This window comes from Actinosynnema sp. NPDC091369, from assembly GCF_044757065.1.
GTDB lineage: Bacteria > Actinomycetota > Actinomycetes > Mycobacteriales > Pseudonocardiaceae > Actinosynnema.
In genome coordinates this window covers 112,932-1,013,390 of record NZ_JBIVUG010000001.1, presented here as the reverse complement: position 1 = coordinate 1,013,390, position 900,459 = coordinate 112,932, and the positions used below count along the sequence as shown (strand labels likewise).

885 protein-coding genes, 13 tRNA genes, 1 other RNA gene, 3 pseudogenes and 3 riboswitches (2 of these 905 running past the window's edge) are annotated in these 900,459 nt (G+C 72.3%); of the genes and pseudogenes, 496 read left to right on the top strand and 406 right to left on the bottom strand.

The window, feature by feature from the left end:
- Both ACIQMJ_RS05015 and ACIQMJ_RS05010 read left to right on the top strand, forming a co-directional pair.
- Positions 1-608 carry the 3' portion of an aminoglycoside phosphotransferase family protein gene (locus ACIQMJ_RS05015; RefSeq protein ID WP_499760248.1) on the top strand. Its footprint begins 283 nt before the window's first position, so the window shows 608 of its 891 coding nt (coding positions 284-891); its start codon lies beyond the left edge, outside the window; the stop codon is at positions 606-608.
- Between the two features lie 93 nt (positions 609-701).
- Positions 702-995, top strand: coding sequence for a hypothetical protein (locus ACIQMJ_RS05010; protein WP_499759675.1), 294 nt, complete (start codon positions 702-704; stop codon positions 993-995).
- A 46-nt stretch (positions 996-1,041) separates the two neighbouring features.
- On the opposite strand, the gene ACIQMJ_RS05005 is transcribed toward ACIQMJ_RS05010, so the two are convergent.
- From ACIQMJ_RS05005 to ACIQMJ_RS04985, 5 genes are all read right to left on the bottom strand, one after another.
- The gene (locus tag ACIQMJ_RS05005; RefSeq protein WP_499759674.1) at positions 1,042-1,836 is read right to left on the bottom strand and encodes an NAD(P)H-binding protein; all 795 of its coding nucleotides are present in this window, start codon (positions 1,834-1,836) and stop codon (positions 1,042-1,044) included.
- A 64-nt stretch (positions 1,837-1,900) separates the two neighbouring features.
- A complete protein-coding gene (locus ACIQMJ_RS05000) occupies positions 1,901-2,923 on the bottom strand; it encodes a CopD family protein (RefSeq protein WP_499759673.1) in 1,023 nt (340 codons plus the stop codon).
- Positions 2,920-3,471, bottom strand: a complete 552-nt coding sequence (locus tag ACIQMJ_RS04995) for a copper resistance CopC family protein (RefSeq protein WP_499759672.1) — start codon at positions 3,469-3,471, stop codon at positions 2,920-2,922. Before ACIQMJ_RS04995 ends, ACIQMJ_RS05000 begins: the two co-directional genes overlap by 4 nt.
- On the bottom strand, positions 3,468-4,220 hold the full coding sequence (locus tag ACIQMJ_RS04990) for a YcnI family copper-binding membrane protein (RefSeq protein WP_499759671.1): 753 nt from the start codon (positions 4,218-4,220) through the stop codon (positions 3,468-3,470). The genes ACIQMJ_RS04995 and ACIQMJ_RS04990 overlap by 4 nt, the downstream gene beginning before the upstream one ends.
- A 49-nt stretch (positions 4,221-4,269) precedes the next feature.
- On the bottom strand, positions 4,270-4,794 hold the full coding sequence (locus ACIQMJ_RS04985) for a hypothetical protein (RefSeq protein ID WP_499759670.1): 525 nt from the start codon (positions 4,792-4,794) through the stop codon (positions 4,270-4,272).
- A gap of 125 nt (positions 4,795-4,919) precedes the next feature.
- On the opposite strand from ACIQMJ_RS04985, the gene ACIQMJ_RS04980 reads away from it, so the two are divergent.
- Positions 4,920-6,569, top strand: coding sequence for a BCCT family transporter (locus ACIQMJ_RS04980; protein ID WP_499760247.1), 1,650 nt, complete (start codon positions 4,920-4,922; stop codon positions 6,567-6,569).
- Here ACIQMJ_RS04980 and ACIQMJ_RS04975 read toward each other — a convergent pair.
- Positions 6,550-6,981, bottom strand: coding sequence for a DUF6474 family protein (locus ACIQMJ_RS04975; RefSeq protein WP_499759669.1), 432 nt, complete (start codon positions 6,979-6,981; stop codon positions 6,550-6,552). The two genes, ACIQMJ_RS04980 and ACIQMJ_RS04975, sit on opposite strands and share 20 nt — an antisense overlap.
- Positions 6,982-7,088: 107 nt before the next feature.
- On the opposite strand from ACIQMJ_RS04975, the gene ACIQMJ_RS04970 reads away from it, so the two are divergent.
- Positions 7,089-8,723 carry a TM0106 family RecB-like putative nuclease gene (locus ACIQMJ_RS04970; RefSeq protein WP_499759668.1) on the top strand — a complete coding sequence of 545 codons (1,635 nt, stop codon included), beginning with the start codon at positions 7,089-7,091 and terminating at the stop codon, positions 8,721-8,723.
- 75 nt (positions 8,724-8,798) lie between these two features.
- On the opposite strand, the gene ACIQMJ_RS04965 is transcribed toward ACIQMJ_RS04970, so the two are convergent.
- Positions 8,799-9,551, bottom strand: a complete 753-nt coding sequence (locus ACIQMJ_RS04965) for an SDR family NAD(P)-dependent oxidoreductase (RefSeq protein ID WP_499759667.1) — start codon at positions 9,549-9,551, stop codon at positions 8,799-8,801.
- A 282-nt stretch (positions 9,552-9,833) separates the two neighbouring features.
- On the opposite strand from ACIQMJ_RS04965, the gene ACIQMJ_RS04960 reads away from it, so the two are divergent.
- Together ACIQMJ_RS04960 and ACIQMJ_RS04955 are read left to right on the top strand one after the other, a co-directional pair.
- Positions 9,834-11,132: a UDP-glucose dehydrogenase family protein gene (locus ACIQMJ_RS04960; RefSeq protein WP_499759666.1), complete on the top strand. Its 1,299-nt coding sequence runs from the start codon at positions 9,834-9,836 to the stop codon at positions 11,130-11,132.
- Between the two features lie 85 nt (positions 11,133-11,217).
- A complete protein-coding gene (locus ACIQMJ_RS04955) occupies positions 11,218-13,014 on the top strand; it encodes a gamma-glutamyltransferase family protein (RefSeq protein ID WP_499759665.1) in 1,797 nt (598 codons plus the stop codon).
- Positions 13,015-13,141: 127 nt separating this feature from the next.
- Here the strand turns inward: ACIQMJ_RS04955 and ACIQMJ_RS04950 are convergent, their stop codons facing one another.
- Both ACIQMJ_RS04950 and ACIQMJ_RS04945 read right to left on the bottom strand, forming a co-directional pair.
- Complete coding sequence (locus ACIQMJ_RS04950) at positions 13,142-13,411, bottom strand: hypothetical protein (RefSeq protein WP_499759664.1); 270 nt, start codon at positions 13,409-13,411, stop codon at positions 13,142-13,144.
- A gap of 60 nt (positions 13,412-13,471) precedes the next feature.
- A complete protein-coding gene (locus ACIQMJ_RS04945; protein ID WP_499759663.1) occupies positions 13,472-13,750 on the bottom strand; it encodes a hypothetical protein in 279 nt (92 codons plus the stop codon).
- Positions 13,751-13,888: 138 nt separating this feature from the next.
- On the opposite strand from ACIQMJ_RS04945, the gene ACIQMJ_RS04940 reads away from it, so the two are divergent.
- From ACIQMJ_RS04940 to ACIQMJ_RS04915, 6 genes are all read left to right on the top strand, one after another.
- A complete protein-coding gene (locus ACIQMJ_RS04940; protein ID WP_499759662.1) occupies positions 13,889-14,680 on the top strand; it encodes a helix-turn-helix domain-containing protein in 792 nt (263 codons plus the stop codon).
- A gap of 10 nt (positions 14,681-14,690) precedes the next feature.
- Positions 14,691-14,867 (top strand): DUF397 domain-containing protein, encoded by a 177-nt coding sequence (locus tag ACIQMJ_RS04935; protein ID WP_387484683.1) that lies wholly within the window; start codon positions 14,691-14,693, stop codon positions 14,865-14,867.
- 45 nt (positions 14,868-14,912) lie between these two features.
- Positions 14,913-15,200, top strand: coding sequence for a type II toxin-antitoxin system Phd/YefM family antitoxin (locus tag ACIQMJ_RS04930; RefSeq protein WP_499759661.1), 288 nt, complete (start codon positions 14,913-14,915; stop codon positions 15,198-15,200).
- Entirely contained in the window at positions 15,197-15,607 is a 411-nt protein-coding gene (locus ACIQMJ_RS04925; protein WP_499759660.1) for a type II toxin-antitoxin system VapC family toxin, read from the top strand. The genes ACIQMJ_RS04930 and ACIQMJ_RS04925 overlap by 4 nt, the downstream gene beginning before the upstream one ends.
- A 65-nt stretch (positions 15,608-15,672) precedes the next feature.
- Positions 15,673-16,590 (top strand): sensor histidine kinase, encoded by a 918-nt coding sequence (locus ACIQMJ_RS04920; protein WP_499759659.1) that lies wholly within the window; start codon positions 15,673-15,675, stop codon positions 16,588-16,590.
- Positions 16,487-17,146: a response regulator transcription factor gene (locus ACIQMJ_RS04915; RefSeq protein WP_499759658.1), complete on the top strand. Its 660-nt coding sequence runs from the start codon at positions 16,487-16,489 to the stop codon at positions 17,144-17,146. The genes ACIQMJ_RS04920 and ACIQMJ_RS04915 overlap by 104 nt, the downstream gene beginning before the upstream one ends.
- A 141-nt stretch (positions 17,147-17,287) precedes the next feature.
- On the opposite strand, the gene ACIQMJ_RS04910 is transcribed toward ACIQMJ_RS04915, so the two are convergent.
- On the bottom strand, positions 17,288-17,662 hold the full coding sequence (locus ACIQMJ_RS04910) for a hypothetical protein (RefSeq protein ID WP_141979792.1): 375 nt from the start codon (positions 17,660-17,662) through the stop codon (positions 17,288-17,290).
- A gap of 364 nt (positions 17,663-18,026) precedes the next feature.
- Between ACIQMJ_RS04910 and ACIQMJ_RS04905 the strand changes: the two genes are divergently transcribed.
- On the top strand, positions 18,027-19,337 hold the full coding sequence (locus ACIQMJ_RS04905) for an alginate O-acetyltransferase AlgX-related protein (RefSeq protein ID WP_499759657.1): 1,311 nt from the start codon (positions 18,027-18,029) through the stop codon (positions 19,335-19,337).
- Between the two features lie 21 nt (positions 19,338-19,358).
- Here ACIQMJ_RS04905 and ACIQMJ_RS04900 read toward each other — a convergent pair whose 3' ends face one another.
- The 6 genes from ACIQMJ_RS04900 to ACIQMJ_RS04875 form a co-directional block, all read right to left on the bottom strand.
- Positions 19,359-21,122, bottom strand: coding sequence for a glycosyltransferase family protein (locus tag ACIQMJ_RS04900; RefSeq protein WP_499759656.1), 1,764 nt, complete (start codon positions 21,120-21,122; stop codon positions 19,359-19,361).
- Complete coding sequence (locus tag ACIQMJ_RS04895; protein WP_499759655.1) at positions 21,119-21,655, bottom strand: hypothetical protein; 537 nt, start codon at positions 21,653-21,655, stop codon at positions 21,119-21,121. The genes ACIQMJ_RS04900 and ACIQMJ_RS04895 overlap by 4 nt, the downstream gene beginning before the upstream one ends.
- Positions 21,652-23,544, bottom strand: coding sequence for a glycosyltransferase family 4 protein (locus ACIQMJ_RS04890; protein WP_499759654.1), 1,893 nt, complete (start codon positions 23,542-23,544; stop codon positions 21,652-21,654). The genes ACIQMJ_RS04895 and ACIQMJ_RS04890 overlap by 4 nt, the downstream gene beginning before the upstream one ends.
- A gap of 112 nt (positions 23,545-23,656) precedes the next feature.
- Positions 23,657-25,261, bottom strand: coding sequence for a class I SAM-dependent methyltransferase (locus ACIQMJ_RS04885; RefSeq protein WP_499759653.1), 1,605 nt, complete (start codon positions 25,259-25,261; stop codon positions 23,657-23,659).
- Positions 25,262-25,266: 5 nt separating this feature from the next.
- Complete coding sequence (locus tag ACIQMJ_RS04880) at positions 25,267-26,439, bottom strand: DUF1707 domain-containing protein (RefSeq protein WP_499759652.1); 1,173 nt, start codon at positions 26,437-26,439, stop codon at positions 25,267-25,269.
- A 105-nt stretch (positions 26,440-26,544) separates the two neighbouring features.
- Positions 26,545-28,266 carry a DUF2079 domain-containing protein gene (locus tag ACIQMJ_RS04875; RefSeq protein ID WP_499759651.1) on the bottom strand — a complete coding sequence of 574 codons (1,722 nt, stop codon included), beginning with the start codon at positions 28,264-28,266 and terminating at the stop codon, positions 26,545-26,547.
- A 227-nt stretch (positions 28,267-28,493) separates the two neighbouring features.
- Here ACIQMJ_RS04875 and ACIQMJ_RS04870 point away from each other — a divergent pair, with 227 nt between their 5' ends.
- Entirely contained in the window at positions 28,494-30,245 is a 1,752-nt protein-coding gene (locus tag ACIQMJ_RS04870) for an ABC transporter ATP-binding protein (RefSeq protein ID WP_499759650.1), read from the top strand.
- 49 nt (positions 30,246-30,294) lie between these two features.
- On the opposite strand, the gene ACIQMJ_RS04865 is transcribed toward ACIQMJ_RS04870, so the two are convergent.
- Positions 30,295-31,017, bottom strand: coding sequence for a hypothetical protein (locus ACIQMJ_RS04865; RefSeq protein ID WP_499759649.1), 723 nt, complete (start codon positions 31,015-31,017; stop codon positions 30,295-30,297).
- Positions 31,018-31,074: 57 nt separating this feature from the next.
- On the opposite strand from ACIQMJ_RS04865, the gene ACIQMJ_RS04860 reads away from it, so the two are divergent.
- Positions 31,075-31,503 carry a hypothetical protein gene (locus ACIQMJ_RS04860; RefSeq protein WP_499759648.1) on the top strand — a complete coding sequence of 143 codons (429 nt, stop codon included), beginning with the start codon at positions 31,075-31,077 and terminating at the stop codon, positions 31,501-31,503.
- An 84-nt stretch (positions 31,504-31,587) separates the two neighbouring features.
- Here the strand turns inward: ACIQMJ_RS04860 and ACIQMJ_RS04855 are convergent, their stop codons facing one another.
- The 3 genes from ACIQMJ_RS04855 to ACIQMJ_RS04845 form a co-directional block, all read right to left on the bottom strand.
- A complete protein-coding gene (locus ACIQMJ_RS04855) occupies positions 31,588-32,016 on the bottom strand; it encodes an OsmC family protein (RefSeq protein ID WP_141979781.1) in 429 nt (142 codons plus the stop codon).
- 119 nt (positions 32,017-32,135) lie between these two features.
- Positions 32,136-32,208 (bottom strand) — tRNA-Gly (locus ACIQMJ_RS04850).
- A 26-nt stretch (positions 32,209-32,234) separates the two neighbouring features.
- Positions 32,235-32,591: a DUF7674 family protein gene (locus tag ACIQMJ_RS04845; protein ID WP_499759647.1), complete on the bottom strand. Its 357-nt coding sequence runs from the start codon at positions 32,589-32,591 to the stop codon at positions 32,235-32,237.
- Between the two features lie 290 nt (positions 32,592-32,881).
- On the opposite strand from ACIQMJ_RS04845, the gene ACIQMJ_RS04840 reads away from it, so the two are divergent.
- The 5 genes from ACIQMJ_RS04840 to ACIQMJ_RS04820 all read left to right on the top strand — a co-directional run bounded on the left by ACIQMJ_RS04840 (position 32,882) and on the right by ACIQMJ_RS04820 (position 37,457).
- Positions 32,882-34,237: a sigma-70 family RNA polymerase sigma factor gene (locus tag ACIQMJ_RS04840; RefSeq protein ID WP_499759646.1), complete on the top strand. Its 1,356-nt coding sequence runs from the start codon at positions 32,882-32,884 to the stop codon at positions 34,235-34,237.
- Between the two features lie 85 nt (positions 34,238-34,322).
- A complete protein-coding gene (locus ACIQMJ_RS04835) occupies positions 34,323-34,757 on the top strand; it encodes a DUF983 domain-containing protein (protein ID WP_499759645.1) in 435 nt (144 codons plus the stop codon).
- Positions 34,758-34,784: 27 nt separating this feature from the next.
- Positions 34,785-35,648 (top strand): DNA-formamidopyrimidine glycosylase family protein, encoded by an 864-nt coding sequence (locus ACIQMJ_RS04830; RefSeq protein ID WP_499759644.1) that lies wholly within the window; start codon positions 34,785-34,787, stop codon positions 35,646-35,648.
- Between the two features lie 93 nt (positions 35,649-35,741).
- Positions 35,742-36,011 carry a hypothetical protein gene (locus ACIQMJ_RS04825; RefSeq protein WP_499759643.1) on the top strand — a complete coding sequence of 90 codons (270 nt, stop codon included), beginning with the start codon at positions 35,742-35,744 and terminating at the stop codon, positions 36,009-36,011.
- A 186-nt stretch (positions 36,012-36,197) separates the two neighbouring features.
- On the top strand, positions 36,198-37,457 hold the full coding sequence (locus ACIQMJ_RS04820) for a histidine kinase (RefSeq protein ID WP_499759642.1): 1,260 nt from the start codon (positions 36,198-36,200) through the stop codon (positions 37,455-37,457).
- 17 nt (positions 37,458-37,474) lie between these two features.
- Here ACIQMJ_RS04820 and ACIQMJ_RS04815 read toward each other — a convergent pair whose 3' ends face one another.
- Positions 37,475-37,642, bottom strand: a complete 168-nt coding sequence (locus ACIQMJ_RS04815) for a hypothetical protein (RefSeq protein ID WP_170232115.1) — start codon at positions 37,640-37,642, stop codon at positions 37,475-37,477.
- A 53-nt stretch (positions 37,643-37,695) separates the two neighbouring features.
- On the opposite strand from ACIQMJ_RS04815, the gene ACIQMJ_RS04810 reads away from it, so the two are divergent.
- The 9 genes from ACIQMJ_RS04810 to ACIQMJ_RS04770 all read left to right on the top strand — a co-directional run bounded on the left by ACIQMJ_RS04810 (position 37,696) and on the right by ACIQMJ_RS04770 (position 46,390).
- Complete coding sequence (locus ACIQMJ_RS04810) at positions 37,696-38,562, top strand: S49 family peptidase (protein ID WP_499759641.1); 867 nt, start codon at positions 37,696-37,698, stop codon at positions 38,560-38,562.
- A gap of 61 nt (positions 38,563-38,623) precedes the next feature.
- Entirely contained in the window at positions 38,624-39,499 is an 876-nt protein-coding gene (locus tag ACIQMJ_RS04805; protein WP_499759640.1) for a LytR/AlgR family response regulator transcription factor, read from the top strand.
- The gene (locus ACIQMJ_RS04800) at positions 39,496-39,936 is read left to right on the top strand and encodes a hypothetical protein (RefSeq protein WP_499759639.1); all 441 of its coding nucleotides are present in this window, start codon (positions 39,496-39,498) and stop codon (positions 39,934-39,936) included. Before ACIQMJ_RS04805 ends, ACIQMJ_RS04800 begins: the two co-directional genes overlap by 4 nt.
- A 35-nt stretch (positions 39,937-39,971) precedes the next feature.
- The gene (locus ACIQMJ_RS04795; RefSeq protein WP_499760246.1) at positions 39,972-41,720 is read left to right on the top strand and encodes a sodium/solute symporter; all 1,749 of its coding nucleotides are present in this window, start codon (positions 39,972-39,974) and stop codon (positions 41,718-41,720) included.
- Between the two features lie 379 nt (positions 41,721-42,099).
- The gene (locus tag ACIQMJ_RS04790; RefSeq protein WP_499759638.1) at positions 42,100-42,450 is read left to right on the top strand and encodes a DUF485 domain-containing protein; all 351 of its coding nucleotides are present in this window, start codon (positions 42,100-42,102) and stop codon (positions 42,448-42,450) included.
- On the top strand, positions 42,447-44,033 hold the full coding sequence (locus ACIQMJ_RS04785) for a monocarboxylic acid transporter (protein WP_499759637.1): 1,587 nt from the start codon (positions 42,447-42,449) through the stop codon (positions 44,031-44,033). Before ACIQMJ_RS04790 ends, ACIQMJ_RS04785 begins: the two co-directional genes overlap by 4 nt.
- Positions 44,034-44,404: 371 nt before the next feature.
- Positions 44,405-44,824 (top strand): hypothetical protein, encoded by a 420-nt coding sequence (locus ACIQMJ_RS04780; RefSeq protein ID WP_499759636.1) that lies wholly within the window; start codon positions 44,405-44,407, stop codon positions 44,822-44,824.
- Positions 44,825-45,108: 284 nt separating this feature from the next.
- Entirely contained in the window at positions 45,109-45,483 is a 375-nt protein-coding gene (locus ACIQMJ_RS04775; RefSeq protein WP_499759635.1) for a rhodanese-like domain-containing protein, read from the top strand.
- Between the two features lies 1 nt (position 45,484).
- Positions 45,485-46,390, top strand: coding sequence for a DUF4328 domain-containing protein (locus ACIQMJ_RS04770; protein WP_499759634.1), 906 nt, complete (start codon positions 45,485-45,487; stop codon positions 46,388-46,390).
- A 259-nt stretch (positions 46,391-46,649) separates the two neighbouring features.
- On the opposite strand, the gene ACIQMJ_RS04765 is transcribed toward ACIQMJ_RS04770, so the two are convergent.
- Complete coding sequence (locus tag ACIQMJ_RS04765; RefSeq protein WP_499759633.1) at positions 46,650-47,153, bottom strand: GNAT family N-acetyltransferase; 504 nt, start codon at positions 47,151-47,153, stop codon at positions 46,650-46,652.
- The gene (locus ACIQMJ_RS04760; RefSeq protein WP_499759632.1) at positions 47,150-47,395 is read right to left on the bottom strand and encodes a hypothetical protein; all 246 of its coding nucleotides are present in this window, start codon (positions 47,393-47,395) and stop codon (positions 47,150-47,152) included. The genes ACIQMJ_RS04765 and ACIQMJ_RS04760 overlap by 4 nt, the downstream gene beginning before the upstream one ends.
- Positions 47,396-47,405: 10 nt before the next feature.
- Between ACIQMJ_RS04760 and ACIQMJ_RS04755 the strand changes: the two genes are divergently transcribed.
- Both ACIQMJ_RS04755 and ACIQMJ_RS04750 read left to right on the top strand, forming a co-directional pair.
- Positions 47,406-48,311: a helix-turn-helix domain-containing protein gene (locus ACIQMJ_RS04755; protein WP_499759631.1), complete on the top strand. Its 906-nt coding sequence runs from the start codon at positions 47,406-47,408 to the stop codon at positions 48,309-48,311.
- A 14-nt stretch (positions 48,312-48,325) separates the two neighbouring features.
- On the top strand, positions 48,326-48,538 hold the full coding sequence (locus tag ACIQMJ_RS04750) for a DUF397 domain-containing protein (RefSeq protein WP_499759630.1): 213 nt from the start codon (positions 48,326-48,328) through the stop codon (positions 48,536-48,538).
- On the opposite strand, the gene ACIQMJ_RS04745 is transcribed toward ACIQMJ_RS04750, so the two are convergent.
- Genes ACIQMJ_RS04745 through ACIQMJ_RS04735 form a run of 3 tightly spaced genes read right to left on the bottom strand, consistent with a single transcriptional unit; the run spans position 48,539 to position 51,420 of the window.
- Positions 48,539-50,671: an ATP-binding protein gene (locus ACIQMJ_RS04745; RefSeq protein ID WP_499759629.1), complete on the bottom strand. Its 2,133-nt coding sequence runs from the start codon at positions 50,669-50,671 to the stop codon at positions 48,539-48,541. It lies immediately after the preceding gene.
- A complete protein-coding gene (locus ACIQMJ_RS04740) occupies positions 50,652-51,248 on the bottom strand; it encodes a DUF6879 family protein (RefSeq protein ID WP_499759628.1) in 597 nt (198 codons plus the stop codon). The genes ACIQMJ_RS04745 and ACIQMJ_RS04740 overlap by 20 nt, the downstream gene beginning before the upstream one ends.
- Positions 51,235-51,420, bottom strand: a complete 186-nt coding sequence (locus ACIQMJ_RS04735; RefSeq protein ID WP_499760245.1) for a hypothetical protein — start codon at positions 51,418-51,420, stop codon at positions 51,235-51,237. Before ACIQMJ_RS04735 ends, ACIQMJ_RS04740 begins: the two co-directional genes overlap by 14 nt.
- A 318-nt stretch (positions 51,421-51,738) precedes the next feature.
- Here ACIQMJ_RS04735 and ACIQMJ_RS04730 point away from each other — a divergent pair, with 318 nt between their 5' ends.
- A complete protein-coding gene (locus tag ACIQMJ_RS04730) occupies positions 51,739-52,755 on the top strand; it encodes a glycerophosphodiester phosphodiesterase (RefSeq protein ID WP_499759627.1) in 1,017 nt (338 codons plus the stop codon).
- 9 nt (positions 52,756-52,764) lie between these two features.
- Here ACIQMJ_RS04730 and ACIQMJ_RS04725 read toward each other — a convergent pair whose 3' ends face one another.
- The gene (locus ACIQMJ_RS04725) at positions 52,765-53,997 is read right to left on the bottom strand and encodes a cytochrome P450 (RefSeq protein WP_499759626.1); all 1,233 of its coding nucleotides are present in this window, start codon (positions 53,995-53,997) and stop codon (positions 52,765-52,767) included.
- 92 nt (positions 53,998-54,089) lie between these two features.
- Here ACIQMJ_RS04725 and ACIQMJ_RS04720 point away from each other — a divergent pair, with 92 nt between their 5' ends.
- The 7 genes from ACIQMJ_RS04720 (at position 54,090) to ACIQMJ_RS04690 (ending at position 58,661) form a co-directional block, all read left to right on the top strand.
- Entirely contained in the window at positions 54,090-54,797 is a 708-nt protein-coding gene (locus ACIQMJ_RS04720; RefSeq protein WP_499759625.1) for a glycerophosphodiester phosphodiesterase family protein, read from the top strand.
- Positions 54,798-54,814: 17 nt separating this feature from the next.
- Positions 54,815-55,762 carry a DUF5926 family protein gene (locus ACIQMJ_RS04715; protein WP_499759624.1) on the top strand — a complete coding sequence of 316 codons (948 nt, stop codon included), beginning with the start codon at positions 54,815-54,817 and terminating at the stop codon, positions 55,760-55,762.
- Between the two features lie 61 nt (positions 55,763-55,823).
- Positions 55,824-56,147 carry a DUF952 domain-containing protein gene (locus tag ACIQMJ_RS04710; protein WP_499759623.1) on the top strand — a complete coding sequence of 108 codons (324 nt, stop codon included), beginning with the start codon at positions 55,824-55,826 and terminating at the stop codon, positions 56,145-56,147.
- Between the two features lie 85 nt (positions 56,148-56,232).
- A complete protein-coding gene (locus tag ACIQMJ_RS04705) occupies positions 56,233-56,754 on the top strand; it encodes a SigE family RNA polymerase sigma factor (RefSeq protein ID WP_499759622.1) in 522 nt (173 codons plus the stop codon).
- A complete protein-coding gene (locus ACIQMJ_RS04700; RefSeq protein WP_499759621.1) occupies positions 56,751-57,500 on the top strand; it encodes a hypothetical protein in 750 nt (249 codons plus the stop codon). The genes ACIQMJ_RS04705 and ACIQMJ_RS04700 overlap by 4 nt, the downstream gene beginning before the upstream one ends.
- Entirely contained in the window at positions 57,497-58,120 is a 624-nt protein-coding gene (locus ACIQMJ_RS04695; RefSeq protein ID WP_499759620.1) for a hypothetical protein, read from the top strand. The genes ACIQMJ_RS04700 and ACIQMJ_RS04695 overlap by 4 nt, the downstream gene beginning before the upstream one ends.
- A gap of 37 nt (positions 58,121-58,157) precedes the next feature.
- The gene (locus ACIQMJ_RS04690) at positions 58,158-58,661 is read left to right on the top strand and encodes a hypothetical protein (RefSeq protein WP_499759619.1); all 504 of its coding nucleotides are present in this window, start codon (positions 58,158-58,160) and stop codon (positions 58,659-58,661) included.
- Between the two features lie 63 nt (positions 58,662-58,724).
- Here ACIQMJ_RS04690 and ACIQMJ_RS04685 read toward each other — a convergent pair whose 3' ends face one another.
- Together ACIQMJ_RS04685 and ACIQMJ_RS04680 are read right to left on the bottom strand one after the other, a co-directional pair.
- The gene (locus ACIQMJ_RS04685) at positions 58,725-59,285 is read right to left on the bottom strand and encodes a ferritin (protein WP_499759618.1); all 561 of its coding nucleotides are present in this window, start codon (positions 59,283-59,285) and stop codon (positions 58,725-58,727) included.
- Between the two features lie 106 nt (positions 59,286-59,391).
- Positions 59,392-60,639: an arginine deiminase gene (locus tag ACIQMJ_RS04680; protein WP_499759617.1), complete on the bottom strand. Its 1,248-nt coding sequence runs from the start codon at positions 60,637-60,639 to the stop codon at positions 59,392-59,394.
- Between the two features lie 200 nt (positions 60,640-60,839).
- Here ACIQMJ_RS04680 and ACIQMJ_RS04675 point away from each other — a divergent pair, with 200 nt between their 5' ends.
- Together ACIQMJ_RS04675 and ACIQMJ_RS04670 are read left to right on the top strand one after the other, a co-directional pair.
- The gene (locus tag ACIQMJ_RS04675) at positions 60,840-61,199 is read left to right on the top strand and encodes a hypothetical protein (RefSeq protein WP_499759616.1); all 360 of its coding nucleotides are present in this window, start codon (positions 60,840-60,842) and stop codon (positions 61,197-61,199) included.
- A gap of 1 nt (position 61,200) precedes the next feature.
- Positions 61,201-63,249, top strand: a complete 2,049-nt coding sequence (locus tag ACIQMJ_RS04670; RefSeq protein WP_499759615.1) for a caspase, EACC1-associated type — start codon at positions 61,201-61,203, stop codon at positions 63,247-63,249.
- 16 nt (positions 63,250-63,265) lie between these two features.
- Here ACIQMJ_RS04670 and ACIQMJ_RS04665 read toward each other — a convergent pair whose 3' ends face one another.
- The 3 genes from ACIQMJ_RS04665 to ACIQMJ_RS04655 form a co-directional block, all read right to left on the bottom strand.
- Positions 63,266-64,489, bottom strand: coding sequence for an alpha/beta hydrolase family protein (locus tag ACIQMJ_RS04665; RefSeq protein ID WP_499759614.1), 1,224 nt, complete (start codon positions 64,487-64,489; stop codon positions 63,266-63,268).
- Positions 64,490-64,586: 97 nt separating this feature from the next.
- Positions 64,587-65,357: a CPBP family intramembrane glutamic endopeptidase gene (locus ACIQMJ_RS04660; RefSeq protein ID WP_499759613.1), complete on the bottom strand. Its 771-nt coding sequence runs from the start codon at positions 65,355-65,357 to the stop codon at positions 64,587-64,589.
- A gap of 18 nt (positions 65,358-65,375) precedes the next feature.
- Positions 65,376-66,134, bottom strand: a complete 759-nt coding sequence (locus tag ACIQMJ_RS04655) for a DUF2470 domain-containing protein (RefSeq protein WP_499759612.1) — start codon at positions 66,132-66,134, stop codon at positions 65,376-65,378.
- A gap of 165 nt (positions 66,135-66,299) precedes the next feature.
- On the opposite strand from ACIQMJ_RS04655, the gene ACIQMJ_RS04650 reads away from it, so the two are divergent.
- On the top strand, positions 66,300-66,773 hold the full coding sequence (locus tag ACIQMJ_RS04650) for a hypothetical protein (RefSeq protein ID WP_499759611.1): 474 nt from the start codon (positions 66,300-66,302) through the stop codon (positions 66,771-66,773).
- 45 nt (positions 66,774-66,818) lie between these two features.
- On the top strand, positions 66,819-67,298 hold the full coding sequence (locus ACIQMJ_RS04645) for a hypothetical protein (RefSeq protein WP_499759610.1): 480 nt from the start codon (positions 66,819-66,821) through the stop codon (positions 67,296-67,298).
- A gap of 1 nt (position 67,299) precedes the next feature.
- Here the strand turns inward: ACIQMJ_RS04645 and ACIQMJ_RS04640 are convergent, their stop codons facing one another.
- The 6 genes from ACIQMJ_RS04640 to ACIQMJ_RS04615 form a co-directional block, all read right to left on the bottom strand.
- Complete coding sequence (locus ACIQMJ_RS04640) at positions 67,300-68,472, bottom strand: VWA domain-containing protein (RefSeq protein WP_499759609.1); 1,173 nt, start codon at positions 68,470-68,472, stop codon at positions 67,300-67,302.
- Positions 68,473-69,033: 561 nt separating this feature from the next.
- The gene (locus ACIQMJ_RS04635) at positions 69,034-71,232 is read right to left on the bottom strand and encodes a DUF5682 family protein (RefSeq protein ID WP_499759608.1); all 2,199 of its coding nucleotides are present in this window, start codon (positions 71,230-71,232) and stop codon (positions 69,034-69,036) included.
- Entirely contained in the window at positions 71,232-72,320 is a 1,089-nt protein-coding gene (locus ACIQMJ_RS04630; RefSeq protein WP_499759607.1) for an ATP-binding protein, read from the bottom strand. Before ACIQMJ_RS04630 ends, ACIQMJ_RS04635 begins: the two co-directional genes overlap by 1 nt.
- Positions 72,317-73,744: a DUF5691 domain-containing protein gene (locus tag ACIQMJ_RS04625; protein ID WP_499759606.1), complete on the bottom strand. Its 1,428-nt coding sequence runs from the start codon at positions 73,742-73,744 to the stop codon at positions 72,317-72,319. The genes ACIQMJ_RS04630 and ACIQMJ_RS04625 overlap by 4 nt, the downstream gene beginning before the upstream one ends.
- Positions 73,745-73,829: 85 nt before the next feature.
- Positions 73,830-75,107: an SWIM zinc finger family protein gene (locus ACIQMJ_RS04620; protein WP_499759605.1), complete on the bottom strand. Its 1,278-nt coding sequence runs from the start codon at positions 75,105-75,107 to the stop codon at positions 73,830-73,832.
- A 39-nt stretch (positions 75,108-75,146) separates the two neighbouring features.
- Positions 75,147-76,325: a homogentisate 1,2-dioxygenase gene (locus ACIQMJ_RS04615; protein WP_499759604.1), complete on the bottom strand. Its 1,179-nt coding sequence runs from the start codon at positions 76,323-76,325 to the stop codon at positions 75,147-75,149.
- Positions 76,326-76,394: 69 nt separating this feature from the next.
- On the opposite strand from ACIQMJ_RS04615, the gene ACIQMJ_RS04610 reads away from it, so the two are divergent.
- From ACIQMJ_RS04610 to ACIQMJ_RS04595, 4 genes are read left to right on the top strand one after another with little or no spacing between them, the layout of a single operon-like run.
- The gene (locus tag ACIQMJ_RS04610; RefSeq protein WP_499759603.1) at positions 76,395-77,261 is read left to right on the top strand and encodes a hypothetical protein; all 867 of its coding nucleotides are present in this window, start codon (positions 76,395-76,397) and stop codon (positions 77,259-77,261) included.
- Positions 77,258-78,430 (top strand): fumarylacetoacetate hydrolase family protein, encoded by a 1,173-nt coding sequence (locus ACIQMJ_RS04605; protein ID WP_499759602.1) that lies wholly within the window; start codon positions 77,258-77,260, stop codon positions 78,428-78,430. Before ACIQMJ_RS04610 ends, ACIQMJ_RS04605 begins: the two co-directional genes overlap by 4 nt.
- Positions 78,431-78,433: 3 nt before the next feature.
- Positions 78,434-79,102 (top strand): IclR family transcriptional regulator, encoded by a 669-nt coding sequence (locus ACIQMJ_RS04600; RefSeq protein ID WP_499759601.1) that lies wholly within the window; start codon positions 78,434-78,436, stop codon positions 79,100-79,102.
- A gap of 49 nt (positions 79,103-79,151) precedes the next feature.
- Positions 79,152-79,736, top strand: coding sequence for a Uma2 family endonuclease (locus tag ACIQMJ_RS04595; protein ID WP_499759600.1), 585 nt, complete (start codon positions 79,152-79,154; stop codon positions 79,734-79,736).
- A gap of 33 nt (positions 79,737-79,769) precedes the next feature.
- On the opposite strand, the gene ACIQMJ_RS04590 is transcribed toward ACIQMJ_RS04595, so the two are convergent.
- Positions 79,770-80,369 (bottom strand): TMEM165/GDT1 family protein, encoded by a 600-nt coding sequence (locus ACIQMJ_RS04590; protein WP_499759599.1) that lies wholly within the window; start codon positions 80,367-80,369, stop codon positions 79,770-79,772.
- A gap of 249 nt (positions 80,370-80,618) precedes the next feature.
- The gene (locus ACIQMJ_RS04585; protein ID WP_499759598.1) at positions 80,619-82,913 is read right to left on the bottom strand and encodes an RCC1 domain-containing protein; all 2,295 of its coding nucleotides are present in this window, start codon (positions 82,911-82,913) and stop codon (positions 80,619-80,621) included.
- A gap of 152 nt (positions 82,914-83,065) precedes the next feature.
- On the opposite strand from ACIQMJ_RS04585, the gene ACIQMJ_RS04580 reads away from it, so the two are divergent.
- The 4 genes from ACIQMJ_RS04580 to ACIQMJ_RS04565 are packed head-to-tail and all read left to right on the top strand — an operon-like array spanning position 83,066 to position 89,815.
- On the top strand, positions 83,066-84,580 hold the full coding sequence (locus ACIQMJ_RS04580; RefSeq protein WP_499759597.1) for a cytochrome ubiquinol oxidase subunit I: 1,515 nt from the start codon (positions 83,066-83,068) through the stop codon (positions 84,578-84,580).
- 11 nt (positions 84,581-84,591) lie between these two features.
- A complete protein-coding gene (gene cydB, locus ACIQMJ_RS04575) occupies positions 84,592-85,608 on the top strand; it encodes a cytochrome d ubiquinol oxidase subunit II (RefSeq protein ID WP_499759596.1) in 1,017 nt (338 codons plus the stop codon).
- Positions 85,605-88,697, top strand: coding sequence for a thiol reductant ABC exporter subunit CydD (gene cydD, locus ACIQMJ_RS04570; RefSeq protein ID WP_499759595.1), 3,093 nt, complete (start codon positions 85,605-85,607; stop codon positions 88,695-88,697). The genes cydB and cydD (ACIQMJ_RS04570) overlap by 4 nt, the downstream gene beginning before the upstream one ends.
- Complete coding sequence (locus tag ACIQMJ_RS04565) at positions 88,694-89,815, top strand: GAF domain-containing sensor histidine kinase (protein ID WP_499759594.1); 1,122 nt, start codon at positions 88,694-88,696, stop codon at positions 89,813-89,815. The genes cydD (ACIQMJ_RS04570) and ACIQMJ_RS04565 overlap by 4 nt, the downstream gene beginning before the upstream one ends.
- A gap of 187 nt (positions 89,816-90,002) precedes the next feature.
- Here the strand turns inward: ACIQMJ_RS04565 and ACIQMJ_RS04560 are convergent, their stop codons facing one another.
- Both ACIQMJ_RS04560 and ACIQMJ_RS04555 read right to left on the bottom strand, forming a co-directional pair.
- Positions 90,003-90,167: a YegP family protein gene (locus ACIQMJ_RS04560; protein ID WP_499759593.1), complete on the bottom strand. Its 165-nt coding sequence runs from the start codon at positions 90,165-90,167 to the stop codon at positions 90,003-90,005.
- A gap of 370 nt (positions 90,168-90,537) precedes the next feature.
- The gene (locus ACIQMJ_RS04555) at positions 90,538-91,167 is read right to left on the bottom strand and encodes a response regulator (protein WP_499759592.1); all 630 of its coding nucleotides are present in this window, start codon (positions 91,165-91,167) and stop codon (positions 90,538-90,540) included.
- A gap of 60 nt (positions 91,168-91,227) precedes the next feature.
- On the opposite strand from ACIQMJ_RS04555, the gene ACIQMJ_RS04550 reads away from it, so the two are divergent.
- Positions 91,228-91,710 carry a GNAT family N-acetyltransferase gene (locus tag ACIQMJ_RS04550; protein WP_499759591.1) on the top strand — a complete coding sequence of 161 codons (483 nt, stop codon included), beginning with the start codon at positions 91,228-91,230 and terminating at the stop codon, positions 91,708-91,710.
- A gap of 73 nt (positions 91,711-91,783) precedes the next feature.
- Here ACIQMJ_RS04550 and ACIQMJ_RS04545 read toward each other — a convergent pair whose 3' ends face one another.
- Positions 91,784-92,398, bottom strand: a complete 615-nt coding sequence (locus ACIQMJ_RS04545) for a macro domain-containing protein (RefSeq protein WP_499759590.1) — start codon at positions 92,396-92,398, stop codon at positions 91,784-91,786.
- Between the two features lie 103 nt (positions 92,399-92,501).
- Here ACIQMJ_RS04545 and pheA point away from each other — a divergent pair, with 103 nt between their 5' ends.
- The gene (pheA, locus tag ACIQMJ_RS04540) at positions 92,502-93,395 is read left to right on the top strand and encodes a prephenate dehydratase (protein ID WP_499759589.1); all 894 of its coding nucleotides are present in this window, start codon (positions 92,502-92,504) and stop codon (positions 93,393-93,395) included.
- Entirely contained in the window at positions 93,392-94,006 is a 615-nt protein-coding gene (locus ACIQMJ_RS04535; RefSeq protein ID WP_499759588.1) for a histidine phosphatase family protein, read from the top strand. The genes pheA and ACIQMJ_RS04535 overlap by 4 nt, the downstream gene beginning before the upstream one ends.
- A gap of 9 nt (positions 94,007-94,015) precedes the next feature.
- On the opposite strand, the gene ACIQMJ_RS04530 is transcribed toward ACIQMJ_RS04535, so the two are convergent.
- Together ACIQMJ_RS04530 and ACIQMJ_RS04525 are read right to left on the bottom strand one after the other, a co-directional pair.
- Positions 94,016-94,366: a metallopeptidase family protein gene (locus ACIQMJ_RS04530; RefSeq protein WP_141979730.1), complete on the bottom strand. Its 351-nt coding sequence runs from the start codon at positions 94,364-94,366 to the stop codon at positions 94,016-94,018.
- Positions 94,367-94,370: 4 nt separating this feature from the next.
- Positions 94,371-95,438 carry a septum formation family protein gene (locus tag ACIQMJ_RS04525; protein WP_499759587.1) on the bottom strand — a complete coding sequence of 356 codons (1,068 nt, stop codon included), beginning with the start codon at positions 95,436-95,438 and terminating at the stop codon, positions 94,371-94,373.
- A gap of 120 nt (positions 95,439-95,558) precedes the next feature.
- Here ACIQMJ_RS04525 and ACIQMJ_RS04520 point away from each other — a divergent pair, with 120 nt between their 5' ends.
- From ACIQMJ_RS04520 to ACIQMJ_RS04510, 3 genes are all read left to right on the top strand, one after another.
- Positions 95,559-96,236 (top strand): hypothetical protein, encoded by a 678-nt coding sequence (locus tag ACIQMJ_RS04520; RefSeq protein ID WP_499759586.1) that lies wholly within the window; start codon positions 95,559-95,561, stop codon positions 96,234-96,236.
- The gene (locus ACIQMJ_RS04515; protein WP_499759585.1) at positions 96,237-97,400 is read left to right on the top strand and encodes a glutathionylspermidine synthase family protein; all 1,164 of its coding nucleotides are present in this window, start codon (positions 96,237-96,239) and stop codon (positions 97,398-97,400) included. It begins immediately after the preceding gene.
- Between the two features lie 103 nt (positions 97,401-97,503).
- Entirely contained in the window at positions 97,504-97,956 is a 453-nt protein-coding gene (locus tag ACIQMJ_RS04510) for a DUF350 domain-containing protein (protein ID WP_106616333.1), read from the top strand.
- Between the two features lie 52 nt (positions 97,957-98,008).
- On the opposite strand, the gene ACIQMJ_RS04505 is transcribed toward ACIQMJ_RS04510, so the two are convergent.
- Positions 98,009-98,596, bottom strand: coding sequence for a DUF6891 domain-containing protein (locus ACIQMJ_RS04505; RefSeq protein ID WP_499759584.1), 588 nt, complete (start codon positions 98,594-98,596; stop codon positions 98,009-98,011).
- 81 nt (positions 98,597-98,677) lie between these two features.
- On the opposite strand from ACIQMJ_RS04505, the gene serS reads away from it, so the two are divergent.
- A complete protein-coding gene (serS, locus tag ACIQMJ_RS04500) occupies positions 98,678-99,931 on the top strand; it encodes a serine--tRNA ligase (protein WP_499759583.1) in 1,254 nt (417 codons plus the stop codon).
- 217 nt (positions 99,932-100,148) lie between these two features.
- Here serS and lhgD read toward each other — a convergent pair whose 3' ends face one another.
- Both lhgD and ACIQMJ_RS04490 read right to left on the bottom strand, forming a co-directional pair.
- Entirely contained in the window at positions 100,149-101,336 is a 1,188-nt protein-coding gene (gene lhgD / locus ACIQMJ_RS04495; RefSeq protein WP_499759582.1) for an L-2-hydroxyglutarate dehydrogenase, read from the bottom strand.
- A gap of 11 nt (positions 101,337-101,347) precedes the next feature.
- Positions 101,348-102,223, bottom strand: a complete 876-nt coding sequence (locus ACIQMJ_RS04490) for an LLM class flavin-dependent oxidoreductase (RefSeq protein WP_499759581.1) — start codon at positions 102,221-102,223, stop codon at positions 101,348-101,350.
- Positions 102,224-102,256: 33 nt separating this feature from the next.
- Between ACIQMJ_RS04490 and ACIQMJ_RS04485 the strand changes: the two genes are divergently transcribed.
- Both ACIQMJ_RS04485 and ACIQMJ_RS04480 read left to right on the top strand, forming a co-directional pair.
- Positions 102,257-103,075 (top strand): HAD family hydrolase, encoded by an 819-nt coding sequence (locus ACIQMJ_RS04485; RefSeq protein ID WP_499759580.1) that lies wholly within the window; start codon positions 102,257-102,259, stop codon positions 103,073-103,075.
- 42 nt (positions 103,076-103,117) lie between these two features.
- Entirely contained in the window at positions 103,118-104,059 is a 942-nt protein-coding gene (locus ACIQMJ_RS04480) for an NAD-dependent epimerase/dehydratase family protein (RefSeq protein ID WP_499759579.1), read from the top strand.
- Between the two features lie 64 nt (positions 104,060-104,123).
- Here the strand turns inward: ACIQMJ_RS04480 and ACIQMJ_RS04475 are convergent, their stop codons facing one another.
- Genes ACIQMJ_RS04475 through ACIQMJ_RS04460 form a run of 4 tightly spaced genes read right to left on the bottom strand, consistent with a single transcriptional unit; the run spans position 104,124 to position 107,657 of the window.
- Positions 104,124-104,525: a DUF2304 domain-containing protein gene (locus ACIQMJ_RS04475; protein ID WP_499759578.1), complete on the bottom strand. Its 402-nt coding sequence runs from the start codon at positions 104,523-104,525 to the stop codon at positions 104,124-104,126.
- Position 104,526: 1 nt separating this feature from the next.
- Positions 104,527-105,216 (bottom strand): polyprenyl-phospho-N-acetylgalactosaminyl synthase PpgS, encoded by a 690-nt coding sequence (gene ppgS / locus ACIQMJ_RS04470; protein WP_499759577.1) that lies wholly within the window; start codon positions 105,214-105,216, stop codon positions 104,527-104,529.
- Positions 105,217-105,262: 46 nt separating this feature from the next.
- Positions 105,263-106,402 carry a glycosyltransferase family 4 protein gene (locus ACIQMJ_RS04465; protein ID WP_499759576.1) on the bottom strand — a complete coding sequence of 380 codons (1,140 nt, stop codon included), beginning with the start codon at positions 106,400-106,402 and terminating at the stop codon, positions 105,263-105,265.
- 10 nt (positions 106,403-106,412) lie between these two features.
- Positions 106,413-107,657, bottom strand: coding sequence for an MATE family efflux transporter (locus ACIQMJ_RS04460; protein ID WP_499759575.1), 1,245 nt, complete (start codon positions 107,655-107,657; stop codon positions 106,413-106,415).
- Positions 107,658-107,774: 117 nt separating this feature from the next.
- Between ACIQMJ_RS04460 and ACIQMJ_RS04455 the strand changes: the two genes are divergently transcribed.
- The 5 genes from ACIQMJ_RS04455 (at position 107,775) to ACIQMJ_RS04435 (ending at position 115,653) form a co-directional block, all read left to right on the top strand.
- Positions 107,775-108,545: a glycosyltransferase family A protein gene (locus ACIQMJ_RS04455; protein WP_499759574.1), complete on the top strand. Its 771-nt coding sequence runs from the start codon at positions 107,775-107,777 to the stop codon at positions 108,543-108,545.
- A 75-nt stretch (positions 108,546-108,620) separates the two neighbouring features.
- Positions 108,621-110,564 (top strand): DUF6541 family protein, encoded by a 1,944-nt coding sequence (locus ACIQMJ_RS04450; RefSeq protein ID WP_499759573.1) that lies wholly within the window; start codon positions 108,621-108,623, stop codon positions 110,562-110,564.
- A gap of 34 nt (positions 110,565-110,598) precedes the next feature.
- Positions 110,599-111,834 (top strand): UDP-galactopyranose mutase, encoded by a 1,236-nt coding sequence (gene glf / locus ACIQMJ_RS04445; RefSeq protein WP_499759572.1) that lies wholly within the window; start codon positions 110,599-110,601, stop codon positions 111,832-111,834.
- Positions 111,835-111,841: 7 nt separating this feature from the next.
- A complete protein-coding gene (locus ACIQMJ_RS04440) occupies positions 111,842-113,713 on the top strand; it encodes a glycosyltransferase (RefSeq protein ID WP_499759571.1) in 1,872 nt (623 codons plus the stop codon).
- Positions 113,714-113,796: 83 nt separating this feature from the next.
- A complete protein-coding gene (locus ACIQMJ_RS04435) occupies positions 113,797-115,653 on the top strand; it encodes a glycosyltransferase (protein ID WP_499759570.1) in 1,857 nt (618 codons plus the stop codon).
- A 120-nt stretch (positions 115,654-115,773) separates the two neighbouring features.
- Here ACIQMJ_RS04435 and ACIQMJ_RS04430 read toward each other — a convergent pair whose 3' ends face one another.
- The 8 genes from ACIQMJ_RS04430 to ACIQMJ_RS04395 all read right to left on the bottom strand — a co-directional run bounded on the left by ACIQMJ_RS04430 (position 115,774) and on the right by ACIQMJ_RS04395 (position 120,973).
- Complete coding sequence (locus ACIQMJ_RS04430) at positions 115,774-116,073, bottom strand: ribbon-helix-helix protein, CopG family (RefSeq protein WP_499760244.1); 300 nt, start codon at positions 116,071-116,073, stop codon at positions 115,774-115,776.
- Positions 116,074-116,132: 59 nt separating this feature from the next.
- Positions 116,133-116,342, bottom strand: coding sequence for a hypothetical protein (locus ACIQMJ_RS04425; protein WP_499759569.1), 210 nt, complete (start codon positions 116,340-116,342; stop codon positions 116,133-116,135).
- Positions 116,343-116,448: 106 nt separating this feature from the next.
- Positions 116,449-116,661: a hypothetical protein gene (locus ACIQMJ_RS04420; protein ID WP_499759568.1), complete on the bottom strand. Its 213-nt coding sequence runs from the start codon at positions 116,659-116,661 to the stop codon at positions 116,449-116,451.
- A 105-nt stretch (positions 116,662-116,766) separates the two neighbouring features.
- Positions 116,767-117,663, bottom strand: a complete 897-nt coding sequence (glfT1, locus tag ACIQMJ_RS04415; RefSeq protein WP_499760243.1) for a galactofuranosyltransferase GlfT1 — start codon at positions 117,661-117,663, stop codon at positions 116,767-116,769.
- A gap of 9 nt (positions 117,664-117,672) precedes the next feature.
- Complete coding sequence (gene wzt, locus ACIQMJ_RS04410; protein ID WP_499759567.1) at positions 117,673-118,488, bottom strand: galactan export ABC transporter ATP-binding subunit Wzt/RfbE; 816 nt, start codon at positions 118,486-118,488, stop codon at positions 117,673-117,675.
- Between the two features lie 18 nt (positions 118,489-118,506).
- Positions 118,507-119,418, bottom strand: a complete 912-nt coding sequence (gene wzm / locus ACIQMJ_RS04405) for a galactan export ABC transporter permease subunit Wzm/RfbD (RefSeq protein WP_499759566.1) — start codon at positions 119,416-119,418, stop codon at positions 118,507-118,509.
- A gap of 59 nt (positions 119,419-119,477) precedes the next feature.
- The gene (locus tag ACIQMJ_RS04400) at positions 119,478-120,329 is read right to left on the bottom strand and encodes a class I SAM-dependent methyltransferase (protein ID WP_499759565.1); all 852 of its coding nucleotides are present in this window, start codon (positions 120,327-120,329) and stop codon (positions 119,478-119,480) included.
- 92 nt (positions 120,330-120,421) lie between these two features.
- Positions 120,422-120,973, bottom strand: coding sequence for a bacterial proteasome activator family protein (locus tag ACIQMJ_RS04395; RefSeq protein WP_499759564.1), 552 nt, complete (start codon positions 120,971-120,973; stop codon positions 120,422-120,424).
- Positions 120,974-121,086: 113 nt separating this feature from the next.
- Here ACIQMJ_RS04395 and ACIQMJ_RS04390 point away from each other — a divergent pair, with 113 nt between their 5' ends.
- Together ACIQMJ_RS04390 and ACIQMJ_RS04385 are read left to right on the top strand one after the other, a co-directional pair.
- A complete protein-coding gene (locus tag ACIQMJ_RS04390; RefSeq protein ID WP_499759563.1) occupies positions 121,087-122,286 on the top strand; it encodes a cysteine desulfurase-like protein in 1,200 nt (399 codons plus the stop codon).
- Positions 122,283-122,942 carry a class I SAM-dependent methyltransferase gene (locus ACIQMJ_RS04385; protein ID WP_499759562.1) on the top strand — a complete coding sequence of 220 codons (660 nt, stop codon included), beginning with the start codon at positions 122,283-122,285 and terminating at the stop codon, positions 122,940-122,942. The genes ACIQMJ_RS04390 and ACIQMJ_RS04385 overlap by 4 nt, the downstream gene beginning before the upstream one ends.
- Before the next feature lie 119 nt (positions 122,943-123,061).
- Here the strand turns inward: ACIQMJ_RS04385 and ACIQMJ_RS04380 are convergent, their stop codons facing one another.
- Positions 123,062-124,030 carry an NAD(P)H-quinone oxidoreductase gene (locus tag ACIQMJ_RS04380; protein WP_499759561.1) on the bottom strand — a complete coding sequence of 323 codons (969 nt, stop codon included), beginning with the start codon at positions 124,028-124,030 and terminating at the stop codon, positions 123,062-123,064.
- Positions 124,031-124,086: 56 nt separating this feature from the next.
- Between ACIQMJ_RS04380 and ACIQMJ_RS04375 the strand changes: the two genes are divergently transcribed.
- From ACIQMJ_RS04375 to ACIQMJ_RS04350, 6 genes are all read left to right on the top strand, one after another.
- Positions 124,087-124,734 (top strand): GNAT family N-acetyltransferase, encoded by a 648-nt coding sequence (locus ACIQMJ_RS04375; protein ID WP_499759560.1) that lies wholly within the window; start codon positions 124,087-124,089, stop codon positions 124,732-124,734.
- Between the two features lie 62 nt (positions 124,735-124,796).
- On the top strand, positions 124,797-126,326 hold the full coding sequence (locus tag ACIQMJ_RS04370) for a M28 family metallopeptidase (protein WP_499759559.1): 1,530 nt from the start codon (positions 124,797-124,799) through the stop codon (positions 126,324-126,326).
- Between the two features lie 210 nt (positions 126,327-126,536).
- Positions 126,537-127,946 carry a hypothetical protein gene (locus tag ACIQMJ_RS04365; protein ID WP_499759558.1) on the top strand — a complete coding sequence of 470 codons (1,410 nt, stop codon included), beginning with the start codon at positions 126,537-126,539 and terminating at the stop codon, positions 127,944-127,946.
- 96 nt (positions 127,947-128,042) lie between these two features.
- A complete protein-coding gene (locus ACIQMJ_RS04360) occupies positions 128,043-128,642 on the top strand; it encodes a class I SAM-dependent methyltransferase (protein ID WP_499759557.1) in 600 nt (199 codons plus the stop codon).
- Positions 128,643-128,827: 185 nt separating this feature from the next.
- Positions 128,828-130,180, top strand: coding sequence for a hypothetical protein (locus ACIQMJ_RS04355; protein ID WP_499759556.1), 1,353 nt, complete (start codon positions 128,828-128,830; stop codon positions 130,178-130,180).
- Between the two features lie 138 nt (positions 130,181-130,318).
- A tRNA-Ser gene (locus ACIQMJ_RS04350) sits at positions 130,319-130,405 on the top strand.
- Between the two features lie 67 nt (positions 130,406-130,472).
- Here the strand turns inward: ACIQMJ_RS04350 and ACIQMJ_RS04345 are convergent.
- Entirely contained in the window at positions 130,473-130,904 is a 432-nt protein-coding gene (locus tag ACIQMJ_RS04345) for a MarR family winged helix-turn-helix transcriptional regulator (RefSeq protein ID WP_499760242.1), read from the bottom strand.
- 172 nt (positions 130,905-131,076) lie between these two features.
- On the opposite strand from ACIQMJ_RS04345, the gene ACIQMJ_RS04340 reads away from it, so the two are divergent.
- Positions 131,077-132,810 carry a bifunctional metallophosphatase/5'-nucleotidase gene (locus ACIQMJ_RS04340; RefSeq protein ID WP_499759555.1) on the top strand — a complete coding sequence of 578 codons (1,734 nt, stop codon included), beginning with the start codon at positions 131,077-131,079 and terminating at the stop codon, positions 132,808-132,810.
- Positions 132,811-133,368: 558 nt separating this feature from the next.
- A complete protein-coding gene (gene ypfJ / locus ACIQMJ_RS04335) occupies positions 133,369-134,271 on the top strand; it encodes a KPN_02809 family neutral zinc metallopeptidase (RefSeq protein WP_499759554.1) in 903 nt (300 codons plus the stop codon).
- A gap of 24 nt (positions 134,272-134,295) precedes the next feature.
- Here the strand turns inward: ypfJ and ACIQMJ_RS04330 are convergent, their stop codons facing one another.
- On the bottom strand, positions 134,296-134,730 hold the full coding sequence (locus ACIQMJ_RS04330; protein WP_499759553.1) for a MarR family winged helix-turn-helix transcriptional regulator: 435 nt from the start codon (positions 134,728-134,730) through the stop codon (positions 134,296-134,298).
- Positions 134,731-134,812: 82 nt separating this feature from the next.
- Between ACIQMJ_RS04330 and ACIQMJ_RS04325 the strand changes: the two genes are divergently transcribed.
- Both ACIQMJ_RS04325 and ACIQMJ_RS04320 read left to right on the top strand, forming a co-directional pair.
- Positions 134,813-135,772, top strand: a complete 960-nt coding sequence (locus ACIQMJ_RS04325) for a hypothetical protein (protein WP_499759552.1) — start codon at positions 134,813-134,815, stop codon at positions 135,770-135,772.
- Between the two features lie 120 nt (positions 135,773-135,892).
- Positions 135,893-136,642: a sulfite exporter TauE/SafE family protein gene (locus tag ACIQMJ_RS04320; RefSeq protein WP_499759551.1), complete on the top strand. Its 750-nt coding sequence runs from the start codon at positions 135,893-135,895 to the stop codon at positions 136,640-136,642.
- Positions 136,643-136,665: 23 nt separating this feature from the next.
- Here ACIQMJ_RS04320 and hisC read toward each other — a convergent pair whose 3' ends face one another.
- A complete protein-coding gene (hisC, locus tag ACIQMJ_RS04315; protein ID WP_499759550.1) occupies positions 136,666-137,733 on the bottom strand; it encodes a histidinol-phosphate transaminase in 1,068 nt (355 codons plus the stop codon).
- A 121-nt stretch (positions 137,734-137,854) separates the two neighbouring features.
- Between hisC and ACIQMJ_RS04310 the strand changes: the two genes are divergently transcribed.
- The 12 genes from ACIQMJ_RS04310 to ACIQMJ_RS04255 all read left to right on the top strand — a co-directional run bounded on the left by ACIQMJ_RS04310 (position 137,855) and on the right by ACIQMJ_RS04255 (position 147,045).
- Positions 137,855-138,532 carry a dienelactone hydrolase family protein gene (locus ACIQMJ_RS04310; protein ID WP_499759549.1) on the top strand — a complete coding sequence of 226 codons (678 nt, stop codon included), beginning with the start codon at positions 137,855-137,857 and terminating at the stop codon, positions 138,530-138,532.
- Positions 138,533-138,692: 160 nt separating this feature from the next.
- Positions 138,693-139,304: a hypothetical protein gene (locus ACIQMJ_RS04305; protein WP_499759548.1), complete on the top strand. Its 612-nt coding sequence runs from the start codon at positions 138,693-138,695 to the stop codon at positions 139,302-139,304.
- A complete protein-coding gene (locus tag ACIQMJ_RS04300; RefSeq protein WP_499759547.1) occupies positions 139,304-140,683 on the top strand; it encodes a PPE domain-containing protein in 1,380 nt (459 codons plus the stop codon). Before ACIQMJ_RS04305 ends, ACIQMJ_RS04300 begins: the two co-directional genes overlap by 1 nt.
- Positions 140,680-141,444: an ESX secretion-associated protein EspG gene (locus tag ACIQMJ_RS04295; protein ID WP_499759546.1), complete on the top strand. Its 765-nt coding sequence runs from the start codon at positions 140,680-140,682 to the stop codon at positions 141,442-141,444. Before ACIQMJ_RS04300 ends, ACIQMJ_RS04295 begins: the two co-directional genes overlap by 4 nt.
- 59 nt (positions 141,445-141,503) lie before the next feature.
- Complete coding sequence (locus ACIQMJ_RS04290; protein WP_499759545.1) at positions 141,504-143,501, top strand: acetoacetate--CoA ligase; 1,998 nt, start codon at positions 141,504-141,506, stop codon at positions 143,499-143,501.
- A gap of 117 nt (positions 143,502-143,618) precedes the next feature.
- Positions 143,619-143,708: transfer RNA gene (locus ACIQMJ_RS04285), tRNA-Ser, on the top strand.
- Between the two features lie 39 nt (positions 143,709-143,747).
- Positions 143,748-143,820 (top strand) — tRNA-Arg (locus tag ACIQMJ_RS04280).
- Positions 143,821-143,972: 152 nt separating this feature from the next.
- The gene (locus tag ACIQMJ_RS04275; protein WP_499759544.1) at positions 143,973-144,509 is read left to right on the top strand and encodes a SigE family RNA polymerase sigma factor; all 537 of its coding nucleotides are present in this window, start codon (positions 143,973-143,975) and stop codon (positions 144,507-144,509) included.
- Positions 144,499-145,353 carry a hypothetical protein gene (locus tag ACIQMJ_RS04270; RefSeq protein ID WP_499759543.1) on the top strand — a complete coding sequence of 285 codons (855 nt, stop codon included), beginning with the start codon at positions 144,499-144,501 and terminating at the stop codon, positions 145,351-145,353. The genes ACIQMJ_RS04275 and ACIQMJ_RS04270 overlap by 11 nt, the downstream gene beginning before the upstream one ends.
- An 88-nt stretch (positions 145,354-145,441) precedes the next feature.
- Positions 145,442-145,861: a hypothetical protein gene (locus ACIQMJ_RS04265; RefSeq protein WP_499759542.1), complete on the top strand. Its 420-nt coding sequence runs from the start codon at positions 145,442-145,444 to the stop codon at positions 145,859-145,861.
- Complete coding sequence (locus ACIQMJ_RS04260; protein WP_499630529.1) at positions 145,862-146,086, top strand: helix-turn-helix transcriptional regulator; 225 nt, start codon at positions 145,862-145,864, stop codon at positions 146,084-146,086.
- Positions 146,083-147,045 carry an NAD(P)-dependent alcohol dehydrogenase gene (locus tag ACIQMJ_RS04255; protein WP_499759541.1) on the top strand — a complete coding sequence of 321 codons (963 nt, stop codon included), beginning with the start codon at positions 146,083-146,085 and terminating at the stop codon, positions 147,043-147,045. Before ACIQMJ_RS04260 ends, ACIQMJ_RS04255 begins: the two co-directional genes overlap by 4 nt.
- On the opposite strand, the gene ACIQMJ_RS04250 is transcribed toward ACIQMJ_RS04255, so the two are convergent.
- Entirely contained in the window at positions 147,046-149,025 is a 1,980-nt protein-coding gene (locus tag ACIQMJ_RS04250) for a glycosyl hydrolase family 28-related protein (RefSeq protein WP_499759540.1), read from the bottom strand.
- 113 nt (positions 149,026-149,138) lie between these two features.
- On the bottom strand, positions 149,139-149,960 hold the full coding sequence (locus ACIQMJ_RS04245; RefSeq protein WP_499759539.1) for a serine hydrolase domain-containing protein: 822 nt from the start codon (positions 149,958-149,960) through the stop codon (positions 149,139-149,141).
- 17 nt (positions 149,961-149,977) lie between these two features.
- Between ACIQMJ_RS04245 and ACIQMJ_RS04240 the strand changes: the two genes are divergently transcribed.
- Positions 149,978-150,874: a ribonuclease Z gene (locus ACIQMJ_RS04240; protein ID WP_499759538.1), complete on the top strand. Its 897-nt coding sequence runs from the start codon at positions 149,978-149,980 to the stop codon at positions 150,872-150,874.
- Here ACIQMJ_RS04240 and ACIQMJ_RS04235 read toward each other — a convergent pair.
- Positions 150,865-151,704 (bottom strand): NAD-dependent epimerase/dehydratase family protein, encoded by an 840-nt coding sequence (locus tag ACIQMJ_RS04235; protein ID WP_499759537.1) that lies wholly within the window; start codon positions 151,702-151,704, stop codon positions 150,865-150,867. The two genes, ACIQMJ_RS04240 and ACIQMJ_RS04235, sit on opposite strands and share 10 nt — an antisense overlap.
- Positions 151,705-151,821: 117 nt before the next feature.
- On the opposite strand from ACIQMJ_RS04235, the gene ACIQMJ_RS04230 reads away from it, so the two are divergent.
- Both ACIQMJ_RS04230 and ACIQMJ_RS04225 read left to right on the top strand, forming a co-directional pair.
- Entirely contained in the window at positions 151,822-152,034 is a 213-nt protein-coding gene (locus ACIQMJ_RS04230; RefSeq protein WP_141979669.1) for a hypothetical protein, read from the top strand.
- A 285-nt stretch (positions 152,035-152,319) separates the two neighbouring features.
- Positions 152,320-153,612 (top strand): hypothetical protein, encoded by a 1,293-nt coding sequence (locus ACIQMJ_RS04225; protein WP_499759536.1) that lies wholly within the window; start codon positions 152,320-152,322, stop codon positions 153,610-153,612.
- A 3-nt stretch (positions 153,613-153,615) separates the two neighbouring features.
- On the opposite strand, the gene ACIQMJ_RS04220 is transcribed toward ACIQMJ_RS04225, so the two are convergent.
- Positions 153,616-154,434 carry a hypothetical protein gene (locus ACIQMJ_RS04220; RefSeq protein ID WP_499759535.1) on the bottom strand — a complete coding sequence of 273 codons (819 nt, stop codon included), beginning with the start codon at positions 154,432-154,434 and terminating at the stop codon, positions 153,616-153,618.
- An 83-nt stretch (positions 154,435-154,517) separates the two neighbouring features.
- On the opposite strand from ACIQMJ_RS04220, the gene ACIQMJ_RS04215 reads away from it, so the two are divergent.
- The 5 genes from ACIQMJ_RS04215 (at position 154,518) to ACIQMJ_RS04195 (ending at position 158,953) form a co-directional block, all read left to right on the top strand.
- Positions 154,518-155,729 carry a DNA cytosine methyltransferase gene (locus tag ACIQMJ_RS04215; protein WP_499759534.1) on the top strand — a complete coding sequence of 404 codons (1,212 nt, stop codon included), beginning with the start codon at positions 154,518-154,520 and terminating at the stop codon, positions 155,727-155,729.
- 392 nt (positions 155,730-156,121) lie between these two features.
- Complete coding sequence (locus ACIQMJ_RS04210; protein WP_499759533.1) at positions 156,122-157,354, top strand: thioester domain-containing protein; 1,233 nt, start codon at positions 156,122-156,124, stop codon at positions 157,352-157,354.
- A 153-nt stretch (positions 157,355-157,507) separates the two neighbouring features.
- On the top strand, positions 157,508-157,681 hold the full coding sequence (locus ACIQMJ_RS04205) for an antitoxin (RefSeq protein WP_499759532.1): 174 nt from the start codon (positions 157,508-157,510) through the stop codon (positions 157,679-157,681).
- Entirely contained in the window at positions 157,678-158,301 is a 624-nt protein-coding gene (locus ACIQMJ_RS04200) for a putative glycolipid-binding domain-containing protein (protein WP_499759531.1), read from the top strand. The genes ACIQMJ_RS04205 and ACIQMJ_RS04200 overlap by 4 nt, the downstream gene beginning before the upstream one ends.
- 94 nt (positions 158,302-158,395) lie before the next feature.
- The gene (locus ACIQMJ_RS04195; RefSeq protein WP_499759530.1) at positions 158,396-158,953 is read left to right on the top strand and encodes a hypothetical protein; all 558 of its coding nucleotides are present in this window, start codon (positions 158,396-158,398) and stop codon (positions 158,951-158,953) included.
- A 129-nt stretch (positions 158,954-159,082) separates the two neighbouring features.
- Here ACIQMJ_RS04195 and ACIQMJ_RS04190 read toward each other — a convergent pair whose 3' ends face one another.
- The 5 genes from ACIQMJ_RS04190 to ACIQMJ_RS04170 all read right to left on the bottom strand — a co-directional run bounded on the left by ACIQMJ_RS04190 (position 159,083) and on the right by ACIQMJ_RS04170 (position 166,291).
- Entirely contained in the window at positions 159,083-160,267 is a 1,185-nt protein-coding gene (locus tag ACIQMJ_RS04190) for a thiolase family protein (protein WP_499759529.1), read from the bottom strand.
- 13 nt (positions 160,268-160,280) lie between these two features.
- Complete coding sequence (locus ACIQMJ_RS04185; protein ID WP_499759528.1) at positions 160,281-162,086, bottom strand: fibronectin type III domain-containing protein; 1,806 nt, start codon at positions 162,084-162,086, stop codon at positions 160,281-160,283.
- A 77-nt stretch (positions 162,087-162,163) separates the two neighbouring features.
- Complete coding sequence (locus ACIQMJ_RS04180; RefSeq protein WP_499759527.1) at positions 162,164-163,921, bottom strand: fibronectin type III domain-containing protein; 1,758 nt, start codon at positions 163,919-163,921, stop codon at positions 162,164-162,166.
- Positions 163,922-163,930: 9 nt separating this feature from the next.
- A complete protein-coding gene (locus tag ACIQMJ_RS04175) occupies positions 163,931-164,890 on the bottom strand; it encodes a prephenate dehydrogenase (protein WP_499759526.1) in 960 nt (319 codons plus the stop codon).
- Between the two features lie 165 nt (positions 164,891-165,055).
- Positions 165,056-166,291, bottom strand: coding sequence for a M20 metallopeptidase family protein (locus tag ACIQMJ_RS04170; RefSeq protein ID WP_499759525.1), 1,236 nt, complete (start codon positions 166,289-166,291; stop codon positions 165,056-165,058).
- Positions 166,292-166,380: 89 nt separating this feature from the next.
- Between ACIQMJ_RS04170 and ACIQMJ_RS04165 the strand changes: the two genes are divergently transcribed.
- The 4 genes from ACIQMJ_RS04165 to ACIQMJ_RS04150 all read left to right on the top strand — a co-directional run bounded on the left by ACIQMJ_RS04165 (position 166,381) and on the right by ACIQMJ_RS04150 (position 170,686).
- Positions 166,381-166,869 (top strand): tRNA adenosine deaminase-associated protein, encoded by a 489-nt coding sequence (locus ACIQMJ_RS04165; RefSeq protein ID WP_499759524.1) that lies wholly within the window; start codon positions 166,381-166,383, stop codon positions 166,867-166,869.
- Positions 166,870-167,218: 349 nt separating this feature from the next.
- Positions 167,219-167,653: a nucleoside deaminase gene (locus tag ACIQMJ_RS04160; protein ID WP_499760241.1), complete on the top strand. Its 435-nt coding sequence runs from the start codon at positions 167,219-167,221 to the stop codon at positions 167,651-167,653.
- Between the two features lie 83 nt (positions 167,654-167,736).
- Positions 167,737-167,821: transfer RNA gene (locus ACIQMJ_RS04155), tRNA-Ser, on the top strand.
- A gap of 414 nt (positions 167,822-168,235) precedes the next feature.
- The gene (locus ACIQMJ_RS04150) at positions 168,236-170,686 is read left to right on the top strand and encodes a DUF8508 domain-containing protein (RefSeq protein WP_499759523.1); all 2,451 of its coding nucleotides are present in this window, start codon (positions 168,236-168,238) and stop codon (positions 170,684-170,686) included.
- Positions 170,687-170,753: 67 nt separating this feature from the next.
- Here ACIQMJ_RS04150 and ACIQMJ_RS04145 read toward each other — a convergent pair whose 3' ends face one another.
- Entirely contained in the window at positions 170,754-171,365 is a 612-nt protein-coding gene (locus ACIQMJ_RS04145) for a hypothetical protein (RefSeq protein WP_499759522.1), read from the bottom strand.
- 117 nt (positions 171,366-171,482) lie between these two features.
- Positions 171,483-171,567: transfer RNA gene (locus tag ACIQMJ_RS04140), tRNA-Ser, on the bottom strand.
- An 88-nt stretch (positions 171,568-171,655) separates the two neighbouring features.
- Here ACIQMJ_RS04140 and ACIQMJ_RS04135 point away from each other — a divergent pair.
- Entirely contained in the window at positions 171,656-172,573 is a 918-nt protein-coding gene (locus ACIQMJ_RS04135; RefSeq protein ID WP_499759521.1) for an iron-siderophore ABC transporter substrate-binding protein, read from the top strand.
- Here ACIQMJ_RS04135 and ACIQMJ_RS04130 read toward each other — a convergent pair.
- A complete protein-coding gene (locus ACIQMJ_RS04130) occupies positions 172,570-172,842 on the bottom strand; it encodes a hypothetical protein (RefSeq protein WP_499759520.1) in 273 nt (90 codons plus the stop codon). The genes ACIQMJ_RS04135 and ACIQMJ_RS04130 overlap by 4 nt on opposite strands.
- The gene (locus ACIQMJ_RS04125) at positions 172,839-173,135 is read right to left on the bottom strand and encodes a hypothetical protein (RefSeq protein WP_499759519.1); all 297 of its coding nucleotides are present in this window, start codon (positions 173,133-173,135) and stop codon (positions 172,839-172,841) included. The genes ACIQMJ_RS04130 and ACIQMJ_RS04125 overlap by 4 nt, the downstream gene beginning before the upstream one ends.
- A gap of 99 nt (positions 173,136-173,234) precedes the next feature.
- Here ACIQMJ_RS04125 and ffs point away from each other — a divergent pair.
- The 5 genes from ffs to ACIQMJ_RS04100 all read left to right on the top strand — a co-directional run bounded on the left by ffs (position 173,235) and on the right by ACIQMJ_RS04100 (position 177,164).
- Positions 173,235-173,329, top strand: an RNA gene (gene ffs, locus ACIQMJ_RS04120) — signal recognition particle sRNA small type.
- Positions 173,330-173,360: 31 nt separating this feature from the next.
- Entirely contained in the window at positions 173,361-175,688 is a 2,328-nt protein-coding gene (locus tag ACIQMJ_RS04115; RefSeq protein ID WP_499759518.1) for a DNA polymerase III subunit gamma and tau, read from the top strand.
- A 74-nt stretch (positions 175,689-175,762) separates the two neighbouring features.
- Positions 175,763-176,089, top strand: coding sequence for a YbaB/EbfC family nucleoid-associated protein (locus ACIQMJ_RS04110; protein ID WP_267937029.1), 327 nt, complete (start codon positions 175,763-175,765; stop codon positions 176,087-176,089).
- Positions 176,089-176,682 carry a recombination mediator RecR gene (gene recR / locus ACIQMJ_RS04105; RefSeq protein WP_141979645.1) on the top strand — a complete coding sequence of 198 codons (594 nt, stop codon included), beginning with the start codon at positions 176,089-176,091 and terminating at the stop codon, positions 176,680-176,682. Before ACIQMJ_RS04110 ends, recR begins: the two co-directional genes overlap by 1 nt.
- The gene (locus ACIQMJ_RS04100; RefSeq protein WP_499759517.1) at positions 176,679-177,164 is read left to right on the top strand and encodes a uridine kinase family protein; all 486 of its coding nucleotides are present in this window, start codon (positions 176,679-176,681) and stop codon (positions 177,162-177,164) included. Before recR ends, ACIQMJ_RS04100 begins: the two co-directional genes overlap by 4 nt.
- Positions 177,165-177,448: 284 nt before the next feature.
- Here the strand turns inward: ACIQMJ_RS04100 and ACIQMJ_RS04095 are convergent, their stop codons facing one another.
- Complete coding sequence (locus ACIQMJ_RS04095) at positions 177,449-180,715, bottom strand: AfsR/SARP family transcriptional regulator (RefSeq protein ID WP_499759516.1); 3,267 nt, start codon at positions 180,713-180,715, stop codon at positions 177,449-177,451.
- 231 nt (positions 180,716-180,946) lie between these two features.
- Between ACIQMJ_RS04095 and ACIQMJ_RS04090 the strand changes: the two genes are divergently transcribed.
- The 5 genes from ACIQMJ_RS04090 to ACIQMJ_RS04070 all read left to right on the top strand — a co-directional run bounded on the left by ACIQMJ_RS04090 (position 180,947) and on the right by ACIQMJ_RS04070 (position 186,770).
- Positions 180,947-182,626, top strand: coding sequence for an ABC transporter substrate-binding protein (locus ACIQMJ_RS04090; RefSeq protein ID WP_499759515.1), 1,680 nt, complete (start codon positions 180,947-180,949; stop codon positions 182,624-182,626).
- A gap of 72 nt (positions 182,627-182,698) precedes the next feature.
- Entirely contained in the window at positions 182,699-183,703 is a 1,005-nt protein-coding gene (locus ACIQMJ_RS04085; RefSeq protein ID WP_499759514.1) for an ABC transporter permease, read from the top strand.
- Entirely contained in the window at positions 183,700-184,626 is a 927-nt protein-coding gene (locus ACIQMJ_RS04080) for an ABC transporter permease (protein ID WP_499759513.1), read from the top strand. Before ACIQMJ_RS04085 ends, ACIQMJ_RS04080 begins: the two co-directional genes overlap by 4 nt.
- A 6-nt stretch (positions 184,627-184,632) precedes the next feature.
- Positions 184,633-185,631, top strand: a complete 999-nt coding sequence (locus tag ACIQMJ_RS04075; RefSeq protein WP_499759512.1) for an ABC transporter ATP-binding protein — start codon at positions 184,633-184,635, stop codon at positions 185,629-185,631.
- Positions 185,628-186,770, top strand: a complete 1,143-nt coding sequence (locus ACIQMJ_RS04070) for an ABC transporter ATP-binding protein (protein ID WP_499759511.1) — start codon at positions 185,628-185,630, stop codon at positions 186,768-186,770. Before ACIQMJ_RS04075 ends, ACIQMJ_RS04070 begins: the two co-directional genes overlap by 4 nt.
- 42 nt (positions 186,771-186,812) lie before the next feature.
- On the opposite strand, the gene ACIQMJ_RS04065 is transcribed toward ACIQMJ_RS04070, so the two are convergent.
- Positions 186,813-187,514 (bottom strand): SDR family oxidoreductase, encoded by a 702-nt coding sequence (locus ACIQMJ_RS04065; protein WP_499759510.1) that lies wholly within the window; start codon positions 187,512-187,514, stop codon positions 186,813-186,815.
- 82 nt (positions 187,515-187,596) lie between these two features.
- On the opposite strand from ACIQMJ_RS04065, the gene ACIQMJ_RS04060 reads away from it, so the two are divergent.
- Entirely contained in the window at positions 187,597-188,028 is a 432-nt protein-coding gene (locus ACIQMJ_RS04060; protein ID WP_499759509.1) for a winged helix-turn-helix transcriptional regulator, read from the top strand.
- Here ACIQMJ_RS04060 and ACIQMJ_RS04055 read toward each other — a convergent pair.
- Together ACIQMJ_RS04055 and ACIQMJ_RS04050 are read right to left on the bottom strand one after the other, a co-directional pair.
- Positions 187,959-188,315, bottom strand: coding sequence for a hypothetical protein (locus tag ACIQMJ_RS04055; RefSeq protein WP_499759508.1), 357 nt, complete (start codon positions 188,313-188,315; stop codon positions 187,959-187,961). The genes ACIQMJ_RS04060 and ACIQMJ_RS04055 overlap by 70 nt on opposite strands.
- 120 nt (positions 188,316-188,435) lie before the next feature.
- Positions 188,436-188,999, bottom strand: coding sequence for a TIGR03086 family metal-binding protein (locus tag ACIQMJ_RS04050; RefSeq protein ID WP_499759507.1), 564 nt, complete (start codon positions 188,997-188,999; stop codon positions 188,436-188,438).
- A gap of 76 nt (positions 189,000-189,075) precedes the next feature.
- On the opposite strand from ACIQMJ_RS04050, the gene ACIQMJ_RS04045 reads away from it, so the two are divergent.
- On the top strand, positions 189,076-189,684 hold the full coding sequence (locus ACIQMJ_RS04045) for a TetR/AcrR family transcriptional regulator (RefSeq protein ID WP_499759506.1): 609 nt from the start codon (positions 189,076-189,078) through the stop codon (positions 189,682-189,684).
- On the opposite strand, the gene ACIQMJ_RS04040 is transcribed toward ACIQMJ_RS04045, so the two are convergent.
- Complete coding sequence (locus ACIQMJ_RS04040) at positions 189,648-189,881, bottom strand: hypothetical protein (RefSeq protein WP_499759505.1); 234 nt, start codon at positions 189,879-189,881, stop codon at positions 189,648-189,650. The genes ACIQMJ_RS04045 and ACIQMJ_RS04040 overlap by 37 nt on opposite strands.
- Positions 189,882-189,946: 65 nt before the next feature.
- Here ACIQMJ_RS04040 and ACIQMJ_RS04035 point away from each other — a divergent pair, with 65 nt between their 5' ends.
- The gene (locus ACIQMJ_RS04035; protein WP_499759504.1) at positions 189,947-190,315 is read left to right on the top strand and encodes a hypothetical protein; all 369 of its coding nucleotides are present in this window, start codon (positions 189,947-189,949) and stop codon (positions 190,313-190,315) included.
- On the opposite strand, the gene ACIQMJ_RS04030 is transcribed toward ACIQMJ_RS04035, so the two are convergent.
- Positions 190,282-190,749: a helix-turn-helix domain-containing protein gene (locus ACIQMJ_RS04030; protein WP_499759503.1), complete on the bottom strand. Its 468-nt coding sequence runs from the start codon at positions 190,747-190,749 to the stop codon at positions 190,282-190,284. The two genes, ACIQMJ_RS04035 and ACIQMJ_RS04030, sit on opposite strands and share 34 nt — an antisense overlap.
- A 107-nt stretch (positions 190,750-190,856) precedes the next feature.
- On the opposite strand from ACIQMJ_RS04030, the gene ACIQMJ_RS04025 reads away from it, so the two are divergent.
- Both ACIQMJ_RS04025 and ACIQMJ_RS04020 read left to right on the top strand, forming a co-directional pair.
- The gene (locus ACIQMJ_RS04025; protein ID WP_499759502.1) at positions 190,857-191,708 is read left to right on the top strand and encodes a helix-turn-helix domain-containing protein; all 852 of its coding nucleotides are present in this window, start codon (positions 190,857-190,859) and stop codon (positions 191,706-191,708) included.
- 13 nt (positions 191,709-191,721) lie between these two features.
- Entirely contained in the window at positions 191,722-191,907 is a 186-nt protein-coding gene (locus tag ACIQMJ_RS04020; RefSeq protein ID WP_499759501.1) for a DUF397 domain-containing protein, read from the top strand.
- Here the strand turns inward: ACIQMJ_RS04020 and ACIQMJ_RS04015 are convergent.
- The gene (locus tag ACIQMJ_RS04015; RefSeq protein WP_499759500.1) at positions 191,858-192,853 is read right to left on the bottom strand and encodes a helix-turn-helix transcriptional regulator; all 996 of its coding nucleotides are present in this window, start codon (positions 192,851-192,853) and stop codon (positions 191,858-191,860) included. The genes ACIQMJ_RS04020 and ACIQMJ_RS04015 overlap by 50 nt on opposite strands.
- Before the next feature lie 63 nt (positions 192,854-192,916).
- Here ACIQMJ_RS04015 and ACIQMJ_RS04010 point away from each other — a divergent pair, with 63 nt between their 5' ends.
- Both ACIQMJ_RS04010 and ACIQMJ_RS04005 read left to right on the top strand, forming a co-directional pair.
- The gene (locus ACIQMJ_RS04010; RefSeq protein ID WP_499759499.1) at positions 192,917-194,053 is read left to right on the top strand and encodes an epoxide hydrolase family protein; all 1,137 of its coding nucleotides are present in this window, start codon (positions 192,917-192,919) and stop codon (positions 194,051-194,053) included.
- A gap of 170 nt (positions 194,054-194,223) precedes the next feature.
- Positions 194,224-194,658, top strand: a complete 435-nt coding sequence (locus ACIQMJ_RS04005) for a hypothetical protein (protein WP_499759498.1) — start codon at positions 194,224-194,226, stop codon at positions 194,656-194,658.
- A 53-nt stretch (positions 194,659-194,711) separates the two neighbouring features.
- Here the strand turns inward: ACIQMJ_RS04005 and leuA are convergent, their stop codons facing one another.
- Complete coding sequence (gene leuA, locus ACIQMJ_RS04000; protein WP_499759497.1) at positions 194,712-196,502, bottom strand: 2-isopropylmalate synthase; 1,791 nt, start codon at positions 196,500-196,502, stop codon at positions 194,712-194,714.
- Positions 196,503-196,731: 229 nt separating this feature from the next.
- Between leuA and ACIQMJ_RS03995 the strand changes: the two genes are divergently transcribed.
- On the top strand, positions 196,732-197,031 hold the full coding sequence (locus ACIQMJ_RS03995) for a hypothetical protein (protein WP_499759496.1): 300 nt from the start codon (positions 196,732-196,734) through the stop codon (positions 197,029-197,031).
- A gap of 19 nt (positions 197,032-197,050) precedes the next feature.
- The gene (locus tag ACIQMJ_RS03990) at positions 197,051-197,368 is read left to right on the top strand and encodes a hypothetical protein (RefSeq protein ID WP_499759495.1); all 318 of its coding nucleotides are present in this window, start codon (positions 197,051-197,053) and stop codon (positions 197,366-197,368) included.
- Here the strand turns inward: ACIQMJ_RS03990 and ACIQMJ_RS03985 are convergent.
- Together ACIQMJ_RS03985 and ACIQMJ_RS03980 are read right to left on the bottom strand one after the other, a co-directional pair.
- Positions 197,333-197,929, bottom strand: a complete 597-nt coding sequence (locus tag ACIQMJ_RS03985) for a nitroreductase family protein (protein WP_499759494.1) — start codon at positions 197,927-197,929, stop codon at positions 197,333-197,335. The genes ACIQMJ_RS03990 and ACIQMJ_RS03985 overlap by 36 nt on opposite strands.
- 16 nt (positions 197,930-197,945) lie before the next feature.
- On the bottom strand, positions 197,946-199,145 hold the full coding sequence (locus ACIQMJ_RS03980; RefSeq protein ID WP_499759493.1) for a glycosyltransferase family protein: 1,200 nt from the start codon (positions 199,143-199,145) through the stop codon (positions 197,946-197,948).
- A gap of 101 nt (positions 199,146-199,246) precedes the next feature.
- Between ACIQMJ_RS03980 and ACIQMJ_RS03975 the strand changes: the two genes are divergently transcribed.
- Genes ACIQMJ_RS03975 through ACIQMJ_RS03965 form a run of 3 tightly spaced genes read left to right on the top strand, consistent with a single transcriptional unit; the run spans position 199,247 to position 203,023 of the window.
- A complete protein-coding gene (locus ACIQMJ_RS03975; RefSeq protein ID WP_141979624.1) occupies positions 199,247-200,512 on the top strand; it encodes an aspartate kinase in 1,266 nt (421 codons plus the stop codon).
- A complete protein-coding gene (locus ACIQMJ_RS03970; RefSeq protein ID WP_499759492.1) occupies positions 200,509-201,573 on the top strand; it encodes an aspartate-semialdehyde dehydrogenase in 1,065 nt (354 codons plus the stop codon). Before ACIQMJ_RS03975 ends, ACIQMJ_RS03970 begins: the two co-directional genes overlap by 4 nt.
- A gap of 10 nt (positions 201,574-201,583) precedes the next feature.
- A complete protein-coding gene (locus ACIQMJ_RS03965; RefSeq protein ID WP_499759491.1) occupies positions 201,584-203,023 on the top strand; it encodes a gluconokinase in 1,440 nt (479 codons plus the stop codon).
- Here ACIQMJ_RS03965 and ACIQMJ_RS03960 read toward each other — a convergent pair.
- Positions 203,020-203,664: a class I SAM-dependent methyltransferase gene (locus ACIQMJ_RS03960; RefSeq protein ID WP_499759490.1), complete on the bottom strand. Its 645-nt coding sequence runs from the start codon at positions 203,662-203,664 to the stop codon at positions 203,020-203,022. The two genes, ACIQMJ_RS03965 and ACIQMJ_RS03960, sit on opposite strands and share 4 nt — an antisense overlap.
- A gap of 62 nt (positions 203,665-203,726) precedes the next feature.
- On the bottom strand, positions 203,727-204,896 hold the full coding sequence (locus tag ACIQMJ_RS03955; RefSeq protein WP_499759489.1) for an MFS transporter: 1,170 nt from the start codon (positions 204,894-204,896) through the stop codon (positions 203,727-203,729).
- 85 nt (positions 204,897-204,981) lie between these two features.
- Between ACIQMJ_RS03955 and ACIQMJ_RS03950 the strand changes: the two genes are divergently transcribed.
- Complete coding sequence (locus tag ACIQMJ_RS03950; protein ID WP_499759488.1) at positions 204,982-205,398, top strand: Fur family transcriptional regulator; 417 nt, start codon at positions 204,982-204,984, stop codon at positions 205,396-205,398.
- A 78-nt stretch (positions 205,399-205,476) separates the two neighbouring features.
- On the top strand, positions 205,477-206,925 hold the full coding sequence (locus tag ACIQMJ_RS03945; protein WP_499759487.1) for a catalase: 1,449 nt from the start codon (positions 205,477-205,479) through the stop codon (positions 206,923-206,925).
- 157 nt (positions 206,926-207,082) lie between these two features.
- Here ACIQMJ_RS03945 and ACIQMJ_RS03940 read toward each other — a convergent pair whose 3' ends face one another.
- Both ACIQMJ_RS03940 and ACIQMJ_RS03935 read right to left on the bottom strand, forming a co-directional pair.
- Entirely contained in the window at positions 207,083-208,303 is a 1,221-nt protein-coding gene (locus ACIQMJ_RS03940; RefSeq protein ID WP_499759486.1) for a methyltransferase domain-containing protein, read from the bottom strand.
- Positions 208,304-208,595: 292 nt separating this feature from the next.
- The gene (locus tag ACIQMJ_RS03935) at positions 208,596-209,663 is read right to left on the bottom strand and encodes an alpha/beta hydrolase (RefSeq protein ID WP_499759485.1); all 1,068 of its coding nucleotides are present in this window, start codon (positions 209,661-209,663) and stop codon (positions 208,596-208,598) included.
- Between the two features lie 80 nt (positions 209,664-209,743).
- Between ACIQMJ_RS03935 and ACIQMJ_RS03930 the strand changes: the two genes are divergently transcribed.
- The 3 genes from ACIQMJ_RS03930 to ACIQMJ_RS03920 all read left to right on the top strand — a co-directional run bounded on the left by ACIQMJ_RS03930 (position 209,744) and on the right by ACIQMJ_RS03920 (position 211,341).
- On the top strand, positions 209,744-210,304 hold the full coding sequence (locus ACIQMJ_RS03930; RefSeq protein WP_499759484.1) for an NADPH-dependent FMN reductase: 561 nt from the start codon (positions 209,744-209,746) through the stop codon (positions 210,302-210,304).
- Positions 210,305-210,417: 113 nt separating this feature from the next.
- Entirely contained in the window at positions 210,418-210,840 is a 423-nt protein-coding gene (locus tag ACIQMJ_RS03925) for an organic hydroperoxide resistance protein (RefSeq protein WP_499759483.1), read from the top strand.
- A gap of 15 nt (positions 210,841-210,855) precedes the next feature.
- Entirely contained in the window at positions 210,856-211,341 is a 486-nt protein-coding gene (locus ACIQMJ_RS03920) for a Dps family protein (RefSeq protein ID WP_499759482.1), read from the top strand.
- 168 nt (positions 211,342-211,509) lie between these two features.
- Here the strand turns inward: ACIQMJ_RS03920 and ACIQMJ_RS03915 are convergent, their stop codons facing one another.
- Both ACIQMJ_RS03915 and ACIQMJ_RS03910 read right to left on the bottom strand, forming a co-directional pair.
- Positions 211,510-213,318 carry a prolyl oligopeptidase family serine peptidase gene (locus tag ACIQMJ_RS03915; protein WP_499759481.1) on the bottom strand — a complete coding sequence of 603 codons (1,809 nt, stop codon included), beginning with the start codon at positions 213,316-213,318 and terminating at the stop codon, positions 211,510-211,512.
- Entirely contained in the window at positions 213,315-214,106 is a 792-nt protein-coding gene (locus ACIQMJ_RS03910) for a class I SAM-dependent methyltransferase (protein ID WP_499759480.1), read from the bottom strand. Before ACIQMJ_RS03910 ends, ACIQMJ_RS03915 begins: the two co-directional genes overlap by 4 nt.
- 36 nt (positions 214,107-214,142) lie before the next feature.
- Here ACIQMJ_RS03910 and ACIQMJ_RS03905 point away from each other — a divergent pair, with 36 nt between their 5' ends.
- The gene (locus tag ACIQMJ_RS03905; protein ID WP_499760240.1) at positions 214,143-214,643 is read left to right on the top strand and encodes a DUF3291 domain-containing protein; all 501 of its coding nucleotides are present in this window, start codon (positions 214,143-214,145) and stop codon (positions 214,641-214,643) included.
- Here the strand turns inward: ACIQMJ_RS03905 and ACIQMJ_RS03900 are convergent.
- Positions 214,640-214,852 (bottom strand): hypothetical protein, encoded by a 213-nt coding sequence (locus ACIQMJ_RS03900; protein WP_499759479.1) that lies wholly within the window; start codon positions 214,850-214,852, stop codon positions 214,640-214,642. The two genes, ACIQMJ_RS03905 and ACIQMJ_RS03900, sit on opposite strands and share 4 nt — an antisense overlap.
- A 257-nt stretch (positions 214,853-215,109) precedes the next feature.
- Here ACIQMJ_RS03900 and ACIQMJ_RS03895 point away from each other — a divergent pair, with 257 nt between their 5' ends.
- From ACIQMJ_RS03895 to ACIQMJ_RS03885, 3 genes are all read left to right on the top strand, one after another.
- Complete coding sequence (locus ACIQMJ_RS03895) at positions 215,110-215,310, top strand: hypothetical protein (RefSeq protein ID WP_073897285.1); 201 nt, start codon at positions 215,110-215,112, stop codon at positions 215,308-215,310.
- A 128-nt stretch (positions 215,311-215,438) separates the two neighbouring features.
- Positions 215,439-216,200, top strand: coding sequence for a class I SAM-dependent methyltransferase (locus ACIQMJ_RS03890; protein WP_499759478.1), 762 nt, complete (start codon positions 215,439-215,441; stop codon positions 216,198-216,200).
- A 609-nt stretch (positions 216,201-216,809) separates the two neighbouring features.
- A complete protein-coding gene (locus tag ACIQMJ_RS03885; RefSeq protein WP_499759477.1) occupies positions 216,810-217,169 on the top strand; it encodes a MerR family transcriptional regulator in 360 nt (119 codons plus the stop codon).
- A gap of 145 nt (positions 217,170-217,314) precedes the next feature.
- On the opposite strand, the gene ACIQMJ_RS03880 is transcribed toward ACIQMJ_RS03885, so the two are convergent.
- Positions 217,315-217,391, bottom strand: a tRNA-Pro gene (locus ACIQMJ_RS03880).
- A gap of 25 nt (positions 217,392-217,416) precedes the next feature.
- Positions 217,417-218,376 carry a metallophosphoesterase gene (locus ACIQMJ_RS03875; protein WP_499759476.1) on the bottom strand — a complete coding sequence of 320 codons (960 nt, stop codon included), beginning with the start codon at positions 218,374-218,376 and terminating at the stop codon, positions 217,417-217,419.
- A gap of 64 nt (positions 218,377-218,440) precedes the next feature.
- On the opposite strand from ACIQMJ_RS03875, the gene ACIQMJ_RS03870 reads away from it, so the two are divergent.
- On the top strand, positions 218,441-218,908 hold the full coding sequence (locus ACIQMJ_RS03870; protein ID WP_499759475.1) for a GatB/YqeY domain-containing protein: 468 nt from the start codon (positions 218,441-218,443) through the stop codon (positions 218,906-218,908).
- Between the two features lie 570 nt (positions 218,909-219,478).
- On the opposite strand, the gene ACIQMJ_RS03865 is transcribed toward ACIQMJ_RS03870, so the two are convergent.
- Entirely contained in the window at positions 219,479-221,947 is a 2,469-nt protein-coding gene (locus tag ACIQMJ_RS03865) for a penicillin-binding protein (RefSeq protein WP_499759474.1), read from the bottom strand.
- A gap of 258 nt (positions 221,948-222,205) precedes the next feature.
- Between ACIQMJ_RS03865 and ACIQMJ_RS03860 the strand changes: the two genes are divergently transcribed.
- Positions 222,206-222,496 carry a WhiB family transcriptional regulator gene (locus ACIQMJ_RS03860; RefSeq protein ID WP_106616446.1) on the top strand — a complete coding sequence of 97 codons (291 nt, stop codon included), beginning with the start codon at positions 222,206-222,208 and terminating at the stop codon, positions 222,494-222,496.
- A gap of 14 nt (positions 222,497-222,510) precedes the next feature.
- Here the strand turns inward: ACIQMJ_RS03860 and bagB are convergent, their stop codons facing one another.
- Genes bagB through ACIQMJ_RS03840 form a run of 4 tightly spaced genes read right to left on the bottom strand, consistent with a single transcriptional unit; the run spans position 222,511 to position 225,230 of the window.
- Positions 222,511-223,629, bottom strand: a complete 1,119-nt coding sequence (gene bagB / locus ACIQMJ_RS03855) for an ATPase BagB (RefSeq protein WP_499759473.1) — start codon at positions 223,627-223,629, stop codon at positions 222,511-222,513.
- Positions 223,626-224,618, bottom strand: a complete 993-nt coding sequence (gene bagA / locus ACIQMJ_RS03850) for an ATPase BagA (protein WP_499759472.1) — start codon at positions 224,616-224,618, stop codon at positions 223,626-223,628. The genes bagB and bagA overlap by 4 nt, the downstream gene beginning before the upstream one ends.
- A gap of 55 nt (positions 224,619-224,673) precedes the next feature.
- A complete protein-coding gene (locus tag ACIQMJ_RS03845; protein ID WP_366198446.1) occupies positions 224,674-224,925 on the bottom strand; it encodes a hypothetical protein in 252 nt (83 codons plus the stop codon).
- A gap of 32 nt (positions 224,926-224,957) precedes the next feature.
- Positions 224,958-225,230: a hypothetical protein gene (locus ACIQMJ_RS03840; RefSeq protein ID WP_141979601.1), complete on the bottom strand. Its 273-nt coding sequence runs from the start codon at positions 225,228-225,230 to the stop codon at positions 224,958-224,960.
- Between the two features lie 95 nt (positions 225,231-225,325).
- Between ACIQMJ_RS03840 and ACIQMJ_RS03835 the strand changes: the two genes are divergently transcribed.
- The 6 genes from ACIQMJ_RS03835 to ACIQMJ_RS03810 all read left to right on the top strand — a co-directional run bounded on the left by ACIQMJ_RS03835 (position 225,326) and on the right by ACIQMJ_RS03810 (position 228,992).
- Entirely contained in the window at positions 225,326-226,180 is an 855-nt protein-coding gene (locus ACIQMJ_RS03835) for a helix-turn-helix domain-containing protein (protein WP_499759471.1), read from the top strand.
- Positions 226,180-226,362, top strand: coding sequence for a DUF397 domain-containing protein (locus tag ACIQMJ_RS03830; protein WP_499759470.1), 183 nt, complete (start codon positions 226,180-226,182; stop codon positions 226,360-226,362). The genes ACIQMJ_RS03835 and ACIQMJ_RS03830 overlap by 1 nt, the downstream gene beginning before the upstream one ends.
- Before the next feature lie 69 nt (positions 226,363-226,431).
- Positions 226,432-226,587, top strand: a complete 156-nt coding sequence (sp36, locus tag ACIQMJ_RS03825) for a Sp36 family protein (protein ID WP_121223613.1) — start codon at positions 226,432-226,434, stop codon at positions 226,585-226,587.
- Complete coding sequence (locus tag ACIQMJ_RS03820) at positions 226,584-227,042, top strand: RidA family protein (RefSeq protein ID WP_499759469.1); 459 nt, start codon at positions 226,584-226,586, stop codon at positions 227,040-227,042. Before sp36 ends, ACIQMJ_RS03820 begins: the two co-directional genes overlap by 4 nt.
- Position 227,043: 1 nt before the next feature.
- The gene (locus ACIQMJ_RS03815) at positions 227,044-227,646 is read left to right on the top strand and encodes a hypothetical protein (RefSeq protein WP_499759468.1); all 603 of its coding nucleotides are present in this window, start codon (positions 227,044-227,046) and stop codon (positions 227,644-227,646) included.
- A 92-nt stretch (positions 227,647-227,738) separates the two neighbouring features.
- On the top strand, positions 227,739-228,992 hold the full coding sequence (locus ACIQMJ_RS03810) for a hypothetical protein (RefSeq protein ID WP_499759467.1): 1,254 nt from the start codon (positions 227,739-227,741) through the stop codon (positions 228,990-228,992).
- Here the strand turns inward: ACIQMJ_RS03810 and ACIQMJ_RS03805 are convergent.
- From ACIQMJ_RS03805 to ACIQMJ_RS03795, 3 genes are read right to left on the bottom strand one after another with little or no spacing between them, the layout of a single operon-like run.
- The gene (locus ACIQMJ_RS03805) at positions 228,989-230,032 is read right to left on the bottom strand and encodes a tetratricopeptide repeat protein (RefSeq protein ID WP_499759466.1); all 1,044 of its coding nucleotides are present in this window, start codon (positions 230,030-230,032) and stop codon (positions 228,989-228,991) included. The genes ACIQMJ_RS03810 and ACIQMJ_RS03805 overlap by 4 nt on opposite strands.
- Complete coding sequence (locus ACIQMJ_RS03800) at positions 230,029-230,928, bottom strand: Gfo/Idh/MocA family protein (protein ID WP_499759465.1); 900 nt, start codon at positions 230,926-230,928, stop codon at positions 230,029-230,031. Before ACIQMJ_RS03800 ends, ACIQMJ_RS03805 begins: the two co-directional genes overlap by 4 nt.
- An 8-nt stretch (positions 230,929-230,936) precedes the next feature.
- Complete coding sequence (locus tag ACIQMJ_RS03795) at positions 230,937-231,293, bottom strand: hypothetical protein (RefSeq protein WP_499759464.1); 357 nt, start codon at positions 231,291-231,293, stop codon at positions 230,937-230,939.
- 67 nt (positions 231,294-231,360) lie between these two features.
- Here ACIQMJ_RS03795 and ACIQMJ_RS03790 point away from each other — a divergent pair, with 67 nt between their 5' ends.
- Together ACIQMJ_RS03790 and ACIQMJ_RS03785 are read left to right on the top strand one after the other, a co-directional pair.
- Positions 231,361-232,125 (top strand): NUDIX hydrolase, encoded by a 765-nt coding sequence (locus ACIQMJ_RS03790; protein ID WP_499760239.1) that lies wholly within the window; start codon positions 231,361-231,363, stop codon positions 232,123-232,125.
- Positions 232,122-232,895: an MBL fold metallo-hydrolase gene (locus ACIQMJ_RS03785; RefSeq protein WP_499759463.1), complete on the top strand. Its 774-nt coding sequence runs from the start codon at positions 232,122-232,124 to the stop codon at positions 232,893-232,895. Before ACIQMJ_RS03790 ends, ACIQMJ_RS03785 begins: the two co-directional genes overlap by 4 nt.
- Here ACIQMJ_RS03785 and ACIQMJ_RS03780 read toward each other — a convergent pair.
- A complete protein-coding gene (locus ACIQMJ_RS03780; RefSeq protein ID WP_499759462.1) occupies positions 232,881-233,174 on the bottom strand; it encodes a YybH family protein in 294 nt (97 codons plus the stop codon). The genes ACIQMJ_RS03785 and ACIQMJ_RS03780 overlap by 15 nt on opposite strands.
- Positions 233,175-233,214: 40 nt before the next feature.
- Between ACIQMJ_RS03780 and ACIQMJ_RS03775 the strand changes: the two genes are divergently transcribed.
- Complete coding sequence (locus ACIQMJ_RS03775; RefSeq protein ID WP_499759461.1) at positions 233,215-233,637, top strand: winged helix-turn-helix transcriptional regulator; 423 nt, start codon at positions 233,215-233,217, stop codon at positions 233,635-233,637.
- A 250-nt stretch (positions 233,638-233,887) separates the two neighbouring features.
- On the opposite strand, the gene dnaN is transcribed toward ACIQMJ_RS03775, so the two are convergent.
- The 4 genes from dnaN to ACIQMJ_RS03755 form a co-directional block, all read right to left on the bottom strand.
- Positions 233,888-234,994 carry a DNA polymerase III subunit beta gene (gene dnaN, locus ACIQMJ_RS03770; protein ID WP_499759460.1) on the bottom strand — a complete coding sequence of 369 codons (1,107 nt, stop codon included), beginning with the start codon at positions 234,992-234,994 and terminating at the stop codon, positions 233,888-233,890.
- A gap of 31 nt (positions 234,995-235,025) precedes the next feature.
- Positions 235,026-236,261: an MFS transporter gene (locus tag ACIQMJ_RS03765; protein WP_499759459.1), complete on the bottom strand. Its 1,236-nt coding sequence runs from the start codon at positions 236,259-236,261 to the stop codon at positions 235,026-235,028.
- Between the two features lie 432 nt (positions 236,262-236,693).
- Positions 236,694-237,368, bottom strand: coding sequence for a Crp/Fnr family transcriptional regulator (locus ACIQMJ_RS03760; protein ID WP_033441932.1), 675 nt, complete (start codon positions 237,366-237,368; stop codon positions 236,694-236,696).
- 197 nt (positions 237,369-237,565) lie between these two features.
- Entirely contained in the window at positions 237,566-237,817 is a 252-nt protein-coding gene (locus tag ACIQMJ_RS03755) for a hypothetical protein (protein WP_015097743.1), read from the bottom strand.
- Between the two features lie 274 nt (positions 237,818-238,091).
- Between ACIQMJ_RS03755 and nth the strand changes: the two genes are divergently transcribed.
- From nth to ACIQMJ_RS03735, 4 genes are read left to right on the top strand one after another with little or no spacing between them, the layout of a single operon-like run.
- Positions 238,092-238,859 (top strand): endonuclease III, encoded by a 768-nt coding sequence (gene nth / locus ACIQMJ_RS03750; RefSeq protein WP_499759458.1) that lies wholly within the window; start codon positions 238,092-238,094, stop codon positions 238,857-238,859.
- Positions 238,856-239,458: a TlpA family protein disulfide reductase gene (locus tag ACIQMJ_RS03745; protein ID WP_499759457.1), complete on the top strand. Its 603-nt coding sequence runs from the start codon at positions 238,856-238,858 to the stop codon at positions 239,456-239,458. Before nth ends, ACIQMJ_RS03745 begins: the two co-directional genes overlap by 4 nt.
- Positions 239,455-240,123: an NUDIX hydrolase gene (locus ACIQMJ_RS03740; RefSeq protein ID WP_499759456.1), complete on the top strand. Its 669-nt coding sequence runs from the start codon at positions 239,455-239,457 to the stop codon at positions 240,121-240,123. The genes ACIQMJ_RS03745 and ACIQMJ_RS03740 overlap by 4 nt, the downstream gene beginning before the upstream one ends.
- A complete protein-coding gene (locus tag ACIQMJ_RS03735; RefSeq protein WP_499759455.1) occupies positions 240,124-241,311 on the top strand; it encodes a MarP family serine protease in 1,188 nt (395 codons plus the stop codon). It begins immediately after the preceding gene.
- Positions 241,312-241,316: 5 nt separating this feature from the next.
- Here ACIQMJ_RS03735 and ACIQMJ_RS03730 read toward each other — a convergent pair whose 3' ends face one another.
- The 7 genes from ACIQMJ_RS03730 to ACIQMJ_RS03700 all read right to left on the bottom strand — a co-directional run bounded on the left by ACIQMJ_RS03730 (position 241,317) and on the right by ACIQMJ_RS03700 (position 248,378).
- Complete coding sequence (locus ACIQMJ_RS03730) at positions 241,317-241,922, bottom strand: short chain dehydrogenase (protein WP_499759454.1); 606 nt, start codon at positions 241,920-241,922, stop codon at positions 241,317-241,319.
- A complete protein-coding gene (locus ACIQMJ_RS03725) occupies positions 241,919-242,770 on the bottom strand; it encodes a helix-turn-helix domain-containing protein (protein WP_499759453.1) in 852 nt (283 codons plus the stop codon). Before ACIQMJ_RS03725 ends, ACIQMJ_RS03730 begins: the two co-directional genes overlap by 4 nt.
- A gap of 73 nt (positions 242,771-242,843) precedes the next feature.
- Positions 242,844-243,770 carry an alpha/beta fold hydrolase gene (locus tag ACIQMJ_RS03720; RefSeq protein ID WP_499759452.1) on the bottom strand — a complete coding sequence of 309 codons (927 nt, stop codon included), beginning with the start codon at positions 243,768-243,770 and terminating at the stop codon, positions 242,844-242,846.
- Between the two features lie 8 nt (positions 243,771-243,778).
- The gene (locus ACIQMJ_RS03715) at positions 243,779-244,249 is read right to left on the bottom strand and encodes a phage holin family protein (protein WP_233824570.1); all 471 of its coding nucleotides are present in this window, start codon (positions 244,247-244,249) and stop codon (positions 243,779-243,781) included.
- A gap of 60 nt (positions 244,250-244,309) precedes the next feature.
- A complete protein-coding gene (nhaA, locus tag ACIQMJ_RS03710; RefSeq protein ID WP_499759451.1) occupies positions 244,310-245,506 on the bottom strand; it encodes a Na+/H+ antiporter NhaA in 1,197 nt (398 codons plus the stop codon).
- Positions 245,507-245,629: 123 nt separating this feature from the next.
- Positions 245,630-247,606 carry an acetate--CoA ligase gene (gene acs / locus ACIQMJ_RS03705; protein WP_499759450.1) on the bottom strand — a complete coding sequence of 659 codons (1,977 nt, stop codon included), beginning with the start codon at positions 247,604-247,606 and terminating at the stop codon, positions 245,630-245,632.
- 202 nt (positions 247,607-247,808) lie between these two features.
- Complete coding sequence (locus tag ACIQMJ_RS03700) at positions 247,809-248,378, bottom strand: GNAT family N-acetyltransferase (protein WP_499759449.1); 570 nt, start codon at positions 248,376-248,378, stop codon at positions 247,809-247,811.
- Between the two features lie 91 nt (positions 248,379-248,469).
- On the opposite strand from ACIQMJ_RS03700, the gene ACIQMJ_RS03695 reads away from it, so the two are divergent.
- The gene (locus ACIQMJ_RS03695) at positions 248,470-249,195 is read left to right on the top strand and encodes a Fic family protein (protein ID WP_499759448.1); all 726 of its coding nucleotides are present in this window, start codon (positions 248,470-248,472) and stop codon (positions 249,193-249,195) included.
- 190 nt (positions 249,196-249,385) lie between these two features.
- Here ACIQMJ_RS03695 and kynU read toward each other — a convergent pair whose 3' ends face one another.
- Positions 249,386-250,507, bottom strand: coding sequence for a kynureninase (gene kynU, locus ACIQMJ_RS03690; RefSeq protein ID WP_499759447.1), 1,122 nt, complete (start codon positions 250,505-250,507; stop codon positions 249,386-249,388).
- Complete coding sequence (locus ACIQMJ_RS03685; RefSeq protein WP_499759446.1) at positions 250,504-251,322, bottom strand: tryptophan 2,3-dioxygenase; 819 nt, start codon at positions 251,320-251,322, stop codon at positions 250,504-250,506. The genes kynU and ACIQMJ_RS03685 overlap by 4 nt, the downstream gene beginning before the upstream one ends.
- A 106-nt stretch (positions 251,323-251,428) precedes the next feature.
- On the opposite strand from ACIQMJ_RS03685, the gene ACIQMJ_RS03680 reads away from it, so the two are divergent.
- On the top strand, positions 251,429-251,878 hold the full coding sequence (locus ACIQMJ_RS03680) for an Lrp/AsnC family transcriptional regulator (protein ID WP_499759445.1): 450 nt from the start codon (positions 251,429-251,431) through the stop codon (positions 251,876-251,878).
- Here the strand turns inward: ACIQMJ_RS03680 and murQ are convergent.
- From murQ to ACIQMJ_RS03650, 6 genes are all read right to left on the bottom strand, one after another.
- Positions 251,847-252,782, bottom strand: a complete 936-nt coding sequence (gene murQ / locus ACIQMJ_RS03675) for an N-acetylmuramic acid 6-phosphate etherase (protein WP_499759444.1) — start codon at positions 252,780-252,782, stop codon at positions 251,847-251,849. The two genes, ACIQMJ_RS03680 and murQ, sit on opposite strands and share 32 nt — an antisense overlap.
- Positions 252,779-253,696 carry a MurR/RpiR family transcriptional regulator gene (locus ACIQMJ_RS03670; RefSeq protein ID WP_499759443.1) on the bottom strand — a complete coding sequence of 306 codons (918 nt, stop codon included), beginning with the start codon at positions 253,694-253,696 and terminating at the stop codon, positions 252,779-252,781. The genes murQ and ACIQMJ_RS03670 overlap by 4 nt, the downstream gene beginning before the upstream one ends.
- 109 nt (positions 253,697-253,805) lie before the next feature.
- Positions 253,806-255,458: a serine hydrolase domain-containing protein gene (locus ACIQMJ_RS03665; RefSeq protein ID WP_499759442.1), complete on the bottom strand. Its 1,653-nt coding sequence runs from the start codon at positions 255,456-255,458 to the stop codon at positions 253,806-253,808.
- A gap of 12 nt (positions 255,459-255,470) precedes the next feature.
- Positions 255,471-256,718 (bottom strand): exo-beta-N-acetylmuramidase NamZ family protein, encoded by a 1,248-nt coding sequence (locus ACIQMJ_RS03660; RefSeq protein WP_499759441.1) that lies wholly within the window; start codon positions 256,716-256,718, stop codon positions 255,471-255,473.
- A 5-nt stretch (positions 256,719-256,723) separates the two neighbouring features.
- Positions 256,724-258,445, bottom strand: coding sequence for a glycoside hydrolase family 3 protein (locus ACIQMJ_RS03655; protein ID WP_499759440.1), 1,722 nt, complete (start codon positions 258,443-258,445; stop codon positions 256,724-256,726).
- A gap of 590 nt (positions 258,446-259,035) precedes the next feature.
- The gene (locus tag ACIQMJ_RS03650) at positions 259,036-259,848 is read right to left on the bottom strand and encodes an HAD-IB family hydrolase (RefSeq protein WP_499759439.1); all 813 of its coding nucleotides are present in this window, start codon (positions 259,846-259,848) and stop codon (positions 259,036-259,038) included.
- Positions 259,849-260,321: 473 nt separating this feature from the next.
- Between ACIQMJ_RS03650 and ssd the strand changes: the two genes are divergently transcribed.
- From ssd to ACIQMJ_RS03610, 8 genes are all read left to right on the top strand, one after another.
- On the top strand, positions 260,322-261,374 hold the full coding sequence (gene ssd / locus ACIQMJ_RS03645) for a septum site-determining protein Ssd (RefSeq protein WP_499759438.1): 1,053 nt from the start codon (positions 260,322-260,324) through the stop codon (positions 261,372-261,374).
- 989 nt (positions 261,375-262,363) lie between these two features.
- Complete coding sequence (locus ACIQMJ_RS03640) at positions 262,364-263,494, top strand: TadA family conjugal transfer-associated ATPase (protein WP_499759437.1); 1,131 nt, start codon at positions 262,364-262,366, stop codon at positions 263,492-263,494.
- Positions 263,491-264,246, top strand: a complete 756-nt coding sequence (locus tag ACIQMJ_RS03635; protein ID WP_499759436.1) for a type II secretion system F family protein — start codon at positions 263,491-263,493, stop codon at positions 264,244-264,246. Before ACIQMJ_RS03640 ends, ACIQMJ_RS03635 begins: the two co-directional genes overlap by 4 nt.
- Complete coding sequence (locus ACIQMJ_RS03630) at positions 264,243-264,797, top strand: type II secretion system F family protein (protein ID WP_499759435.1); 555 nt, start codon at positions 264,243-264,245, stop codon at positions 264,795-264,797. Before ACIQMJ_RS03635 ends, ACIQMJ_RS03630 begins: the two co-directional genes overlap by 4 nt.
- 29 nt (positions 264,798-264,826) lie before the next feature.
- Positions 264,827-265,003 (top strand): DUF4244 domain-containing protein, encoded by a 177-nt coding sequence (locus tag ACIQMJ_RS03625; RefSeq protein WP_499759434.1) that lies wholly within the window; start codon positions 264,827-264,829, stop codon positions 265,001-265,003.
- Positions 265,000-265,344, top strand: coding sequence for a TadE family type IV pilus minor pilin (locus tag ACIQMJ_RS03620; RefSeq protein WP_499759433.1), 345 nt, complete (start codon positions 265,000-265,002; stop codon positions 265,342-265,344). The genes ACIQMJ_RS03625 and ACIQMJ_RS03620 overlap by 4 nt, the downstream gene beginning before the upstream one ends.
- A 267-nt stretch (positions 265,345-265,611) precedes the next feature.
- Positions 265,612-265,947 carry an Rv3654c family TadE-like protein gene (locus ACIQMJ_RS03615; RefSeq protein WP_499759432.1) on the top strand — a complete coding sequence of 112 codons (336 nt, stop codon included), beginning with the start codon at positions 265,612-265,614 and terminating at the stop codon, positions 265,945-265,947.
- Between the two features lie 269 nt (positions 265,948-266,216).
- The gene (locus tag ACIQMJ_RS03610) at positions 266,217-266,819 is read left to right on the top strand and encodes a bifunctional DNA primase/polymerase (protein ID WP_499759431.1); all 603 of its coding nucleotides are present in this window, start codon (positions 266,217-266,219) and stop codon (positions 266,817-266,819) included.
- Here the strand turns inward: ACIQMJ_RS03610 and ACIQMJ_RS03605 are convergent.
- The gene (locus tag ACIQMJ_RS03605; RefSeq protein ID WP_499759430.1) at positions 266,789-269,266 is read right to left on the bottom strand and encodes a DEAD/DEAH box helicase; all 2,478 of its coding nucleotides are present in this window, start codon (positions 269,264-269,266) and stop codon (positions 266,789-266,791) included. The genes ACIQMJ_RS03610 and ACIQMJ_RS03605 overlap by 31 nt on opposite strands.
- Before the next feature lie 205 nt (positions 269,267-269,471).
- Between ACIQMJ_RS03605 and ACIQMJ_RS03600 the strand changes: the two genes are divergently transcribed.
- From ACIQMJ_RS03600 to ACIQMJ_RS03565, 8 genes are all read left to right on the top strand, one after another.
- A complete protein-coding gene (locus ACIQMJ_RS03600; RefSeq protein WP_499759429.1) occupies positions 269,472-271,775 on the top strand; it encodes a sodium-translocating pyrophosphatase in 2,304 nt (767 codons plus the stop codon).
- A gap of 159 nt (positions 271,776-271,934) precedes the next feature.
- The gene (locus ACIQMJ_RS03595) at positions 271,935-272,519 is read left to right on the top strand and encodes a hypothetical protein (RefSeq protein WP_499759428.1); all 585 of its coding nucleotides are present in this window, start codon (positions 271,935-271,937) and stop codon (positions 272,517-272,519) included.
- Between the two features lie 44 nt (positions 272,520-272,563).
- Positions 272,564-273,175, top strand: coding sequence for a hypothetical protein (locus tag ACIQMJ_RS03590; RefSeq protein ID WP_499759427.1), 612 nt, complete (start codon positions 272,564-272,566; stop codon positions 273,173-273,175).
- Between the two features lie 90 nt (positions 273,176-273,265).
- Entirely contained in the window at positions 273,266-274,186 is a 921-nt protein-coding gene (locus tag ACIQMJ_RS03585; protein ID WP_499759426.1) for a hypothetical protein, read from the top strand.
- 126 nt (positions 274,187-274,312) lie between these two features.
- Positions 274,313-277,075, top strand: coding sequence for a type I DNA topoisomerase (topA, locus tag ACIQMJ_RS03580; RefSeq protein ID WP_499759425.1), 2,763 nt, complete (start codon positions 274,313-274,315; stop codon positions 277,073-277,075).
- Positions 277,076-277,088: 13 nt separating this feature from the next.
- On the top strand, positions 277,089-277,526 hold the full coding sequence (locus tag ACIQMJ_RS03575) for a hypothetical protein (protein WP_499759424.1): 438 nt from the start codon (positions 277,089-277,091) through the stop codon (positions 277,524-277,526).
- Between the two features lie 84 nt (positions 277,527-277,610).
- Positions 277,611-279,638 carry a bifunctional MFS transporter/dTMP kinase gene (locus ACIQMJ_RS03570; RefSeq protein ID WP_499759423.1) on the top strand — a complete coding sequence of 676 codons (2,028 nt, stop codon included), beginning with the start codon at positions 277,611-277,613 and terminating at the stop codon, positions 279,636-279,638.
- Positions 279,639-279,658: 20 nt separating this feature from the next.
- Positions 279,659-280,858 (top strand): DNA polymerase III subunit delta', encoded by a 1,200-nt coding sequence (locus tag ACIQMJ_RS03565; RefSeq protein WP_499759422.1) that lies wholly within the window; start codon positions 279,659-279,661, stop codon positions 280,856-280,858.
- Here the strand turns inward: ACIQMJ_RS03565 and ACIQMJ_RS03560 are convergent, their stop codons facing one another.
- Positions 280,859-282,421: a hypothetical protein gene (locus ACIQMJ_RS03560; RefSeq protein ID WP_499759421.1), complete on the bottom strand. Its 1,563-nt coding sequence runs from the start codon at positions 282,419-282,421 to the stop codon at positions 280,859-280,861. It lies immediately after the preceding gene.
- A gap of 123 nt (positions 282,422-282,544) precedes the next feature.
- Between ACIQMJ_RS03560 and ACIQMJ_RS03555 the strand changes: the two genes are divergently transcribed.
- Both ACIQMJ_RS03555 and ACIQMJ_RS03550 read left to right on the top strand, forming a co-directional pair.
- Positions 282,545-282,618 (top strand) — tRNA-Thr (locus ACIQMJ_RS03555).
- A 180-nt stretch (positions 282,619-282,798) separates the two neighbouring features.
- A complete protein-coding gene (locus ACIQMJ_RS03550) occupies positions 282,799-282,963 on the top strand; it encodes a hypothetical protein (protein WP_499759420.1) in 165 nt (54 codons plus the stop codon).
- On the opposite strand, the gene ACIQMJ_RS03545 is transcribed toward ACIQMJ_RS03550, so the two are convergent.
- From ACIQMJ_RS03545 to ACIQMJ_RS03535, 3 genes are all read right to left on the bottom strand, one after another.
- On the bottom strand, positions 282,950-283,900 hold the full coding sequence (locus tag ACIQMJ_RS03545) for a TIGR03617 family F420-dependent LLM class oxidoreductase (RefSeq protein ID WP_499759419.1): 951 nt from the start codon (positions 283,898-283,900) through the stop codon (positions 282,950-282,952). The genes ACIQMJ_RS03550 and ACIQMJ_RS03545 overlap by 14 nt on opposite strands.
- 11 nt (positions 283,901-283,911) lie before the next feature.
- The gene (locus ACIQMJ_RS03540; RefSeq protein ID WP_499759418.1) at positions 283,912-284,694 is read right to left on the bottom strand and encodes a thermonuclease family protein; all 783 of its coding nucleotides are present in this window, start codon (positions 284,692-284,694) and stop codon (positions 283,912-283,914) included.
- A gap of 72 nt (positions 284,695-284,766) precedes the next feature.
- Complete coding sequence (locus tag ACIQMJ_RS03535) at positions 284,767-285,219, bottom strand: DUF4442 domain-containing protein (protein WP_499759417.1); 453 nt, start codon at positions 285,217-285,219, stop codon at positions 284,767-284,769.
- A 127-nt stretch (positions 285,220-285,346) separates the two neighbouring features.
- Here ACIQMJ_RS03535 and ACIQMJ_RS03530 point away from each other — a divergent pair, with 127 nt between their 5' ends.
- Together ACIQMJ_RS03530 and ACIQMJ_RS03525 are read left to right on the top strand one after the other, a co-directional pair.
- A complete protein-coding gene (locus tag ACIQMJ_RS03530) occupies positions 285,347-285,862 on the top strand; it encodes a MarR family winged helix-turn-helix transcriptional regulator (RefSeq protein WP_499759416.1) in 516 nt (171 codons plus the stop codon).
- Positions 285,862-287,535 (top strand): MDR family MFS transporter, encoded by a 1,674-nt coding sequence (locus tag ACIQMJ_RS03525; RefSeq protein WP_499759415.1) that lies wholly within the window; start codon positions 285,862-285,864, stop codon positions 287,533-287,535. The genes ACIQMJ_RS03530 and ACIQMJ_RS03525 overlap by 1 nt, the downstream gene beginning before the upstream one ends.
- A gap of 61 nt (positions 287,536-287,596) precedes the next feature.
- Here the strand turns inward: ACIQMJ_RS03525 and ACIQMJ_RS03520 are convergent, their stop codons facing one another.
- Positions 287,597-288,103 (bottom strand): inorganic diphosphatase, encoded by a 507-nt coding sequence (locus ACIQMJ_RS03520; protein WP_233824465.1) that lies wholly within the window; start codon positions 288,101-288,103, stop codon positions 287,597-287,599.
- A 381-nt stretch (positions 288,104-288,484) separates the two neighbouring features.
- On the opposite strand from ACIQMJ_RS03520, the gene dacB reads away from it, so the two are divergent.
- From dacB to hpt, 4 genes are all read left to right on the top strand, one after another.
- Entirely contained in the window at positions 288,485-289,834 is a 1,350-nt protein-coding gene (dacB, locus tag ACIQMJ_RS03515; protein ID WP_499759414.1) for a D-alanyl-D-alanine carboxypeptidase/D-alanyl-D-alanine endopeptidase, read from the top strand.
- 156 nt (positions 289,835-289,990) lie between these two features.
- Positions 289,991-291,004 carry a zinc-dependent metalloprotease gene (locus ACIQMJ_RS03510; protein ID WP_499759413.1) on the top strand — a complete coding sequence of 338 codons (1,014 nt, stop codon included), beginning with the start codon at positions 289,991-289,993 and terminating at the stop codon, positions 291,002-291,004.
- A complete protein-coding gene (gene tilS, locus ACIQMJ_RS03505; protein WP_499759412.1) occupies positions 291,001-291,912 on the top strand; it encodes a tRNA lysidine(34) synthetase TilS in 912 nt (303 codons plus the stop codon). Before ACIQMJ_RS03510 ends, tilS begins: the two co-directional genes overlap by 4 nt.
- 17 nt (positions 291,913-291,929) lie before the next feature.
- Positions 291,930-292,481 carry a hypoxanthine phosphoribosyltransferase gene (gene hpt, locus ACIQMJ_RS03500; RefSeq protein ID WP_106616505.1) on the top strand — a complete coding sequence of 184 codons (552 nt, stop codon included), beginning with the start codon at positions 291,930-291,932 and terminating at the stop codon, positions 292,479-292,481.
- Between the two features lie 159 nt (positions 292,482-292,640).
- Here hpt and ACIQMJ_RS03495 read toward each other — a convergent pair whose 3' ends face one another.
- Entirely contained in the window at positions 292,641-294,341 is a 1,701-nt protein-coding gene (locus tag ACIQMJ_RS03495; protein WP_499759411.1) for a substrate-binding and VWA domain-containing protein, read from the bottom strand.
- A 419-nt stretch (positions 294,342-294,760) separates the two neighbouring features.
- On the opposite strand from ACIQMJ_RS03495, the gene ftsH reads away from it, so the two are divergent.
- From ftsH to ACIQMJ_RS03455, 8 genes are read left to right on the top strand one after another with little or no spacing between them, the layout of a single operon-like run.
- A complete protein-coding gene (ftsH, locus tag ACIQMJ_RS03490; protein WP_499759410.1) occupies positions 294,761-297,022 on the top strand; it encodes an ATP-dependent zinc metalloprotease FtsH in 2,262 nt (753 codons plus the stop codon).
- 17 nt (positions 297,023-297,039) lie between these two features.
- On the top strand, positions 297,040-297,663 hold the full coding sequence (gene folE, locus ACIQMJ_RS03485; protein WP_387488085.1) for a GTP cyclohydrolase I FolE: 624 nt from the start codon (positions 297,040-297,042) through the stop codon (positions 297,661-297,663).
- Between the two features lie 29 nt (positions 297,664-297,692).
- A complete protein-coding gene (gene folP, locus ACIQMJ_RS03480; RefSeq protein WP_499760238.1) occupies positions 297,693-298,481 on the top strand; it encodes a dihydropteroate synthase in 789 nt (262 codons plus the stop codon).
- Between the two features lie 19 nt (positions 298,482-298,500).
- Positions 298,501-298,863, top strand: coding sequence for a dihydroneopterin aldolase (folB, locus tag ACIQMJ_RS03475; protein ID WP_499760237.1), 363 nt, complete (start codon positions 298,501-298,503; stop codon positions 298,861-298,863).
- Positions 298,856-299,338 carry a 2-amino-4-hydroxy-6-hydroxymethyldihydropteridine diphosphokinase gene (folK, locus tag ACIQMJ_RS03470; protein ID WP_499759409.1) on the top strand — a complete coding sequence of 161 codons (483 nt, stop codon included), beginning with the start codon at positions 298,856-298,858 and terminating at the stop codon, positions 299,336-299,338. The genes folB and folK overlap by 8 nt, the downstream gene beginning before the upstream one ends.
- 54 nt (positions 299,339-299,392) lie before the next feature.
- On the top strand, positions 299,393-300,049 hold the full coding sequence (locus ACIQMJ_RS03465; RefSeq protein ID WP_499759408.1) for a maleylpyruvate isomerase family mycothiol-dependent enzyme: 657 nt from the start codon (positions 299,393-299,395) through the stop codon (positions 300,047-300,049).
- A 17-nt stretch (positions 300,050-300,066) separates the two neighbouring features.
- Positions 300,067-300,519: a DUF3180 domain-containing protein gene (locus tag ACIQMJ_RS03460; RefSeq protein ID WP_499759407.1), complete on the top strand. Its 453-nt coding sequence runs from the start codon at positions 300,067-300,069 to the stop codon at positions 300,517-300,519.
- Between the two features lie 50 nt (positions 300,520-300,569).
- Positions 300,570-302,342: a DUF6779 domain-containing protein gene (locus tag ACIQMJ_RS03455; RefSeq protein WP_499759406.1), complete on the top strand. Its 1,773-nt coding sequence runs from the start codon at positions 300,570-300,572 to the stop codon at positions 302,340-302,342.
- A gap of 3 nt (positions 302,343-302,345) precedes the next feature.
- On the opposite strand, the gene ACIQMJ_RS03450 is transcribed toward ACIQMJ_RS03455, so the two are convergent.
- The 3 genes from ACIQMJ_RS03450 to ACIQMJ_RS03440 form a co-directional block, all read right to left on the bottom strand.
- On the bottom strand, positions 302,346-303,419 hold the full coding sequence (locus ACIQMJ_RS03450) for an NADH-quinone oxidoreductase subunit D (RefSeq protein ID WP_499759405.1): 1,074 nt from the start codon (positions 303,417-303,419) through the stop codon (positions 302,346-302,348).
- A gap of 36 nt (positions 303,420-303,455) precedes the next feature.
- Positions 303,456-303,902: a DUF1203 domain-containing protein gene (locus ACIQMJ_RS03445; RefSeq protein ID WP_499759404.1), complete on the bottom strand. Its 447-nt coding sequence runs from the start codon at positions 303,900-303,902 to the stop codon at positions 303,456-303,458.
- Positions 303,903-303,963: 61 nt separating this feature from the next.
- The gene (locus ACIQMJ_RS03440) at positions 303,964-304,881 is read right to left on the bottom strand and encodes an SAM-dependent methyltransferase (protein ID WP_499759403.1); all 918 of its coding nucleotides are present in this window, start codon (positions 304,879-304,881) and stop codon (positions 303,964-303,966) included.
- A gap of 30 nt (positions 304,882-304,911) precedes the next feature.
- On the opposite strand from ACIQMJ_RS03440, the gene ACIQMJ_RS03435 reads away from it, so the two are divergent.
- The 5 genes from ACIQMJ_RS03435 (at position 304,912) to ACIQMJ_RS03415 (ending at position 309,301) form a co-directional block, all read left to right on the top strand.
- Positions 304,912-306,084 (top strand): PrsW family intramembrane metalloprotease, encoded by a 1,173-nt coding sequence (locus ACIQMJ_RS03435; protein WP_499759402.1) that lies wholly within the window; start codon positions 304,912-304,914, stop codon positions 306,082-306,084.
- A 90-nt stretch (positions 306,085-306,174) separates the two neighbouring features.
- Positions 306,175-307,065, top strand: a complete 891-nt coding sequence (locus tag ACIQMJ_RS03430) for a Rossmann-like and DUF2520 domain-containing protein (protein WP_499759401.1) — start codon at positions 306,175-306,177, stop codon at positions 307,063-307,065.
- Positions 307,062-307,952 carry a pantoate--beta-alanine ligase gene (panC, locus tag ACIQMJ_RS03425; RefSeq protein ID WP_499759400.1) on the top strand — a complete coding sequence of 297 codons (891 nt, stop codon included), beginning with the start codon at positions 307,062-307,064 and terminating at the stop codon, positions 307,950-307,952. The genes ACIQMJ_RS03430 and panC overlap by 4 nt, the downstream gene beginning before the upstream one ends.
- A 10-nt stretch (positions 307,953-307,962) precedes the next feature.
- Positions 307,963-308,457 carry an aspartate 1-decarboxylase gene (gene panD / locus ACIQMJ_RS03420; protein WP_499759399.1) on the top strand — a complete coding sequence of 165 codons (495 nt, stop codon included), beginning with the start codon at positions 307,963-307,965 and terminating at the stop codon, positions 308,455-308,457.
- Between the two features lie 58 nt (positions 308,458-308,515).
- Positions 308,516-309,301, top strand: a complete 786-nt coding sequence (locus tag ACIQMJ_RS03415) for a type III pantothenate kinase (RefSeq protein ID WP_499759398.1) — start codon at positions 308,516-308,518, stop codon at positions 309,299-309,301.
- A 7-nt stretch (positions 309,302-309,308) separates the two neighbouring features.
- On the opposite strand, the gene ACIQMJ_RS03410 is transcribed toward ACIQMJ_RS03415, so the two are convergent.
- Positions 309,309-310,064 carry a class I SAM-dependent methyltransferase gene (locus ACIQMJ_RS03410; RefSeq protein ID WP_499759397.1) on the bottom strand — a complete coding sequence of 252 codons (756 nt, stop codon included), beginning with the start codon at positions 310,062-310,064 and terminating at the stop codon, positions 309,309-309,311.
- Between the two features lie 62 nt (positions 310,065-310,126).
- Here ACIQMJ_RS03410 and lysS point away from each other — a divergent pair, with 62 nt between their 5' ends.
- From lysS to ACIQMJ_RS03385, 5 genes are all read left to right on the top strand, one after another.
- The gene (gene lysS, locus ACIQMJ_RS03405) at positions 310,127-311,638 is read left to right on the top strand and encodes a lysine--tRNA ligase (RefSeq protein ID WP_499759396.1); all 1,512 of its coding nucleotides are present in this window, start codon (positions 310,127-310,129) and stop codon (positions 311,636-311,638) included.
- 114 nt (positions 311,639-311,752) lie between these two features.
- Positions 311,753-312,100, top strand: coding sequence for a histone-like nucleoid-structuring protein Lsr2 (locus ACIQMJ_RS03400; protein WP_073886911.1), 348 nt, complete (start codon positions 311,753-311,755; stop codon positions 312,098-312,100).
- A 272-nt stretch (positions 312,101-312,372) separates the two neighbouring features.
- Positions 312,373-313,362 (top strand): FecCD family ABC transporter permease, encoded by a 990-nt coding sequence (locus ACIQMJ_RS03395; protein ID WP_499759395.1) that lies wholly within the window; start codon positions 312,373-312,375, stop codon positions 313,360-313,362.
- The gene (locus ACIQMJ_RS03390) at positions 313,359-314,408 is read left to right on the top strand and encodes a FecCD family ABC transporter permease (protein WP_499759394.1); all 1,050 of its coding nucleotides are present in this window, start codon (positions 313,359-313,361) and stop codon (positions 314,406-314,408) included. Before ACIQMJ_RS03395 ends, ACIQMJ_RS03390 begins: the two co-directional genes overlap by 4 nt.
- Positions 314,405-315,211: an ABC transporter ATP-binding protein gene (locus ACIQMJ_RS03385; protein WP_499759393.1), complete on the top strand. Its 807-nt coding sequence runs from the start codon at positions 314,405-314,407 to the stop codon at positions 315,209-315,211. Before ACIQMJ_RS03390 ends, ACIQMJ_RS03385 begins: the two co-directional genes overlap by 4 nt.
- Positions 315,212-315,356: 145 nt before the next feature.
- On the opposite strand, the gene ACIQMJ_RS03380 is transcribed toward ACIQMJ_RS03385, so the two are convergent.
- Positions 315,357-316,157, bottom strand: a complete 801-nt coding sequence (locus ACIQMJ_RS03380) for a (2Fe-2S)-binding protein (protein ID WP_499759392.1) — start codon at positions 316,155-316,157, stop codon at positions 315,357-315,359.
- A 364-nt stretch (positions 316,158-316,521) separates the two neighbouring features.
- On the opposite strand from ACIQMJ_RS03380, the gene ACIQMJ_RS03375 reads away from it, so the two are divergent.
- Positions 316,522-319,080 (top strand): ATP-dependent Clp protease ATP-binding subunit, encoded by a 2,559-nt coding sequence (locus ACIQMJ_RS03375; RefSeq protein ID WP_499759391.1) that lies wholly within the window; start codon positions 316,522-316,524, stop codon positions 319,078-319,080.
- 89 nt (positions 319,081-319,169) lie between these two features.
- Here ACIQMJ_RS03375 and pcp read toward each other — a convergent pair whose 3' ends face one another.
- On the bottom strand, positions 319,170-319,802 hold the full coding sequence (gene pcp, locus ACIQMJ_RS03370; RefSeq protein ID WP_499759390.1) for a pyroglutamyl-peptidase I: 633 nt from the start codon (positions 319,800-319,802) through the stop codon (positions 319,170-319,172).
- A gap of 27 nt (positions 319,803-319,829) precedes the next feature.
- On the opposite strand from pcp, the gene ACIQMJ_RS03365 reads away from it, so the two are divergent.
- A complete protein-coding gene (locus ACIQMJ_RS03365) occupies positions 319,830-320,798 on the top strand; it encodes an endonuclease/exonuclease/phosphatase family protein (protein WP_499760236.1) in 969 nt (322 codons plus the stop codon).
- On the opposite strand, the gene ACIQMJ_RS03360 is transcribed toward ACIQMJ_RS03365, so the two are convergent.
- The 4 genes from ACIQMJ_RS03360 to ACIQMJ_RS03345 are packed head-to-tail and all read right to left on the bottom strand — an operon-like array spanning position 320,770 to position 324,006.
- Positions 320,770-321,567 (bottom strand): SIR2 family NAD-dependent protein deacylase, encoded by a 798-nt coding sequence (locus tag ACIQMJ_RS03360; RefSeq protein ID WP_499759389.1) that lies wholly within the window; start codon positions 321,565-321,567, stop codon positions 320,770-320,772. The two genes, ACIQMJ_RS03365 and ACIQMJ_RS03360, sit on opposite strands and share 29 nt — an antisense overlap.
- A 10-nt stretch (positions 321,568-321,577) precedes the next feature.
- Positions 321,578-321,886 (bottom strand): antibiotic biosynthesis monooxygenase family protein, encoded by a 309-nt coding sequence (locus ACIQMJ_RS03355; RefSeq protein ID WP_396545478.1) that lies wholly within the window; start codon positions 321,884-321,886, stop codon positions 321,578-321,580.
- 9 nt (positions 321,887-321,895) lie between these two features.
- Positions 321,896-322,507 (bottom strand): CGNR zinc finger domain-containing protein, encoded by a 612-nt coding sequence (locus ACIQMJ_RS03350; RefSeq protein ID WP_499759388.1) that lies wholly within the window; start codon positions 322,505-322,507, stop codon positions 321,896-321,898.
- A 17-nt stretch (positions 322,508-322,524) separates the two neighbouring features.
- Positions 322,525-324,006: a M1 family metallopeptidase gene (locus tag ACIQMJ_RS03345; protein WP_499759387.1), complete on the bottom strand. Its 1,482-nt coding sequence runs from the start codon at positions 324,004-324,006 to the stop codon at positions 322,525-322,527.
- Between the two features lie 17 nt (positions 324,007-324,023).
- Between ACIQMJ_RS03345 and ACIQMJ_RS03340 the strand changes: the two genes are divergently transcribed.
- Positions 324,024-324,770, top strand: coding sequence for an alpha/beta fold hydrolase (locus ACIQMJ_RS03340; RefSeq protein WP_499759386.1), 747 nt, complete (start codon positions 324,024-324,026; stop codon positions 324,768-324,770).
- Here ACIQMJ_RS03340 and ACIQMJ_RS03335 read toward each other — a convergent pair.
- Genes ACIQMJ_RS03335 through ACIQMJ_RS03325 form a run of 3 tightly spaced genes read right to left on the bottom strand, consistent with a single transcriptional unit; the run spans position 324,719 to position 326,624 of the window.
- Positions 324,719-325,216: a 2'-5' RNA ligase family protein gene (locus ACIQMJ_RS03335; protein ID WP_499759385.1), complete on the bottom strand. Its 498-nt coding sequence runs from the start codon at positions 325,214-325,216 to the stop codon at positions 324,719-324,721. The genes ACIQMJ_RS03340 and ACIQMJ_RS03335 overlap by 52 nt on opposite strands.
- Positions 325,217-325,219: 3 nt before the next feature.
- A complete protein-coding gene (locus ACIQMJ_RS03330) occupies positions 325,220-326,095 on the bottom strand; it encodes an iron-sulfur binding domain-containing protein (RefSeq protein ID WP_499759384.1) in 876 nt (291 codons plus the stop codon).
- A 37-nt stretch (positions 326,096-326,132) separates the two neighbouring features.
- Positions 326,133-326,624 carry a beta-class carbonic anhydrase gene (locus tag ACIQMJ_RS03325; RefSeq protein WP_499759383.1) on the bottom strand — a complete coding sequence of 164 codons (492 nt, stop codon included), beginning with the start codon at positions 326,622-326,624 and terminating at the stop codon, positions 326,133-326,135.
- 139 nt (positions 326,625-326,763) lie between these two features.
- On the opposite strand from ACIQMJ_RS03325, the gene ACIQMJ_RS03320 reads away from it, so the two are divergent.
- Positions 326,764-327,429 (top strand): hypothetical protein, encoded by a 666-nt coding sequence (locus tag ACIQMJ_RS03320; protein WP_499759382.1) that lies wholly within the window; start codon positions 326,764-326,766, stop codon positions 327,427-327,429.
- 3 nt (positions 327,430-327,432) lie between these two features.
- Here ACIQMJ_RS03320 and ACIQMJ_RS03315 read toward each other — a convergent pair whose 3' ends face one another.
- The 3 genes from ACIQMJ_RS03315 to ACIQMJ_RS03305 all read right to left on the bottom strand — a co-directional run bounded on the left by ACIQMJ_RS03315 (position 327,433) and on the right by ACIQMJ_RS03305 (position 330,816).
- Positions 327,433-328,446, bottom strand: coding sequence for an LLM class flavin-dependent oxidoreductase (locus tag ACIQMJ_RS03315; protein WP_499759381.1), 1,014 nt, complete (start codon positions 328,444-328,446; stop codon positions 327,433-327,435).
- A 109-nt stretch (positions 328,447-328,555) separates the two neighbouring features.
- The gene (locus tag ACIQMJ_RS03310) at positions 328,556-329,659 is read right to left on the bottom strand and encodes a LacI family DNA-binding transcriptional regulator (RefSeq protein ID WP_499759380.1); all 1,104 of its coding nucleotides are present in this window, start codon (positions 329,657-329,659) and stop codon (positions 328,556-328,558) included.
- Between the two features lie 107 nt (positions 329,660-329,766).
- The gene (locus ACIQMJ_RS03305; protein WP_499759379.1) at positions 329,767-330,816 is read right to left on the bottom strand and encodes a LacI family DNA-binding transcriptional regulator; all 1,050 of its coding nucleotides are present in this window, start codon (positions 330,814-330,816) and stop codon (positions 329,767-329,769) included.
- 225 nt (positions 330,817-331,041) lie between these two features.
- Here ACIQMJ_RS03305 and ACIQMJ_RS03300 point away from each other — a divergent pair, with 225 nt between their 5' ends.
- The 3 genes from ACIQMJ_RS03300 to ACIQMJ_RS03290 all read left to right on the top strand — a co-directional run bounded on the left by ACIQMJ_RS03300 (position 331,042) and on the right by ACIQMJ_RS03290 (position 334,174).
- The gene (locus ACIQMJ_RS03300) at positions 331,042-332,298 is read left to right on the top strand and encodes an extracellular solute-binding protein (protein WP_499759378.1); all 1,257 of its coding nucleotides are present in this window, start codon (positions 331,042-331,044) and stop codon (positions 332,296-332,298) included.
- A gap of 104 nt (positions 332,299-332,402) precedes the next feature.
- Positions 332,403-333,281 carry a carbohydrate ABC transporter permease gene (locus ACIQMJ_RS03295; protein WP_499760235.1) on the top strand — a complete coding sequence of 293 codons (879 nt, stop codon included), beginning with the start codon at positions 332,403-332,405 and terminating at the stop codon, positions 333,279-333,281.
- Positions 333,281-334,174: a sugar ABC transporter permease gene (locus ACIQMJ_RS03290; protein WP_499759377.1), complete on the top strand. Its 894-nt coding sequence runs from the start codon at positions 333,281-333,283 to the stop codon at positions 334,172-334,174. Before ACIQMJ_RS03295 ends, ACIQMJ_RS03290 begins: the two co-directional genes overlap by 1 nt.
- 39 nt (positions 334,175-334,213) lie before the next feature.
- Here the strand turns inward: ACIQMJ_RS03290 and ACIQMJ_RS03285 are convergent, their stop codons facing one another.
- Together ACIQMJ_RS03285 and ACIQMJ_RS03280 are read right to left on the bottom strand one after the other, a co-directional pair.
- The gene (locus ACIQMJ_RS03285) at positions 334,214-334,615 is read right to left on the bottom strand and encodes a type II toxin-antitoxin system VapC family toxin (RefSeq protein WP_499759376.1); all 402 of its coding nucleotides are present in this window, start codon (positions 334,613-334,615) and stop codon (positions 334,214-334,216) included.
- Positions 334,608-334,880, bottom strand: coding sequence for a PhdYeFM domain-containing protein (locus ACIQMJ_RS03280; protein WP_499759375.1), 273 nt, complete (start codon positions 334,878-334,880; stop codon positions 334,608-334,610). The genes ACIQMJ_RS03285 and ACIQMJ_RS03280 overlap by 8 nt, the downstream gene beginning before the upstream one ends.
- A gap of 297 nt (positions 334,881-335,177) precedes the next feature.
- Between ACIQMJ_RS03280 and ACIQMJ_RS03275 the strand changes: the two genes are divergently transcribed.
- The 4 genes from ACIQMJ_RS03275 (at position 335,178) to ACIQMJ_RS03260 (ending at position 339,032) form a co-directional block, all read left to right on the top strand.
- Complete coding sequence (locus ACIQMJ_RS03275; RefSeq protein WP_499759374.1) at positions 335,178-336,278, top strand: ABC transporter ATP-binding protein; 1,101 nt, start codon at positions 335,178-335,180, stop codon at positions 336,276-336,278.
- 161 nt (positions 336,279-336,439) lie between these two features.
- Positions 336,440-337,387, top strand: a complete 948-nt coding sequence (locus tag ACIQMJ_RS03270) for a metal ABC transporter solute-binding protein, Zn/Mn family (RefSeq protein ID WP_499759373.1) — start codon at positions 336,440-336,442, stop codon at positions 337,385-337,387.
- A complete protein-coding gene (locus ACIQMJ_RS03265) occupies positions 337,384-338,202 on the top strand; it encodes a metal ABC transporter ATP-binding protein (protein WP_499759372.1) in 819 nt (272 codons plus the stop codon). Before ACIQMJ_RS03270 ends, ACIQMJ_RS03265 begins: the two co-directional genes overlap by 4 nt.
- Entirely contained in the window at positions 338,202-339,032 is an 831-nt protein-coding gene (locus tag ACIQMJ_RS03260) for a metal ABC transporter permease (RefSeq protein WP_499759371.1), read from the top strand. Before ACIQMJ_RS03265 ends, ACIQMJ_RS03260 begins: the two co-directional genes overlap by 1 nt.
- A gap of 272 nt (positions 339,033-339,304) precedes the next feature.
- Here the strand turns inward: ACIQMJ_RS03260 and ACIQMJ_RS03255 are convergent, their stop codons facing one another.
- The 4 genes from ACIQMJ_RS03255 to ACIQMJ_RS03240 all read right to left on the bottom strand — a co-directional run bounded on the left by ACIQMJ_RS03255 (position 339,305) and on the right by ACIQMJ_RS03240 (position 344,555).
- The gene (locus ACIQMJ_RS03255) at positions 339,305-340,720 is read right to left on the bottom strand and encodes a GGDEF domain-containing protein (RefSeq protein WP_499759370.1); all 1,416 of its coding nucleotides are present in this window, start codon (positions 340,718-340,720) and stop codon (positions 339,305-339,307) included.
- A gap of 293 nt (positions 340,721-341,013) precedes the next feature.
- Entirely contained in the window at positions 341,014-342,237 is a 1,224-nt protein-coding gene (locus ACIQMJ_RS03250) for an MFS transporter (protein ID WP_499759369.1), read from the bottom strand.
- 361 nt (positions 342,238-342,598) lie between these two features.
- Complete coding sequence (locus tag ACIQMJ_RS03245; RefSeq protein WP_499759368.1) at positions 342,599-344,020, bottom strand: MBOAT family O-acyltransferase; 1,422 nt, start codon at positions 344,018-344,020, stop codon at positions 342,599-342,601.
- Positions 344,021-344,111: 91 nt separating this feature from the next.
- Complete coding sequence (locus tag ACIQMJ_RS03240) at positions 344,112-344,555, bottom strand: MarR family winged helix-turn-helix transcriptional regulator (RefSeq protein ID WP_499759367.1); 444 nt, start codon at positions 344,553-344,555, stop codon at positions 344,112-344,114.
- A gap of 88 nt (positions 344,556-344,643) precedes the next feature.
- Here ACIQMJ_RS03240 and ACIQMJ_RS03235 point away from each other — a divergent pair, with 88 nt between their 5' ends.
- The gene (locus ACIQMJ_RS03235) at positions 344,644-345,057 is read left to right on the top strand and encodes a nuclear transport factor 2 family protein (protein ID WP_499759366.1); all 414 of its coding nucleotides are present in this window, start codon (positions 344,644-344,646) and stop codon (positions 345,055-345,057) included.
- A 300-nt stretch (positions 345,058-345,357) separates the two neighbouring features.
- Here ACIQMJ_RS03235 and rlmB read toward each other — a convergent pair whose 3' ends face one another.
- The 7 genes from rlmB to ACIQMJ_RS03200 all read right to left on the bottom strand — a co-directional run bounded on the left by rlmB (position 345,358) and on the right by ACIQMJ_RS03200 (position 350,600).
- Positions 345,358-346,326: a 23S rRNA (guanosine(2251)-2'-O)-methyltransferase RlmB gene (gene rlmB, locus ACIQMJ_RS03230; RefSeq protein WP_499759365.1), complete on the bottom strand. Its 969-nt coding sequence runs from the start codon at positions 346,324-346,326 to the stop codon at positions 345,358-345,360.
- 4 nt (positions 346,327-346,330) lie between these two features.
- Positions 346,331-347,722, bottom strand: a complete 1,392-nt coding sequence (cysS, locus tag ACIQMJ_RS03225; RefSeq protein WP_499759364.1) for a cysteine--tRNA ligase — start codon at positions 347,720-347,722, stop codon at positions 346,331-346,333.
- 45 nt (positions 347,723-347,767) lie between these two features.
- A complete protein-coding gene (locus ACIQMJ_RS03220) occupies positions 347,768-348,379 on the bottom strand; it encodes an HAD family hydrolase (protein WP_499759363.1) in 612 nt (203 codons plus the stop codon).
- A gap of 121 nt (positions 348,380-348,500) precedes the next feature.
- Complete coding sequence (locus tag ACIQMJ_RS03215) at positions 348,501-348,896, bottom strand: PPOX class F420-dependent oxidoreductase (RefSeq protein WP_499759362.1); 396 nt, start codon at positions 348,894-348,896, stop codon at positions 348,501-348,503.
- 5 nt (positions 348,897-348,901) lie between these two features.
- On the bottom strand, positions 348,902-349,375 hold the full coding sequence (ispF, locus tag ACIQMJ_RS03210; RefSeq protein ID WP_499759361.1) for a 2-C-methyl-D-erythritol 2,4-cyclodiphosphate synthase: 474 nt from the start codon (positions 349,373-349,375) through the stop codon (positions 348,902-348,904).
- Positions 349,372-350,079 carry a 2-C-methyl-D-erythritol 4-phosphate cytidylyltransferase gene (ispD, locus tag ACIQMJ_RS03205; protein ID WP_499759360.1) on the bottom strand — a complete coding sequence of 236 codons (708 nt, stop codon included), beginning with the start codon at positions 350,077-350,079 and terminating at the stop codon, positions 349,372-349,374. The genes ispF and ispD overlap by 4 nt, the downstream gene beginning before the upstream one ends.
- 32 nt (positions 350,080-350,111) lie before the next feature.
- Complete coding sequence (locus tag ACIQMJ_RS03200) at positions 350,112-350,600, bottom strand: CarD family transcriptional regulator (protein ID WP_012782996.1); 489 nt, start codon at positions 350,598-350,600, stop codon at positions 350,112-350,114.
- A gap of 302 nt (positions 350,601-350,902) precedes the next feature.
- Between ACIQMJ_RS03200 and ACIQMJ_RS03195 the strand changes: the two genes are divergently transcribed.
- Both ACIQMJ_RS03195 and radA read left to right on the top strand, forming a co-directional pair.
- Positions 350,903-351,691, top strand: coding sequence for a copper chaperone PCu(A)C domain-containing protein (locus ACIQMJ_RS03195; protein ID WP_499759359.1), 789 nt, complete (start codon positions 350,903-350,905; stop codon positions 351,689-351,691).
- 123 nt (positions 351,692-351,814) lie between these two features.
- Complete coding sequence (gene radA / locus ACIQMJ_RS03190; protein ID WP_499759358.1) at positions 351,815-353,179, top strand: DNA repair protein RadA; 1,365 nt, start codon at positions 351,815-351,817, stop codon at positions 353,177-353,179.
- A 49-nt stretch (positions 353,180-353,228) separates the two neighbouring features.
- Here radA and otsB read toward each other — a convergent pair whose 3' ends face one another.
- The 3 genes from otsB to ACIQMJ_RS03175 form a co-directional block, all read right to left on the bottom strand.
- Complete coding sequence (otsB, locus tag ACIQMJ_RS03185; protein ID WP_499759357.1) at positions 353,229-355,763, bottom strand: trehalose-phosphatase; 2,535 nt, start codon at positions 355,761-355,763, stop codon at positions 353,229-353,231.
- Between the two features lie 66 nt (positions 355,764-355,829).
- Entirely contained in the window at positions 355,830-357,254 is a 1,425-nt protein-coding gene (locus tag ACIQMJ_RS03180) for an alpha,alpha-trehalose-phosphate synthase (UDP-forming) (protein WP_387483967.1), read from the bottom strand.
- 155 nt (positions 357,255-357,409) lie between these two features.
- Positions 357,410-358,747: a threonine/serine exporter family protein gene (locus ACIQMJ_RS03175; protein WP_499759356.1), complete on the bottom strand. Its 1,338-nt coding sequence runs from the start codon at positions 358,745-358,747 to the stop codon at positions 357,410-357,412.
- Positions 358,748-359,027: 280 nt separating this feature from the next.
- On the opposite strand from ACIQMJ_RS03175, the gene ACIQMJ_RS03170 reads away from it, so the two are divergent.
- A tRNA-Thr gene (locus ACIQMJ_RS03170) sits at positions 359,028-359,103 on the top strand.
- A gap of 137 nt (positions 359,104-359,240) precedes the next feature.
- On the opposite strand, the gene ACIQMJ_RS03165 is transcribed toward ACIQMJ_RS03170, so the two are convergent.
- Positions 359,241-360,827 (bottom strand): vWA domain-containing protein, encoded by a 1,587-nt coding sequence (locus tag ACIQMJ_RS03165; protein ID WP_499759355.1) that lies wholly within the window; start codon positions 360,825-360,827, stop codon positions 359,241-359,243.
- Between the two features lie 391 nt (positions 360,828-361,218).
- Here ACIQMJ_RS03165 and ACIQMJ_RS03160 point away from each other — a divergent pair, with 391 nt between their 5' ends.
- Positions 361,219-361,659: a hypothetical protein gene (locus ACIQMJ_RS03160; RefSeq protein ID WP_499759354.1), complete on the top strand. Its 441-nt coding sequence runs from the start codon at positions 361,219-361,221 to the stop codon at positions 361,657-361,659.
- Between the two features lie 56 nt (positions 361,660-361,715).
- Complete coding sequence (mgrA, locus tag ACIQMJ_RS03155; RefSeq protein ID WP_499759353.1) at positions 361,716-362,744, top strand: L-glyceraldehyde 3-phosphate reductase; 1,029 nt, start codon at positions 361,716-361,718, stop codon at positions 362,742-362,744.
- Here the strand turns inward: mgrA and ACIQMJ_RS03150 are convergent.
- Both ACIQMJ_RS03150 and ACIQMJ_RS03145 read right to left on the bottom strand, forming a co-directional pair.
- A complete protein-coding gene (locus tag ACIQMJ_RS03150; protein ID WP_499759352.1) occupies positions 362,741-364,138 on the bottom strand; it encodes a sensor histidine kinase in 1,398 nt (465 codons plus the stop codon). The genes mgrA and ACIQMJ_RS03150 overlap by 4 nt on opposite strands.
- Positions 364,135-364,833 carry a response regulator transcription factor gene (locus ACIQMJ_RS03145; protein ID WP_499759351.1) on the bottom strand — a complete coding sequence of 233 codons (699 nt, stop codon included), beginning with the start codon at positions 364,831-364,833 and terminating at the stop codon, positions 364,135-364,137. Before ACIQMJ_RS03145 ends, ACIQMJ_RS03150 begins: the two co-directional genes overlap by 4 nt.
- A 144-nt stretch (positions 364,834-364,977) precedes the next feature.
- Here ACIQMJ_RS03145 and ACIQMJ_RS03140 point away from each other — a divergent pair, with 144 nt between their 5' ends.
- A complete protein-coding gene (locus tag ACIQMJ_RS03140; protein ID WP_499759350.1) occupies positions 364,978-365,250 on the top strand; it encodes a hypothetical protein in 273 nt (90 codons plus the stop codon).
- 208 nt (positions 365,251-365,458) lie between these two features.
- Here the strand turns inward: ACIQMJ_RS03140 and ACIQMJ_RS03135 are convergent, their stop codons facing one another.
- Positions 365,459-366,499, bottom strand: a complete 1,041-nt coding sequence (locus ACIQMJ_RS03135; protein ID WP_499759349.1) for an ADP-ribosylglycohydrolase family protein — start codon at positions 366,497-366,499, stop codon at positions 365,459-365,461.
- Positions 366,500-366,686: 187 nt separating this feature from the next.
- Between ACIQMJ_RS03135 and ACIQMJ_RS03130 the strand changes: the two genes are divergently transcribed.
- Complete coding sequence (locus ACIQMJ_RS03130; protein WP_499759348.1) at positions 366,687-369,479, top strand: AfsR/SARP family transcriptional regulator; 2,793 nt, start codon at positions 366,687-366,689, stop codon at positions 369,477-369,479.
- A gap of 439 nt (positions 369,480-369,918) precedes the next feature.
- Here the strand turns inward: ACIQMJ_RS03130 and ACIQMJ_RS03125 are convergent, their stop codons facing one another.
- The 7 genes from ACIQMJ_RS03125 to ACIQMJ_RS03095 form a co-directional block, all read right to left on the bottom strand.
- Positions 369,919-370,683 (bottom strand): SGNH/GDSL hydrolase family protein, encoded by a 765-nt coding sequence (locus ACIQMJ_RS03125; RefSeq protein ID WP_499759347.1) that lies wholly within the window; start codon positions 370,681-370,683, stop codon positions 369,919-369,921.
- 152 nt (positions 370,684-370,835) lie between these two features.
- Positions 370,836-371,831, bottom strand: a complete 996-nt coding sequence (locus ACIQMJ_RS03120) for an N-acetylglucosamine kinase (protein WP_499759346.1) — start codon at positions 371,829-371,831, stop codon at positions 370,836-370,838.
- A complete protein-coding gene (locus ACIQMJ_RS03115; RefSeq protein WP_499759345.1) occupies positions 371,828-373,099 on the bottom strand; it encodes a 6-phospho-beta-glucosidase in 1,272 nt (423 codons plus the stop codon). The genes ACIQMJ_RS03120 and ACIQMJ_RS03115 overlap by 4 nt, the downstream gene beginning before the upstream one ends.
- Complete coding sequence (locus ACIQMJ_RS03110; RefSeq protein WP_499759344.1) at positions 373,096-373,953, bottom strand: carbohydrate ABC transporter permease; 858 nt, start codon at positions 373,951-373,953, stop codon at positions 373,096-373,098. Before ACIQMJ_RS03110 ends, ACIQMJ_RS03115 begins: the two co-directional genes overlap by 4 nt.
- Positions 373,950-374,930 carry a carbohydrate ABC transporter permease gene (locus ACIQMJ_RS03105; protein WP_499759343.1) on the bottom strand — a complete coding sequence of 327 codons (981 nt, stop codon included), beginning with the start codon at positions 374,928-374,930 and terminating at the stop codon, positions 373,950-373,952. The genes ACIQMJ_RS03110 and ACIQMJ_RS03105 overlap by 4 nt, the downstream gene beginning before the upstream one ends.
- A 2-nt stretch (positions 374,931-374,932) precedes the next feature.
- Positions 374,933-376,261: an extracellular solute-binding protein gene (locus tag ACIQMJ_RS03100; protein WP_499759342.1), complete on the bottom strand. Its 1,329-nt coding sequence runs from the start codon at positions 376,259-376,261 to the stop codon at positions 374,933-374,935.
- 10 nt (positions 376,262-376,271) lie between these two features.
- Positions 376,272-377,495 (bottom strand): ROK family transcriptional regulator, encoded by a 1,224-nt coding sequence (locus tag ACIQMJ_RS03095; protein WP_499759341.1) that lies wholly within the window; start codon positions 377,493-377,495, stop codon positions 376,272-376,274.
- A 145-nt stretch (positions 377,496-377,640) separates the two neighbouring features.
- Between ACIQMJ_RS03095 and ACIQMJ_RS03090 the strand changes: the two genes are divergently transcribed.
- On the top strand, positions 377,641-378,279 hold the full coding sequence (locus ACIQMJ_RS03090; protein ID WP_499759340.1) for a DUF3159 domain-containing protein: 639 nt from the start codon (positions 377,641-377,643) through the stop codon (positions 378,277-378,279).
- 151 nt (positions 378,280-378,430) lie between these two features.
- Here ACIQMJ_RS03090 and ACIQMJ_RS03085 read toward each other — a convergent pair whose 3' ends face one another.
- Entirely contained in the window at positions 378,431-379,363 is a 933-nt protein-coding gene (locus ACIQMJ_RS03085; protein ID WP_499759339.1) for an N-acetylglucosamine kinase, read from the bottom strand.
- Positions 379,364-379,469: 106 nt separating this feature from the next.
- Entirely contained in the window at positions 379,470-382,664 is a 3,195-nt protein-coding gene (locus ACIQMJ_RS03080; protein ID WP_499759338.1) for a S8 family peptidase, read from the bottom strand.
- A gap of 111 nt (positions 382,665-382,775) precedes the next feature.
- On the opposite strand from ACIQMJ_RS03080, the gene ACIQMJ_RS03075 reads away from it, so the two are divergent.
- The 7 genes from ACIQMJ_RS03075 to ACIQMJ_RS03045 are packed head-to-tail and all read left to right on the top strand — an operon-like array spanning position 382,776 to position 390,075.
- Positions 382,776-383,630, top strand: a complete 855-nt coding sequence (locus ACIQMJ_RS03075) for a fumarylacetoacetate hydrolase family protein (protein ID WP_499759337.1) — start codon at positions 382,776-382,778, stop codon at positions 383,628-383,630.
- The gene (locus ACIQMJ_RS03070) at positions 383,630-384,940 is read left to right on the top strand and encodes an enolase C-terminal domain-like protein (protein WP_499759336.1); all 1,311 of its coding nucleotides are present in this window, start codon (positions 383,630-383,632) and stop codon (positions 384,938-384,940) included. The genes ACIQMJ_RS03075 and ACIQMJ_RS03070 overlap by 1 nt, the downstream gene beginning before the upstream one ends.
- On the top strand, positions 384,937-385,686 hold the full coding sequence (locus ACIQMJ_RS03065; RefSeq protein ID WP_499759335.1) for an SDR family NAD(P)-dependent oxidoreductase: 750 nt from the start codon (positions 384,937-384,939) through the stop codon (positions 385,684-385,686). The genes ACIQMJ_RS03070 and ACIQMJ_RS03065 overlap by 4 nt, the downstream gene beginning before the upstream one ends.
- Positions 385,687-385,701: 15 nt before the next feature.
- Positions 385,702-386,727, top strand: a complete 1,026-nt coding sequence (locus tag ACIQMJ_RS03060) for a sugar ABC transporter substrate-binding protein (RefSeq protein ID WP_499759334.1) — start codon at positions 385,702-385,704, stop codon at positions 386,725-386,727.
- Positions 386,727-388,205: a sugar ABC transporter ATP-binding protein gene (locus ACIQMJ_RS03055; protein WP_499759333.1), complete on the top strand. Its 1,479-nt coding sequence runs from the start codon at positions 386,727-386,729 to the stop codon at positions 388,203-388,205. Before ACIQMJ_RS03060 ends, ACIQMJ_RS03055 begins: the two co-directional genes overlap by 1 nt.
- Positions 388,202-389,167, top strand: a complete 966-nt coding sequence (locus ACIQMJ_RS03050) for an ABC transporter permease (protein WP_499759332.1) — start codon at positions 388,202-388,204, stop codon at positions 389,165-389,167. The genes ACIQMJ_RS03055 and ACIQMJ_RS03050 overlap by 4 nt, the downstream gene beginning before the upstream one ends.
- Positions 389,164-390,075: an aldo/keto reductase gene (locus ACIQMJ_RS03045; RefSeq protein ID WP_499759331.1), complete on the top strand. Its 912-nt coding sequence runs from the start codon at positions 389,164-389,166 to the stop codon at positions 390,073-390,075. The genes ACIQMJ_RS03050 and ACIQMJ_RS03045 overlap by 4 nt, the downstream gene beginning before the upstream one ends.
- Positions 390,076-390,179: 104 nt before the next feature.
- Here ACIQMJ_RS03045 and ACIQMJ_RS03040 read toward each other — a convergent pair whose 3' ends face one another.
- Positions 390,180-390,854 (bottom strand): FadR/GntR family transcriptional regulator, encoded by a 675-nt coding sequence (locus ACIQMJ_RS03040; protein ID WP_499759330.1) that lies wholly within the window; start codon positions 390,852-390,854, stop codon positions 390,180-390,182.
- A 194-nt stretch (positions 390,855-391,048) separates the two neighbouring features.
- Here ACIQMJ_RS03040 and nagA point away from each other — a divergent pair, with 194 nt between their 5' ends.
- On the top strand, positions 391,049-392,248 hold the full coding sequence (nagA, locus tag ACIQMJ_RS03035; protein WP_499759329.1) for an N-acetylglucosamine-6-phosphate deacetylase: 1,200 nt from the start codon (positions 391,049-391,051) through the stop codon (positions 392,246-392,248).
- A gap of 207 nt (positions 392,249-392,455) precedes the next feature.
- On the opposite strand, the gene ACIQMJ_RS03030 is transcribed toward nagA, so the two are convergent.
- Genes ACIQMJ_RS03030 through ACIQMJ_RS03010 form a run of 5 tightly spaced genes read right to left on the bottom strand, consistent with a single transcriptional unit; the run spans position 392,456 to position 398,062 of the window.
- Entirely contained in the window at positions 392,456-393,499 is a 1,044-nt protein-coding gene (locus ACIQMJ_RS03030) for an SIS domain-containing protein (protein ID WP_499759328.1), read from the bottom strand.
- A gap of 24 nt (positions 393,500-393,523) precedes the next feature.
- A complete protein-coding gene (locus tag ACIQMJ_RS03025; protein WP_499759327.1) occupies positions 393,524-394,939 on the bottom strand; it encodes a glycoside hydrolase family 3 protein in 1,416 nt (471 codons plus the stop codon).
- A 6-nt stretch (positions 394,940-394,945) separates the two neighbouring features.
- Positions 394,946-395,785 carry a carbohydrate ABC transporter permease gene (locus ACIQMJ_RS03020; RefSeq protein ID WP_499759326.1) on the bottom strand — a complete coding sequence of 280 codons (840 nt, stop codon included), beginning with the start codon at positions 395,783-395,785 and terminating at the stop codon, positions 394,946-394,948.
- Positions 395,782-396,771, bottom strand: a complete 990-nt coding sequence (locus ACIQMJ_RS03015) for a carbohydrate ABC transporter permease (RefSeq protein ID WP_499759325.1) — start codon at positions 396,769-396,771, stop codon at positions 395,782-395,784. Before ACIQMJ_RS03015 ends, ACIQMJ_RS03020 begins: the two co-directional genes overlap by 4 nt.
- Before the next feature lie 7 nt (positions 396,772-396,778).
- Positions 396,779-398,062 carry a sugar ABC transporter substrate-binding protein gene (locus ACIQMJ_RS03010; RefSeq protein ID WP_499759324.1) on the bottom strand — a complete coding sequence of 428 codons (1,284 nt, stop codon included), beginning with the start codon at positions 398,060-398,062 and terminating at the stop codon, positions 396,779-396,781.
- Positions 398,063-398,304: 242 nt separating this feature from the next.
- Between ACIQMJ_RS03010 and ACIQMJ_RS03005 the strand changes: the two genes are divergently transcribed.
- Together ACIQMJ_RS03005 and ACIQMJ_RS03000 are read left to right on the top strand one after the other, a co-directional pair.
- Positions 398,305-399,063, top strand: coding sequence for a GntR family transcriptional regulator (locus tag ACIQMJ_RS03005; RefSeq protein WP_499759323.1), 759 nt, complete (start codon positions 398,305-398,307; stop codon positions 399,061-399,063).
- Between the two features lie 455 nt (positions 399,064-399,518).
- Positions 399,519-400,967, top strand: a complete 1,449-nt coding sequence (locus ACIQMJ_RS03000; protein WP_499759322.1) for an MFS transporter — start codon at positions 399,519-399,521, stop codon at positions 400,965-400,967.
- 1 nt (position 400,968) lies between these two features.
- Here ACIQMJ_RS03000 and ACIQMJ_RS02995 read toward each other — a convergent pair whose 3' ends face one another.
- A complete protein-coding gene (locus ACIQMJ_RS02995; protein WP_499759321.1) occupies positions 400,969-401,895 on the bottom strand; it encodes a threonine ammonia-lyase in 927 nt (308 codons plus the stop codon).
- 530 nt (positions 401,896-402,425) lie between these two features.
- On the opposite strand from ACIQMJ_RS02995, the gene ACIQMJ_RS02990 reads away from it, so the two are divergent.
- Positions 402,426-403,589, top strand: a complete 1,164-nt coding sequence (locus tag ACIQMJ_RS02990; protein WP_499759320.1) for a S1 family peptidase — start codon at positions 402,426-402,428, stop codon at positions 403,587-403,589.
- Between the two features lie 93 nt (positions 403,590-403,682).
- Here ACIQMJ_RS02990 and ACIQMJ_RS02985 read toward each other — a convergent pair whose 3' ends face one another.
- Together ACIQMJ_RS02985 and thiE are read right to left on the bottom strand one after the other, a co-directional pair.
- A complete protein-coding gene (locus tag ACIQMJ_RS02985) occupies positions 403,683-404,438 on the bottom strand; it encodes a dioxygenase family protein (RefSeq protein ID WP_499760234.1) in 756 nt (251 codons plus the stop codon).
- Positions 404,438-405,097: a thiamine phosphate synthase gene (gene thiE / locus ACIQMJ_RS02980; RefSeq protein WP_499759319.1), complete on the bottom strand. Its 660-nt coding sequence runs from the start codon at positions 405,095-405,097 to the stop codon at positions 404,438-404,440. Before thiE ends, ACIQMJ_RS02985 begins: the two co-directional genes overlap by 1 nt.
- 44 nt (positions 405,098-405,141) lie before the next feature.
- A riboswitch (TPP riboswitch) is annotated at positions 405,142-405,253 on the top strand.
- On the opposite strand from thiE, the gene thiO reads away from it, so the two are divergent.
- The 4 genes from thiO (at position 405,239) to ACIQMJ_RS02960 (ending at position 407,717) form a co-directional block, all read left to right on the top strand.
- Entirely contained in the window at positions 405,239-406,273 is a 1,035-nt protein-coding gene (gene thiO / locus ACIQMJ_RS02975; protein ID WP_499759318.1) for a glycine oxidase ThiO, read from the top strand. It overlaps the preceding riboswitch by 15 nt.
- On the top strand, positions 406,270-406,470 hold the full coding sequence (thiS, locus tag ACIQMJ_RS02970) for a sulfur carrier protein ThiS (RefSeq protein ID WP_499759317.1): 201 nt from the start codon (positions 406,270-406,272) through the stop codon (positions 406,468-406,470). Before thiO ends, thiS begins: the two co-directional genes overlap by 4 nt.
- A 1-nt stretch (position 406,471) precedes the next feature.
- Positions 406,472-407,227 carry a thiazole synthase gene (locus ACIQMJ_RS02965; RefSeq protein ID WP_499759316.1) on the top strand — a complete coding sequence of 252 codons (756 nt, stop codon included), beginning with the start codon at positions 406,472-406,474 and terminating at the stop codon, positions 407,225-407,227.
- A 58-nt stretch (positions 407,228-407,285) separates the two neighbouring features.
- A complete protein-coding gene (locus ACIQMJ_RS02960; protein WP_499759315.1) occupies positions 407,286-407,717 on the top strand; it encodes a MarR family winged helix-turn-helix transcriptional regulator in 432 nt (143 codons plus the stop codon).
- Here ACIQMJ_RS02960 and ACIQMJ_RS02955 read toward each other — a convergent pair.
- From ACIQMJ_RS02955 to thiC, 4 genes are all read right to left on the bottom strand, one after another.
- Entirely contained in the window at positions 407,710-408,270 is a 561-nt protein-coding gene (locus tag ACIQMJ_RS02955) for a VanZ family protein (RefSeq protein ID WP_499759314.1), read from the bottom strand. The two genes, ACIQMJ_RS02960 and ACIQMJ_RS02955, sit on opposite strands and share 8 nt — an antisense overlap.
- 46 nt (positions 408,271-408,316) lie before the next feature.
- Positions 408,317-409,126 (bottom strand): class I SAM-dependent methyltransferase, encoded by an 810-nt coding sequence (locus ACIQMJ_RS02950; protein ID WP_499759313.1) that lies wholly within the window; start codon positions 409,124-409,126, stop codon positions 408,317-408,319.
- A 10-nt stretch (positions 409,127-409,136) separates the two neighbouring features.
- Positions 409,137-409,940 (bottom strand): bifunctional hydroxymethylpyrimidine kinase/phosphomethylpyrimidine kinase, encoded by an 804-nt coding sequence (thiD, locus tag ACIQMJ_RS02945; RefSeq protein ID WP_499759312.1) that lies wholly within the window; start codon positions 409,938-409,940, stop codon positions 409,137-409,139.
- A complete protein-coding gene (thiC, locus tag ACIQMJ_RS02940) occupies positions 409,940-411,589 on the bottom strand; it encodes a phosphomethylpyrimidine synthase ThiC (protein WP_499759311.1) in 1,650 nt (549 codons plus the stop codon). The genes thiD and thiC overlap by 1 nt, the downstream gene beginning before the upstream one ends.
- Positions 411,580-411,707: riboswitch (TPP riboswitch) on the bottom strand. (Overlaps the previous gene by 10 nt.)
- 99 nt (positions 411,708-411,806) lie before the next feature.
- On the opposite strand from thiC, the gene ACIQMJ_RS02935 reads away from it, so the two are divergent.
- Together ACIQMJ_RS02935 and ACIQMJ_RS02930 are read left to right on the top strand one after the other, a co-directional pair.
- Complete coding sequence (locus ACIQMJ_RS02935) at positions 411,807-412,562, top strand: hypothetical protein (RefSeq protein ID WP_499759310.1); 756 nt, start codon at positions 411,807-411,809, stop codon at positions 412,560-412,562.
- A gap of 504 nt (positions 412,563-413,066) precedes the next feature.
- A complete protein-coding gene (locus tag ACIQMJ_RS02930; RefSeq protein WP_499759309.1) occupies positions 413,067-415,343 on the top strand; it encodes an AAA family ATPase in 2,277 nt (758 codons plus the stop codon).
- Between the two features lie 3 nt (positions 415,344-415,346).
- Here the strand turns inward: ACIQMJ_RS02930 and ACIQMJ_RS02925 are convergent, their stop codons facing one another.
- Entirely contained in the window at positions 415,347-415,994 is a 648-nt protein-coding gene (locus tag ACIQMJ_RS02925) for a LytR C-terminal domain-containing protein (protein ID WP_499759308.1), read from the bottom strand.
- Positions 415,991-416,287: a DUF3263 domain-containing protein gene (locus ACIQMJ_RS02920; protein ID WP_073887775.1), complete on the bottom strand. Its 297-nt coding sequence runs from the start codon at positions 416,285-416,287 to the stop codon at positions 415,991-415,993. Before ACIQMJ_RS02920 ends, ACIQMJ_RS02925 begins: the two co-directional genes overlap by 4 nt.
- A gap of 111 nt (positions 416,288-416,398) precedes the next feature.
- Here ACIQMJ_RS02920 and ACIQMJ_RS02915 point away from each other — a divergent pair, with 111 nt between their 5' ends.
- The gene (locus ACIQMJ_RS02915) at positions 416,399-416,980 is read left to right on the top strand and encodes a peptide deformylase (RefSeq protein WP_499759307.1); all 582 of its coding nucleotides are present in this window, start codon (positions 416,399-416,401) and stop codon (positions 416,978-416,980) included.
- A gap of 337 nt (positions 416,981-417,317) precedes the next feature.
- On the opposite strand, the gene pssA is transcribed toward ACIQMJ_RS02915, so the two are convergent.
- From pssA to moeA, 3 genes are all read right to left on the bottom strand, one after another.
- The gene (gene pssA / locus ACIQMJ_RS02910) at positions 417,318-418,289 is read right to left on the bottom strand and encodes a CDP-diacylglycerol--serine O-phosphatidyltransferase (RefSeq protein WP_499759306.1); all 972 of its coding nucleotides are present in this window, start codon (positions 418,287-418,289) and stop codon (positions 417,318-417,320) included.
- Positions 418,290-418,293: 4 nt separating this feature from the next.
- Positions 418,294-419,010: a phosphatidylserine decarboxylase gene (locus ACIQMJ_RS02905; protein WP_499759305.1), complete on the bottom strand. Its 717-nt coding sequence runs from the start codon at positions 419,008-419,010 to the stop codon at positions 418,294-418,296.
- A 175-nt stretch (positions 419,011-419,185) separates the two neighbouring features.
- On the bottom strand, positions 419,186-420,400 hold the full coding sequence (moeA, locus tag ACIQMJ_RS02900; protein ID WP_499759304.1) for a molybdopterin molybdotransferase MoeA: 1,215 nt from the start codon (positions 420,398-420,400) through the stop codon (positions 419,186-419,188).
- A gap of 54 nt (positions 420,401-420,454) precedes the next feature.
- Between moeA and ACIQMJ_RS02895 the strand changes: the two genes are divergently transcribed.
- The 5 genes from ACIQMJ_RS02895 (at position 420,455) to ACIQMJ_RS02875 (ending at position 426,175) form a co-directional block, all read left to right on the top strand.
- Positions 420,455-421,099 (top strand): AIM24 family protein, encoded by a 645-nt coding sequence (locus tag ACIQMJ_RS02895; RefSeq protein WP_499759303.1) that lies wholly within the window; start codon positions 420,455-420,457, stop codon positions 421,097-421,099.
- 80 nt (positions 421,100-421,179) lie between these two features.
- Positions 421,180-421,386 carry a cold-shock protein gene (locus ACIQMJ_RS02890; protein ID WP_033432301.1) on the top strand — a complete coding sequence of 69 codons (207 nt, stop codon included), beginning with the start codon at positions 421,180-421,182 and terminating at the stop codon, positions 421,384-421,386.
- A gap of 102 nt (positions 421,387-421,488) precedes the next feature.
- Positions 421,489-422,727, top strand: a complete 1,239-nt coding sequence (locus ACIQMJ_RS02885) for a serine/threonine-protein kinase (RefSeq protein ID WP_499759302.1) — start codon at positions 421,489-421,491, stop codon at positions 422,725-422,727.
- A gap of 219 nt (positions 422,728-422,946) precedes the next feature.
- A complete protein-coding gene (gene groL / locus ACIQMJ_RS02880; RefSeq protein WP_499759301.1) occupies positions 422,947-424,569 on the top strand; it encodes a chaperonin GroEL in 1,623 nt (540 codons plus the stop codon).
- An 826-nt stretch (positions 424,570-425,395) separates the two neighbouring features.
- Positions 425,396-426,175: a phosphodiesterase gene (locus ACIQMJ_RS02875; RefSeq protein ID WP_499759300.1), complete on the top strand. Its 780-nt coding sequence runs from the start codon at positions 425,396-425,398 to the stop codon at positions 426,173-426,175.
- Between the two features lie 46 nt (positions 426,176-426,221).
- On the opposite strand, the gene ACIQMJ_RS02870 is transcribed toward ACIQMJ_RS02875, so the two are convergent.
- The 4 genes from ACIQMJ_RS02870 to ACIQMJ_RS02855 form a co-directional block, all read right to left on the bottom strand.
- A complete protein-coding gene (locus ACIQMJ_RS02870) occupies positions 426,222-429,035 on the bottom strand; it encodes a CHAT domain-containing protein (protein WP_499759299.1) in 2,814 nt (937 codons plus the stop codon).
- Positions 429,036-429,147: 112 nt separating this feature from the next.
- The gene (locus tag ACIQMJ_RS02865; RefSeq protein WP_387488077.1) at positions 429,148-429,570 is read right to left on the bottom strand and encodes a carboxypeptidase regulatory-like domain-containing protein; all 423 of its coding nucleotides are present in this window, start codon (positions 429,568-429,570) and stop codon (positions 429,148-429,150) included.
- A gap of 59 nt (positions 429,571-429,629) precedes the next feature.
- Complete coding sequence (locus tag ACIQMJ_RS02860) at positions 429,630-430,235, bottom strand: RNA polymerase sigma factor (protein WP_053718676.1); 606 nt, start codon at positions 430,233-430,235, stop codon at positions 429,630-429,632.
- A 189-nt stretch (positions 430,236-430,424) separates the two neighbouring features.
- Positions 430,425-430,616, bottom strand: a complete 192-nt coding sequence (locus ACIQMJ_RS02855; protein WP_499759298.1) for a hypothetical protein — start codon at positions 430,614-430,616, stop codon at positions 430,425-430,427.
- 130 nt (positions 430,617-430,746) lie between these two features.
- Here ACIQMJ_RS02855 and ACIQMJ_RS02850 point away from each other — a divergent pair, with 130 nt between their 5' ends.
- The 5 genes from ACIQMJ_RS02850 (at position 430,747) to ACIQMJ_RS02830 (ending at position 435,876) form a co-directional block, all read left to right on the top strand.
- Complete coding sequence (locus tag ACIQMJ_RS02850) at positions 430,747-431,400, top strand: copper homeostasis protein CutC (protein ID WP_499759297.1); 654 nt, start codon at positions 430,747-430,749, stop codon at positions 431,398-431,400.
- Positions 431,401-431,491: 91 nt separating this feature from the next.
- Positions 431,492-432,775 (top strand): extracellular solute-binding protein, encoded by a 1,284-nt coding sequence (locus ACIQMJ_RS02845; protein ID WP_499759296.1) that lies wholly within the window; start codon positions 431,492-431,494, stop codon positions 432,773-432,775.
- A gap of 19 nt (positions 432,776-432,794) precedes the next feature.
- Positions 432,795-433,688, top strand: a complete 894-nt coding sequence (locus ACIQMJ_RS02840) for a carbohydrate ABC transporter permease (protein ID WP_499759295.1) — start codon at positions 432,795-432,797, stop codon at positions 433,686-433,688.
- A complete protein-coding gene (locus ACIQMJ_RS02835) occupies positions 433,685-434,530 on the top strand; it encodes a carbohydrate ABC transporter permease (RefSeq protein WP_499759294.1) in 846 nt (281 codons plus the stop codon). The genes ACIQMJ_RS02840 and ACIQMJ_RS02835 overlap by 4 nt, the downstream gene beginning before the upstream one ends.
- On the top strand, positions 434,527-435,876 hold the full coding sequence (locus tag ACIQMJ_RS02830) for a beta-N-acetylhexosaminidase (RefSeq protein WP_499759293.1): 1,350 nt from the start codon (positions 434,527-434,529) through the stop codon (positions 435,874-435,876). The genes ACIQMJ_RS02835 and ACIQMJ_RS02830 overlap by 4 nt, the downstream gene beginning before the upstream one ends.
- A gap of 1 nt (position 435,877) precedes the next feature.
- On the opposite strand, the gene ACIQMJ_RS02825 is transcribed toward ACIQMJ_RS02830, so the two are convergent.
- Positions 435,878-436,099: a PspC domain-containing protein gene (locus ACIQMJ_RS02825; protein WP_499759292.1), complete on the bottom strand. Its 222-nt coding sequence runs from the start codon at positions 436,097-436,099 to the stop codon at positions 435,878-435,880.
- Positions 436,100-436,170: 71 nt separating this feature from the next.
- Entirely contained in the window at positions 436,171-436,977 is an 807-nt protein-coding gene (locus ACIQMJ_RS02820; protein WP_499759291.1) for an NADP-dependent oxidoreductase, read from the bottom strand.
- Positions 436,978-437,050: 73 nt separating this feature from the next.
- Here ACIQMJ_RS02820 and ACIQMJ_RS02815 point away from each other — a divergent pair, with 73 nt between their 5' ends.
- From ACIQMJ_RS02815 to ACIQMJ_RS02775, 9 genes are all read left to right on the top strand, one after another.
- Positions 437,051-437,962: an AraC family transcriptional regulator gene (locus ACIQMJ_RS02815; RefSeq protein ID WP_499759290.1), complete on the top strand. Its 912-nt coding sequence runs from the start codon at positions 437,051-437,053 to the stop codon at positions 437,960-437,962.
- 106 nt (positions 437,963-438,068) lie between these two features.
- Positions 438,069-438,947 (top strand): AAA family ATPase, encoded by an 879-nt coding sequence (locus tag ACIQMJ_RS02810; protein ID WP_499759289.1) that lies wholly within the window; start codon positions 438,069-438,071, stop codon positions 438,945-438,947.
- Positions 438,944-440,029 (top strand): vWA domain-containing protein, encoded by a 1,086-nt coding sequence (locus ACIQMJ_RS02805; RefSeq protein WP_499759288.1) that lies wholly within the window; start codon positions 438,944-438,946, stop codon positions 440,027-440,029. Before ACIQMJ_RS02810 ends, ACIQMJ_RS02805 begins: the two co-directional genes overlap by 4 nt.
- A complete protein-coding gene (locus ACIQMJ_RS02800) occupies positions 440,022-441,128 on the top strand; it encodes an XdhC family protein (RefSeq protein ID WP_499759287.1) in 1,107 nt (368 codons plus the stop codon). The genes ACIQMJ_RS02805 and ACIQMJ_RS02800 overlap by 8 nt, the downstream gene beginning before the upstream one ends.
- Positions 441,129-441,197: 69 nt before the next feature.
- A complete protein-coding gene (locus tag ACIQMJ_RS02795; RefSeq protein WP_499759286.1) occupies positions 441,198-441,674 on the top strand; it encodes a (2Fe-2S)-binding protein in 477 nt (158 codons plus the stop codon).
- On the top strand, positions 441,671-444,103 hold the full coding sequence (locus tag ACIQMJ_RS02790; protein WP_499759285.1) for a xanthine dehydrogenase family protein molybdopterin-binding subunit: 2,433 nt from the start codon (positions 441,671-441,673) through the stop codon (positions 444,101-444,103). Before ACIQMJ_RS02795 ends, ACIQMJ_RS02790 begins: the two co-directional genes overlap by 4 nt.
- Complete coding sequence (locus ACIQMJ_RS02785; protein ID WP_499759284.1) at positions 444,100-444,954, top strand: FAD binding domain-containing protein; 855 nt, start codon at positions 444,100-444,102, stop codon at positions 444,952-444,954. Before ACIQMJ_RS02790 ends, ACIQMJ_RS02785 begins: the two co-directional genes overlap by 4 nt.
- Entirely contained in the window at positions 444,951-445,577 is a 627-nt protein-coding gene (locus ACIQMJ_RS02780) for an SRPBCC family protein (protein WP_499759283.1), read from the top strand. The genes ACIQMJ_RS02785 and ACIQMJ_RS02780 overlap by 4 nt, the downstream gene beginning before the upstream one ends.
- A gap of 47 nt (positions 445,578-445,624) precedes the next feature.
- Positions 445,625-446,674, top strand: coding sequence for a CapA family protein (locus ACIQMJ_RS02775; RefSeq protein WP_499759282.1), 1,050 nt, complete (start codon positions 445,625-445,627; stop codon positions 446,672-446,674).
- A gap of 30 nt (positions 446,675-446,704) precedes the next feature.
- Here ACIQMJ_RS02775 and ACIQMJ_RS02770 read toward each other — a convergent pair whose 3' ends face one another.
- Positions 446,705-447,943, bottom strand: coding sequence for a hypothetical protein (locus ACIQMJ_RS02770; protein WP_499759281.1), 1,239 nt, complete (start codon positions 447,941-447,943; stop codon positions 446,705-446,707).
- A 127-nt stretch (positions 447,944-448,070) separates the two neighbouring features.
- Between ACIQMJ_RS02770 and ACIQMJ_RS02765 the strand changes: the two genes are divergently transcribed.
- The 3 genes from ACIQMJ_RS02765 to ACIQMJ_RS02755 are packed head-to-tail and all read left to right on the top strand — an operon-like array spanning position 448,071 to position 450,598.
- Positions 448,071-448,958: an alpha/beta hydrolase gene (locus ACIQMJ_RS02765; RefSeq protein ID WP_499759280.1), complete on the top strand. Its 888-nt coding sequence runs from the start codon at positions 448,071-448,073 to the stop codon at positions 448,956-448,958.
- Entirely contained in the window at positions 448,955-449,905 is a 951-nt protein-coding gene (locus tag ACIQMJ_RS02760; protein WP_499759279.1) for an RNA polymerase subunit sigma-70, read from the top strand. The genes ACIQMJ_RS02765 and ACIQMJ_RS02760 overlap by 4 nt, the downstream gene beginning before the upstream one ends.
- Before the next feature lie 36 nt (positions 449,906-449,941).
- Entirely contained in the window at positions 449,942-450,598 is a 657-nt protein-coding gene (locus ACIQMJ_RS02755) for a DUF433 domain-containing protein (RefSeq protein WP_499759278.1), read from the top strand.
- 187 nt (positions 450,599-450,785) lie between these two features.
- Here the strand turns inward: ACIQMJ_RS02755 and ACIQMJ_RS02750 are convergent, their stop codons facing one another.
- The 3 genes from ACIQMJ_RS02750 to ACIQMJ_RS02740 are packed head-to-tail and all read right to left on the bottom strand — an operon-like array spanning position 450,786 to position 453,893.
- Positions 450,786-451,721, bottom strand: coding sequence for an o-succinylbenzoate synthase (locus ACIQMJ_RS02750; protein WP_499759277.1), 936 nt, complete (start codon positions 451,719-451,721; stop codon positions 450,786-450,788).
- A gap of 9 nt (positions 451,722-451,730) precedes the next feature.
- Positions 451,731-452,228, bottom strand: a complete 498-nt coding sequence (locus ACIQMJ_RS02745) for a hypothetical protein (protein ID WP_499759276.1) — start codon at positions 452,226-452,228, stop codon at positions 451,731-451,733.
- A gap of 3 nt (positions 452,229-452,231) precedes the next feature.
- Positions 452,232-453,893 carry a DNA repair helicase XPB gene (locus ACIQMJ_RS02740; RefSeq protein WP_499759275.1) on the bottom strand — a complete coding sequence of 554 codons (1,662 nt, stop codon included), beginning with the start codon at positions 453,891-453,893 and terminating at the stop codon, positions 452,232-452,234.
- A gap of 211 nt (positions 453,894-454,104) precedes the next feature.
- Between ACIQMJ_RS02740 and ACIQMJ_RS02735 the strand changes: the two genes are divergently transcribed.
- From ACIQMJ_RS02735 to ACIQMJ_RS02720, 4 genes are all read left to right on the top strand, one after another.
- Positions 454,105-454,752 carry an LppU/SCO3897 family protein gene (locus ACIQMJ_RS02735; protein ID WP_499759274.1) on the top strand — a complete coding sequence of 216 codons (648 nt, stop codon included), beginning with the start codon at positions 454,105-454,107 and terminating at the stop codon, positions 454,750-454,752.
- A gap of 133 nt (positions 454,753-454,885) precedes the next feature.
- Positions 454,886-455,749, top strand: coding sequence for an LppU/SCO3897 family protein (locus ACIQMJ_RS02730; RefSeq protein ID WP_499759273.1), 864 nt, complete (start codon positions 454,886-454,888; stop codon positions 455,747-455,749).
- A gap of 55 nt (positions 455,750-455,804) precedes the next feature.
- Entirely contained in the window at positions 455,805-456,284 is a 480-nt protein-coding gene (locus tag ACIQMJ_RS02725; protein WP_499760233.1) for an LppU/SCO3897 family protein, read from the top strand.
- A gap of 65 nt (positions 456,285-456,349) precedes the next feature.
- Positions 456,350-457,258 carry an LppU/SCO3897 family protein gene (locus ACIQMJ_RS02720; protein ID WP_499759272.1) on the top strand — a complete coding sequence of 303 codons (909 nt, stop codon included), beginning with the start codon at positions 456,350-456,352 and terminating at the stop codon, positions 457,256-457,258.
- Between the two features lie 65 nt (positions 457,259-457,323).
- On the opposite strand, the gene ACIQMJ_RS02715 is transcribed toward ACIQMJ_RS02720, so the two are convergent.
- Complete coding sequence (locus ACIQMJ_RS02715; RefSeq protein WP_499759271.1) at positions 457,324-458,190, bottom strand: ABC transporter substrate-binding protein; 867 nt, start codon at positions 458,188-458,190, stop codon at positions 457,324-457,326.
- Between the two features lie 557 nt (positions 458,191-458,747).
- Between ACIQMJ_RS02715 and ACIQMJ_RS02710 the strand changes: the two genes are divergently transcribed.
- The 4 genes from ACIQMJ_RS02710 to ACIQMJ_RS02695 are packed head-to-tail and all read left to right on the top strand — an operon-like array spanning position 458,748 to position 463,889.
- Complete coding sequence (locus ACIQMJ_RS02710; protein WP_499759270.1) at positions 458,748-462,098, top strand: nitrate- and nitrite sensing domain-containing protein; 3,351 nt, start codon at positions 458,748-458,750, stop codon at positions 462,096-462,098.
- A complete protein-coding gene (locus ACIQMJ_RS02705; protein WP_033442969.1) occupies positions 462,095-462,514 on the top strand; it encodes a roadblock/LC7 domain-containing protein in 420 nt (139 codons plus the stop codon). The genes ACIQMJ_RS02710 and ACIQMJ_RS02705 overlap by 4 nt, the downstream gene beginning before the upstream one ends.
- Before the next feature lie 30 nt (positions 462,515-462,544).
- Positions 462,545-463,303, top strand: coding sequence for a DUF742 domain-containing protein (locus ACIQMJ_RS02700; RefSeq protein WP_499759269.1), 759 nt, complete (start codon positions 462,545-462,547; stop codon positions 463,301-463,303).
- The gene (locus ACIQMJ_RS02695) at positions 463,284-463,889 is read left to right on the top strand and encodes a GTP-binding protein (RefSeq protein WP_106617122.1); all 606 of its coding nucleotides are present in this window, start codon (positions 463,284-463,286) and stop codon (positions 463,887-463,889) included. The genes ACIQMJ_RS02700 and ACIQMJ_RS02695 overlap by 20 nt, the downstream gene beginning before the upstream one ends.
- Positions 463,890-463,971: 82 nt before the next feature.
- Here the strand turns inward: ACIQMJ_RS02695 and ACIQMJ_RS02690 are convergent, their stop codons facing one another.
- Positions 463,972-464,334, bottom strand: a complete 363-nt coding sequence (locus ACIQMJ_RS02690; RefSeq protein ID WP_499759268.1) for an XRE family transcriptional regulator — start codon at positions 464,332-464,334, stop codon at positions 463,972-463,974.
- Positions 464,335-464,337: 3 nt separating this feature from the next.
- Positions 464,338-464,682, bottom strand: coding sequence for a type II toxin-antitoxin system RelE/ParE family toxin (locus ACIQMJ_RS02685; protein WP_499759267.1), 345 nt, complete (start codon positions 464,680-464,682; stop codon positions 464,338-464,340).
- Here ACIQMJ_RS02685 and ACIQMJ_RS02680 point away from each other — a divergent pair.
- Positions 464,680-464,832: pseudogene (locus ACIQMJ_RS02680) on the top strand (ATP-binding protein); the annotation flags it as partial. The gene ACIQMJ_RS02685 and the pseudogene ACIQMJ_RS02680 overlap by 3 nt on opposite strands.
- Positions 464,833-465,027: 195 nt before the next feature.
- Here the strand turns inward: ACIQMJ_RS02680 and ACIQMJ_RS02675 are convergent.
- A complete protein-coding gene (locus ACIQMJ_RS02675) occupies positions 465,028-467,274 on the bottom strand; it encodes a helicase-associated domain-containing protein (RefSeq protein WP_499759266.1) in 2,247 nt (748 codons plus the stop codon).
- Positions 467,275-467,338: 64 nt separating this feature from the next.
- Positions 467,339-467,905 (bottom strand): 3'-5' exonuclease, encoded by a 567-nt coding sequence (locus tag ACIQMJ_RS02670; protein ID WP_499759265.1) that lies wholly within the window; start codon positions 467,903-467,905, stop codon positions 467,339-467,341.
- 122 nt (positions 467,906-468,027) lie between these two features.
- On the opposite strand from ACIQMJ_RS02670, the gene ACIQMJ_RS02665 reads away from it, so the two are divergent.
- The 5 genes from ACIQMJ_RS02665 to ACIQMJ_RS02645 all read left to right on the top strand — a co-directional run bounded on the left by ACIQMJ_RS02665 (position 468,028) and on the right by ACIQMJ_RS02645 (position 471,074).
- Positions 468,028-468,213: a hypothetical protein gene (locus tag ACIQMJ_RS02665; protein ID WP_387483796.1), complete on the top strand. Its 186-nt coding sequence runs from the start codon at positions 468,028-468,030 to the stop codon at positions 468,211-468,213.
- A gap of 93 nt (positions 468,214-468,306) precedes the next feature.
- Entirely contained in the window at positions 468,307-469,701 is a 1,395-nt protein-coding gene (locus tag ACIQMJ_RS02660) for an NAD-dependent malic enzyme (protein WP_499759264.1), read from the top strand.
- A 10-nt stretch (positions 469,702-469,711) separates the two neighbouring features.
- Positions 469,712-470,182, top strand: a complete 471-nt coding sequence (moaC, locus tag ACIQMJ_RS02655) for a cyclic pyranopterin monophosphate synthase MoaC (protein ID WP_499759263.1) — start codon at positions 469,712-469,714, stop codon at positions 470,180-470,182.
- Entirely contained in the window at positions 470,179-470,652 is a 474-nt protein-coding gene (locus tag ACIQMJ_RS02650) for a MogA/MoaB family molybdenum cofactor biosynthesis protein (protein ID WP_499759262.1), read from the top strand. Before moaC ends, ACIQMJ_RS02650 begins: the two co-directional genes overlap by 4 nt.
- A complete protein-coding gene (locus ACIQMJ_RS02645) occupies positions 470,649-471,074 on the top strand; it encodes a molybdenum cofactor biosynthesis protein MoaE (protein WP_499759261.1) in 426 nt (141 codons plus the stop codon). Before ACIQMJ_RS02650 ends, ACIQMJ_RS02645 begins: the two co-directional genes overlap by 4 nt.
- Positions 471,075-471,172: 98 nt before the next feature.
- Here the strand turns inward: ACIQMJ_RS02645 and ACIQMJ_RS02640 are convergent, their stop codons facing one another.
- From ACIQMJ_RS02640 to moaA, 3 genes are all read right to left on the bottom strand, one after another.
- Positions 471,173-471,835, bottom strand: coding sequence for a transglycosylase family protein (locus ACIQMJ_RS02640; RefSeq protein WP_499759260.1), 663 nt, complete (start codon positions 471,833-471,835; stop codon positions 471,173-471,175).
- Between the two features lie 379 nt (positions 471,836-472,214).
- Entirely contained in the window at positions 472,215-472,469 is a 255-nt protein-coding gene (locus ACIQMJ_RS02635; RefSeq protein ID WP_499759259.1) for a MoaD/ThiS family protein, read from the bottom strand.
- 1 nt (position 472,470) lies between these two features.
- Entirely contained in the window at positions 472,471-473,529 is a 1,059-nt protein-coding gene (gene moaA, locus ACIQMJ_RS02630) for a GTP 3',8-cyclase MoaA (protein WP_499759258.1), read from the bottom strand.
- A 116-nt stretch (positions 473,530-473,645) separates the two neighbouring features.
- On the opposite strand from moaA, the gene ACIQMJ_RS02625 reads away from it, so the two are divergent.
- Positions 473,646-474,110, top strand: coding sequence for a MarR family winged helix-turn-helix transcriptional regulator (locus ACIQMJ_RS02625; RefSeq protein ID WP_499759257.1), 465 nt, complete (start codon positions 473,646-473,648; stop codon positions 474,108-474,110).
- Between the two features lie 18 nt (positions 474,111-474,128).
- The gene (locus ACIQMJ_RS02620) at positions 474,129-474,923 is read left to right on the top strand and encodes an HAD-IIA family hydrolase (RefSeq protein WP_499759256.1); all 795 of its coding nucleotides are present in this window, start codon (positions 474,129-474,131) and stop codon (positions 474,921-474,923) included.
- Here ACIQMJ_RS02620 and ACIQMJ_RS02615 read toward each other — a convergent pair.
- Entirely contained in the window at positions 474,865-475,236 is a 372-nt protein-coding gene (locus ACIQMJ_RS02615; RefSeq protein ID WP_499759255.1) for a hypothetical protein, read from the bottom strand. The genes ACIQMJ_RS02620 and ACIQMJ_RS02615 overlap by 59 nt on opposite strands.
- A gap of 154 nt (positions 475,237-475,390) precedes the next feature.
- On the opposite strand from ACIQMJ_RS02615, the gene ACIQMJ_RS02610 reads away from it, so the two are divergent.
- On the top strand, positions 475,391-476,179 hold the full coding sequence (locus tag ACIQMJ_RS02610) for a metallophosphoesterase (protein ID WP_499759254.1): 789 nt from the start codon (positions 475,391-475,393) through the stop codon (positions 476,177-476,179).
- Between the two features lie 7 nt (positions 476,180-476,186).
- Here ACIQMJ_RS02610 and ACIQMJ_RS02605 read toward each other — a convergent pair whose 3' ends face one another.
- Positions 476,187-476,561: a YccF domain-containing protein gene (locus ACIQMJ_RS02605; protein WP_499759253.1), complete on the bottom strand. Its 375-nt coding sequence runs from the start codon at positions 476,559-476,561 to the stop codon at positions 476,187-476,189.
- 32 nt (positions 476,562-476,593) lie between these two features.
- On the opposite strand from ACIQMJ_RS02605, the gene ACIQMJ_RS02600 reads away from it, so the two are divergent.
- Positions 476,594-477,574, top strand: a complete 981-nt coding sequence (locus tag ACIQMJ_RS02600) for a Gfo/Idh/MocA family protein (protein WP_499759252.1) — start codon at positions 476,594-476,596, stop codon at positions 477,572-477,574.
- 2 nt (positions 477,575-477,576) lie between these two features.
- Positions 477,577-477,783: a hypothetical protein gene (locus ACIQMJ_RS02595; RefSeq protein WP_499759251.1), complete on the top strand. Its 207-nt coding sequence runs from the start codon at positions 477,577-477,579 to the stop codon at positions 477,781-477,783.
- Between the two features lie 10 nt (positions 477,784-477,793).
- On the opposite strand, the gene ACIQMJ_RS02590 is transcribed toward ACIQMJ_RS02595, so the two are convergent.
- A complete protein-coding gene (locus ACIQMJ_RS02590) occupies positions 477,794-478,342 on the bottom strand; it encodes a TetR/AcrR family transcriptional regulator (protein WP_499759250.1) in 549 nt (182 codons plus the stop codon).
- A 36-nt stretch (positions 478,343-478,378) separates the two neighbouring features.
- Between ACIQMJ_RS02590 and ACIQMJ_RS02585 the strand changes: the two genes are divergently transcribed.
- Complete coding sequence (locus ACIQMJ_RS02585; RefSeq protein WP_499759249.1) at positions 478,379-479,029, top strand: HAD family hydrolase; 651 nt, start codon at positions 478,379-478,381, stop codon at positions 479,027-479,029.
- Here ACIQMJ_RS02585 and ACIQMJ_RS02580 read toward each other — a convergent pair.
- Positions 478,989-479,195 carry a hypothetical protein gene (locus ACIQMJ_RS02580; protein ID WP_499759248.1) on the bottom strand — a complete coding sequence of 69 codons (207 nt, stop codon included), beginning with the start codon at positions 479,193-479,195 and terminating at the stop codon, positions 478,989-478,991. The two genes, ACIQMJ_RS02585 and ACIQMJ_RS02580, sit on opposite strands and share 41 nt — an antisense overlap.
- 149 nt (positions 479,196-479,344) lie before the next feature.
- On the opposite strand from ACIQMJ_RS02580, the gene ACIQMJ_RS02575 reads away from it, so the two are divergent.
- Complete coding sequence (locus ACIQMJ_RS02575) at positions 479,345-479,731, top strand: cold-shock protein (protein ID WP_141979393.1); 387 nt, start codon at positions 479,345-479,347, stop codon at positions 479,729-479,731.
- 252 nt (positions 479,732-479,983) lie between these two features.
- Here ACIQMJ_RS02575 and ACIQMJ_RS02570 read toward each other — a convergent pair whose 3' ends face one another.
- From ACIQMJ_RS02570 to ACIQMJ_RS02555, 4 genes are read right to left on the bottom strand one after another with little or no spacing between them, the layout of a single operon-like run.
- Complete coding sequence (locus tag ACIQMJ_RS02570) at positions 479,984-480,469, bottom strand: DUF2771 family protein (protein WP_499759247.1); 486 nt, start codon at positions 480,467-480,469, stop codon at positions 479,984-479,986.
- Between the two features lie 11 nt (positions 480,470-480,480).
- Positions 480,481-482,010 carry an MFS transporter gene (locus ACIQMJ_RS02565; RefSeq protein ID WP_499759246.1) on the bottom strand — a complete coding sequence of 510 codons (1,530 nt, stop codon included), beginning with the start codon at positions 482,008-482,010 and terminating at the stop codon, positions 480,481-480,483.
- 34 nt (positions 482,011-482,044) lie between these two features.
- Complete coding sequence (locus ACIQMJ_RS02560; RefSeq protein WP_499759245.1) at positions 482,045-482,950, bottom strand: threonine ammonia-lyase; 906 nt, start codon at positions 482,948-482,950, stop codon at positions 482,045-482,047.
- Positions 482,951-482,965: 15 nt separating this feature from the next.
- Positions 482,966-483,712 (bottom strand): glutaminyl-peptide cyclotransferase, encoded by a 747-nt coding sequence (locus ACIQMJ_RS02555; RefSeq protein WP_499760232.1) that lies wholly within the window; start codon positions 483,710-483,712, stop codon positions 482,966-482,968.
- Positions 483,713-483,784: 72 nt separating this feature from the next.
- Here ACIQMJ_RS02555 and ACIQMJ_RS02550 point away from each other — a divergent pair, with 72 nt between their 5' ends.
- Together ACIQMJ_RS02550 and ACIQMJ_RS02545 are read left to right on the top strand one after the other, a co-directional pair.
- Positions 483,785-484,564: a DUF3027 domain-containing protein gene (locus ACIQMJ_RS02550; protein ID WP_499759244.1), complete on the top strand. Its 780-nt coding sequence runs from the start codon at positions 483,785-483,787 to the stop codon at positions 484,562-484,564.
- A complete protein-coding gene (locus tag ACIQMJ_RS02545; RefSeq protein WP_499759243.1) occupies positions 484,561-487,389 on the top strand; it encodes a sacsin N-terminal ATP-binding-like domain-containing protein in 2,829 nt (942 codons plus the stop codon). The genes ACIQMJ_RS02550 and ACIQMJ_RS02545 overlap by 4 nt, the downstream gene beginning before the upstream one ends.
- Before the next feature lie 376 nt (positions 487,390-487,765).
- On the opposite strand, the gene ACIQMJ_RS02540 is transcribed toward ACIQMJ_RS02545, so the two are convergent.
- Positions 487,766-488,029, bottom strand: a complete 264-nt coding sequence (locus tag ACIQMJ_RS02540) for a DUF2530 domain-containing protein (protein WP_499759242.1) — start codon at positions 488,027-488,029, stop codon at positions 487,766-487,768.
- Positions 488,030-488,087: 58 nt separating this feature from the next.
- Positions 488,088-488,228 (bottom strand): hypothetical protein, encoded by a 141-nt coding sequence (locus ACIQMJ_RS02535; RefSeq protein WP_499759241.1) that lies wholly within the window; start codon positions 488,226-488,228, stop codon positions 488,088-488,090.
- Between the two features lie 16 nt (positions 488,229-488,244).
- Between ACIQMJ_RS02535 and ACIQMJ_RS02530 the strand changes: the two genes are divergently transcribed.
- From ACIQMJ_RS02530 to ACIQMJ_RS02505, 6 genes are all read left to right on the top strand, one after another.
- Complete coding sequence (locus ACIQMJ_RS02530) at positions 488,245-489,738, top strand: NCS2 family permease (protein ID WP_499759240.1); 1,494 nt, start codon at positions 488,245-488,247, stop codon at positions 489,736-489,738.
- A 17-nt stretch (positions 489,739-489,755) separates the two neighbouring features.
- Positions 489,756-490,220, top strand: coding sequence for a MarR family winged helix-turn-helix transcriptional regulator (locus tag ACIQMJ_RS02525; protein WP_141979384.1), 465 nt, complete (start codon positions 489,756-489,758; stop codon positions 490,218-490,220).
- A 79-nt stretch (positions 490,221-490,299) separates the two neighbouring features.
- Complete coding sequence (locus tag ACIQMJ_RS02520; RefSeq protein ID WP_499759239.1) at positions 490,300-491,547, top strand: MFS transporter; 1,248 nt, start codon at positions 490,300-490,302, stop codon at positions 491,545-491,547.
- 22 nt (positions 491,548-491,569) lie between these two features.
- Complete coding sequence (locus tag ACIQMJ_RS02515) at positions 491,570-492,334, top strand: ABC transporter permease (protein WP_499759238.1); 765 nt, start codon at positions 491,570-491,572, stop codon at positions 492,332-492,334.
- 139 nt (positions 492,335-492,473) lie between these two features.
- A complete protein-coding gene (locus ACIQMJ_RS02510; protein ID WP_499759237.1) occupies positions 492,474-494,084 on the top strand; it encodes an ABC-F family ATP-binding cassette domain-containing protein in 1,611 nt (536 codons plus the stop codon).
- Positions 494,085-494,088: 4 nt separating this feature from the next.
- Complete coding sequence (locus ACIQMJ_RS02505; protein ID WP_141979381.1) at positions 494,089-494,499, top strand: hypothetical protein; 411 nt, start codon at positions 494,089-494,091, stop codon at positions 494,497-494,499.
- Positions 494,500-495,258: 759 nt separating this feature from the next.
- On the opposite strand, the gene ACIQMJ_RS02500 is transcribed toward ACIQMJ_RS02505, so the two are convergent.
- Positions 495,259-496,758 carry a glutamate-cysteine ligase family protein gene (locus ACIQMJ_RS02500; protein ID WP_499759236.1) on the bottom strand — a complete coding sequence of 500 codons (1,500 nt, stop codon included), beginning with the start codon at positions 496,756-496,758 and terminating at the stop codon, positions 495,259-495,261.
- 214 nt (positions 496,759-496,972) lie between these two features.
- On the opposite strand from ACIQMJ_RS02500, the gene ACIQMJ_RS02495 reads away from it, so the two are divergent.
- Together ACIQMJ_RS02495 and ACIQMJ_RS02490 are read left to right on the top strand one after the other, a co-directional pair.
- Positions 496,973-497,740, top strand: a complete 768-nt coding sequence (locus ACIQMJ_RS02495) for a TrmH family RNA methyltransferase (RefSeq protein ID WP_499760231.1) — start codon at positions 496,973-496,975, stop codon at positions 497,738-497,740.
- Positions 497,741-497,782: 42 nt separating this feature from the next.
- Positions 497,783-498,427, top strand: coding sequence for a DUF2537 domain-containing protein (locus ACIQMJ_RS02490; RefSeq protein WP_499759235.1), 645 nt, complete (start codon positions 497,783-497,785; stop codon positions 498,425-498,427).
- A gap of 16 nt (positions 498,428-498,443) precedes the next feature.
- Here ACIQMJ_RS02490 and ACIQMJ_RS02485 read toward each other — a convergent pair whose 3' ends face one another.
- Positions 498,444-500,291, bottom strand: coding sequence for an ABC transporter ATP-binding protein (locus tag ACIQMJ_RS02485; protein WP_499759234.1), 1,848 nt, complete (start codon positions 500,289-500,291; stop codon positions 498,444-498,446).
- Positions 500,288-502,051, bottom strand: a complete 1,764-nt coding sequence (locus ACIQMJ_RS02480) for an ABC transporter ATP-binding protein (RefSeq protein WP_499759233.1) — start codon at positions 502,049-502,051, stop codon at positions 500,288-500,290. Before ACIQMJ_RS02480 ends, ACIQMJ_RS02485 begins: the two co-directional genes overlap by 4 nt.
- Positions 502,052-502,154: 103 nt before the next feature.
- Here ACIQMJ_RS02480 and ACIQMJ_RS02475 point away from each other — a divergent pair, with 103 nt between their 5' ends.
- A complete protein-coding gene (locus ACIQMJ_RS02475) occupies positions 502,155-502,382 on the top strand; it encodes a hypothetical protein (protein ID WP_499759232.1) in 228 nt (75 codons plus the stop codon).
- Here the strand turns inward: ACIQMJ_RS02475 and ACIQMJ_RS02470 are convergent, their stop codons facing one another.
- From ACIQMJ_RS02470 to ACIQMJ_RS02440, 7 genes are all read right to left on the bottom strand, one after another.
- Positions 502,383-502,829 carry a hypothetical protein gene (locus ACIQMJ_RS02470; protein WP_499759231.1) on the bottom strand — a complete coding sequence of 149 codons (447 nt, stop codon included), beginning with the start codon at positions 502,827-502,829 and terminating at the stop codon, positions 502,383-502,385.
- The gene (locus ACIQMJ_RS02465; protein WP_499759230.1) at positions 502,822-503,196 is read right to left on the bottom strand and encodes a hypothetical protein; all 375 of its coding nucleotides are present in this window, start codon (positions 503,194-503,196) and stop codon (positions 502,822-502,824) included. The genes ACIQMJ_RS02470 and ACIQMJ_RS02465 overlap by 8 nt, the downstream gene beginning before the upstream one ends.
- Positions 503,197-503,234: 38 nt before the next feature.
- Entirely contained in the window at positions 503,235-503,603 is a 369-nt protein-coding gene (locus ACIQMJ_RS02460) for a hypothetical protein (protein WP_499759229.1), read from the bottom strand.
- Between the two features lie 99 nt (positions 503,604-503,702).
- Positions 503,703-504,614 (bottom strand): septation protein SepH, encoded by a 912-nt coding sequence (sepH, locus tag ACIQMJ_RS02455; protein WP_499759228.1) that lies wholly within the window; start codon positions 504,612-504,614, stop codon positions 503,703-503,705.
- Positions 504,615-504,868: 254 nt separating this feature from the next.
- Positions 504,869-506,002 (bottom strand): phosphoserine transaminase, encoded by a 1,134-nt coding sequence (gene serC, locus ACIQMJ_RS02450; protein WP_499759227.1) that lies wholly within the window; start codon positions 506,000-506,002, stop codon positions 504,869-504,871.
- Between the two features lie 106 nt (positions 506,003-506,108).
- Positions 506,109-506,507 (bottom strand): polysaccharide biosynthesis C-terminal domain-containing protein, encoded by a 399-nt coding sequence (locus tag ACIQMJ_RS02445; RefSeq protein ID WP_499759226.1) that lies wholly within the window; start codon positions 506,505-506,507, stop codon positions 506,109-506,111.
- The gene (locus ACIQMJ_RS02440; RefSeq protein WP_141979370.1) at positions 506,504-507,616 is read right to left on the bottom strand and encodes a citrate synthase 2; all 1,113 of its coding nucleotides are present in this window, start codon (positions 507,614-507,616) and stop codon (positions 506,504-506,506) included. The genes ACIQMJ_RS02445 and ACIQMJ_RS02440 overlap by 4 nt, the downstream gene beginning before the upstream one ends.
- Before the next feature lie 177 nt (positions 507,617-507,793).
- Here ACIQMJ_RS02440 and ACIQMJ_RS02435 point away from each other — a divergent pair, with 177 nt between their 5' ends.
- Genes ACIQMJ_RS02435 through ureG form a run of 5 tightly spaced genes read left to right on the top strand, consistent with a single transcriptional unit; the run spans position 507,794 to position 511,528 of the window.
- The gene (locus tag ACIQMJ_RS02435; RefSeq protein WP_499759225.1) at positions 507,794-508,096 is read left to right on the top strand and encodes an urease subunit gamma; all 303 of its coding nucleotides are present in this window, start codon (positions 507,794-507,796) and stop codon (positions 508,094-508,096) included.
- 10 nt (positions 508,097-508,106) lie between these two features.
- Entirely contained in the window at positions 508,107-508,478 is a 372-nt protein-coding gene (locus tag ACIQMJ_RS02430; RefSeq protein WP_499759224.1) for an urease subunit beta, read from the top strand.
- Positions 508,475-510,193 (top strand): urease subunit alpha, encoded by a 1,719-nt coding sequence (locus ACIQMJ_RS02425; protein ID WP_499759223.1) that lies wholly within the window; start codon positions 508,475-508,477, stop codon positions 510,191-510,193. The genes ACIQMJ_RS02430 and ACIQMJ_RS02425 overlap by 4 nt, the downstream gene beginning before the upstream one ends.
- Entirely contained in the window at positions 510,193-510,843 is a 651-nt protein-coding gene (locus ACIQMJ_RS02420; protein WP_499759222.1) for an urease accessory protein UreF, read from the top strand. Before ACIQMJ_RS02425 ends, ACIQMJ_RS02420 begins: the two co-directional genes overlap by 1 nt.
- A 4-nt stretch (positions 510,844-510,847) precedes the next feature.
- Complete coding sequence (gene ureG / locus ACIQMJ_RS02415; protein WP_499760230.1) at positions 510,848-511,528, top strand: urease accessory protein UreG; 681 nt, start codon at positions 510,848-510,850, stop codon at positions 511,526-511,528.
- Here ureG and ACIQMJ_RS02410 read toward each other — a convergent pair.
- The gene (locus tag ACIQMJ_RS02410; protein WP_499759221.1) at positions 511,498-511,962 is read right to left on the bottom strand and encodes a DUF4232 domain-containing protein; all 465 of its coding nucleotides are present in this window, start codon (positions 511,960-511,962) and stop codon (positions 511,498-511,500) included. The genes ureG and ACIQMJ_RS02410 overlap by 31 nt on opposite strands.
- Positions 511,963-512,078: 116 nt before the next feature.
- Here ACIQMJ_RS02410 and ACIQMJ_RS02405 point away from each other — a divergent pair, with 116 nt between their 5' ends.
- The 3 genes from ACIQMJ_RS02405 (at position 512,079) to ACIQMJ_RS02395 (ending at position 515,084) form a co-directional block, all read left to right on the top strand.
- On the top strand, positions 512,079-512,870 hold the full coding sequence (locus ACIQMJ_RS02405) for an urease accessory protein UreD (protein ID WP_499759220.1): 792 nt from the start codon (positions 512,079-512,081) through the stop codon (positions 512,868-512,870).
- A gap of 170 nt (positions 512,871-513,040) precedes the next feature.
- Entirely contained in the window at positions 513,041-513,697 is a 657-nt protein-coding gene (gene pdxH / locus ACIQMJ_RS02400; RefSeq protein WP_499759219.1) for a pyridoxamine 5'-phosphate oxidase, read from the top strand.
- A gap of 112 nt (positions 513,698-513,809) precedes the next feature.
- On the top strand, positions 513,810-515,084 hold the full coding sequence (locus ACIQMJ_RS02395) for an MFS transporter (RefSeq protein WP_499759218.1): 1,275 nt from the start codon (positions 513,810-513,812) through the stop codon (positions 515,082-515,084).
- 189 nt (positions 515,085-515,273) lie between these two features.
- On the opposite strand, the gene ACIQMJ_RS02390 is transcribed toward ACIQMJ_RS02395, so the two are convergent.
- Both ACIQMJ_RS02390 and ACIQMJ_RS02385 read right to left on the bottom strand, forming a co-directional pair.
- A complete protein-coding gene (locus ACIQMJ_RS02390) occupies positions 515,274-515,483 on the bottom strand; it encodes a DUF397 domain-containing protein (RefSeq protein WP_499759217.1) in 210 nt (69 codons plus the stop codon).
- A 12-nt stretch (positions 515,484-515,495) separates the two neighbouring features.
- On the bottom strand, positions 515,496-516,335 hold the full coding sequence (locus tag ACIQMJ_RS02385) for a helix-turn-helix domain-containing protein (RefSeq protein ID WP_499759216.1): 840 nt from the start codon (positions 516,333-516,335) through the stop codon (positions 515,496-515,498).
- A 94-nt stretch (positions 516,336-516,429) separates the two neighbouring features.
- Here ACIQMJ_RS02385 and ACIQMJ_RS02380 point away from each other — a divergent pair, with 94 nt between their 5' ends.
- Positions 516,430-516,663 (top strand): hypothetical protein, encoded by a 234-nt coding sequence (locus ACIQMJ_RS02380; protein ID WP_141979357.1) that lies wholly within the window; start codon positions 516,430-516,432, stop codon positions 516,661-516,663.
- Positions 516,664-516,746: 83 nt separating this feature from the next.
- Entirely contained in the window at positions 516,747-518,129 is a 1,383-nt protein-coding gene (locus tag ACIQMJ_RS02375; protein WP_499759215.1) for an APC family permease, read from the top strand.
- Here the strand turns inward: ACIQMJ_RS02375 and ACIQMJ_RS02370 are convergent.
- The 3 genes from ACIQMJ_RS02370 to ACIQMJ_RS02360 form a co-directional block, all read right to left on the bottom strand.
- Entirely contained in the window at positions 518,098-520,254 is a 2,157-nt protein-coding gene (locus tag ACIQMJ_RS02370) for a hypothetical protein (protein WP_499759214.1), read from the bottom strand. The two genes, ACIQMJ_RS02375 and ACIQMJ_RS02370, sit on opposite strands and share 32 nt — an antisense overlap.
- A gap of 80 nt (positions 520,255-520,334) precedes the next feature.
- Positions 520,335-521,159 (bottom strand): MBL fold metallo-hydrolase, encoded by an 825-nt coding sequence (locus ACIQMJ_RS02365; protein ID WP_499759213.1) that lies wholly within the window; start codon positions 521,157-521,159, stop codon positions 520,335-520,337.
- The gene (locus ACIQMJ_RS02360; protein WP_499759212.1) at positions 521,156-521,710 is read right to left on the bottom strand and encodes a TetR/AcrR family transcriptional regulator; all 555 of its coding nucleotides are present in this window, start codon (positions 521,708-521,710) and stop codon (positions 521,156-521,158) included. The genes ACIQMJ_RS02365 and ACIQMJ_RS02360 overlap by 4 nt, the downstream gene beginning before the upstream one ends.
- A 68-nt stretch (positions 521,711-521,778) precedes the next feature.
- Between ACIQMJ_RS02360 and ACIQMJ_RS02355 the strand changes: the two genes are divergently transcribed.
- Together ACIQMJ_RS02355 and ACIQMJ_RS02350 are read left to right on the top strand one after the other, a co-directional pair.
- Entirely contained in the window at positions 521,779-522,654 is an 876-nt protein-coding gene (locus ACIQMJ_RS02355) for an aldose 1-epimerase family protein (RefSeq protein WP_499759211.1), read from the top strand.
- A gap of 19 nt (positions 522,655-522,673) precedes the next feature.
- Positions 522,674-523,867 carry an amidohydrolase gene (locus ACIQMJ_RS02350; RefSeq protein WP_499759210.1) on the top strand — a complete coding sequence of 398 codons (1,194 nt, stop codon included), beginning with the start codon at positions 522,674-522,676 and terminating at the stop codon, positions 523,865-523,867.
- Positions 523,868-524,015: 148 nt separating this feature from the next.
- Here ACIQMJ_RS02350 and ACIQMJ_RS02345 read toward each other — a convergent pair whose 3' ends face one another.
- The gene (locus ACIQMJ_RS02345; protein ID WP_499760229.1) at positions 524,016-525,155 is read right to left on the bottom strand and encodes an acyl-CoA dehydrogenase family protein; all 1,140 of its coding nucleotides are present in this window, start codon (positions 525,153-525,155) and stop codon (positions 524,016-524,018) included.
- Between the two features lie 111 nt (positions 525,156-525,266).
- On the opposite strand from ACIQMJ_RS02345, the gene ACIQMJ_RS02340 reads away from it, so the two are divergent.
- The 3 genes from ACIQMJ_RS02340 to ACIQMJ_RS02330 all read left to right on the top strand — a co-directional run bounded on the left by ACIQMJ_RS02340 (position 525,267) and on the right by ACIQMJ_RS02330 (position 528,380).
- Complete coding sequence (locus ACIQMJ_RS02340) at positions 525,267-525,863, top strand: TetR/AcrR family transcriptional regulator (protein ID WP_053718589.1); 597 nt, start codon at positions 525,267-525,269, stop codon at positions 525,861-525,863.
- Positions 525,860-526,798: a carbohydrate kinase family protein gene (locus ACIQMJ_RS02335; protein WP_499759209.1), complete on the top strand. Its 939-nt coding sequence runs from the start codon at positions 525,860-525,862 to the stop codon at positions 526,796-526,798. Before ACIQMJ_RS02340 ends, ACIQMJ_RS02335 begins: the two co-directional genes overlap by 4 nt.
- A gap of 268 nt (positions 526,799-527,066) precedes the next feature.
- Positions 527,067-528,380 carry a citrate synthase gene (locus ACIQMJ_RS02330; protein ID WP_073887957.1) on the top strand — a complete coding sequence of 438 codons (1,314 nt, stop codon included), beginning with the start codon at positions 527,067-527,069 and terminating at the stop codon, positions 528,378-528,380.
- Between the two features lie 60 nt (positions 528,381-528,440).
- Here the strand turns inward: ACIQMJ_RS02330 and ACIQMJ_RS02325 are convergent, their stop codons facing one another.
- Together ACIQMJ_RS02325 and ACIQMJ_RS02320 are read right to left on the bottom strand one after the other, a co-directional pair.
- A complete protein-coding gene (locus ACIQMJ_RS02325; protein ID WP_499759208.1) occupies positions 528,441-529,376 on the bottom strand; it encodes a hypothetical protein in 936 nt (311 codons plus the stop codon).
- 4 nt (positions 529,377-529,380) lie between these two features.
- Entirely contained in the window at positions 529,381-529,959 is a 579-nt protein-coding gene (locus tag ACIQMJ_RS02320) for a PadR family transcriptional regulator (protein WP_499759207.1), read from the bottom strand.
- Positions 529,960-530,040: 81 nt separating this feature from the next.
- Here ACIQMJ_RS02320 and ACIQMJ_RS02315 point away from each other — a divergent pair, with 81 nt between their 5' ends.
- On the top strand, positions 530,041-531,312 hold the full coding sequence (locus ACIQMJ_RS02315) for a cryptochrome/photolyase family protein (RefSeq protein WP_499759206.1): 1,272 nt from the start codon (positions 530,041-530,043) through the stop codon (positions 531,310-531,312).
- A gap of 60 nt (positions 531,313-531,372) precedes the next feature.
- Here ACIQMJ_RS02315 and ACIQMJ_RS02310 read toward each other — a convergent pair whose 3' ends face one another.
- Genes ACIQMJ_RS02310 through ACIQMJ_RS02300 form a run of 3 tightly spaced genes read right to left on the bottom strand, consistent with a single transcriptional unit; the run spans position 531,373 to position 533,751 of the window.
- Positions 531,373-532,560: an ABC transporter permease gene (locus tag ACIQMJ_RS02310; protein WP_499759205.1), complete on the bottom strand. Its 1,188-nt coding sequence runs from the start codon at positions 532,558-532,560 to the stop codon at positions 531,373-531,375.
- A complete protein-coding gene (locus ACIQMJ_RS02305; protein ID WP_499759204.1) occupies positions 532,557-533,468 on the bottom strand; it encodes an ABC transporter ATP-binding protein in 912 nt (303 codons plus the stop codon). The genes ACIQMJ_RS02310 and ACIQMJ_RS02305 overlap by 4 nt, the downstream gene beginning before the upstream one ends.
- A 25-nt stretch (positions 533,469-533,493) precedes the next feature.
- Positions 533,494-533,751 carry a helix-turn-helix transcriptional regulator gene (locus tag ACIQMJ_RS02300; protein WP_499759203.1) on the bottom strand — a complete coding sequence of 86 codons (258 nt, stop codon included), beginning with the start codon at positions 533,749-533,751 and terminating at the stop codon, positions 533,494-533,496.
- A gap of 194 nt (positions 533,752-533,945) precedes the next feature.
- Between ACIQMJ_RS02300 and ACIQMJ_RS02295 the strand changes: the two genes are divergently transcribed.
- From ACIQMJ_RS02295 to ACIQMJ_RS02285, 3 genes are read left to right on the top strand one after another with little or no spacing between them, the layout of a single operon-like run.
- The gene (locus tag ACIQMJ_RS02295) at positions 533,946-534,389 is read left to right on the top strand and encodes a YbaB/EbfC family nucleoid-associated protein (RefSeq protein WP_387483676.1); all 444 of its coding nucleotides are present in this window, start codon (positions 533,946-533,948) and stop codon (positions 534,387-534,389) included.
- Positions 534,390-534,400: 11 nt separating this feature from the next.
- Positions 534,401-534,715, top strand: coding sequence for a type VII secretion target (locus ACIQMJ_RS02290; RefSeq protein WP_141979343.1), 315 nt, complete (start codon positions 534,401-534,403; stop codon positions 534,713-534,715).
- Positions 534,712-536,394, top strand: coding sequence for a WXG100 family type VII secretion target (locus ACIQMJ_RS02285; protein ID WP_499759202.1), 1,683 nt, complete (start codon positions 534,712-534,714; stop codon positions 536,392-536,394). The genes ACIQMJ_RS02290 and ACIQMJ_RS02285 overlap by 4 nt, the downstream gene beginning before the upstream one ends.
- 174 nt (positions 536,395-536,568) lie before the next feature.
- On the opposite strand, the gene ACIQMJ_RS02280 is transcribed toward ACIQMJ_RS02285, so the two are convergent.
- Both ACIQMJ_RS02280 and ACIQMJ_RS02275 read right to left on the bottom strand, forming a co-directional pair.
- The gene (locus ACIQMJ_RS02280) at positions 536,569-538,059 is read right to left on the bottom strand and encodes a glycerol-3-phosphate dehydrogenase/oxidase (RefSeq protein WP_499759201.1); all 1,491 of its coding nucleotides are present in this window, start codon (positions 538,057-538,059) and stop codon (positions 536,569-536,571) included.
- Positions 538,056-538,622, bottom strand: a complete 567-nt coding sequence (locus tag ACIQMJ_RS02275) for a TetR/AcrR family transcriptional regulator (RefSeq protein WP_499759200.1) — start codon at positions 538,620-538,622, stop codon at positions 538,056-538,058. Before ACIQMJ_RS02275 ends, ACIQMJ_RS02280 begins: the two co-directional genes overlap by 4 nt.
- Positions 538,623-538,638: 16 nt before the next feature.
- Here ACIQMJ_RS02275 and ACIQMJ_RS02270 point away from each other — a divergent pair, with 16 nt between their 5' ends.
- From ACIQMJ_RS02270 to ACIQMJ_RS02260, 3 genes are read left to right on the top strand one after another with little or no spacing between them, the layout of a single operon-like run.
- Positions 538,639-540,276, top strand: coding sequence for an FAD-binding oxidoreductase (locus ACIQMJ_RS02270; RefSeq protein ID WP_499759199.1), 1,638 nt, complete (start codon positions 538,639-538,641; stop codon positions 540,274-540,276).
- Positions 540,266-541,462 carry an amidohydrolase gene (locus ACIQMJ_RS02265; RefSeq protein ID WP_499759198.1) on the top strand — a complete coding sequence of 399 codons (1,197 nt, stop codon included), beginning with the start codon at positions 540,266-540,268 and terminating at the stop codon, positions 541,460-541,462. The genes ACIQMJ_RS02270 and ACIQMJ_RS02265 overlap by 11 nt, the downstream gene beginning before the upstream one ends.
- A gap of 41 nt (positions 541,463-541,503) precedes the next feature.
- The gene (locus ACIQMJ_RS02260; protein ID WP_499759197.1) at positions 541,504-542,025 is read left to right on the top strand and encodes a hypothetical protein; all 522 of its coding nucleotides are present in this window, start codon (positions 541,504-541,506) and stop codon (positions 542,023-542,025) included.
- On the opposite strand, the gene erm is transcribed toward ACIQMJ_RS02260, so the two are convergent.
- The 3 genes from erm to ACIQMJ_RS02245 all read right to left on the bottom strand — a co-directional run bounded on the left by erm (position 542,006) and on the right by ACIQMJ_RS02245 (position 544,711).
- Positions 542,006-542,773, bottom strand: coding sequence for a 23S ribosomal RNA methyltransferase Erm (gene erm / locus ACIQMJ_RS02255; RefSeq protein WP_499759196.1), 768 nt, complete (start codon positions 542,771-542,773; stop codon positions 542,006-542,008). The genes ACIQMJ_RS02260 and erm overlap by 20 nt on opposite strands.
- Positions 542,774-542,954: 181 nt before the next feature.
- Entirely contained in the window at positions 542,955-543,959 is a 1,005-nt protein-coding gene (locus tag ACIQMJ_RS02250) for an NADP-dependent oxidoreductase (RefSeq protein WP_499759195.1), read from the bottom strand.
- 41 nt (positions 543,960-544,000) lie between these two features.
- Positions 544,001-544,711 (bottom strand): GNAT family N-acetyltransferase, encoded by a 711-nt coding sequence (locus ACIQMJ_RS02245; protein ID WP_499759194.1) that lies wholly within the window; start codon positions 544,709-544,711, stop codon positions 544,001-544,003.
- A gap of 35 nt (positions 544,712-544,746) precedes the next feature.
- Here ACIQMJ_RS02245 and ACIQMJ_RS02240 point away from each other — a divergent pair, with 35 nt between their 5' ends.
- Positions 544,747-545,154 carry a GNAT family N-acetyltransferase gene (locus ACIQMJ_RS02240; protein WP_499759193.1) on the top strand — a complete coding sequence of 136 codons (408 nt, stop codon included), beginning with the start codon at positions 544,747-544,749 and terminating at the stop codon, positions 545,152-545,154.
- Here the strand turns inward: ACIQMJ_RS02240 and ACIQMJ_RS02235 are convergent.
- The 5 genes from ACIQMJ_RS02235 to ACIQMJ_RS02215 all read right to left on the bottom strand — a co-directional run bounded on the left by ACIQMJ_RS02235 (position 545,151) and on the right by ACIQMJ_RS02215 (position 549,793).
- Positions 545,151-545,570 (bottom strand): hypothetical protein, encoded by a 420-nt coding sequence (locus ACIQMJ_RS02235; RefSeq protein WP_499759192.1) that lies wholly within the window; start codon positions 545,568-545,570, stop codon positions 545,151-545,153. The two genes, ACIQMJ_RS02240 and ACIQMJ_RS02235, sit on opposite strands and share 4 nt — an antisense overlap.
- On the bottom strand, positions 545,567-548,335 hold the full coding sequence (locus tag ACIQMJ_RS02230) for an FtsK/SpoIIIE domain-containing protein (protein WP_499759191.1): 2,769 nt from the start codon (positions 548,333-548,335) through the stop codon (positions 545,567-545,569). The genes ACIQMJ_RS02235 and ACIQMJ_RS02230 overlap by 4 nt, the downstream gene beginning before the upstream one ends.
- 1 nt (position 548,336) lies before the next feature.
- Complete coding sequence (locus ACIQMJ_RS02225) at positions 548,337-548,588, bottom strand: prefoldin domain-containing protein (protein ID WP_499759190.1); 252 nt, start codon at positions 548,586-548,588, stop codon at positions 548,337-548,339.
- Position 548,589: 1 nt separating this feature from the next.
- Positions 548,590-548,850 carry a hypothetical protein gene (locus ACIQMJ_RS02220; RefSeq protein WP_141979330.1) on the bottom strand — a complete coding sequence of 87 codons (261 nt, stop codon included), beginning with the start codon at positions 548,848-548,850 and terminating at the stop codon, positions 548,590-548,592.
- Positions 548,851-548,989: 139 nt separating this feature from the next.
- Positions 548,990-549,793 carry a hypothetical protein gene (locus ACIQMJ_RS02215; RefSeq protein WP_499759189.1) on the bottom strand — a complete coding sequence of 268 codons (804 nt, stop codon included), beginning with the start codon at positions 549,791-549,793 and terminating at the stop codon, positions 548,990-548,992.
- A gap of 218 nt (positions 549,794-550,011) precedes the next feature.
- On the opposite strand from ACIQMJ_RS02215, the gene ACIQMJ_RS02210 reads away from it, so the two are divergent.
- Positions 550,012-550,440: a hypothetical protein gene (locus ACIQMJ_RS02210; RefSeq protein WP_499759188.1), complete on the top strand. Its 429-nt coding sequence runs from the start codon at positions 550,012-550,014 to the stop codon at positions 550,438-550,440.
- A 58-nt stretch (positions 550,441-550,498) separates the two neighbouring features.
- Here the strand turns inward: ACIQMJ_RS02210 and ACIQMJ_RS02205 are convergent, their stop codons facing one another.
- The 4 genes from ACIQMJ_RS02205 to ACIQMJ_RS02190 all read right to left on the bottom strand — a co-directional run bounded on the left by ACIQMJ_RS02205 (position 550,499) and on the right by ACIQMJ_RS02190 (position 553,584).
- Complete coding sequence (locus ACIQMJ_RS02205) at positions 550,499-551,266, bottom strand: alpha/beta fold hydrolase (protein WP_499759187.1); 768 nt, start codon at positions 551,264-551,266, stop codon at positions 550,499-550,501.
- Positions 551,267-551,863 (bottom strand): DUF4232 domain-containing protein, encoded by a 597-nt coding sequence (locus ACIQMJ_RS02200; protein ID WP_499759186.1) that lies wholly within the window; start codon positions 551,861-551,863, stop codon positions 551,267-551,269.
- Between the two features lie 138 nt (positions 551,864-552,001).
- Positions 552,002-552,985, bottom strand: coding sequence for a gamma-glutamylcyclotransferase (locus ACIQMJ_RS02195; RefSeq protein WP_499759185.1), 984 nt, complete (start codon positions 552,983-552,985; stop codon positions 552,002-552,004).
- 224 nt (positions 552,986-553,209) lie between these two features.
- Positions 553,210-553,584, bottom strand: coding sequence for a winged helix-turn-helix transcriptional regulator (locus ACIQMJ_RS02190; RefSeq protein ID WP_499759184.1), 375 nt, complete (start codon positions 553,582-553,584; stop codon positions 553,210-553,212).
- Positions 553,585-553,679: 95 nt separating this feature from the next.
- On the opposite strand from ACIQMJ_RS02190, the gene ACIQMJ_RS02185 reads away from it, so the two are divergent.
- Positions 553,680-554,489, top strand: coding sequence for an SDR family oxidoreductase (locus ACIQMJ_RS02185; protein WP_499759183.1), 810 nt, complete (start codon positions 553,680-553,682; stop codon positions 554,487-554,489).
- Between the two features lie 10 nt (positions 554,490-554,499).
- Here ACIQMJ_RS02185 and ACIQMJ_RS02180 read toward each other — a convergent pair whose 3' ends face one another.
- Positions 554,500-555,486 (bottom strand): LysR family transcriptional regulator, encoded by a 987-nt coding sequence (locus ACIQMJ_RS02180; protein WP_499759182.1) that lies wholly within the window; start codon positions 555,484-555,486, stop codon positions 554,500-554,502.
- Positions 555,487-555,819: 333 nt separating this feature from the next.
- Between ACIQMJ_RS02180 and ACIQMJ_RS02175 the strand changes: the two genes are divergently transcribed.
- Positions 555,820-556,245 (top strand): nitroreductase family deazaflavin-dependent oxidoreductase, encoded by a 426-nt coding sequence (locus ACIQMJ_RS02175; RefSeq protein ID WP_499759181.1) that lies wholly within the window; start codon positions 555,820-555,822, stop codon positions 556,243-556,245.
- A 4-nt stretch (positions 556,246-556,249) separates the two neighbouring features.
- On the opposite strand, the gene ACIQMJ_RS02170 is transcribed toward ACIQMJ_RS02175, so the two are convergent.
- Positions 556,250-557,089 (bottom strand): PhzF family phenazine biosynthesis protein, encoded by an 840-nt coding sequence (locus tag ACIQMJ_RS02170; RefSeq protein WP_499759180.1) that lies wholly within the window; start codon positions 557,087-557,089, stop codon positions 556,250-556,252.
- A 77-nt stretch (positions 557,090-557,166) separates the two neighbouring features.
- Here ACIQMJ_RS02170 and ACIQMJ_RS02165 point away from each other — a divergent pair, with 77 nt between their 5' ends.
- The gene (locus tag ACIQMJ_RS02165; RefSeq protein ID WP_499759179.1) at positions 557,167-557,982 is read left to right on the top strand and encodes a LysR family transcriptional regulator; all 816 of its coding nucleotides are present in this window, start codon (positions 557,167-557,169) and stop codon (positions 557,980-557,982) included.
- A gap of 22 nt (positions 557,983-558,004) precedes the next feature.
- Here the strand turns inward: ACIQMJ_RS02165 and ACIQMJ_RS02160 are convergent, their stop codons facing one another.
- The 3 genes from ACIQMJ_RS02160 to ACIQMJ_RS02150 form a co-directional block, all read right to left on the bottom strand.
- Entirely contained in the window at positions 558,005-559,408 is a 1,404-nt protein-coding gene (locus ACIQMJ_RS02160; RefSeq protein ID WP_499759178.1) for a P-loop NTPase family protein, read from the bottom strand.
- Positions 559,405-561,216, bottom strand: a complete 1,812-nt coding sequence (locus tag ACIQMJ_RS02155; protein ID WP_499759177.1) for a dynamin family protein — start codon at positions 561,214-561,216, stop codon at positions 559,405-559,407. The genes ACIQMJ_RS02160 and ACIQMJ_RS02155 overlap by 4 nt, the downstream gene beginning before the upstream one ends.
- A 108-nt stretch (positions 561,217-561,324) precedes the next feature.
- Entirely contained in the window at positions 561,325-562,263 is a 939-nt protein-coding gene (locus ACIQMJ_RS02150; RefSeq protein ID WP_499759176.1) for an IniB N-terminal domain-containing protein, read from the bottom strand.
- Positions 562,264-562,508: 245 nt separating this feature from the next.
- Between ACIQMJ_RS02150 and ACIQMJ_RS02145 the strand changes: the two genes are divergently transcribed.
- Positions 562,509-563,795 carry an Hsp70 family protein gene (locus tag ACIQMJ_RS02145; RefSeq protein WP_499759175.1) on the top strand — a complete coding sequence of 429 codons (1,287 nt, stop codon included), beginning with the start codon at positions 562,509-562,511 and terminating at the stop codon, positions 563,793-563,795.
- Entirely contained in the window at positions 563,792-566,176 is a 2,385-nt protein-coding gene (locus ACIQMJ_RS02140) for a helix-turn-helix transcriptional regulator (protein ID WP_499759174.1), read from the top strand. The genes ACIQMJ_RS02145 and ACIQMJ_RS02140 overlap by 4 nt, the downstream gene beginning before the upstream one ends.
- Here ACIQMJ_RS02140 and ACIQMJ_RS02135 read toward each other — a convergent pair.
- Positions 566,173-567,018: a phosphotransferase gene (locus ACIQMJ_RS02135; RefSeq protein WP_499759173.1), complete on the bottom strand. Its 846-nt coding sequence runs from the start codon at positions 567,016-567,018 to the stop codon at positions 566,173-566,175. The two genes, ACIQMJ_RS02140 and ACIQMJ_RS02135, sit on opposite strands and share 4 nt — an antisense overlap.
- A 120-nt stretch (positions 567,019-567,138) precedes the next feature.
- Here ACIQMJ_RS02135 and ACIQMJ_RS02130 point away from each other — a divergent pair, with 120 nt between their 5' ends.
- Together ACIQMJ_RS02130 and ACIQMJ_RS02125 are read left to right on the top strand one after the other, a co-directional pair.
- Positions 567,139-567,714 (top strand): TetR/AcrR family transcriptional regulator, encoded by a 576-nt coding sequence (locus ACIQMJ_RS02130; RefSeq protein ID WP_499759172.1) that lies wholly within the window; start codon positions 567,139-567,141, stop codon positions 567,712-567,714.
- 78 nt (positions 567,715-567,792) lie between these two features.
- Complete coding sequence (locus ACIQMJ_RS02125) at positions 567,793-569,229, top strand: carboxylesterase/lipase family protein (RefSeq protein ID WP_499759171.1); 1,437 nt, start codon at positions 567,793-567,795, stop codon at positions 569,227-569,229.
- A gap of 52 nt (positions 569,230-569,281) precedes the next feature.
- On the opposite strand, the gene ACIQMJ_RS02120 is transcribed toward ACIQMJ_RS02125, so the two are convergent.
- Both ACIQMJ_RS02120 and ACIQMJ_RS02115 read right to left on the bottom strand, forming a co-directional pair.
- Entirely contained in the window at positions 569,282-569,755 is a 474-nt protein-coding gene (locus ACIQMJ_RS02120) for a DUF2165 domain-containing protein (protein WP_499759170.1), read from the bottom strand.
- Between the two features lie 208 nt (positions 569,756-569,963).
- Complete coding sequence (locus ACIQMJ_RS02115; protein WP_499759169.1) at positions 569,964-574,022, bottom strand: nSTAND1 domain-containing NTPase; 4,059 nt, start codon at positions 574,020-574,022, stop codon at positions 569,964-569,966.
- Between the two features lie 295 nt (positions 574,023-574,317).
- Between ACIQMJ_RS02115 and ACIQMJ_RS02110 the strand changes: the two genes are divergently transcribed.
- The 3 genes from ACIQMJ_RS02110 to ACIQMJ_RS02100 all read left to right on the top strand — a co-directional run bounded on the left by ACIQMJ_RS02110 (position 574,318) and on the right by ACIQMJ_RS02100 (position 576,605).
- Positions 574,318-574,503, top strand: coding sequence for a hypothetical protein (locus tag ACIQMJ_RS02110; protein ID WP_499759168.1), 186 nt, complete (start codon positions 574,318-574,320; stop codon positions 574,501-574,503).
- A 137-nt stretch (positions 574,504-574,640) separates the two neighbouring features.
- Positions 574,641-576,098 (top strand): DNA-3-methyladenine glycosylase 2 family protein, encoded by a 1,458-nt coding sequence (locus tag ACIQMJ_RS02105; RefSeq protein ID WP_499759167.1) that lies wholly within the window; start codon positions 574,641-574,643, stop codon positions 576,096-576,098.
- Positions 576,099-576,113: 15 nt separating this feature from the next.
- Positions 576,114-576,605: a methylated-DNA--[protein]-cysteine S-methyltransferase gene (locus ACIQMJ_RS02100; protein ID WP_499759166.1), complete on the top strand. Its 492-nt coding sequence runs from the start codon at positions 576,114-576,116 to the stop codon at positions 576,603-576,605.
- On the opposite strand, the gene ACIQMJ_RS02095 is transcribed toward ACIQMJ_RS02100, so the two are convergent.
- Positions 576,587-577,327 (bottom strand): DUF2306 domain-containing protein, encoded by a 741-nt coding sequence (locus ACIQMJ_RS02095; RefSeq protein ID WP_499759165.1) that lies wholly within the window; start codon positions 577,325-577,327, stop codon positions 576,587-576,589. The genes ACIQMJ_RS02100 and ACIQMJ_RS02095 overlap by 19 nt on opposite strands.
- A 273-nt stretch (positions 577,328-577,600) precedes the next feature.
- On the opposite strand from ACIQMJ_RS02095, the gene ACIQMJ_RS02090 reads away from it, so the two are divergent.
- Genes ACIQMJ_RS02090 through ACIQMJ_RS02075 form a run of 4 tightly spaced genes read left to right on the top strand, consistent with a single transcriptional unit; the run spans position 577,601 to position 580,357 of the window.
- Positions 577,601-578,185, top strand: a complete 585-nt coding sequence (locus tag ACIQMJ_RS02090) for an ArsR/SmtB family transcription factor (protein ID WP_499759164.1) — start codon at positions 577,601-577,603, stop codon at positions 578,183-578,185.
- Positions 578,186-578,187: 2 nt separating this feature from the next.
- On the top strand, positions 578,188-578,898 hold the full coding sequence (locus tag ACIQMJ_RS02085; protein WP_499759163.1) for an SRPBCC family protein: 711 nt from the start codon (positions 578,188-578,190) through the stop codon (positions 578,896-578,898).
- Positions 578,895-579,545 (top strand): DUF998 domain-containing protein, encoded by a 651-nt coding sequence (locus ACIQMJ_RS02080; RefSeq protein WP_499759162.1) that lies wholly within the window; start codon positions 578,895-578,897, stop codon positions 579,543-579,545. The genes ACIQMJ_RS02085 and ACIQMJ_RS02080 overlap by 4 nt, the downstream gene beginning before the upstream one ends.
- 14 nt (positions 579,546-579,559) lie before the next feature.
- Positions 579,560-580,357 carry an alpha/beta fold hydrolase gene (locus tag ACIQMJ_RS02075; RefSeq protein WP_499759161.1) on the top strand — a complete coding sequence of 266 codons (798 nt, stop codon included), beginning with the start codon at positions 579,560-579,562 and terminating at the stop codon, positions 580,355-580,357.
- Between the two features lie 73 nt (positions 580,358-580,430).
- Here the strand turns inward: ACIQMJ_RS02075 and ACIQMJ_RS02070 are convergent, their stop codons facing one another.
- Entirely contained in the window at positions 580,431-581,264 is an 834-nt protein-coding gene (locus tag ACIQMJ_RS02070; RefSeq protein ID WP_499759160.1) for an SAM-dependent methyltransferase, read from the bottom strand.
- Positions 581,265-581,477: 213 nt separating this feature from the next.
- Between ACIQMJ_RS02070 and ACIQMJ_RS02065 the strand changes: the two genes are divergently transcribed.
- The 3 genes from ACIQMJ_RS02065 (at position 581,478) to ACIQMJ_RS02055 (ending at position 583,018) form a co-directional block, all read left to right on the top strand.
- Positions 581,478-582,353, top strand: coding sequence for a Sco1979 family transcriptional regulator (locus ACIQMJ_RS02065; RefSeq protein WP_499759159.1), 876 nt, complete (start codon positions 581,478-581,480; stop codon positions 582,351-582,353).
- Positions 582,354-582,483: 130 nt separating this feature from the next.
- Positions 582,484-582,723, top strand: a complete 240-nt coding sequence (locus tag ACIQMJ_RS02060; RefSeq protein ID WP_387483587.1) for a DUF397 domain-containing protein — start codon at positions 582,484-582,486, stop codon at positions 582,721-582,723.
- Positions 582,707-583,018: a hypothetical protein gene (locus ACIQMJ_RS02055; RefSeq protein ID WP_141979302.1), complete on the top strand. Its 312-nt coding sequence runs from the start codon at positions 582,707-582,709 to the stop codon at positions 583,016-583,018. Before ACIQMJ_RS02060 ends, ACIQMJ_RS02055 begins: the two co-directional genes overlap by 17 nt.
- 206 nt (positions 583,019-583,224) lie before the next feature.
- Here the strand turns inward: ACIQMJ_RS02055 and ACIQMJ_RS02050 are convergent, their stop codons facing one another.
- Positions 583,225-583,833, bottom strand: coding sequence for a TetR/AcrR family transcriptional regulator C-terminal domain-containing protein (locus ACIQMJ_RS02050; RefSeq protein WP_499759158.1), 609 nt, complete (start codon positions 583,831-583,833; stop codon positions 583,225-583,227).
- 76 nt (positions 583,834-583,909) lie between these two features.
- Between ACIQMJ_RS02050 and ACIQMJ_RS02045 the strand changes: the two genes are divergently transcribed.
- The gene (locus tag ACIQMJ_RS02045) at positions 583,910-584,452 is read left to right on the top strand and encodes a peroxiredoxin-like family protein (protein ID WP_499759157.1); all 543 of its coding nucleotides are present in this window, start codon (positions 583,910-583,912) and stop codon (positions 584,450-584,452) included.
- A 128-nt stretch (positions 584,453-584,580) separates the two neighbouring features.
- On the opposite strand, the gene ACIQMJ_RS02040 is transcribed toward ACIQMJ_RS02045, so the two are convergent.
- From ACIQMJ_RS02040 to ACIQMJ_RS02005, 8 genes are all read right to left on the bottom strand, one after another.
- On the bottom strand, positions 584,581-585,519 hold the full coding sequence (locus tag ACIQMJ_RS02040; protein WP_499759156.1) for a hypothetical protein: 939 nt from the start codon (positions 585,517-585,519) through the stop codon (positions 584,581-584,583).
- Between the two features lie 169 nt (positions 585,520-585,688).
- Positions 585,689-588,469 carry a helix-turn-helix transcriptional regulator gene (locus ACIQMJ_RS02035; protein WP_499759155.1) on the bottom strand — a complete coding sequence of 927 codons (2,781 nt, stop codon included), beginning with the start codon at positions 588,467-588,469 and terminating at the stop codon, positions 585,689-585,691.
- Positions 588,466-589,095 carry an MBL fold metallo-hydrolase gene (locus ACIQMJ_RS02030; RefSeq protein WP_499759154.1) on the bottom strand — a complete coding sequence of 210 codons (630 nt, stop codon included), beginning with the start codon at positions 589,093-589,095 and terminating at the stop codon, positions 588,466-588,468. Before ACIQMJ_RS02030 ends, ACIQMJ_RS02035 begins: the two co-directional genes overlap by 4 nt.
- 25 nt (positions 589,096-589,120) lie before the next feature.
- Positions 589,121-589,894 carry an ABC transporter permease gene (locus ACIQMJ_RS02025; protein WP_499759153.1) on the bottom strand — a complete coding sequence of 258 codons (774 nt, stop codon included), beginning with the start codon at positions 589,892-589,894 and terminating at the stop codon, positions 589,121-589,123.
- On the bottom strand, positions 589,891-590,817 hold the full coding sequence (locus ACIQMJ_RS02020; RefSeq protein WP_499759152.1) for an ATP-binding cassette domain-containing protein: 927 nt from the start codon (positions 590,815-590,817) through the stop codon (positions 589,891-589,893). Before ACIQMJ_RS02020 ends, ACIQMJ_RS02025 begins: the two co-directional genes overlap by 4 nt.
- A 15-nt stretch (positions 590,818-590,832) precedes the next feature.
- Positions 590,833-592,002, bottom strand: a complete 1,170-nt coding sequence (locus ACIQMJ_RS02015; RefSeq protein ID WP_499759151.1) for a cytochrome P450 — start codon at positions 592,000-592,002, stop codon at positions 590,833-590,835.
- A gap of 29 nt (positions 592,003-592,031) precedes the next feature.
- Positions 592,032-592,871 carry a DUF4097 family beta strand repeat-containing protein gene (locus ACIQMJ_RS02010; RefSeq protein WP_499759150.1) on the bottom strand — a complete coding sequence of 280 codons (840 nt, stop codon included), beginning with the start codon at positions 592,869-592,871 and terminating at the stop codon, positions 592,032-592,034.
- A gap of 57 nt (positions 592,872-592,928) precedes the next feature.
- Positions 592,929-593,417, bottom strand: coding sequence for a toxin-antitoxin system HicB family antitoxin (locus ACIQMJ_RS02005; protein ID WP_499759149.1), 489 nt, complete (start codon positions 593,415-593,417; stop codon positions 592,929-592,931).
- Positions 593,418-593,848: 431 nt separating this feature from the next.
- Here ACIQMJ_RS02005 and ACIQMJ_RS02000 point away from each other — a divergent pair, with 431 nt between their 5' ends.
- A complete protein-coding gene (locus ACIQMJ_RS02000; protein ID WP_499759148.1) occupies positions 593,849-595,027 on the top strand; it encodes a Fic family protein in 1,179 nt (392 codons plus the stop codon).
- A 132-nt stretch (positions 595,028-595,159) separates the two neighbouring features.
- Here the strand turns inward: ACIQMJ_RS02000 and ACIQMJ_RS01995 are convergent, their stop codons facing one another.
- Together ACIQMJ_RS01995 and ACIQMJ_RS01990 are read right to left on the bottom strand one after the other, a co-directional pair.
- Positions 595,160-596,017 carry a tetratricopeptide repeat protein gene (locus tag ACIQMJ_RS01995; protein WP_499759147.1) on the bottom strand — a complete coding sequence of 286 codons (858 nt, stop codon included), beginning with the start codon at positions 596,015-596,017 and terminating at the stop codon, positions 595,160-595,162.
- A gap of 149 nt (positions 596,018-596,166) precedes the next feature.
- Positions 596,167-596,397, bottom strand: a complete 231-nt coding sequence (locus ACIQMJ_RS01990) for a transcriptional regulator (RefSeq protein ID WP_499759146.1) — start codon at positions 596,395-596,397, stop codon at positions 596,167-596,169.
- 162 nt (positions 596,398-596,559) lie between these two features.
- On the opposite strand from ACIQMJ_RS01990, the gene ACIQMJ_RS01985 reads away from it, so the two are divergent.
- Together ACIQMJ_RS01985 and ACIQMJ_RS01980 are read left to right on the top strand one after the other, a co-directional pair.
- Positions 596,560-596,892, top strand: a complete 333-nt coding sequence (locus ACIQMJ_RS01985; protein WP_499759145.1) for a helix-turn-helix domain-containing protein — start codon at positions 596,560-596,562, stop codon at positions 596,890-596,892.
- An 81-nt stretch (positions 596,893-596,973) separates the two neighbouring features.
- Positions 596,974-597,549 (top strand): hypothetical protein, encoded by a 576-nt coding sequence (locus ACIQMJ_RS01980; RefSeq protein ID WP_499759144.1) that lies wholly within the window; start codon positions 596,974-596,976, stop codon positions 597,547-597,549.
- A 738-nt stretch (positions 597,550-598,287) separates the two neighbouring features.
- Here ACIQMJ_RS01980 and ACIQMJ_RS01975 read toward each other — a convergent pair.
- Positions 598,288-598,842 carry a hypothetical protein gene (locus tag ACIQMJ_RS01975; RefSeq protein ID WP_499759143.1) on the bottom strand — a complete coding sequence of 185 codons (555 nt, stop codon included), beginning with the start codon at positions 598,840-598,842 and terminating at the stop codon, positions 598,288-598,290.
- Between the two features lie 180 nt (positions 598,843-599,022).
- Here ACIQMJ_RS01975 and ACIQMJ_RS01970 point away from each other — a divergent pair, with 180 nt between their 5' ends.
- The gene (locus ACIQMJ_RS01970) at positions 599,023-599,589 is read left to right on the top strand and encodes an HD domain-containing protein (protein WP_499759142.1); all 567 of its coding nucleotides are present in this window, start codon (positions 599,023-599,025) and stop codon (positions 599,587-599,589) included.
- Here the strand turns inward: ACIQMJ_RS01970 and ACIQMJ_RS01965 are convergent.
- Together ACIQMJ_RS01965 and ACIQMJ_RS01960 are read right to left on the bottom strand one after the other, a co-directional pair.
- Positions 599,574-600,047, bottom strand: coding sequence for an NUDIX hydrolase (locus tag ACIQMJ_RS01965; protein WP_499759141.1), 474 nt, complete (start codon positions 600,045-600,047; stop codon positions 599,574-599,576). The two genes, ACIQMJ_RS01970 and ACIQMJ_RS01965, sit on opposite strands and share 16 nt — an antisense overlap.
- Before the next feature lie 10 nt (positions 600,048-600,057).
- On the bottom strand, positions 600,058-600,801 hold the full coding sequence (locus tag ACIQMJ_RS01960; protein WP_499759140.1) for a DUF5919 domain-containing protein: 744 nt from the start codon (positions 600,799-600,801) through the stop codon (positions 600,058-600,060).
- A gap of 159 nt (positions 600,802-600,960) precedes the next feature.
- Between ACIQMJ_RS01960 and ACIQMJ_RS01955 the strand changes: the two genes are divergently transcribed.
- The 5 genes from ACIQMJ_RS01955 to ACIQMJ_RS01935 all read left to right on the top strand — a co-directional run bounded on the left by ACIQMJ_RS01955 (position 600,961) and on the right by ACIQMJ_RS01935 (position 603,000).
- Entirely contained in the window at positions 600,961-601,413 is a 453-nt protein-coding gene (locus tag ACIQMJ_RS01955) for a hypothetical protein (RefSeq protein ID WP_499759139.1), read from the top strand.
- Positions 601,414-601,428: 15 nt separating this feature from the next.
- Positions 601,429-601,626 (top strand): hypothetical protein, encoded by a 198-nt coding sequence (locus ACIQMJ_RS01950; protein WP_499760228.1) that lies wholly within the window; start codon positions 601,429-601,431, stop codon positions 601,624-601,626.
- A 44-nt stretch (positions 601,627-601,670) separates the two neighbouring features.
- The gene (locus tag ACIQMJ_RS01945) at positions 601,671-601,880 is read left to right on the top strand and encodes an AMED_5909 family protein (RefSeq protein WP_499759138.1); all 210 of its coding nucleotides are present in this window, start codon (positions 601,671-601,673) and stop codon (positions 601,878-601,880) included.
- Positions 601,881-601,920: 40 nt separating this feature from the next.
- The gene (locus tag ACIQMJ_RS01940) at positions 601,921-602,592 is read left to right on the top strand and encodes a hypothetical protein (protein ID WP_499759137.1); all 672 of its coding nucleotides are present in this window, start codon (positions 601,921-601,923) and stop codon (positions 602,590-602,592) included.
- 264 nt (positions 602,593-602,856) lie between these two features.
- Complete coding sequence (locus ACIQMJ_RS01935) at positions 602,857-603,000, top strand: hypothetical protein (RefSeq protein ID WP_499759136.1); 144 nt, start codon at positions 602,857-602,859, stop codon at positions 602,998-603,000.
- Positions 603,001-603,191: 191 nt separating this feature from the next.
- On the opposite strand, the gene ACIQMJ_RS01930 is transcribed toward ACIQMJ_RS01935, so the two are convergent.
- Positions 603,192-603,264: transfer RNA gene (locus ACIQMJ_RS01930), tRNA-Arg, on the bottom strand.
- A gap of 198 nt (positions 603,265-603,462) precedes the next feature.
- On the opposite strand from ACIQMJ_RS01930, the gene ACIQMJ_RS01925 reads away from it, so the two are divergent.
- Positions 603,463-604,317: a hypothetical protein gene (locus ACIQMJ_RS01925; protein WP_499759135.1), complete on the top strand. Its 855-nt coding sequence runs from the start codon at positions 603,463-603,465 to the stop codon at positions 604,315-604,317.
- 17 nt (positions 604,318-604,334) lie between these two features.
- Complete coding sequence (locus ACIQMJ_RS01920; protein WP_499759134.1) at positions 604,335-605,084, top strand: FkbM family methyltransferase; 750 nt, start codon at positions 604,335-604,337, stop codon at positions 605,082-605,084.
- 102 nt (positions 605,085-605,186) lie between these two features.
- Here ACIQMJ_RS01920 and ACIQMJ_RS01915 read toward each other — a convergent pair whose 3' ends face one another.
- A complete protein-coding gene (locus ACIQMJ_RS01915; RefSeq protein ID WP_499759133.1) occupies positions 605,187-608,402 on the bottom strand; it encodes a penicillin acylase family protein in 3,216 nt (1,071 codons plus the stop codon).
- Between the two features lie 170 nt (positions 608,403-608,572).
- Between ACIQMJ_RS01915 and ACIQMJ_RS01910 the strand changes: the two genes are divergently transcribed.
- Both ACIQMJ_RS01910 and ACIQMJ_RS01905 read left to right on the top strand, forming a co-directional pair.
- Complete coding sequence (locus tag ACIQMJ_RS01910) at positions 608,573-609,208, top strand: peptidoglycan recognition protein family protein (RefSeq protein WP_499759132.1); 636 nt, start codon at positions 608,573-608,575, stop codon at positions 609,206-609,208.
- A gap of 146 nt (positions 609,209-609,354) precedes the next feature.
- On the top strand, positions 609,355-610,002 hold the full coding sequence (locus tag ACIQMJ_RS01905) for a response regulator (RefSeq protein ID WP_053719266.1): 648 nt from the start codon (positions 609,355-609,357) through the stop codon (positions 610,000-610,002).
- Positions 610,003-610,181: 179 nt separating this feature from the next.
- On the opposite strand, the gene ACIQMJ_RS01900 is transcribed toward ACIQMJ_RS01905, so the two are convergent.
- Together ACIQMJ_RS01900 and bluB are read right to left on the bottom strand one after the other, a co-directional pair.
- Positions 610,182-611,684 (bottom strand): GGDEF domain-containing protein, encoded by a 1,503-nt coding sequence (locus tag ACIQMJ_RS01900; RefSeq protein ID WP_499759131.1) that lies wholly within the window; start codon positions 611,682-611,684, stop codon positions 610,182-610,184.
- Positions 611,685-611,758: 74 nt separating this feature from the next.
- Positions 611,759-612,391, bottom strand: a complete 633-nt coding sequence (gene bluB, locus ACIQMJ_RS01895) for a 5,6-dimethylbenzimidazole synthase (protein ID WP_499759130.1) — start codon at positions 612,389-612,391, stop codon at positions 611,759-611,761.
- An 84-nt stretch (positions 612,392-612,475) separates the two neighbouring features.
- Between bluB and ACIQMJ_RS01890 the strand changes: the two genes are divergently transcribed.
- A complete protein-coding gene (locus ACIQMJ_RS01890; protein ID WP_499759129.1) occupies positions 612,476-612,787 on the top strand; it encodes a hypothetical protein in 312 nt (103 codons plus the stop codon).
- A pseudogene (locus ACIQMJ_RS01885) lies at positions 612,784-613,524 on the top strand (MerR family transcriptional regulator); the annotation flags it as partial. The gene ACIQMJ_RS01890 and the pseudogene ACIQMJ_RS01885, both read left to right, overlap by 4 nt.
- 367 nt (positions 613,525-613,891) lie before the next feature.
- Here the strand turns inward: ACIQMJ_RS01885 and ACIQMJ_RS01880 are convergent.
- Complete coding sequence (locus ACIQMJ_RS01880; protein WP_499759128.1) at positions 613,892-614,545, bottom strand: histidine phosphatase family protein; 654 nt, start codon at positions 614,543-614,545, stop codon at positions 613,892-613,894.
- Positions 614,546-614,599: 54 nt separating this feature from the next.
- On the opposite strand from ACIQMJ_RS01880, the gene ACIQMJ_RS01875 reads away from it, so the two are divergent.
- From ACIQMJ_RS01875 to ACIQMJ_RS01850, 6 genes are read left to right on the top strand one after another with little or no spacing between them, the layout of a single operon-like run.
- On the top strand, positions 614,600-614,917 hold the full coding sequence (locus ACIQMJ_RS01875) for an EthD family reductase (protein ID WP_499759127.1): 318 nt from the start codon (positions 614,600-614,602) through the stop codon (positions 614,915-614,917).
- Positions 614,917-615,750, top strand: a complete 834-nt coding sequence (locus ACIQMJ_RS01870; protein ID WP_499759126.1) for a 3-hydroxyacyl-CoA dehydrogenase family protein — start codon at positions 614,917-614,919, stop codon at positions 615,748-615,750. The genes ACIQMJ_RS01875 and ACIQMJ_RS01870 overlap by 1 nt, the downstream gene beginning before the upstream one ends.
- 10 nt (positions 615,751-615,760) lie before the next feature.
- Positions 615,761-616,891, top strand: a complete 1,131-nt coding sequence (locus ACIQMJ_RS01865; RefSeq protein ID WP_499759125.1) for a GNAT family N-acetyltransferase — start codon at positions 615,761-615,763, stop codon at positions 616,889-616,891.
- 11 nt (positions 616,892-616,902) lie between these two features.
- Entirely contained in the window at positions 616,903-617,514 is a 612-nt protein-coding gene (locus tag ACIQMJ_RS01860; RefSeq protein ID WP_499759124.1) for a trimeric intracellular cation channel family protein, read from the top strand.
- 52 nt (positions 617,515-617,566) lie between these two features.
- A complete protein-coding gene (locus ACIQMJ_RS01855; protein ID WP_499759123.1) occupies positions 617,567-618,256 on the top strand; it encodes a response regulator transcription factor in 690 nt (229 codons plus the stop codon).
- The gene (locus tag ACIQMJ_RS01850; RefSeq protein ID WP_499759122.1) at positions 618,253-619,662 is read left to right on the top strand and encodes a sensor histidine kinase; all 1,410 of its coding nucleotides are present in this window, start codon (positions 618,253-618,255) and stop codon (positions 619,660-619,662) included. Before ACIQMJ_RS01855 ends, ACIQMJ_RS01850 begins: the two co-directional genes overlap by 4 nt.
- 38 nt (positions 619,663-619,700) lie before the next feature.
- Here ACIQMJ_RS01850 and ACIQMJ_RS01845 read toward each other — a convergent pair whose 3' ends face one another.
- The 4 genes from ACIQMJ_RS01845 to ACIQMJ_RS01830 all read right to left on the bottom strand — a co-directional run bounded on the left by ACIQMJ_RS01845 (position 619,701) and on the right by ACIQMJ_RS01830 (position 623,738).
- On the bottom strand, positions 619,701-620,510 hold the full coding sequence (locus ACIQMJ_RS01845) for a hypothetical protein (protein ID WP_499759121.1): 810 nt from the start codon (positions 620,508-620,510) through the stop codon (positions 619,701-619,703).
- Positions 620,511-620,603: 93 nt separating this feature from the next.
- Complete coding sequence (locus ACIQMJ_RS01840) at positions 620,604-621,467, bottom strand: carbohydrate ABC transporter permease (RefSeq protein ID WP_499759120.1); 864 nt, start codon at positions 621,465-621,467, stop codon at positions 620,604-620,606.
- On the bottom strand, positions 621,464-622,435 hold the full coding sequence (locus tag ACIQMJ_RS01835) for a carbohydrate ABC transporter permease (protein ID WP_499759119.1): 972 nt from the start codon (positions 622,433-622,435) through the stop codon (positions 621,464-621,466). Before ACIQMJ_RS01835 ends, ACIQMJ_RS01840 begins: the two co-directional genes overlap by 4 nt.
- A gap of 4 nt (positions 622,436-622,439) precedes the next feature.
- Positions 622,440-623,738 carry an ABC transporter substrate-binding protein gene (locus tag ACIQMJ_RS01830; RefSeq protein ID WP_499759118.1) on the bottom strand — a complete coding sequence of 433 codons (1,299 nt, stop codon included), beginning with the start codon at positions 623,736-623,738 and terminating at the stop codon, positions 622,440-622,442.
- Positions 623,739-623,895: 157 nt separating this feature from the next.
- On the opposite strand from ACIQMJ_RS01830, the gene ACIQMJ_RS01825 reads away from it, so the two are divergent.
- The 4 genes from ACIQMJ_RS01825 to ACIQMJ_RS01810 all read left to right on the top strand — a co-directional run bounded on the left by ACIQMJ_RS01825 (position 623,896) and on the right by ACIQMJ_RS01810 (position 629,730).
- On the top strand, positions 623,896-625,893 hold the full coding sequence (locus tag ACIQMJ_RS01825; RefSeq protein ID WP_499759117.1) for a beta-galactosidase: 1,998 nt from the start codon (positions 623,896-623,898) through the stop codon (positions 625,891-625,893).
- 1 nt (position 625,894) lies between these two features.
- Positions 625,895-626,692 carry a DeoR/GlpR family DNA-binding transcription regulator gene (locus tag ACIQMJ_RS01820; protein ID WP_499759116.1) on the top strand — a complete coding sequence of 266 codons (798 nt, stop codon included), beginning with the start codon at positions 625,895-625,897 and terminating at the stop codon, positions 626,690-626,692.
- The gene (gene galT, locus ACIQMJ_RS01815) at positions 626,689-627,768 is read left to right on the top strand and encodes a galactose-1-phosphate uridylyltransferase (RefSeq protein ID WP_499759115.1); all 1,080 of its coding nucleotides are present in this window, start codon (positions 626,689-626,691) and stop codon (positions 627,766-627,768) included. The genes ACIQMJ_RS01820 and galT overlap by 4 nt, the downstream gene beginning before the upstream one ends.
- Before the next feature lie 81 nt (positions 627,769-627,849).
- Complete coding sequence (locus tag ACIQMJ_RS01810; RefSeq protein WP_499759114.1) at positions 627,850-629,730, top strand: S1C family serine protease; 1,881 nt, start codon at positions 627,850-627,852, stop codon at positions 629,728-629,730.
- Between the two features lie 70 nt (positions 629,731-629,800).
- On the opposite strand, the gene ACIQMJ_RS01805 is transcribed toward ACIQMJ_RS01810, so the two are convergent.
- Genes ACIQMJ_RS01805 through ACIQMJ_RS01785 form a run of 5 tightly spaced genes read right to left on the bottom strand, consistent with a single transcriptional unit; the run spans position 629,801 to position 633,138 of the window.
- Complete coding sequence (locus ACIQMJ_RS01805; protein ID WP_499759113.1) at positions 629,801-630,187, bottom strand: hypothetical protein; 387 nt, start codon at positions 630,185-630,187, stop codon at positions 629,801-629,803.
- The gene (locus ACIQMJ_RS01800; RefSeq protein ID WP_499759112.1) at positions 630,184-631,230 is read right to left on the bottom strand and encodes a molybdopterin-dependent oxidoreductase; all 1,047 of its coding nucleotides are present in this window, start codon (positions 631,228-631,230) and stop codon (positions 630,184-630,186) included. Before ACIQMJ_RS01800 ends, ACIQMJ_RS01805 begins: the two co-directional genes overlap by 4 nt.
- Positions 631,227-631,829 carry a class I SAM-dependent methyltransferase gene (locus ACIQMJ_RS01795; protein ID WP_499759111.1) on the bottom strand — a complete coding sequence of 201 codons (603 nt, stop codon included), beginning with the start codon at positions 631,827-631,829 and terminating at the stop codon, positions 631,227-631,229. The genes ACIQMJ_RS01800 and ACIQMJ_RS01795 overlap by 4 nt, the downstream gene beginning before the upstream one ends.
- Complete coding sequence (locus tag ACIQMJ_RS01790) at positions 631,826-632,482, bottom strand: TIGR04282 family arsenosugar biosynthesis glycosyltransferase (protein ID WP_499759110.1); 657 nt, start codon at positions 632,480-632,482, stop codon at positions 631,826-631,828. The genes ACIQMJ_RS01795 and ACIQMJ_RS01790 overlap by 4 nt, the downstream gene beginning before the upstream one ends.
- On the bottom strand, positions 632,482-633,138 hold the full coding sequence (locus tag ACIQMJ_RS01785; RefSeq protein ID WP_499759109.1) for a glycosyltransferase family 2 protein: 657 nt from the start codon (positions 633,136-633,138) through the stop codon (positions 632,482-632,484). Before ACIQMJ_RS01785 ends, ACIQMJ_RS01790 begins: the two co-directional genes overlap by 1 nt.
- A gap of 132 nt (positions 633,139-633,270) precedes the next feature.
- Between ACIQMJ_RS01785 and ACIQMJ_RS01780 the strand changes: the two genes are divergently transcribed.
- The 3 genes from ACIQMJ_RS01780 to ACIQMJ_RS01770 are packed head-to-tail and all read left to right on the top strand — an operon-like array spanning position 633,271 to position 636,202.
- The gene (locus tag ACIQMJ_RS01780; RefSeq protein ID WP_499759108.1) at positions 633,271-634,479 is read left to right on the top strand and encodes a hypothetical protein; all 1,209 of its coding nucleotides are present in this window, start codon (positions 633,271-633,273) and stop codon (positions 634,477-634,479) included.
- Between the two features lie 8 nt (positions 634,480-634,487).
- A complete protein-coding gene (locus tag ACIQMJ_RS01775) occupies positions 634,488-635,183 on the top strand; it encodes a response regulator transcription factor (protein WP_499759107.1) in 696 nt (231 codons plus the stop codon).
- Entirely contained in the window at positions 635,183-636,202 is a 1,020-nt protein-coding gene (locus ACIQMJ_RS01770) for a sensor histidine kinase (protein ID WP_499759106.1), read from the top strand. The genes ACIQMJ_RS01775 and ACIQMJ_RS01770 overlap by 1 nt, the downstream gene beginning before the upstream one ends.
- Here the strand turns inward: ACIQMJ_RS01770 and ACIQMJ_RS01765 are convergent.
- The gene (locus tag ACIQMJ_RS01765; protein ID WP_499759105.1) at positions 636,171-637,190 is read right to left on the bottom strand and encodes an NAD-dependent epimerase/dehydratase family protein; all 1,020 of its coding nucleotides are present in this window, start codon (positions 637,188-637,190) and stop codon (positions 636,171-636,173) included. The two genes, ACIQMJ_RS01770 and ACIQMJ_RS01765, sit on opposite strands and share 32 nt — an antisense overlap.
- A 95-nt stretch (positions 637,191-637,285) precedes the next feature.
- On the opposite strand from ACIQMJ_RS01765, the gene ACIQMJ_RS01760 reads away from it, so the two are divergent.
- Positions 637,286-637,786: a MogA/MoaB family molybdenum cofactor biosynthesis protein gene (locus tag ACIQMJ_RS01760; RefSeq protein WP_123748144.1), complete on the top strand. Its 501-nt coding sequence runs from the start codon at positions 637,286-637,288 to the stop codon at positions 637,784-637,786.
- Positions 637,783-637,974, top strand: a complete 192-nt coding sequence (locus tag ACIQMJ_RS01755) for a hypothetical protein (protein ID WP_499759104.1) — start codon at positions 637,783-637,785, stop codon at positions 637,972-637,974. The genes ACIQMJ_RS01760 and ACIQMJ_RS01755 overlap by 4 nt, the downstream gene beginning before the upstream one ends.
- Positions 637,975-638,229: 255 nt before the next feature.
- On the opposite strand, the gene mscL is transcribed toward ACIQMJ_RS01755, so the two are convergent.
- The 4 genes from mscL to ACIQMJ_RS01735 form a co-directional block, all read right to left on the bottom strand.
- A complete protein-coding gene (gene mscL / locus ACIQMJ_RS01750; protein ID WP_387483492.1) occupies positions 638,230-638,628 on the bottom strand; it encodes a large-conductance mechanosensitive channel protein MscL in 399 nt (132 codons plus the stop codon).
- 578 nt (positions 638,629-639,206) lie between these two features.
- Positions 639,207-639,716: an SAF domain-containing protein gene (locus tag ACIQMJ_RS01745; RefSeq protein ID WP_499759103.1), complete on the bottom strand. Its 510-nt coding sequence runs from the start codon at positions 639,714-639,716 to the stop codon at positions 639,207-639,209.
- Between the two features lie 87 nt (positions 639,717-639,803).
- Positions 639,804-640,097, bottom strand: a complete 294-nt coding sequence (locus ACIQMJ_RS01740; protein WP_499759102.1) for an FmdB family zinc ribbon protein — start codon at positions 640,095-640,097, stop codon at positions 639,804-639,806.
- Positions 640,098-640,198: 101 nt separating this feature from the next.
- On the bottom strand, positions 640,199-640,765 hold the full coding sequence (locus ACIQMJ_RS01735) for a 5-formyltetrahydrofolate cyclo-ligase (RefSeq protein ID WP_499759101.1): 567 nt from the start codon (positions 640,763-640,765) through the stop codon (positions 640,199-640,201).
- Positions 640,766-640,803: 38 nt separating this feature from the next.
- On the opposite strand from ACIQMJ_RS01735, the gene ACIQMJ_RS01730 reads away from it, so the two are divergent.
- The 5 genes from ACIQMJ_RS01730 to ACIQMJ_RS01710 all read left to right on the top strand — a co-directional run bounded on the left by ACIQMJ_RS01730 (position 640,804) and on the right by ACIQMJ_RS01710 (position 644,632).
- Positions 640,804-641,685 (top strand): UTP--glucose-1-phosphate uridylyltransferase, encoded by an 882-nt coding sequence (locus tag ACIQMJ_RS01730; protein ID WP_499759100.1) that lies wholly within the window; start codon positions 640,804-640,806, stop codon positions 641,683-641,685.
- Between the two features lie 14 nt (positions 641,686-641,699).
- Positions 641,700-642,938 carry a molybdotransferase-like divisome protein Glp gene (glp, locus tag ACIQMJ_RS01725; RefSeq protein WP_499759099.1) on the top strand — a complete coding sequence of 413 codons (1,239 nt, stop codon included), beginning with the start codon at positions 641,700-641,702 and terminating at the stop codon, positions 642,936-642,938.
- Between the two features lie 33 nt (positions 642,939-642,971).
- On the top strand, positions 642,972-643,628 hold the full coding sequence (locus tag ACIQMJ_RS01720; protein ID WP_499759098.1) for a GNAT family N-acetyltransferase: 657 nt from the start codon (positions 642,972-642,974) through the stop codon (positions 643,626-643,628).
- Between the two features lie 161 nt (positions 643,629-643,789).
- Complete coding sequence (gene sepX / locus ACIQMJ_RS01715) at positions 643,790-644,497, top strand: divisome protein SepX/GlpR (RefSeq protein WP_499759097.1); 708 nt, start codon at positions 643,790-643,792, stop codon at positions 644,495-644,497.
- Between the two features lie 62 nt (positions 644,498-644,559).
- Positions 644,560-644,632, top strand: a tRNA-Ala gene (locus tag ACIQMJ_RS01710).
- Positions 644,633-644,706: 74 nt separating this feature from the next.
- Here ACIQMJ_RS01710 and ACIQMJ_RS01705 read toward each other — a convergent pair.
- The 5 genes from ACIQMJ_RS01705 to ACIQMJ_RS01685 form a co-directional block, all read right to left on the bottom strand.
- Positions 644,707-645,066 carry a hypothetical protein gene (locus tag ACIQMJ_RS01705; RefSeq protein ID WP_499759096.1) on the bottom strand — a complete coding sequence of 120 codons (360 nt, stop codon included), beginning with the start codon at positions 645,064-645,066 and terminating at the stop codon, positions 644,707-644,709.
- 167 nt (positions 645,067-645,233) lie between these two features.
- Positions 645,234-646,124 carry a hypothetical protein gene (locus ACIQMJ_RS01700; RefSeq protein ID WP_499759095.1) on the bottom strand — a complete coding sequence of 297 codons (891 nt, stop codon included), beginning with the start codon at positions 646,122-646,124 and terminating at the stop codon, positions 645,234-645,236.
- A gap of 361 nt (positions 646,125-646,485) precedes the next feature.
- The gene (locus tag ACIQMJ_RS01695; protein ID WP_499759094.1) at positions 646,486-646,884 is read right to left on the bottom strand and encodes a hypothetical protein; all 399 of its coding nucleotides are present in this window, start codon (positions 646,882-646,884) and stop codon (positions 646,486-646,488) included.
- Positions 646,881-653,012, bottom strand: a complete 6,132-nt coding sequence (locus ACIQMJ_RS01690; RefSeq protein WP_499759093.1) for an RHS repeat-associated core domain-containing protein — start codon at positions 653,010-653,012, stop codon at positions 646,881-646,883. The genes ACIQMJ_RS01695 and ACIQMJ_RS01690 overlap by 4 nt, the downstream gene beginning before the upstream one ends.
- An 88-nt stretch (positions 653,013-653,100) precedes the next feature.
- Positions 653,101-659,814, bottom strand: coding sequence for a laminin G domain-containing protein (locus ACIQMJ_RS01685; RefSeq protein ID WP_499759092.1), 6,714 nt, complete (start codon positions 659,812-659,814; stop codon positions 653,101-653,103).
- Positions 659,815-660,030: 216 nt separating this feature from the next.
- On the opposite strand from ACIQMJ_RS01685, the gene ACIQMJ_RS01680 reads away from it, so the two are divergent.
- From ACIQMJ_RS01680 to ACIQMJ_RS01670, 3 genes are all read left to right on the top strand, one after another.
- The gene (locus ACIQMJ_RS01680; protein ID WP_499759091.1) at positions 660,031-663,003 is read left to right on the top strand and encodes a UvrD-helicase domain-containing protein; all 2,973 of its coding nucleotides are present in this window, start codon (positions 660,031-660,033) and stop codon (positions 663,001-663,003) included.
- A gap of 147 nt (positions 663,004-663,150) precedes the next feature.
- Positions 663,151-663,708 (top strand): peptidase inhibitor family I36 protein, encoded by a 558-nt coding sequence (locus tag ACIQMJ_RS01675; protein ID WP_499759090.1) that lies wholly within the window; start codon positions 663,151-663,153, stop codon positions 663,706-663,708.
- A 218-nt stretch (positions 663,709-663,926) separates the two neighbouring features.
- On the top strand, positions 663,927-665,240 hold the full coding sequence (locus tag ACIQMJ_RS01670; protein ID WP_499759089.1) for an alpha-lytic protease prodomain-containing protein: 1,314 nt from the start codon (positions 663,927-663,929) through the stop codon (positions 665,238-665,240).
- Positions 665,241-665,307: 67 nt separating this feature from the next.
- Here the strand turns inward: ACIQMJ_RS01670 and ACIQMJ_RS01665 are convergent, their stop codons facing one another.
- Complete coding sequence (locus ACIQMJ_RS01665; protein ID WP_499759088.1) at positions 665,308-666,015, bottom strand: SDR family NAD(P)-dependent oxidoreductase; 708 nt, start codon at positions 666,013-666,015, stop codon at positions 665,308-665,310.
- Between the two features lie 57 nt (positions 666,016-666,072).
- Between ACIQMJ_RS01665 and ACIQMJ_RS01660 the strand changes: the two genes are divergently transcribed.
- Both ACIQMJ_RS01660 and ACIQMJ_RS01655 read left to right on the top strand, forming a co-directional pair.
- Positions 666,073-666,642 carry a TetR/AcrR family transcriptional regulator gene (locus ACIQMJ_RS01660; protein WP_499759087.1) on the top strand — a complete coding sequence of 190 codons (570 nt, stop codon included), beginning with the start codon at positions 666,073-666,075 and terminating at the stop codon, positions 666,640-666,642.
- A 16-nt stretch (positions 666,643-666,658) separates the two neighbouring features.
- Positions 666,659-668,644: a serine/threonine-protein kinase gene (locus ACIQMJ_RS01655; protein ID WP_499759086.1), complete on the top strand. Its 1,986-nt coding sequence runs from the start codon at positions 666,659-666,661 to the stop codon at positions 668,642-668,644.
- A 174-nt stretch (positions 668,645-668,818) separates the two neighbouring features.
- Here the strand turns inward: ACIQMJ_RS01655 and ACIQMJ_RS01650 are convergent, their stop codons facing one another.
- Positions 668,819-669,211 (bottom strand): DUF2000 domain-containing protein, encoded by a 393-nt coding sequence (locus tag ACIQMJ_RS01650; protein WP_499759085.1) that lies wholly within the window; start codon positions 669,209-669,211, stop codon positions 668,819-668,821.
- A gap of 103 nt (positions 669,212-669,314) precedes the next feature.
- Between ACIQMJ_RS01650 and ACIQMJ_RS01645 the strand changes: the two genes are divergently transcribed.
- Positions 669,315-669,773, top strand: coding sequence for an Lrp/AsnC family transcriptional regulator (locus ACIQMJ_RS01645; RefSeq protein ID WP_499759084.1), 459 nt, complete (start codon positions 669,315-669,317; stop codon positions 669,771-669,773).
- Positions 669,774-669,788: 15 nt separating this feature from the next.
- On the opposite strand, the gene ACIQMJ_RS01640 is transcribed toward ACIQMJ_RS01645, so the two are convergent.
- Positions 669,789-671,360, bottom strand: a complete 1,572-nt coding sequence (locus ACIQMJ_RS01640; protein ID WP_499759083.1) for a dolichyl-phosphate-mannose--protein mannosyltransferase — start codon at positions 671,358-671,360, stop codon at positions 669,789-669,791.
- 24 nt (positions 671,361-671,384) lie between these two features.
- Between ACIQMJ_RS01640 and rsmI the strand changes: the two genes are divergently transcribed.
- From rsmI to ACIQMJ_RS01590, 10 genes are all read left to right on the top strand, one after another.
- Entirely contained in the window at positions 671,385-672,230 is an 846-nt protein-coding gene (gene rsmI, locus ACIQMJ_RS01635) for a 16S rRNA (cytidine(1402)-2'-O)-methyltransferase (RefSeq protein ID WP_499759082.1), read from the top strand.
- Between the two features lie 109 nt (positions 672,231-672,339).
- Positions 672,340-674,130 carry a methionine--tRNA ligase gene (gene metG, locus ACIQMJ_RS01630; RefSeq protein ID WP_499759081.1) on the top strand — a complete coding sequence of 597 codons (1,791 nt, stop codon included), beginning with the start codon at positions 672,340-672,342 and terminating at the stop codon, positions 674,128-674,130.
- A complete protein-coding gene (locus ACIQMJ_RS01625) occupies positions 674,127-674,963 on the top strand; it encodes a TatD family hydrolase (RefSeq protein ID WP_499759080.1) in 837 nt (278 codons plus the stop codon). Before metG ends, ACIQMJ_RS01625 begins: the two co-directional genes overlap by 4 nt.
- A 331-nt stretch (positions 674,964-675,294) precedes the next feature.
- Positions 675,295-676,674: a resuscitation-promoting factor gene (locus ACIQMJ_RS01620; RefSeq protein ID WP_499759079.1), complete on the top strand. Its 1,380-nt coding sequence runs from the start codon at positions 675,295-675,297 to the stop codon at positions 676,672-676,674.
- 10 nt (positions 676,675-676,684) lie between these two features.
- Positions 676,685-677,563 (top strand): 16S rRNA (adenine(1518)-N(6)/adenine(1519)-N(6))-dimethyltransferase RsmA, encoded by an 879-nt coding sequence (rsmA, locus tag ACIQMJ_RS01615; protein WP_499759078.1) that lies wholly within the window; start codon positions 676,685-676,687, stop codon positions 677,561-677,563.
- 86 nt (positions 677,564-677,649) lie between these two features.
- Positions 677,650-677,742, top strand: a riboswitch (SAM riboswitch).
- A 202-nt stretch (positions 677,743-677,944) separates the two neighbouring features.
- The gene (locus tag ACIQMJ_RS01610) at positions 677,945-678,955 is read left to right on the top strand and encodes a methionine ABC transporter ATP-binding protein (protein ID WP_387483439.1); all 1,011 of its coding nucleotides are present in this window, start codon (positions 677,945-677,947) and stop codon (positions 678,953-678,955) included.
- A complete protein-coding gene (locus ACIQMJ_RS01605; RefSeq protein ID WP_499759077.1) occupies positions 678,952-679,635 on the top strand; it encodes a methionine ABC transporter permease in 684 nt (227 codons plus the stop codon). Before ACIQMJ_RS01610 ends, ACIQMJ_RS01605 begins: the two co-directional genes overlap by 4 nt.
- A 26-nt stretch (positions 679,636-679,661) precedes the next feature.
- Positions 679,662-680,468 carry a MetQ/NlpA family ABC transporter substrate-binding protein gene (locus tag ACIQMJ_RS01600; protein WP_499759076.1) on the top strand — a complete coding sequence of 269 codons (807 nt, stop codon included), beginning with the start codon at positions 679,662-679,664 and terminating at the stop codon, positions 680,466-680,468.
- A 518-nt stretch (positions 680,469-680,986) separates the two neighbouring features.
- The gene (locus tag ACIQMJ_RS01595; protein WP_499759075.1) at positions 680,987-681,952 is read left to right on the top strand and encodes a 4-(cytidine 5'-diphospho)-2-C-methyl-D-erythritol kinase; all 966 of its coding nucleotides are present in this window, start codon (positions 680,987-680,989) and stop codon (positions 681,950-681,952) included.
- An 81-nt stretch (positions 681,953-682,033) separates the two neighbouring features.
- Positions 682,034-683,803 carry an ABC-F family ATP-binding cassette domain-containing protein gene (locus ACIQMJ_RS01590; RefSeq protein WP_499759074.1) on the top strand — a complete coding sequence of 590 codons (1,770 nt, stop codon included), beginning with the start codon at positions 682,034-682,036 and terminating at the stop codon, positions 683,801-683,803.
- A 151-nt stretch (positions 683,804-683,954) separates the two neighbouring features.
- On the opposite strand, the gene ACIQMJ_RS01585 is transcribed toward ACIQMJ_RS01590, so the two are convergent.
- A complete protein-coding gene (locus tag ACIQMJ_RS01585) occupies positions 683,955-685,196 on the bottom strand; it encodes a DivIVA domain-containing protein (protein WP_499759073.1) in 1,242 nt (413 codons plus the stop codon).
- Positions 685,197-685,303: 107 nt separating this feature from the next.
- Between ACIQMJ_RS01585 and ACIQMJ_RS01580 the strand changes: the two genes are divergently transcribed.
- The gene (locus tag ACIQMJ_RS01580) at positions 685,304-686,953 is read left to right on the top strand and encodes a fatty acyl-AMP ligase (protein ID WP_499759072.1); all 1,650 of its coding nucleotides are present in this window, start codon (positions 685,304-685,306) and stop codon (positions 686,951-686,953) included.
- Positions 686,954-687,011: 58 nt separating this feature from the next.
- On the opposite strand, the gene pth is transcribed toward ACIQMJ_RS01580, so the two are convergent.
- From pth to ACIQMJ_RS01535, 9 genes are all read right to left on the bottom strand, one after another.
- A complete protein-coding gene (gene pth / locus ACIQMJ_RS01575; RefSeq protein WP_141979223.1) occupies positions 687,012-687,581 on the bottom strand; it encodes an aminoacyl-tRNA hydrolase in 570 nt (189 codons plus the stop codon).
- Positions 687,571-688,083: a DivIVA domain-containing protein gene (locus ACIQMJ_RS01570; protein WP_499759071.1), complete on the bottom strand. Its 513-nt coding sequence runs from the start codon at positions 688,081-688,083 to the stop codon at positions 687,571-687,573. Before ACIQMJ_RS01570 ends, pth begins: the two co-directional genes overlap by 11 nt.
- Positions 688,084-688,141: 58 nt before the next feature.
- Complete coding sequence (locus ACIQMJ_RS01565; RefSeq protein ID WP_499759070.1) at positions 688,142-688,747, bottom strand: 50S ribosomal protein L25/general stress protein Ctc; 606 nt, start codon at positions 688,745-688,747, stop codon at positions 688,142-688,144.
- A gap of 201 nt (positions 688,748-688,948) precedes the next feature.
- Complete coding sequence (locus ACIQMJ_RS01560; protein WP_499759069.1) at positions 688,949-693,085, bottom strand: hypothetical protein; 4,137 nt, start codon at positions 693,083-693,085, stop codon at positions 688,949-688,951.
- A 157-nt stretch (positions 693,086-693,242) separates the two neighbouring features.
- On the bottom strand, positions 693,243-694,214 hold the full coding sequence (locus ACIQMJ_RS01555) for a ribose-phosphate diphosphokinase (protein ID WP_499760227.1): 972 nt from the start codon (positions 694,212-694,214) through the stop codon (positions 693,243-693,245).
- Positions 694,215-694,227: 13 nt separating this feature from the next.
- The gene (gene glmU, locus ACIQMJ_RS01550; protein ID WP_499759068.1) at positions 694,228-695,706 is read right to left on the bottom strand and encodes a bifunctional UDP-N-acetylglucosamine diphosphorylase/glucosamine-1-phosphate N-acetyltransferase GlmU; all 1,479 of its coding nucleotides are present in this window, start codon (positions 695,704-695,706) and stop codon (positions 694,228-694,230) included.
- Positions 695,707-695,773: 67 nt separating this feature from the next.
- On the bottom strand, positions 695,774-697,420 hold the full coding sequence (locus tag ACIQMJ_RS01545) for a GGDEF domain-containing protein (protein ID WP_499759067.1): 1,647 nt from the start codon (positions 697,418-697,420) through the stop codon (positions 695,774-695,776).
- Positions 697,421-697,512: 92 nt separating this feature from the next.
- Positions 697,513-697,583 (bottom strand) — tRNA-Gln (locus ACIQMJ_RS01540).
- 311 nt (positions 697,584-697,894) lie between these two features.
- Positions 697,895-699,040, bottom strand: a complete 1,146-nt coding sequence (locus tag ACIQMJ_RS01535) for an alpha/beta hydrolase family protein (RefSeq protein ID WP_499759066.1) — start codon at positions 699,038-699,040, stop codon at positions 697,895-697,897.
- Positions 699,041-699,194: 154 nt separating this feature from the next.
- Between ACIQMJ_RS01535 and ACIQMJ_RS01530 the strand changes: the two genes are divergently transcribed.
- Both ACIQMJ_RS01530 and ACIQMJ_RS01525 read left to right on the top strand, forming a co-directional pair.
- Positions 699,195-700,154: an acyl-CoA desaturase gene (locus tag ACIQMJ_RS01530; protein WP_499759065.1), complete on the top strand. Its 960-nt coding sequence runs from the start codon at positions 699,195-699,197 to the stop codon at positions 700,152-700,154.
- A gap of 115 nt (positions 700,155-700,269) precedes the next feature.
- Entirely contained in the window at positions 700,270-700,863 is a 594-nt protein-coding gene (locus tag ACIQMJ_RS01525) for a TetR/AcrR family transcriptional regulator (protein WP_053719425.1), read from the top strand.
- Between the two features lie 9 nt (positions 700,864-700,872).
- On the opposite strand, the gene ACIQMJ_RS01520 is transcribed toward ACIQMJ_RS01525, so the two are convergent.
- Complete coding sequence (locus tag ACIQMJ_RS01520; protein ID WP_499759064.1) at positions 700,873-701,994, bottom strand: PQQ-dependent sugar dehydrogenase; 1,122 nt, start codon at positions 701,992-701,994, stop codon at positions 700,873-700,875.
- Positions 701,995-702,090: 96 nt separating this feature from the next.
- Between ACIQMJ_RS01520 and ACIQMJ_RS01515 the strand changes: the two genes are divergently transcribed.
- The gene (locus tag ACIQMJ_RS01515; RefSeq protein WP_499759063.1) at positions 702,091-702,990 is read left to right on the top strand and encodes a glycosyltransferase family 2 protein; all 900 of its coding nucleotides are present in this window, start codon (positions 702,091-702,093) and stop codon (positions 702,988-702,990) included.
- Positions 702,991-703,036: 46 nt separating this feature from the next.
- Here the strand turns inward: ACIQMJ_RS01515 and ACIQMJ_RS01510 are convergent, their stop codons facing one another.
- Positions 703,037-703,576, bottom strand: coding sequence for a DUF4291 domain-containing protein (locus tag ACIQMJ_RS01510; protein WP_499759062.1), 540 nt, complete (start codon positions 703,574-703,576; stop codon positions 703,037-703,039).
- A 154-nt stretch (positions 703,577-703,730) separates the two neighbouring features.
- Between ACIQMJ_RS01510 and mfd the strand changes: the two genes are divergently transcribed.
- The 3 genes from mfd to ACIQMJ_RS01495 are packed head-to-tail and all read left to right on the top strand — an operon-like array spanning position 703,731 to position 709,214.
- Positions 703,731-707,309: a transcription-repair coupling factor gene (mfd, locus tag ACIQMJ_RS01505; RefSeq protein WP_499759061.1), complete on the top strand. Its 3,579-nt coding sequence runs from the start codon at positions 703,731-703,733 to the stop codon at positions 707,307-707,309.
- Between the two features lie 13 nt (positions 707,310-707,322).
- Positions 707,323-708,276 carry a SurA N-terminal domain-containing protein gene (locus tag ACIQMJ_RS01500; RefSeq protein WP_499759060.1) on the top strand — a complete coding sequence of 318 codons (954 nt, stop codon included), beginning with the start codon at positions 707,323-707,325 and terminating at the stop codon, positions 708,274-708,276.
- Positions 708,273-709,214, top strand: coding sequence for a nucleoside triphosphate pyrophosphohydrolase (locus tag ACIQMJ_RS01495; protein ID WP_499759059.1), 942 nt, complete (start codon positions 708,273-708,275; stop codon positions 709,212-709,214). Before ACIQMJ_RS01500 ends, ACIQMJ_RS01495 begins: the two co-directional genes overlap by 4 nt.
- Before the next feature lie 20 nt (positions 709,215-709,234).
- On the opposite strand, the gene ACIQMJ_RS01490 is transcribed toward ACIQMJ_RS01495, so the two are convergent.
- A complete protein-coding gene (locus ACIQMJ_RS01490; RefSeq protein ID WP_499759058.1) occupies positions 709,235-709,636 on the bottom strand; it encodes a baeRF11 domain-containing protein in 402 nt (133 codons plus the stop codon).
- A gap of 460 nt (positions 709,637-710,096) precedes the next feature.
- On the opposite strand from ACIQMJ_RS01490, the gene ACIQMJ_RS01485 reads away from it, so the two are divergent.
- Positions 710,097-713,267 carry a S41 family peptidase gene (locus ACIQMJ_RS01485; protein WP_499759057.1) on the top strand — a complete coding sequence of 1,057 codons (3,171 nt, stop codon included), beginning with the start codon at positions 710,097-710,099 and terminating at the stop codon, positions 713,265-713,267.
- 93 nt (positions 713,268-713,360) lie between these two features.
- Positions 713,361-713,897: a hypothetical protein gene (locus ACIQMJ_RS01480; RefSeq protein ID WP_499759056.1), complete on the top strand. Its 537-nt coding sequence runs from the start codon at positions 713,361-713,363 to the stop codon at positions 713,895-713,897.
- Here the strand turns inward: ACIQMJ_RS01480 and efeB are convergent.
- The 3 genes from efeB to efeU are packed head-to-tail and all read right to left on the bottom strand — an operon-like array spanning position 713,829 to position 717,032.
- A complete protein-coding gene (gene efeB, locus ACIQMJ_RS01475) occupies positions 713,829-715,076 on the bottom strand; it encodes an iron uptake transporter deferrochelatase/peroxidase subunit (protein ID WP_499759055.1) in 1,248 nt (415 codons plus the stop codon). The two genes, ACIQMJ_RS01480 and efeB, sit on opposite strands and share 69 nt — an antisense overlap.
- Positions 715,073-716,200: an iron uptake system protein EfeO gene (efeO, locus tag ACIQMJ_RS01470; protein ID WP_499759054.1), complete on the bottom strand. Its 1,128-nt coding sequence runs from the start codon at positions 716,198-716,200 to the stop codon at positions 715,073-715,075. The genes efeB and efeO overlap by 4 nt, the downstream gene beginning before the upstream one ends.
- Before the next feature lie 16 nt (positions 716,201-716,216).
- Entirely contained in the window at positions 716,217-717,032 is an 816-nt protein-coding gene (gene efeU / locus ACIQMJ_RS01465) for an iron uptake transporter permease EfeU (protein ID WP_499759053.1), read from the bottom strand.
- A 165-nt stretch (positions 717,033-717,197) separates the two neighbouring features.
- Between efeU and ACIQMJ_RS01460 the strand changes: the two genes are divergently transcribed.
- Positions 717,198-718,040 (top strand): lytic transglycosylase domain-containing protein, encoded by an 843-nt coding sequence (locus tag ACIQMJ_RS01460; protein ID WP_499759052.1) that lies wholly within the window; start codon positions 717,198-717,200, stop codon positions 718,038-718,040.
- Here the strand turns inward: ACIQMJ_RS01460 and ACIQMJ_RS01455 are convergent.
- The 3 genes from ACIQMJ_RS01455 to ACIQMJ_RS01445 form a co-directional block, all read right to left on the bottom strand.
- Positions 718,037-718,375, bottom strand: a complete 339-nt coding sequence (locus tag ACIQMJ_RS01455; RefSeq protein ID WP_499759051.1) for a DUF6968 family protein — start codon at positions 718,373-718,375, stop codon at positions 718,037-718,039. The genes ACIQMJ_RS01460 and ACIQMJ_RS01455 overlap by 4 nt on opposite strands.
- Positions 718,372-718,749, bottom strand: coding sequence for a tetratricopeptide repeat protein (locus ACIQMJ_RS01450; protein WP_141979208.1), 378 nt, complete (start codon positions 718,747-718,749; stop codon positions 718,372-718,374). The genes ACIQMJ_RS01455 and ACIQMJ_RS01450 overlap by 4 nt, the downstream gene beginning before the upstream one ends.
- A gap of 68 nt (positions 718,750-718,817) precedes the next feature.
- Positions 718,818-719,531, bottom strand: coding sequence for an alpha/beta fold hydrolase (locus tag ACIQMJ_RS01445; RefSeq protein WP_499759050.1), 714 nt, complete (start codon positions 719,529-719,531; stop codon positions 718,818-718,820).
- A 109-nt stretch (positions 719,532-719,640) separates the two neighbouring features.
- On the opposite strand from ACIQMJ_RS01445, the gene eno reads away from it, so the two are divergent.
- From eno to ACIQMJ_RS01390, 11 genes are all read left to right on the top strand, one after another.
- Positions 719,641-720,927, top strand: a complete 1,287-nt coding sequence (gene eno, locus ACIQMJ_RS01440) for a phosphopyruvate hydratase (protein WP_141979206.1) — start codon at positions 719,641-719,643, stop codon at positions 720,925-720,927.
- Positions 720,927-721,469: an FtsB family cell division protein gene (locus ACIQMJ_RS01435; protein ID WP_499759049.1), complete on the top strand. Its 543-nt coding sequence runs from the start codon at positions 720,927-720,929 to the stop codon at positions 721,467-721,469. Before eno ends, ACIQMJ_RS01435 begins: the two co-directional genes overlap by 1 nt.
- A complete protein-coding gene (locus ACIQMJ_RS01430; RefSeq protein WP_499760226.1) occupies positions 721,466-721,957 on the top strand; it encodes a DUF501 domain-containing protein in 492 nt (163 codons plus the stop codon). The genes ACIQMJ_RS01435 and ACIQMJ_RS01430 overlap by 4 nt, the downstream gene beginning before the upstream one ends.
- Positions 721,958-722,068: 111 nt before the next feature.
- Positions 722,069-723,412 (top strand): lytic transglycosylase domain-containing protein, encoded by a 1,344-nt coding sequence (locus ACIQMJ_RS01425; RefSeq protein ID WP_499759048.1) that lies wholly within the window; start codon positions 722,069-722,071, stop codon positions 723,410-723,412.
- A 275-nt stretch (positions 723,413-723,687) separates the two neighbouring features.
- The gene (locus tag ACIQMJ_RS01420) at positions 723,688-725,379 is read left to right on the top strand and encodes a cellulose-binding domain-containing protein (RefSeq protein ID WP_499759047.1); all 1,692 of its coding nucleotides are present in this window, start codon (positions 723,688-723,690) and stop codon (positions 725,377-725,379) included.
- Between the two features lie 333 nt (positions 725,380-725,712).
- Positions 725,713-726,663 (top strand): Ppx/GppA phosphatase family protein, encoded by a 951-nt coding sequence (locus tag ACIQMJ_RS01415; protein ID WP_499759046.1) that lies wholly within the window; start codon positions 725,713-725,715, stop codon positions 726,661-726,663.
- 171 nt (positions 726,664-726,834) lie between these two features.
- Complete coding sequence (locus tag ACIQMJ_RS01410; protein ID WP_499759045.1) at positions 726,835-728,475, top strand: peptide ABC transporter substrate-binding protein; 1,641 nt, start codon at positions 726,835-726,837, stop codon at positions 728,473-728,475.
- Between the two features lie 71 nt (positions 728,476-728,546).
- The gene (locus tag ACIQMJ_RS01405; protein ID WP_141979201.1) at positions 728,547-729,470 is read left to right on the top strand and encodes an ABC transporter permease; all 924 of its coding nucleotides are present in this window, start codon (positions 728,547-728,549) and stop codon (positions 729,468-729,470) included.
- Entirely contained in the window at positions 729,463-730,362 is a 900-nt protein-coding gene (locus ACIQMJ_RS01400) for an ABC transporter permease (protein ID WP_499759044.1), read from the top strand. The genes ACIQMJ_RS01405 and ACIQMJ_RS01400 overlap by 8 nt, the downstream gene beginning before the upstream one ends.
- A 13-nt stretch (positions 730,363-730,375) precedes the next feature.
- On the top strand, positions 730,376-731,347 hold the full coding sequence (locus ACIQMJ_RS01395) for an ABC transporter ATP-binding protein (protein WP_141979199.1): 972 nt from the start codon (positions 730,376-730,378) through the stop codon (positions 731,345-731,347).
- Positions 731,340-732,335 (top strand): ABC transporter ATP-binding protein, encoded by a 996-nt coding sequence (locus ACIQMJ_RS01390; RefSeq protein WP_499759043.1) that lies wholly within the window; start codon positions 731,340-731,342, stop codon positions 732,333-732,335. Before ACIQMJ_RS01395 ends, ACIQMJ_RS01390 begins: the two co-directional genes overlap by 8 nt.
- 221 nt (positions 732,336-732,556) lie before the next feature.
- Here ACIQMJ_RS01390 and ACIQMJ_RS01385 read toward each other — a convergent pair whose 3' ends face one another.
- Both ACIQMJ_RS01385 and ACIQMJ_RS01380 read right to left on the bottom strand, forming a co-directional pair.
- Positions 732,557-732,760 (bottom strand): hypothetical protein, encoded by a 204-nt coding sequence (locus tag ACIQMJ_RS01385; RefSeq protein ID WP_499759042.1) that lies wholly within the window; start codon positions 732,758-732,760, stop codon positions 732,557-732,559.
- Between the two features lie 330 nt (positions 732,761-733,090).
- Complete coding sequence (locus ACIQMJ_RS01380) at positions 733,091-734,575, bottom strand: S10 family peptidase (protein ID WP_499759041.1); 1,485 nt, start codon at positions 734,573-734,575, stop codon at positions 733,091-733,093.
- Positions 734,576-734,605: 30 nt separating this feature from the next.
- Between ACIQMJ_RS01380 and ACIQMJ_RS01375 the strand changes: the two genes are divergently transcribed.
- From ACIQMJ_RS01375 to ACIQMJ_RS01320, 12 genes are all read left to right on the top strand, one after another.
- Complete coding sequence (locus tag ACIQMJ_RS01375) at positions 734,606-735,334, top strand: uracil-DNA glycosylase (protein WP_499759040.1); 729 nt, start codon at positions 734,606-734,608, stop codon at positions 735,332-735,334.
- Positions 735,310-736,083 carry a hypothetical protein gene (locus tag ACIQMJ_RS01370; RefSeq protein ID WP_499759039.1) on the top strand — a complete coding sequence of 258 codons (774 nt, stop codon included), beginning with the start codon at positions 735,310-735,312 and terminating at the stop codon, positions 736,081-736,083. The genes ACIQMJ_RS01375 and ACIQMJ_RS01370 overlap by 25 nt, the downstream gene beginning before the upstream one ends.
- Positions 736,084-736,187: 104 nt before the next feature.
- A complete protein-coding gene (locus ACIQMJ_RS01365) occupies positions 736,188-736,847 on the top strand; it encodes a DUF4129 domain-containing protein (protein WP_499759038.1) in 660 nt (219 codons plus the stop codon).
- Positions 736,844-737,311 (top strand): hypothetical protein, encoded by a 468-nt coding sequence (locus tag ACIQMJ_RS01360; RefSeq protein WP_499759037.1) that lies wholly within the window; start codon positions 736,844-736,846, stop codon positions 737,309-737,311. The genes ACIQMJ_RS01365 and ACIQMJ_RS01360 overlap by 4 nt, the downstream gene beginning before the upstream one ends.
- Before the next feature lie 11 nt (positions 737,312-737,322).
- The gene (locus ACIQMJ_RS01355; RefSeq protein ID WP_499760225.1) at positions 737,323-738,279 is read left to right on the top strand and encodes an AAA family ATPase; all 957 of its coding nucleotides are present in this window, start codon (positions 737,323-737,325) and stop codon (positions 738,277-738,279) included.
- Positions 738,276-739,670 carry a DUF58 domain-containing protein gene (locus ACIQMJ_RS01350; RefSeq protein ID WP_499759036.1) on the top strand — a complete coding sequence of 465 codons (1,395 nt, stop codon included), beginning with the start codon at positions 738,276-738,278 and terminating at the stop codon, positions 739,668-739,670. The genes ACIQMJ_RS01355 and ACIQMJ_RS01350 overlap by 4 nt, the downstream gene beginning before the upstream one ends.
- 198 nt (positions 739,671-739,868) lie before the next feature.
- Positions 739,869-740,315 (top strand): hypothetical protein, encoded by a 447-nt coding sequence (locus tag ACIQMJ_RS01345; protein WP_499759035.1) that lies wholly within the window; start codon positions 739,869-739,871, stop codon positions 740,313-740,315.
- A 170-nt stretch (positions 740,316-740,485) separates the two neighbouring features.
- Positions 740,486-741,811 (top strand): NAD(P)/FAD-dependent oxidoreductase, encoded by a 1,326-nt coding sequence (locus tag ACIQMJ_RS01340; protein WP_499759034.1) that lies wholly within the window; start codon positions 740,486-740,488, stop codon positions 741,809-741,811.
- Positions 741,812-742,006: 195 nt separating this feature from the next.
- Positions 742,007-742,129: a hypothetical protein gene (locus ACIQMJ_RS01335; protein WP_267935188.1), complete on the top strand. Its 123-nt coding sequence runs from the start codon at positions 742,007-742,009 to the stop codon at positions 742,127-742,129.
- Positions 742,130-742,132: 3 nt separating this feature from the next.
- Positions 742,133-743,251 (top strand): ATP-grasp domain-containing protein, encoded by a 1,119-nt coding sequence (locus ACIQMJ_RS01330; RefSeq protein ID WP_499759033.1) that lies wholly within the window; start codon positions 742,133-742,135, stop codon positions 743,249-743,251.
- Complete coding sequence (locus ACIQMJ_RS01325; RefSeq protein ID WP_499759032.1) at positions 743,232-744,302, top strand: SagB family peptide dehydrogenase; 1,071 nt, start codon at positions 743,232-743,234, stop codon at positions 744,300-744,302. Before ACIQMJ_RS01330 ends, ACIQMJ_RS01325 begins: the two co-directional genes overlap by 20 nt.
- 87 nt (positions 744,303-744,389) lie before the next feature.
- A tRNA-Leu gene (locus tag ACIQMJ_RS01320) sits at positions 744,390-744,463 on the top strand.
- A 118-nt stretch (positions 744,464-744,581) separates the two neighbouring features.
- Here the strand turns inward: ACIQMJ_RS01320 and ACIQMJ_RS01315 are convergent.
- The 11 genes from ACIQMJ_RS01315 to ACIQMJ_RS01265 all read right to left on the bottom strand — a co-directional run bounded on the left by ACIQMJ_RS01315 (position 744,582) and on the right by ACIQMJ_RS01265 (position 754,694).
- Entirely contained in the window at positions 744,582-746,210 is a 1,629-nt protein-coding gene (locus ACIQMJ_RS01315) for a DUF885 domain-containing protein (RefSeq protein WP_499759031.1), read from the bottom strand.
- A 54-nt stretch (positions 746,211-746,264) separates the two neighbouring features.
- Positions 746,265-746,912, bottom strand: a complete 648-nt coding sequence (locus ACIQMJ_RS01310; RefSeq protein ID WP_141979189.1) for a LuxR C-terminal-related transcriptional regulator — start codon at positions 746,910-746,912, stop codon at positions 746,265-746,267.
- Positions 746,864-748,141 carry a sensor histidine kinase gene (locus ACIQMJ_RS01305; protein WP_499759030.1) on the bottom strand — a complete coding sequence of 426 codons (1,278 nt, stop codon included), beginning with the start codon at positions 748,139-748,141 and terminating at the stop codon, positions 746,864-746,866. The genes ACIQMJ_RS01310 and ACIQMJ_RS01305 overlap by 49 nt, the downstream gene beginning before the upstream one ends.
- Positions 748,142-748,200: 59 nt before the next feature.
- Entirely contained in the window at positions 748,201-749,070 is an 870-nt protein-coding gene (gene pqqB / locus ACIQMJ_RS01300) for a pyrroloquinoline quinone biosynthesis protein PqqB (RefSeq protein WP_499759029.1), read from the bottom strand.
- Positions 749,067-750,128, bottom strand: a complete 1,062-nt coding sequence (pqqE, locus tag ACIQMJ_RS01295; protein WP_499759028.1) for a pyrroloquinoline quinone biosynthesis protein PqqE — start codon at positions 750,126-750,128, stop codon at positions 749,067-749,069. Before pqqE ends, pqqB begins: the two co-directional genes overlap by 4 nt.
- Entirely contained in the window at positions 750,121-750,390 is a 270-nt protein-coding gene (gene pqqD, locus ACIQMJ_RS01290) for a pyrroloquinoline quinone biosynthesis peptide chaperone PqqD (RefSeq protein WP_499759027.1), read from the bottom strand. The genes pqqE and pqqD overlap by 8 nt, the downstream gene beginning before the upstream one ends.
- On the bottom strand, positions 750,387-751,085 hold the full coding sequence (gene pqqC, locus ACIQMJ_RS01285) for a pyrroloquinoline-quinone synthase PqqC (protein ID WP_499760224.1): 699 nt from the start codon (positions 751,083-751,085) through the stop codon (positions 750,387-750,389). The genes pqqD and pqqC overlap by 4 nt, the downstream gene beginning before the upstream one ends.
- Before the next feature lie 72 nt (positions 751,086-751,157).
- Positions 751,158-751,253 (bottom strand): pyrroloquinoline quinone precursor peptide PqqA, encoded by a 96-nt coding sequence (pqqA, locus tag ACIQMJ_RS01280; RefSeq protein ID WP_073895738.1) that lies wholly within the window; start codon positions 751,251-751,253, stop codon positions 751,158-751,160.
- Between the two features lie 76 nt (positions 751,254-751,329).
- Entirely contained in the window at positions 751,330-752,487 is a 1,158-nt protein-coding gene (locus ACIQMJ_RS01275) for a polysaccharide deacetylase family protein (RefSeq protein WP_499759026.1), read from the bottom strand.
- A gap of 66 nt (positions 752,488-752,553) precedes the next feature.
- The gene (locus ACIQMJ_RS01270) at positions 752,554-753,252 is read right to left on the bottom strand and encodes a class F sortase (protein WP_499759025.1); all 699 of its coding nucleotides are present in this window, start codon (positions 753,250-753,252) and stop codon (positions 752,554-752,556) included.
- 11 nt (positions 753,253-753,263) lie between these two features.
- The gene (locus ACIQMJ_RS01265; RefSeq protein ID WP_499759024.1) at positions 753,264-754,694 is read right to left on the bottom strand and encodes an MSCRAMM family protein; all 1,431 of its coding nucleotides are present in this window, start codon (positions 754,692-754,694) and stop codon (positions 753,264-753,266) included.
- Positions 754,695-754,943: 249 nt separating this feature from the next.
- Between ACIQMJ_RS01265 and ACIQMJ_RS01260 the strand changes: the two genes are divergently transcribed.
- Positions 754,944-755,762 (top strand): Bax inhibitor-1/YccA family protein, encoded by an 819-nt coding sequence (locus ACIQMJ_RS01260; RefSeq protein WP_499759023.1) that lies wholly within the window; start codon positions 754,944-754,946, stop codon positions 755,760-755,762.
- Between the two features lie 173 nt (positions 755,763-755,935).
- Here the strand turns inward: ACIQMJ_RS01260 and ACIQMJ_RS01255 are convergent, their stop codons facing one another.
- The 3 genes from ACIQMJ_RS01255 to ACIQMJ_RS01245 are packed head-to-tail and all read right to left on the bottom strand — an operon-like array spanning position 755,936 to position 758,274.
- A complete protein-coding gene (locus ACIQMJ_RS01255) occupies positions 755,936-756,148 on the bottom strand; it encodes a hypothetical protein (RefSeq protein WP_499759022.1) in 213 nt (70 codons plus the stop codon).
- 54 nt (positions 756,149-756,202) lie between these two features.
- On the bottom strand, positions 756,203-757,423 hold the full coding sequence (locus ACIQMJ_RS01250) for an acetyl-CoA C-acetyltransferase (protein WP_499759021.1): 1,221 nt from the start codon (positions 757,421-757,423) through the stop codon (positions 756,203-756,205).
- Positions 757,424-757,479: 56 nt separating this feature from the next.
- Positions 757,480-758,274, bottom strand: coding sequence for an SGNH/GDSL hydrolase family protein (locus ACIQMJ_RS01245; RefSeq protein ID WP_499759020.1), 795 nt, complete (start codon positions 758,272-758,274; stop codon positions 757,480-757,482).
- Positions 758,275-758,372: 98 nt separating this feature from the next.
- Here ACIQMJ_RS01245 and ACIQMJ_RS01240 point away from each other — a divergent pair, with 98 nt between their 5' ends.
- From ACIQMJ_RS01240 to ACIQMJ_RS01230, 3 genes are all read left to right on the top strand, one after another.
- Entirely contained in the window at positions 758,373-759,743 is a 1,371-nt protein-coding gene (locus ACIQMJ_RS01240; protein ID WP_499759019.1) for a cystathionine beta-synthase, read from the top strand.
- 150 nt (positions 759,744-759,893) lie between these two features.
- The gene (locus ACIQMJ_RS01235) at positions 759,894-760,985 is read left to right on the top strand and encodes an RDD family protein (RefSeq protein ID WP_499759018.1); all 1,092 of its coding nucleotides are present in this window, start codon (positions 759,894-759,896) and stop codon (positions 760,983-760,985) included.
- A gap of 83 nt (positions 760,986-761,068) precedes the next feature.
- Entirely contained in the window at positions 761,069-762,220 is a 1,152-nt protein-coding gene (locus ACIQMJ_RS01230) for a cystathionine gamma-synthase (protein WP_499759017.1), read from the top strand.
- 266 nt (positions 762,221-762,486) lie between these two features.
- Here the strand turns inward: ACIQMJ_RS01230 and ACIQMJ_RS01225 are convergent, their stop codons facing one another.
- From ACIQMJ_RS01225 to hppD, 3 genes are all read right to left on the bottom strand, one after another.
- Complete coding sequence (locus ACIQMJ_RS01225; RefSeq protein WP_499759016.1) at positions 762,487-762,759, bottom strand: DUF2277 domain-containing protein; 273 nt, start codon at positions 762,757-762,759, stop codon at positions 762,487-762,489.
- A 53-nt stretch (positions 762,760-762,812) separates the two neighbouring features.
- Entirely contained in the window at positions 762,813-763,043 is a 231-nt protein-coding gene (locus tag ACIQMJ_RS01220; RefSeq protein ID WP_499759015.1) for a hypothetical protein, read from the bottom strand.
- 218 nt (positions 763,044-763,261) lie between these two features.
- Positions 763,262-764,443 carry a 4-hydroxyphenylpyruvate dioxygenase gene (gene hppD / locus ACIQMJ_RS01215; protein ID WP_499759014.1) on the bottom strand — a complete coding sequence of 394 codons (1,182 nt, stop codon included), beginning with the start codon at positions 764,441-764,443 and terminating at the stop codon, positions 763,262-763,264.
- 75 nt (positions 764,444-764,518) lie between these two features.
- Between hppD and ACIQMJ_RS01210 the strand changes: the two genes are divergently transcribed.
- Positions 764,519-765,013 (top strand): Lrp/AsnC family transcriptional regulator, encoded by a 495-nt coding sequence (locus tag ACIQMJ_RS01210; protein ID WP_499759013.1) that lies wholly within the window; start codon positions 764,519-764,521, stop codon positions 765,011-765,013.
- 57 nt (positions 765,014-765,070) lie between these two features.
- On the opposite strand, the gene greA is transcribed toward ACIQMJ_RS01210, so the two are convergent.
- A complete protein-coding gene (gene greA, locus ACIQMJ_RS01205) occupies positions 765,071-765,565 on the bottom strand; it encodes a transcription elongation factor GreA (protein ID WP_141979170.1) in 495 nt (164 codons plus the stop codon).
- 185 nt (positions 765,566-765,750) lie between these two features.
- Positions 765,751-766,161 carry a DUF4307 domain-containing protein gene (locus ACIQMJ_RS01200; RefSeq protein ID WP_499759012.1) on the bottom strand — a complete coding sequence of 137 codons (411 nt, stop codon included), beginning with the start codon at positions 766,159-766,161 and terminating at the stop codon, positions 765,751-765,753.
- A gap of 110 nt (positions 766,162-766,271) precedes the next feature.
- Here ACIQMJ_RS01200 and mca point away from each other — a divergent pair, with 110 nt between their 5' ends.
- From mca to ACIQMJ_RS01175, 5 genes are all read left to right on the top strand, one after another.
- Entirely contained in the window at positions 766,272-767,153 is an 882-nt protein-coding gene (gene mca / locus ACIQMJ_RS01195) for a mycothiol conjugate amidase Mca (RefSeq protein WP_499759011.1), read from the top strand.
- On the top strand, positions 767,150-767,452 hold the full coding sequence (locus ACIQMJ_RS01190; protein WP_499759010.1) for a hypothetical protein: 303 nt from the start codon (positions 767,150-767,152) through the stop codon (positions 767,450-767,452). The genes mca and ACIQMJ_RS01190 overlap by 4 nt, the downstream gene beginning before the upstream one ends.
- Before the next feature lie 54 nt (positions 767,453-767,506).
- Entirely contained in the window at positions 767,507-769,474 is a 1,968-nt protein-coding gene (locus tag ACIQMJ_RS01185) for a thioredoxin domain-containing protein (RefSeq protein WP_499759009.1), read from the top strand.
- Between the two features lie 76 nt (positions 769,475-769,550).
- Positions 769,551-770,108 carry an ATP-binding transcription factor AbmR gene (abmR, locus tag ACIQMJ_RS01180; RefSeq protein ID WP_499759008.1) on the top strand — a complete coding sequence of 186 codons (558 nt, stop codon included), beginning with the start codon at positions 769,551-769,553 and terminating at the stop codon, positions 770,106-770,108.
- Between the two features lie 36 nt (positions 770,109-770,144).
- Positions 770,145-771,179: a M1 family aminopeptidase gene (locus ACIQMJ_RS01175; RefSeq protein ID WP_499759007.1), complete on the top strand. Its 1,035-nt coding sequence runs from the start codon at positions 770,145-770,147 to the stop codon at positions 771,177-771,179.
- Here ACIQMJ_RS01175 and ACIQMJ_RS01170 read toward each other — a convergent pair.
- Together ACIQMJ_RS01170 and trhA are read right to left on the bottom strand one after the other, a co-directional pair.
- A complete protein-coding gene (locus ACIQMJ_RS01170) occupies positions 771,154-771,588 on the bottom strand; it encodes an NUDIX hydrolase (protein ID WP_499759006.1) in 435 nt (144 codons plus the stop codon). The genes ACIQMJ_RS01175 and ACIQMJ_RS01170 overlap by 26 nt on opposite strands.
- A 15-nt stretch (positions 771,589-771,603) precedes the next feature.
- The gene (gene trhA, locus ACIQMJ_RS01165) at positions 771,604-772,275 is read right to left on the bottom strand and encodes a PAQR family membrane homeostasis protein TrhA (protein ID WP_499759005.1); all 672 of its coding nucleotides are present in this window, start codon (positions 772,273-772,275) and stop codon (positions 771,604-771,606) included.
- A gap of 117 nt (positions 772,276-772,392) precedes the next feature.
- Between trhA and ACIQMJ_RS01160 the strand changes: the two genes are divergently transcribed.
- On the top strand, positions 772,393-773,139 hold the full coding sequence (locus tag ACIQMJ_RS01160) for an isoprenyl transferase (RefSeq protein ID WP_499760223.1): 747 nt from the start codon (positions 772,393-772,395) through the stop codon (positions 773,137-773,139).
- Between the two features lie 80 nt (positions 773,140-773,219).
- On the opposite strand, the gene ACIQMJ_RS01155 is transcribed toward ACIQMJ_RS01160, so the two are convergent.
- Both ACIQMJ_RS01155 and ACIQMJ_RS01150 read right to left on the bottom strand, forming a co-directional pair.
- Positions 773,220-773,555 carry a hypothetical protein gene (locus ACIQMJ_RS01155; RefSeq protein ID WP_499759004.1) on the bottom strand — a complete coding sequence of 112 codons (336 nt, stop codon included), beginning with the start codon at positions 773,553-773,555 and terminating at the stop codon, positions 773,220-773,222.
- Positions 773,556-773,890: 335 nt separating this feature from the next.
- Positions 773,891-774,250, bottom strand: coding sequence for a hypothetical protein (locus ACIQMJ_RS01150; RefSeq protein ID WP_499759003.1), 360 nt, complete (start codon positions 774,248-774,250; stop codon positions 773,891-773,893).
- Between the two features lie 234 nt (positions 774,251-774,484).
- Between ACIQMJ_RS01150 and ACIQMJ_RS01145 the strand changes: the two genes are divergently transcribed.
- Positions 774,485-775,723 (top strand): DUF885 domain-containing protein, encoded by a 1,239-nt coding sequence (locus tag ACIQMJ_RS01145; RefSeq protein WP_499759002.1) that lies wholly within the window; start codon positions 774,485-774,487, stop codon positions 775,721-775,723.
- Between the two features lie 462 nt (positions 775,724-776,185).
- A complete protein-coding gene (gene phoH2 / locus ACIQMJ_RS01140; RefSeq protein WP_387483294.1) occupies positions 776,186-777,475 on the top strand; it encodes an RNA 5'-3' helicase PhoH2 in 1,290 nt (429 codons plus the stop codon).
- 90 nt (positions 777,476-777,565) lie between these two features.
- Here the strand turns inward: phoH2 and ACIQMJ_RS01135 are convergent, their stop codons facing one another.
- The 4 genes from ACIQMJ_RS01135 to pdxR form a co-directional block, all read right to left on the bottom strand.
- Complete coding sequence (locus ACIQMJ_RS01135; RefSeq protein ID WP_499759001.1) at positions 777,566-778,255, bottom strand: Pr6Pr family membrane protein; 690 nt, start codon at positions 778,253-778,255, stop codon at positions 777,566-777,568.
- Positions 778,256-778,304: 49 nt separating this feature from the next.
- Positions 778,305-779,744 carry a GuaB1 family IMP dehydrogenase-related protein gene (locus ACIQMJ_RS01130; protein WP_499759000.1) on the bottom strand — a complete coding sequence of 480 codons (1,440 nt, stop codon included), beginning with the start codon at positions 779,742-779,744 and terminating at the stop codon, positions 778,305-778,307.
- Positions 779,745-780,051: 307 nt separating this feature from the next.
- Complete coding sequence (locus ACIQMJ_RS01125) at positions 780,052-781,581, bottom strand: ATP-dependent DNA ligase (protein ID WP_499758999.1); 1,530 nt, start codon at positions 781,579-781,581, stop codon at positions 780,052-780,054.
- A 37-nt stretch (positions 781,582-781,618) separates the two neighbouring features.
- Positions 781,619-782,992 carry a MocR-like pyridoxine biosynthesis transcription factor PdxR gene (gene pdxR, locus ACIQMJ_RS01120; protein WP_499758998.1) on the bottom strand — a complete coding sequence of 458 codons (1,374 nt, stop codon included), beginning with the start codon at positions 782,990-782,992 and terminating at the stop codon, positions 781,619-781,621.
- 47 nt (positions 782,993-783,039) lie between these two features.
- Here pdxR and ACIQMJ_RS01115 point away from each other — a divergent pair, with 47 nt between their 5' ends.
- The gene (locus ACIQMJ_RS01115) at positions 783,040-783,954 is read left to right on the top strand and encodes a DMT family transporter (protein ID WP_499758997.1); all 915 of its coding nucleotides are present in this window, start codon (positions 783,040-783,042) and stop codon (positions 783,952-783,954) included.
- Positions 783,955-784,000: 46 nt separating this feature from the next.
- Here ACIQMJ_RS01115 and ACIQMJ_RS01110 read toward each other — a convergent pair whose 3' ends face one another.
- Positions 784,001-785,395 (bottom strand): class II fumarate hydratase, encoded by a 1,395-nt coding sequence (locus tag ACIQMJ_RS01110; RefSeq protein ID WP_499758996.1) that lies wholly within the window; start codon positions 785,393-785,395, stop codon positions 784,001-784,003.
- A 79-nt stretch (positions 785,396-785,474) separates the two neighbouring features.
- On the opposite strand from ACIQMJ_RS01110, the gene ACIQMJ_RS01105 reads away from it, so the two are divergent.
- Positions 785,475-786,446 (top strand): NAD(P)/FAD-dependent oxidoreductase, encoded by a 972-nt coding sequence (locus tag ACIQMJ_RS01105; protein WP_499758995.1) that lies wholly within the window; start codon positions 785,475-785,477, stop codon positions 786,444-786,446.
- Here the strand turns inward: ACIQMJ_RS01105 and ACIQMJ_RS01100 are convergent.
- The 8 genes from ACIQMJ_RS01100 to ACIQMJ_RS01065 form a co-directional block, all read right to left on the bottom strand.
- Entirely contained in the window at positions 786,443-786,874 is a 432-nt protein-coding gene (locus tag ACIQMJ_RS01100; protein WP_499758994.1) for a L,D-transpeptidase, read from the bottom strand. The two genes, ACIQMJ_RS01105 and ACIQMJ_RS01100, sit on opposite strands and share 4 nt — an antisense overlap.
- A gap of 56 nt (positions 786,875-786,930) precedes the next feature.
- Positions 786,931-787,395 (bottom strand): L,D-transpeptidase, encoded by a 465-nt coding sequence (locus ACIQMJ_RS01095; RefSeq protein ID WP_499758993.1) that lies wholly within the window; start codon positions 787,393-787,395, stop codon positions 786,931-786,933.
- A gap of 291 nt (positions 787,396-787,686) precedes the next feature.
- A complete protein-coding gene (locus tag ACIQMJ_RS01090; RefSeq protein WP_499758992.1) occupies positions 787,687-788,454 on the bottom strand; it encodes a S1 family peptidase in 768 nt (255 codons plus the stop codon).
- A 126-nt stretch (positions 788,455-788,580) separates the two neighbouring features.
- Positions 788,581-789,636, bottom strand: coding sequence for a class II fructose-bisphosphatase (glpX, locus tag ACIQMJ_RS01085; RefSeq protein WP_499758991.1), 1,056 nt, complete (start codon positions 789,634-789,636; stop codon positions 788,581-788,583).
- Between the two features lie 55 nt (positions 789,637-789,691).
- The gene (locus ACIQMJ_RS01080) at positions 789,692-789,901 is read right to left on the bottom strand and encodes an exodeoxyribonuclease VII small subunit (protein ID WP_106617365.1); all 210 of its coding nucleotides are present in this window, start codon (positions 789,899-789,901) and stop codon (positions 789,692-789,694) included.
- Positions 789,898-790,305, bottom strand: coding sequence for a sugar ABC transporter substrate-binding protein (locus tag ACIQMJ_RS01075; RefSeq protein WP_499758990.1), 408 nt, complete (start codon positions 790,303-790,305; stop codon positions 789,898-789,900). Before ACIQMJ_RS01075 ends, ACIQMJ_RS01080 begins: the two co-directional genes overlap by 4 nt.
- The gene (gene xseA, locus ACIQMJ_RS01070) at positions 790,286-791,626 is read right to left on the bottom strand and encodes an exodeoxyribonuclease VII large subunit (RefSeq protein WP_499758989.1); all 1,341 of its coding nucleotides are present in this window, start codon (positions 791,624-791,626) and stop codon (positions 790,286-790,288) included. Before xseA ends, ACIQMJ_RS01075 begins: the two co-directional genes overlap by 20 nt.
- A complete protein-coding gene (locus tag ACIQMJ_RS01065) occupies positions 791,623-792,111 on the bottom strand; it encodes a lipid droplet-associated protein (RefSeq protein ID WP_499758988.1) in 489 nt (162 codons plus the stop codon). The genes xseA and ACIQMJ_RS01065 overlap by 4 nt, the downstream gene beginning before the upstream one ends.
- A 64-nt stretch (positions 792,112-792,175) precedes the next feature.
- Between ACIQMJ_RS01065 and ACIQMJ_RS01060 the strand changes: the two genes are divergently transcribed.
- From ACIQMJ_RS01060 to ACIQMJ_RS01040, 5 genes are all read left to right on the top strand, one after another.
- Complete coding sequence (locus ACIQMJ_RS01060) at positions 792,176-793,120, top strand: 4-hydroxy-3-methylbut-2-enyl diphosphate reductase (RefSeq protein ID WP_499758987.1); 945 nt, start codon at positions 792,176-792,178, stop codon at positions 793,118-793,120.
- A gap of 743 nt (positions 793,121-793,863) precedes the next feature.
- On the top strand, positions 793,864-795,771 hold the full coding sequence (locus tag ACIQMJ_RS01055; protein WP_499758986.1) for an ABC transporter ATP-binding protein: 1,908 nt from the start codon (positions 793,864-793,866) through the stop codon (positions 795,769-795,771).
- A gap of 34 nt (positions 795,772-795,805) precedes the next feature.
- Positions 795,806-796,336, top strand: coding sequence for a VOC family protein (locus ACIQMJ_RS01050; protein WP_499758985.1), 531 nt, complete (start codon positions 795,806-795,808; stop codon positions 796,334-796,336).
- Complete coding sequence (locus ACIQMJ_RS01045) at positions 796,329-797,132, top strand: MerR family transcriptional regulator (protein WP_499758984.1); 804 nt, start codon at positions 796,329-796,331, stop codon at positions 797,130-797,132. The genes ACIQMJ_RS01050 and ACIQMJ_RS01045 overlap by 8 nt, the downstream gene beginning before the upstream one ends.
- Before the next feature lie 283 nt (positions 797,133-797,415).
- Complete coding sequence (locus ACIQMJ_RS01040; RefSeq protein ID WP_499758983.1) at positions 797,416-800,265, top strand: AfsR/SARP family transcriptional regulator; 2,850 nt, start codon at positions 797,416-797,418, stop codon at positions 800,263-800,265.
- 121 nt (positions 800,266-800,386) lie between these two features.
- On the opposite strand, the gene ACIQMJ_RS01035 is transcribed toward ACIQMJ_RS01040, so the two are convergent.
- From ACIQMJ_RS01035 to ACIQMJ_RS01025, 3 genes are all read right to left on the bottom strand, one after another.
- On the bottom strand, positions 800,387-801,313 hold the full coding sequence (locus tag ACIQMJ_RS01035; RefSeq protein ID WP_499758982.1) for a PLL family lectin: 927 nt from the start codon (positions 801,311-801,313) through the stop codon (positions 800,387-800,389).
- A gap of 220 nt (positions 801,314-801,533) precedes the next feature.
- Positions 801,534-804,413, bottom strand: coding sequence for an AAA family ATPase (locus ACIQMJ_RS01030; RefSeq protein ID WP_499758981.1), 2,880 nt, complete (start codon positions 804,411-804,413; stop codon positions 801,534-801,536).
- The gene (locus ACIQMJ_RS01025; protein WP_499758980.1) at positions 804,410-805,552 is read right to left on the bottom strand and encodes an exonuclease SbcCD subunit D; all 1,143 of its coding nucleotides are present in this window, start codon (positions 805,550-805,552) and stop codon (positions 804,410-804,412) included. The genes ACIQMJ_RS01030 and ACIQMJ_RS01025 overlap by 4 nt, the downstream gene beginning before the upstream one ends.
- Before the next feature lie 97 nt (positions 805,553-805,649).
- Here ACIQMJ_RS01025 and ACIQMJ_RS01020 point away from each other — a divergent pair, with 97 nt between their 5' ends.
- Complete coding sequence (locus tag ACIQMJ_RS01020; RefSeq protein ID WP_499758979.1) at positions 805,650-806,588, top strand: DNA recombination protein RmuC; 939 nt, start codon at positions 805,650-805,652, stop codon at positions 806,586-806,588.
- A gap of 39 nt (positions 806,589-806,627) precedes the next feature.
- Positions 806,628-807,419, top strand: a complete 792-nt coding sequence (locus ACIQMJ_RS01015) for a DUF6542 domain-containing protein (protein ID WP_499758978.1) — start codon at positions 806,628-806,630, stop codon at positions 807,417-807,419.
- 5 nt (positions 807,420-807,424) lie between these two features.
- On the opposite strand, the gene ACIQMJ_RS01010 is transcribed toward ACIQMJ_RS01015, so the two are convergent.
- The 3 genes from ACIQMJ_RS01010 to ACIQMJ_RS01000 form a co-directional block, all read right to left on the bottom strand.
- Entirely contained in the window at positions 807,425-808,270 is an 846-nt protein-coding gene (locus ACIQMJ_RS01010) for a hypothetical protein (protein WP_499758977.1), read from the bottom strand.
- Between the two features lie 76 nt (positions 808,271-808,346).
- Positions 808,347-808,844: a methylated-DNA--[protein]-cysteine S-methyltransferase gene (locus tag ACIQMJ_RS01005; RefSeq protein ID WP_499758976.1), complete on the bottom strand. Its 498-nt coding sequence runs from the start codon at positions 808,842-808,844 to the stop codon at positions 808,347-808,349.
- Complete coding sequence (locus ACIQMJ_RS01000; protein ID WP_499758975.1) at positions 808,841-810,109, bottom strand: bifunctional transcriptional activator/DNA repair enzyme AdaA; 1,269 nt, start codon at positions 810,107-810,109, stop codon at positions 808,841-808,843. Before ACIQMJ_RS01000 ends, ACIQMJ_RS01005 begins: the two co-directional genes overlap by 4 nt.
- Before the next feature lie 80 nt (positions 810,110-810,189).
- On the opposite strand from ACIQMJ_RS01000, the gene ychF reads away from it, so the two are divergent.
- Positions 810,190-811,269 (top strand): redox-regulated ATPase YchF, encoded by a 1,080-nt coding sequence (ychF, locus tag ACIQMJ_RS00995; RefSeq protein WP_499758974.1) that lies wholly within the window; start codon positions 810,190-810,192, stop codon positions 811,267-811,269.
- Between the two features lie 95 nt (positions 811,270-811,364).
- On the opposite strand, the gene ACIQMJ_RS00990 is transcribed toward ychF, so the two are convergent.
- Positions 811,365-811,934, bottom strand: coding sequence for a Uma2 family endonuclease (locus ACIQMJ_RS00990; RefSeq protein WP_499758973.1), 570 nt, complete (start codon positions 811,932-811,934; stop codon positions 811,365-811,367).
- A 420-nt stretch (positions 811,935-812,354) separates the two neighbouring features.
- Between ACIQMJ_RS00990 and ACIQMJ_RS00985 the strand changes: the two genes are divergently transcribed.
- Positions 812,355-813,569 carry a mannosyltransferase gene (locus tag ACIQMJ_RS00985; protein ID WP_499758972.1) on the top strand — a complete coding sequence of 405 codons (1,215 nt, stop codon included), beginning with the start codon at positions 812,355-812,357 and terminating at the stop codon, positions 813,567-813,569.
- Here the strand turns inward: ACIQMJ_RS00985 and ACIQMJ_RS00980 are convergent.
- Entirely contained in the window at positions 813,525-813,818 is a 294-nt protein-coding gene (locus ACIQMJ_RS00980; RefSeq protein ID WP_499758971.1) for a 4a-hydroxytetrahydrobiopterin dehydratase, read from the bottom strand. The two genes, ACIQMJ_RS00985 and ACIQMJ_RS00980, sit on opposite strands and share 45 nt — an antisense overlap.
- A 136-nt stretch (positions 813,819-813,954) precedes the next feature.
- Between ACIQMJ_RS00980 and ACIQMJ_RS00975 the strand changes: the two genes are divergently transcribed.
- Genes ACIQMJ_RS00975 through ACIQMJ_RS00965 form a run of 3 tightly spaced genes read left to right on the top strand, consistent with a single transcriptional unit; the run spans position 813,955 to position 817,546 of the window.
- Positions 813,955-814,986 (top strand): thiamine ABC transporter substrate-binding protein, encoded by a 1,032-nt coding sequence (locus ACIQMJ_RS00975; protein ID WP_499758970.1) that lies wholly within the window; start codon positions 813,955-813,957, stop codon positions 814,984-814,986.
- Between the two features lie 41 nt (positions 814,987-815,027).
- A complete protein-coding gene (locus tag ACIQMJ_RS00970) occupies positions 815,028-816,575 on the top strand; it encodes an ABC transporter permease (RefSeq protein WP_499760222.1) in 1,548 nt (515 codons plus the stop codon).
- Positions 816,575-817,546, top strand: coding sequence for an ABC transporter ATP-binding protein (locus tag ACIQMJ_RS00965; RefSeq protein ID WP_499758969.1), 972 nt, complete (start codon positions 816,575-816,577; stop codon positions 817,544-817,546). Before ACIQMJ_RS00970 ends, ACIQMJ_RS00965 begins: the two co-directional genes overlap by 1 nt.
- Before the next feature lie 10 nt (positions 817,547-817,556).
- Here the strand turns inward: ACIQMJ_RS00965 and ACIQMJ_RS00960 are convergent, their stop codons facing one another.
- Genes ACIQMJ_RS00960 through ACIQMJ_RS00945 form a run of 4 tightly spaced genes read right to left on the bottom strand, consistent with a single transcriptional unit; the run spans position 817,557 to position 821,093 of the window.
- Positions 817,557-818,054, bottom strand: coding sequence for a GNAT family N-acetyltransferase (locus tag ACIQMJ_RS00960; RefSeq protein ID WP_499758968.1), 498 nt, complete (start codon positions 818,052-818,054; stop codon positions 817,557-817,559).
- Positions 818,055-818,068: 14 nt separating this feature from the next.
- Positions 818,069-818,902: an ABC transporter permease gene (locus ACIQMJ_RS00955; RefSeq protein ID WP_499758967.1), complete on the bottom strand. Its 834-nt coding sequence runs from the start codon at positions 818,900-818,902 to the stop codon at positions 818,069-818,071.
- The gene (locus ACIQMJ_RS00950) at positions 818,899-819,951 is read right to left on the bottom strand and encodes an ABC transporter ATP-binding protein (protein ID WP_499758966.1); all 1,053 of its coding nucleotides are present in this window, start codon (positions 819,949-819,951) and stop codon (positions 818,899-818,901) included. Before ACIQMJ_RS00950 ends, ACIQMJ_RS00955 begins: the two co-directional genes overlap by 4 nt.
- Complete coding sequence (locus ACIQMJ_RS00945; protein WP_499758965.1) at positions 819,948-821,093, bottom strand: DUF2092 domain-containing protein; 1,146 nt, start codon at positions 821,091-821,093, stop codon at positions 819,948-819,950. Before ACIQMJ_RS00945 ends, ACIQMJ_RS00950 begins: the two co-directional genes overlap by 4 nt.
- A 149-nt stretch (positions 821,094-821,242) precedes the next feature.
- On the opposite strand from ACIQMJ_RS00945, the gene ACIQMJ_RS00940 reads away from it, so the two are divergent.
- From ACIQMJ_RS00940 to ACIQMJ_RS00930, 3 genes are read left to right on the top strand one after another with little or no spacing between them, the layout of a single operon-like run.
- Positions 821,243-821,977, top strand: coding sequence for a response regulator transcription factor (locus tag ACIQMJ_RS00940; protein ID WP_499758964.1), 735 nt, complete (start codon positions 821,243-821,245; stop codon positions 821,975-821,977).
- Positions 821,974-823,257, top strand: a complete 1,284-nt coding sequence (locus ACIQMJ_RS00935) for a sensor histidine kinase (RefSeq protein ID WP_499758963.1) — start codon at positions 821,974-821,976, stop codon at positions 823,255-823,257. Before ACIQMJ_RS00940 ends, ACIQMJ_RS00935 begins: the two co-directional genes overlap by 4 nt.
- A gap of 43 nt (positions 823,258-823,300) precedes the next feature.
- On the top strand, positions 823,301-824,116 hold the full coding sequence (locus ACIQMJ_RS00930; protein ID WP_499758962.1) for a (deoxy)nucleoside triphosphate pyrophosphohydrolase: 816 nt from the start codon (positions 823,301-823,303) through the stop codon (positions 824,114-824,116).
- A 167-nt stretch (positions 824,117-824,283) separates the two neighbouring features.
- Here ACIQMJ_RS00930 and trpS read toward each other — a convergent pair whose 3' ends face one another.
- Positions 824,284-825,249 carry a tryptophan--tRNA ligase gene (gene trpS / locus ACIQMJ_RS00925; RefSeq protein WP_499758961.1) on the bottom strand — a complete coding sequence of 322 codons (966 nt, stop codon included), beginning with the start codon at positions 825,247-825,249 and terminating at the stop codon, positions 824,284-824,286.
- A 193-nt stretch (positions 825,250-825,442) separates the two neighbouring features.
- On the opposite strand from trpS, the gene ACIQMJ_RS00920 reads away from it, so the two are divergent.
- Entirely contained in the window at positions 825,443-825,742 is a 300-nt protein-coding gene (locus ACIQMJ_RS00920) for a YciI family protein (RefSeq protein WP_499758960.1), read from the top strand.
- 86 nt (positions 825,743-825,828) lie between these two features.
- On the opposite strand, the gene ACIQMJ_RS00915 is transcribed toward ACIQMJ_RS00920, so the two are convergent.
- Positions 825,829-826,002, bottom strand: coding sequence for a hypothetical protein (locus ACIQMJ_RS00915; protein ID WP_499758959.1), 174 nt, complete (start codon positions 826,000-826,002; stop codon positions 825,829-825,831).
- Positions 826,003-826,166: 164 nt separating this feature from the next.
- Between ACIQMJ_RS00915 and typA the strand changes: the two genes are divergently transcribed.
- From typA to ACIQMJ_RS00865, 10 genes are all read left to right on the top strand, one after another.
- Entirely contained in the window at positions 826,167-828,068 is a 1,902-nt protein-coding gene (typA, locus tag ACIQMJ_RS00910) for a translational GTPase TypA (RefSeq protein WP_499758958.1), read from the top strand.
- Positions 828,069-828,290: 222 nt separating this feature from the next.
- The gene (locus ACIQMJ_RS00905; RefSeq protein WP_499758957.1) at positions 828,291-829,937 is read left to right on the top strand and encodes an ABC transporter family substrate-binding protein; all 1,647 of its coding nucleotides are present in this window, start codon (positions 828,291-828,293) and stop codon (positions 829,935-829,937) included.
- Positions 829,938-830,228: 291 nt separating this feature from the next.
- Positions 830,229-832,052 (top strand): ABC transporter family substrate-binding protein, encoded by a 1,824-nt coding sequence (locus ACIQMJ_RS00900; RefSeq protein WP_499758956.1) that lies wholly within the window; start codon positions 830,229-830,231, stop codon positions 832,050-832,052.
- A 151-nt stretch (positions 832,053-832,203) separates the two neighbouring features.
- Positions 832,204-833,202 (top strand): ABC transporter permease, encoded by a 999-nt coding sequence (locus ACIQMJ_RS00895; protein ID WP_499758955.1) that lies wholly within the window; start codon positions 832,204-832,206, stop codon positions 833,200-833,202.
- A complete protein-coding gene (locus ACIQMJ_RS00890; RefSeq protein ID WP_499758954.1) occupies positions 833,195-834,154 on the top strand; it encodes an ABC transporter permease in 960 nt (319 codons plus the stop codon). Before ACIQMJ_RS00895 ends, ACIQMJ_RS00890 begins: the two co-directional genes overlap by 8 nt.
- 14 nt (positions 834,155-834,168) lie before the next feature.
- On the top strand, positions 834,169-835,338 hold the full coding sequence (locus ACIQMJ_RS00885) for an ABC transporter ATP-binding protein (RefSeq protein ID WP_499758953.1): 1,170 nt from the start codon (positions 834,169-834,171) through the stop codon (positions 835,336-835,338).
- Positions 835,335-836,405, top strand: coding sequence for an ABC transporter ATP-binding protein (locus ACIQMJ_RS00880; protein WP_499758952.1), 1,071 nt, complete (start codon positions 835,335-835,337; stop codon positions 836,403-836,405). The genes ACIQMJ_RS00885 and ACIQMJ_RS00880 overlap by 4 nt, the downstream gene beginning before the upstream one ends.
- 76 nt (positions 836,406-836,481) lie before the next feature.
- Entirely contained in the window at positions 836,482-837,321 is an 840-nt protein-coding gene (gene mshB, locus ACIQMJ_RS00875; protein ID WP_499758951.1) for an N-acetyl-1-D-myo-inositol-2-amino-2-deoxy-alpha-D-glucopyranoside deacetylase, read from the top strand.
- A complete protein-coding gene (locus tag ACIQMJ_RS00870) occupies positions 837,318-837,710 on the top strand; it encodes a hypothetical protein (RefSeq protein ID WP_499758950.1) in 393 nt (130 codons plus the stop codon). Before mshB ends, ACIQMJ_RS00870 begins: the two co-directional genes overlap by 4 nt.
- Entirely contained in the window at positions 837,691-838,419 is a 729-nt protein-coding gene (locus tag ACIQMJ_RS00865; protein WP_499758949.1) for a hypothetical protein, read from the top strand. Before ACIQMJ_RS00870 ends, ACIQMJ_RS00865 begins: the two co-directional genes overlap by 20 nt.
- Here the strand turns inward: ACIQMJ_RS00865 and ACIQMJ_RS00860 are convergent.
- On the bottom strand, positions 838,395-839,132 hold the full coding sequence (locus ACIQMJ_RS00860) for a GNAT family N-acetyltransferase (RefSeq protein ID WP_499758948.1): 738 nt from the start codon (positions 839,130-839,132) through the stop codon (positions 838,395-838,397). The two genes, ACIQMJ_RS00865 and ACIQMJ_RS00860, sit on opposite strands and share 25 nt — an antisense overlap.
- Before the next feature lie 146 nt (positions 839,133-839,278).
- Between ACIQMJ_RS00860 and fdxA the strand changes: the two genes are divergently transcribed.
- Positions 839,279-839,605, top strand: a complete 327-nt coding sequence (fdxA, locus tag ACIQMJ_RS00855) for a ferredoxin (protein WP_499758947.1) — start codon at positions 839,279-839,281, stop codon at positions 839,603-839,605.
- Entirely contained in the window at positions 839,602-840,702 is a 1,101-nt protein-coding gene (dapC, locus tag ACIQMJ_RS00850; RefSeq protein ID WP_499758946.1) for a succinyldiaminopimelate transaminase, read from the top strand. Before fdxA ends, dapC begins: the two co-directional genes overlap by 4 nt.
- 191 nt (positions 840,703-840,893) lie before the next feature.
- Here dapC and dapD read toward each other — a convergent pair whose 3' ends face one another.
- A complete protein-coding gene (gene dapD / locus ACIQMJ_RS00845; RefSeq protein WP_499758945.1) occupies positions 840,894-841,865 on the bottom strand; it encodes a 2,3,4,5-tetrahydropyridine-2,6-dicarboxylate N-succinyltransferase in 972 nt (323 codons plus the stop codon).
- Between the two features lie 25 nt (positions 841,866-841,890).
- Between dapD and dapE the strand changes: the two genes are divergently transcribed.
- Genes dapE through ACIQMJ_RS00830 form a run of 3 tightly spaced genes read left to right on the top strand, consistent with a single transcriptional unit; the run spans position 841,891 to position 844,293 of the window.
- Positions 841,891-842,982 carry a succinyl-diaminopimelate desuccinylase gene (dapE, locus tag ACIQMJ_RS00840; RefSeq protein ID WP_499758944.1) on the top strand — a complete coding sequence of 364 codons (1,092 nt, stop codon included), beginning with the start codon at positions 841,891-841,893 and terminating at the stop codon, positions 842,980-842,982.
- A gap of 10 nt (positions 842,983-842,992) precedes the next feature.
- Positions 842,993-843,757 (top strand): LOG family protein, encoded by a 765-nt coding sequence (locus ACIQMJ_RS00835; protein WP_499758943.1) that lies wholly within the window; start codon positions 842,993-842,995, stop codon positions 843,755-843,757.
- Positions 843,757-844,293: an LOG family protein gene (locus ACIQMJ_RS00830; RefSeq protein ID WP_499758942.1), complete on the top strand. Its 537-nt coding sequence runs from the start codon at positions 843,757-843,759 to the stop codon at positions 844,291-844,293. The genes ACIQMJ_RS00835 and ACIQMJ_RS00830 overlap by 1 nt, the downstream gene beginning before the upstream one ends.
- On the opposite strand, the gene ACIQMJ_RS00825 is transcribed toward ACIQMJ_RS00830, so the two are convergent.
- From ACIQMJ_RS00825 to ACIQMJ_RS00815, 3 genes are read right to left on the bottom strand one after another with little or no spacing between them, the layout of a single operon-like run.
- Positions 844,286-845,329 carry a DNA glycosylase AlkZ-like family protein gene (locus ACIQMJ_RS00825; protein ID WP_499758941.1) on the bottom strand — a complete coding sequence of 348 codons (1,044 nt, stop codon included), beginning with the start codon at positions 845,327-845,329 and terminating at the stop codon, positions 844,286-844,288. The genes ACIQMJ_RS00830 and ACIQMJ_RS00825 overlap by 8 nt on opposite strands.
- Positions 845,322-845,693: a DUF3224 domain-containing protein gene (locus ACIQMJ_RS00820; protein ID WP_499758940.1), complete on the bottom strand. Its 372-nt coding sequence runs from the start codon at positions 845,691-845,693 to the stop codon at positions 845,322-845,324. The genes ACIQMJ_RS00825 and ACIQMJ_RS00820 overlap by 8 nt, the downstream gene beginning before the upstream one ends.
- A gap of 40 nt (positions 845,694-845,733) precedes the next feature.
- The gene (locus tag ACIQMJ_RS00815) at positions 845,734-847,224 is read right to left on the bottom strand and encodes a CocE/NonD family hydrolase (RefSeq protein WP_499758939.1); all 1,491 of its coding nucleotides are present in this window, start codon (positions 847,222-847,224) and stop codon (positions 845,734-845,736) included.
- 118 nt (positions 847,225-847,342) lie between these two features.
- On the opposite strand from ACIQMJ_RS00815, the gene folP (ACIQMJ_RS00810) reads away from it, so the two are divergent.
- Complete coding sequence (gene folP / locus ACIQMJ_RS00810; protein WP_499758938.1) at positions 847,343-848,212, top strand: dihydropteroate synthase; 870 nt, start codon at positions 847,343-847,345, stop codon at positions 848,210-848,212.
- A complete protein-coding gene (locus ACIQMJ_RS00805; protein ID WP_499758937.1) occupies positions 848,212-849,114 on the top strand; it encodes a glucosyl-3-phosphoglycerate synthase in 903 nt (300 codons plus the stop codon). The genes folP (ACIQMJ_RS00810) and ACIQMJ_RS00805 overlap by 1 nt, the downstream gene beginning before the upstream one ends.
- Before the next feature lie 197 nt (positions 849,115-849,311).
- Here the strand turns inward: ACIQMJ_RS00805 and ACIQMJ_RS00800 are convergent.
- The 4 genes and pseudogenes from ACIQMJ_RS00800 to ACIQMJ_RS00785 form a co-directional block, all read right to left on the bottom strand.
- Positions 849,312-850,037, bottom strand: a pseudogene (locus tag ACIQMJ_RS00800) (ATP-binding cassette domain-containing protein); the annotation flags it as partial.
- A gap of 610 nt (positions 850,038-850,647) precedes the next feature.
- Positions 850,648-852,141, bottom strand: coding sequence for a thiol reductant ABC exporter subunit CydD (gene cydD / locus ACIQMJ_RS00795; RefSeq protein ID WP_499758936.1), 1,494 nt, complete (start codon positions 852,139-852,141; stop codon positions 850,648-850,650).
- On the bottom strand, positions 852,128-852,973 hold the full coding sequence (locus ACIQMJ_RS00790) for a cytochrome d ubiquinol oxidase subunit II (RefSeq protein WP_499758935.1): 846 nt from the start codon (positions 852,971-852,973) through the stop codon (positions 852,128-852,130). The genes cydD (ACIQMJ_RS00795) and ACIQMJ_RS00790 overlap by 14 nt, the downstream gene beginning before the upstream one ends.
- Before the next feature lie 14 nt (positions 852,974-852,987).
- Positions 852,988-854,154, bottom strand: a complete 1,167-nt coding sequence (locus tag ACIQMJ_RS00785) for a cytochrome ubiquinol oxidase subunit I (RefSeq protein ID WP_499758934.1) — start codon at positions 854,152-854,154, stop codon at positions 852,988-852,990.
- A gap of 89 nt (positions 854,155-854,243) precedes the next feature.
- Between ACIQMJ_RS00785 and ACIQMJ_RS00780 the strand changes: the two genes are divergently transcribed.
- Genes ACIQMJ_RS00780 through ACIQMJ_RS00760 form a run of 5 tightly spaced genes read left to right on the top strand, consistent with a single transcriptional unit; the run spans position 854,244 to position 856,664 of the window.
- Positions 854,244-854,582, top strand: a complete 339-nt coding sequence (locus ACIQMJ_RS00780) for a PadR family transcriptional regulator (RefSeq protein WP_201438570.1) — start codon at positions 854,244-854,246, stop codon at positions 854,580-854,582.
- A complete protein-coding gene (locus ACIQMJ_RS00775; RefSeq protein ID WP_499758933.1) occupies positions 854,564-855,241 on the top strand; it encodes a permease prefix domain 1-containing protein in 678 nt (225 codons plus the stop codon). The genes ACIQMJ_RS00780 and ACIQMJ_RS00775 overlap by 19 nt, the downstream gene beginning before the upstream one ends.
- Positions 855,242-855,269: 28 nt before the next feature.
- Entirely contained in the window at positions 855,270-855,644 is a 375-nt protein-coding gene (locus ACIQMJ_RS00770) for a DivIVA domain-containing protein (RefSeq protein WP_499758932.1), read from the top strand.
- Positions 855,631-856,047: an SRPBCC family protein gene (locus ACIQMJ_RS00765; RefSeq protein WP_499758931.1), complete on the top strand. Its 417-nt coding sequence runs from the start codon at positions 855,631-855,633 to the stop codon at positions 856,045-856,047. Before ACIQMJ_RS00770 ends, ACIQMJ_RS00765 begins: the two co-directional genes overlap by 14 nt.
- Positions 856,044-856,664 (top strand): DNA-3-methyladenine glycosylase I, encoded by a 621-nt coding sequence (locus tag ACIQMJ_RS00760; RefSeq protein ID WP_499758930.1) that lies wholly within the window; start codon positions 856,044-856,046, stop codon positions 856,662-856,664. Before ACIQMJ_RS00765 ends, ACIQMJ_RS00760 begins: the two co-directional genes overlap by 4 nt.
- Here the strand turns inward: ACIQMJ_RS00760 and ACIQMJ_RS00755 are convergent.
- Together ACIQMJ_RS00755 and ACIQMJ_RS00750 are read right to left on the bottom strand one after the other, a co-directional pair.
- On the bottom strand, positions 856,651-857,430 hold the full coding sequence (locus ACIQMJ_RS00755; protein ID WP_499758929.1) for an enoyl-CoA hydratase-related protein: 780 nt from the start codon (positions 857,428-857,430) through the stop codon (positions 856,651-856,653). The genes ACIQMJ_RS00760 and ACIQMJ_RS00755 overlap by 14 nt on opposite strands.
- Positions 857,431-857,444: 14 nt before the next feature.
- Positions 857,445-858,224: a PaaX family transcriptional regulator gene (locus ACIQMJ_RS00750; RefSeq protein WP_499758928.1), complete on the bottom strand. Its 780-nt coding sequence runs from the start codon at positions 858,222-858,224 to the stop codon at positions 857,445-857,447.
- Positions 858,225-858,487: 263 nt separating this feature from the next.
- Here ACIQMJ_RS00750 and ACIQMJ_RS00745 point away from each other — a divergent pair, with 263 nt between their 5' ends.
- Both ACIQMJ_RS00745 and ACIQMJ_RS00740 read left to right on the top strand, forming a co-directional pair.
- Entirely contained in the window at positions 858,488-858,655 is a 168-nt protein-coding gene (locus ACIQMJ_RS00745; RefSeq protein ID WP_012783412.1) for a DUF3117 domain-containing protein, read from the top strand.
- 182 nt (positions 858,656-858,837) lie between these two features.
- The gene (locus ACIQMJ_RS00740; RefSeq protein ID WP_499758927.1) at positions 858,838-860,289 is read left to right on the top strand and encodes a leucyl aminopeptidase family protein; all 1,452 of its coding nucleotides are present in this window, start codon (positions 858,838-858,840) and stop codon (positions 860,287-860,289) included.
- A 439-nt stretch (positions 860,290-860,728) separates the two neighbouring features.
- Here ACIQMJ_RS00740 and ACIQMJ_RS00735 read toward each other — a convergent pair whose 3' ends face one another.
- On the bottom strand, positions 860,729-861,595 hold the full coding sequence (locus tag ACIQMJ_RS00735; RefSeq protein WP_499758926.1) for a LysR family transcriptional regulator: 867 nt from the start codon (positions 861,593-861,595) through the stop codon (positions 860,729-860,731).
- A 56-nt stretch (positions 861,596-861,651) separates the two neighbouring features.
- Between ACIQMJ_RS00735 and ACIQMJ_RS00730 the strand changes: the two genes are divergently transcribed.
- Positions 861,652-862,836, top strand: a complete 1,185-nt coding sequence (locus ACIQMJ_RS00730) for an MFS transporter (protein WP_499758925.1) — start codon at positions 861,652-861,654, stop codon at positions 862,834-862,836.
- On the opposite strand, the gene ACIQMJ_RS00725 is transcribed toward ACIQMJ_RS00730, so the two are convergent.
- Both ACIQMJ_RS00725 and glgA read right to left on the bottom strand, forming a co-directional pair.
- On the bottom strand, positions 862,776-864,128 hold the full coding sequence (locus ACIQMJ_RS00725; protein WP_499758924.1) for a hypothetical protein: 1,353 nt from the start codon (positions 864,126-864,128) through the stop codon (positions 862,776-862,778). The two genes, ACIQMJ_RS00730 and ACIQMJ_RS00725, sit on opposite strands and share 61 nt — an antisense overlap.
- Positions 864,129-864,239: 111 nt before the next feature.
- Positions 864,240-865,403, bottom strand: coding sequence for a glycogen synthase (gene glgA / locus ACIQMJ_RS00720; RefSeq protein ID WP_499758923.1), 1,164 nt, complete (start codon positions 865,401-865,403; stop codon positions 864,240-864,242).
- A 104-nt stretch (positions 865,404-865,507) separates the two neighbouring features.
- Between glgA and glgC the strand changes: the two genes are divergently transcribed.
- Positions 865,508-866,722, top strand: a complete 1,215-nt coding sequence (glgC, locus tag ACIQMJ_RS00715; protein WP_499758922.1) for a glucose-1-phosphate adenylyltransferase — start codon at positions 865,508-865,510, stop codon at positions 866,720-866,722.
- Here the strand turns inward: glgC and ACIQMJ_RS00710 are convergent.
- The gene (locus ACIQMJ_RS00710; RefSeq protein ID WP_499758921.1) at positions 866,719-867,096 is read right to left on the bottom strand and encodes a cupin domain-containing protein; all 378 of its coding nucleotides are present in this window, start codon (positions 867,094-867,096) and stop codon (positions 866,719-866,721) included. The genes glgC and ACIQMJ_RS00710 overlap by 4 nt on opposite strands.
- Before the next feature lie 53 nt (positions 867,097-867,149).
- On the opposite strand from ACIQMJ_RS00710, the gene ACIQMJ_RS00705 reads away from it, so the two are divergent.
- Positions 867,150-868,142 carry a helix-turn-helix domain-containing protein gene (locus ACIQMJ_RS00705; protein WP_499758920.1) on the top strand — a complete coding sequence of 331 codons (993 nt, stop codon included), beginning with the start codon at positions 867,150-867,152 and terminating at the stop codon, positions 868,140-868,142.
- Between the two features lie 3 nt (positions 868,143-868,145).
- Here ACIQMJ_RS00705 and ACIQMJ_RS00700 read toward each other — a convergent pair whose 3' ends face one another.
- Complete coding sequence (locus ACIQMJ_RS00700) at positions 868,146-868,772, bottom strand: O-methyltransferase (protein ID WP_499758919.1); 627 nt, start codon at positions 868,770-868,772, stop codon at positions 868,146-868,148.
- 217 nt (positions 868,773-868,989) lie between these two features.
- On the opposite strand from ACIQMJ_RS00700, the gene sigE reads away from it, so the two are divergent.
- From sigE to ACIQMJ_RS00670, 6 genes are all read left to right on the top strand, one after another.
- The gene (gene sigE / locus ACIQMJ_RS00695) at positions 868,990-869,562 is read left to right on the top strand and encodes an RNA polymerase sigma factor SigE (protein ID WP_141979082.1); all 573 of its coding nucleotides are present in this window, start codon (positions 868,990-868,992) and stop codon (positions 869,560-869,562) included.
- Positions 869,559-870,188 carry an anti-sigma factor family protein gene (locus tag ACIQMJ_RS00690; RefSeq protein ID WP_499758918.1) on the top strand — a complete coding sequence of 210 codons (630 nt, stop codon included), beginning with the start codon at positions 869,559-869,561 and terminating at the stop codon, positions 870,186-870,188. Before sigE ends, ACIQMJ_RS00690 begins: the two co-directional genes overlap by 4 nt.
- A gap of 81 nt (positions 870,189-870,269) precedes the next feature.
- Positions 870,270-871,796: a S1C family serine protease gene (locus ACIQMJ_RS00685; protein WP_499758917.1), complete on the top strand. Its 1,527-nt coding sequence runs from the start codon at positions 870,270-870,272 to the stop codon at positions 871,794-871,796.
- Positions 871,797-871,846: 50 nt separating this feature from the next.
- On the top strand, positions 871,847-872,227 hold the full coding sequence (locus ACIQMJ_RS00680) for a sec-independent translocase (RefSeq protein WP_499758916.1): 381 nt from the start codon (positions 871,847-871,849) through the stop codon (positions 872,225-872,227).
- Positions 872,228-872,555: 328 nt separating this feature from the next.
- Positions 872,556-872,804: a hypothetical protein gene (locus tag ACIQMJ_RS00675; protein WP_499758915.1), complete on the top strand. Its 249-nt coding sequence runs from the start codon at positions 872,556-872,558 to the stop codon at positions 872,802-872,804.
- The gene (locus tag ACIQMJ_RS00670; protein ID WP_499758914.1) at positions 872,785-872,988 is read left to right on the top strand and encodes a hypothetical protein; all 204 of its coding nucleotides are present in this window, start codon (positions 872,785-872,787) and stop codon (positions 872,986-872,988) included. The genes ACIQMJ_RS00675 and ACIQMJ_RS00670 overlap by 20 nt, the downstream gene beginning before the upstream one ends.
- A 57-nt stretch (positions 872,989-873,045) precedes the next feature.
- On the opposite strand, the gene ACIQMJ_RS00665 is transcribed toward ACIQMJ_RS00670, so the two are convergent.
- Complete coding sequence (locus ACIQMJ_RS00665; protein ID WP_499758913.1) at positions 873,046-874,179, bottom strand: Mrp/NBP35 family ATP-binding protein; 1,134 nt, start codon at positions 874,177-874,179, stop codon at positions 873,046-873,048.
- A 132-nt stretch (positions 874,180-874,311) separates the two neighbouring features.
- Here ACIQMJ_RS00665 and ACIQMJ_RS00660 point away from each other — a divergent pair, with 132 nt between their 5' ends.
- The gene (locus ACIQMJ_RS00660; RefSeq protein WP_499758912.1) at positions 874,312-874,776 is read left to right on the top strand and encodes a MarR family winged helix-turn-helix transcriptional regulator; all 465 of its coding nucleotides are present in this window, start codon (positions 874,312-874,314) and stop codon (positions 874,774-874,776) included.
- A gap of 39 nt (positions 874,777-874,815) precedes the next feature.
- Here ACIQMJ_RS00660 and ACIQMJ_RS00655 read toward each other — a convergent pair whose 3' ends face one another.
- The 4 genes from ACIQMJ_RS00655 to ACIQMJ_RS00640 are packed head-to-tail and all read right to left on the bottom strand — an operon-like array spanning position 874,816 to position 877,792.
- Complete coding sequence (locus ACIQMJ_RS00655; RefSeq protein ID WP_499758911.1) at positions 874,816-875,307, bottom strand: DUF1003 domain-containing protein; 492 nt, start codon at positions 875,305-875,307, stop codon at positions 874,816-874,818.
- Positions 875,300-876,553, bottom strand: coding sequence for a magnesium transporter MgtE N-terminal domain-containing protein (locus ACIQMJ_RS00650; RefSeq protein WP_499758910.1), 1,254 nt, complete (start codon positions 876,551-876,553; stop codon positions 875,300-875,302). The genes ACIQMJ_RS00655 and ACIQMJ_RS00650 overlap by 8 nt, the downstream gene beginning before the upstream one ends.
- Before the next feature lie 49 nt (positions 876,554-876,602).
- Positions 876,603-877,460, bottom strand: coding sequence for an aminoglycoside phosphotransferase family protein (locus ACIQMJ_RS00645; protein ID WP_499758909.1), 858 nt, complete (start codon positions 877,458-877,460; stop codon positions 876,603-876,605).
- Positions 877,457-877,792 (bottom strand): hypothetical protein, encoded by a 336-nt coding sequence (locus ACIQMJ_RS00640; RefSeq protein ID WP_499758908.1) that lies wholly within the window; start codon positions 877,790-877,792, stop codon positions 877,457-877,459. Before ACIQMJ_RS00640 ends, ACIQMJ_RS00645 begins: the two co-directional genes overlap by 4 nt.
- Positions 877,793-877,906: 114 nt before the next feature.
- On the opposite strand from ACIQMJ_RS00640, the gene ACIQMJ_RS00635 reads away from it, so the two are divergent.
- From ACIQMJ_RS00635 to ACIQMJ_RS00620, 4 genes are all read left to right on the top strand, one after another.
- On the top strand, positions 877,907-878,866 hold the full coding sequence (locus ACIQMJ_RS00635; RefSeq protein WP_499758907.1) for an HpcH/HpaI aldolase/citrate lyase family protein: 960 nt from the start codon (positions 877,907-877,909) through the stop codon (positions 878,864-878,866).
- Between the two features lie 43 nt (positions 878,867-878,909).
- A complete protein-coding gene (locus ACIQMJ_RS00630) occupies positions 878,910-879,989 on the top strand; it encodes an AAA family ATPase (protein ID WP_499758906.1) in 1,080 nt (359 codons plus the stop codon).
- The gene (locus ACIQMJ_RS00625) at positions 879,986-880,648 is read left to right on the top strand and encodes a DUF4276 family protein (protein ID WP_499758905.1); all 663 of its coding nucleotides are present in this window, start codon (positions 879,986-879,988) and stop codon (positions 880,646-880,648) included. The genes ACIQMJ_RS00630 and ACIQMJ_RS00625 overlap by 4 nt, the downstream gene beginning before the upstream one ends.
- Positions 880,649-880,746: 98 nt before the next feature.
- A complete protein-coding gene (locus ACIQMJ_RS00620) occupies positions 880,747-880,908 on the top strand; it encodes a hypothetical protein (RefSeq protein ID WP_156077169.1) in 162 nt (53 codons plus the stop codon).
- Positions 880,909-880,912: 4 nt separating this feature from the next.
- Here the strand turns inward: ACIQMJ_RS00620 and ACIQMJ_RS00615 are convergent, their stop codons facing one another.
- The gene (locus ACIQMJ_RS00615; RefSeq protein ID WP_499758904.1) at positions 880,913-881,215 is read right to left on the bottom strand and encodes a DUF4190 domain-containing protein; all 303 of its coding nucleotides are present in this window, start codon (positions 881,213-881,215) and stop codon (positions 880,913-880,915) included.
- Between the two features lie 144 nt (positions 881,216-881,359).
- On the opposite strand from ACIQMJ_RS00615, the gene ACIQMJ_RS00610 reads away from it, so the two are divergent.
- The 10 genes from ACIQMJ_RS00610 to ACIQMJ_RS00565 all read left to right on the top strand — a co-directional run bounded on the left by ACIQMJ_RS00610 (position 881,360) and on the right by ACIQMJ_RS00565 (position 891,574).
- Entirely contained in the window at positions 881,360-882,556 is a 1,197-nt protein-coding gene (locus ACIQMJ_RS00610) for an acyl-CoA dehydrogenase family protein (RefSeq protein WP_499758903.1), read from the top strand.
- A gap of 240 nt (positions 882,557-882,796) precedes the next feature.
- Positions 882,797-883,333, top strand: a complete 537-nt coding sequence (locus ACIQMJ_RS00605; protein ID WP_499758902.1) for a YflT domain-containing protein — start codon at positions 882,797-882,799, stop codon at positions 883,331-883,333.
- 170 nt (positions 883,334-883,503) lie between these two features.
- The gene (locus ACIQMJ_RS00600; RefSeq protein WP_499758901.1) at positions 883,504-884,772 is read left to right on the top strand and encodes an ABC transporter substrate-binding protein; all 1,269 of its coding nucleotides are present in this window, start codon (positions 883,504-883,506) and stop codon (positions 884,770-884,772) included.
- Positions 884,769-885,722, top strand: a complete 954-nt coding sequence (locus tag ACIQMJ_RS00595; protein WP_499758900.1) for a carbohydrate ABC transporter permease — start codon at positions 884,769-884,771, stop codon at positions 885,720-885,722. Before ACIQMJ_RS00600 ends, ACIQMJ_RS00595 begins: the two co-directional genes overlap by 4 nt.
- Positions 885,722-886,567 (top strand): carbohydrate ABC transporter permease, encoded by an 846-nt coding sequence (locus tag ACIQMJ_RS00590; protein WP_499758899.1) that lies wholly within the window; start codon positions 885,722-885,724, stop codon positions 886,565-886,567. Before ACIQMJ_RS00595 ends, ACIQMJ_RS00590 begins: the two co-directional genes overlap by 1 nt.
- Before the next feature lie 4 nt (positions 886,568-886,571).
- Complete coding sequence (locus ACIQMJ_RS00585; RefSeq protein WP_499758898.1) at positions 886,572-887,753, top strand: ABC transporter ATP-binding protein; 1,182 nt, start codon at positions 886,572-886,574, stop codon at positions 887,751-887,753.
- 281 nt (positions 887,754-888,034) lie between these two features.
- Positions 888,035-888,922, top strand: a complete 888-nt coding sequence (locus ACIQMJ_RS00580) for an SDR family NAD(P)-dependent oxidoreductase (protein ID WP_499758897.1) — start codon at positions 888,035-888,037, stop codon at positions 888,920-888,922.
- Between the two features lie 56 nt (positions 888,923-888,978).
- Positions 888,979-889,566: a type IV toxin-antitoxin system AbiEi family antitoxin domain-containing protein gene (locus ACIQMJ_RS00575; protein WP_499758896.1), complete on the top strand. Its 588-nt coding sequence runs from the start codon at positions 888,979-888,981 to the stop codon at positions 889,564-889,566.
- A 93-nt stretch (positions 889,567-889,659) separates the two neighbouring features.
- Complete coding sequence (locus tag ACIQMJ_RS00570) at positions 889,660-890,427, top strand: nucleotidyl transferase AbiEii/AbiGii toxin family protein (RefSeq protein WP_499758895.1); 768 nt, start codon at positions 889,660-889,662, stop codon at positions 890,425-890,427.
- Positions 890,428-890,602: 175 nt separating this feature from the next.
- Positions 890,603-891,574: a hypothetical protein gene (locus ACIQMJ_RS00565; protein ID WP_499758894.1), complete on the top strand. Its 972-nt coding sequence runs from the start codon at positions 890,603-890,605 to the stop codon at positions 891,572-891,574.
- Positions 891,575-891,579: 5 nt separating this feature from the next.
- Here ACIQMJ_RS00565 and ACIQMJ_RS00560 read toward each other — a convergent pair whose 3' ends face one another.
- Together ACIQMJ_RS00560 and ACIQMJ_RS00555 are read right to left on the bottom strand one after the other, a co-directional pair.
- Complete coding sequence (locus ACIQMJ_RS00560) at positions 891,580-892,419, bottom strand: chromosome partitioning protein ParB (protein WP_499758893.1); 840 nt, start codon at positions 892,417-892,419, stop codon at positions 891,580-891,582.
- Positions 892,409-893,089 carry a metallophosphoesterase family protein gene (locus ACIQMJ_RS00555; RefSeq protein WP_499758892.1) on the bottom strand — a complete coding sequence of 227 codons (681 nt, stop codon included), beginning with the start codon at positions 893,087-893,089 and terminating at the stop codon, positions 892,409-892,411. The genes ACIQMJ_RS00560 and ACIQMJ_RS00555 overlap by 11 nt, the downstream gene beginning before the upstream one ends.
- A gap of 106 nt (positions 893,090-893,195) precedes the next feature.
- Between ACIQMJ_RS00555 and ACIQMJ_RS00550 the strand changes: the two genes are divergently transcribed.
- Positions 893,196-894,281, top strand: a complete 1,086-nt coding sequence (locus tag ACIQMJ_RS00550; RefSeq protein ID WP_499758891.1) for a DUF2332 domain-containing protein — start codon at positions 893,196-893,198, stop codon at positions 894,279-894,281.
- Between the two features lie 154 nt (positions 894,282-894,435).
- On the opposite strand, the gene corA is transcribed toward ACIQMJ_RS00550, so the two are convergent.
- The gene (corA, locus tag ACIQMJ_RS00545) at positions 894,436-895,515 is read right to left on the bottom strand and encodes a magnesium/cobalt transporter CorA (RefSeq protein ID WP_499758890.1); all 1,080 of its coding nucleotides are present in this window, start codon (positions 895,513-895,515) and stop codon (positions 894,436-894,438) included.
- A 297-nt stretch (positions 895,516-895,812) separates the two neighbouring features.
- Between corA and ACIQMJ_RS00540 the strand changes: the two genes are divergently transcribed.
- Positions 895,813-896,316, top strand: a complete 504-nt coding sequence (locus ACIQMJ_RS00540) for a MaoC family dehydratase (RefSeq protein ID WP_499758889.1) — start codon at positions 895,813-895,815, stop codon at positions 896,314-896,316.
- Position 896,317: 1 nt separating this feature from the next.
- Positions 896,318-897,403, top strand: coding sequence for a DUF2332 domain-containing protein (locus tag ACIQMJ_RS00535; RefSeq protein ID WP_499758888.1), 1,086 nt, complete (start codon positions 896,318-896,320; stop codon positions 897,401-897,403).
- Positions 897,404-897,417: 14 nt separating this feature from the next.
- Here ACIQMJ_RS00535 and ACIQMJ_RS00530 read toward each other — a convergent pair whose 3' ends face one another.
- Positions 897,418-897,831 carry an NUDIX hydrolase gene (locus ACIQMJ_RS00530; protein ID WP_499760221.1) on the bottom strand — a complete coding sequence of 138 codons (414 nt, stop codon included), beginning with the start codon at positions 897,829-897,831 and terminating at the stop codon, positions 897,418-897,420.
- 142 nt (positions 897,832-897,973) lie between these two features.
- Here ACIQMJ_RS00530 and ACIQMJ_RS00525 point away from each other — a divergent pair, with 142 nt between their 5' ends.
- The 4 genes in view from ACIQMJ_RS00525 to ACIQMJ_RS00510 are tightly spaced (at most 45 nt apart) and all read left to right on the top strand, a layout consistent with a single transcriptional unit that may run on beyond the window.
- Positions 897,974-898,132, top strand: coding sequence for a hypothetical protein (locus ACIQMJ_RS00525; protein ID WP_170211632.1), 159 nt, complete (start codon positions 897,974-897,976; stop codon positions 898,130-898,132).
- Positions 898,133-898,170: 38 nt separating this feature from the next.
- Positions 898,171-898,731: a PH domain-containing protein gene (locus ACIQMJ_RS00520; protein WP_073896001.1), complete on the top strand. Its 561-nt coding sequence runs from the start codon at positions 898,171-898,173 to the stop codon at positions 898,729-898,731.
- Positions 898,732-898,762: 31 nt separating this feature from the next.
- Positions 898,763-899,620: a PHP domain-containing protein gene (locus ACIQMJ_RS00515; RefSeq protein ID WP_499758887.1), complete on the top strand. Its 858-nt coding sequence runs from the start codon at positions 898,763-898,765 to the stop codon at positions 899,618-899,620.
- A 45-nt stretch (positions 899,621-899,665) separates the two neighbouring features.
- Positions 899,666-900,459 carry the 5' portion of a RecB family exonuclease gene (locus ACIQMJ_RS00510; protein ID WP_499758886.1) on the top strand. It continues 46 nt past the right edge of the window, so 794 of the gene's 840 nt are visible here — the first part of the coding sequence; its start codon is at positions 899,666-899,668; the stop codon falls past the right edge of the window.

Genomic DNA, 900,459 nt, shown 5'->3' with positions numbered 1-900,459 from the left:
CCACCCTGTGGCACGCGGTGCCGTCCGGCGGCCGGGCCGTCGACGGTCGCGACCTGGGGCGGCTGCTGCGCCAGGTGCACGCGCTGCCCGCGCCGGAGTTCGAGCTGCCGCGCTGGACGCCGCTGGACGACGTGCGCCGCCGCATCGCCGACGCCGAGGAGCTGTCCGCGCCGGACCGCCGGTTCCTGGAGGACCGGTGCGCCGAGGCCGACCTCCGGCTGGCCGAGCTGCGGACCGTGCTGCCGCAGGGCGTGGTGCACGGGGACGCGCACCTGGGCAACCTGATCCCCAGCCCGGACGGGCCGGTGATCTGTGATTTCGACTCCACCAGCGTCGGGCCGCGCGAGTGGGACCTGAGCACCCTGCCGGTGGGCGTGGCCCGCTTCGGCCATCCCGCCGAGTGGTACCGGCAGCTGGCCGACGAGTACGGCTTCGACGTCCTCGACTGGGCGGGCTTCCCGGTGTTGCGCGAGGTCAGGGAGTTGAAGCTGACCACGAGCGTGCTGCCGATCATGCGCAGCCACCCCGGGGTGCGGGACGAGCTGCACAGCCGGCTCAAGGCGTTGCGCGTGGGCGACACGACGACGCCCTGGACGCCCTACCGCTGAAACCGGGGTCGTGGGGGAACGAACCGGTAACACTCGCCGCGCGTCTGACGACTGAGGCATCGAGAGTGCGGGTCCGGGGTCGGCGAGGTGTGCGTGGTCGGGAATCTGGCGGTTGTGCGGCGTCGGCGGGCCAGGCGTGCCCTGCGCGCCGCCCGGATGTTGGACGAGGTCGTGGACACGCAGCTGCCGTTCCTGGCGCGGTTCGACCAGCAGCGCCGCGAGCGCTCGGCGGACTACCTGGCCGAACTGGTGAAGCTGGCCCAGGACTACCGCTACTTCGCGAACGGCTGGATCGACGCCAAGGAGCTCGAACGGCGTGGTCAGGACGCCATGGCGGCGCTGAACAAGCTCCGCGCGGACACTTCCGCCCGACGGGTCACCGATTAGGGCGTTCGGCGCAGCTCGCCGCACCGAACGGACCACTCACCGACGCTCAGTCGCGCCATGCGCCCCCTTCCCACGCCTGCACGGCGTAGTCGTGGAAGCTCCGGGGCTCACGTCCGGTGACCCGGGCGACCACGTCGGTCGGTTCGACGTCGCCCACCGCGGCCCACGTCCGGATCTGCTCGTCCGCGAGGTCGGCGGGCATGACGGCCCGGTAGTCGTCCGGCGTGCCGCGGAACGCGACCTGCCGGCCGGTGACCCGCGCGAGCACGTCCAGCGCCTGCGGGAACGACAGCGCCTCGGGCCCGGTGACCTCGTAGGTCTCGCCCTCGTGCCCGTCCTCGGTCAGCGCGGTCGCGGCCACCGCCGCGATGTCGCCCGCGTCGACGAACGCCTGCCGCTTGTCCCCGAAGGGCAGCACCAGCTCGCCCGCGAGCACCGACGGCCGGAAGAACCCCTCGTCGAAGTTCTGGTCGAACCAGTCCGGCCGCAGCACGGTCCACCCGACGCCCGACCCGCGCACCAGCCGTTCGGCGGCGAGCAGCCGTTCGTCCCCCATCTCCACCACGCCGCGGGTGGACAGCAGCACGAGCCGCCGCACGCCCCGCGCCACGGCCTCGTGCACGAAGTCCGGGTCGACCGGCTGCTCGTCCGGCGCCATCAGGTACACCCGTTCGACACCGTCGAGCGCACCCGCCCACGTGCCGCGGTCGGACCAGTCGAAGCGCACGTCGCCGCGGCGTGACGCCCGGCGCACGTCGTGGCCCGCCGCGGTGAGACGCGCGGCCACCCGCTTGCCCGTGGTGCCGGTGGCCCCCAGTACCAGGATCGGTGAATCAGCCATGCGCGCACTCCACCACAGGGGTCCGACAACCGGCGCGTCGCGCCTGATCACGCGAGCGAGCGGGTCAGGCGACCGGTGCGCGCGAGAGCACGACCGCCAGGCCGAACGCGATGCCCATGATGGCCAGTTCCACCGCGGCCCAGCCGACGACCGCCGTCGTCTTGTGCTGCGCGATGTGCGGCAGGAACCGCCACCGGATGTTCGCGCCCAGCAACGCCAGCAGGGCCGCGCACACGAGCTTCCCGACCAGCACCAGTCCGTACGAGGTGGTGAGAAGAGACCCCGGCAGGCCGATGACCGGGTTCAGCGCGAGTTCCAGCAACCCGTTGAACAACCCGGTGACCGACACCAGGATCAACGCGATCGTCGCCAGCTTGGAGAACTTGGGCAGCGCCTCGGCCAACAACCCGCGGCGGTGCGCGACCAGCACCACCAGGGCCGCCAGGCCACCGGTCCACGCCGCCGCGCCGAGCACGTGCAGCTCCATCGAGATCATGGAGTAGTCGTGGTACTTCCAGTTCGACGCGTGACCGGTGACCGGCAGCGGCAGCAGGCCGAACATGGCGATCAGGATGCGCAGTTCCGCCGGCACCGATTCGCCCCGGCGCACGGCCATCACGCCGATCCACAGGTACACCAGCGCGCACACCGCGCTGAACAGCAATCCCTGGCCCGCGCCGACGCGCTGCACGTAGTCCACGACCATCGGCATGGTCAGCTCCGCGTCCGGTCGCGTCTCGTACGCCCGGATCACGATCGACAGCAACGCGGTGAAGGCCCACACCGCCGCCGCGACCACGGCGGCCGGCCGGGCCACGCGCAGGACCGGTTCGGTGAGGGCGGGCCGGCTGAACCCGAGCAGCTTCGGCAGCAGCGAGAGGCCGACGACGACGGTCGCGGCCAGGTCCAGCAGCGTCCGCACCAGCGGGTGCGCGAACCGGACCACCACGCCCGGCTCGGCCACGCCCACCGCTTCCGGTGTGGTGGACAGGCCCAGGCCCAGGAAGACGCCGACGGCTCCGCCTGCCAGCAGGCCGCCGACGACCCAGTACCTGTTCGCGGTCGTGGTGGTCCGGTTCACGCTCATCGCCTGCTGCTCTCCCCGCCGCCGCCGCGCAGCGCGAGGAACGCGCCACCGGCCAGCAGCACGGCCGCGCCGACGATCCACACCCAGATGGGCACGCCGCCACCGCCGGACGACGCGGATTTCGGGTCCTCGGCGTTCGCCGCGGCGGGCGCGGGCGTGCCGCTGCCCGCCTTGGTCAGGGTGAACTTGAGCGAGCCCGTCACCGGGTGCCCGTCCGCGGAGAGCACCCGGTAGCCCACCGAGTACTCGGCGGCCGGGCCGAGCGGGCGGACCCCGAAGGCGACGCTGTTGTTCTTGACCGTCGGCTCGCCGTCCGCTTCCCAGCGCGTGCCCTCGGGTCCGGTGACCGTGATCGTGTTGAACTTCTCCCCGGCCTGCACGGGCTGGTCGAAGGTCAGCGTGATGGTCGCCGGCCCGGCCTCCAGCTGCGCCCCGTCCTTGGGGTCGCTGCTGATCAGCACGTTGTGCGCGGACGCCGGTGCGGCCGTGCCGAGCGCGACCGCGCCCGCGACCAGGCCGGTCAGCAGCAGCGAGACGACGCGCCTCATGCCGTCGGCTTGCCCGCGCGACGGGACCGCAGCACGGCTCCCGCACCCAACCCGAGCCCGAGCGCGCCCACGGCCAGCCCGGCGCCGCCCAGCCAGCGGGCGGTGTCGTCGGTCGCGGTGGCGGCCGTGTCGTGGCCGTCGTCGGCGACCGCCGTCGCGGTGGCCGTGCCGTGGTCGTCGCCGGTCTTGGCGACGAGCTTCAGCACGGGCGCGGGGCGTTCCGGCTCGTCCGCGCCCTCGGCGGGCGGGGCCGCGTTCCAGTCCACGACCTCGCCGCTGTCGTAGGTCTGCTTGGCGGGCAGGACCAGCTGGTCCGTGGTGTCCGGCAGCGGCCCGATGGACAGGTCGAACTCGTTGAACTGGCCGGGCTCGATGCGGGTGCCCGGGTCGGCGGTCCACGTGACCGTGCGCACGGCCTCGGTGACCTCGCGGCCGTGGCTCTTGACCGGCGTGGCCAGCTTCTCCTTGACCGCCTCGACCTTCCAGCCGGGCGTCGGCTTGGTGCTCACCGAGGCCAGCGGGTACTCGGCGGGCAGGTTCACCTCGACCTTGACCGTGCCCGCGTCGGGGCGCTCGTTGGGCACGCGGAACGTGACCTTGGTGTAGCCGCCCTGGACGGCGTCCTTCGGGGTGGACGCGGTGACGTGGGCGGACGCCGAGCCGGCGGTGGTCAGCGCGAGGAACGCGGCGGTGGCGAGCACGGCGCCGCCCTTGGCGAGCGTGCGCACGCCAAATCGATTTGTCGACATGTAGTGATGGCTCCTGGGCCTGAGTGCGTGGGTACGGGGACTCGGGTGATCAGGAGCGAGGAGGGCCGCGACGGCCGTGCACCCGCCGCAGCAGCACGTCGACCAGCGCGTTCCCGGACGACGACGGGGTGGGCGACCACAACGCCCCGGCCGGTGTGGCCGGGACGGGGGGCAGGGGCAGCAGCCGGGCGACGGCGTCGGCCAGCGCGTGCAGCACCGCGTCGGCACGGGCCAGCAGCAAGCCGGTGAGCAGCGCGGCGACCACGTGCGCGGCGGTCATGGCGGTCGGGCTGAACCCGAGGCCCGGTCCGTCGGCGGCGTGGTGGCCGAGGGTGAGCAGCGCGTGCTGCCCGAGCTGCGCGACACCCAGCGTGGCCAGGACCGACCACGGCCGGCGTCCGCGCTCGGCGAGCGCCGTGCCCGCGAACGCCACGAGCAGCGTCAGGGGCAGCGCGGGCGCGAACTCGGTGACCGAGCCGCCCGCCGCGCCGTGCGCGGTGGCGCTGAGCGCGGCGGACGTGACGGCCAGCAGCACGGCCCGCGCGAGGCGGGGCGGAGCGGGCCGGCTGGTCACACCCCAAAGAGTAGGAGGTCACGGGGTTCGGGCGTGAGTCCCCACCCGCACCCGCGGGTTTTCCCTAGTCCGAACGGGGGTACGGATTACCCGTGACGACCGAGAGCAAACCTGTCGACGAGCCTTTGCCCGGTGATCCGAAGGCGGATCGGCCGGGTCGCACGGACCGTGTGGTCTTCGGTGTCGCCGCCGTCGTCACGCTCGCGTTCGTGGCCTGGGGCATCTTCGGCACCGCGTCCCTCGCCACGGCGTCGAAAGCCGCCCTGACCTGGATCATCACCAACCTCGGCTGGGCGTTCGTGCTCACCGCGTCCGGCTTCGTGCTGTTCGCCCTGTGGCTCGCGGTGAGCCGCTACGGACGCATCCCGCTGGGCCGCGACGACGAGCCGCCGGAGTTCCGCACGATCTCGTGGGTCGCGATGATGTTCAGCGCGGGCATGGGCATCGGGTTGATGTTCTACGGGGTCAACGAGCCGCTGTCGCACTTCGTGCAGCCGCCGCCCGGCACCGTCGAGGGCGGCACGGACCAGGCCGTGCAGACCGCGATGGCCACCACCCTGTTCCACTGGACGCTGCACCCGTGGGCGATCTACGCCGTCGTCGGCCTCGCCATCGCCTACGGCAGCTTCCGCCGCAGGCGCAGCCAGCTGATCAGCGCCGCGTTCGCACCGCTGCTCGGCCGCCGCCGGGCGGAGGGGCCCGCGGGCCGGGCCATCGACGTGCTGGCGATCTTCGCGACCCTGTTCGGGTCGGCCACCTCGCTGGGCCTGGGCGCGTTGCAGATCGGCAGCGGCCTGCGGGTCGCGGGCTGGCTGGGCGAGGTCGGCAACGGGGTCGTGGTCGGCGTCATCGCCGTGCTGACCGTGGCGTTCGTCGCGTCGGCGGTGTCCGGCGTGGCCAAGGGCATCCAGTGGCTGTCGAACACCAACATGGTGCTGGCCCTGGTGCTGGCCGTCTTCGTGTTCGTGGTCGGGCCGACGGTGTTCGTGCTGAACCTCGTGCCCACCGCGATCGGCGACTACTTCCGCGAGCTGGCCGACATGGCGGGCCGCACCGCCGCGTCCGGCGGCGACGCGACCGAGGCGTGGCTGTCCGGCTGGACGATCTTCTACTGGGCGTGGTGGATCTCGTGGACGCCGTTCGTCGGCATGTTCATCGCCCGCATCAGCCGCGGTCGCACGATCCGCCAGTTCGTGGCGGGCGTCATCGGCGTGCCCAGCCTGGTGAGCCTGGCGTGGTTCTGCGTGTTCGGCGGCACGGCGATCTTCACCCAGCGGTCCGGCACCGACCTCGCGGGCACGGCCTCGCCGGAGGGGCAGCTGTTCGGCCTGCTCGACCGGTTCCCGCTGGCCACCGTCGCCGGGGTGGTCGTGATGGTGCTCGTGGCGATCTTCTTCGTGTCCGGCGCGGACGCCGCGTCCGTCGTGATGGGCACGCTGTCGCAGCGCGGCTCGATCCGGCCGTCGAAGGGCGTGGTCGTGTTCTGGGGCGTGCTCACCGGCCTGGTCGCGGCGGTGATGCTGCTGGTCGGCGGGTCGAGCGGGCTGACCGGCCTGCAGAACCTGACGATCATCGCCGCGCTGCCGTTCGTGGTCGTCATGGTCGGGCTGTGCGCGTCGCTGGCCCGCGACCTGCGCAGCGACACGCTGATCCGGCGGGAGGAACGGGTCGCCGAGGTGCTGGAGGAGGTCACGGCCCAGTTCGACCCGGCCGACCCCAACCCCGAGGAGACCGCCTACCGGGCGGTGGAGGAGCTCACACGCCGAGGCGTTTGAGCAGGTCGGCCTCCATCGCGTCCAGGTCGGTCGAGATCGCGCGGTGCGCCGCCTTGCGCCGCGACGCGGGCATCCGCTCCGACGCCCGCACCGCGGCCAGCAGCTGCGCCAGCCGCCTCTCGGTGTCCTGGACGTAGACCCGCTCGGAGTCGCCGAGCTGGGCGAGCGCGTCGGAGAACCCGGCGATCCGGGCGTGCAGCCGCGCGCCCTTGCCCGAGTACCTGGTCAGCTGGTCGACCGGCACGCCGAGCCGCGAGGCCCGGTAGTGGTCGTAGCGGTCGCTCAGGAGCGCGGCGGCCCGGGCCGCGACCGGAGCCATCACCGGGATCAGCGTGGGCGCCAGCACCTTGGCCACGCCCACGAGGTTCTTCGCCCGGCTCGGGGTGAACCCCTTGCCCTTCGCACGCGCCATGGCCGCACCTCCTCAACCGCAAACCCTAGAGCCGTTCCGCCAAAAGATCGACTCGACTCGACGAGGTTGCCGGTACAACCGCCCGCCCGGCGTCATACGCTGCACCGGTGACTTCCCAGGTGCAGCTCGACGCCGGTGTGGTCACTCGTTGCCGGCGGCGGGTGCACCTCGAACACGATCCGACCATGCGCGACGTGCCCACGCTGCCGCCGGACCCCACCGGCCAGCAGCGCAAGGCCGACGCGATCGAGCACCGGCACGCGGTCGCCGTCGCCCTGGGCCGGGTCGTCGGCTCCGACCTGATGGAGATACCGCAGGACGTGCCGTCGGCCGACCGCGAACGCGTCACGGCCGCCGCGATGGAGGCCGGCGTGCCCTACATCTGGGGCGCGGCGCTGCCCCGCGACCCCCTGGGCGGGCGGCGCGGCGGCATCGACCTGCTGGTGAAGGAGACCACCGGGTACGTGCCCGTGCTCGTGGTCCGGCACAAGGTCAGCGACCCCGGCCAGGGCGCGCGCACGTCACCGCTGACCCACCCGCTGCCCGGCGGCGCGCGGGTCGACCCGCTGCGCAAGGTCCGACCCCAGCCGCGCGACCAGCTCCGGCTGGCGCACGCCCAGCGCCAGCTCCAGGCGTCCGGGTTCGCCGCGCGGGGCCGGGCGACCGGCGGCGTGATCGGCATGGACGCCGACGTCGTCGTCTGGCACGACCTGGAAGCGCCGACGTGGCCGGGCGGCCGCAACGCCCTCGCCGAGTACGACGCCCGGTTCGCCGACCGGCTGGCCGTCGCGACCGCCGCCGCGACCGGCGCCGACCCGCTGGCCCGCCCGTCCCGGATCGTGGAGTGCCGCAGCTGCCCGTGGTGGCCGGTGTGCGAGGCCGACCTGAAGGCCGCGCGGGACGTGAGCCTCGTGGTCCGCGGCGAGGACGCCGTGGCGCTGCGCAAGGTCGGCGTGCAGACGGTCGACCAGCTCGCCGCCCTCGACCCGGCCGAGCAGGTCATCCCCCTGGTCGGGATGCTGCACTCGGACGCGGTGATCCTGGCCCGCGCCTGGCTGCGCGACCTCACCGTGGTGCGCCGCGTGTCCCGGATGGAGGTGCCGCGCGCCGACGTCGAGGTCGACGTCGACATGGAGAGCTTCGGCGACCTCGGCGCGTACATGTGGGGCTGCTTGCTGTCGGGCAAGGACGTCGGCGAGGAGCACGGCTACCGCGCGTTCGCCACCTGGGACCCGCTGCCGTGCGCCGACGAGGCCCGGTCGTTCGCCGAGTTCTGGGGCTGGCTGACCGGCGTGCGGCTGCGCGCCCGCGCGCGGGGGCTGTCGTTCAGGGCCTACTGCTACAACGAGCTGGCGGAGAACCGCTGGCTGCTCGGGTCGGCCGAGCGGTTCAAGGGGCAGCCCGGCATCCCGACCGTGGGGCAGGTGCGCGAGTTCATCACGTCGGACGCGTGGGTGGACCTGTTCGGCATCGTGCAGGACCAGTTCCTGTGCGCCCACGGCAAGGGCCTCAAGACCATCGCCCCGGTCGCCGGGTTCCGCTGGCGCGACCCCGAGGCGGGCGGCGAGAACTCCATGCGCTGGTACCGCGACGCCGTCGGCATGGACGGCAAACCGGCGGACCCCGCCCAACGCCGCCGGCTGCTGGAGTACAACGAGGACGACGTCCGCGCCACCCACACCCTGAGGCTGTGGATGACGTCGGACGCCATGGACGACCTCCCCTTCGCGGGAGATCTGTGACGGGGTCGCCCTACCGGACCACCACGCGGGGTCGCGTCAGGCGACCGAGCCCGCCGTCCGCGGAGCCGCGGCAGGTCAACGCGGAGCCATCCGCAGCGCGCCGTCCATGCGGATGACCTCGCCGTTCAGGTAGTCGTGCTCGACGATCGACACGGCCAGCCGCGCGTACTCCTCCGGCTGCGCCAACCGCTTCGGGAACGGCACGCCCGCCGCCAGACCGGCCCGGAACTCGTCCGACACGGTCGCGAGCATCGGCGTGTCCACGATGCCCGGCGCGATGGTCATCACCCGCACCCCGACCGACGACAGGTCGCGCGCCGCCGGCAGCGTCATCCCGACCACCGCGGCCTTCGAGGCCGCGTACGCCACCTGCCCGATCTGCCCGTCGAACGCCGCGATCGACGCCGTGTTGATCACCACGCCCCGCTGCCCGTGCTCCAGCGGCTCGGTCTTGCCCATCGCCGCCGCCGCCAGCCGCAGCACGTTGAACGTGCCGACCAGATTGACGTCGATGACCTTGCGGTACAGGTCCAGCGGGTGCGGACCGCTCTTGCCGACCGTCCGCGTCGACGGGCCGATGCCCGCGCAGTTCACCACGACCCGCAGCGGCGAGCCGGAACCGGCGGCCGTGTCGACGGCGGCCTGGACGTCCTCCTCCGAGGTCACGTCCGCCGCCAGGTACGTGACGCCCTCGACGTCGGGCGCGTTGTCGGTCGAGAGGTCGAGCGCGAACACCGACGCACCCCGTGCCGCCAGCGCACGCGCGGTCGCGAGGCCCAGACCGGACGCGCCGCCGGTGACGATCGCCGCGGTACCCGAGATCTCCATACATCCTCCTGTCCCTGGGGACAGGAGGTTAACGGTCGTTCAGCCCGCGGCGCTCGGAGAAGTGGAGCAATGCGACCAACGGCACGGCCGCCAGCACCGCGAGCCCCACGAAGAGCAGGGAGAAGAGGACGAGTTCCATACCCACGACCTTGCCCTTGTCCGGCTGGAACCGCGTCCGCCGCGAGGGGTGTTTCCCCGTACACCCAGGGGACTACCCACCTCACTCTCCGCATACGCCTCGTGTTTGACCCGCGGCCAACTTCGGGTGCCACCGTCAGCACCATGGTCGTCCGGCGGATCGCGGTCGTGGGAACGGGTTACGTGGGCCTGACGACGGGGGCGTGCCTGGCCTCCCTCGGACATCGGGTCGTGTGCGCCGACGTGGACGCGCTGAAGGTGGCGCGGCTGCGCGCCGGGCAGGTCGACATCCTCGAACCGGACCTCGCCGACCTGGTCGTGGCGGGCCGGTCCGCCGGGCGGCTCGCGTTCGTGGAGGGCGCGCGGCACGCCGTGGCCGACGCCGAGGTGGTGTTCCTGTGCCTGCCCACACCCATGGGCGCGGGCGGCGCGGCCGACCTCGGCGCGGTCGAGGCCGTGGCTCGGGAGATCCGCGACGTGCTCCCCCACGGGGCGATCGTCGTGTGCAAGTCGACCGTTCCCGTCGGCACGTCGACCAGGGTCGCCGCCCTGCTCGGCCGCGAGGACGTCGCCGTGGTCTCCAACCCCGAGTTCCTGCGCGAGGGCAGCGCGGTCCGCGACTTCCTGCACCCCGACCGGATCGTGGTCGGCTCCGACTCGCCGCAGGCCGCCGAACGCGTCGGCGCGCTGTTCACCCGCCTCGGCGCGCCCACCGTGCTCATGGACGCGGCCAGCGCCGAGATGGCCAAGTACGCGGCGAACTGCTTCCTGGCGATGAAGCTGTCCTACGTCAACGCGGTCGCCGAGCTGTGCGAGCTCGTCGGCGCGGACGTCACCTCCGTCACCGAGGGCATGGGCTACGACAAGCGCATCGGCCAGTCGTTCCTGAAGCCCGGACCCGGCTGGGGCGGATCGTGCCTGCCCAAGGACACGCACGCCATGGTCCGCATCGCCGACGCCGTCGGGGTGGACTTCTCGCTGGTCAAGGCCACCATCGACACGAACGCGCGGCAGCAGCGGCGGGTGGTGGGGAAGCTGCGCCAGGCCGTCGGACCGCTGGCCGGTGCGCGCATCGGCGTGCTCGGGCTCGCGTTCAAGGCGGGCACCAACGACCTGCGCGACTCGCCCGCGCTGGCGGTGGCGGAGCTGCTCGCGCTCGAAGGCGCGGAGCTGGTCGCGCACGACCCGGAGATCAGCCGGCCACTGGCCGGCATGACCGTGGTGGACTCGCCGTACGAGGCCGTGCGCGGCGCGGACGCGGTCGTGCTGCTGACCGAGTGGCCGCAGTTCCGCGCGCTGGACTGGGCGCTGGTGGCGTCGGTGATGGCCGGGTCGACGGTGCTGGACACGCGCAACCACCTGGACGCGGACGCGGTGGCGCGGGCCGGGCTCGTGCTGCACGGGCTGGGGCGGGAGCTGCGCGTCCCCGACCAGGCGAGGTGAGCGCGATTCGGGTTCAGAAGATCTTCAGGAAACGGTTTCGTTAGCCGGGGTAACAAAACGGTGCGCGCCGACGTACGTTGTCGAAATGTTCACCACCCGCCCTGAACTCGTCGGCACGCACGGCATGGTCGCGTCCACGCACTGGCTCGCCTCCACCGCGGGCATGGCCGTCCTGGAGGACGGAGGCAACGCCTTCGACGCCGCGGTCGCGGTCGGCTTCGTGCTGCAAGTGGTGGAACCGCACCTCAACGGGCCCGGCGGCGAGGTGCCCGTGGTGTTCGCCGCGGCCGGCGAGACGGCACCGCGCGTGCTGTGCGGCCAGGGCGTGGCACCTGCCGGCGCGACCACCGAGCACTACCGGGGCCTGGGTCTGGACCTCGTGCCCGGCAGCGGGCTGCTGGCCGCGACCGTGCCCGGCGCGTGGGACGGCTGGCTGACGCTGCTGCGCGACTACGGCACCAAGTCGCTGCGCGACGTGCTCGGCTACGCGATCGGCTACGCGCGCGACGGGTTCCCGCTGCTGGAGCGCGTGGCGTTCACGATCTCGACGGTCGCCGACCTGTTCCGGGAGCACTGGACGTCGTCCGCGGCGCTGTGGCTGCCGGGCGGCAACCCGCCGGAGGCCGGGACGCGGTTCCGCAACCCCAAGCTCGCCGACACGTGGGAGTGGCTGCTCGCCGCCGCCGAAGCCGCCGGGTCGGACCGGGAGGCGCAGATCGAGGCGGCGCGGCGGGCGTGGTCGCAGGGGTTCGTGGCGGCGCAGGTGGACGAGTTCTTCCGCATCGCGCACCGCGACGACTCGGGTGCGGACCACGCGGGCGTGCTGACCGGCGAGGACATGGCGTCGTGGGAGGCGTCGTACGAGGACGCCGTGTCGGTGGACTTCGGGCCGTGGAGCGTGGTGAAGCCCGGGGCGTGGACCCAGGGGCCCGTGCTGTTGCAGCAGTTGTTGCTGCTGGAGGGGTTCGGCGACCGGCTGGCGTACACCGACGGGGTGCCGACCGCTGAGACCGTGCACCTGGCGGTGGAGTGCGCGAAGCTGGCGTTCGCCGACCGTGAGGCGTGGTACGGGGACAGCGGCGACGTGCCCTTGGACGTGCTCCTCTCGAGGGACTACGCCCGGCAGCGCCGGCAGCTCGTCGGTGATCGAGCGTCACTCGACCTCCGCCCCGGATCACCCGGTTCGGCCGAAGCACGCCTTCCCGGGCACGTCCTGCGCGGTCCGAGCGTTGCGAGCCGGGAAGACAGCGGCGGCGCGCTCGGCGAACCCACCGTCTCCCGCGCCGGCACGGTCAAGGGCGACACGGTCCACGTGGACGTCGTCGACCGCTGGGGCAACGTCGTGTCGGCCACCCCGTCCGGCGGCTGGCTCCAGTCCTCGCCGACCATCCCGTCGCTCGGGTTCTGCCTCGGCAGCCGGGCCCAGATGTTCTGGCTGGACGAGGGCCTGCCCAACTCCCTGGCCCCCGGCAAGCGCCCCCGGATCACCCTGTCCCCGACCCTGGCCCTGCGCGACGGCCTGCCCGCGATGGCCTTCGGCACCCCCGGCGGCGACCAGCAGGACCAGTGGCAGCTCGGGTTCTGGCTCGCGCACACCGTCGGCGGGATGAACCTGCAAGCGGCCATCGACTCGCCGATGTGGCACACCAACGCGTTCCCGAGCTCGTTCTACCCGCGGTCGTGGACGCCCGGTGAGCTGGTGGTCGAGTCGCGCCTCGGCGAGGCGGCGCTGGCCGAGCTGCGCGACCGGGGCCACTCGGTGGTCGACGCCGGGCCGTGGACGCTGGGCCGGATGTCGGCCGTGGCCCGGGACTCGCGCGACGGCCTGCTGCGTGCCGCCGCCAACCCGCGCGGTGCGCAGGGCTACGCCGTGGGCCGCTGATCCCGTCCGGTGCGGTTGTTCGTCCCGATTCGCGTAGTTGGAGCGGCCCCCGACCCGAGGGGGGAGGGGGCGGGGGCCGCTCCGGTTCCGGGGAGGGACCGTGGCCTGCGGGCGGTGGCGCGGTGCGTCAGCGGCCGAGGTCGATCTTCAGGTCCAGCGGGGCGTCGCCGGTGCCGCCGCCGAGGACCAGCGGGCCGGTGACGGCCGGGCCGGTCGGGTTCGAGGTGTCGATGCGGACGACGTCGCCGATGTTCGCGACCTCGCCCAGCTCGCCGTCGATCTCCGGGCTGGTGTGCGCGCCGAGGTCGACGGCCTGCGCGGTGCCGCCCAAGCCGAGCATGACGGCCGTGCTGCCGACCGCGACCGCTGCTCCGGCGATGGTCTTCCTGAGGTTCATGGGCGGGAAAGTTTCGCAACGCGGGTGCCCGGTTCAAGCTCCCTAATCCGACGGAGTGGACTACTTCACCCGGTCGGTGGGCGAGCCCGGCCAGTGCAGCCCCACCGTGCAGACCCGCGTCGTCCCACGCCACACCGCCACCGAGTAGACGCCTCGCGAAGCGCCCGTCCGCGCCAGGAAGTCCTCCGCGCACGCCCGCGTGTACCGGTCCCGCCACGCCGCCCCGCGCTCGATGTACCAGCCGTGGTCGTCCGCCGTTTCGACGTGCTCGCGCACGAGGGAGCCGTTGTCCTGACGCCGGAAGTACTCGACCCGGTGCAGGTAGACCGTGTCCGTCATGGAGCCACGGTCGCCGTCGGAAGCCCTCGTTGGGATTCCCACCCGCTGTTTCCGTCGCCGTAACGTTGCGCGGTCGGATGATCACCGGCCGGACGGGAGAGGTGGGTGCGCATGACCCGGAACGAGCCGACCCATCGCATGCGCAGGTTGGGAGAGGTCCTGCGGGAGTTGCGCCAGCGGGCGGGCCTCTCCCAGCAGGAGGCTGCCGACCGGCTCAACTACGACCACCGCAAGATCAGTCGGATCGAGAAGGGCCAACGACCCGACTACCACGGCATGCGCGCCATGCTCGACACGTACGGCGTGCCGTTCTCCCAGTGGGAGCCGTACATGGAGATGTACGCGAGGGCGTTGGAGAAGGGCTGGTGGACCAAGTACGACCTGGAGGATCAGGGCTACATCAGCCTGGAGCACGACGCCGCCAAGGTCTCCGACTTCCAGATCGCCTACGTCCCGGGCCTCCTCCAAACTGCCGAATACCTGCGGGCGGGCTTCGCCAGGGCGAGGGTGCAGCGGTCGCGGAAGTGGATCGACAACCAGGTCGAGGTCCGCATGCTCAGGCAGAAGCGCTTGACCGCCCCTGAACCGCTCCACTTCCACGCCATCGTGCTGGAGAGCGCGCTTACCCACGCGTCCGAGGCGCAGTTGCGGCACATCGACAAGCGCGCCCGGCTCGACAACGTCACCGTCCAGGTGCTCACCCACGCCGCCGGGCCGAACGATGGTCAGATGGGGTCGTTCACCGTCCTGGACTTCCTGGCGAAGGCGGACCGGTCGGTGCTGTACATCGAGCACGCCGGTGGGTCGCTGCACGTGGAAGACCCGTCGAAGGTGAAGGTGGCTAAGCTGACCTTCACCCATCTCTCGAAGTTGGCGTTGACCCCCGCGGAGTCCGCCGAGTGGATCGGGAGGCTGGCCGCTGAACGATAGGGGTGTCACCGTGTGGCGCAAGAGCAGCCGTAGCAACACCGGCGGGAACGGCAACTGCGTCGAGGTCTCGCTGGTGGGCCGTTCGGCTCGGGTGCGTGACTCGAAGAACCCGGCCGGCCCGACCGTGGCGCTGCCCGACTGGCAGGCGTTCCTGGACGCGGCCAAGCGCGGGCGGTTCGGGGTCTGAGCGACTGCGTAGAGGTGTAGAACAAATTGTTCTACAGTTGCGAGCATGGGTGAGCCGTCGACCATCGGCGTCCGTGAGTTGAACCAACGCACCAGCGCCGTCCTCAAACGGGTGCGTGCGGGTGAGCGCATCACGGTTACCGAGCACGGTGAGCCGGTCGCCTACCTCGTTCCCGTCCAGCCGAGCACCGACGTGCTCGACCAGCTCGTCGCCGCGGGTCAGGCGGTTGCGCCTACTCGCACCGGTCCGCTCGCCCTGCCGCCCGACCGGGGGGACGCGGACGTGGACGTGGCGGTGGAGCTCGTCGCGGCGCGTGACGAGGAGCGTTGGTGATCTACCTGGACACGTCCGCCCTGGTGAAGCTCGCGCGTCGCGAACCGCGCACGATCGAGCTGGTCGACTGGCTCAACGCGGACGACCGGCTCGGTGTTCGGCGCGTGTCCTCTGTGCTGGCCGAGGTCGAGTTGTCCCGTGCGTTGCGGCGGTCCGCTCCGAAAGACCTGGCGAACGTGCCGGTCGTGCTGTCCGACCTGTACCTGGTGGAGATCACTCCCGTGGTGCGTCGGACGGCCGCCACGTACCACGACCCGCTGCTGCGATCGCTCGACGCGATCCACCTCGCCACCGCTCAAGCGCTGTCGGGCGGGCTCGACGCGTTCGTCACCTACGACAAGCGGCTGCTGGAAGCCGCCGCCGGCATCGGGTTGGCGGTGGCGGCGCCGGGCGCGTACGACCGCTGACGTACGGGCGCGAGCCGCCTGCGCGCCGACGCCGACCCCCGCTGCCCTGTCGTACCGTCGTCGGCATGGCGTGGTTGGCGTGGGTGTGGTTCGCGGCGACGTTCGTGCCGCTGATCTGGCGCAAGCGCTTCCCCGTCGCGGTCATCGGGATCACCGGCGGGTCGACGTGGCTCTACTACGTCACCGGCCACTGGGGTCCGCTGATCGCCGCGCCCGCCGTCGCCGTGCTCTCCCTGCGCCGCACCCGTGTCCTCGAGCAGCGGAGCCGCCAGGTGGAAGAAGAACGGCTGCGGATCGCGCGGGAGGTGCACGACGTGGTCGCGCACAGCCTCGCCATGATCAACGTGCAGGCCGGGGTCGCCGCGCACGTCGCCGACCGCCGTCCCGAAGAGGCCGTGAAGGCGCTCAAGGCGATCAAGGAGGCCAGCGGTCGGGCGTTGGACGACCTGCGGGCGACCCTCGGCGTGCTGCGCACCGGCGAGGGCACCACGCCCGCGCCCAGCCTCGACCGGCTGGCCGAGCTGGTGGGGCCGGTGCCGATCGCGAAGGTCGTCGGCACGCCCGGGGCGCTGCCCGCCCCCGTCGACGCCGCCGCGTACCGGGTGGTGCAGGAGGCGCTGACCAACGCGCTGCGGTACGCGCCGGACGCGTCCGAGATCGTCATCTCGTTCGAGCACACCGAGGACGCCCTGGTCCTCACCGTCACCGACGACGGCCGGGCCCGGCCCGACCAGCCGGCGCAGGGCGCGGGCTCCGGCATCCGCGGCATGCGGGAACGGGTCGAGGCGCTGGGCGGCACGCTGGACGCCGGCCCGTCGAGCGGTGCCGGACGGGACCGGGGCTTCACCGTCAGGGCGGTCCTACCGTGGGAGGTTCGTGGTGATCAGGGTGGTGCTGGCCGACGACCAGGCGTTGGTGCGCGCGGGTTTCCGCCTGCTGCTCGACACCGAGGACGGGTTCGAGGTCGTCGGCGAGGCCGGTGACGGCGCGGAGGCGGTGCGGCAGGCGCACGAGCACCGGCCGGACGTCGTGGTGATGGACATCCGGATGCCGGGCACCGACGGCCTGGCCGCCACCCGGCAGGTCTGCGCCGAGCTGCCGGACGTGAAGGTGCTCGTGCTGACGACCTTCAACGTGGACGAGTACGTGTTCGAGGCGCTGCGCGCGGGCGCGTCGGGGTTCCTGCTCAAGGACACCGACCCGGTCGAGCTGCTGCACGCCCTCAGGGTGGTGGCGGAGGGTGACGCCCTCCTCGCACCGAGTGTCACCCGGAAGTTGATCGAGGAGTTCGCGAACCGGCCGGAGCACCGCCGTCCCGACCCGCGGGCGCTGCGCGAGCTGACCGCGCGGGAGCGGGAGATCCTGGCGCTCGTCGCGGCCGGCATGTCCAACGACGAGATCGCCGAGCACCTCGTGATCAGCCCCGCCACGTCCCGGACCCACGTCAGCCGGGTGATGACCAAACTGGGCGCGCGGGACCGCGCGCAACTCGTCGTGCTCGCCTACGAATCAGGTTTGGTGTCCCCGCGCCGAGGGTGAATATTCATTGTTGGGAACGCGTGGGATGCACATGGACCACCCGCGAAAGTTCTGCGTAAATCGCACAAAAATCACGGACAGTGACCGAAACGCCAGTACCCGCCGCATTGTGTGTGCGGCGGGTGACGTTAACCGGAGATGTCAGGCGATAGCGCCGGGCGGCAGCTTCAGCTTGAACGGCAGCGTGGTCACGACCGCGAGGTCGGACGCCGTCTTCTTCATCAGCGTCGGCGCGTTGCGCGAGCCGGGCTCGGGCAGGTCGAGCAGCCGGTCCACGGCCTCGACCAGCGGACCCTCGTAGATCCAGACGGCCTGGGCGGCGCGCTGGCTGTCCCGCACCGCCGGCAACCTGCCCGCGCGGGCCTCGGTCTCCGACCAGAACAGGATGGAGTCGATGAACCCTCTGCGCTGCTTGAACGCCATGATGCGGTCGAGCTGTCCGTCCTCGTCCCGGAGGTGGAGGAACTGGAACCCGCTTTCGCGCAGCTCGATGACCTTACTCAGTGCGAGATCCATGACGCACCTACCTCTGTTCTGAGGTCCCCTAGCAGGCACAGGTCGTACGACCCGAAATGATCGTACGGCAAGTGGACAAGCCGCCATAGGGACTAGGCCGGCGGGGCGGCCTCAATACGGGGTTGCCCAGCTTCGAATTTCGATGTGGATCGCAGGACGCGGACGGTTCGCACTAAAAAGGCCACCGCCCCCGAGGTGACCAGCATCACAGTGGGCCACATGTCGCTCCTTCACCGCATCGGCTGTCCGGTCACCCGAAGAGACGTCCGCCACGGCCGCTGGGTTGCACGGGCCGCGGATCGTCAATCCGCTCCTTGAGGTGAACCCCGAACAGGTGATCCACGCGCCGGCTACGCTGTTCGGCGTGAGCATCGAGCCGCCCAAGCCTCAGAGCCTCCCGGCGGTGCCCGAGTCGCTGCTGCCCCGCGAGCACGCCCTCTACCGGCCCCGGCACGGCAAGCGCCAGCACACCGCGCTCACCCTCGCCGTCCTCTTCTTCTGCCTGCCCGCCTTCCTGCTCGTCGCCGGCGTCCGCCCGGCCGAGTTCGAGAACCGGCAGCTCGCCGCGTTCCCGTCGATCACCGACGGCTGGGGCTTCTTCACCGGGATGGAGAAGTGGGCGGCCGACCACCTCCCGCTGCGGTCGCAGGCGGTCGCCGCGGCCGACGGGATCAGCCGCGGCGTGTTCGGCGAGCCCTACCCGTTCGGCCAGAAGCGCGACACGGGCCCGGTGCCCGGCTCGGTGCCCGAGCAGCAGGCGCAGGACGAGCCGCTCACCGGCGTCGAGATCCCCCGGGCCAGCGGATTCCCGGTCGTGGTCGAGGGCCAGGACGGCTGGCTGTTCCTCGGCTACGACGTGCAGGCCGCCTGCCAGCCCAACAAGACCGTGGACGAGGTGTTCGGCGCGCTGAACCGGCTGCGCGCCGGGGTCGAGGCGTCCGGTCGCGAGTTCGTGCTGGTCGTCGCGCCGAACAAGGCGACCGTGGTGCCCGAGCGGCTGCCCGCGAGCTACCTCGGCTCGAAGTGCTACGACAAGGCCCGCGACGAGTTCTGGCGCAGGCTCGCGCCCGAGACCGGGGCGCTCGACCTGCGCGACGACCTGGGCACGGCGGCGGCGAAGCTCGGCGGCCCGGTCTACAGCAAGATCGACACGCACTGGACGCACGAGGGCGGCCTGGTGATGGTGCGGGCCATCGCCGAGGCGGTCGAGCCCGGCTCCACCGCCCGCTGGCGGGAGACCAAGGCCGCGGTGGTCGACGTGCCCGGTGACCTGCCCACGCTGTTCGGCCGCACCCAGACCCGCCCGGTGCAGACCTACGACCTCGCCCCGGACGGCCGGACCGTGCGCAGCAAGCAGGTGCGCGACAACCTGCGCGAGCCCAAGCGGTTCACGCTGCCCGCCGGCGCGGGCGGGGTGAAGCCGAAGGTCGGCCTGATCGGCGACTCGTTCGCGTTCACCGTGGCGAGCTACTTCGTCGGCGGGTTCTCCGACGTGAGCCTCGTGCACAGCGACCTGGTCGGCACCGACCCCGCCCGGGTCGGCCGGATGCTCGCCGAGCAGGACGTGGTCGTGCTCGAAGCGGTCGAGCGCAGCCTGGTCGGCGGCATCAACACCGCGCTGTCCGACTCGGCGGTCGACGCGATCGTCCGCGAGCTGGCCGAGCGCCCGCGCTAGCGGCGGGCACCCGGCCGGGGCTCACACCCGCAACGACCGCTCCCACGTGCGGTGCGGGTTCAGGTCCAGCGGTCGGATCGGCACGTCCGGCCGCTGCCGGCGCAGCAGCACCTGCTGCACGAGCGCCGACCGCACGTCACCGGCCGCGACCTGCCGCCAGAACACGTGGTCCTCCAAGCCCTCCAGCAGCGGGTCGCGCGTCCACCCGCCGAACGAGTCGACCACCGACCGGCGCACCAGGTAGCCCGAGCCGAGGTAGGGCAGCAGCCGCAACCGCGGCTCCTCCGGCGGCAGCGCGCCGACCAGGCCGTCGACCGGGTCGCCCACCGGGCAGTGCGCCACGTCGGCGTCCGCCTCCAGCAGCCGCTCCACCAGGTGCCGCGAGGCGCGCATGCCCGCGTCCAGCACCAGCAGCCAGTCGGCGTCCGACCGTTCGAGCAGACCGTTGCGGGCCGCGCCGCGCCCCAGCGGCATCTCGTGCTGGAGCACCGCGGTGGCGTGGCTGCGGGTGAGCATCGAAGCCCCGTCCACGCACACCAGCAGCCGTCCCGGCCGGACCGTCCCGCCCAGCAGGTCCAGCAGCAGGTCGTCCGGGTCCTGCTCGCCGGGCCGCTGCACGACAAGCACGTCCACGTCCGAGCCGGGGTGGGCGGGCGACACGTCGTGCCAGGCGGAACCGGAGGCGCGCTGCGCGAACGCGGTCCGCTCCACGGCCAGCGCCGCGGCGGTGACCTCGGCCTCGACCACCTGGCGGCCCAGCGACGACTCGCCCGCGAACCGGGGGTCCCACGACGGGGTGTCCACCGCGAGCGGCCGCTGCTTCGACTCGGCCTGCGGCGCGGGCAGGTCGGGCAGCGGCGCGGGGGAGGCGGGCTTCGCCAGCACGCCGGCGGCCAGCTCCACGAGCGTGCGGGCCGACCCGAGCAGGTCCAGCTGGTTGCGCACGAAGTCGTACCCGGCCAGGCGCAGCTCCCGCTCCCGCTCCGGCTGCGCCGCCAGGGCCGCGGCGACCGCGCCGAGCGAGCGGGTCCGGGCCACCACCAGGTGCTCGCCCGGCACCAGCGGCTCGACGTCCGTCGACGGCTCGGTCAGCACGACGCAGCCGTTCGTCAGCGCCTCCAGCACCCGCACCCACTCCAGCGCCTTCGACCGCTCGCGGTGCAGGTTGATCAGCATGCGGGAGTCGGCGAGGTGGCGGAACTTCTCCTCACCGGGCAGGAAGTCGACCCGCTGCCCGGTCATCGGCTCGTGCGGCGGGGTCAGCAGCCGCACCCGCAGGTCGTCCAGGTCGGCGGAGTAGGAGTTCAGCAGCACCGACCGGCGTCGCTCGGCCGTGCCGAGGTAGGTCACGTCGACGTGCCGCTCGCTGTCCGGGTCGCCGCCCCAGCGGTCCCACAGCGGCGTGTAGCCGAGCTGGAAGTGCTCGACGGCCGCGCCGCGGCGCCTGAGCTCGTCGGTCGAGTCGACGTTGATGTCCACCGCGCCCGCCAGCGACCCGATCAGGCCCGCGGTGCGCTCGAACGTCAAGGTGCCCGGGTGCTCCACGCAGAACGCCATGGTCCGGGCCCGCAGCTCGGCCGACGGCCGGTCGGCCACCGGCGTGACGTAGAAGTACTCGTGCGGCACGACGACGTACACGGTGTCCTCGGCCGGCTCCGGGAACCGGCCGACCGCGGTGCGCGCCCGTCCGCCCGCCCGCCGCACGGCGTCCGCGACGACCTCGAACAGCTCCTCCATGAACGCCGACCCGCCGGCGGCGGACACCAGGCACAGGTCGGGGGTCACCGCGGCCGTCCGCGTCGGCGCACGGCGCGCAGCGGCGCGGTGACCCGCCAGCTCACCGTCGCCTTCGTCGCGGCCAGCTCGCGCGCCAGGTGCGCGGCGCGGGCCTCGGCGGCGGCGGCCCGGTCCTGCCCGCCGGACGGCGCGATCGCCACCGTCGCGGGCGGCGTCTCCGCGCCGGACAGCGCCAGCTCCGCGTCCAGCAGCCGCAACCGCAGCTGGTCGCGCTCGGTGCGGGTGCGGGCGAGCTCGGCGCGCAGCGCTTCCCGCTCCCGCTGGGCGTTGGCCAGCTCGGCCCGCAGCGCCTCGTCCCTGGCCTCCTGCTCGGGCCGGCTCAGCGCCTGCTCGCCGAAGACCGCGACCTGCTCGGCGAGCCGGTCGCGGTCGGCCAGCAGCTCCCGCGACGCCTCGTCGGCCTCGCGCAGCTGCCGCAGCAGCCGCTCCCGCTCGGAGACGAAGACCACCCGCTCGGCGCGCAATCTGGTCAGCTCCGCGCGCACCGGACCGGGGAGGTCCGTCAGGTCCTCGTCAGTCATGCCACGTCCCCCTGTTCGGCGATGGTGCGGAGCACCTCGGAGTACTCGTCGGCGTACCCGGTCGGGTCGAGCCAGTCGCTGAGCTCGCGGAACGCGTCCGCGGCCATCTCGGCCCGCTTGGCCCCGGGCGTCTCCACGGCCCGCAGCAGCGCGACCGTCAACGCGTCCACGTCGTTGGGCTCGAACAGCCAGCCGGTGACCCCGTCCTCGATCATCTCGCGGGCGCCGAACACGTCGCTGGCGATCACCGGAACTCCGCAGCACACGGCCTCCAGGATCGACCGGGGCAGCGACTCGACGTCGGAGCTGTTGACGAACAGGTCCGCGGCGTGGAACCACGGCGTCGGGTCGCGCTGGATCGGCACCAGCCGCACGTTGTCGCCCAGCGCGTTGCGCTCGACCAGCTCCTCCAGCGCCAACCCGTACACGGTCGGGTGCTGGCCGACGACCGCGAGCTGCACGTCCGGCTTGAGCCTGCGGATCCGCTCCACCGCCGCGATCAACCCGGCCTGGCCCTTGCGCGGCTCGACCACACCCACGTTGAGCAGCAGCAACGCGTCGTCCGGCACGCCGAGCGCGGCACGGGCCTCGGCCCGCCTGCGCTCGCTGATCCGCCCGCCGAAGCGCACCATGGGCGTGCCGTAGCGGATCGTGCGGCACCGCTGCGGCTGCGAGTAGCGGGCGAACATCTCCTTGGTGGCGTCGGCCACGAACAGCAGCCGGTCCACCGCGCCGAGGCTGTGCTCCCAGCGCTGCTTGACCCGCGGTTCGAGCCCGGCCGGGCCCCAGTTCAGGAACGAGAAGTCGGCCAGCTCGAAGCTCTCGTGCACCACCCACGCGGTCGGCAGGCCGGCCCGCTTGGCGGCGTCGGCCGCGCTGAACGCCCCGAGGGTGTTGACCATCGCGACACCGGCGCCGGACGCGCCGGCCAGCAGCGCCAGCTCCGCCACGTGGCCCTCGTAGGAGGCGATGTCGCCGATCCGGTAGTGCGAGGTCAGGTGCACCGGCACGCCCAGCGCGGCGCAGTCCTCGCGCAGCGGGCCGTCGATCGGCGTCACCACGGTCGCGGCCCAGTCGTGCTTCTTCACCAGGCCGGTCAGCAGCTCCTGCAACCACAGCTGGCCGCCGCCGATGGCGAGGCTGTGCGTGAACACCAGCAGGTGGTGGGGGTCGAGCCGGGGCGTGAGGCGGGCCAGCAGGCCCGCGGTCTGCTGCTCCAGCCGGTCGCCGAGCAGGTCGTCCGACGCGTCGCCCGCCGGGTTGGACACGGTGGCGAAGCGGACCGGCGTCGACCACTCGCCCACGCCCTCCGTGGACAGCCGGACCCGCACCGACACGCGGCGCTCCTCGCCCGGCCGCACCGCGACCGGCACCCGCGCCTCGAACCCGCTGACGCCCGCCTCGGTGAAGTCGGGGAACGCCTCGGCCACGTCGGGCCGCGGCAGCCGGGTGCGGGCCCGCACCACCGGGCTGCCCTCGACGAACACCTCGACCAGGCTCGGCGCGCGGCTGTCCAGCATCGCCCAGCCGCTGACCAGCACCAGGTCGCCGCTGATCGTGGCGTCGGCGGCCGGGCTGTCGAGGTCGGCCAGCCACAGCGGGCCCTCGGCCTCCTCCGAGCCGACCACGACCACCTCGGACGTGAGCACCTCGCCGCTCGCCGACAGCACGGTGACCGGCCACACGCCGTTGGGCACGGCGGTCGCGGTGCGCGCGGCCCAGCCGATCGCGCCCCTGGGCGCACCGGGGAAGTCGATCGCGTGCACGGCGGCGGCCCGGCCCGCGATGTGCACGCCCACCTCGCCCGCCGAACCGACGCCGGTCGCCCAGCCGCGCAGCTCGAACGAGTGCCCCACCGGTCTGGCGGGTCGTTCCACGTAGGCCGTCATCGCCGCGGCCCCGCCGGCGCGCCCGCGTCCTCGGCGGCCCGGCCCCGCGCGGTCCCCCGGACACCGACCGGCCCGGTCGGCTCGACGCCGTGCAAGCTCATCGGGTTCCCCTTCACCCGGCGACCGGGTCGTTCAACCGCGTTCTCCATGCCGCCCTCAAGTAGTCCTGCTCGCGCCGCAGCCCCGCCCCCGCCGACGCGCCGCTGATCCGCACCGCCTGGAAGCGCGCCTCGCGCTCGGCGGCTTCGTCGATGAACCCCGGCGCGTGCCCGAGCAGCACGCCGAGCCAGCCCGCGAGGTCGCGCACGGTCGTGTGCTCTCCCGCGCCGCGCCACCCGGCGCGGGCCAGGTGGTCCGCGGCCAGCAGCACGCCGCGCTGCTCGACCTGCGCCACGGTGGCGTCGGCGACCTGCCAGTCCAGGTCGATCGCGCGCAGCCCCGCGTCGGTGACCAGCACGTTGTGCGGCACCAGGTCCCAGATCGCCGGGCCGAGCGCCTCCGCTTCGGCGTGCAGCAGGTCCCGCCAGCCGCACAGGGCGTCCTCCACCCGCCACGGCTCGTCCAGCACCGTCGCCAGCAGCGGCCTGCCCTCGTGCACCGGCTCGTCGTAGCCGCGCACCGACACGACGTCGTCGCCCTGCGGCAGCAGCGGCGTGCGCCGCACCTGCGCGTCGACCACCTCGGCCCGCGTGCACCAGCGCGCCGCGCGTTCGGTGTTGAAGTACACCGCCAGCCGGTCCTCCGGCCACAGCCGCTGGGGTCCGTCGCCGGCGACGGCCACCACCAGGAAGCTGTTCCACGCCTCACCGGCCAGGCCCGCGGCGACCAGCTCGCCCCACAGGGCCGCCTCGTCCACCGGGCGCGGCTCGTCGTGACCCCAGTCCGGGCTCGGGAACCGCGGCACGTCGAGCGCCAGCCCCGGGTACCGGTCGGCCAACCCGTCGGCGAACACCGCGCGGGTGATCTTGTAGTCCGGGAAGCAGCCCCACGTGCCCGCCACCCGGAAACCCGCGCCGGTCAGCAGCCGCTCCAGCGGCCTGCGGGCGAACGTGCGGGCCGGCGCGCCGTCCGGGTAGCCCTGCGGGCCGTCCCAGCGCTTGCCGCTGTGGTCCTCCGGCGCGCCCGCGAGGTACTTCACGCCGAGCTGGTTCTCGATCGCCAGCACCAGCGCGCCACCGGGCTTGAGCCTGCGCCGCACCGACCGGAGGAACTCGGCGTACGGCTCGTCGGACTTGTCGCCGCGGCCGACGTACTCCAGCACGCCGATCACGAACACCAGGTCGTAGGCCGGTTCGTCGGGCACGTCGTCGGCCAGGCCGACGAACACGCGCACGCCCGGCAGGTCGGCGGTGCGGCGGGCGGCGATGGCGGCGCGCGCCGGCACGGGCTCGACCGCGTCCACGGCCGCGACCCGCTCGCCGAGGTGGCGGGTGATCGCGCCGCACCCGGCCCCGATCTCCAGCACCACCGCGTCGGCGGGCAGGTCGAGGGCGCGCAGCACGTTCGCGCGCCCCCGGTCGAGGTGGTACTGCTCGGCCCACGTGCGGCTCGCGTAGTGCAGCTCGTCGCTGAGCGAGCCGAGGTCGCCGGCCGAGTCGACGATCGCCGCGACCATCTCCTCCCCGCCGTCGAGGTAGTCGACGGCGGGTGGTCCGCCGAGCACCGGGCAACCGCCGTGCCGCTCGGGGTGCAGCCCGCGCAGCGGAGTGGTCGGCACGGTCGTCACTGCACCGCGGGGAACTGCTTCAGCACGGCCTTGACCTGGTCCTGGTAGCTGCCGCTGAGCGCCGCCTCCTGGACCAGCGGGGTCTGGCGGATGCCCACGACCACCACGTTGTTGCCGGACAGGTACACACCCCGGTAGTCGGCGACCTCCGGCGTCACGCGCTTGTCGAACGACAGCGACTCCGGCATCCCGGGCAGCGGGTCCTTGATGTTGAGGAAGCCCTCGGAGCGCTGCGCCAGCAGCAGCTGCTCGGCCAGCGTCGTGGCCGCCGCCTCGTCCGCGGTCGGGATCACCAGCACCGAGAACTGCTCGACGCCCTTGCCCTCGAACGCCGGGTTCTTGGTCGCGCCGCGCCAGGCCACCTTCTCCACCTGGCCGTCGACGAGCACCTGCACCTCGGTCGCGGACAGGACCTCCTTGGCGGTGAGGTCCGAGGGGGTGAGCACGCCGTTGTCGGCGTCCTTCTTGGCGTTCAGCTCGGGGATCTGCTCCAGCAGGATCTCGTTCGGGTCGGTCGGCTTCGGCTTCGTGGTCGTGGTCGCCGCGGCCGTCGTCGTGTCACCGCCACCGCCCGGCTGGTCGTCGCCGGTGAGGAAGTAGAAGCCCGCGCCGACGCCCGCGAGCAGCAGCACCACCAGGCCGACGATCAGCGCGACCTTCTTGCCCTTGGACGACGAGGAGGAGTCGTCGAAGACCTCCGGGCCCTGCACCATCCACGACGGCTGGTCGATCGGCGAGTACATGTCGTTCCCGCCGCCCCACGGCGGCGTGGCGGCCGGCCCCGGCATCTGCTGCGGGTGGTTCGCCTGCCAGCCCATCTGCGGCTGGTCCATGCCCTGCGGCGGGGTCACGGGGCGCACGTACTGGGTGCGCTCGGCGTCCTTGTTCTGCTGGGGGTTCTGCTGGGGCGCGACCACCTGGGTGGCGTCGGCGGGCGCGGCCGGGCCGGTGCCGACGACCTGCGTCGCGTCCGGCGGCGGGCCGCCGCCCGGCTGCTGCGCCTCCCAGCGGAACGGCTGGCCGAACGGACCCGGCTGCTGCGGCTGGGGTTGTGCCGACTGCGTGGCGCTCGCGAGAAGTTCGTCCCTCCGCCGCCGGTAGTCGTCGGCGGAGATCCGTCCTTCGGCCAAAGCGGTGTCCAACTGCCGAAGATCGTCTTGCCAGGACATCGTGGGCCCCTCCAGTGCTGCTAAGCAAAGGTCATTGTGACGTACACGGACGCGGTGCCCGCGTGCGCCTCCGGGTCGGTGGGTTGGGCTCGGGCGGTCGGTCGATCAGCCGAGGACGGTGGTGATCCGGTAGAGCCGGCCGCCCGATGCGACGAGGACCACGCCGTCCTCGGTTCCGGGTTTCGCCACGGCCCGCCAACCGGAGCGCCCGGTCCCGGTGACGATCTGGGTGACGTCGCGCCGGGGGATGCCGACCGCGCCGCCGCCCACCACGGTCCCACCCTGGTCGGTGATCAGGACGCAGTCGGGGGTGTTCCCGGCGACCATCGCCCAGCCGCCGACCTCGACACCGCCCTTCACCTCGCCGGTCTCGACCGCGCCCGCCGTGGGCTGGTCCTGGCCCGGCGGCGGCAGCGCCGTCACCGCCGCCAGGTCGACCCGCGAGCCGAGCTCGGGGCCGCCGCAGCCCAGCGTGAAGTCGTCGGTGAACGGGTAGACGCCCATGGCGCGCAGGACCGGGGTGAACTGCGGGTAGGCGAAGTTCTTGAGGATCACGCCGTCCGCCTGGAGGTGCATCGCGACGGCCAGCACCGGCTGGACCGGGTACTTGTTGCGCGTGGTGACCGCCCACGTCGCTCCGATCGCGTAGGTGGCCACGCCGACGGTGAGCACGGCCGCCACCACCCGGGCGGTCGGCTGGGCGCGGGCGCGCAGGACCAGCAGGACCACGAGGGCGGCCAGGGCCAGCAGCGCGATGCCCGCGTACCGGGGCGCGAGCCCTTCCGCGGCGCCGTACCGGCCGCGGCTGAGCCCGATCATCACGGCGGCCAGCACCATGTGCACGGCCAGGCCGTGCCAGCCCGCGTCCTCCCGGGCGTCGACGCGGTCGACGGCTCCGGCCCCGGCTTCGAGGTCGATGCCGGTCGTGGTGTCGGTGTCGGTGTCGGCGAGGCGCTGCCGGACGGCACCGGCCAGCAGGAACGCCAGCAGGCCCACCGCCACCGCGCCGCCCGCCAGCGCGAAGTCCGCCGAGGCCGCGGCCCACACCTGGCCGAGCGTGGTCAGCGCGGCGCTCAGGTAGGTGTCCGGACCCGTGATGAAAGGACCCGGGTAGCCCGGCGTCCCGCGACCGGCCAGCAGCCACACCACCAGCACGACCGCGCCCAGCGGCAGGGGCAGCAGCACCCGCCACCGGCGGTCGCCCCGCAGCCACGCGGTCACCGCCAGCGCCGCCCACACCGGGAACCCTGCGCCGTGACCCAGGCACGCGACCGCGGCGAGCACGACCGCGGGCAGCGTGCGACCGCGGGCGGCCAGCGCGATCGCGGCCACCGCGGGAGCCAGGCCCAGCAGCCAGTGCGTGCCGCTCATGCCGATGCCGAAGTACTCGGTCGCCGCCGAGGAGAACACCAGCGCGGACAGCGCGGCCGTCACCGCGGCGCGGCGGACGCCCGTCAGGCGGCGCGGCAGCATCAGCACCAAGGAGACGAACACCACAGTCGCGAGCGCGACGCTGAAGAGGTTCAACGGCCAGTTCTGCCCGGCGAACAGCTTCGCGTCGAGCCAGAACGCGAGACCGGCCAGCACGGCGGGGTGGTCGTTGTGCAGGACCAGCAGCTCGACCGGCTTGAGGCCGCCGGTCGGCGTGGTGACGCGGCCCAGCAGCAGCCAGAAGTCGCCGTAGTTCAGGCGGGGTGACCGGAACGCCTCGGCCACGGCCAGCGCGAACGGCACGGCGGCCAGCAGGTGGAGCGACAGCGCCGCGACCCGCCCGCCGCGTCGCGGGGGCCGCTCCACCCGTTGTTCGGCCAAGACTGCTACTGCCACCGGTTCACCATCGCCATCTACGCCAACACACCGTGCCGAGTTATGAGAACGCACAAAAGTACCCCGCACCGCGAAGACAACCGGATCGTTACCGCTCGGGGTCCGTGTGATCCCGCACGTCGCGCCCCGGTCCGGCGGCGACGTGACGAAACCTACGATGTGAGAGCGCTCCCCACACGGCGCGGTGTGGGTGTCCCGTCACCCCGCCGTCCGCAGGAGCACGCAGCATGACCCACGGTCCGCTCGACCACCGCTACCGCGGCGAACACCCCGTCCGCACCCTGCTCTACCTCTTCCACGAGGACCGCGGGAAGCTCGCACTCGGGGCGGGCGCGTTCTTCGTCAAGCACAGCCCCACCTGGTTGACGCCGGTCATCACGGCGCACGTGATCGACGTCGTGGTGCGGCGCGAGCCGGTCTCCGGCATCTGGCTCGGCGCGGGGTTGCTGCTGGTCATGCTGGTGCTGAACTACCCGTTCGCGGTCCTCTACACGCGCTGGTGGTACGGCAGCGCGCGGCGGATGGGCATGAGGACGCGGTCGGCGCTCAGCCGGCGCATGCAGGAGCTGTCCATCGGCTACCACGCGCGGGTCAGCGCGGGTGTGTTGCAGACCAAGGTCATCCGCGACGTCGAGAGCATCGAGACGTCCACGCAGCAGGTCGGCGACCAGGGCCTCTCGGCGCTGGCGACGTTGAGCGGCGCGCTGGTCGTGATCGCGCTGAGCGCGCCCGCGTTCCTGCCGGTGTTCGTGCTCGTCGTGCCCGCGGCGGCGGTGCTGGTGATGTGGCTGCGCGGCAGGCTGCGCGCGTACAACGAGTCGTTCCGCCAGGAGGTCGAGCAGCTCTCGTCCCGCGTCGGCGAGATGACCACGCTCATCCCGATCACCCGCGCGCACGGCCTGGAGCGCACCGCCCTCAACCGCATGGACGGCACGCTGCGCCAGGTCTTCGCCGCCGGCATGAGGCTCGACGGCCTCAACGTCCGCTTCGGCGCGCTCGCCTGGATCCTGCTCAACGCCCTGGGTGTCGGCTGCCTCGCGGGCTCGGCCCTGGCCGCCTACCACGGCTGGCTCTCCGTCACGCCCGGTGACGTGGTCATGCTCAGCGCCTACTTCGCCTCCCTGACCGGCGCGGTGACGACGCTGATGAGCCTGACGCCGTTGATCAGCAAGGGGTTGGAGTCGGTGCGGTCGCTGGGCGAGGTGCTGGAGGCGCCGGACCTGGAGCACAACTCGGGCAAGGCGCGGGTCGACGTCGTGCACGGCGGCGTGCGGTTCGAGGGCGTCGGGTTCGCCTACCCCGGGTCGGAGCGGCCCTCGGTCGTCGACTTCGACCTCGACGTGCGGCCGGGGGAGACGATCGCGCTGGTCGGCGCGTCCGGCGCGGGCAAGTCGACGGTGGTGAACCTGGTGATCGGGTTCCTGCGGCCGACCGGGGGGCGCATCCTGCTCGACGGCGTCGACATGGAGGCGCTCGACCTGCGCAGCTACCGGCGGTTCCTGTCGGTGGTGCCGCAGGAGTCGATCCTGTTCGAGGGCACGATCCGGGACAACGTCACCTACGGGCTGGACGACGTGCCCGAGGACGTGGTGCGGCGGGCGCTGGCCGACGCCAACGCGCTGGAGTTCATCGACCGGCTGCCGACCGGGCTGGACACCGTGGTCGGCGAGCGCGGCGCGCGGCTGTCCGGTGGGCAGAAGCAGCGGCTGGCGATCGCGCGGGCGCTGATCCGCGACCCGCGCGTGCTGGTGCTGGACGAGGCGACGTCCGCGCTGGACAACCGGTCCGAGGCGTTGGTTCAGCAGGCGCTGGCCCGCCTGGTGCACGGCCGCACGGTGTTCGTGGTGGCGCACCGGCTGTCCACGATCCGCAACGCCGACCGGATCGTCGTGCTGGACGACGGGCGGATCGCGGAGGTCGGCTCGCACGACGAACTGCTCCGGTCCGGTGGCCCGTACGCGCGGGCGCAGAGCGCGTAGCGGCACCGGACGGGGCTTCGGCAGGGCGAAGGGGGAGGGTTCGGCCCGCTCAGCCCTTCTTGGTGAGCAGGGTGGGGCCGACGATGCGGCGCGCGATCCGGCGCAACCGGCTGCGCGGCGCGGGCGGGGGCGTCGGCTTCGCGGCGGGGGCGGGGGCGGGAGCCGGAGCGGCGGGCTGAGCAGCGGTCGCGGGCTCGGTCGCGGGTGGCGCGTCGGCGGCGGGCGCGGGCGCACCGGGAGCGACGGCCGGCACGGCGGCGTCCGGTGCGGCGGGTGCGGGCGGGAACGCGGACCCGTTCGTGCCCGGCGCTGCGGGGGCGGGGGCGAAGACCGAGCCGTTGGTGGTCGACGCGAAGGCGGACGCGTCGGCTGCCGGAGCGAAGACCGAGCCGTTGGTGGCCGGTGCGAAGACGGACCCGTCGGCTGCGGGGGTGAAGGCGGACCCGTTCGCCGCGGGGGCGAAGAGGGACCCGTTGGCGGCCGGCGCGGCGTCGGAGCCGTTGGCGGCGGGGGCGAAGAGGGACCCGTTGGCGGCGGGCGCGGGGGTGCCGTTGGTCGAGCCGTTCAGCCTGCCGTTGAACGCGCCGGTGACCGGCTCGAACTTCGTGGTGGCCGCGGCGGCGGGGGAGGCGGGGATGGGGGCGAGGTTGGTGGCGGTCATCGGCTCGTTGGTGGGCCAAGCCGGTTCCGGCGCGGCGGCGACGGGCTGCACGCGGACCGTGGGCGTGTCGTTGGTTCGCTGGGGCTGGGTGGGCACCTGGCTGGACGTCACGCCTCGATCTTGCCAAAACACGTTCGGTGATCCGGTGCCGGGCGAGCTCAGCAGAAGATGATCCCGCACGGTCTGCGGGTCGTCGTCGTGGTGGTTGTGGTGGTGGGACGCCGTGTGGTGGTCGTGGTCGGCCGCGCGGTCGTGGTGGTCGTCACAGTCGTCGTGGTGGTGGTGACGCCGGACGTGGTGGACGTCGTCGTGGTCGTGCTGCTGCTCGACGTCGTCGTGGTGGTGGTCGTGCCCGACGAACTGGTCCTGGACGCCGTGGTGGCGGTCGCGGTGATCGAGCGGCTCGGCTGCTCGCTGCGCTTGACGACGACGATCTCACCGCTGTCGGTCGGCTCCAGGCCCCGCGGCGCCCGGGTGATGCTCCCGTGCGCCGCCAAGAGGGCGGCCACCGCCGCACCGATCAGGGCGCCGAAGGCGAGCCGGCCGGAACCACCCAACGCCGTGAGCATCCCCAACGACTACCGGCCTCACTCGTAAGGGTCAAATCTTTCGGGACAACTGGTACCGGCCTGACACTTCGGGTATCGGGCCGGTACCAGCGACGTCAGCCGGCGACCGGGGTCACTGCTGGAGGGTGGCCGTCAGCGTGATCTCGGTGCCCGCGAGCGCCTTGCTGACCGGGCAGTTCTGCTTGGCGTTCTCGGCGGCTGCCGCGAAGCCCTCGGCGTCCAGGCCGGGCACGACCGCGGTGACGGTCAGGTGGATGCCGGTGATGCCGGTGCCGGGCTGGAACGTCACCTCGGCCGAGGTGTCGACCTGCTGCGGCGGGGTGCCCGCCTGCGCGAGGCCGTGCGAGAGGGCCATCGAGTAGCAGGACGAGTGGGCCGCCGCGATCAGCTCCTCCGGGCTGGTCTTGCCGTTCGCGGCCTCGGCGCGGGACGGCCAGCTGACGTCGAACGCGCCGACGCCGGACGACTCGAGGGCGACGTTGCCCTTGCCCTCGAGCAGGTTGCCTTCCCAGTGCGTGGTCGCCTTGCGGGTGGTGGCCATGTGCGCAACTCCGTCTTCGACGAGGAAACCTTCGACGCCAAACCTAATGGTGATCGCCGGCGCGTGCCGTCACCGGACGTGCGAAAGGCCCCCGGTGCGGTACCGGGGGCCTTTCGAAGAGCGGATGACGAGACTCGAACTCGCGACCCTCACCTTGGCAAGGTGATGCGCTACCAACTGCGCTACATCCGCCTGTTGGTGACAACTATAGACCACCCTCAAACCGCGTTTCGACCGGGGGGTCCCGACTGCGCCAGCAGCCGGTCTACCTCGGTCAACCGCTCCTTCGGCCAGCGCCACTCCCACAGCGGCCGGACCCGGTCCACGACCTCCGCCGGCAGCCACGGCGCCACCTCGTCGCGCAGCTCCCACTCGTCGAACACGTGCTCGTAGAAGCTGACCACCGAGGCGTCGGACAGGAACCGCTCGGGCTGGCGGAAGCACCAGTGCGCGAAGCCGTACACGCGGCCCAGCACCTCGCGGTCGCCGTCGCGGTGCGCCTCCAGGGCCAGCTGCCACAGCTCGGACAGGAACACGTGGCAGGACCACGACTCGCGCTCGACAACGGCGCTCAACTCGGGGAGGAGGGCGGAAGCCCTTGTGCGCCAATCGACCACGCGGCAGGAGCGTACTCGTCACCGGCGGTCCCGCAGCGCGATCGGCGACCACCCGACGCCCACCCGTGACCGGTCCGTCACCGACCGCGAGCGCTGCCACCGCCGCGCGCGGGTGCTCTGATTAGGCCGGACGGCCGACGCCGACCGTCGGGTGTTCGGTATCGGCTCGCTATCGCTTCGGGCCGGAACCAGCCGGCTGTGGCATCTTGACCACTGGACGACGGGCAGGGCGGGAGGTGCCGGGCGGGATGGCCGGAGATGCCGATTTCGACCGGGAACTGCTCGCCAGGGTCAGGGCGGGTGACGACGCCGCGTTCGGCGAGCTGTTCACCCGTCACGCCGACGCCGTCCGTCGGTTCGCCCTCCGGCACGTGCGTGAACACGCCGAGGCCGACGACCTGACCGCGGAGGCGTTCTTCCGGGTCCTCCAGGCGATCCGCCGGGGCAACGGCCCGACCGACCACGTCCGCACCTACCTGCTGACCGTCGCGCGCCGGGTGGCGTGGGAGTGGAGCGGGCGGCGGCGGGACGTGCCGGTGGAGGACGAGGAGCTGAGCCTGCGGGTCGAGCCGTTCCCGGACGTCACCGCGAACCGGCCGGAGCACGCGCTGATCTCCCGCGCGTTCACGAGCCTGCCCGAGCGGTGGCGCACGGTGCTGTGGCAGGTCGAGGTGGAGGGCGAGCGGCCCGCCGCGGTCGCGCCCAGCTTCGGCCTGAGCCCGAACGCGATGGCGGCGCTGGCCCGCCGGGCCCGCGAGGGGCTGCGCGCGGCGTACCTGCAGGCGCACCTGGCCGCGGACACCGGGCCGCGGGCGTGCAGCTCGGTGGTCGCGAAGCTCGGCTCCTACACGGCGGGCGGCGCGCAGGGCGCGGAGCAGAAGCGCATCCGCAAGCACCTCCAGACCTGCTCCTCCTGCAACGCGCTGCACGCCGAGCTGGTCGAGGTGTGCTCGACGCTGCGGGCGCACGCGGCGAGCATCGCGGTGCCGGTGGCGGCGACCGCGCTGCTGAGCCCGGCGGTGTTCGGCCCGGTGGTGCTCGGCAAGGCGGCGTGGCTGACCGGCCGGGTGAAGCTCGCGCTGGCGGCGACCGCCTCGGCCGCGGCCGTCGGCCTGTTCGGGGTGCTGGCCGGGACGTTCACCGGCGCGCCGGGACCGGCGCTGGTCCAGTCGGGCCCGGACGGCGCGCCCGGCGAGAACGTGCTGGCGCTGTGCTCGACCTCGCCGACCGTGACCGGCACGGCGACCAGCGAGACGTCGCCGCAGCCGCCGGCCGACGCGCTGCGGGTCGTGCGCACGAAGGCGGTCCAGGCGCAGCGCCCGGCGCCGACGACGACGGCGTCCGCGGCCACCCCGCCGCGGGTGGAGCCGACCGGCTCGACCGCGCCCGCCGAAGCGCGCTCGCTGGACCTGACCCCGACGTCGTCGCCGGACCCGACGTCGGACACCCGCACGGCGCTGCTGGCCACCACGACGACCCCGACCACCGCCGTCACCAGCACCGAGGCACCCAAGTCGGCGGGCACGCCCACGTCGAGCGGGCCGGTGCTCACGCCGACGACCGTGACGCTGCACCCGACGCCGGGCCGCCCCGAAGCCCGGTGAGGGCGGGTTTCACCCACGAGGTGCAAGACTTTGCCGGTAGCGTGGAGAACGCTGAGTGATCGCTCGACGTCTTGAGGAGACGGTGATGACGCGGCTGGTGCGCGGGGCTGACGGCCGGATGTGGACGGTGCGCAGCCAGATCGAGTGGCGCAACCCGTCGATCGACGCCGACTTCGAGCACGACGTGAGCGGCGGCCACGGTCCTGGCGTGCTGATGCTCGCCATCGTCATCGGGATGGGCGTCATCCTGGTGGCGTGGACGCCGCCGGAGGTCGTCGTGCCGGCGTGGCTGATCGTGGCGCTGGTCCTGGTGTTCCTGTTCTTCCCGGTGCGCTGGGCGGTGCGGCGGCCGTGGCTGGTGGCGGCGGAGTCGAAGAAGACCGAGGAGCTGCCGCCGGAGCGGTGGGTCGGCTCGGTGCGCGGCTTCCTGACCGTGCGCAACGAGGTCGCCAACGTGGCCCGCAAGATCGAGATGTACTCGCTGCCCGACCTGGACGGTCCGCTGCAACCGGTCGACTGACGGCCGTTCGCGGGTGACACTGTCGGGGTGCCGGAACTGCCCGAGGTCGAGGCGCTCGCCCACCACCTGCGCGAGCACGCCGTTGGACGGCGCGTGCACCGGGTGGACGTCGCGTCGTTGCAGGTGTTGAAGACGTTCACGCCGCCGTGGACCGAGCTCCAGGGACGCGAGGTGACCGGCGCGGGCCGGTTCGGCAAGCACCTGGACCTCGACTGCGGCGGCCTGCACCTGGTGGTGCACCTGGCGCGGGCCGGGTGGCTGCGCTGGTCGGAGCACCTGTCGGCGGCCCCGCCGAAGCCGGGCCGGGGTCCGCTGGCGCTGCGCGTGCACCTGGGTCCGCCGGGCGAGGGTCCGGGGTTCGACCTGACCGAGGCGGGCACGAAGAAGGGCTTGGCCGCGTGGGTCGTGAACGACCCCGCGGACGTGCCGGGCATCGCGCGGCTGGGGCCGGACGCGCTGTCGGTGACGCGCACCCAGCTCGAAGACCTGTTCTCGGGTCGCACCGAGCGGTTGAAGACGGCGTTGACCGATCAGGCGGTGCTGGCGGGCGTCGGCAACGCGTACTCCGACGAGATCATGCACACCGCGCGGCTGTCGCCGTACGCGACGGTAGGCAAGTTGTCGGCGGAGGCGCTGGACCGGCTGCACGAGGCGTTGATCTCGGTGCTGGACGACGCCGTGGCGCGGTCCGTCGGCCAGTCCGCGGCGACACTGAAGGGTGAGAAGCGGTCGGGGCTGCGGGTGCACGCGCGGACCGGTCTGCCGTGCCCGGTGTGCGGTGACGTGGTGCGCGAGGTCTCGTTCGCGGACAAGGCTTTCCAGTACTGCCCGACGTGCCAGACGGGTGGCAAGCCGCTGGCCGACCGGCGCATGTCGAGGCTGCTCAAGTAGGTCACACGGACGAGTGGCTTGCGCCGTTCGTCGGCTGAGCGTCACCGCGACCGGGAACTACTCCAGGAGTCCGCTCGACCACCTGGAGGAGCTATGAACCAGCGCATCGCCGCCGCGCTGATCGGTACCACCATGGGCCTGGCCACGTTCGCCGGTTCGACCATCGCCGTCTCGGTCGCCTCCCCGGAGCCCGCGCCGCCGCAGTTGCAGCAGGACCAGGTGTCGGAGGTGATCTGCGAGGTGCTCAAGAAGCTGGACCTCCTCGACCACCCGGCGCTGGAGGACCTGGTGAAGAACCTCAAGTGCGAGAAGAAGGAAAAGCCCACCACGACCACGACGACCACCACGACCAAGGCCCGTTGATCCGGGAGTGGGCCGTTCCGATCAAGGGGTGCGACCCGAGTGATCGGGTCGCGCCCACGCTCAGTGATCATAGGGCATGGTGATCACCCGTTCGGGTAAGCGTTCTGCCACGGTTGCCGCCAATTCATCGGATGTGCACGTCTCGCCCCGCCGAGCCCCTTGCCTATACCGCCCCCACAGCACAGCATGGACGCCGTGCGGGACCTCCTGACCGAGCGCGCTGTGCTCGGACTCATCGCGACCCTGGCCGTCCTCGGCCTCTTCGTGATGCTGTGCCGTGCCCGCCGCGTGAGCACGTCGGTCGAGGACGCCGTGATGGACATGCTGCACCGCATGTCCAAGGCGTCGGCCGACCTGCGCGAGGGCTTGACCGAGGACGCGGCGAACAAGGCGACCCCGCACCTGCGGGAGATGCTGCGGTGCGTCGCGGTCGGCATCACCGACCACGAGGGCACGCTGCTGTCCTGGGACGGCGGGGCCAACGACCACTACGAGTTCCTGCGCGCGTTCATCGAGCGCGCGATCGGCGAGGGCCACAAGGAGCACGTCGAGCACCGCAAGCTGGAGTGCGAGCTGCCCGGCCCGTGCTCGCTGCACAGCGCCGTGATCGTCCCGCTGGTGGTGGAGGGCGACGTCGCCGGCACGTTGATCGTGGTCAGCGGCGTGGCGAACAAGCGGCAGATCCGGATGGCGGAGGAGACCGCGCGGTTCGTCTCCACGCAGCTGGAGCTGGAGGTGCTCCAGAAGTCGCGGCAGGCTCTGGCGCAGGCCGAGGTCCGGGCGCTGCGGGCGCAGATCTCGCCGCACTTCGTCTACAACGCGCTGAACACGATCTCGTCGCTGATCCGCACCGACCCCGGGCACGCGCGGGAGCTGCTCCAGGAGTTCGCCGAGTTCACCCGGTACTCGTTCCGCACCGACGGCTTCTTCACCACGCTGGCCGACGAGCTGACCAACATCCACCGCTACCTGACCATCGAGCAGGCGCGGTACGGGTCGCGGCTCAACGTGCGGTTGAAGATCGCGCCCGAGGTGCTCCAGGTCGTGCTGCCGTTCCTGGTGCTGCAACCGCTGGTGGAGAACGCCGTGCGGCACGGCCTGGCGAAGAAGCCCGGCGGCGGCCTGCTCACGATCATCGCCGAGGACAACGGCGCGGAAGCGCTGATCTCGGTCGAGGACGACGGCGTCGGCATGGACCCGGACCGCCTCTTCGACGACCTGAAGGACGCCCACCAGACCGGCGCGCACGTCGGCCTGGGCAACATCAACCACCGGATGCGGGCGGTGTTCGGCGACGACTACGCGCTGGTCGTGGAGACCGCGCCGGACGCCGGCATGAAGATCATCCTGAAGATCCCGAAGTACCGGCCGGGCGTGCAGACCAACCTGCCGCTGGTGCCGCCGCGGCTGGAGGACACCACCGAGCAGCCCGCCGTGAACGCCTGATCAGCGGCCCGGCCGGCTCACGCGGCGGCGATCGCGAGGACCGTCACCGTCATGACCGCGCACACGCTCCACGTGATCCACATCCAGTAGACGTGCATGGCGGTGGGACCGTCCGCATTCTTGCGGCCCCGGTCGTCCCACCACTCGACGTAGCGTTCGAGCCACCGGAACGGGTTGAACGTCACCGGTCGATGTTAGCCGTGTCACTCGGGTCGCGGTGACACGTAAGGTCGGAGCCATGAGCGTGACGGACAAGATCGCGGCCCGGCTGCCCAGGATCGTCGCCGAGCGGACCGAGCGCGGACCCGTGGTGGCCGCCGTCCGACTGCACGGCGTCATCACGCCGACGCCGACCCCGATGGCCCGCAACACCATCAGCATGCAGACCGTGGAGAGCGCGCTGACCCGCGCGTTCGAGCACGACCGGCTGGTCGCCGTCGCCTTGCTGATCAACTCGCCCGGTGGCGCGCCGACGCAGTCCGCGCTGGTCGCCGAGCGCATCCGCGAGCTGGCCGCGAAGAAGAAGGTGCCGGTCCTGGCGTTCTGCGAGGACCTGGCGGCCTCCGGCGGCTACTGGCTCGCGTGCGCGGGCGACGAGGTCTACGCGCACGGCACGTCCCTGGTCGGCTCGATCGGCGTGGTCAGCGCGGGCTTCGGCCTGAACGGGCTGATCGAGCGCTACGGCGTCGAGCGGCGCGTGCACACCGCCGGGGAGAACAAGGTGCGGCTCGACCCGTTCAGCCCGGAGAAGCCCGAGGACGTCGAGTGGCTCAAGGGCCTCCAGGCGCAGCTGCACGAGCAGTTCGTGGCGTGGGTCCGGGAGCGCCGCGGCGCGAAGCTGACGGCGACCGACGACGAGCTGTTCAACGGCGAGGTGTGGACCGGCGCGAAGGCGGTCGAGCTGGGACTGGTCGACGGCCTCGGCACGCTGCGCAGCGTCGTCGCCAAGCGCTACCCGGACGCGGAGATCGCGATCGCCGAGCCGCGCCGGCCGCTGCTGGCCCGCCTCGGACTCGCCGGCGCGACCACCCGATCGGGGGACTTCCTGGCAGAGGGGTTGGCGGCGCTGGAAGAGCGGGCGCGCTGGTCGCGATTCGGGTTGTGAGGTAACGCCCCGGTGGCCGTCCGGCGACCGGCGTAGACAGCGACCCCGCCGGGTCGGCAAGATGCGCGGCACAGTGAGCACCCCAGTGATGAGTAGCGCAGTGAACAATCGCACGGACAGCACCGGTCTCCTCGTCCTGGCGGTGGACGACGAGGCGCCCGGTCTGAGCGAGATCAAGTACCTGCTCGAGAGCAGCCCGCACATTCGACGCGTGCTCACGGCCTTCGACGCGGCCGAGGCACTGCGCATCCTCCGGGGTGACTACGACGTCGAGGTGATGGACCGCACCCGGGCTGGGCTGCCGCCGGTCGACGCCGTGTTCGCCGACATCAACATGCCGGGGTTGAGCGGGACGGACCTCGCGCGCGTGCTCGGCGCGTTCCGCCAGCCGCCCGCGCTGGTGTTCGTCACGGGTGTCGAGCACTCGGAGGCCGTGGTGGCGTTCGAGGTGGGCGCGCTGGACTTCGTGACCAAGCCGATCAACTCCGACCGGGTCAACAAGGCGATCTCGCGGGTCGTCGACCGGGTCGCCGCGACACCGGCGGCCACCCCGGAGCCCGCCGCGGCGGAACCGCAGGACGACGAGGTGATCCCGGTCGAGCTGGGCGGCACCATCAAGCTCGTGCCCCGGGCCACCGTCCGCTACGTCGAGGCGCAGGGCGACTACGCCCGCCTGCACACCAACGACGGTGCGAGCCACCTGGTCCGCATCCCGCTGGCGCAGCTGGAGGAGCGCTGGGAGAACGCCGGGTTCGTCCGCATCCACCGGTCCTACCTGGTGGCACTGCCGCTGGTGACCGAGCTGCGGATGACGTCGAACGGGTACGCGGTGGTGATCGGTTCCGGCGAGGGCGCGAAGGAGCTGCCGGTCAGCCGGCGGCACACGCGTGAGCTGAAGGAGAGGATCGTGCGCCCCCCCAAGAGCAGTTGGGGATGACCAAGCACTCCGGCCCACCCGGGCAACCGGACCAGCCGCAGCCGGCCGAGCGCGACGCCTGGCTGTCGGTGTCGGCGCGCAAGAACCGCCGCAGGCGGGTGGTGCTGGCGGACCCGCGCGGCCGCGGGCGGGTGCTGCGCACGATCATCGAGCTGGAGGAGCAGACCAGCGTCGGCGAGAAGCTGATCCGCGACCTGATCCGCACCCAGCTGCGCACCGGGCTGGCCCTGGGCGGCAGCACGTTGCTGCTGCTGGCGTCGTTGCCGCTGGTGTTCTACGCGGTGCCGTGGCTGGCCGAGGTGGAGTTCGTGGGCGTGCGGCTGCCGTGGCTGCTGCTGGGCCTGGTGCCGTTCCCGCTGTGCTACGGCGTCGGCTACGCGTACCGAAGACTGGCCGAGCGGCACGAGCAGGACTTCGTGAGTTCGGTGGACCGGTGATCGACAACCCGTGGAGCCTGGTGCTCGTCGGCGTGATGGCGGTGCTGACGTTCTCGTTGGGCTACGTGGGTTCCCGCCGCGCGAACACGACCCCGGACTTCCTGGTGGCCCGCCGGGCCGTCCCGGCCACCCGCAACGCCGCCGCGATCTCCGGCGAGTACCTGTCCGCCGCGTCGTTCCTCGGCGTCGCGGGGCTCGTGCTCAAGGACGGCGTCGACGCGCTGTGGTACCCGATCGGCTTCACCGCGGGGTACCTGGCGATGATGCTGTTCGTGGCCGCGCCGCTGCGGCGGTCGGGCGCGTACACGCTGCCGGACTTCGCCGAGGCGCGGCTGGGGCCGTCGAACCTGCGGAAGTTCTGCACGTTCTTCGTGATCTGCATCGGGGTGCTGTACCTGGTGCCGCAGTTGCAGTCGGCCGGGTTGACGCTGAACACGATCACCGGCCTGCCCGCCTGGCTGGGCGGCGTGGTCGTGACCGCGATCGTGGTGGTGAACGTCCTCGGCGGCGGGATGCGCGCGATCACGCTGGTGCAGGCGTTCCAGTACTGGGGCAAGCTGTTCGCCATCGCCGCGCCGACGTTCGTGCTGTTCACGTTGTTCCTGGCCGGGCCGGGCAACGGGGCGCAGCCGGTGGACGACTCGGGCGTGCTGCGGTTCCCGGAGCGGGTCGAGGTGACCACGGTCGACCCGGTGCGGGTGCGGGTGGACGTGCCGATGGAGCTGTCCGCGACCGGGCTGGTGAACGGCTACCCGACCGACGGGCAGGTGTACTGGACGCCGGGCCGGTACGAGGTGGGCGCGGACACCGAGCTGCGGTTCGCGGCGGGCTCGCCGGTGCCGGTGGTGGAGGGGTCGCCGACGTCGAACCACGACTGGCTGCGGCCGCAGACCGAGGGCCTGTCGGGGCTGTTCGAGACGTACTCGCTGATCTTCGCCACGTTCCTGGGCACGATGGGGCTGCCGCACGTGCTGGTGCGGTTCTACACCAACCCGGACGGGCGGGCGGCGCGGCGCACGGCGCTGCACGTGCTGTACCTGCTGGGGTTGTTCTACCTGTTCCCGACGGTGCTGGGCGTGATCTCCCGCCAGTACCTGCCGCAGCTGCTGGTGACGGGGAAGACGGACGCGGCGGTGCTGCTGCTGCCGACCACGATGCAGCCGAACCTGCTCGGCCAGGTGCTCGGCGCGGTGGTGGCGGCGGGGGCGTTCGCGGCGTTCCTGTCCACGTCGTCCGGGCTGCTGGTGTCGGTGGCGGGGGTGGTGTCGACGGACATCCTGCCGGGCAAGGTGCGCGACTTCCGGTGGGCGACGGTGCTGACCGGCGCGGTGGCGATCGGGTTGGCGCTGGTGCTGCCGCGGGCGGACGCGTCGTTGACGGTGGCGATGTCGTTCGCGTTGGCGGCGTCGACGTTCTGCCCCTTGTTGTTGTTGGGCATCTGGTGGCGCGGGTTGACGTGGGTCGGCGCGATGGCCGGCCTCGTAATCGGCGGCGGGCTGGTGATCGCCTCGCAGGTGGTGACGGTGGTCAGCTCCTACACCGGGCAGTGGGCCCCGTCGGTGCTCTCGCAGCCGGCGCTGGTGACCGTGCCGGTCGCGTTCCTGACCATGGTGATGATCAGCAAGCTGACCGCGCGCCGCAAGCCCGAGGACGTGAACCAGATCCTGCTGCGGTTCCACGCGCCGGATCCGCTCGGTTTCATGCGCGACCGGGAGTCGCGCTTCGGCGGGTCCGAGGAGAACTCGCGGTCGACGCGCGGCGACGACGTGAGCCCGACTCCCTGATTGGTGAACTGCCTCACAGCGGTGTTTGAGGCAGCGGCGCTCGACGAGCCTGGGAGCAGGGCCTCCCGCACCCGCCTTACCACGTGATGACCTGCGACGTCCCCGCTCGGCTCAGTGGCCTGTGGCTGAGAGTGGGCATAGGTCTCAATCGGGTGAAGATAACCACACCGATCCGGTTATCGGTGACTTCAATCACCCGAGTGGCAGTTCGTCTCAGCATTACTACCGCTCATCGCATCACTCGACTGTTGAGCGCAAGGTCACACGAAAGGTCTTTCAGGCGTGAGCCAGGTCTCCCTACGGTGCACGGCGTATCAGGAACGCACCAGGAGGTCTTACGTGCCGTTCACACCGTCGTCTAGTACGCGAGGAGGGGACCGTGAGCACCTCTGAGCAGCACTCCCCAACCGACGCCCAGGGCAACCACGACTGGGTGGAGGTGCAGAACAGCCCCGACTTCCGCGAGCTCCGCCGGCGGCTGCGCAGCTTCGTCTTCCCCATGGCCGGCCTGTTCCTGGCCTGGTACCTGCTGTACGTCCTGCTCGCCGACTACGCCCACGGGTTCATGTCGACGAAGGTCTTCGGCAACATCAACGTCGGTCTGATCCTCGGGCTGCTCCAGTTCGTGTCGACGTTCGTCATCACGACGCTGTACGTGCGCCACGCGAACAAGAACCTCGACCCCAAGGCGGAGAAGATCCGCAACGAGCTCGAAGGGGGTCACGCGTGAACGGCAACCCGCTGCTCAACATCGGCATCTTCGCCGTCTTCGTCGCCGCAACCCTGGTCGTCGTCATCCGGGCCAGCCGCAACACCAAGACGGCCGCCGACTACCTGGCCGCGGGCCGGTCGTTCACCGGTCCCCAGAACGGTGTCGCGATCGCCGGCGACTACCTGTCGGCCGCGTCGTTCCTCGGCATCGCGGGCGCGATCGCGCTCAACGGCTACGACGGCTTCCTGTACTCCATCGGCTTCCTCGTCGCGTGGCTCGTCGCCCTGCTGCTGGTCGCCGAGCTGCTGCGCAACACCGGCAAGTACACGATGGGCGACGTGCTGAGCTTCCGCATGCGCCAGCGCCCGGTGCGCGCGGCGGCGGCCACGTCGACCATGGCCGTGTCGTTCTTCTACCTGCTGGCCCAGATGGCGGGCGCGGGCGGCCTCGTCGCGCTGCTGCTCAACATCACCGGCAAGCTCGGCCAGGCGATCGTGATCGCGGTCGTCGGCGCGCTGATGATCGCCTACGTGCTCATCGGCGGCATGAAGGGCACCACCTGGGTGCAGATCATCAAGGCCGTGCTGCTGATCATCGGCGCCGGCGTGATGACGATCTGGGTGCTCGGCAAGTTCGGCCTGAACCTGTCCGGCCTGCTCGGCTCGGCCGTGGAGAACGCGCCGAAGGCCGGCGAGAAGCTGCTCGGCCCGGGTCTGCAGTACGGCGCGACCGGCACCTCGAAGCTGGACTTCCTGTCGCTGGCCCTCGCGCTGGTGCTGGGCACGGCCGGCCTGCCGCACATCCTGATGCGCTTCTACACCGTGCCGACCGCGAAGGAAGCCCGCCGCTCGGTGGTCTGGGCGATCTGGCTGATCGGCCTGTTCTACCTGTTCACGCTGGTCCTGGGCTACGGCGCGGCGGCGCTGGTGGGCCCGGACAAGATCAAGGCGGCTCCGGGTGGGGCGAACTCGGCGGCTCCGCTGCTCGCCGAGGCGCTCGGCGGACCGCTGCTGCTCGGCCTGATCGCGGCGGTCGCGTTCGCCACGATCCTCGCGGTGGTGGCCGGTCTGACGATCACCGCGTCGGCGTCGTTCGCGCACGACATCTACGCCAACATCATCAAGAAGGGCGAGGTGGAGGACAAGGACGCCGAGGTCAAGGTGGCGCGGCGGACGGCGATCGTGATCGGCATCGTGTCGATCCTCGGCGGCATCGCGGCCAACGGCCAGAACATCGCGTTCCTGGTGGCGCTGGCGTTCGCGGTGGCGGCGTCGGCGAACCTGCCGACCATCCTGTACTCGCTGTTCTGGAAGCGGTTCAACACCTCCGGCGCGCTGTGGAGCATCTACGGCGGTCTGGCCGTGACGATCACGCTGATCGTGCTGTCGCCCGCGGTGTCCGGCAAGCCGACCTCGATGTTCAAGAACGTCGACTTCGCGCTGTTCCCGCTGTCCAACCCGGGCATCGTCTCGATCCCGGTGGCGTTCCTCCTCGGTTACCTCGGCACGGTCCTGTCGAAGGAGAACGACAAGGACAAGTACGCGGAGATGGAGGTGCGCGCCCTCACCGGCGTCGGCGCCGAGAAGGCGGTCTCGCACTAGCCGTCGCCTGCCTGTCCGGGGCCGCCATCCCTTCGGGGGTGGCGGCCCTTTCGCATCTGTCGGTATCGAGAACCGCAATATTGCGCCCGTCCTCCCCGAGGCTTCATCACATTGTCGGAATTGTGGGCCGCCGACATTCTTCTATCGTGTGGAATCATCGTCGCAAACGGGTGACCGTGTAACGGTGAGTGCGCCCCTCACGATCGATCCATCGAGATATGTGCGGTGAGTTCGGTGCTGACTGCTCCATTGCGGTGATGGATCACTCCGGACCGCTGGGTGTCTGGTGTTCAGAAGGATAATGAGGTGCGCGTTGCGGACGGACGGGTCGAATTCGTGTGGATTCCTCACGTCGGGAAGGGGTGATCGGTATGCGTGAGGTGCTGATCACTGTCGTGCTGGCCGCGGGGACCGCACTGTTGCAGTTGATCATGAAGGGGATCAGCCGTACCGATCTGCCGGGGAAGAGGCACGGGTTGAGCCGTGACGACGTGCTCTTCTGGACCGACTGGACCATCGCCGCGAGTCTGGCGCTGGGAGGGTCCACCGTGGTGGCGGCTGGTTCCAACAAGCCCATACCTGTTGCGCAGGTGCTGGTGAGCCTCGTGTCGATCCTGCTCAGCTGCAGTGCTTTCCCGTTCTTCCTCCGCGTGTTCGCCTACGAATCCGGTGCGCGCATGAAGGCTTGGGGTTGGAAAGGCGCCGGGTGGATACTCGTGGCGAATCTGGTCGGTGTTCTCGTATTGCTCGGAGCTGTCTTCGCGGGGGTGAGCGTCTATGAGTTCGGGTAAACCCGGCGAATTAGCTGCAGGTGAGCGGAAGAAGGCTACGCGGGGGGAGCGGTACACGGCGGCGGGCCTGGGTTTCGCCACCGTCGCCTCGTCGGTCGCCTCCGTGGTCGTGACCGCCGGGTTGAGCGCTATTCCGTCGATAGCCGCTGCTGTCGTGGCCGCGACCGGTGTGACCGCGGTCGGGCTCCACCAGACGAAGCGGAAAAAGCACGCGGGGTAGGGGAAGGACTGCGGCCCGGCGGAGTGGTGCGCACCAGCGCCCGCTGACGATGGGCGGACATCTCATGCCGGACCCACAAACGCCGTGGCAGCATGGTCGCGTGACCGTTCCCAGCGTTGAAGTGTCCGAGGTGCCGGCTCAGCTGCCGGAGGGCAAGGTGCTGCTCGACGTGCGCGAGGCCGACGAGTGGCAGGCGGGCCACGCGCCGGGCGCGCTGCACATCCCGATGAGCGAGCTGGCGGGCCGGCTCGACGAGCTGCCGGGTGACGCCGAGTTCTACGTCGTGTGCCGCGCCGGCGGCCGTTCCGCCCGCGTCACGCAGTACCTCAACGCCAACGGCTGGGAGGCGACCAACGTCGACGGCGGCATGCAGGTGTGGGCCGCCACGGGCCGCCCGCTGGTCGGTGAGGTCGACGGCGCGGAGCCCGAGGTCATCTGACATGGCGCTGCGACCGCTGCGGGTGGACTGGGTGGCGACCCCGCCACCCGGCGCCTACCCGCACCGTCGCCAGGGCGCGCCGCGCCGGGCGTACACCGGCCCGCCGTCGTACCCGGTGCCACCGCGCTGGGGCTTCCCGCTGCTGGCGTGGCGCTGGCCGACGTCCGTCGCCACGGACGACGACCGGCCCACCGACTCCATCGACCAGGCCCAGCGGTCGGCCCGCACGGCGTCCCACGCCCTCGGACTGGCCGCGCTGACCGCCGTGTGGGCGGCGGGCAGTGAGCTCTGGCGCTACGTGTTGTTGCTGCTCAGCCGCTACGGCGCGATGTCGGAGACCACGGTCGGCGTGTCCGACGCGATGGTCGTGTCGTCGTCGGTGGTGACGGTCGTGGCGTCCGTGCTGGCGCTGGTCTTCACGCTGCTGTGGCTGCGCCGCGCCCGCAACGCCGCCGCCGCGGAGGCGGGCTACGGCCCGTCCCGGTCGGACCGCGAGGTCCTGATCGGCCTGGTGGTCCCCGGCGTGAACCTGGTGGTCCCCGGTTCGGTGCTGGCCGAGCTGGAGCACGCGGCGCTGCGCGAACCCGCCACCGCCCGCCCCGCGCCGTCCAAGCTGCTGCGCTGGTGGTGGGGCCTGTGGGCGGCCACCGGCCTGTTCGTCGGGTTCACCCTGCTGTGGGACCTGCGCGACAGCGTGCAGGCGATGGCGGACGGCGTGCTGCTGCACGCGGTCGCGGACCTGCTGGCGGCGGCCGTGGCGATCGTGACGGCGGTCGTGGTCCGCCACATCACCGCGTTGCTGCTGCCGGTGGACGCCGCCGCGATCCGCCGGATGCGGGTGGTCGACGTCAAGGACGCGCCCACCCCGGTCCTGCGTCCCGTCCGGCCTTCGGGCTCGCCCCGCTGACCTGCGCGGTCACCGCGGCGTGACCACCCGTTCGGCGAGGAAGTCCGCCCGTTCATCCGCGCCGGCAGCAGCGTGCGACGCCGGCCGGTGCGCCCAGCGTCAGCTCCACCAGGCGTTCGGCCACGTCACGGGCGTCGACCGGCTCGAACCGCAGCCCGCCGGGGATCGGCACGACCGGCAGCTTCGCTTCGGCCGACTGTCCCCGTTCGCCCGTCCCGACCTGGTCAACGGTGCCGCCGGGGTCGACGTCCTGGCCGACTCAGCCCGCCTGTCCGGGCTCGTGGACGTACAGGGCGAACGGCTCGCCACGATGGAGGAAGTCGTGGCTGTAGGCGAAGCCGAGACGGTCCATGACCGCCCGTGAACGCAGGTTGTGCGTCTCGGTGAAGGCCACGACGTCCGATGCCGCCAGCTCGACGTAGGCGACGGTCAACGCCGCCCGACCGATCTCGGTGGCGAACCCCTCGCCCCAGAACCGCCGCCGGACCGCCCAACCCGCCTCCAGCCGGCGGACACCGTCGACCTCGGTGTACGACAGGCCGCCCCGACCGATCAGCTCACCGGTCTCGCGGTGGTGCGCCAACCACTTGTGGACGCCCTCCGTCCGCCACGCCTCGGCCATGTGCACGGCGGCGTTGAGGGCGTCCTCCTCGGTCCACGGGCCGTACCACTCGGCGATGCCCGGGTCCTGGTGGAGCAGGTGCAGCTCTCCGGCGTGCGCAGGGCCGATCGGCGTCAACCGCAGGCGCGACGTGGTGTTCATGCGGTTCGGTCCTCCTGCTCGAGTTCCTCGTACTCCCAGACGAGCGCGAGGGGGATGCGCCTGCCGTACCGGTTGAGCGCCGATTCGGCGGACGAGTGCTGGCCGATGAACGTCCGGCCGGTCTCGGGGTCACGCCGGTAGACGACGGCGTCCGACCGGTCCTCGTCCAGGATTTCCATGCCCCAGGCGAAGATCCGGTTGCGGTCGGTCGCGTCCACCAGGCTGAAGAGGTTCGCTTCCACGCCGACGACTGTGCGGCCGGGAGATCCGCCCGATGCGGTGAAGCACAACGGGATTCCCGCATCCGCGCTTCCCGCCGGATCATGCTGCCCTGTGCCCACCCCGCCACCGTTCCGCCGCCGTCGGTTGGGGCGCAAGCTCACCCGGATGCGGACGCAAGCCAAGCTGACGCTCGAAGAGGCCGCCAAGGCCCTCTATCGAAGCAAGTCCACGCTGCACCGACTGGAGAACGGCGAGACGATCCTGGACGTCCACCTCGCCAAGTCGATGATGGACCTCTACGACCAGTACGACCCCGACCTCATCGACCAGGTGCTGCGCGCCCGCGAACCCGGCTGGTGGACCACCTACGGCATCGAGAACCAGGGCTACATCGACGTCGAGACCGAAGCCGCCCACGTGCGCGACCTGTCGCCGCTGATCATCCCGGGCCTGCTCCAGACGACCGGTTACATGCGCGCGGTGTTCGAGGCGCACCGCCTCAAGCGCACGAAGCGGTGGCTGGAGAACGACATCCGCGTCCGCCAGATCCGGCAGCAGCGCTTGGCCGAACCCGACCCGCTGCGCCTGCACGCGATCATCGAGGAAGCCGCGCTCCGCAAGGTCGTCGGCGGCCGTGAGGTGATGCGCGAGCAGTTGGCGCACCTGCTCGACATGGCGAAGCGGCCCAACGTGACGATCCAACTGGTGTCGAGCGAGCAGGGCGTGGTCGACGGCATGGCGACGGCGTTCACGCTGCTGGGCTTCGCCGGGCCGGACGAGCCGGAGGTCCTCTACATCGAATACCTGACCGGAGCGCTGCACATCGAGGCGGAGCGGGAGCTGCAAGAGGCTAGACTGACGTTCGGTTTCGTGGCCTCCCGGGCGTTGAGCCCGGAGGATTCGGTGGCCTTGGTCGAACGGGTTCTGGCCGAGTGAGAGAGGCGGTGGACGTGTCCACAGTGGACCTCTCCGGCGTGACGTGGCGCAAGAGCAGCCGGAGCAACGGCGCGAGCAATGCCAACTGCGTCGAGGTGGCGTTCGCGGGGCGGGCGCTGGTGGCGGTGCGGGACTCGAAGAACCCCGACGCCGCGACGCTGGCGTTCCCCGCCGTCGGGTGGTCCTCTTTCCTGCGCGCCGTCGACTCGCCGCGGGGCACCGCCTGATCAGCTCGTCCCCAGACGCGCGCGTGCCACCTCGACCTCCGGCGCGCCGACGCGCTCCAGCACCACCAGGGCTTCGGACCACTGCCTGCGGGCGTCCGCCGCATCACCCAGCGCCGCCAGCACGTCCCCGAGGTTGAGCAGGCTCAACGCCTCCTTGTGCGGGTGGTCGAACCGGCGGAACACCGACAGCGCCTCGCGGTGGCACGCCAGCGCTTCCGCGTACTCGCCCGCTCCCAGGTGCGAGAGCCCGAGGGAGTTGAGCGCCAGTCCCACGGACAGCCGGTCGTCGGTCTCCCGGAACACCGCCGACGCCTGCCTCCCGTAGTCGATCGCCTCCCCGAACCTGGCCATGGCGCGGTGGCAGTCGCCGAGGCTGAGCAGGCACATGCCCTCGCCGCGCCGTGCGCCGGCGCGTCGCAGCGTGACCAGCGCACGTCGGTAGTGCTCGGCGGCGACCTCGAACCGCCCGGCCTTCTCCTGCACCAGACCGATCCCGCGCATCGCGAAGCCCTCGGCGCGACCGTTGCCGATCCGCCCCGCCAGGTCGGCGGCTTCCCGGTAGTGCGCCAACGCCTGGTCCGACTCGCCCAGGATGTGGTGGGCGTCCCCGAGCCCGACGAGGTTGGCCACGGTCCACGGGGCTGAGCCGATCTCCTTCGCCGAGCGCAGGCCCGTGGCGTAGACGTTGCGGTAGTCCGACCAGTAGGCGCGGACCTCGAAGAAGCCCGCCATCGCCTTCGGCATCGTGGCGGCGATGTCGTGGTGCCCGAGCGCGGACGCCTGGTCGAGGGCGTCGAGCAGGTTGAACCGCTCCGCTTCGAACCACCGCAGCGCGGCGTCGGCGTCGGCGAACACGAGCGGGGCGACCTCGTCGGCCGGGTCGGCGGCGGTGACGTCGAGGACCAGGTCGGGGAGGAACGCCCGGCGGGCGTTCGCGGCGGACAGGAGGTACCAGCGCAGGCTCCGGCGAACGGCGTGACGCCGTTCGGCCCCGGTCTCGTCCGCCACCGCGCGGTCCGCGGCGTAGGTGCGCAGGAGGTCGTGCAGCCGCCAGCGGTCGGTGGCCGTCTGCTGGAGGAGGTTCGCGGTGGTCAGCAAGCCGAGCAGGCGGCGCACCGGGGCCGGGTCGGAACCGGTGAGGGCAGCCGCGGCGGCCGTGCCGAAGTCGGCTCCGGCGTGCAGGCCGAGCAGCCGGAACAGCCGTGCCGCGTCGGGTGGCAAGCGGTGGTAGGACCAGGAGAAGACCGTTCGCACGTCGGCGAGCTCGTCGTCCGACGCCAGGGCGTCCAGCCTGCGGTACTCGTCCGCCAGCTCGTCGGCGAGGTCGGCGAGGGACAGGTACTCCTGCTCGATCAGGCGTTCGGCGACGATCCGCAGCGCGAGCGGCAGGTGGCTGCACCACCGGGCGATCCGTCCGGCCGCCTCGGGTTCGGCGTCCACCCGGCGGGCGTCGACCAGGCGGCGCAGCATCTCCAACGACTCGGCCGGCGTCAGCACGTCCAACACGACCGGTTCAGCTCCCTCCACGGCGATGAGACTGGACAGCCGGCTGCGGCTCGTGATGACGGTCATGCAGGTCGGCGAGGCGGGCAGCAGGGGCCGGGTTTGAGCGGCGCTGACCGCGTTGTCGATCAGGATCAGCACCCGCTTGCCGTCGAGCAGGGAGCGGTAGAGGGCAGCGGCGGAGTCGAGGTCCGCCGGCACGCGCTCGGCCGGCACGCCCAACGCGTGCAGGAAGAACTCGACGCCCTGGAACGCGGTCAACGGCGGACCGGCCCCGTAGCCCCGCAGGTTCAGGTAGAGGTCGCCGTCCGGGAAGCGGTGCCGGACGCGGTGCGCCCAGTGCAGCGCCAACGACGTCTTGCCGATCCCCGGCGCGCCGGCGACCGCGGTCAGCACCACCGTCCCGGCGCCCTCGGCCGGTCGACCGGCCACGAGGGCGTCGAGCGAGGCGAGCTGGGCCTCCCGGTTGACGAATTTCGCCGGGGCCATCGGCAGTTGGCGCAGGGAGGCGGCGCCGCCGTCACCGGACCGGTGGACGGTGATGCCGCCGTGAACGGTTCCGGCCTGCACCACGGCGGCCACCGGACCGGAGACCTCGTTGCTCGTGCCCTCAGGTCGCTGTTCGACCATCTTCGTCGGTCCTGACGAGGCCACCGCTTTCTCGTCGCAGATATCGGTGGAATGGCGTGCTGTGCGCCATGGCCAATTCTTTGTAACGCACGTAGTCCGCGGGATCGGTGTCCGCGAGCAGCTCACGACCGATCTGCAGGCCGTCCTGGTAGTGCATGAGGACGACCACCCGGTCGTCGAAGAGCCAGAAGTCCTGCGCGGGCAGTTCCCGCACCACGTCGTCGTCCTGGTCCAGAACCCGAATGTCCTCGCCGGCCGAGGAGTTGCCGGGGTAACCCCATTCGAACTGGCTGCGCTGGTAATCGGTCGGCGGTCGCGTCACGACCCGGACGCGTTGCACGGCCCGGCCGGAACTGCGGTAGGAGCGCAGGCGCTCGTGCCAGGCCGAGTTGAACCCGCTGGGCATCGGCAGGCCGGACCGGAAGCGCTCCAGGAGCCCGTCCTCGCCGGCGACCCGGTACTCGGGCAGCGTCTCCAGCCTGAACGCCGATGTGGTGAACTCGCGCCACACGCGCGCCCAGTCGTCGCCCGCCAGCCAGTTCCCACCCGAGCGCAGGTGGGGTTCACCCGGCCGCACGAGCGGCCTCGCGCAACAGGTCGACCGGGATCTCCACCAACGCCTCGCCCGGTGAGAGGCGGACCCGGCCGGGGTCGGTCACGATGACGCCCTGGACGGCGATGGTGCCGCGATCGGTGGCGTACACGGTGGGGCAGTCGTCGTTCTGGCAGTCGCCCGCCAATCGGATCATTTCCACTCGAACCCCCTTCGGATAACCTGGGGGTCACACCGTACCGACCCGTTCTGTTAAGGCTCCAGCGCTGAACGGGTACTTCCGCCGGCAATATCCGCAGAAGTGGGGAGATCGATATTCCATTAGCGTAGAGAATTCTCCCGAAAGAGTGTCCGGTTGACGCTGCGTGGCCGCCCGGAGAGGGTAATGCCACGTGATCTCGACTGGATTGGGTGTTTTTCACGCTTTGCGGTGAACTGCGGCGCGGTCCGGTGTTCACCGTCCGGACTCTTGTGCTTCGCGTTCCCGCGACGTCCGCGTGCCAGGGTGGACCGCATGCGGGTACTCGCGGTGGCACTGGTCCTGGCCCTGTCGACCTCCGGGGTGGCGAGCGCCGACGGCGGTCGGGAGTTCGACCTCCAGGCGCACCGCGGTGGGATCGGGCTGACGGTCGAGAGCACGTTGGCGGCGTTCGGCAAGGCGCTCGAAGTGGGCGTCACGACGTTGGAGCTGGACGTCCAGATCACCAAGGACGGCCGTGAGGTCGTCACGCACGACCGCAGGACGAACCCGGCCAAGTGCGTCGACACCGCGCCCGCGTTCCCCGGCGACCCGGCGTTCCCGTACGCGGGCAAGTACGTCAAGGACCTGACGTTCGCGCAGGTCCGCACGCTGGACTGCGGTTCGCGGCGGTGGGCGCAGTACCCGGACCAGGAGTTGTCGCCGGGCGCGCGGATGCCGACCCTGGCCGAGGTCTTCGCCCTGGCCCGCAGCTACCGCGCGTTCCACGTGAAGTTCAACATCGAGACGAAGGTTGAAGCCGCCGCCCCGCACGAAACCGCGCCGCGCGAGCAGTTCGTGGCCGTCACGGCCCGCGAGATCCGCGAGTCCGGCTTCTACCGCAACGTCACGATCCAGTCGTTCGACTGGGGGACGCTGATGCTGTGGCGGCAGGCCGAGCCGCGCATCCCGCTGGTCGCGCTGACCCAGCCGGAGTTCCTGCGCCCCGGTTCGCCGTGGACGGGCGGCCTGGACCTGGCCGACTTCGGCGGCAGCGTGGTCAAGGCCGTGCAGAGCTTCGGCGCGTCCGCCCTGTCCCCGGTGCACGGCAACCCGCAGGGCGGGAAGGCGGGTGACCCCGACTACGTCCCGTTCACCACGAAAGCCCTGGTGGACGAGGCCCACGCGCACGGCCTGAAGGTCGTCCCGTGGACCGTCAACGACCCGGCCACCATGCACAAGCTGATCGACGACGGCGTGGACGGCCTGATCACCGACTACCCGGACCGCCTGCGCACCGTGCTGGCCGACCGCGGCCTCAAGCTGCCCAAGCAGTACCGCGCGCACCGCTAGCCCGCCGGATCACCCCGCGGTGAGCGGCAGGTCGTGCAGGCCGCGGATGACGAACTCGGTGCGGCGGCGGGGTGGGGCGGCCAGGGTGGCGGTGGGGAGCTTGCGGGCCAGGGAGGACAGGGCGGCCTGGACCTCGATGCGGGCCAGTGGCGCGCCCAGGCAGTAGTGGATGCCCATGCCGAAGCCCAGGTGGGGGTTCGGGTCGCGGGTGATGTCGAACCGGTCCGGGTCGGTGAAGACCTCCGGGTCGCGGGCGGCCGCGCCGAGCAGGGCGGCGATCTTCTGACCGGGCTCGACCAGGTGCCCGGCGATGGTGACGGGCTCGGTGGCGGTGCGCTCGAACAGTTGCAGCGGCGAGTCGTAGCGGATCAGCTCCTCCACCGCGGTCGGCAGCAGGGCGTGGTCGTCCACCAGGCGGCGCCACTCGTGCGGGTGGTTCATGAGCGCTTGGACGCCGTTGCCGATGACGTTGACCGTGGCCTCGTGGCCGGCCATGAGCAGCAGCACGGCGGTCGCGACCAGTTCGTCCTCGGTCAGCTTGGCCCCGTCGGTGCCGGTGACGGCCACCAGGTCCGACACCAGGTCGTCACCGGGCGAGCGCCGCCGCAGCGCGACCAGGTCGCGCAGGTAGGCGACGAACTCGGTGGCCGCGTGCTCGGCCGCGGCCTGCTTGTCCTCGGCCAGGTCGTACTCGTACATCTTCACGATGGCGTTCGACCACGGTTGCAGCAACACCCGGTCCCCGGCGGGCACGCCCAGCAGCTCGGCGATCACCTCGACCGGCAGCGGCGCGGCCACGTGGGACAGCAGGTCGGCCTGCCCCTCCGACGAGATCTTGGCGACCAGCTCGTCCACCAGCCGGTCGGCCAGCTCGGTGATCCACGGCCGCAGCCGCTCCACGTGACCGCGGCCGAACGCGGCGGCCACCAGCCGGCGCAGCCTGCTGTGCGTGGGCGGCTCGTTCTCCAGCAGCGAGTTGCGGTGCAGCAGGTTGAACGACGTGAACCGCTCGACCGGCTTCGCGTCGGTCCAGATCCGGCCGAGGGACCGGTGCCGGAGCACGGCGGACGCGGCCGCGTGCGACACCGCGACGGCGACGCCCATCTCCTCGTGCCAGTGCACCCCGCCCTCAGCGCGCATCGCGGCGAACGCGGGGTACGGATCCGCGATGAAAGCTGGATCGTGCTGGTCGAAGGGTGCCACGGTGACGGACGGTAGGTCTTGAGGGCCACTCGCGTCCATCGGAGTGTGGTTGTTGTGGCAAACGTTCAGCGAGTTGTGACGTGGAGTAGTCAAGTTGACCCCGTACGGACACCACCAGGAGCATCCCTGTCGTGTCACCTGAAGTCGTCGCCCACCGCGGCGCGTCCACCCGCCGCCCCGAGCACACCCTCGCCGCCTACGAGCTGGCCCTCAGCCAGGGCGCGGACGGCCTGGAGTGCGACGTCCGGCTCACCAAGGACGAGCACCTCGTCTGCGTGCACGACCGCACGATCGACCGCACCAGCGGCGGCACGGGCGCCGTCGGCGCGATGACCCTGGAGGAGCTGCGCCGGCACGACTTCGGCAGCTGGCACGGTGGCGAGCCGGCCGAGGTGCTGACCCTGGACGTGCTGCTCGCGCTGGCCGCCGACCACGGCAAGCGGCTCTTCGTCGAGACCAAGCACCCCGTGCGGCACGGCGGCCGGGTGGAGCGCAGGCTCGCCGAGCAGCTGGGCCGCCACAAGCTCGACGTGGTGATGATGTCGTTCTCCGTCTTCGCCGTGCACCGGTTCAAGGAGCTCAGGCCCGAGGTGCCGACCGTCCTGCTCTACGACCGCCTGTGGCCGAAGGTGAAACCCCGCTTCGCGGACTACGCCGGCCCGGGAGTTCACCTGCTCAGGCGTCACCCGGACAGGGGCCGGGACGCGTACGTCTGGACGGTCGACGATCCGGCGGACATCGCGTTGTGCCGCGAGCGTGGCGTCCGGTTCCTCGCGACCAACAACCCGGAGGAGACGCGCGAGCACCTTGCGGATAACTTGACGCCCGACCAGCCCTGAGACCGAGGAGGCGCGCGGTGGCGAAGCGGACAGCCGTGAAGGACAAGCCGGCGGACGGCGTCAACCCGCGGCAGCCGTGCCCGTGCGGCTCCGGCAAGCGCTACAAGGCGTGCCACGGCTCGGCCGGCGGCGCGGCGGACGTCATCGTCTCGCGCCCGTTCGAGGGCCTGGCCGCCGAGGCGGAGCTGATCGCGCTGCGCGAGTTCGTGCCCTCGGCCACGGTGAAGCTGCCGCTCAAGGACGACGGCGGTCGCGAGATCGTGCTGGCCACCGTGCTGCCGATGGCGGCGGCGGGCCTGGTCCGCGCGGACGGCACCGCGTTCGTCGGCCTCCAGGTGCAGACCCGGTCCGGTGACCTGAGCCGCGACCTGGCGCGGGCCGTGCGGTGGGCGCGGGCCGCCAAGACCGGTGACGCCCTCGCGGTCGTCGGCCCGGACGACGGCTCGAACCCCGGTCGCCTCCAAGACCTGCTCGACCCCGAGGCCACGCTGAGCCCCGAGCTGCACACCGACTTCGCGTGGTGGCTGCCGCCGGACAACGAGCCGACCGGCGAGGTCGCCCTGTCCCTGGAGCGCGCCAACGCCGCGATCCTGCCCACCGAGCGCCTCGACGCGCCGGGCGTGCAGGCCGCCTACTGGGTCGACGCGGGCGACAAGGCGCACCTGCGCTGGGTGCGCCCCGAGCCGGAGGAGACGCTGCTCGCGGCGCTCGCCCGGCTGTCCGTGCGCGGCGAGCTGGACCTCGGCGAGGGCTCCCGGTACGCCGGGTCCTTCCGCGCGCACGGCCTGCTCGTCCCCGTGTGGGACCTCGACCGCGAGCTGCACTCCAGCGAGTGGGCACCGGGTGCGGAGGCGTTGGGCAAGCGTTTGCAGGACGCCCTGACCAGCCTCGACGCCGAACCGCTCACCGAGCAGGAGCGCCGGGCGCGGGACGGTCTGCGCGGCCGGCAGATCACCCTGCGCTGAACCTGTCCACAGGTATCCCCAGCTTTGTCCACAGGCTCCTGTGGACAGGTGAGGAAGATCGGTGATCCTGCGGATCAGCTCGAAGGCGGACTGGCGCCGGGCCCGCGAGGACGGCGCCATCCCGCTCGACCTCGACGGTTTCGTGCACTGCTCGGACCCGGGCACGGTGCACCTGCCGGCCAACCGCCTGTACCCGAACCGGCACGACCTCGTGCTGCTGGTGATCGACCCCGAGGGCCTGCCCGTGCTGTGGGAGCCGGGCGAGACCGAGGACGGCCCGTGGTTCCCGCACGTCTACGGGCCGATCCCGGCCGACGCGGTGGTGGCCGTGCACGAGTTCACCCCGGACGCCGACGGCGCGTTCCGGCCGTTGCCCGTTTTGTGACCTCGGTCTGAGGCAACCGGCACCCCCCTTCGAGCGTGTCCTCTCCGACGGTGGCTGAGGGGCCACCGCCGGAGGGGGTTTCGAGGTGACCGCGGTCTTGCCGGGGGAGAGAGCCACCGATCGTGGTGGGGGGACGACGGCCGACTTCGCCGACTTCGTGCGGATGTCGCTGCCGGGGCTGCTGCGCTACGGGCACGCGTTGACCGGCAACCCGCACGACGCGGGCGACCTGGTGCAGTCCGTGCTGGAGAAGGTCGGCGCGCGGTGGGCTGCCGTGCTGCGCAAGGGCGACCCGCTGGCGTACGTGCGGCGGTCCATGGCGAACGCCAACACGAGCCGGTGGCGTCGTCGTCGGCGCGAGGACCTGGTGGCGGAGTTCCCGGACGCGGCCGGTGTGGCCGGGCACGACCGGTTGGAGCACGAGCCGCTGTGGCAGGCGTTGCGCGCGTTGCCGCCGCGTCAGCGGGCCGTGGTGGTGCTGCGCTTCTACGACGGCCTGTCCGAGGCCGAGATCGCCCACGCGCTCGGCGTGTCCGCGGGCACGGTCAAGAGCCAGAACAGCAAGGCGATGGCGACCTTGCGCGCACGACTGGGGGACTCGGGGTGACCATCGAGGAGGAGCTGCGCCGGTTGTTGCAGGACGACCGGCTGGACGTGGTGGCCAGGCCCGACGCGGCCGAGGTGGTGGTGGCGGGCGCTCGTCGGGTGCGTCGCCGGCGGACCGCGCTGGTGGGCGCGGTGACGGCGGTCGCGCTGGTGGCGAGCGGGTGGGGCGTGTCCGCGCTGGGCGGCTCGTTGAGCCTGCCGACCGTGGAGCCCGCCCTGCCGTCGACCACCACGACGACGACCGCGGCGACGACGGTGACGCCGGCCGGGGGCACGACCGTGTCGCTGCCGCCGCACACCGTGGTGGAGACGGTCGTGGTGACCGTGACGAAGGATCCGGCGCGCCCGGACCTGGGGTACGGCCCGGTGAAGTTCGGCATGACGGAGCAGGAGGTGGCCGCCACCGGCCTGGTCGCGCCGGCGCCGGGCGGCGAGTGCGCCGCGTTCACCTGGACGAGTGATCCGGGCATGGTGAACGCCGTGCTGGTGGCGCGGGGCCGGGGTGTGGTGCGGATCAAGCTGCCGTCGAGCGGCACGACGTCGGCGGGCATCGGCGTCGGCGCGACGTTGGCGCAGGTCAAGGCGAAGTACCCGGTGGGGGAGCTGACGCACGCGGGGGCCTACCAGGTCCTCATGAGCGGTGACGTCGGCTGGACGTACGTCTTCGCGCTCGACGCGGAGCGGGTGGTCGAGATTCGGATGCAGCGGCTGACCGCCGACTGCGCGCAACAGGGGGAACAGCGATGAAGGTGGTGGCTCTCGTGCTGGCGGTCGCGGGTTCGGTTCTGGTGGGGTGCACGGCGCAGCAGGAGGACGCGTCGATCGGCACGGCGTCGTCGGCGGCGGTGACCACGACCACCGCCACGACCACCGCCACGACGCCGGCCGGCTCGTCGGTGGTCGCGCCGAGCACCGTCACGGTGCGGTCGACGGTGACCAGCACCGTGGAGGAGACGGTGGTGGTGGACACCGCGGCGGTGCTCGGCCACTCCGCGTTCGGTCCGGTCGAGCTCGGCATGACGCGCCAGCAGCTGGTGGCGACCGGCCTGGTCGGTGAGCCGGTGCTGCGGATGAGCGCGGAGTGCGACATGTACCCGCTGAAGTCCGGCAACGGCTCCGCGTGGATCCAGGACGGCAAGGGCTTGATGGCGATCCTGGTGAACTACGGCGCCGTCACCGCCGAGGGCCTGCCGGTCGAGATCAGCCCGGCCGACCCGCGGCTCGCGCGGACCTACCCCGGTGGCGAGCCGTGGGAGAACGGCGCGGGTGTGACGGCCGCCTTCAAGGTGTGGGTGACCGATGACGTCAACTACACGTTCCGGGGCAGCACCTCGCTCGCCCGCCGGGGCCAAGCCTGCTTCAACTGACCACGCGGCGGGCGCGGCGGAGCGGGAGGATGGACCGATGAAGCTGGTGGTGCTCGCGGCGGTCCTGCTGCTCTCCGCCTGCGAGGCCACCGCCCCGCGGGCCGGCGTGCCCACCGCGAACGTCGGCACGACGTCCGAGGTGGGCGGCACCGCCGTGCTCGACTCGCGCGGCATCGGCGCGGTGCGGCTGGGCATGACGTCGGCCGAGCTGGAGGCGACCGGTGAGATCGGCGGCGACATCACCACGCCGGAGTTCTCCTGCCTGATCCGGGAGCTGGAGGTCGCGGACGGCTGGGTCGGCCTCCAGGACGGCGTGGCGGTGGAGATCCGGGTCGACGGGCGCGCCCGCACGCCGGAGGGGTTGCGCATCGGCGACTCGCGGGCGCGCATGCACGAGGTGTACCCGGGCGTGGAGCAGTACCCGCACGGGTTCGTCCGGCCGCTGGACGCCGAGACCGGCTACAAGTTCTTCTTCGAGAACGCGGGCGACACGCTGACCGGCATCGGCCTCGTCCGGGCCGACCGGGGCTGCCTGACCTGAGCACGCCGCGACGCCCGCCACCGGTCGAGGTGACGGGCGTCGTTCGCTGTCGGCGGGAGGGGGCTAGAGGGTGCCGCCCGCGGCCCGGGGCGCGCCGCCGTCGGCCTCCTCGCCCACGGTCTCGCGGGTCAGGAAGTTCTCCACGTGGAACAGGTTGCCGTCGGCGCGGTCGATCACGGTGAGCAGCGTGCTCATCGACGCGACCTCCTCCACCTGCTCCTTGAGGAACCACTGGAGGAACTGCTCGCCGATGTAGTCGCCCTCGTCGCGGGCCGTCTTGGCCAGCGCCACGATCTGCTCGGTGACCGTCTTCTCCTGCTCCAGCGCGAGCGCGACCGGCTCGCGCGGCGCGGTGAAGTCGTTGCGCACGTCGTCCACACCGGGAATGGCCACCGGCAGTCCGTTGTCCATCAGGTACTGCACGATCATCATGGCGTGGTTGCGCTCCTCGAGCGCCTGCTTGTAGAAGTGCGACGCGAGGCGCGGCAGGTCGTTGACGTCGAACCAGACCGCGATGGCCACGTACTGCTGCGAGGCCGTGAACTCGTTGCGCACCTGCTCCCGAAGCAGGTCGTGGAACTTCGAGGAACGCGCGGAAGCAATCTTCTTCAAGTTGACAGCCATACTCGAAGAATACCCGAAAGGGGGGTTTAATGCATTTCAGGTAAGGCTTACGAGAGTAAGGAAAGGGTGACCGAAGAAAGCTTAGGCAACCCTTTCCGGGGTCGGGTCAGACGAGTGGCGCGCGGTCGATCGGGCACGACATGCAGCGCGGTCCGCCGCGGCCGGAGCCCAGCTCGGAGCCGCTGATCCGGATCACCTCGACGCCCGCGTCCTCCAGCCGCGCGTTCGTCTCCACGTTCCGCTCGTAGGCCACGACCAGTCCCGGTCCGACGGCGAGGGTGTTGTTGCCGTCGTCCCACTGCTCGCGTTCCGCGGTCACCGGGTCCAGCCCGGTGTCGATCACCCGCAGCTTCTCGATGCCCATCGCCTCGGCCGCCGCCTCCAGGAACGGCCGCCGGTCGTCCACCACGACGCCGCCCGCGCCGTCGGACCGCACGGGGTAGGCGAACAGGTTGTCCCGCACCGCCGGGTACATGACCACGGCGTCCCGGTCGACCATCGTGCACACCGTGTCCAGGTGCATGGTCGCCCGCTCCTGCGTGATCGGCACGGCCAGCACGGTGTGCGCGAGGCCGTCGGCCAGCGCGGACCGGGCGAACGACTCCGCGCCCGCCGGCGTGGTCCGCTCGCCGACGCCGATCGCCAGCACGCCCGGCGCGAGCAGCAGCACGTCACCGCCCTCGACCGGCGCGGAGTGCGCCCCGTAGGCGCGGCCGGTCCTGCGGAACCGCGGGTGGTAGGCGTAGATCAGATCGGTCAGCGCCGTCTCCCGGTCGCGCGCGGGCAGCGCCAGCGACGTGATCGCGACCCGGTCGCCCACCCACACCGACGAGTCGCGGGTGAACAGGAGGTTCGGCAGCGGGTCGACGGCGAAGTCGATCGGGTGGTGCATCTTGCGCACCAGCGACGCGCCCTCGGCCGCGGGCAGCTCCTCGAACGTCATGCCGGTCATCAGCGCGGTGGCCAGCTGGTCGGGGCCGATCGAGGTCAGGTGCGAGCGCAGCGCGTCGGCCAGGTCGATGCCGAGCCGCCGCTCGTTGACCGCGCTGTGGATGCCCGCGATCCGGGCCCGGTCGTCGTGCAGCGCGTCGACCAGCAGGTCCGCCAGCAGCAGCACCTCGACGCCGCGCCCGCGCAGCAGCTCGGCGAACGCGTCGTGCTCCTCCTGGGCCCGGTCGACCCACGGCACGCCGTCGAACAGCAGCTGGTCGTTGTTGCGGGGGGTGAGCCGCTTGAGCTCGGCGCCGGGACGGTGCAGCAGCACCGTGCGCAGGGGGCCGACTTCGCTGTCGACGCGGGGCGCCGCTGCCGGCTCGCCGTCGGGGGACGCGGTCTGGGCGATGTGCGCAGTCACGTCTCCGAGGGTAACCCGAGGTTGGTCGGATCAGCAGCTCTGAGCGGCCCGTTGCGGCGAAACTCGATCGTATGATGGCCTTGGAATGGCGATTCGTTGTGCGTTCGGTGCTTTCGGCTTAATGATCGTTGCTTTGTCGCGGGGACTGGCGGTCCGGCCGCGCGGTTGCGGGATGATCGTGTTCTACCGGGGGAGGACCAGTGGCCGAGTTCCGCTTGTTCGTCGACGCGCCGGGCCAGGCCGCCTCGGCGACGAGCCAGTTGGCGCAGGAGCTGATCAGGGGCGCGAGGGTCGACGCGCGGCCCGCGCCCGCCGAGTCGCCGGAGGGCGCGAAGAGCGGCGCCGGCGCGACCGTGGCCGAACTCGTGCTCAACGGCGCGCTGCCCGCCGCGGTGGCCGCCGCCGTCGCGTCGGTCGTCACGTCGTTCGTGCAGCGCGGCAGCGCCCGCAAGGTGACGATCAAGGACGGCGAGGACGAGATCACCGTCGAGGGCGTGGACGCCCGCTCGCAGAAGGCCCTGCTGGAGGCGTGGCTGCGCGAGCACGAGAGCGAGGGGTGACGTGGGTCGGTACGCCCTCCTGGTCGCGACCGGCCAGTACGAGGACGTCCGGCTGAGCGGGCTGCGCGCCCCCGACCAGGAGGTGGACCGGCTCGCCGCCGTGCTGGAGGACCCCGACGTCGGCGGCTTCACCTCGGTCGAGGTGCTGCGGGACCGGACCGACCACGAGATCCGCCGCGCCGTCGAGGACGTGCTCGCGCCGCGCGAGGCCGACGACCTGGTGCTGCTGTACTTCTCGTGCCACGGCCTGACCACCCCCGCCCGGCGGCTGTACTTCGCCGCGACGAACACCGTGCAGGACCGGCCCGCCGGCACCGCGATCCCCCGGTCGTTCCTCAACGAGCAGTTGGAGGACTGCCGGGCGTCCGGGCGGATCCTGCTGCTGGACTGCTGCTTCAGCGGCGCGTTCGTGGAGGGCTTCAAGGCGGCCGGGACGGCGGTGCTGGACGACGTCGGCGAGGGCTACGTGGTGATGACCGCGTCCAACGCCTACGAGTACGCGTTCGAGCAGGACTCGCTGTCGCTGGACGCGCCGGTCGCCTCGCTGTTCACCGACGTGCTGATCGAGGGCCTGACCAGTGGGGCCGCCGACCTCGACGGTGACGGCTGGATCGACGCGGACGAGCTGTTCAAGTACGCGCGGGGCGAGGTGCGGGCGCGCCGGCCGGACCAGACGCCGCAGTACTTCGCGCACGGCTCGTCGCAGCCGCTGCGGATCGCGCGGGCCGGTGGCGCGGCGGACCGCAGGCCGCGGGGCAAGGCGTCGTACACGTCCGGGCAGTGGCTGGTCGCGCGGGGCTTCCGGGCCGCCGCCGAGCCGGTGTGCGCGACGTTGGGCCCGATGGGGCGGCGGGCCGTGGTGTTCGTGGACCGGCGGCCGGTGGAGCTGTCCGACGCGGCGGCGATCGCGGCCGCGTTCCAGCCGGACGACCCGCGCGACTCGCTCGGCGCGGAGTACGTGCGCGACCTGGTGGCCCAGGTGCGGCGGGAGGCCGGTGACGGCGCGGCGTCGGCGGTGGCCGTGGCGCGCGGGGCGATCGGCGGGCTGATCGACGCGATGCGCGACGGCCACAACCCGGTGCGGCTGATGCGCGGCGTCACGGCCGCCGCCGACCGCGCGGTCGAGCTGATCGCGGACGAGGTTGCGCGGCCGTTGGCGGACGGCGACGTCGGCGTGGTGGCGACGGCGGCGTCGGGTGACGCCGAGGTCGGCTCGGTGGTCGAACGGGTGGTCGCGGTCACCGGGCCACGCGGGCCCGTGCTGGTGGAGGAGGGTCGGGGCTTCGGGCTCGACTTCGACCTCCGCCGGGGGCTGCGGTTCGACCGCGGGTACGCGTCCAGCGCGTTCGTGACCGACCCGGCGCGGGACGAGGCGGTCCTGGAGCAGCCGCGCGTGCTGCTGGTGAGCGGACCCCTGTCCACCGCGGTCGGGAAGGTGCTCGGGGAACTCCTCGGCGTCGGCTTGTTCGTGGTGTGCGAGGCATTGCCGCACGACGCCCTCGCTGTGTTGGCGCGGTCGCGCAAGCCGGTCGTGGCAGTGGTGGCCGACCAGCGACGGCTGACCGAGCTGCAGGGGACGGTCGGCGGCACGGTCCTCGACGCGGACTTCCTCGAGACCACGACCCTGCGGTCGTTGGGGCAGGCCGAGAAGGTCGTGGTCACCTCCCGCGAGACCTTCGTCCTCGGCAGCCGGTCCCGAGGTGGTGAGGCGGCCGCCGTGATCCGCGCCCCCGCCGCCACCGCGCCGATCGTCGAACGCGCCGTGCGCGCCGTCCGCGGCGCGGCCGGCGAGGGCGTGATCCGGGGCGGCGGCGTGGGCCTGGCCGAGCTGGGAGCCCTCCTGGCCCGGCACGCCACCGGCACCCCCGAGGAGATCGCCGGGTGGCGCGCCTTCGCCGCCGCCCTCGCCGAACCGGCTCAGCGGATCGCCGACAACGCCGCCGTGCCCGTCGCCGACCTCGACCCGGCCCTGCTCGACTCGGCCGGCGTCGCCCGCGCCGCCGTCACCGCCGCCGCCCGGACCGCCGCCCGCTTCCTGCTGGTCGGCTGACCGGGCCGCCCTCGGCTCACCCGATGAACCGGACGTCCGGGTGCTGCGGTGAGCCGCCCCGGAACAGCCCGGTGTCCCGGCCCTTCAGGTGCAGGTCGAAGAACCCGGCGAAGTAGTCGTGCTGCGCCGCCAGCGACCGGGCCGCGTCGATCTCGCCCACCACCTCCCGCTGCTTCTCCGGCGTCACCACACCGCCGAGCTGCGGCACGGCGAACTGGAGGTCGGTGAAGCTGTAGTGGGTGCCCCGGTCGAAGTGCAGGTCCCGCTTCCACCCGCGCTGGTTCGGCCAGAACTGCGCCCACGTCGGGTCGAACTCGGGCGTGCGGTGCGAGTGCTCGACCCGCGCGCCCGTCACGGGGTCCACGAAGTCCGCGCCGACCAGCATGAACGGCCGGTCCAGCCCGCGCGTCACGACCTCACCCGGCCCGGACCCGTGCGCCATGGCCCCGTCCACGTTGATCCCGGCGTCGAGCCGCCGGTCGCGCACCATCGTCTCGCCCGCGGTGAACCCGCCGTACGAGTGGCCGAACATCCCCACCCGCGACAGGTCCAGCGCACGGCCCAACCCGCGCGGCAACGGGTCCCGCTGCGCGTCCGGGTTCCCACCTCGGGCGATCCGCTCCAGCTGGTCGAGCACGAACCGCGTGTCACCCATCCGCGCCTCCAGCGCGGTCGTGAGCTGGGCCGGGTCGGACGGGTCGACCGCGGGCGGCACGACGCGGCCGTCCGGGAACTCCACCGCCAGCGACTCGTGCGTGTGCGACATCGACACGACCACGTACCCGCGGCTCGCCAGGTCGTCGTCGAGGCCCGCGTTCAACTCCCGCGCCGAACCGAAACCGGGCGAGAACAGCACGACCGGCCACCGGCCGAGCACGGGCGCGCCGGTCCGGGCGTGCCGCCGGGTCGCGGCCCAGTCGACCGAGCCGGCCGGCGCGCCGAGCACCTCCGGCTTCGCCGCCTCCGCCTCGACCGCCCCCGCCACGCCCGGGGTCATCCACGGCGCGCGTGCGCCGTCCGAGCGGTGCGCCGGGTAGGTGACGGTGACCATCACCTCGCGCGCGGCCTCGGGTCGCCACGGGTCCGGCCGCTGGTCGACCAGGTGCAGCTCCACCGTGCCGATCGCGTGGTGCCCGCTCGGCTCGGGCACGGAGATCACCACGCCCGTCGTCGCGGCGGCCGGTGCCGCCAAGCCGACGGTCACGACCGCCGCGACCGCCAACGCTGTGGTGCGCCTCATCAGGGTCCCCCTTCGTCGGATCACCTGATGCTGTCGCGCCGAGCGGGCCGCCCGCGTCCACCCCGCGACCGACCGCCGCGTACGCCTCACGGAGGATCTACGGCAACCAGGACACGTGACCGCGCAGCACCGTGTAGCCGACGAACGCCACCACGTCCAGCAGCGCGTGCGCCACCACCAGCACCCACAGCCGGTTCGTGCGCTGCCACACCTTGCCGAACACCAACCCCATCACCACGTTGCCGATGAACCCGCCGAACCCCTGGTACAGGTGGTACGAGCCGCGCAGCACCGCGCTGGCCAGCAACGCCGTGTTCTCCCGCCACCCGAGCTGCCGCAGCCGGGTGATGAAGTACCCGACTACCAGCACCTCCTCCGCCCACGCGTTGCCGATCGCGGACAGCACGAGCACCACGGCCCGCCACCACGACGAGTCCAACGTGGACGGCAGCACCGCCAGGTTCAGGCCCAGGTTCCACGCCACCAGGTAGAAGACCAGCCCGGGGATGCCGATCACGGCCGCCAACCCGAGGCTGCCCAGCGCGTCCGGCCCGATCCGCGTCCGGTCCAGGCCCAGCGCCCCCAGCTTGATCCCGCCCTGCCACAGCAGGTACAGGCCCAACCCGCCCCACGCGGCCAACTGCACGACGCTCAGCAGCTGCGCGATCAGGTCCAGCAGGTCGAACCGCGCCTGCGGGACGTTGATCGCGACCTTCTGCTCGTTGAGCGGCACGGGTTGGAGCAGGCTGTCCAGCAGCCGCACCAGGCTGCGCGCCCCGGACAACCCGAGCGTCACGGCGAAGACGAGCAGCAGTTCCAGCCGGTAGCCGCGGCGCGTCCGGGCGTCGAGGTCCTCCATCACCCCCATACGCTAACCGCGCCGGCGTCAGCGGCGTTGCGCCAGGAACGGGCAGCCCATCAGCCGGCGCAGCTCGGCGGCCAGCTCCTGCGCCGTGCCGACCGGGCGGGAGAACGCGATCCGCACGTCGTGGTCCTCGTCGGCCATCTCCACCCGCAACCGCAACCCGAACCGGTCCAGGCCCAGCGGACGGACGTGACCACCCCTCAGGTCCGCCGGCAGGTGCTGCGCCAGCAGACCCACCACGTCCCGGTGCGACAGCTCCAGGTGACGCAGCCAGTGGTCCTCGTGCGCGGCGAACGGGTCCGGCTCGGCCTGCGCGAACAGCTCCGGCCGCAACGACGTCGTGCCCTCCGCGTCGGCCACCACCAGCGACGCGGGCGACAACCGCAACGCCGACGCGCCGTGCCCCAGGTCCAGCAACCGCGGGTCCGGGCGCGCCTCGGCCACCAGGACACCGGCCACGCGCGCCTCCTCCGCGGAGAGCGTGCGCAACCACCCCGTGATCCACAGCAGGCCCCGCACCGGCTCCCGCAACGCCACCGGCGCCTGGTCGGCCACCTCCAGCATCGCGGTCAGCTCGCTCCGGCGGGCCGCCTCGACCAGCGGGTGCTCGTCCGGCAGCACGATCGTCGCCTCGCCGTGCGGGTGCACGTGGTGCAGCACCGGCGTGATCCGGGTCTCCGCGCCGTCGGACGGCAGCAGGGCCGCGCGCCCACCCCGGGCGGCGATCGTGCGAGCCCGCTCCGCCGGGTGCGGCGTCGGCGGTCGCCGTGTCTCGTTCACCCGCCCACCTCCCAACTTAGGGGAGCCTAACTTGATCGGACACGATGACGGTAGTCCCACGACCGGCTTACCCCCGCCGGCGGGTCCGGTTGGCCGATTCGGCGACGGGCGCACCCGTCGTAACCTTGATCCGATCTCCGGCTCGCCTCGCGGAGGTGGTGGCTCGTGGCCGTGCCGACCGCGCCGTCCGGCCACGGCGCGGCGCTCGACGACCGGTGGACCCGGTACTGCATCGAGATCGCCGGCCGGCGGGCGCTCGGCTGGGTGGTCGTCGGCGCGCTCGCGTTCGTCCTGCAACTCGCCCTGATCCTCGTGTTCGCCGTGTCGTCCGCCCTGCCGCTCGTCCTGCTGCTGTTCTCCGTGCTCGTCCTCGGCTTCGGCCTCACCCGGCGCCAACCCTCCACCGCCGTGCTGGGCGAGCACGAGTGGGTCCACGTGCGCGTCCACTGGCGCGGCGGGCTGCTCGTCGTGCACGGCGCCCGCCCCCTGGTCCTCGACGTCAACGCCGGACCCGTCGCCCGCGGCCGGATCAACCGGCACCGCCGGGCCTGGGTCGTCGCACCCGACCGCGCCGGGAACACCGTGGTCACGTTCCGCGGCGTGCCGAAGCTGTTCCCCGCCAAGGTCGTGCGCCGCTGAGTTTGCTGATCGGCTATTCGGTTACCCACGAGCAGGACTTCTGGTTTGCTGGGAGCAGTGGTGGGCGAGGCTTGGGTGGACAAGTGCCTGACCAGCGCGGATCGTCGCGCGGTCGGGTTCCTCGGGCTGGGCGTGCTCGCCTTCCTCACGCTGTGGGTCGTCTCCGAGTGGATCGGCTCGCGCTGGGTGTTCCTGCTCACGCCCCTGTGCGTCGAGTTCGCCGTGCCCGGCCTGCGGCACTTCTTCTCCCGGCGCGCGCTGCGACGCCTCCTCGACACCTACCCCCGGCACGCCGTGGCGGTGCACTTCGTGCCGGGACGCACCCGCGTCGGCCGCCAGACCTACCTCGAAACGGCGGGCTCCGACCGCACGTTCCTCCGGCTCGCCGAGATCCCCGAACGCGTGCGCGAGAACATCCGCCGTGGAGGCCGCGTCTGGCTCGCCGGACCCGACCCCCGCGGCCGGACCGTCGTGCTGACCCGCGGCGCGCCGTTCATGACCCTCGGCCGGGTCGTCATCCGCTGACCTACCGGCCCACCGGGATGCCGCTCTGCTCCGCCCACGCCGCCACGTCCTCGCGGCGCAGCGCCGTCGCCAGCAGGTCCGGGAACCGGTCCGGGGTGCAGGCGAACGCGGGCGCGCCCAGCTCCGACAGCTTCGCCGCCAGCTCGTGGTCGTAGGAGGGCGTGCCGCTGTCGGACAACGCGAGCAGCACCACCACCGTGACGCCGCTCTGCACCAGCTCCCGCACCCGCCGCTGCAACTCCCGCGCCACACCGCCCTCGTACAGGTCGCTGATCAGCACCATCACCGTGTCCGTGGGGCGGCGGACCAACGACTGCCCGTAAGCGACCGCCCGGTTGATGTCCGTGCCGCCGCCGAGCTGCGTGGAGAACAGCAGGTCGACCGGGTCCTTCAGATGTTCGGTCAGGTCGACCACCTCGGTGTCGAAGACGACCAGCTTCGTGTCGACGGCCTTCAGCGAGGCCAGCGAGGCGCCCAGGACGGCGGAGTAGACGACGGACTCGGCCATCGAACCGGACTGGTCGACCAGCAGGACGACGTCCCGCAGCGAGGCTTGGCGGCTGCGCCGGCTGTTGCCGACCAGGTCCTGCACGATCACCGTGCCCTGGTCGGGCTGGTAGTGGCGCAGGTTCTTGCGGATCGTGCGGTTCCAGTCCACATCGGACAGCCGAGGGCGGCTGGTGCGCCGGGACCGGTCGATCGCGCCGTGCACGGCGGCCAGGAGGCGGTCGGCGAGCTTGCGCTCGATGTCCTCGACCACCTTCCGCACCACGGCCCGCGCCGTTTCCCGGGTGCGTTCGGGAATGGCGCGGGAAAGGGAGACCAACGTGCCGACCAGGCTCACGTCCGGCTCGACGCTGGAAAGCAATTCGGGTTCCAACAACAACTGCCGCAAACCCAACCGTTCGACGGCGTCCTTCTGCATCACCTGGACGACGGAACTGGGGAAGTACGTGCGCACATCCCCGAGCCACCGGTGCAGCACGGGCGACGACCCACCCAACCCGGCACTCCTCTTACCGCCCGCGTCCACCGGCTCCCCACCGCCGTACAGGCCGGTCAACGCCGCATCGCGCCTCTGGTCGTCCTCCCCCAACACCCCGAGGTCCCCGGCCGCCCCGCCGAGCAACAACCTCCACCGCCGCTGCCGCTCAACCGCGCTATCCTGCGTCACGCGAACCCCGCCCTCCGGGCCACCGCAGGCCCCTTGTCACACAATCGGGTGATCATCGCCCGAAAATGTACGGAAACACTGTTACCGCCCCTCGGTTAAAACATGAGGAGCCCCGACAACCACCCCCGCCTGCCAACCCCCCGAACCCCCACCACCCCAATCCGCATCCCTCCACCTCGCCACCCACCCCACCAACCCCGCCCCCGCCGCAACCCCGGCCCTCGGGCCCTCAGGGCCCGCCGCGACCCCCTGACCCCGGACCACTCCCCGGCCCCGGATCACCCGGCCCTGGACCAGCCAGCCTCCGGCCCTGCACCGGTCGGGCCTCGACCCCGGACCAGCCAGCCCCGGCCCTGGACCGCTCTGGCACCCGGCTTGCGCCGCCTTCGCCTTCGCCTTCGCCCGTCCGGCCTGCGCCCTTCGCCCGCGCCGCCGCAAACGGCCCACGCCGCCGTGAATCGTCTGAGCCATCCCGCGCGTGCATCGCCCGCGCCGGCCCGCGTCGCGCACTCGCCCGCGCCCACCCGCGTCGCGCATCCGCCCGCGCCGCGTCCGCGCGCGTCACCCGCCCACCCCCAGCAGATCGCGCACGTGGCCCACGAGCCGGGTCGCGAGTTCTTCGTCCCAGTCGCTCGACGCCGCCGCGCCACCCGCCGTCGTGCCCTTGACCCGATCGCCCAGCATCCGGCGCTCGGCCGGGCTGAAATCGCCCACCGCGCGGCGCAGGAGTGGCAGGGCGGCGGCGAAATCGGGCGCGGACAGGCCCGTCAGCCACTCGTCCACCACGCCGAACAGGCGCGGATCGGCGGTGAGCAGGGCGGCTGAGCCGCGCAGGAAGCCCGCCACGAACGCGGTCGCGCCGGCGGCCAGGGAGACGGCGCGGTGCAGGCGTGTGGCGACCTCGTCGGAGTCCAGGGCACCCGTCTCCCACAGCAGGCGGGTCGCGCGGCCGGTGGGCAGGCCGTGCGCGTCGGGCATCGCGACCAGCGATTTCAGCGCGCGTTGCCAGGTGTCGCGGTGTTCGTCGTCGGCGGCCAGGCGGACCGCGTCGTCCGCGCCTTCGACCGCCCGGACCGCGCGTTCCGCCGTCTCCTCGTCCACCCCGCGGCACGCCAGCGGCAGGCCGACGGCGCCACGCGCGAGCAGCCCGTGCAGCGCGACGCGCAGCAGCTCCGGGTCCGTGCCGCGCACCGAGCCGTAACGCACCGTCGTGGCCAGGTCCGGCAGGGCGGACAGGAGTTCCAGCGCGTCGGTCGCGGCGGCGGCGCAGCGGTCCAGGGCTTGGCGGGCCGCGGCGACGGCCTCCGGGATCTCGCAACCCACGGCCCGGCTCAACGTTTCGGCGGCGTCGACCACCCGCGTCGCGTCCGCGGCACGGCCGATCAGCACGGTGCGGGCGGCGGCTTCGACGGTCGTGCCGTGCCGGGCCGCGACGGCCAGCGCCACCGCGAACTCCGGCCGCCAGTGCAACTGCCACGCCTCGGCGAACGTGCCCAACGTCCGGGTCGTGTCCGGCGTGCCCCACGGCACGTCCAGCACCTCCAAGCGCCGCAACAACTTCGAGCGCTCACGATCGGTGTCCTTGCGCAGGTCGAACCGCACCTGCTTGATCGCCGCACCGGCCGGCATCCGCAGCCTGCGCTGCAACCGCGCCAGGTCCGCGGCCAGCGGCGACGTCGGCACGTCGTCGCCCACCTCGCCCAACCGCTCACCGACGACCAACTGCTCGTGCACCAGGCGCAACGGCGTCGCGTCACCGCCGCACAGCACCGCCAGCGACGCCTCCATCACCTCCGACAACCCCGGCGAGGGCCGTCCCCGCATCGCCGCCAACGCATCCGCCAGCCGCACGGCCTCCACCGCGCTCGCCGTCGACGCGGGCAAGTCCTCCGCCCGCAGCACCGCGGACGCCTTCGCGAACCACCGCGGCACGGCGTCACCGCGTTCGGCGCACTCCCACAGGTGCGCGTACCACCCCGGCGAAGCGACCCCCGCGCCGTAACCCGACGACGCCGCCAGCCGACCGTGGCTCCACGGCACCCACGTGCCCGACACCTTCCCGCGCGGCAACCCCTTCAGCGCCGCCGCGTCGACGGACGCGGGCGGCAGGGTGCGCAGCGCGGGCACGTGCCACGCGCCGGCCACCACCGCGATCGGGCCCTCGACGTCCTTCAACGCCTGCCGGACGTTCTGCCGCATCGCGGCCTCCCGCCGCAACGTGCGCGCGTCCACCTGGTCGGCGAACTCCTCCCGCAACGCGCCCATCGCCTCCGCGACCGCCTCGGCCAGGTCCCGCGGGTCGGTGTGGTGCTCGACCACGTCCTCCCACCAGCGCTCCGGGTCGTCGAACCCGGCCGCCTCGGCCAACGTGCCGAGCGGGTCGACCGCCGCCTTCGGCGCGTCATCAGCGGAATCCGGCTCCGGATCACCCAACGACGCGGCGGCGGGCAAGTCGAAGAACCGCACCGGAACGCCGTTCGCGTGCGCCCACGTCATCGCCCGCCACTCCGGCGAGAACTCGGCGAACGGCCAGAACGCCGCCCGCGCCGGATCCGCCTCGTCGTGCAGCAGCAACGCCACCGGCGGCGTCAGGCGCGGCACGTGCGGCAGCAGGGCGTCACCCTCCGGCGGACCCTCGATCAGCACGACCTCCGGCCGCACCGCCGCCAACGCCGCCGCGACCATCCGCGCCGACCCCGGACCGTGGTGCCGGATCCCGAGCAGCGTCACCCGCTCGGGCAACGGCTGTTCGCGCGCCATCAGCCCACCATGTCCTGGCACGCCCGGTACAGGTCACGCCACTCGGCGCGCTCCTTCACCACCGCCTCCAGGTACTCCTGCCACGCCGCCGTGTCCGACACGCGGTCCTTCACCACCGCGCCCAGCAACCCCGACGCCAGCTCGTCCGCGGTGATCGAACCGCTGCCGAAGTGCCCGGCCAACGCCATCCCGCTGGTCACCACCGAGATCGCCTCGGCCGTGGACAGGCTGCCGCTCGGCTTCTTCAACTGCGTGCGACCGTCCGCAGTGGACCCGTTGCGCAGCTCGCGGAAGATCCGCACCACCCGGCGCACCTCCTCCAACGCCGGCGGCTCGGCGGGCAGCTGCAACGCCCGACCGAGCTGGGCGGCCCGCGCCGACACGATCGCCACCTCGTCGTCCTCGGTCGCGGGCGGCGGCAGCACGACGGTGTTGAAGCGGCGGGCGAGCGCCGACGACATCTGGTTCACGCCCCGGTCCCGGTCGTTCGCCGTGGCGATCACGGTGAACCCCGGCACCGCCTGCACCTGCACGCCCAGCTCCGGGATCGGCAGCGTCTTCTCGGACAGGATCGTGATGAACGAGTCCTGCACCTCCGCGGGCATCCGGGTCAGCTCCTCGACGCGGACCACCGCGCCCTCGCGCATCCCCGTCATCACCGGGCTCGGCACCACGGCCGCCTCGGACGGGCCCTCGGCGATCAGCCGCGCGTAGTTCCAGCCGTAGCGGACCTGGTCCTCGCCCGTGCCCGCGGTGCCCTGCACGACCAGCGTCGAGTTGCCGCTGACCGCCGCCGCGATGTGCTCCGACAGCCACGACTTCGCCGTGCCCGGCACGCCGACCAGCAACAACGCCCGGTCGGTGACCAGCGTGCCGACGGCGATCTCCACCAGCCGCCGGTCGCCGACGTACTTCGGGGTGATCACCGTGCCGTCGGCGAGCGTGCCGCCGAGCACGTAGGTGACCACCGCCTGCGGCGACATCCGCCACCGCGGCGGGCGGGGCCGGTCGTCCGCCGCCGCCAGGGCCGCGAGCTCGGCGGCGTACTGCTGTTCCGCGGCGGGCCGCAGCACGGATTCGGTGGTCACTGGCTTTCCTCCCGGTGGTTGAACGCCTCGCGCAGCTGCATGCGCAGGCGCAGGACGTCGAGTTCGACGGTGTGCTCGGGCCAGCGCTCGGTGATGCGGGCCCAGCTCGCGCCGAGCACCTCGGCGTCACCCCTGGCCAGCAGCACCGCGGGCGGCCGGCCGGCGCGCCACCTCGGGTCGCGCATCGCGGCGTAGCGGTCGAGCAGGTCCGCGGTCGCCCGCGCGCTCCACGGCGCCGGCAACTGCGAGCACGCGTGGTCGAGCAGGTCGTAGTTCCACTGCCGCGACACCTCGACGACGGTGCGCGCGGCCAGCTCGGCGGGCAGGCCGCCGAGCATCTCCAGCTGTTCCATGCCGGTCAGCGACCGGGTCGCCGCGACCGCCCACGGCCGGGCGTCGTCGGCGAGCCTCAGGTTCTGCGCCACCCCGCGCAGCAACGCGCTCGCCCACGGGCCGCGCGCGAGCTCGGCCGCCGCGCCCTCGTCGTCGGTGTCGAGGCGGCTGGTCCAGTGCTGCGGCGGCACGCTCGCCGCCGCACCGCGCAACCGTCCCGCGACGCCTGCCTCGGAACCGTCTTTCAGCAGGTCACGGGCCTCTTCCGGCTCGGGCGCGGTCTCGGCCCACAGCTCCTCGGTCTGCACGTCGAAACCGTCCGCGGTCAGCCACAGGCCCCGGTGCAGGCGTTCGGCGGCGCGCGCGGCGAGGGCCGACGTGGGCAGCGTGCGCAGCAGGCGCAACGCCTCGTCGTGCACGCCGATCGCGCGGTCGTCCAGCGCGCGTTCGAGCAGCGGCTCGTCGTCCGGGCCGAGGTTCGCCTCCAGGGCGCTGATCAGCACCTGGCGGTCGGTGGCGCGGCGTTGGACGTCGAACTGGGCGGCCAGGAACGCGCGGGTCTTCGCCGGGTCCTGGTTGCGCGCTCGGCGCAGCGCGGCGAGGCGGGACGTGCCCGGCAGGTCGAGGGCCTGGTCGAGGTCGACGTCCGCGGTGACCGCGCCGGCCGCCGCCCAGGCCCAGGCCGGGCGGATGTTCGCGAGCCACCGGCCGCGGGCGCCGAGGACGGCGGAGACGGCCGGGCGCAGGCCGGGGTGGGCGGTGCCCAGGCCCAGCAGCGCGGGCAGTTCGCGGTGGTCGGCGACGACGCGCGCGGCCTTCGCCATGCCGCACCACTCCGTGAGCAGCATCTGGTCGTCCAGGGCCAGGATCTGGACCAGCACGGACCTGGCGGCCGGGTGGGCGCGGACGTCGTCGGACGCGGGGGCGGGGGGCAGCGGCGGGGTGTCGACGGGGGGTGGGAGTTGCGCGCCGTGCGCGGCGACGCCCAGGGCCGCGACGCGGTCGAGCAGGGCGGTCGGGGAGGTGCCGGCGCGGTGTGCGCCCAGGAGGGCGGCTTGGACGGCTTCGTCCCACTCGGCTTGGAGGCTCATCGGCGGCCGTCCGCGGTGGCCGGGGTGCGTTCTCGGGCGATGATCACCCGATCGAGCGATGGGACGGTGTGCCTGACCTGCGTGATCATCCCACGACCTCCGGTGCTCCGCCTGACGTGGCCACGGCGCCCAGGCGCAGTTCGCGGCCGTTCCACAGGGCCCACGCGTCGAACGGCGCGCCGCCGGTCAGGGCCAGCGCTTGGTCGAGGGCCAGGTCGCCGCGGACCGGCAGACCGCGGCCCGTGCTGTCGACCAGGTGCCGGCAGTCCTCGGTGACCCGCACCGACGCGCAGCCCAACGGGTGGAGGCGCTGCCACGGGTCGGCCTTCAGCTGCTCCTCCAAGCCGGCCAGCGCGGCACGCCACGACTCCGGCGCGGGAACGGGCTCGGGCTGCCGCTCCACCAGCAGCTCACCCACCGCCACCCGCTGCGGCGCGGAGCCGGGATAGGGGTGCAGCACCCCCTGCACCTGCACCCCGTGCGTCAACGGCGGCGCGGGGCGGCCACCGCCGCCCGAGTGCCGGACCGCCACGACCCACCCGTGCGCGCGCCCCCAGGCCCACTGCCGCACGGTCCGCACCAAGCCGTCGTCGGACTCCAGCCTCAGCAGCGGCACCCACAGGTCGGACCAGCCCGGACCGGCGCGCACCTCCTCCTCGGCCACGGAGAACCCCAACCGCCGCCGCACCACCGCGTCGGGTGACGACGACAGCCGCGCCAGCAGGTGCAGCCCGCCCAGCCGGTCCGCCGCGTCGTGCGCCCAGCGCGGACCGCCGGCCGCGACGATCCCGCGCACCTCGTCCACCGCCGACGCCAGCCCCTTGGCCTGCGCGTCGACCATCCGCGCCTGGATCGAGTGCCACCACGCCGCGTCCCGCGCGGGCAGCCCGGCCAGCCCCGCGCCCGCCACGTCGCCCAGCCAGTCGGTCAGCCCCGCGACCCCGGCCCGCACCGCGTTCTCCCGCGCCTGGGCCGTCTTCTCCTTCGCCTTGGCGCGCCGCTGCACCGCCTCCGGCGAGTCGTCAGCGGCAGCGGGCGCGGCGGCGGCGCGGTTGCGGCGCGTCAGCCACTCCGTCACCCAGTCGGGCGTCTCCGCGACGGGGAACGGCTCCCGCACGTCCCGCAGCTGCAACGCCAACGCGTGCTTGCACGGGAACTTCCGGGACGGGCACGAGCACTTCGTCGCCCGGTCGGCCAGGTCGACGCACACCTGGTACGGGTTCTTCCCGCTGCCCTTGCACAGACCCCACAGGGCGGTGTCGCTGCGACCCGTCCCCTGCCAGCCGGAGGACCCCGCCAGCCGGGTGGCGCTGCTCGCCACCCGGCCGTCCGGGGCCTGCTCCAGAAGCGCTTGTGCGTCCATGTCGGCAGACGGTAGAGGCACCCACCGACAAAAAGTCGATCAACCCAGGTCAGGACCCCGACGTGCCCAGGACCAGGCGTACTTCGGGTCCTCCGACGCCAGCGCGGCCTCGCCCAGGTCCAGCGGCCGGAACGTGTCGACCATGACCGCGGTCTCGTCGAAGTGGTCGATTCCCAGGGACGCCTCGACCGCCCCCGGCTGCGGTCCGTGGGTGCAGCCCGACGGGTGCAGCGACAGCGAGCCGAGGCCGATGCCAGAGCCCTTGCGCGCCTCGTAGTTGCCACCGACGTAGAACAGCAGCTCGTCGGAGTCCACGTTCGCGTGGTTGTACGGCACCGGGATCGACAACGGGTGGTAGTCGACCTTGCGCGGCACGAACGAGCACACCACGAAGTTCGGCCCCTCGAACGTCTGGTGCACCGGCGGCGGCTGGTGCACGCGGCCCGTGATCGGCTCGAAGTCGCGGATGTTGAACACCCACGGGTACAGGCAGCCGTCCCAGCCGACGACGTCGAACGGGTGGTTGGCGTAGGTGAACCGGGTGAGGCCCGCGCGGTGCCGCACGAGCACCTCGACGTCCTCGCCGTCCACCAGCAGCGGCTCCGCCGGCCCGCGGACGTCCCGCTCGCAGTACGGCGAGTGCTCCAGGAACTGGCCCTTCGCCGACAGGTACCGCTTCGGCGGTCCGATGTGCCCGGTCGCCTCCAGCACCAGGATGTTCATGGGCTCCGACGGCACCACGCGGTACGTGCACGACGTCGGCAGCACCACGTAGTCGCCCTCGCCGACCGGCAACGCGCCGTAGATCGTCTCCACGACGCCCTCGCCGGACTGCACGTACAGCAGCTCGTCGCCGGCCGCGTTGCGGTACAGCGGGCTGGGCGCGGTGGCCGTCACGAACCCGATCACCACGTCGGCGTTGCCGAACAGCGTGCGCCGGCCGGTGACCGCGTCCACCTCGGAGTTCTCCCAGGTCAACGCGGGTGTCTTGAAGTGCCGCGGCTTGAGCGGGAGGTTCGGCGCCAGCGCGCCGCGCGTCTCCTCGACGGTGACCGCGTCGACGATCGCGGTCGGCAGGTGGCGGTGGTAGAGCAGCGCCGAGTCGGCCGAGAAGCCCTCGACCCCCATCAGCTCCTCCGCGTACAGCCCGCCCTCCGGTGTGCGGAACTGCGTGTGGCGCTTTCGGGGGATCGCACCCACCTGGCGGTAGTACGCCATGGTTCACTCCGGGCGTTCGATAGTCGGACATCTTTGTTCATTGACCGGTACGCCACTAGCGTGTCAGCCGTGTCAAGCGCCTTCGAACTCCGTGCGCCCGGTCCACGCGGCACTCCGCCCCTGCTCGCGAGGCTTGTCGACGACGCCGCACTGTTCCCGCCGGGCAACGCCTCCATGCCCGACGCGGTCCGCGGCCACCTCGACGCACGTGCCGGGGAATGGGCCGGTGCGGTGGGCCTCTTCCTGTGCCCCGCCTCGCGTCTGGCCGAGCTGATCACCGAGCTGATCAAGGTCAAGCCGGTGAAGCCGGTCGCCCTGTCGCTGGTCATCGACACGGGCCTGGGAGGTGTGCCCAAGGCCGTGTCGATCGTCGAGTCCCGCAGCGAGCTCCTCGCGCTGCGGATGGTCGAGATGCCCGCACCGTCCGACGTGGACGAGGTGTGGCTCGAACGCGTCTCGGAGTTCGTGCCCGAGGACGTCATCCGGGTGGTCGAGCCCCGCCGGGGCGGCGCCGAGTGGCTCGACGGCGTGCGCCGCGTCATCGAGCACGGCAGCTGGCCCAAGCTGCGCTGCGGCGGGGTGAGCAAGGAGAACTTCCCCAGCGTCGACGAGGTCGCCGACTTCCTGTCCGTGGTCAGCAGCGGCGGCGTGGCCTTCAAGGCGACCGCCGGCCTGCACCACGCGGTGCGGCACACCGACGGGGAAACCGGGTTCACCCACCACGGGTTCCTCAACCTGCTCGTGGCAACCGCGCGTTCCCTCTCCGGTGGCGACGTGCGCGAGGCGCTGTCCAGCACGGACGCGGTCGCGCTCGGCGAGGAGGCGTCCGGGCTGTCCGACCAGGCCGCGCACGCCGTCCGCGGGGTGTTCGCCTCCTACGGGTCGTGCTCGCTGGACGAGCCGATCGCCGACCTGGAGGAGCTGGGGCTGCTGTGAGCTGGATCGAGGACCCCGCGTTCACCGCCGACGAGCCGTTCGGGCCGCAGACGCTGCCCTACGGCGTCGTGCCCGGCGGTGTCGCGGTGCGCGTCGGCGACCGGGCGCTGCTGCTGCGCGGGCTGGCCCTGGGTGAGCGGCTGGAGCCGCTGATCGCCACCGGCACGCTGGACGCGCTGCTGGCGGCCGGGCGGCCCGCGTGGAGCGAGCTGCGGGCGCGGCTGGTCGAGATCGTCTCGGCCGCCTCCGCGCCGCGCGGCGCCGAGCTGGTCGGGCTGGACGGCGCCGTGCTGCCGTTCGCCGTGGCCGACTACGTGGACTTCTACTCGTCGCGCCACCACGCGGAGAACGTCGGCCGGATCTTCCGCCCCGACGGCGAGGCGCTGCTGCCCAACTGGACGCACCTGCCCATCGGCTACCACGGCCGGGCCGGGACCGTCGTCGTGTCCGGCACCCCGGTCGTCCGGCCGCACGGGCAGCGCCGCACGTCCACCGGTCCGGTGTTCGGGCCGACGGGCCGGCTCGACATCGAGGCCGAGGTGGGGTTCGTGTGCGGCGGTCCGGTCGCGTCCCGGCTGACGCCGTCGCAGGCCGTGGACCACGTGTTCGGCGTGGCGCTGGTCAACGACTGGTCCGCGCGCGACGTGCAGGCGTGGGAGTACCAGCCGCTCGGCCCGTTCCTGGGCAAGTCGTTCGCCACGTCGGTCTCGGCGTGGATCACGCCGCTGGAGGCGTTCGCGGTGGCCCGGGTGTCACCGCCGCCGCTGGGCAACGACGTGCTGCCGTACCTGGTCGAGGAACGGCCGTGGGGCCTGGACATCGACCTCGAGGTCGAGTGGAACGGCGTGGTGGTGTCGAGGCCGCCGTTCCGCGAGATGTCGTGGACGTTCGCGCAACAACTCGCGCACCTGTCGGCGAACGGCGCTACCGTTCGGCCGGGCGACCTGATCGCGTCGGGCACCGTGTCCGGTCCGAACCGCGACGAGCGCGGCTCCTTCCTGGAGCTGAGCTGGGGCGGGAAGGAGCCGGTGGTGCTCGACGGCGACGAGCGGACGTTCCTGGAGGACGGCGACACGGTGCGGATCACCGCGACGGCCCCGGGCGAAGGCGGTTCGGTCGTCGGGCTGGCCGAGGTGGTCGGCACGGTCGCGCCCGCCGACGAGAGGTAGAGCGTGGTCAGACCCGATCCCCGCGGCCGGCTGCCGGCGCCCGCGTCCAAGGAGAGCTCGCTGACCCTGGAGCGGGGCCTGGCCCTGCTCCAGGCGGTCGCCGACGCCGAGTCGGAGGCGCCGTCGATCAGCGAGCTGGCGTCGGCCATCGGCGCGTCGCGGGCGGCCGTGTACCGGCTGCTGGTGCCGTTGCAGTCGCGCGGGCTGGTGCGGCGCGAGGGGTCGAAGGTGCGGCTCGGGCTCGGGGTGCTGCGGCTGGCGTCCAACGTGCTGCCGCAGCTGCGGATGGCCGCGCAGCCGGCGCTGCGGACGTTGGCCGAGACCGTGGGCGCGACCGCGCACCTGACCGTGGCCGACGGGAGCGAGGCGCAGGCGGTGGCCGTGGTCGAGCCGTCGTGGACGGCGTACCACGTGGCGTACCGGGTCGGGTCGCGCCACCCCGTGCACCGGGGCGCGGCGGGCAAGGCGATCGGGCTGTCGCCGGAGGGGCGGCAGTGGGTCCACTCGACGGGCGAGTTGCAACCGGGCGCGTTCGGGGTGGCGGCACCGGTGCGCGGGGTGCCCGGACTGCGGGCCAGCGTGGGCGTGGTGGCCCTGGAGAAGCTCGACGGTGATGTCGTGGGGCCACAGGTCGTGAGGGCGGCTCAGGAGGTCGCTGACGCGTTGCGCTGACGCACAGTAGTCACATGCGACACTCAGGGTGAGATCGAAGGAGAACGAAGTGACCGCTCTGCCTGAGGACGTGCAGAACTCGGCCGGCGAGCCGCACTTGTTCACGGTCGCCGAATACGCCGGGCTCGGGGAATCCGAGGCCGGGTACGCCGAGCTGCAAGAAGGTCGCATTTTGATGTCGCCCAGTCCCAGCCCGCGCCACATGGTGGCCTCGGGTGAGCTTTTCGTGCAGTTCCGGGATCAACTGCCGGCCGAGCTGGTCGCGATCCAGGACGTCGACATCGACCTGGAACTGGTGCCGCACGGCGATCCCGGCTTCTCCCGTCGGCCCGACATGGTCGTCGTGCCGCGCGTGGCGGTGGCGAGCGGCCGGATGCTGAGGGCGTCCGAGGTCGTGGTCGTGATCGAGATCGTTTCGCCCGGCTCGAAGCGCATGGACCGGGTGGTCAAGCGCGGCGAGTACGCGGACGCGGGCATCCCGCACTACTGGATCGTCGACCTCGACCCGCCGATCTCGCTGGTCGCCTGCCACCTGGCGGGCGAGTTCGGCTACCAGGACGCCGGTGACGTGGTCGGCGAGTTCACCACCTCCGTCCCGTTCCCGGTGACGCTCAGGCTCGACGGGCTCGGCTGAGGCGCACCGGGCGCGGGACGGATCCGCGGTCGGTCAGCCGAAGAGCGCCTGCCACAGCGCGAACAGCGCGAACGCGGCGAACACGAAGCCGCTCACCCGCTGGATCAGGTGGGTCGGGATGCGGGTGGCGATCCTGCGGCCCACCAGGACCGCGATGGCGGCGACGGTGGTCAGGGCCAGGAACGCGCCCAGGCCCACGAACACCGGGCTCGCGTAGCGGGCCGACAGGGCGGCCGTCGCGAGCTGGGAGGCGTCGCCCCACTCGGCGGCGAACAGGACGCCGAACGACGTCAGCGCGGCGCGCAGGAACGTCACCCGGCCGCTCCCGGCGGAGGCCGCGCCCTCCTCGTCGCCGTCCTTCGAGAAGCCTTCCTTGAGCAGCAGGAACGCGCCCACGCCGAACAGCACGGCGACCACGCCCGCGACCACCCGGTCCGGCAGCAGGGTCAGCACGCCGCCGAACGTGGCGGCCACCACGCACTGGACCGCGAACGCCGCCGTGACGCCGACGAACACCGGCCACGCCCGGTACCTGGTGGTCAGCACGAGGGTCGCGACCATGGTCTTGTCCGGCAGCTCGGCCAGGAAGACGATCGCGAAAGCCGTCGCCAGGGCGATGAGTTCGGGTGCCACGGGTACCTCCGACGTCCGATGTGAACCCGGACGGAGGCAGCACGACCCCGACCGGGCGTGGTGCACTGCCCGGCCGGAGGTCTCGTTCGCCCGCTGCTCGCGCGAAGACGGGTGAGGGACCGGATCCGCGCGCGGCGGACCAGTGTGTCGATCTCCTCGCCCCGGTCGTGGTGACCCGGGGGAACTACTCCCCTCTGGCGTCCACAGAGTACCCGTTGCGGGCACAAGCGCTGGACGTGACCGCGCCCACTAGCCGGGGACGACCGCGTACTGCCCCAAGGCCCCACTCGCCGCCAGGGCCGTCGCGCCGGTCAGCGCGGTCCGCACCGGGACGCTCACCCGGCAGTCCGCGGGCCGGGGTGACGCGTAGCAGTGGCCGCTCGTGCCGTTGCCCACGTTGCCCTGCCAGTCGTTGCGGCCCCACGCCCACACCGCGCCGTCCGACCGGACCGCGAGCGTGACCCCCTGGTGGCTGTCGATCGCGACGACGTCGGTCAGCCCCGGCACCTCGACCGGGACGGTCGAGCGGCAACCGGCCCCGGCGCACTCCGACCCGGTGCCGAGCGTGCCCCACTCGTCGTCGCCCCACGCCCACAGCCGGCCGTCCGCGGTCACGGCATAAGCGACCCGGTCACCGGCGGCGATCGCGACCACGTCGGTCAGGCCGACCACCCGGGTCGGGGCGATCGTGGCCGGGGACGTCGCGCCGGTCCCGGTCTCGCCCGACCAGTCCTGTCCCCACGCCCACACCGTGCCGTCGGAGCGCAACGCGTAGCCGGTCGGGGAGTTGCCCGCCGCGATCGCGGTGATCGCGGTCGTCCCGGGCAGGGGCAGCGCCACGCGCACCGGCGTGCCGGCCGGGCAGTGGTCGACGTGGCAGACGCCGCCACCCAGGCCGCCCGACGCGGAGCTGCCCCACGCCCACACCGTGCCGTCGTCCTTCAGCGCGTAACCCACCTCCGGTGCGGCGGCCACGGCGGTCACCCCGCTCAGGCCGGACACCGGCACCGGCACGGTCTTGACGGCGTCCTCGTCCGGGCCGATCTGCTTGGCGCGGTTCGACCCCCACGCCCACACCGTCCCGTCCGACTTCCGCGCGTACGCCGTCCCGCTGTCCACGTCCACCGCCGTGACCCCGCCCAGGCCCGGCACCCGCAGCGGCACGGCCGACCCGTGGTCGAGCACACCGGTGCCCAGCTGGCCGCTCTGGTTGCCGCCCCACGCCCACACCGTGCCGTCGGACTTGACCGCGTAGGCGGCGGTGCCACCGCTCTGCGCCACGTCCGTCACGCCGGACAACCAGGGCCGGCGGACGGGTGTCGTGCCGTAGCCGTTGCCCCACGTGTAAAGGCAGTCGGCGGTGCACGGCGGCGGCGTGGCGAAGAACCCCGCGAGGTCGACCACCAGGTCGGTGGAGCCCGCGTTGTTGTAGAGCGTCAGCCGGGCGTCGCCACCGATCGCGACCACGGCGGCGTTCGCGGTGTCCCGGCCGGGGACCAGGTTCAGGGCCGAGGTGGCGGGCCGGTCCGCGCCGGTCCGGTACGCCGAGACGTAGGTGGCCTCGGTGGTGTTGGTGCCCGTCAGGTTGAGCACGGCGGCGGCGGCGGACTCCGGGATCCGGCTCGCCAGCTCGACCACCCGCGTCCCGCCGGCGTGGACCGGTCCGCCGCTCTCGCGGGTGTCGACGGTCCGGACCTGCTTGACGGGGAAGAACCGGTGGCCGTGGTCGGTGGCGTAGTAGCCGAGCAGGTCCACGAGCAGGTGCGCGGTCCCGGCGTGGTTGTAGAGGGTGATCCGGCGGTCCGCGCCGATCGCGACCGTGACCAGGTTGGGGGTGGTCCGGCCGGGCGCCAGGTTCAGGTTCGACACCCCGGGCCGGGCCGTGCCCGACGCGTGCGCGATCACGTGCGTCGCGGCGGTCGGCTCGGTGCCGGTCAGGGTGAACGTGACCGCGGTCGCCGAGGCGGGCACGTGCGCGGAGAGGTCCACCTCGCGGGTCGAACCCGGGCCGACGGGCGCACCCGCGCGGGTGTCCAGGACCCTGGTCGGCGACGTGGTCGTGTACCGCGCCGCCTCGTCCGTCGTGTAGTAGCCGACCAGGTCGGCGAGCAGGTGCACGGTTCCGGCGTTGTTGTAGAGGTGGACCTGCCGCGTGCCGCCCGGCAGGTCGAACGTCACCAGGTTGGCCCTGGTCTCGCCGGCCTGGAGGTTCAGGTTCGACGGGCCCCAGGGGACGAGGCCGAGCGACAGCTCCACGTGCGTGTCCGCCGTCGGCTCGGTGCCGGTCAGGGTGAACACGGCCGCCGTCGCCGAGGCGGGCAGGTGCCCCGCCAGCTCCACCACCGCGCCCTGGCGCGGGCCCACGGCGGCGCCGCCACGCGTGTCCAGCACCCGCGTCGGGGTCACCGGGACGAACGTGGCGCCCAGCTCGTCGGGCCACCCGGCGGACGGGAGGGACGACGCCGCCACCGGGTCGGCGTGCGCCGGGACCGGGTGGGCGCCGACCACGGCGAGCACGGTGAAGCACAGCGCGAGAAGCCGCATGAAGTCCCCCCGGATCAACGACGAGCCGCACGACCCTACGTCGAACCGGTCGCGACCCGGTACCCGGTAACCGGTACCCAGGACCTTGGTCCCGGGTACCGGGGGACCCTCGTACCTGAGGAAGGGACCCCGCGCGGACCTACGTTCGACCCGTGGACGTCCTCGACCTGGCACGGTGGCAGTTCGGCATCACCACCGTCTACCACTTCCTGATGGTGCCGCTGACCATCGGGCTCTCGCTGCTCGTGGCGGTGATGCAGACCGCGTGGGTGCGCACGGGCAACCGCAAGTACCTGGCGATGACCAAGTTCTGGGGCAAGCTGCTGCTGATCAACTTCGCCATGGGCGTGGTGACCGGCATCGTGCAGGAGTTCCAGTTCGGCATGACCTGGAGCGCCTACTCGCGGTTCGTCGGCGACGTGTTCGGCGCGCCGCTGGCGATGGAGGGCCTGGTCGCGTTCTTCGTCGAGTCCACGTTCCTCGGCCTGTGGATCTTCGGCTGGGACCGCCTGCCGAAGAAGGTCCACCTGGCCTGCGTGTGGGCGTTCTCGCTGGCCACGATCGCGTCGGCGTACTTCATCCTGGCCGCGAACTCGTGGATGCAGCACCCGGTCGGCGTGGAGCTGGTCGACGGCCGGCCGCGGCTGACCTCGATCTGGGCGGTGCTGGGCAACAACACCACGCTGGCCGCGTTCCCGCACACGGTCTTCGGCGCGTTCGCCGTCGCCGGGACGTTCCTGGTCGGCATCGCCGCGTGGCACCTGTGGCGGCGCAGCGACGACGGGCCGGTGTGGCGGGCGTCGGTCAAGTTCGGCACGTGGGTCGGCGTCGTCGCGTTCGCCGGGCTCGCCATCAGCGGCGACGTGCAGGGCAAGCTGATGTTCGAGCAGCAGCCGATGAAGATGGCCGCGGCCGAGGCGCTGTGCCACACCGAGCAGCCCGCCGCGTTCTCGGTGTTCGCGATCGGCGACGTGACGCGGCCCGACTGCGAGAACGTCAAGAGCATCACGGTGCCCGCGCTGCTGTCGTTCCTGGCGCACAACGACTTCACCACCGAGGTGAAGGGCATCGAGGACCTGGTGCCGATGTACCAGGAGAAGTACGGCACCAACTACCCGGTCGACCCGAAGCTCGGCGAGCTGTCGGGCAAGCCGATCGACTACGTGCCGAACCTGCCCGTCACCTACTGGGGCTTCCGGCTGATGATCGGCTTCGGCGGCCTCGCGGTCGGCGCGGGACTGCTGGTCCTGTGGCTGACGCGGGGCGGCCGGACGCCGCGCGGGCGGTGGTTCGCCTGGCTCGCGCTGGGCAGCATCGCGACGCCGTTCCTGGCCAACAGCTTCGGCTGGATCTTCACCGAGATGGGTCGGCAGCCGTTCGTGGTGGTGCCGAACCCGAGCGGGGTGGACGGGGTGTGGATGTTCACCGCCCGCGCCGTGTCGTCGTCGACACCGGGGGAGGTGTTGACGTCGCTGATCGCCTTGACGCTGGTCTACGGGGTGCTGGCCTGCGTCGAGGTGTTCCTGATCCGGCGGTACGTCCGCGCGGGGGTCGCGGGCGTGCTGCCGGCTCGGGAACCGGACGACGGCACCGGGAAGCGTGATGACAGCGAGAAGCGTGACGACACCGAGAAGCGTGACGACGACGTCCTGTCGTTCGCGTACTGAGGGGGACGGACGTGGAGACGTTCTGGTTCTGCGTGATCGCCCTGCTGTGGCTGGGCTACCTGTTCCTGGAGGGCTTCGACTTCGGCGTCGGCATGCTGCTGCCCGTGCTCGGCCGGTCGGAGCGCGAGCGGCGGGTGCTGATCAACACGATCGGGCCGGTGTGGGACGGCAACGAGGTGTGGCTGCTGGTCGCGGGCGGCGCCACGTTCGCCGCGTTCCCCGACTGGTACGCGTCGCTGTTCAGCTCGGTGTACCTGCCGCTGGTGCTGTTCCTGCTGGCGCTGATCGGGCGCGGCGTGGCGTTCGAGTACCGGGGCAAGGTCGACTCGGCGCGCTGGCGGCGCACGTGGGACACCGTGATCGTCGTCGGGTCGTGGGTGGCCGCGCTCGGCGTCGGGCTGCTGCTGTCGACGACCGTGTTCGGGATGCCGCTGGACGCCGCGGGCGACCGGGTCGGCTCGCCGTTCGCGTCGATCCGGCCGGAGACGCTGCTCGGCGCGGCGGCCGTGGCCGGGTACGCGCTGGTGCACGGCGCGGTGTTCCTGTCGCTGAAGACCGAGGGCGAGGTGCGGGAACGGGCCCGCGCGCTGGCGTTGAAGGTCGCCCCGTTCGCGCTGCTGCCGCTGCTCGCCCTGCTGCTGATCGTGCAGTTGAGGTTCGGGTCGGTGTGGACGTGGGCCGCGTTCATCGTGGTGGCGCTGGCCGCTTTCGGCGCGTACGCGCGGCTCGTGCTGCGGCGCGAGGGGCAGGCGTTCGCGCTGATGGGCGTCGCGGTGGCGGCGACCGTGGCGGCGCTGTTCGGCGCGCTGTACCCGAACGTGCTGCCGTCCACTCTGGACCCGGCGTGGTCGCTCACCGTGGCGGGCGCCGCGTCGAGCCCGTACACGCTGACCGTGATGACCTGGGTGGCCGCGTTCGGCACGCCCGCCGTGCTCGTCTACCAGGGGTGGACGTACTGGGTGTTCCGCAAGCGGATCGGCACCCGGCACATCCCGGACGTCCACGTGCCCACCGGGTCGAGCCGGTGAACTTCCCCGGAGCCCCTTCCGCCAAGAAGCCGGGGAGAGGCCCGCTCGGCGCGCTGCCCGCGCTCTCGCGCTCGGCGCGCCGGGCGTTGGCCTGGTGCGCGGTGCTGGCCGCGCTGACGGCCGTCGCCCTCGTGTGGCAGGCCGTGGCGCTGGCGTCGGCGCTGGTGGGCGGCGGGTCGTTGGCGGTGCTGGCGGTCGCGGTCGTGGCGCGGGCCGGGCTGGCGTGGGCGACCGAGTCCGTGGCGGCGCGCGCGGCGGCGGGCGCCAAGGAGGAGCTGCGGGCGGCGGTGCTGGACCGGGCGCTCGGGCTGGGGCCGTCGTGGATCGTGGCGCGCGGCCCGGCGTCGCTGGCGGTGGTGGCGACCAAGGGGCTGGACGCGCTCGACGCGTACTTCACCCGGTACCTGCCCGCGCTGGTGACGACGGCCGTGGTGCCGGTGGCGGTGGGCGGCTGGATCCTGGTCACCGACCCCACGTCGGCGGTGCTGATCGCCGTCACGCTGCCGCTGATCCCGGTGTTCGCGATCCTGATCGGCCGGTTCACGTCGGCGCGGGTGGAGGCGGCGGCGTCGGCGCTGGAGCGGTTGTCCGGGCGACTAGCGGAGCTGGTGCGGGCGCTGCCGGTGCTGACCGCGTTCGGGCGGGCGGCGGCCCAGGCGTCGGCCGTGCGGGAGGTCGGCGAGCGGTACCGGCGGGCCACCATGGGCACGTTGCGGGTGGCGTTCCTGTCGGCGCTGGTGCTGGAGATCGTGGCGTCGCTGTCGGTGGCGCTGATCGCGGTGGGCATCGGGCTGCGGCTGGTGTCGGGGGAGATGACGCTGCTCACGGGCCTGGTCGTGCTGATCCTCGCGCCCGAGTGCTACCTGCCGCTGCGGGCCGCCGGCGCCGCCCACCACGCCTCGGAGGACGGCGTGGAGGCCGTGCGGCGGGTCGCCGAGATCCCCGCGCCCCAGCCGCGGGACGACCGCGCCGAGCCGGTCGAGGGCGTCGAGGTCCGCGACCTGCGGGTGCGGCGGCGGGACCGGTTCGCGCCCGACGGGATCGGGTTCCGGGTGCGGCCCGGTGAGGTGCACCGGCTGGACGCGCCCAGCGGTGCGGGCAAGTCGACCCTGTTCGCGGTGCTGCTCGGGTTCGTGGAGCCCGACGCCGGGTCGGTGGCCGTCGACCGGTCGGCCATCGCCTGGGTGCCGCAGCGGCCCGCGTTCGCCGGGCGGACCGTGGCCGACGAGCTGGAGCTGACCGTCGGCCGGGTCGACCACGACGTGCTGGCGTCCGTGGCCGCGGACCACCTGGTGGCGCGGCCCGTCGCCGAGCTGTCGACCGGGGAGCGGCAGCGGGTCGCGGTCGCCCGCGCGCTGACGCGGGTCCGGGACGGCGCGAAGGTGCTGCTGCTGGACGAGCCCACCGCGCACCTCGACCCGGCGACGGCCGCGAAGGTGATGGCCGCCGTGCACCGGGCCGCCGAAGGGGGTGCGGCGGTCGTGCTGGCCACGCACCGGCTGGTGGGCGAGCAGACCGAGGACGTGGCCGCGGCACGGGCGGTGCGCGTCGTGGCGGACCGGCCGACCACGCCGCGCACGCCGCGCCCGACCCGCCGGCTGCTGGCCGGGGCCGCGCTGGGCGCGGCGGCGTCGTTGAGCGGTGTGGCGCTGACCGCGCTGGCCGCCCACCTGATCGCGAAGGCGGCGACCCAGCCGCCGATCCTGACGCTGTCCGTGCTGGTGGTGGGCGTGCGGACGTTCGCGCTGGCCAAGGGGGTGCTGCGGTACCTGGAGCGGCTGGTGTCGCACGACGCCGCGTTCCGGCACGCGGAGTCGCTGCGGGTCCGGCTGTGGCGTGGCCTGCGGCCCGGGAAGGCCGAGCTCACCCGGCTGGTCGACGACGTCGACGCGGTCCGCGACCTGGTCCCGCGCGTCCTCCAGCCGCCGTTGATCGCGGTGGGCGTGTCGGTCGCGGCGGTGGTCCTGTTCACCGCGATCGAACCGGTGGCCGGCCTCGCGCTGGCGGTGGCGCTGGCGGTCGGCGGCACGCTCGCCCCGGTCGTCGCGGTCCTCGCCGAACGCCGCGCCACGGCGGTGCTCGCCCGCGGCCGGCGGCACGTGTCGGAGCAGGTGCTGACCCTGCTCACCGCCGCGCCGGACCTGATCGCGTTCGGCGCGGACGGCGAGGTGCGGGCCGAGCTGGCCCGCCGGGACGCCGCGCTGGCCCGGCTGGCCCGCCGCCAGGCGCTCGGCGCGGGCGCGGCGATCGGCATCGTGCACCTGACCACCGGGTTGGCGTCGGCGGTGTGCATCGGCCTGGCCGGCGGCGTCGACCCGCTGCTGCTGCCGGTCCTGGGGCTGGCCCCGCTGGCGCTGGCCGAGGTGCTGAGCGCGCTGCCCGCCGCCGCCCAGCACCGCGCGGCGCTGCGCGAGGCGTACGGCCGGATCGTCGAGCCCGTGCCGGCGGTCGCGTCGGCGGCCCGGGTCGAGGTGGGCTCGGTCGGCGGCGCCGTCTCGCTCGAAGGTGTGTCGGCGCGGTGGCCGGGCAGCGCGGAACCGGTGCTCGAACGGGTGTCGGTCGACCTGCCCGCCGGGGCGAAGGTGGCGGTCGTCGGCCCGTCCGGCTCGGGCAAGTCGAGCCTGTTCGCCCTGCTCCTGGGGCTGCTCGAACCCGAGCGCGGACTGGTGTGGCGGCCCGACCGGGTGGCCTGGTGCCCGCAGGAACCCCTGCTGGTCTCGACCACGGTCCGCGAGAACCTCCGGCTGGGCGACCCCCGCGCGGACGACGACCGGCTGAGGTGGGCGCTCGACGTGGCCGGCGTCCGGCTCGACCTCGACACCGTGATCGGACCGACGCTGCTGTCCGGCGGTGAGGCGCAGCGGGTCGCGCTGGCCCGCGCCCTGCTCCACGACGCCGACCTCGTGCTGCTGGACGAGCCGACCGCCCACCTGGACGAGCCGACCGCCGCCGCGCTGCTGGACCGCCTGGACGACGTGCTGCGGGACAAGACCGTCATCCACATCACCCACCGGCCGGCCGAAGCCGACCGCGCCGACCTGGTGCTGGACGTCGCCGAGGGGCGGACGCGGGCCAGGGCCTACCGTTGACCGCCGTGGACCCCGCACGCGTGCTCGCCGCGTCGACCGAGATCACCTCGGCGGCCCTGGCCGGCGACGACCCGGACGCCGTGCTGCCGCTCGTGGTGCGCAGCGCCGTCGAGCTGGCCGGCGCGGACCTCGGGCTCGCCATGGCCACCGCGGACGACGGCACGCTCACCGTCGAGGCGTCCTCCGGCGACGACGACCCGGTGGGCGTGGTGCTGTCGAGCCGGTCGTCGGCCGCGCGGGCGGCGCGGACCGGCGTGCCCGTGGTCGCCGACGACTTCACCACCGACCCGCGCACCGCGCCGTTCGTGCCCAAGGCGCTGCGCGGCTACGGGCCGTTCGCGGTCGCGCCGTTCGGCACCAAGGAACGCCGGATCGGCGCGCTGGCGGTGTACCGGCGCAAGGGCGCGGCACCGTTCAGCCCGGACACCGTCGAGGTGCTGACCGCGTTCGCCGCCCAGGCCGGGCTCGCCGTCGTCCTGGCCGAGGGCTCGACCGCGCGCCAGCGGGTGGCGGTCTACCAGGAGCGCGAGCGCATCGCGCGCGACCTGCACGACGTGATCATCCAGCGGCTGTACGCGACGGGCGTGCAGCTGGACCTGCTGGACCGGCGGCTGAAGCTGGAAGGCCGGGAGGCGCGCCGGCTGGCCGAGTGCGTGGACCAGCTCGACCAGACCATGGCCGAGGTCCGCGCCACCGTGCGGGCGCTGCGCAGTGCCGACCCGGGCAAACCCGGCGACGTCGACCTCAAGGGGTCGGTGCTGGCCGAGGCGCGGACGGCGGGCGAGCTGCTCGGCTACGAGCCGGAGGTGCGCGTCGAGGGCGACGTGGCCGACGTGCCGACCGACCTGGCCGACCACGCCCGCGCCGCGCTGCGCGAGGCGCTGTCCAACGTCGTGCGGCACTCGGGTGCCCGGCACGTCGGCATCGACCTGCGCCGCACCCCCGACCGGCTCGACCTGCGGGTCACCGACGACGGCTGCGGCATCCCCCGCGGCGTCGCCAAGCGCGGCCTGCGGCACCTGGAGGAACGCGCCCTGGCCGCCGGCGGCGGCTGCGAGATCACCTCCTCGCCCCGCACCGGCACCACCATCACCTGGCACGTGCCGTTGCACGGCTGAACACCGAGGCCCGCGTCCGCATTTGTCGGCGGTATGAAAACACGGTTCCGGTGAGATTCCCGGGTGTCCGTGATTTGACGTTCTCTGGTTGCGCAGCAGTGAAATCCGGCTAGCCTTCTGTGACGGAGCCCCCGGCGATCCGAGGTGCTGGAATCACCTCGGAAGGCGGGGGCTCCACCTGGTCGGGTCAGCCCACGATCTGTGCGCTGCCCGCCTGGCTCTTGATCAGCTCGGCTGCGTGCTTCGCGTCGGCGTAGTTCGAGTACCGCTCGCTGTGCGCCAAGACTTTGCCATTGGAGGACACGATGCGGAAATACCACTGAGTCCCGCTGGCGTCGATGTGGATCTTCACTGGTGGTTGTACCTCTTTCAGTCGCCGGTTCTTCGTTTTGATAGGGCATCACCGCCCTGTACCAGGATGATTCCGCATGACCGGCGGTGCAACCAGCCCGACCGGATCCATGTCGAGACTTGATCGGGTGTCGCCGTTCGAGATTGATGTGTTCACTCGCGAAAGACAACGCTGTCATCACGGTGGGTTCGCTGGGTGGGCACTCTCTGTGGGAATTTCCGTGCAGGCGCAACGCGCGTGCAATTCACCCGAATGACGCATGACTATCGGGGTGGTGTGGCCACAAATAGTCCAGTTCAGGTAACCGATGACCGGCAACCGCAAGACACCACGGGAAGCAGACCCCTTGGTCGACCTCGTTGAGCCATGGTCAGCGTGAGCGGCGGGCGACCCAGGCGGCGGCTTGGGTGCGGCGTTCCATGCCCAGTTTCGACAGCACGGCGGTGACGTAGTTCTTCACCGTCTTCTCGGCCAGGAACAGCCGTTCGGCGATCTGGCGGTTCGTCAGGCCCTCGCCGATGAGGTCCAGGACCCGCCGCTCCTGCTCGGTCAGCGCGTCCAGCACGTCGACCTCGGCCGGGCGGCGCAGGCGGTCCAGGACGCGGGCGGTGGTCTGGGGGTCCAGCAGGGAGCGGCCGGCCGCGACCTCGCGCACCGCGGTCACCAGGTCCTGGCCGCGCACCTGCTTGAGCAGGTAGCCCGACGCGCCCGCCATGATCGCGCCGACCAGCGCCTCCTCGTCGTCGAACGCGGTCAGCACCAGGCACCGCGGGCCGTCCGCCGACGCGCGCAGCCGGCGGCACAGGTCGACCCCGCCGCCGTCGGGCAGCCGCACGTCCACCACGGCCACGTCCGGCCGGGTCGCCGCGGCCCTGACCAGGGCCTCGTCCACGCCACCCGCCTCGGCGACCACCGAGATGTCGTCCTCGTCCTCCAGCAACTCGCGCAGCCCCCTGCGCACCACCTCGTGGTCGTCTACGAGCAACACTCGCACCGGCACGAACCAACCATAGGTCGAATGCCGGTACCCACCGCGCCCGCCCGCCAAGACAGTGCAGGAATGCTCGTACGCGCGATCGAGGAAGCCGACCGGATCGTCGTCGGCAGGCTGGTGCTGGAGCTGTGGGGCGCGCACACCGCCGTCGCCCACGGCCAGGTGTTCTTCCCGGCGAGCCTGCCCGGGTTCCTGGTCGAACAGCAGGACACCGTGGTCGGGCTGCTCACCTACGCCGCCGCCGACGGCCACCTGGAGATCGTCACCATCGACGCGTTGCGAAGAGGCAGGGGCGTCGGCAGCTCGCTGGTCGACGCCGCCGTGCACCGGGCCCGCCAGCTCGGCTGCCACCGCGTCCGGCTCACCACGACCAACGACAACCTCGACGCCCTGCGCTTCTACCAACGACGCGGCTTCCGGCTCGCCACCCTGCGGCCCGACGCGGTGCGCGAAGCCCGCCGGCTCAAGCCGGAGATCCCCAGCGTCGGCCACTACGGCATCCCCATCACCGACGAACTGGACCTGGAGCGTTGGGTCGCGCCGCGCTAGTTGTCCACAGGCCCCAGCCGGGCTGTCCACAGGTTGTGCACAACCACGGGCCCAGTCGTCACCTGCTGTGCCTTCACCGGCTGGGCAGCGGGCTGAACACCTCGTCCCACGCCGCCGCGACCTGCCGGGCGCACGTGGCGGGCGCGACGCCGCCGACACCCGTGCCCAGACCGGGCATGGCGATCGTGCGGACGACCGAGCGCAGCGGGCGGCCGTCGTCCAGCCGGCCCACCGACCACAGCCGCAGCACCGCGCGCGCGGCCAGGTACGGGTGCACGGTGTCCCCGGGCAGCAGCTCACCGGGCTGCCGCATGGTCGGCGCGCTGATCAGCCACTCCGGCTCGGACTCGCCGGTCGGCACGACCAGCGCCTCCCCGACCGGCACCTCGCCACCGTGCAACCCGAGCACGGCACTGCGCACGTTGCCCTCGACCTGCGGGAACGCCCGCGCGTACACCGCGTCGATGCCCCCGCGCATCCAGCCGGACGAGTTCGCGGGGCTCACCACGGCCTCGGCGACGATGTCGAGCACCGAGCCCCGGTGCACCTCGACGCCGGTCCGGCCGTCGGCCACCGCGAGCCAGGCACGGGCCAGCGGTTCGTCGACGGCGCACAACACCAGACGGGGAACTGCTACCGGAGCGTTGATCTCACCCTCCGTATCGGCGGCGGACACGTCACCCAGCATTCCAGGAGAACCCGTTGGTGCGGAACGGGGGCGGGCACCCGCCGGGCGGGTGATCCTCGCCTCAACGGCGGTCACCGGCAGTGGTCCTCGTATCGTTGCGGCCGTGCTCGCCTACTTCGGACCGCAGGGAACCTTCACCGAGCAGGCCGCACGCGGCTTCGCCTCTCCGCAGCAGGAGCTGGTCCCGTTCGACACGGTGCCCGCCGCACTCGCCGCCACCCGGCGCGGGGAGACGGGGGCGGCGTGCGTGCCGGTGGAGAACTCCGTCGAAGGTGCGGTGCCCGCGACGATGGACGCGCTGACCGAGGGCGAGCCGCTGGTGGCGGTCGCCGAGGCGGTGCTGCCGGTGCGGTTCAGCGTGCTCGTGCGGCCCGGTGGCGCCCCGGTGCGCACGGTCGCGAGCCACCCGCACGCCCTGGCCCAGGTCCGGCACTGGCTCGCCGAGCACCTGCCGGGAGCCGAGGTCGTCGCCACGACCTCCACCGCCGCCGCGGCGCGCGCCGTGCTCAACGGCGAGTTCGACGCGGCCGTCAGCGCGCCGGTGGCCGTGCGCCACTACCCGCTGGAGGTGCTGGCCACCGACGTGGCCGACGTCCGCGACGCGAAGACCCGCTTCCTGCTGGTCCGCCCGCCGGGCGCGCTGCCGGGGCCGACCGGCCACGACCGCACGTCCGTGGTCTGCACGGCGGCCGACCGGATCGGCGCGCTGTCGGAGCTGCTGACCGAGCTGGCGCTGCGCGGCATCAACCTGACCCGCATCGAGTCGCGGCCCACCAAGGGCAGGCTCGGCGAGTACCGGTTCTACATCGACTTCGACGGCCACGTGGCCGAGCCCAGGGTGGGCGACGCGCTGGCCGCGCTGCACCGGCACTGCCCGCAGACCCGGTTCCTCGGCTCGTACCCGAAGGCCGAGCCGGGCGGGGTGGTCGCGGGCAACGAGGAGTTCGTGGCGGCGACGGAGTGGGTCGAGACGGTTCGGAGGGGGCGGGGCGCATGAGGTTGATCCTGGTCAGACACGGCGAGACGGCGTCGAACGTGAAGATGGCGCTGGACTCGCTGCCACCCGGTCCGCCGCTGACCGACGCGGGCGTGGCGCAGGCCGCCGCGCTGGCCGAGCAGCTGGCCGCCGAGCCGGTCGCGGCCGTGTACGCCAGCACGGCGGTGCGCGCGCAGCAGACCGCCGCGCCCGTGGCGGCGGCCCACGGCCTGGAGGTCGAGGTCGTGGAGGGCGTGCAGGAGATCTTCTGCGGCGACCTCGAAGGGCGGCACGACCGCGAGGCGTTCGAGATCTTCATCGCCACGGTGACGCAGTGGGCCGAGGGGAACCTGGACGTGCCGCTGCCGGGCGGCGAGAGCGGGCGGCAGGTGCTGGACCGCTACCTGGCCGCGGTGGACAAGATCGCCGCGAAGCACGGTGACGGCGAAGCGGTGGTCCTGGTCAGCCACGGCGCGTCGCTGCGCATGGGCGCGCTCGCGCTGGCCGGCAACGTGAGCCCGGCGCTGGCCGAGGCGGGCCTGCTGCCCAACACCGGCCGGGTGGTGCTGGAACGCACCGGCAGCGGGTGGCGCTGCACGTCGTGGACCGGCGTGGACGTGATCGAGGGCTGACCGGCGCGCCTAGCCCCAGCCCAGTTCGTGCAGCTTGGCGTCGTCGATGCCGAAGTGGTGCGCGATCTCGTGCACCACGGTCACGACCACCTCCTCCACCACGTCGTCCTCGTCGTGGCAGATGTCCAGGATCGCCTCGCGGTAGATCGAGATCCGGTCCGGCAGCACGCCGCCGTAGTCGGTGGTCCGGCTGGTCAGCGCGATGCCGTGGTACAGCCCGAGCAGGCTCGGCACGTCGGCGTTGCGGTCCTCGACCAGCACCACCACGTTGTTCATCGCCGCCGCGAACTCCGGTGGGATGAGGTCGAGGGCCTCGGCGACCAGCTCCTCGAACCGCTGACGGGTCATCTCCACCGGCATGCCGTCACCTCGTCGTCGTGGTCGTGGGCGTGGTGGTCGTCTCGTCCGACTTGGGCGGTTTGGCGTCCGACGACGACGGCGGTGCGGCGGAGCTCGAGTTGGACTGGGAGTGCAGCGGCGCGCCGGTCGGCTCGTCCTGCTGCACGGTGGTCGTCTGCGGCGGGTTCGACGTGGTCAGCGGCGGCGCGTTGGGATTGCGCACGCTGCCCTCCCACGCGACCAGGACGTTGTCCACGGGCAGCGCGCCGACCTTGCAGTTCACCAGCCGGGACCCGGCCGCCCAGCTCTCCGCGACCCTGGTGTCCCAGGCGATGACCAGGCCGCGGGCCTTGAGGTCGGCGCCACCGGTGTACTCGGCGGTGATCCGGGTGCACTCGCCGACCAGCAGCTGGTCCTGCTGCTCGGGCGACGGGAACTCGCCCGGCGGCATCGCCACCACGCCGGTCATCTCGAACGTGTGCGGCTTCGCGCACTCCACCGGGTCGCCCACGGACTTGGCCTCGGTGATGCCCAGGCACACGCCCGGGTCGTAGACGTCGGACTGGTCCTGGGTGCGGGCCGTGCCGTAGGCCGGGAGCAGCCCGCCCGCCGGACCGGCCACCTGGAGGCCGCAGCGCAGCGTCCGCTGCCCCTCGCCCCACAGCCGCTCGCCCGGGTTCAGCGGGCCGACCGTGTACTTGCCGAACGGGTCGAACTTGCCGCCGAGGTAGTCCAGCGACGTCTTCGCGCACCGCTCCTGGCTGATCTGCTGCCACTGCGCGTCGTCCGGGAACGGTGCCCCGGGCCCGTGATCAGCGGAGATGTCCGCCACGCCGGTAACCTCGAACAGGTGCTGGGCCGCGCAGTCGACCTTCTGGACGTCCGACAAGTCCTTCTTCGTCCAGTTCAGGCAGTCGCCGGCCTGGGCGGCCATCACGGGGTTCACCGTGGTCGTCGGGGTGCTGCCGAGACCGCCGGCGCCCACCGGCCAGCCGGTGAGCGTGCTCAGGGCGAGCAGGACGAGCGCGCCGGCGAACGCGCCGAGCATGACCATGTGGTCACCCCGACGAAACCAGCGCAAGGTCGCGGACATCTACTCCATGATGCCTGTGTAGGCCGAGTAACCGTTCGGGCGGGTGGAGAGTGTTGCTTTTGGGACACTCGTCACCCATTCGGCGGCCGATCTCTGTACCGTCCCCGCCGGGAGTGGCTGATGACTGAGAACGACAACACCGGTAACGCGGCGCCCGGTCAGGGCGGGGCGAGCGGACCGAGCGGACCGGGCACCCCGGGGCCGCAGAGCGGTGGCGCCTCGCCGCCGCCGTACGTGCCGCCGACGCCCCAAGGGACGCCGGACGCCCCGCCCGCGAGTGGGCGCGGCCAGATCCGCCGGCAGGAGGCGGGCCAGACCAAGCCCCGGCCGCCGACACTGGCCGAGCAGCGGGCCCGCGCCGCGGCGATCGAGCAGCAGCGCGAGCAGCAGCTCGCCGTCGAGGCCGAGGAGGCCCGCCGCAAGAAGCTGCGCAAGCGGCTGCTCATCGGCGGTGGCGTCGCCGTCGGCGTGGCCGGCGTGGTGGCCATCTGGTACGCCGTGTCCAGCCCCGACGACGTGGTGGCCCAGTGCACCAAGGACGACGTGGTGGTCGAGGACCAGTACTGCGACGAGACCTACGCGCGTTCGCACGGCGGGTACGTCAGCGGCGGGTTCATCTACATCGGCGGCAGCTCCTACCGGTACAACTACGGCGCCCCGAGCACCCCGATCGGCCAGAAGGTCAGCGGCGGCACCTACACCATGCCCAAGGGCGCGAACATCTCCACCAAGTCGGGCACGGTCGTGCAGCGCGGTGGGTTCGGCGTGTCCGGCGGCAGCAAGAGCGGGGGCAGCTGAGTGCGTCGGGAGACCTCCACGCCCCGGCCCGGCTGGCAGCGCACCGTCTCCGAGCAGGGACTGGTGTTCGGTGCGCCCGCCAGGGCCGCGGACGGCAGCCCCCGCCCGTACTGGGACGAGTCGGCGCACTACGTGTTCGACATGAGCGACGTGCTGTCGCTCGAAGCCGACGTCGAGCTGCTGCACAACATGTGCCTGGAGGCCGTCGACAACGTGGTGCTCACCGAGCGCTACCGGGACTTCGGCATCAACGAGTGGCTGTGGCCCGCGATCGCCGAGTCGTGGAAGCGGCGCGACCCGCACGTGTACGGGCGGTTCGACCTGCGCTACGACGGCAGCGGCCCGGCCAAGCTGCTCGAGTACAACGCCGACACGCCCACGTCGCTGCTCGAGGCGTCGGTCGTGCAGTGGAACTGGAAGACCGACGTCTTCCCCGAGGACGACCAGTGGAACTCCATCCACGAGAAGCTGGTGGAGCGCTGGGCCGAGATCGGCAGCCGGCTGCCGTCCAACGAGCTGCACTTCACCTGGTCGGGCGCCGACCCGTCCGGCGAGGACCACGTCACCGTGGCCTACCTCCAGGAGACCGCGGCCGAGGCGGGCATGGACACCGTCGGGCTGGCGATCGAGGAGATCGGCTGGGACTCGCTGCTGCGGCGGTTCGTCGACCTGGAAGACGCCCCGATGGGCACGGTCGTGAAGCTCTACCCGTGGGAGTGGGTGGTCGACGAGCAGTTCGGCCGCTACGCGGTGGAGAGCCTGCCCGGCACCCTGTGGGTCGAGCCGCTGTGGAAGATGCTGCTGTCCAACAAGGCGCTGCTCGCCGTGCTGTGGGAGATGTACCCCGGCCACCCCAACCTGCTGCCCGCGTTCCTGGACGACCCCGGCCTGCTCACCGAGTACGTGCGCAAGCCCCGGCTGGGCCGGGAGGGGCAGAACATCCAGATCGTCGCCCCCGGCTACGAGACCCAGACCGGCGGGGTCTACGGCAAGGAGGGGTTCGTCTACCAGCTGTTCGACCCGCTGCCCGAGTTCGACGGCTACCGGCCCGCCCTCGGCGCGTGGGTCGTCGGCGACGCCTCGGCGGGCCTGGGCATCCGGGAGACGGTCGGCCTGGTCACCGACGACGGCGCGGCCTTCGTGCCGCACAGGATCGTCGAATGAGCTCCTCACCGGTCCCCACCCGCGCACCGGACACGGCACCGGACACGTCACCGGCTCCTTCACCGGCGGCACAACCGATCAACCTGCACACCACGGAGGGTCTGTGATTCCCCCACTCGCGTTGGACCCCGGCTTCGGGTCCGCCATCGGCACCGGCGTCGGTGCGATCGCGCTGTACGCGATCGTCGGCCTGGTCCTGATGGTCGTCGGCTTCTACGCCATCGACTGGACCACGCCGGGCAAGCTGAGCGCGCTGGTCCGCGGCGGCGCCCCGAACGCCGTCATCGTCACCTCGGCGGGCCTGGTGAGCATGGCGCTGATCGTGGTCGTGGCGATCTACAGCGCGGCGGGCAAGCTGGACGAGGGCCTGCTGTCGGCGCTGATCTTCGGCTTCGTCGGCATCATCGTGCAGGTGCTCGCGGTCCGGCTGCTGGAGTGGGTGACCAGGCTCGACATCGGCTCGCTGATCGAGTCCGACCGCTTCGCGCCGGCCAGCGTCGTCGTCGCCTCCGCGCACGTCGCCCTCGGCCTGGTGGTCGCGGTCGCGATCTCGTAGTCGCTCTACGGCGAAGGGGGCGTGCCAGTCGGGTGCGCCCCCTTCGCGCTGCTCAGGCCACCGGCAGCCGCTTCTGCCAGGCGATCGGGCCGACCTTGATCCGGGTGCGCGCCGAGCCGTTCCACTCGACCGGCAGCCCGCCCGCGGTGAGCGCCGCCACCACCTCGTGGCCCACGGCCTCGTCGGCCACGTCGCCCAGCGAGCCGTACGCGAGCCACACCTGGCCGTCCGCCACGGCCCGCTCGGTGTCCTGCCGGTGGAAGAACACGTAGCCGCGCGCGCCCTCGCCCGCCTCGTCGCCGATCTCGGCGTGGCCGCACGTCTGGCAGCACGTGAAGTCGGCGCGGGCCGTGATCCCGCCGCGGTCCAGCGCGTCGAACACCTCGAACAACCGGTCCACGTCGGTGCCCGCCGGCCACCCCCGCTGCTCGGCGGACCGCTCCCGCCACAGCCGCTCCACCACCGCCCGCGCGGTCGCCGGCGCCACCGGGTGCTCCCCGTCCGCGAAGTGGTCCGCCACCGCCTCGACCGCGTCGTCCAGCGCGGTGAAGCCCGCGTGCACCACGCTCCGCGCGTACTCCTCGACCTCCGCCGCGACGTCGGCGGGCAGGTCGGGTTCGTCGTCTGCTCGTTCAACCACGGGCGCATCCTGCCCGAGGGGTCCGACAACGCGGCACGACGTCCTGCAAACCGTTTCGCGCCGGGTACTACCCTTCCCTGTGTGATTGACCTCAAGGCACTGCGCGAGAACCCGGAAGCCGTCCGCGCGTCGCAACGCGCGCGTGGCGAGGACGAGACCGTGGTCGACGCGCTGCTGTCCGCCGACGAGCGCCGCCGGGCCGCCATCGCCCGCGCCGACGCGCTGCGCGGCGAGCAGAAGACGTTCGGCAAGCAGGTCGGCCGCGCCAAGGGCGAGGAGCGCGACGCGCTGCTGGCCAAGGGCAAGGAACTGGCCGCCGAGGTCAAGGCCGCCGAGGCCGAGCAGTCCGCCGCCGAGGCCGAGCTGGCCGAACTGCACCGCGCCGTGCCCAACGTGGTCCACCCCGACGCGCCCGAGGGCGGCGAGGACGACTACGTCGTGCTCAAGCACGTCGGCGAGCAGCGGGAGTTCGACTTCGAGCCCGCCGACCACCTCGACCTGGGCCTGCGGCTCGGCGCCATCGACATGGAACGCGGCGCGAAGGTGTCCGGCTCGCGCTTCTACTTCCTCACCGGCGTGGGCGCGCAGCTGGAGCTGGCGCTGCTGAACATGGCCGTCGCCCAGGCCACCGCCGCCGGGTTCAAGCTGATGATCACGCCGACCCTGGTGCGCCCGGAGATCATGGCCGGCACCGGGTTCCTCGGTGCGCACGCGAGCGAGATCTACCGGCTCGAAGCGGACGACCTGTACCTGGTCGGCACGTCGGAGGTGCCGCTGGCGGGGTACCACGCGGACGAGATCCTGGACGGGCCGAAGCGGTACGCGGGCTGGTCGTCGTGCTACCGGCGGGAGGCCGGGTCGTACGGCAAGGACACGCGGGGCATCATCCGCGTGCACCAGTTCAACAAGGTCGAGATGTTCTCCTACGTCAAGCCGGAGGACGCCGAGGCCGAGCACGCGAAGCTGCTGGCGTGGGAAGAGGAGATGCTGGCCAAGATCGAGGTCCCGTACCGGGTCATCGACACGGCCGCGGGCGACCTCGGGACGTCGGCGGCGCGGAAGTTCGACTGCGAGGCGTGGATCCCGACGCAGCAGGCGTACCGCGAGTTGACGTCCACGTCGAACTGCACCACGTTCCAGGCGCGTCGGCTCAACGTGCGTTATCGCGACGAGAACGGGAAGCCCCAGATCGCGGCAACGCTCAACGGGACGCTCGCCACCACCCGGTGGATCGTGGCGATCCTGGAGAACCACCAGCAGGCCGACGGTTCGGTCGTGGTGCCCCAGGCCCTCCGTCCATTCCTGGGCATGGACATCCTCAAGCCGACCAACTGACTCCAAAAGGACAACAAGCCGAACAAGAGCACGACGGACCCATCACGAGCCACAAGGCTCGATTTGACATGGGTTCGGGTGCTTTGGCCTGCCTGGAGTGCCCGTAAGGGCCCCATGTCACATCGAGCCGGGCTCGACAACTGCCTCGAACCAAAAAACGGGATGACGCGAAGCCCTCCTTCTGCGAGGAAGGGCGGCAGGTGAAGTGGGCCGGTTGTCAGGTCCAGCTTTGTTCGACCCGGGCGGTGATGTGCTTGGCGATTTCCAGGGCGGAGGTGGCGGCGGGGGAGGGGGCGTTGAGGACGTGCACCTGGCGGGGGGCGGTGTCGATGAGGAAGTCGTCGACCAGGGTGCCGTCGGGGCGCAGGGCTTGGGCGCGGACGCCCGCTTCGGCGCGGACCAGGTCGGGTTCGCGGATGGCGGGGACGAGGCGGGCCAGGCTGCGGGCGAAGCGGGTGCGGGAGAGGGAGCGGAGGACTTCGTCGGCGCCGGTGCGGGCGAAGCGGCGGGCCAGGCGCCAGGTGCCGGGGAAGCGGGCGATGTCGGCCAGGTCGGTGGGGGAGAGGTCGCGGCGGCGGTAGCCCTCGCGGCGCAGGGCGAGGACGGCGTTGGGGCCCGCGTGGACGCTGCCGTCCAGCATGCGGGTCAGGTGGACGCCCAGGAACGGCAGGGCCGGGTCCGGGACGGGGTAGATCAGGCCGCGGACCAGGTGGCGCCGGTCCTGGCGCAGCTCGTAGTACTCGCCGCGGAACGGGACGATGGTGGCGGAGGGGGTGACGCCGGCCATGCGGGCGATGCGGTCGCTGTGCAGGCCGGCGCAGTTGACGAGGGCGTCGGCGCGGACGACGCCGCGGGTGGTGGCGACCTCGACGCCGCCGCCGCTGAGCGCGCGTCGGATCGCCAGCGCGGGGGTGTGGAGCCGGAGGTCGTGGCCGTTCAGCTCGCGGACCAGGGCGGCGCAGACGGCGGGGTAGTCGATGATGCCCGTGCTCTCGACCCGCAGCGCGGCGACGGCGGCGACCTCGGGTTCGTGCTCGCGGGCCTCGTCCACGCCGATCCGGCGGGCGGGGACGCCGTTGGCCTCGGCGCGGGCGGCCAGGGCGTCGAGGCGGGGGACCTCGTCCGGGGAGGTGGCGACGACGAGCTTGCCGCACACGTCGACGGGCACGCCGTGGTCGCGGGCGTAGGCCACGATCGAGGCGTTGCCCGCGACGGACATCCGGGCCTTGAGCGAACCCGGCTTGTAGTACAGGCCCGCGTGCACGACGTTGCTGTTGTGGCCGGTCTGGTGGGCCGCCCACCGCGGCTCCTTCTCCAGCACCACCACGTCGTGACCGCGCCTGGCCAGCTCCCGCGCGGTCGCGAGGCCCACGATCCCGCCACCGATCACCACGACTCGTCGCACAGCGCAGAACGCTAGCTGCCGACGAGTTCGGGCAGCACGTCGGCCGCGACGCGTTCCAGCACGGCCTCGCTGCCCGCGTACACGCCGTTCTCCCGCGGCCAGTGCACGACCAGGTCGGTGAAGCCCAGCTCCCGGGCCCGGCCCGCGACCTCGCGGAAGTGCTCGACGCTGGTCAGCGAGTACACCGGGCACGAGTCGGCGTTGAGGTGGAAGTCGATCGACTCCTTGGCCCGGCCGATGCCGGCCAGCACCTCCCGGAACCGTGCCGCCATCGCGGCCACGCCGTCCCACCAGGCGTTCTCGTCGTCGGTCTCCGGTCCGGTGGTGACCCAGCCGGTGCCGTACTTCGCGGCGACGCCCATGGCCTTCGGGCCGTTCGCCGCGACCACGAACGGCAGCCGGGGCCGATGCACGCACCCCGGCGCGCTGCGGGCGTCGCGGATCTCGTAGTGCTCGCCGCTGAACGTGGTGCGGTCCTGCGCGAGCAGCATGTCGAGCGTGGCCACGAACTCCTCGAACCGGCCCTGCCTGCTACCCGGCGGCGGGCCGCCCATCACCTGCGTGTCGTATCCCACACCGCCCGCGCCGACGCCGAGCGTGAAGCGGCCGTCGGAGACGTCGTCGAGGGCGAGCAGGTCCCGGGCGAACGGCACCGGGTGGCGGAAGTTCGGGGACGCGACCAGCGTGCCGAGCCGGATCGTCCGGGTCACCGAAGCGGCTGCTGCCAGCGTCGGGACGGCGCCGAACCACGGTCCGTCGACCAGTGAGCGCCAGCCCATGTGGTCGTAGGTCCAGGCGTGGTGGAAGCCGTACTCCTCGGCGGCCTTCCACTTGTGTTCGGCCATCCACCAGCGGTGTTCGGGCAGGATCACAATCCCAGTGCGCACCCGGCGACGGTATCCGAGAGGCACGATGGACAGGTGCAGAGACCTTCCCTTGTGGCATCCGACGTCGACGGCACCCTGCTCACGCCCCTCGGCCGGGTCAGCCCGCGCACCGCGGGCATGGTGGGCCGAGTGCTGGCGGCCGACGTCCCGTTCGTGCTGGCCACCGGCCGCCCGCCGCGCTGGGTGCCCGACGTGGCCGCCGCGGCGGGCCTGTCCGGTTACGCCGTGTGCTCCAACGGCGCGGTGCTCTACGACATCGGCGCGGACCGCGTCGTCTCGGCCGAGCTGCTCACCCCCGAGCAGCTGACGACGCTGGCGGCCGTGCTGGACGAGGCGCTGCCCGGCTGCGCGATGGCCTCGGAACGGGTCGGTGAGACGGCGCGCGGCTCGGCCGAGCCAGAGTTCATCGCCGACGAGCACTACCTGCACCCGTGGGACGAGGGCGCGCAGCCGCTGTCGGGGCACCAGCGGGCCCAGCTGCTCGGCAAGCCGGCGGTGAAGCTGCTGGTCAGGCACCCGAACATGAGCTCGGAGGAGATGGCGCGGGCGGCCGGTCCGCTGGTCGGCGACTCCGTGGCGATGACCTGGTCGACCGACGAGGGCCTGCTGGAGTTCGCCGCGCCGGGCGTGACCAAGGCATCCGGCCTGGCCGCGGTGGCCGATTTGCTCGGGGTGCCCGCGGGCGGCGTGCTGGCGTTCGGCGACATGCCCAACGACGTGCCGATGCTCACGTGGGCCGGGCACGGCGTGGCGATGGCCAACGCCCACGCCGACGCCCTGGCCGCCGCCGACGAGGTCACCGCGGCCAACTCCGAGGACGGGGTCGCGCTGGTGCTGGAGCGGTGGTTCTAGGCTGCCCGTGACGACTCCCCGACCCACCCTGGAGAAACACCCGTGCGCGCACTCGTGACCGGCGGTGCCGGCTTCATCGGTTCGACCCTGGTCGACAGGCTCCTGAGGGACGGGCACGAGGTGCACGTCGTCGACGACCTGAGCCGGGGCAAGCGGACCGCGCCCGCCGACCCGGCCCACGCCGACCGCTACTCGTTCTCCCGGGTCGACATCACCTCGCCCGAGCTGGCCGACGTGGTGTCCTCGTTCGGCCCCGAGGTGGTGTTCCACCTGGCCGCGCAGATCGACGTGCGCGTGTCCGTGGCGGACCCGCTGCTCGACGCCACCAAGAACGTGCTGGGCACGGTGAACCTGGCCGAGGCCGCCCGTCGCGCGGGCGTGCGCAAGGTGCTGTTCGCCTCCTCCGGCGGGTCGATCTACGGCACGCCCGAGGAGCTGCCGGTGGCCGAGACCACGCCGATCAACCCGAAGTCGCCCTACGCGGCGTCCAAGGTGTCCGGCGAGGTGTACCTGAACACCTACCGCCAGCTGTACGGCGTGGAGTGCACGCACCTGGCGCTGGCCAACGTGTACGGGCCGCGGCAGGACCCGCACGGCGAGGCGGGCGTGGTGGCCATCTTCGCGTCCGCGCTGCTCGCGGGCCGGCCGACGAAGGTGTTCGGCGACGGCGGCAACACCCGCGACTACGTGTTCGTGGAGGACGTCGTGTCGGCGTTCATCGCGGCCTCGGGCGAGGCGGGCGGCGGCAAGCGCTACAACATCGGCACGGCGCACCAGGTGTCCGACCGCGAGCTGCACACCCTCGTCGCGCAGGCGGCGGGCGTGGCCGACGACCCCGAGTTCGCCCCGGCCCGCCTGGGCGACCTGCGCGCGTCGGCGATCGACCCGTCGCTCGCGCGGGCCGAGCTGGGCTGGAAGCCCGAGGTGGACATCGCCACCGGCGTGCGGCTGACCGTGGACTACTTCCGCTCGCTGGAGGGCTGACCGAACGCGAACGGGCCGGTCCCTCCCCGTGCGGAAGGAACCGGCCCGTTCGCGTCGGTGCTGGTCAGGCGGTGTGCGCGGGGTCCTCGGCGCGCTGGACGGCCTCGACGTGCTCGATGACCTCGGCGTCGGTGTGCGCGGGGGCCTCGGCGTTGCGCAGCGCGATGGCGCGGGCCAGGCGCGCGTAGCGCAGCTCCAGCTCCTTGAACCGCAGGTAGGTGTTGATGGTCTGGAAGCCGAACGCCACGACCAGCGCGTAGAGCAGCAGGTCGGTGCCGCGACCGACGCCGACGAGCTCGGCGATCTTCGACACCTCGACCGGCCTGATGACGGCGACCACCGCCAGCACCAGGAACAGCAGGAAGCCGATCTTGACGCCGGCCGCGGTCTTGGTCGTGCCGTGGTTCTTGAGGAAGAACACCAGCAGCACGATGACCGCGGCGATGAGCAGGAACTGGATCAGCATGTCAGCGCCTGGACCCCGTCTTGAGAGCCGAGTCGAACAGGATGTTCACGCCGTTGATGAGCGACTGGCCCTTGGACATCGAGTACTCCGTGTAGAGGATCTCGACCTGCTCCTCGGTGACCCGCCACCCGCGCTGCGAGATCATGTCGACGATCTGCGACGCGTGGCCCATGCCGTTCAGCGTGATGCGGAGCTCGTCCGCCACCTTCTTGTTGAACACCCGCAGCCCGTTGTGGGCGTCCGACAGCTTCAGCTTGCGCAGCTTGGGGCTGACCGCCACCACGGTCTTGAGCACCACCCGCTTGATCAGCGGGATGTGGGAGGTGTCGCCCTTGAACCGGGTGCCGACGATGATGTCGACCGGCTCGGCGCGCAGCCGGTCCAGCATCCGCACCACGTCGGCGACCTGGTGCTGGCCGTCGGCGTCGAACGTCACGAAGTACTCGGCCCCCGGCTGCTCGCGGGCGTACTCGACGCCCGTCTGGATCGCCGCGCCCTGGCCGAGGTTGACCGGGTGCTGCACCAGGTGAGCGCCCGTGCCGCGGATCGCGTCCGCTGAGCCGTCCCGGCTACCGTCGTCGACGCACACGATGTTCGGGAACGTCTGCAGCGCGTTGCGCACCACGTCCGCGATCACCTGTGCTTCGTTGTAGACGGGCACGACCAGCCATACGTCAGACTGGTCCGCCACGGCGGCCTCCCTGGCGAGTGAGTCGGATGGGGTTTCGCAGAACAGGCTAGCGCGCGGTCCCGTCCGGGCCGTCGCCGACCAGCATCGAGGCGAACTCCGCGATGGTCCGGTCCCACGAGAAGCGCTCGCGGGTGATCTCGCCGAGCTTCGCCGCCCGCGCCTCCCGCTCCGGGTCGGACACGGCGGCCTCCAGGGCGGCGCCGAGCGCGCCGGGGTCGCGCGCGGGCACCAGCCAGCCGGTGACGCCGCCGTCCACGATCTCGGCCGTGCCGCCCACGTCGGTGGCCACGACCGTGCAGCCCATGGCCGCCGCCTCCAGGACGGTGGTCGGCAGGCCCTCGGTCCAGCTCGGGTTGACGAACAGCGTGGCCGCGGCCATCTCCCGCAGCGCCGTGTCGTGGTCCACCTCGCCGAGGAACACCACGTGGTCGGTCAGGTCCAGCCGCGCCACCTGGGCCCGCAGGTCGGCGGCGGCCGGGCCGTCGCCGCACAGCCGCAGCCTCAGCGGCACGCCGCGCCGGTGCAGGGCGGCGGTGGCGGTGAGCAGGTCGGCCACGCCCTTGCCGTTGATGAGCCGGCCCACGTAGCAGGCCACCGGGCCGTCGGCGTCGTCCGGCCGGGACGCCACGCCGTCGGGCAGCTCGATGCCCCGGTACAGCACCTTCGCCTCGCGCTTGGCCAGGTCGCGGACGAACCGCGCGGCCGACTGCGACACGGCGACCACGCCGTCCGCCCAGCGCAGCACGGGCTGGCTGGTGAGCAGGTCGACGGTGGCGGCGACGAACCGGACGAACAGGTTGCCGCTCTGCACCGGGCTGGACCCGTGCTCCACGTGCAGCCTGCGCAGGCGCGACCGCTTGGCGAACAGCGACGCCCACAGGTGCGGCCAGTAGAACCGGGTGTGCGTCATCAGCACGGTGTTCGGACCGCACAGCTCGCGCAGCTTCTTCGTGAACCCGGGGTACGGCACGGGGTAGTGCGAGATCACCTCGCGGCCCGCCCAGCGCACCACCGTCCACCGGTCGCTGATCCGCTCCACGCCCGCCGGCGCGCCGACCGCCGAGGTGAACACGGTGATCCGCAGGTCGGGGTCCGCCTCGAGCATGCGGCGGTGCAGTTCGTGCGCGTACGCCTCCACACCGCCCTTGTGGGGCGGGTAGTAGACCGGCATGTCGACGAGGTGCACGGCCAAGAATCTAGGCCCTTTCCCGTTGTCCGAGCAGGCCGCCCCAGGCCAGTGCGGCGGCGGTCAGCCACGCCAGGGCCATGCCCAGGGCGACGCCCATGACGCCCAGCAGGAGGCCCAGACCGGCCACCAGGGCGATCTCGGTGACGAACTGGACGGTGCGCACCCGCGGACCCAGCCAGGCCCGGCCGCTCGCCTTGGCCGCGACGAGCGCCGTCTGGGCCGTGGCCAGCAGGAACGCGTACGCCAGGAGCAGCAGCACGACCGGTCGCAGGCCCTCCCACGGCGTGCCGAGCGCGGCGGTGAGCAGGTCGGCGGGCGCGATCAGGGCCAGGCCCGCGAACACCAGGCTGACCACGGCGGCGAGCCCGGAGACGAGCATCGGCGCCCGGACGACCTCGCGCGCGGACCGGCCCGCCAGGTGTGCGAGCAGGGCGTTGCTGATGCCGATGAACAGCACGGTGAGCGCGGTCACGGGGACCAGCGCCTTGCGCAGCACGCCGAGCCCGTCCAGGCCGACCACCCACGCGGTGACGCCGAACGTGGCCCAGGTGCCCGCGGTGAGGTAGACGGCGTCGATGAGGAACCCGGGCAGCAGCGCGCGCCGGTCGCGCAGCCAGTCGCGCACCGCGCCGACCGCGAACGGCCCGCCGGTCAGCCACGCGCAGACCGCCGCCACGGGCACCGCGCTCAACGCCCACAGCAAGTAGGTGGACGACGCGTCCAGTTCGCCGACGAGCACGGTCACGCCCACCGCGCCCAGGAACACCGCCAGCCACGACCCGTCCAGCGCCAGCGCCCGCAACGGCCGCTGCCGCGCGTACGAGACGTACCGGCCGTGGTCGAGCACCGCCGTGAACGGCGAGGCCAGCGCCTGGATCAGCAGCAACGTCCTGGCCGGCCCGTCCATCAGCAGACCCACGACCAGGCACACCAGGCCGATCGCGACGCCGAGCAGCAACGACGTCGCCGCCGCGCCGCGCACACCGCGCGCGTCACCGTCCGGGACGACCTTCGACACCAGCAGCGGCTCCGCCGCGAGCGCCCGGCCCAGGTACCACTGCCCGATCTGCACGATCGCGACCAGCGAGAACACGCCGTACTCGGCGTCGGTCGAGACCGGCGCGGCGATCAGCTGCACGGCGAAGGTGATCGCGCTGAACACCAGCTGGTCGAGGGTGACGGCCGACTGGCGCACCGCCGTGCCGGCCAGTGCGCGCAGACCGTCGAGCCGTGATCTGTTCGCCGCCGTCACGGATGTCCTCTTCTTGCGGGGGGTGTCGGGCGCTCATCGGTGCCAGGTGTCCTGGGGTGCCGGAGCGGGCCTTACTGTACGGCGTCGGCCGATCCCACCCCGCAGCAGGAGAACCCCATGCCATCGCCGGTCTCCGTGGTGATCCCGTGCGCGCCCCGGGCGGACTTCCTCCCCGGGACGCTGCGCTCGGTCGCCGAGCAGACCCACCAGGACTGGGAGGTCGTGCTCGTCCTCGACGGCGAGTGCGAGCAGAACCGGGCCGCGGCGCGCACCCTGCCCGCCGACCGGGTCCAGGTGCACCTCACGCCCGAGCCGCGCAGCGGGCCCGCCGTCGGCCGCAACATCGGGCTGGACGCGGCCGAGCACGACCTGGTGGCGTTCCTCGACGCCGACGACCTGTGCATGCCGCAGCGCCTGGAGCACCAGGTCGCCGTGCTGGAGCAGCGGCCCGGCCTCGGCCTGGTCGGCGCGTGGGCCCGGCAGATCGACCCGGACGGGCAGGTCGTGGGCGAGATGCACTCGGCCATCGGGCCCGAGGTCGCGCGCACCATGCTCCTCTACAACTGCCTCATCACGTCCACGATCGTGGTCCGCAAGGAGCTGGCGGCGCAGGTCGGCGGCTTCGACCCGCGCCTGGTGCGGCTGGAGGACTACGACCTGTGGCTGCGCGTGATGGCGCGCGCGGACGGCGACGTGCTGCCCGAGGAGCTGGTCGGCTACCGCGTGCACCCCGGCCAGTACAGCCGCGGCGCGCTCATGGGACCCCACACGAAGCTGCTGCGGCGGTCCAAGCAGGCGCTGGCCAGGCGCATCGGCGTGAGCGGGCTCGGCGTCGCCGCCCGGCACGCCGCGTGGCTGGGCGTGCAAGTGGCCCACCGCCGCTGGTGAGGCCGGCGCGGGTAGTCTGCGGTCGCGGCGGGACGGGGACCCGCTCCTACGCCAAGTGATCGGGTTGCTGACGCGATGAGTGCCGTACTGCTCGTGCTGTTGCTGCTGTGGGTGCCTGGCCTGGTGTTCGGTGCGGCCGTCCGGCTGCGGGGGTGGGTGCTGGCCGCCGCGGCGCCCGCGCTCACCTACGGCCTGGTCGCGATCGGCGGACTGCTGCTGGGCGAGCTCGGCTTCTCGTGGACCCTGGTCACGTTCGGCGTGTGGACGCTGGTGGCGTCGGCCGTGCTGTTCGCCGTCACCACGCTGGTCCAGCGCCGGTGGCCCGCCCGGGTCGACGACGACGAGCCGCGCGTGTCGCGCCGGGGCCACCTGGTGGTCGGCGCGGGCGTCGCGATCGGCCTCGCGGTCGGCGCGGTCACGTTCCTGCGCGGCATCAGCAGCCTCAACCGCCTCGCCCAGGACTGGGACGCGCCCCACCACGGCAACCTCGTGCGCTGGCTGGCCGAGCACCACACGTCCCTGGTGTCGACCGCGGGCGCGATCGGCAACCAGCCCGAGAACGCGGACTACTTCTACCCGGCCACCTACCACCAGCTGCTGGCGCTGCTGCTCGACCAGTTCGGCGTCACGCTGCCGCAGCTGCTCAACTCCGGCGCGCTGAGCACCGTGCTGGTGTGGCCGGTCGGCATCGCCGCGATGGGCCTGGCCTGGAAGCTGCCCGCGCGGATGGTCGCCCCGGCCGCCGCCGTGTCCACGTGGTTCTCGCCGTTCCCCTACGACTCGCTGTGGCGGGGCCCGCTGTGGCCCTACGTCGCCGGCATCGCCCTGCTGCCCGCCGTGCTCGCCCTGGTCACGTACCTGATCCGGCCGCGCGGCATCACCGGCCCGGTCGCCGTCGCGGTGTCGGCGGCGGCGCTGGTCGGCCTGCAACCCAGCCTCGCGTTCATCCTCGCCGGCCTGCTCGGCGTCATCTTCCTGGCCTGCCTGGTCCGGCTCGTGCCGATCGAGTGGAAGCGCGCGTTGCCGGGCCTGGTCGTGCTGGGCGTGCTGGGCGTGGCGGTGGCCGTGCCGCTGATCCTGCCGTCCATGCGCTCGGCCGAGGGCGTGGCCGCGATGGTGTGGCCGTCGGAGGCCACGCCCGCCGGCGCGTTCGGGCAGATGCTGACGTTCTCCGGCGTGGTCGACTTCCCGCAGTGGTGGATCGGCCTGCCCGCGCTGTTCGGCGTGGTCGTCATGGCCAAGCGGCGGCTCATGGTGTGGATGGTCGGCGTGTGGCTCGCGTTCGGCGGGCTGTACGCGGTGACCGTGTCGCTGGAGGGCGCGATCATCCAGCGGCTGACCGGCTACTTCTACAACGACCACTGGCGGCTCGCGGTGATGCTGCCGCTGCCCGGCGCCATCGGCTTCGGCGTGGCCGTGGTGGCGTTCGGCACGTGGGTGGTCGACCGGTACCGGGACAAGGTGCCCGCCCTGGGGCGCACGCCGTGGGCGCCGGTCGCGGTCAGCGTGGTGTTCTTCCTGCTCATCGGCCTGGTCAGCGGCGCGTACATCGGGCGCAACAGCGCCCGCCTGGCCGGGAACTACCAGAACGGGCCGACGGTCAGCGACGGCGAGCTGGAGGCTTACCGGTGGCTGGCCGAGCGGGTCCGGCCCGGCGAGCGGGTGATGAACGACGTGTTCGACGGCAGCGGCTGGCTGTACGCGATGGCCGGGGTCGAGCCGGTCGAGTGGACGTTCTACGGCACCCCCGCGGGCACGCCGAGCAACTACCTGGTCAAGAACCTGAACAAGCTCAACACCGACCCCCGGGTGCGCGAGGACCTGACCGAGCTGAAGGTGCGCTACGTCATCGTCGGCCGGGGCTTCGTGCGCAAGGAGAACCGCGTCGCGCCCGGGTTCGTCGGCCTCGACCGCACGGCCGGTTTCACCGAGGTGTTCCGCAACGCCGATTCGGTGATTTACGAAATCGAAGGTCAGGAGAACGTCCTCGAAGGCGCCGCGGCGGCGGCCGGTCGTTGAGCGTATCGACCCGTCGGTGTGCAGGATTCACCCCATGGGGTGTGGGCGGTCGCATCCGGTCACTGCCGTACCCTCGACTGCTGTGAGCTTCGCTGGATTTGACCTGATCGTCGTCGGTTCCGGGTTCTTCGGCCTGACGGTCGCCGAACGGACCGCCTCCCAGCTCGACAAGCGCGTGCTCGTGCTGGAACGCCGTGCGCACATCGGCGGCAACGCCTACTCCGAGCCCGAGCCCGAGACGGGCATCGAGGTGCACCGGTACGGCGCGCACCTGTTCCACACCTCCAACAAGCGGGTGTGGGACTACGTCAACCAGTTCACCGAGTTCACCGGGTACCAGCACCGGGTGTTCGCGATGCACGCCGGTCAGGCATACCAGTTCCCGATGGGCCTCGGCCTGATCTCGCAGTTCCTCGGCCGCTACCTGAGCCCGGAGGAAGCCCGCGCCTGGGTCGCCGAGCAGGCCGCCGAGTTCGACTCCAAGGACGCGAAGAACCTGGAGGAGAAGGCGATCTCGCTCATCGGCCGCCCGCTGTACGAGGCGTTCGTGCGCGACTACACCGCCAAGCAGTGGCAGACCGACCCGAAGGAGCTGCCCGCGGCGGTCATCAGCCGCCTGCCGGTGCGCTACACCTTCGACAACCGGTACTTCAACGACACCTACGAGGGCCTGCCCGTCGACGGGTACACCGCGTGGCTGGAGAAGATGGCCGACCACCCGAACATCGAGGTGCGGCTGAACACCGACTTCTTCGACGTCCGCGACGAGATCCCGGCCGGCACCCCCGTGGTCTACACCGGGCCGCTGGACCGCTACTTCGACTACAGCGAGGGCTGGCTGGGCTGGCGCACGCTGGACTTCGAGCAGGAGGTCCTGCCGGTCGGCGACTTCCAGGGCACGCCGGTGATGAACTACAACGACGCCGAGTTCCCGTACACCCGCATCCACGAGTTCCGGCACTTCCACCCGGAGCGCGAGTACCCGTCGGACAAGACCGTCATCGTGCGGGAGTTCTCGCGGGCGGCGGAGAAGGACGACGAGCCGTACTACCCCATCAACACCGCCGAGGACCGGGCCAAGCTGGAGCGCTACCGCGAACTCGCGCGCGCGGAGGCGGCCGAGCGTAACGTCATCTTCGGTGGCCGACTGGGCACCTACAAGTACCTGGACATGCACATGGCGATCGGTTCCGCGCTGAGCGTGTTCGACAACAAGATCGCCCCGCACCTGGCCTCCGGTCGGGCGCTGGACGGTTCGCTGGAGGACTGATTCGGTTATGTCGGGCAACTCCACCCTCGTCGAGCACGAGGCTCCGGAGAAACTGCTGGCGCAGCGCGGCCTGTTCGCCGGGCCGTCGCAGATCGTCTCGGAGGACCTCTACGCCGAGATCTCCCAGGGCATCGCCGACCGCGAGCGGCACCGCCTGGTCGTGCACCCGCACGCGGCGGTGTCGATGAACACCTACTTCGGCCGGTTCCCGGCCACCTACTGGCAGCGGTGGTGCGTCAGCCCCGAGGTGGAGCTGAGCCTGACCCTGACCGGTTCGGGCACGGTCTCGATCGTCGCCTCCGACGCGGAGGGCGAGACCCGGACCATCGTCGCCGAGCAGGTGTCGGACGCGAAGGGCCGGGTCGTCACCATGACGGCCAAGATCGACAAGTTCACCGACGGCGGCGCGCTGTGGTTCGACGTCGTCACCGGCGAGGGTGAACTGGTCGTCGAGCACCCCCGGTGGACCGTCGCGCCGCCCAAGCGGGTGAGGCCGACCGCGATCGTGATCTGCACGTTCAACCGGGTCGAGGACTGCCTCAACACGATGGCGGCCCTGGCGTCCGACTCCGAGCCGCTGGGCCTGGTCGACGCGGTGTACGTGGTCGACCAGGGCAGCGACCCGGTCGAGTCGCGGCCCCGGTTCGCCGAGGTCGCCGCCGCGCTGGGCGACAAGCTGCGCTACATCCGGCAGCCCAACCTCGGCGGCGCGGGCGGCTTCACCCGCGGCCTGTACGAGGTCATGGAGGTCGACCACGCCGAGCACGCCAACGTGCTCTTCATGGACGACGACGTGCTGTGCGAGCCGGAGATCGTGGTCCGCACGACCGCGTTCGCCAACCGCACCGCGCAGCCGGTCATCGTCGGCGGCCAGATGCTGTACCTGCTGCACCCGAACCACCTGCACGTGGGCGCGGAGTACGCCAACCTCGACACGCTGGCCCCCGGCCAGGTCGTGGAGGGTGCGCTGCACGACGCCGACCTCACCGGGTACGACGAGGAGACCGGCAAGCGCAACGTGCAGGACCGCCGGGTCGACGCGGGCTACAACGGCTGGTGGTCGTGCCTGATCCCGTCGGAGATCGTCAAGGCGATCGGCTACCCGCTGCCGCTGTTCTTCCAGTGGGACGACATCGAGTACGGCTACCGCGCGCGGGCCCACGGGTTCGCCACGGTCACGCTGCCCGGCGCGGGCGTGTGGCACGCCGACTTCCACTGGAAGGACTGGGACGACTGGCACCGGTACTTCAACCTGCGCAACGCCCTGATCACCTCGGCGCTGCACAGCCAGTTCGACCCGAAGCGGATCTGCCGGTCCATGGCGGGCCAGCTCGCCACCTACCTGGTCGCCATGCAGTACGGCCTGGCGGCGACCCAGCTCAAGGCCATCGAGGACTTCCTCAAGGGCCCCGGCGTGCTGCGTGACGGCGGTGTCGAGGCGGCGGCGGAGATCCGCAAGCTGCGCGCCGAGTTCCCCGAGACGGTCAAGCACCCGGCGTCGGAGGTGCCCGGCATCGCGTCCGGCGACCTGCCGCTGATCACCGCGCCGCCCGCGCCGCGCCTGTTCGCGCCGGTGCTGGCCAAGCGCGTGGTCAACCAGCTGCTCGGCCGCAGCGTGCACGACGTCGGCGCGGTGGCCGCGGGCGACTCGGCCTGGTGGCACGTGTCGCTGTTCAACACCGCCGTGGTCACCGACGCGTCCCAGGAGGGCGTGCGGGTCCGGCGGCGCGACCGCGAGCTCGCGATCCGGCTGGGCAAGCAGGGCACCAAGCTGCTCAAGGAGCTGTACCAGCGCGCCCCGGAGATGCAGCGCGCTTATCGCGACGCGATGGGCGAGCTGACCAGCCGCGAGAACTGGCAGCGGTTGTACGACCTCTGATCGACCCCGGCGGGGCGGCCCTGAGCGGTCGCCCCGCTTCCTTGTCCCGTCTTCCCCACGCGCATCTCACCGAGGGACCTTCAGTGGACGCAGTGCACCGGATCATCCTGCCCCGGGACGACGACCCGCTCGACGTGCGGCCGATGTACCTGGACGAGCCGCAGAACGTGCACTGCCAGGTCGAGTCCCGCCGCGCGCTGACCGTGCCCGAGCACGCCAAGGTGTCGTTCGCGACGTACTTCAACGCGTTCCCGGCCAGCTACTGGAAGCGGTGGACGGTCGTCGACGAGGTCGTGCTGCGGATGAGCGTGCGCGGCTCCGGCCGGGTCGACGTGTACCGCTCCAAGCCCAGCGGCGACGTCGTGCACCTGGAGGGGTCGTTCGTCCGGGACGCGGCGGACTGGACGGCGCTGGAGTTCCCGGTGTCGCTGCGGCCGTTCGAGGACGGCGGGCTGATCTGGTTCGACGCGTTCACGCACGAGTCGCCGCTGGAGATCCGGGACGCGGAGTGGGCCGTGCGGTCGCCGCTGCCCGCGAAGAAGGTCGCGGTCAGCATCACCACCATGCGCCCGCACGACGCGGTGGAGGCGTTGCGGGCGCTGGGCAGCGACCCGGCCGTGCTCGACGTCGTCAGCAACGTCTTCGTGGCCGACCAGGGCGCGGTGAAGGTCCGCTCGGTGCCCGGCTTCGCCGAGGCCGCGGCCGGGCTGGGCGACCGGCTGGAGGTCGTCGAGCAGGACAACCTGGGCGGCTCCGGCGGGTTCACCCGGGGCATGTTCGAGGCGATCGAGCACACCGACGCCGACCAGGTCATGCTCATGGACGACGACATCCGGCTGGAGCCGGAGGCCGTGCTGCGGTCCAACGCGTTCGCGCGCGCCGCGGCGTCGCCGGTCGTGGTCGGCAGCCACATGCTGAACCTGCAGGCCAGGACCCGGATCCACAGCACCGCGGAGATCGTGGACCTGGGCACGTGCTTCTGGCGGGCCGCGCCCGGCGCGGTGACCGACCACGACTTCGCCACGTCGTCGCTGCGCGAGACGCCCGAGCTGCACCCCCGCGTGGACGCCACCTACAACGGCTGGTGGATGTGCCTGTTCCCCCGCGAGGTGGTGGAGCGCACCGGCTACCCGCTGCCGCTGTTCATCAAGTGGGACGACGCCGAGTACTCGCTGCGGGCGCTGGAGCACGGGTTCCCGACCGTGTCGCTGCCCGGTTCGGCGGTGTGGCACATGCCGTGGACGGACAAGAACGACTCGACCGACTGGCAGGCTTACTTCCACACGCGCAACCGGCTGGTGCTGGCCGCGCTGCACAGCCCGTACGACGTGCGCAACGGGATCGTGAAGCACGGGCTGAAGCTGTCCCTGCGGCACCTGCTGTCCATGGAGTACTCCACGGTGGCGTTGCAGCAGAAGGCGATCGAGGACTTCCTCGACGGCCCGGCGGGCCTGTTCGACTCGCTGCGCACGGCGCTGCCGATGGTGCGGTCGATGCGCGAGGAGTACAGCGACGCCCGGCGCCTGGAGTCGGCCCGCGAGTTCCCGCCGCCGACGTTCGACCTGGTGCGCGCCGAGGCGCTGCTGCAGCCGTCGAAGAGCAAGGCGACGATCGCGGTGCGCGCGGCGAAGTCCGTCCTGCACAACCTGCGCCCGCCCCAGCCGGCCGCGAGCGACCGCCCCCAGCTCAACGTGCCCGCCCTGAACGCCCGCTGGTTCCTGCTGGGCAACCTGGACAGCGCCACGGTGTCCACGGCCGACGGCACGGGCGTCGCGTTCTACAAGCGCGACCCGGAGCAGTTCCGCACCCTGATGGCCCGCGCTGTGCGCAACTACCGCCGCCTGGGCAAGGAGTGGCCACGCCTGCGCGCCCAGTACCGCGCCGCCCTGCCCGACCTCACGTCGGCCGAGCAGTGGCGCAAGGTCTTCGAGAACCACTGACTTACCCCTGATCGTGCTGGTCAGGGGGCATTCGCCAAGAGTGCGGCCTCGCGCTGAGCGGTCGGACCCGCTTGGTGCCCGTGACAGCGCTGCCCGGCCGTTCGGGTCCACCCACCACGGTCAGTGATGAGCGAGGTACTCCTCGAGTGCCTCGCGGATCACCGTGGAGGTCGTGGTCTGTCGATCCCTCGCCAGCTGCTCGACTCGTTCTTTCAGCTGAGCGGGTACCCGCGCCTTGACCTCGGGAGACGTGCTGCCGCCTGCGGACAGAGAGGGGCGGCCGACCCGGGCGAGGGCCTCCTGCGCCATTTCGTCGGCACGTGCTTCGGTGATCCGACGCCCCTTGCCGTCGAGTACGACTTCCTGGTCCAGGTCGACGTCCCCCACCTGGTCGGCATCGAACTTGTACTCACGAACCATGATGGTCACCTCTGGTGCGGTGCGTGGTCGGGGCTAGCGGTCTCGGTAGTGGGTGGGCATCACGTGGATGATGAGAACCACGTCATCAGCCTGTAGTCGACTCCCACGATCTCGAGCCCCACGCCCCGGTCGTCTCCCATCCACACGATTTTCGGATCTTCACCGTCCTCAACTGGAAGGGCGGTCGGAGTGCAGTTGTTGATCACGTGCGAGGCGTGCGCGCGTCCGGTGCGGTGCTTGCGGGCGGACTGGCTGAACCTGAGACGCACCTCGGCTATTGTGCGCCACAAAACTCTGGTCGTCAGTACGCCGGGTCGTCGATGATCGATCCTGGTGCCCGCGGGCGGTGGAGGGGTCGGCCAACGATCGACGCGGCTAGGCGAAGTGCGCGGCCACGACGTGGCTGAAGTTGACCACGAAGTCCTTGCCGTCGGCGGTCGCGATGGCCTGGGTGTGGCCGTTGCGCACGACCTGGATCAGCCGTGGGCCGAGGTCGTCGGCGGTGTCCTGGGAGACCCGGATGGAGATCGGGTTGGGGTTGGCGGCGAGGTGCAGGACCAGGGTCGTCTTACGCGCTTCAGAAGTCATGGCGCACAGCCCACCAGCGACGGCGTGACCAGGCAAGACGGGTTCGCCGTCAGCGATTCCGCGTCAAGCTGAACGCCGTCCCGGAGACCTTCCCGGCCGGACGGCTCACTTGCGGAAGAAGCGTTCCCGCTGACCCTGGCGCACCAGCTTCAGCCACTCCAGGAACGCCTTCGGGTCGCGCCGCACGCCGATGAAGTACAGCCCGAACCGGAACGCCTCCAGCAGCCCCAGCTTGCGCATGCCCGGCTGCGACAGCAGGTACCCGCGGTTGCGGTAGGTGTAGTAGCGCTTGACCGCGTTCTCCGGGTCCTGCGCGTGGAACCGGCCGCCGAGCATCGGCTTGAACTCGTCCGACCCGTCCGGGTGCAGGTAGGCGACCTTCAGCGACGTGCCGAACGGCAGGCCCGTGCGCACCAGCCGCCGGTGGATCTCCACCTCGTCGCCGCGGAAGAACAGCCGGTAGTCCGGCACGCCGATGACGTCCACCGTGGACGCCTTGAACAGCGCGCCGTTGAACAGCGACGCGATGCCCGGCAGGAAGTCCGTGCCCAGCTCGGACGCGTTCCGCTTCCACGTCAGGCCGCGCCGCAGCGGGAACGCGAGCTTCTCCGGCCGCTCGATGTTCGCCACCACCGGCGAGATCGCGGCCAGCTTGCGCCGCTGGGCCTCCTCCAGCAGCACGGCCAGCACGTTCTCGTCCGCTGGCCGGCCGTCGTCGTCGGCCAGCCACAGCCAGTCCGCGCCCAGCGACAGCGCGTGCAGCATGCCCAGCGCGAACCCGCCCGCGCCGCCGAGGTTGCGGTGCGAGGCGAGGTAGGTGGTGGGGATCGGGCACTGCGCGACCAGGTCGTCCACCGGCTGGTCGGGCCCGTTGTCCACGACCACCAGGTGGTCGAGCGGGCGGGTCTGCGACGCGAGGACCTTCAACGAGTCGGCCAGCAGCTCCCGCCGGTGCCGGGTCACCACGACACCGACGACGGAACCCTGCGGCAGTGCGCCCACCACGCTCACCTACTCGCCACCGTTCCCGCTCAGCACCGTCGGCTGACCGATCCGCTCCAGCGTCTCCTCGCTCAGGTGCTCGTAGGGGTCGCGGCCCTTGTAGGCCGTGACCACCTCGCGGAGAGACCCGTGCATCTTGACATGCCCCTCGTCCATCCAGATCGCCGTGTTGCACAGCTCGACCAGGAAGTCGTCGGAGTGGGAGGCGAACACCAGCATGCCGGACCGCTTGACGAGGTCGTTCAGCCGGTCCCGCGCCTTGGCCAGGAACGCCGCGTCGACCGCGCCGATGCCCTCGTCCAGCAGCAGGATCTCGGGGTTGATCGACGTCACCACGCCGAGCGCCAGGCGCACCCGCATACCCGTGGAGTACGTGCGCAGCGGCATCGACAGGTAGTCACCCAGCTCGGTGAACTCGGCGATGTCGTCGACCCGCTTCTCCATCTCCTTGCGGCTCATGCCGAGGAACAGACCGCGGATCATGATGTTCTCGTACCCGGAGATCTCCGGGTCCATGCCGACGCCGAGGTCGAACACGGGCGCGACCTTGCCGACGATGCGCGAGCTGCCCCGCGTGGGCTCGTAGATGCCCGCGAGCAGCCGCAGCAGCGTCGACTTGCCGGCGCCGTTGTGGCCGACGAGGCCGACCCGGTCACCGTGCTTGAGCGAGATGTTGATGTCGTGCAGCGCCTCGATTATCGGGACGCGGCCCTCCGCGCCGATCTTGCCGCCGACCTTGCCCAGCGCGAGCTTCTTCAGCGACCTCGACTTGGCGTCGAAGATCGGGAAGTCGACCGAGGCGTTCCAAACGTCGATGCTGACCATGATGTGTTGCGGCCTCACTCAGACCCAGTAGGAGACGCGGGCACGGTAGTTGCGCATGGCGACGAGCGCCAGCGCCCACCCGACGACGGTGAAGGCGCCGACCACCACCCAGTGGTGCCAGTCCTGGGTGTGCCCCAGCATCGGCGCCCGGACGATCTCGACGAAGTGGAAGATCGGGTTCAGCTCGGCGATCAGGATGCGCCAGCTGCCCTCGCCGTCGGTGACCTTGTTGAGCACACCGACGTGCCAGACGATCGGCGTCATGAAGAACACCAGGTTGATGAAGCTGTTGATGACCGGCGGGATGTCGCGGAAGCGGGTGCTGATGATGCCGAACAGCAGGGCCACCCACACCGCGTTGACCACCACCAGCGCGAAGCCGGGGATCGCCAGCAGCACGGTCCAGGACAGACCCGGCTGCGACACCGGGTCCCCCTCCATCCGGTACGAGTGGATGAGCGTCGGGAAGAAGATCGCCACGACGATCACGTAGATGGCCAGGTTGTGCAGCAGGAACAGCACCTGCCGCCACACCATGCGCAGCACGTGCACCGTGATGGGCGCGGGCAGGTGCTTGATCAGGCCCTCGTTGGAGATGAAGACCTCGGTGCCCTCGGTGACCACGCCGAGGATGAAGTTCCAGATGATGAACCCGGCCGTGACGTACGGCAGGAACGTGCTCAGCTGCTGGTTGAACAGCTGCGAGTACAGCAGGCCCAGCGCGAGCGCCGTGGTGCCCATGGAGATGGTGATCCACAGGGGACCGATGACGGAGCGGCGGTACCGCTGCTTGATGTCCTGCCACCCGAGGTGGCCCCACAGCTCCCGCTGCCGCCAGGCGTCGCGCACGTCGGCGAACGCGCGCGCGAACGTGCGCGAGTTGGGTGCCAGGGGAGCGGGTGGTCGCTCGACCGTACTCGTGGGTTGCACGAGTGATGAGACTACCGGCGACGGGGTGGCGGCCCTGTCGCCGGGCTGTCACGGTGCGGTCACCCCTGCTGCGGGACCTCCGGCACCCCGGTTACCTTCATGATCACCTGTTCGTGATCGTAGGTGTACCCGCAGTAGTCGAACTCGATCCCGGTGCGCTCGACGTACTCGGACCAGGCTTTGTGCTCGTGCTCCTGCCACCCCGGGTAGTTGAAGTACTCGTCGAACACGATCACGCTGCCGGGCACGAGCCGCGGGCCCACGAGGTCGAGCACGGTCCTGGTGGAGGAGTACAGGTCGCAGTCGACGTGCAGGAACGACACCGGGCCGGGGTGGGCGTCCAGGAAGCCGGGCAGGGTGTCGTCGAACCAGCCGACGACCAGCTCCGCGCCGTCCACGTCGGGCAGGCCGTCCATGCCGAACAGGCCGGCCGGGAAGCCGTTGCGCCAGTCCTCGGGCAGGCCCTCGAACGAGTCGAAGCCGTACACGCCGCGACCGTCGAAGGCGGTGGCGATGAGCTTGAGCGTGCCGCCGGTGTAGACGCCGAACTCCAGCGCCATGCCGTCGGCCTCGACCAGGCTCAGCGCGTGCTCCAGCGTCGCGTGCGGGTGGCCGAAGTGCGGCGCGGTCGGCAGGTGCTCGCGGATGAACCGGGCGCTCTGCTTGGCCGCCTCCTGCTCGCCCGCGAACACCAGGTCGCGGCGGGCCCGGACCTCGTACTGGATGGTCGCGTCGACCGCCCGGTCGGCCTGTCTGCGCAGCTCCTCCACCTGGCGTTCGAGCCGGGCGATGTGCTCGACCTGCTCGCGGTGGTAGGGGCGCACGACGTCGTCGATGACCCGGAAGATCTTGCCGCGCACGCGCTTCCGGACTTCTTCGACGAGTGGGCTGTGCCGGACTTTGTCGAGCACTTGACGGCTCCTCTCGCGGGTGTGGCGGTGAACACGGTCGGGCAGCGCGGTGCCCGTTGTCCAGCCCGCGACCTCACCGCCGCACCGGAACGTTACAAGTACTGACCAGTCCCCCGGATGTGCGGACCGCTCTCCCCGTCGGCGTGCCCGGACCCGGCCGGCAGGGCGCGCCCGCGCATCTGCTCCAACTGGACGCGCGCTGCCATCTGCTGGGCGAACAGGGCCGTCTGGATGCCGTGGAACAGGCCCTCCAACCAGCCCACGAGCTGCGCCTGGGCGATCCGCAGCTCCGCGTCGGAGGGCGTGCCCTCCTCGGTGAACGGCAGCGACAGCCGTTCCAGCTCGTCGCGCAGCTCCGGCGCGAGCCCGTCCTCCAGCTCGTCGATGGACCGCTTGTGGATCTCCTTGAGCCGGTTGCGGCTGGCCTCGTCGAGAGGTGCCGCGCGGACCTCCTCCAGCAACTGCTTGATCATCGTGCCGATGCGCATGACCTTCGCCGGCTGCTCGACCAGGTCGGTCACGTCCTGGCCGCCCCCGTCCTCGCCGGCCGGAACCCTGGCGGCACCCACCGGGGTGCCGTCCGGGCCGACCACGACCACGTGCCGCTCGTTCTCCACCTGATCACCTCGGGGTGCCTCGCTCATGCCTCCCATCCTGGCCCGATCGGGTGGCGAACGCCGAACCGGGTCACAGATCGGGTGGCAAACCCGCCGCCCCTGCTGTCGCTCGTGCCGGCGTCCTCCGTACGGTGTGCGGCATGGCGTTCGACGTCGCCCGGGTCCGTGGGCTGTTCCCCGCGCTCGGCGACGGCTGGGTTCACCTGGACGCTCCCGCGGGGATGCAAGTACCCGAACAGGTGGCCACGGCCGTCTCCACCGCGCTGCGCGCACCCGTCTCCGGGCCGGGTGGCATCTTCCCGGCTTCGCAACGCGCCGAGGCCATCGTCGACGCGGCCAGGCGGGCGGTGGCCGACCTCGTCGGCGCCGACCCGGCGGGCGTCGTGCTCGGCCCGAGCTCCGCTGTGCTGCTCCAGCGGCTGGCCGACGCGCTGTCGGAGGGCTGGTTCCTCGGCGACGAGGTCGTGGTGTCGCGGCTGGACCACCCCGGCAACATCGCGCCGTGGCAGCGGGCCGCGCAGCGCACCGGCAGCGTGGTGCGGTGGGCCGAGGTCGACATCGAGACCTGCGAGCTGCCCGCCTGGCAGTACGACGACCTGGTCACGCCCAAGTGCAAGCTGGTCGCCGTGACGGCCGCGTCCGGCTCCGTCGGCACCCGGCCGGACCTGCGCAAGATCGCCGAGGCCGCCCGCCGCACGGACGCTTTGGTCGTCGTGGACGCCTCCTCCGCCGCGCCGTTCGTGCCGCTCGACATCACCGCCATGGACGCCGACGTGGTCGCCGTCTCGGCGAACAACTGGGGTGGCCCCCCGGTGGGCGCGCTCGTGTTCCGCGACCCGTCGATGCTCGACCTGCTGCCCTCGGTCGCCGTCGAGCCCGGCGCGCGGGGTCCCGAACGCCTGGAACTGGGCCCGCACGCCTACCCGCTGCTGGCCGGCCTGGTGGCATCGGTGGAGTACCTGGCCGGTCTGGACGACGCCGCGGTGGGCCCGCGGCGGGAGCGCGTGCTCACGTCGCTGGGTTCGGTGAAGGCGTATCAGGCCGGACTTCTGGCTAATCTCATCAACGAACTGCGATCGCTCCGTCACGTCATGGTGATCGGCGACGCCATGCGCCGGGTGCCGGCGCTGGCGTTCACGGTGGCCGGCGTGAAGGCGACCGACGGCGTCGAGCACCTGTCCGACCGGGGCGTGTGCGCGTTCGCCGACTCGGGGCAGCACGGCGTGTTCTCGGTGCTGGGCGTGGGCGAGGTCGGCGGGGCGATCCGCGTCGGCCTGGCGCACTACACGAACGCGGTGGAAGTGGACGAGCTCGTGCGGGCGGTCGCCGAGCTGGGGTGAGTTCGGGGGGCTGGGTGGACGACCTGCTGTCACGGGAGCTCGCCGACCTCGCCGCACTGCACCGGCTCGCGCCCCTGATGTCGGAGTACCTGCCCAACACCGCCCACGAGCTGCGTCCCGCCGCGCTGGCGGCGGTGATCGACGAGGTGCTGCTCGGCTCGCGGACCGTGCTCGTCGAGTGCGGCTGCGGGGCTTCGTCGGTGGTGCTGGCCCGGTTGCTGGCCCGACGCGGGTTCGGTCACCTGCTGTCCGTCGAGCACGACGAGCGCACGGCCGCTTTCGTGGCCAGCCAGTTGCGGCGCGAAGGGCTGGGGCACGTCGCGCGGGTCGTGCACGCGCCGTTGACCCCTCATCCGGCGGCGCTCGGGAACGCGCAGTGGTACCACCCCCAGCTCGTGCACGACGAGGTGTCGGCGTACGTGGAGCGGTACGGGTTGGTCGACTTGCTGCTGGTGGACGGCCCGTTGTTGGGGGATGCGCGGTATCCGGCGCTGCCGGTGTTGCGGGGTGTGCTCGCTCCTGGTGCGGCGGTGCTGGTGGACGACGCGGAGCGGCCCGGTGAGCAGACCGTGCTGGTGCGGTGGGCCGAGGAGTTCGCCCTGCGGTTCCGGACGACGCCTCGGACGTTCCTGGCTTCGGCGATGGCGTTGGACTGAGCCGGGGGCGGGGTCGGGGGGTGGGGGAGAGAAAGATCAAAGATTAAAGATTGAAAGCGTCCTCGCCGGACGCTTTTAATCTTTTGTCTTTTTCTTTTCGGGTTTTCGAGAACCTCAGGTCACACCTTCAGCACGAGCTTCCCGAACACATCGCCGTCCTCCAGAGCCCGATGAGCGTCCCCGGCCCGCTCGATCGGCAGCACCTCGTGCACGACAGGCTTCACCCGGCCCGCCGCGATCAACGGCCACAAGTGCTCCCGCACCTCGGCCACGATGCGGCCCTTGCCGTTCGGCCCGTCGACCGGCCGGAACCGCAGGCCCGTCCCGGTCACGCTCGCCCGCTTGGACAGCAGCTTGCCGATGTTCAGCTCGCCCTTGACCCCGCCCTGCATGCCGATGATCACCAGCCGGCCATCGGGCGCGAGGACGTCGACGTTCCGGCCGAGGTAAGCCGCGCCCATGTTGTCCAGCACGACGTCCGCCTGCCCGACCTCGGCCACGAAGTCCTGCTCCCGGTAGTTCACCAGCACGTCCGCGCCCAGTTCGGCGCAGCGCCGCAACCGCTCCGCCGAGCCGGCGGTGACGGCGACCCGCGCACCGAGGGCCTTGGCGACCTGGATGGCGTGCGTGCCGATGCCGCCCGCCCCGCCGTGCACGAGGAACGTCTCGCCCTCCCGGAGGCCCGCGACCATCACCACGTTCGACCACACCGTGCACGCGACCTCGGGCAGCGAAGCGGCGGTCACCAGGTCGACGCCCTCGGGCAACGGCAAGAGCTGAGCGGCCGGGACGACGACTCGTTCCGCGTAGCCGCCGCCGGCCAGCAGTGCGCACACCTCGTCGCCGACGCGCCAGTCCGTGACGCCCTCGCCGAGCGCCGCGACGGTGCCCGAGCACTCCAAGCCCGGGGACTCCGACGTGCCCTTCGGTGGCGGGTAGTGGCCCTGGCGTTGCAGCAGGTCGGCGCGGTTCACCGCGGTCGCGGCGACGTCCAGCAGCACCTCCCCCGGTCCCGGTTCGGGGTCCCGAACCTCCGTCCAGGCCAGCACGTCGGGTCCGCCGGGTTCACGAATGGTGATCGCGCGCATGGCTCTGACGGTAATCCGCTCGCACGGCGGACGCGCGGCCGTCACCATCGACGGGCATGGACCCCTGGCCCTTCCGCGACCTGGTGCTGCGCACGCCGCGCCTCGACCTGCGCCCCGACGACGACGAGGGCCTGGCCGAGCTGGTGGACGTGGCGCTGGACGGCGTTCACCCGCCCGACCGGATGCCGTTCGGCGTGGAGTGGACCGACGCGCCGCGCGACCGGCTCGGCCTCAACACGTTCCAGCACTTCTGGCACTCGCGCTCGACGCTCTCGCCGCAGCGGTGGACGCTCAACTTCATCGTGCGCCTGGACGGCCGGGTGGTCGGCACGCAGGCGCTGGGCGCCGACGACTTCCCCGTCCTGCGCGAGGTCAAGAGCGGGTCGTGGATCGGGCTGCGGCACCAGGGCCGGGGGATCGGCACGGAGATGCGGGCCGCTGTCCTGCTGTTCGCGTTCGACCACCTCGGCGCGGTGGCGGCGCGGTCGAGCGCGTTCCGGGACAACCTCGCCTCGCACGGCGTCAGCCGCAAGCTCGGCTACCGACCGGATGGCACGTTCCGGCAGGTCAGAAGGGGTGAACCGGCCGAGCAGACCCGGCTGTTGGTGACGCCGGAGACGCTGAAGAGGCCACACTGGGAGCTGGGGGTGAGCGGTGTCACACCCTGCTTGCCCCTGCTCACAGGGCGAGAACCCGCCGAGTGACGGATTGCGCATACCCCCGTGACTTGTGAGGGTTCGGCATCCGAGTGAAGGGGAACTCGATCATGTCAGGTAGAACCGGGATCCGACGCGCGGCGATCCTCGCGGCGTCCGCATCCCTCGCACTGGTCGCCGTTCCGGCCGTCAACGTCGCGTCGGCCTCGACGCTCGACGGCCCGAAGCTGGCCAAGACCCTCACCAAGAACGTCTCCGCGGACGGGGTGAACCGCCACCTGATCGCCCTCCAGCGCATCGCCGACCGCAACGACGGCAACCGCGCCGCGGGCACGCCCGGCTACGACGCCAGCGTGGAGTACGTGGCGGGCAAGCTGCGCGGCGCGGGCTTCGACGTGACCACGCCGGAGTTCACCTACCCCGTGCAGATCACCGACGCGGCGATCGCCAAGGTCGGCACGACCACCTACGAGAACATCCCGCTGGAGTTCTCGCCGCAGACGCCGGTCGGCGGCGTCACCGGCCCGCTGCGCGTCGTGCCCGAGGACGAGACCCCCGGCTGCGAGGCGTCCGACTTCGCCGGGCAGGACTTCACCGGCGGCATCGCGCTGATCCGCCGCGGCTCCTGCACGTTCGACGTCAAGCATCGCAACGCGGCCGCCGCGGGCGCCATCGCGGTGATCATCTCCAACAACCGCGAGGGCACCCTGTCCGGTGTCACGCTCGGCGCGCCGGGCGTCGTGCCGACCGGTGGCGTCACCCAGGCCGACGGCACCGCGCTGGCCCAGCTCGGCGGCCAGCCCGTCACCGTGGACCTGCGCTACCACGAGGAGGACCGCGTCTCGCGCAACGTGATCGCGGAGACCAGGACCGGCCGCAAGGACAACGTCGTGATGGCGGGCGCGCACCTCGACAGCGTCGAGAACGGCGCGGGCATCAACGACAACGGCACCGGCTCGGCCGGCCTGCTGGAGACCGCGCTGAAGCTGGGCGGCTCGCCGAAGGTCAACAACGCGGTGCGGTTCGGCTGGTGGGGCGCCGAGGAGCTCGGCCTGGTCGGGTCGACGAAGTACGTGCAGTCGCTGACGTTCGAGCAGCAGCTCGACATCGCGCTGTACCTGAACTTCGACATGATCGGCTCGCCCAACGCGGCGTACTTCGTCTACGACGGCGACGACTCCGACGCGGTCGGCGCGGGCGCCGGCCCGTACGGCTCGGGCCAGATCGAGCAGGCTTTCGTCGAGTACCTGACGGTGGAGAAGGGCGTGCAGACCGAGGGCACCGACTTCACCGGCCGCTCGGACTACGGCGAGTTCATCATCCAGGGCATCCCGGCCGGTGGCCTGTTCACCGGCGCCGAGGGCATCAAGACCGAGGCGCAGGCGGCGAAGTGGGGCGGCACGGCGGGCGCCGCGTACGACCCCAACTACCACGGCTCCGGTGACAACCTGGGCAACGTCGACCGCGTCGCCCTGGACCGCAACGCCGACGCGCTGGCGTGGGTGACGGCGTCGTACGCGATCAGCACGGAGAGCGTGAACGGCGTGCCGGCGCGGTCCGAGCGCGCTTCGGCGCGGGCGGCTTCGATGCGTTCGATGCACGTCGAGTCGCACCACCACTCGCACGCCGACGTGGCGTAGAGCGCGTTCGACCAGGCAACACGGGCCGGTCTCCCTCCTGGGAGGCCGGCCCGCTCCACGTCGCCTTTGCCCTCCACAATGGACTCTGTGACCCGGGTGTGATCGGGTCGGGTTAGTTTCGCGCCAACGGAATCCATCCAAGGGGGGCATGTCTTGATCACCTCGAAGCGCGCGCTCGGGCGAAGATCCCTCGTTCTCATCGCGGCCCTCGTGGTCACCGCGACCCTGTCCGCCCCGGCGCGCGCCGACGAGCCCGGCTCTCAGCCGACCGCCGCGGCCCTGGCCATCTCGGCCACCGTCGGCGCCGGCCCGTTCCTGGTCGGCGAGCAGGTACCGGTCGACGTGAAGATCACCAACACCGGCGACACCGACGCCACCGGCGTCACGGCGAGCGCCTACTCCACGTCCGGGTCCAGCTTCTTCACGCAGTTCTCCGAGTGGGGTGACCTGGCGCCCTGGCCCGGCCCCGGCGCGACCCTGGCCGCCGGGCAGGAACGGGCCCTCACCGTCCGCGGCGTGTTCTCCCAGTGGAGCGGCGCGCCCGTGGTCCGGTTCTACCTCCAGCAGTCCGGCGTCGGGTCCGCTGCGGTGAGCGTGCCGATCACGCTGCGCGACCCCGGCTCCGCCTCGGACGTGGTGGCCGGTCTCGTCTACGGCGACCGCGACGGCGACGGGACGCCCGGCGCGGGCGAAGGGCTCGCGGGCGTCCAGGTGGAGGTCTCCATGACCGGCTCCCCCTGGCTGCGCCTGGAGGCCAGGACCGATGCCGGAGGCCGGTTCCGGTTCGCGGACCTGCCCGTGCGGGTCTACAGCCTCTCCATCCCCGACGCGCCGGACGGCTGGGTGGTGGAGCCCTCGTACTCGCAGGTGGCGGTGGACGGCGCCGGCTCGGCCGCGAACGTGCTGCTGCGCGGCAGGCGCCCGTTGACCGACGTGCTGTCGGCGGCCATGCGGTTCACCCGGACCGAGTACCGGGTCGGCGACCGGGCCGAGATCGAGGTGACGCTGACCAACACCGGCGCCACCGACCTGACCGCCATCAGCGCGGCCTGCGACCGGAGCGGTGGTGAGGGGCCCGAGCTGCGTGACGTCGTCATGGGCGACCTGGCCTGGGACGCCGAGGGCGTGACGGTGCCCGCGGGCCAGTCGCTCGTGCGGACCATCAGCGGCAGCGTGTCGGAGGAGACGGCCGAGTACGGCGGCGTCGCGTACGACTGCGACTTCGGCCCGCGGGAGGACTTCAGCAACGGCCGCCCGCGCGCCGCTGCCCTCGCCAAGGTGCCCGGCCCGGCCGTGACCGTCCGCATGTCCTTCCACCACGACCGGGACGGCGATCGCATCGGTGAGCCCGACGAGGTCGTGGCCGGTGCGCGGATCGTCCTGCGGGACGCCGTCACCCGAGGGGTCGTGGCCCAGGGGCGCACCGACGCCCAAGGTCGTGGGCGCTTCGACAACGTGCCCTCCGGCCCGTACGAGGTGCAGCTGCTGAGCTCGTGGAAGTTCGCCCAGGGGCACAACGGCGGCCTGTTCGCCGGGACCTGCCGCAACTGCCAGGCCGAGCGCTCGTTCTTCCTCGTGCCCGGACCGGACCCGACGAACGTGCGGTTCCCCGGCTGGTGACGCGGCGCACGTCGTGACCGGCACCACCCGACCCCTGTCCCGCCGGCGGGACAGGGGTCGGGTGGTCCGCGTCTCACCGTGGGCTACCGTACGACCGTGGACAAGACTGACGGTCAGGACTACACCGACCGGCTCGCGCGCCTGCAGAACCTGCCCTGGAAGCGTGTCCTGAACGTCCAGGCCCCGTACCGGTGGAACGTGCGCCGCATCTTCGGCGACCGCGAGGTGCTCGACGTCGGCTGCGGCATCGGTCGCAACCTCAAGCACCTGGAGCCCCACGGCGTCGGCGTCGACCACAACCCGCACTCGGTGCAGACGTGCCGGGACATGGGCCTCACGGCGTTCACCACGGCCGAGTTCTTCGACACCGAGTACGCCAAGCCCGGCCGCTTCGGCGGCATGCTGGCGGCGCACCTGGTCGAGCACATGCCGCGACCGGAGGCCGTGGAGATCCTGCGCGGCTACATCGACTTCCTCGCGCCCGGCGGCCTGCTGGTCCTCATCTGCCCGCAGGAGCGCGGGTACGCGTCGGACCCCACGCACGTGGCGTTCACCGACCTCGACGGCCTCGCCGACGTGACGTCCCAGCTGGGGCTGGTCGAGCGCGAGCGCATGTCGTTCCCGTTCCCCCGCGCGGCCGGGAAGGTGTTCACCTACAACGAGTTCGTGCACATCTCGGCGAAGCCGGAGAACTGAGAAACCGACTGCATTTCGCTTTCCGTTGTCGTACCCCTCGGGTAGTGTCCGCCGCGTTCGGTCGAGTCGGGGGCTCGTCCCACAGGGGGGTCGCGCTGTGCGCGCCAACGTCCGCGTGTTCCTGTCACGGACTGGCTGGTAGACCGACGCCATCTGTTCACTCCTGCTGTCAGGAAAGAGGATCAATGCGTCGTTCCGCAGCGCTGCTGGTCGCCACGGCCGCGGCACTGGCGACGGCCGCGGCTCCGGCCACCGCCGAGCCGGCGTCCGCCGACGGTGACCTGGTCGTCCGCACCGATGTGTCGCTCGACAAGTCGCACCGCAACGTCCGGCCCTACGGCACGAAGGGCGCCCGGCCCACCAGCCAGGCCGCCGAGGCCGAGGCCGAGTGGGTCGGCCACCGCTTCATCCCGACCGCGCCGAGACGGGTCCTGGACACCCGCTCCGGCCTCGGGCGCAACGGCGTCGCGGGCCCCGTGGGCCACGGCGGCCAGATCGAGGTCCCGCTGGTCGGCTACCCGGAGAACGTGAGCGCGGTCGTGCTCAACGTGACCGGCACGTCGCCCACCGCCAACACCTACGTGACGGTGTGGGAGGGCGGCCCCATCGCGCGGCCCCAGGTGTCGACGCTGAACCTGGTGCCCGGTGACACGCGCGCCAACTCGGTCACCACCTGGGTGTCGCTCGACCACACGGTCAACCTCTACAACAACGCGGGCAGCACCGACCTGATCGCGGACGTCGCGGGCTACTACGTCTACGACGCGCCGACGCCCGGCACCGGCTTCGCCACCCCCGGCCGCTACTTCGCGACCGGCCCGAGCCGCGCGTACGACTCGCGCAACACCGGCGGCGCCTTCTACGCCGGCGAGACCCGCTCGATCGACTTCAGCTCCTTCGGCGTGCCCGCGGGCGCGACCGCGGTGGCGCTGAACATCACCGGCGTGGACGCCACCGCCGGCACCTACGTGACCGCGTGGCCGTCCGGCGCGACCCGCCCGAACGCGTCGAGCCTGAACGTCACGCCGGGTGGCGCGACGCCGAACGGCGTGACCGTCGCGCTGGGCTCCGACCGCAAGGTCAACGTCTACAACAACGCGGGCTTCGTGAACCTGATCGTCGACATCACGGGCTACTACCTGCCCACCGAGGTCGGCGGCGCGGACTTCTTCCCGACCGACCCGGGCCGCGCGTACGACACCCGTGAGCCGGGCGCGTCGGGCGCGATCCCGCCGTACACGTCGCTGACGCTGTTCTTCGGCGACGCCGGCCTGTTCCCCGGCGACAGCCTGCTGGTGAACCTGACCGGCACCGAGCCGACCGACAACACCTACATCACGCCGTTCCCGTCGGGCGAGGCCCGTCCGGGCACCTCGGCGCTGAACCTGGCGCCCGGCCAGACCGCGCCGAACATGGCCACGGTCCGGCTCGGCAGCTACTACGACGAGGGCTCCGGCGTGTCGTACCCCGCGCAGGACTACTACAACAACGCGGGCTTCACGCACCTGGTCATCGACGTGTTCGGCGTCTTCGCCTGATCGGATGACGCGCCGGCCACCACGTGCCGGCACAGCGGTGGACGTGCGGGGTCCCGGGTTCCGGGGCCCCGCGCGCTCGTTCGCGACGAGGGGCGGCGTGCCTCGCGGACGACGCCCGTCGGCTAGGCTCCAGGCAGGGGTAGCGTGCCCGAGCGGCCTAAGGGACACGTCTTGAAAACGTGCGAGGGTTGATCCCCTCCGTGGGTTCAAATCCCACCGCTACCGCACCGCACGCGCAGCGCCCCCGCACCCCCACCGGGTGCGGGGGCGCTGTCGCGTCACGGGGCGCCGCTCACCCGTCCACGTCGCGCAGGTGCGTGATGATCCGCTCGAACACCTTGGCCACGACCTCCTGCTCGTCGCGCGACAGCAGGTCGACCATGTGCTCGCGCACGCCCTCGACGTGGGTCGGCGCGGACGTCTCCAGCAGGGCCATGCCCTCGTCGGTCAGCTCGGCGAACACGCCGCGACCGTCCTCCGGGCACTCCTTGCGGCGCAGCAGCCCCTCCCGCTCCATCCGCGCCACCTGGTGCGACACCCGGCTCTTGGAGGACGCCACCTCGTCGGCGAGCTGCGACATCCGCATCCGCCGCCCCGGCTGCTCCGACAGGCGCACGAGCACCTCGTAGTCGGCCAGCGACACCCCGTGCCCGTCCTGCAACTCCCGGTGCAGCCGGTCGGCGAGCATCGACGCCCCGACCACGTAGTTGCGCCAGGCGCGCATCTCCCCATCGTCGAGCCAACGCGGCTCCTGCTCAGTCACGCCACCAGGTTAAGCCGCGGATATCCGTTAACGGACGATCCACCGCCATGTCTGGTGTCGGTCAGCTCCGGCGGGCAAACTCCTGCGCCGTACCGCGCCCTCCTACCGGGGCGCCGCAGGGAGGACCCACCCCATGACCTCGTTCAGACGCACCGCGCAGCGCTCCGCCGCGCTCGCGGTCACCGCGGCGGCAGCGCTCGCGGTCACGCTCGCGCAGAACCCGGCGGCGGCCGACCGGGACGACCGCCCGGCGCGCACCGTCGACGTCCGCCTGATCGGCATCAACGACCTGCACGGCAACATCGAGCCGCCCACGGGTTCCTCGGGCCGCGTCACGCTGTCCGACGGCACGCAGGTGGAGGCGGGCGGCGCGGCGTACAACGCCACGCACATCCGCAACCTCCAGGCCGAGGTGCGCAACTCGGTGATCGTCGGCCAGGGCGACCTGATCGGCGCGTCGCCGATCGTGTCGGCGCTGTTCCACGACGAGCCGACGATCGAGGTCCTCAACCGGGTCGGCATGGACACCACGGCCGCGGGCAACCACGAGTTCGACGAGGGCTACCAGGAGCTCCTGCGGATGCAGCGCGGCGGGTGCCACCCGACCGACGGCTGCCAGTTCCGCGAGACCTACGGGGGCGCGGACTTCCCGATCCTCGGCGCGAACGTCACCCTCGCCGCGAACGACCGGCCGGCGCTGCCGCCGTTCTGGGTGGAGTTCCGCGACGGCGTGCCGATCGGGTTCATCGGCATGCCGCTGAAGGACGTGCCGATCCTGGTCGACCCGAACGGCATCAAGGAGCTGGAGTTCGGCGACGAGATCGCCGCCGCGAACCGGTACGCCGACCTGCTCAACTGGCTGGGCGTGAAGTCGATCGTGCTGCTGATCCACCAGGGCGACAACACCGCGGGCGGCGGCCCGGACGACTGCCGCACGGTCGCGGGCGGCCCCGGCCGCAAGATCGCCGAGCAGGTCAGCCCGAAGATCGACGCCGTGTTCTCCGGTCACAGCCACCAGCACTACAACTGCACGGTCACCGACCCGGCGGGCAACCCGCGACCGTTCATCGAGGGCCTGGCGTTCGGCCGCGAGCTGTCCGTGGTCGACCTGAAGATCGACAAGCGGACCCGCGAGGTCGTCCGCTCGGCCACGGTCGCGCGCAACCACGTCGTGACCAAGACCGTCGACCCGGACCGGGAGGTCCAGGACATCATCGACCTGGCCAAGTCGAAGTCCGGCCCGATCGCGAACCGCCCGGTCGGCACCATCGCGCAGGACATCCTGCGGGCGCAGAACGCGGCGGGCGAGTCCCCGCTCGGCAACCTGATCGCCGACTCGCAGCTGGCCGCCACCGCGGACAACGGCGCGGTGCTGGCGCTGATGAACCCGGGCGGCGTCCGGGACGACTTGGACTACGTCACCTCGTCCGCGAACGAGGGCGACGGCGTGGTGACCTACGGCGAGGTGTTCACCGTGCAGCCGTTCGGCAACATCCTGCAGACGGTGACGTTGAAGGGCTCGCAGATCAAGGCCGCGCTGGAGCAGCAGTGGCAGGTGGTCAACAACCAGCCGAAGCAGATCATCCTGCAGCCGTCGGCCGGCCTGACCTACTCGTGGTCGACGTCCGCGCCGATCGGCTCGAAGGTGTCGAACATCGTCCTGAACGGAACGCCGTTGGACCCGGACGCGAACTACCGCGTCACGATCAACAGCTTCCTCCAGGGCGGCGGTGACGGCTTCAGCGTGTTCACCGGCGGCACCGAGATCACCGGCGGCGGCATCGACCTGGACGCCTTCACCGCCTACCTGGCCGCCCACCCGAACACGGCCGCACCGGCGCTCGGCCGCATCGCCACGACGCCGTGACGTCACGCGCGGTGAGCGGGCTCCTCGTGGGTCCGCTCACCGCGCGTGCACGGCGGGCCCGCACCGCCCCACCGAGCCGGATGAATCTCATTTCACCAGTTCAGGGGCCTCTGCTCGGGTTGTGCGCCGGGCCGAGAAGGCGCATGCTCGAGACAGGACCTGCCACCGGCGGAACCCGAGCCGACCCGCCGGCGGCACGCCCGGAAGGGGTAGGTGGTGCGGTGCAGGTAAGTCCTCGCGGTGACGATCCGCGTTCGAACCGCAACCCCGCGGGCGGAGCGGTCTCCAGACCGGCCCGATCGCGAACGCGAGCGGTTCCGACGAGGTTTCGAGCGCACGGCGCCACCGGCGCCATCGCCGCGCTTGACGATGTTGACCCGGGAGTAGAGTCAGGGCGCCGTCTCCACCGTCGGCGCCGCCCGTGGTCCACGCCGACCTCGTGACGCAGGTTTCGTCACTTCCACATGGGAAAACCCGGGTGCGGTGCCCCGACGTCGGGCCCCGCACCCGGGGCTTGTGCTGTCCGGGTTCGGTGCGCACAGACCGGGAGGAGTCGAGGTGCAGTTCAACGAGAACGCCGAGCTGGACACGTCGCAGGTCAGTGACCAGCGGGGGGTGGGTGGCCGGGTCGCCCTGGGCGGCGGCGGGCTGGGCATCGTCGGCCTGATCCTCTACTTCGTGCTCTCCCAGCTCGGCGGCGGCGCGCAGCTGCCGACCGGCTCCGGGTTCAACGACGTCGGCCAGGGGCAGCAGGTCGGGTCGGAGGCCATCAAGGAGAAGTGCCGGACGGGCGCGGACGCCAACCGCGAGTCGGACTGCCGCGCGGTGGCGTTCATCAACTCGATCCAGGGCTACTGGTCCGACCAGTTCGCCCGCTCGGGCAAGACCTACCAGCCCGCGCAGACCAACTTCTTCTCCGGCAGCGTGTCGACCCGCTGCGGCAGCGCGTCGTCCGCGGTGGGGCCGTTCTACTGCCCGGCGGACGCGCAGGTCTACATCGACCTGGGCTTCTTCCAGGAGATGCAGCAGAAGTTCGGCGCGACCGGCGGCCCGTTCGTCGAGGCGTACATCCTGGCCCACGAGTACGGCCACCACGTGCAGAACCTGCTGGGCACGTCGGACCGGGTGAACCACGACTCCGGGCCGACGTCGGGTTCGGTGCGGCTGGAGCTGCAGGCCGACTGCTACGCGGGCGCCTGGGCCAACCACGCGGAGACCGTGCCGACCTCGTCCGGCCAGCCGCTGATCACCGGCGTGACGCAGGACGACGTGAACGCGGCGCTGGACGCGGCGTCCCGCATCGGCGACGACTTCATCCAGGGCGAGCTGGGCGGCGGCCAGGTCGACACGACCAAGTTCACCCACGGCACGTCGGCGCAGCGGCAGAAGTGGTACACGACCGGCTACCAGACGGGTGACCCGGCGCGCTGCAACACGTTCGACACGAACAACCTGGGCTGAGCCGGACCGCGCGCCGCGGTCACCTCACGGCTGCCCGGTCAGGGCCTTCGAGCAGCGCGCCAGCAGCGCCCGCAGCGTCTCCCGCTCGTCGGCGCTGAACTCGTCGGCGAGCCGCCGCTCCACCGCGGACGCCCGCTCGTCGGCCACCTCGAACGCCGCGCGCCCGGCCTCGGTCAGGCGCGTCTCCAGCACGTTGCGGTGCACCTCGTGCGGCACGCGGGCGATCAGGTCGGCGGCTTCCAGGTTGCGCAGGATCGTGGTCATCGTCTGCGGCGTCACGCGGCAGCGCCGGGCCAGCTCGGCGGCCGACACGCCGGGGTGGTCGTTGAGCACCAGCAACGCGGCGTACTGGGCCACGGTCAGCCCGGCCGGCCGCACGGCCTGCTGCTTGACCAGCATCAGCTCGTGCTCGACCCGCTTGATGTCGCCGCCCAGGCGCTCCTCGAACGGCATTCCCATGCCCCGATCGTAAAGTGCGTTGACGGCTATCAGAGCTCTGATCTAACTTCGTACACGTATTTCGACAAGTGGACGGAGCAACATGCGCTTCCTGATGGTCCTCGCGCTGGTGGTCCTCACCGCCACCCCGGCCGCGGCCGCCCCCGCGCCGGACGTGATCACCGGCCGATCCGCCGAGCTGCACCCCGAGGGCATCGCCTGGGACCCGCTGCGGCACGCGTTCCTGCTCGGCTCGCTGCGCCGCGGCACGGTCGAGGTGGTCCGCGACGGCACCACGAAGACCCTGATCAGCGACCCGCGGATGGTGTCGGTGTTCGGCGTGCACGTGGCCCGCGGCCGGGTCTACGTCGCGTACGGCGACATGGGCCTGGGCCACCGGTCCAGCCCGGACACCACCTACAAGTCCTCCGGGCTGGGGGTCTTCGACCTCGCCACCGGACGTCCGCTGCACGTGGTGGACCTCGCCATCGGCCCCGGCCGGCACAGCGCCAACGACGTCGCCGTCGACCACGCGGGCACCGCCTACGTCACCGACCCGGCCACCGACGCGCTCTACCGGGTCGACCGCGACGGCCGCGCCGACGTGCTGGTCCGCGACCCGCGGCTGGGCAGCGACACCATCGGCCTGAACGGGATCGCCTGGCACCCCAAGGGCTTCGTGCTCGCCGTCCGCTACGACACGGGCGCGCTGTTCAAGATCACCCGTTCCGGCCGGATCTCGGAGGTGGCCCTGGACCGTCCGCTGGTCGGCGGCGACGGCGTGGACCTGCGCCCGGACGGCACGCTCGCCGTGGTCACCAACTCCCTGGGCGCGCCCGGTGAGGCGGCGGTCAGCGTCCTGCGCTCGTCCGACGACTGGAACACCGCCCGCACCACCCACCGCACCGCGCCGTGGGGCGACGACGAGCCGACCACGATCGCCCGGTCGCCGCGCGGCAGCTACGTGGTCGACGGCGACCTCGGCGCGCTGGTCAGCGGCACGGGGACGTCGGACGCCTACACCCTGCGCAGGCTCGACGAGACGCCCCGGCGCACGGGGTGATCGCGGTCGGGCCCCGGGTAAACCCGTGATCGGCGGGACGCGGTGTCGCAAGTGCCACACCGCGTCCCGCCGCACGCGGTGTTAGCGTCGCTGACCAACTGCGAGACCAGGGGAGTGGCCGTGACGGCGCTGGAGGCGATCGTCGTCGTCCTGGCCGGTGTGTTCGCCGGTGGGATCAACACGGTGGTGGGTTCGGGCACCCTGGTGACGTTCCCGGTGCTGATGGCCGTCGGGTACCCGCCGGTGGTGGCCAACGTGTCCAACAGCCTGGGCCTGGTGCCGGGCTCGCTCAGCGGCGCGTTCGGCTACCGGCGCGAGCTGACCGGGCAGGCGGACCGGGTGAAGCGGCTGCTGCCCGCCTCGGTGCTGGGCGCCGTGGTCGGCGCGATCCTGCTGGTCGTGCTGCCGGAGGACGCGTTCTCGGCGATCGTGCCGGTGCTGATCGCGATCGCGCTGGTGCTGGTGGTCGCCCAGCCGTGGCTCAACCGCAAGCTCGCCGAGCGGGAGCGGCACGAGCACGGCGGGGTCGCGCTGTGGATCGGCGTGTTCTTCGCGGGCATCTACGGCGGCTACTTCGGCGCGGCCCAGGGCGTGCTGGTCATGGGTCTGATGGGCGTGCTGATGAACGAGCACATCCAGCGGATGAACGCCCTGAAGAACGTGCTGACCGCGTTCGTGAACCTGGTCGCGGGCGTGCTGTTCATCTTCATCGCCGACGTGGCGTGGCTCGCCGTGCTGCTGCTGGCGATCGGCTCGGTCGTCGGCGGCCAGCTCGGCGCGAAGGTCGGCCGCCGACTCCCACCCGCCGCGCTGCGCGCGGTGATCGTCGTGGTGGGAGTCGTGGCCATCACCCAGATCCTCACCCGCTGAAGGTGCTCACCCGCTGAGGATCGTCACCCGCTGAACGACTTCGCGGCGGCCAGGAACGCGTCGTTCTCCTCCGGCTCGCCGATCGTGACGCGCGCCCCGTCGCCCGCGAACGCCCGCACGACCACCTTGTGCGCCAGGCAGTGCTCGTTGAACGCCGCGGTCCGCTCGCCCAGCGGCAGCCACACGAAGTTCGCCTGCGACTCGGGCACCTCGAACCCGGCGGCCAGCAGCTCGCCGCGCACCCGGGCCCGTTCGGCCACGATCGCCCGGCACCGCGCCATCAGCTCGTCCTCGGCGTCCAGCGACGCCAGCGCGGCGACCTGCGCCAGCGCGTTCACGCTGAACGGCACGTAGACCTTGCGCAGCGTCTCGGCCACCGCGGGCGAGGCCACCGCGTAGCCGACGCGCAGCCCGGCCAGCCCGTAAGCCTTGGAGAACGTGCGCAGCACGGCCACGTTGTCCCGACCGGCCGCCCACTGCCGCTTCGCCAGCTCGACGCCGTCCGGCACGTCCGGGTCGTCCACGAACTCCTTGTACGCCTCGTCGATCACGACGAGCACGTCCGACGGCACGCGCTCGATGAACCGCTCGATGTCCGCCGCGCGCAACGCCGTCCCGGTCGGGTTGTTGGGGTTGCACACGAACACCAGGCGCGTCTTCGGCGTGATCGCACCCGCCATGGCGTCGAGGTCGAGACCGTGGCCCGGTGTCAGCGGCACCCGCTGCTGCCCGGCGCCGACGACCGCGGTGATGATCGGGTACGCCTCGAACGAGCGCCACGCGAACACCACCTCGTCGGCCTCGGTGCAGGTCGCCTGCACGAGCTGCTGGCACAGCGTCACCGAGCCGCAGCCCACGGCCACCTGCTCCGCCGGCACGCCGAGCTTGTCCGCCAGTCGCGCCACGAGGTCGGTGGCGGCGGTGTCGGGGTAGCGGTTCACGGCGGTGGCCGCGTCCGCGATCGCCCGCACCACGCTGGGCAGCGGTCCGGCCGACACCTCGTTGCTGGCCAGCTTGATCGCGCCGGGGATCGTCTTACCGGGCACATATCCGGGCAGCGCGACGAGGTCGGCGCGGGTTCGCACGGTCATCCAAGGACTCCCTTCGGGGTTCTGGGCCGGACGTTATCCGGTGATAGACCCGGATGGGGCATACCCGCCGTACGGATGCTCACGTTGACTGCCGTTCACCCCCACGTGGAAGGGTTGGCCCATGACTGCTACCCGCACCGAGACGCTCTCGCTCACCGACGGCCGCGAGCTGAGGCTGACCGTCGCCGAGCCGGAGAACGCCGTCCGCGGCGGCCTGGTCGTGCTGCACGAGGCGCGTGGCGTGACCGACACCGTGCGCGGGTTGGTGAGCGGACTGGCCGCCGAGGGGTGGCTCGCGGTGGCGCCGCACCTGTACGACGAGGTGTCCGGTGACGAGGCGCCCGCCATGGTGAGCGGGCTGTCCGGTGAGGACGTGCTGGCCGACACCGACGTCGCGTTCGTCTGGTTGGGCCAGCACGGCGTGAGCCATGACCGGATGGGCGTCATGGGCTTCGACCTGGGCGGATCGGTCGCGATGGTGGTTGCGGGAAGCCGAACCGTCGGTGCCGCGGTGACCGTCGGGGGCGGCGGGATCCTGGAACCGCTGGCCGAGGGGCTGCCGTCGCTGGTGGAGGTCGCGGAGGAGCTGACCTGCCCGTGGCTCGGCCTGTACGGCGACGACGACGCCGAGATCCCGTTCGACGACGTGGAGAAGTTGCGCGACGCCGCGGCGGCGGCGCCCGTGGCGACCGACGTGGTCCGGTACACCCACACCGGCCACCGGTTCGACACCACGCCGGAGGTCAACGCGGAGGCTTGGCAGCGGGCGTTGAACTGGTTCGACTCACATCTTCGCTAAGCCTCTGGTCGGCGGCTTGGAACCGAACGGGCTTCCCGGTACATCTAAGGAGGGCGTCCGGAACGCCTGATTTCCGATCGTCGTCGGCTAACGCGCGGTGAGCCCGCGGCGAATCGCAGTGCAGGGGGTAGTGATGAGCGACGGGAACACGGTTCCACTCGTGGGAGCGCAGACGGTGCGGATCCCGCCTGGCTTCACGCCGTCCGCGGCGCCGCAGCCCGCGGTCGTGGCGGACGCGCCGGCCGTTGCCGCGCCCACCGTCGCGCCACCACCACCCGCCGCGGCGCCACCGGCCGCGCCACCGCCCTCCGACGCGACCGTGACGCTGCCCGCCGCGGCCGTGGCCGAGGTGTCCAAGCCCGCCCCGGAGAGCTTCGCGAAGGCCGCGCAGACCGACCTGGACAAGGCCACCACCGCGCTGGGCGCGGTGGACAAGGAGTCGGTCCAGCTCGACTTGGACAAGCAGGGCGTCGACGACCTGCTCAAGCTGATCTCCCAGGCGCGCAGCCTGGTCGACTCCGTGCACGGCCGCGCGGTCAACAACCTCGACGTCGAGCTCAAGTTCGGCAACAACTGGGTGAGCGACGCGATCAGCAGGCGGCTGCGCGAGGTGGCCGTGGGCAACGAGGAGTCGGCGGTCAACGTGATCGGCGACTTCATGCAGGTGCTCTTCGAGGTCGAGGAGACCATCCGCGACGCGGCGCGGAACCTGGAACGGGCCGACGACGAAGCTGCGGACGCCTTCGGAGCCGCAGGGGAGGCCAAGGGCTGATGGGCGACAACAAGCACGGCGGCAACCACGGCGGTGGCCAGGGCCACGGCGGCGGTCACGGCCAGGGGCACGGCGGTCACGGCGGTGGCGGCCAGGGTCACGGTGGTCAGGGTCACGGCGGCGGTCACGGCGGCGGTTACGGTGGCGGCCACCACGGCAACGGTCACGGCGGCGGTCAGGGGCACGACAAGCCCACCGACCTCGGCCAGAAGGTCGACTGGATGACCTACAGCCACCAGCAGCTGTGGGAGATGATCAACACCGGCGTCGACCTGAAGGCCGCGAGCAGCGCCCAGGCCGACTGGGCGGCCGTCAGCAAGGCGCTCGGCGAGGTGCAGGAGTACCTGGCCAAGGCGATCGGCCAGTCCAGCCAAGCCTGGACCGGCGAGTCGGCCGAGCGCGCCCGCGAGGCCCTGGAGTCGGTGGAGAAGTGGGCGCTGAACACCAGCGAGCACGCCGACAACGTGGCCAAGTGCATCGCCACCGAGATCGAGCACGTGCAGACGGCGCGCGAGATGATGCCGCCGCCCGCGCCCGCGCCGCCGGTCGTCACGCCGGTCGCCGACGTGTCGTCGGGTGCGGTCGCCACCCCGACCCCGGTCGCCGTGCCGCGCTCGCCGCTGATCCGCAACCAGCTCGTCGACGACCAGGGCCACCAGGCGCTGTCCCCGACGCTGCGGGACAGCCTGGTCAGCAGCCCCACGCGCACGCCGGGCGCGTTCACCGGCCTGGAGACCGTCGGCGCGCCCGCGCTGGACTCGGTCGCCACCGCCGACGCGACGCACCGCCAGGCCGCCGAGGTCATGGCGATGTTCCAGCTGAACTCCTACGAGGTCGACCGGACCGTGCCGTCGTTCGCCCCGCCGACCAACCCGCTCGCCCCGCCCCCTCCGCCGCCCGTGGTCGTCACGCCGACCCCGCCCACCCCGGACACCGGCGGCGGCGCGGGCGGCGGCAACCAGGTCGTGGTGAACAACCCCGGCGGCACGGCGAACCAGCGCCCCGGCAGCACGCCCGCCCAGTCCGGGCGCGGCGGCTTCACCGGCGGTCGCGGCGGTTTCGCCGGTCGCGGGGTCATGCCCACGCCCGTCGGCGCGTCCGGCGGCGGTGGCGGCGGACCGCTGGCCGGTCCGGGCGGCACCACGGGCGCCCTCGGCGGCGACCGCGGCGGCGCCAACCCCGGCAGCGTGACCAGCCAGTTCCAGGCGCCCAAGTCGGTGACGCCGCAGCACGGGATGATCGGCGCCGCACCGATGGCCGCACCGCCACCCGTCGCGACCGGCGGCGAGAAGGACCGCAACCGCCCCGGGTACCTGGAGGACGACGACAACGTCTTCGGCGTCGACCGCAAGGCCGCACCACCGGTGATCGGCCTGTGACCGACCGCGTCTTCCGGCTCAGCGAGATCGAGTTCTTCCTGCTCTGGCAGGCGGTCCACCGCGACGCCCACCCGGTGCCGCTCGGGACCAGGCACTTCGGCCACACCCAGCGCGAGCGGGACGCGTTGATCGAGACCGCGTCCCGCGACCTGGCCGCACGGGGCTTCGGCACCGTGCGGAGGCCGGACGAGGAGCTGTACGGGCTGCTGCGCGGCCTGGCCGAGTTCGAGGTCGGGCTGGAGGTGTTCTTCACCGTGCGCGGCGCCCAGGCGCGCGGCCTGGCCACCGCCGCGTGGCACGGCGCGTTCGCGGGCCGGCTCGGCAACCAGGTCCAGGTGACCGGGTTCCGGCCGACCGCGCTGGCCGCCACCACGGTCAACACCCTGCCGCCCGCGCCGCCGGGCAGCGGCCGTTCGGTGAACGTGCGCTGGGACGACTACCTGGCCGCGGGCCGGGCCGGGCAGGACGACGGCAGCGAGGGGTTCCTCGACGCGCTGCGGTCCGTCGGCCTGCGCGAGCCGGAGGCCAACACCCTGATGCGCGCCGTGACCACGCGCAGCGGTGGCGGTCAGGTCGGCGTGATCGCCCGCAACCGGGCGGGCTACCTGCATCCCACGGGCGCGGTCGTGTCGTGGCTGGACACCGAGGAGGGGCGCTACCTCGTGCGGCGGGACGACGGGTGGCTCGTCGTCGCGCCCGCGGACGCCCCGCGGCTGATCTCCGCGGTCGAGGGACTGGTGGCGAGCGCCGGCCGGAACTGATCCGGTGTGTGGATGCCAACTGTGGTTCCGGGCCGTCGCATCGGCTAGGAACTTCAGGTATGACCGAGATGCGTGCCGGCACCGCCGCCGGCGAGGCGGAAGTCCTCTGGCGCCCTGACCCCGACCGGGTCCAGGACAGCAGGATGGCCGCGTTCCGCTCCTGGCTGGCCTCCACCAAGGGCCTGGACCTGCCCGACTACGAGTCGCTGTGGCAGTGGTCCACCTCCGACCTGGAGGGGTTCTGGGGCGCGATCGCCGAGTTCTTCGAGGTGGTGTTCCACAGCGCGCCCACGCGCGTGCTGGAGGCGCCCGTGATGCCCGGCGCGTCCTGGTTCCCCGGCGCCACGCTCAACTACGCCGAGCACGCCCTCAGGGGCCCGGACGACGCCCTGGCGGTCGTGTTCCACCGCGAGGACGGGCTGTCGTCCCAACTCACCTACGGCGAGCTGCGCCGCCGGGTGGCCGCCGTGCGCGCCGGGTTCGAGTCGCTGGGCGTGCGGCGGGGTGACCGCGTGGTGGCGCTGGTGCCGAACTCGCCGGAGGCGCTGATCGCGTTCCTGGCGGCGGCCTCGCTCGGCGCGACCTGGTCGTCGTGCTCGCCGGACTTCGGCGCGCGGGCCATCGCGGACCGGTTCACCCAGATCTCGCCGACCGTGCTGGTGGCCGTCGACGGGTACCGGTACAACGGGCGGGCGTTCGACGTGCGGCCGACGGTGGAGAAGCTGAGGTCGGAGATCCCGTCCCTGCGCGCCACCGTGGTGGTCGACTACGTGGGCGGCACGCCGCTGCCCGGTGCCGTGACGTGGGACTCCCTGCTCTCCGCGCACGCCGACGCGCCCCTGGTGTTCGAGCCGGTGCCGTTCGACCACCCGCTGTGGGTGCTGTACTCGTCGGGCACGACCGGGCTGCCCAAGGGCATCGTCCAGGGGCACGGCGGGATCGTGCTGGAGCACCTGAAGATGCTGGCGCTGCACAGCGACCTCGGTCCGGGCGACCGGTTCTTCTGGTTCACCACCACCGGCTGGATGATGTGGAACTTCCTCGTCTCCGGCCTGCTGGTCGGCTCGACGATCGTGCTGTTCGACGGCAGCCCCGCGCACCCCGACCTGAACGTGCTGTGGCACCTGGCCGAGCAGCACCGCGTGACGTACTTCGGCACGTCCGCCCCGTACATCCAGTCCTGCCTGAAGGAAGACCTGCACCCGGCCGAGCGCCACGACCTGACGGGTCTGCGCGTGGTCGGCTCCACCGGCGCACCCCTGACGCCGGAGGGCTTCCGCTGGATCGCGTCGGCCGTCGGCCCGGACCTCCAGATCGCCTCGGTCTCCGGCGGCACCGACCTGTGCACCGCCTTCGTGGCCGCCGCGCCCGACCTGCCGGTCTGGCTGGGCGAGCTGTCGTGCCGGGCGCTGGGTGCCGCCGTGGAGTCGTACTCGGAGGCGGGCGAGCCCGTCGTCGAGGAAGTGGGCGAGCTGGTCATCACCAAGCCGATGCCGTCGATGCCGGTGTTCTTCTGGGGCGACGAGGACGGCTCGAAGCTGAGGGACGCCTACTTCTCCACGTTCGAAGGCGTCTGGCGGCACGGCGACTGGATCCGCATCACCGACCGAGGCTCGGCCGTCATCTACGGTCGCAGCGACTCCACCCTGAACCGCGGCGGCGTCCGCATGGGCACGAGCGAGTTCTACCGGGTCGTCGAGGGCATGCCGGGTGTCGTCGACTCCCTGGTGATCGACACCTCGGGCGCCGGCCGGACCGACGGCGAACTGCTGTGCTTCCTGGTCCTGGACGAGGACGTGGCCCTCCCCGACCTCGAACCGAAGCTGAAGTCCGAACTGCGCACCAACCTGTCCCCGCGCCACGTCCCGAACCGGTTCGTCGCCGTGGCCGAGATCCCGAGGACCCTCAACGGCAAGAAGTGCGAGGTGCCGGTGAAGAAGATCCTGGCCGGCACCCCACCGGAGCGCGCGGTCAGCCTGGACGCCCTGCGCAACCCGGCAGCCCTGGACCCATTCCTCGACCTGGCACGAGACCTACCTCACGTCAGCACCCCCTGAGGCCCCTCCAACGCCCCCCTCTGCACCCTCTGACCAGCGCGGATGCGGTTAAGAGGGGGGCGTTTTGCTAGAGCGGCGGGGGCATGTGTAATCTATGCGTCGTAGCCGAGGGCTCCGGGAGGCTTCGCCTAGTCTGGTCTATGGCGCCGCACTGCTAATGCGGTTTGGGTTTACCGCCCATCCCGGGTTCAAATCCCGGAGCCTCCGCAACACCCGGCCTCGGCCGGGTGACAACTGAAGAACGATGCGCTCGTAGCTCAACGGATAGAGCATCTGACTACGGATCAGAAGGTTGCAGGTTCGAATCCTGCCGAGCGCGCACCGATCGGGGCCCTGCGGATTATCCGCAGGGCCCCTGATCTATTCCGCCCACGCCCACTCGGGAACATGAGGCATGCGAACGTTCGGCGGGCGGTGGAAAAGTCGGGTGGTCTGACAACCCGGTAGGGCTGGGAGACGTTCCCCCTGGTTGTGTTCTTCAGACGGAGTAGCGGCGGGCTGCCTGATGCCCGCTTCGAGCAGTTCGTGCGCGCGCAGTCGCCCGGATTGCTGCGCCTGGCGTCGCTGCTGGTCCACGATCGCGGCCACGCCGAGGACCTGGTGCAGACCGCCCTGCTGCGGACGGCGCTGCGGTGGCACCGCGTGCTCGACCACCCCGAGGCGTACGTGCGGCAGGTGGTGGTCAACCTCGCCCGGGACCGGTGGCGGCGGGCGAAGCGGCGGGTGGCGGAGCAGCCGCTGGTCGACGTGACGGCGCCGCCCGATCCGGGTGACCACGCCCGACGCGTGGTGGACCAGCAGGTCTTGCAGCAGGCGTTGGCGGCGTTGCCTCAGCGGCAACGCGAGGTCGTGGTGCTGCGGTTCTTCGCCGACCTGTCCGTCGCCGAGACCGCGCAGACCATGGGCACGACCGAGGGGACGGTGAAGTCCCAGACCCACCGGGCGCTCTCGCTGTTGCGGCAGGCGCTCGGCTCCGAGACTTTCCAGGAGGCCAACGATGTCCACTGAGGACAGGCTCGACGACCCCTTCGTGCGTGACCTGCGCACGGCCCTGCGGTCGGGTGTGGAAGAGGTGCCGCCCGACCTGCTGCCCTCCCTCGCCAAGCGCTACACCCGGCGGGTCGCCGTGCGCCGCGCGGGGTTCGCGGCGGTGCCGGTCGTGCTGGCGCTGGTGGTCGGGATCGTGGCCGTGCGGCCGGAGGCCGGTCCGCACGACGTCGGCCAGGTCTCGTCCGCGGTCCCGGCGCCGCACGTGGACATCGCGCTGGTGGCGCGGGAGGTGACCACCGCGCTCGACGCCGTGGACGGCTGGGTCGTGCGGCGGGTCGCCATCGAGGAGTCCGGCAAGTACGGCAGGCCCGGCAGACCCGCCGTCTACGAGAACTACAGCCTCGGCGACGGCACGGCGTTCCGGTCGTCGATCTCGGTGGCCGGCGAGCCCGTCATGGACACCGGCATCGAGCGCGACGGCACCACCACCTCGGTCGACCACGTCAACCGGACCTGGCGGCGCACCGCGGGCTACTACGCCCCGGGAGAGGCGGTGGTGGACACGGACGTGCTGACCCCCGCGCGGATCAAGCGCGCGCTCGCCGACGGACGGTTGCGCGTCGTGGGCGAGGGTGAGCCGGTCGACGGTCGGCCCACCGTTCACCTGGAGGGCGACCTGGGGCTGCCGGCCGACCCGCCGGTGGGCCTCTGGGTCGACACCGGGACGTGGCTCCCCGTGCGGCAGGAGCACCTGCAGGACGACGGCGTGGGGCCCGCCGACCTGGAGTGGCTGCCGCCGACGCCGGAGAACCTGGGCAAGCTGCTCGCGCCGATCCCGGACGGGTTCGCCGAAGCCCGATGAAAGCCGCTGATGTCAAAGATGCTTGACATCAGGTTAAGCAGGGCTGACACTGACGATGTCAAGTTTTCTTTACATCGGAGGGTGGGCGATGTCGTACGAGGAGAAGGGCACCTTGGTGTACCTGGTGGTCAGCGCGCTGACCTACGTCGGGTACGTCGTGGTCGTACTCGGCCGTGCCGGTGACGGACCGGTGGTCGAGGCGGAGTACGTGGCGCCCCTGCTGTGGGCGATCGGGATCTCCATCGGCCTGGCCATCGTCGGGCGCATCGCGGTGGGGATCGCGAAGCCCAGCGAGAGCCACCGGGCCGATGCCCGGGACCGCGACATCCACCGGTTCGGTGAGCACGTGGCCAGCGTGGTGCTCGGCGTCGGCATGGTGCTGCCGCTCGGGCTCGCGATGGCGGAGGCGCCGCACTTCTGGATCGCCAACGCGATCTACGCCGTGCTCGTGGCGTGGTCCGTGTTCGGGGCGGCGGTCAAGCTCGTCGCGTACCGGCGGGGGTTCTGAGTGGGCAAGCCGACCAGGATCACCAACTCGATCCGCGCGCTCCGCTTCGCGCACGGCGAGATGACGCAGGCCGAGCTGGCCCGCCGACTCGACGTCACGCGCCAGACCGTCATCGCCATCGAGCAGGGCCGCTACTCGCCCTCGCTGGAGATGGCCTTCCAGATCGCCCGGGTGTTCGAGGTCCCGCTCGGCGACGTGTTCCAGTACCCGGAGGACGACTCATGAGAGCGATGACCCAGGACGCGTACGGCGTCCCCGAAGAAGTGCTGCGGCTCGACGACATCGACAAGCCGGAAGTCGGCGACGGCGAGGTGCTGGTGCGCGTCCGCGCGGCCGCGGTCTCCGGCTCCGACTGGCACATCCTGCGCGGCCTGCCCTACGCGGCACGGCCGGTGGTGGGGGTGCGGCGACCGCGCAACAAGGTGCCCGGCCTGGAACTCGCCGGCACGGTGGAGGCGGTCGGCGCCGGTGTGACCGCGATCCGGGTGGGCGACGAGGTGTTCGGGTGGTGTTCCGGCGCGTTCTGCGAGTACGTCGCCGTGCCCGAGGGCCAGGTGACGGTCAAGCCCGCGAACCTCACGCCGGAGCAGGCGGCGGCCGTGCCGATCGCCGGGTTCACGGCGTTGCAGGCGGTCCGGGACGCGGGGCGGGTCCGGGCGGGGCAGAAGGTGCTGGTGCTGGGCGCGTCGGGCTGCGTCGGCACGTACGCCGTGCAGCTGGCCAAGCACTACGGGGCCGAGGTGACCGCGGTGTGCGGGGCGGCGAAGGCGGGGATGGTCGCGGACCTCGGCGCGGACCACGTGCTCGACCACGCCGCCGGGCCGGTGACCGCGACCGGGTTCGACGTGGTGGTCGACCTGTTCGGCAACCCGTCCCTGCGCACGCTCAAGCGCCTGCTGAAGCCGGGCGGCACGGTCGCGCTCGTCGGCGGCACGGGCGGGCGGTGGTTCATGGGCACCGACCGGTGGTTCCGGGCGCTGGTGGCCGCGCCGTTCCTGGGCATCAAGGCTAGGCCGCTCGTGCACAAGGACCGGCTGGACGACCTGGTGCTGCTCCGCGACCTCGTCGAAGCAGGTGCGGTCACGCCCGTGCTGGACCGCACCTACCCGCTGGACGAGGCCGCGACCGCGATCGAGGACGTGCGGCGCGGCCGGGTGCGCGGCCACGCCGTCGTCACGCCCTAGTCACCACCGCGACGGCGCGGGCGGCGGCACGACCGCCGGCCGGTCGTCGCAGGTGATCGTGTTCGGCAGCAGCCACGGCGCGAGCCAGCCGTCGTTGCCACCCCGGTCGGTCAGCGCGAACTCCGAGCCGGTGGCCGGGAAGTGGAACGACCCGCAGTTGTTCACCGGCACCGCGCCGACGTTGCGGGCGTCGACGTTCTCGAACGACGCCGACCCGGCCGCACGCGCGCTCACCACCGACGTGCCCGTCCCGTCCACCCGGACGTCCCGGAAGTGCACGTTGGTGATCGAGTGCAGGTCCTTCACCGACCACTCGCTCACGAACATGATCGCGTTGTAGGTGTTGTCCAGGAAGTGGTTGCCGACCACCCGCACGTCCGCGTCGAGGTCCCGCTCCAGGGCGTAGAACCAGATCGCGCCCAGCCCGATCCTCCAGTTCGGCTCGAACGTCCCGGCCCGCGCGGTGGTGTTGTCGGTGATCAGGACCTGCCCGGTGAACGGTTGCGCGCCGAACCGCGAGCCGAGCTGGATGCCGCTGCCCTCGCGCACGGGGTCGGCGACCAGGTTGCCGACCACGGCGTTGTCCGTGCCGCCGTACAACGCGATCCCGTTGGCCAGCACGGGCGACTGCACGGTGTTGCGCTCGAACCGGTTGCGGGCGTTCTGCCGGTGCTCCGACCACATGGCCAGGCCGTCGTCACCGGTGTTGCGGATGAAGTTGTTGCGCACCACCGAATCCGTGACGCCGGTGTGGAAGTTCAGCGCGTCGGCGACCTGGTCGACCACGGTCGTGTCGGTGATCGACACGTTCGACATCGGACCGTCGAACCACAGGCCGACCTTGGTGTGGCGGATGTGCAGGCCGCGGATGGTGGAGTCGCTGAGGGCCCCGCCGATCCCGTTGACCTGGTCGGTGTCGATCCGCTCGCGCACGTCGCCCTCGATGGCGAACCCGCGCAGGTGGACGTCGTGGCTGCCGCCCTCGGCCGCGGGTTTGCCGTAGAAGCCGACTCCGGTGTGGACGGAGCCGTCCGGCGCGGGGGTCGGGAGGGCGACCTCCCGGCCCTTGACCACGGTGTGCCAGTTGCCCGCGCCCTCGATGGTCACGTCGTCCACGACGACGTGCCGGTTGACCTGGAACGTGCCGGGCGGCAGGTACACCGGGAGCCGGTGGCGCCGGGCGAACGCGATGGCGCGGTCGAGGGCGTCGGCCGAGTCGCGCCGGCCGGTCGGGTCCGCGCCGAACAGCAGCACGTTGGCCGCGACCGGGTTGACGTGCGGCGCGGCCACCAGCTCGGTGTCCAGCAGGTCGATCACGGTCCACTCGGCGTTCGTGCCGGCGGGCGCGGTGAGGCGGACGCGGTCGCCGGCGCGGTGGGTCCGGCCGAGCTTCAGGCGCTGCTCGTCGTAGAAGTGGCTGGGGCGGAACGGCTTGTGGACGACCGGAGCGGGCGTGGTCCGGGACGGCACGCACGCGCACTCGGTGATCCACCAGTCCGGGTGCAGCAGGTCGGCGTTCGGGTCGTTGGTGAAGGGGTACTGGTTGTAGAGCCACGAGTACTGCGAGGTGAGCGTCATCGTCCGGCGGTGGCCGCCGTTCACCGTCACGTCCAGGGGCGCGGTGATGCCGCCGCCGGTCGGCGCGTCCGGGATGCTGTAGCGGACGGTGATCGCGTTGGCGGCGGCGGGCAGGGTGAACTCGACGTGCTCGCCGGGCGCGAGCCGGACCGCCTTCCGACCGGAAGCCTCGGACGGCAGCGTGTACGCCGTGCGGTCCGGTCCGATGACCGTGCCGGTCGTGGCCGCGTTCTCGGCTTCCTGCTCGACGAACGCGACGTCCGCGCCCCGGCCCGCGACGAGCGCCGGGTCGAGCGCGGCCCTGGTGACGACGGGCGCGGGCGCGGCCTGGGCGGCGGGCGTCGCGAGCCCGGCCGCCACCACCGCCACGACCAAGCCGAACCTGGCAGACATCCGCGGCATCGGGATCTCGTTTCTCTCGCGACGGCAGGGCGACGTGACCCTAGGCGGGCTGTGCGCTGCATCACAAGAGGTTGTCGAGAAATTGCGCGAATCAGTCGGCTACTTGCACACGTTCACCGGGTGCGGCCCAGCTCCGCCAGCACGCCGTCGGTGAACGCGGGCCACGCCGCCACGGCCCACTCGCCGAAGTTCCGGTCGGTCAGCGCCACGCAGGCCACGCCGGCGTCCGGGTCCACCCACAGGAACGTGCCGCTCTGCCCGAAGTGCCCGGCCGTGCGCGGTGAACTGGCCGACCCCGTCCAGTGCGGCGACTTCGCCGCCCGGATCTCGAACCCGAGGCCCCAGTCGTTCTCCTTCTGGAGCCCGAACCCCGGCAGCACGCCGCGCAGCCCCGGGAACGCCACCGTCGTCGCCTCGGCCACCAGCTCGGCCGAGACCAGCTTCGGCGCCTGCACCTCCGCCGCGAACCGCACCAGGTCCGACACCGTGGACACCCCGCCCGCGCCCGCCGAGCCGGTCAGCTCCGACGACGCCATGCCCAGCGGCTCGAACACCGCCTCCGCCAGGTACCGCGCGAACGGGATCTCCGTCGCCGCCGCCACGAAGTCCGCGAGCACCTGGAAGCCGGTGTTGGAGTAGATCCGCTTGGTCCCCGGCGCCGCCTGGACGTCGGCCGAGTCGAAGGCCAACCCGGACGTGTGCGCGATCAGGTGCCGCACCGTCGACCCCTCGGGCCCGGCCGGCTGGTCCCACTCGACCGCGCCCTCCTCCACCGCCACCAGCACCGCGTACGAGGTCAGCAGCTTGGTCACCGACGCCAGCGGGAACCGGTGGTCGACCGGCCCGTGCGCGCCCAGCACCTCGCCCCGCGCGTCCACCACGGCCGTCGCCGCGGTGTCCACCGGCCACGACGACACCGCCTGCAAGCTCTCCATGCCGCAGACTCTGCCACGTGTCACCACGAGAGCTGGTCGTGCTCGGCACCTCGAGCCAGGTGCCCACCCGGACCCGCAACCACAACGGCTACCTGCTGCGCTGGGACGCCGAGGGCTTCCTGTTCGACCCCGGCGACGGCACGCAGCGGCAGATGGTCCGCGCGGGCGTGGCCGCCACCGACATCACCAGGCTGTTCATCACGCACTTCCACGGCGACCACTGCCTCGGCGTGCCGGGCGTGGTGCAGCGCATGTCCCTCGACCGCGTGCCGCACACCGTGCACGCGCACTTCCCGGCCGAGGGCGCGGAGTACTTCGACCGGCTGCGGCACGCCAGCTCGTTCCACGACGTCGCGGACGTGCGCGGCCACCCCGTCACCGGGCCGGGTGTGCTCGCCGAGGGGCCGTTCGGCCGGCTGGAGGCGCGCCGGCTCGACCACTCCCTGCCCGCCTACGGCTACCGCCTGGTCGAACCGGACGGCCGCACGATGCTCCCCGAAGAGCTGGCCGCCCGCGGCATCCGGGGCCGCGCGATCCGCGACCTCCGACCGCCGCTGCTGGACGAGGTGAGCGTGCCGCGCCGGGGGCAGCGGTTCGCCTTCGTGATGGACACCCGGCTGTGCGACGGCGTGTTCGAGCTCGCCGACGGCGCGGACATGCTGGTCATCGAGTCCACCTACCTGCACGCGGACGAGGCGCTGGCGGTCGAGCACGGCCACCTGACCGCGCGCCAGGCGGCGACGGTCGCGGCCGGGTGCGGCGTGCGCAAGCTCGTCCTCACCCACTTCTCGCAGCGCTACACCGAACCCCGGCTGTTCCACGACGAGGCCGCCGAGGTGTTCGACGGCGAGATCGTGGTCGCCGCCGACCTCGACCGCGTGCCGCTGCCCAAGCGGCGTGACGCTCAGGTCTGAGGCAGCGCCTCGGCCGCCCACTGGTCGCGGACCAGGGTGTCGAGGTCCGAGCAGGTCGGCCGCCAGCCCCACGCGCGCAGCCGGGTCGTGTCCGCGCGCAGCTCGCGCGCCTCTCCGGGGTGCGCGGGCCGCCGCACGACCGGCACCTCCCGGCCGCTCACCCGATCCACGGCGGCCAGCACGTCGGCCACGCTCGCGGGGGTCGCGCCCACGTTGAGCGCCGCGTACCCCTCCTCCGCGCGCTCCACCGCCGTCACGAACGCCCGCGCCACGTCCCGCACGTGCACGAAGTCCCGCACCGCCGACCCGTCGCCGAACACCTCCATCGGCGGCAGCCGCCCGGACGCCACCCCGCACGCCCTGGTGATCACGCGCGTGTCGTCGGAGTCGCCGCCGCCCGCGACGTTGAACAACCGCAGCGCCACCCCGCGCACCCCACCCGCACCGGCGGCCCACGCCAGCACGTCCTCGGCGGCGGCTTTCGACGCCGCGTAGGGGTTGACCGGCGCGCGGGGGCAGTCCTCGCCGATCGCGGCGACTCCCGGTGACCCGTACACGCCCGCCGTGGACGCCAGCACGAACCGGGGCGGCGGCGACCGCAGCAGGTTCACCGTGCCGCCGACGTTCACGTCGTAGTACCGCACGGGGTCGTCGAACGACTCCCGCACCCGCGTCAGCCCGGCGAGGTGCACGACCGCGTCGACCGGTGCCGCGGCCGAGCCGACCCGGACATCACCCGAAAAGGGGACAGGAGTGTGGCCCGCGGCGGCCAACTCCGCCAAGACCACTCGTCCGACGTACCCGGATGACCCGGTGACCAGAACGCGCATGGCGACATCCCAGCACGTCCGACCGGGCGATCACGTCCCTGAACTCGGTGCAAATTCACCCTAAAGGTAGGGACCGGTGGGGCCGATACAACCCAAGTGAGTTACCCGCATCCAGCCATGCACACGAGCATCGAGGGCGTTCTCGCGGAGTACGCCGTGCAGGAGGCCAAGCGGCAGCGGTTCCTGGAGACCGCCGCCGAGATCGTGGCCGCCGCGCCGCCGTCGGTGGACGACACGCTGCTGGGCCTGCTGCTCCCGTTCCCCAAGGCCCGGGGACCGCGTGCCTTCCTGAACCGGGTTGACCAGGTCCTTCGCGACGCCGCTCGATGATCTCGCGCACGCGCCGCTGAACCCATCGGCAAGTTTCATGCGGTCGTTGCCGGACCGTGCTGGGCCGATCCCATCGCCTGCCTCTACAGTGCGTGACACCCGGCGCTCGCCGGCTGTCTCGTCTGCTTCTCATAAAGCGAGTTCTCGGCGATGGATGACGTCCTTTCCGCGCTTCAAGCGCGCCTCGGCACCCTGTTCGGCGACCGGTTGGTCGTGCTCGCAGGCGGCACTCGGCTGAGTAGTCGCGCCGGCGAGCTGCACCAACTCGGTGCCCGCCATACGCTCGTGCTGTCGACGGACGACCACGCGCCGCTGCACGACTCGGACGTGGCCCGCTGGGTTCCCCTCGGCATCGCGGGCGGCTTCGTCGCGGTCGAGCAGAACCGGCTCACCAAGCTGCTCACCTCGCCCAACCGCCAGGTCCGCGCGGTGCTGGAGGAGTTCGACCCGCGCGGCGAGGCGCTGGTGATCAGCACCCCGTACGTGCACACGCCCGAGTTCGCGGGCCGTCCGGTGCTCAACGCTCGCCGCCCCGAGTGGGTGGAGCTGGAGAACAAGACGACGATCGACGGCCTGTGGGACGAGCTGTCCGCGCCCCGCGCGCCCGCCGTCGTGCTCGGCCTCGACTTCGACGGCCTGTGGGCGGCGACCCAGCAGCTCGACCGCGGCGCGGGCGTCGTCTGGTCCGGCGACGGCCCGGCGATCAACGGCGGCGCGAACTTCGTCCGCCGCGTCCGCGACCGCCAGGAGGCGCAGGACGCGTTCGACGTGCTCGCGGCCAAGTGCGACTTCGTCCGGGTGATGCCGTTCCTGGAGGGCATCCCGGTGAGCGTGCACGGGATCGTGTTCCCGGACGGCACCGCCGTGCTGCGGCCGATCGAGATGGTCGTGCCGCGCCGCGCGGGCCAGGCCCGGTTCCTGTACGCGGGCTGCGCGTCCTACTACGACCCGCCCGCGTGGATCCGCGAGGAGATGCGCAACCTGGCCCGCCGGGTCGGCGAGCGGCTGCGCGAGACCGTGGACTACCGCGGCACGTTCACCCTCGACGGCATCGCCACCGCCGACGGCTTCCTGCCCACCGAGATCAACACCCGCTACGGCGGCGCGATGGTGTGCTTCGAGGACGCCCTGCCGCAGCTGCCGCTGGCGCTGGTGCAGGTCGCCCTCGTCGCCGGGCACGACCTCGGCGTGTCGTCCATCGAGTTCGAGGAGCTGCTGGTCTCGGCTGCGGACGACTACCGGCACGGCTCGGTCGGCGCGAACGTGCGCGCGGTCCACCCGACCGAGGTGGTGGAACGCCCGATCGTGTTCACCGAGTGGTCGTGCCGGTTCGCGCACCCCGACGAGACGCCGCACGGCGTGCTGCGGCTGCGCCCGTCGCCGCTGGGCGCGCGGCTGGAGCTGGACTTCTACGCCGACCAGCTCCCGCTCGGCCGCCCGGTGGTGGCGCTGACCGTGGCCGCGTTCGCCCTCGCCGACCAGGAGTGGGGCACCGCGCTCGGTCCGCTGGAGCCCGCGGTTCCGGTCGCCGACGACGAGGCCGCCGCGGTCGTGGAGCCGACCGCCGTCACGGCCTGATCGTCACGGCCTGATCGTCACGCCTTCCTCGCCGGTGGGGGGAGCGGAGTCGCCGTAGGCGGTTCCCTCGTACGCGGCGAGGAAGGCGTACCGGTAGCCCATCAGCTGCAACGTCACCGCCGGCGGCTGGTTGGGCGGGTAGACCTTGTCCCGGTAGGCGCGCATCAGGTCCGGGTTGCCCTGCGCGGTGGCGCGCAGCAGCGCCGGGGTGATCGGCGTGTCGCACACCAGGTGCAGCGCGACCCGCGCGGCCAGCGCGAGCAGCCGCGGCGACCGGTCGGCGGAGGACAGGTCCTCGGCCACCCCCACCACGTGCCGCGGCACGACCTCGGGCACCGCGATGGCCAGCGCCATCGAGCACGCCACCTCCGCGCCCGCCAGCGCCTCGAACACCTTCGGCGCGCCCTTGGCCACCTCGTACCGCGTCTGCGTGATCCAGTCCGGCGGCCGGCGGGGCAGCTCGCGGCCCAGCGCGTTCCACCGCCGGCGGGTGCGCTTGCCGTCGTCGGTGAACCCCCAGCTCGCCAGCGCCATCGCGGCCAGCAGGAAGATCACCCGATCGCGGCTGTCCGCGGGCACCCGGTAGCTCGCGCCCATCTCCACCAGGAAGGGCACGGCCCACACGCTCGCCTCGGACACCGTGTCGTCGACCAGCAGCCGGTCGACCAGCGCCTGGCAGGCGACCTCCCGCGTCACGCGCTCGCCGTGCACGACGCGACGCATCAAGTCGTCCACGCCTGCCCCGTGGGCGAGCACCGACCAGGGCATGTCCTCCAGTCCACGCAACGGATCCGGCCGTTGCCACGCAGGTGGGAGCTCCATGGCGGGCAACGTACGCGATCACGGGGCCGAGCACCGGCGGGATCACTCGCCTGTGGGCGGCGCGCCCACCGTACGATCACGCGGTGCGCGGACCCACCTTCAAAGTCGTCGACCTGTTCTCCGGCGCCGGTGGCATGAGCCTCGGCTTCCAAGCGCACCGCGACTTCACCATCGTGGGCGCGGCCGACGCGCAGATCGGCAAGCCGTCGTCCCGGCTGGGGTCGTTGCGCTGCAACGGGATCTACCGGGACAACATCGGCGTCGACCCGTTGCAGGTCGACCTGGGCCGGCTGGACCCGGCGGTGCTGCGGCAGGTGTGGAACCTGCGGCGCGGCGAGCTGGACGTGCTGGTGGCGTGCCCGCCGTGCTCGGGCTTCACCCGGATTGCGCCCGCCAACCACCTGCGCGACGACCCGCGCAACTCGCTGGTCGGCCGGGTCGCCGCGTACGTGGCCGAGTTCCGGCCGCGCGTGCTGGTGCTGGAGAACGCGCGCGAGCTGGTGAAGGGCAAGCAGCGGCACCACCTGGACGGGTTGGCCGAGCAGCTGCTGGAGATCGGGTACGAAGTGGACGCGAGCACGCACATGCTGTCGCGCTTCGGGCTGCCGCAGCTGCGTGAGCGCGCGATGGTCGTGGCGGTGGACGCGGGCGTGCCGCTGCGGACGCTGGAGGACCTCTGGCAGGGCTGGGAGGTCCGGCCCGGCGCGGTGACCGTGCGGCGGGCGATCGGCAAGCTGCCGCCGGTGGAGGCGGGCGAGGCGCACCCGGAGGACGCGATGCACGTGTCGCCGTCGTTCCGCCGCGACCGCTCGCTGGACCGGATGCGCGCCATCCCGGCCGACGGCGGGTCGTGGGGCGACCTGGTGGGCTCGCCCGCCGAGCTGCTGCTGAACCCGGCCCAGCGCAAGATCATCGAAGAGGGCAAGTGGGGTTCCCACCCGGACGTGTACGGGCGGATGTGGTGGGACGAGCCGGCGCGCACGATCAAGCGCGAGTGCGGTCACGTCGGCAACGGGCGCTACGCGCACCCCGAGCAGCACCGGCTGTGCACGGTGCGGGAGATGGCGCTGCTCCAGGGCTTCCCGCGCCGGTTCCGGTTCGACGTGTCGGTGATCGGCAACGCCTACCGGCACCTGGGCGACGCGGTGCCGCCGCTGATCTCGTTCCAGCTCGCGGCCCTGGTGAAGTGGATGTTGACCGGTGAGCCGCCGACGGCCCGCGACCTGTGCCTGCCGGGCACGTCGCTGCGGGTCGGCGACATTCGCCCGGTCACGCCGTCCGCTTTGGTGGCGTAGATCACCGTTCGGCAACGGTGTGGCGTCGAAAGCGGGTCGGCTCCGAATACGTGCAATCCACTGTGGACCGCCTGAGCTGCGATGACGTCGTGACTGCGGGAATCCGCGTCCGTTTCGCGGTCCGTCGAAACAGGAGCCCGGCGGCGGTGCTCGACAGGGCGTCGAATATCATTCGATCATCCACTGTGGAGGGCTGCCGTGCGTTTGCGCTGCTGGCAGGCAGTGATGCTCACGGTGTCGCCCTTTCTCGATTGGATGAGCACGATCAGCTAATGTTCGGCTGATTCCTGTCGTCTCGGTGTCGGAGCGCTCTGCCAAGTAGCTCCCCGGACGACACGGACCGCCGCCTTGAACACACCAACGGGCTTCCCTCGCGAGCCTCAAGGAGACAAATGGCTTCCCGGTTGAGTCCGAAGCGCCTCGGGGCCGCCGTCCTCGGCGCCTCGATCGCGTTGCTGACCGCGGCGCTGCCCGCCGCCGCCGACCCGGTCAAGATCATCCCGATCGAGCGTGACGACCCCGACTTCCTCAAGCACCACGAGGAGGGCATTGAGCTCGGGATCGAGGGCGAGAAGCGCGACTGGCTCGACGCCAACCTCATCCCGCTCTACGTCATCGAGAACGGCGAGAAGACCGTCGTCAAGGCTTACTGCGTCGAGCTGCCGACCGTGCTGAAGGACGGCACGCCGCTGCACGAGGTGCCGTGGGACAAGCACCCCAACAGCAAAACCCAGTTCGTGGCGAACGCCAAGTTCGTGAACTGGATCCTGCACAACAGCTACCCCCTGAAGGACCCGTCGGTGTTGTCCGAGGCGACCGGGCGCGACATCGACGAGCGTGAGGCCATCGCCGCCACGCAGGCCGCCATCTGGCGCTTCAGCGACGGCGCGAAGCTGAAGTCCGACCCGACCAAGGACACCAATCCCGAGGTCGACGCCGACGTCAAGGCCGTCTACGACTACCTGACCGGCGACAAGAACAAGGGCATCGAACAGCAGCCGGCACCGACGCTGAAGATCGACAAGGCGGAGCTGACCGGCAAGGCCGACGGCCGGCTGATCGGGCCGTTCACCGTCGAGACCACGGCCGACTCGTTCCGGGTCGAGGCTGAGGTACCCGCAGGGGTCACCTTCACCGACAAGGACGGCAACCCGCTCACGCCCGCCGGCGACGGCGACTTCAGCGCGCGGGCCGAGACCCGGACCGCCGACATCTTCGTCAAGGTCGCCCCGGGCACCGAGTCCGGCGAGGTCGAGTTCTCCGTCAAGGCCGACGCGCAGCTCCAGCACGGCCGGCTGTTCGTGTCGGAGAGCCCCGCCAAGGAGACCCAGTCGCTGATCATCGCCAAGCCGTCCACCGTGAAGGTGGAGGAGAAGGCGAAGGTCAAGTGGGTCGAGAGCACCGTCGTGACCACCACGACCGAGGCCACCACGACCACCGCGCCGACGACCACCACCACGACCGCCGCGCCGACGACCACCACCACGGCCGTCGCGGGCGGCGGCGGTGACGACGACCTGGCCAACACCGGCGCGTCGATCTTCGTGCCGCTGCTGATCGGCGTCGGCCTGCTGGGTGCGGGCGCCGGGGCGCTGCTGTTCGTGCGCCGCAAGCGCACCGCCTGAGCGGAGTGACCGACCGGAACGGCCCCCTGGGACTCGCCCAGGGGGCCGTTCCGGCGTGCGGGGCGTGATCGCGTGGTCGGCGGGGGTACGGTTTTGCCGCTGGGGGCACGAGGGCGATTCGGGTAGCCTGCGTCAGGAGTGCGAAGGAGCACGATGAACTTCGACGAGATCAGGGACAAGGCGTCCGAGCTGCTCGAGCAGCACCACGAGCAGGTCGATGCGGGCATCGACCAGGCCGCCGAGTTCATCGCAGGCAGGTTCGGCCACGAAGAGCAGGTCAAAACGGTGGCCGAGAAGGCCAAGGACATCCTTCCGGGTGGAGAGTGAACTCGTTCAACACGGCTGAGCGGGCCACCCCGTCCGGGGAGTCCCGCGCCGCGGCCGCGCAGATGGTGACCTGGCAGGGCTACGACGTGCCCCGGCTGGAGCAGGTGCGGTTCCTGCTCTCGGAGCGCAAGCTCCGCGCCTCGGGCAGGTTGGTGACCGCCGGTCCGTCCGAGCAGTTCAGCGGGTCGTTCGAGGTGTCGGTCGGTGAGACCGGCGCGGTCACCCGGCTGCTGCTGCGGACGGCCACGGTGTCGGAGGAGCGGCAGATCTCGGTCAGCCGCTCGTCGGAGGGCATCTGGCTGGTCGACTACGGCCAGGGCGCCGAGCGGGCGGACTTCGACGGCGCGGTGGACGTGGACGTGCAGTTCGCCGTCCTGTTCAACGCCATCCCGATCCGCCGCCTCAACCTCCAGCAGGAGGAGGGCGAGCACGAGATCCCGGTCGTCTACGTGACCCTGCCCGACCTGTCGGTCCAACTGGTCCGCCAGCGCTACCGCACGGTCTCGATCGGCGAGGACCGCTCGGTCGTCTCCTTCACGCACGGCGAGTTCGAACAGGACATCACCGTCGACCGGACGGGCCTGGTCGTCGACTACCCCCGCATCGCCTACCGCATCTGAGCCGGCCGGGGCGACGTCGCCCCAGTCGGGCGATCGATCATCAGATCGGGCGAGCAATCGTTTGCCCGTCGTGCGAGCGCGCAACGATCGTTGGGTGCACACCCACGTCTTCGTCGACGAGTCCCGTCGATCCAGCTACCTGCTCGTGGCCGCGTTCGTGGAAACGCGGCAGCTCCCGGGGGTTCGCAGCCTGATGCGCCGGCTCCGCGTAGCGGGCGAGCGCAGGCTGCACTTCAAGAGCGAGAGCGACACCGTCCGCAAGGACGTCATCGGGCGCTTGGTCGACGCCGGTTTCCGCAGCCGCATCTACCTGGGTCGAGGGCCCTCGGAGGCGGTTCGGCAGAGGTGCCTGGCGAGGCTGGTGGCGGACCTGGTCGAAGAACGCGTCAAGCGACTGGTGCTCGACTCACGCGGCCCGGTGGAGGACGGCGTCGACCGTCGCGTCATCTTCCAGGCGCTGTGCGACCGCCGCGCACCGGTTGACGCGTTCTTCTACGAGCACCTGAGCTCGCACGGCGACCCGGCGCTGTGGGTGCCCGACGCGATCGCTTGGTGCCATGGGGCCGGGGGTGAGTGGCGCAAGCGCGTCGCGCCGCTCGTAGAAGAAGTGATCGACATCGGCGTCGTCACCCGGCGGCAGCAGTTGCGGTGAAAAGCGCGAAGCCCTGGCTCCCGCCGTCCGACGGGCCTACCAGGGCTCACTTCCTCGGCCTAGCGGCCTCGGCTGTGGCCAAGCTTAGCAAGGCGTCGGCCGCGGTGCTGTCGCTCGATCAGGCGATCTTCACACCCGGACCGCGATCGCCATGCCCTGGCCGACGCCCACGCAAGCCGCCGCCACGCCCACACCGCCGCCGCGCGCGCGCAAGTGCCGGCACAAGTCCACGACCACGCGCGGGAACGAAGCGCCCAGCGGGTGGCCGTACGCGATGGCGCCGCCGTGCACGTTGACCTTCTCCCGGTCCACCTCGGGCAGGTGGTGCAGCACCGACAGGGCCATCGCCGCGAACGCCTCGTTGATCTCCCACAGGTCCACCTGGGACGACTCGATCCGCAGCCGCCCCAGCAGCTTCCGGATCGCCGACACCGGCGCCAGGGTGAACCGCTGCGGGTCCTCCGCCGTCACGGCCGAGCCGAGGAACTCGCCCAGCGGCGTGATCCCCAACGACGACGCCACCTCCTCCGACCCCATCAGCACGGCCGCCGCGCCGTCGTTCAGCGGCGACGAGTTGCCCGCCGTCACCGGCCCGCCCTCGGAGAACGCCGACTTCAGCTTCCCCAGCTTGTCCGCCGACGTCTCCGGCCGCACGGACTCGTCCCGCCGCACCGGGGCGCCGTCCCGCAGCTGCACGGGGAACGCGAACCCCTCGTGCACCCCGGCGTCCCACGCCGCCGACGCCCGCCGGTGCGACCGCAGCGCGAACAGGTCCATCTGCTCCCGCGTGATCCCCAGCTCCACCGCGACGTCCTCCGCCGCACGCCCCAGCGGCACGGTCCACTCGGCCTTCATCCGCGGGTTCACCAGCCGCCACCCGAGCGCCGTCGACACCGACTCCAGCCGGTCGGCGAACGGCTTGTCCGGCCGCGGCACCACGAACGGGGCCCGCGTCATCCCCTCCACGCCACCGGCGACCAGCAGCGAGGCGTCCCCGAGCGCCAGCGCCCGCGCCGCCTGCACGATCGCCTCGCCGCCGGACGCGCACAGCCGGTTGATCGCGACACCGGGCACCGACGTGGGCAGCCCGGCCAGCAGCGCCGCCATCCGCCCGATGTTCCGGTTCTCCTCGCCCGCGCCGTTGGTGTTGCCCAGCAGCACGTCGTCGATGGACGCCGGGTCGAGCGAGGGGTGCCGCCGCAGCAGCTCCACGATCGGCAGCGCGGCCAGGTCGTCCACGCGCACACCGGACAGCCCACCGCGGTAGCGGCCGAACGGGGTGCGGGCGGCGTCGAGGATGAGGGGGCGCGACATGCGCCCCATCCTCTCACCGGCCGACGAAGAACGGGATGTAAGCCGAGGTGGGGCGGGTCTCACCGGACGTGCCGAACAGCCGCACCTCGATCATGTGCGGTCCGAGCGACAACCCGCCGGTGTTCAGCGCGAACCGGTACCGCCCGGCGATCCCGGGCCCGCCGGACGCGGTGGGCACGACGGCCACCCGCTCGTCGTCCACGCGCAGGCTGAACCCGGCCAGCCCGGCCAGCGCCACCCCGGGCCGCCCCTCCAGCGCCAGGTCGAACACCATCCGCCCGCGCTGCACCGCCGCGCCCTCGGGCACGGTCTGGCCGCTCGCGTCGAGCACCGTGCCGTTGATCCGCGCGAGCTCCGGCTCCTGCCCGATCAGCGGGGCCTTCTCGGTGCTCGGCGGCGTGCCGGTGGCCGACCCGGTCAGCTCCAGGTCCACGTGGGTGGCCTGCACGCGCAGCCCGGTCACCAGCGTGACGGCCAGCTTCCCGGACGCGCCGACCCGCAGCGCCTCCGCCGGCAGGTCCGCCACCACGGGGTACGCGACACCGGCCCGCCACGGCGCACCGGCCAGCGCGGGCCGCAGCGGCACGACCACCCCGGCCACCGACACGCTGAACGGCGGCGCTTCCGGCGACGCGTCGGTGTGCAGCAACGCCATCCGCAACTGCCCGCCGGTCACGCCCGGCACCGCCTGGACCGGCCCGGTCTCGGGCGCGGCCACGGCCACCGCCACGTCGACCTGCGGCCCCGGCACCCACTTCGGCGCGGACGCCTCGGCCGCGTCGAACGCGATCAGGCTGACCGCCGCGCGCTGCCCCGTCGGACCGGCCACGGACACCAGCGCGGTGGCCTCGCGCCACGCGGGCACCGCCGGGCTGGTCGCGACCACGTCGCCGTCGAACAGCACCCGGACCCCGTCGCGGCGCAGCGCCAGCTCCCACCGGTGGCTGATCCCGGTCTCCAACGCGGGCACCGCGCGCACGGTCGTGGTCGGCGTCCCGGCGGGCACGACGACCTGCACGGACGTCGTCCCGGCGCTCGTCGCCACCCGCAGCCGCACCGCGTCCGGGGGCAGCGCGTCACCGCTGACCAGCGACACCGGCCCCGGCACGAGGTCCAGCACGAGCTCGCCGTCACCGCCGGGCGCGTCGGTCTCCACCACGAACCGGCCCAGGTCGTCGGCGTCGCGCAGCACGAACGGCGTGCGCGAGCGCAGCGTCGCGGGCGCGGCCGCGCAGTTGCTGCTGAGCACCAGCCGCCGACCGTCGTCGCCGTGGCCGGGGGTGGCGCGGGCGCAGTTGCCCCGTGACGCCAACCGCCACCGCGTCGGGTCGGGCGCGTCGGGCTGGTCGAACCGGTCCTCCAGGGCGTAGTCGCCGGTGGTGGCCGCGTGCGGGGTGCCGGTGGACCGCGCGGGCGAGGACCGCTGCCCGAACGCGTCCACGGCGTGCACCACGACCTCGTACATGCGCTCGTCCTCGAGCCCGTCGATCTGGGTGACGGAGTCGGTGGTCAACCGGGAGTGGTCGAGGTGGCCGGGCGCGCCCCACCGCACCTCGTAACCGGGCGCGTCACCGGTCCACCGCACCTGCAACCGGTGGGGTCCGGGCGTCACGGCCACCTGGCGCGGTTCGGCCGGCAGCGGACCCGCGGTCGGGACGATCACGCCCTCGGCGGCGTAGGGCGACAGCGAGGTGGGCGGTGGCGTGGACGTGCTCGTCGCGGTGGCGGGTTCGCCGACACCGGTCGTGCGCAGCACCGCGACCACCCCGGCGAACAGCACCACACCGGCGGCGATGAGGGCGACCCGACGACGTTCCATTGAGTCAAGTTAGGTGTCGGGGTGACCCCGATCACCCGGTCGTTGCCGACCCGAGACCAAGAATGGCCGGTCGCGGGCTACAGGGGCCGGATCTCGAACGTCTGCTCGTACGACTGCACGCCCCGCCGTTCGTCCACCGGGAGCACGCGCACGTCCAGCTCGTGCCGCCCGCCGGCCAGTCCGGAGACGTCGACCAGGAACTCGTGGCGCCCGCCCGCGGAGCCGTGCGTGGGCAGGGCGACGAGCCGTTCGCCGTCGAGGTCCACCTCCACGCCCTTGACGGGGGCGACCTCGCGCGCCCGCGTGTCGGCGAACTCGACCGTGAGCCGCACCCTGCCCCGGTTCGGGAAGGTGGGGAACTCGGAGTCGTTGGCGGACTCGTGCACGACCGAGACCGACGGCGGCGGCACCAGCGGGTCGAGGAGCTCGCGGTCGGTGAGGCGGGGCAGCGGGTGGCGGGCGTCCTGGCCGTCGGCGATGACGGCGTGGGCGTCGTGGGCGCTGACCCCGCCGTCGGAACGCAGCCTGACCTTGGGGTTCGGGTCCGGCGAGGGCAGCGGGAAGTCGGCGTGGACGACCGTCGGGCGGTTCGGGTCCGGACCGCGGTCCGGCGGCATGACCACGGCGGGCGCGGACCGCGAGCCCAGCTCCACCGTGATCGGCGCGGCGCTCTGGGAGACGACGGAGGCGACCACGCGCACCGAGGACGCGCCCTCCAGCCGGGAACTCGCGATGTTGCCCAGGGCCGCCGCGCCGTCCTCGGTGACGCTCGGACCCAGCGGCACGACGGACGCGGCCACCGGCGTGCCCGGCACGCCGCCCACGGCGAACACGTCCAGGTGCGTGCCCTGGGCCTGCCGGAACGCCAGGCGTGCCCGTGCGGCCGTCCACGGCAGGTCGACGGGCGCGGTCGCCACCTCGGCCCCGTCGCGCAGGGCCACCACAACGCCGGGTTTCACGCGCAGTTCCCAGCGGTGGCGCACGCCCGGCGTCGGCAGCGCGTAGGTGGCTCCCATCCCGTTCTCCGCGTCGCCGACGAAGAACTGCGCGCCGAACGGCGTGACGCGCAGGACCACGGCGTCCGGCGGGTACGGCCTGGTCAGGCGGCCCAGGTCCTGGGCCGGGTCGGGCAGCAGGGCCATCAGCAGCTCGCTCTCGCCGGGCCGGTCGCCGACCGGGCCGTCGGTGGTGAGCGAGACGCGGGCGGTCGCGCCGTCGGGCGCGGGCGTGCCGAGCCGCACCGGCACGTTGGACTGCAGGTCGACGCGGTCGCAGGTGATCTCCAGCCGCTTGCCGTTGAGCGGGCGCAGGCCGAGGCAGTCGGTGTTGCCGCCGTCGAGGACTCGCCACCGGCGGGTGGTGAGCGCCTCGGGTCCGTCGAACACGTCGACGGGCTGCACCAGGGCGTCCTGCCAGGTCTCGTCGTACGCGAGGCGCGGCACGGCGTCGGCGGTGGCGGCGTCGGAGCGGGTGCCCATCGCGTCGAGCGCGCGCACTTCGACGTGGACGTCGGTGTTGGCGTCGAGGTCGGTCAGCTCGGTCTCGGTGCCGCGGACCAGGCGGGTGCGGCCGTTCCAGCGCACCTCGAAGCCGCCGTGGCCGATGCCGTCGGTGGCCGTCCAGGTGGCGCGCAGGCTGGTGCGGTCCAGCGCGGTCAGCTCGAGGTCGGTGGGCGCGGCCAGGCGTTGCGTGTCGGGGACGTGCTCGACCGTGTCGGCGAGGAACCGCTCGAAGGTCTGCGGGCGCGGGGGAGCGGACTCGTTGCGCAGCACCACCACCGCGCCGCCGAGGAGCGCCAGGCCCCCGACCACGGCGATGAGTCTGCGACGCTCCACCGGTGCACCCTATGGGGTGAGCGCGAGCGCGGTCGTGCCGTTCAGCGCGACGATCCGGCCGCCGCGCGCGCCCAGGTCGCGCAGGGTGCGGGACGCGTCGGGCGCGGCGAGGTCGATGGTCAGGTCGGTGAGGGTCGGCTTGTCGACCAGCGCCCGGCGGGCGGCGTGACCGGCTTCGATGGTCTTGGCCAGGCCGCCGGTCGAGGCGAGCGAGCCGCGGGCCGCGCCCAGCCTGCCCAGCGCGTCGTCCACCGCGTCGAGCAGCGCGCTGCGGTTGCCCTCGCACATCGCGCGGACGAGTTCGGGGCGGCTGCCCGCGACGCGCGTGCCGTCGCCGAACGAGCCGGCGGCCAGGGAGAGGGCGAGCGGTCCGCCGTCCGCGCCGACGCTGGCGAGCACGGCGGCGAGCAGGTGCGGCAGGTGGGAGATGCGGGCCACCGCGGCGTCGTGCTCGGTGGCGGTGGTCGGGACGACGTGCGCCTTCGCGGCGAGGGCCAGATCGATCACGTCGGTGAGGACGTCCGGATCGGCGTCGTCCTCGGCGGTGACGACCCAGGCGGCGTCGTGGAAGAGGTCGGCGCGGCCCGCGGCCCAGCCCGAGGAGGAGGTGCCCGCCATCGGGTGGCCGCCGACGTAGCGGGCGTGCGGCGCGACCCGGCGGACCAGGTCGGCGACCGGGCCCTTGACGCTGACGACGTCGGTGAGCCGGACGTTCGCGGGGAGCGCGCGCAGCACTTCTTCCACAGCCGGCAGCGGGACGGCGACGACGACGAGCGCGTCCTCCGAGCGCGCGCGGTCGAGTGCCGCGGCGAGGTCGAGCACGTCGAAGCCGTCCTGCCGGGCTGTCCCCGCGTCGGCTGTCGAAGCGGTCGCGCCCCAGGTCACGCGCCCTGCGGCGGCTGCCGCGCGCAGCACCGAACCACCGATCAACCCGAGCCCGACCACGCAGACGCTTCGCACAGCGCTCATCCTGCCGGCGCGGACCCGCACCCCCCATTTGTCCACAGGACAGGAGTTGTCCACAGATCGCGAAACGGCCCTCGCCGGCCCTCACGATCGAGGGCAGGGTCGAGGCCATGAACACCACCACAGCCCCGACCCCGACCTCTTCTGCGTCTCCGGCCCGGCTTCGGACTACCGCAGCGCGTCCAGGGCGAACGCCGTGTAGACCACGACCCCGTGCTCCATGGCGGCTTCGTCGAAGAGCACCCGGTTGGAGTGGTTCGGCTCCGCCCGCTCCAGCTCGACCCCGCGCGGGCAGGCGCCCAGGAAGGCCATCGCGCCCGGCACCCGTTGCAGCACGTAGGAGAAGTCCTCGGCGCCCATCAGCGGGTCGTCCATGTGCGCGGCCCACCGCGAGCCGAGGGCCGCCGTGGTGATGTCGATGACGTGCGGGCCGACCACGTCGTCGTTCACCGTGACCGGGTAGCCGGGGATGATCCGCACCTCGGCCGTGCAGCCGTGCGCGGCGGCCACGTGCGTGACCACCTGCTGGAGCTCGCGGTGCACCAGGGCCCTGGTGTCCTCCGAGAGCGTCCGGATGGTGCCCTCGACCAGCGCGGTCTCCGGGATGATGTTGGTCGTCGTGCCCGCGGCGATGCGGCCGATGGTGACCACGGCCGGCTGGTGCACGCTGACCCGCCGGGCGACCATCGTCTGCAACGCGCCGACCATGGCGGCGGCGGGCGGCACCGGGTCGAGCGCGTCGTGCGGCATGCCGCCGTGCCCGCCGCGGCCCTTGACCGTGATGTGGAAGGTGTCCGCGGAGGCCATCGTCGGGCCGGGGCGGCAGATGAGGACGCCGGACTGGAGCGTGGAGGTGATGTGCAGGGCGAACGCCTTCTCCACCGGCGCGCCCGCCGCGTCGAGCACGCCTTCGTCGAGCATGTGCCGCGCGCCGTGCTGTCCCTCCTCACCGGGCTGGAACATGAACACGACCTGGCCGGCCAGCGCGTCGCGGCGCGACGAGAGCAGGCGTGCGGCGGAGGCGAGCATGGCGACGTGCGTGTCGTGGCCGCAGGCGTGCATGGAGCCGTCGACCTCGGAGGCGTAGGCCAGGCCGGTCTCCTCTTGGAGCGGCAGCGCGTCCATGTCGCCGCGCAGCAGCACGGTCGGTCCCGGCTTGCCGCCGCGCAGCACCGCGGTGACCGAACTGCTGGACTTCCCGGTGGTCACCTCGAGCGGGAGGCCGGACAGCGCGTGCTGGATCGCGGCCTGGGTCGCGGGCAGGTCCAACCCCTGCTCCGGGTGCCGGTGCACCTGCCGTCGCAGCGCCACTGTCCTGGGCTGGAGGGCTCGGGCGGCCTCCACCAGCCCGGTGAACCGGGGCTCGGGGGCGGTCGTCGGGGCGTTCGGCAGAGTTGTGCTCATCCCTCGATAGTGGCACCGCCAAGCCCCCCGTGCCCGTGGCCGAGGCCCCCGTGCTACCGGGTGCGTCGGCGTGGCCCTACGGTGTGCACATGGCACACCAGGAGCCGGTCAACGGCTTCGCTGTCGCGGTGGTTCGTGAGGACGGCCGATGGCGGTGCAGCAAGATGGACAGCTCGGCGCTGTCCGAGCTCGACGCGGCGATCACGGAGCTGCGCCAACTGCGCTCGACGGGTGCCGTCTTCGGGTTGCTGGCGGTGGACGACGAGTTCTTCATCGTCCTGCGCCCGGTGCCCGGCGGGGTGTCCCTCCTGCTGTCCGACGCGGCGGCGGCGCTGGACTACGACATCGCGGCCGACGTGCTCGACCTGCTCCGGGTGGACCCGCCGGACGAGGAGGACGACGAGTTGTGGCCCGAGGGCGACCTGGCCGTGCTCGCCGACCTCGGCATGCCGCAGCACGAGATGCAGGTGGTCGTGGACGAGGTCGACCTGTACCCGGACGAGCAGCTCCAGATGATCGCCCAGCGCTGCGGCTTCGGCGACGAGTTCACCAAGCTCCTGGACAGCCTCCAGGCGTGAGCGCCACCACCACCATCTCGCCGAGCCCACCGCACCCGCGGTCGCACTCGCCGAGCACCCTTCCGCGCCCAACGAAGCCACCCACGCCGCGCCCCACGCTCTCCCTCCACCCGACCCCGCCCGCCTCGTCGCACCCCTCCACCCCGAACCGCCGGCCGGCCCTTCCCACGGGGGTGCCCGTGGCGAACTCCCTCCGCCCGACCGCGCCGGCCCCGTGCGGTTCGTCGAGCCTCTCCTCGCCGGACCGGGGATCGGCCCTGGGCGGCTTGTCGGGCCTCCCGGCCGCGAGCCCGAAGCGGGCCGTCACGGCGGAGGTGGGGGCGTGATCAGCCAGGCCGCCGACGAAGCGATGGTCGAGGCCGCCCTGGAGGTGGCCGCACGCGCACCCGAGACCGGCGACATCCCGATCGGCGCGGTCGTCTACGGCCCGGACGGTGTCGAGCTGGCGCGCGCCTGCAACGCCCGTGAAGCCCTGGGCGACCCGACCGCGCACGCCGAAGTCCTGGCCCTGCGCGCCGCCGCCGCGGTCCACGGTGATGGTTGGCGGCTGACCGGTTGCACCCTGGCGGTGACCGTGGAGCCGTGCACGATGTGCGCGGGCGCGTTGGTCCTGGCCCGGGTCGGCCGGGTGGTCTTCGGCTGCTGGGAACCGCGCACCGGCGCCGCCGGCTCCCTGTGGGACGTCGTCCGCGACCGCCGCCTCAACCACCGGCCGGAGGTGGTCGGTGGCGTCCTGGCCGAGCGCTGCGCCGCCCTGATGGAGTCGTTCTTCGCCGACCTGTGACCACCGACGGACTCTGACCAGCGCGGATGTTCGAGGCGACCCCCGGTTGGGTGGCACCGCACCGGTCTTGTATTGTTCTCGGCGGTGGCGTGTCCGAGCGGCCGAAGGAGCACGCCTCGAAAGCGTGTGAGGTGAAAGCCTCCGTGGGTTCAAATCCCACCGCCACCGCTGCTCAGAGCCCCGGTTGCCGATCATGGCAACCGGGGCTCCGACGTTTCACGGCCTCGGTGCCGGCCGCTCCCGGCGGGTGCGGCGCATCCTGTCCGGCCTGCGTGTGCGGGCAGTCGATCGGACACCCGACCGGGTGCGACTTCGAATCACCCGGCTTCACCTGCCACAAGGGCCGCTGACGCGCGCACGGGCGCCGAGCCGGACCTCGTCAGGTCCGGGTCGGCGCCCCTGTCGTGCCTGTCGTGCCCGTGCCGGCGCTGGGAGGGCCACCGGGAAGGGCACGGCCATGACCCTACCCTACGTTCGAACACACGTTCGATGGCAGGTAATGGTCAACCGTTAGTGACGGTGTCTTCCGTCGTTCACTCGATACGGGGAGGATGCGCGCAGCCGCCAACTACGGAGGACCCGTTGAGACCTACCCCGCTCCGCGTCGGGCTGGCGGTCACCGCCGCCTCCGCCGTGACGCTCGCCCTCGCCACGCCGATCCTCGCGGCACCGAGCCAGGACGGCCTCGTCGCCGAGGTCTACGGCGGCGGCGGCAACTCCGGTGCCACGCTGACCCAGGACTTCGTCGAACTCGGCAACGCGGGCGCCACGCCGCTGGCCGTCGACGGCTGGAGCGTGCAGTACCTCCCGGCGAGCGCGAGCGCGTCCAGCCAGTGGCAGGTCACCCCGCTGACCGGCTCGATCCCCGCCGGCGGCCGGTTCCTGGTCGCCGAGGGCAAGGGCGCGGGCGGCACGGTGGAGCTGCCGACGCCGGACGTCACCGGCACGATCGCCATGGGCGGCACCGGCGGCACGATCGCCCTGGTCACCGCGACCACCCCGTTGACCTGCAAGACCGCCGCCGACTGCGCCGCCGACACCCGCGTGCGCGACCTGGTCGGCTACGGCTCGTCCACCGTGGTCCGCGAGACCTCGCCGACGGCCAACCCGGGCAACACCACCTCCGCGGCCCGGACCGCGTTGACCGACACCGACGACAACGCGGCGGACTTCACCGTCGGCGCGCCGACCCCGGTCAACGCCAAGGGCCAGGGCCCCGGCACCCCCGACCCGGACCCGGAGCCCGAGCCCGGCGACAAGCGCATCCGCGACGTCCAGGGCACGACCCGCGTCTCACCGCTGCTGGGCCAGAAGGTCACCGGCGTGCCCGGCGTCGTCACCGCGACCCGCGCCATCGGCGACCGCGGCTTCTGGATCCAGGACACCGCCCCGGACACCGACCCGCGCACCAGCGAGGGCGTGTTCGTCTACACCGCGGGCCTCGCCCCGACCGTCGAGCCCGGTGACGCGGTGCTGGTCTCCGGCACGGTCGCGGAGTACCGGCCGGGCGGTGACGCGGCGAGCAACTCCAACCAGACGCTCACCGAGATCACCGGCGCGACGGTCACCGTCAAGTCCAAGGGCAACGCCCTGCCCGCGCCGGAGGAGCTGAGCCCGCCGGCGGGCTACCTGCCCACCGCGAACGGCGGCAGCATCGAGGCGCTCCCGCTCGACCCGGCGACCTACGGCCAGGACTACTACGAGTCCCGCGAGGGCATGTACGTCCAGGTGGACGACGCCCGCGTGGTCGGACCCACGAACAGCTTCGGCGAGACGTGGATCACCACCCTCCCGGACCAGAACCCGACCGCCCGCGGCGGCACGATCTACCTCGGCTACGACCAGCCCAACAGCGGCCGGATCAAGGTCAAGCCGGGTGCGGCGGCGCCGCAGACCAGCAACGTCGGCGACGTGTGGCGCGGCGCGACGGTCGGCAACGTCGAGTACACCAACTTCGGCGGCTACACCCTGGCCACGAAGACCGTCGGCGAGCACGTGTCCGGCGGCATCACGCCCGAGGTCACCGACCAGCAGCGCGCGTTCGAGCTGTCGGTGGCCACCTACAACGTGGAGAACCTGGCCGCCACGAACGACCAGGCCAAGTTCGACCGCCTCGCCGCGGCCGTGGTGCACAACCTGCGGAACCCGGACGTCGTGGTGCTGGAGGAGATCCAGGACAACAACGGCGCGACCGACGACGGCACGGTGGCGGCGGACGCGACGTTCGCCAGGTTCACCGACGCGATCGTGGCCGCGGGCGGCCCGCGCTACCAGTGGCGCCAGATCGACCCGGTCAACAAGGCCGACGGCGGCGAGCCGGGCGGCAACATCCGGGTGGCGTTCCTGTTCAACCCGGCCCGGGTGTCCTTCGTGGACCGCGCGGGCGGCGACGCCACCACGCCGGTGTCCGTCGTGCAGCAGCACGGCCGCGCCGCGCTGTCGGTGTCGCCGGGCCGCATCGCGCCCGCCGACCCGGCGTGGAACAGCAGCCGCAAGCCGCTGGCCGGCGAGTTCAAGTTCCGCGGCCGCACGGTGTTCGTGGTCGCGAACCACTTCAACTCCAAGGGCGGCGACCAGGCCATGCACGGTCGTTACCAGGAGCCGGTGCGCAGCTCGGAGGTGCAGCGCGCTCAGCAGGCCGCGCTGCTGCGCGGTTTCGTGGACCAGGTCAAGGCCGTCGACAAGGGCGCCAACGTGGTCCTCGCGGGTGACATCAACGACTACCAGTTCTCGCCCGCGGTCCGCACGCTGACCGGCAACGGCGACGTGGTGGCCCTGATCGACACCCTGCCCGCGGCCGAGCGGTACAGCTACGTGTTCGAGGGCAACTCGCAGACCCTCGACCACATCCTGATCAGCGCCAACATCATCCGGTACCGCTACGACGTGGTGCACGTCAACGCGGAGTTCGCCGACCAGGCCAGCGACCACGACCCGCAGGTCGTGAAGCTGCGCCCGAGCTCCGGCATCGCGCACGTCGACCAGCTGCTGTTCCTGCTGGAGGACATCGCGGCGCACGTGCCCCGGCCGTAGCCGGCGGCGACAGGCCGACCAGGCCCCCTCGGACGCGGAGTCCGAGGGGGCCTTTCCTTCGCCGCGATCAGCTCCGGGTGGGCGCGACCGTCGTGGTCGGGTAGGCCGTGGTGGTCGGCTTCTGGGTGGTGGTCGGGAAGGCCGTCGTCGTGGTGGGCGCGACCGTCGTGGTCGGCGGCAACGACGTCGTGGTGGGCCGCGGCGTGGTGGTCGGCGCCTGCGTGGTGGTGGTGGTGGGCCGCGGCGTGGTGGTGGGTGCCTGCGTCGTCGTGGTGGGACGCGGGGTGGTGGTGGGCGGCTGGGGCGCGTCAGCGCACTGCGCGTCCTTCGGCAGGTTGGCGAGCGCGTCGCCCTTGAAGTAGATGGCGCTGGCCCACTGCGTGCCACCGTCCTGCCTGCCGACGTTGAGCCACACGTCGTTGGTGTAGCCGAAGTCCGTGACCGACTCGCCGTGCACCCAGCAGTAGGCCCCCACCGTCCAGCCGGCCAGGATCGGGCTCCCCGGCGCCGTCGTGCACGCCGTCGAAGGGCAGTGCCGGACGTTGACGTCGTGCCACGCCGTGGCGCTGTACTGCGCCGGCCCGCTCGCCCCCACCTCGGCCGCCGCCGTGGCCGCACCACCGGCGATCAGGCCGGCGGCGGCAGCGGCCACCGCGGCGGCCGTCGTGACGATCCTCATGCGTGTCCTCCCAGTAATCGGTCGATCACTGGTTTAAACGCTTCCGGAGGCGCAGAACGTTGCATCGCGCACACGACGAAGCCCCGGTCACCTGGTGGTGACCGGGGCTTCGGTCTGCGGAGGATACGGGATTTGAACCCGTGAGGGGGTTAACCCAACACGATTTCCAGTCGTGCGCACTAGGCCGCTATGCGAATCCTCCGTGGCGGAGTCTAACGGAGGGTCCGCGCCGCTCCCAAAACGGGTGGTCGGTCGCATCGGCCGCCAATGGATTCGGTTAGCCTTGCCTAATGAAGCGTGGTCTCGTGGTTGCCCTGTCCGCCCTGCTCCTGGCCGCTTGCGGTGGTGGGGGCGGTGGGTCCGAGCCGGCGTCGTCCGGGGTGACGGTCGACACGCGGTTCGGTCCCGTGACGATCGACAAGCCGCCGACGCGCGTGGTGGCACTGGGGTGGTCGGACGCGGAGACCGCGCTCGCGCTCGGTGTGCAGCCCGTGGGCGCGAGCGACTGGCTGGCGTTCGGCGGCAAGGGCGTCGGGCCGTGGGCGGAAGGGCTCTACCGGCAGGCGCCGACGCTGCTCGGCACCACCGAGATCGACTACGAGGCCGTCGCCGCACTCCAGCCCGACCTCATCCTCAACACCCGGTCGGACAACGACGAGGCCAAGCACGAGAAGCTGTCCAAGATCGCGCCCACGATCGGCGCGCCGAAGGACGTCATCCCGTACGGCACCTCGTGGCGGCAGCAGGTCGAGCTGGTCGCGAAGGCGCTGGGCAAGGTGTCCGAGGGCGAGCGGATCGTCGCCGACCTGGACGCGAAGTTCGCCGCGAACAAGAAGTTCGACGGCAAGACCACCGTGGTCGGCGCGTACTTCGACGGCAAGTTCGGCGCGTACGTCTCCGGCGACCCCCGTGCCGACTTCATGAAGGCCATCGGCTTCACGCTCCGCAAGGACGTCGAGGACCTGACGTCGGGCACCTTCTACGTCGACATCTCCGCCGAACGGCTGGACCTGCTCACCGCCGACCTGAGCGTGCTGTTCCCCATCGGCGGCGACGCGACCGCGCTCAAGGCCAACCCGCTGGTGCCGGAGAAGGCGCTGGTCCTGGAGGACAAGAGCCTGATCAACGCCTTCTCCAGCGGTTCGTCGCTCGGCATGGCCTACGCGCTCGACCAGGCCGTGCCGCTGTTCACCGGGGCGCTCGGCTAGCAGAACCAGCCGTCGGCGACCCAGCCGTTGGCGTTGATGTGGCCGTAGGCGAAGCCGTAGATGTAGTTGCCCGACTTCGGCCCCTTCACCAGGAACGTCTGACCCCGGTAGAGGGTGCCCATCCACGGGCCGTCGTTGGGTGCGGTGCGGACGTAGAGGTCGTTGGCGCACACGGTCTCGCGTTCGCCGACCGTGCCGTTGGCGGCCTGGGCGGGTGTCGCGGTGACGACGAGCGCGACCGCGGCGACCAGGGCTGCTGCTGCTCTCACCACGAGTCGTACCCCCCGATGCACTCGATCCGGATGTACCCCCAGTCGTTGGGGCCGAAGTCCATGCTCGCCGCCCACCCGTTGTAGACGGGGTGGGCGCCGGGCGTGTGGCCGATCTTGTTGCCGTAGGTCAGGGTGCGCTTGAACTCGACCGGGCCGACGGCGTGGTCGTAGTTGCCGTAGAAGCTCGCGGTCTGGCAGATGACGATGGCGTGCCGGGGCGGTACCGGGTCGGCCGCCGCGGTGGTGGCTCCGAGCAACAGGGCGGTGCACGCGAGGACGAGCGCCCTCATCTGGTTCCTCCTTCACCGGGTAGTGCCACTTTCCGGTGAAATTCTCCCGTGCCGGGAGTGGGTGGGGACAGGTCCGGTGGGGCGACCGGCTACACTGAACGCGGACCTCGTGCGGCACACATCTCGCGAACCTCCCCAGGGCCGGAAGGCAGCAAGGATAAGCGGGCTCTGGTGGGTGCACGGGGTCCCCTTTCTTTGTCGGACCCTCCCGGTAAGGTCGCCGACGTGGCGCTCGCCCTCTACCGCAAGTACCGTCCGGCGACCTTCGGCGAGGTCGTCGGTCAGGAGCACGTCACCGAACCGCTGCGCACCGCCCTGGCGGCCGGTCGGGTCAACCACGCGTACCTGTTCTCCGGGCCGCGCGGCTGCGGCAAGACGTCCAGCGCGCGGATCATGGCGCGCTCGCTGAACTGCGTGCAGGGGCCCACGCCCGACCCGTGCGGCGAGTGCAACTCGTGCGTGGGCCTCGCGCCCAACGGGCCGGGCAGCGTGGACGTGGTGGAGCTCGACGCGGCCAGCCACGGCGGCGTGGACGACGCCCGCGAGCTGCGGGACAAGGCGTTCTACGCGCCGGCCGAGTCGCGGTACCGGGTGTTCATCATCGACGAGGCGCACATGGTCACCACGCAGGGCTTCAACGCCCTGCTGAAGATCGTGGAAGAGCCGCCCGAGCACCTGATCTTCATCTTCGCCACCACCGAGCCGGACAAGGTGCTGCCCACCATCCGCTCGCGCACGCACCACTACCCGTTCCGGCTGATCCCGCCGAGCTCGATGCGCGCGCTGCTGGAGCGCAACTGCGCCGCCGAGGGCGTGGCGGTCGAGCCGTCGGTGTTCCCGCTGGTCATCCGGGCGGGCGGCGGCTCGGCGCGGGACACGCAGTCGGTGATGGACCAGCTGCTGTCCGGCGCGGGCCCCGAGGGCGTGCGCTACGAGCGGGCGATCGCGCTGCTCGGCGTGACGGACGTGGCGCTGATCGACGACGTGGTGGACGGCCTCGCGCAGGGCGACGGCTCGGCGGTGTTCGGCACCATCGACCGCCTGGTCGACGCCGGGCACGACCCGCGCCGCTTCGCGTCCGACCTGCTCGACCGGCTGCGCGACCTGGTGCTGCTGCACGCCGTGCCCGACGCGGCGGAGCGCGGCCTGGTGTCCGCGCCGGACGACGAGCTGGCCAAGATGATCGCGCAGCGCGACGCGACCCGGCCCGCGACGGTCACCCGTTGGGCGGAAATCCTGCACCAGGGCCTGACCGAGATGCGCGGCTCGACCGCGCCCCGCCTGCTGCTCGAACTGGTGAGCGCGCGGATGCTGCTGCCGTCGGTCGGCGACGTCGAGTCGGGCCTGCTGCAACGCGTGGAACAGCTGGAGCGCCACGGCCCACCGGCCGGCGGCGCGGCGGCGGGGTCCGCCCCGGAGACCCGCTTCCAGCGCCCCTCGCAACGCGCCGCCGACCCCGCGCCGGCACCGGCCCAGGGCGCCGCACCGGCCGCACCGCCGGTCGACCGCCCCGCCACGCCCGCACCGCAGGCCGCGCCGCCCGCGGGCCCGCCCGGACTGCCCCCGCCGCCGGTGCTGCGGTCGGCCGCCATGAGGTCGGCCGGCACCCCGAGCGCCGGCGAAGGCACGCCCGCCGCACCGCCCGCGTCCGGGTCACCCGCCGCCGCGCCGCAGGGCGTTGGGTCGCAGAGTGGTGGTGTGCAGAGCGGTGGTGTGCAGGCCGCCGCGCCGCCGGCCGGTCCGCCGCACGCCGCCGCGCCACAGCCCGGTGGGCCGTCCGCTGTCGCGCCCCAGCCCGCCGCGCCGCACGCCGTCGCGCCGCACTCGGGCGAGGACCAGCGTGGTCAGGGCGTCGGGCCGCACGCCGCGCAGCCGCCGTCCGGTGCGCCGGGCGAGTGGCCGGCCGCCACGCCGCCCGCCGGCGTGCCCGCGCCGGCCGCCCAGGCCGCCCAGGTCGCACCCGCGCCGTCCGCCGGCGGTGTCGACGCGGTCGAGGTGAGGCGGCGCTGGTCGGAGTTGCTGGGCGTGGTCCGCGGCACGAGCCGCAGCACCGAGGCGATGCTCACCAACGCCACGGTCGCCGACGTCGACGGCACCACCGTCACCCTCGCCCACACCTCCGCGCCGCTGGCCCGCCGGCTCGCCGAACCGCGCAACGCCGACGCCATCGCCGCCGCGTTCGCGCAGGTCCTCGGCGGCACGTGGCAGGTCAGGTGCGTGCACGGCGACGCGAGCGCCGCGGCCCCGTCCCGCCCGGCACCGCAGAAGCCGCAACGGCCCGCGCCGACCCGGCCGAGCCAGGCGCAGCAGCCGGGCCAGCGCCCCGAGCCGGGCCGGTCCGCGCCGTCCGGCCGCCCGGCCGTCGACGACGTGCCGCCGCCGCCCGAGCCGCCGGAGCCCGATGAGCCCCTCCCGCCGGAGCCGGTGGACGAGGAGGAGATGCTGGCCGAGGCCGCCCTCCCCGGCGACGCGGACGACCAGCGGCTCGACCCGGAGGCCGTGGTGCTCAAGCTCCTCGCCGACGAGCTTGGCGCTCGGCCGTTGAAGGGCTGATCGACGCGACTACGCTGGTGAACGGCGGCAGACCCCGAAGAGAGGAACCCGCGGTGCAACCCGGTGGGCCCAACATGCAGCAAATCCTCCAGCAGGCGCAGAAGATGCAGCAGCAGCTCGCTGAAGCCCAGCAGGAGCTGGCCGAGGCCGAGGTGACCGGCACCGCCGGCGGTGGTCTGGTCACCGCCGTCGTGTCCGGCGGCGGCGAGCTCAAGAGCCTGAACATCGACCCGAAGGCGGTCGACCCGGACGACGTCGAGACGCTGTCCGACCTGGTCGTCGCGGCCGTGCGCGACGCCAACCGCGCGGCGCAGGAGCTGGCGGCCCAGAAGATGGGCCCGCTCGCCAGCGGCATGGGCGGGATGGACGACCTGGGCGGTCTCGGGAAGCTGTTCGGCTGATGTACGAGGGGCCCGTCCAGGACTTGATCGACGAGCTCGGCAGGCTGCCGGGCGTCGGTCCGAAGAGCGCGCAGCGCATCGCCTTCCACCTGCTCGCCGCGGACCCGGCCGACATCGGCCGGCTCCAGGACGCGTTGCAGAAGGTCAAGGACGGCGTGGTGTTCTGCGACGTGTGCGGCAACGTCTCGGCCGAGACGACCTGCCGCATCTGTCGCGACCCCCGCCGCGACCTGACCCTGATCTGCGTGGTGGAGGAGCCGAAGGACGTGCTCGCGGTCGAGCGGACCCGCGAGTTCAAGGGCCGCTACCACGTCCTGGGCGGCGCGCTCGACCCGTTGTCGGGCGTCGGGCCGGACCAGCTGCGGATCAGGCAGCTGCTCACCCGGATCGGCACGGAGGTGTCGGAGATCATCATCGCCACGGACCCGAACACGGAGGGCGAGGCCACGGCGACGTACCTGGTGCGGATGCTGCGGGACTTCCCCGGCCTCACCGTGACCAGGCTCGCGTCGGGCCTGCCGATGGGCGGTGACCTGGAGTTCGCCGACGAGCTCACCCTGGGCCGGGCCCTGTCCGGCCGGCGCAGCATGTGAGGCTCGTCGCGGTCGACGGGCCGTCGGGCTCGGGCAAGTCGACGTTCGCCGCGCGCCTGGCGCTGAAGCTGGGCGCGACCGTGGTGCCGACGGACCACTTCGCCACCTGGACCGACCCGGTGTCGTGGTGGCCGCGCCTGGTCGCCGAGGTCCTCGACCCGCTCTGGCAGGGCCGCGCGGCCCGCTACCGGCGGATGGAGTGGGCCGGGGGCTGGGCGCGCCCCGGCGCGTGGGTGGACGTGCCGGTGCCGGACGTGCTGATCATCGAGGGCGTCTCGGCGGCCCGGCGCTCGATCGCGCCACGCCTGGACGAGGTGATCTGGGTCGAGGTGCCCGACCCGGCGGAGCGGTTGCGCCGTGCCGTCGAACGGGACGGCGAGGCCAACCGCGCGCACCTGCGGCGCTGGCAGGCGTTCGAACGCGGTTGGTTCGCCGTGGACGGCACGAAGGCACGCGCCGACCGGTTCGTGACGCCGGACTGAGCACGCGCCCCTACGGGGGCACAGCGGCCCACCGGCCCCGCCATGCGGTGGCTGCATCGACCCGACCGGGTGGGACTGCGTCCGCCCTGAGCTGGCTGCACCTGCTCGGCGTTGATTGCATACGCCCGGCATCGATGCATGCGCCCGGCATCGACAGAAGCCGCCCAGCGCCGGCCGCCCAGTGCCGGCAGTGCAGTGCGGGGCAGTCCAGGGCCAGCCGCCGTGTGTCGGCAGGGGACACGTCAGCCCTGCGTCGGCACCGCCCCGTCGCAAGCCGGCCGGGGTCAGTCCTGGCCGTCCAGCGACGCCCGCACCACGTCCGCCTCCGGCGACCCGATCGCGGTGAACCACTCCAGGGCCGTCCGCCAGTGCCGTAGTGCGCCCGCACCGTCCCCCTTGGCGGCCAGGACGTCACCCGCCAGGTGCGCGGCCCGCGCGTGCACGCACCGCTGCCCCGTGGCGCGGCTCAGCTCCAGGCACCGCAGCGCCAGGTCGAGCGCCTGGGCCACGTCACCCTGGTCGAGCCTGACCCGCCCGAGCACGGCCAGCACGTCCACCTCGGCGATCCGCAACCGGTAGCGCACGGCGCTGTCCAGGGCCTGGGTCGCCGAGTACCGCGCCTCGTCCAGCCGGCCCGCCGCGCGGTGCGCCAGCGCCAGGCCGCGCCGCGCAGCGACGATCCCCAGCGGGTAGCCGGTCTCCTCGGCGATGCGCAGCGCCTCCGTGGTGCGCTCGACCGCCTCCTCCAGCCTGCCCAACCCGCACAGCGCCTCACCCAGCGCGTTCTTCGCGTCGCACAGCCCCTTGAGATTGCCCAGCTCCTCCGCGATGCCGACCGCCCGCCCGGCCTCGTGCGCCGCGTCGGCCCACCGCCCTCTCATCACGTACGTCAACGCCAAGCCCTCGTGCGAGAAGTGCGCGAATCCCCGCGCACCGGCCCGCTCGTACAGCTCGCCGCACCGCTCGTACAGCTCGGCGGCCCGCTGCGGCCGGCCCAGGAACAGGTGCACCTCGGCCAGCGCCCGGTGGCTGTCGGCCTGCGTCATCCACGCGCCGAGCCGGTTGCCGACGTCCAGCGCGCCCTCGAACGACGACACGGCCCGGTCCAGCTGGCCGAGCTGCATGTAGACGCCGCCGAGGTTGAGCTGGGCGATGCCCTCCTGCTGCAACGCCCCGATGGACCGCGTGATGACGAGCGCGCGTTCCAGGTGCTCCGCGGCCTGCTCCAGGTCGCCGATGTCGATGCAGACCGCGCCGAGGTTCGCCAGCACGGCGGCCTCGACGGCGGGCGCGGCGCCGGTGCGCTGCTGGATCGGGATGGCCCGGCGGAAGTAGTCGACGGCCACCCGGTGCTGCCCGATCGCCCAGTACAGCGTCCCCAGCGACGACAGCATCGCCACCTCGCCGACCGCGTCCTGCGACGCCTGGGCCACGGCCAGCCCGGCCTTCGCGGTCGCGAGCCACTCCACCGGTAACCCGATCGTGTAGAAGTAGCGCCGCAGCGCGTCGGCGAGCTGCCACACGTCCCGGTCGGGTTGGCGGTCGGCGGCGTGCACGACGAGGCCGACCAGGTTGCCGCGCTCGGCGTCCAGCCAGGCCAGGGCCTCGGCCGAGGTGGAGAACAGGCGCGGCGTCACGCCCGCCACCACGTCGTGGCGCGGCAGCCGCAGCAACGTGGACTTGAACGCGTCGGTGGCGTTGTCGACCGTCCGGATCGACCAGTCCAGCAGCCGCCGCGACGCCTGCGCGCTCTCCGCCGCGTCGTCCTCGACCTCGCGCCGCTCGGTGGCGTAGTCGCGCAGCAGGTCGTGGAACTGGTAGCGGCCGGGTGCGTGGTTGTCCACGAGGTTCGCGGTGGCCAGCCGGTCCAGCCGCCGCCGCGCGTCCTGCGTGGTCAGCCCGCCCAGCGCGGCCGCCACGTCGGGTGTGATGTCGCCCGGCGCGAGCGACAGCAGCCGGAACAGCGACGCCAGCTCCGGCTTGAGCGCCGTGTACGACAGGTCGAACGCGGCGTGCACGGCGGCCCGCTCGTCGCCCTCCACGGCCAGCGCCGCCAGCCGGTTGCCCGCGCGCAGCTCCTCCACGTAGGAGGCGATGGTGATCTCCGGCCGGGACAGCAGGTTGGCCGCCGCGATCCGCAGCGCCAGCGGCAGGTGAGCGCACAGCTCGGCCAGCTCGTCGGCCGCGTCGGACTGCGCCGCGACCACGTCGTCGCCGAGCATCCCCGCCAGCAGCGCCCGCGTCTCGGACCGGTCGAGCACGTCGAGCCGCACGTTGGACGCGGCGTGGCTGACCGCCAGCCCGCGCAGGGTGTCACGGCTGGTCACGAGCACCGCGCAGCCCGGTGAGCCGGGCAGCAGCGGCCGGATCTGCTCGGCGTTGGCGGCGTTGTCGAGCACCAGCAGCACCTGCTGGTCGGTCAGCCGGGACCGGAACATCGCCTCCTGCTCGTCCTGGTCCAGCGGCACCGACTCCGGCGGCACGCCCTGGGCCCGCAGGAACCGCGGCAGCACGTCCACCGCGCTCAGCGGCGGCCCCTGGGCGTAGCCGCGCAGGTTCACGTACAGCTGCCCGTCGGGGAAGAAGTGCCGCATCTTGTGCGCCGCGTGCACGGCCAGCGCCGTCTTGCCCACGCCGGGCGGCCCGGCCAGTGTGACCACCGGCACGCCCTGCGCGGTCCGCAGCAGCGCTTCGATGAGCTGGACGGCCTGCTCGCGGCCCACGAAGTCGCCGATGTCGGCGGGCAGCTGCGAGGGCACCACCCGGTCGCGCCGCGCGGCGGGCGCGTTCGGCCCGAGGTCGAGAGCGGGCGACCCGCCGAGCACCTGCTGGTGCACGCGCCGCAGCTCGTCGCCGGGGTCGATGCCGAGCTGCTCGGCCAGCAGCCCGCTGACCCGCCGGTACGCGCCGATCGCGTCGGCCTGCCGCCCGGACCGGTACAGCGCGACCATGAGCTGCGCCCACAGCCGTTCCCGCAACGGGTGCTCGCTGGTCAGCCGGGACAGCTCGGGGATCAGCTCGGCGTGGCGGCCCAGCTCCAGGTCGACCTCGACCCGCCGCTCCTCCACGTGCAACCGGCGTTCGCCCAGGCGGGGGACTTCGTCGCGGTGCAGGACCTCCGACGGCACGTCCACCATCGCCGGGCCGCGCCACAGCGCCAGCGCCGCGGTGAAGATCGCCGAGGCCGACTCCAGCCTGCCCGCGGCCCGCTCCCGCTCGCCCTCCTCGACGAGCTGCTCGAACCGCATCACGTCGATGGTGCGCTCGTCGACGTCGATCAGGTAGCCGTCGGGCACGGTCCGGATCGGCACGGCCGGGCCGAGCACCTGGCGCAGCCGCATCACGTAGGTCTGCAGCGTGCCGCGTGCCCGCGCGGGAGGCTCGGCGCCCCAGATGTGCTCCGCCAACTCGTCCACCGAGACACCGGCCCCGGCGCGCATGAGCAGCGACACCAGCAGCGAGCGCTGCCGCCCCGCCCGCACCACGACCTGCTCGCCGTCGACCAGCACCTGCAACGGGCCGAGGACGCGGAACTCGACCACTGGGCTCACCGGCGACCTCCCTCCGCGGCTGTGCGGGTTTCTGTTGTCCGTTGTACAGCGTAGGAGGACGTTTGCCCGATCGTCCGTGGTCACGTTGGGTCAGCGGAGCTGTGCCGTCCGTGTGTTAATGCTGATTCACGTGGCCGGATCGTGACCTGGGCCGAGTCGGAAGGGTGTTGGTGACCGGTTAGGGTCCGTGACCACACCGTGAGATCCCGGATTTCCCTAGGGGTGTGTCAAATGCTTCAATTTCGAACGGCCCGGCGCCGATGGTTGGCCGCGATCGGCCTGACCGGCGTCGCGGCACTGGCACTGTCGGCCTGTGCCCAATCCGAGCGCACGGACGACTCGGGGTCCGGCAAGGTCGGCGGCACGATGGTCTTCGGCGCCGCGGGCGAGCCCAAGAACTTCGACCCGATCTTCAACGACGACGGCGAGAGCTTCCGCCCCATCCGCCAGATGTTCGACACGCTGGTCACCTACAAGCGGGGCACCGCCGACCTCGCGCCGGGTCTCGCGGAGAAGTGGACGCCCAGCGAAGACGGCACGTCGTGGACGTTCGACCTGCGCAAGAACGTCAAGTTCCACGACGGCACGCCGTTCAACGCCGAGGCCGTGTGCTTCAACTTCGACCGCTGGTTCAACATGAAGGGCGCCGCCGCCCAGAGCCAGATGATCTACTACGGCGACGTGTTCGAGGGCTTCGCCAAGAACGAGGGCGACGCGGCCGGTGAGCCGGTCTACAAGTCCTGCGACGCCAAGGACGAGCACACCGCGGTCCTGAACCTGAACAAGTACAAGGGTGCCTTCCCGGCGGCGTTCGGTTTGACCGCGCTGTCCATCTCCAGCCCCGAGGCGCTGAAGAAGTACGACGCGGACAACGTCGTGCAGTCCGGCGACTCGTTCACCTACCCGGCTTACGCCACCGAGCACCCGACCGGGACCGGCGCGTTCAAGCTGGAGAAGTTCGACAAGGCGAACAAGACCATCACCCTGGTCCGCAACGACGACTACTGGGGTGAGAAGGCCAAGCTCGACAAGCTGATCTTCAAGATCATCCCGGACGAGAACGCGCGCAAGCAGGAGCTCAAGGCCGGCACGATCGACGGCTACGACTTCCCGAGTCCGGCCGACTACAACTCGCTGAAGTCCGACGGTTTCAACGTCACGCCGCGGCCCGCGTTCAACATCCTGTACCTGGGCATCAACGGCGCGAACAACCCGGCGCTGAAGGACCTGCGGGTCCGCCAGGCCATCGCCTACGCGGTCAACCGCGACCAGCTGGTGAAGACCAAGCTGCCGCTGGGCGCCGAGGTGGCGACGCAGTTCATGCCGAAGACGGTCGCGGGCTACGCCGACGACGTGCAGCAGTACCCGCACGACGTGGCCAAGGCCAAGGAGCTGCTGACGCAGGCGGGCGTGTCGAACCTGACGCTGAACTTCTACGTGCCCACCGAGGTCAGCCGGCCGTACATGCCGAACCCGTCCGAGATCGCGGCCGTGATCGCCGACGACCTCAAGGCCGCGGGCATCAACGCGCAGATCGTCTCCCGCCCGTGGAACGGCGGCTACAAGGACGACGTGCAGAAGCTCGGCAAGCACGACCTGCACCTGCTCGGCTGGACCGGTGACTACAACGACGCCGGCAACTTCATCGGCACGTTCTTCGGCCGTGAGAAGAAGGAGTTCGGCTTCGCCGACCCGGCCATGTTCGACGCGATCGCCGCGGCCGACGCGGTGGTCGACCAGGACAAGCACGCGGACGCCTACAAGCAGGTGAGCCGCGACATCATGAGCAAGTACCTGCCCGCGATCCCGGTGTCCCACTCGCCGCCGGCGATCGTGGTCAGCAGCAAGATCACGGGCCTCGTCCCGAGCCCGCTGACCGACGAGCGCTTCGACACGGTGAGCAAGGGCTGAACCGAACGGTAGGCGGGTGGTGGCGTCCGTGACCCGGGCGTCACCACCCGTGCTGTCCAGAGGGTTTCCATCATGCTGCGATTCATAGTCCGACGCCTGCTCCAGGCGATCCCCACACTGCTGATCCTGTCGCTGCTGGTCTTCGTCTGGCTGCGGTCGCTGCCCGGGGGACCCTCGGGCGCCCTGCTCGGCGACAAGGCGACCCCGGAGAAGATCGAGGCGCTCAACAAGGTCCTCGGTCTCGACCAGCCGATCTTCATCCAGTACTTCAAGTTCCTGGGCCGCATCCTCAGCGGCGACTTCGGCAGCTCGCTGATCAGCGGCGAGCCGGTGGTGGCCGAGATCAGCCGCGCGCTGCCCGCCACCATCGAGCTGTCGCTGGCCGCGCTGCTGTTCGCCGTGGTGCTGGGCATCCCGCTCGGCTACCTGGCGGCCAGCAACCGGGGCCGGTTCCTGGACAACTCCACCGTCATCGGCACGCTGGTCGGCGTGGCCGTGCCGGTGTTCTTCCTCGGCATCCTGCTCAAGCAGCTGTTCGCGCAGGACCTGGCGCTGTTCCCGCCGTCGGGCCGGCAGGACGTCACGATCGACCCGACCCACGTGACGAACTTCGCCGTGCTGGACGGCCTGCTCACCCAGGAGTGGGACGCCGCGGCCGACGCGCTGTGGCACCTGGTGCTGCCCGCGATCGCGCTGGGCACCATCCCGCTCGCGGTGATCGTGCGGATCACCCGCGCCTCGGTGCTCGACGTGCTCAACGAGGACTTCGTCCGCACGGCGAACGCCAAGGGCCTCCAGGCGCAGCTGATCCGGCGCCGGCACGTGCTGCGCAACGCGATGCTGCCGGTGTCCACGACGATCGGCCTGCAGACCGGTCTGCTGCTGGGCGGCGCCGTGCTCACCGAGCGGGTGTTCGTGTGGGGCGGGCTGGGGTCGTTGCTGGCCCAGGGGATCGAGCGCCGGGACTACCCGCGGTTGCAGGCGTTGCTGCTGCTCGCGGCCGTGGTCTACGTCCTCGTGAACCTGCTGGTCGACATCTCCTACGCGATCATCGACCCGAGGGTGCGGGCATCATGACCAGTCTCCTCAAGCGCAAGAAGGCGCGGGTCGACGCGCTGGCCGAGTCGGCGGGCACGAGCCTCGCGGCCGACGCGGTGAAGCGGATGCTGCGCAGCCCGGTGGCCCTGCTGGGCGCGTTCCTGGTGCTGCTGTTCCTGGTGCTGGCCATCGTGGCGCCGTTCATCGCGCCCAAGGACCCGTACCAGCGCTACCCGGAGCTGCTGGCGGACCTGCGGCCGGACTTCATCCCCGGCGCGCAGCCGGGGTTCCTGCTCGGCGGCGACGAGCTGGGCCGCGACTTCTTCAGCCGGCTGCTGGTCGGCGCGCAGCAGTCGCTGGTCGTGGGCGTCGGCGCGACGTTGATCGGCCTGGTCCTGGGCATGATCATCGGCGGGCTGGCGGGCGCGTTCGGCGGCTGGGTGGACAGCTGGCTGATGCGGTTCACCGACATCATGCTGTCGATCCCGAGCCTGCTGCTGGCGATCTCGATCGCGGCGCTGGCCAGCCGGGGCAGCCAGACCACGGTGATCATCGCGGTCGCGGTGACCACGGTGCCGATCTTCGCCCGGCTGCTGCGCGGCGCGATGCTCGCGCAGCGGCACAGCGACCACGTGCTGGCCGCGACGGCGCTGGGCGTGCGGCGGCGGACCGTCGTGTTCCGGCACATGCTGCCGAACTCGCTCGGCCCGGTCATCGTGCAGGCGACGCTGACGCTGGCGACCGCGATCATCGAGGCCGCGTCGCTGTCGTTCCTCGGCCTGGGCGACCCGGACCCGTCGCGGGCCGAGTGGGGTCTGATGCTCGGCAACTCGCAGCGCTACATCGACGTCAAGCCGGAGCTGGCGTTCTACCCGGCCATCGCCATCATCATCGTCGCGCTGGGCTTCACCCTGCTCGGCGAGTCGTTGCGCGAGGCGCTCGACCCGAAGAACCGGAGGTGAACCGCCATGGCGTTGCTCGAAGTGCGTGACCTGCGGGTGGTCTTCCAGCGCAGGGGCACCGAGCCCTTCACCGCCGTGGACGGCGTCTCCTTCGACGTCGACCCCGGGCAGACGGTGGGCCTGGTGGGCGAGTCGGGCTGCGGCAAGTCCGTGACGTCGCTGGCGATCATGGGCCTGCTGCCGTCGCGCGGCAACAAGGTCACCGGCGAGGTCCGGTTCGAGGGCACCGACCTGCTGACCCTGAGCGACCGGGAGATGCGCAACCGGCGCGGTCGCGACCTGGGCATGGTGTTCCAGGACCCGCTGTCGTCGCTCAACCCGGTCATCCCGATCGGCCTCCAGGTCACCGAGGTGCTGGAACGGCACCGCGGCATGGCCCGCAAGGCGGCGATGGTGGAGGCGGCCGACCTGCTGGGCCGGGTCGGCATCCCGGACCCGCAGCGCCGGCTGAGCGAGTACCCGCACCAGCTGTCCGGCGGGATGCGGCAGCGCGCGCTGATCGCGATCGCGCTGGCGTGCCGGCCGCGGCTGCTCATCGCCGACGAGCCCACCACGGCGCTGGACGTGACGATCCAGGCGCAGATCCTGGCGCTGCTCAAGGAGCTGGTGCAGGACACCGGCACGGCGCTGATCATGATCACGCACGACCTGGGCGTCGTGGCGGGGCTGTGCGACGAGGTCAACGTGCTCTACGGCGGCCGGGTGGTGGAGAAGGCGGCGCGGTACCCGCTGTTCGCCGAGCCGCGGCACCCGTACACGCACGGCCTGCTGGCCTCGATCCCGCGGCTGGACGGCGCGCGCGGCGAGAAGCTGGTGCCCATCAAGGGCTCGGTCGCCGACAACATCCCGTGGGACCACGGGTGCGCGTTCGCGCCCCGCTGCCCGAACGCGCTGCCGGTGTGCCGCGAGGTCACGCCCGCGCTGGAGGCCGGCGACGTGCGGTCGCTGCGCTGCCACAACCCGGTGCTGCCGGGAACGCCCGCCGCCCAGGAGGTGTCCGCATGACCGCCGCCGTCGAACCGGCAGCCACCGACGCCCCCGTGGGCGACGCGCTGGTGTCGGTCGAGGACCTGAAGATCCACTTCCCGATCAAGCGGGGTCTGCTGGTCGACCGCACGGTCGGCCACGTGTACGCGGTCGACGGCGTCGACCTGCGGATCAACCGCGGCGAGACCTACGGCCTGGTCGGCGAGTCCGGGTGCGGCAAGTCGACGCTGGGTCGCGGCATGCTGCGGCTGGTCGAGCCGACGGGCGGCCGGGTGCTGTTCGACGGCACCGACCTGGTCGGGCTCAGGGGCGAGGAGCTGCGGCGGATGCGCCGCCGCATGCAGATGGTGTTCCAGGACCCCATGTCGTCCCTGGACCCGCGGCAGTCGGTGGAGTCGCTGCTGGTGGAGGGCCTGCGGGCGCACGGCCTGGACAAGGGCCGCGAGTCGACGGGCAAGCGCCTGCGCGAGCTGCTGTCGGCGGTCGGGCTGCCGTCCACGTCGCTGCGCAAGTACCCGCACGAGTTCTCCGGCGGTCAGCGGCAGCGCATCGGCATCGCGCGGGCGCTGGCGGTCGAGCCGGACCTGATCATCGCCGACGAGCCGGTGTCGGCGCTGGACGTGTCGGTGCAGGCGCAGGTGGTGAACCTGCTGGAGGAGTTGCAGGACGAGTTCGGGCTCACCTACCTGGTGATCGCGCACGACCTCGCCGTGGTGCGGCACATCTCCGACCGGGTCGGCGTGATGTACCTGGGCGGCCTGGTGGAGGAGGCGACCTCGGACGACCTCTACGCCGAGCCGCTGCACCCGTACACCAAGGCGTTGCTGTCGGCGATCCCCGTGCCGGACCCGGCGGTGGAGGACCGGCGCGAGCGCATCCTGCTCACCGGTGACCTGCCGTCGCCGGCGAACCCGCCGCGGGGCTGCCGGTTCCACACCCGCTGCCCGTGGAAGCAGGCGACCCGCTGCGACACCGAGCGGCCCGCGCTGCGCGAGGTGCTGCCGGGGCACAAGGTGGCGTGCCACTGGGCGGAGGACATCCGGGCCGGGAAGATCCGGCCGCACGAGGTGGAGGCCGAGCTGGTCGAGGAGGGCGGCGTCTCGCCGGACATCCCGCTGGTCGGTCCCGCCTCGATGACGGAGGCGTTGAACCCGTGAGTCCCGGGTCCGGGGGCGCCGACCGGCGCCCCCGGACGCGTTTCAGACCACCTGCGGGTAGAGGGTGCGCGGGTCGGCGGACAGCGCGGCCTTCAGGGCGATGACGCCCTCGTCGGCCAGCACCTCCACGGAGTCGGCCTCGACGCCGTCCAGGGCGGCGCGCACGACGTCGGCCGGGTCGTTCTTCGGCACGTCCATGCCCGCGGTCATGTCGGTGTCGGTCGGGCCCAGCAGCAGGCCGGTGACCAGCGTGCCCTGGCCCGCGAGCTCGACCCGGACGCCGTTGGTGAGGCTCCACTGGGCCGCCTTGGCCGCGCTGTAGGCGGTGGCGCGGTCGTAGGACACCCAGGACATCGAGGACAGCACGTTCAGGATCGCGCCGCCGCCGTTGGCCGCGAGGACGGGCGCGAAGGCGCGGATCACCTCCAGCGTGCCGTAGAAGTGCGTGTCCATCTCGCGCCGGATCGCGGCCGGGTCGCCGGTGACCAGGTTCTCCCCGGTGATGATGCCCGCGTTGTTGACCAGCAGCGTGACGTCGCCGGCGGCGGAGGCCGCGGCGGCGACGGAGGCCGGGTCGGTGATGTCCAGCGGCAACACCTCGACGCCCGGCAGGTCGACGGAGGCTGCGTCGCGCGCGGTCGCGTAGACCTTCGCCGCGCCCCGCTCCAGCAGCTGCCGGGCGAAGTGCAGGCCGAGGCCGCGGTTGGACCCGGTGACCAGGGCAACCGAGTTGGCGATCTTCATCGGAGTGTTCTCCCAAGGGTGAGTTGGCTTTGCCAACCTAGCCCTGCTGGCTTGGAATGCACAACCGAGCCATACTGAACGGGTGACGGACCCCGACGAGGCGACCTGCTCCCTGATCAAGGCGGTGGACCTCGTCGGCGAGCGCTGGACCTTCTTCGTGCTGCGGGAGGCGCTGGCCGGCGCGTTCCGCTTCTCGGAGTTCCGCGCACGCCTGGGCATCGCCTCCGACGTGCTCGCCGCCAGGCTCGCGAAGCTGGTCGACAGCGGGTTGATGACCCGGCGGGCCTACCAGGAGCCGGGGCAGCGGCCGCGCGAGGGCTACTGCCTCACCGAGGCGGGCCGGCAGCTGAACGTGGTGCTGTGCGCGTTGCAGCAGTGGGGTGACGAGCACCTGCCGCGCACGACGTCCACGGTCGTCTACCGGACGGCCGACGGGCGGCCCGTTCAGGTGCGGTTCGTGGACGACGAGGGCGCCGTGGTCCCGGCGGGCGACGTGCGCCCCGTGCCGGGCTGACGGGGTCGGTAGAGGGCGCGGACGGCGGCGAAGCAGACGGCCTGGACGCCCAGCGCGATCAGGGCGTGCACCGCCCACGCGCCGGCGAGCGTCGGCCCGCCCCACGCGCCGCCGAGGCCGGGGTCGGCGCTGAACGGGTGGCCGATCGCGCCGACGGTGTCCGGCCACAGCGGATACAGCCAGCCGCGCGCCACCAGGTAGGCGGCGAGCAGCGCGGGCACGGCGGCGACGAGGGCCCGTGCGACCCCGGGCCGGGGGTGGATGCCCCAACGGGCGAGCGTCTTCATGCAGGTGACGCTAGGTGCGTGCCGGGTCCGGGTCGTCACACCGCGGAGCCATTCCGGCAGTGCTACCGGGGTAGCGGGTCGGGGGCGCCTCCCCCTGTGGTGGCGCCCCCGACCCGGTGGTCACGCGGGCCAGCGCGGCGAGCGGCCGAGCAGGCCCACCAGGCGGTCGGTGATCGGCGCGTCCTCCGGCACGGCGACCGGCATGGCGAACGCCTTGCCCGGACCGCGGACGTCCGGCGTGTTCGGGAAGTGCCGGGCCATCCGGTAGGCCGCGGTGGCCAGCTCGGTGTCGAGCGTGCTGTCCGCGCTGATCGCGCGGCACAGGTCCCAGGCGTGCACGAGGTTGTCCACGAAGTGCACGATCACGAGCTCGCGGCCCCGGCGCAGGCCGTAGCCGGGGAACTCGGCCTCGCGCTCCAGCGCGCCGTCCTCGCGGAACGCCTCGGTGGCCGCGTCGGTCGCGACCCGGTAGGCGGTGGTCAGGTCGTCGCTCGCGGGCGCTTCGACGTCCTCGTGGCGGATCGCCGCGGTGAACGCCAGCGTGGCCTCCACCTGGTGGCGCAGCAGCTCGTAGACGGTCCAGCCGGCGCACGGCGTGGCCATGTCCAGGTGGGCCTCGTCCAGCTCGCCCATGAGCTTCAGGTTCAGGTCCAGCGACGCCCGGTTCAGGTCCAGGAGATCCATGTTCGTCCACCCCTCAAGTTGTACGAACGATCGTACAATTAGTTTGCGAGCGGTCAAGGGGGCTAGCGTGGGGGCCGTGAAGGTCGACGGACGGGTGGAGCGCGGCGAGCAGACGCGGCGGCAGATCCTGCGGCGCGCGGCGGAGATCGCCTCGGTCGAAGGGCTGGAGGGCTTGTCGATCGGGCGGCTGGCCACCGAGCTGGAGGTCAGCAAGAGCGGCGTGTTCGCGCACTTCGGGTCGAAGGAGGAGTTGCAGCTGGCGACCGTGCGCGCGGCGGCGGCGATCTTCGCGCGCGAGGTCGTGGAGCCGGTGACCGAGCCCGCGGGCCCGGCCCGGCTGGCGGCGCTGCTGGACCGGTGGCTGGCGTACTCGGAGGGCCGCACGTTCCCCGGCGGGTGCTTCTTCTACGCCGTGCAGGCCGAGTTCGACGCCCGGCCGGGGCGGGTGCGCGACGCCATCGCCGGGTACGGGCGCGAGTGGAACACCTACGTGCGCGACACGGCCGCCGCCATCCCGGGGATCGCCGACCCGGACCAGCTGGCGTTCGAGCTGATCGCGTTCCTGGAGATGGCCAACGCCCGGTCGGTCCTGCACGACGACCCGCACGCCTACGAGCGGGCCCGCGTCGCGGTGCGGGCGCGGCTGGCTCAGGCGGGCACGGCGGCGTCCACGACCCTGCGCTGAGCGGCTTTGACGGCCATCCCGATCGGCACGCCGATCACCGTGGCCACGCCGAACGAGATCAGCGTCGCCACCACCGGGTCGGTGAACAGCTGCCCGCCGACGTAGCCGAGCGTGGCCGTGTAGGCGCTCCACAGCGCCGCACCGACCAGCGCGACCGGCGCGAACCGCCGCAACGGCCACCGCAGCGCACCGGCCAAGCACCGCCCCGACCACCCCGCCACCGGGCACGAACCGCACCGCGACCAGGATCGACTCACCGCGCGTGGCCGGCTTCGACGCCGTCCACGCGATGACCGCCCGCGGTCCGGGCCGCCGGCCGGCCCGGGTGAGCGCCCGCATCCCCACACCCCGCCCGACGGCGAAGTTGGCCATGTCGGACAGCGCGCAGCCGACGGCGGCGACCGCGCTCACGGCCGGCAACGACAGCTCGCCGGAGCCGGCCAGCACCCCGTACCCGATCAACACGGCCTCGGTCGGCGCCAGCGGCACGACGGCGACGACGAACAGCACCACGAACGCGGTCATGACCGGCCAACGCCGCCGGGTGCCCGATCATCTCCGATCCGGCGACGTCTTCGGCAACCCGTCACCTTCGACTCACGAATCCGCCGGCAGCGCGTCCACGATGTGACGTGCGGCACCGGTCTCGCCGTCGTCCTCGGTGAAGAACGCGGCGGCCAGGTGCGCGTGGAAGACGACGTCCGGCCCTTCCGGCATCAGGAACAACGTGAACGGCCGCGTGCCGTGCGCGACGGTGTGCACACCGGTGGCCGTGGCGTGCAGGAGGTCGAGGACTCGCGTCGCCTCCACGCCCCACGCGCACCGCAGTTCGGTCAGGTGCGCCTCTTGCGAGGACTGGAACAGCCGTTGGTACTGGTCCCCGAGGACGGGCGCGCACGCCACCATGTCGGGGAACCGGATGGGCACGTGACCGGCCTCGACGCGTTCGACCTGCCGCACGCCGGCCCGGGACCGGGCGGCCAACTCGGCCACCGTGAGCCCGGCCGACTCCCGCATCGCCCGGACTTCCTGGCCCACCAACCGGCCCCGCAACGTCGGTGACACCGGGCCGCCTCCCTGACTCGTCGTGATGGAAGGCCAAAGCTATGAGAAAAGACTTTGGGGGGATAGTCGCCTGATCGGGTACGTCGAGCCACGGCAGGATGGCGGTCATGTCCCGACGCGACACCGTCGCACTCAAGTGGCTCCTCGGCGCGACCCTCCGCAACCACCGCAAGGCGGCGCGGAAAACGTTGGAGCACAGCGCCGCGCACCTCGGCGTCTCCGAGAGCAAGATCAGCAACATGGAGTCCGGGCGGTACGGACAGCCGCCCGACGAGGTCGCGAAGCTGCTCGCCTTCTACGACGCCGACCCCGACCGGGTCGAGCGGATCATCGCGTTGGCCCGGGAGGAGGACGAGGGGAGCTGGTGGGCACCCTGGTCCGGCGTCATCCCGAACTGGCTGCGGCTCTTCGCCGGCCTCGAAGGCATGGCGCAGTCGGTCTTCATCTACGAACCGCTCGCCGTCCACGCCCTGTTGCAGACCGAGAGGTACGCCACCGCTGTGGCGGCCGGGGCTCGTCGGGTGCGGCCCGCTGACGCGGACCTGGTGGTGGGATTCCGACTGGAGCGGGCGCGACGGCTGGCCCAGGCGGAGAACCCCCTGGTGCTGCAAGCGGTTCTGGAGGAGACGGCGCTGCACCGCCCGGTCGGCGATCGCGAGGTCATGCGGGGCCAGTTGGCCCACCTGCTGGAGCTCAACCGGATGCCCAACGTCGACATCCGGGTGATCCGCACCTCCGCGGGGGTGCACCCGGCGCTGGCGGGCCAGTTCACGCTGTTGCAGTTCAAGGACTTCAGCGATGTGGCATACGTGGAGTTGCAGGAAGACGCGGTATATCTCCATGATCCGAACAAGGTCCGGGCCTATAACATGTCGGCTGAGAGCCTGCGCGCAGCCGCTCTGGGGCAGCGCGACACGAACTCCTTGATCGCGTCGCTGGTCGAGGGGGCGCAGTCCTGACCTGGAGGTCGCGATGACACTCCGCTTGCCCGCCGGTGCGCGGTGGAAGAAGGCGACCGGGAGCTACGAGAACGGCAGTTGCGTCGAGGTGGCCGTCACCGACACAGTGACCGGGGTGCGGGACTCCAAGAACGTCGACGGGCCGGTGCTCACGTTCCCCGCCGACCGCTGGGCCGCGTTCCTCGCCGGCTCCTCCTGACCGCGCGCAGGCACCGGTCGGCGTGGGCCCGCAAGGCGTCGACCAGTGCCGGTGGGCCGTCGACCAGGGTGAAGTCGACGTCCACCGACGTGATCATCCACGCCAGGTCGCGGGCGGTGTCGGCACCGACGTGCAGCAGACAGCTCGCCTGGTCGACGGGTTCGACCACGCCCGTGCCCGGCCACAGCCGGTCGGCCACGGTGGCCGCCGGTTCGTGCAGCGTCACGGTCGCCCGCACCGGCCACGCCCGTGACGACAGCCGTTGCTCCAGGTAGGTGGCCACGTCACCGTCCGGTGGTTCGCGCGGCGTGAAGCGGGGGCCGTTCGGGGTCCGCAGCGCCAGCCGGTCGACGCGGAAGCTGCGCCAGTCGTCGCGGTCGGTGTCCCAGGCGACCAGGTACCAGTGGCGGGTGAAGCTGACCAGCCGGTGGGGCTGCGCGGACCGGGTCGTCGTGCCGCCGCTCGGGCTGGTGTAGTCGAACCGCAGCGACTCGTGCCGGCGGCAGGCGTCGGCGATGGCCACGAGCACGTCGGCGTCCACGCGCGGCCCGCCTTCGCCGACGCGGACGGTGGCCGAGTGCAGCGTGCCGACCCGGTGTCGCAGCCGGGCGGGCAGCACCTGTTCCAGCTTGGCCAGGGCCCGCAGCGACGTGTCCTCGATCCCGGCCACCGACCCGCCCGCCGCGGTGCGCAGACCCACCGCGACGGCCACCGCCTCGTCGTCCTCCAGCAGCAACGGCGGCAGCGCGGCCCCCGCGCCGAGCCGGTAGCCGGCCGTGCCGCGGGTCGAGTGCACCGGGTAGCCCAGGCCGCGCAGCCGTTCGACGTCACGGCGGACCGTGCGCGTGGTGACGCCCAACCGTTCGGCCAGCTCGGCCCCGGACCGGTCCCGCCCGGCCTGCAACAGCGACAGCAGCCGGAGCAGCCGCGCGGACGTGTCCACCATGCCGCCGAGCCTGCACGATCGTTAGGACCGGACCTGTCCGCACGTCTCCCTAGCGTCGCCGCCATGACAGACATCCGCCCGTTCCGCATCGACGTGCCGCAGGCGCAGCTCGACGACCTGGACGCCCGCCTCGCCGCCACCCGCTGGCCGGCCGAGCTGCCCGGCGTCGGCTGGAGCCGGGGCGTTCCGGTGGACTACCTGAAGGACCTCGCCGAGCACTGGCGCACGACCTACGACTGGCGGGCGCACGAGGCCGAGCTCAACGCGCACCCCCAGTTCACCGCCACCGTCGACGGCCAGCGCGTGCACTTCCTGCACGTCCGCTCACCCGAGCCCGACGCCCTGCCGCTCGTGCTGCTGCACGGCTGGCCGGGCGGCGTCACGGACTTCCTCGACGTCATCGGCCCCCTGTCCGACCCCCGCGCGCACGGCGGCGACCCGTCCCGCGCGTTCCACCTGGTCGTGCCGTCCCTGCCGGGCTTCGGGTTCTCCACCCCGCTGGCCGGGCCGGGCATGGGCGCGGCGCGGATGGCGGGCGTGCTGGTCGGGCTGATGGACGCGCTCGGCTACGGCCGGTACGGCGTGCAGGGCTACGACACCGGCGCGTGGGTCGCGCCGGAGATGGGCAGGCGGGCCCCGGACCGCGTGGTGGGCGTGCACGTGAACGCGCTGCTGACGTTCCCGGACGGCGAGGTCGAGGGGCTCACCGAGGTCGAGCAGCGGCGGTGGGAGGCGATGCAGGACTTCAACGACGGCTACCTGCGGTGCAACGCGAAACGGCCGCAGACCGTGGCCTACGGGCTGCACGACTCGCCGGTGGGGCAGCTCGCGTGGATCGTGGAGAAGTTCAAGGAGCTCACCGACCCGGAGGACGGCCTGCCGGAGGACAGCGTCGACCGGGACCGCATCCTGACCGACGTGACGCTGTACTGGCTGACGGGCACGGCCGCGTCGGCGGCGCAGGTCTACTACGAGGAGATCAGCGCCAAGGGGTGGGGCGAGCCGACCCGGACCACGGTGCCGACCGGTGTGCTGGTGTCGGCGCACGACGTGACGATCCGCCGGTGGGCCGAGCGCGACCACGACGTCGTCCACTGGACCGAGCTGGACCGGGGCGGCCACTTCCTGGCCATGGAACAGCCCGACCTGCTGGTCGAGGACGTCCGGGCGTTCTTCGCCGCCCTTCACCCCTCCGTGTGACTGGTCCGTTATTCGGTCCGCCGGTAGCGTCGCAATATCGGCGTTTTCCGGAAAGGATTCGCGGATACGTCGGCGAGTTGTGTGCCCGGCTGATCGCAGACCTTTCGGAGGTAATGGTGGGAACGAGCCGTACACGCGCAGTCGCGACAATTCTGGGGCTTTTCACCACGATGGCCTTCACCGGTTTCTCGGTGGCGGTGCCCGGCACCGCCGCCGCCCGCTGCGCGGGGTCCACCGTCGTGCGGAGCAACCTGGTCATCGACCAGAACGGGAAGAAGGTGGAGGTCGCCGCGGAGAAACCGCTGTCCGGGACGTGCAACGGGAACAACGTCTACCAGGGCACGGCCGTCAGCCAGTGGCCCGGGTGGCGGCCGACGGTGTGGATCTCCGAGAACCCGGGCGACGAGTGGATTCCCTACCGGGGCTCGTACAGCAGCCCTTCGTTCACCTACGTCCACCACGACAGCGACAAGAACTCGTCCTCCCGCATGATCCTCTGCATCGACAAGGACGGCCTGGTCATCTGCGGGTGGGGCAACAACTGGGGTTGGTCGGACGAGGGCGTCATGTACAACGGCGCTTTCGGCACCAATCACGGTTACTGATTCCGGCGCGTGGTCGCCCCGCCGTCGTGGAACGGCGGGGCGACCACCGCTCACTACCGGTTGGCGCGGTTGATCGCCGACACCAGGGCGCGCAGCGACGCGGCCACCGTGGAGCTGTCGATGCCGACGCCCCACAGCACGCGGTCGGACACGGCGCACTCCAGGTAGGCCGCGGCGCGGGCGTCGTCACCGGAGGACATGGCGTGCTCGAAGTAGTCCAGCACCCGCACGTCGTAGCCGACGGTGGCCAGCGCGTCGACGAACGCGGCGATCGGGCCGTTGCCGCCGCCGGTGATCTCCTGCGTCTCGCCGTCCACCACGACCACGGCCTTGATCGTCTCGTGGCCGCTGCCGTCGCCGGACACCTTCTGCCGCAGCAGCTTCAGCGGCACGGTGCCGTCCAGGTACTCCTCGGAGAACGCGTCCCACATGTCCTTGGGGCCGATCTCGCCGCCCCTGGTGTCGGTGACCTCCTGGATGACCTTGGAGAACTCGACCTGCAACCGGCGCGGCAGGTCCAGGTGGTGCTCGGTCTTCATCAGGTACGCCACGCCGCCCTTGCCGGACTGCGAGTTCACCCGGATCACGGCCTCGTAGTTGCGGCCGACGTCCTTCGGGTCGATCGGCAGGTACGGGACGTCCCACGGGTACTCGTCCACGTGCTGCCCGGCGGCCTTGGCGGCGTCCTCCAGGGCCTCGAAGCCCTTCTTGATCGCGTCCTGGTGGGAGCCGGAGAACGCGGTGAACACCAGGTCGCCGCCGTACGGGTGCCGCTCGGGCACGGGCAGCTGGTTGCAGTACTCGACCGTGCGGCGGATCTCGTCGATGTCGGAGAAGTCGACCTGCGGGTCGACGCCCTGGCTGAACATGTTCATGCCCAGCGTCACCAGGCACACGTTGCCGGTGCGCTCGCCGTTGCCGAACAGGCAGCCCTCGATCCGGTCCGCGCCCGCCAGGTAGCCCAGCTCGGCCGCGGCCACGCCGGTGCCGCGGTCGTTGTGCGGGTGCAGCGACAGGATGATCGACTCGCGCCGGGCCAGGTTGCGCGACATCCACTCGATCGAGTCGGCGTAGACGTTCGGCGTGGCCATCTCCACCGTGGCCGGCAGGTTGATGATCAGCGGCTTGTCGGGCGTCGGCTGGATGATCGCCGACACCGCGTCGCAGACTTCCAGCGCGTACGACAGCTCGGTCCCGGTGTAGGACTCGGGGGAGTACTCGTAGCGGAACTCGGTCTCCGGGTAGTGCTTCTCCTGCTCCAGCGCGAACGCGGCCGCGTCGGTGGCGATCTTCTTGATGCCCTCGCGGTCGGACTTGAACACGACCCGGCGCTGGAGGATGGACGTCGAGTTGTAGAAGTGCACGATGGCCTTGGCCGCGCCGCGCAGCGACTCGAACGTGCGGGTGATCAGCTCGGGCCGGCACTGGGTCAGCACCTGGATGGTGACGTCGGGCGGGATCGCGCCGTCCTCGATGATCTCGCGGACGAAGTCGAAGTCGGTCTGCGAGGCGGCCGGGAAGCCGACCTCGATCTCCTTGTAGCCCATCCGCACCAGCAGGTCGAACATCTTGCGCTTGCGCGCGGGCGACATGGGGTCGATCAGGGCCTGGTTGCCGTCACGCAGGTCGACGGCGCACCACAGCGGCGCCTTCGTGATCCGCTTGGTCGGCCAGGTGCGGTCCGGTACGTCGACGGTCTCCACCTGCTCGTGGAACGGCCGGTAGCGGTGCACGGGCATCGAGGTGCCGCGCTGGGGGTTCCACGCGGGCTGGCCGGGCACGGGACGGGCCGGGGGCCGGATGCGACTGGTGCCGGAGACGTACGCGTCGTGACTCGGGCTCATGATTGAACAGCTCCTGCTGGTGCCGGTGTGGGAAGACGACCGGCGGCAACGCTCGTTCCCGCGACGGGGGGCCGGTCTGATCAGACCCCGTCACGGCGGCGAAGCAGGAGGGCACGTGCCACGTCGAACAGGTTAACCACATTCCGCGCCGGGGTGGAACCGAGCGCCCAGATGGTGGAACTTCACCCACCCGAGTTTCACTCGATCGTGGGGCGGGCATCTTCTTGACATGTCCAGATGGCGAACCTCAACGCGCAGCGGCAGCTTCACCGCTGCCCGGGTGATCAGCGGTGTTGGCGCCGTGTTCGCGCTCATCGAGGTCCTCTACATCCTGATGATCCTCTTCGGGGCGAATCCGGCCAACGCGTTCTTCAAGTTCGTCCAGCAGCTCGCCGAGCCGCTGGCGTTGTTCTTCCCCGGCCTGTTCCAGCTGGGCAACGCGAACCTCGACCTGATCATCAACTACGGCCTGGCCGCGGTGTTCTGGGTCGTCGTGACCAGCCTGCTGGCCCGTCTCGTCGCCCGCTAGGTCGTGCCACACTCCCGTCATGACCGAACACCGGACCGCGGACCGCTCGGTGCGCGCGAGGACCGTCTCGGTCGTGGCGGGAGTGCTCGGTTGGGCGGGCCTGCTGGTCGCCGTCGTCCTGGTGGCGCACGTGCTGCTGACCGTGGGCGGCGCGAACCCGGCCAACTCGATCACGACCACCGTCGCGACCTGGGCCGACCGGCTCGCGCTCGGGTTCCGCGACCTCTTCACCCCCGAGGACGCCAAGCTGCGCGTGCTGGTGAACTACGGGCTCGCGGCGATCTTCTGGCTCATCGTGCGGTCACTGGTGCTCAGGCTCGTCCGCCGGCTCGGCTGAGAACGCGGGCACACCCCACCGACCTGCGAAAACGGTTTCGCTGAGCGGTTTGCGCACGCGTGGCCGCCGTTCCCGGGCGCGCAGGTCCTCCGGCAGCTCCGCGTCGTCGCCGAGCACGCCGACCGCGATCACCACGACCGGCCGCACGTCGTCGGGGAACCCGAACGCCTCCCGGATCGCGTCCGGGGAGAACCCGCCGATCTGGTGCGTGACCAGGTCCAGCTCCACGGCCCGCAGCACCAGGTTCTGCACCGCGAGGCCCAGCCCGAACTCGGTGTTCGGCATCGGCCCGCGCTCGTCGGCCTCGGCCGCCGCGCCCACCAGCAGCACCGACGCCCGGCCCGCCCACGTCCGGTTGCCCGGCCGCAGGGCCGCGAAGATGCGCTCGAACGTGTCGTCGCCGCGGTAGCCGACGAGGAACCGGGCGGGTTGCGTGTTGCCGTGCGACGCCGCCCACCGGGCCGCTTCGAGGAGCACGCGCACGGTGTCCGGCGACACCTCGGCCGTGCCGTCGAACGCCCTGGGGCTCCAGCGCCGCATGATCGGGTCGTTGCCGTCCATCAACCCCATACTGTCATCAGATCGCGTACTGCCAGGCCGTGATGGCGTAGGCGCCGAACCACGCGCTGAACACCGAGAGGCCCACCAGCACGCCCACCACCGTGCCGGTCCGCCGCCGGGCCAGCGCCAGCGCGACCGGCACCAGCAGCGTGAACGCGGGCAGCAGCAGCCGCGCCTTCGAGTTCATCAGCCCGTTCGACCCGAGGTCCATGGCGAGCACGCCGACGCCGTACACGACCAGCGGCCACTCCAGCCCGCGGCGGAAGCTCACCACGACCAGCGCCAGCGCCACCACCAGCAGCCACACCGTGGCCAGCTCCAGCACCGACCTCGGCTCGCCGAGGATGAGCAGCGCGAACTTCCAGGTGGCCGCCCCGCCGTCGAACCGCGAGTCCCAGCCGTGCTGCTGCACCGCGAACCAGCCGTCCCACCGCCCGGTGCGCAGCGCCACGTACGCGAGGTAGCCGAGCAGGCCGAGAGGCGCGACCAGCGCACCGACCCACGGCCGCCAGTCGTCCCGCCGCTGCCAGATCGCCACGGCCGCCGCCGCGCACACCGCCAGGACCAGCGCCGCCGCCGTCGGCCGCACGAGCCCGGCCGCCGCGCAGCACACCCCGGCCAGCACCCAACGCCGTTCCACCACGCCGACCAGCGACCAGGCGGCCAACGCGCAGAACGTCGCCTCGGAGTACGTCATCGACAGCACCACGGCCATCGGCGACGCGGCGAACAGCACCACCAGCACCAGCCCGGCCCGCCGCGACCCGCCGAACACCCGCGACCCGAGCCGCGCCAGCCCGTACGCGCAGAACACGCCGCTGACCAGGCTCACCGCGAACGCGGCCCCGACCGTCGGCACGCCGGGCAGCCCGTCGGCCCACCGCACGAGCGTCGGGTAGCCGGGGAAGAACGCCAGCGGCGTCTCCGCCGTGCGCCGCCCGAACGCGTCCACCAGGGACCGGGTCACGTCGGCGTAGCCGCCCTCGGCGATGCCCAGGAACCACTGCCCGTCCCACGACGTGAGGGCCCGCGTGACGTCCTTGTCCCACCGCGCCGCCATCAGCTGGAGCACGAGCAGCCCGAGCTCGCGGACGGCCAGGTAGAGCAGGCCGGGCGCGAGCACGACGGCGGCCCGGTGTCTGGCCGAACCCGCCAGCCGCTCACGCGCGCTGGGCGCGTCCTCGGGGTCCACGCGAACGGCCTCCACGGTCGACACGGGGTCGAGAGTAGTGGGCGTCACGGCGACCGCTGTCCACTCCTTGGGCCAGGTAGTCTCCCCGGTGAGCTGGGCTTGAAGCACCTGGGAGGAGTGGGTCTGTGGCGCTCGTCGTCCAGAAGTACGGCGGTTCCTCGGTCGGGAGCGCCGAGCGGATCAAACGGGTGGCCGAGCGCATCGTCGCGACCCGCAAAGCGGGCAACGAGGTCGTCGTCGCCGTCTCGGCGATGGGCGACACGACCGACGAGCTGCTCGACCTCGCGCGCCAGGTGTCCCCGGTGCCGCCCGCCCGCGAGATGGACATGCTGCTCACGTCCGGTGAGCGCATCTCCATGTCGTTGCTGGCGATGGCGATCAGCTCGTTGGGCGCCGAGGCGCGGTCCTACACCGGCTCGCAGGCCGGCGTGATCACCACGTCCGTGCACGGCAAGGCGCGCATCATCGACGTGACGCCCAGCCGCATCCAGGACGCGCTGGCCGAGGGCGCGATCGCGATCGTCGCGGGCTTCCAGGGCGTCAGCCAGGACAGCAAGGAGATCACCACGCTCGGCCGCGGCGGCACCGACACCACCGCGGTGGCGCTGGCGGCCGCGCTGAAGGCCGACGTCTGCGAGATCTACACCGATGTCGACGGCGTGTTCACCGCCGACCCGCGCATCGTGCCGAACGCCAAGCGGCTGGAGACCATCACCTACGAGGAGATGCTCGAGATGGCGGCGAGCGGGGCCAAGGTGCTCATGCTGCGCTGCGTCGAGTACGCCCGCCGCTACGGCGTCCCGGTGCACGTCCGATCTTCGTTCAGCAACAAGCCCGGGACCATCGTGTCCGGGTCAGTGGAGGACCTTCCCGTGGAACAGGCGATGATCACCGGCGTCGCGCACGACCGGTCCGAGGCCAAGGTGACCGTGACCGCGGTGCCCGACCTGCCGGGCATGGCGGCGCGCATCTTCCGCGTCGTGGCCGAGGCGGAGCTCGACATCGACATGGTCGTGCAGAACGTCTCGCAGGCCGTGTCCGGCCGCACCGACGTGACGTTCACCCTGCCGAAGGACGACGGTCCGCGCGCGGTCGCCGCGTTGGAGAAGGCGCGCGAGGAGATCGGGTTCGACCAGGTGCTCTACGACGAGCACGTGGGCAAGGTGTCGCTGGTCGGCGCGGGCATGCGCTCGCACCCCGGCGTGACCGCCCAGTTCTGCGAGGCGCTGGCCGCGGCCGGCGTCAACATCGAGATCATCTCCACCTCGGAGATCCGGATCTCGGTCATCTGCCGCGACACGCAGCTCGACGACGCCGTGCGCGCGCTGCACGACGCGTTCGAGCTCGGTGGCGACGAAGAAGCCGTTGTGTACGCGGGGAGTGGACGATGAGCGGCCCTGTCCTGGCCCTTGTGGGGGCCACCGGTGCCGTGGGCACCGTCATGATCGACATCATCAACGGCCGCGAGTCCGTGCCGTGGGGCGAGATCCGGCTGATCGCGTCGCCGCGCTCGGCGGGCAAGAAGATCACCGTGCGCGGTGAAGAGCTGACCGTGGTCGCGCTGTCGCCGGAGGCGTTCGACGGCGTCGACATCGCGATGTTCGACGTGCCCGACGAGGTGTCGGCCGAATGGGCGCCGATCGCGGCGGCCAAGGGCGCGGTCGCGGTGGACAACTCGGGCGCGTTCCGGATGGACCCCGAGGTGCCGCTGGTGGTGCCCGAGGTGAACGCCGACAAGATCGGCGAGCGCCCCAAGGGGATCATCGCGAACCCGAACTGCACCACGTTGTCGATGATGGCCGCGCTGGGCGCCCTGCACCGGGAGTTCGAGCTGCGCGAGCTGGTCGTGGCGTCCTACCAGGCGGCGTCGGGCGGCGGCCAGGCGGCGATCGACCGCCTCTACGCCGAGACCGCGGCGCTGGCGGGCAAGGAGGTCGGCGTCCGCGCGGGCGACGTCCGCGAGACGCTGGAGGCCGCCGGCCTGCCGGTGTCGGACTCGCCGTTCCCCGCGCCGCTGGCGTTCAACGTGGTGCCGTGGGCCGGGTCGCTGAAGGACGAGGGGTGGACCAGCGAGGAGCTGAAGGTCCGCAACGAGTCCCGCAAGATCCTGGGCATCCCGGAGCTGAAGGTGTCCGCGACCTGCGTGCGCGTGCCCGTCGTGACGACGCACTCGCTGGCCGTGCACGCGACGTTCGCCCGCGAGGTGACCGTCGAGCAGGCGCACAAGATCTTCGCGGCGCAGCCGTCCATCGTGCTGGTGGACGACCCGGCGGCCAAGGATTTCCCGACGCCCGCGGACGTCGTCGGCGGCGACCCGACCTACGTCGGCCGGGTGCGGCAGGCGCTGGACTTCCCGAACACGCTGGACTTCTTCGTGTGCGGGGACAACCTGCGCAAGGGCGCGGCGCTGAACACCTACGAGATCGCCGAGGAGCTGGCGGGCCGCCTGTAGGTTCACCCCCATGGCTGACGTAGTGCTCGCGATCGACCTGGGGACGACGTCGACCAAGGTCATCGCGGTGGACCGGAACGCGGGCGTGGTCGCATCGGCGGAGCACGGCTACCCGATGCGCACCACGCCCTCCGGTGAGGCGACGCACGACCCGGTCGAGGTGTGGGACGCGGCGCTGCTGGCGTTGCGGGAGGTGGCGGCGCAGGGGCACGCGGTGCGGGCGCTGTCGTTGACCGGCGCCATGCACACCCTCGTGGGGCTGGACGCGGCGGGCACGCCCGTCACGCCGTCGTTGTCGTGGGCGGACAACCGGGCCTTGGAGCAGACGGCGCGGCTGCGCGGCACGGCCGACGGCATCGCGCTGCACCGGGCGACCGGCACCCCGATCCACACCATGTCGCCGCTGGTGAAGCTGGCGTGGTTCCACGACCAGGGGTTCTCCGCCGCCCGGTGGTGCGGCCTCAAGGACTACGTGGCGCTGCGGCTGACCGGTGTCCTGGCGACCGAGCACTCGTCGGCGTCCGCGACCGGCCTGATGGACCTCGCGTCGCTGGACTGGCACCCGGACGCGCTGGCGTTCGCGGGGGTGCGCGCCGAGCAGCTGCCCGACCTGCACGCCCCGGTGGACTCGCTGCCGTTGACGCTGGACGTCCCCGGCCTGCCCACCGGCCTGCCGGTCGTGCTGGGCGGCGGCGACGGGCCGATGGCGAACCTCGGCGTGGGCGCGGTCGTGCCGGGCGTGGCGGCGGTGTCGCTGGGCACCAGTGGTGCGCTGCGGGTCGTGCGGGACGAGCCCGCGGTGGACGAGCAGGGACGGGTGTTCTGCTACGCCGTGGCCGAGGGCCTGTGGGTGCTCGGCGGAGCGGTCAGCAACGGTGGCGTGGCCGCGCAGTGGGCCGCGGAGGCGTTCGGCGTGGACGTGCGGGACCTGCTGGAAGAGGCTTCCGCCGTGCCGGTGGGCGCGGCGGGCGTGATCGCGCTGCCGTACCTGTTGGGCGAGCGCGCGCCGTGGTGGGACGCGGACGCGACGTCGGCGGTGATCGGCCTGCGGCGCGAGCACGGGCGGGCGGAGGTCACCCGTGCCCTGGTGGAGGGCGTGGCGCAGCAGTTGGCGCTGGTGCTGGACGCGGTGCGGTCGGTGGCGGACGTGCACGCGGTCCGCGTGACCGGCGGCGCGTTCCGCAGCGACCTGTGGGCGACCGTCCTGGCATCCGCCCTGGGCCTGGAGCTGGAACTGGCCGACGACAGCGAGGGCTCGGGCGTCGGCGCCGCCCTGGTCGCCTGGCGCGCACTGGGCGAGATCCCGTCCCTGACCATCGCCGCCGACCTGATCAAACCGGTGAAGACCATCGCCCCCGACCCGGACGCGGTCCACCACTACGCCGCCGCCCGCCCCGCCGTCGAACGCCTCTACCGGGCGCTGCACGAGCTGGGGCAGCGGCAGCCCTAGCGCGCGCGGAGCAGGAAACCGTGCTCCACCAGGCGGGACAGCCCGAACTTCTCGACCATCCGGTGGTCCGGCCTCGGCTCCGCGGCCACGTGCTCGACCTCGAACGCGTGCCCGAAGCGCTCGACGACCTCCTCCGGCCCCACGGAGAACGGCGGTGACGGCAGCCTCGGCGCGTACTCCAGGGTGTTGATGAAGTACCGCGCACCCGGCCGCACCAGGCGGGTGATCGTCTCGGCGTACCGCTGCCGCATGTCGTCCGGGAACGCGATCAGCGACGCCCGGTCGTACACCAGGTCCACCGGGCCGATCTCGTCCGGCCCGAGCCGGAAGACGTCCTGGCGGCGGATGACGAGGTTGCCGCAGCGGAACACGTCGGGCTCCTCCTCGACCGGGTCCAGGCCGTTCTCGGCGAAGAACTCGGCGACGGCCCGCGGCACCAGCTCCACCCCGACGACCTCCGCCGCCGTCTCGGCGAAGAACCGCAGGTCGGTCGTCTTGCCGCACAGCGGCACCAAGATCCGGGCGCCGGCCACCAGGCCGAGCCGGTCCAGCATGCGCGCGTGCTCGTGCACGTCCCTCAGGTGGAAGCTGGTCTTCGTGCCGCCCTGCTCCCAGGAGTCGAACCAGAACTCGGATTCCATGGTGGAGTAGAGGTGCGCGGAGCGTGCTGGAGACGGGGCCGAACGGGTGATGTTCTCCTCGATCAGCCGATCCGGGCCGGTGACGTGCGCCTGCCGAGCGCGACCGTGGCCGTCGCGATCGCCACCGCGCCCAGGCCCGCCACCGCGAAGCCCCACGCCGGCGACGAGTGGTCGATCACGAACCCCGTGACCGGCTGCCCCAGCGCCACGCCCAGCGTGAACGCCGACCCCTGCAACCCCATCGCCACCCCGCGCGCGGACGCGGGCGTGTGCCTGGTGATCAGCTCACCGGTCGCGGTGATCGTCGGGGCGCACAGGAAGTTCGTCGGCACCAGCGCCAGCGCCAGCCACCACGGCGACCCGCCGAACAGCCCGATCGGCACGGCCAGCAACCCCATGCCGCCCATCAACGCCCACAGCGGCGGCACGCGCGTGAGCCCGCCGTAGACGAAACCGCCCACCAGCGACGCCACGCACATCACCGCGACCATCGCGCCGGTCCACCCGGTCAGCCCGAGCCCGCGCATCGACGCCACCACCGACACCTCGACGCCCGACAGCACGAACGTCGCCCCGCCCGCGCTGATCAGCACGCCGAGCAGCCGCCCGTCCAGCCACTCCCGCCGCGGCACCCGCGCGCCGGTCTCGCCCTCGTGCCGCACGGGCGGGTTCACCGCGTACAGGATCGCGCCGATCACGACCATCGCCGTGCCGACCGTCCACATCGCCGTGCGGCTCGACGCCTGCGTGGTGAGCGCGACGCCCAGCGCCGGCCCGGCCATGAACGACAGCTCCACGGCCATCGAGTCCATCGCCAGCGCGGTGCGCCTGCGGTCGTCCGGCACGAGCGCGGTCAGGATCTGGCGGCCCAGCGACATCACCGGCATCACGGTGATCCCGGTGACGAAGCACGTCACCAGCAGCACCTCGTACGACAGCAGCGGCGCGACGAACCAGAAGATCCCCTCGGTGACCATCGACAGGGCCAGCATCGCGCGCAGGCCGCGCCGGTCCACCAGGTGGCCCATCAGCGGCGAGCCGAGCGCGATGCCGACTGTGCTGACCGCCCCGACCAGGCCCGCAGCGCCGTAACCTCGTTCCAGGCCGAGCAGGACGTGCATGGTGACCGTCATGCCCGCGGCCGTCGCGGGCACGCGCGCCACCAGCATCAACAGCATGAAGCCGGGCACGCGCGGCGTTCGGAGGACGGCGAGGTACGGGGAGACGTTCACCCGCTCATCTTCACTCGGGACGGCAACAGGTTTAACCGTTCGTTTTCTTGACCAGTTCCAGAAAGCGTGGTGGAGTGGTGGAGCCATGACCCCAGGACCTCGCGAGCTGCTCAAAGACGCCGGGCTGCGCGTCACCGCGCCCCGGATCGCGGTGCTCGACTGGCTCGCCGAGCACCCCCACGCCACGGCCGACGCGGTCGCCGAGGGCGTGCGGGCCCGGTTGGGGTCCGTGTCCACGCAGGCCGTCTACGACGTGCTGAACGCGTGCGCGCGGACCGGGTTGCTGCGCCGGATCGAACCCGCCGGGCACCCGGCGCGGTACGAGACGCGGACCGGCGACAACCACCACCACCTCGTGTGCCGGGTCTGCGGTCGCACCGAGGACGTCGACTGCGTCCACGGCGCCGCGCCCTGCCTCGAACCCTCCGACACGGTCGGCTTCTCCGTGGACGAGGCGGAAGTCCTGTTCTGGGGTCTGTGCCCCGACTGCCAGGGGCCCTGACTGCCAGGGGCCCTGACTGCCAGGGGCCCTGACTGCCAGGGGCGCTGACTGCCGAACCCCACAGAAGGAGCTACCCCCGTGACCGAAGCGCGTCACACCACCAACAACGCGGGCATCCCGGTGGCGAGCGACGACCACTCGCTCACCCTCGGCGCCAACGGCCCGATCCTGCTCCAGGACCACTACCTGATCGAGAAGAACGCCCAGTTCAACCGCGAACGGGTGCCCGAGCGGGTCGTGCACGCCAAGGGTGGCGGCGCGTTCGGCCACTTCGAGACCACCGAGGACGTGAGCCGCTACACCAAGGCGGCGCTGTTCCAGCCCGGCGTCAAGACCGAGGTGCTGCTGCGCTTCTCGACCGTCGCCGGCGAGCTCGGCTCGCCCGACACGTGGCGCGACCCGCGCGGGTTCGCGGTGAAGTTCTACACGAGCCAGGGCAACTACGACATCGTCGGCAACAACACCCCGGTGTTCTTCCTGCGCGACCCGATCAAATTCCCCGACTTCATCCGCTCGCAGAAGCGCCGCGCCGACACCGGCCGCCGCGACCACGACATGCAGTGGGACTTCTGGACGTTGCAGCCGCAGACCGCGCACCAGGTGACGTGGCTGATGGGCGACCGCGGCATCCCGAAGACGTGGCGCCACCAGAACGGCTACGGCTCGCACACCTACCTGTGGGAGAACGCCGCCGGTGAGCGCTTCTGGGTCAAGTACCACTTCAAGACCGACCAGGGCATCGAGAACCTGACCTCCGAGGAGGCCGCCCGAATCGCCGGCGAGGACGCCGACGCCCACCGCGCCGACCTGTGGCACGCCATCGAGCGCGGCGAGTTCCCGTCGTGGACGCTGCACGTCCAGGTCATGCCCTACGAGGACGCCGCCGGCTACCGCTTCAACCCGTTCGACCTGACCAAGGTGTGGCCGCACGCCGACTACCCGCTGGTCGAGGTCGGCAAGCTGGTGCTCGACCGCAACCCGTCGGACTACTTCGCCGAGATCGAGCAGGCCGCGTTCGAGCCGACGAACCTGGTGCCCGGCATCGGCACGTCACCGGACCGGATGCTGATCGGCCGGATCTTCTCCTACCCCGACGCCCACCGGTACCGCATCGGCGCGAACTACAACGAGCTGCCGGTGAACCGGCCGAAGTCGCCGGTCCACTCGTACTCCAAGGACGGCGCGATGCGGTTCACCAACGCCGCCGACCCGGTGTACGCGCCGAACTCCTACGGCGGCCCGCACGCGTCCGCGGCGGCGGCCGGCGAGGTGGCGTCGGCTTACGGCGTGGAGGACGCGGTGACCCGTTCGGCTTACCGGCTGCACGCGGAGGACGACGACTTCGGCCAGGCGGGCACCCTGATCCGCGAGGTGATGGACGAGGCGCAGCGCGAGCGCCTGGTGCGGACCGTGGTCGCGCACGCGTCCAACGGCGTGTCCGAACCGGTGCTGGAGCGCGTGTTCGAGTACTGGCGCACCATCGACAAGGAGACCGGCGACAAGATCGCCGCCGCGTTCGGCAAGTGACCGGTGCACCCCTGATAGTGCACATCCCGCAGGGCCGCCCGAGTCCTCACGGGCGGCCCTGCCTTGCCGTTCACGCCCCACCGCACACCACCGCCGCACACCACCGCCGCCGCCGCCGTGCGCTACCGCCGCGTCCGCCGTCCGCCGCCGTGCCGCCTCACGGGGTCCGGCGTGGCACCAGTTCGACCACCTCCGGGTGCAGTCCCGACAGGCTCACCGGTCGGCGGTGGGTGGTGGTCAGGCCGGCCCGGGCGGCGGCGGTCAGGTGGTGGTCGGGGTCGGGCAGGAGCAGCAGCGCGCGGCCGGTGGGGCGCAGGACGCGGCGCAGTTCGTGCCAGAACCGGGCCGGCGAGTGGGCCAGGGCCCCGGCCGGCGGGACCTGGCGGGCCCACGGGGGATTGGTCACGACCAGGTCGATCGTGCCGTCGCCCACGGGCAGGTGGCCGGCGTCGGCGGTGGTCCAGGTGATCGGTGGGGCCTCCGGGTGGGCGGTGGTGGGCGGTCGGGGGTGGTTTCGGGCTCCGCTGGTTTTCAACCGAGGTGCGGTAACAGTGTTTCCGTACATTCTGGGCCGATGATCACCCCATCGTGTTGCGGTCGGCGTCAAGGCGGCGTTCCGGGCATTCGTCACCGCCGACGCTAGCGCCGCCGGGTCCCGGTCGCTGCCGACGATCCGCACCCTGTGGACAACCGGCGACCCCAGCCCCGCCTCGATCGGGATCGTCCCCGTCCCGCAGAACGGGTCGAGCACCACCGCCCCCGCGAACACCCCGGCCTGGTCGAGCATCGCCGCCGCCAGCGGCGGGTGCAGGCTCCCCGGCCGGGACGCCACCCGGTAGTCCCGCCGGTGCAGCGGCCGGTCGGCGACGCGCAGCGCCACCAACGCCCGGTCGTCGGCCACGGTCACCCGCCACGACAACCCACCCGCCGGCGGCACCGCACCCCCGCGCCTGCTCCGGTACGGCACCCCCAGCGCAGCGGCCAACGGCACCCCCACCGCGTCCTCCACGTCGTAACGGCTGTAGTTGCGCCGCCCGAGGAACGACGCCGAAACGTCGACCCCCGTCCACGCACCCCCACCACCACGGCACAGTTCGCGCAACGCCACCAGCTCGGGCAGCGGAACGGACGCGACGGCCTCGGCCAGGAGCCGGAGCGACGCCTTGGCCCGCCCCACCCCGACCACCTCGGCCGCCACCAGGAACACGTCGTCGGCGGTGCGCAGGGCGAGGACCCCGGGACCGGGATCGGCGCACCGGAACCACACCTCGCGGTGCCCGATCCGCTCCACCCGACCCAGTCCGCGGCGACGGACCTCCGCCGCCACCAGGTCCTCGACTCCCCGCACCGTCCGCGCCACGACCAGCGCGGCCGTCACGTCGTGACGACAACGCCAGGACGCGGCAGAACCCCGGCGCGCCAGGGCGCCGGTCCACGAGAGATCACTTGATCTGCTCCCACGTCGCGACCCGGAGCGGCGTGATCACCGCCCCGCATCGCCGGCGAGGGGATTGTCCGCGCAACCCGCCGGCGGGCGCGTCAGACGAGGAAGAAGAACGTCATGCCGCCGATCCTAGCCGGCCGAGGCCCTGCGGGCGGAGCCGAACGGCGGTCGAGGCGCGCACGACGAACCGGGGCCGGTCGCCGACGGGGGCGACCGGCCCGCGGGGTCACGCCGTCTCGGGGATGTCCTGCCGCGTGTTCGCCAGCGCCAACCCGGTGCGCAACGAGCCCACCGCCTCCGCCACGGCCTCCCGGAACACGCCGCCGACGCCGAGGATGTTCGCGTACCCGTGGAACAGCCCCTCGTACCGCCGCAGGACCACCGGCACGCCCTGCTCGGCCAGCTTCTCCGCGAACGCCTCGCCCTCGTCCCGCAACGGGTCGAACCCGGCCGTCGCCAGGTACGTCGGCGGCATCCCGCTCAGGTCCTCCGCCAGCAGCACCGACAGCCGCGGGTCGGTGTGCGTCTCGCGTGACGGCGCGTAGTGGTCGAGGAACCAGTCCATCTTCTCGTCGGTGAGGAAGAACCCCTTGCCGAACAGCTCCCGCGACCGCCGCCGCACCGACGCGTCCACCGCCGGGTAGAACAGCAGCAGGAACACCGGCTTGACCTCGTCCGCGTGCAGCGCCGTCACCGCCGCCAGGTTCCCGCCCGCGCTGTCCCCGCCCAGCGCGATGCGCCGCGGGTCGATCCGCAGCTCCTCCGCGTGCGCGACGGCGTACTCGAACGCGGTCCGCGCGTCGTCCGCGGCGGCCGGGAACGGGTGTTCCGGCGCGAGCCGGTAGTCCGCCGACAGCACCCGCACCCCGCCCTGCACGGCCAGGAACCGGCACAGGTTGTCGTGGCTGTCCAGGTCGCCGCTGACCCACCCGCCACCGTGGTAGAAGACCAGCAGCGGCGAGCCGGTGGCCAGCCCGGTCGGCTCGTAGAACCGCGCGCCGACGCCGTCCAGCGACAGCGGGCGGACCGTGACGCCCCCGATGGCGGGGCCGCCGACCAGAGTGCTGCTGCGGGTCAGGGCCAGGCGGTTGGCGGCGGGCGTGGTCGTGCGCCAGTCCTCGCCGCTGAGCTGCTGCAACCGCAGCAGCAACTGGGCTTCCGGGTGCAGCCGCTGGCCGTCCACCGTGATGGGACGGCCGGCGATCAGCCGGCGCAGCGGCGCGGGCAGGCCGAACGCGAAGCGCAGGGCACCGGCCAGGGCGCCGGGAGGGATCGACTCGGCGAGCTTCGACATGAGACGTACGTTACTCGCCGGTAGGGGTCCGCACGAGCGACTGGACCTCGATTTAGGTGGAGGTGGCAGGATCGGAAACCATGACGGTCACCGTGGTGGGCATCGGCGGGTCCCTGCGCCCCAACTCGCAGTCCGAGCGGGCGATGAGGATCGCCCTGGAGGGCGCCGCGGAGGCGGGCGCGAAAGTGGTCGAGGTCTCCGGACCCGACCTGGTGCTCCCGTTCTACGACCCCGCCATCCCCGAGCGCACCGAGAGCGCCCACCGGCTGGTCGAGGCGCTGCGCGGCGCGGACGGCGTGGTGCTCGTCTCGCCCGGCTACCACGGCACGGTGTCCGGCCTGGTCAAGAACGCCCTGGACTACGTCGAGGACCTGCGCGGCGACGCGCGCCCCTACCTGGACGGCCGCGCGGTCGGCTGCGTGGCCACCGCCCGGGGCTGGCAGGCGTCGGTGACCACGCTCACCGCGCTGCGCTCCATCGTGCACGCGCTGCGCGGCTGGCCCACGCCGCTGGGCGCGGCGGTCAACTCGGGCGAGGTCGAGTTCGACCTGGAGGGCGGCTGCACGGTGCCTTCGGTGGCCGACCAACTCCGCACGATCGGGCGACAGGTGGCCGAGTTCGCCGTGTCGAGGGCCCGCTGAGCGGGTAGGTGTTGGTGGGGCGTGAGCTGCCACACGACCTGGTGTGGTTCGGCCTCGGCCGGGTGTTGGGCTGATCGACGGGCCCATTCACCAGCTCAAAGGAGAGCGTTCAGATGCAGGTGCTCTACACCGCGGAAGCCATCGCTGTCGGGGACGGTCGCAACGGCGAGGTCCGCTCCTCCGACGGCGTGATCGACGAGCAGCTGTCCACGCCCAAGGAGCTGGGCGGCCCCGGCGGCGACCGGACCAACCCCGAGCAGCTGTTCGCGGCCGGGTACGCGGCGTGCTTCCACAGCGCGCTCAAGGTCGCCGCGCGGCAGGCCAAGGTCCAGATCGGCGAGACGTCGGTGACGGCGAAGGTCGACCTCGGCGCCAACGGCAGCGGCGGCTTCCAGCTCGCGGTGCAGCTGGCGACGCACATCCCGGGCGTCGAGCAGGACGTGGCCGACCGCCTGGCCGCCGCCGCGCACCAGATCTGCCCGTACTCCAACGCCACGCGAGGCAACATCGAGGTGGCTCTCACGACCACCGTCTAAGGAGGCGTCAGACCCATGAGCAAGTCTCAGAAGTCTCCGATCACCAGTTCCCTGTCCGACGCGGACAAGGCGTCGGTCGGGGCGGTGCTCCAGGCCACCCTGGTGGACCTGGTCGACCTGTCCCTGGTGGCCAAGCAGGCGCACTGGAACGTGGTCGGCAAGAACTTCCGCAGCGTCCACCTCCAGCTCGACGAGCTGGTCACGACCGCCCGCACCTACACCGACGAGGTGGCCGAACGGGCCGCCGCGCTCGGCATCTCGCCCGACGGCAAGGCCAAGACGGTCGCCGCGGGCTCGGGCGTGCCGGACTTCCCCGGCGGCTGGCTGAAGGAAGAACAGGTCGTCACCGCCGTCGTGACCGCGCTGGGCGAGCTGATCGGCCGGCTGCGCGACCGCATCGACGAGACCGACAAGTCCGACCTGGTCACCCAGGACCTGCTGATCGAGATCACGAAGAACCTGGAGCAGGCCCACTGGATGTGGCAGGCCCAGCAGGCTTGACCCGTCCCACGGCGCGGGGCCGCCGGACGTCCGGCGGCCCCCGAAAATGTCGGACCGCGCCGGTAAAGTGAAAAGCAGGGGTCCCCCGAGCGGGGACCCCTGCTTGACGTCGTGGTGGGGCGAACGGCCCGCTCTCAGCGGAACGGCCCGGTCAGCGGAACGGCCCGGTCAGAGCACGCGCCGCACGAACGCGACCTCCGCCGCCGTCTGCCGGATGGTCTCCGCGACCACCAGCGAACCGTGCCCCGCGTCGTACCGGTACACCTCGTACGCCGCGCCCCGCGCCGCCAACCGGTCCAGGTAGTTGTCGATCTGCCGGATCGGGCAGCGCGGGTCGTTCTCACCCGCCAGCACCAGCACCGGGGCGCGCACCGCGTCCACGTACGTCAACGGCGAGCACTCGCGGTACCGGTCGGGCAGCTCCTCCGGCGACCCGCCGAACAGCGCCCGGTCGAACGCCCGCAGCGGCTCCATCTCGTCCTCGTAAGCGGCGAGGTAGTCGGCCACCGGCACGCCCGCCACACCCGCAGCCCACCGCTCCGGCTGCGTGCCCAGCGCCAGCAGCGACAGGTACCCGCCCCACGACGCGCCGTTCACCACGCACTTCGCCGGGTCGGCGAACCCGGACCCGACGGCCCAGTCGTGCACCGCCGCCACGTCCTCCAGCTCGGTCAGCCCCGGCCGGCCCTCGATCGCGTCACGCCACTTCGACCCGTACCCGGTGGACCCCCGGTAGTTCACGTGCACCACCGCGAACCCGGCGTCCAACCACACCGCCCGGTAGGCGGAGAACCGGTCCTCGTCGGCCGAGTGCGGCCCGCCGTGCAGGTGGAACACCGTCGGCAGCGGACCGTCGGGCGCACCGGCCGGCCGCGCGACCAGCGCGTGCACGTCGCCCACGAACACGTCGGTCAGGTCGACCGACGGCGGCGCCTTGTGCCCGGCCGGCTCCAGCAGCACGCGCTCGTCCCCGTCGACGTCCAGCACCCGCACCACACCCGGCCGCGCCGCCGACGACCACGAGTACTCCACCGCGCCGTCCGGCCGCACGCCCGCGCTGCCCACCGACCCGTGCGGGGTGTCCAGCGCGTGCAGCGCCCCGGTTCCCAGGTCGTAGCGGTGCAGCGTGTTGCGCGCCTGGAACGTGTGCACGACCAGCAGCGACTTCGCGTCCGGGTACCAGTCGGCGCTGATCTCACCCGGCAGGTCGATGACCACCTCGGTCTCGGTGTCGGCCGCGACGTCCCAGATCAGCAGCTCGTCCTTGCCGCGCCGCTCGTGCCCGACCAGCAGCCGGTTGTCGCCGCGCACCGGGCTGAACGCGATCGCGTCCAGGCCCTTGCCCGGCCCGTCCCACTTCTCCGCCACCTTCTCACCCGACGGGGTGACGACGCGCAGCGCCGCGTGCCGGTTGTCGCCGTGCTCGGAGTGCGACAGCACCACCAGCGTCTCGTCCTTGGACAACGCCGACACGCCGCCGTCGTTCTCGTGCGCGTAGATCACCTCGGCCGGACCGCCGTCCCGCGCGACGTACACCGTGGTGCCGTCGTCGGTGGACGTGCCGACCGCCACCACCCGGTGCCCGATCTCCAACCCGGCCGGGTAGCCCGCCTGCACGCCGTCCACGGCGGGCCGCGGGTCGCCGCCGGGGTGGAACGGCTCGCTGACCCACGTGCCGAACTCGTCGCCGTCGGTGTCGGCGAACCACCAGATCGTCTCGCCGTCCGGGCTGAGCGCGGCGTGCGACGTGCCGTTGGGGCGGTCGGTGACCTTGCGGTGCGTGTCGCTCGCCCGGTCCCAGGCGTAGATCTCCCACACGCCGCTGGAGTTCGACAGGTACAGGCTGCGGTCGGGGGCGTCGTCGGCCCACCCGGGCAGGCTCACGCGCGGGGCCGTGAAGCGGGCCCGCCAGCGGGCTTCGGCCTCGGCGTCGGCGAACAGCGGGTCGGGCACTTCGGCGGTCGGGTGCGTCGTCACACCCCCGATCCTGCCGGCTTCCGCGCGGTGACCAGGTAGTAGTCGACCAGACCCCGCTCGAACGCGGGTAACCAGTTGCGGTCCCAGCCGTCGGGCCGCGGTCCCTGCGCGAGCCACCGGTCCAGGCCGCGCCACACGTGCTCGCCGATGCTGTCGGCCCGCACGTCGGCGAAACCGGCCGCCCGCAGGTCGCGCAGCACGTCGTCGACCCGGTGCGCCCGGTCCAGGCCGGTGGCGAACGTCCTGAGCACCCCGGCCAGCCGCGCACCCGCGTCCCCGGTCCTGGTGAAGAACGTGGTCACGGCCAACCGGCCGCCCGGCGCGAGCACGCGGGCGCTCTCCCGGGCGAACGCCGGCACGTCCTCGAAGTGCTGGGCCGCCTCCACCGACAGCAGCGCGTCGAACGAACCGCCTGGGAACGGCAGGTCGTCGCACGAGCCCTGGACGAACACCACCCGCGGGTCGTCGTTGGCCGCCGCCGCCCGCGCCACCTGCTCCGGCATCAGGTCCACGCCCCGCACCAGCGCGGGCTCCCGGAGCAGCACCCGACGCGCGCCCACGCCGCGCCCCGAGCCGACCTCGATCACCCGGTCACCCGGCCCGACGCCGACCGCGTCGACGACCAGGTCGTACAGCGCCCGCTCGGAGGCGATCCGGTGCTCCACGGTCAGCTCGCCGTCCAGCGGGATGCCCGCCCAGTAGCCGAAGTTGATGAAGCCGCCGGCGAACACCGGCAACGCCGCCAGGTCTCCCGCGCCGTAGGCCCGCCGCAGTTCGAGATCTCCCATGACCTCGATGTTCCCGATTAGCGTGCGGGTATGACGGTGGAGAGCTTCGACTTGGCGCAGGTGAACATCGGGCGCATGCGCGCGCCGCTGGACAGCCCGGTGATGGCCGGTTTCGTGGCGGCGCTGGAGCCGGTGAACGCCGTGGCCGACCGTGCGCCGGGCTTCCGGTGGCGGTTGCAGACCGAGGACGGCGACGCGACCGCGCTGCGGGTCTTCGACGACGAGTGGCTGCTGGTGAACATGTCGACGTGGGCGTCGCACCAGGCGCTGGTGGACTACGTGTACGGGCCGGAGCACGTGGCCGTGCTGCGGGAGCGCCGGCAGTACTTCGAGCGGCCGGTGGAGGCGATGACCGCGCTGTGGTGGGTGCCCGCCGGTCACCGGCCGACCGTGGCGCAGGCGCAGGAACGGCTGGTGAGCCTGCGCGAGCACGGCCCGACGCCGTTCGCGTTCACGTTGCGTGAGACGTTCCCGGCGCCGGGTGCGACGGAGGGTGACCTCGTGGTGCGCGACCTGGCGGGCTGCGGGGTCGACTAGCGGTCGAGTTCCTCGTCCAGGATCCGGTCCAGCTTGTCCGACGCGCGGCGCAGCGCGCGGTGGGCCAGGGCGATGAGCGCGACGGCCGTGCCGATGACGACAGCCGCGACGGGCGAGCCCAGAACCGCGGCCACACCGGCTAAACCGAGCGCGACCTGGGTCCACGCGACGACGGGGACCCAGCTCTTCGCGGCTGTGCTGGTGCTCATGGTGCATCTCCCTGCTGGCGGTGGCGGGCGCCGGAGCGGACGCGTCGACTCGTCGTCGTTCCCAGACCCGCCGCTCGTTACGCAACGTCACGTGAATCGGCAACCTTCACTCGATCGGGTTAACGGAACGTGACGGGAGCTCGCACTGCTGGGCCGTTTGGCAATTAGGCAACAGCGAGGAGTAGTTCGTAACGCTCACGTTGGTCCGAACGAATCACGAGGTACACGGTGGTGGCAGCGCAGGGGAGGTCTGACCGATGATCGAGAACACGGTTCGGCAGGGCGGTCGCGTCGGGTGCGTCGACGCCCTGGGTCGTCGGCGGACGCTCGAGGTGTCGCTCACCGAAGAGGGCAACGTCTGCATCCACACCCCGCCCGGCGAGTCCGCGAAGCTCGACTGGAACGAGGTCGGCGAACTCCTCCGGCGCCTCGCGGAGCTGCGACCGCACGTGAAGTGACGTCCGGTCGACGCGGCCGGGAGGGCCCAGCGGACCTCCCGGCCCTCGGTGCCCGCCCGTGCCGCCTGAGCGGCCCGGCTCGGTGAAAACCGCTCGCCCGCCCCCGACCGCGCCGGTCCAATGGGCGGATGATCGACCACACGGAACTCAACCGCCGCCACTGGGAGGACCACGCCGCCGCCGCGCACGGACCGCTGGCCCGCGAGCACTGGTCGCGGACCGAACCGTGCTGGGGGCTGTGGGCCACCCCGGAGTCGGAGATCGGCGTCCTGCCACCGGACCTGCCCGGCATGGACGTCGTCGAACTCGGCTGCGGCACCGCCTACGTCTCCGCCTGGCTGGCCCGGCTCGACGCGCGCCCCGTCGGCATCGACATCTCCGCCCGCCAGCTCGACACCGCCCGCGAGATGCAGGCCGAGTTCGGCCTCGACTTCCCCCTCATCCAGGGCGACGCCGAACAGGTGCCCCGCGAGGACGCCACCTTCGACCTCGCCATCAGCGAGTACGGCGCCTCCCTCTGGTGCGACCCGCGCCGCTGGATCCCCGAAGCCGCCCGCCTCCTGCGCCCGGGCGGCCACCTGGTCTTCCTCAGCCGGTCCCCGCTGTTCGCCCTCTGCGCCCGCGACGGCGAGACCGCGTCCACCGCGCTGCAACGCCCGCAGTTCGGCCTGCGGCGCGTCGACCACGGCAGCTCCGCCGAGTTCACCCTCCCGCACGGCGACATGCTGCGGCTGCTGCGCTCGTCCGGCTTCACCGTGGACGACCTGATCGAGATCCGGGCCCCCGAACCGGCCCACCGCGAGTACTCCGAGGTGTCGTCGGCCTGGGCCCGCCAATGGCCCAGCGAGGAGATCTGGAAGGCGCGTCTGACATCTCCGCAGGTGAGGTAGTCACGCTCACCCGAACGAGAAAATCTGTGATCGCTGGAGTAGACATTCGCACGCAGTCGTGTGTAGTGTGCTCGTTGTACGAGAGAGAACGTCCGAACGGCACGGGAGATGACGAACTACCCGTGATGCACGTGGGCGGTAGGGCACAAGTAGTACCGGGAACGCAACCGATTTACGCCAGACAGCAGTGAGCGAACCCGGAGCCGACCGCCACGCGAGTGAAGTGGCACGACGGCCAGGCGCGCTGGAGCCGATCAGTGGAAGGGGTTCCAGCACGGTGGCCGAGCGGTCGGCGAGGTGGCCGGAGCAAGCGAGAAGTCCGGTGCCGACCGCTGAACGACGACAGGAAGATCGGTAATCAGAGGAGAAGGGACGGGTTGCACACCATCGGATCGCCTGCCTCAGGCTGAAGTCGAGCCGGGCGGGTACCGCAGTCCAGAAAGATTGGAAGGTGGTCTCCGGTTACGCAAATGCGATCCTCGCGGTCTCCGCAGCTCGTGCGGATGACGCGGACACAGTAAGCCGGCCTCACGGCCGGTTGGTGGGAACCCATAACCCTGGGGCCCCGGCGCCGAGTGGCGCCGGGGCCCCTCGTGGCGCGGAGGTGCGATGACCCCAGAGAAGAACGAGCCGCGACCCGCGGCCGGCAAGTTGGACGACGACCACTACCCCGCCTACACCATGGGCAGAGCCGCGGAGATGCTCGGCACCACGCCGGGATTCCTGCGCAGCCTGGACGAGGCGAAGCTGATCGAGCCCCAGCGCTCATCAGGCGGCCACCGCCGCTACTCCCGCAGCCAACTCCGGTTGGCCGCCCGGGTCAGGGAACTGGTCGACCAGGGCACCGGCCTCGACGCCGCGTGCCGCATCGTCACCCTGGAAGACCAGCTCCAGGAAGCCAGGGCCCTCAACGAGCAGAACCAACCCCCGGAACCCGACCAGGTCTACCCGCCCCTGCGCGGCGTCTGACCGACCGGGAACCCACCACGCACGAGGAGCCGTCACGGACCCACCATCCGTGACGCGCCCGGCGGGTGCCGCGAACCACAACCCCGGCCCCACCTCCGCGCACACCACAAGGCCCGGCCCACCTGACGGTGGACCGGGCCTGATCTGGTCGGGGTGACAGGATTTGAACCTGCGACCTCTTCGTCCCGAACGAAGCGCGCTACCAAACTGCGCCACACCCCGGTCTTGCTCTCGAACGAGGAGAACTCTACCTGACGTTCCCACCCACTCCGAACCGGGTATCCCTTTTCGCGTCGGACGCATCCTGACCTGCGTCAACGGGTCGCGGCACCAAGGTCAGCAGGCTCGCCTCCGGCGGGCACGCGAAGCGCACGGGCGCGTAGGGCGACGTGCCCAGGCCCGCCGAGACGTTCAGCCACATGTGCGCACCCCACCGCGAGACGCCACGAGCACGCGAGCGGTCCAGTTCGCAGTTCGTCACGATCGCGCCGTAGCCCGGGATGCGCAGCTGACCGCCGTGCGTGTGACCCGCCAGCACCAGGTCGTACCCCTCGGCCGCGAACGGGTCCAGCACCCGCGGCTCCGGGGAGTGCGTGACGCCCAGGCGCAGCGGCACGTCCGGCAGCGGACCGCTGATCTCCTCGAACCGGTCCCGCTTCAGGTGCGGGTCGTCCAGGCCCGCGGCGAAGATCTCCAGGCCGTTCACCTCGAACCGGCGACGGACGTGCGTCAGGTCCAGCCAGCCGTGCTCGATCATCGCCGCGCGCAGGTCCCGCCACGGCAGCGGGATGCCGTGGATGCGCTTCGTCTTCGCCGACGGCAGCAGGTAGCGCGCCGGGTTCTTCGGGCGCGGCGCGTAGTAGTCGTTGCTGCCGAACACGAACACGCCGGGACGGTTCAGCAGCGGGCCCAACGCGCGCACCACCGCCGGCACGGCCTGCTTGTGCGCCAGGTTGTCCCCGGTGTTCACCACCAGGTCCGGTTCCAGCTCGTCCAGCGCCGCGACCCACCGCTGCTTGGACTTCTGCCCCGGCATCATGTGCAGGTCCGACAGGTGCAGCACGCGCAGCGGCGCGGAACCGGGCGCGAGCACCGGCACCGTCGCCTCGCGCAATGTCCACCGCCTCCGCTCGATGCCCGCCGCGTAGGCGAGCGTGGCGGTGCCGAGGGCGGTCGTGGCAAGCAGCGTTCGGCCGAGCGTCTTCACGTGGTCGAGGGTAGGGGGTTAACCGATTCGGGGTGAGACGGGCTTCCCGGTACCGTTCCGGCCCATGGCGGAGTTGAAGGCGCGGTTGCAGGCGGACCTGACGGCGGCGATCAAGAACCGGGAGACGGTCCGGGCGGGCGCGCTGCGCATGACGCTGGCCGCCCTGACCACCGAAGAGGTCTCCGGCAAGACCGCGCGCGAGCTCAGCGACGACGAGGTGCTCAAGGTCATCACCCGCGAGGTGAAGAAGCGCAAGGAGGCCGCGGAAGCCTTCGCCGGCGCCGGCCGCACCGAGCAGGCCGAACTGGAGCAGGCCGAGTCCAAGGTGCTGGAGGCGTACCTGCCCGCGCAGCTGGACGACGCCGAACTGGCCACCCTCGTCGACGCCGCCATCGCCCAGGTCGCGGAGCAGCTCGGCGAACGGCCGGGCCAGCGCCAGATGGGCCAGGTCATGAAGGCCGTCAACGCCCAGGTGGCGGGCCGCGCCGACGGCGGCCGCGTCGCCGCTGCGGTCAAGGCCAAGTTGATCTAAGGTCGCTCCCGAAGGCGCTCCGCAGGGCCTCCCGCAGGTCGAGAACGGTCGCCCCGAACACGATCGGGTGAACATCGCCCGAAAATGTACGGAAACACTGTTCTCGTACCTCGGTTGAAAACCAGCGGAGCGCCTCGACCACCACCCGACCCCGACCCCGAGACCGCGACCACGACCCCAGACCGCGACCCGCTGCCACCCACCAACCCCCGCCGCCCGACTCGGCCACCAGCCGCCGCCGCAACCCAGCAGCCGCCGGGACCCAGCAGCCGCCGGGACTCGACCGCAGCTTGGCCTGGGCGAGCGCAGGATCTGAGCGGGCGCAGGGCCGAGCGAGTGCAGGGGCCGGAGAGCCACGGAGGGGTCGGGCGACTGCGGCGGAACCATCGACCACGCCGCCGCCGAAGACCGGATACCCCCGTCACGGGAACGTCGGCCAAGCCGCCACCGGGAACCACACCCGCTGCACGGCGAACGCCTGACGGGAACCGCCGACTCGCCGGACGCGCTGCGGACGCGGGATCGCGCTACGCGGGCCCGCGGGCCCGAAGTCAGCGGCCCGGGTTGGGGTCAGCGGCGGGGTGGATCGGTGGGGATGGTGATTTGGGGTGGGCCCGTGGGGCGGCCCGGTTCGGGGCGGTTGGGGTCGCCTTGGCCCGGAGGTGGGGGTTCGGTGGCCGGTGGTGGTTCGGTCGGTTGGGGTGGGGGGACGTAGCCCGTCGACACCAGCAGGGTGATCACGGTGCCCTTGAGGGCGCTGCCGCGTGGGGTCTGGCTGACGACTTGGCCCTTCGGCTGCTCCGAGTTCCGGTTCTGGGCGGAGACCTTGTAGCCCGCCTGTTCGAGGATGCGGGTGGCGTCGTTGACGTTGCGGCCGACGACGTCCGGCACGCGGATTTCGTTGCCGCCCTTCAGGTAGCGCTCCTCGACGGCGGGGAGGCCGCGCACCGGCAGTCCTTCGTGGACCTTCGTCATCGTGTCGAACCACGTCCGCGCGGGCACCGTGCCGCCGTAGATGTCACCCTTGCCGCACAACCGGGGCGGCCCGGCGTTGACGCAAATGCCGCGCGGTTCCACGCCGTCGTTGAACGTCTGCACGGCACCCGCGAAGTCCGGCGTCGCGCCGATGAACGCGGCCGACTTGTAGTCCTCCGTCGTCCCCGTCTTGCCCATCATCGGCCGCGTCCACTTGAACTGGCGGGCCGCGGCGGCCGCGGTGCCGCTGCCCTGGTCGTCCTTGGACATCCCCACGGCCAGGCCGTTGGCCAGCGGTTCGGCCACGACCTGCTCGCACGGGGCCTCGTTGATCGGCACCGGCTGGCCGTTGCGGTCCACGATCTGGCTGATCGGGGACGGCGGGCACCACACGCCGCCGCTCATGATCGTCGCCGCCACGTTCGCCAGCTCCAGCGTGCTCACCGGCGCGGGGCTCAGCGTGAACGACGCGTTGCCGCCGTTGGACTTGTAGAACTCGGTCTGCGAGATCCGCAGCTCCTTGTTCTTCGCCTTCGGGTCGGGCCGCACGCCCGCGATGTTCGTCGCCATCGTCTCGCGCATCCCCAACCGGGACGCCATGTCGACCACCGGGTCCATGCCCAGCTGCTCTTCCAGGATCACGAACCCGGTGTTCGGCGACGTCTGCAACGCCGTCTGCAACGACATCTGCGCCGGGTACGTGGACGACGCGTTGCCCAGGCAGTACCACCGCGTGTTCGGCTCACCGGTCGGCGGGCACTTGTCCCCACCGCCCTTGAACACCCGCGACACGTACGAGTTCGGCGTGGCGATCGTGTTCTCGATCCCCATGCCCTTCTCCAGCGCCGCCGCGGCCGTGAACACCTTGTAGACCGACCCCGCGCCGAACTTGTTCTCCACCCCGGACGGCAGGTCGAACTGGGTCTGGAACTGGTCGGCCTTCAACCCGTAGTCCCGGTTCGCCACCAGCGCCACGACCTCGTGCCGCTCCTTGCCCGGCCGCACGACCGCCATCGTGTTCGCGATCCCGTCGGTCGACTTCGCGACCTGCGCCTCCGCCGACCGCTTCGCCTGATCGGTGATCGTGCGGTCCAAAGTGGTCCGGATCGTGTACCCGCCGGTCTTCAACTGCTCCAGGCTGAAACCGTTGCGCTCCAGGTAGGTCAGCGCGTACGAGCAGAAGAACCCGTGCTCCGGCCCGGCCCCGATGCACCCGTTGGGCGGCGTCCGCACCGGCGACGCCAACCCCAGCGGCTCGGCCTTCGCCGCCTCCGCCGCGTCCCGCGACAGCTTGTCGTTCTCGACCATCTTGTCGATCACCTGGTTGCGCCGCTCCAACGCCTTCTCCGGGAACACCTCCGGGTTCAGCGCCGACGGGCTGTTGACCATGCCCGCGAGCATCGCCGACTGCGACACGGTCAGCGCGTCGGGCGTGGTGTTGAAGTACGCCTGCGACGCCGCCGCGATGCCGTAGATCGTCGACCCGAACGGCACCACGTTCAGGTACCGGGCGAGGATTTCCTCCTTGCCCAGCTGGCTCTCCAGTTGCAGCGAGATCCGCCATTCACGCGCCTTGCGCGCGACCGTCTGCTCCTGCGCCTTCTGCTGCTCCACCTGGTTGTTGCGCGCGACGACGTGCACCAGGTAGTTCTTCACGTACTGCTGCGTGAGCGTGGAGGCACCCTGGGTGACCGATCCGCTGAACTGGTTGGTCAGCCCGGCCCGGATCGTGCCCCGCCAGTCCACGCCCTGGTGCTCGTAGAACCGGCGGTCCTCGACGGAGACCAGCGCGGCCTTCATCGTCGGCGAGATCTTGTCCGGCGGGACCAGCACCCGGTACTGGTCGTACAGGTACGCGATCGGCGCGCCGTCCTTGTCGGTGACCGTGGAGATCACCGGCGGGTCGGTCGTGACCAGGTCCGCGGAGATGCTGTCGACCGTGTCGCTGGCTCTGTTCGACACCATGCCCAGCGAGCCCACGACAGGGAACAACATGCCTGCCAGCAGCACCCCGGCCAGCAGACACAGTCCGAGCAGTTTCAGCACGCCGTTCCTGGCTCGCATGCAGGTCAGCGTACGCGGCACCTGAAGAGGTGATCGAGATCGCGCACAGTTGATTACCCAGGATGAGTACTCGTACTCAAGACAGGTAACAGGTGGGCAACCCAGGGTTGGAGGTGGAACCAGAAGGCTCTACAGTCCGTCACTGTCCAAGACAGCAGCCCACGGCATGACCACTCGTTGGTGAGCCTACGGCATCCGCGGCAGGGGTGTGGCGGATTTAGGAAGTCTGGACACTGTGTGAACTGAGGTGGGGGAGATATGCAGCAGGGGGATTGGCGGATCAAGGCGTCGTGCCGTGATGAGGAGCCGGACCAGCTCTTCGTCCGCGGTGCGGAGCAGCGCAAGGCCAAGGTGGTGTGCCTGGGTTGCCCGGTGCGCACCGAGTGCCTTGCCGAGGCCCTGGACAACCGGATCGAGTTCGGCGTCTGGGGCGGCATGACCGAGCGTGAACGGCGGGCGCTGCTGCGGCGTCGCCCGGACGTCACCTCATGGCACGAGCTCCTCGACACCGCACGTCAGGAGCACCACGAGGAGTCCAAGGTCGGTTAGCCGGCCGGGCTCCGCTACTCGCCCGCCAACCTCCGACCGATCTCGTGCAGGCCGTCCAGGTCGTGCACGTCGGTGGGGAGCGCGGGTACCCCGATCAGCGGAACACCAGGGTGCGCACGGGTGAATCGCGCGAGCAGTCGCTTCTCCCGATCGGCGACGGCCACGCGATCCGCGTGCACCCGCAACACCGCGGCAGCCAGCGGGGCGTCCCCAGTGCGCTCGAGCCGGTCCGCCGCCGCCAACGCACCGGGTGCCGGCAAGGGGGCCAGCACCGGGTGCGTCCGGTTCGCGACCAGGCCGGTCAACGGCATCCGTTCCGCGCTCAACCGCTCCACGAAGTAGCTGGCCTCGCGCAACGCGTCCGGTTCGGCCGCCGCGACCACCAGGAACCCGGTTCCGGGTGATCGCAGCAGCTCGTAGGTGGCCTGGGCGCGTTGCCGGAAGCCACCGAACATGCTGTCGAACGCCTGCACGAACGTCGACGCGTCCTGCAGGAGTTGGCCGCCGACGATGGTGGACACGGCTTTGGTGAACAGGCCGAAGCCCGCGCCCACGATCTTGCGGATGCCGCGCCCGCCCGCACGGGCGGGCGCCGACAGCATCCGGATCAGCTTGCCGTCGAGCACCGTCGACAGCCGCTGCGGCGCGTCCAGGAAGTCCAGCGCCGACCGGCTCGGCGGCGTGTCGACCACGACCAGGTCCCACTCGTCGCGCTCGACCAACTGGCCCAGCTTCTCCATCGCCATGTACTCCTGCGTGCCGGAGAACGACGTGGAGATCGTCTGGTAGAACGGGTTCGCCAGGATCTGCTCGGCCCGCTCCCGACCGGCGTGCTGCCACACCATGTCGTCGAACGTGCGGCGCATGTCCAGCATCATCGCGTGCAGCTCGCCCTTGTCGACGTCGAGCGCGTCGACCCGCCGCGGCTGGTTGTCCAGCTCCCCGAGGCCCAGCGACTGCGCCAGCCGCCGCGCCGGGTCGATGGTCAGCACGACGGCACGCCGGCCGCGTTCGGCGGCCCGCACCGCCAGCGCCGCCGCCGTGGTCGTCTTGCCGACGCCACCGGAACCGCAGCACACCAGCACCCGGGTCTCCGGGTTGTCCAGCAGCGCGTCGACGTCCAGCCGGTTCACCGCACACCTCGCCCGACCAGCACCTCGGCCAGCTCGTAGAGCGCGGCCACGTCCACCCCGTCGGTCAGCTCGGGCAGCTCCAGCGTCGGCAGGTCCGCCTCGGCCAGCTTGTCCTTCGCCCGCTCCTCCATGCGGATGCGCAACGCGTGCTCCACGGTCTGCTCGACCAGCCCGTCCAGCACGTCGACGTCCACGTCGAGGCCCGCCGCCTCCAGCCCGGCCCGCACCCGCCCGGCGTCGACCCGCCCCTCGGACGCCGACGCGACCGACCGCGCGGGCAACCGCGGCGGGCTGACCCGGTTCACGAACACCGCGCCGGGCCGCAGGTCCGCGGCGTCCAGCTCGGCCACCGCGTCCAACGTCTCGCGCACCGGCATCTCCTCCAGCAGCGCCACCAGGTGCACCGCCGTGTCGCCGGAGTGCAGCAGTTTCACCACGCCCTCGCTCTGGCCCTTGATCGGCCCGACCTTGGCGAGGTCGGCCATGGCCCTGGTGACGTCCAGGAACCGGACCACCCGACCGGTCGGCGGCGCGTCGAGCACGACGGCGTCGTACTCGTGCCGCCCGGTCTTGCCCGCGCGGCGCACGCACTCCTTGACCTTGCCGGTGAGCAGCACGTCCCGCAGGCCGGGGGCGAGGGTGGTGGCGAACTCGATCGCGCCCATCTTCTTCAACGTCCGGCCGGCGAAGCCGAGGTTGTAGAACATGTCGAGGTATTCGAGCAGCGCCGCCTCGGGGTCCACGGCGAGCGCGCGCACCTCACCACCACCGGGCGCGGACGCGATCCGCTCCTCGGAGTAGGGCAGCGGCGGCCGGTCGAACAGCTGCGCGATGCCCTGCCGGTTCTCCACCTCCACCAGCAGCACGCGCCGTCCGCCGGTGGCCAGCGCCAGCGCGAGCGCGGCGGCGACCGTAGTCTTGCCGGTCCCGCCCTTGCCCGTCACCACGTGCAGCCGCGCACGGGCGAGTTCGTCGGTCCAGCCGTTCACCAGATCAGCCTATGCGCGCGGCCCTGAGAACCGCTGGCCACGCCGCCCGCCACGGTCAGTCCCACATGGTGACGAACACCACCGCGATGGCGGTCGCCGCGACGACGCCCCAGGCCAGGACCGACGGCAGCACGTACGCGATCAGCACCGCCACGACCGCGACGATCACCGCCCCGACGAGTAACGCCCGCATCACGTCGGACCGCCTGGCCCCCTTGCGATCCCGCGCCTGGGCCATGCCGACGAGGATCATCACCAGCCCGCCCAGCAGGAACGCGCCGGTGGCGACGAGCCGCCACGTTTCCACGTGATCAACGCTAGCCCGCTGTGACCACCCCGTCACGTCACGCTTTGGTGCTCCCGCATCACCTCCTCCGCCCGCTCCACCCACACCAGGCGCGCCCGCGCCGTCTTGTCGATCGCGAAGTACCACAGCGCCCGCTCCGCGCTCGTGGTCGAGATCCGCAGGCCCGGACCGCCTTCGGGTCCCGTGACCTCCGCCGTGCCGTCCCCGAAGTCCAGGCCCCACGCCGCGACCCACCCGTCCTCGGCGTCCTCCTGGACGATCGCGAACAGCTTCGGTGCCTCCGCGACCACTTCTGCGTCTTCCATGGCTGAATGCTAGCGTTCGAACCGTTCAAATCCCCGAAATCGAATGAGTGAAGTTCGGGCGACTGATCGTCACTGACAGTGGTTAAGGTGATCGAATGGCTATCGGCTCGACGCGGGGCAAGCGCCGCCTCGGACGTCACATCCGCCCGATCCTGGACAGGTCCGGTCTGAAGGTGGACGAGGTGGTCAAGCAGTCGCGCGTGTCCCGCCCGACGATCACCCGGATGCTGTCCGGCGAGGCTTTGGCGCGCTGGCCCGCGCTGTCGATGGTGCTCGACGTCATCGGCGCGACCCCGGAGGAGAAGACCCGGGCGCTCCAGCTCTGGGAGGTCGCGGATGTCGACCCGTACGCCATCGAGCACGCCCGTGACCTGCCCGCCGGCTACAAGCGGTTCCGGATGGACGAGCTGGAAGCCGTCCGCGAGCGCACGCTCGACTCGGCGTTGGTCCCCGGCCTGCTCCAGACCGCCGGCTACGCCGAGGCGGTAGCGCGGGCCACCCACCGACAGATCATCGGGGACAGCTGGGACTCGCAGGCGGCCGCGGAGCGGTTGGACCGGCAGGGCGCGCTGACCAGGGCGAACCCGATCGAGTACCACGCGCTGATCGACGAGACCGCACTGCACCGGCTGGTGGGTGGCGCGGAGGTCATGCGGGAGCAGTTGGACCACCTCGTCGCGATGGCCGACCGGCCGAACGTGACCATCCGGGTGCTGCCCTACTCGGTCGGGGCCTACGGCGCGCAGGCCGGGGCGGTGTTCCTGCTGGACTTCGCCGAGTCGGACGAACCGCGTGCCGCCTACGTGGAGGCATTGACCGGCATGGTTCCCGTGGAAGATGAGGAGGCCGAGGTGTTGTCGGCGGTCTGGGACGACGCCGCGCGCCTGGCGCTCGCGGAAGAGGGCTCCGTGAGCCTCATCAGAGCAGTACGGGACGCGCTAGGAGACTGATGATCAACCAGGCTTGGCGGAAGAGCAGCCGCAGTGGTTCCTCTGCCCAGTGCGTCGAGTTGGCGGTGACGGACCGGGTCACGGGGGTGCGGGACACCAAGAACCGGGACGGCGGGACGTTGGTGTTCGGGGCGAAGGCGTTCGCCGCATTCCTCGCGGATGTGAAGCGGGCTCAAGTCTGAGCACGGCGTGACACGAATGGGGGTACTCGGACGGGTGCCCCCGTTCATCGTCCCGCTAGGCTGCGGCCCATGCAGAAGTGGGAGTACGCGACCGTCCCGCTGTTGATCCACGCCACCAAGGCGATCCTGGACCAGTGGGGTGAGGACGGCTGGGAGCTGGTCACCGTGCTGCCGAACCCGAGCGGTGAGCAGCACGTCGCCTACCTGAAGCGGCCCAAGGCATGAGCTGGACGGCACGTCTGGCCGAGTTGGGCATCGCGCTGCCCGAGGTCGCGGCCCCGGTCGCGGCCTACGTGCCCGCCGTGCGCACCGGTCAGCTCGTCTACACGTCCGGGCAGCTGCCCTTCGTCCAGGGCTCCCTCGCGGCCACCGGCAAGGTCGGCGGCGACGTCAGCCCCGAAGAGGCGAAGGCCCACGCCCGCACGTGCGCGCTGAACGCGTTGGCAGCCATCGACGCGCTGGTCGGCCTGGACTCGGTCGTCCGCGTCGTGAAGCTGGTCGGGTTCGTCGCCTCCGCCGACGGCTTCACCGGCCAGCCCGCCGTGGTCAACGGGGCGTCCGACCTGATCGGCGAGGTGTTCGGCGAGGCCGGGCAGCACGCGAGGTCCGCCGTCGGCGTCGCCGAGTTGCCGCTGGGCGCGCCGGTCGAGGTGGAGCTGATCGTCGAGATCGGGGAGTGAGATGTCGGACACGTGCCACGAGCTGCTGCTGAGGCTGGCCGGGCGGCTGCCCGACGACCTGCTGTGGAGGTTCCGCGACTGGGCCGCCACGGACGCCGTCGCGGTGCTCGCACGGGCCCTGCCGCGCACGTTGCTGCACGACCGGATCGGTCTGACCGACTACGAGCAGCACCTGCTGGCCGACGCCCTCGTGCCGCACGGCGCCGACCGGTCCACGATCAGTTCTGTCAAAGGGCTGGACGAACTGCCCGAATCCGGCTACACCTTCTCCCCGGAATCACCCGATCGGGTGTCGATGAGTGATTCCGCGACCGTGGTGCTCGGAGCGACCTTGCGGGGACGCCTCGGGGTCGGCGAAGTCCGGTCCTCGTGGCGGCTGGGCGGGGGCGAACCCAGGAGGCTGATCCTGGTCACCGCCACGACCGGCGAAGCCCGGTTGACCGGTGAGCTCCAGCGGGTGCTGCGGGCGCTCGGCGAGCACGACCCCTGCGTGGAGGTCCTGCCCGCCGGACTGGACCTGCCGCCCTACCACCGGGCGGCGTTGGCGGCATCGGAGCTGGTGTGCACCGGCGCTGAGGCCGACGGGCACCTGGTGCCCGTATAGAGCTCGGCGCTCCCGCGCGAGCCGGAAGGAGAACAGGCGTGACGAACGACGGAGTGGGACTCCCCGTCCGTTTACACGACCTCCTGTTGGCGTTGGCCGGACGTGTCGACGACGACGCGTTGACCCAGGCTCGGGAGCTGCTGGCGGTCGCCGAGCTGGACAGAGCCGTGGAGCTGGTCGTCGGCTGCCTGCTGGCCGGTCGCATCCCGGTGTCCTCGGAGGAGCGCCACGAGCTCGGCTGGCTGCTGGGCGAGGTCCGCTCCGACCGGTCGCTGGCCGACAAGCTGTTCGCGGTGGAGCGGGTGCCGGTGGTCAAGCACCGGTTCAGCGTCGACTCCGACCCGGCCGAGGGCCTCGGTGACGTGCTGGGCAAGACCATGTCGGTGCTGCCGGACGTGCGCGGTGTCCGCGCCACGTGGCGGTCCAGCCCGGCCGGCGCGACGCCCGGACCGCTGCCGCAGCGCGTCGTCCTGGTCGACATCGGCCCGTCGGGCTTCGCGCCCGCGACCGCGTACCGGGTGGACACCGTGCTGCGCAAGGCGGGCATCCGCGCGGCGGTCGAGGTGCTGACCGTGGGCACCCAGCTCGGCGAGTACCACGCGGCGGCCGTGACGACCGCGCGCGAGGTGTTCTTCCCGTCCGGGTCCACCAGCCCCCAGCCACCACCGGACTCGGCCACGTGGTTCGACGGTGAACCGCGGGGCCAGGCACCGGTGGTCGAGCCGGAACCGGTGCCGGTGGAACCCCAGAACGGCTCCAAGTCACGTCGGGCGCGCGTCGAGTCGTACGAGGGCGCGCAGCCGTTCCCGCCGAAGCCGGTGAAGCGGTTGCCGGTGCGCGAGCCGGTCGAGGACGTCCGTGTCGAGGACGTGCACGTGGAAGAGGTCCGCGCGGAGGACATCCGGGTGGACGACGTTCGCGTGGACGACGTTCGCGTGGACGAGATCCGGGCGGACGACGTTCGCGTGGACGAGCCGGAGGTGCGGGTCGAGGAGGTTCCCGTCGTCCAGGAGGCGCCCGCCGAGGTGCCGCCGGTCGTCGAGGAGCGGCCTCCCGCGCCGGTGTTCGCGTTCCCGGACGACCACCCGCTGTCGCGGGCCGAGGTCACCACGGAGCTCGGGCCGGACGACCTGGCCGCGTTGCAGGCCGCGTTGGCGGACGGGCAGCCGCCCGCCGCCGTGCAGCTGCCGCCGACCGTGGACGCCAAGCTCAGCGACCGGGAACGGGCGTTGTTGCAGCAGCTGCACGAGGAGCTGGCGCAGCGGGAGCAGCAGTCGTGGCCGGGTGGCGGCCCCGAGTTCGTCAACGGGGTGCCGAAGCCGACGAACGGCAAGTACCCCGGCTAGAGGTTCTTGAGGTTGTGCACGAGCTCGGCCCTGTCGTCCCTGCCGAGGGGGCGGTAGGGCCGAGCCGCTTTCCGGTCCGTGGCGGCCTCGATGCGGCGGCGGACCGGGTCGTCGGCGGGGAGTTCCCGGACTTCGAGTCCCTCCTCGGCCCACGCGGCGGCGTGCGCGTCGCCCCGGTGCTGCCGCAAGGCCCTGAGCTGGTCGAACAGGCGGGCTTGGGTCGTGTCGCCGGTGTGGGCGGCGCTCATCGGGTGGTCCACCGGCGGGACGGTGATCGACGGCGGTGACGGCCACAGGTCGGCGGCGGCCCTCGTGTGTGCCTCGTTGACCACCTCCAGGAACGCGCGGCACCGCTGGGTGGCGCTGACCTGGTCGTCCGCCACCACCAGCCAGTCGGTGTCGGCCAGCGCGGCGTCGAGGTGCGGGTGGTAGCGGTGCACGTCCTTCACGGCCTGCAACGGCATCGGGCCGTGGGCGAGGACGCTCGCCAGGTCGGCCAGGACCGGCGCGTGCGGCGGACGTTCGCCGTGCAGGTAACGCACGCCGTGCCGATGCACCGCCGGGATCAGCCGGTGCAGCTCCACAGCGACCTCGGCGGCCGTGGCGCAAGCGTTTGCCGCGTCCAGCGCCAGCTCGCTGGACGCCCGCAGTTCCGGATCTTCACGCAGGTCCAGGGCGGCTTGGAAGTGCCGTTCGGCGGCACGCCAGTCGCCCTGGTCGTAGCGCGACTTGCCCGCGTGCTGGTGGGCGAAGTGACCGAGCCGGTCGTCCCCGAACAGCTCCGCGAACGCCCGATCCGCCTCGGCGAACCGGCCCTGCCACTGGTGCACGTGCGCCAACCGCAGCCGCGTCGCCGGCGTGTCGTCGGCCTGCCGGAACGCGTGCTCCGCCTCGTCCAGGCGCAGGAGCAGGCGCGCGGCCAGGCCGACCTCCGTCCACTCCTCGTGCGTGGACGGCCGCTGCCGGTCCAACCAGGCCGATAACCCCTCCGGATCTTCGGGAACCTCGCGCAACGTCTCCGGGTCGATCCGGTACTTCACGCCTCCGCCTTCCGCCGGGCCAGGTCGATGATCCGCTGCAGGTGCAGGCCACGGCGCACGTCCAGCGGGTGCTCGGTCGTGCCGCTGTCGACCATGGCCACGAAGTCGTCCAGCAGGTTCGTGAACGCCTGCAACGCGGTCGTGCCCCGGTCGGCCAGCACCCGGTGGCCGTGCTCGCCGTAGACGATCACCTCGGCGATCGCCGGGTTCAACGGCAGCTTCATGGTCATCGTGGCCACGCTCGTCGCGCCGCCCTCGTGCCGGAACACGATCTGCCACAGGCCGTGCTCGGACTCGTTCGCGGCGACGACGTCGACGATCGTGCCCAGGGTGGCGTCGAGCAGGTCGAACGCGTGCGGACCGATGTCGTCCAACGGGCCCCGCTCGTGCCGCCACGGCGAGTTGGAGAACGGACCGCCGAGGAGCGCTCCGGTCAACCAGCGCGCGCTGCCGCCCACCCAACCGCCCTGCTGCTCGAACTGGGCCAGTTGTTCACGGGTTTCCGGGGCGTAGCGCTTGGTCAGGACCACGAGGGACGCGACGCCGTTCGCCTCGACGGCGTCGGCGAGCCGTTCCGCGTCCTCCAGGGTGCCCGCGATCGGCTTCTCCAGGATCAGGTGCTTGCCCTGCTCGGCGGCCCGGGTGGCGATCTCGGCCTGCACCTCCGGCGGCACGGCGAACGCGACCGCGTCGACCTCCGAGATCAGGTCCTGCGGGGTCTTCGCGACGGTCGCGCCGTGCGCCGCGGCCAGCTCGGCGGCGGCCTCCTCGCGGCGGGCCCAGATCGTGGTCAGGCGGGTGCCCGGGTGGTCGGCGATGCCCGGTGCGTGCACCATGGTCGCCCACGGGCCGGCACCGATGAGTCCTACGCGCAGCTGTTCGTCCACTTGGCCCATCCTGCCTTTCATCGGCCGCCGACGTAACTCGATTCAGGCACGAAGATCCGACCACCGCGGTCGAACCTCAGCTCCACGCCGCCCGGCTGCCGGTCGACCTCCGGAGCGGTGCCCCAGCCGTTCGGGATCGTGACGACGTGGCCGTGGTCGGGAGACTGGCCCAGCCACACCTCGTGGTCCGTGCCGCCGATCAGGCTGGAGCGCTCCTTGACGTAGACGTTCGGTGTGCCCTCGTTCGTGCTGGTCACCGAGGTGCTGGGGAGGAAGAGGAGGACGGCGGCCGTTGCCGTGAGGCCCGTGCCGACGATCGCGCCGACGACGAACAGCAGGACGTTGATCAGGCAGCCTTTGCGCGTGGTGTCCACACGCGGATGATCCTCGTAGGCTCGGGTCGTGCGCGAACTCCCCGAGGATCTGGTGCTGCCCGGACACATGGCGCCCGTGGACTTCACCGGGCCGCCGGTCCAGCCGCGTGACGCGGCGACCGTGGTGCTGGTGCGTGACGGCGCGGCCGGGCTGGAGGCGTTCCTGCTGCGGCGGGTGGCCGGGATGGCGTTCGCCGGGGGGATGACCGTGTTCCCCGGCGGCGGGGTCGACCCGCGTGACGCGGACACGTCGGTGGCGTGGAGCGGGCCGCCGCCGTCGTGGTGGGCGTCGCGGTTCGGGTGCTCGGTGGAACTGGCGACGGCGCTGGTGTGCGCGGCGGTGCGGGAGACGTTCGAGGAGTCCGGGGTGCTGCTGGCCGGGCCTTCGCCGTCCTCGGTGGTCGGGGACACCGGCGTGTTCGCCTCGGCGCGGGCGGCGCTGGTGGCGCGGGAGCTGTCGTTGGCGCAGTTCCTGGCGGCGGAGGGGTTGGTGCTGCGGGCCGACCTGCTGCGGCCGTGGGCGAACTGGTTGACGCCGGTGGAGGAGCCGCGCCGGTACGACACGTACTTCTTCGTGGCCGTGCTGCCGTCGGGGCAGCGGGCGGACGGGGCGACCACGGAGGCGTCGGACGCGGCGTGGCAGCGGCCGGCGGACGCGATGGCGGAGTGGAAGGCCGGGCGGCGGGCGTTGATGCCGCCCACTTGGGTGACGTTGGCGGAGTTGGACGAGCTGGGGTCGGTGGCGGCGGTGCTCGCGGAGCCTCGGACGGTGTCGAAGGTGATCCCGAAGCTGGTGCGGGAGGGTGACGTGCTGCGGGTGGTCGTGCCGTGAGCGGGTTGGCGTACGGGGTGTTGCGGGAGGTCACGCCCACGGCTTCGGTGCTGTTGGCGGAGAACCCCGGGGTGATGACGTTGGACGGCACGAACACCTGGGTGTTGCGGGCTCCGGGGGCGGCGTCGTGCGTGGTCGTCGATCCGGGGCCGGCCGATCCGGTGCACCTGGGGCGGATCGCGGCGCAGGCGCCGGTGGAGGTCGTGCTGCTGACGCACGGTCATCCTGATCATTCGGAAGGCGCACGTTCGTTCGGGCGACAGGTGGATGCGCCCGTGCGGTCGGTCGACCCGGCGTTCCGGTTGGGCGGGGAGGGGTTGGCGGAGGGCGACGTGATCTCGGCGGCCGGGTTGTCGATCCGCGTGTTGCCGACGCCGGGGCACACGGCGGACTCGGTGTGCTTCCTGCTGGACGACGCGGTGTTGACGGGGGATACGGTGCTCGGGCGGGGGACGACGGTGGTGGCCCATCCGGATGGGCGGCTCGGTGACTACCTGGAGTCGTTGCGGCTGTTGACCACGCTTCCGGTGGGCACGATCGGGTTGCCGGGGCACGGGCCGGAGCTGCCGGACGTGGTGGCGGCGGCCGGGGGGTACCTGGTGCACCGGGAGCAGCGGTTGGCGCAGGTCCGGGCGGCGGTGGCGGCGTTGGGCGGCGCGCCCACGGCCCGTGAGGTGGTCGAGGTGGTGTACGCCGACGTGGACCGGTCGTTGTGGCCGGCGGCGGAGTGGTCGGTGCGGGCGCAGCTGGAGTACCTACGCGACGCCTGACGGGTTGTCGATCGCATACCGCCAACCACCGTCGGGGCCGCGGCGGGCGACGTCGGTGGCCGTGCCGGTGACGTCGCCGATGCTCCAGTCGACGATCAGCAGGGCCAGATCACCCCGCGTGATCACCTTTCGGGTGACGACGGTCATCTTTTCGGTGAGCTGGAGGTGCCCGGCCAGCTCGTCCGGCTGAGCACCGGGCTCGTAGAGGGCACTCGGGTCGCCGTCGTTGAAGGCTGCGGCGAACAGGGTGGGCAACTCTTCCGGGGTACGCGCGATCATGCGGGGGACGCTAGGAGGACGCTGCGTGACCAACCAAACGGTGAGTACCGCACTCCCCGCCGCCGCCGCCACTGCTGCTGCCGCCGCCGCTGCCGGCGCCGCCCTGACCGCGGGCACCTCACCCGGCGCGTGGTCAGGTGATCCCCACGGCGAAGTCGACCGCCCGGTCCCGACGTGCCCGGTCGAGGTGACGTTGCGGGCGCTGCGCGGCCGGTGGACGACGTTGGTGGTGCGGGAGTTGTTCGCGGGTGAGCGGACGTTCGGCGACCTGGCTACCGCGCTGCCGGCGTTGTCGGACAAGGTGCTCAGCGACCGGCTCGCCCAGCTCGCCGCGAGCGGCGTCGTGGTGCGGGTGCGCGAGCCGGGATGGCCCAGCCGGGTGCGCTACTCGCTCACGGCCCGTGGGCAGGCGTTGCGGGACGTCCTGGAGGCCATGTGGGCCTGGGGTGCCGACGCGACGTAGACCGGCCGCTCGCGGGCCGCTGGGTCGGAGCTGACGGCGACCGGCGACCGGCGACCGGCGACCGGCGACCGGCGACCGGCGGCCGGCGACCGGCGGCTCACGCGCTGGCGGTGAGGGCCTGGGCACCGGTGGGTGGTGGCTCCTGGGGTGGGTGGTCGGGTGGTTGAGGCGGGGCTGCTCGTTTTAACCGAGGTGGGGTAACGGTGTTTCCGTACATTTTCGGGGCAGGTTCACCCGATCGGGGTGCGAGTTACGAGACGGTTCGGAGGGGAACCACCAGGTAGGTCAGTTCCACGCCGTCGTCGCCCGGTTGGCTCGTCAGCACGGTCGAGCGCAGACCGTCCTGGATTCGCAGTTCGACGCGGCGGCCTCCGAAGGCGCGCAGGGCGTCGGCCAGGTACCTCGCCTGGAAGGTCTTGGTCACCCGATTGCCGTCGATCGTGGCCTTGATCGACTCCTCCGACTCGCCGCTCTGCGGGTCGCTGCCCCGCACCCGCAGCTCGCCGTCGTCCACCTGGATGGTGACCGAACCGTGCGGCCCGGCGTACGGGACCGCCCGGCGCACCGCGCCGGCCAGCACATCGGCCTCCACCACCACCGTGCTGTCGATGACCGCCTCCAACAACTTCCGCACTCGATCGTCGGGGAACGGCGCCGCCAGCAGCGCCGTGCTCACGCTCCCGCCCGGCCACGACAGGGCGATCCGGTCCACGTCCGCGTGCACCGTGACCTCCGCCGCCCGGTCCGGTTGGCGGGACGCCTCGGCCAGCACCACGGCCGGCGCCAGCACGTCCAGCTCCCCCGCCGGCGCCCACGGTAGCGAGGCGAACGCCATCCGGTAGCGGTCGGTGGCGATCAGTTCCAGACGACCGCCCGGGGCGCTGTGCATCCGCACCCCGGTGAACACCGGCAGCGCGTCGTCCTTCGACGCGGCCGACGAGACCGGGGTCAGGGCGGCGGTCAGGGTACTGGCCGGCAGCACGCCGGTGGCGGGCGGCAGGGGTGGGATGCCCGGGTGGGAGGCCAGGTCCAGCAACGGGAGGGCGAAGCGGGCCGTGGACGTGCGCACGGCCAGGCGCGAGCCCTCCACCACCAGGCGCACCTGGGGGTCTTCCAGGCTGCGGAGCGTCTCGGCCAGCGGCCGGGCCGGGACGACGACCGCGCCGTCGGTGTGCACGGTCGCGGCGCGGGTCAGGCGGACCGCGTGCTCGCGGTCGCTGCCCGCCAGCTCGACCTCGCCGCCGGCGGCGCGCAGCACCAGGCCCGCCAGCACCGGGTCGTAGACCCTCGTGGGGAGCAGGCGGGCGACGTCGGCAGCGGCGGCGGCGAGGTCGGTGGTGGTGGCGGTCAGGTCCATGCCGGAGAAGCTAGACCCGACCACCGACAATTCACGGTGCGACGAGGGCGAGGTCGTCCTGGCGCGCGGGGACGCCGGCCGCGACCGTGCCGCGGAAGACCCACACGAGCGCTGCGATCACCAGGCCGGAGGCCGCCGCCGCGACGAACGCCACGCCGGTGCCGTAGACCTCGACCAGCTGGCCGCTCGCGGACTGGCCGATCGCCAAGCCGACGGTCACCGCCGTCACCACCCAGCCGAACGCCTCGGTGGCCGTCCCGGCGGGCGCGACCTGCTCGATCGCGGCCGAGTGGGTGGTGGCCTGCGGGGTGATCAGGGTGCCGACCACGAACAGCGCGGCGCCCAGGCCGACCAGCGTCGCGGGCACGGCGAGCAGCAGCGACAGCAGCGCGAACCCGCCCAGCAGCACGGGCAGCCGCAGGTGCATCGCCCGCGGGAACGGCTTCATCGAGTACAGGATGCCGAACAGCACCGAGCTGACCGACCACAGGCTCAGCAGCAGACCGCCCATGCCGACGTGACCGGCCTGGGCCGCCGCGGCGGGCACGGCCACCTCGATGAACCCGATGGTCACGCCGAAGCCCAACGCCGCCAACGCGACCGTGCGCATCCCGGGTGACGCCAGCGCGCCGAGCAGGTTCCGGCTCATCGCCGCCGGGCGGACGCCGCGCACGGTCGGGTTCAGCGCGAACCACAGCGCGCCGACCGCCATCGACGCCGCGCCGATCACCACGCCGGTGCCGGCCCACGGGGCCGTGACGAGGAGCCCGGCCAGGCCGGGGCCGAGGATGAAGAACACCTCCATGCTGATCGCCTCGTAGGCGTACCCGGCCAGTCGCGCGGACCCGGCGGGCAGCACGTGCGACCACAGGGCGCGGGACGCGGAGCCGACCATGGGCTCGGTGATCCCGACCAGGAACGCGACCGGCACGAGCACGGCCAGCGTCGCGCCCGCCTCGACCGCGCTGATCGCCAGCGCCACGAACACCGCGAACAGCGACACCGCGCCGAGCAGCGGCCGGGTCGGTCCGAGGCGGTCCATCAGCCTGCCCTGCACGATCGACCCGACCGCGACGCCCACCAGCGACGACGCCGACACCAGGCCCGCCGCGGCGAACGAGCCGGTCTCGCGCTGCACGTACAGCAGCAGCGACAGGCCGACCATCGCGATCGGGAGGCGGGCGAGCAGGGACGCGACCACGGGGCCGCGCATGCCGGGGGTGGTGAGGGCGGTGCGGTAGTCGGAGAGGCGGGCAGAGTGGGACATGCGTACCAGTATGCCTCGCACTGGTACGCCCGTACCAGTCACTACCTGGTGTGATCCGTCACCGGCGCGAAAACGGTCTTGAGCCGTCCACCCGCTGGGAGTGCGTTGCAGTTCGATTACAACAATGGGATGACCGGGTGAAACCACACCGAGAAAGCGCTGAACAGAGGGTCCTTGAGGGTGAACGGGCTTGAGTTGCGGGGGAGGTGGCGTGCGATCGTGGAAGCAGCCACCGCCAAGCCACCGCCACCCCGTTTCGGGTGTGGTCGCAGCGGGTAACCAAGCCTCCTTCCGGCGCCACGAGGGTCGGGGCCTGCGGGTGCCGGAGGTGTGGAAGGCGCGGTCTGTCGGGGGATGGGCCGTGCGGCAACAAGACCGGTGCGCCGCGTCGGGGGCGGCGCCCGGTCTTGTTGTTCTTCCTGGGGTCCTCGCTCAGCGAGCGCGGCGGGCCAGCCGCTCCGGGTCCAGGATCAGCACGCTCTTGCCCTCCAGCCGCAGCCAACCGCGGTGGGCGAAGTCGGCCAGGGCCTTGTTCACCGTCTCGCGCGAGGCGCCCACGAACTGGGCGATCTCCTCCTGCGTCAGGTCGTGCGTGACCCGCAGCAGACCGGCCTCCTGGCTGCCGAAGCGCTGCGCGAGCTGCAACAACGCCTTGGCCACGCGGCCGGGCACGTCGGTGAAGATCAGGTCGGCCAGCATGGAGTTCGTCCGGCGCAGCCTGCGGGCCAACGCCCTCAGCAGCTGCTCGGCGATCTCCGGCCGGTTGGTGATCCACTGCCGCAGTGCTGGGCGGTCCATGCTGACCGCGCGCACTTCGGTCACCGTGGTGGCGGTGGACGTGCGCGGACCGGGGTCGAAGATCGACAGCTCGCCGAACATGTCGGACGGGCCGAAGATCCCCAACAGGTTCTCCCGGCCGTCCGGCGACTTGCGGCCGATCTTCACCTTGCCGGACTGGATGATGTAGAGCCGGTCACCCGGCTCGCCTTCCGCGAAGATCACGTGGCCACGCGGGAATTCAACAGACTCCAGCGTCTGCGCCAGCGCCTCCGCTGCGGCCTGTTCAACCCCCTGGAAAATGCCCGCGCGGGCCAGGGTCTCGTCCACCTCGTCCCTCCTGTCGAGACGCGGCGGCATGGTTGAGCGCGTTCCGCCTTCTGGCGGATCAGCGCCTGCCGCCGATCACTGAGTGCAGTCTAAGGGCTGTGGTCGGGATCGCCTTTCGGCGCGCCGTCCACGCAGCCCGGACAGCCCGATAAGGCCCGCGGGGGATTGACCCCGTGGGCCTGCACGGTCCTTCCCGCTTAGCGGCGGGTGCGCCGCTGACGCAGGTTCCTGGCACGACCGCCCAGCCTGCGCAGCCGGAACAGTTCCAGCGCGCGGCCGATGCCGTGCCCGTAGAGCGCCCTGACCTCGTCGGGGCGGGCCGACTCCAGGAACTCCTCGACCTCGTCCTCCTGCACGGCGACGTGCCGGAGGCGAGCTTCCACGCGCTCCATGAAGAGCGCGAAGAACATGATCACGATCGGAACGGCGATGACGAACCAGGCAGTCATGATGGCTCCGATCCTTGCGCATCCGGTTCGGCGCGCGGTCAAGGGGGGTCACTCCGGCGTGTCGGTTCGAGGTCGCCCGGTCGTGCATGCGGTTGGTCAAAGGACGTGTGCGGTCGGCCGGTGGTTGCTTGCCCACGATCGTCGCGGTTCAAACGGGGAGCCGCCCGCCGGGACGTATCCCCCGCGAGGGTGGGACTTCACCGCCCGCCGGGCCGACGGACGGAGCCGCAGACCGAGCCGCCGCCCACCCGCCGCCGGCCAGTAATCTCGTCGCATGGCCAAGAGCGCGGTGAAGCAGCCGGAGACGAGGCTGGGTCTGGTCCGCCGCGCGCGTCGGATGGTCCGGGTCCTCGGTCAGGGCTACCCGGACGCGCACTGCGAGCTCGACTTCGCCGACCCGTTGCAGCTCCTGGTGGCGGTCGTGCTGTCGGCGCAGACGACGGACGTCCGCGTGAACCAGGTCACGCCCGCGTTGTTCCGGCGGTACCGGACAGCGGCCGACTACGCCTCCGCCGACCGCGCCGAGCTGGAGGAGCTGATCCGGCCGACCGGCTTCTACCGCAACAAGGCGACCTCGCTGATCGGGCTGGGTTCCGCGCTGGTGGAGCGGTTCGGCGGCGAGGTCCCCGGCCGGTTGTCGGACCTGGTCACGCTGCCCGGCGTCGGCCGCAAGACCGCGAACGTGGTGCTGGGTGACGCTTTCGGTGTGCCCGGGATCACGGTCGACACCCACTTCGGCCGGCTGGTCCGCCGCTGGGGCTGGACGCAGGAGGAGGACCCGGTCAAGGTCGAGCACGCGATCGGCGCGCTGGTCGAGCGCAAGGAGTGGACCCTGCTCTCGCACCGCACGATCTTCCACGGCCGCCGCGTGTGCCACGCCCGCACGCCCGCCTGCGGCGCCTGCCTGCTCGCCCCGCTGTGCCCGTCCTACGGCATCGGCCAGGTCGACCCGGTCAAGGCGCAGAAGCTGGTGAAGGGCGACGAGGCGCCGCACCTGATCGAGCTCGCCGAACGCGTGCGGGCGGGGGAGAAGCTGGCGTGAGCGCGGCAGCGCGGTGGGCCGTCGTCGTCCTGGTGGTGGCGGTGGCGGGTGCCGTCGCGCTGTGGCCCCGCTCACCCGAAGCGCCCGAGCAGGGCGCGATCCCGACCCGGACCGCGCCCACCGTCGACCTCGACGCGGCCCGCGGCAAGGCCGCGCTCAGGCCGTGCCCCCGGGCCGCGCCGGACGCGCCCGGACCGCAGCTGCTGCGCGGTGTCACGGTGACGTGCCTGGCCGACGGGCGCCCGGTCGACGTGGCGTCCACCGTCACGGGGCCCGCTGTGGTGAACTTCTGGGCCACCTGGTGCGGTCCCTGCCAGGAAGAGCTGAAGGTCCTCGACGCCTACGCGCAGGAACCCGGCGCGGTCCCGGTGGTCGCGGTGCTGGTGGAGAGCAAGGAGGCGGACGGTCTGGAGCTGCTGGCGAAGCTCGGCGTGCGCCTGCCCGCGGTCGCGGATCCGGCCGACGGGGTGCGCGCGGCCGTCCGGACGCCCCGGACGCTGCCGACGAGCTACGTCGTCGGGGCCGACGGCTCCCTGACCCAGGTCACCGATCCCGTCGTGTTCAAGTCGGTCGAGCAGGTGCGCGAGGTGGTCGGATGACGGCGCTGGTCACTCCGGACGACGTTCCCGCGTGGATGGGCGGGCTGGTCGAGGCCACCGCCGAGATCGACGCCCGCGCCTTCACCCGGATCAAGCCGCCGCCCGACGGCAGCGGCCGTCCCGCCGCCGTGCTCATGCTGTTCGGCGAAGGCCGGGACGGGCCGGACGTGCTGCTGCTGCGGCGCGCCGACACGCTCGGCTCGCACCCCGGCCAGGTCGCGTTCCCCGGCGGCGCGGCCGACCCGACCGACGACGGGCCGGTGGACACGGCGCTGCGCGAGGCGTACGAGGAGACCGGCGTGCTGCGCGAGGGCGTGCGGCCGGTCGCCACGCTGCCCCGGCTGTACGTGCCGGTGTCCGGGTTCGTCGTCACGCCGGTGCTGGCGCACTGGGACACGCCGTCGCCGGTCGCGCCCGTGGACCCGGCCGAGACCGCCGCCGTGGCGCGGGTGCCGATCGCGCACCTCGCCGACCCGGCCAACCGGTTCCGGGTGAGCCACTCGTCCGGCTACGTCGGACCCGCGTTCTCCGCGCCCGGCATGCTGGTGTGGGGCTTCACGGCCGGCCTGCTCGACGGCCTGCTCACCCTGGGCGGGTGGGCCCGGCCGTGGGACACCTCGGACGTGCGCGACCTGGACCTGGCCCTGCGAGCGGTGGAGGTCTGAGTGAACTGGGTCGACCTGCTCGTGCTGGCGCTGGCCGCCTTCGCCGCGGTCTCCGGCGCCCGGCAGGGCATGGTCGTGGCGCTGCCCGCGTTCGTCGGCGTGCTCATCGGCCTGGTGCTGGGCACGCAGCTCGCGCCGCTGGTCGTCAGCCAGTTCGACAACGTGGTGACCAAGGTCGTGTTCGCGGTCGGCATCGTGGTGCTGCTGGTGGCGCTGGGCGAGACGCTGGGCGTCTACATCGGCCGCGGCATCAAGCCCAGGGTGAACTCCAGCCCGTTGCGGGGCGTGGACAACGCGCTCGGCGCGATCGTGCAGAGCGCGGTGGTGTTCGTGGTGGCGTGGATGATCGCGCTGCCGCTGACCATGGTCGCGGGCCTGCCGTCGCTGGCGAAGTCGCTCAACCAGTCGGTGATCCTGTCCACCGTCGACGACATCATGCCGCCCGCCGCCCGGACGCTGGCCGACGACCTGCAGAACCTGTTCGACGTGTCCGGCTTCCCGGCCGCGATGGACCCGTTCGACCGGACCCCGTTGCGGGAGGTCGGCCCGCCGGACCCGGCGCTGAGCGGGAACCCGATCGTGCGCAGGCTGGAGCCCAGCGTGCTGAAGGTGCGCGGGCGCGCCCCGTCGTGCTCGCGGGCGTTGGAGGGCACGGGTTTCGTCATCGCGCCGGAACGGGTCATGACGAACGCGCACGTGGTCGCGGGCACCACGGACGTGACGGTGGAGGTCGGCGTCGGCGAGTTCGACGCCACGGTCGTGCACTACGACGCGCAGACCGACATCGCGATCCTGGCCGTGCCGGACCTGGAGGCCACGCCGCTGGAGTTCCGCACCGACGAGATCGCGCCGGGCGAGGACGGGATCGTGCTCGGCTACCCGCTGGACGGGCCGTACACGGCGTCCGAGGCGCGGGTGCGCGAGCGGATCAGGATGCTGCGGGGGCCGGACATCTACGACGCGCAGGCCGTGACGCGGGACGTGTACACGGTGCGGGCGAAGGTGCGCAGCGGTAACTCCGGCGGGCCGCTGGTCGACCCGCAGGGCCGGGTGATGGGCGTGGTGTTCGGCGCGGCCGTGGACGACCAGGAGACCGGGTTCGTGCTCACGGCCGACGAGGTCGCGGAGGAAGTGGCGAAGGCGCCGACGATGGTGCGCCGGGCGTCCACCCAGACCTGCGCGTCCTGACGCGGTCAGCCGTAGGCGCGGATGACGCGCCCGGTGTCGGTGCCTTCGACGCAGTGCAGGTAGTGGTCGACCAGCTCGTCCACGGGCACCGGGCGCAGGCCGGGGAAGTGCTCGCCGAAGGCGTCGACGGAGTCGTCGGTGATCGTGGGGCTGACCACGTTGATCCGCATGCCGCGGGGCAGCTCGACCGCGGCCGACAGGGTGAAGCTGTGCAGGGCGCCGCTGATCACGCCGCCGCCGGTGACGTGCGGCCACGCGTGGTCGGCGAAGATGCCGGACGTCAGGGTGAACGAGGCGCCGTCGGAGCAGTGGTGCCGGCCGGTGAGGACCAGGTCGACCTGCCCGAAGAACTTGGCCCGCATGTTCTCGCGCAGGGCGTCCGACGTGAGCGTGCCGAACTCGTCCAGCTCGCCGTGCGCCGCGACGCTCACGACGCCGTCGACCGGTCCGACCTCGCGGTACATGACCTCGATCGTCGCGGGCGCGCTCAGGTCGACGTGGACGTCGCCCGAGGTGCGTGCCGCCACGACGACGTCGTGGCCCCGCGAGCGCAGCGCGGGCACCACCCGTCGCCCGATGGTGCCGCCGCCACCGACCACGATGATCCTCATCGCGCGTTCTCCTCGTGTGCCAGCAGGGTGAGCGCGTCGGCGTCGGGGGTGCCGGGACGCGCGTAGAACAGCCCGATCCGCTGGTCGTCGTCGGGCAGGGTGACCGTCTCGTTCGCCAGCCTCAGGCGACCGACGACGGGGTGGTCGAGTTCGCGCTCGTAGTACGAGCAGGTCCGGACCGGACGGCGCGCCCACATCCGCGCGAACTCCGGGCTGTCGACGGCGAGTCCGCCCACGAGCTGCGCCGGCACCGGGTCGGCCGGGTGCCGTGCGACCGCGTCGTGCAGGGCGGCGACGGTGACCAGCGCCTTGGCGGACCAGTCCCGGTACAACGCGCGGTGGTGCGGGTCGAGGAACAGCATCCGGGCGAGGTTCGGCCGGATCCGCGCGTCCGGGGCGTGGAAGTCGACGTGACCGGCCAGGAGGGCGTGACCGAGGCGGTTCCACGCGAGGACGTCGGTGCGGTGGTCGATCACGACCGCCGGCGTCGCGGGGAGGGCGGCGAGCAGTTCGCGGACCGACGGCCGGAGCTTGCTGCGGCGCGCTCGGGGACGGGTCGGTCGCCGGGGAGCGGCGAGGAGTCGCAGGTGCTCGTGCTCGGCCGGGTCGAGCCGCAGCGCCGCGGCCAGCGCGTCGATCACGGCGGGGGAAGCGCTGCCGCTGACGCCCTGTTCGAGGCGCGTGTAGTAGCCGACGCTGACCCCGGCCAGCTCGGCCAGCTCCTCCCGGCGCAGCCCCGGGACCCGCCGGTGGGTGACGCCGGACCCGATGCCCGCCGCGGCCGGCGTCAGGCGCTCGCGCCGGCTGCGCAGGAATCCCCCGAGGTCGTTCGCCGCTGTCCTGGTCACCCGACCATCGTCGCGCCGATCGCCGGGCGGTGCCTGCCCCGGACAGGGATACCCTGCTGCGCTCCCGGCGTGGTCAGACCTTGGCCAGGAATTCGGTGATCAGCCGGCTCGTCGTGTTCGGGGCCTCCTGGTGCGGGAAGTGGCCCAGTTCCGGCAGCACGTGGTAGGCCGAGCGGGCGCCCGTCCACAGGGTCGAGTCCGCGGCGGTCGACTCCAGGACGACCGGGTCCAGCGCGCCGTGCAGTTGCAGGACCGGGACGTCGAGCGTGCGGTCCACGGCTTCGGCGAAGCGGCGGCCGTCGCTGCGCAGCTGCGACCGCACCGCCCAGCGGTGGTACTCCATCGAGCTGTGCGCGACGCCCGGCACCAGGAACGCCTCCCGGTTGCGCCGCACCACCTCGTCGAACTCGGGCGACACCCTCCACTTCGGACCACCCCACGCGTGCAGCATCCCGGCGACGGCCGCGCCCCGGTCGCGGGTCAGCCACCGCTCCGGGTAGACCGGGAGCTGGGAGCGGAACAGGTGCGCGCTGGCCCGGCCCTGCCGGCGCGGGTGGCGGCGGATCGCGCGGCGCAGCGCCAGCGGGTGCGGCGCGGCCACGGCCGTCACCGAGTAGACCAGGCGCGAGTGCATGGCGGCGACCGTCCACGCCAGCATGCCGCCCCACGCGTGGCCGACGAGGTGCGCCCGCGGTTCGCCCAGCGCCTTCACCAGGCCCGCGACATCGCCCGCGAGCGTGAACCCGTCGTAGCCGCGCGGCGGTTTGTCCGAGTCGCCGTAGCCGCGCAGGTCCACGGCCACGGCCCGGTAGCCCGCCTCGGCGATCGTGACGAGCTGGTGCCGCCACGTCCACCAGAACTCCGGGAAACCGTGCAGCAGCAGCACGAGCGGGCCTTCACCGAGCTCGGCGACGTGCAGGCGGATGCCGTTCGCGGACACGTCCCGGTGCGCCCACGGGCCGGGCACCCGGGCGGTCGACGGGTCCGGTGGCAGCCGCACGGCGCGGCTCAGTGGCCTTCGCCGCGGTGCCGGAGTGCCGCGACGGTGTCCTTGGCCGAGTCGATGGTCCGCTGCGGCGCGCGCAGCTTCTTCACCTTCCGGTAGCCCAGCAGCGCGAACAGCACCGCGGTCAGGAGCATCAGCCCGAACACGATGAGGAACGCCGACCAGCGGGGCAGCCACACGTCGAGCAGCTCGGCGCCGAAGAAGAAAAAGAAGAACGAGCTGAACAGCAGCACCGTCAGCGCGACGATGAAGTAGACGCTGCCCTTGAGGCCCTTCTTGACCTCGCCCGCGACCTCGGACTTGGCGAGCTCGACCTCGGCCCTGACCAACGTGGACAGGTGGGCCGTGGCGTCGCGCACCAAGCCGCCGATGGACGTTTCCTCCGCGATCTTCGCCGCGCTCTCCGCGGTCAACGGGATCGACGGAACAGGTGGCAGTCCGCTGCCGTTGGTGTTCTCCCGAGCGCTGGTCACCGGCTCATCGTGCCATGCACGCCGCACCGGGGCCGCTCGACCGGCTGATCCGCCGCGGTTTCAGTCATCGGCGTCGGCGCGTTGGTGCGCCCGACTGCGCCGGACCAACAGGACCGCCGCCAGCAACGACGCCGTCAGCGACGCCAGCAGCACCGCCGCCTTGGCCTGCTGGGCGGCCACGTCCTCCAGCGCGAGCTCGGCGATCAGCAGGCTCACGGTGAACCCGACACCGCCCAGCATGGCCACCGCCACGATGTCCCTCGGCCCCGCGCCGCTCGGCCACTTCGCCGCCTTGACCAGCACCGCCACCGCGGACGCGCCGACGATCCCGACCACCTTGCCCACCACCAGGCCCAGCATCACGCCCAGCGCCAACCGGTCGGAGAACAGCGAGCCCAGCACCTCGCCGCTGACCGGCACGCCGGCCGCGAACAACGCGAACACCGGCACCGCCACGGCCGCCGACCACGGCTGCAACCGGTGTTCGAGCCGCAACGCCGGCGCTTCGTGCTCGTAGCGGTCCTTGCGCACCCGGGTCAGCAGCGCCAGCGCGACGCCCGCGATCGTGGCGTGCACGCCCGCCGCGTGCACGGCGACCCACGTGCCCACCGCGATCGGCACGTACAACCACGGCGTCGTCACCCGCTTGTGCTGGAGGAACGCGTACAGCGCCAGCAGCGCGAGCGCAGCCGCCGCCGCGACCAGGTCGAACGACGCGGTGAACAGCACCGCGATCAGCACGATCGCGCCCAGGTCGTCCACCACGGCCAGGCTGAGCAGGAACAGCCGCAGGCTGTTCGGCAGCCCCGACGCGGTGACCGCCAGCACGCCCAGCGCGAACGCGATGTCCGTGGCCACCGGGATCGCCCACGCCCGTTCGACGCCCGGCTGCCCCCAGCCGACGCCCAGCGCGATCACCGCGGGCACCACCATGCCGCCGACCGCGGCCACCACCGGCAGGATCGCCGCTTTGACGTCGTTCAGCTCGCCGATCACCAGCTCGCGCTTGAGCTCCAGCCCGGCGACGAAGAAGAAGATCGCGAGCAGCCCGTCCTTCGCCCAGTCGCCGACGCTCAGGCTCAGGTGCAGCGACTCCGGGCCGAGGTGGAAGTCGCGAACGGCGGTGTAGACACCGGAGAGCGGCGAGTTCGCCCAGATCAGCGCCACGGCGGTGGCGGCCAGCAGGATCATCCCGCCGACGGTCTCGGTGCGCAGGTAGCGGGCGAACTCGGCGGCGGCGCCACGCTTGTTGTTCAAGATCCACTCCGGTGGTTCGGCAACGACTCATCCTCGTGCCGACCAGGCTTCCCGGCTCACCGGGAACGACCCTAACCCACGGAGGGGCCCGCCGACGAACGGCGAGCCCCTCCGGGTGGAATGTCAGTCCTCGGACGCGCCCGACTTCAGGCCGTTGGAGATGAGGTCCATCACCGACGAGTCCGCGAGCGTGGTCACGTCGCCGACCTGCCGGTTCTCCGCCACGTCGCGCAGCAGGCGGCGCATGATCTTGCCCGAGCGGGTCTTCGGCAGCTCCGGCACGACCATGATCTGCCGCGGCTTCGCGATCGGGCCGATCTCCTTGGCCACGTGGTCGCGCAGCGCCTTGATCGCCTCCGCGCCGTCCGAGCCCTCGGCCACCCCGCCGCGCAGGATCACGAACGCCACGATGCCCTGGCCCGTGGTCGGGTCGGTCGCGCCGACCACCGCCGCCTCGGCCACCGTCGGGTGCGACACCAGCGCGGACTCGACCTCGGTGGTGGAGATGCGGTGCCCGGACACGTTCATCACGTCGTCCACCCGGCCCAGCAGCCAGATGTCGCCGTCGGCGTCGTACTTCGCGCCGTCACCGGCGAAGTAGTAGCCCTGCTCGGCGAACCGCGACCAGTACGTGTCGCGGTAGCGCTCGTCGTCGCCCCAGATGCCGCGCAGCATGCCCGGCCACGGCTGGTCGAGCACCAGGTAGCCGCCGCCACCGTGCGGGACCTCGTTGCCCTGGTCGTCGACGACCTTCGCGCCGATGCCGGGCAGCGGGCGCTGCGCCGAACCGGGCTTGGTGGACGTCGCGCCGGGCAGCGGCGAGATCATGATCGCGCCGGTCTCGGTCTGCCACCAGGTGTCCACGACGGGCGTCTTGCCCGCGCCGACGGTCTCCCGGTACCAGATCCACGCCTCCGGGTTGATCGGCTCGCCGACGCTGCCCAGCACGCGCAGGCTGGACAGGTCGTACTTGGCGGGGATGTCCGCGCCCCACTTCATGAACGTGCGGATCAGCGTCGGCGCGGTGTAGTAGATGGACACGCCGTACTTCTGCACGATCTCCCAGTGCCGGCCCTCGTGCGGGGTGTTGGGCGTGCCCTCGTAGACGACCTGCGTGACGCGGTTGGACAGCGGGCCGTACACGATGTAGCTGTGCCCGGTGACCCAGCCGATGTCGGCGGTGCACCAGTACACGTCGGTGTCCGGCTTGAGGTCGAACACGTTGTGGTGCGTGTACGACGCCTGGGTCAGGTAGCCGCCGGAGGTGTGCAGGATGCCCTTGGGGCGGCCCGTGGTGCCCGACGTGTAGAGGATGAACAGCGGGTGCTCGGAGTCGAACGCCTCCGGCGTGTGCTGGTCGGACTGGCGGTCCACCACGTCGTGCCACCAGACGTCGCGGCCCTCGGTCCACTCGACGTCGGTGTTCGTGCGCTTGACCACCAGCACGTGCTCGACGCTCTCGGCGTTGGCGACGGCCTCGTCCACGGCGGGCTTGAGCGCCGCCGGGTTGCCGCGCCGGTACTGGCCGTCGGTGGTGATCACCAGCTTGGCCCGCGAGTCCTCGATGCGGGTGCGCAGGGCCTCGGCCGAGAAGCCGCCGAACACCACGCTGTGCATCGCGCCGAGCCGCGCGCAGGCGAGCATCGCGAAGATGGCCTCGGGGACCATCGGCATGTAGATGGCGACCCGGTCCTCCGCGCCGACACCGAGCTCGACCAGCGCGTTCGCGGCCTTGGAGACCTCGCGCTGAAGGTCGGCGTAGGTGATGGCGCGGCTGTCGCCGGGCTCGCCCTCCCAGTGGATGGCGACCTGGTCGCCGTGGCCGGACTCGACGTGCCGGTCGACGCAGTTGTAGGCGACGTTGAGCTTGCCGCCGACGAACCACTTCGCGAACGGGGCGTTCGACCAGTCGAGGACCCGGTCCCACTTGGTGTCCCAGGACAGCCGCTCGGCCTGCTTCGCCCAGAACGCCTCGCGGTCGGCGTCCGCCTCCTCGTACAGCGCGGCCGTGGCGTTGGCCTGCGCGGCGAACTCCTCGCTGGGCGGGAACGTCCTGTTCTCCGTCAACAGGTTGTCCAGGGCGGCTTGCGGCTCTGTCATGGTGGGCGGACCTCCTGAATCCGTGGGGGTGCGCACTGACGGTAGTGCGATTCAGCTCACTGCGCACCCAAAAGGTTCAGACCAATTTCGGCCGAGTTCGAAACGCGTGGGTAACTGTGTAACCCGGTCCGAGCCCCGTGACCACCGCGATTGAGCCGAACGACACCTAGGTTGCGACCAGCGGCACCCGGCGTGACTCGCGTCACGTGGTGAGCTTGGCCTTCAGGTCCGGCCACTCGTCGGCGGTCATCGAGTACACCACGGTGTCGCGCAGTGTGCCGTCCGGTCTGATGCGGTGCACCCGGAGCACGCCCTCGCGGGTCGCGCCCAGCCGTTCGATCGCCTTCTGCGAGCGCTCGTTGCGCAGGTCGGTGTGCCAGCCGACGCGCAGCGCGCCCAAGTCCTCGAACGCGCGTTGCAGGAGCAGGAACTTGGCGTTGGTGTTGAGGGCGGTGCGCTGCCAGCGCGTGCCGATCCACGTGTGGCCGATGTAGAGGCCGCGGTTGTTCGGGTCGATCTCGTAGTACGACGTCGTGCCGGCGACCTCGTTGGTCCGAGGGTCGATCTGCGCCCAGGTCAGCCGGGTGGGGTCGGCCAGGCTGCGCTCGATGTACGCGCGCGTCTCCTCCAGCGTCGCCGGCTGGTGGGAGCTCAGCCAGCGCCAGACCTCCGGGTCCTTGCCCGCCTCGTGCAGGCCCTCCGCGTGGTCGGGGGAGAGCGGTTCGAGGCGGACGTGCCTGCCGATGAGCACCGGGCGGTCGTACCAGTTCATGCTTCGACGATAAATCGGTCAGTGGCTACTTTGCATAGCCATTTTCGATCCGTTTCAGATAGCCACTTACCGGCGGGTAGTGTGCTGCGGCGTGACCGATCCGCTTGCTCCGCTGCTCGACCTGCCCGGGGTGGCCGACGCCGTCGCCGCGGCGCGTGACGCCGTGTTCCAGGTGCACCGGCACCGGGTGAACCTGCGCGGCTGGGCGACCACCGCGGCCGAGGCGTCGGTGCGCGCCGCCCGCGCGTCCGCGGCGCTGGACGGCGGGCCGACCGCGATCCCGACGGACGGGACCGTGGCGGACCCGGTGCTGGCGGGCGCGCTGCGGGTGGCCGAGTCGTTGGGCGTGGTGTTCCCGACGTGGCAGCGGGCGCCGTTGCAGGCGTTGGCGCGGTTGCACGTGCTGGCGGGGGCGGATCTGGGCGGAGAGCTGGGCCGACCCCGTTCCGCTCCGGGCGTCGCGTCGCGGTTGGACCTGCTGGCGCAGCTGGTCACGGGCGGCACGTCCGTGCCGGGTCCGCTGCTGGTGGCGGTGGTGCACGGCGAGCTGATGTCGCTGGCCCCGTTCGACACGGCCAACGGCGTGGTGGCGCGGGCGGCGTCACGGCTGGCGTCCATCGCCACGGGCCTGGACCCGAAGTCGCTGGGCGTGCCGGAGGTGTTCTGCCTGCGCCGCCAGAACGACTACGCCGCCGCCCTGCACGGCTTCTCCACCGGCGACCCCGAGGGCATCACCCGCTGGCTGCTGTTCTACTGCGAAGCCCTCCAGGCCGGCTCCCGCGAAGCCCGCAGCATCGCCGACGCCGCCACCCCCTGACCGCGCGAGTCGAACGCTCAGGTCCCGCGTGTCGAACCTCCGCGTCCACCGTGTCGAACGTTCAGGACCCCCGAATTCGACGTTCGGAACGGCGAGGGCCGTCCTGGGTGTTGAACTCGGGGGTCCTGGAGGTTCGACTCTCGGGTCTTGAGCGTTCGACTCTCGGGACCTGGGCGTTCGACTCGCGGGGTTAGAGGAGTTCTTTCAGGGTGGCGGCGGCGCGGTCGGCGTCATCGAAGGTGTTGTAGAGCGGGGCGAAGCCGAAGCGCAGCAGGTCCGGTGGGCGGTGGTCGCCGATGACGTTGCGCTCGATCAGCTCGTCCATGATCCGCGACGCCTCCGGGTGCCGGAGCGAGACCTGGTGGCCGCGCCACTCGTCGGCCGGGGTGATGACCTCGACGCCCGGCAGGTCCTCGACCAACGACCGGAAGCGGGCGGTCAGCGCCAGGCCCTTCGCGCGCACGTCCGCGAGGTCGACCTGGTCCCAGACGTCCAGGGCGGCGTCCAGCGCGAGCATCGAGATGATGTCCGGGGTGCCCACCCGCGCCCGGGAGACGCCCGGGTCCGGCGTGTACTCCGGCGACATCGCGAACGGCACCTCGTGCCCCGTCCACCCCGTCAACGGCTGGTCGAACGTCGCCTGCGCGTGCTTCGGCACGTAGAGGAACGCGGGCGAGCCCGGCCCCCCGTTGAGGAACTTGTACGTGCACCCCACTGCCAAGTCGACGTCCAACGCGTCCAGCTCGATCGGCAGCACGCCCGCGCTGTGGCACAGGTCCCAGACGACCTTCGCGCCCACGGCGTGCGCCTGCTCGGTCAGCTTCGCCATGTCCAGCAACCGGCCCGTGCGGTAGTCGACGTGGTTGAGCAGCACGACCGCCGTCGTGTCGCGCAGGTCCAGCTCCTCCGGCGGCGCGGGCCGCAGCGCCAGGCCCGTCAGCTCCGCCACCGACCGGGCGATGTACCCGTCGGTCGGGAACGTCCCCTCGTCCACGACGATCTCCATGCGGTCGGTGTTGCGCACCGCCGCCATCAACGCCTTGAACAGGTTCACGCTGGTCGAGTCCGCGACCACGACCTGCCCCGGCTTCGCCCCGATCAGCCGGCCGATGCGGTTGCCGACCCGTTCCGGCGCCTCCCACCAGCCCTCCGACCAGCTGCGGATCAGCCGGCGGCCCCACTGCTCGCGCACCACGTGCTGCACGCGTTCGGCGACGGCCTTGGGCGGTGCGCCCAGGGAGTTCCCGTCCAGGTACACCACGTCGTCGTCGAGGTCGAACAGGTCGCGGATGTGCGCCAACCGGTCGTTCATACGTAGCTCCTGGCCGTCCACAGTTCGGGGAAGACGGAGCGTTGCGTGCGCTTCTCCAACCACGCAACCCCCGCGGAGCCACCGGTTCCGGTTTTCGCGCCCATCGAACGGCGGGTGGCCAGCAGGTGGTCGTAGCGCCAGCGGGCGAACTCCTCGGCGATGTCGGTCAGCGCCTCGCCCAGTTCCAGCAGGTCACGTGACCCGCTGCGGTAGATGTCCGCCCAGACGGCCTCCACCTCGGCGTTCGGCTCGTACGGTTGGCTGACGTCGCGTTCGAGCACCTCGGCCGGGATCGGCAGGCCCTGGCGGTGCAGCGCGGCGAGCACGTCGTCGTACAGGCTCGGCTCGTTCAGCAACCGCTCCAGTGCGTCGTGCTGCTCCGGCACGGCGCGGTGCGGCACGAGCATCGACCGCGACTTCTCGCCGAGCAGGAACTCCACCTCGCGGTACCGGCCGGACTGGAAGCCGGAGCCCTCGCCGAGGGCGTCGCGGAACGAGTTGAACTCGGCGGGCGTCATCCGGGCGATCGGTCGCCACGCCGCGTTGAGCGCCTGCATGTGCAGGTCGCTGCGGCGCAGGGTGCGGACCGCGGCGCGCAGGTCGTCGGCGCGCAGTTCGGTCTTGGCCTGCCGCCACTCGAAGCACAGCAGGCCGAAGTACAGCTCCATGACCTGCGTGATCACCAGGAACGACATCTCACGCGGGTCCTTGGACCACTGCTGTTGCAGCGAGTGCAGCACGGAGGCGTGCACGTAGTCCTCGTAGGGCGTCGTGCCGCCGAAGTCGAGTTTGGGTGATGAGACCGGGCAAGTCATGTTTCCATGATGACGGCGCGTTCGGCGTAGTTGAATGGGCAGCGGATGCTGATCTGCGGCCAAGTTCTCACGATCGAAAGGCTTCGATCGGAGTAGCTTTAGGTTCGTGAGCATCGAGCTGGACAACGTGGACTGGGCCCTGCTGGAGGCTCTTCAGGAGGACGCGCGGCTGTCGTACAACGAGCTGGCACGGCGCGTGCACGTGTCCCCGCCGACGGTCGCGCAACGCGTGCGCAGGCTGGAGAACGCGGGCGTCATCACGGGCTACCGCGCCACCGTGGACCCGACGGCGGTGGGACGTCCGGTGATCGCCCTGGTGCGGATGAAGTGCTACGGGCCGCGGTGCATCACGGTGCACCCGGAGCTGCTCGACGACTGCCCCGAGGTGGTGGAGGTGGTGCGGCTGACCGGCGACATCTGCTCGGTGGTGAAGGTCGTGACCACGTCGATCAGCGAGTTGGAGCGGTTGCTGGTGCGGCTGGGCGGCTACGGCGAGACGTCCAGCGCGATGGTGCTGTCGACGCCTATCCCGTGGCGCCCGGTGTCAGCTGGTTGAGCGCCATCCGGACGTGCCCCTCGGTGCGTTCCAGGACTTCCGCGGCGAGCGCGGCCGGCGCACCGGACAGCAGGTGCACCAGCGCCACCTTCAGGTCACCGCCCGCGTCGGCCAGCGCCGTCGTGCACTCCTGCTCGCCCAGGCCGGTCGCCTCGCGCAGGATGCGCACCGTGCGGCCGCGCAGCTTGGCGTTGGTCGCGCGCATCGACACCATCAGGTTCGAGTACGTGCGGCCGAGCCGGACCATCACCGCGGTCGAGAACGACGTCAGCACCAGCTTCTGCGACGAGCCCGCCTTCATCCGGGTCGACCCCGCGATCGCCTCCGGGCCGGTGTCGACCGCGATCAGCACGTCCACCTCGACCGGGGCGGGGGCGGTCGGGTTGTTGGACACCAGCACGGTGTGCGCGCCGAGCGCGCGGGCCTCCTCCAGCGCGGCCATCACGAACGGCGTGCGGCCCGACGCCGTGACGCCGACGACCAGGTCGCCCGCCGCCGCGTGCTTGCGGATCTCGGCGGCGCCGTCCGACGCCTGGTCCTCCACGTCCTCCACCGCGTTGACCAGGGCGTCCCGGCCGCCCGCGTGGTGGGCGAGGAACCAGTCCGGCGGCGCGTTGAACGTCGGCACCAGCTCGGCGGCGTCGAGCGTGGCCAGCCGGCCCGACGTGCCCGCGCCGACGTAGTGCACGCGGCCACCGGAGCGCAGCGCGCCCACGGCGAGGTCCGCGGCACGGGCCAGCTCGGGCAGCACCGCGGCCACCGCGTCGGGGACCAGGTGGTCCTCGGTGTTGATCAGCCGCAGCACGTCCAGCGTGGAGAGCCGGTCGATGTCCTGCGTCCGCGGGTTCCTGGCTTCGGTGGGGGAGTCCACGCGGACCGCGACACCGTCCCGGGGCGGCGTCATTTACCGGACTCCCGGCGTCGCCTGCCATCCGGTCGCGCGCCGAGGCGGTGCCCCGACACCGCGTCGTACGTCGCCTCCAGCGCGGTCTTGGCGCTGTCCACGTGCCGCTGAGCGATCCCGATGAACAGGCAGTCGATCACCGTGAGCTGGGCGATCCGGCTGGCCATCGCGCCCGAGCGGAACGTGGTCTCGCGCGCCGCCGTGGTCAGCACGTGGTCGGCGACCTCGCTGATCGGCGAGCGCGGGAAATTCGTCAGCGCCACCGTGGTCGCGCCGTGGTCCTTGGCCACCCGCAGCGCCTCGACGGTCTCGGAGGTGGAGCCGGTGTGCGATATCCCGACCGCCACGTCCGCCCCGGTGAGCACGGCGGCCGACGTGAGCGCGATGTGCGTGTCGTTCCAGGCGAAGCAGGTCCGCCCGATCCGGTGCAGCTTCTGCTGCAGGTCGAACGCCACGAACGCGCTCGCCCCGAACCCGTAGACGTCCACCCGGCCCGCGCCGGCGACCGCCTCGACGACCGCTTCGAGCGTCTCCACGTTCAGCTGCTCGGCCGTCTCCTCGACCGCCCGCGCGTCCGCGAACGCCACCTTGCCGACGACCTGGCGCAGGTCGTCGCCGGGGCCGATGTCGCCGCCGAGGTCCCGGTCGGGGCGCATGGACGTGCGGGCCGTGTCGGCGGCCAGCGCTATGCGCAGCTCCGGGTACCCGCCGACGCCGATGGCCTTGCAGAACCGGGTCACCGTGGTCTCGCTGGTGCCCGCGGCCTCGGCGACCTCGGTGATGCTGCGGTGGGCGACGGTCGCCGGGTTGTCCAGCACGACCTTGGCGACCCGCTGCTCCGCGCGGGCCAGGCCCGGCAGGAGCGAGCGGATCTTCACCAGGGGACTGGAGTCGGCGGAGCTATCGGTGGACACGTGGGAAACTTACTAACCGCTCCAACGATGGTCAACGCAGGGTGGGGGTAACTCACCCCAACCGTGACCCAAACACACCGCTTGGCGGGATCGACCGGCCCCGATGTCACTAACGGTCCGCGGACCGCCACCCTTCGGGGTGCAAACCGGCCGGCTCGCGTTCCGCGTCGAGTGCCACACCGCGCCCGTCGATTACGCGTACGGCGTCCACGTACACGCCCCGACCGCCGTAACCCGTGCCCTGGGCGTACCGCCAGCGGACCTTCGCCGCCGACGCCACGTCCAGCTCGACCTTCCGCCACTCCCGCTGCCCGTACCCGGCCAGGACGTGCACCTCGCGCCACGTCGACCCGTCGTCGGTCGCCTCGACCACCACCCGGTCGCCCGGGTCCAGGTCCACGAACGCCCAGAACGACAGCTGCTGCCGCTCGCCGCGTCGCGGCAGGTCGCGCGTGGTCAGCGTGCCGCCGTTCGCCTCCGGGGTCCACGCCGTGCCGTGCCGCGGTCGCACCGCCAGCGCCTGCGCCAGGCCGTTGGCCGCCACCCGCCGGGCCGGGTTGATCGAGCCCCAGTTCCGGCTCGGGTGCACGCGGTTGGTCAGCAGGATCGCGATCGAGCGCGACAGCGGGTCCAGCACCAGCGTGGTGCCCGTGTAGCCGGTGTGCCCGGCGGCCCGCGGCGAGGTCAGCGCGCCCATGTACCAGCGCTGGTCCAGCTCGAAGCCCAGGCCGTGCGAGTTGCCCGGGAAGCCCTGGTTGAAGTCGGTGAGCATCAGCTCCACGGTGTCCTCGCGCAGGATCCGGCCGCCCGCGTACGCGCCGCCGTTGAGGATCGTCTGGCCGAGCACGGCCAGCTCCCGCGCGGTGGAGAACACGCCCGCGTGGCCCGCGACGCCGCCCAGCGACCAGGCGTTCTCGTCGTGCACGCTGCCGCGGATGATGCCCCGGCCCGCCTGGTACTCGGTCGCCGCGACCCGGTCCAGCTTGGCCGCCGGCGGGTTGTAGCCGGTGTCCACCAGGCCCAGCGGGCCGGTGATGTCGTCGCGGACCAGCTCGTCCAGCTTCTTGCCCGACCACTTCTCGGCCAGCACGCCGAGCGTGATCAGGTTCAGGTCCGAGTACAGGTAGGTGGTGCCGGGCGCGCTGCGGGGCGTCGTCTCCATCACGGCCTTGAGCCGGGACGGGACGTCCGGGTACTGCGACCACAGCGGCAGCCACGCGACCAGGCCCGAGGTGTGGGTCAGGAGCTGGCGGACGGTGATCGACTCCTTGCCGTTCACGCCGAACTCGGGCAGGTGGCGCGCCACCGGGTCGTCCAGCCCGAAGCGGCCCAGCTCGTGCTGCCGCATCACCACGATCGAGGTGAACAGCTTCGAGATCGACGCCAGGTCGAAGATCGTGTCCTGGGCCATCGGCACCCGCTGCGCCTCGGGCAGCTCGGTGCCCGCGGCGTCGGCGTACCGGACCGCCCAGCCCGTCGGCTGGTGGGTCGCCACGACGCCGTCGTGCGCGAACAGCGTGACGGCGCCCGCGAACAGCGGGTGGCCGGTCGCGTCCGGCACGGTGTACCGCTCGATCTGCGCCAGTGCGGCGTCCAGCGGCGCCGGGTCCAGTCCCACGCGCTGCGGGGTACCCGTTCGCAGCACGCTGCTCGCCCAGCCCTCGTGCGGCTGGTCGAAGCGGGCGTCGCGGCGGTCGGCGTGCGCCGGCGAGGCGACGGCCAGGGCCATGGTGGTCGCGATCAGCAGGGCAGGGATGCGCATCGCTGTCTCCCTCTACCGGTAGCGCAGGTAAGGCCGGCGGGTGCGGTCGAACGCGGCCAGCTCGTCGGCCCAGGCCCCGACCACCTCGTCGGTGCCCGCGCCCGCGTCGACCATCCGGCGCAGCCGGTCCGAGCCGCTGAGCTTGTCGATGTAGAGGTCCGGCCGCCACGCGAAGACCTCCGGGTAGCGGGCCTTCGCCGTGACGATCATCGCGACCGCGGTGCGCGGCGCGTCGAACCGGTGCGGGTCGGTGAGGTGCAGGGTCACCCCGCCGCACAGCTTGTTGGCGTGCTTGTTGAACGTGGGCGTGAAGTAGGTCTCGCGGAACCGGACGCCGGGCAGGCCCAGCGCGTTCAAATCCTCGGCCCACCGCCAGTCCAGGCCCGGTGCGCCGATCGTCTCGAACGGGCGGGTGGTGCCGCGGCCCTCGGAGAACACCAGGCCCTCGAACAGGCACGTGCCCGGGTAGACCAGCGCGGTGTCCTGGGTGGGCACGTTCGGACTCGGCGGCACCCACGGCAGGCCGGAGAACAGCTCGTCGCGCTTCCAGCCCTTCAGGTCGACCACTTCCAGGCTGCTCACGCGGCCGCCGTCGGTCGGCAGGAACTCGCCGTCGAACAGGCGCGCCAGCTCGCCGATCGTCATGCCGTGCTGCTGCGCGATCGGCTTGCGGCCGACGAACGTGGCGTAGGCCGGGTCGAGCTGCGGGCCGCGGGCCGTGCCGCCGACCGGGTTGGGCCGGTCGAGCACGACGAACCGCGCACCCGTCGCGGCGGCGGCCTGCATGACCGCGTACATGGTCCAGATGTAGGTGTAGAAGCGCGCGCCGATGTCCGCGATGTCGAACACGAGCGTGTCGACACCCGACTTGGTGATCATCCCGGCGATCTTGGCGACGCTCGCGCCGTAGGTGTCGTAGACCGGGATGCCGGTGCGCGGGTCGAGGTAGTCGCCCTCCGAGCCGCCCGCCTGGGCCGTGCCGCGGAAGCCGTGCTCCGGTCCGAACGCGGCCAGCGGACGCAGGCCGGCGGCCACCATCGAGTCGACGATGTGGGTCTGGTCGCGCAGGATGCCGGTCGGGTTGGTGACCACACCGATCCGCCTGCCCGCGAACCGCCGCCAGCCGTCCTCGGCGAGCTGCTCCGCACCGGTCTTGACGACCTGCGGCCGGTCCGGGTGGTGCTGGTTCTCCTCGGCGCCGAGCGCGCCGAGCGCGGGCACGGCGAGCGCGCCGGCGGCGAGGAAGTGCCTGCGGTCCATGGCGGTCACCACTCCAGTCCGTGGCCGAACGGGTAGGGCGTCGGGCCGGGCACGTCGACCGGCAGCTTGCCGACCGGCGTCACCTCGCCGGTGATCACCCTGGTCAGCGCCTCCATCGACACCGCGCCGTAGGAGTAGGTCGCGAGCCACGTCGGCGCGGCCGTGTGCGCCACGTCGTACGGGTTCTGCACGGCGACCGCGACGACCGGCTTGCCGGTGGCCAGGAGGCTGGTCAGCAGGGTCTGCTGCGCCGGTTGGCGCGACAGCGCGTTGGTGAGCACGACGACCACGTCCGCGTTCGCGGCGGCCTGCACGGCGGCGGTGATCTGGGCCTGCGTCGGCGCGGTGCCGGTGGGCAGGGCCGTGCCGCCGAGGAAGCCCGCCAGGGTGCGGGTCGTCGTCTCGCCCCAGCCCGTGACCAGGGCGGCGGTGGGCCTGGCGGCCAGCGGCAGGACGCCCGCGTCGTTGCGCACGGCGGTGACGGTGCGGTCGGTGATCCGCTTGGCCGCGGCCAGGTGCTCGGCCGAGCCGACCGCCGAGTCGACCCCGTCCACGTCCGCCGGAGGACCGGTGAGCATGCCGCGGAGGAACTTCATCCGCAGGATGCGCAGCACGCTGCGGTCGATGCGCTGCTCGCTCAGCTCGCCGCTGCGCACGGCCGCGAGGACGCTGGAGACGGCCAGCTCCAGGTTCACCGGCATGAGCAGCTGGTCCACGCCCGCCTTCAGGGCCAGCACGGGGATCTCGGCGTCGCTGTGCAACTGCCGCACGCCCGCCATGGCCAGCGAGTCGGTGATGACCACGCCGTCGTAGCCGAGGTTCTTCCGCAGCAGGTCGATGGCCGGCTTGGACAGCGTCGCGGGCTCACCCGAAGGGTCGATCTTCGGCATCTGGATGTGCGCGGTCATGATCGAGTCGATGCCCGCCGCGATGGCCGCGCGGAACGGCGGCGCGTCCACCTGCGCCCACTCGGCCTCGGTGCGGTCGACCGTCGGCAGCGTGGAGTGGCTGTCGGTGTCGGTGTCGCCGTGGCCGGGGAAGTGCTTGGCGGTCGCGCTCACCGTGTGCTTGGCCAGGAACCGGCCCTGGTAGCCGCGCACCTGGGCGGCGGTCAGCTCGGCCGCCAGCGCCGGGTCGCTGGAGTAGGAGCGCACCCCGATGACCGGGTTGGCCGGGTTGGAGTTGACGTCCGCGTCCGGCGCGAAGTTCTGGGTGATGCCCATGGCGCGCAGCTCGGTGGCGGTGATGCGGGCGGCGAGCTCGGCGTTCTCCGCGCTGCGGCCCGCGCCGAGGGCCATGTTGCCGGGGAACTGGGTGGCGGGCGCGCCGATGCGGGTGACGATGCCCATCTCCTGGTCCGTGGCGATGGCCAGGGGCACGCGGCTCGCCCGTTGCAGGCCGTTGGAGAGGGTGGCGATCTGGCGCGGGGTGTCGATGTTGTCGTAGCTGGAGTTGTTGAAGTAGACGACGCCGCCCGGCTGGAACTTGGCCACCACCTCGGCCGGCGTCGCCACGCCGAAGTCGCGGAGGTTGCCGGGGTGGGCCTCGTCCGGCGCCTGGCCGTGCAGGTAGGTGACGAACAGCTGGCCGACCTTCTGCTCCAGCGACATGCCGCGAACCAGGGCGGTGACGTGCTGCGCCTGGTCCGGCGAGGCGTGCGCGGGCGCGGCCGGGACGGTCACTGCGGAAGCCGCGGCCACGGCGACGGCGACGAGCGGACGGAGCACTGCGGCCTCCCCACTGGGAATCTTCCACCACAACGTGGTGCATTCGGCAAGTTACCCACGTCACAGAGGCGGGTCAACGGGTCGCGTTGTGCAGCCATTGTGCGGAGGGGCACCGACGAAACCGGGGGTTTGGCGAGTCACCCGTTCGGGCACTTGTTCGGGGAGTCGCGCTTTCGGGGCAGGAAGCAGTGGCGCAGAAAGACGGTGGGGCCCCTCGGTCGAGGGGCCCCACCGTCGTCAGCGCGGGCTTCTGAGTTACCAAGCGTGCAACTCGTGTCGTACCGACCTGGCCTCGGCGTCCGGCGTCCCGGTACGCAGGCCCTAGACGACAAGCCTCCCGCGGCGTGCTGCGCGTGGGTGTCTCGAAGTCCGCGCACGGAGCTCCGTCGGGGTGGACGCCGCTTCTCTTCCGCTTCGTCCCTGGCCGACCCGAGGTCCGCACTTCCTTTGTAGTGCGTGTCCGGCGTCACAGCAAGGGCTCGATGGGGTGCACCGTTCAAGCGACCGTGCGTAGTGGAAAGTCTTTTGTGACAGTGATTTCGCGGCGGTCGGGACGGTCGGTACCGCTGACCGGGGCACGCCGGGGTGAATCAGCTCCGGCGGCGCCTGCGCAGGCCGTACCAGGCCACGCCCGCGGCCGTCGCCGCGCCCAACCCGATCGCGGTCACCGCGACCGCGGTGCCCGACGGGCGGGGGATGCGGGCGCGCAGCGACACGGGGTCGGAGAACGTCAGCACCGGCCAGCCGCGCTGGCCCGCGACCCGGCGCAGGGCGCGGTCCGGGTTGACCGCGGTCGGGTGGCCGACGGCCTCCAGCAGCGGCAGGTCGCTGATCGAGTCGGAGTATGCGTAGCAGCGGCTCAGGTCGTAGTCGTGCTGCTCGGCGAGCTGCTTGACGGCGATCGCCTTGTTCTCGCCGGCGCAGTAGAAGTCGACCTCGCCGGAGTAGCGGCCCTGCGCGACGACCATCCGGGTGCCGACGCTGTGCGTGGCGCCGACCATGGTGGAGATGGGGGCGACCAGCTCCTCACCGGAAGCGGACACGACGACGACGTCGTGGCCCTCGCCCTTGTGGTCGGTGATGAGCTGGGTGGCCTCCTTGTAGACGAGGGGGTCGACGATGTCGTGCAGGGTCTCCTCGACGATGGAGCGGACCTGTTCGACGTCCCAGCCGTTGCAGAGCGCGGTGATGTGCGAGCGCATCCGGTCCATCTGGTCGGCGTCCGCGCCGGCCAGCATGAACACGAACTGCGCGTAGGCGCTCTTGAGCACCGCACGCCGGTTGATCAGACCTTCTTGGAAGAAGGGGCGGCTGAACGCCAACGTGCTCGACTTGGCGATGACGGTCTTGTCCAGGTCGAAGAACGCGGCGACCCGATGGCCTTCGGTGGCGTGCTCGGTCACCGGTCAAGCTTAAGCGGGGTGGGGCCGGCCGGCCGCCGACGATGGTTCGCCACTTTACGAAGTAGGTGTGCGGTCCATCGAAATTTGGTCTCCCTCTAACGGAAGACACGCATGACCCTGTCCCGTGGGGATACAGTAGACGGGTCCGGCTCGACCGGACGGGTTCAGTCCGACCCCCCGGGACTGAACCAATGACGACCCCCGTCCCTCCCCCCTGGCGGGGGTCGTCCCATGTCCGGGGTCGGTTTGCCGGCCCGGTCGCGCTGGACCTCGGCGCACTTGCACCCCTTCTTGCATCGCACCCTGATCTTTCGCCCGTCGCGGGCGGTGGCCGCCGTTCGCGGGGTGCGCGGCGCGCCGAGTTGTCCACAGGCCACCCGGTTGTCCACATGTTGATCATGCTCCGTTGTGTCCTTCCTCACCGCCCGCCACCGTGGAACCCGCAGATCCACAACGGGAACGGAGAGGGTGTCGTGAGGCGACCGGTGGCGTTGGTGACGGACGCGGGGCTGGTGGACGAGGTGCTGCACGCGGCGGCGGTCGCGGGGTGCGAGGTGGAGCGCGTGGTCGACGCGACGGCGCTGCGCGGGCGTTGGCACGGCGCGGCGGCGGTGGTGCTGGACTACGAGGCGGTCGTGGCGTGCGCCGGGTTCCCGCGCAGATCGGGCGTCCACGTGGTCGGTGCCGGCCCGCCGGGGCCGGAGGTGTGGCGGCGGGCGTTGGCGTTGGGCGCGGAGCAGGTGCTGGAGCTGCCGGCCGAGCAGGAGCGGCTGCGGGCCGTGCTGGCGGATGCGTCGGAGGAGCGGCCGGGCGGTGAGGGCCGGGTGCTGGCGATCCTGGGCGCGCGTGGCGGTGCCGGGGCGTCGGTGCTGGCGGTGGCGGTGGGGCAGGCCGTGCTGGCGGCCGGTGGTGACGGTCTGCTCGTCGACTGCGACCCGTGGGGCGGTGGCCTCGACCTGACGCTGGGCGCCGAGCGGCAGGAGGGCCTGCGCTGGTCCACGTTGCAGCTGAAGGGCGGCCGCGTGCCGGCTTCGGCGCTGCGCTCGGCGTTACCGGGCCGTGCGGGGAGCCGGGGCAGCCTGACCGTGCTGTCCTGCGGCCGGACGGGTCCGGGTCCGGAGCCCGATGCCGTGGTGGCCGTGGTCAAGGCGGGTAGGCGCGCCGGTGACACGGTGGTGTGCGACGTGCCTCGCCAACTGACCACCGCCGCCTGCGCCGCCCTGGACCGGGCCGACCTGGCGGTGCTGGTGGTGCCGGCGGACGTGAAGGCGTGCATGGCGGCCAAGACGTTGGTCGACCAGACCGCCGAACGGGGCGTGCGACTGAAGGCCGTGGTCCGCGGCCCGGCGCCAGGCGGCCTGACCACCGCCCAGGTGGTGGAAGCGATCAACATCCCCCTCCTGGCCACCATGCGCCCGGAACCCCGCCTGGCCCGGGCCCTGGACAACGGCCACTTCCCCAAACACACCCGCGGCCCACTGGCCAAAGCCGCCAGAACCGTCCTGGCAGCCCTGAACACCTCCTGACACCTCACCCTCGACGCAGCCGACGATCCCCTGCCGCACCCAGCCATCCCTTATCGCACCGGCAACAGCCGACGACCTGCGTGCCCACCGGGTCCTGGTCGCCGCGCTCACAGTGGACGGTCCACCGGCGATCCCGGCCTCCCTCCGCTGCGACCACACCGGCCCGACCCAACGACGGCGCTCAACCCACGCCCGCCCCCGACCGCTGTGGACATCACCTGCCTCAACCCGGGCAGCCGGCGCGCTCTGTCGGCTCCCGGTGGTGGCTCGCGATTCGCCGCAGTCCTCGACGGACAGCGGATGGACCTGCTTGCCGCACCAACCTCTGGTTGTCGCTTCGCGACGGGCGGGTTTCCCGGTGATCCCGGTCGTCGCCAACCGTCGTGGGGCGGTGTCTGGCTGCACCGGATTGGTCGGCGGTCACTGGTCGGCGGGCATCGCTCAACCTGGGTGATCGGCGATCGCCGGGTGACTGCGAGTGGCAGCGTGCGGTTCGTTGCGCACCTTGCCTCGCGCTGCCGCCTTGGCCGCGAATGGACGGTCGGCAATCAAGCGGGATCCAGCTTTGCAGCGACAGCGGGCTGCACACCAGGGCCTGCGCCGCGGCCGTAGCGGAAGCCGCCAGCCCTCAACCGTTCCTCCACATCACTCCAAGACCTTCGGAGGCGCTTTATGACGAACGATCTCAACCACCTTGGCCGTGCCCCGAGGCCGGACCTGAAGTCCGTCGCCATGAGTGGGCGGGTTGCGGGGGCGGGCCATGAGTTGTGAGCGCGGGCCCAGCGTGAGGCGGCATCCCCGCTTTCGGGAGCCCGTGGGGTTTCGGCGATGTCGGCCGGTGTTGCTGTCGACGCTGGTCCTGGCCGAGTTGGCTGCCGCGCTCCCCGCCGCGCTCCCCGTCGAGGCGGGGGAAGGGCGGCAGGGCTTGGTGGAGGCGGCACGGGAAGTCGTGGAGCGGCGGGCTCGATCGTCGCGGAAGGAGGGTGGTCGTGAACGATCTCGTTGACCGCGTCCGGCTGAGGTTGGCCAGTGGGCGGATGGAGCTCACGTCGGCGGCCGTTGCGGCGGCGGTGCGTGGTGAGGCCGGTGGGGTGCTCGGGGACGAGGACGTCCAGCGGGCGCTCGCGGTGTTGCGGCAGGAGTTCGTCGGGGCCGGGCCGCTCGAACCGTTGTTGCGGGACCCGGACACCACCGACGTCCTCGTGACCCGGTCGGATCAGGTGTGGGTGGACGGCGTCGGCGGGTTGCGCCGCACCGACGTCACCTTCCCCGACGAGGCCGCCGTCCGCAGGTTGGCGCAGCGGCTCGCGGTGGCGGCCGGGCGGCGGTTGGACGACGCGGCGCCGTACGTGGACGGGTGGTTGCCCGGCTCGGTGCGGTTGCACGCGGTGCTCCCGCCGATCGCGCCGTTCACCTGCCTGTCGTTGCGGGTCCTCCGCCCGGCGGTGCACGACCTGGCGACGCTGGCGGCCTGCGGCACGTTCGACCAGGCGACGGCGGACCTCCTGCGGGACATCGTGGCCGCCCGGCAGGCGTTCCTGGTCGTCGGCGGCACGGGCTCGGGGAAGACGACGCTCCTCGCCGCCCTGCTGGGGTGCGTGCCGCACGACGAGCGGGTGGTCTGCGTGGAAGACGCGGGTGAACTCCAGCCCGACCACCCGCAAGTCGTCCGGTTGCTGGCGCGCGGCCCGAACGTCGAGGGCGCGGGCGAGGTGACGATGCGGGACCTGGTCCGGCAGGCGTTGCGGATGCGTCCCGATCGGATCGTGGTCGGTGAGGTGCGGGGCGCGGAGGTCTGCGAGCTGCTGTCCTCGCTGAACACCGGGCACGACGGCGGGGCGGGGACGTTGCACGCGAACTCACCCGCCGAGGTGCCGGCTCGGCTGGAGGCGTTGGCCGCGCTCGGCGGGCTCGACCGGCACGCCCTGCACAGCCAACTGGCCGCCGCGGTGAAGGTCGTGCTGCACATGCGCCGTGCCGGCGACGGCACCCGGTACCTGGCTGAGATCGGCGTCTTGGAACGACGTTCCGGCCAGCTCGTCGTCCGGCCCGCCTGGCGGCGCGACGGCGGTTGGCAGGAGGCCGGCGCGGTGCTCAAAGTGCTGGTGGGAGCGCCATGAGCCTGTTCCTGCTGGCCGCGGCGCTGCTGGTGGTGCCGTCGGCTCGGGCGCGACGCCGACTTGCCGGCACCAGGAGCAGGTGGAGACCGGTGAAGCCGAACCGGGCGGTGGCCGTGGTCGTGGGGATCGCGCTCGGTGCGCTGGTGGGCGTCGGCGGGGCGGCAGCGGGCGGGTTGCTGGCGGCGACGGTGTGGCGCACGTACCGGGAGACGACGCGGCAGCGTGACCGGCTGGCGGCGTCCGCGGCGCTGGCGGACGGGCTGAAGGCGTTCGTCGCCGAGCTGAGGTCGGGGGCGCACCCGGCCAAGGCCGCGATGGGCGCGGCGGAGGACGCGGAGCGGCCGGCGGCGGACGTCCTGCGGGCCATCGCGGCGACGTCGTCACGCGGCGGCGACGTGGAGGCGGCGCTCGCCGACTTCCCGGACGCCCACCAGTTGGCCCGCGCGTGGCGGCTGTCGGCCGTGCACGGCGTGCCGTTGGCCGACGTGGTGGACGCGGTCCGCCGTGACCTCGACCGGCGCGTGGCGTTCGCCGGGCAGGTCCACGCCCGCATGGCCGGTCCGCGGGCGGGCGCGGCGGTGCTGGCCGGGCTGCCGCTGTTCGGGGTGGTGCTGGGTGAACTGGGTGGCGCGGGGCCGTTGGCGGTCCTGTCCGGCACACCGCCCGGACAGGTGCTGCTGGTCGTCGGGGCGGTCCTGATCTGCGCGGGGCTTCGGTGGAGTGGTCGGCTGACCAGGCAGGTGATCGCATGAGCGTGCTGCTGCTCGCGCTGGCGCTCGTCCTGTTCCCCGGCCCGACCAGGGCTTCGGCCAGGGTGAGACCGAGGGCCAGGCGAAAACCCGAGCCGAAGGCCCGGCCGCCGGACCCGTTCGCCGCGGCGGCGACCTGGGACCTGCTGGCCGCCGCGCTGCGGGCGGGTCTGCCGGTGGCGGGCGCGGTGCGCGCCGTGCTGCCGGGCGTGCCGCCGGGGCCGGCCGAGCGCCTGCGCGAGGTGGTCGACCTGCTGACGTTGGGCGCGGACCCGGTGCGGGCCTGGGCCGGTGCCCTCGCGCACCCGGACACCGCGCCGCTGGCCCGGGCGGCACGCCGGACCGCGCGGTCCGGGGCGGCCTTGGCCGGTGCGGCGGCGGACCTGGCCGCCGAGGCGCGGGCGACGGTGTCCGACCAGGCCGAAGCCCGAGCGCAACGGGCCGCGGTGCTCGTCGCCGGGCCGTTGGCGCTGTGCTTCCTGCCTGCGTTCCTGTGCCTGGGCGTCGTGCCGGTGGTGCTCGGCATCGTCGCCGGTGTCGGCGACGACTGGTGACTGTCCGAAGTGGACGAACGGAGTGGATGATGTTCGCTGCCAAGCGAATCTTGATGGACGACCGCGGCATGTCGACGGTCGAGTACGCGATCGGCACGCTCGCCGCCGCCGCGCTCGCCCTGCTCCTGTACTCGCTGATCAGCGGTGACTGGATCCAGGTGCTGCTCCAGGAGTTGCTGCGACGGGCCTTCACGGTGGACGCGTGAGGCGGGGTGTGCTCGGTGACGACCGGGGCGGGGTGACGGTCGAGGCGGCGGTGGCGGTGTGCGGGTTGGTCGCCGTGCTCGTGCTCGGCATGGCCGCCGTGATGGCGGTCGTGGGGCAGCTCCGGTGCACCGACGCGGCCCGGGAGGCGGCCCGGCTGGTGGCCCGGGGTGACGGCGCGCGGGTCGCCGGGGTGGTCGAGGCGATCGCGCCGGAAGGGGCGCGGTGGACGGTGCGGAGGGAGGAGGACACGGCGTCGGTCGAGGTCGCCGTCTCGCGGCTGGGCGTCGAGCTGCGGGCCCAGGCTTACGTGGTGCTGGAGCCGGGGGTGGTCGATGGCTGAGGGCGGCGGTGGCGGACGCCGTGGGCAAAGGAGGCGGAAACAGGCCGGGGCGGGCGGCCGGTGAAGGGAGGTGGCGGCCGTGGCAGGTGGGCGGCGAGGGGTGGACTCGTGCGGTCGGCGAACCAGGGAGGCGGGCGGCGACGGGTGAAAGGGCGGGTGAGGTCGGGCGGTGGAGGCGGGGGTGAGCGCGCTCCGGAGGGGAGGAAGGCGGTGGTGCGGGAGGTGGACCCGGCACGGGGTGGAAGGAGGTGGGGTTCATTGCGGTGGGTGGGGGATGACCGTGGGGCGGCGTCGGTGATGGCGGTCGCGGTGGTGGGGGTTTGGTTCGCGTTGGTGGTGGGGGCGGTGCAGGTGGGGGAGGCCGTGGTGGGTCGGCACCGGGCGAGTGCGGCGGCGGACCTGGCGGCGGTGGCGGCGGCCGGGCAGTTGGGTGGCGGGGGTGCGCACGCCTGTGCGCGGGCGCGGTGGGTGGTCGAGCGGATGGGTGGGCGGGTGGTCGAGTGCCTGGTGGAGGGGTGGGAGGTGGAGGTCCGGGTCGCCGGTGGGGCCACGGTGTTCGGCGCGCCCAGCGCGTGGGCGCGGGCAGGTCCGGCCGAACCATGACCCCTGGGCGGCGCGACGAACGGTCGCCCGTCGGCGGTGAGCGGACTCACACGACCGCAGATTCGCGGCTTCGACGGGGGTGAGCGGCTCGCACGCCGTTCTGCCGCCCGCCCCCGCCCGCCGCGCTCGCCGTGCCACAACGACCAGTTGCCGACAAGCGCTTACCAAAGCCGCCGGTCATGGCGTTAGTTCAAGTGGTGGCACCGACACGGTGTCGAACAACACGCGACACGGTGTCGTGGACGCAGGACGCAGGAGGCGAACGAAAGATGGAGTGGTCGGATAGCTGGCGCGGGGCCTTCCGCATCGAGCTGCGCGCAGAGGCGGTCAACCTCGCGTGGCACGGGTGGCCTGTGCTGCCGGGCACCTATCCGGCGGGCGACCGGTGGGCCGGGCGCGACGGCGTCGAGGACAGCGGTCCGGTCCCGGTGCACCACGACTGGCAGGAGCGCATCGGCACGAAGGCGGAGCAGGTCGCCACCTGGTGGGCGGGTCACTCCTACAGCATCCTGCTCGCCACCGGCCACGGCGTGGACGCCGTCGAGGTGGGCGCCGACCTCGGCCGCCGGGCCGCCGTCGAGCTGCGCGCCGCCGGCATCCCGGTGCCGATCGTGGCCACCCCCGAGGGCCGCTGGATGTTCCTGGTCGCCTCCGGCGGCACGCCGGTCGCCCACCCGGAGGTCAAGCACTACGGCCAGGGCGAGCACGTCCCGCTGCCCCCGAGCCCCGGCCAGGTCGGCGTCGTGCACTGGCGGGTCAAGCCCCAGATCTGCGCGTGGCGCCTGCCGCACGTGGACGTGGTGCGCGACGCCTTGGTGCAGGCGGCCGAGCGCACCTCCGACTACAGCCTGGTCGCGGCCGACCGGTCGTGACCGACGTGGCCGTGCCGGACGTCGTGGTGTCTCTCCCCGACCACCCCGAGCACGACGTCCAGCACGGCCACACCGCCCGCCTTGTCCAGCGGATCGTTGCCATTCCCGCACTTCGGCGACTGCACGCAGGACGGGCACCCGGCCGGACACGCGCAAGCCGCGATGGCCTCCCTAGTAGCGACCAACCACGGGACTACCGCGTTGAACCCGCGGTCGGCGAACCCGGCTCCCCCGGGATGACCGTCGTGCACGAACACCGTCGCCTCCCCGGTGTCCTGGTGCAGTGCGGTCGAGACTCCGCCGATGTCCCAGCGGTCACAGGTCGCGAAGAGCGGTAGCAGGCCGATCGCCGCGTGTTCGGCGGCATGCAGTGCGCCGGGGACGCGCGCCGGAGTCAGACCGGCGCCCCCCGGCGCACTGCCCGACGACCCTCCATTCGACGACCCCGCACCCGAGCCGGCACCCGATGACCCGGGGCCGGAGGCCGTGCCCAGCAACTCGGCCGACACCGTGTACCAGACCGCCCGCGTCACCAGCGTCTGCGCGGGCAGCGACAACGGCACCGAGTCGATCACCTGGCCGGACGGCAGCTTGCGCAGGTAGCCGACGACCTGCGAGGTCACCTCCACCTCGCCCAGGCACACCGTCACCCCGTCGTACTCGCGCTTCTCCAGCACCCGCACCACCGAGATGTCCTTGGTGTCACGGGCCGTCGTCGTCCAGTCCGGCTTCTCCGCGTGCACCATCGCCAGCCCCGCGTCGAGGTCGAGCTCGTCCACCACGTACGACTCGCCCTGGTGCAGGTACACCGCGCCGGAGTGCACCTGCCAGCACGCCGAGCCGGGGTCGACCGTGCCGAGCATCCGCCCCGAGTCGGCCTCCACCACCACGACCTGCTCGCCACCCGACCCGCGGATGTCCACGTCGCCGTGCGGCCGGTCGTGCGAGGTCCAGTACCAGCCGTTCGGCCGCCGCCGCAGCACCCGCCGCGCGGTCATGTCCTCCACCACCGCCAGCGCCGCCTCACCGCCGAACGAGGCCAGCGACTCCGGCGTCAGCGGCAGCTCGGCCGCCGCGCACGCCAGCTGCGGCTCCAGCACGTACGGGTTCGTCGGGTCCAGCACGGTCGCCTCGACCGGCTTCTCCAGCACCGCCGACGGGTTGTGCACCAGGTAGGTGTCCAACGGGTCGTCCCGCGCCACGAACACGACCAGGGCGTCGGAGTCCCCGGTCCGCCCCGCCCGCCCGGCCTGCTGCCAGAACGACGCCAGCGTGCCCGGGAACCCGGCCACCACCACCGCGTCCAGCCCGACGATGTCGACGCCCAGCTCCAACGCGTTCGTCGTGGCCACGCCCAGCAGCTCGCCCGACGACACGGCCCGCTCCAGCGCCCGCCGCTCCTCGGGCAGGTACCCGCCCCGGTAGGCGGCCACCCGCGACGCCAACGACGGGTCGACCTCCGCCAGCACCCGCCGCGCGCCCAGCGCGGTCAGCTCCGCGCCCACCCGCGACCGGACGAACGCCAACGACCGCGCACCCTCCACCACCAGGTCGGCCAGGATGCGCGCGGTCTCCGCGCCCGCCGACCGCCGCACCGGCGCGCCGTTCTCGCCTTCGAGGTCGTCCAGCAGCGGCGGCTCCCACAGCGCCACCGTCCGCCCCGCGCGCGGCGACCCGTCCTCCGTCACCGCCACCACGTCCGCGCCGAGCAGCGCCGAAGCCGAAGCCGCCGGGTCGGCCACCGTCGCCGACGCCAGCACGAACACCGGGTCCGCGCCGTACCGCTGCGCCACCCGCCGCAACCGCCGCAGCAACAACGCCACGTGCGAGCCGAACACACCCCGGTAGGTGTGGCACTCGTCGACCACCACGTACGACAGCCGACGGAGGAACCTGATCCACCGGGCGTGGTGGGGCAGCACGCCCCGGTGCAGCATGTCGGGGTTGCTGAACACCCAGTTGGCGTGCGCGCGCACCCAATCGCGTTCCGCCATGGGGGTGTCGCCGTCGAACGACGCGGCGCGCACACCCGACACGCCCAAACCGGTGACCGATCTCAACTGGTCCGCGCCCAGCGCCTTGGTCGGCGACAGGTACAGCGCCGTTGCCCGCGGATCAACTGTCAACGCGCTCAACACCGGCAATTGGTACGCCAGCGATTTCCCCGAAGCGGTACCCGTCGCCACCACTACGTGTGATCCGGACCACGCGTGCGTCGCCGCTTCCGCCTGGTGCCGCCACGGTTGCGCCACACCCCGCTCCACCAGCGCGGACACCACCGGTTCCGGCGCCCACGACGGCCACGGGACGGGCTGGGCGGGACGCGCGGGCTGCTCTTCGGTGTGCGTCAACGGCGATTCGCCGGCCGGCACCCCGGCGAGGACCCGGTCCAGCAAACGTCGTCCCTGGTTCGCCACGAAGCGCAGCTTCGCACACCCGGCCGACATCCCGACCCTGCCTGTGCAGATAACGGTGTGTGTACGGATCGGGACTCGTCGTTGCCTCCTTGCGCACTATGAATAGACTCCGCCGCTATCGCATCCAATGAGGGGTGCATCACGTTGTGTCGGGGCTGACAGTCGCGTGAGTGACCCGCCTCACATCAGCGGGATGGCCCTGACATTGGGCTTGGAAAACTCACCAGGAGGACGGATGTCCCGGCAATTCCTCGCGGAGGGCCTAGAGCTCTCCGGAGGTGATCGCGGCCTCGTGGCCGTGGTCGCCGTGGTCGCCCTGGCTGCCCTGGCCGTGGGCTACGTGCTGCTCCGGGAGGTGCTGGCCGCGGGCCAGGGCACCTCCAAGATGCAGGACATCGCCAAGGCGGTCCAAGAGGGCGCAGCGGCCTACCTCAACCGGCAGTTCCGAACGCTCGGCATCTTCGTCGTCGTCGTGTTCGTGCTGCTGTTCGCGCTTCCCGCCGAGGACATCGGCGAGCGGATCGGCAGGTCGCTGTTCTTCCTCGTCGGCGCCGGCTTCTCCGCCATCATCGGCTACCTCGGCATGTGGCTGTCGACCCGCGCGAACGTGCGCGTCGCCGCCGCCGCCAAGGAGGCGGGTGGCCGGGAGAAGGCCATGCGGATCGCGTTCCGCACCGGCGGCGTGGTCGGCATGTTCACCGTCGGCCTCGGCCTGTTCGGCGCGGCCCTGGTCGTGTTCGTCTACGTGGGCCAGGCGCCGCGCGTGCTGGAGGGCTTCGGCTTCGGCGCGGCCCTGCTCGCCATGTTCATGCGGGTCGGCGGCGGCATCTTCACCAAGGCCGCCGACGTCGGCGCGGACCTGGTCGGCAAGGTCGAGCAGGGCATCCCCGAGGACGACCCGCGCAACGCCGCGACCATCGCCGACAACGTGGGCGACAACGTCGGCGACTGCGCCGGTATGGCGGCGGACCTGTTCGAGTCCTACGCCGTCACCCTGGTGGCGTCGCTGATCCTCGGCACGGCCGCGTTCGGCGCGAAGGGCCTGCTGTTCCCGCTGATCGTGCCCGCGATCGGCGTGCTCACGGCGGTCATCGGCGTCTACATCACCAGCGCCCGCACCGGCGAGAACGGCCTCACCGCGATCAACCGCTCGTTCTACATCTCGGCGGTGATCTCGGCCGTGCTGTGCACGGTGGCGGCGTTCGTCTTCCTGCCCAGCTCGTTCGCGGGCCTCGCGGGCGTGTCCGAGGAGATCGCGGGCACCTCCGGCAACCCGGCCCTGATCGCCGCCGTCGCGGTGATCATCGGCATCGTGCTGGCGGGCGTCATCCTGTGGCTGACCGGCTACTTCACCGGCACCGAGCACAAGCCGGTCAAGGAGGTCGGCCGCACCTCGCTCACCGGCGCGGCGACCGTCATCCTGTCGGGCATCTCGGTCGGCTTCGAGTCGGCGGTCTACACCGCGCTGGTCATCGGCGGCGCGGTCTACGGCGCGTTCCTGCTGTCCGGTTCGGTCGTCGTGTCGCTGTTCGCGGTCGCGCTGGCCGGCTGCGGCCTGCTGACCACGGTCGGCGTCATCGTGGCCATGGACACCTTCGGCCCGGTCTCCGACAACGCGCAGGGCATCGCCGAGATGTCCGGCGACGTGGACGGCGAGGGCGCGCAGATCCTCACCGAGCTCGACGCGGTCGGCAACACGACCAAGGCGATCACCAAGGGCATCGCGATCGCCACCGCGGTGCTCGCGGCGACCGCGCTGTTCGGCTCCTACAAGGACGCCATCGACCAGGCGCTGCGGGACGTCCAGGTGGGCCTGGGCGAGGTGCCGGTGTCGTTCAGCAACGTGGTGTTCAGCCCGAACGTGCTGGTCGGCGTGCTGATCGGCGCGGCCGTGGTGTTCATGTTCTCCGGTCTCGCGGTCAACGCGGTGACGCGCGCGGCGGGCGCGATCGTGTTCGAGGTGCGCCGCCAGTTCCGCGAGAACCCCGGCATCATGGACGGCACGGTCAAGCCGGAGTACGGCAAGGTCGTCGACATCTGCACGAAGGACTCGCTGCGCGAGCTGGCCACCCCCGGCCTGCTGGCGGTGCTGGCCCCGATCGCGGTCGGCTTCGGCCTCGGCGTCGGCCCGCTGGCCGGGTACCTGGCCGGCGCGATCGCGACCGGCACGCTGATGGCGGTGTTCCTGGCCAACTCCGGTGGCGCCTGGGACAACGCGAAGAAGCTGGTCGAGGACGGCAACCACGGCGGCAAGGGCTCCGACGCCCACGCCGCGACCGTCATCGGCGACACGGTCGGCGACCCGTTCAAGGACACCGCGGGCCCGGCCATCAACCCGCTGATCAAGGTGATGAACCTGGTCTCGGTGCTGATCGCGCCCGCCATCGTCGGCTTCACCGTCGGCGCGGGCGAGTCGGCCGGCATCCGGTACGCCATCGCGATCGTGGCGGCGGTGGTCATCGTGGCGGCCGTGGTCGTGTCCAAGCGGCGCGGCACGGCGATCGCCGACGCCCCGGCGGAGGCGACGACCTCCGCGTGACGCGTGGTTCGTAGGGCGGGGCGCCTCGGTCGGAGGCGCCCCGCCCTCGCACGTGGTGGGCGGGCCGGGTGGGCGCGCCCGGATGGGGGCACACTGTTCGGTGTCACCCGGGTGGACGCAGCCGGGTTCCACGTCGCGCAGAACGGTGGGGAGCACCTGATGAGACTTCTTCCGCTGGTCGGCGCGACCGCCCTGGTCGTGGCGGTCGCCGGGTGCGGGTCCGGGGGTGACTCCGCCGCGCCCACGTCGTCCTCCGCCGCTCCGTCCGACACCGCCGCGGTGGCGTACATGGACAAGGTGTGCACGGCGGCGGCGTCGTTCGCCACGGTGCCGAAGACCCCGCCGCAGCTCGACGCGAACGACCCGGCCAAGCTCAAGGCCGACATGGGCGCGTACATGGGCCAGATGGCCGACGCGTTCGCCCGGACCGCGGCCCAGCTGCGCGAGGTCGGCCCGTCGCCGGTGGCGGGCGGCGACCAGCAGGTGGAGCAGATGGCGGTGACGTTCACCGACATCGCGAAGAACTTCACCGACGCCAAGGCGGCCATCGAGGCGGCGGATGCCAACGACCCGGTGGGCGGGTTGCAGGCCGCCGGCGAGGCCATCACCCGGCTGGATGACTTCGTGGCGCCGCTGAAGCAGCTGGAGGCGTCACCGGAGCTGTCCGCGGCGGCCGAGAAGGCGTCGGCCTGCCAGGACCTGCGGACGCTGAGGCCGTCGGAGTCCGCCACACCGACCTCGTAGTAGGTTGCCCCCTCACCTTTTTCACCGATTTGGGGGGTATTCCTGTGAAGCACCGTGTCGCGCTGGCCGGCGCGTTCGCCGCTGTCCTGGTCACGGCGGCGTGCGGCGGCGGTGGCGCTTCGTCGTCCTCGACCGGCGGTTCGTCTGCCACCACCACGACCACCACCGCGGCGGCCAACGCCGACCCGGTGAAGTGGACCGGCACGTTCTGCGCGGGCATCGGGCCCACGATCGAGGGCGTGATGACCCTGCTCAAGACGATGTTCGAGGGCGGCGCGGAGGACCCGGCCGTGCAGAAGGCCGCGCTGCTCGACTACAGCTCCAAGGCGGGCAAGTCGCTCACCGAGGCGGGCGAGAAGCTGGACGACCTCGGTGCGCCGTCGGCCGAGAGCCAGGAGCTGCACGACGAGCTGGTCAAGTTCTTCACCGACTCGGGCAAGACGCTGAACGAGGTCAACACCGAGCTGGCCGCGCTGGACCCGGCCGACCCGGAGTTCGCCACCAAGCTGGAGCAGCTGGGCGGCGACCAGGCCGACCCGTCCAAGCTCCAGGAGCAGATCAAGAAGCTCCAGGACGACCCGAAGCTGGGCGAGGCGTTCAAGCAGGCGCCGGAGTGCGTGGCCATGGCCGACACGCTGAAGAGCCTGGGCGGCTGACACCGCTGGGACTCGTGTGGTCGATGGGGTGGGTGGTTCAGCCCTTCGGAGACTGGCCGTGGTCGAACGTGTGTTCTACGCTGCGTCTTCGTGGGGCAACTGTCCTTCTACTCGGCCGAGGCGAGGCAGCCTTGCGTCGGCGACCTGGCGGGCCTGCTGTGCGGGCCCGGCCGGGCGCTGGGCTTCGCCCGCGGACGTGCGGCCCGGGTGTCGGTCGCCCTCGACACCCGGGACCGCGCCGCCGCGGTGGTGGCGGCGCTGGCCGAGCGGGGCGTGCAGGCGCGGTTCGAGCTGGTCAGGGCACCGGTGGAGGTCGAGGCCGCCAACGGGGACGACCCCGCCCCTGACGAGCCCGCGGTGGCCGAGGAGCCCGTCGGGCTCGAGGCGGTCTCCGACGACCTCACCGCGGACGATTTCACCGCGGACGAGCACCTGGACGACGTGATCGACGACCCGGTCGACGACGAGCCGGACGGCTTCGCGCCGGTGGTCATCGGATCGGGCCGGACCCGACCCGCCGCGGTCGAACCGGACGCCGAACCGGACGCCGGAGCACCGGCCGAGGCAGCCGGACCCGACGGAGCCGGACCCGAAGCGGCCGAGCCCGAGGTGGACCAGCCGGAGCCCGAGGTCGCCGAGTCGTGGCAGGTCGTGACGGCTTTCCGCACCGACCTGGCCGGGCTGGCGGCCCGGTGGCTCGACGGCGACCGCAAGGTCGTGCCACCCGACTTCACCCTCGACGGCGCGGCCCTGCGGCTGTGGGCGCTCGCGTCCGGCCGGTGGGTCGAGTCCGGGTCGGGGTACCTGCTCGGCCTGGACCCCGAGGCGCCCGACACGCACGAACCGTTGCGAAAAGCATTGGCCACGTCGGGCCTGCCCTCGACACTCTTGACCGGGAAAGCCGGCGGGCCGGCGCTGCGCGTCACGGGCAGACGGCGGCTCGAACGGCTCGCCGAGCTGGTCGGACGGGCCCCGCGGGGCGTCGCCGAACGCACCTGGCCGGCCGCGTAGCGCGTCGGGTTGGCGGAGGATCCGGCACAGTTGTGTCACCCTGTCCCGACCAGGGCTGCCCAGCGGCGACAAAGGACAGTGCACACTGGCGGGTCGGGACACAGTGTTCGAAGAGAGCGGGACGGCGTGGCTGGATCGACACGGGCGAGGAAGACAAACGGGGGATCAGCGAGCGGCAACCGGCGGTTGGTGATCGTCGAGTCGCCCGCGAAGGCGCGGAAGATCGCGTCCTACCTCGGCAACGACTTCGTCGTGGAGTCATCCAAGGGGCACATCAGGGACCTGCCCCGCGGCGCGGCCGACGTGCCCGCCAAGTACAAGGGCATGTCGTGGGCCCGGCTCGGCGTGGACGTGGACCACGGCTTCGAGCCGCTCTACGTCGTCACGCCGGACAAGAAGTCGACCGTCGCCGAGCTGAAAGAGCTGCTCAAGGACGTCGACGAGCTCTACCTGGCGACAGACGGCGACCGCGAGGGCGAGGCCATCGCCTGGCACCTGCTGGACACGCTGAAGCCGAAGGTCCCGGTCCGGCGGATGGTGTTCCACGAGATCACCGAGCCCGCGATCCTCGCCGCCGCCGCGAACCCGCGCGACCTGGACCAGGACCTGGTCGACGCCCAGGAGACCCGCCGCATCCTCGACCGCCTCTACGGCTACGAGGTCAGCCCGGTGCTGTGGAAGAAGGTCATGCCGAAGCTCTCGGCGGGCCGGGTGCAGTCCGTGGCGACCCGGATCGTGGTCGAGCGCGAGCGCGAGCGGATGAAGTTCGTCACCGCCTCGTACTGGGACGTCTCGGCGACCATGGACGCGGGCGAGGACGCCGCGCCGCGCACGTTCGGAGCCCGGCTGATCGCGGTCGACGGCACCCGCCTGGCCGCGGGCCGCGACTTCGGCTCCGACGGCAGGCTCAAGGCCGGTTCCGAGGTCCGCGTGCTGGACGAGGCGCAGGCCAGGGCCATCGCGGACGGCCTGGTCAACGCCACGATGACGGTCTCCTCGGTGGAGGAGAAGCCGTACACGCGCAAGCCGTACGCGCCGTTCATGACCTCGACGTTGCAGCAGGAGGCGGGCCGCAAGCTGCGCTTCTCCGCGGACCGCACCATGCGCACCGCGCAGAAGCTGTACGAGAACGGCTACATCACCTACATGCGCACCGACAGCACGACGCTGTCGGAGACCGCGATCGCGGCGGCACGGGCGCAGGCCACGGAGCTGTACGGCTCGCAGTTCGTGTCCAAGGAGCCGCGCCAGTACACCCGCAAGGTCAAGAACGCGCAGGAGGCCCACGAGGCCATCCGCCCGGCCGGCGAGGTGTTCCGCACGCCCGGCCAGGTTGCCCGCGAGCTGGAGTCCGACGAGTTCAAGCTCTACGAGCTGATCTGGCAGCGCACGATCGCCTCGCAGATGGCCGACGCGCGGGGCAACACGACCTCGGTCCGCATCTCCGGGACGACCGCGGGCGGCGAGGACGTCACGTTCGCCGCCTCCGGCCGCACGATCACCTTCGCGGGCTTCCTCAAGGCTTACGTGGAGACGGTCGACTCGGAGGCGGGCGGCGAGTCCGACGACGCCGAGTCGCGCCTGCCGCAGCTGGTCAAGGACCAGTCGCTGCTGGCCGCCGAGCTGTCCGCGGACGGCCACTCGACCAGCCCGCCGCCCCGCTTCACCGAGGCGAGCCTGATCAAGACGATGGAGGAGCTGGGCATCGGCCGGCCCTCCACCTACGCCTCGATCATCAGCACCGTCCAGGACCGCGGCTACGTGTGGAAGAAGGGCTCCGCCCTGGTCCCGTCGTGGGTGGCGTTCGCCGTGGTCGGGCTGCTGGAGCAGCACTTCGGCCGGCTGGTCGACTACGACTTCACCGCCGCGCTGGAGGACGAGCTCGACGGCATCGCCGCGGGCCGCCAGGAGCGCACCACGTGGCTGTCCGGGTTCTACTTCGGCGGCAACGTCGGCCCCGAGTCGTCGGTCGGCCGGTCCGGCGGGTTGAAGAAGCTGGTCGGGTCGAGCGTCGAGGAGATCGACGCCCGCGAGGTCAACTCGATCCCGCTGTTCCCCGACGCGGAGGGCCGCACGGTTTACGTGCGGGTCGGCCGCTACGGGCCGTACCTGGAGCGCGAGGTCGAGGGCCCGGACGGCGCGGTCGGCGCGCAGCGGGCGAACCTGCCCGACGACCTGCCGCCGGACGAGCTGAACCGCGACATCGCGGAGAAGCTGTTCGCGACGCCGCAGGAGGGCCGTTCGCTGGGCAACGACCCGGTCACCGGGCACGAGATCGTGGCCAAGGAGGGCCGGTTCGGCCCGTACGTGACCGAGGTGCTGCCCGAGGCGGCCGAGGGCGCGAAGAAGGCGCCGAAGCCGCGCACCGGCTCGCTGTTCAAGTCGATGTCGCTGGACACGGTGACGCTGGACGACGCGCTCAAGCTGCTCTCGCTGCCGCGCGTGGTCGGCAAGGACCCGGAGACCGGCGCGGAGATCACCGCGCAGAACGGCCGGTACGGGCCCTACCTGAAGAAGGGCACCGACTCGCGGTCGCTGACCAGCGAGGACCAGCTGTTCACGGTCACCCTCGACGAGGCGCTGAAGATCTACGCCGAGCCGAAGAAGCGGGGCCGGGCCGCCGCGGCGCCGCCGTTGAAGGAGCTGGGCGCGGACCCGGTCTCGGGCAAGCCGATGGTGGTCAAGGAGGGCCGGTTCGGCCCGTACGTGACCGACGGCGAGACCAACGCGTCGCTGCGCAAGTCCGACAGCGTCGAGGGCCTGTCCGACGAGCGGGCGGCCGAGCTGCTGGCCGAGAAGCGGGCCAAGGGGCCGACGACGAAGAAGAAGGCCCCGGCGGCCAAGAAGGCGCCCGCGCGCAAGAAGGCCCCGGCGAAGTCGAAGAGCTAGGGGAGGCGGGGCGGTGGACGACTCGAACGCCGGTCGGTCCAGCCACGACGGGACGCAGCCGCCCCCGCCCCCGCTGTTGTTCCCGGACCCGCTCGCGGGGCTGGTGACCGGCGAGCAGCCCTACCGGTCACCCGAACGGGTGATTCCGGTCTCGGTGCCGCCCCCCACACCCGACCCGGAACGCGGTCCGCCGCCCCGGACGACGGCTCGACCGCCGGACCGACCCCGGCCCGTCCAGCACGTCCAGGGGCAGCCCGCCGTGCGGGAGCCCCGCGCGCAGCCGGCACCTCGTCCGGCACCGGAGCCGGTCGTGTCGCCGACCGCGCCGCCGGGGCCGAAGAAGGGCAAGGGCGGGCTGATCGGGTGCCTGGTCGTGCTCGCCGCGCTGGGCGGGCTGCTGTTCAACGTGGTGCGTGAGATCATCGAGGCAGTGGCCGACCTACTGCGATGATCTCGCTTCGGTCACCCGAACGGCGGATGTGGTCAGGCGGGTGAATCGGTCCGGCTACCCTGACTGCCTGCACCATCGGCGGGGGTGAGCACCATCCAAGACGGCGGCACAGCGGCCTCGACCAGCCACCGGATTCGCAGCGTGTTGGCGATCCGGCCGTTCCGCAGGCTCTGGGGTGTCACCTATCTGTGCAGCGTCGGTGACTGGCTGTCATTGTTGGCCTTGACGGGCCTGGTCACCAAGATGATGGACAGCTACCAGTGGCAGAGCTTCTCGCTCAGCCTCGTGGTGCTGACCCAGCTGCTGCCCGGCATCCTGTTCGCGCCGCTCGGCGGCGTGCTCGCGGACCGGTTCGACCGCCGCAAGATCATGGTGGTCTGCGACCTGCTGCGCGGCGGCCTGTTCATCTCCATCGCGCTGGTCGGCACGGCCTGGTGGCTGTTCATCGCGAACTTCCTGGTCGGCTGCTGCGCGATGCTGTGGATCCCGGCCAAGGACTCGGCCGTGCCCAACCTGCTGCGCCGGCCCGACCAGGTGGAGACGGCCAACCAGCTCGGCCTGGTGATGACCTACGGCATCTCGGTCATCTCCGGCGCGGGCCTGTACTCGATCATCTCCGGCATCCCCGGTTACCTCGGCCTGCAGAACAGCGACCTCGAGTTCCGCATCGCGACCATCGCGGTCATGGTCAACGGCGCGCTGTACGTGACCTCGGCCATCATCGTGGCCACCCGCATCCCGGAGCTGTCCGGCCGGATCGCGGCGGTCAAGCGCACCCGCGAGAACGGCGAGGCGCCCGGCTTCTTCGCCATGCTGCGCGACGGCATGAAGTACGCCGCCCGCACGCCGCTGGTCCGCGGCCTGGTCATCGGCATGATCGGCGCGTTCGCCGCGGCCGGCGCGGTGATCGGCACGGCCACCCCCTACTCGCTGTCGCTGCTGGGCGGCGACTCGACGTTCGGCCTGCTGTTCGTGGCCGTGTTCGCGGGCCTGGCACTGGGCATGGCGACCGCGCCGCGGATGGCCCGGCGGCTGCCCTACGACCGGCTGTTCGGCGTGACGATCCTCGTCGCGGGTCTGAGCCTGCTGTTCGTGGCGTTCGCGCCGCACCTGTGGGTGGCGCTGGTCGCGGTGGCGTGCGTCGGCGCGTCGGCGGGCATGGCGTTCCTCACCGGCCTGACCATCGTCGGCTCGCAGGTCGAGGACGCGATGCGCGGCCGGACCGTGGCGCTGCTCCAGTCGCTGCTCAAGGTGGTGCTGTTCGCGTCGTCCGCCGCCGCACCGCTGCTGGTCACGCTCGTCCAGAAGCGCACGATCACGGTCTTCGGCCACCCGATGGTGGTGGACGGCACGCGTCCGGTGATGTTCGGCGCGGGCGTGATCGCCGCGCTGCTCGGGCTGATCGCCTACCGGCAGATGGACAACCGGCGGTCCGAGCCGTTCCTGTCCGACCTGCTCGCCGCGCTGCGCGGCCGGGCCCGGCGCACCGGCGGGGTGCTGATCGCGGTCGAGGGCGACACCCGGCAGGACACGTCCGTGCAGGCCAGGCGGCTGGCCGAGGCGTTGCGCGAGAGCGGCCGCGAGGTCGTGCTGGCCTCCGACCCGGACCTCGACGAGCAGCGGCTGCGCAACCTGCTGTCCACCGCCGACCTGGCGGGCGTGCGGGCGCACGCGCTGGTGGCCGCCGCCGTGCGGGCCGACGTGGTGGAGCGCGAGGTGCGGCCCGCGCTGGACAACGGCGCCCTGGTCGTCATGGAGCGGTACGTGGACAGCCCGCTGGCGCACTTCAGCGCGGCGGGGAGCGTGGAGCCGCGCGAGGTCGAGGGCCTGGTCGACTGGGCCACCGGGCGGCTGCGGCCGGACATGACCGTGCTGCTGGACCGGACACCGTCGCAGGTGCGGGCCTCCGGTGGCACGCTGGACACCGTCGAGCACCACTGGCGGGTGCAGAAGCTGCTGACCGACATGGCCTCGGCCGACCCGGAGCGCTACGTCGTGGTCGACGCCGACGGCACCGAGGACGAGGTCGCCGACCGGGTGCGCGGCGCCGTGCTGCCGCTGCTCGCGCGGCGGACCAGGTTGCCCGCCAAGCCGGTGGCGGAGACGTCCTGACGGATCGGTACGGTCGCCCGGTGAACCGTGGTGTGTGGGGCGACGTCGTCGGCCAGCCCGAGGCGGTCGCGGTGCTGTCGGCGGCGGCGGAGGCCGCCGCGTCGATCGTGGCGGGGGGGTCGCCCGCGCCGGGTGCGATGACCCACGCGTGGCTGTTCACCGGGCCGCCCGGCTCGGGTCGCTCGGTGGCGGCACGCGCGTTCGCCGCCGCGTTGCAGTGCACCGCCGTGGACGACCGGCCGGGCTGCGGCTCGTGCGCCGGGTGCCACACGACCCTGGCGGGCACGCACGCCGACGTGCGGGTGGTCGCGCCCGAGGGCCTGTCGATCTCGGTGGCCGAGATGCGGTCGCTGGTGCAGGTGTCGGCCCGGCGGCCGACGTCCGGGCGCTGGCAGGTGGTGATCATCGCCGACGCCGATCGGCTCACCGAGGGCGCGGCGAACGCGCTGCTCAAAGCGGTGGAGGAACCCCCGGCGCGGACCGTGTTCCTGCTGTGCGCGCCGTCGGACCACCCGGACGACGTGTCGGTGACCATCCGGTCGCGGTGCCGGATCGTGTCGCTGGCCACGCCCCGGACCGCGTCGATCGCGTCGGCGCTGGAGGACGAGGGCGTGGCCCCGGAGGTGGCGTCCTGGGCGGCCTCGGTGTGCGGCGGGCACGTGGGGCGGGCGCGGCGGCTGGCCACCGACGAGCAGTCGCGGGCCCGGCGCGAGGCCGTGCTGCGCATCCCGATGGCGCTGCGCCGGCCCGCGGACATCTTCACCTGCGCCGACCAGCTCGTGTCGGCCGCCGAGGGCGACGCGCAGACCGCGAACGAGGGCCGCGACCAGGCCGAGCGCGAGGCGTTGGAGACCGCGATGGGCGCGGGCGGCACCGGCAAGGGCACGGCCGCCGCGACCCGCGGGGCCAAGGGCGCGCTGAAGGACCTGGAGAAGCGGCAGAAGTCGCGGGCCACCCGCACCCAGCGCGACTCGCTGGACCAGGCGCTGGTCGACCTGGCCGCGTTCTACCGGGACGTGCTGGTGACCGCGACGGGCGCGCCCGCCGTGCTCAACCACCCGGACCGGGCCGAGGACGCGCGCGCGGCGGCCTCGGCGTGGACGCCGGAGTCGACGCTGCGCCGGCTGGAGGCCGTGCTGGGCTGCCGGACCGCGCTGGAGCTGAACGTGAAGCCCCGGATCGCCATCGAGGCCATGCTCACCACGCTCCAGCGGGGCTGATCAGGGCTTCAGCGGGCGGCGGCGGGCCGGCAGGGCGGCGACCACCACCACGCCGAGCAGCAGCAGGGCCGTGCCGGTCCAGAAGATCGGGACCGTCTTGTAGGCGGCGTTCGTGTAGGCCAGCGGCCGGCCCTGCGCCGGCGGGGCCGCCTGGCCGCCGCCACCCGGCGGCGCCTGCGCCGGGGCGCACACCACGCCGCCGTTCGGGGCCGCCGCGCGCACGACCTGCTCGCCCAGGGACACCTGCGCCAGCGCCGACGGCAGGTTCGGCAGGCCGAGCGCGTCGGTCGGCAGCAGCTGGAGGTCGAGCAGGCGCGCGGTGGCACCGAGCATGTACCCGTTGATGGTCGGTCCGCCCTGCTGGAGCGGGCCGTCGAGCACCACGTCCTTCTGGTTGAGCTGCGCGACCTGGAGCCGGAGCACGCCGATGTCCAGCTTGGGCAGGCCCTCCGCCAAAGCTCCGACGAGCGGCAGCTCCCGACCGGCCGTGACGCCGATCGGGACGTCCAGCTTCGGGTTGGCCGCGTCGAGCGTGCCCAGTTCCCGGCCGCCCTGACCGACCCGCAGCACGGGGGCGGTGTAGGTGATCCCGGACGTGGCCCGGTCGCCGGTGGACAGCGCGACCAGGGTCGGCGGGCTCACCACGTCGACGCGGATCTCGGCGGGCGTGCCGGCGAGGAGCCGGATGCTCGCGGCCTGGAGCGTGGACGTCGACCGCACGGCCTTGTTCGGGCTGCCGGGCAGGTCGACCAGCTCGACGGTGGAGTGGGCGGCGAGCGTGTCGGGCAAGCTCAGCAGCGAGCCGTTCGCGCCGGTGTCGGGCGTGCCGGAGAGCAGGCCGCCGAGTTGGCTCAGCGGCGCGGCGAGCTGCTTGACGTCGTCGATCAGGGCCTGCTTGGCGGCGGCGTCGAGCTTCGGCGTGTCCTGGGTGAGCAGGCCGGTGAGGTCCGGCGTGCTCGGCAGGGTCGGGATGGCGTTGAGGACGCTCAGGGACGCGACGGAGGTCTTGGCGTCGGCGAGCGGTGAGACGCACGGCCCGAGCTCGTCGTCCCAGCGGGCGTGCGCGCTGCCGTTGAGCAGACCGACCTTGAGCAGGGCGTCCAGCGGGGTGGCGGGCGGCGTGAGGCCGCCGGTGACGGGCTCGGCGTTGTCCGGCGAGGCGGTCTGCACCAGCGTGCCCGGCGTCTGCGGCGCGCGGCCCCCCACCGCGAACCCGAGCGGCGACGCCTGCGCGACCGCCCGTTCGTAGGACAGGTACGCCTCGGTGTTGGCCTGGGCGGAGGCGAGCCCGACGCCGATCTCGGCCGCCGACTGCCGGGGCAGCTGCTCGCCGAAGCCGGGCAGGATCGTGCCGGTGGGCGTCGACTCGGGGGCGAGCCGGACCACGGCCAGTCCCGTGCCCGCGTCACCGATCGCGTGCGCGTTCAGGGGCGGCCCCGAGGACACCGGCGGCTGGTTCGGGTCGCGCGGTCCGGGCACCGGCGTCGTCGTCGGCTGGGCGAGGGCGGGTGCGGCGCACAGCGCGACCAGCACGGCGGCGGCGGGCACAGCCATCAGGCGCATCGGTCGGACCTCCCTGACAGCGGCGTCATCGTGGGGCGCGCGCGTGAGCGGCGTCACTGTTGCTCTAACGAAGCACCCCCGGTTCGGTGACGCCGGGGAGGTCGGCTATAGTTGTCGCGTCTCGCCGCCTTAGCTCAGTCGGCCAGAGCGGCTCACTCGTAATGAGCAGGTCATCGGTTCGATTCCGATAGGCGGCTCGCGGGATAGAGGACAGGACCAAGTCGGGGTACCGGCTTGGTCCTTCTTCTTTGTCCGGCCCCTGCACGGCCCTTGTCGACTACGGGGCGAGTCGGCGAAACTGCTCCATCAGGGTGACCTTTTCACCATTGGCGTCAGGTGTGGGCGACGGTGTCGTTGCCCCCGTGGAGGTGATGGCGATGGTCACGATGGTCGTGCTGACCGTGTTGGCGCTGCCGCTGGCCGTGCTCGCGGCGCGCGTCGGGCGGCGGCGCTGGGTGCGGCGGGCCGTGGCTCGGGCCGAGCTGTTCCGGCACTGGATGCCGCGCGACGAGCCGAGCGGGCACTACCTCATCCGGTCCTGAGGACCGGCGCGGCGATCCGCGTGATCACGTCGCCGTAGCGGCGGTCCACCTCGGCCCGCACCTCCGCCGGCGTGCCGACGACGGCGAACGCGGCCAGCACCTCGTCGGTGATCGCGGCGGCCATGTCGTCCCACGCGCGCCGCCGCGACAGCCGGTGCAGCTCCTCGTGCAGCTCGCCCCAGCCGTGCAGGTCCAGCACCTTGCGGTAGGTGGGCGTCGAGCCGTAGAACGCGATCTGCCGCTTCACGTCGGCCACGCCCCGCTCGTCGCACGCCACCAGCGACGGCCCGCAGACCTCCAGCCCGGCCGTCGGCTTCCCGGCCTTGGCCCGGCCGCGCGCCAGCGCGGGCAGCGTCACCTCGCGCAGGTACCGCTCGGTGGTGAAGTTGTGGCACAGGAAGCCGTCCGCCACCTCGCCCGCGACCTCGGTCATCAGCTCGCCGACGCCCGCCAGCCACACCTTCGGCGGGCCGTGCGGGTTCGGGCCGGGGTCGAAGAACGGCGTCATCAGCGTGTGGGTGTAGAACTCGCCGCGGAACCTCAGCCGCTCGCCGGTCTCCCACGCGTGCCAGATGGCGCGCAGGGCCAGCACGAACTCGCGCATCCGCGCGGCGGGCCGGGACCACGGCATCCCGAACCGCTTGGTGACGTGCGGCTCCACCTGGGAGCCCAGGCCCAGGTTGAACCGGCCGCCCGACAGCAGCTGCAGGTCGTTGGCCTGCACCGCCGTGCTCATCGGGTTGCGCGCGAACGCCACCGCGATCGCCGTGCCCAGCTCGACCCGCTCCACGTGCCCGGCCACGCGGCCCAGCGCCAGGAACGGGTCGTGCCGGGTCTCGGCCACCCAGAAGCCGTCACACCCGTCGGCCTCGGCCGCCCGTGCCGCGTCCAGCACGGTCCGCGGGTCGCACTCGATCTCCAGCCGGTCCACCTTCACGCCGCTGGAACCTACTCGCAGGCCACGCCGTCCTTGTTCCGGTCCAGGGCGGCGCGGTAGCCGGGCTGTCCTGCGTACAACGGCGCCTTGCCGGCGGCCCGGACGGCGTCGCAGTTGGCGTAGTAGGTGTCGACCGGGGCCGGCTGCACCGGTTGCGGTGCCGGCGGGGGCGGGTCGTAGGTGGGCTTCGGCGCGGGTGGCGGAGGCGGTGGCGGCGCCACGATGTCCGCGCCGGCGCACGGCGCGCCCCACAGGCCGAGGCCGGCCGCCTTCGCCGCCTCCTGGGCGGAGACCAGGGCGGCGGTCGCGGTCGCCTCGACGCGGGCCATGCCCTTGCCCACCGCGTGCACGGCCAGGTCGACGCCGTCGGGCAGCAGCACGGTCGCGCCGACCACCCGCAGGTCCTTGCCGGCTGACGCGGTCTTCAGGAAGTCCACGGCGGCGGCGGACCAGCACTCGCCGGGCTGGGCGAGACCGGCCAGCTGCACCCGGCCGCCGCCCGACACGGTGATCGTGCGCCCGTCGACCACTTCGGCGACCGTGACGGGTGGGGGCGTGGTGGTGGTTGTCGTGGTCGTGGTGGTCGACGGGGACGTCGACGTGGTGGTTGTCGTGGTCCCCGTCGCGTTGAGGGCGCGCGGGCTGCCGTCCTCCGGCTTCGGGTTCGTGATGCCGACGATGAACAAGAACAGCACCACGACACCGACGGTGATGAGGATGCGGCGCTTGCGCGGGAGCCCGCGCCAGGAAGCTAATGGTCCCGAATCCGCCGGGCCTGCGGGTCTACCTGCCATGCCCGCCTCATCGCCCGCGCCACCACCGCCTGTTACCCACGTCACGTGGCATGCTCAGGCGGTCACGCTCGGTCAGCGGTTCGGGCGCAGGGTCCACACGACGGTCATCTCGCCGGTCGTCACGCCCTGCGCGTCGGTGATCGTCACGGTGACGGGGAACTCCGGCCGGACGCCCGACTCCAGCTCGGCCACGACCTCGGCGGCGGGCCGGCCCAGGACGGCTTCGGCGCGCAGCGGGCCCAGGGCCAGCTTCTTGTAGGCGATCCCGGACCGCGCGACCAGCGGCGTGGCCTGGTCCAGGTGCGGCGCGAAGGCGGCCATCACCACGGCGCCCGAGGCGGACTCGGCGACGCCGAACATCATCGCCGCGTGCGGCCCGCCGACGTGGTTGCGCAGGTCCTCGCGGTCGGGCAGCTCGGCGACGACGCGGTCGCCCGAGACCTCCGGGAACTCCACGCCCATGGTCCTCACCCACGGCACGGCCTGCTTCAACGCGTCGGCGACGAACGAGTGGTCGGTGCTCATGAGCCGGATGCTACCGACCGGTAACCATGAGACCGGGGTCACGGGTAATCCGTTTGCGGTATCACCCGGACGAGCGCATGCTTGTACCTAGCAACTAGTTGGTTGATGCAAGCAAACGGAGCGTGCGATGGCGACCCCGGTGGGTGACGAAGTGCGGGCCGACGAGCTCGTCCTGGCCGACCGGCTCGGCATGGCCTTGGTGCGGATGAACAAGATGCACGCCTGCGTCGCCTCGCACATGAGCAAGTCGGGCCTGGACAAGGCTTCTTTCGTGCTGCTGGCCAACCTCGACCAGCTCGGTCCGTCGCGGTCGAGCGCCCTGGCCGAGGCGGTGTTCTCCGATCCGTCCACGGTCAGCCGCCAGGTGGCGACGCTGGTCAAGGACGGCCTGGTGGAGCGCCGGGCCGACCCGGAGGACGGCCGGGCGAGCGTGCTCGCGGTGACCGAGGCGGGCAAGCGCCTGCTCGTCGAACGCCGCGCGCAGCGCAACCTCGCACTGGCCCGGCTGTTCACGGACTGGTCCCCGCAGGAGTGGACCGAGTTCATCGAGTACTTCGAGCGCTTCGTGGGGGACTACGAGAAGGCGCTACCGGATTTCATCGCTGAGAGCGGACTGGGGCCGCGCTCAGAAGGGGAGAAGTGATGTCGGAAACGACAACCCGAGCGGACGCGCCGCCACCCGGCGCCGCCCTGCTCACCCACCGGCAGATCCTGACGATCCTGTCGGGCCTGCTGCTCGGGCTGTTCCTGGCCGCGCTCGACCAGATGATCGTGGCGACCGCCATGAAGACCATCGCGGACGAGCTGCACGGCCAGACCCTCCAGGCGTGGGCGACCACCGCCTACCTGATCACCGCGACGATCTCCACGCCGCTGTACGGCAAGCTGTCCGACATCTACGGCCGCAAGCCGATGTACCTGACCGCGATCTCGCTGTTCCTCGCGGGCTCGCTGCTGTCCGGCATCGCGAACTCGATGTACGAGCTGGCCGCGTTCCGCGCGGTGCAGGGCCTGGGCGCCGGTGGCCTGATGTCGCTGGCCATGGCGATCCTGGCGGACATCACGTCGCCGCGTGAGCGCAGCCGCTACACGGGCTACTTCATGGCGGTGTTCGGCATCTCCAGCGTCGCGGGCCCGGTCGTCGGCGGCCTGTTCGCGGGCATGGAGTCGTTCCTGGGCACGGCCGGCTGGCGCTGGGTGTTCCTGATCAACGTGCCGATCGCCCTGATCGCGCTGGTCGTGGTGGCCAAGGTGCTCAACATCCCGCACAAGCGGGTGAACCACCGGATCGACTTCGTCGGCGCGGGTCTGCTCACCATCGGCCTGGTGCCGCTGCTGATCGTGGCCGAGCAGGGCCGCGAGTGGGGCTGGGCTTCGGGCACCGCGATCGCCATGTACGTCGTCGGCGTGCTGGGCCTGGTCGGCTTCGTGTTCATCGAGCGCCGGATGGGCGACGAGGCGCTGCTGCCGCTGCGGCTGTTCCAGCGCCAGACGTTCTCGCTGGGCAACCTGATCAACTTCATCCTCGGCGTCGGAATGTTCGGCGGCATGGTCTCGCTGCCGCTGTACCTGCAGATCGTCAAGGGCTACTCGGCCACCGAGTCCGGCCTGATGATGCTGCCGCTGACGTTCGGCATCATGATGGCGGCGGGCACGAGCGGCAACATCACCGCCAAGACCGGCCGCTACAAGGTGTTCCCGGTCGTCGGGTTCGGCGTGATGACGATCGCGCTGTTCCTGTTCAGCATGGTCGGCACGGACACGCCGATCTTCCAGCCGCTGGTGCTGATGTTCTTCCTGGGCGCCGGTCTCGGCCTGTGCATGCAGACCCTGCTGGTGGCCATCCAGAACGACGCCGAGCCGCGGGACATGGGCGTGGCGACCTCGTCGGCCACGTTCTTCCGCCAGATCGGCGGCACGGTCGGCACCGCGGTGTTCCTGTCGATCCTGTTCAGCACGGTCGCCGACAAGATCGGCGGCGCGCTGCGCACGGCGGCCGGCACGCCCGACTTCCAGGCCGCGCTGGCCCGGCCGGAGAACCGCGAGTTCGCCGTCGGCCTCCAGAGCGGCACGGGCTTCGACCTGGACAACACCGAGTTCCTGGCCAAGCTCGACCCGGTGCTGGCGCGGCCGTTCCTGGACGGCTTCTCCGACTCCATCGGCCTGGTGTTCATGGTCGGCTCGCTGGTGACGCTGATCGGCTTCGCGCTGATCTGGTTCCTGCGCGAGGTGCCGCTGTCCAACCGGTCCGGTCTGGAGCGGGTGCAGGACGAGAAGGACGCGGGCGAGCAGCCCGCGCCGATCGCGATGCACTGACCCGCCGAACGCGGAAGAGGCCCGCTCCCGGACTCCGGGGGCGGGCCTCTTCACGCGTCGCTCAGTGGTGTTCTTCGCCGCGCGCGACCGCGTCCTTCAGGCGCTGGTACGAGCGCACGATCTCGGCCTCGGCCTCGGTGCGGCCGACCCACGTCGCGCCCTCGACGCTCTTGCCGGGCTCCAGGTCCTTGTAGACCTCGAAGAAGTGCTGGATCTCCAGCCGGTAGAACTCGTTGAGGTGGTGGATGTCGCGCAGGTGCTCCGAGCGCGGGTCCTCCGCCGGGACGCAGAGCAGCTTGTCGTCGCCGCCCTTCTCGTCGGTCATGCGGAACATGCCGATCGCGCGCGCCTTGATCAGGCAGCCCGGGAACGTCGGCTCCTGGACGAGCACGAGGGCGTCGAGCGGGTCGCCGTCCTCGCCCAGGGTGTCGTCGACGAACCCGTAGTCCGCCGGGTACTGAGTGGCCGTGAACAGGGTCCGGTCCAGCCGGATGCGCCCCGTCTTGTGGTCCATCTCGTACTTGTTGCGGACCCCCTTGGGGATCTCGATGGTGACGTCGAACTCCACTGCGCGGTCCTCGCTCGTCTTCGCCGTTCGTTACGCCACTAGTGTGGACTACGACGTCTCGTCAACCCCTTGCCGAGGGTGTGACGTTGCCCGTACTCGACCGCGGAGGACTGCGTGCCCGACGAGCCATCGTGGCCGACCGTTGATGGCGACGAGGTCGACCGCGAGCCGCCAACGGTGCAGGTCAGGCGGCCTGACCCGCCCACGATGCGGATCCAGGCGCCGGTGCCGGCCAAGCCGGTCCGGGTGCCGCCGAAGCCCGCCTCGACGCCCCCTCCGGCCCCGTCGACCGAGATCAAGTCGGAACCTGAACCGGTCCCTGAACCGATCACGGACCGTGAAGAGCCGCCGCCGCCGGTCCGGCGGCGCAAGCGTCCGTTCGTGGTGGCCGCGGTGGTGCTGCTGGTGCTCGCGCTGGCCGGCACGGCGGTGGTCGGGACGCAGCGCGGCTGGTTCGACGCCACGCCCGCGCCGACGACCGCCGCGCCCCTGCCGCCCGCGCCCGTGACGCTGTCGATGAAGGGCGTCGGCGCGGACGGCGTGGCGCCCACGGCCGCGGGCGTGCGGTCGGTGCTGGCCGGTCCGGCGGCGAACGCGCTGCTGGCGCCGCTGGCGGGTCTGGTGGTGGACCCGGTCACCGGCTCGCCGCTGTGGAACCAGGGCGAGACCACGCCGCAGACGCCCGCGTCCACGATCAAGGTGCTGACCGCGGCGGCGGCGCTGCTGGCGCTCGACCACACCTCCCAGTTCTCGACCAAGGTCGTGCGCGGCGCGCAGCCGGGGTCGGTCGTGCTGGTGGGCGGCGGCGACCCGACGCTGTCGTCCCTGCCCGCGGGCCAGACCACCGTGTACCCGGGCGCGCCCACGCTGGACGACCTGGTCGAGCAGGTGCGGGCCAAGGGCGGGCAGGTCACGCAGGTGCAGTACGACGTGTCGCGGTACGCCGGTCCCGGCACCGCGCCCGGCTGGCACCCCGACGACGTGCCCGGCGGGTACGTCGCGCCGATCGAGCCGGTGATGCTGGACGGCGGGCGCGGCGACCCGACGAAGTCCGACACCCCGCGCACGGCCACGCCCGCGGAGGCGGCCGCGCGGGCGTTGGCGCAGCGGCTGGGCGTGCCCGCGGTGGCGGCGGGCGTGGCGTCGCCGGGCGCGGAGGTGCTCGGCGAGGTGAAGTCCGTGCCGGTGGACCAGCTCGTCGAGAACCTGATGCAGATCTCGGACAACGTGCTGGCCGAGACGATGGCGCGGGAGGTGGCCAAGGCGCGCGGGCTGGAGCCGTCGTTCACCGGCGCGGCGCAGGCGGTGCGGGACGTGCTGACCGAGCACGGGTTCGACCTGTCGACGTCCACGGTCGTGGACGGCAGCGGGTTGTCGCCGAACGACAAGGTCCCCGCGAAGCTGCTGGCGGACGTGCTGGTGGCGGCGGCGAAGCCGGACGCCTCCGACGCGCGGACGGCCAAGCTGCGGCCGTTGCTGACGGCCCTGCCGGTGGCGGGCGGCAGCGGCACGCTGGCGACCCGGTACGCGCAGTGGGGCGCGGGCGGGCGCGGCTGGGTGCGGGCCAAGACGGGCACGCTGACCGCCGTGAACACGCTCGCGGGCGTCGTGGTGGACGTGGACGGCCGGCTGCTGGTGTTCGCGTTCATGTCGTCGAGCCCGGAGAACAACGACCGGGTGCGCGGCGCGCTGGACGAGATGGCCGCGGCGCTGCGCGGCTGCGGTTGCTGACCGTCCCGAGCGTTGAACTCGGGGTACCCGAGCGTTCGACTCTCGGGACCCGAGCGTTCGACTCGCGCGAGAGTCGAACGCTCAGCGCCCGGGAGTCGAACGTTCGGGACCCCCGAGTTCTACGTTCCGGCGGTCGGCGCAGGTAGCGTCAGGGGCGTGAACCCGGCGACGCAGGACCGCAGTGCCCCGGTCGATTGGGCCCTGGCCGTCACCACGGCGACCAGGCTCGTCCGCCCCGGCCCGATCGTGCCCAGAGCCGAGGCCGACGTCGCCGTGCACCGCCTGCGGGAACTCGCCGTGGACGCCGAGGTGCACGTGCGGGAGCTCACCGGCCTCGGCCACGGCCTGCCGCTCGCGCAGGGCGAGGTGGTCGACCGGCCCGGCTGGGTGCGCGCCGCCGTGCAGGGCCTCGCCGCCCTCACCGACGGCGCCCTGCCCAAGCAGTCCGGCGCGCTCAGCGGCGTCCTCGCGGGCACGGCGGGCGTCCAGGCGGGCGTCGTGGTCGCGTTCCTCAGCGGCCGGGTGCTCGGCCAGTACGACCCGTTCTCCGACGGCGGCAGGCTGCTGCTGGTCGCGCCGAACATCGTGGGCGCCCAGCGGGCCCTCGACGTGCCCGGCGAGGACTTCAGCATGTGGGTCTGCCTGCACGAGGGCACCCACCGCCTGCAGTTCACCGCCGTGCCGTGGCTCGCCGACCACTTCGCGGGCCTGGTCGCCACCCTGCTCAACAGCATGGACGAGGGCTTCGCGCCGCGCCTGCGCGACCTGCCGAAGCGGCTGCGCGAGGCGGGCGGGCTGGTGGAGCTGCTGCAGAGCCCCGGCCAGCGCGAGGTGCTGGACCGGCTCATCGCCCTGTCGACCCTGCTGGAGGGCCACGCGGACCACGTGATGGACGCCGTCGGCCCGGAGGTCGTGCCGTCGGTCCGCACCATCCGCGAGCGCTTCACCGCCCGTCGCCAGGGCGGCGGCGTGCTCGACCGCGTGCTGCGCACCCTCCTCGGCGTCGAGGCGAAGGTCCGTCAGTACGCCGAGGGCGCGGCGTTCACCGGGCACGTCGTCGACGCGGTCGGCATGGACCGCTTCAACGCCGTCTGGACCAGCCCCGACACGCTCCCGACCCGCGCCGAGATCGCCGACCCGGCGGGCTGGCTGCGTCGCGTCCAACCGTGAACGGACCGCTCGCCGAGGTGCGCACCGCCGTCAAGCGCTTCCTCGCCGAACACCGGCCCGAACGGGTCGCGGTGGCCGTCAGCGGCGGCGCGGACTCGCTCGCCCTCGCCGCAGTCACGGCGGGGCTGACCGAGGCGTCCGCCGTCGTCGTGGACCACGGCCTGCAACCCGGCTCGGCGGACGTCGCCGAACGGGCCGCGCGCACGTGCCGCGCCCTGGGCCTGACCGCCGAGGTGCGCCGGGTGGAGGTCACCGGATCGGGTGGACCTGAGGCCGCCGCCCGCAAGGCCAGGTACGCCGCGCTGAGACCGGAGCACGGCCTGGTGCTGCTCGGCCACACCCGTGACGACCAGGCGGAGACCGTCCTGCTGGGCCTCGGCCGCGGCTCCGGGCCGCGCAGCATCGCGGGCATGCGCCCGCACGACCCGCCGTGGGGCCGCCCGCTGCTGCGCGTCTCCCGGGCGACGACCAGGGCCGCGTGCGACGAGCTCGGCCTCACCCCGTGGGACGACCCGCACAACGAAGACCCCCGCTACACGCGCGTCCGCCTGCGCCGCGAGGTCCTGCCGCTGCTGGAGGAGGTGCTCCAGGGCGGTGTGGCCGACGCCCTCGCCCGCACGGCCGCCCACCTGCGCGAGGACAACGACGCGCTGGACGAGCTGGCCGGGGCGTTCGCGGGCGACCGCTGCTCGGTGGCCGAGGTCGAGCGGCTGCCGACGGCGCTGCGGCGGCGCGTGCTGCGGCGGTGGCTGCTGGAGGAGAACGTGCCCGAGTTGTCCGACTCCCACCTGCGCCGCGTGGACGCGCTGGTGAGCGAGTGGCGCGGGCAGGGCGGCGTGTGGCTGCCCGGCGGCTTTGTGGCGCGGCGCGCTCATGGCAGGCTGCGAGTGGAACCAGTGCAGTCATGACAAAAGGGGAACCGTCCGTGTACGACGGCGACATCAGTTCCGTGCTCATCAGCGAGCAGGAGATCAGCGACAAGGTCACCGAGCTGGCCAACAAGGTCGCGGCTGACTACCCGGCCGACGGCGGGAACGACCTGGTGCTGATCACCGTGCTCAAGGGCGCGGTGATGTTCATGACCGACCTGGCCCGGGCGTTGCCGGTGCCGGTGCAGCTCGAGTTCATGGCGGTGAGCTCCTACGGCTCGTCGACCTCGTCCTCCGGGGTGGTGCGCATCCTCAAGGACCTCGACCGGGACATCGCGGACCGCGACGTGATCATCGTCGAGGACATCATCGACTCCGGCCTGACGCTGTCGTGGCTGCTGAAGAACCTGGCGTCGCGCAAGCCGCGGTCGCTGGAGGTCTGCACGCTGCTGCGCAAGCCGGACGCGGTCAAGGTCGAGGTGCCGGTGAAGTACGTCGGCTTCGAGATCCCGAACGAGTTCGTGGTGGGCTACGGCCTGGACTACGCCGAGCGCTACCGGGACCTGCCGTACATCGGCGCGCTGGACCCCAAGGTCTACTCGAGCTGAACAGCGAGAACGGGGGCGGTCTTCAACGGACCCCCGCGAGGCCGCGTCGGTCTGTCGTGTCGCCTTTCCCGCCGATCACGCTCTTCGATCGGTGGGAAAGGCGACACGATGGGCCGACTTCCAGGCGGCCGAGACGCCGTCTGCGGAGCAGCGGCAATGTCAACAGTTCGGCCGGCAGCGCCGCTGGGAGATGCCGTCCAGCAGGACGCCGCGGATGTCCTCCGGCTCCATCGCCTGGTAAGCCTTGCCGCCGGTGGCGTCGGCGATCTGCCGCAACGCGTTCATGTCCGCGTCCGCACCCAGCCCCACCATGATCATCGGCACCGGTCGGGCCGGGTCGGCTTCGCGCTTCAGCGTGGCGACCAGGGCGGGCAGGTCGATGCTGGAGATGTCGTCGTTGCTGCCGTCGGTGATCAGCGTGACCGAGTTGATCTTCGACGGGTCGTAGGTCTGCTGCACGTGCCGGAACGCGGCCAGCGCCGTCTCGTGCAGCGCCGTGCCGCCGCCGACCAGGGCGGGCAGGCCGCCCGCGCCCTTCTGCAGCTGCACCCGTCGCGGCGCGCCGCCGATCGGCTCGCCCAGCGGGCCCACCGGCACCAGCTCGATCCAGTCGTTCGGCGGCTTCTTGTTCGTCGAGAACGCCCACAGGCCGATCTCCGAGGTGTCCGGCAGCATGCCCAGCGCGGTCAGCGCCGCCTCCCGGGCCGCCTCGACCCGGGTCTGGCCGTTGCTCATCTTCTCGGCCATCGAGCCGGACACGTCCAGCACCGCCAGCAGCCGGGTGTCCAGGCTCACCGCGCCCCACGTGCGCAGCAGCTCGGAGACCTGGTCCGGGTCCGGTGTCTTGAGCACGGCCACGTCGTCGCCGCGCACGCCGTCCTTCTCGTTGGTCCACCCGCCGGGCGCCTTGCCGTCGGGCGTGCGGAACCCCGCCTCGGCGAACCGCTGGGCGGTCCGGCCCGCGCGCAGCGCCTTCGCGAAGCCGTCCGCGGCCTGGGCGGTGCCCACCTGCTCGCCCGACCGGGTGACCCGCACCAGCGGGTAGTCGAACGAGACCGTGCCCTCCTTGGGGTAGGAGGCGACGACCCGGCGCGACCCGGCCGTGCGGTTGGCCGCCAGCACCGACTGCTCCGAGGCGGTGAACACGGGCGCGTTCTCCTCGCCCTGCACGACCTTGCCGAACGCGTCGCGCACGGACGGCAGCGCGTTGCGGCCGACCCGCAGCAGGGCGCCGATCAGCTCCGGCTTCGGCGTGCCGTCCGGGTTGCCGAGCTGCGCCCGGATGACCGCCAGCGTGGCCAGGCCCTCGGTGGACGTGGTCGGGTCGCTCAGCGTCACCGGCACCTTCGGGTCGACGACCTTCGCCCAGGTCACGGGCGTGATCGGCCAGCCGAGCGCGGACATCGACGGCTCCGAGCCCGCGATCACCAGCGGCGAGCTCGCCAGCGGGTCGAGGACGTCCAGGCGCGGCGCCTCCTCGCCCTCGTCGCCGGCCTGCCGCTGCGTTTCGGCGGCCCACATGGACGAGTCCGGCACCCACAGCGCGGGCGGGTTGATCTGCGCGGTCGGCAGCTCGTTGGCCACGTCGGCCGCGCCGCGCGCCTCGACCTGCACCTGCACGCACTTGCCGTCCACCATGGGCTGGGTGGCCTGGTAGTCGTCGGCGGCGCCGCGCACGACCTCCTCGATCGCCGGCGTGACCGCGATCTTGAGCGGTAGGGTGCCCTTGCACTCCGGCCCGCTGGTGGCCCGCAGCGCCACGACGGTGATGCCCGCGGCGGCGATGACGCCGATCAGGGCGCCGACGGGCAGGAGGACGCGGCGGAAGCGACCGGGGCCGTCCGGGTGGCGAGCTGACATGCTTCGTACCTTCGGTCGGTGTTCACCCTTTCGGGTGGGCGAAGAACACTCGGTGGTTGCCGAGGATGACACGGCTCACTCACATGACAAACTCTCGTGTTCTACGTCACGTGAGCGTCCCTCATGTGGTTGCTACCTGCTAGTAACGCATGACCCCCGGTAAGTGTTACGGGGTTGATCCCCACCCGGTTCACCGCCGAATCGCTCGACCGGGTGACCCCTGTTGACCTGGGACGCGTGTTCACCGTCACCACGGGAACCCGGAGCCGTCCCCGCCCGTTGGTCCGGCAAGACGCGACAGGGCCCGCACGCGGAGCGCTTCGCCCGAGCCATGGGCGGTAGTCTGGTCGGACGGGTGTGCCCGTCTGCGCCCGTCGACAAGTCAGGGAGGGTCGAGGCCGCCCGCCGGCCGTAAGTGCATGGACCGCAAGCGCCTGCTTCGCAACCCGCTGCTGTGGATCGTGGCGGTGTTGCTGCTCTTTTACGCCTTCAACGTGCTCTTCGACGACAACCGGGGCTACACCCCGATCAAGACGTCCCAGGCACTGCAACAGATCCGGGACGGCCAGGTCAAGGAAGCCACGATCGAGGACAAGGAGCAGCTCCTCAAGCTCACCCTCAACGACGGGGTGACCGTCGAGGGCAGCAACCGCGTGCGCGCCCAGTTCCCGGCGAGCTCCACGGACGAGATCTTCACCATCCTCGACCAAGCGGGCAACAAGCCGGTCGTCGAGACCAAGGTCACGCAGGACTCGTTCCTGATGCAGATGCTGCTGTACCTGGTCCCGCTGGGCCTGCTGCTGCTCCTGCTGATGTGGATGATGAACAACGCCCAGGGCGGGGGCAACCGCGTCCTGAACTTCGGCAAGTCCAAGGCCAAGCAGCTGTCCAAGGACATGCCCAAGACGACGTTCGCCGACGTCGCGGGCGCCGAAGAGGCCGTCGAAGAGCTCTACGAGATCAAGGACTTCCTGCAGAACCCGGGCCGCTACCAGGCCCTGGGCGCGAAGATCCCCAAGGGCGTGCTGCTGTACGGCCCGCCCGGCACCGGCAAGACGCTGCTCGCGCGCGCCGTGGCCGGCGAGGCCGGCGTGCCGTTCTACTCGATCTCCGGCTCGGACTTCGTGGAGATGTTCGTCGGCGTCGGCGCCTCGCGGGTGCGCGACCTGTTCGAGCAGGCCAAGCAGAACGCGCCGTGCATCATCTTCGTCGACGAGATCGACGCGGTCGGCCGCCACCGCGGAGCCGGCCTCGGCGGTGGCCACGACGAGCGCGAGCAGACGCTCAACCAGCTGCTGGTCGAGATGGACGGCTTCGACTCGCGCGGCGGGATCATCCTGATCGCGGCGACGAACCGGCCCGACATCCTGGACCCGGCGCTGCTGCGCCCCGGCCGGTTCGACCGGCAGATCCCGGTGTCCGCGCCGGACCTGAAGGGTCGCAAGCAGATCCTGCGCGTGCACGCCAAGGGCAAGCCGTTGGCCCCGGAGACGGACCTGGACGGCCTGGCCAAGCGCACCGTCGGCTTCTCCGGCGCCGACCTGGCCAACGTGATCAACGAGGCCGCGCTGCTCACCGCGCGCCAGAACGGCACCGTCATCACCAGCGCCGCGCTGGAGGAGTCGGTGGACCGCGTGATCGGCGGCCCGGCCCGCAAGAGCCGGATCATCTCCGAGAAGGAGAAGAAGATCACCGCCTACCACGAGGCCGGGCACGCCCTGGCCGCGTGGGCCATGCCGGACATCGACCCGGTCTACAAGGTCACGATCCTGGCCCGCGGCCGGACGGGTGGTCACACCCTGTCCGTGCCCGAGGAGGACAAGGACCTGATGACCAGGTCCGAGATGATCGCCCGGCTGGTGTTCGCGCTGGGCGGCCGCTCCGCCGAGGAGCTGGTCTTCCACGAGCCGACCACGGGCGCGTCCAACGACATCGAGCAGGCGACCAAGATCGCCCGCGCGATGGTCACCGAGTACGGCATGTCCGCCCGGCTCGGCGCGGTCAAGTACGGCCAGGAGCAGGGCGAGCCGTTCCTCGGCCGCACCGCGGGCCGGCAGGCCGACTACTCGCTCGAGGTCGCGCACGAGATCGACGAGGAAGTCCGCGAGCTGATCGAGGCCGCGCACACCGAGGCGTACGAGGTGCTCAACACCTACCGCGACGTGCTCGACGCGCTCACGCTGGAGCTGATCGAGAAGGAGACGCTGCACCAGAAGGACCTGGAGCGGATCTTCGCCAAGGTCGAGAAGCGGCCCCGGATCACGAAGTTCAACGACTTCGGCCACCGCACCCCGTCGGACAAGCCGCCGGTCAAGACCCCGGCGGAACTGGCCAAGGAGCGCGGCGAGCCGTGGCCGCCCGCGATCGAGGACACGATCGACTCCGACCCGCGGATCCCGGACCCGGTGCCCACGCCACCGAACGGCCACCACGGGGCCCAGCCCCAGCCGTACCAGCAGCCGCCGCCGCCGCAGCAGCAGCAGCAGCCCTACCCGCCGCAGCCGCAGCACCCGTCGTCCGGCCCGCCGAACTACGGCGCGCCGCCCGGGTGGACGCCCGCGACGGTGCCCGGCGGTGGCGCCCACTCGCACGGCGCGCAGCCGCCGCAGTGGCAGCCGGAGCCCACGGACGCGGAAGCCGGGAAGCGGTCCTTCGACACGGACCCGGACAACCGCACGTGACCGAGCACGACACCGCGATCGACCAGACCGGCCTCTCCGTCAACGGGGGGGCCGGTTTGGCGCGCCGGCCCTTCGACCAGAAGCGGGCCGAGGCCGCCGTGCGCGAACTGCTGCTCGCCTGCGGTGAGGACCCGGAGCGCGAAGGGCTGCGCGACACCCCGGCGCGGGTGGCGCGGGCGTACCGGGAGCTGTTCGCCGGGCTGCACACCGACCCGGACGGCGTGCTGGCCCGGACGTTCGACGAGAGCCACGAGGAGCTGGTGCTGGTCACCGACATCCCGATGTTCTCGTTCTGCGAGCACCACCTGCTGCCGTTCCACGGCGTCGCGCACGTCGGGTACATCCCGAACGAGCACGGCCGGGTGACCGGGCTGTCGAAGCTGGCCCGGCTGGTCGACCTGTACGCCAAGCGGCCGCAGGTGCAGGAGCGGCTGACGTCGCAGGTGGCGGACGCCCTGATGCGCCGGCTCGAACCGCGCGGCGTGATCGTCGTGGTCGAGGCCGAGCACCTGTGCATGGCCATGCGCGGCGTGCGCAAGCCCGGCTCGCGGACCACGACGTCGGCGGTGCGCGGGCTGCTGCGCGACTCGGCGTCGACGCGGTCGGAGGCGATCGAGCTGATCAAGGGGCGGTTGCGGTGAGCGTGCCCAGGCCGGGGCACTGCGTGGTGATGGGCGTGCTCAACGTCACCCCCGACTCGTTCTCCGACGGCGGCCGGTACCTCGACCTGGACGACGCCGTGGCGCACGGCGTGGCCATGTTCCGGCGCGGCGCGGACCTGGTGGACGTGGGCGGCGAGTCGACCCGCCCCGGCGCGGGCCGGGTGTCGCCGGAGGTGGAGGCGGCCCGGGTCGCGCCGGTGATCCGGGCGCTGGTCGCCGAGGGCGTGCCGGTCAGCGTGGACACCACGCGGGCCGAGGTCGCGCGGGCGGCGCTGGAGGCGGGCGCGTCGATCGTGAACGACGTGTCCGGCGGGCTCGCCGACCCGGGCATGGCGCCGCTGGTGGCCTCGGCGGGCGTGCCGTACGTGCTGATGCACTGGCGCGGGCACAGCAGGCGGATGGACCAGCTCGCCGTGTACGACGACGTCGTGCGCGAGGTGCGCGAGGAGCTGTGCCGCCAGGTGGACGCGGCCCTGGCCGCCGGTGTGGCGTCGGACGACATCGTGCTCGACCCCGGTCTGGGGTTCGCCAAGGACGCCACGCACAACTGGCAGCTGCTGCACGGGCTGGACTCGCTGCTGGAGCTGGGGTTCCCGGTGCTGGTCGGCGCGTCGCGCAAGCGGTTCCTGGGTTCGCTGCTCGGCGACCGCGCCCCGGACGGCCGGGAGGACGCGACCGCGGCGGTGTCGGCGCTGGCGGCGTTCGCCGGCGCGTGGGGCGTGCGGGTGCACGACGTCGACCGGTCGTTGGACGCGGTGGCGGTGGCTCGGGCTTGGAGGCGTGGAAGTGCCCACTGACGTGAGCGGGCCGGCGGAGGTGTGCGACCGGATCTCGTTGCGGGGCCTGCGGGTGCGCGGGTTCCACGGCGTGTTCGAGCACGAGAAGCGCGACGGGCAGGACTTCCTGGTCGACATCACCGCGTGGCTGGACCTGTCGCGCGCGGCGGCCACGGACGACCTGCGGGAGACGCTGCACTACGGCGAGCTGGCCGAGCGCGCGGCGGCGATCGTGGCGGGCGGGCCGCACGACCTGATCGAGACGGTGGCGGGCAAGGTGGCCGACGAGGTGATGACCGACCTGCGGGTCCGGGCGACCGAGGTGACCGTGCACAAGCCGTCCGCGCCGATCCCGCTGGTGTTCGAGGACGTCGCGGTGACGATCCGGCGCACCCGTGACTAGGGCGGTGCTGTCGCTCGGTTCGAACCTGGGCGACCGGCTGGCCCACCTGCGGCTGGCGGTGGCCGGGTTCGCCGACGTGCTGGTGGCCGCGTCGCCGGTGTACGAGACCGCGCCGTGGGGCGTGACGGACCAGGGCGACTTCCTCAACGCGGTGCTGGTCGTGTCCGGCGACGTGGACGAGTGGGGCTGGCTGCGGCGCGGGCAGGCGCTGGAGCAGGCGGCCGGGCGGGTCCGGGAGCTGCGGTGGGGGCCGCGGACGCTGGACGTGGACGTCGTCACGGTGGACGGCGTGCGGTCGTCGGACCCGGAGCTGCTGCTGCCGCACCCCGGCGCGCACGAACGCGCGTCCGTGCTGGTGCCGTGGCTGGACGTGGAGCCGGACGCGGTCGTGCCGGGGCGCGGTCGCGCGCGCGACCTGCTGGCCGGGCTGGACCTCGGCGGCGTCACCCGGCGGGACGAGCTCGCGCTGCTCTGAGCGGCGCTGCGGCGCGCGTGCGGCGGGGTTAGCGTGGGCCGCGGAGGTGTCGCGATGAGCAACGCGGTCACTTACGACGCCGCACGGCGGCGGATCATCAGCCTGGTCACCGGCGGCGACCCCGACGCGCCGGTCGCCGCGTGCCCCGGCTGGGCGGTCCGGGACGTGCTGGCGCACCTCGCGGGCGGGTTGGGGGACTTCGCCGAGCAGCGGTTCGAGGGCGTCGAGGACGGCTCGTGGGGCGAGCGGCACGTGACCGAGCGGCGCGGGCGCAGCGTGGGCGAGCTGCTGGTCGAGTGGGAGCGCAACTTCCAGATCGCCGAGGGGCTGTTCGACTCGCCCATGGGCGCGGTGCTGATCGCGGAGATCGTCTCGCACGAGCACGACATCCGCACCGCCCTGGGACGGCCGGGCGAGCGCGACGGCGTGGCCGTGCGCGCGGCGCTGACGCGGCCGTTGCAGGAGCTGGACAAGCGGCTGCGGGCCCGGCACCTGCCCGCGCTGAAGATCACCCTGGAGCACGGCGACCGGGTCGTGGGCGAGGGTGACCCGGCGGGCGGGCTGCGCACGTCGTCGTTCGAGCTGCTGCGGGTGCTGGGTGGCCGGCGCGACGACGACCAGGTGCGCGCGCTGGACTGGGACACCGACCCCGCGCCGTGGCTGCCCGTGCTGTCGCTGTTCGGCAGGCGCGAGACCGCGCTGGTCGAGTAGTCGGGGACGATGGTGGGGTGAGGTTCACCAAGCCCCGTGACCTGCTCGCCGCCGGACTCGTCGCGGGCCTGCTCGCGCACCTGCTGACCAGGCTCGCCTACGACACCCTGCCGCCGCTGCCCACGTTCGCCGGCTTCACCCTGCTGGTGATCGCGATCGTCAACGGGTGGCTGGCGTTCTCGCTGCGCGCCCGCATCCTGCGCAAGCCCGGCGCGCGGCCCGTCGAGCCGTTGACCGCGGCGCGCGCGGTGGCGTTCGCCAAGGCGTCGTCGCTACTCGGAGCGATCATGCTGGGGGCGTGGGCGGGGGTCCTCGTGTACGTGCTGCCGGCCCGCGGCGAGTTCGAGGCGGCCGACCACGACACGGTCAGCGGGGTGGTCGGCGCGGTGTGCGCGGCGGTGCTGATCGCGGCCGCGTTGTGGCTGGAACGCTGCTGCAAGACGCCCGACGACCCGCACCCGGATCAGTAGATACGGACGCGGAGGTCTCAATCGGGTAACTGACCGGTACGGTAGACGCCATGACCGGGCGAGGCGCGTCGGCAGATGACGAGCAGCAGGATCACGGTCGTGGCTTCGGGCGACTACTGCTGGTAGCGGCGCTGGCGCTCGCCCTGGGCGCCGCGGCGGTGCTGGTGCTGAGCGACAACGCCCGCTGGCTGCGGTTGGCCGTGGTCGCCGCGCTGTGGGCGGCGCTGGTCGGCGCGTTCCTCGCGGCCCGCTACCGCAGGCAGGTGGCCGACCGCGAGGACGAGGTGGCCGATCTCCAGTCGGTCTACGAGCTCGAGCTGGAGCGCGAGATCGCGGCCCGGCGCGAGTACGAGCTGGAGGTCGAGGCCGAGACCCGCAAGCGGGTGCAGGAGGAGGCCAAGGACGACCTGGAGGCGCTGCGCGGCGAGCTGCGCGCCCTGCGGGAGAACCTGGAGGCCCTGCTCGGCGGCGAGGTGCTGGTCGAGCGGGTGGCGCTGCGCGCCGAGTCGACCCGGATGCGCGCCCTGTCCGACCAGTCGCGGCTGATGGCGGTGGGGGACAAGCGGATCATCAACGCCGGGCCCGCCGTGCCGGTGACGAAGAAGGCCGCGGAGAAGCCGCAGGCGGACCGGACCGAGCTGATCGAGCGGGTCGGCGTGGACACCGCGCGCAAGGACCAGGTCCGGCGTCCCGAACCGACGCGCCCCGAGCCCGCGCGGCGCGAGCAGGCCCAGCCGGCGCGCCGCGAACCGGCCCGCGCGGCGGCCCAGCCCCGCCCCACGCCGCCGGTGGTCGTGCGGCGGGAGGCGGCGAAGGCGGAGCCGACCGAGCGGGTGGGCCGGGACGTGGCGGCGAGGTTGTCGCCGCCCGCGGCCGGCCGGCCGGCCGAGCCGTCGAAGACCGAGCACACCGTGCAGCGGCGCAGCCGGGTGGCCGAGCGGACCGAGATGATCAGCCGGGACGCGGTGGCGGACGCGCCCGCGCGGCGGACGGGTGAGCAGCGGGCCGGGTCGACCGGTGACCAGCGCCCCGCTGCCGCGGACGTGCGCCGACCGTCGACCGCGCGGGCCGAGCTGACGGGCGAGCACCGCCCGGTGGAGCCGCGTCGCCCGCGAGCCGACCTGACCGGCGAGCACCGGCCCGTCGACCCCGCTCGTCGGCCCGCCGCGCCGCCGACCGGTGAGCACCACCCGGCCGGTGAGCCGGGTCGTCGTCCCGCGGCGAGGGCGGACGTGGCCGGTGAGGCGGGTCGTCGGCCCGTCGCGCAGCCCACCGGCGAGCACCACCCCGTCGACCCCGCCCGTCGCCCCGCCGCACGGGCGGACCTGACCGGCGAGCACCGTCCGGTCGAGCCGGCAGGTCGGCCGGCAGCGCGGGACCTGACCGGTGAGCACCGGCCGGTCGGCCGTCCCGAGCCGGCCGGTGAGCAGGCGCGCCGACCGGCGGCGCGGGCCGAGCTGACCGGCGAGCACGTGCCGGTGGCCGAACCCGCGCGGCGGGCGTCGGCCGACGACGAGGCACGTCGCCGCCGCGCGGCCGAGCCCGAGTCGCTCGGCGGGCGCGCGGCCGAGCCGGCGTCGGCCGCCGTGACGCCCGAGGGCCGTCGCCGGGCCGCCGAACCCGCGGCCGAGTCGGGTGGCCGTCGTCGGGCCGAAGAGCGCTGGGACTCGTGGGAGGACACCCCGCAGCCGTCCGGCAGGCGCAGCGCGCCGGAGCCGGTCGAGCCCGCCGGCGCCCACGCGGACGGCAAGTCGGTCAGCGAGCTGCTGGCCGCGTTCGGCGGAGGGGACTCGCCCCGCCGCCGCCGTCGCCGCGAGGACTAGGGCTCACTTGTCGATGTCGCCGACCACCACGGCGAACGACCCGAGCACCGCGGGCAGGTCGGCCACCTTCGTGCCGGGCAGCAGCGCGGACAGGGCCTGGACGTTGTTGAACGACGGCGTGCGCAGCTTCAGCCGCCACGGCGTCTTCTCGCCGCGTGAGGCCAGGTGCACGCCGGACGTGCCCAGCGGGGCCTCGACCCACGTGTAGACCGAGCCCTCGGGCGCCTTGACCGCCTTGGGCAGCCGCAGGTTGACCGGGCCGGTCGGCAGGTCGTCCAGGCACCGGTTCGCCAGCGCCGCGGACAGGCGCACCTCGTCCACCAGGCACCGGACGCGGGCCAGCGCGTCGCCCTCGGTGCGGACCACCGGCCGCACGTCCAGGTTCCGGTAACCGGGCAGCGGGTCGTCGCGGCGCAGGTCGAAGTCCACTCCGGACGCCCGCCCGATCGGACCCGTGACGCCGAACGCCAGCGCGGCGTCACGGTCGAGCACCCCGAGGCCCGCCAAGCCCTCCGGCGCCTCGCCGGGGTCCACAGTGGACAGAACGTCGCGCACCCGGTCCGTCCAGCCCGCCGGCACGTCCTCGCGCAGGCCGCCGATCCGGTTGAACATGAAGTGGATGCGACCGCCGGACGCCTCCTCCAGCACGGCCTGCACGGCGTCGCGGTCACGCGTTCCGGTGAGCGGCGCGAGGAACACCAGGTGCGCCATGATCCGGTTCAGCTCGCACAGCAGCACCCGCAGCACCTGGGCGCGCGGCGGGACGTCCATGCCGGTCATGCGCTCCACGGCCAGCGCGACGGCCAGCTCGTTGCAGAAGGCGGCCAGCCAGTCGTGCCGGTTGGCCAGGGTGAGCACCTGCCGGTAGTCGCGGACCTCGAACAGCTTCTCCGCGCCCCGGTGCAGGTGCCCGACCAGCGGGGACGCCGCCGTGATGACCTCGTCGTCGCGGACGGTGAGCCGCAGCCGGTACGCGCCGTGCGCCGACGGGTGCAGGGGACCGAGGTCGACCACCCGGTCCACGCCCAGGTGGCGGGCGCCGGCGCCCACGCCAACGGTGATCTCCACGCCGGCCATCGTCGCACGGCACGAGCCGCGGCTGCCGGTCCAGGGCTACTCGCGGGTGATCGCGAACAGGAAGCAGCCGTGGGAGACGCTGCGGACCTGGACCTCGGCGACGTCCGGGTCGTCGAGCAGCGCGGTGACCCGGTCGGTGAGGACGTCCGGCCCGGCGACCTCCCCGTCGTGGATGCGGCCTTCGGCGGTGTAGGCGCGCAGGGTCCGCGGCGCGTGGCGGAACGCCTCCGGGAACTCCGCCGTGGTCGCCGGCCCGTCGCACGGTTCGGCGTGCGCGAACACCGGCCCGAGCTCCTCGTACGGGCCCACGCCCGCGGCGGGCGTGTGGCGGAACAGGATCACCGGCTCACCGGGCCCGGCCTTGCGCAGGCAGCAGCGCAGCGGCGCGCCGGGTGACTCGTCGTGCCTCTCGTGGTGCTCGTCCGTGCCGGCGAGCGCGCGGGCCCGGTCGAGCACGTCGTTCGGCAGCGCGTGGATTCTCATGCGCCCGACTCTCGCCGGGACCGGGCCGCCCGTGCCGGCGGTCTTCGGCCGTCGAGACCCGTCAGGGCCGCCACGGCGGCAGGGGCGGCAGCAGGGACGGCAGGGGCACGCCGACGCCGTGCAGCAGCCACCCGAACGACCCCAGCCCGCCTTCGGCCCGCAGCTCGGCGACGCGGGACGCCCGTTCCGCGGCCGTCAGCCACGCCGACCCGTCCCGGGGCGTGCCGACCTCGCCGTCCAGGCCCAGCGCGGCCAGCGCGTCCCGTTGCGAGACCAGCACCCACTCGCCACCGGCGGCCTCGGCGCACGCGTCCAGCGCCACGTGCGCCGTCAGGTCGCACGAGCCGTCGAACACCGGCTCCACCCGCCGCCCGCCCCGGTACGCGGCGAACGTCCCGCGCGCGTACCGGCCCGCCACCCGGTCGGCCCGCACGTGCCCGTAGTCCACCGCCAGCGCCGCACCGCGCGCCACCCGTGACACGGCGTCCGCCCACGCCACGTCCCGCGGCTCGCCGATCTCCGCCTGCTCCCCCTCGCCCACCGGCCACCACCGGTCCAGCCACGGGTGGGAGCACGGCCCCGTCACCACCGGGCACGGCACCGCGTCCAGCCACTCGTGCCCGACCAGCAGCCCGTGCACCGACGACGGCAGGTCCGACCGCCACCGCACCCCCGGCACGGACCGCGCCGGCCCGACGTCCACCGCCGTCACCGCCAGCCGCGCCGCCAACGACCCCGAGGCCAGCGACCGCACCGCGCCGGCCAGCTCACCACCGCCGGCGCCCACGTCGACGAAGTCCAGCCGCGCCGGCCGACCCAGCTCGAAGTCCACCCGATCGAGCAGCACGAGCAGCGCTTCGGCCAGCTCAGGACCCACCAGCGGGGCGGTGCGGAAGTGGTCCGCCGGGACCTCGCCACGCGTGAAGAACCCCGACGGCCCGTACAGCGCCTCCCGCCACAGGGCTTCCGAGTCCACCATCGGTCAAGTGTCCCTTTAAGGTTTCCCCTCGTGACCACTCCCGCCCGCAAGCGCGTCGACCAGCAGCGCTGGACCGTCCTGCTCCCGGTCCTGGGCCTGATCGCGCTGGGCGCGTCCGGACTGGTCCTGTTCGGCCTCGGCACGTCGCAGACCGGCCTGCTGCCGATCCTGGTCGGCGCGGTGGCCGCCCTGCTGCCCGTGCTCGCGGTGATCGGCGCCTACCTGTGGGTCGACCGCTGGGAGCCGGAGCCCGCGAAGATCCTGCTGCTGGCGTTCTTCTGGGGCGCGTGCGGCGCGACGATCACCTCCCTGGTGTTCAACCAGACCGCGCACGTGCTCGGCCAGCTCATCAACGGCGGTGACGGCAGCACGTTCGCCGCCGTCATCGGCGCGCCGATCACCGAGGAGGCCGCGAAGGCGGCGTTCATCGTGGTGCTGTTCCTGCGCCGGCGGCAGGAGTTCGACGGCGTGGTGGACGGCGTGGTCTACGCGGGCGTGACGGCCGCGGGCTTCGCGTTCACCGAGAACATCTGGTACTTCGCCCGCGTCTTCTCCGACAGCGGGTTCGGCGACCTGGGCAGCGGCGTGATCGCGCTGTTCATCCTGCGCGGGGTGCTCTCGCCGTTCGCGCACCCGCTGTTCACGTCGATGACCGGCATCGGGATCGGCATCGCGGCCATGACCGCGAGCCGCCGGGTGCGCGTGATCGCGCCGGTGCTGGGCTACCTCGGCGCGGCGGGCCTGCACTCGCTGTGGAACTTCTCCACCACGGTCGGCACCGGCTCCACGTTCATCAACCTGTACTTCTTGATCATGGTGCCGATCTTCGCCGGCATGGTGCTCATGGTCGTCTGGCAGCGCCGCCGCGAGCAGCGGATCGTCGCCGGGCAGCTGCCCGCCATGGCCGCCAACAAGTGGATCGCCTCCAGCGAGGTCACCCTGCTGGCCAGCCTCCAGGGCCGCAGCCGGTGGCGCCGCACGGTCAAGCGCAAGGTCGGCGACGAGGCGGCCAAGGCCGTCGCGGGCTACCAGGTCGCCGCCACCGAACTGGCGTTCCTGCGCCACCGCATGGCCAACGGCACCGCGGGCCACGACGCGGAGGAACGTCACGCCAAGCTGCTCGCCGCGCTCGTCGCCGCACGTCAGACCGCCGTGAACGCGCCGGGCGCGCTGAAGGCCGCGGGTGGCGTTCGTCGCAGTTGACGGCTCGCCGCACCGCACCGGATTACGCTCGCGGCCGTCGTCCGGTACCCGAGCATCGGGACTGGAACGCCGCCTTAAGGAGTACGTCGCATGGACGCGACCCCCCGCCCCGCGCGGTTGGCCGTGGGAGTGATCTCGGCCGGCCGGGTGGGTTCGGTCCTGGGTGCCGCGCTGGCCCGGTCCGGGCACGTCGTGAGCGCCGTCTCCGCCGTTTCCCGCGACTCCCTGCGCCGCGCCGAGGAACTGCTGCCCGACGTGCCCGTGCTGCCGCCGCCGGACGTCGCCGCCTCCGCCGACCTGGTGCTGCTGGCCGTGCCCGACGACGAGCTGGCCGGCCTGGTCCGCGGCCTCGTGGCCACCGGGTCGCTGCGCGCCGGGCAGATCGTCGTGCACACCAGCGGCGCGCAGGGCGTCGAGGTGCTGCGGCCCGCGGCCGAGCTGGGCGCGCTGTGCGTGGCGCTGCACCCCGTGATGACGTTCACCGGCCGGCCCGAGGACGTGCAGCGGATGAACGCCTGCTCGGTCGGCGTCACCGCGGCCGACGGCGACGACATCGCCTGGCACGTCGGCGAAGCGCTGGTGGTGGAGATGTCCGCGGAACCGGTGCGCGTGCCCGAGGCCGCCCGCCCGCTCTACCACGCCGCCCTCGCGCACGGCGCGAACCACCTGATCACGCTGGTCGCCGACTGCGCGGACCTGCTGCGCGGCGCGGGCATCGCCGACGCCGAGCGGATGCTCGGCCCGCTGCTGTCCGCCGCGCTGGACAACGTCCTGCGGCACGGCGACCGCGCCCTCACCGGTCCGGTCGCGCGCGGCGACGCGGGCACGGTGGCCAAGCACCTGGAAGAGCTGGCGGGAACCGACGCGTTGCCCGCCTACCGCGTTCTGGCGCTCCGCACCGCGGCGCGCGCCGAGGCCGCCGGGCTGCTCAAGCCCGAACTCGCGTCCGAAGTCCGCACCACCCTAGAGGGACAGGCATGACCAAGCCGCTCACCAAGGACGACTACAAGCCGGGCGACGTGACGGTGCACCGCGACCCCGACCGGCTGCGCCGCGTCACCAAGGCGTTGCGGGCGGCCGGTCGCAACGTCGCGCTGGTGCCCACCATGGGCGCGCTGCACGAGGGCCACCGCAAGCTGATCCGCGAGGCCCAGGTCCTCCAGAACACCGTGGTCGTCGTCTCCATCTTCGTGAACCCGACCCAGTTCGGGCCCAACGAGGACTTCGACCGCTACCCGCGCAGCTTCGACTCCGATGTGGACATCTGCCGCGAGGAGCGCGTCGGGCTGGTGTTCGCGCCGTCCGTGGACGACATGTACCTGCCCGGCAGCACGGTCACGGTCGACCCCGGCCCGCTCGGCGACGAGCTGGAGGGCAAGACCCGGCCCGGCCACTTCGCCGGCGTGCTGTCCGTGGTCGCCAAGCTGTTCAACATCGTGCAGCCCACCTACGCGGTGTTCGGCGAGAAGGACTACCAGCAGCTCACGCTGATCCACCGGATGGCGCGCGACCTGAACTTCGGGCTGGACGTGGTCGGCGTGCCGACCGTGCGCGAGCCCGACGGCCTGGCGCTGTCCTCCCGCAACCGCTACCTGTCCGAAGACGAGCGCTCCGCCGCGACCGCGTTGTCCGCCGCGCTGGTGGCGGGCGCGCACGTCAGCGGCCAGGGCGCGGACGCCGTGCTCAGGGCCGCGCGCGACACGCTCGCCGCGGCGCCCGGCGTCGACCTCGACTACCTGGAGCTGCGCGCGCCCGACCTCGGCCCCGCGCCGGAGAACGGCGACGCCCGCCTCCTGGTGGCCGCCCGCGTCGGCTCCACCCGACTGATCGACAACGTCGCCGTGCTGCTCGGCACCGGTGACGAGTAAGGGGACCGCCATGTTCCGCACCATGCTCAAGTCGAAGATCCACCGGGCCACCGTCACCCAGGCCGACCTGCACTACGTCGGCTCGGTCACGGTGGACGAGGACCTGATGGAGGCCGCCGACCTGCTGGCGGGCGAGCAGGTCGCGATCGTGGACGTCACCAACGGCGCCCGGCTGGAGACCTACGTCATCCCGGGCGCGCGCGGCACCGGCGTGATCGGCATCAACGGCGCGGCGGCGCACCTGGTCAAGCCGGGCGACCTGGTGATCCTCATCGCCTACGGGCAGATGGACGACGCCGAGGCGCGGGTGTACGAACCGAAGGTGGTCTTCGTCGACGCCGACAACAAGGTGGTCGAGCTCGGCGCCGACCCGGCCCACGCGCCGGAGGGCTCGGGGCTGGTGAACGGGTCGACCTCCGCGCAGGTCCCGGCGCAGCCGGAGCCGGTGGCGGCGGAGACCGAGGACGCGGCGGCGCTGGACGCGTTGATCCAGGCCGAGGACTAGCAGACCCAGACGCAGTAGGCCGGGAAGCAGTAGGCCGAGAAACAGGGGGAGACCCGCAGTGCTGCTCGCCATCGACGTCGGCAACACCAACATCGTGCTGGGCCTGTACGACGGCACGGGGGACTCCGCCGCGCTGATCCGGGACTGGCGGATGCGCACCGACGCCCGGATGACCGCCGACGAACTGGCGCTGACCATGCGCGGCCTGCTCGGCGAGTACGCCGACAAGATCACCGGCATCTCGGCGCTGTCCACCGTGCCCGCCGTGCTGCGCGAGCTGCGCGTGATGCTCGGCCGGTACTACGCGGGCGTGCCGAAGGTGCTGGTGGAGCCGGGCGTGCGCACCGGCGTGCCGCTGCTGGTGGACAACCCCAAGGAGGTCGGCTCCGACCGGGTGATCAACACGCTGGCCGCGCACCACCTGCACAGCACGGCGTGCGTGGTGGTCGACTTCGGCACGTCCACGAACCTCGACGTGATCTCGGCCAAGGGCGAGTTCCTCGGCGGCGCGCTGGCGCCGGGCATCGAGATCTCCGTGGACGCGCTGGCGGCCCGCGCCGCGCAGCTGCGCAAGGTCGAGCTGGTGCGGCCCCGGTCGGTGATCGGCAAGAACACCGTGGAGTGCCTCCAGTCGGGCATCGTCTACGGGTTCGTCGGCCAGGTCGACGGGCTGGTGCGCCGGATCGTGGACGAGCTCCAGGAGAGCGAGCCGGGTCCGGTGGCGGTGATCGCGACCGGCGGCCTCGCGCCCCTGGTGGTGTCCGAGTCGGCCACCATCCACTCGCACGTGCCGGACCTGACCCTGCTGGGCCTGCGGCTGGTGTTCGAGCGCAACCGGGCGTGAGCGGCGGTCAGACCCGGCGCAGCCGCTTCACGTGGACGGTCAGCGGCAGGTCGAACTCGCCCTCGGCGGTTTCGGGGCGGGCCTTGAGGAACGCGAGCATCCGCGCGTTCAGCTCGGCCCGCTCCTCCTCCGGGATCACCAGCGCGTGCGAGTGGGTGTTGACCATCGCCACCAGGGACTCGGCGGTGCGGCGGTGCGCGTGCGGGAAGTCCCGCTTCACCGGGTCGGTGAACAGCTCGTGCTCCGTCATCGGGTCGAAGGCCAGGTCGTCCTGCCGGCTGACGCTGGAGTGGGCCGCCTGGACGAAGTCCGCCACCCACGGCGCCGAGGTGTCGTAGTCGTTCCACAGCGCGGCCAGCACCCCGCCCGGCCGCAGCACGCGGGCGATCTCCGGCATCGCGCGCTCCGGGTCGAACCAGTGGAACGCCTGGCCGACCACGACCGCGTCCACCGTGTGGTCCGGCAGCGGTATCCGCTCCGCCGTGCCGGGCAGCGCGCGTGCCGCGCCGTGGTGGCGCACCAGCTCCGACAGCATCCCCTCGTCCGGCTCGACGGCCGTCACGTGGTGGCCCTCGGCGAGCAGGCCGCCGGTCAGCTTGCCGGTGCCCGCCGCCAGGTCCAGCACGTCGTGCGGCCCCGCGCCCAGCGGCTCCAGCACCCAGCGGATGGCCTCGGCGGGGTAGTCCGGTCGGTGTTGCGCGTATGCCGGGGCGTGCGCTCCGAAGGAGTTCGCCCGTCGTGCCCGCAAGTCGTCTCCCGTCACCACACCGAGCCTAGTGAGATCCGGTTCGATTTCCCGAGCGGTCTTTCCGTACTCTTCGTCCTGTGAGTGAGCAGCCAGCGACCGGTTCCGCGACCAGCGACGACGATCTCCCCGAGCAGCTGAGGGTGCGCCGGGAGAAGCGGGCGCGACTGCTGGAACGCGGTGTCGATCCGTATCCGGTCGAAGTACCGCGGACGCACACGTTGCGCGAGGTCCGCGAAGCGCATCAGGGCCTGGAACCCGACACGTCGACCGGTGATGTGGTCGGGGTGACCGGCCGGGTCATGTTCATCCGCAACACCGGCAAGTTGTGCTTCGCGACGCTGCGCGAGGGCGACGGCACCGAACTCCAGGCCATGCTGAGCCTGAACGGCGTGGGCGAGCAGGCGCTCGCCGAATGGAAGTCCGACGTCGACTTGGGCGACCACGTATTCGTGCACGGCGAGGTCATCACGTCCCGCCGCGGCGAACTGTCCGTGATGGCGGACGGCTGGTCCATGGCGGCGAAGGCGTTGCGCCCGTTGCCGGTCGCGCACAAGGAACTCGCCGAGGAAACCCGCATTCGCCAGCGGTACGTGGATCTGATCCTGCGCGAGCAGGCCAGGAACACGGTGCGCAACCGGGCCGCGGTGGTGCGGTCGTTGCGGGAGTCGTTCCACCGGCGCGGTTTCGTCGAAGTCGAGACCCCGATGTTGCAGACGTTGCAGGGCGGCGCGAGCGCCCGGCCGTTCGTGACCCGGTCGAACGCGCTCGACATCGACCTGTTCCTGCGCATCGCGCCGGAGCTGTACCTCAAGCGGTGCGTGGTCGGCGGTATCGAGAAGGTCTTCGAGATCAACCGCAACTTCCGCAACGAGGGCATGGACTCGTCCCATTCGCCCGAGTTCTCCATGCTGGAGTACTACGAGGCGTACGCCACGTACGACACCAACGCGGTGCTGACCCGGGAGCTGATCCAGGAAGCCGCGATGGCGGTCGCCGGTTCGCACGTGGTGACGCTGGCCGACGGTTCCGAGTACGACCTCGGCGGCGAGTGGACGACGTTGAGCATGTACGACTCGTTGTCCGAGGCGGCCGGTGAAGAAGTCACGCCCGAAACTTCTTCGGAGCGGCTGCGCGCGCTCGCCGACAAGCACGGGCTGGAGACCGACCCGAAGCTCGGGCACGGCAAGCTGGTCGAAGAGCTGTGGGAGCACCTGGTCGGCGACTCCTTGCACGCGCCGACTTTCGTGCGTGATTTCCCGGTGGAGACCTCACCGCTCACCCGCCAGCACCGCACCCGACCGGGTGTGGCCGAAAAGTGGGACCTCTACGTGCGCGGTTTCGAGTTGGCCACGGGATACTCCGAACTGGTGGACCCCGTGGTGGAGCGCGAGCGGTTGGAAGCCCAGGCCCGCCTTGGCGCGACCGGTGACGTCGAGGCGATGCCGGTCGACGAAGACTTTCTGCGATCACTGGAGTACGGAATGCCACCGAGCGGTGGTGTGGGAATGGGCATCGACCGGCTGCTGATGGCGCTCACCGGTCTCGGTATCCGGGAGACGATCCTGTTCCCCCTCGTGCGCCCGGAATGAGTAACTTCTCGGACTCCGGGCGGCGCATTCCCGCAGTTGTGCGCTAACCTGCACTCGCCAATGCTTTAGGTCGCGGTCGGGGAACACCGCGCATTCGAGTCCAGGAGGATACGCATGGCGCAGAAGGTCACCGTGACCCTGGTCGATGACCTGGACGGTGGGAAGGCCGAGGAGACGGTCGGCTTCGGATTGGACGGTGTGTCCTACGAGATCGACCTTTCTGCGGACAATGCGTCCAGGCTCCGCGACGCTCTCGCCGACTTCGTCGCCAGTGCCCGCAAGGCGGGTGGCCGCAAGCGCGGCCCGGGTCGTCCGGCCGGTGTGAAGGCGGCTCGCCCCGCTTCGGCGGATCGCGAGCAGAACCAGGCCATTCGGGAGTGGGCCCGCAAGCAGGGCATGAAGGTGTCCGATCGCGGTCGCATCCCGGCCGAGGTGCTGGAGGCTTACCACCAGCAGGGCTGACGCGACTTGCGGACGTGGCCCAGGCCACCGCAATTACGTCGATCGACGAAGGGGCGCCGGATTCCTCCGGCGCCCCTTCGGTTGTTTTCCCCACTCGCGCGCCGCGCCGAAGATCCATTCCGCCGGCCCGATGCGCGCAACGCGCGCCCGTGCGGCCAGGTGATCTTCACCTCCTCCGTTCGGCGGCACGGAGCGTGTCCGGCGGTGCTCGCACCGTGTTCGGTTAGGCTTACCTCACCGAAGGTCGGGTCGCGGTGGGAGGAGCGAGCGCGTTGGCCCTCCGCAGCACCCGCCTCGCCCTGCTCGTCGGGCTCCTCGGCGCCGTCGCGCTCGCCAGCGTCGCCATCGGCGCGAAGGACGTCCCGCTCGCCGACGTCTGGCACGCGCTGACCGCGCCGACCGGGCTGGAGAACGACCTCGTGGTCCGCGGCCTGCGGGTGCCGCGCACGCTCCTGGGCATCGCGGTCGGGGTGGCGCTGGGCGTCGGCGGCGCGCTCATGCAGGGCCACACCCGCAACCCGCTGGCCGACCCGGGCATCCTCGGCGTCACCCAGGGCGCGGCGTTCGCGGTCGTGCTCTCGATCTTCACACTCGGCGTGACCAGCCTGAACGGCTACGTGTGGTTCGCGTTCGGCGGCGCGCTGGTGGCCAGCGTCGTGGTGTTCCTGCTCGGCTCGGGCCGCAACGGGCCCACCCCGGTCACGCTGGCGCTGGCGGGCGCGGCGGTCAGCGCCCTCATGCACGGCCTGGTCTCCGCGCTGGTGCTGCTGGACCGGCAGAGCCTGGACGCGTTCCGGTTCTGGCAGGTCGGCGGCATCGCCGGGCGCGAGCTCGACCTGCTGTGGCAGGTGCTGCCGTTCCTGCTGCTCGGGCTGGTGCTGGCCGGCGCCAACGCGACCGGCCTGAACGCGCTCGCGCTCGGTGACGACGTGGCCAGGTCGCTGGGGCAGCGGGTGGCGCTGACCAGGGTCGTCGGGGTGGTCGCCACGACGTTGCTGGTGGGTGGCGCGGTGGCGGTGTGCGGGCCGATCGGGTTCCTCGGGCTGGTCGTGCCGCACGCGGCGCGGGCGCTGACCGGGCCGGACCACCGGTGGCTGCTGCCGTTCGCGGGCGTGCTCGGGGCGATCGTGCTGCTGGTCGCCGACATCGTCGGCCGGGTGGTGGCCAGGCCGGGCGAGCTGGAGGTCGGGGTCGTCATGGCCCTGGTCGGCGCGCCGTTCTTCATCGCCCTGGTGCGGCGGCGGAAGCTGGTGAAGCTGTGAACGGCTTCCGGGTCGGTCCGGTGTCCGGTCCGCTGCGGTGGCGGCCGGTGGCCGTCGTGGTGGCGGGCCTGGGCCTGGTGGTGCTCGCGGGCGCGGTGAGCGTGGCCCGCGGCGACTTCCCGATCCCGCTGGGCCAGGTGTTCGACGTGCTGCTGGGCGGCGGTCAGCGCGGTCAGCGGTTCATCGTGCTCGACCTGCGGCTGCCGCGGGCGTTGACCGGGGTGTTCGTGGGCGCGGCGCTCGGCGTGGCGGGCGCGGTGTTCCAGTCGATCGCGCGCAACCCGCTGGCCGGCCCCGACATCCTCGGCATCACGTGGGGTGCGGGCGCGGGCGCGGTCACCGTGATCACGTTCGCCGGGTCGATGGGCGCGGTCGGCGGGACGGTGGCGACGGTCGGCGTGCCGGTGGCGGCGCTGGGCGGCGGCCTGCTGGCCGGGCTGCTGGTCTACGGCCTGGCGTGGCGGCGGGGGATCGAGGGGTTCCGGCTGGTGCTCGTCGGCATCGGCGTCTCGGCCGTGACCGGCAACTTCACCCACTACCTGCTGACCGTCGGCGACGTCACCGACGCGGCGCGGGTGATGGTGTGGATCACCGGCAGCCTGAACGGGCGCGGGTGGGAGCACGTCGTGCCGGTCGGGGTGGCGCTGGCGGTGCTGCTCCCGGCGGCCCTGGTCGGCTCCCGGCTGCTGGGCGCGTTGCAGTTCGACGACGACACCGTGCGCGGGCTGGGCGTGCGGATCAACGGTGCGCGCAGCGTGATGCTGCTGCTCGCGGTCGTGCTGGCGGCCGTGGCGACCGCCGCGGCCGGTCCGGTGGCGTTCGTGGCGCTGGCGTCGCCGCAGATCGCGCTGCGGCTGGCCGGCACCGCCACGCCGCCGCTGCTCGGGTCGGCCGTGGTCGGCGGGCTGCTGGTGGTGGTGTCGGACCTGGTCGCGCGGCTGGCGTTCGGCGGGTTCGAGCTGCCGGTGGGCGTGGTGACCGCGGTGCTCGGCGCGCCCTACCTGATGTTCCTGCTCGTCCGCAGTCGCCGGGAGGCACGGGTATGACCGCTGTTCGGCTTCAGGCGCAGGCGCTGTCCGTCGGGTACGGGGAGCGGCTGGTGGTGTCGGAGCTGGACCTGGACGTGCTGTCCGGTTCGGTGACGGCGGTGATCGGGCCCAACGGGTGCGGCAAGTCGACGCTGCTGCGGGCGCTGGGGCGGTTGCTGCCCGCGCGGGCGGGCGCGGTGGTGCTGGACGGCAAGCGGATCGACCGGACGCCGACCCGCGAGGTGGCGAAGGTGCTGGCGATGCTGCCGCAGTCGCCGCAGGCGCCCGAGGGGCTGACGGTGGCCGAGCTGGTCGCGCGCGGCCGGCACCCGCACCAGGCGTGGTACCGGCAGTTCTCGCCCGAGGACGAGGCGGCGGTGGCGTCGGCCCTGGAGATGACGGGCATGGCGGAGCTGGCCGAGCGGACCGTGGACGAGCTGTCGGGCGGGCAGCGGCAGCGGGCGTGGATCTCGATGGCGCTGGCGCAGGGAACCGACCTGCTGCTGCTGGACGAGCCGACCACGTACCTGGACCTGGCGCACCAGATCGATGTGCTCGACCTCGTGCAGCGGCTGCACCGGGAGTTCGGCCGCACCGTGGTGATGGTGCTGCACGACCTGAACCTGGCCGCCCGCTACGCCGACCGCCTGGTCGCGATGAAGGACGGCCGGATCGCCGTCGCCGGACCGCCCGCCGACGTGCTGACCGAGTCGACCCTGCTGGAGGTCTTCGGCCTGGAGGCCCGCGTCGTCCCCGACCCGGTCTCCGGCACGCCGCTGGTGATCCCGATCGGCCACCGCCACCGCACCCCCGAACCCTGACCCGCGTGTCGAACCCCCAGGTCCCGCGTGTCGAACGTTCAGGACCCCCGAGTTCAACGCTCAGGACGCGTGTGACCGGACCTGAGCGTTGAATTCAGGGGTTCTGGAGGTTCGACACGCGGGACGCGAGGGTTCGACACGCGGGTCAGCAGACGCGGGGGCAGGTGGCGCAGGCTTCGGCGTTCGGCAGCACGTAGTGGAAGCAGCAGCTCTCGCGGCGGCGGGTCCAGCCGGTCCCGGTGGCCCGCAGCGTCGACGCCGAGGTGAACGGGTCCAGCTTGGCCGGCAGCAACAGCGCCGAGTCCATCACGCCGCCGGTCTCGTCGCCGCACAGCTGCCCCGCCGTCCACGCCGCGCTGTCCAGCGCGTCCGTGGCCGCCGCCCACAGCATCCGCCGCCCCAGCCGCACGGTCGGCCCGAACGAAGCCACGAACCGCGCGGTGTGCGCGGCGAACCGGGCCCGCATCAGCGCCGCCAGCGCCGTCTCGTCGGCCACCACGGTCGCCGCCGGGTGGTTGCCCTCAGGGTCGTCGGGCAGGCACGCGAAGTCGTCGGTCAGCAGCGCCACGCCGACCACGTGCGGCCGGCCCTCCGCCGCGACCCTGACCGCCACGTCCTCGGGCCGCAGCGACGGCACCCGCCGCGCGGTGTGGAACAGCAGGCCGCCCAGCACGCCCACGACGCTGAGGTACCAGCTCATGACGTACCCGGCCGTGGTGCGGTCGGGCGCCTCGCCGTACTGCTCGCGCAGCCACTCGGCCAGCGCCTTGCGCCACCCGTCGAACCGCTCCGGCTCGCCCATGAGCTCCGAGCACAGCACCCAGTCACCGCGCTCGGCCGGCAGGCCGAACCTCAGCTCGAAACCCTCGTACAGCGACACCCGCGCCAAGGACCGCGCGACGGGCGTCATCACGTCGCACGCGGTCGTCCGCACCGGTACGGTCATGTCCAGAAGGTCCTCGTCGGTTCGAGCGGGCCGAGTGGTTCAGCGGAGCGTGGTTGAGGCTTGCCTAACCTTACCCAGGTTCACCTAACTTGCACCCCGGCGGTGACACCGGTCACCCCGGATGTCGCCGAACGGTGGAATGTTCGCGCTCAGCGGACAACACCCGTTCCGTGGAATCTGCCTGGCAGATCACGCGTTGGTACCGATGTCAGAGATCCCCGAAGACGGCTGCCTGCGATCGGGAACTGAGAGTGTCGGGGCTGACGACTACAGTGGTCCCACGGTGCCGCGCTCTCCACGGTCAGCCAGACGGTCGGCCAGGGGTGAGCCCGAGGACCGCCGGCGCAGCAGTCAGGGAGTGCGAATGTTCGAAAGGTTCACCGACCGCGCGAGGCGGGTGGTTGTCCTGGCCCAGGAAGAGGCCAGGATGCTCAACCACAACTACATCGGCACCGAGCACATCCTCCTGGGGTTGATCCACGAGGGTGAAGGTGTCGCCGCCAAGGCGCTGGAGTCGTTGGGGATCGCGCTGGAGGGCGTCCGCCAGCAGGTCGAGGAGATCATCGGCCAGGGTCAGCAGGCCCCGTCCGGCCACATCCCCTTCACCCCGCGCGCCAAGAAGGTGCTGGAGCTGTCGCTGCGCGAGGCGCTGCAGCTCGGGCACAACTACATCGGCACGGAGCACATCCTGCTCGGCCTGATCCGCGAGGGCGAGGGCGTCGCCGCGCAGGTGCTGGTCAAGCTCGGCGCGGACCTCAACCGGGTGCGCCAGCAGGTCCTGCAGCTCCTGTCCGGCTACTCCGGCGGCAAGGAGCCCGCCGAGTCCGGCGGCCGCGGTGAGGGCACCCCGTCCTCGTCCCTGGTGCTCGACCAGTTCGGGCGCAACCTGACCGCCAGCGCGCGGGAGGGCAAGCTCGACCCGGTGATCGGGCGCACCAAGGAGATCGAGCGGGTCATGCAGGTGCTGTCCCGCCGCACCAAGAACAACCCGGTCCTGATCGGCGAGCCCGGCGTGGGCAAGACCGCCGTGGTCGAGGGCTTGGCCCAGATGGTGGTCAAGGGCGAGGTGCCCGAGACGCTGAAGGACAAGCAGCTCTACACGCTGGACCTGGGTTCGCTGGTCGCGGGCTCGCGCTACCGCGGTGACTTCGAAGAGCGCCTGAAGAAGGTGCTCAAGGAGATCCGCACGCGCGGCGACATCATCCTGTTCATCGACGAGATCCACACCCTGGTCGGCGCCGGCGCGGCCGAGGGCGCGATCGACGCCGCGTCGATCCTCAAGCCCATGCTGGCCCGCGGCGAGCTCCAGACCATCGGCGCGACCACGCTCGACGAGTACCGCAAGTACGTCGAGAAGGACCCCGCCCTGGAGCGCCGGTTCCAGCCGATCCAGGTCGGCGAGCCGTCGCTGGAGCACACGATCGAGATCCTCAAGGGTCTGCGGGACCGGTACGAGGCGCACCACCGCGTCTCGATCACCGACTCCGCGCTGGTCGCCGCGGCGACGCTGGCCGACCGGTACATCAACGACCGGTTCCTGCCGGACAAGGCGATCGACCTCATCGACGAGGCGGGCGCGCGGATGCGCATCCGCCGGATGACCGCGCCGCCGGACCTGCGCGAGTTCGACGAGAAGATCGCCGACGTGCGCCGGGACAAGGAGTCCGCGATCGACGCGCAGGACTTCGAGCGCGCCGCGAAGCTCCGCGACCAGGAGAAGACGCTGCTGGGCCAGAAGGCCGAGCGGGAGAAGCAGTGGAAGGACGGCGACCTCGACGTCGTCGCCGAGGTGGACGACGAGCAGATCGCCGAGGTGCTGGCGAACTGGACCGGCATCCCCGTGTTCAAGCTCACCGAGGAGGAGACCACGCGTCTGCTCCGCATGGAGGACGAGCTGCACAAGCGGATCATCGGCCAGGTCGACGCGGTCAAGGCCGTGTCGCAGGCGATCCGCCGCACGCGGGCCGGCCTGAAGGACCCGAAGCGGCCTTCCGGCTCGTTCATCTTCGCCGGCCCGTCCGGTGTCGGCAAGACCGAGCTGTCCAAGGCGCTGGCGAACTTCCTGTTCGGCGAGGACGACGCCCTGATCCAGATCGACATGGGCGAGTTCCACGACCGCTACACGGCGTCGCGCCTGTTCGGTGCCCCTCCCGGCTACGTCGGCTACGAAGAGGGCGGCCAGCTCACCGAGAAGGTGCGCCGCAAGCCGTTCTCCGTGGTGCTGTTCGACGAGATCGAGAAGGCCCACCAGGAGGTCTACAACACGCTGCTCCAGGTGCTGGAGGACGGCCGCCTGACCGACGGTCAGGGCCGGACGGTGGACTTCAAGAACACCGTCATCATCTTCACGTCCAACCTGGGCACGTCGGACATCAGCAAGGCCGTCGGCCTCGGCTTCACCTCGGGTCAGGACACCGCGTCCAACTACGAGCGCATGAAGAACAAGGTCAACGACGAGCTGAAGAAGCACTTCCGGCCCGAGTTCCTCAACCGCATCGACGACATCATCGTCTTCCACCAGCTCACGCAGGACGAGATCATCAAGATGGTGGACCTGATGATCGCCCGCGTCGAGACGCAGTTGAAGAACAAGGACATGGCGATCGAGCTCACCGATCGCGCGAAGAAGCTGCTGGCCAAGCGCGGGTTCGACCCCGTGCTGGGCGCCCGGCCGCTGCGTCGCACGATCCAGCGCGAGATCGAGGACCAGCTGTCGGAGAAGATCCTGTTCGGGGAGATCCAGCCCGGCCAGATCATCATCACCGACGTCGAGGGCTGGGACGGCGAGTCCGAGGCCGACGACAAGGCGCACTTCACCTTCCGCGGCGAGACCAAGCCGCTGCGGGTGCCGGACGCCCCGCCGGTCGACCTGGCCGCCTCCGGTGGCGACTCGGGCGGCGACTCGGACTCCGAGTCCGCCTGATGTGACCGACGTGGAACGCCCCCCGGGTTCGCCCGGGGGGCGTTCTCGCGTCAGGCCGTCGGTACCGGTGGCGTCAGCGCGCGGTGCCGTCAGTGCAGGGTGCCGGCGGTGACGTGCAGGTCGGTCGACGTCGTCAGGGCCGTGCGCACGATCAGCTCCAGCGCCCTGGCCGTGGTGGCGACGGGCAGGCTGGGGTGGCCGCCGGCCTCCGCCTGCGCGGGCGAGAACGGCACGTGCACGAACCCGCCGCGCACGTCCGGGTGCTCGGTCGCGATCAGGTGCATCAGGCCGTAGAACACGTGGTTGCAGACGAACGTGCCCGCCGTGTGGGACACGGACGCCGGGATGCCCTCGGCCTCCAGCGCGGCCACGCACGCCTTCACCGGCAGCCCGGTGAAGTACGCCGCCGGACCGCCCGGCACCACCGGCTCGTCGACGGGCTGCGCGCCCGCGTTGTCCGGGATGCGCGCGTCGTCCAGGTTCACCGCCACGCGCTCCGGCGTGACGCCGACCCGTCCGCCCGCCTGCCCCACGCACACCACCAGGTCGTAGCGGTGGGCGGCCAGCGAGTCCCGGACGGCGTCGACAGCCGCCCCGAACACGCACGGCAGGCGCAGCCGCGTCAGCCGGTAGCCGTCCGGTCGCACCGCGTCGACCGCGTCCCACGACGGGTTGGTGTCCTCGCCGGCGAACGGTTCGAAGCCGGTCAGCAAAACGTCCACTCGGGCAGACTAGATCGTGTGGTCGACATGGAGGAACGCCGCACCAGGCGCAAGGGGACGACGTTCCTGCTGGTAGTGGCGGCCGTCGCGTTCCTGCTCGCGGCGTTCACCCGGCTGCTCGGCATCGACGGCGGCCGGTACATGGTCGCCACCACCGCCCTCACGCCCTACTTCACCGCCGCCGGGGTGCTGCTGGGCGGGCTGGCGCTGCTGCTGCGGCGCTGGGCGGTCGGCACGGTCACGCTGCTGGTCGCCGTGGTGCTGGTGGCGGCGGTCGCGCCGCGGGCGTTCCCCGACTCGCGGCCGGTCGGCGTGGGCCGGGAGGTGACCGTGATGGCGGCCAACCTGCTGGTCGGCAAGGCGGAGGCGGAGGCGGTCGTGGCGGTGGTTCGGGCGCACCGCGTGGACGTGCTCACGGTGCAGGAGCTGACGCCGGAGATGGTGCGCGACTTCGAGCGCGCGGGCCTGGACGACGTGCTGCCCCACCGGCACTTCCTGGACGAGCCGGGCGGCTCGGGGTCCGGCATCGCGTCCCGCTACCCGCTGGCCCCGCGCACGCTCACGCCGCCGAGCACGCTGCGCCAGGCGGGCGCGCTGGTCGACCTGCCCGGCGCGGAGGACCTGGAGGTGCTGTCGGTGCACCCGCTGCCGCCGGTGGTGCACGCCGGGCCGGAGAGCTGGCAGCGCGACATGGCGGGCCTGCCCCGGAGGGCGCTGGACGGGCCGGTGCGGGTGCTCGCGGGCGACTTCAACGCCACCCTGGACCACGTCGGCATGCGCCGGCTGCTCAACACCGGTTACGTGGACGCGGCCGACCAGGTCGGCGCGGGCCTGCACGCGACCTGGCCGGCCGGCGGAGCGCTGTGGCCGCCGCCGGTGGCCATCGACCACGTGCTGGTGGACGACCGGTGCCCGGTGGAGGAGTTCACCGCGGTCGACATCCCCGGCTCGGACCACCGGGCGGTGGTCAGCCGATTCGTCGTGCCAGCCCGGTGAGCGCCTCCAGCGCGCCCAGCGGCAACGACACCCCGCGCCCGTGCCGCACCTCCGGCTCGCGCGGGTTGATCCTGATCAGCGCCCCGGACGCGGCGCTGGCCAGCTCCGCCTGACGCCGCACGGTCGGCACCGCCTGACCGGCGCCGATCTCCAGCACGACCAGGTCGCGGTGGCCCCGCCGCCACTGGGCCACCGCGTCCAGCGCCTTCTGCGACGGCCCGCCGATCCACGACCAGTCGCCGAACATGAGGATGTTCGGCCGCGCGAGCCCGCCGCAGTTGCGGCACGACGGCAACGGCCCGACCGCGCGCATCGACTCCGGGTCCACGTCCACCACGACGTCGTCGGCGGGCCACACGTCGTCCGTGCAGGGCTCCACGCACTGGAGGTGGTGGATCGACCCGTGCACCTCGGCCACGTCCGCGAACCCGGCCCGCTGGAACTGGCCGTCCACGTTCGACGTGAACACCCGCGCGCCCCACTCCCGCAGCACGCGGAACCCGTCGTGCGGAGTGGTGCGCCGGTACAGGTCGAGCCGGTGCCCGTAGAAGCCCCACGCGAGCGCCGGGTCCGCCACGAAGTGCACGGGGTCGGCCAGCTCCTCGAACCGCAGCCCCAGCCGCTCGTAGGGCGGGTAAGCCTGCCAGAAGCCGGTGGCGCCGCGGAAGTCGGGCAGGCCCGAGTCGACGCCCATGCCCGCGCCCGCGCACACCAGCACCGCGTCGGCGGAGGAGATCAGCTCCGCCGCGCGGTCGAGCGCCTCGTCCACTCCTACGCGGTCACTTCTTCGGGGCCGAGCTGAGCACGACCTCGAACTCCAGCAGGTCCGACCCGGTGCCGACGGGCTTGGCCCGCTCGCCCGAGTGGGCCTCCTTGGCCCGCCCGCCCATCCAGTTGCGGAAGTCCTCCTCGGTCTCCCACTGCGTCACCACGAAGTACCGGTCGTCGCCCTTGACCGGCCGCAGGAGCTGGAAGCCGAGGAAGCCGGGTTCGGAGTCGACCGCGCCGAGCCGCGCGGCGAACCGCTTCTCCAGCTCGGGGCCGGAGCCGTCGGGCACGTGGATCGCGTTGATCTTCACAACCGCCATGCCCCGACGTTACTGCGCCTCGGCGGGTTCCGTCTCGTGGCGGGCCCGGTGCGCGCGGACCTTGTGGCGGTTGCCGCACCGCTCCATCGAGCACCAGCGGCGGTTGCCGGACCGGGAGGTGTCCACGAACAGCAGGCCGCAGTTCGACGCCGAGCACTCGCGCACGCCGCCCCGGGCCACCAGCTCGACCGCGTCCCGCGCCGCCGCGCCGAGCACCTGCGTGCCGGTGATGGGCTTGGCCCAGGTCAGCTCGCGCGTCACGGGGTCGACGACCGGGCGCGGTGTCTCGGCGGTGGCCGCGTTGAGCACGTCGAGGTCGGCCCGCGGCAGGTCGGCGCCGTGCGCCATCGCCCGCGCCACCCGCCAGAACGCGTCCCGCAGCTCCTTCACCGCGTGCAGCTCGGCTTCGGTGACCCGCACGTCGGCCGCGGTGAACGAGCCGGTCGTGGCCAGGCGCGAGTCGACCAGCCACGCCGCCAGGTCGTCCGGCGCGTGCAGGGCCTCGAACACCCGCAGCTCGCCGGGGCCGCCGCTGACCAGCAGCTCCATCGCGAAGCTGCCGGGGTCGAAGCGGAAGCTCTGCCCGTCCGGGCGGGTCAGCGTCCTGGTCCACGTCGCCACGTAACCACTCTAACCAGTTACCGACGCAGGGGACCGGGGTAGAGGAACTCGTCGGCGGGCACCTCGTCGCCGCGGAACCAGGCGCCGAAGAACGCGTCGAGGTCCTGCCCCGACACCCGCTCCACGTGCGCCTCGAACTCCGGCCACGACGCGTTGCCGTCGCGGTGCGCGGCCGTCCACTCCTTCACCAGGCGGTCGAACGCGGGGTCCCCGACCTGGCGGCGCAGCGCGTGCAGCGCGAGCTGGCCCTTGTCGTAGACGCCCCGGAACTCGTTGCCCCGGCCCATGTCGTAGAGCTTGCGGTTCCAGTACGTCTCCCGGTCGCCGACCCGCTCGACCTCGGCGCGGTACCGCTGGTCCAGGTCGACGCCGTCCTTCGCCTCGGCCCACAGCCACTGGGCGTAGGAGGCGAAGCACTCGTTCAGGCAGATGTCGGCCCAGTTCTCCAGGCTCACCGAGTCGCCGAACCACTGGTGGGCGTTCTCGTGCACGACGGTGTCCAGGTCGGCCCAGCCCGCGTAGATCGGCCGGGTCTGGGTCTCCAGCGAGAACCCGATGTCGTCGGCGAGGAAGATCCCGCCCGCCGAGGAGAACGGGTACGGCCCGAACTTCTCCGCCAGGAACCCGAGCACCTCGGGCAGCCGCTCCTGGTGCTGCCTGCCGTTCTCCGCGCCCGGCGCGTAGGCGTTCACCACCGGCGTGCCGTCGGGCAGCGCGGACCGCTCGACGGTCCACCTGTCGATCGCGATCGTGGTCAGGTAGGTGGCCATCGGCTGGTCGGCGACCCAGCGGAACGACGTCCAGCCGTCGGCGGCGGTGGTGGCGCCCGCCTCGACGCCGTTGGAGATCACCGACCAGCCCTCGGGCACGCGGGCGGTCAGGGCGAACGTCGCCTTGTCGCGCGGGGTGTCGTTGGCCGGGAACCACGTGGTCGCCGAGTGGGGCTCGCCCGCCGCGAACGCGCCGCCGCCGACCGACACCTGCCAGCCGCTGCGCCCCAGGGCCCGGTCCTCGAACAAGGTCGGCTCGCCGCCGTACCGGACGGTGGTGGTGAACTCCTCGCCGGCGGCCAGGGGGGTCGCGGGCGTGACGACCAGCTCGTGGTCGCCCTCCTGGCGGTGCTCCGCCGCCTGCTCGCGCACGTCGACGCCGGTCACCTCCAGGGCGTACAGGTCGAGGTTGAACCGGGTCAGGTCGGCGGTCGCCCTGGCGGTGATCTTCGCGACCCCGTCGAGCCGCTTGGTCGCCGGGTCGTAGCTGACCGACACGTCGTAGCCGCCGACGTCGTAGCCGGTGTTGCCGTCCTGCGGGTAGTAGGCGTCACCCGCGCCGTCGCCACCCTCGGCGTCCACCACCGCGGGAGTGGTGGTGGTGGTGGTTTGCGCGGCGCTCGGCGCGCCGTCCTCGTCCCGGGGCAGCTTCGCCACCACGATCCCGGCCACCACCAGCACCACGACGACGACGATCAGGTACGGGCGCGCCTTGGGACTGATGGCCATGCCGACATGATGCACGTATGAGCGTTGCGGAGTTCGGTGGATCGGGGCAGGGCATCCTGCTGCTCCACGGCCTGATGAGCCGGGCCGGCACGTGGTGGACGGTGGCGCAGTGGCTCAAGCCGTACGGGCGGGTGGTGGCGCCGGACGCGCGCGGGCACGGCCGCAACCCGGTGCGCGGGCCGTTCCGGACGGAGGACTTCGTCGCCGACGCGGCCGAGGTCATCGAGCGGTTCGACCTCGCGCCCGCCGTGGTGATCGGGCACTCGATGGGCGGGCTGCACGCGTGGGCGCTCGCCGCGACCCGGCCCGACCTGGTGCGGGCGGTGGTCGCCGAGGACGTGGTGCCGGACAACCGGGGCCGCACGGTCGACGAGTGGAAGTGGTACTTCGACGCGTGGCCGCCCGCGTTCGAGTCGTTGGCGCACGTGCGGACGGTCGTGGACGTGCCGCGGGTGGAGGAGATGTTCGAGGAGCGCGAGGACGGCTGGCACCTCATCGCGCACCTGCCCGACCTGTACGAGATCGCCTCGGAGTGGGGTGAGCGGGACTACTGGGACCACGTGGACGCGATCCGGTGCCCGATGCTGGTGGTCGAGGCCGGGCTGGGCGGGCTGCGGGCCGGGCAGATGGCCGAGGTGGCACGCCGGACCGGGGCGACGCACCTGGTGGTGCCGGAGTCCGGGCACGTCGTGCACGACGAGGCTCCGGAGGTCTACCGGGGCGCGGTGGAGGCGTTCCTGAGCGGGTCGATCGACCCGGTCTGAGTGTCCACGATCGCCATCTCGCGGGTCTTCGCGCGGATCGGCGTGATCGGGTGCAGCTCGGCGAACGCCGCCGTCACCTCGGCGTCCTCGCCGGTGAGCAGCGGGCAGTGCGGCACCCAGTTGCCGGGCAGGTGCCGGCCGTGCGGGTGCTTCACCCGGCCCGCGAGCACGTCGTGCACGGCCGAGTGCACGGCCAGCAGCTCGGCGTCCACGACCGCGCCGAGCTGGAGGGCGTTCTCGGTGGCGCTGAGCGTGTGCAGCCAGACGTCGGGCAGCCACAGCCGGGACAGGTCCTCGCGCAGCTCGGCCCGCACCTTCGGGCCGATCGCGCCCGCCGCCGCGTAGGTCAGGTGGGGCGGCAGCTCGGACCTCGCGCCGATCCGCCGCCACAGCGCCCGCACGGCGTTCTCGGCCTCGGTGTCGAAGAAGACCACCAGGGCGTGCACGGGTCAGTGCTCCCCGGGCAGCGCGAACAGGCCCTCCCGGGTCTGCTCGACCAGGCCGTCCACGAGCAGCGCGTGCAGGCAGCGGTCCCGCTGGCCCGCGTCCGACCAGACCACGTCCAGGCGCGCCTTCGCGACCGGTTCGCTGGTGCCGCGCAGCACGTCCAGCAGCAGGCCGCGCACCTGCCGGTCGGTGCCCGCGAACTTCTGCACCGCCTTGGCCGGGCCGTCGTACGCGGGACGGCCGTTGAGCTGCCACGCGCACCCGTCGAACACCGGGCAGTCGGCGCACTTGGGCGCGCGGGCGGTGCAGACGAGAGCGCCCAGCTCCATGAGCGCGGCCGAGTAGGCGGCGGCGCGCCCGTCCTCCTCCGGCAGGAGCGCTTCGACGTCCTTCATGTCCTTGGTGGTGGACGGCGGGCCCGCGTCACCCGCGCCGTGCACGGCCCGCGCCACGACCCGGCGGACGTTCGTGTCGACCACCGGGCACCGCTGCCCGTACGCGAACGCCGCCACCGCCCGCGCGGTGTACGCGCCGATGCCGGGCAGGGCGAGCAGGGTGTCCACGTCGCTCGGGACGACGTCGTCGTGGTGCTCGGCGACGGCCTGCGCGGCGGCGTGCAGCCGGAGGGCGCGACGGGGGTAGCCGAGCTTGCCCCAGGCCCGCAGCACCTCGCCCTGACTCGCCCTGGCCATCGCCGACGGGGTCGGCCACCGGGCCAGCCACTCGTGCCAGATCGGCTCGACCCGGGCCACCGGGGTCTGCTGCAGCATGATCTCGCTGACCAGCACGCCCCAGGCCGTGCACTCCGGCCGTCGCCAGGGCAGGTCGCGGGCGGTGTCGGCGAACCAGTCGAGGAGGAGCTCGGCGTCCAGGCTCATAGCGCCGCACAGTCTCCCAGACCGGTTCGCCGACCGGTCACACGACTTCGGTCAGCTGGCCCGTGTGCACGTCGTAGACGAAGCCGCGCACGTTGTCGCGGTGCAGCAGGTAGGGGCTGTGCCGGACCCGGTTCACCGAGCCGCGGACGCTGTCCTTCACCTCGCGGAACGCCTCCACCGACCACGGCGGGCGCATCCCGGAGGCCGCCTCCAGCTCGTCCTTGAACTCGTCCTCGGTGACCAGCTGCAAGCCGCAGTTCGTGTGGTGCACCAGCAACACCTCGCGGGTGCCGAGCTTGCGCTGGCTCAGCGCCAGGGAGCGGATCATGTCGTCGGTCACCACGCCGCCCGCGTTGCGCAGCACGTGCGCCTCACCCTGCTTGAGACCGAAGATCTCGAACACCCGGATGCGGGAGTCCATGCAGGTCAGGATCGTCACCTGCATCGAGGGCTTCGGCGAGGATCGGTCGCCGGGGACGATGTCGCCCAGTTCGGCGTTGCGGCGGAGCAGCTCGTCGATCGCGGTCATCGCACACCTCCGTTGTTCTCCCGGATTGGAACCCGCCTCCCGGATGGCGGGCAAGTGAATCGGGCGCACCTCACGTTCACCACATCGGGCGATCGGGACCTACCCGGGAATTCCACGTGACCCGGCTACCTTCGACCGCGTGACCGAGCCCACAGGCCCGCACCCGCGGTCGGTGTACCGGCGGCGTCGCGCGTTCGCCGTCGCCGGGTCCTTGGTCGCGCTGGTCGGCGTCGTGTGGCTGGTCGGCGCGCTGGTCGGCCGGGGTGACCCGGCGCCCGCGGTGGCGCGGCCCCCGTCCAGCCCGCCGGAGCCGGAGGCGACACCGGTGGTCGCGTCGTCGTCCTCGACCACCCCGCCGCCGCCCGCCCCGACCCCGGCCGCGACGCCGTCCCCGACCCTGCCCCCGGGCCCGCCGCCGCCGTGCGACGACGCCCAGGTGGCCGTGGCGGCGGAGGTGGACAAGCCGTCGACCCCGGCCGGCCAACCGGTCCGGTTCACCATCGTCGTGTCCAACACCGGGCCGCTGCCGTGCGCCAAGGAGATCGGGCGCAAGGTGCGGGAGCTGGTGGTGACGAGCGCGGACGGCGCGACCCGGCTGTGGTCGAGCAACGACTGCTTCGCCACCGACGGCTCGGAGGTGCGCGTGGTGCAGCCGGGCGAGCGGTTCACCTACGGCGTGCAGTGGCCGGGCACCACCTCGGAACCGGGCTGCCGCAAGAGCTCTCGGCTCGGCGCGGGCGACTACCTGCTGACGGCGGTCGTCGCGGGCAAGGCGGGCAACCCGGTGATCTTCCGCGTGACGTGATGCCTACGGCGTCCAGCCGAGCGCGGGACCGAGGACGGTGGCGATGTCGGTGAGGATCTGCTCGTAGTCGGCGTGCTCGAAGGCGAACGGCAGGGCGAACGCCACCTCGTCGACCTCCCGGAACGCGGCGTGGGCGTGGAGGCGTTCGGCGATCTGCGCGGACGTGCCCACGAAGTCGGGGGAGAACAGCAACCCGGCCGGACCCTGCGGCGTGGCCGTGCGGGGCAGGCGCGCCGCCGCGTAGTCGTGGTACTTCGCGCGTTGTGCGGCGGACGCCGAGTCGGTCGGGATGACGACGAGGCCCTGCGAGACGCGGGCCCGCTCGCCGTCGGGGTGGGCGGCGCGGAAGGCGCGGACGTGGTCGCGCTGGATGTCGGCGAACCCGGTGCGGCCCTCGGCCTTGACGACGCTGCTGACGAGCAGGTTCAGCCCGTGCTCGCCGGCCCAGCGGGCGGAGGCGAAGCTGCCGCCGCCGTACCACAGGCGGTCGGCGAGGCCGGGTGAGTGCGGCTGGACGCGGTCGGAGAACACCTCGATCCCCTCCGTGCCGCGGAAGTCGGTGACGGGCTCGCCGCGCACGTGGGCGAGCAACCGTGCCAGGCGCCGGTAGCCGAAGTCCTCGGCGTCCGCCGTGTCGGGGTAGAGCGCTTCCCGGACCCGGTCGAACCGCATCGGCGGCCCGACGCTCACCCCGGGGTTGAGCCGTCCGCCGGACAGCACGTCCACCGTGGCCAGGTCCTCGGCCAGGCGCAGCGGGTTCTCCCAGCCGAGCGGGATGACGGCGGTCCCGAGCTCGATGCGGCGGGTCCGCTGCGAGGCCGCGGCGAGCACGGCGACGGGCGAGGAGATGCCGAACTGGAGGTGCCGGTGCCGCACCCAGGCGCTGTCGAACCCGAGCCGCTCACCGAGCTCGATCACCTGCAACGTCGACTCGTGCCCGCGTCCCGGGTCGGTCTCGTCGAACGTCCCGATGGTCAGGAAACCCAACTTGCGCAACGGTTTTGAAGGTGGCGGCACCTCTCGATTGTCGCGCCTCGACGCGGCCGGTCCACCTGGTGGAACGACAGCAGGGGCCCCCTTGCGGGGACCCCTGCGGAGTGTTCGGGAAGGCGTCAGGCCGGGCGGGTCACGGGCCGAACCAGCGTTCCTCGGCCGTGCCGCGCGGCGGGGCGGCGGTGGTGCCCTGGACCAGTTCGGTGGACAGCGTGACGGCCCGGGGGCGGGTGCGCTCGGCCGAGTCGAGGAGCAGCTTGCCCGCCGCGCGGCCCTTCTCCAGGACCGGCTGGCGCACCGTCGTCAGGCCCGCCTGCTCCGCCTCGCGGATGCCGTCGAAGCCGGTGACGGTGATGTCCGCGGGCACCCGCAGGCCGCGCCGCTGGAGCTCCGCCATGGCGCCGAGGGCCAGTATGTCCGACGTGCAGATCAGCGCGGTGATCTGCGGGTCGCGCTCCAGCACCTGCGCCGCCGCCGACGCGCCCGACGCCATGGTGTGGTCGAACCGCTCGGCCACCGGCACGGTCGCCCAGTCCACGCCGACCGACGCGAACGCCTGCGCGAGCCCCGCCAACCGGGCCCGCTGCACGTGGAAGTGCGCCGCCTGCTGGCGTTCCGGCGTCACGAAGTCGTCGTTGCGGTCGCGGGCCAGCCGCATGCACACCACGCCGACCCGCCGGTGCCCCAGCGAGATCAGGTGCTGCGCCAGCGCGTGCATGGCCGCCTGGTCGTCGATGCCGACGCGGTCGACGTTGCCGAGGTCGGGCTGGTCGCACACGACGGTCGGCACGGGCCGCTCCAGCACGGCCGCCAGGTGCGGGTCGTCGTCGGGCACGGAGTACACGACGAAACCGTCCACCCCGGCCCGGTGCACGGCCGCCACGTCCTCGCGCTCGGGGTTCGCCGGGACGAGCAGCAGCCCGGTCCCGGCGTCCTCGCAGGCGAGCGCCAACCCCTCCAGGAACCCGATCGCCGCCGGGTCGCGGAACGCGTAGGACAGGTTCTCGGTGAGCAGCAGGCCCACCGCACCGGCCTTCCTGGTCCGCAGTGAACGGGCCACCGGGTCGGGCCCCGGGTACCCGAGTCGTCTCGCTGTCTCCAACACCCGGCGTCGCAGCTCTGGCGAGAGCTGGTCGGGACGGTTGTACGCGTTGGACACCGTTGTCCGGGAAACACCCAGCTCCGCCGCCAGTGAGGCGAGCGTCGCGGGGCGTCGCACATGCATCGACCGCGCCATGAAGTGACCGTAACGGTTCAGAACCAATTACAGAAGTGGGGGTGACCGGCGTCCCTCCAAATTGTCATCAGTGCAGATGGCGGGTGGTTACCTCAGAGTACAGTGGTCTAAACCAATGGGGGTGCGGCGGACGACTCGCGCACCACCAGGCGCGGCCGGAAAACGCGCGTGTAATTGCCCGCCGGACGCCTGCGCCGATCGGGGTCGAGCCGGTGCACCAACTCGTCCACCGCCGCCGACGCCATCTCCTCGATCGGCTGCGCGAGCGTGGTCAACGACGGCGAGCAGTACGACGCCAGCGGGATGTCGTCGAACCCCACCACGGACAGGTCGCGCGGCACGGTCAGCCCGCGCCGGTGCGCCTCCCGCAGCACGCCGATCGCCATGTGGTCGGACGAGCAGATCACCGCCGTCGGCCGCACGCTGTCCAGCAGCGACGACACCGCCTCCGCGCCGCCCTCCGGCCCGAACGGCCCGTGCGCCACGTAGTCCGACGTCGCCGGCAGCCCGTCCTCCTCCAGCGCCGCCGCCCACCCGGCCCGCTTGAGCCGTGACGGCAACGACCGCGCCGGTCCCGACACGAACCCGATCCGCCGGTGCCCGAGCTCCACCAGGTGCCTGGTCGCCGCATAGCCCGCGTGCTGCTCGTCCACCGTCACGTCCGGCACGTCCAACGACGGCGTGGCCCCGTTGAGGAACACCATGTGCACGCCGTCGGCCAGCAGCTTCGCGTAGTACGACGGCCGCGGCGCCTGGCCGAGCGGCACCTCGACGTTGGTGATCTCCGGCGACACGAACACCATGCCCTCGACGCCGCGCGCGAGGAGCATCCGCACGTACTCCTCCTCGCCCATCGCGCCCGCGCCGGTGGCCCGCGTGTTGCACAGCAGCGACGAGTACCCCAGCCGCGCGGCCCGCACCTCCAGCGCCTCGGCGAACGCCGGGAACACCGGGTTCGACAGCTCCGGCACGAGCAGCCCGATCACCCCGGTCCGCTGCAACGCGCCCAACCCGCGTGGCGTGTAAGGCATTTCCGCAAGCACCGCGAGCACGCGCTGGCGCGTCTCGTCGTTCACGCCCGCCCGGCGGTTGAGCACCCGGCTGACCGTGGAGATGCTCACCCCGGCTGCCCTGGCGATCTCGGACAGACCGGACACCCTGCCTCCTCGCTGACTCGCTGGTGACGTGCAGCCTGCCGCCAGCGGCAAATTTTTGCAACGCCCACCTTGGTTTCCGCCGACCAGGCAGGGCCGTTACGGCTTGGTTACGTGCAGCCCCTTGACCCGGACCTGGTCGGCGGGTTGAAATCCGCGTCAACAATTTCGCAAGTTCTTGCAAGAGCCTTCATCACGGTGGAGGCCGCAGGAGGGACGACAGCAACGATGCGACGTACCACCCTCGTGACCGCAGTGGCGGCCGCCTCCGCCCTCGTCCTCACCGCGTGCGGTGGTGGCGGCGGCGGATCGGCGTCCGGCGACTCCGGCGAGATCACCTTCTGGGACACCAGCGGCCCGAACGAGAGCCCGGTGTTCACCGCGATCGCGCAGGAGTGCGCGACCAAGGGCGGCTACAAGGTCAAGACCGAGACGGTCGCGTTCGACCAGGCGCTCAACAACTACAAGACCGCCGCGCAGGGCGGTCAGGGCCCGGACGTCTTCCGCGCCGAGGTCGCGTGGGTGTCGCAGCTGGCCAAGCTCGGCTACGTCGAGGACCTGGCCGGCACCGAGCTGGCGAACGACACGTCCGACTTCCTGGAGACCCCGCTGGGCTCCACCAAGTACGACGGCAAGACCTACGGCGTGCCACAGGTCACCGACTCGCTGGCGCTGTTCTACAACAAGAAGCTGCTGGCCGACGCCGGCGTCGAACCGCCGAAGACCTGGGACGAGGTCAAGGCCGCCGCGGCCAAGCTCGGCGGCGAGAAGACGATCTTCATCAACAACGACGCCTACTACGCGCTGCCGTTCATCTACGGCGAGGGCGGCGACCTGGTCGACGCCGACGCGAAGAAGATCGTGGTCAACTCCGCGGACAACGTGAAGGCGCTGGAGACCGCCAAGGGCCTGCTCGACGCCAAGGCCGCGTCCACCGCGCTCGACCCGGCGAACTCCTACAACAACATGCAGGCCGCGTTCACCTCCGGCGAGGTCGCCATGGTGATCAACGGCCCGTGGTCGGTCGCCGACTACCTCAAGGGCGCCGCGTTCACCGACGCCGCCAACCTGGGCATCGCGCCCGTGCCCGGCGCCACCGCGGGCAAGGGCTCCGCGCCGGTCGGCGGCCACGACTACGTGATCCGCAAGGCCACCAAGGCCAAGGACTCGTCGGTCAAGTTCATCGCCTGCATGAGCAGCACCGAGTCGCAGGCGCGCATCGCCAAGGAACTGGGCGTGCTGCCCACCCGCAAGTCGGCCTACGACAACGCCGACGTGAAGGCCAACGCGGTCGTGTCCGCGTTCGAGCCGGTCGTCACCTCCGCCCACCCGCGCGCGTGGATCCCCGAGGGCGGCCAGCTGTTCGACCCGCTGAAGATCGCCTACGCCGACGTGCTGGCCGGCAAGAAGGACGCCAAGACGGCGCTCGACGAGGTCGCGAAGGACTACAAGGACAAGGTCGTCCCCGAGTACACCGTCGGCTGACCATCCCCCTCGACGCCCGGCCCGCACGTGGGCCGGGCGCCGCGGGGCAGCGAAGGGAGACTTCGGTGCGCAGGTTCCTGGACCGGCACTGGTACGCGTACGCGATGGTGCTGCCGGTCGTGGTGGTCATCGCGGTGTTGGTGCTGTTCCCGCTCGCCCAGGGCGTGTTCTTCACCTTCACCGACATCAACGAGGGCAACATCGCCAACCCGATCCTCGACCGACCGGCGACCTACGTCTCCGTTGGCCTGGACAACTACCTGAACGTCCTGTCCGGCGACGCGAGCTACGGCGCGTTCTGGGGCACGCTGGTCCGCACGCTGGTCTGGACGTTCGGCTGCGTGTTCTTCCACTACACGATCGGCCTGGGCCTCGCGCTGCTGCTCAACCGGGAGGTGCGCGGCCGGGCGGTGTACCGGGTGCTGCTGATCCTGCCGTGGGCCGTGCCCGCGTTCATCAGCGCGTTCGCGTGGAAGTACATGTTCAACGCGCAGTACGGGATCATCAACCAGGCCCTGCGCTTCCTCGGCCTGCCCGACCCGGTGTGGCTCGGCCAGTCCGACTGGGCGCTGGTCGCGGTGATCATCGTCAACGTGTGGCTCGGCGTGCCGTTCATGATGGTGGCGCTGCTGGGCGGGTTGCAGTCGATCCCCGGTGACCTCTACGAGGCCGCCGAGGTGGACGGCGCGACCGCGTGGCAGCGGTTCCGCAACGTGACGCTGCCCGGCCTGCGGTCGGTGTCCAGCACCGTGGTGCTGCTGGGCATCATCTGGACGTTCAACATGTTCGCGATCATCTACCTGATCACCGGGCCGAACCCGAACACCCGCATCCTGGTGACCTACGCGTTCGAGCGGTTCTTCTCCAGCGCGTCCCGCGACTTCGCGGTGGCGTCGACCTACGGCGTGCTGATCCTGTCCGTGCTGCTCGTGTTCGCGGGCGTGTACCGGCGGGCGCTGCGCAAGCAAGGCGAGGTGTGGTGATGACGGTCGAAGCCGCGTCGGTGAAGGCGGTCCCGCGGGCGCGGGCGCTCAAGCGCGCGCAGCGGTCGCCCCTGGCCAGCGCCGGTCTGCACGCCGCGCTCGTGGTGGCGTCGCTGATCGCGGTGTTCCCGGTGTTCTGGGTGCTGGTGACGTCGTTCAAGCCGGACGCCAAGGCCGTGGAGACCACGCCGAAGCTGTTCAACGACTCCAGCCTGGACAACTACGGGCGCATCCTGACGGGGGAGAAGGGCGACTTCCTCGCGTGGTTCGGCAACTCGGTGCTGATCGCGCTGCTGACCACGGTGCTGGCGGTGTTCCTGTCGGCGACGACGGGCTACGCGGCGTCGCGGTTCCGGTTCCCGGGCAAGCGGTCGCTGATGCTGTCGTTCCTGGTCGTGCAGATGTTCCCGTTCGCGGTGCTGATCGTGCCGCTGTACAACATCTTGCTGGCGCTGGGGTTGCAGGGCACGTCGCTGGGCCTGGTGCTGGTGTACTGCACGACCGCGGTGCCGTTCTGCACGTACATGCTGAAGGGCTACTTCGACACCATCCCCACCGACATCGACGAGGCGGGCCGGGTGGACGGCCTGTCGCCGTTCGGCGTGTTCTGGCGGCTGGTGCTGCCCCTGGCCCGGCCGGGGCTGGCCGTGACGGCGTTCTACGCGTTCCTGACGGCGTGGGGCGAGGTGGCGTTCGCGTCGGCGTTCCTGTCGGCGGCGGACGAGTCGAAGACCCTGGCCGTGGGCCTGCAGGTGTTCGTCCAGCAGAACCGGACCGAGTGGGGCCACCTGGCTGCCGCCTCGATCCTGGTCGCGATCCCCGCGATCGTGGTGTTCTACCTGGTGCAGCGGTTCCTGGTGACCGGTCTGTCGTCGGGCGCGGTCAAGGGCTGATGTCGACGGGGGCCTCCACCTCGCCGCGGAGGCCCCCGGTCACACCTCGACGACCTCGACCAACTGCTCCAGGCCGACGAAGTCCTTAGGGTTGCGGGTGTAGAGCGGCAGGTCGTGGCACGACGCGATGGCCGCGATCATCAGGTCCAACTTGCGCGACCGCGGATCACGCCCGGCCGCGAGCGTCAGCGCGACGAGGCTGCCGTAACGCGCGGACGCGCGGTAGTCGAAGGGCAGGGGGTCGAAGTCCACGATCGCGGCGGCCACGTGCGCGGTCCGGGTCGCGCGGGTCGTCGCGTCCCTCGCGGCCACCACGCCGTGGTACAGCTCGGCCAGCGTGATCGTGGTCAGCCCGGGATCGTCCGGCAGGACCCCGGGGTGCAAGGAGTCGAGGTCGATGTACGCGGACGTGTCCAGGACGCCGGAATGGCGGTCAGCCACGGTTGCGCTCCCACGGGTCCGCATCGACGCGATCGACGCCGGACGTGTCGTCGATGTCCGCGCGCAACTCCGCGTAGTCGACGTGCGGCAGGCGCTTGTGCAGCTCGATGAGCTCCTTCGTGGTCCACGGCCGCCCGTCCGCCGGAGGGCGGAGCTCGATGACCTCACCGTCGCGATCGGTGATGCGGAGCGCCGCGCCGGCTTCGAGTGCTTCCAGCGCTTGTGCGGGGTTCCGGTCGAACTCCCGTTGATCGATGACCTTCATGGCGGAGAGGTTAGGGAGTCGACGCGTCGACCGCCAGCCGCAATACCGCTGGTCAAAGGCTTGGTCCGGTCGCCTCGACCGGGTGATCGCCGCCCCGCTGGACCCGGTGGGCGGCGGGCATCGGCATGGTCTTCGGGACGCTCGCGGACCCCGGCCGGTCCTGACTCCCGCGGCGGCCGGGTCAGCTCGTCCGGGCCAGGGGCTGAACCGATGCGGAACTAGACCAATCCACCCGTTCCCGTAAGCGCTTGCAATCCCTAGCGTTGCGGCAAAGCTTGGTAGTGAAAGGTGCGTGGCATGGCTGAGGTCGCCTACGTCAAGGCTTCGCGGATCTTCTCCGGCAACCCGCCGGTCCGCGCGGTCGACGAGCTGTCGTTGGACGTCGCCGACGGCGAGTTCCTGGTCCTGGTCGGTCCGTCCGGCTCCGGCAAGTCCACCGCGCTGCGGATGCTCGCGGGTCTGGAGGACGTGGACGAGGGCGCGATCCACATCGGCGGCAAGGACGTCACCAACGTGCCGCCCAAGGGCCGCGACATCGCGATGGTGTTCCAGTCCTACGCGCTCTACCCGCACATGACGGTCGCGGAGAACATGGGCTTCGCGCTCAAGCTGCGCGGCGTCAACAAGACCGAGATCCGGGAGAAGGTCGCCGAGGCGGCCAAGATGCTGGACCTCGAGAAGTACCTCGACCGCAAGCCGAAGGCGCTGTCGGGCGGTCAGCGCCAGCGCGTCGCGATGGGCCGCGCGATCGTCCGCGAGCCCTCCGTGTTCCTCATGGACGAGCCGCTGTCGAACCTGGACGCGAAGCTGCGCGTGGAGACCCGCGCGAACATCGCCGCCCTCCAGGCGCGGCTGGGCACCACCACGATCTACGTCACGCACGACCAGGTCGAGGCCATGACCATGGGCCACCGGGTCGCCGTGCTCAAGGACGGCCTGCTCCAGCAGTGCGACACCCCGCGCGCGCTGTACGACAAGCCGGCCAACGCGTTCGTCGCGGGCTTCATGGGCTCGCCCGCCATGAACCTCAAGACCGTGCCGCTGACGGCCGAGGGCGCGAAGCTCGACGGCATCGTGGTGCCGCTGGAGCGCCGCGCGCTGGACAAGGCCGCGGGTGAGGGCCTGTCCGAGGTCACGTTCGGCATCCGGCCGGAGTCGCTGGCGCTGGTCAGCTCCTCCGAGCAGGGCATGGACATGACCGTCGAGCTGGTCGAGGAGCTGGGCGCGGACGCGCTCATGCACGGCTCGGTCCGCATCGGCGGTGTGCCGGAGCGGTTCGTGGTCCGCGTCGACGGCCGCACGCCGCCCACCCTGGGCCAGACGGTCAAGGTCGCCGTGCGCGACGCCGGCGAGGTCCACCTGTTCCACCCCGAGTCGGGCCACCGCCTGACCGACTGACGACCCGCGCACCCAGAGGGGCCACCTCCCGTCCGTGGGGAGGTGGCCCCTCTGGTGTGTGAAAACACCCGGTCGGTGGACATGTCCGTGGCGGAGCGTTCTAAACTGAACTCGACAACGGTTTCCATTGCCTGTGCGTCCGCCTGTCGAGGAGTGTTCTGATGACCGTCCGCAACGTGTTGCTCGGCGCGGTTGCCGCCGCGACCGCCGTCGTCCTCACCGCCTGCGGTGCCCAGGACACCCCGGCCGCCAACGGCGACGGCAAGATCAAGGTCGTCGCCTCCACCAACGTGTGGGGCAGCGTCGTCGAGGCCGTCGGCGGCGACGCGGTGCAGGTCAGCGCCATCATCGCCGACCCGTCCGGCGACCCGCACTCCTACGAGAGCAAGCCGTCGGACCTGGCCGCGGTCCGCGACGCGAAGCTGGTGATCTTCAACGGCGGCGGCTACGACGACTTCTTCGCCACCCTGCTCGGCCCCGAGACCGAGGGGGCCAAGAAGATCGAGGCGTTCCCGCTGTCCGGCAAGGCGTCCGAGCACGAGGAGCCGGAGCCCTCCGCCGAGCCGGAGGGCGAGGAGCACCACGACCACTCCGTGAACGAGCACGTCTGGTACGACTTCGGCACCGTGCGCAAGGTCGCCGACCAGGCCGCCACCGACCTCGGCGCGATCGCGCCGGACAAGAAGGCGACGTTCGAGGCGAACGCCAGGGACTTCACCACCAAGCTGACCGAGTTGGAGCAGCGCGTCGAGGGCAAGGGAGCGGGCAGGAAGGTGCTGGCCACCGAGCCCGTGGCGCACTACCTGCTGGACACCGCGGGCGTCGAGGACGTCACGCCCGAGTCGTTCAGCGAGGCCGTGGAGAACGAGACCGACATCCCCGCCGCCGCGCTCGCCGAGGTCACCCGGCTCGTCGAGCAGAAGCAGGTCACCGCGCTGGTCAACAACGCGCAGACCGAGAACGCGGGCACCAAGCAGGTGGTCGACCAGGCCAGGGCCGCGGGCGTGCCGGTCGCCGAGGTGACCGAGACGCTGCCCGAGGGCGTCACGGGTTACCTTGAGTGGATGACGAAGCAGGTGGACTCGCTGGTGGGAGCGCTGGGCGCATGACGGCGCAGGTGGCGGACAGGTCCACGCGCGCGGCCGTGGCGCTGCGCGGCGCGCGGCTGTCCTACGGCGACCGCGTGCTGTGGGACGGGCTGGACCTGGACGTCGCCCCCGGCGAGTTCGTGGCCGTGCTCGGACCCAACGGTTCGGGCAAGACCAGCCTCATCCGGGTGCTGCTGGGCCTGCAACCGCTGTCCTCGGGCACGGTGCGCGTCGCGGGCGGCAACCGGCGCATCGGCTACATCCCGCAGCAGCGGGCGATCGACTCCAGCCTCGTGCTGCGCGGCCGCGACCTGGTCGGGTTCGGCCTGGACGGGCACCGCTGGGGCGTCGGCTGGCGCGACCGGCGCGAACGCCGGGCCAGGGTGGACGTGGCCCTGGAGGCCGTCGGAGCGACGAGGTACGCCGACGAGCCGGTCGGCCTGCTCTCCGGCGGCGAGCAGCAGCGGCTGCGGGTGGCGCAGGCCCTGGTCGGCGACCCCGAGGTGATGCTGTGCGACGAGCCGCTGCTCTCGCTCGACCTGCACCACCAGCGCGTGGTCAGCGACCTGATCGACGCCCGCCGCCGGACCGCGGGCACGGCCGTGCTGTTCGTGACCCACGAGATCAACCCGATCCTGCCGCTGGTCGACCGGGTGCTGTACCTGGTCGACGGCCGGTTCCGGATCGGCACGCCCGCCGAGGTGATGACCTCGCGGACGCTCACCGAGCTGTACCGCACGAACGTCGAGGTGGTCCGCGTGCGCGACCAGATCCACGTGGTCGGCGCGCAGCACGTGTGCGAGGACGAGCCGCACCACGTGGCGGATGAGGGCTGATGGAGAACTTCTTCGACGTCGGGCAGACGATCGACCTGCTGCGCTACGTCCAGCCGATGCTGATCGCGGGCGCGGTGCTCGGGCTGGTGGCCGGGCTGCTCGGCCCGCTCGTGGTGACCCGCAAGATGGCGTTCGCCGTGCACGGCACGAGCGAGCTGGCGTTCACCGGTGGCGCGGCGGCCCTGCTGGTCGGCATCGGCGTCGGGTACGGCGCGCTGGCCGGCTCGGTCATCGCCGCGCTGCTGCTGGGGCTGCTGAGCAGGCGTGACGCGGACCGGGACTCGGTGATCGGCGCGATCCTCGCGTTCGGCCTGGGGCTGGGCGTGCTGTTCCTGGCCCTCTACAAGGGGCGCGCGGCGAACAAGTTCGGCCTGCTGACCGGGCAGGTGGTGAGCGTCGGGTCGACCGACCTGTGGCTGCTGATCGGCTCGTCGGTCGCGGTGCTGGCGGTGCTGGCGTTCATCTACCGGCCGCTGCACTTCGCCAGCGTGGACGCGGCCGTGGCCACGGCGCGCGGCGTGCCGGTGCGGACGTTGTCGGTGGTGTTCGCGGTGCTGGTGGGCGTGGCGACGGCGTTGAGCGTGCAGCTGGTGGGCGCGCTGCTGGTGCTGTCGCTGATGATCACGCCCGCGGCGGCGGCGACGAGGGTCACCGCGAGCCCGGTGCGGGCCACCGTGCTGGCCGTGGTGTTCGCCGAGGTGTCGGTGCTGGGCGGGATGGTGCTGTCGCTCGCGCCCGGCATGCCGGTGAGCGCGTTCGTGACGGCGGTGTCGTTCCTGATCTACCTGGTCTGCCGGCTGATGAGCGGCAAGCGGGAAAGAGTGCACTGACACGTTTGGAACCCGCCGAGAGTGGGTATGCGTCGCGTAGGGGGCACCAAAGGCCCGGTCGCGGGACGCGGGCCGCGCGGAGACGACGGGCCGCCATGCGCAGCACGAGGACCACACCGGCCACCCACCGCAGTCGCGGTGGGACGCTCCAGCGCGCCCTCCGCCGCCGCTCCCGGGCGCGAGCCGCCCGATCGCGCCGCGCACGGGACGCCGACGACTTACGCCGTGCCGGGGTCCGAGCCGTCTCGGGCGGTCCGCGGGGTCGAGGGCGCTTAGGCCGTGCGCGTGGCTCCGGCGGCTTCCTGCTGCTCGGCCGCGCCCTCCGCGACCGGCTGGTCGACCCGCGGCGCGGGCAGCAGCCGGATCTCGCCACCGGCGACCCGCACCTGGTTGCGCCCGTTCTCCTTGGCCGCGTAGAGCGCCGCGTCCGCGCAGTGCTGGGCGTCCTGGAGGCATTCGCCGTTGTCCGGCAGCACGGCCACGCCGATGGACGCCGAAATGGCGCGCACCTCCGGCCCGTCCGGCGTCAGCGGCAGGTTGCGCCCGCGCAGCGTCACCGTGTTGCGGTGCTTGTCGGTGGTCACCACGGACATCTCGCCGATCGCCTCGCGCACCCGCTCCGCGATGGCCGTGCCCTGCGCCAGGCCCGTGTCGGCGAGCACCACGACGAACTCCTCGCCGCCGTCGCGCCCGGCCACGTCGCCCGGCCGCAGCTTCTCCCGCAGGATGCGGCCCACCTCGGCCAGCACGGCGTTGCCCGCCGGGTGGCCCCAGGTGTCGTTGATCCGCTTGAAGTGGTCCAGGTCGATGGCCAGCACGGTCACCGGCTGCCCGTCGTGGCGGCACCGGTCGGTGAGCCGGCCCGCGTACTCGGCCAGGCCGTTGGTGTTGAGCAGCCCGGTCCGGTAGTCGGTGTGCGCGTCCTCGGCCAGCCGCGCCTGCAACTGCTCCTGCTCGCGCAGCAGCCGCTCGAGGTGCGCCCGCCGCTGCGCCGCGTGGTAGAGCAGCGCGTTCACCAGGATCACCGGGAACACCAGCAGCAGCGGGCCCACCCAGTGCGTGGTCATGAGCATGCCGAGCATGGCGCCCGCGCCGAGCGTGCTCAGCTCCAGCATGTTGTCCGCCCGCGAGCCCAGGAACTCCTGGATGCGGGTGTGCGGCGTGACGATCTTCAGCGCGATCGCGATGTTCATGCCCTGCGCGCCCCAGTTGACCACCCCGGCCACGATGAGCACGAGCACGAGGCCCAGGTCGGTCGGGATGCTGCCGGTCGCCAGCAGCGACGTCCCGGACAGGTGCACGACTGCCCAGGCCAGCATGGTGCCGCCGAGGATGCTCGCGGAGCTGAACACGAACCGGTACGGCTGCCGTCGCGCGATCGGCTGGATCAGGATGCGCATCCAGACCGTCGCCAGCACGGCCAGCGCGCCCGGCAGGGCGATCGCGGCGGCGAACGTCCAGACCGACGTCAGGTCGATGTGCGGGCCGGCGGACTCGTTGCGGCGCGACTCTTCGGCCCGCCGAACGATCATGAGGTGCACGGTGATGGCGAACATCACCGCGCCGAATCGCAGCCAGTCCGCGTCGGAGACCGAGTCGAGCCCGGTGAGCAGCCAAATGGCGGCAGCCGCTACGGCCGATTCGATGAAGAAGAAGTACACCAGGGCGGCCGGTCGCAACGTCCACACATCCCAGTTGCGAATCGAGGGCCGGCCGACTGCCGCAGAGACCTCCTGGTCAGTCAAACTGTTCTTCACCACGACCCCCTACCCTCTGCCCGGCGCCGCGTGGCGAACGCCGTTCGCAGCGGCACGTCCGTGCCCGAGATGCGCACTGAGGAGGTGTTCGCCATGCGCAACCGCGACATGTGAGCCGCTCCCTCCATCCCGGACCGAATGTTCACCGTACGTGCCCGCGGGCTAGCGGGCCGCAGCCGAGGGGTCCTTCATGTTTGACAATCGCGATATGTGATGGGTCCGTTTCAGATCGCCACCGCCTTCGGATCGTTCCGGGTGCGGGCCCGTCGCCAGGCTACGGTCGCCTGGGTGGCGAGCAGTAGCCCGATGCCGCCTGCACCCGCGATGGTCGCGGTCACCGAGCCGATCGAGTGGGCCACGACACCGGCCAGCGCCATGCCGCCGCCCTGCGACGAGCGCAGAGCGGCACGGCCGATGCCGTACGCCCGACCGCGGTAGGCGTCCGGCAGGATGCGCATCCACGCCGAGCGTGCGGGCGTGTGGTACGCGCCGGCCATCCCGGCGATCACCAGCAGTGCGATGGTCCAGGTCAGGTTCGGGTTCAGCGCGAACATGACCAGAGGGGCCAGGGACAGTATGGCGAGCGGGCCGATCAGCCGCTCGCGCTTCGCGGGATCGCGCACCACCCGGAACAGCACGGCCACGCCGAGGACGTTGGCGGCGGGCTCGATGGCCAGGATCAGGCCGACGGCCCACACCGCGTCCAGACTCGCCGCCAGGGGCACGGCGAGTCCCTCCGGGACCATGGCGAGGCCGGCCAGCAGGCGCATGCCCATCAGGCTGCGCAGCCGGGGTTCGGTGACCAGGAGCGTGAACGCGCCCTTGGGACCTTCGGGGTCCCGATTCGTGCCGCGCGGGTCGGCCGCGGGCCGGTGCTTGACCGACAGCTGCACCAGGACCGCCACCCACACGAACGTGGCCGCGTCGATGGCGAGCGCGACGTTGGCGCTGGTGTTGGTGACCAGGAAGCCCGCGGCGGCGAGGCCGACCATCTGGGCGACGTCCACCGACGTGCCGAACAGGGCCACGCCGTCGTCGTAGCGCTTGTCCGGCAGCACGTGCGGCAGGCTCGCCTCCTGGGCGGCCAGGAACGGCGACGAGATCATCAGCACGACGACCAGCAGCACGATCATCAGCCACAGCGGCGCGCCGGGGATGGCCATGAGGCCCACCAGGGCGGCCTGGAGCCACGCGCACCACACCATCACCGTGCGGCGGGGGAACCGGTCCGCCAGCCAGCCGAGCAGCGGCCCGGAGACCAGCGGCGGGAACAGCGTCAACGACCACGTCAGGGCGGTCCACGCGGGCGACTGGGTGCGCTCGAACACCAGCAGCGAGAGCGCCACCGCCGCGAGCTGGTCGCCCGCGGTGGACACCGTCGAGCCGATCCACATGCCGCGGAACTCGCGGTTGCCCACGAGCGCGCGGACGGTCCCCCCGGAAGTCACAACTCCCCCAGGTTGGTCGGCCCCGATGAGTGAGTCACGTTACCCCCACCCGAAGTAACAATTCCCTCGGTTAGCACGGTAGAAGCTGCCGGATGTGCAATCTCTGTCCTACCACACTGTGTACCCGAACGGAGCAGGTCGGTTACATAAAGTAGTTACAACGGCGAAAAACCGGCCACTTATTCTTGACAGTTGACGGTAGGTGACACGGCGTGAGCAATCCTCGCCTACCCTACGTCGACCGCGCGCCCCAAAGGGCACCGCGCGGCTGGTCCGACCGGGTCAGCGCGTTCCTGCGGTCGCCGACCCGCGGCCACGCCGGTCGGCGCGTCAATTGTGGAACGTGACCCGCGTTCGATCTTCAGAACTGGTAGTACAGGAACGGGCTGAAGGTGCCGCTCGCCACCAGGATCGCCGCGTACCCGACACCGATGGTCATCAGCGAGATCCGGGCCGCGGTGGCGATCTTGGCGCGGGAGGCTTCCAGGTAGGGGCCGCTCACCGGGTGATCGGGCATTGCGACGATCGCCAGCGCCAGCACGAGCAGCACAATGCGCTGATTGGTCGCCGCGGCGGCCACCGTTTCAGTCAATCCGCTGAAATCCGGCAACAGCAAGTGGCCGATGATTGTGAACGCCGTACCGAGGTCGGCGGACCGGAAGAACACCCAGCCGATTACCACCAGCAGCATCGTCAGGGCGCGCCGGGCAATTCGGGTACGCGTAGTGACCGGCGCCGAATCCCAGCCGAAACGGCGCTCCAGCACGAGCAGCCCGCCGTGGAACAAACCCCACACCAGGAACGTCCAGTTGGCCCCGTGCCAGAAACCGGTGAGCACGAAAACGATCGACAGGTTCCGGTAGGTCTGGAGCACACCGCCGCGGTTGCCGCCGAGCGGGATGTAGACGTAGTCGCGGAACCAGCGCGACAGCGACATGTGCCAGCGGCGCCAGAACTCGGTGATGGTCACCGACGAGTACGGCCGGGCGAAGTTCTCCGGCAGCCGGAAGCCCAGCATGCGGCCGAGGCCGATGGCCATGTCGGAGTAGCCGGAGAAGTCGAAGTAGAGCTGGAGCGTGTAGCCGATCGCGCCGAGCCAGGCGATGGACGTCGTCATCTGGTCGGCCGGGGTGGCGAAGCAGGCGTCGACCAGCGGCGCGATCGAGTCGGCGATGATCACCTTCTTGCACAACCCGAGCGCGAACCGGGGGAAGCCCGCCGCGATGTCGTCCCAGCGGTGCATGCGCGGCTGCGGCAGCTGGTCGGCGATCTCCCGGAACCGCACGATCGGACCGGCCACGAGCTGCGGGAACATCGCGATGTAGGTGACGAACGCGACCGGTTCGCGCAGCGCGGGCCGCTCGCCGCGGTAGACGTCGACCACGTACGAGATGTGGTGGAACGTGTAGAACGAGATGCCGATGGGCAGCGCGAGCTCCACCACCGGCAGGTCCGCGCCGACGACGGCGGCGATGTCGTGCAGCTGCTGGGTGGCGAACCCCGCGTACTTCCAGATCACCAGCACGGTCAGGTTGAGCGCGATCGTGCCCACCAGGACCAGCCTGCGGTCGCCCGGCGCGCCCGGCTCCAGCCGCCGCCCGGCCAGATAGTTGCCCACCATGCAGGCCAGCAGCAGCAGCGTCGTGCCGCCCGCGCCGGAGACGTAGAACAGCAGGCTCGCCACGGCGACCACGCCGTTGCGCCGGTTCCTGGGCGTGACGAGGACGGTCGCGAGCACGACCGGCAGGAAGAACCACAGGAACAGCAGGCTGGCGAAGGACATCGCCGCAGACCTTATCCGCCGATCACCCGCCGCCGGACGGGATCACCGACAAACCGCTCCACCTCACACCCGCGGTCGGTCGGGCGGGTCGTCACCGCGGTTCGTGGTGGGTGAGAACGGTTCCGAGCAGGCGGGTGAGCGTCCGCCGGTCGTCGGCCGACAGCGGTCCGAGCAGGTCGTCCTGGACCTGGTCGAGAACGCCGTCCATTCGCCGCAGCTGGTCGAGGCCGCTCGCGGTGATCGTCACGCGGTTGCGGCGGCCGTGGTCGGGGTCGGGCCCGCGCTCGACGTGGCCGAGCTCGACCAGGCCGTTGACCGCCGCCACCACGTCGCTGCGGTCGACCCGGCACCGGCGGCCGAGCTGCGCCTGGCTCGCGGGGCCGAACTCGTGCAGCGCGGCCAGGATCCGGTAGTGGTAGCCGCGCGCCCCCGAGGCGGTGAAGCCGTCGGACACCAGCCGGCGGGCGTGCACGGCGAGCTGGGTGATCAGCCAGCTCGGCTTCGTCACCAGGCGCTGCGGCGGGGTCTCGTCCACGGCGGTCACTGTAACGGTGTTGGTGTCACCAACGCTCTGCGCTAGTGTTGGTCTCACCAACATTGAACCTGCCACCACGGGAGTCGCCATGCCCACCGCCCTCGACGTCGCCGACCGCATCGAAATCGCCGACCTGTTCGCCCGCCTGGCCAACCTGCTGGACGAGGGCCGCCACGACGACGTGCCCACCGTCTACACCGACGACGCCGTGGCCCGCTCACCGCGGGCCGAGCTGCGGGGGCGCGAGGAGCTGGCCGCGTTCCTCGAGTCGAGCTGGGTCGAGGGGGAGCACACCCAGCACGTGCACGGGGACGTGCTGGTGCGGGGCGACGGCGAGCGGGCCGAGGCCACGGCGAACCAGCTCGTCCACTTCTACCGCGACGGCGCGCCGCCCCACCGGTCGAGCGGCCTGCGCGTCGCGTGCACCGCGGTGCGGACGGGGGAGGGGTGGCGGTTCAGCGAGATGCGCGTGACGCTCGCCTGGACGACGCACGCCCTGTGAAGGGCCGGGCCGCGCTCGGCCCGCCGGTCGCCCTCAACCCGCCGCCGCCAGTCGCTTACGCGCCGCTGCCGCCGGTCGCCCACAGGACGTCGCCGCGGGTCGCCTACGTGCCGCTGCCGCAGGTTGTCCACAGGCCGAGGCCGCCGTCCGTCCATAGGACGCCGCCATCCGTCCGCAGACCGCTGGTTGTCCACAGCTCGCCCGCAGCCACCCGGAATTGTCGGTGCCCCCTGGCACAATCACAGCAGGGGTCCCCTTGGCGGGGACCCCTGCGGAGCGAGAGCGGTAGTGGGCGGCGGGTCAGCCGCGGATGTCCAGGCGACGGCGGCGGGCCACCTCGGCCAGCACGACGCCCGCGGCGACGGAGGCGTTCAGCGACTCCACGCCCGCGGCCATCGGGATCGACACCGTCTGGTCGCACGTCTCCTTCACCAGGCGCGACAGGCCGCGGCCCTCCGAGCCGACCACGACCACCAGCGGGCCGGTGGCCAGGTCGAGGCCGTCCACGTCCACGTCGCCGTCCGCGTCCAAGCCGATGATCATCAGCCCGGCCTCGGCCCACTCCTTGAGCTGGCGGGTCAGGTTCGTGGCCACCGCGATCGGCATCCGCGCCGCCGTGCCCGCGCTGGTCCGCCACGCCACCGCGGTGATCCCCGCCGAACGGCGCTGCGGCAGCACGATCCCGTGCGCGCCGAACGCCGCCGCCGACCGCACCACCGCGCCGAGGTTGCGCGGGTCGGTCACCCCGTCCAGCGCCACCAGCAGCGGCGGCGTCCCGGACTGGTTCGCGATCTTGAGCAGCTCGCGCGGCTCGGCGTACTCGTAGGGCGGCACCTGGAGGCCGAGGCCCTGGTGCATCGCGCCGCCGGTGATCCGGTCCAGCTCACCGCGCTGCACCTCCAGCACCGAGATGCCGCGGGTGGCCGCCAGCTGCACCGCCTCGGCGACCCGGTCGTCCGCGTCGATGCCCAGCGCCACGTACAGCGCCGTCGCCGGGATGCCCGCTCGCAGGCACTCGACCACCGGGTTGCGCCCGGCGACCGTCTCCGGCCCGTTCTCGGCGGCCTTGCGCCGCTGCGAGCGGACCTGCTCGGCCTTCGCCGCGGCGTTCGCGCGCTTGTACGCGGGGTGGTTCGGCCGCTCGGACGCCTTGGGCGTCGGGCCCTTGCCCTGCAAGCCCTTCGACTTCTGCCCGCCGGAACCGACGACCGCGCCCTTCTTGGAGCCGGGGTTGCGCATGGCGCCCCGGCGCTTGGAGTTACCAGCCACGAGCTCAGTCGTCCTTCAACGTCCACAACGGACCGTCGGGGGTGTCCTCGACGGCGATACCGGCCAGCAGCAGGTGATCGCGCAGCGCGTCCGCGCGCGCGAAGTCCCTGTCCTTGCGGGCCTGCGACCGCTCTTCCAGCAGCCTGTCCACCAGCACGCCCAGCGCGTGCCTGCCCGCGCCGCCCGCGGCGGCGTCGTGCCACTGCGGCGACAGCGGGTCCAACCCGAGCACGCCGGTCATCGCCCGCACCGACGCGGCGGCCTCCCGCGCGCCCGCGTCGTCACCGGACTCCAGGGCGGTGTTGCCCTCGCGCAGCCGCTTGTGGATCGCGGCCAACGCGCCGGGCGTGCCCATGTCGTCGTCCATCGACGCGACGAACGCGGGCGACAGCTCGCCCTCCGCGCCGACCTCGCCGGTGCGCTCGACCACGCGCCGCAGGAACGACTCGATGCGCCGGTAGGCCGACACCGACTCGTCCAGCGCCTCGGGCGAGTACTCGATCGCCGACCGGTAGTGCGGCCCGACCAGGTAGTACCGCAGCTCGGGGGCGCGGACCCGTTCCAGCATCGCCGGGATCGACACCGTGTTGCCCAGCGACTTCGACATCTTCTCGCCGCTGAGCGTCACCCACGCGTTGTGCATCCAGTACCGGGCGAACCCGTCACCCGCCGCTCGCGACTGCGCCTGCTCGTTCTCGTGGTGCGGGAAGATCAGGTCGATGCCGCCGCCGTGGATGTCGAACGTCCCGCCCAGGTACGCGGTCGCCATCGCCGAGCACTCCAGGTGCCAGCCCGGCCGGCCCGGACCCCACGGCGTCGGCCACGACGGCTCGCCCGGCTTCGCCGCCTTCCACAGCGTGAAGTCGCGCGCGTCGCGCTTGCCGGTCGCGGCGGACTCGCCCTGGTGCACCTCGTCCAGCTTCTGCCCGGACAGCTCCCCGTACTCGGGGAACGACGTCACCGAGAAGTACACGTCGCCGTCGGAGGCGTACGCGTGCCCCTTCTCGATCAGCCGGTCCATCAGCTCGACCATCTGCGTGACGTGGCCCGTGGCGCGCGGCGAGTACGACGCGGGCAGGCAGCCCAGCGCGTCGTAGGCCGCGTCGAACGCCCGCTCGTGCTGGTAGGCCCACTCCCACCACTGCGCGCCGTGCTCGGTCGCCTTGGCGAGGATCTTGTCGTCGACGTCCGTGACGTTGCGCACCAGCCGCACGGTCGAGCCGTCCCGGCCCAGCCAGCGCCGCAGCACGTCGAAGTTCAGGCCGCTGCGCACGTGGCCGATGTGCGGAACGCCCTGCACCGTGGCCCCGCACACGTAGATCGACGCCGTTCCGCTGACCTGCGGGACGAACTCCCGCATGGACCGGGTCGCGGTGTCGAACAGGTGGAGGCTCACGTGAAGATGGTACGGGCGGTGACCGGACGGGGTTGAATCGCCCGGTCAGATGTGCTTGCGCAGGACCTGCAGCAGAGCGTCCGGCCGGTTGTGCGTCGGGAGCGGCTCGACGATCTCGACCCGGCACCCGATCGCCGCCGCGCCGCCGTCGGCCTCCGCGCTGTCGCCGATCATGAGCGCCTCGCTCGGGTGCACGCCCAGGCGGTCGCAGGCGATGCGGAACAGCTTCGGGTCGGGCTTCGCGAAGCCCTCCCGGTAGGACAGGACGAATTCGTCCACCCGGTTCTCGACGCCGTGACGTGCGAAGACCGCGGAGATGTCCCAGGCGATGTTGCTGACCACCGCGGTCGGCACCTCGGTGCCCAGCGCCTGCGCGGTGTCCGGGTAGGGCTGCCAGAACGGCGGGCTGCACAGGTCGGCGTAGAACCGCGCCGGGTCCTTCGCGCCCGCCTTCGCCAGCACGGCGAGGTGCATCTCGCGGTGCGCGTCGGGGTCGAGGTCGCGGCGCTCCCACTGCTCGGGGTCGACGTCCAGGCCCTCGGCGACGCCGACCGGCGCGGTGAGCGCGCGCATCAGCTCGGCGTGGGCGGCCAGCGAGTCGTGCTCCAAGCGGAACAGGGTGCCGGAGAAGTCGAAGAGCACGGCGCGGATCGTCACATAACGCACGTTACGGGATTCGAACATCGGAGGTCTCGGGAATCCCGCAGACCGAGAGCAGCCTCACGGTGCTCGATCGCCGCTGCTCCGCGGCCGGCGGGCTCCGGGAGGGGGCGGGGTGCTAGGCGGCGTTGCCGGTGACCTTGGTCGGGGTCAGGCGCAGCACGACGCGGACGCGGCCGGGCTGGTCGGCCGGGAAGTCCTCGCCCGTGTACTTGTGCGACAGGGAGTTCGCCAGGGCGCGGCCGGTGTCCTCGGTGATCGTCACGGTGCCGCGGATCTCCGCGTAGACCTCCGGGTCGGCGCCGCTCCACACGCTCGCGCTGGCCCGCGGGTCCCGGCGGAGGTTGCGCTCCTTCGCGCGGTCGCGCAGCGTCGAGAACAGCAGGTCGTCGCCGTCGCGGGCCACCCACACCACCGATGTCTGCGGGCTGCCGTCCGGGTTCAGCGTGGCCAGGACGCAGTAGTTCCGCTCGTCGACCAGGGCGCGCGTGGCCGCGCTGAGGGTGACCGCCATGCGGCTCAGGCTAGCGGGACGACCAGCGCCGTCGCCACGGCGGCGATGCCCTCGCCGCGCCCGGTCAGGCCGAGGCCGTCGGTGGTCGTGCCGCTGACCGACACCGGGCCGCCGACCGCCGCCGACAGCACCTCCTGCGCCTCGTCGCGGCGCTTGCCGATCTTGGGCGCGTTGCCGATGACCTGCACCGCGGCGTTGCCGACCCGGTAACCGGCCTGCTCGACCAGCCGCCGCACCTCGGCCAGGAACTCCACGCCGTGCCGACCGGACCAGCGCGGGTCGCTCGTGCCGAACACCGCGCCCAGGTCGCCCAGGCCCGCGGCGGACAGCAGCGCGTCGCACAGCGCGTGCGCGGCCACGTCGCCGTCCGAGTGCCCGGCGCAGCCGTCCGCGTCGTCCCAGCGCAGGCCCGCCAACCAGCACTCGCGGCCCGCTTCGACCTGGTGGACGTCCGTGCCGATGCCCACCCTGGGGATCACGGTGCTCCTCCGCCGACCAGCAGCGCCTCGGCCACCGCCAGGTCGAACTTCGTGGTGATCTTCATGGCGTCGGGGTGACCCGGCACCGTGACGACCGGCACACCGAGCCGTTCGACCAGGCCCGCGTCGTCCGTCGCGCCCAGACCGGCCCGCCGGGCGGCGTCGTGCGCGCGCAGCAGCACGGCCGCGTCGAAGCCCTGAGGTGTCTGCACGACCCGCAGCGCCGCGCGGTCCGGTGTGGCGACCACCACGCCGTCGGCGTCGACCTGCTTGACCGTGTCGGCGACCGGCAGCACCGGGATGACGGCCGGGTGACCTGCGGCGACGGCGTCCACCACGGCCTTGACCACGGCCGGCGGGGTGAACGCGCGGGCCGCGTCGTGGACGAGCACGATCGAAGTGTCGCCGATCTCACGCAAGGCGTACGTCAGGGCCAAGCGCACCGAGTCCGACCGCTCGGCGCCCCCGGCCACGACGTGCACCGCCCCGTCGGCTGGGGCCAACGGGGCGGTGACGGTACTCACAACGTCCACATCGGACGGCGGTGCGGCGATCACGACGTGCCGCACGCAGCCCGAGTCGATCAGGCCGCGCACCGCACGCACGAGCAGCGGAACGCCGTCGACCGGCACGAGCGCCTTGGGCATGCCATAACCCAACCGCTCACCCCGGCCCGCCGCGGGCACGAGCGCGACCACACCCATGTTCGCGGTTTCCGGTTTGTCGGGTGGAACGATCAGGACGCGGTAGCCAGGACCTCGTCGAGGAGGACCTCAGCCTTGTCCTCGTCGGTGCCCTCGGCCAGCGCCAGTTCGCTAACCAGTATCTGTCGAGCCTTCGCCAGCATCCGCTTCTCACCAGCGGACAGACCGCGATCCTTCTCGCGCCGCCAGAGGTCGCGCACCACTTCGGCCACCTTGTTCACGTCACCGGACGCGAGCTTCTCGAGGTTGGCCTTGTACCGCCGGGACCAGTTGGTCGGCTCCTCCGTGTGGGGAGCACGCAAGACCTCGAAGACCTTGTCAAGACCCTCCTGGCCGACGACGTCACGAACGCCCACGATCTCGGCGTTGTCGGCGGGGACGCGAACCGTGAGGTCGCCCTGGGCAACCTTGAGGACGAGGTACTTCTTCTCCTCGCCCTTGATCACACGGGTCTCGATTGCTTCGATGAGAGCGGCACCGTGGTGCGGGTAGACGACGGTCTCTCCGACCTTGAAAACCATGTGTCCTCTGCCCCTTTCGCTAACCCCATCCTAACACGCCGAGCAATCCCCTCTTCGGCCCGTTGAGATCAGTTAGCGCTGGTCAGGGCCGCGTGGGGGGTTGACAAACCACCCGGTCGCATGCAACGCCCGAGGTCGATCTTGCTCCACTGTGGACGTGCGTGACGGGCTCCCGGGGTGGTGTGGGGCACCACGTGCCGCAGGTCCCGGTGCGCCCCGTTAGGCTCCTGGACTGGTGGTCGGACCCGTTACTACCGGGTACGACCCGCCTCGTCAGCACACCGGGAAGGATCCGAGCAGCCGTGGGTCGCGCACTCCAGAAGTCCCCAGCGCCGCGCCGCCTGGCCGTCGTGGCCGCCCTGGCGACGGGCCTCGGCTTGGCCGCCGCAGGTTGCAGCGCAGGTCAGGTCACGCAGACGGACACGCAGGTGGCCGCCGTCAACGGGGCCAGCGGGCAGGTGGGAGATGTGGCCGTCCGCGACGCGCAGTTCCTGTTCCCGGTGGCGCACGGCTCCTACGAGCAGGGTGACGACGCCCCGATCATCGTCGTGATCGCCAACAACGGGACCGAGGCGGACACGCTGATCGGCGTGACCAGCGAGGGCTCGGCCCCCGCCGAGATCACCGGCGACTCGCGGCTGGAGCCCGCGTCGGTGATCATCGCCGGGGCGGACCAGGACGACGCGGGCAGCCACGCGACGACGACCACCAAGGCGACGTCGTCCTCCTCGCCGTCGGGCTCCCACGCGCCGTCCGACTCGCACTCGCCGTCGGACTCGCACTCCCCGACGACCACCACCACGCCGTCCGGTTCGGGCACGGCCACCACGACCACGGGTTCGGTCACGCCGACCTCGGGCAGCGGCACGTCCATCTCGGCCCCGCCCACGACCGGCACGAAGCTGCCGTCGTCGGTCGACCCGACGGAGCCGGGCAAGGTGCAGATCGTGCTGAAGGGCCTGAAGAAGCCGCTGCGGCCGGGTCAGACGATCCGCGTCACGTTCCTGTTCGAGAAGGCCGGCGAGCTGACCCTGGACCTGCCGATCGGCGCCACGCCGGAGCCGCGCCAGGACGCTCCCTCGGAGCACTGAGCTCTCCCGCACCACCACGCACGCGACGCAGGGGTCCCCTCCCGGGGGACCCCTGTTTTTCATTCTGCCGGCGGGCACCGACAGTCCGGGGCGTTGTCGGGGGCGCCGGATAGCCTCCGGGGCGTGGCGAAGACAGCACGGGTGGCCAAGCCGACGTACCGGTGCGCCGAGTGCGGGCACGAGGTGGCGAAGTGGGTCGGGCGGTGCCCGGAGTGCCAGGCTTGGGGCACGGTGGAGGAGCGGGGGGTGTCGGCCGCGCCGCGCTTCCTCGCCGGCGCGCCGAGCAGCGAGGCGCGGCCCATCGCGCAGGTCGACATCGAGTCCGCGCGGGCCGTGTCGACCGGCGTCCTCGAACTGGACCGGGTCCTCGGCGGCGGCCTCGTGCCGGGCGCGGTGGTGCTGCTGGCCGGTGAGCCGGGGGTCGGGAAGTCGACGCTGCTGCTGGAGGTCGCCCACCAGTGGGCGCTCTCGGTCGGCCGCTGCCTCTACGTCACCGGCGAGGAGTCGGCGGGGCAGGTGCGGTTGCGGGCGGACCGGACCGGGAACCTGCACGACGAGATCTTCCTGGCGGCCGAGAGCGACATCTCCGCCGTCCTCGGCCAGGTGGACGCCGTCAAGCCGAGCATGCTCATCGTGGACTCGGTGCAGACCATGTCCTCGCCCGCGGTGGACGGGGCGCCGGGCGGGGTCAGCCAGGTCCGGGCCGTCACCGCGGGCCTGATCGCGGTGGCCAAGGAGCGCGGGCTGCCGGTCGTGCTGGTGGGTCACGTCACCAAGGAGGGCTCGGTCGCCGGGCCGCGGGTGCTGGAGCACCTGGTGGACGTGGTGCTCCAGTTCGAGGGCGACCGGCACTCGACGCTGCGCCTGCTGCGCGGCGTGAAGAACCGGTTCGGGCCGGCCGACGAGGTCGGCTGCTTCGAGCTGCGCGACGACGGCATCGCGGGCGTGCCCGACCCGTCCGGCCTGTTCCTGCACCGCCGCGACCAGGCCGTGTCCGGCACCGCCGTCACGGTCGTCGTGGAGGGCAAGCGGCCCATGCTGGGCGAGGTGCAGGCGCTGGTCACGCCGACCGCGCTGCCCGCGCCGCGGCGCGCGGTGAGCGGCCTGGACTCGGCCCGCCTGGCCATGGTCCTCGCGGTGCTGGAGAAGCGCGGCAAGGTCGGCCTGGGCAACAAGGACGTGTTCACCGCCACCGTGGGCGGCATGCGGCTGGTCGAGCCCGCGGTGGACCTGGCGGTGGCGCTGGCGGTCGCCTCGGCGGCCACCGACCTGCCCCTGCCGCACGACCTCGTCGTGGTCGGCGAGGTCGGCCTCTCCGGCGAGCTGCGCCGCGTCGGCGCTGTCGGCCGCCGGCTCACCGAGGCCGCGCGGCTCGGCTTCACCAAGGCCCTGGTGCCGCCGGACGCCGGTCCGCTGCCGCAGGGCACGCGGGCGCTCGTCGCCCACGACCTGCACGAAGCCCTGAACCTGCTCAAGCTCCGGAAATAGCGGAACCGGCGCCCCCGGGACGCGGGGACGCCGGTTCCGCCACGAGCACTTACCGGCCGGCCGCCAGCAGCTGGGCGCAGCGGATCAGGCCCAGGTGGCTGTAAGCCTGCGGGTGGTTGCCCAGGGAGCGCTCCGCGATCGGGTCGTACTCCTCGGGCAGCAGACCGGTCGGCCCGGCCGCGTCCACCATCTGCGCGAACAGCTCCTCGGCCTCGGTGCGCCGCCCGGTGAGCAGGTAGGACTCGATCATCCACGCCGCGCACAGGTGGAAGCCGCCCTCGTCGCCCGGCAGGCCGTCGTCACGCCGGTACCGGTACACCGTGGACCCGGACCGCAGCTCGGCCTCGATCGCGGTCACGGTGGCCTGGAACCGGTCGTCGGTCGGGTCGATCAGCCCCGACAGCCCGACGTGCAACGACGCCGCGTCCAGGTCGTCGCCGTCGTAGGCGGTGGTGAACGACTGCGCCTCCTCGCTCCACCCGTGCTTGAGCACGTCGTTGGAGATGGTGTCGCGCAGCACCGGCCACGACGGGTCGATCTCCCGCCCGTACGTCTCGGCCAGCTTCACCGCCCGGTCCAGCGTCACCCAGCACATGACCTTCGAGTACACGTGGTGGCGCGGCGCGTGCCGCTCCTCCCAGATGCCGTGGTCGGGCTCGTGCCAGCGGCGGGCGACCGCCTCGGCCATCGCCTGCACCATCGTCCAGTCCTTGTCGGTCAACGAGCCGCGCGCGGCGGCGAGCTGCACGACCAGGTCGACCACGGGGCCGAACACGTCCAGCTGCACCTGCTGGTTGGCCAGGTTGCCCACGCGCACCGGCCGCGACCCGGCGTAGCCGGGCAGCGTGTCGATGACGGCCTCGGCGCCCAGCATGGTGCCCTGAAGCGTGTAGAGCGGGTGCAGGCGCTCCGGGCCGGGCAGGGTCGACAGCACCCCGTGCACCCACCCCAGGAACGCCTCCGCCTCGCCGAGCGACCCGACCGACACCAGCGCCTGGGCGGTCAGCGCCGCGTCGCGCAGCCAGCAGTACCGGTAGTCCCAGTTGCGGATGCCGCCCAGCTCCTCGGGCAGCGAGGTGGTGGCGGCGGCCATGATCGCGCCGGTGTCGTGGTGCACCAGGCCCTTGAGCGTCAACGCCGACCGCAGCACCAGGTCCGACTCGACCGGGGGCAGCTTCAGCGTCGCGGCCCAGTCGGACCAGAACGCGCCGGCCCGCGCCCGCCGCTCCGGCTCGCCGAGCGTGGCCTCGGACAGGTCGTCCGTGCCGCAGCGCAGCTCCAGCAGGATCGGCGCGCCCTCGCGGGGCCGCACGACCGCCGTGGCGGTCTCCTGGATGCCGTCGGACGTGATCTGCCAGTCCACGCCGGGCGAGCGCAGCACCATCGGGTCCGACGTGCCGACGACGCGCAGGCCGTCGCGCTCGCGCAGCAGCCGCACCGGCACCTGGCCGAACTCCGGCCGCGGCGCGAACGTGATCACCGCGTTGGTGGAGCCGGAGATGCGCCGCACCAGGTCGGTGCGGTGCGAGGCCAGGTCGTGGTCGAGGTAGTCCGTGACCAGCAGCCGCGACCAGCGGGTCTCCACGATCATCGTGCCCGGCACGTACCGCTGGCCCAGGGGCAGCGAGCCGTGCTCCGGCTTGATCGAGAAGTGGCCCGCGGCGGGCCCGCCGAGCAGGTCGGCGAACACCGCCGCCGAGTCCGGCTCGGGGTGGCACAGCCAGTTCAGCCGGGCGTCCGGGGTCAGCAGCGCGACCGACCGCTCGTTGGCGAGCATGGTCAGCCGCTCGATCGGCACGGCCTGGTCGCCGTGCAGCCACGCCCGGCGTTCCTCCAGCAGGAACGCCAGCACGGTGGCCACGTCGAGGGTGTCGGCGACGGAGTACTCGGCCAGCGACTCGCCGTCGCCGACCTTGATGCCGACGTCCGGCCCGGACAGCCGGGCAAACGCTTTCTCATCGGTCACGTCGTCACCGACGAAGACGGCCGCGGTCGCCGACGCGCGGTGCCGCAGGACGTCCAGGGCGTGGCCCTTGTCCGTCTGCACCACGGCCAGTTCGATCACGGCCTTGCCCTCGGTGACCTGCACGCCGTCCCAGGTGGCCGGGCCGGTGCGCACGGCGTCCAGGACGCGCTCGCCCACGGCCGGGTCGGCGCGGCGGACGTGCACCGCGATGCTCGCGGGCTTCACCTCCAGGCCCACGCCCTCGTGGCCGGCGACGACGCCTTCCAACTCGGTTTCCAGGCGGCGGTGCAGCTGTTTCGCGTCGGCGTCCAGCGCGTGCACGAAACCGACGTCGAACTCGGATCCGTGCGAACCCACCAGGTGCACCTCGGACGGCAGCCGCGACAGGGTCGCCAGGTCGCGCAGCGCGCGCCCGGAGATCACCGCGGTCGTCGTCTCGTGCAGTCCGGCCAGGGAGCGCAGGGCGCCCACCGACTCGGGCAGCGGACGGGCGTCCTCTGGGTTGGCCACGATCGGAGCCAATGTCCCGTCGTAGTCGCAGGCGACCAGCAGGCGCGGTGTGCGTGCCAACTGCACGATCGCACGACGAAGTTCGGCGGGGAGGGCCTCGGCGGTCAACGCCCCTCCTCAATGCTCGGTGGGACAAGGTCGGTGAAAGAGATCTGAACTGATTCAGATCGGGAACTACGCGCCCAAGGCATCAAGAAACGATCGAGCCCATCGGTCGACGTCGTGCGTGAGGACTTGGCGGCGCAGCGCGCGCATCCTACGGCGACCTTCGGCCGGATCCAGCGTGAGGGCGGCTTCCAAGGCGTTCTTCACACCGTCCAGGTCGTGGGGGTTGACGAGGAACGCGCTCGTGAGTTCGGCCGCCGCGCCGGCGAACTCGGAGAGCACCAGCGCGCCGCCGAGGTCGTAGCGCGTGGCGACGTACTCCTTGCAGACGAGGTTCATCCCGTCACGCACCGGAGTCACCACCATGACGTCCGCAGCGGTCATGAACGCGGTCAGCTCGCGGCGGTTGACCGATTGGTGCAGGTAGTGGACCACGGGGTGGCCCACGGTGGAGAACTCGCCGTTGATCCGGCCGACCGCCTGCTCGATCTCGCCCCGCATCTGCTTGTAGTGCTCGACGCGCTCGCGGCTGGGCGTGGCGAGCTGCACCATGGTGACCTCGCCGGGGTCGACGCGGCCGTCGGCGAGCAGCTCGTGCAGCGCACGAAGGCGCACGTCGATGCCCTTGGTGTAGTCCAGGCGGTCCACGCCGAGCAGGATCTTCTTCGGATTCCCGAGGTCTTCGCGAATTTGCTTCGCGTGTTTTTGGACTTCTTTGTCACGCGCCAGGGCGTCGAGTCCCGCCGAGTCGATGGAGATCGGGAATGCCCCGACCCGAACCGTGCGGTCACCGACCTGGACGACACCGGGCCTCGTGCGCACGCCGACCGCGCCGCGGCTCGGCTCCAGGCCGACCAGCCGCCGCGCCAGCCACAGGAAGTTCTGCGCGCCGCCGGGCCGGTGGAAGCCGACCAGGTCCGCGCCGAGCAGGCCGCGGATGATCTCCGTGCGCCACGGCAGCTGCATGAACAGCTCCACCGGCGGGAACGGGATGTGCAGGAAGAAGCCGATGCGCAGGTCCGGGCGCAGCTCGCGCAGCATCGCGGGCACCAGCTGGAGCTGGTAGTCCTGCACCCACACCGTCGCGCCCTGGGCGGCGACCTTCGCGGTCACGTCGGCGAACCGCTGGTTCACCCGCACGTAGGCGTTCCACCAGCGCCGGTGGAAGGCGGGCGGGGCGACCACGTCGTGGTAGAGCGGCCACAGCGTGCCGTTGGAGAAGCCCTCGTAGTAGTCGGCGACCTCGGTGGCGCTCAGCGACACGGGGTGCAGCTGGAGGCCGTCCTCCTCGAACGCGTCCACCTCGGCGTCCGCGATGCCGGGCCAGCCCACCCACGCGCCGCTGTGCGTGCGCAGGAACGGCTCCAGGGCGGTGACCAGGCCGCCGGGGCTGTGCTTCCACCGCTGCGTGCCGTCGGGCAGGCGCTCCAGGTCAACCGGCAGGCGGTTGGCCACGACCAGGAAATCCGCGCCGTTCTCGCCAATGCTGCTCACCGGGTAGCGCCTCCTAAGGGATTCGTCTCGCCCACCGTCGAGGTTAGTGGGAACGCCCAGGTTGGATGCCCTGTCGTCACACCCGTCACACTGTGTTGACTTGACGAAAGAGCGTCAGGTGGGCGATCTCACGTGGAAACGCGGTGTTCAGGCGTTCACCGCCGGGAACGGGCCGCGAGCCGGCCGAGGCCGGTGCGGACGGGACGCCCCAAATGTTCACCCAGGACGACGCCGCTCGCGAGCGCGAGCGCCGTGCCCGCGGCCAGCACGAGGGTCGACAGGCCGGCCGCGTCACCCTCGGCGGTCAGCTGGTACAGGCCCCGGTAGGTGGTCCAGCCGGGCAGCAGCGGCACCATGCCGGCCACCGCGACCAGCAGCGGCGGCATGCGCAGCCGGCGGGAGACGATCTTGCCGCCGAAGCCGACCGCGGTGGCCGCGACCGCGGCGCACGCGATGGCGTTCGTGCCGGTCAGGGCGAGCAGCCCGTAGGTGGCCGTGCCCACCGCGCCCGCCGCCGCGGCCATCGGCAGCGCCCGGACCGGCGCGTAGCTGGCCAGCGCGAAGAACGCCGAGGTCGCCGCGCCGGCCGCGAACTGCATCGGCACGTCCGAGATCAGCGGCGGCAGCGGGTCGGAGACGCTGGTCCGCACGCCGAGCTGCACGCCGGCGCGCAGGGTCAGCGCGATGCCCGCGATGAGGCCCGCGGTGAGCAGCGCGACCTCCATCGTGCGGCCCGCGGCGGTGACGTTGTAGCCGGTGATGGCGTCCTGCACCGTGCCGACCAGCGACAACCCGGACAGCAGCACCACGATCCCGGTGGCGATCAGCAACGACGGCCGCACGGTCGGCAGCAGGTCCGTCGCGTACATCGCCACCGCCACCGACGTGGCCAGCGCGCCGCCCACCACCTGCTGGAAGAAGAACGGCAGCGAGCGCCGGTTGAGCACCCGCCCGACCCGGTCGATCAACGCCGTCACCAGCGCCGCCGTCGCCGCGAGCAGCGGGCCGCCGCCGACCAGGAACGCCACCGCGCCCGCCATGCCCGCCCACGCCACCGTGGCCACCCAACGGGGGTACGGGTGGTCGGCGCGGCTGATCCGCTCGATCTCCGCGGACGCGTCCTCGGCCGTGACGCCGTTGGCGGTGATCCGCCGGATCAGGTCCTCGACGGCCGCGAGCCGGGTGTAGTCGACGCTGCGCCCGTGCACCACGCGCATGGACGTCACCGGCGCGGCCTCCGTGCCGCGGTGGCAGGACGCGGTGATCGACGTGTAGATCACGTCCACCTCGGTGTGCGGCAGGCCGTACGCGGTCGTGACCGCCAGGACGGTGGCCGTCACGTCGGCCGCGCCCGCCCCGCCCGCCATCTGCGCATCGCCCACGCGCAGCGCCAGGTCGAGTACCAGGTGGACGGTCGAGTCGTCCGGAAGGGACGGTCCCTCCACGGGGCGTGCCCGCTCGGTGTCCTGCACCCGCCGGCGCCACAGCCGCACCCGGCGTCACCTCCCTCGCTCACCCCCGCCACGCCCGACCGTGTCACATTCGGGGCTGTGTCCCTCGCCACCCCTGGAAGAGGGACCTGGGCCAGGTGAGCCGATCACTGTCCGTTCAATACTGTTGAAGGCGCTGGCCAGGGGTTATGCGGGTGCCCAGGGCCACCCGGACGGTACCCGCGACCTCCGGATGGACCAACGCGGGGCCACCGTGAGCAGACCGTTCGCCGCAGGTGGCACCCCCTGCGGGCGCTTACGATGTTCCCGGCCTCCGGGCCGCGCCGGTGTAGCTCAATTGGCAGAGCACTCGCCTTGTAAGCGAAAGGTTGCGGGTTCAAGTCCCGCCACCGGCTCCATCCCATGCGATGTGACCTGGGGAAACCCGGGCTCGCGGTGATTTTTCATGATCATACCGGGTCGCTTCCCGGTCTTCTGCGACACCTGCGGAACGGGACGCGGCCCGTGCCTCGGGGAGCACGGGCCGCGTCGCGCGTCACTCCCGGTCGGTGATGACCCGGTAGGCCACGCCGCCGTGGTCCTCGCCCTCGACGAACTGGACGAGCGTGGTCAGGTAGTCACCCGGCGCCTCGGGCGTGAACGTCAGCTCCGCGGTGAACCGCTCACCCGGTTGCAGCGGCACGCCGAGCAGCGCCGACCGCTTCGAGTCGAACTGGAACGCGGTCTCGCCGACCTGCTTCACGCCCTCGGCCTGGCCGCCGCCGGCGCGCCAGCGCTCGAACAGGCGCGGCCCGAGGTCGATCACCACGGTGCCCGCCACCGGCTTCTCACCGGTCAGCACGAGGTCGGTCCTGGTCTCCCGGCCGGTCGCGTTGCCCAGGGTGAACCAGGACTTGACCGGCTCGAACACCTTGCCGCGCACGGTCTGCAGGTTCTTCCACGCGATGTTGTTGTTGTTCTTGGTGTTGAGCGCGGTGTTGGGCCCCTCGGCGAACGTCATCGGGTCCGTCGCCGACACCCAGCGCGCCAGCAGGCAGAAGTGGCCCGGCCCCGGGACGCTCGTCCACGGGATCTTCGCCACCGCGCCGCCCGTGGGCACCGACAGCGCCTGCTCGCCGATGTAGACCCAGTCGCCGTTGGTGGCGTTGTTCCACGTCGTGCCGCCGCCGGCGGGCGTGCGGTAGACCTTCAGCGTGCCGGTGCTCGTGGCGGAGGCGTTGTTCAGCTTCACGTGGATGAAGTTCGTCGCGCCGACCACCGGCTGGATGCCCGCGCAGTCCGCGAGGCTCGGGCAGACCTTGATGTCCGGGCTGTTCCACACCGTGCCGTTCGGGTTGGGCTCCGCGCCGGTGTCGGTCACCTGGTCGCGGATGACCACGTCGGTCTGCCGGCAGTCCGACAGGAGCTTGCGGATCGCGTCCGCCGTGCCCGCGCCGGTGGACGTCGTCTGCGTGGACACGCCGCCGGTCGTCGTGGCGTAGTTCTGCATGATCGGCGTGATCGTGGAGGTGTAGGCCGACGAGGTCGGCACGTACACGGGCGAGATCTTGATGCCCTTGCCGAGCGCGTCGTTCGCCCGCTGCGCGGCGTTGGTGACGTCGGCGGCGGTGTGCGCGTCGTCGAACCCGCCGGGCCGGGCGTCGGTCACGAGCACGACGAACTTCATCGCGTTCGACCGCCACGCGCCGGTGAAGTCGACGTTCTGCGGCCGACCGGCCGCGGGCAGGGTGTTCACGACGGTGTTCAGGGCTTCGTCGGACGCCTCCGGCTCACCGCCGCCCGCGCCCGCCGCGAGGGTGTTGGTGACGTAGTTCGTCACCGCCGCCGAGTTGCCGGGCGCGAAGTTGGCGTGCACGGTGACGTTGTCCTTGAACGTCACCAGGCCGAGCCGGTAGTCCCCGCCCGAGGCGGCGACCACGTCGGCGACGATGGCGTTGATGCCGGTCTTGAGGTTGGCGACGGCCCCGCCCATGCTGCCGGTGTCGTCGAGGACGAACGCGACGTCGAGGGGACCGCAGGGCGCGGCGGCGGGCGCGGCGACCGCCGGCGGGGTGAGCTGGACGACCGAGGCGGTGAGGGCGGCTACGGCTAACAGGGAGCCGCGTCTGAGTGAGGGACGCATCTGATCTCTTTCCGCTCGCACGTCCGGACGCAGGGGTCCGGGCGCTCGGACACCGATGTCCGGGCACACCTGGCGGATGATCGGGCGACCGGCCGAATACGGTCCGAAAAGACCAACTTCGTCCGCTTCCCGGCCCGGCAAACGGGGGCTGAGCGTGCCAAAACGGGGAGGTTGCCGACCACACCGCCGGTCGGCCCGGTCCCGTTCTCACCGGTACGGCCCGCCGGACGCGGCGTAACACCGCGCGGGCGGTCCGCGACAAGCCGGCACAGAGCCGCCACCGCCCCGGAGAACCGCCATGACGCAGCCTGGTCAACCGCCCGCATTAGCCACCGCTCCCGGCGTCGAGCCGGCACCCGTCCAGGCAGCGGTGTCGGGGCGAAGAGTGGCCGTGGTGTTCAGCGCCGTCATCGTCGGTGTCCTCGCGATCGCCGCAGCCGTGTGGGCGTTCGGGGGCGGCGACGGCACTGCGGCACCCGCCACGACGACCTCCACCTTCGTGCCCACCGCGTTCGAGTTGCGCGGCACGATGAGCCTCACCGACGGTGTCACGTCCGTGGCGTCGAGCGGCGAGTGCGCCGGTTATCGCGGTTACGACGACATCTACGAAGGCACCCAGGTCACCGTCTACGACGCCGCGGGCAAGGCAGTCGGGCTGGGCCGGCTCCACAACGCCCGGTACACGGCGGGGTCGTGCGTGTTCGAGTTCACGGTCGGCAACGTGCCCCTCGGGGACGACATCTACCAGGTCGAGGTGTCGCACCGGGGGAAGGTGTCCTACAGGTTCGAGGACGCGAGATCGGGACGCGTCAGCTTGAGCCTGGGCAGGTAGGACGCGGTGAGCCCGGCTCGGGCCGCGGGCCGCCGCCGGGCGTGCCAGGGTTGGCCATGGCCTACCTCCCTGACGCCTCGCGGTACGACCGGATGACCTATCGGCGGTGCGGGCGCAGCGGGCTCAAGCTGCCCGCCGTGTCGCTCGGCCTCTGGCACAACTTCGGCGACGACCGGCCCTACGAGACGGGTCGGGCGATCGTGCGCCGGGCGTTCGACCTCGGCGTGACGCACTTCGACCTGGCCAACAACTACGGGCCGCCCTACGGCTCGGCCGAGGTCAACTTCGGTCGGATGGTGGCCGACGACCTGCGGCCGTTCCGCGACGAGCTGGTGATCTCCACCAAGGCGGGCTACGACATGTGGCCCGGTCCGTACGGCGAGTGGGGTTCGCGCAAGTACCTGCTGTCCTCGCTGGACCAGTCGCTGTCCCGGCTCGGGCTCGACTACGTCGACATCTTCTACTCGCACCGGTTCGACCCCGACACGCCCCTGGAGGAGACGGTCGGCGCGCTGGTCAGCGCGGTGCAGCAGGGCAAGGCGCTCTACGTCGGCATCTCGTCCTACTCGGCGACCAAGACCCGCGAGGCGGCGGAGCTGCTGCGCTCGGCGGGCGTGCCGCTGCTGATCCACCAGCCGTCCTACTCGATGCTCAACCGCTGGATCGAGACCGACCTGCTCGACGCGCTGGGCGAGCTGGGCGTCGGCTGCATCGCGTTCTCGCCGCTGGCGCAGGGGATGCTGACCGACAAGTACCTGGACGGCGTGCCCGCGGGCTCGCGCGTCACGCAGGGCAAGTCGCTGTCCGAGGACCTGCTCAGCGAGGCGAACCTGGCGCACGTGCGGGCTTTGGACGAGATCGCGGCGTCCCGCGGCCAGTCGCTCGCCCAGCTCGCGCTGACCTGGGCGTTGCGCGACGACCGGGTCACGTCGGTGCTCATCGGCGCGAGCAGCGTCGACCAGCTGGAGGCCAACGTGGCCGCGCTGGACGGCCCGCCGCTCACCGACGACGAGCTGGAGCGGATCGACGTGCACGCGGTCGACTCGGGCATCGACCTGTGGGCCGAGTCGTCCAACGCGGGCTAGCGCGGCAACGTCACGGTGAACGCGGTGGAGCCCGGCCGGCTGGTCAGCTCCACCGCGCCGCCGTGCGCGGCGACCAGGGAGTGCACCACCGCGAGCCCCAACCCGCTGCCACCGCGGTCACGCCGGCGCGAGTCGTCCACGCGGTAGAACCGGTCGAAGATCCGGGACCGGTCGGCGGCCGGGATGCCGGGCCCGGTGTCGGCCACCCGCAGCACGACCGACGCGTCGCGCACCCGGACCGAGACCGACACCTCCGTGCCCGCCGGGGTGTGCACGGCGGCGTTGGTGAGCAGGTTGTCCACCACCTGCCGCAGCCGCAGCGGGTCGAACGCCAACCGCACCGGCTCGTCCGGCGCGGTCACGGTCAGCGGGTGCGCGGGGTGCGCCGCCCGGAACGCGTCCGCCGCCTCCCGCGCCAACGCCGCCAGGTCGCCGTCGGCGATCCGCAGCGGCGTCTCCACCTCCGCCGAGTCCAGCCGGGCGAGCAGCAGCAGGTCGTCCAGCAGCACGCTCATCCGCGCCGCCTCCGACCGCAGCTTCTCCAGGTGCGCCTCCCGCTCCCGCGGGGCGTTCGCCGCCGCGTACCGGAACAGGTCCGCGTAACCCCGGATCGACGTCAACGGGGTGCGCAGCTCGTGCGAGGCGTCCGCGATGAACCGCCGCAACCGCTGCTCGGCGGCGGTCCGCGCGGCCAGCGACGTGTCGATGTGGTCCAGCATCGTGTTGAACGCCGTGCGCAGCTCCTCGACCTCCACGCCGCCGTTGCCGCCCTCCGCCCGCACCGGTAGCCGGGCCGAGTCGGTCAGGTCGTGCGACGTGATGTCGTGCGCGGTCCGCGCCATGTCGCTCAACGGCTGCAACCCGCGTCGCAGCACCGCCCGCCCGATCACCACGAACGCGATCAGCGCCAGCAGGAACGCCGCCACCTCCACGATCACGAGCTGCCGCACGGTCGTGGTGATGTCGTTCATCGGTGCGGCGCTGACCAGCACCACGCCCTCCGACACCGCGCACCCGCGCAGCCGGTACGTGCCGTCACCGCGCAGGTACCCGGTCCGGTACACCGGGGCGCGGCCGTCGACCTCCAGCGCCACCGCGGCCAGCTCGTCGGCGTCGGCGGGCAGGTCCTCCCGGTTCTTCGGCGTCGCCGTGCCGTCGCGCACGTCGTAGACGACCGAGTACCAGCCGTACGCCTTGCCCTTGACCGTGCCGTTCTTGGCGAAGTCCTTCTTCAGCGAGACCTGGGTGCTCTCCATGGACGCGTCGAGCCGGTGCTCCAGGTACTCCTGCATGCTCCGCGCCATCACCGTGCCGACGACCGCGAACACCGCCAGCGCCAGCGCGCCCAGGCCCAGCGCCAGGCGGGTGCCCAGGCGCAGCCGGCGGCGCGTCACTCCGCGGCTCGCCGCAGCGCGTACCCGACGCCGCGCACGGTGTGGATCAGCGGTTCGCCGCCGTCGTCCAGCTTGCGCCGCAGGTGCGAGACGACCAGCTCGACCACGTTGGACCGGCCGCCGAAGTCGTACTCCCACACGTGGTCGAGGATCTGCGCCTTGGTCAGCACGGCGGGCGAGCGGCGCATCAGGTAGCGCAGCAGCTCGTACTCGGTGGGCGTGAGCGTGATCAACCGCCCGCCGCGGCGCACCTCGCGGGTGTCCTCGTCCAGGGCCAGGTCGGACACCTTCAGCACGGACCGCTTCCACGCGGGCCCGGTCGACCGCCGCAGCACGGCCCGCAGCCGCGCCATCAGCTCCTCCACCGAGAACGGCTTGACCAGGTAGTCGTCGCCGCCGCGGGTCAGGCCCGCGACCCGGTCGGCCGTGCCGTCCCGGGCGGTGAGGAACACCACCGGCACCATCGCCCCGGCCGAGCGCAGGCGGTCCAGCACGGTGAAGCCGTCGAGGTCGGGCAGCATCAGGTCGAGCACCACGATGTCCGGGTGGAAGTCCGCCGCGGACCGCAGCGCGGCCTCCCCGCTGCCCGCGGTCACCGCCTGCCACCCCTCGTACCGCGCCACCGTCGCCACGAGGTCCGCGATGTGCGGCTCGTCGTCCACCACGAGCAGTCGAACCGAAGTGCCCTTGTCCACGCACCCATGGTGCGGCACCCCCGTGCGCCGAGCCGGGCGGTGGTCCGGTCGACAGCGAGTCGACAGGTTCCCGACAGCCGGCGCACAGCCGCGCCGCGCGCCGACCTCGGAACCGGGTGGGGTAGACAGTGGTGGGTGACATGCTTGACCTCCCGCCCTCCACGCGGTTTCCGGGCGTTGCTGGGGGAGTCGAAGTGGCCGGCGCTGGTGTCCGGCCGGGTGAAGGTGCTCGGCGCCCAGCCGGACGGCGGCCAGTTGCTGATCACCCTGCGCGGGCCGGGCGACCTGCTCGGGCAGCTCGCGGCGCTCCTGGAGCAGCACGAGGCGCCGGAGTCGGCCCGGCGGGTCCGCGAGCGCTACGGCGTCGAGGACTGGAAGACCGACGGAACACCCGGGCCGGCCGAGGACGACGGCTGAGCCAGGTCGTCCCGTTAGGACGAAGGGGTGGGCCGGGTGTGATGACTCACATGCTCTCTGCTACGGTTCCGCCACGGGTTTTCCCGCTCCACGGCCAGGTCAGCCGGGTTCCGCGCTCGGGGCGTGTCCCTGCGCAGACCGCGTGGAGAGCCGGCCTCGGTCGCACGCTTTCGGGAACGTGCGTGCCGAGGCCGGCTTCACTTCCTCCTCAGGCGTACCGGCCGAAGTCGAAGTCCTGCCCGGTGACCGAGCGGCCCAGGTCGGCGCCCACCTCGGTGAGCAGGTCCACCAGTTCCAGGCCCGCCAGCCAGTCGCGGGGCAGCGCGGAGGTGCCGTGCATCGCGCCCAGGATGTTGCCGGTCAGCGCCGCGGTGGCGTCGCTGCCGCCCGAGTGGTTCGCCGCCGCCCGCAGGGCGTCCACGAACTGCGCCCGCTTCGGGTACACCAGCACCGTGTGCACGGCGATCGCCAGCGCCTCGGGGCCGGTCCAGCCGCTGCCCAGCCGATCGACGCGCACCGAGTCGAACCCCAGCGCCCGGTGCTCGTCGGCGAAGACGACGGCCCGGTTGAGCGTGTTCGCCGTGTACGGGTCGTCGCGCAGCACCCGTCCGATGACCTGGTCCACGGCCTCCCGGATCGGCCGCCCGCGCACCGCCAGCAGGTGGATGAGCAGCGCGAACGCCCCGCCGGACACCCAGCCGCCGGTGCCGCCGTGGGTCAGCGCGGCGAACCGGCAGCCCAGGTCGTAGGCGATCTCGGCGCTCGGCGCGAAGCCCGCGGGCGCGGTGCGGGTGACGCCGTTGCAGCCGGACGACTCGTTGTGCGGCTGCTCCGGCGTCGGCGGGGTGTCGGCGGCCAGGGCGCGCAGGCACGTCAGGCCCGGGGACCGGCTGGAGTACAGCCGCTCGTCGCCGACGAGGCCGACGGCGTCCGGTTCGGGCGCGGCGACCTGCTGGGTGATCAACCAGCGCCGGTAGCTGTGCCAGACGACCTCGACCGGGTCCCACTCGCCGGTGGTCCGACCGCGCACCCACGCCCGCAGGTAGCCGTCGGCGGTGAACAGGGTGAGCTGCGTGTCGTCGGTGACCAGCGCCGGGCGCGGTGGCGCGAGCACGCCCTCCGGGCCGTGGTCGCGCTGGATGTCGGCCCACCCGAGGTACTGGATGGGCGCGCCGAGCGCGTCACCCAGGGCTCCGCCCAGCAGGCAAGCCGAGCCACGGTCGACCACGGTCATCGGCTCGCGCGGCACTTGCCCTCCTGCACTCGCCCAGAACTCGGCCGGGACGTCCGGGGCCAAAACCCTAGCCGTCGGACGCCGGTCCGGTCATGCGAGCACGACTAGTTGAGCAAGCAACATCTACTCACAGGTATCCAACCGGCCTTCCGCCGCACCTGATCCAGTGACCGAGCCGTAGCGCACGAGGCGGGGGAGGGGCATGGCTGACCGGGGCAGGAGCGGCCTGGAGTTCGGTGTCCTCGGACCGTTGCAGGTGCTCGCGGACGGCCGTCAGCTCGTCATCGGCCGCAAGGGGATGCGCGGACTGCTCGCGATGCTCGTGCTGGAGGCCAACCGGGTCGTCCCGATCGACGAGATCGTGGACAGCCTGTGGGCCGACGAGCCGCCCGCCACGGCCAGGACGATCGTGCACGGCTACGTGTCGCGGCTGCGCCGGATGCTGGAGGAGGCCGACCCGGCGGGCTCGGCCCGCATCCTCACCACGCCGCCCGGCTACCAGCTGTCGGTGGACCCGTGGCGGCTGGACTTCCACCGGGCCCGGCAGCTCGTGTCGAGCGCGCGCGGCAAACCGGCCCCGATCCGGGCGCAGCTGCTGCGCGAGTCGCTGGGCCTGTGGCGCGGGCAGGTGCTGGCCGACGTCCCGGGCGACCCGGTCACCTCCGACCTGGAGGAGCTTCGGCTTGCCGCAGTCGAAGAGCGCATCGAGGCCGAGCTGGAACTGGGCCGCCACCTGGAGCTGGTCGGCGAGCTGCGCCAGCTGGTCAACGAGTACCCGTTCCGGGAACGGCTGGTCGGCCACATGATGCGGGCCCTGTACCGGTCGGGCCAGCGCGCCGACGCCCTGGACGCCTACCAGCGCTTCCACCGGCGCGTCGTGGACGAGCTGGGCATCGACCCCGGCCCCGGCCTGCGCGTGCTGCACGAGCAGGTGCTGCGCGACGACCCGGCCCTCAGCTCGCCGGGCCTGGCCGAACCGGTTCCCGTGCCGCCGCGCCCCGGCGTCGTCGTGCCGGCCCAGCTGCCCGCCGCGGCCAGCGGCTTCATCGGCCGCGACGAGGAACTGGCCTGGTTGGACCGCCTGTGCGACTCGCGCGACCTGACCACGACCACCATCGCGGTGGTCAACGGCGCGGCCGGCATCGGCAAGAGCGAGCTGGCCGTCACGTGGGGCCACCGGCGGGCCGAGCAGTTCCCGGACGGCCTGCTGTTCGCCTCCCTGAACGGCTTCGCCCCGGACCGCGACCCGGTCGAGCCCGCCGAGGTCCTGGCCCGGTTCCTGCTGGCGCTGGGCGTGCCCGCCGACGGCGTCCCCCGCGACCTGGACGACCGCGTCGGCCTGTTCCGCTCGGTGCTCGCCAAGCGCCGCGTCCTGGTCGTCCTGGACGACGCCTGGGACCCCGAGCACGTCCGCCTGCTGCTGCCGCCCGGCGCGGGCTCGGTCGTGCTGGTGACCAGCAGGCAGCGCCTCGGGGCGCTCGTGGTCAGCAACGGTGCCCGCATGCTGACCCTGGACACGCTGTCCGACGACGAGGCCACCCGCCTGGTCGACGAGGTCGTCGGCAAGCCCCTGTCCGACCAGGAACCGGCCGCCGTCCGCAAGCTGGTGGAGCTGTGCGGCAACCTGCCCCTGGCCCTGCGGATCGCCGCCGCCAAGCTCGTCTCCAGTCCCGAGTGGACGGTGGAGGCCCTGGTCGCCCAGCTCTCCGACGACGCCGCCCGCCTGCGCACCCTCGACCTGCCCGACACCGGCGTGGGCGTCGAGCGCGCCCTCGCCGTCTCGTACCGCAACCTGCCGCCGGAACTGGCCGAGACCTTCCGCGCCGCGGGCTTGGTGCCCGGCCGGTGGGTCAGCCCGCACGCCATCGCCGCCGTCTGCGGCATCGACCTGGGCACCGCCGCCGCCCGCCTGGCCGACCTGGCCGACGCCCACCTGCTGGTCGAGCAGTGGCGCGGCGGCTTCGTCCTGCACGACCTGGTCCGCCTCTACGCGCGCGGCGTCGTCGAGAACCGCGAGCGCGGCCTGCGCCGCCTGCTGGCCCACTACCTCGCCGCCTGCGACCACGCGCGCCGCCTGATCAGACCGGTGTCCGACGGCTTGGACTTCCCCGGCGACGCCACCGCGCCCCGACCCGCCACCTCGTCGCAGGCGCTGTCCTGGTTCGACAAGGAGTGGTCCAACCTCATCGCCCTGGTGCACGCGGGCGCGGAAGCCGGCCTGCACGAACAGGTCTGGCAACTGGTCCGCCTGGTCCACACCTACTGCGTGACCAGGCTCGTCAGCCGCGAGTGGCACGGCATCGCCGAGTTCGGCCTGGCCTCCGCCCGCGTCATCGGCGACCGCCGGGGCGAGATGCTCGTGCTGCACGCCGTGCACGACATCAACAACCGGGCCGGCACCCTGCGCGGCACCCTCGACCAAGCCCGCCTGGCCCACCGGATAGCCGCCGAGCTGGGCGAACCGCGCTACCTCGTGATGACCCTCAACCAACTGGCCCTGGCCCTGGTCGCCGAGGGCCGCGTGGAAGAAGCCCTCGGCCACCACCGCGAAGCCGTCGACCTGGCCAGGAGGGACGGCGATGCCCTCGGCGAAGCCACCGCGCTCAACAACCTGGCCCAGGTCGAACAACGGTTGGGCCAACGCGAAACAGCCGCCCAGCACCAATTGCTGGCAATGGAGATATACCACCGCAACGGCGACGAACGCGCCTACGCCGTCGCGATGAACAACCTGGCCGAGCTCTACGCCGAACTGGGCCTGCTGACCGAAGCCGAGGAACACGCCCGACAAGGCGTGGAACTGGCCCGTGGCGGTTCAATGCAGTTCGAGGAGGCATTCGGCCGACAAGTGCTGGGAACCGTGCTGGCCAAACGCGGAGAACGCGTCGCCGCACAAGCGGAGCTCGCGGAATCGCTTCGGTTGTTCGTACGCCTGGGCTCCCCCCGCTCGATGTTGGTCCGAACGGCTCTTGAAGCCTTGACCACCGAGGTTTAGCCGCTGTTTAGCTCGACCCGACGAAGTCGTGGGAACTTGGAGGCGCGCTGATCACGAGTCGCATCGGCGCACGGGTGGTTCTTGGCAGGGGGACCAGGGGGGAAACCACCCAACCACGGCTGGCCGGCGTTCGGGGGAGAGCGCCGGCCAGCTGTGTTGAATTGCCGCTGCTCCGCAGACGGCGGGCGAGGTCGCCGGGAAGCTGTGTTGAATTGCCGCTGCTCCGCAGACGGCGGGCGAGGTCGCCTGGAAGTCGACCGCTCGCGACCCGGTTTCCGACGATCGAAAAGCGTGATCGCCGGAAACCGGGTCGCGAACGATCGACGCGACCTCGCGACAACTCACACCAAAGGCCGCACAGCGGACCCGGACAGCAACCGGACTCAACCCCGGAGCCCGCTGCCCAGCTACCCCAGTGCCCAGCTACCCCGCTGCCCGACTACTCGCACACCGGCAGCAACTCGGGCCGCTTCGGCGCCAGGCCGTCACCCATCGACTCACCCCGCAACTGCCGTGCGATCCACGGCACCACGTGCTCCCGCGCCCACTTCAGGTCATGCCGCCGCTGCGTCATCCAGTCCTCGTCCACCAACGGCGGCCAAGGGGTGTTCCACGCCTCGCTCGTCCCGACCCCGAGCACCTCGGCCGCCCGCAACGCCACCCGCCGGTGCCCCTCCGGCGACAGGTGCAACCGGTCCTCGCTCCACGCGCGCCGGTCGTGCAGCACCGTCATCGACCACAGGTCCACCACCTTGCAGTGGTAGCGCTCGGCCACCGACCACAGGTGGCTGTTGTAGATCGCGATCTTCCCGCGCAACGACCGCAGCAACGGCGTGTGCTTCGGGTCGAACCCGGTGAAGATCAGCACCTCCGAGCCCGCCGCCCGCAGGTCGGCCACCGCGATCTCGTACACCTCGGCCACCGCGTCCGGGTCGCTGCCCGGTACCAGGATGTCGTTGCCGCCGCCGCACAGCGTCACCAGCTTCGGCCTCAACGACGCCGCCAGCGGGATCTGCTCGTCGACGATCTCCTGGAGCATCTTGCCCCGGATCGCGAGGTTCGCGTACCGGAAGCCCCGCTGCTCGGCGGAGATCATCGCGGCCAGCCGGTCGGCCCACCCCACGTACGTCCCGTTCGGCGCCGGGTCGTCCATCCCCTCGGTGAAGCTGTCGCCCACCGCGACGAAACTGTCCAATCCCTCCACAGGTCCCCTCCACTTCGCGCGGCGCCCCCATGACCGCGCAGACCAGCATGCAACGCCAAGACAGCCCCACGCCACCACCGCTTGGCAACGCTGTTACCAAGGTGTCACTCACTGGTGCGGGCCGGTGTCCGCATTGCGCGTTTGACCCGCGTTTACCCCGATCGGGTGAGGTTCAGATCACTCGCGTAGGCCGCGCGCAGCCTCGGCTCGGCCCCCGGTGCCGCGCCCACCGCGTCCAACCCCAGCAACGCCGCCCCGACCACCGGCGGCACGTCCACCACCCGCACCCGTGCCGCCGGCGCGACCTCGCCCAACCGCGCCGCGACCGCGTCGACCACCACCCCGCCGGTGCCGGTCAGCACCCCGCCGCCCAGCACCACGTCCACCGCCTCACCCAGCAGCCCCAGGCGCGTCATCGACACCCGGGCCAGCACGACGACCTCCTCCACCAGCCGCTCGACCACCGACCGCGCCACCGCGTCACCACCCGCCGCGACCTCGAACAGCAGCGGGCACAGGGCGTGCGGGTCGAACTCGACCTCCCCGAAGTGCAGCCGCTGCACCGCCTCGGCCGCGGTCGGCGTGCCGTAGTGCGCCAGCACCGCGTCCAGCAACGCCGTCGGCTCGCCCCGCCCGTCCTCGGCCCGCACCGCGTGCCACAGCGCCTCCGACCCGATGTGCCCGCCACCGCCCCAGTCGCCGGAGATCCGCCCCAGCGCCGGGAACCGGTGCGTCCGCCCGTCCGGTGCGACCGCCACGCAGTTGATCCCCGCCCCGCACACCACGGCGACCCCGATGCCGTCCGCCGTGCCCGCCCTGAGCAGGGCGAACGTGTCGTTCCCGACCACGGTCGTCGTCGACCACCCCTGCGCCTCGATGGCGGCGCGCAGGTCTTCCTCCTCCTGGGGCAGGTCGGCCCCGGCCAGGTACGCGGCCGTGTGGACGGCGACGGGCCCCTCACCCAGCCCCGCCGCCCGCGCCGCCTCCCGCACCAGCCCGTCGAACACCTTTAGGCTCCGCGCCAGCCCCACGTTCTGCGGTGACGCCCCCGGCCCGAGCACCCGGGCGAGCACCCGCCCGTCGGTGTCCACCAGCGCCACGGCCGTCTTGCTGTTCCCGCCGTCGAGGGCGAGCACCCGGTCGGTCACGCCGTTCCCCTCGCCCACGGCAGGAAGTCCGCGTTGCGCGCGACCAGCTCGTCGGCCAGCCGCTCGGCCACCGCGTGCTGCCCGACCAGCGGGTGCGCGAGCAGCGCGTCCGCCACCCGGTCGCGCCCGCCGCGCACGGCCGCCTCCAGCGCCAGGTGCTCGTAGCCGGTCACGTGCGCGATCAGCCCGGCCACCGACGGCGGCACGGGCGGCACGGGCAGCGGCGTCGCGCCGTCGCCGTCGACCACCGCGGGCACCTCGATGACGGCGTCCGCGGGCAGGAACGGCAGCGTGCCGCCGTTGCGGACGTTCACCACGTGCTGCTCGGCGCCGACACCGCCGGTCAGCGCGTGCACCAGCTGCACGGCCGCCTCCGAGTAGTACGCGCCGCCGCGCTGCGAGAGCTGCTCCGGCTTGGTCACCACGCCCACGTCCCCGTACAAGTCCAGCAGCTCCTTCTCCACCGCCGCGACCACCTCGGCCCGCGGCGGCTCGGTCCTCTGCTTGCGCACGACCTCGTCGTGGTCGTAGAAGTACTTCAAGTAGTACGACGGCACCATCCCGAGCCGCCGCATCAACGCCGCCGGCAGCCCGATGTGCTCGGCCAGCGCGTCACCGTGCCGCGCCAGCAGCTCGGGCAGCCGGTCGACGCCGTCCACGAAGACGCCCGTCTCCCAGCTCAGGTGGTTGAGCCCGACGTGCTCCAGCCGCACCGACTCCGGCTCCACCCCGAGCAGCGCCGACGTCCACCGCTGGAACGTGATCGCCACGTTGCACAGCCCGACCGCCCGGTGCCCCTCGGCCAGCAGCGCCCGCGTCACGATCCCCACCGGGTTGGTGAAGTTCACGATCCACGCGTCCTCGCCCGCGACCTCCCGCACCCGCCGGGCGATGTCGAGCACCACCGGCACGGTCCGCAGCGCCTTGGCCAGCCCGCCCGCGCCGGTCGTCTCCTGCCCGACGCAGTCGCACGCCAGCGGGAACGTCTCGTCCGACGCCCGTGCCGCCTGGCCGCCCACCCTGAGCTGCAACAACACCGCCGACGCGCCGTCGACGCCGCGTTCCAGGTCGGTCGTGGTGGTGACCCGAGCCGGGTGCCCCGCGTGCTCCAGCAGCCGCTGCGCGAACGCGCCCACGACCGCCAGCCGGGACCGGTCCGGGTCCACGAGCGCGATCTCGTCCACGTCGAGGCTGGTCCGCCGCCCCGCGATCCCGTCGACCAGCTCCGGCGTGTAGGTCGACCCGCCACCGACAACGGTGAGCTTCACCCTTTGACCCCCGTGAATGTGATGCCCTTGACGAACGAGCGCTGCGCGAACGCGAACAGCACGACCGCCGGGACCATGATCAGCAGTGTGACCGCCATCGCCAGGTTCCACTGCACGTGGTGCATGCCCTTGAACGTCGACAGCGCCAGCGACAGCGTCCACTGGTCCGGCTTCTCGCTGGTGTAGAGCAGCGGTCCGAAGTAGTCGTTCCACGTGTAGAGGAAGCAGAACAGCGCGGTCGCCGCGATGCCGGGCCGCGCCATCGGCACGACGACCCGCACCAGCGCCTGGAACTCGCCGCACCCGTCCACCCGGGCCGCGTCCACGTAGGACTGCGGGATGGTGAGGATGAACTGGCGCAGCAGGAAGATGCTGAACGCGTCGAACAGGAAGTACGGCGCGATCAGCGGCCACAGCGTCCCGGTCAGCCCGAGGCTGGACCACGTGTCGTACAGCGGCACGGCCACCACCTGCGGCGGCAGCATCATCGCGCCCACCACCAGCAGGAACACGACGTCGCGCCCGCGCCACCTGAGCTTGGCCAGCGCGTACGCCGCCGGGATCGAGGAGAGCAGCATCCCCGCCGTCGCGAGCAGCGAGTACAGCAGGCTGTTGCCCAGGTAACCCAGCAGCGGCGCCTTGTCGAACACCTCCACGAAGTTGCCCCAGTGCCACTCGCGCGGCCACAGGTCCTCGGTGAACGCCTGGCTGTCCGACATCACCGCGGTCAGGAAGACGAACACGATCGGCAGCGTGAACATCAGCCCCAGCGCCAACCCGAGGCTGTGCACCGCGACCCAGTCGAGCGTCCTGCGCCACGCGAAGGGCCTGCGCACCCCGACCGCCGCCGTCATGACGCCTCCTGGTGGGTGGCCTTGCGCATCCGCTGCACGAGCAGCGCGGTCGCCGCGAACGAGATCACGAACAGCACCGTCGCCATCGCCGCCGCGTAACCCATGTCGAAGTAGCGGAAGCCCTGCGTGTAGAGCCACACCGGGAACGTCAGCGTGGAGTTCTCCGGGAACCCGAGCACCTTGGTCGAGCCGGTCACGTCCGCCGACCCGCTGGCCGCCGACCCCGCCACCACGGCCTGCGTGAACAGCTGGAGCGCCAGGATGATCGAGTTCACCACGCCGAACGTGAGCACCGGCGAGATCGTCGGCAGCGTCACGTGCCACCACCGCCGCACCGGCCCCGCGCCGTCCAGCTCGGCGGCCTCGTACTGCTCCTGCGGCACGTCCAGGATCGCCGCCAGGATGATGATCATCAGGTCGCCGGACACCCACAGCACCACCGCCGCGATGCCCGGCTTGGCCCACACCGGGTCGGCGAACCACAGCGGCCCGTCGATCCCGAACCACCCGAGGAACGCGTCCAGCGGGCCCTCGTTCGGCCTCAGGACCAGGAAGAACACCAGCGTGGCGGCCACCGGCGGCGCCAGCGACGGCAGGTAGCACAACGTGCGCACCAGCCCCACGCCCGACTTCAACCGGGCGATCACCGACGCCACGCCCAGCGCGAACACGACCCGTGCGGCGGTCAGCACCACCACGAACCACAGCGTGTTGTAGGCGGCGGTGCGGAACAGCTTGTCGGAGAACATGTAGGCGTAGTTCTCCCAGCCGATCCACTCCGGCGGGTTGATCAGGTCGTACCTGGTGAACGAGAACCCGATCGTGGCGACGAGCGGGTAGCCGAAGAACAGCGCGAACCCGAGGATCGCGGGCGCCAGGAACGCCAGCACGGTCAGGCGGTGGCGGACGCGGGCGCGGGACCGCCCCCTGGCCGGGGCGGGCCGCGCCACGTCCACGCGCTCCAGCGTGGCCGTCATCCCTACTTGCCGCTCTTCGCGATCCGGTCGTCGATCTGCTGGTCGACCTCGGCCAGCCCCGCCATCACGTCGGGCACCGCGCCCGACTGCCACGACGTGGCGAAGTCGCTGATGGCCTTGATGTGCGCGTCGCCGATGGGCGTGACCGGGTTGCCCTGGAGCTTGTCCGAGCCGGCCAGCTCGATGAACGTCCGGAAGTTCTCGTCCACCTCCAGGCGCGGGTCGGTCAGCGCGGCCTTCGTGCTGGGGATGTTCTTGATCCGGTTGGCCAGCTCGACGATGGTCGGGGTGTCGAACGACAGGTGCTTGATCAGCTCCCACGCCGCGCCGGGGTTCTTCGCGCCCTTCGGGATGCCCATGATCGTGCCCGCGGTGAACCCGGTGCCGTACAGCTCGGGCTTGCTCGTCGGGAACGGCGCGGTGCCGAACCGCACCTGCGGCGCCTGGTCCTGCAGGAACGCCGTGCGGTACTCGCCGTCGATCATCATGGCGATCTTGCGCTGGTGGAACGCGTGGTCGGTGGAGTACTGCTGGCCGAGCCCGGCGCGGAACCGCTCCAGGGCGTCGTAGCCGTAGAAGTCCACCAGCTCCTTCTGGAACAGCAGCATCTCCGCCCACTCCGGCGACGCCAGGCCCGACTTGCCGTCCGCCTTCTCCCACTTCGCGCCGAAGTGCGGCGCCCAGATCTGCGGGTTGTTGGCGTAGAACGGCATGCTCGGCAGGAAGCCCGCGACCTCGATCGAGCCGTCCGCGGCCTTCTTGGTGGTGCGCTTGGCGAAGTCCAGCAGCTCGGCCGTCGTCTTCGGGGGCGACGTGATGCCGGCCTCGGCGAGCATGTCCTTGTTGTAGTACAGCCCGTACACGTCGCTGAGCAGCGGCATCGCGCACCGGTTGCCCTTGTACTCGGTGTAGGAGCGCACCGCGTCGGTGATCTGGCCGAGGTCCACGCCTTCCCGCGCGATGTAGGGCTTGAGGTCGGAGAACGAGCCGCTGGAGCAGAACTGGCCGATGTTGTCGGTGGTGAACGACAGGGCCACGTCCGGTGGGTTGCCGCCGCGGATGCCCGCGGTGATCTTGTCGTCGTCCTGGCTGCCCTCGTGCTTGATCTCGGCGTTGGGGAACTTCGCCTTGAAGCTCTCCAGGGCCTTGGTGACCTCGTCCTGCTCGCGCCCGGAGAAGTTGCTCCAGACGGTCAGCGAGAACCTGTCGTCCCTGCCCGGCGCCGCCGCCGGACCCGACTGCTCGGCCTGCTTGCCGGAGCCCGCCGCGCAAGCGGTGAGGGACACCGCCGCGGCCACGCACAACAACGCTGCGCGGTGGAGCTTGCGCATGTGCTCTCCTTCATGTCGACGTGCTCGGAGCGGTCGCGTCCTGGCGGTTCGGACCGCGGAAGGGCTCGGTCGTGGCGGCGGGCAGACCGAACACCTGTTCCCTGGCGACCGACAGCGCCGCGTGCAGCGCGCCGGAACGCACCGGCTTCCCGGTCACCAGGGCGAGTCGGACGGGGGTGCGGGGCACCACCAGGCGGCGCAGCTCGGCGGCGACGAGGTCGGCGAGCGTCGTGCCGCCCGCGTGCGCGATGTCGCCGGACAGCAGCACCAGTTCGGGGTCGAGCACGGCGACCACGTTCGCCACGCCGGTCGCGATGCGGCGGGCCAGGTCGACCAGGAACTCGCGGCCGGCGGTGCCCTCGCTCAACGCCTTCTCCACAGCGGCCCGGCCGGTGCGGGCGGACACGCCGTGCGCGCGGGCCAGGCGGGCGATGCCGGGGCTGTCGAGCAGGTCGCCGTAGCGGCTGCCGGCGCGGTCGGTGCCGGTGTCGGCGTGCGCGTGGTCGGGGACGCGCATGGCGTCGATCTCACCCGCGCCGCCGGTCGCGCCGCGCAGCAGCACGCCGTTGACGACGACGGCCGCGCCCACCGCGTCGGCGGGCCACAGCAGCACGAAGTCCTTCACCCCGACGGCCCGGCCGGCGACCATCTCCTCCAGCGCGACCAGGTTGACGTCGTTCTCGACCGTGACCGAGGTGTCGAGGAGGGCGGCCAGCTCCTCGGGGATGTTCTTGTCCGCCCAGCCCGGCATGTGGGGCGCGTAGTTGAGGCGGCCGGTGGCCGTGTCCACCGCGCCGGGGCTGCCGACGACGACGTGGTGCAGGGCGTCGGTGGTGAGGCCCGCCTGGGCGGCGGCCTTGGTGACCGCGCCGTGGAACGCCTCCAGCACGTCGGTCTTCGGCATGGGGGCGCGGTGCTCGGTGAGCGTGGCGCCGGAGATGTCGGCGATGGCGACGTCGATCGTGTCGGGCGTGAGGTCGACGGCGGCGACGTGGGCCAGCGCGCCGTTGACCGTCCACAGCTGCGCGCGCGGGCCGCGTCCGCCGCCGCGCAGGCCGTTGCGCAGCACCGTGCCTTCTTCTTCGAGGCGGGTCAGGAGCTGGGCGGTGGCCGGTTTGGACAGGCCGATGATCCCCTCCAGCTCCGCCCTGGTCAGCGGGCCGTTGCGGAGCAACGCCTCGATCGCGGCGCGGTCGTTGATCTCGCGCAGCAGCCTCGGGCTCCCGGCTCGCATGGCCTCTCCTGTCTGTGGGGGAGCGGTCCTGTCTGTTAACTTTCCAGACGATTTCGCCGTGACGTTAGTGACGGCCCTCACGGGGGTCAATGCCCCGAGACGGGTCCGTTACCTGGGTTAGGTTGGCCTAAGGCACCCTGGAGGCATGACCGACACGCGTCAGGAGTCGCTGGCCGCACTGCTGGGCGGGCGGGGCGGTGCGCTGGACGCCTCGCTGCCGCCGCCGGCGTTCGTCGTGGGGTGGTTGCTGGGCGGGAACTCCGTGGCGGTCGGCGCTCTCTCGGCGGTGGTCGTCGGCGTGGTCGTCGGTGTCGTGCGGGTGTTGCGAGGCGGCCGTCCCCGCGCCCTCCTGGCCTCGGTCGCCCTGGTCGTGCTGGCCGCGTACATCGCGTTGCAGACCGGGCGGGCGGAGGACTTCTTCCTGCTCCAGATCTTCTTGAATGCCGCGTCCGCGCTGGTGTGGGCGGCGTCCATCGTGCTGCGGTGGCCCCTCTTGGGCGTGGTGGTCGGTCTGGTCACGGGCCAGAAGTTCCGCTGGCGGCGTGACCCGGACCTGCTCCGCGCGTACCGCTACGCGTCGTGGCCGTGGGTGGGCCAGTACGTCCTGCGCGTCCTCGTGTTCGGCGCTCTCTGGCTGGCCGGCGAAGTCGTCCTGCTGGGCATCATGCGCGCCGCCCTGACCTGGCCCCTCCAGGTCGCGTGCATCGCCGTCAGCTGGTGGGTCCTCCGCCGCACCCTCCCCGCCGACCACCCGGGCCTCCGCCACCCCCGCCCCACCTCGTGAGTCGAACCTCCAGGACCCGAGAGTCGAACCTCCAGGACCCCCGAGTTCAACATTCAGGTCGGGGACGGCTCGGTGCCGCCTCTCCTGAACGTTGAACTCGGGGGTCCTGAGCGTTCGACTCGCGGGACCTGAGCGTTCGACTCTCGCGGAGTTAGAGGGGGCGGGGGGCGGAGTCGCCCAGGATCTTCACGGCGGCCAGCCAGGCGGCGCCGGCGGCGCCCTCGGTGGCGACGGTGACGGGAGCCGCGGAACGGGTGGACAGCTCGCGCTTGAGGCGCGAGCCCAGCGGGTTCGCGTGGACCAGGCTGCCCATCAGGACGATCGGCGCGCGGCTGTCGGCCGGACGGGCGGCGTCGGCCAGGTCCGCCAACGCCCGCACGGCGGCGGTGATGATGCGGTCGGCGGACGGTGCGGCGGCGTGCGCCGTCACGAGCGGCGCGTAAGTGGCCAGGGCGATCGGCGCTGACGCGTTCGCCGCGGTGATCAGCCGACGCCACCGCTCCCGGCGCGGCAGGTCCGGGATCTCGGCACGGGCCAGCACGGCGGCGGCCAGGTCGTCCACGTCGTCCTGTTCCAACGCCGCCAACGTCGCCCGCACGGCCTCGCGGCCCAGCCAGAACGCCGACCCCTCGTCACCCAGCAGCCAGCCGTACCCGCCCGCCGTCGACACCAGCTCGTGGTGCTCGATCCGGGCCGCGATCGACCCCGTCCCGGCCACCAGCACGGTCCCGTCCGGCGACGCCGTGCCGGTCGCGAACGCCGCCTCGCAGTCCGTGATCACGCGCATCGGGCACCGCAGCCCCGCGCCCGCCCACGCCGCCTCGAACAACGCCGCCACCGCCGGGTCGCTGAGCAGCTTGCTCGACCCGGCCATGCCGAGCACGCCCGACTCGACCTTCCCCGCATCCACCCCGTCCAACGCCGCCGTCAACGCCTGCCGCACGTGCGCGGCGGCCAGCTCCGGCGGGTGCGAGTTGGGGTTCGCGCCACCCGCGACGCCGGCGCCCAAGCGGGTGCCGTCCAGGTCGAGCACCAACGCCCGGGTGCTCGTGCCGCCCGCGTCCAGACCCACCACGAAACCCATTCGCCCGAGTATGCCCAGCACGAACGAGGTCCGGCACACCCAACCGGGTTGTGCCGGACCTGGCTCTGCGTGACAGGCGTGACGGGCGTGACAGCCGTGACGGGCGTCAGCGGACCGCGAGCACCTGCGCGCGGTCACCGGAAGCGTTGTGGTGGTGCAGGAACAGCAGGCTGCCGTCCACCGCGGACCCGCCGCGCCGCACCCGCAGCACCGCGCCGGCCTCCGCCACGAACGACACCCCGCCCTCGACGCCGAGCCCCGGCCGCAGCGGGTCGAACGCCATGGGCGTGCCGATCCGGTCCACGAACCCGTCGGCGTTGCCCGGCGCGGGGTAGTCCCCGGACGTCACGACCGTGTAGGTCACCGGCGCGCTCGCCGCCGCCGGGTCGATCCCCAACGCGCTCAACGCGACCGGCAGCACCACCACGTTGGTGTCCATCACGTTGGTGTCCACGTCGCCGTACTGGCCGTTGAGCGGCTGCTCGTCCACGACCGCGCCGTCCGCCGCGCGCACGGTCCGCGCCAGCCACACGTCCGCCGTGACCACCAGGCCGGAACCCGGCTTCACGGCCTGCACGGTGTAGTCGGGCACGCCGTCGCCGGTGGTGTCGACCCGCACCCGGGGGCTGTTCGCGAGGCCGAGCGTGACCCAGTCGTGCCAGGTCACAATCCCGAACGCGAGCATCCCGTCACCGACCGCCGCGCCCACGTACCGCAGGTCGCCCCCGCGCGCCGACCCGTTCACCGCGCAGTCGGCCTGCACGTCGTCCCCGCACGGCGGCAGCTCGGGGCTGGAGCCGTGCAGCTCGAACGCGCTCACCAGCGACCGGTACGCCTCGTCGCCCTCGCCCTGGTCCACCGCGCGCCCGGCCAGCTCGACCGCGCCGTCACCGCGGTCGACCGCCTCGACGTCGGCGACCGGTTCCGGCGCCGCGTACACCGGCACCCGCAGCACCAGGTCGCCGGACCGCACGAGCAGCCGCCCGGACGCCTCGGCCAGGAACTGCCGGGCCACGCCCCCCTGCACCTTCTCGATCGTCGGGTCGGCGACCTTGCGCAGCTCTTCCGGCGTCACGGTCAGCGTCACGTCGACCGTCGCCGTCCCGTTCGGCGGCACGACGAGCACCGGCGGCCACACCTCGAACCCCGCGCCGGGCACGGTGGTCGCGGCCTCGTAGGAGACCCGCGCGGTGCGTGGCCGGGCCGACTTGTTCACCACCTCCACGGTCTTGCGCACGGTCAGCGGAGCGCCGGCCCCGACCGGCCCGAACGAGACGCCCACCGTGCCGGGGTCGTCGGCGACCATGGCCAGCAGGTCGACGCCGACCGCGTCCAGCGCGTCCACCCGGCCCGCGCCGACCCGCATGGGCGCCTCGGGCTTGCCGGTGGTGTGGTCGTCGCCGTCGGTCACGTCGCCGGACGCGGTGTTCATGATCGCGGCCTTGACCTCCTCGACCGTCCAGTCCGGACGCACCTCGCGCACCAGCGCGGCGAGGCCCGCCACGTGCGGCGAGGCCATCGACGTGCCGCCCATGCTCACCGCCTCGGCGCCCGTGCCGACGTTGGCGGACAGGATCGTGTCGCCGGGCGCGGCCACGTCGGGCTTGGCCGCCGCCGCGCCGCGCGATCCCCGCGACGACGACGGCGTGATCGTGTCGGCGAGGGTCGGCGTCATCGTCGGCACGGCGTTGCGCAGGGAGCCGAGCATCCGGACCTGGAGCGTGCCGCCGGTCAACGCCGGGCGCAGCGCCTCGGTGGACGCGCGGGTGAACTGGAACGCCGGGATGCCCGCGTTGCCCGCGATGGCGGCCTTGAAGTGGTCGCTGGTGGCGGTGAGCAGCACGCCTTCCGCGCCCGCCGCCTCGGCGTTGTCGGTCCGCGCCGCGGAGCCGCACTCGCGGGTCGCGTCGTCCTCGTCCCACTCCAGCCACGCGAACCGGCCGTTGAGGTCCTCGGTGATCGGCGCGCACCCGTCGAGGTTCTCCGGGTCGGACACCGGCACGACGGGCAGCGTCACGTCCAGCGCCGGGTAGCCGGTGTAGCTCTTGCTGTACTGCCCGGCGTGCCGCGCGCCCGCCACCTCGACGCCGTCCAGGAGCGCGAACGCGTCCCGCGTGTTGGCCACGGCCAGCGCCTCGGGCGTGTTCCCGGGCGAGCCGCCCACGTCGTAGAGGTCGCCGCCGTTGCCCGCCGCCGCGACGACCACGACGCCGTGCTCCACGACCTTGCGCACGAACAGGCTGTCGGGGTCGTCCTGGCCGGCGAAGTCGCTGCCCAGCGACAGGTTGACCACGTCGAGGTGGTCGCCGAAGTCGCCGTCGCCGTCCGGGTCCAGCGACCAGTCCAGCGCCTGGCCGACGAGCTCGGTCGAGCCGGTGCAGCCGAACACCTTCAACGCGTACAGCGACGCCCGGGGCGCGACGCCGGGGCCGATCCTCATCCCGGCCACGGCTTCGGGCGTCAACGTCGAGTGGTCGCCGGTGAACGGGGTGCCGTCGGCGTTCTCGCCGTACCCGGCGGCCGTGCCCGCGACGTGCGTGCCGTGGCTGTGGCAGTCCAGCGGGTTCGGGTCGGGCGCGGGCACGGCCTTCGCGGGGTCGGTGGAGTCGTAGGCGTCGCCCGCGAAGTCGTAGCCGCCGACGACCTTCGCGGTGGGCGTCCACGGCGCGGTGCGGTCGACGGCCTGGTACGCGGCGGCGGTGCCGGGTCCGCCGAAGTCGGCGTGGGTGTAGTCGATGCCGGTGTCCACGATGCCGATGCGCACGCCCTCGCCGTGGCGGCCGGTGTCGCGCCACACCTGCGCCGCCCCGGTCAGCTCCACCGCGCCCGCGTTCCGCACGGTCTTCGGCACGGTCAGCCGCACGGACCTGACCTCGGGCAGCGCGGCCAGGCCGCGCAGGCTCGCCGCGTCGGCGTTGACGACCACGCCGGGGACCGCGTTGCGGGTCTTGGCGACCACGCGGGTGCGGGCGTCACGGCCGCGCAGCGCCGTCAGGACCCGGTCGGCCTGGGCGTCGGTGCGCTGCCGTGCCGCCCGTGCCGCGGCGGCCGGGTCGCCGCCGCGGGCCTTCTCGTCGCCGTACGCCTGCGTGGCCGGGGTGGTGGTGAGCTCGACGAACGCCGTCACCGGGCCTCTGGCGCGGTCGAGCGCTCGTTCGGACGACCCGTCGCCCGCGTGGTCGGCCCGGTTGGGCGGCAGGGGTCTGGCGGGCCGGTCGGCGCCCGCGGCGTGGCCGACGAGGAGCGTGCCGAGCAGTGCGGCGGTGGCGGCGGATGCCCACACCGCGCGGTGGAATGTCATCGCAACCCTTCGTAACCGGGATTCATCGGACGAATAACCGGACAACCTCTAGACGCCCCGAACGGCAAGCGCTATACATCCGATCTATCGAGTGGTGGAGGAGGACCTGCCGTGCAGTTGCTGCGCCTGGGCCCGTCGGGCTCGGAACGCCCTGCCGTCCGTGCCGACGACGGCGTGACGTACGACCTGACCCCGGTGACCGACGACGTGACCGGCGCGTTCCTCTCCGACGACGGCATCGCCCGCGCCCGCGCCGCCCTGGCGGCCGGTGAACTCCACCCGATCGTGGACGACGGCGTGCGGATCGGACCGCCGGTCGCGGGCGTCGGCAAGCTCGTCTGCATCGGCCTCAACTACCGCGACCACGCGGAGGAGACCGGCCTGGCGATCCCGTCGGAACCGGTGGTGTTCCTCAAGACCCCGGACACGATCGTCGGCCCGAACGACGAGGTGCTGGTGCCGCGCCGCTCGGTGAAGACGGACTGGGAGGTCGAGCTGGGCGTGGTCATCGGGCGCACGGCCCGGTACCTGGAGTCCGCCGAGGAGGCCCTGACCTGCGTCGCCGGGTACACGCTGTCGCACGACGTGAGCGAGCGGGAGTTCCAGCTGGAGCGCGGCGGGCAGTGGGACAAGGGCAAGAACTGCGAGACGTTCAACCCGCTCGGCCCCTTCCTCGTGCCCGCGGACGAGGTCGGCGACCCGCAGGCGCTGGGCCTGCGGCTGTGGGTCAACGGCGTGCCGCGGCAGGACTCCTCCACCAAGAACATGATCTTCCCGGTGGCCGAGCTGGTCCGCTACCTGAGCTGGTTCCTCGTCCTTCGACCGGGTGACGTCATCAACACCGGCACGCCGGCCGGCGTGGCGCTCGGCCACCCGGAGCCCAAGCCGTACCTGAAGGCGGGCGACGTGGTGGAGCTGGAGATCGACGGGCTGGGCCGGCAGCGGCAGACGTTCGGGCAGGCGTGATGGTCGACCGGGTCGTCGCGCTGGACGTGCTGGACATCCGGTTCCCGACCTCGCGGGAGCTGGACGGGTCGGACGCGATGAACCCCGACCCGGACTACTCCGCGGCCTACGTGGTGCTGCGCACGTCGGACGGCCCGGACGGCTACGGGCTGGCGTTCACGATCGGCCGCGGCAACGACGTGCAGGCCGCGGCGATCCGGTCGCTCGCGCACCACGTCGTCGGCCGGCCCGTCCCGGAGACCGCGGCGGACCTGGCCGCGCTGTCCGCCGACCTGGTCGGCGACTCGCAGCTGCGCTGGCTGGGCCCGGAGAAGGGCGTCGCGCACATGGCGCTGGGCGCGGTCGTCAACGCCGCGTGGGACCTCGCCGCGCGGCGCGCGGGCCTGCCGCTGTGGCGGTTCCTGTCGGGCATGACGCCGGAGGAGATCGTCGGCCTGGTCGACTTCCGGTACCTGTCCGACGCGCTCACGCCCGAGGAGGCGCTGGACGTGCTGCGGCGCGCCGAGCCGGGCCGGGCCGAACGGGCGGCGGCGCTGGTCCGCGACGGCTACCCGGCCTACACGACGTCACCGGGCTGGCTCGGCTACGCCGACGGCAAGCTGGCGGGCCTGGCGCGGCAGGCGCTCGCCGACGGCTTCGACATGATCAAGCTGAAGGTCGGCGGCAGCCTGGACGACGACGTGCGGCGGATGAGGCTGGCCCGCGAGGTCGTCGGGCCGGACGTGCGCATCGCCGTGGACGCCAACCAGCGGTGGGACGTGGGCACGGCCATCGCCTGGATGCGCGAGCTGGCGCCGTTCGACCCGTACTGGATCGAGGAGCCCACCTCGCCGGACGACGTGCTGGCGCACGGCGCGATCGCCAGGGCGGTGCGCCCGATCAAGGTCGCCACCGGCGAGCACGTGCAGAACCGGGTGGTCTTCAAGCAGCTGCTGCAAGCCGGCGCGGTCGACGTGGTGCAGCTCGACGCGTGCCGGGTCGGCGGCGTGAACGAGAACATCGCGATCCTGCTGCTGGCGGCGAAGTTCGGCGTGCCGGTGTGCCCGCACGCGGGCGGCGTCGGCCTGTGCGAGCTGGTCCGGCACCTGGCGATGGTCGACTTCGTGGCGGTCTCCGGGTCGCTGGAGGACCGCGTGATCGAGTGGGTCGACCACCTGCACGAGCACTTCACCGACCCGGCCGTGGTGCGCGGCGGCCGGTACGCCGCGCCCACCGAGCCGGGTTTCTCGGCGCGGCTGCGCGACGGGACGGTGACCGACTACCGGTATCCCGACGGCCCGGTGTGGGCGGAGCTGGAGGCGCGGCGGTGAGCGAGTTCGAAGGGCTGGTCGCGGTGGTGACCGGCGGCGCGTCGGGCATCGGCCTGGCCACCGCGCGGCTGCTGGCGGCGCGGGGCGCGACCGCGGTGGCGCTGGACCTGCACCCGCGGGTCGACCCGCCGGTGCACGGGATCAGGGCCGACGTGACCGACGACGCGTCGGTGCGCGCGGCGATCGAGGAGGTGGTCGAGCGGTTCGGCCGGCTGGACGTGCTGGTGAACAACGCGGGCGTCGGCGCGCAGGGCGACGTGACCGCGAACCCGGACGACGAGTGGCACCGGGTGCTGGACGTGAACGTGGTCGGCATGGCCCGGGTCGCCCGCGCCGCGCTGCCGCACCTGCGCAGGTCGCCGTCGGCGGCGATCGTGAACACCGGCTCGATCGCGGCCTGGGCCGGTCTGCCGCAGCGCGCGCTGTACTCGGCCAGCAAGGGCGCGGTGCACGCGTTGACGCTGGCCATGGCCGCGGACTACGTGCGCGAGGGCATCCGCGTGAACGCGGTGGCCCCCGGCACGGCGGACACCCCGTGGGTGGGCCGCCTGCTCGACTCGGCGCCGGACCCGGACGCCGAGCGGGCCGCGCTGGAGGCGAGGCAGCCGCACGGGCGGCTGGTCTCGGCGGACGAGGTCGCGGGCGCCATCGCCTACCTGGCCGGTCCGCTCTCCGGCTCCACCGCCGGCACCGTCCTCGCGGTCGACGGCGGCATGCACGGAGTGCGGTTGCGCTCGAAACCCTAACCGGATCGGGGGACCATGAAGCGTCGCAGCACCCTCACCGTCGCGGTGTGCCTCACCCTCACGACCGCCTGCGGCTCGGCGGGCACGACCGGCGCGTCCGGTGTCGGCCCGATCGGCGTCGACCACCCGCGGGCCGACTCGGACTTCTGGAACTCCTACATCAAGTACACGCCGCAGAAGGCGCAAGAGCTCGGCATCGCCCTGATGCCGCCGACCAACTCCCAGAACAAGGTGGAGAACCTGGTCGCGAACGTCCAGTCCTTGCAGAGCCAGGGGGCGAAGGCGATCGTGATGGCGCCGCAGGACACCGGCGCGGTGGCGTCCACTGTGGAGCGCCTGGCCAAGGCGAAGGTCCCCGTGGTCACGGTGGACACGCGACCCGACCGGGGCGGCGTCTACATGGTGGTGCGCGCGGACAACAAGGCGTACGGCGAGAAGGCGTGCAGGTTCCTCGGCGACAAGCTCGGCGGCAACGGCAAGGTGGTCGAGTTCCAGGGCTCGCTGTCCTCGGTCAACGGCCGGGACCGGTCCGAGGCGTTCGCCGCGTGCATGCGGCGCGACTACCCGGGCATCACGGTGTTCGAGGAGCCGACGGACTGGGAGGGGACCAGGGCCTCGGCCGCCTTGCAGACCCGGCTCACCCAGCACCCGGACGTCGACGGCATCTACATGCAGGCCGGTGGTGTGTTCCTCGCGCCCACGCTGCAAGTGCTGCGGCAGAGGAACATGCTCGTGCCGCCGGAGGACCCGAAGCACGTCTTCATCGTGTCCAACGACGGCATCCCGCAGGAGCTGGAGGCCATCCGCAGGGGCGAGATCGACGCGACCGTGTCCCAGCCCGCCGACCTGTACGCGGAGTGGGCGCTGTTCTACGCCAAGGCCGCGATCGAGGGCAGGACCTTCGAGCCCGGCCCGACCGACCACGGCAGCGAGATCGTCGACGTCGGCGGCGGCCAGCTCGAGGACCAGCTCCCCGCGCCGCTGATCACCAAGGACAACGTGGACGACAGGGCCTTCTGGGGCAACCAGGTCGGGTCGTGATGTCCACCGCCGGCGGGGTCGGGGACCGGGTGGTCGTGGAGGCCGACGGGGTGAGCGTGCGGTTCGGCCGCACGGTGGCGTTGGACGACGTGGGCATCCGGGTGCGCGAGGGGGAGACCCACGCGCTGGTCGGCCGCAACGGCGCCGGCAAGTCGACGCTGGTCTCGGTGCTGACCGGGATGCGCGCGCCGGACGCCGGACGGGTGCGGTTCTTCGGCGAACCCGCGCCGCCGGTGGCCGACCGGGCGGCGTGGCGGGCCCGGGTGTCGTGCGTCTACCAGCGGTCCGCGGTGGTGCCGGACCTGTCGGTGGCGGAGAACCTGTTCCTGAACCGGCAGGGCGCGCTGGTGCGCTGGTCGCGGTTGCGGCGGCGGGCGGCGGACCTCCTGGCGCAGTACGAGGTGGCGGTGTCGCCGGACGCGCGGGTCGGCGACCTGACCGTGGAGCAGCGGCAGCTCGTCGAGATCGCGCGGGCGCTGTCGACCGGCGCGCGGCTGATCGTCCTGGACGAGCCGACCGCGCGGCTGGACGGTCCGGCGATCGAGCGGCTGTTCGAGCGGATGCGGTCGTTGCGCGACGGCGGGGTGGCCTTCCTGTTCATCTCCCACCACCTCCAGGAGGTGTACGAGGTGTGCCAGGCCGTGACGGTGTTCCGGGACGCGCGGCACGTCGTCACCGCGCCCGTCGCCGAGCTGCCGGAACCGGCGCTGGTGGAGGCCATGACCGGTGAGCCGGGCGGGTTGGCCGTGCCGGAGCGCGTGGGGGAGGGGTCGCGCGCCGAGGAGGTGCTCACCGTGCGCGGGCTGTCCGGTGAGGCGTTCGCGGACATGACGCTGACCGTGCGCGCGGGCGAGGTCGTGGGGCTCGCGGGCAGCGCGTCCAGCGGCAAGCACCGGTTCGCCGAGACCGTGTACGGGCTGCGGCGGGCGTCGGCGGGGACCGTGGCGGTGCGCGGTGTGCCGGTGACCGACGTGCCGAGCGCGCTGCGCGCGGGTATGGGGTACGTGCCGCGCGACCGCCACCACCAGGGGCTGGTGCCGGACCTGAGCGTGGCGGAGAACGCGCGGCTGGCCGTGCTGGACCGGGTGGTGCGGCGCAAGGCGCTGCACGACGCCGGGCGCGCGGTGATCGCGGCGTACGACATCAAGGCGGACGGTCCGGCGCAGCCGGTGTCCGACCTGTCCGGCGGCAACCAGCAGAAGGTCGTGCTGGCGCGGGCGCTGGCCGCCGACCCGGCCGTGCTGGTGCTGGTCGACCCGACCGCGGGGGTGGACGTGAAGTCGAAGGAGTCGCTGCTCGGGGTGGTGGCCGACCGGGCGCGGGCGGGCACGGCGGCGGTCGTCGTGTCCGACGAGCTGGACGACCTGCGGGTGTGCGACCGGGTCCTGGTGCTGTTCCACGGCCGGGTGGTGCGGGAGTTCGCGCGCGGCTGGTCGGACGGGGAGCTGGTCGCGGCCGTGGAAGGACTGGGCCGGTGATCGCGCGGCTGGGCCGCTACCAGCACCTGGCGCTGGTGCCGGCGATCGTGGCGCTGCTGGTCGTGGGCGCGGCCGTCAGCCCGATCTTCCTCACCGCGGACAACCTGGTCGCCGTGCTCCAGCAGCAGAGCGAGCTGTCGCTGCTGGTGCTCGGGCAGGCGCTGGTGCTGATCGTCGGCAAGATGGACCTGTCGCTGGAGTCGACCATCGGCATCGCGCCCGCGCTGGCCATCGCCCTGGTCATCCCGGCGGCGTCCAACGGGCTCGGGGTGGAGCTGGGCGCGTGGACCGCGATCCCGGTGTGCCTGCTGGTGGGCGCGCTGGTCGGCGGGCTGAACGGGTTGCTGATCCTGAAGCTGGGGCTGTCCGGGTTCATGGTGACGCTCGGGATGCTGACCCTGCTGCGCGGGTTGCAGGAGGCGCTGACCAGGGGGCAGACGTTGTTCGACGTGCCCGGGTCGTTCCTGTACCTGGGCGCGGCGACGTGGCTGGGGCTGCCGGCGGCGGTGTGGGTGTGCGTGGTGCTGTTCGCGGCGGGCATCCTCGCGTTGCGGTACCTGCGGCCGGGGCGCGCGCTGTACGCGGTGGGCGGCAACAGCGAAGCCGCGCGGGCGGCGGGCATCCGGGTGGACCGGGTGGTGTGGGTGGTGCTGGTCGTCGCCGGTGTGCTGGCCGCGGTGGCGGGCATCCTGATGACCGGGCGGCTGGGCACGGTCGCGGTCACCCAGGGCGACGGGATGATCTTCAAGGTGTTCGCGGCGGCGGTGATCGGCGGCATCTCCCTGCAAGGCGGGCGTGGCACGCTGGTGGGCGCGTTGTCCGGGGTGCTGATGCTCGGGCTGGTGGAGAACATCCTGCGGCTGCTGAGCGTGAGCGGGTTCTACATCAACGCGTCGTACGGCGCGGTGATCATCGTGGCGCTGGTCGTGACGCGGTTCGCCACGGGGAAGGTGCAGGAGTGATCCCGTTGTCCCGGCTGGGGTTCGGCGGCGGCCCGATCGGCAACCTGTACGCGGAGGTGTCCGACGAGGACGCCTTCGGCGCGCTGGAGGCCGCGTGGGACGTGGGGGTGCGGTACTTCGACACCGCGCCGCACTACGGGCTCGGGCTGTCGGAGCGGCGGATCGGTGCGTTCCTGGCCGACCGGCCGCGGGCGGAGTTCGTCGTGTCGACGAAGGTCGGCCGGGTGCTGGAACCGGGTTTCGGCGACGGCGACGACCGGGCGAACGGCTTCGCGGTGCCCGCCACGGCGTGGCGGCGGTGGGACTTCAGCGCCGACGGCGTGCGGCGGTCGTTGGAGTCCTCTTTGGACCGTCTCGGGCTGGACCGGGTGGACGTGGTGTACCTGCACGACCCGGACGCGCACTGGGAGCAGGCCGTGTCGGAGGCCGTGCCCGCGTTGCTGGAGCTGCGGTCGCAGGGCGTGATCGGGGCGGTCGGGGTCGGCATGAACCAGTGGGAGATGCCCGCGCGGTTCGTCCGGGAGACCGACCTGGACGTGGTGCTGCTGGCCGGGCGGTACACCGTGCTGGAGCGGACCGGTGCGCCGCTGCTGGACCTGTGCGCGTCGCGCGGGGTGGCGGTGGTGGCGGCGGGGGTGTTCAACTCCGGGCTGCTGGCGCGGCCGGAGGTCGGCGACACCTACGACTACCGGGCCGCTCCGGTGGCGCTGGTGGAGGAGGCCCGGCGGATCGCCGCCGTGTGCGCCCGGCACGGCGTGACGCTGCCGCAGGCGGCCGTCTCGTTCCCGTTCCGCCACCCGGCGGTCGTCTCCGTGCTCCTGGGCGTCCGCACGGCCGCCGAGATGCTCTCCAACGCCGCCGCCGCCTCCACCCCGATCCCCGACTCCCTCTGGTCCGACCTCCCTTAACCCCCGCGCGTCCTACCCCCGGAACGCGAGAGTCCTACGTCCAGAACGCGTGAGTCCTACGTTCGGAACACCCGAGTTGAACGCTCGGAACACCGCGGGCCGCGTCACGCCAGGTCGGACAGCCACTGCTCGACGCCCGCCACGTGCACCGTGGACCACGACCGGGCCAGTTCCGGCTGGCGGGCGGCCAGGGCGTCGACGATGGCGCGGTGCTCGGCGACGGTCCGGTCGACCGCGCCGCCCTGGGTGATGCCGCGCCAGATGCGCACGCGGACGGTCGGGCCGGCCAGCGTGTCCAGCAGTTGGGCCAGGTAGGCGTTGCCCGACCCGTGCGCGACGGCGCGGTGGAACTCCAGGTCGTGCTCGACCAGCTCCTCCACCGACCGGGCCGACTCGGCGGCGTCGCACAACGCCCGCAGCGCCGCGACCTCCTCCGGCCCGACCCGCTGGGCCGCCATCGCCGCCGCGGCCGGTTCGAGGATGCGGCGCACCTGCAGGACCTCCAGCACGGAGTCCTCGCCGCGGTGCAGGTCCAGCACGAACGACAGCGCGCCGAGCAGGTCGTCGGCCCGCAGGCTGGACACGTAGGTCCCGTCACCCTGCCGCACGTCCAGCACCCTGACCAGCGACAACGCCTTGACCGCCTCACGCAGCGAGTTCCGCGACAACCCCAGGCGCTCGGCGAGGTCGGCCTCCCGCGGCAGTCGGTCGCCCGGCTTCAGCTCGCCCGAGACGATCATCTCCTTGACGCGCAGGATGGCGTCGTCGGTAACTGCCACGGCGGCCCTCGACTCGTCAGCTAGACCTCGGATGTCTGGCGCCAAGTATGGGCCACGCCGGAGCGCCACGCGGCCGAACCCCGCCGCGCGGCGAAACATTAACCCAACCCTACTCTATTCGGTTATCTTATAACCACACGTGACGGCGTCCGCCACTTCCGGCCATAATGGTCTGGACCATTTGAGGAGGGACCTTGGACACGGTTGTCGCAGCTCCGCGAGCACTGCTCGGTCGGACCATCACCGGTCCCGTCAGCCTGAGGTTCAGGGCAGGCCGGATCGTGGAGGTCGTCGCGGGTTCACCACCCGACGGCGCCGAGGTGCTGACCGACGGCCTGCTCACCCCGGGCCTGGTGGACGTGCAGGTCAACGGGGCGGTCGGGGTCGACTTCGCCGAGGTGGACCCCGAGGGCATGGCCGCGGTGGCGAGAGCGCTCCCGCGCACGGGGGTGACCCGTTTCCTGCCGACCCTGATCACCGCGCCGGTGCCGGTCGCCGTGCGCCAGGCGCACGCCGTGCTGGCGGCGTCGGCCACCCTGCCGGCGCACGCGGGCGCCAAGCCGCTCGGCGTGCACCTGGAAGGGCCGTTCCTGTCGCCGAAACGCGCGGGCGTGCACGACCCGGCGCTGATGGTGGCGCCCGGCCCGGCCGAGATCGACGTGCTGCTGGCCGACGAGGTGCTGCGGCGCGCGTTGCGCATGGTCACGCTCGCCCCCGAGCAGCCGGGCGGCATGGACGCCGTGCGCAGGCTGGCGGCGGCGGGTGTGCTGGTCGCGGTCGGCCACAGCGACGCGACGGGCGAGCAGACCAGGGCCGCGGCCGAGGCGGGCGCGCGCATGGTGACGCACCTGTTCAACGCCCAGCGCCCGCTCGGCCACCGCGAGCCGGGCGTGCCGGGCGTGGCGCTGGTGGACGACCGGTTCACGCTGGGCCTGATCGCGGACCTGGCGCACGTCGGCCCGGACGTGTGCCGGCTGGTGTTCAACGCGGCCGGGCACCGGGTCGCGCTGGTCACGGACGCCGTGGCCGCCGCGGGCATGCCGCCGGGCCGCTACCAGCTCGGTGGCGCGGACGTGCTGCTGACCGAGGACGGCGTGCCGCGTTCGCCGGAGGGCACGATCGCGGGCAGCGCGCTGACTCTGGACCTGGCCGTGCGCAACATCGTGTCGGTGGGCGTGGACCCGGCGGACGCCCTGGCGTCGGCGACCATCGTCCCGGCCGACGCGATCGGCGAGCCCACGCTCGGCCGTTTGGAGCCCGGCGCCGTCGCGGACCTCGTCTGGTGGGACGACGACCTGCGTCCGCGCAAGGTGTGGGTGGACGGCGAGGTCGTGTTCGACCGTGAGGCGGCGTTCGAGAGCGCCGCGGTGGGCGTGGCGGCCGCGGGGCAGTAGTCGTGCGGTGCGAAGAGGCCCGGGGGAGCGATCCCCCGGGCCTCTTCCGCGTTCCGAGCGTTGAATTCGGGTGTTCCGAACGTAGGACTCACGCGACGCGAACGTAGGACTCACGCGACGCGAACGTAGGACTCACGCGACGCGAACGTAGGACTCACGCGACGCGAACGTGGGACTCACGCGACGTGAGCGTTGGACTCGCGGGGGTCAGCGGGTGCGGGTGACCTTGTTCAGGCCGCGGGGGTTGTCCGGGTCGCCGCCGCGGGCCAGGGCCAGGCCGTGGGCCAGGCGCTGGACCGGGAGGATCTCCAGGATCGGGGCGACCTCCTCGGCGGTCTCGGCGACCGGGATGCGCAGGGCGGCGGAGACCTTGTCCGAGGCCGAGCCGACCGCCAGCACGTCGGCGCCGCGCCCGTGCACGGCGTCCAGCACGTCGTGCAGCGCGTCACCGCCCTTGCCGGCGCTGGTCACCGCCAGCACGGCCGTCTCCGCGTCCACCGCCGCCACGGGCCCGTGCAGCAGGTCCGCCCCGCTGTACGCCCGCGCCGCCAGGTAGGACGTCTCGGCCAGCTTCAGCGCCGACTCCAGCGCCGTCGGCAGCGAGTACCCGCGCCCGGTGGTCAGCACCCGGTCGACGAACCGGTACCGCTGCACGGCCTCGGCCACCGCGTCCGCCGACGAGTCCAGCGTCGCGCGCGCCAGGTCGCCCAGCCGTGCCGCCGCCGAGCCGTCCCCGCCGCGGATGGCGTCCACCAGCAGGTACAGCGCCAGCAACGTCGCGGAGTACGTCTTCGTGGCCGCCACGGCCTGCTCCACGCCCGCGCCGACGTCCACCGACAGCTCGGCCGCCCCGTTCAGCGGCGACGACGCCGTGTTGGTGACCGCGACGGTCAGCGCGCCGCGCGCCCGCGCCGACTCGGTCACCTCCAGCAGGTCCGGCGACCCGCCCGACTGCGACACCGAGACCAGCAGCACGTCCCGCAGGTCCGGCTGGGCCCCGTACAGCGTGGTCGTGGACGGCGACACCAGCCCGGCGGGCAGTTCCAGCAGCACCTCGATCAGGTACTTCGCGTACAGCGCCGCGTGGTCGCTGGACCCGCGCGCGGCCAGCAGCACGAACCGCGGCCGGCGCTCGGCGATCGCCGAGGCGACCGGGGCGATGGCGTCCCGCCGGGCGTGCAGGTCGGCGAAGATGCCCGGCTGCTGGTCGATCTCGGCCGCCATGTGCCTGCCGGGCTGGTGGTCGGTCATCGGTTTCCCCTGTCGGTTCGGGTGCTAGAGGGCGGCGGCGATGCGCTCGGCGGCGGCCTGGAGGCACACGCGGGCGCCGCCGTGGGTGTCCACGCGGGCGACGGCGCCCAGGTCGGGCCCCGGCACGCCGGTCTCGACGTGCACAAGGTCTAGACCAATAGTACCGAGTGCCGACACCAGCTCGCGAGCCCACGCGTGGCGGTGTGCCTCACGCGTCACCACGACGACCGGTCGCCCGGCGGCCAGCGCCGCGATCTCGTCCGCGGACGTCGACGTCACCACCGAGGTGCCCGGGACCAGCTCCGCCAAGTACGGCCCGAGCCCCCACGGCACGTCGCCGACCGCGATCGACGGCTCCACCGCGAGGTCCACGACCACCGGCGGCCCGGACAGCCGCAGCGCGCCGCGCACCTCCAGCGCCCGCCGCGCCGCGACCAGCCCCAGCTCCGGGTCGTGCGCCTCCACCGACGCCGCCGGAGCGCCCAGCGCGGCCGTCCGCCGCGCCGCCTCCTCCAGCCGCTCCACCGGCAGCGCGCCCGACTCGACGGCCGCCACGATGCTGTCGACCAGCCACCGCAGCCCGTCGTCGTCCAACGGCTCGCCGCCCAGGCACAACGCGTCCACGCCGGCCGCCAGCGACCGCACGGACCCCTCCGCGAGGTCGCCGCCGACGGCCTTCATGTCCAGCCCGTCGGTGATGACCGCCCCGGTGAAGCCCAGCTCCTCCCGCAGCACGCGCACCGCCCGCGGGTTCAGCGTCGCGGGCGCGTCACCCCACTCCGGCACGACCAGGTGCCCGGTCATGATCGACCGCACCCCCGCCTCCACCGCCGCGCGGAACGGCACGAACTCCACCGCCGCCAGCTCCGCGGTGGTCCGCGGCAGCACCGGCAGCGCCGCGTGCGAGTCCACAGTGGATGCGCCGTGGCCGGGGAAGTGCTTGGCGCACGCCGCCACCCCGACCGCCTGCAACCCCTCCACGAACGCCGCCACGTGCGCGCCCGCCGCCACCGGGTCCGACCCGAACGACCGCACGCCGATCACGGGGTCGTCCAGCGTCAGCACCAGGTCGGCCGACGGCGCCAGGTTCAGGCTCACCCCGCACGCCGCCAGCCGCGCCCCGATCGACGCCGCCACCGCCCGGGTCAGCCCGACGTCGTCGGCCGCGCCCAGCGCGTGGTTGCCCGGCACCTCCGACCCGCGGCCGGCGTCGAGCCGGGTGACGTCACCGCCCTCCTCGTCGATGCCGATCACGACGTCCGCGCGCACACCCCGCAACTGCGCGTTCAACGCCGTGACCTGGGCGTCGTCCACGACGTTCCGCCCGAACAGCACGACACCGCCGAGCCCGTCGGCCACCCTCTTGAGCAGCCAGTCCGGCGCGGTGGTCCCGTGGAACCCCGGCAGCAGCACACCCGACGCGAGCCGGTGCAACGACATGCGGTCCTACCCCTTCACCGCACCGGCCGTGACGCCGGTGACCATCTTGCGCTGCACGATCAGGAAGAACACCAGCACCGGCAGCGTGAACAGCGCCGACGCGGCCATCGCGCCACCCCAGTCCGTGCCGAACGCGGTCTGGAACCCGGACAGCCACACCGGCAGCGTCTCCTTCGCCTGGTCCTTGACCAGCGACAACGCGAACAGGAACTCGTTCCACGCGGTCACGAACGCGAACACCGACGTGGCCACCAGGCCCGGCCCGAGCAGCGGCAGCGTGACCCGGCGGAACGCCTCCCACCGGCCGCAGCCGTCCACCATCGCCGCCTCTTCGAGCTCCAGCGGGATGCCGTTGACGAACCCGCGCAGCGTCCACGCGCAGAACGGCAGCGTCACCGCGAAGTAGATCAGCGTCAGCGCGGGCAGCCGGTCCAGCAGGTCCAGGTCCCGCATCATGAGGAACATCGGGATCAGCAGCGCCTCGAACGGCGCCATCTGCGCCACCAGCAGCATCATCACGAAGCCCTTGCGGCCGCGGAACCGCATCCGGGACAGCGCCAGCGCCGCCAGCAGGCCCACGACGACCGCCGCCGCCACCGCGCTCAACGACACCATCAGGCTGTTGCCCAGCGAGTTGAGGAACCCGGGCTTGGCCCACGCGGTGGCGAAGTTCGAGCCCGTCACGGAGAACGGGATCAGGTCGTAACCGCTGGTCAGAAGGTCCTTGCGCGGTTTCAACGCGGTCGCGAGCATCCAGTACGTCGGGAACGCGAACAGCAGCGCCACGACCAGCGCGACGACGTTCCCCGTGACCTTCTTGGCGTCGGACACCTTCTTCGCGTTCACAGCTCGCCCTCCTGGGACCGGACCAGCCTGCGCAGGTACTGGAACGTCAGCAGCGCCAGCAGCGCCACCATCACCACGGACACCGCCGCGGCCACGCCGAAGTGGCTCTTCGAGATGCCTTCGAGGTACTGGTAGACGGGCAGCGTGGTGCTGCCGCCGTCCGGGCCGCCCTTGCGCATCGCCCAGATCTGGGCGAACACCTTGAAGTCCCACAGCAGGGACAGGAACGTCACCATCAGCAGCAGCGGCCGCAGCTCCGGCCACGTCACGGCGCGGAACGTCTGCCACGCCGACGCGCCGTCGATGCCCGCCGCCTCGTACTGGTCCTTCGGGATCCCGATGGCTCCCGCGTACAGCGAGAACGCCAGGAACGGCACGGCCTGCCACACGATCAGCAGCCCGATCACGCCCAGCGTCGACGTGCCGGTGGAGAACCACGAGAACCCGGCGAAGCCGTCGAAACCCAGCTTGACCAGCGTCTTGTTCAGGATGCCGTACTGCTGGTCGAAGATCCACTGGTAGACCGTGGTGGCCGCGAGCAGCGGCATCGCCCAGGCCAGCAGCATCGCGACCTGCAACGCGATTCGCACGACCGGGCTGATCTGCCGCATCAGCAGCGCGATCAGCAGGCCCGCGAGGACCGACACGACGACCACGACCCCGGTGAACACCACGGTGCGCACCGCGATGACCCAGAACTCGGGGTCGCCCAGGATCTCGGTGTAGTTGTCCAGACCGGTCCACACGACCTCGCCGCGGGTCAGCTCGCGCAGGTTCAGCTTGCGGAAGCTGGTCACCAGGACGGAGAGGACGGGCCAACCGATCAGCCAGAGGATGGCCACCACGGCGGGGGCCAGCAGCAGGTAGGGCAGCGCCCGGTCGAAGGCGCTGCCCCGACGGCGCGGCGCGCCGTCCGGTGCGGCACGCCGCGGTGCCGACGAGGAGTTCGTCGGCACCGCGGCGTCGGTCGTGTGCACGGCCGTCATCCGATCGTCATCCGCCCAGCGTCTTCGACAGGGCGGAGTTGGCGTCGGCCGTCGCCTGGTCCAGCGGCTTCGCGCCGGTCAGGTACGCGGTCAGCATGTCCTTCAGCGGGTTCTGGCCCGCCTCGACCGCGGCCCACGACGGCGTGGTCGGGGTGACCTTGCCGTTCGGGGCGGACTCAGCCAGCGCCTTGCCGATCGGGGTGGTGGCCAGCTTGGCCGTGTCGGTCGAGGTGCCGGGCACCGCGCCGCCCTCGGCCAGCATGTCCTGGTACTTCTTGGACGACAGCAGCTTCAGGTACTCCTTGGCCAGGTCGGCGTTCTTGCTGCCGGCCGGGATGGCCAGGTTGGACCCGCCCAGGAACACCGGGGCCGTCTTGCCCGAGGTCTTCGAGGGGATCGGGAACGCGCCGGTCTTCTCCTTCAGCTCCGGGTTGGCCTTGACGGCGCCCGCGAGCTCCCACGGCAGGCCGATCATCATGCCGACCTTGCCCGTGGCGAACACCTCCATCTGCTGCGGCGTGGCCTCGTCGGCGTCCTTCGGGGCCTTCGTGCCGGAGGTGTCGACCAGCTTCTTGTAGAACTCCAGGCCGGCCTTGGCCTGCGGGGTGTCGACCGCGCCCGCCCAGGCGGAGCCCTGCGGCTTGGCCACGTCGCCGCCCTCGTCCCAGATGAACGACAGCAGCACGTACCAGGACTGGCCGGGCAGGTAGAGCGGCTGGAAGTCCGGGTCCGCGGCGTTGGCGGCCTTCAGCTTCTCGATCGCGGAGACCCACTCGTCACGCGACTTCGGCGCGGCGGCGATGCCCGCGGCCTGGAACAGGTCGGTCCGGTAGATGACCGTGCGGTTCGCGGCGTAGAACGGCAGGCCGTACTGCTTGCCGTCCCAGGTCAGCGAGTCCTTGAGGCCGCCGAGCCACTGGTCGCCGTTGAGGCCCGAGGCGTCCGCGGTGAGGTCGGTCAGCGTCTCCTCGGCTGCGAACTTCGCCGTCTGGGTGTTGCCCAGCTCGATGACGTCCGGCGGGTTGTTGCTGGTCAGCGCGGTGGTCAGCTTCTCCTGGATGCCGTTCCACTTCTGCACTTCGTACTTGACGGTGACGCCGGGGTGCGCGTCCTGGAACTCCTTGTTCAGCGCGTCGGTCAGGGTGGTCGGCGCCGAGCCGTCCATCAACCACACCGTCAGCGTCTTGGGTTCTCCGGAGTTGCCGCTGCCGCCGTCGGAGCTCGTGCCACATCCGGCCACGGCCACCGCCAGTGCGGCGGCACCTACGGCCAGTCCTCTCCAGCCCTTCACGTTGTGCGCCCTTTCCCCATGCCCCGATCCCAACGACCGGAACGCCAAAGTGGTGTAGACCAATGCGGCCTAGAGTGTGCCTCGCCACAGGGCATGTCAAGGCCGTTGCTGGACCGTTGCAAAGTCATCGGATCATTTTCTTGGCCGTTGTCGGGGGTTCGGGCGCACGATCCGGGGAGGACAAGGCATCCTGTGTCTGGGAGCGCTGGCAAGGTCGGCTGGCAAGGGGCGAGGAGGAAGGCATGCTCGAGACGAGCCCTGCGACTGGCGTGGACGCCAGGACTCGCGCGCAGCGCGAGCCGAAGTACTGGGGACTCAAGCGGCACCTGCTCGACCTGCTGCGCGCGTTGCCGCCCGGATCGCCGATCCCGACGGAGCGCTCGCTGGCGGCGGAGTTCGACGTGTCGCGCACGACGGTGCGGCAAGCGCTTGCCGAACTGACCGTGGAGGGTCGGTTGCTGCGCGTGCAGGGCAAGGGCACGTTCGCGGCCGAACCCAAGGTGGCGCAACGGCTCCAGCTGTCGTCGTACACAGAGGACATGAAAGCGCAGGGCAGGCTGCCGTCGTCGCGGTTGATCGAGGCGTCGGAGATGGCCGCGGAGGCCGAGCTGGCCCGGCTGCTGGGCGTGCGGGCGGGTGCGAAGGTCCTGCGCCTGCACCGGCTGCGGTTGGCCGACGGCGAGCCGATGGCGATCGAGACCACGCACCTGGCCCTGGGCCGGTTCCGCGGGCTGCGGCGCTACCTCGCGCCGGGCGCGTCGCTGTACCAGGTGCTGCGGGAGCGGTTCGGCGTCGAGATGGGACACGCCGAGGAGACGATCGAGACGGCGCTGGCGTCGCCGGAGGAGGCCGAGCTGCTGGGCGCGGACATCGGCCTGCCGATGCTGCTGCTGTCGCGGCACTCGTTCGACACGGAGGGCAACCCGGTCGAGTGGGTGCGCTCGGTGTACCGGGGCGACCGCTACAAGTTCGTCGCCACCCTGAACCGCCCGGCCGACTGACCCGTCCACCGTCCGGTTCCGCTCGCCGGGACCGGACGGCGCGCCCTGCGGACCCCGTTCCACCGCGCACCTCGCCCTACCGGCTTCCGCCGCTGGTCAGAGCCCTGGTGGCGGCTCCCGCGCGACCGCCGACCCGGCCGACAGGCTTTCGGACCCTGTCCGCCGTGGTTCGCGGGTGCTTGCCGGTGGGCACGTCCCCCTGGGACTGCGTCGCACGCCTCCGGCGGCCCCCGCCCGCTGCGCCGGCTCTCGCCGCTCCGCTTCCGCGAGCGCTCGCCGTGCGCTGCCGACCGCCGCGCTCGCCGCCGCCGCCGTCGGTACTCGTTTCGGCTTGCCCGTGCTTCGCAGGCGTCCCCCGCCCAGGGGGACCCCTGTTCTTGATCCTGCCGGCTCGCACCGACAGTTCGGGGCGCTCCCGGCCCGCCTGTGGACAACTCCGGGAGCAGAATGGGTCGGTGACGGAGACCGTGGTGTGGGGCACCGGGCGGGCCCGAGCCGTGTTGGCGACGACCATTCTCGGCTCCGGCATGGCGATGCTCGACAGCACGATCGTCAACGTCGCCCTGCCCCGGATCGGCGCCGAGCTCGGCGCGTCCGTCGCCGGTCTGCAGTGGATCCTCGACGGCTACCTGCTGGCCCTGGCCTCGCTGATCCTGATCGCGGGCTCGCTCGGTGACCGCTACGGCCGCCGCCGGGTCTTCACCTTCGGCGTGCTCTGGTTCGGCGCGGCGTCGTTGTTGTGCGGGGTGGCGCCGACGACCGAGCTGCTCGTGGTCGCCCGCGTGCTCCAGGGCGTCGGCGGCGCGCTGCTCACGCCCGGCTCGCTGGCCATCCTGCAGTCGGTGTTCGTCCCCTCGGACCGCGGCCGGGCGATCGGCGCGTGGTCCGGGCTGTCGGGCGTGGCCACGGCGATCGGGCCGCTGCTGGGCGGTCTGCTCGTGCAGGCGTGGTCGTGGCGGCTCGCGTTCCTGATCAACCTGCCGGTCGCGGCGGCCTGCGTGTGGCTGGCCCGCCGGCACGTGCCCGAGTCCCGCGACGACGCCCTCACCGGACGGCCGAACGTCGGTGAGTCGGTCGTCGGCGCGGTCGGCCTCGCCGGCGTCACGGGCGCGCTGGTCGAGGCGCCGGTCCGGGGCGCGGACGCCCTCGTGGTCACGGCGGCACTGGTCGGCGTCGCCTGCCTGGTCGCGTTCGTGGTGCTGCAACGCCGGGGGCACGACCCGCTGGTGCCGCCGCAGCTGTTCGCCAACCGGACGTTCGTGCTGTCCAACGCCCTGACGTTCCTGGTCTACGCGGCCCTGGGCGGGGTGATGGTGCTGATGGTGCTCCAGCTCCAGGTGTCACTGCACTACTCGCCCACGGCGTCCGGACTGGCCGGCGTGCCCATCACGCTGATCATGCTGGCCCTGTCGGCGCGGTCCGGCAGCCTGGCGCAGCGGATCGGGCCGCGCGCCCAGCTCGTCGGGGGACCGGTCCTGATCGGCGTCGGCATGCTGCTGCTGCGCCGGGTCGAGCCGGGCGCGGGCTACTGGACCGACGTGCTGCCCGGCCTGCTGGTGTTCGGCCTCGGCCTGGCGGCGGTGGTGGCGCCGGTGACGGCGACCGTGCTGGCCGCCGCGCCCGACCGGTACGCGGGGGTCGCCTCCGGCGTGAACAACGCCGTCGCCCGCACCGGCAGCCTGCTCGCGGTGGCCGTGCTACCCGCGGTGGCGGGGCTGACCGGCGCCCAGTACGCCGACCCGACCGCGCTCACCGAGGGCTGGCAGACGGCCCTGCTGGTGTGCGCGGTCGCGTCGATCATCGGCGGGCTGCTGGCCCTGGGCACGGACAACCACGTACTCAAACCGGCACCCGAGTGCCACAGCTGCGGCGTGGACGCCCCGCCCGCGCGCCTGCCCGACTGACTCACAGGTACCGGGCGAACACCTCCGGGTCGACGTTCCCGCCGGACAGCACGGCGACGGTCGGGCCGGAGGAGGACGGCCGCGCCAGGTAAGCGGCGACGGTGACCGCGCCGCTGGGCTCCACCACGAGCCGCGACCGCCGCGCGAGCACGCCGACCGACTCGCCGATCCGCTCCTCCGACACCGTGACGATGTCGTCCACGTAAGCGCGCATGTGCTCGAACGTCAGCTCGGACGGCTCGGCGCGCAGCCCGTCGGCGATGGTGCGGGCCCGGTCGTCGGCGGGCCACCGGACCAGCGTGCCGGCCCGCAGCGACTCGGCCGCGTCGCCCGCGAGCTCCGGCTCCACCCCGATCACCCGCGTGGCCGGGCTGAGCGCCTTCACCGCCGCGGCCACCCCGGAGATCAGCCCGCCGCCGCTGACCGGCACCAGCACCTCGGCCACGTCCGGCAGCTCGGCGACGACCTCCAGCCCGACGGTGCCCTGACCGGCGATGACGTCGGGGTGGTCGAACGGCGGGATCAGCGTCGCGCCGCGCTCGGCGACCAGCTCGGCGGCCCGCGCCTCCCGCTGCGCCATCGGCACCTGCACGACCTCGGCGCCGTGCGAGAGGGTCGCGTCGACCTTGACCCGGGGCGTGGTGTCCGGCACGACGATCGCCGCGGGCACGCCGAACAGCTTCGCCGCGTACGCGACGGCCTGCGCGTGGTTGCCGCTGGAGTAGGCGACGACGCCGCGCGCCCGCACGTCCTCGGGCAGCCGCGCCAGCGCGTTGTACGCGCCGCGGATCTTGAACGCGCCCACGGGCTGGAGGCTCTCCGGCTTGAGCCACAGCCCGTCGTCGAACCGCAGCAGGGGAGTGCGGACCGCCGCGCCCTCGATGCGGTCGGCGGCGGCCTGGATGTCGGAGATGGTGACGAGTGCCATGCGTCGATCCTCACCCCTGCGGCGGCGTCGCGACTACACGGGTCGTTACCGGAACTCCTCCTGTCTCACCCGGCCGGGGCAACAACATTCACACGTCCGTGGCTTGCTTCACCGAAGTGCTTACATCTGGCAAAACCGCCCGAATCGGTGATCGAATCACTACCTTGAGTGAGAGTTAACTGTCAAACGCTACACAGCGCAGTCACATGGGCGTGTCCTGTGACACACTTCGCCCTCAGATGGCTCGGACCGTAACAGGTTACGGAGTCATAACGTCGCTCGAACGGGTGAGTACTGGTCGGTAGAGGCCGGGGAGGAGTGCCATGCGAGACGCGCGAGAGCGGATGTCGCCACGCACCTCACCGAGCGCTACGACGGTGCCGACCGCCCGGGCGACGACACGGGCGAGAAGTAAAGGGGTGGGGCGACCCCTGCCGCCGCCCCACCACCCGTCCCCCTAGAGCCCCCGAGAGCGGTCCCTGCAACCAGGCTCTCGGAGCCCCTGCACCCGAAGATGAGGGAGACGCCTAATGAACCGCACGAGTGCGGTCCGCCTTGCCACGGCCGTCCTGCTGGCCACCGGCACGGCTACAGCTCTCAGCGTACCGGCCGTCGCGGACACGGCAGCGCCCCAGGGCGCAAGCCGGGCCGACACGGAGAGCTACCCCGCCGAGTTGCTCCAAGCGGTGCAACGCGACCTGGGCCTGAACGCCGAACAGGTCACCGCCCGTTTGGCGAGTGACGCCCACGCGGGTGAGGTCGAGTCCGCGGCGCGGTCCGCGGTCGGCGGCGCCTACGCGGGTTCGTGGATCAACCAGGCGACCGGCAAGCTGGTCGTCGCGGTGGCCGACCCGGCCAAGGCGGGCGCGGCGAAGGCCGCGGGCGCCGACGCGAAGTACGTCGCCTTCTCCCACCAGCAGCTGACCGGCGCGAAGTCGTCGATCGACGCCCTGTCGGCCCCGAAGTCGATCACCGGCTGGCGGGTCGACGAGCAGACGAACTCGGTCGTGGTCGAGGTCAACCGCTTCCAGCGCGACGCGGCGGCGGAGTCGTTCCTGGCGACGGCCAAGTCGGTCAGCCCGGCGGTGCGGGTGGTCGAGGTCGACGAGACCCCGACGACCCTCTACGACACCCGCGGCGGTGACGCCTACTACATCGGCAGCGGCCGGTGCTCGGTCGGCTTCGCGGTCAGCGGCGGCTTCGTCACGGCGGGTCACTGCGGGCGCTCGGGCACCGCGACGACCGGCTTCAACCGCGTCTCGCAGGGCACCTTCGCGGGCTCGTCCTTCCCCGGCAACGACTACGCCTGGGTGCGGACGAACTCCAACTGGACCTCGCGTCCGTGGGTCAACCGCTACAACGGCTCCAACGTCACCGTGACCGGCTCCACCTCGGCGGCGGTCGGCGCGGCGATCTGCCGTTCCGGCTCGACCACCGGCTGGCGCTGCGGCACCGTCCAGGCCAAGAACCAGACGGTGAACTACGCGCAGGGCTCGGTGTCCGGCCTGACCCGCACCAACGCGTGCGCCGAGCCCGGTGACTCGGGCGGCTCGTGGGTCGCGGGCTCCGGCTACAGCCAGGCCCAGGGCGTGACCTCCGGCGGTTCGGGCAACTGCACCTCCGGCGGCACGACCTACTTCCAGCCGGTCGGCGAGATCCTCAGCGCCTACGGGTTGAGCCTGACCCGCGGCTGACCCGGAGCGCGGTCGTTCCCCCTGCGGGCCGCGCACCGCTTCGAGAACGCCCCCGGACCGTCGGTCCGGGGGCGTTCCTCGTGCTCGGGAGGGTCAGGCGAACTGCACCGACCGCTTGGACAGCCCGTACCAGAAGCCGTCGACGGTGGTCGTGGCCCGCTGGGCGGCGCTCGCGCCCAGTGCGACGAACAGCGGCGCGAAGTGCTCGGTGCGCGGGTGCGCGATGCCCGCCGCGGGGGCCTTGCGCTGGAAGTCCAGCACCGCGTCCACGTCGCCGTCGGCCAGCGCCCGGCCCGCCCAGTCGTCGAACTCGGCCGACCACGACGGTGGCTGGTAGTCCGGGCCGACGGACATGTCGACGCAGCTGAGGTTGTGCGTCATGAACCCGCTGCCGACGATCAGCACGCCCTGCTCGCGCAGCGGCGCGAGCCGGCGGCCGACGTCGAACAGGTCGCGCGGGTCGAGGCTGGGCATCGACATCTGCAGCACCGGCACGTCCGCCTCGGGGAACATCTCCTTCAGCGGCACGTACGCGCCGTGGTCCAGGCCGCGCGCCTCGTCGTGCGCCACCGGCCGGTCGACCAGGGCCGCGACCTCCCGGGCGAGCTCCGGCGCGCCCGGCGCGGCGTAGGTGACCTCGTAGTACCGCCGGGGGAAGCCCCAGAAGTCGTAGGTGAGCGGCACGGTCGTGGTCGCGCCGAGGGTGAGCGGGTCGTTCTCCCAGTGCGCCGAGACGACCAGGATCGACTCGGGGCGCGGGAGCGTCGCGGACCACGACCTCAGCTCGCCGGTCCACCGTTCGTCGTCGGCCAGCGGGGGCGCCCCGTGGCCCAGGTACAGCACAGGCATCACGCCGACGACTGTACGCCCTTTAGTTGAAGTTTCAACCAGGCTGCGGCGGCCCGCGGGTCCTCGGCCTCCGTGATGGCGCGCACGACCACGACCCGCTCCGCGCCCGCGGCCAGCACCTCCGGCAGCCGCCCGGCGTCGATGCCGCCGATCGCGAACCACGGCCGGTCGGTCGTGCCCGCCGTGGCGCGCACCAGGTCCAGCCCCGGCGCGGGACGGCCCGGCTTCGTCGGCGTCGGCCAGCACGGACCGGTGCAGAAGTAGTCCACGCCCGGCTCGACGGCCGCCGCGCGCGCCTGCCCGACGTCGTGGGTGGACCGGCCGATCACCACGTCCTCGCCGACGACCCGGCGGGCCAACGGCACCGGCAGGTCGTCCTGCCCCAGGTGCAGCACGTCGGCGTCCACGGCCAGCGCCACGTCCGCCCGGTCGTTCACCGCGAGCAGCGCCCCGTGCCGCGCGCACGCCTCCGCCAGCACCTCCAGCGCGGCGATCTCGTGCTTGGCTTCGAGGCCCTTGTCCCGCAACTGCACGACGTCCACCCCGCCCGCGAGCGCGGCGTCCGCGAACTCGGCGAGGTCGGGCCGCGTCGGCGTGCAGAGGTAGAGCCGTGCGTCGGCGAGCCGCCGCCTGATCTGCGTTCCGTCGAGTCCTGGCACGGGCGGCACGGTAACCGCCGGGCCGTCGCGTGCGCTACGGTGGAAGAGGTCCGCACGGGAGCCTGGAGAACACCGGGCTGAGAGGGAGCGTGGTCCGCTCCGACCGTCGAACCTGATCCGGGTCATGCCGGCGCAGGGAGCGTGAGTGCCTTGGCAATGCGAGTGACCGTCCTCGGCGGTGGTGTCATCGGCCTGTCCGCGGCCTGGTACGCCGCGCGCGCCGGGTACGCCGTGCGGGTCGTCGACCGGGGGTCGCCGCACGGCGGTTCGTGGGTCGCGGGCGGGATGCTCGCGCCGATCACCGAGGCGTGGCCCGGGGACGAGGACGTGCTGGCGCTCGGCGTCGAGTCGTTGGAGCTGTGGCCGGAGTTCGCGCGCTCGCTGGGCGTGGAGCTGACCCCGACGGGCACGTTGGCGGTGGCGGTCGACCGGGCCGACGTCGAGGTCCTGGACCAGTTGCGCGCCTACCTGGAGCGGATGGGCCGGTCGGCGTCGAAGGTGACGGGCCGCGAGCTGCGGGCGCTGGAGCCCGGTCTCGGCTCGGTCCGCAGTGGACTGTCCGTGCCGGGTGACGTGGCCGTGGACAACCGGGCGTTGCTGCGCGCCCTGCGGGACGCCTGCGCCGCCGACGGCGTCGTGTTCGCCGACGAGACCGACGAGACCGACGGAACCGACGAGGCCGGTGCCGACCGGGGTGTGACGGTGATCGCGGCCGGCGCGTGGAGCCGGGACCTGCACCCGTCCCTGCGCGACGTGATCCGGCCGGTGAAGGGCGAGATCCTGCGCCTGTCGGCGCGGCCCGGCGCGTTGCCGCCGCCCCGGCACACGATCCGCGCGCAGGTGTCCGGCCGCCCCGTCTACCTGGTGCCGCGCGAAGGCGGGTTCGTGCTCGGCGCCACCCAGTACGAGGCCGGGTTCGACGGTGACGTGACCGTCGGCGGTGTGCGGGACCTGCTGCGCGACGCCGAGGTGGTGTGGCCGGGCATCGCCGAGTACGCGCTGACCGAGGCCGCCGCCGGGTTCCGCGCGGGCAGCCCCGACAACGCGCCGGTCGTGAAGTGGCTCGAACCCGGCGTGCTGGCCGCCACCGGCCACCACCGCAACGGCCTGCTGCTCGCGCCCGTGACGGCGCGGCGGGTGCTCGACCTGCTCCGCGAAGGAGGGAACAGCCGGTGAAGGCGAAGGTCAACGGTCTGGACCGGGAACTGGCCGACGGGTCCACCGTCGCCGCCGTGCTCGCGCTGCTCGACGCGCCGCCCACCGGTGTCGCGGTGGCGCTGGACGGCGAGGTCGTGCCGCGCGCGGCGTGGGCGACGACCGTCGTGCCGGACGGGGCCGCCGTCGAGGTGCTGACCGCAGTGCAGGGAGGGTGACGTGGACGACCCGTTGGTGATCGCGGGCCGCGAGTTCGGCTCGCGGCTGGTCATGGGCACCGGGGGCGCGGCGAACCTCTCGGTGCTGGAACGCGCGCTGGTGGCGTCCGGCACGGAGCTGACCACGGTCGCGATGCGCCGGCTGGACGCGTCCGGCGGCGGCGTGCTCGACCTGCTGCGCCGGCTGGGCGTGGTGGCGCTGCCGAACACCGCCGGCTGCCGCACCGCCGCCGAAGCGGTGCTGACGGCCCGGTTGGCGCGCGAGGCGCTGGAGACGAACTGGGTGAAGCTGGAGGTCGTCGCCGACGACCAGACCCTGCTGCCCGACCCGGTGGAGCTGCTGGACGCGGCCGAGAAGCTGGTCGACGACGGGTTCGTGGTGCTGCCCTACACCAACGACGACCCGGTGCTGGCGCTGCGGCTGGAGCAGGCCGGCTGCGCCGCCGTGATGCCGCTGGGGTCGCCGATCGGGACGGGGCTGGGCATCCGCAACCCGCACAACATCGAGCTGATCGTGTCGCGCGCCTCCGTGCCGGTCATCCTGGACGCGGGCGTGGGCACGGCGTCGGACGCGGCGCTGGCGATGGAGCTGGGCTGCTCGGCCGTGCTGCTGGCGACCGCCGTGACCAGGGCGCAGGACCCCGAGCGGATGGCGGCGGCGATGCGGGCGGGCGTGGAGGCCGGTCGGCTGGCCCGGTTGGCGGGGCGGATCCCGAAGCGCTTCTGGGCGCAGGCGTCGAGTCCGGCAGTGGGGTGATTGCCGGGCACGGCATGATGGACGCTCGCCCGTGTCCGTCTCCCCGAGGAGGAGTGCCGTGACGGCCGACCAGGTCGAGGACGCCACCGCCCGGCTGTACCTCGCGATCGGCAGGCTTTCCCGGCTGCTGCGGCGCACCGGCTCGCCCGGTCTCGGGCCGGGCGCGGTGTCCGCGCTGGCCACGCTGGCGCGGTGCGGCCCGATGAGGTTGGGCGACCTGGCCGCCAAGGAGGGCGTCGCACCGCCGACGTTGTCGCGGATCGTCGCGGCGCTGGTGGAGGCCCGCTACGTGCGGCGGGAACCGGACCCCCAGGACGGGCGGGCGTGGCTGGCGACGCCGACCCCGGAAGGCGTGACCATGGTGTCCGGGGTGCGGTCGGCGCGCGTGCGGGAACTCCAGCGGCGGATCGAGGACCTCAGCCCGGAGCACCGCGACGCCCTGGTGAACGCCCTGCCCGCATTGGAGGAACTGGTCGGCGAGGTCAGCTGACCACGCGGGCCGAAGCCGACCCCCGGGACGGTCGACCCGCACGCGAGCCGCCCGCCGCGGCGGTGAACAGCCACGCCACCAGCACGGCGAAGAACGCGCCCGCGGTGTTGTTGTAGAAGTCCTGCGCCTCGCACACCCCGATCGCGGTCAGCGCCTGCACGAACTCCACCGACGCGCTGAACGCCGCCGACACGCCCAGCACCGCCCACGGCCGCCGCGTGGCCAGCGTGGCGAAGAACGCGAACGGCACCAGCATCACCAGGTTCAGCCGCTCCAACGACCCGGTGAGCGAGAACTCGTTCCCGAGGCACATCCCGAGCGGGTCGGTGGTCGCCACCGTGAACGTCCCGCCCGGCCGGGCCAACGTCGCCGCCACCGCCAGCGCCAACCCGAACCCCGCCAGCACCGCGGGCACCGCCGCCCACCCCCGGCGCCGCGCCAGCACGAACCCGACCGCGCCCAGCAGCACCGCACCCGAGAACAGCGCCGCCACGGTCTCGGGCTGGTTCAGCACCAACTCGGCGATGTAAGCGTCCTGACCGACTGCGCTCATGCCCTACAAGACGCGCGACCCCCGGCACCGGTGGCTTAGAGCACCCTTAGAACCGGTACCGCAGCACCCGGCCCACGTCCCTGACCTTCGGCAACCGGGCCATCACCCACATCGGGAACCGCCCCGACCACGGCTCGCTCGCGATCTGCGGCAACTCCACCGACCGCACCGCGTCCACGCACCTCAACCCCGCGTGCCAGCCCTCGACCACCGCCGGGTCGTCCATCCCCCAGCGCAGCGTCGCACCCGCCCGCCGCACCGCCGGCACGAACCGCTGCATCCTGATCCCGAACGACCCGTACACGTCGAACAGCAGCTCACCGCCCGTGAACCGCCCGGTGACCCGCCGCACCAGCCCCCGGACCTCGTCCCCGGTCAGGTACATGGTCAACCCCTCGAACACGGCGACCACCGGCCGGTCCGCGGGCACCCCGTCCCACCACCCGCCGTCGGTGACCGACGCGTGCACCAGCCGGTAGTCACCGCCCGGCGCGTCCAGCAGCCGTTCCCGCAGCGCCGCCACCTCCGGCAGGTCCACGTCCACCCACCGCACCCCCGGCCCGAACGCCATCCGCTGCGCCCGCGTGTCCAGCCCGCACGCCAGGTGCAGCACCGTCGCCGACGGGTGCCGCGCCAGGAAGTCCGCCGTCCAGTCGTCCAGCAGCTTCGCCCGCATCGCCACACCCGCCGCCGTCGCCGCGGTGATGCCGGTGCGCGGGAAGTCGTACTCGATGCGCGCCACCGCGTCCGCAGCCGCCGCGTCACCGAGGACGGGGTGCTGCGCGCGGGCGTCGAGCGCCCGCGCGTACAGCGTCGCCAGCATCGTCTCCGGAGCGCCGGTCAAGTCGACCTCCACCCCGTCGAAGCTAGCCCTCCAACCGCCACAACGGCGACACGGGACCGACACCACCACCCAACGGGTACGCGGCGGCCACCGACCGGACGATGAAGTCCTTGCCGAACCGCACCGCCGTCGGCACGTCCGCACCCCGCGCGAGCTGCGACGAGATCGCCGACGCCAGCGTGTCCCCGCTGCCGTGCGTGTGCTTCACGTCGTAGCGCGGCCCGACCAGCTCGATGAACTCCGCCCCGTCGTACAGCACGTCCAGGCACTCCGGGTCGTCCCACAGGTGCCCGCCCTTCACCAGCACCCACCGCGGGCCCAGCGCGTGCAGCGCCTCGGCGGCCTTGCGCTGGTCGGCACGGCTGCGCACCTCGATGCCGGTGAGCAGCCGCACCTCGTCCAGGTTCGGCGTCACCAGCGTCGCCCGCGGGAACAGCAACGTCCGCACCGCGTCCAGCGCGTCGTCGGCCAGCAACTGGTGCCCGTGCATCGACGCGGCCACCGGGTCCACCACGAACGGCCCGACGTCGACCCGGTCCAGCGCCGCCGCGACCGCCTCGATGATCGCCGCCGACGCCAGCATCCCCGTCTTCGCCGCGTTCACCCCGATGTCCGTCGCGACCGCCTCGATCTGCGCGGCCACCACCTCCGGCGGGATCTCGGTGTACCCGGTCACGCCCAGCGAGTTCTGCACGGTCACCGCCGTGATCGCGGTCATCCCGTGCACACCGCACGCGAACAACGTCCGCAGGTCGGCCTGGATGCCCGCGCCGCCGCCCGAGTCGGACCCGGCGATGGTCAGCACGCGGGGCGGGGTGGCGGCCATCAGTCCACCACCGGCAGGTACACCTTGGCGCCCTGGTCGGCGAACTCGTGCGACTTCTCCGACATGCCCGCCTCGATCGCCTCCACAGTGGACAGACCGCGCTCCTCCGCGTACCGCCGCACGTCCTGCGTGATCTTCATCGAGCAGAACTTCGGCCCGCACATCGAGCAGAAGTGCGCCGTCTTCGCCGGCGCCGCCGGCAGCGTCTCGTCGTGGAACGACCGCGCCGTGTCCGGGTCCAGCGACAGGTTGAACTGGTCCTCCCACCGGAACTCGAACCGCGCCCTCGACAGCGCGTCGTCCCAGTCCTGCGCGCCCGGGTGCCCCTTGGCCAGGTCGGCCGAGTGCGCCGCGATCTTGTACGTGATCACGCCCGTCTTCACGTCGTCCCGGTTCGGCAGCCCCAGGTGCTCCTTCGGCGTGACGTAGCACAGCATCGCCGTGCCCAACCAGCCGATCTGCGCCGCCCCGATCGCCGACGTGATGTGGTCGTACGCGGGCGCGATGTCCGTGGCCAGCGGCCCGAGGGTGTAGAACGGCGCCTCACCGCACCACTCCTCCTCCAACCGCACGTTCTCCGCGATCTTGTGCATCGGCACGTGACCCGGGCCCTCGATCATCACCTGCACGTCGTGCGACCGGGCGACGTGCGTCAACTCGCCCAACGTCCGCAGCTCGGCGAACTGCGCCTCGTCGTTGGCGTCCGCGATCGACCCCGGCCGCAACCCGTCACCCAGGGAGAACGTCACGTCGTAGGCCCGCAGGATCTCGCACAGCTCCTCGAAGTGCGTGTAGAGGAAGCTCTCCTTGTGGTGCGCCAGGCACCACGCCGCCATGATCGACCCGCCGCGCGAGACGATGCCCGTGACCCGCCTGGCGGTCAGCGGCACGTACCGCAGCAGCACGCCCGCGTGCACCGTCATGTAGTCGACGCCCTGCTCGGCCTGCTCGACCACCGTGTCCCGGTAGACCTCCCACGACAGCTTCGCCGGGTCGCCGTCCACCTTCTCCAGCGCCTGGTAGATCGGCACCGTCCCGATCGGCACCGGCGAGTTCCGCATGATCCACTCGCGCGTCTCGTGGATCCGCTTGCCCGTCGACAGGTCCATGATCGTGTCCGCGCCCCACCGCGACGCCCACACCATCTTCTCCACCTCCTCCTCGATCGAGGAGGTCACGGCCGAGTTGCCGATGTTCGCGTTGATCTTGACCAGGAACTTCTTCCCGATGATCATCGGCTCGGCCTCCGGGTGGTTGCGGTTGAGCGGGATGACCGCCCGACCGATCGCCACCTCGTCCCGGACGAACTCCGGGCTCATTCCCTCGCGGGCCGCCACGAACCGCATCTCCGGCGTGACGACCCCCGCCTTGGCGTACGCCAGCTGGGTCACCGCCCCGCCGACCGGTTCCCGTGCCGCGATCCAGTCCGCGCGCAACCTCGGCAGTCCACTGTGGACGTCGATGGTCGCGCTGTCGTCCGTGTACGGACCGGAAGTGTCGTACAGGTCGACGTGCTCGCCGTTGGTCAGCCCCACCCGGCGGAACGGGACCCGCACGCCGTCACCCACCTCGCGGTAGACCTTGCGGGACCCCGAGATGGGCCCGGTGGTGACGCTGGGCTTGACCGAACGGTCGTCGAGTGCCGTCACGACATTCCTCCCTACGCCGGCATTACCCGGTCAGGTTCAGGCGGTCGGCGGCACCGGGACCTGCGAGTCCCAGCCGCCCTCTCAGCCCGCTGTGGCGCGAGCTCCCGCGTGTGTTGAGTTATCGGTGCCTTGCTTCCGGCCTGACCATAGCCACGGCCCCGGTGCCGTGCCAAGGTGCGGATGCCAAGCGCCACTGTTTGCGCGTACCTTTCTCCGCGTGGCTGATCACCGGCCGTTCCCGCCCGGCGCCCGGCGCGTGGCCCGCCCCGCCGCCGTCTCGCCGTGCCCGTCGTGCGGCGACCTCGCGGGCCGCGGCTACCCGGCGTGCCGGTTCTGCGCCGAGCTCGTCGACCAGTACTGGCTGCTCGACTGGCAGGAGCTGCTGGCCGCCGAACAACTGGCCGAGGGCGGCGCCGGCGAACGCGAACTGGCCGAACTCGTCCTCGCCGACGAGGTCGGCCGCCACCCGTGGACCTGCACCGACTGGGCCATGACCCTGCTCGCCTGCTCCCAGTGCGGCGACGAACTGGCCACCGGACCGGCCGACTGCGTGCGCTGCGCCATGGCCGACGGCCTGCGCTGGTCCTGGGACCACGCCGGCCACCCCACCTCCATCACCGCGGGCGAACACGCCCTCCGGGTCGCCCGCGCCACCGTCCGCGCCCCTCACCGCCACCGTGCCGCCACCGTGGGCGCGTGGCGCCTGCTGCTGCCGTTCCTGCTGGTGGGGGAGCTGCCGAAGGTCGGCCAGGTGCGCCGCCTCCGAGCGGCCGTCCTGGCCGGGGCCTACGCCGAACTGGCGGGCTGCGCCACTTACGTCGAGCTGGCCTCGTTCCCGGAACTGCCCTGGCGCCGCCCGGACCGCCCCACCCGCCCCGACCACCAACCACAACCCCACCGCCCCCAACCCGCCGCCGCCGCCGACCCGGTCCAACCCACCACCCAGACCCACGCCGGCCACCCATCCGGGTGATCGTGAAAATGCCCATCAACCGAAACGCCGTTACCCATCGCCTCAAACGTCGGTTGAAACAAAGAGGCCGCCCTCAACCCCCTCCCTCGCCACAACCCAGCCCACGCCCTCGCAACCCCATCCACCCGCCCCTCGCCGACCCCGCACCTTCCACCCCACAGCCCGTCCACCCACGACCCGCCCACCCACGGCCCGGCTCGACCCCACGACCCACCTGGCACCTGGCTGACCCGGTACCTGACCCACCCGGTACCTGACCCACCCGGTACCCGCCCCCGGCAGCCCGGCTACTCCGCCGCCCGCCGCGCCGCCCGTCCCTCTGCCCCGTCGCCCTGACTCGCGGCCCTTCCTCGTCGCCGCCCCCGTCTCGCCGTCCCGCGTCCTCGCCGCAGCCTGGTCGCCCGGTCGCTGGCCCGGCCACCCCGGCTCGACCTGGCTCCACTCCCGGCTCGACCTGGCTCGACCCCGCGCCGCCGACCGCGCACCCCAACTACGCTCACCCTCGTGATCACGCTGACCGCCCGCCTGTCCCCCTCGGCCCTGGACACTCGTCGCGGCGTGGTGCGCCTGCACCCCGAGGTGCTGGACGCGTTGGGCCTGCGCGCCTGGGACGCGGTGCGCCTGACCGGCGCGCGGGTGAGTGCCGCGCTCGCCGCCGCGACCGCCGGCGACGGCCCGCCCGGCGTGGTGCTGGTGGACGACGTCACGCTGTCGAACCTCGGCGTGGTCGAAGGCGCGGAAGTGGTGGTGGCGCCCGTGGACGTCGCCGCCGCCCGCACGGTCATCGTGGCCGGGTCGCGGTTGGCCAGCACCGGCCTCACGCCCGAGACGCTCCGCATGGCGCTGACCGGCAAGGTCCTGACCGTCGGCGACGCCGTCTCGCTCCTCCCGCAGGACCTGGCCCCGCCGCCCGGCGCGGACGTGAGCGCGACGCGTCGCAAACTGTCCAACGCCATCGGCATGACGTGGACCAACGAGCTGCTGACCATCACCTCCACCGATCCCGCCACCGGGCCGGTGGCCGTGCAGCCGTCGACGGTGGTCGGCTGGCGTGACGGCCCGCGAACCGGGGACGCGCCGGCGGTGTCCGGAAGCGGCACGGCGGCCACGGCGGCCACGGCGGGCCCGGTCGGCGGGGGATCGACCGCGCAGACCGTCGCCGCGACCGGCGCGGAGTCGGCGAGCATGGCGGCGAACGCGGTGGACATGCCCACGCCGCCGGTGCCGGTCGCGGACCTGGTGGGGCAGCAGGAGGCGGCGAAGCGGTTGGCCGAGTGGCTCGACCTGACGTTCAGCCACCCCGAGCTGCTGGCCCGGCTGGGCGCGGCACCCCGGCTGGCGGCCCTCGTCAGCGGGCCCGAAGGGGTCGGCAAGGCGACGTTCGTCCGTGCCGTCGCCCACGGCGCCGAAGCGGCGGTCGTCGAAGTGGCCGCCCCGAGCATCGCGGTGCTGGAGGCCAACGCGGCGGCCCAGCGGGTCACCGACGCCCTCGCCCAGGCCCAACGGCAAGCGCCCGCGGTCCTGGTGCTGACCGACGTCGAAGCGTTGCTGCCCGCGGCCTCGGCGCCGCCCGTGGCGACCGTCGTGCTGGACGCCCTGCGCGGACGACCCGACGGCGTCGCACTGGTCGTCACCAGCGCACACCCCGAAGCGATCGACCCCCGGCTGAGGGTCCCCGAACTCGTGGACCGCGAACTCGTCCTGCCCCTGCCCGACGGCCAGACGCGCACCGAGCTGCTCCGCGTCCTGCTGCGCGACGTGCCCGTGGAGTCCGATGTGGACCTCGGCGTGATCGCCGACCGGACCCCCGGCTTCGTCACCGCCGACCTGGTCGCGTTGCGGCGCGAAGCCGCACTCCGGGCCGCCCTGCGCCAACGCGACGTCGACGAACCACGCGTCGGCCAAGCGGACTTGGTGGGAGCGCTGGAGATCGTCCGACCGATCTCCATGTCCACATCGGACACACTGCGGACCGGCGGTCTCACGCTGGACGACGTCGGCGACATGACCGAGGTCAAGCAAGCCCTCACCGAAGCCGCGCTGTGGCCGTTGCAGTACCCGGATTCCTTCGCACGCCTGGGCGTCGCACCCCCGCGCGGCCTCCTGCTGTACGGGCCGCCGGGGTGCGGCAAGACGTTCCTCGTGCGCGCGTTGGCGGGCACCGGCCGACTGAACGTGCTGTCGGTCAAGGGCGCGGAGCTGATGGACAAGTTCGTCGGCGAGTCCGAACGCGCCGTGCGCGAGCTGTTCCGGCGCGCCGCCGAGGCAGCGCCCGCGATGGTGTTCCTGGACGAGGTCGACGCGCTCGCACCACGCCGCGGCCAGTCGTCCGACTCCGGCGTGTCCGACCGGGTCGTCGCGGCGCTGCTCACCGAGCTGGACGGGGTCGAGCCGCTGCGCGACGTCATCGTGCTCGGCGCGACGAACCGGCCCGAGCTGGTCGACCCGGCGCTGCTGCGGCCCGGCCGGTTGGAGCGGCTGGTGTACGTGCCGCCGCCGGACGCCGACGCGCGCGCCGAGATCCTGCGGGCGTCGTCGCGGAACACGCCGCTGGCGTCGGACGTGGACCTGGACGCGGTGGCCGAGGAGCTGGACGGGTACTCGGCGGCGGACTGCGCGGCGCTGATCCGCGAGGCCGCGCTGACCGCGATGCGCGAGTCCCTGGCCGCCGCGGAGGTGACGGGTGCCCACCTCGCGACGGCGCGCGAGGCGGTCCGGCCGTCGCTGGACCCGGCGCAGCTCGAAGCCCTCGCCGCCTACGCCAAGTCCCGCGAGCGGTAGGGGCTACGAGACCTTGCCGGACGGGCCCTTGTAGTCGTTGGTGACGATCACGATGATCCCCGGGTGGGCGCTCTGGATCCCGTCGAACCGGGGTTCCACCCGGGCGTTGAGGATGCGGGCCAGCTCACGGGCCGACGCTTCCTCTTCGGTGCCGGGACGGAAGTAGACCGTGGTCGTCCAGATCGTGCCCTGGGAGTAGTTGCCCTTCTCGGCGACCTGCCACCCGGCTTTTTCGACGTCGTCCGACGCGCGGGCGGCCAGGCCCTGGGTGGTGCTGTTGTTGTAGACGCGCACCGGCACCTTGGGCGTCGTGGTCACCGGTGGCGGCGGCGTTTCCGTCGTGGTGCCACCGGCGTTCGCGGACGGCGTCGGCGCGGAGGTCGTGCCGGGCGGTGACGTCGCCGCGGTGTCCGACGACGGTGCCGGTGACGGAGTCGTGGTCGTCTCGGCGGTCGGGGCGCCGGAGCTGTCCGACGTGCCCGAGGTGGTCGAGGGCGGGGTCGACTGCGCGGCCGGCGGTTCGTCGTCCGGGCCGCCGGTGAACAGGCTGACCAGCCCGATCACCAGGGCGATGACGGCCACGCCGAGCAGCGCGTAGCCCGCGGCGCGTGCCGGGTGCGCCGGGCCCGCCGGCTGTTCCGGGTTCGTCATCGGCGCTCGACGCCCAGCCGCTTCGCCGCACGGGCGCGTTGCCTGCCGGAGCGGGACCGGCGCAGTCTCTTGATCAACATCGGATCGGCGGCCAACGCCTCTTCCTTCTCGATCAACGCGTTGAGCAGCTGGTAGTAGCGCGTCGCGGACATGTCGAACAGCTCCCGGACGGCCTGTTCCTTCGCACCCGCGTACTTCCACCACTGGCGTTCGAAGGCCAGGATCTCGCGCTCCCGGTCGTTCAAACCGTCGTCCGGCCCCTCCGCCGGCGCCAGTGCCTCTGCGGCGTCCATCTGGCTCCTCAGCCGTGTCCCGTGCGTGGGTGCCATTACATCACGTGATCTTGGTGAGGGTCGGCTCATCGGTCGGCGCGTCCCGTTCGACGCGCCGTTAGGCTGCACGCCATGGCAGTTCACCCGATCCGGATCGCCGGAGATCCCGTGCTCCACAACCCGACCCGCCCGGTCGAGGTGTTCGACGAGTCGCTGCGCACGTTGATCGACGACATGTACGAGACGATGGCGGCGGCGCACGGTGTCGGCCTGGCGGCCAACCAGATCGGGGTCGACCTGCGGCTGTTCGTCTACGACTGCCCGGACGACGAGGGCGTGCGGCACCGCGGCGTCGTGGTGAACCCGGCGCTGGAGACCTCCGAGGTCCCGCTGGGGATGCCGGACCCGGACGACGACTTCGAGGGCTGCCTGTCGGCCCCGGGCGAGTCGTACCCGACGGGGCGGGCGACGTGGGCGAAGGTGACCGGGTTCGACGGCGACGGCAAGCCCGTCGAGGTCGAGGGCACCGGGTTCTTCGCGCGGTGCCTCCAGCACGAGACCGATCACCTCAACGGCGTGATCTACCTCGACCGGCTGGTGGGGCGGCACAAGCGGGCCGCGAAGAAGATGCTCAAGGCCAACGGCTGGGGTGTGCCGGGCCTGTCGTGGGACCCGGCGACGTCCGAGGACCCCTTCGCCGACGACGAGGACTAGCCGCGACGACGGCAGGCCGGCCGTGCGCCCCGGCCCGGCCTGGGCAGGGGCGCACGGCTCGCGCGGTGACTACGGGGGCAGCTACGGGGCTCGGCTGCCGCACGCGGTGACGAGTGCGGTGGCCGTGGCCGGCGCGTGGGGCGCCGGGAGCTGCTGCGGACGGTGGACGGTGGGCGGCGGGTGGGTGGCGAGGCCGGGGGTTGGTTGCCGGCCTCGTTGTTTCAACCGACGTTCGAGCGTCCCGATAACGGCGTTTCCGTTCATGACCGGAGTGAAGATCACCCGGTCGTGAACGGAGTCACCGCGCGTAACAGCAGGTCAAAGCCAGTGCAGCGAGCTAAGGCCGATCATGCCGGCGCAAGCCGATCTGCCGCCACCCGCGGCGCTTGCCCGCCCTCGCCTGGCCGTTCGTCTCCGCCGCCACGTGCGTCGGGTTCACCGTCCGCCGGGGCCGCCGCACGGCGCGCATCGCCGCACCCGCCACCCGGCCGCCCAACGGCTGCCGCAACCCCAACCGCCGCGCCGCCACGCCGTGCGCCCGCTTGATCGCCCGCCGATCCGCCGCCGGCACCGACCACGCCTCCGGGTGCTTCGCCAACCACCGGTACCGCCGCACCGAGTACGGCAGGTGCCCCAGGTACACGAGCATCGCCGCGATCAACGCCACCAGCGGGAACGTGATGACCGCCGCCGCCAGCAGGCCGACGAGCACCAGCAGCGGCGCGACGAGGCGCGGCGGCACCTTGATCGTCTTCACCGACAGCGTCGGGATCCGGCTCACCAGCAGCAACGCGATCCCGACCGTCCACACGGCCACGACCACCGGACCGGACCACCACCCGGACCGGCCCAGCTGCTCGTCCAGGATCAGCGGCAGCAGCAGCAACAGGCCGCCGGCCGGCGCGGGCACACCGACGAAGAACTCCTTCGCGAACGGCGGCTGCTCGACCTCCAGCAGCGTGTTGAACCGCGCCAACCGCAGCACCATGCACACCGCGAAGATCAACGCGACGACCCAGCCCTCGCGGCCCGGGTCGAACCTCCACACGTAGATCACCAGCGCGGGCGCGACGCCGAACGAGATCGCGTCGGCCAGCGAGTCCAGCTCGGCGCCCATCTTGCTGGTCGCGTCGAGCAGCCGGGCGATCCGCCCGTCCAACCCGTCGAACACGGCCGCCGCCGCGATGGACCCGATCGCGGCCCCGTACATCCCGATGATCGCGAAGTGCACGGCCGACAGCCCCGCGCACATCGCGAGGACCGTGATGGCGTTCGGCAGCAGCCTGATCCCCGGCCCGCTGGGAGCCATCGGCTCAGACCTCCGACGAGGGCAGCTCGGCGAGCACCGTCTCGCCGCCGATCGTGCGCTGCCCGGCCTCCACCAGCACGCGGCTGCCGGTCGGCACGTACAGGTCGACCCGCGAGCCGAACCGGATCAGGCCGTAGGTCTGCCCGACCGCGACCTTGTCGCCCTCGGCGACCTCGCACACGATCCGCCGCGCCACCAGGCCCGCGATCTGCACGACCACCACGTCGTGCCCGGACGGCGTGGTCAGCCACACGGTGTTGCGCTCGTTGTCGTCGCTGGCCTTGTCCAGGTCGGCGGACAGGAACTTGCCGGGCCGGTACGACACCTGCCGCACCAGGCCGGGGACGGGCACGCGCTGCACGTGCACGTCGAACACCGACAGGAACACGCTGATCCGCGTCATCGGCGCGGACCCGAGGCCGAGCTCGTGCGGCGGCACGGCCTCGACCACGTGCGAGACGGTGCCGTCGGCGGGCGCGACCGCGAGGTCGGGGCGGGTGGGGGTGGTGCGCTTGGGCTCGCGGAAGAACCACGCGACCCACGCGGTCAGCAGACCTCCGACGACACCGGCGCGCTTGGAGTACCGGCGCAGCAGCAGTGTCGCGACGGCAGCGCCCGCGACGAAGGGACGGCCCGCGGGGTGCATCGGGGGGACGATCCCCCGGGCGAGCTCGAGGAAGTGGGAGACGGCACCACTGTGCTTGTCGCGATCGACGGTCATGGCTCTTCCGTGTCAGGGCAGTGCTTCCGGCCCGCCACACGCTACGCGTTTGCGCCGGAGCGCGTCCGGCCCGCCCGTGCGTCCCCCGACGAACGCACGGACCGGCCGGAGCTCCGATCATCCCAAGTGTAAGCCGCGTCACACCGGTCTTCAATGTCGGACGGTCAACTCGATGTCACTCTCCGTGCAGAAGGCGGACGGTGACCTCGGCCCCCGCCGCGAGCTCGGTGACGTCCTCCGGCACCTCGATCAGGCAGTTGCTGATCGCCAACGCCGACAGCAGGTGCGACCCCGGCCCGCCCACCGGCGTCACCACCCGGCCCGACTTCGGGTCGTACGCGCCCCGCCGGAACTGCGTGCGCCCCGCCGGCGACGTCACCGGCGCGCTCAACGTGGCCGTCGCCGAAGGCCGCTCCACCCGCGCGAACCCCATCGCCGCCCGCAGCGCCGGCCGGACGAACACCTCGAACGACACCTGCGCGCTCACCGGGTTCCCGGGCAGCGTCGCCACCGCCACCCCCTGGTAGCGGCCCGCGCCCTGCGGCCCGCCCGGCTGCATCGCGACCTTCGTGAACTCCACGCCACGCCCCGTGAACGCGTCCTTCACCACCTCGTACGCGCCCGCGCTCACGCCACCGGACGTCAGCAGCAGGTCCACCGACGCCAACCGGGGCGCGATCGCCGCGTGGAACTGCTCGACGTCGTCCGGGACGAACCGCAGCAGCTCCGCCTCGCTGCCCGCCTCCCGCACCGCCGCGGCCAGCATCACGCCGTTCGACTCGTAGATCTGCCCCGGCTCCAGCGCCACCCCGGGCCCCACCAGCTCCGACCCCGTCGACAGCACCAGCACCCGCGGCCTGCGCCGCACCGGCAGCGACCCGAACCCCAGCGCCGCCGCCAACCCCAGCTGCGCCGGACCGAGCACCACGCCCGCGCTCAGCACCGTCGTGCCCACGGCCACGTCGTCGGCCATCTTGCGCACGTTCTGACCCGCCGCCACCGGCCGGTCGACCCGCACCACCGACGTGCCGCCGTCGGTCCACTCCACCTGCACCACGGCGTCCGCGCCCGGCGGCACCGGCGCGCCCGTCATGATCCGGTGCGCCGTGCCCGGCTCCAGCGGCCCCACCGACGTCCGCCCCGCCGGGATGTCCTCCACCACCGGCAACTCCACCGGCACCGCCGCCACGTCGGCCGCGCGGACCGCGTAACCGTCCATCGCCGAGTTGTCGAACGGCGGCAGCGGCACCCCCGCCACCACGTCCCGCGCCAGCACCAGACCCAGGCAGTCGGCCACCGCCAGGTCCACCACGGGCATCATTCCGACCAAGTCGGCGACGCGGGCCTTGTGATCAGCGACTCGGGTCAGCGTGTTCGACACGCGCCCCATCCTGCCGCGCCCGTGGCAGACTGCTCCAACCGGCTGATCACGACAGGGGGAAAGTTGCAGGTCCGGACCCGCCACACCCCCACCTTCGGGGTGGCACGACTCGTCCTGGCACCCGGTGAGCCGGTGGTGGTCGAGCGCTCCGCCGTGCTCGCGACCAGCTACGGCGTCGCCGTCGACAGCCGCGCCAAGTCGCCCGGCGTCAACGCCGCCCTGTGCACCGCGGGCCCCGAAGGCGGCTGGGTGGACGTCGCGCCACCCCTGCCCGGGGACCTCCACGTGCTCGACCTCGACGCCACCACCGGCTGGTGCGTGGCCCGCGACAGCTGGCTCGCCTGCGCCGCCACCGCCCACCTCGACCCGGCCGCGCCGCCCGTGCGCGCCCTGCACGGCGGTGACCACGGCTTCCTCGCCTACGCCTTCGGCACCGGCTCCGTCGTGCTCAGCTGCTACGGCACGCTCGACGTGGTCACCCTCGAACCCGGCGAGCTGGTCACCGTCGCGAGCAGCCACGTCGTCGCGTTCGCCGACACCGTGCAGTGCCGGCTGCGGGCCGTTTCGCCCGACGCGCCCCAATCCGTGCGGAATGGCGAAGGGCTGGTCCTGGACTTCGCCGGACCCGGTCTGGTGCTCACCCGGACCCGCAGCCCGCGAGGACTCGTCAGTTGGTTGCGCGACAACGGATTCAGCGTCCGCTCATGACTCCATAAGGAGGTATCGGCGAACCCCCTCGTGCCTCTAGCGTGGCGGTTTGCTCAGGGTATTTCTCGAAGGAGGACGTCTTGGCTGTCGGCACGGTCAAGTGGTTCAACTCGGAGAAGGGGTACGGATTCATCGCCGCCGACGGCGGGCCGGATGTGTTCGTGCACTACTCGGCGATCCAGATGGAAGGCTTCCGGACGCTGGCCGAGGGCGACCGCGTGGAGTTCGAGATCCAGGCGGGGCGTGACGGCCGCAGCCAGGCATCGGACGTGCGGAAGGCATCGTGACCTCCGCCCGACCCGCCACGCGGCGGGTCGGGCCGTCTTCCCCTGGTCCGTTTGGCGGGAACCCCGTGTGGCCCCCTGTACGCGGACGTTAGGCTCCGTCGCGTGTCGGAGGACCTGAGCGGGCGACGGCTGGGCCACTACCGGATCGACGGGGTGCTCGGCCGCGGTGGCATGAGCGTGACCTACAAGGCCACGGACGTCAGGCTCGGTCGCAAGGTCGCCCTGAAGGTCATCGGCGAGCACCTCACCGCGGACGCCGAGTTCCGGGAGCGGTTCGTCGACGAGGCGCGCAACACCTCGGCGATCGACCACGCGAACATCGTGCCGCTCTACGACTTCGACGAGGTCGACGGGCTGCTCTACATCGCGATGCGGCTGGTCGACGGCCAGGACCTCGCCTCGCACATCAAGGACGGCCCGCTCTCGCCCGCGCGCACCCTCGCGCTGCTCGGCCAGGTCGCCGAAGCGCTCGACATGCTGCACGGCAAGGGCCTGGTCCACCTCGACGTGAAACCGGCGAACGTGCTGGTCACCACCAAGGAAGCCGCGGGGGAGCACGTCTACCTGGCCGACTTCGGCCTCACCCGGCGCGGCGCCACCGGGCACCGCACCCGCACCGGCGACTTCCTCGGCTCACCCACCTACGCCGCGCCCGAGCACCTGCGCGGCGAACCGCTCGACGGCCGCACCGACCAGTACGCGCTCGCGTGCATGGTGTTCGCGTGCCTGTCCGGCCGGCCGCCGTTCCAGGGCAGCGTGCAGGACGTCATCCAGGGCCACCTCGGCGCCGAGATCCCGTCGTTGACCTCGACGGTGTCGCTGCCGCCCGCCATCGACGACGTGCTGCGCAAGGGCACCGCCAAGGACCCCAACCAGCGGTACGGCTCGTGCGCCGAGCTGATCTCCGCGGCGCGGGCGGCGCTGTCCGGCGCGGTCCAGGGCGCGCCGCCGCCGCGCCGCACCGAGTCCGGCCCCGTGCCGATGGGCCCGCAGACCGGCGGTGTGCCGGTGGGGCAGCCGCAGCCCGGCCAGTACCGGCCGCCCTACCCGCAGCAACAGCAGCCGGGGTTCCTCCAGGACCCCGTGCGGCTGCGCCCGCCCGCCCAGGTCGGCGCCAGCGCGTTCACCAACACCGGCAAGTCCCGGCCCGCGTGGTTCGCGCCCGTGGTCGCCGGTGCGGTGGCGATCGTGCTCATCGTCATCCTCGTGGTGATCCTCACGCCGAAGGATGAACCTCCGCGACAGGGCGGCAGCGGCGGCTCCAGCCAGTCCATCGAGGTCGGGGGCACGACCAGCGGCAAACCGCTGCCCACCAGCGTGCCCGTCCGCACGTCCCGCTGACCAGCTCTTCTTGCACTCTCCTCCGTCGAGTGCTAAACACGGTATTGGCACTCGGAACACCTGAGTGCCAACACGCAGGCTGGGACGGTGAGGCCCGTCCCCGGTAGCAGGGGGCTGGTCGTCCGTCGCGGGCACCGAGCCTGGCCGAAGCACCGTGTTCCGCTGCGGGCGTGCGCCCGTAGTGGCCCCATTCGTAATCAGGCGGAGGAACACACCGCAATGGCCAAGATGATCGCGTTCGACGAGGATGCCCGCCGCGGTCTCGAGCGTGGCATGAACATTCTCGCCGACGCCGTCAAGGTGACGCTCGGCCCCAAGGGTCGCAACGTCGTGCTCGAGAAGAAGTGGGGCGCGCCGACCATCACCAACGACGGCGTCTCCATCGCCAAGGAGATCGAGCTCGAGGACCCGTGGGAGAAGATCGGGGCTGAGCTCGTCAAGGAAGTGGCGAAGAAGACGGACGACGTCGCGGGTGACGGCACCACGACCGCCACCGTGCTCGCCCAGGCTCTGGTCCGCGAGGGCCTGCGCAACGTGGCCGCGGGCGCCAACCCGCTGGGCCTCAAGCGCGGCATCGAGAAGGCCGTCGAGGCCGTGACCGAGCAGCTGCTCAAGACCGCCAAGGAGGTCGAGACCAAGGAGCAGATCGCCGCCACGGCGTCCATCTCCGCGGGCGACTCGACCATCGGCGAGCTCATCGCCGAGGCCATGGACAAGGTCGGCAAGGAAGGCGTCATCACCGTCGAGGAGAGCAACGCTCTCGGGCTCGAGCTCGAGCTCACCGAGGGCATGCGCTTCGACAAGGGCTACATCTCCGGTTACTTCGTGACCGACCCCGAGCGCCAGGAAGCGGTCCTCGAGGACCCGTACATCCTGCTCTACGGCTCGAAGATCTCGTCGGTGAAGGACCTGCTCCCGCTGCTGGAGAAGGTCATGCAGGGCGGCAAGCCGCTGCTGATCATCTCCGAGGACGTCGAGGGCGAGGCCCTGGCCACGCTGGTCGTCAACAAGATCCGCGGCACGTTCAAGTCCGTCGCCGTGAAGGCGCCCGGCTTCGGCGACCGCCGCAAGGCGATCCTGCAGGACATCGCGATCCTCACCGGCGGCCAGGTCATCACCGAGGACGTCGGCCTCAAGCTGGAGAACGCCGACCTGTCGCTGCTGGGCAAGGCCCGCAAGGTCGTCGTGACCAAGGACGAGACCACGGTCGTCGAGGGCGCCGGTGACGCGGAGCAGATCCAGGGCCGCGTCAACCAGATCCGCGCCGAGATCGAGAAGTCGGACTCCGACTACGACCGCGAGAAGCTGCAGGAGCGCCTGGCGAAGCTCGCCGGCGGTGTCGCGGTGATCAAGGCCGGCGCCGCCACCGAGGTGGAGCTCAAGGAGCGCAAGCACCGCATCGAGGACGCGGTGCGCAACGCGAAGGCCGCCGTCGAGGAGGGCATCGTCGCCGGTGGTGGCGTCGCGCTGCTCCAGGCCGCCGAGATCGCGTTCCAGGGCCTGAACCTGGAGGGTGACGAGGCGACCGGCGCCAACATCGTCAAGGTCGCCGTCGAGGCGCCGTTGAAGCAGATCGCCGTCAACGCCGGCCTCGAGGGCGGCGTCGTGGTGGAGAAGGTCAAGGGCCTCCCCGTGGGCCACGGCCTCAACGCCGCGACCGGCGTGTACGAGGACCTGCTGGCGGCCGGCGTGCCGGACCCGACCAAGGTCACCCGCTCGGCGCTGCAGAACGCCGCGTCGATCGCCGCGCTGTTCCTGACCACGGAGGCCGTGGTCGCGGACAAGCCGGAGAAGGCGAACTCCGCCCCGGCCGTCCCGGACGCCGGTGGCATGGACTTCTGATCGACCCGGTCACCTGACCGCCGTCTGATCGGCTGAAGTCGCGCAGGGCCCGGTTCACCACTGGTGAACCGGGCCCTTCACCGTCCTCCACTGCCCTGACCTGCGACGAAAGGATCCTGCCGAACACGATCGGGTGAGATCGCCCCGACAATGTACGGAAACACCGTTACCGCCCCTCGGTTAAAACGAGACGGCCCCCCTCAACCACCCGCCCTACCCACCCCGCCTACCCACCCACCACACCCCGCTCCACTCCGCCGCCCGGTCACTGGCACCAAGCGCTCGCAGGGATCCATGAGCCGCGTGCCCCGGATCCGCCGCCCATGCCCCAGTTGGCTATGTCCCGGCCACCTGAGCCCGGCCATCTGAGCCCGACCATCTGAGCCCGGCGACTCACGGCCGCCCACCCTTGCGCTCCGAGGCTGCAAATCCGAGCCCGCCGCCCAAGCCGGCCCTTCGCGCTGGCTTTGCCGCGGTACGTGTCCCATCGCCCGTCGCGGCATCGTTCCGGTGCCATCGGTGTCCTGCCGCCGGGATCGCCGTCACCGCGTCTGCCGCTGCCGCGTCGCTGGCATGTGCCCGGCTGCCGTCGTATCGCTGGCGTGGCGCTGCTGTGCGCGCTGGGCGGTGCGGTCGCAGGGTGAGTTGGGTGAGGAGGCCGGGGGTTGTTGGGGTGTTGCGGGGGCCGGGTCGTGGTGACGTTGGGGTGGGGGTTGCTGCGGAGGCGGAGAGTTTGGTGGGGGTGGGAATTGGCTCGACTAGGGGGGTCCGGGTGGTCAGGCTGGTGGGGTTGGCGGGGGTTTGACTTGAGGACTGGAGTGGGCACGTGCTCATCGCGCACCTGAGTGACCCGCACTTGCGGACCGATGTGTTGGCGGCGGAGCCGGCGGCGTTGTTGAGGCTCGCTTTGGGCAGGGTGTTGGCGTTGGATCCGCAGCCGGATTGTGTGGTGATCACCGGGGATTTGACCGAATACGGGGATGTGGACGCTTATGCGCAGTTGCGGGAGTTGGTGGACAGGTTCCCCTTGCCCTTGCACCTGGTGACCGGGAACCACGACGACCCGGCGGCGTTGGTCGAAGTGTTTGGTGGGACGAAATTCCTCGGTGACGGGGAATCGGCGCATTACGCCGTCGAGCACAGCGGGTTCACGGTGGTGGCGTTGGATTCCTGGCGGCCGGACGGGCCGGCGGGGTTGGTCGGGGAAGAGCAGTTGTCGTGGCTCGACGACGTGCTCGGGCGGCGGCCCGAGGTGCCGGCCTTCGTCTGCCTGCACCACCCGCCGGTGGCGGTCGGGATTCCGTTGCTCGACGGGATGCGGCTGGAGGACGGGCCGGCGTTGGGCGAAGTGCTCGGCAGGCACGGCAACGCGGCCCGCGTGCTGGCCGGGCACGTGCACCGGGCGATCAGCGTGCCGTTCGCGGGAACGGTCGTGTCCGTCGCGCCGAGCACGTACCGGCAGACGTCCCTGACGCTCCGGTCGGACCGGCAGACCGGGTACCTGGCCGAGCCGACGGGGTTCCTGCTGCACGTCGCGACCGAGTCCGGGTTCGCCACGCACACGGTTGCGGTGAGTCAGGCGGGGGCGGTGTTGGGAGCCTTCTGAGGCGGGTGAATTCGCTCGGACGTGTGGGGCGGTGGTGGCACAAAGTTCATGCGCCAAAACACACGAACGGGCGACGCAGCGGGTCCGCCGCGGTGGCTTCGGCGAGGGCGTGGGACAGCGGTCTGCCGTCCGACAGGAGCTTGTGGAACGTCCCCATCGCCAGCGCGGCGGCCCGGTCGCCGACCTGGTTCACGGCGGCGACGACGGTGCGCGAGCCGCTCGCCAGCAGCGCACCGGCGAAACCCAGGGCCTCGTCGCCCGGCCGGATGTGACTCAGCGCCAACGAGCACGCGGCCAGGATCACTTGCTCGGGGGCGGTGGGGAGGCGGGCGGTCTCGTGCGCGAACAGCGGCCCGTCGACCAGTTCCAGGTGGCTGAACAGGGCGTTGTCGGCGACGTGCTCGCCGTGGGCGGCGATGTGGGCCAACCGGGCCCCGTTCAACGACGCCAACACGTCACTCACCGCTTCCGCCGTCACTGAGTCGGGATACGTGCCGCGGAGGTCGCTCACCTCGCTGACGACCTCGGGCAGGTTCGGCCCGGCCACCAGCACCACGCGCCGCGCCGACGTCCGGGCCGACCGAGCGTTCAGCCACGCGGTCGCCGAAGGGGCTACCACGATCGGGCGACCGTGCAGGGACGGCAGGGCGTTCCACGGCACCGCGTACAGGTCACCGGTCGGCACGACGACCAGCTCCCGCTTGCCGATCAACCCGGCCAACGGCCCCATCAACGCCTCGTCCAACCGCTCCGCCCGACGCGCCGCCGACGCCCTCACGGCCGCCGCGAGCAGCGGCGACAGGTGGTCCGGGCCGAGCGCGTCCAGGTCGGCGTGCAGCTCCCGAGCCGCCTCGAAGACCCCGGCCGCCGGGCCGAGCCGCACCAACGTCGCCTCGCCCGCCACCAGCACCACCGCCGACAGCACGTCACCGTGCGCCACGAAGCTCACCATCGCGCGATCACCCAACAGGGGTCGCACGTCGGCCACCCCGCGCACCGGCCGCGGCCGACCCCACACGCTCGTGTGCCACCCGAGCCGGGCCACCTCGCGGTGCAGCTCGTCCAGCCGGTCCTCCAGCTCGCCCACCGGCCGACCGTCCAACCGCGCCTGCTGCACCGCCCGCGACAACGACCGCGACTGCGCCACCCGCCGCGCCAGCACCGGGTCGTCGATCGCCGGCAACGGCTCGTACCGGTACACCTGCGCCCGGGTCCGCTCCAGCCAGTCGAACGCCGCCTCCGCGTCACCGCCCCGGTCCAGTACCAGTCCCACGGCGAGTTCGCCCAGCTCACGGCCGTGGACGGCGGTGCCGCACAGCAGGTCCAGGCCGCCCATCCGGTCGCGGACGCGGCCCAGCTCGGCCAGGCCCTCCTCGGCTTCGCGCAACGCCGTCCCGGGCTCGCCCTCGGCCACGGCCAGTTCGGCACGGCACAGCCGCAGCAGCATCCGGTGGTCGATCGGCGTGATGGGGCCCGGTGGCGGCACCCGGTCCAGCAACGCGCGGGCGGAGGGGAGGTCGCCGCGCCGGATCGCCATCCGCACCGCGAGCAGCCTGGCGACGGCGGCCTCGTCGGTCAGCCCGACCGCGGTCAGCCGCTCGGCCAGGCGGGTCGCGCGGGACGGGCTGAGCCGCGCCGACACCCGGGCCCGGACGGTCGCAGACGCAGCGGACCGGCCCTGAGCAGGTACGAAAGGTTCGGTGGGTGCGCTGGGGTCGGCCGGTTCCGCGCCGGAGGGGGACGGGACCGCGGGCGCACCGGGACCGGTCGGTTCCGCCGCGGGGGAGGGGATCGCGGGTGCGCCGGGACCAATCGGTTCCCCAGCGAAGGAGGGGGCCACGGGTGACGCAGTGCGCTCGGCGGGGGTGGTGTTCGACCCGGCGGTGGCGGTGGTGAAATCGGCGCGCATGCGCATCAGGGCGGCCAGTTCGGCCCACGACTTGCTGCCCCGGCGGCGGAAGCGGCGTTGGGCTTGGTCGGCCAGGTGGCGGGCGGTGGTCGGGTCGCCTTGCAGCAGGGCGGCGGCGGCGCGGGTCAGTTCGGCTTCGGCCAGGTCCTGGCCGACCCGCCTTCGCCGCAGCACGACCAGGGCTTCGTCCAGGTGCTTGGCGGCCTCGTCGGCCAGACCGGCGGCCAGCATCACGCGGGCCCGGTCGATCCGGGTCCGGGGCACCAGGTCCGGCGCCAGCAGGCGGAACACGCGTTCGGCCTGCTCGTGGTAGCCCAGCGATCGGGGCACGTCACCCGTCAGGTGGGCGATGTCGCCCAGGTTGCCCAGCGCCTTCGCCTTCAGCAGCGGCAGGTCCTCGGCCTCGGCCAGCTCGATCGCGCGGTGCACGTCCCGCTCGGCGGCCTCCGGCAGGCCGAACGCGATGGTGGTCAGCCCGCGGTTCATCAGGGCCGTGGCCAGGGTCGCCGCGCCGACCGCCCCGGACGCCCACCCGGCCTCCAGCTGGCGCACCGACTCGTCGTACAGGGCGATGGCCTCGGCGGTGCGGCCCGCCCGGTGCAGGACCAGGGCCTGCTGGTCCTTCACGATCGCGCGCAGGCCGACCGCGTCCGGCCCCTCGGGCAGCTCGGCGATCAACTCGCCCGCCGTCCGCAGGTGCGCCAAGCCGCCCTCGACCGACTCCGTCTCCGCCTCGCCGTACGACAACGTGATCAGGATCCGGATGCGGACCGTGGTGGCTTCGACGGTCGGCGATATCACCGGCAGTGCGCGCAACGCGCGGCGCAGGAGCGTCACGGCGTCCGCCGGACGGCCGCGCGACGCCGCCCGGTATGCCTGTTTGTGCAGGTCGGCCGCCACCTCGACACCGTTGAGCGGGGCAGCGGAGACCGGCAGGGCGGAGCGAGGCACGGACACGTCCTTAATGCCAGCACACAGAACGTGTCCGAGAAGCCGTCTTGTGGCTGCTATCTGTGCGCCGAACGGGTTACTCTCCGTGAGTGCGCCGGCGGTCGGCGCGCCGTCACAACATGATCGTCGGTGTCACGACGGTCCGCCCCGGCTCGCCGCGCGAGTCGACCAGGTGCACGACGATCTGCGTGGTGCCCGCGGGCACGTCGGACAGCACGAACCGGCCGCCGTCGTCGGCCTTGGTGGTGCTCGACTCGTGCTCGGCGACCCGCACCTCGACGGTGTGCTCGCCGGCGGGCACGAGCCAGCCGTCGATGCGGTGCCGCGCGCCGATGGAGGTGAAGTTCACCATCAACGTCAGGTTGTCCACCGTGAACGTGATGGTGCCGGGGCTGCCTCCGCGCACCCCGGCGAAGGAGCCGGCGCGTTCCCACCGAGCCACCTCGACGTCCAGGTTCTCCAGTGCCACCGCGAACTGGATGCGTTCGACGAGCCCCGCCGGGGGCGCGTCCAACTCGTACACCAGGCGGTTCAGTTCAGTGAGGACAGCGGTGTCCTCTTGGCCTCTGCGGTCATCGCGCGGGTCGATGTCGTTCACCGCGATCCTCCTTCCGCGTCGAGATGTGTGCGCAACATGGTCAGGCACCGGCCCCGGGTGGGGCCGATGCTGCCGCGTGGCATGGACAGTGCTTCGGCGACCGCGCGGTACTCCGCCCGGCCGGCCAGCACGGTGAGCCGCAGGAGTTCCTGGCACTTCTGCGACAAACGGCCGAAGGCCCGCCACAGCCGGTGGTCCCGGTCGTCGACCAGGGCGGCGTCCTCGGGCAGGCCGTACTCGCTCTCCAGTTGTTCCGCCAGCTCGTCGCTCAGCGCCGCTTCGCGGCGAGCCGGTGTCCAGGTCCGTTGTGCCTCGCGGCGCGTCGCGACGACGAGCCACCCGGCCAGCGCGCGCGGCTCGACCAGCCGGTCGAGGTGTCGCAGCAGCGCGAGCCAGACCGTCTGCACCACGTCCTCGGCGGTGCTGCGGTCCAGCCCGTGCCCGCGGGCGACGTGCCACACCAGCGGTGTCAGGTCGGCGACCAGGACGTCCAGCGCCCTGCGGTCGCCGTCGCGGGCGGCGACGACGCACGCCGCGTGCCGGTCCGTCCCGTCGAGACCCTCCCACGGTGGGCGCTCACCGGCTGTGCGCAGTTCTCCCACGTCGTCACCTCCTTCTCGGCGTCCCCCAGCCGAAGCTGATCGTCACACACGTCCGCCGTCACCGGCGCGGCGGCGGTCCGCGATGCCCCCCTCGCACCGCGGACCGCCTCCCCCCATTCGCAGGCGACCCCCGATCGGCACCCCTCGAAGCCGACCGACGACCGCCTCCCCCTGCCCCCCCAGCGGCTTTCAGCTGCCGGCCGGCAGCGTGTCGTCGACGTCCACCGGGACGCTGTGCGTCTGGTGGTGGCCCGTCGGCGTCACCGGCGGCAGTTCGTCCAGCTCCTCGCCCAGGTCCAGCTCGGCGACCGTCCCCTCGGCGAACTGCCTCTCCAGCTCCTCGGGGTCCAGCTCGTCGACGCCAGGCGGATTGGCGCTCATGCGGCCTCCTCAGTCGGGGTCGAGGACCGGTCATTAGGTAAGGAGTGAGTAGTTCTACGCGAGATACATCGGTTCGCTTTAACAGTTCACTCGGGACGTCCGCGGCCACCCGAGAGCTATGGTCCAGACCATGCTTGAGGTCATCGCACTGGACGCCACCGACGCCGAAGCCGCGCAGGACGGTGGCGCGCACCGGCTGGAACTCACCGTCGACATGGGCGCGGACGGGCTGACGCCGCCGGTCGCCGTGCTGCGGGACGTGCTCTCCGCGACCGATCTGCCGGTCCGGGTCATGCTCCGCGACGCGCCCGGCTTCGCGCCCGGCGACCTGGACCGGCTTCGGCGCGACGCCGCGGCGCTGCGCGAGGCGGGCGCGACGGAGTTCGTGCTCGGCTTCCTCGACGCGGCCGGGTGGGTGGACGAGGCGGCGTGCGGGGCGCTGCTCGAGGAGCTGGACGGGTGCGCGTGGACCTTCCACCGGGCGCTGGACAACTCGGCCGACCCCGAGGCAGCGTGGACCGCGGTCGGGGGACTGGGGTGCGACACGGTGCTCGCGGCCGGCAGCCCGCGCGGCGTCGCGGACGGCTTCGCCGTGCTGGAGCGGTTGGCCGCGCGGCAGGGCGCGGTGCGGCTGCTGGTCGGCGGCGGGTTGAAGGCCGAGCACGTCCCGGCGTTGAAGGCGGTCGGCGTCACCGGGTTCCACGTCGGTGGCGCGGTCCGGCCAGGCGGCTGGGACGCCCCGGTCTCCGCCGCCGCGGTCCGGACCTGGGCGGATCTGGTCTAGACCGTTTGCCGTCGCGGACATTAGCATCCCCGTTGCTTCCCTTGAAATAGCTGTTGCATATTGCGCAACGTTGCGAGAAGAGGTGGCGAGGATGCGGTTCGCACTGACAGCAGCCGCCGTCGGCGTCGCCGTGCTGGCCGGGTGCACCCCGGTCCAGTCCGGCCCCGTCACGGGCACCGGCACGGACGAGCAGACGGGCCACCTCCGGGTCTGGCTGTTCGACGAGGTCAACCACGGTCCGAAGGAGGCCGTGGTCCAGGAGGCGATCTCGGAGTTCCAGAACGCGCACGACGGCGTCACGGTCGAGGTCCAGTACATCCAGGTCCAGACCCGCGCCGAGCGGTTCAAGGCCGCGTTCAGCGACCCGCGCAGCGCGCCCGACGTCGCCGAGTTCGGCAACACCGACCTGGCGGGCTACGTCGCGGGCGGCGGGTTCACCGAGCTCGACCTCGGCGGCTGGGACGAGGCGAAGGACCTGCTGCCCGCCGTGCTCGACACCGGCAAGGTGGACGGCAAGGTCTACGGCGTGCCGTGGTTCGTCGGCGTGCGCGCGCTCTACTACCGCACCGACGTCTTCCAGGAGCTGAACCTCCAGCCGCCGGCCACGCTGGACGAGATCGCGCCGCTGGCCCGCCGCATCCGCGCCGCCAAGCCCGACCTGCTCGGCATCTCCGCGGGCGGCAAGTACACCTACGGCGCGATGCCGTTCGTGTGGGCCAACGGCGGTGACATCGCCCGCGAGGACGGCGACAAGTACGTGGCCGCGATCGACAGCCCCGAGTCGAAGGCCGGCCTGCGCCAGTACACCGAGCTGATCGCCGACGACATCTGCCCGCCCTCGCAGTGCGCGGGCAACGGCGGCGACGCCAGCGTGGAGGCGTTCCGCGCGGGCAAGGCGGCGATGGTCATCGGCGGCGACTTCAACCGCAAGTCCGTCGACGCCTCCACCGCCGCGGGCAAGTACGCGGTCGTGCCGCTGCCCGGCAAGAAGGCGGGCGAGATCGCGCCCGCGTTCGCGGGCGGCAACCTGCTCGGCGTGATGAAGGGCAGCGAGCGCAAGACGCTGGCCACCGAGTTCGTCCGGCTGCTGGGCGGCAAGCAGTATCAGCGCAAGATGTTCGACGCGATGGGCAACCTGCCCACGTTCGGCGACGTGCAGGCGGAGGTCGCCAAGGCCAACCCGGTGCTGGAGCCGTTCATCAAGACCCTGGAGGCGGGCACGCGGTTCGTGCCGGTCACGCCGAACTGGGCCAAGATCGACGCCCAGGCCGTGCTGCCGACGTTGTTGCAGCAGGTCGCCGCCGGTGGTGAAGACCTCGACAAGGCGGCGAAGACCGCGGCCGACGAGATGAACGCCGCCTTCGGTTCGTCGTGAACGACCGAGGAACACGGGCATGACGATGCGGACCACCAAGGGCGACGGGCGGATCGCGTTCGCCTACCTCGCCCCCGCGCTGCTGGTGCTGGTCGGGCTGATGGGCTATCCGATCTACCAGCTGGTGCTGATCTCCCTGTTCGACTACGGCCAGGAGCAGGTCAGCGGCGGCGCGCCGCTGACCTTCCTGGGCCTGGACAACTACGCGACCCTGCTGTCGCAGAGCCGGTTCTGGGCCGTGCTGGGGCAGACGGTCGCGTTCGCGGCGGTCTGCGTGGTCGGGACCCTGCTGGTCGGCGCCGCGCTCGCGGTGCTGGCCACCAGGGTCCGCACGTGGGCGCGGATGACGATGTTCCTGGCCGCGCTGGGCGCGTGGGCGACGCCCGCGGTGGCCGGGTCCACGATCTGGCTGTTCCTGTTCGACGCCAACTTCGGGTTCGTCAACGAGGTGCTCGGCACCACCGGGATGTCCTGGACCTACGAGAAGTGGACCGCGTTCGGGCTGGTCGCCGCCCAGGTGATCTGGTGCTCGTTCCCGTTCGTCATGGTCACCCTGTACGCGGGGATCAAGGCGATCCCCGGCGAGGTGCTGGAAGCCGCCGCGCTGGACGGCGCGAGCACGGCCACGACGGCGACCCGGGTGATCCTGCCGCTGCTGCGGCCGCTGCTGATCGTCGTCACGATCCAGTCGATCATCTGGGACTTCAAGGTGTTCACCCAGATCTACATCATGACCAACGGCGGCGGCATCGCGGGCCGCAACCTGGTGCTCAACGTCTACGCCTACCAGCAGGCGTTCGCCGCCTCCGAGTACGGGCTCGGCGCGAGCATCGGCGTGGTGACGACGGTGCTGCTGCTGCTCATCACCCTCGGCTACCTGCGGGCGCTGCGGCGGAGCGGGGAGGTGCTGTGAACCGGCGCGCGTCGCGGGGCATCGCCGAGGGCGTCGCGGTCGTCGTCGCGGCCGTGGTGGCGTTCCCGCTGTACTGGATGGTGCTCACGGCGCTCAAGCCCGAGGCGGAGGTGATCTCGACCGACCCGCGGCCGTGGACGCTCGCGCCGACGCTCGACAGCTTCGTGCGCGCGTTGACCGTGCAGAACTTCGGCCGCTACCTGCTCAACAGCGTCGTGGTGGCGGTCGCGGTGGTGGCGCTGAGCCTGCTGATCTCGTTCCTGGCGGCCACCGCGCTGACCCGGTTCCGGTTCCGCAGCCGCACCACGCTGCTGATCATGCTGCTGGTGGTGCAGATGGTGCCGGTCGAGGCGCTGACCATCCCGCTGTTCTTCGTCATGCGGTCGGTGCGGGACGTGGTGCCGGTGTTCGGGCTCAACCACCTCGGCTCGCTGGTGCTGGTGCACCTGGCGTTCAGCCTGCCGTTCGCGATCTGGATGCTGCGCGGGTTCGTCGCGGCCGTGCCGGTGGAGCTGGAGGAGGCGGCGACGCTGGACGGCGCGTCCCGGTTCCGGTTCCTGTGGCAGGTGCTGTTCCCGCTGGTCGCGCCCGGTCTGGTGGCGACCAGCGTGCTGTCGTTCATCCACGCGTGGAACGACTTCCTGTTCGCCAAGACGTTCATCATCTCGGCGGCGGAGAACCAGACGCTGCCGCTGGCGTTGCAGGTGTTCGTCAAACCGGACCAGAACGACTGGGGCGCGATCATGGCAGGATCGACGGTGATGACGATTCCGGTGCTGGTGTTCTTCATCCTCGTGCAGCGGCGGCTGGTCGCGGGCCTGGCCGGGGCGGTGAAGTCGTGATCCTGCCGCGTCCCGTGTCGTTCACCCGAGGTGACGGCGAGGTGCCGTTCGACGGCACGTTCCAGGTCGAGCGGGTCGCCGGGCCCGCCGAGGGCTACCGGCTGTCGGTCTCCGAGCGGGGCGTGCGGGTCCAGGCGTCCGACGACGCCGGGGAGTTCTACGCGCGGCAGACGCTGCGGCAGCTCAGCGGGCCGGCGGCGTTCCGGGCCGTGCCGCCGGGGGCGGTGGCGCTGCCGGTGTGCGAGGTCGAGGACCACCCGCGGTTCGCGTGGCGCGGCGTGATGCTGGACGTGGCGCGGCACTTCCTGCCCAAGCACGACCTGCTGCGCTACGTCGACCTGCTGGCCGTGCACAAGCTGAACGTGCTGCACCTGCACCTGACCGACGACCAGGGCTGGCGGTTCGAGTCGCGGCGCTTCCCCCGGCTGCACGAGGTCGGCGGGTGGCGGCCCGACTCGCGGTTCGGCGACCGGCGTTCCGGCGGGATGGCGGGGCGGCCCCACGGCGGCTACTACACCCAGGACGACCTGCGGGAAGTCGTCGCGTACGCGGCGCAGCGGCAGATCACGGTCGTGCCCGAGATCGACGTGCCGGGGCACAGCCAGGCGGCCATCGCGGCCTACCCGGAACTCGGCGTCGCCGGCGGCGACGTGTGGACCGACTGGGGCGTCAACCCGAACGTGCTGCGCGCCGACGAGTCGACGGTGGACTTCTACCGGCAGGTGTTCGACGAGCTGCTGGACGTGTTCCCGGCCGAGGTGATCGGCCTGGGCGGCGACGAGGCGGAGGGCGGTGACGGCCGGTTCGTCCGCCGCATCGCCCAACACCTGCACCAGCGCGGCCGGCGGCCGTTCGGGTGGGACGAGGTGCTGGGCGTCGGCCCCCTGCCGGCCCGCACGATCGTCGCGTCGTGGCGCGGCGAGGAGCCCGGCCTGACCGCGCTGGACCGCGGCCACGACGTCGTCCTGTGCCCGGAGGAGCACGTCTACCTGGACTACCGGCAGTCAGACCACCCCGACGAGCCGATCCCCGTCGGCACCGTCACCACGCTGGAGGACGTCTACCGGTACGAGCCGGCGGCGGCGGACCGGGTGCTCGGGGCCCAGGCCAACCTGTGGACCGAGCACCTCGACTCGCCGCGGCGCCTGGACTACGCCGCGTTCCCCCGGCTGTGCGCGTTCGCCGAGGTCGTGTGGAGCCCCGCCGGGCGGGACGAGGCGGAGTTCCTGACCCGGCTGGCCGAGCACCACCTGCCGCGGCTCGACGCGCTCGGCGTCGAGTACCGCCCCCTCGGCGGCCCCCGGCCGTGGCAGGCGCTGCCGGGCGTGCCCGGTCACCCGCGCTGAGTCACTCGGCCTCGGGCACGAGGATCCAGCAGGCGAGGTAGAGGATCGCGCCGGCGCCGACCCCGAAGAGGGTGGCGGCGACGAGCAGGATGCGCAGCAGCGCGGCGTCCACGCCGAGCATCTCCGCGGCGCCGCCGCACACACCGGCGACCATCTTGTCGGTCCGGCTGCGGCGGAGCTTCTTGACCTTGGCGGTGGCTTCGGTGAGCACGTCGTTCGTCATGGCTCAAGAGTGCTCCGCCAGGCGTTTCGGGGCATCGGGGACGCACCCTGACTTCCCCCGGACCCCCGTTCTCAGGGTGTCACCAGGACCTTGCCCCTGAGGTCGCCGGCCTCGGCGCGGCGGTGCAGTCCGGGCAGGTCGGCGAGGCCGTGCCGCTCGGAGACGTCGATCCGCACCACGCCCCGGTCGACGAGGGCGACCAGCCCGGTGAGCTGGGCGGCGTCGAAGCGGGTGACGAAGTGGGCGTCGGGGGCGTCGCTCAGGGTCGCCGAGACGACCACGTCGCCCAACCGGGCCACTTCGGCGTCGGCGACGAGGTTGAGCACGACATCGAACCGGCCCGTGGGGTGGTAGCCGACGACGTGGTCCGCGCCCAGGTCCCGCACGACGTCGGTGCTGCGCGGTGACGCGGTGGCGGTGACGTGCGCGCCCGCGTGCTTGGCCAGCTGCACGGCGAACCCGCCGATGCCGCCGCCCGCGCCGTTGACCAGGACGCGGTGGCCCGGCCGCACGCGCCCGTGCTCGACCACCAACTGCCACGCGGACAGGCCGGCCAGGGGCAGTGCGGCGGCGTCGGGCAGCGGGACGGTGCGGGGCGCGGGGACGAGGCGGTCGGGGGTGGTGACGGCGTACTCGGCGGCGGCGCCGTCGATCCAGCCGATCACCGGGTCGCCGTCGACCGTGCCGGCCACGTCCCAGCCGAGCGTGTGGGGGAGCGGGAGGGCGAACCGGCCTTGCCGCACGGCGACTTCCGTGGGGTTGAACGAGGTCGCGGCCACCTGGACCAGCACCTCGCCCGCGCCGGGGCGGGGAATGGGGACGTCGTCGACGACGATCACGTGCGGGCCGCCGTGGCTGTGGATGCGTGCGCTTTTCACAGTGCCGACGGTATGCGGTCTCCAGGAGACGATCCATGCTGCGGAATCCTGCATACATGTTTAATCGTCTTCCATGGACGTGCTCAGCGACGTGGTCGCGGTGATGCGGACGGGCCGGCCCGTGGTCGCCCGAGTGGCGTGGGAGGCGCCGTGGGCGCAGCGGTTCGCGCCGGTGCCGGGCGCGTCCGGGTTCCAGGTGGTGCTGGAGGGCACGTGCTGGCTGCTGCGCGACGACGCCGACCCGGTCGAGCTGCACGCCGGTGACGTCGTGTTCCTGCCCGACGGTCGGGGGCACGTGCTCGCGGACCGCCCCACCACCCCCGTGACCGGGGACGCGTGCGACCCGAACGCCCCGGACTTCGCCGTCGACCACCCGGCGCCCGCGAACCCGACCACCGTCACGCTGTGCGGCGCGTACGAAGTGGAGCACGGCGTCCACCCGTTGTTGCGCGACCTGCCGGACACCGTGCTCGTGTCCGGCCCGGACCTGCGCGCCGCCGTGACGCTGCTCGCGGGCGAGCTCGAACGGCCGCGCCTGGGCTCCGACGCCCTCGTCCCGGCCCTGCTCGACACGCTCCTGGTCTACCTGCTGCGCACCTGGTTCACCGGGTCCGACCGGACCACCGGCTGGGCCGCCGCGCTCACCGACCCGGTCACCGCCACCGCGCTGCGCCACCTGCACCGCGACCCCGCCCACCCGTGGACGGTGGCGGAACTGGCCGCGGCGTCCGGCCTGTCCCGCGCCCCGTTCGCCAAGCGCTTCACCGCCCTGGTCGGCCGGCCGCCGCTGACCTACCTGACGTGGTGGCGCATGACCACCGCCGCACGCCTGCTGAGGGACACGGACGCACCGCTGGCGACCATCGCGCGCCGGGTGGGGTACACCTCGGAGTTCGCCTTCGCCGCCGCCTTCAAACGCGCCCACGGCACCGCCCCGGGCCGCTTCCGCCGCGCCGGCCCGCGAGATCGCGTCGGTCGTTCGTGACTCGTCCGCCGGCGATCACGTCTTTCGATCGTCGGCGGATCAGTCACGAACGACCGACTTCCGGGCGATCGAGCCGCCGTCTGCGGAGCAGCGGCAAGATGACAGGGTGACGCCTGAGGAGCTCGCCGCCGAACTGGACCGGGTCGGCTACCTGCCCGACCGGGGCATCGCGACCGCCGCCTACCTGGCGTGGCGCATGCACCGGCCGTTGTTCTGCGAGGGCGAGCCGGGCACCGGCAAGACGTCCCTGGCCGTCGCGCTCGCCCGCGCCCTCGACCTGCCACTCATCCGGCTCCAGTGCCACGAGGGCATCGACGCGTCCCAGGCCCTCTACGACTGGGACTTCCCCCGCCAGCTCCTGCACCTCCGGGCTCTCGAAGCCGCGGGCCCCGTCGACGCCGACCAGGCCGAAGCCTCCCTCTACACCCGCCGCTTCCTCCTCGCCCGCCCGCTCCTGCAAGCCCTCGAAGACGCGCCGTGCGTCCTGCTCGTCGACGAGGTGGACCGGGCCGACGACGAGTTCGAGGCGTTCCTGCTGGAAGTGCTCGGCGAGAACTCCGTGACGATCCCCGAGCTGGGCCGCGTCACCGCCACCACCCCGCCGCTGGTCGTCCTCACCTCCAACCGCACCCGCGAGGTGCACGACGCCCTCAAGCGCCGCTGCCTCTACCACTGGCTGGAGCACCCAGACCTGGCCCGCGAGGTCGCCATCCTGCGGCGCCGGCTGCCCGGCGTCACCGAACGCCTCGCGCACCAGGTCGCGTCCGCCGTGCGGCGGTTGCGCGACCTGGACCTGCTCAAACCGCCGGGCGTCGCCGAGTCCCTGGACTGGGCCGAGGCCCTGCTCACCCTGGGCCGGACCGAACTGGACGCGGAGACGGCGGCGACCACGCTCGGTGCCGTCCTCAAGTACCGGGAGGACGCCCAACGCGCCCTTTCCGCCGGTGTGCTCGGCGGCGTGGCCGGGAGCACAATCGGGGGATGACGGGAGCCGGGGCGTCGACCGGGCTCGTGGGGTTCGCCCGCGCGCTCCGGCACGGTGGCGTCGCGTGCGGGCCCGAGAGGGTGCAGGCGTTCGTCGCCGCGGTCGGGCACCTCGACGTGGCTCGGCGCGAGGACGTGTACTGGGCGGGGCGCGTGGCGTTGTGCGGGGAGCCCGACGACCTGCCCCGGTACGACGCGGCGTTCGCGGCCTGGTTCGGCGGGATGCCGCCGGTCCCGCCCCGCGCGCGGGCCCGGCAGACCAGCCACCTGGCGGCGCTCGGCGACGGGGCGGGCCGCGGCGGCCGGCCGGCGCCGGTGGTGAAGGTGGCGGCCAGCGACGTGGAAGTGCTGCGGCGCAAGGACATCGCCACGTTGAGCCCGGCCGAGAAGCGGCACTTGGACGAGCTGCTGGCCGCGCTGGCGCCGGTGCCGCCGACCCGGCGGGCGCTGCGCCGGACCCCGGCACGACGAGGCGCGATCGACCCCCGCCGCACGCTGCGGGACATGCTGGCGACCGGCGAGGCGGTCCGGCCGCGCCACCGCCGCCGCGCCACCCGGCCGCGCAAGGTCGTCCTGCTGATCGACGTGTCCGGCTCGATGAAGCCCTACGCCGACGCCCTCCTCCGCTTCGCGCACGTCGTCGCCCGGCGGATGCCGGTCGAGGTGTGCACGCTCGGCACCCGCCTGACCCGCGTCACCCGCCAGCTCCGCCACCGCGACCCCGGGCAGGCGCTGGCCGCCGCCGCACGCGCCGTCCCCGACTTCGAGGGCGGCACGCGGCTCGGCGAGACGCTGAAGGTCTTCCTGGACCGCTGGGGGCAGCGCGGTGCCGCGCGACGGGCCGTCGTCGTCATCTGCTCCGACGGCTGGGAACGCGGCGACACGGCCCTGCTCGCCGAGCAGGCCGAACGGCTCAAGCGCCTCGCGCACAGGGTCGTCTGGGTCAACCCGCACGCCGGCCACGCCGGGTACGAGCCGGTGCAGTCCGGCATCGTCGCCGCCCTGCCGCACCTGGACCGGCTGCTCGCCGGGCACAGCCTCGACACCCTGCACGCCCTGCTGGAGGAGGTCCGACTTGCGTGATGTCCTCGCCGAACTGGCCCGTCGCGTCGACCGTGGTGAGACGGTCGGCGTCGGCACGGTGGTCGCCACGTTCAGCTCCGCGCCCCGACCACCCGGCGCGGCGATGCTGGTCGGCGCGGACGGCGCCGTCGTCGGCAGCGTCTCCGGCGGCTGCGTCGAGGGCGCGGTCTACGAGCTGGCCCAGGAGGTGGTGCGGGACGGCAAGCCGGTGCTCCAGCGGTACGGGGTCAGCGACGACGACGCGTTCGCGGTCGGCCTGACCTGCGGCGGGATCATCGACGTCTACGTGGAGCCGGTGGCCGCGGCCTCCTTCCCCGAGCTGCCCGAGGTGCTGGAGACGGTGCGGGCGCAGGAGCCGGTGGCCGTCGCCACGATCGTGGAGCACCCCGAGTGGGTCGGCCGGCGCGTGGTCGTCTGGCCCGACCGCGCCACCGGCGACATCCCGTCCGCGCGGGCCCGCGACGCCATCACCGACGACGTGCGCGGCCTGCTCGCCACCGGCCGCAGCGGCACGCTGCACTACGGGCCCGACGGCCAGCGGCGCGGCGAGGGCATGGCGGTGTTCGTGAACTCGTTCGAGCCGCCGCCCCGGATGCTGGTGTTCGGCGCGATCGACTTCGCCGCCGCCGTGGCCCGGCTCGGCGCGTTCCTCGGCTACCGCGTCACGGTGTGCGACGCGCGCCCGGTGTTCGCCACGGCGAGTCGGTTCCCCGAAGCCGACGAGGTGGTGGTCGACTGGCCGCACCGCTACCTGGCCGCGCAGGCCGACGCGGGCAAGGTGGACGAGCGCACGGTGGTCGCCGTCCTCACCCACGACCCGAAGTTCGACGTGCCGCTGCTGGAGGTCGCGCTGCGGCTCAAGCTCGGCTACGTGGGCGCGATGGGGTCCCGCCGCACCCACGACGACCGGCTGCGACGGCTGCGCGAAGCGGGCCTGGCCGAGGGCGAGCTGGCCAAGCTGTCGTCGCCGATCGGGCTCGACCTGGGCGCTCGCACGCCGGAGGAGACGGCGGTGTCGATCGCCGCGGAGATCATCGCGCTGCGCTGGGGCGGGGGAGGTGAGCGGCTGGCCCGGACCGACGGCGCGATCCACAAGTGAGGGTTGTTTGACCCGGCAACAACGAGCAGGCTCAGTGTGACCCCCATCACCACCACACTTGGAGGGTTCATGCGGATCACGGTCACCGTGGACGGCGTGGCCTACAGCGACGAGGTGGAACCGCGCACCCTGCTGGTCCACCACCTGCGCGAACGACTCGGCAAGACCGGCACGGTCGTGGGTTGCGACACGAGCAACTGCGGCGCGTGCACGGTGCACCTCGACGGGCGGAGCGTGAAGTCCTGCGCCGTCCTCGCGGTGCAGGCGGACGGCCGCGAGGTCACCACGATCGAGGGACTGGCCCGCGACGGCGAGCTGCACCCCGTGCAGCAGGCGTTCCACGAGAACCACGCGCTCCAGTGCGGCTTCTGCACCCCCGGGATGATCATGCAGGCCGTCGACCTGCTCGAGGACAACCCCGACCCCGACGAGGACGAGGTGCGGCACGGCCTGGAGGGCAACCTCTGCCGCTGCACCGGCTACCAGAACATCGTCCGCGCCGTGCGCGCCGCGGCGGCCCGCACGTCTGCCGGGGGTGACGCGTGACCGCCACCGCCGAACCCGAGATCGGGAAGGCCCGAAGGCGCAAGGAGGACGCCCGGCTGATCACCGGCGCGACCCGCTGGACCGACAACCTCCAGCTCACCGGCATGCTCCACATGGCGTTGCTGCGCAGCCCCGTGGCGCACGCCCGGATCACGTCGATCGACGTCACCGAGGCCGTGCGGATGCCCGGCGTGCTGGTCGTGCTCACCGGTCAGGACCTGGCCGACGAGCAGGGCAGCCTGCCGTGCGCGTGGCCGATCACCGAGGACATGCTCGCGCCGCCCGCGCCGTCGCTGGCCGTGGACCGGGTGAACTTCGCGGGCGAGGCCGTCGCCCTGGTCGTGGCCCGCAGCGCGGCCGAGGCGCACGACGCGCTGGCCGCGATCGACGTGGACTACGAGGACCTGCCCGTCGTGCTGGACCTGGAACGCGCCGTCGCGGACGACGCCGACCTCGTGCACCCCGAGCTGGGCACGAACAAGAGCGCGACCTGGGTGTTCGACTCCGCCGAGGCGGGCACCGGCGACGACGTGGACCGGGTCATCGCCGAGGCCGAGGTGGTCGTCGAGCGCACGTTCCGCCAGCAGCGGCTGATCCCGGCGTTCATGGAACCCCGCTCGGTCGTGGTCGACCCGTCGCCCGACTCGGTGACGATGTGGTCGTCCACGCAGGTGCCGCACATCCTGCGGTGGATGCTGTCGGCCGTGCTCGGCATCCCCGAGCAGCAGATCCGGGTCATCGCCCCGGACGTCGGCGGAGGCTTCGGCGGCAAGCTCCAGGTCACCCCGGAAGAGGTGCTGACCCTGCTGGCCGCGCGCCGGCTGGGCAAACCGGTCAAGTGGACCGAGTCGCGCACCGAGTCGATGCTGTCCGGCCACCACGGCCGCGACCAGCTGCAACGCGTCACGATCGCGGCCCGCCGCGACGGCACGGTCACCGGCCTGAAGGTCGACCTCCTCGCCGACATGGGCGCCTACCTGCGGCTGATCACGTCGGGCGTGCCGATCCTGGGCGCGTTCATGTTCAACGCCATCTACAAGTTCGCCGCCTACCGGTTCACCTGCACGAACGTGTTCACCACCAAGGTGCCGACCGACGCCTACCGCGGCGCGGGGCGGCCCGAGGCCACGTTCGCCATCGAGCGGATCATGGACGAGCTGGCCGCCGAGCTGGGCGTGGACCCGCTGGAGCTGCGCGAGAAGAACTGGATCAGGCACGACGAGTTCCCGTTCACCACGGTCGCGGGCCTGACCTACGACTCGGGCGACTACGAGGCCGCCACCGCCCGCGCCAAGGAGCTCTTCGGCTACGACGCGCTGCGCGCCGAGCAGGCCGAGCGCCGCGCCAACGGCGACCCGGTGCAGCTCGGCATCGGCATCTCCACCTACACCGAGATGTGCGGGCTCGCGCCGTCCCGCGTGCTCGGCGCGCTGCGGTACGCGGCCGGCGGCTGGGAGCACGCGTCGATCCGGATGCTGCCCACCGGCAAGGTCGAGCTGATCACCGGCACCTCGCCGCACGGCCAGGGCCACGTGACGGCGTGGAGCCAGATCGTGGCCGACCGGCTCGGCGTGCCGTTCGAGGACGTCGAGGTGCTGCACGGCGACACCCGCGTCTCGCACCGCGGCATGGACAGCTACGGCTCGCGGTCGCTGGCCGTCGGCGGCGTGGCGGTGGTGCTGGCCGCGGACAAGGTGCTGGCCAAGGCCCGCACGGTCGCCGCGCACCTGATGGAGGTCGCCGAGGACGACGTGGAGTTCACCGCCGGCACGTTCTCCGTGCGCGGCACGTCCACGACCATGGCGCTGGGCGACGTGGTGGTCGCCGCGCACGTCGCGCACAACCTGCCCGACGGGGTGGAACCCGGCCTGGACGCCGAGGCCACGTTCGACCCGCACGACTTCTCCTACCCGCACGGCACCCACCTGTGCGCCGCCGAGGTGGACACGCAGACGGGCGCGGTCAAGATCCGCTCGTACGTGTGCGTGGACGACATCGGCAAGGTCGTCAACCCGCTGATCGTGGAGGGCCAGGTGCACGGCGGCCTGGCGCAGGGCATCGCCCAGGCCCTGTACGAGGAGGCCGTGCACGACGAGAGCGGCACGCTCACCACCGCCACCCTGGCCGACTACCTGCTGCCGTCCGCGGTCGACCTGCCGCACTTCACCACCGACCGCACCGAAACCCCCGCGACCAGCAACCCGCTGGGCGTGAAGGGCGTCGGCGAGGCGGGCACGATCGCGTCCACGCCCGCGGTGGTCAACTCGGTCGTGGACGCCCTGCGGCACATGGGCGTCACCGAGGTCGAGATGCCGTGCACCCCGATGCGGGTGTGGAAGGCCATCCGCGGCCGTGCCGCCGACGTCCCGACGACCCCCGGAGCCGGCGGCGGCCTGGGTTCCATCACCCCGCAGGGAGGTGCCGAGTGATCCCGGCCGCGTTCGACTACGTCGCGCCCGCCACCGTCGAGGAGGCGGTGCGCGCCCTGACCGCCGGCGGCGAGGACGCCAAGGTGATGGCGGGCGGGCAGAGCCTCATCCCGGTGCTGCGGATGCGGCTCGCCGTGCCGACCGTGGTGGTGGACCTGTCCGGGCTGACCGAGCTGACCGGCGTGCACGACGACGGCGACTCGCTGCGCATCGGGGCCATGACCACCCACCACGAGGTGCAGCGCGACCCGCTGGTGCGCGAGCACGCGGCGCTGCTGCGGCTGGCCACGGACACCGTCGCCGACCCGCAGGTGCGCCACCGGGGCACGTTCGGCGGCTCGCTCGCCCACGCCGACCCGGCGGGCGACCTGCTCGCGCCCGCGCTGGCGCTGGACGCGGTGATGGTGTGCGTCGGGCCCGGCGGCACGCGGGAGGTGCCGGCGGCGGAGTTCTTCGTCGACTACTTCACCACCGCGCTGGCGCCCGACGAGCTGCTCACCCACGTCAAGGTGCCCAAGCTGACCGGCTGGGGCGCGCGCTACGAGAAGTTCAACCGGGTCGCGCAGGCGTGGTCGATCGTGGCGGTGGCCGCCGCGGTGCGCGTGTCCGAGGGCCGGATCACCGACGCGCGGGTCGGCCTGACCAACATGGGCCCGACCCCGGTGCGGGCCCGCGGCGTGGAGGAGGCGCTGGTGGGGCAGCCCGCGACGGCCGAGGCGATCACGGCGGCGGCCACCCGCGCCGCCGAGGGCGCCGACCCGCCCAGCGACGGCAACGCCGACGCCGAGTACCGGTCCCACCTGGCCCGCGTGCTCACCGAGCGGGCGGTGACGGCCGCGGTGAGCGCATGAAGCTCGAACACCGGTTCACCGTGCCCGCGCCCGTGCCGGACGTGTGGGCGGCGCTGCTCGACCCGGAGAAGGTGGCGCCGTGCATGCCCGGCGCCACCCTCACCGGCGTCGACGGGCGGAAGTTCACCGGCACGGTCAAGGTCAAGCTCGGGCCCGTGACGCTGCTCTACAAGGGCACCGGCGAGTTCACGTCCGTGGACGAACGAGTGCGCGCGGCCGTGCTCAAGGCTTCCGGCAAGGACACCAGGGGCAACGGCACCGCGTCGGCCTCGGTGTCGGTGGCGTTGACGTCGGCCGCCGACGGCACCGAGGTGTCGGTGGTCACCGACCTGAGCATCACCGGCCGTCCCGCGCAGCTCGGCCGGGGTCTGATCAGCGAGGTCAGCGGCCGGCTCATCGCCGAGTTCGCCGAATGCCTGGCGACGCGGCTCGCGCCGGCGGAAGCTGAACGGGTGACGCCTACCGAGACCGCCGCCCGGCCGCACCTGCGCGCCGTGCCGGACGAGCCCATCGACCTGGTCGGCGCCGCCGGCGTGCCCGTGCTCAAGCGGGTGCTGCCGGTCGCGGCCGGGCTGCTGGCGGTCGTGCTGCTGGTGCGCAAGATCCGCGGGCGGCACCGCTGAACGCGCGCGGCGGGCGACCGGTCCTCGGGCTGGTCGCCTGCCTCGGCGTGCTGGTGGCGTGCACCGGGTCGCCGGTGGTGATCACCTCACCGCGCGCGCCCGCGTCGACCACGTCGTCGGTGGCGCCCGAGCCGCCGTCGTTCACGCTGGCCGCGGGCGGTGACATCCTGATCCACCCGGCGCTGACCGAGCAGGCCGACGCCGACGGCGCGCGCACCTTCGTGCCGCTGCTGGAAGGGCTGCGCGAGGCCATCGCGGCCGACGTGTCGATCTGCCACCTGGAGACGCCGCTGTCCGCGCCCGGCGCGCCCACCTACGGCTACCCGGCGTTCAGCGCGCCGCCCGAGGTCGCGTCGGCGTTGAAGGAGATCGGCTACGACAGCTGCTCCACCTCGTCCAACCACACCCTCGACCGGGGCGCGCCCGCGATCAAGACCACGCTGGACGTGCTGGACGCGGCGGGCCTCAAGCACACCGGGTCGTTCCGCTCGCCTGAGGAGTCCGCGACGCCGCTGCTGCTGGACGTCGGCGGGGTGAAGGTCGGGCACATCGCGTTCACCTACGGGTTCAACGGCATCCCGCTGCCGCAGCCGTGGATGGCGAACCAGCTGTCCACGGAGGGCGTGCTGGCCGCCGCGCGCGCGGCGAAGGCGGCCGGCGCGGAGGTCGTGGTGGCGAGCCTGCACTGGGGCGACGAGTACCGGCACGAGGCGACGCCGCAGCAGAAGGAGATGGCGCGGGCCGTGCTGGCGGACCCGGCGGTGGACCTGATCATCGGCACGCACGTGCACGCCGTGCAGCCGATCGAGCAGATCAACGGCAAGTGGGTCGTCTACGGCATGGGCAACGAGGTGGCCCGCCACTCGGAGCCGCGCGGCATCACCGAGGAGGGCATCGTCACCCGGTTCAAGTTCGTGAGGGGACCGTCCGGCTGGTCGGTGGCCGAGGCGTCCTACCTGCCGACGCTGGTCGAGTTCGGCCCGCCGATCCGCGTGGTCGACCTGACCCGCGTCCCGGCGAACCCCCGCCGCACCGAAGCCCTCAACCGCACCGACGGCGTCGTGCGCAGCCTCGGCGCCGCCATCACCCACCCCTGACGCCGGGCCGGGGGCGGGCGACGGCCCCGGTCACTTCAGCTCGGCGCTGTCCTTGCGCACCAACCGCACCCACGTGCGCAGGAACGCGCGGGGCGTGCCGGCGTTGGCCGCGCGCACCCGCTCCAGGGCTTCCTGGTTCTCCTTGAGGCTGTTGCTCCGCTTGCGGGTGGACAGCCCGGCCGGGGTCTCCAGGATCTTCTCGCTGCCGGGCAGGTTCGGGTCCGGCGAGCTCGCGATGGCGTACGTGCCGGTGATGCGCCAGGTGATGCGGCTCCGCGTCTCCGCGTCCTGGTCGAACCGCTTCCGGCCGTCCACGCCCCGGTACACCGCCCGCCACGCCTCCCTCGCCGTCGCCAGGTCGTGGACCGGCTGCTTCTGCTCCGCCATCCACTTGTGCAGCAGGGTGTTCGGGTCGTCGGCGAAGGACCTGACCAGCTCGGCGCCGAGCACGAACACCTCCAGCTCTTCGTCGGCGTGCGCGAAGTCGCCGGCGAACGTCGCCTCCAGCTCCGGGTAGGCGCGCTTGGCGTCCGCGGCGGTGAACTTGACCCGTCGGCTCTCGGCCGGCGTCGAGTGCCAGACCAGGTCGTCCACCCACGAGACGTAGGTGTACTCCTTCTCCGCCACCCCACCGGGCACCGGACCGGTGTGCTTGCCGCGCAGGGCCTCACGGGCGGCGGCCAGGTCCTTGAGGTAGCCCGCGGGCAGGTTGTCCCGCTGCCACTGCGCGCGTTTCGCGCTGGGCTCTTCGAGGTCGGCGAACCACTCCGTCGCCTCGATCGGCTGCGTGTTGGCGAAGATCAGGTTCGCGAAGACGTTGATGCCGGCGGTGTCCTTGTGGAACTCGGGGCGCACGTTCGCCCCGGTCCGGTCCGGGTAGTAGTTCGCCTCGACGGCGACGACGTAGTCACCGTTGCGGAACCACTCCTGGCCGCGGAGGTAGTCCCACTGCCCGTTGCGCTCCATGAACTCCTGGAGGAACTGGTTCACGGCCTCCGACAGCCCGTTGACCCGCTCCCCGATGAAGCCCTTCTTCGGCAGCATCGGCTTCCCGTGCGCGTAGTACGCCGTGCACACGTCCGCCGTGTACCCCGCCAGCACTTCGCGGTCCGCCTTCTCGACGGTCTCCCGGAAGTACTCGGCTAAGTACGCGGCGATCCGGGCCCAGGCCCGGACACCGTCCGGGTGGAGGAGCTGGGCCAGGCCCCCGGTGTCCATCAGCAGTGATTCCAGCTTCCTCGTGGTGCTCCCGTGAGCTTCTACGGACATGGGTGTGCCTCCGTGGCGGTGGGGGGATCGACGGTGCAGCCTACGTCCGGGCCCGACCGATTCCTCCCGGTCTGCCCGCAGGTCTGCACCCCCGGACACCACGGTTCCCGACGAGGAGGCAGGGCGAATGGCGAGCGAGCGGTCCGCGGCGGTGCGCGCGATGTACGAGCGGTGGACGGTCGACCGGCTCAACGGCCGGCCGATGGACCCGGAGAGCTGGGGCGACCTGACCGCCGAGCCGCGCGGCGTCGACTACGTCGAGACCGGCGAGCCGGGCGTGCCGTCGCTGTGGCTGCTGCCGCACGGCGCGGCGGCCGACCGCGTGCTGCTGTGCGTGCACGGCGGGGGGTTCGTGGCCGGGTCGATCTACACCCACCGCAAGCTGTACGGGCACCTGGCGAAGGCCGTGGGCGCGCGGGCACTGCTGGTGGGGTACCCGCTCGCGCCGCGGCACGTGCACCCGGCGCAGGTCGACGCGGTCACCGGCGCGTACCGGTGGCTGCTCGGGTCGTTCGCGGCGGAGCGCGTCGCGTTCGCGGGCGACTCGGCCGGCGGCGGCCTGGTGATCACCACGCAGCTCGACGCGCGCGCGGCCGGCCTGCCGCTGCCCGCGGCGGCGATGGTGATGTCGCCGTGGGTGGACATGGAGGTGGGCGGGGAGTCGTTCCGCACCAACGCGCGGACCGACGGCTACTTCTACCGCGACGTCGTGGACGGGCTGGTGGACCTGTTCCTGGGCCCGGACGGCTCCCGTCGCGACCCGCTGGCCAACCCGCTGCACGCCGACCTGACCGGCCTGGCGCCGCTGTTCGTGCAGGTCGGGTCGCACGAGACACTGCTGGTCGAAGGGCGGGAGCTGGCGGACCGGGCGGCTGCGGCCGGGGTGGAGGTGCGGTTGGACGTGTTCTCCGAGCAGGTGCACACGTTCCAGATGGCGGCCGGGAGGTCGCCGGAGGCGGACGACGCCATCGCCCGGTTCGCGTCGTGGGCGCGGCCGAAACTGGGGTTGGCGTGACGCCGTTCGAGGAGGTCACCGAGCCGTTCCGGCGGGAGCTGCTGGCCCACTGCTACCGGATGCTCGGGTCGCGGCACGAGGCCGAGGACCTGGTGCAGGAGACGTACCTGCGGGCGTGGCGGGCGTTCGACGGGTTCGAGGGCCGGTCGTCCGTGCGGGTGTGGCTGTACCGGATCGCCACGAACGCGTGCCTGAACGCCCTGGCGGGCCGCCGTCGCCGGGTGCTGCCGTCGTCCCTGGACCGGTCGGCCGCCGACCTCCAGCCGGAGTGGCTGGGACCGATGCCGGACGCGCTGGTCACGCCGGCGACCGACGACCCGGCCGCCGTCGTCGCCTCCCGCCACGACCTGCGCCTGGCGCTGATCGCGGGCCTGCACCACCTGCCGCCGCGCCAGCGGGCCGTGCTGATCCTGCGCGAGGTGCTGGACATCCCGGCCGCCGAGGTCGCCGCGATGCTGGACACCACGGTGGCGTCGGTGAAGAGCGCCCTGCAACGCGCGCGGGCCACCCTGTCCGAGGTCGCCCCGACCGCCGACGACGTGGTCGAGCCGACGTCACCGCGGGCGCGGGCGCTGCTGGCCGAGTACGTCACGGGTTTCGAGAACGCGGACCTCTCGGCCCTGGAACGCGCCCTGCGCGCCGACGCGGCCCTGGAGGTGGCCGGCTCCCCGACGTGGTTCGACGGCCGCACCACCTGCCTGGCCTTCCTCGCCACCGTCCTCGGCGCACCGGGCGACTGGCGGATGACCCCGACCACGGCCAACAACCAACCGGCCACCTACACCCACCACCAAGGCGCCCCGTGGGGCCTGGCCGTCCTGACCGTCACCACCACCGGCATCTCACGCCTGACCGTCTTCCCGGACCCGACCCTCGTGCCGCGCCCCGGGCCGACCACTCGTCCGGGCGGCAAATCCACGGGGCACGCCCCGGTGGGGCGGTCGTAGGATCGGATCGCTGGAGGTCGGCGAGGGGGTGGCGTGGTGCTTGACAGGTTCCGCGACCCGTTGCTGACCGCGAAGGAGACGTCCCGGCACCTCCTCATCCCCCGGCGAACGCTCAACCACTGGTTGGCCGAGGAGGCGGGCGGCGCTCCCCTGGTGCACCGGGTGGCGCCGGAACGCCGTGGCCGGCCCACCGTCCCCTTCGTGGCCGTGGTCGAGGCGTACGTCCTGCGGTCGCTGCGCGACCTCGGCCTCACCAAGCGGAAGATCAGGGACGCGGCGACGGCGGTGCGCAACGAGTTCGGCACCGCTTACGGACTCGCCACGAAGAAGATCGTCACCGACGGAGTCGACATCTTCCTGGACTACGCGGAGGGCGACCTGGCCCGGGTCGGCGACCAGCAACGCCCGATCCGGGAAGTGCTCGACGGCTATCTCCGGTACATCGAGTGGGATCCCGACGACGAGTTCGCCTCGTCGTTGCGGTTGCGCCAGTACCCCGACATCGCGCCGGTGATCATAGATCCGCGATTCGGGTGGGGCGCTCCGGTGACCTGGGAGAACCGGGTTCCGGTCGACGCGATCGTGAAGATGTGGCTGGCCGGCGACTCGCTGAAGGACGTCGCGTACGAGTACGACCTGGACCCGGAACAGGTCGAGGCGATCTGCCGGGCCGCGCAGCGCGTCCCCGCTTGAGTTCTTCCTCGACCGGGGTTGGGTCCCGCTCTGCAAGGACGGTCGCATCAAGGGTCGGCACCACGAGCGCCAACCCCTGGTGATCCACTCGGCGGTCCTCTTCTCCCTCAACAACCAGCAGCTCAGCCGAGAGGAGATGATCACCGAATCCGCGATACGACGGACCTTGCCCTGATCGCCGCAGCCGTCAGAGCAGGGCCCGCACCCGGTCCAGGCGGGACAGCCAGCGGGCGGTGGTGGGGGTGTCGGCCGGGTGGTCGGCGAAGCGGTCCGGCTTCGGGGGGTGGGAGGGGACGGTCAGGTGGCCGTCGACCGGGAGCAGGGAGTCGGTGGTCACGTCGCCGTCCATCAGGGACAGCGTGGCCAGGCCGCACGCGAAGTCCAGTTCGGGCAGTGCGCCGGCCAGTGCCAGGCCGGCCGCCATCCCGACCGACGTCTCCACCGCCGACGACACCACGCACGGCAGGCCGCACGCCTCCGCCACGGCCAGCGCCCGCCGCACCCCGCCCAGCGGCGCGACCTTGATCACGGCCACGTCCGCCGCCCCGGCCACCGCCACCCGCAACGGGTCCTCGGCCCGCCGGATCGACTCGTCCGCCGCGATCCGCACGTCCACCCGCCGTCGCACCGCCGCCAGCTCGTCGATCGACGGGCACGGCTGCTCGACGTACTCCAGGCCGCCCGCCGCCCGGTCCAGCGCGCGGATCGCGTGCACGGCCGCGTCCACGTCCCACGCCATGTTCGCGTCCACCCGGATCGCCCCGGACGGCCCGAGCGCGTCGCGCACCGCCTCGACCCGCGCCAGGTCGTCGGCCAGCGGCGCGCCCGGGTCGGCGACCTTCACCTTCGCGGTGCGGCAGCCGGACCGGGCCACGATGTCGTGCGCGCGTTCCGGGGAGACGACCGGCACCGTGCAGTTGACCGGGATGCGGGACCGGACCGGCTCGGGCCACCCCTGCTCGGCCGCCTCCAGCGCGCACGCCAGCCACGGCGCGCACTCCTCGTCGGAGTAGTCGAGGAACGCGCAGAACTCACCCCACCCGGCGGGCCCCTCCAGCAGCACGCCCTCGCGCACCGTGATGCCGCGGAACCGGTTGCGCATCGGGATCGAGTAGACCAGCACCCGACGAGCTTAGAGCGGGTCCAGCGCGGCCACGCGGCGCAGCGCGGTGCCGGTCAGCTCCGGGTCCGCCTCCTCCACCACGATCCGCAGCGCGTCCTCGAACTGGTCCAGCCGGCGGTCCAGCTCGGCCAGCTCACGGGCAGGCTCGGCGATCTCCGCCGCCAGGCCGGGCCGGTTCTCGGTGCGCGCCAACGCGTGCCGCAGCGGCTGGCTGTCCCGCAACGCCACCAGCGCCCGCCACAGCAGCCGTTCCACCAGGGCGACCCGGGACGGGTCCAGGCCGCGCACGGCGTCGAAGTGCCCGCACAACCGGCCGGCGCGACGGCGCTGCGCGGCGTCGGCGAACTGCTCGCAGTGCACGACGTCCCGCCCGTCTGCGGCCAGGGCCACGTCCCACTCGCTCGACCGCGCCCACAGCCGCCGCCGTCGCGCGGCGCGGCGGATCGCGCCGACGTCGGCCCCCGGCCGCCACATCCACCAGCGGGGTAACGGCGCCACCCGGGTCACGGCTCAGCCGACCTCGGGCAGCTTGGGCCCGAGCAGGTCGTCGGCGTCCACGATCCGGTAGGCGTAGCCCTGCTCGGCCAGGAACCGCTGCCGGTGCGCCGCGTAGTCGGTGTCCAACGTGTCCCGCGACACGACCGAGTAGAAGTGCGCCTGCCGCCCGTCGCCCTTGGGCCGCAGCAGCCGGCCGAGCCGCTGCGCCTCCTCCTGCCGCGACCCGAACGTCCCCGACACCTGCACGGCCACCGACGCCTCGGGCAGGTCGATGGAGAAGTTCGCCACCTTCGACACCACCAGCGTGCGCAGCTCACCGCTGCGGAACCGGTCGAACAGCGCCTCGCGCTCCTTGTTCTTGGTCGACCCCTGGATGACCGGCGCGTCCAGCGCCTCGCCCAGCGACTCCAGCTGGTCCAGGTAGGCCCCGATGACCAGCGTCGGCTCGCCGGGGTGCCGGTCCAGGATGGCCTTCACCACCGGCAGCTTCGTCCGGGCCGTGGAGCACAGCTTGTACCGCTCCTCCGGCTCGGACGTGGCGTACTCCAGCCGCTCGTTGTCGGTCAGCGTCACCCGCACCTCGGTGCACTCGGCGGGCGCGATCCAGCCCTGCGCCTCGATGTCGCGCCACGGCACGTCGTACCGCTTGGGCCCGATCAGCGAGAACACGTCGCCCTCCTGGCCGTCCTCGCGCACCAGCGTCGCGGTCAGCCCGAGCCGCCGCCGCGACTGGAGGTCGGCCGTCATCCGGAACACCGGCGCGGGCAGCAGGTGCACCTCGTCGTAGACGATCAGGCCCCAGTCCCGCGAGTCGAACAGCTCCAGGTGCTTGTACTCGCCCTTCGACTTGCGCGTGATCACCTGGTAGGTGGCGATGGTGACCGGTCGGATCTCCTTGCGCTCGCCGGAGTACTCGCCGACCTCGTCCTCGGTCAACGACGTGCGCGCGACCAGCTCCCGCTTCCACTGCCGGCCGGCCACGGTGTTGGTGACCAGGATCAGCGTGGTCGCGCCCGCCTCGGCCATGGCCGCCGCGCCGACCAGCGTCTTGCCCGCGCCGCACGGCAGCACCACCACGCCCGAGCCGCCCGCCCAGAACGCCTGCGCGGCGCGGCGCTGGTAGTCGCGCAGCTGCCAGCCGTCCTCGACGAGGTCGATCGGGTGCGCCTCACCGTCGACGTACCCGGCCAGGTCCTCCGCCGGCCAGCCGACCTTGAGCAGCAGCTGCTTGAGCCGGCCGCGCTCGCTGGGGTGCACGACCACCGTGTCGTCGTCGACCCGCGCGCCCAGCATCGGCTTGACCTTCTTGTGCCGGAGCACCTCCTCCAGCACGGCGCGGTCCAGGGAGGCGAGCACGAGGCCGTGCGCGGGGTGGTTGGTCAGCTGCAACCGGCCGAACCGGCCCATCGTGTCGACCACGTCCACCAGCAGCGGCTGCGGCACGGGGTAGCGGGAGAACCGGACCAGCGCGTCGACCACCTGCTCGGCGTCGTGGCCCGCGGCCCGCGCGTTCCACAGCGCCAGCGGCGTGATGCGGTAGGTGTGCACGTGCTCGGGGGCGCGTTCGAGCTCGGCGAACGGCGCGATGGCGGTGCGCGCGTCGTCCGACAGCGGGTGCTCGACCTCCAGCAGCAGGGTCTTGTCCGACTGGACGATCAAAGGGCCGTCGGTCACGGGTGCGCGCTCCTGTCGCTTGGTGTCCTTCAAGTGTGCACACCACGTGCAAGTCCGAAGCGGACAGTACGCGGCCGTGCACCGAACGCTTACGGACTCGGTTCGGTAAAGCCGTGCACACGGGTGTGACGCAGCGGATAGCGTCCCTGCGCCCCACCGCGTGAACCTGCGCGGACGTGCAGGGGCCCTCCCCGGATGAACGAAGGTCGTCATGAGCACGGACATGCCCCCGTCCGCCCCGCAGTACCAGAACGGTCCCCAGTACCAGGGCGCTCCGCAGCAGCCCATGGGCGCGGCCCCGCAGTACCAGAACGCGCCGCAGCCCGGCCAGATTCCCTCGGAGCCGAAGAAGAAGGGCATCTTCGCGCGCATCCTCACGGCGATCATCGGCGTCGTGGTGGCCGGTGTCGTGATCTACGGCATCAACTACTTCACCAGTGACGCCGCCCAGTCCAAGGCGGGCGACTGCGCGAGCCTGACCGGCACCACCACCAAGCCGGACTTCAAGACCGTCGACTGCGGCTCGGCCGACGCGAACTACACGGTCGGCAAGGTGCTCGGCTCGACCTCCGAGTCCTGCGGCAGCGAGGGCTACGACGAGTACACCGAGACCGCCCGCCGCGGCCCCGACTCGAAGCTGTGCCTGGTGCCGAACCTGGCCGAGGGCAAGTGCTACGACATCGAGGGCAGCACCACGACGATGGGCTACCCGGCCGTGGACTGCGGCAAGTCGGGCGTCTACAAGCTGGTGAAGCTGGAGAAGGGCAGCGCGGACGAGACGCTGTGCACCGACAGCCTGCCGCTGGTCTACCCGGAGCCGAAGACGACGTTCTGCTTCGCGCCGACCGAAGAAGCCTGACCGACCCCGCGAGCGGCGTGCCCCTCCTCCCGGGGACGGCACGCCGCTCGGGCGGGCTCGGCTGATCCACCTCGCGGGCGTGGGTGGCGCTACCTTCTGGGACGTCACGCGCACCCGTCCAGCGAGGATGATCATGAGCAACGAGCCGAGTCGACCCGCCGACGACGTGCCGGGCGACCCCTCCCCACGCCCGGACGTGCCGCCCGCCGACGCCCAGCGCATCGCGGCCGCGCAGGACGCCGCCGCGTCGGCCGGGGAGAAGGACCTGGTCAGCCCCGCGTCGACCGGTCTCGGGTCCGGCTCGGCCGAACCCGACGCGACGCCCGAGCCCGGCGCGGGCGCGCGGGAGCAGGCCGTGCCCGGCAACGAGCCCGCCACGCCCGCCGGCCCGACCGCGGTGCCCGGCGCGCGTCCCGCCCCGGCCGCCGACCCCGGGTCGTCCGACGAGCCCGCCCCGTGGGCGCCCGCGGCGCACGAGCCCGCCGCGGCCGGCAAGCCCGGCGGTGGGCGCAAGGTCCTCATCGGCGTGCTGGTCGTGCTGCTGATCGGCATCGTCGTCTACGGCGTGCGGTACCTGACCAGCGACGCCGCCAACGCCGAGGTCGGCGACTGCGTCAGCGTGAGCGCCGAGAGCGACAACCGCGCCGAGGTCGACACCCTCGACTGCTCCGCCGAGCGGGCGTCGTACAAGGTGGGCAAGGTCCTCGACACGACCGACGCGGCCTGCCCCGAGGACGGCCTCTACACCGAGATCGTGCCGGCCGGCGGCGTCGGCGACGGCTACAAGCTGTGCCTGCTGCCCAACATGGCCGAGGGCTCCTGCTACAAGCCCGACGACGGCAGCGGCTTCGTCCGGACCGAGTGCGTCGGCCCGGAGACCATCAAGGTGATCAAGGTCATCCAGGGCTCCGCCGACCTGGAAGCCTGCCCCGACGGCGCGGGCATGGCCTACCCCGAGCCGCCCGTCACGTACTGCCTGGCACCCGCCGAGATGTGACGTTCGCCGCGCCACGGCCGGGTGAACTCCCTCAACCCGGCGTGCGGCCGTGCCGATGCCCTGGACCATGCGGAAGATCGGGTTGGGCGTCGGCGCGGTCGCGATCGTGGTGGCGGGCGCGTTCGCGGTGACGCTGCTGGGCAGCGGTCCCGCCGCGCCCGAGCCGGGCAAGTGCGCCCACATCGAGAAGGTCGAGGAGGGCGCGGCGTACCGGGCGCTGGACTGCGCGGCGGCGGAGGCCAACGTGCGGGTGGCCAAGGTCGTGGACGACGCCTCGCAGTGCCCCCGGGGCGGCGCGCCGTACACGATCTTCACGCGCTCGGCCACGTTGTGCCTGATGCCGAACTTCGTCGAGGGCGCCTGCTACCAGGGCGACCGCACGGCGGGGATGAAGAGGGTCGACTGCACGACCGCCCAGGCGATCCGCGTGGCCGGCGTCACCCGCGAGCCGGTGGAGTGCGCGAACGGCAAGAAGCTGACCTACGTGGAGCCGTCGGTCACGTTCTGCCTGGTCCCCGCGTCGGACATGCGCTGAAACCGCTGCGCCCGCGCGGCACGCGAAGGTAGGTTCCGCTCGCCGAATGTCGAGAGGAACGCCAGGTGACCACGCCTCCCCACCAGCCACCCCACGGCTACCCGCCCCAGCAACCCGGCTGGGGTCCGCCGTCGTCGCCGCAGGGCGTCCCGGCCCCGCCGGAGCCGGGCTACCAGCCGATGCCCGGCTACCAGGGCCAGCCGCCGCAGTACGCGCAGCCCGGCTACCCGGAGCAGGCGGGCCAGGTCCCCGGCGGCCAGTTCCCCGGCCGGCCCGGCGAGGCGCAGTACCCGGGTCAACCCCAGTACCCCGGCCAGCCCGGCGGGGCACCGTTCCCCGGTCAGCCGGGCTACCCGGGTCAGCCCGGTGAGCCGCAGTACGCGGGTCAGCCGCAGTACCCCGGCCAGCCGCAGTACCCGGGGCAGCCCGCCTACCCGCAGCAGTTCCCGCCCCCGCCCGCCCAGGGCACGTCCCGCGGTGCGAAAGCGCTGATCGCGGTGGTCGGGCTCGGCATCGTCGGCGTCGTGGTCGCGGGCATCATCGCCGGCGCGACCGGGCCCGCGGGGGCCGAGCCGGGCGACTGCATCAAAGTCCTCTCCGCGAGCGTTACCGACGCCGACGTGGAGAAGGTCGACTGCTCGTCGTCGGAAGCGGCGTTCAAGGTCGCGGCCAACCTCGACAGCAGCGCCGACTCCTGCCCGGACGGCGACTACGCCGAGTACTCCGACAGTGGCGGTCGGCGCAGCAACGGCTTCAAGCTGTGCCTGATGCTCAACGCCGCCGAGGGTGACTGCTTCAAGCAGGAGGGCTCGATTGTGGCGGCCAAAACCACCAAGGTGACCTGCGATTCGAGCGCGACCTACAAGGTCGGCAAGGTCGTCGCCGGTCGGGCCGACGAGAACGAGTGCGAGAGCGGCGACACCGTGTCCGTTTACTCACAGCCCGCTACCACGATCTGCTTGACGGAAGCCTGAACGAAAAATAGGGGGCCTTCCCGCAATGGGAAGGCCCCCGATCTCGCGTTCTTGCCAACAGCGAGTCAGTTAGTGGTTCCAGGCGGCAACAACCCGCCGACGTCCAACCGCTCGGGCAGCACCTCTTCGGTGTCCATCATGTCGGCGACGCGCTGCAAGCGGACGGGGTTGAGCGACAGCGGGAACGTGCCCACCGACACCAGCGCGGCGGTCCGCTGGTCCACGTCCATGTAGCCGGTCAGCGCGTTCTGCACGGACAGCTTGTCGTTCGACGCCGCTTCCTGCGCGTCCCGCAGGACCTGCCGGAACAGCGCCAGCGTGCGCGGGTTGCCGTCGGCGAACTTCTTGCTCGACGCGTACCCGGACATGGGGAAGTCCTTGGTCGGCCCCACGGCGGTGTCGGTGAGCACACGCGCGCCGGAGCCGCTCTGCGCCTGCGTGATGTACGGCTCGGTCATCCACGCCGCGTCGACCTGGCGGGCCTCCATCGCGGTGACCATCTGCTCGAACGGCATCTCGACCGGCCTGATCCGCTGCTTCTCCACGCCCGCGGTCTTGAGCACGGCCTTCGTGGTCAGCGCGCCGACGTCGCCGGTGGACGGCACGGCGATGCGCGGGTTGGGCAGCTTGCCGGGGCTGGAGTAGTTCGGGTCGAGCGTGACCAGCGCCATGGTGTTCACGCCGGCCTGGTAAGCCTCGCCCTGGAGCTGGAGCTGCGTGCCCTCGGCGTAGCTGCGGAACAGCGTGACGTGCGTCGCCCAGGTGATGTCCAGCGTGGTGTCGAGCTGCTTGATGCCCTCGACCTCGTTGTTCAGCGGCACGAGCTGGACCTGGAGCCCGGCCTTCTCGAACAGCTTGTTGTTGAACGCCAGGCGCAGCGGGGCCACGTCCACGACGGGCAGCACGCCGATGCGCAACGTGCTGCGTTCCACGTCGGGGCGGCTGTTCCCGTCGGTGCCGGGGATCAGTCCGCACGCCGTCAAGGTGGCGGCGCACGCGAACAACGCTGCCGCACGTCGCAGAACACGCGCTGGGGTAGGCATGGCACCTCTCGCCGTGATGACCTCTACAGGCGGGTCTTTTTGATCAACGAAATTCTCGACGCACTTGTCGATGCCGGGGATGGTAACCACCCAGAGGTATGAAACGACAGCCCTGCTCCGATACGGTGAGTGCTTCCGGAGTCTTCCCCGGGGCTGGGCACGAGCACTACGCTCCCCGCCTGGTGGCACAGGTCGTAGCAGACGGTCGTGTCCCGAGCGCGGAGCGCGGTGACTAGCCGGCACCACCGCTCCTGTGCTGCAATTCGGCCCGAATTCGTGTCCATGCTTCGGTCCGCGGGGGAGAGGCCGGGGAACACTGCTGCCGGAAGAGGAAGCCCAGGGTGGCCCGTCGAGAGAGAGGTCCCAGCCAGTCAGGCGTGGGGATTCCACCGCGCTCCGAAAGGCCCGGAACGGGTGACGGACTGGCTGCGCTGAGTGATGGAACTGTGACCGAGTCAACGGGTGCCGCTACCAAGGCTGGTTCGACCGCGAGCGGGCGGGGCAGGACGACCCGCTCGAGCGGCTGGCGGCTGCGCAACTGGCGGCTGCCCACCAAGCTGACCGCCGTGCTGCTGATCCCCACCGTCGCCGCGGTGGCCCTCGGCGGGCTGCGGGTCAACTCCGACCTCGCCAACGCCGCCGAGCTGAACCGCCTGGCGAACCAGATCCAGCTCGAGTCGGCGGTCGCCGACCTGGTGCAGCAGCTCCAGCGCGAACGGGACCTCAGCGCGAGCCACGTCGCCTCCGGCCGCGAGCTCGACCGCGTGGTGCTGGACCGCCAGCTGCGCCGCGTCGAGGACACCGTGCAGGCGCTCAACGCCAAGATCGCCGACCTCAGCGCCGACCTCGACGACGAGGTGGTCACCCGGTTCCGCCGGGCGTCCAGCCAGCTCGACCGGCTCAACAGCCTGCGCAACGCCGTCCGCGAGACGAAGTACCCGTCCGACGCGGTCCTGCGCACCTACTCCGAGTCGGTGGAGAGCCTGCTCGACCTCGGTGAGCAGGCCATCGCGGGCATCAACGAGCCCGAGCTGGTGCGGCTGCACCTGGCCACCAACGCCATCGCCCGCATCAAGGAGCAGGAGTCGCGCAAGCGCGGCATCATGCTCGACGTCTTCCAGCGCGGCGGGTTCGGCCCGGGCCAGGAGCGCCAGCTGCTGGCCGCGAACGCCGAGCTCGACGCCGCCCGCAACGACTTCCGCAAGTCCGCGACCCCCGACCAGGCCAAGATCTACGACGACACCGTCACCGGCCTGATCGTCGACACCGCGAACGACATGCAGGAGACGGCGCTGAACCTGGCCGCGGCCGGGTCGCCGATGACGTCGCTGCGCCCGGAGAAGTGGGACATCGCCTCCACGCTGACGGTGAACCTCACCCGGGACGTGGAGAACCTGCTGCTGGAGCAGCTGCAGAACCGCACCGACGAGCTGACCGGCGCGGCCCGCGCCGCGGCGTTCCGCGACTCCGGCATCGTGCTGGGCGCGTTGCTGCTGGCCCTGGTCATGGCGCTGTTCGTGGCCCGCTCGATCCTCAACCCGCTGCGCACGCTGCGCCGCACCGCGCTCGAGGTGGCCGACCACGGCCTGCCGGAGGCGGTCGGCCGCATCCTCGCCGACCCGAACCCGCAGGAAGCGGCGAAGACGGCCATCGCGCCGGTGCCGATCACCACCCGCGAAGAGGTCGGCCAGGTGGCGCGGGCGTTCGACGCGGTGCACGGCGAGGCGGTGCGGCTGGCCGCCGAGCAGGCGCTGCTGCGCGACAACGTCAACTCGATGTTCGTCAACCTGTCCCGCCGCTCGCAGGCCCTGGTCGAGCGCCAGCTGAACCTGATCGACCGGCTGGAGCAGGACGAGCAGGACCCCGACCAGCTGGCCAGCCTGTTCGAGCTGGACCACCTCGCCACCCGCATGCGGCGCAACAGCGAGAACCTGCTGGTCCTGTCCGGCACGGACCTGTCCCGCCGGCTGACCCGCCCGGTGCCCGCGGCCGAGGTGCTCGGCGCCGCGGTGTCCGAGGTCGAGCAGTACGCCCGGGTGCAGGTCGGCCAGACCCCGGAGCTCACCGTCCAGGGCCGCGCGGTCAACGACCTCGTGCACCTGATCGCCGAGCTGCTGGACAACGCGACCGCGTTCTCCGACCCGGTGACGAAGGTCACCGTGCGCACCGCCCGCACCCGCAAGGGCGAGCTGGCGATCGAGATCCAGGACCGCGGCGTGGGCATGGGCGAGCAGGAGCTCGCCGACGCCAACGAGCGGCTGGCCGACCCGCCGGACGTGGACGTCGCGGTGTCGCGCCGGATGGGCCTGTACGTGGTCGCGCGGCTGGCCAAGCGCCACGACATCAAGGTGCGGCTGCGGTCCAACGAGGACATCGAGGGCGGCACCACCGCGCTCGTGCTCGTGCCGGACACGCTGGTCGCCTCGCCGGGCGCGCCGGGTTCCCCGATGGGCGGCGAGCCGGTCTCGGCGTTCGGCGAACCCGCCTTCGGCGACTCGGGTTCCGGTTTCGGCGACTCCGGGTTCGGGTCGACGGCGCAGCGCGCGTCCGGCATCGCGGGCGCGTTCGGCACCGGCACCATGTCCCGCCTGGACAGCGCCGGCGATCAGGTCGAGGACACCGGTTTCCCGAGCATGCCCCGCATCGAGGACGAGCCGGCGTTCCCGGTGAGCTTCGTGCAGGGCCAGGGCGAGCAGGACCCGGCGCGGGTGCCCGCGTTCGGCGACGTGCCGGCGTTCGGGCAGGAGCCCGAGGAGGCGCCCGCCGAGGTGTCGCAGTCGTGGCTGCGGTCCGCGGACGAGCGCGACGCCGACCGCGAGCCGGAGGGCTCGTTCGGCGAGCCCACGCTGTTCACCGCCTACGAGGACCGCGCCGAGCACGACACCGACTACGAGCACGGCTTCGAGACGACCCAGTTCGCCCCGGTGGACAGCGGGTTCCTCGTCGACCCGGAGCCCGAGCCGGAGCCGGAGCCCGCGCACCGCAACGGTTCCGCGCCGCAGGCCGCGCCCGCGGCCAGGGAGGTCGAGCAGGACTTGGACGCCCCGACCGAGCGGCTGCCGATCTACGAGGCGGTCCTCTCGCAGTGGTTCCAGGCCGTGGGCAGCGAGACGTCGGCGGCGACCGCGCAGGCGGTGCCCCCGGCGCCGGAACGGGCCCCCGTCGCCGAGTCGGGCCTGCCGACCCGCAAGCCGCGCCCGATCCCGCCGGTCGCGCCCACCACGTCCGAGGACCCGCTGCCGCAGCGCGGCCTGCTGGACTCCGGCCGCAACGCCGTGCCGCGGCGCGAAGCGGAGCCCGTGTCCCAGCCCCAGCGGGGCGAGGGGGCGTCAGGCCGCGCCGAGGGCACTAGTCTGACCGAGGGCGGGCTGCCCAAGCGGCAGCCCGGTTCGCCCACCAACCTGCCCAAGCGCGCCGCGGAGGTGTCCCGCGTGACCGAGCCCGAACCGGTCGCCGAACCCGAGCCGGTCGCGCCCGCCGCCGAGTCGGTGTGGGAGTCTCCCGCCGACGAGGGCTGGCAGGCGGCACAAGCCTTGCTGAACAAGGCGCCAGAGACCACGACACAGGCGGGGTTGCCCAAGCGGGTGCCCAAGGCTCAGCTTGTGCCGGGATCAGCCGCACCGAAGCCGACGGCGACGGAGCGGCAACCGCAGCGGCCCCCGCTGCCACCACGATCGGCTGACGCGATCCGTGGACGCATGTCGAGTCTTCAGCAGGGCGTCCGTCGAGGGCGACACGCTTTGATCGACGCTTACGCTGGTGACATGTCGAGCCGGCAAGACGAGGAGCAGGAGTGACGACCGCAGCTCAGCCAGGCAGCTTTGGTTGGCTTATCACCGACTTCGTGCGCCGGGTTCCCGGTGTGGCACATTCCGTGGTCGTGTCGGCGGACGGGCTGTTGCTCGCCGGCTCGCAGGGCCTGCCCCGCGACCGCGCCGAACAGCTGTCCGCCGTGGCATCCGGGCTCGTCAGCCTCACGGCGGGCGCGGCGCGGTGCTTCGAGGCGGGCACGGTCAACCAGACCGTGGTCGAGATGGAACGGGGCTACCTGTTCCTGATGTCGATCAGCGACGGGTCGTGCCTCGCCGTGCTGGCGGCGCCGAACTGCGACATCGGTCTCGTCGCGTACGAGATGACGTTGCTGGTGGAGCGCGTGGGCCAACAGCTCACCCCGGAGCTGCGCGCGCAGCTCCAGGGCGTGGTTCGGCGGTAGATCCTCATGAGATCGTGGGGGTGAAGGTAAATGGCTGAACGATCTGGCGCCGGCGGCCGACGCTTCGGTAGGAACTTCAACTACCAGGAGTGGGCGGTCGGGGGCTTCCAATTCGCTGAGCCGGATGCCGACCCCGCACAGGACGAGGAAGCCGAGGACGCACCCAACTCGTGGCCGGGCCGCCGGGCGGAACAGGCGCCGGGGCCACGGGTCGAAGGCACAGGGCAGGGGCAAGACGATATGTCTCAGCGTGAGGTTGACGACTCGTCGTACGACTACGACGACGTTCCCAACCGGTTCGACATCGACGGGTACGGCAGCGGCCTGTTCGGAGGTCCGGGCGCCGATCTCTTCGGTGCCCACGGCCTGCCCGACAGCGTTCCGGAGCAGGTGCCCTACACGACCGGTCCGCAGCCGGTCGTGCGGCGCGAGGAGAACCCCGCGGCCGAGTCCGGGTCCCTGGTCCGCCCGTACACCCGGACCGGTGGCCGCACCCGGCCCGATTACGACCTCGCGATCGAAGCGCTGGTGTCGACCAGCGAACGCGGGCTCGAGCGCGACGCGGCGGTGCTCCCCGAGCACCGGTCGATCTGCGGGTTGTGCACCGACACCAGGTCGGTGGCCGAGGTCGCCGCTCACCTCCGGCTCCCCCTCGGGGTGGTGCGGGTGTTGATCGGCGACATGGCGAGCATGGGTTTGGTTTTGATTCACCAGGGTGGCTTGGTCGTGGGGGACCGGCCGTCCATTGAATTCCTTGAGAGGGTGCTCAGTGGGCTTCGCAGGCTCTAGCCCCAACGCGGCCGAAGGCGCCAAGAAGCCGACGACGTCCGCGAAGATCGTGGTGGCCGGTGGCTTCGGCGTGGGCAAGACGACGTTCGTCGGTTCCGTGTCGGAGATCGTTCCGCTGACCACGGAAGCGGTGATGACCGAGGCGAGCGCCGGGGTGGACGACCTGTCGGCGACGCCGAACAAGGTCACCACGACGGTGGCGATGGACTTCGGCCGGGTGTCGCTGGACCAGGATTTGATCCTGTACCTGTTCGGGACACCGGGTCAGCACCGGTTCTGGTTCATGTGGGACGACTTGGTGCGGGGTGCGATCGGTGCGATCGTGCTGGTCGACACGCGCCGGTTGGCCGACGCGTTCGCCTCGATCGACTTCTTCGACGATCGGCAGTTGCCGTACGTCGTGGGGGTGAACTGCTTCGACGGTCTGCTGCACCACCGCATCGAGGACGTGCGGGAGGCGCTCACGATCGACCAGTCGGTGCCGATAGTGACTTGTGACGCTCGTAACCGGCAGTCGACGAAGCAGACGTTGATCACGCTGGTCGAGCACGCGATGCGGCAGTGGATGTCGGTGCGGGCGGGCTGACCGGCTTCCGGGTCGGTAGGACGTGCTGAAGGGCGGTCTCCTCGTAGGAGGCCGCCCTTCGGCGTGCCCGAGCGGGGCGGGGTCAGGTCGTGACGGCGGTCCGGTCGACGCCGCTGGTCGAGATCACCACGTCGTGGTCGTCGAAACCGGCGACGAAGCGCAGGTGGCCGCCCAGCGCGGTGATGTAGCGCTCGAGCGTGTCCACGACCATCTGGTCGACTTCGCCGCGCTCGAGTTGGCTGACCCGGGGCTGGCTGATGCCCATGCGCGCCGCGACCTCGCTCTGGGACAGGCCCTGCTGCTCGCGCAACTGGGTCAAGCGGAAGCCGACGACATATGCCTGGGTGCGGTTGCGTGCTTCTTCCCGCGCCAGTTCCATGTCCCGCCCCGCAGCCTGGTCGCGCCGGGCCCTGTCGGCCTTCACGTCCTTCCAGGAACGAGCCATCGATCAGTCCTTTCCCTCGCGCGTGTCCAGCTCGGCCAGGTGCTCATCGAACCGCCGGTCGGCCACTGGGACGTTGCGTTCGTACCAACCCCGCCAGTCGCCCGATTTGTCACCGGCGACCAGGAGGATCGCTCGTCGGCGCGGGTCGAACGCGAAAACGATCCGTACCTCGCTCGCACCCGACGATGCGGGCCGCAGTTCCTTCATGTTGTGGTGCCGTGACCCTTTGATCCGATCGACCAAGGGGCGCCCCAGCCGTGGTCCTTCGCGGGCGAGGTGGTCGATCGCCTCCTCGATCAAGTCCGCGCTCTCCGGGTCTTCCTCGCAGAGTCGCGTGAACCAGGTCACCGCATCGAGGACGTGCGGGAGGCGCTCACGATCGACCAGTCGGTGCCGATAGTGACTTGTGACGCTCGTAACCGGCAGTCGACGAAGCAGACGTTGATCACGCTGGTCGAGCACGCGATGCGGCAGTGGATGTCGGTGCGGGCGGGCTGACCGGCTTCCGGGTCGGTAGGACGTGCTGAAGGGCGGTCTCCTCGTAGGAGGCCGCCCTTCGGCGTGCCCGAGCGGGGCGGGGTTCACCCGGCCGGTTCGATGCACAGGTGGTGATGTGGTGCGGCTTGGGGCCGCGGTTTGACGCTAGGGCGTGGTGCGGTCGCCGATCGGGTGATCATCTGTTCCGAACGGGGATTACGCTCTGTCGTCCTCGACCAGGGCGGCGGACGTGATGCGGTGCAGGGGGAAGCGGCGGACCTCGCCGTAGGCGACGTCCACGCCCTCCAGCACGCCGCCGCCCACGAGCTGCGGCGTGATCACGCGGCGGGCGGCGGTGCCGTGGCCGTCCACGAAGTCGACCAGCACGCTGCGGCCCTCCTTCACGGCCCGTTGCAGCAGCGCCAGCGTCGCCGACGGTCCCGCGCCCAGGTTGCCCGGCACGGACACCCGCGCGCCGCCGGTGGTCGTCGCCGCCCGGTCGCCGGCGCGCACCAGCCGCACCAGCTCGCCCAGCTGCTCCTCCGACGGCGTGCTCGGCTGCACCGGCCGGCGCCTGCCCTTGCCCGCGATCCGGCGCCCACCGGCCCGCAGGTCCAGCACGTGCCCGTCCGGTCCCTCGGCGGCGGGCGCGAAACCGGCGGCCCGCAGCCCGTCCAGCACCTCGGCCAGCGGCAGCGGGCTGACCAGCACGGTCGGCGCGATCTTGCGCAGCGCCAGCCGCTCCGCCGCCGCGTGCGCCATCACCTCGGCGATCAGCACCGGGTCGTCGCAGCGCAGGAACGACCCGGCCGCCCCGCCGCGCAACCGGCCGTGCCGGCGGGCCGCGTCGTCGATCAGGTACGTCAACGACTGCGGCACCGGCGTGCGGGACCGGCTGCGGAACAGCTCGTGCAGGTCGGCGGCGCTGCGCCCGGCGTCGAACGCCCGCCGCACGGAGTCCTCGCGCACCCGGTAGACGGTGGCGCTGCCCGCCGACTCGACGTCCGCGACCAGCGCGATCTCGTCGGCCAGCTCCGGGTCGAGCCGCCCGGGCGCGACGACGGTCAGGTCCGCCTGCACCAGCACGTGGTCGACCGGCGCGGGCAGCGCGTCGGCGAGCCGCTTCGCGGCCGGCCCGGACCCCTCGGTCAGCAGTGCCCGGCCCTGGGCGGTGAGCGCGTTGTGCGCGAGCACGCCGACCCGCGTGCCCTCCTCGACGGTCCAGCGCACCAGCTCGTCCCGCAGCCGCCCGCCGCGCCGGGGCGCCCGCCACGCCAGCACGGCGGCCAGCTCGTCCGGGTCGGTCACGGCGGTGCCCGGCGGCAACGCGGCCAGGGCTTCGAGGATGCGCCGCCGGTCGCGGGGCGCACCCGGCCGGTTGAGCTCCGGCGCGAGGGGGTTGAGCAGGCGGTCCCGGTCGTCCCGCTGCCCGATCAGACCGGGCAGCCGCGGCAGGTCGAGCCACGCCTGGGCCAGCGTCGCCCACCGGTGCTCGGGCGCGGCGACCAGCCACGCGTCGGTCTGCGTGGTCGGCACCCACTCGGGCTCCAGGCCCTCGGTGTCGGCGACCAGGCCCGCGTTGACGACCAGCTCCACCAGCAGCGCGGCCCGCCGCTCGTCCACGTCGAGGTCCTTGGCGAGCTTGCGCAGCTCCCGCACGCCCACGCCGCCGGACCGCAGCACCGCGGGGGGCTCCTCCGACCAGCTCTTGAGCAGCGTCTCGACGTGCCGGGACAGCTCCAGCGCCTCGCCGCCGCCGGTGTGGTCGACGTCGGACGGGTCGCGGCGGAACGTGGTCAGCGGCGGTTCGGTGGTCCGGACGGCGCCGAGCGGCCGGTCACCGCGGACCTTCAACCCGATCTCGCGGGGCAGCTCGACGGTCTGCGCGTCGCGGCGGACCAGCAGGCCGCGGGCGAGCAGCTTCTGGATGGGGGTCTTGGCGTTGGCCAGCGAGACGACGTGCGCGGCGTCCTTCGTCTGCCCGACCGGCGGCCCGGCGGCGAGGGTCTCCAGCACGCGGTGCTCGTCCGGGTCGAGCGCGCTCAGGTCGGCGTCGGCCAGGCGCGGCACGGAGCGGCCGAGACCGCAGGGGAACGGGTTGACCGCGTCCCGGGTCGCGGGCGGGGTGGACAGCGCGTGGTCGCCGCCCCACAGCAGGGCGCGGGCGCGCAGCGCGTCCAGGGCCGCGCCGATGTCGGTCTCGCCGAACAGCTCCTGCACGGCGCCCCGGCCGACCGGCTTGAGGTCGGCGTCCAGCACGAGCAGCGCTTCGAGCACCGTCAGCGTCACCGTGTCGAGGTCTTCGCAGGCCCGCGCCACCGACGCCCGCGACCCGATGCGGGTGGCGAGCACGGTCGTGTCGGCCGGCGGGGGCGTGGCCAGGTCCGGCCGGGCGCGCAGCAGGGCCACGAGCGCGGAGTCGTCCTGCGCCCGCAGCCACTCGGCGAGGGTCGTGCCGGACATCCTCACCACGGTATATGCCGACCACCGGCGTGGCGCTGACCAGCCCCCGAAACCCGCCTCCCGCTCACCCGGCGTGGGTGGGCTCGGCGGGCCAGGCGTCGCGCCCGGCCAGGTGCAGGACCAGCGCGGCGATGTTCCACGCGTCGTCCGCGCCGCTGTGGTGCCTGCCCTTCAGCGGCAGGTCGGCGAGCTCCAGCGCCTGCGCCATGCCGGGCCGCTTGCGCAGGCCGTGGGCCTGCGTGAACACCTGCTTCGCGTTCCAGTGCCGCCGGCCGAACGGGTAGGGCACGCCGGTCGCCCGGCACTGCCGCGCGAACTGCTTGCGGTCGTAGTCTCCCCAGCTCGCCCACGGCCGCACGCCGGCCTCGTGCTCGACCGCGAGCAGCCGGCACGCCTCGGCGAAGTCCACGCCGGTGTCCACCTCGGCCTGGGTGAGGCCGGTCAGCCCGGTGCAGAACGCGCTGACGGTCGACCGGCGCGGGCGCACGAGGACGCGGTGCTTGGCGACCCGTTCGCCGGCGTCCAGCGAGACGGTGGTCAGCCCGATCTCGATGATCTCGTTGACCTGGCCGGGCGGCGGTTGGCCGTCCCAGCACGTCGCCTCGACGTCGACCACGTTCAGCAGCTCCACCCGCACGAGGGTAGGGATCACACCCGTGACGTGGCTCTCGCTTTTCGCCGCCGACCACCCCGAGTCGCCACCGGCGCGGATGAGGCACACTTGTCGACGACGAACACCACCGAGGAGGAACCGTGGCCAAGGCCCGCCCCGAGCGCATCGACCCGCACTGGCCGGAGCCGCCCGCCGACGGCAAGTACGCGGTGTCCGAGCTGGCCAGCGACGTGCAGGGCGCGATGTCCCCGTTCGGCAAGGTCACCTTCCCGCTGCCGGTCGAGGAGCTCGGCTACCGCCACCCGGTCACCGAGATCAACCGCTAGCGCCGACGCGCGCGGCCGTCGAGCCGCGCGCGTTCCGTAATTCTGCCGGGACTACCCTCGAACCCTCTTGAGCTGTGCTGTCTGGGAGGTTCGATGCCGGTCCCCGGCCCTGGTTACTCGATCACCGTCCGGCTGGAGGCCCCGCCGTCGGCGTCGGCCGCCGGCGACCTGACCTCGGCCGTGGGCCGGGCGGGCGGCGTGATCACCGCGTTCGACGTCGTCGAGTCGCACACCGACCGGGTGATCATCGACCTCACCTGCAACGCGCTGTCGGCCAACCACGCCAAGGACATCACCGACACCCTGGAGCTGCTGCCGGGGATCGTGGTCCGCAAGGTGTCCGACCGGACGTTCCTGGTCCACCTCGGCGGCAAGATCGAGATCTCGTCCAAGGTGCCGCTGCGCAACCGCGACGACCTCTCCCGCGCCTACACGCCCGGCGTCGCCCGGGTCTGCATGGCCATCGCGGAGAACCCCGACGACGCCCGTCGCCTCACCATCAAGCGCAACACGGTCGCCGTGGTCACCGACGGCTCGGCCGTGCTCGGCCTGGGCAACATCGGCCCCGCCGCCGCGCTGCCGGTGATGGAGGGCAAGGCGGCGCTGTTCAAGAAGTTCGCGGGCGTGGACGCCTGGCCGGTGTGCCTGGACACCCAGGACACCGAGGAGATCATCCGCGCGGTCGAGCTGATCGCCCCCGTCTACGGCGGCATCAACCTCGAGGACATCGCCGCGCCCCGCTGCTTCGAGATCGAGGCGCGGCTGCGGGAGAAGCTGGACATCCCGGTCTTCCACGACGACCAGCACGGCACCGCGATCGTCGTCGTCGGCGCGCTGCGCAACGCCCTGCGCGTGGTCGGCAAGAAGATCTCCGACTGCAAGGTCGTGGTGTGCGGGGTGGGCGCGGCGGGCAGCGCGATCATCCGGCTGCTGCTCAAGCAGGAGCCCGGTGACGTGGTGGCGGTCGACGTGGACGGCATCGTGCACCGCGACCGGCCCGGCCTGGACGACAACCTCAGGTCCATCGCGGCGTCGACCAACAAGGACAACGTCAGCGGCCGGCTGCACGACGCGCTGGTGGGCGCGGACGTGTTCATCGGCGTGTCGGCCCCGAACCTGTTCGGCGCGGAGCAGGTCGCCACGATGAACCAGGACGCCATCGTGTTCGCGCTGGCCAACCCGGACCCGGAGATCGACCCGATGGAGGCGCAGAAGCACGCCGCCGTCGTGGCCACCGGGCGCAGCGACTTCCCGAACCAGATCAACAACGTGCTGGCGTTCCCGGGCGTGTTCCGGGGCCTGCTGGACGCGCACGCCCGCACCATCACCGACTCGATGCTCATCGCGGCGGCGAACGCGATCGCGGACGTGGTGGACGGCGACCGGCTCAACGCCTCGTTCATCGTGCCGAGCGTGTTCGACAACACGGTGGCCCCGGCGGTCGCCGAAGCGGTCCGCAAGGCCGCTGTGGAGTCCGCTTCCGCCTAGCATCGCTGGTATGACTCAGTTCACCCACTTGGACGCCGCCGGCGCGGCGCGCATGGTCGACGTGTCCGAGAAGGAGCCGACCACGCGCACGGCGGTGGCGTCCGGTGTGCTGCGGACCACGCACGAGGTGGTGGCGTTGCTGGGCCGGGACGGCCTGCCCAAGGGTGACGCGCTCGCCACGGCGCGGATCGCCGGGATCATGGCGGCCAAGCGGACGTGGGAACTCGTGCCGCTCTGCCACCCCATCGCGCTGTCCAGCGTCAAGGTCGACCTGACGCTGGGTGACGCCGAGGTCCGCATCACGGCGACCGTCCGCACCACGGACCGCACGGGCGTGGAGATGGAGGCGTTGACGGCCGTGTCGGTGGCCGGGCTGACGCTGCACGACATGGTCAAGGCGGTGGACCCGGCGGCGTCGCTGGACGCGGTGCGGGTCGAGCGCAAGGAAGGCGGCAAGACCGGCCTGTGGGAGCGCCCGTGAGGACCGCGCGGGTCGTGACGGCGTCCAACCGGGCGTCCGCGGGCGTGTACGCCGACCGCGGCGGGCCGATCATCGTCCAGTGGCTCCGGGACCGGTCCTACGACGTGCCGGACCCGGTGGTCGTGCCGGACGGCGAGCCGGTGGCCGAGGCGTTGCGCGCGGCCGTGGCGGACGGGGTGTCGGTCGTCGTCACGACCGGCGGCACGGGCATCAGCCCCACCGACCGCACGCCGGAGGCGACCCGGTCCGTGCTGGACTTCGAAGTGCCGGGTGTAGCTGACGCGATCCGCATGTCAGGCTGGCCGCGCGTGCCCACCGCCGTGCTGTCGCGCGGGGTGGCGGGGGTGGCCGGCCGCACGTTCGTGGTGAACCTGCCCGGCTCGACCGGCGGGGTGCGCGACGGGCTGGACGTGCTCGCGACCCTGCTGGAGCACGCCGTCGACCAGGTGGCCGGAGGTGACCACGCATGACCGAGGTGCTGCGGGCGACCGTGAGCGACCAACCGCTGTCCGTGGACGAGCACGCGAAGCTCGTGGAGCACGCGGCGGCGGGCGCGGTGGTGACGTTCGCCGGGGTGGTGCGCGACCACGACCACGGGCGTTCGGTGCGCGAGCTGGAGTACGTCGGTCACCCGACGGCCGCCGCCGTGGTGGCCGAGGTGGTGGCGGACGTGGTGGGCCGGTTCGAGGGCGTGCGCGCCGTCGCCGTGTCGCACCGGGTCGGCCCGCTGGCGATCGGGGACGTGGCGCTGGCGTGCGCCGTGTCCGCCGAGCACCGGGGCGAGGCGTTCGCGGTGTGCTCGGAGCTCGTCGACGAGGTGAAGCGGCGGCTGCCCGTGTGGAAGCGGCAGGTCTTCACCGACGGTACCGACGAGTGGGTCAACATGCCCTGAACGGGGCTCTCACGCCGCAACGGGTGCGGACCCCGGACCGCCGAGGGGGGCGGTCCGAGGTCCGGTTCCGTCGTGCACCGGCTCGCGCCGGCGACGGGTCACTTGGTCGCGATCTTGTGACCCGGCAGGATGAGGTCGGCGTTCGGGATGAACTGCTTGTTCAGCTCGTGCAGCTTGGCCCAGCCACCCTCGATCTTCAGCTCGTCCGCGATCTTCGACAGGCTGTCGCCGGCCTTGATCTCGTAGTCGCCGTTCGGGTTGGAGCTCGGCAGCGCCACGGTCACGGGCGCGGGCGCCTGCTGGACCGGGGCGGACTGCGTCGGGGCCGGGGCAGCCTGCTTCGGGGCGGCCTGCTGCACCGGGGCCGGCTTGGCCTTCGCCGGCGCGGGGGCGCCGCCGAGGCCCTTGGGCCCGCACACCGGCCATGCGCCGATGCCCTGGGTCTGCATCACGTTCTCGGCAACGCGGATCTGCTCCTCGCGGGAAGCCTGGTGGGGCATGCCGGAGCCGCCGTGCGCGGTCCACGTGGACGGCAGGAACTGCAAGCCGCCGTAGTAGCCGTTGCCGGTGTTGATGCTCCAGTTGCCGCCACTCTCGCACGCGGCGACCGCGTCCCAGTTGACGCCGGAGCCCTGGGCACCGGCGGTGCCGGCGGCCATGGCCAGCGGGGCGCCCACGATGACGCCGGCGACGGCGACCTTCGCGATGCTCCGGGCGGCGGGACTGGTGGTCGGGCGGTGCTTGCCTCGGTAAGAAGCCATTTCCCTCTCGTCCACCCGCACCTGCACGACCGGCTCGGGTTCGGGCCCGGTACGCCGCTCGGCTTGATCCCTGTCCGGTGGTTGTCTCTCGCTCGGGGGTGTTCCGGGGCGCCGTTGGACAGGTTCGGTGCGAGGCGTCCCGGTCTAGCTCTGGTCGGTCGGGGCCAACCGAGAAGCGACGGTACGTAACCGGGAGCCGCGCGCCAAATGATCTGGCATGTGACGCGCGTCACTGTAACGCGACAGGGTGACTCCTCGACTGCCCCGTTTAGGCTGCTCAGGGCACCGTTATCGGTCTGTTTCCGTTCCGAGATTCGCCGAGATCAATCACAGTAAGTGAGGTTTACCTCACGTATTAATCCGCACGAGTGGAGAAGTCTCAGCCACCGGCGAAGGGTGGCAACACGTCGAGTTGTGACCCGGACAACACTGCCGTGTCATGATCACGAACCGCCACGCCGTCCAGCAGGAAGCTGCACGCGGGCAGCACGCGGGCCACCTTCTCGCCGTGCCGGCCCCGGACGGCCTCGATCGCGGCCCCGACGGTGGCCGCGTCGCCGGGCAGCTCGAAGCTCTCGTCCGGCACGCCCACCGCCGCCCGCGCCCCCGCGAAGTACCGAACGGTCAGCCGCACCTCATCCTCCGATCGCGCTCATGGGCCGGTCGGGCTGGCTGAACCCGGCCGAGTTGATGCCGTGCCCCTCCGCCTTCGCCCACGCGTTGCCCCGCCACACCGCCGCGACCTCCTCGTCCGACGCGCCGCCGCGCAGCAACGCCCTCAGGTCCGTCTCCGACCGGCTGAACAGGCAGTTGCGCACCTGGCCGTCCGCGGTGAGCCGGGTCCGGTCGCACGCCGCGCAGAACGGCCGCGTCACCGACGCGATCACGCCCACCACGGCCGGGCCGCCGTCCACCAGCCACCGCTCGGCGGGCGCGCCGCCCCGCTCGCCCGGCTCGGGCGTCAGGGTGAACTCGGCGCGCAGGGACGCCAGGATCTCCTCGGCGGTCACCATGTCGTCCCGATTCCAGCCGTGCTGCGGGTCCAGCGGCATCTGCTCGATGAACCGCAGCTGGTAGCCGTGCTCCAGGCAGTGGCGCAGCAGCGGCACGGCCTCGTCCTCGTTCACGCCCCGCATCAGCACCGTGTTCACCTTGACCGGCGCCAGCCCGGCCTCGCGCGCGGCGGCCAGGCCCGCGAACACGTCCCCCAGCCGGTTGCGGCGGGTGAGGCGGTGGAAGCGGTCGGGGTCGAGGGTGTCGAGCGAGACGTTCACCCGGTCCAGGCCCGCGGCGACCAGCCCGGCGGCCCGCTTGGCCAGGGTCAACCCGTTCGTGGTCATCGAGATGCGGGGCCGCGGGTCGAGCGCGGCGGTGCGCGCGATCACGTCGTCCAGCCCGGGCCGCAGCAGCGGCTCGCCGCCGGTGAACCGGACGTCGGTCACGCCCAGGCGGGTCACCGCGATCCCGATCAGCCGGGTGAGCTCGTCGTCGGAGAGCAGGTCCGGCTTCGGCAGCCAGTCCAGGCCCTCGGCGGGCATGCAGTAGGTGCAGCGCAGGTTGCAGCGGTCGGTCAACGACACGCGCAGGTCGGTGGCGACCCGGCCGAACCGGTCCACCAGCAGCGGTGAGCCCGGCCGTTCGGAGGTGTCCGGGTTGCCGCGCACGACGGGTAGCCCCAACTCGACAGCTGTCACCCCAACCAGGGTAATCGGCGGACACTTGTGGGTGCTGCTGGAAATGGGGGACAGCGGGGCGTGGCGAGGTGGACGAGGCTGCCGAACCGGGCGCCCGGAACGCTAAATTGCCCGGCATGACCAGTGAGCACGAGGTGCCCGCGGACGTGCTGGAGCGGTTCAGCGTCTACGCGCGGGAGACCAGCGCGCTCACCGTCCTGTTCCACAGCCGGGTGGCCGAGCGGATGGGCCTGTCGCCCACCGACGAGAAGTGCCTGGACCTGGCCCTGCGCGCGGAGGGCCCGATCACCGCCGGCCGGATCGCCGAGCTGTCCGGGCTGTCCACCGGCGCGGTGACCGGGGTGATCGACCGGCTGGAGCGGGCCGGGTACGTGCGGCGGGTCCGCGACCCGCACGACCGGCGCAAGGTGCTGGTCGAGGTCACCGTGCGGGAGGGGGGTGAGCTCGGCGAGCTGTTCGTCGGGGCGCAGGAGACGCTGCGCGAGGTGCTGTCGCGGTTCACCCCGGCCGAGCGGGACGTGCTGGAGCGCTACAACCAGGTGCTCATCGAGACGTTCCGCCGGCGCGTGATCGACGCCTGAGCCGGCAGCATGTCCGCCATGGCCGCTCAGTGGAACTACCTGATGGACATGGACGGCGTGCTCGTGCACGAGGAGCACCCGATCCCGGGGTCGAGCGAGTTCGTCGCCGAGCTCACCGCGAACGACATCCCGTTCATGGTGCTCACGAACAACTCCATCTACACCCAGCGCGACCTGCGGGCCAGGCTGTCCCGCACCGGCCTGGAGGTGCCGGAGGCGGCGATCTGGACCTCCGCGCTGGCGACCGCGAGGTTCCTCGACTCCCAGCGGCCGGGCGGCTCGGCGTTCGTGATCGGCGAGGCGGGCCTGACCACGGCGCTGCACGAGATCGGGTACGTGCTGACCGACCGCGACCCGGACTACGTGGTGCTCGGCGAGACCCGCACCTACAGCTTCACCGCGATCACCAAGGCGATCCGGCTGGTGGAGGAGGGCGCGCGGTTCATCGCGACCAACCCGGACGCCACCGGCCCGTCCCGGGAGGGCTCGCTGCCCGCGACCGGCTCGATCGCCGCGCTGATCGAGCGCGCCACCGGCCGCGCGCCTTATTACGTGGGCAAGCCGAACCCGTTGATGATGCGGTCGGCGCTGCGGGCGCTGGGCGCGCACTCGGAGACGACGCTGATGATCGGCGACCGGATGGACACCGACGTGCGGTCCGGGCTGGAGGCCGGGTTGCGCACGATCCTGGTGCTCACCGGCATCTCGGCGGAGTCGACGGCGGAGCTGTACCCGTACCGGCCGACCCGGGTGGTCAAGTCGATCGCGGACCTGGTCGGTCACTCGGCCGACCCGTTCCCGGACGAGGCTTGAGCCGGGGCTCGACGTGCGGCGGGGCCGGGCGGACGCGCTGGTGGGGCGGTCCGACGCGGTCGGGCGGGGTCGTGTCGCGGGCGGCCGGCACGCCGTTGATCCGGTCGGCGAGCCGTTCCGCCCGGTCGCGCAGCAGCTCCGCCCGGCACGACCCGGGGCCGCCGAACGCCGCGCCCAGCCGGTCCAGCAGGTCCGCTTGCAGGCGCAGCCACTCCACGTGCTGCCACGGGTGCCACGTCGCCCCGGCGTGCGCGGCCACCGCGACCATCACCTCGTCCAGCTCGCCCGCGACTTCTTCCAGCTGTTCTCTCATGCCCCTTGAGAGCCCGCGGCCGGGCATCCGTCACGGCGAACGGCCCGGAACTCACCCCGGCGGGGGAGGTCGGCGGCCACCCGGGCCGAAGTGCCGGCGGCGTGGCTGATCGACTTTTGCGCACCACACCCCCGCGTCGCTTATCGTCGCAGGTGTGGAACGACCGCTCTTCGTGGTCGGCGACGTGCACGGGCACCTCGCCGAGCTGACCCGCGCCCTGCACACCTCGGGCCTGGTCGACGCCGACGGTGACTGGTGCGGCGGTGACGCGGAGCTGTGGTTCCTCGGCGACTTCGTCGACCGCGGCCCCGACGGCATCGGCGTCATCGAGTTCGTGATGCGGCTGGCCGAGCAGAGCGGCGGCCGGGTCGACGCCCTGGTCGGCAACCACGAGGTGCTGCTGCTGGGCATGCACCGGTTCGGCGACCGGAACGTGCCCGGCGCGCCGACGCCCCGCAGCTTCGCCCGCAGCTGGCTGCTCAACGGCGGCCTGCGCAGCGACCAGGACCGGCTCACCGACGCCCACATCGAGTGGCTCACCACCCGCCGCGTGCTCACCGAGGTCGACGGGCACCTGCTGATGCACTCCGACACGCTCGCGTACCTGGAGTGGGGCGCCACGATCGACGAGGTCAACGAGGCCGTGCGGGAGGTGCTGCGCGGCGACGACCTGGAGCACTGGTGGGAGTGCTGGCGCAAGATGACGACCCGCTACGCGTTCCGCGGCCCGGACGGCGCGGAGGTGGCGGCCGAGCTGCTCGACGTGCTCGGCGGCCGGGAGGTCGTGCACGGGCACAGCGTCATCGCCGACCAGCTCGGCGTGTCGCCGGAGGAGATCGACGGGCCGCTGCGGTACGCCGACGGCAAGGTCCTCGCGGTGGACGCCGGGCTCTACAGCGGCGGTCCGTGCCTGGTCGTGGAGCTGGACGACCTGTCGGGGTGAGCCGCGGTCAGGGGACGGGCACGATCTCCTTGCCCAGCGGCATCAACGACACCGGCACCAGCTTGAAGTTCGCCACGCCGAGCGGGATGCCGATGATCGTCACGCACAGCAGCACACCGGTCACGACGTGGCCGATGGCCAGCCAGATGCCCGCCACGACGATCCAGATGACGTTGCCCAGCAGGGACGGCGCGCCCGCGCCGGGCCGGTCCACCACCGTGCGACCGAACGGCCACAGCGCGTAGTTGGCGATGCGGAACGAGGCCAGCCCCCACGGGATGGTCACGATCAGCACGCAGCACACCACGCCGGCCACCACGTACCCGACGGCCAGCCAGAAGCCGCTCAGGACCAGCCAGATCAGGTTCAGGATGAGCCTCACGGGTCCATCTTGCCCGATTAAGCTCCCGTCCCGTGCCGAACAAACTCCGCTGGGGCGTCGTGGCGACGGGCGGCATCGCCGACGTCGTCACCGGCGACCTCCGCCTGCTGCCCGACGTCGAGGTGCTCGCGGTCTCGTCGCGCGCGCTGCCCAAGGCCGAAGCCTTCGCGGCCAAGCACGGGATCGCCCGCGCGTACGGCGACTACGCCGACCTGTTGGCCGACCCGGACGTGGACGTCGTCTACGTCGCCACGCCGCACGTCCAGCACCACGCGGTGACGCGCGCGGCGCTGGAGGCGGGCAAGCACGTGCTGTGCGAGAAGCCCGCCACGTTGACGCTGGCCCAGTTGCAGGACGTCGTGCACCTGGCGGGTGAGCGCGGCCTGTTCTTCATGGAGGCCATCTGGACCCGCTTCAACCCGCTCGTCGTGCGGATGTCGGAGCTGATCGCGAGCGGTGAGATCGGCGAGGTCCGGTCGGTGCGGGCGGACTTCGGCTTCACCCTCGACCACGACCCCTCGCACCGGCTGTGGAACAAGGCGCTCGGCGGCGGGTCGTTGTTCGACCTGGGCATCTACCCGGTGTCGTTCGCGCACCTGGTGCTGGGCGAGCCGGAGACCGTGCAGGCGCACGGGCGGCTGGTCGGCGGCGTGGACGCCGAGATCGGGATGCTGCTGGGCTACGAGGGCGGCGTGCACGCGTTGCTGGGGTCCTCGCTGGTCAGCCCGTTGCGGTCCGGTGCGGTCGTGTACGGGACGAAGGGGCTGGTGGAGCTGCCGGAGGCGCTCTACAACCCGAGCCGCATCGTGGTGAACGGGGTGGAGCACCGGCACGAGCAGGAGGGCGCGGGGTACGTTCCGCAGTTGCGCGAGGTCGTGCGGCGGGTGCGGGCGGGTGAGACGGAGAGCCCGTCCATGCGGCCCTCCGAGTCGTTGGCGATCCTGCGCACGCTCACCAGGGCCGCCGAGCGGATCGGCCTGGACTACGACGACGTGACGGTGGGGCAGGGGTAGGCATGGCTAAGGCGTGGAAGCTCGCGGGTGTGGCGCTGGCCGGGGTGGCGGGGCTCGTGGTCGTCAAGCGACGGCGGGCGGCCGAGGCGGCCGAGCCGGTGCTGGTGGTGACCCGTCGGCGCGAGGCGCCCAGGCGGGCGGACGCGCGGCGGGGGAACCGGGCGGCTCCCGTGGTGCGGAAGGTCCCGCCGGGTTCGGCGAGCCGGTAGGGCTCCCCTGCTAGTGCTGGTGGGCGAGTAAAGCCTCGGTCACCAGCACGACGGAGTCGAGGCGGCGGCTGCTCGGCGTGAGCAGGTGGCTCAGGGCCACCCGCACGATCGTGTCCGCGATCAGGTGCACGCGCGCGTCGGGCAGCGTCCGCCAGTGGGCGCGGATGTGCTGGGCGAAGACCGAGGTGGCCAGCGTCAGGACCGGCCGGCCCCGGGTCGTCAGCAGCGGCAGCATGTCCTCGGCGTTCGCGCCGTTCAGCACGGACTTGGCCAGCGGGTCGCGGGCGGCCAGGTCGAACGCGAACGCGATGCCGCGGCGCAGCCCCTCCAGCGGGTCGTCGGTGCCGGCCAGCCGCTCCCGCACGCCGTCGAGGAACTCGCCGGTCTTGTGCAGCGCCACGGCCTGGATGAGCCGTTCCCGGTTGCCGAACTCGTTGTAGACGGTCTGCCTGCTCACGCCCGCCCTGGCGGCGACCTCCGCCATGCGCAGACCGCGTGAGCCGTGCGCCGCGATCAGCTCCACCGCCGCGTCGAGCAGGGCCCGGGTGAGTTCCGTCACGGCGCAAAGCTTGGCACAGCGCATAGGGTGCGAACCGTGCCGCTGACGGTGGGATTCGACCTGGACATGACGTTGATCGACCCCAGGCCGGGCATGGCGGCGGTGATGGACGCCGTCGCGGCCGAGAGCGGCTACCCGCTGGACGGGGCGCACTTCGCGGCCAACCTCGGCCCGCCCCTGGACATGATCTACCGCGACTTCGGCGTGCCGGAGGCGGACATCCCCGGCCTGATCGCCCGGTTCCGCGAGCTGTACCCGGAGGTCGTCATCCCGGCCACGGTCGCCCTCCCCGGCGCGGCGCAAGCGCTTGCGGCGGTGCGTGAGCTGGGCGGGACGACGATCGTGGTGACGGGCAAGTACCGGGCGAACGCGGCGCTGCACCTGGCCGCGTTCGACTGGGAGGTCGACCACCTGTTCGGCGAGCTGTGGTCGACCGGCAAGGCCGAGGCGTTGAAAGCGCACGGCGCGGCGGTGTACGTCGGCGACCACGTCGGTGACGTGCGGGGCGCGAAGGCGGCCGGCGCGGTGTCCGTGGGCGTGGTCAGCGGGCCGTGCGACGCCGAGGAGCTGGCCGCCGAGGGCGCGGACGTCGTGCTGCCGGACCTGACGGGGTTCCCGGGGTGGCTGCGGGCGAACGCCGACCGGCTCAGCGCCGGGGTCGGGGTCGGGCGCTCCGGACCGCGCTGAGCACGCCCAGCGCGAGCCCGGCGGGGGCGAGCAGCCAGCCCGCGGCGAACACCCAGGCGGGCAGGCCGCGTTCGCCCGCGACGAACATCGCGACGATGGCCGCCACGCCGAGCGCGAACAACGCCACTGCCGGCGCCATCAGCTTCGTGGTCTTCGTGGTCGACATGGGGTGGAGCGTAGTCGCGCGGTGGTGGCGGGGTAGTCGCGCGATCGGAGGTGCCCCCGGGATGGTGTTCTGGATAGTCTGGGGGGACGCGCCTCGGGCACGCCCCGGGGCGCGTTCGTCGTGTGATCGCAAAGGGATTGGTGAGAACGGTGCCGACCGGCAAGGTCAAGTGGTACGACTCGGAGAAGGGCTTCGGCTTCGTCACACAGGACGGTGGCGAAGACGTCTACGTGCGGAAATCCGCGCTGCCTCCGGGTGTCGAGGGCTTGAAGGCCGGTCAGCGGATCGAGTTCGGCATGGCCGAGGGCAGGCGCGGGCCGCAGGCGCTGTCGGTCCGGCTGATCGACCCGGCGCCGTCGGTGGCGGAGGCGCGCCGCCGGCCCGCGGAGGAGCTGCACGGCTTGATCGAGGACATGATCAAGCTGTTGGAGGTGAAGGTGCAGCCCGAGTTGCGGCGGGGGCGGTACCCGGATCGGAAGAACACGAAGCTCATCGCAGAGGTGGTTCGGGCGGTGGCGCGGGAGTTGGATCCGTAAAGCCGGGTGTTCGGGGGAGTCGGGTTTCCGGGAGCCGGGTTCGGCAAGTCGCTTTCGGATCGGCGGCTCGGTGGTCCGGTTCGGCCCGATGTGACATAAGGCCCTTACGGGCACTCCAGGCAGGCCAAAGCCGGCAGGTCCGGCGGGGAAGAGCGTCCCGCCGGACCTGCCGGCTTCGACCAGCCTGAAGCACCCGAACCCATGTCACATCGAGCCTTGTGGGCTGGTGGCGGGTCCGTTGTGGCGCGGTGGTTATTGGTTGCTGTGGTCCTCGACGGAGAGGATCCAGGTTCCTCGGGCGACGAAGTCGAACGCGCCGGTGGTGCTGGTCTCGATGCGGGCTCCGTATTGCTGGACCTCGACGGTTTCCAGTTGGTCGTCGGGGTTGGGGAGCACGAGGGTGTAGGCGTATTTCGGGTCGCGTTCGGTGAACAGTTTGCTGCGCAGCGGTTCCTGCGGTTCGCCCTGGGCGTTGCGGTAGGTGAACTTGACCGACCAGGCGGTGTCGGCCAGGTCGCCCGGGACGGAGATCTGGACCGGTTTGCCCGGGCGGACGCGCAGCACGCCGACGGCGTCCGGGTCGACGTCGCAGTTCTCCGACTGGAGGTCGCAGTACTGGGACGGGCGGACGTTGATCGTCTTGCCGTCCGCGTAGAACGTCACCTCGGGGTTGGTGGGTGCCGCCGCGCAGCCGGAGAGGACCACCAGCAGCGACACGGGGATCAGGGCTCGGCGCACGGCGGTCGAGCCTACGTGCCCGGTCGGGGCACGACCGGTGCGGGCCGCAGTGGGCGGTCGCCGCCCAGTCCCGGGATCAGGGTCGTGCCGCGCTTGGTCTGGATGGTCTGGGCCAGGCCGACGGCCAGCAGGACGGCGAGGACGGTGAAGCCGATCCAGTACTCGGTGGGCAGCAGGACGCCGATGGCGCCGCCGAAGACCCAGCCCAGCTGGAGGATGGTTTCCGAGCGGCCGAAGGCGGAGGCGCGGGACTCGTCGGGGACGTCGTCCTGGATGACGGCGTCGAGGGAGACCTTGGCCAGGGAGCTGGCGGTCGCGCCGACCAGGCCGACGGCCGCGGCGGTGACCAGGCCGGGGAGGACGGCGGCCAGGACGACGGTCAGCAGGGCGGCGGTGAGGCAGCCGATGACGACCTGGTCCGGTGAGCCGAACTGGAGGCGCGCGCCGACGGCGTTGCCGAGGAAGCTGCCGATGCCGGCGGCGCCGGCGATGACGCCCAGCAGGAGGACCTGCATGAGGGCGTCGCCCTCGGTCTGGGCGCGGACGACGAAGGCGGCGAAGAGCATGAGGAAGCCGGTCAGCATGCGGATCGCGCCGTTGCCCCAGAGGGCGACCACGACGGTGCGGCCCAGTGCCTGGCGCTTGGGCTTGTGCGGCTTGGCGCGCAGCGAGGTGGGGACCTCGCCCTCGGTGACCTCGACCCACGAGGGGATGCGCAGGCAGTAGTAGGCGTTGGCCAGGCAGAGCGCGGCGGTGAACCAGAGGGCTCCCGGGGAGCCGAACAGGTTGGCGAAACCGGCGGCGACCGCGCCGAACACGCCGCCCGCGGCGAGCCCGAAGACGGTCATCCGGGCGTTGGTCTTGGACAGGGTGATCTCGCGCGGCAGCACGCGGGGGGTGATCGCGGCCTTGAGGACGGTGAACGACTTGGACAGCACCATGCTGCCCAGGGCGGCCGGGTACAAACCCCAGTTGTCGAAGTTCAGCGCCATCACGATGGACAGGAAGACGCGGATCACGCAGGACGCCGCCAGCGCCACCCGCCTGCCGTGCTGGATGCGGTCCAGCGCCGGGCCGATCACGGGGGCGACCAGGGCGAACGGCGCGACGGTGATCAGCAGGTAGAGCGCGACCTTGCCCCGGCTCTCGCCCGAGGCGGCGGAGAAGAACAGGGTGTTGGCCAGGGCGACGGCCATGGCGGCGTCGGCCGCGTAGTTCAGCATCACCGCGTAGGTCAGCGACGACAGGCCGGACTGCTTCGCGCCGTCGGCGTGCGCGGCCTTGCGGAACGCGGCCAGGGCCTGGCTGCTCAGCTGCCGGGTGCGGAACCAGGCCACGCGGGTGACGGTCAGCTTCTTCGGCAGCGTCGGCGCGGTCGGCTTGTCGTCCGGCGGCGGGGTGAAGCGGGCCGACTCGCGGTGGCCGGGCGGGTCCGGGGGCGGTGGCGCGCCGGGGGTCGGGTACGGCCGGGTGCGCGGCTTGTACTCGTCGTCCTCCCACGGGTACCGCCGCGACTGGTCTTCCGGCCGAGGGGGTGTCACGCCTCCAATCCTGCCTCACCCGGTGCGGGCTGTCTCACACATTGCCGCCGGTGAGCACGGTGGCGATCGTCTCGCCCGGGACGTCGGCGGCGGCGATGGCGGCGAGGCCGATCGCACCCGCCGGTTCGAGCACCAGGCCCAGCGCGTCCCGGGCCAGCGACATCGCGTCTCGAATGGCGTCGTCGGGCACGAGCAGCATGTCGTCCACGAGGGCCCTGAGGCGGGGGATGGCGGCCGGGACGGGGACGCGGACGGCGATCCCGTCGGCGATGGTGTCGATGGGCGTGTCGGCCACCGGGCGGCCCGCCCAGGCCCGGGCGAGGGCCGGCGCGCCCTCGGCGCAGACGCCGACGATCCGGGTGCGCGGGGAGTGCTCCTTCAGCCAGCGGGCCACGCCGGTGATCAGGGCGCCGTCGCCGACCGGGACCACGGCGGTGTCGAACGGGACGCCGGAGCGGAGCAGCTCGACGGCGATGCTGCCCGCGCCCTCGGTGATGGCGACGTCACGGCCGTCCTCCACGAAGACCGCGCCGGTCCGCTGGGCGTGCTCGCGGGCGGCGTCCTTGGCCCCGGTGAAGTCGCCGGGCACCTCGGTGACGGACGCGCCCAGCGACTTCATCCGGCGCACCTTGTCGCGGACGGCCGACTCGGAGACGAACACCTCGACCGGGAAGCCGCGGCGGCGGCCCACGTAGGCCACGGCCTGGCCGAAGTTGCCCGCCGACGCGCACACCACCGGGCGGCCGGGCGGCAGCGTCGCGCCCAGGAAGTCCGCGCCGCGGCCCTTGAAGCTGCGCAGCGGGTTCACGGTCTCGACCTTGACCAGCACGCGGCGGTCCAGCGCGGCGCACAGCTGCTCGTCGACGTACTGCGGTGTGCCGCGGAAGACGGGGTCGATGGTCTCGGCGGCGCGGGCGATGTTGTCGAGGTCGATGTCCACGTGCCAGACGGTAGGTCACTGCCGGGTGAAGCGGACCCGGAAGATCGTCGGCCAGTTCTTCCCCGTCACCAGGAACTCGTCGGTGCCCGGCACGGCCGCGATGCCGTTGAGCACGTCCGAGGCGGGCACGTCCGGCGGGCGCAGGCCGCTGAGGTCCACGGTGGCCGTGACCTGGCCGTTCGCCGGGTCGATGCGCACCACCTCGTCGGTCTGCCACACGTTGGCCCACACCTGACCGTCGACGCACTCCAGCTCGTTGAGGCGGGTGACCGGCTGCCCGTCGCGGCGCACGGCGACCGTGCCCGTCTCGGCGAACGAGGTCGGGTCGCGGAACGCCAGCTCGTCGCTGCCGTCGCTCATCACCAGCCGGCCGCCGTCGCGGCACAGACCCCAACCCTCACCCTCGTAGGTGACGCGCCTCACTTCTTCGAGCGTGTCCCGGTCCCGCTCGATGGCCACGCCGTCCCGCCAGGTGAGCTGCCAGATCCGGTCGCCGACCACGGTGATGCCCTCGCCGAACAGCGGTTCGGGCAGGTCCACGCGGTGCTCGACCCGGCCGGTCCCGGGGTCGAGGCGGCGCAGCGACGACCGGCCCTCCAGCCCGGTGCCCTCGTAGAGGACGCCGTCGGAGAGCTCCAAGCCCTGCGTGAACGCCCCGGTGTCGTGGGGCAGCGTGCCCAGCACCTCGACCCGGGTCGGCCCCGGTGTTGGACCGCTCGGCGGGGTGGTGCACGCCGCCGACCAGACCAGGACCACCGCCATCAGGAGCCACCGCACGTCCGAAAGGGTGGCACGTGTGCACGGGGCTGCGAAGACGTGCGGCACAATTCACCTGTGACCGCCACGCCGACCCGCCAGCCCGATCCCGCGCTCGCCGACCCCGAGGCAGTCCAGCTCGCCCGAGCCGCCGCAGAGGAGGAGGCGGGCGAGGAACGCGTCGGCGACCACGTGGGCACCGTCGCCGAGGACGAGGTCTCGGCGACCCACCTGTTCGAGGCCCAGCACGCCGGTTACCGCGGCTGGAACTGGGCCGTCACGGTCGCGTTCGCCGGGCCCGGCACGCCGCTGTCGGTGAGCGAGGTCGTGCTCCTGCCCGGCGAGGACGCGCTGGTCGCGCCCGAGTGGGTGCCGTGGCACGAGCGCGTCCGCGCCGGCGACCTCGGTGTCGGCGACCTGCTGCCCACGCCCGAGGACGACCCGCGGCTCGCGCCCGGGTACGTCGGCTCGGACGACCCGGCGGTGGAGGAGGTCGCGCTCGAGGTCGGTCTCGGCCGCGTGCGCGTGCTGTCGCGGGAGGGCGTGCTCGACGCCGCCCAGCGCTGGCACGGCGGTGACTTCGGCCCGCGCAGCGAGATGGCCCGCAGCGCCCCCGCGACCTGCGGCACGTGCGGCTTCTACACCCGCATCGCCGGGTCGCTCGGCGCCGCCTTCGGGGTGTGCGCGAACGAGATGACGCCGGCCGACGGCCACGTGGTGCACGTCGAGTACGGGTGCGGCGCGCACTCCGAGGTCGAGGTCGAGGGCGGCCCGCTGGTGCCGGTCGCCGAGGTCGTCTACGACGACGCGGTGCTGGACGTGGAGGCCAACCCGGCGGCCGACGAGAGCGGGAAGTGAGCGCGGACCCGTTCGGCACCGAGGCGCTGCGCGAGTCGGTGCTGGCCGCGTGGCGCGGCTCGCCCACCCGGTTCCGCGAGGACGCCAACGCCGAGGAGGACCTCCGGCTCGGCGGCTACCGCGACCGGCTGCTGGTGGAGCTCGCCCAGAACGCGTCCGACGCGGCCGGTGACCAGCCCGGCGTGCTCCGGCTGTCCCTCGTGGACGGTGAGTTGCGGGCGGCGAACACGGGCGCGCCGCTGGACGCGGCCGGTGTCGCGGCGCTGGCGTCGCTGCGCGCGTCGTCGAAGGCGACCGACACCGTCGGCCAGTTCGGCGTGGGGTTCGCCGCCGTCCTCGCGGTGACCGACGAGCCGCGCGTGGTGTCGCGGTCGGGGTCGGTGGCGTTCTCGGCCTCCCGCACGCGCGAGGCGGTGCCGTCGCTGGCGTCCGCGCGCGGCGGTGACGTGCCCGTGCTGCGGCTCGTGTGGCCGTCCGACGAGGTCGACGTGCCCGAAGGGTTCGACACCGAGGTCCGGTTGCCCCTGAAGGTGAGCGCGGAGGGGTTGCTCGCCGAGTTCGCCCTGCAGGTGCCGGACCTGCTGCTGGCGCTGCCCGGGTTGCGGCGGATCGAGGTCGGCGCGGACGCGTGGGAGCGGTCCGAGGCCGACGGTGTCGTCGTGCTCACCGGGCCCACCGGGGCGCAGCGGTGGCTGGTGCACCGCGCCGGCGGCGAGCTGCCCGCGTCGCTGGTCGCGGGCGTGGAGTCGCGGCCGCACTGGTCGGTGTGCTGGGCGTGGCCGATGGACGAACCGCTGTCCGGCGACGTGCTGCACGCGCCCACGCCGACCGACGAGAAGCTGTCCCTGCCCGCCCGGCTGATCGCCACCCTGCCCGTGGAGCCGTCGCGGCGGCGGGTGCTGGCGGGCGCGGCGGCGTCGTTCGTGCTGGAGCAGGCCGCGCTGGCCTACCCGGAACTGGTGGGCGAGCTGCCCGCGGTCGAGCGGACCGCGCTCGTGCCGCTGCCCGGGTTCCCCCTGTCCGAAGTGGACGACCGGCTGCGGACCGGCATCCTCGCGGCGCTGCGGACGGCGTCGTGGCTGCCGCTGGCGGACGGCGAGTGGGCCGCCCCGGCCGCGGCGAAGGTGCTGGACCTGGCGTCGTTCGAGCTGGTCGAGCTGCTGGAGGACGTGATCCCCGGCCTGCTGGACCACGAGCTCACCTTGCCACCGCACGCGAAGGCGCTGGCCGCGCTGGACGTGCCGCGGCTCGGGGTGTCCGAAGTGGTCGCCGCGCTCGCCGGCGTCGGCGGCGACCCCTCGTGGTGGCACCAGGTGTACGACGCGCTGTCACCGGTCGCCGACGTCGACTCCACCGCCCGCGAGGAACTGGGCAGCCTGCCCGTGCCACTGGTCGACGGCAGGCTGGTGAGCAGCCCGCGCGGCGTGCTCGTCGGCACCGACGCCGAGCTGTTCTCGGTGCCGGGCCTGCGGATCGCGCACCCCGAAGCGGCCCACCCGCTGCTGCTGCGACTGGGCGCGACCGAAGCCGGCCCGGCCGAGCTGCTGGACTCCGACGCGGTGCGCGAAGCCGTCCACCGCAGCCTCGACGACCCCGCGCTGGACGGCCCCGACCTGGTGCGGACCGTGCTGCGGCTGGTGTCGCGCGCCGGCGGGCGGCCGTGGCTGGCCGAGCTGGCGCTGCCGTCGACCGACGGCGAGTGGCGGCGCGCCGACGAGCTCGTGCTGCCGGACTCGGCGCTGCTGTCCGTGCTGGAGACCGACGCGCCGTTCGGCGTGCTCGACCCGGCGGTGGCCGCCGAGTGGCCGCGCTCGGTGCTGACCGACGTCGGCGTGATCGACGGGTTCACCGTGGTCGAGGACGACTCGCCCACCGAACCCGACCACGACCTGGCCGACGAGGGCTACTGGTGGGACGCGTTCGACGTGCCGCCGACGCGCGTGCTCGGCATCCGCGACCTCGACCTGGTGGCGCGCGACCAGTGGCCGCGGGCGCTGGCGATGATGGCCGCCGACCCGGCGGCGTGGCGCGCGGTGACCGAGCCGGACGGCTACACCGGCTGGTGGCTGGCCCGCTACGCGACGATCGACGGCGTGCCGCTCGGGTCGTGGCGGCTGGCCGACGCGGACGGGCTGGAAGGGCTGTACGACGTCGTGCCGCCGGTCGACCTGCCGCCGCACGTGCTGGCCGCGGCGGGCGTGCGCACGTCGTTGAGCGTGGTCGACGCGGACGACGTGACCGAGCTGATCGCCCGGCTCGGTGACCCGGCGCGCAAGCTGTCCGACGCACTGGTGCTGCGCGTGCACGGCCTGCTGGCCGAGGTGGCCGACTCGGTGAGCGTGGAGCCACCGGACCGGGTGCGGGCGTTGAGCGGCACCGCCGAGTCGGCTGACGACGTGCTCGTGCTGGACCTGCCGTGGCTGCTCGGCGTGCTGCCGCCGTCCCAGGTCCTGGCCTCGTCCGGCTCCGCCGCGGAGCTGGCCGAACTGCTGGCCCTGCCGCTGGCGTCGGAGGAGGTCTCCGGGACCGTGGTCGGCGAGGGCGACGAGGTGGTCTGGTCGGAGCTGGGCGCGGTGCGGCTGGCGTGCGACCTGCTCGGCGTGGAGCTGCCGGCCGGTTCGCTCGTCGTCCACGACGACCTGGTCGTGGCCGCCGAGGGTGCCGAGCACTCGGTGTCCTGGTGGGTCGACGGAGACGTCCTGCACGCCTCCGACACCCCCGAAGGCTTAGCCCGCGCGCTGGCGTGGACGACGAGCCGGTGGGATGATCGGCACACGTTCGCCGCCCTGATCGCCGACCCGACACCGGCCGTCCTGCTCGGCTGATCCGGCAAGATCACCCGATGGGGTAATCGGCTCCGGGGATGAATGGAAATCCCGGATTTGTTGCCGGAAAAGAGGGAGGCGCGGCGCCCCGGCCCCCAAGTGTCAACGACGGGGCCGGACAGGTGTCAACGGCGGGGCCGGACGGGACGATGTCGAGCCGCCGTCGGCCAACCTCCGGGGCGTCGAGCACAGGGCATCCGCGACGGGTCCCGAGCAGAACGGTGTCGCCGCGCGGCGGAACGGTGTCGCGCGGACGCTTCGCAGGCGGACGCTTCGCGCGGGCGGGGCTTCGCGCCGGCGGATGTCGGGCGGAAGGCGTTGCGTGGGAGCTCACCCACCAGGGCCGCCCGGGCTGGGTACGTCGGCCGGCCGGCGCTTACTCGAGCCCCTGCTGAGCGGTCCTGCTGCCGCGGCGCGCGGCTGAGCGTTGCCAGGCGAAGATGCCGTAGCCGATGATCCCCAGCACGCCGCCGGACAGGCACGTCCACCCCAGCACGCCGAAGTCCCGCCCGAACAGCAGCACGCCGAGCAGCCCCAGCCACCACAGCGCCGTCCCGACCACGACCACCGGCACGGGGTCGGCCAGGCGCGGGGGGAGCGAGGGTGGGGGCGGGAGGGGTGTTGCGTCCTGTTCGGCCACGTCGGGCAGGCTACCTGTCCGCAACACGGGTAGGGCACGCTCTGCCCGCACGACCGGCTCAGCCCGCGCTGAGCGCCACCCGCTCGGCCCGCGCCGAGCACGCCCGTCCCGCACCCGGCCGGGCACCGCTCGGCACGCGCCGAGCACGGCCCGCCCGGCACCCCCGCAGCGCCGGGCACGGCCCGAACAGCAGCACCACCGATCGAGGAGATGAGATGGCCACCGCCGAGACACCCGCCGCGCAGACGCCCCCTGGCGGGCCGGCCCGTTCCAAGTTGGACGGGTTCTTCAAGATCTCCGAACGCGGCTCCTCGGTCGGCCGGGAGGTGCGCGGCGGGCTCGTCACGTTCGTGACGATGGCCTACATCGTCGTGCTCAACCCGCTGATCCTGGGCAGCTTCGCCGCCGACGACCCCGGCGCGAAGGTCGACGTGCTCGGCAACATCCTCACCATCCCGCAGGTCGCGGCGGTGACGGCGTTGGTCGCCGGGGTCATGACGATCCTGTTCGGACTCGTCGCCAACTACCCGTTCGCGCTGGCCACGGGCCTGGGCATCAACTCCTTCGTGGCCGTCACGATCGTGCCGCAGATGTCCTGGCCCGAAGCGATGGGCCTGGTCGTGGTCAACGGCCTGGTGGTGCTGCTGCTGGTCGTCACGGGTGTCCGCACGGCCGTGTTCAACGCGGTGCCGGCGGAGTTGAAGGCGGCCATCGCGGTCGGCATCGGGTTGTTCATCTGCTTCATCGGCCTGGTCGACGCGGGCTTCGTGCGCCGTCTCCCGGACGCGGCGGGCACGACCGTGCCGGTCGGGTTGGGCATCAACGGGTCCATCGCGTCGTGGCCCACGTTCGTGTTCGTGGTCGGCCTGGTGGTCACCGGCATCCTGGTCGCGCGCAGGGTCAAGGGCGCGATCCTGATCGGCGTGCTGGCGGCGACCGTGCTGTCCATCGTGATCGAGGCGATCGTCAAGGCGGGCCCGTCGAAGGGCACCAACCCCGCCGGGTGGAACCTCGGCTACCCGGCGTTGCCGGAGCAGGTGTTCGGCCTGCCCGACCTCTCCCTGCTGGGCGACGTGTCGTTCGGCGCGTGGACGCGGGTGCCCGCGCTGACGGCCGCGCTGCTGGTGTTCACGCTGGTGCTCACGGACTTCTTCGACACCGTCGGCACGATGACCGGCCTGGGCAAGGAAGCCGGGCTGATCGGCAAGGACGGCCAGTTGCCGGGCGTGTCCAAGGCGCTGTTCGTGGACGGCGTCGGCGCGGTCGCGGGTGGTGCGGCGTCCTCGTCGTCCAACACCGTCTACATCGAGTCGGCGTCCGGCATCGCCGAGGGCGCGCGGACCGGGTTGGCCAACATCGTCACCGGGCTGCTGTTCCTCGCCGCCATGTTCCTCACCCCGCTGTACGCGGTGGTGCCGATCGAGGCGGCGGCGCCCGCGCTGGTGGTCGTCGGCGCGTTGATGATCATGCAGATCAAGGAGATCGACTTCGCGGACTTCTCCGTCGGCCTGCCCGCGTTCCTCACCATCGTGATCATGCCGTTCACGTACTCGATCGCGAACGGCATCGGCGCGGGCTTCGTCAGCTACGTGGTGCTGCGGGCGCTCACCGGGCGGGCGCGCAGCGTGCACCCGCTCATGTGGATCGTGGCGGCCGCCTTCGTCGTCTACTTCGCGATCGGCCCCATCCAGGCCGCTCTCGCCGGCTGAATGGGCAAGTTCACACGATGGGCGCAGAGATCGTGAGGTATGCTAACTACGTGGCGGAGACCGAGGCGGAAGCAGGACTGGCGAGTCGGTTGCGGCTGGCCGTCGTCCGGCTCAACCGCAGGCTCCGCGCGCAGCGGGTGAACTCCGCGATCTCGCTCACCCAGGTGTCCGCGCTGTCCACGTTGCACAAGTGCGGACCCCTGACGCCGGGCGAGCTGGCCGCCAAGGAAGGCGTCCAGCCCCCGTCGATGACCAGGGTGATCGCCGCCCTGGAGGAGTACGGGTTCGCCACGCGCCGCCCCCACCCCACCGACGGCCGGCAGGCCATCGTGGAGCTGAGCGAGGCGGGGCTGAGCTACATCAACGAAGAGGTGTCCGCGCGCGAGGCTTGGTTGGACAAGCGGCTGGCGGAGCTGACACCGGAGGACCGGGGCGTGCTGTCGCGCGCCGCCGAGATAATCGACAGGATGGCGGGGCAGTAACGCGGTGCCGGCGTACGCGGGTGGGGCAGAGACGGACCAGGTCGAACGCAACCCAGCCGCACCCCCGCCACGCCGGCGCATGTTCGGCTCGCTGCGCGTGCGCAACTACCGCCTCTACGCGTCCGGCCAGGTCGTGTCGCTGGTCGGGCTGTGGATGCAGCGCGTCGCGCAGGACTGGCTGGTGCTGGAGCTGTCCGACGGCTCACCCGTCGCCCTGGGCATCGCCGCCGCGTTGCAGTTCGCGCCCACGTTGTTCCTGTCGCTGTGGGCCGGTGTGCTCGCCGACCGGATGGACAAGCGCAAGCTGCTGCTCGTGCTGGAGACCGGGCTCGGGCTCTGCGCGCTGACGCTCGGCCTGCTCGACGTCACCGGTGTGGTGCAGCTGTGGCACGTCTACCTGCTGTGCCTGCTGCTCGGGGCGGTGTCGGCGGTGGAGACGCCGGTGCGGCAGAGCTTCGTGGTGGAGATGGTCGGGCGGGACCAGCTCACGAACGCGGTGGCGTTGAACGCGATGACGTTCAACCTGGCCCGGATGGTCGGCCCGGCCGTGGCCGGTGTGATGATCATCTTCGTGGGCACCGGGTGGGTGTTCCTGATCAACGCGGTCAGCTTCCTCGGCGTGCTGTCCGGGCTGCTGATGATGCGCGTCGCCGAGCTGCACCGCGGTGACCCCGTGCCGCGGGAGAAGGGGCAGCTCCGGGAGGGTCTGCGGTACGTGCGCAAGCGCGCCGACCTGGTGATCCTGCTGTTCCTGGTGTTCTTCATCAGCACGTTCGGGCTGAACTTCTACGTGACGCTGGCGGTGCTGGCGCGCAACACGTTCGGCGGCGACGCGGATGCATACGGACTACTGTCTACAATGCTGGCCGTCGGGACGCTGGCGGGCGCGACCCTGGCCGCGAAGCGCAGTGCCAAGGGCAAGCCCCGACTGCGACTGCTGATCATCGGCGCTCTGGCATTCGGCGTACTGGAGATTGTCGCCGGTATATTGCCTACAATGTGGCTGACGGGGTTGGCGCTGATCCCCCTCGGCATCGCCATGATGACCTTCACGACGACCGCCAACGCCACCGTGCAGCTGGCCGTCTCGCCCGCCATGCGCGGCCGGGTCATGGGCCTCTACATGCTGGTGTTCCTGGGCGGGAACCCGGTGGGCGGCCCGGTCATGGGCTGGCTGGCCGAGCACTTCACCGCACGGGCGCCGCTCGTCGTCGGTGGCGCGGTGTCGATCCTGGCAGCCGTGGTCGGCGGCATCGTGCTGGCCCGCCGGGGCGGCCTGAAGCTGCCGACGCCCCGCTTGGGCCTGCGTCGCCGAGCCCGCGCCTGACCACCCGTCCGACAATGGGCACGTGGTCATCGCGACGGACTGGGTCCGGCTGCTCGTCGTCTGCTTGATCTTCACGGCCGTCGCGGGCGCCGTGGTGTGGTGGGCCCGGTTGGCCTCGCCGCGGCCCGTCGTCCGGGCGGCGGTGCGGGCGACCGCGCAGTTGGCCGCGGTGTCGGCGGTGATCACGGTGGTGCTCGCGTCACTGCCGCTGACGGCCGCGTTCCTGGTGTTGATGGCGGGTGTCGCGACGGGCACGTCGGCGGCGCGCACGAAGACCGGCCGGCGGGGCGCCTGGGTGGGTGCGGCGATCCTCGGCGGGACGGTGCCCGCGCTGCTGGCGCTGGTCGTGAGCGGTCTGGTGCCGGTGGAGGGGATCGCGCTGGTGCCGGTCGGCGGGATCCTCATCGGCGGCGCGATGACCGCGACCACGCTGTCCGTGCGGCGGGCGTTGGACACGTTGCGGGACCGGCACGGCGAGTTCGAGGCGGCGCTGGCGCTCGGGTTCACCGAGCCGGTGGCGGTGCGGGAGCTGGTGCGGCGGCCGGCGGCGGAGGCGTTGATCCCGGCGCTGGACCAGACGCGCACGGTCGGGCTGGTGACGTTGCCGGGGGCGTTCGTCGGGATGTTGCTGGGTGGCGCGCCGGTGTGGCAGGCGGGGGCGTTGCAGCTCGTCGTGCTGCTGGGGTTGCTGGCGGTGGAGGCGGTGGCGATCGCGGTGGTCGTGGAGCTGGTCGCGCGGGGTTTGGTGCGCAGGACTGGTGCTGCGGGAGAAGTTAGGCTAACCTAAGTCTCGTCGCTTCGTGGTGGGAGCGGCAGTCAGTTCGGGAACAGACGAGGCCCCGCCCTCCGGTCGTACCACCGGAGGGCGGGGCCTCGTCGTGTGAAACTCGCGTGCCCGCGGTCGGCGCGCGTGTGATGATCGGGCGGTGTTGACGGCCAGGAACGTCTCGCTGTCGTTCGGCCCGAGGACCGTGCTCGCGGAGGTCGATCTCGATGTTCCCGCAGGTGAACGCCTAGGTCTCGTCGCGCCCAACGGGGTCGGCAAGTCGACCTTGCTGCGGGTGCTCGCCGGCGAGCTGGCCCCCGACTCCGGCACCGTCACCGCGCGCGGCGCGGTCGCTCACCTCACCCAGGAGACCGGGACCCGACCGGGCGAGTCGTTGCGCGACCACCTGGCCCGTCGCACGGGGGTGGCGGCGGCGCAGCGCGCGTTCGAGGCGGCGACGACGGCGTTGAGCGAGGGCGTTCCGGGAGCCGAGGACGCCTACGCGCGGGCGTTCGACGTGTGGACGGCGGCCGGCGCGGCCGACTTCGCCGAACGCGCCGACGAGGTGTGCGAGCGGCTCGGGCTGCCGGCGACGTTGCTGGACGAACGCGGGTCCGGCGAGCTGTCCGGCGGGCAGTCGGCACGGCTGCGGCTGGCGTCCGTCCTGCTGACGACGGCCGACGTGCTGCTGCTCGACGAACCGACCAACGACCTCGACCTGACCGGGCTGGAGGTCCTGGAGCAGCACGTGCTGCGCAGCCCGGCCGGGATGGTGCTGGTCAGCCACGACCGCGAGTTCCTGGCCCGCACCACGACCGCCATCGCCGAGCTGGACGAGTTCAGCCACCGGGTGAGCGTGTTCGGCGGCGGGTGGGACGCGTACGTGCAGGAGCAGGCACGCGTGCGGGAGCGGGCGTGGGAGGAGTACGAGGTCTACGCGGCGCGCCGGGACGCGTTGGCGCAGCGGGCCCGGCAGGCGCGGGAGTGGTCGCGGCAGGGCGTGCGGCGCAACGCGAAGACCGACGAGAGCGACAAGAACATCAAGTTCGCGCGCAAGCAGGGCGCGGAGAACCTGGCCGCCCGCGCGTCCACTGTGGACCGCCAGTTGGCGCGGCTGGAGGAGGTCGAGGAGCCGCGCGAACCGTGGGAGCTGCGGTTGGCGCTGCCCAGCGCGGGGCGGGGCAGCCAGGTCGCGTTCACGTTGCGCGGCGCCGTGGTCAGCCGGGGCGACGTGACGCTGGGGCCCGTCGATCTGACGATCGGGGCGGGCGAGCGGTGGCGGATCGCGGGGCCGAACGGGTCGGGCAAGTCGACGTTGCTCGGTGCGCTGCTGGGACGGCTGCCGCTGGACGCCGGCGACCGGAGCCAGGGGCCGGGGGTGGTGGTCGGCGAGGTCGACCAGGTGCGGGCGGACTTCGCCGTGACGTCGCCGGTGCTGGAGGTCGTGACCGGGTTGACGGGGCTGGCGGACGTGGAGGCGCGGACGTTGCTGGCGAAGTTCCGGGTGGGTGCCGACGCCGTGCTGCGGCCGGCGTTGTCGCTGTCGCCGGGGGAGCGGACGCGGGCCGGGCTGGCGGTGTTGCAGGCGCGGGGGACGACGTGCCTGGTGCTGGACGAGCCGACCAACCACCTGGACGTGGCGGCCATCGAGCAGTTGGAACGGGCCCTGGACGGTTACGGGGGAACGCTGCTGCTCGTCACCCACGACCGGAGGTTGGCGTCGGCAGTGGGGGTTGACCACACCTTGGACGTGCGGACCCTGGCAAGATAGGTGCATGGGCACCGAGGAGGACTGGCCGATCGAGCAGACGTGGTCGCTGCGCAACACGCATTGGCACGCTTATGTGGAGCACACGTCCCTCGACCACGCCTCCCCGCGCGCTGAGCGGTTGGAGCGCACGCCGGAGGAAGTGCTGACCACGCCGACCGAGGTCGCCGCGTGGTTGGAGGTCAACCTGCGCAGTGCGACCAAGCCCGAGGAGGCCGGGAAGAAGCGCACGAAGGACGAGCGCGACTTCTCCGACTCGAACCGGGTGCACACGTCGCTGGCGTCGGCGGGCGAGAGCATCTACACCGGTGTGAAGGGCATGCTGACCTTGGCGGTCGAGGCTGTGACGCCCGACGAGTGCCGCAGCTCCCACGACGGTGCCGACGTGGCTCCGTTGAAGGCGGGGCGTAGGCGCTGACCTGCGGTATCGTGGGGTCGGGCACGGGTCGGCAGGTCCTGCGAAGATCACTCTAACGTGCGAATCGAGCGCGGGCGGGGATCAATGGAAACGCCGAAAGCGTTGCCGGAAGAATGAAGGCGCGGCACCCGGCCCCGGATTGTGCACGGCGCTCGAACGCGAACGGCCCACTCGACTGGGCACGGCCCGAGCCCTCGAAAGCTCAGGGCCCCGCAAGCCTGGCAGCTGACCTCGCGCACACGAGCCCGCACGCCCAATGGCTGCGAGCTTGCCCCCTGGCCGCGACGCCTGGCCGCGACGGCCGCGACGCCTCGCCGCGACGGTCTCGCGTGCGGGGTGGGGCGGACGACCGCGGGATGCGCGGGCACGCGTACGGGGCGCGTGTGGGCTCGGGCATGCGGGCTCGTGTGCGCATAGAGCGTGAGCTCGCGGTGGAGGAAGGCTTGGCGGAGTGTGGGCGCTCTGGGCGGGCATCGGGTGGGCGGGACCGGCGGTGCCGGTGGTGGTCCGAGTGGCGGCGGTAGGGGAAGAGAGCCGCGCGGCGGCAGGGGGAGAGCCGCGCGGCGGCTGGAGAGCGGCGGTAGGGGTGAGGGGTGCGCGGCGGGGTTGGTGTGAGGTCGGTTGAGGGCGGGGTGGCCCGCCGCGCGGTGGGTGGCGGTGGGTGAGCCGCGGTGGGCGAGCAGGGGCGTTGGTGGGCCGCGGAGTGAGGGCGTGGGGTGGGGGAAGGCGTGGGGTGGGGAGAGGGTGGCGAGGGGTGGGTTAGAGGTCGACGGGCCAGGTGTGGACCGGTTCGCCGGCGTGGGACAGTTCGACGTAGCGGCCCAGCATGGTGGCCAGCGCGGTGTCGCGGTCGGCGCCGTGGTCTTCCAGGAGGGCGACCGTTTCGCGTTGCCACAGCGACCCCGTGCGGCGGGCCAGGCACCTCGCCTCGATCACGCCCAAGTAGCGCTCGCGGGCCTCGTCGGACACGCCGCACGCCTGCAAACCCTCGTGGGCCAGGGGGAGCAGGCGGCGCAGGACCAGTTCGTCCGGGGGCACCCAGCCGATCCCGGGCCAGTAGAGCTGCGACCCCATCCCGTGCCGCGAACCGGCGTACAGGTTCTCCTCCGCGGCGTGGAAGGACATCTGAGTCCACAGAGGACGTTCCAAAGTGGTCAGTGCCCGCTGCGCGCCGTAGAAGAACGCGGCGTTGGCCATGGTGTCCAGGACCGTCGGCCCGGCCGGCAGGACGCGGTTCTCCACGCGCAGATGCGGTACGCCGTCCACGACGTCGTAGACCGGCCGGTTCCAGCGCCACACCGTGCCGTTGTGCAGCCGCAGCTCCGTCAACGACGGCGTGCCGCCCGACCCCAGCACGTCCAACGGGTCCTCGTCACCCGTCTCCGGCAGCAGCGCCGGGAAGTACCTGACGTTCTCCTCGAACAGGTCGAAGATCGACGTGATCCACCGCTCCCCGAACCACACCCGCGGCCGGACGCCCTGGTTCTTCAGCTCCTGCGAACGGGTGTCGGTGGCCTGCTCGAACAGCGGTATGCGGGTTTCGTGCCACAGCGCCCGACCCAGCAGGAACGGCGAGTTCGCCGCGATCGCCACCTGCACCCCGGCCAACGCCTGCGCCGCGTTCCAGTGCGCCGCGAAATCGTCCGGCGCCACCTGCAGGTGCAGCTGCACGGACGTGCAAGCCGCCTCCGGCATGATGGACTCGGCGTAGCTGGACAGCCGCTCGCCCGCCCGCCCCGGCATGGGCGCGCCCTCCATCGACAGCACGACCTCCTCGCCGCGCGCCGCCAGGATCCGGTCGTTCAAGATGGTGTACCGCGCCTGCTGCGACAACCACCGCCGGTCGAAGTGCTCGTGCCGCAACGTCGGCAGCACCCCGATCATCACGATCGACGTGCCCGCGTCGTGCGCCTTCACGTCCGCCGACGCCAGCGTCGACACCAGCTCCTTCTCCAGGTCCAGCGTCTCGTCGCCGGCCAGCTCGCGCGGCGGGACGTTGACCTCCAGGTTGTGCTGGCCCAGCTCGAGCGTGAACGACGGGTCGTCGATCTTCTCCAGCACCTCGGAGTTGGCCATCGCGGGCCGACACGCGCCGTCGACCAGGTTCAGCTCGATCTCCAGCCCCATCTGCTGCCTCGGGAAGGAAAAGCTGTCCTCCACCAGCATGGTTCCCAGCGCGTCCATGCACCGCTGCATGCGCTCGCGGTAGCGCTGGCGGTCCTCTCTGGTGAACGTCCGACTGGACACATCCGTACCCATGCCGCCTCCCAATCGGTAGGGCTGCTCCGGCGGGCTTAGCGGAGGCCAACCGTGACACAGCGCGCACCGACCCGCCAGCGCCCAAATCGGTGCTCTCTGTCACATCGCGGTAACAATCAGCGAGAACCTGCTGGTGGTGGGCTTGTGTATGCGGCATACGATCGACGAGGGATGGTCACCTCTCGGGGAGTGGGACACTGCTCGCGTGATCGAGATCGACGACCCGGCCGACCCCCGGCTGGACGACTTCCGGGACCTGTCCACGGCCGACCGGCGACCGGACCGCCCCGGCGGCCGGGGCCTGGTGATCGCCGAGGGCGTGGTCGTCGTCGAACGGCTCCTCGCCTCGCCCTACCCGGTGCGCGCGCTGCTCGGCGTGCGGCGCCGGGTGGAGGCCCTCGGCGACCTCCCCGCGCCCGCCTACGTCACGTCCGCCGACGTCATGGCCGAGGTCGTCGGGTTCCACCTCAACCGCGGCGTGCTGGCCGCCGCCGACCGCGCACCCCAACCCGACGTGGCCGGGCTCGTCGCCTCCTCGCGGCGGCTCGCCGTGCTCGAAGGCGTCGGCGACCACGAGAACCTGGGCTCGCTGTTCCGCAACGCAGCCGCGCTCGGCATCGACGGGGTGCTGCTCGGCCCGGGGTGCAGCGATCCGCTGTACCGGCGCAGCGTCCGCGTCTCGATGGGTCACGTGCTGCGCGTGCCGTTCGCCTCGATGCCGAACCTGACCGAAGGCTTCGACCTGCTGCGCCGCAACGGTTTCACGGTCGCCGCGCTCACCCCGCGGGCCGACTCGCGCAACCTGGCCGACGCCGGCCTGCGCGGCCGGAAGGTCGCTGTGCTGCTCGGATCGGAGGGCCCGGGGCTGACCGAGGAGGCCATCGCGGCGGCCGACCTCGCCGTCCGGATCCCGATGGCGGAGGGCGTCGACTCGCTGAACGTGGCGACCGCGGCCGCGATCGCCTTCTACGCGATCGCCTGAACGCGCTACGTTCTCCCCGAGCACGAGCAGAGGAGGACGTAGGTGGAACTGCGGGTCCAGGACGGCCGGGCCGTGCTCGCGGGCCGCGACGACGCGGGCGAGCGGGAAGTCGACCCGCACACCCTCCCGCTCGGCGCCGGTCTGGCCGACGCGTTGCACGAGTGGGCGAAGGTGGCCGACGCGGTGACGCGGGCCGAGCCGCCCTCCGACGGCGCGGCGAACGCGCTCGTGACCAGGCGGGGACGTCAGTTGGCGGGAAGGGTGGCGGCGGACATGGGCACACCTGTCGAGTACACGGACCCGGTGAGCGGCGAGCAGGTGGTCGTGGAGGTCCCGACCGACGAGGACAGGCCGGACGAGGACGGGTCGGACGACCTGGTCGACGCGGCGGACGGCGAGGCCGAGGAGCCGGAACCCCGGGAGGAGACCCCCTGGGGCACCGGCCTCACGGTCACCTTCATCGTCGCCGCCGTGGTGACGTTCACCGTCTACACGCTGTCGGTCGGGCTGGGCGAGACCAGCCAGTGGCTCGCGCTGCTGGCGAACGCCCTGGTGGTCGGCGGCATCGCCCCGTCCGTGTGGCTGGCGCGCAACGTGCCGGTGTGGCGGTGGGTCGCGTACGGCGTGGTGGCGGGCGTGCTGGCGGCGTGGCTGTCGTTGCTGCTGACCACCCTGCTGAGCCCCTAGCCCCCGAGCCCCCGGCCTAGGCCAGGGAGTCCCGCCACGCGGTGTGCAGCGCGGCGAACCGGCCGCGCCCGCCGATCAGCTCCTCCGGCGTGCCGTCCTCCACCACCCGGCCGCCTTCGAGCACCAGCACCCGGTCGGCGATCAGCACGGTGGACAGCCGGTGGGCGATGATGAACGCCGTCCGCCGCGCCAGCACCGTCTCCAACGCGCCCTGCACCGCGCGTTCGGTCGGGACGTCCAGGCTGGACGTCGCCTCGTCCAGCACCAGCACCGCCGGGTCGGCCAGGAACGCCCGCGCGAACGCCACCATCTGCCGCTGCCCGGCCGAGAGCCGACCGCCGCGCTTGCGCACGTCGGTGTCGTAGCCCTCGGGCAGCGCCCGGATGAAGTCGTCCGCGCCGACCGCCCGTGCCGCCGCCTCGATCTCCTCCCGGGTCGCGGACGGGCGGCCCAGCGCGATGTTGTCCAGCACGGACCCGTCGAACAGGAAGTTCTCCTGCGTCACCATGACGACCGCGCGGCGCAGCTCGGCGTCGGCGACCGACCGCAGGTCGACCCCGTCCAGCCGGACCGCGCCCGCGGTCGGGTCGTAGAACCGGGCCACCAGCTTGGCCAGCGTCGACTTGCCCGCGCCGGTCGCGCCGACCAGCGCCACGGTCTGCCCGGCGGGCACGGTCAGGTCGAACGGCGGCAGCACCACCGGCGTGGAGTCGGAGTAGCGGAACTCGACGCCGTCGAACCGCACCGCGCCCTGGACGTCGCCCAGCGGCGTCGGCTCCTCGGGCTCGCGGACCTGCGGCTCCTCCTCCAGCAGGCCGGAGATCTTCTCCAGCGCCGCGGTGGCCGAGGCGTAGGCGTTGGCGAACATGGCCAGCTGGTCGAACGGGTCGTAGAACCGCCGCACGTACAGCGTGAACGCGGCCAGCACGCCGAGCTCCAGCCCGCCGTCGGCCACCCGGAACGCGCCCCAGGCGAGGATCACCGCCAACGACAGGTTGCCGATCACCCGGACGAGCGAGGTGAAGGCCGCCATCACGCCCATGGCGTCGGTGTTGGCGTCGCGGAACCGGCCGTTCAGCTCGCCCATGATCTTCTCGTTGCGCCGCTCCCGCCGGAACGCCTGCACCGCGCGGATGCCGTTCATGGTCTCCACGAACTGCACGATGATCTTCGCGATCGCGCCGCGGGTGTGCCGGTAGGCGCGGCCGGAGCGGCGGCGGAACCAGCGGGTGAGCAGGATCAGCGGCACGAAGCCGGACAGCACCACGAGGGCGAGCGGGACGTCCAGGTAGAGCAGGACGACCGAGATGCCCAACAGCGACAGCATCGAGGTGAAGAAGCCGTCCAAGCCCTCCTCGACCAGGTCCTGAAGCGAGTCGACGTCGCTGGTCAGGCGCGAGATGACCTTGCCGGAGGTGTACTTCTCGTGGAACGACACCGACAGCCGCTGCGCGTGCCGGAACACGCGTTCGCGCAGCACCAGCAGGACGTCCTGGCCGATCCGGCCGGTGAGCCGGACGAACGACCAGCGCAGCAGCGTGGCCGAGATCGCGGCGGCCACGTAGCCGCCGACGCACCAGGCCAGCGCCTCGGGACGACCGTCCAACGCGGACGGCACGCCGGTGTCGATGGCCGCCGCGATGAGGAGCGGACCGGCCAGGTTGACCACGTTCTCCGCGATGACGACGACCAGCGCGAGGATCGCGGCCCGGGTGTGCGGGCGGAGCAGTTCGGCCAGCAGGCGGCGGGACCGGGCCTGCAGCTTCACGCCCGTGGCGTGGTCGACCTCCTCGACGTCCTCGGCGGCGACGCCGCGCCAGGCTTCCTCTTCGTCCGGCCGCGGTTCGGTCACGCTGCTCGTCACGCCGCCACCTCCTCGTCCTCCATGGTGGACAGCAGGGCGCGGTAGTCCTCGTTGTCCGCAAGCAGTTGCGCGTGCGTTCCGGTGGCCGCGATCCGGCCGTCCACCAGCATCGCCACCCGGTCGGCGAGCTGGACGGTGCTCGGGCGGTGCGCGACGACGAGCGCCGTGACGTCCTTGAGCACGCGGCGCAGCGCGGCCTCCACCTCGGCCTCGGTGTGCACGTCCAGCGCGGACAGCGGGTCGTCCAGCACCAGCACCGCCGGGTGGCCGGCGACCGCGCGGGCCAGCGCGAGGCGCTGTCGCTGCCCGCCGGACAGCGACAGCCCCTGCTCGCCGATGCGGGTGTCCAGGCCCCACGGCAGGGCGTCGACGAACTCCTCGGCGCGGGCCACCTTCAGCGCCTCGCGGACCCGTTCCTCGTCGACGCCCTCGGCGCCCAGCGCCACGTTCTCGGTGACGCTCGCGGAGAACAGGATCGGCTCCTCGAACGCCGTGCCGATCACGCGGCGCAGGTCCGCCAGGTCCAGGTCGCGGACGTCGACGCCGTCGAGCGTGACGCGGCCGGCGGTGACGTCGGCCAGCCGGGGCACGAGCGCGGTGACGGTGGTCTTGCCCGAGCCCGTGGCGCCGACCAGCGCGACGGTCTCGCCCGGCCGGATGTCCAGGTCGACGCCGCGCAGCACCTCGCGGTCCGACCCCGGGTGGCGGTAGCGGACCCCTTCGAGGCGCACGTGCCCGCGCACGGGCGTGGCCAGGGGCTTCGGGTCGGGCGGGCTGGTCACGGTGACGTCGGTGTCGGTCACCTCGAAGTACCGCTCCAGGGCCGACGCGGTCGAGTTCGTCTCCGCCAACAACCACCCGATCGAGTCAATCGGCCAGCGCAGGTAAGCGCTCACCGTGACGGCCGCGACGAGCGTGCCGACGGTCACGGTGCCGTCGGCGATGCCGAGCGAGCCGAACGCGAGCTGCCCGGCGATGCCCAGCTCGGGCAGCACGATCAGCACCGCCCACAGCGCGGCGAAGATCCGCACCTTCGAGATCTCGGTGTCGCGCAGCTCGCGGGCCTGCCGGATGAACCGCTTGGTCAGGTGCGGGCCGCGGCCGAAAGCCTTGAGCACCCGGATGCCGAGCACGGACTCCTCGACCACGGTGGTCAGGTCGCCGGACTGGTCCTGCGCCCGGCGGGCCACCACCTTGAACTTCGTCTCGAACAGGTACGACAGCCCGACCAGCGGCAACGTGGTCGCCAGCACGATCAGGCCGAGCACGGGCGCGAGCCAGAACAGCACGCCCAGCCCGATCGCCACGACCAGCGTGTTCACCACCAGGAAGATCACGGCGAAGCCGACGAACCGCCGCACCTGGGTCAGGTCGGTCGTGGCGCGGGACAGCAGCTGCCCCGACTGGTAGCGGTCGTGGAAGGCCACCTCCAGGTCCTGGAGGTGGTGGTACAGCTCGGCGCGCATCCGCGCCTCGACGTCCGACGCCGGTCCGGCGATCAGCTTGCGGCGGGCGTAGAACAGGCCCGCCTCGGCGCAGCCGAGCACCACGACGATGCCGATGAGCAGCGGCAACGCGCCCAGGTCGCGGTCGGCGATCGGGCCGTCCACGATTTGTTGGGTGATCAGCGGGATGCCCAGGCCGCACGTCATCGCGAGCAACGTGGCGGCCATCGCGAGCACGACGGGCGTGCGCACGGGCTTGAGGTACGGCCACAGCCTGCGCAGTGTCGCGGCTGTGGAAGTACGGTCTTCCGACACGAGTCCCCCTCCGGTCCACCCCGACGGTACGAAGGTGGGCCGACGATCGGCATCCGGTTTTCCCGGCTTCGACCCTGCAAGCTGGACCTAGGTGGAGGTCAAGGTGGATGTGACGTACCTGCGGGCCGAGGCGTCCATGGCGTTCCCGCGCGGCCGGTTGCTGGCGGTGCGCGGGGGCAAGTTGTGGGTGCTCGCGCCGGACGGCTGGGACGCGGTGGGCGGGCCCCGGCCGGAGGGGGCGCGGCCGATCAGCCGGGAGGACGCGGTGCGGTGGTGCCGGTTCGAGGGCTTCGACGACGACGTGCTCGACGCCGTGCCGCTGCCGGGGTGACTACCGCTTGCGGAGGACGGCGGGCGCGCTGAGCAGGGCGGCGAGGCCGTAGCTGGCGCCCGCGAGCAGGGTCAGCACGGTCCACTTGTCGCCGAGGGCCGCGAACTGGTCCGGCAGCTCGAAGTAGTGCGCGAGGCCCAGCAGGACCGGGCCGAGCAGGATGATCGGCCACACCGGGCGGACCTTGAGCAGCCAGAGCACCGGGCCCGCGAGCAGGGCGCTGAACAGCAGCGCGATCGGCAGGCCGACCACGACCAGCAGGATGAACTCACCCAGGGTGGTGTCGTTCACCACCCGGTCGAGCACGCCGCTGCGGTACGCCCAGATCCACGCGATGAGCAGCGCGGACCCGACGAACGCCGACACCAGCACGCGCACCAGCACCTTGACCGCGAAACCGCCCGCGGTCAGGCGTGAGGTGTCCGGGGTGCCCGGGGTGTCAGCCACGGGCAGCAGTGTGGCCGACCGGGTGCCGTGCTGTCACCGGTGCGGCGAGGACGAACCCGATGACGCCTGCCGCGACCGAACCCGCCGGGATCGACACCCACACGGTGAGCAGGGTCAACACGGCGGTGAAGGTCACGCCCACGGCCGCGAAGCCGAGTGCCCGGTCCTGGTGGGCGGCCCGCAGGACCAGCCAGGCGAGGAGGACGCCGACGATCAGGCTGATCGGCATCGCGAACAGGCCCACGGCCAGGCAGTCCCAGTTCTCGGTGGAGCAGATCGTCCCCGATGCGATGAACTCGCGCAGGCCCCACCAGGCCGCGCCCAGGGCGGCGCCGAGCACGGCTCCGGCGACCAGTCGTCCCAGCATGGTGATCGGTTACCCGGCCGGTCACGCGCGGTAAACGCTCACGCCGACAGCAGGCCGCCGATGAGGAACGCCACCGCGCCCACCCCCGGCCCGAACGCCACCGCGGGCAGCGCACCGCCGCCCGCCGTCACCAGCGCCAGCAGCAGCGTCACGCCGACGCACGTGGCCGCCGTCACGCCCGGCTTGGCCACGCCCAGCCGGCGCAGCGCGAACCAGGCCGCCAGCCAGCTCACCACCGGCAGCGCGGGCCACACCAGGAGCAGCAGGTTCCACTCCATCCCGTACCGGCACGGATAGTCGTCCGGCGCGCAGACCGCGGCCGGCAGCCCCGGCGACAGCCACCACCCGAGCCCGACGACCGCACCGATCGCCGCCAGCCGGCCGTACCGCCACGCCCCGCTCCTCATGTGAGCGATCCTCGGGCACCCGGTCCGGGCGGGGCATCAGTAAAACTACGCGAGAACGCCCCCGCCTCGGGTGAGGCGGGGGCGTTCCGGTGGACCGGGTCAGCCCCGGGTGGAGCGGACGCCCAGCAGGACGTCTTCCCAGGACGGCACGATCGGGTGGTTCTTCTTGCCGCGCTTGGGCGGCGGGTCCTTGCGCGGCGGTTGCTGCTTGGTGGCCGCGGCCGGTTGCTTCGGGGCCGGGGGTGCGGCCGGGATCGGCTCCTCGGCGACCGGAACGGGGTCCGGCGTGGGCTGGGGCTCCTGGACCGGTGGCGCCGGGGGCGGCGGGGCCGGTTCCTCGCGGGCGAGGATCTCCGGTTCCGCCTGCTTCTCCAGCTCCAGGGCCTGGCGGGCCAGCTGGGTCACCGGGCGGACCGTGCGCAGCGTCCGGTTGGGGTTCGGGTCCATGAGCTCCATGGCCCCGTCGTCCAGCGCGGTCACCGTGCCGCCCTGGGCACCCGGGTGGAACGCCCAGTGCGCCAGGTTGTCCGACCGGCCCGCGGTCCAGTGCAGCTGGACCACCCAGCGGCCGTCCTCGCCCCGCCACGAGTCCCAGCTGACGTCGGCGTAGTCCTGGCCGCGCAGGCCGAAGGAGTGCGCGACGACCTCGCCGAGGGTCTGCACGTCCGGGCCGTCCTCGCGGACGGGGTGGGCGCGCTGGGCCAGCTCGGCGGTGCGGGACCGCTCCAGCAGGACCGGGTAGGCGTAGCGCTCGACGCGGTGCGCGGGCAGACCGGCGGCGGCCGCGACCTGGGCCACGGACTCGCCGGCGCGGATGCGCGCCTGGATCTCGCGGGGCCGCATCTGGCTCTCGACCTCGATCTCGATCTGGCCGAGCCGGGTCAGGTCACCGCGTGCCGCCGCGCGCAGCCGTTCGTCGGCGGGGAGCACGAAGCGCTCGCCGCGATCCGGGTCCTCGAGGATGACGGACTTGCCGTCGTCTTCGAGCCCGATGACTCGCAACGCTCGCATCATGGCCTCCCGGATGGCTCACCTCGCACGAGTACTCACGTTAATGCGGCGCGCCGCCTTGACGGGGGAGACTCGCCGCGTTCACCGATATCTTCGTGTGATCTTGCCGTATGTCGGCGCGTCGCGCACGTTCGTTACCCCAAGGTTCACCTGTGCGGCCCCGGGCGCGGTTCGGTTCGGGATGCCGAAGTGCCTGGTGACGGCGACGGGGGCCGCCCCGTGGTGGGACGACCCCCGTCGGTGGAACCGCGCGGTCAGAGCTGGGAGACGACCCAGTCGACGGCCTTGGTCAGCGTGCTCACGTCGGTCGGCTCGACGGCCGGGAACATGGCGACGCGGAGCTGGTTGCGGCCCAGCTTGCGGTACGGCTCGACGTCCACGACGCCGTTCGCGCGCAGCACCTTGGCCACGACCGAGGCGTCCACCGAGTCGTCGAAGTCGATGGTGCCCACGACCTGCGAGCGGTGCGCCGGGTCGGCCACGTACGGGGTCGTGTAGGAGGTCGACTCGGCCCACGAGTACAGCCGCGACGACGAGTCGGCGGTGCGCTCGACGGCCCACTTCAGGCCGCCGTTGCCCAGGATCCACTGGACCTGGTTGTCGAGCAGGAACAGCGTGGCCAGGGAGGGCGTGTTGTAGGTCTGGTCCTTGGTGGAGTTGTCCAGCGCCGTGGTCAGCGACAGGAACTCCGGCACCCAGCGGCCCGACTTGCCGATCTCGTCCACGCGCTCCAGGGCGGCCGGGGACATCAGCGCGATCCACAGGCCGCCGTCGGAGGCGAAGCACTTCTGCGGCGCGAAGTAGTAGACGTCGAAGTCGGCCGGGTCGACCGGGAGGCCGCCCGCGCCGGAGGTGGCGTCGATGGCGATGAGCGCGCCGTCGCTGTTCGCGGGGCGGGAGACGGGCACGGCCACGCCGGTCGAGGTCTCGTTGTGGGCCCAGCCGACGAGGTCGGCGCCCTCGGCGTAGGCGATCTCGGGCGCGCTGCCCGGGTCGGCCTTGACCACGATCGACTCGCCGAGGAACGGCGCGTCGTTGGTGACCTTGGCGAACTTCGAGGAGAACTCGCCGTAGGTGAAGTGCTGGGCGCGCTCGCGGACCAGGCCGAACGCGGCGGCGTCCCAGAACGCGGTGGTGCCGCCGTTGCCCAGGACGACCTCGTAGCCCTCGGGCAGCGAGAACAGTTCCCGCAGACCGGCGCGCACCGAGCCGACCAGGGACTTCACCGGCTTCTGCCGGTGGGAGGTGCCCATCAGCGCGGCGCCCTCGGCCGCGAGCGCCGCCAGGGCCTCGGGACGGACCTTGGAGGGCCCGCACCCGAACCGGCCGTCGGACGGCAGCAGGTCGGAGGGCAGGACCAACGAGGTCGGGTCGGCGGTCTGGGTCATCGCGAAGCCTCCGGTTACGGGGAGGGGGTCGGCACGACCGGCGCCGTTGCCGGGGCCCTAAGTGTTGCAGCCGCGTGGCCGGCCGGTGACAGGCGGGTGTCCCGGGTCACGTGGAATCACCGTCGGTGACCTGGCGCGGGTGCGTGTCGCGGTCGGCCCGGTCGTACCCGACGAAGATCCACAGGTCGCGGTCGCCGTCGTTGCGGACGGCGTGCGCCCAGTTCGGGGGCGGTGCGACCACGACGCCCCCCGACCCGGTGAACGTGCGGTGGCGGGTCGGGGTGCCGGGGCCGGTGTCCCAGTGCAGGGACCAGGTGTCGCGGTAGACCACGGCCATCAGCTCGCCCTTGTGGGCGTGGTAGTGCCGGCCACGCGTGCGGCCCGGTCGGACGGACGCCAGGTGCGCGTCGGCGATCGGGCCGAGGGCGGACAGGCCCGCCAGGGTGAAGCTGACGCCGCGCTCGTCGCCGAACGCCTCCAGGGGCGTGACGGGCAGGTCCGTCACGCGATCTCGGCCCAGCCCTCCACCTCGGACGGCTTGCGCGGGCCGGGGCCCACGTACTTCGCGGACGGGCGGACCAGGCGGCCGGTGCGCTTCTGCTCCAGGATGTGCGCCGACCAGCCGGCGGTGCGGGCGCAGGTGAACATCGCGGGCATCATGTGCGGCGGCACCTGGGCGAAGTCGAGGATCACCGCGGCCCAGAACTCGACGTTGGTCTCGATGGCGCGGTCCGGGCGGCGTTCGCGCAGCTCGGCCAGGGCGGCCTGCTCCAGGGCGTTCGCCGCCTCGTAGCGGGTGGCGCCGAGCTCGCGGCACGTCCGGCGCAGCACGCGGGCGCGCGGGTCCTCCGCCCGGTAGACGCGGTGGCCGAAGCCCATCAGCCGCTCGCCCCGGTCGAGGATGCCCTTGACGAACCCCTCGGCGTCGCCGGTGCGCTCGACCTCCTCGATCATCGGCAGCACGCGGGCGGGCGCGCCGCCGTGCAGCGGGCCGGACATCGCGCCGATCGCGCCGGACATGGACGCCGCGACGTCCGCGCCGGTGGAGGCGATGACGCGGGCGGTGAACGTCGAGGCGTTCAGGCCGTGCTCGGCGGCCGACACCCAGTAGGCGTCCAGGGCCTTGACGTGCGCCGGGTCGGGCTCGCCGCGCCAGCGGGTGAGGAAGCGCTCGGTGATGGTGGTGCACTCGTCGATGCGGTGCTGCGGCACGGCGGGGCGGCCGATGCCGCGAGCGGACTGCGCCGCGTAGGACAGGGCCATGACGGAGGCGCGGGCGAGCTGCTCGCGGGCCTGCTCGTCGGTGATGTCCAGCAGCGGCTGGTAGCCCCATATGGGGGCGACCATGGCCAGCGCCGCCTGCACGTCCACCCGGACGTCGCCGGTGTGCACCGGGATCGGGAACGGCTCGGCGGGCGGCAGACCCGGACCGAAGCGGCCGTCGACCAGCAGCGCCCACACGTTGCCGAAGGTGACGTGACCGGCCAGGTCCTCGATGTCCACGCCGCGGTAGCGCAGGGCGCCACCGTCGCGATCCGGTTCGGCGATCTCGGTGCGGAAGGCGACCACGCCCTCGAGACCCGGCCGGAAACCGTCGTCCTCGGTCTGCACCACGCTGTGCGCTCCTTCTCGGCGAAAGTAAAGAAGTTGGAGAAACCTTGCTCCCCTTCCCAGCGGACGGCAATCGCGGCCACGCGTGTCCTCGGTCACGATCAAGGAACCGATTCAGAGATCGTTAACGGCTTGTTTCCGTTCCGCGTTCGGGTCGTTGCCCGTGGTAGACCACCCACCATGCACCTGACACCGCAGGAGCGGGACAAGCTGCTGGTCCACGTGGCCGCCGACGTCGCACGACGGCGGCTGGAGCGCGGAGTGGTCCTGAACCACCCGGAAGCGGTCGCCCTGATCACCCACCACGTGCTGGAGGGCGCGCGTGACGGCCGGACGGTCAGCGAGCTGATGGAGAGCGGCCGGCACGTGCTCGCGCGCGACCAGGTCCTGGCGGGTGTGCCCGAGATGATCGAGTCCGTGCAGGTCGAGGCGACCTTCCCGGACGGCACCAAGCTCGTGACCGTGCATGACCCGATCGTGTGAGGAGCAGCCCGTGGTCCCAGGCGAGATCATCACCGGCGACGAGCCGGTCGAGCTGAACCCCGGCCGGCCGCGGACCACGCTGGTCGTGGTCAACGCGGCGGACCGCCCGGTGCAGGTCGGGTCGCACTACCACTTCGCGGCGGCCAACCCCGGCCTGGAGTTCGACCGGGAGGCCGCGTGGGGCAAGCGGCTGGACGTGCCGGCGGGGACGGCGGTGCGGTTCGAGCCGGGCGTGGAGCGGGAGGTGGTGCTGGTGCCGCTGGCGGGCGCGCGGCGGGTGCCGGGGTTGCGGCCGGAGTGGGCCGGGGACCTGGACGCCGGGAAGCCGGACGCCGCCGGGTCGGCCGCCCGGGAGCCGGACGCCGGGGAGCCGGGCCGGTGACCGGGATCGACCGCCGCCGGTACGCGGAACTGCTCGGCCCGACGGTCGGCGACCGGATCAGGCTCGCCGACACCGACATCCTGATCGAGGTCACCGAGGACCGGTCGATGGGCCCGCACGGCTCCGGCGACGAGGTGATCTTCGGCGGCGGGAAGGTGATCCGCGAGTCGATGGGCCAGGGCGTGGCCACCCGCGCGGAGGGCGCGCCGGACCTCGTCATCACCGGCGCGGTCGTGCTGGACCACTGGGGCGTGGTGAAGGCGGACGTCGGCGTGCGCGACGGCCGGATCGTCGGCATCGGCAAGGCGGGCAACCCCGACACCATGGACGGCGTGGACCCGGCGCTGGTCATCGGGCCGTCCACGGAGATCCTGTCGGGCAACGGCAAGGTGCTCACGGCCGGCGGCATCGACTGCCACGTCCACTTCATCACCCCCGGGATCGTGGACGTCGCCGTGGCCTCGGGGCTGACCACGCTGATCGGCGGCGGCACGGGTCCGGCGGAGGGCACGAAGGCCACCACGGTGACGCCCGGCGCGTGGAACCTGGGCCGGATGCTCGCCTCGATGGACCACATGCCGGTGAACGTGCTGCTGCTCGGCAAGGGCAACACCACCCGGGAGGACGCGCTGCGCGAGCAGCTGGCGGGCGGCGCGGGCGGGTTCAAGCTGCACGAGGACTGGGGCACCACGCCGGCCGCGATCGACGCGTGCCTGCGGGTCGCCGACGAGTCCGGGGTGCAGGTCGCGATCCACACGGACACGTTGAACGAGGCCGGGTTCGTCGAGTCGACGCTGGCCGCCATCGCGGGCCGGTCGATCAACGCCTACCACTCCGAGGGCGCGGGCGGCGGGCACGCGCCGGACATCATCCAGGTGGTGTCCGAGCCGAACGTGCTGCCGTCGTCCACCAACCCGACGCGCCCGCACACGGTGAACACGCTCGAAGAGCACCTGGACATGCTGATGGTGTGCCACCACCTCAACCCGTCCGTGCCCGAGGACCTGGCGTTCGCGGAGAGCCGCATCCGGCCGACCACGATCGCGGCCGAGGACGTCCTGCACGACCTGGGCGCGATCTCGATGATCAGCTCCGACTCCCAGGCCATGGGCCGGGTCGGCGAGGTGATCATCCGGACGTGGCAGACCGCGCACGTGATGCGGCGGCGGCGGGGCGAGCTCGCCGGTGGTGGTGGCACGGCCGACAACCTGCGCGCCCGCCGGTACGTGGCCAAGTACACGATCAACCCGGCCATCGCGCACGGCATCGACCACGAGGTCGGGTCGGTGGAGGTCGGCAAGCTGGCCGACCTGGTGCTGTGGGAGCCGAAGTTCTTCGGCGTGCGGCCGGCGGTCGTGCTCAAGGGCGGGTTCATCGCGCACGCGGCGATGGGCGACGCGAACGCGTCCATCCCGACGCCGCAGCCGGTGTTCGCCCGGCCGATGTTCGGCGCGCACTCGGCGGCGCGCGGCAGCGTGCACTTCGTGGCGCAGGAGGCGGTGGACGCCGGGCTGGCGGACCTGCTGCGGCTGGCGCGCCCGCTGGTGCCGGTCCGGAACACGCGGGGCGTCACCAAGGCCGACATGGTGCTCAACGACGCCATGCCGTCGGTGAAGGTGGACCCGGACAGCTTCGCCGTGCGCATCGACGGCGAGCTGGTGGAGCCCGCGCCGGTGGCGGAGCTGCCGATGGCCCAGCGCTACTTCCTGTTCTGATGAACCTCGCGGCGCTGATGATCGCGGACTCCCGGTTCCCGGGAGGCGGTCACGTGCACTCGGGCGGGCTGGAGGAGGCCGTCGCGCGGCGGTTGGTCCACGACGAGGTGTCGTTGCGGTCGTTCCTGGTCGGGCGGTTGCGCACGGCGGGGGCGTTGGGCGCGGTGTTCGCGTCGGCCGCGTGCCGGGGGCGGTACGCGGAGCTGGACGCCGAGCTGGACGCCCGTACGCCGTCGCCCGCGCAGCGCAACGCCTCACGCGTGCAGGGGCGCGGCATCGCGCGGGCGGCGCGGCGGGCGTGGCCGTCGGCGGCGCTGGCCGAGCTGCTGCGGGTCGCGCCGCGCCCGCACCACCCGATCATCGTGGGCGTGCTCGTGGGCGAGCCGTTCGAGGCCGCGCAGACCGTGGCCTACCACGCGGTCACCGGCCCGGCGACGGCCGCGGTCCGGCTGCTGGGCCTCGACCCGTTCGGGGTGAACGCGGCGCTGGCCGCGTTGGCGCCGGAGATCGACGCGATCGCCGCGACGGCCGCCGACCACGCCGACACCCCGCCCGAGGACCTGCCCGCGCCGAGCGCCCCCGGCCTGGACCTGCTGGCCGAAGCCCACGACCGCCACCACTCGGAAGAGGTGCGTCTCTTTGTCAGCTGACCACGTGCACCCGGTGAACTTCGACCCCACCGACGCGGGCCACGACCCGCACCACGCGCACGACCACGAGCACCGGGCCGTGCGGATCGGCATCGGCGGGCCGGTCGGCAGCGGCAAGACCGCGTTGACCGCCGCGCTGTGCCGGGCGCTGGGCGGCAGCGTGAACCTCGCCGTCGTCACCAACGACATCTACACCACCGAGGACGCCGACTTCCTGCGCGCCGCCGGGGTGCTGGACGTGGAGCGGATCGAGGCCGTGCAGACCGGCGCGTGCCCGCACACCGCCATCCGCGACGACATCACCGCCAACCTGGATGCGGTGGAGCTGCTGGAGCACCGCGTTCCCGGCCTGGAGCTGGTGATCATCGAGAGCGGCGGCGACAACCTGACCGCCGTGTTCAGCCGGGGCCTGGTGGACCGGCAGATCTTCGTGGTCGACGTGGCGGGCGGCGACAAGGTGCCGCGCAAGGGCGGACCCGGGGTGACCACCGCGGACCTGCTGGTGATCAACAAGACCGACCTCGCGCCGATGGTGGGCGCCGACCTCGGTGTCATGACGGCCGACGCCCACCGGATGCGCGGTGAGCTACCGGTGATCAGCCAGTCCCTTGTGGACACACCGGACGCACCCGCGGTGGCCGACTGGGTGCGCGCTCAGCTCCGCACGCTCGCGGCGGTCAGTTGATTGCCGAACGCGCTCACGTCGCCCGCGCAGCCGTGCCGGCCGGTCATCCGGAGGTACAGCGGCACGGTCTCGTCCGGCGGGAACACGCGGATGCCCCACACGGGTGTCTTGCGGCACACGTCCGGGTCGAAGTTGTCGACCTCGGCGAAGCCGACGTCCGAGACGGCGGCGGCGCCGTGCGGCAGGGTGAGCAGCGCGCCGCGCTCGCCGACGCGCACGGCCGCCGCGCCGACCTGATTCCCGTCGGAGTCCACATAGGACACGCCCGGGAAGCCCCGCAGGACGCAGGTGCGCAAGCCCCGGTTGGTCAGCACGACCTCCCGGTACACCGTGCCGGCCGCGCCCTCCACCCGGCCGAAGGCGATGTCGAGGTCCACCGACTGGCAGGTGGTGCCCTCCGCTCGGGCGACGGCGGTTCCCCCCGTGGCGAGCACGGCAGCCGTTGTCGCAACTGTTGCGAGAAATCTCCTCATCATGATCTCCCCCGAGATCCGCGGGTGGGAAGTCCACCCGGTACGAGGACGTGCCGGGGGTCACGGGGGTTGCGCCGGTGAAGGCGAGGGCTCACCTGGTCGTGGCACTCGACCCGAACGGGCGAACGGTCGTGCGCGAGATGCGGTCGATGGCCCCGCTGCGGCTGGTGCCATACCGCCGGCGGAGCCGGCAATCGGACGACCGCCGGCGGAGCCGGCAATCGGACGATCGCGCGCGCGACGAGGCGGCGCTCGTGCACCTGGTGAGCGCGGTCACCGCGCCGCTGGGCGGCGACGACCTGGAATTGCGCGTCACGGTCGAGGCGGGGGCGTCGCTGGAGCTGCGCGGCGTGGCCGCGACGCTGGTGCTGCCCGGCCACCGCGGGGGCGGCAGCCGTGCGCTCGTCGACGTGGAATTGGCCGACGGCGCGTCGTTGGCGTACTCGCCGGAACCGACCGTGGTCACCGCGCGTGCGTGCCACGAAGCGGTGTTCCGCGCGCGGATGGGGGAGGGCGCTCGGCTGCGTGCGCGGGAAGTCGTCGTGCTGGGGCGCAAGGGAGAGCGGCCCGGCTCGCTGACCACGACGCTGGACGTGCGGCGGAACGGGCCGGTGCTGCGGCAGACGTCCCGGTTGGGAACGCCCGAAGTGGACGCGAGCCCGGCCGGCCTGGCGGGGCGGCGGGTGCTCGGCACGGAGCTGCTGTGCTGGGGCGAGGACCTCCCGGGAGCGGTGTCAGCCCAGTGGTGGTCACTCGTTCCGCTGGTTCGCGGCGGGAGCCTGAGCACCGCCGTGGGCCACGACGCGGTGACCGTGGAACGCGCGCTCGACCAGGCACGGGCCAGGCATCCCGGCGCGAGCGGCATCTGACTCGATCTCGGACTCGATTCCGAGGTGGGGGTCACACCGAAAGTCACGGATCGGGTGGCGGTCATCACCGTGCGGGCGGTTTCGCGCCGCCGGTGGAACCCGTACCGTCGCGGGATCACCAGGTGCCACAAGTGCCTTGGCCAGGCGGAAGTACGCTCCGGGAGGTCGGGATGTCGGAGACGACGAACATCGCGTTGCCGTCGATGCGCGTGTCCTACGAGCAGGGCTCGCTCACAGAGAGCGACCTCGAGGCCAGTTGGCACGAGCAGCTGCAGCTGTGGCTGGACCAGGCGGCGGGAGCGGGCCTGCCGGAGCCGAACGCGATGGTCCTGGCGACCGCCGACCCCGAGGGCCGCCCGTCCTCGCGGACCGTGCTGGCGAAGGGCCTGGACGAGCGCGGCCTGGTGTTCTTCACCAACTACACCTCGGCCAAGAGCCACGACCTGATGGCCACCCGGTACGCCTCGGCCACGTTCCCGTGGTTCGCGATGCAGCGGCAGGCCCACGTGCGCGGCATCGTGGAGAAGGTCGGCCCGGCCGAGACCGCCGCCTACTGGGCGAGCCGCCCGCGCGGCTCGCAGCTGGGCGCCTGGGCGTCCCCGCAGTCCCGCGTGGTCAGCGGGCGCTCCACTTTGGAGAGCGCGCTGAACAAGGTCGAGCGGCAGTTCGCCGACGCCGACCGCGTACCCGTGCCGCCCCACTGGGGCGGCTGGCGCATCCGACCCGAAGAGGTCGAGTTCTGGCAGGGCCGCCGCGACCGCATGCACGACCGCCTCCGCTTCCGCCTCGGCCGCGACGGCTGGGAAGTGCAGCGCATCGCGCCCTAGCACCCGCACTCGGACGAGCCCCGTGGCGCTTCACCGCCGCGGGGCTCGTGCCGTGTCGGGCCGTGTCCGAGGTCTCGGTGGAGAAGTCGTTAGTTGACGTACGCTAACGACCGTGCGGAGAGTGCTGGGGAAGATCGCCATCGACACCCGGCCGCTGAAGGTCGTGGCGTATCGGAGGCTGTGGCTCTCGACCGTCGTGACGGCCATCGGCAGCCAGTTGACCGCGGTGGCCGTGCCGAAGCAGGTGTACGACCTCACCGGGTCGTCGGGCTGGGTCGGGCTGGCGGCCGGGGTGGCGTTGGTGCCGTTGCTCGTGTTCGGGCTGTACGGCGGTGCGATCGCGGACGTGGTGGACCGGCGCAAGCTGCTGGTGGTGACGAACACCGGCATCGCGGTGACGTCCGTGCTGCTGTGGGGGCAGGCCGCGCTGCACGTGGACTCGGTGTGGCTGGTGATCGCCCTGCTCGGCCTGCAACAGGTGTTCTTCGCGGTCAACGCGCCCGCCCGGACGGCGTCGATCGCCCGGCTCGTGCCCGCCGACCAGATCCCGGCCGCCACCGCGCTGGGGTCGACGGTGATGATGTTCGGCGGCGTGTTCGGGCCGATGCTGGCGGGCGCGTTGATGCCCGTGGTGGGGCTGTCCACGTTGTACCTGGTGGACGCGGTCGCGTTGACGCTGACGATCTGGGCGGTGTGGAAGCTGCCGCCGCTGCCACCGTTGAGCGGGACGTCGCGGCGGGCCGGGCTGCGGGACGTGGTCGACGGGTTCCGCTACCTGGCCGTGCAGAAGATCCTGCTGGCGAGCTTCCTGCTGGACATCATCGCGATGGTGTTCGGCATGCCGCGGGCGCTGTTCCCGGAGATGGCCGAGGACACGTTCGGCGACCCGGCGGGCGGCGGACTGGCGCTGGGGCTGCTGTTCGCGGCCATCCCGCTGGGGGCGATGCTGTGCGGCCTCACGTCCGGCTGGACGTCGCGGGTGACGCGGCACGGCGTGGGCGTGGTGATCGCGGTCGTGGCGTGGGGCGTGGCGATGGTCGGGTTCGGCCTGTCGCACGCCCTGTGGCTGGCCGTGGTGTTCCTGGCGATCGGCGGCGCGGCGGACATGATCAGCATGGTGTTCCGCAGCGCGATCCTCCAGGCGGCGGCGACCGACGAGATGCGCGGCCGGATGCAGGGCGTGTTCATCGTGGTGGTGGCGGGCGGGCCCCGGCTGGCGGACCTGCTGCACGGCACCACGGGCGCGATGATCGGCCCCGGCAACGCCACGGCGGTCGGCGGTGCGCTGGTCGTGGTCGGGACCGCGCTGGCGGTGCTGGCGATCCCGGCGATCAAGCGCTACCGCTTCACGCCCGAGGCGGTGGCCCCGGCGACACTGGCGGGGTGACCACCTACGGCCGCCGGGCACTGGCCGGGCCCACCTCGACGCCCACCCGAAGTCCCGGCGCGGCCACTGCGCGAGCAACGCCTACAACACGGCCTTGCGCGAGCACCAGGTGAAGGTCTTGGGCGGGTTGCGGGAGTTGTCGGCGCGGAGGCCGGTCTGCTCTACCGCCGACTACGACCTGTGGGAGGACTACTGAGCCCGCAGGAACCGCGCCCACGAGGCGGCGGGGAAGGTGATGGTGGGCGCGGGGTTCTTCGAGTCCCGCGCCGCCACCCGTTCCCGGACTCGGGCCACCTCGACGCAGTTCGCCGTGCTGGCACTCCGGGAACTCTTGCGCCACAGCACCTCGACGCAGTTGGCACTGCTGTTGCTGCGCGAGCTCTTACGCCACAGGGTCATGAACCCATCGTTTCACGCGAGGCCCTTGAGGTAATCCAGCGTTTCCTCCTCGGTGTAGGCCGAACGCCGCAGCGCCGCCCACGTCGCCTCGAACACCTCGATCTGGTCCTCCTCGTCGATGAACAGGCTCGCGACCTTGTTCTCCAGCAACACCAGGCTCGGCTCGTCGTCGTACTCCAGGATCACGAACGGCCCATTGAGCCCGCCGTGGAGTTCCGCGTCGGTCGGCATGACCCTGACGGTGACGTTGTGCCTTTCTCCGGCGTCGATGAGATGCCGTATCTGGCGGCGGTGCGCCCCTTGGTCGTGGAATGGGCGCTCCAGAACGCTCTGCTCGATGATCACGCTCAACCGGAGCGGAGTGTTGCGGCTGAGCAACCCCTGGCGCGCCATTCGACTGGTCACCAAGGCATCCACCTGGGCCTCGGTGAGTCCGTGTCCGGTCGCTGCGATAATTGACCGGGCGTACTCCGGTGTTTGCAGCAGGCCGGGGATCATCAAGGGCTCGTAGTTGAGCAGAGAACTGGCTTCGTCCTCGAAGTCGGCCCAGGTCTGCCAGTCCTCGGGGAGGTTCGGGTTGTTCATCCGCAGCAGACCGCGCTGCTCGGCGTGCCGCGCGAGGTCGAGCAGTTCGACGCGTTGTTTGCGCGCAACCTCGTAGAAGTCGAGCAGCTTCTCCAGGTCGTCCAGGTAGACGCCGATGTCGGACGTCTCGATGCGGCTGATCTTGCTCCCGGACATGCCCACCGCCTCGCCGACCGCCTCCATGGTGAGGCCGGCGGCGGCGCGGAGTTTCCGGAGGACGTGTGCGAGTCGGCGGGAGCGGACCGACGTTCCAGCGCGGCGTGCCATGCGGCGAAATTAGAGGCCGTGCAAATTGCAGCGCAAGGACAGTCACTCCATCGAGTTATTGCCCGAGTTAAGGAATGTCTGCAAATCTTGCGTCATGGAGCCGATCATCAAGGTGACTACGCCGAAGCGCGAGTGGTTGTTGCGGTGCTACTCGGACAAGGAGGACGTGCTGAGCCTCGAAGTCCAGGACGGGGGGATCGACGTGTTCCTGCCCTCGGGCGTGGACGGCGTCCGGCTCGAAGCGGGCCAGATCGCGGCGTTCCGGGAAGCCCTGGACGAAGCGATCGCACGGGCCGAAGCCGACCTGCGGGCCGCCGCGACGGCCTGACGTGCGCCCCGAACATCAAGACTTGCCCAAGGTGTGCGGATCCGACTATCCGGGCCCAGTGTGATCCGGCACACTCACTCGGCATGGCGGAAGCGACGAGCGCACCGGAGCAACCGGAACTGAAGCGGGCCATCGGCCCGAAGCTGCTGCTGTTCTTCGTGGTCGGTGACATCCTCGGCACCGGCATCTACGCCCTCACGGGCAACGTCGCGGGCAAGATCGGCGGCGCGCTGTGGCTGCCCTTCCTGATCGCGTTCGTGGTGGCGTTCCTGACCGCGTTCAGCTACCTGGAGCTCGTCGGCAAGTACCCGAGGGCGGCCGGCGCGGCGCTCTACACCAACCGGGCGTTCAAGATCCAGTTCCTCACCTTCATGGTGGCGTTCGCGGTGATGAGCTCGGGCATCACCTCGGCGTCGTCCGCCGCGCTCGCGTTCGGGCGCACCTACCTCCAGTCCGTCATCAAGGAGTTCTTCTCCGACACGTTCACCGTGTCCGCGACGCTGGTCGCGATCCTGTTCATCATCGGCCTGGCGCTGATCAACTTCCGGGGCGTCTCGGAGTCGGTCAAGGCGAACGTCGTGCTGACGTGCATCGAGCTGTCCGGCCTGGTGATCATCATCGCGATCGGCATCTACGCGGTGCTGGCGGGCGACGGCGACCCGAGCCGGCTGACCCAGGTCGATCCGGCCCCCGGCCAGAGCGCGCTCGTCGCCGTCACGTCCGCGACGGCGTTGGCGTTCTTCGCGATGGTCGGGTTCGAGGACTCGGTGAACATGGCCGAGGAGTGCCGCGACCCGGTCCGCATCTTCCCGCGCGCGATGCTGTGGGGCATGGTGATCGCGGCGATCATCTACGTGCTGGTCGCGATCACGTCGTCGCTGCTGATCCCGGCGGACGAGCTGTCCAAGGCCGGGTCGTCGGCGTTGCTGAAGGTCGTCACGGTCGGCGCGCCCGGCTTCCCGCTGTGGGTGTTCTCGCTGATCGGCCTGTTCGCGGTCATCAACTCGGCGCTGATCAACATGCTGATGGCCAGCCGGCTGATCTACGGCATGGCGAACGAGCAGATCATCCCGAAGGTGTTCGGCACCGTGCACCCGTTCCGCCGCACGCCGTGGATCTCCATCATCTTCACGTCCGGCGTCGCCATCATCCTGGTGTCGACCACGGACATCGCCAAGCTCGGCGGCACGACGGCGTTGCTGCTGCTGGTCGTCTTCACCATCGTCAACATCGCCGTCCTGGTGCTGCGCAAGGAGAAGGTCGACCACAAGCACTTCCGCGCGCCGACGTGGGTGCCGGTGCTGGGCGCGATCACGTGCGCCTACCTGGCCAGCCCGCTGTCCGGGCGCGCGTCGGCGGACTACGAGATCGCGCTGTACCTCCTCGCGGCCGGCGTCGTCCTCTGGCTGATCAACCGGCTGGTGCACGGCAAGGTCACGTTCGACGCGGAGAAGCTGGCGAAGTGACGCCCTGACCGAGGTCGGCCAGGGCGGTGAGGAGCCGGTCGCGCTCCTCGTCGTCCTGGCGGACCTGGCGGCCGTGGACGCCGCCGCCCGGCATCGCGGCGTCACCGCGGGCCAGCGCGTGCAGGTCCGGGAGCAGCGGGCCGGCGTCGGGGCCCAGTTCGCGCAGCGACTCGATCAGCCAGGCACCCGGACCCAGCCACGCGAGCCGGTGCCGGATGGCGTCGAGGAGCGGCTCGGTCTCGCCCGTGACGCGGCGCAGGGCCAGCGCGGCGGCGTGCGTGTCGTGGCGGTCGGCGAGCAGTTCGCGCAACCGCGGCACGAGGGGTGCGGCCGGTGGTCCGATCAGGCCGGCCAGCTCGGCCGCGTCCGCCACGTGCCGGGCGCTGTCCAGCGCGTCGGCGACGGCCCGGACCGGGGCCTCCGCGTGACCCGCGCGCAGCAGCAGCCGGGCGGCTTCCAGCCGCACCCGGATGGTGGCCGGGTCGTCGCCCGCGGCGGTCGTGGCGATGACGCGCAGGGACGGCAGCAGGTCGTCCAGGGGCAGCTCGTGGTGCAGGGCCGTCTGCGCCGCCGGCACCGGTTCGTAGGCGGCGGCCTCGGCCACGCCCGCGCGCACGTGCCCGACGTCGCCGGTGATCGCGGCGAGGGCCCGCGCGCAGGCCAGGCGGTCCCGCCAGGACGCCGCCGGGTCGTCGCGGACGGCGGTCAGCGCGGGCACGGCGGGCGAGGCGGCCGACCCCATCGCGGCCAGCGCGCGGACCGCCCACCACTGGTCGTGCGGGACGAGCGCGACCAGCTCGGGCACGGCCTCGGCCGCGTCCGGGCCCCACCGGTGCAGCAGCCTGGTCAGGTTGTTCACCTCGTTGTGCCACCGCATCCGGCCCAGGACCGCGTCGTGGTCCGACGAGAACGCCCACTGAGCGGGCAGCTCGGCCAACCGCCGCCGCACGGCGTCCAGCAGCACGGGATCGCACGGCACGTCGGCGTCGATGAGCGCGCCCAGGACTTCCGACCCGACCCCCGCGGTGGTGAGCGCGGTCGTGAACGGCTCGCGCCAGCGCCGGTCGCCGATCGTGATCAGGACTTCGAGGGCCAGGGCGAACAGCCGGGCCCCGGGCGCGTTCCGGTCGGCCGGCGGCGGGTCGGCGAGCAGCGCGGCCAGCGCGTCGGCGGCGAGGGGAGCGGCCACCGGCACGTCCCGGATCGCGGTGGCGGCGGCGACGCGGACCTGCGGCGCCGGGTGGTGCAGCCCGGCGGCCAGCAGGGGAGCCAGCGCGGCGCGCGCCGAGCGCGACCGCGTGCACCGCTCGTAGGCGGCGTCCACGGCGCGTTGCGCGGACTCGGCCGTGCCCCGCTCGAACAGCGTGCGGCACAGCGCGGCCAGGTCCGCGACCTCGATCCGCGCCACGACGTCGGCGAACGGGTCGTCCGACCAGACCCAGTCGCGCAGCGGGTCGCCGTCCACCCAGCAGTCGACCACGGCCGCGGTCGCCGCCTCCGACCACGGCAGCCCGGCGTCCGCGATGGCCCACAACGCCCCGGCCCGCACGGCCGCCGGTCGGCCCGGCGCCACCTCGTCGGCCAACCACTCGGCGCACTCCTCCGGTGCGAGCCGACCGGCCGCCGCCAGCAGGCCCGCCACCACGCGCGGCGACCGCTCGCGCCCGCGCCGCGCCCGCAGCGCGGGCACCACCCCGTCCGCCGCCGGGAGGTTGCCGAGCAGGTGGGTGGCGACGTGCCGGACCTCCACGTCCGGGTCGTCCAGCAGCGGCAGCAGCCGCGCGGTCTCCCGGTCCAACGCCGACCGCACGTCCGCCAGCACGTCGGGCGGGGCGTCGGCGGTGTCGGCGATCGCGCCGAGCAGGTGCACCAGGCCCCAGCGCCGGGGCGTGGCCGGGTCGGCGGCCAGCCGAGCCACGAACGGCACCGCCCGCGGTGTCGCCGAGTAGAGCGTGCCCTGGTGGTAGATGCTGCCGAACAGGTGCTCGAACGCCTGCCCCGCCAGGGTTTCGTCCGCGCCGACGGCGTCGCGGAGTGCCCGCGGCACGTCCTCCGCCGAGCCGTGCGCGTGGTCGAAGGACGCCCAGTCGAGGTCGTCGATGCCGTCCAGGGCCGAGGCGGTCACCGGTCTGCTCCCATGAGCGGTGCAGCGTAGGGGTTCGGGCCGCCCCGGCCCGGCAGGGGTCGTGCTCGACCGCTACCCGGTCACACGAGCGCGCCTCGGTGGCGGCGCAGCTCGGTGGCGTCGTGGGCGCTGAACACGTCCACCTCGTCGCCGTGGTCGCGCACCAGCTCGCGCAACCGGTCCTGGTTGGCGAGGCGCAGTTCGCGCCGGACCTCCATGCGCTTCTGCATGTACGTCAGGACGGGCGGGCAGTGGGGGCGCGGCTGGAGCTCGGCGTGGTGGAAGTAGGAGTCACCCGCGTGCAGGAGCCAGCGGTCGCCGGTGCGGACCGCCACGCCGGTGTGGCCGTGGGTGTGGCCGAAGAGGGGGACGAGGAGGACGTCGGGGCTGACCTCCCGCACGCCGGAGAAGCCGAACCACGTCTCGCCGGTGGTCTCGTGGGTGACCCAGCGGGGGCCGTGCCGCCACTGGCCGTCGGGGTAGCGGAAGCGGTCGTTGCCCGACTTGCCCGGACGGGTGGCGGCGGCGAGCTCCTCGGCGGAGACGTGGACCTCGGCGTGGGGGAAGTCGCGCAGGCCGCCCCCGTGGTCGAGGTCCAGGTGGGTCAGCACGACGGTCCGGACGTCGGCGGCGGTGAAGCCGAGGGCTTCCACCTGCCGCAGCGCGGTTTCCCGCTCGTCCAGGACCGGGCGGCTCAGCAGCCGCCAGGGGCGCGCGAGCGTGTCGTCCGGGGTGCGGACGTCGTCCACGCCCATGCCGCTGTCGACGAGGATCAGGCCGTCCTCGGTTTCCAGGAGCAGCACGTGGCAGACGAGTTCGGCCGTGCCGAAGTAGGAGCCCGTGCCGGTCACCAGCTTCCCGCCGAACGGGCGCATGGTGCCGCAGTTGAGGTGGTGCACCTTCATGGCCTCGGCCTTCCCAGGAGTGCGCCCAGCCGGGCGGCGACGGCGTGCAGGGGGTCCAGCGAACGGCGGGTGCGGGCGAGCAGGAGCGCGCCCTCGATGGCGGCCAGCACGACCGTCGCCAGGTCGTCGTCACCCACGTGCTCGGCGATGAGCCGCTGCCACGAGGCGTAGACGTCCTCGCAGGCGACGCGGATCGGCTCGCTGTCCGACGCCGCGTCCAGCGCCACCGTGGCGACCGGGCACCCGTTGCGGAAGTCCGAAGCGAGCAGGTCCTGGCTGAGCAGCTCCAGGGCCCGGGGAAGCGCTTTCGCGGGGTCGGTCTCGGCGGCGAGCACGGCGGCGAGCGCGGCGCACAGGTCGTTGCCCGCCAACGTCACCGCCTCGACCGCCAACTGCTCCTTGCCGCCCGGGAAGTGGAAGTAGAGGGAGCCCTTGGGTGCGCCGCCCTCGGCGAGCACCTGGTTGATCCCCGTCGCGTGGTAGCCCTGCGCCCGGAAGAGGTCGGCCGCGGTGCGCACCACCCGTTGCCGGGTGTCGGTCCGTCTTGGCATGGTTTTACTATAGAGACCGGTCTAGTAACTACGTCAAGGGGCGAGCCGCTCGGATACGCTCCTGACCCATGCTGGAGATCGCCCACGGCGCGGCGCGCGCCGTCATCGCACCCGAGGGTGCGGGACTGAAGTCCTACGAGGTCGGCGGCGTGCCGTACGTGGAGACGTACGACGACGAACCGCCCATGGGCAGCGGCGCGGTGCTGGTGCCGTGGCCCAATCGCGTGGCCGGCGGCAGATGGGTGCTCGACGGCGAGGAGCAGCAGCTGGAGATCGGCGAGCCCGCCCGGGGCAACGCCATCCACGGCCTGGTGCGCCGCGCGATCTGGGGCACCGTGGAGCACACCGGGTCGTTGATCTCGCTGGAGACGCCGGTCGCCGGCCTCGGCTGGCCGGTCGAGCTGCGCACCACGATCACGTACGCGCTCGACGACAACGGCCTCAGCGTGTCGCACGGCGTCACCAACGTGGGTGACAAGCGCACCCCGTTCGGGGTCGGCACGCACCCGTACCCGCGGGCCGGGGCGTCGCTGACCGACGAGACGTCGCTGTCGCTGGCCGCCTCCACCGTGCTGCCGGTGGACGCGCAGACCATGATCCCGAACGGCCCGGCCACGCCCGTCGAGGGCACCGAGTACGACTTCCGGGTGGCGCGGCTGCTGGAGGGCGTGAAGCTGGACACCGCGTTCGGCGGGTGCGAGCCCGTGGACGGGCTGGTGCGGCACGTGCTCAAGGGGCCCGGCGGCGGCGTCGAGGTGTGGGCCGACCCGGACTTCAAGTGGGTGCAGGTCTACACGCCCGACAACTTCCCCGGCCGGGGCCGCGCGGTCGCGATCGAGCCCATGACGTGCCCGCCCGACGCGTTGAACAGCGGGGTCGACCTGCTGTGGCTCGAACCGGGCGAGTCGTGGGCCGGTCGGTGGGGTTTGCGCCCGCTGTCGTAGGCCGTTAGCGTCGCTAACTATGAACGTCGCCATCACGGGTGGGTACGTCGTCCCGGTCGCCGGAGAGCCGATCGAGGGCGGCACGGTCCTGATCCAGGACGGGAAGATCGTCGCGGTCGGCTCGGACGTCGAGGTGCCGGACGGCGTCCCGGTCGTGGACGCGGCGGGCGGCTGGGTGCTGCCCGGGTTCGTGGAGGCCCACGGCCACCTCGGCGTGCACGAGGAGGGCGAGGGCTGGGCCGGGCAGGACACCAACGAGATGACCGACCCCAACGGCGCGCGGCTGCGGGCGTTGGACGCGATCAACGCCGCCGACCAGGGCTTCGCCGACGCCCTGGCCGGCGGCGTCACGACCGCGGTGGTCAAGCCCGGGTCGGGCAACGTCATCGGCGGGCAGACCGTGGCCGTGAAGTGCTGGGGTCGCACCGCCGACGAGATGCTGGTGCGCAACCCCGTCAGCGTGAAGAGCGCGCTGGGGGAGAACCCGAAGCGCGTGTACGGGGACCAGAAGAAGCTGCCGTCGACCCGGCAGGGCGTGGCGGCGGTGATCCGCGACGCGTTCACCAAGGCGCAGGACTACGTGGCGAAGCGTGACGCCGCCGAAGGGGCGTTCGACCGCGACACCACGTCCGAGGTGCTGGCGCGGGTGCTGTCGGGCGAGCTGCCGTGGTGCCAGCACTGCCACCGCGCCGACGACATCGCGACGGCGTTGCGGCTGGCGGACGAGTTCGGCTACCGGCTCATCGTCAACCACGGGACCGAGGGTCACCTGATCGCGGACCTGCTGGCGGAGCGTGACATCCCGGTGATCATCGGGCCGCTGTTCACGTCCCGGTCGAAGGTCGAGGTGCGCAACCGGTCGTTGCGCAACCCGGGCATCCTGGCGCGTGCCGGGGTGCGGATCGCGATCACCACGGACCACCCGGTCGTGCCGATCCACTTCCTCGTGCACCAGGTGACGTTGGCCGTGAAGGAAGGCTTGGACCCGCGCGTGGGTCTGGAGTCGATCACCGTGAACCCGGCCGCGATCATGGGCCTGGACGACCGCGTCGGCTCCCTGCGCCCCGGCCTGGACGGTGACGTCGTGATCTGGTCGGGCGACCCGCTGGACGTGATGAGCCGCGCCCTGAAGGTCTTCGTGGAAGGCCGCGAGGTCTACCGCTACGCCGACGGCGAAGAAGTGGTCACCACCCCCTTCTACCGCGAACCCTGACCCGAGAGTCCTACGTTCAACGCGCGAGAGTCCTACGTTCACGACCCCCGAGTTCAACGCTCATGCCTAACGGTGTGTGGGCTGAGCGTTGAATTCAGGTGCTCTGAACGTAGGACTCTCGCGGCGTGAGCGTAGGACTCTCGCGGGGTCAGCGGAGGGTGCGGGCGATGACGAGGCGTTGGATCTGGTTGGTGCCCTCGAAGATCTGGAGGACCTTGGCCTCGCGCATGTAGCGCTCCACGGGGAAGTCGCGGGTGTAGCCGGCGCCGCCGAGGACCTGCACGGCGTCCGTGGTCACCTTCATCGCGGTGTCGGTGCAGATCAGCTTGGCGATGGCGGCCTGGCGGGTGAACGGCAGGCCGCGGTCGCGGCGGCGGGCGGCCGCCAGGTACGTGGCACGGGCGGACTCGACGGCGGCGGCCATGTCGGCCAGCAGGAACTCCAGGCCCTGGAAGTCGATGATCGCGCGGCCGAACTGCTTGCGCTGCTTGGCGTACGCCACGGCCTCGTCCAGCGCCGCCTGCGCGAGACCCACGCCGCACGCGGCGATGCCCAGGCGGCCCGAGTCCAAAGCGGACAGTGCGATGCGCAGGCCGTCGCCCTCGTTCCCGATCAACCGGTCCGCGTCCAGCCGCACGCCGTCGAACGAGAGCTGCGCGGTGATCGAACCGGTCAGGCCCATCTTGCGCTCCGGCTTCGCGGCGACGAGGCCCTCCGCCTGGCCGGGCGCGAAGAAGCAGCTGATGCCCTTGCCACCGTTGTCCGACGTGCGCGCCATCAACGTGTAGAAGTCGGCCACACCGGCGTGCGTGATCCACGCCTTCGTCCCGTTCACGGTGTAGTGGTCGCCATCCCGGACGGCGCGCGTCGACAACGCCCCCGCGTCGGAACCCGCGTGCGCCTCCGACAGCGCGTAACCGCCCAACTGGTCACCGGCCAGCGCGTCCGGCAGCCACCGCGCCTTCTGCTCCTCGCTGCCGAACGTCGCCAAGGCGTAGCTGGACATGATGTGCACCGAGAGGCCGACCCCGACCGACATCCACGCCGAGGCGACCTCCTCCAACGCCTGGAGGTACACCTCGTACGGCTGCTCGCCCCCGCCGAACCGCTCCGGGTACGGCAGCCCGAGCAGCCCGGTCTTGCCGAGCAGCCGGAACGCCTCGCGCGGGAACCGGGAGTGCTCCTCGGCCTCGGCGGCGTGCGGCGCGAGCTCGTCCCGCGCGATCTCGCGGACCAGGGCGAGCAGGTCCTCGGCCTCGGTGGTGGGCAAAAGGCGCTCGGCGGGCATCGTCGACCTCCGGATCACGGCGGACAGGGCAGACAACAGCGGGGTACGCTCACCAGTACTGTAGGACGTACTCCAGTACTGGAGCCAGGCACTGTGACAGAGTTGCCGCTCATGACCTCGATCGTGCGAAGACCGCCGACGCCCAGGCAGGTGGAGCTGCTGGGCAGGCTCGAAGCGCTCGTGCTCGCCGAGGGGTTCGCGCACTTCACCCTGGACGACCTCGCGGCACGCCTGCACTGCTCGAAGTCCACCCTCTACGCGCTGGCCGCGAGCAAGGAACAGCTGGCCGTGAAGGTCGTCGGCCGCTACTTCAAGGGTGCTGCCGAGCGGATCGAGCAGCGCATCGCCGACATCAAGGACGTGCGCGCCCGCGTCGGCACGTACCTGGCCGGCGCGGCCGAGGAGCTGCGACGGGCATCGGCCCAGTTCATCGCCGACGTGTCCGCGTTCGCGCCCACGCGCAGCACCTACGAGCGCAACGCCCGCGCCGCCGCCGAGCGCATCCGCGAGTTCATCCAGGAGGGTGTCCGCGACGGGGTGTTCCGGGACGTGCATGCGACCCTGATCGCCGAGATGGCCGGTCTGCTCATCGAGGGCATCCAGACCGGTGTGCTGACCCGGCGCGCGGGTGTGTCGGACGCCGAGGCGTTCACCGCGCTGGGGGAACTGCTGCTGGACGGGTTGCGGAGAGAACGGAGCCAGTCGTGATCGTCGTTGCAGGTGAGGCGCTGGTGGACCTGGTGCCCACGGCCGGGGGCGACCTGTCGCCGCGGCTGGGCGGTGGCCCGTACAACGTGGCCGTGGCCGCCGGGCGGCTGGAAGCGCCGGTGAGCTTCCTGTCCCGGGTCTCGACCGACCTGTTCGGCGACCGGCTGGTCGAGCGGCTGCACGCGTCGAACGTGCGCACCGACCTGGTCCAGCGCGGCGACCAGCCCACCACGCTGGCCGTGGTCGGGTTGGCCGACGACGGCTCGGCCCGCTACTCGTTCTACGTCGAGGGCACGGCGGACCGCCAGGTCACCGACCCCGGCCCGCTGCCCGCCGGCACGAAGGCGGTGTCGTTCGGCACGCTGTCGCTGGTGCTGGAGCCGGGCGCGAGCACCTACGAGCGGGTGCTGTGGCGTGAGGCGGAGCGGGGCGCGCTCACCGTGCTCGACCCGAACATCCGCGCGGGCCTCATCCACGACCCGATGGCCTACCGCGACCGGTACGACTCGTGGCTGCCGCACGTGGGCCTGCTGAAGGTGTCGGTGGAGGACGCGCGGTGGTTGGCCGACCTGCCGGCCGACGCCCCCGAGGACGACGTGCTGGAGGTCGTGCGCGACTGGCAGGGCGCGGGCCCGGCGGCCGTCGTGCTCACCCGGGGCGGCGACGGGCTGGCCGTGCTGACCGCCGCGGGCGACGTGATCCGCGTCCCACCCACGCCGGTGGACGTGGTCGACACCATCGGCGCGGGCGACACCGTGCAGGGCGCGCTGCTGGCCTGGCTGCACGACCACGACGCGCTGTCCGTCGAGGCTGTCCGGGGTCTGGACGCCGGCAAGTGGGGTGAGGCGCTGGCCTACGCGGGCGCGGCGGCGGCCATCACGTGCTCCCGCGCGGGCGCGGAGCCACCCTTCAAACGAGAGCTGGAGATGACCTAGCTCTCACCCCTCGTGAGGTGGATAAACAGCCCATAAGGGCTACGGTGGTGGATGCACGCTAGCCACCCATGCATCCGGATGTGATGCCGGTCCCACCTCACAGAATCGGTTCACACCGCGGCTGTGGAGAGGGTCGTCCTCTGACTAGCGTGGGAGAACTGACAGGACCCCAACGGGGTGGTGCTGCGGTGCGGGGCGATCCCACGCCCGCGCGCGTGCGTGCAAGACCCGCACGAGCCACCCCGCCCTAGCGTGAGAGGGACTCTGCATGCCCGACGCGACGACTGCGCCGAACGACACCCGTACCGTCGCGCTGCGCCATCCGGGCGGAGAGCACGAGATGAAGGTAGTACCGGCCACCGAGGGTGCGCCCGGTATCGATCTCGGCAAGCTGCTGGCCACCACCGGCTTGGTCACCCTGGACAGCGGGTTCGTCAACACCGCGTCCTGCTCCTCCGAGATCACCTACATCGACGGTGACGCGGGCATCCTGCGCTACCGCGGCTACCCGATCGAGCAGCTCGCCGAGAAGTCGAACTTCATCGAGGTCAGCTACCTGCTGATCTACGGCGAGCTGCCGACCCAGGCCCAGCTGGAGGAGTTCTCCTCCAAGATCAACCGGCACACGCTGCTGCACGAGGACCTGAAACGGTTCTTCGACGGCTTCCCGCGTGACGCCCACCCCATGCCCGTGCTGTCCTCGGCGGTGTCGGCGCTGTCGACGTTCTACCAGGACAGCCTCAGCCCGTTCGACGCCAACCAGGTCGAGATCTCCACGATCCGCCTGCTGGCCAAGGTGCCCACCATCGCGGCGTACGCCTACAAGAAGTCCGTGGGCCAGCCGTTCCTCTACCCGGACAACAGCCTGGGCCTGGTGGACAACTTCCTGCGCATGACGTTCGGCTTCCCGGCCGAGCCCTACGACGTCGACCCCGACCTGGTGCGGGCGCTCGACCTGCTGTTCGTGCTGCACGCCGACCACGAGCAGAACTGCTCCACGTCGACGGTGCGGCTGGTCGGCTCCTCGGAGGCGAACCTGTTCGCGTCCATCTCGGCCGGCATCAACGCGCTGTTCGGCCCGCTGCACGGCGGCGCGAACTCCGCGGTGCTGGAGATGCTGGAGAAGATCCGCCGCGAGGGCGGTGACGTCTCCGCGTTCGTGAAGAAGGTCAAGAACAAGGAGGACGGCGTCCGCCTGATGGGCTTCGGCCACCGGGTCTACAAGAACTACGACCCGCGCGCCGCGATCATCAAGAAGACCGCCGACGAGATCCTCGGCAAGCTCGGCGCGTCCGACGAGCTGCTCGACATCGCCAAGGCGCTGGAGGAGACCGCCCTCGCCGACGACTACTTCGTCGAGCGGAAGCTGTACCCCAACGTCGACTTCTACACCGGCCTGATCTACCGCGCGATGGGCTTCCCGACGAAGTTCTTCACCGTGCTGTTCGCCCTGGGCCGGCTGCCCGGCTGGATCGCGCACTGGCGCGAGATGATCTCCGACCCGGCCACCAAGATCGGCCGCCCGCGGCAGGTCTACGTCGGCTCGCCGGAGCGCTCGTTCGTGCCGCTCGACCAGCGCTGACGACACCGCGCCAAGGCCCGCACCGGTTGCCGGTGCGGGCCTTCTCGTTGCGCGGCAACGTCATCCGCCCAGTTCGGCGACCAGCGCGCGGTAGGTGTGGAACGCGGGTTTCGGGGTGTAGTCGTCGGTGGTGAGGCCGAAGTTGTGGAACAGGCCGGGGTTCGCGCTGTCGGCGTCGCGCAGCGCGAAGTGCGTGTAGCCGGTCAGGGTGAGGCGTTCCGCGTTCTCGGCGACGGTGCGGACCACCGCGTCGACCACTTCCGCCTGCCGTCGCGGCGACCGGTCCGGGCCGGTCGGCCAGCCGTGCTCGGTGACGTGCAGCGGCACGTGCGCCAGACCGGCCGGCGCCATGACGTTCTCGCGGTGGTGCGCCAGGAGTCCCGCCACGCCCTCCGCCAGGTCGCCGTCGAGCGGGCGGAACACGTCGGGGAAGAAGTCGAGGCCGACGTAGTCGAGCGCGTCCGCGAACGCCCGGTCGCGCGCGAGGTCGGCCAGGAACGACGTCGCCGGACCGAACAGCGGGGTGGTGTTGACGCCGACCGCCAGGTCGTGGCCGAGCGCGCGGGCGTGGGCCTTGGCCGCGACGACCCCGGCGGTGATCGCCTCCCGGACGTCGGGGTAGTAGCCGTCCAGCACCGGGTTGTCGGTCACGTTCGGCTCCTCGGTCACCTGGAGCGTGGCGGTGACCGCGCCGAAGCGCTCCACCAGCGAGCGCAGGAACGCGCAGTAGCCCCCGACGTCGCCGGACGCGGACTGGTACTGCGCCACCAGGTCGAGCCGACGGCCGCGCACCGCGTACCGGGCCGCGTCGGCGGGTGTGGTCGGTGTGCCGCCGGTGTCCTTGAACGCGGTGTACGCCCGCACGAGGAACGCGCCGGCGGAACCCTGCAACTCGTCCAGGAGGGCGGAGATCCGGTCGGGCGAGTCGGGTGCGCCGGTGGCCAGGCCGCCGGTGTCGTCACCGGTCGCGCCGCCGGGGTAGATGCCGAAGAGCACGGGGTCAGTCCTCTCGCGTGGGGAAGGGCAGGGAACCGGCGCGGACCTCGTCGACGACCGAGCCGATCCAGGCCAGCTCGGCGCGGGCCTGCGCCAGCGCGTACTCGGCCTCGATGACGTGCAGCCGGGGCACGCCGCCCGCCAGCACGTCGGCCAGGTGGTCGGCGTCGGCCGTGATGCGGTCGGACAGCCGGCGCGCGCGTTCGGTCAGGGCGTCGACGGCCCCGTCCGGGCCGAGCGCGCCGAGGTAGGCGACCGCGCCGAGGAATTGGGTGAACTCGCGCTGCGGCGTGCGGATCTGGCCGTCCAGCCGGCGCACCAGCTCGGCGTGCCCGGCGTCGGTGAGCGCGTACACGGTCCGTTCCGGGCGGTTGCCGGTGCGCTCGGTGCCCCGCGGCGCGACCCAGCCGGCCGCGACGAGGGCCTCGACGACGTCGTACAGCGTGCCCCGGTTGATGGCCGCGGCCCGGTTCGCGTCGCGGGCCCGCAGGTCCGTGAGCATCTGGTACGGGTGCGACGGGTGCTCCACCAGGAGGCCGAGCACGGCGAGCACCAGCGGGTTGTCGAGAGCGCGACGAGGCATGGTCGAAATCTATCAGTCGAAATCGACTATTGGCGAGCGGGTCGTCGTGCGAGGTGCCGGTGGCGCTCCTAGGGTCGGTCCGTGGACTCCTCGACCGTGGTGTGGTTCCGGCGCGACCTGCGGACCGCCGACCACCCCGCGCTCCTCGCGGCGGCCGACCGGGCATCACGCGCGCTCGCGCTGTTCGTGCTGGACCCCGTGCTGCTGCGGGCCTCCGGCCGGCCCCGGGTCGAGTTCCTGCACCGCTGCCTGCGGTCGCTGGACGCCGAGCTCGGCGGGCGGCTCGTCGTGGTCGAGGGCGACCCGGTGGAGGTCGTGCCGCGGGTGGCGGCCGAGGTCGGCGCGACGACCGTGCACGTGTCGGCGGACGCCGGGCCGTACGGGCGCGCCCGTGACGCGGCGGTGGCCGAACGGGTCGAGCTGGTCCGCGCGGGATCGCCCTACGCGGTCACGCCGGGACGCGTCACCAAGCCCGACGGCACGCCGTACCGGGTCTTCACGCCGTTCTCCAGAGCCTGGCTGGACCACGGCTGGCACTCGCCCGCGGACACCGACGCGTCGACGGTCGACTGGATCCGGTCCGACCTCGGCCGCGAGCTGCCGGCGGGGGAGGGGCTGCCGGACGTGCGGGCGCTGTGGGAGGCGTTCCGCGACGAGAAGCTGCCCGACTACGCCACCCGCCGCGACCGGCCGGACCTGGACGCCACCAGCCGGTTCTCCCCGTTCCTGAAGTGGGGCGTGGTGCACCCGCGGACGCTGCTCGCCGACCTCGGGCGCGGTGCGGGCGCGCAGGCGTTCCGCACCGAGCTGGCCTGGCGCGACTTCTACGCCGACGTCCTGTGGCACCAGCCGGAGTCCGCGCGCCGCAACCTCAACCGCGCGTTCGACCGGATGCCGCTGGACGACGACCGCGAGCGGTTCGCGGCGTGGTGCGCGGGCCGCACCGGCTACCCGTTCGTGGACGCCGGGATGCGCCAACTGCTCGCCGAGGGCTGGATGCACAACCGCGTCCGCATGGTCGTGGCGAGCTTCCTGGTCAAGGACCTCCACCTGCCGTGGTGGTGGGGCGCGCGGCACTTCATGCGGCACCTGGTCGACGGAGACCTCGCGTCCAACCAGCACGGCTGGCAGTGGGCGGCCGGCACCGGCACCGACGCGGCCCCGTACTTCCGCGTGTTCAACCCGGTGACGCAGGGCGAGAAGTTCGACCCGGACGGGGACTACGTGCGCCGGCACGTGCCCGAGCTGCGGGACGTGCCGGGCAAGGCCGTGCACCAGCCGCGCGACCCGATCGTGGACCACGCGCACGAGCGCCGTGAAGCGCTCGCGCGCTACGCCACCGTGAAGGGCTAGCACCGTGAAGGGCTAGCACCGTGAAGGGTTAGCGCTGTGAGGGGTTAGCGCTGTGAGGGGTTAGCGGAGCACTTCGCGCAGCCGCACGCGGGCACCCGTGCGCAGGACCGCGTTGGAGTACACCCGGCCGCCCAGCCACGTGATCGCCGCGATGGCGAGCAGCGCGAGCACGACCGCCAGCAGCACCTGCCACGTCGGCGCGAGGCCCAGCGCCATCCGGCCCGGCATCAGGATCGGCGCGAACGGCGGCAGCAGCGACAGCACCGTCACCGCCGTCCCGGTCGGGTCGGCGAGCAGCAGGTTGATGCCGAGCACGAACGCCACCACGATCACCGTGCTGATCGGCGTCAGCACCGACTGGACCTCCTCCTGGCGCGACACCAGCGAGGCGGCGGCGGCGAACACCGTCGCGTACAGGAAGAAGCCGAGCAGGTACCAGAGCAGGCCGGTGGCCAGCGCGCCGCCCGCCACGCCCGCGATGTCGACCACGCCGGAGAACGTCGACAGCGCGAGCCCGGCCGCGCCGATGACCACGAGTTGCAGCAGCCCCACCAGACCGAGGCCGACGACCTTGCCCAGCAGCAGCTGCCACGGCCGCAGCGTCGCCAGCAGCAGCTCCACCACCCGGCTGGACTTCTCCTCCACCACGCCCTGCGCGACCATCATCCCGTAGACCAGCAGCGAGTAGTACAGCAGCGCCGCGATCACCAGGCCGATCACCAGCCGCTGGCCGCGCTGCGGGTCCTGCGGCTCCAGCGCCACCACGTCGACGCTCGCGCGTTCCAGGTTGCGCGCCACCTCGGCCGGATCCACCCCCGCCTCGGCGAAGTGCGCGTCCAGCACCTGCTGCTTGACCAGCAGGTCGATCGAGTTGCGCAGCGCGTCGCCCAGCGACTCCTTCACCACCACGCGCAGGTCGTCCGACGCGCCGGTGATCAGCGCGTCCACGTCGCCCGAGCGCACCTGCTCCTCGGCCGCCGCCGGGTCGGTCACGTCGACCGTCTCCACCTCGCGGCCGAACGACCGGGCCGTCTGCTTCAGCGGCTCCGCGAGCACGGTCGCCTGCCCGCTCAGCGCGACCCGGTCGCGCCCGGCGTCGTCGGACAGCACCGACTGGAGCAGCACGTACCCCGCCAGCACGGCGACGATCACCACCGTGCCCCACACGAACGACTTCGTGCGCACCTTGCCCAGGAACTCCCGGCGCGAGACCAGGAACACCGCCCGACCGGGGGTGAGGTCGTTCATGCGGCGGACTCCTCGGTCACCACGCTGCGGAACAACTCGGTCAGCGACGGCCGCTGCCGGGAGAACTCGTGCACGGGCCCCGTGCTCAGAGCCGCGCGCAGCACGGCCTGGTCGTCCACGTCCGGCGCGACCGCCAGGACCGTGCGGCCGGACGACGTGTGCGCCGAGCGCACGCCCGGCAGGTCGTCGGCCCAGCCCGGCTGCGCCAGCGGGGCGTCCACGACCAGCTTCGACTCGCCGCCCGCCCGCAGCTCGTCCACCGAGCCGGACGCCACCAGCGTGCCGCTGCGCACGATGCCGACCCGGTCGCACAGCCGCTCCACCAGGTCGAGCTGGTGGCTGGAGAACACCACCGGCACGCCGGCGGCCGCCTTCTCCCGCAGCACGGCGCTCATCACGTCCACCGCGACCGGGTCCAGGCCGGAGAACGGCTCGTCCAGCACCAGCACGTCCGGCTCGTGCACCAGCGCCGCGGCCAGCTGCACGCGCTGCTGGTTGCCGAGGCTGAGCATCTGCACCTCGTCGCCGCGGCGGTCGCGCAGGCCCAGCCGGGCGATCCAGGTCTCCGCCGAGCGGTGCGCCGCGTTGGTCGACAGGCCGTGCAGCTCGGCCAGGTAGACGAGCTGGTCGAGCACCTTCATCTTGGGGTAGAGGCCGCGCTCCTCGGGCATGTAGCCGATCCGGCGGCGGGTCTCGAAGGTGATCGGCGCGCCGTTCCACCTGACCTCGCCCGAGTCGGCGGCCAGCACGCCCAGCGCGATGCGCATCGCGGTGGTCTTGCCCGCGCCGTTGCTGCCGACGAACCCGAACAGCTCACCCGCCCGCACGTCGAAGGTCATCCCGTCGAGCGCGACGACCTCTCCGTAGCGCTTGGAGATCCGGTCGACCTCCAGCACCCCCTGTGGCACGTGCTCTCCTCTCGTGACCGGTCGCCTAGCCGTAGACCTGGGTGGACAACGGCTTGAACGGCGTGCGGCTGAACACCGCCTCGACCGGCAGGCCGAACACGTCGCAGATCCGCAGCGCCAGGTCGAGGCTCGGGTAGTGGTCGCCCCGCTCCAGCGCGCCGATCGTCTGGGGGTTGACCCCCACCGCCCCGGCCAGCTCCGCCCTGGTCATACCCCGCTCGACCCGCAGCACACCGATCCGGTTGTGGATGGGCTGCCCTGGGCCCCGGCGCACCGGACTCATGCTACGAAGTGTTGCGAAAACCCAACAGAACGGCAAGTAAACAATTCACAGAATAGGCCGAACGGCGGTATCCGCACGGCGTGCACCGAAAAATCACGATTCGGTGAAACGATACGTCGTCGGGAACCGAATCGAGTGACGACGGGTCGAATTGCGCAGTAGGGCCGCAAGCCCCGTTGCCGTGAGGGGTGAACATGGAGCCGGACCAGTGGCTCGCGCAGTACGGAGAGAAGATCGAGCAGGCCAAGCGGAACGCCGCGCAGGCCGAGTCGCAGCTCGGCGGCGTCGGCGGCAGCGCGACGTCGCCCGACGGCCTGATCACGGTCACCGTCAACGCCTCGGGCGCGTTGACCGACCTGATCCTGCGCCCGCAGCTGCGCGGTGAGGACCCCGAGCGCATCTCCGGCGCCATCATGACCGCCGTCGCCCAGGCGCAGCGCGCCGCGGCGGGCCGGGTGGTCGAGATCATGACCGAGTTCGTCGGTGACAGCCCGGCGCTCGAGTTCGTGAAGTCGAAGATGCCCAACGGCTATTCGGGTGACGGCACGGACGCCGTGGAACCGGAGCCGGAGCTCCAGCGTCGAGACACCAGGCCCGATGACGACTACTTCACCAACCCACCCGATGTCATGGCCTGAGCAGGGGGTAGATGACCATGTTCGTCTCGTTCAACGTGAACCCGGAGGAGATCCGGGCGCACGCTGGAACGGTCGACCAGCTGACGCAGCGGATGCTCGCGGCCACCCAGACCGCTGACCCGTCGTTGTCGACCGACGCCTTCGGCGTCTTCGGTTCGTTCCTGGCCCAGTTCCTGCTCAAGACCGCGGGTTCGGGTCAGGACATCCTCGGCCAGGCCACGGAGACCGTCGCCGACATGTGCCAGGGCCTGAAGGAGGTCGCCGAGCTGTACGAGAACGTCGACCTCGACAACGCGTTCGGCTTCAACGGAAGGGCACGGGGATGAGCGGGCAAGCCACCACCCAGGGCCGTGACCCGTCGCACCTGATCGGCGACGTGCAGGGCACCGTCGCGGCGGTCGAGCGCGGCGACTGGGTCCAGGCGGGCCTCGGCATGGCGAACACCGCCATGGGCATCGTCGGGCTGGCCTCCAACCCGCTGTCGGGCTTCCTGTCCGCCGGGTTCAGCTGGGCCATCCAGCACGTCGACTTCCTGCGCGAGCCGTTCGACGCGCTGCTGGGCAACCCGCAGGCGATCCAGAAGATGTCCGACAGCTGGGCGTCCGCCGCCAAGCAGATCGACGGCATCGTCGCCGACTACCGGCGCGCGTCGGTGGAGGAGACCCGGACCTGGCGCGGTCGTTCCGCCGACGGGTACCGGGCGGCGAGCAAGAAGCACGCGGCCGGGCTGGAGACGCTGTCCAAGGCCACGCAGGGCATCTCGCGCGCGGCCAAGGGCGCGGGCGAGCTGGTCGCGACGGTGCGCAAGACCATCATGGACCTGATCAGCCAGGCCGTGTCCGAGATGGTCATGAAGATCATCCAGTGGCTGGCGGCGTCGTTCCTGACCTTCGGCGCGGCCATCGGCGCGGCGATCGCGGACATCGTGCAGATGGCGTGCAACTACGCCAAGAAGCTCGCCGACTTCCTGCAGAAGCTCGCCAACTCGCTCAAGAAGCTGATCGACCTGATCAAGTCGGTCGCGCAGATCGCCCAGACCGCCAAGCAGATCCTGCAGGCGATCACGGCGATGACGTCGTCCAACAAGGGCTCGGGCGGCGGTGGCGGCGCGGGGCCGCGGTTGTCGCAGGGCGGGCTCGGGCTCGACGAGCGGCAGCTCAACGACATGGACCGGGACGCGAACCGGCGCTACACCAACGACCCGCGCGGGTCGACCATCCCGTCCGGCGGTCCCAGCCCGGTCGGTGACGTGGTGAGCCGCCCGCCGTCGGTGGGTGGCGGCTACGGGCCGGGCACGGGTGAGCAGGAGCCCGTGCGCGCGTACCCGGGTGGGCCGAGCGGTCCCGTGGTGAGCCGTCCCCCGACGGTCGGCGGCGGGTCCGGTGGGTCCTGGTCCGGTGGCGGTTCCGGTGGTTCGGGTGGCTCCGGCTCCGGTGGGTCCGGCAGCGGTGGTCACTGGGAGCCGGGTCGCTGGGTGTCCGACGGCGGGTCGTCCGCGGGCCGGGTGCCCCCGCCGCCCACGTTCCGCGACACGACGTACGCGACCGGTACCACCACGCCCTCGGTGCCGACCATGCCGACCGTTCCCCCGGTGCGGCCGGTGTCGGCCGACCTGCCCGGCACGCCGTCCGGCGGTGGCGCCGGTGGTGGTGCCGGCGGCTTCGGCGGTGGCGGCGGCGGTGGCTTCGCCGGTGGCGGCGGTGGCGGCTTCGCCGGTGGTGCCGGTGGCGGTGGCGCGGGTGGCGCCACGCTCCAGTCCGGCGGCTCGTCCGGCGTGCTCGGCCCCTCCGGTGGCCCGGCGGGCGGCGCGCCCGGCGCGGGTGCCCCCGGTGCGGGCGGTGGACGTCCCGGCGGCGGTGGCATGGGCATGATGGGCGCGCCGATGATGGGCGCTCCCGGCCAGGGCGGCGGCGACGGCAAGGACCACCAGCGCAAGGTGCGCCTGGAGGGTGAGCCGCTGATCGAGGAGCCGCCGAAGGCGGCGAAGCCGATCATCGGCGAGTGACCTGGTACGACCAAGGGGGGACCTCCACCGCGGAGGTCCCCCCTTGTCCCTGTCCTGAACGTTCAACTCACCTGTCCCGAACGTAGGACTCACGCGTCCCGAACGTAGGACTCACGCGAGAGTCGAACGCTCAGGTCCCGAGAGTCGAACGTTCGGGTACGCCGAGTTCTGCGTTCAGGTCGGGGACAGGGCGGCCAGTTCGGCGGCGACCTCGGCGGCGACGGCGGGTTCGGCGGCGGCGCGGTCGGCCGGGACCAGGCCGATCCGGGTGCGGCGGTCGAGGACGTCGTCGACGGTCAGCGCCCCCTCGTGGCGGACGGCCCAGGCGACCTCGCCGACCTCGGCGACCTGCGCGGCCTCGGTGCCGTAACGAGCGGTCAGGTCGGCCGGGCCGGTGGGCGGGCCCGCACCGACGAGCGGGAGGTCCGCGGTGCGGGAACGGGCGGTCGTCAGGCCGGTGGCGTCCACGGCGTCGGCGGCCATCCGGCGGTAGGTGGTGAGCTTGCCGCCCACCACGGTCGTCACGCCGCCCTCGGTCAGCACGGCGTGACGCCGCGAGAGGTCGGCGCTCGGGCCCGCGCCGGTGTCCAGCAGCGGGCGCAGGCCCGCGAACGCCCCCAGCACGTCGGCACGGGTGAGAGCGCGCTCCAGCACCGACGACGCGACGCCCAGCAGGAAGTCCACATCGGACTCCGGCACGGTCGGCACGTCGGGGACCGGGCCGTCCACCGGCTCGTCGGTCAGCCCCACGTACACCCGCCCGTCGCGTTGCGGCAGCACCAGCGCGAAGCGGTTGCGCGCACCCGGGATCGGCACGGTCAGGGCGGTGTTCGACACGCCCACCGCGCCCGCCGACAGCACCAGGTGCGAGCCGCGCGACGGCCGCAGCCGGACGCCCGGCACGAGCGAGCCCGCCCACACCCCGGCGGCGTTCACCACCGCCCGCGCCCTGATCTCCACCGACTCCCCGGTCAGCGCGTCGACGACCTGCGCGCCGCGACCGGTCAGCGCGGCGGCACGCGCCCGCGTCACGATTCGCGCCCCGAACCCGGCCGCCGTGCGGGCCAGCGCCACGACCAGCCGCGCGTCGTCGACCAGCTGGCCGTCGAAGCTCAGCAGCCCGCCGCGCAGGTCGGCCCGGCGCAGCCCGGGGGCCAGCGCCAACGCCTCGACCGCCGGCACCCGCCGCGGACCGGGCAGCACGCGTGACGGCGTGCGGGCCAGCCGGCGCAACGCGTCACCCGCGCGCAGCCCGGCCAGCACCACCGGGTCGTGCGCCTTGCCGTGCAGCGGCACGAGCTGCGGCAACGCCCGGACCAGGTGCGGCGCGGTGCGGGTCATCAGGATGCCCCGCTCGACCGCGCTCTCGTACGCCAACCCGACCTGGCCCTGGGCCAGGTACCGCAGGCCGCCGTGGACCAGCTTGCTCGACCAGCGGGACGTGCCGAACGCCAGGTCGTGCGCCTCCACCAGGCACACCGACAAACCGCGTGAAGCGGCGTCCAGGGCGACCCCGGCCCCCGTCACCCCACCGCCGACGACGAGCAGGTCGACCGGGGAGGACGCCAGGTGGTCGAGGTCGGCACGGCGGCGCGCCGCGTTCAGCGACGTGCTCCGCGACGTGCTCCGCGAGGTGCCCGGCGACGTGTTCCGCGAGGTGTTCACGACAGCGCCGCGTCCAGGTAGGCGGCCAGTTCGGCCAGCAGCTCCTCGAAGTCCAGGTCCGTGGTGGCGGGCCGGATCGACAGCACCAGCGACTGCGTCGTCAGCAGCACGAGCCGCGCCTGGGCCGCGGCGGAACCGGGGCGGATCGAGCCGTCCGCGTGGCCCGCCTCGACCTGGCCGACCAGGAACGCCTCGACCAGCCGTTGCGTGCTCCCCAGCCGCTGCACGAGGTAGGGCAGCATCAGCTCGGCGTCCAGGTCGAGCACGCGCCGCAGCAGCGGGTCCGCGGCCAGCAGCCGGATGCCCGCGATGGCCTGCGCCACGAGCCGCTGCCGGGCGTTGTCCCCGGTCACCTCGATCCGCTGGAGCAGCGTGGTGAACTCCCTGGTCATCAAGGTCCTGACCAGCGTGCCCACGTCCGGGAACCGGCGGTAGAGGGTCATCCGGCTCACGCCGGCGCGCTTGGCGATGTCCGTCAGCGTGGTGCGGCGGACCCCGACCTCGACCACGCAGTCGCGGGCCGCGTCGAGGAGCGCGTCATCACTGTGACGTTGAGACGTCATGTGTCACACTGTAGCGGTGACCGAGCGCATCGACCACACCCTCCGGGGCAGTTGGACTCCCGTCGCGGGCTCGCTCCCGCCGCACGCGTTGCGGTGGTTGAAGGAGCGGATCGGGCTGGGTGACGTCCGCACGCCGGCACGCGCGCCGCAGGTACCGGAGTCGTTGCTGAGCGACACGGCCAGGGCGGCCCTGGGTGAGGTCGTCGGCCCCGGCTACGTCCGGGTCGACCGGGACTCGCGGCTCGGGCGCGCGGGCGGGCTGTCCTACGTGGACCTGGTGCGGCAGCGCGGTGACGGCGAACTGTCCGTGCCGGACGCGGTGGTGCTGCCCGCGTCGCCGGAGCAGGTGGTCGACGTGCTGAAGGCGTGCGTCGAGCACGACGTGGCCGTGGTGCCGTTCGGCGGCGGCACGTCCGTCGTCGGCGGCGTGAACGCCCTGCGCGGCGACAAGGCGGCGGTGATCGCGCTCGACCTGAACCGGCTCGACCGGCTGGTCTCGGTGGACCCGGTGTCCCGCCTCGCCGTGCTCCAGGCCGGGTTGCCCGCGCCGCAGGCGGAGCGGTTGCTGGCCGCGCACGGGCTCACCACCGGGCACGTGCCGCAGTCCTACGAGCGGGCCACCGTCGGCGGGTTCGCCGCGACCCGGTCGGCCGGGCAGGCGTCGTCCGGCTACGGGCGCTTCGAGGACATGGTGGAGGGCGTGCGGCTGGCCACGCCGGTGGGCGAGTGGCGGCTGGGCAGCGCTCCCGCGTCCGCCGCCGGGCCCGACCTCAAGCAGTTGGTGGTCGGCAGCGAAGGCGCGTTCGGCGTCATCACCGAGGTCTCGCTGCGCGTGCGCCCGCGGCCGGTGGTCGAGCGGTACGAGGGTTTCATCGTGGACGGCTGGGAGCGCGGGTCGGCCGTGGTGCGCCGGTTGGCGCAGCGGCGGGTGCTCGCCGACGTCACCCGACTGTCCGATGTGGACGAGACGGCGGTGTCGCTCGCACTGGCCGGCGGCTGGAAGACGAACGCGCTCAAGGCGTACCTGCGGGCGAGGGGCGTCCGGCAGCCGTGCATGCTCATCCTCGGGTGGCACGGCGCGTCGAAGGCCGAAGTCGCGCGGCGGCGGGCCGAGACGGTGCGCGGGGTCCGGCTCGTGGGCCTGGGCAGGGCGCTCGGCGAGGCGTGGCGGCACGGCCGGTTCAACGGTCCCCGGCAGCGGGACGCGTTGATGGAGGTCGGGGTGTGCGTGGAGACCCTGGAGACGGCCACGCACTGGTCCCGGGTGTCGGAGCTGCGCGCCGCGGTCCGCGAGGCGCTGGTCGACGCGCTGGGCGACTGCGTGGTCATGTGCCACATCTCGCACGCCTACGAGACCGGCGCGTCGCTGTACTTCACGGTGCTGGCGGCCCGGGACGCGGCCGACCCGGTCGGGCAGTGGCAGGTGGCCAAGGCCGCCGCGAGCGAGGCCATCACCGGGCTCGGCACGATCAGCCACCACCACGCCGTGGGCACGGACCACGCGCCGTACCTGGAGGCCGAGGTCGGCGCGCTCGGCCTGGACGTGCTGGCGTCGGTGAAGCGGACGCTGGACCCGACCGGCGTGCTCAACCCGGGCAAGCTCCTCGCTGGCGGCGGCACCCGCGCGGGGCTAGCGTCGCCTGGTGACCGGTGACCTGCTGATCCGTTCCGTGCGGCCGTGGCCGAACGCCCCCGGCGCACCCGTGGTGGACGTGCTCTGCGAGGGCGGGCGCGTCGCGGCGTTCGGCCCGGACCTCCTCCCGCCGCCCGACGTGCCGGTGGCCGACGGGCGGGGCGGCGTGCTGCTGCCCGCGTTCACCGACGCGCACGCGCACCTCGACTCCACCCGGCTCGGCCTGCCGTTCCGCCCGCACAGCGCGGGCGAGGGCCTGGCCGAGCTGATCGACAACGACCGGCGCAACTGGCGGTCGGCGGAGGCGTCCGTCGCCGACCGCGCCACGCACACGCTCGGGCGGACGATCGCGTTCGGCGCGACGCACGTGCGCAGCCACGCGCAGGTGGACGTCGACTCGGGGCTGGAGAAGCTGGAGGGCGTGCTCGCCGCCCGGCAGGAGCACGCCGGGCGGGCGCACGTCGAGGTGGTGGCGTTCCCGCAGTGCGGCATCCTGCGCGAGAAGGGCACCGCGGACCTGCTGGACGCGGCGCTGCGGTCCGGGGCCGACCTGGTCGGCGGCCTCGACCCGGCGGGCTACGACCGCGATCCGGTGCGGCACCTGGACGTCGTGTTCGGGCTGGCGGAGAAGCACCAGCGCGGGGTGGACGTGCACCTGCACGACGCGGGCTCGCTGGGCGCGTTCCAGGTCGAGCTGATCTGCGAGCGGGTGAGCGCCCTGGGCATGCGGGGCCAGGTGACGATCAGCCACGCGTTCGCCCTGTCCACTGTGGACGAGGACCGGCGGCGCGACCTGGTGGAGCGGTTGGCGGAGCACGACATCGCGGTGACCACGGTCGCGCCGGGCGTGCGCGACCCGCTGCCGCTGCGGCAGCTGCGGTGGGCGGGCGTGCGGGTCGGGCTCGGCCAGGACGGCATCCGGGACTACTGGTCGCCCTACGGCAACGGCGACATGCTCGACCGGGCCTGGCAGCTCGCCCACCGCAACGGGTTCCGCCGCGACGAGCTGGTGGAGATGTGCGTCGACATCGCCACGCGGGGCGGCGCGGCGGTCATGGGCCGGGTGCTGGGGCTGACCGAGGGCGCGCCCGCCGACCTGGTGGTGGTGCCGGGCGACACGGTGACGGGCGCGGTGATGGATCGCGCTCCGCGCACGCTCGTGGTGCACGAGGGGCGTGTGGTGGCCGCCGATGGTCAGGTCGTGTGAATGCCGGGTGGAGCGGTGCGCCGGTCAGTAGCCTGCCCGGCATGAGTGAGACGTGGGAGGCCCTCCAGGCGACCCCGTTGGTCGAGGTGCGGCGACGTGCGGCGACCATCGGCGAGGCCGTCGACGTGGCGCCGATGACCGTGGACGGCGCGGACCGGTTCGGGTGGAACGACCGGGGCGGCCAGTCGACCGTCTGGTACTTCACCCCCGAGGGGCGGGCGCTGCTGCTGACGTTCGACCACGAGACCGACCTCAACCTGTACGCGGAGGGCGACTACGCGCTCCAGGAATCCCTCTACCGGGGCGTGCCCGAGGACCTCGTGCGGCTGGTGCGCAACCGCCCGGAGAACTACGAGTCGCTGAACCTCGCCGACGAGGCCACCGGCAACACCATCCACTACGCCGGCGGGGTGTTCTGGTTCGACGGCGAGCGGTGGCACGCGGCCGAGGGGTTCCTGGAGCACTGCGAGCGGGAAGGGCTGGACCCGATGGTCGAGTCCGGCTTCGACTACTGCCTCCAGGCGTACCGGTTCGGCGAGGACCTCACCGCTCCGGCGGAGTGAGGGCGAACAGCTCGGCCCACTGCCCGGCGGTCAGGTCGCGCGGCAGGGTGCGGTCGGTGAGGCGGTGGCGGCGCGCCCAGTCGGCGGTCCGGGCCCGCGGGTAGGCCGCGCGCAGGATCGCCGGCACGCCCCGGCCCCGGCCGGTGAACACGCGGTGCGCGAACGCCTGGTAGCGGCGGCGGTCGCGGGGGTCCACCAGCGGCGTCCGGCGGCGGGTCACCGCCAGCAGGCCGCCGTCCACGCCGGGACGGGGCCGGAACGCCGCCGCCGGCACGCGTCGGACCAGCGTGAACGAGTACCAGGGCCACCACTGGGCGGTCATCATCGTCGCGCCGCCCACGCCCGCCCGGCGGCGCGCCACCTCCCACTGCACGAGCAGCACGGCGTCCGTCCAGTGCCCGGCGTGCACGACCCGGCGCAGCACCGCCGTGGTCAGGTGGAACGGCAGGTTGCCGACCAGGACGTGCGGCTCGCGCGGCAGGCGGTGGCGCAGGAAGTCGGCCTCGACCAGCGTCGTGGTCGGCGCCACGCGGCGGCGCAGCTCGCGCACCCGGGCCGGGTCGACCTCCACGCCGGTGAGCGGGCGGCCCAGGGCCTGGAGCGGCAGGGTCAACGCGCCGGAGCCGCAGCCGATCTCCAGGATCGGCCCGCTGGTCCGGGCGACGAGGTCGACCACGTCGGTGATGACGGTCCGGTCGACGAGGAAGTTCTGACCGTGCTCGTGCCGGCCGTCGTGGTGCGTGCGCACTGAAGGGGCTCCGCGGCTGCTGGAAGCGAACCGGGCAGCGGAGGAAGATGCCGCCCGGCGAGGACTCGCTGGAGCGGCGGAACCGGGGTGCCGCCGCTAGACGCGGCGCATCCGGGTCACGGCACAGGCGCACATGCCGGCGACGCTAGCGCACCGCCGGCACGTGCCCAACCGGATTTCCCTACAGGGTGACGAGCGCCTTGCCGAGGTTCTCGCCGCGCAGCATGCCGATGAACGCCTCCGGCGCGCGGTCCAGGCCCTCGGTCACGGTCTCCCGGTAGCGCAGCTCGCCCGAGTCGATCCAGCCGCCGACCTCGCGGACGAAGTCCGCCCGCAGGTGCTTGTGGTCGTGCACGAGGAAGCCGCGCAGGGTCAGGCGCTTGCCGACGGCCAGGCCGAGGTTGCGCGGGCCGATGGGGGTCTTGGTGTTGTAGTGGGAGATCGCGCCGCACAGCGCGGCCCGGCCGTGGTCGGTGAACGCGTCGATCGCGGCCTCCAGGTGGTCGCCGCCGACGTTGTCGAAGTACACGTCGATCCCGTCCGGCGCGGCCTGGGCCAGCAGCTCGCCCACCGGGCCGTCCTTGTAGTTGAACGCCGCGTCGAAGCCCAGCTCCTCCACCAGGTACTCGACCTTGGCGTCGCTGCCCGCGCTGCCGATCACCCGCTTGGCGCCGCGCAGCCGGGCCACCTGGCCCGCGACCTGGCCGACCGCGCCCGCCGCGCCGGAGACGAACACCACGTCGCCCTCCTTGAACGCGGCGACCTCGAGCAGGCCCGCGTACGCCGTCATGCCCGGCATGCCGAGCACGCCCAGGTACGCGCCGATCGGGGCGGCCTGCGGGTCGACCTTCGTCGCGTGGGCGGCGTCCACCGCGGCGTACTCGCGCCAGCCCAGGCCGTGCAGCACGGTGTCGCCGACCTCGAAGCCGGGCGCCTTCGACGCCACCACCTCGCCGACCGCGCCGCCGTCGAGCGCCGCGCCGACCTCGAACGGCGCCACGTAGGACTTGCCCGCGTTCATCCGGCCCCGCATGTACGGGTCCACGCTCATCACCTGGTTGCGGACCAGCACTTGACCGTCGGCGACCTCCGGGAGGGGCACTTCGACCAGCTCGAAGTTCTCCGGGGTCGGGAAGCCTTCGGGGCGGGAGGCGAGACGGATCTCGCGCGCGGTGCTCGGCGTCATACCGCGTGCAACACCGCCGCGTCGCGGGGCTGTTCCGCCGATCAGGTGTGAGCTGAGTCCCGAAGCGTGGTCACGCTGCGGTAGGTGAAGCCGAGCCGCCGGTAGACCCCGATGGCGGCCTCGTTCCACTGGTGGACCATCAGGCCGCACGTGCCGCGCTCGGCGAGCAGGGCGCTCGCGACGAACCCGCAGACGGTGGTGGACAGCGCCCTGCCGCGGTGGTCGGGGTGGGTCGCCACGCCGGCGATGAAGCCGACCGAGGGGGACGGCCAGGCGTCGGCGGCGACGGAGATCAGGACGCCGTCGGCGCGGATGCCCGCCCAGCGGGACGCACCCGGTTCGCGCGGCCGGACCCAGGAGTCCGGGTTCGCCTCGCGCAGAAGCGCTTCGACGTCGTCCCAGTCGGCTTCGGTCAGCCAGCGGGGGCCCGGTGCCGGGTCGAGGGAGCCGGTGCGGTGCATCCAGCCGAACGTGCCGCGGACCGGCCAGTCGAGCTGCTCGGCCACGGCGGTGGTGACCAGGGGTATCACGTCGGGCCGCACGTGCGCGCGCAGCAACGTCGCCACGTCGTCCACCGGCCCGGTCAGCACCAGGCGGTCGAAGCGGTACAACGCGGGCGCGAGCACCGCGACCGCGTCGCCGTGCGCCCAGGCCGTGCCGCCGCGGCCGGGCAGCAGGGACTGGGCGGCCCACCGGGCGATCGGGTCGGGGGTGGCGGCGGACACGTCGGCGGGGGTGGGCAGAACGCGCATGACCGCATCATCACCCAAGAGCTACCCTCGCCCGCATGGACATCCGGCTGGTCACGTCGTTCGACGCGGTGGTGGCCGCGGGCCACTTGTTCGACGACCCGCCGCGCGAGGACGCCACCCGCGCGTTCCTCGCCGACGACCGCCACCACCTGCTCGTCGCCTACGTCGACGGCGAGCCGGCCGGGTTCGTGTCCGGTGTGGAGACCATCCACCCCGACAAGGGCGTGGAGATGTTCCTCTACGAGCTCGGCGTGGACGACCCCCACCGGCGGCGGGGCGTCGCGAGCGCGCTGATCGCCCGCCTGATCGACCTGGCCCGGGAACGCGGCTGCACCGGCGTGTGGACCGGCACCGAGAAGGACAACGCCGCCGCCCTGGCCACCTACCGCCGCGCCGACGCCGAGCTCGACTTCGACACCGTCGCCGTCTCCTGGGGCTTCTAGCGGAACAACGCGCGCTTCTGCGCCGCCTCCTCCAACGCCCGGAACGCCAGGTCCAGCGCGGTGTTGTAGTCGGCCTGGTCGCGCGGCGGCACGGACTCGTCCGGCGCGGGCACGGTGGTCATGGTGAACCACCGCTCGTCCCACAGCAGCTTGACCACGGCCTCCCAGTGCTCCGCGACGACCTGCTTGACCAGCTTCTCCTGGTCGATCACCGCCGCCATCCGGTCCTGCGACTCGGCCAGCCGCTCCAGCAGCCGCCGCACCCGCGCCCGGTCGGCGGCGCGCATCCGCTCCACCGACTCGCCGGCCAGCGCGACGACCTCCCGGTACCGGTCGATCGCCGAGACCGCCCCGACCTCCGGCGCGCCGTGCCCGCCGGTGCGCTGCGCGGGCACCACTGAGGCGTGGCTGATCATGGTTCCTCCCGGGTGTCGAACGGGATGACGACCTGCGGCCGCGAGTGCTCGAACCGGTCGAAGAACAGGCCCCGTCGCGGTCGCGGTGACCACGCCATGACCTGCTCCGGCCCGAACGACAGCAGTTCCTTGCCCTGCACGTCGAACGCGATCCACGCGCCGATGTCGTCGTAGACGCCCGGCGGCAGGCTGTTCTTCAGCCGCTGCGCGCCACGCCACCACCCCAGCACGTGGGTGCGGTTCTCCGGCCCGTGCTTGAGCACGGTCCGCAGGCTGTCCACCCCGGAGGCCCGGGTCGTCGGGTCCTTCACCTCCAACAGGGTGTGCGCCGCGTCCACCGCGTAAACCACCAGGTAGTGCGGTGGCAGCGGCGCGCCGGTCTCACCGGTCATGCTCGCGGTGATCCGCGCCGCGGTGCCGTCCACCATCGCCCGGATGCCGTCCAGACCGAGCAGCTCGACGGTGTGGCCCGCGTCGCTCAGCTGCTTGTGCAGGCGTTCCGCGTGCGGCCAGGCGTCCTCGGCCAGGCACGCCAGGGTGAACCGGGCGTCGTCCGGCTCGTGCTGGCGGGCCAGCGACAGCGCCGCGCCGGCCAGCACGCCCGCCGCGTCGTCGGCCAGGGAGCCGAGCACCGCGATGTTGCGGCCCGGCGTGCGGGCGAACCGCACCCCGGCCGCGCTGCCCGCCACGTCGATCACCTGGCCCAGCAGCACGGTGGGGTTGCCGCCCTCGACCGGGCGCAACGCCCGGAAGTCCGGCATCGCGTGCAGCGCGGGCACCTTGCTGCCGTCGAACAGGATCGGCTCGGCCAGGTCCGCCGGGCGCCTGCGGTGCAGCTCGGCCTGCAACACCTCGAACGTGCCCTTGGCGGTGGCGTCCGGGATGCGCGCGACCTCGTTGCCCGGCCGCACGCCCGACTCGTGGTTGACCACGGCGTGCCAGCGCGGCAGCTCCACCGCGGCGTCGTTCTGGGGCTCGGCCAGCACCCGCCGCGCCTTGGGCAGCGCGATGCGCACGGTGAACTGCTCGAAGATCGCCGACTTGCCCCAGAAGCCCTCGATGCCGGACACGTCCTGGCTGGACAGCACCAGGTGGATGCCCTGCGACCGGCCGCGCCGCGCCACGTCCTCCAGCAGCTGCGTCGCCTGCGCGGTGACGTGGTCGCGTTCGCCGAACAGGTACTGGAACTCGTCGATCACGGCCACGATCCGCGGCCAGTGGCCGTGCGGGTCCTCCTCGCGCAGCTGCTCCAGCTTGGTGACCTCGTGCCGCTTGGCCGCGTCCGCCCGCCGGCGCATCTCGTCGGCCAGGAACGCCAGCAGCGCCACGCCGAACTCGCGGTCGGTGTTGACGTTCACGCCGACCAGCCGCGCGTGCGGCAGCCACGTCGGGTCCTTGCGGCCCGGCGCGAACTGCGCGAACGACACGCCCTCCTTGAAGTCGAGCAGGTACAGCTCCAGCTCGTCCGGCGCGTACCGGGCCGCGAGGCTGCCGAGCATGGCGTAGAGGAAGTTCGTCTTGCCCGAGCCGCTGGGGCCGCCGATCAACGCGTGCGGCGACGTGTCGCCCAGCCCCACGTGCACCGGCTCGCCCTCCAGGAACCCGACCGGCGCGAGCACGCCCGCCGACGAGTTCTCCCGCCACAGCTGCTCGGGCAGCAGGTCGGCGAACGTGCTGAGCCGGTGGCGGCGCTCCTCGCGCTTGTCCGCGATGGCCGCGCACGCGCGGGGCACCCGGTCGCGCGGCAGCGGCGGGTCGAGCGCGACCGCGACGTGCTTGCCGGTCATCGTGCAGGTCGCCGAGTGGTCCGCGGCGATGGTGACGGTCTCGATCGGCGAGTTGACCGTGACCGGGATGTCGACGATGAAGAGCTGGATGCCCGCGGCGAGGCCGTTGCGCGCGACCCGCTGCAACTGCTGCTGGTGCTCCTCCCGCAACGGCTGCCGGTTGCCGAACAGCACCGCCACCCGCCACGGCTCGGTGCGCCGCCCGCCGGCCGCCCGCACCGACTGGTGGCCCTCGGTCAGCACGCCGGTGTGCACCCGCCGGATGTGGTCGGACAGCTCGTCCAGCAGCTCGTGCAGCCGGGCCGGGTCGTGCACGGTCAGCAGGCCCGCCCGGGTCAGCGGGTACAGGCCGGGCAGCGCGCCGGTGAGCTGGCCGACGTCCCACACGTGCACGTGCACCAGGCCGGGCTGGAAGTGGCTGAGCACCCGCAGCAGCAGGGTCTCGACCAGCGACTCGGCCGTGGCGCGGCTCTCGTAGGTGGAGGAGACGTGCAGGTGCGAGTGGTCCAGCAGCGGCACCGCCACCGGGAACCGCTGCGGCTCGGGCGCGCTGCGCACCACGCCGGTGCCGATGCGCCACAGCTCGGGCGCGCCGTCGCTGCCGTCGGCCGTGCCCGGCGTGCCGAGCCACGCCTCCGGCGGCCACGACGCCGGGCCCTCGGCCGCCGCGCCGACCAGCGCGGTCAACTGGTCGGGGCCGCGCTCGGACCACTCGCGGAACGCCTCGACCCGGTCGATCAGGGCCCGCGCCAGCTGCTGCTCGAACAGCGGGTTGGCCAGCGCCCCGGCCAGCAGCGGGTCGGCCAGCGCCCGGTCGACGCCGTCGCCGCGCAGGATCACCTCGAACATGTCGCGCGCGCGTTCGTCGGCCAGGAGGCGGTGCTCGCGCGAGGCGTTGCCCAGCGCGGCGGCGACCGCCCTGCGGAACTCCTCGAAGGAGCCCTCGATCCTCCTGCGGCGCTCGTCACGCCTGCTCACGTCACAGCTCCACGGCTAGGCGTTGGACCAGTTCCAGGCTGCCCACGATCAGCTCCAACTCGTCGGCGAACCTCTCACCGGCCGCCAGGAACCCGGGCGGCACCAGGGACTCGTGGTGGTCGGCGCTCGCGTCGAGCAGGATGTCGACGGCCTCGTCCAACGCGGTCTGGGCCTCCCGGACGCTGCGGTAGGCGTCCCGGAGGAACTCGCAGCTCTGCTCCAGCGCGAGCTTGACTTCGCCTACCGAGGTCACGTCACAACCTGGAGTTGATGCTCTCGGCCTGGGAGATCCCGGCGCCGAGGTGCTTCTGCAGGTCGGTGACGCCGCTGACCACCTCGGCGAACCGCGCGTTCGCCTGCTCCACGTCGGCCTGGACGCTGCCCTGCGTCGCCGTGCTCAGCAGGGCTTGGGCGTCCTCGGCCAGGTCGGCGGCCTGTTGCAGGGCGTTGACGCTCTGGCCCGCCTTCTCGACGGCCTGTGCGATCGCGGCGCGGACCTCTTCGATGCTGGCCATGTCGGATCCCGACCCCTCCCGGCTGAACTGCTTGAGTTCCTATAGTTGAAAGTAGTACCTAAAGTTTCACGATTCACAAGCAAGATCGGCTGACCGGGTGGCAGTGCAAATCCACTCGATCGGGGCAGCGACAACAGGTTCAGTCCGGCACCGTCCACACGAATGCCGAGTCCGGTGTCGCTGTCAGTGCCAGCGCGGCGATCCCCGCCTCCGGCGCCGGCGCGGCTGACCAGCGGACCGTGCCGGAATCCCCGGACCACTCGACGTCCGACCATCCCGAACGGCCCAGCGACGCCACGGCCTCCTGTAGCGCGACCGTGGGCGAATTAACGCTCGCGCCGAGGTCGATGTGCACGCTCAGTAGGTGCCCGTGGGGAGCCACTCGGGTGATCTTGCCACTTCTCGCGACCCGGCTCGCTACCGCCCGCGCCTGCCACTCGGCGCCCGCGGACCGGTCGGTGGCCACGTCGACGCGCAACGACAACCGCGTGCGCACCCGTTCGGGCTCCGGTGCCTGCGCCGAACGGTCCGGCGCCTCGACCTCGGGCCGGTTCTGCTGCGGGTCACCGCCCGCCCACGCCTCCACCAGCAGCCGCTCCGCGCCGGGCACGAGGCCGTCGAGCAGCGCCGGGTCCTCCAGCACCGTCCACGCCGTCGGCGGCTCGCAGGCCACCCTGGGCGTGGGGAACTCGTCGCCGAGCTGCCGGACGAACGTGCGCACCGCGCGGGCCAGCGCGCCCGCCACGTTCTGCGTCGCCCGCTCGCCGCTGACCCGGCTGATCGTCACCGACCAGCAGCCGGGTTCCTCGTCGGAGCAGTCGATGGCCCGCACCACCCGCCCGCCGACCTGGCGCAGCAGTGCGGCGCAGGCGGCGCGCGCCTGCCGGTCGTCGTCGGCCGCCACCACCGCGGTGATCAGCAGCTCCAGGTCTTCTCCCACCATCTCGACCCGAATTGTCCATGACACCGGTGTGGCACGTGAGGGTGCCATTGATGTCACCCATAAGCAGGGACTTGCGCCCACCCCTTGTGATGTCCGCTGATCAGGCCGTTTTCGCCGGTCTAACCGCCGTTCACACGATGCGGTCGGCGACGTCCGGTGGCGCGTCGTGCGAGGTAACGATGTGAGCGCATGGCCATCTACGCCAAGGAGGTTCCACCATGCGCAGCATCATCCGACTGGTCGCCGCGGGCGCGCTGTCGCTCCCGCTCGTCATCGGCGCCGCGGGCATCGCGTCGGCCGACGTCGAGTACGACCATGGCAGCGCGTCCGCCACGGCGGACGGCGCCACGGTCCACGACCTGGCGTCGGGCGCCGACGCCTACGGCAACTCGTACTTCTTCGAGCAGTACCAGGTGGCCGGGTCCTACGGCGCGGGCTCGTTCACCGTGGCTGCGTGGACGTACGACGGCAACGCGGGCTACTTCGACCACTACGCGTGGTCCAGCCCCGACGGCGCGTGGACCGGGTCCACATCCGCCGAGGCCGACTCGAACGACTGGTACGACGATGACACCGACTACGACGATGACACCGACTACGACGATGACACCGACTACGACGACGGTGGCAGCGACTACGACGAGTGATTCCTGACGGGGTGGGGCGGCGCCGCGTCGGCCGCCCCACCCGTCCGGGTGTGTCCCATCACCCCAGCCGGAGCGCCCGGCGCACGAAGTCGACCACGTCGGCCAGCACCTCGGCCGAGTTGGTCTCGTGGAACACCTCGTGCCGCGCGCCGGGGTAGACCCGCTCCTCGAACAGCAGCCCGCGCAACCGATCGGTGCCGGTCCGGGTCTCGGCCAGTGGCACCAGCTCGTCCGCGGTCCCGTGCAGCCACAGCGCCGGCAGGTGCTCCAGCGCGGGGCCGTAGTTGACCTCGTCGAGCGCGCGCTCCAGCGCCTCCAAGGTCTCCCTCTTGTACGGCCCGTGCCACACCAACGGGTCCGACGCGTAGTTCTTGCCGACCTCCGGGTCGCGTGACAGCAACTCCGGGTCCACCGGCTCCTCGGGCCGGTCCAGCCCCTCCCACGTGCCGAGCACCGGCGCCGACAGCACCAGCGCCGCCAGCGGGTGGCGCTGCGCGTACCACGCCGCGACCAACCCGCCCTCGCCGTGCCCGATCAGCACCGTGGGCAGGTCCGACGCCGCCGAGCTCACCGCGGCCCCGACGTCGGCCACGACGCCGTCGAAGTCGGCGATGACCGCCCGTTCCCCCTCGGACCGCCCGTGCCCGACGTGGTCGGCGGCCACCACCAGCGCGCCCGCCTCCACCAGCGCCTCGGCGACGTGCCCGTACCTGCCGCTGTGCTCGCCGTAGCCGTGCACGATGACGGCGAGCCAGTCGGCGTCCAGGTTGGGCCAGGTGCGGACCGCGAGCTCCCCGGCGTGGCCGGGAACGTTGGACTCGATCACCTAGGCAGCGTAGAACGCGCTGATCTCGATCTTCCCGCCGGCGCACACCGGACCCAACCCCCACCGCAGGCTCATCGGCTCGGTCTCGTCGGGCGGGATCGCCGCCGCCCGCGCCGCCTCCGCCTGGCACGGCCGGTCCACCGGCTCGTCACCGGTGGGCACCACCGTCCAGTGCAGGTTCGCCGCCGCCGCCGTCCCGGGCGCGAGCACCACCGGCGCGGGCCCGGGGTCCGACGTCCGCTGGAGGTCCGTCGGCACCGGGTTGCCCGCCGAGTCCAGCAACTGCAACCCGCTGTACCCGTTCAACGTGCACGGCCCCGCGCCGTTGTTGGTCACCACGAGCTTGCCGTACCGGTTCCCCGCACCGGCCTCGGTCGGCTCCACCGACCCCGCCAACACCGCCGCCGTGCACCGCCCCGACGCCGGCGCCGCCGTGGGGGAGACCTGCGCGGACGTCACCGGCGCCGACGACGGCGGCACGGGCGCGGACTCGGAGGACGGCTCGACCACGAGCGAAGACTGCTCGGCCGCCTGCTGTGGGCTCCCGCACGCGGCAAGCGCGACCGCGAGGGCGCCGAACGCCACGAGTCGCCTCATGTCCACCTCCTGCTAGGAAACGGGTCCTTATCAGGAGGACGTACCCAACCACCGAAGGGTTGGGTGGATAGGCGAGAAATTCACCGGATCGGGCGCACCGATGACGCTGGTCCACAACCCCATCGGGCGGCCGGGCCGCTACCCCTCGACCCACCCACCGGACAACACGGGCATGTCACCCACCGCCGCCTTCCACACGTACGCCCAACACACCTGCCCATCCGCCAACGTCACCCGGACCCGCCGGTACTGGTCGCCCTCGTACTCGTCCAGCACCGGCAGCGCCTCCTCGGGCCGCTCCACCCGCAGCACGTGCCCGGGCACCCGCGCCCCGCTCCCGGGCCGCCACGCCGGATACCCCAGCCCCGTGTCGTGCAACGTCCCGGACAGCGCCGCCGGCACCGGCTCGCCCACCACGAACGGCTCCACCACGCCCCAGGCCGCCATCCCGGGCTGCAACGTCCCGTACACGAACACCCGGTCCGGCCAGTCGTCCGGCGAGGGGTCGCCGTGCACGGGCGTCACGTCCAGCCCGTCCCCGTCCGCCGGCCGGCCCCCGAGCCGGCGCGCCCTCCGCTGGTCGACCTCCGCGCACCGCACCGGCCGCCCGCCCACCAGCAACGGCATCCGCCTCGTGCCCGCACCGGTGTACGCCAGCACCGAATCCACCACGCCGCCGTTGAACAACGTCACCCGCCCGGTGTGCACCCGCACCAACCGGTACCGCAGCCCCCGGCCCTCGCACCGGTCGAGCACCCGCAGCTGCTCCGCGGTGGCGAACCACACCGCGTGCTCCTCCTCGACGCCCGGCGCGGCGGCGAGCGTCGCCGGCCGCTGCCCGTCGGTCTTGCGCAACCCGGCGGCCCACACCGCCGACAACCCCTCGCACCTGGCCCTCAGCACGACCGCCGGGCCGGTCAACCCCAGTTCTTCCCGCAACCACGTCACCTTGGCCGGGTTCGCGTTCGACCCGTACGCCAGCACCGGCATCCGCCCCGTCAACGGCGGTTCGCCGTGCTCGGCGAGCCAGTCGTCCAGGTCCTGCCCGTCGGGGGCGACCCGCCATCCGGAATCGGCACCGGGATCGGGCGTGACCGGCCAGCCGGCGCCGTCGAGGTGCACGAAGCAGTGTCCCGGCCGAGCTCCCGGATAGGGCTCGGCCGGGTGACTATCGTCCGTGAAGGGCTGCGTCATGGCGTTCATTCTGGCAAACCACCCCCGGAATTCACCGGCTGTTGGTTTGCCTCTACCCGTCAGACGTCCGATCTAAACGTGGGATTTCGCCCGTCCTCACGCTCGGTTGTCCCGGCGAGCCCGGCACAGGTCGGAGGTGTGGACGTGATCTGTCACACGTTCTCCACGCGCCGCGCGTCGTACTCCTCCTGCGCCGCCAGGAAGTCCGGCAGGTTCTCCTCGATCCACCCGAACAGGCCGATGATCTGCTCCGCCGCGTGCGCGCCCAGCGTCGTCAGCGAGTAGTCCACCCGCGGCGGGATCACGGGGTGGACCTCGCGGTGCACCAGCCCGTCCCGCTCCAGCGCCTGCAACGTCTGGGCGAGCATCTTCTCGCTCACCCCCGACACCTCGCGGCGCAGCTCGCCGAACCGCTTCGTGCCGTCCAGGAGCTTGCCGAGCACCAGGCTGCCCCACTGCCCGGTGGCGTGGTTCGCGATCACCCGGGTCGGGCAGTTGCGGTCGTACACGTCACCTCGCTGCACCATGGCAAGCACTCTACCTGCACGCTATCCGGATCGTTAGTACCTGATGAAGAGGTAGGTACTTACGATTAGTTAGCTTCGTGCCTAGCGTTGCCGGCATGACGACCTTGATCACCGGCGCGACCGGCCACCTCGGCTCCCTGATCCTCGACCACACCCTCGCCCGCCTGCCCGCCGACCGGCTGGCGGTCTCCGTCCGCGACCCGGAGAAGGCCGAGGAGGCCGAGCGCCGGGGCGTCGAGGTCCGCCCCGGTGACTTCGACGGCCCCCTCGCCGACGCGTTCGCCGGCGTGGAGACGCTGCTGATCGTCTCGGTCGACGGCCCGGACGAGATCCGCCTGCGACGGCACCTCAACGCCGTCCGCGCCGCCGCCGAGGCCGGTGTGCGGCACATCGTCTACACCTCGGTCACCGACGCGGACACCTCGCCGCTCTCCCTCGCGCAGGTCCACAAGGGGACCGAGGAGGCGATCCGGGCCACCGGCATCCCGTTCACGTTCCTCCGCAACGGGATGTACCACGAGAACTACCTCCCGCACGCGCCCGGCCCGATCGTCAGCGCCGCCGGTGACGGCCGCATCGCCAGCGCGTCCCGCGACGACCTGGCCCTGGCCGCCGCCGTCGTGCTGAGCACGCCCGGCCACGAGAACGCCGTCTACGAGCTGACCGGCCCGCGGGCGTGGAGCTTCGACGAGCTGGCCGCCCTCGCCGGCACCACCCACCAGCCGGTCAGCGGGCCCGACCGCGTCGCGGGCCTGAAGGGCTTCGGCCTGCCGGACTTCGTGGCCGACCTGCTCGCCGACATCGAGGTCAACATCAGCCGCGGCGTGCTCGCCGAGGTGCGCCCCGACCTGGAGAAGCTGATCGGCCGCGCCCCGACCACCATCGAGGACGCCCTCAAGTCCTGACCCGGTCCGCCTAACCGCCCGCCAACAACGCCGCGTCGATCTCCCGGTGCGCCTCGGGGTGCTCCTCCCACCACCTGGCGTAGCCGGGGTTGCGGGGGAGCACCGCCCGGTACGCGCGGGCCGCCGCCGCGAACACGTCGTGCGCCCGCCCCGCCGCCGGCCCCTCCCGCCGGGTGGCCAGCATCAGGTCCACCATCAGCGGCGCGCCGCGCAAGGGCCGGATCACGATGCCGTCCCCGCTGCGGGACTGGGGCAGCGCGAACGACACCGCCCCGTTGGCGACCAGGCTGCGCGCCGTGCTGGCCTCGTTCACGTGGTGGCTGAACCGGGGCGTGAACCCGGCCGCCGCGCACACCGTGAAGATCTGCAACCGGTTGCCGACGAACTCGTCCGGCGGCGCGACCCAGTCGCGGTCGGCCAGCTGCGCGAGGTCGACGTCCTCCTGGGCGGCCAGCGGGTCGGTCTCCGGCAGCGCCACGAACTGCGGCTCGCTCACCAGCCGGCGCAGCTCCAGCCCGCGCAGCTCCCGCCGTTCCAGCCCCTCGAACCGGTCCAGCACGCCGAGCTGCACCTGGCCGGACACCAGCAGCTCCAGCAGGTCCGAGGCCCCGGGCATGATCTCGGTGCGGACCTCCGAACAGGGGATCACCCGCCGCAGCTCCTCGACGAAGTGCCCGAAGAACAACGTCGGCACCCCGCCCACCAGCAACGGCCCCGCCCGGCCGTCCCGGGTCCGCTCGCGGGCCAGCGACACCAGCTGCTCGACCTCGTCGAGCACCAGCCTGGCCGTGCCGACGACCTGTCGGCCCAGGTCGGTGGGCAGGGAACCGCCGGGGCTGCGGTCGAACAGGCGACCGCCGACGATCCGCTCGACGGTCCGCAGCTGGGCGCTCATCGCGGGTTGCGTGAGGCCCAGGCGCGAGGCGGCCTTCGTGAGGCTGCCTTCTTCGGCTATCGCGCACACCGCGCGCAGGTGGCGTAGCTCAAGCTCGGGCATAACGCTCTTCTATCCCCCTTTCGTATGAGCCGCCAGCCTTGCCTCCCGTCATAGTTGGCGAAGTCCCGTCGAGCCGAGGAGGGCACATGCGCCGCGCGAGCCAGATTTACTGAGTCGGGACGTCGGCCGTCCCGCTCCCGCACCACGTCCCCGTGGCGTGGTCGAGCGACCCCGGAACACCGCTTACGCGGGCGGCAGCGCCGGGTGACGCCGGGAGGCAGGTGATGGGCCAAGGGGGTGCGAGGCGGACGTCCCCACCCCGTTCGGGGCCGCCGGTCGGCATTGCGGAGTGCACGACCGGCGGCCCCGTCGCGTTGTCGGTAGCTTCGAACCATGTCAGTGGTGAACAGCCCGGTCGACTGGGTCAACGAGCACATCCGCAAGTACGTCGAGACCGGCGGCGCGGAGGGGCACGAGTGGCAGCCAGGGGTCTTCACGCTCCTGCTGACCACCACCGGCCGCAAGTCCGGCAAGCCCCGCCGCACCGCGTTGATCTACCAGCCCCGCGGTGACGCGTACGTGGTCGTCGCCTCGTACGGCGGCGCGCCGGAGCACCCCGCCTGGTACCGCAACCTCGAAGCCCGCAACGAGGCCGAGGTGCAGGTCGAGTCGGACGTGTTCCGGGCACGGGCCCGCACCGCGACCGGCGAGGAGCGCGCGGAGCTCTGGAAGCTGATGACCGAGGTCTGGCCGGCCTACGACGACTACGCCAGGAAGACCGACCGCGAGATCCCCGTAGTGGTGCTGGAACGCGTCTGAGCGGCTAACCCGCGATCGGCACCGCAGCGCCGGTCACGGTGACCCGCGGGTCGTCGGGCGACACCCGGATGCGGAGCAGGCTGGGCCGCCCCATGTCCACGCCCTGGTGGATGGTGATCGACCTCGGCCGCCCGACCCGCCCGACGGCTCGCAGGTAGCCGCCGAACGCCGCCGCCGCGGACCCGGTCGCCGGGTCCTCCACCACGCCGCCCACCGGGAACGGGTCGCGCGCGTCGAACACGTCCTCGTCCCGCTGGTGCACGAGCTGCGCCGTCACGGCGTCGTTGGCGCGCAACAGGTCGGCCAGCGCGTCGAAGTCGTAGTCCAGCGCCGCCAACCGCTCCCGCGTCCGCGCGGCCAGCACGAGGTGCCGCGACCCGCCGAACGCCCAGTGCGCGGGGTAGCGCGGGTCGAGGTCGTCGGCCGACCACCCCAGGGCCCGCAACGCCGCCGCCACGTCGTCCTCCGACGCGGGCGTGGACGACGTCGGCACGCTGGTCAGGCTCGCCTCGCCGGGCGTCGCGGCGATCTCCACCAACCCGGCGGGCGTGTGGAAGCGCAGCGTGCCGGTCCGACCCAGCGCGACCGCGGTGGCGACGGTGGCGTGACCGCAGAACGGCACCTCCACCAGCGGGCTGAAATACCGCACGTCGAACTCCGACCCGTCGCCGTCGCGCGGGACCAGGAACGCGGTCTCGGAGTAGCCGACGTCGGCGGCGATCTCCAGCATCGCCGCCTCGGTCAAGCCGGTAGCGTCGAGCACGACACCGGCCGGGTTGCCGCCGGCGGGGTCGGTGGTGAAGGCGGAGTAGCGGAGCACCGCCGGTTCAGGCACGTCGTTCATGCCGACAAGCCTCTCCCACCACCCCTCATCGAGTCCAACGATTCCCCGCGATCTGTCCGATCGGTATTGTCGATGCGGTGGACACCCGCCTCCTGCGCACCCTCCTGGTGCTCGCGCGCACGGGCAGCTTCACCGCCACCGCGGCGGAGCTGCACCTCGTGCAGTCGACGGTGACGAGCCAGGTCAAAGCCCTGGAACGGCACCTCGGCGCCCGGCTGTTCGACCGGCTGCCCAGCGGTGCGCGGCTGACCGAGGCGGGTCGGCAGGCCGTCGAGCACGCCCGCGAGGTGCTGACCGCCGAACAACGCCTGCGCGACGCCGTGCGCGGCAGCACGGCGGTGGAGGGCGACGTGCGGATGGCCGCGCCCGAATCGGTGTGCGCCTACCGGTTGCCGCAGCGGGTCGCGGACGTGGCCATGCGCTGGCCGGGCATCTCCGTGCACCTCTCGCCCGCCGGCACCCGCCAGGCGCTGGCCGGGGTCCGCAACGGCACCCTCGACCTGGCGCTGGTGCTGGAGGACTCGCTGGTCGCGCCGGGCCTGAAGGTGACCGCGGTCGGCGTGGAGCCGATCGAGCTGGTCAGCGCGCCCGGCGTGGTGCTGGACGAGCGGTACTTCCTGCTGGAGGAGGGCTGCTCCTACAGCGACCGGTTCGTGCGGGAGCTGCCCGCCACGCCGAGCATCACCCGGTTCGGCAGCATCGAGGCCGTGCGGTCGTGCGTGGTGGCGGGCCTGGGCTGGGCGGTCCTGCCGCGCGTGGCGGTGGCCGAGCAGCTCGACGCGGGCACCCTGCACCGGGTCCGCGAACTGCCCGACAGCACGCTCTACCTGGTCACCGACCCGCGCCGCACCCCTTCGGCGGCCGTCCGGGCGGTGGCCGCGGCGCTGAACTGACCAGCCGCGCCACCCCGGCCGCTCACCCGACCAGCTGCGCCAGCATACCCTCGCAACTGCGCACGACCACGGCCGCCGCCCGCCGCTGCCCGTGGTCCAGCGCGGGGTCCGCGGCGTGCTCCCGCCACCGCCCCAGCGTGTCCAGCACGGCGTGCCGCAGCTCGCCCTCCGTCGGCTCGTGGTCCATCCCCAGCCGCACCACCGGGTTCGTCCCCAGCCCGCCGACCAGCCGCGCCGCCTCCGCGTCCAGCTCACCCGGCAGCCGCGTCCGCCCGCCCTGCAACGCGGCCAGCAGCCGCAGCTCCCGGAAGTCGTGCGCCGAAGCCAGGACCCGTTCCACCGCCGCGGCCAGCCCGACCGAGCCGGGCCGCGGCTCGGCGCGCAGCACCACGTCCAGCCCGAGCAGCGCGGCCCGCGCCTTGAGCACCTCGCGCCGCTCGGTGAAGTAGATGCCGATGGAGTCCCGCAGCTCGCCCAGCCCGCTGCGCTGCACGAGCTGCCCGGTCAGCTTGACCTGCGTGTCGAAGCCCTGCCGGATCAACGTCGTGGTCAGCCGCACGCCGAAGATGCCGAACCGGTCGACCAGCCCCCGCCGCACCGCCGGGTCCAGCCGCACCGGGAAGTCCTCGGCCACGAACCGGTCCGCGGACAGCAGGTGCTCGTCCAGCTCGGTGCGCGCCAACGACGCCAGCGCGGCCAGCGCGGCGAACTCCTCCGCCCGCAGCGTGCGCGCGGCCACCGCGAGCAGCCCGGCCACCGCGACCACGTTCTGGCACAACGGGGTCACCGTCGCCTCGCGCCGGTAGCGGCGGGCGATCTGCTTGGCCGAGGACAACGCGTCGATCCGGCCGCCGCCGATCTCGTCGGCCCGCGACAGCACCAGCACCGTGTTGACCGGCGCGACCCGCGCCACCGGGTGGTCGTGCGCGGTCTGGAGGAACCGCACGTCGGTGGTGTGCATGTGCCTGGTCAGGTACAGCACCGCGTCGGCCTCGCCGTAGACGTGCTCGACCGGCGCGCCCGCCGGCGTGTCGATCAGGGTGAGGTCGCGCAACGACCGCGACGGCCACTCCACGGTCACCCGCTCGGCGTCCGGCGCGTCGACGAACGCCTTGCCGTCGCGGCGCAGCACCGGCACCTCGTACTGGCCGACGTGCGCCCTGGGCCGCGGCCCGTCCTGGTACCACGTGGTGGCGCCGGTCGGGGCGAACTCCTCGCCGATCAGCGCACCGACCACAGTGGACTTCCCGGACCGGGGCGCGCCCGCCACGGCCACCCGCACCGGTTCGCCGAACCGGGCCTGGTGCCCGCGCAGCCACGACACCGCGCGCGGGCTGTCCCGGTAGACCGACAGGGCGTCCTCCAGCAGCGCCCAGACCTCGTCCTCCAACGTCGTGCCCGGCACCGCCTCGCCCGGAGGCGTCATGCGCTGATCCCCAGGGGCGGCGCCTGGCCACCCGCGATCGCCTGGACGCGTTGGTACAGCGCCACGAGGTCGTCCAGCTCCCGCTTCGCGTCGCGGTTGCGCCGCTCCCGCTCGGTGTTGTCGTCCTGCACGGCGCGGCGCGCGCTGCGGGCCGATTCGAGCAGCGTCTCCTGCAACTCCTCGGCCAGCGTGGAGAAGTGGGTGCGCAGGCTGCGCTGGATGTGGCGGGCCGCGTCGCGGCAGTCCTTGCTGAACTTGAGGAAGAAGTCGTCCACGTGCCGGGCCGCGGCGGCCTTGGCGGCGGCCTGCCTGCGGCGCAGCCGCTGGTCGCTCTCGTCGATGATCGACTTGCCGCCGAACAGCGCGCCCGCGCCCAGCGAGATCGCGTTGATCAGCGGCATCCCGGCCAGGCTGGTGGCCAGGCCGAACATCAGCACGCCGCCGTAGGAGCCCTTCAACCCGGTGAACGCCTTCTGCGCCAGGCTGAACCGCTCGATCACCGGCTTGTCCATGGGCGCGACCCGGTCCAGCACGTCGTCCCGGAAGATCGACTCGGGCAGGAGGTCGTCGCGGGCCACCGGGAAGCTCTTGGCCACCTTCTCCGCGACCCACTCCGAGCGGTCGAGCAGCCAGGCGAAGTTCGTGGTCGCGGCCTCGGTGAGGTTGTCCTCCAGCCACGCCTCGAACCGGTCCCAGCCCAGCGCCGGGTCGGCGGTCTCGAACGTCTTCTCCACCTCGCGCATGATCCGGCGGGTGCGGTCGCGCAGGTCGTACTCGATGTCCGAGACCAGGTCGGCCATCTCGTCGGCCAGCACGGTCTGCCAGCGCGCGGACCGGCGGCGCAGCTCGTCGATGCGGCGCTGCGCCTCGTTGAGCGCGGCGATGGTCTTCTCCGGGCCCTGGGCGGCGCGGGCGGACAGCTCCTCGCGCACCGGCGCGACGAGCTGCTTGATCGCGGACGCGGCGGTGACCGCGATGGTGCGGCGGGCGAGCTGGTCGGCGGCGGCCAGGATGTCCTTCTGCACGCACGTCAGCAGCTCGGGGAAGCCGGACTCGGCGTTGAGCGCCTTGTCGCCGGTCTTGGCCGCGCGCAGCCGCAGCGCCGCCGACACCGGGATCAGCTTCACCGCCACGCCCGCGCGGGCCAGGTGCGCGCGGTTGCGCTCGACCACCCGCCGCCACTGCGCCGCGATGTCGATCTTGGTGAGCACCAGGATCACGTTCGGGCACGACGTCATGACCTGCTTGAGCAGCTCCAGCTCCGACCCGGTCAGCTCGGCCGTGGCGTCGGAGACCATGAGCACCGCGTCGGCCTGGAGCAGCGCGGCGAACGTGCTCGCGGTGTGCGCGGGCCGCAGGTCGCCCACGCCGGGGGTGTCGATCAGCACCAGGCCCGAGTCGAGCAGGGCGCGCGGGATGCCGACCTCGGCGCGCACCAGGTCGCCGCCGTGGAAGTGGTTCGCGCTGACCTGGTCCGCGAGCTGGTCGAGGGGCACGGGGATGCGTTCGGTGGGGGTGTTCGCGATGGACGCGCCGCGCACGAGCGCCGCCGACGGGGTCTCCGCGTGCTGCACGAAAGTGGGGACGGTGGTCGTGACGTCGTCACCCACCGCGCAGACCGGGGCGTTCACCATCGCGTTCACGAGCTGGCTCTTGCCCTGCTTCGGCTCGCCGATCACGAGCACGCGGAGCTTGGGGTCCAGCTGGCGGGCGCGCTTGTCGCGCAACCGTTCGGCCAGGTCGGGCCGGTTGTGCGCAGCGCAAGCCCGGATCGTGTCGTCGAGCACGTCGAGCCAGGGCGCGGACATCACCCGGCAGAGTGTGCCGGTAAAACCCGTCCGGGTGAAAGTCCGGGAACGCGGCGGGGGCCGGTCCCGTCCAGCGGACAGGACCGGCCCCCCGGTGGTGGACCGGACTCAGAAGAGCAGGTCGTCCACGCCGAGCGAGTCGACGACCGGCAGGTCCAGGCTGTCGACCGTGCTGGTGACGTTGCTCACGACGCCGCCGACGCCGGCGGTGTCGGCGACGTGCGCGACGGTCCCGGTGACGTCGGACAGGGGAGCGGCGCCGTGGGTGTCGAAGTCGGCCGAGCCGTGCGCGGAGCCGGACACGCCGAGCGCGTCGCCGAGGCCGGTCACGTGGTCGAGGCCCGCCACGTCGCCGAGCCCGCCGACGGGCAGCGAGCTGGTGAGGCCACCGGTCACGTCGCTGACCACGCCGTTGAGCGTGTCGAGCGTGCCGAACGCGGTGCTGGTCAGGCCGTCCGCGTCCGGCACCATGCCGGTGACCCCACCCGCGGTGGCGGCGGCACCGTCCAGCGTGCCGGTCGCCGTGCCGGTCAGGTCCCCGACCTGGCCGGTGGCGGTGTGCAGCGTGCCGTCCAGGGTGTCGGTCACGTCACCCACCGCGGAGAAGTCGCCCTCGACCGACAGCTCCGCCGAGGCGGCGCCGTCGAGCAGGTCCCAGCTCGACACGCCGCCGAACACCGACAGGCCGTCGGCGTCCGCGCTGAGCGTGCCCGCCACGGCGGCCTTGACGTCGCCGGCGCCGGTGGCACCCGACACGGCGAGCTGGTCGGTGACGGCCTTGAGCCGGAAGATCGCGCCGGCCTGGCCTGCGTCGACCAGGTCGAGCGGCAGGTCCTCGACCAGCGAGCCGTCGAGAGCGGGCAGGCTCCCGGTCGGCACGTAGTCGAGCACCAGCGGGATGACTTCCTGCACGTCCAGGGCGCTGATGTCGCTCAGGCCCGCCCTCGCCAGGGTGCCCTCGGCGTCGGCCTGGAAGTCGGCCAGCGCGGTCGGGTCGCTGAGCAGGTCGAGAACGAAGTCGTGCAGCGTGTTGGGGCTGGAGCCCATGATGGATGTCTCCTGGTCGAGTAGGACGCGGGGAGCCGGCCCGGCAGGGGTGGGGTCCGGCCTGGTGATCAAGGTAGGGCCGGGGGGAGAACCGGCCATCGGGGATTACTCCCAGTAGATCGCGCATCCACTATGGGGTGGTGCTCGTTCACTCCCTAGGGGATTAGGGGATGACCTTGTGACCTTCTCGTAACCCGTGTAGGTACTGCCCGTACTTCGTTCAGGTGAGTTGAGGAGGCTCCGAGTTGCCGTACGTCCTCGGGGTCGACGTGGGCACCACGCGCACCGCCGCAGCCGTGTGCCGGCTGGGCGGCGCGGGGCGCGGCGAACCCGAGGTGGTCGGCCTCGGCGGACCCGGCGGCGGCGTCGCGTCGACGTTGCAGCTCACCCCCGACGGCGCGTTCGCGGTCGGCGAGCCGGGCGACCCGCGGTGGACGGCCACCGGCTTCGGCCGCCGGGTCGGCGACACCGTGCCGCTCGTGCTGGGGCTCGACCCCCGGGGGCCCGATGCCCCGGGCGGCGAGCGGTGCGCGGCGGAGGAGTTGACCGCGCTGCTGGTCATGTGGGTCGCCGACCAGGTCGCGGCCCGCGAGGGCGAACGGCCCGCGCACATCGTGCTCGCCCACCCCCCGGGGTGGGGGCCCCACGCCAAGGGCTTGGCGCACCGGGCGCTGCGGTCGGTCGGCCTGGAGGTGACACTGGTGCCCGAGCCGGTCGCGGCGGCCGAGAACCACGCGTTCACCCGGTCCTTCGCCGGGTCGCTCGGCGTGTTCAGCCTGGGCAGCCACGCGTTCAGCGCGTCCGTCGTGGGCCGGGGCTTCGAACTGGTCCACGCCGTCGAAGGCGTCGACCAGGCCGCGGGCGTCGACTTCGACGACGCGGTGTTCGCGCACGTGCGCGCCACGCTCGGGCGGGCGCTGGCCGAGCTGGACGCCGACGACCCGCGCACCCGCGGCCTGTTCGCCCGGCTGCGCCGCGACTGCGAGGCGGCCAAGCGGGTGCTGTCCGGCACGCTGGAGACCTCGATCCCGGTGCACCTGCCGTCCGGGCCGGTGGAGGTGCCGATCACCCGCGCCCGGTTCGAGGACCTGATCCGACCGCACGTGGAGCAGGCCGTGTCGGTGTTCGAACGCGTCGCGGCGGCGGGCGTGGAGATGACCGTGCTGGTCGGGGGCAGCGCCCGCATCCCGCTGGTCGCGGCGTCCGTGCCCGGCCGGGTGGTGCTGGAGGCCGCACCCGAGACCTCGGTGGTCAAGGGCGCGGCGCTGGCCGCCCGCAAGCTCGTGGTCGGGCCGGACGCCGAGCCCGAGCCGATCGAGACCTCGGTCATGGTCCGCGACGACGACCCGCTGCTGAGGTTCCCCGTGGGCGGCCTGGACGCGCCGGAGGCGGAGTTCACCGCCCCGCCGCCCCGCCCGCCCGTCGACATCACCCCGCTCGACCTGCCGGAGCGGCGCACGGTGAAGCGCGTCGTGCGCGGGCTCGTGCCGACCGGTGGGCGACGCGCCCGTGACAGCGAGGAAGGCCGTTGAGCCCGAGCACTACCGCGCGCCCGGTGTTGTCGCAGCACGTCACGCAGGTCCTCGACGCCATCGAGGCCGGCACCGTGCTGCGGCTCGGCGTCGTCGCGCCCGGCGGGTACGGCAAGAGCACCGTGCTGCGGGAGGTCGCGCGCGCGTTCGAGGACGCCGGCGCGCCGGCCACGCTGGTGGACGACGCGCACCTGCTGCCGGACACCGAGCTGGCGGCGCTGCGCTCCCTCGTCGAGCGCGGCACCGAGAACGTCGTGGTGGCCTACCGCCCGTGGCCGCGCTCGCGGGCGCTGGCGGCGCTGGCCGAGTCGCTGGGCCGGGCGCGGCCCGCGCTGATGCTGGAGCCGTTCACCCGGGAGCAGGTGCGGGCGGTGCTGCCCGCGTCCGCCCGGGGGCTGGTCGACTACGTGCACCAGCAGACCGGCGGCGTGCCGCGGTTCGTGCGGCGGCTGGCCGGGCTGACCGCGGCGGAGGTGCCGCCCGAGGTGGTGGCGTCGTTCCGGGCCGACCTGGACTGGCTGGACGCCGACGTGCAGAAGTACCTGCTGGCCGCCGAGGCGGGCGCGGCGCTGCGGCTGGACCTGCTCGGCGGGCTGCTCGGGGTCGACGCGGACGGGGTCGGCGACGTGATCGAGGCGGGCCGGGCCACCGGCCTGGTCGCGGCGGACGGCACGCTGCTGCCCGTGGCGCGGCTGGCGGTGGCGGCGCTGAGCCGGACCGACCGGCGGATCGCGGTGCGGCAGCGGCTGGCCGAGCTCCAGCTGCGGTCCGGCGGCCCGGTGCTCGACCTGGTGCGGCCGCTGGTCGGCGTCGGGGACCAGCCGGGTGCGGCCGGGCCCGGGATGGCGCAGGCGTTCCGCGCGGCGGCCGACGAGGCGCTGGCCACCGACCCGGCGCTGGCCGCGCGGCTGCTGGCCGCCATCGGCACGGCCGGGCCGGAGGTGGCCGTGCGGCGGGCGGTGGCGTCGGCGATGGCGGGCGACCTCGACGCGGCCATGCGGCTCGCGGACCAGGTGATCTCCAGCGGTGACACGGCGCACCGGGGCGCGGCGGCGGAGGTCGCCGCGATCGCGCTGGCGCACCGGGGCCAACTGGCCCGCGGCACCGAGCTGCACCGGTGGTCGCCCAGCTCGACGTCGTCGGCGTTCGCGGTGATCGGCCAGGTCGGCACGGGCCGGCTGCCGACCGCGCCGCTGCCCGTGGCGCCACCGACCATGTTGGACGGTGGCGCATCGCTGATGGCGCAAGGCGTGGTGGAGTCCGTGACGTCGTCCGCGACCACCGCGCTGTCCACTCTGGTCCGTGCGGCCGGGTTGCTGGAACCGGCCGGGCGGGCCGTGCTGCTGCCGGACACGCCCGCCGCGCTGGCCGCGCTGGTGGCGCTGCACAGCGGCGAGCCGGGCGTGGCCGAGTCGGTGCTGGACCGGGCCATGGCGACGTCGTCGGGCGGCGCGCTGATGGTGGTGCGGCACCGGCTGCTGCGGGCCTGGATCGCGATGCAGCGCGGCAACCTCGCCCAGGCGCGGGAAACCCTGGTGGCGCTGCGGAAGGCGGGCCGGCCGCTGGAGCCGCGCGACTGGCTGTTCGCGGTGGCGCTGGAGATCGGCGTGGCGCGGCGCAACAGCGATGTGGCGACGTTGAAGCGGACGTGGGAGCAGGCGTGCGAGGCGGTGCTGCGGCACCCCGTCGACCTGTTCACGTTCCTGCCGCTGGGCGAGTTCGCCACCGCCGCGGCGCGGCTGCGCGACCAGCACCGGCTCGCCCCGCACCTCACGGCCGCGCGGAACCTGTTGCGGGACTTGGGTGATCCGTGCCTGTGGGCCGTGCCGCTGCACTGGAGCGCGCTGCACGCGGCGATCATCGCCGAGGAGACGTCCGTCGCCGAGGAGCACGCCGCGTCGCTGGCCGCGTGCCGCGACCGGAGCCGGTACGCGGCGGTCGTGTCGGCGGCGGCGGAGAGCTGGCTCGACGTGGTGGCGGGCAAGGTGGACGCCGACCAGGTCGAGGAGTCCGCGCGCGGGCTCCAGGCCGTCGGCCAGTGGTGGGACGCGGCCCGGCTCGCGGGGCAGGCCGCCATACGGACGTCGGACCGGCAGGCGATGGTGCGGCTGCTGGACTGCGCGCGGCTGCTCCAGGGCCGGTCCGCCACGACCACCCGCAAGCAACCCGAGCCGGTCGCGGAGGCCGACGCGGGCAAGCTCAGCGACCGCGAGCGCGAGGTGGCCGAGCTGGTCGTCGGCGGGCTGACCTACAAGCAGGTGGGCGACCGCCTGTTCATCTCGGCGAAGACGGTCGAGCACCACGTGGCCCGCATCCGGCAGCGGCTGGGCTGCACCAGCCGGGCCGAACTGCTCGACCAGCTCCGCCAGATCGTCGGCTAGGGCGTCGCGCGGGAACGCAGTGCCTCCCGGAGCCGACCCAGCCCCTCGACGCCCAGCCGACGGCCGTCGGGGAACCGGTCCTCCCGGTCCCAGCGCCACGCGGTGACCATCGCCGGCACGAGGAGCCGGCAGTCGTCCACCAACGCCCGGTCGACGCCCGGGTAGTGGTCGGCGACGTCCTCCGGCGCGTGCGCGAGGTCGAACTCGACCGGGCCCCGGCAGCACGTCTCCCAGTCGACGAACAGCGGTCCGCCCGACGTGGTGAGCAGGTTGCCGGGGTGCGGTTCGCCGTGCAGCAGCTGCTCGGTCCCGCCCCGCCGGACGATCGCCCGCCGCAGGTCGCGCAACGCGCCGCCGAGCAGGTCCCGGTCCGCGTCGGCGAGGTCCGGTGAGAGCTCGCGGCTCGCCACGATCCGCTGAGCCTGTTCGACCCGGTCCGTGAAGTGCGGCGCGGGCACGTCCACCTGGCGCAGGCCCGCGTGCAGCCGCACGAGCGCGTCGGCGTAGTCGGCCGGTGGGGCTTGAGGCGTCACGGGCTCGTAGTAGGCCCACAGCGTGACCACGAACCCGTCACGCTCGTAGGCGCGCGGCTCCACCCGGGGCTCCGGGGCGGCCACCGGGCTCCCGGCCGCGACCAGGCGGCGCGCGAGCGCGATCTCGGTCCGCGCGACCTGCTCCGCCTCCGGCGCCACCCGGGCCAGCACGTCGCACGGCAGCAGGCGCAGGGTGAGCTTGTTCGAGTCCTGGAGGACGACGGTGTCGCGGCCCTGGACGGCCAGGCCGAGCGACGCGGCGATCGACGTCGCCGCGGCCACCGCGCGGTGGAACTCCGGCACCTGCATCGTCGTTGGTCCCCCCTGCTGCGCGACCGAACTCCCCTGGGCGGCGACCCTATCGCAGTGTTCGCGCTGGTCACGCGCTATTTATTCGCCGACTTTGCTCACGTGTGCTAAATTTTGCTCATGCGAGCAAAGTCCGTGACCGAGCAGGCACGACGGGCGCAGATCGTCGCCGCGGCGATCGAGGTCCTGGCCGAGCTGGGTTACGGGGCGACCTCGTTCCGGCAGATCGCCGCCCGCGCCGGGTTGAGCAGCACGGGGCTGATCTCGTACCACTTCAAGGGCAAGCAGGAGCTGGTGGACACCGTCTACGCGGAGGTCCGGCGGAAGTTCGCCGAGTTCGTGCTGGAGCGGATGGACCGCTCGGACACCGCGGCCGGCGAGCTGCGCGCGTTCCTGAGCGCCAACCTGCGGTTCCTGGCCGCCCACCGGGCGCACATGGTGGCGCTGGCGCAGGTGCGGCCGCACGTCTCGGTCGCCGACAACGCGGACGACGACCACCGCAAGATGGCCGACCTGCTCCGGGAGGGGCAGCGGCGGGGCGAGTTCCGCGACTTCGACGCGGACACCGTGGCGATCTTCGTGCTGGCCCTGCGCAACGGCGTGCTGGCCAGGGCGGCCGAGCACGCGGAGGTCGACCTCGACCTCTGCGAACGCGAGCTCCTCACCGCGGTGGAGCTCGCCACCACAAGGGGGTAGCACATGCGTCGGGGGACGCGGGCACTGATCACGGCGGCGACCGCCGTCCTGGTCGTGACGGCATGCGGGGGTGGTGACGTGGAGCGATCCGACGTCGTGCGGGTGGAGAACGGCGAGGTGCGCGGCGTCGTCCGCGCCGACCACGCGCTGTTCCAAGGGATTCCGTACGCCGTGCCGCCGAGGGGCGAGCTGCGCTGGCGGTCACCGCAGCGGGCGGCGGACTGGGCGGGCGTCCGGGACGCGACCAAGCCGGGCAACCCGTGCCCGCAGGTCGGTTCGTCCTATTCGGACACCAGGTCGACGGACGAGGACTGCCTGTTCCTCAACGTCACCACGCCGTCCACCGAGGGCCGCCGGCCGGTCATGGTCTGGTTGCACGGCGACGGCTCGATCGGCGCGGGCCACGACTTCGACGCCACCGCCCTGGCCACCAAGGGGGACGTGGTGGTCGTGACGCTGAACTACCGGCTGGGCGTGTTCGGCGGCTTCGGCCTGGCCGGGCTGGAGGGGTCCGGCGCGTTCGCCCTGCGGGACCAGCGCGAGGCGCTGGACTGGGTGCGGCGCAACATCGCGGCCTTCGGCGGCGACCCCGGGAACGTCACGCTGTTCGGCGTCTCCTACGGCGCGTCGGCCACCGCGGCGCACCTGATCTCACCCGCCTCCCGCGGCCTGTTCCACAAGGTGATCATGCACAGCGGGTTCGCCTTGGTCGACCTGCCCGCCGAGGCGTGGTACCCGGGCCTGGGCGCGCTGCCGTGGCTCGCCTGGCGGGACACGGCCGAGATCGAGCAGATCGGGCGGATGGTCGCCGTCGAGCTCGGCTGCGCGGACATCGACTGCCTGCGCGCGCTGCCGGTGGAGAAGGTGTTGGAGCACCCGCAGGTGATGAACATCTTCCAGCCCTTCGGGTACGGGAACGCGGACCTGCCGGAGCTGCCCGTCGAGGCGTTCGCGTCCGGTGAGGTCGCGCGGGTGCCCGTGCTGGCCGGCAACACGCGGCACGAGCACCGGGGTCTCGTGGAGGTCTTCCGCGGACCCGTCACGGCCGAGGACTACCCGCGGCTGCTCGCGGCCGCGTTCGGCGACCGGGCGGCCGAGGTGGAGCGGGAGTACCCGCTGACCGCGTTCGAGAGCCCGAGCCGGGCGTGGGCGGCCGTGCTCACCGACCGGGTGTGGGCGCGGCCCACGTTCCGGCAGCACGAACTGCTGTCCGCGCACACGCCGACGTTCGCGTTCGAGTTCGCCGACGAGGGGGCGTCCGAGCAGGGCGCGAGCCACAGCACGGACATCGGCTACCTGTTCCCGGACCAGGAGCTCACCGACCGGCAGCGCGAGCTGTCGGACGCGATGATCCGGTACTGGACCGCGTTCGCCCGCACCGGCGACCCGAATGCCGAAGGGCTGCCGCGCTGGCCCGCGTTCGGCGAGGGGCGGCACGTGCAGTCGCTCGCGCCGGGCGCGATCACCGGCGTCGACTACCGGGCCGAGCACCGGCTCGACTTCTGGCGGGGGTGACGCCGGACCGGAGGCCGTCGGAGAGGGGTGACGGCCTCCGGTCCCGCGCGGTTCAGTCCCTCTTGCCCGCGTGCAGCAGCACCAGCCCGAGCGCGGCGACGACGAAGTTCTGGAACGCGGCCGACAGCCCGTTCCAGTCCTTCGACTGCCACATGACGAACCACTCGCCGCCGATCGCGATGAACCCGCCGCCGAACAGCAGCACCTGCATCACCCAGCCCGCGGACGACAGCCGGCGCGCGACCTCCTCGCGGCGCCGCAGCCAGGCCACCAGCCCGGCCAGCAGCACCAGCGCGGTGACCGCCTCCCACAGGATGATCAGCACGTAGACCGCGGTCACGACGGCCGGGCTGGTGATCGCGCGCCACGACGTGTCGGGCGAGCCGAACGTGGTGTCCATCGCCAGCACGTGCCGGACGAACGCGTGGTTGGTCTCGTAGTCGGTGACGTTGCCGAACACCACGAGACCCATGTAGAGCGCGGTGATCCCGGTCAGCGCCGTGATCGCCGCCTGCGGGCTCCCCACCCTGGCAAGTAAACGCATGATCTGTAGAACGTAGTCACGTTCCACCGGAAGTCCATGAGCGATTTTCACCTCTCCCGGACCGGGAGACGCCCCGGTCGGCGAGCCGAGCCGCAGGTCAGGGCCCGTGACCGGGCGCGACCGGGTCGTGGGCGGTCCGGTGCGGTCCAGACCACGGGGAGGTTCGGGGCCGGCCGGCGGGGCGGGTCGGTCAGGGGCAGGGCGGCTCGTAGTCCAGCTGCGGCAGGTGCTCGCGCCACCGCTCCTCCGGCAGCACGGCCTTGGTCTTGACGCAGACCCGGTCGATCACGTGCCCCAGGTCCAGGTCCCACACCCGGACCGTGCTGTCGGAGCTGCTCGACGCGAGCCGGCCGCCGTCCGGGCTGAACGCGATGTCCCGCAGCCCGCCGTCGTGCCCGGTCAGCACCTGGCCGATCGCGGTCGGCCGGCGGACGTCGCGCACGTCCCACAGCCGGATGGTGCGGTCCTCGCCGCCGCTGGCCAGCGTCCGCCCGTCCGGGCTGAACGCCACCGTCACCGCCGCCTCCACGTGCCCGGTCAACGGCGCGCCGATCGACTGGACCCGGTTCGGCACGGACACGTCCCACAGCCGGATCGTGCCGTCGTCGCTCGCGGTGGCCAGGGTGCGGCCGTCCGGGCTGACGTCGCCCGCGCGCACCGCGCCGCTGTGCCCGGTCAGCGGGTGCCCGATCGGTTGGGCCGTCGCCGGGTCCGTGACGTCCCACAGCCGCACGGTCTTGTCCGCGCTCGCCGTGATCAACGTCCTCCCGTCCGGGGTGAACCCGACGTAGTGCACGTACTCGGTGTGGCCGACGAGCGCTTGCCCCAGCGGCTCGGGGTTCGCGCGGTCGCGGAGGTCCCACAGCTGCACCGAGTAGTCGTCCGCGCCGGTCGCCAGGACCTCGCCGTCGGGCCGGAACGCCACCGGCGAGCTGTACCGCGTGCCCACCGCGATCGGCTCACCCAGCGGCCGGGGTCGGTGCGGGTCCGCGAAGTCCCACAGCCGGACCATGTCGTCGCTCACGCTGGCCAGCGTGAGCCCGTCCTCGCTCAACGCGACCGACCACACGCCCGCGCCGTGCGACAGCGTCGTGGTCGACACGGGGTTGGCCGGATCGCTGGTGTCCCACACCCGGATCGACTGATCCTCGCTGCCCGACACCAGGTGGTGGTCGTCCGGGGTGAAGCGGGGTCCGATGGTGCGCGCCGAGTGCCCGACGAGCACGCCGTGCGGCAGCGACCACAACCGCACCACCGAGTCGAGGCTGCCGGTGGCCAGGGTGCGGCCGTCCGGGCTGAAGGCCACCGCGTACACGATGCCGTTGCGCCCGGTCAGCGGCCGGCCGAGCGCGATCGGGCGCGCCGGGTCGGTGGTGTTCCACAGCCGCGTGGTGCCGTCGCCGCCGGCGGACGCGAGCACCCGGCCGTCCGGGCTGAACGCCACCGACCAGACGCCCTCGGTGTGGTCGGTCAACGGGCGGCCGACCAAGCGCGGCGCGGCCGGGTCCGCCACGTCGAACAGCCGCACGGTGTGGTCCTCGCTGCCGGCCGCCAGCGTCCGCCCGTCCGGGCTGAACGCCACCGAGTGCACGGTGTTGTCGAACCCGGTGATCGGCTCGCCCACCGGGACGGGGCGCTGCCGGTCGCGCACGTCGAACAGCACGGCGGTCCCGTCGTCGCCCGCCGTGGCCAGCAGCGTGCCGTCCCGGTTGAACGCCACCGCGCGGACCTGCCCGGTGTGCCGGCCGAGCGGCTCGCCCAGCCGCTGGGGCGCGGCCGGGTCGGTCACGTCCCACAGCCGGGCGGTCTTGTCCTCGTTCGCGGTGGCCAGCGTCCGTGAGTCCGGGGTGAACGCCAGCAGGTACACGGTGCCGTTGCCGCCGTTCAACGGCTCGCCGAGGGAGCGCGGGCGTTCCGGGTCGCTGACGTCCCACAGCCGCACGGTGGTGTCGTTGCCCGCCGTGGCCAGGGTCTTGCCGTCCGGGCTGAACACCGCCGAGGTGACCCAGCTGCGGTGGCCGGCCAGCGGCGAGCCCAGCGGCCTGGGGGCGTTCTGGTCCCGCAGGTCCCACAGCCGCACGGTCTGGTCGAAGCTGGCGGTGGCCAGGAACCTGCCGTCGGGGGAGAAGGACGTGAGGTACACCGGGCCGGTGTGCCCGACCAGGGGGGTCGCCAGCGGCGAGGTCTGGGTGGACAGCAGGCGGGTCTGCACGTCCCGGTCGTCGGGGCGCATCCGGTGCGCCACCAGGGCCAGCTGCGCCGACAGCGAGGGGTCGGACTCCTGCAACCGGTCCGCCTCGGCCACCACCTGCCGGAACACCGCGTCGTCCCGCTGCCGCACGGCCAGCACGGCGGCGGTGGCGGCGATGAGCGCGAGCACCACCACGCACGCCACCGCCGCGCGTCTGCCCCACGCGGCACGTCTGCGGTGCTGCGTCGACACGGCGAGGAAGTCCTGGGCGGTGCCGGTCAGCCCCTCCGGACCGGCCGCGTCCGCCCAGTGCCGCGCGGTCTCCAGCCGCGCGCCCCGGTAGAGCAGCGACGAGTCGCGGTCCTGCGCGGCCCACGACGCCGCGTCCTCCTCCAGCCGCTGCCGCAGGAGCTGGCCCTCGCGGTCCTGGTCGATCCAGCTGCGCAGCCGCGGCCACGCCTGGAGCAGCGCCTCGTGCGTGATCTCCACCGAGCCCGCGTCGAGCGTCACCAGCCGGGCCCGCGCCAGCACCTCCAGCGCCTCCTCGCCCGCGGCCCGGTTCGCGGCCTGCTCGACCAGCTCGTGCCGGGTGGAGCGGCGGCGGGTGTCCTGGGTGTCCTCGCCGACGCGCACCAGCCGCAGCAGCAACGGGCGGGCGGCGTGCTGCGCCTCGGGCGCGAGGTCGGCCCACGCCCGTTCCGCGGTGGCCGCGACCGCCCCCTGGATGCCGCCCGCCGAGCGGTAGCCCGCGATGGTCAGCTTGCCCGCCTGCCTGCGCTGCCAGGTGGCCAGCAGGGCGTGCGACAGCAGCGGCAGCGCGCCCGCGTCGTACGCGCCCTGGCCCGTCCGCGCCTGCGCCCGCCCGCTGCGCACGCCCAGGTCGCGCAGCATCAGCTCGATCAGCCCCGGCTCCAGTTGCAGGCCCGCGGCCTTCGCGGGCCGCGACACCGCCTCCCGCAGCTCCGCCGACGTCATCGGGCCCAGCACCATCTGCCGGTCCTGCAGCGCGTCGGCCAGCTCCGGGAACGCCAGGCAGCGGCCGTAGAAGTCGGCCCGCACGCCCACCAGCACCAGCGCGGGGGCCGTGCCGCCGGGCACCGCGGGCGTGCAGGCCACGTGCAGCGCCTGCACGAACACCTGGAGCCGGTTCTCGTCCGAGGACAGCGTGAACGCCTCCTCGAACTGGTCCACCACGACCACCACGCGGTCGCTGCCGTGCCGCTGCGCGTGGGCCGCGAACGCCGCCCGGATCTGCGCGGCGAACCGCAGCACGCCCATCAGCGTCTGCCCGAGGAACGTGTCCGGACCCTGCCCGGAGGCCACCAGGTCCTGGTCCATCCCGTCCAGCGTGAGCGCCATGTCCAGCACGTCGGCCAATTCCGGGAGCTGCCGGACCAATTCCTTCACCGGGTCCGCGCCGGGCGTGATGACGACCGCCGGCCAATTCGTCGAACCGGGCACCGCCAACGCGCCGTCGCGAATGGACGGGATGACTCCGGCGCGCACCAGTGACGATTTCCCGGCACCGGACGCGCCGACCAGCATCACGATTCCGCCGGTGTCCGCGGCACTGCCCAATCGGGACACGAGTGCGGCCGTGCTGCGTTCCCGGCCGAAGAACCAACTGGAATCCTCGGGCTGGAACGCGGCCAATCCCCGATAAGGGCACACACCGATTTCGTCGGAGCTCGGCGGGTCCTCGTCCTCGGGCGAGGACACCGGGCTCGCCAGCGCCTCCTCCCACAGCGCGCGCCACGCGTCCAGGTCGTACAACCCGGCCGCGGGCGGCTGTGGGCGGGACTTCCGCGCCTCACCGATCAAAATTTCAAGTACTACCGAGAGTGCCGAGAACCTGGCCGGCACGTTGCGCCCGCGACGCCAGTCGCTGACCCGTTGCGCGGTCGCCCGGACCGGCCGGCCGCGCTCGTCGGTGCGCCGCGCGCGGCCGACCGACTCGGTCACCTTCTTCAGCGGTGGATCACCCGCTTCGGCGTACAGCAGCGCGAACCGCTCCGCGAACACGGCGCGGGGACCCGACCCCTGCCCGGAACCAGCCATCCGCGGCGTGCCTCCTCAAGATCCGGTGTTCCGGACCGGAAAACCGGATGTGAGCGCGTGAACAGGTCTTTTGCGAACCCGTGGAGCCCTTGTCAGTCCACCCTAACGACTTGCGCTGACAAGCTGGCCCGGACGTTGCAGGTGACGTCGACAGGTTGTGCGAAGGGACCGGTCACAGTGGTTTCGCAGGCAACTACCGCTCATGGCAGCTCGTGGCGCGCTGAGGGGTCCTGGGGGTCTTCTCAGCGGTGCGCACCGAACCGACCCGGTCGGTGGAACGGTGCGGCGACCTGCCATGCCGAGCGGAGTTGACCCGGTGCGGACCGCCCGTCCGCCGGTCACGGCCCGTGAGGACCGGGGTGTCCCCGGTGAAGCACGGGTCTGCCCGATCCTGAGGACGGTGCTGGACGCGAACCGCCGCGACCGGGCCGAGGTGAGGCTGGACCTGCTGGCCCGGCTCGCCGCCCCGGCGCACAACTAGCCGGTGTCCGGACGAAGGGCGACGCCGCCCTCCCGGGCCGCCGCACAGCGAGGTGCGGCGCGCCCGGATCCGGCCCGATTCCATCCATGTCGCATTTCCGCCGGCCACGGCGCCTGACTTTGCCGGATGCTGGTGCGGTGCACGAAGACGCGGAACGTTGTGTCCGGGCCGTGCGGTCGAAAGACGCCCGGTTCGACGGGTGGTTCTTCACCGCGGTCCTGACCACCCGGATCTATTGCCGGCCGAGTTGCCCGGTCACCCCGCCGAAGGTGGGGAACATGCGCTTCTACCCGAGCGCGGCGGCGGCCCAACAAGCGGGATTCCGGGCCTGCAAGAGGTGTCGGCCCGACGCGTCGCCGGGTTCTCCGCTGTGGAACCACCGCGCCGACTCGGTGGCCAAGGCGATGCGGCTGATCGCCGACGGCGTGGTCGACCGGGAGGGCGTGCCCGGCCTCGCCGTGCGCCTGGGCTACAGCGTCCGGCAGGTCGAACGGCTGCTGCTGGCCGAGCTGGGCGCGGGACCGCTGGCGCTGGCCAGGGCGCAGCGCGCGCAGACCGCCCGGCTGCTGATCGAGACCACCGTGCTGCCCATGGCGGAGGTCGCGCTGGCGGCCGGGTTCGCCAGCGTCCGCGCGTTCAACGAGACCGTGCGCGAGGTGTTCGCGCTGTCGCCGACCGACCTGCGCACCCGCCGGCGTCCCGCGCCCGACACGCCCGGCGTGCTGTCGCTGCGCCTGCCGTTCCGCGCGCCGCTGCGACCGGACAACCTGTTCGGCCACCTCGCCGCGACCGGCGTGCCGGGGGTGGAGGAGTGGCGTGACGGCGCGTACCGGCGGACGTTGCGGCTGCCGCGCGGGCACGGCGTGGTGACGTTGACCCCGCAGGACGACCACGTGGCGTGCAAGCTCGCGCTGAGCGACCTGCGGGACCTGTCGATCGCCATCGCCCGCTGCCGCCGGATGCTCGACCTCGACGCCGACCCCGTCGCGGTGGACGAGCAGCTGCGCTCGGACCCGCTGCTCGCACCCCTGGTCGACGCCGGTCCCGGGCGGCGCGTGCCCGGCACGGTGGACGCCGCCGAGTTCGCCGTGCGCGCGGTGCTCGGGCAGCAGGTGTCCACGGCCGCCGCCCGCACCCACGCCGCGCGGCTGGTGCGCGCGGTGGGTGAGCCGATCACCGACCACGGGCTGACGCACCTGTTCCCCACGCCCGAGGCGCTGGCCTCGCTGGACCCGGCCGCGCTGGCGATGCCGCGGGCGCGCAAGACGGCGTTCCGGGCGCTGGTCGAGGCGCTGGCCGACGGCTCGCTGGACCTCGGCGTCGGCGCGGACTGGGACAAGGCGCGGGCCGACCTGCTGGCGCTGCCCGGCTTCGGGCCGTGGACGGTGGAGGTGATCGCGATGCGGGCGCTGGGCGACCCCGACGCGTTCCTCCCCACCGACCTCGGCATCCGCATCGCGGCACGCACCCTCGGCCTGCCCGACACGCCCGCCGCCCTGGTGCGGCGGGCCCAGGCGTGGCGCCCGTGGCGGGCGTACGCCGTCCAGTACCTCTGGGCCACCGGTGACCACGCGGTCAACCGGCTGCCCGCCTGAAAGGACGTGCCACCGATGAGCCACACCACGGTCGACAGCCCCGTCGGACCGCTCACCCTGGTCGCGCACGACGGCGTGCTGTCCGGGCTCTACATGACCGAGCAGCGGCACCGGCCGGGCGACGAGGCGTTCGGCCCCGAGGACCCCTCGCCCTTCGGGGACGTGATCGCGCAGCTGGCCGAGTACTTCGACGGCGGGCGGACGGCGTTCGACCTGCCGCTGGACCCGATCGGGACGCCGTTCCAGCGGACCGTGTGGCGGGCGCTGTGCGAGATCCCCTACGGCGAGACGGTGACGTACGGGGAGCTCGCGCAGCGGTTGGGCCGTCCGTCGGCGGCGCGGGCCGTCGGGCTGGCCAACGGCCGCAACCCGATCGGGATCATCGTGCCGTGCCACCGGGTGGTCGGCGCGAACGGCGACCTCACCGGGTACGGCGGCGGGCTGGCCCGCAAGCGTCAGCTGCTCGACTTCGAGCAGGGCTCAGACGCCTACCGGCTGCCGCTCTGACCTACCGGCTGCCGCTCCGACCTCGCGGCGCTCCGGCGCCGGCGCTTGCGGGCGTCACCGCGTTCCAGCCACCACTCGGCGATCAGCAGCGGCACCACCCAGCCCAGCCACGCGGCCAGCCCGGAGATCGCCTGCAAGAGCGCGACCTCGCTGCCGCCGAACGTCGTGTCGAGCCGCGGTGACAGCGCGAGCGCGGCGACGACCGCCCAGATCCGGTTGCTCATGATCGACGCGGTGAGCGCGAAGCTGCGGATCATCCACCGCCGGTGGTCGACGAACCGCCGTTGCCGGGCCATCCGGAACCCGGCGACGGTGAACGCCAGCCACAGCGCGCCCATCAGCACGGTGCCCGCCTGGTTGAGCGGCCCGAACGGCGACACGGCCCCGATGGCGATCGCCGTGACGCCGGCCGGCAGCACCCCGCCGAGCACGTAGACCCGGCCGACCACCCGGTGCACCGCCGGGTACCGCTGCCGGAACCACGGCCACACCTGCACCACGCAGGTCAGGATCGCCACCGACCCGAACAGCACGTGCGCCACCAGCACCGGGTAGTGCCACGGGTACCCCTCGGCTCGCGGCACGCGCGACAACGCCGGGTCCACGGTGAGGTACGGCGGCAACGAGAACGCCACGAACACCAGCACGAGGAACCCCAACGGCCCCACCCACACCCGCCTGTACCACTGCACTCCCTCGTTCGTCCCCTCGTTCATCCCCATGCCCCCACCCTCCCCACCCCCGCTGACAACCCCCGCACCACCAACGCACCACCTCCCTCCTTCCCTTACGCAAACGCGAGAGTCCTACCTCCAGCGCCCGAGAGTCCTACGTTCACGCACCGCGAGTTCAACGCTCACGACAAGCGGTGGCGTGTCTGAGCGTTGAACTCACGGGTTCTGAACGTAGGACTCGCGCGGCGCGAACGTAGGACTCTCGGGTCCGACAAGAAAGGTTGTCTTGACGAGGAGAGTTGTCGGTGGGAGGGTTGGGGCATGTTGGACGTGGCGGTGATCGAGGACCCGGCGGTGGCCGAGGTGTCGTTGGACCCGGTGCGGGCGAGGTTGTTGGCCGAACTGGCCCAGCCGAGCTCGGCGACGATGTTGGCGGCCAGGATCGGCCTGCCCCGGCAGAAGGTGAACTACCACCTGCGCACGCTGGAGCAGCACGGGCTGGTCGAGCTGGCCGAGGAACGCCGCAAGGGCAACATGACCGAACGGGTCATGCGCGCCACCGCCGCGTCCTACGTCATCTCGCCCGCGGCGCTGGCCGCCGTCCAACCCGACCCGGAACGCGCCCCCGACCGCCTGTCGGCCCGCTGGCTCCTCGCCGTGGCCGCCCGGCTGGTCCGCGACGTCGGGAAGCTCGTCACCGGCGCGGCCAAGGCGGACAAGAAGGTCGCCACCTTCGCGCTGGACGGCGAGGTCCGCTTCGCCACCGCCGCCGACCGCGCGGCGTTCGCCGAGGAGCTGGCCGCCGCCGTCACGTCCCTGGTCGCGAAGTACCACGACGACACCGCGACCGGCGGACGCGCGCACCGCGTCGTCGTCGCCGTCCACCCCAGCATCCCGAAGGAGTGACCATGGGTCACGCGTTCGAAGGCATCAGCGAAGTGGAGCTGGCCGGCGTCACGCCGGAGCAGGTCTGGGAGGCCATCGCCACCGGCCCCGGCATCGACTCGTGGTTCATGGGCAAGAACGAGGTCGAGCCGGGCGCGGTCGTCCGGCAGGCGTTCGGCGGCTACCAGCCGGCGCACCCGATCACCGCCTGGGAGCCCGGCGAGCACCTGGCCTACGGCGGCGACAAGGAGCCCGACGGCCGGTTCGTCGCCTACGAGTTCCTGGTCGAGGGGCGTGACCGGGGCAGCACTGTGCTGCGCATGGTCGCCGGCGGTTTCCTGCCCGGCGACGACTGGGAGGAGGAGTTCGAGGCCATGACCGCGGGCGGTGAGATGTTCTGGCAGACCCTCGTCACCTACCTGCGCCACTTCGCGGGCCGCACGGCCCGGCCGCTCACCGTCTTCGGCCCGCCGATCACCGACTGGCCCGCCCTGTGGCAGCGGCTCGGCGGCAAGCTCGGCCTCGACCACGCGCCGCGCACCGGCGACCGGGCCGACCTGGACGGCGGCGTCGTCTACTTCGCCAACTCCCAGACGATCGGCATCCGCACCGACCGCGCCCTGTACCGCTTCTTCCAGGGCATGCCCGGCGTCCTGATCGCGATGCACGCCGTGTTCGCCGACGACCACCGCGACGAGGAGTCCTGGTCGGCCTGGATGGGAGACCTGGCATGACCACCCTGCGGCACGACGGCACCAGCACCGGCACCCGGACCGGCACCGGCACCGGCACCACCAGGCTGCTGCTCGGCTGCGGCGTCCTGGCGGGCCCGCTCTACCTCGTCACCGGCTTCGCCCAGGCGTTCACCCGCGAGGGCTTCGACCTGACCCGCCACCCGTTCAGCTTCCTCTCCCTCGGCCCGGGCGGGTGGCTCCAGATCACGAACTTCGTCCTCTGCGGACTGCTGTTCCTGGCCGCCGCGGTCGGCCTGCGCCGCACCGGAAGGGTCGGCACGGCGGTGCCCGTCCTGATCGGACTCTTCGCGGTCGGCATGATCGGCGGCGGGGTGTTCGTGGCCGACCCGGCGTTCGGCTTCCCGGCCGGCGCGCCGGAGGGTCAGCCGGCCGACCTGTCGTGGCACGGCGTGCTGCACGGCGTGGCGTTCTTCGTCGCGTTCCCCGCGCTGGTGGTGGCGTTCTTCGTGCTGGCGAGGAAGTTGACCGGCCCGTGGGCGTGGGCGAGCGTGGCGGCGGGCGTGCTGTCGTTGACGCCGATGCCGTTCATGGGCACCGGAACGGGCACGGTCCTGCTGTACGGCGCGGCGGTCGTGGCCTGGTCGTGGGTGTCCGCCGTCCTGGCGAAGCTGCGCTCCGAGATCTGAGGGACTGAAGAACCATGGGACAGGTCGTATCCAAGGACGGCACCGCGATCGCCTTCACGCGCATCGGGTCCGGACCGGCGTTGATCATCGTGGACGGCGCGCTGTGCCACCGGGCCTTCGGCCCCGCGACGGCGTTGGCCGAGGCGCTGTCCGACCGCTTCACCGTCTACACCTACGACCGGCGCGGCCGGGGCGAGAGCGGCGGCGGCACCGCGCCGTACGACGTGGAGCGCGAGGTCGAGGACATCGCCGCGCTCATCGAACAGGCGGGCGGCTCGGCCCACCTGTTCGGCATGTCGTCGGGCGGCACGCTGGTCGCCGAGGCGGCGCACCGGGGCGTGCGCGCCGACCGGATCGCGATCTACGAGTCGCCGATGGTCGTGGACGGCACCCGCGCGCCGATGGACCCCGACCTGCCGGCCCGCGTGGAGCGCGCGGTCGGGGAAGGACGCCGGGGCGACGCGGTCAAGCTGTTCATGCGCTACGTCGGCACGCCCGGCTTCTTCGTCGCGGTCCTCCGGGTCATGCCGCCGTGGCGGAAGCTGAAGGGCGTCGCGCACACGCTGCCGAACGACTTCGCGCTGACCGGCGAGTTCCAGCGGGGCACGCCGCCGCCCGCCGACCGCTGGTCGGGCGCGGACGTGCCCGCCCTGGTGATCGCGGGCGGCAAGAGCCCCGAGTACATGCGCAACGCGCAGCGACACCTGGCGTCGGCGCTGCCGCACGGCGAGCTGACCGTCCTGCCCGGCCAGACCCACATGGTCAAGCCCCGGGCGACGGTCCCGGCGCTCGTCGAGTTCTTCACCCGCTGAGCCGGCGGACGGGCGCGCGAAACCTGGTGGTGGGCGGGGGTTCCCCCGTCCACCACCGTCGCGCGCGACGGCTTCAGGGCTTGCGGCCCACCGCGCCCGCGATGCAGTAGCTCACCGCGTCGAGCTCCTTGAGCCGCGGCCCGTCGGGCCACCAGTCCGCGCAGATCACCAGGCCCGGCTCGACCAGCTCCAGGCCGTGGAACAGCTCCAGCATCTCCCGCCGGGTGATGAACCGCCCGCTGCCCATGGGCGAGTGCAGGAACGTGTGCTCCATGCGCCGCGCGATGGCCGAGTGCTCCTCGGTCTCCGGGTCGAAGAAGTGCGAGATCGCGACGTACGAGCCGGACGGCAGCGCGTCGATGTACTCGGCCATGATCTCGGCCGACGAGGGCGAGTCGCCGTTGTAGTGGTGCAGCGTGCCCATCTGGAAGAACGCGATCGGCTGGGTGAAGTCGATGTGCTTGCGCACGACCTCGTCGTTGAGGATCTCCCGCGGCTTGAAGATGTCGGCGGCCGAGAAGTGCGTCCGGTCGTTCTCCTCCAGCAGCGCGCGGCCGTGCGCCAGTACCACCGGGTCGTTGTCGACGTACACGACTCGTGCATCCGGGTTGATCCGCTGGGCCACCTGGTGGGTGTTCTCCGCGGTGGGCAACCCGGAGCCGCAGTCGAGGAACTGGTCGATACCCGTTTGGCTCGCGACGAACCGGGTGGCGCGGATCAGGAAGCTCCGGTTGTCCACGGCGAGCGTGGTCGCCTCCGGCGCGACCTCCTGGACGCGTCGCAGCACTTCCCGGTCGATCTCGTAGTTGTCCTTGCCGTTGAGGAACGCGTCGTAGACCCTGGCGATGCTGGCCTTCGTGGTGTCGATGTAGACGGGGGCGGCGGCGTCCGAGGACGTACCCGGCATCTTGTTGACCTCGCATTACGGGGATGGGAGTGGTGGTGTGTGCACCGCGTCACAGTCCGGTCAGCGTAAGGGTATGGGCTCAACGCGCGAGTGAGCCTCGTGCATCCGACCGGGCAAGATCATGGGTGTACGTTCAGTGACGATGCGAGTCGGCCCTCCCCGGGCGCAACCGCTGTTCGGGTGGGACAGGCACGACGGTCGGGAGGAACGGCGATGGCGGCGGAGGAGTCGACGCCGGAGCGGGACAGCGGTCCGACCGCTTTGCGGATCGTGCTCGGCGCCCAGTTGCGCAGGCTGCGCGAGGCCGCCGAGATCACCAGGGCGGACGCGGGCTACGCGATCCGCGGCTCGGAGTCGAAGATCAGCCGGATGGAGCTCGGGCGCGTCGGGCTGAAGCCGCGCGACGTGAACGACCTGCTCACCATGTACGGCGTCGACGACCCGGACGAGCGGGCGAAGTTCCTCGACATGGTCCGCCGGTCGAACGAGCCGGGCTGGTGGAACCGCTACACCGACCTGATGCCCGACTGGTTCCACGACTACGTGGGCCTGGAGGAGGCGGCGTCCCGCATCCTGATCTACGAGACGCAGTTCGTGCCCGGCCTGCTCCAGACCGAGGAGTACGCGACCGCCATCGCGAGCCACGGCCGGGCCGAGCTGGTGACGCCCGAGGTGCGGCGGCGGGTGGCGTTCCGGATGCAGCGGCAGAAGATCCTGGCGCGGCCGGGCGCCCCGAGGGTGTGGGCCGTGATCGACGAATCGGTGCTCTACCGGGCGATCGGTGGCCGCCAGGTCCTGCTCAACCAGATCGACCACTTGCTCAGCGTGACCAAGGACGGTCCGATCACCCTCCAGATCGTGCCGTTCCCGTTGGCCGGCTACGCGGCGAAGGGGCCGTTCGCGATGCTGCGCTTCGGCGAGCCCGACCTGCCGGACATCGTCTACCTCGAACACCTCGCCGGTGCCCTCTACCTGGACAAACTCGAAGAGCTGGAGATCTACAGCCGGGTCTTCGACCGCCTCACGGTGGACGCCGAGACGCCCGACCGGAGCCGGCAGATGCTCGCCAAGCGGCGGGCCGAGCTGTAGCTGTCGTCCGACCGGGTGGGATTCACGCTCCGCATCTGCACGTGCATTTACCCGTGCACCGCCCGGTGCTACGGTCCGTGCACAACCGGATGCACGTGCAGATGCATCTCTTGGCTCGGAAGGTGAGTCGATGGCCACCAAGGTTCACAACGGCATGTCCGCGGCCGACCTGAACGGCGTCACGTGGACCAAGAGCTCGTACAGCGACGCGATCGGCAACTGCGTCGAGTTCGCCGTCCTCGACGGCGGTGAGATCGCGATGCGCAACTCCCGGTTCCCCGAAGGTCCCGCGCTCGTCTACACCCGGGCGGAGATGGCCGCCTTCGTGGCCGGGGCCAGGGACGGGGAGTTCGATGACCTCGTCGACTGACCACGCCTCCCGGACCACGTTCCAGCTCCGCGAGCTGATCGCGCGGGGCTTCCAGTTCCTGCACCCGCGCGACGCCAGGGGTGAGCTGGCGGCCGTGGTCGGGGTGCGCGCGCACGACGCGGTGATCGACGTGGTGCGCCTGCACAACGAGGACGACGCGGTGGCGATGCGGATGCCCGCCGACGAGGTGAACGTGCTGTCGCCCAGCCGTTTCTCGTGGCGCCGGCGCGGACCGGCCACGCACGTGCTCGAAGAGCTGCTCGACCTGCCGGACGACGACGAGCGGACGGCCTGAAGTCTTCCCGTCCGAGCCGCGGTGGCGGACGGGACGAGGGGGCGCAGCCCTCTCATCGGCGAACCTGACCTGGAGACGCAGCGGGCGTCGACTCCGCGCCGGACCTGTCGACGCCACGCTCGGAGCGCAACTCCGTGTTCGTCGCGTTTCGACGCGGAGGCCGAGGTCGGCTTCGGCCTCCGCGCCGGCTCACACCGCTCGGGCGTTCAGGGGCGGCGCAGGCCGCTGAGCACCACGTCCAAGCCCCGGCGGAACTCGATGTCCGACGTGATCGTCCGCGCGGAAGCGGCGGTCTCGGCCAGCAGCGGGAACGCCTCGCCCATCGTCGCCATCGCGTCCGTGCCCCGACCCGTGAGCGGTCCGCGGTGCTCCAGCTCGATCGAGCCGATCAGGTAGCCCACCAGCGCGCGCATCGCGATCACCCGCTGCTCCCCGGTGAACCCGGCCCGGGTGAGCACCGCCAGCACGGACTCCGTCCAGCGCAGCAGGCTCGGGCACCGGTGCCGGTGCGCCGTCGTGAGCGGCACGGCGTTGGGGTGTGCCGCGACCGCCGCGCGGACCCGTTCGACCAGCACGGCGATCTGCTTGTCCCACAACGCCTTCGGTGGCGTGCAGTCGACCCCGGACAGCACGTGGTCGACGGCGAGCGCCTCCAGCTCGTCCCGGTCGGCGACGTACCGGTACAGCGACATGGTGCCCATGCCCAGCTCCGCCGCGACGGCGCGCATCGACAGCGCGGCCAGGCCGTCCCGGTCCAGGACGGCGAGCGTGGCGGCGGCGAGCGCGGCCGGGGTGAGCGACTTGGGACGTGGCATGACCTTGACAGCGTACAAGTTACGCGCATAACTTCGGAAAGCGTACAGCGCACGCCTACGAGGTCGAGGGGGAGACGTGAAGGTCGCCGAACGTGACTGGGGAACGGTGCTCGGGGGCTCGGTGCGGGTGCCCGACCCGCGCACCCTGGTCCACCTGCAGTTCCGCCGCTTCGCGGGCTGCCCGGTGTGCAACCTGCACCTGCGGTCGATCGTGCAGCGGCACGACGAGATCACCGCGCACGGCATCACCGAGGTGGTCGTGTTCCACTCGTCGGACGCGGAACTGCGCCCGCACGTCGCCGACCTGCCGTTCGCCGTGGTCGGCGACCCGGGCAAGCGGCTCTACGCGGAGTTCGGCGTGGAGTCCGCCGCGCGGTCGCTGCTCGACCCGCGGGCGTGGGGCGCGATCGTGCGCGGCGTGGTCCGCGACCTGGGCCCGGTGCTGCGCGGTCGGCGCCCGCTGCCCAGGCCGGAGGGCGGACGGCTCGGCCTGCCCGCGGACTTCCTCATCGCCCCGGACGGCGAGATCGTCGCGGAGAAGCGTGGACAACACGCGTACGACCAGTGGTCGGTGGACGAACTGCTCGCCCATGCACAAGCTCTGACCAGGCACGACTGAGTTGTCCACAGGGTTGTCCCCAGTTGTGGACGGCTCGAACACGCGTTCGACCTCGTGCGGTGCACGCCGTGCGCGGCAAGACCCCGCCCCTGGCGAGGCGGGGTCTTGCGGTGCTCCGGGTGCGTCGATCAGCCCACCGGCGGGGACATCACGAACCAGTTGAAGCCCTCCACCATCTGGCGGGTCTTCGTGCTGACGTAGCGCGGGCCGGTCAGCTCCCACCGCACCACGTTCCGGTACGTGCCGGGCAGCAGGCTCTCGTCGGCCGGGGTGTTCGCGTCGTCCTTGGCCGCGATGTGCTCCACGATCGTCTTGCGCTCCAGCGTCACGTCGAGCGACTCGTAGGCGGACTGGGTGTAGAGGTAGTCGTCCTGGCCGTGGTCCAGGGCGCGGCCCGGGTCGGCGAGCTTGAGCTGCACGGTGTTGCCGTCGAACGAGCCCTTCGCCGACACGACGGTGACGATGTGCCCGCCGGTGCGCTCCAGGCTCCCGGCTCGGGGGCCGGGGGCGTAGCGGCCGTAGACCAGCTGCACCGGGCCCTGGTTGAGCCGCTTGGCCAGCGTGCCCGACCAGTCGTCGGTGGTGTGCGTGCTCGCCCAGTCCGTGGCGGTGGCCCAGCCGGCGTTGCGGGCGGGCTGCGTGGCGATGTTCCACGCGGTCCGCAGGTTGGTCATGTTGGTGCCGCCGTCGTACTTCGCGTCCACCCCGATCCGCCAGATCGAGTTGCCCACGACGGTGTAGTCGGCCGGGTCCTTCGGGTCGAGCGCGCCGACCTTGGTGGTCAGCCAGCCGACCGGTGCCTTCTTCTCGTGACCCCAGAAGTGCAGCACGTTGTAGAGCGACGCCGGGCCGCAGTGGGCGTTGCCGTTGCCCTCGAGGCCGGCGCGGAACTGGTCGACGTCGCTGACACCGCACTGCTTGACCTCGAACTCGGCGCCGGCCAGGTCGCTGACCTTCACGCACGGCGGCGGCGTGCCGAGGACCGGGTCGGCCGCGGCGAGACCGGGCAGGGCGACGGCGCCGACGGCGGTGGTGGCGAGGGCGGTGAGCAGAGCCTTGCGCAACATGGGTTCCTACCTCCTGTGGAGGGGACCGCCTCCCGCGGCCCCTTCGGTAGGACTAGCTTGACCTGCACAAACGTCGAAGGCATGAGGGTTGGTCCCTCATCTCGGAGGCCCGGGAAGTTGGGTGTATCAGGCACACCCCCACCCGACTCCTCCTCTTAATCGGGGTCGCTCACGCCAGCACGCGGGCCAGCTCGCGCCGCCCGCTGATGCCGAGCTTGGTGTAGATGCGGCCGAGGTGGTTCTCCACCGTCTTGGGCGTCACGAACAGCTCCTGGGCGATCTCCCGGTTGCCCCGCCCGGTGGCGGCGAGGTCCGCGACCCGGCGTTCGCTGGCGGTCAACGCCTCCGCGCCCGCGAGCGGGGACCGCCGCGGTCGGTCGCCCAGCGCCTCCAACGCCTCCGCGGCCCGCGCCCGCACCACGGGGGAACCGCACTCGGCGGCCAGGTCCACCGCCCGGTGCAGCGGTTCCCGCGCGTCCGCGCGCCGCCGTGCCACCCGCAGCGCCTCGCCCAGGTCCGCCAGCGACCGGGCCAGGTGCAGCGTGGCCGGCGACCGCTCCAGCACCCGCACCGACTCGGTCAGCAGCTCCACCCGGCGTGCCTGGTCGACGTGGGCCAGCAGCCGCAGGGCCGCGCCGACCTCCGTCGCGGCGGCCCACTTCTCGGCCAGTGCGAGCTGTTCCTCGGCCAGCGCCAGAGCCTCGGCTTCGTCACCGAGGAGCATCGCCGCGCGTGCCGCCGGGTTGCGCCACGGGATGGTCGGCGGGTCGAGCTCGGCGGCACGCATGGCGTCGCGCTGGAGGTGCGCCTCGACCCGCGCCCGCCGCGGGTCGCCCTGCGCCAGGGCCAGCAGCGCCCGCGGCTCGTGCAGCCAGATGGTCGGCATGATCTGCGGCGACTCGGTGTGCTCGGCGTCGAACCGCGCCAGGGTGGCCGCCACCTCGGTCAGGTCGCCGCGTTCGAGCGCGGCGTAGGCCAGGAAGTGCGTCGCCGTCGCCCGCGTCGCCACCACCTGCGGCACCGGGTCCTCGTCCAGCACGGCGGCCAGCACGCCCTCGGACTCGGCGGCCACCTGGCGCATCGAGCCGGTCCGCCAGTTCAGGAACGCGGCGGCGTTGCCGACCATGGCGAACTCGACCGGCGACCCGTGCGCCCGCACCCGCGACCGGGCCCGCTCGATCTCCGGCCTGGCCTCGTCCACGCCGTCCGCGGCCACCAGGGCGATCAGCGCCACCAGCCACGCCACCATGGCGTCGGTGCTGCCGGTGGCGTCGTCGAAGTACGCGCCGTGCGACAACGCCCGCAGCGCCACGGCGGCGACCTCGGTCGAGGGCCACACCTCGTAGCGGCCGGTCTGGGCGAGCAGGCCGAGCAGCGTGCGCTCGTCCGGGGTGCGGCCGGCCAGCGAGGCGTGCCCGCCCAGGTGGTCCGACGCCGCCTGGCGGTGCCGCGGCGAGAACGACCGCACGACCGCCAGCCTGGCCTCCAGGTGCAGCCGTCCCGCGTCCGGGGCGCGGGCCGCGATGGCCTCGGTCAACTCCGCGATCGCCGCGTCCGGTCCCTCCACGGCGGCGGTCGCGGACGCGGCGGCGGCCAGCAGTTCCGCGTCCGGCACCTCGGCGGCGGCGATCCGCAGCTCGTGGCGCGCCTGCGCGGCCTCGCCACCGCGCAGCAGCGCCCGGCCCAGCTCGGCGCGCAGGGCCGGGTCGTCCGGCCGTTCGTCCACCGCGCGCCTCAGGTGCGCCGCCGCGGTGCGCGGATCACCCGCCGACAGCAGCGCGCCGGCCGCCGCCCGCAGCACGTCCACGGCCTGCGGCAGGCTGCCCCGCGGCGCGTGCGCGAGGTGCGCGGCGATCCGGTCCGCGGGCGCCTTGGTCTCCCACAACCGGGTCGCGGCGCGGGCGTGCAGCGCGGCGCGGGCCACCGGGCCCAGGTCCGCCAGCACGGCCTCGCGCACCACCGGGTGCGCGAACTGGAGCTGCTCACCGGTCAGCACGTGCGCCGAGACCAGCGCGTCGACGGCGGGCCGCAGGCGGTCGTCGTCCAGGTCGGCGACCTGACCGGCCAGCCACGGGTCACCCGCGGTGCCGAGCACGGCGGCGGCGCCCGCCAACCGGACCGCGTCGACGGGCAACCGGCCGAGCGCGGCGCGGAACACCGAGCTGGGGCCGAGCCGGGCGACCCGGCCCGCCGTGCCCGGGTCGTCCAGCGGCAGCGCCAGCGCGTCCAGCTCGTCCACCAGGACCCCGGTCAGCAGCGGGTTCCCCGCGCCCGCCGCGTGCAGCGCGGCCACCACCCCGGGGTGCGGGCGCACCCCGCGCGCCGCGACCAGCTCGGCCAGCGCCGCGGGCGTGAGAGGGCGCGGCACCAGCCGTTCGGCCTGCCGGGACACGCTCAGCTGCGCCAGCGGGCCGGTGCTGTCGGCCACCGGCCGGGTGGCGACGACCAGCGCGATCGGCAGGTCCGCGATCCGCCGCGACAGGTAGGCCAGGAACCGCGCCGAGGACAGGTCCGCCCACTGCGCGTCGTCCACCGTGATCAGCAGCGGCCGGGTGGCGGACAGGTCCACCGCCACCCACCACAGCGCGTGCAGCGTGCGGGCCAGCTCCGCCTCGCTCGGGTCGGCCGCCGCGCCGTCGAGCGCCCGCAGCGCGGCCCCGGACGGCCCGGCCAGGATCTTCTCCCGCACCTCGCCCCGGTACCGCGACACCGACCGCTCCACGAGCTGCCGCACGACACCCCAGGCCATCGCGCTCTCCAGCACGTCGCCCACGGCCTGCAACCGGCCGAAACCGCGCTGCTTGGCCAACGCCCTGGTGTCCTGCACCAGCCGGGTCTTGCCGATGCCCGCCCGGCCCTCGATCACCACGACCCGGCCCTCGCCCGCCACCGCGGAGTCCAGCGCCGCCGTGATGCGGTCCAGCTCGCGGTCCCGCTCCAGCGTGCTCATCGGACGAGGCGCAGCAGGCGGTCCGGGTCGCGCAGCGGGCGGCCGTGGCCGAACAGCACGAGCTTCGGCCGCAGCTCGGCGAGCCGGCGCATGGACGCCCGGTTGCGCTCGTCGTCGAAGGTCAGGATCTTGGGCGGCGCGCTGGGCCGCAGCAGGTTGAAGAACACGTCGCCGCAGATCAGCACGCCGTCGTGGTCGCGCCACAGGGCGATGTGGCCGGGCGAGTGGCCGGGCACGTCCAGCACGGTGAACCCGGCGACCTCGTCGCCCTCGGCCAGCCCCCGGGCGACCGGGTGCGGCGGGGGCATCTTCATCCGCGACAGCAGGGAGGCGGCGAAGCCGGGCGCGGGCACCGGGGTCGCGGTGGTGATCGCCTCCACGTCCTTCGCCCCGGCCCACAGCGGCACGTCGTACCGCTCGCAGACCGCGTGGCTGGAGCCGAAGTGGTCCGGGTGCGCGTGCGTCACCACGTGCGCGGCGATGGTGCGGCCGTCGAGCTGGCGGGTGATCCGCTTGCGGGCCGACGGCGTGCCCGCGTCCACCAGGACGTCCTCCACCAGGTAGGCGTTCACCATGTGGGGAGGACGGCCGAGCAGCTGGTGGACTCCCGGAGCCAGTGGTCGCACCGGGCGATCTTAGCGTCCGCGCAGCTCAGCGGGAGGGGTCGCGGTTGTAGAGCACGCGCGCCCTGGCACAGCCGGCGGCGGTGATCACCAGGCACCAGCCGACCGCCCAGTACCCGCTGTCACCGATCGGCGTGCCGATCAGCAGGCCGCGCAGGGTGTCGGTGATCGGCGTGAACGGCTGGTTCTCCGCCACCCACGCCAGCCCGCTCGACATCGAGTCGGTCGGCACGAACGCGCTGCTGACGAACGGCAGGAACTGCAGCGGCAGGGTGGCGGTGTTCGCGCCGGCGACCGTCTTCGCGCCCATGCCGAACGCGATGCCCAGCCAGGTGAACGCGAGCGCCAGCAGCACCAGCAACCCGGCCGCGCCGAGCCAACCGCGCAGGTCGGCCGCCGGGCGGAACCCGCTCAGCAGCGCCAACCCGATCACCGCGGTCAGGCTGACCGCGGTGTTCAGCAGGCTGCTCAACGCCTGCCCGGTCAGCACCGAGTAGCGCGAGATGGCCATGGTGCGGAACCGGGCGATGATCCCCTCGCCCATGTCGGTGTTGATGTTGATCGACGTCCACGCGGCGCCCGAGCCGACCGCCATCACCAGGATGCCCGGCACCAGGTAGTCCACGTAGGACGCGCCGCCCGGCAGCGTCGCGCCGAGCGAGCCGCCGAAGACGTGCACGAACAGCAGCATCATCAGCACCGGCATGCCGATCGTGCCGATCGACATCATCGGGAAGCGCTGCATGTGCCGCAGGTTGCGGCGCAGCATGGTGGTCGTGTCGCGGATGGCCGGGGTGCTCATCGCTGCGCGGTCCTCTCGGTGGTCAGGGCGAAGAAGACGTCGTCGAGGTCGGGCGTGTGCACGGACAGGTCCTGCACCTCGACCGCGGCGTCGTCCAGCCGGTCGAGCAGGCCCCGCAACTGGTGCACGCCACCGTCACCGGGCACGTCCAGGGTCAGGCTCGCGTCGTCGCGGGACGAGCCGCCGAGCGCCTTGGCGGCCAGGTCGAGGGTGTGCGCGTCGGCGAACCGCAGCCGCACGTGCCCGCCCGGGATGAGCCGCTTCAGCTCGTCCGCGGTGCCCTCGGCGACCAGCCGGCCACCGTTGAGCACGGCGATCCGGTCCGCGAGCTGGTCGGCCTCCTCCAGGTACTGGGTGGTGAGGAAGATCGTGACGCCGTCCGCGACCAGACCGCGGATGATCTCCCACATGGTGTGCCTGCTGCGCGGGTCCAAGCCGGTGGTCGGCTCGTCGAGGAAGATCAGCTCCGGGCCGCCGACCAGCGTCATCGCCAGGTCCAGCCGCCGGCGCATGCCGCCGGAGTACGTGGAGGCGGGCTTGCGCGCCGCGTCCACGAGGTCGAACTGCTCCAGCAGGCGGGCGGTGGTGCGGCGGCCCTCCCGGCGGTCCAGGTGGGCGAGGTCGGCCATCAGCCGCAGGTTCTCCTCGCCGGTGAGCAGGTTGTCCACGGCGGAGAACTGGCCGGTGACGCCGATGGCCGCGCGGACGCCCGCCGGGTCGCCGAGCAGGTCGTGGCCCGCGACGGTCGCCCGGCCGGCGTCCGGGGTGATGAGGGTGGACAGGATCTGCACGGTCGTCGTCTTGCCCGCGCCGTTGGGGCCGAGCAGCGCGAACACCGAGCCGGGCGCCACCCGCAGGTCGAGGCCGTCGAGCACGACGTGGTCGCCGTAGGACTTGCGCAGACCGGTGGCCGTGATCGCCATGGGTGGTCTCCTCGGTCAGTCGGTGAGCAGCGGCAGGGACTGCACGCCGGTGAGGTTCGGGGAGGGCAGGAACGTCGGCGGCCGGTCGGGGTCCGTGCGCAGCCGCGGGAAGCGGTCGAGCAGGACGTCCAGCGCGAGCCGCCCCTCCAGCCGGGCCAGCGGCGCGCCGAGGCAGAAGTGCACGCCGCGGCCGAAGCCCAGGTGCGGGTTCGGGTCCCGGGTGATGTCGAGGACGTCCGGGTTCGCGAACCGGCGCGGGTCGCGGTTGGCGGCGCCGATCCACAGCATCAGCATTTGGTTCTCGGGGATCTCGACGCCGCCCAGCGCCACCGGCTCGTTCGTGACCCGGGCCAGCGCCGCGAACGGGGTCAGGAACCGCAACGACTCCTCGATGGCGGCCGGCACGAGCGCGCGGTCCTGGCGGACCTTCGCGAACTGGTCCGGGTGCGCGTCCAAGGCCAGCACGGTGTTGCCGAGCAGCATGGTCGTCGTGAGGTGGCCCGCCACCAGCAGCACGGCGGCGAAGTTCACCACCTGCGCGTCGGTCAGGCGCTCACCGTCCACTTCGGCGTGCACGAGGTCGCTGAGCAGGCCGGGGCGCGGGGAGCGGCGGCACTGCGCGGCGTGCTCGCCCAGGTAGTCCAGCAGCGGGCGCGTGGCCTCGACGCTGTCGCGCAGCTCCTGCCGCAACTTGGCCTCGTCGTCCTTGAGCGAGAACTGGTTGGTGCTCTCGAACATCCGGTCCACCCACACCTTGAACAGGTCGCGGTCGCCGCTCGGCACGCCGAGCAGTTCGGCGATCACGATCACCGGCAGCGGGTAGGCCAGGTCGCGGACCAGCTCGAAGTCGTCGCCGGAGATGTCGTCGAGCAGTTCGCCGGTGAGCTCGGTGATGCGGTGCCCCAGGTCGGCCACGACCTTGGGCGTGAACGCGTGGCTGACCAGGCGGCGCAGCTTCTGGTGCTCCGGCGGGTCGAGCTGGATGATGTTGCCCTCGGTCAGCGTCCCCTCGGTCGGCGGGAACAGCCGGGTCACGTCGGACGAGAACCGGCCCCAGTCACCGAGGACCTCGACGATCTCCTGGTGGCCGTGGACGTTCCAGAAGCCGAGCTGCTCGTCGTAGGCGACGACGTGCTCGGGGCGTTCTCCGCGCAGCCAGGGCTGCTGCGGGTTGGTGTCCCACATTGTCTTTCTCCCCCAATGGTTTTGTTGTGTCAGGCGCGGTGGATGACGATGTCGCCCAGCGACGTGCGGGCGCGCACCTCGACCCGCTCCTCGGTATCACCGGGCGCGTCGACGCCGGTCAGCTCGTTGCGCACGCGGCCCGCGACCGAGCGCACGTCCAGCCACGCGGCCGTGCCCTCGCGGATGCCGACCTCCACCTGGCCGGCCGAGGTCTCCACGACCACCGAGCCGCGCACGGCCTCCTCGACCCGGATGCGGCCGTTGGCGGTCTTGGCGTGCACGTCGCCCGCGGCGTGGCTGACGACGATGTCCCCGTTCGCCGCACCGGCCCGCACGTCACCGGTGACCTCGCCGATCCGGGTGGGACCGTTGGAGTTCTTCACCGTGCCGGAGCCGTCGAGCCGGTCCACGCGCAGCTCGCCGGAGCCGGTCGACAGCTCGGCGCGGCCGGTGATGCGCTCGACCAGGACGTCACCGTGCGAGGTGGACGCCTTGAGCGCGGCGGTGTCCTGGAGCCGGATGTGGCCGGCGGAGGTCTTGAAGCGGCACTCGCCCAACGCGCCCTCGGCGCGGAAGTCGGTGAGCGAGCCCTGGGCGGCGACGTGCGACCCGGTGGGCAGCCGCACCACCACGTCGACCGAGCCGGTCTTGCCGAAGACGCCGCGCGACCTGGGCGTCTTGATCGTGAGGCGGCCCGCGGCGAAGTCCACCGAGGTGCCCTGGGCCGCGGCGACGTCCTTGCCGTTGTCCGGGTCGCCGGGCACGACCTCGACCACGGTGTCGTCCCGGTCGGTGGCCGCGATGAGGACGCCGCCGGCGGTGACGTCGAGGTCGAGCGTGATGGGTTCGGGCGTGGCGAAAGAAGGCATGGCTGTCCCCTCGGAGGGTGTCGGGTCGGTGTTTGTGCTGGTGGCGGCGGTGCGCGGTTAGCGGACCCAGCCGGTGTAGCTCTGCCGGGACGACGTGCGGCCGGACGTGCGGCCACCGTGCCCGAGCCCGGCCGCGGCGGCGCGCACCAGCCAGGCGTTGACGGAAACGCCCTCGCGGGTCGCGGCTTCCTCGACCCTCGACTTCAGGTGCTCGGGCAGCCGCAGGTTGATCCGGGCCACCGGGCCGTCCTCGGCGACCACCGGTGGCAGCTCCGTGGCACCATCCTGGCTCGCCGTGGCACCATCCGGCACTGTCACGACGAACTCCGGGTCACGCCCCCGCAACCGCACGTCGACCGAGCCGGGCGCGAGGTCCCGCGTGATCTCGTCCATGGCGGCGGACAAGGCTTCGAGCAGCGTCAACCGCACCGCGGTGTCGAGCGGGGCGATGAGTCGTTCGGCCAGCGCCCGTGCCTCCGCCCCACCTGCCTCTGCGGCGGTGGCGAGCTCCCGGCGAAGGTTGTCGACGTACGGCGTCAGGTCCATGGCACCACTATGGCACCAGGTTGGTGCCACTGGCAAGTCCGGATGGCGCCAGGGCGGTGCGTGGCGGCGTTGGAGAACCTGACACCTTTTCGGGTGGAATGGCGGGGCGGGCGGACCAGTGGTCCCATTCGGAACGTCACGGTATGTCGTGATCACTTTCCCGAGCGCTCCTCGGGTGGAATACCGCAGGTCTGTCGGCGCAGGCGGCCCGATTTCACCACGATGGTGCATAACTCTGCACGAAGGGTGCTGAGCTGCTGCTATGGCTGGCGCGGGACCGGTTCCCTAATTTTGCGGGTAGTACACCAAAGTCGTGACTCGAACGGCCTAATCGAGGTGTGTAACTCGATGTGTAGTGAAGGGGTGTCTGGCTTCACTTCGCCTTGGGAATGTCTTGCCAAAGCATCGGCTGTCGTGCCAGTGTCTCGCCCATGAATTTTCGTCCCCTGCCCGATGGGCAGTGGTCGCCGGTGCCCGAGCTGCCCGGCATCCCCGAACCACTCCGGCGCGAAGGCGCCTACCTGCCGCCGCCGCTGCCCTCCGACCTGGCGCTTCCCGTGTCCACCTACCGCCGGTGCGCCGAGGCCGAGCACGCCCTGGGTCGCCTGGACGAGGCGGCCGAACGCCTGGGCGTGCGGTCCGCGATCGTGCGGTCGACCCAGGTCCGCGACGCGAACGCCTCAGCCGGGCTGTCCGGGGTCGCCGTGGGGCTGCGCGAGACGTTCGCGGCGGACCTGCTGGCGTCCCAGGGCGGCCCGCCGCCGACCGGCAGCGCCGCGCCGTCGCAGCTGGTGGCCCCGTTCCTGCGGGCCTGCGACCACGGTCTGGCCCGGGTCCGCGCCGGTGCGCCGGTCGACGCCGAGCTGGTCGGCGAGGTCGCCGCGATCATGACCGGCGGTGCGCCCGGCCGCCGCCTGCCCGACGTGCTGCGGGACGCGCCCGGCCGCTTGGGCGTCAGCGACGGGCGGGCCTACCTGCTGACCGCGACCGGCGCGCACCTGGTGGCGTTGCTGGAGCAGTGGTCGACGTGGGTGCGCGAGGAGGACGAGCAGCCCAGGGTCGCCAAGGTCGCGCTCGCGCACTACCAACTCGAAGTGCTGCAACCGTTCCCCACGGCCAACGGGCACGTCGCGCGCACGTTCTCGACGTTGGAGATGGTGCGGTGCGGGCTGGTGCGCGACCAGGTGCTCCCGCTGTCGGTCTGGCTGGACACCGCGTTGGACGAGTACCAGGAGCGGATCCGCGACGTGGTGGACACCGGTCACGTGGACCGCTGGGTCGACTTCTTCGCCACCGCCGTGCGCGACCAGGCGTTGGCGCAGCTGCGGCTGATCGGCCACTTGGAGGCGCTGGCCGCCGAGTACACCGCTCGCCTGCCGCGCAAGGGGAAGCTGCCCCTCGTGGCCGCCGAGCTGATCGGTTTCCCCGTGGTGGACCACCGGTCGCTGTGCACCCGGTACGGCATCACCGCGAAGGCCGCCACCGACCTCACCGCCCGCTTGGTCGAGCTGGGCATTCTCGTCCCGCGGGAGCACCTCGGCTACCGCCGCGTGTTCCTGTGCCGGGATGTGCTGCGCCTGCTGGCCGACCACCCTGACACCACCGCCTGAACACGGAAAGAGCACGACGCCACGATGAACGCATCCCCCGACCCTTCCCCCAAGCGGTCGCCTTCCGGCCGGCCGTCACCGAGGTGCCGGCACGCCGGCTGCCGCGGGAGGGTCTGCCGTCGCCGACACCGCTCAGCGGTCCTGTTCGAGGTCCGCGTCGTGGTCGGCCTGCTGATCCAGGTCGGCGTGGCCCTGCTGCACTGGTTCCGGGACTGACCGCGACTGGAGGTCGGCGACCAGGTCGCGCACCCGTTGCGCCGCCTCGTCGTCGGTCCCGATGAGCAGCGCGAGCGCGCGGTTGAACCGCCGGTGCGCCTCGGCCCGGTCGCCGGTCAGCCACAGCGCCCGGCCCAGCTCGGGCAGGCACCGGGCGCGTCCGGCGGAATCGTCCAGGTCGGCGAACAGCTTGTCCGCCCGGGACAGGTACTTGATCGCGGAGTCGTGCCGCCCGACCTCGACCATCAGCGCGCCGAGGTGGGTCAGCGCCCGTGCCGTGCCGTGCCGGTCGTCGTGCAGGAGGTACAGCTCCAGCATCTCGTCGGCACACCCGACGACCTTGTGCATCCGGCCTTGGGCGCGGTAGGTGGCGGCCAGGTCGTGCAACGCGCCGGCCGCCGCGTCCGGGTCGTCGTCGCGGAGGCGGTGGACGGCCAGTTCCCGCATGCCCGCGACGGCGGCGAGCCGGAGTGCCCCCTGTTCGCGCAACGACTGCGCGGCCCGGCGGAAACCTTTGGCCAGCAACAGTGACGTCGGCAGCGCGGCGGCCAGTTCGGCACCGATGTCGAGCAGCTCGCGGGACCACGCCTCGTCGGCGTCGACAGGCACCACCGGCCACACGTCGGCGAACAGCGCGACCGCGGCCTCCGGTTCGGCCAGTGCGTCGCGCAGCGCGGACGGCAGCTCGTCGCGGTGCGCCTCGAACCAGTCGTGCCCGGTGGTGCGCAGGTCCCGGCGCAACCGCGCGACCGCGTGCCGTGGCTCGTCGCTCACCTGGTGTCATCCTTCCGCTGGTCTCGTCGCCGTGCGCCGTCACTTGATCACGAGTGTCAACCAGACGGGTGAGCCCGCACACCGCTGAAGTGACGACGCTCGACGGTTCGGGTCACACGTGCGCGCGACCTCGACGCCACGGACCGTCATCACCGCTGGGTAGGGACGATCTCGAAGAGGTCTTCGAACTGCATCGGCTCCAGCGCGATCAGCGCGCCGCCGATGAACGCCGGGCCGGGCTGCAGTTCGCCGCTGAGGACGCGCGCGACCGTGGAGCGGTTGACGTCCATCGCCTTGGCCAGCGCGTAGTCCGACCGGAAGCCGGCGAGACGTGCGGCTTTGGCGAAGACGTCGGTGCGGAGCTTGATCGTGTTCGGCATGGCCTGCCCCTGTTGTGCACACCCAACGCATGTGGTGGGTGCACAACGCTAGGCAATTCGTTTTGTGAGCGCAACTAATGTTGTTTGAGCACAACGCACAGGTAAGGGCTGCCTGGGGGGAGTGCCCAACGAACGTTGCGTGCGCGCACGTACCATTGCGCGGTGACCAAAGCCGAGAGTGCGGACTCGTCCTGGTCGGACTTCGTCCAGAGGCACATGGACGACCGCGGGATGACCACAGGGGAACTGACCGAGAAGACGGGCTTCGACCGGAGCCGGCTGACCGCCTGGCGCAAGGGCGAGCGCCCCAACCTCGACACCGCCCGCGTCGTGGCCAGGGCGTTCGGCCTGAGCCCCCTGGAGGTCATGGTGGCCGCCAAGCTCATCACCGCCGAGGAGGCCGACCTGCGCGGCGTGTCGACCCCGGACCCGAGCGCGTTGACCGATCAGCAACTGCTGGCCGAACTGGGCCGCCGGCTCAAGCGCACGACCTGACGTCCCCCGCCCACCGACCGGCCCGGAGCACCGCTCCGGGCCGGTCCCGTCCAGATCTCGCGGCGTGGACGCGGGGGTCCGGTGTTCGTGCGGTCGATTAACCGCCGGCCGCGGAAGTGGCCGTGGGGGCATGATGCGCCCGTGTTCAACTTCGGGATCGAGGGCTACCGGCCGAACTGGGGGAACGGTCTCGCTGATGCCATGACGCACGCGGCTCGCATGCGTGCCCTGGTCGGTCGGCAGCTCACCGACGCGTGGCTGGTCTGGGACCTGGAGGACGACGAGTGGTGGGCTGGCTGCCCGGTCCTGCTCGACTTCGACGGTGAGCAGATCGAGATCAACCACCACAAGTTCGACGACCTCTCGATCACCTGGAACACGGCAGACCCCACCAAGCCGGTCGACTGGGGTCCCCCCGACAACTTCCCCCTCGCCTGGCGAAACACCGCTCGTGCCGACCTGTCCGCCTTGCGGGGCCGTGCGGTCGACGCGGTCGAGTTCCTCGTCTGGACCGGGGGCGACCTGGCCAACGGGTCGATCGCACTCGCCTTCACCTTCGGCCCCGACCGCCTGTGCGTGTTCAACGCGCTCGACGAGAACGGCCTGGCGGTCGGTGCCCTGGAACCCGAGTGGCAACCCATCCCACTCAGCACCTGAGGCCGCCCGCGCGAACTCCGCCCCTGCTCCCGACCTGTAACCGGGCCAGTCCGCGAGGAGTCCGCAGCTCGCGCGCCGTGGACTCCTCTGCGTCTTCAACGCCTTTGCAGCCACGCGGCAGGCCCCTCGGATCCGGCAGGCAGGGCCGACTCCGGCTGGCGGCGACTGCCGGGAAAGATCAGGCCCCGAGCGCGTTGCCGCAGCTCAGGGCCTGATTCACCCGGCGAAAGGTGAGTGCCCCCGGCAGGATTCGAACCTGCGACACACGGTTTAGGAAGGCGCGTGGCCCAACTCTGTTGCCACGTCTCCTGACCTGCCCGAAGCGGCACCCCGTCGCCCACGTCCGCGTGCCCGTTTCGCAGTGGCTTCGCGTTTCGTGCTGACGCTCGTGGACGGCCTGACCCTGCTCGATGGCAAGACGGCGAAGCCGTCGCGGCAGCCGATCGCCGTGCCCAGCCACCCTAGCCGCGTGACCGCGCGATCGTCCCGACCTGCAAGCCGCGGGACTCCTCAGCCTCCAGCTCGCCATCACTTCGCGCGCCGCCTCCGGGCCACGTGCACCGACTCCGTGCACGGCCGACGGGCGGAGCGAAGCGGGAGCCCGGCGTGCCGGGATGCGGGGAGTCGGTGCCAAAGTGCGTCCGGCCCAGCCGCGCGCAGCCGCAGGCGGCGCGCCTTGATCCCGTAGAGCCGAATTCGGCAGATGCCGTCGTCTCGTTGGTGGCCGCCTCGCAAGTTCTATAGTCCGAGCGTCTCGGCCTCGGATGGAGGCGTCGTCCCAACTGGTGTGTAGACGAAGGTCAATGAAGTCGAACCGCGTACCAAGATCGTCAAGTCGTAGAACGATCCTACGGTGATAGTGGTACGTGTCTTAGTCAGCAACGAAAGTTGCGGCAGTGCGTCCCTGTGGAATGCTTCAACCGCCTCGCTGGAAAGCGAATTCAGCGATGCTCCGATGCCGCTCAATAAGCGAGCGGGTGTCTGAACTGAGCCATTACTACCGGTCACGTGAGCGGTAACGGCACGAGTTTTGCTGAATGCACTGCTTTCGGGCAGAAGGTAGATTTCGGTTACCGGAGTAACTTTGCCTCCGAAAACGCCCGGTTTCACGATTGTCACGGGCAGAGGTGACGAGCCTGCCTCTAAAATTGGCAGTTGGAGGTTGATTTGATCGATCACATCGTTTATGGACGAGTCGAACGTCTTGGCGGACGGCGTCGTGGTTTTGGTTGTGGTCGTCGTTGCTTTCGTTGCTTCGTCAGTAATGGGTAAATCGGACGTGGGTGACAACACCGTAGATCCACTTCCGCAACCCGTCGTCGCTACTAAAACCAAAGAAGAGCAGAGCAGGAGTTGCCGCAGCATCTAATCCGCCTGTTGCATTGTGTTGATCGGTTGGATCTCATATCGGCGGTCGCGTGGTGGGCGTTACCGTAAGGCTGGCAGGCGTCCCAACTTGGAGGTGGCTAAGGCATGTGCATGGCGGTAAGGGCATTTGAGCTGGCGGAACACCTACTCGGAGAACCGCTTCCACGTCGATGGGCGCATGTTCAGGGTGTAGCGGAGCGGGCACACTCCGTCTCGGCGCTGTTCTCTGACGGTGATGCCTCAGTCCTCGTGGAGGCGGCGGTACTCCACGACATTGGCTACGCTCCGAATCTAGCGTTGACCGGATTCCATCCGTTGGACGGGGCGCGATACTTGCGCGATTCCGGTTATCCAAAAAGGATCTGCGCGCTCGTTGCCCATCACTCGTGTTCGTATCGTGAAGCCAGGCTTCGTGCGATGGTGGACGAGTTGGCCGAATGGGAAGACGAGGAAACGCCTTTGCGGGATGCGCTCTGGTGGGCGGACATGACCACAACGCCCGATGGTCAACGAACGAACGTCCACGGTAGGATTGTCGAAATTATGGACCGCTATGGTCCGACTGATCTCGTAACGTCCTTCATTTCGGACGCTGAAGCGGAATTGGTGGCTGCGGTGGAGAGGACCGAAGAGCGGTTGCGCGCAGCTGGGTTGGGCTACTTGGCGAAGTAGGGGGTGGTTTGCGGTTTGAAGCCGTGTTCGATCCGGAGGCGGATTGAGGGGTGGATGTTGAGGGTTTCGAGGTCTTCGCGGGCTACCCAATGGACTTCGCTGGACTCGTTGCTTGTGCGCAGCTCGCCTCCGATGGGCTGAGCGCGGAAGCAGATGGAGAACTCCTGGCGGACTTCGCCGTCTGTGTAGGAGATGACGTGGGCCGGGTCGGAGTAGACGCCGATGATGTCGGTGGGGTCTACGTCGATGCCGGTCTCTTCCTTGACCTCGCGAATGACGGTGTGGCCGATGGTCTCGCCTACATCCTGAGCGCCACCGGGGATGGAGTAGAGGTCGTTGTCGGTGCGGCGGATCATGAGTAGGCGGCCTTGGTCGTCCTGGACGAACGCGGTCACGGCTACGACGATGTTGGTCGCCTTGGGGGCGTTCGGGTCGTTGTAGTGGTCGGTGCGCGCCATGTCTCCCTGCCTACCACTTGGGTGGCTTGGCGTCGTCCCAGACGCCTTGGAAGCTCTCGGCGTAGGTCTCGAAGAGGTCGCCTCCGGAGAGGCGGCGCAGGTGCAGGACCGGGGCGTGGGCCGCCATGAAGCCGTGTACGTGGGTGTTGACCAGCATCTCGTCATCGAAGCGGTAGATCGAGTTGTAGAGCGTGGTGCGGTGGCAGCGGATCTCGGCGTGGCCGGTGTCGGCCAGTGGCTTGAAGAACGCGAGGGCGTTGCGGACCTTGGCGGCGAGGGTGCCCTTGCCGATGCCCTCCTCCTCGCTGCGGCGGGCCACCTCGCGGCTGGCCGGGTCGCCCAGGAGTAGGCGGATCTTGACGCCTGCCTCGGCCTTCTGGCGGAAGGTCTTGATCAGGCTCGGGTTGTCGGTGAGGAACATGCCCGAGTAGATCAGGATCGAGATGTTCATCCGGGCCTGGTCGACCAGGTGGGTCCACTGCTCCTGGGGGACGGAGTGGCGGTGTGGGTAGACCTGCACGACCTCCGATTGGGTGATCTCTTTCTTGGCATCCGGGGCGAGTGCGTTGGGCCAGAGGTAGGTCTCGGCCTCCCGGACCATGGCGGCGATGGTGCGGCGGTGACGGGGGTACGGGGTGCGGTCGAGGTTGATCCAGCGTTCGACCGTCTTGGGGTCCACGCCGGTGGCTTTGGCCACCTGGCTGAGGTCGAATCCGTTGCGTAGCAACGAGTCTCGTAGGCGCTGGTTCGGCATGGTTCCCCCTGTGGAACGAGTTGGGACGTCTTGAAGCTACCAAGGACGTCTGTAGTTGTCCCGCTGTGCGGTGCTGCCGTCCCGCATTTCTGCCGGAAGTGGTTGGTGTCAAGGTGCTGGACAGAGGGTCCAGCCGACACCGACGTCAGGAGAACGGCTGTGGCGATCTCGGGTGGGAGCAGGCTCCCCACGTCGCACGACTTCGTGTTCCCGCGTGGCGCGCTGGTGATGGGCGTGGAGCCGGTGCTCAAGTTCCAGTCCGCCGAGGAGCGGGCGAAGGGGCTGCCGGTCCAGCAGGAGACGGACAAGGAGTCCGGGCTGTTGGTGTGGTCGGTCCTGGTGATCGATCAGGCGGCGGAGCGCAAGGCAGAGGCCGCGGTTACGGTGAAGATCGCGGCTCCTCACCAGCCTGTTCCGCCGGAGGCTATTCCGGGGGCCGATGTGCGGCCGGTGGTCTTCGAGGGGTTGACGGTGACGCCCTGGATTGACGACAAGGCGTGCCGGGGCAGCCACGGTGGTGAGCGGCACAGGTGCCGGGCGAAGCTCGGGTACAGCTTGCGCACGACGGGCATGAAGCCGGTCGTCGTCAAGTCCGCGCCCAAGGCCGCGTGACCCCCGGTGGCTGACATGGTTCGTCTGCATGTCACCGCTGACCTGCCGATTCGGGTCGAGCCGCTGGTGTTCGCCGGGAGGGTGGAGATCCGGCTCGGCAACGCGTTCCCGGCGGTGCTCGTCGTTGATCGGGATGCACCGCCGCGTCTCGCGCAGGCGCTTGCCGAGGGACAGGCCGCGCTGGGCACCTCGCATGAGAGTGGGAGTGCGTAATGGGTCGAACGAAGAGGGCCGATCCGTGGGCGGCGGCGTATGCCGTGACGTTGCTCAAGGACGCCCATGAGGCGTTGACGCATCTGATGCCCGCGCCGGATGCGCCGGTGGATGCGTGGCGGGAGTTCTACCTGCGGTCGGCCGAGGTGTACGGGCGGGTCGCGGAGGTTGATCGGGGTCATCACCACGAGGCGCTGTATTGGGCCAAGCGCGAGCGTGCCAAGGCGGAGGGGGTTGTTTCGGATGAGCGTTGATCGGGCTGTGCGGCGGGGTCGTGGTGGGGCTGGTGGCGGGTTGGACCGCGTGGTGCGGAACGGGTTGCCGTTGGCCGAGCTCTCCGATGCCGGGTACACGCCGTTCATGTTCGAGGCGGTGATGCGGCAGCTCGTCGGCTTCCCGCATGAGGAGTGGTCGGTGCGGGCGTTGGAGAAGGCGACGAAGTTGCCGTACTCCGCGGTTCGTCACATCTGCCGTGACCTGGTCGGCCTCGGACACCCGACGGTGGATGAGGGGACGTTGCAGGGTGCGGTGTCCGTGCATCGTCATCGTCTGTCGCCGGGAGGGCTCGCCTACTGGGGTGGGCCGGAGGTGGCGCACGACTGGCTGCATGACGCGGACATGTGGCGTGATCCGCGGGTGGCTCCGGTGATGGGGTCGCGCCTGACGGTCGAGGACCGGACGCGGGGCGAGATGGTGGGTTACTCGATCCTGGTGCTGTACCGGGTCGCTGACGCGCTGGTGCTGGTGCCGTCGCGGGAGTGGCGCATTGAGGACTTGGTGACGGCGGCCGGTGCGGCTGAGGAGATGGTGCGTCTCGCCTGCCTGGACCTGGTCGCGGCCGGACACGCCTCCGCACATGAGTGGCGAGAGGACGGCGGGGAGGAACGCGAGGAGACGCGGTTCAAGGTCACCTTGGCAGGGATGGTGACGTGGCTGCATTGGATGCCTGATCCGCTCAACTACTAGCCGGTGGTGTGGGCGGGTATCGGATGCGGCAGTGTCCGCCCACATCGGTAGTGACATCTGAAGACGATCACTGACCTGTTGGTCGTGGTCGTCGGTGAACAGAGCTCAAGTTTTGGCGGCTCTGGAGCAGTTCACCGAAGATACGGGAGGTCGCCCGTCAAGTCGGCGTGGGAGGAAGCCCGCCGGTACGCCCTGGCGCCCGCTCAGGCGGCCTCTCCGCTGGCTAGGCGGCCGTACGACCTTCGGCACGCCGCAGTCTCGCTCATGCTGAACGGGGGCGTCCCGGCCACGGAGGTGGCGGAACGTGCTGGTCACTCGGTCGAAGTGCTGCTCCGGGTGTATGCGAAGTGCATCGACGGGCAGCGTGAGTCGATCAACAAGAAGATCGAAGAGCTGTTCGGCCGGTGATCGACAGTCGAGGGGAAAGGCCCTCGGATCGACCCGCCGGGGGCCTTCGCCGTGTCTGGAGATCAGTCCGTGGTGAGTCCGTGAACCCCGGCAGATGGGGGCAGGTTCCGGCAGACGGCGACTGACGGTAAAGATCAGGCCCCGGCCGCGTTTCCGCTGGCCAGGGCCTGATTCACCCGGCGAAAGGTGAGTGCCCCCGGCAGGATTCGAACCTGCGACACACGGTTTAGGAAACCGATGCTCTATCCCCTGAGCTACGAGGGCGCGGGGGTGAGCCTACCGGGTGGTGGGTCGGGCTTCCGGTGGTGGGGTTGTCACTCGGTGGGCCTAGGCGTGTGCACCTTGGGTTAGGGGGTGGGGTGTCGGGCGTCGGCTGTCCGGGCGAAGTGGGCGACCTCATCTGTTCCGCATCGGTCCAGTCAGGTACAGAAGGGGCATATCCCCTCCGACGAAAGCCATCCCATGAGCAGCCGACCCTGGCCTGACTTCCGTCCCGGCCCGCTGGGCTCCCTCGGCGCCTGGTGGCGGCGGCTCCGTGCCCGCCCCGACGCCGAGCAGTACACCTTCGTCCCGGCCTCGACCTCGCACGAGCTGCCGTTCGAGTCGCCGCTCCCGAGCGCGGTCTACGGGCTCGACTTCCACGCCAAGATGACGATCCACTGGCGCGTGGACCTGACCACGGGGGTGCGGCACAACGCCCCGCGCAGCGCCGCGGTCAACGACATCATCCACCGGGCCAAAGCCCTCACCGAACGGGCGATGCTCGTCCACCACGCCCCGCTCCAGCACCAGCTCGGCGCGGAGCTCGCGGCGGAGCGGCAGGTCGAGGGCACGCACGTGTGGGCGCGGGCGGACGCCGTGGAGTTGCGGGTGGACGAGCAGGACCTGGCGATGGCGCGCAAGCACATCGAGCTGCTCCAGACCACGACGATGCGGCAGGCCGAACGGGACGCCGAGCGCGCCGAGATCAAGTACCTGCGGGACGAGGTGCTGACCGACCTGTCCAGCGCCACGATCTGGTGGCTCATCCGCAACGGCTACGAGGTGGAGCAGGCGGTGAAGTTGAGCAGGCACCTGGCCGAGCTCGTCGGCATCGCCTCGCAGCGCCGCGACCAGCACTGGGCGGACACGCTCGTCACCTCCTTCGAGAGCGCCCTGCCCCGCCTGGACGACGGCCACCGCGCCGACGTCCGCCTCCACCTGGCCAAAGCCCTCGGCATCTACGGAGGCTCGACGGTCGCCGCGGAGTTCGCCGAGCAGGTCGGGCTGCCGCCGCAGCTGCCGCACCACCAGAACGGGGCCAAGCCGCTGCCGTGATTGCCTAACCTGGTCAGGTGACCCACAACCTGACCGAGGCGCGTGGCGCGGCCGTGGCCGGCGCGCTGCGCGTCCTCGCCCGGCTCACGCCGTTCGTCGAACCCGAGTTGATCGGCCTGCGCGAGGTGGTGCGGCCCGGTGACGTGTGCGTCGACATCGGCGCCGCGCTCGGCCTCTACACCGTGTCCCTGTCCCGCCTCGTCGGTCCACAAGGGACAGTGCACAGCATCGAGCCGCTGGTGTTCGCGCACCCCGCGCTGTCCTTCCTGCTGCGCCCGCGCGAAGGCCGCAACGTGGTGCGGCACTCCGTCGCGCTGGGAGTCAGCGAAGGCCGCGAAGTCATGAGCGTCCCCGTCCGCCACGGCACACCGGTCACCGGTCGTTCGTTCCTCACCTCCGGCGCGGACGGCCTCGGTTCCAACGCCGAGTTCGCCGACCACATGGAGGTCCTGGTCCGCACGGACACGTTGGACCGGTTCTGCGCGGCCAACGCGATCGACCGGCTGGACTTCGTCAAGGCCGACGTGGAGGGCGCGGAACTGCGCGTGCTGCAAGGCGGGCAGGAGACCATCGAGAGGTTTCGACCGAAACTTCTCCTGGAGATCGAGGAGCGGCACGTGCTGCGCTTCGGCTACCGGGCGCGTGACGTGCAGGACTGGCTGGCGGAGCGCGGTTACCGCATGCACGCCTGGCACCGCGGCACGTGGCGGCAGGTCGAGCGGATCGACGACCGCGTGCGCAACTACCTGTTCGTGGCCGCCCGCTAGGCGCATCGCTCGCCGCAGCAGCGCGGTAAGACCTGGTCAGGCCCGGAAATAGCGGAAGACCCCGGTCCCTGGGGGTGGACCGGGGTCTTCCTGTGGGCCGGTCTACAAGACGTAGACCTCAAGCTCGTAAACCGAGTATCCGTATCCGGTGGCCCGTTGGGTACCCGTCATTCGTACGAATCGTGCCGCATCGGGAGGGAACGACGCAAGGTCCTTCCCGCCATCACCTTCGGACGTGGTGTGCACGGTTCGCCAAGTGCGTCCGTCCGTGGACAGTTCTATGCGATACGCCTTGGCATAGGCCGCTTCCCACGACAGCACGACCCGGCCGACGGTGCGCGGCGCGCCCAGGTCGACCTGCACCCACTGCTGGTCCGACCAGTCGCTGGCCCAGCGGGTGTCCGGCTTGCCGTCCACCACGTTCGACGGCGGCGAGTCGTACCAGCCGCGCTCGTGGCTGCTGGCGGTGGCGGTGGCGCCGGTGGCGAGGTTGGCCAGGCTCGTCCCGCGGCGGGACGGGAACTGGACGACCTGCTGGTAGGTGGGCCGGTTCTGCCAGTTCACCTTGTCGTGCGTGATGCCGCCCATGGCGCGGTGGATGATGGTGTCCGCGCACCACTGGTCGCCGGCGGCGCAGGACGCGTCGCCCGGGTAGACGGTGGTGGCGGGCGTGGCCGCGGCGGCGTTGAGGCTGTCGAGGAGCGTCTGCCGGCAGGCGGCGAGGTTCCCGTTGCCGCAGTAGCGGCCGGCGAGCGCCCCGTCCACGCGGTCGCCGAGGACGGCCCTCAGGTCCTTGTCGACGTAGCTCCACCAGCCGTTCTGGAACGACGAGCCCTTGTGCGGCGCGGAGCCGTGCGTGTCCGACGGCGGTTCGTCGACCTGGACGGCACGGGTGAGCTGACCGTAGAGGTCGTCCCCGAGGCCGGGCTTGAACTGCGCCTCGACCAGGCGCGGCCACCAGGCGTCGAGCAGGCGGATGGCGTCGGCGTGGGCGTAGGTCTTGCTGCCGCGCGTGGTTTCCTTGCGCAGGGAACCGGAACGCTGCCAGTCGCGCAGCTTGGTGACGGCCGCGGCGAGTGCCGGGTCGGTGATCGGGGCGGTGTCGAGGACCCGCAGCAGGTCGGGGAGGACCTGCTCGGCGCGCAGGTCGGCCACGCCGGCCTCGGCCATGGCCTTGGTCAGCGAGGAGCGGGTGACCTTGCCGTTCCCGATCAGCTGCCGCACGCGGTCGTCCAGCAGGTCGCCGCGGTGCACCGAGCCCATGCCGTAGCCGGACGCGGAGTAGTCCAGCGCCTGCTTGTTGTTCCAGCTGATGTAGTAGTCCTGGTTGATCGAGTTCGGGTGCTGCGCGAACGGCGTGTACGTCGCCGTGTTGCGGTCGGCGTTCCAGCCCTCCCACTCGTAGGCGGGCTCGGCCTTCACCGGCAGGTGCGGGTCGACGGTCGCCTTGCGCACGGGGTTCGCGCCCGAGTTGAAGTAGGCGGTGTCCCGGGAGTCCACGTAGAACCAGTTGAACGCGTACCCGATGTGCTCGGCGGCGCGCTGGAAGTCCGAAGCCGACTTGATCGCGTCGGGGTCGTTGAACTCCTGGAAGCCGATGATCGAGTCGACCTCGTGCAGGTAGGTGGAGCGCAGCGACGTGTAGGCGACGAACTTCCCGTCCACCTTGGCGCGGCTCTGCACCAAGCCGTACTTGGTGCGGTGCATGACCAGGGTGTACGAGCCGGCGGGCGTCGGGTCGGCGACCGTCGGCTTCCACGCGTTCCTGCGCTCCAGGCGTTCCATCGGCAGGCACTGCCCGTGGTAGCGGTAGTGCAGCGAGTTCGCGGTGGGCGCGGAGCCGGACGGCTCGCACAGCTCGACGGCGTAGGTGTCGGTGATGTCCTGACCGGCCGAGGTCGCGCTCCACGAGTAGTCGACGCCGCGGCCCAGCTGCACGTACATCGACACGCCGGCGAACGACACGCCGCGCGCCCGCAGGCCGGGGCCGTGCAGTTCCTGGAGCATCAGCAGCTGCGGGGCGAAGTACCCGGTCTGCGGGCCCCAGACGGCGACCGGGTTGCCGGTGTCGGTGTGGGCCCCGGAGACGACCAGGGCGTTGGACATGCCGTGCTTCTTGGTGAGCAGGTCGCGGGGGAGGACGCCGTCGGCGAAGAGCCCTTCGAGGGGGCGGAGGTCCGACGGGGTGTCCATTGTGGATTGTGCTGAGGTCGTCTGGTCGAACACCATCGGTTCGGGGGTGACGGCGCCGTTGTCGGGGAGCGCCACGCCCTGGGGGGACGACGGCGTGGTGCCGTAGGGGAAGCGCTGGCCGTTGTGGAGGGTCAGCACGGCTTCCGGGTCGTTCTGCTCGCGGAACGACCGCCAGACCTGCTCGCCCGCGGTCGCGCCGTACTTGTTCTGGGCGGCGAGCTTGACGAGCGCGTTCTGCACCTCGCCGCCACCGCCCGCGCCGAACAGACCGCCCACGACGGCGGCGATCGCGACCAGGTCGGTCGGCTGGAACGGCTTGATGTCGTTCCAGTTGGTGATCGCGTCGGCGTGCCCGGTCAGCACGTACTCGCCCGGGAACGTGCGGTTGTTCACGGAGGTGGTGATGTAGGCGTTGATGCCCGCGATGTAGTCCTTGACGTCCTGCAACGCCTGCGCGCCGCGCGGCCCCTGCGTGGCCACCTGGTCGATCTGCGCCTGGAGGTCGGCCTCGGTGTAGGGGATCTGGTTGTAGAAGCTCTGCTCCAGCGCCCGGTTGCCCTCGGCGCCGCCGGCGAACCCGGACAGCCGGCCGCGGCCGAGGTGTCGGAACAGGTCCATCAGCCACAGCCGGTCCTGGGCGGCGGCGTAGCCCGCGCCGAACTCGGTGCCGGAGCGGGTCGTGCCGTAGATGTGCGGCATGCCGAGGGCCTTGTCGCGCACGATCGTGACGTCGGCGCGCGGCTTGATCGTGCTCTCGACCTGGTCGGACGGGACGCCGAACGAGGCGTCGTTGAAGAACCGGCCGAGCTGGTCGTTGGTCAGGCCGCCGTAGCCGGAGACGAGTGAGTCGTAGCGGCCCAGCTGGTCGGCCGAGTGGGCCGGGCGGGTGCCGAGGGCGCGGTGGGCCAGGATCTCGGTGAGGGTGGCGTTGCCGTTCTGGCCGGGCGGGAGCACGTCGTGGCACTGGCCGAGGCAGTGGTCGTCCGGGGCGAACGCCGTGGTCCGGACCGGTGGGGCGGCGGTGGGGGATGCGGCGGTTTCGGAGGAGGCGGGGTTGGTGGGGAGGGTGACGGCCGCGGCGGTGAGGAGTGCGACCACGGCTAGCGATCGGGCGGCTCTCCGCATGACGCGAAGCTCCTTCCAGGCAGGGATCGTGTGACGCACGTTACTGGCAGGTCACAGATTCGCGAAAGACCTTCGCGTTCGGGAGCGGCGGTGAGGTGGCGGGCGCGGTTCAGCCGTCCGGGTGTGAATGCTTGACGTAAGCCGGTGATGTTGAGAAAAACATTTACATGATGCGACGTCGATCGCTGCTCACCGGGATCGCCGGTGCGGGGGTGCTGGTCGGGTTGGGCGCTTCCCCCGCTCTCGGTTCGCCCGTCCTGCCCATCCGCAGCTGCGCCGACTGGGGCGCGAGGCCGCCGGCGCAGCCGACGAGCGTTGTGAACGAACGGCCGGTGCGGATCCTGATCCACCACACGGCGTCGGCGAACGTCACCGACTACTCGCAAGCGGCGGCGTACGCGAACGCGCGGTGGATCCAGGACCTGCACATGGACACCAACGGCTGGATCGACTCCGGCCAGCACTTCACCAACAGCCGCGGTGGGTTCCTGATGGAGGGCAGGCACGGCAGCCTGGCCGCGCTGCGGGCGGGCGACCGGGTGGTCGTCGGCGCGCACTGCCCCGGCCAGAACACGGCCGCCATCGGAATCGAGAACGAAGGTCTCTACATGGACGTGGAGCCGCCGAAGTTGCAATGGGACTCGCTGGTGTCGTTCTGCGTCTACACGTGCGAGCAGTACGGCATCCCGCCGACGGCGATCCAGGGCCACCGGGACTACCGCGACACCCTCTGCCCAGGTGATCGGCTCTACGCCCTGCTGCCGAGGTTGCGTCAGGAAGTCGCGCGGGTGTTGGGCGTGGGCTGAGCGCACCCCGGTGATGTCCTGGCAACTGTGAACAGGCTGAACCCGCGTCCTGTCGTGGTGAGATAACGGTGAATTAACGTCAGCTTGCGTGTTCGTGCGCGAGGCTGAGCGGGTACGAACACGAAACGCCAACGCGGGGAGGCGTCGTGATCAAGGTGATGCTGGCCGATGACGAAGACCTCGTCCGGTCCGGCCTTCGCATGATCCTCAGCAGCGCAGGCGACATGGAAGTCGTGGCCGAATGCGACGACGGGCACCTGGTGGCCGACCTGGCCCGCCGGCACCGCCCGCACGTCGTGCTGCTGGACATCCGGATGCGGTCGTCCGACGGGTTGATGGCGCTGCGCAGGCTGCGCGCCATTCCCGACCCGCCGAAGATCGCCATGCTGACCACGTTCGACGTGGACGAGTACGTCTCGGAGGCGCTGCGGCTGGGCGCTTCGGGTTTCCTGCTCAAGGACACCGAACCGGAGCAGCTCGTCCGGGCCGTGCGCGACCTGGCGGTGGGTGGCGCGGTGCTCGACCCCGGTGTGGCGGCGCGGGTGTTGGCGGCGGTCGCGGACGGCGAGCGGGCGGCCGAGCCGGCTCGGCGGTTGCTGGCGTCGCTGTCCGAACGGGAGCGTGAGGTGCTGGTCCTGATCGGACAGGGAATGTCGAACGCCGAGATCGGTGGGACGTTGCACCTGTCGGAGGCGACGGTGAAGGGGTACGTGTCGTCGGTCCTGGGCAAGATCGGGGCGGTGAACCGCGTGCAGGCGGCGTTGGTCGCGTTCCGGGGTGGGTTGATCGCGTAGTCGTCGGGTCGGGTCGGGTCGATTGGGCTCGGTTGGGCTCGGTCGGGTTGAGTGCGGCTGGTGGCTGAGTCCGGCTCGATGCGACATGGGTTCGGGTGCTTCAGGCAGGCCAAAGCCATGTCACATCGAGCCTCGGTGCGTGGCTGCGGGTCCGTTCTGGCTGGAGACAGGTTTGTTCGTCAGTTGCCGGAGACGGTTTCCGGGATGACGAGGTGGGGTTCGACTTCGACGCGGTTGCGGCCGTGGCGTTTGGCGCGGTAGAGGGCCATGTCGGCGGCGGCGAAGAGTTGGTCCAGTGTGGCCGGTCCGGCGGCGACGCCGATGCTCACGGTGGGGCGGCGGGTGGTGCCCAGGACGACGGTCCAGTCGTGGCCGTCGACGGCGGCGCGGATGCGTTCGGCGACGGTCGGGCCCACTTCCGGGGTGGTGCCGCCCTGGTCGCCCAGGAGGACGACGAACTCGTCGCCGGCCCAGCGGGCGACGAGGTCGGCGGCGCGGCACTCGCGGCGCAGGAGTTGGGCGATCTCGCGCAGGGTGGCGTCACCGGCGGCGTGGCCGGCGTCGTCGTTGACGCCTTTGAAGCGGTCGACGTCGACCAGGACCAGCCAGGGGACGCGGCCGTGGGCGGCGGTGTTCTCCAGCAGGCCGGCGGCGGCGCGTTCCAGGCCCAGGCGGTTCGCCAGGCCGGTCAGCGGGTCGCGGGCGGCGGCTTCCTGGGCGGCGACGGCCAGGCGTTGGGCCTGGACGGCGACCCGGCGTTGTTCGAGGGCTTGGCCCAGTCCTTCCTGGAGGGTCTCGGTGGCGGTGCGGCCGGCGGCGACGGAGCAGCGCAGGGCGGTGGCCTCGCCCACGTGGTCGCCCATCTCGGCGCAGATGTCGGCCAGGTCGAGGGAGAAGCGCAGCAGCAGGGACGGGTCGTTGATGGACTCCGAGGCGGCGACGGCGCGGCTGGCCAGGGTGCGGGCGCGGACCAGATCGCCCTGTTCGCGGCGGACGACGGCGAGGACCCAGCCGGCGACGGCGGAGGCCCACTTGTCGCCGGCCTCCTGGGCTTGGCGCAGGGCCTCTTGGGCGTTCTCCTCGGCTTGGTCCAGCTCGCCGACGCCGGCCAGTGAACGGCTGTAGGCGGCGAGCAGAGCGCGGCGCATCTGGGCGTCGCGGGCCAGCCCGAGACCTTCCCTGAGGTGGCCGCGGGCCTCTTCGAAGATCGCGGGGGCGCGTTCGGGGTCGGAGGAGATCGCGCGGAAGTTCAGCGTGCCGCCCAGACCTTGCAGGCAGTGGCCCAGGATCTCGACGGCGGTGGGGTCGGTCTCGGCGGCTCGGCGGGCCACCTGGACGGACAGGCGGAGCATGTCCACGGCGGCGCGGCGGTTGCCGATGCCTTCCAGGAGGTAGGCGAGGGCGTGCATGGCCTGGGCGGCGGCGGGGTTGTCGGCGTGCTCGCCGTCCAGGTCGGTCCAGCCCTCGGCGGCCAGTTCCAGGGCGAGCGGGATGCGGCCCAGCCGCCAGGCCAGCTTGGCGCGGTTGACCAGCACGGCGGAGCGCTGCCAGCGGTCGGCGCCCGGTGGGACGCGGCTCACGACCTGGTCGAACAGGGTGTTGGCCTCCGGCAGGCGGCCAGCGTTCAGCAACGCCTTGACCTCGAGGTCGGGTTGCGGGACCTGTCCGGCTACCTGCTCCACTCGTGCTGACACTCCATTCCGACTCGGCGAGGCGGGTACGCGGGACCGCCCGCCGCCGGCACGGCTACCACAGGCTACCGGCCCGAACGCCGGGTGTACCGCTCCTCGTGCAGGACTTCCTCCAGGGGCAGCCGGTTGCGCCAGCCGTGCCGTTCCAGGTCGGGGGTGTCGGGCAGGCAGTCGACCGGGCCGACGCACAGCCAGGCCACCGGGCGCAGGGGCTGGGGGATGTCCAGCAGCCGGCGCAGCTCGTCCTCGCGGTAGAAGCTGACCCAGCCGACGCCCAGGCCCTCGGCGGTGGCGGCCAGCCACAGGTTCTGGATGGCCAGGCACACCGAGTACAGGCCGGCGTCGGCGATCGCGTGCCGGCCGAGGACGGCGGGCGAGCCGCGGTCGGGGTCGTAGGTGACGACCACGCCCAGGGTGGACTCCAGGATGCCCTCGACCTTGATCCGGGCGAACAGCTCGGCCTGGCGGGGGTCCAGTTCGGAGGCGAACACGCTGCGCTCGGCGTGGACGTGGTCGCGGAACGCGCGGCGGGTGTGCTCGTCGCGCACGAGGATGAAGTCCCACGGCTGGGACAGGCCCACGCTGGGCGCGGCGTGCGCGGCGGTGAGCACCCGGCGCAGCACGTCAGGCGGGATCGGGGCGCCGGTGAACTCGCCCCTGGTGTCCCTCCGGCGGTGCAGGACGTCGTAGAAGCTCATTCGGACGATCGTGCCTCACGCGATCCGGTGAACCTCCCCCGGAGAGGGTGGTGTGCGTCTCAACCGGGCGTTGAATGGCCGGTCATGGTCGGAACGGTGCACGGGTCCGCGCTGGGTTTCGCGGGCGGCGTGGTGGTGACCGCGCTCGCGGGGAGTTGGCCGGTGTTCGCCCTGCTCCTGCTCGTGGTGGTGGTGGCGGTGGTGTCGTGGTGGACGACGGTGCCCGGCGCGGCGCTGACGGCGGTGCAGTGCTGGGGCCTGTACGGCAGCTTCGTGATCGGTGACGAGGGCTACCTGGTGGCGGACTGGCCCGCGCTGGCCGTGCTGTCGGTCGCGGCGGCCGTCTCGCTCAGCGGGTTGGTGCGGGAGCGGTCGGTTGACCTTCACCCCGGGTGAAGCCGCACGGTGGTCCCGGTCGGGCCGGGCGGCCCGGCCCGAGGGAGGGGTGGGGAGTGGAACTGGTGACCATCGGCGCGTTCGCACGGGCGGTCCGGCTGTCGCCGAAGGCTCTGCGGCTCTACGACGAGCTGGGGCTGGTGACGCCCGCCCGGGTGGACCCGCTGTCGGGGTACCGGCTGTACTCGCCGGACCAGGTCGAACGGGCCCGCCTGGTGGCGTGGCTGCGCCGGCTCGGGATGCCGCTGGCCCGCATCCGAGGGGTGTGCGAGCTGGCGCCCGAGGCCGCCGCGGCCGAGGTGCGCGCCTACTGGGCGCAGGTCGAGGCCGACACCGCGGCACGCCGGAGCCTCGCCTCCTCCCTCGTGGAGCAGCTCACCGGGAAGGACACCACCATGACGCTCGCACTGCGCTACGCGCTGAGGACCGACCAGGGGCTCGTCCGCGACTCGAACCAGGACGTCGGGTACGCGGGCGAGCGGCTGCTGGCCGTGGCCGACGGGTTCGGCGCGCGGGGGGAACCGCTCAGCTCGGTGGCCATCGACACGCTCGCCGGGCTGGACACCGCCATCCCGGCCGGTGAGCTGCTCAACGCGCTGGCGGACGCCGTGCGGCAGGCCGGGACGGCGGTGGAGGAGTACCTGTCGGCCAACCCGGCCGACGGGGCCGGCGGCACGACGGTGACCGCGGTCGTGCTGTCCGGGTCGCGGCTGGGCCTGGTGCACGTCGGCGACGCGCGGGCCTACCTGCTGCGCGGCGGCCGGCTGCTCCGCATCACGCACGACCACACGGCCGTGCAGTCGCTGATCGCGGAGGGCCGGCTGACCGAGGAGGAGGCGGCCAGCCACCCGCAGCGGTCGCTGCTCGTGCGGGCCCTGCACGGCAAGGCGGTGGAGCCGGACATGGCGCTGCACGACGCCCTGCCCGCGACCGGTACCTGCTGTGCTCGGACGGCCTGCACACCGTGGTGCCGGAGGAGTCGTTGCGGGAGGTGCTCGTGTCCGAGCACGAGCCGGAGGAGGCCACCCGGCGGCTGGTCGAGCTGGCCAACGCGGGCGGCGGTCCGGACAACGTGGTCTGCGTGGTGGCGGACGTCGTGCCGACCTAGGCGAGCGGTCCCTGGGTCTCGCCGTCCGGGGAGGCCCGCCACTGGTCGAACGGCCGGTCCAGGCGCCAGGTCCCGTTCTCGTTGGTCAGGACCCGGTGCTCGCACGTCTCCAGGTTCGACAGGGACTCGAACAGCTCGATGCTCCACCCGAACAGGCGACGGCACAGGAGCCGGATCGTGAGGCCGTGCGAGACGACCAGCGCGGTCGCCGGGTGGGCCGGGTCCTGCATCCGGGTCTCCAGGTCGGTCAGGAACGCGGCCAGCCGGTCGTCCACGTCCGCCCCGGACTCGCCGTTGGGCAGCCGGAAGAAGAAGTGCCCGAACGCGTGCCGCTGGTGCTTGAGCACCTCCTGCTGCACGGGGTCCTGGAGGTTGCCCCAGTCCTGTTCGCGCAGCCTCGGCTCGGCGACCGTGCGCTCCGCCTGGTCGCCGAGGTCGAGGTTGCGCAGGGTGGCCCGGGTCCGCACGTACGGGCTGACGTAGACCGCCGCCGGGTCGCCGTCGAGGAGCTCCTTGATCCGCGGCCCGGCGGCGCGGGCCTGGTGCTCGCCCAGTTCGGTCAAGGGGAGGGCGTGGTCGGGGATCCGGCAGTACGCCAGCTCGTCGACGTTGCCCAGGCTCTGTCCGTGGCGCAGCAGGATGATCCGCACCCGTCCATCGTGCCGGTGTTACATTCCCAGGCGAAACCGGACGGAAGGTGTCACATGGTCAAGTACGTCGCCCTGTACCGGAAGCCCGCCGACGTCGAGGCGTTCGACGAGGCTTACTTCGCGTCGCACCTGCCGCTGGTCGAGCGGACGCCGGGCCTGGTGCGCGCCGAGGTGGCCAAGGTCTCCCGCGTCTTCGTGCCCGGTTTCCTCGGCGAGCACGAGCTGCACATCGTGGCCGAGATGTACTTCGAGTCCGCCGACGCCATGAAGGACGCCTTCCGCACGCCCGAGTGGCAGGCGGCGGGCGCGAACCTGGCCGAGATCGGCGGCGTCGAGCTGGTCGCCATGTTCGCCGCGGAGGTCGTGGCCTGATGATCTCGGTGGTGATCGGCGGCGGCACGATGGGCGCCGGTGTGGCCCACCTGCTGCTGGCCGGCGGGCACGAGGTGGTGCTGGTGGAGGCGGGCGCGGACCGGGCGTCGGCCGCGCGGCGGGCGGTGGAGGCGTCGCTGGCCAAGGCCGCGGACCGGGGCAAGCTCGACGCCGTGCCGCACGAGCTGCTCCGGCGCCTGACGGTGGTGGAACGGCTGGACACGCAGGTCGGGCGGGGTGCGGCGCTGGTGGTCGAGGCCGTGCCCGAGGACCTGGAGCTGAAGCGGCGGGTGCTCGGCGAGGCGGCGCGGGCGTGCCCGGACGCGGTGCTGGCGTCGAACACGTCGTCGTTGTCGATCTCGGCGCTGGCCGAGGGGCTGCCGGGCGAGCGGGTGCTGGGCATGCACTTCTTCAACCCGGTGCCCGTGCAGCAGCTGGTCGAGCTGGTGCACCACGCGGGGGTGGCCGCCGATGTGGTGGCGCGGGTCCGCGGCTGGGCCGAGGAGCTCGGCAAGACCGTGATCGAGGTGCGGGACGCGCCGGGGTTCGCCACGTCGCGGCTCGGGGTCGCGGTCGGCATGGAGGCGATCCGGATGCTGGAGGAGGGCGTCGCGAGCGCCGAGGACGTCGACACCGGGATGCGGTTGGGCTACGGGTGGCCGATGGGCCCGCTGCGGCTGACGGACCTGGTCGGGCTGGACGTCCGGCTGGCCATCGCCGAGCACCTGGCCGCCGAGCTGGGGCCCCGGTTCGAGCCGCCCGCGCTGCTGCGGGAGAAGGTGGCGGCCGGCCACCTCGGTCGCAAGACCGGCCAGGGGTTCTTCACCTGGTAAGCAGGAACCCGTGCGGGTTCGCGAGCTGACCCCCGACGACGTCGAGCAGGCCGACCGGCTGCGCCGGGTGGCGTTCGGCGGCGTCGGCGAGCCGTCGTTGCGGCCCGGTCGGCGCGGCCTGCTGGCCGAGGTGGACGGGCGGGCGGCGGGCGTGCTGACGATCACCGGGTTCCACCAGTTCTGGGGTGGCTCGACCGTGCCCATGGGCGGTGTCGGCGGGGTGGCCGTCGACCCCTCGGCACGGGGGCGCGGCGTGGGTGGGGCGCTGCTGGACGCGGCCCTGCGGGACATGCGGGACCACGGGCAGGCGGTGTCCGCGCTGTACGCGACCGTGCCGGCGGTGTACCGGTCGCGCGGCTGGGACGCGGGTGGCGTGTTCGAGTGGCTGGAGTTCCCGCTGGACCGGATGCCCGCCGGCGAGCCGGTCGCGGCCCGGCCGGTCGAGGAGGGCGACCTCCCGGCGCTGCACGCCTGCTACACCGACCTGGCGTCCACGGTGAACGGGTTGATCGACCGCAGCGCGCCCGCCGTCGACGTGGCCGACGTGCTCCGGCTCGACGTGGCGTCGGTGGTGCCCGGTCACGACGGCGAGGTGCGCGGCTACCTCACGGCCTCGCGCGGCCGGGACGGGCTGCGGGTGCACGACCTGGTCGGGCGGGACCGGGCGACGCAGCTGGGGCTGCTGCGGCAACTGGGCAGCTGGGCCGGGGTGCTGGACCGGGCGCGGGTGCGGGTGACCGACCCGGCCGTGACCGGCCTGCTGACGAACCAGGCGATCGAGCACGCCGTGACCACGTCGGTGTGGCTGCTGCGGGTGGTGGACCTGCCGGCGGCCGTGGCGGCGCGGGGGTGGCCGGCGGCGGCGTGGCTGAAGCCCGCCGCGGTGGACCTGGAGGTGGTCGACGAGCACGCGCCGTGGCACGCCGGGCGGCAGCGGCTGGTGGTGGAGGACGGCGCGGTGCGCGTCGAACCCGGTGGCAGCGGCGCCGTGCGGCTGCACGCGCGGGCGCTCGGGCCGTGGTTCGGCGGGATGCACGACAGCCACGCCCTGCGCCGCGCCGGCCTGCTCGACGGCGACGGCGCGCTGCTCGATCGGCTGGTCGGGGCACCTGGCGTCCCGCGTTTGGCGGACTGGTTCTAACCTGACCAGCCGTGCTGCTCGACGCCCTGGAACTGGTCGGCATCGCCGCGTTCGCCGCCTCCGGGGCGGTCGCGGCGGTGCGGGCGCGGCTGGACGTGTTCGGCGTCATCGTGCTGGCGCTGACCACCGCCCTGGGCGGCGGGATCATCCGGGACGTGCTGCTCGGCGTGCACCCGCCGGCGGCGCTGGTGAGCTGGCCCTACCTGGCCGTCGCGGGCGTCACCGGACTGGTGGTCTTCTGGTTTCACCCGACCGTGGCGAAGCTGTGGCGGGCGGTCCTGCTGCTCGACGCGATCGGGCTCGGCCTGTTCGTCACGGCCGGCACCACGACCGCGCTCGGGCTCGGCGCGCCGCCCTACGCGGCGTGCCTGGTCGGGATGACCACCGGCATCGGCGGCGGCGCGCTGCGCGACGTGCTGCTGCGGGAGATCCCGCTGGTCCTGCGCCGGGAGATCTACGCGGTGGCCGCGCTGTGCGGCGCGGTGGTGGTGGCGTTCGGCGACTACCTCGGCCTGCCCGCCGTGCCGGTGACGCTGGTCGGGTCGGTGGTCATCGTCGGGCTGCGGCTGCTGGCGCTGTGGCGGCGCTGGAACGCCCCGGTGGCCCGCAAACTTGACGGGTAGCTCACACCGGCTTCTCAGGCGGCTCTCAGGACCAGGGGCAAGACTGACCCACATGCGCATCCTCGTTGTCGACGACGACCGGGCCGTGCGTGAGTCGCTCCGCCGCTCACTGCAGTTCAACGGCTACCAGGTCGACCTAGCCGGCGACGGCCAGCAGGCCCTTGAATCCGTCATCGCCCAGCGCCCGGACGCCATGGTGCTGGACGTGATGATGCCCCGGCTCGACGGGTTGGAGGTGTGCCGCCGGCTGCGCAGCACCGGTGACGACCTGCCGATCCTCGTGCTCACCGCCCGGGACGCGGTGTCGGACCGGGTGTCCGGGCTGGACGCGGGCGCCGACGACTACCTGCCCAAGCCGTTCGCGCTGGAGGAGCTGCTGGCACGGCTGCGCGCGCTGCTGCGGCGGGCGGCGTCGGACGCCGAGGAGCCCGCGGGCGCGGTGCTGCGGTTCGCCGACCTGGAGCTCGACCCGGGCACCCGGGACGTGCGGCGCGGCGACCGGCCGATCAGCCTCACCCGGACCGAGTTCGCCCTGCTGGAGCTGTTCCTGGCGCACCCCAAGCAGGTGCTGACCCGCGGCCGCATCCTGGAGGACGTGTGGGGTTACGACTTCCCCACCTCGGGCAACGCGCTGGAGGTCTACGTCGGCTACCTGCGGCGCAAGACCGAGGCCGAGGGTGAGCCCCGGCTGCTGCACACGGTGCGCGGCGTCGGCTACGTGCTGCGGGAGACCCCTCCGTGATCGGTGCCGCCAACGGGCGGCTCCAGCGGGTGTCGCTGCGGGCCCGGGTGACCCTGCTGGCCGCGTTCTGCGTGGCCGGGGCCGTCGCCGTCGTGTCGCTCGGCGCGTACATGACCGTGAGCCAGAACCTGCACGACCAGATGGACGAGAACCTGCGGCAGCGCGCCCAGGCCGCGGTGAACGCCCCGAAGGTCAACAACGACGTCACCGAGATCCCCGGCGCGTTCCTGGCGGCGGGGGACATCCGGATCGGCGTGCTGGACGTGAGCGGGCAGATCCTCTACCCGAAGGGCACGATCGCGCCGCCCACGCAGCCCGCCGACCTGGACGTGGCGCGCGGGTCGCGGACGGAGAACATCTGGACCGACCTGCGCACCGACTTCCGGGTGATCGCGGTGCCGTACGGCGACGGGCAGGCGATGCTGATCGCCCAGTCCACCAAGCCGCTGAACGTGACGCTGGGCAAGCTGTCCGTGGTGCTGTTCGTGATCAGCGGGATGGGCGTGCTGGTCGCGGCGGTGGCGGGGACGGCGGTGGCGCGCACCGGGCTGCGGCCCGTGCAGCGGTTGACCGAGGCCACCGAGCGGGTCGCGATGACCGGTGACCTGCGGCCGATCCCGGTGTCCGGCGACGACGAGCTGGCGCTGCTGTCGCAGCGGTTCAACGCGATGCTGGGCGCGGTGGCGGAGTCGCAGGAGCGGCAGCGGCGGCTGGTCGCCGACGCCGGGCACGAGCTGCGCACGCCGCTGACGTCGATGCGGACGAACCTGGAGCTGCTGCTGGCCTCGGAGCGGCCGGACGCGCCGACGCTGTCCGACGAGGACAAGGCGGAGATCAACGCCGACGTGCGGGCGCAGCTGGACGAGCTGACCACGCTGATCGGGGACCTGGTGGAGCTGGCGCGCGAGGACGCGCCGCAGGTCGTGCACGAGCCGGTGGACCTGGTCGAGGTGGTGGAGCGCGCGCTGGACCGGGCCAAGCGCCGTGCGTCGGACGTGGACTTCGTCGTGGAGGTGCAGCCGTGGTCGCTGCTGGGTGATTCCAGCGCGTTGGAGCGGGCCGTGCTGAACCTGCTGGACAACGCGGTCAAGTTCAGCCCCACGGGCGGCGTGGTGCGCCTGTCGCTCAAGCAGCTGGGCGACGGCAGCGCGGTCGTCGAGGTCGCGGACTCGGGCCCCGGCATCGCCGACGCCGACCTGCCCCACGTCTTCGAGCGCTTCTACCGCTCCTCCGAGGCGCGCACGCTCCCCGGCTCGGGTCTGGGGCTGGCCATCGTCAAGCAGGTGGCCGAGCGCCACGGCGGCATGGCCTACGTGGGTCGCGCCCCCGAGGGCGGCGCGATGTTCACCCTCCGCCTCCCAGGCCGGCCCGAGCCGGTCGTGCCGCAGTCGGTCGCGGGGTTCTGAGGGCAGGTCCGGGTGCCCGGACCTGCCCCCGGGCGAGGTCAGGACAGGGCGGCGAACACCATCGGGCGGGTCGAAGCGGGCTTGTACTGGGTCGTGACGTTCTCGTTCGGGCCCCACCAGTGGCCGGTGGGCACGTCGTCGGACCCGGTGCTGATGAAGATCCAGCCGCGGCCGACGCCGGTGTACTCGGTGGTGCCGACCCGGCGCGTGTCCGGGAACAGGTGGACCGGCGACCCGGCCCACGTGCTGGGCACGCCGTGCGGCTCCTTGGTGCTGTCGATCACCGGCACGGCGTACTCGCGGGTCGAGGTGTTGCCGTCGCGGTTGTAGAGCTGCGGCGCGCCGGCGACGACCATCACGTGACCGGTCGCGTCACCGGTGCCGCCCGCGGAGTCGAGGTACTTCACCGCGATGACGTCGCCCTGCGCCAGGCTGGGCACCGTCGTCTTGGTCGTGAAGTGGTCGGCGCCGGCCTGCAACCCGTTGTGGTACTGCGCCGAGGTGGGGCTGGTGCTGCCGAACTCGGTGGTCAGGTAGCTGTCGGTGGCCCACGCGAACGTGTGCCGCAGGGCCAGGGTGAGCAGGGGCGCGCACTTGGACTTGCTCTCGTACGTGGTGGGGCTGCCCGGCGTGCCCCACACGGCGGTCGACGCCCCGTCCGGGTGCCCCAGTTCGCCGGGGTAGTAGTTGTAGGTGTCCTGGCCGGGCCAGGCCAGGGAGTTCAGCTCGGCGGCCAGCTCGTCCACCTCGGCGTAGAGCGTGGCCGAGGTGGCTTGCGCGGGCGGTGCCGCCGCGAAGCCGACGGCTGTCGCGGCGGCGCAGGCGACCATGATCCGACGGGCGAGCATCGGGACGTCCTCTCGACGGGTGACCGGTTCCTCGGACACGGATCACCGCCGGGGGACCTGGATACCGCCGCGGTCGCGGAACACCCCAACGGCCTAACCCTTGGTGGAGCCCAGGGTCAGGCCGCCGGTGAACTGGCGCTGGAGGGCGAAGAAGACGACCAGCGTCGGCAGGGCGACCAGCAGCGAGCCCGCGGCCACCAGGTTGTTGTCCACGAAGAACGTGCCCTTCAGGTTCTGCAGGGCCGACGTGATCGGCATCTTGTCCCCGGTCTGGATCAGCACGAGCGCCCACAGGAAGTCGTTGTAGATCCAGGTGAACTCCAGCGTCGCCAGGGCCGCCAGCGCCGGGCGGCACAGGGGCAGGATCACCTGCCAGTACTGCCGGAACACACCGGCCCCGTCGACGCGCGCGGCCTCGCCGAGCTCGCGCGGGATCGTCTTCATGTAGTTGCTCAGCACGAACACGCAGAACCCGGACTGGAACGCCACGTGGATCAGCACCAGCCCGAGCTGCGAGTCCAGCAGCACCCCGCTGTCGCTCAGCCACGACGGCAGCGGGGTGAGCAGGTACAGCCGGTACAGCGGCGTCACGATCACCTGCTGCGGCAGCAGGTTGCCCGCGGTGAACAGCACCAGCAGCGCCACGTTGAACCGGAAGCTGTACCGCGACACGCCGTAGGCCACCATCGAGCTCAGCAGCAGCACCAGCACCAGCGCGGGCAGCGTCACGAGCAGCGTGTTCAGGTAGTAGTGCGGCAGGTCCGCCTGCGTCCACGCGGCCGTGAAGTTGTCGAGCGTCAGGCTCTCGGCGACCGAGAAGTACCCGTTGCGCGCGGTGTCGTCGTACGTGCGCAGCGACGCGTACAGCGCCCACAGCAGCGGCGCGAGCGTCGCGAGGCACGTCAGGACCAGGAAGGCGTGCAGGGCGATGCGCGCCGGTCGGACCGCGGAGCTCACGTCCGTTCCTCCTCGCGGAACACCTGGAACAGGTAGGTGACGATGAACCCGAGCGAGATCAGCAGCAGGACCACGGCCAGCGCCGACCCCCAGCCGATCCGGCTCGACTCGCCGATGATGTTGTCGGTCACCAGCACGGACAGCAGCTCCAGCCCGTTGCGCCCCTTGTTGATCACGTACACGATGTCGAACGCCCGCAGGCCCTCGATCACGGTGACCACGAGCACCACCACGTTCACCGGCCTGAGCACCGGGAACGTGACCCGGAAGAACGTCTGCCACGCGTTCGCGCCGTCCAGCGCGGCGGCCTCCTTCAACGCCGGGTCCACCGACTTCAGCCCGGCCAGGTACAGCAGCATCACGTACCCGGTGTGCCGCCACCCGGCCGCCACCAGCACCGCGTACAGGTTGATGTCGGGGTCGCCCAGCCAGTTCACCGGGTCCGTCGACGCCGTGCCGAGCACGTTGTTCAGCAACCCCTGCTCGGGCTGGTAGATCAGCTGCCAGATGAACCCGACCAAAGCCAGCGACAGCACCATCGGCAGGTACAGCGCGCTCTGGTAGATCCGCCCGAACCGCAGTTGCCGGTCGAGCAGCACCGCCAGCAGCAGCCCGGCGACGGTCGGCGCGACGAGCAGGAACAGCAGCCAGATCAGGTTGTGCTGCAACGCGGGCCAGAACCGGGGGTACCGGGTGAAGATGTCGACGTAGTTCCGGAAGCCGACCCACTCGATGTCGGCGAACCCGCCGATGCCGTCCCACGAGCTGAACGACAGCCCCACCGAGCCGAGCGCGGGCACCCACACCAGCGCGACGTGCACCAGGGACGGGATGCCGAGCATCAGCCCGAGCACGAGCTTGTCGCGCGGCGCCAGCGCGGTGGCGCGGCGGCGCCCGCCGCGCCGGGACGTCGGGGAGGACGGTGCCGACGTCCCGGCGGGCTCCACAGGAGACTCCAACGCGGTCACGCCGTCACCCCGTGAAGATCGTCTTGGCCTGGTCGGCCATGCCCTTGAGGATCGAGTCGAGGTCGTCGGGGTTCTGGATGAACGCGTTGAGTCCGTTGGTCGCCGCGTCGCTGGCGAAGCGCGGGTCGGTGTCGCGGTCGAGGAACTGCGTGACGTGCGCGGCGTCCTTGATGACCTGGGCCGACTTCTTCTGCAACGGGGTGTAGCCCGACGTGTCGGCCTTGCTGGACGCGGGGATCTGGCTCGGGTCGGCCTTGAGGTAGGCCAGCTGCGCGGCGGGCGTGGACAGGTACTCCAGCAACTTGCGCGCGCCTTCGGGGTTGGCGGGCTTGCGGGACATCATGAAGCCGTCGATCGGCGCTTCGACGGTGTCCTGGCCGTGCTCGGGGTTGATCTCCGGGTACGGGAAGAAGTCGAGGTCGTCCAGGTCGGGGCCCTTGAACTGCTGGGCCACGAACGAGCCGAGCAGGTACATGCCCGCCTTGCCCTGCTGCAACGCCTGCGCGGCCTCCTGCCACTCGCGGCCCAGCGCGTTCTCCTGGTGGAACGGCAGCAGCCGCTTCCAGGTGTCGAACACCTCCCGGACCTTCGGCCCCTGCCAGTCCTCCTTGCCCGCCATGAGGTCGACGTGGAACCGGTAGCCGTTGACGCGGAAGTTGAGCTGGTCGAACGTGCCCATGCCGGGCCAGCCCTGCTTCTGCGCGAACGCGATGGGCACGAGACCGTCGGCCTGCATCTTCGTGGACAGCGCGACGAGCTCGTCCAACGTCTTCGGTTGTTCGTACCCGCGTTGCTGCCAGACGCTCTTGCGGTAGAACACGCCCCACGGGTACTGCACGAACGGGACGAGGTACTGCTTGCCGTCCGAGCCGGTGGCCGCTTCCTTCAGCGCGGGCTCGTAGCCGCCGGAGATCTTCGACCACACGTCGCTGAGGTCGCCGGTCAGGCCCTTCTCGGCGAAGAACCGCATCCGGTAGCCCGCGAACCAGGACAACACGTCGTCCGGCTTGCCCTGGAGGTAGTTGTTGATCTGCTCCTGGTACTGCTCGTGCTGTTTGGTGTTGACGGCGACCTTGAGGCCCGACTCGCCCTCGAACGCCTTGAGCACCGCGGTGATCGCGTCCTTCGGCACCTGGTCGGACTGGTTGTTGCCGAACGACACGGTGTCGGTGGCGGCGCCCCCGCCGTCGGAGCCGCACGCGGCGAGGCCGGGCACGGCGGCGACGCCCGCGCCCGCGACGATCGCCTTCAGCAGGGCGCGGCGGCCCAGCAGGGGGTGGGGGCTGGCGGAGAACCTCGTCATCGTCGCTCCTCCGGGTGACACTCGGCGATGGCCAAGTGAACAAAGAGTCAACAAGAGGACTCACAATGTGGTGTCGGCCACACGAAAAGTCAAGCTATCCGACGGTTGTTGTTGGACTGTGTTGACGTTTTCGTGCTAAATCGACCACTCTTGTGCCATGACGACTTGGCCCACCCGCCTGCGGGGCCTCGCCTGGGGCGCCGACTACAACCCCGAGCAGTGGCCGGAGGACGTCTGGGACGACGACGTCGAGCTCATGCGCCGGGCCGGCGTGAACCTGGTGAGCGTGGCGATCTTCTCGTGGGCCCTGCTGGAAGTGGAAGAGGGCCGCTACGAGTTCGGCTGGTTGGACCGCGTGCTGGACCGTTTGCACGCCGGCGGCATCCGCGTCGACCTGGCCACCGCGACCGCCGCGCCGCCGCCGTGGCTGACCACCGCGCACCCCGGGATGCTGCCGGAGACCGCCGACGGGGTCCGCCTATCCCACGGTTCGCGCCAGTCGTACTGCCCCAGCTCACCGGTCTACCGGGCCAAGGCGGTGGCGCTGGCCCGCGCGCTGGCCGAGCGGTACCGCGACCACCCGGCGCTGGCCGCGTGGCACGTCAACAACGAGTACGGCTGCCACGTTTCCCGCTGCTACTGCGACCGGTGCGCGGAGGCGTTCCGAATCTGGCTGCGCGCCCGCCACGGGACGCTGGACGCGCTGAACGAGGCGTGGGGCACCGCGTTCTGGAGCCAGCACTACACCTCGTGGGGCCAGGTCCTGCCGCCGCGCGCCACCCCCACCTCGCACAACCCGGGCCAGCTGCTCGACTTCGACCGGTTCTCCTCCGACGCCCTGCTGGAGCTGTTCAAGGCCGAGCGGGACGTGCTGCGCGAGATCACCCCGGACGTGCCGGTGACCACGAACTTCATGGCCGCCTCGTTCTCCGCGCTGGACTACTGGAAGTGGGCCGCCGAGGTCGACTTCGTCTCCAACGACCACTACACCCGCGGCGAGGACGCCGAGCGGCACGTCGACCTGGCGTACTCCGCGGACCTGGTGCGCGGCCTGGCCGGCGGGCGGCCGTGGCTGCTGATGGAGCACTCCACGTCGGCGGTGAACTGGCAGCCGCGCAACATCGCCAAGCTGCCCGGCGAGCTGCGGCGCAACTCCTACGCGCACCTGGCCCGCGGCGCGGACGGCACGTTGTTCTTCCAGTGGCGGCAGTCGCGGGCGGGCTCGGAGCGCTACCACTCGGCGATGGTGCCGCACGCCGGCCCGGACACGAAGGTGTACCGCGAGGTCGAGCGGGTCGGGGCCGAGTACGGGCGGCTCGCCGAGCTCGTCGGCTCCACCGTGTCCGCCGAGGTCGCCGTCGTCTTCGACTGGGAGTCGTGGTGGGCGCTGTCCCAGCCCAACCACCCGACCGGTGACTTCGCCTACCCCGGGCACGCCTTCGGGTACTACCGGGCGCTGTGGCGGGCCGGGGTGACGGTCGACTTCGTGCCGCCCGGCGCGGACCTGTCCGCCTACCGGCTGGTGGTCGTGCCCGCGCTGTACGGGGTGGACGACGTGACGCCGTACGAGCGGTACGTCGAGGGCGGCGGCCACCTGCTGGTGACCTACCTGTCCGGCATCACGGACAGCCGCGGCCACGTGCACCTCGGCGGTTACCCCGGCGCGTTCCGCGAGCTGCTGGGCGTGCGCACGGAGGAGTTCCACCCCTTGGGTGCGGACGAGGTGGTGGCGCTGGACGACGGCTCGCCGGTCGCCGTCTGGACCGAGCACCTGCACGCCGAGGGCGCGGAGGTGCTCGCCTCCTACGCCGACGGCCCGCTGCCCGGCGTGCCCGCGGTGACCCGCAACGAGCGCGGCGCCGGCGTCGCCTGGTACGTGGCGTGCGGCCTGGCGGGTGACGGGCTCGACCGGCTGGTGCGGACGGCGGTGGACCGGGCCGGCGTGCCGGTCGGGCCGGGTGGGGACGTCGAGGTGGTGCGTCGGCGCGGTGAGGTGGCCGGGTCCGCCGTATCGTGGCTGGTCGCGGTCAACCACGACAGCGGCGACGTCGAGCTGCCCGCGGCGGGCGTCGAGCTGCTGTCCGGCGCGCGCGCGTCCGGCAGCGTGGTCGTGCCCGCCGGCGGCGTGGTGGTGCTCAGGGAAGAAGAGGTGTGACGTGCTGGCGCGTCAGCGACAAGCGGTGATCCTGGAAGAGGTCCGGCGCACCGGCGCGGTCCGGGTGAGCGACCTGGTCGTCCGGCTGGGCGTCTCGGACATGACCGTGCGCCGCGACCTGGACGTGCTGGCCGCCCGCGGCCTGGTGGAGAAGGTGTACGGCGGCGCCACGTCCGTGGCCGGCCGCAGCACCGACGAGCCGGGCTTCGAGGCCAAGTCGGTGCGCCAGCTGCCGGAGAAGGAGGCCATCGCCGCGTTCGCCGCGGGCCTGGTGCGCCCCGGCACGGCGATCGGCCTGTCCGCCGGCACCACCACGTGGACCCTGGCCCGGTTCCTGGACGACATCCCGGACCTGACCGTGGTGACCAACTCGATCCGGGTCGCCGACGTGCTCCAGCAGAGCGGGCGCACCGACCGCACGGTGGTGCTCACCGGCGGCGTGCGCACGCCGTCGGACGCGCTGGTCGGGCCGGTGGCCGTGCAGGCGTTGCGGTCGCTGCACCTGGACGTGGTGTTCCTGGGCGTGCACGGCATGGCCGAGCGCTCCGGCTTCACCACGCCCAACCTGAACGAGAGCGAGACCGACCGCGCGCTGGTCGACGCGGCCGGGCGGGTCGTCGTGGTCGCCGACCACACCAAGTGGGGCACGGTCGGCATCTCCACCATCGCCGCGCTGGACGAGGCGCACGTGCTGGTGACCGACGAAGGACTGCCGGAGCCCGCGCGGGCGGTGCTCGGCGAGCAGGTGGGCGAACTGGTCCTGGCGCACGTGCCGGGACGCGGAGAGGAACTGGCGTGAGGCGCACGGCGGGGGAACTTGCCGATGGTCGCGAGATCATCTACTTCGACGACACCCCGGACGCGCCGCCGCGGCACGCGGTCGACACCCGCGACCTGCCGCGCGCGCAGCCGCTGTCGGAGGTGCGGCGCGACCCGTTGACCGGTGAGTGGGTGGCGATGGCCGCGCACCGGCAGACCCGGACGTACAAGCCGCCCGCGGACCTGTGCCCGCTGTGCCCGTCCACGCCGGGCAAGCCGACCGAGGTCCCCGAGTCGAGCTACGACGTGGTGGTGTTCGAGAACCGGTTCCCGTCGTTCGCGCAGGGCGTGCCCGAGCTGCCGTCCACTGTGGATGGCATGCCGATGGTGCCGCGGGCGGCCGGGCTGGGCCGGTGCGAGGTCATGTGCTTCACCTCCGACCACGACACGTCGTTCGGGTCGCTGCCGGCGTCGCGGGTGCGCACGGTCGTGGACGCGTGGGCGGACCGGACGGCCGCGCTGAACGCGACGCCGGGCGTGGAGCAGGTCTTCCCGTTCGAGAACCGGGGCGAGGAGATCGGCGTCACGCTGTCGCACCCGCACGGCCAGATCTACGGCTACCCCTTCGTGACCCCGAAGACGGAACGGATGCTCGCCGTCGCGGCGGACTACCAGGCGTCACACGGCCGTCCACTTATGGGTGACATTCTGGCCGCCGAACGTGCGGCTGGCACCCGGGTCATCGCGGAGGGCGAGCACTGGACGGCGTTCGTGCCCGCCGCGGCCCGCTGGCCGGTCGAGGTGCACCTGGTCCCGCACCGGCAGGTGCCGGACCTGCCCGCCCTGGGCGACGCGGAGCGGGACGACTTCGCGGCCCTCTACCTGACCGTGCTGCACCGCCTGGACGCGCTCTACGACCGGCCGCTGCCCTACATCGCGGCGTGGCACCAGGCCCCCGTGCGCACCGGTCGTGACCTGGCGTGGTTGCACCTGGAGGTGTTCTCGGTGCTGCGCACCGCGGACAAGCTCAAGTACCTGGCCGGCTCCGAGTCGGGCATGGGCGTGTGGGTGAACGACGCGACGCCGGAGCAGATCGCGGAACGGCTGCGCGGCTGACTCGCCCGTTCGGTCGGACTCACAAGCGATGCCCAGTTTCGTTTAAGGCTGCTCTCAGGCGGGCACCGCAGAGTGGTGGACATGACCGAAGACGAGCAGCCGAAGCAGCCCTCGCAGTCGCAGCCGCCTCAGCCGCAGAGCCCGTGGGCGCGTGGGAGCGCCGCCGGGCTGGGTCATGACGACGCCGGTCTCCAGCAGCAGGGTGCTGGTCGGCCGGACACCGATGACACCGGCGCCGTGCACGGCGGCGCCGGTGCGTCGGGGTCCACCGGTGCGCAGCGCGCCTGGCAGGGGGACGCGGGGCACTCGGAGGACGTGACCGGCGGGTCGGCGGCAGGGGCCGACCGGCCGGAGGCGGGGCCGGCGGGTGTTCCGCGGGGGAGCACCGGCCGCCCGGCCGACCTGTACCCGGACAGCGTGACGACCACCGCTGCCGCTTCGACTTCCGGCCCGCCGGCCGCTCACCCGAGCGCCGCCGGGTCCGTGCCCGGGTCGCCGGAGGCGCACGCGCGCTCCAGTCGCTCGGATGACTTCGGCTCGCCGGCCGCCTCGCAGGGTGCCGCCGGCGTGCCGGGAACCGATCGCACGGGTGCTGTGCAGGGCGGCGCCGGTCCGATCGGAGCAGGTGTGGCCGGTGCTGTGCAGGGCGGCGCCGGCCAGACCGGAACCGGTGGTTCCGGCGCCGTGCAGGGCGGCGCCGGAACGCCGGGCTCCGGGCCGGGAGCCTGGCAGGGGGGCTTCCACCACCCGGAGCACACGGGTCCGTACGGCGCTCCGCAGACCGGCGCCCCGGACCACCCCGGCTCGCCGCCGACCCACTCCCCTTCCGGGTCGGCGGCGTCGGGCCCCTACTACGCGCCGCCCGGCTCCGTCGCCGCGCCCCCGCGCCCGCCCAAGGGCCGCGGCAAGGTCGTCGCGGGCGTGGCCGCGCTGGTGCTGGCCGTGGGCGGCGTCGCGGGCGGTGTCGGCGGGTACGTCGGCTTCCAGGCCGCCGAGGAAGCCCGGCCCGTGACCAACGCCCTCGACCAGGCCCCGCCCGCGCAGCAGAGCTCCGACGTGCCCGCGGGCTCGATCGAGCAGGTCGCCCAGAAGGTGCTGCCGACCGTGGTGCAGGTGCAGGTCAGCGGTGGCGCCGGGTCCGGGTTCACGCTCAGTTCCGACGGCCTCGTGCTCACCAACAACCACGTGGTCGAGAGCGCCGCCGACGGCGGACCCATCAAGGTCCAGCTCCAGGACGGCCGCTCGTTCGACGCGCGGATCGTCGGCCGCGACCCCACGTCCGACCTGGCCGTGGTCAAGATGGAGGACGTCTCCGGCCTGCCCACCGCCGAGCTCGGCAACTCCGGCGACCTGCGGATCGGCCAGCAGGTCGTGGCCGTCGGCTCGCCGTTCGACCTCAACGGCACGGTCACGTCCGGCATCGTCAGCTCGCTCAACCGCCCGGTGCGCGCCGGCGGCCAGCAGGGCGGCGAGGACACCGTGCTCAACGCCATCCAGACCGACGCCGCGATCAACCCCGGCAACTCGGGCGGCCCGCTGGTCAACATGCGCGGCCAGGTCGTCGGCATCAACTCGGCCATCTACAGCCCGAACTCCGGCCAGTCCGCGCAGGGCGGCTCGGTCGGCATCGGCTTCGCCATCCCGATCGACCAGGCCCGCCGCACGGCCAAGGAGCTGTCGGAGACCGGCAAGGCGAACCAGACCGTGCTCGGCGTCCAGGTCACCAACGCCCCCGAGGGCGGCGCGCTGGTCCGCAACGTCACCGGCGGCGGCGCGGCCGAGGCGGCGGGCCTCAAGGTCGGCGACGTGATCACCAAGTTCGGCGACCGGCCCATCGACACCTCCGACGCCCTCGTGGCCGCCGTCCGGTCCCGCGCCCCGGGCGACAAGGTGCAGCTCACCGTCGGCCGGGACCGCGCGGTCGAGGTGACGCTCGGCAGCCAGCCCGTCGAGGTGCGCTAGCACCCCCCCGCAGACCCCGGCTCACGTGCCCCGAGCCGGTTGTCGAGGCCGCGCGCCGACCGGTTTCCCCTCACCGGTCGGCACGCGGCCTCGTGACGTTCACGACCAGGACGCCCAGCCAGACCACGACCGTGGCCACCAGCAACCCGATCGGGTAGTCCCGGTCGACCAGGCCGGGGTTGGCCGGCCCCGCGAACGGCCGCCAGAGCAGCGGGACCGCGAGCAGCACGAGCACACCGGTGACCGTGCCGCCGACCTGCACGGCCGCCCGCCACCGCGGCGGCACCCAGCGCGCGATGAGCAGGCCCACGCCGGCGAACAGCGGCGCGAGCAGCACGTCGTGCACGACCGGGCCCGCGACGAACCACAGCACCAGGTCGACGTCCACCAGCGGCACCACGAGGACCGCGCCCCACAGGCCCATGGCAACACCGACCGCGCCGATCGCCCACCTCATCGGATGACCTCCAGCCGGGTGACCCACTTGGTCTGCGTCACGCCCGGTCGGCTCGGGGCGATCAGCCGGCACGGGTAGCCGTGGTCCAGCGGCAGGGTCTCGCCGTCCACCCGCAGCGCGAGCAGCGTCAACGGGTCGCGGGCGTGCGCGGCGGGCAGCGTGCTCGCCCGGTAGAGCCCGTCGCGTTCCAGCGACTCCACCCGCACGTCACCGGGCTCCACGCCCGCCAGCGCCAGCAGGTCGCGCACGGGCACGCCGGTCCACCGCGCCGACGCGCTCCAGCCCTCGACGCACGCGATCGGCAGCTCGGCCGTGGTCTGGGGCAGCGCTTCGAGCTCCCGGCGGGAGAACCGGCGCCCGCCCACGGTCAGCCGCCACGAGTCGTCCACCGCGGCCACCCGGGCGACGGCGGCCGTCCGGTTGACCGGCAGCGCGGCCGACCGCGTGCCCAGCACGGACGCGGTGCGCAGCCACGGCACCGTGCCGCCCGCCGTGGCCAGCACCCCGACCGCCGCCGTGCCGCCCGCGGTGAGCAGGAAACCGCGTCGGCTGAGCGTGCCCCGGCGGACCTCCTCGGCCGGCGTCCGCACGAGCGGCAGCTTGACCGCGACGTGCACGAGCAGCGCGCCAACCGCGATCCACGCCACCGCGTGGTGCGCGGGCGGGAAGAAGAACCGCCACGGGTAGTTCTGCGTCGCGTTGAACCAGCCGGTGACCAGCTCGAAGAACGACGCCCCGAGCAGCACGAAGACCGAGCCGCGTTCCAGCGCGTGCGGCAGGGACCGCACCACCGGCCGCTCGAACAGCTTCGGGTAGACCGTCCACAGCTTGGCCAGCAGCAGCGGGATCGCGGCCACGCCCGCGGTGACGTGCACGCCCTGCGTGACCCGGTAGAGGCCGACCGGGCGGGTCGGCCAGGCGAACCACCCGGGCGGGTGCTGGAGGTAGTGGCTGAGCAGCCCGGTGACGAAGCACAGCCCGAACGCGACGCCCACCCACGCCCCCAGGCGGGTCGCGGTGTGCGGGCTCGACTCGCGCTTCACGACCGCACCAGCGCCGCGAACCAGCGCCCCTCGCGCTCGACCACCCACCGCGGTGCCAACCCGGCCGCCGCGGCGGCCGGCGTCACGGCCCGCGCGTCCAGCCGCGCCCAGTCGAACCACGCGCCCCCGGCCACCCGCGCCCTCTCCCGGCGCAGCCCGCAGCCGGGCGGCTCGACCTCGACCAGCACGCTCCCGCGCCGGTGCAGGAGGGCGCGGGCCCGGCGCAGCAGCGCGACGGGGTCGCCGCCGATGCCGATGTTGCCGTCGGCGAGCAGCACGTGCGCCCACCGGCCCGTGCCCGGCAGCCGGCCGAACAGGTCGCGGTGCAGGGCCGGCCCGCCCCTGGCCCGGGTGAGGGCGACGGCGAGCGGCGAGTGGTCCACGCCCAGCGCCACCACGCCGCGCCGCACGAGCGCCGCGACCAGCCGACCCGGTCCGCAGCCGAGGTCGACGGTCGGCCCCCGGCAGGCGTCGAGCAGGACGTGGTCCGCGCCGCCCGCCTCCTCGTGCCACCGGTCGACCGGCAGCGGCACGTGCTCGCCGCCGGCCAGGTCGAGCCCGCACTCCGCACCGCCGAGGCCGACGTCGAACGCGGTCATCGCAGCGCACCCAGCCGCGCGAGCGCCGCGGCGAACCGCGTGCCCGGCACGGCGGCGGCCACCTCGCGGGCCGTTGCCATCTCGTCCACATCGGACAGGACGGGCAGCACACCGGTGTCGCGGTCGCCCAGCGCCAGCAACGTCCGCGCGCCCGTGTCCGGTCGGGACATCGGCACGGCCCGCAGGGTCGCGGCCACCGCCGGGTCGTGGACGCCGAGCGCCCACCAACCGCCGTCCGCCGCCGGACCCAGCACGGCGTCGTGCCCGGCCAGCCGCCGCACCGACTCGGCCAGCAGCATCGGCGTGACCTGGGGCGTGTCCATGCCGATCTGGAACACCGGCAGGCCGTGCGCGCGGTGGGTGTCGGCGTGCGCGTTGGCCAGCCGGTCGGCGAACGACCCGCCCCGCTGCGGCAGCACGGTGCAGCGCCGCAGCGCCGCGCGGACCTCGGCCGCACGGCGCGCCTCGCCCAGCGACCCGGTCAACGCCACCACCGGCCGCACGCCCGGCGTGCCGAGCACCGCGTCGAGGGTGTCGAGCAGCGCCGCGGCGGCGAGGTCGGCCGCCTCCTCCGGCGTCGCGGGCGGGCACAGCCGGGTCTTGGCCAGGCCCGGCACCGGCGCCTTGGCCACCACCAGCAGGCTCGCGAGCATCAGCGCACCCCCTTGCGGGCGACCGCCGCCATGTCCCGCACCGCCCGCGCGGTCCCGCGCACCGAACCCGACACCTTCGACCTCGTGCCCGCCGCGCGCGGCCCGTACCGCACGTCCCGCTCGACCACCCGCCACCCGGCCGCCGCCGCGCGCATCAGCAGCTCCAGCGGGTAGCCGAACGCCCGGTCCGCCACCCCGAGGTCGAGCAGGTCCCGTCGCCGGAACGCCCGCACCGGGGCGATGTCCCGCACCGGCAGCCCCCGGCGCCGCAGCAAGCCGGCCAGCACCGCGTTCCCGGCCCGCGCGTGCCACGGCCAGCTGCCCGCCTCCGGCACCCGCCGCCCCACCGCCAGGTCCGCCCGCGCGAGCAGCGCGACCAGGTCCGGCAGCTCGCGCGGGTCCAGCGAGCCGTCCGCGTCGAGCACGCACACCACCTCGGAGCGTGCGTGCTCCACACCCGTGTGCACGGCTGCCCCGTACCCGGGCCGGGGCTCGTGCACCACCTCCGCGCCCCACGCGCGGGCCACGTCCGGCGAGCCGTCCCGCGATCCGTTGTCCACCACCAGCGGCCGGTAGCCGACGGGCATGGCCCGCAGCACGCCCGGCAGCGCCGCCGCCTCGTCCAGGCAGGGGAGCACCACGTCTACTTCGTCCACGGCTCAGAGCATGGTCCCGCGCGGACGGCCGGAAACCGTTGTGCCGCTTACCGAATGATGACGTGCGCGCCAGTTCTTACGGACCGCTGACGGATACCGCCGCACACCGGTCACCGGCCTTACGGTGGGCGTGTGCTCCGTGTCCTGGCCGCCGCGGCCCTGGTCGTCGCGGCCGTCGCGGTCGGCGTCGCGCTGCCCGACGACCGCACGTTCGCCGCCGCCCCGCCGTTGTTCGCCGACTGGCTGCCGCACGTCGGCATCGGCACGCCCCTGGCCCTGCTGGTGGCGATCGCGGTGGTCGCGTGGGGTCCGCAGCTCGCGGAGAGGCTGCCCTGGCGCAGGGCGCTCGGCGCGGGTTACGCGACCGCCCTGGCGTGGACGTTCTCGCTGGCCCTGGTGGACGGCTGGGAACGCGGCTTCGCCGGGCGGCTCACCACGCGCGACGAGTACCTGCACGAAGTGCCGGGCGTGACGGATGTCGGCGCGATGCTGCGCGGGTTCTCCTCCCGCATCCTGGACTTCCAGCCCGATTCCTGGACCACGCACGTCTCCGGGCACCCTCCGGGCGCGTTCCTGGTGTTCGTGGGGCTGGACCGGGTCGGCCTGCCCGGCGGGGCGTGGGCCTCGGCGTTCGTGGTGCTCGTCGGCGCGCTGACGGCGGTCGCGGTGCCGGTGACCGTGCGGGCCGTCGTATCCGAGGAGCACGCGCGGGCCGTGCTGCCGTTCGTGGCGCTGTTCCCCGGCGCGGTGTGGGTCGGGGCGTCGGCGGACGGGCTGTTCGCGGGCGTCACGGCGTGCGGGATCGCGCTGCTGGCGACGAGGCGCGCGCTGGCGGGCGGTGTGGTGCTCGGCTTCGGCGTGTTCCTGTCGTACGGGCTGGTGCTGATGGGCGTGCTCGCGCTCGCGGTGCTGTGGCGCGACTGGCGGCGGATCGGGCTCGCCGTGCTGGGCGCGTCGGCCGTGGTGGCGGTGTTCGCGGCACTCGGGTTCTGGTGGCTGGACGGCTACCACCTGGTCGTCGAGCGGTACTACCAGGGCATCGCGTCCTCCCGCCTGTACGGCTACTGGGTGTGGGCGGACCTGGCCGCGGCCGTGTTCGCTTGCGGGTTCGCGCCGTTCGCGGCACGGTGGCGCGGGCCCGCGGTCGCACTGGCCGCGGCCGCGGCGGTCGCCATCCTGGTCGCCGACGTGTCCGGCCTGAGCAAGGCCGAGGTGGAGCGGATCTGGCTGCCGTTCACCGTGTGGCTGCTCGTGCTCGTGCCGGACCGGCGGCGGCCGTGGCTGGCGGCGCAAGCGGTGACCGCGCTCGCGGTCAACCACCTCCTGCTGACCAACTGGTGAGGCGCGACATGGGTGAGACGACCGGGCGGGTCCTCGTCGTGGACGACGACGTGACCGTGCGCGACGTGGTGCGCCGGTACCTGGAGCTGGCCGGGTACGAGGTGGAGCTGGTGGGCGACGGCGAGAGCGCGTTGCGGCGCTTCGCCGAGCGGGAGCCGGACCTGGTGGTGCTGGACCTGATGCTGCCGGGCGTGGACGGGCTGGAGGTGTGCCGCCGGCTGCGGGTGCGCAGCGCCGTGCCGGTGGTGATGCTGACCGCGCTGGGCGAGGAGGAGGACCGGATCGCCGGGCTCCAGCTCGGCGCGGACGACTACGTGACCAAGCCGTTCAGCCCGCGCGAGCTGGCGCTGCGGGTGACGTCGGTGCTGCGCCGGTCGCGGGTGGCGGCGGCGCGCTCGTCGTCGGTGCTGGTCGACGGCGGCCTGCGGGTGGACGTCGGCGCGCGGTCGGCCCGGCTGGACGGCCGGGAGCTGTCGCTGACCACCCGCGAGTTCGACCTGCTGGTGTTCTTCCTGACCAACCGGGGCGCCGCGTTCAGCCGCGCCGAGCTGCTGTCGCGGGTGTGGGGCTGGGAGTTCGGCGACCAGTCGACCGTGACCGTCCACGTGCGACGGCTGCGGGAGAAGGTGGAGCCCGACTCGGCCCGGCCGGTGCGGATCGCCACCGTGTGGGGTGTCGGCTACCGGTACGACGGCGGTGCGTGATGCTGGTCGAGATCTACCACATCCTGCCCTACGCGGTGCTGTTCTCGTTGCCGCTGGCGCTGCTCGGGGCCGTGGTGCTGCGACGGCTGTCGAGCGGGTCGCTGGCCACGGCGCTGACCGTGCTGGCGATCGTGCCGGTGGTGGCGACCGTCGGCGGCGTGCTCGCGGTCAGCGGGTTCATGTTCACCCCGATCCTCACGACCACCGTGCTGGTGTGCCTGCTGGTCGCGCTGGTGACCGTGCCGACGGCGGTGCTGCTGGGGCGGGCGCTGGCGCGGCGCAGCGTGTGGGAGAGCGAGGCGCGGGCGCGGGAGCGGGCCGCCGAGGCGTCCCGGCGCGAGCTGGTCGCGTGGATCAGCCACGACCTGCGCACGCCGCTGGCCGGCATCCGGGCGATGGCCGAGGCGCTGGCGGACGGCGTGGTGTCGCGGCGGGACGAGGTCGCCGAGTACGCGGGCCGGATCTCCACCGAGGCGGAGGCGCTGTCCGGGATGGTGGACGACCTGTTCGAGCTGTCCCGCATCACGGCGGGCGCGTTGCGGCTGACGCTGTCGGAGGTGCCGCTGGCGGACGTGGTCAGCGAGGTGGTGGCGGCGGAGAGCCCGGTGGCGTCGCGCAAGGGCGTGCGGCTGCGGGCGGACGCGGCGACGTGGCCGGTCGTGCTGGGCAGCGACCCGGAGTTGGCGCGGGTGGTGCGCAACCTGCTGTCCAACGCGATCCGCCACACCCCGCCGGACGGCACGGTGGCCGTGCAGGTCGGTGTGGACGGCTCGTCGGCGTTGCTGCGGGTGGACGACGGCTGCGGCGGCATCCCGGAGGCCGACCTGCCGCGGGTGTTCGACGTGGCGTTCCGCGGCGCCCCGCACCGGCAGCCGGTCGGCGGCGGGCTGGGGCTCGCGATCGCGCGGGGCCTGGTGGAGGCGCACCAGGGGACGATCGACGCCCGCAACCACGGGCACGGCTGCCGGTTCGAGGTGCGGTTGCCGCTCAGCGCAGGGGGTCCGCTGCGAACCGCTTGACCCCGTCCGCGAAGGACGTGCCGGCGTGGAAGCCGAGCAGGTCGCGGGCCTTCGCCGGGTCCGCGACGACGTGCCGGACGTCCGCCCGCCGCGCACCGCCGACGACGCGCGGCTCCGGGCCGCCGTACGCCGCGGCCAGGTGGGTGGCGAGGTCGCCGACGGTGCGCGGCTCGCCGGAGCAGATGTTGAGCGCGGTGCACGTGCCCGGCTCCGGCGGCCGGTGGACGGCCAGGACGTTGGCCCGCGCCACGTCCGAGACGTGCACGAAGTCCCGTCGCTGCCGGCCGTCTTCGAGGACGGTCGGCGCTTCGCCGCGTTCGAGGGCGCTGCGGAACAGGCTCGCCACGCCCGCGTACGGGGTGTTCTTCGGCATCCTCGGGCCGTACACGTTGTGGTAGCGCAGCGCCCACACCGTGCCGCCCGTCTGCCGGGCCCACGCGGCCGCGTAGTGCTCCTGGGCGAGCTTGCCGGCGGCGTACGTGCTGCGGGGGTCCAGCGGGGCGTCCTCGGGGACCAGGCGGGGCTCCAGCGGGCTGCCGCAGTGCGGGCACGGCGGTTCGTAGCGGCCCTCGTCGAGGTCGGCCCGGCGGCGCGGGGCGGGCCGGACGACGCCGTGCTCGGCGCACTCGTACCGGCCTTCGCCGTAGACCACCATCGAGGACGCCAGGACCAGGTGCCGCACGCCCCGTTCGTGCATGGCGGCCAGCAGCACGGCGGTGCCCAGGTCGTTGTTGCGGGCGTACAGCGGGGCGTCGGACGGGTCGAGGCCGTGACCGACGACCGCCGCCTGGTGGCAGACCACGTCCACTCCGTCGAGGAGGTTTTTCACCGTGTCGAGGTCGGTGACGTCGTGCGTGGTCGGTGGGCGGTCGCGGTGGGCCTGGGGGAGGTAGGCGTCGAGCACGACGACGTCGTGGTCCGCCCCGGTCAACTGGTCGGCGACGTGGGAACCGATGAACCCGGCTCCGCCGGTGAGGAGAACGCGCACGTCACCGAAGTTAGGGGCGCGCCGGGCCGATCGGGCGGGGCGCCAGCGTGACGTCACGGAACCGTCAGATCCGCCGATTGGCTACGGTGGCGCTCATGGAACGCAGCGCGCAGCGACTGGGACGCGCCCTTGTCGTGATCGTGGACGACCGGGTGGCGCACGGTGAGCACGACGACAGCACAGGACCGCTGGTCACCGAGTTGCTGGAGGAAGCAGGGTTCATCGTCGACGGCACGGTCGCGGTGGAGGGTGAGGTCGTGGGCATCCGCGCCGCGCTGAACACCGCGGTGATCGGTGGTGTCGACCTGGTCGTCACCGTGGGCGGCACCGGCGTGTCGCCGCGCGACGTCACACCGGACGCCACGCAGGGCGTGCTCGACCGGCCGATCAGCGGCATCGCCGAGGCGCTCAGGGCCTCGGGGCTGGCGGCGGGTGCCGTGGACGCGGGCATCTCGCGGGGGCTGGTCGGCGTGTCCGGCAGCACCCTCGTGGTCAACCTGGCCGGCTCGCGGTCGGCGGTGCGCGACGGCATGGCGACGTTGTCCGCCCTCGTGCCGTACGTGATCGAGCAGCTGTCAGGACTGGACGAGGCATGACCGAGCCGGCCGACGACGCCACCCCACCCCCCACCGCCGCCTCGGCCGCGGAGGAGGCGGCGCGGCGTCGTCGGCTGGCCGAGGTCTTCGGCGACGTGCTCCCGGACACCACCTCCGACGACCCCCACCCCACCGTTCGCGATGACCGGTGGTACGAGGAGAACCGACCACCGCACCACGGCGGCTGAGCCCATCGCCGTCACTGACCGCCCTCACCGACCGCCCTCGACCCGCCCGACCACCGCGTGACCGGCGGCCCTCCGGCGCCGCCGATCGTGGACCCGGCTGATCGTGGGCGGTCCTGAACGCGGGCGCGGCTGAACGACCGGTCTGGGTCGCGGACCGGGTCGACCACGGCGTGGACCTCGGGCTTGGACCTCGGCGGGTGACCGGGCGGTGCTGGGCGAGCCCGGCCACCTCCGCCGTCGGGCGGACGGCGCGGGTCAGTCCTGACGCTGGCGCTGGGCCGCGAGGAGGTCGCGGATCTCCTTGAGCAGCTCGACGTCGGTCGGCTCGGCGGGACCGGGCTCCTGACCGCGCTTGCGACGTTCCTTCAGCTTGTTCATCGGCAGCACGAAGATGAAGTAGACGATCGCGGCCACGATCAAGAAGTTGATCACCGCGGTGATGATCGCGCCGAAGTCCACGATGGTCTTGTCGCTGCTGCCGAGCTGCACGGCCAACCCGTTGACGTTGTTGCCGCCGAACAACGCGATGATCGGGTTGATCAGGTTCGTGGTGAACGCCGTGACGATCGCCGTGAACGCGGCACCGATGACCACCGCCACAGCGAGATCGATCACGTTGCCGCGCATGAGGAAGTCCTTGAAGCCCTTGATCACGTCCGGCTCCTCCGTTCGGGGTATGGGTGGGGGCCAGCGGAGAGTAACCCTCAGAGCCGGCTCGGTGACGCTCCGGGCACGTGTGTCGCACCGTCCCACCCGCGACCGCCCTGCACCCTGCTCCCCCGAACCGAAGATCGCCACCCCGCCACGCCCAGCCGGGTTATGCCGGATCGGGCGGGACGGCGGCAGGTGGGTTCGCCGGTACCGGGCGGTCCGCACAGCGAGGGCAGAGCGTCGGCTGCGGTAGCGGGCCGATGGCCGGCGGAGCTGCGGTGGACAGGTGACGGGAGCGATCGGCCGGTTCGCGGGCTCACAGGCAACGGGTTGGGTGACCTCTCGGACGGACGCTGGCGGCAGGCGGCCGAGTTCGGCGGTTGGCGAGTCTGCGAGTCGGGCTGGATTTGGCCGGATCGGGTTGGGCTGGGCCGCGCGCCCGGCTGGACCGGGCTGGGTGGATGGGGCTGGCTGGACGGGTCGGCTGGTGGGGCAAGTCGCCTGACAGGCGGGTTGATCGGCAGGGTGGGTTGGCTCGGTCCGACCAGTCGACTGGGTCGGGGTCGGGGTTGGGCTCCCGGTCAGTGCAGGATCACGGCGACCGGGCCGGTCAGGGTTTCGGCGGCTATTCGGCGGGCGGACGAGCGGTCGGCCGAGATCACGACCACCTCGCCGTCACGCACCGCGACCACCGAGGCGTCGGTGGCCAGGACGGTGGACTCCGGGCCCACGACGTCCACCCGGCTCCCCGGTCGCAGCAGCCCCACCACGCCCGGGTCGGTCAGGCGCACGGCCACCGAGGACGAGTCCGGGTCGGCTTCGGTCAAGCGGGCGTCGGTCAGGGGTTCGCCGGAACGGGCCGCGCTCACCAGGCTGCGGCCCACCGCGTCACGTTCCGGCACCGCACCCGAAGGCACCAAGAACGGCGGCACGGCGACCACCCGCACGTCGGCCGCACCCAGCGGCACGCCGGGGGCCAGGTCGTGCGCGGCCACCAGGACATCGACCGTCGGTTCGCCCGGCAGCACGGCCACACCCACGGCTACCAGCGCCAACAGGCCGGCCAGGATCCTTCGGAGGTGGAGGAGCATGGGTCCGACGTTAGGGACGGCGGACGGCTCGGGACAGCACGAACCCCCGAGCTGTGGACAACTCGGGGGCCTGTGGACAACTTCCGGTCAGGACGCGGCGGCGGCCGGTGCGCTGCTCGACGACGACGTGGACGACTCCGACTTCGACGAGGACGAGGAAGACGAAGACGCCGCCGGAGAAGCCGAAGACGAAGAGGACGACGACGAACGGCTGTCGGTCCGGTAGAAGCCGCTGCCCTTGAACACGACACCGACCGCGCCGTACAGCTTGCGCAGCTTGCCGGAGCACTGCGGGCACTCGGTCAGCGCGGAGTCCGAGAAGGACTGCACCGCCTCGAACCGGTGGTCGCACTCGGTGCAGGCGTACTGGTAAGTCGGCACGGTGAGCCCTCCACGAGTCCTGTTTGGCACTCCTGCGTCACGAGTGCCAACACCGATGATGCGGCAACCGGCACAGGTGGCGCAAACATCACAGGTCAACGTCACAGCAGCGGCAGCCGCACCACACCCCGCCCCGGCGTCACCACCGCGTCCACCCGCACGTCGTGCGGCTCGGCGGGCAACGACGGCACGAACTCCTCGTCCCGCACCACCGCCACCACCGGCCCGGTGGACCACCCCAACGCCCGGTCGTAGTACCCGCCGCCCTTGCCCAACCGCACCCCGGCGTGGTCCACCGCCAGCGCCGGCACCAGCACCAACGCCGCAGACCCGACTGCCTCCGCGCCCAGCAACGGCCCCACCGGCTCCCGCAACCCGAACGCCCCCACGCGCAACCGCCCGTCGTAGGACGCCCAGTCCAACGCCTCCCCGACCACCACCGGCAGCAACACCCGCAGCCCGTGCGACCGCAACGCCTCCACCATCGCCAACGACCCCGGCTCCGTCGCCGAAGCCACATAAGCGCACACCGTCTCACCAGCGGAAACGTCGAACTCGGACACGGCGGCCAGCACCTCGGAGTCCATCGGCGGCATCACCGCGCCCCGCCGCCCCGCCCGCAGCCGTGTGCGCAGCGTCGCCTTCCGACCACGTTCACCGGACGTCATGGCAGGTCACCCTAAGCGCGCCGTTACGCTCGCAGCTCATGAGCGCCTTCCAGACAGCAATCGTGCCGGCGGCAGGCTTGGGCACGCGCTTCCTCCCCACCACCAAAGCGGTGCCCAAGGAGCTGCTGCCGGTCGTCGACACCCCTGGCATCGAACTCGTCGCGACCGAAGCCGCCGAGGCGGGCGCGACGAAGCTCGTGATCGTGACCTCACCCGGCAAGGACGCGGTCGCGGAGTACTTCCGCCCGCAGCCCGAGCTGGAGGCGACGCTCGAAGAGCGCGGCAAGACCGACCTGCTCGCGAAGGTCCGCCGCGCGCCCGACCTGCTCACCGTCGAGACCGCCACCCAGGACAAGGCGCTGGGCCTGGGCCACGCGGTTGCCTGCGCCGAGGGCAACCTGACCGGCGCGGACGAGGCCGTCGCGGTCCTGCTGCCGGACGACCTCGTGCTGCCCACGGGCGTGCTGAAGAAGATGGCCGCGGTCCGCGAGAGGCTCGGCGGCAGCGTGCTGTGCGCGTTCGACATCCCCAGGGAGCAGATCTCCGCCTACGGCGTCTTCGACGTCAAGGACACCGGTGACGACGACGTCAAGCAGGTCGTCGGCATGGTCGAGAAGCCCAAGCCCGAGGACGCGCCGTCCACGTTCGCCGCGGCCGGCCGCTACCTCCTCGACCGGGCGATCTTCGACGCCCTCAAGCGCATCAAGCCCGGCGCGGGCGGCGAGCTCCAGCTCACCGACGCCATCGCGCTGCTGATCAACGAGGGTCACCCGGTGCACGTCGTCGTCCACCGCGGTGGGCGACACGACCTGGGCAATCCGGGGGGATTCCTCAAAGCTGCGGTTGACTTCGCACTGGAGCACCCCGACTACGGGCCCGAGCTGGGGGAGTGGTTGCGGGCACGCCTCGCCAACTCCTAAAACGAGGTCAACTTATGAGGTCAGTGGACGAGCAGCTCGCCAAGGTGGTCGCCGCCGCCGTGCGGCCCGCCCCGGTGCGGGTGGCGATCTCCGAGTCGCAGGGCCTGCTCTGCGCCGAGGAGGTCGTCGCCGAGCGCGCCTTGCCGGGGTTCGACCAGGCGGCCGTGGACGGCTACGCGGTGCGCAGCGTCGACGTGCAGGCGGCGAACGAGGAACCGGTCACGCTGCCCGTGGTCGGCGAGATCCCGGCGGGGTCCCGCCAGCCCAGACGGCTGCAACCCGGCCAGGCGGTCCGGGTCGCGACGGGTGCGCCGCTGCCCACCCTGGCCGACGCCGTGGTGCCCTCGGGCTACACCAACCGCGGTGACGCCGACGGGCACGCGGCGAAGGTGACCGTGCACCGCTCCGTGCCGTCCGCGGCGTTCGTCCGGCGCACCGGCGAGGACGTGCAGACCGGTGACGTCGCGGTGCGCCGGGGCGCGTCCATCGGCGCGGCCCAGGTGGGGCTGCTCGCCGCGGTCGGCCGCAACAAGGTGCTGGTCCACCCCCGGCCGCGGGTGTCGGTCATCTCGATCGGCGAGGAGCTGGTCGACGTCGACCGCACCCCCGGCCAGGGGCAGGTCTACGACGTCAACTCCTACGCGCTGGCCGCCGCCGCGCGGGACGCGGGCGCCGAGGTCAGCCGGGTCGGCATCCAGTCGTCGGACCCGCGCCGGCTGCGCGAGGTCGTCGAGGGCAGGTTGCTGCTGTCGGAGATCGTGGTCGTCGCGGGTGGCGTCGGGGGCGTCGTCGGCGACGAGGTTCGCGCGGCGCTGGCCGACCTCGGCGCCGTCGACGTGACGCGGGTGGCCATGCACCCCGGTTCGGTGCAGGGCTTCGGCCGGCTCGGACCGGACGCGGTGCCGACGTTCCTGCTGCCCGCGAACCCGATGAGCGCGCTCGTCGTCTTCGAGGTGCTGGTGCGTCCGCTGATCCGGGCCGCGCTGGGCAAGCGCAACCCGTACCGGCGGGCGGTCAGCGCGCGGCTGCTGTCGCCGCTGACCTCGACCAAGGGGCGGCGCGGCTACCTGCGCGGCCAGTTGCTGCGCGACGCGGACAACGGCGAGTACCTCGTGCAGCCGCTGGGTACCTCCGGGTCGCACCTGCTGGCGTCGTTGGCCGAGGCGAACTGCCTGATCATGGTCGACGAGGACGTGACGGACGTGGCGGTCGGCGAAGAGGTCGTGGTCAGCTTCCTGGCACAGCGGGGATGACGGTTCTTCCGGGGACGAGCGCGGTGGGGACGGATGAGTTTCGCGGGTGACGGTGGTCGGCACCCCGGTTGGCCCGCGCGGCTCGGTCCGCTCCGGGTCCCCGCGGGCCTGGTGGCGCTGCGCCCGCCGAAGCTGATGGACGCCTCGGCGTGGTCGCGGGCCCGGCTGCGCGACCGGGCGTACCTGGAGGACTGGGAGCCCACGGCCGCCGAGGGCTGGCACGAGCGCAACGCGCCGCTGGCGTGGCCGCCGCAGTGGTCCTCGCTCAAGTCGCTGGCCCGGCGCGGCCAGGCGCTGCCGTTCGTGATCACCGTGGACGGCGAGCTGGCCGGGCAGATCACCGTCGGCAACATCGTGCGCGGCTCGTTGCGCTCGGCGTGGGTCGGCTACTGGGTGGCGGCCGACCGGGCGCGCGGCGGCGTGGCCACGGCGGCGCTGGCGATGGTGGTCGACCACTGCTTCGGCGAGGGCGGCCTGCACCGGCTGGAGGCGACCGTCCGCCCGGAGAACCGGGCCAGCCTCCGCGTGCTCGCCAAGGCCGGGTTCCGCGAGGAGGGACTGTTCCTGCGGTACCTCGACGTGGCCGGCGACTGGCGCGACCACCTGTGCTTCGCGATGACCGCCGAGGAGGCGTCGCCGGAGGGGTTGGTACGCCGGTTGGTCGCACAGGGGTACGCCCGAACCGCCTGATCTGCGGTCCGACTGGCTTATTCGGATCACCCGAAAGTGGGTGATACACCACACTTTAGTACGTACGCCAGACGGCGTGCCTCCGACACAGGTGTGACTGTTGTGACTAGCGTGGCAAGCGCACCACCGAGCGCGCCGCGGGGTAGGGGGAGGTGACGGGGATGCCGAGCTCGCTGATCGTCGTGGGACTGGTCGTGGCCTGGTTGGTCGTCCTCGTGCCGATGGTCGCGCGCAAGCGCGCCGACGCCTCGCGCGGCGGCGTGGAGGAGGAGTACGACGCCATGCCCGAGGCCGACCCGGATTTCGACGACTACGACGACTACGACGAGCCGGACCTGGACTTCGTCGAGCACCGACCGTTCCGCCCGGGCCGCGGCGGCTACGACCCGGAGACCGCCGCGATCGTGGCCCAGGCGAAGTACGCGTTCCGCCGCCGCGTCGTCGGCACGCTGCTGCTCCTCGCCCTCGTCACGGGCGTCGTCGCCGGCGTGCTCTACCCGCTGGTCTGGTGGGGCCACGCGGCCGTCGACGTGACGCTCGTCTCCTACCTCGCGTACCTGCGCCGCCAGGTGCGGATCGAGGAGGAGATCCGCGCGCGCCGCCAGTCCAGGCTGGCCCAGTCCCGCCGCCGCCCGACCACGCGCCAGACCGCCCAGGACCCCCGGCAGCACACCGTCGCGACCCCGTCCGCCGACCCTGCCGCGGACCCCGAGCAACCCCGTGACCAGCCGGGTCTGCCCCCGCAGCCCCGGTTCCAGCACCAACCCCGCCCCGGCACCGTCGTGGTGGACCCGGACGACGAGGACCCGCTGTTCGTCGAGCTGGACGGCCCCGAAGCCCTCCCGTACCGGCGGGCGTCGGGCGAGTAGAGGGGGGTGGCAAAACCACCCCCCGACTACTGATATGCTTCCCCCGCACGACAACAGAACACGGGGCTGTAGCGCAGTTGGTAGCGCGACTCGTTCGCATCGAGTAGGTCAGGGGTTCGATTCCCCTCAGCTCCACAATCGACACCGAAGAGCGGGAACCGGGTTTACCGGTTCCCGCTCTTCGGTGTCTGCGGACTCCGGTGGCGCGGTTACGAGTGGGTCCCCGGTTCCGCCGGGGCGAACTGCTCGATGTCGTCCAGGGCGTCCTGGGCTGTTCCACCCACTACGGGATCAGCCAGCAGGGCCTGCAAGGCGGGCACCACGGTCCTCCTGGTGATCTTGCCGTGGATGCGTGCCACGTGGCCGAGGCAAGTCGCGGCCAGGAGGCGCAGCCGGACGTCGTACTTCGGCGCCAGGTGCTCCAGCAGGATCGGTTCCACCCACTCGCCGTCGGGGTCGTCGTAGGTCAACTCCAGCAGCGCCGGGTTCGCGATCTGCGGGTCTCCCGACGCGATGGCGGCGAGCATCTCGGCCCGCCAAGGCTCGTCGACGTCGTCCGACGGATCCATTCCGACATCCACGAGGCGGATCATGCCCTCGCGGTTCGCTCAGCGGTCGGTTCCGTGCGGATTGACCGTCTCGATCTGCGGCTCGGTTCCTGCTGCTTCGCCCGGCTTCGCGGTGGTGCGGAGGACCGGCCCCGCCCGGTGTCAGGGCGGGGCCGGTCGCGTCGGGGTTACGGCAGGGATTCGCAGGCGATCCGGTCGTTGTCGCTGTCGAGCTGGGCGACGTCGCCGTAGTACGGGTAGTAGAGGTCGAACCACGCCTGCGCCTCGCGCTGGGTGGCGAAGTTCGAGCAGTCCACGCTGTTGCCCGGGTTCGAGGGCGCCCGGACCTCCGGCGACGGGCTGCCCGCGGCGACCCACTCCTGGTAGCTGACCGCCCGGTGGAACGCGGGGCCCTCGTAGTAGATCGTCGGGGCGGTGCCGTACTTGTAGAAGCGGTCGTTCGCGATGCGCTGCACCACCTGCGGCGTCGGGAAAGCCTGGGCGCTCCACTCCCCGTAGCCGATCGAGTAGCCCTGGCCCGCCGCCAAGTTGGTCATCCGCATGATGTTCGGGGCCCACGACAGCTTCTGGAAGCCCTCGTTGGAACGCCGCTCGAAGGCGCGGAAGCCGGAGGCGGCCCACTCGTCGTAGGTGAGCTTGTGGTGGATGCGGTCCGGGCCCTCGACGAAGAGCTCGTTGGCCGTCGCCCACTGGTAGTAGTAGCTGCCCGCGATCCAGCCCGCGTTGCGCGGGACGGGGCTGCCGGATGCCTGCCACTGGGCCTCGGTGAGCCGGTCCCAGTCCCACGTCGACTCCGGGTCACCCCAGAACGTGACGGCGTAGACGGTCGGTGACCAGGCGTACTTCACGTAGTCCGTCGGCGAGGCCGCGGGCTGCGGGAAACCCGCGCCGGCCCACTCGTCGTAGCTGATGGCGCGGGCGTTGCCACCGTCCACGCGCCACACCGTCGGGTCGAACGGCTGCTTGTAGTACCCGTCGGCCACGGCCGCGCTCGCCGGTAACGCCACCGCGAGGGCCAGTCCCAGCCCGACCGCCGCACCGGCCAGCGCTGCCGTCACCCGTCTGATCGTGTTCAAATGACTCGCCTTCCGTCCACCCCGAACTCGGTTGTGCGGTGGGACTTTCGGCATTCGGCGTCACTTGTTACGCATCGGAGTCGGCGACGGCCGGAGTTAACTCGATCGTACCAACGTGGCTGGCGGAATTAGAGGATCACTCATTCTTCCTCGGTGCAATGAGCAGGTGGCTGCGGTCGTCACGTTCGGCGGTGAACGCACGCAGAGGTGGCATCGCATGCTGTTGGCGGGCATTCCGAAGTAAGGACGGCGGATGCCGCCGGGTGCCTTCGCTGCTCTCGGTGAGAGCGAAGGCCAACCGGCGGCATCCGCGCCGCGGTCCTACCGCGTCAACCGCCGCGCGTCATATCGACGCGAACCACAGGTCGTTGGCGGAGAACGGTGCGTCGCCCAGGATCGCCGACGTCGTCGCGCCGAACGCTTCCGCGAGGACATCCGGGTCGCAGAACAGCACCGGGTCGTTGAACGACGGCACGCGAACGACCTTCACCGCCGCCGGCACCAGCTGATCGGCCGACGGGCAATGACCATCCGCGATCACGGCCAGTGGCAGGACAGCCGAGACCATCCCCACGCGCGGGGTACCGGCGTGCAGGCTGATCCAGTCTTCGCCCGCATCGCCGTCCCAATCCAGCTCGAGCGGCGTGCCCGCTACGAGGGACGAGGCGACATCCCACGCCGCCTCCGCAGTCCATGCCCGTGCTGCCTCGCCGATTGGCAACCCGTCCCCGAGGTCGATCACGGTGCGCCTCCCGGGGTGGCGTGGATGTAGTTGTTGGCGTTCCGGTAAACGTTGATGTAGTGGGTCAACTCCCCGGTCCTGCCGATCACGCCGACCGGTCCGTTGGCGACGCGGACCTTCGCCTTGTTGTCCTTGTCCCAGAGGTTGTGCTCGTCAGCATAGGCAGCTGCTTCCAACGCGGCCGTGTGGGCGTCGAACCCGGTCAGGAAGACGCTCTTCCCCGCGGGTGCCGTTTGCGGGAGGTGCTTCTTCGCGGCTTCGTTGCTCACCGTGTACTTGCCGTCGGTCAGTTCACCGTGGCGATTCAGGCTCGGCTTGCCCGGCGTGCGGCCCGATCCGCAGTTGTGCACCAGCACGGGGGTGTTGCCGGCCAGGACGAAGAACGTGTGCACGCCCTCGACGGAGAGGTTGTACGTGCGCATCGTCGCCGCGTACGGGTGCACGGACAGGACGGTGGCGCGACCGTCCAGGCCCGCGTCGAGGACGTCACCCGCACGCAGGTCGCCCGCCTCGGTCCACCGGTGCGACGAGGTCTCGTAGAACGGGTGGTGGTCGGTGGTCGTGATGGTCTGCGGGCCGTCGGCGGTGGCGATCGTCAGGTCCACGTACTGCTTGTCCGCGTCGGTGACGTGGACGGCGGTGACGGTGTGGGCCTCGGTTTCGCCGCTCTCCGGGTTGGCGTTGAGCACGACGTCGCCGATCTCGACGTCCTCGATCGGCTTGGTGGTGCCGTCGGCCATCAGGACGAGGGTGTCGCCCTCGAAGCTGTTGGGACCGAGGCAGTCCACCATCTTGAGGAACTTGCGGACCGACTTGCCCAGGCCGTTGCCGCCGCGCCCGCCGTCCAGGCCGCCGGTGTCACCGAGGAAGATGATCCACGGCCGCCACAGCTCCTGGTAGTCGTCGAGCGTGCAGTCGTCGTTGTCCCGGCAGTACGAGAGCAGCGCGCCGTAGGTGTTCTCGACGTTCTCCTCGGTGCCGAGCGGGTGGATGTTGGGGCCGCCGTAGTTGGCGACGACCTTCGGCAGGATCTTCTCGGCCTCCGCGGCTGTCCACGGGGTCGGGACGCCGTTCAGCGTCGTGCCGCCGGTCTCGGCGTCGTGCCCGCCGTACCAGCCGTCGCCGTAGTTCGTGATCGGCGGGTAGTACGCGCCGGCCGGGACGTCGCCGCCGGACTGGTAGTTGTCGTGCTTGTTCTGGCAGTTGCGGACGCAGTCGCCGTTCTTGTTGTTGACCGGTCCGTTCGGGTTGTGACCGCCGTCGCCGGGGCACGAGTTGTAGTCGCAGTAGGCGAGACCGGACGGGTCGCTGTACGTGACCGGCGAGTTGTTGCCGTACGCGTAGCCGTTCCACTGCTGCGGGTCGGCGATGTCCATGATCGGGTCGACGGACAGGAACCGGCCCAGGTCGGGGTCGTACTGGCGGGCTCCGATGTGGACCAGGCCGGTGGCCTCGTCGTTCGTGCCGCCGACGAACCCGCGCTCACCGGGGAACAGCACGGCCGGGCCGCGTTCGCCGCCGAACGGCAGCTGGCGGCGCTTGGTGGCCGTCATCGAACCCACGTCGACCGACACCTGCGAGGTGCCCTGGTGGTCGGAGCCGAGCCAGGTCAGCTTGGTCTTGCCCTCGCGCATCGCGACGGTGCGCCCCGCGTGCGTGTAGTACCTGGTCACGGCGGGTGTGGGTGCGCCGACCGCCAGCTCCACCTCCTGGTTGCCGAGGTACAGCGTGGTGGACTCGGCGTCCTTGCGCAGCAGCCGGGCGCCGTCGACGCCGTAGATGAACGTCACGCCACCGGACGCCTCGACCAGCTTGCCCTCGACGTCCCAGTCGAGCTCCTGCACGCCCTCTGGCGTGGTGCGCGTGACCGTGTTGCCGGACGGGTCGTAGCCGTACTCCTCGATCCGCGTCCCGCCCGGACCCTCCTGGGTCACCGAACGCACGGTGTGCGCCTGCGGCGTGCCGGGCAACGGGTACTTGTAGGTGCGGGTGGTGTTGCCGCTCGCCTTGTGGTCGACCTCCTCGAGGCGGTTCCCCGCCTTGTCGTACTCGAAGGACTGCCAGTACGGCGCGGGACCGGACAGGCCCGTGGCCGTGGGCTGGGCACCGCAGCCGACACCGTCCGCCGGCGTCCACCCGTCCGTCAGCCGCCGGAGGTGGTCGTAGGCGAAGCACTGCAGGTCGACCGGCTGGTCGCGGGGCGCGTCCTTGATGGACCGGACGTTGCCGACGTCGTCGAACGCGTAGGAGACGTCCGCCTGCATGGGCGCGGGCGTCTCGGCGTCGACGATGTACCGGTTGAGCCGGCGGGTGTCGGACTCGTAGTAGTACGACAACCAGGTGCGCTTGCCCGCGTCACCGAGCTGGATCCGCTCGAGCTCGCCGAGCCGGGTGAACGACGTCTGCGTGGCGATGCGGGTCGTCGACCCGTCGATCCCGCCGTTGGTGGTCGTGGGCCGCCCGAAGTCGTCGTACACGTGCAGCACGGTCTCGGCGGGCACGTTGCCCGCCGCGGCGAACGTCTCGCCCGCGACGGTGCCGTCCTGGTTGAAGGTGTAGTGGGACGTGTAGGTGTTCCGGAGCAGACCTTCCGCCTCCGGGATGATCACCGACATGCTCGCCGGCCGGTACCGGGAGTCGTAGCTCCCGATCTGCTGGGTGTAGGCCGCCCCGTCGACGTACCGGGTGGCCGACGCGAGCCTGCCCTTGCCGCCGCCCGCGGTGTCGTACGCGTACTTGTGCAGCAGGGTGCCGGTGGGGCCGCCTTCGCGGACCTCGGTGCGCCGGCCGACCTTGTCGTACCCGTTCCACGTGGTCCGGCCGCGTGCGTCGGTCGACGTCTCCAGCCGCCCGAGGGCGTCGTGGACCGTCGTGGTGACGCCGTGGTCGACGTCCTCGGACCGGGTCAGGTGGCCGCGCACGTCGTAGGTCCACCGCCACGTGTTGCCCGCCGGGTCGGTCGCGGACGCCAGGCTGCCGGTCGGCCAGTACGTGTAGGTCGTCGCGTCGAACGTGCCCGTGGGCGTGGGGCCGTGGTACTGCCGCAGCTCGGTGGTGTGGCCACGCGCGTCGGAGATGGTCGTGGTGGCCGTGCCGCCCGCCGGCGGGGTGACGTGCACCCGGTCGCCGTCGTACGCGGTGGTCGACTCCCACTTCTTCTGCGCGCCGGCGTAGAACATCTGCTTCACCGGGCGGCTCGCGCCGTCGAACCTGGTCCAGGTCACGCTCGTCACGGCGTTGTCCGCCGCGGTCCACAGCGTGGTGTCGACGGGCGCGGCGTTGAAGTAGGGCTGGGTCGCCCGGTACTGGCGGCCGTGCGAGTCGTACCGCGCCTCGGCGAGCAGTCGGCCGCCGTGGGTCGGCGCCTGCACCTGGCGGACCCGGTAGAGGCCGTCGTAGAGGGTGGTGCTGGTGGTGTAGTTGCCGTTCGGGCCGACCTTGGTCTCGCTGACCGCGGAGGGCGCGTCGTTGCGGATCAGGTAGCTGTACTTGGCGCTGCCGGACGGGTTGGTGGTCTTCCTCCGGTTGGGCAGCCACACCTCGGTGTTGCGGCCCAGCGCGTCGAACACGACCTCGGTGACGCGCAGGTTGGCGTCGACCGTCCGGACCGGCGTGCCCCACGCCGGCTCGACCGTCAACGTCGTCGTGTGGCCGAGGGCGTCGGTCGTGACCGTCTTGGTGAGCGGTCCGCTGTCCGCGGGGGTGTAGGCGAGCTTGGACTCGTTGCCCGCCGCGTCGGTGATCGTCAGCGGTCGGCCGAACTTGTCGTAGGTGGCCGAACCGTCGACGCCGTAGCCGGGGGCGGACTGCGGGCGGTCGCGCAGGGACTTCTTGGCCGTCAGGTCACCCTTGGTCGGTGCGACGCCGTAGTCCTGGCCGTCGTAGGCGAACACCTCGTCCGCCAGGGCGTGCGCCGGGAACGTCGGTGGCGTGCCGCAGGCGACCGCCACCGCCTCCTGGCGGGACGGGAGGGACATCAGCCACTTGGCGTCGTTGCGCGCGTAGGTGGTGGTGACGCACTTGTCGTCCGCGTCGGTGGTCGTGTCACCGAGGTCGTTCACGGTGAGCGCGAGACCGTGGTTGTCGTAGGTGGTCTCGGTTTTGGTCGTCCGCCAGCCGCCGGACTTCAAGGCCGTGTACGACGCCGAGGACGCGTTGTGGACGAAGTACGCCTTGTACTCGCCGCGGGTGGCGGTGGGGCCCTGCCACGACGGGGTGTCGATGGTGCGGCTGACGACCTCGTCGCTGTCGCCGAGGTAGGTCGTCGACTCGAAGCGGACGCCCTGGAGCCAGTCGTGGTCGGTGTGCGCGCCGCCCGCCGAGTCGGTGAACGTGCCGCCCATGCCCCGGTAGAACCGCTCCTCGGCCAACGTGATCGGCCCGCTGGTGTCGGTCGGGAGCCCCGTGCGGACCTTCACCCGCGCGTAGCCGCGGTACTCGTCCCACGTCTTGCGGTCCGCCGGGGTGAACTCGGACTGGCTGAAGTGCCAGGCCGCGCCGCCCACGTACTCGTAGGACACCTTCTGCATGGCGTTGGCGCCGAACCGGTCCGACGTGGTCACCGACGCCACCACGTACTTGTGGAAGTAGTCGGTGCGCTCGGCGAAGTCCTTCTTGGTCCACGTCACCGGGAAGCACCGCTGCTGGTTGGACTCGGCGCTCGCCGGCATCGAGCCCGCGGCGCAGTCCGCGTCCGCGTAGGCGATCGACGTGATGCCGCCTGCCTCGGAGACGATCGCGGTCAGCCGGAAACGCAGCAGCGGGCCCGCGTCGGTCGGCTGCTCGACCCGGTTGGCCTTGCGGTCGCCCTCGAAGGTCACCGCGGGAAGCGCGATGTCGGTCGAGCCGACGTGGCCGGTGTGCGTGATGCTCTTGAGCCACAGCGTGGCCTTCTCGCCGCTGCCCGGGTCGGGGAACTCGTGCCCGAGCGACCACGAGTCGACGTCGTCGAACGCGGTGCCCCGCCACACCTTGGTGACGATCCGGCTCAGCCTCTTGGTCGACCAGAACGTGGGTGAGTGCAGGTCCGGGCACGTCGACGCGACGCACCGGTCGGCCAACGAGGTGTCCGGCCAGTTCTCCGGCTTCTCCAGCACGCAGTCGCTGCCCGGCACGCACCGGTCCGCCAACTCGAAGTCCACCCGCGCGGACGCCTGCACCGCGACCTCGTCGCGCAGGCCGTACTCGACGGACTTCAACGTGCCCGCGCGCACGTACGACACCGCGGCGTCCTCGGCGTTGAGCCCGTACGAGTTCGTCTCGGTCTCGTACGAGTACAGGATCACGTTGCCGCGCGCGTCCACCGACTTGTCGAGGTTCCAGCGCCACGCCTGCGTGCACCACGAAGTGGCGAACGTCGTGCCGTTGCACTGCTCGTGCTCGTCGTCGCCGAACACCGGCACGGTCCACGTCGAGTTCGACTCCTTGCGGGAGCCGAAGTAGTGCGTGGTGCCGTCGATCGTGGTGATCGTCCAGTACTCGCCGTTGTTGTCGCCGTTGTCGACACCGGTGCCGAGGGTGATCCGGGCGCCGTTGTCCGACTTCTGCCGCCACGTGCCGTCGGCCTCGTTGCGGACGAGCATCCCGCCGCCGCCGGGGTAGGTGGCGGTGGCGTTGTGGCTGCGCCAGCACAGGTCGCCGGTGTTGGTGGGCGCGGCGGTGCCTTCGGTGTCGTCGGTGCACCCGCCGTAGGTGCGCTCGACGTACCCGGCGCCGAACTCCCAGCCCTCACCGACCCAGGACGCCTGGTTGTTCGTCGCGCTGGTCCGACCGTCCACGAGGGACGACCGGTACGACAGCGCGAGCGACGGCTGGAAACCGCCCGGCGACGGTGGCACGCGCATCGGGTAGGACCAGCTGAAGTCCCCGGTCTGCCGGGACACGTCCCAGCTCGCCGAGGGCGACAGCGGCGTCGCCTTGAACGAGCCGCCGCCGTCGGGGGCGGCGGTGGACGCCGACTGGTTGCCGCGCAACGCCCGGGACGTGCTCTCCCCGGTCGGCGTCGAGCCCCACGAGGGGCTGCTCACGGGCACGGACGGGACGTCGGGCAGGGGGAGCGAAGGACCCGTCTGGGCGATGGCCGGCGTCGGGGCGACCGCGGTCACCAGGGAGAACCCCAAGGCGACCACGAGCGCTCTTGAGAGCGCGCGGAAGGTACGTCTGTCGGACCGCATTACCTCTCCAAAGGGGAGCGGGAGCAGGGACGGGGAGGAACGGTCAGGCCGGGAACACCGGCGCGGTGGTCGGGACGGCCAACTCGACGTGGCCGAGCAGGCCGTCCACGGTCAGGCCCTCGCAGGTCGGCTCCAGCGAGGCGAACGCCTGCCCGGCGGACGTCCGGCACCGGTAGAGCGGTCGGGTCGGCACGCCGGCCGGCGCCTGCGTCCACGCCCAGCCGAGGCTGCCGCCGACGGTCTTGCCGTCGCACGTGGCGCTGGTCGAGACGAACTGGTCGTAGCCGTCGTGGCAGCTCATGAGCTGGTGCGTGCCGGTCCGGGCCACCAGCGACAGGAACCCGAGCGGGCCCTCCGACCGGTAGCCGGCCGGCGTGCCCTCCACGGTCACCGCGTGGTCGCCGGTGTCCCGGTTGAAGTTCCGGGTCAGCGCCGCGTGGGCGACCGTGTGGCCCAGGAGCCCCTCGACCTTCGCACCGGCGCAGTCGGACCGGCGGGACTCGAAGTGGTCGCCCGCGGCGGCGCACCGGTAGACCGGGATCGTCGCCACGTTCGACGGCGGGACGCGGTAGACCGTGCCGATGACGCCGAGCACGGTCTGGCCCTCGCAGTCGGCCAGCGGCGAGGTGAACACGTCGCCGCCGATCAGGCACGAGTACAGCGGGCGCGTGTTCGGGTGTGCCGGGTCGACCAGCGTGCCCAGCGTGCTCTGCAGGTGGTAGCCCTCCCGCAGCGCGTCGGTCGTGTTGCCCGTCGCCCGGTCGCCCGAGCCGTTGACCAGCACGCCGAGCTGGTTGGCCGCGGGCGTGGCGTACCCGCCGCGCCCGGCGATGACGGCCTCGGTCTGGACGCCGAACTCGGTGCGCACCTCGTCGATCGAGCCCTTGAAGAAGTTCCCGGGCACACCCGCGACCTTGCCCGCGCCGATGGTCAACCGGCTCAGGGTCTCCGGCAGGGCGACGCCGTCCCGGACGCCCGCGAGCTTGCCGTCGACGTAGAGCCGCAGCCTGCCGTTGGGTCGGTCGTACACGCCGGTCAGGTGCGTCCACGAGTTGGTCTTCGGCGGCTGGGCGGAGGCCGCCCACACCAGCGGGGCCCGCTCGGTGTCCTGCGTCGGTCCGCCGAACACCCAGCGGTCGGCCTCGGGTCGGTACTGGAGCACGAAACCGCTGACCGCGGCGCCGTCCTGGCCCACGACCGTGGCGACCTGGTCGCGTGCCTCCAGCCTGGCCCACGCGGAGACGGTGAAGCTGTCCCGCACGGACGCGCCCCACTCCTTCGTGGCGACGTAGGAGGCGCCGTCCAGCTTGAGCGCTCGACCGTTCACGCCCTCCACGAACGACACCGCGCCGGTGGCGGTGGTGGGGTTGTTGCGCTGGGAGGAGTCGCGCACGGTGTCGTCGTCGAACCGCCACTGGCCGGAGGACACCGCGGTCACGTCGCCCTGCACCAGCTTGAGCTCCCCGTCGCTCAACGCCCGGTCGAACACCCGCAGGTCGTCCACGCCGCGCGGGAAGAACCCGGCCGCGACGCCGTTGTCCTTCATCCGGCCGACGGTGAGCGGACCGGTGGACCGCACCGCCGACGGCACGCTCGACAGCGTGCCCGACGGGACGCCGTTGACGTGCAGCTTCAGGTGGCCCAGCCGGGCGTCGTAGCTCAACGCCACGTGCGTCCAGTTGCTCTTCGCGGCCGGTGCGGTCGACCGCACCACGTGCGTGGCCGCGTTGTCCACGTCGGCCTTCGCCAGCACACCGGTCCACCGGTCGCTCGCGGCGTCGTACCCGAGCCGGAACGTGCTGACCCGGTCGCCGTCCTGCGCCACCACGGTGCGGTAGCCGGTGCCGGGCGTGCCCTGGAGGTAGACCCACGCCGCGACGGTGAAGCTCTGCCCGGGGTCGGTGAGCAGCGCCGGGCCCGCCGTCTCGGCGTAGTCGTCGACGCCGTCGAGCCACGCGGCGTGACCCGTGCGGCCGGCGATCCAGCCGCCCCCGTTCCTCAGCGTGGCGGTCCGGCCGCCGACGCTGTCCGCGGCGGTGGTGCCGGTGTTCTCGTTGAACGTCCACCGCCCGGTGGGCGCGGGCATGGTCGCGGTCGGGTTCTCCGCCGGGTACGACCTGTGCAGCGTCGACACGCGGTCGTCGGTCAGCGGGCCCGTGTAGACGCGGACCTCGTCGACGCGGCCGACCCAGTGCTGGGCGTGGGCGCCGCCGACCTTGCCGCGGCCGATCACGAGCGCGCCCGTGGCGGGCCACGGCGTGTTCAACGTGCCGTCACCGATGCGGATGCCGTTGACGTAGATCCAGACCTTCTTGTGCTTGGCGTCGTACACGCCGGTGAGGTGCACCCACGTGTCGACCTCACTGGCGTCCGTGGTGACGGCCGCCTTGGTGACCACGGCGTCCACGGCGTCGCTCTCCGGCATCTCGAAGAACCACTTGCCCGCCCGGTGCGCGTCGTCGTTGATCACGTGGCCGAGGCGGAACTTGCTGGTGTTCTGCCCGTCCGCGCTGAGCGCGACCCACTCGCACGAGCTGACGTCCTCGGTGAACTCGCACGTCCGCCCGGCGGGCAGGTACACCCACGTCGAGACGGTGAAGCTCTCGTCGGTGCGCAGGTCGACGCCCTGCGTGGTGGCCGCGCCCGTGCCGTCGAACGCGAGCGCGTTGCCGAGCCGGCCGGGCGCGCGGGTCGCGCCACCGGTCAGCGCCGCCGTCCGGGACCCGACCGAGTCGGCCGTGGACGCGCCGGTCGGCTCGTCCAGCTGCCACTCGTGCACCAGGGTGAGGTCACGGCCGGCGAGCTGGCGGATCTCGTCCGCGAACAGCGGCCGGCTGTAGACCGACACGTCGTCGATCGCGCCGCTGTAGGGCTGGGCGGCGGTCCCGTTGACCAGCGTGCGGCCGATCCGCAGCCGGCCGACGGCCGGGTCCGGGCTCCACGCGCCGGTGTGCTGAGCGGATCCGGCGGACACTCCGTTGACGTACAACGACATCCGCCCGGTCAGCGAATCGTGGCTCGCCGCCAGGTGCGTCCACACGCCGACCTGGACCGGCCCGCCGTAGGCGTGGTCCCGGGTCGTGGTGGCCTGGTCGGCGCCGGACATGGTGAACGCCCACCGGCCGTCGTCGGTCGTGCGCAGGTCGAAGGTCCCGGCCGCCCGGCCTTCCAGCGACACCACCGACATGGCGCTGCCGACCCGGTCGACCTTCGCCCACGCGGTGACCGAGAAGCTGTGCGTGGTGTCGATCGTCCGGGGCGCGCTGACGTGGCCCGCGCCGGTGAGCCGGACCGCCTGGTCTCCGGGGTCCGGCAGGCTGGTCTGGCCCGGCGTCCACGTCACGTCGCCCTCCTCCTGCCCGTTGCGGGCGGGGAGGGAGGCTTCGAAGGTGTTGGCGTCGAGCTTCCACGTGCCGGCCGTGACGCCGTCCTGGGCGACGATGCCCTGGATCTCCTCGGGCGCGAGCACCCGGCTGTAGGCGCGCCAGTCGTCCAGGTCGCCGGTGAGCGGGTTGCCCGCGTGCGAGCGACCGAACACCAGGTCACCGGTGGCGTCCCACGGTGCGCCGAGGCCGACCGCCTCGCCGCTCTGGACGCCGTCGACGAACAGCCGGGCCGTGCGGTCGGAGGCGTCGAACACCGCGGTCAGGTGCGTCCAGTTGGTCCCGGCGACCGCCTTGGAGGTGGCGAGGGCGTTCCACGCCGTCGAGCCGTCCGACGCGCGGACGCCGAAGTGCCACCTGCCATCCCGGCGGAACACCTCGAACCCGCTGGACGCCGTGCCGTCCTGGGAGACCACGGTGTAGGTCGCGCCGGCGGGCACGGGGTCCCCGGCCTTGACCCAGCCGGCCACCGTGAAGTCGCGGTCGGTGCGCAGCACCGGGCCGTCGGTCCTGGCCTCGCCGGACCCGTCGAAGTGCAGCGCGGCGGGCTTGTCGCCGCTCTTCACCGCGATGTCGGCGGTGGTGGACGCGCCACCGGACCGCTCGACCCGCGCGCCGCCCGACACCTCGTTCACGGAGGGGTTGCGCTCGTCGAACCGCCAGTGGCCCAGCTGCACGTTGTCCTCGCGGACCGCGGCCCTGACCTCGGCGTCGCTCAGCGCCCGGTCGTAGAACTCGACCTCGTCCACCGCGCCGTGCCACGAGTTGCCGAACGCTCCCGCCGCCTTGGAGCGCCCGATCCGCAGCGGTCCGCTCGCGTGCCACGCCGTGTACCGGGTGACCGAGTCCCCCGGCTCGCCGTTGACGAACAGCTTGATCTTCCCCGCGGTGGCGTCGTACACGCCGGTGAGGTGGGTCCACACCCCGACCACGGCCGGTTCCTTCGACTTGACGAACGTGTAGCCCGCGGGCGGTGACGCGTCGCTCGTCGGCATCACGAACACCCAGCGCTTGCTGCTGTTCTCGTACTGGAGGCAGAAGCCGCAGATCACCGAGCCGTCCTGGCTGACCGCGGTCTGGTAGCCGCCGGTGTCGGCGTCCATCCGGACCCAGGCCGACACCGTGAAGCTCGCGGTGGTGTTCACCGCGTTGGGCGCGGTCACCTCGTGCGTGCCGTCGAAGCGCAAGGCCGAGCCGAGCGCGCCCGGCACGTAGGTCGGCTCGCCGTGCGCGGTGGCGTCGCGCCAGCCGAGGAACGCCGAGTCCTCGGTGTCACCGTCGAACGCGTACTGCGCCAGCGGGCCGGAGCTGCCGCGCACGTAGAAGTGGTAGACCCTGGCCGGGCCGGGGTTGCCCGCGCGGTCGACGCTGCGCACGTGCAGGTCCTGCGGGCCGTCGCCGGGCGGGGTCAGCGGGATCGCGGCCTGGGCGTTCAGGGCCAGCCGGTCCGGGTGGACCTTGAACGGGGCGGCGTCGTCCCAGCCGTAGGCGAAGTGGTCGACGTCGGCGTCCTTCGCGGTGAAGGTGAACGTGCCGGGCACGGTCGGGCCGCCGTGCCAGCGGTTGTCCTCCGGGTAGAGCGGGCTGACCACGTCCGGCTTGTTCGCGGGCGCGACCCTGTCCACCTTGAACGACGGTCCGTCGACCCAGTCGGGCGACTCCCAGTTGCCGTCGTTGGCCTTGACCCGCCACGACACGGTCTGGTCGTGCTTGCCGGTCACGTCGAGCGTCGAGGTGAACGGCGCGCCGGAGTTGTTGGACGCGCCGTTGTACGGGACCTTCGTGCCGCCGCTGGTGACCTCCCACATCGGGAACAGCGTGCTGTCGTCCGGGTCGCTGAGCCGCGCGCTCAACGTGACCTCCGGGCCGGCCAGGTACGTGACGCCCGCGCACCAGTGGCACGGCGTCATGTCGTGGTCCGTCCGCACCTCGTAGGCGTTGTTCGGCTGGTAGTTGTACTTGACCTGGAGCTTGGTGTGGTCCGGGTGGTACTTCCGCCAGGCGTTGTCCGTGCTCTCGCTGGCCGCGGTGAGGAAGAACGTCGACACGCCGCCCGCGTTGGTGCCGCCCGACGCCTTGTCGAACCCGACCTCCTGGAAGCCGGTGCAGCCGCTGTAGACCGACGGCACGGACACGTTCTGCAGGTGCCCGCCCGCCGGCTGGTTGTACCAGTTGGTGTCGGAGTAGATCGTGCCCGCGTCGTAGAGCGCCTGCGTCTCCGATGTGCCGCAGCCGGTCGGGCCGTAGACGACCGAGGTGATGAACTTCGAGCTCAGCACCTGCCGGCCGGCCAGGAAGCCGGTGTCGAACTGGAAGTAGCTGCGCACCACGAGGCCCTGCCCGTAAGCCTTGCCGGAACGGGCGGTGGTGATGCCGCTGAGCCACCAGGCGGTCTCGGCCTGCGAGTTCGCGCCGTTCCAGTGCGTGCCGCGGCGCATGGCGTCGGTGCCGTCGTCGTAGACCGACGTCCAGCTCTGCTTGTCCGGCGTGTGCCAGGACGGGTCGATGACCAGCGGGAACACCGCGTGCGGGTCGGCCAGCGCGGTCGCGTCCGGCACCAGCGCCAGCGAGTCCTCGGTGACCTCGACGCCGACGGGGGAGCGGCCCGCCAGCGGGCTGTCGGTCTCGCGCTGCGCCGAGTCCCACATCCACGAGCTCGCGGACTCGAAGATCGTCTCGCCGGAGGGGGCCGTGGCCGTGAGCCTGCCGTCGTCGTGGGCCTTGAGCAGGAGGTTCTTCGTGCGCAGGTCGAACCGGATGCGCCGGAGCGCCGGGTTCGCGGCGGCCTGCGGCGTCTTCACCACGATGTGCTGGGCGTAGCCGGTGACCGTGGTGGTGATCTTGAGGTCCACGTCGGGCAGCACGTCGGCGTAGGTGGCCGTGGCGCCGTCGAGGTGGGGCTCGGGCAGCGCGCCCGGCCAGGTGAGCGTGTACTCGTGGCCGTCGCGCGCCATCCGGACCAGCGGCGCGTCCGTCCCGCCGCGGGACAGGGCCAGCTCCGGCACGGTGCCCTTGGGCGTGATGCCGGCGTCGGAGCGCTCCAGCGCCGGGTCGGGCGCGACCCAGGCGTCGCCCTTGCGCACCCGCTGCGGGGTGACGTGCAGGTCGGCGGTGAACGTGCCGTCCGGCTGGGCGAACACGGTCCGCTTCTCGGTGCGCTGGTCGAGCGCCTCGACCGGCGTGCCCTGGCGCTGGGCGGCGCTCATGGCCAGGGCCGAGGTCGGCGCCTCGGCCAACGCGGGCGGCGGCGCGGACGGTGTGGCCGGCCGGTCGGCGGTGACCAGGACGGCCGCGCCCAGGGCGGCCGTGAGGACGAGGACGGTGGATCTCTTGCGCAGGCCGAAGCCCCGCGCCGCGGTGCGGCGGGTGAACACGACGAGCCCCCTCGGATTCGGCGCTCGTCCCCCGACGACGTGCGAACCGCAGATGTGCGGATGCAGCATGCATGGCCGGGGTGGATCTCAGGAAGGTCCGTAAGGGTGATGTGAGCAACCCTCTAATTAAGTTGTCGACAGGCCCCTGACCGGGTAAGTCGCTGTTCGGCGCGTCCGCCCGAGGGTTGTTGTCGATCACTCACTACGATCTGGCCGGTGCGCTTTGTGGCCGATCTCCACATCCACTCCAAGTACTCCCGGGCGTGCAGCCGCGACTGCGACCTCGAACACCTGACGTGGTGGGCCCGGCGCAAGGGGATCTCGCTGGTCGGCACCGGCGACTTCACCCACCCCGCCTGGTACGACCACCTGGGCGAGAACCTGGTCGAGGCCGCGCCCGGCCTGTTCCGGCTGCGCGACGACCTCGATCGCGACATCGACCGCAGGCTGCCGCCGTCGCTGGCCGCCGCGCCGGTGCGGTTCATGCTGTCGGTGGAGATCTCCACCATCTACAAGCGCGGTGACCGCACCCGCAAGGTGCACCACCTCGTCTACATGCCCGACCTGTCGTCGGCGGCGCGGTTCAACGCCCGGCTCGCCAAGATCGGCAACCTCGGCTCGGACGGGCGGCCGATCCTGGGGCTGGACTCGCGCGACCTGCTGGAGATCACGCTGGAGTGCGGCGGTTACCTGGTGCCCGCGCACGTCTGGACGCCGTGGTTCGCGGTGCTCGGGTCGAAGTCCGGGTTCGACGCGATCGACGACTGCTACGCCGACCTCGCGTCGCACATCTTCGCGGTGGAGACCGGGCTGTCGTCCGACCCGGACATGAACTGGCGGGTGTCGGGGCTGGACAAGTACCGGCTGGTCAGCAACTCGGACGCGCACTCGCCGCCGGTGCTGGGGCGTGAGGCGACCGTGTTCGACACGGAGCTGGACTACTACTCGGTGCGCAAGGCGTTGGAGACGGGCGAGGGGTTCGCCGGGTCGCTGGAGTTCTTCCCCGAGGAGGGCAAGTACCACGTCGACGGCCACCGCAAGTGCGGTGTGCGGATGGAGCCGCGGGAGACGTTGGCGCACAACGGGATCTGCCCCGAGTGCGGCAAGCCGTTGACGGTCGGGGTGCTCAGCCGGGTGGAGGAGCTGGCCGACCGGCCGCACGGCGCGCGGCCACCCGGCGCGGCCGGGTTCACCAGCCTGGTGCCGCTGCCCGAGGTGATGAGCGAGATCGTCGGCACCGGGCCCAAGAGCAAGAAGGTGCTGGCGGAGATCGACAAGCTGACCGCCGCGCTCGGGCCGGAGCTGGTGATCCTCCAGGACGTGCCGGTGGACGACATCGCCGCGCACTCGCCGTTGCTGGCGGAGGCGGTGACGCGGTTGCGCCGCGGCGAGGTGGTGCGCGACTCCGGGTACGACGGCGAGTACGGCGTGATCCGGGTGTTCGAGCCGGGTGAGCTGGAGCGCCGGCGCTCGGCGTTCGCGCTGTTCGACTACGACGCCCCGACACCGTCCACTGTGGAACGTCCTCGGCCCGCGCCTGCTCCCGCTGCCGCTGCCGCCGTTCTCGCACCTGTCGCGGTCGGAACGTCCTTGTTGGACGGTCTGGACCCGGAGCAACGTGCGGCGGCGGAGGTGGACGGCGGGCCGTTGCTGGTCGTCGCCGGGCCGGGGACGGGCAAGACGCGGACGTTGACCCACCGGATCGCGGACCTCGTGACCTCACGGGGCGTGCCGGCCTCGCAGTGCCTGGCGATCACGTTCACCCGGCGCGCGGCGGAGGAGATGGCCGAACGGCTGGCCGCGCTGGCGCCGGACGCGGTCGGTGAGCTGACGATCGCGACGTTCCACTCGCTCGGTGTGCTGATCCTGCGCGAGCACGGCGGGGCGTTCGGGTTGTCGGCGTCGTTCGGGGTGGCGGACCCGGAGCGGCAGCTGGCGGTGGCGTCGTCCGTGGTGGCGGACGAGAAGGAGGCGCGGGCGCTGATCGCCGCCGGGGACGCGCGGTACAAGAAGGCGTTGCGGGCGCAGGACCTGGTGGACTTCGACGACCTGATCACGTTGCCGCTGGCGTTGCTGGAGGAGTCGGCCGAGCTGGTCGACGCCTACCGCGCGCGGTGGCGTTGGGTGTCGGTGGACGAGTACCAGGACGTGGACGAGCAGCAGTACCGGCTGCTGCGGCTGCTCGTGCCGCCGGACGGCAACCTGACCGCGATCGGCGACCCGGACCAGGCGATCTACCGGTTCCGCGGTGCCGACGTCGGGTTCTTCCTGCGGTTCCGGGAGGACTTCCCCGGTGCCCGGACCGTGCGGCTGACCCGCAACTACCGGTCGTCGACGGCGGTGGTGACGGGCGCGCTGGAGGTGATCGCGCCGTCGTCGCTGGTGCCGGGGCGGGAGCTGCGGCCGATGGTGGACCACGGTGACGCGCCGATCGGCGTGCACCACGCGCCGTCGGAGGCGGCCGAGGCGGTGTTCGTGGCGCGGACGATCGAGCAGGTGCTCGGCGGGGCGTCGTTCCACGCGTTCGACAGCGGTCGGGTGGTGGGTGACGGGACGCAGGGCCTGGGCTTCTCCGACTTCGCCGTGCTGTACCGGACGGACCGGCAGTCGCGGGCGCTGGTGGACGCGCTGACCCGGTCCGGGCTGCCGTTCCAGAAGCGGTCGCACGACCGGTTGGCCGACCGTCCCGGCGTGGCGCGGATCGCCCACGACGTGCGGTTCGCCGCCGGGGAGACGGTGCTGGAGCGCGTGCGTGCCGTGGCGGGCGACGAGCACACCGCTCATGAGCTGCTGAAACCGCTGGCCGCGTCGTGCGGCACGGACTTCGAGCGCTTCCACGCGGCCCTCGCGCTGGGCGTGGAGGTCGACACGTGGGACCCGCGCGCGGACCGGATCTCGCTGCTCACGCTGCACGCGTCGAAGGGCTTGGAGTTCCCGGTGGTGTTCATCGTCGGCTGCGAGGACGGCGTGCTGCCGCTGCGGTGGCCGGGGGAGGACGACGCGGACGCGGTGGACGAGGAGCGCCGGCTGCTGTTCGTGGGGATGACGCGGGCGCAGCGCCACCTGTTCCTGAGCCACACCACCGGCCGGCCGCGCTCCCCGTTCCTGGCGGCGCTGAAGTCCTACGAGCAGTTCGGCGACCCCCGACCGCGGCGCAAGCGCAAGGGCACGCAGCTCAGCCTGCTCTGACGGTGGGCCGCACCCTCGCGGCCGACGTTCGGACCTGCCTTTCGCGCTGGTGAAAGCGTTGGGAAAGCGACCTTGGTTTCCTGTTCCCGGGGCGCCGCTTCCGGGGGGCCCGAAGTGCCTCGCACAGCGCCACTTCAGGAGGGAACCATGCAGCAGAACGGGAAGTTCAACGGGTGGGGACGGCGTGTGGTCCGCGCCGCGGTCACCATCGCCGCAGCGGTCGTGCTGACGGCCGTCGGCGCGAGCGCCGGCGCCGCGGGCGCGGCACCGGCCGCGGACGGTGCTCGCGCGTCGTTCGGGGGCAAGACCATCAACCTGGCCGTCACCTGGGACAAGGCGCAGACCTGCGTGGTGTCGACGGAGGACGTGCGCTGCTTCGCCGACGCCGCCACCGCCGACGCGGCCATCGGGAACGAGGAGATGCAGGCGGCGGCCATCCCCGCGTGCGCGGACGGGTGGCTGTGCCTGTACCAGTACAAGGACGGCGGGGGTAAGCGCCTGATCTTCCAGGACGAGGACTGGCAGAACCTGGACGACTACGGCTTCGACAACAAGACCTCGTCCTACCGGAACAGGCAGAGCGACGGCGGCGGCAAGCTCGCGCACCTGGAGGACGGCGAGGGCGACCTGTACACCCTCTCGTCCGGGGCGTACGTCTCCGACATGGGCGACTACGACAACCGGGCCAGCTCGGTCCACCCCTGATCCGGTCTTCGCGGTAGGGGGCGGTTGATCGACGAGGGGCGGGGGAGATCCGGGGTACCGGGTCTTCCCCGCCCTGTGGTGCGCCCAAGATCGGGAGTGGACTAGACCATAACGTGGCGTTATGACTGGTTTGGCATATCCGGTGGGGGGTTTCGCCGGCTAGCGTCCTGCTCACGGCCCCGCATCCCGTGTCACCACCCCTGCAAGGAGACAAGCGGATGACTCGACGTAGCGTCGCCGCGGTCGCCGTGGCGGTCCTGAGCGCTGCCGGTCTGGCAGCCGCGCTGGCCACCACGGCTACCGCCGGTCCACCACCGCCACAGCTCGCCGCGGACGGCGGCATGGTCGCCGCCCTGGCGCGCGACCTCCACCTGACCCCCGACCAGGCTCGCGCCCGCCTCCACCGCGAAGCGGACGCGGCCCGGACCGAGGGCACGCTCAAGGCCCGCCTCGGTCCCGCGTTCGCCGGCGCCTGGCTGAACGAGGACGCCACCGAGCTCGTCGTCGGCGTCACGACCGCGGCGCAGATCCAGGCCGTCGAAGCGGCGGGCGCGCGGCCGGAGGTGGTCCAGCGCTCCCTCGCCCAGCTCGACGCCCTCAAGGTGAAGCTCGACCGCAACGCCCGCAGCGCGCCGAAGACCGTCCCGGGCTGGTACGTCGACGCGCCCACGAACACCGTCGTCGTCCTCGCCCGCGACGTCACGGCGGCGCAAGCGTTTGCGCGGGCCAGCGGCCTGGCCGACGCGGACGTCCGGGTCGAGCCGTCCACCGAGGAGCCGCGCCCGCTGATCGACGTGATCGGCGGCAACGCCTACTACATCGGCAGCGGCTCGCGGTGCTCGGTCGGGTTCGCGGTCGAGGGCGGGTTCGTCACCGCCGGGCACTGCGGCAGCACGGGTGCGACCACCACCCAGCCCAACGGCACGTTCGCCGGGTCCAGCTTCCCCGGCAACGACTACGCCTGGGTCCGCACGGCCGCCGGCAACACCGGCCGCGCCCTGGTCAACCGCTACCCCGGCACGGTCCCGGTGGCGGGGTCGACCGAGGCCCCGGTGGGCGCCTCGGTGTGCCGCTCCGGCTCCACCACGGGCTGGCGCTGCGGCACCATCCAGCAGAAGAACACCTCCGTGACCTACCCCGAAGGCACGATCACCGGTCTGACCCGCACGAACGCCTGCGCCGAACCCGGCGACTCCGGCGGCTCGTGGCTGACCGGCGACCAGGCGCAGGGCGTCACCTCCGGTGGCTCCGGGAACTGCACGTCCGGCGGGACGATCTACTTCCAGCCGGTCAACGAGATCCTCCAGGTCTACGGCCTCCGGTTGCTCGTCGGTGGCGGCGGTCCCACCAGCACCACCTCGCCGACCACGACCACCACCAACCCGGGCCAGACCACCTGGCAGCCAGGCGTCGCGTACGCGACCGGCTCCCTCGTGACGTACGACGGCGTCGGGTACAGGTGCTTGCAGGGGCACACGTCCCAACCAGGCTGGGATCCGCCGGCGGTGCCCGCCTTGTGGGAGCGCGTGTGAGCTAGCGGCGAGCGCACGCGCCGGGGCCCGGTTCGCGGACACGCGGCGAGCCGGGCCCCATCTCGCGTCACAGGTCCGCGCCCCCGGTCGCGTCGATCCACGCCCCGGTCACCCACCGCGCGGCGTCCGACGCCACGAACGACACCACGTCGGCGATGTCCCCGGCCTGACCGATCCGGCCCAGCGCCGAGCGGGCCGCCATCGCCGCCTCCGCCTGGGCGTTCCCGCGCAGCCACGACGCGTTCCGGTCGGTGTCGACCACGCCGGGCGCGACCGTGTTCACGGTGATCCCGCGCGGTCCGACGTGCTGCGCCAACGTGCGCGTGAACGTGTCCAGCGCGCCCTTCGTCATGGAGTACGCGATGCCGACGGGCATGGCGATGCGCGTCGCCCCGGACGAGATGTTCACGATCCGCCCGCCGTCCCGCAGCAGCGGGAGCGCGCGCTGGACCAGGAAGAACGGCGCTCGCACGTTCACCGCGAACACCTCGTCGAACGCCTCGGGCGTCACGTCCTCGATCGCCGCGGGCAGTCCGATCGCGGCGTTGTTCACCAGCACGTCCAGCGGCGGCAGGGCCGCCACCAGCTCGTCCAGCTCCGACGGCAGCGACGCCCGCACCGCGAACGCCCCGTCGCCGGCCTGCTCCACCACGGCGGCGGCCGCGTCGGCGTCCCGCGCGTGGTGCACGACCACCCGCATCCCGTCCGCCGCCAGTCGCAGCGCGATCGCCCGCCCGATCCCCCGACTCGCCCCGGTCACCAAAGCCGTCTTCACCTGCGCTCCAATCTGTAACAACCACTACAGAAAGCGAACTGTAGCGGACGTTATAAAATGAGTGCCGTGGTGGGGCGCAAACGCGGGTTCGACCGCGACGACGTGCTGGACCGGACCGCCCTCGCGTTCTGGCGCGACGGCTACCAGGCGACCTCCGTCGCCGACCTCACCGCGGCCACCGGCGTCAACCCGCCCAGCCTCTACGCCGCGTTCGGCGACAAGCACGCCCTCTTCACCGAAGCCGTGCGGCGGTACCAGCAGACCTACGGCGCGTTCACCGCACGAGCCCTCGAAGAGGAGCCCACCGCGCGCCAGGCCGTCGAACGGGTCCTCACCGAAGCCGCGGTCGAGTACACGACCCCCGGCCGGCCCAAGGGCTGCCTGGTGCTCACCGCCCCCGAGCTGCACGCCCTGCGCGAGCAGGCCAGGGGGGCGTTCGAGGCGAAGATCCGGCACGACGTCGAGACCGGCGCGCTCCCCGCCGGCACCGACGCGCACCGGCTGGCCCTGTTCGTCGCGACCGTGGTGCGGGGCATGTCGTCGCTGGCCAGGGACGGCGCCACGCGGGCTGATCTGCACGATGTCGCCCGGACGGCGCTGGCGGTGTGGCCCGCACCCGTACCCTGAGAGGCGACGAGAAGGGGTGGTGCTGGTCGTGGAGCTGGCCGAGTCGCTGCTGGCGTGGCTGCACGGCTGGACCGGTGTGCCCCTCTGCCCCGGTGACTGGGCCTGGACCGTCACCGCGTTCGGCGCCCTGATCGGCGTGCTGCCGACGGTCGCCGCCCTGCTGTCGATCACCGTCCGCCGCGTCGTCGGCAACTCCTACGGCCCGGTCACCGGCGCGCTCTTCGCCGTGCTGGGCGTGGTCAGCACGCTGGTCCTGCCGTGGATGGCGTTCTCGGCGACGTTCAAGCTGCTGCGCACCCGCGCGCTGCCGGGCACGGAGACGCTGGACTCGGCGCCGTGCATGGCGTTCAGCCAGTACGACTACCTGGTCGGCACGGGTTCGTTCGTCACCGCGATCACCGGCCGCGCCGGGGTCGAGGAGGTGATCGCGGCCGGTGCCACCGGGCTGCTCGCGCTGCTGTGCCTGCTGTTCGTGATGCTCCAGGCGGGCTCGGCGTTCCGGCTCGGCCCGAACTGGCCGCGGCGGCTGTTCTGGCCGCCGTTCCTGGTCCTGCTGCTGTCGACGTCCGCGCTGCCGGTCGCGCTGGTGGGCCACCTGCTGCTCGGGTTCTTCCCGATCGCGGTGCTGGGCTCCCTCGTCGTGCGGGTTTTCGGGTTGACTACCGCCATGCTGAACCGCCCCGGTCGCGATCGCGGGAACCCGAGCCCGCAACCCGCGGTGTCCAGGACACCGCCGCCGCAGCCCCAGCAACCCTCGGGCCGCCCCTCGCAGGGCCACTCCGCGCAGGCCCATTCCGGGCCAGGTCACTCGTCGCAGGGCCACTCCTCGCAGGGCCACTCCTCGCAGGGCCACCCGCAGCACAGCCAGCCGCAGCAGCCGCCGCCGTACCAGGTGGAGAAGCCGCCGCCCTACCAGCCGGCCCAGATCCCGCCGTACCAGCCGATCCCGCCCTACCGGCCGACCCCGCCGCCGCGGCACTACCCGCCGACGCGGATCGCCGACGTGCCCGTGGAGCCGCCGAGGCCCACCCGGGTGGAGCAGCCCGCCAAGCTGGCCGACACGCCCGGCCCGCTGCCGTTCGGTCCCGGCAGCGGCGCGAGCAGCGTGCCGACGCCCACGCCCGACTCCGGCAAGGTGTGGAACCCGGCCGGTGGCCGGTTCCGGCGGATCCGCCAGCTCGGCCGCGGCGGGTTCGGCACCGTGTGGCTGGCCGTGGACGAGCAGCTGGCCCGCACGGTCGCGGTGAAGCTCGCGCACGCGCCCGACAACGACACCGAGCAGCGCATGTTGCGTGAGGCGCGCGCTCTGGCCGCCGTGCGGCACCCGAACTGCGTGCGCGTGTTCGACATCGTGCAGGACCCGGACGGCCTGGCCATCGTCATGGAGTACATCGACGGGCAGCCGCTGTCGGACGTGGTGCTCAAGAGCGGCCTGCTCGCCGACACGCTCGCCGCCCGGCTCTGGGTGAACATGGCCGACGCGCTGGCCGCCGCGCACGAGCAGGGCGTGCTGCACCGGGACGTGAAGCCGTCCAACGTCATCGTCGACACCCACGGCACCGCGCACCTGATCGACTTCGGCATCGCCCGGTCCAAGGGCGACAGCACGCTCACCGCCACCGGGATGATGGTCGGCACGCCCGACTTCCTCGCCCCGGAGACCGCCCGCGGCGAGGCGGCGAGCCCCGCGTCGGACGCCTGGCAGCTGGCCGCGACGGTCAGCTACGCGCTCACCGGCCACCCGCCGCGCGGGTCGCGGGAGAACCCGATCTCGTCGCTGATGGCCGCCGCGCAGGGCGAGCCGTGCGTGAAGCTGCCCCAGCACAGCGCCCACGCCCGGCTGCTCACCGACGCGCTGGACGCCGACCCGGCCAAGCGCCCGTCGTTGACCGCCATCCGCACCGAGCTGAGCACGTGGTTGTCGCAGGCCGGGTTGAGCAAGGAGGGCCCGGTCACGAAGATGATCGACCGGCCGGAGCCGCCGACCCGTCCCGTGCGCTGACCAGGGCGCTGTCCAGGGCGCTGTCCAGGGCGCTGTCCAGGGCGGAGGAGCTTGACGGCGGCGGCCGGCCCCGCCGCCGTCACCGCCGTCGACGGGACGCGATCGGGACGCTCGACGCCGGCAGCGCCGGCGCCCCGGGCCCGAGCGCCGCGCCGACGTGCCTCGCGGTGAGCCTCAGGCCAGCAACGGGAGCTTGCGGGTCAACCGGGTGACCTCGGCCCGCGGTCCGTAGAGGGCGACGGCGACGAACTCCGGGTCTTCGACCACGGCGAGCGCTTCCAGGTACTCCGGGTACGCGCGCGACCGGCGGGCCACCTCGGTGAAGCCGACCTTCAGCACGCCCTCGGCCCGGTGCAGGGCCTTGAGGTGCTCGGCCGACGTCGTCAGCACCGGCACCGGGTGGGTGTTGAGGCCGAGGTGGACGGTGCCGTCGGCGTCCTTCGCGTCCTCCCCGAGCAGGTCGGGCAGGCGGGCGCCGAGGCTCAGGCCGAGCACGGCGGCGGCGTTGGCGGCGAGGTTGGACGGCAGGTCGTCACGCAGGACCAGGGCGAGTTTCGTGGGCAGCACTTCACGTCCGTTCGTTCGGTGGGTTGCGCTCAGAATCGCCCACCTGGACGACCGGTTCCAGAGCCACCGAACTTCATTCGCCCCGGCCTGCCATGATCGGGACGTGGACGAACTTGATTCGGCGATCACCAGGAACCTGCAGCTGGATGCGCGGCTGACCAACCGCGAACTGGCCAGGCGGCTGGGCATCGCCCCGTCGACGTGCCTGGAACGCGTGCGCGCGCTGCGCGAACGAGGCGTGATCAAGGGCTACCACGCCGACGTGGACCTGAGCGCGCTCAACCGCCCCGTCCAAGCCTTCGTCGCCGCCCGCCTGCGCCCGATGAGCCGCCCCGTGATCGACAACTTCAAGGCCGCCATCGGCGCCCTGCCCGAGGTCACCGCGATGTACGTCGTGGCGGGCGACGACGACTTCCTCATCCACCTCGCCGTGCCCGACCTGGAACACCTGCACGCGTTCCTCATCGACCGCCTGAGCGAGCGCCGCGAGGTCATCAGCTTCCGCAGCTCGGTGATCTACGAGAGCATCCGCAACCCCGTGCTCACCGAGCTGCCGGGCTGACCGGCCCCCACGACGTCAGTTCCAGGACGGCAGCCACTTCTGCGCGTCCCAGATCTCCGGGGTGATCGGTATGCCGTTGAGGATCGGCCACAGCCACACGAAGTTGGCCACGACCAGGCCCACGTACAGGGCCACGGCGAGCAGGCCGGTGCCGCGGCGCTCCTTGCCGTCGGTCCGCTTGCCGAGCACCTCGCCCAGCGCCAGCGCGATGCCCAGCACCAGGAACGGCGCCATCGGCATCGCGTAGAAGTAGTACATCTGCCGGTCCACGTTGATGAACCACGGCAGGAAGCCCGCGCCGTACCCGACCAGCACGGCCGCGTAGCGCCAGTCCAGCTTGGCGATGGCCTGCCACATCGCCCACGCCAACATCGGGAACGCGAGCCACCACATGGCGGGCGTCCCGATCAGCATGATCGCGCCCACGCAGGTCGGCCCGCCGCAGCCCTGCACGGCGCCCTCGAAGTAGTACAGCATCGGCCGCAGCCCCATCGGCCACGTCCACGGCTTCGACTCCCACGGGTGGCGGTTGGTCTCCGACGTCACCAGCTTGGTGTGGAACTCCAGCACGTTGCCGCTGTAGTACCACAGCGCCCGCAGCGGGGCCGGGATCCAGCCCTCCTCGGGGATCTTCGTGCCCGCGATGTGCCGGTCGATGGCCGTCTCCGACCCGAACCACGCCCACCACGTCGCCAGGTACGCCAGCAGCGGCACCACCAGCAGCGCGAACAACGACGGCAGCAGGTCCTTGGCGAACGAACCCAGCCACGGCCGCTCCACGCCCGCCGCACGCCGTGCCAGCGCGCTCCACACCACCGACAGCACGCCGAAGAACGCGATGTACCACACGCCGGACCACTTCACGCCGCACGCGAGGCCCAGCGCGATCCCGCCCGCGAACCGCCACCAGCGGAAACCCAGCCACGGCCCGTACGGCGAGTTCGTCACCCAGCCCTCGCGCGTGGCCTCCGCCAACCGCGACCGCACCTGGTCGCGGTCCACCACCAGGCACGCGAACGCCACCACCACGAAGAACGTCAGGAACGCGTCCAGCATCCCCATCCGCGACTGCACGTGGCTCAGGCCGTCCGCGATCAGCAGCACGCCCGCGATGGCGCCGATCAGGTCCGACCGCGTCATCCGCCGGGCGATCCGCACCACCAGCAGGATCGTCAACGTGCCCACGGCCGCCGACGCGAACCGCCAGCCGACGCCGTCGTAGCCGAACAGCCACTCGCCGATCGCGATGAGCTGCTTGCCCAGCGGCGGGTGGACGATCAGCTCGTACCCGGGGTTGTCCTCGTACCCGCCGTTGCGCAGCACCTGCGCGCCCTGCGGCACGTAGTGCTTCTCGTCGAAGATCGGCGTGCCCTTGTCGGTCGGGAACCCGAGGTTCCAGAACCGCACCACGCCGCCGATCAGCGCCACGGACAGCGTGACGAGCCAGCCTCTCAGGGCGGTGCTCATCGGGCCGGGTTCGAGCAGGCGTGCCCGCTGTTCGCGGTCGTTGCCCGGTGGCGGGCTCGTCGGCGGGACCCCGCCTGCGTCAACCACGTCGTCTGCGGACTGCGGTGCGATCAGGCTCACGGGCCCGATCGTAGGGTGAGAGGCGTGAGACCTGTATCTGGATCAGGCCGTTTGGTGCTGGCGGCTACTCCGCTCGGCGACGTCCGGGACGCTTCACCGCGCCTGGTCGAGGCACTGGGCACGGCCGACGTGATCGCGGCCGAGGACACCAGACGGCTCCGCTCGCTCGCTTCGGCCCTGGGCGTGACCCCTTCGGGGCGGGTGGTGAGCTTCTACGACCAGGTCGAGACGGCCCGCCTGCCCGGCCTGCTGGAGGCGCTGCGGGACGGCCGGACCGTGCTGCTGGTGACCGACGCCGGCATGCCGAGCGTGTCCGACCCCGGCTACCGCCTGGTGGACGCGTGCGTGGCGGAGGACATCCGGGTGACGTGCCTGCCCGGCCCGTCCGCCGTGACGACCGCGCTGGCCGTCTCGGGCCTGCCCTCGGACCGCTTCTGCTTCGACGGCTTCCCGCCGCGCAAGCAGGGCGAACGCCGCCGGTGGTTCGCCGCGCTGGTCCAGGAGCCCCGGACCTGCGTCTTCTTCGAATCACCCCACCGGCTGGCCGACACCCTGGCCGACGCCGCCCACGTCCTGGGCCCGGACCGCCGCGCCGCGGTGTGCCGCGAGCTGACCAAGACCTACGAGGAGGTCAGGCGGGGTGGCCTGGGCGAGCTCGCGGAGTGGGCCGCCGAGGGCGTGCGCGGCGAGGTCACGGTCGTCCTGGCCCCCGCCGACGCCCGCGAGGCCCCGCCGATGGAGGCGCTGGTCGCCGAGGTGCGGCAGCGCGTGGCCGACGGGGAGCGGCTGAAGACGGCGGCGGCGGAGGTCGCCGAGGCGGCGGGCGTGGGCAAGAAGGCCCTGTACGACGCCGTGATCAGCCAGGGCTGACGCGGGCGGCGGGCCACCGTCAGCCGACCGGGTGACCTGCCGCGCCCGGTCCCCCGTGGACTGCCCAACCCGCGGAAACCCGCTGGAAGGACCTCCGTAGGCTTGGCCCATGAGTGCCTCCGTGCTGACCGCGGTGGCGTGGCCCTACGCCAACGGCCCCCGCCACATCGGTCACGTCTCCGGTTTCGGTGTCCCCTCCGACGTGTTCTCCCGCTACATGCGCATGTCGGGCAACCGGGTGCTGATGGTCTCCGGCTCGGACGAGCACGGCACGCCCATCTCGGTCCAGGCCGAGAAGGAGGGCATGACCACCCGCGAGCTCGTGGACAAGTACCACCGCGTCATCGCGGGCGACCTGCACGGCCTGGGCCTGTCCTACGACCTGTTCACCCGCACGACGACCGGCAACCACTACAAGGTGGTGCAGGAGCTGTTCCTCGCCCTCTGGCGCAACGGCTACGTCGTCCCCAAGACCGAGATGGGCGCGATCAGCCCCTCCACCGGCCGCACCCTGCCCGACCGCTACATCGAGGGCACCTGCCCGATCTGCGGCTACGACGGCGCCCGCGGCGACCAGTGCGACAACTGCGGCAACCAGCTCGACCCCGTCGACCTGAAGAACCCGCGCTCGCGCATCAACGGCGAGACCCCGAAGTTCGTGGAGACCGAGCACCTGTTCCTCGACCTCCCGCAGTTCATCGACGCCCTCGGCGGCTGGCTCCAGACCCGCACCGAGTGGCGGCCGAACGTGCTCAAGTTCAGCCAGAACCTCATCGACGACCTGCGACCGCGCGCCATCACCCGCGACCTGGACTGGGGCATCCCGATCCCGCTCGACGGCTGGCGCGAGCAGCCGATGAAGCGCTTCTACGTGTGGTTCGACGCGGTGATCGGCTACCTCAGCGCGTCCGTCGAGTGGGCCCGCCGCAGCGGCGACGACGACGCCTGGAAGGAGTTCTGGACCGGCGACGCCCAGGGCTACTACTTCATGGGCAAGGACAACATCGTCTTCCACTCGCTGATCTGGCCGTCCCTGCTGCTCGGGCAGAACGGCCAGGGCGCGAAGGGCGGGCAGCCGGGCGCGTTCGGCACGCTGAACCTGCCCACCGAGGTGGTCAGCTCCGAGTTCCTGACCATGAGCGGCTCGAAGTTCTCCACCTCCCGCGGCACGGTCATCTACGTCACCGACTTCCTGAAGGAGTTCGGGCCGGACGCGCTGCGCTACTTCATCTCCGTCGCCGGACCCGAGAACCAGGACACCGACTTCACCTGGGAGGAGTTCGTCCGCCGGACGAATTTCGAGCTGGCCAACGAGTGGGGCAACCTGGTCAACCGGTCGATCTCGATGGCGCACAAGAACGTGGGCGCCGTGCCGAAGCCGACCAGCCCCACCCAGGCCGACCACGAGCTGCTGGAGCTGTCCCGCAAGGCGTTCGACGTGGTCGGCGGGCACCTGCGCCGCTCCCGGTTCAAGCAGGCGTCCGGCGAGGCCATGAAGGTGGTCGGCGCGGCCAACCGCTACCTGTCCGACCAGGAGCCGTGGAAGCTCAAGGACGACCCGGAGCGCCGCGACACCGTGCTGCACACCGCGTTGCAGGTCGTGCAGGACGCCAACACCCTGCTGACGCCGTTCCTGCCGCACTCGGCGCAGAAGGTGCACGAGGCGCTGGGCGGCACGGGCGTGTGGGCGGCCCAGCCGCGGCTGACCGACGTCGCCGACCTGGACGTGCCCGACCGCGAGTACCCGGTGCTGACCGGCGACTACGCGGGCGAGCAGGCGACGTGGGCGTCCACCCCGATCGAGGTGGGCCGGCCGTTGGCCAAGCCCGCGCCGCTGTTCGCGAAGCTCGACCCCGAACTGGGCGAGACCGGCCCCGAGTGGGCCCCGATCGTCAAGTGACGAAGCGACGGGGCGAACGGCCACCGGTCCCGGAGGCGCTGCCGGCGCCGGTGGTCGACGCCCACACCCACCTGGACGCGTGCGGCGCGAAGACGCCCGACGAGGTCCGCGAGGTCGTCGACCGGGCCGTCCAGGCGGGCGTGGACCGCGTGATCACCGTCGCCGACGACCTCGACGCCGCGCGGTGGGCCGCCGAAGCGGCCACGTGGGACGACCGGGTGTTCGCCGCGGTCGCCCTGCACCCGACGCGAACGACGACGTTCGGCGAGGTCGAGCAGGCCGAGCTGGAACGGCTGGCCGTCCAGCCGAGGGTCGTGGCGATCGGCGAGACCGGTCTGGACTACTACTGGGACTACGCGCCGAAAGCCGCGCAGCACGAGGCGTTCCGGTGGCACGTCGACCTGGCCAAGCGGGTCGGCAAGCCGCTGATGATCCACGACCGGGACGCGCACGACGACATCCTGGCGGTGCTCGACGCCGAGGGCGCGCCGGAGGCGGTGGTCTTCCACTGCTTCTCCGGCGACCTCGCTTTCGCGCGCGCGTGCGTGGAGCGGGGGTTCGTGCTGTCCTTCGCGGGCACCACGACGTTCCGCAACGCCCACGCGTTGCGGGAAGCCGCGCGGTGGGTGCCGGAGGACCACGTGCTGGTGGAGACCGACGCGCCGTTCCTCACGCCCCACCCGTACCGGGGTCGCCCGAACGAGCCTTATTGCGCCAACTACACCCTCCGTGACATGGCGACGCTGCGTGAGACCGACCTCGGTGAGCTGGCCACGAAGATCACCCGAAACGCCGAACGCGTCTTCGGTCTTCGTGACGCGGCGAAGTCGTAATCCTCCTTACGACGAATGGCGGACACACTTGCTCCCCTAACGGAGTGACTGAACTCACAAGGATTGCGGGGGTGTTGGCACAACCACCGCGCACCCGTTACGGTCCCGTGACCGTGCCCCGAGTTGTGGTTTCGGGGCGCACCCGCAGTCGGGGCGGGTCACGTTGACACCAGAAGCGCGAAGCCGAACACGCACAGGAGTTGCCGGAGATCACTAGCTGACCACCGACATCGAACGTGCGCGCAGCCGGACTACGCGCCTTCAGGAGGTATGGCACCCCGTGAACTCGTTCAACGAGGACACCGACTGGTTTACGCCCGTGCAGACACCGATGACCGGTGTCGACGTCCTGGACAGACCCGGGCCGCCGTCCGAGTGGGACACCGCGGTGTTCACGATCACCCCGGACGACGTGCTGGAAGTGCTGGGGCCGGACGCCGACGCGCTGCTGGAGAGCGCGAACGTCGACGTCGACGAGCTGATCCGGCTGATCAACGCCGAGACCACGCTCCTGCCCCCGATCATCATCCCCGACGAGGTCTCCCAGGACCGGGTCGCGGGCAGCCCGGCCGCCGAGCAGCCGAGCGCCCCGCCCGCCGCACTGGTCGAAGCCGCGGGGAAGTGGAAGCGGCGCTTCCTGAAGGCCGCGGTCGCCACCGTGCTGGTGACCATCTCCGGCGGTGGCGCCACCGCGATCGCGATGGACAAGTCCGTCACGGTCGACGTCGACGGCGAGGCCAAGACCGTCCGCACCTACGAGTCCACCGTCGGCGAGATCCTGGCCGACGAGGGCATCACGATCGGCGAGCACGACGCGCTCAGCCCGTCCCCCCAGGCGAAGGTCGGTGACGGCGGCAAGATCTCGCTGGACCGCGGCCGGCTGGTGAAGGCGACGGTCGACGGCGAGCAGCGCGAGGGCTGGGTCCGCTCGGTCACCGTGGACGAGGCGCTGGAGCAGCTCCAGGTCGAGGACGAGGGCGCGTGGCTCTCGCACGACCGCGGCATGGACGTCCCCCTCGACGGCCTCTCCCTCGAGGTCAAGAGCCTCAAGACCATCACCCTCTACGACGGCGGCAACGCGCCCCGGCAGGTCCGGACGACCGCCGTGACCGTCGAAGAGCTGATGAAGAGCGAGAACCTCACGCTCGGTCCCGAGGACAGGCTCGAAACGGCGATGGACCTGCGCGTCACCAACGGCGCCGAGGTCCACATCACGCGCACCGGCGTGTCGGTGATCAACGCGACGGAGGCCATCCAGCCGCCCGTCGAGGAGGTCAAGGACGACACGATGATGAAGGGCCAGAAAGAGGTCCTGGAGCCGGGCGAGGCCGGCGAGCAGATCGTCACCTACCGCGTCACGGTGAAGAACGGGGCCGAGGTCGGCCGCGAGAAGCTGGGCGCGAAGGTCACCAAGGAGCCGAAGCCGAAGAAGGTCAAGATCGGCACCAAGCTCCCGCCCGACGGCGAGGTCTGGGACCGGCTGGCGCAGTGCGAGGCGACCGGCAACTGGGCCATCAACACCGGCAACGGCTACTACGGCGGCCTGCAGTTCAACAAGGGCACGTGGGACGCCTACGGCGGCTCCCAGTACGCCGCGTACCCGCACCAGGCGACCCGCGAGCAGCAGATCGCCGTGGCGACCAAGCTCCGCGACGCCCGCGGCGGCTACTCGGCGTGGCCCCACTGCCAGCAGAAGCTGGGGCTGCCGTAACAATGTGCTGGTGACTGAGGACTCGACGTCGGCCGGTTCGGGGAGCCACCTCCTCGGACCGGCCGACGTGCGTCGGCTGGCCGCCGAGCTGGACATCCGCCCCACCAAGAAGCTGGGGCAGAACTTCGTGCACGACCCGAACACGGTGCGGCGCATCGTGGCGGCGGCCGGGTTGCGCCCGGACGACGTCGTGCTGGAGGTCGGTCCCGGGCTGGGCTCGCTCACGTTGGCGCTGCTGCCCTCCTGTCGCGCGCTGGTGGCCGTGGAGATCGACGGCGTGCTGGCCGACCGCCTGCCCGCCACGGTGGCCGAGCGCGCCCCCGACCTCGCGGACCGGCTGACGGTCGTGCACGAGGACGCGATGCGCGTCACACCGTCCCAGTTGCCGCTGGAGCCCACGGCATTGGTGGCGAACCTGCCGTACAACGTGGCCGTGCCCGTGGTGCTGCACCTGCTGGCCGTGCTGCCGTCGCTGCGCACGGGCCTGGTGATGGTGCAGTCGGAGGTGGCCGACCGGATGGCCGCCGGTCCCGGCAGCAAGGTCTACGGCGTGCCCAGCGTGAAGCTCGCCTGGTACGCCGACGCCCGGCGGGCCGGTCCCGTGCCGCGCTCGGTGTTCTGGCCGGTGCCCAACGTGGACTCCGCGCTGGTCGCGTTCGAGCGGCACGAGCCGTTGTCCTCTGTGGACCCCAAGGCGCTGTTCTCGTTGGTGGACGCCGCTTTCGCGCAGCGCCGCAAGATGCTGCGCGGCGCGCTGTCCGGCTGGGCCGGTTCGGCGGCGGAGGCGCAGCGGCTGCTCGTGGCAGCGGGCGTCGACCCGGCGGTGCGCGGCGAACAACTGGCCGTCAGTGACTTCATCCGGATAGCCGAGGCCGCGTCCGCTCGGTAGTCGATGATCTTTCGGCCGAAAGTGTGATTTGCCGGACGATCCTGTTTCAGGCTTGCGTCAGCCCGGCTCGGTCGGGTGTACTCGTGGTGCCATCCCGAGCGGCCGAGAGACCTGGCTCTACGACGCCGCAGCAACCACCCCTCCATGGGGGCAGGTGCTTCAGCCAGGATCGATGGAGGATCACGTGCCCAGGATGCGAATGCTCACCCGCCGGCGGGTCGTCGACCACGGCCGCCGGACTTCGTCAGCGTGTCGCAGCTTCCGCTGAAGCCCTAGGCGCCTTCGAATCCTCGCGTCCTGCGTTCAGGACACCTTCTGAGCTGAGCCGTCGGTCACGCACGCCATGAGCGTGCGCTGCCGCATGCTGTCGTGGAGCGAAACGTGATCACTGTCGAGAACCTCACCAAGACCTTCCCCGGGAGTACCGGGCAGGTTCGCGCGCTGGACGGCGTGAACCTGGACGTCGCCGCGGGCACCGTGCTCGGCGTCGTCGGCCCCAGCGGGGCGGGCAAGTCCACCCTGGCCCGGTGCGTCGCGCTCCTGGAGCGCCCCGACAGCGGTGCGATCCGCGTCGACGGCACCGACCTCGTCTCCCTCGACGGCACCGCGCTGCGCGCCGCCCGCCGGCAGATCGGCGTTGTGCCGCAAGGGGACTCCCTGCTGCGCCAGCGCACCGCCGCGGGCAACGTCGCGCTGCCGCTGGAGGCCGCGGGCGTGGCCGGGCCGCAGCGCCGCACCCGCGTCGCCGAACTGCTCGACCTCGTCGGCCTGACCGACAAGGCCGGCTCCTACCCCGACCAGCTCTCCGGCGGCCAGCGCCAGCGGATCGCGGTCGCGCGGGCGCTCGCCGCGTCGCCGTCCGTGCTGCTGGCCGACGAGCCGACGTCCGCGCTCGACCCCGACACGACCGGCTCGGTGCTCACCGTGCTGGACCGGGCGCGCGCCGAGCTCGGCGTGACGGTGCTCGTGGTCACGCACGACATGGGCGTGGTCCGCAAGATCTGCGACGACGTCGCGGTGCTGGAGGACGGCCGGGTCGTGGAGCACGGCAAGGTGCTCGACCTGGTGTCCGACGCCGCCAGCCGCACGGCCGCGTCGCTGCTGCCCGCCGTGGACCAGAACCCGGCGGCGGAGTCCTCGTTCGACCGGGTCGCGGACGTCGTGCTGATCGGCTTCGCGGCCGTCGGCGCGCTGCTGCCCGAGGCCACCAGCCGGTTCGGCGTCGAGCTGAACCTGCTCGGCGGCGGCCTGACCCGGCTCGGCGAGACCCCGGTGGCGCGGTTCCGCGTCGGCCTCAAGGGCGAGCGCGCCGACTCGGCGCTGGAGTGGATCTCGGAAGCGGGCGGCTCGGTGCGACGGACCCTGTCGGGTCCGCAGGGAGTAGCTGCGTGAGGTCTGCAACACCCTGGTCCACCGTGTTCGACGACCTGCTGGTCGCCACCGGCGAAACGTTGTACATGGTGGTCGTCTCCACCCTGATCGCCGTTCTGCTCGGAGCACCCGTCGGCATCTGGCTTCAGCTCACCGCACCCGGTGGGCTGAAGCCCCGGCCGGTGCTGCACAAGGTGCTCGGGTTCGTCGTGGACCTGGGCCGCTCCATGCCGTTCCTGGTCCTGCTGGTGGTGCTCACCTCGCTGACCAGGCTGCTGCTCGGCAGCACCATCGGACCCACGGCGGCCATCGTGCCGCTGGCCGTCGGCGCGATCCCGTTCGTCGGCAGGCTGGTCCAGAACGTGCTGGCCGAGGTGCACGTGTCGGTGGTCGAGGCCGCCGTCACCACCGGGTCGTCCACGCTGCGGATCGTGCGCAGCGTGCTGCTCCGCGAGTCGATGCCCGCGCTGGTCAACGCCGTCGGCGTGACCGCGATCGCGCTGCTCGGCTACTCGGCCATGGCCGGGGTGGTCGGTGGCGGCGGCCTCGGCGACCTCGCCGTGCGCATGGGCTACCAGCGGTTCAACGACCGCTACCTGTGGAGCACGGTCGTCGTGCTGGCGGTCATCGCCACCGCGATCCAGTTCGTCACCAACCGCGTGGCCCGCGGCGTCGACCGGCGCCGCACCGCGTCCGTCTGATCGTCTTCGCCTCACTAAGGAATGACATGCGTATTCGTGCTGCCCTGCTGGCCGTGCTGCTGACCGCAGTGGGCTGCGGTAGTGGCGACACCGGCGCCGCGTCCGACCCGAACGCGCCGCTCAAGGTGGGCGTCAGCCCCGTACCGCACGCCCAGGTGCTGCGGTACGTGGCGGACAACCTGGCCGCGTCGAAGGGCCTGAAGGTCGAGGTCGTGGAGTTCACCGACTACGTGCAGCCGAACGAGGCGCTGGTGGACGGGTCGCTGGACGCGAACTACTTCCAGACCGTGCCGTACCTGGACACGTTCAAGGCGGAGAGCGGCGCGACGCTGGAGTGGATCGGGCCGGTGCACCTCGAGCCGCTGGGCGTGTACTCGAAGAAGCACAAGACGCTGGCCGACCTGCCGTCCGGCGCGCGGGTGGCGGTGGCGAACGACGCCACCAACGAGGCGCGCGGGCTCAAGCTGCTCCAGGACAACGGGCTGATCAAGCTGGCGCCGGGCGCGGAGAAGACGGCGACCGTGCGGGACATCGCGGAGAACCCGCGGGGGTTGGAGTTCGTGGAGCTGGAGGCCGCTCAGCTGCCCCGGTCGTTGGACGACACGGACGCGTCGGTGGTGAACGGCAACTACGCCATCGACGCGGGCCTGAACCCGGCGTCCGACGCGCTGGCGCTGGAGAAGGCCGAGGGGAACCCGAACGCGAACGGGCTGGTCACGCGGGCCGAGCTGAAGGACGACCAGCGGATCAAGGACCTGCTGGCCCTGCTCCAGTCGCCCGAGGTCAAGGACTACATCAAGCAGACCTTCTCGGGCTCCGTCCTCCCCGTCTGACCGACGCGTCCCACGTCCCCAACCGCGTGAGTCGAACCTTCAGGCCCCGAGAGTCGAACGCTCAGGCCCCGTGAGTCCTACGTTCGGGTCGCGAGAGTCGAACGCTCAGGTCGCGAGAGTCCTACGTTCAGGACCCCTGAGTTCAACGTTCAGGTGGGTGGGAGCAAAGCTCAAGAGCAAAAGCTCGAGAGCAAAAGAGTCCCGCCGGACGGGCAGATCAGCAGGATGACCCACTGCGATGCGGGAAGTTCCGTACCAGCGGTGGTCGGGTTCCGTGTCATCCCGCCGACCTCCACAAGGGCAACCACACGTGTCAAGGGGGGCGGCCATCAGTGAAGGCCGCGGGTATCGCTTGACCAGCCCCCCTTGACACGCGCGGTGGGGCTGCGCCAGGTCGGCGGGATGACACGAAGCCCTTGCTTTGGGGAAGGGCGGCGGGTGTGGGGCGGGGTGTGTTCCGTCGCAGGTCAGGGGGTGGTGGGAGCGGGGGACCCGGAAACGCCCGTACGCTGCATGGCGTGCTCGCTGTCGTCCCGCCCCCGGTCACCGTCCGCGTCCCGGCCAAGGTCAACCTGCACCTGGCCGTTGGCGATCTTCGCGCGGACGGGTACCACGACCTGGTGACGATCTTCCAAGCCTTGTCGTTGACCGACGAGGTGACGGTCGCCATCGCCGAGGACCCCGGCGTCGAGGTGCACGGCGAAGGTGCCGACTCGGTGCCCACCGGGGCGTCCAACCTGGCCTGGCGGGCGGTGCGGGTGTTGGCGGAGCACGTCGGGCGGGATCCGGAGGACCCGAAGGTCCGCGTGGTCATCCGCAAGTCCATCCCGGTGGCGGGGGGCATGGCGGGCGGCAGCGCGGACGCGGCGGCGACGTTGGTCGGGCTGGCGTCGCTGTGGCGGTTGGAGATCAGCCGGGACGAGCTGGCCGGCCTCGCGGGCAAGATCGGGGCGGACGTCCCGTTCGCCATCTACGGCGGCACGGCGCTCGGCACCGACCGGGGTGACCGGATCGTGCCCGTGCTGGCCCGCCACACGTTCCACTGGGTGCTCGCGTTCGACCGGCGCGGTCTGTCCACGCCCGAGGTGTTCGACGAGCTGGACCGGTTGCGCGCCGAAGGTGACCCGCCCCGGGTCGGTGAGGCGGAAGCGGTGCTCGAAGGGCTGGCCTCCGGTGACCCCCGGCAGTTGGCGTTGCTCCTGGGCAACGACCTGCAGGCGGCGGCCGTGTCGCTGCGGCCCAACCTGCGCCGGACGCTGCGCGCGGGCGTGAACGCGGGCGCGTTGGCCGGCATGGTGTCCGGGTCCGGGCCGACCTGCGCGTTCCTCTGCACGGACGGTGACTCGGCGGTGCGGGTGGCGGCGGAGCTGGCGGGTGCCGGTGTCTGCCGGACCGTGCGGGTGGCGCAGGGGCCGGTGCACGGGGCGCGCGTCGTCGGCACCGATGAGGCACCGCGGCCGATTCCGCCTGAAGTGCACGCCTGACCTGGGCGGGGTCTCGTCACCGGAGCGGTGGCTAGGCTGGCGCACTGCGTTGTCACCCGATCTCGATGAAGGTGCTGGTACATGGCCAACTTGGTCAACTTGGAGAACGTCTCCAAGTCGTTCGGCGTGCGTCCGCTGCTCGACGGGGTGTCCCTCGGCGTCGGCGAGGGCGACCGCATCGGGGTCGTCGGCCTCAACGGCGGCGGCAAGACGACGTTGCTGGAAGTGCTGGCCGGGATCGCCGAGCCGGACGACGGGCGCGTCAGCCAGAACCGCGGTCTGCGCATGGCCGTGGTCACGCAGCGCACCGAGCTGCCGGAGGGGTCGACGGTCCGCAACGCGGTGATCGACCCGCTGGGCTTCGAGTCGGAGCACGAGTGGGCCGCCGACGCGCGGGTCCGGTCGATCCTGGACGGGCTCGGCATCACCGGGTTCGGGCTGGACTCGCCGGTCGGCACGATGTCCGGTGGCGAGCGGCGGCGGGTGGCGCTGGCGGCGGCGCTCGTGCAGGACCTCGACCTCGTCGTGCTGGACGAGCCGACCAACCACCTGGACGTCGAGGGCGTGCGGTGGTTGGCGGAGCACCTGCTGGCCCGCCGCACGGCACTCGTCGTGGTGACGCACGACCGGTGGTTCCTGGACACGGTGTGCAGCCGCACGTGGGAGGTCGTCGGCGGCCGCGTGGAGCAGTACGAGGGCGGGTACGCGGACTGGATCTTCGCCCGCGCCGAGCGCGCCCGGCTGGCCGACGCGATCGAGGAGAAGCGCCGCAACCTGGCCCGCAAGGAGCTGGCGTGGCTGCGCCGCGGCGCGCCCGCCCGCACGTCCAAGCCCCGCTACCGCATCGACGCCGCCGAGGCGTTGATCTCCGACGTGCCGCCGCCGCGCGACTCGGTGGAGCTGCTGGCGTTCGCCAAGCGCCGGCTCGGGCGCACGGTGCTGGAGCTGGAGGACGCGACGCTGACCGTGCCCGACCGGGTGCTGGTGCGCGACCTGACGTGGCGGATCGGGCCGGGTGACCGGATCGGGATCGTCGGCGTGAACGGGTCGGGCAAGACGACGCTGCTCAAGGCGCTGGCCGGTGAGCGCGAGCTGGAGACCGGCAAGCGCGTCCAGGGGCAGACGGTGAAGCTCGCGCACCTCAGCCAGGAGCTGCACGACCTGGACGGGTCGATGCGGGTGCTGGAGGCCGTGGAGGAGATCGCGCGGCGGGTCGTGCTGGGCAAGCAGGAGATGTCGGCGTCGCAGCTGGCCGAGCGGTTCGGGTTCTCGTCGCAGAAGCAGTGGACGCCGGTCGGCGACCTGTCCGGTGGTGAGCGGCGGCGGTTGCAGCTGTGCCGGTTGTTGATGGCCGAGCCGAACGTGCTGCTGCTGGACGAGCCGACCAACGACCTCGACATCGACACGCTCCAGCAGCTCGAAGACCTGCTGGACTCGTGGGCCGGGACGTTGGTGGTCATCTCGCACGACCGCTACCTGGTGGAACGGGTGTGCGACAAGGTCGTGGCGCTGTTCGGCGACGGCGGGTTGACCGACCTGCCCGGCGGGATCGACGAGTACCTGCGGCGGCGGGACAAGCAGAAGGAAGCCGCGGCCGTGCCGAGCGCGAAGCCCGTGTCCGCGCCGTCGTCGGCGGCCGACCAGCGTGCGGCGCGCAAGGAGCTGGCCCGGCTGGAACGCCGGTTGGAGACGTTGCAGAAGAAGGAAGCCCAGCTGCACTCCGCCCTGGCCGAGGCCGCGACCGACCCGGAGCGCCTGCTGGCCCTGGACGCCGAGCTGAAGGCCGTCCTGGCCGAGGCGGAGGACGTCGAGGCCCAGTGGCTGGCCGCCGCCGAATCCGCCGAAGGCTGACCCGAGAGTCCTACGTTCAGCGGTCGAGAGTCCTACGTTCAGGCACCCCGAGATCAACGCTCACGACGAACGACGTTAGGTCTGAGCGTTGAACTCGGGTGTTCTGGACGTAGGACTCTCGCGTTCTGAACGTAGGACTCTCGCGTGGGGGTCAGCGGCCGCGGCGGCGGAGTTCGGCGGCCAGGAGGGGCATCAGCTCGTCCACGAACGCGCAGTCGTAGCCCTGGCCCGCCATCAGGGAGGTGGCGAACTTGGTCTTGGCCACCTCGGACGAGGAAGCGCCGATCATGCCGTCCAGCGCGATGCCGACCTCCTCCAGCACCCGGTCCACCTGGGACGTCCGGTAGCCGCGCTGCGCGGGCCCCGCCAACGGGATCTTGATCAACCGCAGCTGCTTCCACGACGTCACGGGCGGGAGCGCGCTCGGCGGCAGCGGTCCGTCGCCCAGCTGCTTCTCCACCCGCGCCAGGAACGCGTCCACCTCGGTCTCGTCGTACCCGCGCCGGCCGAACATGGGCCGGCTGAAGCGGACCTCGCGGACCTCGCGGGCGGTCAGGTCGTCCTGCCCGAGCAGCGTGTTCTCGATCCGGTCCAGGAACTTGTCGACCTGCGACTCCTGGTAGCCGCGCCGGCCGCGCGGCGGCTTGCCGAAGGCGGCGGTGCGCACGTCGCGGGCGGTCAGGGGGCGGGTGCCGGGGCCCGGACGCGGGCGGGGAGGAACAGGGGGAACGGGGGCGGCCGGGGGAACGGCGGGGGGAACCGACGGGCGGACGGGCGGTGGGGGCATCCGCTCCAGCGTCACGACGACGAGGTCCAGGAACGTGTCCACGTCGTCCTCGTCGTACCCGACCTGGCCGGGCGGGGCGTAGCGGAACTCGAAGTCCTGCACCTCGCGGGCGGTGAGGTCGTCGCGGCCCGCCAGGGTGTTCTCGATCCGGTCGAGGAACGCGTCGATCTCGCCCTCGTGGTAGCCGCGGTTGCCCGGTCTGGGCTTGTGGAACCGCACCCCGCGCACGTCCTGCGGCGTCAGCCTGGGCGCCGGTCTCATCCCGGTGGACGTGGCGTGCGCGCCCTGCGCGGGAGCGGTGGCCTGGCGCCGCTGGGGCGTGGAGCCGAGCGTCTCGGCCGCCAGGTCCATGAACGCGTCGACCTCGGCCGCGTAGTAGCCGGGCCGCGCGGGTCTGAACCGCACCTCCCGCACGTCCTGCTCGGTCACGTCGTCCCGGCCCAGCAGGGTCGCCTCGATGCGGTCCAGGAAGGCGTCCACCTGACCCTCGTCGTACCCCGGCTGGCCGGGCGGCGGGCGGTGGAAGGCGACCTGCCGCAGATCCTGCGCGCCCAACAGCGGCGCCGGATGGGCCGGCAGGTGCTGACGAGCGTCGAACCCGGCCACCCCGTTACCTCCTTCGTGTGGTGTACCGGGGAGTATCGCCGTACGGTGCGCCCGATGTTTCGCCCTATCGGCTCAATGCGACCGAAGATCGCTCTACCCTGACGGGCATGAGCCGGTTCGTGGACACGATGATGGCAACCGCTACGGGTGCCGGGGGACGGGCGCGGGGCATGACCACGGGGGAGCCGAACGCTCCGACCCGCCGGTCCTGGGCGGAGGTGCACCAGCAGGCCACCCGCATGGCCGGCGCACTCGTCGCGGGCGGGGTGGCGCGCGGCGAGTCGGTCGCGGTCCTCGCGGGCGACCCGGCCGAGATCGCGCCCGCCGTGCAGGCGGTGTGGCTGGCGGGCGGCAGCACGACCATGCTGCACCAGCCGACGGCCCGCACCGACCTGGGCGAGTGGGCCGCCGACACGTTGCGCGTGCTGAGCATGATCGGCGCGAAGCTGGTGCTGCTGGGCGCGCCGTTCGACGCGCTGTCGGGCGTGCTGGACGAGAACGGCGTGGCCTACCGCAGGCTGGCCGAGCTGGACGGCGAGCCGCTGGCCGCGCCGGTCGACGTCGACGAGGACATGCCCGCGCTGCTCCAGCTGACCAGCGGTTCCACCGCGGACCCGAAGGCCGTCCGCATCACGCACGGCAACCTGTGGTCCAACGCCAAGGCCATGGAGATCGCAGCCGAGCTCGACCCGGAGACCGACCGGATGGTCTCGTGGCTGCCGCTGTTCCACGACATGGGCATGGTCGGCTTCCTGACGGTGCCGATGCTGTTCGGCATCGACCTGGTCAAGGTCACGCCGGTCGACTTCCTCGGCCGGCCCACCCTGTGGCCGGACCTGATCAGCCGCTACCAGGGCACCATCACGGCCGCGCCGAACTTCGCCTACGCCATCGCGGCGCGCCGCATGAAGGGCGTGGACGACGGCGCGTTCGACCTGTCGAAGCTGCGGATCGCGCTCAACGGCGCCGAGCCCATCGACCCGGCCGCGGTGAAGATGTTCACCGACGCGGGCGAGCGGTTCGGGCTGCGGCCCGAGTGCGTGCTGTGCGCGTACGGCATGGCGGAGACGACGCTGGGCGTGGCGTTCGCGCCGGTGTTCACCGGCATCTCGGTCGACGTGGTGGACCCGGAGGAGCTGGAGGCCGGCCACCGCGCCGTGCCCGTGCCGCCGGACAGCCCGAACGCGCGGGCGTTCCCGCTGCTGGGGCCGCCGCTGCCGGGCCTGGAGGTGCAGGTGGTGGGCGGTGAGGGCAAGGTGCTCGGCGAGCGGGAGGTCGGGCAGCTGAGGGTGCGCGGCGAGGCCGTGACGCCCGGCTACCTCACCGTGAACGGCCCGCGCGACACCCAGGACGCCGAGGGCTGGCTGGACACCGGGGACGAGGGCTACGTGGTGGACGGCCAGGTCGTCGTGTGCGGGCGGCGCAAGGACGTGATCATCATGGGTGGCCGCAACATCTACCCCACGGACATCGAGCGCGCTGCGACGGCCGTGGAGGGCGTGCGCGCGGGCAACGCGGTGGCCGTGCGGTTGGACGCGGGCACGCGGCGGGAGCGGTTCGCCGTGGTCGTCGAGTCGAAGCTGGCGGGCGAGGACGACGCGGTGCGGGCGTTGAGCAAGGAGATCAGCGCCCGGGTCGTGGACGCGGTCGGCCTGCGGCCGTTCTCCGTGGTCGTGCTCAAGCCGGGCAGCCTGCCCAAGACCCCGTCCGGCAAACTGCGCCGCTCCGCCGCCGCGGCCCTGGTGCCCAGCGCGTGACATCGCCGGCGGCGCGGTCGGCTCGACCGCGCCGCCGGCGCGTCAGTGGAACTTGTTCTCAGTGGAACTTGTTCTGGGCCGCTTCCAGGCCCAGTTCGAGCAACGCCTCCACGGCGTCCGCCGTCCGGTCCAGTTCCAGGGCCAGTTGCTTGCGTTCGACCAGCGAGAAGTCGCGCAGCACGTAGTCGGCCGGGTCCATCCGGCCCGGCGGCCGGTCCACGCCGAACCGCACCCGGTGGTAGTCCTTGGTGCCCAGCGACTTGGTGATCGACCGCAGCCCGTTGTGGCCGTTCTCGCCGCCGCCGAGCTTGAGCCGCACCGTGCCGAACGGCAGGTCCAGCTCGTCGTGCACCACGATGATCGACGACGGCGGCGTCTTGTAGAACTTCGCCGTGCCCGCCACCGGGCCGCCAGAGGTGTTCATGTAGCCGCGCGGCTTCGCCAGCACGACCCGGCGGCCGGCCAACCGGCCCTCCACGACCTCGGCGCCGCCCTTGTGCGCCTTGAACTTCCCGCCCACGCGCGCGGCCAGCTCGTCCAGCACGAGGAAGCCGACGTTGTGCCGGTTGCCCTCGTACTTGGGGCCGGAGTTGCCCAGCCCGACGACCAGGGCGACGTCATCGACCACGGAACCGCAACTCCTGCTCAAGCTCGTCCAACAGGGCGTCCACCGCGCGGACCTGGTAGCCGCGCCGCAGCCCGGACGTGGTGGTGAACCGGGTGTGGCGCACCTCGCCGGAGGTCATCCGGCCCCGGCCGTCCAGCGTCGCGGCGGCCCGGCCGAGGAACGCGTCGACTTCGCCGCGATCGTAGCCGTTGGGCGAGCGGGGCAGCTTCACCGCCAGCAACGCCGCACCGGTCTGCAACGTGGTCGGCGGGACGTGCCCGGACCGCAGCTGGTGCTCGCACGCGGCCAGGAAGTCGTCCACGGCCCGCTGGTCGTAGCCGCCCGCGATCTCGGTGAACGCGATGGCGCGCACCTGGTCGGGGTGCAGCGGGGTGCGGCCGGCGAGCGAGTCGGCGATGCGCAGCACGAACGCGTCGACCTGCGCCGGGTCGTAGCCGCGACCGCGCTTGCGGGGGAACCGGGCCGCGCGGACCTGCGCCGGGCTCAGGAACGGCAACGGCACGCCACCCCAGCCGTGCGGCGGGGGAGGCGTGCCGTTCGAGTTGCCCGACGTGATGGGCTCAGCCTTCTTCGGTGGCCTCGGCGTCGGTGGCCTCACCGGTGTCGCCGTCCATCTCGGCGGCGGTCGGCGCGGCGTTCACCGCGAGGACCATCGCGTCGCCGTCGGTCACCAGGGTGGTGCCGGCGGGCAGCGCCAGGTCGGAGGCGTGCACCTGGGTGCCCGCGGCCAGACCGGCGATCGAGTACTCGACCTGCTCGGGGATGTTCAGCGCGTCGGCCTCCACCTGGATGGTGGTGAGGTCCTGGGTGAGCAGGGTCGCCGGGGCGACCTCGCCGGTGAGCACGATCGGCACCTCGACGGTGACCTTCTCGCCCCGCTGCACGAGCAGCAGGTCGACGTGCTCGATGTAGTTCTTGATGGGGTGCGTGGTGACGGTCTTGGTCAGCGCCAGCTCGGTGGAGGACTCGATGTCCAGCGTGAGAACTGCGTTCTGACCGTGCTCACGGACGACACGGGCGAACTCCAGCGCCGGCAGGGCCAGGTGCTTCGGGTCGGAACCGTGGCCATAGAGCACCGCGGGGATCTTGCCGGCGCGGCGGGTGCGGCGGGCGGCGCCCTTGCCGAACTCGGTGCGCTGCTCTGCGGCGAGACGGACCTCGGACACGGTGGGGCTCTCCTAACGGTCTGGCCTGGTAAACGTCGGCGGGTGCGTCGGGCGGGGCTAAGCGGGGGTTGGCCTGCGGCGGCGGGCGGCGCGGAGGGTGAACACGCGCGGCATCACAACCGCCGCGTCGATCACGCCGAGCGTGATGCTCGCCCTCGCCGAGGCAACCTGGCCAGTGTAGGCCCGACGGCCGGACTCGGCCTAATCGGGGGTTGTTCTCTCCTCGTTGCCGCCGAACGTGGCCTCGACGCGGGCGATGGCCGCCAGTTCGGCGATGATCGCTTCAAGAGCCACCGGCGTCATCCTGCGCAGCGAGTCGAGCGCGTCCGGCCAGGTCGGTGCGACGAGTATCCGCGCCGTCAGCCGCCGCCCCGGACCCTCTGGGAGCTCGACCGCGAACCGCGCGGCACCGAACGGGAGACGGTCGGTCGGCACCGAGTCGAGCACGTGGCCGGCGCGCTCCCGCTCACCATGGGCCAGCAGGTCGGACACAATCTTGCCCACGGCCGAAGTCCGTCGAGACGCCGAGTCGATCGACCGGACGACGGTCGCCGCGTGATCGAATCGCCGTGCGGCCAGGGCGGTGTAGACCAGGTTCTCCAGCGCGCTGTCCCGACGTTCGGTGTCGTCGATCGCGAACGCGACGGCCTCGGCGCGGGCCGACAACCGGCGTACACGCTCGGTCTCGCCAGCGCCGACCAGGGCCCGCACGACGTCGACGACGATCCGGCCCTCGTCCATCGGGGACAAGGCGAGTCCTTCCGCCCGGTCCAGGTGGTCGGCGGCGATCAAGGCCCTCGCCACCTTGCCGACGGCCGACGACCATCCGACACCCAGGGCGACCGCCAACGCCTCGGCCCGGTCGAAATCACCCTCGGCGAGCGCCAGGTCGACCTTGAGCGAACGCATCCACGTCTCGTCGCTCCGATGGGGCAGGGAGGTGATCGCATCTCTTGCCCGTGCGACCTCGCCCGCGTGGAGCAGCGCCGTCACCAGCCGGGAGATCGTGTTCGACTGCCGAGTGGGGTGGCGGATGCGGAACGCGAGCGGTATCGCCCGGTCGAATGCCCTCCCGAGCACCAACTCCTGGACCAGCCACGTCAGCGCCTCGTCGGGATCAGCTACGTCGGGTGACCAGAAGGCGATCAGCGCCGCCCGGTCGAGGTCCCCGGCGTCGACCGCGGCGCGGATCGAGGCGATAACCCGATGGCGCACCCGCTCGAGCGTCGGCCACGGCGTCGTTGGAGACGGCGGACGATGCCCGGTGACGTCGTCGGCGGGCATCGTCCGAACGTGGGAATCGACGATCCGGCGCAGGAGTATCCGCCTCGTCCCGTCGTCCACGCCCCCCAGCGTCGTGGCGAACCCATGGAGCTCCACGGCGCGATCATCCGGTTCGAGTACCAGTCCCGCGCGGAGCGCCGCCCTGCGTGAGCGATTCAAATCGTGGTCGATCCAGGCCACCGCCGCCACACTGACCAGGGCCCTGATGCGCACGTTCGGCTCGGTGACGGCATCGGCGAGGGTCTCGGCCCGGTCGAGGTCACCGTTCGAAGCGGTCGCCTCGATCACCCGGACGAGGACATCGTGCGGTCGGGAGCTGTCGGCTCGGGCGAGCGTCACGGCCTGCCGCACCGTGGCCTCCGCGCGGGCCTGGTCACCGGCTGCTGCCGCCGCCACAGCCACGTCACCGAGCGCCGTGCTTCGAGGCCCCGCGTTCTGGATCGAACGGGCGATCGACAGCGCCAGACCGGCGTCACCGCCCGCCACGAGGGCCCGCACCACGTGCGCGGCGGCCTGGCTGCGAATGAAAGGATCTGCGATCGAATCCGCCACGGCCCGGGCGCGGTCCAGGTCGCCGAGGGCGATCGCCGCGTCGGCCAGCACGCGCAATGCCCAGCCTGCGTGGTGCGTGTCCGGAACGGCGTGCGCGACTTCGTGCGCCCGCGAGAACACCCGGTCGACCCTGGCATGATCACCCACTGCGACCGCCGTGCGCACCACCTGCACCAGCGCTTGACCGTGGCGGACCAAGTGCGTGCCGTTGAAGTCGAGCACCGCCTCGGCCCGATCGAGCACAGACCCGATCTCCCGGACATCGCCTACCGCGACCAGGGCGTCGACCACTGCGCCCAGTGCCCTGGTCAAGTGCCTGACCTCGGTCATCCGATCAACCACGGCGCGCGCCAAGTCCAGGTCGCCGGCGGCGATCGCGGTGTCGACCACGGCGACGAACACCCGGTCGCGGTCGAGTACGGCAACCCACGGCCCGTAGCTGAGGGCTTCGGGCTTGGGGCTCGTGGCGTCCGCCGCCTCCAAGGCATCACCAAGGAGCACCAGGGTATGGCCCGGATCGGTGCGGACCTGAGCGCGGGCGATGCGGACCAGCATCTCGCCACGCGCCGCGCCGTCAGTGATCAGCCGGGACAGGGCTTCCGCGCGGTCGAAGTCGTCGTGCCGCAGCAGGGCCCAGACCACGGCGTTCAGCGCCCGTCCCTGGGCGGTGGGATCGGTGATCGGCACCGCGAGCGCCGCCGCGCGGTCGAGGTCACCAGCCGCGATCGCGGCCTCAGCGGCGATTCGCAGCGCGTCACCCCGTCGGCCGACATCCTCGATGGACCGCGCCACGGCCACCGTCCGGTCGAGGTCCCCGTAGGCGAGGCCCGCCGCGACCGTCCACGATGCCCGATCACGCCACCAACTGCTTTCGATCACCTCCATCAGCGCTTCGGCGCGGTGAGCGTCGCCCGTGCGGATCGCGCACCGGACCAGCGACGCCATCACTTGGTCCCGATACCCGAGGTCCTTGATCGACCGGAACGACGTCTCCGCACGGTGGCAGAGCTCCCGCGCGGCGGCGAGGTCGCCGCGCTCGACGAGTGCCGCGACGACGGCCTCCACCGCCTGCGAGTAGCGCCAGACGCCGTGGATGGTGGAGGCGAGTTCGATCGCGCGATCGAGGTCGCCGAGCCCGATTACCGACTGCACGACACCGAGCAGCGCGTGATCGCGCTGGTCGTGGCCGGGGATTGAGTTCGCCAACGCTTCGGCGCGGTCGACCAGGCCGATCTGGGCCGTCACGGCGGGCAGGTGGAGTGGCAGTGCGGTGTTGCGGTCCGTCAGGCGGTCGCGGTGGACGGCGAGGCGGCTCAGCGCGACGAGGTCGGACGTCGGGTCGGCGAGCAGGGTGTCCTGCGCGGTTGTGATCTCGGCCATGGCTGCCGCGTCACCACCGGACACGTCCAGGAGCAGGTCGTGGCGGGCCGCGTCGGTGGCGCACCCGACCATGCGCGGCAGGTCGCCGGTCGCGGTGAGCATCGAATAGTAGCCGCGCAGCAGGTACTGCGGGCTTCCGGCAGGCCAGCCGCGGGCGCGGTAGGCGTCCGCCCAATGGTGCAGGCGGTCGCGGTACCCAGCCAGTCGCGGACCGAGCATGGTGACAGCCGTCATGTGCAGGTCCTCGTGGCCGAGCAGGTAGACCTCCGGTGACCGGCCCGGCTCGTAATGAGCGTCGCGCCTGCGGAAGCTGCGGCCCGTCACGGTGCGCAGGTGGTCGTCCACATTCCACACCGACCAGTCCGTCAGCTCCGCCAGGTCGGGTGCGGTGAGGCCGCCGCCCGCCGCGGCGAGCAGGCCGAGCAGAGCCTGTTCGGTCGGCGAGCCGTGCAGGAGGCGCTTGAGTTCGCGCTCCATGTCGGCGCGTTCCGCCTGCGCCGCTCGTGAGCCGGCCAGTGACCGGACGATGGCCGGGTCCCGGAGCGGGTGGTGGTCCGGGACGTCTGCGGGAATCGGTGGGTCCGGGCGGCCGGCGACGATCACGCGCAGGTCCGCCGGCGGGTCGACCGGCAGCAGCGCGGCGATGCTGTGGGCGTCCGGGCCGGTCGTGACGCCCCGATCCTCGTCCAGGCCGTCCACCAGCAGCACGAAGTGTTCGCCACGGTCCCGGCACGCACCCGCAGCTTCGGCCAGTAGGCCGAGCAGGTGAGCCTCACGGGTCGCCTCGGTCAGCAGCGGCGGGAGGTCCTGGCCGAGGATGGTGACGAGTTGCTCCAGGACGTTCTCGATGAACGCGGTCCGGTCGTTCTGCGCGGCCAGGCGGGCGGTGATGAAGAACGACACCACGCGCACACCCGGCGGCGGGTCGAGGACGAACGTCGACATCAGCGCCGACTTGCCCGACCAGGCCGCCGCTCGTACCCAGCGGTAGGTGCCGGCGGTCGACGGGGAGGTGCAGAACGAAGCGAGGTCGGCCAACTCCGCCTCGCGGCCGATCAACTCGGGTGGTGCGATCCGCCGCACTTGCTCCCGGTACCGGGTCCTTACCGGCGCGCCGGTCACCAGGTTCACGTCGCCGTGCACGACGCCGATTTGGGCGAGGGACCCGTGCACCGAGCCTGACACGGAGTTGGACGACGAAGGGCCCGGCACGTCGCGCGTGCCGGGCCCTTCGGGGTCGAGCGCCATCCGGGAATCATCCCGCATGACGCGTCGGGTGTCAGGCGTTGCCGTCGAACAGGGAGGTCACCGAGCCGTCCTCGAAGACCTCCTGGATCACGCGGGCCAGCAGGGGGGCGATCGGGAGGACGGTCATCGCGTCGAAGCGCTTCTCGGCCGGGATCGGCAGGGTGTCGGTGAAGACGACCTCGCGGGCGCCGCAGTCGCGCAGCCGCTCCACGGCCGGGCCGGAGAGGACCGGGTGGGTGGCGGCGATGACGACGTCCGACGCGCCCTCGGCGAGGAGCTGGTCCACCGCCTTGGTGATCGTGCCGCCGGTGTCGATCATGTCGTCGATGACGACGCACAGCCGGCCCTCGACCTGGCCGACGACCCGGTTGGCGACGACCTCGTTCGGCCGCAGCGGGTCGCGGGTCTTGTGGATGAACGCGATCGGGCAGCCGCCGAGGGTGTCCGCCCACTTCTCGGCCAGCTTGGTGCGGCCCGCGTCGGGGGAGACGACGGTGATGTCGCGGCCCGCGTACTTCTCCTTGATGTGCTCGGCCAGCAGCGGCATGGCCCAGAGGTGGTCCACGGGACCGTCGAAGAAGCCCTGGATCTGGGCGGTGTGCAGGTCGACGGCCACCAGGCGGTCCGCGCCGGCGGTCTTGAACAGGTCGGCGACCAGGCGGGCCGAGATCGGCTCGCGCCCGCGGTGCTTCTTGTCCTGCCGCGCGTACGGGTAGAACGGCATGATCACGGTGATGCGCTTCGCGGACGCGCGCTTCAGCGCGTCCACCATGATCAGCTGCTCCATCAGCCACTGGTTGATGGGGGCGCAGTGCGACTGGATGACGAACGCGTCGCAGCCGCGCACGCTCTCCTCGAACCGCACGAAGATCTCGCCGTTGGCGAAGTCGTACGCCGACTGCGGGGTCACCGACACGTTCAGGTGCTTGGCCACCTGCTCGGTCAGCTCGGGGTAGGCCCGCCCGCCGAAGAGCATCAGGTTCTTCTTGGGTGTCCCGGCCATCGTGGGGTTCACGTCAGCGCCCTTCATCGGTTGTGCCTGCATTCTCGGGCGTCAGAGCGCGCTCCGCCGCTTCGGCCGAAGGCGTGCCCGCGCGGCGGGACACCACCCATCCGTCCAGGTTCCGCTGCGGACCGCCGGACACGGCCAGCGCGCCGGGCGGCACGTCGCGCCGCACCACGGTCCCCGCACCGGTGTACGCGCCGTCGCCCACGGTGACCGGGGCGACGAACATGTTGTCCGAACCGGTGCGGCAGTAGGACCCGATCGTGGTCCGGTGCTTGTTCACGCCGTCGTAGTTGACCGTGACGCTGGCCGCGCCGATGTTGGAGTGCTCGCCGATGGTGGTGTCGCCGATGTAGCTCAGATGCGGCACCTTGCTGCCCGCGCCGATGTCGGAGTTCTTCGTCTCCACGAAGGTTCCGATCTTCCCGCGCTCGCCGAGCCGGGTCCCCGGCCGCAGGTACGCGAACGGGCCGACGGTCGCGCCGGGGCCGATCTCCGAGCCCGAGCCGTGCGTGCGGACCACGGTCGCGCCCGCGCCGACCACGCACGCCGACAGCGTGGTGTCGGGCCCGACGACCGCGCCCTCGCCGACCGCGGTGCCCGCCTTGAGCTGCACGTTCGGCTCCAGCAGCACGTCGCGCTCCAGCCGCACGTCGGCGTCCAGCCAGGTCGTGGCCGGGTCGACCACGGTGACGCCCGCGCGCATCGCCCGCTCCACGAGCCGGCGGTTGAGCTCCGCGCCCAGCCGGGCCAGCTGCACGCGGTCGTTCACGCCCTCGACCAGCCAGGCGTCGTCGGTGACGAGCGCGCCCACGCGCCGCCCGTCGCCGCGCGCGATGGTCAGCACGTCGGTCAGGTACAGCTCGCCCTGGGCGTTGTCGGTGGACAGCCGGGAGAGCCCGTCGCGCAGCACGGCCGCGTCGAACGCGTACACCCCCGAGTTGATCTCGGTGATCCCCCGCTGCTCGGGCGTGGCGTCCTTCTGCTCCACGATGCCCTCGACCGAGCCGTCCGCGGACCGCACGATGCGCCCGTACCCGGTGGGGTCGGCCACCACGGCGGTCAGCACGGTGACGGCGTTGCCGCGCGCGCCGTGCTCGGCCAGCAGCCCGCGCAGCGTGTCGGCGTCCAGCAGCGGCACGTCGCCGTAGGTGACGACGACCGTGCCGCCGAGGTCGTCGGGCAGTTCGGCCAGGCCGCAGCCGACCGCGTGCCCGGTGCCCTTCTGCTCCTCCTGCACCGCCACGGTGACCTTGCGGTCCAGGGCGGTGGACAGGCTGTCGAGGTGGTCGGCGACCGCGGCGCGGCCGTGGCCGACCACGACGGCGAGGTGGTCGGGCTCGGTCCCGGCGGCGGCGCGCACGGCGTGCTCCACCAGGGAACGACCGGCGATGCGGTGCAACACCTTCGGGGTGGCTGAGCGCATGCGGGTGCCTTCACCCGCTGCGAGGACGATCGTGCTGACTGGGGTGGGGACACCCTCGAGCATCAGCGCTCTCCCTAGCTGAGTGCGTGCCTTCAGCGGGAGGGGCCTGGCTTCCCGCCAGGTGCCGATACTAAGCCTCCGAGGAGGGCTCGACTTCCACGGCCGCAACCTGGCAGCCACCTCGCCGCTTCGCCACGTACATCGCCGAGTCGGCCCGGGCCAGCGCCGCGTGCGCCGCCTCGCGGGGCCGCACGGAGATCACGCCCACCGACAGCGTCACCCCCCTGGACAGGTCGGAAGGCAGTGCGGCGACGGCATCCACGGCCCGGGCGAGGGCCGCCTCGGCGGCGTGCAGGGGCGCTCCGGGCAGCAGCACGACGAACTCGTCGCCGCCGTAGCGGGCCACCAGGTCGTCACCCCGCAACGCCTGGCGCAGTGTGCTCGCAATCACGCGCAGGACGTCGTCACCCTCGGCGTGCGAGTGCTTGTCGTTGACGACCTTGAACCCGTCGAGGTCGACCAGCGCGATGGCCATCGGGTGGGTCTGGGCGTTGATCAGCGCGGCCAGCCGGTCGTCCAGCGCGCGCCGGTTCGGCAGGCCGGTCAGCGGGTCCTGCAACGCCTGCTGCGCGATCGCGCCGTGCGCCCGGGTCAGCCGCTCGTGGTCGCGCCGGGTGAGCAGGGTGGCGGTGCGGGCCTCCTGCATCAGCCACAGCTCCACCTCCAGCGCGTTGGCGTAGGTCTGCAACGCCGAGATGGTGCGCTCGCCGTGCGGGCCGGACATCCGGGCGTACTCGCGGGTCAGGCACAGCATCAGGGTCGGCTCGGAGGTGTCGTGCTCCAGCCGGTCGCGGGCGTCGTGCAGCACCTGGAGCGCCTGCTGCGGCAGCTCCTCCATCTCCAGGCAGCGGGCCAGCGCGATCGACACGATGATCAGCTCGCGGGCGTACATGGACAGTTCGCGCAGCGTCCACAGCCGCGCGATGTGCTCCGCGCCGGGCTTGGCCAGCGCGTGCGCCGCGCCGATCACCGGCACCTGCTCGGCGGCGCTGCGGTCGCGCCGGCCGGGGTGCAGCGACTCGCGGAACGGGCCCTCGACGGCGGTGGCGATGGCCGACGCGGTGGCGAACCGCTCGCACGCCTCGTCGAAGTTGTCCACCCGCTCCAGCCGCAGGCCCCAGCCGATCAGCAGCCGGGCCCGGTTGACCAGGTGCACGTAGATCTGGTGCGGGTTGGCGCTGTCCCGGATCGCGTTGTGCGCCCGCGCCAGCACCTCGTCGGCCATCTCGTAGACGCCGAGCTGGGTGAGCACGAGCCCGGTGGACTGCAACGCCGACGCCAGCAACCGGTCCCACGTGCGCTTGTCCAGCATCGGGTCGGGGGTGAGGTCCTCCTCCAGCATCGCCAGGCCGCTGGCGACCTCGGTCAACGCCCGGTCCTCGAACCCGCCGAGCAGGTAGCGCCGCCCGCGCAGGGCGTGCGCCTCGGCCTCCAGCACCAGCAGGCCGTGCCGGCGGCAGTGCGCCAGCATCTCGTCCAGCACGGAGTCGGACAGGTCGACCAGACCGGGTGTCACGATCCGGACCACGGCCGCCGCGCGCAGCAGCTGGCCGACGATCCGCGGCTCGCCGCGCCCCTGCGCCTCGGCCAGGATCTCGTCCACCTCGTGCGCCGCGTCGAGCTGGTCGGACAGGTGGCTGCTCTGGGCCACGGCCACGAGCTCACTCGCGCGGCCGACCAGCCACGCGTCGGACATCTCGTGGAGCGCCGGCGCCACGTTGTCCTGCTCGTCGACCGCTTCCTCGTGCAGCGACTCACACCCCCATGCAGACGCAGGGCGGCCGGGACCTTCGTGGCCCGGCCTCCTCGCTCCGCCACCAGGATTCGAACCTGGACCATCGGAACCAAAATCCGAGGTGCTGCCTTTACACCATGGCGGAACGGTCGGGGCTCGCCCCGACCGCGCGAACACATGTTGTCACGAGTGACCCTCGGAGGTCAGCACCACCACTCAAGTGGCGGCAACCACACCGTGACTCGATCATGACACTGCGTGTTGTCGCAGGTCAAGTGCATGCTTGGCGTGGCCCGCATCACGGCCGGGTGAACTCCGCGCGGCTCCGGGCCGACGGTCGGCGGTCCCGCACACGGGCCGGGCGACCCCTCTCCGGCACGATTTCGGGCAAAACAATCACCCGCTTAACTACATGGCGTAGTCGGTCGGGCACGGCCGGGTGGACACCTCCGGACCTCACCGGACCCCGTCGACCGAGTCGAGGAAATCGGTCAGCGCCCGGTCGTAGGACTCCGGGTCGACGTTCCACGCCGCCGTGTGCTCCGCCGCCGGCACCTCCACGTACCGCAGGGGCCAGTCGAGCCGGTCCGCCGCGGCGGCCAGCTCCCGCGACGCCTGCACCGGCACGGTGCCGTCCGCGCCGCCGTGGAACAGCAGCGTCGGCGGCCGGTGCGCGGGCGGGTTGGCCAGCAGGTCGAACCGGGGGAACTCCAGGTCCACCCGCCAGTCCGAGACCAGCTCCGCGATCGGCACCAGCTGCTCGGGCACGCCCCGGTTGCGCGACTGGAGCTCCAGCGTCTTCGTCCAGCTCACCACGGGCGCGTCCAGCACCGCGGCGACCACGTCGCCCGCCAGGTCGGACCGGCCCAGGAACTGGCCGACGATGGCGCCGCCCATGGACCAGCCGTAGAGCACGACGTTGCGCGCGCCGTGGTCGCGGGCGTACCGCACGGCCGCCTCGACGTCGCGCCACTCCGTGTCGCCCAGGTGGTAGAGCCCGTCCGGGGATCGGGGCGCGCCGTCGTCATTGCGGTAGGTCACGGCCAGAACGGGTAGTCCCAGGGTGTGCAGAGCAGGCATGACCCGCAGCGCCTCGGCCCTGGTGCCACCCCGACCGTGGACGGCGACGACCCAAGTGGAGGACGTCGCCGGGACCAGCCACGCCGGAGCGTCACCCAGTTCGGTCGGAATTCGCACTTCCGTGTACTCCAGGTCGAGTGCCGTGGCCGGGTCGGTGCGCCAGACGGACGTCTCCAACCGCACCATCGTGCCGTCGGCGGGCGCCGTGCCCTGCAACTCGCGCACCACCGTGCCCTCCGACCGGTGGGTCACCGGGCCGACTTTCGCGCCCCCGTCCGGCCAGACGAGACCCCACGTGCCCGGGAGCACTGTGACCCTGGACTCCGCCAGCGAGACGGTCCCGGAAGCCGACGAGGTGACCGTGTCGCGGTACCCCGGACGCGCGTTCTCAGGTTCGAGCAGCTCGCCGCTGTAGTACCAGCCGAACCCCAGCAGACCGCCGCTGAGCAGCAGTAACACCACCGCGAACGTGACGAGCGCGATGCGCAGCCGGCGGTGTCGGCGAACGGTCGGTGACCCCATCACCGAATGATGCCCCGGCGTTGATCGACTCGCCCGACTTCCTGAGAAGACGCCATGACTTTGGCTCCGGCTATGGCGGCACGACGTTCACCTAACTTACGCTTCCGTAAGTTACGGTTCCGTAGGTAGTCCCGATACACAACGAGGTACATGTATGACCAGCACCCTTGAGAGCAGGTCCACGCCGCAGGGTCCTGAGGATCGCGGACCCAAGCCGATGATCGAAGGACGACGCGGTCACGCTGAGCAGTTCGGCGTGTACGTGTTCGTCATCGTGCCGTTCCTGGCTCTGCTCGCGGCAGTTCCGCTCGCCTGGGGGTGGGGGCTGGGCTGGGTCGACGTGGCGCTGTTCGTGGCGTTCTACTACCTGGCCGGCCTCGGCGTGACGGTGGGCTTCCACCGCTACTTCACGCACGGCTCGTTCAAGGCCAACCGCGCGCTCAAGATCGGCCTGGCGATCGCGGGCATGATGGCGCTTCAGGGCCCGGTCATCGTCTGGGTCGCCGACCACCGCCGCCACCACGCGTTCTCCGACCGCGAGGGCGACCCGCACTCGCCGTGGCTGTTCGGCAGCGGCCCGGTCGCGCTCGCCAAGGGTTTCTGGCACGCCCACATGGGCTGGCTGTTCGACCGCGACAAGACCAACGCGCAGCGCTTCGCCCCCGACCTGCTGGCCGACGAGGACCTCGTCAAGGTCGACAAGCTGTTCCCGCTGTGGACCGCGATCAGCCTGCTCGCGCCCGCCGTGCTCGGCGGTCTGATCACCATGTCGTGGTCCGGCGCGCTGTCGGCGTTCTTCTGGGCGGGCCTGGTCCGGGTGGCGTTCCTGCACCACGTGACGTGGTCGGTCAACTCGATCTGCCACATGGTGGGCGACCGCCCGTTCGCCGCGCGTGACCGTTCCGCGAACGTGTGGGCGCTGGCGATCCTGAGCTTCGGCGAGTCGTGGCACAACCTGCACCACGCCGACCCGACCTGCGCGCGCCACGGCGTCAAGCGCGGTCAGATCGACACGTCCGCGCGGGTGATCTGGATGTTCGAGAAGTTCGGCTGGGCGACCAGCGTGCGCTGGCCGAACCAGCAGCGCCTCGCGCGCATCAGCGCCAAGAAGTAAGCGGTCGGACGAGTTGTCGCCTGCCCCTCGCGCCTCACGCGGGGGGCAGGCGTTTAGGGTGGTCTGGGTGGCGGGGAGACGGCGCGGCGACGAGACACCGGTGCCGCGCGTGCGGATGACGGGCAAGGAGCGGCGCGAGCAACTGCTCGACGTGGCCCGCGCGTTGTTCGCGGAGAAGGGCTTCGAGGTCACCTCCATCGAGGAGATCGCGCACCGGGCGGGCGTGTCCAAGCCCGTGGTCTACGAGCACTTCGGCGGCAAGGAAGGCATCTACGCCGTCGTGGTGGACCGCGAGATGCAGTACCTGATGGACCACATCGTCAACGCGCTGTCCGGCGGGCACCCGCGCGAGCTGCTGGAGCAGGCGGCGTGCGCGCTGCTGGACTACATCGAGGGCTCGACCGACGGCTTCCGCATCCTCGTGCGCGACTCGCCCGTGGCGTCGTCCACCGGCACGTTCTCGTCGTTGCTCAACGACATCGCCTCCCAGGTGGAGTCGATCCTGGGGCTGCACTTCTCGCGCCAGGGCTACGACCGCAAGCTGGCCGCCCTCTACTCCCAGGCGCTCGTCGGCATGGTGGCGCTGACCGGCCAGTGGTGGCTGGAGGTCCGCAAGCCGAAGAAGGACGAGGTCGCCGCCCACCTGGTCAACCTGGCCTGGAAGGGCCTGTCCCACATGGACCACAAACCCCGCCTCCGCACCCGCTGACCCCCCGGGTCAGGAGGGCGTGGTCACGCGGAGGAGCTTGTCGTCGGTGCCGTTGGACGTGGTGACGTAGAGGGAGCCGTCGGGGGCGAGTTCGGCGCCGCGCAGGCGGCCGTGGGTGCCGTCCAGTTCCGGGGGGATGGCGACGGAGTGGACGTTGCCCTCCTGGGTGACGGTGAACAGCAGGAGCTTGGAGCCCTTCAGGGCGGTCACGGCCAGGACGCCGTTCAGCGGGCCCCACCGCTCCCCCACCAGGAACGCGGCGTCGCAGATCGCCTCCGTCGGCTTCCCCGACGACCACACGGCCGGCACGGCGTCCGGGAACCGCTCCAGGTCCGTCATCGGCACGTCCTCGTCGTACCCGCCGACGGTGCCGCCCTGCGACGGGTCCCACCCGTAGTTCCCGCCCGGCTTGAGCACGTTCACCTCGTCGTCCACCGACGGCCCGTGCTCGGCGGTGAACACCATCCCGTCCGGCCGCACGGCCACGCCCTGCACGTTGCGGTGCCCGTAGGTGTAGACCCGGTCGCCGAACGGGTTGCCCGCCACGCCCTCACCGGTCGCCAGGTCGACCCGCAGCACCTTGCCGCCGAGGCTGGACCTGTCCTGCGCCACGTCACCCCGCGCGGTGTCCCCGGTGCCGACGAGCAGGTTGCCGTCGCGGTCCAGCGCCATCCGGCACCCCGAGTGCCGCCCGCTCGCCGCCGTCGGCAGGCCCGCCAGCAGCGGGTCCTCCACCCTGGTCGCCTTCGCGCCGTCCAGCTCCCACGTCACCAGCCGGACGTCGGTGGCGGTGTTGAAGCACGTGGTGAACCGGCGGCTGGTCGCGAAGTCCGGGTGCACGACGAGGCTCATCAGCCCGCCCTCGCCCCGCGCCTCCACGTCACCGAGGTCGGCCTCCACGTCGGTCACCCGACCGTCCTCGACCACCGAGATCCGCCCCGGCCGCTGCGGCACGAGCAGCCGCCCGTCGGGCAGGAACCCCACGTCCCACGGGTGGCTCAGCCCGGACGCCACGACCTCGACCTGGAGCCCCTGGGGAGTGGTGGTCGCCGGCGCACTGCCTCCGGAGCCCTCGGTCGAACACGCCGCACACGCGGCCAGCACCGCAGCGAACCCGACGAACCGACGCATGCCACCCAGCATGGCAACCGGCGTGTGTGCTCGGCGTTCCCCGGCCGGCCGTCCCGTACGCTGCCCGTGCTCGAACGGGGACTTGGGGGTTGTGCCGTGCGCGTGCTGATGACGTTGTTGGTGCGTGACGAGGTCGACGTGGTCGCGGCGACGGTCGAGCACCACCTCGCCGCCGGGGTGGACTTCATCGTCGCGACGGACAACGGCTCGCGCGACGGCACCGTGGAGGTCCTGGAGTCCTACCGGGCCGCGGGCGTGCTCGAACTGCACCACGAGCCGAGCCAGGACTACGAGCAGGGCCGCTGGGTGACCCGCATGGCCCGGCGGGCCGCCGACCTCGGCGCGGACTGGGTGGTCAACGCCGACGCCGACGAGTTCTTCTGGCCGGCCGGGGAGACGAGCCCCGGGCGGGACGCGCTGCCGGCCGCGTTCGCCGCCGCCGGCTCGGCGGGCCTGGTCCGGTCGCGCCGCGACAACCTCGTCCCCGACCCGGCGGTCGACCCGGCCGCGCCGTGGGTGGACCGCCTCGTCATCAGGGACACCGCCTCGCTGTCGGCGCGCGGCACGCGCATCGGCCCGAAGGTGTGCCACCGGGCCGACCCGGACGTGGAGGTGGCGCAGGGCAACCACACCGCGACCGGCCCCCTGATCGGCGCGGAGTCACCGCTCACGCCCCTGGAGATCCTGCACGTGCCCGACCGCGGTTACGCGCACTACGCGCGCAAGATCGCCAACGGCGGCTCGGCCTACGCGGCCAACACCCGGCTCGGGGCGGACATCGGCTGGCACTGGCGGGAGGACTACGAGCGCCTGCTCAACGGCGAGCTGGCCGCCGCGTACGCGGCCCGCGAGCGGGACGGCGAGGCGGTGGCCGAGGGCATCGCGGCGGGCGTCCTGGTCCGCGACACCCGGCTGGCGGACCGGCTCGCCGACCTGGTGCCGACCGCGGTCGACCCGGCGGCGCTGAAGGCCGTGCTCGCCGGCCGGCCGAGCTGAAGGCCGCGCTGAGGGCCGCGCCGCCCGGCCGCGCTGAGGGCCGTGCTCACCGCTCGGAGCCGACCGGCAGCGGGTAGGGCCGTTCCACGGGCAGCAGGGCGCGGGCCGCGTCCAGGTCGCCGGCGCGCACCAGCGCGTGCACCCGGTGGGCCAGCGGCGTCACGTCGGTCAGCCCCACGACCCACTCCCGCACGTACCGCCGCGACGCCTCGCCGGCCAACCCGAGCTGCAACGACCGGTGCGGCAGCGGTCGCAGGTGCAGGTCGCGCTCCGGGTCCCACTGCACGCGCACGTCCGGCTTGAGCCCGACGCCCTCGTCGCTCGGCACGGCCGCCGACACCGCCCAGTCGAACCCCGATCGGGTGATTCGCACGGCCAGCACGCGCTCCTGGTCGGGCTTGGTGCCCCACCCGGAGCGGTACATCATCCACAGGAAGGACGGCTTGACCCACGTCATCCGGCCGGGCCGGAACGGCGGCACGAACCGGCCCGCCGCCAGCGCGGGGACGGCGATGGCGGGGGAGTACGCCTGGTACACGGTCACGTGCCGGTCGTCGTAGTCGGCCCTGATCTGCTTGTGCTCCACGTACCCAGCGTCACCCCGCGGTCAACCGAAATCACGGGGCACCCGGTCGGCGGGGGCCGTAGGGTGGGAAGTCGAGAACCCCTCCGGTGGACGTGTGTGGACGTCCGGTCCCGGGCAGGGGTCTGTCCGCGTTGACCTCCGGGGAGCCACCGCAATGCCCCAGCCCGGCCCGCTGTCCGGCCTGCTGACCGCTGTCCTGCCCGACAAGGCGCTGCGCGCCCTCGCCGACTCGGTCGGCGTGCCCGACCTGGAACTCGAGGGGCCGCCCGCCGCCCGACCGCTGGTCGCGGCTGCCCTCGCCACCAGCGCACCCGTCCTCGCGGTCACCGCGACCGGTCGCGAGGCCGACGACCTCAAGGCCGTGCTGTGCGACCTCATCGGCCCGGAGCAGGTCGCCCTGTTCCCGTCCTGGGAGACGCTGCCGCACGAGCGGCTGTCACCGCGGGCCGACACGGTCGGCGCGCGCCTGGAGGTGCTGCGCCGCCTGGCCCACCCCGGCGACAACCCGCTCAAGGTCGTCATCACCACGGTCCGCAGCCTGATCCAGCCGATGGCGCCGGGCCTGGGCGAGCTGGAGCCCGTGCACCTGGCCGTCGGCTCGGAGCACGACTTCGAGGCGCTGCTGGTCAACCTGACCGAGATCGCCTACACCCGCGTCGACATGGTCGAGAAGCGCGGCGAGTTCGCCGTGCGCGGCGGCATCCTCGACATCTTCCCGCCGACCGCCGAGCACCCGCTGCGGGTCGAGTTCTGGGGCGACGAGGTCAGCGAGATCCGCCCGTTCGCCGTCGCCGACCAGCGGTCGCTGCCGCAGGAGGTCGACGGGTTCACCGCGCCGCCGTGCCGCGAGCTGCTGCTGACCGCCGACGTGAGGGCCAGGGCCGCCGCGCTGGCCGAGCAGCACACCGCCGACGCCCACCTGCACGAGCTGCTGAGCAAGATCGCCGAGGGCATCCCCTCGGAGGGCATGGAAGCGCTCATCCCGGCGCTGTGCGAGGGCGAGCTGCAACTGCTCACCGACGTCGTCCCGAAGGGCACGCACGTCGTCCTCAACGACCCGGAGAAGATCCGGGCGCGGGCCGCGGACCTCGTGCGCACCGGCCAGGAGTTCCTGGAGGCGTCGTGGATGGCCGCGGCGGGCGGCGGGCAGAGCCCCATCGACCTGGACTCCAGCGCCTACCACAGCCTCGCCGACGTGACCCGGTCCGCGCGGGCCCAGGGCCGGCCCTGGTGGACGCTCAGCCAGCTCACCACCGAGGGCGGGGACGTCGTCCGGCTGGAGTTCAAGCAGGTCGAGGCGTACCAGGGCGACATCGACCGGGCGTTCGCCGACCTGCGCGCCCACACCGTCTCCGGCGGCACGGCGGTCCTCGTCGTCCCCGGCGCGGGCACGGCCCAGCGCGCGACCGAGCAGCTGCGCGAAGCCGACGTGAACGTGGTGCTGCGGGAGACCCTGGACACCGCCCCGAAGAAGGGCGCGGTCACCGTCGTGCGGGGCGCGCTGGAGGACGGCTTCTCGCTGCCCGAGCTGGCGCTGGTCGTGCTCACCGAGACCGACCTCACCGGCGGGCGGCACGGCACGTCCACCAAGGACATGCGCCGCATGCCCAGCCGCCGCCGCAACGCCGTCGACCCGCTGGCGCTGCGGCCCGGCGACTACGTCGTGCACGAGCAGCACGGCATCGGCAAGTACGTCGAGATGGTGCAGCGCACCACCAAGGACACCGCGGGCAACACGGCGACCCGCGAGTACCTGGTCCTGGAGTACGGCTCCAGCAAGCGCGGCCAGCCCGGCGACCGGCTGTTCGTGCCGACCGACCAGCTCGACGAGATCTCCCGCTACGTCGGCGGCGAGCTGCCCACGCTGAACAAGCTGGGCGGCAGCGACTGGAAGAACACCAAGGCCAAGGCGAAGAAGGCGGTCAAGCAGATCGCCGCCGAGCTGGTGCAGCTCTACGCCGCCCGCCAGGCCGCGCCCGGTCACGCGTTCGGCCCGGACACGCCCTGGCAGCGGGAGCTGGAGGACGCGTTCCCGTTCACCGAGACGATCGACCAGATGGCGGCGATCGACGAGGTCAAGGCCGACATGCGGCGCACCGTCCCGATGGACCGGGTGATCTGCGGCGACGTGGGCTACGGCAAGACCGAGATCGCGGTGCGCGCGGCGTTCAAGGCCGTGCAGGACGGCAAGCAGGTCGTGGTGCTGGTGCCCACGACGCTGCTGGCCCAGCAGCACCTGAACACGTTCACCGAGCGGATGCGCGCGTTCCCGGTGACGATCAAGGGCCTGTCCCGGTTCACCGACCCGCAGGAGGCCGAGCAGACCATCACCGGCCTGGCCGAGGGTGACGTGGACATCGTCATCGGCACGCACCGGCTGCTCCAGAAGAGCCTGCGCTACAAGGACCTCGGCCTGGTCATCGTGGACGAGGAGCAGCGGTTCGGCGTCGAGCACAAGGAGCACATCAAGGCGCTGCGCACGCACGTGGACGTGCTCACGATGTCCGCCACGCCGATCCCGCGCACGCTGGAGATGTCGCTGGCGGGCATCCGCGAGATGTCCACCATCCTCACCCCGCCCGAGGAGCGGCACCCGATCCTGACCTACGTCGGCGCGTACGACGACAAGCAGGTGGCCGCCGCGATCCGCCGCGAGCTGCTGCGCGACGGCCAGGTGTTCTACGTGCACAACCGCGTGTCCTCGATCGAGAAGGCCGCCCGGCACATCCGCGAGCTGGTCCCCGAGGCCCGCGTGATCACCGCGCACGGCCAGATGAACGAGGACAAGCTGGAGAAGATCATCCAGGGGTTCTGGGAGAACGAGTACGACGTGCTCGTCTGCACCACGATCGTGGAGACCGGCCTGGACATCTCCAACGCCAACACCCTCATCGTGGAGCGCGGCGACCTGCTCGGCCTGGCCCAGCTGCACCAGCTGCGCGGGCGCGTCGGCCGGGGCCGGGAACGCGGCTACGCCTACTTCCTCTACCCGCCCGAGGCGCCGCTGACCGAGACCGCGCACGACCGGCTGGCCACGATCGCGCAGAACACCGAGCTGGGCGCGGGCATGGCGGTGGCCATGAAGGACCTGGAGATCCGCGGCGCGGGCAACATCCTCGGCGCGGAGCAGTCCGGGCACATCGCGGGCGTCGGCTTCGACCTGTACGTGCGGCTGGTCGGCGAGGCCGTCGAGGCGTTCCGCAAGCACGCGGGCGCGGACGGCGAGGTCGAGGAGGAGCTGGCCGAGGTCCGCGTCGACCTGCCCGTGGACGCGCACATCCCGCACGACTACGTGCCCGGCGAGCGGCTGCGCCTGGAGGCTTACCGCAAGATCGCCGCCGCGGTCGACGGCGACGCGTTGCAGGCCGTCTGGGACGAGCTGAAGGACCGCTACGGCACGCCGCCGCTGCCGGTGGAGCGGCTGCTCGCGGTGGCCCGGTTCCGGCAGACGTGCCGCGCGCACGGCGTCACGGAGGTCGCCACCCAGGGCTCGACGATCCGCTTCGCGCCGCTCGACCTGAAGGACAGCCAGCTCGTGCGGCTGCGCCGGCTGTTCCCGAAGGCGGTCTACAAGGAGAGCGCCCACACGGTCAGCGTGCCTCGTCCGACGGAGGGAGCGGCCGGCGGCCGGATGGGCGCGCCCCAGTTGCGCGACCAGGACCTGCTGGATTGGTGCGCGCAGTTCCTGGAGTCGTTGGCGGGGACTCCCGTGAGCGGCGTCACGAGGACGTGAGAAGGTACTGGTCGTGAGGACTGTGCAGAGGCGCTTCACCAGAATCGGCGCGGCGGTGGCCCTGGCTTCGGTGGCACTGCTGGTGGCGGGCTGCGGCACCGGCCCGAGCCACGTGGGCTCGGCCGCGATCGTCGGCGACACCGTGCTGCCCCTGGAGCAGGTCCAGCAGCGGCTGGACGTCGTGCTCGAGAAGGAGCCCGAGGCCCAGAAGCTGCACGACCAGCGCAAGCTCGACCAGGTCGCGCGGCAGCTGGTGACCCTGGGCGTGCAGCACGAGCTGATCGAGCTGGCGGCCCGGCGCGAGGGCGTGTCCGTGTCCGAGGAGGCCGTGACCGAGTCGGTCGAGCAGGCCGGCGGCGCGGAGGCGGCCTCGCAGAACACGGTGTACGACGCGACGACGTTCCGCGAGCGGGCCAAGGACCAGTTGCTGCTGGTCGAGCTGGCGCGCAAGTACGTGGACCGGATGGAAGTCACGTTCGACTACTTCTTCGTCAAGGACAACGCCGAGGCGGTCGAGAAGGCCAAGCAGGTCGCGGCGGACCCGGCGAAGATGGCCGAGTTCGTGGCCGACGCGCCGCGCAGCGCCGAAGGTCAGACGCTGTCCAAGGAAGGCCAGCGGGTGCGCTCGGCCGACTCGCCGCAGGCCGCGCAGTCGCCGCTGTTCGGCGTGCCGGCGGGCACGGTGGTGGCGTTCGCGCCGGACCCGAGCAGCGCGCAGTGGATCGTGGCGTACGTGACCGACCGCAAGACCGACGTGCGGCCGTCCGGCGAGTCGTCCACCGAGCAGTTGACGCCGCAGCTGCTGGAGCAGATCGGGCTGCGGCTGGTGCACACGCTGGCCGGTCAGCCGGAGATCCAGGTCAACCCGCGGTACGGGGTGTGGGACGGCACGGCGATCTCGCTCGCGGCGAACGAGGGTGAGTTGAGCGGCTACCAGGCGACGGCGCGGGCGCGGCAGAAGTCGTGACGGTTGTCGTCGTAGGGGCTGTTCCCGTTCTGCCCGCCGCCGCGCTGTCCGCTCTGCGGGGCGCGGCGGCGGTGTACGCGGGGGAGGGTGTGGACCCGGCGGAGTGGTCGGCCGCGCCGGTGTCGGAGTTGGTCGTGGGGGACGCGGCGGGATCGGTCGTGCTGATCACGACGAACCCCGACGAGGCGGCGGCGCGGGCGTTGGTCGCGGCGGGCGCCGAGGTGGTGCGGACGCCCGGGGTGCCGTTGCTGGAGGCGGCGGCGGTGATGGACCGGCTGCGGTCGCCCGGCGGGTGCCCGTGGGACGCGGAGCAGGACCACGAGTCGTTGCGGCAGTACCTGGTCGAGGAGACCTACGAGCTGCTGGAGGCCATCGAGGACGGCGACCGGGCGGCGATGCGCGAGGAGCTCGGCGACGTGCTGCTCCAGGTGCTGTTCCACGCGCGGATCGCGGCGGAGGACGCCGAGGAGCCGTTCGGGATCGACGAGGTGGCGGGCGACCTGGTGGCCAAGCTGGTCGGGCGGCACCCGCACGTGTTCGAGGGCGGTGACCCGGCGGTGCGGGACGCGACGACCCAGCAGCACCGGTGGGAAGAGCTCAAGCAGGTCGAGAAGCGGCGCGAGTCCAGTGTCGACGGGGTCGCGATGGGACAGCCGGCGGTGGCGTTGGCCGGGAAGCTGGCGCAGCGGGCGGCGCGGGCCGGGTTGCCGGTGGACCTGCTGCCGGAGGGCGACGACACCGGCACGACGCTGTTCGCGGTGGCGGCGCTGGCGAAGCTCGCCGGCGAGGACCCGGAGACGGAGCTGCGGGCCGTGGCCCGGCGGTTCGAGGCGGACGTGCGGTCGGCCGAGCGGTCGGCGCGCGCGGCCGGCGTCACCGCCCCGACCGCGGCCGACTGGCGCGCCCACTGGCCGTCCGGGTCTGCCGTCAGGGCGTGAACCGCAGGACGGCGGCCACCTCACCGCGTCCCGGGACGTCGTCCCGGCGGACCGCGAGCACCCGGCCGTCGGTGAGCCGGACGCACCGGCTGATCTCGTCCAGCACGCCGTAGTCCACCGCGTCCGGCGTCCACCAGTGCGCCGTCGGTCGCAGCGCCCGCGTCGCCACCGCCGGGCGAGACGCTCCTCGGCGCCAGGTGCGGGTAGCTGCACACGGACCGGAAGACGCCGTCCAGCGGCTCGACGGCGGCCGGCACGAGCGGGGTGTCCTGGCCCGCGAGGACCCGGCGCAGCGCTTGGTCGACCTTCCGCGCGAACTGCCGCATCCGCACCTTCCTGCCCTCGCCGCCCTGGATGCGGCGGACGGGCGCGCGGTCCGCGATGGACGACTTGCCGACGGCACCGGCCACGTACGACGGCATGTCGGGCACCCGCACTCGGTTGCGGGCAGGTCGGGCAGCACCTCCGGCAGCCGCACGGAGCCCTGCGCCAGCACGAGCAGGAACGCCGCCTGCGGGAACGTGATCGACCGCAGCAGCGGCTTGACGTGGAACCGGTCGGACACCTCGACGGCGGCCGTGAGGTGGTCGGGCAGCCGGAACGCGGTCAGCGACTCGGGCGTGGCGAACACCGCCAGGCTGCGCGCCTGGAACCGCCAGAACTCGTCGTCCTCGACGAGGTCGGCGAGCTGCTCCTCGACCGCCTCCACCGCCCGCCGGTCGACCCCGCCCTCCCGGAGCTGCTCGACGGCCGCGCTGCCGATGCCGCCCGCCGACGACCGGCCGCCCCGGGGCGCCGCGTCCCCGGTCGGGGGTTCGGTGGGGCGGAGCGCGTTCGCCGGGTTCGGCCCGGGTCGGGTGATCGGGGCGCTAACGTCGAAGGGTGACCGAGGCTTACCTCCGCTTCCCGCACCTGCACGGTGACCTGGTGACTTTCGTCGCCGAAGACGATGTGTGGCTCGCGCCGCTCGACGGTGGTCGGGCTTGGCGGGTGACCGCTGATCAGGTGCCCGTTTCCTTCCCCCGCTTCGACCCGACCGGGACGCGGTTGGCGTGGACCAGTCGGCGTGACGGTGCGCCCGAGGTGCACCTGGCGCCGGTGGACGGCGGGGAGGCGGTTCGGCTCACCTACTGGGGCGATTACACGACCGGGGTGCGGGGGTGGACGGCGGAGGGTGAGGTCGTCGCCGTGACGTCCACCGGGCAGGCGACCACGAACCGGCAGTGGGCGCACGCGGTCCCGGTGGATGGCGGGCCGGCGCGGCGGTTGCCGTTCGGGTGGGTGGACGACGTGGCGTTCGGGCCTCGCGGGCAGGTCGTGGTCACGTCGGTGTACGGGCGCGATCCGGCCTGGTGGAAGCGGTACCGGGGTGGCGCGGCGGCGAAGTTGTGGGTCGACCGGGGTGGGGACGGGGAGTTCGAGCGCATCCTGTCCCGGTTGACGTCGTCGCTGACGTCGCCGATGTGGATCGGGGAGCGGATCGCGTTCCTGTCCGACCACGACGGGGTCGGGAGCCTGTACTCGGTGGCGGCGGACGGGTCGGACCTGCGGCGGCACACCGAGCAGGAGTTCTACGCGCGCGTGGCGTCGAGCGACGGTGAGCGGATCGTCTGGCAGCACGCGGGCGAGCTGAGGGTGATGGACGGGTTGGACGCCGAGCCGCGGCGGTTGGACATCCGGTTGGGCGGGCCGCGGACGGCGCGGAGGCCGCGGCCGGTGCCGTCGCGGCCCGACGACTTCCACCCGGACCGGACCGGGCGGGCCAGTGTGGTCGAGGTGCGGGGGACGGTGCACTGGGTGACGCACCGGGACGGGCCGGTGCGGGCGTTGGCGGAGCAGCCCGGGGTCCGGGCGCGGCTGCCGCGGGTGGTCGGGGACAGCGTGGTGTGGGTGACCGACGCGGACGGCGAGGAGGGGTTGGAGTTCGCGCCCGTCGGCGGGGTGGAGCCGGGCAACGAGCCGCGGCGGGTGGCGGTCGGCAAGCTGGGGCGGGTGTTGGAGCTGGCCGTCTCGCCGGACGGGCGGCGGTTGGCCGTGGCCACCCACGACGGGCGGCTGTTGCTGGTCGAGGTGGAGTCCGGTGAGGTGCGGGAGGTGTTGAAGGGGGCGAACCCGCACGTCGGCGACCTGGCGTTCTCGCCCGATTCGAACTGGTTGGCGTGGTCGCACCCCGGGCCGCGGCCGTTGCAGCACATCCGGATGACGAACACGACGGACCTGTCCGTGGTGGACGTGACGCCGCTGCGGTTCTCCGACTTCTCGCCGACGTTCACCGAGGACGGCCGGTACCTGGCGTTCCTGTCGGTGCGCAGCTTCGACCCGGTGTACGACGCGCACGTGTTCGACCTGTCGTTCCCGACCGGCTGCCGGCCCTACCTGCTGCCGCTGGCGGCCACGACGCCGTCGCCGTTCGACCCGCTGCGCCTGGGCCGGCCGGTCGGCGACGACTCGTCGGACAAGGACAAGGAGAAGGACGACGAGAACCCGATCACGGTCGTCGACCTGGACGGGCTGGCCGACCGGGTGGTGACGGTGCCGGTCGCCGCCGCCCGCTACTCCGGGCTGACCGCGGCCAAGGGCGGGCTGCTGTGGCTGCGGTCGCCGTTGCGCGGGGTGCTGGGCGACAACCTGGCCGACCCGTCGGCGCGCCCGCCGCGGGCCGTGCTGGAGCGGTTCGACCTGGCGAAGTCGCGCACGGATGTGCTGGTGGACGGCGTGGACGCGTTCGCGGTGACCGGGGACGGGCAGCGGATGGCCGTGCAGGACGGCGGTGACCTGCGGGTGGTGCCGACGGACCGGAAGGTGGACCCGGACGACCACGACTCGGTGGACGTGGACCTGTCGCGGGTGCGGGTGGTCGTGGACCGGGCGGCCGAGTGGCGGCAGGCGTACGCGGAGGCCGGGCGGCTGATGCGGGACCACTTCTGGCGCACCGACATGGGCGGCGTGGACTGGGCGGGCGTGCTGGAGCGCTACCGGCCCCTGGTGGACCGGCTGGGCAGCTACAACGACCTGATCGACCTGCTGTGGGAGGTCCAGGGCGAGCTGGGCACGTCGCACGCCTACGTCATCCCGGCGCACGGGACGCGCGGTCGTGCCGTGGGGTTGCTGGGCGCGGACCTGGAGCGGGACGAGTCGGGCGCGTGGCGGGTCGTGCGGGTGATCCCGGGTGAGACGTCGGACCCGGCGGCGCGGTCGCCGCTGGCGGCCCCGGGGGTCGCGGTGCGGGCCGGCGACGCGATCGTGGCGGTCGACGGGCGGCAGGTGGACCCGGTGACGGGGCCCGCGCCGCTGCTGGTCGGCGCGGCGGGCAAGCCGGTGGAGCTGACCGTGCGGCCCGGTGGCGGTGGCGAGCCGCGCCGGGTGGTGGTCGTGCCGCTGGAGGACGACGAGCCGCTGCGCTACCACGCGTGGGTGGCCGACCGGCGGGCGCGCGTGCACGAGCTGTCCGAGGGCCGGGTCGGGTACCTGCACGTGCCGGACATGATGGGCGCGGGCTGGGCGCAGCTGCACCGCGACCTGCGGGTGGAGCTGGCCCGTGAGGCCGTGGTGCTCGACGTGCGGGAGAACGGCGGCGGGCACACGTCCGAGCTGGTGGTGGAGAAGCTGGGTCGGCGGATCATCGGCTGGTCGGTGGCGCGCGGGTACACCACGGCCGACAGCTACCCCGGCGACGCGCCGCGCGGGCCGGTGGTCGCCATCGCGGACGAGTTCGCCGGGTCGGACGGCGACATCGTGAACGTGGCGATCAAGGAGATGGGCATCGGGCCGGTCGTCGGCACCCGCACGTGGGGCGGGGTGATCGGCATCGACATGCAGTACCACCTGGTGGACGGCACGCTGGTGACGCAGCCCCGGTACGCGACGTGGTTCGCCGGGCCGGGGTGGGGCGTGGAGAACCACGGCGTCGACCCGGACGTGGAGGTGGTCGTCACGCCGCAGGACCGGGTGGCCGGGCGCGACCCGCAGCTGGACACGGCGGTGCGGCTGGCGCTGGAGGCGTTGGAGACGCGGCCGGCGGCCGTTCCGCCGCAGCTCCCGCCCCTCACCTGATCGAGTCCACCCGGGCGTGTGACGGCGCGGTGGTTGCGACCGGTGGTCCGAAACCGACCAATGTGTAGGCACAAGATCGGGTTCGGGGGTGTCGTGAGCCATCGTGAGTTGCCGCGCAGCGGGCGCGGGTGCCTGGCGGCGGTCGTGGGGTTGCCGTTGGCGGCGGCGGGCGGGGTGGCGGCGCTGGTGCTCGCCTTCGGCCACCCCGGGCCGTCGCCCTCGGCCGCGCCGCCCGTCACGGTGCACCGGACGCTGGTGAGCGTGCGCACCGAGGTCCAGCCCGTCCCGCTGCCGCCGGTGGTCGTCCACCCGACTTCGTCACCGCGGGTGCCCGGCACCGCCCGGTCGCCGGAGCCGACGCGGTCACCCGATCGCCGGGAGGCCGAGCGGTCGCCCGACGCGCCGCCGCCGCCGTCGTCGGCGCAGGCGGTCGGGCCGCGGGCCCGGGTCGACCTGCCGCCGACGCGCACGCGGGACGCGACGACCACCACCGGGCCCGTCGCGACGACCACCGAGGCGCCGGTCACGACCGCGGAGCCGACCAGTCCGACGACGACCGGGTCAGGTGAACAGGGTGTCGCCCCAGAAACCGCCCTCGCGGACGCCGGGCGGCACGGCGAAGTGCCCTGAGCCGTTGTGCTCCAGGTACTCCATCATCTTGTCCCGGGCCGCCAGCGCCGCCTGCATGGGCACGAACTGCTTGCCCGTGTCCCGGTTGAAGCAGAGGAAGAACAGCCCGGCGTCGAGGTGGCCGAGCCCGTCCGACCCGTCGGTGAAGTTGTAGCCGCGGCGCAGGACGCGCACGCCGCCCAGGTGCTCGGCCGACGCGAGCCGCACGTGCGCCGTCTCGCCGATCACCGGCAGCCCGCCCTTGCCCTTGACGTGCAGGTCGACCGGGTCGAACTCGGCGACCTGCCCGAGCGGCGCGCCGACGCCCTTGGTGCGGCCGACGATCTGCTCCTGCTCGGCCAGCGGGGTGCGGTCCCAGATCTCGACGTGCATGCGGATCCGGCGGGCCACCAGGTACGTGCCGCCGACCAGCCAGTCCGGCCCGTCGCCCGGTGCGACCCACACGTGCTCGCGCAGCGCGTCGCCGTCCTCGGCCTTGACGTTGTTGGTGCCGTCCTTGAAGCCGAACAGGTTGCGGGGCGTCGCCTGGGCGGTGGAGGTGGAGGACGTGCGGCCGAACCCGAGCTGCGACCACCGCACCGAGACCCGGCCGAAGCCGATCCGCACGAGGTTGCGGATCGCGTGCACGGCCACCTGCGGGTCGTTGGCGCACGCCTGGATGCACAGGTCGCCGCCGGTGCGCCGCTCGTCGAGGTCGTCGCCGGGGAACCGGGGCAGGTCGATCAGCTTCGCCGGCTTGAGCCCGGCCAGGCCGAACCGCTCGTCGAACAGCGACGGGCCGAAGCCGATGGTGAGCGTGAGCGCGGACGGCGGCAGGTCCAGCGCCTCGCCGGTGTCCTTCGGCGGGGCCTGCGCGCTGCCGCCGACCGCGCCGCCCTCGACCGCTTCCAGGCCCGCCGTCATCCGGCGGGCCGCCTCGGTCCACTCCTCCAGCAGCGAGACGAGCTCGTCGCGCTTGGTCGTGGTCACGTCCAGCGCGACGAAGTGCATCCGGTCCTGCGCGGGCGTGGTGATGCCGGCCTGGTGCTCGCCGTGGAACGGCACGGCCTCCGCGCCCGTCAGCCGCACCTGGTCGGACGACGGGGACGAGGACAGCGCGCCGACCGCCGCGCCCGCGCCGGCCAGCGCGACACCCGCCCCGGCGAACCCGAGCAGCCTGCGCCGCGGCAGACCTGTCACTGCGACACCACCTCCGCGACCCCGCTGATCGGCTCGCCGAGCGCGTCGACGGCGGCGGCGAGCGCCTTGACCTCGTCGTCGGAGAGCTCGGTGTAGAGCTTGAAGCCGTCACCGGCGCGGTGCTTCTCCAGCAGCTCGTCCAGGGCCTGGAACTTCTCGTCCACGGAGGCGACCAGCGCGGCGTCCCGGCCCTGGATCACCGGCCGCAGCGCCGCCACGGCCGCCTGCGAGCCGTCCACGTTGGCGCGGAAGTCCCACAGGTCGGTGTGCGAGTAGCGGTCCTCCTCTCCGGTGATCTTGCCGGTGGCGACCTCGTCCAGCAGCTCCTTCGCGCCGTTGGCCAGCTGCAACGGGGTCAGCTCGACCCCCTTGGCCAGCGTCACGATCTCCTCGACGTCGGCGCGCAGCCGGTCGGCGACGGCGGGGGAGTCGGCCCGCAGGCCGTCCTGCCACAGGTCCTTCTCCAGCCGGTGGAAGCCGGTGAACTCCACGCCCTCCTCGATGACGTCCTCGCGGCCGTCGATCTTCGGGTCCAGGTCGCCGAAGCTCTCGGCCACCGGCTCGATGCGCTCCCAGTAGGTGCGGGCGACGGGGAACAGGGCCTTGGCGCGCTCGACGTCGCCCGCCTTGACCGCGTCGACGAACTCGGTCGTCTTGGCGAGCAGGCTGTCGGCCTGCGAGTTCACGTACCGCTGGTAGCTCTTGGTCGCCTCGGCGAGCTCGGCGTTGCCGTCGGTGGCCTTGCGGCCCTCGCCGGACACGGTGAACCTGCCGCGGATGCCGTCGCCCTTCATGCCGGGCTTGCAGGCCGTCTCCAGCTCGCCCGCCTCGGTGACCTCGACGATGAGCCGCCGGGTCAGGCCGGGACCGATGTTCTCCACCTCGCCGAGGATCCGGTCACCCTCGGCGAACAGGTAGAACTCGGTGACCTTGCTGCCCTTGTTGGTCACCTCGAACGTCACGTTGCCGGTGTCGGCGCTGGTCCGGGCGACCTTGCAGGCGTCGTCGGTGGCCTCGACGGCGATCGGCCCGTCGGTGCCCGCGGGCGCGGCCTCGTTGCCGCACGCGGTGGCGAGGAGCAGCAACGAGCCGAGGGCGGCGGTGCGGAGGCGGTGGTGGGGCACGGGTGGTTCTCCGGTTTCAGCTCTTCGCCGCGACGCGCGGGCGGATCAGGAACAGCGGCAGGACGACCACGACGTAGGCGGTCCAGGCGGTGGCTTGCAGCACGGTGGTGCGCTGCGAGTAGTTGAAGATCCCCTTGAGCAGGGCCCCGAACCAGGAGTCCTCGGGCACGGTCTCGCTCAGGTCGAACGCCAGGGTGTCCAGGCCGGGCAGGATCGCGGCCTCCTGGAGGTCGTGCAGGCCGTAGGCGAGCACGCCCGCCGCCACGAACACCAGCAGCGCGCCCGTCCAGGTGAAGAACTTGCCCAGGTCGAACCGGATCGCGCCCCGGTAGAGCAGGTACGCCAGGGCGATCGCGACGCCGATGCCGGTCAGGAAGCCGATCATCGGCTGCACCGTGTTGCCCGCGCTCTGCACGCTGGAGTAGAAGAACACCGCCGTCTCCAGGCCCTCGCGGCCCACGGCGAGGAAAGCCAGGGTCACCACGGCCGCCGGGCCGACGTCCAGCGCGCGGTCGAGCTTGCCGCGCAGCTCGGCGGCGATGGTGCGGGCGGTCGACCGCATCCAGAAGATCATCGCGGTGACGAACGCGACGGCCAGCAGCGACATCCCGCCGCCGAACGCCTCCTGCTGCTCGAACGTCATCGTGGCGGTGGTGAACGTGATGACCGCGCCGACCAGGACCGACAGCGCGACGGCGGCGCCGACGCCCAACCAGACCAGGGGCAGGCGCGACCGGCGGTCGGTCTTGACCAGGAAGGCCACCAGGATGCTGACGACCAGGGCTGCTTCCAGCCCCTCGCGCAGCCCGATGAGCCCGTTGCTGACGAGCACGGCGTTGTCCTCACACGGAATTAACTTAGGCTCATCGAACTTAGGCAAGGCTGTGCTCGCGCGTCCAGTGGCACAAACCGGCGGAGCGGTGGTATATCCGGCATCCGGGACGAATTGCGCTGTGATCCTCGCCGTCCGGCCACCGCGAGCACGTAGCCTGGGGCGGTGGTCGTCCCGCCGCCGTCCAAGACCGAGCCGCGCCGCCCGTCGCGCGGCGGCGTCGGCAACCTCGTCGGACGCCTCGCGCTCGTGCTGATCCTGCTGGCCGTCGTGGGCGGCGGCGCGTGGGCGCTGGCCACGTTCAACCGGTCCGCGCCGAGGCAGGCCGCCGACCCGCCGTTCCCGGTGCCGTTCCAGGCGGTCGAGCCCGGCGCCGCCGCGCCCGCCCTGCCCGGCTCGGGCGGCGACGTCCCGCCGGCGGGCCAGGCCGAGTCCACCGCGGACCCGCTGGTCGCGTGGGCGTCGTCGCTGTCGGACAAGACCGACGTCCCGGCCCGCGCGCTGCGCGCGTACGCCATCGCCGACCTGGTCATGCGGTCGCAGAGCCCGAGCTGCCGGCTGTCGTGGGCGACGCTGGCCGGCATCGGCCGGATCGAGTCGCACCACGGCACGATCGGCGGCCTGCGGCTGGGCGAGGACGGCCGGCCGTCGCGCCCCATCATCGGCATCCCGCTGGACGGCTCACCGGGCGTGAAGGCCATCGCGGACAGCGACGGCGGCGTGCTCGACGGCGACACGAAGTGGGACCGGGCGGTCGGCCCGATGCAGTTCATCCCGACCACGTGGGCCCGGTACGCGGTGCGCGCGAACGGCGACGGCCAGGCGCCGGACCCCCAGAACATCGACGACGCCGCCCTCGCCGCCGCCCGCTACCTGTGCTCGGGCGGTCGCGACCTGGGCACGGGCGCGGGCTGGTGGGCGGCCGTGCTGGCCTACAACAACTCGACCGAGTACGGCCAGAACGTCTACAGCGGCGCGGACGCCTACGCGCGGGCCAGCGTCGGCTAGGGCCGGGTGACGTGCGGGTCGACGGTCAGGCCCAGGTCCGGCAGACCCAGCCAGTCCAGCTCGACCGACGCCCGCTCGGCCCGTGCCGCCAGCTCCAGCCGCACCCGGTGCACGCTCAGCAGCAGCGCTTGCAGCGAGTCGACGCCGAACGACGCGCCGACCGCCTCGTCACCCAGCCCGAGCACCTGGTGCGGGCAGCACCAGTCGCCGTTCGGGCTCAGCGGGTCCGGGTGGGGGCGGCCGAAGCGGACCACGACCGGCGTGCGGCTGCCGTCCGGGGCGACCCGGTCCAGCCGGCGCTCCGCGACCACCGGCCCGAGCTCGTAGGTCGTCATCGGTCCCGCTCCACCGCCAACCGGGCGCTGACCTCGCCCAACGCTTCCTGGTACTCCGGCGACGGGTTCATCGCCGCCGCGATCCGCAGCTGCGTCAACGCCTCGGTCAACCGGCTCTGCCGCTGCAACGTCCGACCCAGCGCGAACCGCGCGTAGTGGTCGCTCGGATCGAGCTCCAGCACCTTCCGGAACGCCGCCTCGGCGCGCTTGAGCTGGGCCGATCCCAGGTACGCCCGTCCCGCGAGCAGCTGCACGCCCACCTGGTCGGGCGCGGCTTCGAGCACGACTCGGAGCTCGCGCAGCGCCTCCAGCGGTCGGCGGTCCGCGAGCAGCGCCTCGGCCCGGCGGAACGCCTCGAAGGTGCTGTCGGTCATGGTTCGATCAACGCTACCCGGCCATCCGGTCGCCGTACGACAGCCGACCGGATGACGGGACCGGCGTGTCACGCCACGAGAGCCGCGAGCAGCCGGTCGAGCACCGGGCCGAGCGACGACGGCCGTTCCACGTGGGCGTTGTGACCCACGCCGGGCAGCACCACCCCACCCGGCTGCGCGGCGAGCAGGTGCTCCGGCGGGCACATCGGGTCGTCCTCGCCCGCGGCCAGCACGACCGGCGCCTTGGCCACCGCCAGCAGCCCCACCACGTCCGGCGCGCCCACCCCGAACGCCGCCGGGTCCAGCGCCGCCCGCCAGCCGCCGTCCACCTCGACCACGCCGTCCGCCAGCGGCACGCCCGCCAGCTTCGACGCCCACGCCGCCGCCTCCTCGCGGGTCGGGAACACCCGCGCGGGCTTCGCGGCCGGCGCCGCCGCCCGCGCCAGCTCGTCGTCGGTCCACCGCAGCTTGACCCCCAGCCCGGCGGCGGCCCGCACGTCCACCCCGAACCACCCGCTGGCCAGCGTCAACGCCACCACCCCGCCCAACGAGTGCCCCAGCACCGCCACCGGCCCGGAACCCACGACGGCGGCCACCGCCGCGGCCATCGACCCGAACGAGTACCGCGCCGCCGGCGCCGACCGGCCGTGCCCCGGCAGGTCCACCGCCAACCACGCCCCGGGCCACGAATCCGCAGTTGAGCGCCACACCGAGGCCGTCGCACCGAGCCCGTGCAGCAGGACCAGCAGCGGCCCGTTCCCACCCCGCGCCACGTGAACCACGCGTGAACCCCTCCCCACCGGTGCCCCAACAGGCGAGCCGGGGCCGTCCCACACCTTGCACCAACTAGGCTCGGCATCGATACACAGATGGTCTGACGAGGGAGCGCACGTGGCGGTCATCGAGCAGGTCGGCGCCCGCGAGATCCTGGACTCGCGAGGCAACCCGACCGTCGAGGTAGAGGTGGCGCTGGACGACGGCACGCTGGAGCGCGCCGCGGTTCCGTCCGGTGCGTCGACCGGCGAGCACGAGGCGGTCGAGCTGAGGGACGGCGACGCCAAGCGCTACCTGGGCAAGGGCGTCGAGCGCGCGGTCACGGCGGTGCTCGACGAGATCGGCCCCGAGCTGGTCGGCATCGAGGCCGTCGAGCAGCGGGTGGTCGACCAGAAGCTGGTCGACCTGGACGGCACGCCGGACAAGTCCCGCCTGGGCGCGAACGCCATCCTCGGCGTCTCGCTCGCGGTGGCGAAGGCGGCGGCGGCGTCCAGCGGCCTGGAGCTGTTCCGGTACGTCGGCGGCCCGAACGCGCACGTGCTGCCGGTGCCGATGCTGAACATCCTCAACGGTGGCGCGCACGCCGACACCGACGTGGACATCCAGGAGTTCATGATCGCGCCGATCGGCGCGGAGAGCTTCCGCGAGGCCCTGCGCTGGGGCGCGGAGACCTACCACGCGCTGAAGTCGGTGCTGAAGTCCAAGGGTCTCGGCACCGGCCTGGGCGACGAGGGCGGCTTCGCGCCGTCCCTGTCGAGCAACCGCGACGCGCTGGACCTGATCCTGGTCGCGATCGAGAAGGCGGGCTTCACGCCCGGCCGCGACATCGCGCTGGCCCTGGACGTGGCCGCCACCGAGTTCTTCTCGGACGGCGCGTACACGTTCGAGAAGACCAAGCGCAGCGCCGAGCAGATGACCGGCTACTACACCGAGCTGGTCAACGCCTACCCGCTGGTGTCGATCGAGGACCCGCTGTCCGAGGACGACTGGGACGGCTGGGTGCAGCTGACCGCCGAGCTGGGCGAGCGCGTGCAGATCGTCGGCGACGACCTGTTCGTGACCAACCCGGAGCGGCTGGAGGAGGGCATCTCCCGCCGGGCGGCCAACGCGCTGCTGGTGAAGGTCAACCAGATCGGCACGCTGTCCGAGACGCTGGACGCGGTCGCGCTGGCCACGTCCTACGGCTACAAGTCGATGATGTCGCACCGGTCCGGCGAGACCGAGGACACCACGATCGCCGACCTCGCGGTGGCCGTCGGCGCGGGCCAGATCAAGACCGGCGCGCCCGCCCGCGGTGAGCGCACCGCGAAGTACAACCAGCTCCTGCGCATCGAGGAGGCCCTGGGCGACGCCGCGCGCTACGCCGGTGACCTGGCCTTCCCGCGGTACACGCCGGAGAGCTGATGGCACGACGGGAACGGGAACCCCGGCGCGGTCGCGAGGCCGCGCGGGGGTCCCGCCCTGCGCGGGCGCAGGCCCGCGACGGGCAGGCCCGCAAGCCGGCACCGCGCACCCGGCCCGCGGCGCGCAAGCCGCAGTCCCGGGCGCGCACCAGGACCGGCACGGGTGGCGCGTTCGGCATGACCGGCACGCGGCGGGCCGCGCTGCTGGCGATGGTGGTGTGCGCGCTGGCGCTGAGCATCGCCGTGCCGCTGCGCACCTACCTGGCGCAGCGCGAGGAGCTGCGCGAGGTCACCGCCTCGCAGGAGACGCTGCGGGCCGAGGTCGGGCAGCTGGAGCAGCGCAAGCGGGAACTGGCCGACCCGGCGCACGTGGAGGCCGAGGCGCGGCGCAGGCTGCACTACGTGCGGCCCGGCGAGACGCCCTACATCGTGCAGCTCCCCGGCGACGCGGAGCGTGAACTGGACCAACAGCGACCGGAGACCAAACCGGCCGAGGACAAGGCGTGGTACGAGCAGTTGTGGGATTCGGCGGCGGCGCGATGACGGTGAGCGACGAGGACCGGGCGGCGGTCGCGGCGCAGTTGGGCCGCGAGCCGCGGGGCATGCGGGCGGTGGCGGCGCGGTGCCCCAGCGGGCACCCGGCGGTCGTGCAGACCAACCCCCGGTTGGAGGACGGCACGCCGTTCCCGACCCTGTACTACCTGACCTGCTCCCGGTTGAACTCCTACGTCAGCAGGCTCGAGGGGGCCGGGCTGATGAAGGAGATGACCGACCGGCTGGCCGTGGACGACGAGCTGGCCGAGCGCTACCGCCGTGCGCACGAGTCGTACCTGGCCGAACGGGACGCGATCGAACCGCTCGGCACGACCGTCACCGCGGGGGGCATGCCGGGGCGGGTCAAGTGCCTGCACGTGCACGTGGCGCACTCGCTGGCCGCGGGCCGGGGGGTGAACCCGTTCGGTGACGAGGCGCTCGACCTGCTCGCCGAGTGGTGGCCGAGCGGGGAATGCGCGTCAACGGTGAAAAACTGAACGTACGGGCAGTTCTTCGGCACAAAGACAGCGGCTGCCCGTGACACCGCCGTTCGGATCAGGCAGGCTGGATCGCAGGCCGGGTGACGAGTCGATGGGGAGTTCGGAGTCGTGCCGAAGTCGAAGCGTCGTGGGCGGAAGCGGACGAAGGTCCAGCCGGGCACGATGACGCCGCGGCAATGGGGCTTCGCCGCCACCGCGACCGCCGCGATGCTCGTGCCCGCGCTGCTGCACACCGCGACGCCGATCGACTGGGTGCACCTCGCCGGCCGCGCCGACGTCGAAGCCGTGCCGCCCGGTCCGGGCGACGTGCTGGGCACGCTCGCGCTGGACGCCGAGGGCAAGCTGGGCGCGACCGGCCGGCTGCCCGAGACCGACGAGCTCAGCGCGGCCCTGCTCGCCGAGGCCGACGACCCGGCGGGCTTCGAGGACGACCTGCCCCCGCTGGAGGGCGGGTTCTCGCGCGAGGGCCAGCACGGCATCCCGGGCGTGATGCTCGACGCGTACATGCGCGCGGCCGACCGCCTGGCCCAGACCACGCCCAACTGCCACCTCGACTGGCCGCTGCTGGCCGGCATCGGCCGCATCGAGTCCGGCCACGCCCGCGGCGGCCGGGTCAACGAGAACGGCACCACGGTCGAGCCCATCCTGGGCCCGGTGCTCAACGGCGGGCCCGGCATGGCGGCGATCCGCGACACCGACGGCGGCCGGTTCGACGGCGACCGGAACTGGGACCGGGCCGTCGGCCCGATGCAGTTCATCCCGTCCACGTGGGCCGGTTACGCGGCCGACGGCAACGCCGACGGCGATCGCAACCCGAACAACATCTACGACGCCACCATCGGCGCGGGCAACTACCTCTGCGCCCACAACTCGGACCTGAGCAACCCGGAGCAGCGCGCCAGGTCGGTGTTCCGCTACAACCAGTCCAACGAGTACGTGGCCACGGTGCTGTACTGGGCGGACGTCTACGCCAGCGGCGTGCCGGTGCTGCCCGACATGTTCGGCTCGGACGACGACTTCGGCCAGGACACCGGCAACGGCACCACCCCGGGCAACAACAACACCTCCCCGCCCGGCAGCACCAACCCGCCGTCGTCCAGCACGTCGCACCCGACGACGACCACCACCACGACGACGACCACCCGGACCGGCGTGACGGGCACGGTCACGTTCCCGCCGTCGACGTCGACCACCACGCCGACGTGCCCCACGCCGCCGACGGAGACGACGACCACCACGCCCACGACGACGCCGACCACGACGCCGTCCATCCCGCCGGGCTGCCCCACGCCGACGACGACCACGACGACGACCACCACCACGACCACGACGACCACCGAGCCGCCCGCCGCGACGACCCCGGACGGCACGACCGGCGGCACGTCGTCCTCCTCCAGCGGCTCGTCGTCGTCCCTGTCGCCGTCGACCACGTCGTCCATGAAGGCCACCTGAGCCGGACCTTTTCGCAAGGTTGCGCTAATCGTTGACAGCGCCCCGGAATGGTCGAACACTACCCGCACCGGCAGCTCCTGCCGGATCGGTCGCCACCGCCATTCGGTGATCCGGTCGTCGCCCGTTCGACGACCCGCCGATTTCGGCATGCCGAGTGCCGTTCGCATTCCCGTCAGTCATCCCGCGTTGTGCCCTGAGCTGCCGCCGCATTCCGGGCTGTACCTTCTGGAGGGCAGATGCACATCCGCAGATACCGATTCCGATTCTTATCGGCCGTGGCGGTCGCCGCACTGGGGGTGGGCAGCACGGTGTTCGTGGCGCAAGCCGCCGCCACCGGCTGCGCGGTCACCTACTCCGTCCCGACGCAGTGGAACAACGGCTTCACCGGTGAGGTGAAGGTGACCAACCTCGGCGACCCGCTCAGCTCCTGGACGCTGACCTGGAGCTTCACCGCCGGCCAGCAGGTGACCCAGGCGTGGAACGCCACCACGACGCAGAGCGGCGCCCAGGTGACCGCCCGCGGCGTGAGCCACAACGCCACCCTGCCCACCGGCGCCACCGCCACGTTCGGCTTCAACGGCTCGTGGACCGGCAGCAACCCCGCGCCGACCTCGTTCGCCCTCAACGGCACCACGTGCACCGGCGCGCCGGTCACCACGACGACGACGCCCTCGACGCCCTCGACACCCACGTCGGTGCCGCCGACCGACAACCCCGGCTGGGGCAAGTCCCTGCCACCTGCGGGCGCGCCGACCAGCATGGCCTACGACATCGTCGCGTCGGAGACGGGCAGCGGCTACTCGCCGAAGGCGGGCGAGTGCTCCCGCGAGGTCCACGCCCGCTACTGGACCTACGGCCCGGACGGCAAGGTCTACCCGACCTGGCACCCGCCGCGCGACGCGAGCGGCTGCGCGTTCGGCCACGAGCACGGCGACGACCCGCGCACCTCGGACCTGTTCGCCGACGCGAAGTGGCCCTACTTCGGCTACACCAGCGAAGTGATGATGACCGCCAACCCGACCGGCGCGCACCGGCACGAGGACCACGTCGGCCACAAGGTCCTCGCGGTCAACAACTCCAACGTCATCCAGGGCGACAACGGCACGAGCTTCTTCCCGCCGCAGGGCACCACCATCGCCACGTGCGACGTCCTGCTGAAGTTCCACCAGGGCACGCACTCGCCGGACGCGTTCACCAACAACGTGCACGAGCTGATCTACAACAACAAGTGCACCCACCGGGACAACAACCAGGTCACCGAGGCCAAGTTCACCGCGTTGATCCCCAACGGCCGCCCCGGCGGCTTCGGCGCCACCGACTGCCCCGGCCCGTTCAACAACAAGTTCACCACCGTCGGCCCGGCCGTCCCCGCGGACTCCCCGTCCGACGCCCGCTCGCTCGGCCGGCTCATCACCGACGCGGCCTGCGTCCAGGCCATCCGCGAGGGCAAGACCCACTTCGAGGTCATCACCGGCACCGAGATCCCGTTCGACACGAACGACCTGCACGAGTTCTGGTTCTCGGACGTCTCCATCAGCACCGGTCAGCTGACGTTCACCATCCAACCGCTGTTCTACGTCCTCAACCCGGCCCGCTACTACGACGCCTCCAAGCCGAACAAGCTGGCCCGCCAGGTCGACCTCTGCTACGAGAACATCCGCGGCGACTACTGCAACACCGTCCGCCGGATCACCGAGCAAACCGGCCGGCGGGTCGCCTGGGACGACCCGCGCTCCCCGTTCAAGGGCACCCTGCGCGAATTCCGCGCCGGCGGCTTCAAACTCCGCAACTCCGGCCCGACCACCGTCTACACCGACGTCTACGGCCGCAACCCGTCCACGACACCATTCACCGGTTCGATCAAGCAGCACTTCTCCGGCAACCACGCCGAGCAGAACATGTTCGTCCGCGGCGCCACCAGGGACTACGCCGCCAACTCCGCCGACCAGATCCACGCGCCGAACTGAGCACCCGGGGGGCGGGCGCTATTCGTAGCGCCCGCCCCACCCATTTTTGTCGTACCCCTCTGGCAGAATTACAACAAGGGTTCCCCTTGCCGGGGACCCCTGCGGAGCATGACCACAAAGCACCACCACTTCGTGCACCCCCGGGTTTTTCCCGCCACTGGCAGGGCTCCGTGTCATCCCGCCGACCTGGCGCAGCCCTACCGCGCTGATCTGCCCGTCCGGCGAGGACTCCTTTGTTCTCCGCTCTTCTGATCTTTCCCCCTTCACCCACCCCCAGCCCCCACCACTACCCTTCCCCCAGCACCACTCACCAGCGGGGAAGGGACTCACGGCATGGCACGCGTGGCCGCGATCGACTGCGGGACCAACTCGATCCGCCTGCTGGTCGCCGACGTGACCACTTCGGACAGCGGCGAACGGTGGCTGCGCGACGTGCACCGGGAGATGCGGGTCGTCCGCCTCGGCCAGGGCGTCGACGCCACCGGTGAACTGCACCCCGACGCCATCGCCCGCACCCGCGCCGCCCTCGTCGACTACACGGCCGTCCTGCGCCGCAAGGGCACCGAACGGGTCCGCATGGTCGCCACCTCCGCCACCCGCGACGCCGCCAACAAGGACGTCTTCTTCGACATGACCCGGGACGTCCTGGGCGTGGCGGCCGAGGTCATCACCGGCGACGAGGAAGCCCGCCTCTCCTTCACCGGCGCGGTGTCCGACCTGGACCCGGACGAGGGCCCGTTCCTCGTCTCCGACATCGGCGGCGGCTCCACCGAGCTGGTCCTGGGCACCTGGAACGGTGTGCGCGGCGACGTGACCGCCGCCCGATCGGTGGACATCGGCTGCGTCCGCCTCACCGAACGCTGCCTGCACACCGACCCGCCGACCGAGGCGCAGGTCGAGCAGGCCGTCGACGTCACCCGCGACATCCTCGCCGAGGCGTTCGCCGCCGTGCCCACCTCCGACGCGCAGACCTGGATCGGCGTGGCCGGCACCGTCACCACCCTCGTCGCCCTGGCCAAGGAGCTCCCGCGGTACGACCCGGAGGAGATCCACCTCGCCCGCCTGAGCCTGGACCGGGTCCGCGAGGTCACCGCCAAGCTGCTCACGATGAGCCACGACGAACGCGCCGCCCTCGGCCCGATGCACCCCGGTCGGGTGGACGTGATCTGCGGCGGCGCGCTGATCGTCCGCACCCTGGCCGACCACCTCGAGTCGCACGGCATCACCGAACTGGTCGCCGGCGAGCACGACATCCTCGACGGCATCGCCTTCGCGCTGGCCTGACCTCCGACTCCCCGACCAGCAACCCCGGACCATCCCTGTCAACTGGGATTGATCGTGATCAGGTCGTGACGCCCTCACCCATGTGGCCGCCGTCACCCTGCCCCTAGGTTCTCTCTCACGCTGTGAAAGCGGTCGACTCTGCTCGGTTACCCCGATCAGGTGGGAGGACCCATGGCACGTGCACGATTAGCCTCAGGAGCGAAGACCACGGTCGCAGCCGTGACGGTCGCGCTGGTGGCCGCCGCCTGCGGCTCGACGGACACCCCGACCGGCTCCAACACCGACGCCGGCATCACGATCTTCAACACCGAGCCGGAGAACCCGCTCGTCCCGGGCAACACCACCGAGGTGGGCGGCAGCCGCGTCCTCGACCCGATGTTCACCGGCCTGGTCGAGTACCGCGCGCAGGACGCGCAACCGGTCAACGCCATGGCCGAGTCGATCGACACGACCGACTCCAAGGTCTTCACCGTCAAGATCAAGAAGGGCTGGCGGTTCCACGACGGCACGCCGGTCACCGCGAAGAGCTTCGTGGACGCCTGGAACTGGACCGCCTACGGCCCCAACGGCACCCAGGGCGCGAGCTTCTTCTCCCAGATCGAGGGCTTCGACGCGGTCCACCCGAAGGACCCCGACGGCCCCGACAAGCCGCAGGAACCGCCGGCGCCCTCCGCCGAGACGCTGTCCGGCCTCGCGATCGTGGACGACCACACGTTCACCATCACGCTGTCCGAACCGTTCTCCGTCTTCCCGGTCACCATCGGCTACGAGGTCTTCGCCCCGCTGCCCGAGGCGTTCTTCAAGGACCGCGAAGCCTTCGAGGAGCACCCGATCGGCAACGGCCCGTTCAAGTACGTCTCGCGCACGGTCGGCACCGACATCAAGCTGACCCGCTACGACGACTACCAGGGCACCGACAAGCCGAAGTTCAAGGACCTGACGCTCAAGGTCTACCAGAGCCGCGAATCGGCCTACGCCGACCTCGTCGCCAACAACCTGGACTTCATGGAGGAACTGCCGCCCAACGCGCTCGCGGGCAAGCAGTACGAGACCGACCTCGGCGACCGGGTGGTGCAGCGCGAGACGCTGAACAACCAGACCATCGCGTTCCCGTTCTACCTGCCGCCCTACGACAACGCCGACCTGCGCCGCGCGATCTCCATGGCGATCAACCGCGAGGAGATCACCGAGCGGATCTTCGAGGGCACACGCAAGCCCGCCGACGGCTGGGTGCACCCGCTGATGAAGGGCTACCGACCCGGCCAGTGCGGCGAGTACTGCACGTTCAACCCGGAGAAGGCCAAGGAAGCGCTCGCCAAGTCCGGCTACACCGGCGAGATCGTGCTGCTGTCCAACACCGACGGCGGGCACCAGGAATGGGCCGAAGCCGTCGTCAACAGCATCAAGAACACCCTCGGCGTGCAGGCCCGGTTCGTGCCGTCGACCAGCTTCGGCGAGTTCCGGCAGAAGGTGAACGCGCACGAGATGACCGGCATGTACCGGGCGGGCTGGGTCGCCGACTACCCGTCGATCGAGAACTGGCTCACGCCGCTGTTCCGCACCGGCGCGTCGTCCAACGACGGCCTGTACTCCAACCCGGCGTTCGACGCGAAGCTCGCCGAGGCCGACAAGGCCACCAGCGAGGACGCGGCGATCGAGCTGTACCTCGAAGCCGAGCGGATCATGGCCCCGGACCTGCCGTCCATCCCGCTGTGGACGCAGAACACCATCGCGGGCCGGTCCGACCGGCTCAAGGTGGCCAACCTCGACCCGTTCCGCACGCTCGACCTCTTCTCGGTGGAAGTGGCCTAGCCGGGCAACCAGCCACTCGGGCCGGTCCGGGCACGCCACCCGGACCGGCCCCCTGGTGAGGGGAGCGCCCGATGGGGCGGTACGTGCTGCGCAGGTTGTTGCAGATGGTGCCGGTGTTCGTGGGCACCACGTTCCTGATCTACGTGCTGGTGTGGGCGGTCCCGGGCGACCCGTTCGAGGGCAAGTGCGGCGAGCGCGACTGCCCCGCCTCCTACGTGGCGATGATGCGCGAGCGGTTCAACCTGGACGACCCGCTGCTGCTCCAGTACTGGAAGTACCTGGTCAACCTGGTGCAGGGCGACTTCGGCGTCACGTCGTCCGGTGTCCAGGTGGTCGACCGGATCGCCGCCGCGTTCCCGGTGACGCTGCGCCTCGCCCTGGTGGCGCTGCTGATCGAGGCCGTCATCGGCATCACCGCGGGCGTCGTGTCGGGCCTGCGCAACCGCGGGTTCCTGGACAGCCTGGTGCTGGTGTCGACGCTGTTCCTGATCTCCATCCCGGTGTTCGTCACCGGGTACGTCGTGCAGCTGGTGTTCGGGCTGCAACTCGGCTGGATCGCGCCCACGGTGACCACGCCGACGTTCGGCAACCTGGTCGTGCCCGGGTTCGTGCTGGCCAGCCTGTCCATGGCCTACGTCGCCCGCCTCTCCCGCGCGAGCATCGCGGAGAACCGGCGGGCCGACTACGTGCGCACGGCGCTGGCCAAGGGGTTGCCGACGCGGCGGATCGTGGGCGTGCACCTGCTGCGGAACTCGCTGATCCCGGTGATCACGTTCCTGGGCACGGACCTCGGCGCGTTCCTGGGTGGGGCGATCGTCACCGAGGGGATCTTCAACGTGCCCGGTGTGGGCGGTCTGGTGTTCCGGTCGATCCTGACCAAGGACGGCGCGATGGTGACCGGCGTGGTGACCGTGCTGGTGCTGGTGTACCTGCTGATGACGTTGCTGGTGGACCTGCTGTACGCGGTCTTGGACCCGAGGATCCGCTATGACTGACCAACTGGCTTCCCTCGTCGTCGAACGGCCGCGGGGCCTGTTCGGGGACGCCTGGCACGCGCTGCGCCGCCGGCCGCTGTTCTGGGTGTCGGTGGCGTTGATCCTGCTGGTGCTGCTGATGGCGGCGTTCCCCGGGCTGTTCACCTCGGGCGACCCGAACGCCGCCGACCTGTCCCGGTCGCGCGGCGCGCCCTCGTCGGCCGCCTGGTTCGGCTACGACAACCAGGGGTATGACGTGTACACGCGGATTGTATACGGTACACGAGCGTCGATCGTAGTCGGAATACTGTCTACACTAGGCGTGGTCCTGGTCGGCGCCTCAGTGGGCATGCTCGCCGGCTTCTACGGCGGCTGGCTGGACGCCGTGGTCTCGCGGATCGCGGACGTGTTCGTGGGCGTGCCGTTCGTGCTGGGCGCGATCGTCATCCTGACCACGTTGAACGCGGGCGGCGACGCCGGGCCGGTCCGGATCGTGGCGCAGGTGGTGCTGTCGATCTCGGTGCTGTCGTGGCCGGTCGCGATGCGGATCATGCGGTCCACCGCCATCGCCGCCAAGCAGCAGGACTACGTCAAGGCGGCCCGGGCGCTGGGCGCGTCGCCGCGGCGGATCATCGGCAAGCACCTGCTGCCCAACTGCGTCGCGCCCGTACTCGTCTACTCGACGATCGCGCTGGGCGCGTTCATCGGCGCCGAGGCCACCCTGTCCTACCTCGGCATCGGGCTGCGGCAACCGGTCGTGTCGTGGGGCGTGATGATCAACAGCGCCAAGGACTACCTGCGCGTCGCACCGCACGCCCTGCTGTTCCCGGCGGGCTTCCTGACCGCGACCGTGCTGGCGTTCGTGATGCTGGGCGACGCGGTCCGCGAAGCCCTCGACCCGAAGCTCCGGTAGGAAGGGGGGGACCATGCTGGAGGTCGAGGACCTGCACGTGGAGTTCCGGACCCGGGACGGGGTGGCGCGCGTGCTCAACGGCGTGAGCTACCACGTGTCGGCCGGCGAGACGGTGGCCGTGCTCGGCGAGTCCGGGTCGGGCAAGAGCGTGACCGCGCAGGCGATCATGGGCATCCTGGACACGCCGCCCGCGTTCGTCACGCGGGGCTCGGTGCGGTTCCACGGCGAAGAACTGCTGACCGCCTCGCCCGAACGCCGCCGCGCCGTCCGCGCCGAGGGCGTCGCGATGATCTTCCAGGACGCGCTGTCGGCGCTGAACCCCGTGTTCACGGTGGGGTTCCAGATCGAGGAGCAGCTGCGGCTGCGGCGCGGGATGAGCCGGGCCGAGGCGCGCACGCGGGCGATCGAGCTGCTGGACCTGGTGCGGATACCGGCGGCGCGGCAACGGGTCCGCGAGTACCCGCACCAGTTCTCCGGCGGGATGCGGCAGCGGGCGATGATCGCGATGGCGCTGGCGCTGGACCCCGAGGTGCTGATCGCCGACGAGCCGACGACGGCGCTGGACGTGACCGTGCAGGCGCAGATCATGGACCTGCTGGCGGAGATCCAGCGCGAGCGGCGGATGGGGCTGGTGCTCATCACGCACGACCTCGGGGTCGTCGCCGAGGTGGCCGACCGGATCGTGGTGATGTACGCGGGGCGGATCGTGGAGCAGGCCGACGCCGTCTCGCTGTTCCGCTCACCCGGCCACCCGTACACGGCGGCGCTGATGCGCTCGCTGCCGAGGCTGGACGCCAAGGGCACGGCCCTGGAGACGATCCGCGGGCTGCCGCCCAGCCTGCTGGCCGTCCCGCCCGGCTGCCCGTTCCACCCCCGGTGCCCGCGGGCGGAGGACGTGTGCGCCGTGCGCGTGCCGCCGGACGTGCGGCTGGGGTTCGGGCGGACCAGCGCGTGCCACTTCGCGGAGGAGGTCGTCGGTGGCTGAGCTGTTGGAGGTGCGCGACCTGGTGAAGCACTTCCCGGTGACGCGCGGGGTGGCGTTCCGGCGGACCGTCGGGCACGTGCGGGCGGTGGACGGGGTGTCGTTCTCGTTGCGCGCGGGGGAGACGCTGGGCGTGGTCGGCGAGTCCGGGTGCGGCAAGTCGACGTTGGCGCAGGTGCTGATGCGGCTGGAGCCGCCGACGTCGGGCACGGCGCTGTTCGAGGGCGAGCCGATGTTCTCGCTGCGGGGCGCGGCGTTGCGGCGGTGGCGGCGGGACATGCAGATCGTGCTGCAGGACCCCTACACCTCCCTGAACCCGCGGATGACCGTGGGCGACATCGTCGGCGAGCCGTTCGAGATCCACCCCGAGGTCGCGCCGCGCGGGTCGCGCGCGGGACGGGTGCGCGAGCTGCTCGACGTCGTCGGGCTGAACCCGGAGCACATCAACCGGTACCCGCACCAGTTCTCCGGCGGGCAGCGGCAGCGGATCGGGATCGCGCGGGCGTTGGCGCTGCGGCCGAAGGTGATCGTGTGCGACGAGCCGGTGTCGGCGTTGGACGTGTCGATCCAGGCCCAGGTGATGAACCTGCTGGCCGAGCTCCAGGGCGAGTTCGGCCTGGCCTACGTGTTCATCGCGCACGACCTGTCGGTGGTGCGCCACCTGTCCGACCGCGTCGCCGTCATGTACCTCGGGAAGATCGTCGAGATCGGCACGGAGGAGGAGATCTACGAACACCCCACGCACCCGTACACGCAGGCCCTGCTGTCGGCCGTCCCGGTCGCCGACCCGACCCTGCGGGGCCGCCGCGACGTGATCCGCCTGACCGGCGACGTCCCGTCCCCCCTGAACCCACCCTCCGGCTGCCGCTTCCGCACGAGGTGCTGGAAAGCCCGCGACCTGTGCGCCACCGAAGAACCCGCCCTGGTCACCCGCGTCGGCCACCACCCGAGCGCCTGCCACTTCGCCGAGGAACGCCACGTCATCCCCTGACGGCCTCCATCCCCTGGCCCGCCGCGCCCCTCCGACCGCTGCGTCCCCTGGCCCGCCATGGCCGCCGTTGCCCTCCGACCGCTGCCGCCCCGTAGCTCGCCGCGGTGCCGACCTCCGACCACTGGCGTCCCCTGACCGTCGCCCTCTGGCCTGGCGTCCCCCGGCCCGCCGCGGCCTGCCCGCTGTGGCTCCCTGGCCGGCTGTGGCTCCGCGACCGCGGGTCAGGGGCGGCGGAGGGTGGCGAACACCCGGCGGGCTTCCGCGCAGGACCGCTCGACCTCACCCGGGTCGGGCTCCTCACCGCTGTCCGTCATCCGCGCCTGCGACTGCTCGGTCCGGCAGATCGCCTCCGCCACGCGGGCCGTGTCGCGCAGCAGCGGGTCCGTCCCGGCGGCGGCATCGGCGAGGTCGGCGACCGACAGCACGTGCCCGCGGGGGGCCGGCGAGCGGGTCGCGGCCCGGGCAGCCGACGACGTCCACGCGCGCTGTCCTCCCGTTCCGCGAGCCGCCCGCGCTCCGCGAGCCGCGCGCGGAACGGGGGCCTGCCGTGGGCCGCTTGTCCCTCAACCTTCTGTCCCGCAAGCCGCTCGCCGTACCCGGGCTGCTCGGCCTACGGGTCCCGCCGTGTGCGCCGCCTCCATCTTTCCGGCAACGAAATCGGCGATGACATCGATCCCGTTCGACCACTGGTTCGCTCGTCCGGGTGATCTTTGGTGACGCGCGTTCACCGTCCCGGACGAGCGAACGACCAGGTCCTAGCGGTTCGAGGCGGATTGGACGAACTCCGCCAAGTCCTTCGACTGCTGCACCCGCGACGGCTCGTGCACGTACATCATATGACCCGCGGGGTAGTAAGCGGCCTCGATGTTGGAGTGCAGTTCGGCCGGGATCTGCAGGTGGGCGACCACGTGCTCGGCCGCGTAGTACGGCGTCGCGCCGTCCAGGTAGCCGTAGGCGATGTGCACCTTCAAGTGCGGGTTGGCGCGCATCGCCGACGACAGCTTGTTCGCCACCGTCACGTGCGTGCCCTCGAACTCCTTGTACGACCAGGGCCGCACGTTCATCGTCAGGATCTCGTACGGCAGGTCGTTCTCGTACTCCAGCTCCGCCCGCACGTAGTGGTTCAGCGCCGCCGTGTACGGCCCGAGGATCGCCGAGTACGACGGGTCCTCGCTGAAGTGCTCGCGCCCGTAGTCGGCGTCCGCCCCGGTGAACCGCGAGTCCAACCGGCCGACGACCTTGCGCTCGGACCGCAGCAGCTCGGTGAAGAACCGCACGTGCTCGATGCGCAGGTTCACCCGGTCCACGTAGTCCTCGCTCAGCCCGGTCAACCCGGCCAGCCGCGCCACCGCCGCCGCACGCTCCTCAGTGGACAGCCGGTTGCCCCGCGCCAGCGCCCACGGGTAGTCCCGCGACGCGAAGTCCTCCGCGTCGGCCAGCACGTCCTCCAGCGACCGCGACCCGTGCAGCCCGTGGTAGTGCGCGATGGCCGCGTAGGTCGGCAGGAACAACGTGTGCGGCAGGTCGTTGCCCTCGCTGAAGTCCAGCGTGGCGAAGTCCAGCACGGACGAGATCAGCATCAGCCCGTTCAGGTACATGCCGTACCGCGACTGCAGGTAGTCGGCCAGCCCGGCGGCGCGCGTGGTGCCGTAGGACTCGCCCGCCAGGAACTTCGGCGACATCCACCGGCCGTTGCGCGACGTCCACAGCCGGATCACCTCGCCGACCGACTCCAGGTCGCCCTGGAACCCGTGGTACTGGCCGGGCTTCTCGCCCTTCACCGCCCGCGAGTACCCGGTCGACACCGGGTCGATGAACACCAGGTCGCTGTGCGCGAGCAGCGTCTCGGCGTTGTCGACCAGGTCGTACGGCGGCGGCGCGAGGTCGCCGACGTCACCGGACACGACGCGGCGCGGTCCGAGCAGGCCCAGGTGCAGCCACACGCTGGACGAGCCGGGGCCGCCGTTGAACGCGAACGTCACGGGCCGCTTCGCCGGGTCCGCGCCGTCCAACGTGTACGCGGTGACGAAGACCTCGGCCTTCGGCAGGTGGCCGTCGAACTTGCCCTCGGTCAGCACTTCCTGGCGCAGCACCACCCGACCGGTGGTCGTGGTGTAGTTCAGCTTGCGCCGCTTGACGGTGATGCTGTGCTGGGTGGTGACGAGGTCGTCGGCAGGGGTGTCCTTGTCGTCGCCGTTGTCCTTGGCGGCCTGCTCGTCGCCGTTGTCCTTGTCGGTCATGGTCGAACTCTACGATCGGAGTCGTCGTCGGTGCTCCCGCTTTCCGCTCTTGACGAACGGGTTACCAGTTGCCGGGCGTGCCCGCGCCTGGTGGCGTGGCGCGAGGAGGTGGCGCGGGTCAAGCGGGCGGCGTTCCGCGACCAGGAGTACTGGGGACGCCCGGTGCCCGGCTTCGGCCCGGCCGACGCGTCGCTGGCGATCATCGGCCTGGCCCCGGCCGCGCACGGCGCCAACCGCACGGGCCGCATGTTCACCGGCGACCGCTCCGGTGACTTCCTGTACGCGGCGATGCACGCGGTCGGGCTGGCGACCCAGCCGACGGCCACGCACATCGGCGACGGGCTGGAGCTGATCGGCACCCGGATCACGGCCCCGGTGAAGTGCGCGCCGCCGGAGAACAAGCCGACCCCGGAGGAACGCGACAACTGCCGCCCCTGGCTGATCCGCGAGCTGGAACTGCTCCGGCCGACGTTGCGCGCGGTGCTCGTGCTGGGCGCGTTCGGCTGGCAGGCGGCGCTCCCGGTCCTGGCCGCGTGCTGGCAGGTGCCCCGACCGCGGCCCGCGTTCGGCCACGGCGCGCACGTCACCCTGCCCGCCCAGGACGGCGGCGCCCCGCTGCACCTGTTCGGCTGCTACCACGTGAGCCAGCAGAACACGTTCACCGGCAAGCTGACCCAACCGATGCTCCAGGACGTCCTGCGGGCCGCCGGTGCCGCGGCGGGGATCATCCAGGCATGGGCAGCCGGGCCAACCACGTGATCGTCGGGAACGACGGCGTCGAGGTGTTCTACTCGCACGGGGGTGCGGTCGGGTTGCTGGACGAGCTCGCCCGCGGCCCGGACGTGGTCGAGCGGTTCCGGGCGGGGCAGGTGGTGGACGAATGGCTGGACGACGTGTGGTGCGAGGGAGCGGCGCTGGTCGACCTCGTGGACCGGGTCCTGCTGCACTTCACCTGGCACCACGACGGGGTGGCGGATCGGGCGCGCAAGCTCGCGGCGATCAGGGACGCCTGGCCCGGGTGGGACGTCCGCTGGGCGTACGGCGGCTTGGAGGACGTGGTGGCGTACCTGGGCGTCGACCGGCTGACCGTGCGGACCGAACGCGAAGAGGTCGAGACGCTCAACGGACCGCACGAGGACTTCCCGCAGGACGCCGGCTGCGTGATCACGGTGCGCGACGCGGACGGCGTGCTGCGCGGGTACTCGGTCCACCACCAGTTCGGCGAGCCGCTGTGGGCCGGGCCGCGCCTGCTGCACCTCGTCGAGCCGCTGACCCCGGTGTCCGGCCGGGGCCCGTTGTCGTCCGACGACCCGGGGCCGGACCTGGGTGTGCACGTCGACGTCGCACGCCGCGAGGTCGGCTGCTGGACGGGCGGGACGGTCAAGGGGTCGGTCGAGGAGGTGGCCGAGGCTTGGCCCGGGTGGCGGTTCGAGTTCTGGGAGGACCGGCACGAGGAGCAGGCGCGGCGGTGCGCGGGCGAGTTCGAGGTGTTCCCGTTCCCGCCGTGAGCGCCGCCGTGAGCGCCGCCGTTCCCGCCGGGGGCGCCGGCCCGGTCGGCTCGGTTCCGGCGAAACCACCCGCGCCCGGTCGGCCCGGCAGGCATCCTGGGGGGATGAAGCCCCGGCTCGCGCTCTTCCTCGCGGTGGGGTCGGTGCTCGTCCTCATCGCGCTCGCGGCCCGCGGGACGTCCCCGGTGCGCTACCAGGACCGCCCGGTGGTCGACGACGAGACCACGACGCCCACGACCCAGTCGGTCCCGCCGCTGGAGCCCGACCTGGACGGGTCCGCGGCGGCCGGGTCGGTGCTGGTCCTGCTGATCGTCTTCATCGCGGTGGCGGTCGTGGGGATGCTGTGGCTGCTCATCTCGCTCGGCGTGTTCCAGCGGCGTCGGCGGCGCGGCGCCGGTGTCACGGTCGACGCGCCCGACCTGCCCGAGGAGCACGCGAAGCCGCCGGCGATCCTCGTCCGGCGCGCCGCCGAGGCCCTGGACGAGCTGCGCGGCAACGCGGACGGCCCGCCCGGTGACGCGGTGATCGCCGCCTGGCTCAGCCTCGAACGGGCCGCGCGGGACAGCGGCGTGCCGCGCGCGGGCCACCAGACGGCCACCGAGTTCACCGGTGACCTGCTGCGCCGCTACCGGGTGGACGAGCACGCCACCGGCACGCTGCGCCGCGTCTACCAGCGGGCCCGGTTCGGCACCGCCGAGGTGACCGCGGCGGACGCCCGCACCGCCGCCGACGCGTTGGAGCACATCGTGCGGGACCTGCGGTGAACCCCCTCGTCGGCGGCATGGGGCGCGCGGTGGCGCTGGCGGTCGCCGTCACGGTCGGCACCGCGCTGATCCTGGTCCGCGTGGGCGCGCCGTGGCTGTGGGCGGTGCTGCTCGCGCTGCCCGCCGGCGCGCTGAGCCTGCTCGTCGCACGCCTGCCGCGCGCGACGGACGTGCTGTGGGCGCCACGGCCCGCGACCATCTCCACCGCCACGTCCGCGCAGGCCAGCACTCTCGCCGGCCGGTTCGCCGAGGCCGCCGTCGACCAGGACCGGTTCGCCAACCGGATCCAGCCCCGGCTGCGCCGCCTCGCCGAGGCACGGCTGCGGCAGGTGCACGGCGTGCCCGACCTGCACCACCCGAGGGCCCGGGAAGTGCTCGGGGACGACCTGCACCGCCTGCTCACCGACCCGAAAGCGCCGCTGCCCGAGCCGTCCCGGCTCGCCGACCTGTTGGAGAAGCTGTGACCGGAGCCGGAATGGGCGTCGAGACGATCGCGGCCGAGGCCAAGGCGGTGCTGGCGGCCGTCGGCACGGTCGTCGTGGGCCGGGAGCGGTCGTTGCGGCTGGCGCTGGCGGCGATCCTCGCGGGCGGGCACGTGCTGCTGGAGGACGTGCCCGGCCTGGGCAAGACGCTGATGGCGCGGTCGCTGGCGCAGGCGTTGAAGCTGGACTTCAAGCGTCTCCAGTGCACGCCCGACCTGCTGCCCGCCGACGTCACCGGGTCGTTCCTCTACAACCCGGGCGACCGCGAGTTCACCTTCCGCGAGGGGCCGCTGTTCACCGGCCTGCTGCTCGCCGACGAGATCAACCGCACGCCCCCGAAGACGCAGTCCGCGCTGCTGGAGGCGATGCAGGAGCGGCAGGTCACGGTCGAGGGCCGCACGTTCGGGCTGCCCCGCCCGTTCCACGTCCTGGCGACCGCGAACCCGGTCGAGTACGAGGGCACCTACCCGCTGCCGGAGGCGCAGCTCGACCGGTTCCTGCTGCGGCTGGACATCGGCTACCCGCCGCCCGCCGAGGAGGTCGAGGTGCTGCGCCGCCGGCTCGTCCGGCAGCGCGAGGAGACCGAGGTCGAGCCGGTGCTGGACGCGGACCGGCTGCGCCGGCTCCAGCACGGCGTGGAGCAGGTGTCGGTGGACGACGACGTGCTGCGGTACTGCGTGGACCTGGCGGCCGCGACCCGGGCCCACGGCGCGGTCGAGGTCGGCGCGTCACCGCGCGGCGCGCAGGCGCTGGTGCTGGTGGGACGGGCCCTGGCGGTGCTGGACGGGCGGGACTTCGTGCTGCCCGAGGACATCAAGGAGTGCGCGGTGCCCGCGTTGGCGCACCGGCTCACGCTGCGCCCGGAGACGTGGACGTCCGGCGTCACCGGCGTGGAGGTCGTGACCGAGCTGCTGGGCCGGGTGGCCGGCCCCGCGAGCGCGCGCTCGTGAACCGGGCGGAACGGCTGCGCGCGGCGTTCACCGGCGGGCGCGGCGCGCACTGGCACCCCACAGACGCGCTGGTGCGCGGCCTCGTGCTGGGCGTCGGCATGGTGGTGCTCGGCGGCGTGCTGCACGAGGTGGAGCTGGTCCTGTTCGGCGCGCCGCTGCTGCTCTCGACGTTGTTGGCCCTGGTCACGCCGGTCGTCGGCACGCCGGAGGTGCGGGTGCGCGGGCTGCCGCGCACGGGCGAGGTCGGTGCGGCCAAGTCGGTGGTGGAGGTCGACCCGGGGCTGGGCGCGGAGGTGCTGGCGATCCGGCTGCCGGGCGTCGGCGAGGGCATCGGGTCGGTGCACCTGCTGTCGGGGCAGGCGCGGGAGATCGAGGTCGTGCTGCGGCGTGACGCGTGGGGCGAGGGCGTGGACCTGCGGCCGGACCACCTGGTGGCGGGGCCGGACGCGTTGTTCGTGCACGGTCCGGTGACGGCCGCCGAGCGCGGCCGGGTGATCCTGCCGCCGGTCGAGGCGCTGCCCGCCGGGTTGCTGCCCGCGCGGGCCGTCGGCCTGGTCGGCGCGCACCGGGCGCGGCGGCCGGGCGACTCGGTGGAGCTGCGCGACATCCGGGCGTTCCAGCCGGGCGACCGGCTGCGGCGGATCGACTGGCGGGTGTCGCTGCGGGCGAGCGCCGGCGCCGCGGAGGGCACGAACCTGCACGTCCGCGAGCACCACGCGGAGGCGGACGCGGACGTCGTGCTGGCGCTGGACACGCGGCTGGACGTGGGCGCGGAGCTGGGTGACTGGTCGGTGCCCGCGAAGGTGGCGTCGGGCCGGTCGCCGGGCCGGTCGCTCGGCGAGTGGTCGTTGGCGTCGCGGGGGACGACCGTGCGGCCCGCCGGCAGCCTGGACCTGGCGGTGCGGGCGGCGGCGTCGTTGGCGGCCGGGTACCTGCGGCAGGGCGACCGGGTGGGGCTGGTGGACCTGGGTCGGCCGCAGCTCGGCGCGCGGCCCGGCGCGGGACGGCGGCAGCTGCTGCGGTTGCGCAACCAGCTCGTGGTGTGCGCGCGGTCGGCCGGGTGGGCACAGCGGCCCGTGCTGCGGCCGGAGCAGGTGCCGCACGGCGCGCTGGTGGTGGTGCTGTCGCCGTTCCTGGACGCCGAGGTGGTGGAGCTGGCCGTGCACGCCGCGCGGCGGGGGAACCTGGTGCTGGCGGTGGACGTGCTGCCGTCGCCGTTGCGGGCCGATCCCGCGACGCCGTGGGGGGAGAGCGCGTTGCAGGTGATCCGGCTGGAGCACGACGTGCGGCTGGAGGCGATGCGGCAGCACGGCGTCGCCGTCGTGCCGTGGGGCGCGCCGATCGGGGGCGTCCTCCGCGCCGCCCGCACGGCCCGCCGGGTGACGCGATGACGCGAACGTTGAATTCACGGGTCCTGAGCGTTCGACTCTCGGGCGCTGAGTGTTCGACTCTCGCGCGAGTCGAACACTCGGGTCTCGAGAGTCGAACGCTCAGGTACCCCGAGTTCAACGTTCAGGACGGGGGTGGCGGTGCGGGTTGAGCTGGGGGCAGGGTGGCCGGGGTGGGTGTTGCGGGCGGCGATCGGGGTCGTGGCGGCCGCGGTGGCCGGGGTGCTCGCGCTCAACGGGGTCGAGTGGCCCGCGCTCGCGCTGTACGGGGGTCTGGTCGTCGCGGCGGCGGCGATCCCGGCGTCCGCCGCGGTCGCGCTGATCATCGGGTACCCGGCGGCGGCGATGGTGTTCACCGGGGACGAGCCGGCGTGGCCGAGCGTCTTCGCGCTGATCGTCCTGCTGCACCTTCTGCACGTTCTGTCCGCTTATGCCGCGATCATCCCGGCCGGGTCACGCGTTCACCTGGATGCACTAAAGGCACCGGCGAAGAGGTTCGCCGCGGTGCAACTCTGCGTGCTCGCCCTCGCCGGTATCGTCACCCTCCTGCCTGGCGGCCGAACGGACGAAGCGGTCGAGGTGGTCGGGCTCGCGTGCGTCGTCGGGCTCGTGGTCGGAGTGGTCCTGCTGCTGCGCCGGAAGGGCTGAGGAAACGGGCCCGGACGCTCAGCGCGAGCTGACCGTCTGGATCGTTCCTCTCAGCACGTTCACCGGCTCGCGCTGGTCAGCGGCGGAGTGTCCGCAATCACCCGGCGACTGTGGTCACAACGGGCCCGCTCGATGCGCCGGAAAGCCCCACCCGGTGCGACCATGTGTGTATGGCTGCTGTGAAGTCGCAACCCACACGGATCGTGATTGTCGGCGGTGGGTACGTCGGCATGTACACCGCGCTGGGATTGCAGAAGAAGCTGCGTTCCGGCGAGGCGTCCGTCACGGTGATCGACCCCCAGCCGCACATGACCTACCAGCCGTTCCTCCCCGAGGCGGCGGCCGGATCCATCGAACCCCGGCACGTCGTGGTGCCCCTGCGCAAGGTCCTCAAGCGCTGCCACGTCGTCACCGGCCGCGCCACCCGCATCGAGCACGAGCGCAAGGCCGTCACGGTCGAGCTCGCCGACGGCCACGTCGAGGAGTTCGAGTACGACGTGCTCGTCTCGGCGCTCGGCGCCATCTCGCGCACGCTGCCCATCCCGGGCCTGCCCGAGGTCGGCATCGGCATGAAGACCATCGGCGAGGCCATCTACCTGCGCAACCACGTGCTGTCGCGGCTCGACCAGGCCGCCAGCACGAACGACCCGGAGCTGCGCAAGCGCTTGCTGAGCTTCGTGGTCATCGGCGGCGGCTTCGCGGGCATCGAGACGCTGGCGGAGCTCGAGGACATGACCCGCTACGCGCTGCGCTACTACGAGGGCCTCAAGCAGTCCGACGTGCACTGGGTGCTGGTCGAGGCGACCGGCCGGATCATGCCCGAGGTGAGCGCGCGGCTCGGCGTCTACACCGTCGAGCAGCTCGAGAAGCGCGGCATCAAGTGCTACCTCGACACGCGCGTCAAGAGCATGGAGGGCGGCCACGTCGTCCTGGACGACGGCACCGAGTTCGACTCGGACACCATCATCTGGACCGCGGGCATGAAGGCCAACCCGATGCTGCGCAACACCGACCTGCCGCTCGACGAGCGCGGCCGGGTCCGCTGCACGGCGGCGATGCAGGTCGTGGGCCTGCCAGGGGTCTGGGCCGCGGGCGACTGCTCGGCCGTGCCGGACCTGTCGCGCACCGAGGAGGACCCGACGGCGACCTGCGTGCCCAACGCGCAGCACGCCATCCGGCAGTCGAAGCTGCTGGCCAAGAACATCGTGGCCACCCTGCGCGGCAAGCAGCCGAAGGACTACTTCCACAAGTACCTGGGCTCGGTCGCGGGCCTGGGCCTGTACAAGGGCGTGGCCGACGTGTTCGGCCTGCGGTTCAAGGGCGTCGTCGCCTGGTTCATGCACCGCAGCTACCACGTCATGTTCATGCCCACGGTCAACCGCAAGTTCCGGGTGTTCGTGGACTGGACGCAGGCGCTGTTCTCGGGCCGCGAGGTCGTCGCCCTCGGCCAGATCCACGAGCCGAAGGCCGAGTTCGACCGGGCCACCAAGAGCTGATCGCGAACGGCCCCGCGCACGCTGCGCCGTTCGGGTGCGGTAGGCGTGGGGCCGTCCGGCCGAGCCTTCGACCTTGAGCCCCCATACGGGCTAACGCAGGGCCAGTCGCCTTGACATTGCGTAACGTGAACCCGAGAATACAGCTGGTGCATCGCCTGAATGTGTGATGTATCAGTGGGGAGAGAGGTGACCGCGATGTCTCTCGAGGAGCTGGCCGCACAGCTTCGCCGCGGTGAGATCGAGGATCGTGCGCTGGCGGAGTACTCCGCGGAGTACGCCACCGCCGAAAAGCGTTTTTGCAGCAAGAAAGACGACTGAGCCATGACCGTCTCCGGGTGGGGGAACGAGACCGTTCCCCCACCCGAGGCCGCCAGACCGGCGAAACCGCCCCCGCTGTTGCTGCAAGGCCAGGACTACCTCTTCCGGTCGCAGCCCAAGTGCCTGGACTTCCAGGAGCAGGTGCACCGCCTCGGCATGGTCGACGAGGGTGACGGCAGCCCCGTGCCCTGCGTGCTCGTCCTCGCCCGCGCCGCCGACATGGAGATGAACGAGCTCTCCATCGCGCTCGCCGAGCGCGGCATCCGGATGGCCCGCATCGACGCCGACCGCTCCGCGGACCTGCCGCTGACCGTCTACACCGACCAGCCGCTGCTGGAGCTCGACCGCTGGCTGCTGCGCCCCCTGCTGGTGTGGCGCAGGCACTTCGAGCTGACCGCCCTGCCCCACGAGCCCGGCACGCTGGCCGGCGCGTACGCGGTGGACCAGTGGGGCGCCGTCGCCGAGTGGCTGTCCAGCCGCGCCGACTGGGCGCACGTGAACCCCAGCCGCAACACCTCGCACCTCAACCGGCTCACCCAGCTCGCCGACGCCTCCGCGTTCGGCCTGCGCGTGCCGCGCACCACCGTCACCACCCGGCCCGGCCGCACCCGCCCCGGCGGCGGGCGGTGCATCGTCAAGACCTCCGGCCGCCACCTGCTCGAACCGCGCCCCGGCATGCAGCACGGCCTGTTCCCGCGCCCGCTGGAGACCAGCCGGTCCGGTGACGTGCCCGAGTCCGCGCCGGTGATCGTGCAGGAGTACGTGCCCTCCGACACCGAGCTGCGCGTGTTCGTGGTGGGCGAGCGGTGCCTGGCGTTCCAGGTCGACAAGCTCGACCCGGCGCAGCTGTGGGTCGACCCCGAGGCGGTCCGCGTCACGCCGGTGGACGTGCCGGCCTCGCTGACCGACCGGCTGCTCGCGCTGGCCCGGCACTGGCGGCTCCAGGTCGCCGCGTTCGACCTGCTCGTCTCCGGCGGCGACCACGTGTTCCTGGAGGTCAACGTCAACTGCGACTGGCGGTGGTTCGAGCACCGGGCGCAGGACTCTCGGGTGTCCGACGCCGTGCACGAGTGGGTGGCGGCGCGCTTCAAGGAGCTGCTGGGTGCGGGCAAAGGTCGCTGAGCACGCGACGCTGTTCTACGCCGACGGGGCCGTGGTGTGGGACGACTACCTCCACCACCGCCAGTTCGCGATCAGCGAGACCGCCGAGCTGCTGTGCCGCAAGTTCACCGAGTTCACCGACGTCGACGAGCTGCTCGCCCCGCTGGCCGAGGACGACCGGGCGGCGCTGCGCAAGGTGCTGGACGAGCTGGTCGAAGCCGGTGTGCTGATCGTCGAGGGCTCGCCCGCGCACGAGGAGGAACGGCGGCTGCTCGCCGCCTGGGGCACGTGGGGCACGTCGGCGCGGCACTTCCACTTCGCCAGCCGCACGCTCGCGGACGCGCCGTACCAGGGCTCGGAGGAGCACGACGCGCTGCTGGACGCCAAGCTGACCGCCGAGCCGCCGCCCGCGCCGTTCCGCAGCCTGGGCCGCACGGCCGTGCTGCTGCCCCGCCTGGACGGCACGGCGAAGTGGGCGGGGGCCGGTCTGCTGGACGTGCTGCTGTCCCGCCGCACGACACGCGAGTTCGGGTCCGGGCCGCTGCCGCTGACGAAGGTCGCCGAGCTGCTGGCCGTGCTGGGCGGCCCGTCGCCGGTGCGGTCGCGGATCGGGCGGTCCGGCACGGTGTTCAAGACCAGCCCGTCCGGCGGCGGGCGGCACCCGGTCGAGCTGTACGCGCACGTGCGCGCGGTCGAGGCGCTGGAGCCGGGCTGGTACCACTACGACGGGCTCGCGCACGCGCTGGAGCCCATCGGGGTGACGTGGGGGCCGGACGAGATGACCGCGGCGGCGGGCGACCAGGACTGGGTGGGGCGGGCGCCGTTGGTCCTCGCGTACACCGGCGTCCTCGAACGGACGAGATGGCGTTACGACACGTCACGTGCTTACCGTGTTGTGCAAATGGACGTAGGCCATCTGTCCCAAACGGCTTATCTGGTTGCTACGGCAATGGGTTTTGGTATCGGCTTCACCGCAGCATTGCGGGATGAGCTCGTCGAACAAGCACTCGGCTGTGACGCTTATCACGAAGTCGTACTCGGTCTGAGCGCCTTGGGTCCATTACCCGAATGAGCGCAATAGCGGATCTCATTGAGCCGTGCGGGGGACTTCTTGTGAACCGGCCCCACGAACGCTCGGTAACCGCTTAGGCTCCCCGCTGCCCCCGTAGCCCAACCGGTAGAGGCAGGCTCCTTAAAAGAGTCACAGTACGGGTTCGAATCCCGTCGGGGGCACGTTCGGCGCCGGATTGACTTCACCCATCTGCCGGGTGAACGCTGAGCGGTGCGTCGTGGCCGGTCACCGTCACGTCACCCGGTCGGACCTGCGTCCGACCGGATGACCCGTCGACGTTCAGCGCGTGCGCACCCATTCCGTGACGACCTCGCCCAGCACGGCCAGCGGCAGCGGTCCGCCGCCCAGCAGCACGTCGTGGAAGTCGCGGATGTCGAACCGCTCGCCCAACGCCTCCTCGGCCGCCGCGCGCAGCCGCAGGATCTCCAGCCGACCCACCATGTAGGCCAGCGCCTGGCCCGGTGCGGCGATGTACCGGTCGACCTCGTTCTCGATCTCGACCAGCGCCAGCGGCGTGTTCTCCAGCATGTACTCGACCGCGCGCTCCCGGCTCCACCCGTGCGCGTGCAGACCGGTGTCCACGACGAGCCGGCCGGCGCGCATGGAGTCCATCGCCAGCATGCCGAGCCGCGCCACGTCGTCGGAGTACAGACCCATCTCGTCGGCCAGCCGCTCGGTGTAAAGGCCCCAGCCCTCCAGGTACGCGGTCACGGAGGCGACCCGGCGCAGCATCGGCAGCTCGGTGAGCTGCTGCGCCAGCGTGATCTGGAAGTGGTGCCCCGGCACGGCCTCGTGGAACGCGATCGCCTCGGCCTGGTAGCGGAACCGCTCCTGCACCCGGTAGGTGTTGGCGTAGTACGTGCCCGCCCGCAGCCCGTCCGGCGTGGGCGGCGAGTAGTAGGCGATGGGCGCGCCTGGCGCGTCGGCCGCGGGCACCGGCTCGACCTGGCAGCGCTGCTCGGGCACCCGCCCGAACCAGCGCGGCGCGGCCTGCTCCGCGCGGGCCACGGCCTCGCGCGCGGCCGTGATCAGCTCGTCCTCGGTGTTCCAGCGCAGGTCCGGGTCGGTGCGCATCCGCTCCAGCACCTCGGCCACGTCGGACGTGCCGAACACCCGCTGCCCCAGCTCGGCGTACTCGTGCGCCAGGCTCGCCATCACGTCCAGGCCGGTCTGGTGCAGCTCCTTGGGCGTGCGGTTGGTCGTCGTCTGGGCGCGCGCGAGCGCCGCGTACATCGCCTCGCCGCCCGGCAGCCAACCCAGGCCCACCTGGTCCGACGGGCGGCCCTGGATGCCCGCGATGACGTCCCGGTAGGTCGCGAACGCGGGCCGCACCACCTCGGCCAGCAGGCGCTGCCGCTCGGCGTCGAACGCCTCGCTGCCCGCCGGCCGCGCCAGCGGGTCCTCCTCGGCGGCCAGGTAGCGGTCCAGGTGCGCCACGGCGGCGTCCACGAGGTGCTGCACCGGCGTGCGGCCCGCCGCCGCGCCCGCGAGCTGCCGGTCGGCGATGCGGCGCAGGAAGTCCGGGACGCCGGCCAGCCGGTCCAGGTAGGCCCGCTCGGACTCCGGCCCGGACAGCACCGTCGTCGGCATGATCGTCAGCACCTCGCCCGCCGGGGCGAAGAACGAGTCGGTGATCGTGTACTCGACGCCGAGCGCGTCGATCTGGTCCACGATCGCCTCGGCCTGCTGCACGACCACCGCGCGCGTCACCGGGTCGTCGTCCGCCGGCAGGGCCCGCGCCCGGTCGGCGATGTCGACCGCCCGCGCCCGTGCCGCCCGCTCGGTCTCGGCCCGGTGGTCGGCCAGCAGGTGGTCGTACCCCGGCACGCCGTAGACGGTCGCCCCCAACGGCGACAGCGTGAACATCAGGTCGAGCAGTTCGTCGGCCAACTCCGCGGTCGTGCCCATGCGCACCCCCTGGTCATCGTGGAAACCAAGATGGTACTTAGCCTAAGAAACGATTTACACCCGGTCCAAATAGGCGAGCACGGCGAGCACCCGCCGGTTGTCGTCCTCGGACAACGGCAGGTCCAACTTGCCGAAGATGTTGGCGATGTGTTTGCCGACCGCTTTCTCGGTGACGAACAGCCGCCCGGCGATCGCCCCGTTGGAACGGCCCTCGGCCATCAGCGACAGCACTTCCCGCTCGCGCGGCGTCAGCGTGGTCAGCGGTTGGTCGCGCGCGCCGCGGGCGAGCAGTTGGTTGATGACCTCGGGGTCCATCGCGGTGCCGCCCGCGGCGACCCGGCGAATGGCGTCCACGAACTGCTTGACGTCCGACACCCGGTCCTTGAGCAGGTACCCGACCGCGCCGCCCCGGTCGGACAGCAGTTCCCGCGCGTACAGCTGCTCCACGTACTGCGAGAGCACCAGCACGGGCAGCCCCGGCACCCGCTTGCGGGCCTCGATCGCCGCCCGCAGCCCCTCGTCGGTGAACGTCGGCGGCAGGCGCACGTCGACCACCGCCACGTCCGGGCGGTGGTCGACCAGGGCCTTGAGCAGGGCGGGACCGGAGTCGACCGCCTCCACCACGTCGAAGTCGTAGGCTTCCAGGAGCCGGATCAGGCCGTCCCTGAGGAGGACGAGGTCTTCACCGAGGACAACTCGCACGGCAGCTCCATGGTCACGATGGTCGGCCCGCCCACCGGGCTCGCGATGCCGAGTGTGCCGTCGAACGCGGCCAGCCGGCGCTCGATCCCGCGCAACCCGCCACCCTCCGTCGCCTCCGCGCCGCCCCGCCCGTTGTCGCCGATCATCAGCGCCAGCCTGCCGTCCTCGTGCCGCACGCGCACCCACGCGCTCGTCGCGCCGCTGTGCTTGGCCACGTTCGTCAACGTCTCGGCCACCGCGAAGTAGGCGGCCGACTCGACCGGCGCCTCCGGCCGACCGGCCAGCTCCAGGTCCACCTCCACCGGCAGCGGGTGCGCCAGCGCCAACGCGCGCAGCGCGCCGTCCAGCCCGCGGTCGGCCAGCACCGGCGGGTGGATGCCCCGCACGAGCTGCCGCAGCTCGGCCAGCGCCTGGGTGGACGACTGGCGCGCCTCGGCCAGCAGCTCCTGCGCCGCCCGCGGGTCGCGGGCCAGCAGCTCCTCGGCCATGCCCAGGCTCAACCCGAGCGCGACCAGCCTGGCCTGCGCGCCGTCGTGCAGGTCGCGTTCGATCCGGCGCAGCTCGGCGGCCTGCGCGCCGACCGTGTCGGCCCGCGAGTCGGCCAGCACGCGCACCCGGTCGGTCAGGGCGGTGGTCGCGCTGGGCGCGAGCAGCCGGCGGGCGACGCCGGCGTGCAGCCGGGCGGCGCGCGGCGTGACCCACCAGGCCAGCACCAGGAACGCGATGCCCAGCAGCGGCGCGAGCACGAAGTTGCCCGGGGTGTCCCGGCCGATCGCGACGTACTCGACGTCACCGTGGTCGAGCCAGATCAGCGGCACCACGAACCCGACCACGCCGTTGATCCAGAACGCGACCGGCAGCACGCCGCACAGCACGCCGGTGATCGCGTTGACCGGCAGGAACGCCAGGTCGCGCCACGTCGCCGGGTCGGTGGCGATGGTGCGGACCCGGGTCATCGGGCCCCGGTTGGCGGGCAGCCGGTACGGCGCGGGGATCTCCACGTCCAGCACCCGCCCCGCCCACCAGCGGAAGAAGCCGGTGTAGCGGCGGGCCAGCGCGGTGACCAGCAGCAGCAACGGCACCCCGACCGTCACCAGGATCAACGGGTAGGCGTACAGCTGGAGCGGGATCAGCAGCAGCCCCGCGACGCACAGCGGTGTCCGAGCCAGGCCCAGCGCGGCCTGCGTGAGCCGGGCGCGCGCGGCCCGTACCAGGTCGTGGTCGGTCATGGCGCCGATTCTTCCGGCAGGCCGCAGGCAAATCGGTGGGTTTAACCCCCCAATGCGCACTAGAGCACGATCACCGTGCCGTCCGGCACGACCTCCACACCCGCCTCGGTGATCTCCGCGCGCTCCGGTGACGCCGGGTCGAGCACCGGGTTGGTGTTGTTGAGGTGCGTGTAGACGCGCCGGGTCGACGGGTGCCCGCGCAGCTCCGGCAGGCTGTCCGCGATCGGCAGGTGGCCCATCGCGGCCTGCCCGCTCGGCCGGCCGGTGGCCGCGCCCATCTCGGCGGACGCGTGGAACGTGCCGTCCAGCAGCACCACGTCGGCCTCGGCCACCAGCGCGTCGAAGCCGTCGGGCCAGGACGCGAGGCACGGCGCGTACAGCAGCACGCCGCCGGTGGCCGGGTCGCGGAACCGGTAGGCCACCACCCACGGGCCGGGCGCGTCGGCGGCGTAGCGGGGCCGCTTGCCGCTGACCCCGAACGCGGTGACCTCCACCCCGCCGGCGAGCTCGAACGGCCGGCCGGGTTCGACCTGCCGCCACTGCCACTCGCCGTACGTCGCCAGCACGGCCCGGGTCGGCGCGAGGGCGTGCAGCACGGTCGCGGGCGCGTGGACGGTCAACCCCGGCGCGCCGCGCAGCACCGCCAGGCCCAGCGTGTGGTCCAGCTCGGCGTCGGTGCACAGCACCCCGCACACCGGCGTGTCCCGCGGGCCGGGGCCGGGCGCGAGGGCCGGCGTCGCGGCGAGCTGGGCGCCGACGTCGGGCGAGGCGTTGACCAGCCACCACCGCACCCCGTCCCCGCTGACCGCCACCGCGTCCTGCGTCCGCGCCGGCAGCCGTCCCGCCCGCACCGCCTCGCACGGCCCGCACGCGCAGTTCCACTGCGGCACGCCACCACCGGCCGCCGTGCCCAGCACGACCACCTTCACCGCACGACCGCGCGGTGCTCGACGTCGGTCGGGTCGCCCGCCAGGATCGCGTCGACCAGACCGCGGTGCGGCGACAGCGTGCACACCGGGTCGGTCGCCGCCGCGTCACCGGTCAGCTGGAACGCCTGGCAGCGGCACCCGCCGAAGTCCAGCTCCCGCCGCGCGCAGGACCGGCACGGCTCGCGCATCCAGTCGTAGCCCCGGAACGCGGTGAACGCGGGCGACGAGCGCCAGATGTCGCCCAACGGCCGGTCCCGCACGTTCTCCACGCCCAACCCGTCGATCACGCCCGCCGCCGGGCACGGCAGCACGTCCCCGTTCGGCGCCACGGTCAACTGCCGCGCGCCCCACCCGTGCATGCACGGCTTGGGGTGCGCCTCGTGGTAGTCGGCGATCACGTGCACGATCTCCATCCCGGAGCGGGACTGCGCGGCGGCCACCGCCTCGGCCGCCCGCGCCACCTGCTCCCGCGTCGGCAGCAGCGCGGCCCGGTTGCGCAGCGCCCACCCGTAGTACTGGGTGTTGGCCAGCTCCAACCGGTCCGCGCCCATCCGCTCGGCCAGCGCCACGAGTTCGTCGACGTGGTCGAGGTTGAGCCGGTGCAGCACCACGTTCACGGTCAGCGGCAGCCCCGCCTCCCGCACCACCTCGGCCGCGCGCAGCTTGGCCCCGAACGCCCTCACCCCGGCGATCCGGTTCGCCCCGGCCTCGTCGGAGTCCTGCACGGACAGCTGCACGTGGTCGACGCCGGCCAGCCGCTCGACCGTCAGCCCCAGCCCGCTGGTCACCAGGTTCACGTAGCAGCCGAGCCCGGCCGCGTGCCCGACCAGCTCCGGCAGGTCCTTGCGCGCCAGCGGTTCCCCGCCCGACAGGTGCACCTGGAGCACGCCCAGCGCCCGCGCCTGGTCGAACACCGAGCACCACGTCGCGGTGTCCAGCTCGTCGCCGCGCCCGACCAGGTCCACCGGGTTGGAGCAGTACCCGCAGCGCAACGGGCAGCGGTGGGTCAGCTCGGCGAGCAGCCCGAACGGCGCATCCACCCCCGGCTCCTCACCCATCGACGTCCACCACCCGCCGCGCCACCAGCCGCGTGACCAGCTCGGCCACGTCGTCCGCCCGCACCCCGTCGAACTCCTCGGCCAGCCGGCGCGCGATGCCCTCGACGGACGTGCGGCCGTCGCACAGCCCGACCACCGCCGCCGCGGTCTCGTTCAGCACCAGCACGCCTTCCGGGAACAGCACCACGTGGCTCTCCCGCGTCTCGTCGTACGCGGTCTTCACGCCCCGGCGCAGGCGCGGCACCGCCGTCAGCGCGGTCACGAGTAGTAGTCCACGGCGTCCAGCACCGCCCGCAGCACGTCGCACTTGAACGCCAGCGCGGCGACCGCCGCCTCCTGCTGCTCGCGCGTGCGGCAGTGGCGCACCACGATGTCCACAGTGGACTTCCCTTCGTCGGCGACCACCCGGAGCCGTTCGGTGAAGTAGGCGAAGCCCTCCTCGGCGATCCAGGGGTAGTGCTCGCGCATGTCCACCAGCCGGCGCGCCATCAGGCCGCGGGAGAACATCTCGGTCAGCCCGGACGCCACCGCCTCCACCCACGGCCGGGTGCGGGCGAACGTCACGTAGGCGTCCACGGCGAACCGGGTGCCGGGCAGCACGTGCCGCTCGTCCAGCACCTCCTCGCGGGTCAACCCGACGGCCTCGGCCAGGCGCAGCCAGTTCTCGGCACCGCCCTCGCCGGGCCCGCCGCCGTCGTGCCAGACGATCCGCTCCCGCCACACCCGGCGGACCTCCACGTCCGGGCAGTTGGCCAGGATCGCGGCGTCCTTGCGCGGTATCGCCTGCTGGTAGTACCAGCGGTTGGCGGCCCACAGCTGGAGCTCGTGCTTGCTCAACCGGCCCTCGTGCAGCCGGAGGTGGAACGGGTGGCGGTCCCAGTAGCGGGGCGCGAGGCCGCGCAGGCGCGCGGTGAACTCGGCGGGGGACAGCGTGGCGGAGCCGGGCGTCTCGGGCATGAGCACGGGGGAGGGCACCTCTCGGTACGCGGGCGCCGCGCCCCTCCGGCCACGGAAGGGCGCGGCGTGGGCTCAGCTGCGAGCGGCGTAAGCGGTGACTTCCATGGGGGTGTCGACGTCCCGGAAATCGGGCTTGACCCAGGGGCGCTTCTCGGGCTCGGTGGTCATGCGCAACTCCTCGGATGAGTGGTGCTTCTCCGTGGGGCGGCGGTAACCCACCGTAGAGCTTCCGGCGGCTACCGCGCTAGTTCCGTGCGGCGGGCATGCGTCTCAACTGTTCCAGCACCACCGGATCCTGCAACTGCATCCACTGGATCACCTCCGTATAGGTGGCGCACACCGTTTCGGGCTTGACGCACACCTCGCCGAGGAACCCCTCCACCGCGCTGCTGAAGGCGCCGCCCGCCCACTCGTTGAAGTGGTTGCCGATCACGACCGGCGCGCGGTTGCCGTTGAACGCCGCCTGGTACACCGACCGGTACGTGTCCAGCACGATCCGGGTGAAGTCGGCGGCCCGCTCCGGCTCCTCCTTCGCGCCGTTGAGCGCGTACCAGAGGTTGAAGTCCATCATCACGACCTGCTTGCCCAGCGCGGGCACGCGCACCTCCGGCATGGGGAACTCCCACACGCCCTCCTGCACGGACGGCCACACCACGCCCAGGCTCACGTGGCTGGTGTCGTAGGCCAGGCCGTGCCCCCGCATCGCCGGGAACGCCTGGCCCCAGTCGCCCTCCAGGCACGGCGTGCGTCCGCCGCGCACGGCCGCCGGGTCCAGCTTGAACCCCTGCTGCCTGGCCTTCTCCACGATGGCGAAGAACAGGTCCAGCTCCCGGTTCCACTGCTCGGTGTTCCAGGTGCCGACGTTCGGCTCGTCGCCGACGCAGAAGTGCCCGTTGTAGTGCGTGCCGATCTCGTGGCCCGCGTCGATGGCGGCGTTGAGGTAGCCGATCCGCAGCGCCACGTCCGCGCGGCTGCCGCCGAACCCGATCGAGGAGTAGCCGGCCCGGTGGCCGGGACCGGCGTAGGTGGACCCCTCGTCGTCCGGCACCAGGTACACGCCGGACAGCAGGCCGGTGACGTGCGCGTTCGCCTGCGCGGCGATCGGCATGACCCGGTCCCAGTGCGGCTTGGACGCGGCGCCGTCGAACGAGAACAGCACGAACTGGGGCGGCTTCTCGCCCGGCAGCATCCGCCGCATCCACGACGGCGGCGAGGCCGGGGCGGGCACGGTCGGCGCGGCGGCGGCGCTGGTGCTGCCGGTCGTGCGCGGCGCCATCGGCAGCGGCGCGGCCAGGTCGCCCACGTCGTGCCCCGGTTCGGGTTCGCGGGCGCCCAGCACGGCCAGCACCACGAGGGTGAGTGCCAGCGCGACGCCCGTGCTCAACCAGCCCCATCGCTTCACAACCACAAGACGACGGGGAGCAGCCGGAGGTTGCCTCTCCGTGACGCGACCGCCACCGGCCGCCGGTCAGGGCACGGGCGTGGCGACCACGACCTGGTTCTCCTCGTACCCGGTGTCGCCGCCGACCCACCGCCCGCCGCACGTCACCAGCACCAGCCGGTGTCCGCCGCGCGGCCCGAACAGCTCGACCGCCCGGGACGGCAGGTCGTCCTTGCGCACCGTCTCGACCTTGCTCACCTGGAACCGGAACGTGCGGCCCGCGGTGTCGACCACCGTCACGCCCTGCCCGACCGACGTGCGCCACAGCTCGTCGAACGGCCCGGTCAGGCCCTTCCAGTTGACGTGCCCGGCGAGCACCGTCGCGCCCTCGGCCGCGCCGAGGTCCACGCCCCACCACGTCGCCTCGCCCAGCGCCTCCGGGATCGGCAGCACGCCGGCCGCGGTGACCTCGGCGCGCACGAGCGTCGCCGACCCGCCGCCGGGCAGCCGCACCGTGCCCGGCTGCTGCTTGGGCGGGTCGGCGGGCGGCGGGGGAGCGGTGGTGGTCGTCGCGGGCGGCGGTGACGCGGGCGGGTTCGCGCCGACGGGCATGCCGGCCAGGTCCACGCCACGCCCGGAGCGCGCGCTGTCGCCCAACGGGTGCGGCACCACGGCGTCACCGGGCACCGGGCTGCCCGCCAGCACGACGTCGGGCGCCCGGGTGGACACCAGCGCGGCGGAGGCGATCAGGGCCGCCACCGCCGCGCCGGTCACCACGGCTCTCACGGAACTGGACCTCACCGGCGGGCGGTCGCCCTCCGCCGCGCCAGCAGCCCGACCAGCGTCGCGCCGAGCAGCACCACACCGCCGAACCCGACCAGCGCGCCGGTCGACACCTCGGTGGTGAACGCCGCCTTCGCGACCACGCCCGCGCCCTCGGAACCGGCCGGGATGGTGATCGGGACGACCGGCTTGTCCGGCTTGTTGGTCAGCGCCAGCGCCAACGTCTGGCCCGCCTCGACGGTCCCGCACACCTTGGGCGGCGCGTTCGGGTCGAAGAACTCCTCGTAGCCCTTGGCCGGCGCCACCTCGATCAGGCACACCTCCTGCGGCGTGCGCAGGTCCGGCACCTCGGCGGTGCCGTCGGCGGAGGTCTGCAGCACCAGCGGCGTGCCCTCCGGGCCGGTCAGCTCGGAGTCGTCCTGCCGCTTCGCGGCCTTGCCGTCGGGCCCGGTCACCTTCAGCGCCACGCCGGAGATCGCCTTGCCGGTCTCGGCGTCGGTCTTGGCGACCTTCACCACGCCCGGCGCGGTCTTCGCGGTCGTCGACGCGTTCGCGGTCAGCTTCTTCTCGCCGCCGGTGGTGACGATCCGCTGCATGTCGTTGTTCGCGGGCACGTGGACCCTGGGCCGGTCGGCCGGGCTGTCCAGCTTCACCGTGACCGACGGGTTCGGCCCGGTCGGCACGACCTGCACGGCCAGCGCCTTGCCGTCGGTGGACGTGGTGAGCTCGGCGGTGGCCCCGCCGGACTCCAGCGTGGCGTCGGTCAGCTCCACCGTCACCGGCGCGCCTGCCACCTGGGCGCCGTCGCCCTTGGTGACGTCCACCACCCAGGTGTCGGGCGTGCCGATGACCTGCTCCTTCGCCGGGGCGCTCACCTTCGCCGCCCACGGGCCCCGGTTGGCCGCCGCCTCGTCCTCCAGCCGCTTCACCGCCTGCTGCGCCTGGCCGAAGCGGTTGGTGTCGCCGAGCTGCCGGAAGTGGAAGTCGGCGTTGTAGGCGATGTGCCGGAAGTCGCTGTTCGGGTCGAGGGAGATGCCGTTGGCCGGGTCCTCGTACGCCGTCCACGTGTGCAGCAGGTGCGCGAGCGCCGCCGCCTCGTCGTTCGACTTGGTGTTCGCGTACCTCAGCAGGAGGTAGGAGATGCTGCCCGCGACGTCGTCGCGCAGCCGCGCACCGCCCTTGGAGAGCAGCTCGTCGCCCTCCTTGTACTCCACGTTGCTGTCCGGCGCGAGCAGCGAGTACTGCACGCACCACACCAGCTGGCCGCGCCACTTGTAGGCGCCGAGCCAGTCGCCGCCCGCCGGTTTGTCGCGGTAGCCCTGCGGGTCGGTCTCGTACCCCGGACCCTTCTCCACCACCGGCGGGGGCTGCGCGCCCGCGGCGGGTGCGGCGAGCAGGGCGAGACCGGCCGCGAGCACCGCGCCGGCGAGTCGTCTCCACACCATGATGTCCTGAACCCCTCGGGCGCGCCGGTGGGCGTCGCCGGTCGGTGAGAGCTGCCGGCACTGAGCCTTACGGGTCGGAGATCACGTCGACAAGCCACCAGCGGGGTGGAACCGCGACTACGCTCCGCAGCGCGGGGTGTGGATTCGAGATCGACAGTCCGAGTAAAGTCGCTTTTACCCGACGGGAACCGATCGACTCGTGTGGTCGTTGAACCCCGTGACGGCGTCAGCACGCCACAGGAGGACGAGGTGCGTACCACCAGCAACCCCGCGTTCCGCAACCTGCCGACCAGCGGCGGTGGCGGTAACTACGCAGGCTTCGGCCAGCCCTACCAGGGGCAGCAGCAGTACGGCGCGCAGCAGTACGGCGGCTACCAGCCCGCCCCGCCGGCCACGGGTGAGCGCCCGATCACGATCGACGACGTGGTGACCAAGACCGCCACGACGCTCGGTGTGGCCATCCTCACCGGGTTCGTCTCGGCGTGGATGGTGCTCTCCGGGGCGGTCGCGCCGTTCGCGCTCGCCGTGCCCGGCATGATCGTCGGCCTGGTCCTGGCCCTGATCATCATCTTCAAGCAGAAGCCCAGCGGCCCGATGGTGCTCGCCTACTCGGCGGCGGAGGGCGTGTTCCTGGGCGCCATCACCGGCGTGTTCGAGGCGATCTTCCCCGGCATCGCCTGGCAGGCGATCCTGGGCACGTTCGGCGTCTTCGGCGCGATGCTCGTGGTCTACAAGACGGGCGCGATCCGCGTCACGCCGCGCCTGACCAAGTGGATCATCGGCGCCACCGTGGGCGCGGCCGTGCTCATGCTCGGCAACCTGCTCCTGGGCATGTTCGGCGTGAACATGGGCCTGCGCGACGGCGGCACCCTGGCGATCGTCTTCAGCCTGGTCGTGATCGGCATCGCCGCGTTCAGCTTCCTGCTGGACTTCGAGGCCGCGAACGAGATGATCCGGGGCGCGCTGCCCGCCAAGTACGCCTGGCTCGCCGCGTTCGGCCTGATGACCACGCTGGTCTGGCTGTACCTGGAGATCCTGCGCCTGCTGTCCTACTTCCAGAACGACTAGCACCCCGCCACACCTCCGAAGGGCGTCCCGGCCTCCGGGACGCCCTTCGGCGCGTCCACCCCCAACCCACGCGTGAGTCGAACCCTCAGGTCCCGAGAGTCGAACGCTCAAGTCCCGAGAGTCCTACGTTCAGGACCCCTGAGTTCAACGCTCAGGACGCGAGAGCCGGCCCGTCAGCCGCGCCAGGAGTGGTCGTCCTCCATCGCCGAGCCGACCTCCACCAGGCACGGCACGCACCACGTCCCGCGCGCCGACCGCGTCACGTGCTCGGGCGGCACGGAGTGCGCGCACGCCGCCTCGAAGTACGCCGCCGACGCCTGCTGCACGGAAAAGGCGTGGCACAGCCGGTCGTACCCGCTGTGCCACCACACGTACGCCATCGCCACCCCGACCTCCCTACTCAAGGGTAGGACGTCGGGTAACACCTATCGTGACGCGGTTCAGCTGAGCCGTTCGATGACCATCGCCATGCCCTGGCCACCGCCGACGCACATGGTCTCGAGGCCGAACTGCTTGTCGTGGAACTGCAGCGAGTTGATCAGCGTCGTGGTGATCCGCGCCCCGGTCATCCCGAACGGGTGACCCACCGCGATCGCGCCGCCGTTGACGTTGAGCCGGTCCAGGTCGATGCCCAGGTCCCGGTACGACGGGATGACCTGCGCCGCGAACGCCTCGTTGATCTCCACCAGGTCGATGTCCGAGATCGACATCCCGGCCAGCGCCAGCGCCCGCTTCGACGCCTCGACCGGCCCGAGCCCCATGATCTCCGGCGACAGCCCGGACACGCCGGTGGACACGATCCGCGCCAGCGGCGTGATGCCCAGCTCCTTCGCCTTCACGTCGCTCATGATCACCAGGGCCGCCGCGCCGTCGTTCAACGGGCAGCAGTTGCCCGCCGTGACCCGCCCGTCCGGCCGGAACACCGGCTTGAGCCCCGACACGCCCTCGATCGTCACGCCCGGCCGCGGGCCGTCGTCGGCCGACACGACCGTGCCGTCCGGCAGCGTCACGGGCGTGATCTCGCGCGCCCAGAACCCGTTGGCGATGGCCTTCTCGGCGAGGTTCTGCGACCGCACGCCGAACTCGTCCATCTCCTGCCGCGTCACGCCCTTGGCCAGCGCCAGGTTCTCGGCGGTCTGGCCCATGGCGATGTAGATGTCGGGCACCTGCCCGGCCTGCCGCGGGTCGACCCACTCCGACGCCCCGGACTCGGCCGCGGCGGCCGTGCGGGCCTCGGCGTCGGCGAACACCGGGTTGTGCGTGCCCGGCCACGAGTCCGACGACCCGCGCGCGAAGCTGGACACCGTCTCCACGCCGGCGCTGATGAACACGTCGCCCTCGCCGGCCTTGATGGCGTGCAGCGCCATCCGGGTCGTCTGCACGCTGGACGCGCAGTAGCGGGTCACCGTCGTGCCGGGCAGGTTGTCGTAGCCCGCCAGCACCGACACCACGCGGCCCATGTTGAAGCCCTGCTCGCCGCCGGGCAGGCCGCAGCCGAGCATGAGGTCGTCGATGTCGTTCGGGTCGAGCTGCGGGACCTTCGCCAGCGCGGCCTTGAGGACCTGCACGGTCAGGTCGTCGGCGCGCACGTCCTTCAGGGAGCCCTTGCCCGCGCGCCCGATGGGCGACCGGGCGGCGGAGACGATCACGGCCTCAGGCATTACGGAACTCCTTTGTTTCGCCGCAACGTGTGACGTGCAGCCTAGTTAACGCCCGTTCAGCGCGGCCACCACTCGTGACGAAGGACGCCGCACAGCGGGGCCAGCAGGATCGACGTCGCCGCCTCGTACCCGGTCGCGCTCGGGTGGAACCGGTCCCGGCTGAAGTAGTCGGCGTGCCGCGCCCGGAACTCCGCCGCCAGCAGGTCGCCCAGCGCCACCGCCACGCCGCCCGCCCGTTCCACCTCCAGCCGCTGCGCCCGAGCCAACCGCCGCGACCAGCCGCGCGCCACCGACCGCAGCGGCTCCGCGATCGGCCGGACCGTGCCCAGGTCCGGGCACGTGCCGACGACGACGCCCACCCCCGCCGCGCGCAGCCGCCGCACCTGCGCCCCCAGCAGCGCCGCCGACACCGGGATCGACAGCCGCGTGGTCACATCGTTCGCCCCGATGATCACCAGCGCCACGTCCGGCGGGTCGGCCACCACCCGGTCCACCTGCGCCGCCAGGTCGCGGGACGTGGAGCCGGAGATCGCGTACGTCTCCAGCCGCACCGGCGCGCCCACCTCGTCGGCCAGCCCGGTCGCCAGCACCACGCCCGGCAGCTCGGCCACGTCGTCCACGCCCAGCCCGGCCGCCATCGAGTCACCCAGCACGGCGAACCGCACCGGCGTCCCGCCGCCCTCCCCGTGAACGCCCTCCCCGTACACGCCGTCAGCGCGCAACGGCGGCGCGTCGGGCACCCCGATCACCACGCGCGCCCGCCGTGACTGCTCGGTGAACAGCCCGTACGCCACCCCGGTCAACCCGCCCAACGCCCCCGCGACCACCGCGAGGAGCCGGTACCCCCGCATCGGCACCTCCCTCTCCCGACCCCCCATCGTCCACCGGGCCGACCACCGCGCCACCGATATACGCTCAGCGCGTCATCTCAAGAAGTGGAAGGTCCGTCGTGGAGTACGTCGAGAGCGTCGTAGACCTGGTCGGCAACACGCCGCTGGTGAAGTTGAACGCGGTCGCCGAAGGCCGCCGGCCGCTCATCCTGGCCAAGGTCGAGTACCTCAACCCCGGCGGCAGCGTGAAGGACCGCATCGCGCTGCGCATGGTGGAAGCGGCCGAGCGCAGCGGCGAGCTCAAGCCCGGCGGCACGATCGTCGAGCCCACGTCGGGCAACACCGGCGTCGGCCTGGCGCTCGTGGCCCAGCAGAAGGGCTACAAGTGCGTCTTCGTCTGCCCGGACAAGGTCAGCGTGGACAAGCGCAACGTGCTCAAGGCTTACGGCGCCGAGGTCGTGGTGTGCCCGACCGCGGTCCCGCCGGAGCACCCCGACTCCTACTACAACGTCTCCGACCGCCTGGTCGCCGAGATCCCCGGCGCGTGGAAGCCCAACCAGTACGCCAACCCGGAGAACCCGGCCAGCCACTACCACGGCACCGGACCGGAGGTGTGGCGGCAGACCGAGGGCCGGATCACGCACTTCGTCGCGGGCGTCGGCACCGGCGGCACGATCTCCGGCACGGGCCGCTACCTCAAGGAGGTCTCCGAGGGTCGCGTGAAGATCATCGGCGCGGACCCCGAGGGCTCGGTCTACTCCGGCGGCAGCGGCCGGCCGTACCTGGTCGAGGGCGTCGGCGAGGACTTCTGGCCGGATGCCTACGACCGCGACGTGTGCGACGAGATCGTGGCGGTGAGCGACGCGGACTCGTTCGAGATCACCCGGCGCCTGGCCCGCGAGGAGGGGCTGCTCGTCGGCGGCTCGTGCGGCATGGCCGTCGCGGCGGCGCTGCGCGTGGCCGACGACGCGGGCCCCGACGACGTGATCGTCGTGCTGCTGCCCGACGGCGGGCGCGGCTACCTGTCGAGCGTGTTCAACGACAAGTGGATGGCCCAGTACGGCTTCCTGTCGCCCGACACGTCCGGCGCGACCGTCGGCGACGTGCTGCGGCGCAAGGACGGCACGATGCCCGACCTCGTGCACGGCCATCCCAACGAGACGGTCGCCGAGGCGGTCGCGATCATGCGCGAGTACGGCGTCTCCCAGATGCCGGTCGTCAACGCCGAGCCGCCGGTGATGGCCGCGGAGGTCGCGGGCGCGGTCAACGAGCGGGACCTGCTCGACGCGCTGTTCACCGGCAAGGCGCAGCTGACCGACCGGCTGGACCGGCACATGTCGTTGAAGCTCCCCACGATCGGCGCGGGCGAGTCGATCAGCTCGGCCATGGCGGCACTGTCCTCAGCGGACGGTGCGCTGGTGCTGGAGGACGGCAAGCCCGCCGGCGTCGTCACCCGGCAGGACATCCTGGGTTTCCTCGCCGGTCGCTGAGCCGGCCCCCGCGGGTCGTCAACGTGTCCCGGTCCACGTCGCGGATCGGGACACGTTGACCGGTTGCGCGTGGCCAGGGCGGTGCCATCCGCTAGCGTTGGCCACCGACTCATACACCTACGGCCCGTGCCAAGGGGGTTGGAAACTCCGATGAACGCTCCGCAGCCGCCAGGAAACCAGCAGTTCGGCGGTCACAACCAGCAGGAGCAGGGGCAGGGTGCCCAGCCCCCGAACGCCGACGCGACGCAGGTCGTGCCGAGTGGCGGTCAGCCCCCTGCTTTCCCGCCGCCGGAGGCGACCCAGGTCGTGCCCTCCGGCCAGCAGCAGCCCCCGTCGAACCCGGACGCGACCCAGGTCGTGCCGCCGGGCGCGACGCAGCAGCCCGCGTCGAACCCGTACGGCCAGCCGGCGCAGCAGCCCGGCTCCGGCTCGTTCCCGGCGCAGCAGCCGCCCGCGTACGGCCAGCAGCAGCCGCCCGCCCAGTACGGCCAGCAGCCCTACGGGCAGCAGCCGTACGGCCAGCAGCCGGCGTCCAACCCGTACGGCCAGCCGCAGGCCAACCCGTACGCCCAGCAGCAGCCGCAGTCCAACCCCTACGGCCAGGCGCCCGCGTCGAACCCGTACGGCCAGCCGCAGCCGCAGGCGTGGGGCGCGCAGCCCGGGTACCCCGCGCAGGCCGCTTACGGTGCGCCCGCGGGCGGTTACGCGGAGTGGGGCAGCCGCGCGGTCGGCGCGCTGATCGACTACCTCGCGCCGGGTCTGGTCGTCGGCATCCTGGCCGGCATCGGCGCGGCCACCGGTGACCCGACGATCTCGTTGATCCTCAGCGGTGTCGGGTACCTCGCCCTCATCGGCTTCATGATCTACAACTCCTGGTACCTGGCGGGCACCACGGGCCAGTCCATGGGCAAGAAGGTCGCGAAGGTCAAGCTCATCAAGGAGGAGACGGGGCAGCCGATCGGCTTCGGCAACGCCTTCGTGCGCCACCTGTGCCACTTCGTCGACTCGCTGCCCTGCTACGCGGGCTGGTTCGCGCCGCTGTGGGAGGCCAAGAAGCAGACGTGGGCCGACAAGATCATGGGCACCGTCGTGGTGAACGCGCCCGAGGGCGCGGCCCCCGGCGGCTACCCCGGCGGCTACGGCCAGCAGCAGAACCCGTACGGCCAGGCGCCCGCGTCGAACCCGTACGGCCAGCCGCAGCAGCAGAACCCGTACGGCCAGCAGCCGCCGCAGCAGTGGTGACCGCGGCCTGACCGTTCACCCAACCGCCCGTCGGCCTTCCGGTCGACGGGCGGTTGCTTTTTCGGTCGCCGTACCCTAGGGGCATGACGGACACCGGCCACTACGGTTTCGCGACCAGGGCTATCCACGCCGGGCAGGACCCCGACCCGACCACGGGCTCGGTCATCGTGCCGATCCACGCCACCTCCACCTACGCGCAGGACGGCGTGGGCGGGCTGCGGGGCGGGTTCGAGTACTCGCGCACCGGCAACCCCACCCGTGCCGCGCTGGAGGAGTGCCTGGCGGCGCTCGAAGGCGGGCGGCACGCCCGCGCGTTCGCCTCGGGCATGGGCGCGACCGACACGGCCCTGCGCGCCCTGTGCCGTCCGGGTGACCACGTCGTCATCCCGAACGACGCGTACGGCGGCACGTTCCGGCTGATCGACAAGGTGCTGTCGCACTGGGGTGTCGAGCACACGCCCGCCGCGCTGTCCGACGTCGACGCGGTGCGCGCGGCGATCCGGCCGAACACCAAGGTGGTGTGGGTCGAGACGCCGACCAACCCGTTGCTGAACATCGCCGACATCGCGCTGCTGGCGCAGGTCGCGCACTCGGCGGGCGCGCGGCTCGTGGTGGACAACACGTTCGCCTCGCCGTACCTGCAGAGCCCGTTGGAGCTGGGCGCGGACGTGGTGCTGCACTCGACGACCAAGTACGTGGGCGGGCACTCCGACGTCGTCGGCGGTGCGCTCGTGACGTCGGACGACGACCTGGACGCGCAGTTCGGGTTCCTGCAGAACGGCGCGGGCGCGGTGCCGGGGCCGTTCGACGCGTGGCTGACGTTGCGCGGGATCAAGACGCTCGAAGTGCGCATGGAGAAGCACTCGGACAACGCCGAGAAGGTCGTCGAGGCCCTGGTCCGGCACCCGAAGGTGACCCGCGTGTACTACCCGGGCCTGCCCGAGCACCCCGGCCACGAGGTCGCGGCGAAGCAGATGCGCCGGTTCGGCGGGATGATCTCGTTCACGGTGGAGGGCGGCGAGGAGGCGGCGCTGCGCGTGTGCTCCCGCACCAAGCTGTTCACGCTGGCCGAGTCGCTGGGCGGCGTCGAGTCGCTGATCGAGCACCCGGGCCGGATGACCCACGCCAGCACCGCCGGCTCGCTGCTGGAGGTCCCGTCCGACCTGATCCGCCTCTCCGTGGGCATCGAATCGGCCGACGACCTGGTCTCCGACCTCCTGACCGCCCTCTCCTAACCGCGAGAGTCGAACCCTCAGGTCCCGAGAGTCGAACCTCCAGGACCCACGTGTCGAACGCTCAGGACCCCCGAGTTCTACATTCAGGACGCACGAACCCCGCGCTCAGCGAAACCGGGCGCGGGGTTCGTGCCGTTCGACGGGTCGGCTCGCGGTACGCGAATGGCGAATTCAGGGGTCCTGAGCGTTCGACACGCGGGACGCGAACGTTCGACTCACGCGGCCTGAAAGTTCGACACGCGGGACCTGAAGGTTCGACTCGCGGGTCAGCGGGGGCCGAAGCGGGCGGCGGAGCGTTCCTTGGCCTTGGCGGCCTCCACCTCGCGGTCACGGGGCGCGGCGGTGGTGACCAGCGATTCCAGCAGCACGCGGGTCGCCTCGGCCACCGCCTCCACGGCCGCGTCGAACGCCTCCTGGTTCGCCGCCGACGGACGCGCCGACCCGCTCACCTTGCGCACGTACTGCACCGCCGCCGCGCGGACCTCGTCCTCGGTGGCGGGCGGTTCGAAGTTGTGGAGCACCCTGATGTTGCGACACATGGCTCCACTATCACCCAGAACGACGCCGAGCGTCAGGGCGCGGCGGGGTCGGGTCAGGGCTTGACGTCGTAGCGCGCGTTCTCCACCCGCGGCACGGCGGGCAGCTCGTGCGAGTCGACGCACCCGCCGACGAACTCCACCACGCCGTCGCGCTCCACGAACCGGCCGCTGTCCGCGCACCCCGCGTGGGCCACGGTGAAGAAGGCCGCGCCGGTCAGCGCCACGGCCGTGACCACCGCTCCGACGAGCGGGAGCACCGCGGTGACCCGTGCCGCGAGCGCCATCGCCACCCTCCAGGTGAATGCTGTGTGAGGAATGCCCCGCACCGAGCGTACCGGTCCCGGCGCACCCGGTACCGCCATCGTCGACCTTCCGGCGGAAAAGGCAACCCGGAACGCCGAAAAGGCAGCCCGGAACGCCGAACGGGCCGGCCCGGGGGTGCCCGGACCGGCCCGTCGCCGTCCTCGACGCCGGGTCACGCCCGGCGGTTCCGCGAACTGCGTCAGAGGTTGCCCCGACGCTCCTGCTCGCGCTCGATCGCCTCGAACAACGCCTTGAAGTTGCCCTTGCCGAAGCCCAGCGACCCGTGCCGCTCGATCAGCTCGTAGAACACGGTCGGCCGGTCGCCGATCGGCTTGGTGAAGATCTGGAGCAGGTAGCCGTCCTCGTCCCGGTCGACCAGGATGCGGTGCTCCTTGAGCACCTCGATCGGCACGCGCACCTCGCCGATGCGCGCCCGCAGCTCGGGGTCGTCGTAGTAGGAGTCGGGCGTCTCCAGGAACTCCACGCCCGCGGCGCGCATCGCGGTCAGGGTGGCCACGATGTCGTTGGTCGCGAGCGCGATGTGCTGCACGCCGGCGCCCTCGTAGAACTCCAGGTACTCGTCGATCTGCGACTTCCGCTTGGCCACGGCCGGCTCGTTGAGCGGGAACTTCACCCGGTGGTTGCCGTTGGAGACGACCTTGCTCATCAGCGCCGAGTAGTCGGTGGCGATGTCGTCGCCGATGAACTCCGCCATGTTCACGAAGCCCATCACCCGGTTGTAGAACTCGACCCAGTGGTCCATCCGGCCGAGCTCGACGTTGCCCACGCAGTGGTCGACCGCCTGGAACAACCGCTTCGGCGCGCCCGCGGGCCGCACGACGGTCGACTCCCGCGCCTCGTACCCGGGCAGGTACGGCCCGCGGTAGCGCGACCGGTCGACCAGGGTGTGGCGGGTCTCGCCGTAGGTCGCGATGGCCGCGAGCCGGACGGTGCCGTGCTCGTCGGAGATGTCGTGCGGCTCCTCCAGCACGGTCGCGCCCTGGGCACGCGCGTGCTCGACGCACCTGTCGACGTCGGCGACCTCCAGCGCGAGGTCCACCACGCCGTCACCGTGCTTGCGGTGGTGGTCCAGCAGCGGGCTGTCCGGCCGCACGCCGCCGTTGATCACGAACCGCGCCGAGCCGGACTTGAGCACGAAGGACTTGTGGTCCCGCTGCCCGGTCTCCGGCCCGGAGTACGCGACGAGCTGCATCCCGAACGCGACCTGGTAGAACCACGCGGTCTGCGTCGCGTTGCCGACCACGAACACCACGGCGTCCATCGAGCGGACGGGGAACGGGTCGCGCGTCCCGTCGTAGTCGACCAGGCCCACGAGTTGGCGGAGCTGGTCGTAGCTCACGTCGTCAAGCTGCTGCGTCATACCTCACAGCATGTGGAATGCTGGTCAGGGTGCGCAACAGTCTCCTGATCCGCTGCGCATTCTGTACAGTGGTTCATGCCTTCGGACTCGCAAGCTGAACACTCTGACCAGGCCGTGGACGCTCTGGACGCACGGCTGTTGTTGCTGCTCACCGACGAGCCCCGGCTGGGCGTGCTGGAGTGCTCACGGCGCCTGGGCGTGGCCCGCGGCACGGTGCAGGCCCGGCTGGACCGGCTGGTGGCGCGCGGCGTGCTGACCGGCTTCCCGCCCGCGCTGGACCTGGCCGCGATGGGCTACGGGCTGACCGCGTTCGCCGTGCTGGAGATCGCCCAGGGCCGCCGGCACGAGGTGTCGCAGGGCCTGGCCGCGATCGAAGAGGTGTGCGAGGTGCACGCGACGACCGGGCCCGGTGACCTGTTCGCGCGGGTCGTGGCCCGGTCCAACGCCGACCTGCAACGGGTGATCGACTCGATCGTGGACGTGCCGGGCGTGCAGCGGCTGTCCACGTCGATCGCGCTGTCCACCCCCGTCCCGCCCCGCGTGCGTCCCCTGCTGGAGCGCATCACGTGACCGGACAGCAGAAGGGCGGCCACCCCGCGTGGTGGCCGCCCTCCCGGTGTCTGGGGGTCAGCCGGCGTACGGCACGGCCTTGATCAGCGTGACTTTCATCGTGCTGCCGTTGGGCAGTTCGTACTCCCGCGCCTCGCCCTCCTTCGCGCCGAGCAACGCCTTGCCCAGCGGCGACGAGGGGGAGTAGACCTCGAGCGCTCCGTGCGCGCCCTCCTCGCGGGTGGCGAGCAGGAACTCCTCCGTCTCGTCGTCCCCGTCGTAACGCACGGTCAGCACCATGCCGGGCGCCGCGACGCCCGTCACCGTGGGCGCCTCGCCGACCTTGGCGACCCTCAACAGCTCCTGCAACTGGCGGATGCGGGCCTCCTGCTTGCCCTGCTCCTCGCGGGCCGCGTGGTACCCGCCGTTCTCCCGGAGGTCACCCTCCTCGCGACGCGCGTTGATCTCCGCAGCAATGACCGGGCGATTCTCGATCATCTCGTCCAGCTCAGCCTTGAGCCGGTCGTAGGCCTCCTGGGTCAGCCAGGTCACCTCAGTGTCGCTCACGGTCACCAACTCCTTGTCTTGCTCCGGCCCACGGCGTGGGCTGGCAGTTCCCGGGCGCACCAGCCCGGAACGGAAAAACACGGCCCGCGTCGGGGCCGTGCTGAATGGCCAGAGTAACACGCACAGAACGTTCAGCGACGGCGTTTTGTTCCCGGATCCGCCACTAAACCCGCAGATCACCCGCTTGGCCGCTACCTCGTGGACAGGTAAGCCGGAACCTGGTAAGAGCAGCCGAACACCTCTCCGGTGACGGGTGGTTTGGACGTTCGCAGCACCGTTGTCGCTCGAATGGTGTCGGCTCCCGGCTCGACCAGGACCTCGCGCCGGCCCGCCTCGTCGCCGTCCTCGGACCGGGCCCGCACGATGCACACCACGGACTGGTCCGGTGTCTGCCTGACCACCTCGAACGTGATCCGCACCGAGCTGTCGTCCAGCACCTCGAACGCGGTCTGCTTGGCCTCGACGGGCATCGTGCCCAGGTTGCGGTAGCCGACCCACGCCACGACCCCGCCCACCAGCACCGCGATCACGGGGAGTGACCACCGCGCCCACCTGGGCAGGGACCTGCGGGGCTTGCCGTACCGACCCTCCGGCAGTGCCACTGTCCGAAGCCTTCCTGCCCGTGGGGAACAATGTCCCTCGACCACCGCGTTGAGTGTCGCAGGGACCGGACCGGACGGGTTCGGCAGGGGCGAGGAGGAGCACCACCGTCATGGTTGAGAAGCTGCGCCTGATGGCGGTGCACGCGCACCCCGACGACGAGTCGAGCAAGGGTGCCGCCACGATGGCCCGCTACGTGGCCGAGGGTCACGAGGTCATGGTCGTGACCTGCACGGGCGGTGAGGCGGGCAGCATCCTCAACCCCGCCATGGACCGCCCGGAGGTGCTGGAGAACATCGCCGAGATCCGGCGCGCCGAGATGGCCCGCGCCGCCGAGATCCTGGGTGTGCAGCACCGCTGGCTGGGCTTCGTGGACTCGGGCCTGCCCGAGGGCGACCCGCTGCCGCCGCTGCCGGAGGGCTGCTTCGCGCTGGTCCCGCTGGAGGAGTCGACGCCGCCGCTGGTCCAGGTGATCCGCGAGTTCCGCCCGCACGTGATCGTCACCTACGACGAGAACGGCGGCTACCCGCACCCCGACCACATCCGCTGCCACGAGGTGTCCGTGGCCGCGTTCGACGCGGCGGGCGACCCCGACCGCTACCCCGAGCTGGGCGAGCCGTGGCAGCCGCTGAAGCTGTACTACTCGCACGGCTTCTCCCGCGCCAAGCTGCTGGCGTTCCACGAGGCGATGCTCGCGGAGGGCCTGGAGTCCCCGTACGCCGAGTGGCTGGCGGGCTGGGACGCCGACAAGCCGGACGTCATCGAGCGGGTCACCACCCGGGTCGAGTGCGCCGACTACTTCCCGGTGCGCGACGAGGCCCTCAAGGCCCACGCCACCCAGATCGACCCCGAGAGCCGCTGGTTCGCCGTGCCGCGGGAGATGCAGCGCGAGGTGTGGCCGACCGAGGAGTACGAGTTGGCGCGGTCGCTGGTCGACAGCACCGTGCCCGAGGACGACCTGTTCGCGGGCGTCCGGGAGAGGGTGACCGCGTGACCTCGTTCGACCCGATCCCGTGGTCGCAGACCACGGCGGTCGTCCTGGCCCAGCCGCCGTCCACCGAGAAGGACCCGGGTGGTCAGCAGGAGGACTTCGGCAAATCCTCCCCGCTGGGCCTGCTGATCCTCGTGCTGTTCTTCATCGCCGTGTTCTTCCTGGTCAAGTCGATGAGCAAGCACCTGAGGAAGCTGCCCGCGTCGTTCGACGAGCCGGCGGCCGGTGCCGAGCCCGACGTCAAGCCCGACGCCAAAGCGGGCAACGGCAACGGCGCCGCCGGCGGCAAGAAGGACGACTAGCCGCACCGGTTCGACCGGCGCGTCCGGCCGGCGTCCGGGTCCTACTGTGGAGCCATGACGAACCGGCTCGCGTCCTCGACCAGCCCGTACCTGCTCCAGCACGCCGAGAACCCGGTGCACTGGTGGCCGTGGTCGCCGGAGGCGTTCGAGGAGGCGCGGGAGCGCGGCGTGCCGGTGCTGCTGTCGGTCGGGTACGCGGCGTGCCACTGGTGCCACGTGATGGCGCACGAGTCGTTCGAGGACGAGGCCACCGCCGCGTACATGAACGAGCACTTCGTCAACGTCAAGGTCGACCGCGAGGAACGACCGGACGTGGACGCGGTCTACATGGCGGTCACGCAGGCGCTCAGCGGGCACGGCGGCTGGCCCATGACGTGCTTCCTCACCCCCGACGGCGAGCCGTTCTACGCGGGCACCTACTACCCGCCGGCGCCGCACCCCGGCATGCCGTCGTTCCGGCAGGTGCTGGAGGCCATCGCGCACGCGTGGCGCGAGCAGGGCGACGAGGTGCGCGAGTCGGCGGCGGGGATCGTGGCGCAGCTGGCGTTCCAGCCGCTGCCGCAGTCCACTGTGGACGAGGACGTGCTGTCCGGCGCGGTGGTGTCGCTGCTCGGCCACTTCGACCGGGCCAACGCCGGTTTCGGTGGCGCGCCGAAGTTCCCGCCGTCGATGGTGCTGGAGTTCCTGCTGCGCCACCACGAGCGGACCGGGTCGGTGCAGGCGCTGTCGATGGCGCGGGCGACGTGCGCCGCGATGGCGAACGGCGGGCTGTACGACCAGCTCGCGGGCGGGTTCGCGCGGTACAGCGTGGACGCGGCGTGGGTCGTGCCGCACTTCGAGAAGATGTTGTACGACAACGCTTTGCTGCTGCGCGTCTACACGCACCTGAGCCGGCGTGACGACGACCCGCGCTGCGCGCAGGTGGCCCGGGAGACGGCGGAATTCCTGATCCGCGACCTCGGCACGGCGGAGGGCGGGTTCGCGGCGTCGCTGGACGCGGACACCGAGGGGGTCGAGGGCGCGACGTACGTGTGGACGCCCGCGCAGCTCGTCCAGGTGCTCGGCCTGGCGAACGGCGTGCGCGCCGCGGAGCTGTACGGCGTGACGGACGAGGGCACGTTCGAGCACGGCACGTCGACGTTGCGGATGCTCGGCACGCCGGACCCGGAGATCGCGGCCAAGCTGCTCGAAGCGCGGGACCTGCGGCCGCAGCCGGGACGCGACGACAAGGTCGTCACGGCGTGGAACGGCCTGGCGGTCGCGGCCCTGGCCGAGGCGGGCGCGGTGTTCGGCGAGCCGCGGTGGGTGGAGGCGGCCGTGCGGGCGGCGTCGCTGGTCCTGGACGTGCACCTGGTCGACGGGCGCTTGCTGCGCACCTCGCGCCACGGGGTCGCGGGCACGGCGGCGGGCGTGCTGGAGGACTACGGCTGCTTCGCCGAAGGGCTGCTGGCGCTGCACCAGGCGACCGGCGACGTCAGCTGGTTCACCGCCGCGTGCGGGCTGCTGGACACCGCGCTGGCCCGGTTCGCGGGGGAGGAGCCGGGCGTCCACTACGACACCGCGGACGACGCCGAGGCGTTGGTGCAGCGGCCGTCGGACCCGTCGGACAACGCGACCCCGTCCGGCGCGTCGGCGCTGGCCTCGGCGCTGGTGGCGGCGTCCGTGCTGGGCGGGCCGTCGACCTACCGCGAGGCGGCCGAGGCGGCGCTGGGGCGGGCCGGGCTGCTGGCGGCGCGGGAACCCCGGTTCGCCGGGAACTGGCTGAGCGTGGCCGAGGCGCTGGCGCTCGGGCCCGTGCAGGTCGCCGTGGTCGGTGACGCGCCGGAGCTCGTCCGGGCCGCGTGGCACGGCGTGCACGGTGGTGGCGTGGTGGTGGCGGGTGCCCCGGACTCGGCCCCGTTGCTGGCGGACCGGCCGCTGGTGGACGGCGGCGCGGCGGCCTACGTGTGCCGCGGGTACGTGTGCGACCGGCCCGTGACGTCGGTGGCGGAGTTGACGGCCGCGCTGGCCGTCCACCGGTAGCGAACCTCGTGCCTGCGGATGGTTTGCAGGCGTAGCGTCAGCATCGTCGTAATCATGTAATCGAAGGCGGTGCGGGATGCGACGAGGATGGGGAGGCCGGGGCGGCTGGCAGCAGGGCGAGCAGCCCCCGGCGGACGACGCGGTGGGCTGGTTCAGCGGCAGGCTGCCGGACGGCTGGTTCACCGGAACCCCGGTGGTGACGGTCGACCGGGAGGAGATCCTGGTCGTGGGCACGCTGCCCGCGTTGGAGGGCGAGTTCGCGGACGACGCCGAGCGCGCGGCGGCCGAGTCGGGCCGCATCAGCCGGTTCCGCGAGCAGACCCGGGACGAGCGGATCGAGATCGCCCGCCAGGCCGAGCACCGCTACCGGCGCAAGGTCGCCTGGGGCGCCCGGCTCGGCGGCACGGAGGAGCTGTTCACCACGCTGTCGGTGCCCGTGATGACGCGGCTGCGGCAGCCCGAGCGGATGGTGCTGGACACGCTGGTCGCGGCCGGTGTGGCGCGGTCGCGGTCGGAGGCGTTGGCGTGGGCCGTGCGGTTGGTCGGCGAGCACGCGGACGCGTGGCTGACCGAGCTGCGCGAGGCCATGACCAGGGTGGACGACCTGCGCGCGCAGGGCCCCGACCTCACGTGACACCACCCCCGTTCCCCGCTAGCTTGGGGAACGGGGGTGATCTCCGTGCTGTCGTACGACCTGGCCTGGCACCTGGACCCGGCTGCACCGCGCGTCCTCGGCCGCACCACGATCCGCTTCGAGGGCGGGCGCACCGGCGTCGACCTGGAGGCCGACGAGGTGCTCGACGCGTCCCTGAACGGCGGCCCGGTGCGGTGGGACGTGCCGCTGGACGGCCCGAACACGCTGCGGGTGCGGGCGCTGTTCCCGTTCGGCGACCGGGGGTTCCGGCGCGTGGTCGACCCGGTGGACGGCCAGGTCTACCTGTACGCGACGAACTTCCCGGACACCGCCCGCCGCACCATGTGCGGGTTCGGCGACTCCTGGCAACGCGCCCCGTTCGCCCTGACCGCCACCGTGCCGCCGTCGTGGAAGTGCCTGGCCAACGGCCCGGCGGTGGTCGACGCGGGCGAGGTCCGCACGTTCACCCCCACCGCCCCGATCCCGCGCGCGACCGTGACGGCCGCGGCCGGTCCGTTCGTGGAGGTGGAGGACTCGGTCCACGTGCCGCGGTCACGCGCCGACGTGGACGCAACCGCTGTCGCCGACCTGGTGAAGGCGTCGATCGCGTTCTTCGAAACCCTGCTGGGCCCGTTCCCGTACCCGAAGTGCGACGCGGTCTTCGTCCACGGCCTGCCGTCCCTGGCCCTGTCCACCCCCGGCCTGATCCTCTTCGACCAAGCCGTCCTGGACCGCCTGGCCGACCCGCTCTACGCGATGACGGTGATCAGCCACGAGGTGGCGCACACGTGGTCGGGCAACCTGGTCAGCACCTCCCGTGCCGTGTCCGAAGGCTTGGCCGTCCACCTGAGCCGCCTCTTCGTCGAACACGTGCTGGGCCACCCCTGGGACCCACCCCCGACCACCCCGTTCCCGGACCGCCCCTACGCCCCTTTCCTGGCCCGCATCCGCCAGGTGGAATCCACCATGGGCCGCGACGCCTTCCTGCGCTCCCTGCACACCATCATGACCACCAACCCCCACCGCCACCTCCCCGAACCCACCTTCACCGCCCACTGGTCCGAACGTTGACCCCGTCGTGGACGCGGGTGTGCGGCCCGGGTTCGAAGGCGTCGGCGACGCGGATCGCGTAGGCGGGCACCATGGCTTCGCGGACTTCGTCCAGCGTCATCCACCGGATCTCGGCCGCTTCGTCGGTCGTCCCGCCGGCCGTGCCCAGCGGCGTGCAGCGGTAGACCAGGGCGACCACGCCCAGCCGCATGTTCTTGTAGACGGCGGTCAGGCGTCCGACCCGGACCGGCACGCCGGTCTCTTCGAGAACCTCCCGCCGGACGCCCTCCTCGACCGTCTCGGCCATCTCGAGGACCCCACCGGGAGGCTCCCAGCGACCGTTGTCCCGCCGGCGGACAACGAGCACCCGACCGGCCTCGTCGACCACTACTCCGGCGACGCTGACCGAATGGCGCGGCAGCTCGGTCATCGCGGAATCCGCCGGTCAGGCGTAAATCGCGAACCAGATGGCGATGTAGTGGCACAACGCCGCCAGCACCGTGGCCGCGTGGAAGAACTCGTGGTAGCCGAAGACCTCCGGCCAGGGGTTCGGCCAGCGGGAGGCGTAGAAGATGGCCCCCACCGTGTAGAGCAGGCCGCCGACCAGCAGCAGGACCAGGGCGGCCACGCCGACGTAGTGCAGCAGGTCCGGCAGGACGAAGACGGCCACCCAGCCCAGCGCGATGTAGATCGGCACGCCGAGCCAGCGCGGTGCGTGCGGCCAGGCCAGTTTCAGCGTCACGCCGCCCAGGGCGCCCACCCAGACCACGATCAGCACTACGGTCCCCGTGTCCGGTGGCATCGCCAGCATGGCGAACGGGGTGTAGGTGCCGGCGATGAAGACGAAGATCATCGAGTGGTCGAGGCGCTTCATCCACGTCCGCGCCCGCACGCTGACCCAGTTCACGCGGTGGTACAGGGCGCTGACGCCGAACAGGCCGAGCACCGTCACGCCGTACACGGACGTCGCCAGCGCGGCCTTCGCCGACACGGTGGCCGCGGCCAGGGCGATCAGAGTCGCGCCCGTCGCCACGGACACCACGAACGACCAGAGGTGCAGCCAGCCCCGCAGACGAGGCCGCAACGCGGCCTGCGGGGTACGAGTCGACGCGGTCACGCATCGAGGTTACGGGAGCGTAGGTGACCGGGTCAGCACGCGGCGGCGTGACCGCGCCCACCCGGCGTACGCTCTTCCAGCGTGGGTCTTCGCGAGCGCATCAAGGACAAGCTCCTCCTGCCGGTCTACGAATACCGGCTGAACCGCTGGCTGGACGGCAAGCAACGACCACGCCACGTCGGCGTGGTGCTCGACGGCAACCGCCGGTGGGCCAAGGAGGCGGGCTTCACCGACGTCGCGCACGGCCACCGCGCCGGCGCGCGCAAGATCCTGGAACTGCTGAGCTGGTGCCGCGAGGCCGAGGTCGAGGTCGTCACGCTGTGGATGCTGTCCACGGACAACCTCAACCGCCCCGCCGAAGAGCTGGAACCGCTGCTCGCCATCATCGCCGACATCGTCGACGAGCTCGCCGAGCCCGGTAACCCGTGGCGCATCCGGCACGTCGGCGCGCTGGACATGCTGCCCACCGAGACCGCGGCCCGCCTGTCCGCCGCGGCGCTGCGCACCAAGGGCCGCACGGGCCTGGAGGTCAACGTCGCGGTCGGCTACGGCGGCCGGCAGGAGATCGCCGACGCGGTCCGCAAGCTGCTCCAGAAGCACGCCGAGTCCGGCGGCACGATCGAGGAGCTGGCCGAGGTCCTCGACGTCGACCACATCGCCGAGCACCTCTACACGTCCGGCCAGCCCGACCCGGACCTGCTCATCCGCACCTCGGGCGAGCAGCGGCTGTCCGGGTTCATGCTGTGGCAGTCGGCGCACTCCGAGTTCTGGTTCTGCGAGGCTTACTGGCCGGAGTTCCGCCGCACCGACTTCCTGCGGGCCCTGCGCGACTACGCCATCCGGCACCGCCGCTTCGGCTCCTAACCCCCGCAACGCCCAAGGGCGGTGCCCCCCAACCGGGGTGCACCGCCCTTGGCGGACATCAACGTCGACTCGACGGACGGTCAGTTGCCGTCGTAGCCGTGGGAGTCGTTGTCGTCGTTGTCCGTGTTGATGCAGGTGCTCTCGTCGTTGTTCGAGAGGATCGGGATGGCCAGGACGTTGACCTCGACCTCGCAGACGTTCAGGTTGCTCAGCAGGTCCGAGTCGTCGGCGAAGTTGATCAGACCGAACTGGTCGTTGTGGTCGCCACCGTCCGCGTCCTCGAAGTACTGCAGCTCGCCCACCGCGGTGTACTCGTTGCCGTGGTCTTCACCGCCGTGCGGGGTCGCGAACGCGGGAGAGCCCAGCAACATGAGACCAGCCGCGGCGATGGCGACGGCGCCTGCCTTCTTCAACATGTGAAAACACACTCCTCTAGTGGGGAATTGATATGACGCCCAGAACCTCGCTCGTACATTCCGAGCATTCGGGGAGTCTGGCGGCTCAGGCGGTTTGCCCTCGCTGCCGTAATTTACCGGCTTGCGCTGTGGATTGCATCCGATCGACACCATCGTGTGAACGCGATGTTTTCCGGTTTTAGTTATCGGGCTTGTTCTGGCATCGCGCCACCCACTCGCACCGCCGCAATCGACGGTATTGCGCGACAGTGGTATTCACGGTGGTGTGCGCACCGATTCCGGATCGGACCCGCCGCTGAACGCGTCCGACCAGGTCTGACGTGGAGCCGCGCCGCTCAGCCGTCGTTGTCGGCGTTGTAGCAGAGGCTCTCGTCGTTGTTGGACAGGACCGGGATGCCGAGGACGGCGTTGACCTCGATCTCGCAGAGGTTGATGTTGCTCGCCACGTCGGAGTCGTCGGCGAAGTTGAGGAGGCCGAACTGGTCGTTCAGGCCGCCGTCGTCGCTGTGCTCGACCACGTGCCACTCCCCGATGGCCTGCCCGGAGTCCCCGTGGCCGGAGTTGTCGTGGCCGGAGTGCTCCTGGACGGGGCCGCCTTCGTGCTCGTGGGGCTCACCGGCGACGGCGAATGCCGGGCCGCCGACCATCATCAGTCCGGCTACGACCGCGGCGACGGTGCTCGCCTTCTTCAGCACTTCACACTCCTGTTCGTGGGTTTCCCCAGTCGATCCAGCGCTGCTCGGAAGCCCGGATGTGGGTTGGTCTGCGGGCAAACTACCGAACCACCGCCCCCGTGTGGATCTCTATAACACCATTGTGTGATCGTCCGAAGGTGGTTATCCCTCGTTACGGTGTCTTTGTCGGCCTTAATTCGTGACGTCGGTTCCGCTGTGGTAAACCGGGCGGTCTTCTCGTAGGGTCTTCAGTCCGTGGACGGCGACCGGATCGTGCGTGAGTACCTGCTGCTCGGGCTGAGGCTCGACCGGCTGTCACCCGGTCTGGTGGACTCGTTCACCGGCGACCGGGCGCTGCGCCGGGCCGTCGACGTCGAGCCGCGGCCCCACCCCGTCGCGCTGACCGAGCAGGCCAGGCTGCTGCGCCGCGAGCTGCCCGGCAGCGACCTCGCACCCGAGCGCAAGCGGTTCCTGGACGCCCACCTGACCGCCGTCGAGACGATCGCGCGCAAGCTCGCGGGCGTGCGCGTGGGTTTCGTGGACGAGGTCCGCGCGTACTTCCAGGTCGACATCCGCCCCGGTCACCCGGACACCTACCGCCGCGCGCACGCGAGCCTGGACGAGCTGCTGCCCGGCTCCGGCACGCTGGCCGAACGGCTCGCCGACCACCGCGCGCTGGACGAGGTGCCGCCCCGTCGGCTCAAGGCCGCCGTGCACGCCCTGTCGAGCGCGCTGCGTGACCGGGTGCGGCAGCGGTTCGAGCTGCCGGTGGACGAGCTGGTGGAGTACGAGGTGGTCACCGACAAGCCGTGGAGCGGCTTCAACTACTACCTGGGCGGCTTCCGGTCGCGCGTGGCGATCAACGCCGACCTGGGCCACCGGATGTCGAACCTGCCGCACCTGGTCGCGCACGAGTCCTACCCCGGCCACCACACCGAGCACTGCCGCAAGGAGGTGGGCCTGGTCGGCAAGCGCGGGCACGCCGAGCAGGCGTTGTTCCTGATCAACACGCCGCAGTGCCTGATGGCCGAGGGCATGGCCGAGCTCGGCCTGCACGCCGCGGTCGGCGCGGGCTGGGGTCGCTGGGCCGAGGAGATCATGGCCGACCTGGGCCTGCGGATGGACGGCGAGCTGGCCGAGCGGGTGGAGGGCGCGCTGTCCGGGCTGCTCACCGTGCGTCAGGACGCCGCCCTGATGCTGCACGACCGGCGTGCCCATCCGGACGACGTCGTCGACTTCCTGTGCCGGTGGCTGCTGGTTCCTGAGCGCCGGGCCCGCCACATGCTGCGCTTCCTCGGTGACCCTCTGTGGCGGGCGTACACGACGACTTACGTGGAGGGCGTGCGCCTGGTCCGGGCATGGCTCGATCTGCGTGCCCAGGCGGACACTCTGAGTAGTCGTTATCTGCGACTTCTTGACGAACCGCTGGTGCCGGCGGCCTTGGCGGAGGAGGTCGCGGCGGGGGTGCCCTGGCTGCCCCGCGACCCAGGGTGACCGACCCGGCCACGGCCGGCCGCACGGGCTCTGAGCTGCGTGGACGAGGTCGTGTTGCGCCGATGTGACGGCCCGGCGTCAGCCGCGGGCACCCGAAGTGGCCACCTTTCGCCAGTTTTGCGGCGAAGTGACGAATTGACGAATCACCTGTGTGGCTGCCTGCATAAGAGGGACCTGCGGAGGTAACTTCCGGTTGGCGGGACGCGTCCACTGCGGACCGCGCAGGGAGGCCCTGATCGTGGCGGTATGCGCGAGGGGGCCGGCACCCGGCCCTCGTGGTCGGTGCGCCTGAGCTAGACGGCGTGCCGGTCGATCGGGGTGGTGCCTGGCCCAGCGAGGAGCGGACGCGGGTGCCGCGTTCGTGAGGGAGTTGCCGTGAACGCACGACGACCCGCGAGCCGTTCCTCAGGCTCATCGCGCAGCACTTCCCGGCGCCGTGGCGCGCCGACGGTCAACACGTACGTGGTGGACACGTCCGTGCTGCTCTCCGACCCCCTCGCCACCACGCGGTTCGCCGAGCACGAGGTCGTGCTGCCGCTCGTGGTGATCAGCGAGCTGGAGGGCAAGCGGCACCACCCGGAACTGGGCTGGTTCGCCCGGGAGGCGCTGCGCCTGCTCGACGACCTGCGCCTGCGGCACGGCCGGTTGGACCACCCGGTCCCGATCGGCGAGGACGGCGGCACGCTGCGCGTCGAGCTCAACCACTCCGACCCGGAGGTGCTGCCCGCGGGTTTCCGCACGGACTCCAACGACGCCCGGATACTGGCCTGCGCGCTCAACCTCGCGGCCGAGGGCAACGCCGTCACGCTGGTCACCAAGGACATGCCGCTTCGGGTCAAGGCGGGTGCGGTCGGCCTGGCCGCCGAGGAGTACCGGGCGCACGACGTGACGCTGTCCGGGTACTCGGGCATGTCCGACCTGGACGTGGACCAGTCCGTCGTGGACGCGCTGTACCGCGACACCGTGATCGACCCGGCGCTGTTCGACCTGGCGCACGTGGGCGAGCTGCCGTGCCACAGCGGGTTGCGGCTGCTGGCGGGCACGTCGAGCGCGTTGGGGCGGGTGACGCCGGACAAGCAGCTGCGGTTGGTGCGCGGCGACCGGGAGGCGTTCGGGCTGCACGGCCGGTCGGCGGAGCAGCGGGTGGCGCTGGACCTGCTGCTGGACACCGAGGTCGGCATCGTCTCGCTGGGCGGACGGGCCGGCACGGGGAAGTCGGCGCTCGCGCTGTGCGCGGGGTTGGAGGCGGTCATGGAACGCCGCCAGCACCGCAAGGTCGTGGTGTTCCGGCCGCTGTACGCGGTGGGCGGTCAGGAGCTGGGATACCTGCCCGGTTCCGAGAGCGAGAAGATGCAGCCGTGGGCGCAGGCGGTGTTCGACACGCTCGGCGCGCTGGTCAGCCAGGACGTGGTCGAGGAGGTCATGGACCGGGGCATGCTCGAGGTCATGCCGCTGACCCACATCCGCGGGCGGTCGCTGCACGACTCGTTCGTGATCGTGGACGAGGCGCAGTCGTTGGAGCGCAACGTGCTGCTGACCGTGCTGTCGCGGTTGGGCGCGAACTCGCGGGTCGTGCTCACGCACGACGTGGCGCAGCGGGACAACCTGCGGGTCGGGCGCCACGACGGGGTGGCGGCGGTCATCGAGAAGCTGAAGGGCCACCCGCTGTTCGCGCACGTCACGTTGACGCGGTCGGAGCGCTCGCCGATCGCCGCGCTGGTCACCGAGATGCTGGAGGACTACGCCTCCTGACGCTCGGGTGACCGTTCGCCGTGACGCCGAGGCCGCCCCGGTCCACCGTGATCGGGGCGGCCTCTGTACGTGGTGTATTGCCTACGATGTTCACGCGGGTGGCGTGGGCTTCAGGACATTGTCTACAGCCTTCATGATCCCGGCGACGATCGCGGCTGCGGCCAGCACGAGCAGGGCGTTGCGCAGGGCCGTGCCGAAGCCGATCTCCGTGACGTCCAGGAACGGGTACGGGTACCAGTCCGAGAGCGCGCCGTGGACGAATGTGTACAGGATCCACAGAACGGGCCAGAGGAGCAGCGCCTTGGCGATCGTCGGCCAGTCCAGGCGCGGTCGCGGCCCGAACACCAGCCAGCCGAGCACGGCCAGCAGCGGCGACAGGCGGTGGAAGCCGAGGTTCACCCACCAGGCCACGCCGACGGGGTGGGTCAGCGGCGCGAGCAGGACGGCGAACACGGCGCCGGTGATCGTGATGCCGAGCAGGGCGTCCAGCCGAGCCACCCGCCACCAGCGCCCGTCCCGCACCGGGTCCACGGCCAGGGTGATCGCCACGACCAGCACGAACAGGTTGCTCTGGATGGTGAAGTAGCTGAACAGGCGGACCAGGCGGACGTCGAGCGGCGCCTGCACCTCGGCGTGACCGGCGTTCACGTCCGGCCCGCTGGTGAGGATCAGCACCAGCTGGGTGATCAACGACGCGGCGATGACGGCCGCGAGCACGCCGTGCCACACCCGTGAGCCGGTGTGCCACGCGGTGGAACGGCGTGCGGTCGCGGTGCTCATCGTCCGATCATCGGACCGGACCCGGGGTTCGGCTAGTCGAACGCCCGCGTCACCACCCCGACGGGAGCGGCCGTCCTTCGGCGAAGCCCGCGGCGCTCTGCACGCCGACCGTCGCCCGGGCGTGGAACTCCTCCAGGGTCTGCGCCCCCGCGTAGGTGCAGGAGCTGCGGACGCCCGACGTGATGGCGTCGAGCAGGTCCTCGACGCCGGGGCTGGTCGGGTCCAGGCGCATGCGCGAGGTCGAGATGCCCTCCTCGAACAGGCCCTTCCGGGCGCGGTCGAACGCGTTGTCGGTGCGGGTGCGGGCCGACACGGCGCGCTTGGACGCCATGCCGAACGACTCCTTGTAGAGCCGGCCCTGCTCGTCGCGCTGGAGGTCGCCGGGGGATTCGTAGGTGCCCGCGAACCAGGAGCCGATCATGACGCTCGACGCGCCCGCGGCCAGGGCGAGGGCCACGTCGCGCGGGTGGCGGACGCCGCCGTCGGCCCAGACGTGCCTGCCGAGCCGGCGCGCTTCGGCGGCGCACTCGGCGACCGCGGAGAACTGCGGCCGGCCGACGCCGGTCATCATGCGCGTGGTGCACATCGCGCCCGGCCCGACGCCGACCTTGACGATGTCCGCGCCCGCTTCGACCAGGTCGCGGACGCCCTCGGCGGTGACGACGTTGCCCGCGACGACCGGGACCGTCGGACGTGCCTCGCGGACGGCCTTGAGGGCGGCCAGCATCTTGTCCTGGTGGCCGTGGGCGGTGTCGACCACGAGGGTGTCGACGCCCGCGTGGAGCAGCTGCTCGGCTTTGGCGGTGACGTCGCCGTTCACGCCGATCGCGGCGGCGACGCGCAGCTTGCCCGCGCCGTCGAGGGCGGGCTGGTAGACGTCGGCGCGCAGCGCGCCCAGGCTGGTCATCACGCCGCGCAGTCGCCCGTCGGCGTCGACCCCGAGCGCGATCCGCTGGGTGCCGCCGTGCAGGCGGTCGAAGACGTCGCGCGGAAGGGTGTCCAGCGGAAGGGTGACGATGCGGTCGTCGGCCACGTCGTGCAACCGGGTGAACCGGTCGACGCCGGCGCACGCCGCCTCGTCCACGACACCCGTCGGCCGACCGTCGTCGTCGATCACGACGACCGCCCCGTGCGCCCGCTTGTGCAGGAGGTTGACCGCGTCGGCGACCGAGTCGCCCGAGTGCAGCGTCAGCGGGGTGTCCCACACGGTGTGCCGCGCCTTCACCCACTGCACGATCTCCGCGACCGCCTCGGGCGCCACGTCCTGCGGCAGCACCACCAGGCCGCCGCGTCGCGCCACGGTCTCCGCCATCCGCCGTCCCGCCACCGCGGTCATGTTCGCGACCACGATCGGGATCGTCGCCCCCGTTCCGTCGGAGGTCGACAGGTCGACGCCGAACCTCGAGTCGACGGCCGATCGGCCGGGCACGAGGAAGACGTCGTCGTAGGTCAGGTCGTAGCTGGGCCGATGCCCTTCGATGAACCGCACGAGAACTTGACGATACTCGCGTCGGGGCGAATTCGCCCTGGTTGTGCGCACCATCGGTGGGATCGGTACGGGGTCTGCGGTTGTAGGTTCCTCCAAGTCCGCAACGCTGCGGATTCCTTCAAGGCCGCACGGCGGCGGATTCACCGCGCCGGGGTTCGGGGCGGCGGCGATGGGCGGTGGGTGGTGGCGGGTGATGGGATGAGTGGCGGGTGGCGGGTGGTTGCGACAGGGGTCGTGGTTGCTCGGGCTTCCTCTTCGTTTCAACCGAGTGGCGGTAACAGTGTTTCCGTACATTTTCCGGCCATGATCACCCGATCGTGTTCGGCGGCGGGCTCTCACGCTGGGGCAACAGGGCGCGGACCGCGTCGATCGTGTCCGCCTCGCCCGCGTCCTTGTCCGGCCGGTAGCGGAGCACCCGGGCGAAGCGCAGGGCCACGCCGCCGGGGTAGCGGGGACTGACCTGCACGCCGTCCAGCTCGATCTCGATCACCATCTCCGGGCGGACCATAACCACCCAGTCCGTCTTCTCCGTCGCGATCGCCATCAGCTCCCGCGTCTGCCAGGCCAGCAGCTCGTCGGTCAGCCCCTTGAACGTCTTGCCGACCATGATCGGCGGCCCGCCGTCCGGGTCCCGCGCGCCCAGGTGCAGGTTCGACAGCAACCCCCTGCGCCGACCGCTGCCCCACTCCACCCCGAGCACCACCAGGTCGAGCGTGTGCACCGGCTTCACCTTCTGCCACGCCCGCCCCCGCCGCCCCGCCGCGTACACCGACTCGAGCGACTTCACCATCACGCCCTCGTGTCCGGCGGCCAGCGCCTCGTCCAGCACCAGCGCCGCCCGCTCCGCCGACCCGGGCGACTCCACCCCCGGGATGACGTGCGACCCGGCCACCCGCCGCACCGCGTCCAGCCGCACCCGCAACGGCTCGTCCAGCAGGTCGACGCCGTCCAGGTGCAGGCAGTCGAAGAAGAACGGGCTCAGCAGCAGCTCCCGCACGTCCTGCGCCCCGAACCGGCTCATCGTCTCCTGGAACGGCCGGGGCTTGCCGTCGTCGGTCAGCGCCAGCGTCTCCCCGTCCAGCACCACCGACGTGCACGGCAGCGCCCGCACCAGCTCCACCAGCTCCGGCACGGTGCCGGTGATCTCGCGCAACGTCCGCGTGAAGATCCGCACCTCGTCACCCGACCGGTGCACCTGGATGCGCGCGCCGTCCAGCTTGTGCTCCACCACGCACGACCCCAACTCGGCCAGCGCCGCGCCCAGCGACTCCGCCGGCGACGCGAGCATCGGTCGCACCGGCCGCCCCACCTCCAGCCGGAACGCCGCCAGCGCCTCCTCGCCGCTCATCGCCGCCACCGCCGTGCCCGGCAGCGACCCCGACAGCATGAACGCCCGCCGCACCACCTCGCCGGGCACGTCGGCGGCCCGCGCGATCGCGTCCAGCATCACCCCTTCGAGCGCACCCTGGCGCAGTTCACCGGTCAGCAGGCGGCGCAGGAAGTCCTGCTCGGCCGCCGTGGCCCGGCCGAACAGCGCCGTCAGCGCCTCGACCCGCCGGGTCGCCGAGCCCTTCCCGCTGATCGCGGCGAACGAGCCCAGCGCCGAGTCCACGTCGGACACCGTCAGCGACGGCTCCGGCGCGGGCGGGACGTCCAGGTCGAACACGGTGCGCCAGCCCGCGCCGATCCGGCCCTGGCTGGGCGCGCCGACCAGGAACGACACCACCGCGGGCGTGCTCATCCGGCGCACCAGCTCGGCCAGGGCGGCGACCTTGGCCAGGCGGGAGCGCGTCGCCGCCACCGCGGCGGAGGTCTCGACGACTTCGGTGAACAACACGCTGACCATGGTGCACCCGGACACCGACAAAAACCGGTCAGGCGGCCTCGCGCAGCTCCCGGACGGCCTCCCGCAGCCGGTCCGGCGTCAACGCCGCGTACCCGAGCACGAGCCCCGGGAACGTCGGCGTGCGCGCGTACCGGGCCAACGCGGGTGCGTTCACCCCGCGCCGGGCCAGCCGCTCCTGCAACGCCAGGTCGTCCGTCCCGGCCGGCAGCCGCACGACCACGTGCAGCCCGGCCGCCACGCCGATCGGCTCCCACTCCGGCAGCACGGCCCGCAACGACTCCAGCAACGCGTCCCGCCGCGCCCGGTAGAGCCGGCGCGTGCGGCGCAGGTGCCGGTCGTACCCGCCGGTGGCCAGCAGCCGGGCCAGCGCCGCCTGGTGCAGCGTCCCCGTGCCCAGGTCGTCCAACCGCTTGCGCTCCACCACGGTGTCGCGCATCGCGGGCGGCAGCACCAGCCACCCCAGGCGCAACGCGGGTGCGAGCACCTTGCTCGTGCTGCCCTGGTACACCACGCGCGTCGGGTCGAGCGCCTGCATCGCGCCCAACGCCGGCCGGTCGTAGCGGTGCTCGGCGTCGTAGTCGTCCTCCACCACCACTCCGTCGCACGCGCGCGCCCACTCCAGCAGCGCGCGCCGACGTGACGGGTGAAGCACGACACCCAAAGGGAACTGGTGCGCCGCCGTCACGAACACCGCACGGCAGTCCGTTGTGGACAGCAGGTCGACGCGGAGCCCGTCCGAGTCGACGGGGATCGGCCTGATCACCAGGCCGTGCGACGCGAGCATCTCCGCCGCGCCGAAGTGGCTCGGTTCCTCGACGGCGACGCTGCGGTGGCCGGACTCGCGCAAGATGCGGCCCAGCAACGAGATCCCTTCCGCCGCGCCGTTCGTGACGACCACTTCGGACGGTCGTGCGGCCACCGCGCGCACCCGTCCCAGGTAGTCCGCCAGCTCCCGGCGCAACGGGCCGAAACCGGCCGGGTCGGGGTAGCCGAGGTCGTCGGTGGACAGGTCCGCCAGCGCCGCCTTCTGCGCCTGCAACCACTCGTCCCGGGGGAACGCGCTCAGCGCGGGCACGCCGGGCTTGAGGTCGTAGCGGAACTTCGGCGCGGGCTCGGTGGTCGAGGTGTCGGTCGCGCCCGGCCACGTGCAGGCGGCCGTCACGGTGGTGCCGGAGCCGCGCCGCGCGGTCAGGTAGCCCTCGCCGATGAGCTGCGCGTACGCGGACGTGACCGTGCCGCGGGCGACGCCGAGCTGGGCGGCCAGGTCGCGGCTGGACGGCAGGCGGGTGCCCGGCGCGAGCCGCCCGACCCGCACCGCGCGGCGCAGCTCGGACTCCACCCCGCGCCTGCCGTTCGGGGCGGGGAGGAGGAGTTCGCGGAAAGTGGTCCAGTTGGCAGCCATCGAAGTGGAGCTTAATCCTGGACCACTGGTCGCGGAGAGTCCTGGGCATGAGAAACGGCAGAACCGCGATCGCGGCAGGTGCGATGTCGTCGGTGATCGTGGGCGCGTCCGTGCCGGTGACCGGGATGCTCCAGGCGTACCCGCTGCTCACCGGGCAGGCGATGCGGTACGCGCTGGGCGGGGTGGCGCTGCTGGGGTGGATCTGGCTGCGGGGCGGGCGGCTGCCCGTGCCGGGGCGGCGGGACTGGCCGGCGCTGATCGGTCTGGTGACGACCGGGATGCTCGGGTTCAACGCGTGCGTGCTGTACGCGCAGCGGTACGCCGAGCCGGGGTTCGTGGCGGCGGTGCTCGGGGCGAGCCCGCTGGTGCTGGCGCTGGCGGCGCCGTTGCTGGCGGGGCGGAGGCCGTCCGGTGCGGCGGTGGTGGGCGCGGTGGCCGTGGTCGGCGGGGTGGTGGTGCTGTCCGGCGGTGGGTCGTGGCACGGGCCGGGGCTGCTGCTGGCGGTGTTGACGATGGCGGGCGAGGCGTCGTTCACGCTGTTCGCGGTGGGGGTGGTGCGGCGGTTGGGCGGTGTGGCGGTGGCGACGTGGTGCTGCCTGGTCGCGGCCGTGGTCGGCGCGGTGGTGGGGACGGTCGTCGGCGGGTGGCAGGTGCCGACGGTGCGCGAGGGCGTGGCGCTGGTCGTGCTGGGGATCGTGCTGACGGCGGTGGCGTTCGGGCTCTGGTACTTCGCGGTGGCGCGGTTGGGCGCGGACCGGGCGGGGGTGCTGATCGGGCTGATGCCGGTGGCCGGGCTGGTCGCGTCGGTGGCGCTGGGGGCGCAGGCGTTGACCGCGGTGGCGTTGGCCGGGGCGGTCGCGGTGGCCGTGGGGTGCGTGGTCGGGCTGCGGGGGCGGACGGCCGAGGTCGACCGCCCGCCCCTGGTCGAGCCGACAGTGCAGGTCGCGCGTTCTGAGCGTTGAATTCAGGGGTCCTGAACGTAGGACTCACGGGACGTGAGGGTTCGACTCACGGGTGGGGGTTGGCCATGCGGAGGACGTCGAGGGCGGCGTCCAGGTCGGCTTCGGAGAGCTTGGCGGGGACGTGGCCGCGTTCCAGGACGACCTCGCGGATGGTCTTGCGCTCCTTCAGGGACTGCTTGGCGATGGAGGCGGCCTCCTCGTAGCCCAGGTAGCGGTTCAGGGGGGTGACGATGGAGGGCGAGGACTCGGCGTACTCCCGCATCCGGTCGACCTGCGGTTCGGCGCCGGTCAGGACCTTGTCGGCGAGCAGGCGGGCGACGGCGGCGAGCAGGCGGGCCGACTCCAGGACGTTGCGGGCGATCACGGGCAGCATCACGTTCAACTGGAAGTTGCCCTGCGACCCGGCGAACGCCACCGCCGCGTCGTTGCCGATGACCTGCGCCACCACCATCATCGTGGCCTCGGAGATCACCGGGTTCACCTTGCCCGGCATGATCGACGAGCCCGGCTGGAGGTCCGGCAGCGCCAGCTCGCCCAGGCCGGTGCGGGGACCGGAGCCGAGCCACCGCAGGTCGTTCGCGATCTTGTAGAGCCCCACGGCGGTGGCCCGCAGCTGGCCGGAGACCTCCACCACCCCGTCCTGCGTGGCCTGCGCCTCGAAGTGGTCGCGGGCCTCGGTCAGCGGCAGGCCGGTGACGGCGGCCAGCTCGGCGGAGACCGCCGCGCCGAAGCCCGCCGGCGCGTTCAGGCCGCTGCCCACGGCGGTGCCGCCGATCGGCAGCTCGGCCAACCGGGGCAGCGACGACGTCAGCCGCTCGATCCCGTGCCGGACCTGGGTCGCCCACGCGCCCGCCTCCTGGCCCAGCGTGATCGGCACGGCGTCCATCAGGTGGGTGCGACCGGACTTCACCAGCGACGTCCAGTCGGCGGCCCGCGCGTCCAGCACCGAGACCAGGTGCTCCAGGGCCGGGATGACGTCGCGCGCCACGGCCTCCGTCGCCGCCACCCGCAGCGTGGTCGGGAACGTGTCGTTGGACGACTGCGACGCGTTGACGTGGTCGTTCGGGTGCACGTCGCGGCCCAGCGCGCGGGTGGCCAGGGTGGCGATGACCTCGTTGGCGTTCATGTTCGACGACGTGCCGGACCCGGTCTGGAACACGTCCACCGGGAAGTGCTCGTCGTGCTCGCCCGCGGCGACGGCGTCGGCGGCCGAGGCGATGGCCGCGGCGACTTCGGGTTCCAGTACCCCCAGCCGCTCGTTCACCCGCGCCGCGGCGGCCTTGAGCAGGCCGAGCGCGCGGATCTGGGCGCGCTCCAGACCGCGCCCGGAGATCGGGAAGTTCTCCACCGCGCGCTGCGTCTGCGCACGCCACAGCGCGTCCGCCGGCACCCTGACCTCGCCCATGGTGTCGTGCTCGACGCGGTACTCCTGTTCAGCCATACCACCGAGTTTGGACCGGCTTCCCACCCTCGGCCCAAGTGGGGTGGGAAGAGTGGCCTGGAACACCTATGGTCGAAGGATGGAGCTTGAGGTCGACCTGCTGATCGTCGGTGCGGGCCCCACGGGGCTGTTCGCGGCGTACTACGCGGGGTTCCGGGACCTGTCGGTCGCGCTGGTCGACGCGCTGCCCGAGGCGGGCGGCCAGGTCACCGCGATGTACCCGGAAAAGATGATCTTCGACGTGGCCGGCTTCCCGGCGGTGCGCGGGCGCGAGCTGGTGAGCGCGCTCGTGCAGCAGGCCGACCAGTGGCAGCCGACGTACCTGCTCGGCCGCCAGGCCCGCACGCTGTCCGAAGTGGACGGTCGGTTGGCGGTCGGGCTGGCCGACGGCGGCGTGGTGCGGGCCGGCGCGGTGCTGATCACGGCGGGCATCGGCGAGTTCAAGCCGCGCCCGCTGCCCGCGGGTGACGGCTGGCTGGACCGGGGCGTGGTGCACTTCGTGCCCAAGCTCGACGTGCACACCGGCCAGGACGTGGTGGTCGTCGGCGGCGGCGACTCGGCGTTCGACTGGGCGCTCGCCCTGCACCCGATCGCGTCCAGCGTCACGGTCGTGCACCGGCGGGCGACGTTCCGGGCGCACCCGCCGACCGTGCGGCAGGTCCGCGAACTGGGCGTGGAGATCATCACCGACGCCGAGGTGCTGGCGCTGCGCGGCGACCCCGACCTGGCCGAGGTGGAGCTGGGGCTCAAGGGCGGCGACCGCAAGGTGCTGCCCGCGCAGACCGTGGTCGCGGCGCTGGGCTTCACCGCCGACCTGGGCCCGATCGAGTCGTGGGGCCTGGAGCTCGACCACCGGGCGGTGCTGGTGGACACCACCATGCGCACCGCCCGGGATCGCGTCTACGCGGCGGGCGACGTCGCCCAGTACCCCGGCAAGGTGAAGCTGATCGCCACCGGGTTCGGCGAGGCCGCCACCGCGGTCAACAACATCGCCGTGCTGCTCAACCCCGAGGCCCACTTGTTCCCGGGGCACTCGAGCAACGCGGGTTAGGGCACCACCTGCACCTGCTCGCCCGGGAACAGGTTGTCGTAGAACACCAACGACTCCTGCGGGCCCAGGCGCACGCAGCCGTGCGACTGCGCGTTCGTGTCACCCTGGTGGAACGCGATGCCGTTCGTGGTGAAGTACACCGCGTTCGGCATCGGTCCGTTGTAAGGCACGCTCCAGTCGTCCTTCACCTTGCGCAGCACGGGATAGGTGCCGACCGGGGTCTCGTGGCCGGGCATCCCGTGGGACACCCGGACGGGGCCGTAGCTGGCGCTCCCGTTGTAGATCAGCCACGCCTGGTTGGTGGACAGCTGCACGCACGCGCCGTTCTGCACGGAGCACGGCGTGCCGGTCGAAGCGTTCGCGGGAGTCGCGAGGCCGAAGGTCAAGGCCGCCGCGGCTATCGCCGTCGTGCCGAGCGTCTTCCTCATCGCTATCACTCCTCGGTGTCAGGATTACCCACCGACGAGTGATCCAACACACCGCGTTACGCGGTGACCTGAACCTGGTCGCCCACCTGGAGGGTGTGGAAGTACTTCGCCGCCGCTTCGCGGGACAGGTGGATGCAGCCGTGCGACTCGTCGGTGAGGCTGCCCTCGTGGAACGCGATGCCGTTGCTCACGAAGTACGTCGAGTAGGGCATCTCGGCCATCTCGAAGTCGCGGCTGTAGTCGAGCTCGACCTTCCACAGCACCTCGTGGTAGCCGACGGGCGTCTCGTAGCCGGGCCTGCCGGACGTGGTCGGCACCGGTCCGTAGCTGACCTTGCCCCCGCTGATCAGCCACGACTCGTTGGTCGACAGCCGCACGCACGCGCCCTCGGTGATGTCGCACGGCGTCCCGGGCACGGTCACCGGCGGGGGAGGCGGCGCGGGCTGCGGGTCCGGCGTCTTCGTGGTCCCGGTCGGCGGGGCGGGGGCGGGCGCGGGGGTGGACGGCTCCGACGTCGGCACGGCAGAAGAGGCCGACGGGGCTGAGGAAGCCGAAGAAGAAGGTGAAGAAGATGAAGAAGCGGGAGGAGACGCGGCCGGGCCGGAAGCCTCCGTCGTCCCGCAAGCCGTTGCCAGCAAAGCGAGTGCCACCAGTGCTGCTCTGCGCATCGCGCGCCCCCCAAGAAGATCGTGCCCGGTACTGATCCTGGAGACGCCCCGTCGAAGCCCCGGGTTGCAGGCCCTTCGATAACGAATGGGGAAGGGCCGCCCCACCCGGAGGAGGGACGGCCCTTCGAACACGAGGACGAGCGGTTACACCGTGCCCGCGTACTGGCTGATCCACGAGCGGAACGCCGGCACGTCCATGTAGATCGACGGGGCGGTGGCGCAGGTGGAGCTGTTGTTGCCCGCGCGGCTGGTGGCGCCGATCAGCTGCCACACGCCGTTCACGGACTTGATCTGCGGGCCGCCCGAGTCGCCGTAGCAGGCGCCCGCGTTGCCGTTCGGGTTGTTCGTGCAGATCTCCACCGAGCCGTAGATGCCCAGGCAGTTGCTGTCCGCCACGATCGACGTGTTCAGCTCCTGCAACGTGACCGGCGCGCCGCAGCCACCGCGCGGGGCGCACGTCTGGCCCCACCCGATGATGCGGGTGGCCGTGCCGACCGCACCCGACGTCGACGCCACCGCGATCGGCGTCTGGCTCACCGAGGTGGCCAGGCGCACCAGCGCGATGTCGTACGACGAGTGGGTGACCACCTGGGCGCCGGTCGCGACCGTGCCGCCGCTGGTGCGGTTGGTGGTGCCGATGCGGGCCCGGATCGAGGACGCCGAACGGCCCTGCACGCAGTGCTTGGCCGTGACGACCCAGTTGGCCTTGATCAGCGAGCCACCGCAGAAGTGGCTACCCGTGGTGCTCTGCAGGGACACCATGAACGAGTAGGTCTGCGTGGCGTTGCCGCCGCCCACGATGAACGGGGTGACGCCGCCGTCGGTCGCCGGGGCCGCCGCCGCCCCGGCCGCCGAGGCGAGAGCCGCGCCGACCGCCACCGCGAAGGCGGTGAACAGGGTACGAACCTTCATCGCTTCCTCTCCGTCCCCGGCGCAGGGTGCTCGGGGACGGAACGGAAACTAGGGATGAACGCGGCGTGATCACCACAGCCGATCGGCCGGTAACGCTGGGTTCACAGTTGACAGCGCTCGGTAGGGCTACGGCAGCGGCGGCAGGGCGTGCTCGGCGCTCGGCGGGATGTCGAAGTCGACCGACGAGTACTCGCGCAGCTTGGTCAGCCGGTGGAAGCCGTCGATCATCCGGACCGTGCCCGACTTCGACCGCATCACGATCGACTGGGTCGTGCAGCCGCCCGCCCGGTAGTGCACGCCGCGCACCAGGTCGCCGTCGGTGACGCCGGTCGCGCAGAAGAACACGTTGTCGCCGCGCACCAGGTCGTCGGTCAGCAGCACGCGGTCCAGGTCGTGGCCCGCGTCCAGCGCCTTCTGCCGCTCCTCGTCGTCCTTGGGCCACAGCTTGGCCTGGATCGCGCCGCCCATGCACTTCAGCGCCGCCGCCGCGATGATGCCCTCCGGCGTGCCGCCGATGCCCACCAGCAGGTCGATGCCGGTGTTGGGCCGGGCCGCCGAGATCGCGCCCGCCACGTCGCCGTCGGAGATGAAGTGGATCCGGGCGCCCGCCGCGCGCACGTCGGCCACCAGCGACTCGTGCCGCGGCCGGTCCAGCACGCACACCGTCACGTCCGAGACGTCGCTGTGCTTGGCCTTCGCCACCCGGCGGATGTTCTCCGCGATCGGGGCGGTGATGTCGATGACGTCCGCCGCCTCCGGCCCGGTGGCGAGCTTCTCCATGTAGAACACGGCGGACGGGTCGAACATCGCGCCCCGCTCGGCCACCGCGAGCACCGCCAGCGCGTTCGGCATGCCCTTGGCCATCAGCGTGGTGCCGTCGATCGGGTCGACCGCCACGTCGCACTCGGGGCCGTTGCCGTCGCCGACCTCCTCGCCGTTGAACAGCATGGGCGCCTCGTCCTTCTCGCCCTCGCCGATCACCACCACGCCCCGCATGGACACGGTGCCGATCAGCTTGCGCATGGCGTCCACCGCCGCGCCGTCGCCGCCGTTCTTGTCGCCGCGGCCCACCCAGCGCCCGGCGGCCATGGCGGCCGCCTCGGTCACCCGGACGAGCTCCAGCGCGAGGTTCCGGTCGGGCGCCTCGCGCCGACGCTCGGACTGGCTGCTGCCTGTGACCATGAGGGTTCCTCCCACGACTGCGATTACCGGCCGGTAGACCAATCCTCGCACGTCGTCACGCCTCGGCCACGTCCTCCTCGGTCACACTGAGTGCTTGATCGATCCGTTCCCGGGCGCCCGCGAGCTGCCGCTCGCAGGTCTTCGCCAGGGCCTCGCCGCGTTCCCACAGCGCCAGCGACTCCTCAAGCGACAGGCCGCCCGCCTCCAGCTTGCGGACCACCTCCACCAACTCGTCCCTGGCCTGCTCGTAGCCCGGCTCACTCACGTGGACAACTTCCCCAATCGGTTCTGGACGTGCACGACGACGGTCGCGACCGCCTGGTCGTAGCCGATGAACGCCTCGGCGAACTCCGCGCCGTCACCCTCGCGCACCGCGTCGTCGATGCGGTGCTCGGCGGCGGCGACGCGCCTGCGGTGCACCGAGCCGCGGCCCAGCCACCAGCGCAGGCCCGCGTAGCCGCAGGTCGCCTCGGACAGGTCGTGCAACCTGTTGATCAACGTCTGCCTGCCCGACGTGCAGCCCGCCACCAGGGACAGCCAGCAGTCGGCGGCGGCCCGGTCGGCCGACTCGGCGCGGTCGCGCACGGCGACGGCGCCCTCGTCGTCGGCGTCACCCGCGGCGGCCACCGTCAAGGGCAGGAACGTGGGCTCACGTGCCGGGTTCGGCACCGCCGCCTCCTTCTTGGGCCGTATTGCCGTCTCCGCCGGCTCGGTCGGCACCGCCGTCGCCGGCGGTGACGACCGCGTGCACCGCGCCGTCGGCCACGCGGACCCTCAGCTGCGTGCCCGGGGGAGCTTGGGACGTCGACCGGAGGACCCCGTCGACCCCGTCGGGGGTGACGAGCTGCACCACGGCGTACCCCCGCGCCAGCGTGGCGGCAGGCCCGAGGGTCGTCAAGCGCGCCGTGGTCGCGGTCAGGCCCGCGGTCTCCGAGTCGAGCCGGTTGCGCACCGCGCGCCGGGCGCGTTCCCGCAGCCGGTCCACGTCCTCCGCGCGCCGGTCCAGCGGGCCGTGCGGGTCCGACAGCGCCGGTCTCGTGCGCAGCGCGGCGAGGAGCTTGCGCTCGCGGTCCACCCAGCCGTGCAGGGCGCGGCGGCTGCGGTCGCGCAACTGGCGGATGCGCTCACCCTCCTCCGCGACGTCCGGCACGACCCGCTTGCCCGCGTCGGTGGGCGTGGAGCAGCGCACGTCGGCCACGTGGTCGACCAGCGGGGTGTCCGGCTCGTGCCCGATCGCGGACAGCACCGGCGTGCGGCACTGCGCCACCGCGCGGCACAGGGCCTCGTCGGAGAACGGCAGCAGGTCCTCCACGCTGCCGCCGCCGCGCGCCAGCACGATGACGTCCACTTCGGAGTCGCGGTCCAACGTCGACAGCGCGGTCAGGATCTGCGGCACGGCCAGCGCGCCCTGCACCGCGACGTTCACGACCCGGAACCGGGCTCCCGGCCAGCGGGCGTGCGCGTTGGTCAGCACGTCCCGCTCGGCGGCCGACGCGCGGCCCGTGATGAGGCCGATCTTGTTCGGCAGGAACGGCGGCTTGCGCTTGCGCCTCGGGTCGAACAGGCCCTCGGCGTTCAGCAGCTTGCGCAGCCGTTCGATGCGGGCCAGCAGCTCGCCGATGCCGACCTGCCGGATCTCGTCCACGCGCAGGCTCAGCGTGCCGCGGTTGGGGAAGAAGTTGGGCTTGCCGTGCACCACGACCCGGCTGCCCTCGGTGAGCTGGAGCTCGCGCACCATGCCCACGGGCGCGGTGAGCTGCATCGACATGTCCACCGACGGGTCGCGCAGGGTGAGGAACGCCGTCGCCGTGCCCGGACGGGCGCTGAGCTGCGTGACCTGGCCCTCGACCCACACGTCGCCCAGCCGGTTGATCCAGTCGAAGATCTTGCGCGCGACCGTCCGCACCGGCCACGGGTTCTCCGGGCTCGACTTCTCGACCTGCGACCTCTCGGCGCCCGTCCGCTCGGGGTTCACCGCTGCTTGGTTCACTGCTGCTTGAGGTTCGCGATGCGGCGGGTGAGCATGCCGGTGAACTCGGGCCGGGCCGCGTGCGTGCGCTCGTGCGCCAGCAACTCCTCCAGGTCCTCCGCCGTCAACGTGCGCAGACGTGCCCTGAGCTGCGCCAACGTCAGCTCGTCGTAGTTCGGCAGCACGGCGGGCGGCTCGGCGGCCAGCGCCTGCTCCTCCTCCGCCCACGGGTCGTCGGCGGTCGGCGGGACGGCGACCTCCGGCTCGTCCTCGTCGAACGTCGCCCACTCGGGTTCCTGCTCCACGGGCCGCAGCACCGACAGCACGTCGTCGCCCTTGATTGCGAGTTCCGTCACCCGCTGCTGGACCCGCATGGACAGCTGAAGGGCCTCACTGACCACGGTGACCGGGAGACCCGCGAGCTGCCGCGGGAGCTTCCGGGCCTGCTCGACGGCGGTGACCGCCAGTCCCGCGGCCAGGCGGACGGTCAGGGGCAGTGGCTTCATGCCCTACAGCCTGCCGCAGTCGGCCGTCGGATGCCTACATCCGGCACGCCGTACCCTGGAGGCCATGGACAAGCGAGTGCTCCTGGCCAAGCCGCGTGGCTACTGCGCCGGCGTGGACCGTGCCGTCGTGACCGTGGAGAAGGCGCTGGAGCAGTACGGCGCCCCGGTCTACGTGCGCAAGGAGATCGTCCACAACAAGCACGTCGTGGAGACGCTGTCCGCGCGGGGCGCGATCTTCGTCGACGAGACCGACGAGGTGCCCGAGGGCGCGCTCGTGGTGTTCTCGGCGCACGGCGTGTCGCCCGCCGTGCACCAGGAAGCGGCCGACCGGGGTCTGAAGACGATCGACGCCACCTGCCCGCTCGTGACCAAGGTGCACAACGAGGCCAAGCGCTTCGCCCGTGAGGACTACGACATCCTGCTGATCGGCCACGAAGGACACGAGGAGGTCGAGGGCACGTACGGCGAGGCACCCTCGCACATCCAGCTCGTGGACACCGCCGAGGACGTCGACAAGGTCGTGGTGCGCGATCCGTCCAAGGTGGTGTGGTTGTCGCAGACCACGCTGTCGGTGGACGAGACGATGGTGCGGGTGCGCCAGTTGCAGGACCGGTTCCCGGATCTCCAGGAGCCGCCGTCGGAGGACATCTGCTACGCGACGTCCAACCGGCAGACCGCGGTGAAGACGATGGCGCCCGAGTGCGACCTGGTGCTGGTGGTCGGGTCGAAGAACTCGTCCAACTCGGTGCGGCTGGTCGAGGTGGCGCTCCAGGCGGGCGCGAGGGCCGCGTACCTGGTCGACTACGCCCGCGAGGTCGACCCGGCGTGGCTGGAGGGCGTGACGACGGTCGGCGTGACGTCGGGCGCGTCGGTGCCGGACATCCTGGTGATGGAGCTGCTGGAGTTCCTGGCGACGCAGGGCTACGGCGACGTCGAGGAGATCACCACGGCGAACGAGAAGATCGCCTTCGCGCTGCCGCGCGAACTGCGCAAGGACATGGTCCGCTAGGACCCGGCCCGGTTCGGCCCTGCCCTGCGCGACCCGGTTCGGTTCGACCCGGCTCGGCTCGGTTCGGCTCGGTTCGGTTCGGTTCGGCTCGGTTCGTGCTGATGGAAACGCCTCCTGCTGCGCTGGTCGGCAGGGGGCGTTTCGTGCATTTCGGACCTGAAAAGCCTTGAAAAGCGTCCTCGCCGGACGGGCAGATCAGCAGGATGACCCCGACTACCTCCGGGATCTCCTGTTTCGTCGTGGGTCGGGTTCCGTGTCATCCCACCGACCTCCCTCCGGGCTACCACACGCGTCAAGGGGGCGACATCAGAAGCAGTGGGTCGTCATCAGTGGACTTCGCCCCCTTGACACCAACACCGCCTAACTAAACGGCATTGGTGTCAAGGGGGGCGTAGTCCACTGCGGGCTACGGCGTCCACTGATGTCGCTCCCCTTGACGCGTGTGGTAGCCCTTCGGGAGGTCGGTGGGACGACACGAAACCCGGACCCACAACCCAACAGGAACATTCAACGGCAGTTGGGGGTCATCCTGCTGATCTGCCCGTCCGGCGAGGACGCTGGCAATCTTTCTTTCTCTCTCTCTCTAAAACTTTCACTTCATGCTCACGCAGGGGTCCCCGCTCAGGGGAACCCTGTTTCCAACCCTACCCACCGGGTCTGACATTTCCGGGCCTCCGAAGCGGTGAGCTGCGCCGACGGTGAACTCGGTTGGCGGCGGAGGGGAGTTGGCGTTTGCTGGGACGATGAGCACCGTGCTGATCGGGGTGGAGAACGTCGCCACCCCCAAGTGGGCCCGCCGTCGGGGCGAGACGTCCGTCAGCCTGGGCAAGGCGATCAAGAGCCTGCCGTCGGCCGTGTCGATGGTGGTCCGGCTGGCCTGGCGCACCTCGCCCCGGCTCACGCTGATGGCCGGCGTGGTGCACGTGCTGTCCGGCTGCGTCACCGCGTTCGGGCTGCTCGCCACGGCCGACGTGTTCTCCGCCCTCCTCCGCGAAGGCCCCACGCCGCAACGAGTGGTCGAGGCGTTGCCCGCGTTGGCGGTGGTGGTGGGGTCGTTCGTGGTCCGAGCCCTGCTCGACACGGCGGTGGCGGCGGTCGAGAGCTCGTTGCGGCCCCGCGTCACGCGGGAGGCCAACGACGAGGTGACGGCGGTGCTCGTGCGCGCCCAGCTCCTCGCGTTCGAGGACGCCGACTTCCGCGAGCTGGCCCGCCAGGGCGGCCGGCGCGGCGTCCGCTCGCTGGAGAGCAGCCTGCGCTACCTGGCCGACCTGGTGTCCGGCGCGATCTCGCTGGTCGCGGCCGTGGTGACGGTCGGGTTCCTCAACCCGTGGCTCGCGCCCGCCCTGCTGCTGGCCGCGTTCGCCAACGCCTGGGCGTCGGCGCGGGCGTCGAAGCTGCGCTACGAGCACTTCCTCGACTCGGTGACCCGCAACACCCGCAAGGGCGTGGTGGAGGAGGTCGCCACCGACCGCGACTTCGCCCTGGAGCGGCACGCCCTGACGTTGCAGGAACGCCTGCTCGCCGAGCACCGGCGCATCGCCGAGAGCCTCATGGCCGACGAGATCCGGATGGCCCACCGCACGAACGTGGTCCGGCTGGCCGGGCGCGCGCTGGCCGGCGTCGGCACGGCCATCGCCTACGTCGTGCTCGGCGTCCTGCTGCACACCGGCGGCATGGAGCTGGCGCTGGCGGGCACGGCGGTGCTGGCCATGCGCACCGGCTTCTCGTCCCTGGCGTCCACGACCCGCGCGGTCAACTCGCTGTACGAGGACTCGTTCTACATCGACTTCTACCGCAAGCTGCTGGTCGAGGGCGCGGAACGGGCCCAGGGCAGCTCACCGGTCCAGGCGCCCGCCGACCCGGAGCGGATCACGCTGGACGACGTCACGTTCACCTACCCCGGCGCGGCCAAGCCCGCCCTGCGCAACGTGGACCTGACCGTGGCCAAGGGCGAGGTCGTCGCGCTGGTGGGGGAGAACGGGTCGGGCAAGACCACCCTGGGCAAGGTGCTGACCGGCCTGTACCCGGCGTCCTCGGGCACGGTCCGGTGGGACGACGTCGACCTGGCCGAAGCCGACCCGCACTCGGTGCACTCGTCGATCGCGGTGATCGCGCAGGACCCGGCGCAGTGGCCGATGACCGCGCGGCACAACGTGACGGTCGGCCGGCTGGAGCGCGAGGACGACGAGGCGTGGCGGGAGGCGGTGGCGAAGTCCGGCGCGGACGAGGTGCTGGCCACCCTGCCCGCGGGCCCGGACACCGTGCTGTCGCGGCAGTTCAACGACGGCCAGGACCTGTCGGGCGGGCAGTGGCAGCGGATGGGCATCGCGCGCGGCATGTACCGGGACGCGGCGGTGCTGGTGGCCGACGAGCCGACGGCCGCGCTGGACGCCAAGGCCGAGGCGCGGGTCTTCGAGGGACTGCGCGAGGCGACCGCGCGCCGCACCACGATCCTGGTGACGCACCGGCTGGCGAACATCCGCAACGCCGACCGGATCGTGGTGCTCGACCAGGGCCGGATCGTGGAGCAGGGCACGCACGAGGAGCTGATGGCGTTGCGGGGCCACTACTTCGAGCTGTTCGAGCTCCAGGCCGCCGCGTACCGGGGCGGGTTGCTGGCCTCCGACGCGGGACTGGTGAAACCGGCTTGACCCTCACGTTGCGTGAGGCTCGAAGGTGGGTCCCGTGAGTGACTACTACAACGCCTTCGAGATCAGCCCCGTGCCCGAGCCCGGCCCGGACGCGGTGGCGCCGGAGCTGTACCGCGGCATCTACGGGATGCCCGCGTTCGTGAGCATCCCGACCGACGACCTGGCGGCGTCGGTGGACTTCTGGGTCCGCGGGCTCGGGTTCTTCGAGCTGTTCGGCATCCCCGGCACGCTCGTGCACCTGCGCCGGTGGGCGTTCCAGGACGTGCTCCTCGTGGCGTCGGAGAGCGTTCCGGCGCAGGCGCCGTCGATGAGCGTCAGCTTCTCGTGCGTGCTCGACCAGGTGGACGCCGTGGTCGAGGCGTGCCGCGCGCTGCGCCCGGACTCGGTCGACGGCCCGCGGGACACGCCCTGGAACACCCGTGACGTCGAGGTGATCACCCCGGAGAACGCGCGGGTCGTGTTCACCGCGGGGAAGCCCTTCGACCCCGACAGCGAGGAGGCGCGCAACCTGGCCGCCGTCGGCATCACGCCGCCGGCCGCCGACGACAATGCGGGGCATGGGTGACACCGCGGACGCCGACGGCCTGACCGTCGGCCAGGTCTCGGCCCGGCTCGGCGTGACGGTCCGCGCGCTGCACCACTGGGACGAGATCGGCCTGGCCCGGCCGTCGCTGCGCACGGCGGCCGGGTACCGGCTCTACACCGCGGGCGACCTGGAACGGCTGCACCGCATCGTCGTCTACCGCGAGATCGGGCTGGGCCTGGACCGCATCCAGGTCGTCCTGGACGACTCGACGGCGGACGTGTCGGGCGCGTTGCGGGCACAGCGCGCCCAGGTGGCCGAGCGGATCGACCGACTCCGGCAGCTCACCGCCGGGCTGGACCGGATGATCGAGGCCCACGAGCGCGGCCTGCTGCTCACCATCGAGCAGCAGGCCGCGATCTTCGGTCCGGACTGGGACCCGGACTGGACCGCCCAGGCCCGGCAGCGCTACGGCGACACCGAGCAGTGGTCGCAGTACGCCGAACGCTCGGCCGCACGCGGCCCGGAGGAGTGGCGGGCCGTCACCGACGCCGTCGCCGCCTTCGAGCGCGACCTCGGCGACGCGATGGGCGCGGGCGTCGCGCCCGGCAGCCCGGAGGCCGACCACCTGGTCGAACGGCACCGCGAGGTGTTCGCCGCGTACTTCCCGCTGACCCGGCGGATGCAGGTCTGCCTCGGGCGCCGGTTCGAGACCGAGCCGGGCTTCGCCGCCCACTACGACGGCATCCGCCCCGGCCTGGCCGCGTGGTTCCGGCAGGTCATCGACGCGAGCGCCCGCGCCCGCGGCATCGACCCCGACACCGCGACCTGGGAGTAGGGCGCGGACCACGACCGGGCTCCGGGTGGAGGGTGCCGCCCGGCTCCCGGAGCCCGGCCGTGGGGTCTGGCATCACGCGCGGGCGCACGCTGGGGTCACGGCTGTGACCCACCCCCAATCGAGGTCACAGCCGGTGACCCGTGCGACCAGCCTGGGGCACGCCGGTACACCGCCGGTACACCGGCGGTCCAAAGCAGGGGGTCCCGGTGGTGCGGTGACTGCGCTACCTTCGGTGCCGCCCCGGCCGCCGTGGGGACGGCCGCGGCACTGGGGAGTGTGCCGAGTGCTGTTCCGGGTCCTGGGCGCGGTCGACGTCGTGCGGTCCGACGGAGCGCGGATCCCCGTCGAAGCCCGGAAACCACGCGTGCTGCTGGCCACGCTGCTGCTGCACGCGGGCGAGTGGGTGAGCGTCGAGCGGCTGGTCGAGGCGCTGTGGCCGGGAGGCGCGCCGCCGTCGGCGGAGAAGAACACCAAGACCTACGTGTGGAAGCTGCGCCGGCTGCTCGCGCAGGACCCGTCGGCCGGCGAGCGGATCGACGGCGGCCGGGGCGGCTACCGGGTCCGGGTGGCGGCCGACGAGCTGGACGCGCACCGGTTCGAGACCCTGGTCCGGACCGGTCGGCGGCACGCGGGCGCGGGGTTGCACCGGCAGGCCGCGGCGGCGTTCGCCGAGGCGGTCCGGCTGTGGCGCGGCGACCCGTTCGAGGAGCTGGTCGGGTCCGACGCGGACACCGTGCGGGCCAGGCTGGTCGAGCGGCGGTTGACCGCGTTGGAGGGGCACGCGGCGGCGTTGTCGGCGCTGGGGGCGCACGAAGAGGCGGCGGTCGCGCTCAAGGAGCTGGTCGCGCGGCACCCGTTCCGGGAACGGCTGCGCGGCGCGCTGATGACCGCGCTGTACCGGGCGGGACGGCAGGCCGAGGCGCTGGACGTCTACGACGAGGGCCGGGTGCTGCTGGACCGGGAGCTGGGCGTGCGGCCGGGTGAGGAGCTGCGGCGGCTGCACCTGGACATCCTCAACCAGGACGTGGCCCTGGAGGTCGACCGCGAGGCGGGTCCGGCGGCGTGGGTGAGCCCCGCGCAGGTGCCGGCCGCCGTCGTCGGGTTCACCGGCCGGGCCGAGCACCTGCGGCGGCTCGACCGGCTCCTGTCCCGCGCCGACGACCGGCAGCCGCCGCCGATCGCCGTCATCACCGGCACCGGCGGCGTGGGCAAGACCGCTCTGGCGGTGCACTGGGCGCACCGCGTGCGGGACCGGTTCCCCGACGGGCAGCTCTACGTCAACCTCCGCGGCTACGACCCCGACCTGCCGGTCGGCCCGGGTGACGCGTTGTCGGGCTTCCTGCGCGCGCTGGGCGTCGACTCGCGCGACATCCCGCAGGACCTGGACGAGCGGTCGGCCGCGTTCCGGTCGCTGCTGGCGGGCAGGCGGGTGCTGGTGGTGCTGGACAACGCCCGCACGGCCGCGCAGGTCCGGCCCCTGCTGCCCGGTTCGCCCGGCTGCCTGGTGCTGGTGACCAGCCGCGACTCGATGCGCGGGCTGATCGCGAAGGACGGCGCGACCCGGTTCGGGCTCGACCTGCTGCCCGCCGCCGAGGCGCACGAGCTGCTGCGCGCGTTGATCGGCGACCGGGCGGCGGCCGAACCGGGCGCGGTGGACGCCCTGGCCGAGCTGTGCGCGCGGTTGCCGCTGGCGCTGCGGCTGGCCGCGGAACTGGCCACCGGCCGGCCCGCGGCGTCGTTGGCGGAGCTGCGCCGCGAGCTGGTGCGGGAGCAGGACCGGCTGGACCGGCTCGACGACGACGCCGACCCCCACGCGGCGCTGCGGTCGGCGTTCTCGTGGTCCTACCGGCACCTGGACCCGGCGGTGGCGCGGGTGTTCCGGCTGCTGGGCGCGCACCCGTGCCACGAGCTCGGCCTGGACGCGATCGCCGCGCTGACCGGCTCGTCCGACGCCGCGGTCCGCCGGCACGTCGACGCGCTGGTCCAGGCGCACCTGGTGGAGCGCACGGCCGACGGCCGGTTCCAGATGCACGACCTGCTGCGCACCTACGCCCGCGGCCTCGCCGCCGAGGCCGACCCCGACCGGCACGCGGCGGTGCACGCCCTCGCCGTGCACTACGTGCGCACGGCGGCGGCGGCCGTGGTGCTGTTCGACCCGGTCGACCACGCCGAGCGGGGGGCGGCGCTCCCCGCGGCCGGGCTGGGCAGCCGGGACGAGGCGCTGGCGTGGCTGGAGCGTGAGCGGGCGAACCTGCTCGCGGTCGCCGAGCACGCGGCCGGGCACGGTGACGCCGCGCAGGCCGAGGAGCTGGCCGACGCGCTGTGGCGCTACTTCCACGTCCGGGGCCACCACGACGAGTCGCTGGCGCTGCACACCCACGCCCTCGCGGCGGGCCGCCGGCGGTCCGACCGCGTCGCCCAGGGGACCGCGCTCACCGGGTTCGGCGTCGCGTGCGAGCGGTTGGGGCGGTACGAGGAGGCGTTGCGCCACCACGAGCTGGCGGTCGAGGTCGGGCGGGAGACCGGTGACGTGAGCTTCACCGGCCGGGCGCTGAAGAACCTGGGCGTGGTCCTGCGCCGCCTCGGGCGGCACGAGGACGCCGAGCGCACCTTCCAGGAGTCGCTGGCCATCGCCCGGACCATCGGGAACCGCCGCGGCGAGGCGGCCGTGCTGTGCAGCCTGGCGCTGGTGCACGAGGCGTCGGGCCGGTACGAGGAGGCGCTGCGGCACATGGAGCTGGCCATGGCGGCCGTGCCGGACGTGGACAACGACCACGCGCTGGTCAACCATCTCCAGGCGAACCTGGGCCTGGTGCACCTGCGGCTGGGGCGTGTCGAGGTGGCGGAGAAGCACCTCGCCGAAGCCCTCGCGGGCGCGCGGGCGACCGGCAACCGCGACCTGGAGGCGGAGGTGCTCGACACGCTGGGGGAGCTGGCGACCGCCGCCGGCGACCCGGACCGGGCCGTCGACCACCACCAGGAGGCGTTGGCGCTGACCCGCCGCACGGGCGACCGGCACGAGGAGGCGCGTGCCCACGACGGCCTGGCCCGCGCCTACGAGGCGTGGGGCCGGCCGGACGACGCGCGCCGGCACCGGCTGCCGGCGACCCGCCGTGCCCCCGGCGGGTGGTAGGACGACACGCGGTCGTGGCGGACGCGCGCCACGGGGTGAACACGCGCGAAAAGCGGACGCCGGCTCCCTTCCCCGGCGCGCGGGAAAGGGAGCGTGATGTACCGGCGGTGATTACCGGATATCAGTACCACGCTTTGTGGTAGACGTGGTTGTCGGTGCCCTCGACGAACACGTCGATCCGGTTGGGCCCCCACGACACGGCCGCCGGGTTGTGCAGGAACACGCCGCCGAGGTTTTCCCACCCGGACCAGCCGGCGCCGTTCCACCACTTGTGCCACAGGGCGTTGTCGGTGCCCTTGGCGAACACGTCGAGCCGTCCGGCCGACCACGAGGAGACCGCCGGGCCCGCGGTGATGACGCCGCCGAGGTCTTCCCAACCCGACCACGAGGACCCGTTCCACCACTTGTGCCACAGGTGGTTGTTCATGCCCTCGACGAAGACGTCGATGCGGTTCTGGCCCCACGACACGGCCGCCGGGTTGTCGACGAACCGGCCGCCGAGGTTCTCCCAGCCCGACCAGGACGAGCCGTTCCACCACTTGTGCCACAGCGCGTTGTCGGTGCCCTTGGCGAACACGTCCAGCCGTCCGGCCGACCACGAGGACACGGCCGGACCAGCGGTGATGACGCCGCCGAGGTCTTCCCAGCCGGACCACGAGGAGCCGTTCCACCACTTGTGCCACAGGTGGTTGTCCGTGCCGCGGCCGAACAGGTCGATGCGGTTGTCCCCCCACGAGACCGCCGCCGGGTTGTCGATGACGGTGCCGCCGAGGCTCTCCCACCCCGACCAGCCGGCGCCGTTCCACCACCGGTGCCACACGGCCGAGTCGGTGCCGCGCGCGAACACGTCGAGTCGGTTCTCCGACCACGACGACACGGCCGGGCCCGCGGTGACCACACCGCCGAGGTCGGACCAGCCCGACCACTGCCTGTCCTGCGCCTGTTCCCGCGCCTGGTCCTGCGCCGGTTCGGCGACGGCCGCGGACGTGCCCGTGGAAAACAACGCCAACACCGCGGCGATCAACAATCTGGTGAATGTGACTTCCATCGGAGATTCCCCTCCAGGTCCGTTGTTTGAAAAACGCGGACAGGGGGAATCTAGCACCCGATCAAGGGTACCCAATGGCTGAAAAACTGTTGGGCCACCCCGGTCCGGGATCTCCGCAGAAATTGTGCTTCACCCGGCCGAGTGGTCACCGAAAGTCAATTCCCGGCGGTCGGCAATGCTGCTGGGCGACCCACGGTCGTGGCGGGTCGCGGCACGGCTGCTAGGCCGTCAGCTCCAGCGAGGAACCACCCCGGGCCTTGCGGACGCGCAACCGGGTGGGGATGCGCTGCCGCAGCTCCTCCACGTGCGAGACCAGGCCGACCACCCGGCCGCCCGCGCGCAGCTCGTCGAGCGTGGTCATAACCAGCTCCAGCGTCTCGGCGTCGAGCGTGCCGAAACCCTCGTCGATGAACAGCGTGTCCAGCACCGCGCCCGCCGCCACCACGTCGGCCAGGCCCAGCGCCAGCGCCAGCGACGCCAGGAACGACTCGCCGCCGGACAGCGTCTTCGCGGGCCGCTGCTGCCCCGAGTAGTCGTCCATGACGTCCAGGCCGAGCCCGCCGCGGGTGCCGCGCGGACCGGCCTCGACCGAGTGCACGAACCGGTAGCGGCCCTGGCTCATCCGCTCCAGCCGGGCGCTCGCCGCGACCGCGACCTCCTCCAGCCGCGCGGCCAGCACGTACGTGCGCAGGGTCATGCTCTTGGCGTTCTGCCCCTGGCCGTTGATCACGTCGGTCAACGCGTCCAGCTCGGCGAACTCGGCCTCCACCGGCTCCAGCCGCAGCCACGCGGCCCGCAGCCGCTCGGCCAGGTCGGCGGCGCGGGCGGCCCGCGTGCGGGCGTTGGTCAACGCGGTCGCCGCCGCCGTCGCGTGCTCGCTCGCCACCCGGAACCGCTCCTCCGCGCCCGCCACGTCCACCTCGGCGTCCGGGTCGGTGTCGGGCAGCTCGGCCAGCGTGCTCTCGGCCGCGGTCCGGGTCTTCTCCACCTCGCGGATGCGGGTCTCCAGCTCGGCCACGGCGGCAGCCGGGCGGGCCGCGGCCAAGGCGTCGGCCACGTCGGCGAACCCCTGCGCGGCGGCCAGCCGGGCGACCTCCAACCGGTGGTCGGCCAGGCGCTCCTCGTGCTCGGCGACGGCCGCCCGGCGGGTCGCCAGCGCGGTCAGCGCGTCGGCCAGGTCGCTCAGGTGCGCCCGGCGCGTCACCACGTCCGGGAAGTCGCCGCGCGCCTCCTCCAGCCGCGCGCCCCGCTCCTCGACCGCCTCGGCCAACTGCGCCCGCTGCGCGCCCGCCTCGGCCAGTTCACGTTCGAGCGCGCCACGCTGGTCGAGCGCGCGCTGCACCTTCTCCTCCAGCTCGGCCAGCTCGTTCTGCCGGATCTCCCACTGCTCGGCCTGGGCGGCCACGGACCGGTGCTCGCGCTCCAGCTCGGCGGGCGGCCGGTCGCCCAGCTGCTCGCGCAGCAGCGCCAACCGCTCCTCCAGCCGGTGCGACTCCTGCTCGGCCCGCTGCCGCCGGTCCAGCGCGACCTGGTCCTCCTCGGCGGCGCGGTCCTCGTCCACGGCCGTCACGGCGTTCAGCATCGGCTGCGCGGGCGACGGGTGCTCGGCCGAACCGCACACCGGGCACTCGTGGCCCGGCCGCAGCCGCCCGGCCAGCTCGACCGCCATGCCGTCGAGCCGTTCCCGGCGGATGCGCAGCAACGCCTCACGCGCCTTCTGCTGCGCGTCCACCGCGTCCCGCCGCGCCTCGTCCGCCTCCCGGAACGCCCGCTCCACGCGCGGCAGCTCGGCCGCCGCGGCGGCCAGGCCCGACACCTGCGGCAGCCGGGCGGCGGCCTCGGCCGACTCCTCCACCGCGGCCCGCGCGGCGGCCAGCTTCGACGGCACCTCGTCCAGCTGCGCGACCAGCGCGGCCAGCCGCTGGGACGTGGTGGCCACGTCGCGGTCGAGCTGGGCGATCCGCCGCTGGTCGGCGCGCTGCCGCTCGGCGTCGGCGGCCAGGCTGGTCAGGCCCCCGGCCTCCTCGCGCAGCCGCTCGCCGTCGCCGCGCAGGTCCGTGCCCTCGTAGCCGAGCGCGGCCACGGCGGTGGCCGCCGCCCGCTCGTGCGCGACGGCGGCGTCCAGCTCGCGTTCCAGCTTCACCGCCCGCTCCTGCGCGGGCACGACCACCGCCGCCTGCCGGGCCGCGTCACGTTCGACGACCCACGCCCGCAGGCTCGGTTCCACCTCCGCGTACCGGTCGAGGTTGCGGCGCGCCTCCCGCACCCGGCGCACCCGCTCGTGCCGCGCCCGCGCCTCCTGCCACGCCGCCTCCGCCGCGGCCCGCCGGTCCGACGCCTCCGCCGCGACCTGGTCGGCCTCGCGCTCGGCCTCGTCCAGCCGCTTGAGCAGGGAGCTCAGCCACTCCTGGTCGCCGCCGCCCTCGGGCGGATCCTCCAGCGCGACCTCGGCGACCCGCTGCACCAGGTCCCGGTGCGCCTGGCCGAGCTGCGCGAGCTCGCGCCGGCGCTCGGCCCGGCGCTCCCGGAACCACTTCTCCACGTCCAGGAACCGCTCGGTGCCGAACAGCTTCTCCAGCAGCTTCTCCCGCTCGGCGGTCTCCGCGCGCAGGAACCGCGCGAACTCGCCCTGCGGCAGCAGCACCACCTGGAAGAACTGCTCGGCGGTCATGCCCAGCAGGCCCTCGACCTCGCGGGCCACGTCGTCGATGCGGCTGTGCCCCTCGCCGGTCCACCCGCTGACCCACGTCAGCGACACCTGCGCCTGCTGCCGGGTCGCGCCGTCGCCGCGCTTCTTCGGCCGCTCGTACTCGGGGCTGCGCTTGATCCGGAACCGCCTGCCGCGCACGGTCAGCTCCAGCTCCACGTACGTCGGGGTGTCGCGGTCGGCGTAGTCGCAGCGCAGCCGCTTCACGTCACCGCGCGCGCCGGGCACCTTGCCGAACAGCGCGAACGCCACCGCGTCCAGCAGGGTCGTCTTGCCCGCGCCGGTGTCGCCGTGCAGGAGGAACAGGCCGTCCGCGCCGAGCAGGTCGAAGTCGACCTCCTCGCGCGCCGCGTACGGGCCGAACCCGCTGACCGCCAACCGGTGCAGCTTCACGACTCCCCTTCCCGGGCGGCGGCCGCGAACGCCTCGCGCAGCAGGTCCAGCTCACGCGGGTTCGGCTGGTCGCCGCGCACGTCCTCGACGAAGCAGCAGGCGATCTCCTCGTCGCTGCGGCCGCGGACCCGTTCGGCGAACCGCAGCTCGCCGGTCCGCCCGCCCTCCGGCCGCCACTCCACGTGCACCGCGTGCGGGAACCGCTGCTGGAGCCGCCGCAACGCGTCCAGCGGGCGCACCCGGTCGGTCAGCGTCACGGACAGGAAGTGGTCCTCGACCGGCTCGTGGTCCGGGTCCAGCAGCAGGTCCTCCAGCGCGCCGCTCACCGTCGACAGCGCGCGGGGCACCGGCAGCGACCGCTGTTCCACCCCGGCCAGCCCGCCCGCGTCCAGCTCGACCAGCCACACCGACTTGTGGTGCCGCGCCTCGGAGAACGAGTACGCCACCGGGCTGCCCGAGTACCGCAGGTGCTCGGCCAGCGTCTGCCGGCCGTGCAGGTGGCCCAGCGCCACGTAGTCGACCCCGGCGAACACCGAGCCCGACACGTCCTGCACCCCGCCCACCGCGATGGTGCGCTCCGACTCGCACGGCTCGCCGCCGGTCACGAACGCGTGCGCCAGCACGACCGACCGCGTGCCCGCGCGCGCCGCCAGGTCCAGCCTGATCCGGTGCATCGCCTCGGTCAGCACGCCGCCGTGGCCCTTCGCCTCCACGCCCAGCGCGTGCCGCGCCGTCTCCGGCTCCAGGAACGGGATCCCGTACACGGCCACCGGGCCGTGCGCGTCGGCGAACAGCACCGGCTCGTGCAGCTCGGCCACGCGCGTGCGCAGGTGCAGGCCGCCGGCCTCGGCGAACGCGCCCAGGAAGCCCAGCCGGGCCGCCGAGTCGTGGTTGCCGGGCGTGATCACGATCTGCGCGCCGGCCGCCCGGATCCGCTTGAGCACCCGCGAGCACACGGCGACCGCTTCCGCGTTCGGCACGGCCCGGTCGAACAGGTCACCGGCGACCACGACCACGTCCACCCGCTCGTCCGCCACGGTGTCGGCGAGGCCGCCGAGCACGGCTTCCTGCTCTTGCAGCAGGTCACGGCCGTGGAAGGTGCGTCCCACGTGCCAGTCGGACGTGTGCAGGATCAACACGACGGCCACGCTAGGGCCGGCACGCGCTCCGATCGTTCAAGCGGCTCGGCGTGTCGCTCGAACGTGTGGTCGGACACGTGTGCGCGATGATCAGGGCATGACAGCGGTCCTCAGCACGGCGGCGGTGGTCGTGGCGCTCCTGCTCGCGGGCGCGCTGGTGTTCCTGTGGCGGCTCTACCAGGACAGCGTGCGGCGCACCGACGCCGCGCTGGCCGCGGTGCAGACCGAGCGGGAACGCGGCGACGCGCAGTGGGCGGCGTTGCAGCGCTACGAGGTGGCGTTCTCCTCGGTCAGCGGTCGCGGCGAGCTCGGCGAGAAGGTGCTGGTGGAGACGGCGCGGGTGCTCGGCCTGCGCGAGGGCATCCACTTCGACCTGCAGGTGGACGTGGCGGGCGGCGGCGCGGTGCGGCCCGACCTGGTGCTCAACGTCGGCGGCGGCCGGCGGGTGCCGGTCGACGCGAAGATGAGCATGGCGACGTGGGCGGAGGCGGTGGAGACCGACGACGCGGCCGAGCGCGTGGACGCGCTGCGGGTGCACGTCCGCAACATCCGGGCGCGGGCCGCGGAGCTGGCGGGCAAGGGCTACCAGCGGTGGGCCGACGCGATCTACGGGACGATCATGTTCGTGCCCAACGACGGGGCGGTGGTCGCGGCCCTGGACACCGACCCGGAGCTGCTGCGGTGGCTGCTCGACCGGCGCGTCTTCCTGTGCGGGCCGACCGGGTTCGCGGTGATCGCGTCGGCGGCGATGTTCGCGGTGACCGACCGCGCGCTGGCCGACGACGTGGAGCAGGTCAGGGCCGCCGCGTCGCGCGCGCACCGGGCCGCGGACTCCGCCATCGACGCGGTGAACCTGTCCAGCACGCACCTCCAGCGGTTCCTGTCGGCGCGGCGGCGGGAGCTGGACGCGTTGGAGGGTTTCCGGGCGGCGGTGGAGCCGTTGAGCAACGCGTCGTCCGACGTCACGCCCCTGCCGCTGGTGCGGCGGACGGACGAGGCCGGCATCGGTGCACCCTTGGACGCCCGGGAGGCGTAATAGAGTGTGCCGGGACCGAGCCGAACTAGGAGCGTGTGCGTGACCGCTGCAACGCGTGACGACTCGCGCAGCGAGCCGGAGGACGACGAGTTCACCGCCGTCCGCTGGAACGACCGCGCCATGTTCGGCAGCTTCCGGGGTCTGCCCTGGTGGGCGGCGGTGCTCATCGCGTTCGTGGTGGCCATCGTCGGCACGTTCGTCGACGTCAGCTCGGCCGCGCAGACCGTGGGCTGGGTGTTCGCCGTCACGTTCTTCGTGGGCTGCGTCGGCGCGGTCGTGTTCGTCGAGCGGCGCTCGATGTTCGGCCCGGTCGTCCAGCCGCCGCTGGTGCTGGCGATCGTGGTGCCGATCCTGGTCGTGATGACGCAGGGCATGCCCAGCAGCGGCGGCCTGGCGTCGATCGGGTTGACGCTGGGCAAGCCGCTGATCGACGGCTTCCCGGCCATGGCGATCACGACCGCCTGCACGGTGATCATCGGCATCGTCCGGGTGACGACGCAGAAGGACCCGAACCGGCTGACCAAGGACGAGAAGCGCGAGGCCAGGCGCAAGCCGGACAAGCCGCGCCGCGCCGACCGGCCCGCCGACCGCGCCGAGAAGCCGCAGCCGGAGGACCGCCCCAAGAAGCGCCCCCGGCCGGACCGCGACGCCCCGGCCGAGCGCCGCGCCGACGCGCCCGCCGACCGCCGCCGTCCGGCCTCGCCGGCCGACGAGGACCGGCCCAAGCGCCCCCGCCCGCCGTCGGGCTCCCCGGACCGCCCCCGCCGCCCCGCCCCGCCCCGCGAAGGCGGGCGCCCCCCGCGCCGCCCCCGTCCTCGCGACGAGGACTGACCCGCCTACTCGACCACGCACGAGGGCATGGAGTCGGGTCGTCCGCGGTCGAACACCAGGACGGCGATCGGGAGCCGCGCGGCCTGGCCGACGAGCCCCGACGGCCGGTTGCGGCACAGGGTCCGCGAGGTGATCCGGTCCTGCCTGATGATCAGGGGTTCTTCCCGGGTGACCGGGATGGCGGTCAGGTCGTGATCACCGGACTCGACCACGTGGGCGACGAGCTTGCGGCCGTCGGTGGTCTCGATGACCTCCGCGGGCAGCCAGTACGGGCCGTCGGCGCTCAGGTGGCTGACGATGGAGAAGCTGTAGATCAGCGCCAGAACGGCGTAGCCGATCTTCCACGGGCGGCTCACCGGGTGGGCGTTCCGCAACAGCGGCACGGCCATGAACGACGTTGCGATGATCAGCACGGCGAACGCCGCCGGCACCAGGAAGGTGCTCAGCGCCGTGATGGCCATGATCGCGAAGAGCGCCGACCTGGCCTTCACCAGGCCCTTTCTCGCGCCGATGACCGCCAGGCCCATGCCGACCATCGCCACGACGTGCAGTGACGCGAACAGCGCGCTGACCGCCACCGCGCCGAAGTCCGCGGACTTCAGCACCACCGGCACGAGCGTGTAGTCCCAGTGGGCCATGCTCAGGATCCTGAACATCGCGACCAGGACTGGTAACGCCGTCAGCACGAGTGACATCGCACCGACGCGGTCGGCGCCCGGCTCCACCGCGGGTAACTCCCGGTCACCGGGCTCGGCCGCGGTCCGCTCGGCTGTGGTCCGCTCGGCCACCGCACGCTCGGCTGCGGCACGCTCGGCCCGGCGAGCCGCCCTCGGCTTCCTGCTCTTCCCCACCGCGCACCTCCGTTCGACACCTCACCCTCGTGGGCGTCGGGGTGTACGGCGTCGAACAGAGGTGGATCGTTACGCCTCAGCCCTCGTGGGCGAGCAGCCACCGCTTCACGTCCGCGCCCCAGCGGAAGTTGCCGATCGCGCCGCCCGTGCGGACCACCCGGTGGCACGGCACGAACAGGGTCGCCGCGTTGCGGGCGCACGCCGTGGCCGCGGCTCGGACCGCCGACGGCCGGCCCGCCAGCAGGGCGTGGTCGGCGTAGCTGACCGGCTTGCCCGCCGGGACGGTGCGCAGCGCGTCCCAGGCCCGCTGCATGAACTCGCCGCCGCGCTGCCGCACCGGGATGTCGACGATCGCCTCCACGTCACCGGCGTGGTAGGCGCGCACGGCCCTGGTCACCGCGCCCAGGTCACGGCGGTGGGCGAGGGTCGTCGGCCGCAGCGACGGCGAGACCTGCGGCAGCAGGTCGTCCACGTCCGCGGTCCAGCCGCTGGCCAGGACGGCGCCGTCCGTGGCGACGACGGCGGTGAAAGGGCTGATCGGGGTGTCGACGGTCGACACGTGGCCGGTGCTCACGCTGTCCTCCTCAAGTGCATCGCGGCGTACGAGCGCCAGGGGCGCCACGCGATGTTGTCGCTGGTCAATGGGATGTCAGGGGCGCCGAGCACGCGCATCACGACGTACGAGGCGACCTGCGGGCCGACGCCGGGGAACGCCGACAGCTCGGCGTGCAGCTCGTCCGCGTCACGGCCGACGTCGACCCGCAACGTGCCGTCGGCCAACGCCCGCGCCACCGGCGAGTCGATCGCCGAGGGCGCCGGGTACAGGTGCGTCACCGGCCCGTCCGGATGCTCCAACGCCTCGCCCCGCCCGTCGTGGCCCAGGGCCCGGAGCAGGGTTTCCGCGCCGTCGACGCTGCCCGGCAGCCGCACGCCCGGCCGGGCCAGGACCGACGGGCGCAACGCCGGGTCGGCGGACAGGAAGTCGTCCACCGCCACCGGGTCCGCGTCGAGGTCGAGCAGCCGCCGCACCCGGCTCACCGCGCTGCCCAGGTCGCGCAGGTCGGTCATCCGCAGCGAGCACGACACGTGCCCGTCCGCCGGTTCCAGCCGCACGGTCGCCTGCCCGTGCGGCAGCCGCAGCGACCGCGCGTAGGCGCCGTCCGCCACGTGCTCCACGCCCGGGATCGCGTGGGCGTGGAAGTAGGCCAGCAGGCCCGCCGCGTCGAACGGCGGCCGGTACGGCAGGCGCAGCGTGATGCGGCCCGCGGTGCCGGTCGCGGCCCGGGTCGAGCGCATCGCCGACGGCGTGCTGGCGAACACCGCCCGGATCGTGTCGTTGAACTGCCGCACGCTGGCGAAACCGGCCGCGAACGCGATGTCCGCGAACGACAGGTCGGTCGTTTCGATCAGCAACCTCGCGGAATGCGCGCGGTGCGCCCGCGCCAGCGCCAGCGGCCCGGCGCCCAGTTCCGCGGTCAGCACGCGGGTCAGGTGGCGTTCGGAGTAGCCCAGGCGTGCCGCGAGCCCCGGCACGCCCTCGCGCTCCACCACGCCGTCGGAGATCAGGCGCATGGCGCGGGCGGCCAGGTCGGCCCGCAGGTTCCACTCCGGCGAGCCCGGCACGGCGTCGGGCAGGCACCGCCGGCACGCCCGGTAGCCGGCGGACTGGGCGGCCGCCGCCGTCGGGTAGAACTCGGCGTTGCGGCGCTTCGGCGTCACGGCGGGGCAGGACGGTCGGCAGTAGATCCGGGTCGTGCGCACCGCGAGGATGAAGCACCCGTCGAAGCGGGCGTCGCGGGCGGCGACGGCCCGGTAGGCGCGTTCGTCGTCGAGGAGCATGCACCCCACTCTGCCAGCGGCGGGAGGGTTGGGCTCGCGGGAATCGGACACGGCGTTGGGAGCGCGTAGACTCACCCACCGTGAGTTTGACCCTCGGTATCGTCGGCCTGCCCAACGTCGGCAAGTCCACCCTGTTCAACGCCCTCACGCGCAACGACGTGCTGGCGGCGAACTACCCGTTCGCGACCATCGAGCCGAACGTCGGCGTGGTGCCGCTGCCGGACGCCCGCCTCGGCAAGCTGGCGGAGATCTTCGGCTCCGAGCGCGAGGTGCCGGCGGTGGTGTCGTTCGTCGACATCGCGGGCATCGTGAAGGGCGCGTCCGAAGGCGCGGGACTGGGCAACAAGTTCCTCGCCAACATCCGCGAGGCCAACGCGATCTGCCAGGTCATCCGGGTGTTCGACGACTCCGACGTGGTGCACGTCGACGGTCGCGTCGACCCGGCCGCCGACATCGAGACGATCAACACCGAGCTGATCCTGGCCGACCTCCAGACGCTGGAGAAGGCGATCCCGAGGTTGGAGAAGGAAGCCCGCACGCAGAAGGACCGCCGTCCCGCGCTGGAAGCGGCGCAGAAGGCGCGCGAGGTCCTCGACGGCGGGCGGACGCTGTTCGCCGCGCAGTCCGAAGTGGACGGCGAGCTGCTGCGCGAGCTGAGCCTGCTGACCTCGAAGCCGTTCCTGTACGTGTTCAACGCCGACGAGGGCGTGCTCACCGACGAGGCGAAGCTCAAGGAGCTGCGCGAGATGGTGGCGCCCGCGGACGCGGTGTTCCTGGACGCCAAGGTCGAGGCGGAGCTGCTGGAGCTGGACGAGGAGTCCGCCCGCGAGCTGCTGGAGTCGATCGGCCAGCACGAGCCGGGCCTGCACGCCCTCGCGCGCGCCGGCTTCCACACCCTCGGCCTCCAGACCTACCTGACCGCCGGCCCGAAGGAGTCCCGGGCCTGGACCATCCCGCAGGGCGCGACCGCCCCGCAGGCGGCCGGCGTGATCCACACGGACTTCGAGCGCGGCTTCATCAAGGCCGAGGTCGTCTCGTTCGCGGACCTGGTCGAAGCCGGCTCCATGGCCGCCGCCAAGGCCGCCGGCAAGGTCCGCATGGAGGGCAAGGACTACGTGATGGCCGACGGCGACGTGGTGGAGTTCCGCTTCAACGTCTGACCGGCGGGCACTTCGGGAGAAGCCCGGTGTAGACGCGGCCCGTTCCCGGAGTGCCACCCGGACGACGGAGACCTCGGCCTCAGGGCACGAGCGCGTCAGGGCATGAGCTTGGCCAGGTCGACGTCGATCTCGAACGGCACGGTGACGTGCAGCGAGTCGCGGAAGACGTTGGTGGCGACGTAGGTCTTGGTCGGCTCGTCCAGCTCGTAGACGTGGACGACCGGGCCGACGGCCTCGTCCTCGACCAGCCAGCAGTGCTTGATGCCGGCCGCCGCGTACTTGCGCAGCTTCACCGTGCGGTCCCGGAAGGGCGACTCGGGAGAGACGACTTCGACCACCAGCAGCACGTCGTCAGGCTCGAACCAGGTCCGGTCCGGGTCGAAGGAAGCGGAGGACACGAGGACGTCGGCCTCCGGGCGGTTGCGGGCATCCAGCCGGATCGTCATCTCCCGATCGACCTCGAAGCCGTCGGGCGCGTAATCCTCCAGCGCGACGGTCAACCTGGTGATGACGCGGGCGTGCCACGACCGTTGTGGGGCCATCATGAAAACGAGCGCTCCGTCGATCAGTTCGGTGTGCCGGGGCGCCTCGGGCAGTCGGTCCAGGTCCTCCGCGAACCAGCCTTCCTCGCGCGGTGGGCGCATCCAGTCAGGCAAGTCGGCCATGTCCTCACCGTAATGCGGTTCGGTGACTCGGGCAGCAATCACGGGTGATCGACTCGTCCACCTGGGCGTCGATCAAGAACGCCAGTCGGGGTGCCGGTGGCCGGGTAGTCGCACGAAGGCGTGGGGGCGGGCCGTCGTGGACCACTGGTCCCGGAACGGACATCGGGGCGGTGCGTTGGACGCACCGCCCCGATGTACTGTGCTGAAGGCGTCAGCGCACCTGGTTGCGGCTGTGGCGGGCCAGGGCGAAGACGCCCCCCGCGGTGGCCAGCATGCCCAGGGCGGAGACGGTGAAAACGACGATGTCGGTGGTCATGCGATTTATCCCCTTGCGTTGATCTCCCACTCGTCTTGACGTCCGGGTACCCGGTTTCGTGGCCCGACAGTCGTGTAATTCACACGATCGTGGAGGTAGGGGCAGTGGGACTGCGCACACTCGAGCAGCGCGTGCTCGCCATCGCGCCGTGGGTGCTGGGCCTGTCCCTGCTCGGGCACCTGGCGATGGTGGCGTTCCAGACGAAGATGACCATGGTCGACCTGATGGTCTACCGGAACGCCTCCCCGGAGCTGTTCACCGGCTTCCTCTACGACTGGCGGCTCAAGGAGTTCTCCGACCAGTTCGCCCTGCCCTTCACCTACCCGCCGTTCTCCGCGCTGGTCTTCGTGCCGCTGTCGTGGGTGCCGTGGGGCGTGGCCCGCTGGGTCTGGCAGCTCGCCTGCCTGGCCTGCCTGTGGTTCGTCACGCGCAAGTCGCTCCAGCTCGTCGGCAGCAACGACCCGCGCCGCGCGATGCTGTGGACCGGCCTGTTCGTGTGGGTCGAGCCGGTCCGCACCACCCTGAACTACGGGCAGATCAACCTGGTCCTGGCCGCCCTCCTGCTCGGCACGATGGTCAGCGCGCGGAACTGGAAGCAGGGCGCGGGCGTCGGGATCGCGGCCGGGTTGAAGCTCACGCCCGCGATCTCCGGCCTCTACTTCCTGGTCGTGCGCCGCTACAAGGCCGCCGCGTGGTCGATCGCCGCGTTCTTCGGCACGGTCGCGGTGGCGTACGCGATCTCGCCGAGCCTGTCGAACCAGTACTGGTTCCACCTGCTGGGTGACGCCTCGCGGGTCGGCCCGGTCGGCTCGGCGATCAACCAGTCGCTGCGCGGCGCGCTGTCCCGCACGGTCGGCTACGACATCGGCACGGGGCCGCTCTTCCTGGCCGCCGTGGCGGTCGCGGCCGTGCTCACCGGGTTCGCGCTGCACGCCTCGGTGAAGGCGCGGGACACGCTGGCGATGATCGTGTCGGTGCAGTTCCTCGGCCTGCTGGTCTCGCCGATCTCGTGGAGCCACCACTGGGTGTGGGCGGTGCCCGCGCTGATGTGGCTGCTGCACTCGGCCCGGCACCGGCTGGCGGCGGTCACCGCGGTCGCGTGGCTGGTGGCGATCGGCAGCTACCTGATCTCGTTCCTGCTCAAGGTCCAGCCGTCGATCTGGATCATCCCGCGCCCCTGGTACTACTCGGCGCTGGGCTGGGTGTACCCGGCGGTGGGCGTGCTCACGCTCGTCACGATCGCCCTCGTGCTGCGCGCGCGGGTGTCGCGGCGGTCAGAGGAAGACGTCGAGCACCCCGTCGATCTCCTCCGCGAGTGACACGTCCAGCGCGGTGATCCCGCCGCTGGAGTGCGTGGCGCACCGGAACGTGAGCGTCCGCCAGCGGATGTCGATGTCGGGGTGGTGGTTGTCGTTCTCGGCGATCTCCGCCACCCGGTTCACCACCTGGAGCGCCTGGGCGAAGCTCTCCAGCTCCACCGTGCGCACCAGCGCGGCGTCCTGGGCCCGCCACGACGGCAGCGAGGTCAGCGCGGCGGTCACCTGGTCGTCGGTCAGCAGCTCGGCCATGGCCCCGATCGTGCCACCGCGCGCGGTAAGCTGCCCGTTCGCCACGGGAGTCCGGTGCTGCGCCGGGCTGAGAGGAAGGCGCGCGAGCCTTCGACCGTACAACCTGATCCGGGTCATGCCGGTGTAGGGAGAGATGATGCTCCGTCGAGTGCTGCCCGTCGTGAGCGCGTTCGCGCTGCTCACCGCCTGCTCGGTCACCACGTCCGACGCGCCGCCGGGGGAGCGGGTCGTCACGCTGGTGACGCACGACTCGTTCGCGCTCAGCCCCGAGCTGCTGGAGAAGTTCAAGGCCGACACCGGCATCACGATCAAGCCCCTGGCCGGCGGCAGCGCGGGCGAGCTGACGAACAAGCTGGTGCTGACCAAGGACGCCCCGATCGGTGACGCCGTGTTCGGCGTCGACTCCACGTTCGCCTCGCGCGCGCTGAAGGAGGACGTGTTCGCCGAGTACGCGAGCCCCGAGGCGCAGAAGGGCGCGCAGCGCTACCAGCTCGACCCGCCGAACCGGCTGCACGCCGTGGACGTCGGCGACGTGTGCCTGAACATCGACGTCGCCGCCTTCAAGGACATCGGCGAGCCGAAGCAGCACGCCGACCTGGCCGACCCCAAGTACCGGGACATGCTCGTGGTGGAGGACCCGGCGACGTCCTCGCCGGGCCTGGCGTTCCTGCTCGGCACGATCGCCGTGTTCGGCGAGGACAACTGGCAGAACTACTGGGGTCAGCTCAAGGCCAACGGCGTGAAGGTCGTCAGCGGCTGGGAGGAGGCTTACACGCAGGACTTCTCCGGTTCCAGCGGCAAGGGGCCGCGGCCGATCGTGGTGTCCTACGCGTCGTCCCCGTCGGCGGAGATCGGGGACGACGGCACGCCGCGCACCAAGGCGCTGCCGGACACGTGCTACCGCCAGGTGGAGTACGCGGGCGTGCTGAACGGCGCGAAGAACCCCGAGGACGCCAAGAAGGTCGTGGACTTCCTGCTCGGCGAGCAGGTGCAGGCCGACGTGCCGGGGCAGATGTACGTCTACCCGTCCCGCGAGGGCGTCACGCTGCCCGAGGCGTGGACGAAGGCCGCGCCGCTGCCCGCCGACTCCCGGTCGCTGCCCGCCGCCGAGGTCGACGCGAACCGCGAGCGGTGGGTGCAGCAGTGGCGCGCGGTGGTGCAGGGCTGAGGCCGGCCCTGAGCCCACGCCTGGGCTGGTCGCTGGCCGCCCTGCTGCCCCTGGTGTTCCTGGGGGTGTTCTTCGCGTGGCCGGTGGTGGCGATCGTCGCGCTCGGCGTGGGCGAGGGCGGTGTGCTGCCGGTCCTGGCCCGCGCCGACACCTGGGACCTGGTCGCGTTCACCCTCGGCCAAGCCGCCGCGGCGACGGTGCTGGCGCTGGTCACCGGCATGCCGGTGGCGTTCCTGCTGGCCCGCTGCCGGGTCCGCGGCACGGGCCTGGTGCGGGCGGCGGTGATGGTGCCGTTCGTGCTGCCGACCGTGGTGGTGGGGTTGGCGTTCCGGGCGCTGTGGCCCGACGGCGGTGTGCTGCCGATCGTGCTGGCCAACGCGTTCTTCAACGTCGCCGTCGTCGCCCGCACGGTCGGCGGGCTGTGGGCGCGGGTCGACCGGCGGGCGGAGGACGCGGCGCGGGCACTGGGGGCGTCCCGCGTCCGCGCGTTCACCTCGGTCGTGCTGCCGTCGCTGGCGCCCGCGATCGGGTCGGCGGCGTCGGTGGTGTTCCTGTTCTGCGCCACGAGCTTCGGCGCGGTCCTGGTGCTCGGCGGCGCGCGGCACCGCACGGTGGAGACCGAGATCTACCTGCGCACGGTGGAGCTGTTCGACCTGTCGGGCGCGGCGGCGTTGTCGTTGGTGCAGTTCGTCGCCGTGATCGCGGTGCTGGCGGTCGGCGGTGCGGCGCGCCGCAGGCGCGAGCGGGCCCTGCCGCTGCGGATCGAGCCGGCCCGGCGGCCCACCGGCGGCGAGTGGGGCGTGGTCGTGGCGGCGTGGCTGGTGGTGGCGGCGCTGCTCACGCCGGTCGTGGCTCTGGTGACGCGGTCGCTGGCCACCGACGACGGCTGGAGCTTCGCCGGGTACGCGGCGTTGGCGGGCACGGGGGAGCGCGGCACGCTGGCGGTCTCCGGCCTGGACGCCGCGCTGAACTCCGTGCGCGCGGCCACCGACGCGACCCTGGTGGCGCTGCTCGTCGGCGTCACCTCGGCGGTCGTGCTGGTGGGGCTGCGGCGGCACGGGACGTGGTTCGCCGAGACCCTCGACACGGCGCTGATGCTGCCGCTGGGCGTGTCCGCCGTGACGGTCGGCTTCGGCTACCTGATCACGATGGACGCCCTGCCGGGTGACTTCCGGACGTCGCCGCTGCTGGTGCCGCTGGCGCAGGCGCTGGTCGTGACGCCGTTGATCGTGCGGGTCGTGCTGCCGGTGCTGCGCGCCGTGGACGAGCGGCTGCGGCAGGCGGCGGCGACGTTGGGCGCGAGCCCGTGGCGGGTGTGGCGCGAGGTGGACCTGCCGCTGGCGGCGCGGTCGTTGCTCGCGGCGGCCGGGTTCGGGTTCGTGGTGGCGCTGGGCGAGTTCGGCGCGACGAGCTTCCTGGCCCGGCCGGACGCGCCGACGCTGCCGGTGGTGATCGCGCGGCTGATGTCGCGGCCGGGGGAGTTGAACAGCCAGATGGCCTACGCGGCGTGCGCGCTGCTGATGGTGGTGACCACGGTGGCCGTGCTGGTGATCGAGCGGTTGCGCGTGCCGAGCGGCGGGGAGTTCTGATGTCGTTGCGCCTCACCGACCTGACCGTCCACTACGGACCGGTCGCCGCTGTGTCCGATGTGGACCTGTCGATCGCGGACGGCGAGGTGGTGGCGCTGCTCGGGCCGTCCGGGTGCGGCAAGTCGACGTTGCTGCGCACCGTGGCCGGGCTGGAGCGCCCCACCTCCGGCACCGTGTCGTGGGACGGCGCGGACCTCGCCGGGACACCCGTGCACCGGCGCGGCTTCGGCCTCGTGTTCCAGGACGGCCAGCTCTTCCCGCACCGGGACGTGGCCGGCAACGTCGCGTTCGGCCTGCGGATGCGCCGGGTGGACCGCCGGGCGCGGGACCGCCGCGTGGCCGAACTGCTGGAGCTGGTCGGCCTCTCCGGCTACGCCGACCGCCGCGTGACCGAGCTGTCGGGCGGCGAACAGCAACGGGTCGCCCTGGCCCGAGCCCTCGCACCCCGCCCCAGGCTGCTCCTGCTCGACGAACCGCTCTCCGCCCTGGACCGGGCGCTGCGGGAGCAGCTGGCTTTGGACCTGGCCCGCCTGCTGCGCGAGGCGGGCGCCACCGCGCTGGTCGTGACCCACGACCACGACGAGGCGTTCACCCTCGCCGACCGGGTGGCGGTGATGCGGTCGGGCCGCGTCGTGCAGGTCGGCGAACCGTCCGGGGTCTGGCGACACCCGGCCGACGTGCCCACCGCCCGCTTCCTGGGCTGCAACCGCATCCTCACCCCCGACGCCGCCGACCGCCTCGTGGGCGTCCGCGCCCAGGTCGGCCTCCGCGCCACCGCGCTGCGGGTCGACCCGGCCGGGTCGATCGGGGCGGAGGTGCTGACCCGCGTCCACCGCCGTGACCACGTGCGGCTGCTCGTGCGGCTGGACGGTGACGACTTCGAGGCCGTGGCCCCGGTCGCCGAGCCCCCCTCGCCCGGCGACCACGTCACCCTGGCCGTCGACCACGACGGCATCGCGGTCATCGGCTGACCGCGTCCGCTCACAGGTCGAGGGCGTACTCCACGTCCCCGTGCTCCGCGCCCTCGATGTACTCGGGCCACTCCTCGTGGAACGTCCGCACGTACCGCAGCCCGACCTTCTCCAGCACCCGCCGCGACCCCGCGTTCACCGCCATCGCGTACGCCACGACCCGCGTCACCCCGACCGCCCGCGCGTGCTCGACCAGCGCCGACGCGCCCTCCGTCGCATACCCGCGCCCCCAGTGGTCGGGGTGCAGCCGGTACCCCAGCTCGGCCGCACCCCCACCCGCCGGGCTCAGCTCGAACCAGCCGATGAACGCCCCCGACCCCTTCAGCCGCGCCGCCCACCACCCGCCGCCGGTCACCTTCGGCAGGACGACCCGCTCCACCTCGTCGCGCGACAGCGGCCTGCCGTCCTCGACGTACCGCATCACCCGCGGCTCGGCCAGCAACCGAGCCACGTCGTCCACATCGGACGGAACGATCTCCTGCAACACCAACCGGCGCGTCTCGACCACGGCCCGATTCTCGGCTAGCTGTCCTTGGTGGCCAAGCGCATTGCCGCCAGCGACATCCCGATCAGCACGTAGCACCCGGCCAACGCCGTGCTGCGCCACAGCTGCTCGGTCGGCAGCGGATCGCGCATCACGTCGACCAGCCCGTCCCACGCGGACGTGATGAGGTACGGGTGCAGCCAGTCCAACGCGCTGAACACGCCCAGCACGGCGAACACGATGACGCCGGCCATCGTCGCCGCCATCACCACCAGCGGGTGCTCGGTGCACGCCGAGATCGCCATCGCGATCGCCGCCACACCCCACACCTGCACGGTGACCAGCAGGATCGTCAGCGCGATCCGCCCCAGCGCCGACCCGAACGACAGCGTGGACCCCGACAGCGTCAGCATCCCCTCGCCGCCGAACAGCACCACGCCGGTGATCACGCCGACGACCGCGATCAGCGTCACCGCGACCAGCGTCATCGTGGCCACGCCGAACGCCTTGATGCCCAGCAGCCTGATCCGGCCCACCGGCGAGAGCATCAACCCGCGCAACGTCCCGTGCTGCGCCTCGCCCGCCAGCCCGTCCGCCGCCCAGATCGCCCCGACCAGCGGCAGCAGCAGCGGCAGGGCCAGGAACAGGGTGAACACCGGCAGCACCAGGCCGTTGCCCTCGATGATCGCGGCCAGCCCGGGTCCGGCGGCACCGTCGCCGTCGGCGGCGAACCACAGCCCGATCCCGGCCAGGACCGGCACCAGGCACAGCGACGCCAGCCCGATCACCGTCCGCGGCCGGCGCAGGATCCAGCGCAGCTCCGAGCGCAGTTGCCTGCCCAGCGGAGCGCGCGTGGCGACCAGCGCGCTCATCGCGCCCCCTCCTCGATCGTGTCCACCGCGGACAGGTTGTGCTCGGACTCCTCGGCCTCGGTGAGCCGCGCGAACAGGTCCTCCAGCCCGGTGCGGTGGCGGCGCGCCTCGTGCACCGCGACCCCCGCCCGCACCAGCGTCTCCACCACCACGGGCGCGGTCGTGCCGATGAGCTCGATGCGCACGCCCTGGGTCGTCTCGTCACCGGCCCCGCCGGCGGAGATCGGCCGCGCCGAGATCCGGCCCGCGCGCAGCGCGTTCAGCGCGTCGTCCACGTCCGGCGTCACGACCAGCAGCGAGCTGCTGTCCGCGTGCAGCAGCTCGGCCAGCTCGCCCTGCGCCACCACCGTCCCCCGGTGCAGCACGGCCACGTGCGTGCACGTCGCCTCGATCTCGCTGAGCAGGTGCGACGACACCACGACCGTGCTGCCCGCCCCGTGCAGGTCGGCGATCACCTTGCGCACCTCGCGCGTGCCCGCCGGGTCCAGCCCGTTGGTCGGCTCGTCCAGCACGATCAGCTTCCGCTTGACCAGCAGCGCCGAGGCCAGCCCCAGCCGCTGCTTCATGCCCAGCGAGTACCCCCGGTAGCGCCGGTGCGCGGCGGAGGCCAGGCCGACCCGCTCCAGCGCGTCCTCCACGGCCTGCTTGATGTCACCCGTGGCGAGCAGCGGCTCGAACGCCGCCGCCCGCCGCAGGTTCTCCCGCCCCGACAGGAACGGGTGGAACCCCGGACCCTCGACCAGCGCGCCCACGTGCGGCAACGCCTGCGCGACGCCGTCGGGCAGCGCCTTCCCCAGCAGCTCGACCTCCCCCTCGGTCGGCCGCACGAGCCCGAGCAGCATGCGGATCGTGGTGGTCTTGCCCGACCCGTTCGGACCGAGCATCCCGAGCACCGCCCCGCGCGGCACGTCGAGGTCCACCCGGTCCACCGCGACCGTGCGCCCGTACACCTTGCGCAGTCCCCGCGTCCGGGCCGCGAGGACCGGGGTGGAGCCGGTCGTCCCGGAAGGGGACACCGACTCCACCCGCGCGCTGGTCGAGGAGGTCACTTGACCTGGCCGATCGCGTCCACGAGCACCTGCTCCGGCACCGCGCCCGCGGCCACCCGGCCGTCGTCGGTGATCAGCACGCCACCGACCCGGGTGGTGATGAGCGTGCCCGAGCCCCACGAGCCGCTGACCTGCTTGCCCAGCTGCTTGATCAGGCCCTGCACGTCGACGTCCTCACCCTGGCCGCGGTCCTGCCACCGGCCCTCGCGCTGACCCGGCCGGCGCTGCTGCTGCGCCTCCGCGAGGCCCGCCAGGGCGTCCTGCGGCACGCGCGCGGCCAGCACGACGTCCCAGCCCTCGCCGATGACCTGCGGGTTCGCCTCGGTGAACGCCTTCTCGGCCGCCGCCTTGTCCTGCGCCGACGGCTCGTCGACCTCGGGCTCGGTCACCTTCGCCCCGGCGGGCGGGGTGAACGCGAACAGCGACGCGTCCTGCGGGCCGACGGTCAGCTCGGAGAACCCGACCTGCGCGGCGGGCGCGTCCGTGCCGTTGGTCAGCACGGCCACCCGCAGCGGCACCCGCAGCTCCGAGTCGACCGCGACGCGCACCTCGCGCAGCACCGTCTTCTCGGTCGGCTTCGGCGTCAGCACCAGCTCGTACACCGGCCGGTTCGCCACCCGCGCGGTGCCGTCGACGGTGACGTCGCTGTACTCCTGGATCGCCGCCACGACCTGCCGCGACAGCGTCACCGGGTCCGTCGGCGCGGCCTTCGGCTCACCGCTCAGGTCCGGGTGCGCCTGCTCGAACGAGCCGTGCGGCAGCTTGGTCACGGTCTGCTCGGCCGAGTCCCACAGCCACGCGGTCTGCCCGTCGTCGACGAACGTGCGCTCGGAGTCGCCGCCGGGCAGCTGCACCCGCACCTTGCCCTGGCCGTCGGTCCAGATCCGCAGGTTGCTGGCGCCGTCCGACAGCTGCGGCACGCCGGCGACGGCCGGGATGCCCAGGTCGTTGTCCACGTCCACGGTGCCGCCGAACGCGGCCGGCTTCGCGTTGAGCACGGACTCGACCAACGCCTCGGCGCTCACGTCCGGCAGCACCGGTGCGGGTCCGGCGCCGGCGGGCATCGCGAGCAGCCCCAGCCCGGTCGCGCCGGCGACCACGCCGACCGCCGCCGCCACGACAGTCACCCTTCTCCGGTTCATGTGTCCCTCCTCCACCGGGCAGCCCCTTGCGACCCGACAACCCGGACACTCCTCCGCACGCCCTGAGATCGGGCTGAGAGCGGTCCGGACGCTGAGAGCGCACTGAGACTCCCGCGCCGATTGTCCTCCTCACGGGGCATGCTGGGGACGTGAGACCACGGGTGCTGGTTGTGGACGACGAGATCGGCGTGCGACGCGCGTTGGAACGCGGCCTGTCCGCGGAGGGCATGGAGGTGGTGACGGCCGCCGATGGCCCCAACGCCCTGCGGGTGGCGTTGACCGGCGCGTTCGACGTGGTGCTGCTGGACATCATGCTGCCCGGCCTGTCCGGGTACCGGGTGTTGCAGCGGATGCGCGCCGAGGGCGTGCGCACCCCCGTGCTGATGGTGTCGGCCAAGGACGGCGAGGTGGACCAGGCCGACGGCCTCGACCTCGGCGCCGACGGCTACCTGGTGAAACCGTTCTCGTTCGTGGTGCTGGTCGCGCAGGTGCGGGCGTTGCTGCGGCGCAACTCCGCCGACCTGGCGCGGCGGCGCCTCAAGCTCGGCGAGCTGGTCGTGGACCGGGCCGTGCGCGAGGTGAGCTGGGCGGGCGAGCCGGTGTCGCTGTCGCCGCGCGAGTACGCCGTGCTCGACGTGCTGGCCAGCCGGGCGGGGTCCGTGGTCACCAAGGACGAGCTGCTGCGCACCGTGTGGGGCGACGAGCAGGCAGCCACCCGCAACGCGGTCGAGGTGTACGTCGGCTACCTGCGGCGCAAGCTCGACGCGATGGGCGCGGGCGAGGTGGTGCGGACCGTGCGCGGCCACGGCTACCTGGCGTCCACGCCCGACCTCGACGCGGCGCTGGGCGCGGCGGGAGCCTCGGCGGGGACCAGGCGCAGGTGAACCTGCGCCGGTGGTGGCCGCGCCGGTGGTGGCTGCGGCGGACGCTGCGGTTCCGGATCACCGTGGTGGCGACCGGCGTGGCGCTGCTGTGCCTGCTCGCGTTCACCCTCCTGGCCCCGCAGCTCATCGGGTACGTGCAGGTCAGCGCGGTGGACCGGGAGCTGGCGAAGGCAGAGCGGGTGCGCGTGCTCGACACCGCGGGCAACCCGCTGGACGGCGGGCCGCGACCCGACCTGACCGCGGCGGAGATCCGCGTGCTCAAGGCGGGCGACCCCGTGCTGCGGATCGACGGCCCCAGCGCGCACCGGTGGATCGGCCGGGTCGTGTTCACCGCCGACGGCACGCCGGAGCTGCACGTCGCCGGCGACACGCTGGTCGGCTACCGCGAGGCCAACCAGCTCGGCACGCGGTGGCTGGCGGTGGCCGCGGTGCTGGTCGCGGGCCTGGTGGGGATCGCGACGTGGCTGGCGGTGCGGTCGTCGTTGCGGCCCGTGGAGCGGATGCGGGTGGCCGCGGCGGAGCTGCCGCGCGGCCAGCGCCTGCCCGTGCCGGCTGCGCGCGACGAGCTGCAAGCGCTTGCGGAGGCGTTGAACGCGCTGCTCGCCCGGCGTGACGAGGCCACCGAACGGCTGCGCCGGTTCACCGGTGACGCGGCGCACGAGCTGCGGTCGCCCGTGACGTCCGTGCGGGCGCAGGCCGAGGTGGCGGTCGCGCACCCCGACCCGGACTTCTCCATCGAGGTGCTGGAGTCGGTGGTGGAGGAGTCCGAGCGGCTGTCCGCGCTGGTGGACGCGTTGCTGATCCTGGCTCGCGCGGACACCGGGGAGCTGCCCCGCGCCGAGCCCGTCGACCTGGTGCTCCAGGCGCAGGCCGCGGTGGACCGGCTGGGGGAGACGGAGCTGCTCGTGCAGCTGGCCGCGCCCATGTCGGCGTGCCTGATCTCCGCCGCGCGCACCGAGGTGGAGCTGGTGCTGGACAACCTGCTGCGCAACGCGGCCCGGTACGCGCGGACGTTCATCCGGATCTCGGTGCTGCCGGCGGCGCGGGAGGTGCGGTTGCTGGTGGACGACGACGGGCACGGCATCCCCGAGGAGCACCGGGAGAAGGTGTTCGACCGCTTCTACCGGGTCGAGTCCGACCGGGGGCGGGCGACCGGCGGGTTCGGGCTCGGGCTCGCGCTGGTGGCGCACCTCGTGCGGCGGCGTCGGGGGACGATCCGGGCGGGGGAGTCGCCCGAGGGCGGCGCGCGGCTGGAAGTGCGCTGGCCGCTCTACCGGTGAGTGGGCGTTCCGCTGACCCGGTGGGCTGACAGGATGGGCGACCGTGCCCGAGCTGAGGAACACCACCCTGGTCGACGCCCCCGTGCGGACCGTCGCCGCCGCGCTGCTGGACGCCCGGCTGCTGGCGCGGGCCGTGCGCGGGCTGGGTGTGCGGATCACGGGTGGCGCGCCGGTGCTGTTCGAGGGCGCTTCGCTGGCCGGGTCGGTGGGGCCGGTGAACGGGACCCTGGTCGTGACGCGGGCGGACACCACGGGCGTGTCGGCGGAGCTGGTCGGTGGGCCGTTGCCGAGGTTCACGCTGGTCACGGACCTGCTGCACACCGGTGGCGGCACGATGGTGGTCGACTCGGTGGAGTGGTCCAGCCCCGGCGGCCCGTTCGGTCGCCTGGCGGACGTCCTGGTGGGCCGTGGTCTGGCTCTCAAGGTGCTCCAGGCCCGTGCCGCTGCCGTGTCCGCTCGGAGCGTGGAGCTGTTGAGCGCGCGCGTAGTAGTAGGTGCCGCGATCTTCGACGACGGCCGGCTCCTGGCTCAGCAGCGCAGCTACCCGCCCGAGGCCGCGGGCAAGTGGGAACTGCCCGGCGGTCGCGTCGAACCGGACGAAACGGACCACGACGCCGTGATCCGCGAGTGCGCCGAGGAACTGTCCATCACCGTGACGCCGGGTGACCAGATCGGCCCGGACATCCCCCTCCGCTCCGACCTCCTCCTCCGCGCCTACACCGCCACCCTGACCTCCGGCACCCCGACTCCCGTCGAACACCGCGCCGTCCGCTGGCTGACCTCCACCACCCTGACCACCGTCGACTGGCTCCCTGCCGACCGCGTCCTCCTCCCCGCCCTCCTCCCCCACCTCCCCTAACCCGAGAGTCCTACGTTCAGAACGCGAGAGTCCTACGTTCAGAACGCGAGAGTCCTACGTTCAGAACGCCCGAGTTGAACGCTCATGCCGAACGGCGTTAGTTCCGAGCGTTCAACTCGGGGTACTTGAACGTAGGACTCTCGCGACGCGAACGTAGGACTCTCGGGTCAGGCCAGGCCGGACATGCGGAGGGCGGCGTCCAGGCGGTGGGTGCAGCGGGCGCGGGAGCGTTCGGCGCCGTGGGCGCGGGCGCGGTCCAGTTCGGCCGGGTCGTCCAGCAGGCCCTGGGTCACCTCGCGCACGGGACGCAGCTCCTCGATCACCGCGTCCGCCGTGACCTCCTTCAACTCGGAGTAGTCCGCCACCGAGCCGGCCAGCTCCTCCGGGTCCTTGCGCGTGCACGCCGCCAGGATCTCCAGCAGGTTCGCCACCCCCGGCTGCTCCGCCGGCGCGTAGCGCACCTCGCCCAGGTCGTCGGTCACCGCACGCCGGATCTTGCGCCGCACCAGGTCCGGCGGGTCGAGCACGAACACCGTGCCCGCCGCGTCCTTCGCCGTCTTCGCCATCTTCCGCGACGGGTCCGCCAGGTCGCGCACCCGCGCCGCGGTCGGCGGCACCACGGACCGCGGCATCACGAACACCTCGCCGTAGGTGCCGTTGAACCGCCGCGCCAGCACCCGCGCCAGCTCCACGTGCTGCCGCTGGTCGTCACCGACCGGCACCTCGTGCGCCCCCTGGAGCAGGATGTCGGCCGCCATCAGCACCGGGTACGTGAGCAGGCTCAACCGCACCGACGACCGGCCCGCGGACTTCTCCTTGAACTGGATCATCCGGGCCGCCTCGCCGTACGTGCAGGTGCACTCCAGCACCCACGTCAACGCGCCCAGCTCGCGGACCAGGTCGGACTGCACGGCCACCGAACGCGGGTCCACGCCGGCGGCGATGAGCACCGCCAACTGCTCCCGCGTCAACGACCGCAGCCGTGACGGGTTGTGCGACGTCGTCATCGCGTGCAGGTCGCTGATGAAGTAGACGTCCTCCTCGGTGCCCTCGGCGGCCCACCGCCGGATGGCGCCGAGGTAGTTGCCCAGCTGGACGGGGCCGGACGGGGTGATCGCGGACAGCCTGATCATGGTGATCCCTTCGGGGTGTGCCCGCTCGACCGGACCCCCGAAAGCACGAAGGCCGCCCCAGCGGGCGGCCTGCGTTCGTCTGACGCGCAGTTCTCAGGGCCGCCGGAAGGCGGACCACCAGAACGGGTAAAGAGTGCGCATAGCCGCGATTCTAGCGTGTGACCCCGGTGTGTCACGGGTCTACATTTCTTCTATGTACGTCGTGCTGCTGGAGTACACCGCACCCCTGGACGAGGTCGACTACGCGCTCCCGGACCACGTGGAGTGGCTGAAGAAGCAGTACGAGGCCGGGCACTTCCTGGCCTCGGGCCGCCAAGTGCCGCGGGTGGGCGGCGTGATCATCGCGCGGCCGATGGTGCGCGGGAAGCTGGACGCGCTGCTGGCCACCGACCCGTTCGCGATTCGCAAGCTGGCGAAGTACCAGGTGGTGGAGTTCCAGGCCACCCGGACCGCGCCCGAGCTCGCCAGGGTGAACGAAGCGGTGATGGGTTAGCCGCCGGAACGGCACCCGTCCACCCGGCACCCGCCGGGCGGTGGTTACCCCGCGTCACGAGTAACGCGCCGGCGTTGCACCGCGCGTCACGCCGCCGTCTTCTTCTTGCCTTTCTTCTTCTCCTTCTTGCGCTCCTGCTTCGCCGCTTTCGCCGCCTTCTTCGCCGCTTTCTCGCGGATCTTGAGCATCACGACCACTGGACAGCTCTTGCACCTCGGTGTCGAACGGCAGCACTTCTTCTTCACCTTGACCTTGCCCACGCGGCGTGCTCCACTCATCCGGGTGTCCTCAGAGTAGGTGAGGCTGACCTCACCTGCCGTCCGTGTGTGGTAAAGGCACTCCGCCCGGTAAGCTGTACTCAGGCTGCGCGCGATCCACGTCCGGCGCCTGGCTTCCCTCGCACAGACAGCTCTAGGAGTTCCGCGTGCCCACGGCCACCGCGTCGATCAAGGAAACGCTGGTCCGCAACGACCTGCGCAACGTCGCGATCGTCGCGCACGTTGACCACGGCAAGACCACCCTCGTCGACGCCATGCTGCGCCAGTCCGGCGCCTTCTCCGAACGGGCCGAGCTCGTCGACCGGGTCATGGACTCGGGCGAGCTCGAGCGCGAGAAGGGCATCACGATCCTCGCGAAGAACACCGCCGTGCGTCGCCAGACGCCCGACGGCCCGGTGACCATCAACGTGGTCGACACCCCCGGGCACGCCGACTTCGGCGGTGAGGTCGAGCGCGGCCTGTCCATGGTCGACGGCGTCGTGCTGCTGGTGGACGCCTCCGAGGGCCCGCTGCCGCAGACCCGGTTCGTGCTGCGCAAGACCCTGGCCGCCGGCCTGCCGGTGATCCTGGTGGTGAACAAGGTCGACCGCCCCGACGCCCGGATCTCCGAGGTCGTCGAGGAGGCGCACGACCTGCTGCTCGACCTGGCCACCGAGGTCGGCGCCGACGACTCGGTGCTGGACCTGCCGGTCGTCTACGCGTCGGCGCGCGCCGGCCGGGCGTCGCTGAACCAGCCCGAGGACGGCGGCCTGCCCGACGAGGAGAACCTCGACGTCCTGTTCGAGGTCCTGTTCAAGCACATCCCCGCCCCGACGGGTGACGCGGACGCGCCGCTGCGCGCGCTGGTGACGAACCTCGACGCGTCGTCGTTCCTGGGCCGCATCGCGCTGTGCCGCATCGAGGCCGGCCGCATCCGCAAGGGTGAGACCGTGGCGTGGTGCCGCGAGGACGGCTCCGTGCACAAGGTCCGCATCACCGAGCTGCTGATCACCGAGGCGCTCGACCGCGTGCCCGCCGAGCAGGCGCGCGCGGGTGACCTGGTCGCCATCGCCGGCATCCCGGAGATCACCATCGGCGACACGCTCGCCGACGTGGACAACCCGGAGCCGCTGCCGCGGATCACCGTGGACGAGCCCGCGATCTCGATGACGATCGGTGTGAACACCTCGCCGCTGGCCGGTCGCGGCGGCGGCACCAAGCTGACCGCCCGCGTGCTGAAGGCCCGGTTGGACTCGGAGCTGGTCGGCAACGTGTCGGTGCGCGTGCTGCCCACCGAGCGCCCGGACACCTGGGAGGTGCAGGGCCGCGGTGAGCTGGCGCTGGCCATCCTGGTCGAGCAGATGAAGCGCGAGGGCTTCGAGCTGACCGTGGGCAAGCCGCAGGTGGTCACCAAGACCGTCGACGGCAAGCTGCACGAGCCGTTCGAGCGGCTGACGATCGACGCGCCGGAGGAGCACCTGGGCGCGATCACCCAGCTGCTGGCCAACCGCAAGGGCCGGATGGAGAACATGTCCGGTCACGGCTCCGGCCGGATCAAGCTGGAGTACGTCGTGCCGTCGCGCGGCCTCATCGGCTTCCGCACCGAGTTCCTGACCGAGACGCGCGGCACCGGCATCGCCAACGCGGTGTCCGAGGGCTACGGCCCGTGGGCCGGCGAGATCCGGACCAGGCACAACGGCTCGCTGGTCGCCGACCGGTCCGGCCAGGTCACCGCGTACGCGATGATCCAGCTCGCCGACCGCGGCACGTTCTTCGTGGAGCCCGGCGCCGAGGCGTACGAGGGCATGGTCGTCGGCGAGAACCCGCGCGCCGAGGACCTGGACGTCAACGTGTGCCGCGAGAAGAAGCTGACGAACATGCGCACGTCGACCGCCGACGTGATGGAGACCCTGGCCCGGCCGCGGAAGCTGTCGCTGGAGGAGGCGCTGGAGTTCTGCGCCCCCGACGAGTGCGTCGAGGTCGCGCCGGAGGTCGTCCGGGTCCGCAAGGTCATCCTGGACGCCAACCAGCGCGGTCGCGAGCGCAGCCGCAACAAGCTGCGGGGCTGAGTTCTTCCGCTCCGGGCTACTCCTTATATATAGGGTCTGCTGACGGGCACCTCGGGCTTCGGCCCGGGGTGCCCGTCGCTCATCCAGGCCCGTCCACCGGTTGCGGTGGTGAAGCGGGTGGTGCGGGTCACTCCGCAGGCGGGTGCGAGTCGTGGGGGTCGGCGTCAACTGTCAGCGACGTCTGGCACGCTCGTACCCATGGGGACGCGGAAGGTTCTTGCGGTGGTGGCTGCGCTCGCGCTGGCGGGTTGCACGGCGACACCCCCACCGCCCCTGGTGCCGTCGACGCCGGGGATGACGGTCGTCCCGAAGGAGAAGCAGAACGAGGTCGTCGTCGGCGTGGACGACGTCAAGGGCGGTTACAACCCGCACACGCTGGCCAGCCAGAGCACGGTCACGACCGCGCTGGCCTCGTTGCTGCTGCCCTCGACGTTCCGGACCGACGCGGACGGCAGCCCGCGGGCCGACCTGGACCTGCTGGTCGGCGCCGAGGTGACGGCCGCGGAGCCGTACACGGTGACGTACACGTTGCGGCGGGATGCCAGCTGGTCGGACTCGGCGCCGATCGCGGCCGAGGACTTCGTCTACCTCTGGCAGCGGATGCGGGAGGAGCCCGGCGTGGTCGACCCCGCCGGGTACCGGCTGATCGACGACATCACCAGCCGCGAGGGCGGCAAGGTGGTCGAGGTCGTGTTCAGCAAGCCCTACCCCGGCTGGCGGAGCCTGTTCCGCAACCTCCTGCCCGCCCACCTGCTCAAGGACGCGCCCGGCGGGTGGGGCGCGGCGCTGGCGGACAGCTTCCCGGCCACGGCGGGGCCGTTCGCGGTCCGCTCGCTCGACCAGCCGCGCGGCGAGATCGTCCTGGAGCGCAGCGACCGCTTCTGGGAGGCGCCGCCCGCGCTGGACCGCCTGGTCCTGCGCCGGGCGAACCAGCACGACACGATCGAGGCGTTGAACTCCGGTGACGCCCAGGTCGCGCTCATCCGCGCCGACGCGATCGCGACCAAGGACATCGCCGAGCTGGCCAAGACGACCTCGCTCGCGAGCGTCGTCGTGCCGCGCCCGGAGGTGGTCCAGCTCCTGCTCCGCCCGGCGTCGCCGCGCATGCAGGACGTCCGGGTCCGCACGGCCGTGATGAACCTGCTCGACCGCGACGACCTGATCGACGCGGGCTCGCGCAGCGGACCGAGCGAGGCCCTCCGCGCGGACGCCCAGGTGATCCCGCCGAGCAAGCCCGGCTACGTCGCCACCATGCCTGCCAAGGCCGGTGACCCGGCGCAACTGCTCACCGAAGCGGGTTACACCCGACCGGATGGTGGGCAGTGGGGGCGTGACAACAAGCCGGTGGAGTTGACCATCGCCGCACCGGCCGGGATCGAGCCGTACGTGACCGTCGCGAACCGCGTTCAGCGTCAACTGTCATTGTCCGGAATCGCCGCGCGCATCCTGACAACGCAGCCCAATCAGTTGTTCGGCGAAGATCTGTCGGATACCGCCGCTTCCAATGAGCCGGTCGACATTGCCGTCGTGCCCCAGGTGGACACCGGCGATTCCGCGGCCGTTCTGGCATCCACATTCGGCTGCCGTCCCGCCCCCCAGGACGGCGGTACACCCATTCCGGCGAATCTGTCCGGTTTCTGCGACCAGGCGGTCCAGCCGGTGATCGACCAGGCCCTCAGCGGGCAGGTGCTGCTCGCCGACGCCCTCAAGACCATCGAGCCCCTGCTGTGGCAGCAGGCCGTCTCGATGCCGTTGTTCCAGGTAGCGGACCTGCTGGTGGTCCTGCCGGCGGCCCAGAACGTCGCCGCGGGCGCGCCGTTCGCCGGTCCGCTGAGCACCGCGCGGGCCTGGCGGCGGGAAGATCGTTGACCGTTGACCCGACCGAAACACTGGCTTCAAGATGCGTGCGCGGTGCAGTATTGACAGTATTCCCGTCGTCCGGTTAACGAACGCTCCCGCCCGGTAACGACGGAGTCGCATGCTGCGACCAACGTGTCACCCTTTGGTCACGATCGGCCGATGGGCAGTGACCGTGCCGCGCACGGCTTCTTATCGTGCTGCAACGGTGTGTCGGTTCGGGGCGCGTTTGGCACATCACGGTTATGGGTGGAAGTCGGCCCAAACGGTCGCTCCAACCCAGTGCTAGGAGGGCACGTGTCGATGAGGAGATCAAAGGCTGTCTCGGCGCTTGCGCTGTTGACCGGAGCCGCGCTCGTGCTGAGCGCGTGTGGTGGCGGCGGCGCGGGCGGCGGCGACCAAGGTGGGCCGCAGGACGCCGATCCCGGTGCGATCGGTGGTCAGGACGAGGTGTTGAAGCGTCCGAAGGTGGAGGACATCGGCGAGATCGCGATCGCCGTGGAAGAAGGCTTCAGCAACTACAACAACAACATCGGCGCCACGAACAACTTCGCGAGCACCATCGCGCTGTCGAACGTGCAGCCCTCGCCCTACATCACCGACCTGGTCGACGGCAAGGTCATCATCAAGGTCGACGGCGACCTGATGGAGTCCATCAAGGTCACGTCCACCGACCCGCAGACCATCGAGTGGAAGGTCCAGAAGGCCGCCGTCTGGTCCGACGGCGAGGCCATCGACTGCGACGACTTCCACCTGAAGTGGCTGGCCGCGACGAGCAAGGCCACGGTCAAGGGCGACGACGGCACGGAAGCCTCGATCTTCGACTCGTCCGACACGGGCTATAAGGACATCGAGAAGCTCGAGTGCTCCGAGGACGGCAAGACCGTCACCACGACGTTCTTCAAGGACAAGGCGTTCGCGGACTACCGCGCCCTGTTCTCGCAGCCGGGTAGCGACAGCCTGCTGCCGGCGCACGTCCTGGAGCAGAAGACCGGCGTCGCGGACATCACCAAGGTGCTGCCGTCGCAGAACGACGAGACGGTCAAGAAGGTCGCCGAGTTCTACACCACCGGCTGGCGGGGCTTCGACCCGGCGGTCGCGCTGTCCGGCGGCCCGTACAAGATCGTCTCGGCGGACCTGAAGGACCAGACGGTCCTCGAGCGCAACGAGAAGTGGTGGGGCAACCCCGGTGGCCCGTCCAAGGTCATCCTGAAGACGAACACCGACGCCCAGTCCGCGGCTCAGCAGCTGCAGAACAAGGAAGTCCAGGTCATCGCGCCGCAGGCGGACGCGGCCGTCGCGCAGCAGCTGCGCGGTGACAGCGCGTTCAACGTGTTCGCCGCCGGTGGTCAGACCTACGAGCACGTCGACTTCAACATGGCGCTGCCGCTGTTCAAGCAGAACAAGGAGCTCCGCACCGCGATCGCCCAGTGCTTCGACCGGGACGCCCTGGTCGAGAAGCTGGTCGCGGACGTGGACCCGAACGCCAAGCCGCTCGGCAGCCTGACGTTCATGCCGAACGAGGTCGGCTACGAGGACCACTACGGCGACACCGGCAAGGGTGACGTCGCGGCGGCCAAGAAGACCCTCGAGGACGCCGGCTGGAAGCAGGGCGCCGACGGCATCTACACCAAGGGCGAGTTCCGGGCGTCCTTCAAGCTGGGCCACAAGATCGTCCAGCGCCGTGCGGACACCGTGCGCATCCTGCAGGACAAGTGCAAGCAGGCCGGCATCGAGATCGTCGACGACCAGGCGGCCGACTTCAACGACAAGCGCCTCCCGGCGAGCGAGTTCGAGGCCGCGCTGTTCGCGTGGGTCGGCCAGCCGCTGAAGGCCGGTGCGTACGGCAACTACGCGCAGAAGGACAAGGGCGGTTCGGCCAACTACAACAACTACGACTCCGCCGCGCTGACGGAGAAGTGGGCGGCCGCGAACGGCGAGCTCGACTACAAGAAGCGCATCACGATGATGAACGACGCCGACAAGATCATGCGGGACGACCTGCACAGCGTGCCGCTGTTCCAGTTGACCGACTTCGCGGCGTCGAGCGCGGACATCGGCCCGATCTCGTACATCGGTGTCGGTGGCGGTGTGACCTGGAACCTCTACGCCTGGCAGAAGAAGTAGTAAAAGCCGGGCTCGGTGAGTCCAGGTAGGTAAAGCATTACCCAACCGCCGGGGGGCCGGTGCCACAAGCACCGGCCCCCCGGACGGTGTCCGCGTCCGGTAGGCTCCCACGCTTGCACGCGGGGGTGCCTAGGGAGACTAGAGACTCGTCATGTTCCGTTACATAATCCGGCGGTTGTTGATCTCGATTCCGCTGTTGATCGTCGCTTCATTCCTCTGCTTCGGTCTCGTCAACGCCATGGGTGACCCCCTGGGCGAGTGGAAGCTCCAGAAGCCCCGGACACCGGCGGAGATCGCCGCCGCGTACGAGCGGACGGGCTACAACAAGCCGTTCATGGAGCGCTACGTCGACTGGGCCGGCGACTTCGTGACCGGCGACTGGGGCGAGTCCGTCGTCCCCGGCAACGCGGGCAAGCCGGTCAAGGACGAGCTGCTCAAGGCGTTCGGCGTGACGCTGCGGCTGATCCTCGGCGCAGAGCTCATCGCGCTGCTGCTCGGCATCGTCGTCGGCGTCATCGGCGCGGTGAGACAGTACTCGATATTCGACTACACGGCGACGGGAATATCGTTCGCGATGTTCTCGATGCCGTTGTTCTGCGTGGCCCTGGTGCTCAAGGCCGGTGGTATCGAGCTGAACAACTGGCTGGAGTCCATCGGCGCCGACCGCTGGATCATCACGGCGGGTCCGCCGGGTGACGGCTTCGGCGGCAGCTTCGGCCAGCAGGTATTCCAGTACAGCGGCGCGTACATCCTGCCCACCATTTCGCTGGTGGTCATCCAGTTCGCGCTCTACAGCCGCTTCCAGCGGGCCTCCATGCTGGAGACGCTGAACGCCGACTACGTGCGCACGGCGCAGGCCAAGGGCATTTCGGAGGCGCGGTCGATCTTCCGGCACGCGTTCCGCAACGCGCTGATCCCGATCATCACGGTCTCCTCGCTCAACATCGGCGCGGGCTTCGGTGGCGCGGTGATCACCGAAACGGTCTTCAGCTGGTCCGGAATGGGCAAGTTCATCGTCGAGGCCATCACGAAGATCGAGCCCTACCAGGTGCTCGGCTTCATGATGCTCACGGCTGTGTTCATCATCGTGTTCAACCTGATCGCGGACGTCCTGTACGCCTTCCTGGACCCGAGGATTCGCCTTGACTGAGATCGGTTCCCCCGTGGCGCAGGCGCCCGCGCCCCAGCAGGGCGGCGAGGCGAGCACGTTCGACACGACCACGGCGCGCAAGCAGTGGCAGGTCATCCTGCGCCGGTTCACCCGGCACAAGGCCGCACTGGTCGGCCTGGTCCTGTTCGTGGTGCTGGTGCTGTTCGCCTTCCTCGGCGGCCTGTTCTGGAAGTACCCGTACACGGACCTGGGCTTCAAGCGGTACCTGCCGCCGAGCGCCGACCACCCGTTCGGCACGGACCGGCTGGGTGGCGACATGGTCGCCCTGATCATCCGCGGCACGCAGTTCTCGCTCCAGATCGCGATCGTGGTGGCGGTGCTGTCCACCGTCATCGGCGTGGTGCTGGGCGCGGTGGCCGGTTACATGAAGGGCTGGGTCGACACCCTGATCAGCCGCTTCATCGACCTGCTGCTGGTGATCCCCAGCCTGATCATCGCGGCCGTGCTGGTGCGCAACAGCTTCGTGGTGTCGGTGGCGGGCGGCAGCGGCGGCAGCAACTGGCTGATCGTGGCGCTCTACCTGGGCCTGATCGGCTGGCTGTCGATCGCCCGGGTCATCCGCGGCATGGTGCTGTCGCTGCGCGAGAAGGAGTTCGTGGAGGCGGCCCGCGCGCTGGGCGCGTCCACGTTCCGCATCGTGTTCCGGCACATCCTGCCCAACACCATCGACGTGATCATCGTGAACGCCACGCTGGCGATCGCGCAGGCCGTGCTGCTGGAGGCCGCGCTGTCGTTCATCGGCCTCGGCGTGCAGAGCCCGGACACGTCGCTGGGCCTGATGATCAGCCTGAACAAGAACGAGTTGACGCTGCACCCGTGGCTGTTCCTCACCCCGTTCGTGTTCATCGTGCTGATCTCGCTCGCGGTGAACTTCATCGGCGACGGTCTCCGGGACGCCTTCGACCCGCGGCAGAAGAGGGTGAAGGCATGAGTGAGGTGGACGTCATGAGCACGCCAGGGTCCTCGGCGTGGGAGAACACGGCCGGCGGCGGCGAGAAGCTGCTCCGGGTCGAGAACCTCTCGGTCGACTTCCCGACCGAGGACGGCACCGTGCACGCCGTGCGCGACGTGTCGTTCACCCTCGGCCCCGGCGAGGTGCTGGGCATCGTGGGCGAGTCGGGTTCCGGCAAGTCGGTGTCGTCGATGGCGATCATGGGCCTGCTGCCCAAGACCGCGAAGGTCGGCGGGTCGATCAAGTTCAAGGACCGCGAGCTCGTGGGCCTGAACTACAAGCAGATGCAGCCGGTCCGCGGCAACGGCGTCTCGATGATCTTCCAGGACCCGATGACGTCGCTGAACCCGGTGTACACGGTGGGCTGGCAGCTCGCCGAGGCGCACCAGGCGCACCACGACGTGTCGAAGAAGGCCGCGTGGGCCAAGGCCGTCGAGGCGCTGGAGCTCGTGGGCATCCCGCAGCCGGACCGCCGCGCCTCGCAGTACCCGCACGAGTTCTCCGGCGGCATGCGGCAGCGCGCGATGATCGCGATGGCGATCATCAACGACCCGGACGTGATCATCGCGGACGAGCCGACCACGGCGCTGGACGTGACCGTGCAGGCGCAGATCCTGGACACGCTGCTGCGCATCCGGGACGAGACGAGCGCGGGCATCATGGTCATCACGCACGACCTGGGCGTGGTGGCGGGCATGGTGGACCGCGTGCAGGTCATGTACGGCGGCACGGTGGTCGAGCAGGGCACCGTGGACGAGGTGTTCGAGGCGCAGCGCATGCCGTACACGGTGGGCCTGCTCGGCTCGATCCCGAACCCGAACATGCTGGGCAAGCGGCTCACGCCGATCAAGGGCGCCCCGCCGTCGCTGATGAACCTGCCGCAGGGCTGCTCGTTCTCGCCCCGCTGCCCGTTGGCGATCGACGAGTGCCGCGCGACCGAGCCGCTGCTGCTGGAGACCGACCGGCCGGGCCACTTCGCGCGGTGCCACCGCTCCGCGCACCTGGCCACCATCGAGAGCCCGCAGCGGCTGTTCGCCCACGACGAGATCGGCGTGGTCGAGAACCCCGCGTCGCTGACCATGGCGAACCCGGACATCCCGGTGAGCGAGGACCTCGACGTGGTCGAAGCTCGGTTGCACGAAGAGGAGAAGCCGACCTCATGACGTCGACTGACAGCAACCCCCAGGCCGGTGGCCTCGCGTCGGGCGGACGCCCGGGCGAGACACCGCTGCTGGAGGTCAAGGACCTGGTCAAGTCGTTCCCGGTGCGCGGCGGTGGCATCATCCCGCGCACGGTGGGGCAGGTCCAGGCGGTGTCCGGGGTGAGCTTCGACCTCTACCCGGGCGAGACGCTGGGCCTGGTCGGCGAGTCCGGCTGCGGCAAGTCCACCACCGGACGGGCCATCCTCCAGCTGCACAAGCCCACCTCGGGCTCGGTGAAGTTCGAGGGCCGCGAGCTCACCACGCTGCGCGGCAAGGGCCTGCGCGGCGTGCGGCGGGACATGCAGATCGTGTTCCAGGACCCGTACGCGTCGCTGAACCCGCGCTGGCAGATCAACGAGCTGATCTCCGAGCCGTTCAAGATCCACGGCATGCCCGAGGGCAGCGGCAAGGACGTGCAGGGGCGGGTCAACGAGCTCATGGAGCTCGTGGGCCTCAACCCGGAGCACCGCAACCGGTACGCGCACGAGTTCTCCGGCGGCCAGCGCCAGCGCATCGGCATCGCCCGCGCGCTCGCGCTCAACCCGAAGCTCGTGGTGCTGGACGAGCCGGTGTCCGCCCTGGACGTGTCGGTGCAGGCGGGCGTGGTGAACCTGCTGGAGGAGCTCCAGGAGCGCCTGGGCCTGGCGTACCTGTTCGTGGCGCACGACCTGTCGGTGGTGCGCCACATCTCCGACCGGGTCGCGGTCATGTACCTGGGCAAGATCATCGAGATCGGCGACCGGGAGGACATCTACGCCCGGCCGATGCACCCGTACACGCAGGCGCTGCTGTCCGCGGTGCCGGTGCCGAACCCGAAGATCGAACGGCGACGCCAGCGGATCGTGCTCACCGGTGACGTCCCGTCGCCGGTGAACCCGCCGTCGGGCTGCCGCTTCCGCACCCGGTGCTGGAAGGCGCAGGACATCTGCGCGGTGGAGGAGCCCAAGCTGGAACGCCGCGGCGACGGCGCCGGCACGCTGTCCGCGTGCCACTTCGCCGAAGTGGCCCCCGCCTCCCTGGTGGGCTGAGCTCGACACGGCCGCCGCTGCGCCGGACCCGACCCTTGTGGCAGTCGGCGCGGCGGCGGCCCATTACTCTCATCCGGTGACGCTCACCGCCCCACCACGGTTGCTGCTGGTACACGCACACCCCGACGACGAGAGCCTGTGGACGGGCGGCACCATCGCCCGCTACTCGGCGCTGGGCGTGCACGTCACCGTGGTCACCTGCACCCTCGGCGAGGAGGGCGAGATCATCCCGCCCGCGCTCCAGGAGCTGACCGCGGACAACGCCGACCAGCTCGGCGGGTACCGGGTCGCGGAACTGAGATCGGCGTGCGCCGCGCTGGGCGTGACCGACCACCGGTTCCTCGGCGGCATCGGCCGCTGGCGCGACTCCGGCATGGCGGGCGTCGAGGCGAACAACCACCCGCGCGCGCTCGTCAACGGGTCGTTCGACGAGCAGGTCGCCGCCCTGTCGGAGATCATCTCGTCGGTGAAGCCGCAGGTCGTCGTCACCTACGACGCGTTCGGCGGCTACGGCCACCCCGACCACATCCGCGCGCACCAGATCACCACGGCCGCCGCGACCGACGTCGACCGCGTGTTCCACGCCGTGACGTCGCGCGCCGCGACCGAGGCGGGCGCGGCGGCGCTGGCCGACATCCCGGACCTGCCGTGGCGGCTGCCCGCCGAGGGCGAGCTGCCGGTCACCGACGACGCCGAGATCACCACCACCGTCGACATCTCCGAGCACCTGGTCGCGAAGCTGCGGGCGTTGCGCGCGCACTCCACGCAGATCAGCGTGTGGCAGGACGGCGCGGGCCGGGCGAGCTACGCGCTGTCCAACGGCATCGCGCAGCCCGTCGTGCAGGCCGAGTACTACGTGCTGGCCAAGGGGCCCGCGGCCGGCGCGGAGGCGGACCTGTTCGGGGGGCTGGATTGAGCGATCGCCTGGCCCTCGCCGCGATCGGGGTCGCGGCGTTCGTGCTCGCGGTGCTGGAGCTGTTCTTCCTGCCCATGCGGTGGGACGGCACGCTCCTGCCGCGGGTGGACGACCTGCCGTTCCCGATCACGGTGGTGCTCGCGATCGTGACCACGCCGCTGCTGGTGCTCGCCGCCTCGCGGCACGCGCACCGCACGCTGGGCGCGGTGTCGCCGCTGCTGGTGTGGGTCGGCACGCTGCTGCTGTTCGGCCTGTTCGGTCCGGGCGGCGACGTGGTACTCCTCAACGACTGGCGCACCCTGGTGCTGTTCGCCGGGGGCGCGCTGCCGGGCGCCATCGCGGTGGGCGCGCACATGGGGAGGACGGCCGGTGCCGGAGACGATCACTGATCGGGACGTCGTGCGGGCGCTGCGCCCGTTCGTCCGCGCCACCGGTCCGCTGCTGGACACCCTGCGCGACGCGAACCTGCTCGGCCTGCGCGACCGCGAGGTGGAGCGGGACGCCGACCGCAAGCTCGTGGACAAGCTGTGGGACCAGCTCGCGACGGTGAAGGTGCCGGGCACGGCCGCCTGGGCGCGGATGGACGTGCTCCAGCGCGACGAGTTCTGGCTCAACCGGGTCGGTCGGGTGGTGTCCCTGGTGGCGGCGCTGCCGGGCATCGGCGGCGTGCTGGCCGACCGGCTGCCGATCCAGTCCGCGCTGGGCGCGGCGGGCCAGGGGCTGCTGCTGTCGGCGATCGCGGGCGAGCACGGGTTCACCTCGACCGAGGACCGCGTGCGGCTGCTCGCGCACGTGCTGTTCCAGCGGGAGGTCGACGGGCTGCCGGTCGACCAGCGGAAGGAGGACGAGCAGACCGCCGCGCTGACCGAGGAGCTGCGGGAGCGGTCCACGTTCCGGGCGATCGGCGCGACGATCTGGAAGCTCGCCAAGGTCCTCTGGAAGCTGGAGGACGAGCTGGACAAGCGGCCCCAGGGGCGGCTGTACCACCAGGCGCTGGGCATGCTGCCGGTCGTCGGCGTGGTGGGCGACTACTTCGGCGAGCGCTCGGCGTTGAAACGGGTCCGCAGGGCCGCCTACGCGTGGTTCGACACCCAGTAGCGGTAGCGGTGGTGCTCGGCGCAGCCCAGCGACTCGTAGAGCGTGATCGCGGGCTTGTTGTGCTCGGCCACTTGCAGCGCGCACGTCGTCGCGCCGTGCTCCAGGCCCCACGCCGCCAGGCCGCCCATGAGGCCGCGCGCCAGGCCGAGCCGGCGTGCCTCGGGGCGGACGGCGAGCCGTGCCACGTGCAGCAGGTCGCCGACGACGGCGCCGCGCACGGCGGCGAGCACCCGGCCGTCGCGCACGACCGCGCCGAAGCCGACCCGGTCACCGGTCGCCAGCACGTGCCGCTGCGCGGGGGTGGGGTCGGGTTGGGCGGCCAGCTCCCACCATCCGGGAGACGGGGTGTCCGAAATGTCCACGTCCGCTGCCTTCGGAGTGGCGAACCCATCCAGCCGGCCGGTCATCACGAGCGACTCCGCGCCGCCCGGGTGATCCACATCGACCCGCCACCCGGCCGCCTCGACACCCGCCTCGGCGGGCGCGCCGACCACCACGTGCGCGATCGGCCTGATCGCGTTGGCCGCCGCGAAGTCGATCACCACGCGCAGCGCCTCGGCGACCGGAACACCCGGATCACCCGTGGTCAGGGTGCTGTTGGCCCGTCCGGTGAACCCGCCCGCGGCCCGCAGCCGCCACTGTCCCAGCGGCCGGTCGACCAGCGCCGGCCACGCGTCCGCGCACTGCTGCTCCAACTCGGTGACCGCCTGCACCCCCGCATCGTGCCCCGCGCAGGTGAGCGGCGGTCTGTGAGGTGGAGCACGGTGCCGTTAAGGCGAGCCTGAGCGTTGGACAATCGACTCCGCCGCGTACTCTCCGGCTTGCGCGGTGTGGACCAGAACAAGAGCAGGAGAGCGCAGTGACCTATGTGATCGCCCAGCCGTGCGTGGACGTGCTCGACAAGGCGTGCATCGAAGAGTGCCCCGTCGACTGCATCTACGAAGGCGACCGGATGCTCTACATCCACCCGGATGAGTGCGTCGACTGTGGTGCTTGCGAGCCGGTGTGCCCCGTCGAGGCCATCTACTACGAGGACGACGTGCCGGACGAGTGGAAGGAGTACACGAAGGCGAACGTGGACTTCTTCAACGAGCTGGGGTCCCCCGGCGGCGCCTCCAAGGTCGGCAAGGTCAGCGCCGACCCCGCGTTCATCAAGGCTCTCCCCCCGCAGGCGTCGCACGAGTGACCTCCCGCACTTCGCGGGGGCTCCCGGACTTCCCCTGGGACTCGCTGGCCGACCACGCCGCCAAGGCGCGCACGCACCCCGGCGGCGTGGTCGACCTGTCCATCGGCACGCCGGTGGACCCGGTCCCGGAGCTGATCCGGCACGCCCTCGGCACGGTCGCCGACCAGCCCGGCTACCCGACCACGCACGGCACGCCGGCGTTGCGGGAGGCGGTGGTCGGCGCGTTGGCGCGGCGGCACGGCGTGACCGGGCTCGACCCGGCGGCGGTGCTGCCGACGATCGGGTCGAAGGAACTGGTGGCGTGGCTGCCGACGTTGCTGGGCCTGGGGCCGGGCGACGTGGTGGCCATCCCGGCGCTGTCGTACCCGACGTACGAGGTGGGCGCGCGGTTGGCGGGCGCTTCGGTGGTGCGGCTGGCCGACGGCGAGCCGCCGCCGGCCGGGACGTCGCTGGTGTGGCTCAACTCGCCGTCCAACCCGACCGGTCGGGTGCTGCCCGAGGCCCAGCTCGCGCGGGCCGTGGCCGACGCGCGGGCGGTGGGCGCGGTGGTGGCGTCCGATGAGTGCTACCTGGCGCTGGCGTGGACGGCGTCGCCGGTGTCCGTGCTGCTGCCGTCGGTCAACGGCGGGTCGCTGGACGGGGTGCTGGCCGTGCACTCGCTGTCGAAGTCGTCCAGCCTGGCCGGGTACCGGGCGGGGTTCGTGACGGGCGACCCGGCGCTGGTGGCGTCGTTGCTGGAGGTGCGCAAGCACGCCGGGATGATCGTGCCGCGGCCCGTGCAGGCGGCCATGACGGCGGCGTTGGAGGACGACGCGCACGTGGCCGAGCAGCGCGAGCGGTACCGGGCGCGGCGTGACGTGCTGCTGCCGGCGTTGCGGGCGGCGGGCTTCGCCGTGGATCACTCGGAGGCCGGCCTGTACCTGTGGTCGACCCGGGGCGGCGAGCCCGCCTGGGACACCGTCTCGTGGCTGGCCGACCGCGGCATCCTGGTCGCCCCGGGCACGTTCTACGGTCCGACGGGCGACCGCCACGTCCGCATCGCCCTGACCGCCACCGACTCGGCGATCACCACCGCCGCCACCCGCCTGACCTCGTAACCCGCGAGAGTCGAACGCTCAGGCCCCGAGAGTCGAACGCTCAGGACCCCCGAATTCAACGCTCGGACATACCGCTCGGTATGCCGAATGACGAACTCGGGGGTCCTGAACGTAGGACTCTCGGGACCTGAACGTAGGACTCTCGGGACCTGAGTGTTCGACTCTCGGGACCTGAAGGTTCGACTCTCGGGTTAGTCGTTGGAGTGGAGGGCGGCGTTCAGGGCGACGGTCTGGCCTTGGCGGGGGAGGACCTTGACGGCGCCGGTGGTCGAGTCGCGCAGGAACAGCAGGTTCGGCACGCCGGACAGCCGGCCGGCCTTCACCACCGTGCCGTCGGCGGAGGTGACCTTGGTGCCCGCGGTGATGTAGAGACCCGCCTCCACGACGCAGTCGTCGCCCAGCGAGATGCCCACCCCGCCGTTCGCGCCGATCAGGCACCGCTCGCCGATCGAGATGACCTGCTTGCCGCCACCCGACAGCGTGCCCATGATCGACGCCCCGCCGCCGACGTCCGACCCGTCACCGACGACGACACCGGCCGAGATGCGGCCCTCCACCATGGACGTGCCGAGCGTGCCCGCGTTGAAGTTCACGAACCCCTCGTGCATCACGGTCGTGCCGGACGCCAGGTGCGCTCCCAGCCGCACCCGGTCCGCGTCCGCGATCCGCACCCCGGTCGGCACGACGTAGTCCACCATCCGGGGGAACTTGTCGATCCCGTACACGGTCACCGGCCCACGGGCGCGCAGCCGCAGCCGGGTCTGCTCGAACCCCTCCACCGCGCACGGCCCGAAGTTCGTCCACACCACGTTGTTCAGCAGCCCGAACACGCCGTCCAGGTTCGCCCCGTGCGGCCGCACGAGCCGCGCCGACAGCAGGTGCAGCCGCAGCCACACGTCGTAGGTGGAGGCGGGCGCGTCGGCCAGCGAACCGATGCCGACCCGGACGCCGACGACCTCGACGTCACGCTCGGCGTCCACGCCGAGCTGCTTCGCCGCGGCCTCACCGAGCGAGGCCGAGACCTCCGCGGACGACAGCAGCGCCACACCGGGGTCCGAGGCCCCGAGCGACGGCGACGGGAACCACGTGTCCAGCACAGCGCCGGTAGGGGTGACGGTGGCGAGTCCGACGCCGTACGCGCCGGTGGGGTTTGCGGTGCTCACGGGTGTCAACGGTAACGTGCGCCGGGTGGCCGACACCTTGCACCTCGCCGCCGATCCCGTCGAGCTGACCGCTGCGCTGGTCGACGTCCCCAGCGTCTCCGGTGACGAGGCCCGCCTGGCCGACCTCGTCGAACGGTCGCTGAGAGAGCAGACCGCCCTGGAGGTCGTCCGGTCCGGCAACGCCGTGCTGGCCCGCACCACCCTCGGCCGCCCGTCCCGCGTCGTGCTCGCGGGCCACCTGGACACCGTGCCGATCAACGACAACCTGCCGTCCCGGCTGGAGGACGGCGTCCTGCACGGCTGCGGCACGGTCGACATGAAGAGCGGCGACGCCGTGATGCTGCACCTGGCCGCCACCATCGCCGACCCGCGCCACGACCTGACGTTCGTCTTCTACGACTGCGAGGAGGTCGAAGCCGTCCGCAACGGCCTCGGCCGCATCGAGCGCGAGCTGCCCGAGTGGCTGCACGGCGACCTGGCCATCGTGTGCGAGCCGTCCAACGGCACGGTCGAGGCCGGCTGCCAGGGCACGATGCGCATCGAGGTGCGCACGAAGGGCGTGCGCGCCCACACCGCCCGCGGCTGGATGGGCGTCAACGCGATCCACGCCATCGGTGACGCCCTGCGCCGCCTGGAGGCTTACGAGCCGCGCCAGGTCGAGATCGACGGCTGCCGGTACCGCGAGGGTCTCCAGGCGGTGCGGATCAGCGGTGGCGTGGCGGGCAACGTGGTGCCGGACGAGGCCGTGCTGACGGTCAACCACCGCTTCGCCCCCGACCGCACGCCCGAGCAGGCCGAGCAGCACCTGCGGGAGGTGTTCGAGGGCTACGACGTCACGGTCACCGACAGCTCGCCGGGCGCGCTGCCGGGCCTGCACGCGCCGACCACCCGCGAGCTGGTCGAAGCCGCCGGCGGCACCCCCGTGGCCAAGCTCGGCTGGACCGACGTGGCCCGGTTCGCCGCCCTGGGCATGCCCGCGGTCAACTTCGGGCCGGGTGACCCGACGCTCGCGCACACGCAGCAGGAGAACGTGCCGGTGGACCAGGTCCACCGGTGCGTCGACGTGCTGCGGCGCTTCCTCGGCCGCACGACCGGGCACGACCAGGCGCGCCACTAGACTCGCGGCAATGACGGACAGCGTGGACGAGCACCCCAGGGAGAAGCAGCGCGGGCCGGTCGTCCTGCGCCGCGGGCGCCGCGACGAGCTGACCACCACCGACCAGCGGCTGCTGGACTCGCGCGGTCCGAGCGACTGGGTGCACACCGACCCGTGGCGGGTGCTGCGCATCCAGGCGGAGTTCGTGGAGGGCTTCGGCGCGCTGGCCGAGCTGCCGAGCGCGGTCACGGTGTTCGGCTCGGCCCGCACCGGCCGCGACCACCCCGAGTACGAGATCGGCCGCAAGCTGGGCGGCGCGCTGGCGGAGGCCGGGTTCGCGGTGATCACCGGCGGCGGTCCGGGCGCGATGGAGGCGGTCAACCGGGGCTGTTCGGAGGCGGGCGGGTACTCGGTCGGCCTGGGCATCGAGCTGCCGTTCGAGCAGGGCCTGAACCCGTGGGTCGACCTGGGCGTGAACTTCCGCTACTTCTTCGTGCGCAAGACCATGTTCATCAAGTACTCGCAGGCGTTCATCTGCCTGCCGGGCGGGTTCGGCACGCTGGACGAGCTGTTCGAGGCGCTGACCCTGGTGCAGACGAAGAAGGTCACCAAGTTCCCGGTGGTGCTGTTCGGCAAGTCCTACTGGCAGGGCCTGTACGACTGGGTGCGCGACGCGGTGCTGGACAGCGGCAAGGTCAGCGAGAAGGACCTGGACCTGCTGCACCTGACCGACGACATCGACGACGCGGTGCGCGTGGTGAACGACGCGCACAAGGCGTGGGCGGACGCGCACTGATGACGAGGGTCACCGTGTACTGCGGGTCGTTGCGGACGGTCCCGCAGAGCTACCTGGACCTGGCGGCCGAGGTGGGCACCCGCATCGCGGCCCGCGGCTGGTCGTTGACGTGGGGCGGTGGCCGCACGTCGATGATGGGCGCGGTGGCGCGGGCGGCCCGCGAGGGCGGCGCCCGCACCACCGGCGTGATCCCGCGCGACCTGGTCGACCGCGAGGTGGCCGACTCCGACGCCGACGAGCTGCTGGTCGTGGAGACCATGCGCGACCGCAAGGCGTTGATGGAGGCGCACGGCGACGCGTTCCTGGCGCTGCCGGGCGGCATCGGCACCTGCGAGGAGCTGTTCGAGGTGTGGACGTCGCGGGTGCTGGCCATGCACGCCAAGCCGGTGGTCCTGCTGGACGTGGACGGCCACTACCGCGGCCTGGTGGCGTGGCTGGGGGAGTTGCGCGAACGCGGGTTCGTGTCCCCGTCCGCGCTCGACTCCCTCGTGGTCACCGACGACGTCGACGCGGCCCTGGACGCCTGCGCTAGCTGACCCGCGCGCCGTCGAGGCCGCGCGCGACGGCCAACCGCGTGGCCTCCTCGGCGAACATGTCGACGTCCAGCGGCACGAACGGCGACACCTTCACGTCCAGCCGGGAGCCCGTCGCCTTGGCCTGCCAGGTGCCCAGGATCTCCCCGTCCACCAGCAGCGCGCCGCGCCGGCCCAGGATGCGCCACACCTGCTTCTGGTGCGCCTTGTCCGGCACGAGCAGGTCGCGGTCGCGGGCGTTGAGGTACGGGTCCAGCGGCGGCAGCAGCCGCACCACCTCGGGCTCGGGCGGGTCGTCGAACGCCGCCATCCGGTCGGCCGGCAGCCACGCCCGCTTGGACACGGCGACCAGGTCGTCCGGCCACGCGTCCTTCACGTCGCGCACCGGAGCGCCGAAGTAGTGCGCCACCTCCGACGGCCCGGCGGGACCGTGCAGCCTCAGGTAGTCGGCGATCAGCGCGGCGAAGCCCTCGCTGCGGACGGGCACGTCCCGCCGGTCCTCCAGCGGCACGAACGTCACCGTCCGCTCCGCCGGGTCGAACCGCAGCCCGGCCGGCAGCACGGCGAGGCGGAAGACCGGGTCCAGCACGTGCGTGGCGTCGCAGCCGCGGCACCAGCCGGTGACCTCCGGGCGGACCCGGGCCGTGAGGCGGGACGACGCCTCGCCCTTCGTCATCGGCCCGGTCACGACGTCCCGCAACGCCGACGCGACCTCGTGCAGCACCTCGCGCCCGTGCTCCACCGGGGGCCGGTTCATCCGGGCGACCGCGTCGGCGTCGCTCAACGGCCACAGCCGGGCCGCCAGCGCGGGCACCTCGGCGGTCCGGTGCCAGTGCGGCGCGCCCCGCACGCTCCACGTGAGCGTGAACGCGCCCAGGTCGGGCACCCGGTCCAGCCGCGCCGCCAGCGCGGGCACCGCCGACCGCTCCGAGTCCTGCAACCCGAGGTCGAACACCCGCAGGTCGGCCGCGTCGGTGGTGGTGCGGTCGAACTGGTGCGCGGCGACCCGGTACGCGATCACCCGTTCCCGGTCAGCCAAGGTCGTGGTCCAGCGTGATCAGCTCGTGCTCCAGCCGGGCCGTGCCGGAGATCCCGGCCAGCTCACCGGTGCCGGACCCGGGCACGATGTGGCCCCAGAACTGCTCGCCGGCGGGGGACATGATCGCGCCGTGCTGGATCACGAACGTCCCGGTCCGGCCGTCGACCGCGCCGACGAACCGCTCGGTGGCCACGTAACCCGCCGAGCCGTCGGTCGGCTGGCACATCGTCAGCTCGGCGGTGCCCTTGCCCTCCATCGCGCCGGTGTAGACCTTGTCCACGACCGCGCGCCCCAGCTGCGGCTCCGCCTCGTCGTAGACCGCCTGGTCCCAGCGGGTGATCTTGAAGGTCGACTTGGATTCCATGCGGCCGATACTCGCAGGTATTACTGCCACCTGCCGTCAGCTACCCCCTCGGCACCTCGAGCCACGAGTCCGCGCCGAACGTCACCGATGAGCCGAGCGCGCTGGAACCCCTGTACCGCGCGTCCACGGTGTCGACGACCAGCACCAGCCGGTTGCCCGCCGCGACGTCCCACACCACGGGCTCCAGGGCGAGGTCCACCACGCGCGTCCCGGTCCCGGTCAGCGTCACCGGCTTGTGGGTGACCAGCGCGCCCAGGCCCAGGGCGTTCACCTCGTACAGGTACGCGTACAGCGTGGTCCGGGCCGCGCCCGGCGTCACGGTCAACCGGGCCCGGGGCGTGCCGCTGACCGACGTGCGGCTCCACTGCACGGGACCGCGCCAGACCGCCGCCGCGCCCCGGTCGATCAACGGCGTCGAGACGCCCACCGGGAGGTTCAGGAACCCCTGCAACGCCCCGGAGACGAGCACCGTGCCGCTCTCCGCGATGGTGGGCCACCCGGTGCCGATCCGGTCCGCCGCCAGCGGCACCGCGTCCGTCCGGGCCGTCGCCGCCGACCACGACGGGTACGCGCGCCACGCGCCGCCGTTGTTCGGCTTCACCTGCACGGGCAGCTCGCGCTCGATCCCGTTCGCCTCGCCCTTGAGGTGGTGGCCGAACCAGCGGCCCACCGACGTCCAGATCTCGTTGGGCAGCCCGGCCGCGCCGAACAGCTCCGCGGTCGCGTGGTCGCCGGGCGACAGCATCAGCCGCTTCGGCCCGGTCAGCGCGCCGAAGAAGTCCGTGATCTGGCCGGGCGCGAACAGCCCGTCGTTCCACGCGTTGCCGATCAGCACGGCGGCCTTGATGGACGACACGTGCGCGGCGGGCGACCGGGGCGGTGAGATCGGCAGCACGTCGGCGAACCGGTCCTCCCGGTACGCGGCCTCCGCGTCGCGCAGCACCGGCCCCGGCCGGCCGGTCAGGTGCCCGGCCGCCAGCAGCAGCTCCACGGCCTGCGCGCTGACGGTCTCGTTCGGGTACAGCGAGCGCGCCAGGTCGGTCCACGTGCTGAGCGCCGCCACCGCCTTGATCCGCGGGTCGCGCGCGGCGGCCAGCAGCGACTGGCCCGCGCCGTAGGAGATGCCGCCGACGCCGATCCGCGCCGGGTCGCCGGCCGCGTGCGCCAGGCCCCAGTCGATCACCCGGCTGACGTCGGCCACGGTGTCCGGCCCGGCCACGTCGATCTCGCCGGCCGAGTCGTAGAACCCGCGGGAGGTGTAGCTGATCACCGAGTAGCCGGACTCGTAGGCGAGCTTGGCGGCGGCGCCGACGTACTCGATGTTGTTCACGCCCCAGCTCGACGGCAGCACGATCAGCGGGAACGGTCCGCTGCCCCGTCCGGTCGGCGTGACGACGAACGCCTTCAGCGGCGTGCCGCCCTCACCGGGGATGGTCTCGTACGCGACCGCGAAGCCGGGGGCGGCCTGGGCGGGCGGTGCGAGCACCAGCGCCACCAGGGCGGCCAGCAGCAGGGGAAGTGATCGGCGCACGAGGTCCTCCTTGACCGTGACCGGGATCACGCAGGGTGTTACCGGTGAGTAAACACGAGTTGTACTCGCCGGTAGCAGGAGTCTGTGACGCAGCTCACCCAGTGGGAGACGTGGCACGATGCCGGTCATGCGGTTCGGTTCACGTGAGGTCGCCGGGGATCGCGCGCTGGTGATGGCGATCGTCAACCGGACGCGCGACTCGTTCTACGACCGCGGCGCGACGTTCTCCGACGACGCCGCCATGGCGGCGGTGGACCGGGCGGTCGCCGACGGCGCGGACATCGTCGACATCGGCGGCGTCCGGGCGGGGTCCAAGGGCGAGGTGGTGGACACCGCCGAGGAGGCGCGGCGGGTCGTGCCGTTCGTCGCGGCGGTCCGCGAACGCCACCCGGACCTGGTGATCAGCGTCGACACGTGGCGGCACGAGGTGGGCCGCGCGGTGTGCGAGGTGGGCGCGGACCTGATCAACGACACGTGGGCGGGCGCGGACCCGGCGCTGGCCGAGGTGGCGGCCGAGTTCGGCGTCGGCATCGTCTGCTCGCACACCGGTGGCCTCGAACCGCGCACCGACCCGCACCGCGTCCGGTACGCCGACGTGGTGGCGTCCGTGGCGGCGGAGCTGGTCGGGCGCGCCGAGCGGATGGTGGCGCTGGGCGTGCCGGCGGAGGGCGTGCTGATCGACCCGACCCACGACTTCGGCAAGAACACCTGGCACGGCTTGGAGCTGCTGCGCCGGCTGGACGAGCTGGTGGCCACCGGGTGGCCGGTGCTGATGGCGCTGTCGAACAAGGACTTCGTCGGCGAGACCCTGGGCGTGGAGCTGGAGGACCGGGTCGACGGCACGCTGGCCGCGACGTCGGTGGCGGCGTGGGCGGGCGCGAAGGTGTTCCGGGCGCACCAGGTGCGGCAGACCCGGCGGGTCGTGGAGATGGTGGCGAGCATCGCGGGCACGCGACCGCCGGCCCGGGTGCTGAGGGCGTTGGCCTGATGGCGGACTGGTTCGCGGCCAACACCTGGCAGAGTCCGCAGTGGACCATCGAGGAACTGCTGGACCACAAGGGGAGTCGCACGGTCAGCGTGGTCCTGCCCGCGCTCGACGAAGAGGCCACCGTCGGTGACGTCGTGGCCGTCGTGCGCCCGCTGCTCGGCGGTCTCGTGGACGAGCTCGTCGTGATGGACTCCGGCTCCACCGACAGGACGGCGGCCCGTGCGGCGGCGGCCGGGGCGCGGGTCGTGCACCGGACCGACGTGCTGCCCGACCTGGAACCCCGGCCCGGCAAGGGCGAGGTGCTGTGGCGGTCGTTGGCCGCGACGACCGGTGACCTGGTGGTGTTCCTGGACTCCGACCTGGTCGACCCCGACCCCGACTTCGTACCGGCCCTGCTCGGCCCGCTGCTCACCCGGGCCGGGGTGCACCTGGTGAAGGGCTTCTACCGGCGACCGCTGCGGTTGGAGAGCACCGGCGGCGGACGGGTCACCGAGCTGGCGGCCCGGCCGCTGCTCAACGCCCTGCGGCCGGAGCTGGCCGGTGTCGTGCAGCCGTTGGGCGGTGAGTACGCGGGCACGCGCGCGTTCCTGGAGTCGGTGCCGTTCGCGCCCGGCTACGGGGTGGAGATCGGGTTGCTGCTCGACGCGCACACCCGGTACGGGCTGGACGGGATCGCGCAGGTCAACCTGGGTGTGCGCAAGCACCGCAACCGGGACCTGCACCAGCTCGGGCCGATGGCGGCTCAGATCGCGGTCACCGCGCTGCGCCGGTGCGGCGTGGCGGTGGGGTCGTCCACGTTGACGCGGTTCGTGCCGTTCGAGGGGGAGTGGCTGCCGTCGCCGGTGGACGTGCCCGCCGAGGACCGGCCGGCCATGCGCTCGGTGCTCCAGCGGTCGCGGTAGTAGCCCGGGGCGGCGACCAGGTCCGCGTGCCCGCCCTCCTGGATGACGCGGCCGTCCTCGACCACCAGGACCCGGTCGAAGTCGACCAGCGGTGCGAGGCGGTGCGTGACCAGCACGACCGTGCCGCGGGCGTGGGTGAGCACCCGGCGCAGGACGGCGTCACCGTGCTCCACGTCCAGGCCCTCGACCGGTTCGTCCAGGAGCAGCACGTCGGGGTCGGCCAGGAGGGCGCGGGCGAGGAGCAGGCGTTGCCGCTGGCCGCCGGACAGGGCGTCGCCGTCCTCCCCGACGACGGTGTCCCACGGGACGTCCAGGTCGACCAGGGCCGCGACCCGATCCAGGTCTTCGCGTGCGGCGTCGGGTCGGGCGAGGCGGACGTTGGCCTCCGCGGTGGCGTGGAAGACGTGCGCGTCGTCCAGGACGCCTTTGGCCACTCCGGGGTGGGCGGCGGCCAGCGCTCGGAGGAACGTGCTCTTGCCCGCCCCGCTCGCGCCGACCACCCCGATCCGGCCCGCGGGAAGGGGGACGTCGGGCGGGGGCGCGTCCGCCGCCCGCAGCGCCGCTCGGACGCGGCGGACCGACCCGCGTGCTTCGGCCCACCTCTCGGCGGCGGGTGCCAGCGGTGCGGCCACCTCCAGCACCGCGATCGAGCCGAGCACCACGTGCGCCGGTGCGCCCGAGCGCAGGAACGCCAGGGCCACCCCGAACTGCACGACCACGGCCGCCGCCGCCAACGCCGCCGCCGCGACACCGCCCCGACGTTCCCGGTCGGCCAGGGCGTCGACCACCCGGCCGGTCGCGTCCAGCTCGCGGTCCAGCGCGCCGAACGCGGTCAACTCCGCCGCGCCGTCCAGCAGCACGACCGTCCGTTCCGCGAGGTCCGACCTCAGCGGCGCGAGCGCCCGCAGGTGGCGTTGGGCCATCCAGAACGCTGCACACGGAATACCGCATACACCGACCAGCACCCCGACCACCAACGGCCACGCGAACCCGACCGCGATCACCGCGACCGAGCCCACCACGACCGCCACCACTCCCGGCAACGCACACCGCAGCAACGCATCCTGCATGCAGTCCACATCGGACACCAGTCGGGTGAGCGCATCCCCGTGGGCCAGCGGACGGCGCGTCAACGCCTCGTACACCCGGCCCCGAACCTCCGCCAGGTGGCGCAACACCGCCGAGTGCCCCGCCAGCCGCTCCGCGTACCGCATCCCGCCCCGCGCCACCGCCAACGTCCGCACGGCCACGATCGCCACCGTCAACGCCGACAACGGCGGCTGCTCGGCGGCCCGCACGACCAGCCACACCGCGGTGACCATCAACCCGATCCCCGCGAGCTCCGCCACCACCCCCGCCACCACCGCGAGCACCAACCGCCTCACCGGCCCACCTCCCACGCCACCTCGCTCAACCGGGCCGCCGACCCCGCCCTGCCCCACATCCCCGCCCGGCCTCTCCCGCCGGGCTTCGCCGTCCGGCTTGCCTGTGTCGCGTCCACCGACCCGGCGGTCACCGCGAGCGCCACCGGCCTCATCCGAACGCCACCACCCGGTCCACCTCGCCCAGCACGGCCGGTCGGTGGGCGACGACCAGGGCGGTCCGCCCCGCCGCCAGTCGCCGGGTCGCCCGCAGCACCGCCTCCTCCGTGCCGCCGTCCAACCGCGAAGTCGGCTCGTCCAGCAGCAGCAACCCCGCCTCCTCCCGGACCAGCGCCCGCGCCAACGCCACCCGCTGCCGCTCACCGGAGGACAACGGGTGCGCGGCGTCCACCAAGTGCCCCAACCCCACCTCCGCCGCAGCCGCGCGCACGTCACCGGACGACCCGAGGGCGATGTTCTCGCCGACCGTCCCCGGGAACAGCGTCGGCCGCTGCGGCACCCACGCCACCTGCCGCAACCAGGTCTCCCGGTCGAGGTCGCGCAGGTCCACCCCGCCCACCAGCACCCGGCCCTCCGCCGGTGTCACGAACCCCAGCAGCAGCGCCAGCACCGTGCTCTTCCCCGCCCCGCTCGGCCCGACCAACCCGACCCGCTCTCCAGGCCCGACCCGCAACGACAACGCCCCCAGCGCCGCCCGCCCCGGATAGCGGACGACCGCCCGGTCCACCACGATCTCGGCCGTCCGCACATCGGGCACCCGCGCGGTCGCCACCGCGCGGACCCCCGGCGCGGGTACGGCCTCCAGGACCGCCAAGCCCTCCGCCGAGGCGTGGAACTGCGCACCCGCCGCCCGCAACGGCAGGTAAGCCTCCGGCGCGAGCAGCAGCACCAGCAGCGCCACCGGCAACGTCACGCCGCCGTGCAGCAGCCGCAACCCCACCGGCACCGCCACCAGCGCCACCGACAACGTCGCCACCAGCTCCAGCACCAACGCCGACAGGAACGCCACCCGCAACGTCCGCATGGTCGCCGCCGCGTGCGCCCCCGCCATCGCCCGCACGGTCTCCGCCTGCGCCGCCGCCCGCCCGAACACCTTCAGCGTCCCCAACCCGCGCACCACGTCCAGGAAGTGCCCGCCCACCACCGCCAAGCCGGCCCACTGCGCCCGCGTCCGGTCCCGCGTGTGCAGGCCCACCAACGCCGCGAACACCGGCACCAGCGGCAACGTCACCAGCACCACCACCGCGGACGTCAGGTCGGCGAACGACAGCCGCACCACCACCGCCACCGGCACCACGGCCGCGACCGCCACCTGCGGCAGGTACCCGGCGAAGTACGGCTCGACCGCGTCCACGCCCTTCACCACCAGCGTCGCCACCGACCCGGCCCGGCCGGGCGTCCCGCAGGACTCGCGCAGCGCCCGCTTCCGCAGCGACGCCTTCACCGCGGCCGCGTGGCGCCGCGTCACGACCCGCCCGCCCCACAGCACGGACCCGCGCGCCACGACCACCGCCACCAGCCACCACGCCGACCACCCGCCGGTCAGCACGGACGCCAGCACCTCGGCCTGCGCGAGCACCACCGCCGCCGTCAGCACCGCCACCGCGGCCAGCAGCGCGGCGTACCGCCGGTCAGCGTGCCGCACGGGACATCCGCCACGTCGCCCACTGGAACACCAGCACCAGCGGCACCACCACGACCGCCGCCCACGTCAGCACCCGCAGCGTCGGCGCGTCCGCCATCACCGACACCGTCACCACCGACCGCGCCCCGAAGACGCCGAGCACCGGCAACGCGCACATCGCCGCGCTGCACGCGAAAGCGAGCCGGTACCGCCCGATCCGCGACGCCGCCCACACCGCGCCGAGCAGCCCCAGCGCGACCACCGCCGTCACCCCGAAGGCCGGCACCGGCACGGGCCCCGCCGTCACCACGGCCGCCACCACGAACACCGCCCCGGCCGGCAGCAGGGAACCGGCGATCCGCCGGGCCCGCGACCGCAACTCGCCGGCCAGCCGCCAGCTCAGGAAAACCGCGCCGTGCAACGAGAACAGCACCGCCATCCCGGCGCCCCACAGCACCGCGGGCCCGCCGAGCACCCGCCCGAGCAGCACGCCCCACGACACCGCGACCACCGTCGCGCCGCCCACCAGCAGGAAGTCCCACCCGGGCGACCGCAACTGCACCGCGACCGTGAAGCACACCAACGCGGCCAGCAGCACCGCGAACGCCGTGTGCTGCGACGACAGCAGCTCGCCCTCCAGCCGGGGGAACGCCCCGAACAGCACGCCGACCGCCGCGACCAGCCACACCTCGTTGCCGAGGAAGAAGGGCGTCACCGCGCGCAGCACCGCCCGCCGCGCCCCCTCGTCCCGCCCGACCAGCCGCAACAACACCCCGACCCCGTAGTCGAACCCGGCCAGCGCGAAATAACCGCAGGTCAGGAACGCCAGCAGGGCGACCCAGACACCTTCCACGACGAGCGCACCCCTCACAGAGCCGGAACGAGCGGAGACACGGGCGCCTCGTCGGACGAGACCGGACCGCGCCGGGCCAGCCGGGCGATCAGCACCCAGTCGGCGACCGCCAGCACCGCGAACACCCCGGTGAACGCGATGAACGACACGAGCACCTGGTCCCGGCTGACGTGCGACATCGCGTCCTGCGTCGTCAGCACGCCCTGGACCAGCCACGGCTGGCGGCCGACCTCGCGGAACAGCCACCCGCCGATCGCCGCCACGAACGGCAGCGGGATGCCGACGACCATCAGGTACAGCGGGAACCGCAGCCGCACCACCCAGTCGCGGGCCAGCAGCGGCACGGTCGCCCAGCTCACCAGCAGCAGCACGAACCCGATCTGGATCATGAAGCCGAGCCCGGCGCCGTCCGGCGCGCCGACCGTGTCGAGCTTGTCCGGCTGGTACCGCTGCACGATCGGGAACTGCCCGAACCCGAACCCGATCAGCAACGGCGTGGCCAGCGCGGTCAGCACCACGCCCAGCCGCAGCGACCGCCGGAAGAAGTCGACCTCGGTCGTGCGCCGGATGAAGTGGTAGGCGCTGACCCCGGTCAGGAACACCCCGCCCACGGTCAGCGAGGCGAAGCACACGTGCAGGAACGCGGTGCCGAACGTCGGGTTGGCCACCAGCGCCGAGAAGTCGACCATCCGCAGCACGCCGTCGCGCAGCTCGTGCCCGGCGGGGTGCTGGAGGAACGCGTTCGCCATCATGATCCAGAAGGCCGAGGCGAACGCGGTCAGCGCGACGAGCCAGATCAGCGCCAGGTGCACCCACTTGTTCAGCCGGTCCCAGCCGAAGATCCACAGGCCGAGGAACGTCGACTCCAGGAAGAACGCGACGAGCGTCTCCAGCGCCAGCGGCGCGCCGAACACGTCACCCGCGAACGTCGACAGGCCCGACCAGTTCAGCCCGAACTGGAACTCCATGACGATGCCGGTCGCGATGCCGAGCGCGTAGTTCACCACGTACAGCCGTCCCCAGAAGCGCGTCATCCCCGCGTGCACGGGGTCGGCGGACAGCGTGGCCCGGGTCTGCATCACCGCCACCGCCGTGACCAGTCCGAGCGTGAGGAGCACGAACAGGAAGTGGAACGACGTCGTGGTGGCGAACTGGAGCCGGGCCAGTCCGAGAGCATCCATGGGTAGTGAAGGTATATGTAGGCAAACAACTTAACATCGGGGATGTCCCCGATTCCCACCCGGGCCTGTGATCAGTAGAGTGGCTACTCATGAAGTCCGACGCGTTGCGCGGGCACCTCGACGCGCTCCTGCTGGCCACGCTCGACGGCGGCCAGCTGCACGGCTACGCCATCATCGAGGCGTTGCAGCGGCGCAGCGGCGGTGCCCTCGACCTGCCCACCGGCACCGTCTACCCGGCCCTGCGCCGGCTGGAGACCGCAGGTCTGGTGGCCAGCGAGTGGAGCACCGTCGGCGGCCGGCAGCGCCGCACCTACCGGCTCACGAAGGCGGGCCAGCGCGCGCTGGCCGCCGAGCGGACCGCGTGGCGCGAGTTCACCACCGCGATCGAGGGAGTGCTGGGAGGCGGGCCGTGGCCGGCGCAGGCGTGATCGACGAGTACGTGACCGCCCTGGACCGGCGGCTGCGCGGACCCGACCCGGTCAAGGAGGACCTGCTCGCCGAGGCCCGCGACAGCCTCCACGACGCCGCCGCCGCGCACCGCGACCGAGGGCTCGGCGAGGAGGCCGCGCAACGCCGCGCCGTCGCCGAGTTCGGCCCCGTCACCACCATCGCCCGCGAGTACCAGGGGCTGCTCGGCCTCGCCTACGGCGCCCGCACGCTGCGGTCCGTGCTGCTGGTCGTCCCCCTCGCGTACGTTATGTGGGAGCTCAACCGCCGGTTCTGGATCGGCGAGTGGAACGACTTCGACGTCCCGCCGCCGGACTGGTACCTGGTCGTCGCCCGCTTCAACGACACCTCGGCGTGGTTCGTGGCGGGCGCGGCGGTGCTCGCGCTGCTGGTCGGGCGCCGACTGGCCCGCACGGCGGTCAGCACCGCGACCCTGGCCCGGCTCGCGGGCGTGGTCGCCGTCGTCGCGGTCGGCGTGTCCCTGCTCGGCAACGTGGCCATCCTGGCCGCCACCGCCTACCTGGACGCGGCGCGGCTGCTCCTGTCGCCCCCGGTGACCGCCGCGACGGTCGTCTCGATGGTCATCGCGCTTCGGCTGGCCGTCCTCGCGCGGCGCTGTGTGGTGTTCTCCTCGGTGTGACCCGGCGAGCATGTGTCACGATCGTCACGTGACCTCAGCGCTCTTCTACATCCTCGTCATGGCGCTCGTGGCGGCCGTGGTCTTCCTGCTGGCCGCGCTGGTGTTCGGCCGTGGCGAGGAGCTGGCGCCGCTGCCGCCGGGCGCCTCGCCGACCCGCCTGCCGTCCGACGACGTGACCCCGGAGGACGTGCGCGACCTGAAGTTCCAGCAGGTCCTGCGCGGTTACAAGATGACCGAGGTGGACTGGGCGCTGGACCGCCTGGCCGGCGAGGTCGAGCGGCTGCGGGACCGCGTCGCCGAGCTGGAGGCCGAGCTGGGCGTCGACCCGCGGCCCGCCGCCGCCGAACCAGAGCCCGAGTCGGAACCCGAGGTCGAGCGGGAGCCTCAGCGTGACCCGGCTTGACCTGCGCGTCGAGGTCGAGGCCCCGGCGGAGACCACCTGGGCGGCGCTGACCGACTGGGCCCGGCAGGGCGAGTGGATGCTCGGCACCACCGTCCGGGTGACCAGCGGCGACGGGGCGAGCGAGGGCAGCGGGCTGTCCGCGTTCACCGGCGTCGGCCCGATCGGGTTCACCGACACCATGCGCATCACCGCGTGGGAGCCGCCGGTGCGCTGCGCGGTCGAGCACACCGGCCGGCTCGTGCGCGGCACCGGCGAGTTCGTCGTCGTCCCGCGCGGTGACGCGCGCAGCGAGCTCGTCTGGTCCGAGGACATCGCCCTGCCGCTGAACCTGGCCTTCGCACCGGGTGTGAAATGGTCCCTGCGCCGCTTCGCCGCCTTCGCCCGGGAGTACCGCACGCCATGACCGACCTCGTCCGCTGCCCGTGGGGCGACAGCACCCCCGACTACGTCGAGTACCACGACACCGAGTGGGGCGTCGAGCTGCACGGCGAGTCGGCCCTGTTCGAGCGGATGTCGCTCGAGTCGTTCCAGTCCGGCCTGTCCTGGATCACCATCCTGCGCAAGCGGGAGAACTTCCGGGCCGCGTTCGCGGGCTTCCGGCCCGACGTGGTCGCCGGGTTCGGCGCCGCAGACTTCGACCGGCTGATGGCCGACGCGGGCATCGTCCGCAACCGCGCCAAGATCAACGCCACGATCAACAACGCCCGCGTCGTGGCCGAGCTGGACGTGCCGCTGGACGACCTGCTGTGGTCGTTCGCGCCCGAGCGCCACGAACGGCCCGCCACGATCGCCGACGTGCCCGCCGTGACGCCCGAGTCCAAGGCCATGGCCAAGGAGCTCAAGCGCCGCGGCTTCGTCTTCCTCGGCCCCACCACCTGCTACGCGCTGATGCAGGCCACCGGCATGGTCGACGACCACATCGCGACCTGCTTCCGCGCCCAGCCCGCCGACGACCCCGCCGCCGAGACCGGGGCCGGGGTCGGGACCGAGGCCGGGGCCTCCGCCGTCACCGGCCGGTGAACGACGGCTTCCGCTTGGCCACGAACGCGGCCACCGCCTCCCGGTGGTCGGCCGTCGCGCCCGCCTCCGCCTGCGTGCGCGCCTCCACGTCCAGCGCCGCCGCCAGCTCCCCGGAGAACGCCATCGCCTCCTTGATCTTGGCGTAGGCCGTGGTCGGCCCCGCGGCCAGCTGACGGGCCAGCGCCTGCGCCGTGGACAGCACCTCGCCGTCCGGCACGACCTGGCCCACCATGCCGATCCGCAGCGCCTCCTCCGCGCCCACCGGCTGGGCGAGCAGCATCATCTCCATCGCCCGGCCGTGCCCGATCAACCTCGGCAGCGTCCACGACGCGCCCGAGTCCGCGGTCAGCCCCACGTTCGCGAACGCCATCAAGAACTTCGCCCCCTCCCCGGCCACCCGCAGGTCGCACGCGTACGCCAGCGACGCCCCCGCGCCCGCCGCCATCCCGTTCACCGCCGCGATGACCGGCTTCGGCATGCCCACGATCGCTTTGATCAGCGGGTTGTAGTGCCGCTCCACCGTGTGCAACGGCGCCGGGTCACCCGCCTCCAGCAGCGCCACGTGCTCCTTGAGGTCCTGACCGGCGCAGAACGCCCTCCCCGCACCCGTGACCACGACCGCCCGCACCGCGTCGTCCGCGGCGGTCTCCACCACGGCCTCCAGGAACCGCTCCTTCAACGCCACCGTGAACGAGTTGAACGATTCGGGCCGGTTGAGCGTGAAGGTGCGAACGCCGTCAGCGTCGTCGATGAGGAGTTCGGACACGGGGTGACCTCCGGTTAGTGGTGTGCGAGGCAGTCGTCGACGAACTTGGCCACCGCGGGCGCGAGGCGGTTGGTGTGCCGGTCGAAGAACGCGGCCGCCCCCGCGCCCGGCCAGTCGGCGGGCAGCAGCTCGCGCGGCAGGCCGGGATCGCGGAACAGGAACTTGCGCCACGCGTGCAGGAACCGCTGCGACGCGGCGAACGCCGACGGCGGCGACGTACCGTCCACAGCGGACATCACCGGCTCCCACTCGGCGACGAACCGCGCGTAGTCCCGCCCCAGCGTGCCCAGGTCCCAGGCGCGGGCCGCCAGCTCCGCCGGGTCGCCCTCGTGCTCGCCGTGGAACGTGCTGCCGCGCACGTTCTCGGTGGTCAGCACGTCCGCGAGTTCCGACGACGGCCGGGGCGCGATCCACGTCACAGGGCCGAGCGCGCCGTAGCCGAGCAGTTGCAGCGAGGAGGCGAGCCGGTCGCGCGCCTCGCGGGCGGGCAGCTCCTCCAGCACGACCACGTGCCACCGACCGTCCCAGGTGGACGGCCGGGTGCGGTAGATGCGGGCCGCCGCCTCGTCCAGCCGCCGTTCCGCGCGAGGTGTCATCGCGTAGCCGGGGCCGTCGGGCAGGCGGACCGGTTCCAGCCAACCCTGCCGCACCGTGCGCGACACCGCCGTGCGCACGGCGGGCGCGGCGAAGTCCAGCGGCTCCAGCAACCGGACGAGGGCGGCGATCGTCGCCGCACCACCCCGCTCGCGGAGGTGGCCGCCGTAGACGTCGAAGAGCGCGGAACGGGCTCGCACGAGAGCCGAGTCTGTCAGGGCGACCCCGCGACACGCCACAACACCCGTGACGGGTCACGACCAGGTGACGGTCGGCGGTCGGCGCGGAAGTCGTTGCGGCGCGGCGATCCTGGCCCTGATCTGCGCGTTGGTGAAGATCGCCAACCGGCCGCCGGGCGGTCGGAAAGATCGGTTCGGTTTCGCTGCCGAGTCCGCATAGGGGAGAATGGGCGGAGTATCCGGCCCTGGTCGGACGGGGAAGATGTTGACGGAGGGAGCACGCGATGGCGGCCATGAAGCCCCGGACCGGCGACGGTCCCCTCGAGGTGACCAAGGAGGGGCGTGGCATCGTGATGCGCGTTCCGCTCGAGGGTGGTGGGCGCCTCGTCGTCGAGATGTCGGCGGATGAGGCCAACGCCCTGGGCGACGCCCTCAAGGCAGCCGCCGGCTGACCAGCCGGAGCTAGAGAAAGCGTCGAGGCCCCGGTTTCCACAGTGGAACCGGGGCATCGCTACGTCGTGCCGACCCGCGTGCCGGTACCGTCGCGCTGAGTGCCCACCAGCGGCCCCACCTGCGGCTTTCCGTCGCGGCCGCACCCGACACACCGCCTGCCCGTCCCCTCGGAGGTCCCCCCGTGCGAGCGCCCCTGCCCACCCCGCTGGTCACCGTCGAGGTGGCCGACACCCTCCGGCGAGGTGTGCCCGCGGTGCTCGTCGCGTTCCCCGGCGACCCGGTGCGGCTGGGACCCGGCGCGGACGACGTGGCCGACCTCACCGACGTGAGCGGCAAGGCCGGCGCCACGTCCAGGCAGGGGCGGTCGTGGGTCGTCGGCGTGGGCGACGGCGGGCCGGGTGACTGGCGGCGGGCCGGCGCGTCGCTGGTGCGGGCGCTGCACGCGGACGCCGAGAAGGCGGGCGGGACCACGTTCGACGTGCGGCTGCCCGGTGACGTGACGGCGGAGGCGGTGGCGGCGTTCACGCTGGGCGCGGCGGTCGGCGGCTACCGGTTCAAGGTGACCGGCGAGGAGCCCCCGCCGCGGGTGAAGTCGTTGCGCCTGGTCACCGACGTCCCGGGGGCGGCCGACGTGGTGCGCAGGGCGAACGCGCTGGCCGCGGCGACGTCGCTGGGCCGTGACCTGGCGAACACGCCGTCAAATGTGAAGGATCCGTCCTGGCTGGCCGCGGCGGCGGTGAAGGCGGCGCGGGCCGTGCCCGGCCTGCGGGTCGACGTGCGGGACGAGAAGTGGCTGGCCGAGCAGGCGTTCGGCGGGGTGCTGGCGGTCGGCGGCGGTTCCGCCCGGCCGCCCCGGTTCATCGAGCTGACCTGGCCGGGCACCGGCGCCGACCAGCCGCACCTGGTGCTGGTCGGCAAGGGCATCACGTTCGACACGGGCGGGATCTCGATCAAGCCGGCCGAGGGCATGCACCTGATGCGCACGGACATGTCCGGCGGCGCGGCGGTCATCGCGGCGCTGATCGGCATCGCGAGGCAGAGCCTGCCCGTCCGGGTGACCGGCCTGGTGCCCGCCGCGGAGAACCACGTGTCCGGCTCGGCCTACCGGCCGGGTGACGTGATCACCCACCACGGGGGCACGACGACCGAGGTGACGAACACGGACGCGGAAGGTCGCCTGGTCCTCGCCGACGCGCTGGCCTACGCGGTGCGCAACCTGAAGCCGGACTACCTGGTCGACGTCGCCACCCTGACCGGTGCGATGAAGGTCAGCCTGGGCCTGCGCACCGGGGGCCTGTTCGCCACCGACGACGACCTGGCCACCCGCATCACGGCGGCCGGCGCGCGCGTGGGCGAGTCCTGGTGGCGCATGCCACTGCTGGAGGACTCGGTCGCGGACGTCCGGAGCGACATCGCCGACCTGCGCCAGTGCCCCCCGGGCCCGGGCGGCATCACCGCGGCGCTGTTCCTCAAGGAGTTCACCGGCGACGTGCCGTGGGCCCACCTGGACATCGCCGGCCCGGCCCGCGCCGACAAGGTCTACGACGAAGTGGTGCCGGGCGCCACCGGCTTCGCCGCCCGGACCTTGATCGAACTGGCCGACTCCTACAGCTCCCCGAACACGATCGGGTGAACATGCCCTGAGAATGTACGGAAACACCGTTACCGCACCTCGGTTGAATCGAGGAACCGCAACCCCCCCAACCCGCCTACCGACCCCAACAACCCCCACCGCCCACCTCCTGACGACCTCCGGCCCCAACACAGCGGTCCACTGACCCCGGCCGGCACCGCCCACCCGGACCGGCAGCGCCGACCTGACCCGGGCCGACCCGGCCGGAGCGGCACCACCGGCCTGGGCCGCACCACGGCCCGGATTGCGCGCCCTGACCGGCCTGTCGGTCCTGACCGGGTGGTGCGGCGATCGCCCTGGTGGTCGGCCCGCCTTGGTGGCCGGCGTGCTCCGGTGATCGGCTCGGGCTGGTGGTCGGCTCGCTCCGGTGGTCGGCTTGCCCCAGTGGCTCCGTCGAGCGCCTGTGCCGGGCCCTGGGGTCATCCCGGCCGGCGTGGGGTCACGAGGTGAGGGCGTGGTCGCGGAAGGCGCGGACGGCGGGTGGGAGTGGGGTGTCGGTCGGCCAGACGAGGGCGATTTCGCGTGCCGCGCGGGGCGTGAGGGGTATTTCCGGCAGGCCGGATGGTGAGTCGGCGTGGGGCAGCAGGGCGACGCCCAGGCCGGCCGCGACCAGGCCCCGGACGGTTTCGGTTTCCTGGCCCTCGAAGGTCAGGGTCGGGGTGAAGCCGGCGGCGGCGCAGAGGGCGTCGGTGATCTGGCGCAGGCCGTAGCCCGGTTCCAGGCCGACGAAGTCCTCGCCCGCCAGCTCGGCGACCCGCACCGCCGTCCGGCCGGCCAGGTGGTGGCCCGGCGGCACGACGAGGATCAGCTCCTCCTCGCGGACCACGGCGTGGGTGAACGCGGGATCGGTCGGTGGCGGGGAGACGAGGGCCAGGTCGACCACGCCGTCGGCCAGGCCGGTGAGGATGTCCTGGCGCGAGTTCTGGATCAGCCGGAACCGCACGGACGGGTGGTGTTCGCGGAAGCTGCTGACCAGGGCCGGGACCACCGAGCGGCCCAGGAGGTGCAGGAAGCCCAGGGCGACCTGGCCACGTTCGGGTGACACCTCCTCGGCGGCGGCGCGGTGGCCTGCTTCCAGGACGGCCAGGGCGCGGTCGGCGGCGTCGCAGAGCAGGCGGCCGGCGCGGGTCAGGCGGACGCGGCGGCCCGAGCGGGTGATGACCGGTGCGCCCAGGGACTCGCCCAGCGATGCCAGCCAGCGGCTGGCGGTCGGTTGGGGCACGCCCGCCTGTTCGGCGGCGTGGGTCACGTGCTCGTCGGCCGCCAGCGCGCGCAGCACGGTCAAGCGGGCCACCAACTCATCCATCACCGCATGAATCCTGCCAAACCGGCGCATTGGACGCATGGATTAGCGTCGAAGACGTGCCCAGCCGCCTCACCACCGCCGTCGCCGCCACGGGCCTGGCCACGTTCGCCCTGCTCTACGCCCCGCAGTCGGTCCTGCCCGACATCGCGCACGAGTTCCGCCTCACCCCGGCCGAAGCGTCCCTCGCGATCAGCGCCGCCACCGGCGCGCTCGCCCTCGCCGTCATCCCCCTGGCCGCCCTCGCCGACCGCATCGGACGACGCCGCGTCATCGTCTGGTCCGTCCTCACCGCCGCCGCCCTCGGCCTGCTCCTCCCGCTCACCCCGACCTACGAAACCCTCATCGCGGCCCGCGCCCTGCAAGGCGTCGCCACCGCGGGCGTCCCGGCGACGGCCATGGCGTTCCTCGCCCAGGAAGCCGGCAAGACCCACGTCGGCGCGGCCATCGGAGCCCTGGTCGCGGGCAACAGCGCGGGCGGCATGCTCGGCCGCCTCATCACCGGCTTCACCACCGACGGCACGTCCTGGCGCACGGCCCTGGCCCTCGCGGGCGCGTTCGGCGCGGCCTGCGCGATCACCGCGGCCCTCTTGCTGCCGAAGGGCCACCCCACCGAACGCCGCCGGAGCGCGCTGAAGGACGCCCTCACCGACCGCGTCCTGCTCTGCCAGTACGCGATCGCGATCCTCGCGGTGGCGGCGTTCATCTCCGTGTTCAACGTCATCGGCTTCCGCCTCACCACCGACCTGGGCCTGCCGACCGGCGTCGCCACCCTCGTCTACCTGGCCTACGCGGCGGGCGGTGGCACGTCCGCCGCCGCGGGCCGCCTCGCCGACCGCCACGGCCGAGCCCGCACCGCCCTGGGCGGCCTCGCCCTGGCCGCCACCGGGGCCGCGATCACCCTCCCGGACCACGTCGTCGCGATCGCCGTCGGCCTCACCCTGTTCACCGGCGGCTTCTTCGCCGCCCACGCCGTCGCGAGCGGCTGGGTCGGGGCACGCGCCGCGCCGCACGTGCGCGGCCAGGCGTCGGGCGTCTACCTGTTCGCGTTCTACGTGGGCAGCAGCACGGGCGGCACCGCGGGCAGCGCCGCCTACCAGGCGCACGGCTGGCCGGGCCTGACGCTGCTGATCACCGGGTGGCTGGCGCTGGCGGCCCTCGCCGTCCTCGCCGCGAGCAGGGCTCAGAAGTCCAGCGGCACCTCGACCCCCGCCCCGCCGGTCACCGCGACCGCGCCCAACTGAGGCAACGTCACCGTCCCGGCCGCCACCGACACCGTCACCGCGCGCACGTCCTGCGGCACCTCGAACACCACCGCCGCCGGGAACGTGTCCCCGCCGTAACGCGCGCCGACCTGCCGCGCCGCCTGCCCGCCCGGCACCGTCACCGTGATCAGCCCCGCGGTCTGCCCGGCCCCGAGCACGCTCGGCAGCCCGTGCCCGACCAGCCGCAGCTCCACCAGCGCCATCCCGGGACCGGCCGTGGCCAGCTCGTGCTGCCCGCCCGACGACACCGGTCGCTGCCGCCCCAGCCGCGCCCGCACGACCTCCAGCGACCCGGCCGACGACCCCACCGCCACCGGCGTGGACACCGAGATCGACTCCGGGCCAGGCGACCGCCGCAGCACCGCCGGCGCGTCGCCGAGGACCTGCCCGGACGGCACCTCGACCCGCTGCTGCAGCGACTTCGCCCCCACGGTGTCGAGCACCAGCGACTCCTGCCCGCCCGCGACCGGCACCGTGTAGACGATCAGCGCCGACCCGGTGTCCGGCAGCCGCTCGGCGGGCAGCCGGTGCCGCCTGCCCGGCACGTCCAGCGACAGCTCCGGCGGCTGCGGCAGCCACCCGCGCCACGGCGTCTGCCCGAACGCCGAGTCGACCTCCCCGTGCCGCGTCACCCGCACCCGCAGCACCCGCAGCGCCACCCCGTGCTCGGCCCGCAGGTCGCCCTCCGCCGTCGGCCACACCGACGGCGACGAGTACCCCGTCACGTGCACCTCGAGCTGGTCGTCGCGCACCATCGCGGACGCCGCGTCCAGCACCTGCCCGTCGTCGGGCAGCACGGCCAGGAAGTCGGGCCCCGCCTCGCCGACGCCCTGGTCGGCGGAGGTCTCCCGGCCGTCGGTGCGCACCAGCTTGCCCACCGGCGTGCTGCGGGAGCCCTGCGGCGGGACCTGCGCCGGCTGCACCTCCAGCCGGATGCCGGACGCGCCGCGCTCGACCTGCTTCAACGGCACCGGCACCCAGTCGGTGGTCGCGGCCGTGCCCGGCACCTGCACGGGACCGCACCACAGCCGCGTGTCCACCTCGAACGCCCGGCCGGTGCGCGCGAACCAGCAGCTCACCGGGTCGCGCCCGGTCCGGGCCACGTACCCGAACGACAACGTGTAGCTCAACTCGGCCTCGGCCCGCGCCTGCAGCCCGGCCGCGTCCAGCACCGCCTCTCCCTCGATGGTCAACCTGACCTGCTCCGCGCTGAACGCGGGCGTGGCGCACCCACCGGCCACCAGCGCGAGCAGGAGCACAAGCCACCGCATACCGCCCCCAGTAGTCGCCCCTACTGGTTAAAGGCGGTCGGCGGGCCTCACCGTTGCATCCCGTTCGAGTGGCGCACGTCACATTGCGGGTGACGCTCCGGCGTCACCCGATCACTTCACGCTGCTCAGCGCCGCCTCGTACACGGCCACGGTCTGCTCGGCCACGGTCGCCCACGAGAACTCCTCGACCGCCCGCGCCCGCCCTGCCTCGCCGAACGCCGCCGCCCGCGCCGGGTCGCCGAGCACCTCGTTCACCGCGTCGGCCAGCGCCACCCGGTACGCCTCGACGTCCTTCTCGTCGTAGTGCACCAGCAGCCCGGTCCGCCCGTGGTCCACGACCTCCGGGATGCCGCCCACGTCGGACGCCACCACGGCCGTGCCGCACGCCATGGCCTCCAGGTTCACGATGCCCAGCGGCTCGTACACCGACGGGCACACGAACACCGTCGAGTGGCTCAGGATCTGCCGCACCTCGGCCGGCTGGAGCATCTGCTGGATCCAGAACACCCCCGGCCGCGACGCCGCCAGCTCCGCCACCGCCAGGCGCGTCTCCTCGGCGATCTCCGGCGTGTCCGGCGCGCCCGCGCACAGCACGACCTGCGCGTCCGGCGAGATCCGGTGCGCGGCGGCGACCAGGTGCCCGACGCCCTTCTGCCGGGTGATCCGCCCGACGAACGTCACGATCGGCCGCCCCGGGTCGATGCCGTGCCGGAGCAGCGCGTCGGTCTCGGAGACGGGGTGGTAGGCGGTGGTGTCGATGCCGTTGCGCACCACGTGCACCCGGGCCGGGTCCAGCGCCGGGTAGCAGTCCAGCACGTCGGCCCGCATGCCCTCGCTGACCGCGATCACCGCGTCCGCCGCCTCGTACGCCGTCCGCTCCACCCACGACGACACCCGGTAGCCGCCGCCGAGCTGCTCGGCCTTCCACGGCCGGCGCGGCTCCAGCGAGTGCGCGGTCACCACGTGCGGGATGCCGTGGAGCAGTTTCGCCAGGTGACCGGCCATGTTGGCGTACCAGGTGTGGGAGTGCGCGAGCTGCACGTCACCCAGCGCGGCGGCCATCTCCAGGTCGACCGACAGCGTGGCCAGGGCGGCGTTCGCCCGCTCCAGGCCGTGCGCCGGGTTGTGCGCCCTGGCGTCCGCGCGCGGCCCGCCGAAGGCGTGCACGTCGACGTCCACCAGTTCGCGCAACCTCGGCACGAGGAAACCGACGTGCACCCCAGCTCCGCCGTAGACCTCAGGCGGGTACTCCCGTGTCAGCAGTCCAATTCGCACGGGGCTCACCGTAACCCGGTCGCCGGGGGCAGCCGGGTGAACGAGCGGAGTCTGCGTTACTTCGCCGTTGGTGGGCCGGTGGTCACCCGGTTAGGGTCATTGCTGTGAAAGGGCAACCGCACGTTCTAGGAATTGTCCTCGCCGGTGGCGAAGGCAAACGGTTGTGGCCGTTGACCGCCGACCGGGCAAAGCCGGCGGTGCCCTTCGGCGGTAACTACCGGCTGGTGGACTTCGTCCTGTCCAACCTGGTGAACGCGGGTTTCGTGAAGCTCTGCGTGCTCACCCAGTACAAATCCCATTCCCTGGACCGCCACATCTCGACGACGTGGCGACTGTCCAATGTGCTCGGCCAGTACGTCACGCCGGTGCCCGCGCAGCAGCGGCTCGGGCCGCGCTGGTACACCGGCAGCGCGGACGCCATCTTCCAGTCGTTGAACCTGGTCAACGACGAGAAGCCGGAGCACGTGATCATCTTCGGCGCGGACCACGTCTACCGGATGGACCCCGGTCAGATGGTGGAGCAGCACGTCCGGACGGGCGCGGGCGTCACGGTCGCCGGCATCCGGGTGCCGCGGGCGGAGGCCAAGGCGTTCGGCTGCATCGACTCCGACGCGTCCGGGCTGATCACGCGGTTCCTGGAGAAGCCGTCGGAGCCGCCGCACGTGCCGGACGACCCCGAGGTCACGTTCGCGTCGATGGGCAACTACGTGTTCACCACGGAGGCGCTGATCGACGCCCTGCGGGCGGACGCGGCCAACCCCGACTCCGACCACGACATGGGCGGCGACATCATCCCGATGCTCGTCGACCAGGGGCAGGCCCACGTCTACGACTTCGCCGACAACAAGGTGCCGGGCGAGACCGACCGCGACCGCGGTTACTGGCGCGACGTGGGGACCATCGACGCCTACTACGAGGCGCACATGGACCTGGTGTCGGTGCGGCCGGTGTTCAACCTCTACAACCAGGCGTGGCCGATCCGCACGGCGACCCCGCCGCTGCCGCCCGCGAAGTTCATCGCGGGAGGCAGCGCGGAGGACTCGATGGTGGGGCCGGGGTCGATCATCTCCGGCACCGTCCACGGGTCCGTGATCAGCTCCGACGTGGTCGTGGAGACCGGGTCGGTGGTGCAGGGCAGCGTGCTGCTGCCCGGCGTGCGGATCGGGCGCGGCGCGGTGGTGCGGCGGGCGATCCTGGACAAGAACGTCGTGGTGCCCGACGGCGCGCTGATCGGCGTGGACCCGGCGACGGACCGGCAGCGCTACACCGTGTCGTCGGGCGGGGTGACCGTGCTGGGGAAGGGCGTCACGGCCCACTAGCTGCCCAGCGGGTGCCCGGTGGTGGCGTCGACGTGGTCGGGGACCTCCTCGTGGCGGTCCCCGACGGTCGACGTGCCGCTGGGTTCGATCATCAGGATGCGCGCGCCGTCGGGCGACGACGGCTTGTGACGTGCGCCTCTGGGGACGACGAACACGTCGTTCGGCTTCAGGTGCACGGTGCGGTCCTCCAGGGCGATGTCGAGTTCGCCGTCGAGGACGAGGAAGAACTCGTCGGTGTCGTCGTGGGCGTGCCACAGGTGCTCGCCGCGGACCTTGGCGACCCGGATGTCGTAGTCGTTGACCTCGGTGACGACGCGCGGGCTCCAGAGGGCGTCGAAGCTCGCCAGCGCGTCGGCCAGGTTGATCGGCTCCATGGCGTCGATGCTGCGCGGCGCGACCCGGCGGGCGTGAGTGCTAGGAATCGCACGTGCCGCCAGGATCCTCGCACCGCGTGGTGATGATCGTCGACTCCGGCTCCAACCCGTTCGAGATGGGGGTGGGGACGGAGCTGTTCGGGCTGCGCCGGCCCGAGCTGCGTGGCCGGCCCTGGTACTCGTTCACGCTGAGCGCCCTCGGCCCGGTGCGGATGAACCACGGGTTCTTCACCCTCACGGGTGTCCCCTCCCTGGGGGAGGTCGAGCACGCGGACACGGTGATCGTGTCGAACCGGCCGGACAGCTGGATCCGCCCGCCGGAGCCGCTGCTGGACGCGGTCCGCCGGGCGCACGACCGGGGAGCCAGGCTCGTCAGCTTCTGCACGGGGGCGTTCACGCTGGCGCACGCGGGCCTGCTGGACGGCCGGCGCGCCACCACGCACTGGCAGTGGGCGCGGCTGTTCGGCGAGATGTTCCCGCGGGTGGAGCTGGTCCCGGACGTGCTCTACACGCGGGACGGCCAGTGCTACACGGCGGCCGGGAGCGCGGCGGCGCTGGACCTCGGGCTGCACCTGATCCGGGAGGACCACGGCACGGAGGTGGCCAACGCGGTGTCGCGGCGGCTGGTGTTCGCGGCCCACCGCGACGGCGGTCAGCGCCAGTTCGTCACCCGACCCGTGCCGGAGGTGCCGGACCACTCCCTGGCCGACGTCCTGGCCTGGGCACGGGCTCGGCTGGACCAGCCGTTGACGGTCGCGGCGCTGGCGGCCCGCGCGGCCGTGAGCCAGGCCACCCTGCACCGCCGGTTCCAGGCCGAACTGGGCACCACACCACTCGCCTGGCTGACCGCTGAACGGGTGAACCTGGCTCGGAGCCTCATCGAGCGTGGCGAGTCACGCCTGGACGTCGTGGCCCGCCGCAGCGGCCTGGGCTCGCCGTCCACCCTGCGCGCCCACTTCCACCGCCACACGGGCCTGACCCCGAGCGCCTACCGCGACCGCTTCGGCCCGGGGGTCGTCCACCCGGCGCCACCCGGCCCAGGTTGAGCCTCAGCCGACCTTCGCGGCCACCAGCAGGCCGTCGCCCAGCGGCAGGATCACCGGCACCAGCCGGTCGTCCTCCCGGACCGCCCGCGCCACGTCCCGCATCGCCGTCGTGTCCGGGTCGCGGTGGGCCGGGTCGACCACCCGGCCGTGCCACAGCACGTTGTCGAACGCGATCACGCCACCGGGCCGCAGCAGCCGCACGCCCTCGGCCAGGTACTTCGGGTACTCCGACTTCGCCGCGTCCACGAACACCAGGTCGTACGCGCCGTCGGTCAGCCTGGGCAGCACCTCCAGCGCCCGGCCCATGATCAACCGGGTCCGCGACACCGCGATCCCCGCCTCCGCGAACGCCACCCGCGCCGCCCGCTGGTGCTCCGGCGCGACGTCGATCGAGGTCAGCACCCCGGCCGCGGGCATGCCGCCGAGCAGGTACAACGCGCCCACCCCGGCGCCGGTGCCGATCTCCACCACGGCCTTGGCCTGCAACGCGGCGGCCAGGAACCGCAACGCCGCCCCGCCACCGGAACCGATCGGCACGCACCCCAACTCGGCGCCACGAGCCCTGGCGGCCGCGATCACGGCGTCCTCGGGCAGGTAGCGCTCCACGTACTCGCGCGTCGGCGCATCCACAGCACGAAGGCTAACGCCGCCGGCGGCGGTTCGGGTGAATCCCGACGACAACCCGGATTCTCAGGCTGCTCTCAGCCGCCTCTCACGATGGTTATAAGGGAAGACGTCAGGCTGACCCCAACGCATGACGAGCAGGACCAACGGGAACACGTCAGGGGAGCCGAGCGTTGACCCGTGCAGCAGGGCAGCCAGCCCAGTGGAGGTGCTTAACCGCCCGATGCCAAAGCAGACCGCCGCACTGACGGCCCCCATCGACGACGTGGAGTGGATCCCGCCCACGTGGGACGAAGTCGTGCGCGAACACGCCGACCGGGTCTACCGGCTGGCCTACCGCCTCACCGGCAACCAGCACGACGCCGAGGACCTCACCCAGGAGACGTTCATCCGGGTGTTCCGGTCGCTGGCGTCGTACAAGCCCGGCACGTTCGAGGGCTGGCTGCACCGCATCACCACGAACCTGTTCCTCGACATGGCCCGGCGCCGCTCCCGCGTGCGCATGGAGGCCCTGCCCGAGGAGACCGACCGCATCCCGGGCGACGACCCCACGCCCGAGGAGATCTACGACGACACGCACCTCGACCCGGAGTTGCAGGCGGCCCTGGACGAGTTGCCGCCCGAGTTCCGCGCCGCCGTCGTGCTCTGCGACGTGGAAGGACTCTCCTACGAGGAGATCGGCGCCACCCTCGGCGTCAAACTCGGTACCGTGAGGAGCAGGATCCACCGGGGCCGCCAGGCCCTGAGGGTCGCACTGGAACGCCGTCGGGGTCTGGCTCAGGAGGACTCTGCATGACCGACCTGCGAGGTTGGCAACTGCCCGAGCAGCACCTGCTGCCCGACGCGGTCGTCGCCTTCGTCGACGGCGAGCTGTCCGCCTCGGCGCACACCAGGGCGGCGGCGCACCTCCAGCGCTGCCCGTTCTGCGCGGCCGAGGCGTACTCGCAGCAGCAGGCCCGTTCCGCGGTGCGCGCCGCCGACGCGCCGTGCGCCCCCGCGAGCCTGCTGGCCAGGCTGGGCGCGATCCCGCAGGAAGTGGAGCTGCCCAGCGCGCCGGACGGCCTCGCGGTCACCGAGGACGGCCAGCTCGTCACGGTCCAGCGGCCCGACCGGGTCGCGTTCGGCAGCGGTCCCGTGCTGGGGGCCGGCCGCCCTTTCGGAACCGGCGGCGGTAGCCGCTTCGGTGCCGGCCTCTTCGGGGGCAGGCGCGCGCGCCAAGGCGCCGGCGTCGTCGTCTCCGGTCTCATGCTCGGCGCGCTCGCCCTGGTCGCACCGGGCAGCGAGGACACCACCCCCGCGCCCGCCCAGGGCAACACCCCGCGGCCCGCCCCCGTGGTCGCGCCGTCCCTGGCCGACGACCGCGAGCCCGTCGGCGTGCTGCGCCCGGCGGCGGCCGCGAACACCGGCATGCTCGGCCGCTGACCAGCCCGCTGACGGCAACTTCACCGGTCACCGGGCACGATTGCCCCGCGACGACCATGGTGTGACGACGTGCGGGGAGCGATGAGCGAGCCAGAGCAGGGCAACGGGACCCCCAGGTCGGGCGTGGACGACGGGGCGCACCGCAGGCTCGCACCCCGTCCGCTGCACCGCCCGCCCGTGGACCCCGGCCAGCAGGCCGTGTTCGGCCGGCCGCAGGGGGTGCCCGGCGCGTTCTCGCCCGACCGCCCGAACCTCAACGGCCACGGCTCGGTGCAGCTCGCGCCACCGCCACCGGAAGCGCTGTCCACGGCGTTCGGCCGGCCGCGCGGCGACGAGGGCACCCGCCTGCAACGCCCGCCGGTCGACCTGAACGGCGAGCCCGAGGTGGAGCCCGTCTTCTGGGAGGGCAAGCCCGCGGGCGACTCGTGGCGCGACCCGGGCGCGTCGGCCGTCATCGGCCCGCCCGCCGTCACCGAGCAGCCCGACAGCGGACCCAAGGCCGAACCCGAGCCGGGACCGCAGCTCAGCATCCCCGAACTGCTGTTCGGCCGGCGCGTGAAGCCGACCGCCCTGGTGCTGCTGATGGTGGCGGCGCTGGTGGTCGGCGCGGGCGGCGGCGTGGTCGGCTGGCTGCTGGGCCGCGCCGGCAACCCGCTCACCGACGGCGGCGTCACGCTCGCCGAGGTCAAGCCGGGCAAGGAACGGCCCGTCGGGTCGGTCGCCGAGATCGCCCAGCGGGTCACGCCCAGCGTCGTGTCGATCGAGTTCAAGGGCGCGAGCGTGGCGGGCGTCGGCTCCGGCGTGGTCATCGACGGCGAGGGCTACGTGCTCACCAACGACCACGTGGTCGCCCCGGCGGTGCAGGACACGTCGGCGAAGCTGACCGTGGTGTTCACCGACGGCAAGCGGGCCGTGGCGCAGGTCGTCGGCCGCGACTCCAAGACCGACCTCGCGGTCATCAAGGTCGAGGTGGACAACCCGACCGTGCTCCAGTTCGGCGACTCCGACGAGCTGGCCGTCGGCGACACCGTGCTGGCCATCGGCTCGCCGCTGTCGCTGTCGAACACCGTGACCGAGGGCATCGTCAGCGCCCTGCACCGGCCGGTGACGGCGGCGGGCGAGAACGGCGGCCCGCAGGTCACCTACGACGCGATCCAGACCGACGCGGCCATCAACCCGGGCAACTCCGGTGGTGCGCTGGTCGACTCGTCCGGGGCGCTGGTCGGCATCAACTCGTCGATCCGCACCGAGACCGGCGGCTCGGTCGGCCTCGGGTTCGCGATCACCGGCAACTACGCGCGCAAGGTGTCGCAGGCGCTGATCCGCGACGGGCAGGTCAAGCACGCGGACATGAACGTCAACGTGCGGTCGGCGTCGGCGGAGACGGCGGAGGGCGCGCAGGTGCAGAACGTGCCCGAGGGCGGCGCGGCCGACGCGGCGGGCATCGAGGAGGGCGACGTGATCACCCGCGTCGGCGACCGGATGGTGCGCAACGCCGCGGAGCTGACCGTTGCGGTAAGGGACCATGAAATCGGCGAAACGGTCCCGGTCGTGCTGGCCAGGCAGGGTCGGGAGCTGACCGTGCAGGTGACCCTCCGGTCCGACTGACGGCTACGCTGGCGGTCACGGGCTTGGGTCGCGGAAGGTGGGGCACGCGGGTGTTCGACAGCATCGGGTGGCTTGAGATCCTCGTCATCGTCGTGGCGGGCCTGTTCATCCTGGGACCGGAACGACTGCCCGACGCGGCCGCGTGGGTCGGCAAGACGGTCCGCCGCGTCCGCGAGTACGCGACCGGCGCGCGGGAGCAGCTGAAGCAGGAGATGGGGCCGGAGTTCGAGCAGCTGCGCAAGCCGCTCGAGGACCTGCGCGAGCTGCGCAACTTCGACCCGAAGCGCGCCATCACCAAGCACCTGTGGGACGACGAGCCGACCGAGAAGCCGAACGGCCACCCGGCCGTCCCCCCGGCCCGCGACACCACCACGTCCGAGCGTCCCCTGGCACGCGGCGAACGCCCCCCGTTCGACCCGGACGCCACCTGACCCCCGCCCGGTCCGTTGCGCGGCTCACAGACCTGGCCTGATCCCGCTTCCAGCGGAGTGCACGACGAAGTCCGGTCAGGTGGAGTTCGCGGGGTGGCCGGACTCCGGATGACACCGCAGACGATCGAGGTGCTGCGGGCGCTCTCGGACGACCCCGCGACGCCGCCCTGCGGACTCGACATCGCCCGGCCGGACGGGGTCGAAGACCGGAAGGCCGCACTACCGCCTCACCGGTCTGGGGGTGACCCAGGCCAGTCACGCCGTGGCCCGAAGTGAGGCACCCGCCGGCAACCTGTCGCTGCGCCCGCGGCTCGGGCACTGAGGCGCGGTGGACGAAGTGCCGCGGAAGCGGCAGCGCGACCGCCGGCTCTTCTTCTTCGCGGGTGCCCCGATCGCCACCCTCGCGGCCGTCGGCGCGTTCGCCGCAGCCGGCGCTTCGGCCGCTTCCGGCGCTTCAGGCGATGACCCGGGCACCCTCCTCGCCGTGGCTTCCGCCGCCCTGATCGTCGCACTCCTGCTCGCCGGGGAGGGCATGACGAATCCCATGGGCGGCGTGGATGCTCGACCTGCGCGCTGACGGCACGCCTCGCGCCCGGCGCTGGATCGAGTTGCTCGGCATCGTCCTGTTCGCCGCACCCGGGCTCGCGATCACGCTGCGGACGAGTGCGCGTCGGGCGGTGGACCGCCCGACGCGGACCGCCCGCAACGGCTGGCGCTCCTGGTTGCGACGTGGCGCGATGGCCCACCTCGTCGAGCGATGACCGCGAAGTCTCGCGGCGCGCTCGACGAGCCGCGCGCCGCAGACTGACGGCGCGCCGTCAGCGGCCGGCGGGGGAGACGTTCAGCAGGCGGCCGGCCAGGCCGCGCGAGCGGGTGGACAGCTTGCCCGCCACGGTCGTCAGCACCTGGCCCGCGGTCGACTCGGGGTGCGCCAGCACGATCGGCGTGCCCGCGTCACCCTGCTCGCGCAGGCGCGGGTCCAGCGGCACCTGGCCCAGCAGCGGCACGTCCGCACCCACGGCCTGGGTCAGCGAGTCGGCCACCGCCTGACCGCCGCCCGAGCCGAACACGTCCATCCGCGAGCCGTCCGGCAGCTCCAGCCACGACATGTTCTCGATCACGCCCGCGATCCGCTGCCGCGTCTGCAACGCGATCGACCCGGCCCGCTCCGCCACCTCGGCCGCCGCCTGCTGCGGCGTCGTCACGACCAGGATCTCGGCGTTCGGCACGAGCTGCGCCACCGAGATCGCGATGTCGCCGGTGCCCGGCGGCAGGTCGAGCAGCAGCACGTCCAGGTCGCCCCAGAACACGTCGGCCAGGAACTGCTGCAACGCCCGGTGCAGCATCGGGCCGCGCCACACGACCGGGGTGTTGCCCGACGTGAACATGCCGATCGAGATCAGCTTCACGCCGTGCGACTGCGGCGGCATGATCATCTTCTCGACCTGGGTCGGCCGCGCCTCGGTGCCGAGCATGCGCGGGATCGAGTGGCCGTAGATGTCGGCGTCCACCACGCCGACCGACAGCCCGCGCGCGGCCATCGCCACGGCCAGGTTCACCGTCACCGACGACTTGCCGACACCGCCCTTGCCCGACGCCACGCAGTACACCCGGGTCAACGACCCCGGCTGCGCGAACGGGATCACCGGCTCCTCGACGCCGCCGCGCAGCGCCTTGCGCAGCTCGGTGCGCTGGGAGTCGCTCATCACGTCCAGCTCGACGCGGACGCCGGTCACGCCGTCGAGCGCGGACACGGCGGCGGTGACGTCGGCGGTGATCTTGTCGCGCAGCGGGCAGCCGGAGACGGTCAGGTACACCGCCACGTCCACGACCCCGTCGTCGCCGACCACGACGCCCTTGACCATGCCCAGGTCGGTGATCGGACGCCGGATCTCGGGGTCCTGCACACCGGCCAACGCCTTCTGCACGTCGTCAACGGAAGGAAGAGTCACGGGAACGCCTTCGCCAAAGAGGGTGGGACCGCCATGCTACGGCGGGCCGTGCACCTCCAAGCTACCGGTCGGTCACCCCGGAATCGGGGGCAGCGCGCAGTGGGTTGCGTGCTTTCCGTAACATTGGTATCCGTGCCGGAAACCGGATCTGCCCGGTTGCCCACCCGTGCCGAGCTGGCGGTGTGGCGATCCTTCCTCCGGGCGCACGCGAGGCTCACACGGGTCCTGGAAGCCGAACTGATCGCCGAGCAACGCCTGTCGCTCGCGGCCTACGACGTCCTGGTCCAGCTCGCCGAGGCGCCGCAGTACCGCTTGCGGATGACCGAGCTGGCCGACGCGGTGCTGCTGTCGCGCTCGGGCGTCACCAGGCTCGTCGACCGCCTGGAACGCGCGGGCCTGGTGCTGCGGGAACGCGCCGACGGCGACGGCCGCGGCGTGGTGGCGGTGCTCACCTCGCAGGGCCTGGACCGGCTGCGGGTGGCGTCGGGCACGCACCTCACGGGCGTGGTGCGGCACTTCGCCGAGACGTTCGACCACGGCGAGCTGGAGGCGTTCGGCCGCACGTGCGACCGCCTCGGCGCGGCCGACGAGCGCTGAGCGAGCCCCGGGACGAGCTGCGGGACGAGCGCCGGGGCGCTACGGCGACGACACGTCGTCCTTGACGGTCCGCTTGCGCTCCCGGAACACCCGTTCCAGCTCGCTGCGCAGGTAGTCGCGGGTCACCACCTCGCCCACGGCGAGCCGCAGCGCGGCCAGCTCCCGGGCCAGGTACTCGGTGTCGGCCTTGGTCTGCGCGGCCCGCGCCCGGTCCTCCTCCAGCGACACCCGGTCCCGGTCGTCCTGCCGGTTCTGCGCGAGCAGGATCAGCGGCGCGGCGTAGGCGGCCTGCGTGGAGAACGCCAGGTTGAGCAGGATGAACGGGTACGGGTCCCAGCGCAGCGACACCGCCACCAGGTTCAGCGTGATCCACACGATCACGAGCAGCGTCTGCCAGAACAGGAACTTGCCGGTGCCGAGGAACCGGGCCAGGCGCTCGGAGAACCGGCCGAACGCCTCCGGGTCCAGCGACAGCCGGAACCGGCCCTCCGTGCGCGGCTGGTCGAGCCTTCGACGCGGCAGCTCAGGCATGGGTCAGCCCCGTTTCCCGCCAGTTGCTGGGCAGCAGGTGGTCCAGCACGTCGTCCACGGTGACCGCGCCGAGCAGGTGGTCGCTGTCGTCCACCACCGGCCCGCACACCAGGTTGTAGGTGGCGAAGTAGCGGGTCACGTCACCCAGCGACGCCGACGGCGACAACGTCGCCAGGTCGGTGTCCAGCACGCCCGCGACCAGGTCGGACGGCGGTTCCCGCAGCAGCCGCTGGATGTGCACGCAGCCCAGGTAGCGGCCGGTGGGCGTGGCCGTCGGCGGGCGGCACACGAACACCATGCTGGCCAGCGCGGGCGTCAGGTCCGGGTTGCGCACGTGCGCCAGCGCCTCGGCCACGGTCGCGTCCGGCGCGAGCACCACCGGCTCCGGCGTCATCAACCCGCCCGCGGTGTCGAAGCTGTACTCCAGCAGCCGCCTCACCGGCGCGGACTCCTCCGGCTCCATCAGGCCCAGCAGCCGGTCCTGCTCGCCCTTGGGCAGCTCGGCCAGCAGGTCCGCCGCGTCGTCGGGGTCCATGGCCTCCAGGATGTCCGCGGCGCGCTCGTCGTCCAGGTGCGCCAGCAGGTCCTTCTGGTCCTCCTCGGCCATCTCCTCGATCACGTCGGCGAGCCGTTCGTCGTCCAGCGCCTCGGCCACCTCGTAGCGGCGCTTGAACGGCAGGCTGTGCAGGGCCAGCGCGACGTCCGCGGCCCGCATCGTCTCGAAGATCGCCACCAGGTGCTGCGCGCCCTGCGGCTGGCCCGCCAGCTCGGTCACCGACAGCCCGGTCAGCTCGTCCCACCGCAGCACCTGCACCGGGCCGCGGCGGGCCAGCCGCCCGGTGCGCTCCCGCACCGCGACCCGCGTCATCCGCCAGTCGCGGGTGCGGCTGGGTTCCATCGCCGCGTCCACCAGCACCGCCGCCGCGCCGGAAGCGAGCGTGACGCGGGCGTCGAGCAGCTCGCCGACCACCAGCACCTCGTTGGCGCGCTGGTGGAACTGGCGCAGGTTGACCGACCCGGTGGCGAGCGTCACGGCGTTCGGCTCGATCGAGGTGACCCGCAGCATCGGCACGAAGATGCGCCGCCGGGTCGCGAGCTCCAGCACCAGGCCCAGCACCCGGGGCGGCTGGCGGTCCACCCGCAGGCCGATGACCAGGTCGCGGACCTTGCCGATGGACTCGCCGTCCGGCCCGAACACGGGCAGCCCGGCGAGTTGGGCGGCGAAGACGCGGTTCACGGCGGCCACGTGATCAGGCTAGTCCGCCGCGTGCCGCGCCGCTGCGTTCCACTGTGGACTACGGGCGCAGGGCGCGGGCGATGGCCTCGACGGCGACGGCCGAGTCGGGCAGCTCCTCGTCCAGGCACCACAGCCAGGTGTCGACGGCGCGGCAGAACGTCCAGGCGCGGGCCCGCTCGACGTCCAGCTCGCCGATGTCGCACAGCGCGGCGAACCGGTCGCGCAGCCCCCGGTCGCCGTCCAGCTCGCGGAACCTGTTCCACAGCAACGGGATCACGCCGAACTCGCGGTCGCCCGCCAGCGGCTTCGGGTCGATCATCAGCCACGGCTCGCGGTCACCGCGCAGCACGTTCTCGTAGTGCAGGTCCTGGTTGACCAGGGTGTTCCCGGCCGTCCCGGCGAGGTCGCGGCCCAGCTCGCGGGCCTGCTCGACCAGCGCGGCGGGCAGCGGGTCGCCCAGCTCGGCGTTCTCCGCGACCAGGTCGGGGAACTCGTGGCGGCGCACCTCGGGGCCGGCCGGGACGCGCAGCCGGCGCAGCAGCCCGCCGGTGACCGCCAGCGCCTCCTCGATCGGCGCGTCGAGCAGCGAGCGGGTGTGGTCGAGTCGTTCCAGGAGCAGCGCGCCGTCCTGGTCGTCGTGGTCGAGCAGCTCCACGACGCCCTGGCCGCGCCACGCCTTGAGCGCCATCGGTTCCTGGCGGGTCTCGTCGTCCAACCAGGTGAGCTTGAGCACCGCCGGGTGGCCGTCGGCGCGGCGCACCGGCAGGACGACGGCGATGTTGCCGTGGAGCAGGTCGCCGTCCGGGGTGAGGTGCCAGCGGGCGCAGAACTTCGTGGCCAGCGCCGGCAGCGAGGCCCGCCACTCCCGCGTCTCCTCGCCGAGGATCGTGCCGAAGTCGTCCGGGACGGTGATCACGCGAGCTCCAGGCGGTAGACGTCGGCCCACTCCGGGCGGCCGTTGAGGCGGGCGGCTCTCAGCGCGTGCGCGGCGTCGTCGTCCAGGTCGGCGCGGCGGGCGGTGGCGCGGGCGTCGACCAGGTGCGAGTGGGTGGTGGGGGAGCGGACGGTCACCGTGCACGGGACGCCGTCGGCCAGCCCCGGCACCTGCTGCTCCGTGCCGCCGACGGCCACCAGCACGGCCCCGTCGCGCCACAGCGCCCACACCAGCCGCGGCTCGTGGCCGTCCGGTCGGATCCACACCGCCGCGGCCTTGCGCAGCGCGTTGTCCAGCACCTGCTCGATCTCCACCGGTTCAGCCTGCCACGGGCCTGTGAATCGGGACTCACGAAATAGCGGGCGGCACACGTGCGTGCCACCCTTCGCACAACAGTAGTTACCGGCCGGTACGAGGAGGTACCCACAGTGGTCGACCAGCAGCGTCCCCGTCGCTCGTGTCTGGCCGTGCCCGGGTCGAGCCAGAAGATGATCGACAAGGCCCGCACGCTGCCCGCGGACCAGGTGTTCCTGGACCTGGAGGACGCCTGCGCGCCACTGGCCAAGCCGGGGGCGCGCAAGACCATCGTGGCCTCGTTGAACGAGGGCGGCTGGGGCGACCGCGCGCGGGTGGTCCGGGTGAACGACTGGACCACCGAGTGGACCTACCGCGACGTGACCGAGGTCGTCGAGGGCGCGGGCGCGAACCTGGACTGCATCATGCTGCCCAAGGTGCAGACCGCGGAGCAGGTGCACGCCCTGGACCTGCTGCTCACCCAGATCGAGAAGACCATGGGCTACGAGGTTGGGCGCATCGGCATCGAGGCCCAGATCGAGAACGCCCTGGGCCTGATCAACGTCAACGCGATCGCCACCGCGTCGCCGCGGGTGGAGACGATCATCTTCGGTCCCGCCGACTTCATGGCGTCGATCAACATGAAGTCCCTGGTCGTCGGCGAGCAGCCGCCCGGCTATGACGTCGGCGACGCCTACCACTACATCCTGATGCAGATCCTGATGGCGGCGCGCGCCCACGACAAGCAGGCCATCGACGGCCCTTACCTCCAGATCCGGGACGTCGAGGGCTTCAAGCGGGTGGCGGGCCGCTCGGCCGCGCTGGGCTTCGACGGCAAGTGGGTCCTGCACCCGGGCCAGATCGACGCGGCGAACGAGGTGTTCAGCCCGAAGCAGGAGGACTACGACCACGCCGAGAACATCCTCGACGCGTACGACTACTTCACGTCCGAGAAGGGCGGCAAGCGCGGCGCGGTGATGCTCGGCGACGAGATGATCGACGAGGCTTCGCGCAAGATGGCCCTGGTGATCTCCTCCAAGGGCCGCGCCGCCGGCATGTCCCGCACGAACGTGTGGTCGCCGCCGGAGGAGTGACTTCTTCCGGTTCCCGGTCGGCGCGTGGTCGTAGAGTGATCGCGTGGCCGACCGGGAGCTGAAGTCGATCGAGGTGGAGGGCTACGCCTCGATCCGTTCGGCGCACGTGGACCTCGCCCGGTTGAACGTCCTGATCGGCGCGAACGGCGCGGGCAAGAGCAACTTCATCCGGGTGTTCGAGCTGCTGGGCCGCTTGGTCGAGGAGGACCTCGGTTTCTTCGTCGGCCTGAACGGCGGCGCGGCGGCGCTGCTCAACTCGACCGCGGACCGCCTCCGCATCGCACTCGACGGGGTTTCCGTCCACTACGAGGCGCTGTTGGTCCCCGCGAGCGGGGACGAGCTGATCTTCGCTCGGGAGTTCGCGGAGTCCGAGGACGGCCGGGTCGAGATGCAGCGGGGGAAGCGGGAGACGAGCCTGCTCGTCGTGGCCGAAGCCCTGCCGTCCGCGCTGCGGATGGCCGACCTGATGCGCGGTTGTCGCGTCTACCACTTCCACGACACGAGCCGGAACGCGCCGGTCAAGCAATTGGTGCCCACCGCCGACAACGTGTCGCTGCGCAACGACGCGGGCAACCTCGCGGCCGTGCTGCTGGCGCTCTTCGACAGCGAGGACAAGGCCGACCACGCGGCGTACCGCCGGATCGTCGGCGTGATTCGACAGGTGGCGCCGTTCTTCCGGGATTTCGTGCTGCGTCCCGAGAAGGGCGATCGACTGCGCCTGCGGTGGCGCCAGCACGATTCGGACGCGATCTTCTCGGCTGACCAGATGTCCGACGGCACGCTGCGGTTCGTCTGCCTCGCGGCTCTCCTGCTGCACCCGAGGCTGCCCGCGCTGGTCGTCCTGGACGAACCGGAACTGGGTCTGCACCCCTATGCCGTGGTCCAGTTGGCCGGGCTGTTGCGGCAGGCGTCCACGCGCAGCCAGGTGGTCGTCGCCACGCAGTCGGTGACCCTCATGAACCAGTTCGAGCTCGACGACCTGATCGTGGTCGAGCGGGTCGACGGGGCCTCGGAGTTCGTCCGGCCGGATCGGGAGCGGCTCGGCGCGTGGCTCGAGGAGTACTCGCCGGGCGAGCTGTGGGAGAAGAACCTGATCGGGGGCAGGCCGGGCGGGCAGACGTGACCGTTGCCTTCCGGCGGGTCCACCTGCTGGTCGAGGGGCAGACCGAGGAGGTCGTGGCCGACGCGATCATCCGCCCTCACCTCGAAGCGATCGGATGGGTCGTCACCACGTCGCTCGTGGCGACGAAACGGCCCGCAGGGGGACCGGCGCACAAGGGCGGCCTCACCGGTTGGCGGCAGGTCCAGCGGGACATCAGGCTGCTGCTGAACGACACCAGCCTCCACGTGCTCACCACGCTGTTCGACTACTACGCGTTCCCCTCGGACTGCCCCGGTATGGGTGATCGACCGTCCGGTGACGTCTACGCGCGGGTCGAGCACGTCGAGCGCTGTCCGGCCACCGCGGTCGGGGACCGGCGGTTCCGGCCGAACCTGGTGGTCCACGAGCTGGAGGCGTGGGTGTTCGCCGCTGCCGACGAGCTGGGGCAGTTCCTCGGGCCCGAACTCGCCGAACGGCTCCGGCGGGACGTCTCGGTCGCGGGTGGTCCGGAGTCGGTCAACGACGGACCTGCCACCGCACCCTCGAAGCGGCTCCTCGACTACTGCCCCGGCTACGTCAAGACGGTCGACGGGCCGCTCGCGATCCAGGACCTGGGCCTGGCACGCCTGCGCGCGCAGTGCCCGCACCTCGACGGCCGGCTGCGCACGTTCGAAGAGTGACCGGGCGCGCACGGGCTGGTGACCCCGCCGGTGAGCATTCACACACGTCAGGCCCTGGATTGGCGATCACGGGGTGGGGCCTGTGCATGGTGGTGGGCGTGTCCAGACATCGCACCCCGCGCCGGCGGCTGTTCCAGCGCCGCCGCGACGACCTGATCGAGCGCAGCTTCCGGCCCTGTCCCGCCTGCTCGCACGACGTCCACGTGTTCGCCGACGTGTGCCGCCACTGCGGTGGCGAGCTGGAGCTGCGCGCCTCCTGAGGGGTCAGCGCGGGGTCGGCAGGTTCGCCGCCTCCCGGTACAGCCACACCACCAGCACGACCCACAGCACGATCGCCAGCAGCCACAGCACCGTCAGCACCGCGCCGACGATGAGGCCCGCGGTCGCCATGCCCCAGCCCTCCTCGCCGGTGCGCCGGATCTGCTTGCGCGCCACGATGCCGAGCACGATGCCCGCCGGGGAGAACAGGAACGCCGTGATCAGCGCGGCGATCGCCATCCCGTTGGTCGGCCGGGGCTGCGGCGGCGGGTAGTAGCCCGGGTGCTGGTAGGGCGGCGGTTGCGACATCGGTGGTCCCCCTGCTGGTCGTGCGGGCGCACAGGCTAACCCGCTGTTTCGGTTCAGCGCGTGGCGATGAGCACTCTGGTGGCGCGAACGCGCGTTAACCGGTCCATACTCGCCGGTAACCCGAGAGCTACGAAGGGAAACGCGATGGCGCGCCTGGCCCGGACCGCAGGACTGACCGACGTCCAGGAGGAGATCCTGTCGACGGTTCGCACCTTCGTGGACAAGGAGATCATCCCGCACGCCCAGGCGCTGGAGCACGGCGACACGTACCCGGCCGACATCGTCGAGGGCATGAAGGAGATGGGCCTGTTCGGGCTCACCATCCCCGAGGAGTTCGGCGGGCTCGGCGAGTCGCTGCTGACCTACGCCCTGGTGGTCGAGCAGATCGCCCGCGGCTGGATGTCCGTGTCCGGCGTCATCAACACCCACTTCATCGTGGCCCACATGCTCAAGCAGCACGGCACGCCCGAGCAGCAGCAGGAGTACCTGCCGCGGATGGCCACCGGCGAGGTGCGCGGCTCGTTCTCCATGTCCGAGCCGGAGCTGGGCTCCGACGTGGCCGCGATCCGCACGCGGGCCGTGCGCGAGGGCGACGACTTCGTGATCAACGGCCAGAAGATGTGGCTGACCAACGGCGGCACGTCCAACCTCACCGCCGTGCTGGTCAAGACCGACGAGGGCGCGGAGAAGGCGCACCAGAACCTGACCACGTTCCTGGTGGAGAAGCCCGAGGGCTACGGCGAGGTCGCGCCCGGCCTCACCATCCCCGGCAAGATCGACAAGATGGGCTACAAGGGCGTCGACACCACCGAGATGGTGTTCGACGGCTTCCGCATCCCGGCCGGGCAGGTGCTGGGCGGGCAGACCGGTCGCGGGTTCCGGCACATGATGGACGGCGTCGAGGTCGGCCGGGTGAACGTGGCGGCGCGGGCGTGCGGCATCGCGCTGCGGTCGTTCGAGCTGGCCATCGAGTACGCGCAGCAGCGCAGGACGTTCGGCAAGCCGATCGCCGAGCACCAGGCCATCGCGTTCAAGCTGGCCGAGATGGCGACCAAGGTCGAGGCCGCCCACCTGATGATGGTCAACGCGGCCCGGCTGAAGGACTCCGGCGCGCGCAACGACGTCGAGGCGGGCATGGCCAAGCTCATCGCGTCGGAGTACTGCGCCGAGGTGACGCAGGAGGCGTTCCGCATCCACGGCGGCTACGGCTACTCCAAGGAGTACGAGATCGAGCGCCTGATGCGCGAGGCCCCGTTCCTGCTCATCGGCGAGGGCACCAGCGAGATCCAGAAGACCATCATCAGCCGCGGCCTGCTGCGCGACTACCAGTCCCGCGGCTGACCTCGGGCCGCGTCCGCCGGGGTGGCGATCGCCGCCACCCCGGCCCGGGCCGTCTTCGGTCCTCGAATTGTCGGTCCCGGCCGGCAAAATAAGAACAGGGGTCCCTCTGCGGGGGACGCCCGCCGGGCGCTGCGGGGGCGCGGCAGGTCACGTTTCGCGTCCGTTCCCGCCGACCCGTTTCGCGCAGGTCGCCCGCTGTTGGCAGGATGGGGTGATCAGCACCGCGAAGAGGTGGTCACCGTGACGAGTTCCTTCTCCGGCCAGAACCGACCCGGGGTGCCTCCCCGCCTGCCCACCCCGCCCACCGGTTGGCCCATCGGCTCGTACAGCACCTACGAGGAAGCGCAGCGCGCGGTCGACTTCCTGGCCGACGACGACTTCCCCGTGCAGGAGGTCACGATCGTGGGTGTCGACCTCATGCTCGTCGAACGGGTGACCGGTCGGCTCACGTGGGGCCGCGTGCTCGGCACCGGCGCGGCGTCGGGGGCGTGGTTCGGCCTGTTCGTCGGCGTCCTGCTCAGCCTGTTCAACACCAGCCCCGGCACGAGCCTCGGGCCGATCGTCGCCGGTCTCGTGGTCGGTGTCGCGTTCGGACTGATCTTCGCCGCGGTCGGGTACGGCTCGGCGCGCGGCAAGCGGGACTTCCAGAGCGCGAGCCAGCTCGTCGCCGGCCGCTACGACGTGCTCTGCCAGCCCCGTTCCGCCGAACGGGGCCGCGACCTGCTCGCCAAGCTCGCCATGCGCCCCTCCGACGCGGGCAAAGCCGGCCAAGACTGAGGTTTGACCCACCACCGGATCGGGTAACGCCGTTCCGGGCTCCGGTGGTTGCGGCACCTGATCACCGGGCCTACGTTCGTTCCACCGGTCGGCCCAGTCGGCCGGTGGGCACGACGAGGTGCCGGGCGTCGCGGTCTGGCTCCTCCGTTGTCGGGAAGGAGGCAGGACCGATGAGGGGCAAGGGTCATCGGTTGGCCGCCGCGGGGAGCGCCGCGCTGATCGCGTCGTCCGTGCTGGCGGGCTGTGGTTCGGGTGACGGCGGGATCACCATCAACGTCTACAAGTACCCGCAGCAGAACTTCCAGAAGATCGTCGACGGCTGCAACGAGCGCGCCGACGGCTACGAGATCGTCTACCACAAGCTGCCGCGCGAGGCCGACGGCCAGCGCGAGCAGCTCGTCCGCAGGCTCGCCGCCGAGGACGACGGCATGGACGTGATGGCCCTCGACGTCACGTGGACCGCCGAGCTGGCCAAGGCCGGCTGGATCAAGGAGTTCACCGGGCAGGCCAGGTCCGAGGTCGAGGACGGCACGCTGGAGACGCCGCTGGACACCGCCCGCTACGAGGGCAAGCTGTACGGCGCGCCGGACAACACGAACGTCCAGCTCCTCTGGTACCGCGAAGACCTCCTGAAGGGCTTGGGGGTGCAGCCGCCGAAGACGTGGGACGAGATGATCGACATCGGCTCCCGCCTCGAAGCCGACGGCAACGACGAGACGCCGGGCCTGGTGCAGGCCACCGGCAAGCAGTACGAGGGCCTGGTCGTGCTCTACAACACCCTGGTGAACACCGCGGGCGGCCACATCCTCGACGAGGACGGCACCAAGGCCGTGGTCGACGACGGCGCGGTCAAGGCGCTGGAGGTCCTCAAGAAGTTCGCCACCTCCGACGTGGTCGACCCCTCCTTCTCCAACGCCGTCGAGGACGACGCGCGCCTGGCCATGGAGGGCGGCAAGGCCGCGTTCATGCTCAACTGGCCCTACGTCTACGCCGCCGCGCAGAAGGTCGAGTCGCTGGCCCCGAACCTCAAGTGGGCGCCCTACCCGTCGATCGACGGCGGCGACGCCAACGTCACCGTCGGCGGCATCAACTACGCGGTCAGCTCCTTCTCCCGGCACCCGGACGAGTCGTTCGACGCGGTGCTGTGCCTGCGCAGCGCGGAGAACCAGAAGTTCGCCGCCATCAACGACGGCGTGCCGCCCACCATCGAGTCCGTCTACGACGACCCGGAGATGGCCAAGCCGTACCCGATGAAGGACGCGATCCTGGAAACGCTGAAGAACGCGAGCGTCCGGCCGCGGACCCCCGCCTACCAGAACGTCTCCACCGTCATCTCCACGATCCTGTCGCCGCCCGCGAGCATCGACCCGCAGCGCACCGCCGAACGGCTGCGCACCGAGCTCCAGGACGCGCTCGACTCCAAGGGGGTGCTGCCGTGAGCCACCCGCTGAACACCTCCGGCGAGACCGCCGAACCCGCGTTGTCGCCGAAGGCCAAGGCCGCGCTCAGCGAGGGCAAGAAGGCCGAACGGCGGCTCGGCCTGCTGCTGTGCGCGCCCGCGATCCTCATCATGGCCGCGGTCGCGGGCTGGCCGATCATCTACTCGCTGTGGCTGTCGTTGCAGCGCTACGACCTGAAGTTCCCGGACCGCACCGAGTTCGTCGGCCTGGACAACTACGTCACCGTGCTGACCAACCCCTACTGGTGGAACGCCATGTGGGTGACGGTGCTGATCACGGTGGTGTCCGTGGCGGTCGAGCTGGTGCTGGGCATGGCGCTCGCGCTGATCATGCACCGCACGCTGGTGGGCCGCGGCATCGTGCGCACGTCCACGCTCATCCCGTACGGCATCGTCACGGTCGTGGCCGCGTTCTCGTGGCGCTACGCCTGGACGCCCCGCACCGGCTACCTGGCCGAGACGATCGCGGGCGGCGAACCGGTGCTCACCGAGAAGATCCCGGCGATCATGGTGGTGACGCTGGCCGAGATCTGGAAGACCACGCCGTTCATGGCGCTGCTGCTGATGGCGGGCCTGGCGCTGGTGCCCGACGACCTGCTCAAGGCCGCCGCGATGGACGGCGCGAGCGCGTGGCAGCGGTTCACCAAGGTGATGGTGCCGGTGATGAAGCCCGCGATCCTGGTGGCGCTGCTGTTCCGCACGCTCGACGCGTTCCGCATCTTCGACAACCTGTTCGTGCTCACGGCGGGCTCGCAGGGCACGTCGTCGGTGTCGATGCTCACCTACAACAACCTGATCAAGGGCCTGAACCTGGGCATCGGCTCGACCATGTCGGTGCTCATCTTCATCGCGGTGGCGATCATCGCGTTCGTGTTCGTGAAGCTGTTCGGCACCGCCGCACCGGGCGGCGACGGCGGGGGGAGGCGCTGATGGCGGGCATCGGCGGGGCGGTGACCACGGGCCGCAAGGCGCGCTGGACCGTCCTCAACGTCCTGGTCGTGGCGTACGCGCTGGTCCCGGTGCTGTGGATCGTGTCGCTGTCGTTCAAGACCAAGGAGACCTTGGCCGACGGCAACTTCATCCCGCGCGCGTGGACGTTCGACAACTACAAGGCGATCTTCTCCACCACGGAGTTCGTGCGCGCCCTGGTGAACTCGATCGGCATCGCGCTGATCGCCACGGCCGTCGCGGTCGTGTTCGGCACGATGGCCGCCTACGCCATCGCCCGGCTCGACTTCCCCGGCAAGCGGCTGCTGGTCGGGGTGTCGCTGCTGATCGCGATGTTCCCGCAGATCTCGCTGGTCTCGCCGCTGTTCGAGATCGAGCGGACGCTCGGGCTGTTCGACACCTGGCCCGGCCTGATCCTGCCCTACATCACGTTCGCGCTGCCGCTGGCGATCTACACGCTGTCGGCGTTCTTCCGCGAGATCCCGTGGGAGCTGGAGAAGGCGGCGAAGATGGACGGCGCGACGCCCGGCCAGGCGTTCCGCCGGGTCATCGCGCCGCTGGCCGCGCCGGGCGTGTTCACCACCGCGATCCTGGTGTTCATCTTCTGCTGGAACGACTTCCTGTTCGCGATCTCGCTGACCTCCACCGAGCGGTCCCGCACGGTGCCGGTCGCGCTGTCGTTCTTCACCGGCGGCTCGCAGTTCGAGGACCCGACCGGGTCGATCGCCGCGGCCGCCGTGGTGATCACCGTCCCGATCATCCTGTTCGTGTTGTTCTTCCAGCGTCGGATCGTCGCCGGGTTGACCTCCGGCGCCGTCAAGGGGTGAAGCAATGGCCGAGATCGTCCTGGACAGCGTGACCAAGCAGTACCCCGACGGCGCGGTGGCCGTGCGGGACGTGGACATCGAGATCGCCGACGGCGAGTTCATCATCCTGGTCGGCCCGTCCGGCTGCGGGAAGTCCACGACCCTCAACATGATCGCGGGCCTGGAGGACATCACGTCCGGCGAGCTGCGCATCGGCGGCGAGCGGGTCAACGAGCGGGCGCCCAAGGACCGCGACATCGCCATGGTGTTCCAGTCCTACGCGCTGTACCCGCACATGACGGTGAAGGAGAACATGGCCTTCCCGCTGCGACTGGCCAAAGTGGACGACACCACGGTGGAGAAGAAGGTCCGCGAGGCCGCGCAGATCCTGGACCTGACCGGGCACCTGGACCGCAAGCCGTCCAACCTGTCCGGCGGGCAGCGGCAGCGGGTCGCGATGGGGCGGGCGATCGTGCGCAACCCCAAGGCGTTCCTGATGGACGAGCCGCTGTCGAACCTCGACGCGAAGCTGCGCGTGCAGATGCGCACCTCGGTGTCGCGGCTGCAGAAGCAGCTCGGCACCACCACCGTGTACGTCACCCACGACCAGACCGAGGCGATGACCCTCGGCGACCGGGTCGTGGTGATGCGCGGCGGCGCGGTGCAGCAGATCGGCGCGCCGCAGTTCCTCTACGACAACCCGGCCAACCTGTTCGTCGCCGGGTTCATCGGCTCGCCCGCGATGAACTTCGTGCCCGCCGCGCTGGAGAACGGCGTGCTGCGGTCCGGGCTCGGCGACGTGCCGCTCACCGACCGGGTGCGCGGCCTGCTGGAGGGCGCCGACGCGCCCCGCGAGGTGATCATGGGGCTGCGGCCGGAGCACTTCGAGGACGCCCGGCTGGTGGACGACGCGGTCCGGGCGAAGGGCGTCACGTTCACCGAGCACGTGGACGTGCTGGAGTCGATGGGCTCGGACAAGTTCGCCTACTTCAGCCTCCAGGGTGAGCAGGCGACGTCGGCGGAGCTGGCCGAGCTGGCCGCCGACGCGGGCGCCGCGGACGTGCCGGGTGGCGGCGTGTCGCTGGTCGCCCGGATCGCCGCCACGTCCACCGCGGTGGAGGGCGAGGCCGCCGACATCTGGTTCGACGCCGACAAGGTGCAGCTGTTCGACCCGGGCAGCGGCCGCAACCTCACCTACAGCGCCTGACCCCGACGCTCCGGGAGGCCGCCCCCGGACCACGGGGGCGGCCTTTCACACTTTCGGGTAAGGCCAAACGGAGGTTTTGCCCAGGTCACGCACAGTTGCTGACCAGTCCGGACCATCGGCAGGGGCGAACTCCATAGGCCATTCAGCGCAGCAAACACGCACCTCGTCGCATTTGTCGCGCCCGGGCTGCCGCCGATCCCCACCCTGGTCGAAGGCGGGGACGACTCCGGCCGTAAAGGGCCGGGGCAGGGGAGTCCGCCGAGCACAGAGAAGAGCGCGAGATGGGGATTCTTGACGGCAAAGCGGTCGTGATCACCGGGGCGGGTCGGGGGTTGGGCGAGGCTTACGCCATGCACGCGGCGCAGGCCGGCGCGGCGGTCGTGGTCAACGACGTCGACGCTGACCAGGCCGAACAGGTCGCGGAGCACATCCGTTCGTACGGCGGGCGCGCGGTGGCGAGCACGGCGACGGTGGCCGACCCGACCGAGGCCGAGAAGATCGTGGGAATGTGCGTGGCCGAGTTCGGCCGGATCGACGGCCTGGTGAACAACGCCGGGCTCAACTACGAGACGTTGCCGTGGGACGACGAGCCGGAATCCATCCGGCGGACCGTCGAGGTCAACCTCCTGGGTGTCATATACACCGGAATGGCGGCCATGCGCGTGATGCGCGAGCAGGGCCACGGCTCGATCGTGAACATTTCGTCAGGCGCGTTCCTGGGACAGCGCAAACTCGCCACGTACTCGGCCACGAAAGGCGCGGTGGCGTCGCTCAGCTCGTCGTGGGCCCTGGACCTGGAGGCGGACAACATCCGGGTCAACGCCGTCTGCCCGGTCGCGCACACCCGGATGGTGTGGAAGTCGGAGCGGTCCCTGCGGGCCATCCCCGCCGACCGCACTCCCGGCAAGGTCGCGCCGCTGGTGCTGTTCCTGCTCAGCGACGCGGCCGACGGCATCACCGGGCAGATCGTCCGGTGCAACGGCCGGCAGCTGCACCTGGTCGGCCACCCGTACTTCAAGCAGCCGATCCTGGAGAGCGACGCCTGGGACACCGCGTCGGTGAAGCGGGCGTTCGACGGCGTCCTGCAAGCGCACCTGGAACCGTTCGGCCTGGAGAAGCGCATGCCGCCGCGCCTGCGCGAGCTGGTCGAACCCGGCCGCACGGCCTGAGGTGCACGTGGACAAAAGTGTTGCAGGAAAGGTGTGGCCCTGTGACACTTTTGTCCATGCCTCGGTTGCACGACCTCCCGCCCACGTTCACCACCGGCACGGCGTTGCGCCTGGGCCTGCACCGGAGAGACCTCTACCGACTGCGGGACGACGGTGACCTGAACGAACTCTCGCGGGGTGTGTTCCGCAAGGCCGAGGCGCCCGAGCCCGACTTCCCGGACCTGCTCACCGTCGCATTCCGCGCACCGGGCGCGATCGTCTGCTGCGTCTCGTCCGCCGCGGTGCACGACCTGACCGATGAAATACCGATCGCGGTACAGGTCGCCGTTCCCCGCCACCAGCGGCCACCACGCATCGCGTACCCGCCGACGCAGGTGTTCCGCTTCGCCGCAGACACGTTCGAACTCGGGCTGACGACCGTGGAGGCGGCACCGGGCGAGACCGTGCGCATCTACAGCGAGGAGAGGACCGTCGTGGACCTGATGAGGTTGCGGCACCAGCTGGGGGAGGCCGTCGCGTTCGTCGTCCTCCGCCGTTACCTCAGGCGGCCTTCGGCCCGGCCGGGGCAACTGCTGGAGTCGGCGCGCCGCTTGGGGGTGTCAGGGCCGATGAGGACCGCGGTCGACGTGGTGATATCCGAATGAGCCGGCCCCACCCGGAAGAGTGCCGGCGGGCGGGCCTACCTGGACCTGCAGAACCGGGCGCGCAGAGAAGGGCGGCCCACCGAGGAACTGCTCGTGCTCTACGTCCTCGAACGGTGGCTCGCCCGGCTCGCCGCCTCACCTCACGCGGTGAAGTTCGTGCTGAAGGGCGGCATGTTGTTGGCGGCGCTCGGAGCTCGCCGACCGACCTCGGACGCCGATCTGCTCGCCCGGCACCTCGCCAATGACGAGGCGACCGTTGTCGGCCTCGTCACCGAGGTGGCAGGACGGCCGGTGCACCCGGACGACGGGGTGGAACTCCTGGTGGGCACGGTCGCGTCGCAGTCGATCCGGGATGACGCGCTGTACGCCGGAGTCCGGGTCACGATGGACTGCCGGGTCGGCAGGGCGCGGGTGAAGCTGCGACTGGACGTGAACTTCGGCGACCCGATCACCCCGCCACCCCGCCCTGTCGCGCTGCCTTCCCAGCGTCCGGGTGAGCCGGACGTCGTCGTGCTGGGATACCCGGTGGAAACGGTGCTCGCCGAGAAGCTGAGCACGGCGATGGTGCTGGGCGAGGCGAACACCCGCGTGCGGGACTTCGTGGACGTCTACGCGCTGGTCGGTGGCGGCGAGGTGGACCGCACCGCGGTACGGGCGGCGTTGCGGGCGACGACCGCGCACCGGAACGTGGAGATCCGGCGACTCTCCGAGGTGATCGGCGGGTTGGCGGAGCAGCGCGAAAAGGCGTATCGGGCGTTCAAGCACCGACTGGGTGGTGACGGCCACCGGCTGCCGCCGACATTCGCCGAAGTGGTGTCCGTCGTCGTCGAGTTCGCGGACACGCTGGTGGCCGAGCCGTGACGGTCACCGCACAGCCGGAACGGGTGGTGGAGCAGGGGAAGCGCCTTCCGAGCCGGCGCTTCCCCGCTCTGCCGCCAGGTTCACCTGTTTGCCCGGCCCTCAACCGCCCCCGCCGCGGTGATCACACCTTCGGGTGATCGCCTGATCGGTGGGTCTTCCTGCGACGATGCTGGACGTGGGCACGCGCGCTCCCCGGATCACGGACTGGCGGCTGGTGGTGCAGTCGCGGTTGGACCGCGTGCGCGCCGACCTCGCCGCGCTCGGCCCGCCGGACCCGCTCGACCCGGAGAGCGACCAGTGGCGCGCGGTGGCCGAGCAGGAGGCCGCCACGGTCGAGGACATGATCACGCGCGCCGAGTCGCGGTGGCGCACGGTCGCGTCGTGGTGGTCGGGCTGGCACATCGAGCGCGCCTGGCGGTCGCTGCACGAGGCCGAGATCGCGGTCGTGGCCGCCGGCAACGGGTTCCTCGGCCGGCTGCCGGGGCTCAGGGCCCGGGTCGCGGAGAACCTGGACGAGGACGACCCGCGCCGCGTCGCGCTGGAGGAGCTGCGGCCCGGCGAGTTCCCCCTCGCCATCGAGCGGGAGATCGTGGTCGACGCGCTGCGGGCCGCGTTCGACGCCTCCGACTTCGCCCACGCCGGGTCGCGGGCGCTGCGCAACAAGCTGATCGCCACGTCCGTGGTGCTGTTCGTGGTCAACACCGCGCTCGGCGTCATCGGGCTGCTCAAGCCGGGCCTGATCCCGATGTGCGTGAGCGCGGAGAAGCTGCCGACGGTGTGCCCGTCGGGCAAGTCGGCGACCGGTGCGGACGTGTGGCTGTCCCAGGTGTTCGGCGCGTTCGGCGCGGTCCTCTCGGCCGTCGTGCTGCTCCTGCGCCGCCGGCCCAGCCTCTCGCCGTACGTGATGGTCGGCTACCAGGCGCTGATCAAGGTGCTGCTCGGCGCGGCGCTCGCGGTGGTCGGCATCCTCGGCCTGGGCGCGGGCGTGACGACCGGCCTCATCGGCGTGGCGTCCCAGGCCGCCCTGCTGCTGTGGGCCGTGATCCTCGGCTACGGCCAGCAGGTCGCGACCCGCCTGCTCGACACCTACACCGACCGGGTGATGGACCAGGCCCGGCCGCTGCCCCGGCTGGAGCGGCAGCGCTAGCTGAGCTAGCGGCGCGACCGCAGCGCCGAGAACACGTCGGCGTCCCACCGGTGCGTGCGGATCAGCCGGTACCGCTCGGCCGCCACCCACACGTACGCCTCCGTCTCGGTGCGGTCGCCGACCAGGTCCGCCTGCCGCAGCAGGTCCACCACCGGCTGGTACTCCTCGGCGTACCAGCGGCGGGCGACCGTGACGCGGTCCAGGAACCCGCCCTCGTCCTGCATCAGCCGGAAGCCCCACGCCTCCACGTGCTCGCCCAGCTCGGCGTAGTCCCACGGGTCCGACAGCACGACGGCCGCCTGCGCCTCACCGCCCAGCGGCACCCGTTCCAGGAACAGCCGCCGGTAGTCCTTCACGATCAGGTCGCCGCGGTGCCGGATGCCGTGCGCCGGGATGCGCGTCACGACCTCCGTCACGTACGCGTCGATCACCTCCAGCCCCAGCGCGTGCGCGACCGACACCCGGTGGTGCCCGTCCTGGACGAAGTGCAGGTCGCCCACCCGGTACACCTCGATCGGCGGCACCGGCTCGCCCCGCCGCTGCGCCAGCGCCAGCCGCTGCCACCGCTCCCGCACCCGCGCCGACGTCGGCCGGAACCGCCGGTCGAAGTCCCGGGTCCGGTCCACGCTGCCGACGATCGAGTCCAGCCGGACGGTCCGCAACCCCAGCCGCCGCTCGCTGAGCATCCCCAGCGCCTCCACCACCTCGTGGAACGGCAGCATGATGTTCACGTCGTCGGGCTCGCGGCGCAGCCGCGCCGCCAACCGCGACATCACCTGACGACGGCGGGCGCGCAGGAAGTCGTTCTCCGCGTCGGCCCGCGGGAAACCCGTGTCACGGGGCACCGCGCACTCCTCCTCGGGACGCAGGGATGTCCAACACCCGGTAACCGACCACGTTCACCACCCGCGTGGCACCCAGCACCCGGTCGGGCTTGACCGAGCCGTGCGGGTGGATGTGCCCGTGCAGCATGACCGGGGGCCGCAGCCGCCGCACCGCCTCGTGCAGGCAGTCGAACCCGCGGTGCGGCGGGTCCGGCTCGTCGCCGCAGCCCAGCGGCGGCGAGTGGGTCAGCAGCACGTCCACGCCGCGCCCGTCCCGCCACCGCCGCCACCGGGCCGCCCGCAGCACCCGGCGCAGCCGCCGCGCCTGCTGCCGCTCGGTCCACTGGTTCGGCCCGCCGCTGTACCGGACGGACCCGCCCAGCCCGGCGATCCGCAGCCCGGCGACGTCCACCACCCGCTCGTCGGCGTTCACCCCGCCCACCGGGCCCGGCCAGCGCGCCGGGAGGCCCGCCCTGGTCCACAGGCCCCGCACGGAGGTGTACCCGGTCAGGTCCGGGTCGTGGTTGCCCGGCACGAACACGCACGGCCGGTCCAGCGCGGTCGCCAGGAACTCCAGGTAGTCGAACGGCAGGTCACCGGCCGCGAGGACCAGGTCGACGCCGTGCCGGCGCACCCGGTCGGTCCAGCACGACTCGACCACCTCGTCCGCCACCGCGAGCACCCTCGGCACCCGTCGAGCCTAAGCGTTGCGGCCATCGGCGACACCTCGCTGGTGAAAGGGTGAACCACGCGGTCGTCCCCCTGCCGCACAAGGGAAACCGGGTTAACGTCACAGGGTGCTCGCCGAGCTGTTCCTCGACGCGTCCCGCGCCTGCGAAGTCCACAGCCCGCTCACCCGCACCCTGCTGGTGGCCGCGGCGGACGACCTGGCCCGCGGCGGCGTCACCGCGCGGGTGATGGCGGGCGCCGAGTGCGACCGCCACGGCACCGTGCCCGGCCTGCGGTTCGCGGGCGCGCTGCACCGGCTCGTGCTGGAGGGCCGCGCGCCGACCCTGGCCAAGCACTACCCGACCGCGGGCGGCCGGCCCGACCTGGACACCCTGTGGGACGACGCGCTCACCGTGCTGCACGAGCACACCGAGAAGCTGCGCGCCCTGGTCACGACCACCGTCGTGCAGACCAACGAGCCGGGCCGCAGCGCGCCCCTGTTCGGCGGCCTGCACACCGCCACCCACCTGGCCGCCGCCGAGGCCGACCGCCGGACCGCGTTCCCGATCCGGCTGCTGGAGGTCGGCGCGTCCGGTGGGCTGAACCTGCGCCCGCACCGCATCGCCTACCGCGTCGACGGCGAGGTGCTGGGCGACCCGGGCAGCCCGTTCGCCCTCGACCCCCGGTGGACCGGCCGGCCGCCGGTCGACCTGCGCCACAACCTGCGCCTGGTGCGCCGCGCGGGCTGCGACCTCAACCCGGTGGACGTGTCCACAGAGGACGGGCGGCTGCACCTGTCGTCGTTCGTGTGGGCCGACCAGCTCGACCGCTTCGACCGCCTCCAGGCCGCCGTGGAGCTGGCCCGGCTCGACCCCGTCCCGGTGCGGCAGGCGACCGGCCCGGAGTGGCTGGCCGAGCAGCTGGCCCGCCCGGAGCGCGACGTGCTGACCGTCGTCTGGCACTCGGTCGTCTGGCAGTACGCGTCACCGGCCGACCGCGCCATGGGCCGCGCGATCCTCGCCGACGCCGCCTCGCGGGCGACCCCGATGGCGCCGCTGGCGCTGCTGGTCTACGAGCCGCGGCGCACCCACACCGCGGGCGCGTACGAGTTCCGGCTGCTGCTGAAGCTGTGGCCGGCCGGCGTCTCGCTGCGCCTGGGCACGGGTGTGGGGCACGGCGTCCCGTTCACGTGGGACACCGCACCCTGGAACTGAGGTCGGGCGGCGGCGCTCAGGCGCCGTTCGCGATCAGCAGCGTCACCGTGGTGAGCCAGCCGATCAGGAACGTGAGCACCCAGAACCGCGGGTTGGTGAACATCCTGGTCATGTCGGAACATCCCGTCGCCGGAAGAAGGGCAGGTGGACGGACTCAGAGCCACTCGTTCCGGCGGAATATTCGGTACAGCGTCAGGCAGACCACGAGGATCACCGCGATCACCATGGGGTAGCCGTAGCGCCAGTGCAGCTCCGGCATGAAGTCGAAGTTCATGCCGTACACGCCGACCACCATGGTCGGCACGGAGATGATCGCCACCCACGCGGCGAGCTTGCGCATGTCCGAGTTCTGCTGGAGCGTGATCTTCGCCAGCACCGCGTTGACCAGCGTGGTCAGCAGCTCGTCGAAGTTCATCACGCGCTCGGACACCTCGGTGAGGTGGTCGTCGACGTCCCGGAAGTAGGAGCGCACCTGCTCGGGGATCAGCGGCGTGTAGCCCTCCGCCAGCCGCCGCAGCGGCACCGCCAGCGGCATCACCGCCCGGCGCAGCTCCAGCACCTCGCGCTTCATCAGGTAGATCTGGTCGGCGCTGACCCGGCTGCGCGGCTGGAAGACCAGCGCCTCCATCTGGTCGATGTCGTCCTCGATGTGGTCGGTCACGTCGAGGTAGTTGTCGACCACGTGGTCGGCGATCGAGTACAGCACCGCGGCGGGCCCCGAGCTCAGCCGGTCGGGCTCGGCCTCCAGCTCCCGGCGCACCGCGGCCAGCCCCGAGTGGTTGCCGTGCCGGACCGTCACCACGAAGTCGCGGCCCAGGAACACCATGATCTCGCCGCTCTCGACGATCTCGTTGGCCGTGTCGGGTGAGGAGTTCTGGATGTACCGGACCGTCTTGAGCACCATGAACAGCGTGTTGTCGTAGCGCTCGAGCTTGGGCCGCTGGTGCGCGTGCACGGCGTCCTCGACGGCCAGCTCGTGCAACCCGAACGTGTCCGCGACGCCCTGGATCTGCTCCTCGTCCGGCTCGTGCAGCCCGATCCAGACGAACCCGTCGCCGCGCCTGCGCACCTCCTCGACCGCGTCGACGTGCGACCAGCGGCCGGGCAGGCGGGTGCCGTCGACGTACACGCCGCAGTCCACGACGTAGGCCGACAGGGGCACGGGGATGGGCGGCGAGGGGCGCGGGTCCTGCCCGCGGCCTCTCAGGCCGCCGAGCGAGGGCAAGCTGGGCACGAGGTCCTCCAGTGGGGGCGTCGACATCGACGAACGACGACGGCACGTCCCCGACCGGTACCGCTGGGCCTACCCGTGGAAAGGGGGCTCCCCGATGAGGACGCGCGAGGTACTCGCAGGATGGGGGTCGTTACTCATCGGTAGTCCTCACCTCCTCGGGTCGATTGGCCGCGGCGGTGTAGTCGCTCACAGACCGGTTGCCGAGGGTACTCCCCCGGTGCTCACACTGTCGTCCCGGTCGGCGTGGTCCTCGATCACGCCGACCTCACACAGTCAGCCGGCCAACGGAGGCGTGCGGTGCAGTTCGGGCGTTACTACGAGGAGTTCGAGGTCGGCGCGGTCTACAAGCACTGGCCCGGGAAGACGGTCACCGAGTACGACGACCACCTGTTCTGCCTGCTGACCATGAACCACCACCCGCTGCACATGGACGCGCACTACGCGGCGGAGACGACCGACTTCGGCAAGAACGTCGTGGTCGGCAACTACGTCTACTCGCTGCTGCTGGGCATGTCGGTGCCCGACGTGTCGGGCAAGGCCATCGCCAACCTGGAGGTGGAGTCGCTGCGGCACATCAAGCCGACGTTCCACGGCGACACCATCTACGGTGAGACCGAGGTGCTGGACAAGACGCCGTCGAAGTCCAAGGACGACCGGGGCGTGGTCTACGTCGAGACCCGCGGGTACAAACAGGATGGAACGGTCGTCTGCGTGTTCCGCCGGAAGGTCATGGTGCCCAAGCGCTCCTACGGCGAGGCGCGCGGCGGCGAGCAGCCGGGCAGGCCCGAACCCAAGGAGTGACGTGACCTCGCTGGATCTGGTGCGGCAACGACTGGCCCGGTTCGCCCGCAGCGAGGCGCACGGCGTCTCGCCCCTGTACGAGCACCTGGCCGCGCACGCCGCCGACGATCCGGAGGTCGCCGGGCTGCTGACCGCCGCCCCGGAGCGGTTCGCGCACGCGACCCTGCTCCTGGCGGCGGCGCACCGGCTGGTGCAGGCCGAGCCGTTCCACGAGCTGTCCCACTACTACCCGTCCCTGGGCGGCACCTACGGCGCGGACGAGGGCACGTGGCGGCTGTTCCGCGAGTTCGTGCTCCAGCGGGCCGACCGGATGCGCGAGCTGATCGCCACCCGGACCGTGCAGACCAACGAGGTGCGGCGGGCCACGCTGCTCTACCCGGCGCTGGCGAAGGTCAAGGGACCGGTGGGGCTGCTGGAGGTCGGCTGCTCGGCCGGCCTGCTGCTCGGCCTGGACCAGTACGGCTACCGCTACCAGACCCAGCAGGCCGGGCAGCTGGTCGCCGGGCCCGCCAAGGCGGCGCTCGGGCTGCACTGCGCGCTGGAGCAGGCGCCCGGCGCGGAGCTGCCGAAGATCCCCAAAACGGTGAAGGTCGCGGCCAAGGTGGGGCTGGACCGGGCGCCCGCCGACTTGACCGACGAGGACACCTACGCGTGGCTGGAGGCGTGCGTCTGGGCCGACCAGCCGGAGCGGCTGCGGCTGTTCGGCGTGGCCGCGACCGTGCAGCGCAAGTCGCCGCCGGAGTTCGTGGTCGGCGACGCGGTGGCGGACCTGGGCAAGGCCGCCGACCGGGTGCCCGGCGAGCTGCCGCTGGTGGTGCTGACCAGCAACGTCCTGCCGTACCTGGCGGGGGAGGAGTTCGTGGCCGCGGTGCGCGACCTCGGCCGGCCGGTGTGGTGGCTGAGCCACGAGGAGTACCCGGCCGGGCTCGCGCACGTGCTGCCGGGCCGGGACGACCTGCGGCCGGGACCGGACGAGCCGGCGTTCGGCGTGGTGGGCCTGGTCCGGTTCGAGGGCGGCGAGGTGCGCTCGGCGCAGGCGTTGGCGAAGACCGCGCCGCACGGCCAACGGCTGGTGTGGCTCCCCTGACCGGGGGATGTCGATCACGAACGGGGGAGCTGCCCCCACTCGGCGAGGGTCTCGCGGAGCATCCCGGTGAGTGGGAGTGTGGCCAAGATCGCAGCGTCGGCCCACCGCGCGTCCACCGCGTCGTCGCCCGGTCGGAGGACGCCGGATCGCACCTGGCAGGCGTAGTCGTGGATCTCGTACACGCCGCGTGGCGCCGGACGGGTGACGCTGCCGATCAACGCCCCGACGGTCACGGAGAGTCCCGTTTCCTCGCGCAGTTCCCGCACAATTGCGGTCTCGTCGGATTCGCCCGGCTCGACTCGGCCACCTGGGAGCGACCACAGTCCCTCACCTGGGGGATTGCCCCGCCGAACGAGTAGCAGTCGCCCGTTCGGGTCGTGGGCGATGCCGCCGACACAGCGGATGCGGGGCTCACATTCGGCCGTCACGATCACCAAGCGTAGTCACACCGGGTTGGCGGTGCAGCCCGCTGACCCAAGTGCGGTACAAATCTCCCGACGTGTCGCGGAGTGCGGTACAACGGTTTTCACTGGCGCCAAACGGGTGCGGTAGCGAACGGGGTTGATCACCGTGAATCTGAAGAAGATTCTCACCTTCGCCGGGGTCGGCTTGCTCCTGTTCTTCCTCATCGCGGAGCCTCAGCAGGCGGCTCAGCTGGTGCAGAACATCCTGGGCACGCTGCGGGAAGCCGCTGAGGCGCTCATCACCTTCGTGAAACAATTGTTCTGAGTCGACCGGCTCCTCCCACCACGGCGAGAGGTCGAAGCATGTTCGCACCACGGGACCCCGACGAGTACCTGCTCCCCACGGAGCGTCGGGTCATCCGGGTCCGCAGGCACTGGAGCAGTCTGCTCTGGGATCTCCTCGAGGCCGGCGCGCTGCTGGCCGGCGCGATGATGATCTCGTACCTGCTGCCCGACAACGCGGGCATCATCCAGAACATCCTCTGGTACGCCTCGCTGTTCGTGCTGCTCAGGCTGGCCTACTTCGTCATGGAGTGGTGGGTGGAGCGGATCGTCGTCACCGACAAGAGGTTCATGATCTCGTCCGGGGTCTTCGAGACGAAGGTCGCGATGATGCCGATCAGCAAGGTCACCGACCTGACCTACGAGCGGTCGGTGCTCGGGCGCATGTTCGGCTTCGGGACGCTGGTGGTCGAGTCGGCGGGGCAGATCCAGGCCCTCAACCGGATCGAGTACCTGCCGAACCCCGAGGAGGTCTACGACGCCATCTCGGAGTTGACCTTCGGCGACAAGAAGGCCCAGGCGGAGCGCTTCTCGATGATCAAGGCGCAGCGGGCGGCGCGCGGCAAGAAGATGGTGCCGTAGGTCAGACCCGGCCGTGGTGGAGACTGGCAGGGTGCGCATCGACCTGCACACCCACTCGACCGAGTCCGACGGCACCGACACGCCCGCGGAGTTGGTGGCGGCTGCGGCCGCCACCGGCTTGACCGCGGTCGCGCTCACCGACCACGACACCGCTGCCGGCTGGGCGGAGGCGGCCAACGCGCTGCCACCCGGCTTGAAGCTGGTGCGCGGCGCCGAGCTGTCCTGTGCCTCCGACGACGGCCGGGGCCGGGTCATCACCGTCCACCTGCTCGCCTACCTGTACGACCACACCTCGCCCGCACTGGTCGAGGAGCAGCTCAGGCTGCGCCTGGAACGACGGCACCGACTGCGCCGGATGGCCGAGCGGATGGTCGACGACGGGTTCCCCATCGACCCCGACGAGCTGATGGCGGCCATGCCCGCCGACGCGCCGGCCGGACGTCCCCACCTGGCCATGGCGTTGATCCGGGCCGGTGTCGTGTCCACGGTCGACGAGGCTTTCGCCCGCTACCTCACCGGCGGGCGGTACTACGTGCCGCGCACCGACACGCCCGTGGCGCGGGCCATCCAGATGATCACCGAGGCGGGCGGCGTGACCGTCCTCGCCCACCCCTTCGCCACCTCCCGGGGCCCGATCGTGACCGACCAGGTGGTCGCCGACCTCGCCGACCTGGGACTGGCCGGCGTGGAGGTGGACCACCCCGACCACGACCCGGCGACGCGGGCGCGGCTGCGCGGCCTGGCGGGCGAGCTGGGCCTGCTGACCACGGGGTCCAGCGACTACCACGGCACCAACAAGACGGTGCGCCTCGGCGCCGAGACCACGTCGCCGGACGTGCTCGACGCCCTGGCCGATCGGGCAACCGGGTGCAAGGTGCTGGTCGGTTGAGGTAGCTCTCCGCGAACTGTCGGACCTTCTCGGTAGCGTGTGGGCGTGCAGGAACAGCTGGGGTTCGACTTCGGGGCGATGCCGAAGAAGCTCGTGCGGGTGACGCCGGCGAAGCTCGCCACGTGGGCCGACTGCCCGCGTCGATTCCGCATGGCCTACCTCGACCGGCCGTCGCCGCCGCGCGGTGGGGCGTGGGCGCACAACACCCTCGGCGCGGTCGTGCACAACGCGTTGAAGGCGCTGTTCGACCTGCCCGCCCCGCGCCGCACCCCCGAGCAGGCGGTGGCCCTGCTGCACCGGCAGTGGAAGAACGACGGCTTCCGGGACGCCGAACAGGCCGCCGTCTACCGGGACCGCGCGGTCGGGTGGGTGCGCGACTACGTCGAGGGGCTGGACACGTCGATCGAGCCGGTCGGCATCGAGCGCTGGGTGTCCACGCCCACGTCCAAGATCGTCGCCGAGGGCCGGGTCGACCGGATCGACCTGCGCGACGGCGAACTCGTGATCGTCGACTACAAGACCGGCCGGCACGCGCTGACCGTGGACGACGCGCGGGGCTCGCAGGCGCTGGCGCTGTACGCGCTGGCGGCCCGGCGCACGCTGCGCAAGCCGTGCCACCGGGTCGAGCTGCACCACCTGCCGACCCGCGCGGTGGCGGTGTGGGAGCACACCGAGGAGAGCCTGGGGCGGCACGTGTCGCGGGCCGAGGAGGCGGCGGACGAGCTGCGGCTGGCCACCGACACGCTGGAGGCGGGCGGCGACCCGGAGATCCTGTTCCCGCCGCGCACCGGGAACCAGTGCACGTGGTGCGACTTCCGCCGGTCCTGCCCCGAAGGTCA

Excerpts from the sequence above, each read along its gene's own strand:
- ACIQMJ_RS05005 (WP_499759674.1), bottom strand. The coding sequence starts at position 1,836 with ATGGCTGATTCACCGATCCTGGTACTGGGGGCCACCGGCACCACGGGC.
- ACIQMJ_RS05000 (WP_499759673.1), bottom strand. The coding sequence starts at position 2,923 with ATGAGCGTGAACCGGACCACCACGACCGCGAACAGGTACTGGGTCGTC.
- ACIQMJ_RS04995 (WP_499759672.1), bottom strand. The coding sequence starts at position 3,471 with ATGAGGCGCGTCGTCTCGCTGCTGCTGACCGGCCTGGTCGCGGGCGCG.
- ACIQMJ_RS04990 (WP_499759671.1), bottom strand. The coding sequence starts at position 4,220 with ATGTCGACAAATCGATTTGGCGTGCGCACGCTCGCCAAGGGCGGCGCC.
- ACIQMJ_RS04975 (WP_499759669.1), bottom strand. The coding sequence starts at position 6,981 with ATGGCGCGTGCGAAGGGCAAGGGGTTCACCCCGAGCCGGGCGAAGAAC.
- ACIQMJ_RS04965 (WP_499759667.1), bottom strand. The coding sequence starts at position 9,551 with ATGGAGATCTCGGGTACCGCGGCGATCGTCACCGGCGGCGCGTCCGGT.
- ACIQMJ_RS04960 (WP_499759666.1), top strand. The coding sequence starts at position 9,834 with ATGGTCGTCCGGCGGATCGCGGTCGTGGGAACGGGTTACGTGGGCCTG.
- ACIQMJ_RS04955 (WP_499759665.1), top strand. The coding sequence starts at position 11,218 with ATGTTCACCACCCGCCCTGAACTCGTCGGCACGCACGGCATGGTCGCG.
- ACIQMJ_RS04950 (WP_499759664.1), bottom strand. The coding sequence starts at position 13,411 with ATGAACCTCAGGAAGACCATCGCCGGAGCAGCGGTCGCGGTCGGCAGC.
- ACIQMJ_RS04945 (WP_499759663.1), bottom strand. The coding sequence starts at position 13,750 with ATGACGGACACGGTCTACCTGCACCGGGTCGAGTACTTCCGGCGTCAG.
- ACIQMJ_RS04940 (WP_499759662.1), top strand. The coding sequence starts at position 13,889 with ATGCGCAGGTTGGGAGAGGTCCTGCGGGAGTTGCGCCAGCGGGCGGGC.
- ACIQMJ_RS04930 (WP_499759661.1), top strand. The coding sequence starts at position 14,913 with ATGGGTGAGCCGTCGACCATCGGCGTCCGTGAGTTGAACCAACGCACC.
- ACIQMJ_RS04920 (WP_499759659.1), top strand. The coding sequence starts at position 15,673 with ATGGCGTGGTTGGCGTGGGTGTGGTTCGCGGCGACGTTCGTGCCGCTG.
- ACIQMJ_RS04910 (WP_141979792.1), bottom strand. The coding sequence starts at position 17,662 with ATGGATCTCGCACTGAGTAAGGTCATCGAGCTGCGCGAAAGCGGGTTC.
- ACIQMJ_RS04895 (WP_499759655.1), bottom strand. The coding sequence starts at position 21,655 with ATGACTGACGAGGACCTGACGGACCTCCCCGGTCCGGTGCGCGCGGAG.
- ACIQMJ_RS04890 (WP_499759654.1), bottom strand. The coding sequence starts at position 23,544 with ATGACGGCCTACGTGGAACGACCCGCCAGACCGGTGGGGCACTCGTTC.
- ACIQMJ_RS04880 (WP_499759652.1), bottom strand. The coding sequence starts at position 26,439 with ATGTCCTGGCAAGACGATCTTCGGCAGTTGGACACCGCTTTGGCCGAA.
- ACIQMJ_RS04870 (WP_499759650.1), top strand. The coding sequence starts at position 28,494 with ATGACCCACGGTCCGCTCGACCACCGCTACCGCGGCGAACACCCCGTC.
- ACIQMJ_RS04860 (WP_499759648.1), top strand. The coding sequence starts at position 31,075 with ATGATCCCGCACGGTCTGCGGGTCGTCGTCGTGGTGGTTGTGGTGGTG.
- ACIQMJ_RS04855 (WP_141979781.1), bottom strand. The coding sequence starts at position 32,016 with ATGGCCACCACCCGCAAGGCGACCACGCACTGGGAAGGCAACCTGCTC.
- ACIQMJ_RS04840 (WP_499759646.1), top strand. The coding sequence starts at position 32,882 with ATGGCCGGAGATGCCGATTTCGACCGGGAACTGCTCGCCAGGGTCAGG.
- ACIQMJ_RS04835 (WP_499759645.1), top strand. The coding sequence starts at position 34,323 with ATGACGCGGCTGGTGCGCGGGGCTGACGGCCGGATGTGGACGGTGCGC.
- ACIQMJ_RS04825 (WP_499759643.1), top strand. The coding sequence starts at position 35,742 with ATGAACCAGCGCATCGCCGCCGCGCTGATCGGTACCACCATGGGCCTG.
- ACIQMJ_RS04820 (WP_499759642.1), top strand. The coding sequence starts at position 36,198 with ATGGACGCCGTGCGGGACCTCCTGACCGAGCGCGCTGTGCTCGGACTC.
- ACIQMJ_RS04810 (WP_499759641.1), top strand. The coding sequence starts at position 37,696 with ATGAGCGTGACGGACAAGATCGCGGCCCGGCTGCCCAGGATCGTCGCC.
- ACIQMJ_RS04805 (WP_499759640.1), top strand. The coding sequence starts at position 38,624 with ATGCGCGGCACAGTGAGCACCCCAGTGATGAGTAGCGCAGTGAACAAT.
- ACIQMJ_RS04800 (WP_499759639.1), top strand. The coding sequence starts at position 39,496 with ATGACCAAGCACTCCGGCCCACCCGGGCAACCGGACCAGCCGCAGCCG.
- ACIQMJ_RS04795 (WP_499760246.1), top strand. The coding sequence starts at position 39,972 with ATGGCGGTGCTGACGTTCTCGTTGGGCTACGTGGGTTCCCGCCGCGCG.
- ACIQMJ_RS04780 (WP_499759636.1), top strand. The coding sequence starts at position 44,405 with ATGCGTGAGGTGCTGATCACTGTCGTGCTGGCCGCGGGGACCGCACTG.
- ACIQMJ_RS04775 (WP_499759635.1), top strand. The coding sequence starts at position 45,109 with ATGCCGGACCCACAAACGCCGTGGCAGCATGGTCGCGTGACCGTTCCC.
- ACIQMJ_RS04770 (WP_499759634.1), top strand. The coding sequence starts at position 45,485 with ATGGCGCTGCGACCGCTGCGGGTGGACTGGGTGGCGACCCCGCCACCC.
- ACIQMJ_RS04765 (WP_499759633.1), bottom strand. The coding sequence starts at position 47,153 with ATGAACACCACGTCGCGCCTGCGGTTGACGCCGATCGGCCCTGCGCAC.
- ACIQMJ_RS04745 (WP_499759629.1), bottom strand. The coding sequence starts at position 50,671 with ATGGTCGAACAGCGACCTGAGGGCACGAGCAACGAGGTCTCCGGTCCG.
- ACIQMJ_RS04735 (WP_499760245.1), bottom strand. The coding sequence starts at position 51,420 with ATGATCCGATTGGCGGGCGACTGCCAGAACGACGACTGCCCCACCGTG.
- ACIQMJ_RS04730 (WP_499759627.1), top strand. The coding sequence starts at position 51,739 with ATGCGGGTACTCGCGGTGGCACTGGTCCTGGCCCTGTCGACCTCCGGG.
- ACIQMJ_RS04725 (WP_499759626.1), bottom strand. The coding sequence starts at position 53,997 with ATGGACGCGAGTGGCCCTCAAGACCTACCGTCCGTCACCGTGGCACCC.
- ACIQMJ_RS04695 (WP_499759620.1), top strand. The coding sequence starts at position 57,497 with ATGAAGGTGGTGGCTCTCGTGCTGGCGGTCGCGGGTTCGGTTCTGGTG.
- ACIQMJ_RS04690 (WP_499759619.1), top strand. The coding sequence starts at position 58,158 with ATGAAGCTGGTGGTGCTCGCGGCGGTCCTGCTGCTCTCCGCCTGCGAG.
- ACIQMJ_RS04685 (WP_499759618.1), bottom strand. The coding sequence starts at position 59,285 with ATGGCTGTCAACTTGAAGAAGATTGCTTCCGCGCGTTCCTCGAAGTTC.
- ACIQMJ_RS04665 (WP_499759614.1), bottom strand. The coding sequence starts at position 64,489 with ATGAGGCGCACCACAGCGTTGGCGGTCGCGGCGGTCGTGACCGTCGGC.
- ACIQMJ_RS04660 (WP_499759613.1), bottom strand. The coding sequence starts at position 65,357 with ATGGGGGTGATGGAGGACCTCGACGCCCGGACGCGCCGCGGCTACCGG.
- ACIQMJ_RS04635 (WP_499759608.1), bottom strand. The coding sequence starts at position 71,232 with ATGGCGCGCGAACAGCCGTTGCCCGAGCGGGTGACGCTGCTCGGGATC.
- ACIQMJ_RS04625 (WP_499759606.1), bottom strand. The coding sequence starts at position 73,744 with ATGAGCCTCCAAGCCGAGTGGGACGAAGCCGTCCAAGCCGCCCTCCTG.
- ACIQMJ_RS04620 (WP_499759605.1), bottom strand. The coding sequence starts at position 75,107 with ATGGACGCACAAGCGCTTCTGGAGCAGGCCCCGGACGGCCGGGTGGCG.
- ACIQMJ_RS04615 (WP_499759604.1), bottom strand. The coding sequence starts at position 76,325 with ATGGCGTACTACCGCCAGGTGGGTGCGATCCCCCGAAAGCGCCACACG.
- ACIQMJ_RS04585 (WP_499759598.1), bottom strand. The coding sequence starts at position 82,913 with ATGCGGCTTCTCGCGCTGTGCTTCACCGTGCTCGCCGTGGTCGGCGCC.
- ACIQMJ_RS04550 (WP_499759591.1), top strand. The coding sequence starts at position 91,228 with ATGCTCGTACGCGCGATCGAGGAAGCCGACCGGATCGTCGTCGGCAGG.
- ACIQMJ_RS04545 (WP_499759590.1), bottom strand. The coding sequence starts at position 92,398 with ATGCTGGGTGACGTGTCCGCCGCCGATACGGAGGGTGAGATCAACGCT.
- ACIQMJ_RS04535 (WP_499759588.1), top strand. The coding sequence starts at position 93,392 with ATGAGGTTGATCCTGGTCAGACACGGCGAGACGGCGTCGAACGTGAAG.
- ACIQMJ_RS04530 (WP_141979730.1), bottom strand. The coding sequence starts at position 94,366 with ATGCCGGTGGAGATGACCCGTCAGCGGTTCGAGGAGCTGGTCGCCGAG.
- ACIQMJ_RS04525 (WP_499759587.1), bottom strand. The coding sequence starts at position 95,438 with ATGTCCGCGACCTTGCGCTGGTTTCGTCGGGGTGACCACATGGTCATG.
- ACIQMJ_RS04520 (WP_499759586.1), top strand. The coding sequence starts at position 95,559 with ATGACTGAGAACGACAACACCGGTAACGCGGCGCCCGGTCAGGGCGGG.
- ACIQMJ_RS04475 (WP_499759578.1), bottom strand. The coding sequence starts at position 104,525 with ATGCTGATCCAGTTCCTGCTCATCGCCGCGGTCATCGTGCTGCTGGTG.
- ACIQMJ_RS04455 (WP_499759574.1), top strand. The coding sequence starts at position 107,775 with ATGCCATCGCCGGTCTCCGTGGTGATCCCGTGCGCGCCCCGGGCGGAC.
- ACIQMJ_RS04450 (WP_499759573.1), top strand. The coding sequence starts at position 108,621 with ATGAGTGCCGTACTGCTCGTGCTGTTGCTGCTGTGGGTGCCTGGCCTG.
- glf (WP_499759572.1), top strand. The coding sequence starts at position 110,599 with ATGGGGTGTGGGCGGTCGCATCCGGTCACTGCCGTACCCTCGACTGCT.
- ACIQMJ_RS04440 (WP_499759571.1), top strand. The coding sequence starts at position 111,842 with ATGTCGGGCAACTCCACCCTCGTCGAGCACGAGGCTCCGGAGAAACTG.
- ACIQMJ_RS04430 (WP_499760244.1), bottom strand. The coding sequence starts at position 116,073 with ATGGTTCGTGAGTACAAGTTCGATGCCGACCAGGTGGGGGACGTCGAC.
- ACIQMJ_RS04420 (WP_499759568.1), bottom strand. The coding sequence starts at position 116,661 with ATGACTTCTGAAGCGCGTAAGACGACCCTGGTCCTGCACCTCGCCGCC.
- wzt (WP_499759567.1), bottom strand. The coding sequence starts at position 118,488 with ATGGTCAGCATCGACGTTTGGAACGCCTCGGTCGACTTCCCGATCTTC.
- ACIQMJ_RS04395 (WP_499759564.1), bottom strand. The coding sequence starts at position 120,973 with ATGAGCGAGGCACCCCGAGGTGATCAGGTGGAGAACGAGCGGCACGTG.
- ACIQMJ_RS04390 (WP_499759563.1), top strand. The coding sequence starts at position 121,087 with ATGGCGTTCGACGTCGCCCGGGTCCGTGGGCTGTTCCCCGCGCTCGGC.
- ACIQMJ_RS04380 (WP_499759561.1), bottom strand. The coding sequence starts at position 124,030 with ATGCGCGCGATCACCATTCGTGAACCCGGCGGACCCGACGTGCTGGCC.
- ACIQMJ_RS04375 (WP_499759560.1), top strand. The coding sequence starts at position 124,087 with ATGGACCCCTGGCCCTTCCGCGACCTGGTGCTGCGCACGCCGCGCCTC.
- ACIQMJ_RS04370 (WP_499759559.1), top strand. The coding sequence starts at position 124,797 with ATGTCAGGTAGAACCGGGATCCGACGCGCGGCGATCCTCGCGGCGTCC.
- ACIQMJ_RS04355 (WP_499759556.1), top strand. The coding sequence starts at position 128,828 with ATGCGTCGTTCCGCAGCGCTGCTGGTCGCCACGGCCGCGGCACTGGCG.
- ACIQMJ_RS04345 (WP_499760242.1), bottom strand. The coding sequence starts at position 130,904 with ATGCGCGCCTGGCGCAACTACGTGGTCGGGGCGTCGATGCTCGCCGAC.
- ACIQMJ_RS04340 (WP_499759555.1), top strand. The coding sequence starts at position 131,077 with ATGACCTCGTTCAGACGCACCGCGCAGCGCTCCGCCGCGCTCGCGGTC.
- ACIQMJ_RS04330 (WP_499759553.1), bottom strand. The coding sequence starts at position 134,730 with ATGGGAATGCCGTTCGAGGAGCGCCTGGGCGGCGACATCAAGCGGGTC.
- ACIQMJ_RS04325 (WP_499759552.1), top strand. The coding sequence starts at position 134,813 with ATGCGCTTCCTGATGGTCCTCGCGCTGGTGGTCCTCACCGCCACCCCG.
- hisC (WP_499759550.1), bottom strand. The coding sequence starts at position 137,733 with ATGACCGTGCGAACCCGCGCCGACCTCGTCGCGCTGCCCGGATATGTG.
- ACIQMJ_RS04310 (WP_499759549.1), top strand. The coding sequence starts at position 137,855 with ATGACTGCTACCCGCACCGAGACGCTCTCGCTCACCGACGGCCGCGAG.
- ACIQMJ_RS04300 (WP_499759547.1), top strand. The coding sequence starts at position 139,304 with ATGGGCGACAACAAGCACGGCGGCAACCACGGCGGTGGCCAGGGCCAC.
- ACIQMJ_RS04290 (WP_499759545.1), top strand. The coding sequence starts at position 141,504 with ATGACCGAGATGCGTGCCGGCACCGCCGCCGGCGAGGCGGAAGTCCTC.
- ACIQMJ_RS04270 (WP_499759543.1), top strand. The coding sequence starts at position 144,499 with ATGTCCACTGAGGACAGGCTCGACGACCCCTTCGTGCGTGACCTGCGC.
- ACIQMJ_RS04265 (WP_499759542.1), top strand. The coding sequence starts at position 145,442 with ATGTCGTACGAGGAGAAGGGCACCTTGGTGTACCTGGTGGTCAGCGCG.
- ACIQMJ_RS04255 (WP_499759541.1), top strand. The coding sequence starts at position 146,083 with ATGAGAGCGATGACCCAGGACGCGTACGGCGTCCCCGAAGAAGTGCTG.
- ACIQMJ_RS04250 (WP_499759540.1), bottom strand. The coding sequence starts at position 149,025 with ATGCCGCGGATGTCTGCCAGGTTCGGCTTGGTCGTGGCGGTGGTGGCG.
- ACIQMJ_RS04245 (WP_499759539.1), bottom strand. The coding sequence starts at position 149,960 with ATGGAGAGCTTGCAGGCGGTGTCGTCGTGGCCGGTGGACACCGCGGCG.
- ACIQMJ_RS04235 (WP_499759537.1), bottom strand. The coding sequence starts at position 151,704 with ATGCGCGTTCTGGTCACCGGGTCATCCGGGTACGTCGGACGAGTGGTC.
- ACIQMJ_RS04230 (WP_141979669.1), top strand. The coding sequence starts at position 151,822 with ATGCACACGAGCATCGAGGGCGTTCTCGCGGAGTACGCCGTGCAGGAG.
- ACIQMJ_RS04220 (WP_499759535.1), bottom strand. The coding sequence starts at position 154,434 with ATGGAGCTCCCACCTGCGTGGCAACGGCCGGATCCGTTGCGTGGACTG.
- ACIQMJ_RS04210 (WP_499759533.1), top strand. The coding sequence starts at position 156,122 with ATGGCTTCCCGGTTGAGTCCGAAGCGCCTCGGGGCCGCCGTCCTCGGC.
- ACIQMJ_RS04205 (WP_499759532.1), top strand. The coding sequence starts at position 157,508 with ATGAACTTCGACGAGATCAGGGACAAGGCGTCCGAGCTGCTCGAGCAG.
- ACIQMJ_RS04190 (WP_499759529.1), bottom strand. The coding sequence starts at position 160,267 with ATGTCGCGCCCCCTCATCCTCGACGCCGCCCGCACCCCGTTCGGCCGC.
- ACIQMJ_RS04185 (WP_499759528.1), bottom strand. The coding sequence starts at position 162,086 with ATGGAACGTCGTCGGGTCGCCCTCATCGCCGCCGGTGTGGTGCTGTTC.
- ACIQMJ_RS04175 (WP_499759526.1), bottom strand. The coding sequence starts at position 164,890 with ATGAGCGCTGTGCGAAGCGTCTGCGTGGTCGGGCTCGGGTTGATCGGT.
- ACIQMJ_RS04170 (WP_499759525.1), bottom strand. The coding sequence starts at position 166,291 with ATGAGCACAACTCTGCCGAACGCCCCGACGACCGCCCCCGAGCCCCGG.
- ACIQMJ_RS04165 (WP_499759524.1), top strand. The coding sequence starts at position 166,381 with ATGGCACACCAGGAGCCGGTCAACGGCTTCGCTGTCGCGGTGGTTCGT.
- ACIQMJ_RS04160 (WP_499760241.1), top strand. The coding sequence starts at position 167,219 with ATGGTCGAGGCCGCCCTGGAGGTGGCCGCACGCGCACCCGAGACCGGC.
- ACIQMJ_RS04145 (WP_499759522.1), bottom strand. The coding sequence starts at position 171,365 with ATGAGGATCGTCACGACGGCCGCCGCGGTGGCCGCTGCCGCCGCCGGC.
- ACIQMJ_RS04135 (WP_499759521.1), top strand. The coding sequence starts at position 171,656 with ATGAAGCGTGGTCTCGTGGTTGCCCTGTCCGCCCTGCTCCTGGCCGCT.
- ACIQMJ_RS04125 (WP_499759519.1), bottom strand. The coding sequence starts at position 173,135 with ATGAGGGCGCTCGTCCTCGCGTGCACCGCCCTGTTGCTCGGAGCCACC.
- ACIQMJ_RS04110 (WP_267937029.1), top strand. The coding sequence starts at position 175,763 with ATGCAGCAAATCCTCCAGCAGGCGCAGAAGATGCAGCAGCAGCTCGCT.
- recR (WP_141979645.1), top strand. The coding sequence starts at position 176,089 with ATGTACGAGGGGCCCGTCCAGGACTTGATCGACGAGCTCGGCAGGCTG.
- ACIQMJ_RS04090 (WP_499759515.1), top strand. The coding sequence starts at position 180,947 with ATGCTTCAATTTCGAACGGCCCGGCGCCGATGGTTGGCCGCGATCGGC.
- ACIQMJ_RS04085 (WP_499759514.1), top strand. The coding sequence starts at position 182,699 with ATGCTGCGATTCATAGTCCGACGCCTGCTCCAGGCGATCCCCACACTG.
- ACIQMJ_RS04080 (WP_499759513.1), top strand. The coding sequence starts at position 183,700 with ATGACCAGTCTCCTCAAGCGCAAGAAGGCGCGGGTCGACGCGCTGGCC.
- ACIQMJ_RS04075 (WP_499759512.1), top strand. The coding sequence starts at position 184,633 with ATGGCGTTGCTCGAAGTGCGTGACCTGCGGGTGGTCTTCCAGCGCAGG.
- ACIQMJ_RS04070 (WP_499759511.1), top strand. The coding sequence starts at position 185,628 with ATGACCGCCGCCGTCGAACCGGCAGCCACCGACGCCCCCGTGGGCGAC.
- ACIQMJ_RS04065 (WP_499759510.1), bottom strand. The coding sequence starts at position 187,514 with ATGAAGATCGCCAACTCGGTTGCCCTGGTCACCGGGTCCAACCGCGGC.
- ACIQMJ_RS04055 (WP_499759508.1), bottom strand. The coding sequence starts at position 188,315 with ATGAAGACGCTCGCCCGTTGGGGCATCCACCCCCGGCCCGGGGTCGCA.
- ACIQMJ_RS04050 (WP_499759507.1), bottom strand. The coding sequence starts at position 188,999 with ATGGATCTCCTGGACCTGAACCGGGCGTCGCTGGACCTGAACCTGAAG.
- ACIQMJ_RS04025 (WP_499759502.1), top strand. The coding sequence starts at position 190,857 with ATGTCCCGACGCGACACCGTCGCACTCAAGTGGCTCCTCGGCGCGACC.
- ACIQMJ_RS04020 (WP_499759501.1), top strand. The coding sequence starts at position 191,722 with ATGACACTCCGCTTGCCCGCCGGTGCGCGGTGGAAGAAGGCGACCGGG.
- ACIQMJ_RS04015 (WP_499759500.1), bottom strand. The coding sequence starts at position 192,853 with ATGGTGGACACGTCCGCGCGGCTGCTCCGGCTGCTGTCGCTGTTGCAG.
- ACIQMJ_RS04010 (WP_499759499.1), top strand. The coding sequence starts at position 192,917 with ATGACAGACATCCGCCCGTTCCGCATCGACGTGCCGCAGGCGCAGCTC.
- ACIQMJ_RS04005 (WP_499759498.1), top strand. The coding sequence starts at position 194,224 with ATGGCCTTCACCGGTTTCTCGGTGGCGGTGCCCGGCACCGCCGCCGCC.
- leuA (WP_499759497.1), bottom strand. The coding sequence starts at position 196,502 with ATGAGCCCGAGTCACGACGCGTACGTCTCCGGCACCAGTCGCATCCGG.
- ACIQMJ_RS03995 (WP_499759496.1), top strand. The coding sequence starts at position 196,732 with ATGTCCAGATGGCGAACCTCAACGCGCAGCGGCAGCTTCACCGCTGCC.
- ACIQMJ_RS03990 (WP_499759495.1), top strand. The coding sequence starts at position 197,051 with ATGACCGAACACCGGACCGCGGACCGCTCGGTGCGCGCGAGGACCGTC.
- ACIQMJ_RS03985 (WP_499759494.1), bottom strand. The coding sequence starts at position 197,929 with ATGGACGGCAACGACCCGATCATGCGGCGCTGGAGCCCCAGGGCGTTC.
- ACIQMJ_RS03970 (WP_499759492.1), top strand. The coding sequence starts at position 200,509 with ATGAGCGGCCCTGTCCTGGCCCTTGTGGGGGCCACCGGTGCCGTGGGC.
- ACIQMJ_RS03965 (WP_499759491.1), top strand. The coding sequence starts at position 201,584 with ATGGCTGACGTAGTGCTCGCGATCGACCTGGGGACGACGTCGACCAAG.
- ACIQMJ_RS03960 (WP_499759490.1), bottom strand. The coding sequence starts at position 203,664 with ATGGAATCCGAGTTCTGGTTCGACTCCTGGGAGCAGGGCGGCACGAAG.
- ACIQMJ_RS03950 (WP_499759488.1), top strand. The coding sequence starts at position 204,982 with ATGACCCCAGGACCTCGCGAGCTGCTCAAAGACGCCGGGCTGCGCGTC.
- ACIQMJ_RS03935 (WP_499759485.1), bottom strand. The coding sequence starts at position 209,663 with ATGTCGAAGCTCGCCGAGTCGATCCCTCCCGGCGCCCTGGCCGGTGCC.
- ACIQMJ_RS03930 (WP_499759484.1), top strand. The coding sequence starts at position 209,744 with ATGACGGTCACCGTGGTGGGCATCGGCGGGTCCCTGCGCCCCAACTCG.
- ACIQMJ_RS03925 (WP_499759483.1), top strand. The coding sequence starts at position 210,418 with ATGCAGGTGCTCTACACCGCGGAAGCCATCGCTGTCGGGGACGGTCGC.
- ACIQMJ_RS03920 (WP_499759482.1), top strand. The coding sequence starts at position 210,856 with ATGAGCAAGTCTCAGAAGTCTCCGATCACCAGTTCCCTGTCCGACGCG.
- ACIQMJ_RS03910 (WP_499759480.1), bottom strand. The coding sequence starts at position 214,106 with ATGGGAGATCTCGAACTGCGGCGGGCCTACGGCGCGGGAGACCTGGCG.
- ACIQMJ_RS03900 (WP_499759479.1), bottom strand. The coding sequence starts at position 214,852 with ATGAGCACCAGCACAGCCGCGAAGAGCTGGGTCCCCGTCGTCGCGTGG.
- ACIQMJ_RS03895 (WP_073897285.1), top strand. The coding sequence starts at position 215,110 with ATGATCGAGAACACGGTTCGGCAGGGCGGTCGCGTCGGGTGCGTCGAC.
- ACIQMJ_RS03890 (WP_499759478.1), top strand. The coding sequence starts at position 215,439 with ATGATCGACCACACGGAACTCAACCGCCGCCACTGGGAGGACCACGCC.
- ACIQMJ_RS03885 (WP_499759477.1), top strand. The coding sequence starts at position 216,810 with ATGACCCCAGAGAAGAACGAGCCGCGACCCGCGGCCGGCAAGTTGGAC.
- ACIQMJ_RS03870 (WP_499759475.1), top strand. The coding sequence starts at position 218,441 with ATGGCGGAGTTGAAGGCGCGGTTGCAGGCGGACCTGACGGCGGCGATC.
- ACIQMJ_RS03865 (WP_499759474.1), bottom strand. The coding sequence starts at position 221,947 with ATGCGAGCCAGGAACGGCGTGCTGAAACTGCTCGGACTGTGTCTGCTG.
- ACIQMJ_RS03860 (WP_106616446.1), top strand. The coding sequence starts at position 222,206 with ATGCAGCAGGGGGATTGGCGGATCAAGGCGTCGTGCCGTGATGAGGAG.
- ACIQMJ_RS03840 (WP_141979601.1), bottom strand. The coding sequence starts at position 225,230 with ATGGAAGACGCAGAAGTGGTCGCGGAGGCACCGAAGCTGTTCGCGATC.
- ACIQMJ_RS03835 (WP_499759471.1), top strand. The coding sequence starts at position 225,326 with ATGGCTATCGGCTCGACGCGGGGCAAGCGCCGCCTCGGACGTCACATC.
- ACIQMJ_RS03830 (WP_499759470.1), top strand. The coding sequence starts at position 226,180 with ATGATCAACCAGGCTTGGCGGAAGAGCAGCCGCAGTGGTTCCTCTGCC.
- sp36 (WP_121223613.1), top strand. The coding sequence starts at position 226,432 with ATGCAGAAGTGGGAGTACGCGACCGTCCCGCTGTTGATCCACGCCACC.
- ACIQMJ_RS03820 (WP_499759469.1), top strand. The coding sequence starts at position 226,584 with ATGAGCTGGACGGCACGTCTGGCCGAGTTGGGCATCGCGCTGCCCGAG.
- ACIQMJ_RS03815 (WP_499759468.1), top strand. The coding sequence starts at position 227,044 with ATGTCGGACACGTGCCACGAGCTGCTGCTGAGGCTGGCCGGGCGGCTG.
- ACIQMJ_RS03800 (WP_499759465.1), bottom strand. The coding sequence starts at position 230,928 with ATGGGCCAAGTGGACGAACAGCTGCGCGTAGGACTCATCGGTGCCGGC.
- ACIQMJ_RS03790 (WP_499760239.1), top strand. The coding sequence starts at position 231,361 with ATGGCGCCCGTGGACTTCACCGGGCCGCCGGTCCAGCCGCGTGACGCG.
- ACIQMJ_RS03780 (WP_499759462.1), bottom strand. The coding sequence starts at position 233,174 with ATGATCGCGCGTACCCCGGAAGAGTTGCCCACCCTGTTCGCCGCAGCC.
- dnaN (WP_499759460.1), bottom strand. The coding sequence starts at position 234,994 with ATGGACCTGACCGCCACCACCACCGACCTCGCCGCCGCCGCTGCCGAC.
- ACIQMJ_RS03765 (WP_499759459.1), bottom strand. The coding sequence starts at position 236,261 with ATGTCCCACTCTGCCCGCCTCTCCGACTACCGCACCGCCCTCACCACC.
- ACIQMJ_RS03755 (WP_015097743.1), bottom strand. The coding sequence starts at position 237,817 with ATGACTGCCTGGTTCGTCATCGCCGTTCCGATCGTGATCATGTTCTTC.
- nth (WP_499759458.1), top strand. The coding sequence starts at position 238,092 with ATGGCCAAGAGCGCGGTGAAGCAGCCGGAGACGAGGCTGGGTCTGGTC.
- ACIQMJ_RS03740 (WP_499759456.1), top strand. The coding sequence starts at position 239,455 with ATGACGGCGCTGGTCACTCCGGACGACGTTCCCGCGTGGATGGGCGGG.
- ACIQMJ_RS03730 (WP_499759454.1), bottom strand. The coding sequence starts at position 241,922 with ATGAGGATCATCGTGGTCGGTGGCGGCGGCACCATCGGGCGACGGGTG.
- acs (WP_499759450.1), bottom strand. The coding sequence starts at position 247,606 with ATGACAGAGCCGCAAGCCGCCCTGGACAACCTGTTGACGGAGAACAGG.
- ACIQMJ_RS03700 (WP_499759449.1), bottom strand. The coding sequence starts at position 248,378 with ATGAACTGGTACGACCGCCCGGTGCTCATCGGCAGGCACGTCCGCCTC.
- kynU (WP_499759447.1), bottom strand. The coding sequence starts at position 250,507 with ATGAACGACCGGTTGGCGCACATCCGCGACCTGTTCGACCTCGACGAC.
- ACIQMJ_RS03685 (WP_499759446.1), bottom strand. The coding sequence starts at position 251,322 with ATGACTTGCCCGGTCTCATCACCCAAACTCGACTTCGGCGGCACGACG.
- murQ (WP_499759444.1), bottom strand. The coding sequence starts at position 252,782 with ATGACGCCGCCCCGGGACGGTGTCGCGGTCCGCGTGGACTCCCCCACC.
- ACIQMJ_RS03665 (WP_499759442.1), bottom strand. The coding sequence starts at position 255,458 with ATGCGCATCCCTGCCCTGCTGATCGCGACCACCATGGCCCTGGCCGTC.
- ACIQMJ_RS03660 (WP_499759441.1), bottom strand. The coding sequence starts at position 256,718 with ATGGACCGCAGGCACTTCCTCGCCGCCGGCGCGCTCGCCGTGCCCGCG.
- ACIQMJ_RS03635 (WP_499759436.1), top strand. The coding sequence starts at position 263,491 with ATGAGCCTGTTCCTGCTGGCCGCGGCGCTGCTGGTGGTGCCGTCGGCT.
- ACIQMJ_RS03630 (WP_499759435.1), top strand. The coding sequence starts at position 264,243 with ATGAGCGTGCTGCTGCTCGCGCTGGCGCTCGTCCTGTTCCCCGGCCCG.
- ACIQMJ_RS03625 (WP_499759434.1), top strand. The coding sequence starts at position 264,827 with ATGTTCGCTGCCAAGCGAATCTTGATGGACGACCGCGGCATGTCGACG.
- ACIQMJ_RS03610 (WP_499759431.1), top strand. The coding sequence starts at position 266,217 with ATGGAGTGGTCGGATAGCTGGCGCGGGGCCTTCCGCATCGAGCTGCGC.
- ACIQMJ_RS03605 (WP_499759430.1), bottom strand. The coding sequence starts at position 269,266 with ATGTCGGCCGGGTGTGCGAAGCTGCGCTTCGTGGCGAACCAGGGACGA.
- ACIQMJ_RS03600 (WP_499759429.1), top strand. The coding sequence starts at position 269,472 with ATGTCCCGGCAATTCCTCGCGGAGGGCCTAGAGCTCTCCGGAGGTGAT.
- ACIQMJ_RS03595 (WP_499759428.1), top strand. The coding sequence starts at position 271,935 with ATGAGACTTCTTCCGCTGGTCGGCGCGACCGCCCTGGTCGTGGCGGTC.
- ACIQMJ_RS03560 (WP_499759421.1), bottom strand. The coding sequence starts at position 282,421 with ATGCGCCTGATGGCTGTGCCCGCCGCCGCCGTGCTGGTCGCGCTGTGC.
- ACIQMJ_RS03550 (WP_499759420.1), top strand. The coding sequence starts at position 282,799 with ATGGTCACGATGGTCGTGCTGACCGTGTTGGCGCTGCCGCTGGCCGTG.
- ACIQMJ_RS03540 (WP_499759418.1), bottom strand. The coding sequence starts at position 284,694 with ATGGCAGGTAGACCCGCAGGCCCGGCGGATTCGGGACCATTAGCTTCC.
- ACIQMJ_RS03535 (WP_499759417.1), bottom strand. The coding sequence starts at position 285,219 with ATGAGCACCGACCACTCGTTCGTCGCCGACGCGTTGAAGCAGGCCGTG.
- ACIQMJ_RS03530 (WP_499759416.1), top strand. The coding sequence starts at position 285,347 with ATGGCGACCCCGGTGGGTGACGAAGTGCGGGCCGACGAGCTCGTCCTG.
- ACIQMJ_RS03525 (WP_499759415.1), top strand. The coding sequence starts at position 285,862 with ATGTCGGAAACGACAACCCGAGCGGACGCGCCGCCACCCGGCGCCGCC.
- ACIQMJ_RS03495 (WP_499759411.1), bottom strand. The coding sequence starts at position 294,341 with ATGTCAGCTCGCCACCCGGACGGCCCCGGTCGCTTCCGCCGCGTCCTC.
- ftsH (WP_499759410.1), top strand. The coding sequence starts at position 294,761 with ATGGACCGCAAGCGCCTGCTTCGCAACCCGCTGCTGTGGATCGTGGCG.
- folP (WP_499760238.1), top strand. The coding sequence starts at position 297,693 with ATGGGCGTGCTCAACGTCACCCCCGACTCGTTCTCCGACGGCGGCCGG.
- ACIQMJ_RS03465 (WP_499759408.1), top strand. The coding sequence starts at position 299,393 with ATGAGCAACGCGGTCACTTACGACGCCGCACGGCGGCGGATCATCAGC.
- ACIQMJ_RS03455 (WP_499759406.1), top strand. The coding sequence starts at position 300,570 with ATGACCGGGCGAGGCGCGTCGGCAGATGACGAGCAGCAGGATCACGGT.
- ACIQMJ_RS03450 (WP_499759405.1), bottom strand. The coding sequence starts at position 303,419 with ATGGCCGGCGTGGAGATCACCGTTGGCGTGGGCGCCGGCGCCCGCCAC.
- ACIQMJ_RS03445 (WP_499759404.1), bottom strand. The coding sequence starts at position 303,902 with ATGAGAATCCACGCGCTGCCGAACGACGTGCTCGACCGGGCCCGCGCG.
- ACIQMJ_RS03440 (WP_499759403.1), bottom strand. The coding sequence starts at position 304,881 with ATGGTGGACTCGGAAGCCCTGTGGCGGGAGGCGCTGTACGGGCCGTCG.
- ACIQMJ_RS03430 (WP_499759401.1), top strand. The coding sequence starts at position 306,175 with ATGGACGCGACCCCCCGCCCCGCGCGGTTGGCCGTGGGAGTGATCTCG.
- panC (WP_499759400.1), top strand. The coding sequence starts at position 307,062 with ATGACCAAGCCGCTCACCAAGGACGACTACAAGCCGGGCGACGTGACG.
- panD (WP_499759399.1), top strand. The coding sequence starts at position 307,963 with ATGTTCCGCACCATGCTCAAGTCGAAGATCCACCGGGCCACCGTCACC.
- ACIQMJ_RS03400 (WP_073886911.1), top strand. The coding sequence starts at position 311,753 with ATGGCGCAGAAGGTCACCGTGACCCTGGTCGATGACCTGGACGGTGGG.
- ACIQMJ_RS03385 (WP_499759393.1), top strand. The coding sequence starts at position 314,405 with ATGACCGCTGTTCGGCTTCAGGCGCAGGCGCTGTCCGTCGGGTACGGG.
- ACIQMJ_RS03380 (WP_499759392.1), bottom strand. The coding sequence starts at position 316,157 with ATGACCGTACCGGTGCGGACGACCGCGTGCGACGTGATGACGCCCGTC.
- ACIQMJ_RS03375 (WP_499759391.1), top strand. The coding sequence starts at position 316,522 with ATGTTCGAAAGGTTCACCGACCGCGCGAGGCGGGTGGTTGTCCTGGCC.
- ACIQMJ_RS03365 (WP_499760236.1), top strand. The coding sequence starts at position 319,830 with ATGGAGGAACGCCGCACCAGGCGCAAGGGGACGACGTTCCTGCTGGTA.
- ACIQMJ_RS03355 (WP_396545478.1), bottom strand. The coding sequence starts at position 321,886 with ATGGCGGTTGTGAAGATCAACGCGATCCACGTGCCCGACGGCTCCGGC.
- ACIQMJ_RS03345 (WP_499759387.1), bottom strand. The coding sequence starts at position 324,006 with ATGGCCATCAGTCCCAAGGCGCGCCCGTACCTGATCGTCGTCGTCGTG.
- ACIQMJ_RS03340 (WP_499759386.1), top strand. The coding sequence starts at position 324,024 with ATGAGCGTTGCGGAGTTCGGTGGATCGGGGCAGGGCATCCTGCTGCTC.
- ACIQMJ_RS03330 (WP_499759384.1), bottom strand. The coding sequence starts at position 326,095 with ATGAGCCTGGACGCCGAGCTCCTCCTCGACTGGTTCGCCGACACCGCC.
- ACIQMJ_RS03325 (WP_499759383.1), bottom strand. The coding sequence starts at position 326,624 with ATGACCGCGATCGACGAGCTGCTCCGCCGCAACGCCGAACTGGGCGAC.
- ACIQMJ_RS03310 (WP_499759380.1), bottom strand. The coding sequence starts at position 329,659 with ATGGCGCGGTCGATGCATGTGCGACGCCCCGCGACGCTCGCCTCACTG.
- ACIQMJ_RS03300 (WP_499759378.1), top strand. The coding sequence starts at position 331,042 with ATGCGACGTACCACCCTCGTGACCGCAGTGGCGGCCGCCTCCGCCCTC.
- ACIQMJ_RS03295 (WP_499760235.1), top strand. The coding sequence starts at position 332,403 with ATGGTGCTGCCGGTCGTGGTGGTCATCGCGGTGTTGGTGCTGTTCCCG.
- ACIQMJ_RS03290 (WP_499759377.1), top strand. The coding sequence starts at position 333,281 with ATGACGGTCGAAGCCGCGTCGGTGAAGGCGGTCCCGCGGGCGCGGGCG.
- ACIQMJ_RS03280 (WP_499759375.1), bottom strand. The coding sequence starts at position 334,880 with ATGAAGGTCATCGATCAACGGGAGTTCGACCGGAACCCCGCACAAGCG.
- ACIQMJ_RS03275 (WP_499759374.1), top strand. The coding sequence starts at position 335,178 with ATGGCTGAGGTCGCCTACGTCAAGGCTTCGCGGATCTTCTCCGGCAAC.
- ACIQMJ_RS03270 (WP_499759373.1), top strand. The coding sequence starts at position 336,440 with ATGACCGTCCGCAACGTGTTGCTCGGCGCGGTTGCCGCCGCGACCGCC.
- ACIQMJ_RS03265 (WP_499759372.1), top strand. The coding sequence starts at position 337,384 with ATGACGGCGCAGGTGGCGGACAGGTCCACGCGCGCGGCCGTGGCGCTG.
- ACIQMJ_RS03260 (WP_499759371.1), top strand. The coding sequence starts at position 338,202 with ATGGAGAACTTCTTCGACGTCGGGCAGACGATCGACCTGCTGCGCTAC.
- ACIQMJ_RS03245 (WP_499759368.1), bottom strand. The coding sequence starts at position 344,020 with ATGTCCTTCGCCAGCCTGCTGTTCCTGTGGTTCTTCCTGCCGGTCGTG.
- ACIQMJ_RS03235 (WP_499759366.1), top strand. The coding sequence starts at position 344,644 with ATGCCCACCGCCCTCGACGTCGCCGACCGCATCGAAATCGCCGACCTG.
- ACIQMJ_RS03215 (WP_499759362.1), bottom strand. The coding sequence starts at position 348,896 with ATGGCGGTCACCCTCAGCGCGGCCACGCGCGCCCTGGTCGACGAGCGG.
- ispD (WP_499759360.1), bottom strand. The coding sequence starts at position 350,079 with ATGGGTGTGGTCGCGCTCGTGCCCGCGGCGGGCCGGGGTGAGCGGTTG.
- ACIQMJ_RS03200 (WP_012782996.1), bottom strand. The coding sequence starts at position 350,600 with ATGGTTTTCAAGGTCGGAGAGACCGTCGTCTACCCGCACCACGGTGCC.
- ACIQMJ_RS03165 (WP_499759355.1), bottom strand. The coding sequence starts at position 360,827 with ATGCGTCCCTCACTCAGACGCGGCTCCCTGTTAGCCGTAGCCGCCCTC.
- mgrA (WP_499759353.1), top strand. The coding sequence starts at position 361,716 with ATGGCCTACCTCCCTGACGCCTCGCGGTACGACCGGATGACCTATCGG.
- ACIQMJ_RS03130 (WP_499759348.1), top strand. The coding sequence starts at position 366,687 with ATGGCTGACCGGGGCAGGAGCGGCCTGGAGTTCGGTGTCCTCGGACCG.
- ACIQMJ_RS03110 (WP_499759344.1), bottom strand. The coding sequence starts at position 373,953 with ATGACGGCGGCGGTCGGGGTGCGCAGGCCCTTCGCGTGGCGCAGGACG.
- ACIQMJ_RS03105 (WP_499759343.1), bottom strand. The coding sequence starts at position 374,930 with ATGACGGCCACGCTGGAGCGCGTGGACGTGGCGCGGCCCGCCCCGGCC.
- ACIQMJ_RS03100 (WP_499759342.1), bottom strand. The coding sequence starts at position 376,261 with ATGCGCAAGCTCCACCGCGCAGCGTTGTTGTGCGTGGCCGCGGCGGTG.
- ACIQMJ_RS03095 (WP_499759341.1), bottom strand. The coding sequence starts at position 377,495 with ATGCGAGCCGGGAGCCCGAGGCTGCTGCGCGAGATCAACGACCGCGCC.
- ACIQMJ_RS03090 (WP_499759340.1), top strand. The coding sequence starts at position 377,641 with ATGACCGACACGCGTCAGGAGTCGCTGGCCGCACTGCTGGGCGGGCGG.
- ACIQMJ_RS03085 (WP_499759339.1), bottom strand. The coding sequence starts at position 379,363 with ATGGGTTTCGTGGTGGGTCTGGACGCGGGCGGCACGAGCACCCGGGCG.
- ACIQMJ_RS03080 (WP_499759338.1), bottom strand. The coding sequence starts at position 382,664 with ATGACATTCCACCGCGCGGTGTGGGCATCCGCCGCCACCGCCGCACTG.
- ACIQMJ_RS03070 (WP_499759336.1), top strand. The coding sequence starts at position 383,630 with ATGGTCGACCGGGTCGTCGCGCTGGACGTGCTGGACATCCGGTTCCCG.
- ACIQMJ_RS03060 (WP_499759334.1), top strand. The coding sequence starts at position 385,702 with ATGAAGCGTCGCAGCACCCTCACCGTCGCGGTGTGCCTCACCCTCACG.
- ACIQMJ_RS03055 (WP_499759333.1), top strand. The coding sequence starts at position 386,727 with ATGTCCACCGCCGGCGGGGTCGGGGACCGGGTGGTCGTGGAGGCCGAC.
- ACIQMJ_RS03030 (WP_499759328.1), bottom strand. The coding sequence starts at position 393,499 with ATGACCGACCACCAGCCCGGCAGGCACATGGCGGCCGAGATCGACCAG.
- ACIQMJ_RS03025 (WP_499759327.1), bottom strand. The coding sequence starts at position 394,939 with ATGTCGTTGCACCGGCTCGCGTCGGGTGTGCTGCTGCCGGGGTTCCAC.
- ACIQMJ_RS03015 (WP_499759325.1), bottom strand. The coding sequence starts at position 396,771 with ATGACGGCCGTGCACACGACCGACGCCGCGGTGCCGACGAACTCCTCG.
- ACIQMJ_RS03005 (WP_499759323.1), top strand. The coding sequence starts at position 398,305 with ATGCTCGAGACGAGCCCTGCGACTGGCGTGGACGCCAGGACTCGCGCG.
- ACIQMJ_RS02995 (WP_499759321.1), bottom strand. The coding sequence starts at position 401,895 with ATGGCACTCGTCACCATCTCCGACATCCAGGCCGCCGCCGACCGCATC.
- ACIQMJ_RS02990 (WP_499759320.1), top strand. The coding sequence starts at position 402,426 with ATGAACCGCACGAGTGCGGTCCGCCTTGCCACGGCCGTCCTGCTGGCC.
- ACIQMJ_RS02985 (WP_499760234.1), bottom strand. The coding sequence starts at position 404,438 with ATGCCTGTGCTGTACCTGGGCCACGGGGCGCCCCCGCTGGCCGACGAC.
- ACIQMJ_RS02955 (WP_499759314.1), bottom strand. The coding sequence starts at position 408,270 with ATGAGCGCAGTCGGTCAGGACGCTTACATCGCCGAGTTGGTGCTGAAC.
- thiD (WP_499759312.1), bottom strand. The coding sequence starts at position 409,940 with ATGGCCGCCACCCCGCCCCGCGTGCTGACCATCGCCGGGTCCGACTCG.
- ACIQMJ_RS02925 (WP_499759308.1), bottom strand. The coding sequence starts at position 415,994 with ATGACGAACCCGGAACAGCCGGCGGGCCCGGCGCACCCGGCACGCGCC.
- ACIQMJ_RS02920 (WP_073887775.1), bottom strand. The coding sequence starts at position 416,287 with ATGGACGCCGCAGAGGCACTGGCGCCGGCGGAGGGGCCGGACGACGGT.
- ACIQMJ_RS02915 (WP_499759307.1), top strand. The coding sequence starts at position 416,399 with ATGGCAGTTCACCCGATCCGGATCGCCGGAGATCCCGTGCTCCACAAC.
- pssA (WP_499759306.1), bottom strand. The coding sequence starts at position 418,289 with ATGGCTCCCAGCGGGCCGGGGATCAGGCTGCTGCCGAACGCCATCACG.
- ACIQMJ_RS02905 (WP_499759305.1), bottom strand. The coding sequence starts at position 419,010 with ATGACCGTCGATCGCGACAAGCACAGTGGTGCCGTCTCCCACTTCCTC.
- moeA (WP_499759304.1), bottom strand. The coding sequence starts at position 420,400 with ATGGGGCGCGTGTCGAACACGCTGACCCGAGTCGCTGATCACAAGGCC.
- groL (WP_499759301.1), top strand. The coding sequence starts at position 422,947 with ATGGCCAAGATGATCGCGTTCGACGAGGATGCCCGCCGCGGTCTCGAG.
- ACIQMJ_RS02855 (WP_499759298.1), bottom strand. The coding sequence starts at position 430,616 with ATGAGCGCCAATCCGCCTGGCGTCGACGAGCTGGACCCCGAGGAGCTG.
- ACIQMJ_RS02850 (WP_499759297.1), top strand. The coding sequence starts at position 430,747 with ATGCTTGAGGTCATCGCACTGGACGCCACCGACGCCGAAGCCGCGCAG.
- ACIQMJ_RS02845 (WP_499759296.1), top strand. The coding sequence starts at position 431,492 with ATGCGGTTCGCACTGACAGCAGCCGCCGTCGGCGTCGCCGTGCTGGCC.
- ACIQMJ_RS02840 (WP_499759295.1), top strand. The coding sequence starts at position 432,795 with ATGACGATGCGGACCACCAAGGGCGACGGGCGGATCGCGTTCGCCTAC.
- ACIQMJ_RS02825 (WP_499759292.1), bottom strand. The coding sequence starts at position 436,099 with ATGACGAACGACGTGCTCACCGAAGCCACCGCCAAGGTCAAGAAGCTC.
- ACIQMJ_RS02815 (WP_499759290.1), top strand. The coding sequence starts at position 437,051 with ATGGACGTGCTCAGCGACGTGGTCGCGGTGATGCGGACGGGCCGGCCC.
- ACIQMJ_RS02805 (WP_499759288.1), top strand. The coding sequence starts at position 438,944 with ATGACGGGAGCCGGGGCGTCGACCGGGCTCGTGGGGTTCGCCCGCGCG.
- ACIQMJ_RS02795 (WP_499759286.1), top strand. The coding sequence starts at position 441,198 with ATGCGGATCACGGTCACCGTGGACGGCGTGGCCTACAGCGACGAGGTG.
- ACIQMJ_RS02780 (WP_499759283.1), top strand. The coding sequence starts at position 444,951 with ATGAAGCTCGAACACCGGTTCACCGTGCCCGCGCCCGTGCCGGACGTG.
- ACIQMJ_RS02770 (WP_499759281.1), bottom strand. The coding sequence starts at position 447,943 with ATGTCCGTAGAAGCTCACGGGAGCACCACGAGGAAGCTGGAATCACTG.
- ACIQMJ_RS02765 (WP_499759280.1), top strand. The coding sequence starts at position 448,071 with ATGGCGAGCGAGCGGTCCGCGGCGGTGCGCGCGATGTACGAGCGGTGG.
- ACIQMJ_RS02735 (WP_499759274.1), top strand. The coding sequence starts at position 454,105 with ATGAGCACGGACATGCCCCCGTCCGCCCCGCAGTACCAGAACGGTCCC.
- ACIQMJ_RS02730 (WP_499759273.1), top strand. The coding sequence starts at position 454,886 with ATGAGCAACGAGCCGAGTCGACCCGCCGACGACGTGCCGGGCGACCCC.
- ACIQMJ_RS02725 (WP_499760233.1), top strand. The coding sequence starts at position 455,805 with ATGCCCTGGACCATGCGGAAGATCGGGTTGGGCGTCGGCGCGGTCGCG.
- ACIQMJ_RS02700 (WP_499759269.1), top strand. The coding sequence starts at position 462,545 with ATGGCTGAACGATCTGGCGCCGGCGGCCGACGCTTCGGTAGGAACTTC.
- ACIQMJ_RS02690 (WP_499759268.1), bottom strand. The coding sequence starts at position 464,334 with ATGGCTCGTTCCTGGAAGGACGTGAAGGCCGACAGGGCCCGGCGCGAC.
- ACIQMJ_RS02675 (WP_499759266.1), bottom strand. The coding sequence starts at position 467,274 with ATGTCCGGCACGACCCTCGCCGAGTGGCTGCGGGCGCAGGACGACTCC.
- ACIQMJ_RS02660 (WP_499759264.1), top strand. The coding sequence starts at position 468,307 with ATGCCGGTCCCCGGCCCTGGTTACTCGATCACCGTCCGGCTGGAGGCC.
- moaC (WP_499759263.1), top strand. The coding sequence starts at position 469,712 with ATGACTCAGTTCACCCACTTGGACGCCGCCGGCGCGGCGCGCATGGTC.
- ACIQMJ_RS02645 (WP_499759261.1), top strand. The coding sequence starts at position 470,649 with ATGACCGAGGTGCTGCGGGCGACCGTGAGCGACCAACCGCTGTCCGTG.
- ACIQMJ_RS02640 (WP_499759260.1), bottom strand. The coding sequence starts at position 471,835 with ATGGCTTCTTACCGAGGCAAGCACCGCCCGACCACCAGTCCCGCCGCC.
- ACIQMJ_RS02625 (WP_499759257.1), top strand. The coding sequence starts at position 473,646 with ATGACCAGTGAGCACGAGGTGCCCGCGGACGTGCTGGAGCGGTTCAGC.
- ACIQMJ_RS02620 (WP_499759256.1), top strand. The coding sequence starts at position 474,129 with ATGGCCGCTCAGTGGAACTACCTGATGGACATGGACGGCGTGCTCGTG.
- ACIQMJ_RS02615 (WP_499759255.1), bottom strand. The coding sequence starts at position 475,236 with ATGAGAGAACAGCTGGAAGAAGTCGCGGGCGAGCTGGACGAGGTGATG.
- ACIQMJ_RS02595 (WP_499759251.1), top strand. The coding sequence starts at position 477,577 with ATGGCTAAGGCGTGGAAGCTCGCGGGTGTGGCGCTGGCCGGGGTGGCG.
- ACIQMJ_RS02580 (WP_499759248.1), bottom strand. The coding sequence starts at position 479,195 with ATGTCGACCACGAAGACCACGAAGCTGATGGCGCCGGCAGTGGCGTTG.
- ACIQMJ_RS02555 (WP_499760232.1), bottom strand. The coding sequence starts at position 483,712 with ATGGCGGTGGTCCTGGTCTGGTCGGCGGCGTGCACCACCCCGCCGAGC.
- ACIQMJ_RS02530 (WP_499759240.1), top strand. The coding sequence starts at position 488,245 with ATGGCCACCGCCGAGACACCCGCCGCGCAGACGCCCCCTGGCGGGCCG.
- ACIQMJ_RS02525 (WP_141979384.1), top strand. The coding sequence starts at position 489,756 with ATGGGCGCAGAGATCGTGAGGTATGCTAACTACGTGGCGGAGACCGAG.
- ACIQMJ_RS02520 (WP_499759239.1), top strand. The coding sequence starts at position 490,300 with ATGTTCGGCTCGCTGCGCGTGCGCAACTACCGCCTCTACGCGTCCGGC.
- ACIQMJ_RS02505 (WP_141979381.1), top strand. The coding sequence starts at position 494,089 with ATGGGCACCGAGGAGGACTGGCCGATCGAGCAGACGTGGTCGCTGCGC.
- ACIQMJ_RS02500 (WP_499759236.1), bottom strand. The coding sequence starts at position 496,758 with ATGGGTACGGATGTGTCCAGTCGGACGTTCACCAGAGAGGACCGCCAG.
- ACIQMJ_RS02465 (WP_499759230.1), bottom strand. The coding sequence starts at position 503,196 with ATGCTGGGACGACTGGTCGCCGGAGCCGTGCTCGGCGCCGCCCTGGGC.
- ACIQMJ_RS02460 (WP_499759229.1), bottom strand. The coding sequence starts at position 503,603 with ATGAGGAGCGGGGCGTGGCGGTACGGCCGGCTGGCGGCGATCGGTGCG.
- sepH (WP_499759228.1), bottom strand. The coding sequence starts at position 504,614 with ATGCGAGCGTTGCGAGTCATCGGGCTCGAAGACGACGGCAAGTCCGTC.
- serC (WP_499759227.1), bottom strand. The coding sequence starts at position 506,002 with ATGACCCAGACCGCCGACCCGACCTCGTTGGTCCTGCCCTCCGACCTG.
- ACIQMJ_RS02435 (WP_499759225.1), top strand. The coding sequence starts at position 507,794 with ATGCACCTGACACCGCAGGAGCGGGACAAGCTGCTGGTCCACGTGGCC.
- ACIQMJ_RS02420 (WP_499759222.1), top strand. The coding sequence starts at position 510,193 with ATGAACCTCGCGGCGCTGATGATCGCGGACTCCCGGTTCCCGGGAGGC.
- pdxH (WP_499759219.1), top strand. The coding sequence starts at position 513,041 with ATGTCGGAGACGACGAACATCGCGTTGCCGTCGATGCGCGTGTCCTAC.
- ACIQMJ_RS02390 (WP_499759217.1), bottom strand. The coding sequence starts at position 515,483 with ATGACCCTGTGGCGTAAGAGCTCGCGCAGCAACAGCAGTGCCAACTGC.
- ACIQMJ_RS02385 (WP_499759216.1), bottom strand. The coding sequence starts at position 516,335 with ATGGCACGCCGCGCTGGAACGTCGGTCCGCTCCCGCCGACTCGCACAC.
- ACIQMJ_RS02380 (WP_141979357.1), top strand. The coding sequence starts at position 516,430 with ATGGAGCCGATCATCAAGGTGACTACGCCGAAGCGCGAGTGGTTGTTG.
- ACIQMJ_RS02375 (WP_499759215.1), top strand. The coding sequence starts at position 516,747 with ATGGCGGAAGCGACGAGCGCACCGGAGCAACCGGAACTGAAGCGGGCC.
- ACIQMJ_RS02365 (WP_499759213.1), bottom strand. The coding sequence starts at position 521,159 with ATGAAGGTGCACCACCTCAACTGCGGCACCATGCGCCCGTTCGGCGGG.
- ACIQMJ_RS02360 (WP_499759212.1), bottom strand. The coding sequence starts at position 521,710 with ATGCCAAGACGGACCGACACCCGGCAACGGGTGGTGCGCACCGCGGCC.
- ACIQMJ_RS02355 (WP_499759211.1), top strand. The coding sequence starts at position 521,779 with ATGCTGGAGATCGCCCACGGCGCGGCGCGCGCCGTCATCGCACCCGAG.
- ACIQMJ_RS02350 (WP_499759210.1), top strand. The coding sequence starts at position 522,674 with ATGAACGTCGCCATCACGGGTGGGTACGTCGTCCCGGTCGCCGGAGAG.
- ACIQMJ_RS02345 (WP_499760229.1), bottom strand. The coding sequence starts at position 525,155 with ATGCCCGCCGAGCGCCTTTTGCCCACCACCGAGGCCGAGGACCTGCTC.
- ACIQMJ_RS02340 (WP_053718589.1), top strand. The coding sequence starts at position 525,267 with ATGACCTCGATCGTGCGAAGACCGCCGACGCCCAGGCAGGTGGAGCTG.
- ACIQMJ_RS02330 (WP_073887957.1), top strand. The coding sequence starts at position 527,067 with ATGCCCGACGCGACGACTGCGCCGAACGACACCCGTACCGTCGCGCTG.
- ACIQMJ_RS02320 (WP_499759207.1), bottom strand. The coding sequence starts at position 529,959 with ATGCCTCGTCGCGCTCTCGACAACCCGCTGGTGCTCGCCGTGCTCGGC.
- ACIQMJ_RS02310 (WP_499759205.1), bottom strand. The coding sequence starts at position 532,560 with ATGAACGACCTCACCCCCGGTCGGGCGGTGTTCCTGGTCTCGCGCCGG.
- ACIQMJ_RS02300 (WP_499759203.1), bottom strand. The coding sequence starts at position 533,751 with ATGAGTCCGGTGCGCCGGGGCCCAGGGCAGCCCATCCACAACCGGATC.
- ACIQMJ_RS02295 (WP_387483676.1), top strand. The coding sequence starts at position 533,946 with ATGGAGCCGGACCAGTGGCTCGCGCAGTACGGAGAGAAGATCGAGCAG.
- ACIQMJ_RS02290 (WP_141979343.1), top strand. The coding sequence starts at position 534,401 with ATGACCATGTTCGTCTCGTTCAACGTGAACCCGGAGGAGATCCGGGCG.
- ACIQMJ_RS02285 (WP_499759202.1), top strand. The coding sequence starts at position 534,712 with ATGAGCGGGCAAGCCACCACCCAGGGCCGTGACCCGTCGCACCTGATC.
- ACIQMJ_RS02275 (WP_499759200.1), bottom strand. The coding sequence starts at position 538,622 with ATGACGTCTCAACGTCACAGTGATGACGCGCTCCTCGACGCGGCCCGC.
- ACIQMJ_RS02260 (WP_499759197.1), top strand. The coding sequence starts at position 541,504 with ATGAGTGAGACGTGGGAGGCCCTCCAGGCGACCCCGTTGGTCGAGGTG.
- ACIQMJ_RS02250 (WP_499759195.1), bottom strand. The coding sequence starts at position 543,959 with ATGACGCCGAGCACCGCGCGCGAGATCCGTCTCGCCTCCCGCCCCGAA.
- ACIQMJ_RS02245 (WP_499759194.1), bottom strand. The coding sequence starts at position 544,711 with ATGCGCGTTCTGCCCACCCCCGCCGACGTGTCCGCCGCCACCCCCGAC.
- ACIQMJ_RS02240 (WP_499759193.1), top strand. The coding sequence starts at position 544,747 with ATGGACATCCGGCTGGTCACGTCGTTCGACGCGGTGGTGGCCGCGGGC.
- ACIQMJ_RS02235 (WP_499759192.1), bottom strand. The coding sequence starts at position 545,570 with ATGATCAGCCACGCCTCAGTGGTGCCCGCGCAGCGCACCGGCGGGCAC.
- ACIQMJ_RS02220 (WP_141979330.1), bottom strand. The coding sequence starts at position 548,850 with ATGGCCAGCATCGAAGAGGTCCGCGCCGCGATCGCACAGGCCGTCGAG.
- ACIQMJ_RS02215 (WP_499759189.1), bottom strand. The coding sequence starts at position 549,793 with ATGGTGGGAGAAGACCTGGAGCTGCTGATCACCGCGGTGGTGGCGGCC.
- ACIQMJ_RS02210 (WP_499759188.1), top strand. The coding sequence starts at position 550,012 with ATGCGCAGCATCATCCGACTGGTCGCCGCGGGCGCGCTGTCGCTCCCG.
- ACIQMJ_RS02200 (WP_499759186.1), bottom strand. The coding sequence starts at position 551,863 with ATGAGGCGACTCGTGGCGTTCGGCGCCCTCGCGGTCGCGCTTGCCGCG.
- ACIQMJ_RS02190 (WP_499759184.1), bottom strand. The coding sequence starts at position 553,584 with ATGGTGCAGCGAGGTGACGTGTACGACCGCAACTGCCCGACCCGGGTG.
- ACIQMJ_RS02185 (WP_499759183.1), top strand. The coding sequence starts at position 553,680 with ATGACGACCTTGATCACCGGCGCGACCGGCCACCTCGGCTCCCTGATC.
- ACIQMJ_RS02180 (WP_499759182.1), bottom strand. The coding sequence starts at position 555,486 with ATGCCCGAGCTTGAGCTACGCCACCTGCGCGCGGTGTGCGCGATAGCC.
- ACIQMJ_RS02175 (WP_499759181.1), top strand. The coding sequence starts at position 555,820 with ATGTCAGTGGTGAACAGCCCGGTCGACTGGGTCAACGAGCACATCCGC.
- ACIQMJ_RS02170 (WP_499759180.1), bottom strand. The coding sequence starts at position 557,089 with ATGAACGACGTGCCTGAACCGGCGGTGCTCCGCTACTCCGCCTTCACC.
- ACIQMJ_RS02160 (WP_499759178.1), bottom strand. The coding sequence starts at position 559,408 with ATGACGCCTCCGGGCGAGGCGGTGCCGGGCACGACGTTGGAGGACGAG.
- ACIQMJ_RS02155 (WP_499759177.1), bottom strand. The coding sequence starts at position 561,216 with ATGTCCGCGCCCTGGCTCGACGTGCTCGACGACACGATCCGGGCTTGC.
- ACIQMJ_RS02150 (WP_499759176.1), bottom strand. The coding sequence starts at position 562,263 with ATGGGCTCCAGCCCCAACACGCTGCACGACTTCGTTCTCGACCTGCTC.
- ACIQMJ_RS02135 (WP_499759173.1), bottom strand. The coding sequence starts at position 567,018 with ATGCAGGTGCCGGAGTTCCACCGCGCGGTGGCCGCGGCGACGTCGATC.
- ACIQMJ_RS02130 (WP_499759172.1), top strand. The coding sequence starts at position 567,139 with ATGCGAGCAAAGTCCGTGACCGAGCAGGCACGACGGGCGCAGATCGTC.
- ACIQMJ_RS02115 (WP_499759169.1), bottom strand. The coding sequence starts at position 574,022 with ATGGCTGGTTCCGGGCAGGGGTCGGGTCCCCGCGCCGTGTTCGCGGAG.
- ACIQMJ_RS02110 (WP_499759168.1), top strand. The coding sequence starts at position 574,318 with ATGCCGAGCGGAGTTGACCCGGTGCGGACCGCCCGTCCGCCGGTCACG.
- ACIQMJ_RS02100 (WP_499759166.1), top strand. The coding sequence starts at position 576,114 with ATGAGCCACACCACGGTCGACAGCCCCGTCGGACCGCTCACCCTGGTC.
- ACIQMJ_RS02095 (WP_499759165.1), bottom strand. The coding sequence starts at position 577,327 with ATGGGGATGAACGAGGGGACGAACGAGGGAGTGCAGTGGTACAGGCGG.
- ACIQMJ_RS02090 (WP_499759164.1), top strand. The coding sequence starts at position 577,601 with ATGTTGGACGTGGCGGTGATCGAGGACCCGGCGGTGGCCGAGGTGTCG.
- ACIQMJ_RS02085 (WP_499759163.1), top strand. The coding sequence starts at position 578,188 with ATGGGTCACGCGTTCGAAGGCATCAGCGAAGTGGAGCTGGCCGGCGTC.
- ACIQMJ_RS02080 (WP_499759162.1), top strand. The coding sequence starts at position 578,895 with ATGACCACCCTGCGGCACGACGGCACCAGCACCGGCACCCGGACCGGC.
- ACIQMJ_RS02075 (WP_499759161.1), top strand. The coding sequence starts at position 579,560 with ATGGGACAGGTCGTATCCAAGGACGGCACCGCGATCGCCTTCACGCGC.
- ACIQMJ_RS02070 (WP_499759160.1), bottom strand. The coding sequence starts at position 581,264 with ATGCCGGGTACGTCCTCGGACGCCGCCGCCCCCGTCTACATCGACACC.
- ACIQMJ_RS02065 (WP_499759159.1), top strand. The coding sequence starts at position 581,478 with ATGGCGGCGGAGGAGTCGACGCCGGAGCGGGACAGCGGTCCGACCGCT.
- ACIQMJ_RS02060 (WP_387483587.1), top strand. The coding sequence starts at position 582,484 with ATGGCCACCAAGGTTCACAACGGCATGTCCGCGGCCGACCTGAACGGC.
- ACIQMJ_RS02055 (WP_141979302.1), top strand. The coding sequence starts at position 582,707 with ATGACCTCGTCGACTGACCACGCCTCCCGGACCACGTTCCAGCTCCGC.
- ACIQMJ_RS02050 (WP_499759158.1), bottom strand. The coding sequence starts at position 583,833 with ATGCCACGTCCCAAGTCGCTCACCCCGGCCGCGCTCGCCGCCGCCACG.
- ACIQMJ_RS02040 (WP_499759156.1), bottom strand. The coding sequence starts at position 585,519 with ATGTTGCGCAAGGCTCTGCTCACCGCCCTCGCCACCACCGCCGTCGGC.
- ACIQMJ_RS02035 (WP_499759155.1), bottom strand. The coding sequence starts at position 588,469 with ATGAGCACGCTGGAGCGGGACCGCGAGCTGGACCGCATCACGGCGGCG.
- ACIQMJ_RS02025 (WP_499759153.1), bottom strand. The coding sequence starts at position 589,894 with ATGAGCACCCCGGCCATCCGCGACACGACCACCATGCTGCGCCGCAAC.
- ACIQMJ_RS02020 (WP_499759152.1), bottom strand. The coding sequence starts at position 590,817 with ATGGCGATCACGGCCACCGGTCTGCGCAAGTCCTACGGCGACCACGTC.
- ACIQMJ_RS02015 (WP_499759151.1), bottom strand. The coding sequence starts at position 592,002 with ATGTGGGACACCAACCCGCAGCAGCCCTGGCTGCGCGGAGAACGCCCC.
- ACIQMJ_RS02010 (WP_499759150.1), bottom strand. The coding sequence starts at position 592,871 with ATGCCTTCTTTCGCCACGCCCGAACCCATCACGCTCGACCTCGACGTC.
- ACIQMJ_RS02005 (WP_499759149.1), bottom strand. The coding sequence starts at position 593,417 with ATGGACCTGACGCCGTACGTCGACAACCTTCGCCGGGAGCTCGCCACC.
- ACIQMJ_RS02000 (WP_499759148.1), top strand. The coding sequence starts at position 593,849 with ATGAATTTTCGTCCCCTGCCCGATGGGCAGTGGTCGCCGGTGCCCGAG.
- ACIQMJ_RS01990 (WP_499759146.1), bottom strand. The coding sequence starts at position 596,397 with ATGCCGAACACGATCAAGCTCCGCACCGACGTCTTCGCCAAAGCCGCA.
- ACIQMJ_RS01970 (WP_499759142.1), top strand. The coding sequence starts at position 599,023 with ATGTGCATGGCGGTAAGGGCATTTGAGCTGGCGGAACACCTACTCGGA.
- ACIQMJ_RS01965 (WP_499759141.1), bottom strand. The coding sequence starts at position 600,047 with ATGGCGCGCACCGACCACTACAACGACCCGAACGCCCCCAAGGCGACC.
- ACIQMJ_RS01960 (WP_499759140.1), bottom strand. The coding sequence starts at position 600,801 with ATGCCGAACCAGCGCCTACGAGACTCGTTGCTACGCAACGGATTCGAC.
- ACIQMJ_RS01950 (WP_499760228.1), top strand. The coding sequence starts at position 601,429 with ATGGTTCGTCTGCATGTCACCGCTGACCTGCCGATTCGGGTCGAGCCG.
- ACIQMJ_RS01935 (WP_499759136.1), top strand. The coding sequence starts at position 602,857 with ATGCTGAACGGGGGCGTCCCGGCCACGGAGGTGGCGGAACGTGCTGGT.
- ACIQMJ_RS01925 (WP_499759135.1), top strand. The coding sequence starts at position 603,463 with ATGAGCAGCCGACCCTGGCCTGACTTCCGTCCCGGCCCGCTGGGCTCC.
- ACIQMJ_RS01915 (WP_499759133.1), bottom strand. The coding sequence starts at position 608,402 with ATGCGGAGAGCCGCCCGATCGCTAGCCGTGGTCGCACTCCTCACCGCC.
- ACIQMJ_RS01910 (WP_499759132.1), top strand. The coding sequence starts at position 608,573 with ATGCGACGTCGATCGCTGCTCACCGGGATCGCCGGTGCGGGGGTGCTG.
- bluB (WP_499759130.1), bottom strand. The coding sequence starts at position 612,391 with ATGAGCTTCTACGACGTCCTGCACCGCCGGAGGGACACCAGGGGCGAG.
- ACIQMJ_RS01890 (WP_499759129.1), top strand. The coding sequence starts at position 612,476 with ATGGTCGGAACGGTGCACGGGTCCGCGCTGGGTTTCGCGGGCGGCGTG.
- ACIQMJ_RS01875 (WP_499759127.1), top strand. The coding sequence starts at position 614,600 with ATGGTCAAGTACGTCGCCCTGTACCGGAAGCCCGCCGACGTCGAGGCG.
- ACIQMJ_RS01870 (WP_499759126.1), top strand. The coding sequence starts at position 614,917 with ATGATCTCGGTGGTGATCGGCGGCGGCACGATGGGCGCCGGTGTGGCC.
- ACIQMJ_RS01855 (WP_499759123.1), top strand. The coding sequence starts at position 617,567 with ATGCGCATCCTCGTTGTCGACGACGACCGGGCCGTGCGTGAGTCGCTC.
- ACIQMJ_RS01845 (WP_499759121.1), bottom strand. The coding sequence starts at position 620,510 with ATGCTCGCCCGTCGGATCATGGTCGCCTGCGCCGCCGCGACAGCCGTC.
- ACIQMJ_RS01830 (WP_499759118.1), bottom strand. The coding sequence starts at position 623,738 with ATGACGAGGTTCTCCGCCAGCCCCCACCCCCTGCTGGGCCGCCGCGCC.
- ACIQMJ_RS01825 (WP_499759117.1), top strand. The coding sequence starts at position 623,896 with ATGACGACTTGGCCCACCCGCCTGCGGGGCCTCGCCTGGGGCGCCGAC.
- ACIQMJ_RS01810 (WP_499759114.1), top strand. The coding sequence starts at position 627,850 with ATGACCGAAGACGAGCAGCCGAAGCAGCCCTCGCAGTCGCAGCCGCCT.
- ACIQMJ_RS01805 (WP_499759113.1), bottom strand. The coding sequence starts at position 630,187 with ATGAGGTGGGCGATCGGCGCGGTCGGTGTTGCCATGGGCCTGTGGGGC.
- ACIQMJ_RS01795 (WP_499759111.1), bottom strand. The coding sequence starts at position 631,829 with ATGACCGCGTTCGACGTCGGCCTCGGCGGTGCGGAGTGCGGGCTCGAC.
- ACIQMJ_RS01790 (WP_499759110.1), bottom strand. The coding sequence starts at position 632,482 with ATGCTCGCGAGCCTGCTGGTGGTGGCCAAGGCGCCGGTGCCGGGCCTG.
- ACIQMJ_RS01775 (WP_499759107.1), top strand. The coding sequence starts at position 634,488 with ATGGGTGAGACGACCGGGCGGGTCCTCGTCGTGGACGACGACGTGACC.
- ACIQMJ_RS01770 (WP_499759106.1), top strand. The coding sequence starts at position 635,183 with ATGCTGGTCGAGATCTACCACATCCTGCCCTACGCGGTGCTGTTCTCG.
- ACIQMJ_RS01760 (WP_123748144.1), top strand. The coding sequence starts at position 637,286 with ATGGAACGCAGCGCGCAGCGACTGGGACGCGCCCTTGTCGTGATCGTG.
- ACIQMJ_RS01755 (WP_499759104.1), top strand. The coding sequence starts at position 637,783 with ATGACCGAGCCGGCCGACGACGCCACCCCACCCCCCACCGCCGCCTCG.
- ACIQMJ_RS01745 (WP_499759103.1), bottom strand. The coding sequence starts at position 639,716 with ATGCTCCTCCACCTCCGAAGGATCCTGGCCGGCCTGTTGGCGCTGGTA.
- ACIQMJ_RS01735 (WP_499759101.1), bottom strand. The coding sequence starts at position 640,765 with ATGACGTCCGGTGAACGTGGTCGGAAGGCGACGCTGCGCACACGGCTG.
- ACIQMJ_RS01730 (WP_499759100.1), top strand. The coding sequence starts at position 640,804 with ATGAGCGCCTTCCAGACAGCAATCGTGCCGGCGGCAGGCTTGGGCACG.
- glp (WP_499759099.1), top strand. The coding sequence starts at position 641,700 with ATGAGGTCAGTGGACGAGCAGCTCGCCAAGGTGGTCGCCGCCGCCGTG.
- ACIQMJ_RS01720 (WP_499759098.1), top strand. The coding sequence starts at position 642,972 with ATGAGTTTCGCGGGTGACGGTGGTCGGCACCCCGGTTGGCCCGCGCGG.
- sepX (WP_499759097.1), top strand. The coding sequence starts at position 643,790 with ATGCCGAGCTCGCTGATCGTCGTGGGACTGGTCGTGGCCTGGTTGGTC.
- ACIQMJ_RS01705 (WP_499759096.1), bottom strand. The coding sequence starts at position 645,066 with ATGGATCCGTCGGACGACGTCGACGAGCCTTGGCGGGCCGAGATGCTC.
- ACIQMJ_RS01675 (WP_499759090.1), top strand. The coding sequence starts at position 663,151 with ATGCAGCAGAACGGGAAGTTCAACGGGTGGGGACGGCGTGTGGTCCGC.
- ACIQMJ_RS01670 (WP_499759089.1), top strand. The coding sequence starts at position 663,927 with ATGACTCGACGTAGCGTCGCCGCGGTCGCCGTGGCGGTCCTGAGCGCT.
- ACIQMJ_RS01660 (WP_499759087.1), top strand. The coding sequence starts at position 666,073 with ATGAGTGCCGTGGTGGGGCGCAAACGCGGGTTCGACCGCGACGACGTG.
- metG (WP_499759081.1), top strand. The coding sequence starts at position 672,340 with ATGAGTGCCTCCGTGCTGACCGCGGTGGCGTGGCCCTACGCCAACGGC.
- ACIQMJ_RS01620 (WP_499759079.1), top strand. The coding sequence starts at position 675,295 with ATGACCGGTGTCGACGTCCTGGACAGACCCGGGCCGCCGTCCGAGTGG.
- ACIQMJ_RS01600 (WP_499759076.1), top strand. The coding sequence starts at position 679,662 with ATGCGTATTCGTGCTGCCCTGCTGGCCGTGCTGCTGACCGCAGTGGGC.
- ACIQMJ_RS01590 (WP_499759074.1), top strand. The coding sequence starts at position 682,034 with ATGGCCAACTTGGTCAACTTGGAGAACGTCTCCAAGTCGTTCGGCGTG.
- ACIQMJ_RS01580 (WP_499759072.1), top strand. The coding sequence starts at position 685,304 with ATGAGCCGGTTCGTGGACACGATGATGGCAACCGCTACGGGTGCCGGG.
- ACIQMJ_RS01555 (WP_499760227.1), bottom strand. The coding sequence starts at position 694,214 with ATGGCCGGGACACCCAAGAAGAACCTGATGCTCTTCGGCGGGCGGGCC.
- glmU (WP_499759068.1), bottom strand. The coding sequence starts at position 695,706 with ATGCTCGAGGGTGTCCCCACCCCAGTCAGCACGATCGTCCTCGCAGCG.
- ACIQMJ_RS01535 (WP_499759066.1), bottom strand. The coding sequence starts at position 699,040 with ATGGGGTCACCGACCGTTCGCCGACACCGCCGGCTGCGCATCGCGCTC.
- ACIQMJ_RS01530 (WP_499759065.1), top strand. The coding sequence starts at position 699,195 with ATGACCAGCACCCTTGAGAGCAGGTCCACGCCGCAGGGTCCTGAGGAT.
- ACIQMJ_RS01525 (WP_053719425.1), top strand. The coding sequence starts at position 700,270 with ATGACGGGCAAGGAGCGGCGCGAGCAACTGCTCGACGTGGCCCGCGCG.
- ACIQMJ_RS01520 (WP_499759064.1), bottom strand. The coding sequence starts at position 701,994 with ATGCGTCGGTTCGTCGGGTTCGCTGCGGTGCTGGCCGCGTGTGCGGCG.
- mfd (WP_499759061.1), top strand. The coding sequence starts at position 703,731 with ATGCCCCAGCCCGGCCCGCTGTCCGGCCTGCTGACCGCTGTCCTGCCC.
- ACIQMJ_RS01490 (WP_499759058.1), bottom strand. The coding sequence starts at position 709,636 with ATGCCGTCGTACGTGGCCGGTGCCGTCGGCAAGTCGTCCATCGCGGAC.
- ACIQMJ_RS01455 (WP_499759051.1), bottom strand. The coding sequence starts at position 718,375 with ATGACGACCTACGAGCTCGGGCCGGTGGTCGCGGAGCGCCGGCTGGAC.
- ACIQMJ_RS01450 (WP_141979208.1), bottom strand. The coding sequence starts at position 718,749 with ATGACCGACAGCACCTTCGAGGCGTTCCGCCGGGCCGAGGCGCTGCTC.
- ACIQMJ_RS01435 (WP_499759049.1), top strand. The coding sequence starts at position 720,927 with ATGGCACGACGGGAACGGGAACCCCGGCGCGGTCGCGAGGCCGCGCGG.
- ACIQMJ_RS01430 (WP_499760226.1), top strand. The coding sequence starts at position 721,466 with ATGACGGTGAGCGACGAGGACCGGGCGGCGGTCGCGGCGCAGTTGGGC.
- ACIQMJ_RS01415 (WP_499759046.1), top strand. The coding sequence starts at position 725,713 with ATGGCACGCGTGGCCGCGATCGACTGCGGGACCAACTCGATCCGCCTG.
- ACIQMJ_RS01410 (WP_499759045.1), top strand. The coding sequence starts at position 726,835 with ATGGCACGTGCACGATTAGCCTCAGGAGCGAAGACCACGGTCGCAGCC.
- ACIQMJ_RS01405 (WP_141979201.1), top strand. The coding sequence starts at position 728,547 with ATGGGGCGGTACGTGCTGCGCAGGTTGTTGCAGATGGTGCCGGTGTTC.
- ACIQMJ_RS01400 (WP_499759044.1), top strand. The coding sequence starts at position 729,463 with ATGACTGACCAACTGGCTTCCCTCGTCGTCGAACGGCCGCGGGGCCTG.
- ACIQMJ_RS01395 (WP_141979199.1), top strand. The coding sequence starts at position 730,376 with ATGCTGGAGGTCGAGGACCTGCACGTGGAGTTCCGGACCCGGGACGGG.
- ACIQMJ_RS01380 (WP_499759041.1), bottom strand. The coding sequence starts at position 734,575 with ATGACCGACAAGGACAACGGCGACGAGCAGGCCGCCAAGGACAACGGC.
- ACIQMJ_RS01370 (WP_499759039.1), top strand. The coding sequence starts at position 735,310 with ATGGGCAGCCGGGCCAACCACGTGATCGTCGGGAACGACGGCGTCGAG.
- ACIQMJ_RS01365 (WP_499759038.1), top strand. The coding sequence starts at position 736,188 with ATGAAGCCCCGGCTCGCGCTCTTCCTCGCGGTGGGGTCGGTGCTCGTC.
- ACIQMJ_RS01355 (WP_499760225.1), top strand. The coding sequence starts at position 737,323 with ATGGGCGTCGAGACGATCGCGGCCGAGGCCAAGGCGGTGCTGGCGGCC.
- ACIQMJ_RS01340 (WP_499759034.1), top strand. The coding sequence starts at position 740,486 with ATGGCTGCTGTGAAGTCGCAACCCACACGGATCGTGATTGTCGGCGGT.
- ACIQMJ_RS01335 (WP_267935188.1), top strand. The coding sequence starts at position 742,007 with ATGTCTCTCGAGGAGCTGGCCGCACAGCTTCGCCGCGGTGAGATCGAG.
- ACIQMJ_RS01330 (WP_499759033.1), top strand. The coding sequence starts at position 742,133 with ATGACCGTCTCCGGGTGGGGGAACGAGACCGTTCCCCCACCCGAGGCC.
- ACIQMJ_RS01315 (WP_499759031.1), bottom strand. The coding sequence starts at position 746,210 with ATGGGCACGACCGCGGAGTTGGCCGACGAACTGCTCGACCTGATGTTC.
- ACIQMJ_RS01305 (WP_499759030.1), bottom strand. The coding sequence starts at position 748,141 with ATGACCGACCACGACCTGGTACGGGCCGCGCGCGCCCGGCTCACGCAG.
- pqqE (WP_499759028.1), bottom strand. The coding sequence starts at position 750,128 with ATGGGTGAGGAGCCGGGGGTGGATGCGCCGTTCGGGCTGCTCGCCGAG.
- pqqC (WP_499760224.1), bottom strand. The coding sequence starts at position 751,085 with ATGCCCGAGACGCCCGGCTCCGCCACGCTGTCCCCCGCCGAGTTCACC.
- pqqA (WP_073895738.1), bottom strand. The coding sequence starts at position 751,253 with ATGACCACCGAGCCCGAGAAGCGCCCCTGGGTCAAGCCCGATTTCCGG.
- ACIQMJ_RS01265 (WP_499759024.1), bottom strand. The coding sequence starts at position 754,694 with ATGGTGTGGAGACGACTCGCCGGCGCGGTGCTCGCGGCCGGTCTCGCC.
- ACIQMJ_RS01250 (WP_499759021.1), bottom strand. The coding sequence starts at position 757,423 with ATGCCTGAGGCCGTGATCGTCTCCGCCGCCCGGTCGCCCATCGGGCGC.
- ACIQMJ_RS01245 (WP_499759020.1), bottom strand. The coding sequence starts at position 758,274 with ATGCGGGGGTACCGGCTCCTCGCGGTGGTCGCGGGGGCGTTGGGCGGG.
- ACIQMJ_RS01235 (WP_499759018.1), top strand. The coding sequence starts at position 759,894 with ATGAACGCTCCGCAGCCGCCAGGAAACCAGCAGTTCGGCGGTCACAAC.
- ACIQMJ_RS01230 (WP_499759017.1), top strand. The coding sequence starts at position 761,069 with ATGACGGACACCGGCCACTACGGTTTCGCGACCAGGGCTATCCACGCC.
- ACIQMJ_RS01225 (WP_499759016.1), bottom strand. The coding sequence starts at position 762,759 with ATGTGTCGCAACATCAGGGTGCTCCACAACTTCGAACCGCCCGCCACC.
- ACIQMJ_RS01220 (WP_499759015.1), bottom strand. The coding sequence starts at position 763,043 with ATGGCGCTCGCGGCACGGGTCACCGCGGTGCTCCCGCTCGTCGGAGCG.
- hppD (WP_499759014.1), bottom strand. The coding sequence starts at position 764,443 with ATGACGCAGCAGCTTGACGACGTGAGCTACGACCAGCTCCGCCAACTC.
- ACIQMJ_RS01210 (WP_499759013.1), top strand. The coding sequence starts at position 764,519 with ATGCCTTCGGACTCGCAAGCTGAACACTCTGACCAGGCCGTGGACGCT.
- mca (WP_499759011.1), top strand. The coding sequence starts at position 766,272 with ATGGTTGAGAAGCTGCGCCTGATGGCGGTGCACGCGCACCCCGACGAC.
- ACIQMJ_RS01185 (WP_499759009.1), top strand. The coding sequence starts at position 767,507 with ATGACGAACCGGCTCGCGTCCTCGACCAGCCCGTACCTGCTCCAGCAC.
- abmR (WP_499759008.1), top strand. The coding sequence starts at position 769,551 with ATGCGACGAGGATGGGGAGGCCGGGGCGGCTGGCAGCAGGGCGAGCAG.
- ACIQMJ_RS01170 (WP_499759006.1), bottom strand. The coding sequence starts at position 771,588 with ATGACCGAGCTGCCGCGCCATTCGGTCAGCGTCGCCGGAGTAGTGGTC.
- ACIQMJ_RS01155 (WP_499759004.1), bottom strand. The coding sequence starts at position 773,555 with ATGTTGAAGAAGGCAGGCGCCGTCGCCATCGCCGCGGCTGGTCTCATG.
- ACIQMJ_RS01135 (WP_499759001.1), bottom strand. The coding sequence starts at position 778,255 with ATGAGCACCGCGACCGCACGCCGTTCCACCGCGTGGCACACCGGCTCA.
- pdxR (WP_499758998.1), bottom strand. The coding sequence starts at position 782,992 with ATGGCTGCCAACTGGACCACTTTCCGCGAACTCCTCCTCCCCGCCCCG.
- ACIQMJ_RS01115 (WP_499758997.1), top strand. The coding sequence starts at position 783,040 with ATGAGAAACGGCAGAACCGCGATCGCGGCAGGTGCGATGTCGTCGGTG.
- ACIQMJ_RS01110 (WP_499758996.1), bottom strand. The coding sequence starts at position 785,395 with ATGGCTGAACAGGAGTACCGCGTCGAGCACGACACCATGGGCGAGGTC.
- ACIQMJ_RS01105 (WP_499758995.1), top strand. The coding sequence starts at position 785,475 with ATGGAGCTTGAGGTCGACCTGCTGATCGTCGGTGCGGGCCCCACGGGG.
- ACIQMJ_RS01100 (WP_499758994.1), bottom strand. The coding sequence starts at position 786,874 with ATGAGGAAGACGCTCGGCACGACGGCGATAGCCGCGGCGGCCTTGACC.
- ACIQMJ_RS01090 (WP_499758992.1), bottom strand. The coding sequence starts at position 788,454 with ATGAAGGTTCGTACCCTGTTCACCGCCTTCGCGGTGGCGGTCGGCGCG.
- glpX (WP_499758991.1), bottom strand. The coding sequence starts at position 789,636 with ATGGTCACAGGCAGCAGCCAGTCCGAGCGTCGGCGCGAGGCGCCCGAC.
- ACIQMJ_RS01065 (WP_499758988.1), bottom strand. The coding sequence starts at position 792,111 with ATGAAGCCACTGCCCCTGACCGTCCGCCTGGCCGCGGGACTGGCGGTC.
- ACIQMJ_RS01060 (WP_499758987.1), top strand. The coding sequence starts at position 792,176 with ATGGACAAGCGAGTGCTCCTGGCCAAGCCGCGTGGCTACTGCGCCGGC.
- ACIQMJ_RS01055 (WP_499758986.1), top strand. The coding sequence starts at position 793,864 with ATGAGCACCGTGCTGATCGGGGTGGAGAACGTCGCCACCCCCAAGTGG.
- ACIQMJ_RS01045 (WP_499758984.1), top strand. The coding sequence starts at position 796,329 with ATGGGTGACACCGCGGACGCCGACGGCCTGACCGTCGGCCAGGTCTCG.
- ACIQMJ_RS01035 (WP_499758982.1), bottom strand. The coding sequence starts at position 801,313 with ATGGAAGTCACATTCACCAGATTGTTGATCGCCGCGGTGTTGGCGTTG.
- ACIQMJ_RS01020 (WP_499758979.1), top strand. The coding sequence starts at position 805,650 with ATGACAGCGGTCCTCAGCACGGCGGCGGTGGTCGTGGCGCTCCTGCTC.
- ACIQMJ_RS01000 (WP_499758975.1), bottom strand. The coding sequence starts at position 810,109 with ATGCTCCTCGACGACGAACGCGCCTACCGGGCCGTCGCCGCCCGCGAC.
- ACIQMJ_RS00990 (WP_499758973.1), bottom strand. The coding sequence starts at position 811,934 with ATGGCCGACTTGCCTGACTGGATGCGCCCACCGCGCGAGGAAGGCTGG.
- ACIQMJ_RS00980 (WP_499758971.1), bottom strand. The coding sequence starts at position 813,818 with ATGGCCGAGCTGCTGACCGACGACCAGGTGACCGCCGCGCTGACCTCG.
- ACIQMJ_RS00975 (WP_499758970.1), top strand. The coding sequence starts at position 813,955 with ATGCTCCGTCGAGTGCTGCCCGTCGTGAGCGCGTTCGCGCTGCTCACC.
- ACIQMJ_RS00965 (WP_499758969.1), top strand. The coding sequence starts at position 816,575 with ATGTCGTTGCGCCTCACCGACCTGACCGTCCACTACGGACCGGTCGCC.
- ACIQMJ_RS00955 (WP_499758967.1), bottom strand. The coding sequence starts at position 818,902 with ATGAGCGCGCTGGTCGCCACGCGCGCTCCGCTGGGCAGGCAACTGCGC.
- ACIQMJ_RS00945 (WP_499758965.1), bottom strand. The coding sequence starts at position 821,093 with ATGAACCGGAGAAGGGTGACTGTCGTGGCGGCGGCGGTCGGCGTGGTC.
- trpS (WP_499758961.1), bottom strand. The coding sequence starts at position 825,249 with ATGATCAGGCTGTCCGCGATCACCCCGTCCGGCCCCGTCCAGCTGGGC.
- ACIQMJ_RS00920 (WP_499758960.1), top strand. The coding sequence starts at position 825,443 with ATGTACGTCGTGCTGCTGGAGTACACCGCACCCCTGGACGAGGTCGAC.
- ACIQMJ_RS00900 (WP_499758956.1), top strand. The coding sequence starts at position 830,229 with ATGAGGAGATCAAAGGCTGTCTCGGCGCTTGCGCTGTTGACCGGAGCC.
- ACIQMJ_RS00895 (WP_499758955.1), top strand. The coding sequence starts at position 832,204 with ATGTTCCGTTACATAATCCGGCGGTTGTTGATCTCGATTCCGCTGTTG.
- ACIQMJ_RS00885 (WP_499758953.1), top strand. The coding sequence starts at position 834,169 with ATGAGCACGCCAGGGTCCTCGGCGTGGGAGAACACGGCCGGCGGCGGC.
- ACIQMJ_RS00880 (WP_499758952.1), top strand. The coding sequence starts at position 835,335 with ATGACGTCGACTGACAGCAACCCCCAGGCCGGTGGCCTCGCGTCGGGC.
- ACIQMJ_RS00835 (WP_499758943.1), top strand. The coding sequence starts at position 842,993 with ATGACGGACAGCGTGGACGAGCACCCCAGGGAGAAGCAGCGCGGGCCG.
- ACIQMJ_RS00830 (WP_499758942.1), top strand. The coding sequence starts at position 843,757 with ATGACGAGGGTCACCGTGTACTGCGGGTCGTTGCGGACGGTCCCGCAG.
- ACIQMJ_RS00820 (WP_499758940.1), bottom strand. The coding sequence starts at position 845,693 with ATGGAATCCAAGTCGACCTTCAAGATCACCCGCTGGGACCAGGCGGTC.
- folP (WP_499758938.1), top strand. The coding sequence starts at position 847,343 with ATGCCGGTCATGCGGTTCGGTTCACGTGAGGTCGCCGGGGATCGCGCG.
- ACIQMJ_RS00805 (WP_499758937.1), top strand. The coding sequence starts at position 848,212 with ATGGCGGACTGGTTCGCGGCCAACACCTGGCAGAGTCCGCAGTGGACC.
- ACIQMJ_RS00785 (WP_499758934.1), bottom strand. The coding sequence starts at position 854,154 with ATGGATGCTCTCGGACTGGCCCGGCTCCAGTTCGCCACCACGACGTCG.
- ACIQMJ_RS00780 (WP_201438570.1), top strand. The coding sequence starts at position 854,244 with ATGAAGTCCGACGCGTTGCGCGGGCACCTCGACGCGCTCCTGCTGGCC.
- ACIQMJ_RS00760 (WP_499758930.1), top strand. The coding sequence starts at position 856,044 with ATGACCGACCTCGTCCGCTGCCCGTGGGGCGACAGCACCCCCGACTAC.
- ACIQMJ_RS00745 (WP_012783412.1), top strand. The coding sequence starts at position 858,488 with ATGGCGGCCATGAAGCCCCGGACCGGCGACGGTCCCCTCGAGGTGACC.
- ACIQMJ_RS00735 (WP_499758926.1), bottom strand. The coding sequence starts at position 861,595 with ATGGATGAGTTGGTGGCCCGCTTGACCGTGCTGCGCGCGCTGGCGGCC.
- ACIQMJ_RS00725 (WP_499758924.1), bottom strand. The coding sequence starts at position 864,128 with ATGCGGTGGCTTGTGCTCCTGCTCGCGCTGGTGGCCGGTGGGTGCGCC.
- ACIQMJ_RS00710 (WP_499758921.1), bottom strand. The coding sequence starts at position 867,096 with ATGGAGCCGATCAACCTGGCCGACGCGCTGGCGAGCTTCGACGCCCTC.
- sigE (WP_141979082.1), top strand. The coding sequence starts at position 868,990 with ATGCCAAAGCAGACCGCCGCACTGACGGCCCCCATCGACGACGTGGAG.
- ACIQMJ_RS00690 (WP_499758918.1), top strand. The coding sequence starts at position 869,559 with ATGACCGACCTGCGAGGTTGGCAACTGCCCGAGCAGCACCTGCTGCCC.
- ACIQMJ_RS00685 (WP_499758917.1), top strand. The coding sequence starts at position 870,270 with ATGAGCGAGCCAGAGCAGGGCAACGGGACCCCCAGGTCGGGCGTGGAC.
- ACIQMJ_RS00670 (WP_499758914.1), top strand. The coding sequence starts at position 872,785 with ATGCTCGACCTGCGCGCTGACGGCACGCCTCGCGCCCGGCGCTGGATC.
- ACIQMJ_RS00655 (WP_499758911.1), bottom strand. The coding sequence starts at position 875,307 with ATGCCTGAGCTGCCGCGTCGAAGGCTCGACCAGCCGCGCACGGAGGGC.
- ACIQMJ_RS00615 (WP_499758904.1), bottom strand. The coding sequence starts at position 881,215 with ATGTCGCAACCGCCGCCCTACCAGCACCCGGGCTACTACCCGCCGCCG.
- ACIQMJ_RS00610 (WP_499758903.1), top strand. The coding sequence starts at position 881,360 with ATGGCGCGCCTGGCCCGGACCGCAGGACTGACCGACGTCCAGGAGGAG.
- ACIQMJ_RS00600 (WP_499758901.1), top strand. The coding sequence starts at position 883,504 with ATGAGGGGCAAGGGTCATCGGTTGGCCGCCGCGGGGAGCGCCGCGCTG.
- ACIQMJ_RS00590 (WP_499758899.1), top strand. The coding sequence starts at position 885,722 with ATGGCGGGCATCGGCGGGGCGGTGACCACGGGCCGCAAGGCGCGCTGG.
- ACIQMJ_RS00585 (WP_499758898.1), top strand. The coding sequence starts at position 886,572 with ATGGCCGAGATCGTCCTGGACAGCGTGACCAAGCAGTACCCCGACGGC.
- ACIQMJ_RS00580 (WP_499758897.1), top strand. The coding sequence starts at position 888,035 with ATGGGGATTCTTGACGGCAAAGCGGTCGTGATCACCGGGGCGGGTCGG.
- ACIQMJ_RS00575 (WP_499758896.1), top strand. The coding sequence starts at position 888,979 with ATGCCTCGGTTGCACGACCTCCCGCCCACGTTCACCACCGGCACGGCG.
- ACIQMJ_RS00520 (WP_073896001.1), top strand. The coding sequence starts at position 898,171 with ATGTTCGCACCACGGGACCCCGACGAGTACCTGCTCCCCACGGAGCGT.